Below are 922,746 nucleotides of genomic sequence, written 5' to 3' on the forward strand. Positions count from 1 at the left end.
CATTCTATCCAGCCGATACAGCAATTTGCATATACCACAGGAAAAAATGCAACTGACAGTTCACTAATTATTGATGCCATGGATCTGCTTTACACAGAGAAACTGGACGGATTCTGCATTGTTTCAAGTGATAGTGACTTTACCCGCCTGTCCCAGAGAATTAGAGAATCTGGACTAAAAGTATACGGTTTCGGTGAAAAGAAAACACCTGTAGCTTTTATTTCAGCCTGTGACAAGTTCATCTTTACTGAAAACCTGAGAAAAGAAGAAGCATCTAAATCTGAAGTTTCAGAATCCCCAAAATCAGAAAAAAATGATATTGAAAAACTTAGAGGAAATGCAAAACTTATGAATCACCTCAGAAATGCGGTCGAAGATTCTGCTGATGAAGAAGGATGGGCGTTCCTCGCAGAAGTCGGTGGAAATCTTATCAAACGCAATCCTGCCTTTGACCCGAGAAACTATGGTTACAAAAAACTTGGAGAACTCGTGGAAGCAACAAACCTATTCGACATCGACAGAAGGACGCATGGAGGTTCAGGAAAAAGTGTGTTGATATATGTGAGGGATAAGAGGAACAGAGGGAAGAAGTGAAACTCAAAAAGTTGTTCTGTTGCTAGAACTAATAGATTGATTTAAAAAAATATTTATTTGAGTTTTTACAACTTATATTAGAACATCATGGGGTCAATAATATCTGAAATTCTCTCGGGGTACAAAAAAGCACTTGATATATCTCAAAATGAATATGAAAAGCTCTACACTGAAAGAGCAAAAAATGCAAAAGAATTTTATGACACTTTTTTTTCAGAATTAATTAAAGATTGTTCTCACTTTGCAGACAGTTCTAAACAGAGGCAAATTAAACGTTTAGTTGAACACATTTTTAAGAGTGATGAAGTTAAATTCGCTGCAATAGATGGTACCTGTTATAAAGACCGTTTAGGAGACTATATGGTCTTTTTTGGAGGTTCTTATGGAATACGAGGAAGTATTCATTTTGAAGGCGAACCTCCTAAAGTAAAGTATGAAAAATGGTCATCTGAACAAGATGTAAGCATGGTTGCCTATGTTCCTGTACCATTTGCAGAATTAAATGATGTATCAGAAGAACAATTTGTGTTAAAACCAGATGAGGAAAAAGTGAATCTTTTGTCTATCCATACACAAATAATGCAACTCGCCGAAATATACCTCATATATGATTTAATGAAAGCTTCTAGCTTACGCCCTAAATTTATTCTTTGGGATCAAACAATGAGTGGGATATTAGCTAGTAACGACATTGGAACCGATAACATCGAAATGATTGGATTGGTGCATAATGGTAGGAAGTTAAACATAGGGGATGTGTTAATAGCTTATTCACATCCTTACAACAGAGAATTAGGCGTTCCATCCACCAAAAAATTTAGACTTTATAATTATGTACTCAGCAGACTTTTCCAAGAATCTCCGCTTCAAATATCAAAATTGGTTAGTGAGATTGATATTGATGAAAAAGAGTTTTTGCGTCGCATCAACAAATTATATCTCAAGAGTTTTCCCGATGATGAACCTATTATCAAAAAAGAAGGAGATTACCTTCATTTAAATGACTTATATCGTGATTCATGGCCATATACACTAAGTCTATTTGATAAATTTTGTGAAAAACTGTTCAAAAATAAAGATCAAAGAGTCCTTATGTATGAAACTAAAGAGCATGATGACATCAGAAAACGCTGGATGTCCCCTAATGATTTGCGTTTTCTTATATCTGTAGGAATGAGAGCAATCATAGAGGAAGCTTGGAAACATGATATTCTATTAATAGGAATCACAAAGGATTCATCTGCAAGATATCTTTCTAGAAACTATTTAGGGTGTATGCGGTATCTAAAACAATATGAGTTCGAAGACGTATTATTACCTTGGACTGACCGATCTTTTCTTGAAATTATACCTCTTGGAGATGATAATCTAAATGCTCCTTGGACAACAATAGAATATGATTCTGCGTTTATGACCTTGCATTTAGAAGATATAAATGGACCAATTAGAGGTGTTCAAGGAAAGGTTGTAAACACCGAAAGAATCATTGTCAAATCACTGGCACAATTTTATTTGAAGAGAGATCGTCATCACCCTTTAATGGGGCATGTAATTTTCATTGATAGATTGCTCATGCCTAGTTTTGAAAGAGAAAGATTTGAAACCGTTCAAATAAACGAGCATTACTTGGGAAAAGTAAAACCAGTCACTTTTTGCAACAATGAAAACGAAAATCACGTTCAAGATGTTACTATTTATCTTTTGAACATCTTAACTAGAAATCTGTATCCAGAAGTAATTGGTTACCCTGACCCATTACATAAGGCAGATTGGGGAGCTAAAACACTCTATAAGAAAGTAAAATTCATGATTGATAGTAGTGGGGTTACTTTAAGAACAAGACCACTTAACAAGACTTTTAGACGTATTAGGGATGAAATAAGGAGAATTTAGATGCCTTTTAAAATGAAACCTGGAAGGCTTATGCTTATGGAGCCTGATCCAAGAACATCATATAAGTATACAATATGGTTTGACTATACTCGTAATCAAATGATTAATATAAAAGAAGGTGATTTAGTCGCGGTTCCTAATTTTAATTCTACCGTAGATTTGACAACTTATAGCATACTTTCAATAACTAGTACTATGCCAATTCATTACGCACTTGGTGGAGGTGGTAATGATATAAAAGGTTACCCTGGATATGTTATGGAAGCGGCCTCAAACCTTCCTGTAGATTGGATGGAACAAGAGAACGATTCTTTTGAGGACACAACTAAAATAATTTGCACTGCTGTGCCCATTTTCATGGAATTTGTAGACAATATTGGTACAGCTATTAAACAAAAAAAGATTGTTCAAGAAACATCCGTACCCATGCTAGGTGGGGAAGTTAGACTATTATCACCTGAATTCACTGAAAGAATATTTAATAATGGGATTGATAATGAAAAAGAAAACACAATGGCTATTGGCAATCTTATTCGAGATGAAGATATACAAATATACACAAGAATTGATGATTTGATTAAAGTGCATTTTGGATTGTTTGGGTTCACTGGTGTTGGAAAAAGCAATTTCTTAAGTAATTTCATTTCAAATATACTGGACAAATCCAATGAAACTTTAAAAATTCTTCTTTTCGATTTAATGGATGAGTATGCAGGTTTACTCATTGACAAATTACTAGATGATAGCATAAATTCCTGTATATTATGTGTTGGTGAGAAGTCTTTACCGGGACCTGTTTTGGAGTACTTAAAATATCGTGAAGAAGATAAACTCGATTTTGCAGTCGATTCCTTACTTAAAAATTTATTAGTACCTAAAGGATTAAAACCACATAAAAATCAATATCAAGATTCACTCAAAAAGTTACTAGTTCAAAATAAAATAAAGATCATTGAATCAAGTATGGAAAGGACGTATACTCAGTTTATGAGTGAAATTCATGATAAAATCTATGACCAATACACAAGCGACAAAATGGAATTTGCATTGAATAAAGCATTAAAACCTCCTTTGAAGAAATTTGGAGAAGAAAAGTTAAATGATGAAGTTGCAAGAAAAATAATTGTGTATCTGGAAGAAATCGCGAATTTAGATGAGAACAAATCCATAAAGGAAAGACTTGAAAGACTCATATACTTACTTGAAGAAATCGCTGAAAACAAAATAGAAGAAATAAATATAAACTCTAGAATTTCTCTTACTCAACTAGTTCATGATTTAAATAATGAAGATAAAAATAGCTTGTATATAGCAATATCACATGACCCTCATGCTTTGAGAAATTTTGCTAAAAAAATAGGATATTACATATATGAAAATAGGCGTGCAAATGGTAAAATTACACCAATCAATTCATTCATATTTGATGAAGCCGATGAGTTTATACCTCAAAGTGCAACTGGAAGCTATGCTGAATCCAGTCAAATTATAGAAACATTAGCAAGAAGAGGAAGAAAATTTGGAATTGGTATTGGAATAGCAACCCAAAGAATAACCTATCTAAATACAAATATCATGGGTCAACCACATACATATTTTATTAGCAAGCTTCCAAGAGACTCCGATAGAGAAAAAGTCGCAGAAGCTTTTGCTATGTCAAAAGAAATGCTTTCTCAGACGTTTAAGTTTAATAAAGGAAATTGGTTATTAGTTAGCCATGATGCTACCGGTCTTGATGCAGTACCAATACCAATCAAGACAGATAATGCAGAAGATAGGTTGAAGAAGTTCCTTGGTGTTGATGGTTATTGAGTTGGGAAGATGATAAAATATTTGTTCCTTTTTTTGTTTCCGATAGGCAGGCCTCTCTAAGAATACTCAGAGGACTGGATATTCCTAAAGAAAAAAAAATAGGAATTATGACCCATGCAAACACCAGTAATAACTTCAAAGAAGTAATTGCAAATTTCCCTTGTTCTGAAAATGAGTATTGCGAGATAATTGGCAAAGATTGTCCCCATAATAAAGACTTGAACAAGTGCAGTAAAGGAAAAAAATATGCACAAAAAATCATCACAATTTCCGATTCCGGGGTTTTCACAAAAGAAGGATGTATGTTTGATGATTATGAGCAGCTTTTTGAGCAATATGAAAAAATGAAAGTTCATTATGGAATAATGATCGATCACCTCAAAGACAAGGAAGAGACCCTAAAAAGCGCTAAATTGGCAATTGAAACATACAACAAAGAAAAGAGAACTTTCAAAATAATAGGAGTGGCACAGGGTAATTCACTAGATGAATATATAGAATGCTATCAAAAATTAAAAGAGATGGGATTTGAGTATGTTGCTGTTGGTGGCTTATTAGAGAAAAGAGAAAATACCGTTAGATATGTCAGAATTCGGGATGAAAGTTTTCTATATAATGTTCTCAAAGCAATTCGTAAAATTGATCCAGATGGATGGATTTTTGCACTCGGTAGCTATGCACAAAGTAGGCATTATAATTTTTTAGAGATTGGAGTTCAAGGAAGCGATTACAAAGGCTGGATATTCCAATATAAGAAAGAAAATAAAGATGCTGTCAAAGGAGACCTTGAAGCACGTAAATCCAGATTTAGACAGGTCAGAACCTATATTTTGGATAATATATTGAATAAAAGGCAGTCCTTTGGAATATGGCCTAAATTAATGATATTGCCTTGCTCTAAAAGAAAAGCAGATTTTGAAGATGAAATTCCTGCTATTGAAAGATATGAAGGTCAATATTTCAGAATAATCAAAAATTATATTGATGATTTTTCAAACTGCGATGGTTTTGACATAGCAATCTTGTCAGCAAAATATGGTCTTATAGAACCTATGGAAAAAATAGAAAATTATGACCTCAAAATGAATGATTCAATTGCCTTAGAATTAAACAAATCAGTCATTAAAAAACTTAAGGTAATGAACAAGAAAAAGCAATACAAAGAAGTTGCCATCAATCTTGGTGAAACTTATTTCAAAGCTATTAATGGCTACGAGAAGATATTTGGTGATAATACAGAACTCACTATTTTTGAGGGAAAAATTGGAAAAAGGCAACAACAAATGAAAAAGTGGCTTGACACAATTAAAATTAATTAATTTCAGATGGTAGTTTAAAGATATAACAATTGTTTTCAATATTGGACTTTTTCTTTTTGACTTTGTCTAAGTCTTCAGTAATATTGACTCGCTTAATAGGAATACTATAGACAACTTGGGTTTTAGGATGGTCCCTACAAAATAAATATAAACCTAATGTTTGAATTTTTGTACCTAAAGGTGAAATACATACATCCACATTCTTATATTGAGAAACGATTTCAATCAATTGATGATAAAAATCCACAGGGCTAAAAGAAGAGATAGTATGAATCTTATTGTTGCTTGTTCTGACTACACTATTTTTATTAAGCAACCCCCAATTGCATTTATAAACATTATCATAAAATAATTCATCTTCTTTTTTGTCCCCCTTGCTAGGCACACTAATAATAGGGAGGATAATATCACTAGAGAAATTTGATAAAAAAGAGATTGTACGATGGCCTTCATAACCAAGTATTAAAACTAATAATATTTCTGTAGTAAGGTCAGTTTCTCCTTCAAAACCGTCAACAACAACTATATCCTTTAATCCTATATCTAGTTCATCATCAGTTGGTATCCTCCAAGAATCTATTAAATAAAAAAATAAATTATGAGCACCATCAAATTCTTTAGCCAACATTAATATCCAATTTTTAGGAAATGTTGTAATATTTACTATAGTTTTACCATCAATCAAATCAAATTTCTGCTTTAGTGATTGATAATTAGTCAATTCTGTTTCAAATATATCATGTACTATATTATTTTCATTCAAGAAGGATTCCAACTCTTTTTTTTGTGATAACCACTTTTCAGTTAGTTCGTCACTCAAATACTTTGTTCCAAAGTTTATTAATAAAACAGTAGATATGTTGAAATTGATTAGAATTTGTTTCGTAGATTCCAATCCTCTTTCTTCATAACTTATTGCAGTAATTAGATAGTCAAAATGACAATTCAATCCTCTTCTTTTGTATTCATTTAACTTAATTGAAGTCCAAGAATTCATATTTCCCTCAGAACTCGAGTATATTCTTTTGATCAATGCCATCAATAACTTTTGACTTTGGATCAGTTATATCAAACCTTCTAGTTATTTTGTTTACAAATTCACTAGGGTCATCAAAAAGCTGATTAAAATCTTTACTATCTATTTCTTTAGGCCATCTTTGAGTAAGAGATAAATTAAATCGCGGACATAAAAGACGGGGAAACTTGAAAGACTCTCCTAAAACATAACCTGAACCTTGTGTCCCAGTTCGCTGGTTTAATGATATTTGTAGAAGTCTATAAGAAACTGCATCATCTAGCGCTCTTCTAGAAGTACTATTTAAGTATTCAATATTTTTTAGTTGAAAACTAGATACAGTACGACGCTCTTTACTTTGAGATTTTGTTAATATTTTCAAGAAGGTTATAGCAAAATTATCAATTAAAATTCTAACATTGTTTTTCCGAGGTTCCTTTGTATTAGAGTCAACACCAGAAATATTATCAATTTCATTATACAATATATTTGAGTGAATTTTAATAATTCTGTTTTGGATATTCGGAGGAACAATATCTAATTTGTTTCTATTATCAGTAGTATCAATTAACCATCTGTTTGACATGTACACCATGTCTTTACACAATTCTAAAAAATCTCTAATAATACCAGATGATAGTTTAGCTACGTCTTCAAACCCAGAATAGTCCTTGAAAAGTGCATTGAGATCATCATTTCCATTATTTACATCTTTATTTTTATGAGCTGGCAACAATTCTTCAATCGAATTTTCATAATTATAAGCAAGGAGTCGTCTATTTGCAATTTCTCGCACAAAACCTATATATTCTTTTGACGAGCCATCATAGTCAAATCTGTCTGTATTTACATAAACAAAGTCATGGTTTTCTTCTAAAACATCGTGACCAATACAATCATAGCTCATGCCTAATAGCTTAACTCCTATTTTATAGTGAAAATCTCTATCTTTTATCAAAGTGTTAACTATCTTTTGCTGTTTATCATCTAAATTATCATATTCATCCAACAGGATGTATAAATTTTTGTCATAAAACGGAGTAATATTAGATTTTAAGGCATCTTGAAGTTGATATAAAAAATCAGGAGGAAAACATATATTAGTATTAGATTTATCCCAATTGTCTGTTAATGAGTTTCTTAAATTACGGATACCTAGTTTTAAATATCTTAAATTTGATGAATTCATTGCTATATTTTTTGAAAATAAGCTAGGGAATAAATATTTCATTTCCTGTATGAAATTGTCAATTGAATTTGAATCAATATTATTTAGATTGTTCATTTCTTCTAAAGTTCCAACAATAGCCTCACCAATAATCAAATTAATGTATGTTCTAAAAAAAGAATCCCAGCCATTTGAATACAATCCAAAACGATCATTTTTCATGGATTTCATCATATTTGGTTTTAGCTTGACATAAATGCCAATATTTTGCTTATCCCATTCTGTAGTAAACTGCCTTTTCACTTGTTGCTCACAAGATAAATATTTTAAAATCATGGATTTTCCACTTCCACGATGCCCCTCAATTATTGTATTACCTGGATCTGAAATACTCTTAAAATTGATAGGTTCAATGAAAGTGCCATTAATTAGATCTTTTCTTTCTGGAAAAAACTCAGTGCTATAAAATGAAAATGGATTGTTATTGTTTGAACTTCTATCATCCATTTTATATGGAAATGTAGAATTTTGTTTATTTTTTTCATTATCCATTGCTTCAGTTATTTTTGTCAAAAAAATTCTTGCAGATGAATTTATAAACTTAAACCCAAATTTTTCAGCAGTCTTTGCCCTATTTTCATCAATATCTACTAAATATACACGTGGTGCACTTTCTTTTAAGGTGCTGCATAAGTTTTCATATAATTCATAGATATGCTGATCATTAAAACTGTATCCAATGAATACTGTTGTTTTTGAATGTAAAAGAGACTTGACTTGACCCCACAAAATAGAATTTTCTTCTTTGTAATTTAATAGATCATTTGTAGTTATTTTCAAATTAGAAAAATAGATATCACCGTGTAACTTGAATAGATTAGTTTTTGATTTCGAAATTTTTGAAACTGCCTTGTTGTCAAAAATAGGTTCAAAATCGGCATAATCCAATTTATTTTCTAAAAGCCTATCATAATTCGTAGTAATAATATCGCAAGGGAGAGGAGTTAAATTTGCTAGTAATTCATAGGAAGTAGGGTCACAACTTTTTATTTTGCTCTCAATTTCGTCTTTGATCAACGTCTCGAGCTGTGGTCTACTATATTCATTAATATATTTTTCTGCAAATTGTTGCAAATTATATTCGTTTGTATGATCAGATACCTTTAATTTTGAAGCTATAATCTTCGCTAAGTCCCTTCCACTTGGAAGATTTGCTTCTTTTGACATTCCTGCCCCTATAAAAAAGACACATTCTTTTTTACCTAAGGCATCACCTAATTGAGGAGGAACTTCAATATCCATATAAAGTTATTTATGCTATTTAAGATATTAAATTATTTGGTTATGCCAAAAATAACATTGAATTGGTAATATAACCAATAATTAATCACTAATTGACTCATCTTATTTTTACCTCCAATATCCAATACCACAAAGGCATATACCTAACCTTCTTCCCCTCTATCTCATCCTCGCCAAACTTATCGGAAGTGATTATTAATCCTTCATTCGTTATGAAATTCTTCATGCCGGCGAGCAGACCGTTTATCTCACGTTCTTTTGTTTCGGGGTCTGAAAGATAGTAGCAGACCTGTATCAATTGAGTTGGTTCAGGACAAAATGAAGTTAATATAGACATCGAATATACTCGATAAGATCGCCAAATTTATCCAGTATAGTCGATAAAACAACGCCAATTTCACAAAACCTTACTTCTCCAATGAATCCATAAGTGCATAGTAATACTGTGCCTCATGAGTAGTATACAGATTGTACCAAGCTTGCAGAGTTTCAACAGAAAGTACATCGAGCGCTCTTAAGACCTCACGTGTAAACTCCAGTGGAGCAACACCGGTAGCGGTAATTACATTATCGCCAATAACAGAAGGTTCATTACGATAAAACTTTTCACCAGTGTAATTCGGACAAACTGCCTTTAAAAACTCGAGGTCATTGCTTGTATGTGCTCTGCTATCAAGAATTCCTGCATTTGCAAGTCCCATTGTTGCACCACAAATAGCAGCAACCAGAACACCTGCATCCAGAAACTCTTTTACTTTACTTATGATAGGATCATGAATTGGTTCAAGCCACGTATCCCCACCGGGAAGGATCAATACACCTGCATCATCGATTGCTAATTCTTCAAGACTTATGTCAGGAACTATTCTTATTCCTCCCATTGTTACAACAGGTTCTTTTGTAATACCAACAGTTTTTACGGTGTACTTTTCTGCATCCTTTTTAAATGCACGAGCCGTATTCAGTTCAGCGATCAAAAAACCTGGCTCCCAGTCAGCCATTGTGTCAAGTAAGTACAGGTAAGCAATTTTAACCATAGAATATCTTTTGAGAATCAAAATATGAAAATACATTGCTCGGAATTGGTTATTTTACCCAGTTTCCGACTTATCCATGAACAACTGTAACCGTATTACTAAGAGTTGCAAGCAGGCCGATACCGGCGACAGAATATCTCGTTATGTTCCAGTAATACCTGTCAGCATTGTTGTAAACATGGTACATGACAAACAAAAAACCGATTTTTAACGGGATAAGAGAAGCAAAACCATATGACTGGAAAATATTAGACAATATAGGATTGCCTTCATAGAAATTTCCTGTCTGTAATGCATATAAGGTAGTTAGAGTATCACCTATAAAATAGAGAAGCAACACAGACCACATGTCTTTCACAAAAGACATAATAAGCCAGCCATTGGATCAATAAAAAGACTAATATCTTTCAAATCTGCTTTACAAAAGCAAAGCTCATTAGCATTATTGTCTGCGTTTTCCATGTATACCACCATAGATTGCGTTTGGTAATTTCATAACTATATTATCTAAAGTCAGGTATAAATCTTCCGACATAATTTTATACTGTTTTTGAAAATAAAAACCATAGTATTTTTCAGTTTTAATATCAGAAGAAGCATAACAATTTAACAATAAAATAACATTAATTTCAAAATAGAAATATAGATAAAATGGAAAAGTCAGATGTCAGATCAACTATTTTTCTAAAGCAACTCGATTATTATCTGGCTTCGATCTGACATTATATGCTACATCTCTGTAGGTTTATTCTGCATTGACAACCAGAGTTCCGGCGATTATGTCATGCAAACCCTGTTGTTGTTTAGTGAAAGCTATCATTATGTAACCTATAAACATTACAGAGGAGGCTATCTTTCCTAAGTTCCTTATCAATGCTTTACTAAAAGAAAGCCTTCCACCCTGAAGATCTGTTACTTTTATGCCTGCCACCCTTTTACCCGGAGTTGCCTGCTTGCCGGAGCTTTCAAATACTGCAAAGTAAAGCGTCTGAATTATGAATATACCTGAAGACAACACAGATGCTATGATATTGCCTAAAGTTTCTACTGCATGCGCACCTTCCATGTTACCTCCAAAGAAGGTTACAAATAAAGCTGCCTGGAGTACAAAAACCAGAACAAAGAAAATGATTATCGATGGAACAAAAATAATAAGAGAATCCACAATAGCAGCTATGAGCCTTTTTCCAAATCCTGCATATATTTCATTACCTGATCCCTGGGGATTGAAACCGCAATTGATACAGGACTTCGACATTTCATTGATGTCCGAACCACATTTTTCACATTTCAAAATATGACCACCTTAAATTTATGAAGATAGAAGGCATAACCACATATAGTAATAAATGTTTCTAAAATAGTTCATAAAAAAAATGTAGTATAAATATATGAATTGTTTTTATGAATAATGTACATCTCATTCAATATGAAAACAGGTTCATATAAAGACCCCATAACATCACTTTCACTACACTTAGCACATCGGCATATATGCTGAAAACATACTAACTCATATGAACCAAAGTCCCATAAAAACAGAAAGGGAACTATACAACAAGATAAAACAGTATCGTAAGAAACAAAATACTGCTGCACTTACATCATACGATGTGCAAGCATTCATTGAAACTCTGGAAAATTATCTGCATCCTGATATTGCGCTGAAGTCTATCATTCTTGCAAATGCGTGTGCATGGGAAACATATGCTGCAGCATGCCAGCATTTTGAAAATCACATGCGGGCTTTCAGGCATTTCCAGGTATTTAATCTGTAAACAGAGTAGGCACATGGAATTCAGAAAATAAAAAGAACATGACACATTATAGCAATTATTAATAACCTCTACTCAATAAACTGGTGAAATAATAATGAATTGTTCAAACTGTGGTATGGAAATCAATGATACTGAATGCTGCCCTAATTGTGTAGCACCTACCACCGGAACTATTATGAATCAACAAACTAAACCCCGAGGACAAAAGAATCCAGTTGTTGCAGCTCTGCTGTCTTTATTTATTCCTGGCCTTGGACAGATTTATAGTGGCCGGTTAGCTACTGGCAAAGTAATAATTATTGGTATGATAGTCCTGTTTACTTTCGCTTTTATTTTACCAAGACCCGGATCAGGTATATTCATTGGATGCTGGCTGTTTAATGTAAAAGATGCCTACGAAAAATCAAAACATGGCTTCAGCTCCTAACACAGTGTGATTGAAGAAAATATGGCAATCGAATTTTTATCTACAACAATTGATTTGTAGAAATACAAAGAATAATCTGAAGGCTTTGAACTTTAGAATAAGAGCCTCGGGTGGGATTTGAACCCACGGCCTCGTCCTTACCAAGGACGCGCTATACCCCTAAGCCACCGAGGCACGAACAGAATATGGGGGTGCTCTCCCCTAATATACAGAATCAATTAATAAGCTTTCGGTTGGAAGAGCGATTATTTATAAACACCAGCGCGTGTCAACAGGGAACTTTTCATTGATCCACATAAGCACACCGCTATGGTGAACAATGCGATATGAACGTGAAAGCAGTTTTTGTGCTCCAAAAAGAGTCTCATCTTCCATAATCTCAATATTCTCAAAGTCCCTGCGGGTTTCAATATCATGGTCACGCAGAATCCTGCCTATTGGAATATCAGCCTTCATCATATCAGAACGCACACCTTCGGGCATATTTTCAATAGCTGAAAGGGAGCGGGCAAACACATAAGGTACATCACCGGCAGTAAGGGTCACCACACGTTCATTGATATCTGAACCTACATTCACATCAAACAATTCCGCCATTTGCTCATCCGCAGGAATGATGTGTTGATACTCAGTAACAACAGCAGTCGGGTGTTTAGTCATAATTTCCAACAGGAAAGTCACCGAACCATCGGTTCCTGCACAAATTCTCAGGCAAGTTGGAATATCAAAGCTCTTCAGTTTTTCCAGAAAGTCCATACCAGTGACTCCGTGAGCTTAAAAAAGAAGAAAATTATTTGGAAACTTCCTTCTTTGCCTGTTTCAGACGTTCCTTAGCAGTATAGCCTGTAGCTGCGTAAAGGAAATCCCTGAAACGCTTGTTAGAATCAAGAATAAGCTCATCATCTGTCATAGAAGTATCAGACTCAGTATCAACAGCCAGCTTCTTGCCTTCTATCCATACTGTTATTTTGGAAAGAACACCATAAGAAGTAACAAACTTACCATCCTCTTCTTTGATCTCACTTGGAAAAGCCTCTTTGAGGCATTCATGAATCCTATCCGTTTCAGGTTTAAAACCACGCTTTAACTTGTATTCCTGCATTTCGATCAACCCTATATAACATTCTTTAAACGAATAAATGTACCGGTTTATCTTATAAAAATTAGCTGAGAGACAAAACAAATTATATAAAAACGTAGTTTATAAAGTCCCAAGAAACTCTTCAGCAATGTTGGAAAGCCTTATCTTCTTTTCATTATCCATACGTTTGTAGACTGACACCATCATACCCATACGGAAATTACTCTTAAGTGCATCCCTGTTTTTGTTAACAAAGCGCCAGTAAAGTGCATCCCATACATCGCACCACTCACCTTTCCTATAATCGCTCATTTTCAAAATATACGTTGAACCTGAAATATAAGGTTTTGTCGATAGAGTACCGCCGTCAGCAAACTGACTCATGCCATAGACATTTGGAATCATCACCCACTCATAGGAATCAACAAACATCTCCATAAACCACCGATAAACATCATCCGGGTCAGTTTCACATAGAAGCATGAAATTGCCAAGTATCATCAGTCTTTCAATGTGATGACAGTATCCATGCTTATTCACCTTTCTAATCACATCATCAACAGGTTCAATTCCAAGCTCTCCTGTATACCATCTGTCATCCAGTTTCCGGTTATGCCGGAAAAAGTTCTTACGCATATCAGGACCATGATACATGCCCCTCATAAACTCACGCCATCCGATAATCTGTCTTACAAATCCCTCTATACTCGAAATAGGAATATTATTTTCCTGGCCTTTTTGCTCATAATAAACAAGAGCATTCTCAACAATCTCATCAGGCGTCAGAAGGCCAATATTCATCAAAGGCGAAATAACCGAATGAAAAAGAAAAGATTCACTTTTGATAATTGCATCCTCATAAGGACCAAAGTTTTTCAGACGCTTCTCAATGAAATCATAGAGCCATAAAAGAGCATCTTTTCTGGTTGTAGGAAGATAAAAATATGAGGATTTACCTGGATTTAAGGGAAAAATATTCTCAATAATATTAATCAGAGCCTCCGTATGGAAAGTTCTTTTAGCGTGAATTATCTCAGGAACATAGATAGAATCCGGCAGGCTTTCTCTGTTCTGTGAATCAAAGTTCCATTTGCCACCTGAAGGTTTTCCTTTATCATCAAGTAGAATTGCGGATTTTCTGCGTTGGTAAATGTAGAAATTGTTCATCAGGAGCTTTTTCCGGCCTCTACGATGTGAATTAAACTCTTTAATAGTAGTCATAAATCCGGGAGAATCAACAATATGCAGATTAATTCTATTATTTCTGCAAAAATTAGTGATTACATTTTTAAGTCCAATCGATTCAAAATCATAAGTTATGATGTCCTTTATCCCGGTTTCTTCAAGAACAACACGAAGTTTCTCCAAGTATTCAACGTCTTGCGATTTCACTATTTCATAATAAACAAGATCATTTTTTTCTGCCAACCAGTCACGATATGATCTCATTGAAGATAACAGCAGAATCAGTTTATGCTTATGGTATCTGAAGCGGTTGCAAAAAGCCAGGTCTTCAGCCATAAAAAAAAGAGTATTGTTATCAGACTCAAGTTGCTCAAGGTTATAAAAGAGGCAATTTCCGGGAACCAGAATGAGCCGCTTATACTTCCCGGATACAGGATTATCAATTAATGTCATCAACACTCCATAAACAGAATGGACAACAGTGGACAACTATTGCCAATGAAAACAAAGTTTCAAAGCTTATTTTGTCAGCACCAGTTTTCCCCTTTCTCCTACAAGCCTTACCTGAGGAACCTTTTCAAGAACCATATTTCCAAGTTCTTTTAACTCATTCCATGAAGGTGTTGGTGAGTCATGACCCATAAATGAAAGATCAAAATCCGGGTTGCTCATGAATTGGTAGAGCATAACTTCAGAAGCCCCTTCAAGGTCAGGTAATATGCGAGGCATGTTTTCAGCATTCACATATTCAGGAATAACACGTATCCATACCCTGAGCCACTTCTGCTTTGCAATATTCATTGATTCACCAAGAAGCTTGAGGTATTTCTGTGTTCTCTCTTCAGACATTCCAGTAACTTCCATCACCGCCTTTACATCGTCACCTGGCGCTTTGATCTCAAGCACAAAACCATAAACAAAGGGAAGAGATTTTTCTAGTACATCGGGTTTCATGCCATTGGACTTCAGAATTACCTGTTTTCCCATCCCATGCAAGCCCTCTATTAAAGGCATCAGATCCTTCTGCAAAGTCGGCTCTGCACCCCCAAGATACACATTCTCAGTTGTAGACTTTTGAGCGTAATCCAGCACCTCATCTACAGTCCATTCTTTTACAGGCTGATGTATGTGAACGCAATAGGGACATTTCATATTACATCCTCCAAACTCAACCCTAATCTGTCCTTTTGCATCGGATAAATCAATTAATCTCATTCATAAGCACCTCACTCAATATCAATTTTAAAATAATCATCACTATCTATATTTTTATAACTAACAGTATTAATAGTTAAAGCTTAAAAGTATTTTAAAAGTTGGTTTGGGTATTTATAAATATATGAAGGAAAGCACTTAGAATATTAGTTTGATTCGATTTTACTGTAACAAAATTAATATTGATTTGATTCTGCAGGATAACTCTGATTTGAAATAAATTCCCAATTCAATAAATAGTGCTTATATACAAAAATATACATGTTAAATTGATGAATCATCTTACAGAATCAATAAAATTTTAACAATTCGCCTGTTTGATAGATTTTGAAACACAATTTATATTTCTATTACCATCAAATTCATTTTCCGGAATTGTAAATTTAAATGTACTACCCATTCCAACTTGACTATACACACTGATATCACCCCTTAAAATATCGATAAACTCTTTTACAAGAGCAAGCCCTAATCCGGCTCCTTCGTGCTTACGATCCAAAGTTTTTTCAAGTTGAATAAAAGGCTTAAAAAGTACTTTCATATTTTCTTCAGAAATACCAATTCCTGCATCTTTGACAATGAAGTGAAGATCTCTTTTATCATCCTGTTCTACATCTACAACTACTTCCCCACCATCCGGTGTGAACTTTATTGCATTGCTTATTAGATTGATTAGTATTGTTTTGATCTTCGATCTATCACCTATTATATTGTCAAAAGGGATACTTGTATTAAACATTATATTGATATTCTTTTTTGAAGCCATTGAACTTGTAATCTTTTGAATCTCTGATAGCAGAGGGGACAATGAAAATTCAGTTATTTCAAGTTCCATTTTTCCACTTTCTATTTCCGCTATGTGGTTTAATGAAGTTAGTAAATCAAACAGTTTTTTACTTGCAGATCTAATATACTGAACATATTTCAGTTGTTGTGAAGTTAGAGGTTGCCCTTTATTATCCATAAGTACTTCTGAAAATCCCATTACATGGCTCAGGGGAGTACGTAGTTCATGGTTTATAATTGAAAGAAATTCATTTTTTGTATTTGATGCATTCTCAAGTAACAATTTAGCTTCGACTGACATCTTTTCTATCATTTTGATTTTGGTGACATCACGAGCCATACCTACTATTTTTTCAATATTGCCATTGGAACTGTAGATTAAATGAGCATTTGCAGATACATAGATATCATCACCATCTTTTTTCTTTATTTTTACAATGTAATCTTTAATGCCTCCCGTAAGCTCTAAATTCTGAAGAATATCCAGTTTTCGTTCTGGATGCGCAAAAATATCAATAATAGATGTTCCTATTAGTTCTTCTGGCTCAAATCCAATATGATCCTTTATGGAAGGGCTGATGTTTAATATACTTCCATCCATTTTAATTTCAAAATAAACATCATGGATCTGCTCGAAAATCGTCTTGTATTTATGAGCAGTATCTTTAATCTCGTCGTCTTTCCTTTTATGCTCAAGCGCATTTGCAAAAACCTCTCCCATCATCCTGAGAACTCTTAGGAACTCATCTGTCCTGTTTATTACAGTTGAATAAAACAAGCATAGATTTCCAAGAATTCTGCCATGGTAGATCATTGGTACAACCAATAAGGACTTTGTATTTGTTTCCTGCAATAACTTTCTTTCAATAATAGCTTCAGAGGGGATATCATCAACAGAATTGATGCAGAAAGTTTCACCTTTTAATAACTCATTCAGCCACCAAGAATTATTCCCTACAGCGAAGTCATAGAAACACCGCACATCATGTTCATTTTCAACCGCACTCCAACTATGAGTCACATTTGCATACATGTGATCATCAGATAACATGAAAATTCCTGTTTTATCAGCACCTGTCAGTTCACCAATTGTTTTTAATGCTGTTTTTACTTCATCGTCTGTTTTTTCTGAATCCATATCTATAAAGCGTGTAGACATTTCAGATAATTGTTTCCTCATCTGAGCCATCAGATTTAACTGATATTCAACCCTTGTGCGAGCGATTATATTCTCCAAATGTGCAATTATTGTTTCTAGTACCATCTGTACAGGAAGTGGGATTTCCTCCTCAGAATGGGAAGAAACACTCATTATAGCTATGGTTTTACCTTTTGACCTTATAGGAAGGAACAATATAGTACCCTGATTTTCAGAGACACATGAACTATTTAATTCAAACTGGATTAAATCTGATTTTCTTCTTATCGCAGGATCGTCTGTCATTGCTTGTTTCATGACATGTGTTGGTTCTTTTAAGCCAAGAAGATGATTTTGAAATTCTTGAGAAAAACCCTTGCAGGTTATAAAGGTAAGTTCATCAGTCTCTGAATCTACAAAATGAACTGCTCCTGAATCAATTACTTCAAGCTGAAGAGCATGTTCAAGAATTATTTCTAAACTTTCATGAAGTTTATTTGTTGATTTTAAGGCCATTACCATATCATGTTGGATGCGTAAGTAATCAATCATATTTATTTCACCTGGAAACAAACTGGCACAATGTGTGTTTGTTATACATATATTAATTATGCACTATGAACAAGTATAGTCATGTCTAATATATTAACGTTATTCCCTATCAGTAGCAATGAACATATATGAAAATTGTGAAAATATTCTAATTATTAGTGATTGAACACAAATATTAGAAAAATAATTTGGATGATTAATACTAGAAACTATTTTCTTAACAAACCAAATACAATATTGTCATGCAAGGTTGATACTAGCACATCTGTAAATGAAGATGAGAGGGAACAAAATCGATCTCATTTCATATACATATCAACCTAACTTCAATTGTTTCAGAGAGAAGGCCGTAATACACATATAGAACTTTGATAAACCTGAAACACAGCGATTACTATTTATGTGTATTAGACCATCAAGGCAGAAAGACGGTGATCACATTGACAAGGAAACTTACTCTTGAAGATCTTGAAAGATCAAAAACAAAGAAGGAAAACAAACCTGAAGAACAGGATCTTACAGACCTTTATGACCTTCTCATACCACCTGGAACCCCTTCATACATTATCTATGACCTTGTAGAAGAATTCGACCTTGAACCTGTTGAAAGGAAGGTAAATATACAAATTGTGGACACTGATGAAAGGGAACTGATTGCTCTTAGAGGAAGTCTGGAAGTGGTAAGGGCTGCTGAGAAGTTCCTGCATGAAGAACTCCAGGCATGGATTGAGAGTTAAACTAATTAGAGTGCTCTCTTTTATATCCAATTTTTTGCATACATTTAGTGATTTAATCTTACTACCTTTTCAAAAAAAGATTCAGGAACAGGACAGCATTTTGTTGTCAATTTATATTCCTGTAATTCCACTGTCCTTAAAATCAAAGACCACAGCTTTACCGCTTTCATTGTAAATATCAATTACCTGACTGTCATTGATCTCACCAATCACAGCAGCCTTTAATCCTGATTTTTCAAAAACGTCAATACATTCGTCAGCATGCTCGGCTTTTGCTGTGACTACATAACCTGTTGCCGGATATATCTTAAGCCACTGCTCAAAATCAACATCCTCAGGACATGGAATCTTACTCAGATCAACTGAAGCACCCACCCTGCTAACTTCACAGAGCATTCCAAGTGTACCGATTGTTCCGGGGTTGCTAATATCTTTTCCAGCAGTTACCAGTTTCTTTTCCCCGATCTCCTGCATTACCATAAAACGCTCACGCACAACATCAGCATCCTTAAAAGAGGTGGTATCCCAGCTATATGAAGAGTTCTTTCCGACACGACCATCCATGTCATAGGCAACTATTACAAGATCTCCGGGCTTTGCACTGTCACTTCTGATAACACAGTCTTTCTTTGCAATTCCAATTATTGCAACAGCAAGGGAGTTGTAGGGAGTGTCAGGGTGCATATGACCGCCAACCATAGGAACTCCAAATTTACTGATACCATCACGAATTCCTTTCATGATTTCTTCTGTGGATTCAAGGTCACTGGAAGCCATCACATTTACCATTGCAAGAGGACGGCCACCCATTGCAGAAATATCATTCACGTTGACTATAACGGAAGTATAACCTGTCCACCAGGGACTCTTATTGACAATCCTGCCCCATATAGCATCGGCTGCAAACAGAATTACATCATCGGTTCCAATATCAATGATAGCTGCATCATCACCAAAATCGTCAATGACCTCGCCATACTCTGACCTGACAGTTTCAAATATACTTACGATATCTGCTATCGGTTTTTTTCTGGTGACACCTTCAAAGTTTCTTAAATTTGCCGCAAGCTCTTCGATATTCAAAAAAAACACCTATAATTAGTAGAATTAATAGAATAAAATGACGAAATAATATGAAAAGGTTTCAGTGAAAAGGACTTACTCCTTTCCACATGAACTCTTCTTTTTCATATCAACCTTAATAACATTCCTGCGTTCTTCACTCATCTGTGACATGTCCTGTCCGATAAGTCCGTATGCATCAGACCTGCACTGGCGACAATGCCTCATTTGCTGGACATAAGGTGCACACTTGTCCTGAACAGCCTTACATTCTGCCGGTGTTGGTGCTGTCTTGTCAGCAAACTTTGCCTGACAGATAAGTGGCATTACATTCATTATGAAGACACCAAGTTCATTGATCTTCTGCGCGAGCTCTACGATATGCTCATCGTTTATACCAGGAACAAGAACTGTGTTAATCTTAACAACAAGACCTGCTTCCACAGCCATCCTGATACCTTCAAGCTGGTTCTTAACCATTAGCTCACCAGCTTCAAGACCTTTGTAAACCTTTCCTTTATATGAAGCATGGCTGATCATCTGTGCCTCAATCTCAGGATCAATGGCATTCATTGTCACTGTCAAAGTGGTGACTCCGACTCTTAGAAGCTCAGGCATCTTATCAGGAAGATTCAATCCATTTGTACTCAGACAGAGAGTTACATCAGGGAATTCCTTCTTGATGAGTTCCAGTGTCTCAAAAGTCTCATCGTTTGCCAGTGGATCTCCTGGTCCTGCTACACCGACAACTTTGATGAACGGATAAGCTTCAAGTACCTGCTTTGTCTTTTCGAGTGCAGCCTGTGGACTTAGAACTTCACTGGTAACACCGGGTCTGCTCTCATTCACGCAGTCAAACTTACGATCACAATAATTACACTGAATATTGCATTTCGGAGCTACTGCAAGGTGAATACGGCCAAACTTGTGCTGGGCCTCTTTGGAATAACAAGGATGCTGTGCTATCATTCTCTTGACATCTTCATCCCTGGAAACTTCTATTTCGCAAACGTCTTTCTCATTTTCCATTTTTATAGCTCCTATGGTTTCTGAGCAGCTCCAATAAACACGGCTCAATTTAAGGGAAACTAGTAGATATACCTTTGTATAAACTTATGACAAATATCGATTAACAAAAGTACTCCGGATTCCCTCATTTTCCTTAAAATGCACTTACTTCACACCACTTACCATTGCCTTCCCACATCTTGACTGAAAGTGGAAAGTCAAGTCGGGATGACAGATTTGCATGAACATGCTCACACAGGTTCTCAACACTTGGGAATTCCAGTATGTCATTGAGAAGCACATGGTCGTATTCCTTTAGAACTTCTTTTATGACCTTCTTGATCTCATAGAAGTCCATGACCATTCCGGTCTCTTTCTTTTCACCTTCAATTACAATCTCTGTTTTGTAAGTGTGTCCGTGAACTATACCACATGTTTCATGCCCTGGCAAATAGTGGGCACTATCAATATAATCAACAATTCCAAGTCTCATTTTCATTATAAACAACCCCACATCTTATGTGTCTGAGGTATTATTCGTGTATCAATTTCATTAAGGGAGGATTCCTGTAATTTCAGCAGAAATCCGGGTTTTGGCTGCATTTCTTTCTGTGTCACAGGTTGCAGTATCAAACTGGAAATATACCCGGATATAGCTCCCACAACACCTTCAATATCGTCTGCGGATGTATCCTTTGTTACAACTATCTTGCAGAAACAATCCCTGTCTTTGGTGACTTTAAGAGTCCTGAAGCACTCAATTGTGCTTTCAAGATGCAGCTCAGGATCTTCCAACAACTCTGATGGCAGCAGCTTCACATCACCTGAAACATAGGACACTTTGTCCTTTACTTTTTTAGCCATACGTGGAAGTGTCATATTTGATTCCAGATACAACGGAGCTTTAGTTTCAAGCATGTTGATAAAATCTGCATTCATGAGTGGTTCTCCACCAGTTAAAGATACAGAGTGCAAACCGGAGTAAGAATTAACTATCGCACTGACCTTTTCAGGCGTCAATGGATTTTCAAGTTCCTGAAACTCATTTGAACCTGGCACAGCTTCAAACTTGCAGATTTTTGTAGCCTCAACAGGAGTATCACAATAATTGCATTTCAGGTTGCATCCGGTAAACCGGACAAAGGCCTGCCTGCATCCTACATAAGGACCTTCACCCTGTACCGAACAGAACACTTCACTAAGAGAAGTCTGAATTATATCACATCCAATGGTCTGGATTTTCTGAGATCCTTCTCAATATCGATAAATTCATTGTAATATCGTTTTGCTATTTTATCCATCACGTCTGCAACATCATCGCTTCCAAGTCCAAGGTCTTCAAAACTTCCATAGAAATCATGAACAACATTAATTCCAAAATGGATTTTCTGTGAAACCGCTGATGTGCTTGCAATTGACACTGTCAGTTTTTTATCATCTACAAAAAGATCATCACCTTGCCGGACAATATCGCTGCGATATTCGGAAAGAATCTCTTTAACCATTGCAGTGAACAGGCGCTGTCTTGCATAGATAAGTTTCAGGTCGGTTGAATCAAAATGCTCGATGATAAAATGAACCATGTCAGTAGAGAATATCATGTCTCCCTGTTTCTTGTCCTCAAGATCAATCATGTGCTCTATCTTAACATCACAGCCACCTCTGAAAGCTATGATGGAATCTTCCTGGATGTCTGCAAGATTGTAAGCCCATAGGGATGAAATCTGGCTTCCGTCATAATCTGTTTTCTTATCGAGAATTAAGCATTCCATAAATAACACCATATTACTCAAAGAACTGCAAATTTTATTCCTTGCCAAGCCTTACAAGCAGAGGGTCTTTGACACCTGCAGCTTCAAAAGCTCTTCTTCTACGGGTACAACTTTCACACTCTCCACAGGGAACATCAGCACCATGATAGCAGCTCCAGCTATACTCCAGAGGAGCTTTTAGCTCAATGGCCCTGGCAACTATCTCTTTTTTGTTCATTCCAATAAGTGGTGCAAGCACTTTAACATCATTCTGAGTGGAATATGAAAGTGAATCATCAATTGCAGAGATAAATTCCGGGGAATTATCAGGGAATGTGACAGCTTCCTCTTTATTAAAGCCTACAACAACATGCTCACAGTCCATGCTTTCAGCATATGCTGCTGCTATGTTTATGAGAATACCGTTTCTGTTTGGAACCCAGACAGCTTTGGCAGATTCAACTGTTATGGAAGGGTCAGCTTCATCGGATATTTCTTCCATACTGAGTTTTGGAACATCAGTATTTGTGTTCACAAGTGAAGTGTTGGTAATCTCCTGCATCCAGGTAATATCGAGAACACGATAATCCAGTCCAAAATGTTCACATACTTTAATGGAATTCTGTATCTCACGATCAACAGCACGCTGCCCGTAATTGAAAATAAGAGCCATTTTTATATCGGTCTTTTCAAGGACTGCCGCAACGGAAGTCACTGAATCAAGACCGCTACTTAACAAAGCAATTGCAGTAATAGGGATTCCTCCTTAAGAGTTATTTGATAATGAATAATACTAGAGTAATACTGAAGGATTGCTTAAAGAATACGAATATATAAATAACCATCGCTATAAGAAAGACAAATTAATAAGCAGATACAAAAATAGGAGAAAAACTACACCAGAAGAAGTACTGGCAAAAAGAAAACAATAAACAAAACAGTAATACCAGGAAAACAACAGTAATAAAAAATAAAATTAAAAAAATGTAGTTAAAAACGTAATTATACGGTTTTAATCAGTTAGTTTACTGCCTTCTGCTGAAGATGAAAGCCATTCCAATGATTGCTGCCATTGGGATCGCAATTGTCGGGAATTCCGGAACTTCCTGTGTTACAGGGTTGTTGCCTTTCTCTTCTTCTTCTTCGCCTGAACCTTCTTCACTAGTTTTCGAAGTCAGGTCGATATCCATTTCTCTTGAAGCATTCACTTCATCTTCATTAGATGCAGTCAAAGTAACTGTATAGATATTAGCGCTTTCATATTCATGCACAAAAGAACTATTATCTTTTGTTGTCAGATTGGTATTGTCCCCAAAGTCCCAGAACCATGAAGAAGCATTCTCTGACTTGTCAGTGAAAGTCACATTAAGACCATCAATTTCGTAGTCAAAATCTGCTACTACAATATCATCCTCTTCAACTACTTTAGTTGGGCTTTCACTTTCTTCTGTGCTGGAAGCTTTTGGTGAACTGACTCCTCCGCCACCGCCAAAGAACATGGTAGCTGAAGGTTCAGGAGCTTCTTCTTTTGTAGTGTTAGAACTTACTTCTACAGGCTCCTTTACACTTGCTTTCGGACTGTCCTGAACGACAGTTTCCTTGTCCCCAATCACCGGAGCAGGTGTTTCTTCAGGAGCTTCCTGTGCTGAACCCGCCTGATAATTAATTAGTCCCCCAAGCAATAGAACTGAAAGGAACATAATAACAACGGGCAAAAATAATCGTCTGTCCATAATCGTACCACCTTTTTTCATAATCTAAATTAATCGTTACTAATTAATCCATAAGTTAGAGTTCTATATAAATATTTGTGTACAGCCAAAAGTGATGCTCATAATGATATGTGGTTTTTATAAAGTAGAAATATGAATCATGCGAATTAATAGTAAAAATGAAAACAAAAGGAATGGATTTCAATACTGAATCAATTTTGTTAACCCTATAGGTACATATTATAGAATAAACAAATAACTACAGGGAGTAATAGAGTGAATAATAGCAACATGCATCAGGATGATAGACATAACAGACTCAAAAATGAAAAAAGTCCATATTTATTGCAACATTCCAGGAACCCTGTAGACTGGTTTCCATGGGGAGATGAAGCATTTAATAAGGCAAAAAAAGAAGGAAAACCAATATTTCTGTCAATTGGTTACTCTACATGTCACTGGTGTCATGTAATGGAAAAAGAATCCTTTGAAAACGATTCTGTTGCAGAACTTTTAAACAAGTCGTTCATTTCCATAAAGGTGGATCGTGAGGAACGACCTGATATAGATAACATATACATGGCAGTCTGTCAGGCAATTACCGGCAGAGGAGGATGGCCACTTACAATACTCATGACTCCGGACAAAAAGCCATTCTACGCTGCCACTTATATTCCAAGAGAAAGCAGATATGGCGTACCTGGAATGCTTGAGTTATTACCCGCAATATCCAGACTCTGGAAAAGCAGAAAGCATGAGCTTCTTGACAGTTCAGATGCTATAATAAATGCAGTTTCTGAGAATAACAGAGAAAGAAATGAAAATATTATTAATGTCAATAAGGAACTGCTCAGAAAAACATTCGATCAGCTTTACAGCATTTTTGATGAAGAATATGCAGGTTTTGGCAGGGCTCCTAAGTTTCCAACGTTGCACAATCTGACATTTCTGCTGCGTTATTGGAGACGAACAGGCAATGCAGTTGCATTGGAAATGGTTGAAAGGACACTGGAAGCAATGCGTATGGGTGGCATTTATGACCATATAGGCTATGGAATCCACAGGTATTCAACAGACAGGCACTGGCTACTGCCTCATTTTGAGAAGATGTTATATGACCAGGCCATGATGGTAATCACTCTTGCTGAAGCATATCAGGCAACTGCAAACCCGGAATATAAAAACACTGCAAAGGAGACACTGAGTTATCTGGAGAGGGATATGAGATCTTCAGAAGGAGCATTTTATTCTGCTGAAGACGCAGATAGTGAAGGTGTAGAAGGAAAATTCTATGTTTGGACAGCATCAGAAATAGAAGAAATACTGGGGAAAGAGCATGCTGAAATATTCATGAAAATCTTTAATGTCAAAAATGAAGGTAATTTTGCAGAAGAACATAGCAATAACCTGACAGGAAAGAATATTCTCCACACAACTGAAAGCATGCAGAACATTCGGATATGGAACGGAGAACACGGAGAATACATTTTAAAATCCATTGATAATTCAAAGAAGAAACTGTTCGCAGAACGTGAAAAAAGAATACATCCTTTAAAAGATGACAAAATTCTCACAGACTGGAACGGACTGAGCATTGCTGCATTCTGTAAAGCTGCGCAGGCATTTGATAATGAGGAATATTTAAAAACAGCCATAAAAGCTGCAAACTTCTTCATTGAAAAGATGACAGATACTGATGGAAAGATGAAGCACAGGTTCCGTGACGCTGAAGTTTCAATTGACGCATTCCTTGAAGATTATGCATTCTTTACATGGGGACTTATCGAACTTTACCAGACTAATTTTGATATAAAGTACCTTGAACATGCCCTTAAACTTACCGATTACCTGATTGCACATTTCCATGACACTGAAAAAGGTGGATTCTTCCATACATCTGATGAAGCTGAAGAAATGATATTCAGAAGTAAGGAAGTTTATGATGGGGCGATACCATCCGGAAACTCAGTAACTGCCATGAACTTGCTAAGACTTGCAAAAATAACAGGTAATCCTGAACTTGAGGAACTGGCAGACAAAACTCTCAGGGTTTTTGCGGAAAAAGTCAGTTCCGCGCCAGCCGGCCATACACAATTCATGTCAGCTGTGGATCTTGCACTTAATGGCTCAGTGGAAATTGTGATTGCCGGAGAAAAGGATGAAACCAATACCACAGAAATGCTGCGTTTCATTAATGAGAGATTTATTCCTGAAAAAGTGATGCTGGTTAAAGATGAGAGCGATTCTGAAAAAATAAGCAAGATTGCAGCATTTACCAGAGACATGGTAATGTCAGAAAACAAAACAACTGTGCACCTATGCCAGGATCAGAACTGCAAACTCCCTTCCAATGATATCGAAAAGATAAAAGAGCTGATAGAAGCACTGTCACATATCTAAGGAGTAATACACATGACAACAGGAAAGTTCTACAATCCGGAAATTGAAACCATGGAGAGACCAGAACTGGATTCTTTAATCGATGAGAGAATCAGATACACTGTAAATTATGCTGCTGAAAACTCATTGTTCTACAAAAAATGGTTCAGGGAGCATAAAATAAAGCCATCAGATATCAGGTCACATGAAGATCTGCTGGAACTTCCCATTATATCAGGAAAAACCATTCGTGAAAATCAGCCGCCTGTAACCGATGATTTTGGATTTAAAACTGTGGACTGGAAAGATGTGTTCACGATACATGAAACAAGCGGAACCAGTGGAACACCAAAATCATTCTTCCTGACATGGGATGACTGGGAAAGATATGCTGAAAAATATGCCAGGTGCTTTGTTTCCCAGGGATTCAGAGAACATGATCGTGTTATTGTTTGTGCTTCGTATGGGATGAATGTCGGTGCAAATACCATGACACTGGCAGCCAGGAATCTTGGCATGACAATGATCCCTGAAGGTAAATGCACATTTCCAGTCAGGGTTATGGAATCATACAAACCGACTTCCATTGTTGCCAGCACATTCAAGCTTTTACGTCTTGCAAAAAGGATGAAAGAAAACGGAATGAAACCTGATGAATCCAGCATTGAAAGACTCATCATTGGCGGGGAAAGCTTTGCGGAAGAAACCAGAAAATATGTTGCTGAAATCTGGAACTGCGATGTTTACAACAACTACGGAAGCACAGAAGGAACAATGTGTGGAGAATGCAGCGAAGTCAGCGGCTTACACGTCCCTGAAGACCTTGTGCATGTGGATGTTTACGACCCCGGAATGGATAAATTCGTAAAGGATGGAGAATGTGGCCGGCTTGTACTCACCACATTACTTCCCGTAGGAGCAAAGAGTGGGAACATCCTTCTCAATTATGATACCGAAGATACAACTGTCGTCCTTGACAGAGGTGAATGTGCATGTGGCAGAACACACATGAAAATAATGACTCCTGAAAGAGAAGCTGAAACTTTCTGGACAGCAGGAACACCATTTAATCGCGTGGACATCGAAAAAGGAGTATTCCAGAGAGAAAATATGGAATATCTTACGGGAGAGTTTGAAGCATTCCTTTACGGTGGAGATGACGAAGGAGAGACAACAATCAGAGTGAGCATGGAATGTAATGACCCACAAAGATGTAACAAGGAACTCATCAAGGAAAACTTCCTCAAATCATTCTTTGCCTATAAAAGGAATCTTGAAAATGCTTACATTGACGGCAGTCTGAACATTCTTTTCAACTATGAAAAACCAGGTGAGCTGGAATTCTACCGTATTAAAGGCAGACCAAAGCGTATTGTTGACAGAAGGTGAACAATCTCAATCATTATAAATCAGATAATAATGATTCCTTCCCACAGGATCAGGTAAAGAATAAATCCACCAAGCAAGGTCAATACCCAGAGTATCAGGGTTGGCTTCATTAGTTTCAGTGGTGAGACAGGCGATGGTATCTTTCCACTGAATGCCAGTTTGATGTATATTGAAAGGACAATAACAATTAAACCCAGTATATGATGAAGATACATCAGGGACGTAAAGAAGCCTGACATCATTATGCCAGACAAAGAGTACATGGAAGGCGCCATGAATACAATTACTGATATTACCTGTATTGCAATAGCAATAGTCATGAACTTACAGTGTTTATCATAAGGATCCCTGTATGCTTTTTTAACTGCAAAAAAGAGCAATATAATTATTGTTAACTGCAAAAGTAAATCCAGATAAATCATATTAAAATCTGTAAACATTTCCCATAGCCCCATTAGATAGTAAGATTAGTTTTAGCCTTAAAATATAAATATTTAGCTTAAAGCCGGATGAAGAGAGTCGGCACGAATATAATATTCAAATTGAGTTTTTAATTAAAAGATTCAATTAAAGAAGGATAAAATTAAGGATTGAATTGAAAAGACCAGGTAAATTAGAAATTACCTTTATAGACTTTCAATCCATTTTCTGATACAGCAAGAATCCATGGTTCCATACTGTGTGCTGTTGCACGCATTTTTCTCACTCTCATGTACCTGTTGGCAACATTGCCTTTAAGGTGCAGACCCAGTTCTATAATGCCATCTGCAAGATAGCCTTCCATACCTGTGGAAGGGTCAGACATATCTGACTTATTTTCTTCTTCCAGTATAAGAAAAGTTGTAAGTTTCTCACGCCTCAGGGTTTCAAGGAACTTGTACATCTTTTTCCTAAGATCATGTGCATCATTATCAAGAAGCGAGTAAAGTGCTCCAAGAGAATCAATAGCAATACAGGTACATTTATCGCCAATATGCTCCTTGAACTGGATAATATTTTCCTCGAGAATGTTCATTAAATCATCTGAAAATTCATCATACATTACCCGATAGTCGCTGAAATCAGATATATGCAGTTTATTTGATAATTTCATCCCCATACTTTCCATATTCAGAAGATGATTTTCTTTGCTTTGTTCGAAAGTTATATACAGACCATACTCATCCTGTTCTTCCAGATAATTAGATAACAACTGGAAAGTAAAACCTGATTTTAGTGTACCTGCCGAACCGGTAACCAGCACTACACTGTTTTTGGGTATATCTGTCTCAAAGACATCATTCAAACCATCTATGGTATCCACAAATCTCATACTACCCTCATTACTTCTATTTTTAATAAGAAGTAAATGATAATAGAGTAAAAATAATATATATCTTTAATGATAGTGACAAAAATAGAAGTAAGAAATCTAAATATAATATGTTTTTGACCCTTTTTTAATATGATAGAGGGATAACTTAATATAGATATTTGTCACTTAGCCGAAAAATATTAACAGTGCGGTCAAGATTTATGCTAACTTTTGTCCAGAGATGACGCATCTCCGGCTACTGGCCGCATCCATCTTTTAAGAAGATGGAATTCTTTCTTTTCAAGAATATCCGGATCTAGCTGAAGTACCATTCTTGAACTTGATGCCATGATAGTATCATTGGTCTGTTCCAGCAGTTTGACTACAGAAAGGAAATCATTGTCAAGTATAAGGTATTCCAGACCATCCATAAGAACTACACCATCTTCAACCTTATTTACAAAATCAGCTATAGTAGGATGAATCCTGAAAAGTTCAGTGGAATCTATTGACTGCTGGCCTGCTATTTTGTTCTTTGTCAGCCATACAATAGGAGTTTTTGCGATTCCGTACATGCTCCTTATCTTATCCGGGTTCATTCTGGTAATGCAAAGTCCGGGTTTTCCACTCTTAACAAGTTCGGAAAATGCGTTGTAACTCTGCCCCGGATTCTCTGATCCTGATAAGTAGATATAGCCGCTTTCAAGTTCAATATCTGCCTTATCAGAATCTTCTTCAATATCCTCGGTAAGTGGAGTAATAAAAAGTCCTCTAAGCCTTGAACGATCCTGAAGTGTTATTACAAGACCCTCTTTTCCACCGTCATCCGGAAGCAAAGAAGTTGAAACATTCATACGGACTTTTTCTTCATGTTTGGTATAGAACACCATTTCAAAATCATTTTTATCTGTGAATTCCAGCAAGTCTGAGTCATCTACAAATTCCCTGATTGGCCTGGCAATTATCTCACTTACCTCATAACCTAACAGATCTGCTGCATTTCGATTAGCGGTAACGACTCTTTTCTTACTGTCAAGTGCTAATATGGCAATTGGAGAGGCCTTTAAAAGATTATCCAGATATTCATTAGCCCTTTTTATTTTGGATTCTGCTTCTATTCTTTCAGTAATATCCTCACCGGAAACTAGCAGGCTGTTTATGCCCCCTTCAGAATCATGAAGTACTATATTAGTCCAGCTCATTATCCTTTTTTGCTTATTGCTGTTGAGGAAAGGAACCTCAAAATAACCTGTGCTTTCTGTTTGAGTCGAAAGTAGTTTCTCAAATCCTTTTCTTGCATTTTCCCTGAATAGTTCAGGAACATAATTCTCAAACCAGTCATTCCCAAGAATTTCATCTTCCCGGTAACCCAGTATTTCGCATCCTTTCCTGTTAATGACTTTAACAATACCATTCTCATCGAGAACAAAGAGCATTACTCCTGCAAGATCCAGATAGTTCTGTGCCTGATCCCGCTCGGATATCAGCTCATCATGCAGTTTTTTAATCCTGAGAAGTGAACCGACCCTGGTCTTAATCTCAAGACGATCCAGAGGTTTTGTAAGGAAATCATCTGCACCGGCATCAATACCCTTTATGCGGTCTTCCAGGCTTGATAGTGCAGTAACCATGATAATAGGAATGAAACGGGTCTTTTCAGAACCTTTGAGAATTTTACAGACCTCATAACCAGTAATATCCGGCATCATAAGATCAAGAAGGATAATATCAGGGTTATGAGCTTCTACCTTTTCAAGTGCCTCTATACCACCATATGCTGATATTATCTCATATTCATGCATGAGATAAGCATCCAATAGCTTGACGTTCATTGATTCATCGTCAACTATCAGCACTTTTCCCTTTTTATGCTCATCCATCCCGGTCACTCACAAAGCCAATTAACAATTATATTTTGAGTAAGAGAAATATATCCCAAAGTCACAACATAGTATAATATTTAAACTATTTAAATAAAACCCGGAACCCGTATAATTAAAGAATCATTATTCCTTGAAAATCCATATCATGAAAAATCAGTGTATTATAATTATGAAAAAACAGCTCATTATTTTACCAGATATTATCACTACTGAATAGTAAAAAATGAATATTCTTTTTTTGGTTGTTTTAAGGTCTCTTGACTTTTAGTTTTAAATTTTAGTTTTGAGTACAGATATAGTATTACTAAACAATAAATTATTAATACAAAAAAATCAAAACAGGCAGCAAATTAACTATAAAATTAGAATAAAACATGCCTTTTCACTACTAGCTACAGAAAATCTTGAGAGATATAGATGGAAACAAAAGAGATTATTCAGAATTACTGGGATTATCGAAGTGAAACCTACAACACCAGTGTCGTTGAGCAGTCAGAAGAAGAAAAGATGTTGTTAACCAACATTCTCTCCAGTACAATGAGCAACAGAAACGGTCTTAAAGTACTGGACGTTGGAACCGGGCCTGGTGTTCTCGCTCTTATTGCAGCTGAATTGGGCAATAATGTTACAGCCGTAGACCTGTCAGAGAAAATGATCGAGAAAGCGAGAGAGAATGCACTTATGAGAACACTTGACATTGATTTTATGCAGGGTGACGCTGAGAAGCTGGACTTCCCTGATGCTCATTTTGATGTTGTTATGAATAAATATCTGCTCTGGACATTACCCGAACCTACTAAAGCACTAATGGAATGGAAAAGAGTGCTCAAAGATGGAGGAACTATAATTGCCATTGACGGCGACTGGCACAATGAAGGACTTCTAAGCAGAACAATAAGATGCATTAATAATGCTATCAAGATGCTGAAAAAAACAAAGTACACACGTGTGTACAACAAGCATTATGACCCACTAAAAAGTGATCTGCCACTGTTCAGCCTCAAACCCGAGCGTGTAATCCAGCATTTTAAAGAAGCTGGATTTGAAAACGTATCGGTTGAGAGAATGGACAAACTGTTCAGTTCCTCAAGAAAAAGCAGAAAACTGCTGGATGTACTAAATTGTTCCAGCCCTGTATATGTCATCAAAGCTCTGAAATGAGAAAAATAACAGTAAGAGACACATAAACAATAAGAATTAATTGCATTATTTCTATGACAAATAAAGGTTACTTTGAAATGATTTTTGATTTTATTTAGTATCATATAAAATCGCCATAAACTACGAAGGAGTGTTATTTACAATTGCTCAATGTCTCAAATCTGCATGTGAAATTTCCTACTGATGCAGGAACAGTAAAGGCTGTTAGTGGAGTAGATTTGTCCATCAGCCCGGATGAGGTGATGGGGCTGATAGGAGAATCAGGCTGTGGAAAATCTGTTCTTGGACTGGCAATAACCCGATTACTCCAGGAAGATGCCATTGTAGATGGAAGTATACTCTATCAGGGTGATGAGATCCACTCTCTTGATAAAGAGAGTATGAGGAAACTCAGGGGTAAAAAAATAGGAATGATTCTTCAGAACCCCGGAACTTCTCTTAACCCGGTCATCCCGATTGGACAACAGATAGCAGAACCGCTCATGATGCACATGAGAATGAAACGTGCAGATGCAATGGATAAAGCAGTTTCACTTCTTGAAAGGGTAAAGATTAAAGAGCCATCGAAAAGAGCAAAAGAATATCCTCACCAATTCAGCGGTGGAATGAAAGAAAGAGCCTTAATAGCAATGGGACTGGCGCCTGAACCTGAGTTTATAATTGCCGATGAACCCACTAAAGGACTTGATGTTACTGTAAAAAAGAACATCGTAAAACTCCTGAAAGAAATCTCTGATAAAAAAACAATGCTAATTATCACCCATGACCTTGAAGTTGCAGAAGATGTATGTGATAGCGTAGGAGTCATGTATGCAGGAGAAATAATAGAAATTGCGCCTTCTAACAGGATGTTCGGTGAACAATTACATCCGTATACCAGAGGCTTTTTTGAATCCCTTCCTGCAAGAGGACTTAAACCAATAAAAGGAAGCAGCCCATCACTCATTGATCTTCCGCAAGGATGCAGGTTCCATTTAAGGTGTGAACACTGCATGGACAGGTGTAGAAAAGAACATCCTCCAATGATAGATAAAGAGGGAAGACAGGTAAGGTGTTTCCTCTATGCTTGAGGTTTGCGGACTTAAAAAAACTTACACTGCAGGAACATTTCGCAAATCCCATATCAAAGCTATTGATGATGTTACATTCCATATTAATAAAGGAGAAACATTTGGAATCGTCGGCGAGAGCGGGTGTGGAAAATCCACGCTTGGACGCTGTATTCTCAGGTTAACAGAACCAACTAGTGGCAAAATAGTCTTTAATGACACTGAAATTAGTTCGCTTAGCAAAGAAAGTCTGAGAACTATCAGACCGAAAATGCAGATGATATTTCAGGACCCTGATTCATCCCTGAACCCAAGAAAGACCATTGGTAAAATAATTGCTGAACCACTGGTAATAATGGGGATGGATAAGGAACTTATTGAGAACAAGGTAAAGGAACTTATCAGGCATGTCGGACTTCTCCCTGAGCATATTGACCGTTTTCCCCACCAGCTAAGCGGAGGACAGAACCAGAGAGCTGTACTTGCCAGAGCACTGGCACTTGAGCCTGTATTCATAGTTGCAGATGAGCCTACGGCTTCACTTGATGTTTCAGTACAGGCCCAGATACTGAACCTGCTAAAAAAGCTAAAAGAAGAATACGGCCTGACGATGCTTTTCATCTCACATGACCTGGAACTTGTGAAACATATGTGTGACCGTATAGCTGTGATGTATATGGGAAATATCATTGAGACTGCCAGCATTGTCGATATCTTCAGGGAACCAACACATCCGTTCACCTGTTTATTGCTGGACGGAGATAACAATGATCTTGAGCAGAATATAGACACCACTGTAAACAAAGACGGTTGTCACTATTACACCAACTGTCCTGTTAAAACTGAAAAATGTCTTCATGAAAAACCAGAACTAAAACTTTTCAAAGATGGTCATTCAGTAGCCTGCCATAATACTAGAGCATTGCCAATAATGAAAAACACCTGATTTCATTTCTTAATTTTATTATGTCAAACAAAGCAGAGGAAAATATGAATTTTAACAGAGTAAAAGTACTGTTTCTGGTACTAATTATGATAACAGCTGCAGTAGCAGGTTCACTTTGTATGGATAAAAGTGAAGAAGCGATAAGTACAGTCAGCACTGATAGCCATTTAAATTGCGTACTTGCTCAGGGACCTTCTGATTCACTGGACCCTGCTAACAAATGGGTCGGATGGTATGTACGTGAATTCGGAATATATGAAACACTTTTCAGCTATGATGAAAACATGAATCTTCAGCCGGAGTTAGCTACAGGGTATGAAAAAATATCTGACACCGAATGGAAAATAACGCTCAGAAATGGAGTTACATTCCACGATGGTACAACTATGGATGCCGATGCGGTTATATATTCACTCGAAAGAGTGCTCAATTCAGATAACTCCAGAAAAAGCGAATATGATTTCATTGATTCAATAACAAGCGATTCTGACGACACAATCATTATTACCACAAAATACCCATACGCACCAACCATTGCAAGTCTGACCGACCCTATCATGTCAATAGTCAGTTTGGAAGCACAGGATCTTCAGAACACGCCTGTTGGAACCGGACCATTCAAATTCAAGAGCTATGAACGTGAAGTAAGTATCAGCCTTGAAAAATTTGAGGACTACTGGAACGGTGCTTCTGAAATTGAAACCGTGGATATGTATATAGTAGCTGATGGTATGACCCGTCTTTTCATGCTTGAGAGCGGGGATGCTGATGTTTCAAGGTACATCCCGCAATCCGAGGTTGCAAACATTGAAAGCAATGAGGATTTTGAGATCGTATCAAAAGAAACACTCAGGTCATACTTCCTTTATATCAATATGAATAAAGAACCATTCAGCGATGTCAACTTCAGGCAGGCAATGAACTATGCAATTGACCGTCAGGAAATTGTTGATGTTGCACTGGAAGGAATCGGTGGCACACCTGCAGAAAGTGTATTCCCATCTGTATCTGAATGGTCTATTAATGATGAACTGGAAGTAATAGAAAGAAATGAAACAAAGGTAAAGGAATTACTTGCAAAAGCAGGTCTTGAAGATATTGATGGTGACGGTTATCTTGAATACAACGGAGAGAACTTTGAGATCAGCATTCTTACATACACAAGCCGTCCACAGCTTAAACCATCGGCAGAAGTAATCATAACCCAGTTCGAATCCGTTGGACTTAAAACAAGTCTCACCACAATGGAAGGTAGTGCTATCACGGCAAAAATGGATGAAGGCGACTATGACCTTGCTCTTTATGCATGGGGAGTAGCTCCAACAGGTGACCCGGACTATTTCTTCAGCAAGCATTTCTATTCCAACGGAACTGAGGCACTAAGAACTGGATATTCCAACGGGCAGGTCGATCAGTGGATAGAAGATGCAAAGAAAACATCTGATGAAGAACTCAGGAAAGAGTGCTACGACAATGTACAGAGACAGGTACTTGAAGACTGTCCTGAGATCTATGTGTTCTACCAGAATGCAATCACCGGATACGATGTCAAGGTTGGCGGATACAAAGAATACCCTAACGAGATAACAATCCTTACTAAGGATATATATCTCAATTGAAAATGTTCCGGGTATCCCGGAACTCTTTTTTACAATTCTGAAGAGAAACAAAACTACAGATAAACTGAAAAATGGATGGAGAATCAGGAATTTGATAGAGTTTATTGCCAGGAGAATATTACTAACGATACCAGTCCTTATCCTGATATCTGCAGTAAGTTTTGGAATAATATACATTACTCCGGGTGATGTTGCGGAAAATGCCCTTATGAGTCCTTCAGGCGGTGCTGATCAAAAAGCAGTTGAGGAATTCAGACTCAAACAGGGGCTTGATCAGCCCATCTATATACAATACATGAAATGGATGGGTAATGTCCTTCGTGGTGATCTTGGATATTCATATATGACCAATGAAGGTGTGTCTGATGCAATACTGAGAACTTTCGGAGCAACAATGAAACTTGCAATAGCAAGCATGATGATATCACTTGTAATTGCAATTCCAGCCGGGATAATCTCCGCTTTAAAACATGGCACTATTATTGACGACTTATTCAGGTTCACAGCTCTTTTTGGAGTTTCAATGCCAAATTTCTGGCAGGCATATATAATGATAATATTCTTTGCACTGTTCCTGAAAGTATTGCCTTCTTCAGGATTTGGCGGAGGTGAACTCTCACATTTAGTGTTGCCTGCAATCACACTTGGAACCGGATACGCAGCAGTGACAATGCGACTTATGAGAGCCAGCATGCTGGATGTACTCAGACAGGATTACATAAGAGCTGCAAGAGCAAAAGGACTTCCTGAATACCTTGTAATTTCAAGGCACGCACTAAAGAATTCACTAATTCCTGTGGTTACCGTAGCAGGACTTAATTTTGGATATCTTCTAAATGGTTCAGTGATCGTAGAAACTATATTTGCATGGCCCGGTCTTGGAAAACTCATAGTTTCATCAATTCTTACCAAGGATTACCCCATGATACAGGGATGTATACTGTTCATAGCTGTCATTTTTGTGCTGATTAATTTCGCTGTGGATTTATCTTACGCATATCTTAACCCGAGGATACGATATGAAACCGGCAATTAAAAGACACAGTGCAGGGATTATACTCAGCGTTGCGATTCTTGCGGTATTTCTTATCATGGCATTGTTTGCCGGATACATCGCACCACATGACCCTGAAGAAGCGAATCTTTCAAACAGACTTCAGGAACCCTCGGCAGAATATCCTTTTGGAACAGATCACCTTGGACGCTGCATTTTAAGCCGTATCATATTCGGGACAAGGATATCACTTTCCGTAGGACTGCTTGTGGTATCATCATCTCTTTTGTTCGGAATGACTGTTGGTACAATTTCAGGCTACTACGGAGGACTGCTGGATGAAATAATCATGCGAATTGTAGATACGTTCCTTGCATTCCCCGGACTGCTGCTGGCACTGGGAATTTCAGGACTTTTCGGTGCAGGATTCACAAACATGGTCATTACGTTGATAATCGTAGAGTGGACAGGTTATGCACGACTTGCCAGAAGTTCTGTTATTGATGTGAAAGAACATGATTACGTCACAGCTTCAAGAGGTCTAGGAGCAAAGGACTCACACATAATAATACACCACATAATCCCCAACATAATCTCACCGCTCATAGTCATGGCAACTATCGGAATGGGATATGCTATACTTGCATCGGCAGGACTGAGTTTCCTTGGTTTTGGTGTACAGTCTCCCACGCCGGAGTGGGGTTCAATGCTGACAGACGGGAGAGATTTTATCCGTACCGCCCCTTATATCATGATCTTTCCGGGAATCGCAATTATGACAGCAGTGCTTGCATTCAATTATCTTGGGGACAGTCTGAGGGACATACTTGACCCTAAAAAGATCAGAAGCTCGGAATTATAATTTTTAAAACAAACAACTCAAAAACATCAAAGCAGGAATAGAATGGTCATAAAGAAGGCTAAACAGTCTACAGGCAATTATTTCTCACGGATTAAAGAATTCACCCCTAACGCAAGGATGTTCCTTACATATGTCTTCCTGATATCTCTCAACCTTGGAGTTTACAAGGTAATATTCAATCTCTATATCCTGAGACTTGGATATTCAGAGGATTTTCTCGGAATGATACTGTCACTAACTTCTATAGCTACAGGTGTGTTCTCAATTCCTGCAGCTATGATCTGTGACCGCATAGGAAGGAAAAGAACACTTCTGCTCTCATGTTTACTACTTACTATTTCCCTTGTATTCCTTTACAATACTACAGTGAAAGAACTGCTGATGTTTTTCAGCATACTTTACGGGGCATCATCTGCCTTAAACATTGTAACAGGTTCCACATTCATGCTGGAGAATTCAAAACCATATGAAAGGATGCATCTTTTCTCGATGTACCAGTTATTCTACACAGCCGCCACTATGGCTGGAAATCTCGTAGGAGGAGCTTTCCCTGCCATGCTTGCAAAAGTAACTGAGATGGATGCCAGCGGTTCTCTTGCATATCGCATCACACTTATGCTGTCACTAGTGACAATAATGGTTTCTTTTTTACCACTTTTGAAAATTAAGGAAGAAAAAGCTGTTGTTCACCAGAAAAGACGCTCATACATTTTCAGCAGTCTCCTGAGATCTGAAAATGTATTGAAAATGATAATCGTTTATACATTCTTCGGACTTGGCTGGGGACTTGCACTCCCCTATTTTAATGTATATCTTGATGTGATACTCAATGCAGGTTCTGATGAAATCGGGATAGTATTTTCCCTTGCAGAAATTCTTATGATGATAGCTCTTTTGTTCCTGCCGGCATTTACTGAATGTTTTGGAAAGATAAGAGTTGCATCCATGGTCCAGATACTCTCCATTCCTTTCCTGATGCTGTTCATATCGACTCCAATATTACCTCTGGTAGGATTTGCCTATGTTATGAGGTCAACTCTGATGAATCTGGCAAATCCCATACTTAACAATTTCAAACTGGAGATTGTCAGTGAGGAAGAAAGAGCAACAATGAACAGTATTGCATGGATGACATGTTATGTTTTTGTTGGTGTTGGAACATATGCAGGAGGCTATATACTGGCCTCTGGAAACTACAGGCTTCCATTCATAATCACCTGTGGAATGTATGCGGCCGCTGCCATACTGAACTATGTGTTCTTTGATAAATTTGAAAGGAATATGGCATCAACCTGAAAATACCTGATTTGCTGGCAACACATATAATCCTTAAACTGAAAAATAAATCATTGGAATTATTATAAGGAGAAGGAGTGGCATTAAAAATAATGTCAGAGAACAAGCACTTAATTGAGGATAAAAATAGCAGAATAAAAAATGGCAAACAGGCCGCTGACGATATACGCTACCTGCTGGAAAAAGGATACAAAAGGGACAGTGCTATCCGTTTTGTAGCTGACCATTACAAACTGGACAAAAATGAAAGATACATACTTGCACGTACAGTATTTTCCGGTGCTACCGCCAGCTCACGTAAGCAAAAGAAACTTGATATTGGTAACCTGAAAAAAAGGAAATTACTTGTCGACGGTTACAACGTGCTTATAACACTTGAAAGCCTGCTAGGCGGAGAATATATCTGGATTGGGGATGACTCATTCCTTCGTGATATAAAAGGTGTGTTCAAAAATCATTCAAATAAAGATATTACTTTTCAGGCTGTTGAGAAAATGCTGAATTTTATTAAAATATCAGATGTTGAATACGCTGAAATATTACTGGACACTCAAATGAAAAACAGCGGAGAACTTGCAGCCTTCATAAGGAAACGCATGGAGGAGCTATCAATCCCAGGTGATGCGACAACATCAAAACATGTAGATTTTGACCTGAAGAACTGTTCATCAGATTATGTTGTGGCTACTGCTGACGGTGTAATTATTGATGCTCTAAAAAATGTAGTGGACATCCCCGGATGTATTGCAGCGCATTTAGAAAAACTGGAACAGAATTGATAGGTTAACTGGTAGGTTAAATGACAGGCAACAGTTCTAATAGTTCATAGCACTTAGAAAGCAAGGAAAGAATATGAAAAAACTGGGAATCGTTGTAACTGATCCACATGACTGGACTGCTCAGGCCCTCATGCAGGAAGCGGAGAGCAAAGGCTTCGAAACATATTATCCTGACCTTGAACAAATCGAAACATCCATTGACAGTAGTGTAAGTCACAAAGCAGGAGATATATGTCTGTCAGAACTTGATGCCATCATTATCAGGGATATGGGACCTGGAAAGAATGATGCTCATGTATTCCGCTTTGATGTTTTGAGACAACTCGAACAAAGCGGTATACTTATAGTAAATCCACCGACAGCCATACAGAATGCTGCTAACAAGTTCTATGCAAGTTGCCTGATGGCAGATGCAGGTATTCCTACACCCAGGACTTTTGTGAGTCAGGAAGCTGAAAAGGCCCTTGATATTATTGATAAACTAGATGATGCAGTTATAAAACCTGTTTTCGGATACAAGGGAATAGGTATCAATCGTATAAAAAATGGAATTATCCTCGCACCTGATGGAACAGAAGAGAAAACAAATGCAAAAGACCTTGTAAAAGAAATAATTGATGAAAAAGGAATGCTTTATATACAGGAATTCATAGAAAACTCAGGACAGGATATTCGTGCATTTGTTGTTGACGGCAAAGTTACAGGTGCTATTTACAGAAAAGCACCGCAGGGCTGGTGGCTGAATAACCTTAGCCAGGGAGGGACACCCATTGCCTGTAAACTTACAGCAGAACAGGAAAGAATGTGTATAGCTGCTGCAGAAACCATCGGAGCTATGTACGCAGGTGTTGACCTTATCGAAAGTGACAACGGATATTTTGTACTGGAAATTAATGCTACCCCCTCAGGAGCAGGTATCTATAAATCCCTGAATATCAATGTTGCAGAACATATCATAACTGCCATAGATAGCAGGTTAGAAAAAACGGGGCTTTAAAATGACTGAGTATAAACAATGCATTGTAATCAGGGACGATCTTAAATTATCAAAAGGCAAACTTGCTGTGCAGGTTGCACATGCAGCAGTCTCTGCATCTGAGTGGGCTGACCGTTCGACCCTTGACAAATGGAAAGAAGGCGGACAGAAAAAAGTAGTCCTGAGAGTTCCGACAATAAAAGATCTTTTTGAGCTGAAAGAAGTTGCAAGAAGACAGGGACTTCCAACAGCACTCATACAGGATGCAGGACTTACTGAAATAAAACCCGGAACTGTTACAGTACTTGGCATCGGACCGGCAAAAGCTGATGACATTGACAAAGTAACAGGAAATCTAAAACTTGTCTGAATCTGTGGGCCGGTATTTTGTGGGGGTTTAGCATGAAAAATGAGAAAAAAACGCAAATACTGAAAATAGCTTTTATAGTCCTCTTACTTTCAGGCATAATATTAAGTTCCGGATGTATTTCAGAATCCGTAAAAAAAGTAGAGGGCATATTTGATCCCTCGTCGGTAACCCTGTTCCAGAGCGAAGATTACTACATACTGGATAGCAGTGAACTTACCATCCCCGTAGTTCCTTCCCAGAATCTGAACCTTTATGATGATAGCCCCGACAAATATACGGAAAACTTACCTGGTTTTGAGATATCCAGTTCCTATTATTATACTGAATTCTTTGAAGGCACAGAAGCTGTGATAAGTGTATATGCCAAGAATATGGGAGATACACCAGTATATATTTACCAGTTAGGCTTTAATCTGAATAAGGAAAATGAGATGGTCTTCCATGACTCTGGCGTTACTATTAAGCCTGAAGAAGAGGGACGTATTGGAATTTTATCCATCGAGGTTCCTGAAGATTCAACACAAATGGAACTTGAACCTTTTGTTTCACTTCTTGTCCAGACAGAGTCCGGCAAATGGCACGATTATGAAATGCAGGAGTTTGAAGAAATAACAATTGAAGTAGCCGGGGAAATTGATGCACAGACTCCAAAATACTCAACAAACCCGGAGCAATTGTTTACTCTGGTAAATGAGAAAATAGACCCTTCTAACGTGCAGGTACGTACTATGGCAGCAGCTTCCGCTAAAAAATATCCGGGGCAATATAACATATACCAGATATGCCACCTTTTCGATGACACAAAAGAAAATATACAATACATAAGTGACCCGAGGGGAAAGGATCTGTGGTCAACACCGGGCGAAACAATCACAGTAGGAGCCGGCGATTGCGATGACTATGCTATTTTACTTGCATCACTCATAGAAGCAATTGGAGGAACTTCAAGGATTTACCTCACGGATACCCATGCATTTGCAGCAGCATACATTGGAAATGACACGGAAACTATTGCAGATGCAATCGTAGAATACTACGGACCGGTGCCAATCTATTACACAACGGATGAATATGGATGCTGGCTCATGATGGACCCTACATCAAGTATCTATGCAGGAGGACTTCCCGGAGGAACGGCACCGACTGAAAACGGATGGACTTTCCTCAATACCAGCACAGTGACTGTGATAGACATAGCTCCCCAGACTTAGGATGATAATAAATGATACCAGAAATAGAAAAGAAAATGGGAATCGACCTTTACTGCACAGATGCCGAAGGCATTGGTGGTGTGCTCAGGCAGGAGCCGGAAGATTTTATTGTTAAAGAGATTACAAACCGCGAGGAAGGTGACAGCGGTAAGAACCTGATACTTGAACTTACTAAAACAAACTGGGACATGCATCATCTTGTCAGGGATATGTCCCGTAAACTTGGTATCAGCCAGAAAAGGATCGGCTTTGCAGGCACTAAGGATAAAAGAGCTAAGACCACCCAGAAAATCAGTATTTATGATGTCTCCGAAGAGGAGATTGAAAATTTCTATTTAAAGGATGTGGAACTGAAGGTTATTGGCAGATCAACCAGGTCAATAGGACTTGGAGACCTCTACGGGAATGAGTTTATTATTACTATCAGGGACATTGACATGGAACCGGGGCAGCTTAACAAAACTCTTGAAGCCGCCACTAAAGAGATCGCTGAATACGGTGGTGTTCCTAACTTTTTCGGAGTACAGAGATTTGGAGCTGTAAGGCCTGTTACACATCTTGTAGGTGAACAGTTACTTCGCAGCGATGCAGAAAAAGCTGCCATGATCTATATTGCAAAATCATTCCCTGATGAAATGGATGATATTAAGGTAGTCAGGGACTTCGTATGGGAAACACGGGATTTTGTCGAAGGACTGAAAACCTATCCTCTGCGCCTCAGGTATGAGAGAGCAATGATGCATTACCTTGTGGAAAATCCGGGAGATTATGCAGGTTCTTTCAGTGTGCTTTCCCCAAACATCAGGAAGATGTTCATACATGCCTACCAGTCATATGTATTCAATCGGATAATTTGCAAAAGAATAGAAAATGGACTTTCACTAAACATTGCCAGTCCAGGTGACATTGTTTGTTTCAGGAACAAAGAAGGACTTCCCGACACAGGCAAGATGCAGGCATCAACAGATGAAAATGTTGACGGAATGAACAATCTTCTCAAAAGAGACAGGGCATTTTTAACCGCACCACTTGTAGGATATGAAAGCGAGTTTGCATCAGGAATTCCCGGTGAACTTGAAAAAAGCATATTCAATGAAACTGGAATCCCACAGGAAGCTTTCAGGATGAAGCAGATTCCCGATCTTGCATCCAAAGGACTTAGAAGGGAAATATTACTTCACTGCAAACCTGAATATCTTACAGCCGATGATGAACTTAATCCTGGTAAAAGCAAGGTTACACTTACTTTCTCCCTTCCAAAAGGAAGTTACGCAACGACAGTCCTCAGGGAATACATGAAAACTGATCCTTTAAAAATGAGTTAGGCCCACAAATGTGGGCTTTTCTTAAGACAGATTTTAGAAAATCTATTTCTTAAAATTCTTCTTTTATTTCAGTCCTGAAAATCAGAGCATAGCCTCAATAAAGGCCTTGAACGGTGGTGAAGGTCTTCCCGGCCTTGATTTGAATTCAGGATGGAACTGTGATGCAAAAAAGAACTTCTTACCGGGAATTTCAGCAATCTCCATTCTGTTTCTGTTCTTACCAGAGAACACCATTCCACTTGCTTCTATCTTCTCTACATAGTTAGGATTGACTTCGTATCTATGCCTGTGACGTTCAACTATTTTGGACTGGCCATATATCTTTTCTGCAAGTGAACCGGATTTAAGATCTGCATCATAATCTCCAAGACGCATTGTTGCACCCATATCAACCACATTCTCCTGTTCCGGAAGAATGTCAATCACAGGATAAGGAGTATCCTCATCAAATTCGGCACTGTTGGCACCTTCAAGACCTGCAACATTTCTTGCAAACTCAATAACAGATAACTGCATTCCAAGGCAAAGTCCAAGATATGGAAGATCATTCTCCCTTGCAAACTGAATTGCCTTTATTTTACCCTCGGTTCCCCTTTCGCCAAAACCACCTGGAACAAGGATACCATCATATTCTGAAAGTGAGTTTATTGTTTCAGGATGCTCTTCAAAGGTTTCTGCATTTATCCAGCACACATCATAGTTGACACCGCACTCTATTGCAGCGTGTTTGATGGATGCACTGATACTGAGATATGAATCTTCAAGATGAGTGTACTTTCCGACAATACCTATCTTGACCTCACCTTTGAGATTGTGCATTTTATCAACCATGTTCTCCCAGGACTTATCCTCAGAACTTGTTGAATTAAGTTTAAGATGTTTCATGAGGAAAGAAGTAAGACCTTCCTGCTCAAGCATCAAAGGTACTTCATAAATATCATTTGCATCATGAGCACTTATCACAGCTTCTTCTGAAACATCACAGAAAAGGGATATCTTGGAAATTGTTCCTTCATTAAGTGGTTCAGGACATCTGGTTACTATAATATTAGGTTTGAGACCAAGTTCTCTCAGCTCTTTTACTGAGTGCTGAGTTGGTTTTGTTTTCTGGTCACCCTGTGGGTCCATAGGTACAAGTGTCACGTGCACAAAAGCAAGATTTTCTTTGGGCTCTTCCCTGTACATCTGTCTTACTGCCTCAAGGAAAGGCATACTCTCGATGTCACCTACAGTACCGCCAACCTCTATCATACAGACATCAGCACCACTTTTGGCAGCAACCCTTCGAATGCGTTCTTTTATCTCATTTGTGATATGAGGAATGATCTGCACTGTCTTGCCAAGATACTCACCTCTGCGCTCCTTGGAAATCACAGATTCATAGACTTTTCCTGTTGTCAGGTTGTGCTCCCTTGTAAGCTCGGTATCAAGGAAACGTTCATAGTTTCCAAGATCAAGGTCCACTTCTCCTCCGTCTTTCAGGACAAAAACCTCTCCATGCTGGAACGGGCTCATAGTACCTGCATCAATATTGATATAGGGGTCAATCTTAATGGCTGTGACCTTGTAGCCCTTGTTCTTCAGGTTACGTCCTATTGAAGCAGTGGTTATTCCTTTTCCAAGTCCACTCATTACACCGCCGGTAACTATGATATATTTCATATTATTCACCTTGATTATCTTTTAGATTTAGGAAGTCTCATTAATAGATAAGCCATCAAAAATGTCAGCATGATCGAATAGAACACAGAATTGTAGAAACTAAAGAACTGTTCAAGATCAAGTGACAGTATAAATGAAACTAATAAAGCAGCAATTAACAGTAAAATAAGAACTTTCAGTATCCCGCCTGAATACGGGGAAATTGCTTTGAAAGCCGAATTGAACATTTCAGAAGGAATTGATGGAAGCTGAAAATTCCAGTGATCTTCTCCGAACATAGAAGAAGATAACGATTTAGATGATGATTTGGATGATTTAGAAGATTTTGATGCTGATTTTGGCTTTGGTGATGATGTTGCAGGCTTATAAAGAGATTCATCAACATCAACGGAAAAACTGGCCTCATTTGGTCCAGGATGACCAAGATTCAAGTTAAAACCCTGTCGTTTGGAACCGTAACCCACAGTAATATATACCTGTCCTTTTGTGTAGAGTCTTCCATCATATGGAATTCGTGCTATCAAAGGGATGTATTCCTCATGTTTAACATAAGGATTGTCTTCAAGAACTGTGATATTTTCTCTCAGAGTGTCACTTACGGATAAATTGACATGCGTGGGAGCGCCGTAATTTATAAGCACAACCTCAAAACTGCGTTCCTCGCCGGGAGATAATGGTAACTCAACAGTATCCGTGTCGAATTCAATAGAATTTACTCCCAGTCTGTTGATATGAACCTGCTGCAATTAAATGTCCTCACCGGTCTTATTCCCTGAGATCAGGCGGAAGCATATTTGGAATACCTTCCTCTATGGGATAGTACTCGTTACAAACAGAACAATACAGTGTGCCTGAAATTACCTCATTGCCATCTTCCTTTTCGATGTTCAGGACAAGGTCCCCTTTGCAAATCGGGCAGGCAAGAATATTCATAAGGTCTTTCTTCAGCTTAATCACCACCTTTCAATACGTTGCAATAAATATAAGGTTTTTCTATCACCAAAACTATAAAAATAGAACAGGTTGACCAGATTAGCAGCATGAATGAAGAGATAGTTTAATTTAGAACCTGAAATGTACAATATTCCATGTTCTCGATCTTTCTGGAAGTATTGGACTTTGCCATACCTATTCTTATTATGATCTTTGTGGGATTGTTCGGTACCGGAATTCTGATAGAACTCGGTTTTATGCAGAAATTTTCCGGTCTTGTCAGGCCACTTTTTAAGTATACTAATCTTCCGGACACATGTGCATCATCATTTCTTGTAGCCATGGGATCAACCGTTGCTGCAAATGGTATGGTTGTAAACTTTAAAGAGAACGGATGCATTAATGAAAAGGAAACAATGTTGTGTGCTGTACTAAACAGTACTCCTGCATACGTAAGAGAAATTATCACTTACCAGATACCCATTGTTCTACCTGCACTCGGACCCATTGTTGGCGGTTTCTATGTAACTGTATTTATAATCACAGCCATTGTGAAGGTAAGTGCAGTTATAATATTAAGCAGGTTGTTCCTTGAGAAAAACAAATGTATGTACGACGATAAAGTTGCAGGTAAAAAAGTAACTTTGACTGAAGCTGTGAAAAAGTCACTTAAGCGCAACAAGAAGCTATTCAAAAAAATAGCCATCATTTACCTGTCAATGACAACACTGGTATTCTATCTAAGGGAAAACGGTGCATTTGAGATTTTCAATGTGTTACCGCTTGCAGATATATTTGGAATTCCACCTGAAAGTATAGTACCGCTTACCAGTTACGTTGCAAGTCCGATTCTTGGAATATCCCTTCTCGGACCAATGATAAGCAATAATGGTATCTCATATATTCAGGCAATGATAGTACTTATGCTTGGAAGCATGTTCATGCTGCCGATTTTTAGTGTGAGGACCTTGCTGCCAAGATATGTATCCATATTCGGACCAAAAACCGGTGTCAAAATAGTGGCATTTTCAACAGGAATAAGCGTAATAGTCAGATTCTGTTTCCTGATAATTTTGCTTACAATTGCAAATTAAATCCCGGTTTAAAATCTGTTTTCAGATAGCAATGGATAGCGCAGCTGGTCGATACAGCATATTGCAACTAATATATAATGAGAAATATTATATACTACTCTCTATATAGTTAAATTGCATAATTTGCACAGGCTTTATTTTTTAGCCTGAACCTGTATAGAATATGTAATTGTGGAAGCGACTTTAAAAAGGAAAAGTTCAAACGAACAATAAATTAATATAATATATTATCCCCTATATAATAACGTAGAAATACAATCCATATTCTACTAAATATAGTGCAAATACTGCACATATTATGCAATACCAAACATGGGAGATATGAACAAATGGTAAAAGTAATGATTGTGGATGATGCTGCCTTCATGCGCATGGTCATCAAAGACATATTAACAAAAAATGGTCATGAAGTAGTTGCCGAATGTGTTGATGGACTTGATGCTGTGAACAAATATCCAGAGGTAAAGCCTGAGCTCGTTTTCATGGATATTGTCATGCCAAACATGGAAGGAATAGACGCGCTCAAAAAGATAATGGAAATGGACCCGGCTGCAAAAGTAGTTATGTGTTCATCCATCGGACAGCAATCTGTTGTCACAGATGCGCTTAAAACCGGTGCCCTTGACTTTATAGTCAAGCCATTTGATGCAGCAAAAGTTCTCGAAGTAATTGGAAAAGTAATCTAATATGACTATCAATGCACTTGTGGTCGATGACTCCGCGCTCATGCGAAAGGTCATCTCGGATATCCTGAAAGAAGACCCGGAATTAAACGTAATAGCTACGGCCAGAAACGGTCTTGAAGCTGTTGAAAAGGTCGAACAGTTCAGGCCGGACGTGGTGACTTTGGATATTGAGATGCCTGTACTTGACGGATTGCACGCTCTGGGATATATCATGAGCGAATGCCCAACTCCAGTAGTCATGTTAACGGCGGTCGACTCCAGGTCTGCGGAAAGTACACTGAATGCATTTGAATACGGAGCAGTAGACTTTATACAAAAACCTTCAGGAAACATAAGTGTTAACATTGCGGATATAGCCGATGAGATCCGCAAAAAAGTAAAGATGGCTTCTAAAGTGGATCTGAAAAAACTCGGATTCATGGAAGAACACGTAAAAATATCTCGTGAAAATAAAGGTAAACCTTTGCCACCTAAACCAAAGAAAAGTAATTCAAAAATCGTGCACCATGCAAACGGAAAAATAATCGCCATTGCATCTTCCACAGGCGGACCCCGTGCCCTGGAACAAGTAGTTCCTAAATTACCGGGCAACCTGAAAGTGCCTGTAGTAATTGTCCAGCACATGCCTGCAGGATTTACAGCATCCCTGGCACAAAGGCTGGATGGACAGTCTGCACTGACTGTTACCGAAGCCAAAGAAGGAGATGTTCTCCAACCGGGACATGCCTATCTTGCACCGGGAAATTACCACATGGAGATTGCATCTGTTGAGAAGGGTGGAATTCACCATGAAGTTGTTAAACTCAACCAGAAACCCCGTGAGCAAGGAGTAAGACCCTGCGCAAATATTCTCTTCAAATCACTTGTGCCTATCTATGGATCTAATATAGTGTCGGCAGTTCTGACAGGAATGGGAGCAGATGGTGCTGATGGTGTGGAAGACATAAAAAAAGCAGGTGGTAAAGCAATCGCTGAGGATGAAAGGTCATGTGTGGTATATGGTATGCCAAAAGCAGTTGTCCAGAGAGGACTTGCTGATAGTATTGTACCTCTTGAAAGGATATCTTCGGAGATAGTACGAATGCTGAACTCATCCGGTGATTAAAATGTGTATGAAAAGTGAGAAGGTCATTATTTTCTCAGGGTTGGTGTGACCATGGATATGTCAGAATACAAAGAAATATTTAGAGCAGAATCGGAAGAGCATCTGCAACAACTTAACGATTCATTACTGGGGCTTGAACAAAACCCCAATGAACTGGAATATATCAATACCATGTTCCGATCAGCACATACCCTGAAGGGAATGTCTGCTACAATGGGTTTTAACACAATTTCAGAACTGACCCATGAAATGGAAAACCTGATGGACATGGTTAGGAAATCACAGGTAGAAGTGAGCAACGGATTAATAGACATTCTTTTTGAATGCCTGGACACACTGGAAGCACTTGTTGAAGCTGTTGACAGTGGAGAAGAAGTAGATATTGCTCATCTTCAGGCAACCCTTGCACAGGCAATGGAAGGAACCATGCCAGTACAGGAGATAAAGGGTTCTGTAACTGCAAGTATTGATACCATTCAAAATGAAATAGGTAAAGAAATTCCAGAGCAAAACGCAGAAAACGATACCGAAACTGAAGCAAAGGTTGAGGTTGCCCCTGTTGTTGATAATATTGAATTATCAGATAACGAAAAGCAAGCTATCGAGGAAGCTGTAAGTGAAGGCAACCGTGTGGTTTCACTGAAAGTTCTTCTTGATGAATCATGCGTCCTGAAATCTGCCAGATCAACTCTGGTACTCATCAATGTATCCAAAATGGGAGAAATAATAAGATGTGTCCCCACAGAAGCAGAACTTGAAGATGAGAAATTTGATTTAGACTTCACAGTAATTTTCGCAACTAAATCATCTGATGATGACATAGTTGGAACTATTAAGAAGATTTCAGAGATAAAGGATGTAGTTCCTACAACCATCGCTGAAAGTTCAAAAGTTGAAGAAAAGCAGCAGGAAAAAAAGAAAGAAGAAACAGAAGAAAAGAAAAGTGCTTCTGCTGTTAAAAGGTCTGATGCTGTCAAGAGTATACAGAGTGTAAGAGTAAATATAGAGCGTCTTGACAACCTGATGAACCTTGTTGGGGAACTGATTATCAACAAAATAAGGCTAAACCAGCTTGCATCTGATCTTAATGCAAAAGATCTGGACGAATCTCTTGCAAATCTTGACAGGCTGACTAATGAGATCCAGACTGAAGTTATGGAATCCAGGATGGTTCCTATTGACCAGATTTTCAGCAGATTCCCAAGAATGGTAAGAGACCTTGCCAAGTCTGAAGGAAAACAAATCAACCTGATTATTGAAGGTAAAGAAATCGAGCTGGACAGGACCGTACTGGACGAGATTGGCGACCCATTGGTTCACCTTCTAAGAAATGCTGTGGATCATGGAATTGAATCCGAAGAAGAGCGTAAGCAACTTGGAAAACCTGTTGCGGGTCTTGTAAGACTGGCAGCTTCACGTCAGAGAAACAGTGTGCTCATTGAAGTAGAAGACGATGGTAAGGGAATGGACCCCGGACATCTGAGAGACATAGCTGTTAAAAAGGGAGTTCTGACCAGAGAAGAAGTTGACAAATTATCAGACACCGATGCGCTGAATCTCATATTTATGCCTGGTTTTAGCGGAGCAAAGGTTGTTACCGATATCTCTGGAAGAGGTGTTGGAATGGACGCTGTCAAGACAAAGATTGAAGCTCTTGGCGGAAGTGTCAAAATCAGCTCTGTTCCGGGCCAGGGTAGCATAATGAAGCTGCAGCTACCACTTACAGTTGCAATCATTCAGTCACTCATGGTTACTGTAGCCGGGGAAACATACGCCATTCCTCTTGGTAATGTTATCCGTGATGTTGGAATCAAATCCAGTGACATTAAAACCATCGAAGGAAAAGAAGTCATCATGCTCAGGGGAGAAGTACTTCCGTTACTTAGATTGCATGATGTACTCGAATGTCCCACCGAAGCAGAAGACAAGCAGAACCTAATCGTTGTGGTTGTCGAAAAGATGGGAAGCAACATCGGACTTGTCGTTGATGACCTCCTTGGACAGCAAGAAGTAATCATCAAAACTCTTGATAATAAACTTTTGAAAAATATGAAAGGATTTGCAGGCGCGACTATCCTCGGAGATGGAAGTGTTTCACTGATCCTTGATATTGCTACATTGATCTAAAGATGAGGGAATAATATGGCAGAAATGGACGAAATGGCAAGAGGAGCATTTCAAGAGGCCGGAAACATTGGAATGGGACATCTGGCCACTTCACTTTCAAAAATGGTGAACAGGGATGTGAAAATCGATATCCCTGTGGTAGAAATGCTGACTCTGGATGAAATAATCGAAAAAAGCAATGAAGAAGGCAAGAACAAGAGCGTGGTTGGAATACACCTTCACATAACAGGTGATGTCTCAGGAGGAACCCTCATACTACTCCCTAAGTTCTCAGCACTATCATTTTCAGATCTGTTGATGAAAAAGTCAATTGGAACTACAAATAAAATTGAAGAGCAACAGGTTAAGAAACTTCGTGAAATGGGAGTGAACCTCTGCAGTGCTTATATGCGTGTTGTCAATGAATTCCTGGGAATACACCTTAACATTGGAGACCCCAGCATGGAAGTCAACATGGAAGGTGTTGGAGATTTCATCAAACAGGAAATCGGACAGGTTGCAGACCAGTTCATTGTTGTGAAAGGTGAATGTCTGATACCTTCTACAAACTCCAGGAATGAATTCAATATGCTTTTTGAACCCGGTGCCACGGACATAATAATGGCAGCTATAATGAAGAAAATGATGGGATAAAATGAACAGTGCCCATTTTGCCCTGGATATAGGAACAAGAACTGTTGTGGGACTTGTTACAGAAGATGGGAACCTCAACATAAAAGCTGCGTGTGTTCACGAACATAACGAGCGCAGCATGCAGGATGGGCAAATTCATGATGTCGAAAAGGTTGCAAAGGTTGTTGACGAGGTCAGAGATGATCTTGAAAAAGAAACCGGATGCAAATTGTCAAAAGTTGCCGTAGCCGTTGCAGGAAGGGCACTTAAGACATCCAAAGTAAAAGTTTCAGTGGAGATGCCTTACAGGGAAATAAGTCGTGAGGATATCTCCGAACTGGAATTTGAGGCAGTTGCACGCGCCGGAAACCAACTTGGAAACGATAAAGGATTTAATTGCGTAGGTTACTCCGTAGTTCACTATGAACTTGACGGGGAACGCATTTCCAATATTATCGGACAGAAGGGAAGTTCTGTCACAGTGGAAGTGCTTGCTACTTTTTTACCGGAAGCTGTTATCAGCAGTATGTTTGCCGTACTTGACAGGTGCGGACTTGAAGCATCAAGTGTTACTCTTGAACCCATAGCAGCCCTGAATGTTGCTATTCCTTCTGATATGCGAAAACTCAATATTGCACTTGTAGATATCGGAGCAGGAACATCCGATATTGCAATTACAGATAATGGAACCGTAATCGGATATGGAATGGTCCCGGAAGCAGGAGATGAAATTACTGATTTTATATGCGATTACTATCTTGTGGATTTCAAGAAGGGAGAAAATATCAAAAGGTCCCTTACAAGCAAGGATAAAATCGAGCTTGAAGATATTTTTGGTGTCATCACTGAAGTTCCGGTAAGTCAGGTAATTTCTGATATTGAGCATGAAGTAGAAAAGCTTGCAATGCACATTGCCGAAGAAATACTTACAATAAATGAGAAAGTTCCACGAGCAGTAGCCCTTGTTGGTGGTGGGTCACAGACCGCAGGCCTTAGAGAACATCTATCAAAACATCTTGATATTCCTGTGCAGAGAATTGGCTCACGTCTTCCTAAACAAATAGAAGGCCTGGCTGACAACACAGGAATTGTTACCGGTGCGGACATGATAACACCACTTGGAATAGCCCGGATGGCAATTCTTGATGAAGGAATTGAATTCATCGACCTGACTGTAAACGGTCTTGAAATCCACCTGATGGACATAAATGGACTATCTGTTATGGACGCACTTGTAGCTGCAAAAGTAAAACGCCTTTATCCACGCCCCGGGATGGGGCTTAGTCTTACTGTCAATTCTGAACTCAGAACAATTGAGGGCGATACGGGCGAACATGCCACCATATTACATAATGGAAAAAAAGCAAGTCTTGGAGACCCTGTACACAAGGGTTCTGTCATTGATTTCACAGCACCAGTGGATGGAAAAGATGCAAAGCTGAAGGTCAGAGATCTCATAAAGATGCAGGGACTGAAGGTTGCATTCAATATCAACGTCAATTATAACGAAATCGAAATCGGGCCTTTTGTTACAATTAATGGAAAAAAGGCATCCTTTGAAGAAACAATACCTGACAGGGCTGATATTAAAATACGTGCACCAAACCTGGAAGATGTTCTTGAAATGGAATTCGGACAGGATGAACTTGAAAAGATATCAGTTGTTATCAATAATACTGTTCAGTATTTTGACAGGATAAATTACACATTCAAGCTAAACGGGAATTCTGTTGACAGAGATAAACTTTCACAACACCCTGTCAATGATAATGATATAATTCTAATTGATAAATCAAAGTTTGACTACAGGATCGAGAATATCCTGAGTAAACCTGAAGAAAGCAAAAAGATCAGCGTACTTCTCAATGGCAATGAGATTGTATTTGATGGCTCTATGCCGCAAATTACCCTTAATGGAAAAAGGGCTTCTCTTTCTGACAAAATAGATGATGGAGATAATATCAAACTGAAACTGGGGGATGATGCGGATCCGATACTTTCGGACCTGTTTGAATTTATGGATATTAAAAAGGAGGAACTTGTTGGCAAAAGAATGAGACTTCTTGTAAACAACGTTCCTGCCAGATTTACAACCCCTTTGAGGGATGGAAACAATGTGACAATAGAATTTGCAGAGGTATAAAAAATGCTTAAAACCGTTGGGAAAACTGAAGACGAGTATTATGAAATACTGAAAAACCTAATCCAGAAAAATCTTGGATTCAATTCAAACCAGTACAAGGATTCTCACTTCAAAAGAAGAATCGATGTCAGGTTGCGTGCAACAAATACAAAGACTTACAAAGAATATGTAGAACTGCTGCAAAGTGACAAGAATGAATATCCTGAACTTATGGAAACTCTGACAGTAAATGTTACAAATTTCTTCAGGAACCCTGAAGTATACGATATCGTAGAAAAAGAAGTACTGCCGGCAATAATCAAATCAAAGACAGGTGGCCTTCGTTCAATCAGGATCTGGAGTGCAGGATGCTCAATCGGAGTAGAAGCATATTCCCTGGCAATGTTATTTAATCATATACTCGGAAAGGATTTTAGTAAATATAACATCAAAATAACTGGAACTGATATCGATAAGGAAAGTCTTCTGAAAGCCCAGAATGGAATATACTCTGCTGCAGAGATGAAGGATGTCAGACCTGCTTTTCTTAAGAAGTACTTCACCAAGGACGGAGATAAGTACATAATTTCAGATGAGCTCAAAAAGATTACTCAATTCAAAAAACAGGACCTAATATCAGGACCGAAAATGAGCGGTTTTGATGCCGTATTCTGCAGAAACGTTACAATTTATTTCCAGAAAGAGTTGCAAGAACAACTCTACATGGACTTTTACAGTGCCCTTGGAAACGGAGGGTTCTTTGTGATGGGTAAAACCGAGACACTGATAGGACCATCAAAAGACAAATTCAAATCATACAATTCTAAAGAGAGAATCTACCAGAAATGAAAATAAAATCATGAAGTAACATGGGTAAAACGTAATCATGGAGTCTACAAATGAAGCATAAGATATCAAGCCTGAGCGAGTTGCAGGTAAGTGCCTTAAGGGAAATAGTGAACATCGGTGTTGGAAATGCTGTAACATCGCTTTCCAAAATGATAGAAACCGGAGTAAAAATAGAGGTTCCTGATTTTAAAGTAGAACTTATCGAAGATGTTCCTGAGGTTCTGGGAGGAGCTGCTAACGTTGTATCAGGCGTGATAATGCATGTAAATGGTGATATCGAAGGGTACATCATGATGATGCTTCCTGAAGAAGCAGCCCAGACAATTTGTGAGATAATCACTCATGAAGAAAATACAGATATTCTTACACCCCTTAACCAATCACTCCTCGAAGAGGTTGGTCATATTCTTGCAGGATCTTATGTTAGCTCCCTGTCTGATTTTCTGGGCCTGAACATCAGAATTTCTACGCCTATGCAGACTTTTGACATGCTGGGAGCCATAATAGACCAGATACTGATAGAGATGAGTCAGAAAGTAGAGCATGCGCTTCTTTTTGACACTATGTTTATAATCCAGGGAAACAGAACCGATGGTTTTTTCCTTACAATGTTTGACCCTGACTCCATGGACACAATAATAGACCGTATTGAAAAGATGATCTGACAGGAGAGAAATGAATGAATATAGTACTTGATAAGTTCTATTACGATGCATTAAATGAAGTGGGAAATATTGGAATGGGAAATGCAACAACTGCACTCTCACAGCTTGTGGGCAAGTCCATTAATGTCAGTGGCTCGTCCCTAACGTTGCTTAAAGCTAAAGATATTTCAGAAAGTCTTAACTCTGAGAAGATAGGAGCCATAGTTAGAGTTATGGGAGATATGAATGGTGGATTCATACTGATACTTAGTAAAAACCATTCAGAGGTTCTTGCTGATATGCTTCTGAAGGATAGTGCCGAAGACAGTTATATGAAAGTCTCGGCATTTATTGAAGTTGCAAATATTCTTGCAGGCAGCTATTATAACGCTCTCTCCAAATTCCTGAACCTTTCTATCATACCTTCAATCCCCACTATATCCGAGGGGACTACCGATGAGATATTCGAAAAAGCAAAAAAGCATATGAGTGGAAAAATCGACCACATATTTGGCCTGACAACTTTGTTTGAGATTACAGGTGAAGATGAATATCACAGCCTTAGCGGTGATATGTATATGCTTCTGGATACGGCATCTTTGCAATCGGTAATCGACAGGATAGAAGAAATGCGTACGAGATAAACATGATAATAGTGGGAATGGCTGACAGTGCTGTTGCGAAAAAACCCGCAAAACTCACCACTTTAGGGCTTGGGTCTTGCGTGGGTATTTCCCTCTATGACAAAAGCACGGGTGTTGGCGGTATGGTGCATATTATGCTTCCCAGCATAGAAAATGCAAGATCAAAAGACAATATCGACAAATTTGCAGATACAGGCATCCCTGCACTTATTGATACAATGGTAGAAGAGGGTGCGTACAAACACCGTACTACTGCAAAAATTGCTGGTGGTGCAAGCATGTTCTCATTTAATTCAAAGACCCAGCTCAATATAGGAGAAAGAAACGTGGCGGCTACGAAAGATGCATTAAAGCTACTCAAAATACCCATTGTTGCTGAGGATACTGGAAAGAACTACGGACGTACCATTGTGCTTGACACTGAAAACGGAGAACTTACTGTCAAAAGCGCACTGAAAGGTATAAAAGTATATTAATATATATTACGTAATAATATATCACACGGACAAATAATAGGTGACAGCAGGATGTTAACTCCGGAAATTACTATAACACACATATTTTTCATATCCATATCGTTAGCGTGTGGATTAGCAGCGATCTACTTCTGGGTAAAAGTATATTTTGAGACAAAAAAAGGATCTATTGCCTGGTTACTTCTCGCACTTACAGCTATATTCCTTATCACATCCTCCATATTCCCATCCATTGCTATTAGTGTTCAGGATGAAGATATTACTGAGTTGATTTTCCTGTTCCTTGGTTTCTGGAGTGCTGTTTACACCAGTGTATTTGCAGCTGCCGGATTTTTGATGCTTCAGGCATTTACTACAATCCCAAGGGAAAAGCTTGGAGATTTCCTGATAGAAGGAATGATATTCACAAAACCTGTTGAATCAGAAGATGATATGGAAGAGCTGCCTCAGGTAGAACAGATGGCTAAACTTCTTAGCAGGTCAACACTTATTGAATATACACCAAAAACCCGATATGAGGATTCAGTAATAGAAATATGTCTCCGTCTTTACGGGGAAATGGTGAACACAGTTCTTGTATCTACACAACCCCGTACTGAAATGTACAAAGAGAAAATAGGGGATCTAATGGATATAGGTGCAATGAAGTTTATTGAAATATCATCCACAAGCAAGCATGTCACCAATAAGGATGGAATTGTAAAGTTACCCGCAGATGAAATAGAGAAGTTCTTTGAACTTACAAGCAAGCTTCCTGAAGGCTGTGCTGTTATATTTGAGCCTATGAGCCAGTTGATTTTCACAGATGGTGAACAGAGAACCTATGAGTTCATATCTGAAATGGTAGAGCGTTTCTCTGCCAGTAACCTGATTCTGGTAGGTCTGATAAATAAAGATGCTCATGACACTAAAACCGTGTCAAGATTTGAGGGTCTCTTCCTGAACCTTGCAGAAGAGAAAGATGCAAAGATACGTGTTGTAAAAGGCGGAAGAGAGGAATACATCAGGTTCTATGTAGGAGAGAAATTCTTCATGGAGCAGGATGTTGAAGTTATATTAGAGGAAAAAAAGGTTGAATTCTAATGAGCAGACAGCTTGACAATTTTCTGATTGATGCATTCAAAGAGATAGGTAGTATCGGCATGGGAAATGCTACTACTTCCCTGTCCAAACTTATTGAAAAAAGAGTGCAGTTAAATCTTTCAGATGCACGTTTGTTTGAGCCATCTGCAATTGTAGACATGATACCGGACTCCATCACAATGACCAGTATCATGATGCCGGTTCACGGTGACCTCAATGGCGTTGCAATGATGTTGTTCGAGTTTGGCAATGCGGTTTATCTTAGTAATTTACTGTTACAGAGTATTGAACACGATGATGACCCGAGTATCTATGAGTCTGCACTTCTTGAAACTGGAAATATTATTGCAGGCTCATACCTGAATTCACTTGCATCTTTCCTTGATCTTAAAATAATGCATTCAGTGCCGGACATCAGTATCGGTACAATTGATGAAATCCTGGAAAGAGGACTTGCCAAAATGCAAAAAGAACCAGAAGGAATTCTGAACATTGAAACTATGTTTATGGTCTATTCTTCTGAGAAGGATGTAGGTGCAGGTACCATTTATGGTGATATGTTCCTTCTTCTTGACAGTGAATCTTTAGACAGAATGCAAAATTCAATTCAGGAAATGCTGAAGTGACTTTCCAATTATTAATCAGGTTTTACGGTTGAACTATATGAAAAATATCTGGACACAGCACCTGGAACGATCAAATAACAATGATCGTGATCAGGAAAACACGTTTTCACATATGCTACACTCTCTTGTAAGAACTGAGAATGAGGATTACCTGCAGACATCCGGCGCAGAAACTCGGGATAGCAGAGATGAAACTAAGGAACCTGCTTTTAGTCCAGCTGATACTGAGATCTGCACCTGGATGGCTGAGAGCCATAAAGGTTACGAACTTGGAATGGATTCCCTAGAAAAAGATAGTGTAAGGCTCATCATGGCAGAAGATGGAAGACTTTTCCTGAGATATGATGTTGCCGGTGAAATTCCTTTTGAAATGGCTGTGAAATCTGAAGATGAAGCTATGGATATTATCGAAGAGGACAACTCTACAACTGAACAACTTTACCCGGATAAACCTGAATTGAAATGGATTAAAATTTCTTGACTTTAATATATATCTATAAATTCAATGGCAAAGAATAAAAACCATAAAAACAATTAATATATAAATATTGTATAATAACTAAACGGACCCGAGAGATAAAGGAGACCTATAATTATGATGGACATTGCAATTTACTCGCTTGTTGATGATATGGTCAGCAAAGCAGGAACAGAAGGTGTCGTAGAATACTGGCTTCGTGTAGGTGAGAGCTATGCAGAAAGGATGGGCAAGGAAGCATACGTAGGATGGCCTGCCTTTAATGTGGCAATGAAAGATGGAAGGACATCTCTCACTGTAGAAGGTGATGTTAATGTCCAGACAGATCTTGCTATCACAGATAAGGACGGAGATGTTATCGGCTATGTCTATGCTTTAAAGACATGCCCGATAGCACCTACTATGGCCAGATTCATTTCAAGAATCGGCCCGATACCAGATTCAGATACCGATGTGGCTGACAGCTACAATAACCGTGTAAGAGACTCAGCTGTTTCTAATTACTGCATTACCCACCAGAAGTTCAGGGAGGTTGCGGCTAACAATATTACTGTTGCTAAACAGGCTCTTGAATGTCTGCACCTTGCAAACAAAGGAATGACCGGTGAAGTTAAAATGGTACAGGAAAACCTTTCCAGGATAAATGTTGACGAGAGGCACATAAAGAGTATTCTCCGCAGCGCATCCTGTGTTTTCGCTCTTATTGTAAAAGGAAAGAGTGCAGGCGAGGAGATTATAGATTAAAGGTGATAGTATGGCTGAAAATATAGAATCAAACCCTTTTGTTGATGTTTCAGTATTCCTGTTCTTTGAGGATATTTCCGATAAACAGGGTGTTGAAGGTTTTACCAATTACATGGTCGGTCAGGCAGAATCACTGGCAAAATCAGTTCCTGAGGAAGAATATCGTACATGGGATGACTTTGCAAATGCGGTCATTAACGGAGAATCCGTGCTTTCATCATTTGAACACATCGGACAGATAAGCAAATTCGGTTTTGTCACAAAGGTATGCCCGTTCTCCAAGGCTATCAGGGAATACATTAAGAGAATTGGTAATTTCAACCCTGTTCATATGGAAGCAACTGATCATTTTAATCACACCATACAGCCTTCAGCTGCACACAGTGCATGTATGATGCACCAGACTTACCGCAAGGAAGTTGCAAAGAGAATCAAGATTGACGGCAAACCACTTCAGTATGCCCAGATAGCAGCAAAGGCATATACAGGAAAGATTGCTCTTCCTCCGGAATCATGGAAAAAAGTCCTGCTGGAAAAAGCAGGAATTACTGAAACCCAGGGATTCATGGAAATGAGGGAGAACAGTTGTCTGTATCTTCTTTATGTTGAAGAATAAGAGAGAAACTTAGTTTTTATTTTGAAGCCAGTTGATGATAACTGGCTTTTATTTTAGTATCGATATCCTACAACAGATTAGATGATGACAATTATTTTTTTGATTTCTGTTTTGAGTGGGCAAGAGTAGTAATACTTAAACCAGCCCAAAGGGCACGGCGAAGCCGGCGCTTTATCATCAGAAAAAGCAAAATCTGCATATAATACATACAATCCTTTGCTTACAGGCTTTCGTAGAATTGTCTGTGTGAATTTAGTAATCTAATGGATTATCTTCTATATGGCATCATTGGAACGTACCGCCTGCGGCGGATGGTTGTGTTGTTTTTAGATTGCCAATTTTTTGTGGAAATGAAATAAGGCAAAGGCTGTATTGTAGAGCTATCAGAAACAGGAGTTAACTATATACAACCTTAAAACTGATTTTCTAGTAATGAATTCTATTGTCATTTTTCTTTTGTCTTTACTTTTAATTCTCTTCCTCACAGCAAAACTCAGATTGCATCCTTTTATCGGGCTTATTCTCACATCTGTCATCACCGGAATGCTTGCAGGTGAAGCATCCACAACAATTGAAACTATTACAACCGGAATGGGGAAAGTTTTCTCACATTTTGCTATAATTATCGCATCAGGAAGTATCATAGGTCTTATTCTGCACAGAACCGGTGGAGCAAAACTAATTGCATCTGACATCATAAAGATATCTAGAAAACCTCTTTTCGGACTGAATATACTTGGATTTATCTTCGCAGTTCCTCTTATGTGCTGTATCCTTGCCTATGTGATATTCATCCCGGTTGCAAAGGAGATAAGGATTAGAGAAGGATTACCAAAAGTCCTTACGGCATCAGTACTTGTTTTTGGAACACTTGCATCATACAATCTAGTTTATCCGTCCCCGGTTGTTTATTCTGCAGTTTATGAATTGGGAATAAAAACTAGTGATATTCTGTTCCCGGGAGTTGTTATTGCATTTATTGTTTCGATTGCAGGTTACTTTTATGCTATGAAATTCTGTAAAACAGGAAATTTTAGCGATTTCATAGTAGACAATGAAACGGAAAATGAGAATATGATTACTTCTGGCAGGATTGCTGCCTATTCACCAATAGCTATTCCTGTTGTGTTAATCCTTACAGATGTATTCACAAACATTCCGCTATTTGATATTCTTGGTGAACCTGACATGGCACTGCTAATTGGAGTTGTCATGGCTATATTCTTTGCATACAGGCAGTACAACTTTAATTCTGCAAGAGAATGGGTTGAAAAAGCAATCAAAAGAAGTGGAGTTGTAATTCTTGACATGTGTGGAGGCGGTGCGCTTGGTGCCACCCTTGCAATGACAGGTGTTGGTCAGGAGATGGGAACCCTTCTTGCCGGATTACCTTTACCTGCAATACTTGTTCCTTTTCTAATTTCGGTCGCCATACAGAGTGTTCAGGGTTCCCGTGTTGTTACGATGCTGGTCACACCTTCAATAGTTATACCTCTTGTACCGGTTCTTGGTCTGCCACCTGAGATAGTGCTTTTTTCAATGGCATCAGGAACATTTCTTATATCACACTTCAATGACCCGTTCTTCTGGATATATAAGGATCTGGCGGAACTGGAAACTAAGGAGGTTCTGAAAAGCTATACTCTAGGTGGGGTTGTGATGGGAATGTGCAGTTTAATGCTTACAGGTGTAGCGTATCTGCTATTATATTAAAACTACAAATATCAAAGTAAATTTCAAACTAATTGATTCAAAAAAGAAAAGAGCTGACCGGTCAGACCGGCCTTCTATTTTAATGTTTAATGATGTGCGTGTTCGTCTTCAGCCTTTTGCTTTTCCCATGCCTCGTATGCTTCGTTGATAGAAGCAAGGCATTTCTTGCACAGACCTATTGTGTCTTCCTCAGCACCCTTTGAGAATGAAGGTCTGCTGATTGTTACATCGTGAAGCTGTGCAATTGCACCGCAGAAGTCACATACACCTGCTGTTCCGCAGCTTGAAGATTCTTCCAGTGCATCATGGGCTTTTTTGCCTGCATTGAGACATCCTTCGCAAAGTCCCTGCCACATACCATGAGGATATGACTGCTCGTACTTTGGTTTGAATACCCTTACAGGAACGACTGTTGGAATTCCAACTCCACAAAGATCACAATCTGTCATTTTACATACCTCCTGTGAGCAGTACTGATGCTGCTTCCATTGCCCAGTGGACAAATGGTTGTGACCAGAAACCAATTGCAAGTACACCGATTGCCGCAATTATAAGTGCAATGGTGTATGGGAATGGTTCTGAGATCTTCTCACCGTCTGTTGGCAGGAAGTACATGTACTTGACAATCTTTGCATAGTAGCCCAGTGAAATTGCACTGTTGAGAATGGCAATTACTGCGAGCCACACAAAGCCTGCTTCGATGGTTGATGAGAACAGTACGAACTTGCTCATGAAACCTGCTGTAAGCGGGATACCTGCAAGAGCAAATACGAATATTGTCATACAGAGAGCAGTTATTGGCATTCTCTTTCCAAGACCTCTGAAGTTCTCAATGTGATCTGGGTCAGCAGAGTCCTTGTTCTCTGAAAGTACCATGTAGGTCACGGCTGCTGTTGCAATGAAAGCTCCTGCCTTCATGAAACCGTGTGACAGTGCATAAAATATTCCACCGCCAAGTGCCAATGGTGTGAGTACCACAAATGCCATTGTGATGTAACCTGCCTGTGCAAGTGAAGAGTATGCAAGCATTCTCTTGACACTTGTCTGCCTGAGAGCTACAACGTTACCGTATGTCATTGTGATGACTGCAAGTATTGCAAAGGCTATCTGCCAGTCTGCCTTAAGAGCGATGAGTGCAACCACAAATACCTTGAGAGCTGCGACGATACCCATCTTCTTTGAGCCTGCTGCAAGCAATGCTGATACAACTGATGGTGAACCCTGGTATGTGTCAGGTGCCCACATGTGGAATGGTACAAGAGCTATCTTGAAACCGAATCCTGCAAGCAGAAGAACTACTGAAACAAGTCCTATTGGACTTGATACAAGTACAGCTGAGTTTGCTGCTATTTCAGGGATGCTGGTTGTACCTGTTGCCCCGTAGACATACGAGATACCAAGAAGCATAAGTGCTGCTGAAAGTGAACCGATGATGAAGTACTTCATGGCTGCTTCCAGTGACTTGATATTCTTCTTCTCAAAACCTGCAAGTGCATATGTTGCAAGACTTGCAAGTTCGAATGCTACGAAGAGTACCATAAGGTCGTTTGCTGATGCAACGAACATCATACCGATTGTTCCGAACAGTCCAAGGGTGAAGAATTCCTCAGTGTGACTGTGACCTTCAGTGTACTTGATACCTGCAATACTGAAAAGTAATGCAACCACAAGGAAGACTATTTTAAAGAACTGGGACAGGGCATCGATTGATACCGTATTGTAGAACAACAATGCTTCTGTTCCAAGACTTGAAATTGTCAGTCCAAGTGCTACAAGGACACCAAGAGATGCAAGGTAACCAAGGATCTTCTTTGAGTCTGTCGGAAGGAATAATCCGATTAGCAATACTGCCAGTCCTGTAACTGCCATGGTAATTTCAGGTGCTAATAACATCATATCCATTATTTACACCCCCATTGCAGCCATAAGGCTGACTATGTTATCAGAGTTCGTCAACATCATATCAAGCACCGGGCTTGGGTTAAGTCCGAAGTACAGTACGAGTATTGCAATAACTCCCATTGAAACTGTCTGGAAGGTATCGATATCTACAACCGTACCGAGTTTCTCATTATAGACACCAAACATTGCCCTTTGGAGAGCCCACAGGTGATATGCTGCAGTGATCACGATAGCTGATACTGCAATCAACACATATGATGGCAGGTTCCCAAAGCTTCCTGCGAGTACGGATACTTCAGCAATGAAACCACTGAGACCTGGAAGTCCAAGGGATGCCATGAAGGTCATTACCATAATGACTGCCAGTTTTGGCATCTTCTGTGCAAGTCCACCAAGGTCGTTGATGATTCTTGTGCCTGTTGTGTTCTTGATAATACCACATGACATGAACATTACACTCATGATAAGTCCGTGTGAGAACTGCTGGAACATTGCTCCTGAAACGGAGAGTGAGACCAGACCGGCTGCACCGAGTGTTACGTAGCCCATGTGGCTTACACTGGAGTATGCAACCATTCTCTTGAGGTCTTTCTGTGAGAGTGCAAGGAATGCACCGTAAAGTACACTTACTGAACCAAGAGCTGCCATGATGGTAATCATCAGGTTTGGTGATGCTGTAAATGGTAACATTGGAAGCATGACCTTAAAGAGACCGTATCCACCAATCTTAAGCATGACAAAGAGCACACTGCCAGCAGTTGGTGCCTCAGTATATGCATCTGGTTGCCATGAGTGGAATGGGAAACTTGGGATCTTTACTATGAAACCGAAGAGCAATGCAAGGAATATCATATCCTTTGCTGCACCGGATTCAATGAACTGGAACTGACTGATAAGCGTTGGTATGTCCAGTGTTGGAGTTCCTGTCATGTCCCATGCTGCAAAATAAAGTCCGAATATACCCAGAAGCATCACAAGGGACGCCACGTGAGTGTAGATAAAGAACTTAATTGCTGCTTTATGTTTGTTGGGTCCTCCCCATATGCTCACCATGAAGAAGAGCGGCACGAGTGTAAGTTCCCAGAATATGTAGAACAGGAAGAAGTCCAGTGCGGTGAATACACCGATTACTGCACCCTCTGTTGCGAGTATGCATGCGTAGAACTTGTTTGGTGATTTCCTGTCATCGTTCCATGTGAAGAGGACAAGGAAAGGAAGTACAATTGCATTGAGAAGAATCAATGGCATTGCGATTCCGTCAACACCGAGGTGGTAGGTAATTCCAAGGGATGGTACCCACTGTGCAAGTTCCTCGAATTGGTTATCTGCTATAGTGCTGTCGAAGTTAAAGTACATGTATACTGTAAGTAACAGTACGATAACAGTACCGGCAAGTGCTATTACTCTTGCCTGTTCCTTTGTTTTTGTGAATAATGCAAGTGCTGCGAATATCAGAGGTATCAGCACGATCATTGAAAGTATCGGCATCATTAGAGTACCTCCATTACCACTTTAACAAGAATAATCAGAAGACTTACTCCGGTTATTACTGCTGTGGCATAATTCTGTACTGCTCCTGTCTGGAACTGACGCAGGGACTCACCGGATTCAATTGCAAGGTCGCTGAACCATTTAACTGTCCAGTCAAATCCTCTGTCAACTGCACGTCCTGCAAAAGCAAATCCTTCATAGATTACCTTTACTGAGACAAAGTTGGTGAATATGGCATTCTGATAGTACCTGTTGTACAGGAGTTTGTAAATTGGGTTGTTTCTTGAAACAAGGCTGTCCATATTGACAATCCTGAGTCCATAAATCAGGAATGTAATTACAAGACCTGCAATTGCTACTATTAGTGGCATCCAGAGGACGAGCAATGGCTCATGTCCTGCATGTTCTGCAATGTGGTAACCACCAAGTGTTGCCAGGCTTGAAATATCCATGTTTACAAAGTTGTTTACAAATGTCTCACTCACAAATGTGTTGAACTTCGTTGCGGTAAGACCACCGAAGAACAATGCAAAGATTGCAAGGATTGAGAGTGGGATTGTCATTGATGCAGGTGACTCGTGACCACCGTAATCTGTACGTGGCTTACCATAGAATGTCATGAAGATAAGCCTGAAGATATAGATAGAAGTCAACAGAGCTGCTGCAATTGAAAGTATGTATGGTATCCATGAACCGGTTGCTTCTCCCATGAGGTATGCACTCTCGATGATTGCATCCTTACTGAAGAAACCACTTGTACCGATAGATGTACCTGGTATACCCATTCCGGTAAGTGCCAGTGAAGCTACAATCATTGTTACCGCTGTAATTGGCATTACCTTTGCAACTCCTCCAAGCTGCCTCATGTCGTGTGTACCGACTGCGTGAATTACACTACCTGCACACAGGAAGAGAAGAGCCTTGAAGAATGCGTGGTTGATCAGGTGGAATACTGAGATTCCGACTGCCTCAGCACCTACTGCTGCACCAACACCAAGTCCGAGCATCATGTAACCGAGCTGACTTACGGTAGAGTATGCAAGTACACGCTTAAGGTCGTTCATAACGATACCCATTGTTCCTGCAAAGATTGCAGTGAAAGCACCGACGTATGCTACAACCATGAGTGAATCAGGAGCTGCGATGAACATTGGGAATGTTCTTGCAACCAGATAGACACCAGCTGTAACCATTGTTGCTGCGTGTATGAGAGCTGAAACAGTTGTTGGACCTTCCATTGCATCAGGGAGCCACACATGGAGTGGGAACTGACCTGACTTACCTACAGCACCACCGAAGAACAGGAGTGTTATCAGGGTGATGTGGCTGACTTCCATTCCGAGGATGTTTGCATTCATTGCTGCAAGGTCTGGAATGTGTGCGAAGATCTCGTCGAACCTGAGTATATAGACACCGTCAGGAATGTTGCCATTGAATATCTTGAAAAGGTCTGAGAACAGGACAATGATACCTGTAAGGAACATTACATCACCAATTCTGGTTGTGAGGAAAGCCTTCTTTGCTGCTGTTGCAGCGGATGGTTTCTCGAACCAGAATCCGATAAGTAAGTATGAACAAACACCCACAAGTTCCCAGCAAATGAAGAGCTGGAGGATGTTGTCTGAAAGAATCAGACCAAGCATTGAAGCTGTAAACAGTGCAGTCTCAGCAAAGTACCTGGAAGGTGCTTTGTCATGTGACATGTAACCTGTTGAATAGATGTGAATAAGTAAACTTACGAATGTGACCATTGTAAGCATAACTGCTGCCAGAGGGTCAACGAGGACACCTATGTTAAGCATGGCAAACCAGCTATATGAATAACTCACAACTTCTTCAGGATTTGCAAGTAGGTTCAATGTAATTAATAAAGATATTATGAATGATGTAGCAATAGCTGCTATTGGAATTATTGCACCGCCTGTTGGCAGTTTCTTCCCGAAGAAGAAAGTCAGCACAAAAGCAAGTGCAGGCAGGACCGGAATTAAAAATGCTAAATCTCCTACTGCCATTTTTACCACCTCAGTACGTTAATATTGTCAAGGCTGATCGTATCCTTCATTCTGTAAAGGGCCATCAGTATAGCAAAGCCGATTGCTGCTTCACAAGCTGCCAATGCGATAGAGAACAATGCAAATACCTGTCCAGTAAGGTCATCATGGTAGCTTGAAAATGCCACAAGATTAAGGTTAGCAGCATTGAGCATGAGTTCCACGCACATAAGAATACGAATACCACTGCGCTGTGTCATCAGTCCATAGAGACCTATGGAGAAGATGATTGCTGCAACAGCAAGATAAAGTACGACTGGAATCATTTGTTATCATCTCCTTTTGCCATGTAAATGGCACCCATCAATGAGGACAACAATACGATAGACATTATTTCAAACGGAATAACGAAATCCTGGAAAATCATAAGTCCGATAGCCTCAATGTTACTCTGATCCTCGATATTCTGAGGGAGTTGGTCTACTGTAGGCCAGCTTGTGAAGAAAACTGTCACTATTATGATTGTCATGAACAGAGCGGCAATTATCATTCCAAATATGCGTGGCTTAAAGTAGTCATACACAGATGTAGCAACATCCATTGCTGTAAATGATATTTCTTTATTCAGCATCTGTACCAAACTCCTTCTTTGTAAGCATTACAGCGAACAGTATCAATACACCTACTGCACCGATGTACACCAGTACCTGAGCAACACCAAGGAATTGTGCGTTGAGCATGATGTAGAAAGCTGCAACGATAAACATTGTCACTACAAGTGCAATAGCCGCCCTTACTACATCCTTAGCTGTTACTACGAATACTGCAAACACGATCGACACAAGTGCCAGAATCACAAAAATGATTAATTCAATTATTGAGCCTATTGTGGGGTCCATCTGCTCACCTCCTCACCGGCTTCTTCTTCAGCATTAATGTCAACTTCCCTTGCCAGCATGTCTGGTGTAAAGAGAAGATCCTCATGGTTCCAGCGAATTACACCCGTCAGGTATACCTTTGAACTATCCAGAGCATCCTTTGGACACTGACTGATACAAAGACCACAGAACAGACAATGACCTATGTCTATTGAAGGGAACCATCTCTGCTTGTCATTTTCCGGGCTGACACGTGCCCTGACGATCTTGATACAATTGTTGGGGCATGTATTAGCGCATATTCCACAACCGATACATTTCGATTTATCCAGTTTTTGTAAACCCCTGAACCTGTCTGAAAGTTTTGTTGGTTCTTCTGGACACATTCTTGTAACTGGAGGGCCGAAATAAATGTTCTTTACTGCTGTTATGATATTTTTAATAACCATTTTAGTATACCCCCAGCAGACCAAGTCCGATTACCCATCCGAGATTGAGAAGGGACAATGGCAGAAGTTTTTTCCAGCTCAGGTCTACTACCTGATCGATTCTATACCTTGGAACAGCCCATCTGATCATGATGATAAAGAGAATCACCAGAGCTACCTTCAACAGGAAAAATGCTGTTGGAAGGATTATACCAAGGATTGTTATATCGGTCAGGAATGCAGGCAGATTCCATCCACCAAGGAACAACAGTACTACAAGCATTGAACCGAGGATAAGGTGAATATATTCTGCAAAGAAACAGTAACCGAATCTCATACTTGTGTACTCGGTCATCCAACCTGCAATGAGTTCTTCCTCGGACTCGTTCTGGTCAAAAGGAAGACGACCCATATCAGCCATAAGGGCGATAAAGAACACAATAGCTCCCAGAGGCTGCATTATTATAAACCACAGAGGACTCTGGGCCTCAGCGATCTCTACTATGTTCAGTGAACCTGCCATGATAGCAACACTTACAATACAGATACCAAGAGGGACTTCATATCCAATCATACGTGCAAAGTTCCTGAAAGCTCCAAGAACAGAGAACTTATTGTTCGCACTGTATGCAACCATGAAAATACCGATTATTGAGATTGCTGACATTGCTTCAATGTACAGGATACTTATATCCATCTCTGTTGCAGCGATCACATAACTCTGGCCATCTACGATTATAGCACCAAAAGGCATTGCTACAAGCATCAGGAAAACGGATCCCATAAGGAGGATCGGTGCTGAGACAAATAACAATTTATCAGCATTTTTTGGTATAATATCTTCTTTTGTAAACAACTTGATAGCATCTGCAACAAGCTGAAGTAATCCATGGGGACCAACCCTCATAGGACCATATCTCTGCTGAACATCTGCTGAGAGTTTACGCTCAAACCAGACAGCTACACAGGCACCGCCAAAAACAGCTCCCATGATGCACAATCCGAGGATACCTCTTAAAAGAGGGTTGTAGATTATTGCTTCTATATCCATCGACATCATGATCACCTGTCAACCTCACTGGTACATGTGTCCATACTGCCGGCAATTGCAACAATATCTGCAACTGGCACACCTTTAAGCAGTGGTGGCAGGGTCTGAAGTGTTGGATACACAGGTCCTCTTATCTTTACACGGTATGGCTTGTCTGAACCATCAGATACCATATAGAATCCCATTTCTCCTCTTGGGTCTTCAACACGGTGGAAAACCTCTCCGGCTGGAACTCTCATTATAGGGGATCTCTTACCATACGGAGTATTCTCCGGGAAGATTGGCCCTGAAGGAATCTGGTCAAGACACTGCTCAATGATATGCATACTTTCGCGCATCTCATCCAGACGTACCTGAATTCTTGCGAAAACATCACCATCTGTCTCTGTACATACCTTAAAATCAAGGTCCTTGTAGACAAGGTAAGGTTCATCCTTTCGAATATCAAAAGCAACACCTGTTGCCCTGAGTGGTGGTCCTGATACACCAAGATCCTTTGCAACATCTGCAGTAAGAACTCCTATACCCTTTGTTCTTGCCTTGTAGATAGCATCGGTCCTGTACAGTTCTTCGTAATTATCAATAGCCTTACTCAGGTTTCCAAAGACATATTTTACATCGTCCTTGAACCCGTCAGGAAGGTCATCCTTTACACCACCATAACGCAGGAAACTGTGTGTGACACGTGCTCCGGTTACGGAGTCAATAAGAGACATTACATCTTCTCTGTCCCTGATGGTGTACATAAACATACTTACAAAACCAACAAAAGAAGCATATTCTCCCATACCGAGCAGATGACTCTGTAATCTGGAAAGTTCTTCCATAATCACACGGATATACTGTGCTCTCTCAGGCACTTCAATACCTGCAAGCTTTTCAACACAACCAACATAAGCTTCCTCGTTGGTCATTGCAGCAAGATAGCATATCCTGTCAACAATGGTAATGCCCTGAAGATATGTTTTGTTTTCAAGGATCTTTTCAATTCCTTTATGGATCCAGCCCATCTCTACTTCAGAATCCACAACTGTCTCGCCCCTAAGTTTAGCGTTCAGTCTGAATGGTCCTGGCATCATAGGGTGCTGTGGTCCAAGGTGTACTATCATTTCAGAAGGTCCAACTGTTTCATCCATATTTAACCCTCACACCAAATTCCTGGCTGACTTGTTTGGGAAGCCTGCATAATCCTTACGCAGTGGCCACTCACCGAGCATCTCTTTTGGAAGTACAAGAGGTTTAAGGTCGGGGTGGTTAAGATAATTCACACCAAACAATTCGTACGTTTCTCTTTCGTACCAGTTAGCATTCCAGTAAACAGGCACCACAGATTCAACCTCTGGGTTGTCCCTTGAAAGAAGAGCTTTCATTGTAAGGACAACAGGGTGTTCATAGGAACCTATTACGTATATTACTTCGATCTCATTCCTGTCCGGATAGTCAACTCCGAATTCACAACAGAGGTGTCCGAAAGACAGGTCTTCTTTGAGGTAGCGGCAAACTTCCACTACGTTTTCCGGTTTCACTTTGACAACTACCCTTATGCCAGACTCAATATCTGAATCATAGATATCTTCAGGGAATTTGCCTGTAAGTGAAGAGATAATAGAATTAGCGTCCATCAATTCACCTCAATACTCCGTACCTTTGTCCTTCTTTGCTTCGATTTTCTTCTGGAGTTCCACGAATCCCTGGATAAGAGCCTCACACCTTGGTGGACATCCGGGTACGAATACATCTACAGGGAAGATATCGTCAACATTCTGATGAGTACTGTATGATTCGTAGAAAGGACCACCACTTATCGCGCAGTCTCCAAAGCATATGACCCACTTTGGTGCTGGCATCTGATCCCATACCCTCTTCAGAGCTGGCAGGTACTTCTTTGTTACGTAACCACTGATAATCAGTACATCTGCGTGTCTGGGGGAGTTACGTGGAATGATACCGAAACGGTCTGTGTCGTAGTGAGCCATACCTGTAGCAAGCAGCTCCACACCACAGCAACCCATTGCATTTACCATAAACCACAGAGAGTTTTTACGTCCCCAGTTAAGAACATCCTGAATCTTTGTTTTCTTGAGGAAGTCTGCTATAGCATTTGAGTCTGTAAGCATTGTCCCCGGGACATCGGTATACCCTACATCCAAAACAGCATCTTGTTCGACATTTGTCTGCTCTACTTCATCCATTTAAGAGCCTCCTTCTTGATCAGATACACGTAGCCAAACAATACAACAAAAATAAAGATTAACATTTCAACGGTTGCTACTCCAGTAATATCATGTCCCTTGAAAATCGTAGTCCAGGGATAAAGGAAAAGGACTTCAATATCAAAAAGAACAAAAGCAATGGCATATAGATAGTATTCGACATTGAATTGTATTCTGGCATTTCCTATTGGTAAGGAACCTGCTTCATATGTCGTGTACTTTGCTGATGATTTACTCCTAGGACTTAACAATTTAATGATAAGCATTGTCATAGGAGGCATCACTAGCGCCACTATAAGAATAATTGCAACCGGTATGTAACTATTGGCTATGTTACTAATATCGATTATTCCTGACATAAACTATTCTCCTGAAAGTTATAAAGATACATAGACTATTTGTATAAAACACCTTCGTGCGAGGTATTGCACAAATAACCATTAAACCTGTACGGATAGACAAACAATATCTGTCGACATATTTTTCAATAGATAGAGTTCTAATAATTGATAATAATTCATCATATTTAAATTGTCTCAATTAGAATACCGCAGGCTGAAACACAGCCAAAAACTATAATAGGAAAGAGATACGGAATGTGCGAGGTCTGCGCAGATACAAAATAAATTATGCGTGGAAGTGAATAAGCTTGTAAAACCTTACAGATACTGTACTTCAAGCTTTATCGAATCTTATATCCACCGCAATATGCTTTTAAGAATGAAATTTTCATACACTTTTGAGTGAAAAATATTTCTTGATTACCGCGTCACATTCGGAACATGAAATTACCATCCAGTCACCAACATCTCTTCGCGTGTATTTATCAAATATAGAAGCACCGCATTCCGGGCAAACATAGTAGTCCTTGAAATAATAATGATAAAAATGCGGAGTTGCCTCCAGCCAGTCAAGTACTTTTTGCATATGCCCAAAATAACGCTTTTTGGATGGATGCCCACCTCCATTTTCCAGAGCATCATGGACTCTTGCGCTGACATCTTTTGTATGTTGATCAGACTTTTGTGCCAGTTTCTTGTAATCTGAAATATACTTTGTAGTGTTGTTCAGATAATTCAGATAAGCAGCATGGGCCTTAGGTTCACGCTTCCATATTGTACGAAGGAAATACTCACCCATAACATCTTCCATAATATCTGCACAGGTAGTGCAGATGTTGTAACCTTCAAAATGCTTGAAGTCCTGTAGTTCACCACATATCTCACAAGTATCCATAAAACCACCTTAGAGAGTGCGTGGCGTCATAGCTTCACGAGTGAACATGATAGGGAAGATATTGAGAACTGCAAGAAGATCCCCTTCTCTAATCCTGCCACTTTCCTGTCCGATAACATAAGCCGAATTGATGATACGCTCACTGTCCACAGGTTTTGCACCACCTTTTGACCCGACCTTAATGAGAGAAACAACGGCATGATGTGAAAAAGTACATGGAAGCGCCACCATATCGGGATCCAGACATATCTCTTTCACGTTGACCTTCTTGAATTCCCCTGCACGGATTTCCATATCCTCATCAGATATCACCATCTCCCATTTTGCACGAGTTGCAATTGTAAATTCATATGGTGCAGCCTTAACTTTCCTGGATGTCAATTCCCCGTTATCCCTAGATACTACCTGGATCACTTCTTTCTTCATAAGTTCACCTAAAAATAAACTGACATGATGATATATAAAAGTTCTTGAAAATGTAATGAATAATCGTGATATTAATATACGAATGAGTCTCACGCGGATTATCGGAAAAACATAAATAAATGTGTCCACACCGGCATGATTTGAAAGTTTTACTTTTTGAGTATCACACAACTCTTTTCTTTATGGCATTTTGTTGTCAGTATACTCTGGGAATCTTTTATCCCATCCATATTTCCAAGTACCTGTAAAACATTTTCTTTCAGGGAATGGATATCAAAAGTCCGCACTTTCAGAAGCAAGTCATAAGGCTCAAGCAATTCATAGACTTCCAGTACATCATCGATTGTCTTCAAGCGGTTGATTATATTAATCCTCTTGCTCTGCTCGATATTGACACCAATAAAAGTTGTGACATTTAGTCCAACTTCGTTAGTATCAACCTTAACAGTAAATTCCTTGATTATCCCCGTTTCACGCATCTTCTCTATTCTCTTGTGAACAGTGGATGTCGCAAGGTCGAGAGCTGTTGCAATCTCAGTGCTGTGCATTCGGGAATCTTTACAAAGATGTTCCAATATAGCCAGATCAACTTCATCCATGATAATATAATTATTACTTGATAATAATAAATATTTCCGTTTGAAACCCCGGATGACAAAAATGTGGAAGACACTGCAAATATTATCACCCAACGTAACTCATCATGCACTATAGAACAAAACAAAGAACAATAAGACTTTTTATTCTTGAAAACCTTATACAATGAAATCCGGTGAATGTAATATGAAAGTAAACAAAAACTGTGTAGGATGTGGCCAATGTGCTGCTTTTTGTAAATTCGGAGCCATTGAGATCAGAGGAAAAGCGAGTTTTACTTCTGCATGCATCGAGTGCAGGGCATGTGCCGCATACTGTCCGGTTAAAGCAATAGAGGCATAGGATGAAAGCAATTATTATCGGTTCGGGACTGGGAGGACTTTTGAGCGCAGCGAAGCTTTCAAAAGAAGGATATGAAGTAGAAATATTTGAACGCCTTCCAATTATAGGAGGAAGATTCACCAATATCCCATACCAGGGTTTCCAGCTGAGCACCGGCGCATTGCATATGATACCTCATGGACCTGCTGGTCCTTTATCACAATTATTGAAAGACGTAGGCGCAGATGTCGAAATAGTCCGCAAAAAACCGGTTTCCGTCATCAGGGTTCCACGAACCAGAAAAGATACAGACTACAAATACGGACACAAGGATATTCTTTTTGAAGATTTTAAAGTTCCTTTTTCACTTTTAAATCGACTTAAACTCATATATTACGTCATAAGTACCAGAAAAAATCCCCCAACAAGTCAATCTTTTGAAGAGTGGTGTCGAAAACATATCCCACAGGACTGGACATACCGGATTTCAGATTCCTTTTTCGGGTGGGCACTCAGCCTGAAGGGTGCAGATGTGCCTGTGGAAGAAGCCTTTGCAATTATAGAAAACCTTTACCACTTCGGAGGACCAGGAGTTCCAATGGGAGGATGTAAAGGAGTAACCGATGCTCTTGTAGAAATAATTACCACCAATGGCGGAACCATACACACATCCTCAGAAGTTTCAGGGTTTAAATTAGACAATGACAAAGTAACAACAGTTATTGTAGATGGAGAAGAACATGCAGCTGATCTTGTTATTAGTGATATCGGACATCCTTCCACTGCAAAAATGATAGGAACTGAAACAAACATTAGTGGAATGGATGAATACTCACGCAAATCAAAAGACCTTAAACCATCTGCAGGAATTAAGATCTGCCTCTCATCAGATAAACCACTGATAGGGCATGGAGGCGTACTTCTTACACCTTATGCAAAAAGGGTGAACGGCATAAACGAAGTGACAAATGTTGACCCTTCCCTTGCGCCAGCGGGAAAACATCTTACAATGGCCCATCAATGTGTTCACTGGAATGATCTCAATGAACTTGACAAAGAGATAGAATTGGGTCTTGAAGATCTCAAAGATATTTTTGCAGGAAAAGAATATGAAGTACTTCTTATACAATCATATTCAAACGACTGGCCTGTAAACAGATCTCCTTCAGGAGCAGACCTTAAAAACAAAACACCAGTATCAAACCTTTATGTAGTGGGAGATGGAGCAAAAGGAAAAGGTGGTATTGAAGTTGAAGGAATTGCCCTGGGTGTTAAAAACTGTATGCAGGATATTTTGATTACCTGACCTATATAAAAATCATAACCAGTAAAACTTATGTAATGGTTGCTTTAAAAATAGGAACTAACAATGGATGAATTTGTAACATTCTGCCGCAACGTCTTCGTACCGGTCACAAATATTTGCAGGAATAACTGCAGGTATTGTACTTTCAGATGCGATCCGGATGACCCTGATGCAAAACTGATGAAGATAGAAGAAATTCTGCCAATATTAGAAGAGGGTAAAAAAGCAGGATGTACAGAAGTTCTGTTTACATTTGGAGAATATGCAGAAGAAGTTCCGAAGTATAAAGAATGGCTGGAAGATTTAGGATACAACAAAACTGTTGACTATATATGCGAATTATGCAGGATAGCCATCAATACAGGTCTTTTGCCCCATACCAATGCAGGCATACTGAACTATACCGAACTTGAAAAGCTCAAACCTCTTAATGCCAGTATGGGACTAATGTTAGAGACAACTGCAGATCTGGCAGCGCATGAAGGTTCTCCGGGAAAAATACCTTCCAAAAGAATCAAAACCATACGCTATGCCGGTGAATTGAATATACCATTTACAACTGGTTTGCTTATAGGCATAGGCGAAACACTTGATGACAGAATCAACTCCATACTGACCATTGCAGAACTGCATGAAGAATACGGCCATATACAGGAAGTTATAATACAGAACTTCACCCCAAAACCTGATACCCCAATGGCTGATATGCCATCGCCTACCGAAGAGGAGATGATGCAGGCGATATTAATAGCCAGGGAAATTCTTCCTGATGACGTAGCTATACAGGTTGCGCCAAACCTGATAGATCCTTATACATTGATCCAGTGTGGCGCCGGTGACCTTGGAGGAATCTCACCTACTACAATTGACTGGATTAACCCTGAGGCAGAATGGCCAGATGTATCAGAACTAAAGAAAATGATACACGAAGTTGAACTAAAAGAGAGACTTCCAATTTATCCGCAGTACATTAAAAAAGGGTGGTACAGCGATAACCTGAAAGGCCTGATTCACAGTCTTTCGGATGAGGACGGATACCGGAAAATATGATTCCTGGTTGGGGCACACATTTTAAATACAAAAGAAAGGTATCAGTGAGAACTATGAACCCTATTATCCCGGAAGATGTTGTTGAACGTGCCAACCAGGGCAGAACCACAAAGGAAGACGCACTTTTTCTTTTAGAAGTGCCGCCGTTCAAGCTTTTTGAACTGGCAGACAGGTTGCGTCAGGAGACAGTAGGGGATACTGTAACCTATGTGGTAAACCGCAACATTAACTTCACTAACCGCTGTGTCGGAAACTGTGGGTTCTGTGCATTCTGCGATAATACCGGATATATCCTGGACATTCAGGAAATACTTGAGAAAGTAAAAGATGCCGAGAGCCAGGGAGCAACTGAAGTATGCATTCAGGGAGGACTCCTTCCAAATGTTGATATAAATTTCTATACGGATATAATAAGGGCTGTCAAGGCAGAATTCCCCCATATTCACACACATGCATTTTCCCCTATGGAAGTATACCATGCGGCAAAGAAAAGCAACATAAGTGTGGAAGAAGCACTTATGCGCCTGAAGGAAGCGGGACTTGACACAATGCCCGGAACTGCAGCAGAAATACTTTCTGACAGAGTGAGGAACATAATTTGCTCCAGTAAGCTCAAGACCGATGAATGGGTGAATGTTGTCACAAAAGCACACCAGACAGGAATAAACACAACTGCAACCATAATGTACGGGCATGTTGAAACAATAGAGGAACGTATAGACCATATAATGCTCATCCGGGATATACAAAAGAAAACAGGTGGTTTTACAGAATTTGTCCCATTGACATTCATGCCATATAACAATAAGATTGGCAATGAAATGATTAAAGAGGGCAAATATGCAACCCCCGGAATACAGGATCTGCAATTATATGCACTTGCGCGCATTATTCTTAACACCCATATCGATAATATCCAGGCAAGCTGGGTTAAGCTTGGAAAAAAGCTAGCACAGGTAGCTCTGTTCTGCGGTGTAAACGACCTTGGCGGAACCCTCATGGAAGAGAAGATATCAGCTTCAGCAGGATCTACAACCGGACAATTCATGTCAGCGCAGGAACTTGAATGGTTCATCACATCTTCAGGAAGGCAACCATTGCAGAGAAATACAATATACAAACCAATTCTTAGCAATGAATCTGAAAAGATAGATCTTAAAGTAGCTTGATTCTTAAAATGGATAATTAATATGGCAGACCGCCGGAATAAGCATTTTATGAGGAAATAAATGAAAGCATTGATACCTTATAAAAAGAAAAACGCCAAATCAAGGCTTTCACCTGCACTTACTTTAGAAGAACGTGAGGAATTCGTAGAACTCATGTTAAGGGACGTTGTTTCAAGTCTGAAAGAAGCAAGTATCAAAGAGATAGATGTACTTACAACACCCGATAACGGCGTACCTAAAGACCTGGACGTTAATGTTGTTCTGAGTGAACACGACCTGAATGAAGCTATAAATGAATATCTGGAACAGGAAAATAAGCCAATATTTATTATAATGGCAGATCTACCTATGGTAAGAGCATGCCATGTAAACGACATAGTTTCAAGAACAGAGGACGTTGTGATAGTACCCGGCAAAGGTGGGGGCACGAATGTCATTTTCATAAAAGACCCTTCAAATTACCATGTTAAATACTATGGATCCAGTTTCCTTAACCATTGCAATATAGCAAAAGCCAGAGGATGTTCAGTCTTTATATACGACTCATTCATGTTGAGCACTGACATTGACGAACCACATGATCTGGTAGAGATAATGCTTCATGGGCATGGAAACTCACAAAAATATGTGAATGAAAGGTTTGATATGAAAACAGGCAAGGCCAGAGCAAAGATAAATGCTGCAGGCGATGCATAAACCACATATATTCCTTTTACTATATTGGATTCCCTGATTACTGGTTCGAATACGAGAATTAGAAAGATATATTTCCTTTTAAACTATTAGTGATAAATTATACAAATTTATAGGTGATAATGGTGACCATCAACGTAAATAAATTCAAATGCGGTTACTGTGGGGCATGTGTAAGTGTATGTCCGGCTGGAGCACTTGAATTGGTTGAAACCTGGATAGAAGTAAATGAATTGTGTACTTCTTGCGGCATCTGTGCTAAAATATGCCCTGTTGGAGCTATTGAGGTGAAAAAGTGAAAAATGAATATGATGTTGTGGTCATAGGTGCCGGTCCGGCAGGATCAATAGCTGCAAAAACAGCTGCATTAAAAGGCCTCAGTGTCTTATTGATTGAGAAAAGGCAGGAAATAGGCGATCCTGTAAGATGTGCTGAAGGAGTAAGTAAAGTCTGGCTCAGAAAGCACATAGAACCTGATCATCGCTGGATATGCGCAGACGTAAAAGGCTCACGTATCTACACTCCTGACGGAACAATGATAGAAATGGCAGAAGAGATTGCAGGAGGGGAAGTCGGATACGTTCTTGAACGTAAGATATTTGACAGGGCCCTGGCCTACGAAGCCTCAAAAGCCGGCGCAGAAGTAAGAGTGAAGACAAGAGCTACTGACCTTATTATTGAAGATGATTTTGTGAAAGGTGTCAAAGTATCACATCTTGGACAGTCATACGATATTAAAGCAAAAATAATTATTGGTGCAGACGGAGTCGAATCAAAAGTAGGAAGATGGGCAGGGATTGACACATCCCTTAAGCCAGTAGATATTGAGACATGCGCACAGTACCTTATGAGCGGTACAAATATCGATCAGGATTATTGCTACTTCTATCTTGGAAATGAGATTGCACCTGCAGGCTATGTATGGATTTTCCCTAAAGGAAATGGTATGGCCAACGTTGGCATAGGTATTCTTGGTAATAAATCCGGCAACGGAAAACATGCCATTGATTACCTGAATGATTTTGTGAATGACAAATACCCGGACGCAAAAATACTGGAGATTGATGTGGGCGGAGTACCTGTAAGTGGCAGCATTGAAAAGACAATTGTTAACGGATTAATGCTTGTAGGTGATGCAGCAAGACAATCTGATCCAATTACAGGCGGCGGAATTATTAATGCAATGGAAGCAGGGAAAATTGCAGGCGAAGTTGCATATAATGCCATATCAAAAGGTGATGTTTCAACTGACGCACTTAATGAGTATGAAGTCAGATGGAGAGAAACTATAGGTCGTGAGATAGACAACAGCCTGATAGTTAAGGATACATTTACAAAATTCAGTGACAAGGAACTTAACTCACTGGGACACTCCCTAAGAGGTGTCAATTTCTCAAGCATGAGTTTGCTTGATTTGCTTTATGCTCTTTTCAAGGCAAACAAGAAACTTCTATGGGAGTTGAGAGTTCTTTTCAAAACTGTTGTCAAGTACGAACTTGACTTTGAAAAATAATAAAGTGATATTACAATCACTTTATTCATTTATTTAATAATTATTTCAATACTATACCTATCTGTTTTATTTTACCTTCTCCAGAACTCAGGAGTAAGCATCACTATCACAGTGAAAACCTCAAGTCTTCCAACCCACATATTGCCAATGAGCAATATTTTTCCAATGAATGGAACGACATCAAAATTGGCCATCGGACCTACAAGATTGAATCCCGGACCTATATTACCCAGTGTTGCAATTGATGCAGTGATAGAACTGACAATATCCATCCCCATTAGAGAAAGAAGACCGGTAGATACTGCAAATATCATAAAATAAATAACTACAAAAGAGACAATTGCCTGCATTACATCATCAGGAACTGTTTTGTTGTTAAATTTTATAGGCTGGACAGCTCTGGGATGAATTGATTTGAAAAGAGCACGCTGTGCGTATTTAAGTAGAAGAAGGAACCTTACAACTTTAATACCGCCTGATGTCGAGCCTGCACAACCACCTATGAACATTACCGCAAGCAATACAATCTTTGCAGAATCAGTCCATAAATTGAAATCCACAGTTGCAAACCCTGTTGTAGTCATGATGGAAACCACCTGAAAAACCGCATACCTGAATGATGTAAACACAGTTTCACCCATATCTTTCCAGAGACTGAAAGTGAGGATTGCAGTTGCAATGAGAGTAACTGCAGCATAGAACTTGAACTCATCATCTTTTACAAGGCTCTTCCTGTCAGTGTATAATGTGCGGTAGTGAAGCGCAAAGTTAGCTCCGGAAATAAACATAAAAAGCGTGATGATACCTTCTATAAGAGGACTGTTAAATGCAGCGATACTCAGACCATATGGAGAAAAGCCGCCACATGCCATTGTTGTAAAAGTATGAGTTAATGCGTCATAAAAAGACATTCCTGCAAGCAACAGAGCAATAACTTCCAGCAAAGAGATAGAACAATAAACAAGCCAGAGGATTTTTGCAGTCTCCCTGATTCTTGGTTTGATCTTGTCCTCTGTAGGACCAGGAGCCTCAGCCCTGAACAACTGCCTTCCGGCAACACCAAGTTTTGGAAGAATGGCAATGAAAAGCATGATAATACCCATACCACCAAGCCACTGTGTCAGGCTACGCCAGAAAAGTATGCTTCGGGAATGAGCTTCAATATCAAGAAGAACTGTTGCCCCGGTTGTTGTAAAACCGGACATTGATTCAAAAATTGCGTTAATAGGACTTATACCATCAAGCATGAAAGGAATAGAACCGAATATGGCGGCTGCAAGCCAGCCAAGCGCAACAATGGCAAAACCTTCCCTGGTTTTCCATTCTTCCGAGGATTTATAACGTGCAGAAAGTAAAATACCAGTAAAACCGGTAATTACTACTGCAACCAGAAATGGATAGGGGGAATCACCATAGTAGATTGCCACCAGTAAAGGAAGGATCATTATGGCGCCCAGAAACCTGAGAAGGCCGCCTAAAACATTCAATATGACTTCGTACTTCAAGAATACACCCCTTCATGAACTACTTAAAAAGTTTTTCAACTTCAGCATTTGCAGACTGGAGACTGAAGACTACTACACGATCTCCTTCCTCAATGACATATTCACCACGAGGAACAACTGTATTTCCATTGTGGACTACCATGCTGATAATTGCACCCGAGGGGAATTTTACATTTTTAAGAGGTTTGCCTACTATCTTTGACTTCTTTGAAGTGGTATACTCTACAATTTCGGCCTTTTCACCTTCAATTGTAGTTATTGACTCAATTCCCTGACCAAAAGTCAGCTTCAGAACTTCATTAACAGTTGCCTGCCTTGGACTTACCGCACTGTCAACACCCACCATTTCAAATAGAGAAACATAATCTGAGCGGTCAGATCTGGCAATAACTTTTTTCACGCCTAGCTGTTTAGCAAGCAACGAGCACAAGAGGTTCTTTTCATCACTATTTGTCACAGATATGACAACATCCATTTCGGAAACATCTTCTTCCTTCAAGAGGTTGATATCTGTTCCGTCACCATTAAGGACAAGTACATCAGGCAGCTCCTCTGCAATAGCAAGAGATCGCTCTTTATTAGATTCAATGATTTTCAAGTCGAATTCATTATTTGCTACCATTTTTGCAAGATAGAAACCAACTATACCGCCGCCAATAATCAGTACTTTACTTCGTTTACCTGTTTTTTCACCGAAAAGGTCACGTACCTCTTTCATAGCAGCAGGTTTACCGATAACAACTATGTGATCGTTATTTTCTATTATGTCCTCACCATGAGGAATAATAACTTCAGTATCCCTGAAAAGAGCACTTACTATGCAACAATTTGCAAGATGGAGATCCTGCATCTGTTTACCAACAATTTTATGATCATGTGGAACCACAAATTCCATCATTTCAACCTTACCATCAGCAAAAAGTTCTGCATCAATCGCAGAAGGAATAGCAAGTATCTCTGCAACTTCTGATGCAAGAGCTAATTCGGGACAAACCATAATGTCAATTCCAATCTTAGGTCTTTTAGCCACAGGTTTGTCAATATAATCAGGATTACTTACCCTTGCAACTGTTTTTAATTTTGTATTATCGTTAACAGTAAGCTTAGAAGCCATGCATGCAACAATGTTTACCTCATCAGAACCTGTTACGGCAACCAGAAGGCCTGCATTTTCAAGGGCATCATGGAGAATAGAAACGTTAGCACCATTTCCATGGATAACATGAACATCAAGTTCATCTGCACGGGCACATGCTTCCTCATTCTGGTCAACTACCACAACATCGTTTGTCTGGTAGAGAGCCTTAGCAATGTGATAACCGACTTCACCAGCACCAATAATTACGATCTTCATAATAATACCTTCAAAAGGTCATAAATACGATATTCGTTGATACGAAAAACAAAACCGCATAATATGGTTATTGCTTTTTATATCTTACCACACAACTGGCGAGACAATATAAATAGATGTCCTAAAAAAAGATTTATAAAAATAAAATATGAAAGAAAATGAGAAGGGACTATGCCCCTGCTTCAAAAGCACCCTTTACTTTTTCAAAGATACCTTTGCCACCTTTAGTAGCCTTTACGTCAGGGCCACCGTCAAGCTCCTGAAGCTTTTTGAAGAGCTCCTTCTGCTCGTTTGAAAGCTTGGTAGGCGTCTTAACGATGATCTTTACAAGCTGGTCACCATGTGAGTGTCCATGAAGATGAGGCATACCTTTTCCCTTCAGACGAAGTATGGAATGGGTCTGTGTCCCTGGCTTGATGTTCATTTTCACTTTACCATGAAGGGTAGGAACCATTACATCCCCACCAAGTGCCGCAGTTGCAAAGGATATTGCCTGTTCATAGACAATATCATCACCCATACGCTGGAACTTGTCATGAGGCTCCACATGAATGACAACGTAGAGGTCACCTGATGGTGCACCAGGACTGCCTTCCTCTCCTTCGCCCCTTACTTTCAGGCGAAGTCCATTATCAGCACCCTTTGGAACTTTTACAGATATCTTGCGGACCTTCTTCATCTTACCTGTGCCCTTACAGGCAGGGCAAGGATCATCAATTATTTCCCCTCGTCCATGACATGCATTACAGGTACTTGTTGACATGAATGTACCAAAAGGCGTCTTACGTGCCTGAGTCATCTGGCCGGAACCATGACATGTCGGACAGGTCTTTGGACTTGTGCCTGCCTTGGCACCAGTTCCATTACAGGATTCACAGTTTTCTGCGCGGGGAACATTAATGGTAGTGTCAACACCTTCAGCAGCCTGTTCTAAAGTGATTCCCAGATCGTAACGAAGGTCAGAACCTCGTGTTGGTCCCTGTCTTCTCTGACCACCACCAAAGCCGCTGAAACCACCAAAGCCACCAAAGCCGCCGCCGAATATACCTCCAAGTATATCGCCAAGATCTGCAAAGTCTCCGAAGTCTGCATTTCTGAAAATATCTTCCTGACTATAGCGGCCATCAATACCTGCATGACCAAACCTGTCATACTGTTCCCTCTTCTCTGCATCGGAAAGTACAGCATAGGCTTCAGATATCTCCTTGAATGTCTCTTCGGCACCTTCTTCCTTATTCTTGTCCGGATGATATTTCATTGCAAGCTTTCTGTAAGCTTTCTTAATCTCGGACTCAGTGGCATCCTTGGATATACCTAATATTTCGTAATAATCGCGTTGGGTGGACATGGATGATTCCTGTTATATATGTAATATTATAATGATATGATTTATTTTAAAATTAAAGGTAGTAAGATACTTTCAGATTAAAGTATCTTACCCGACTTAATCCATGTTTTGATTACTTGTCATCATCGACTACTTCGTAGTCTGCATCCATAATGGTATCGTCACCAGAGTCCGAAGATCCTTCTGTATCTTCTGCGGCGGATGCTGCAGCTGAAGCTTCCTCCTGTGCCTTCTGGTACATTGCAGCAGATACATCATATACAGCAGTCTGAAGTTCCTCCGTTTTTGCCTTGATGTCCTCAATGTCATCAGCTTCAAGAGCAGTCTTAAGAGCAGCAATTGCAGCTTCTATCTTTGACTTCTGATCATCGGTTGCGACATCTCCTGCTTCCTCAAGGGTCTTTTCGGCAGCGTTTACAAGGGATTCTGCTGTGTTCTTGACCTCAACTTCTTCCTTGCGCTTCTTGTCCTCTTCAGCATGCATTTCCGCATCCTTGACCATCTGGTCGATCTCCTCATCTGTAAGACCGCCTGGCTTCTGGATGGAAATGGACTGTTCCTTACCGGTTCCCTTATCCTTTGCATTTACGTGGAGAATACCGTTTGCATCTATGTCAAATGTAACCTCGATCTGTGGGATTCCCCTTGGTGCTGGAGGTATACCGTCAAGTGTGAACCTGCCCAGGGACTTGTTACCTGAAGCAACACCTCTCTCACCCTGAAGTACGTGGATCTCTACAGATGGCTGATTGTCAGCTGCTGTTGAGAAGACCTGGCTCTTCTTGGTCGGGATGGTTGTGTTCCTGTCAATCAGAGGGGTTGAAACTCCTCCTAGTGTCTCGATACCAAGTGTCAGTGGTGTGACATCAAGCAGAAGTACATCGTGGACTTCACCACCAAGTACACCAGCCTGTATTGCTGCACCGACTGCTACAGCCTCATCAGGATTGATGTTCTTGTATGGGTCCTTTCCTGCTGCCTTCTTTACAAGCTCAGTTACCGCAGGCATCCTTGTAGAACCTCCTACAAGAAGTACCCTGTCAATATCAGATGAAGATACCTTTGCATCCTTCATTGCCTGATTTACAGCCACAAGAGTCTTGTCAAGCAGGTCAGCAGTCATCTTCTCAAACTGTGCCCTTGTAAGGTCAATGTCAATGTGCTTTGGCTGACCATTTGCATCTGCAGTAATGAACGGGAGGTTGATGTTAGTGGATGTTACACCGGAAAGCTCAATCTTTGCCTTCTCTGCTGCATCCTTCAAACGCTGGAGTGCTGCCTTATCCTTGGAAAGGTCAATACCTTCTGCCTTCTTGAATTCCTCTACAAGGTAGTCAACAATCCTCTGATCGAAGTCATCGCCACCAAGGTGTGTGTCTCCTGCGGTTGAGAGAACTTCAAATACTCCGCCACCGAGCTCAAGAATGGATACATCAAAAGTACCTCCTCCAAGGTCATAGATGAGGATCTTGTGGTCTTCCTCGTCCTTGTCAAGACCATATGCAAGTGACGCTGCGGTTGGCTCGTTGATAATTCTCATTACCTCGAGACCTGCAATTGTACCGGCATCCTTTGTTGCCTGTCTCTGAGAGTCGTTGAAGTATGCAGGCACTGTGATTACTGCCTGTGTGATTGTCTCACCAAGATAAGATTCCGCATCTTCCTTCAGCTTGCGCAGGATCATTGCAGAAACTTCCTGAGGTGAATACTCCTTGCCGTTAAGTGTTACCTTGTAGTCACCTTCACCAATGTGTCTCTTAATAGAACTTACACTGTTATCGGAGTTGGTAATAAGCTGCCTCTTGGCAACCTGACCTACCAGTTTCTCGCCTTTCTTTGAGAAACCTACAACAGATGGTGTAGTTCTTCCACCCTCTGCATTCGGGACAATAGTAGGTTCTCCACCTTCAATAACAGCCATACAGGAGTTTGTAGTTCCCAGGTCAATTCCCAATATTTTTCCCATAATATTACCTCTTTTATATGAATTAATTATAGTTTAATTGTAAATAATTGATTTTATTTGTGTTGAAGATATCCTTTAAGGATAACTCTGAAATCCGTCCGTTTATTCTTCAGGTTTCTTCGAAACAGTCACCATTGCCGGTCTTATTACCTTTGTGTGCAGACAGTAACCCGGTTTGCAAACATCTACCACAGTATTTTCTTCGTGATCTGGATGTTCCACGTGCATCATTGCTTCGTGGAGGTAAGGGTCAAATTCAGCACCTTTACACTCGATCTTTTCAAGACCTTCTTTTTCAAGTATTCCGGTAAACTGTTTGAAAACCATCTCAATACCAGTGATTACAGATGTAATGTCGTCTGTCTGCTTTGCAGATTCCAGCGCACGCTCGAAATTGTCGTAAACTTCGAGGAGCTCAATTATGACCCGCTCAACTGCAAACTTGCGATATTCTTCTTTTTCCCTTGCGCTTCGTTTGCGGAAATTATCAAATTCCGCGGTAAGTCGCAAGAGCTTGTCACGAAGCTGTGCAGCCTCATCTTCAGCAGATATTTCTTCGACTTTACCCTCATCAACTGTTTTTGAATCTAAATCGTCACAATTCTCTGGTCCATCAGCCATTCTCAATATCTCCGCATATTCTGTGCGCGGTAATGTTTAATCGAACTAGTGATTGTTTGAAGTTCTATAAATACTTTTCGTATTAGCGCTTTGTTTTGGCGAAATGAAGTGTACAAAAAAGCAAATAAATCCATATTTAGGGCTGATCTTCTAACACTAAAATTACTTAAAAAACATTACTAAACTTATGCTGCAAAACACGTATCAACAGCATGCTTGCTATCATACAAACCGCAAGAGCTGAAACTACCTGGTCAGATCCAATCTCAGTAATACCACCGCCAATAGCAAACCTGACACCACTGAAAAATGCAGTTGCAGAGAATGTAGCTACAAGACTTATGATTGCTCCGCCAACAAGAGAGCCCATATAATCTGCTCCCCTTGATTCAAAAAACACAGAACCTGCTATAAAAATCACTGCAAAAATAAGAAGCATTACAGCCATAGGAACTGGGGTGCTGCCTTCGCGTGCCATGCTCATTAGCCCAAAAGCCACACCGATCATGAAAACTGCCATGGTGGTTGATACAACCAGTGCCTGCACAAATGGGTTTTCCGTATTTACATCCATATTCATCCCAGTCCTCTATCAGTAATCATAGTATATAGTCATTTTTAATATAAAGCAAGAAGAGATACATGTACACATATTATATGCACAATATGACATGCAGAGATGATATTGCAACTACTATAAAACAATAACATAGAACTTATAGCACTGTTAAAACAGATTGATACTAAGTAGCAGGAAGAGCAAACCATTGCGTCCAAAGTGTACCATAAAACACAATGGTTTCTTACTCCTCTACTCACTTACTTCCGATACGGGCCTCTTTTCTTTATAGTAGTATCCTATCGGGATAGACACTACTTTTTGTACCCCCGCCGTAAACCGGTTAAACCCGGCTCCAACCCGACGCACCTAAATTGAGATCAGATCTCAACTCCACTTACCAAGTAAGTAATAATAGTATATAACACAAATTCGGTTAAATTTACTATCACACATCAAATTTTAATGCCATTGAAATTTTAGACAGCATTACAACAAAAAGAGAGAAAAATATGCTGCTAAAAAACAGAGTATATAAAGCGATATTAATAGTAAAGGATATATCAAATAAATGCAGTTGCATCCAGCATGAAAATACTGCTTGCTGAATACGCTATGGGAATTGGCCTGGGTGGAACATTGCTTCTGGAAGGAAAAGCAATGATAAGCACGCTTGCTGAAAGTTTCACACGCCTTGGACATGAGGTCAGCTATCTGAGCGCGGAAAGCAAGCTAAAATACGGAAAATCCATAATATCTGATGAGAATACATTTGAAGACGTGCTGGAGAGATTTTCAAAAGAAAGTGATGCTGGACTTGTTATTGGTCCTGATGAACTTCTTGGGGGACTCACAGAGATAATTGAAAAAAACACAGTAAACCTTGGTTGCTCCTCGGAATCAGTCCGTTTGTGTGCAGATAAACTTACATGCACAAAAGTATTAGAATCAAGTTCAATTGCTGTTCCAAAAATAATGGATATGGAATCCAAAGGAAACTATGTCATCAAACCCAGGTACGGATGTGCTTCTGAAGGTGTCAGACTCAAATCTGCAGAAAAAATGGAAGAACAGGCAGATGAGTATATTGCAACTGAATATGTTGAGGGAGAGCACCTCAGCGTAAGCATGATATGCGGACAAAAATCCCTTCCTTTAAGTCTGAACAGGCAATTAATTGACATAAAGACAGAAAATGGCGAAACAATTTTTGATTACAAGGGAAACCAGGTACCATATAGAGCAGAATTTGAGGAAGAAGTATTCACCACCTCAAAGAAGACAGTTGAGAAACTGGGATGTAATGGATACGTGGGAATAGATATAGTATATGGGGACAAAACATACGTAATAGATGTGAACCCAAGACCAACCACTGCAATATTCGGACTTATCAGGACACTTGAATGCGAGATCGGAGATTTGTTACTTATGAATATGTTTGGAGAACTTCCCGAATCAGTCAGACTTACAGGGGAATGTTCTTTCACCAAAGATGACATTGAGGATATCATATGAGAATAATAGGTATCGATATTGGCGGTGCGAATACTAAAATAGCTTCCGCTGACAGAAGAATAATTGAGCTACATTACATACCGTTGTGGAAAGACACAACTCTGCCCGAATCACTGGAAGACATTGCTGCTGAACTTGAACCGGACATGGTCAGTGTGGTTATGACAGGAGAACTGGCAGACTGTTTTGAGGACAAACTTCAGGGAATCCAGTTCATAATGAAATCTGTTGATGAGGCCTTTGATTGTAAAACCATGTACATTGACAGCAACGGACATTTCTACGATGAATCCTCAAGCCTGCGTGAACTTGCGGCAGCAAACTGGGCTGCATCTACAAGATTGATAGGTTCTGAGATCGGAGATTGCATATTCGTTGATGTGGGAAGTACCACCAGTGACATAATACCTATTAAAGACGGAAAACATGTTGCAGGACTTACCGATTTTTCGAGGCTTGTACGCAGCGAGCTATTCTATGCCGGAACACTCCGTACAAATCTTGCTTACCTGCTTGATAAAGTGAAGGTGGCCGACGGTGACTGCAATATTTCCTCTGAGCTTTTTGCAAATACTGCTGATGCCTACCTGCTGCTTGGAGATATCACTGAAGAATTATATACCTGTGAAACCGCAGACGGCGCAGGCAAAACCAAAACAGATGCCATGAGAAGACTGGCAAGGGTTGTCTGTGCAGATCTGACTGAAATATCACCGGATGAAATTTACAATATAGCAGTTCAGGTAAAGGAAAAACAAATAAGTCTTCTTTGTGAAGCAATATCGGTTGTTGCTGAGAAGAATGGACTCAACAGGATAGTTTCCGCAGGGCTTGGTGAATTTATGATAAGGGAAGCAGCAAAAAGACTTGGGTTTGAATGTGTGTCTGTTGCTGAAAAATGGGGAACTGATATTTCCAAGGTATTCCCTGCATACGCTGCTGCAAGGATATTGGAAAACAGTCTTTCACATCCCGGAAAAGAATAAAACTTAGAAAAAATACAACTAATATATAATACATACGCTATCATATGAGCTATTACATGAATTAGATTTACCGGCGATATTTCAGTATCAAACGTATCTTAAAACATGTGGGGGAGCTGACTGTAATGAGAACGGTTGTGAAACTGGGTGGAAGTCTGATTAAACACTCAACTTCTATTATAACTGCCCTTGAAGAACATTTCGGAAATTGTGACCAGGGAAATGATCATTCTATATTGATAGTTCCCGGTGGTGGTGTATTTGCAAATTCCGTCAGGGACATCAGTGAAGAATGCTCAATAGGTGACGATGCAGCTCACTGGATGGCAATTCTTTCAATGGAACAATATGCATACTTCCTGATAGATAAGACAGGAGTCAACTATGTGGAAAATATACATGATTTCCCTTCAGGTGTTTCTGTGCTTATGCCATACAAAACATTGAAGGAGACTGACAAGCTGCCTCATTCCTGGAACGTGACATCTGATACCATAGGAGCATGGATAGCAAAAGAAACAGGATCACGATTTGTTAAAGTAACTGATGTTGATGGGGTGATAGCAGATGACATTATCCAGAAATGGATGACAGCCCTTGAGCTTTCACGGATGGGAGTTACCTGTATTGATAGTTCACTACCAGGATTTCTAATGGAGAATTTGATGGACTGTGTTGTAGTCAATGGAATGTATCCGGAAAGGGTCATTGATGCTGTTATTGGAAAGAATGTAATTGGCACTCATATCAAGGGGAATATTTAAATTATATACTGCGTATGTACTGAAATCACTGACATGCTGATTTTCAGTATTTTATGATCATACATTACTCGCAATAAGGAGATTTTAAATGGCAAATAAAGTTGATAATTGTACCACATGCAACAAGAGCCTTGTGGAAACAGGTTGCGTACGTTTCCCATGCCCCGTATGTGGTAACGAGCTTGGAAGATGTGCAAGCTGCAGACAGCAGAGCAATCCGTATGAATGCCCAAAATGTGGCTTTAAAGGAGCATAAGGTGAGATAAATGGGAGAAGTTGCAGCAACAATGAAGATTATGCCAACAGGCGTAGATGTAGACCTCGAAAAGCTTAAGGACGACCTTATAGCAGCACTTCCTGAAGGCGCAGAATACGGCACCCACGAAATACAGCCAGTTGCATTTGGACTTAAAGCAATCATTATGGTAGTCATTGTAGGTGACGGAGAAGGCGGTACCGAATCTGTAGAAGAAGCCTTTGCAGCAGTAGAAGGTGCAGAGAGTGTTACAGTAACAGATGTCGGAAGACCTGTCTAAATCTCTCAATTTTTTTCTTTTTTCTTCATTTTTACTTTGTATTTTTGTGTTTTAAATCCTGTAAGTTCCTTTAATGAGACACTAGAACTATTAAGCAGATAGCCGTTGTTGATAGCTTTTTTTACATTAGCATAGCTTTTTATATTTATCCGGCCTATCACAATATTGACAGTTAACTTACTTGCGGGTTAAGAAAGGGATAATTTCATCTGGCTACTTCTTTTAAGTTAATCGTTAACAAGAGAGCGTCGTATAGATTGCGGGATAGAGGTTCCCGTCTCAATGATAACTGCTATAGAATCACAACTAAATGCCCACCGGGCATTATACAATAATCTGTATCCAGTAGTTGTGACTATGTTCAGCTGCATTAATTGTAGACTTGATAAGAATCAAAATTGAACGAATCGTGCGAATAATCTTGACCCAAAGATAACTGGCAATAAACAACAAAGGAAAATAAATATGAGAGACGACAGAAGCAGTGGATTCAGAGGCGGTTCAAGAGACGGAAACGGCAGGAATGATGGCGGATACAACAAAGGTCCAAGAGGAGGAAACCGTGGTGGTGGCGGTGGCAGAGGAGGAAACTTCAGACAGAACAGCGGCCCAAGAGAGATGCACAAGGCAACCTGCTCAGACTGCGGACAGGAGACAGAAGTACCATTTAAGCCAGCAGAGGACAGACCTGTTTACTGCAGGGAATGCTTCCAGAAGCACAGACCTAAGAGATACTAAGATATTAATCTGAAACAAAGATCCCGGCAGACAATTAATCATGCCTGGATCAAAATCTTTTTTCTTTACTTTTACTGATTACACATTCACACATCAATAGGCATAAGTGTAATCCTTTTGTTGCCATACAAATAACTAAATATGTGGCAGATCCATTTTCTAATCAGGGAAAAGAAGGGTTGGTTTATGAAAAAAGCAACAGCTTTTGCTATTGCGATAGTGCTTATGGCAATACCTGCCGTTATTGCAAATGCAGCATCCACAGAAGAATGTAAAAAGTGCCATGAAGATGAATATAAAGCATGGAACTTGTCTGCCCATTATGATAATGACGGGATAATTTTCGGCAAACCCGGGCCTGAAGCTTGTATTTTTTGCCATTTTGGAAGTACGCCACGACTTTACAGTGTAATGTATGGAGAAGTATCAGCAGAGTCACCTGAATGTGAAATGTGCCACAAGCCTTCGGTAAATGGATTCACTACACATATCACTACACCTTCAGAAGCAGTTCCGCCACAAAATTTATCAGCAGAAGTTTGCGAGGATTGCCATACAAAACCCCACCATATTATCTATGAAGAATGGAACGAATACAACAATAGTGACTATGATTCCAGCTCAATGGAAAGTCACTCAGAACCATCTGAAAATGGAACTTACATGCAGAACAATGGTTCTGAATCCAGGGTTACCTGTGTAATGTGCCATGAACCACATAGTGCACAACTCAGAATGGATGCTCAGGAACTTTGTGAAAGCTGCCATAGTTATGAGATTGTACAGGAAACTGAAGAAAATAACTCTGACTTTTATGGCGGACCTCAGTGGGAAATGTATAACGGATCAATTTATACTAACGGTGTACATGCTGTAAACCTGAAATGCATAGACTGCCATATGGCAACAATAATTGATGAAAACGGAGAGCAAAAGCTTGTCACAGGCCATTCATTCAACTTTGACCCTGTGCTACTGTCTGATCCGGATTCAGGGAATATATGTAAGAAATGCCACGTTACAGGTCACGAGGAAATACCTGAAAGTGGCGATTGTAATGAATGTCATGAAGTATCCCTTGCTAACATAACATCCAGTAGACAGGAAATAACTGCCAGTAAACTTCAGGAACTTGAAATACTTCAGGAAAATGCCAGCACTATTCTGCTTACGTCAGAATCAAACGAAAGTCTGGAAAAGTTGACAGCAGACTATAATGAAGCAATATCCTACATCGAATTTGTAAAAACAGATGGCAGCCTTGGAATGCATAATTCCGAAAGGACGGAGGAAGAACTGGCAAAGGCAGAAATCATATTTCGCTCAATAACAGGGGAAGAAAATACCTATATTGAAGTTGAAGATGCAGAAATTGCAGGAAAAGAAAAAGAAGAAGAAAATACTGTCGCCAGCACAGGGATTGCAGACTTATTCCTGATAATTAGTATAACAGCAATTGTTATGGCGATGTCAAAAAAGAAAAGAGGAAAATAATTGCCAGAATTATCCTATGTCCTCTTTTTGCTCTTCAGTCTCAGGTTCAAGGGCAGAATATATACTGCTGACACCTTCCATGACTTTGAAACCTTTTCCGGTTATCATGTAATCGCCCCTTTCATGCCTCTGGATAATCATACCTTTCTCAACAAGTTTCTGCAGGTGGAAGAGAAGATTTCCACCTCTGAGACCGGTTAGCTTTGAAAGTGCAGAGAAACTCTTAGTTTCAGCGGATATCGCCTTGAGTATCTCGAATCTCTTCTGGTGACAGAGAGGTTCCAGTATGTTATCCACCACTTCTTCAGGAGGCATCAGGCTAAGATCCTCGCGTTTGTCCTTATTAGTCTCATATATCCTCATGGAACGCATGAGAGTTACCTGTCTTGAGAGAATATCAGATGCTTCTGCAAAGCAGATATCACATTTATCGTAAGGCACCATTGTTCGAAGCTGTTTAAGTTCAAGGCGGTTTTCTTCAATTGCTGCTTCATTTACAGCACCTCCCCTAATAAGACCTGCATTCTTTTCCAGAATGTTAGAAATCAGGCCCTTGCAGTCATTACGCATCTCACACTTTTTTACCATATTTTTTTCAAGACCTTTTCCGGCATCTTCCATTAAATGACGAACAATTACTCCGGAGTAATCGTTCTTCACATTATTAACCATCATATCGAGATGCTGATGGTTGGATGAGTCCATGAAAGAACGAATATCACTCTGAATATCGGAAAGCATATGCTTTATGTCAGAAAGGTCTGAGTTGAAGTCATTGTCCGGGATCATAGAATGAAGTTAGTCCTGTTTAGATAAATAGGTTTGTGTATAATACAATAAAGTCATTTAAGTACACTCCATTATACAAGGTATATTGTAGTGCCGATTAAGTATATATCAGAAACTGTACTATTAGGTATTGCTGACACACACTCCGGAGTTAAGCATCAGCACCCAACCAAACAACCAACCTGAAAAACGAAATAATAAACAATGGAGATAGTAAAATGAGCGTAAAAGAAGATATACACAGCCAGATTGTCGGTGGACTTGCAGATGCAACATTCCCAATTGAAACCCCTGAAAAACTCCTTGCAGCATTCCCTGCAGGAGCAGACACAACCTGTAAGTCAGGAGACGTATCAGTAACAGCAGGTGAGGCAGGCGGACTTCTCACAGCTGAAGATTTCCCATTCAAGAGCGCAACCGAAGTTGCAGATGTAATTGTTGAGAGGGCAGGACTTTAAGCCCTTCCAACTTTTATCATTTCCCTTTCCATGAAAGCACACCCTAAACCTATACCTCCTTCAGACACAATCTTTTTTAAATCCGGCAACCACTGTTAATGTATAATATTTTAGATTTACAGATATTAACAGTGGAAGTTGTGATAAGATAATGGATTTGACATTATTTACTGACATAGGAATTATTTTTGGATTATCGATAGTCATTTTACTGCTTTTTAACAAAATGAAACTTCCTTCCGTCCTTGGATTTCTTGTGACAGGCATGCTTGCAGGTCCTCACTGGCTTGGAATTATCAGCAGCATGAGCGAAGTAGAAGCTCTTGCAGAAATTGGCATAATACTCCTGCTTTTCACTATTGGAGTGGAAATGTCAATTCGGGAGCTCTGGGAAATCAAAAGACCTGTGCTTCTGGGAGGAACCTTACAGATTGGAACAACTATCCTGCTTGTCTATTATATTGACATCTATCTTGGATTTAGTTCAGGAACTGCACTTTTCATAGGATTTCTTATTTCTCTTAGCAGCACAGCCATTGTACTCAAATTACTTCAGGAAAAAGCAGAATTAGACACACCTCACGGCAAAACTTCCCTTGGAATTCTCATTTTCCAGGATGTAATGATCGTCCCCATGATACTGATAACCCCTATTATTGCCGGGGCAGCCACAGAATCCGGAGATACATTTAGCATGTTCCTGCTAAAAGCAATTGGAATAATTATACTTGTCCTTGCAAGTGCCAGATGGATTATTCCATCACTGCTTTACCAGATTGCAAAAACAAGAAATAGGGAACTATTCCTACTGAGTATTGTATTTATCTGCCTTGCAACTGCATGGCTTACTTCCAGTATAGGACTTTCACTTGCCCTTGGAGCTTTCATGGCAGGACTGATTATATCAGAATCCGAATACAGCCATCAGGCCATGGGCAATATAATGCCTTTCAGGGATATCTTCATGAGTTTTTTCTTTGTATCCATCGGAATGCTGCTTGATATCAGTTTCTTTACGGATAACGTTGTCTATCTGCTACTGCTGGCAATTGCAGTTGTGATTATTAAGACAGCTACGGCGGGTCTGGCAGCCCTTGTACTTGGATATCCGCTTCGTACAATCATCATAGCCGGACTTTCACTTGCACAGGTTGGAGAATTCTCATTTGTGTTGTCAACATTCGGACTTGAATATTCCCTGCTTGACCAGGACATGTACCAGATCTTTCTGGCTGTTTCCATAATTACTATGGCTGCAACTCCTTTTATCACAGAGTCGTCATACGGGATATCCGAAAGAGCATCAAAAGTTGTACCTTTCCAGAAGCTCATTAACGGGTTTTATACGAGTAGCATTATATCAAAAAACATTGATGAGACACTTGAAGACCACCTTATAATAATTGGTTATGGGTTCAATGGTAAAACATTGTCCCATGCCGCAAGGAATGCAGGTATACCCTATGTGATTATTGAGACGAACCCTGAAACCGTACGTCATGAAAAGAAAAAGGGTGAAAAAATAATCTATGGTGATGCAAGTCATGAAGCAGTACTTGAATCGGCAAACATAGGTTCTGCCAGAATCCTTGTTGTAGGAATTTCCGATTTTGTTGCCACCAGAAAAATAATAGACATGGCAAAGAGTCTGAATCCTGAAACGTATATCATTGCAAGAACACGCTATGTAAGTGAGATGAAAAGGCTCAATGAACTTGGTGCTGACGAGGTAATTCCAGAGGAATATGAAACATCGGTCGAGATATTTGTGCGCCTGTTGAAGAAATACCTCGTACCGGAAGAAGAGATTGATATATTTACACGGGAAGTCCGAGCCAACGGGTACAGTATGCTCAGGAAATCCTATTCAAAAGATCAGGAAAGACATTTCAATCTAAAGGATGAGCTGCCGGGGATGGAAGTCAGCACTTTTAAAGTAGGGCAAAGCTGCCTTGCCAATGGAAAAACACTCAGTGAGCTTGGAATCAGAAATCGTCATAAAGCAACTATTCTTGCAATTCAAAGGGAAAATGAAACGATTACAAACCCTGATGGGAATATTCCATTGTATTCGGGAGATATCTGTATTATTTTTGGAAAACCTGAAGACCTGCATAATATCCGGGAAATGTTTAAGGGACCTTCATGTCAAATATAAACATTTTAGTTGCGGCAAAATGGACAAAATAGTACGTAGTAAAATACGGGTCATCTGCAACCATTCAGACTCACTTCCGTAGATAAAGAATTAGAAAACAATTATAACATTAAATCATGATATTAAATGTATAAAAAAGTATTGGAATATAACAAAATATTCCGCAATAATGTGGATAAGAAATTACCCGAGCGTATTATGTTCATTGATAAACAGAAAAAACAATAGAATATAGAGATTACATGCGTTTACCTTATATGGGAGAAAATAAGAGCACTAATTGAAGAGGGAAACCTCAAAAAATTAAAAAAACAGAATATTAAATCTGTAAATGGAGAATGAAATATGGAATGGAAGCTGTCTAGAAAGACGCAACAGCGTTTCAGGCATTTCAGAGTCTGGAAAGATTTCGAACAACTTGATGCAAAGCCAGAAAACTACAAATGTGCATCATCAAAAAAATCAACTTGCGCTGTAGGATTTTTAAGACCTTCCATTAGTACGATGTACTGATAAGCTAGACTGGAAGACTTATTCTTTCCAGCAGCTGGGTTGGAAACCCTTCTTTTTTTACATTTCTCAATGCAAAATAATAAATTGGCATAAGCTGTAAGTTTATTTTATGTTCAGAAAACATAGTGAATCTGATTACAAAGAAGTACTTCCCGGAATCAGGATGAAAACAATCGTTTACGGGGAGAAAACCCTGATGACAGAATTTTTGTTACAGAAAGGAAGTCATTTACCCTCTCATGAACATATACATGAGCAAACAGGTTACATGGTTTCCGGAAAAATGTTACTTACAATTGGCGATGATACTCACGAAGTAACGACTGGAGATTCATGGAACATACCTTCGAATGTTTCACACGAAGCAAAAGTAATTGAGGATTCTGTTGCAGTGGAAGTATTCTCCCCACGCAGGGATGAATACCTTGACTGAGCAAATTAAATTGTCATCACCCTTTTTTACTCATTTTTTCACTATTTATTGGCAACTTTCTAAAAATCTGTACCAACATAGTTATTATATCAATACAGAAATACAAGAAACTTATATATAGTAAATAATAGCACATAAGAATCCGATGTATGATAAATCATACAAGAACCGACTTGTAAAAACCATACTGAATTGAAAGGTGAAAAAATGAAAGACACATGGGAAAAAGTCTTTGAATACGCGTCTTCCCCGCTTCATGGAACTATGTCCAGAAAACTCAGGGAAGGAGTAGACATCCAGGTCAATGAAGGAAAAGTTTACTCAAAAGCAGTCCTTTTCCTCGGGGAACAGTTCGTACGTATTACAGAGGATGAAAGCGGTCAGAAAGTCAACACATACTACGACTGGGAGAAAATTGAATCTGTAAGAACATATAGCAAAGGAGAGTAACACTCTTTGCATATGATCCCGAATGATGGATAATGGTATTATCCATTTATTTTTTCAAAAACTGCAAGCATCAATATTATTGATTTAGAACTTGTCTTTTAATTTCCAGAGCACCTCTGCGGCAAATCTGGATACTATAAAGTAGCTATAGGTAGTACTCAGTTAAAATGAGAAAAGGAGAGGAAAATGAGCTATCTTTATCTGGCATTTGCTATCATTTTTGAGATCTGTGGAACTACATGCATGAAACTATCTGAAGGTTTCACAAAACCTTTGCCCTCGATATTGATCTTTGTATTTTATGGAATCAGTTTTATATCATTTACCATTGCACTGAAGAAAATAGAAGTGAGTGTAGCCTACGCTATTTGGGCCGGGCTTGGAGTTGCATTTATATCCTTGATAGGACACATTGGATTCAATGAACCTACGCCAGCTGTCAGAATTGCATCCCTTGCACTCATAGCTATTGGAGTTATAGGACTGCACATGAGTAGCAGTTTAAACTGAAAGCTTCAGGGATTTCGGAGCATTTCTTTTTTGAACATCCCATAATCATCAAAACCCCTGTAGATCAGGACAAGCACACCCAGAAGTACATTTACAATGGTTGTGACATATATTGCAAGCATGATGGCTATCTGATACTCTATTGCAACAAGAGGACTTGCACCTGCAAGTATCTGACCTGTCATCATTCCAGGAAGAAAAACGATTCCAATTGTAGCCATATTTGCGATTGTAGGTTTTAATGCAACCCTTATGCTCTTACGTAAGTATGGGACAAGTGCCTCTGTCTTTTCAGCACCCATAGAGAGACGGAAAAGATATCGGTTCTCATTTCTCTGTATTTCACTACAGAAATGTTCCATGCCAATAACATTGGCTTTAAGTGAATTACCCAGTACCATACCTGCAATTGGTATGAAATACCTTGCATCAAAAAGGTCATTAAGGTTTATTATGAACTTGTTAAAATAGAGCAACATGATATAATTCGTTACTGCCATGAAAACAGTAAGTAATGGAAGAAGATTTCTCGTTTTCAACTCTGCATTTTTCAGAACAGTCTGTGATGCCACAAAAATCATGACAAACACCCATGCAATATTGAGAAATGGATTATTCAAGTCAAATACAAAAGTTAGAAAAACACCTACAAAAAGCAGTTGAATGACCATTCTTAATGCACTTTCAACTGTAGATGAAATGAGTTTCAGATTCAGGTAATAGCTAATAAGGATTGGTATGAGCAGCAGGAAAAAGGAAAAGAACATACCTTCAAGACTGATATCATATGTATCCATCAGTTCACCCCGGCTGAGAAATCAATTACTTTCATTGCTTTGCTTTCCCACTCCCTGTCATGGGAAATAGCAAGTACCGTCCAATGTGGATTATCAAAGAACATATCAACAACTTTTTGTTTCAAACCTGCATCAAGCTCTGCGGTAACTTCATCCAGAAGAAAAATGTCCTTGCCTGAAAGTAGCGCCAATACAAGAATAACTCTTTGTTTTTCACCACCGGACAGCTTCATGTAATCTTTGCCAAGTATATCCGGAGAAAGAGAGAGTTCACTAAGGGTCTTCTCCATATCATCTTTTCCAGGCTTATCCGTATTTGCCCTGAATGAAAATATCTCTTCTATAAGGTCAGCCACCTTTCCTTCTGCTATATCCGTGTCCTGAGACACATAAGTAACCTTTTTTCTGATATCCCATATATTGATGACATCAATAGGTACGCCGTCAAAGAATATCTCACCGGAATTATATTTTCCAAATCCCATTATCATTCTGAAAAGTGTTGATTTACCGATTCCGGATTTTCCTCTTATGAGAATTTTTTCCCCCTTTGAGACTGAGAAATTAAAATCTGAAAGAATTGTTTTTCCATCATAACTAACAGAAAGGTTTTGAACATCCAATATCCCCATTGTGATTTACCCCAGTTTAATAGATCTGTTATTTAGTTTATTGCCATAAGCTGTATTCGGATATAGCTTCCCAATATAGAATATTGGGTTCTATTTACATAACATAGCTCAGATATATATAGAACAATTACTTACTAATTTGCGGGTTGGTCTGACATATACTTACAACTCTGCCCCGATAAGAAACCAACCCAAAATCTCTTTTACGGAATGATATACAGACCACAATTTCTTGCTTAAACTCTTTAAATGAAAACGTACATAGAATAAAGCATGAGTAAGAATTCACTTACAGAAGGTCAGAAAGCTCCTGATTTTTGTCTCCCGGACCAAAATGAGAATAATGTATGTCTCAAGGATTTTGATGGAAAATGGATTGTTCTTTACTTCTATCCAAAAGATAATACATCGGGATGCACAAGAGAAGCACAGGATTTTACATCCCTGAAAGGTGACTTTGAATCTGAAAATGCAGTGGTTCTTGGAGTAAGTAAAGACAGTGTTAAATCCCACGTCAAATTCATCGAAAAGAAAGAACTTGGAATTACTCTTCTTTCAGATGAGGAAACGACAATTCACCAGAAATACGATGTCTGGAGAACAAAGAAGAACTATGGGAAAGAATATCTTGGAACCGTTAGGTCTACATTCCTTATCGATACTGAAGGGAATATTGTAAAAATATGGGACAATGTCAGGACTAACGGACATGCCGAAAAGGTGCTTGAAACCCTTAAATCACTGAAAAAATAATGCAGCTTTAGCAGACAATCATATGAAATCAAGATATTGTGATATTTCACTGAATATCAAAATGTAACCAAGTGCCAGCATAAAAAGCGAGATAAACCATGCCCATCTGAGAATTCTACCAAGGTTCTCAGGTTGCATCATTTTTAGAAAAAAACGATCGACCACATTTGGCCGATCTTCTGGAACATCATTCATAAAAAAAGGTTATCAAAGGATTATCCTTTGATCCTCTTGAGTCTGAAGGTGTTTTCCCTCTCCATCTCTTCGAGACGGAGCCTAATGAAGACCATTGCTTCCTGTAGTTCAGGTATAACCTTGAACTCGAGAGCATTGACACGCCTTTTTGTCTTCTCGATATCATCAAGAAGCTTTTTCATGGTTGTCTCTATCTCTGCTGCAAGGATGATCTTTTCTACAAGATGCTCATAAGCATCTGCTGCCTCATCAGTATATGAACTGGTACCCAGAATACCATAACCTCTTTCGTTTATGGACTTCTTTACGCTGGATGACTCGATCTTTGGAACGACTACACCCATGATGTTACGGCTTTCCAGTTCAATTTCAGGCTTGCTCTGAAGTGCAAAAGCTGTGGATTTGACGGTAATTGTACCGTCAACAGCATTTGCAATACCGATCTTACGGGAAGCTTCTTCATAGGCGGCATCCAGCTCAGATCTGACATCCTTAGCCTTGCTGAGAATCTCAAAGAATTCAAGGATAAGACCGTCTCTCTTCATTTTAAGCAGCTTGTGACCACTCTGTGAGAGCTTGATCTTTTTCTTGATCTCAATAAGTTCTGATCGAGTTGGTTTTACATCTTTCACGCCCATGTTGGATCACCTTTCAGTTAGTTGCTCTTGTGAGCAGGGTGGTACTTCTCGATATACTTGTTATCGATCCTGGTAAGCAGAGCTTCAGGAAGCTCAGAGAGAATATCCCAGCCAACCTGAAGAGTGTCTTCAATTGACCTGTCTTCATCTCTTGCCTGACGTACAAACCTGTCTTCGAAGAGGTCAGCGAACTCAAGGATCTTCTGATCTCTTTCAGACAATGCCTCTTTACCAACAATGGCTACAAGACCTCTGAGGTCACGACCTTCTGCATAACCAGCGTACATCTGGTCAGATACAGCTTTGTGGTCGTCTCTGGTCTTTCCTTCACCAATACCTGAGTTCATCAGACGTGACAGTGACGGAAGAACATTGATTGGTGGATATATGCCCTTCATGTGAAGTTCTCTGGAAACCACAATCTGACCTTCTGTGATATATCCTGACAGGTCAGGAATCGGGTGAGTGATATCGTCACCAGGCATGGTAAGGATTGAGAACTGAGTTACTGAACCCTTCAATCCCTTAATAACTCCTGCACGCTCATAGAGTGATGCAAGGTCAGTGTACATGTAACCTGGGTAACCACGTCTACCTGGTACTTCTTCACGGGCTGCACCCATCTGACGAAGAGCTTCACAGTAGTTTGTGATGTCAGTAAGAATAACAAGTACGTGCATGTCATGTTCGTATGCAAGGTACTCTGCAGCGGTAAGAGCCATCCTTGGTGTGATGATACGTTCTACAGCAGGGTCGTCTGCAAGGTTAAGGAAAACCACAGCTCTTTCAAGAGCACCGGTCTTCTCGAAGTCCTCCATGAAGTACTGGGCTTCTTCGTTTGTGATACCCATTGCAGCAAATACTACTGCAAAAGGCTCATCAGAACCTGGAACCTTTGCCTGACGTGCAATCTGAAGTGCGATCTCATTGTGTGGAAGACCTGAACCTGAGAAGATAGGAAGCTTCTGTCCACGAACGAGAGTGTTTGTTCCGTCAATTGTAGAGATACCTGTCTGGATAAAGTCTTCTGGTGGCATCCTTGAATACGGGTTCATTGATGCACCGTTTACATCTACTCTGTCTTCAGGAACAATACGTGGTCCACCATCGAGCGGTTCACCTGCACCGGACAGAATACGACCTAGCATGTCTTTTGATACAGGGAGCTTGATTGTCTCACCGGAGAACACTACACCAGACTCTTCGTTGAGTCCGCCTGTACCTTCGAATACCTGAACTGCTACAACATCAGTTGAGGTGTCAAGAACCTGACCTCTTTTTGTTGTACCGTCTGGAAGGTTGATGTGAACAAGTTCACCGTAACCTACTGGTTCGGTCTTCTCGAGGAAGATCAGTGGTCCAGCGATTTCTGTGATTGTCTTATATTCCTTGGTCATCTTAGTTGCCTCCAAGTGCTGCAAATTCCTTGTCCATCTTTTCCATGACAACATTCAATGCACTATCAAAGTCCTCTTCAAACTTCACCTTTGCAAGTTCATCCTTGGACTCTACGGATAGGATATCCTTCATTGGTATGCCTGCTTCCAATGATGCCTGTGCCATATCACTGTACTTGGAGATTGCTTTGAGTAATTTGTACTGCTTGTCAAATGGACAGTATGTGTCAACAGGGTGGAACGCGTTCTGCTGAAGGAAGTATTCCCTGAGCATACGGCAGATTTCAAGAACCAATTGCTGGTCTTCCGGAAGTGCATCGGAACCAACAAGCTGTACAATTTCCTGAAGTTCGGATTCCTGCTGGAGAAGATCCATTGCATTGTCCCTGAGAGGTACCCAATCAGGTGCAACATTCTCTGAGAACCAGTCAGAAAGACCCTGAGTGTATAAACTGTAACTTGTAAGCCAGTCAATGGATGGGAAGTGTCTCCTCTGTGCAAGTTTTGCATCCAGTGCCCAGAACACTTTCACGATACGAAGGGTGTTCTGTGTAACTGGCTCTGAGAAGTCACCACCAGGTGGTGATACTGCACCAATAACTGTAATTGAACCTTCTTCTGCTGCAAGTGACTTTACTGCACCTGCACGCTCATAGAACTCTGAGAGCCTTGCAGAAAGGTATGCTGGATAACCTTCTTCACCAGGCATTTCTTCAAGCCTTGAGGAAATTTCCCTCATTGCTTCTGCCCATCTGGATGAAGAGTCAGCCATAAGTGATACATCATATCCCATGTCACGGTAGTATTCTGCAATTGTGATACCTGTGTAAACAGATGCTTCACGAGCAGCTACTGGCATGTTTGATGTGTTTGCGATAAGAACTGTACGTTCCATGAGTGGACGACCGGTCTTTGGATCCTGAAGTTCTGGGAACTCGTTCAGTACATCAGCCATCTCGTTTCCACGTTCTCCACATCCAATGTATACTACAATGTCAGTGTCACTCCACTTTGCAAGCTGCTGCTGAGTAACAGTCTTTCCTGAACCGAATGGACCAGGGATAGCTGCTGTACCGCCCTTTGCAACAGGGAAGAGACCGTCAAGGATTCTCTGGCCTGTAATAAGAGGTCTTTTTGGAATGAACTTCTTCTCTACTGGACGTGGCATTCTTACAGGCCACTTCTGCATCATGGAAATCTCGGTACCATCTGTGAGCACACAAATTGTTTCATCTACCTTGAATTTTCCTGATTTGATTTCTTCAATTGTACCGGAAATTGTTGGTGGCACCATAATCTTGTGCTCAACATTCTCTGTTTCCTGTACAATACCAATTGTCTGACCACCAGTTACGGAGTCACCACTTGATGCAGTTGGCTTGAACTCCCATACTCTTTCACGGTCAAGACCGTTTGCAGTTACACCTCTGCTAATGAAGTCTCCCATCTTTTCCTGGAGAACTTTCAGAGGTCTCTGAATACCATCATAAATACTTTCTAATAAACCAGGTCCGAGCTCTACAGACAGAGACATTCCAGTGTTCACTACAGGTTCACCTGGTTTGATACCAGATGTATCCTCATATACCTGAACTGTGGCTTTGTCACCTTCAATTCTGATAACTTCGCCCATAAGACCTTCGTGACCAACGTGTACCACATCGTACATCTTTGGCTTGATACCCATAATCGTAACGACAGGTCCGGCCACACGATAAATTTCACCTTTCATTTCCACAGATCTACACCTACCGATTGCTTTATTTTTTCCCTTAAGTTCGAACTTTCACCACTACCACCGAGAGTCACAACAGTTGGCTCAACAGATTCGCTGATAGTGTTTCTCAACATCTCCGGTAGTCCATTCAGATCATCACCGTGCATTACCAGAATGCCGACTTCTCGATCCTCAAGTATTTTCTCTACAGTAGGCTCAAGTTCGCCATTATTAACTTCAAATATCTTTTTGATACCAGCAAGCCTGAAACCTGTTACAAACTCGCCATTTCCGACCACAGCTAATTCCATCAGATCACCAACTGTTCTTTGATAACATCATCTTCGAGGTTGGCAGCTTTACCACGAATGATTATCCGCAAGTTGCTTATCTCATTCTGTTTACTTAGCATGTAATCCATGATTGGTACAATTGAGATCGGATAAACATGTGAAAAGCTTGCTGCAGATTTAAGCCTGTGTTGTTTCAATCGGGTTTCGACATCAATTAATGAATCCATATCCGGTTTTACAACATCTGAGATAACATCCCAGTAAGGATTGTTCTCTAACTCAGATACAAAGTCTGCAAAGGATAAAGGCATCAGTCTTTCAGTTTCTTTAAGTTTGCACTTTAATCCACCATCAATCATTAAATTCATTACTTCAGGATCAGTAATTCCTGATTTCTTCAAACGGAAGAGAGTAATAAGATTTTTCAGATCAATGCCCATTCGAGTAAATTCCTCGAACAGCTTGCGATCTTTGGATTTTGAACCACTTATTGCTTCAAACAAACCGATATAGTACATCTTATCAAGCTGATTCTCAATCTCGGAAAGATTCGTACCATCATAATTCTTTAAAATTGGGTAATATTCCGTATTTGCAAGCTCAGAAATGACTTCCTCGTAAGTCTCTTTTGCTGCAAGGTCCGAAAGGAAAGTATAACTCATCCTTCCTGCTGCAACAATCGCATCAAGGATCTCTTCTGTAGATGCATTACAATATTTACCACGCAGAATCGTTTTAATATTCCAGATATCAAACTTCTTGAGTTTTTCGCCGATAAGGAAGTTCACATCACCATCTGAAATGCTAAGTAATTTTGTAAAGGTCTCTGCGAGATTCCTGTTAAGGGCATGCTCAATAAGGTCTACACCTTCATACTGCCTTGCCAGTTCGTCTACATCCTCTTTATACTCAGATTCCTCAATAAATCTGGTAATTTCATCAATGCTCATATTCATGAGCCTAGGATAGGACTCCTTTGGCAGAAGCTTACTTTTCATTGCACGTACGCGTGCTGTGGTATATGCATAATTTGCATGACCCTTTGACTGGGATTTTTTGGAATTACCACGCTTAAATTTCTGCAACAGCTGCATTTAGAAATCACCCGAATAAGATATCAGATGTCTGTTTCAACAACCGCTCATTCACGCTTTTAAGGATGACATCGTAGGTATAATCCAATCTGATAGTACCATCTTCATTCTCGATAACAACGCCACCAAGGCAATCAATATTACCAGCGTATTCGAGGGAAGATATCTTTTTTACGATCTCCTCAGATTCGGCATTGGAATAAATCTTTTTGCCGTTTGCCTCATTTTCACTAATGAGAGCTTTAAGGAGTTCTTCATTTTTCTCTGAAGAAAACTCAGATATGGTTTCTACAGCCTGGACATATACTTTTTCGAGTATTTCCTTGCGTGCATTGAGCAGTGTGCGCTTCACTTCAAGATTTGCACTGGATATTTCTTGCTGCCTTATTTTTTTAATATCATCTTCTGCCTTTGCAAGACGCTCACCCATAATCCTTTTAGCATTCTGTTTTGCTTCATCAAGAATCAGAGCTACTTCTGCATCTGCTTCAGAATCCAATTTGGAAACTTCTGCCTGAGCAGCATCCATGATATCTTTAACAACAGTTTCTAGTCCCATGCTCAACACCTTTGTAAAATTTAAGAGCGAGAAATGCGCTCTTAAATTATCTGATCAACAGTGCAACTACCAGACCAAAGATTACAATTGTTTCTGGAATAACAGTCAGAATCAAACCTTTACCGAAAAGACTCTCGTTCTCAGCCATTGCACCAATTGCTGCACTACCGATGTCTTTCTCTGCAAGAGCGGATGCAATACCTGTAAGACCTACTGCGAGTCCTGCTCCAATTGCTTTCAATCCTGATGCGTCCATTGTTGTTACTGCTTCTGTTACCATTTTCTTATTCCTCCGTGTATTTTCTAATATATCCGAATGGATCGTATTTGCGTCCCCCACCTTCGTAGAATTTTCCGAAGAATTCTACATACTGCAACCTGAGTGCGTGTAAACCGGGGGCGATAATACTCAGGACAGTATTTAATGAGTGTCCAAACAAGAACACTATAATTGCACCTATTGTTGCCACACCTACTGGCGTTCCTGGTTCCCAGATCATTTCAAAAGCAATCAGGTTAACAGTTGAAGCAATGTAGATAGATGACAAACCTACAGCTATGATACGAGTGTAAGACAGTGAGTTACTGAGTAGTGAAGGCAACTCGATAGGTCCTTTGATACCTTCTCCCTTGAGAAGCATTACAAATCCTATTAAGAAGACAACTACACCGGCGATTGTTGCAACGGATGGAAGTGCTGCTGCATATCCAATTATTGCGATAATCAAACCGATTTCAATAACGAACCAGCTTCCTTTCTCAAAAATAGCTGCTGACATCCCATGTTTCTTGTTTTCATTGATGAAACCAAGGAGATAACCAATATTGATATGAATGAAACCGATAAGAGCGGTTGCAATGATCATGGTCATCACAAGATGGGTCCTGTGAACAGGGAAAGTGATCATTTCATCCCCGACTGGAGATGCAAAGAGATTGATTGTTTCAAAACCAGGAATCAAACCTGATACTGTTTCATGCTCAGTGTGAAGACTTGCAAGCGAAAATCCCAAAAACTCACCATATAACACACCAAATATCAAAGTCGATATCTGACAGTATATCAGAATGTTCATGAGTGGCTTGATAGCGTCTGAAGACATTACCTTCTTAATTCCAAGTGCCATTGCAAGCAATATAAGGGCATATCCAATGTCACCAAGAATCATTCCGTAAAAGAGCGGGAAAGAAATGAATATCAAGAAAGTAGGATCTATTTCTTTATAGACTGGTCTTGCATAAAGATCCATGATTTCCTGGAAAGGAGAAGTGATCTTTGAATTGTTGTACTCGATTGGTACAATCTTTTCATCTGCTTTTGTCATTTCCTGTTTGGAAACGAAAGCCCTTCCATTTGTAGCTTCTTTCACAATGCGTTCCAGATCTGAGAAATCCTCTGCTGGAACCCACCCGTCAATCATGAATGTACTGTCTGAAGTAGCAACTCTCAGAGGTGCTTCTGACTTCTGAGCTTCCACTGACAGAACTTCATTACTTGCAAGGATGAAATCAGCGTACTTATCTTTAAGTGACTCGATTTCTGCATCAATAGACTCAATCTGTTTCGCTAATCCAGATTCCTTTGAGATGATACCTTTAAGAGACTCAGAAGGTACTCCGCTTGCAGCTGGGACTCTAAGTTCCCTAAAGCCTGAATCGGCAAGAGCATCGGCCACCTCAGTAGCTTTGTCTTTTGAGACAAACACCACGACAGTGCCTTCTTTTGCATCAAAGAACATCTCATATGCAGAGGTGACTTTGGAAACTGAACTTCCAACATCTTCCTTTACATTACCTGCAAATACAGCAAGGTGCTCGTATCCACGGTAAAGGTCAAGGTCAAGAGAAATGTTAGCAAAAGGAAGTAATTCCTTCTTTAAAGAATCAAGCTCTTTAAGTTCTGCTTCAAGCTTGCTTTTTTGCTCAGTTTTAACGTCAAGTTCAGCATCGAGTTTATCAAGAGTTGCATCAAGGTTAGAAAGAACAGAACTCTCGGAACCTTTACTTTTAGATTCAACATCCTTTACGCCAAGTAAACTGGCTATGGATCTTATCTTGATAAGTTTCTTTGACACTTCATCTATTTTTTCAAATGGCCTACCAATACGTAGACCGGAACCATCTTCATTGAAATCTTCGATCTGGAGCAGATTAGCTTTGTGCAGAGCATCGACCGTTTCTTCAAAAATACTTTTATGGCCAACAATTACGGCACGATTCATCTGCTTTACATCAAGCATGTATTGCCCTCTCGAATTCGTTTACAATTAAAGTGACAGCTTCATCGACTTTAGAAGAAGCAGAGCTTGCGATAGTTTTAGCCTCGCTTTCCCCATCCTCGACGATCTTTGATTTATCTGAAGTGATAGACTCTTCTGCAGATTTCATTGCACTTTGTGCAGATTTCTGTGCATCGACTTCGGCCTGTTTAATGATTTCCCTGGCCTCGGCACGTGCACTGGCGATACGGTCGTTTTTTCGTTTGCTACCGTCGTCAACCATTTTGCGTGCATTGTCTTCTGCTTCTTTGATTTCCGACAAGATTTTTTCTTTGGCCATGCTAATCCTCATGTGATGAATTGCTTATTATCCCGAATAAATCAACATCTCCTATTGCTAGCTCACATATAAAGTATTCGGTTTTCCAGACACCAGCGAACTACCAATATTCATGATTTATCATGATATTGGAAGATTTTATTAGAGACATAATACTATAAATTAGTCCTATTGATTGCGATAATTGTAGTATTATAATGAATGATAATTATACTAAATCAATGCATAGATTTATCTAGCCTTACCGGAAGCTGAGTTCCTTCCGATATAGTATGAACATATTTGCTACGGAATTCAGGGTTGCGCATCATACAGTAGTCCGCAGAACAATTATACGCTTCATGTTTACCCATTCTTTCCCATATAGCAGCAAGGCTTTCCTCGCGAATATTTCCAAATGACAGAGGAGTATAGGCACATGGAAGAACATCCCCACCTGCGGTTGTATGCATCCACCTTCTACCGGCAAAACAACCGAACTCATCAGGACCCATAAAATTCGGGAAGGAAGTAACTCTTGGACCATCCTCTTTACTATTCATTGATTTCTGAAATTTTCCAAGTCTGTCAACGTCTTTGGAACTTATTACCTCATCCTCGTGTTCTAACCAGCGTCCTACAGCTATAATCTCGTAAATTGACATTTCCTGCATGCCCATGTCTGCTGCAAAATTGTAGAAACCATCGAGATCATCAATATTGTGTGGAGAAATGACTACAAAAAGATCTGCAAGCACACCTGCATCGACAAAATGCCTGATACCATTAACAGTATTCTGGAAAGCTCCTTCACGACCTCTTACACGATCATGTTCAGTTTCATCAGGACTATCCAAACTTAAATGTGCAGAAAACAGACCTGCTTTTTTCAAATCAACGGCTCTTTTTTCATCCAGACTGAAACCTGATGTGAAACAGGAAACTATTGCACGGGACTTGTCCACCTTAGCAATCATTTGCTCAAGATCCTTCCTAAGGAGAGTTTCCCCTCCATCAAAAGCAATATAATAGGATCCAAGATCAAGTGACTGGTCAATAGCACTGTTGATTTCATCAGCAGTCAGGATCGGATCTGCCACAGTACCGGCTGCACCACAGTGAATACAGTCATAAGGACAATGCGTGGTAATACCAATAGAAAACTGATCCGGCACTCTCTTCTTTAATATAGAAGCTACCTGGGCACTGATCATCCTCTTGAAAATATCACCTGGCATTGGTGGAGCCCATGTCGAGAAAATTATGTTTTCCTCATCGGAATATATGGGCTTTTCTTCAAGAAAGATCTTGTTGATGCGTTTTATAATAGGTTTTGCAACAGGAGCGAGAGGACCTTCTGTATCAAGAACCACTCGTCCATTTTCAGTGCTGGCATTTACTTTAATTACTGATTTATCATAAACCCTCATGAAGTCACCTGATAATTGAATAAAAATTAAAGGACATCTGCAGGAAGCATGTCCACCGTAATAAGGTCAGTTATTAACTCCAGTTTATCCCTCGCCTCAGACAGAGGGAACGAAGCAAGTATATCTTTTGCATTTTTTACGCAAGTACGAACCTGATTCACAGTTTTCTCCACTGCTCCATCATGATCCATGGTCCTTCTATAAATAAGTGGTAACGTAACAGATTCGTAAGTAGAACTCTTATCTTCAAGCTCATTAAGATACTCAAGAAGATCATCAACTATCTGGTATGCATTACCTACATTTTCACCAAATAAGCGTAACTGTCTGGCAGTGTCAGAATCCGCATTTGCAACATATGCACCAATAGCAGCGCTTGCAGCAAAAAGAGAACCAGTCTTTTTGCTAATACACTCATAATAGTTTTTCTCTCTGAATTCATCATCAACGCTTGAAATATCAATGGTTTCGCCCTCGGCCATATACATTCCAGCCCTGCCAAATTCATTTACTGCATCGTTACCATAACCCGAAATAAGAGAGATTGCCTTGGAGATTAGGAAATCACCACAAAGTATCGCTGCCGGAATTCCATATTTTTTATGTGCCGACTCAACACCACGGCGTACAAGGCCTCCATCAAGTACGTCATCATGAATAAGAGACGCAGAATGAATGAATTCTATTGCAAGTGCCGCCTTGACACCTTCCGTAGAATTTCCCCCGCACATCTCAGTACATAATATAAGCATAACAGGACGAATATTCTTTCCACCGGAACTGCATATGTGCAGAAGCATCTTTTTCATCTGGGAACTATCATCCATAGAATTGACCATATCATCCTTGGCCATCTTGATTAATTGATATTCATCCAGATCTTCTATTTGTATCATAACCACGCCTGCTTATTCTGAGTATTTAGAAGGACAGCTCATAACTATCTGACTTGCTTCAACCATAGTTGGAGAGAGCATTTTTCCACTTATGCTAACACTTTGTCCTTCAACAAGGTTGGCCGGAAGAGAACCAGTATATTCCACATTAATCTCGTAAGAGGAATCTTCCAAATCCTGAAGTGCAAAAGAAGTGCCATCCGTAGATATATCAAGAGTGCCATTTTTGATCATACCCATTGTGTTGACATCATGCCCTACATACTTCTCAGAGTTAAGGGAAAGATCAGAGACCATATAATATCCCTGTGAAAGGTCAACATTCCAGAGACCTACAAAACCAACAACAGCAATGAAAACAACTGCAAGTATCGTTTTTTGTGTTTTATCCATAGGAAGCACCTCTACAATGATATATAATCAGGATTACTTTTCCATCCTGCTATATTGGCGCACCAGTTTTCTGCGGGAACTTATAATGTGTACAACATATACAAGTAATGTAATCCAGGTAATTGCAAATGCAATATCTAACGCGCCTATAAAGAATCACCTCTATATCAGCCTATTTGTTTGTCATGAGCATTAAGACAAACCCTTCTATCAATAATCAGACACAAATGAACCAATGTATACATTATTGATTTGCCCTGATAATCAAGTATTAATATGGGTGTGCAGTAGTATAGTTCCATCCTATATATAGGTAAACATACGAACAAAAAATCTTCATGATCAATTATGGCAAAACCTCCAAGACTTATCGCCTGGGAAACAACAGCAGGATGCAACCTTTCATGCAAACATTGCAGAGGATCATCCACTGAGAAAAAACCAGAAGGTGAACTTACAACTGAAGAAGCACTCCATTTCATAGATGAAATTAAGGAAATGGGAAACCCCATACTCATACTTAGTGGCGGAGAGCCTCTTGTAAGAGATGACATTTTCGAGATTGCAAAGTATGCCACTGAAAAAGGCCTGCGTGTTGCAATGGCAACAAACGGCACACTTGTCACACCTGAAATGGCAGATAAAATAAAAAGTGTCGGCATACAGAGAGTCAGCATCAGCCTTGATGGTTCAAGTTCTAAAACCCACGATGACTTCCGTTGCATGCCAGGGGCATTTGATGGTGCAATAACAGGAATAGAGAATTTGAAAGATGCAGGAATAGGTTTCCAGATAAATCCAACTATCACAAAACGCACCATTGATGAAATTCCGGAAATACTGGAAATGGCAAAGGAACTTGGTGCTGATGCACTTCACATTTTCCTGCTGGTACCAACAGGCAGGGGCAAGGAACTTGAAAATGATGAAATCCCGCCTGTGGAATATGAAAGGATACTAAACTGGTTCTACGACAGGCAGAAGGATGCAGGCATTCAGCTTAAAGCAACATGTGCACCACATTATTTCAGGATAATGCGCCAGCGCGCAGAAAAGGAAGGCATCGAGATAAGTGTCAAGACCCACGGTTACGAAGCAATGACAAAAGGATGTCTCGGAGGAACAGGTTTTTGCTTCGTATCAAGCACAGGAGATGTTTTCCCCTGCGGATACCTGCCCGCACTTGCAGGAAACATAAAAGAGCAGAGTTTTAAGGATATCTGGGAGAACTCAAAAGTATTCAACGACCTGCGTGATGTTTCAAAACTTAAGGGAAAATGCGGAATATGCGAATATAATACAGTATGTGGAGGATGCCGTGCCCGGGCTTACGCTGCCACTGGGGACTACCTGGAGGAAGAACCCTACTGCATATATGTACCTAAAAAACAGTGATTTTAATGATATTTCTTGATGATACCGATAAAAAGATACTCAACACTATCCAGTTTGGATTTCCTCTTGAAACAGAGCCCTACAAAAAACTGGGAGATGAGCTGGGCATCAGTGAAAATGAAATAATTGAGAGGCTTGACAGACTGCACGATGAAGGTGCAGTCAGGAAGATAGGACCTATAATTAACCGCAGAGGAGTCGGAGGAACCAGCACACTTGTTGCTGCCAGTGTTCCTGAAGAGAAAGTTGATGAAGTTGCTGAATACATCAACGAGTATCACGAAGTATCCCACAACTACCACAGGCCTGAGAAATTCAATATATGGTTCACAATTTCTGCAGCTAACAGGGAAAGAATAGACACTATATTAGAAGAGCTCCATGAAAAAACCGGAGTGGAGTTTGTTGACCTTCCGACAAAAAAACTGTTCAAGATCGGAGTCAGGTTCAACATAAAGTGATGGGTGACAATTATGGCAGAAAATCTGGATGACATTGATGAAAAAATAATAAAAATGACACAGAACGGCATCCCACTTAAAAAATCACCCTTTGCAGATATTGCCAGTAAACTTGGCATCAGCGAGCAGGAAGTAATAGACCGACTGAAAAAAATGCAGGAAAAAGATATTATCCGAAGGTTCGGAGCATCCATAGGACATAGGGATATTGGAATTGTTGCAAACGCAATGTGTGTCTGGAATGTACCTGATGAGAGAACAGAGGAAGTTGGTACAATTATGGCAGGATTCTCCGAAGTCACACACTGCTATGAAAGGCCACGTGCTCCGGGATGGGACTATAACCTGTTTGCAATGGTCCACTCATATACAAAGGAAGACTGCGAGGAAGTTGCTGCAAGGATCTCAGAGGCAACAGGCATCAAAGATTACAAACTTCTTTATAGTGACAGGGAATTCAAGAAAACTGGAGTTCGGTTGTAATCGCAATCTTTAACTAATTTTACCGGGAAAAGCAGAAGGCAATCATTTCCGGAGATGGAGATATGAAAGACAAGAACCACTTCCTGCCACTGCTGATAGATATGAGCGACAAGAAAGTCGTAATATTCGGAAGTGGATCTGTCGGGGAAAGAAAAGCTAACCTGTTCTCAGAATATGCAAAAGTTACGGTAGTCAGCCGAAGTTTTTACGATATTTTTTATGAGCTTGAAGACAAATACAGCATCCAGCTAATCAAAGCAGATGCAAGAAAGCTCACAGATGATGAGATCAATGATGTTATCAGAGATGCATTTCTTGTTATACCTGCCACCAATGACAGAAGCATAAATGAAAGAATTGTTAAGCTGTCCAAATCCTTTGGGATACTGACAAACGAAGTTGATGCCATTGGTGACGTTACCGTACCTGCTGTGATCAAACGTGGCGGGCTTACCATAAGCATTTCCACAGCAGGCTCAAGCCCCGCTTTTTCAAGATTTACACGCAGGCAGGTAGAGAAAATCATTACTCCTGAATTTGGTGATATGATAAAGATACAGGATGAAATGAGAACGTATCTTAAAAGTGAAGTACCTGACCAAAGAGACAGGAAAGATATATTGTGGGACATACTTGAGAGCGAAGAAGTGTGGAAAGGGCTTGAAGAATCATATGAAAAAGGGTTTAATACAGCACAGGGTATAGTAAGGAAGAAAATAAGCGAGAAAGTCAGATGAACATGTACTACAGACACCGCTATTTGAATTATTGTAAAACACGAGGTAACCATGACTGAAATAACCAGTATGGTGATAACTCATTCCAAAGCAACCGTGGAAGAGATCGAGGAAGCATGGGAAGGGGACATAGAAAAAATGCTCAAGGACCTGCACTCCCTTGATCTGGTTTGCGAGTGTGCCGTACTTAAAACCTGCAACCGCGTGGAAATATATGTTGTTTCGCCAAAGGGCAGTACTGTCCTGTTCCAGTTTGCCAAGAAAATGGGACTTTCCTCTAATATTATAGACTTTTTTGAACATGAAGAATCTATCATGCACCTGCTAAGGCTTGCATGTGGTCTTGAATCCATGATAATCGGTGAAGACCAGATCCTTGGCCAGATTAAAGACCTGTATCTTGTTGCCAAGAAACTTGGAACAACTGGTAAAATGCTGGATACTGCATTCAGTAAAGCAATTCAGGTAGGAAAACGTGTAAGGACCGAGACTGAAATTAACCGCGGTGCACTTTCAATTGCATCAGCATCAGTTGACCTTGCAGAAGACACAGTTGGCGACCTCCAGAACAAAATGGTACTTGTCATTGGAACCGGTGAAATGGGAACACTTGTCACAAGGGCACTTTCCCACAGGGAAATCGAGCTGATGTATATTGCCAACCGTACATACGAAACTGCAAAGGACCTTGCTGATGAGATGGGAGGACACGCAGTACACTTTGATCAGATCGATGAGAACCTCAGTAGAGCTGATGTTGTTATCAGTGCAACCGGTGCACCCCATTACGTCCTGAAGTACGAGCAGATAGAAAAAGCAATGAATTTCAGAGAAAAGGAACTGCTTTTAATTGATATTGCGAATCCCAGAGATATTGACCCTTCAATAGACGATATCCCCCATGTGACTCTCTATAATATAGATAACCTCAGAGTAATAAATGAGAAGAATCTGGAACTTAGAATGGAAGAGGCTAAAAAGGCCCAGGCAATAATTGATGAGGAATTTGAACTTCTAATAAAGCAGTACAAGAGACAGAGAGCAGACACCCTTGTATCGGAGTTGTATGCACAGTCATACAAGCTTCGGGTTAATGAAAAAGACAAAGCTATCACAAAGCTTGGTGCATACCATACAATTGGTGACACTGAAAAACAAATCATCGAAGACCTGACACATTCCATCATCAATAAAATGCTGGCAGAGCCTACCAAAGTTATCAGGTATGCAGCAGAGATCGGTGACGACGAATTGCTGGAATCTGTTGCCAGAGTATTTATCGCTAATAGATCTAACATTAAAGAAAGAAGTGAGCTGTTAAAATGTTCCCCGAGCACAGAATGAGAAGGCTGAGAAGCGGCAAAATAAAAGATCTGGTACGTGAAACTTCTTTGTCAGTTAATGACCTGATTTATCCGGTTTTTGTCAACGAAACAATAAACGAGCCGGAAGAAGTATCATCCATGCCAGGCGTGTTCAACCTGCCTGTGGATATGGTTGCAGACGATGCAAAAGAAGCTGCTGATCTCGGGATACCTGCCATGATTCTCTTCGGTATACCGGAACACAAGGATGAGAAAGGAAGCAGTGCATGGGGAGATGAAGATGTTGTACAGCAGGCAATACGCGAGATCAAGAATGAACTCGGGAAAGATATGCTTGTGATTACCGATGTCTGCCTCTGCGAGTACACCAGCCACGGACACTGCGGAATGGTTGATTTTGATACTGAGGAAATCATGAACGACCCAACTCTTCCACTGCTTGGAAAGACAGCAGTCAGCCACGTAAAAGCCGGAGCGGACATGGTTGCACCATCAGGAATGATGGACGGCATGATATCTGCAATTCGCAGTGAGCTTGACAATAACAATTTCCACAACACACCAATTATGTCCTATGCTGCAAAATATTCTTCAGCATTCTACGGCCCATTCAGGGATGCAGCGGGATCAGGATGTTGTTTCGGAGACAGGTCTACACACCAGATGGACCCGGCAAACTCCGACGAGGCACTTATGGAAACTGCACTTGATATCGAAGAAGGTGCAGATATAATAATGGTCAAGCCGGCACTTCCATATCTTGATATTATATACCGCCTCAAGACTGAATTCCAGATGCCAACGGCAGCATACAATGTCAGCGGCGAATACTCAATGCTTAAGGCAGCAGCACAGAATGGATGGCTTGATGAGAAACAGGTGATGCATGAATCACTGATGTCCATCAAACGTGCAGGTGCTGATATGATAATTACCTATTTTGCCAAGGAAATGGCACAGATGTTAAAATGATTATAGGGTGTTTTTATGTCATTAGATAAGTCCAGAGATTTATACAATAAAGCAAGAACCCTCCTCCCAGGAGGAGTCAGTAGTCCGGTAAGAGCTATCAAACCATACCCATTTTACACTGAATCTGCAAACGGTTCAAAGATAAAAGATATCGATGGAAACGAGTACATCGATTACTGTCTCGCATACGGACCAAATATTCTGGGACATGCAAATCCCTCCATCAAGCAGGCAATAATTAACCAGCTTGAAAAAGGATGGCTTTACGGCACTCCAACAGACCTTGAAGTAAACCTTGCCGAGAAAATTGCAGCACTTTACCCGAGCATTGACATGCTCAGATTTGTTTCAACAGGAACCGAAGCAACCATGAGCGCGCTTCGTGCAGCAAGAGGATTTACAGGTAAGAACAAGTTCATCAAGATAGAAGGTGGTTTCCACGGTGCACACGATGCAGTACTTGTCAAAGCAGGTTCCGGTGCAACAACCCTTGGGAAACCAGATTCACTTGGAATCCCGGAAGACTTTACAAAACACACATTACAGACACCTTTTAACGATATTGAAGCACTCACACAGTTGATTGAAAAGAACCAGGACGATATGGCAGCAGTCATAATGGAACCTGTCATGGGTAATATTGGTCCGGTTCTTCCTGAAGGAGATTACCTTAAGGATGTCCGCAAGGTCACAGAAGAGAATGACGTAGTTCTCATATTTGACGAAGTCATCACCGGATTCAGACTTGCAATGGGTGGAGCTCAGGAATATTTTGGTGTTACACCGGATATGACAACACTGGGTAAGATTGTTGGCGGTGGAATGCCAATTGGTGTTTTCGGAGGAAAGAAGGAGATCATCGAAATGATCGCACCATCCGGAAGTGTCTACCAGGCAGGAACCTTCAGTGGAAGCCCGGCTTCAGTTGCAGCGGGACTTGCAGTACTTGATGTGCTTGAGAAGGAAGAAGTACATAAGAAGCTCAATGCAACCGGTGACATGATGAGAAGCAGGTTATCAGAAATCGTTTCAGATCTTAATCTCGATTACAATGTAGTTGGCATTTCATCAATGTTCAAGATTTTCTTTGGAGATAAACCACTGAACTATCAGGATGTACTCAAATGCGACAAGGAAGGATATGTACAGTTCTTCTTTAAGATGCTTGACAGCGGTGTTTTCATTCCTCCATCACAGTTTGAGACGAACTTCATATCAACTGCGCACAGCGAAGATGATATTGAAAAGACACTCACCGCTTACGAAGCTAACCTTAAATAAACGGTGAATTCACATGATAATAGGAACCCGTGGAAGTGCTCTGGCTCTTGCACAGACAGAAACTATTGAAGGCATGCTTGCAGAACTTGGTGTCAGCACAACCAGGAAAATAATAAAGACATCAGGCGACACATTCACAGACAGGCCACTTCATGAAGTTGCAGGAGTAGGTGCATTTGTCAGGGAACTGGATGACAGGATGATTGATGGAGAGATCGATATATCAGTACACTCCATGAAAGACCTGCCCACAATTCGCCCAGAAGAGCTTGCTACATCCGCAGTTCTTAAACGCGATTCACCATGTGATGTACTTCTTACTACCGACGGTTCAAGAATAGATGATCTTCCTGAAGGAGCTGTGATTGGAACATCATCCATGCGCAGAAGAGCCCAGGTACTAAGATACAGACCTGATCTTCATGTGCAGGATCTTAGAGGAAACATCAATACAAGGATTAGAAAACTTGAAGACGGGCTTTATGATGGAATTCTTCTTGCTGAAGCAGGTCTCCAGAGAATGGGCTGGGAGATGGATGTTGAACGTCTTGACACACAATTTTTTTGCCCTTCAGCAAACCAGGGAACTATAGCTGTAGTCACACCTGCCGGAAGCGAGGCAGAAGAAGTAACATCCAATCTTGATCACCAGCAGACAAGAATTGAAACTGAAATTGAACGTATAGTTATCACTGATGTCGAAGGCGGATGCACTGCACCAATAGGCTCCTTTGCCCAATTTATTAATGAAAATGAAATCAGCATTTGCTGTGAAGTACTGGCACTTGACGGTTCAGAACACGTCCGCATTGAAGAAGTGATTCAGGCTGAAACATACCAAGAACATGCCAGAATGATCGCTAAAGAACTGGTACAAATGGGCGGCAAGGAACTTGTACAAAGAGCAGTCTGCCAGTTGAGTGCAGGAACAGCCGAAGAGGTGCAGGGACAATATGATTAAAGTTACCGGAATCGAACTTGAAAATCCAACCATACTGGCTGCAGGGATTATGGGAACCACAGGCGCATCCCTTGCACGTGTAGCAAAAGAAGGAGCCGGTGCTGTGGTTACAAAGTCCATTGGCCCGGAACCAAAGGAAGGACACAAGAACCCAAGTATGATAGACCTGGGTTATGGATTTTTAAATGCCATGGGTTTGCCAAATCCATCTTATCCTGATTTTAAAAATGAACTCTCAATTGCCAAGAAGGAATCCGGTATTCCGGTAATTGCAAGTATATTTGGAGGAACAGAGGAAGAGTTTGTCGAAGTTGCCCAGGGACTTCTGGAGTCAAATCCTGATGTTTTTGAGCTTAATGTAAGCTGTCCACATGCACTTGGATATGGTGCATCAGTGGGAAGCAATCCTGATGCAGTTGAGAGTATCACAGCCGCCGTAAAAGATGCAGTTGACATACCTGTATGGGTAAAACTAACACCTAACGTTACAGATATAGTATCAATTGGAGACGCTGCCCAGAGAGGAGGAGCTGACGCAGTTGTTGCTATCAATACTGTAAAAGGCATGGCAATTGACATTGAAAGTGGATATCCCATTCTTGGAAACAGGTTTGGAGGACTTTCAGGGAAAGCTGTGAAACCTGTTGCTGTCAAATGTGTTTATGATCTTTATACAGCCCTTGATATACCTATAATAGGTGTTGGAGGTATTTACACCTGGCAGGACGCTATTGAAATGATGATGGCAGGAGCTACTGCAGTCCAGATTGGTTCCGCAGTTCATGAAGGAATTGAGGTTTTCAGCTCGATTTCAACAGGAATTGATAATTTTGTTGCTGAAAAAGGATACAAGGACATAACAGATGTCATCGGACTTGCACATGAGAGGATATAATGTACCCAACTAATGTCAAAATTACCAAAATTATCAAAGAAACTCCATCCACAAGGACTTTTGTTTTTGACAAATCCTTTGATGAAGCTGTTCCGGGGCAATTTGTAATGGTATGGATTCGTGGAGTTGACGAAATACCAATGGGATTGTCAGGTAAAGACTCAATCACTGTGCAGAAAGTAGGAGACGCAACAGAAAAACTCTTTAGCTTAAATGAAGGAGATTCGCTTGGAATCAGAGGACCTTTTGGAAATGGTTTCACACTTCCGGGAAAAGATGAAAAGATTCTCCTCATTGCAGGTGGAGTTGGTACCGTACCAATTATAGCCCTGGCAAATTATGCAGCTTCAGAAGGCGTGTGCATAACTACTATACTAGGAGCCAGAAATGCTGAGGAACTGCTATTTGTGGATAAATTATCATCTTGTGGTGAACTTCACATTACAACAGATGACGGTTCTGCACACAGGTGCGGTTTTGTAACAGACGTGCTTGGAGAAACTGATATTTCTGCCTATGACAGGATATACACATGTGGCCCTGAAATGATGATGAAATGCATCTTTGGAATGCTTGAGAATGAAGATGCACTTGATAAGACAGAGTTCAGCCTTCACAGGTATTTCAAATGTGGAATTGGAGTTTGTGGTGCTTGCTGCATTGATAAAAAAGGCTTAAGAGTTTGTAGAGACGGACCAGTTTTTAACGGACTGGAACTTATAGATTCAGAGCTTGGAAAATACATGCGTGGACCAAGCGGCAATAAGAAGGATTTCTAAATCCTTTTTGTTTCTTTTTTCTTAACTGAAATTAATCATAACTTTCCTAAATTAAAGAAATGATGATGACCATCATCATAACTTAATTGTTTTTTTCACAATGTTTATATATATCGGAATAATAAAGATGGAACATCAAAGATAATTTGCATAAATCTTGGTGGTATGATATGAAAAACAATTTAAAAAACATAGCTTTGATGTTAATTGCTGCAATAATGCTGGCAGGAACAGTATCTGCTGCTCCTTCCATAACTGTTACAGAAGGAACAACTACTCTGGACATATGGACATATGGAAACCATAATTCCATAACCAGTGGATTTGAATCATATTTCGGCAGCTCAATTGTAGGAAGTACATGGACAGATGCTGATGGCAGACTTGCAGTGATCAGTGAAAATGGCTACATGAGCATTGTAACCGAAAATCCATCTAGCAATTTCTGTATTACATTCGCAAGTGACAATAATGATGGTTTTGCAAGAGTCCTAATTGATGGAGAAATGGTCTGGCAGGGAGATACCTGGGCAGACGTGGACCTTGCACAGGACATAAATCAGCAGAAGATCAGGTCACTCATGATCACAGGTCTTGAATACGAAACACATTCTATTATCATCAAAAATGTCAATGTAGAGCAGGAACAACAGCAACTGAAACAAAAGAGAATCGGATTATTCTGCGCAGCTCCTGAAACTGCACCATCAAATGCGCATGATGGTCATGTGACTATCTATGAATATGGTTACAATTTCCCTGAAACCGAAGAAATTCCGGAGTTCCCGACTATTGCAGCACCTATTGCAGCAATTATAGGAATTGCTTTCATCTTCATTAAAAGGAAAGAAGAATAATCGGAAACAATAAACAGACAAAAATGAATGAAGCCTTAAAGCTTCATTTCTTTTTTAATTTTGAAAATTTAAAAATTATATTATGAAGAATATTCCTGCACCATTATCTTTGTGGCCATTCCCATGCCCAATGCATAATCACAGCCGTTAACGGATACAATAAGAGAACCATTTACACCTTTTTTAACTTTAAGCAGAGTATTCTCAATAAAGCCCATTGATCTTAGGCGATTGATGAGACATTTACCTGCATTGATAGAAATAATCTTACTATCTTTACCTTCAGGCATCATAGCAAGTGGTATTATTGGAGCCATTTTTTACCTCATTAGTTTTTTAGAATATGATTGAGGAATATGATTTTAGATTCCCTCGTAAAATTAGGCATTCCTAATCTTACTTGATACTGCAATATAGTGTATAATAGTATATATAATTTCCCGGATTCGAACAAAAATTGCCTTTTGAACAATCTAACTTGATTTTCAACACAAATGATTTAAGTCTTAATTTGAATCCATACACCAATGTCCACGGAACTTAAGGAATACAAAATACCCGAACTTATAATGGGTGTTAGAAACTTTGCAGCCCTCAAGGCATGCCAGCAACACGCAGATGCAGTTTACTTTTCCCTGGACAAACTGAGTCTCAGATCCCGGGCACAGGAGATTACTACTGAAAAACTTGCGTCTTTTATCGATGAAATACATACACATGGGCTTAAAGGATATATGGCGGTGAACTCTGTAATATATCCAGATAATCTCACCGAGCTTGATGAAGTGCTTGAATGTGCAGCTTCTGCTGAAGTAGATGCTGTTATTGCATGGGATCCTGCCACCATAACAAAAGCAGCGGAAAAAGATCTTCGCATACACATATCAACTCAGGCAAATGTCTCAAACCAGGTAACAGCAGAGTTTTACAGGTCACTCGGAGCCAGCCGAGTGGTTCTTGCAAGAGAACTTAGCCTTGAACAAATTGCTGAATTAAAAAAAGATACAAAAATGGAACTTGAAGCATTTGTCCATGGCGCAATGTGTCAGGCAATCTCAGGCAGATGCTATCTTTCAGCATATCTTCTTGGAAAATCAGGAAACTGCGGAGAATGCAGCCAGCCATGCAGGTGGGAATGGTCCCTTCATTCTGATAATGGAGCAATAGTTGATATTGAAGGAAAATACCTGATGAGTGCAAAAGATCTTTGCATGATCGAGTATATACCCGAACTTGTAAAAGCAGGAATTGACTCATTCAAGGTTGAAGGTAGATTACGCAATCCCGGATATACTGCAACTGTATCTGAATCTTATCGAAAAGCCATAGATCTGTTTAAAGAAGGTAATTTCACCAGGGACAAAGTACTCCCACTCAAAGAGAAAATGGCACTTGAATACAACAGAGGATTTTCAACCGGATTCTATTTCGGATATCCAGGACCAGACGGCCTGGCATTTGATTTTGACATGAATGCATCCCCTGTTAAGCGCGAAGCTGTTGGAATAGTCACAAACTATTATCCTAAGCAGTCTGCTGCTGCAGTTAAACTTCTTGAACAGGGACTGGAGTATGGAGAAACAATAGTCATTGAAGGTAGTACTACTTATCTGGAACAGGAAGTGACATCAATTGTTCTGGAAGGCAAAAACGTTGATTCGGTGGAAAGAGGAAACGAGATAGGACTTGCTGTAGAAGATATTGTTCGCAAAAATGATCGTCTTTTCAAGGTCAGAAAATGATAGCACAGGTTAGCATAAGTTAGTACAATTACAACAGAACATATTATACTTTTTTTGACCCTCATTCATATATTTAGTCTATATATTTACCGAGCAGATATATAATTCTGGTAGACAAGATTCTTATGACAGATGAAATATAGAGAAGGCCGAGCAGGAACACCTGCTTAGAAAGCAAACCTTTCAATTTCAAAGAATAATGTCTGAGGAATGATAAAATCATGAATGAAAATGATTCTACAAAGAGAGAGCTTATCAATAAGGCTAAAAATTCTGTAATCAATTTCAACGATGCTGAAGCAACAAATGTAGCAATGGAGACAATCAGGTCAGGCATTGATCCGGTTGATATCATTGAAGAAGGATTCATAGAGGGTATGAAAACAATTGGTGACGGATTTGAATCTGGAAAAATGTCACTTATGGATATACTTACAGCATCAAAAACAATGAACAAAGGAATATCACTTCTTAAACCAGCAGCAATCAGTGCCCATGAAGACAGCTGTTTCTTTGGAAACCTTATGTTGTCACTTTAAATTTAAAAGTATGCGAGAGCATACATCCAAATTTCCGTTTTTCCCTTATTAATTATTACTATCTTCTATTCAGCCCTGAATCTAACTAATATATTAGTACCAACAATACTAATTCCTGTAAAACTTGAAGAGGAATATTATGGATGAATTTATGCAGGCAGCTATTGATGAAGCTAAAAAGGGACTTGAAGAAGGAGGAATTCCTATTGGCTCTGTCCTTATGAAAGATGGAAAAATAATTGGCAGAGGTCATAATAGAAGAGTTCAACATGATGATCCTCTCGCTCATGCTGAAATTGACTGTATACGTAATGCAGGCAGGATTGGAAAATATCAGGGGACCACAATATATTCCACACTAATGCCATGTTATCTCTGTGCAGGAGCTATCGTTCAATTCGGCATCAAAACAGTAATCGCAGGCGAATCAAAAACATTTGATGGTGCTGCAGAGTTCATGAAAGAACATGGTGTTGAGGTTATTGACCTTGATATTGATGAATGCAAAAACATCATGGAAGAGTTCATTCACCAAAAACCAGATATCTGGTATGAGGATATTGGGAAATAATTCCTCATGCTTTTTTTACGGTTGCCCAGAAAGAACTTCCTTTGCCGACAGGATTATCTTCCACTCCTATGCTACCACCGTGTAGTTCGACTATTCTTTTTGCAATTGCAAGACCCAGTCCCGATCCTTTTACTGCTTTTTTCTTCTCGGCAAGGCGCTGGAAACGATTAAAAATCAAAACCTTATCCTTGTCAGGAATACCTTCACCCTTGTCAGAAACAACTACTTTCCATTCGTCCCCTAAGTCCTGCACATCAACGGTTACAACACTTTCAGAAGGACCATATTTGATTGCATTAGATATGAAATTGGTAAAAACACCGTCAATTAGAGGGTTTATTACTGCCGGATAATGACCGGAAACTTTCATATCAAGTGTGATATCCTTTGCTTCAAGTTGTGGTTTGAGTTCTTCAGAGACGTTTTTAAGAATAGAACCAATATCCATAGACTTGAATTCCAATTTTTCGGTGTCCTCAAGTTTAGCAAATTTTGCAGCAGATTCTATCATTTCAATAAGGCGGGTTACATTACTGTCTATGAGTTGAAGTTTGTGTATTTTATTCTCATCGTTTTCCTCATTCAGCAGCATGTCTGTAAAACCTTTTACAACACCTGCCGGATTTAATAGGTCATGACGAAGAATATCTGTAAACAGATCTTTAAGTTCATTTGAGGTTTTAAGCCGGGCTGCATAATCATTCAATTGTGACTCAAATTCTTTTCTTTTGGATATATCCCTTACAACCGATATCAGACCTTTATCAAGAGCAGTCAGGGATATTTCCTGATAAAAAGTACTGCCATCTTTTCTTCTGCCAATAAGCTCACCCTGCCATTTGCCTTTCTTTCTGAAGTCAGGCAAAATTGTTGATTTGAAAAGTCCTACTTCAGAAGGGTTGTAGAGCATATCCCATTTTTTACCAATTAGTTCTCTTGGATTATCATATCCAAAAATATGTGCATGAGAAGCATTGACATAACTATGAATTCCTTCTTCATCAATAATAGCCATACCATCTATAGAGGCTTCCATTGCATGTGTCTGCTCCCTGAGCTTTTCTTCAGCTTTTTTCCTGATAGTAATATCCTGGCCTGAAAAGAGAACACCAGTAACCTTACCACTTTCATCAATGAGTGGTTTGGAATACCAGTTGACCATGCGCTCATCATTGTTTTTAGTTATTATTGGACATTCATAATAAATACTGTCTATTCCTGAAGTGTTCAGTGAGTTTAAAAAATGGATTTCCATCTCAGATCTGGCTGAAACAGGAATAAACTGTTCCAGTAAATTCTTTCCAATAACCTCTGACTCTTCACAGCCTAAAATTTCAAGGCCCCTTTTGTTGATTAGAGTTATATTCTGACTACAGTCAAGTGCAAGCATCATTACAGCTGCAACGTCCAGATAATTCTGTGCCTGATCACGTTCCTGAATTACATTATCATGCAGCTTTTTAATGCGAAGAAGAGACCTTACCCTCATTTTTAGCTCAAGCCTGTCAACAGGTTTTGTCAGGAAATCATCAGCTTTTGATTCAATACCCTTTAAACGATCTTCTCTGCCAGAAAGAGCAGTAACAAGGACTACAGGAATGAATTGTGTGGTCTCAGAATTCTTGATTCTTTCACAGACCTGATAACCATTGATATCAGGCATCATGACATCAAGAAGAACAATATCCGGCAAATCGTTAAAAATAATCTCAAGCGCCTCATGACCATTATAGGCAGAAAGAACTTCATAATCTTCAGAAAGGTAAGCCTGAAGCAACTCAACATTCATCGGTTCATCGTCTACAACTAGAACCCGGGGTTTATCTGGATATGTCATGATTTATTGTGTGGATAAATTAGCTTTGAGAACGCCGATTCTAAATAAAAATTGGCGTTCAGGTTTTGAACGATAATGCATAAGGTTGAATATTACTACTATTAATACGTTATAGCTTAACAAATTTATTTGTTGTAACCACTAAATAACTTGTTTAAATTATTTTGTATTATTTTTCTTAAGAGTTTATCTAATACTTAAACATTGCTGAGAACGGTAGATTAGCATGAAATAAAAAGAATGAAAGGAAATAAAAGAAAATAACTTCAAATTATTTCCATATTACATCCACAGGATTTCGACCTGGAATTCTTTGAACTTCGTATTTAGGATATCCAAACATCAATGCATGTCTGACAACGTGATCTTCCGGAAGATCGAGTTCATCAATAAGAGGTTGATAACTTGTTGCTGCAATTTTTAGAAAACCTGCCCAACAGGCACCAAGACCAAATGCAGGAGCAGCCAGTTCAAACCATGAAAGAGATATTACAGCGTCAGTAGAGTCCATATATTCCAGATCAAGTGTATAAGCTAGAGCCAGGTGTGGTGCACCACGACATATGGGATCTTTACCATTCTCATATGCAGATATTAGAGAAGGAAGCATCATTTTCATGGGATGAGCTTCATCTGAAGATAATACTTCTTTCATCCAGTCTATTGTCAGTGAAGTTATTTTACGGACCTTTTCAGGATCATGAATAATTAACCACTTTACAGGTTGCATATTTACACCAGAGGGAGCAAATCTGACAATGTCCAGTATACGTTCTATTTTTTCTTTGCTGACAAGTTCATCAGAATAATTCCTTACTGAGCGGCGTTTTCTCATATAAATACCAAGTTGTTCCAGATCAATGTCCCTGTACTCCTCCAATGAAACTTCAGAATAACATCTGTTAAAAAGAGGTGATATTGCTCCTTCTGGGCAGTAAGCTTCGCAACTTCCACATTTTGCACAGGCAACACTCAATTCATCCGGCACAAAAGGAGTGTTTAGAGAAGCCTGATCTCCTTCCAGAATAATTCCAAGTGGACATGTTACTATACATATTCCACAATCAGTGCATAACTGAGAATCAAAAGATATAGCAGTCATTTTATCAACCCACTTAATATATTGAGCATTAATGCTATAAATATTAGTAAACCCGCTAAACCAGAATAATGTGAAATACCCTATCAAAGATAATATAAGCTTTCAGGGAATATGAACACATCAAATACGTAATTGATTATAAGAATAACTTTTCTGATATCGGGAAATACCATGGCAAGCCAGAAATTATTGGTAAAGGACGTCATTAAGAAAGCTGATGTCCTTCTTGAAGTTGTAGATGCACGTTTTCCAGATGAGACAAGAAACAGTGAAATCGAAAAGGATATCTCACGTGCAAAAAAACCTTTTATCATTGTAATGAACAAATGTGATCTTGTCCCAAAGGAAAAACTTGAGAAAGCAAAGTCGAAAATGGGAAAAATAGCTCCCACTGTTTTTGTTTCCTCAAAAGAAAGATTTGGAACAACAATGCTTAGGCACAAAATACTGGAAGTTGCTGACATACAGGGTCGTGATATACAGGTCGGTTGTATTGGATATCCGAATACCGGAAAGTCTTCTGTGATTAATGGTGTTGCAGGAAGAGGTAAAGCTTCAACTTCTGCAATATCAGGCCATACAAAAGGAGTACAGATAGTAAATGCAGGCTCACGTATTGTTTTTCTCGATACCCCCGGTGTGTTCCCCCTTGATGAGCATGATGAATATATACAGGGACTTCTGGGAATCAAAGATTCAACACACATCAAAGACCAAATAGGAGTGGCGCTTAAAATCATCGAAAAGCTTGCTAAAGATGACAGGGAAGTACTGGAATCTTTCTACAATATCACATTCACTGATGAAAATTCATATGATCTGCTTGAGATGATTGGAGTTCAATGCAATTTCCTGAAGAAGAAAGGCCAAATTGATGAGAACAGAGCTGCCATCAAAATTATAAATGACTGGCAGAAAGGACTTCTCCATCAGGAAAAAACGGACTTAGAGTGAAAACTCCAAAATTATAATATAGCAAAATTAATACTGGTAGATGATACTAAAATGGTAGAATGGAAAAAAGACCTGGGACTTGAAGGAAGAATGTTGCTGACAATGTTCCTTCTGGCTGCAGTATATCTGGGATTCCTCGTATTTATTTCCCAGTATACATCTGCAAGCTTTATGCTCCTGTTTGTTATGTTATTTATGGGAGCTCAATATTATTATTCTGATAAACTGGTGCTATGGTCAACCGGTGCACATGTTGTTTCCGAAGCAGAAGAACCAAAGCTCCATGAAACAATTACAAGACTTTGTGTCATTGCGGGTCTTCCAAAACCAACTGTTGCAGTTGTGAATACCTCAGTACCAAATGCCTTTGCAACCGGCAGAAGTCCTAAAAAGGCAGTGGTTGCAGTTACAACGGGACTTATGCACAAACTTGATCAGGGAGAACTGGAAGCTGTGCTTGCACACGAACTAAGTCACGTCAAGAACAGGGATATGGCAGTTTTGACGATAGCCAGTTTCATCTCAACGCTTGCATTCTATATCGTGAGATACAGTTTTTACTTTGGAGGTTTTGGCGGAAATCGCAGAAATTCAAATGGCGGACTAATTGCCATATGGATAGTATCCATAATAGTATGGGTTTTAAGCTTCCTGCTCATCCGTGCACTTTCAAGATACAGAGAATTTGCAGCAGACAGGGGCTCTGCACTCATAACCGGTCAGCCCACACAGCTTATTTCAGCTCTTAGAAAAATCAGCGGAACAATGGCAAACGTACCAACGGAAGATCTCCGTAAAGTTGAAGGAATGAATGCATTTTTCATAATCCCTGCTGCCGTATCGGGATCAGTTATGAATATGCTGTCAACTCATCCATCCATGGAAAAAAGAATAGCTGCCCTTGAAAAGATACAGAGGGAGATAGAGTACTGATGGGTTTTCGAGACCTTTTGGGTTCCGTACTTGGGAGTAGCAGGGTACCTAAAGCAAAAACAGACAAGCTTTTTGCCATATCAACAGCAGTAATCACGCTGGAACTTAACCTGGGCCTTAAGCCATCTGCTGTTGCAGGTATTTGCTTTAAGTCCATGGACATGTCAAAGTATGCAAACACCAGAAATGAAATTCAAGAGTTACTTCAGTTCAGCACAAAAGAAACAGGAACTGATTTTAGCATTGAGAAAGATGAATATAACTTTATGTGGGTTGTTCTCAAGGACAAGGACTTTGAGGATCTTGTGACCAACATTCACATGATTTCACAGACACTGGTTGAACAGGGATTTGGCGAACAGATACTCTGTGCAGTATATCGTTTTGAAAGTGATGGACCTGTATACTGGATATATAATTTCAAGCAGGGAAATTACTATCCATTTGCCCCAAGAGGAAAGAATAACAGGGACAATAATATGGAGTTCAGACTCAAGTCTCTGATGGAAAATGAACTTCCAATAGAAAAAGAAGTGGGGAAATGGTATCCCCTCTGGAGTATGCCAATTTAAGGACTAAAAATATTAGTCCTCAAATATACCCTCGCCTTTGAAAACTTCCTTAGCTTCCTCGAATGTCAGGTCCTCTGGCGGAACAATAAGATCTGATTCAACTATTTCAGCATCATCGATCTGGCTTCCGCAGGATTTTATACTTTCAATTAGTTTTGCAAGCTCAGATTTGTATCCTTCCTCATTTCCTTCTGAAACAAGATCTACAATCTTATTATCAATTACATTCAGTTCGTCATAGAAGCTTTCAGGGACTTCATACTGGCCTTCGCCAACTATCCTTATGATCATTTGCCTGCCTCCTTCTTGAGTTTTTCAAGTTCAAGGTCAACAGTCGTTGCTGAATTGATTTTTGCAAGTTCTCTGTCGATATCATCACCACTGCTTGTAAGATCGTCAAGTGTGCCTGTATCAATAAGCTCATCGAGTGCAGATGCACGGGCTTTCATATTTTCAGTTTTGTTCTCAGCTCTTTCTATTGCAAGACCTACGTCAGCCATTTCTTCACTAATTCCTGATACGGATTCATTGATCTTAACCTGTGCCTCGGCTGCAGAATACTGGGCTTTTATAGTTTCCTTTTTGGTCCTGAATACTTCAACCTTGGTTGAAAGGCGTTTCTCGGCAGCTACAAGTTTCTCCTGTTCTTTTTCAAGATCTTCAATTTGCTGGTCTAAGCCCTGAATCTGGGTGTTAAGAGTGGTTTTTCTTTCAAGTGCCAGACGTGCAAGGTCTTCGCGATCTGCTTTGATAGCGTCTCTTGCCTGACTGTCAAGCTTTTCCAAATTCTGCTGGAGCTTTGATCTCTGAAGTTGAAGTCTCTTTTTTGAAGTGGCAACTTCAGCAACACCACGCTTTACATCCTGAAGCATTTCAAGCTGTTTTTCATAGGAGTAATCCAGTGTTTCACGTGGATCTTCCATGCGATCCATAAGTTTGTTCATTTTTGATTTAACTACTGTTTCCATTCTGCTGAATAGTCCCATATTATTCCTCCTGATGATTCACAAATAAACATATAAAGTGCAAACTTGCATAAATGCCTATCTTTTGCAAAAAACACCATAAATGCAATTAAAGATGAAAATAAATTTAATGTCATGTCAGGCAGGTACAATTTACCAGATCCTCTTACACTTATCCATCCGCGTTCACTTAAAAATCTGAACTACCACCTTCAGGAGCTTGTAAAAGGAAGACTCTGGTTAAAAATATTAATAGGAATGATGCTGGGTATTGTTACAGGACTGGTACTAGGACCTTCGACTGGAACACTAAGTCAGGAAATGTCCTATACTATCGGTGAATGGTTGGCGCTTCCAGGATATCTTTTCCTAGCGATGCTACAGATGATCGTTGTACCTCTCGTTTTTGCATCGATAATTCGAGGAATTGCAGCCGGAGAGGATATGGAGCAATTAAAGAAAATAGGTCTTAGAACCGTAGCTTATTTCCTTGTAACCACTGCCCTTGCAATACTTATAGGACTGACACTTGCACTGACAATAAATCCTGGAACATATATTAGTAGCGAACTTGTTCAGGGGACAATGACATCAAATGCAACACAAACCGATACCAGTGAATTTGGATCCTTCGACGTGGCTGAACTCCCAGGAATGATAACTACAATCGTCCCGACAAATCCCCTGGGATCACTTGCTACCGGACAGATGCTACAGGTTGTTATCTTTTCCATAATAATAGGAGTGGCTCTTGTTTCCATGCAACCGGTGCAATCGAAACCACTTCTTGAGCTGCTGGGTTCTCTTCAGGAAGTCAGCATGACAGTTGTACGATGGAGTATGCTTTTAGCACCTATTGCCGTGTTTGGACTTATCAGTAAATTTACTCTGAACCTGGGAATAGATGCTTTAATGGGAATGCTGGTTTACGTTGGAACTGTTTTACTTGGTCTGTTGCTGATGCTGATAGTGTACATGCTTGTCATTATTGTTGTGACCAGAAGAAATCCACTGAAGTTTCTAAGATCTATACGTGATGTATTATTACTTGCATTTTCAACATCAAGCTCTGCTGCTGTTATGCCACTTTCAATTAAGACCGCGGAAGAAAATATTGGAGTAAGGCCTTCTATTTCCCAATTTGTGATTCCATTGGGAGCTACTATTAATATGAATGGTACGGCTCTTTACCAGAGTATAGCAGCTGTGTTCCTTGCACAGGCATTTGGAATTGAACTTGGATTTGGACAGCTGTTATTGATTATGGTGACTGTGGTAGGAGCATCAATTGGTACCCCTTCAACACCGGGCGTAGGCATTGTTATCCTTGCAATGATACTGAACAGTGTTGGGATACCAACTTCTGGTATTGCACTCATAATCGGAGTTGACAGAATACTTGACATGAGCCGTACTGCTGTTAATGTTACTGGAGACCTTGTGACCTGTGTAATTATGGACAAATGGGTTACAGGTAAGAAAACAGCTAATGAAGAATTCATTGAAGTAGCCAATCAGGAAGCACAGAGAAGAGTCCATGATGAGGACGTAATTGTAATTTCACCTGGAGAATAAGTTATCTTTTTTATTATGACTCTGTACGGCGCTTTGCGCCGTACGTACATTGATTATGATGAAAAATAGAATGAGAAAGACAAATCATTTTAGATTGTCAAAATTAATCAGTCAAAACTGTAAGTTGAGTTGGTTGTAATAGAAAGGAATTGTAGAAAATAGAATTTAGAAATCATGTGTGAGTGAGATGGCAGCGTTCCATATTTCCCAAAGACTCTCATACTTTAGTACAGTATAGAACGCAGGCGGGCTTATCTTCTGTGTTCGGGATGGGTACAGGAATTGCCCCGCCGCTATGGCCGCCAAACTCACTCACGATGAACGATAAAGTTTAAGCCAAGATCCGGATTCGAACCGGAATGGAATCGCTCTGCAGGCGATTGCGTAGCCGCTCCGCCATCTTGGCAATGAGCGATACATGGATGGAACCATTGTATAAATACTTTATCAATGAATCGTGAATACTCTCATACACATATCAGATTTCGCCTGGACAAAGCAAGACAGACAGGCACGGATTTTTAGTAGCCGCGGACTGAACACCTCGTTGCCTTGGTGCGTACATCCCGACCCTATCAAACCGGTCTTTTACCGGGATCCTTAATGTAGTCTCTTTTCAAGTCAGATTTCGAGCTTAGATGCATTCAGCTCTTATTCCTTAGCGCGTAGCTGCTCAGCAATGCCCTGTCGGACAACTGATACACCAGTGGCGCCGCTACTCTGTTCCTCTCGTACTAAAAGTAGCTTACCCTCAGACTACAGACACCTCTAGTAGATAGTAACCGACCTGTCTCACGACGGTCTAAACCCAGCTCACGATCTCCTTTAATAGGCGAACAACCTCACCCTTGGCCGCTGCTGCACGGCCAGGATGGAAAGAACCGACATCGAAGTAGCAAGCTGCCGGGTCGATATGTGCTCTTGCCGGCAACAACTCAATTATCCCCGGGGTAACTTTTCTGTCATTTTTGGCTCGCACCAAGCGAGCTCAAAAGTTCGCTAGAACCGACTTTCGTCTCGTCATCCACTACTGTGCTGAATAACGTCAGGCTGACTTATGCTCTTGCACTCTTCAGTGGGTTTCCGACCCACTTGAGTCAACCTTTGTGCGCCCTTGATATCTTTTCAAGGGCGTCCCGCCCCAGGCAAACTGCCCACCTATCGGGGTCCTCCTCTCGGAGTGAGGGTCGTAATTCTGGAAGGGTAGTGTCCCAATGGCGACTCCATCGATGCTGGCGCACCGACTTCGACGTCTCCTACCTACACTGTACATCCAAAATCACAACCCAGCGACAGGCTGCAGTAAAGCTCCACGGGGTCTTCACTTCCCCCTAGAGGTCTCTAGACTGTGCACTAGAAAGTAAGCTTCACCGGACTCTGGCTAGGGACAGTAGAGCTCTCATTGATCCATTCATGCAAGTCGCCAATTAAGCGACAAGGTACTACGCTACCTTAAGAGGGTCATAGTTACCCCCGCTGTTTACAGGCCCTTCGTCCCGTTGAACCGGGTTTTCAGGTACCTGCACTGAGCAGGATTCAGAGATCGTACTAGCCCTTACGGGTTTGCGATCTCCTATGTTGATATTAGACAGTTAGAGCTCTCTTGTCACTGCGACCTGCTATCTTCATAGCAGGCACTCCTTCTCCCGAAGTTACGGAGCTAATTTGCCGAATTCCCTTAGCCAAATTATTCCGACACGCCTTAGCCTTTTCAGCTAGGGGCACCTGTGTCAGTTCTCGGTACGGACCCATGACTTCCTTTTCACGGGTTCCCGGGTGCAGCCAACTTTCGCCATTACAGATTCGCCTGCTTCTCGCCATTACGGCTCTCCACAGGATTCGCTGCTTAGACGGCGCGACGGCGCCGCTTGGCCTGCCCAAAAACGTTGGTTTCATTGTCATGAGGTACAGGAATATTAACCTGTTTCCCTTTCGGCGTACTCGAATTACGGTACGTCTTAGGACCGACTAACCCTCGGCTGACGATCATTGCCGAGGAAACCTAGCCCCTTCGGCGGTTAGGATTCTCACCTAACTATGCTGTTACTATTACCAGGATTTTCGTTTCCGCACGGTCCACAGGACTTCACAACCCTGCTTCTGCCCGAACGCAACGCCTTCCTACAAGATTACCTTTCGGTACTCCGTGGTATCGGTGGTCGACTTGAGCCCCGTCCATTTTCGGGGCCCCAAACCTCGACTGGTGGGCTGTTACGCACTCTTTAAAGGATAGCTGCTTCTAAGCTAACCTTCCAGCTGTCTAGGGCTTAGGACGCCCTTTAGTATTAACACTTAGTCGACACTTAGGGACCTTAACCACGGGCTGGGTTGTCTCCCTTACGGACTACAGGCTTACCCCAGTAGTCCGGACTCCAACTTTCTTCGACGACGGTGAGTTTGGAGTTTGACAAGCAGCTGAGGAATTTCTTCCCCGGGACCACCAATCAGTGCTCTACTTCACCGACTATCTCCAGTTAGGTCATGCTACGACATGTTTCGGAAGGAACCAGCTGATGCCGGGTTAGATTAGCCTTTCACTCCGAGACGCAGGTCACACGAATGATTTGCAGATCAATACCGCTTGCGGTCCTCCACGTAGCTTTCGCCACGCTTCAACCTGCCCACGCCTAGATCACCCGGCTTCGGGTCATATCCTAATGACTCCACGCACTTGTATACGTCGCTCCTCACCTTACGGTTGCGAGCATGTTGCTTTCGCTTCGGCTTCCTATTTGCAAGTTAGCCATCGCCATTTGAATATACTCCCTGGCCCGTTCTTCAAAACGTAAGATATGACATTGGCAATATTACCCGTACTGCGGCCTCGCGACCGTTTCCTTCATAATAAAGATCCTTTAACGCCATATCGCTCTATCGCCTCCAGGTTTCAGGCACTTTTAACCTCCCTTCTTGGGGTACTTTTCAGTTTTCGGTCACCCTACTAGTTCGCTATCGGTCTCAAGGAGTATTTAGTTTTGGAAGTTGGTGCCTCCCAAATTCACGCGGGAATTCCGACCCACGCTACTCAGGTTATAATCCAGATCCTTTGGTTGTTGCTTACGTGACTATCACACTCTATGGTCTAACGTTCCAGAAAAGTTAAACTTCAACCAGGTGGGATCTTTAGAGAAAACCTACAACACCACATCTCCCATCTGTTTCCAGTGGGATTCAGTTTGAACTTTACCGTGTTCATTCGCCATTACTAACGGCATCTCTTCGATTTCTTTTCCTGCCCCTACTAAGATGCTTCAATTCGGGGCGTTCCCGATCATTGTTGATCAACACACAAAATGTGTTAGGAAGACCCATTAGGAAATCCCAGGTTCATAGGCTCCATGCACCTACCCTGGGCTTATCGCAGCTTGGCACGTCCCTCATCAGCTCTTGAGCCGAGCCATCCACCTGAAGGCATATTTACCAGAGTCCATCTCACTTTGTCCAGTGAGCGTCTGATATATGCATGCATATACACGATTTCATAGCAGCTGTTGTTGCTTCAGCCGCTTCATCCTTCCCCACAGACGTTACTCTGTGAGTGCACTAATAATGGACTTGCAGGGATTCGAACCCTGGGCCTTCGCCTTGCAAAGGCGACGATCTTCCAACTGATCTACAAGCCCATAGAAGATTCACTTATTGAATCTTGCCTTTTTTCTTGAATCTGACAGTTTTTCGATTTCTGACCGGTAAGTGGTGATAGGCTTTTTGCCTATCATGCTTAGGAGGTGATCCAGCCGCAGATTCCCCTACGGCTACCTTGTTACGACTTAACCCCCCTTGCGAAATTTAGGTTCGAACACGGCACTAGTCCATGCCCTCACCCATACCTCACTCGGGTGGTTTGACGGGCGGTGTGTGCAAGGAGCAGGGACGTATTCACCGCGCTATATTGAAACGCGATTACTACGGATTCCAGCTTCATGAGGGCGAGTTACAGCCCTCAATTCGAACTACGGACGGGTTTATGAGATTACCAACCCTTTTCAGGGTAGGGACCCATTGTCCCGGCCATTGTAGCCCGCGTGTAGCCCTGGAGATTCGGGGCATACTGACCTACCGTAGCCCGCACCTTCCTCCGGTTTAGCACCGGCGGTCCCCACAGAGTACCCATCATCCCTAAGGATATGCTGGCAACAGTGGGCACGGGTCTCGCTCGTTGCCTGACTTAACAGGATGCTTCACAGTACGAACTGACGACGGCCATGCACCTCCTCTCAGCGATTCAGGTAAGACCTTCAGCCTGACCTACATATTGCTGTCGCCCCAGGTGAGTTTTCCGGCGTTGAGTCCAATTAAACCGCAGGCTCCACCCGTTGTAGTGCTCCCCCGCCAATTCCTTTAAGTTTCAGCCTTGCGGCCGTACTTCCCAGGTGGCTCGCTTCACGGCTTCCCTGCGGCACCTGAAACGGTCGCACCGTCCCAGACACCTAGCGAGCATCGTTTACGGCTGGGACTACCCGGGTATCTAATCCGGTTCGTGCCCCCAGCTTTCGTCCCTCACCGTCGGACCCGTTCTGGTAAGACGCCTTCGCCACTGGTGGTCCCACAAGGATTACAAGATTTCACTCCTACCCCTGTAGTACCTCTTACCTCTCCCGGTCCCAAGTCTGACAGTATCCCCCAGAAGCCTAACAGTTGAGCTGTCAGATTTCCCGGAAGACTGATCAAACCGGCTACGGACCCTTTAGACCCAATAATAGTGGCCACCACTCGGGCCGCCGGTGTTACCGCGGCGGCTGGCACCGGTCTTGCCCGGCCCTTGCTAACACCTGCTGTTTATACAGGTGGACAGCCAACATAATATGCTGGCACTCAGTATCCCCTTATCGCGGTTTCCCGCATTGTAAAGTTTTCGCGCCTGCTGCGCCCCGTAGGGCCTGGATTCATGTCTCAGAATCCATCTCCGGGCTCTTGCTCTCACAACCCGTATCCGTCGTAGGCTAGTAGGTACTCTACACCCACTACAACCTGATAGACCGCAGATTCATCCTAAGGCGCCGGAGCTTTTAATCACAGAACATTCCAGTTTCTATGATATATCAGGGATTATCACCAGTTTCCCGGAGTTATACCTGACCTTAGGGCAGATTATCCACGTGTTACTGAGCAGTACGCCATGTTTACGAAAAACATTTGACTCGCATGGCTTAGTCGAATACTGATAGCAGTGACCTCTGGCAGGATCAACCAGAATTAATGTTGATCACACACAAAGATTTGTTATTTTGGAAGTCATTTAGGAATCAGTCGGAAAGAACTCTCTTTGAGAGAAAATTTCCTATTTGCACATAGTTTGGTTAATTCCTTAATTGTTTGTAGTTATACACTACCGGTCAGAATTAACCGAACTGCCAAATCCAACGTCAGACAGAAAAAACTTCTGTCTCCACTTGTAAGGCGGTGATTGTAAGTGTTTTCGCGCGATTTGCGCGGACTCCTTCAAAGGTCACCATCATATATAAGGCTTTCGAACACCCGGTTCGAAGCCAAAGGATGAACCTTTGAACACACCTGCCTGATGAAATGAAATTTGTTACTTCATCTTTTGCTCTGAGATAAGCTCATTTTCGTGATGCGTTGGCCGCATCACCGGGCTCCTCACGAGCACCCTTACATAACAGGCTTACTATATAAGCGTTGCGGACACGTGACAAAAAACACAATTACATACTGAAAAAGTAAGTGCAATTAAAGAAAATATTTGCTGAAAAAACCGACAATAATCAAGGATTTAAAAGAAAAAGAAGAGAAATGCCATCATTTTTTGATGACATCCATAAGTTTTACCCATTTTCTTGTCATTATGACTGTAGTATTCGTATTACTGATAATCTTTTCAGGGAACACACCCATAAGGAAATTTTTGAGAAACGGACGCGTGGTGGAACCAATGAATACCACATCACTTTGCTTAGCCTCATCAGAAAGTCCTTTTTCAATATTATCAGATACCACAAACTTCTCCGAGTACTGGATATCTTCAAAGAATGGTTCAAGGTTCCTGAACGCTAACTTTGCCTTCGTTTCATCCCCATCAGACGTACCTACATTGAACATAGTAACATTTGCATCCTCTGCAACTGCCAGATCCCTGGCCAGTTCTGCGGCAAGAGATGCATGCGGACCTCCTGCAGTAGGTAATAAGATGCTCTTGATGTGCCGGAGTTTCTTCTCCGGATCAAATCTGGCAACCACTACATCACAGGGTGCCTTGAGAAGCAGGGGATCAAGAGTACTTCCAAGAACAAAATCACGACGGAAAGTTCTACCCCTCCAACCCATGACAAGCATATCCGGTTTTTCCTCTTCGATAGTATCAAGAATAGAATCTGAAGCATTTCTTCCAACCTTAATAATGCCTCCAGCAGGCACGTCAACAGAAGAAATCAGCTTCCTCATCATGGACCTTCTTTCCTCAACAATATCATCTGATGCTGACAAAGGAGTCTGCTCAGGGAAAGTCAGAACTTTAAGGAAAACAATGTGACCATTTTTTTCTTTTGCAATAATATTAGCAAGATCTGAAAGATCACCTGCATTATCAATGTTCTTTATCGGAACAAGAATCTTGTACCCTTTTTCAGCAAACGGTTTTTCTTCATATACTTTCTTAATAAGCTGCTTTGAGCGCCTCTTGATTTCCTTCTCTGAATAAGAGAAATAGAAGAAAGAACCTGCAAGCACCCAGAATATGGTAATTCCCGCAATGAAAGTTGTGTCTTTGATAGATGTTATCAGATAATAACCAATAACAAGTTGAACAATTATTGCAATCACAGGAAGATAAGGAGCAAATGGCATCTTAAAAGCCCTTTTAAGGTCAGGGCGTCTGAACCTTAGTATAATCAGGACAGAATTTACCAGGATGAAAAGTATTAGGAACATTATGTTCGCTGCAGAAGCGACTGTTTCAATTGGTGCAAAGGTCATTGTTGCAATAATAAAATAGCTGAAAAGAATAGCATAGTGAGGTGTCCTTCTCTTTTCATTTATCCTGGAAAGAGCTTCCGGAAGATACCCCATTCTCCCAAGTGCAAACGCAACTCTGGAAGATGAATAAACAGTAGCATTCATGGCACTTATAGTGGAAACAAAACCACCTGCTATAATAAGGATGGAACCAAATGCCATTATCTGATCAGCAACCCGTATCATACTGAATTCACCAAGTTCTCCCAGATAGATCCAGCTTGGGCCGTCCACTTTGATGGCACCTATAAGAGCAAAAGCCACCATTATATAGACAAGAACAGCAACCCATAATGAAAGTAATACAGCTCGTGGTATATTCTTTTCAGGGTTTTTAACCTCCTCACCACTCTGGGCAATTATCTCATACCCTTCAAATGCTATGAAAGTAAGCCCCATTGCAACGAGAAGACCTCCAACTCCATTTGGTAAAAATGATGGATTTGAAAGGAATGCAACTGACCAGTCAGGTGTCAGGAATGTTCTGTAGATACCAAAGCCAGCAAAAACTACAAGGATTGCAACTTTAAACAGTGTGACGAGGCCACCAATTCGTCCACTTTCCTTTGCGCCGAGATAATTAAGATAAGCCATCAGAGTGACAATACCAAATGCAGAGACAGTCATTAAAGTAGCCTGAGAGATTCCTTCATAGTTTAAAAAGTGAATTACAAATTCTGAAAAGAAGGCACCGAATGTGACTGCATAGAGAGAACATGCTATTGTGTGGGCTGCCCAGTCAACCCAACCGGCAAGGAACCCAAAGTGATTTCCTATACCCTCCTTTACCCAGAGATAACTTCCGCCGGCTTCAGGAATTGCAGAACCGAGCTCTGCATATGCAAGTCCTGTAAAAGTTGCAACGATACCATTTAGAAGGAAGGCAAGAAGGACAGCAGGTCCGGCAATTCCAGTGGCAATACCTGTAAGAGCAAATATGCCCGCACCTATCATGCCGGCAATTCCTATCATCGTTATATCAAAAAGTGTTAAGTCTCTGCTTAAACTTACCCGAATTTCATTATCTCCTGACACATTATTTTACAAAAACAGCTTCATAGATAATATTTTCCATATAAATTTTGATTTTTACATACATTTGAAACTAAATTTAAAAATAGAACATATAAAATCAAATTGATTTCATACCTCATCATAATCACAATCAGCATATTTTCGGCATCAATAACGTATATATACCAATACACAGGATTAAAAAAATCATATCAGGTATGCAAAGATAACTTGTGCATTGTAGCATGATGTTCATAGAACGTCCTTTTGACGGATCTTAACATATGCCCTGAAAAACGAGACCAGGAGTCTACCGGAGTATGAGCGGATCGGGGGATCCATATAACACAAATAGCGTTAGCTATGCATATGCGAGCAAAGCCGTGGCAACGTTGCTTTGTATTTTGATACTGTGTACATGCAATGTCGCTTCCACAGAAGAAACAGGTATGTCACAGGGTATTGACTACTCATTAACCACAGACACAATACTGGACGTTCCATATTATAATCAGGGAAACACTAACTGGTGCCTTTATTATTGTCTTACCATGATGTTCAATTACAATGATCAGAACCTGGAAATATGGGAAATGGCAGATTATTTTGATTCAGGTTATTACGATACCTTTTCTGAGCAATACAGTTCTACAGATACAACCCTCGAGGAATATGCTGAACATATATGCTCACTGAACATCAAGAAAACAATATGGGGACTCACAATCACTGATTTTGATAACGAGACATTCAATGATCTAATCAAAAGTAACATCAACAACGGACAGCCAGTCCTCATGGCATTCCAGTACATGAATTCAGACGGAGTAAAGGAAGGCCATGCTATCCTTGCAGTAGGATACGATGAGCAGTTCATCTACCTAACAGACTCCAGTGGTGCAATCACAAAAGGAGTATTTGGAAGTGATAACGGATACATTGCAGTACCGGTGAGCTGGGAAGATTTCAATAAAAAACTTGTCAACAATATCGCACCCTCAAACATGGCATACACCATTGAAGTCATAAGCGAAGCACCTGAAAACGCAACTGAAGGTTCCATCTACATGACGGACCGCAGCGATAAAGGATTCAGTTGCCTCACATTCACCAGCAGATATGAAGATAATGACACAGGACTTTTGAGATTCGACGGCACTTACGAAAACGGATACTGCATTGTTGACAACACCAATCTGAACAGCACCAGGAAACCTGCAGAATCCGACAGCATGTCGGTCTATTTCACAGTGGCTAATCCCACATCAGAAGAAAGCAAATATACAGTAACATGCCAGCTCATCAATGTGGAAACTGGAGAATCAATTGATGTTTTTGATTATAAGACAAGTTTTGATTTAGCAGCCCACAATACAATCTCTAAAGGAGTTAATTACTCCAACCAACTATATTCTGTGGATGATGGTAGTTATAGAGTTGTAATTAGTCTTTTTGATGATGAAATGAAAGGGATTGATAATATTTGTATTGATGTGTGTTTGGGTTGAATATTAGTAGTAGATATAAAAATACTAAGAAAAATAAATATCTGAATGATTTAGAAACTGGTGCGGGAGGTGCGATTCGAACGCACGAACTCCTACGAGACAGGGTCCTAAGCCCTACTTACAGGGTCACGTAATATTTATTACTGTGTAAAGCATACTGGATAGTATGAAATATGCACCCGAGATTGAGGGAGAAAACAGGGAGATCATAGAAGACTATGCTAGGAATCTAGATCTCAATAACTTCAAGGAAACAACAATCAATACTAAGCTATGGAAAGTTTACACCTTTCTGAAATATTACGATAACAAAAATGTCAATGACATCACTAAAAAGGACATTGAGAACTATATAATCTACCGAAGAAAGAACAACAAACCAAAAACAGTTCATAATGACATCGTGGACCTAAGACTTTTCTTCAAGTGGCTAAATCCGGAAAATGACTTCTTTGACGACATCAAGTCACGATCACCAAAAAACCACTTGCCAACCAAAGAGATAATTGTTCCTGCGGATATCAAAAAACTAGTACCTACCTGCAAGACACAACGTGATAGAGCTATTGTCATGTCCTTCTGGGATAGTGCTGCAAGAGCTACTGAGATACTTAACCTGAACCTTGGACATGTAGAAATAGACAAATACGGAGCTGTGGTAGTTGTCGAAGGCAAGACAGGAATGAGAAGAATAAGACTAATTGAAGCAGTTCCAGACCTTCAAGCATGGATAAATCAGCACCCTAACAAAGATGACCCCAATGCACCCTTATTTGTCACATTCAGAAATAACGGAAAAGAACCGAAAAGGCTTGACATACGCACAGTTCAAAACATGCTAAAGACAGTAGCAAATGATGCAGGTGTAAAGAAGAATGTACACCCACATGCATTCAGGCATGGAAAGCTCACTGACCTTGTCAAGCGTGGTTTCAAAGAAACTGAACTAAGGATCATTGCAGGGTGGGAAGCAGACTCAAAAATGCCTGCCACATACATCCACCTATCAGGAGAAGATGTTGAAAAGAAGGTCCTTGCTTCTTATGGAATAATAGAAGATGAAACAAAAAAGGAAAAGCTTGAACTAAAGCCAATAGAATGCCCTAGATGTAAAAGCCTTAACCCATATGATGCAAAATATTGCAGCCATTGCTCCCTTGTGCTGGATGCTAAAACAGCCATGAGTTTAAAAGAGGATAGTGCACGAGCTGCAGATGCTTTCGCCAAGCAGATGCAAGATCCAGAGTTTATAGCCAAAGTTGTCCAGATGATGGCAGATCAAATGGAGGATTAATCCCTTTTTTTGCGCTCTCTGTTTTCTCAACTCGCAAATCATGAAATGTGCATGGTCTTACAACGAGCATTCAGAGATAAATGTTTAAACAAATAACATCTTGTTTTCATATACAATGTAGCACAAAATACTGAGGTAATCAATAATTAATCCTATACTAGATAGGATGAAAATAAACACGCAAAATATGCGTTGTGAATCTTCATGATATTTTGGCCTAGTTTGGATCCTAAATTAATTACATTGTTCTATAAGGATTAACCAAAAAGATATGGATAGTTCTTGTTCATTCTTTCAAGAATGTAAAAAAAAGGAATCCAATAATGCTGTGCATCCTGCTCAGTCGCTTCCATTCTTTTGGTAAATATACTTTCTAGAATCTCTTCGGGAACATCATAACGTAATTCAACATCTTCAATGCCAGACATGTAGCCTTCAATCCATGCCGGATAGGGACTGAACATAGAATCGTTTACATCTTCTATAATATTTCCCAAAATAACCAGTTTTGCATTTTTATCACTATTGATAAAATTTAGTACGAACTTAAATGCAAGTACATTATTACAAATAATATTCGTAAGTTGCTTTTTGTCTTCTGGAGTCAATTGATCGTCTATCTTTGCAGTTTTAAGATTACAGGTGTCACGCAGATAATCCAAATCATCTTTACCAAGAGGCGAAGTACTTTCTGCTGGCAAATAATCAAGTGTTTTTATTTTAGGTATTGAGTTGGCAAAAGTGTCTACGAGTTGATGGGCATTTGCTATGAAATGGTTCGAAGTAATAAGTTGATCAATATCGCGGAAATTTTCACAGTAAATTTTTACAAAACTATTAAAATCATCTGTTATGAAAAAATACAAGTCCATTCCGTTTTTGAAATGAGGATCTTTGTAAATTAATCCAATTTTAACTAACTGCTCGAGATGATTTGAAACACCCTTATTCTCTCTAATCTGATGTTCCACTCTTAAATATTCACGAATATCCCCTTTTTTTGCTTTTCCATCATGATTCAATAAAAATAACAAGATTTCTTTTTTAGTCTTACCTATGGGATTTGCATTTCCCCTACTTCGTGCCATAGCTTAAATAATGCATATATTGCATTTAAAGTAATGTATTATATACCCAATGGTATTATATACCTATGTATTTCACCAACCTTCAAACCATAGGGACCCTTTGTTAAAATAATCGCAATAAGCAATCAAGTAGTTTCTGTTATTAACAAATTAGTAACAAATTAGCGAGGATTGATTAATAATGGTTGAATCTGAACCAAGTGACTCGATACATAAAAACGAAACACCTATGGAATTTGTAAGGGAACACAAAGATATTCTGGAAAATCTAGCGAAGCACGGCAGTCCCATCGAGCAAGCGATGGCAAAGGCTTACATGGAACTTTATGGTGATTCCTCTGGATAGAAGCTAAAAAGAAGAAAAAGCAAGATTTCTATTTTCTTAAAGGTTACAAAATGTCATCAATTTCTACGATTTCAATATATCCTACCTTTTTATTACCGTAGTTGAAAGCTATCTTAATTTCTCTATAGGATTTCTGATTACTACCCATAACATTACCTGTGTCTCTTCACTTGTATTCCCTTCCCGCGGACTTAAGAGCTTAGCAGATGCCTGAAATAGAGAAAAGAAAAGTTCAACAAGAATCTAGATACTGGGCATATTTTCTGACATTCCAATATCGCCATACAAAATTAACCTAGATGGTATCAAAGTTACAACTTCTATTGATCCATACCTGAAATCATCCTTTGAAGCTACAAGATCCATTCACAACAAATCATTCTCAGAGGTTTTAGAAGAAAGGATCAGGCAGATCCTGGAAGAAGTGTCTCCCCTGGATGCTGTCAGACTTACTATTTCCCAGAGAGAGCAGGAACTTTCCGAGCTGAGATCCAAGCTTGCTGAGCTGGAAGTCCTGGAACAGCAGAAGAAGGCCAGCAGGAAAGAGGAAAAGACAGACAGATTAGACGAATATCTTCAGGATTTCAGGAAACAGAGATTCCGGCAACATGTAGATTCCGCCGTAAAAATGCTTAGAAATGGATCACAACCCAATTGGAAGAACATGGCTCCACTATACCAGTTTTCCAATGTGAACGACTTCAAGAAATGGTATTTTGAAACGATGAGAGAGGAGGGGATTGTCATATGACATTACTCTCCTTACTCAGGGGCTTAGTGGATATCACTAAATTCATTTTAGCGGCAGTCTTCCTGGTTTTCATTGCAAGGAATTATGACTGGCTGCAGAACGAAACCGTGACAGTCCCGGTGGGATCTGTTCTCATGCTGATCGGTTATTCGCTCCTGAGGCAGTAAAAATGACGTGGAAATGCAAGTTTTGCAATGAGGAATTCACCAGGTACGGTGATATTGTCCGGCACCTGAGGACCTGCAGACACAGGCCTGTAGAGATAAAGGACAGGTACGAAGAGGTTGATCTGGATCCTGAAACATGCGGATCCTGCAAGTATGATGCTTTACAGGCTGATGAGTTCCCCTGCAGAATGAATCGTTCAGGAGGAAACAGGAATGAGCAGATTGAAACCCGTTGTCCCTGTGGCAAAGAAGTGCAAATGGTAGATGTCGATAAAAAGATAACATGGTATTGTCCAGAATGTGCTTCCGAGGTAAAATATGATCCCGATACCGGAAAGATTTCAAAAGTAGAAAGAATGGGGATTGTTAAACAATGGTTAATCATGCTTGTTATTGTTTTTGCTGCTTTTGTAATTTCAATTATCCTCTGTAACTAAGGAGAACGGAACATGTGGAAGTGTAATCATTGCGGTCATGCAAACTGGATGAAGCTTGACAGAGACCAGAAAGATACATGCAGCAACTGTGGAAAGCTGCGGATCAGGAGCAGAGTAAAGAGTTCTTCTATTTCCAACAAAGACGGTGGCTATTTTCATTTCATCACTGATCCATGGAATAGATACTGGAGCAGGAAGGCAGAAAATGAAATACGATAGAAATAGGTGAAGTCATGCAAAACCCATTACGTAAGTATATTCTAACGATTCTATGGGAACATTATACGGGTCTGACAGCTCAGGAAAAAAGGTCAATAAAGGATATATTTGTTACACTAGCATCAATAGTCTTGTAAAGGAATTGGAAATCACTCCGTTAGATTTCACTAAGACAATACATATCATCAATGGCATACTTGAGATTATAGATAAAGGCAAGCACCCTAAAGCAACAGGATTCGGAAATAAATACATTGACTGCTGCTAGAGGAACATCTGCGCATAGCACTATTTTCTTATATTTTTAAACCATTTGATAATTGTGCAGCAAGAATGTACATGCTGTAAAAGGAAGCTTTATAGGCAATGTCAAGGCAAAATACGGAAATATTTGCGCTATTCAAATGTAAGATCCATTAAAACAAGGATTGAAATATTTAGCTACTGGATACATCAGCCGCCGACCTGTGCAAATTCAAATGTAAGATCCATTAAAACAAGGATTGAAATCACTTCCTTTGTTATGGGGAACCTGCAGGTTCTTCCATTCAAATGTAAGATCCATTAAAACAAGGATTGAAATCTATGAAAGATTCATAATCTGTCGTTCCGAATTGGCATTCAAATGTAAGATCCATTAAAACAAGGATTGAAATTATTTCCACCACCATCTACTGGCCACTGTGTTTTAAATTCAAATGTAAGATCCATTAAAACAAGGATTGAAATTCAATAGCATATACTGTTCTTGTGCTATCAGAATAAAATTCAAATGTAAGATCCATTAAAACAAGGATTGAAATCCCGATGAAGATATAGAAGGCGTGAGAATTCCAAAGAATTCAAATGTAAGATCCATTAAAACAAGGATTGAAATTGATTCTACCGTCTGGTGTTATACAATGCGTGATTTTTGATTCAAATGTAAGATCCATTAAAACAAGGATTGAAATCTTATATTTCTTATTCCTTCATGCAATGCGGACTCTAAATTCAAATGTAAGATCCATTAAAACAAGGATTGAAATTACATGTAAAGTCAAGACCTGTCAATATGGGTCTTATTCAAATGTAAGATCCATTAAAACAAGGATTGAAATAAATTGAAGATGACAATCAGAACACAATTATACGACAGTACCAGGATTCAAATGTAAGATCCATTAAAACAAGGATTGAAATAATGTATAAGTTTTATTTTCGGTAACAGTAAAAACGATTCAAATGTAAGATCCATTAAAACAAGGATTGAAATATAGGACTTGGTGTTGCATTCTGCTGCTCTATTTCATTCAAATGTAAGATCCATTAAAACAAGGATTGAAATTTAACCATCCTGTCTTCCTCACTGAAGTTTGCAGAGATGATTCAAATGTAAGATCCATTAAAACAAGGATTGAAATATGAACCAGCAAAATTCCAGTATCCGCCGCTTTCAGATTCAAATGTAAGATCCATTAAAACAAGGATTGAAATCTCGTTTAAGTGGTGGGAAATAATGAAAAAAATTATTCAAATGTAAGATCCATTAAAACAAGGATTGAAACTCTTGAATACCATCATCCGTAAAGTGAGTTTTCCTGAATTCAAATGCAAGCTCCATTAAAATAAGGATTGAATTCATATCACGGATATGGGTTTTTATAATATAGAATTGAAGTGCAATATCCAGCAAAATAAGGATTGAAACAGATAATCTCCCATATCATCAATTGCCCACGTCCAGTTGAGAAATCATTTCCACTAAAACAAGGATTGAAGCCAAACATACTGATAAGTTGGATAACCAGAAACCACTATTGAAGTGTAATATCCATTAAAATAAGGATTAAACTGTGAATGACTTTCCAAGAGTTATGTCCAATTCAAAGTTACCATAAAATCGAGCGTCATCCACTATAACAAGGATTGAAACACATAATGCGGTGTGATATATGTCGGTGCGTTCTCATTGAAAACCAACATCCACAAAAACAAGGATTTCAATCAGTGTTCAGTCACATAACGAGCCAAAGGGACTGTATTGAATATTACTATCCATTAAAATAAGGATTGAAACAATATCTCAAATGCCCTACCTTGGGAAGCAATATAGTTGCAAAAGTACTTCCAATAAAACAAGGATTGAACCTCCAAACTATATAAAATCCCCCTGTGACACAAGACATATTAAAAAGCAAAATCCACTAAAATAAGGCTATCACAAACCTAATCAGTCGGAAAATTCAGATACACTTTCATGACAAAAAAAAGCAGAAAGTCCAGGCAGAATGTGTCACTTGAAAGTGCAATATTGAAACATTCCAGGAGATCTCCCTGGTCAAAAGATCTCGATCATGCTCTGACTGCTATGAATACCTTTACACCTGACGACCAGGAAGGATTGAACAAATGGTATGCTCAGCCAAACAGGTATGATATCATCGGAATTGATGATAACCCTGGCAAACAGTTCTACTCACCAAAGAAAACCAGAAGATCCCAGAAACAAAGAGTTCCACCAATCACACCAAGATCTGCTCTTGCAAAGAAGAACAAGAAAAGCAGTGAATGGGATGTGATCTCTCCTAATCCTAAATTGCCAAAGGAACTTAACAGATCAGCCGGGAACTTTTCTTCGCACGAACTGGATATCCTGCAGAACAGAGTGACCTATGGAATTGAAACCCGAAGAGGAGCTGCAGGTTTTCATATCTATGATGAAAAGACAAATACCAGTCAGATTCGGATATCTGGAAGTTACTTGCGTGACAAGAATGAAGCCAACGATGTCCTCACTCATGAGATGATCCATGCATTAAGGGCAATGGACACTCGCAGGAAAGGAATGCTTGAGCGATACACGTACATTGGCGCAGACAAGGATCTGGAAGAAGCTGCAACCCACAGTGAGACTACTGCCCGGATGAGAAAGGATGAGCTTCCGTTTGTGAAGAATCCATCATACTATTCCAGGGTCCGGGATCCGAAATATCCTGACAGCAGACTTGAAGATAAGAAGACATTAACCGGGAACAAGCAGCATGTAACTGGTGAACCGGTTTTCAAAGCAATGGAAGATAATTTCTGGAACACTCATTTAAGCCAAATGGCAAACCGCTGGAGAGGCCATGGATTCACCGGTAGGGAGGAGCTGGTGGATCAGTACTTCAAGGTCCAGGACAAAAAGACAAAACAGGTTCAGTATGTTCATGCCTACAATCCTTCCATGGATATGTCTGAGAATCAGACAGCTCAGCAAGTTGAGCAGTTGGATGGAATCAAAGGTGATGATATCGTTTGGGCATATCATGACGGCAGAATCTCGAAGGTGATAAGGTGAACAGAGTTTGTGTTAAATGCAGATGCATCATTGACCAAGACAGGGTGATGAAATGTCCTCAATGCGGTGGAAAACTGAAAACTTTTAATCCGGAGGAGCATCAGGGCTATAATACGATGGATGTTGAACCTGATTGGAGATAATTGGAGCTTAATGCTTTATTTTGGAGAGATATGAGTCTTCCCGGTATCAACATTCTTATATATCTACAGCTCAAAATACTCTCTTATGAGGAGTAATCATACTACCATTCGAAGAATGAGCAGTAAAAAAACATCTGGTATCAGAAAAACGACTTATCCTCCTGAAGAACGTTTGGATCCTGAATTCATCAAAGAAGTGGAGCAGAGTATACAAGACGTTAAAGATGGAAAATGTACTAAATACGATTCATTCGAAGACTTGTTTGCAAGCTATGAAGAATGACATATCAAGTAATCACAACTTCTGATTTTGAGAAGAGTACAAAAAGTCTTTTCAAGAAAGATCCTGTACTCTACAATCGTTTCAAGAAAGCGGCTCTAAGTATTCGTGAGAATCCTGAATGTGGCAAACCTTTACGTAATGTACTCAAAGGATATCGCAGGGTTCATGTTGGTTCTTTTGTTTTGATTTATGAAGTAGACAATACTAGTGAGATCATTACTCTTTTAAGTTTCATTCATCACGACAAAGCCTATAAGTGAGTTAGATCCACCCTGCCAGCCTTCTCCGTATCTCAACTTTTTCAGCTTCCGTAAAAGGCAATCCCTGGTAATGGTTCATCGATGTCAGTTTATCGTGTCCCTGGCGAAGACAGATTATGTTCAGCGGGACTCCTGCAGCAACCATCCAGGACTCTATACTTTTCCTAGTTGTCTTGCTGCTTAGGCCTTTAAGATCCAGATCAGATCTTTCACCCCATCTTAACAGATTCTCATTCCAGGTTGACTGTGAAGGCGGCTGCTTATTTTTGAAAAAATAGTTCAGGACATTCTCCAGATGTGGAGGAATAGGATGTATGTATCTTTCCAGTTGCTTTCTTTTAGCCTTCTTCTGGGCTTCTTCAGGCAGGTGTATTATCTTGCGGATCTTCAGCCACCATTCCGGATGAGCGTGCAGTCTCTGGACCTCCACATAACGCATCCCTGACCAGAAGCAAACATCAAAAATGGTAGTAAGATAATCCTTGTTAATTGAGTCCCTGAAGATATCCAGCTCATAGGGTCCTAAGATCCGTGTGTCATTTACCCTGATCGGCTCGATTTTTCCATGTGGTTTTGACAAAATGACATGTTTTTACATCCTTTTGCTTGAAGATCTGGCAGACAATTGCATGAATTAACATCAAATCATGTGATTATAACACAAAATGACAGGGCATTCTATTCAGCAGGAAGATGGTACCTGTAATTATACTATAAAATAACAGGGTGGTTTATTCTGCAGATGAAGATTATCCTGTTTTATTTCAATTTAGTAGTATTAACACTACACATAAATAGTGGTTATTTATTATAATACTAAATTTATATTTGCTACATTACAAATTCTATATATAAATAGTAAATTATATCTAGAAGTATGTTATATACAGTCTAAACTATTATATATGGGAATTAATATGATTAACAGAAGTCAAGGCTGGATTCAAAAAATAATTGCTGTATTTATGATTTTTATTTTGTTAACACCAAATGTATATTGTTTAGAAGATGAAAACTCATATGAAAGTGAAAACATTGATTCCAATAGTGAACAGGTTGCAACTCAAGATTCTTCTTCAGACGACACTGACAATGATGACACTACATTTGCAAGCTCATCACAATCAGATACATCAGATACTATAGTAACTTTAAGTTCTACATATACTCCTTCGGCTATATCAAGTCCTTCGTTGGTGGAAACTACTACTTATCTCAACCCTAGTTTTGAACACGATAACGACTATTTTGATACTGACATGTTCACGGGTTCTTTTGCGTATACATATCCCATTGAGACAGTAAAAGGAATTGGTGGAATGGAACCACAAATTTCCTTGAGATATAATAGTATGATGGCCAAAGAGCCTTATGGTATGACAGGAAACGGGTGGTACATAAGTGAATATTATATTATGAGAGATGTGCGTTCCACCCCATTAGACACTGATGATGATCGGTTTGTACTTGATATGAACGGAGCAATGTATAATCTTGTGGAGGTAAATGGTTCCTATTATACTGAAACTGAAGTCTTCATGAAAATATCAAGGGAAGTAGGTGGTAGTAACACATTTGGAAATTACTGGTTTGTCACACTTTCGGATGGTACACAGTATAGGTTTGGTTATAATAATGAGTCGGAGCAGGTAAATTCAATTGATTCCCGAAATTATGTGAGCAAATGGTGGTTAGATTCCATTGAAGATGTTAATGGAAACCAGATTATGTATCATTATTCGGAAGATCCTGTGGGTGAAGAGAGTTATACATACCCAACTTCAATTAACTACAATAATAATATTTCACAGATTAGTTTTGGATATACTGATAAACCAAATATATTTACATTATATGAGCAGGGTAACAAAGTTCAAGGTAAACAAGTACTTTCTAATATTACAGTAAAGAGCAATAACACGTTTTTGTGGCTCTATGATCTGGAGTACCAGTCGGTTGGCTCCCAGTTATTGTTGGAAACAATTGGAAAGAAAACTCCAAATCAGGCTTTTCCAGATACGGTTTTCGAGTATGGTTCAGGAAATACTGGCTGGCTGTCTAATTATTCATGGAAATCTCCTGTTAGTCTAATTGGCAATCAGGACGGGGATAATGGTGTTCGGTTTATAGATGTCAATGGAGATGGGTTAACTGATATTTTGAAAGGTGTGACAAAATATCAGTATGACAAAAATCATTATCGTGAGGCGTGGTTAAACACTGGTAGTGGCTGGGAAGCTGCTAGTTCCTGGGAACCTCCCACCTCATTTATACAAAACAATTATGATTCCTCTGGTCATCTTACTGACACCATTGATTTAGGTGTTCGTTTTGCTGATGTAAATGGTGATGGACTTATTGACATTTTGCGAGGTAACAGTGATGATAAAGCTTGGCTGAATACCGGTAGTGGGTGGGCACGTGATTATTCGTGGGAACCTCCTATTCGATTTGATCGTTTTGATGTTCGTCTTGTGGATGTTGACGGCGATGGACTTGTTGACCTTATAGACAATGAAGATGATGATGTCTGGATAAATACAGGTAGTAATTGGGATGTTTCTAATTCTTGGACCCTTCCTGTTAGTTTAATGACTCATGATGTAGACTGTGGTGTCCGGTTTATGGATGTGAATGGTGATGGACTAATTGATATTTTGAAAGGTTTAACAATTTATAATACCGACAATAATCACTATTATGGAGCTTGGTTAAATAATGGTAGTGGCTGGGAAGTTGCCGATTCATGGGAACCTCCGATTACATTTGTAAAAAATAGCTACTACTCTGGAGATCTCATTAGTAGTACAGATTTGGGTGTTCGCTTTGCTGATGTTAATGGAGATGGGCTAGTTGACATTTTGCGAGGTAACGACTTTGAAAAAGCTTGGTTAAACAATGGTAATGGATGGGTGCGTGACTATTCTTGGGTACCACCTATTCGATTTGATCAAACTGATGTTCGTCTTGTAGATGTTAATGGTGATGGTTTTGTTGATATTGTGGACGATGATGAAGATACCTTGGTCAATATCTGCAACACACCCATTTTTCTCAAGGAAATCCAACATTCAAATGGTGCAATTACAACTGTAAAATATACTCCTTCGACTAAGTTTGATAATACAGGTGATGACACTATCTCGGATTTACCAAGCGTAGTGTGGGTTGTAAATCAAGTGACAAAAGATAATGGGATGTCTGCTTCAGTTGGTATTGTTTCTATCACTGATTATACATACAAAAACGGAATGCAGCATTTTAATCCATCTGAAAAAATAGAGTTCAGAGGATTTGGTGAAGTTACTGCTGAGAATAATTATTCAATAACAAAGCACTCCTTCCTGCAAGATGATGTTCTTAAAGGAATTGAAAACCATACTGAAATATGGGATAAAAATGGAAATCTTTATAGCAGTTTTGACATGGAATACAGTATCCAGGAACTTAATTCCAATGTAAATCTTATTTTGCTTGAAAATGAGTCAAGTATACTGTTTGATGGTCTTACACAGAGTTTAAATGACTCCATAGGCTGGTCTTCTTACAAGGAATATGATGAATACGATGACTATGGAAATCCGCTTTCTGTCACAGAATACGGAGACGTGGATGTTACAGGTGATGAAAGATATCTCCATTACGAATATGTGAATGATGAGGATGACTGGATACTCGGTAAAGTGACTCATGAATGGTTGGAAACTTATAATCATGACAACTGTAGTGAATCATGGTACTTCTATGATGATACTGAGGATAATAGTGATCTTGACAAGGGATTACTGACTAAAGTTGTCTCTTGGAATAATAATGGGTATAACCCGTCTGTTCAATATGCCTATGATACTTATGGAAACATAATAGAGATTACAGATGCAAAAGGTTCTTCACAGACTATAGAATACGATGATAACAATATTTATCCGATATCTATAGAGAATTCTCTAGGGCAAAAAGAGTACTATGAATACAATGATCTTGGTAGGATTACAAAGATAACAGATAGTAATGGTGTTTCTACTGATTATGTCTATGATAACCTTCACAGGATTTCTAAGGTGATTAAGCCTTATAGTGATGAAAATTCGCCGTCTATTGAATATACATATGATTTTGATGGTGTGGCTCCAGAAAGTATAGAATGCCGGGTAATTGATATGGATGAACTTTTTGATGGTGATGGTACAGAAGCAAATCCATACAAAATTTATGATATATATGATCTGCAGGCAATGAACAATGATCTTTCAGCACACTATATTCTGATGGACGATGTTGATGCAAGTGAAACGGTTTTATGGAATCAAGGCAACGGTTTTGCTCCAATATATTCTTTTGAAGGAACATTAGATGGACAGGGATATAGTATATCTAATCTTTATATACATTTAACATCAGGTGATTATGTTGGGCTATTTGGAAGTGTTAATGGGGGCACTATTAAAAATGTATCTTTACTAGAAGCAAGCATTACATGTTATAGGTATGGTGGAGTTATTGCTGGTATTGTTAACAGTGGTAGTACAATATCAAAGTGTCATGCATCTGGAACAATATCATGTACTGGCTATTGCACAGGCGGGATTACAGGAATTAATGATGGAAATATATCCAATTCTTTTTCAGATGTGATTGTTGTAGATAGTCCTGAAATTACGTACTATAATGGAGGTCTTGTTGGTTTTAATGCAGGAACAGTTGAGTACTGTTATTCTATTGGGGTAGTTGATGCTTCTCCAGGTTTTAGTGTTGGAGGGTTGATAGGGGGAAACTCAGGTGAAGTATCATATTCTTATTATAATTCAGACACATCAGGGCAGTTTGATACAGGGAAAGGTATACCCAAAACAACATCTGAAATGCAGATACAATCAACGTATGAAGAATGGGATTTTGATGATATATGGATGATGGAAGTTTATCCTAAATTAAAATTTACGTTAACACAATCTATCGTTACAAATCCTGGGATTTACAAATCCATAGAATCATATGATGGCTTTGGTCAAGTCAACCAAAGAAAATACGAAGGAGAAGAAGAATGGATTTCCCAAAACACCACCTACAACGAAATTGGCTTAGTATCAAGCAATGAAATTCCACATTTCATAAGTGAAGCTGGTCAGTCTATTACCTACCAATACGACCCAATAGGAAGACAAACTATCATCACTAACACCGACAATACTACACTGAGATATCATTACGATCTTGAGAACACCACCATCACCAACCAGAATGACGTTAACAAGACTCTCACAAGTGATACTTACGGCAACATTGTGGAGGTGTGTGAGTTCAATGAGAATGACACCTATATAACTGGATACGAATACGATGCCCTGAACAATCTCATCAAGATAACACCGGGTCTCAACCAGCCCACAACTCCGCCGAGTGTCTACTTCACCTACGACTCCCTCGGCCGCAAAATAGCCATGAACGACCCTGACATGGGTAACTGGACCTATGAGTACGACCTGAATGGTAATCTCATCAACCAGACCGATGCACGTGGAATTTCAACGTTGCTTAGCTATGATGCTCTGGACAGGCTTACTGCGATAGATTACCCCAATGATGAGGATGTCAGTTTCACATATGATCTACAGTATAATGGCACACTTTCCCAGGTTACCAGAGGAAATGTTTCTTCATCCTATGAGTACGACCAGCGCTACAGGGCCCTGAATGAAACGACGGCGTTGGACGGAACAGGTTACACCACGTCCTATGAATATGACAGTATGGACAGGGTCACTAGGATTACTTATCCTGACGCTGCGAGCGTCAACCTGACCTACAACGCTCAGACCCTGCTGGAGAGTGTTGAAGGCGTGGTTGACAACCTTGACTACAACGCAAGGAACCAGATCACTACAAAGGAACTTTCCAATGGCGTGAATACTACCTACACCTACGATAGACAGAAGCTCCTGCTGGACAGAATCCACACCGAAAGCCTTCAGGACCTTAACTACGAGTTCGATAACGTCGGAAACATCCTTGAGATTGAGGATGATGTGATGGATTCCGTGAAGACTTACGGGTACGACGATCTTGACAGGCTGACAAGTGCAGACATGTCGGTCAATAGTGTCCCGACTTACCAGAGAGATTTCACCTATGATCTGTACGGATGCATCAGGCAGGTAGACGAGAACAGTGTCACGATATCCTCCTACGAATACAATCTGACACCTTTCCACGCTCCTGTGACCCATAACGGCAACGATCTCGTTTATGATGCCAACGGAAACCTGGTTGAAGATGAGGATTTCACCTACGTCTACAACGATGCTAACCAGTTGAGCGAGGTCCGCTATTCTGGAAATAATTCACTCGTTGAAAAGTACTGGTACGATGCAAACGGTCAGAGAGTTAAGAAACAGAACTCCGCCGGTGAGTTAACCTACTACGTCAACAAGTTCTATGAGATTGAGAACGGTACTGCCACCAGCTACTTCTTCCGCGACGCTGAGCGCATAGCCAAGCAGACAGATGAGGGTATGGAATGGTATCTATCAGATCATCTCGGAAGTACTTCCTTGATGGTTGATGAAGATGGTCTTGAGGTTGAACGTACCGAGTATTATCCATATGGTGAGGTGCAGTCCGGTGGGCTGGAGAAGTACGGTTTCACCGGTAAGGAGAATGATGCTGATACTGGGCTGACGTACTATGGTGCTAGGTATTACTCACCGGAGTATAGGATTTTTGTGCAGCCTGATATGATGCTGCCTGAAATATACAATCCACAGGCTTTGAATCGTTATTCATATTGTCTGACTAATCCCGTGAAATATAATGATCCAAGTGGTAATGTTCCTCAATTGGTTGCTGCTGGTGTTATTATTAAAATCGGTTCAGCTGCGATAGACTATGGATGGACTGCATATAATATCAAGAATGACTTAGATGTAATAGATGATCCTAATGCTGCTACACTTGATAAACAATATGCAGCAGTGGACATGACTTTGGCTCTTGTTTTTGAAGCAGCAGAACCCGACGAGCTACTACCAATAAACCTTCCATTAGATGATATTACACGAAAGGTGGCAATGAAGCCTCTTGGGAAAATATTAAAAAATAAGTATTGGGATAATGTGTTAGAAACTGCTGCAAAGAATGCAGGCAAGCGCGGAAAGATTGATCCACAAAAGGTAAGGTATACTCAAGATGATATTGGAAGATATTTCAAGAATCGAGAGGAAGGGACTGTATATGAGTTAATAGAGGGATTAAAAAATGGGAATATAGATCCTTCTGACATTCCTCCTATTCGAATTTATGAGATGGATGGGAAAATTTATTCCATTGATAATAGACGTTTGTACGCCTTTAAAGAAGCTGACATAAATATTCGATATGTATATGCAACTCCAAAAGATTTGAAAACGGCTATGCATAACGACAAATTTTCATCAATTAATGATGGACTAAGTATTGTAGTTCGAAATTAAAATGGGGATTATTATGGAAATAAAAGTGCTTGAATCAGACATACTTATTCGTGATGTACCACTTGAAAAAATTGTTTGTGACACAAAAAACGGCAATAAATTAAACATTGAATTCGATGCCAAAGATGGTATCAGATACAATATTGAATTTATTACACACATAGCATTGAAAGTAACAATTGATGGCTGCTTTGACGGCAGTTTTCTTTTTTATTCAGATTATGGTATGATGTATGAGATTATTGATTCAGAGTGGATATTTAATTTAAGAATGGAACATGATAGTCAAGAGCCATATGATCATATCATGGATAATGTTCATCATTATATAACTCATCTAGGAGATTTTAATGTAGAGGTCGTTGCAAAAGGATACAAATTGAACAAATTATAGATGTATAAGGTAATATTATTAACTGCTTTAGCAGCATTATTACAACTCTTTTTTAGTTTCGTTTTAAGAATATTATGATATCATAATTATCACATACACTGAAGTAATAATTATTTAATGCTACATGTTTATCAATAATATCATGCATTGCAAACTAAAAACAACAGCTCTCCTCCTCGCCTGCATCCTGCTGATCTCACCAACCAATGCCTCCCTTTTTGAGAGCCGATATCCCTACATCAAATCCCATGAAGTCGATTCAGTAGAGATGCAGGACGGCCATCCGGTGATCACATCTGCAGGCTGTATCGTGTGGACAAACTGCACCCTCCATTACAGGTATGGGTTTGACCGGATAGATCAGGTCCTGGCCGTTCTCAGTGATCCGGAGGGAGAAGTCATTGACTTCAGGTATGCAGATCTGGAACAGAACACAACAAAACTAGACATCAGAAGTAGCTAAAACAAATTTTATAGCATCTTCTCTGGAATCAAAACCATTAGATTCTTTTATTGAGTCAAGTTTCTGTAAAACATTTGGACTCAAAAATATTGGCTTTGTGTCACCTTTCAGACTCAACAACATTATATTTTCAGGTGAAAGAGTTGAAAGCAGTTTGAGAGAAAATTCAATCCCATGGCTTCGACTTGCAAAAATCTTTTTCTCATCAATCATTGAATCAAGCCACTGAAGAAGCTTTGTATCCAAAGATATACTTGATCTTTCTTTCATGGTTTTCATAAGACTGACATCAATATAAACAGCTTTATTCATATTGCATAACTTTTAATATATTGTATGCATATTTATGCATGTGTAATACATGTAGATGAATGCAGCACGTAATTAAGAAAATGGTGTACAATATGAATTACAGAAATAGCGTATTTATCAGGGTGGTATGTTGAATTTTAAAACGATATTGCTTATAGCTGTACTATTAATTGGTGTATATTCTGTTGGTTATTCTTCTGAGAAAGATAAAGAACTTTCTTTTGAAGATGAATTTGTAATTGAGAAGGGGTATTATCAACCTTATTATTTTCAGTTAGAAGAATCTGATTTATTAGATGTGCTTGTCGAAACAGAAGGGACGCCTATTGACGTTTATCTTTTAGATTCGAACAACTTCAATCAGCTTGAATCTAATGGAACATTTGAATATTACCAGTTTAGGGGAAATTCAATAAAAACACAAATAAAATTCGAAGCTCCGAATTATGATACTTATTACATTGTTTTTGAATCATTAAATTCAGATGCTAAAGTTAAGTTCAACTATACAGCATATTATTGAACGATACCAACAGGAGAATATCTAATGTCAGAACATACTGCCGGAGACTATGTACGTTTTTTTCTTTTTTTAATTATTGCGTACTCAATTATGCACAGTGTCTTTAATATGACTGGACCACATGCTTTTTGGGTGAGTTTGGCAATATCTGCTGGATTGTACAATTCACTAAAAAAGAAAAATAACAAATCTTAGGATTTCTTTTTCAACTATCAGAAACATATCATCTAAGAAAAATCGTGAAAACTAATTAAAAAACAAGTATCGTGTTTTTTGAATTACTTCTTTTGCACGGATGCGGACCTGAGAGCATCGGTGCACCAGCCATCTTGAAGCACTGTGGTCCGAGCACCTACCGGAGCAGAGGACGACAGTGCGTCTAATAACAATGCAAGGCGGTGCGCCGCCCGCAGTAGCACGGGGGCAGCGAGGACGGAAACCGCCAAAATGTCCCTATCCTAAGGATAATCATTACTTTACTCTATTTATGGGTGGTAGGAGAAATTGAATGGCAGCTGATTCTATTTTTACTAAAAATGTTACTGAATTTAAAGTAGAATATACATTCCAACCTCATATTATTATCAACAGCAATAATAAACATACACTCAAAGACAAATAGAAACGTTTATTAGTAATTTACAACGTAATGACATTGTAGGGATTGGTGAAATGCTGTGATTGAAGCAATCAAAGAGATTGGAGAGTATGCACTAAAAAAAGATGAAAAAAATCCAGAGAATCCTATCGAAATTATAATTGAAGACCCTGCATCATCTCCAACTTACAAACATATTTTAGCAATAATTCTGAATGAAACTGAAACTGAAACTGAAACTGAATTCACGTACGGTGGCATTCAGCTTGAAGAATATAGTAAAGAAAAGAAGGAAAAGTACCTATATAAAGGTGGATCTTCTAGAGGGACAGATTTATCCCCTACTTCTAAAATTACTACGTTAGATAAAACATGGAACAACAAAACAATTGCTTGGTTTAGAAAAGTTCTCAATGACAAGAATTTAGATATAGAAGAAGTTGAATCAAAGTTTCTTGAGAGCATATATGACTGCTTGGAGATTAACAAAGATATTATTTTAAATGATTTAACTGAAAAAAGTAGTGATTTTGCAAAAAATGAAAATGCTATCATTACTTTAGTTATAAATGCTACAAACCTCTCTCCTCAATATATAGGAGACATCAATGTTTTTAAAAAAATAGTGGAACAATACTATTCTCAAAATTTATCTCACTCAGCTACATACAAAATTGACTCCATAGGACATAATCAAGTTTGCTCTGTATGTAATCATGAAAGTGAAGAAGTATATGGACTAGTTACTACATATAAATTTTATAATGTAGATAAGCCCGGATTTGTCAGTGGTGGATTTGACAGAAGTGAATCTTGGAAAAACTATCCAGTATGCCTTAAATGTTCTCTTGCTCTTGAGGCTGGAAAACAGTATTTGGAAGAATACAATAAGTACAAATCATATGGTATAAATTATTATATAATCCCAAAACTTCTTCAACAAAATGGAAGCAGTGATATATATGAAGTATTTGAGGATTATAACGAAAATATACTTGATGGAAATTTAACCATCAAAAAAGAATATGGAAGACTGTTGTCTGAAACTGAAGAAGAGATATTTGAGCTTCTTTCAAATCAAAGTAACACACTTAGTAACAACATTCTATTTTTTGAGAAAACAAATGCTGCTTTTAGGATTCTACTTTATGTAGAAGATGTTCTTCCTTCCAGATTAAGAAAATTGTTTGAAATAAAAAAAATAGTGGATAAAAAAAGTACTTTTAATAATCTTTACAAAAGGAATCATCCACTCTCCTTTACATTTGGTAATATATGGTATTTATTTAGTAACCAAGAACAAGACGGTACTAAGTATTTTTTGGAAATCGCAAATAATATATTTTCAAATCAGACACTTAGTTATACTTTTTTGGTGAAAAAAATTGTGGACAAAGTGAGGAGAGACTTTGTGAATGACAGAAGTACAATTGATTCTACCCTCAAAGGCCTTCAGCTACTAGACTATATAAATTATCTCGGTCTGTTAGACAATTTCAATGGAGAGAATAAAGTGAGAACTGATTTTGATGATACCTTAAATAAATGTAACACATCTATTGATGAAAAAGCGAATCAACTTTTTAGTGAGTTTCCTGATTTTTTTAACCAACCTGCAAAAAGAGCTATTTTCTTGCAGGGTGCTCTCACACAGTACTTATTGAATATTCAGTGGCATGATAGAGGAGCATCGCCTTTCAGAACAAAGTTACATGGCTTAAAACTAGATGAGAAACTTGTAAAGAAACTCTTCCCTGAAATTCAAAATAAACTTGAAGAATATGGAAAAAATTACTACTTAGACCTTGAAACTTTAATTTCAAAATATATGCTACAAGCAGGTAATGACTGGAATATATCCAAAGATGAAATCAATTTCTATTATGTTCTTGGAATGAACCTTTCATACATATTTAAGAACCAAGGAGAGAATGCAGATGAGTGACGTAATTTCAAATCGTTCAGAATTATTATTTTTGTATGACGTAAAAGATTCGAACCCCAATGGTGACCCTCTCGATGAGAATAGACCTAGGATAGATGAAGAAACTGGAATTAATCTTGTTACAGATGTAAGACTAAAAAGAACAATTCGAGATTACCTGTATAAATTTAAGGAACAAGAGATATTCGTTCGTGAAATTGAAGATGACGAAGGTCATATCCAAGATGCAAAACTCAGAGCTGAAGACTTTTTACTGGAAAATGGCAAGGCTGTAGACAAAAAAGATATTAGTCTGCCAGAGATGAAAAAAATTATTGATGAAAATGTTCTCAAAGATTGTATTGATGTCAGATTGTTTGGTGTCACACTTCCCATTGAAAAAGATACTAACAAAAGTTCTTCAATTACCCATACAGGTCCAGTTCAATTTAAAATAGGACGTTCATTGCATAAAGTTTTTACAAAACATTTCAAAGGAACTGGAGCATTTGCATCTAAAAAAGGTGCATCGCAAAAAACCTTCAGAGAAGAAGATTTTTTACCTTATTCGCTTATTTGTTTCTATGGTATCATAAATGAAAATGTTGCAAAAGAAACACGATTGACGGAAGATGACATAAAATTGCTTTTAGATGGAATGTGGAATGGAACAAAAAGCCTAATATCTAGATCAAAAGTAGGTCAGGTTCCAAGATTGATTCTAAAAATCAATTACAAAAAAGAAAACTATCACATCGGTGATCTGAATAATATGCTAAAACTTGATTCAAACATACCAGATGACGAAATACGTGATGTTTCCCAGATAAATTTAGATATTTCACAACTTATCAGTGCCTTCTCTAAAAACATTGAGACTATTGATAACGTTGAATACTGTATAGACGACAGAGTGAAGTTGTTATTTGATGGAAAAGAAACAACTCTCAGTGAATGTCTAAATAATACTAAATTATCAATCAAAGAACTGAAGTTTTAGGTGTTAAAGTGGATAAAGTACTTGCATTCGATGTGTGGGGAGAATATGCTCATTTCAGGAAGTATTATACCACCACATCACCCCTCACTTTTTCCATACCACCACGAACTGCAATATGTGGCTTAATTGCAGCAATTATTGGCATTGATAAAACAGAATATCTTAGTTATTTCTCAAAAGATAAAGCTGATATTGCTGTGAAACTGTTGTCTCCAGTAAAAAAGGTTAGACTTTCTGAAAATCTAATTGACACCAAAACTGCACTAGTGATGGGTAAAATAAAGAACCGTACACAAATACGCTTCGAACTTCTAAAAGATGCAAGGTTTAGAATATATTTTAGCCATAAAGAAGCTGAATTATATGAAAAACTGCATTCATACCTTACACAACATCAGTCATTTTATACACCCTGTCTTGGACTTAGTGAACATATTGCAAATTTTGTGTTTGTTGGAGAATTCAGTGTAGAACTGAAAAATGGAACCGAAGATTTTGTAGTAATAGATTCCGCAATTCCAGTCAAACAAAATTCAAATTTAAAAATAAGGTTTGATGAAAATGGTGGCGAGTATTTCCATGAAACCTTACCTATTGAAATGGCAGAGGATAGAACTGTACTGGAATATTCTAAAGTAGCTTTTGAGCGTAATGGTCAACCCATCATTGCAAAATTTGACACGTATTGGGAACTTGATAATGGTGAGAGAATTGTCTTCTTATGAACTACTCTCTCACCCCGAGAAAACACTCTACATTCATCTTAAAAATGTTGCAGATATTAGTAGGATTACTATTAATTCAAAGAATTTAAATTTTGAAAATTTAGATGTGAATATTCTTGCAGATATATCATATATAATTGGTGCCTGCCATGACTTTGGTAAAGCCACACATTATTTTCAAGATTATATAAGAGAAAGAGATGAACAACGTAAGTTGACGCTTAAAAACAATCCTCTTACCCAACATGGATTAATTTCTGCTGTCTTTGCCTACTATGTGCTAAAACAGTATCTTAAAGAAAAAAACGAGGAGCTTTTTTTTATACCATTATTTGGATATTTAGCTGTAAAAAGGCATCATGGTAACCTGGATAACCCTATTTTTGAATTGGTTGCACTAGATGATGACAAAATTGAATATTTAAAAAAGCAAGCTGAAGCTATTGATCCAAAGCAAATCACAGAGATTTATCAATCACTTTTAACGGATATAGATACCAACGATTTTTTGAAGCAAATAGAATCATTGTCTTTAGAAATTAAAAAAAGCAAAAGGCAACTAATAAGGCACTTGAAAAATGAAAGTTCAACATATAGTTATATACTCTTTCAACTTCTATATTCGATTCTTTTAAACTCGGACAAAACGGATGCTGCAAGCCTCAATATGCCTACTCGACCAAATCTTAGTCCATTATTAGTGGATGAATATCGTAAATTTAAAAAATGGGATAAAACAGAAGAAGGAATTAACAACATTCGAAATCTAATCTATTCTGATGTTACAGATGAAATTAAGAACATAAATCTTGATCATAGAATCTATTCTTTGAATGTTCCAACTGGCACAGGAAAAACACTTACTTCATTCTCATTGTCATTAAAATTAAGAGAAAAGATAGAGAGTGAACTCAATTATTCTCCAAAAATAATATACAGTTTGCCTTTTTTGAGCATAATAGATCAGAATTATTCAGTATTCGAAGATGTTTTTAAAACAATTTATGAAGATGAACCAGATACATCTACACTATTAAAACATCACCACTTGTCAGATATTCAGTACACATTTCAAGATGATGAGTTTAAAGAAGATAAAGCACTTTTATTAATTGAAGGTTGGAATTCTGAAATAGTTGTCACCACATTCATACAGTTTTTCCATTCTCTGATATCGAATAGAAATCGATCATTAAGAAAATTCCACAACATTGCTAATTCCATTGTTATTCTCGATGAAGTTCAATCTATTCCACATAAGTATTGGCTACTTTTTAAAGAACTTATTATAACATTATCCAAGCATCTAAACACATATTTTATCTTTGTTACTGCAACACAACCTCTTATTTATAATGAAAATGAAAGAGAAATTGTTGAACTTGCAAAGAATAAGAATGACTATTTTTCCAAATTTGATCGAATTAGCCTTCAGTACTTACCTGAACCTATGAGTTTAGATGATTTCAAAGAAAAGGTTAGATTAGACATTGAAACAATGGAAAATAATGATTTTTTAATCGTTTTAAACACCATCAATGCAAGTAAAAAAGTATATGAGCATCTCACATTTTCGAAAAAAGAATCCGTTGACTACTTTTATCTTTCAACACATATAACTCCAAAAGAACGCCTTGAAAGAATTAAACAAATAAAGAACACTGAAAAACGGAGAGTAATAGTAAGCACTCAATTGATAGAAGCAGGTGTTGATATTGATGTTGATGTGGTTTATAGAGACATGAGTACTTTGGACTCTATTAACCAAGTTGCAGGAAGATGTAATAGGAATTTTGATATCAAAAAGAAGGGAGAAGTAAAAGTATTCATTCTCAAAGATGAGAGAAAAGAATACTACAAATATATCTATTCCACCTTTCTGATTGATAAAACCAAAGAAACCTTAGATGGAACTGGTATCATTAAAGAAAAGGAGTTTTTGGAACTAAACAATGAGTATTTCAAAAAGATAAAAGAAACTCAAAGTGAAGATGAAGCAAAAAAAATCCTGGATGCCTTACATAATATGCGTTTTGATTACATCAAGGAAAATTTCCATCTGATTGAAAATGATTATGAAAAAGCAGATGTATTCATTGAAATTGATGATAATGCCCATGATATTTGGCAACAATTCAAAGCACTTCGTGAAATCAAGAACTCACTTGAAAGGAAAAACAAATTCTTGAATTTTAAAAAGCAGTTCTATGAGTATGTAATTTCGGTTCCAAAAGCTAAAGTCCCATCTTTAGTTGATTCTAATACCGAAATAAGTTATGTTTCACTTGAAATACTGAGTGAATGGTACAATAAAGAAACAGGATTTATAGCAAAAGAAGAAGGAGCATTGATTTTTTGATAGAATTGAAGATTTTTAGATTAACCCTCACCTCCACCCGCCCCATCAAAGGATCCGGTGCACAGCTTAGAGGCTTCTTTGCCACCAAATTCAACGAATACAACCTCTTACACCAACATAACACTGACAAGTTCATCTACCAGTACCCAATGGTCCAATACAAAATGATAGGTCAAACACCCACAGTAATCGGAATAAATGATGGTGCAGAAGTGCTCAAAGAGATATACGATGAATACGACAAGATCAACCTTAACGGCAATGAGTATGAAATTGTAGAGCGAGGAATAAACTACAAAAAAGAAGATTTTGGAATATCTGAAAAACTGATTAAATACGATTTTGTAACACCCTGGTTCGCACTAAATCAGGAAAATCACAGAAAATACCTTTCTTCTGATAAAGAACAACAAACAGAACTACTCAACAGGAATCTGACAGGTAACATGCTTTCTATGTCAAAATCCCTGAACTACCAAGTTCCTGAAAGGATTAAATGCCATACCGAACTGAAAGCCCGTCGTTCAAGTCTGAAAGGAAACGAGATACTTGCTTTCAAAGGCTCCTTTGTCACAAACTTTCAGATCCCAGACTACCTGGGCGTAGGTAAATCCGTATCACGTGGATTTGGGACGGTGAAAAAATGCAACTTGTAATTAATTCACGTGGCTCCTACCTCAAAAAACAACAGAACTGTTTTCTTGTAAAGAACGAAGACAAGGTATTCGAAGTCTCCGCCAACAAAGTTGAAAGTATCCTTATAACCACATCAGCAACCATCACAACCGATGCCATCAAGTTTGCTGTCGAAAATAATATTGACATAGTATTTCTGGACCACTTCGGAGATCCATATGGAAGAGTATGGCATTCCAAATTAGGAAGTACCGTACTCATCCGTAGAAAACAGCTTGAGATAGCAAATAAAGAACAGGGATTCAAACTAGCAAGAGGTTGGATAGAGATCAAGATCAACAATCAGATCGAATTCCTGAAAGATCTAAAAAAGAACCGTCCTGAAAAACGGGAAGAAATGGATGAATACATTACAAATATAAATACAATGATACATAAACTCCTTGAGCTTGATGGCGTTCTGGATGAAGCAAGAGGAACTATAATGGGAATAGAAGGCATGTCTTCAAGACATTATTTTAATGCACTTAGCTACATAATGCCTGAAAAATGGAAATTTGAAGGACGAAGTAGAAATCCTGCGGTGGATGAATTCAATTGCCTACTTAATTATGGATATGGAGTTCTTTATTCAATGGTAGAAAAAGCCTGTATCCTCTCAGGACTTGATCCATATGTAGGGTTTATGCATACTGACAACTATAACAAAAAATCTCTTGTCTTTGACCTTATAGAGATGTATCGTATCCATGTTGACAGAACTGTTGTTAATCTATTCTCTAAAAGAAAGGTCAAAGAAGAATACTTTGATAAGATTCCAAATGGCCTTAGTCTTAACAAAGAAGGCAAAGCTCTACTTATACAATCACTTAATGAGGCCTTAGACCAGAGTATTGGATATCATGGCAGAAATATCAAGATCAGAAATACAATACAGTATGATTGCCACAAAATAGCCAATGAACTAATAAAATGAAAAGGTGAAGAAATGTTAGTGTGGGTAATATATGACATTGCTGATGATCCAATCAGAAAAAAAGTCAGTGATAAATGCAAGAACTATGGCCTTTACAGGGTTCAAAAAAGTGTCTTTCTGGGCGATCTCAATGCAAACCAAAGGGATTCTCTTGCAATTGAATGTGAAGATCTAATAGACCCAGAAGTAGATTCAGTTTATATTTTCCCAATGGATGATGAATCATTCAGAAAGGTCAAACTGATAGGACAGGCTTTTGATAAAGAGCTTGTTAGTGATGAAGTATTAACAACTTTCTTCTGAGGATATCATGGAAGAGCTAGAAAGTGAAAGTTCTACAATAATTACTATTTCAGACGTGCTGGAATATCTATTCTGCCCCAGATTTATCTATTTTATGTACTGCCTGGATATACCTCAACATGAAGAAAACAGATTCAAGGTCATCAAAGGAAGAGATGTTCATAAAAAGCGGCAAATGACAAACAGAGAATATGTGAGGAAGAAACTAAACTGTATTAGCAAAGAATCCGAAGTCTATGTCGTTTCCAAAGCCCACCACATAAAAGGAATAGTGGATGAAGTACTTTTTTTAGAAGATAATACTGCTGCTCCTTTGGAATATAAGTTTGCAGAATATAAAGATAAGGTATTCTCAACTTACAAATATCAACTTGTTCTACAGGCATTGTTGATAAAAGAGAATTACAACATAGAAGTTCAAAAAGGATATATCTGCTATACTCGTAGTAACAGTATGATTAAGGAATTAGCTTTTAAGTTATCAGATTTCAAAAAGGCTAATGACATCATCAAAGACATTATACAGATAGTTGACAAAGGAAAATACCCACAAGCAACAAAATCAAAGAACAAATGTATTGATTGTTGCTACAGAAATATATGTGCATGACATAGTTATCTTATACTTATAAGGAGTTCAATAATTTTGCAACAAGAATTAGCGTGTTCTGAAAGAAGCAATTTAAAGGTTTATTTTGCTAATAACAGGAAATATTTGCGCTATTCAAAATCAAGATCCACTAAAACAAGGATTGAAACCAGACTATTATTTCCTCACTGGAATGATAGCATAGACCATTCAAAATCAAGATCCACTAAAACAAGGATTGAAACATGAATCATATATGAATGATTCATTAGATGATGAATTATTCAAAATCAAGATCCACTAAAACAAGGATTGAAACGAGAAAGGATCTATCGGTATCTCCCTTGTAGATACAAATTCAAAATCAAGATCCACTAAAACAAGGATTGAAACCTGAAAGTATAGACATTTCAGAAAAATCAAGTAAATTCAAAATCAAGATCCACTAAAACAAGGATTGAAACATAGATTAGATATTTTTGAGATAAAAGAAGGCTTGTATTCAAAATCAAGATCCACTAAAACAAGGATTGAAACTTTAGGACGAACTGTTCGCACTGATTAAAACAGATTATTCAAAATCAAGATCCACTAAAACAAGGATTGAAACAGTAAATGGACTGTGGAGCATCGCGGCTGGTTACCGTATTCAAAATCAAGATCCACTAAAACAAGGATTGAAACTATATTTCCCTATAAAGCATAACCCTACTTAAAGCTGTATTCAAAATCAAGATCCACTAAAACAAGGATTGAAACAATACTATAGAGTACTATAGTATATTGGTAATGTATGATTCAAAATCAAGATCCACTAAAACAAGGATTGAAACCTTTAAAACCCTTCATATTAGGGTTTTCTTTATATTATTCAAAATCAAGATCCACTAAAACAAGGATTGAAACTTTCCTTTATTATGGGGAACCTGCAGGTTCTTCCATGTCATTCAAAATCAAGATCCACTAAAACAAGGATTGAAACCATGATTAGCCTCTGTTTCAAAATAGCTCATTAACATTCAAAATCAAGATCCACTAAAACAAGGATTGAAACATTCTACTAGCATTTTATATTCTTCTAATGATATATTCAAAATCAAGATCCACTAAAACAAGGATTGAAACATAAAATCAATGGCTTCGCTATATGGAGGATTTGTAATTCAAAATCAAGATCCACTAAAACAAGGATTGAAACTGATAGTTGCCGGTGTTCTTGGTATGTCTGCACGCCGATTCAAAATCAAGATCCACTAAAACAAGGATTGAAACTTGTAGTGCCTGATATTGTAGCCGGTGGTCTCAGGTCATTCAAAATCAAGATCCACTAAAACAAGGATTGAAACACTAATATAATCATACAGGCATGTAATGATATTGGATTATTCAAAATCAAGATCCACTAAAACAAGGATTGAAACATTTTTTCTGTATCTTCTTTTGCTTCTGCCTGATTGATTCAAAATCAAGATCCACTAAAACAAGGATTGAAACTAGTTCTCACAAGTTTCTACTCTAGATTCAATTTTATTCAAAATCAAGATCCACTAAAACAAGGATTGAAACAAGTAAAATCCATTGTAGCGGGAGTACTTGCCATAATATTCAAAATCAAGATCCACTAAAACAAGGATTGAAACATACTCCTGTAGGAAGCATGCCATTCATAGTTATAATTCAAAATCAAGATCCACTAAAACAAGGATTGAAACAGGTTTACCATTTGAAAGCCCCCTAAAAAAAGGGTATTCAAAATCAAGATCCACTAAAACAAGGATTGAAACGACATTATTGCCCCTCCGCCCACATGATTACAGCCTCGAATTCAAAATCAAGATCCACTAAAACAAGGATTGAAACACTTCATACAAGAGTAATCCCCCCACTGCCGGATTCAAAATCAAGATCCACTAAAACAAGGATTGAAACTTATGGGAACTATCCGAAAATGATTTCCTCTTCTTATTCAAAATCAAGATCCACTAAAACAAGGATTGAAACAAACAGATTCATATTCAATTGTTTCAATCACTGTTGATTCAAAATCAAGATCCACTAAAACAAGGATTGAAACCTGATAAGGGTATTGTCAAATCTCGTCTCCTTGTTTGATTCAAAATCAAGATCCACTAAAACAAGGATTGAAACCTGGATACCTGGAAAGGACCAGAAATTAAATCATAAAATTCAAAATCAAGATCCACTAAAACAAGGATTGAAACTTTTAGGATCCTTCAGGAATCCCGGCAAAAACTAAATTCAAAATCAAGATCCACTAAAACAAGGATTGAAACTAGGATGCATCAACCCATGTATCAACTTCATTACAATTCAAAATCAAGATCCACTAAAACAAGGATTGAAACATAAGTTAATTGTAGTACCTGCTATTGCCGCTGGCGGGATTCAAAATCAAGATCCACTAAAACAAGGATTGAAACTGTCTTTGAGTGCCTTGTCAAAGAACTTATCACCGAATTCAAAATCAAGATCCACTAAAACAAGGATTGAAACCTGGATACCTGGAAAGGACCAGAAATTAAATCATAAATTCAAAATCAAGATCCACTAAAACAAGGATTGAAACACTGGAATATTTCAACACCTTTTGTTTTCACGCCATCTTATTCAAAATCAAGATCCACTAAAACAAGGATTGAAACTGAAGTCATCAAAAAGACTCATGCTTCAGCCCCCACATTCAAAATCAAGATCCACTAAAACAAGGATTGAAACCGAAATCCCAACTTATGCCGAACTTTGTAATATGCAATTCTAAATCAAGATCCATTATAACAAGGATTGAAATAGGTTACCTAGATAAAATGCAGGACAGAATCCTCACATTCAAAATCAAAACCATCATAACATAGTAAATGATGCGGGAGGTGCGATTCGAACGCACGAACTCCTACGAGAATGGGTCCTAAGCCCATCGCCTTTGGCCAAGCTGGGCAACCCCCGCATAAAGAAGAGTAGTCATTAAATAAATTGTTCACATATTAATATTACGCAATGAGATATCTATTTTTCATAGAAATGCTATGAAGCCCTATGAATATGGTCCTAAGCCCTGCGCCTTTGGCCAGGCTGGGCAACCCCCGCAAAAGAAGCAACTAACAGATAACACACTAACATATTAATGTTGCGTATAAAAACATGTTTTTGTACACTTTTTTCTCAAATTATAATTAAGAAAACAATTCTAAACCAGTTTCAGAGGGACAATGTAAGGAACACCATTCTCACTTTTAGCCACAGCTTCAACACCATAGTGTACCCTCATGTTATTCTCATTCAGAACATCCAGAGGTTCTCCGGCAGCTACAATCCTTCCACCTGACATCAAAAGAAGGCGGTTAGAATAGCGGACTGCCATATTCAAATCATGAATAGCCATGACCACTGAAATATCAAACTCACCCGCCAGCTTTTTCAGAATCTCCATCAGGGCCATCTGATACTTGATATCAAGACTGCTTGTAGGCTCATCCAGCAGCATAATACCAGTTTCCTGGGCAATTGCACGGGCAATAAACACTCTTTGCTGCTGGCCTCCGCTGATCTCGGCAAAATCCCTCATTGCAAGATCTGAAATATTCAACATATCAAGAGCATTCAACGCCTTATCAATGTCATTTTGGGAAAAATTCCATGAAGAATGTGGTCTCCTGCCCATAAGAACAGTATCCAGCACGGTAGTCGGGAATGAGATATCAGGAGACTGTGGGACATAAGCAATACATTTTGCAACATCCATACGATCCATTTTACCCATATCAGAACCATTAAGCATCACAGATCCTTGCGGATCCAGAATCCTGTCAATGCATTTGATAAGTGTTGACTTCCCGGCACCATTGGGCCCGATGATTCCCAGAATCTCACCCGGATGCAATTCCATATTAACATCCTTTAACACAGAAGAACTGGAATAATCAAAACTGACACCCTGCAAGATCATTCTCATATTAGTTTCAACTCCAAAACCATATTCACCAGTAATCCTTTCTTTTCCTGACTATCAAATACATAAACAGTGGAACACCCATATACGAAGTGACAATTCCGATGGGTAATATAATCGGAGACATCACAGTTATTGCAACGATATCTGCAACAGAGAGTAAAACTCCCCCGACCAAAGCAGATACAGGAAATACAAAGCGATTATCACCTCCGATTATCATACGGGTTATGTGTGGTGCCACAAGACCAATGAATCCTATCGTACCTGTGAAACAAACAATGCTGGCAGTTAGTAAAGAAGCAAGCACCATTAACATAACTCTGATCTTTGGAACATTCAGACCCAGGCTTTTTGCAGTATCATCACCTGCAATGATTATATTGAGATCGCGTGCTTTCCACATAAGCAAAGGAACCGTAAGGACCAGTACAATAAATATTGCTTTTACTTTGTCCCAATCAGCATAGGACAGGCTGCCAATAAGCCAGAAAGTAACTTCTTTTGCTGCTTCATCACTTGCAAAATACTGGAGCAATGCAACACTTGATGAAAAAAGGAACATCATTGCAATACCTGCAAGTAGCATTGTTTCAGGACTGGTACCCTTTTTCCCGGAAAGTGCGAGAACCACAATGGAAGAGATGAGTGCACCTGCAAACGCATTTCCGATGATAAGATATTCACCATCCAGTAAACCGGAACCGAGTGTAATTGCCACCGCAGCACCAAAACCAGAAGCAGAGGAAATGCCCAGCGTATATGGAGAAGCCAATGGATTTCTTAGAATCCCCTGCATTATCGCACCTGCAAGCCCAAGACCAATACCTGAAAGAATTCCAAGACAGACCCTTGGAAGCCTAATATTCCAGACAACCCTCTCTGCTTTTCCGCTTACCTGAAAATATCCTGGAAAAAAGTGATCAAATATTGTATGATAGACCTCAGTAATTGAGAAATTTATAACCCCTATAGTAGAGGCAAATCCCACAATAGCAATCAACAGGAAAAATAAAAAACCAATAATGATGACTTTTCTTTTTCTTGTTTTTTGATAATCATTTTTAATAGCATGAACAGAACTTACATTTTCCTGAGAAGATGCCATATATATTCACTCGTTAAAAAATTTGCTGTGTTTACCACATATATCAGTCATCACTTGAACTTATGACAAACACAGCTTCGATATCAGATTATCCGACCTTCACAAATTAATTCGAAGTCCATATTTTAATATACCACAGCATTCCAGCGCTCAAATACCCCGAAATCATCGAGCATTTCTGTATACAGGTCATCTTCACCGTAGAATTCCTTATATATTGCATTACCCTCAGCTTCCACATCAATATTTTCAGACTCATCAGGGTACATCAGCTTAACCATGCGATAAGCATCTGCCATTGCAATTGCTGGATCCATTCCATTAGAAGAACCTCGTATGTAGTATACTTTAGACTTATCAACAGCTGATACATCAACAAGAGTATCATCATCAAGGACAGTATCCTTATCCATAGACTGGTCCACCTGATAATACCTTATGAAAATAACTTCCGGATCCCATGCGATTATCTGCTCTTTTGTAACCGTGGCTGAACCCCAGCTTGAAGGCTGGCCTGTTGCTACATTATTACCACCTGCAATTTCCAGTGCATAATAAGTTGGCGCACACTTGATAATCTCATTACTTCCACCGGTTGCGATGTAAGCATTGAGCTTGTCTTCTGTTGCAATGGAAGAGGACATAGAGGATATTGAATCTACATGATCTTCAGCATAACTCACAAGTTCTTCAGCCCTGTCTTCTTCACCAATGATTTTGCCTGCAAGCCTCCATACATCATAAGCACCTGCCTCTTCATCAAAATCCAGACCAAAAGTAGCGCTTAAAGCAACAACCGGAATACCCGTACTATCCTGCAAATCTGCAGCCGTACTTGCCGCAGAATAGAATACAATATCCGGCTCAATATCCACTATAGCTTCGGCATTAGGAGTGGAACCTGATCCAATAGATGGAAGATCACGAAGTTCAGGATAAGCCCTGGTTACCAGTAAAGCATCGTCATCTATTATATTCTGATAAACACCAACAACCCTGTCAGCGGCACCAAGTGAAGCAATTATCCTCACAGAAGGTGTAGAAGCCAGTGCTATCCTTTCTACAGGTCGGTAAAGAGTCACTTCTCTACTGTTATAGTGATCAGTAATAGTCAAAGGTTCACCGTCCCAGTAAGTATAAACATAAGCTGCATCACCTACATCATCAAGAGAAAGCTCACCGGAACCAAGCATCAGATTGCAAATTGCAGCAGATAGTTCCTCTTCAGTCAGGATCTCATTGCCATTAGCATCACACGGAATTTCATTTTCATAGACTGCCGCTGCCGGCAGACACATTATAGCAAAAACAGATGAAATAATCATAAGGATCTGAGCCGATCTTACAAAAACATTATTTGCAGACATAATTATCACCTTCTTCTCCTGGTACCAACGACTGCCAGAGACAGAACAAATGCAAAGCAGCTTAATGTAATACTAAAACCAGGAGTAGAGTTAGCAGAGCTTTCTACCCCTTCATTGCTTTCTGCAGAGGTATCAGCAGAACTTTCAGTACCATCAACACCTTCGGAACTACCTGAATCATCTGTGCTCTTAAGAACATCGTCTTCATCCCCAGATGCTTCGTTCAGATCAATTGTAACAACCTCGGACGATTCAGTCTCATTTGCAGGAATTGTTTGTAAGCTGGAACCAGTGCTGCTTCCTGAAGAACCACTACCGGAATTGCTACCTGAACCAGTACCTGTCCCGGAGTTTTCTGCTACTTCAAAAACACTATCTCCACTTATTGGTTCCAGACGATTTGCAAGAACATCAATCTCTACATCCTGATAAAGAAGATCTACCCATTCACCTGAAAAATCATAAAATCCAGTTGAGGAAGAGACCAGCGTGTAGCTTATCGTGTTAACGTCTATTGCGGAAAATGCAATTGTCATGTTATCACGGTCCACCGTAAAATCACATGATGAACTGATATCTCCATCATCTGCCGGGAAAGACAGACCTGAAGGGATGTTCTCTACAATACCAACAACTAATGGAGAATCTCCTTCGATTTCCAATACAACTGTAAATTCAGTGTCCGGCGTGACAGAATCAGGAAGAGTCCTGACAACATCACTGACTCCTGAATCAGTTGCTGAAGCAGAAGATGCTGTTAAGATGAGCATCACAAGCATCAGCAAGGATAAGGAAAATACTCTTTTTGACATATTATTTGTATTCATTCCACCACTACTCAATATTAGTTGATTTAAAACAATTAAAATTGCAATATAGTTCATATATGAACTAATATTTAAGCTAATCGACTTATATCTGTACCAAACGTACATACAACACGCAGGAATATAGATACTTGCAAAAAGTAATTACACTTAATTGTAATCATTAAACGTAAAATAAATCTAGTAACAAAATGTGATCTATACATCAGGACAAGAAAAAAAATATGACAAAGGAATCAGGGAATCCGATGAAAAGAAATTAGGTTTCAAAAATATATTTGTTTAAAATTGATACCATTTGAGACAGGTGATCGTAATATTCAACGAGATCAGATTCACTCATACCATATGAATCAGAAATAGAAGAAACACGTTCAGTGATCATATCCATAAGTTCGAAATGATAGTCTTCCCCGGCATCAGTTAAAGATATAAGTTGTTTTCTCATATCATCCGGGTCATTATTCCTTACTACCAGACCATTTTTCTCAAGAGTATCAATCGTTGAAGTAATGGTACTTTTTCCAACTCCCAGAATTATACCCAGGCGGGAAGGATTTATCTCTTTTTTAAAGTGAATTAACCTTATAGTCTTGTTAGGGAGAGTATTAAATGTCAAAGAAGAAGACTCTACAGCAACATTTAGCATCTTTTTATCAAAAAAACAATCGTGCTCCAAATGCTTATCAAATATTTTCCTGACAAGATCCTTGCTCATGTAAAACCTCACAGTCTTTACATTCTTAGGATTTTCAACAAATAAGTATTTTGTGAATTATCAGTGAGAAAAATTCAAAAAATAAAAACAGATAAAATAAGTCATCGCCTATCAACCAACTGACTTAAAAGCTGTAAGTGCAACATTCCTTTCCTCAGAATGAACCACAAGCGGCTGCGGATAATCAACTCCTAATAGTTGCTGCCCCTTTTCCATTGAATGAATAGCTTTAGGTGAAAGAGCTTCAAGTTCAGGAACCCATTTTTTAATATACAGGCAATCTGGATCAAACTTTTTCTGCTGAAGCCATGGATTGAATATCCTGAAATATGGCTGTGAATCCGCACCGGTTGATGCAGCCCACTGCCAGTTACCATTATTCACGCATGGGTCATAATCCACAAGCCTGCTGGCAAAATATCGTTCACCCCATTTCCAGTCAATATGCAGATCCTTTACAAGGAAAGATGAAACAATCATCCTAACACGATTATGCATGTATCCTGTCGTGTTGAGTTCTCTCATTCCAGCATCAACAATTGGAAAACCGGTTTGACCCCTGCACCATGCATCAAATAACTTATCATCATCTGACCATGAAAGTGAGTCAAATTTCTTCTTGAAAGCACCAGTAAAAACATAAGGATGTGCAACAGCAATATGAGTGAAAAAATCACGCCAGTGAAGTTCATTTATGAGGGTGTGGGCCTTTCCCAGTTCATTTTCAACGTAGTGATAAAATTCACGTACAGATATAGTTCCCAGTTTATTATGAGCCGAAAGTCCCGTAGTTCCTGCTATTGACGGATAGTCACGTTCATTGTCATAGTTACTGAAACCGCTTATATCCTGAAGGACTGAAAGAGCATGGCTTCTGCCTCCTTTTGTAAATAGAGAAGTATTTCTCTCAATTGAAAAATCAGAAATTTCAACCTGATCTACATCCAGGATTCCAGAATAAATTTGACCCCCTTCAGCTGTTTTTGGAAAAGAAATCCCTTTTTGTGAAGCTTTTTTGAAGAACTGGGAGAACACAGAATATGTTTTGCCTTCGTTTGTAAGCACCGTACCAGGTTCGTGCAGTAAAGCATCATGGCAGCTTACAATATCAATACCAGAATCCTCACAGGATTTTATAATCGCAGAATCACGTTTCCTGCTAAAAGGCGTGTAATCCTTATTGAAAAAGACAGCATCTATTTCGTGTTTACCTTTCAAATCCTTAATGATATCTTCAGGAAGACCGGATAATAAAATCAAACTTCCGTTTCTGGATTTTAACTGCTCACCCAGATCATCAAGACATTCCAGCAGGAACTGGAATGCATTTGGATTGAAATGTTTTCGATTTTCATCGGCAAGCCTTGGATCAAAAATGAAACATGCAATGACCTTATCAGAGTTTTTTATTGCAAGATTCAAAGCAGTATTATCTTCAATCCTGAGGTCACGCCTGAATATAAATAAAGATAATTTGTATTTTTTTGCCAATTATTCCACCTCAACAGCAATTTCATTTCGCATCAGAGCAGGGGGAATCCATGGAGGATTGTAGCACATCAGGAAAAAATCTCCTTTAGTTACAAGATCATTTTCATCAAGTTTTGATATTAGAACTGAACGTTTTTCTTCTATAATATCACTTTTTGCATACCCCGAGAATCTGATTGCAGCCACTTTCCTTGAAGAAACGTTATGAATTGTGATTTCCGGATTTATGGGAGAGGGTGCAGTATCAGCACTATATTCAGCCGGTAGTATAAACGACATATTTACTATAGTGTCATCCCCAACTATGATAACAGGGAATATCATATCAATGTTCTTCTTTTCCATATTTTTACGGGAAATATAAGACGACAGTATCGAAAAAGCATCATCAATATCATTTGATGATGTGGAAACAAATGTAATTTCCCCGTACTCCCTTAACTCAATATTGCCCTCTAATTCATAAAGTGTCCTGTATGCAAGCTCTTCAGTTGTCATTGAAACATGCAATCCTGCAAAAAACCATGAACCAAGCATGACAGTAGACACCGTCAATAAAGCAAAAATTGCCCCGCCCTTATCCATATACAATAAATTGTCCTGAAAGTGTAAAGAGGATTGTGGTTCCTTTTAGTAGAAATATATAGATTCCATAATCTATGGTTGAACCTTAGATTAATTAGATATATCCACGTACAAATTTTCAGTTGTTATGGAAGCTCTGATATTTGATATGGACGGTGTGCTCCTAGATTCTATGCACCTGCATGCAATGGCGTGGAAAAATGCATTTATGGAAGCTGGAATCTCCATAGATGAAAGAGACATATTCGCCCTTGAAGGCGAAAATGATTCAGGAATTGTGAAAAGAGTCCTTGGGATGAATGTAAATGAGTCCATAGACATGGAAGCGATACTCACAACATTACCTGAAAGAAAACATCAGCTTTTTGGCAGGGATAATGTCACCCTGTTTAATGGTGTCGACGATATGCTCCGACAAATCAAGGGTAAATTCAGGCTTGCAGTTGTTTCGGGGTCTGACAGGAAAATTGTGGAAATGATGATGACTAAATACTTCCCGGGAATCTTTGATGTTATCGTCAGCGGCGATGATACGGAAAATGGGAAGCCTGCACCAGACCCATACAATAAAGCCGTTGAAATGCTAAAAGTCAGCAAAGAAAAGTGCATTGTGGTTGAAAATGCAATTCTTGGAGTTGAATCTGCCAAAAATGCAGGAATATTCACCATCGGCATACCTACTTATCTAACCAGGAAAGAACTCGAAAACGCTGATATAGTTCTGCATGACCACGAAGAATTATTCAGGTTAATAGAGTTGCTGATGAGAATGCTCCCCGGGAACTGAGGATAAATATTCCTCCAGCTTTTCTCTTATGAAAGTAGGTCCGTGACAGTTCATGGCCTGCTCTTTTAATGCATAGACATTTGACCGGTATTTTTCATCATCTGTCAGAGAGCGTATTGCCTGCAACAGTTCTTCAGGTGTTACGGAGTAAGAAAATCTTTTACCGTATCCGTTGTCTTCGATGAACTGTGCATTATTTTCCTGTTCATTGTGTGATTTATCAGGGAACGAAATTACCGGAAGCCCGTAACTGAGAGATTCTGTAATAGTTCCATGCCCTCCTGTACAAATTACAAGATCCACTGACCTGTAATATGGAAAAGGATCAGGAATAAGACGCTTAATATCTACATTTTCAGGGACATCTTCAAGGAGATCATAATCCAGATCCGGACCGCCTATCAGAGTATAGTTTATGCTGTCGTCCATTTTTGCAGTCTCCAACAGTGTTTTGAATATCTGGATACGGTAGCCGAACCCTCCTATACTGCAAAGTACATGCGGACGATTTAAGTCTTTTATCGGAATAACTTTCTCATGTTTTTTCCTGAGCACAGGACCACTGAATCTAATTTTATCCTTTACTTCATCAGGGAATGAAAGATTGGAACCACATATAGTAAAAGGTGGAACAAAATCAGGAACGAATATCATATCCACATTCCTGTAAATCCATGTATAGAATTTCTTAACTGTATACCCTACAGTCCCTATTACAAAGCCCTTGTTCCTGAAAAAGTCCTTCATATTTGACTGGTTCACTATCATGCATACAGGAACCTTTTTGCGTTTTGCAGCTATTATCCCGTTGTAGTAACCATCTGATATCACAAAATCCGGCTTTGTTTTTTCTATCAGTTTTGTGACTGAATTGATATTACCCAGGGAAATTCCTTTTGCAGTTGAAAGTATTGAACTTTTCAGATCAAGTGAACCTTTTTTGCCGCTGAGCCGCAGTTCCTGAGGGATTTCCTCAACAATGTGTCCTGATTCTTCTATTAATTTCTGTGAATAGCCATAAGCTCCAATGAAAACTGTGTGACCTGCACTCAGAATTTCAGATGCAAGAGAAATGCATCTTCCTGTGTGACCAAGTCCTTCGCCACACACGAATATCAGAAAAATCATACGTTTATCGGGACTTGTCTTGTACTCGGACATATGTATAAAAGTGTCGGATATGTATTTATTTGTTTATTATATAGAAAATAGAGATAACTATAGATGATGTAGATTAACTATTTATTTCTAGTAAGAGACATATGCACACATAGAAGAAAAACCGAATATAAACGGGATTTCAATAAAACAGGAGGGATAGGGTGTTCCACAAACAGGACAGCACAATGCAAAAAATAATTGCATCCGACAGAGCGATAGAACTTCTTGAAAATGGCTTTTGTAAGGCAGACCTGCATGTACACACTTCCTGCTCCTATGACGTGCCTGCAAGCTATTTAACTAAACCTGAAAATCTTTTTAAAAAAGGATTATCAGATGGACTCAATTTTGTGACCTTTACAGATCATGATACTGTGAAAGCATATGACAGAATGGGATGGAAAAGGGATAATCTTACCTCTGGAGTGGAATTGTCCATAACTGACATGGAAAATGTAGGGCACACTATCCACATCAATGCTTTTGAATTTGATAAGGGGCAATATGCCGAGATGGAGACAATTGTACAGAAAAAGCAGGATGTATATATGCTTCTTGACTACTTTAATGATAATGACATCCTGCACATGTACAATCACCCGTTCTGGTTTAAACCAGGAGAAAAACCGAATATCATGGCTGTGCCTGAGCTTGCAAAACATTTCCCGGTGATCGAATACAACATGCAGGACCTGAAGCAAAAGAACTTTTTCTCAATGGTGCTGGCACAGCGTTTCAGGAAAGGAATGGCTGTGACCACTGACAGCCACACAGGCAGGATGGGGAGAGTCTATACTGTGGCAGAAGGAGATACTTTCAGAGAGTATTTCAAAAACATTGAGAAGGGCAGGTCTTACATGATGATTGATGAACCAATCTGGAAACACATCAGCCATGAACTAAATGCATGGATAGAGCTTATCTTTAATATGGAAAAACGCATGCCACACGAGGGTGACTACTCTACTGGAGTGGAGGTAGTAGATAGGGCTGTCAGCCTCGTGTGCGGTGACAACAGGGATAAGCACCCGTACATCTGTAATATGACAATGCACCTTGCACAGCAGTTCTTTGGTTCAGGTTTACCTTTCCTGTTGTATAGGATATCAAAGCAGCCACAGGTTTCCAGAATCGGACGCGTTGTTAACAATTAAACATTTATAAAATATGTAATCACACATTACTTTTTTGAAAAACAAACTACACAGATAATAGATTGATAATGAAAGTATTTTTAAGAGATAAAAACGTAAATGCACCAGTCAGTTTTTTGTTCTGACTATTTTTTGGTGTTAAGATGAAAGTAATGATATTTGTCTGCGGCGAAGGTCTTGGACACACCAGCCGATGTATATCCATTGGAAGAGAGCTTGCTTCTGCAGGGCATGATGTACATGTTGGCGCTTACGGGTATTCTAAGGAACTTATTGAACGTAAGGGACTTAAGACCCACAAGGTCCCCTCGGAAATAACTCTTGTCGGTAAAGCAGGTTCTCTGAATCTGAAAAAGTCTATTCTTGCAACTTTCAAGAGAGGACAGTTTCTGGGCATAATAAAAATACGCAAGCTCCTCAAGAGAACAAAGCCTGATGTTGTAATATCAGACAGTTATTTCATGGGAATGCTAAGTGCTAAATCCCGCGGTATTCCATGCTATTTGATTGTGAACCAGTCAAATATGGAGGAGTTCTTTAAGGGTAAAGGCGTGTCAAGTAAAATAGTAGCCGAGCTTGTGAAAAAATCTTACACCGGAATGTTCAGGATGGCTGATAAAGTAATAATTCCTGATTTTCCGTTGCCACACACAGTATGCAGGAAGAATCTGGAGTTCAGGAAAAAGACATGGGAAAAAGTGTTTTTCAGTGGTCCGCTTATAGGAAAGACCTTTGGGGAAACAAAAACCAGAGAACTACAGCGTCCGCACGTACTCTGTACAGTTGGTGGATTTGGCTACCGTGAACCAATTTTTAGAAAAGTAATTGAAGCTGCAGGTCTGGATAGTTCCATCAATTATACTTTGCTTTCAGGCCCAAGCGTTGACCCTGCAAGTCTTGGAGAATTACCGGAGAATGTTACAATTCTGAAATTCATCGATGACCAGTTCCCATATATGAAGGCTTCAGACCTTGTTATCGCTCCTGGAGGTCACAGTACCATGATGGAAGCCCTGAGCTTTGGAGTTCCGATGATAAGCGTTCCTGATCAGAAGCATAGTGAACAGCAGAACAATGCTTTTGTTATTGAGGAAGATGGCCTTGGAAAAATGATGGACTACTCTGCATCTCCCGAAGATATACTTGAAAACGTCAGGCTGCTTATTAGTGATGAAAAGTACAGAAACAAGCTTGCAGAAATGCGTGAGATGGCAGTGGAATTGAACGGACCGAAGGCCGTAAGGTTGTTAGTTGAAGAAATTGGAAATTAATCAGGCTCAATAAGTTTCAATAAGATGAGCAAAGTGTACTTTTTGAATTCAGCGTGAGAAGTTCTTCTTGTAATAGATACTAAGGACTATTGCGATTAAGCCCATAACGGCAAAGAAGATTACATGACTCAGAACACTGACATCAGTTATCAGGTTCTGGAGATTGCTATGGAATATGTATCCTGCTGTTATGAGAACTGGGTAAAATGACAAAAGGGCTAACAGGTCATAGAATACGAATTTGCGCCAGGGCACGTTTGCAGACCCGGCAACTACAGGGCCGAAAAAGCGAAGGCCTACTATAAGCCGGAATGTGAAAATGGTTTTGCCACCGTGGTTCTCCATTAAATGCTCATAACGGGCAATCTTTTTCTTATCTTTATTACTATCGAAACGTGATAGTAATTTGCTTCCGTTTTTACTGAGCCAGTAGAGCAATATATCCCCGGAAGCACCTGCAATCAGACTGACAACGATTACTATCCAGAGATTTCCGAAACCAAGACTGACAATGTAACCTACGATGAGTAGAAGAACTTCTTCCGGCAGCGGAATGAAATGTCCCAGAAAACCGAGAGTTATGAAAATACCCACATATGAAAGATGTTCAAGATAAGGTACTATAAACTCCCAATTACTCATCTTGTTTTATCAGTAATTGAATCTATAAAAGCTCTTTCAGATCTGTAAAAAGAAGGAAAAGGATAGGGAGGAGTTGCAAAAAAATCTTTGTTTTCATGCAACTCCTGAGTGGAGTGGTTGGTTGGTTGGTCGTTTTTATAATCGCTTTTTGAATGGATTAGTCCATATCATTCAATGTAGTATGTTACCTGTACTGACATTGAAACTGTGGACTCTCCTGGTTCTATTGGTGTGGAAACTCCGCCTGCATCCATTGCTGCTTCTTCTACATCCATTGCATAGTAGATTTTAGAATTACTGTTGCTGTTTATGGATGCAGTCTGCACACCTGTGATTTTTAGATCAAGGGTGTCAGCAAGTTCGTTGGCCTTTGCTCTTGCATTGCCTACAGCTTCACTTACAAGCTCTTCACGAAGTTCATCCTGCATGTCATCAGAGACTGAAAAGGAAATACTTCCTATCTGGTTAGCACCTGATGCAGTTGATTTGTCGATGATATCGCTCAGGTAATCGAGTTTTGTGGTTGTGACCTGTACGCTGTTGGATGCGGAATAACCTGTGATGGTTCGTTCCCCGTCATAATTATAGACCGGATACACGGAAACATAGGATGTCTGTATTTCCTTGTCTTCAAGGCCGAGGGCTTTGAGTTCTGATATGACAGCGCTCATTATGGCAGCATTCTCGTCAGATGCTTCCTGTGCTGTTTCGGCCTGGATGACAGCGCCTATACTTAATGATGCGGTGTCAGGGACGACATTCTGTTCGGCGTATCCGCTCATGGTAATTGTGTCTGCTGTAGTTTGTTCAGTTCCATCCTGTGAGATGGCATATATAGTTAGTGACATCACCACCAGCACTACTGATAGCGCAATGATGGCGAAATATGATTTATCGTTTTTATTGTCAGATGACATGTTATATCCTCCTCTAGTGCCTTGCAACCGGTAATTATAACCGATTGTTACGATTAATAGAAAGACTTGAACATATTAATCAATTGTCTAAGCTTCAAACTCGTTTGTAGCTATAACAGGGGACTGATTGCGATGATAAAAACGAACATCTCAGAATTGATGTAGCCATTGTCCATAACTGTGGAAAATAAAATAGAGAACTGTTATTTAATATTATATATACGGCAAAATACTTATAGATACTAATAATATATATTTGGCATGGGATGATTGAGATTATTTCTTTGGTGTGGGAACCATGAAAACATCTTTTTACAATTAAAGAGGGATTGAGTGATTTATGGTGAGATCGAGTTTATAGGAATTGCAGATATTCCACGTATCAATACCATTTTCAGTATCGATAACACGCTGTGGACACCCTGGAAGGTTATTCTCAGCGATAAAGAAATGACAATCCAGACCACTGACAGATCGATACACATCAATCTGGAAAACATCCTTATCGTTGACAGGCCCTTGCCGCATGCTATTCTCTGTAAACTCCAGAATTCCAGTAAACATGGTTCGGTAATTGTTATTGATTATAAAAAAGATGCGACAATCGGTATAGGCGAAGTAGTTTCTTCCATGATACTTTCCGGAAAGAAATCCGATATTTCTAACCTGAAATATATGATGATGAGCCTTTTAGGAATGAAGGCTGACCCAGTTATTGGAACTATGAAACCGGAAGATATACGACTTTTGTGCCTCCTTGCATCGGGAATTAATAGTCTTGATATGCTTGTCCCTATTTTCGAAGGTGATGATGAATTGGTCAACAGGACTTTTGCGTCTTTGAAAACCAAAGGACTTGTTGATAAGTATGCTACTCTGACACCCCTTGGACTTGATCTTGTAGACAGGGTAAAGGGTGTTGAAAAGAAGAAGCTCGGATCTAATATTCAGGAGGATTTCGATAACCTGTCTACGGTCTGGAATTGCCTGGATTGCAATATGGGACCGTGTGATGATGAAGCTAACAGAATTATATGGAAATTTGGAAATTCAAAATTATGCGGTAATGTAGCTACAGCCGATATTGATAAATTCATCTGTCCTGCATCTATTGAAACAATTGAGGTTGAGATTCCTGAAAATACCTGTTTTATGGATCTGATGATCCATACTGTTAATGATGCTTTTGTTGTCCTGAAGTCACGTGATTATTCAGTGATTCTGGCTATCTACGGATGCCTGAATCTTAAGGAAGATGTGCAGATCCGTATTTTGTTCTGTTTTTACCTTGGTTTTGTAACAGAGACAGAAGTCCTGAATTTCCTTCAGATTTCTTTTGCATGCTTTGCACAACATTGTGAGATACTTGTGGAAAATAAGCTGCTTGACTGGGAAACTAAGGAGCTGACAAATGCCGGGTTAAATCTAGTCCACAGGAAGTTAATAGGAGATGTGTCTGTCCTGTTTAACTGGTCATGTTTTGAATATAAATCTGAAAATTTCAAGAAAATTGAGACAAGAAAGAAAGAATGTGCCAAAAAGAAGATAATGGATATACTCCAGAGCAAACACGGCAAGACGTTGGACGTCTGAGATTAAAAATGAGTAACGGATACAATCAAGGTACTTAATATTGTTATTATAATTACTATTGCTATTATTACTATTAATGCTACAAACTTTATCAATTTTATTAGTATAGGTATTATTAGCCATAGCCAAAATAGTTCTACATAGATTCCGGTAAATAAACTTAAATACATAGTATATAGTTCATTAGTATAATTATATTCCACAAATATAATGAGTACTGTAAAAATGGATGCTACGATTCTGCTGCTTGTGATATTTCTGCTTTTTGTGACAGCCGGATTTGTTAAAAGATTAATTTTGATAGCTATTGTACGCCGGAAATTAGATTTTCTAAACAGGTACTCATCAATATACTGTGAATTCGCGGAAACTTATTCCACAAACTTTGATTCCCTGTTGTACTTGTGGCTGACAAATAAAGCCTCCGAGATTCAACAAACCCTTAGATATTTTGAAGTTAATTCTAAAATTCCTCTTATTAAACCGGTTATAACAAACCCACAGTTGATTAGCAGAATTCTTCCTGCAATGAAATACGGAACTGTAAACACCGGAAGAGTAAATTCATCATACAATACATTGCTATGTTGCAAAAATAGCATGGAAGAGCTGATGGAAAGTTTGCACAATGACCTGCGAAAACCATTCAAACTATCCCTGTCAGGAATTCTGTATTTTGTTTCCCTTCCGGTTTTGATGATGTTCTGGCTCAACCTGATAAGCGAATCCATGTTCTACAGGATCATTAGCTCTTATGAATTCAGGCTGGCAAATATCCTGACCTGCCTGATATGTTTGATTACTTCATCAATTATTATGTTTGACGGGTTTGGTGGAGAATTCCTGGGAAATCTCTGAAAGAGATTTTTATTGGCAATATCGGCAAAATATGGTTATAATCTAAATTACTTTGGAATTTACAAAGTACTTTATACCAGAGAAATTATTCATTTATTTATGAATGATACAAAAATAACTATTATGTTTATTCTTTTAATTCTGATGAGTTCTGGATGTACAGAACAGGAAGAATTTACAATATCAGAGAATGCTACTATTATTTCCATGAAATATGTGACCACTTCTGCAACCAATATGGAAAAACAGGAATTGATAATTAATTCAAGTACTATGGACATTAGTATTTACAATCCTGACAATGAACTCAAAGCGCATTACACCAGACCTATGATTGAGTATCAATGGAAACAACCACCTTATATGCTTACAGGAAAGCCTTTCCTTGAGATTAGTTCTTCTTCGCAGGCACAAAAAATACTGCCAGATGATTCAGATTCCGGTACTCTGGAAGTTACTGTGTTGCAGGAGGGTGAGATTTACACTTTAACTATTGATTCAGATTCTCAGAAATACCAGATTGAAGATTTATACGAGATTGAAAGTTACATGGATTCCCAAAAACAACTTGCACTAGAGCCTTCTTTTGAAGAAGCACAGGCAATTGTTGAGCCTTGGATCACTTCCATGCCTACTTACAGTTTTGATGGTTCTAACCTGACATTAGAAGAACATAGTAGGGAAGACACGTTGCCTTCCACGCATCTGTTGATATACACATTTACCAGCAGTCATGAAGGTTATGGTGACCGCTCAAATGAAGATCTAGCCGAAGAACTCACAAATCACACAATCTGGGTTTCTCTAAGACAGCGTGCAATCATAAAAGCCATAATTGATGATTCATGGGATGAGATTAATCAGGAGCCATTGTAATCCTTTAGCAAAAACAGCTCCGTAGAAATCCTGTCATTCAAATTTGAAGGTAAATAGACCGGTTTTGTCAGGAATTCTACAGAGCCACAAAACAAGAATTTAAATATTGAAACGAAGTACCTTTGGAAGTATCTTTGATCTCATGGGGTGGTTACATCAAAGACACGTATGTTGACGGTGAAAAAAATCATGAAAACAAAGAAATCAGTGACTACTTTTTGTGTACTTTGTGTATTGGCATGTGCTGTTGTGATGACCAGCGGCTGCACGGATGATACCAACAGTAACAGTGATATTGAAAATTATGCTACATATTCAGATTCAGAAAATGGATTTACTGTAAAATACCCGGCTACCTGGGAAAAGATGGAAACTACGAGCAGAGTGACGTTCAAGAATAACGAAACAAATGCTTTTGCCAATATAGCTGTTTTAAGTATGTCTTCACTGGGTGCGACTTCACTTGAAGAGGTTGTCGACTCATATGGCGCTCCCGGCGGCAAATATACTACCTTCAATGGATATGAGGCGTACGAGGCAATTGCAAGCGACCCATCCGACATTGATACCAGAGACATCCTTTTCGTTGAAGGAGACAGATTATTCATACTGGGCTATATCAGCTATCTGGAAAACAAAAATGATGTCGAAACCATGAATACCATTCTTGAATCTATTGAAGTGCAATAATAGTTATTAGCATCCTGATTGTGCTCTTCAGGTTTTGAAGAGTGCAATTTGGAGATTTTATTGGAAATCGCGGGTTATTTGAAACATTGTTCCTCATGTAGAAAATAAGTTGATAAATTTGTGTAACAGAGGATCGTAGCAAAGTTATTAATCAATGAAATCTTAAATGTGAATTGTTATGGATAATTATAGAATTGATGAATTTGCACCAATCGATTCCATATTAAACAGTTTTTCAACAGACATGTTTGATGGAATTACATTTATCATGAGGCCTGTAGTTGGCGGTATTGATTATTTGAGGTCTATGCATCAATCTTATTTATTCAAAAAAGAGATTAACAAAATCTCGAATTTTGATTTTGAAACCCGGGAAAAAATAATTGATTTTTTCACGGATATCGTTGCTGGCAGGATATTTGATGAAGAGTTCATTGATGAATTGGAAAGAAAAGTGTCCGAATTAGACGAGATTAGAGATATCTTCAAGGAACTAAACCACAGAAGATTGAATATTGAGCAAAAACAGATACATCATATTTTGAATTTGTCTCTTAGAAAACTCAATGGCAGGATAGTTTCAATCAGAGATGAAATAAATTCACGAATGTGGGATGATGGTGAAGACATTACGCAATTATTGCTGCTTGATCAGGTATTTTATTTAATTCAGGAAATGATTAAAGAAGCTTTGGATATCCCACATAGCAAGTTAGCTGATTCAAATATCTGGAATGAAATAATATTTTCATTACTTTATATAGAAGCATTTCACAGAAAAAAAGTTTCATATCTGGATTTTCAGAATTTTTTGTCCAGCCTGAGTTTATACAATTATAAAGAAAGCAAGAATGTAAAGGATAATGACGCCATTTTTGAAGCTTTAGTGGTTTAACATGAATTATTCCATTGATTCCAATATTTTAATTGCTTTGATAAACCCTAAAGACAGGCTTCACAAAAGAGCAATATCAATAATGAAAAATGGCAGAAATGACTATATTATTTTATGTTCAACCGTCTTATCCGAATCTCAAAATCTTTTCAGGAATCGTATAAACCAGATTATTGTTGAGATTATTCAGTTTTTGCCTAATTTCCAAAATAAGAAAATGTCCCAAATGGAATATCAGGAACAATTGATAATCTCTTTTAAGAAAATAAAATCATCCAATCCCGGAATATCTAATTTTTTGGATCTGGTCTATAATGAGATACTTAAATTTCTAAAAGACAACGATAGTCATATGCTTCCTGCTTTTTTATCCCAGCTTGCTATAAACTATTCTCAGTCACTATACAAGAAACTGGATGATATGCACTCAAATGATGGTAAAATAATATTGTTAAACCACAATCATCTGAAAGCTGTGAAAGAAGCAACTATTGGTACGTACTTCAAAGACCCAAATGATGAAAGAATCTTTTTTGAACTCATGACGAATCTCCTTGATATTGTTCCCATTAACTTTTACACAGGTGACTCTGAATTTGTTAAAAAGATAAACAAAAGTTATCCGTCTTGTCTTGTGTATTTCAAATTAAATGACAACTCGTTTTCATGCTGTTTAGTGAAAGATTGAAAATATGAAAAATAAAGAGGTATCCATCCAACATTGATACCAGAGACATCCTTTTTATTGACTGAGACAGATTGTTCATACTGGGCCATATCAGCTATCTGAAAGACATGGTTATTTAGAATTCAGATAATCGCTAAATATTTTCAAATATTCTATAGAAAATCCAAAACCTGTGACATTGTAAGCTATTCCTTTGTTTCTTTCAAAGATATCAGAACATTCTTTGAGAGCTATGTAAACATGCTCAGGAACTGATTCTTTCTCAATTTCCATCATGTGTTTGTAAAGATCACACAAAATAATTATACCCATTTTGCAGGGATCAATTGTAAACATTCCTGGCTCCGGACTCGTATTAAATGGATATATTCGACAAATAGTTGGCCTGTATTCATATGCACCACACTTCCCTGATTCTGATAAAAATGGACAAGGATTCTTTAGAGAGTAATACGTGGTGCTGTTGGTGACTCTAAAATCAAGATCTTCTGTTTTTGCTTTTGATACATTACTTAATTCTTTCAAGTCAATTGCATCCATCTCAATTGTTTTTGCCTTACAACAATGTGCAGGACAATCAGATGGACATTCATAGTGAGAGAGAATATTTGTGGCAATTTGATATATGATTGTATCTTTTAATCTTATTTTTGTGGACATATATTAGATTTTATAATGTATAATATAAAAACATAGTTAAATGTTCTTTGTGAATTCGCCAGTCATAATCTCCACGCTTGAAATATACAGAACTTTCAGACCACCATACATTTATACCAAGATTCCTTTAATAAATTTGGGAATGTTGCCGGTTGAGTACAAAATATTGCCATTAATTAATACCTCACTTAATTAATGGAAACTACCTGTAACCTGGTATTATTGACACACCCACTCCCACACAAACCCGTCTTATTTTAGTCAATAATACCCATTCCCATCGTGCATCATTATGGCATTCGTCATTTGTTTTCAGAAATGTTTATATGTAGCCATAATAGACATTATTATGTACTCAATGGGCTGGATAGCGTGGGGCCTGGGTACGGCGTCGGGTGGATATATTCGACGCCATTCATATTATACTACTATTTTACAACCTGTTTCTTAGGATACCAGGAACTTTGCACTTTCCTGGTAACTCACACCACCAGATTAAGATCTAAACTTCCATCCCTGAAATGTCCAGATCCGGAACCTTTGACCGAAGAAGATCTTCTATTCTTTGACAATACAGATCCATCTGACCTGGACACATCAGAAGTACGTGACTACCTGCAGGAGGTTGGCCTACTTGATTCCAACGATGATAAACGTAACAACTAATGATTTTATAATCCAGGGATCCACCCTTCACACTTCCCACGCCTTAACCATGTGGATCCTTCAAAACATCCTAGCTGCCTTTCTCTTAGGTCTCTTTATGGGTCTGACTGGTGCTCTGTTCTATGAATCAAATAAGAACTATGTAACTCCCTGGTTGTTTGAGACTGCTATCCCCTGGATAGTAGGGAAGATTAACGGTTCCCAAAAATAAAAGTGTTAAATTGATTGTGTAGTATGGTATCCTAATAGATTTATACATTCGATGTATAAATTTACAATTATGTCCAAAGAAGGTAAACTCGTTTGAGACGCACATACTGCACTTAAAAAGATATTATCCAATTATTCATGCCCTTCTGACTGTTTTGCTTTTTGTTGCACATCTCAAGATATTGAGTTAATAGAAAAAGAGCTCAATACATTACGCAAAGGAACTAAAGAAAATATAACAGATATAGAGTTCACTGAATTTGATGGCAATAGAACATACATAATAAAACCACCATGTAGGTATTTATCAGAATCTAATAGATGTACTGTTTATAGGTGGAGACCTGAGGTTTGTAAATCATTTCCTTTTAATTTTCATCCTGAAACGCACATGTTTGTTGTATATCCATGTAAACTAGGAGTAGATATCTGTAAAGATTTTTATGCGTTTAAGAGTCAAAAAACAAATGAACCTGTTCCATTACATAAGATTAGAAATTTGGAAGCTGAATCCGAATTGTATTACGATGATACAAATGATGATGCGCAAATATCATTCACTAAAATGAGTTTTTCTGAGACAATTGAATTTAGTAAGTTCCTTAAATCTAAAAAATAGGGTTTAGAGCTCATGGAGGATTGTTCGACGTATGAAGGTGGGATGTATTCTGCTGTAAGCTTAAATTGTATCTCAAATTAAAATTATGAAGATAGGAACCTTTATTATTTTGAACAGTGTTTAGTTGTGATATGCTGTATTTTATCTTGGATTTGCTTTCAGCAGAAGTGAACAGAGAAATTCTACTTTCATGTTCTATATTTGGTTATGCTTTGTTCTTTATATATTTCTATGGAAGTAAATCATGGACTGATTTTTCAGAGATAGATAAAGTAGGCATATCTCTCGTTTTTGGTTTTATTACTTTTTATTTCTTGCTTCTTCCGTTGTATACTCTTTTAACTGCTTTTATTAATATTATCAATTTCACAAGCGAAGATATGATTATGAATCCTGTTGCTGATGTATCTTTGTACAGAACTGGATTTTTTCTTTTAATTGGCTACCTAATTGCTTATAGGAGGAAAGTTAAAGTTGCCCTGATTGAATGCAAAAGATTGCATATGCATATTAATTATGCTATTTTGATATTACTTCTGTTGATTTTAGTAATCATGGCTCTATCTGAGATAATTAGTCTGACTGCAACACATTACTCAGTTTACTTTATGCATTTTGCATATATTTGTCTTGCATGCTGGCTTCCGATTTTACTTTTGTTAATTCTAAATATAGCAATATTTTATGAAGAAAATGATAAACTAGACTCACTTATAAGATTAGAATCGCTGAATATATCATCACGTTTAAAAATATTCATGATTGCTCTTATTTTGTTATCATTTATAGCAATTGGTACAGCCTCATTAATACCTAGTATAGATACAGAAGATGGGGATACTGTAATTGTTGTAGATGAGTTTCCAGTTGAGCATAATTTGTCACGTATTTCAGCTGATAAAATAGTTTACCGGCATTATACAATTAATCATCCTCTCGCTTTAGACTGGGTAAGGGTTGAGACGGAATACAATGTAGTTAGTGCATCGAAGGGAGGATTTAACAGGAAAACTACAGACTACTATGTAAATGATAATTATTTTATTATCAATGAAATCAATGAAACTAAAGTATCTGTAGTGATGACTGATGAAATATGCATGGACAATGTGGTATCTTTAGATGCAGAGATTCCAGAATATAAAAATGAAACATGTTATGCAAAAATACACCTAGTAAACAATTTACCTGTAACATTGCAAATTCAAGATTTCTCATTTGATTTGCATGATAACTACAAGCCCGTAAAAGTGGTTGTTAATTACAATAGATCAGGAGAGTTAAAATCTTATTCATGGACAGAAAACAATACAGAGAGGGATATTGTGACTGTTAAAGGGAGCGATCTACTTATACGCTGTTATGACTTAGATGAGGTAAATGATAGTGTCGATGTTTATGCCGTTTTGAAGCTAAAATAAGCAATTTAACTGAGGTACACAAGACAGATACTCTTTCCTCACAAGTTCCGGATCAAATTCCAGGTAATTATTAGCCCAGGTCTTTTTCTTTAATGAATCTCCCCTGAGCCTTGATGTATACTTCCTGCATCCCTGCTCTAAAAACAAAATAAAACAAAGTCTAGTAACAATCTTAATTTTAAGAAAAAAAATTGAGTGCGCCGACCGGGATTCGAACCCGGGTTTAAGGCTTGGAAGGCCTCAGTCATAGCCACTAAACCACCAGCGCAGTTTGGACACCCAATACAGTGCTTTTTCCAATATAATCTTTTCGCCTGATAATGAATATAATCCGGGGTAGTATTTAAAAGAGGAAGCAATCACAGGGAATATTCTTCCCTGAGTTCCTTTATTCTGTCGCGAAGTTCTGCCGCCCTCTCAAATTCAAGGTTCTTGGCAGCAAGGTGCATATCAGCCTCAAGGTCAATGATAATATCTTTGATTTCACGAGCCGAAGCATCCTCTGCAATTGCCATCACACCGGAAGCAAGCTGGTATTTCTCACCCTTCACAAGTTCTTTTTGCAGAGCCTTGCGAATTGTAGTTGGCGTAATACCATGCTTCTCGTTAAACTCCATCTGAAGCTTGCGACGCCTCTCGGTTTCACTGATAGCACGCTCCATAGAACCAGTCATATTGTCAGCATACAGGATGACACGACCTTCCGAGTTCCTTGAAGCACGTCCGATAGTCTGGATAAGTGAACGCTCCGAGCGCAGGAAACCCTCCTTATCAGCATCCAGTATCGCAACAAAAGAAACCTCAGGAATATCAAGACCCTCTCGCAGCAGGTTAATTCCGATAAGCACATCGAACTCACCTTTTCTCAAATCCCTGACAATCTCCGCACGTTGAAGAGTATCGATATCCGAGTGCATATATCGCACCCTGATGCCCAGCTCCAGAAGATATTCAGTCAGATCCTCGGACATCCTTTTAGTCAGAGTCGTCACAAGAATCCTGAATCCTTTCGCAGTTACCTTGCGAATCTCACCGATAAGGTCATCCACCTGATTCTCAACCGGCCGGACAGTAATTTCAGGATCAACAAGGCCTGTAGGACGGATAATCTGCTCAACCACAGCCTTGCTTTTCTCAACCTCATATTCCGCAGGAGTTGCAGAAACATAAATAACATTGTCAAGCTGCCTCTCAAACTCATCATAACGCAGCGGCCTGTTATCAAGAGCCGAAGGCAACCTGAAACCGTACTCTACCAGTGACTGCTTCCTTGCCCTGTCACCGTTGTGCATTCCGCGTACCTGCGGGATGGTTACATGTGATTCATCAATAACCAGAAGATAATCATCAGGGAAGAAATTAAGCAGAGAAGATGGAGGCTCGCCGGGACGGCGACCGTCAAAGTGCCGAGAGTAATTCTCAATACCACTGCAATAACCAAGCTCACGGATCATCTCCATGTCAAACTTGGTCCTCTGTTCCAGCCTTTGAGCTTCAAGCAAACGGTTCTCCGACCTCAGCACAGCCAGCCTGTCATGAAGTTCAGCTTCAATTGTGCCCAGAGCCTTGTCAATATATTCCTCCGGCATAACGAAGTGTTTGGCAGGATAGATACCGATTGTCTCACCCTGAAGCACTTCTTCCAGCACTTTTCCAGTCAGAGTATCAAAATAAGCAATCCTGTCAATCTCATCACCAAAAAGCTCGACTCTTATCCCTTCCTTCTCCTGTGCCGGAAATATTTCAATCGTATCCCCACGCAAACGGAAAGTACCCTGTGTAAAATCAATATCATTCCTTTCATACTGAATATTGATAAGTGATTCAAGGAAAGCAGGTCTGTCAATCTCCATTCCGGGAGTGAGCATCACAGACATAGCTCTCCACTCATCAGGAGAACCGAGGTTGTAGATGCAGGAAACACTGGAAACCACAATAACATCTTTGCGCTCCAGCAGAGCTTTGGTTGCCGAAAGTCTCAGCCTGTCTATTTCTTCGTTGATTGACGCATCCTTTTCGATATAAGTATCAGTTGTAGGCAGGTAAGCCTCCGGCTGGTAATAATCGTAATAACTGACAAAATACTCAACGGCATTATCCGGGAAGAATTCCCGGAACTCAGAAAATAGCTGTGCAGCAAGGGTTTTGTTGTGTGCTATCACAAGAGTTGGTTTTTGCACATTCTGTATGACATTGGCTACTGTGAAGGTCTTTCCTGAACCTGTCACACCGAGCAATGTCTGGTGTTTCTTTCCTGCAAGCATACCTTCTGTAAGCTGGGAAATTGCCTTGGGCTGATCACCCTTCGGACTGTATTCAGAAACTAGTTTGAAAGGACGCATCAATATGTGTATTGAGCCGAAAGCCTATAAACGTATTCACAGGCGAAGTGCATGCGTATTTCATTTCTAAAAACAGGATTTCACCGGTAAACAATATCACTGCCTCACCACACGATTCACAGGCATGTCATGAAATAATCCCCAAGTTCACCGGGAGAATATCAGGAAATACAACAGCATCAGCACAATTGCCAGTATCATCAGTGTCTGGGCACTCTTATTGTCCGAACCGATTATAACCGGAATTGGCCCTATCATAATAAGACCGCTTCCTCTTACCTCTGTTTTATCAGAAACTGGCCCATTATCATCACGTGGATTAGAAGGATCAGAATAAGCTGAATTTGAATTTAAAGAGTATTCATCCTTTATTTCAGTATTCTGAGAGTTAGACACACCTGAAATGAAGATTAAAATAAAACCTGCAATGATCAACAGCATCCCTAATAATATCAAGCTACCACCAAGCATCACAGTCCCCTCCTTGCTAACAGATAGATCACAGCTATCAGGACACCTGCCCAGAGCATGGATGACGTAATTTCCGGAGATGATCCAAATGCAATTGGTACCGGACCTATCATGAAAAGGCCACCAAAATCGCCACTGCCACTGAAAGAAGAAAGTATTACACCGGCAAAAACAAGGAAAAATCCAAGGAATATGAGTAGTGAACCCAGTTGTGAAAGCTCCTGTGGCGAACGCATGAGAATCAGTATGTTAAAGGTCTGTTAAATAAGTAACAGTAAAAGAATATTGTTTTTAAAAAATAAATATCCCTAAAAAGAAAAGTTAGTACTGGAACCTATAATCCTGAGGCATTGATGCCATCTGGTCAATGCCCATATCGGATTCGGGTTCAAGCTCGTCTGCAATGTAGCGGTACTCACGCTGTGTCCTGTTCCCCCTGCGTGCAAGAATGTTCTTGCGGAACATACGAGAGAGATATGTAGACACTGTACTCTGTTTTATTTCACCGTAAATACGCTCGTACTGCTTCTGAATATCCTGTGATGAGAACCAGATTCTCGGGTATTCGTACTTCAGGAAGAGTTCCAGACGTTCATTGATTGTCAGTGAATTGTCATTCATCCTATCATGAAGTGAAGGAACCTTGCGTTGTGGTGCTGCCTGTCGCTGAACCTGTAACGGAGCTTCAATATTAGGTACAGCCGACATCATCTGTTGGTTAGGATTCATTGTTTGGCGGACCGTAGATGACAGTGGTGGTGTCGGCTGTCCATACCCATATTGCTGAACCCCCACAGGAGGTAGAGTGTTGGGTTGTATATATTGCGGCGGCAATTGATAATCATTAATTGTATTCGGAACTGAATTCTGTCCCGGTTGTGGTGCATAAGCCTGCCTGAACTGTTGAGTTTGTGGCGGCACAGGCTGTGCAGGAATCTGTGTTTGCTGTACCGGCATCTGTGAATACTGTTGCTGGTACTGCTGTGATTGATTCACCTGCTGCGCTGGCTGTTGAGAAATAACAGGAGGCTGCTGAACAAATTGTGGTTGGTATACATTCTGTCCGGCAATATTTTCCTGAGAATTAGTAGTATTAGAAGGAGCTAATGCATTTTGCATCATGTTAGGTGAATTGGACGAAGGTTCGGAAATAGTTCTAGTCTCGTCTGCATATATGTTCAGGAATGCCAACTGACTGTGCCTGTCAGCAATCCCGAACTCGGCGCTTGCTTTTTTAGTGCCATCGTCGTTGATGATCTCAAGCCGAACCTTCATCCTTTTTGCCTCTTTGCGGATCCATTCATCCCCTCAGATGTAGTGATGGATTCACAAAACCATTTATCCCCTCAGACTCATGGTGTTGCTCATTAATCTTGATCCGTTATCTTGTGAATACATCAGGAACACACTGTTTCTCTGTGCTTCACAATACATACATGGGTTTAATATTATATAAATATTTGCTCTAATAATATGTATCAACATGTTTTAAAGTAAATCAAAGCAATAATAGAGCTTTATTTAAAAATTAAAACATTCAATACACATTGAAGACAAATCACACAATTCGTCTACAATACAACAACTGCAATAATAATAGATAAATATTTCGTTTTTTGTCGAATTTAACAGTAATTATGTGTGCTGAAAAAACAGAAACAGATTTTAAGCTTTATTAAAGCCAATTAAATGGTTATTAAGTATTTTTTATCAAAATAAAAGTCAAAGGAAGCACAAAAAGAATACAAAACTGTTTTTTGTGATAAGCTTAAAAAAGACATTTCAGGCCATTTTAGCAATATGAGAGGTAGTACAAAAATAAAGATGCTGCGAACAAAAGCATGATGCATTGGTGCAGTCGCCTTTATATCCAATGATACCCATAGTAAGCCCCTATGTCAAATAGTAGTGCTGAATCACCAATTGACAATATTAGTTCAAAGATAAAGACTCAGATAGAGTCCAATTCTCTTGACGAAAAAGATGTGGAGACCTTACTCCATGAAATTGAATTACTTAAAGTCAATAACGAAAACATGCGGGCAAAGTTGCTTGAAGCAAGCATGCTGGCAAACAATTATCTTGAAGAGACAAGCAAGCTCAAGAGACAGATAGAGCAGCTCACAACCCCACCACTTTTCATCGCCACAGTCATGGAAGTTGACAACGGAACGGCACTTATCAGACAGCATGGAAACAACCAGGAAGTTGTGACCAAGATACCAGCCAATATTAATGTTGAGGCAGGTATGAGAGTTTGCGTGAATGCCGCATTCTCTATTATATCTATCATCTCCAGAGCTGCGGACGTGCGTGCCCAGGTTATGGAGCTTATCAACTCTCCGGGAATCGACTATGACATGATAGGCGGCCTTGATGATGTCCTGAAAGAGGTTATCGAATCTGTGGAACTTCCGCTTGTCGAGCCGGAGTTGTTCGAGAAGATAGGAATTGAGCCTCCAACAGGTGTGCTGATGTACGGCGCTCCGGGAACAGGTAAGACCCTTATCGCAAAGGCTGTTGCTTCAAGAGCAAATGCTACATTTATCAGGATGTCAGGTTCAGACCTTGTGCAGAAGTTTGTGGGAGAAGGCGCACGCCTTGTGAAAGATGTGTTCCAGATGGCTCGCGACAAGTCCCCATCCATCCTTTTCATTGATGAGATTGATGCTGTGGGTGGCATGCGTACACACGATGGTACCACAGGTTCTGCGGAAGTGAACCGTACCATGCTTCAGCTCCTTGCTGAGATGGATGGTTTTGATGCAACCAGAAATGTTAAGGTCATTGCCGCAACCAACAGGATAGATCTTCTTGACCCTGCACTGCTTCGTCCGGGAAGATTTGACCGTGTTATTGAGGTTCCACTCCCTGATGAGAAGGGACGCTTTGAGATTTTCAAGATTCACACCCGCAAGATGAACATGGCTGAGGATGTGGACTTTGAGAAACTCGCAAAGATGACAAACGGCCTCAGTGGTGCAGATATTAAAATTATCACAAAGGAAGCCGGAATGTTCGTTCTCAGAAGACGCGGAGACAGCATCAAAATGCAGGATCTCCTTGACGCTTATGAGAAAGTCGTTTCCGAGGAAGAAGAACAAACTTCCCCATACAGTATGTTTGCATAAATCGCAAGCATACACCCTTTTTCATCAAACGAAAGATTAATATGCTTTGAGTGACTTTCAAGGGTGCTGACAAGCAAAGCAGATTGCTCCGATAGTGTAGCACGGCCAATCATGCAGGACTCTCACTCCTGCGACTGGGGTTCGAATCCCCATCGGAGCATCCGTCTCTATTTCTTTTAACTTTACCTAAACTTAATTTATAATTTTATATAGATTAATCTTTTTAACTGTGCTATATATTTCTCTATAGAGTCTATGTTCCAACAAAATATAAAGGATAATTTTAGTCCTAATCCTCGGTGGGACTAAAAAATGGAACTTTTAAGTCAATATTTGCATGACTGCAAGGTCAGGGGTAGGACTTGCCGCACTATTGAGAGCTATAAAAGTAGTGTCAAAGAATTCCTGGAATATTTTGAGGATCCTATTTCCCTGGACAAACACGACATAGTATTATATCTGGAGTACCTGCAGGAAAAAGGAAAGAAACCAAGCACTATCCAGAGGGACTTTTCAGCCATTTCCGGATTTTATGAATATTTGATTTTTGTTGATCTGGCAACAGCAAACCCTATTCCACAGATTAGAGCTCGCTATCTTGATCAAAGTTATGAACCGGACAGAAGATTCATTCCGGAACTTCAGGACCTGAGAGCCATTATCCGAGCCATGGAGAACGACCAGGACGAAACAATAATGGAGCAGGCAATGATTTGCACCCTGGCAAAGACTGCCTCCAGGAGAGGAGAATACATGGAGCTCAAAGTGGATGACATTGACATGTCTAGGAATGAGATCTACTGGAGCAGGAAAAAGAAAAGAAAAGTACGCCTGGGATTCATTGATGATGAACTACACGATATCCTGGAAAGATATTTCGAATGGAGAGCCCCAAGAGCAAAGACTGATTACCTCTGGATCTCCAAGCGCGGAGGAAGGATCCATAAAGATTATACTAACGATATCCTGCAACATTACGCTACACCCCTGGGCTTGCATCAGCCTGGAGGACCACTGCACAAGCGTTTAACCTGCCATTGTCTCAGAGGATTTGCCACCACTCAACTGGAAAGATCCGGAATGAAAGAGCTATACATCCACTGGCTCAGAGGTGACAGTATGAAAAAGGATGCAATGAGGCAACATTACATAAACTTCGATCCGGAGATCATTCGCCAGGAATATCTGCAACACGTTCCAAAAATCACATATTTTTATTCAAAATATAGAGACGCTGATATTAATTGTAAATCATATACGGCTATATGTTAATATTTAGCAAGTGTTATTACTAATTGCTGTTTTTCTTTTTTAACTAGGTGGTAAGATGTTAAAAGAGGATAGTCAGTTATTTGGCACATTGATTGGAGCATTTGCAGGCTATGTTTTCCGCCCATCCGTATATGGACTCAAGCAATTAAATCCATTTGAAATAATTGCATATAGCCTTCAGGGAAATGGCCAGGCACAAGCAGTAGCATATGCATCAATTACTTACATATTACTAGGAGCTGCTATAGGATGGTTCATAGGATCAGTAGTTGGCAGAACACCTGAAGCAGTTAATAATCTGTATGAAGATAATGATTTACCGCATAATTTGAACCAATCAGAAAATAAAGAAATAAGAATAGGTAAACAATTTGGTTGGGGAGCTGCATTGTTGAGTTTCATATTTATAGCACACATGGGAATAGGCATAGGAGTATATGTAGCAGGACCAGATAAGGCAGAATATGGCTTAATTGGTGGGGCACTAGTTGGCATTATTGCAGGCTTATTATTTGCACTTAAAATTAAATCTTCAGACTAGATCAATAGAATTTATACAATATTTGCCGCTTTGTACAACGATATCAAGCACCTGAATAATGTCAGGATATCTCACAGGCCTGAGCTCAGTTGTCAGCTGCAGAGTGACACAAAAAGGACAATTAAGCTAGCAGCCCCTTCTCCCTCAGCAATATCCTTGCACCAGTGTTCAGGATTGTAGAGACGTTCATATTATTGTCCTGGATGGTTGTGAGGACCTCCGGATCCAGGAGGAGACAAGGATCTGCTTTTACTGCAATGGCGGGGAAATATCCCTGTCCAACCAGTACCTTTTCAATACCGATATTTGCAATATCTGAAGGGTTAAGAGCATTTTTCCTTATGATGTTGGCCAGTTCAGCCTCCAGACGTACCTCCATCCTAACCCGATTTTTAGGCTCAATACATGATAATCTACGCATTACAAGAGAAGATGCCATTTTTTAACACCAGATATATAGAGCTAATTAGTAGTATATATAAATTTCACTTTTATGTATCAGTTTGTTGCTTCTACTGATTCCTTGCCAGCTCTCATTAGGTCATTTAAGAGCATGTCCTTGATTGACTGTAAATCATCCCTGTTGACCTCTTTTTTCTGCTTGATAAATGGAGAATTCTGTGGTGTAATTTTTCCGCTGTAATAGATAGATCCATGTTGCCATCCTTCACCATAGTAGGGTATTTCCATAATGTCAGTGAAAACCTTGTCAGGAAATGCAATAATAGCCTCGTTGTTTTCCAGTGTCTCGAATTTCTTATTATACCTGGATAACCTTGGCTGTTCTGAGGAAGTGAATGAGCCTCCCCTGTTAATCATGAACCAATTGAAAGAAGATCTAACACCTTTGCGGAGCTTAGTCCATCCATGAGTACTTGCAACAAAGCGAACCCTAAGAGATCTTAAAGTCTCTATGTTGTACTGTATCTCAGCACCAAAGGCAGCGTGTTTGGAGTCATAGGCCTGTCCCTTTCCGGGTGCAACTCTGTGGAACTCGTCATAAAAGATCGAAAGAGGGACAGGTAAATGGTGATCGTGTGCCAGGTCAATAAGCTTGGAGAATATGCTTGTAACTACCGGAGTAAAGTACTGAGGCTTGCGGATGAAAGGCTCTATGCAGAGCACGTTGATCTTTCCACGTTCCAGGGATCTCCACACATCTGCAGGATCTGTGAACCAGGTCTTTGTATATTCCACTGAATCGGATGTAATGTCAATATCCATTCCTTCAGGTAGGAGAATATGCAACGGTCCGAACTGGCCAACCAGGAGAAGCTCATTAGACTTTCCGGCATCGTTCCAGAGAATAGTCTCCTCCGGAGCTCCGGACCTGAGAGCATCCAGGATCCAGATGAGGTCCTGAGTCTTCCCGGATCCAGTGATTCCCAGGTTAAGCAGGTGCTCTCCTGGTCGCTGGATAAATTCCCTCTTGAAACGATCCTGCCAGCTCACTCCAGGCTCTCCATGATTTTGCTTAGCTTCTTTTTCAGGCCGTCACGGTTGTATTTCAACTCACCAATGAACATGCCAACGAACATGCAAGTAAGACCTACAACAAAGCAGGCTTTCTGGTAGTCCAGCCAGGTGATCATTATGTGCTCACTCATCATTATTTCCCCATTTAGTTGCTTTTACCGTCATCAGATTACTTGTTGAGACTAGATTTTCCTTGTCTATCAGTTTGATCAGTGCTGTCCTGGTATCGTCAAGGACCTGCTCATAGGCCAGTCTCTTAGCCATCACAGTGATATCACGGTCCATAATAGGCTCATAGCCTTCTCTCAGGAGCTTCATGTTTTCCCTTATCGGTTTGAGCAAGTCCTCTTTTTTATCCAGCATGGCCTCTACATCAGAGAAAATAATAGCTATCAGGTTGGTCCTCTGGTAAAGAGATCCGTTTGAATTGTAGATCAGAGACATAAGAGCCTCTGACAGATGAAAAGAAAGAGCTGATTTGGCCATAATATCACTGGTTCCTATTTCTCCTCAACTTATCCCATACGCTTTTTTTAGGCTGCTGAGGGCTGGCCATTTGTATCTGCTCTTTGTCAGTGTCGTGTGGATTGATTATGTATGTAGGCCTTCGAGCATGGCACTCGACAAACTCCTGTCGACCCATACGATCCCTGGACCTGCTAAGGCCTCCATAGTTATCCAGGAAAGACATTGTTTGAGGCAAAGGCAGGACATTCTCATGAAAAGATCTATACATGGCCATGACGATTATCTGCTGCTCTGACAGGTCCAGCATTGAGTCAGAATCATCTGTGATGAGCTTTGATATCTCCTGGTTCTTCTGAGCCTCGCTGGAGTAATTGCTGGCTGTTGTTTTGAGTAATTCCTTTGCTGTCTCAGAGTCCATATGTTCACCTCAGAAAAAGAGCCCTGTAAAGAATCCAACACCTATTCCGATAAAGAAAGCAAGTCCCAGAGTACGCCTGTCAGGTTTCAGTGTGTAGGCTCTTTGCATCATTGTGGTGTCCAGGATAGCAGCTATCTTCCTGGGACTTGTCTTCATGGTCAGGAGAGAGACTTCCTGCTTGTTCTCTCCCTCACCTACCTCCTCCTTCTCGTCAGATCTTATCAGCTTTACAGAGGTCCCCTTTGCACCATCAATGAGATAGACGTTCTGTGTCTTTTTTCCGTTGATTGTCAGCGTAATTGTTGACTCAGGAAGAGCATATTCCTTATTCACTTTAGGATCCTTGCCGACCTCATCATCTATGTTGATTGTCTGCAGGTCAATACCATCAAGCCCAGGTCTTATAATGAGGGCTTTTGCATTCTCTTTTTTGTCTTTTCTTCCCATACTATAACCTCACAGTGGTTTGATTGCCCCCACAATATCCGCAACCATTTGTACAATCTTTACAAGTAATTCGATGGTGCGTATTGCAAAATTATAAAAGAACTCTATCACAGCTTTGTGCATTGAAATGTAAGTCTCTGCCATATCCCAGATGCTGCTTTTCTTGTCTGTTTTTAGTATAGTTGCAGCCAGAATCAGAAACTCTATTGTCAGGATAGTTGTTTCCGGATACTCGATGAAAAGCAGGTCCAGATAAAAAAACACCTCTCCAATAATGAATGCACTCATTTCCAGAGCTGATGCCAGGTAAGGCCCCACTCCTGGAATCATTTCAACGAATGCTAGGATAGAGTCCCAGGCCCAATCAAAAAAGAGCTCTGTACTCCCGGAAATCATTTCCAAAATAGATTCGTCTATTTGTCCTTGAAATTCAGCAGGAGTTACATAGATAATTTCAGCATCAAAATCCTGATTACATGTTATTTTAGCATTGCTATAAGCTAATCTTGTATAAGTTAAGTCCGTAGAATTAAGTAATTCTCCCATGTCACTGTCTGAACTTACAGGATTTGTAAAAGAAGCCACAAGTGGCAAAATACCCACATAAACATCAACATCAAGACCTACAAAATCAACATTGTCCAGCCAGTATGTAAAATACTGAATTTTTACATCTGTATCAGTTGCATATGGCTGTAAACTTTTGAGAGTGGTTGTTTCAATGTTTCCGTTTGGATCCTTCAAAGAGATGTCATAGTACCACCATCCCCAAGATTTAGTGCAATTTACCATTAATATATAAGTTTCACCAAAAGAATCCAGTTCAGCAGTACAATTAAAATCTGGTTTGATATTGTCAATGTAAACATTGCTAATAACATAACCATCAGCAACTTCATAATTAAGGTACTGCGTATTGTCCTTTGTGAAAGACTCTGTTGCTACAGCTACTGATGTGAAACACAACAAAAGGAAACAAAGAGCTAAGATCCTAATCTTCATTTTGAACCTTTTTTAATTGCTGCCATGAATACGATTATCATAAGGACGGTGAACATTCCCGGAATAGAAGCCTCAGCTTGCTCTAGTGTTCCTCTCGCTGCCGCTCTTCCTGGCCTGTATTCATCGTCTGAGCTGCTGGAGCTATCGTCATCTTCATCGTTAGAGATTCCACCGGATGAGCCGCTATCATCCTCTTCCTCTTCGCCCTCAGATGTACCATCTACCATAACAATTGCATAGGTGTTTGAGGAAGAGGAAAAAGTAAGAGAACCGTAATGATTTTCGTAATAGGTAGCAGTTGCTTTGACGGTGTATGTTTCTCCCTCTACCATGTTGGAAATTGTCCAGGAGCCACTACTGGAGGATACTGCTGTTTTTGTACTGGTTCCATCGGAGACTGTAATTTGTGCGCCTGAAATCGCACCTCCTACAACATTGGCAATAGTACCATGCAATGTCGTGGATGCAGTAGGATCTGGCTGCAAATATGGATCATAGCTATAAGAAGTCCCTGAGAAAGTGAAGTCATCTACTGTTTTAGTTATGTAGTTGGTTTTTGATATTTCTATATCCCATGTTCCCTTATCTATTGTGAGGCTATAATCTCCGAAGGAATCAGTGAGAGTTGTCCAGGAACCCACTGTGACCAGAGCACCCTCAATTACTGCCTCTGTGTCAGAATCCCTCACACGTCCGTGTATAGTTGTTTTTTCCGTGGGCTCGTTCTCAGTGTAAGCATAATCATAACTTAGCTGGTTGCCTTCACTGTCATAGGCCCTTACATAGAAAAGTTCACCGTATGGACCATTAGAAGGGAGTTGGTATCCTGCAGTACCGTTTCCAGATAATCCGCTATATTGCTGGAAATATGTAGCTCCGTCTGCTGTGGGGCCAGAGTGAAACTGCACATATGAACCAGATGGCATATTGTAATAGCCAAAAGTCATATTTTCATCACGATCATAGAGGTACTTGTCAAAAACAACGGATGCATCCTCTGAGGTCATCTGCATTGTTGCATTTCCAATTTCAACAGGATTATACAGGACACTAACACGAGTCATTAATTCGGCTCTGAATTGTCTTGATTCATATGCAGGAACAACATATTGTATTGAGCCTGAATCACTATATACCATTCTTCGCTCTTCCAGCTCCCACACTGTGCTAGTAGGGTTGTAAGACCTAATATCTATGAAGTTTTCACTGCTGGCACTGTAAGAAGGATAGTTATAGGTAATGTTTGCAATATCACTAGCTAAATATGATGATTGACTCCACATAATCGGAGGAGCTTCTTCTGCAATAACTGACACATCATCGAAACAAAAATAATTATTTCCAGACATAGAATATGAATGATATTTTATCGTGTGTGTGCCTGCGCTTAAAGTCCTAGAATAAAAGTGCCATATCTCATCATTAGTAAAATCACTATAAGTAGTTCCATCTATATCAAGCCAGTCGTTTGCATTTGCACATTTATAATAAAACGTTAGTTGGGATTCAGTGGGAACCATGATAGTTTGGTACATTTCATCCCCAGGAGTGTCTAAAATAAATCCATAAGAACCTGAATAACGACCCCATGGCCCAGAGTATACTAAGTATCCTACTGAATCAGTAACCGTCCATCCGGACGTATCCCCTGTTTCAGCATCACCATTAGTAATTAGTTCTGTCCCTGCACTTGCAGGCAATACCAGCAAGCAGAAGCACAACGCCATTAATATTAATTTTCTCATTTTCACAACCTCTTGTACACAACATACACACCGCCAAACACAGCCACAAACCAGAGCAGATACGAGAGCATCGTAGGCATCTGGAGTTTCATTAGTTCCAGTGCATTCATTGGATTCTGGAACCATACGTCCTCAGTTGGTCGTATGATGAACACATAGTCTGAACTGGTGTCAAGTTGCAATGATCCTGTACTGTTTGTTTGAGCTACCAGGACAGCTCCTCCGGCTGTTGGCTGGTAAACTTCAATGTCAATGTTTCTGCCTAACTGAAGATCTGAAAAAGAAATGCTGATGTTGTCTGCAGCTGCAGAGGGAATCAAGAGGGTAACAGCCAGAGTGAAGATCAAAAAGGTGGTGTACTTTTTCGTGTTACCCTCTCCTTAATTTTACCTTTTGAACACCTTGAATGCGCTGGAGATCCCATCCAGGATACTGTCAAACAATCCAGTGGTAAATCCTACTACAGATAGTATCAATATGATTGGGACTGCTGCCATGATAAGGTCACCAAATGATGGCATGACACCAGTTACACCGTTAACAAGATCTATCATTTCTGTCCAATTGATGGTGGCTGCTGAGGCACTACCTACAAGGCATGTTGCCATGACCATGCAGGTTCCTACCCACAGCAAGGCTCTACTCTTCCACGTTGCATTCTGTTTCTTGTCTGTTCCGCCTTTAACAAGCGCAACACCATTAGCATTTTGATTTGCTTTTGCCATAGTAATCAAATTAGGACTTTTATAGGCATTTTATTTATACAGTGTAGAAAGTACCAGTTTTAACGGTTATTGACAAGATAAGCAAATATTATAATAAATACTCAAAAGAAAGTACCAGTTATACCGGTGAATAGTCAATGATACATTAGTATGTACATACTTACACCGAAAATAATTAAATCCAGAGAAAAACGATAGCAGTAAAAAGAAAGAGTGTATTTTGTTCTCCTGGCCTGGACCCCTGGCGCCCTCCGGATCTGACTAGGTGGTTTGTTTGGATTCCTGGGAGATCTCTGCAGGATCTGCAGCTCAGGTCAAATGGATGCAGGAGAGTGGCGGGGAGATATCAGGACACCATAAATGAGATGACGATCTTTTTCCTGGTTGGACTACGTAGACAAATAGTAATTGGTGCTGGCTGAGGATATTGTTTTTATCCACGCCGGTTTCCATAATTTTGGTAAGTACATTTCTTTAGCATTTATTACCATTGTATTATTATATTATGATACATTCTACCCCCAGGCATCTAGTAAATACTTTCTAAAAAAACAAATAGTATGTACAAAAAAAAACAAAACCAGAAATATTTTATTATACTGTCAAAAGACACTGAAAAATTAAATTTTAGAATATTCAAGAGACATGTTCTAGACAGTCGACCTCCATTGAAATGTTTTTTCAACTTTTATTGAGTTGTTTTCATTTGTCACTTCCCTGGAAGAAATCGTAATTTTTGAATATATCTCAGGACGCTTTTTCAATTCATACATTATTTTTTGTATTCTATGCTTATCTACTCCTGTCGATTTTGCTATATCTTGATATGATAATGGTATGGATGATTTTTTAATACATTCAAGTACCATATTTGTCTTTGTAGGTTTGTCAATGATTTTTTCATTGGGAGCAGACTCCTTTTGAGCACTTTCTATACCAACGTTAGCAACAGTTTTAGTATTATCACATTTTTTGTTTTCTTCTAGTACTGAAACTCTTTGTTTTATGGTCTCAAGTTCCTCAGAAAAACTATCAATTGCTATCATCCTCTTAGTTATTTCATCATGTGCCTGATATAATGGCATCTGATAGTGCCTAAACCGGTGAAGAGTTATTTCAATGTGTGAACCAAAATCAGCACCATCCAGTAATCTTTCTATTTCTGAACATAATGATTCAAACTGAACAGTACTGCCTTCAGAATAAAATTTGAATAGCGATACCAATTTTCCAGATAAATCAAGTTTAAATATCTCCGGTGAAAAAATGAGGTAAGGATGTGTTTTTTTGATAATGCTATCAAACATCCGTTCCATATCGGCCTGGCTTGTTATCATGCAACACGCGCTCCTACATATTCAGGAACTTTGAATTCTGGTTTCTTATTAAGGTTTTTCACACATATATTGTTGAGTGCTTTATCCAGTTCAACCATCGTCTCTAAATTAACAGTTTTGAAAATATTTGGCCGTGGTGAAGACATTTTCCTTATGAGCTCTTGACACAGGTCGTCATACTGTGTTTTTTTGCCAAACCCACCATAGACTTTGTTTCTCAAAGCAGATGATTCTTTGATACCATTGTCACAAACAAACTCTCCAAGGCTTTTTTTCAATGCCACATAAACAGCATTTTTCATGTAAGCATCGTTTTCTTCGTCTGACACATTTTTTGTATCAGCTTGGTATTTCACCATAGCAAATAGAAAATTAGGTTCTGGTTTGCCCACGCTAGATAAGGTTGTGTCGTGGCTTAGTTCATCCGCAGTCCACTCTAAAAGATGTCGAATGCCACTTGCAGCTTCAACACCGTCAATGGGGCAAATTATTTCATCAGCTGATCTGACTGCTAGCTGACAAAGAATATTACCTTCCATAGCTGGGGCTGTATCCATTATAATGTAGTCGAAATATTGGCCGTAAAATTGAAGTGCCGAGTGAAAATACCCAAATAATGTCTTTCTGTTACGATTTAAAAAACTACCTCCTTCCTTCTGGAAATCTTCCTTTGCATGGTTGGCCTTGATTTCAGACATGTGACTACCAGGCATTATTCCAATGGTTCCAGGTGTTGAATCAGAGTCTGGCAACCTATAGAAATATGGATACTTAACTACAACTCCCAAATCACTTCTAATCTCTTCTGCCCTTTCATCAAATGCATTTTTAAAAAACACATCAAGACGTGAGTCTAAAAACTTTTCATCTGAAAGTCCAAGTCGTTGAGTGAGATTGCTTTGTGGATCACTATCCCAAAACAGTACATTTTTACCGGAACGTGCAAGGTGTAATCCAAGCGAAATTGCGGTTGTTGTTTTACCACAACCACCTTTATTGTTCATGATTGCAATTACTTTTGATTTTCCCAGATTATAATCTGGTAATTTTTTCAATCTTTTAGTAGACAGTTTCTTTGATTTATTCCCATTTCTAACCATAAAAACACCTTGTTTTAACCCTATTGTGCAAAACTCATGACTTCTTGATTTAAGTTTTACATATTTGAGTTAATATTGAACGAATAAATACTTTGTGTATTTATCCTATATTTAAGCATAAATTATAGTTCAAAGCTAGAAAATCAGCGAAAAAGCATGCAAGTTTGCATGTAAAATCATAATTTTCGGATATTTTTAATAACAAATTTAAATCCATTCACATTATACATATTTTGTAACCATATGGTATGAACAAAATTGTTCACCTCTTTTTAATGAATGAATAGATGCGTATGAATGTGTTTTTTAGATAAAACCATGATTTTGTTTGTTCAGGTGAACATGTTTGTTCAGCATGTATGCTCAGTAAAACAGCAATGAACTTGATTATGAACTTGATTATGAAAATATTCAAAAATAAGTAATATATAAAAATATAATATTTTAGTAACATATTTTATGATGTTACTCCATAATTTGAAGATTTGACTTCATTAAAAAGTATCACATTTTAATTTTTCACCTCTTCTTTATATATGATTTGTGAAATCCCCTCTCAAGGTGAACAGCCTTGCTGAACAAACATGTTCAGCTAACCTGTTCTAACTTGTTCAGCAGAAAGGAATAAAAATTACTGACTACCCCACCTCTCATGGAACTCTTTAGCAGCTTTCTCACGTTCTTGTTTACTAACAAGAGGCCATGATAGCGAACACTCACCACCTGAAGCAATCTCACATTCAAGATCTGAATAGATCTGTTTGGCTTTCTCCATAGCTCTCCTTACGGATGAGTTATGTTTTATACCGAGTATTTGTTTAGCTTCAGATGTCAGGATAGAGCCACCTTTTTCTTTCTTCCGGAGTTCTTCATTAAGAATCTGTGCTCTTTGAACCACGATAGAAGTTCCAGATTTAATAATGATTTTTGAATTTTCATTCTCTTCTGTCAGTGCTTTCACTTTCTCCTTGAGGTCAGCATATTTTTCAGTCAGGCTGATAGAAGCCTCATCAAGAGCCTCGACAGTATATGATAACTGGGCAACCATTTTTTTTAATTCTCGGACTTCCTGTTCGAGTTCATTCAGTCTTGTCTCCTGCATACCTGGAACAGCGCAATGCACCATATCAGAGCTCAAAATAAAACCTCTCTGAGTACTCCTATCACGGCCAGCACAGCAAAAATAGAGAACATTGCAGCCTGTTCCTTCTGTCCGGATCTCCAGTTGTGAGCTACCAGGAGAGGATTAGATACAGACCATGCAAAGTTAGCAGCTCCTACCTGGCCAGCTGCAGCACAGGCAGCTCCCAGGATAGATATGGATGTGTAGATCTTCGGATTCATAGGAACCCCTTAGCACTTTCCAGCTTGCAGTCCGGATGAGTGTCCTTCTGTGGAGTCCATTTTTCAGTAGGCATTAATTGTTTCTGCAATTGCGAACAATACACCCCTAGAAGATTGTTGTAGACTTTGCCATAATGACACGTGTCACAGTTGTCAACTATGATCAGTTTCTGGCCAGTCATTCCTCATCCACCTCCGGACACTCATGATAGGATCCGTAAGGATACCACCTGCCACATACTCCGCATTGGACCTCATCCTCCACATCCATCTCCTCAGGAGTAGCATTTTGAGGGCACTCAACAACACGTTTCTTCATAAAACCACTCAGTGCATCAAAAACTGAAAGCAATCCAAAAAAAACATGAATAGCAGCGTATGCTAAACAATACAAAAACACCAAGAATAACGCCAGTACAATTAAGGCAGGCACCATCATAGGGACGGCATGATACGGATTTAATATATAGTCTAAAAACTCAACCGGATCAGCTATCTTGGTAAAAACAGCATAGTTTCCAACAAGGTATCCATGCAGAGCACCAGCAACAATATACCATATAACAATGGCTGGCAAACATGTGTTTAAAATATCCCCATAAGTCACATATCCTTTTTTTTCGGAATCAAAACACTTACACAGAAACGCGGTTGAGTTCAAGCGATCACCTCCTCTGGAGTCAAATACTGGCCATGCCATTCTCTGCAGATATCCTTGAGGATCTTTTCATCACAGCGAAAATATACAAGGACATTCACAAGCTGCTTGTGAGATTCCCTGTCATATTCAGAAGCCATGCTGTAGGACCTTGTTTTTTCAAGGCCTGGTATGCGATCAAACAAAACGTTTCTTAGGACTAGCCAATTCCATTTAGCTTCTGCAGGTGTATCGCCCATGGCAACAATGACATGTTCCACAATTGGCACATTGAACGGTCCGGAGGATATTGTGAACTTCATTATATCCCCTCTTCTACAACATGGTCAAGTGCTTCTGAAGCTTCAGCGAGCTTGTGAACAACCTCCTTAAGATCCTTTTCATTAATGACATGGAAACCTCGTTCCCTGGCTTCTCGCTTGAGATCATGATCTTCCAAGACCAACTCGCAAAACTTTGAATCTCCAATAGTAGGGCTGATAACGCATTCCTTTGGAGGCAAGGATCCTGATACTAGGCAGTGAGTTCCATCCTGGCATTCAATACAGATCCACAAACTCACACCATCACCTCAGCAACTGCAGGAAGGTAAGGATTAATCACTGAGGTTCTGATCTTCGACCAATTCCTGCAACCCTTTGGCATCTTCCAGCCAATCTCTGCAGTAAGTGGTCTAATATTCTTCAGAACTAATCCATAACAGACCATGCCCTTTTCAAAATAGAAGGGAGAGAGGTAGTGACACTCAGAGTATGCATCAAACTTATCCGGATTATCAAAGCGAATAGTGTCTGTAATATCTGCCACAGCTATGATCTTTCCATGAGGGAGGAGTGACTTATTCTTTCCATTTTCCTTTTTGAAGATCTCTCGTCCAAGGACCTTCTCAAAGTATTTCCTGTCTCTCCTCCTGACATGACCCTGTATCGCATAGATTGCCACAGGACCTCTATAATGGCAGTCTGTAGGCCTTATGTTAAGAACCATAATACCTTCAGCTGCCATAGAAGCAATAGGTTGTCTGAAGGAAAGTACCTTCATCTCATCGATCTCCTCCGGAACATCCAGAGGACATTGTCCCATATTTCCAGGAATCTTTTCTGCCAGGTCACACCAGTAACTCACACGTTCTTTTTTGCCCACAACATCAGTTCTGTAAGGCTGCAGATGGTCACATTTTGAAGCCCTGCAATGCCTGGTTGATGGTGAGAAGCCTTGAAGTGGTCCGGTCATACCTTCACCCCCGGTTTCCATGTAGTATAACTGACAGAAACATCCCTTTCATAACCAAACGGCTTACCACAGTTCTTGCACATATCATCACCTGAATTATGATGATACTCCCATGAATCGAGATCCTCATATCCACACCATGGACAAACTAGATTCCGGGTTCCTTCATGATCGATAGTTTCGCTCACAGCTCTCCCTCCAGGACTTCTTCCGGAACCTCATAGGGAGTGGCAGCCATTTCCTCACACTTAAACAGAACCTCATCAACATGCTCTGCCTGCTTTTCTAATGCAAGCTCCACACCCTCTATTGCATTAATTATCCTGTCAGAACCAGAGCTAAGCACACTAACCAGAGTTGCCAGATGCTTAGAAATTCCTGCAAGTTCATGCCTGCAGGCAGCCAGCTCCTCGCCCATCGGCAAGGCACTGCACATAAGACCACAGCCTTTAATGAATGGGTTGTAGACTCCACATTCCTCTTTTTTGCACGTGCTGCTTCCAGCAATATGATCAGCAAACGGACATCTTTTATGCTCCACACTGACCACTCCTGAAAACAAAAACAGTTACGGTACCATTATATGTTTCTTTGAACCATTCTCCATACATCTCGTCTCCAATATTACGCTGCATTAGAGCCCCGTTTTCAACGTAGATTATATAGTCATCAGACCAGGCAGCTTCTGAGATACGAGCTTCAGGATAATAACTGATTGTATTATTTTCGTTGACATAGATGGGTTGGAAATCAGGACCTGTAGAAACAACCAGAGCACCCATTAAGCCAGCTCCCAAAAATACTCCAACTGCGATCCAAAAAATAAAGTCTCCCCTCATCACTGACCCTCCGGAGAAGTGAGCTTTTGATATGCCAAACCAAGTCCTACGGCTACCATAAAACCAAGATATGCGCCCATTACCAAAACATCAAATAAGGCTCTTGTTTCTATTGCAAGGCCCACAGGTCCCACATCATGCTCAGCAACATTGAAATATAAAAAGGATGCCACGGTTGCCAATCCTGCAAGGATCCAGAAGAAATCTGTTTCCGGGTTTCTCACCATCACAGAGCACCTCCAATTACAGAGACATTGTTGCAACACAGGACCAGACCAAGAGCTCCCAGGGAATACCTGGAAATTTTCCACCAGCTGGTAGATCTGCAGGAACGATATACCAGGATAAGAACTGCAAGGACAACCAGTTTATAGAGTATCAAAAACGGATAGCCGTATAAGCTTATACCACTGGCTAAAAATGGGTTAAGTTCTGGGGCTCCCATCTCCATAGCTATGATGGTTGTGAGAAGATCTCCCAGGACATAGAAGGCCAGAACAGGCCATATTTGTTTAAGGAAGCTCATGCCAGAGCCTCCCTTGCCTTTTCTCTCAGGAAGCGAACAGAACAGAATGCAGGGCTTTTCATGTTGATTACTTCGTCAACCTGGAACATTTCTGTTCCATGCACATAAAGGAACCCCGCTTCATCGTCATAACTTGCATTATCAACTTCCCTGGAGACAGGTGTTCCGGATTTATCCAGTGTGATTATTGAAGCACGGACCATTCAGAATCCCCCGGGGAAGATCTTTACTTTCCTGGTTACTGGCCGGACAGAGGCAACAGTGCGAGCCCAGGGAAAACGTGTGCGTGTCAGCCTTCGCCTTCCTGCATACTTGTGAGTTTGTTTGTCAGGCCTGACATGGTCCTGAACTATGTAAGGACTTGGCATTCAGATCACTCCAAGATTCTGCAGGAGACTGATCCCAGCGGACCAGAACACAGCACATGCAATAAAGAATACTACAACTATCAGGCATCCTGCGATAAAATCAGCTACATGATATTTCCAGTCTTTAACTGGCTGCAGCCATGTGACAAAGGCATAGCCATCCTCTGAGACTGTAATTTCCGCATTGTGCATGTAAAGCATACTCATCCCGGGAACAATGCAGACCTCATCTACATCAGTTTCAGGCTCTATAATAGCTCTCTTTATCTCTGTCTTCAGGAAAGGTTTCTTCAATCAGATCACCTCCTGAGCTTCTGGCTCTGTTTGTGGAGTGAATGCAGGAGAGGGAGTGGAGGCTGGCGGATGGTGTACGATGTGGCCATTCTCTCCTGCAGTTTCATCGTATAGGAGGGAAGGCAGGAGATCGGCTAAGGGGTTGGTTATGTCAGGGTTTTCTCCTGCCTCTTCATCATTTGTATGGACTTCTGTGAGCATTTCCAGTACAAGGTGGTATGCTGCTTTTTTAGCGATAAAATGGGAATTAATCTGAGTTTGAGAGTTTGGCCTGGCCAGTGAAACAATGGTTTTCAGCTCTTTGTTTGCACGCTGGTACTCTTCTATGACCATCTGTACAATCTCTTCCCTGGTGTACTTGTAATCATTATCAGAGCTCATTGCTGACCCTCCAGGAGAGTTATTGCACCGGAGCATTCTGCAGCACGGACTTCTGACTGTGCAATGTGGTCTTTGTAGGTGTCAGGTCCTAGCCTGTTGAAGTGGTCCTGTTTATCCGCTTCATTATCAATGGCCAGTTTGAGGACTTCCACAGCATACTGGTACTTGCTTCTTTCCTCGGTCATGCCTGGACCTCCGGAGCATGATAACCTCTCCTGAAAACTATGTAAGCCGCAAACAAAAAGACGATTCCGCCAGCAAAGGCAATGTCTGATACATGAGGGAAATCGACATACGTTCCTGTGAAATGGATGATTGCATTTTCAATATCACGGCTTGCATGGTGATATGCCCAATAGAAAAAACTAGCTACGGAGCCCGAAACCAATTTATCCATCTTATCTTTAACTTCTGTACTCACTCCAGCTACAGGGCTAGAGCTTCCGCTATCTGTGTTAATGTTCTTCATTCAGCTAACCTTCTCAGGTATTTGGTATTTTGTCGGGTTCTGGTAAACTCAACAAATTCTCTATGATATACGGATATATATACTTTACAGATTACTTAGAAAATTAAAAGATGTTCGGATAAGTACGAATTGTTTGCAGTAACATCAAGAAAAAGTACTATATAGATAAAAGACCTCTTATAATATGCCTCTTTGAACCGTACACCTGCTGGTAACAGGTTCAAAATGGACAAGGTTTTTTCAGCTAACCGCCTTGTCCCAAAGTACGATAATCAGAGACGGATGCAGGGATTCTGAGTGTCATTATAATGATACTCAGAACACACATCCCCATCGGAGCACCACTCTAATTTTTCTTTAATTAATAGTAAAGTGCATACATGCAGATGTTTTTAAGATTTTTATAGAATACACAGTACATTTTTTGTAACTTCCATACAATTAATCACTAAAAAAGAGATTTAAAAGAAATAATCTTAATACTGAAATGTTATACATCAAGTATTATGAATTTAATCAAATGGGCAAAAAACAAATGGGATAGTTTTCTGAAAAAAGAAATAAACAATCAATATATCCTGATAGGCCATTTGCTATCTACATTCATAAGCATAGGATTTGCAATTAATCAATATTTCCATGCTGCCTATTATAGCAGAGTAGGAACAGAAATTCAAACAGCATTTGATTTAATTTCCAAAAATCACCACTATTCAATGATTCCTAATGAATCTGCGTGTTTTCTTGCATTCTTTATTTTAGCCATATACTTTGTTATTTTAGAGATTACCGTAAGAAGAGTTTTATCTTCTGATGCATTGAAATACTGGATACAAGCTACTTTTGTATCAGCCATTTTAATAATGCTCTCCCAGTTTGCCAGTAAAAGTTTGATTACTTTATGGCTCAACAGCGCCATTCTTCTAGTTGGATTTGGAGCTTTATTTGTTACAAATCAATATGGAAAAAACACACTTCATAACTCAATTGAGTTGAAACTGCTTTATGATGAAGTCAAAGGATTTATTCACGTATCAACTTCCTTTTTTTCAGCTGTATTAATAAGTTCAGGATTTGCATTTGTTGCTTTCATTTATGGAACAAAATACCCAAATGAAAAAGCAAATTGGTTTTTAATCATCTTTTATGCCTCTATGTTATTATACATATCAATTGGATTTTTAGTAGGTATAATTGGACAACTTTACATCCACCTGATTGAAATAAGACAAGAAATTGAAAATAGAGAGATAAAGAAAAAGCTTGAAGATTGTATTCATCCGATTCCCATATATGTGGAGAAATTCCTAGATTAGTTATCCAAGAATAGACTGGATATCTTCAAGATCTGCCTGAAATGATAATATATTGAGATAAATTTAAAGATATTACCTAGAAAAATGTATAATTTGGAAGAAAAAATGTACAATTTATTGCTAGATTAGAGAAAGAAAGTTAAGAAATGTGACCCTTTTCCTGTTATGGATCCACATTATTTTCTAATATCAATTTAAATGAATTACAGATAATTTTAATATCAATGATGGTAAAAATGAATTCAATGGTAGACAGATTATCTAAAACCGATAGAGCAATAAATCATTATGAATCAATTAGGATTTCAATCAGAGAAGAAATATTGTTTAGGATTGGACAAAGAGACAGCTTTTCAAATTATTTAGCAGTTTCATTAGGAACTATAGTGACTGCTGCTTTTTTGAGTAATAATATATTAGTATTATTAATTGCACCTTTTGCATCTATTTATTTTACTTCAATGATTATGCATAGTTATGAAATTCACGTCAAGATTATGACTTATTTACGAGACATAATAGAGCCTGAGCTTTCAAGATTATGTGAAACGCCTTGCGAACACGAATGGGAATATTTTTATACATCCAGATATAAATCGGGCATAAGACGGCATTTTTATGTGTATTCGATGTATCTAATATGTCTGTTTGTGCCCATCATTGTATATCTTATTGAACCAAGTACATGGATTGCACCTCTTCTTTGTCTATTTATATCTTGGGGATTATGTTGTTGGATAAAAATACGTAATGATGAAGTGACTAAATCTTCTGAAAATAAAAATGAAGAAGATAACAAGTAACGAATAAATCATAAAAAATTCATATCCTACTTTTCTCCAATAAAAAATCAGACATTTAAACTAAATTCAGTTTTATATAGAGAGAGTTTTATTGAAGACTGCATTATAGAAGTTCTGTGTAAACACCCCGCCTTCCCTACATATTGCTTCACCTACCACCGGGAACCCTGATCTTCAATAGTAAATGTAAAAGTGCTTCCTTTTCCTTCTTCGCTTTCTACCCGGACAGATCCATTGTGCATTTCAACAAACCATTTTACAAGAGTGAGTCCAAGGCCGGTGCCGCTATATCTCCTCGTATTTGACGTATCTGCCTGGATGAAAGGGTCAAATATGTGTTTTAGCTTATTTTCAGGAATTCCAATTCCTGTATCGGATACAGAAACACGAAGTGAAGAATCTTTTTTTTCAGCAGCAACAATGACTTTCCCATAATCGGAAGTAAATTTTATTGCGTTACTCAGGAGATTGGACATAATTAGTTTAAATTTCAGCCTGTCGGCATACATTTCATCAACCTTGATATCACAATCAAATCTAAGATCAATGTTTTTTTCAAACGCCATAGAAGAACTCACTGCAAAAACCTCATCCAGCACCTCCATAACAGAAAACTTCTCACATTCAAGTTCCATCCTGCACGTTTCCAGTTTAGATACATTGAGAATATCATTTATAATCTCAAGAAGATGTTTTCCACTTTTTGCAATGTGGTTTACGTATCCAAGCTGGTTACTATTAAGATCTCCAGCTATTCCGGCACACAAAACATCAGAAAATCCGATAATAGCAGTAAGAGGAGTACGTAATTCATGACTCATATTATCAAGGAATTCTGACTTTGCCCTGCTAAGGGATTCTGCTTCTAATTTAGAATTCAACAATTGTTTTTCAGCTTGTTTACGTTCTGTAACATCCCTGAACACCAGAGTATACCCCATAGTTTCCCCACTCTCATTAATATTGGGAGAAACAGTACCCTCCAGATAAATAAAATCATCTTCATTTTTAGCGACCCGGGTCTCAAAAACATTGTGGGAATCAGACTTAATATTGGTCACATCAAAACTCATGGAATCCGGTAATTTTTCCCCAGGTTTTATCCCACAATCAATAACCTTTGAAATCTTACGATTACGGAAAGTTACGTAAAGCTCTGGATCAACAACAACTACACAATCACACATATTTTCCAGGACAGTATTCAGGAAACTTGTGGTCTTTTCAAGTTCACTGTATTTATCCTCAAGCTTTCTGAAAACACGTTCACTGTATTGTTTATAATATTCCTCATCAGTGACAATTATTTTTTCTTTGGGTTTGATCAAACCAGCTTCATATTCATCCAGAACATTTTGTATTTCCTGTAACAATTCATTAGGTTCTGCAGGCTTAACAATAAAACGTGATGCACCAAGAGATTTTGCAAGCAGGTGGTCATTTTCGCTAACATAATGAGCAGTATAAAACACAAATGGGATATCTTTCGTTTCAGGATTATTCTTCACTTCCTTGATTAGTGTAAAGCCATCCATTTTTGGCATCATAATATCAGATATGATAAGACCTGACTTTGATTTCTTTAAAAAATCCAGTGCCTCCTTACCATTGGTTACTTCAACTGCTTCATAATCATTCGATACCAGAATTTTGACAAGCAACTTCCTGGAATTAATATTATCATCCACTACAAGCACTTTCATGATTGCATCCTTTCTATTATTTTTTCAATATCATTCATTATCGTCAGTGGGTTGATTGGTTTCTCAAAATAACCATTGCATCCTGCCTGTAGTATCTTTTCACGATCACCTGCCATGGCATACGACGTAATAGCAATGATGGGAATTTTTTCCAGTGATTCAATTCTGCGTATACGCCTGGTAGTTTCAAGTCCGTCTATATCAGGAAGCATAATATCCATCAAAATCATATCCGGCTTTTCAGTACCAGCTTTTTCAACTCCTTCCTCACCTGTCACAGCACCAATTGTTTCGTAACCGTGCCTTTTTAACACCATGTTTATCAGTTTCATGTTGTTTGGATTATCTTCTACAACAAGAACTCTGTTCATACCTGCTCCTCCTGCCTAATAGGAATGTGTAAAGTGAATGTGCTGCCTTCCCCGTATTTGCTGCTGACATCCAGAGTACCTTTAAGAACTTCACGTACAAGTTTATCTGTGAGGTACAAACCAAGACCAGTGCCTGATGTTGAATCTGTAAGATGGGATTCAAGTCTGGTGAAAGCTTTAAAGAGTTTCTGAAGGTCTTCTTCTTTTATTCCGATACCCGTATCGCTAATATAAATATCAACAAAATTATCATCAGGTTTAACCTCAAGCTCAACAGTACCTTTTTCAGAATATTTCACCGCATTTGAAAGCAGGTTTATGATACACTGAAGCAGACGCCTACGGTCAGAATAGACAACAATATCAGGAACCTCAATTTTTAGCTCAAGGTCTTTCTCTTCTGCATCAGTTCTGATAAGGGAGGTAGCCTCATCTATTACATCCCCAAGATTGAACTCTTCAGTGTAGACTTCAAGTTTTCCGGCCTCTATTTTTGAAATATCAATTACATCATTTATGAGAGATAGCAGGTGTTTTCCGGACGAAAGAACAATCTGAAGTTGTTCCTTTTGCTCAGAATTTAATTCCCCGGACCATCCTTCAAGGAGAACACTTGAAAATCCGATAATAGAATTAAGAGGCGTACGCAGCTCATGGGAAGTACTGGCGATAAACATCGATTTTAGCCTATCCAGCTCCTGCAAACGAATATTTGCCTTTTTAAGTTCCTCTGAAGTTTTATTTAGATCCTGTACAATGCTAACCAGTTCCTGCTGACTGGACTGAAGATCTGATGTACGTTCCTCCACTATTTTTTCAAGATGGTTCCTGTAATTCAGTAACTCTTCTTCTGCACGTTTGCGTTTTGTGACATTTCTGAAATATCCGATAACCCCGTCAATCTTATTGCCATTATCATATCTTGGAACATAGGTTCCCTCAAAAAACTCTGTGTTCCCTTCTTTTGTAGTTAAAGAGGATTCAAAATGCTGCAATTTGCCTGTTTCCATCACTTCTTTTTTGATTATGGCAAGTTTGTCTGCTTCATCTTCAGGCAAAAAAGAATAATCTGTTTTTCCAAGCATTTCTTCTTCTGGCAGACCTAGTGGAGAATTTACCGCAAATAAATACTTTAGTTGTTTATCCTGCATCACAATATAATCAGGAGTATTTGAAGCAACGATCTTGAATCGGCTTTCACTTTCCCTCAGTTTTCCCTCGGTTTCCCTTTGCTTTTCAATCTCAGATTCAAGATGCAGGTTAGCTACCCTCAAGTCCTCTGTTTTCTTATTTACCTGCCACCTGAATGTAACACTTAAAAGAAAAAGAGCTGCAATGAGAAATATACCAATACCAAATGCAGGAAGCACCCACTCTGGAATAACTTCCTGCTGATCATTTTCTGCTAAAAGATAGTAGTCAATTAAAGCATAATACTGCGAGTTTTTATCCTCCTTCATTTCATGGAGGGTTCTGTCAATACCTTCTATAAGAATAGGATTAATTGTAGCATTTTTATGGAATGCAAATCTTAGTTCAATTGGATTAAAAATAATATATGTCCGCTCAACATCAAATTTGTTTTTTTCACTCTCTGCAAAAAGCCTGTTCACAACACCGGCATCAACTGATTTGGAATCAAGGGAAATAAACACATCTCTATATGAAGTAACCTCCACAAAAGTACAATTAATCTCAAAGCTTTCTGTAAGAGCTTTGATTCCCCGTTCACCTTCGGTGTGAATACTGCCATTCATTACAGCTACTTTTTTACCTTCAAGGTCAGTAAGACTGGCAATTGTACTATCATGAGTAGTATAAACAATACCCCAGTTATTGAACACCGTTTCATTATTGAAATCGTATAAATTTGCCCTGTTTTTGGAATAAGCGACATCCACCATGACATCAATATCGCCGGATTCCAGCCGTTTAAGGCATGTGTTCCAGTCCCCGAAAACATACTCTACATTCCAGCTTTCATTCCGGGCAACCAGTTCTATTATTTCCGGAAAAAAACCTTTGTATTCTCCATTCTCATCTAAATAGACTTTAGGAGGATTATCATAAACACCTACCCTTATAGTCAAACCTTCATTTTCTGAAGAAGAAGCTATTGAAGTCAAAAGAAGAATCAACAAAATAAAAACTGGAATTGACCTTAAAAGTGAGACTATCCGGTCTCCGGTTATATTGTTGATCATCCCATAACACTTCCCCTGAGTGCGAAATAATATATTTTAAAGTATTTATTCAATAATTATTGAAAATATTACTTTAAATTATATATTCTTGAATTGAAGATGATGATTTAAATAATTTAGTATTGCACTGAAAAATAAAAGAATATTTTGCAAAAAAGACATGAAAAGTAATGCAGCCCCTGTCACAGGGCTGCGATTTTCCAACCAGTTCTCAAATTCCACCGAACTAAATCAGTGCATCATTTGAAATGTCAGGATGCAATTCTACTGATGATGGGGAAGAGATAGACTCATCAACATCACCCACAGGTTCATCATTAGCAACAGAAATGCTGGAATCTAGTTTGAACTTGGACACAACCAGTTGCATTCTTGAAGCTACATCTGCAAGCTCCTGAGCTGATTGTGACAGTTCCTGCATGGATGCGGTTTGCTCCTGAACTGAAGCAGAAGCCTGTTGTGCACCTGCTGCAGACTGTTCGGAAATTGTAGAAACCTCATTAACAGAAGAATTAACTTCCTCAATAGAAGCAGATTGTTTTTCAGTGGCTTCAGCAATTTCCTGAACCATCTTCACAATAGTATTTCCAGCCTCAACAACATCACCAATTGCTTTCACAGAATTACCAAGGGACTCCGCACCCTTATGAACCTCTTCAGAACCTCTCTGCATGGAATTTACAGCATTTTTAGTTCCGCTCTGCATCTGGACAATAAGTTCTGATATTTGCTTTGCAGCATTACCTGAATCCTCAGCAAGCTTACGCACCTCATCAGCCACAACAGCAAATCCTTTTCCGTGTTCCCCAGCCCTTGCAGCCTCAATAGCAGCATTCAGAGCAAGCAGGTTAGTCTGGTCAGCAATGTTTGTAATGAGATTCACAATCTCACCTATCCTGTTGGACTTGGCATCAAGATCAGTGATAACGGAAGAGGAATCGCCCACCGCAGATTTGATACCCTCCATCATATGCATCAGATCCTCCGACATTTCACCAAGACCCTGTATAAGAGTATTCGAGTCAACCGCATTCTTTGAAGCCATCTCTGAATTAATCGCAACATCCTGAACCATACGATTCATATCGACCATCGCATTGGAAACTTCCTCAGCCTTATTAGCCTGAAGCTGTGTACCCATTGAAATTTCATTAACAGTATCAGTTATCTGGTCAGCACTGGACGAAAGCTCCTCAGTAACAGCAGACATTTCCTGCGCAGTGTAAGCGATAGATTCTGCATTCTCAGTCACAAGCGACACAATATCATTCAAGGAATGCCTGCAGTTCTCAACACCCCTGGTAAGTTCCATGAAATCACCGACACCATACACATGGACTTCCCTTGTCAGATCATTGGAAGCAATCAACTCCAGAACCTCACAGGAATCTTCAATAATTCCCTGCAGAGTGTCACCTAAACCATCAAGAGTATCACTAAGAACCCTGAAATCGCCTTTGGTATCAATTTCGATTCTGGTATCAAGATTACCCTGTGAATAAGCAGTAATTACTCTGGAAGCCTCATTCACCGGGTCAACAACAGCATCAAGGCAGTTGTTGAATCCTTCCACTATTTTCAGGTAATCGCCCTGATGCTTTGATGTATCAGCACGAACATCAAGCTGGCCGTTAACTCCTGCACTTGCAAGCATATCGGCATCTGCAACAAGATTATTGATAGCATCAATACAGGTATTCAGGTTATTCTTAATTGTATTGAAATCACCGCAATAAACATCAGTAATCACCGGAGGGATGTCACCCTTTGAGATCCTGTCAAAGTATTCCGCTGTGACATTAAGCGGGCAGATTACAGCATCAAGAGTATTATTCACACCTTCTACAATTGCCCTGTAATCACCCTGCTGTCTGGAAATGTCAGCACGAACATCAAGCCGGCCTTCAATTGCAGCTGAGGAAAGCATATTGACATCGCTAACAAGACCACTGATTGCAATGATACACATGTTCAGATTATTCTTTATTTTATTGAAATCACCATGATAATCTTCAGTGATTTGTGGCGGAATATCGCCATGAGCAATATGTTCAACATAATCCGCTGCTATATATAACGGGTCGATAACAGCATCAAGAGTACCGTTTACACCTTCAATGATAGCACGATAATCACCGTGATGCTTTGAAGCATCAGCACGAACATCAAGTTTACCATCAACAGCTGCAGCTGAAAGCATATTTGAATCAGAAACAAGGGCATTGATAGCATCAATACAACCATTCAGGTTGTCCTTGATCTCATTGAAATCACCACGATAATCTTCAGTGATATGTGGCGGAACATCACCATGAGCAATTCTATCAACATACTCAGCAGCAACATTAAGCGGATTGATTACCGAATCAAGAGTTGCATTCACACCATCAATAATAGCACGATAGTCACCATCATGTTTGGAGGCATCGGCACGAACATCAAGCTTACCTTCAACAGCTGCAACTGAAAGCAGATTAGCATCAGAAACAAGCTCATTTATGGCATCAATGCAGCCATTAAGATTATTCTTGATCTCATTGAAATCACCGCTGTAATCATCAGTAATATGAGGAGGAATATCGCCATGAGCTATACGATCAACATACTCAGCAGCAACATTAAGCGGACTGATAACTGAATCAAGTGTGTCGTTTACACCATCAATAATAGCACGATAATCACCATGATGTTTTGAAACATCAGCACGAACATCGAGCTTGCCTTCAACGGCTGCTACTGAAAGCAGGTTAGCATCAGAAACAAGCTCATTTATAGCGTCAATACAGCCATTAAGATTATTCTTGATTTCATTAAAATCACCTCTGTACTCATCAGTTATATGTGGAGGAATGTCACCATGAGAAATACGGTCAACATATTCTGCTGCCACATTAAGTGGACTGATTACAGCATCAAGAGTATTATTCACACCATCAATTATTGCACGGTAGTCACCGTTATGTTTTGAAGCATCGGCACGAACATCAAGCTTGCCTTCAACTGCTGCATCGGATAGCAGATTAGCATCAGAAATCAGAGCATTAATAGCATCAATACAACCATTCAGGTTATTCTTGATCTCATTGAAGTCTCCATAATATTCATCTGTGATTTGTGGCGGAACGTCACCATGCGCAATGCGGTCAACATACTCAGCAGCCACATTAAGAGGAACGATGACAGCATCAAGAGTGTCATTTACACCATTGATAATAGCACGATAATCACCGTCATGCCTGGAAGCATCAGCACGGACATCAAGCTTGCCTTTTACTGCTGCTCCTGAAAGCATATTCGAATCCTCAATAAGTGCGTTTATAGCATCAATACAGCCATTCAGGTTTTTCTTGATCTCATTGAAGTCACCATAATAAGTCTCGGTTATCCTTGGAGGAACATCACCATGTGCAATGCGGTCAACGTACTCGGCTGCCACATTAAGCGGACTGATAACAGCATCAAGAGTGTCATTTACACCATTAATGATTGCGCGATAGTCACCATTATGTTTTGAAGCATCGGCACGAAAATCAAGCTTACCTTCAACCGCAGCTGCAGAGAGCAAATTAGCATCGCAAACAAGCGCATTAATGGAATCAATACACTGATTCATATTGATTTTTATCTCGTTAAAATCACCATGATATTCATCAGTTATATGAGGAGGAATGTCACCTTTAGAGATACGATCAACATACTCGGCAGCCACATTAAGTGGACTGATAACAGCATCAAGTACCTGATTAAGTCCCTTTGGAATTGACACAAAATCAACACCTACATCAGTGCTTGCTCTTCTGTCAAGCTGCCCCATCATTGTGGCATTAGCCATATCCTCAAAGTCAGTAACTATTTTCCTGATACAGCCTGATATAGAACTGCTCAAAAGGAAAGCAGCCAGGGCACCAAGAATAATGAATATAAGAACCGCAACTATCAGACTGTTTTTTATAGCCATCAAAGGACCCTGGAATTCTTCAAGATAACTACTTGATACTATGTACCAGTCATTTGGCTCATAATAAGTAAAGCTGGCTATCTTTTCCCGGCCTTCCCAGTCGTATTCGATAGTTCCTTCTTTAGTGGCGATAATTTCTTTTGTAAAATCATAATCATAAATATTCTCGCCTTCTAAACCGGGATGCAACAACAGATTTCCTTCAGAGTCCATTATGTACATATAACCTGTCTCTCCCACAACGATATGGCTCATATGCTCCCTTATAGAATCGATAAAAGGATCTTCCAGCACACCAACGTATAGTATTCCTATAATTTCTCCGGCATTGTTCATAATAGGCTCATATGCCGTGAGATACCAGGCGTTGACCACCCATGCTCTTCCGTAAAAAGTCTCACCTTGGTTGACTACTGCATCATAAACCGGTTGTGAGACCGTAGTGCCTACTGCCCTTTCACCCTCATTGTTGACAACATTCGTAGAAACTCGTACAGCTTCCCCGTTCTGAACCTGAAACACAGTGGCTGTTCCGCCTACCATATTCTTAATATTATCAACGATCTCATGATTGCCATTGACAAGGTAATCTTCCCCTAGCACTAATTGTCCGTCAACAATTGAAGGATCTCCATTTGAATAGAAAACAGACCTTGCAACTCCAAGATCACTATTTATCTTGTCCTGTGCGAGCGAGAAAGTAGAGTCAACATAATCTTTTTCAATTAGCATCTGGCTTTCTAAACTGCCTTCCAGTTGATTCAGAGTTCCTGCTGCTGTTTGTTCATAGGCATAGAAACCAACGATCGTTACCGGCAGTATTGTTAAAAGTAATGCTACTGCCATTATCTTGTGACTGATACGTATTTTATTTAAATCCACCTAACCACCCTTTGAGAGAAATATATTTTTCAAAGTTTTACCCAAAGATTGACATTGCATCTCTTGCTTCAATGTAAAACATAGCATGCGCGTGATTATCCTGATGAATAACATATAATTTAATTTAAGAAAAGGAAGGAACATCCGGTCGAAAATTATGCGGAGATATCTATATAACACCCGAGAAAAACGGACGAAAATATTTAATCCGCATAAGCATGTTTCATGTCGAAAACACGAAGCATAGTGTAAACTCTGCTGCACCATCAAGTCCGTTACCTCCTTGACTATAAATTATAAATTATACAACTGTGAGTGCACGCACTCTTCTAAAAATAAGTAAGAATAATATATAAATCCATGCAATAAAATATAAATAATACTATTTAGCAAATAAAATATAGATGTGCATATAAAAATGGTGCTGCTTCTACTATATCCGCTAAAAAAACATTCAATCAAAAACAAATATCAGGTAGAAAACAAAATTAATGTTGTGCACTTTAATTAAAAAAGAGAAAAAAGAAAAAGTTTACTAAAAGTTTACTTATTCTACATTCACAGCAACAAGGGAAAGTCCAAGCTCCTTTTCCAGTTTCTGGATTTCCTCAAGATCTTCCTTTGTTAGCTCAGCGTTACTAATATTGATTCCTGAAAATGCAAGAAGAGTCACACCTGTTTTCTCTTCAAGTTCTGAAATTGCTTTCATCTGCTCGTCTTTGAGTACTGAAAATCCCCATAGCATATTTTTAATCTCCTGTATAATTCCTTGACCTTTTTGGTCTTGCTAGTAAGAGATACAATGGTATTTAGGGTTTCTTATAATGCCTGCAATCACTACTTGAAAGCATACACATACTGCATCGAATAATCAACGCATATGAATAAATGTAAAAACGGAAAGAAAAAAACAGGACATTTTGGAAATGCCCTGCTATATTCAACCATTTGAATTCAATCCCTGCTTACATAAACAGCGCATATAAGTCCTAAAATTCCTAATACCAGCTCAAATCCTGGTGCACCTACAGAACTTTCCACACCCGGTTCATCCTCATCAGATTTTGCTGAAGCATCATCTTCATCGGCAACAGAGGATTCAGATTCTGCTTCTTCACCGGATTCGCCCATATCCACAACTACCACTTCTTCATCTCCGGAAGATTCAGTATCAACAGCAGCTACATCTGAAACAGCCATAACACATGTTTTCCACAATGACATTTTAAGAGTGCTTCCACTGGTGTCCTCTGTCTTAATGTAAATATCACTATAAAGATCAATAATCTGATCTGCCTTAAGAGCGATATCATCAGTATTTGACATTACAATTGCATCGTCTCCGGTGTGCAGAACTGTTCCCGAGCCACTTCCTGCATAATCAGTACCATCCATTTCCGGGGGAACTTCAAATCCATCTACTTCAAAGGCACCGTATGTACTTCCGGTTTCAATTGTAGTAATATCGCCACGAAGGAAAGCATATTTGAAAACAACAAAATCACTGTCTGCTCCACGGAATATGGAGTCTACATAACAGTAGAATACAGGATTGTCATCGCTGTCTTTGTAAAGATAAGTCCTTTCAGGTCTTGTAAGGTTCACATTACCTGAAATGACATCAGAATCTACTTCCTCACCATCACGATTAAGCTGCACCCATACCTTATCACCTTCGACATCAACCTGCTGGACAAGCAGAGACCAGCCGTCGGCAAGTTCCCACTCTTCGCCTGAGAACATCTGTTTTTTGTTATCACTCTTATATTCAACCAGTATTTTTGCGATCTTATCAGGGTTACATCCTGTAGAAAGAGAGGAAGGATCTTCAGGCATTGCAATATAACTTGAGCCGAAGAAGCCTAAAAGATAGTACTTTTTAAGATCAACATCATCGACAATATAAGTACTTCCGTCATCGGAACCACCAATCTTGGTTTTCTTCATCTGTGGCTTGCTCACATAATAAAGATCACCTTCTTCTATAGTGTCACCAAGCTTGAAAGTGGATGAGGAATTTACACTATTATTGAAATATAGTAACTCACTTGAAAGGCCAGGTTTTATCTGGTACCAGAAACCAGAGAAACTATTAGCATCCCAATAGAAATCACCGGTATTCAGTGAAGAATCAGTATTGTCATAGAGATTGCTTCTTATTTTGTATTTTACTTCTGTTGCACCTTCATCAGGACTGACTGTACATGTCTTCCAGAATGTCATTTTCAGGGTGCTGCCACTGGTGTCTTCTGTTTTAAGGTACATACCACCATAAAGGTCAATAACCTCATCCGGATCAAGACTAATATCATCATTACTGGACATGACAATAGCATCATCACCAGTATTCAGAACAGTATTTGAATTACTTCCTGCATAATCCGTACCATTCAGCACAGCAGGCACTTCAAATCCATCCACATCAAAGGCTCCGTAAGTATCCCCGGATTCAATAGTAGTAATATCACTGATAAGATAAGCGTATTTGAATACAACAAAATTCGAATCAGTACCGCTGAAAATGGAATCAACATAGCAGTAAAACACAGGATTATCATCACTGTCTTTGTAAAGATAAGTCCTCTCAGGTTTTGTCAGATCTACATTACCGGAAATAACATCGGAATCCACTTCCTCACCATCGCGCATTAGCTGGATCCATACCTTTTCACCTTCGACATCAACCTGTTGTGCCACAAGAGACCAGCCGTCTGCAAGTTCCCACTCTTCACCTGAGAACATCTGCTTCTTGTCATCGCTTCCATATTGCACAAGGATCTTTGCAATCTTATCCGGCTTACATCCGGCAGACAGATCAGAAGGATCTTCAGGCATAGCAACATAGCTGGAACCGAAGAAACCTAAAAGATAGTACTTTTTAAGATCCACATCGTCGACAATAAATGTGCTTCCATCGTCAGAACCGCCGATTTTTGTTTTCTTCACCTGTGGTTTGCTTACATAATACAGATCACCTTCTGCAAGGGTGTCCCCAAGCTGGAAAGTGGATGAAGAATTAACACTATTATTAAAATATAGTAACTCACTTGAAAGTCCCGGTTTCATTTGATACCAGAATCCTGAGAAACTATCGGCATCCCAGTAAAAATCACCGTTATTCAGTGAAGAATCTGTGTTATCATATACAGTACTTTTAAATTTGTATGTTACATCTGATGCAGTTGCAGGCACAATTAATAAAGACATTATAGCCAATGCAACTAAGATCCCTGTCATTTTTTTCATATAATACGTCTCCTGACAAGAAAACCAAACAATGCAACATTCATTTTAATATCAAAGCTGGCTCCTGATGTAATAATCTAAAATAAACCAGCGTGCAGTTTATATTAATATTGTTGCAATAAATATGATTTTCCCTACTTTTTGTGTTACTATTATGATGGGACAAACATCGTTATGTAATAAAAATATACCCATATGATATTGTATTAAAAATACATAAAATTTTAATATTTACTTATCATTACAGGTAAAAAAGTAAGAAATATAGTAATATAACTATGACAAACATAAAATCCAGAACAACAATACTACTCCCAAATACTCTGCATTTCGGCATTCGAATCAGGATTTACAGACAATACAGAACTTTTGGAATGTTTCGGTAGTGATTCCTGTTTGAGCAAATAGAATACTTTAAAAAACAGAATACAAAAGCAAAAGAAGAGTTAAAAAAGTCATATTGGTCTTTATACATGAAATCCATAAAAGGGGTTATAGCATTACCTCTTCTCTTATCTTTTTTACAACATCCATCACTTTATCTTTTCTGCCAATTTCAATTTTGTAATCGGCAAAGGAACTATAAAGTCCGGTTCTCTCTTCATAAAGACCATGCAGACCTTTTTCCTTAAGTCCCACAACACCACGGGTTGTAAGATTTGAAAGGCGGGAAACAATTGTTCCAAACGGAACCTCCAGATAAACAATAACCGAATTATTTTTAAGGAAATTCATCGCTTTTTCCGAATAGACAACACTTCCACCGGTGGCAATTATACAATTGTCCTTCAATTCCATACTGACGATACTCTGCTCCTCGGCTTTCAGCAGCGCTATGTCACCAAGATCATTAACTATATCCTGCAAGCCTTTTCCGGAGTCATCGATAACTAATTTATCAGTATCTATGAACTCATAGCCAAGTACAGAAGCAAGTTTGATTCCTGCAGAACTTTTGCCTGCGCCTGGCATGCCGATGAGTGTTATAATCATAGTATCATCACATATCCTTTCTTGAACCGGATAAATAGTTTATTAGTACCGTAGTATCAGTTAGTAAGTGACTGTATCGGTGCCGGAATACGTCCCCCTCTGGAAATGAACTGTTCAGAACTGAAATTGTGAACCGGCATTACAGGGGCACTTCCCAGCAGGCCACCGAATTCAATCATGTCGCCAACTTTTGTACCGGGAGCTGGAATTACCCTGACAGCAGTTGTCTTTTTGTTAATCATACCTATGGCCATTTCATCGGCAATGATAGCTGAAATGGTAGATGATGAAGTGTCCCCCGGAACTGCTATCATATCAAGACCGACAGAACACACACTTGTCATAGCTTCCAGTTTATCCAGTGAAAGAGAGCCACGCTGAACAGCTCTTATCATACCCTCATCCTCACTGACTGGAATAAAAGCACCACTGAGACCTCCAACTGATGAAGAAGCCATAGCTCCGCCTTTTTTAACAGCATCGTTCAGAAGTGCCAGTGCAGCGGTTGTACCGTGAGTACCGCAACTTTCCAGGCCCATGGCTTCAAGGATTGCAGCAACACTGTCACCTATTGCAGGGGTTGGGGCAAGAGAAAGGTCAAGTACACCAAACTGGGCATTGAGCCTGCGTGCAGCTTCACGACCCACCATTTCACCCATTCGGGTTATCTTGAAAGCAGTCTTTTTGATACATTCTGAAATGTCACCTAATGTAGGATCCTTAAGAGAACGCACCGCAGAGTTCACTACTCCAGGACCACTTACACCTACATTGATAACACAATCCGGCTCACCAACACCATGGAAAGCACCTGCCATGAATGGATTATCTTCCGGTGCATTGGCAAAGACTACTAGTTTGGCGCAGCCAATTCCTGCATTGTCCTTTGTCAGTTCAGCAGTTTCTTTGATTACTTTACCCATCAGGGCAACAGCATCCATGTTAATACCTGCTTTAGTTGTTGCTACATTCACAGAGGAACATACTTTATTCGTAGTAGCTAGAGCATCAGGAATTGAATTTATAAGAGAAAGGTCTCCTGGAGTCATGCCTTTCTGGACAAGTGCACTGAAACCACCAATGAAGTCAACACCTGCATCTTCAGCCGCCCTGTCAAGAGTCTGAGCAACTGATGAATAATCTGTTGCATCACAGCTCTCTGCGACAATAGCTATTGGGGTTACGGAAATACGCTTGTTAATGATAGGAATGCCGTAAAGATTCTGGATGTCATTAGTTGTTTTTACCAAGTCATTTGCATAATGCATTATCCGGTTGTAGACATTTTCATTGAAAGTATCTATATCCGGATGACTGCAGCCCCGCAGACTGATGCCCATGGTGACCGTCCTTATATCGAGGTTCTCATTGCTCACCATTTTTATTGTTTCAAGGATCTCTTCAGGATGAATCAGCATAGTAAAACCTCAAATCCGGTGCATGAAGTGGAAAGCATCTTCGTTCTGTACTTTTACTTCCACACCAAGCGCAGTACCTTTTTCAGACATTGCCTGCTGGAAAGCTGACAGATCGAAGTTATCTTCTGCGATTTGCGCTAACATAATCATGGTGAACAGATCGTCCATGATTGTCTGGCTGATGTCAACTATATTAACATTATACTGCGCCATTGTCTGCGTGATACCCGCAACGATACCAACTTTATCGATACCTATAACAGTAATAATAAAACGACTGGATGACATGAATATTCCTTCTATATATTGTTTTGTGAATGATGTTGAAAGCGATTAAGTAACTATAAAGTAGCATAATAGATGAGATGCTATTTTGACTTTGCCGATGAAAGAACATTGCTGGAAAGAGATTATAATAATGTTTCAATGAAAAAGTATATTTGCCAGTGGTTAAATCCTCTTAAAGGAATATAAAAAGCAAAATCATTCTGAGCGCTTTGCCAGCTTTGTGCAATCAAAAGTTAGTTAATTACGCCAATAATGGAAAATTTTGAGTGATGCAGTCATATTAAATTCATAAATAGAATATATTTTTACAAATATATAATATGTTCTGTAAAAGTCGGATTAACCCTAAAAACGCTTTTGAGCAGGTAACAAAGTTTATATACAATTTTCATTATGATTATAATGATGATGGTTTGAACGGCTAAGTTCATCAGATGATTCAAACAATCAGGAGATACAATGGTTAAAATTGTACATGCACAAACGGTACTCACGGAAGATGAACTGGCGGCTTTAAAGAAGAAATGTAATGAGTCGTCAACAAAAGAAGCCCTGAGTATGGCTGTGCAACATTATCTCGAGTGTGAGTATACTGACCTCGACGATAAAATGTGGACAAAGAAACTTGAAAAAGTAGTCCAGAAAAAAAAGCAGAGAAAAGTATAGATTTCTGAACAAGAGAGGAACAAATTATGAGCAAAGCAAACCAATTCTTAAATGAGGATGCAGTATCTCCGGTCATCGGCGTAATCCTGATGGTCGCAATCACTGTCATCCTTGCTGCAGTTATCGCAGCGTTTGTATTCGGCATGGGACCACCAGAACAGGCACCACAGGCAAGCCTTAGAGCAAGTGCAGATACCATAGAAACTGGCATTGAAGGTATCAAACTTGAACATCAGGGTGGAGATGCAGTAGTTTTAACAAGTGCAAGAACAACAGTAACGCTTGATGGTAAATCAGTAAGCCTACTACTCGATGAAACAAACCAGTCATTTGATGCTGGAGAAATAATGTACGTGTTCAACGACAGTGGATCATTCTACTTAGACAATTTCAAGAACACAACCAATTCCCCATTGGATGATGTAGTATCTGCAGGTGAAACCGCAAACCTCAAGATAATTGACGTTTCAAGCCAGCAACTCATCGCTGACATGGACGTTAGGTTCTAAACACAAACATAATGACGCATTTTGCGTCAGCCTTTTTCTTTTTTTCAAAAACTAATCGAATAGATAGTTTTATATAAATTATAGATCAGATTACTTTTGTTGATATTTATGAACGTGGTACATATCGATTACGAGTTAAAGAGGGGAACTCCTTATTGGTTGTAATCATAAATGAACCACTCAATAGAAAAATAAACATTTATGGAGAGGTATTATGAGCGAAACTAAATTAGGAGTTAGCGAAAATATTGCCGGATTACTGGCTTACATTCTTGGCTGGATATCAGGCATAATATTATTGGTTATCGAAAAAGAAAACAAATTCGTGCGTTTCCATGCAGCACAGTCTGTAGTCTTATATCTTGGATTATTTATTCTGAACTTTATTCTTGGATTCCTTACAGCTATAGACTTCATTGGTTTAATATTTGCACTTATATCAATGCTGATAGGATTAGTTTCATTTGTGCTTTGGCTATTCCTTATGTTTAAAGCATACAAGGGAGAAATGTACAGGCTTCCTGTTATTGCAGACTATGCAGACCAGCTTGAACAGAAATTCTAAATGGAGTAGAATAATTAATTATGAAAGTGTTTGATGACAGATTTGGCATCAAGCATTTTATTTTGTTTTATTTTATTTTATTTTATTTTATTTTATTTTATTTTATTTTAAGGTTTTACATTAGATTCCATAAATCTCAGAACCTTTTTTGACCTTCTCAATATCCCTTTCTATCACAGAAAGCCTGTTCTTATCAACCTTCATACCTGCAAGGCTTTCGATAAACCAGATAGATTTTACATGGTCATCAGGAGTAAGTTTCCAGTCTGGTTTTTCCATATAGAAATCTATACCTTCAGCATAATTAAGAAGCTCCATCCTGACCTTTTCTGTGAGCCATCCAAGCTCTTCATAATAGGACAATATATCCGGAAGGTTGTTGCGACCTACAAGCTCCATTAAAAACTCAAGCCACTCCATACAAAGTTTCATATTGCTGGAATTTTTCACAATATTGGAAAGATGGACATTTTGTCCAAATCCCTTGTAGCTTCTTGCGCCAAGTTTTTTCAATTCACTTTCCATATATTCAGTTAGAGAATCGATCTTTTCCAGAACAGCAGTATTTTTCTCTTCAGATTCCTGCCTGAATTCCTGGAAATCTGAAGATACCTTACCAAGATTATCAAGCATAGATGACATTGAACGAGAGAATTCCTTTGAAGTGGCTTTTGATTCTTCCTGCATCTTTTCAATAAGCTCAACTCTTGGAGTAAAAGCATCGATTTTAGATGACAAATCAGCCAGGATTGCAAATTTGGCTTCATTTTCCTGCAATGATTCATGCAACTGAGCAAGAAGAGCAGTATAAGAATTAACAAGTTCAGAGATACTTCCCTCTAATTGTGACAGATTGGCCTTTATTGAAACATTATCAGATTGAATGATACCCAGAGAAGAGTCAAACTCAGAAACTTTCATTTCAACCTGTGAAACCTTACCGTCAACAAGATCAAAACGGGAATTTGTCTGAGAGAGAACATTTTCACTTGAGCTTACAGCAGAAGCTACAGATTCAGTTATTTCTGATAGCCTGTTTGAAAATTCTTCAACTTCAGAATGCATAGAAGAGAACTGGAGATTCATATCTTTCAGACTATCTTTCAATCCTCCGAGATCATCTTCCATATTTTCAAATTTTTTATCAGTAGTGAATTTTATATCTTTAATCTCTTTAGAGATTACTTTCTTTGACAGCTCCATACCTGAAGTTGAAGATGTCTTTTCCTTTAAGTCCATACTTTCTACGGCTGAGAGATCATGTGTAATCACATCTTCAACTTCATGTCCATTGATATCAGACAATGAGTCCTGAACCTGTCCCGGAATAAATAGTTTATCTGAACCCGGCATGATGTCTGAAGATGGAGTCATTGCAACTATATCAGTTACAACATCATTAACCACGGAATCTGAATCTTCTACATCTGCTGAAGGAACAGATATAGCAGAGGTTAGCTCCTCTATATCAGGGAATGCAGCAGCATTTGCATTCTCACCTCCGAAATCATCATTATCAAGAAGGTATTCTTCTTTCATTTCCATTATTGGATTCTCAATTGGCGTAACCTGACGTATGTCACCAGCAGACCCATCATCCTCATATTCCATGAAAGGATTAACAGACTCGCCGGTATTTTCCTCAATCGCCTGGCTATTCTCATCAAAAGGAGGAGAAAACGGATTAGAATCACCTTTATTCTCCTGAGATTCAAAGGGACTGGAATCAAATGGAGAAGCATTCGAAGTGGTTTTTGATCCTGATACAGCATTTTCCTTTACAGAACCGGCAACATCAACTTCTTCCCGCATGTCTTCCATCCGTTCAATAAGGCTTTTTCCTTTTGCCAGATTTTTAAAGAAACCTTTTGTGATACCAGAAATTCCTTCCAGATTTTTCTTAAATGAACCTACGTCGATTGGTAATTTACCTTGAAGCTTTTGTGCCGGTTTGTTCTTTTCAAAAGAACCGGTTTCCTGGGGAACTGGATCTCCAAATGGATTACCAGACTGGCCAGCACCCGGAGAAGCTGCAAAAGGATTAGAATCAACGGTAGAAGCAAAGGGATCAGTGGGGGGAATAGCTTCGGAAGGTGGTTCAAAAGGATCAGAGTCGACAGAATCAACGGTAGAAGCAAAGGGGTCAATGGGAGGAATAACTTCGGAAGGTGGTTCAAAAGGATTAGATTCCACAGAACTAACAGTAGAGGCAAAAGGATCAGATGGAGTGATATCTCCGGCAGGTGCTGTAAAAGGATCTATTTTGGGTACAGCATCCGGAGAAGATTCAAAAGTATTGGAAACTTCTGATTCATTTGGAACCGAAAATGGAAGAGCACCGGGAGTTAGGGGTGTTTCTGACTGTTCAGCAATTGGTGGGAACTGAGATGGTTCAGAAGCAAATGGCATTGGTGGCTCAAGACCTTCTGGAGAAGGAATATCCGGGGCTTCATCTGAATTGATAAATGGTTCAAACAGTGGAGGAGGAGACCTTTTCTTTGCAGGCGTTTCCATATTAGAAGGAGATTGAACAGGAGGTTGATCCTGGGGAGGAATAACTCCTGCATCATTGGATTGCATAAAAGGAGAAGGAGATTCTACTACGCCGGAACCCCCTTCATCTGACGAAGGCATCATAAATGGCGGCATTTCCATAGGAATTTCTTTTTTCTCTTCAGGAGACTCACGTGGCGGGGTTCCACCTAGTGCTGAAAGATCAGGAAGGTCACCAAACGAAGGAAAAGATGGCTGAGACGGTTCTGAATTATCCCCTACAGGAGCATCTTCAGGAATTTCTATTTTTGCCTCTTCCATTGGTATGTCGGCAAAAGCATTTGCCAATATGTCGGGAATCGGTGGTGTAGAACCTTTTTTCTCGCCTGATGCATTCGCAGGAGAGTGCTCATCTTCTACTGAAGACATTACCTCTGCTACCTTTTTATTCTCCCATGGAAGTTCACTCATAAAAACCACTGATCAAAAGTATTGATATTATTATAATTACGAGATTATTATATGCAAGATATTTATATAAGAGTTGCTCTTGACTGCAAAAGGAAAATTCAGGTGAATCCAAACCATCATAAATGATAATAAAAATACCAAAAGAAATTACAGGATAATCAATTTTAAAAAGAGTTTAGGCGCACGGGAATAATTGAGGGAATGGACGAGAGATAAAGGATGAAATTTGTGCTAAAAATTCACTTTGCTGTGAGTTTGTGCGCCTAAATGTGCATTGTTAATAATAGTATATAAGTATTTTGCATTACTTCCAAAAATGCACATAATTATGAGTATATGATGAAATCACTATGCATTAAATCAATAATAATGAAAAATATAAAAATAAAATATAGTATTTGAGAAAATATAATTGTGCAAAATGCTCACATTAAAATAAAAGAAGTGAAGAGAATTTATGAAAAATAATTACTCGTTATTAATTCTGGAGATACTTGCATTTTCTACAGAAGCTTCCACCAGATCCTCTATATCAATCTTAGCTTCCTCTGTAATCATTGAATCTATTGCTGCTTTCACTTCAGGATGCACAGGTACGGCTCCGCATCCACCAGTTTCACGAATAGAAATATCATATGTTCCGATCTTTCTGGCTATATCAATGATCTCATTCTTATCAAAAGCTATCAGTGGATGATAAAGTGGAACACAAAGGCCGTAAAGTTCCGCATACATATTAAAAGTTGTCTGAGAGGCAACCTGGCCAATAGAAGAACCGGTAATAATTCCTGATGCACCTTCCTTTTTCATAATCTTCAGGGCAATCCTGTACATTGTACGTTTACACAAAAGACATGTCTTGTTCTTAGAGCAATTGTCAACAAAAGACTGAAGATTATTACCATGTGGAACTTCATAAAACTTAAATGGATACCCCGGACACCAGTCCTGAAGTGCTTTGAGACAATCCATCGTACGCCTGTGCGCACGGTCATCATTAAATGGAGTATTGTTACAGTAAACAGGAATTACCTCAATTCCACGTTTCATCATAAGCCAAGTGGCAACAGGTGAATCAATTCCACCGGACACCAGTGAAATCATCTTGCCCTGAGTTCCAAGTGGCAAACCTCCTACGCCTTCTACGGTTTCAGTAAACACATAGGACTTGCTCTGACGCATTTCAACAAATATTTCCCTGTCAGGGTTTGTAAGATCAACTGAAGGTGAGAAACCTTTTGATTCAAGCATCTTCCAGACAGCATCGCCACATTTCATTCCAATATCGCGTGATGAAAATGAATGATTGCCTGTGCGCCTTGCCCGGATTGCAAAGGACTGGCCTTCTGATATGTAACCATCCGCAAGTTCTGCGCATAAAGACCCTGCTGCTTCAATGCTTGCACTAGTGACCTGCGCAAAGGATGTGGAAACCACACCAAAAACATCGGCTGCTGCTTTTGCAGCTCTGGTATCATCACTTTTAATGAAAATCCTGCCCCACTCACGAGTAATACTGGAATAAGGGACACCACGATGATCCAACATGGCAGATATGTTCTTTACAAGGATTTTCTCGTACCAGTTACGAACGCCTGTGCTCTTTAATGCAAGTTCGCCATATCTTACAATGATAACGTTTTCCATTGGTTAGCAATCAACTTTAGACTATTAAAGGTAATCGGAGAGAGTAACTTTAAAAAAATTGAATGAAAAAAGGACTTCATTATTCTTTGATGCTGAAATCAGAATAAGTTGAAGAATATGATGACCATGAAACCATAACCTGATCAATTGCTACTGTGTCCACTTTATCAAATGTCTTGTTCATTTCCATGTACCCAATCAACGCCTGTATAGATGATTTATCCCCTTCTACATGTATTTTGTACAGGCCATCCGGAAGTTCCTGATAATAACCATTTAAAGAGCGTTGTCTGGCTATTTTAGATGCATACTCATGGAAATCACCTTTTGAGCTCCTTAGAGTTACCAGTATTGTTGCAGCGGAGAGCTTATCAGGGTTTGGATTCTTATCTGACATGCAGGTACATACGCATACTAGAAATATAATTTTTTGGAATATTGAAAATCTAAAAATTTGAGAAAAAAAGATGAAATGAAGAAAAGAAGGAGGAATCTAGCGCTTTATTGAAAAATCAGTATATTCACCTGCAGGTTCTGACCACTCAACACTCACATCCTCAACGTTTGCATGAGCCGGACCTATATGCAGGAAATCAATGAGCCTCTGGATAGAGGTAGCTTTACCTTCTGCAAATACCTCAACCCTGCCATCCTGCAGGTTTCTGGCAAAACCGACAAGACCGAGTTTTTGCGCATTATCCACAGTAAACCTGCGGAAATAAACTCCCTGAACCCTTCCTGTTACAAGTATTGTTGCAGAGGAAATATCCTCTGCATTGGATAATTTATCCTGCATACTATTAAGTTTACAGAACAGGCTTATAAGAATTTTGGCCTCTGTGAAAGCATCTTTGCAAGACAAAGTCCCTTGTATGGCATGCCTTCGGTTTCTGAAGCAATTCTTGCATTAAGATCTTCAGGAGTCATTTCAACCTTTACAGGTTTCTTTGGTTCAGATTCTGCACGGATAGTCACATTGATAGTTCCACTTTCCATTTCACTGTCACCTACAACAACAACGTATGGAATCCATTCACGACCTGCCTCACGTATTTTCTTACCAACTGTATCTTCCCTGTCATCTATATCAACACGACAGTTAAGTTTGTCAGCAACCTGCATGGCATAATCCATGTGTTTGTCAGCTATTGGAAGAACTCTTACCTGAGTCGGAGAGAGCCAGAGCGGAAGCATTGGAACTCCACCTTCTTCTGCCTTCATAGCCTCTTTCTCAAGAAGACCATATATACAGCGCTCTATTGCACCACTTGGTGAGCAGTGGAGAATTACCGGCCTGTTGGCACTTCCATCTGAATCTATATAATTAATGTCATACCTTTCAGCATTCTCAACATCGATCTGTACGGTTGATAGTGCGCTTGCCTTTGCAAGAGCATCAACGAAGTTGAACTCGAATTTAAGGACGAAGTAGAAGAAACGGGTATCCCACATCTCAACAAGTACCGGTTTGTCCACAGTCTTTGCAAGCTGTGTGATGAAGTCCTTGTTCTCGTTATAGAAATCCCTTGTAAACCTGATAGCAACCTCAAAGTCATCCACCTTGATGCCAATCTTGTCAAGGACAGCGATACACATGTTGTACTGCTTGCCGAACTGGTCTATTGCACCTTCCATGTCAGCACAGAGACTGTGCATATCCGGCATTGTGAAAGCCCTAAGTCTCCTTAAGCCCACAAGTTCACCACGCTGCTCCTTCCTGAAACTGTATCTGGTCATCTCGACCATCTTGAGTGGCAGGTTCTTGTAGGAAATTGTCATGTCGTGGTTCATGAGGAACTGACCGAAACATGCGGCAAATCTCAAAAACATCTGCCTCTTGTCAGATTCAATGGAGTACTGACGTGCAGGGAACCTGTCAAGATACTTCTTAAGGGTTGGGTGGTTCATATCATACATCAGAGGTGTTTCGACCTCCATTGCATCAACCTTTGAGGTTTCCTCCAGCACATATGTTTCAAGGAGTGACTTCATAAGACGACCCTTTGGATAGTAACGCATGTTACCGGAATCTGACCCGGGTTCATAATCCGCAAGTTCCAGCCTGCGCATAAGCTCTACATGTGGTGGTGCTTTTTCAACAGCTCTCTTCTTGGAAATCTCATAATCCACAAATTTCCCAAGATTCTCATGACCTGTGAAATCAAAAGTAGTAGCATCATGAAGCTCACCGTCTGGCGTCAGGACATGCCAGTAAGATTTGGCAGTGCTCTCTGCTTTGAGTGCTTCGGAGACAACTTCCTCTTTCACAACTTCACCGCAGGTTGAAGACTCTGCACCAGTTGATTCATCCGGGATAATTGAACGTGACAGCTCGGAAAGTGGGTGTCCTTTACAGCTTATCTTGAATGCCTTGTACCACCCAAATGGCGCTCTCTTTACAATGAACTCTCCTGAAAGGGCATCTTCTATACCTTTTAAGATCGCAACACCTGCTTTTGGGGAAGAGAGATCAGAACTAAGGTGGGCATACGGATAAACCATGATATTCTCAGCCTTCACCTGTGTAGCTACACTCTTAATCTCTTCTACAGCTTTGGAAATAGCACCTTCAACATTTGCCTCGTCAACCTTTTCAACTGCAATAAAAGCTGTAAGAGCCTCCTCAAGTCTTCCCTGTTTAAAGGAATCTTCAATCTTTTCAGCCACAGGAGTGCTTTTTTTCACTTCATATTCGATATAATCAGAATGGATAAGTAATAACTGCATAAATTCACCTTTAAGATTCTGCTACCTAATTAGGCCAATCCTTATTAACCTTTTTCAAATTACAAAAAAACAGATACTAAGGAAGTAAATCCTATTCTGCTACGTTTTTGAGTTCAGCATCGTCATTACAGAGTGATAGGTCCATCTGCGAGCAGATAGCAGTATTATCATTAATGTGCACCCTGTATGCTGCAACAATAGCACCAAGAACTATAGGAGCCAGGAAAAAACCTGCAACACCGCCTACAAAACCACCACCCAGGAAAGCAACAAGAATCAGGAATGGATGGATCTGGGATTTTATGCTTGCAAGATAAGGACGCAGTACCAGTTCTGGTGGTGCATAAATCACAATGGATGAGACTATAAAGAACACAGCTGCACTTTCAAGCCCCTGATCAAGATAACGATAAACTGAAAGAACGAGCAAAACCATGTAACCAGCAAACATCGGAATCACAGATGCCACAAATATAAGTGCTGCAAGTGCCAGAACATGACTGAAACCGAATGCATAGAAAACTATCAGGGACAAAACACTTACAATAAGAGCTGCAGATGCATTGCCCACAAAAATTCCCTGCAATATTACATCTAGATGCAGCACGAAACGTTCAAACTCCTTTTTGTGACTGACAGGAACCACTTTTAATACTGCCCTGTAGAGACTATCGCCATCAGCCAGCAGGAAATAACAGAGGAATATAGCCAGGAAAAGGTTAATTCCAAACATTACCAGATTGCGGGCATAAGCGATTATTCCTATCCTTCCAAGCAACGGCAGGATAGATGTTGAGATATCCCATACCAACTGCTGCACATCATCACTATATCCGGCTGGTATGTCGATGGATCTTAAGAGGTCAAGACTTGTATTCATCACATAAGACTGATTCTCAAATACCCATACAATCTGGCGAAGTATCTCTACTATACCTGAACCAATGATAAATACCACAGGAATTACGATACATAATGTTGCTATGAGTGCCCCGATTCTTTTCAAGCGCCTGAGTTTCATAAAGATGGGGCGGGCTATATAGGCAAATACAAGCCCAAGCACGATACCATCTGCAAGAGGGAAAAGTATGTAGCAAAAGAGGAGGAAAAGAAGCGAAACTACTGTGAAAGAAACTATTTTCCATTTTGCTGAAATAATGCGAGAAATTCCATCCTTTTCACTATGAACCATTTATACCTCTAACTTCTTTGTCTTTTATATAATATTTAAGCTATTAATAATTCATCCCCATTCATCCCTATCCATCCTATAGTTTCACAGAGAATTATAGATACATGAATCAAAAATCTTACACATTTTCATCGAAGCTTGTCTTCATACCTCAAAACCACACAGGAATCAGTACATTTGCCACAATGTATACACTTTTCATCTATGCAGACATGACCATCTTTTATTGAAATTGCATTCACAGGACAGGATTTGATACATATTCCACAGCCTGTACACCTGTGAGCTTTCAATAACTGGCGCGAAGTTTCTGCAAATTCCGAGTCTGCTAAAGATTTGTCATCGGAATTGACAACAAGATTACCTGATGAGAATATCTTAATTGTAGATGTTTTATCCCGAACCATGAGAAGACCGAGTTCCTCTGAAAATACAGTTTTTCCCAGTATGTTCATTACATCTCTTGTTTTGTTCATGGAAAAGCCGTGAACAGAAGCTTCGATTGTATAGCCGCCTGCCTTGCAAGGGGATATACCTGATGTAATGCTTACACTGAACTCAGATTCTTCTGCCGTTGCAGATGAGGAAATTCCCATGTCCTCACAGAGTTTAATCATTTTAGGAGGGAGTTCTTTCCATCTCCAGAGGCCGTGTTCTATAAAGGACTCTGAAAGACCATTTTTCTTTGCCCACCCCATGAGAAATGTGTTCCATTTTTCATGTAATTCCAGATGCAAATCCCGCAAACGCAGATATTCTGCTGAGAGTGCTGCCGGACAAAGATAACATCCGACTCTTTCAAAACCTAAATCATAAAGAGGGTTGTAGTCAAGCTTTCTCCAATATATATACAGCCAGACTTCAATTGCCTTCCAATCTTTGATTGGAAAAATATTGAGTTGCCCTGGCACAAATGGATTGTTTTCACTTGTTGAAATGCGTGCTCTTGAGAATGACTCATACCTGCGTTTTCCATCAATGGTTATACAGGTAGGAGATTTTTTAAGACATTCATCTATTGCTTCGTTTGCAGGTGCAAGCTTGCATATCTTACAGCACCAGCGAAAATCCTTTGCAGGGGGACCAAATGCCTCTACGTTGTCCCAGAAATCTGAAGCTGCATTTTTTTCCAGTAGCTCTATTCCATTGTCCCTGCAATAGTTGTGAGCAAATTCCACCGTTTCAGGAAACTCTATACCGGTATTGAGGAAAAATGCACGGATTTCCCTGTTGTTTTTATTTTTCAATGAACTCACAGTAAGATCAAGTACTACAAGGCTGTCTTTGCCTCCACTGAATGAGACATTTACAGGGAGATTTTTATATTCTTTCTGATTTGCAATTCCCTTAATGGTGTTCATTGCATTTCTGCCAATCTTGCGTATGTGAGATACATTTGCAGCCACCACATCATCCATGCCTGGCACTTTTTTATTCAATGAGAATTGTTGAGAGTCAACTTTCCTGACCCTAAGTACAGGACCATCAAACGCAGGTGCTTCTTTTGCATCGCATAAAGCTACACCAAATCCTGTGATATTACCCGATTTTATCAGGACAGTATCATTTACCCTGATATCATCAGACATGGAATCCACCATGTCGTAACGAACCTTTTTACCATTAAGATGCCTGAAATTCTTTTTCAAAACTACAGTTTTCTTTTCTGTGTTACCGATAAGTATGTGGGCACCCGGTACAGAAGGCTCAAATGAATAATCCATTTTTTGCATATCGAAACGAAGAATGCCGAATACAAAAGAATCGACTATGACCTCATCGGTCTTGTCATCCCCAGGTATCTTGTTCATCAGGATTATCCTGTCACCTAAAGGATCAGTCCCGAATTCAGCAATAAGAAAATCATGTAGAACTTCTCTTTCGTACGGGGAACAGAACCTTACATCCGCCGGTTGTGACAGATCTATCTTTGCCCCTTCAACACCGCAAATTCCACATTCCTTTTCAATCAGTGGTACATTACATCTCTGACACCAGAAGATGTAATCTTTCTCATTACTGGCATACTTCTGAACTGGTTTACTGCGACTTTCTCCTCTATCCTTTTTTTGTGAATGACTGGAAGACTTCATGTATCCGGATGACATTGAACCTGAACTTCTCACATGATATTTACCGGAAGAACTATTTTGCCTGCTGGCTTTTCCAGAATCACTGGAAGAGGATTTGCATTTTTTCATTGATACCATGTAGCGCACACCAGCTTAAAAAACTGTCCGGGAAAGAAGCTGAAAAATGAAGAAAACTACAGGAATATGACTAAAATCAATAAAAACGTCTGAAAATGAAAAAGATATCCGGTTAAACCGGATAACTAAAATTATAAAATCAGATTCTCAGTTCACTCAATTACTGAGGTACTCATTGATTGCCTTTGCAGCAACCTTTCCGGCACCCATTGCACTGATAACTGTTGCAGCACCTGTTACAGCATCACCGCCAGCATAGACATTATCAAGTGAGGTCTTGCCAGAATCATCAACAACAATAGTACCTCTTGAATTGGTTTCAAGTCCCTCTGAACCGGAGAATATCATTGGGTTTGGAGAAGTTCCAATTGCAATAATGACAATGTCAGCATTTATGACATGCTCTGAACCTTCTACAGCAACCGGGCTTCTGCGGCCGGACTCATCAGGCTCGCCAAGTTCCATCTTGATGCATTCCACACCATTGACGGTCATGTTTTCACCCTCAAGAATTCTTGTTGGGTTGGTGAGAAGCCTGAAGACAATGCCCTCTTCCTTTGCATTCTCAATTTCTTCCTTTCTTGCAGGGAGCTCATCCTCGCCACGGCGATAGACAATGCTCACTTCATCTGCACCAAGACGGAGTGCACTTCTTGCAGCATCCATTGCAACATTTCCACCACCAACTACTATCACATTCTTACCTCTCTTAATAGGAGTGTCATAGTTAGGGAATTGGTATGCTTTCATCAGGTTCACTCTTGTAAGGAACTCGTTTGCAGAGTAAACACCGTTGAGGTTCTCGCCCTCTATACCCATGAACTTTGGAAGACCTGCACCTGTTCCAAGGAATACAGCATCGTACTCATTTCTGAGCTCATCAAGGGTCTTTATCTTGCCAATAACATAATCCACCTTGACATCAACACCAAGCTGTTTGATATACTCAACCTCTTCCTTTACGATTGCTTTTGGAAGCCTGAATTCAGGAATTCCATAGGTCAGTACACCACCGGTGTCGTGAAGTGATTCAAATATGGTAACTTCATGGCCTTTTTTTGCCAGATCTGCTGCTGCTGTAAGTCCTGCCGGACCTGCACCAATGATGGCAACTTTCTTACCAGTTGATTCGGGCTGTACTGGAGGAGTTACACCTTTCCTTCTTTCGTAATCAGCACAAAAACGCTCGAGTCTGCCAATTGCAACCGGCTCTCCCTTCTTTGCCAGTACACACAATTCCTCGCACTGTACTTCCTGCGGGCATACGCGTCCACACACAGCCGGAAGTGCATTTGTAAGTTTGATAGTCCCAATAGCCCCATCAAAGTCCTCAGACTTTATGCGGGCTATGAAACCTGGAATGTCAATATTTACAGGACATCCGTCAACACATTTTGGACTCTTACACTCAAGGCATCTGGAAGCTTCTGCAAGAGCCATTTCATCAGTATAACCAAGTGCAACCTCATCGAAGTTCTGTGCCCTTTCTTTAGGATCCTGCAATGGCATTGCCTGTCTGTCTGCCATTAGTGCTCACCTCTGCAGGTACATTTGTGATCGTGATTTTCCTGACACTTTGATTCTTCACTTCTATATAGTGCCAGACGGCTCATAAGCAGATTAAAGTCAACCTTGTGAGCATCAAATTCAGGACCGTCAACACATGCAAACTTAGTTTCGCCACCAACAGATACCCTGCACCCTCCGCACATACCGGTTCCGTCTATCATAATAGGATTCAGGCTTACAATAGTTTCAACACCATAAGGCTCAGTCATTCCTGCTGCGACCTTCATGAGAATAGGAGGGCCTATGACCACGATTCTTGCAACCTTTTCACCGCTATCAAGAATGTTCTTTACAACATCTGTGACAAAACCGTGGTGACCTTTTGAACCGTCATCTGTTGCAACATGAAGTTCGTCACTTGCTTCTCTCATCTCATCCTCGAGAATCAGCAGACTCTCGTTCCTTGCACCGATTACAGAAATTACTTTGTTTCCTGCTTCACGGTATGCTTTTACCTGTGGATATACCGGAGCAATTCCTACTCCTCCACCTACAAGGATCACAGTTCCAAGTTTCCTGACATCTGCCGGAGTGCCCAGAGGTCCGACAAAATCCTGAAGCTCTTCTGAAGCTGACATCTTTGCAAGTTGCTTTGTTGTCTTGCCCATTTCCTGGTAAATTATAGTAACTGTGCCTTCATTTGAATCAAAATCAGCAATTGTCAACGGAACTCTTTCGCTGGTCTCATCAATACGTAAAATGATGAACTGGCCTGCCTTTGCGGCTTTGGCAACATCTGGTGCTTTGATCTTCATCATATGCACTGATGATGCAATCTCTTTTTTCTCTACAATCTGGTATGACATGTGATCACATTTTAGAAATTTGAATAGAAAATTATGGGTAAATGTGAGGGTATGATTAGGTTTATAGTACTTAAGAATTGAGATACAAAGAAATTAAATGGTAAAAATAGCACTTTATCATACTGACTCATTTTTATAGTTAAAATATCATTTAAAGATTATCGCGATTTAGAGGGAATAATTTGCTAGTCTCTGTTGTAATACCAACATATAATGAAAAAGAAAATATTTCGGTTCTTGTGAACAGTTTGATTCAAATATTCAACTCAAACAATATAAATGGAAATATTGTGATAGTTGATGATAACTCCCCGGATGGAACAGGAGAACTTGCCGATGAACTGGCTACTAACTACAAATCACAAATCCATGTTATACACAGAAGCGGAAAACTTGGAATAGGAACTGCACATATAGCAGGATTTAAGTACTCACTTGATAATCTCAATGCTGACCTTATATTCTCAATGGATTCAGATCTGTCACATAATCCTGAATATCTCCCTGAGTTTGTTAAATTAAGCAATCAGGGATATGAGATAGTCGTTGGCTCCAGATATGTAAAAGGAGGAGGAGTCAAGAATTGGGGACTTCATAGAAGAATTATGAGCAAGGGAGCAAACATGCTCGCTAGCACTATTCTTGGAATAAAAGTGAAAGATATGACCACAGGTTACAGATGTTATTCCAAGAATGTCCTTCAGAAACTGGATCTTGATGCTATTAAATCAGATGGCTATTCTTTTTTGGAAGAGATACTTTATTACTGCAAAAAAGGAGGATTTAGTATCGGCGAAAATCCTATTGTTTTTGTAGATAGAACGCATGGAAGTTCCAAGCTCTCAAAAAATGAGATGGTCAAATTCTTTATGACCATCATCAGATTGAGATTCAAGAACTGATCATTCTTTCAAATAAGAATTGACTTTATCTTTTTTAATCACTGACACTATAAATATGAAGATAGTGATTAGTGTAATTAACAATCCTATTTTGAAATCAATCGGATCAAATACAAATTCCAGATCTTCTCCTGAAGTTGAGGCTGTTGTTCCCACCATATTACCCATATTTTCAGCAGTCATCCCATTTGCTTTCCAGCCATCATAGTAGGCACATTTGTATACTACAACATCTCCTGCCTGAATCAAAGAACCATCAACTACAACTTTATTTGGAGAGAAGTATTTCAGATCCAACGGCATCATGCTGTTTCCCCGTATTGAAAATACATTAGGAAGACTCTCTGGAATTTCAACAACAGACACGCCATTTACTGATAAAATAGCAGGTGCATCAATTGTTTCACCAGATTCAAGATACTGAGTATCTACTAGATAATTCGCTGCATAGTAAGAAGTGTTACCAATTTGTACAGTAGAGGGGACTGTATCTAAAAAATATCCATAATAAGATCTTTGCATATGCAAATCGTTTTTCATTGCAGCATATGTGAAATCCATGTGATAGTATGGCCACCCATCTGTTGTCAACCAAATCTGTTGGTGGGTGTCGTTGTCATAATCCTTAATTTGCTGCATTATTTGTAAAGAAGTTGAATTTTCAATATTGTTCTCATGTGGACTAATTGTTGCAATGTTAATTGCAGATATGAGAAATATACTCATAAATATTAAAATGAACAAAGTCTTGTTTTCTGGATCCCCATCACCATTAATGTTAATAATTACATATAATGAAATTAGAAGAGTAAGTAATAAACCAAAAAAACCAATGCCTACATTTGAAAAAGCTACTTTTGCAGAGTTTAGCAATATTTCTTGTATTTCAAATAACAAAACAAAACCAATTAACCAGAATACCGGTTTTGTGGATTTGTTATCTTCTTTTTCAAGACGCTCAAAGAACCATTGAATACCATAGATAGACAATGATATTACAATAAATGATGCAAACAATAAGGATCTTCCAGGCACCCTGAAATTCTCAAAAAATGGGAAATACCTTAATACACCCATTAAATTATTGCTTCCACCTGCCCATAGAAGGAAAACAAGGAAAGATATATAGTAGAATATTTTTTCACGTGCATTATGGAATAATGATACAATAGCAAAAATAAATGGAAGAAAACCAAGATAGGAATAAGTTTCATTCACACTATATCCTTCCAGATAATTTCCAGTTACAAAAGAAGTAAACATATCTCTAAAAAGACCGCTGCCTTTTAAAGGGTCAATAGGATCTATTCTGACGATATTATCACTTACAAATAATGCAGGTATTAACTTAATGGAACTGAACATTATTGTAAGAATGAATATAAAAGAAATAATTTTTAGATTTGTGGTATTTAATTTGAATTTCTTGCTATCCGTTTGCTCAAAGCATGTAACAATAGAATAAACAAGGAACATCATCATGAAAAATACAAAATAATAAATCGCACCGCCAAATATGAACATTGAAATCGAAATTGCTGAACAGATCACATAAACTATATTCCTTGATTCAACTGCTTTCATTACAAAGAACAAAGAAAGAGGAATAAACATTTGAGTGGTCAACAATTCAGTGTGTCCTGCATTTACCCTTGTGATCAAAGTACCTGAAAGCATGAACAAGAATGAACCATAAAGCTGAAGTGAACGCCTAGAAGTTATTGTTGTAGAAAATATCCAGAAGCAAACACCTGCCAAAAAGACATGCAGTACAACAATAACTTTTGAACCGGCAATTAATCCAAACATAAAATATGGAATCGTCACAAGAGGATTATACAGAGCACTTATAGGACTGGCATACTCAGGAAAACCCCCTAACCACAAATTATCCCACAAAGGTATTTGGTGGTAAACAATAATAGATTGTATTTGTGAGAATACCGGAAATTCTATCATGTCAGTAGGATTGCCTGCAAGCATATTTGATGAAAATATGATATCCCACAGATAAAATATGGTTGAAAATGCTAATGCTACAATTATGACTAATGAACTTAAATCTAATAAATGATGCCGTGAATCTTCACAGACTTTATCTTCATTGTTACTTTGATTTTTTTTGGACATCTTATCCCCTCTTTAGCTTTATATCAATTTTCCGCATTTAATGATTTATAAGGATTAAACTGTCGGTGATGTGAAAATATAGATACCTGTTATCTGACCCACGTACGTAGTATTAGCCTGAAGCCAATCTAATGCTGTACCATCAGGGTTTGCTGCGCTTATATCTCCGGTTACAAGGAACCATGATCGAGAGTACATATTGGAAGTGATTGTCAATGAATCTGGATCGAATCCTTGGTTTGTCTTAAGTATTGTACCATCAGTTGAATTTGAATAATAGAATACCAATGGCTGATACATATAACCAGGAAGTGGAACGACTACATCTCCCTGTTGTGTCATATTTTCTAAATTTGGGGACAGGGATCTCCAATCATTTTTTTGAATTGATGAATAATATTGCGAAATAAGGGGAACAGTAATCAAAAGAAGAAGTAAAGCTATGACTCCAATAAGCATTTTTTGTGACTTTGCATTGCTTGCTTTTTTATTTTGTGGATAGATAGCATATACCACTCCGGTGATTCCACGTGCCACAAATAGTAGATATGCTGGTAGCAAAAACAGAAGATATCTTGAACTAAAAGGCATTTTAGCAGCCAAGATATAACTTGCGAGTAATGGAATAAAAATATAAATCCCCAGATAAGAAGATTGTTCTCTTTGATATATTGCAGACACAACCAAACCCAGTACAAAAAGTAATATAAAAATAATAGAGGATGATGAACTGCGTGTACTAAACTCTACCAATATAGTTGGAATAAAGCTCAATGACTGTGCAATTCCCCATGTTGGTGCGCCTGATGTACGACTGATAGATTGTTGAATAAAAGGAATTAACAAAGGTGAGGTCACAATTAGAAGACCAAACATGCTAATAAGAAAATCCCTTAGGCCGGTGTTTTCTTTAAAAGATAAAATTTCTTTTTTGTGCAATGGAAAGACTACATGCATTATTACATAATAGAGAACTTCCGGCACTATAACAAAAACCGCATAGTAATGTGAAAAAAAAGCCATTGCTGATGAAACTACATAAGCTACCCAATTGGTTTTTGAATTCGTATGAACTGCAATGTAGAAAAAATAGAGTGATAAAGCCGAGAAAAAAACCATCTGTGAATACATGCGTGCTTCCTGGGAATACCACAAATGCATCATAGAAATTGATAGAAGGAAAGCAGCTATTATACCCTCTTCTCTCCCAAAAAGACGATAACCTAAAAAATAAGTTACTGGAATCGTCAATGTTCCAAATATTACAGAAGGGAACCTCAGACTAAACTCACTTGAACTAAAAAAAGTCATTATGTGCAAAAAAACCATATGAAGGGGAGCTTGCTTTGCCAGTACAGATTTATCCCATGTACCGAGAAGAGTATCTTGAATATACCCAAAACTTGCAGCTTCATCCAACCACATTGACTGCTTACCAAGATGATATACCCTTAATATGAAACCAATGATGGTAATTAAAGTCAATAGCATCAGATATCTATCTGAAAATAAAGTGTATTTTGAGGAAATTGATTTTTTTTCATCAAGCACTTTTGAACTGACATCTAACTCTTTTCTCTTCTTAGACATTTATTTCATCCTGTAACAAGAATTTGTAATTTATTATTAGACAGTAAATATTTAAGTATATTGTAAACGTATACAGGGTGGTTATAAGCACTATACAATTCAGTTATAAAAAGAGAAAATATGAAAAAAACAGACATTTCAACTCTTATCTTTAGTAAGAAAACCATATTTTCCTTTATAGTATCATTTCTAATATTATTCATTCTTGTCAAAAATGTAGATTCGGAAGCTGTTCTCGAGGTATCAAAAAGTGCTTCGTTATCCCTCCTCATAATGGCATTTATCTTACACTACATATCATTTCTTGCAAGAGGAACAAGATGGAATACTCTGCTAAAAGTTGCAGGTATTTCTACTAAAATTTTGTCCGTGACAAAAATGGTCTTTCTTTCATGGTTCGTCAACAGCATCGTTCCTGCAAAGCTAGGAGACATCTATAGAAGTTATCTTCTGAAGAAATCAACGGACACACCAATTTCCGCATCTCTTGGAACGATATTTATAGAACGCATTTTTGATATTGCTATACTCTTATTGCTTCTTACTTCCAGTGGATTGGTAATATTTAATAGAAACATTCCCCAGCAGATATCAGAAGCTATGGGTATAGGATATTTTTTACTCCTTATTGTGATTATGGGACTTATTTTTGTATGGATTTTTAAAGATAGATTTTATGATATTCTACCGGAAAAATTTCATTTCCACTTTAGGAACCTACATAATGGGGTTTACCTATCCCTATCAGATAAGAAAACGATTTTAAGAACAATTACAATGACGATTTTGATTTGGGCACTTGAAGCATCAAGGTTTATGCTTGTCACTAAATCATTGGGAATAAATCTTGGATTTGAAATTATAATCTTTGTAGTGCTTGCGGCATCGTTGCTGACAGCGATACCTCTCACACCAGCAGGACTTGGAGCAGTCGAGGTTTCAATTGTATTCTTGCTGGGAATATTTGGAACTGATGTAGCAACAGGAACTTCTATTGCTTTGCTTGACAGACTTATCAGCTATTGGAGTATACTGATCACAGGTGCCTTAGTGTATATATTTGATAAAACAGAATGATACTTAAAGCAATTACTATATATGCAAGGCTTAGACTATAGTATCAAAAAGAATTGATAATTTCAATATTACAGGGGATGAAACTATTAAATCAATAATACTTGCAGGTGGTTCTGGAACACGTCTTTGGCCTCTTAGCAGAGAACTATACCCTAAGCAATTTCTGAAAATAGAAGATGTTTCTTTGTTTCAGGAGACCATACTCAGATGTCTGCAGATATCTGAAATATCAGAGATTTATGTGGTAACAAACGAATTACACAAATATTTTGTTATTGGACAAATAGAAGAACTGGGATATGAAATCCCCAGAGACAATATACTTCTGGAACCTGAAGGAAAGAATACACTCCCTGCAATATATTATGGAATTACAGAAATACAAAAAGTACATGGAAATTCAATGGTAGCTGTTTTTTCTTCGGACCATAAACTTGACAAGAGTGCAATGGAAACCATAAAAAATGCTCGTCAATTAAGTTCAGAACACCTTGTTACTTTTGGAATATTACCAAAGTCCCCACATACTGGTTATGGATACATAAAACCTGGTGATAAATTAAATATCGGTTACAAAGTATCAGAATTCAGGGAAAAACCGGATTACAAAGATGCGGAAAAATATATTTCAGAAGGATGTCTCTGGAACAGTGGAATGTTCTTATTTTCTACAGAGTTATTTTTAAATGAAGTCGCCCTATACGCATCTGATGTGAAAGACTCTTTTGAGAGCTCTAATAATATCCAGGATATATTTGAAAATGTTCCGAATATATCAATAGATTATGGAATCATGGAAAAATCATCTAAGGTAGCTGTTGTTGAGCTTAACCATAAATGGAGTGATCTTGGGAACTTCAATGCACTTTATGAGGAACTCAATAAAGATGAGAAGGGAAATTGTGTACTTGAATGTGAGCAGTTATTATTGAATTCAAAAAACAATTTTATTTATTCAAGTCCAGAAAAACTAGTCTCTACAATTGATATTAATGACCTTATAGTTGTTGACACTAGTGATGCGCTGATGATTTGTCCTCGTCAAAGTTGTGAAAAAGTAAAAGATATAGTCAATGTTCTCAAACAAAGAAATGATGAAAGAGTGAATCTTCATGAAACTGTTTATCGACCATGGGGATCATACACACTTCTTGAAAAGTCAAAGAAACACAAGATTAAGAATATATCTGTTCTTCCAGGGAAAAAACTAAGCCTGCAGCTCCATCATCATAGAAGTGAACACTGGGTAATTGTAAAAGGAATTGCTTGCGTGGAAAACAATGAAGACAAATATTTCCTGCGTCAGGGTGAAAGCACATTCATAAGAGCAGGAATGAAACACAGACTTTCAAACCCTGGAAAACTGCCATTAGAAATAATTGAGGTTCAACTTGGAGAATACGTTGAAGAAGATGACATTATCAGATACGATGATGAATATGGAAGGGTTAAGAAAACTTAATTTATATGTATAATATTTGAAGGGATAAACTATGACAAAAAATGCATTAATAACAGGTATTTCAGGGCAGGATGGGTCTTATTTAGCTGAGCTATTACTGGACAAAGGATACAATGTATATGGCCTTCTCAGAAGATTAAGTTCTCCAAATACTTCACGTATTGACCATATAATTGATAGTGTAGAACTGGTCCAGGGTGATTTAAGTGATCAGTCTTCACTTGATGAAGCAATCCGTATTTCTGAACCCGATGAAGTTTATAATCTTGCTGCCCAATCCTTTGTAGGAACATCCTGGAACCAACCTGTACATACTGCAGATGTAACAGGAATTGGTGTTGTACGTGTTCTTGAAGCAGTAAGACATTTTGCCCCATCTGCACGCACGTATCAGGCATCATCTAGTGAAATGTTTGGAAAAGTCCAGGAAACGCCACAAACTGAACAAACAAAATTTTACCCTAGAAGCCCATATGGCTTTGCTAAAGTTTTTGGATATTGGGCATGTGTGAATTATCGTGAAAGCTATGACATGCATATAAGCAATGGAATCTTGTTCAATCACGAATCACCTCGAAGAGGAATAGAATTTGTTACAAGGAAAATAACTGACGGCGTTGCACGAATTAAAAATGGTCTTTCTGATGAACTTAGGCTGGGAAACCTCGACGCAAGGAGGGACTGGGGATACGCAGGAGATTATGTTGAAGCTATGTGGAGTATGCTCCAGCAAGGTAAACCTGGTGATTACGTTATTGCAACAGGAGAAACTCATTCAGTTCAGGAATTTGTAGAACTTGCATTTTCAAGAGCAGGACTGGACTGGGAGAAATATGTAGTTGTTGATCCTAAATTTGTAAGACCGGCAGAGGTTCAATTACTTCTAGGAGATCCATCTAAAGCAAAGGAAGTGCTTGGATGGAAACCAAAGATAAAATTCAAGGAACTTGTTGAAATGATGGTTGATGCTGATTTAAAAAGATTTGAAGGCCCAAAGCAATAATAGTTAACATAATACACTTCGCACTGAATATTATACATAAGTGCTACCAAGGTGGATTTATATGAAAGTAATAATTCCTGCTGCCGGAACCGGGACACGTCTGTTCCCACATACCCACACAAAACCAAAACCTATGGTCTATATTGCAGGCAAACCTATCATTGGACATATCCTTGACAGAATGATAGATCTTGAACCTGAAGAAATAATACTTGTTGTCGGTTATCATAAAGAACAATTGATGTCATATGTAACTGAACATTATTCTGATATCTTCAATATCAAATATGTTGAACAAAAAAACAGACTGGGGCTTGGCCATTCTGTATACATCACTCATGATCTAATTGGGAACTCCGATGTTATGATAGCATTAGGGGACATGATATTTAAGGCGGGTTATAAGGACTTCTATGACAAACATGTGAACAATGAGAAGTGTGCTGGTTCAATTGGAGTACGCGAAGTTGATGAACCTAAAAAATATGGAATTGTTGAACTTGAAAAAAGCTCCCCATGTATAAAAAGACTTGAGGAAAAGCCAGAGAAGCCTGCATCAAATCTAGGAATATCAGGCGTGTATTTTGTCAAAAATACACCTGTTCTTTTTGATGTGTTGGAATGGATGATGCAAAATGATGTAAAAACACGCGGAGAATATCAACTTACTGATGCACTACAGGAAATGATAAAAAGAGGATGCAAATTAAAAACATTTAAAGTTTCAAGCTGGTACGATTGTGGGCATGCCAGTTCACTCCTTGATACAAATAAAGTTCTCTTATCTGAAAATGAAAACATAAATCCTGACTTTCAAAGTAGCGATTCAGTAATAATACATCCAATAGCTATTGGGAAAAATGTTAAGATATCAAATTCTGTAGTTGGCCCTTATACATCCATAGCTGAAGGAACTGTTGTGGAAAGTTCTATAATTTCAAATAGCGTTATTGGAGCACGCACTCATATATCTAAAGTCAATTTACAGTCATCCATTGTGGGTGACGATGCAAAAGTTGCAGGAAAACACAATTCATTAAATATAGGAGACTCATCATCTATTGAGTTTTAAAGAGGGAATTAAATGAAGGCAATAGTAACTGGCGGTGCAGGATTTTTAGGATCACATCTATGTGACTTATTGTTGAAGGAAGGACATGAAGTAATTTGTATTGATAATCTAATAACAGGCAATACAAAAAACATTTCTCATATTAAATCGGACAAATTCACATATTTGAAATATGATGTCACTAAGCCGCTATATTTTGGAGATAAAATTGATTATATATTTCATTTAGCAAGCCCTGCATCACCAATTGACTATCTGGAACTACCCATCCAAACTCTCAAAGTCGGAGCACTTGGTACATACAATATGCTAGGATTGGCAAAAGAACAAGGTGCAAGATTATTGCTTGCCTCTACTTCAGAGGTATACGGAGATCCTCTTGTAAATCCACAAACTGAAACTTATTGGGGAAATGTTAATCCAATTGGACCAAGAGGAGTTTATGATGAGGCTAAGAGATATGCAGAAGCGATAACAATGGCATATCACACCCATCATGGGGTTGATACGAGGATAGTCCGGATATTCAACACATATGGTCCTCGAATGCGAGCAGGAGATGGGAGAGTTGTACCTAACTTTATCAATCAGGCACTGAAAAATGAGGACATCACAGTCTATGGCAATGGATCACAAACGCGCTCATTCTGTTATGTTTCAGACCTTGTCAGGGGAATATACAAATTGATGATGTCTGACTTTTATGAACCTGTCAATATTGGAAATCCTTCAGAAATGTCCATTTTGGAATTTGCTGAAACTGTTATCAAAATTACAAATTCTGATTCAAAAATAACATACAAAGATCTTCCAGTTGATGATCCAAAGGTTAGAAGACCAGATATAAGCCGAGCGAAAGAAGTGCTTGGATGGGAACCGGAAGTTGATTTGAGAGAAGGACTGGAAAAAACGGTGCAGTATTTTAAAAGTGAAATATGCTGACATATGCTGCACCAAATTGCGATAAAATAATACTATCCATTTGCAACTCTCTCAAGGTAAAGATATGTATTTTAAGAAAATATACTCAAGAATCATTAGTGTTGGAGAGGTGCAACGCCAAAGTATAGCCTTATTATTTGGACAGATATCTTATACGTTTCTCGGATTTCTTAGCACTATGTACTTTGCCCATACACTTGGCTCAAGTGTTCTGGGAGCCTATTTTCTTTTCCTTGCATACTACGGCATAATCAATATGATTAGTGATGGTGGGTTTGGAGGAGCTGCAACAAAACGCATAAGTGAAGGAGAACAGCAAAATGAATATTTCACAGCCTTCTTTCTATTACGTCTGTCAGTAGTAATAGTTGTTATCTTCAGCCTTTTAGTTTTCCGAGAATATTTTGTTGATCTGAATGAGGCAGGTCTTTTCAATTGGCTTTTCCTTGCATTGATAATATCACTCATTTACGGATCACTCATAAATGGAATTGCAGGCACTGGCAAAATGGGAATATATGCAGCGGGGACTTTCGTTAGCAATACCTCTAAATTTATAATTCAAATCATTGCAGTGTTCTTAGGATATGGTGTTGCAGGATTAGTAGGTGGATTTATTGCAGGATTTTTTATTGCTTCAATAATTGAATTCAAATTTTTTGAGTTACATTTTGCTAAGTGCGAATGGTCACATGTTAAAAATTTACTGACATTTTCATTCTGGTTATTCTTAACGTCATCGGGAGTAGTCCTATATTCACATATTGATACAATAATGATTGGATATTACATGAGTAATTCCGATGTTGGCATTTACAAAGTCGTTTTTCAATTTTCAACACTTGCAATTGTTCCAACAACTGCAATCCGTGCAGCATTGTGGCCAAAAATTAGTTGGTGGAACAAAAACAATAAAATAGATTTAATTGAAAAATCACTCTCTAAAGCCTTTACATATTCACTAATGGTATCTTTGCCCATATTTGCAGGAGGAATCATAATTGGAAAACAACTGCTTTACTATTTTTATGGTTCTGATTTTAAAAGTGGATATTTAGTACTTATCATTCTGCTTTTTGTGCAAACCATTAATGTCTTTCAATTTTTTATAACCATGTATATTAGTGCCCTTGACAGGCAAAAGGATTCATTTAAAGTTACAGCTATCGGTGCTTCGGCGAATATAATTGTTAACCTGGCACTTATACCAATTATTGGAATAGAGGGAGCTGCCATTGCAACCTTGATAACTATGGGACTAAACACCATTCTAGCAAAAAAAGTATTAGACAGCATGATTACAATAAAATTAAACTATGATAATACAATTAATATTTTCAAGGCATCTGCAATTATGGCTTTATTAATTGGATTATATCGATATTTTATACCCATATCCAACATTTGGATGGCAGTAATTCCAGTCCTCCTGGGAGGAGCAATATATGGAATACTATTATTAAGATATGATAGGATAATATGTGAAGAACTAAGAGGCATATTTGAACAAATAAGAATTCCATGGCCAAGTTGGTTGTAATGAAAAAATTATAATTACAAATAAAAGTATATACTAACTCATTTAAAAACAGAGCAATTACCAATATTTTACAGATTTTTAGAGAAGCGCTATGCTTATCTTTAAGAAACACCTATATAGCAACGAAGTTCAACTTAAAGTCCATGAGAAAAACAAGAACAAAGCAATTAAAACATAAATACACTACATTAACTAATTTATTGGTGAAGTATTTAGGGATATAAAATCTCATGGAAGATTTTGATGAATAAAAAAAGTATATTATTTATCACGCATCACAATAATGATTTTGATCATTTTCTACCTCTAATTTGCAATTATGTGCAAAACAAAGATTTTGTAGTTAAAATCTTAGCTTTTTATTCAAACGATGAAATTCTAAAGAACAAATTACACCAGCATATTTGCAGGGAAAACTCCATTGAGTTAGAATCAATGGCAGAAGTATGCCATCTAAAAGCGTTAAACTACTTTATAAACAATATATATAGTTACAGTTTAACTTCAAAAGAAAGTAAAAAAACTAAAAATATTGTTGAGAAAATTAACCAGGCAATAATTGGTTTTCTGAAATCTCCAAAAAACACAATACTACAATACTCAAAATTAATGATATTACGGTATCATGTGATTTGTTCAATTTTCATGTTGAATGAAAATAAAATAAAAGAATACATCAAACTAAATAATATTGACTTATTAATTATTGATCAAAGATCAGTAGACAAAGAATTAATTTCTTCTAATCCATTTAAAGGATTTATTGACTCCTATCTTAGAAAAATAGACCCAATGAATTTAGTATTGTTCCGAGTTACAAATGTGGCTCGAAAATGTGGAATACCCATTTTTATGATGCCACATGGACCCCAACCAATCTCACAGGGTAACCTTGACAAAAGAAATAAATTGCGTATTGAAAATCAGAAAAATCCATTTCGTCCTGACCATCTAATATTGTGTTCAAGTAAAGAAATTAATTCATTACATTATATGAAAGGACTAAAATCAACTTCCTGTCTAGGTGATCCCAGATTTGATATTGAATGGATAAATTATCTCGAATCATGCGCTTTGGAAGCATATGAATCTACCATATCAAAACCTGTAGGGAAAATAGTTTTATTATACTTGATGGATATTTTTACATATGATGTTGAAAACAATTTATCTTTCAAGCAGGAAATGAACAAAGATATCTTGTCCTTGGTTAATTATTTTCCTGAATTGGAAATATGGGTCAAACACCACCCTCGTGATGTTTACAAAATATCACTAGACTTCATAGATATCAATAGAAGGAACAATATCAAACAATTTGGAAATGATACAGATACAAACATCCTACTAGCTAAAGCAGACATTTGTCTGGCGGCATCTTCTACTGTATTGATATCTCCAATATTACAAAAAAAACCAGTTATATTTTATAGCAAATGGAAAAATGTTCTTCAAAACGTAACATGTATTTATGATGGTATGACATTTGAAGCTTCATCAAAAGAGCAACTAATCGAGATGGTCGAGCTAATAAAAAACAGCAACTACTCAATAAAAGATTCCTTTTTGCAGCCGTTTTATAAGAACGTTTTTTCAGGGGAGTGTTTATATGAAAACATGCTTGAAAAGTACATTGTAAAAATAGATGAAATTCTGGAAAAGCCAATGTAAGATCAAAAGAGAATCATAGGGGATGCATATATATTAATGCGATTCATATTACATGAGCATAAATCTATTTTATATTAATCGAAAATAAATTTGCATCCAATAAAATCTAATATTGAGGGGAATATGAAACTGGATAATATTGAAGAAAGGAAAGCTTTTTTGCTAGACCATTATAAAGGCAGGAAAATAGTAAATGTAGGTTCTGGTGGATTGTATTTGGAAAATGCAATAAACATTGATATGAACAAAATGAAAAAACCTGACATTATAGGAGATTTTCATCATCTTCCTTTCAAAAATAACTCATTTGATGTTGCTTTTGCACTTGATATTATAGAGCATACAAGAACTCCAGAGAGATTGTTGGAAGAACTTGAAAGAGTTGGTACTAACGTAATTGTAGAATGTCTTGATTTTGATTTATGCCCTGCAAACTGGACTAACGATGATACCCACGTATACTACATTAATAAAAAATCGATGGAAGAATTGATGGCCCCAAGAGGATACAAATTGTTTGAGTTTTTAAGATTGCACATCGATGGGAAGCATTTCAGAAAAAGTATGCTTGTTGGAGTAAAAGAACAGAAGAAGTTCGATAAACAAATGTACTTCCTAGTTTCTATGAAACTGGCATTTAAGCGAGTATTGAACAAACTATGATAGCCAAGTAATATAATTTAAAAAAGTGATGAGTATGGGAGAAAGCAAAAATATATTGTTAGTTGACCCACCACAGAACAATTATCATAAAGGGATGAAGAAAAAATATCCATCCGGAGCATTGATATTACTTGGTACTTTATGTTACAATCTAGGACATAACGTAAAAATTGTTGATATGGCAACTGAAGAAATAGATATTACAGAATTGAAGGATATAATAAAATCATTTAAAACTGATATCTTCGCAGTAACCGAAAATACATTCCAGACTAAATTTTCAAAAATGGTCATTGACGCATGCAAAGATGTAGATCCAAATATATTAACAGTTATTGGTGGGCCGCATCCATCTTCAATAGGATTGAGAATATTTGAAGAGATACCATTAGTAGATGTATCAGTTGTTGGAGAAGGAGAGATCACATTTTTAGAAATTGTAAAAGGGGTTGACCTTAAAGCAATTAAAGGTATTTGTTACAATAATAAAATGAATGAGCCCAGACCATTTGCAGAAAATCTGGATGATATTCCTTTGCCTAAATTAGATTTAGTTGATATTAATAAATATACAGGACTGGGAAAAAATAGTGAGAATTCAATGTATATTATGGCTTCAAGGGGATGCCCTTCGCATTGTATCTATTGTAACAAATCTGTTTTTGGTCACAAAGTACGATATCGAAAACCAAGTAAAGTGATAGAAGAAGTAAAGTGGCTATATGAGCAATATGGAATTAAAAACATATATTTCCAGGATGATACATTCAATTTAAATCGTAAATGGATAGAAGAAATACTAAACTTAATAATAGACAATAATCTAAATGAAACGATCTCATTCCAGGCCCCTTTCAGAGCAAACAAGAGCTTAGTGGATGAGGAATTGTTGCAATTAGTTAAAAAAGCTGGCTTTAAAAGAGTATTGTATGGCGTGGAAAGTGGAAACCAGAATATGCTTAATACAATGAAAAAAGGACTAAAGATTGAAGAAGTAAGAAGAGCTTTTAAACTTACGAATGATGCCGGTTTAGATTCACTTGCTTTTTTCATGATAGGTCTGCCTGGGGAAAATGAAAAAACAATAAAAGATACCCTGGATTTACAAAAAGAATTAAACAGTGATTCAGGATTATCCTTAGCCACACCATTCCCTAACACAGAATTTGACCAGATGTTACGAGATAAAGGTCATTTGTTAAATGACAATTACGATGACTATCACTACAGTGGATGCTATATCCGCACAGATGAATTAACAAGTGATGAAATAGAGTCATACCATGCGCTTATCAATCTGAGTAAAAGGAATAAATTAGTTGCAAAATTGCCTGTATTAAAAATTGCAAAAAACAGGCTATTTAGAAAATTATACCACTTTTACAACAACACCCTGAAAAATTAACTATTTCCCATTTTTAGTTATATAACACAAAATGCGCAAAGGTAATTGCATGAAAGTAGGAATCATAACAGAAGTCATGGATCTGGAAGATAAATCTGGAATACCAAACTACCTTAAATACATTCTTGCTAACATCCCCCATGTAAATCGGGAACATGAATTTTGCCTCATACATTATCAAAAAAGCAATAACCAATTGTATAAAAATATGGATGAGATAATTGTTCCATTATATAATGTAAAACCAACACGATTTCTGCAAACAGTGGCGACTGATGCAATCAAACTGACCCCTATATTAAAAGAAAATGATATCGATGTAATTCACAATCCATCACCTACTCCTTTCCATAATCCTCTTTTTCTTCAGAATGGATTTAAAAAAGTAATGACAATCCACGACCTGTACAAGTTTCTTCCATCTTTCCAGACTAAATTACATCAGAATCCAAAAATGTGGATGCATGATGTGTTGTGGAGAAAAACCCTGTTCGCTATCAGAAACAATGTTGATAAATTTATAGCTGTATCCAATAATACGAAGCAAGACATGGTTAAGTTTCTTAAAGTTCCCGAAGAAAAGATAGAAACAATATATTCTGCACCTCATGATAGATTCAAGCAAATTAAAATGGATATACCGGAGTATATTGATGCACCTTTTATTTTATCAGATAACATTCGTTCTGATATTATTGAAATGTACTACAGATTAAGGAAAAAAGGTGTGTACATTAAATTAGTCATCTTTGGCTCGGGAAATGTAACTTCTCAAAAGAGAATGGAACTTGAAAAAATGATTGCCTATCTGGGGTTAAACAATGATATTATCTTTGCAGGAAGAGTTTCTGATGAAGAGATGGTAAAGCTGTATAATACAGCCGAAATTTACATTCGTCCTTCATGGTATGAAGGTTTTGGTCTTCCACCGTTGGAAGCAATGGCCTGTGGATGCCCTGTAATTGTATCCAATGTCGGTGCATTACCAGAGGTTGTAGCGGACGCAGGAATATTAGCAAACCCCCACAATGTTGATGAATGGACCACAAGTATGTACAAAATATTGACAAATGAAGACTTTAAAGAAGAATTGATACATAGAGGGTTGGAACGAGCAAAATTATTTTCGTGGGAGAAGACAACAAAAAGAACAGTAGAAGTATACGAAAAAGTATACAACTCTTAAATTAAGCTTTAAGATTCTGCTTTATCATTTAAATTCAGCCATAGCAACAACTGGTGTTGCATCGACCTCATCAATTACCCAGGGATAAATGTGCAAAACAAACTCTGTATCCAACAAAGCAGAATTTGACAAATCCGCATCTTCAAGTAATAGTATTGGAGAGTCATGACACAAAAATGACCTGTGTGCCGTATGTCCTTCTTTTCGATGTGATGGATTTGAAATAGAAATAATATCAAGACCAATAATCTTTAATTTTGGACAATTTTGTCTCAAGTAAATAGGAACTTCAGGATGAACCCATGGATGAGAAGTGCTATATATAGAAGGTTCTTCATTCCGGTACTCAAAAAATCCAGACCTGATCAAAATTGCTTCTGCATCAACGATTTTTTTTAAGAATAGATCAATATCCTCCTTGCAAATCTGGGAACCAGGATCTTTCGGAATATCTATGCAAACAGCAGGGAAATAATCATTTTTAATAGCTAGAACGTCAGCTACTGAATAACCCTTATTGCAAAAATGTAATGGAGCATCAATGTGGGTTCCGGAATGATTGCTGAAAACAAATACAGAAACATTTGCAGACTCATTATTTTCAATTGACCTAACCCTTTTAAATTCAACATCATGAGACCCGGGATACAATGGAATATTTTGATTAAGAGCATATGAAATTGGAATTAGCAATATAAACCCTCCAGATACTTTTTTAATTCCTCAAGATCAGGAACTACAGTTTCAACATCACCCTTATCTTTAAAAATATTGATGCCACCGGGTTTTACTCTACCAATGAAACGCACACCAGCCATTTTTGCAGCGTTATAATCATTCAATGCATCACCTACAAAAATCGAATCTTTTTCTGAACACTCACTTAAGCATAATATCTCTTCAATACATTCTGTTTTTGGTCTGGGAGCACCATAAATTCCTTCAAAATAATCAAGTAACCCTCTTTGAGTCAGAATATGCATTAATTCAGAGATAGGCGTTGCTGAAACTAAAAATAAAGAAGTGCATTTTGAAAAAAACTCCAAAAATTCCTTGCCGCCGTTAACATAGTTAGAAGTTAAAACACCATTAAGCACAAGTTCTGAAAATCTATTGCACAGATATTCATATTTATCATGGTGTAAAGACTTACATAATATATTATCATATATGTATCGAATCTTATCAAATCTTGACATTCCACCATTTTCTACATGGAAACTAACAACTTTATCAACATTATCAGGAGAAAATGAAAAAAGCTGCCTGAAAGCTTCAGTTTTCACATCTACAGACTCCAGAATAACTCCGTCAAAATCTAATATTAATATTGGAAATTTTCTATTTAAAGACATTCAAATACCTTACAACAAATATTATGTATTATTTTTACCTGAGATCTCATTTTAAGTGACAATACCGGAAATAGTACATTGTGATCTGAAAGTATTAACTATTTTTTGTTAAATAATCATCAGGTGTCTTCAGTGCGAAATCAGGCACCTTTACATCTATTTTTTTCCCCTTTTTGGTACTTTCCCTGAACTGCCTGTGATATTCCTCATTCAAAAAACGAGTATCGCTCTCAATTTCTTTGTCTGAACGAAGAAACTTTGTGTGGAAATAAATTGGTTCATCATAAGAAACATCCCTTCCAAGAATTAAATTTTTCATGCACAGTATCTGTTGGATTGGGAAAAGGAAATAATTTTCCAGCATTTTTAACTGAACAATCGAGGATCGATATGAAACAATATCCAGAAGATACTTGTTTCCAGCAAAATACAGATATTTATCAGCTTTGTAAAAACGAGGATGAATACTGTGTATAGGAGACTTTTCAGATAGATACTGGTAATCTTCTGTCACCACATTGTACCCTGCAACACGTATATGATCCTTAGAAAGAATAAATTCTTTGAATTCTTCCGTTGCAAATTCCGGTCTTAATATATGGTCTGCGTCCCATTGGGGAGTAACATGGGAATATGTGGTTTTGGACATACCAAAATTAGTTAAATAACTTATTGTATGTACTGAACCTCTTTTAAAATAGGGGGAAACGAATAATTCAGATAAAGCATCAATCTTTTGTTCAAATTTACTTTTATAAACAGGAGCTTTGACCTGATCTAAAGCAAATGGATATTTATAAATTTTAATTTTTGGAGAGTTGAAACTTTTTACAATTTCCTCAGTTCTATCCCCTTCTATTTTTACAATGACAACAACAATCTCATCAAAGAGAGGAAGACAGCTTTCTATACAAGGACCAATCCATCTTTCATCGCCAAAACACCTTATTACTGCAGATAGACCTTTTTTTCTGTTTTTATACCAGTTTCGATCTATATTAAATTCTTTATACCCCTCAATGTTCTCTGTGATCATTCTAAAATTCTCAAAAGCCACCATTTAACCTCACACCCTGCACATATATTTAATTTTGACAAAGATATCAAGCACACATAACAAGATAAAATATGTTGTTAATTTATTGTTTTCGTTCATTAGTGAGAAAACTGTATACAGCCTCTGCAATAATAAAATCTTCAGGTTCATCTATATCTATGCTTTCGATTTTTGGGACTTCTACAAAAAGAGGACTTTTACCAACACGCTTTTTCTCTTTCATAAAATTCTCAACTGAAATTATGTAAAAGTTAGAGTTATCCTCATACAACGGAGGCATATCCTGAGAAGGAAGCATAATGTCAGGGTCATGATTCACAGGGTTCTTATTTTGATCGTAAAATCTAGTCTGGAATTTTGATACACTCATAACAGAATCAAAACCTTTCTTTAGTCCATCAAAATAGGACTTTATTGCATAATCTATAGTATCCGGCTTAAGTAAAGGGTTTGTGGCATGTGTTTGTAAAAAATGACTGGTTTTGACATATTTGATATCATGTTCAATTATGGAAGTCATTGGTACTTTGTCGCCCAGTAAATAATCAGGTCGTTCAAGTATAATTACATCAGGAAAATTTTCGTTTATCAATGACCTAATTTTAGGACTGTCAGTATCTACAAGAATATGACTTACCAAATCCGCAGATTCCAGACTTCTCAGTATATGGAAAAATAAAGGGTCTTTCCCAAAAATCCTTGTATTTTTAGAGGGCACACGTTCACTATGACCCTTCATAGGTAATAGTGCAGTTACAGAGCAATCATTGCGCATATATAATCACTTTTGTGAAGAATGGTCTTTTGAAATCCAGTATTTGTAATCTATTAAGAAGCTTGCGAATCTCATAATAAAAACGCACCAACATTAATAGTTTCACTTAAATAATATGACATGGCATAAATATTTATCCTCATCAGACAATGACGAACAATTATATAATAAAAACAGATTACTAATGTAAAATATTGAAATAGAGATACAAGATAAATAAAATAAACAAATTTTGAAGAAAATTATGTGATAATTATGACAGAACACAATAAAGATGATTTCAGGATACTTTTTGTATATCCAAACGTGATGCTGCAGAATATGATGCCAATTAATTTATCACTTCTGTCAGCCTGCCTTAAAGAAGCAGGATTTAATAACATTAAATTATTTGACACAACCCTTTATAGAACCCAGGAAAAAAGTGGCGATGAAATAAGAGCAGATTTTCTTCAATTTAGAAAATGGGACATGTCAGAAGTAGGAATCAAAATCAAAGATACAGATGTTTATGAAGATTTCAAAAAAACGGTCAACAACTACAAACCTCACCTTATTGCAGTCACAATGACTGAAGTTACATATGAAATTGCATTGAACCTATTAGAAACAATAAAAGACTTGAAAATACCAACATTAGCTGGTGGAGCATTCCCTACATTTTCACCAGAGGACACACTTGCCATTGATTGCATCGACATGGTATGCATGGGAGAAGGCGAGAAGGCTATTGTGGAATTATGTGAAAAAATGTCCCAGGGAAAAGAGGTTTCTGACATCCCCAATATATGGGTGAAATCTAAAAGTGGCATAATAAAGAATCCAATGAGAGAACTAGTTGATCTTGATGAGTTACCATTCCTGGACTTTACCATATATGAAGAACAGAGATTCTACAGACCAAACCGTGGAAAACTCTTCAAAACACTCCCAATTGAAATCAGCAGGGGTTGTCCATACAATTGCACATTTTGTTGTGCCTCATCATACAGAAAAATGTATGATAACAATTACCTGAGATTCAAAGATACATCACTGGTTTTTGATGAACTAAAACATCAAAAAGAAAAATATGGTCTGGAATTTGTCTACTTTACATCTGAATCCTTCCTATCAATGCCAAAAAAGAAACTAATAGATTTCATGGAAAAATACAAGGAAATAGATCTTCCATTTTTCTTCCAGACAAGGCCTGAATCTATCACTTATGACAGATTAAAAATACTGGATGGCTTTGACTTCCGTTTAAGCATAGGCATTGAAAGCGGTAATGAAAAAATACGTCAGGAAGTGCTAAATAGAAAAGTTTCAAATGAAAAGATAAAAAAAGCCACATCTATTCTAAACGATTTGGATATAAAATACGGTACAAATAATATGATCGGACTTCCTGGAGAAACAAGGGAAGATATATTTGATACCATCAAACTAAATCGTGAGTGTGAAACTAAAGATTTGAATATTTTTATATTCACACCTTTCAGAGGAACAAAATTGCATGAGGTTTGTGTTGAGGAAGGCTATATTCAAAAAGATCACATTACACAGGAACACTCAATGATGTCATCTCTGGAAATGCCACAGATCAGCAGTGAAGAACTGTATGGAATATTAAGAACATTCCCGTTATATGTTAAAATGCCAGAGGAAAAGTGGCCATTAATTGAAAGAGCTGAAAAGTTTGATGAAGAAGGAAACAAAGTATATGAAGAGCTGTCAGAGATATACAGAGAACAATACATGTAATAAATGAAAAAGTAGAAATCCAAAACAATAATGTTTTTGGATTTACTTTTTTATTTCTTGATTTTTGCCAAATCACGTAAACAGGTTTCAGCTAAAAATAATGAATCAAGACTGTAAGCTACAAAACGATAACCTTCGTCGATTTTTCCATTTAACTGAGAAAGTTCCGGTGGAACTACATGGAATCCTGAAATAATACCCATTTTTTTAGCCGCTTTTTTTACGGTTTCAAGTGCTTCATGAACCTCTGGCTCATTAAATTCACCTGGCATTCCAAGAGAACCGGACAAATCATAAGGTCCAATGATAAATCCATCAACACCCTCGGTTTGCAGAATTTCTTCAATATTGCGTACAGCTTCGATGTGTTCTATCTGAACTATAACAATGCTCTCCTGCTCAACCCAAGATTTATAGTTCTCAAAATCAACCCCATACCCCTGAGCTCTGGCGAGTCCAACACCACGTGTGCCTACAGGAGGGTACTTTACAGCTTTTACAGCCGCCTCTGCATCTTCAGCAGAATTAACCATTGGTACAATTACACCATGAGAACCAGCATCCATAACACGTTTGATGAGATTAGGATCATTGCTACCGACCCTTACAAGAGGAACGCATCCGGACAATTCGATCACCTGAATTAACTGTTGTGCTTCAGTTAATGTGATAGCACTGTGTTCCATATCAACTGTCAGCCAGTCAAATCCACTTTGAGCCATAATCTCTGCAATTGCAGGATGACCAACTGTAATCCATGAGCCAATTGTAAGGATATTATTCTTTAACTTTTGTTTTAAACTCATATTATCAGTTTTAGCTGGAATCATCATTTTCAATCTCCATTTGTACTTCTTTAAGACAGTCAAGAATTCCCTCGTTAATATCTATATACGTACTAAGATTAATTCTAAGAGGAATATCTGGTTCAAAAGAATATGGTGTTATTTTATAATGACTGTTTTTCTCTTTGTTTTCAAATACAATTTTGATGTCACGACCAAGAATTTCCTGTATCATATTAAAGAATTCTTTGTGAGACATCCTCTGATGACCTGTTATTAATGCTGCCTTGTTTCTAAAATCCTCATTCAAAGCAATGTTAACTGTTTCCCGAGCAGCATCAGCTATATGTATGTACTCTCGCAAAGAATCAGGAGAGCCATAATAAGTGTATTCTTTGTTTAGTAATAAATTTTTGAGAACACCATATAGAAAGTTCCAATCGTTTGCTTCTCTGCCATAAAGACTTCCATATCGAATTATGCTGAAATCAAGATCAAACTCACGGGAATAAGTTTTACAAAGGGATTCTCCTGTTTGTTTCGATATACGATAAAATGTACCCCAGTTGCCACCTACATAAACAGAACTTGCAAAAACAAATCTATCAACCTTATGTTCTCTTGCAGCTTCGAGACAATTAACAGTACCTATCACATTTACTTCCATTGTTTCAACAGGATATTGTAATGCATCCTCAATATTTGCAATTGCCGCAGTATGGAAAACCATATCGCACCCTTCCATTGCAATGTTTAGTTTGGTTTTGTCGAGAATATTACCTTCTACAAATGTAATTTTACCGTTGGTGTTCATTTCATCAATAATAGATGATCTTGCGATATCAAAAACAATAGTTTCAATTCCCCTGTTTGATAATTCTCTTACAATATGATGACCCAGAAAACCGTTCCCACCTGTAACTAATGCTTTTTTCATCATAAATCCCTCAATTTAGCAAGTAAATTATTAATTGCTTCTTTTTCCATTTGTTGCCTGGATTCTATGGTATTAGAAGCAACATGTGGTGTCGCTACTACCTGTGGAAAATCTAAAAGTTTTCCACTATATGGCTCAACTGGAAATACATCTAAACCTGCTCCCCAGACAACCCCACTTTCAATTGCTTTTGCTAATGCGTTTTCATCCACAAGTGAACCACGTGAAGTATTTATAAGAACCATTCCCGATTTACATACATTCAATTCATTAGAACCTATCAAAGGTTTTCCATCTGATTGGGGAGGTACATGTAAAGTAATAATATCCGCCTTTTTCAAAACATAATCAAGAGAATCTACACGTTTCCAGTTTGAAATAAAATTTACAGGTAAAAAGGGGTCATAAAACAGAATATTACAGCCTAGCATTTCAAACATTTCAGCAACCCTTCTACCGACTCTTCCAAGACCAATTACCCCTACAGTTTTACCTGCCAGCAATAAACCGGATTCGATCGTAAAATTATTATCTCGCATATTCTCATTATACGTTGCAATTCTTTTAATGACAGCAAATGTTAATGCAAGAGTATGTTCTGCAACTGCCAATGCTGGTGCTTCTGGAGTATTTAGAATGGATATACCTTGTTTTTTGGCAGCTTCCTGATCAATACTGTCAACTCCCACACCTACACGAGATATTACACGTAATTTGGGAGATGATTCTAAAACTTTGGAACTAAATTTTTCAGTTCCAGCAATAACTCCATCGAAATCTTCTAGAATATGACATAACTCATCTTCACCAAGGCGCTTTCCAGATGTATTTATATATTTAACTTCGCCATGATTTTTAAGTAATTCCGATAACAAATCAATCGACGAAAAAGAACGAATTGTAATTGCAATTTTTGCATACACTGTATACCAGACCTCATTAAAAGAGAAAATTTTTGATTAATTTAATGTTGTAGTCATATAAAAATACGTGGTTCAAATATTCGTTATAGAAATTATTAGATAAAATCAAAACGAACTTTATATAATAAAATAATCATATAACCAGCAAATATCTATAACCTTGAGTTGGTAGACACATGCAAAATACAATTGATGGATCATTATTTGACGGGAAAAACATCCTTCTTACTGGTGGAACAGGCTCTTTTGGGAAAAAATTTACAGAAATAATTCTAAAAGAACATAATCCCAGTAGTTTAAGAATATATTCAAGAGGAGAATATAATCAATACAAAATGCAGCAAGAGTTTAATGACAGCAGACTTCGTTTTCTGATTGGAGATGTCAGAGACAGAGAAAGACTTTATCGTGCAATGAATGGTGTCGATATTGTTGTACATGCCGCTGCATTAAAACAGGTACCTGCCTGTGAATATAATCCAATTGAAGCAATTAAAACAAATATAGATGGTTCTGTAAATGTCATTGATGCTGCAATTGACAATTCAGTAGAAAGGGTAATGGCAATTAGTACAGATAAAGCAGTTCATCCAGTTAATCTCTATGGTGCAACAAAAATGGTTGCTGAGAAATTATTCATTCAGGGAAACACCTACACTGGTAAGGGGAGAACAAAATTTAGCTGTGTCAGATATGGAAATGTAATTGGAAGCCGCGGGAGTGTAATACCTTTATTCAAGGAGCAGAAAAAAGAGGGTACTCTCACAATAACCGATGATAGAATGACACGCTTTTGGCTTACCCTTGATCAGGGAGTACATTTCGTACTTAATTGTATTCAAAGGATGGAAGGGGGAGAGGTATTTGTCCCAAAAATACCAAGCATGAAAATAACTGATCTTGCAGAAGCTATTGCCCCTGAATCTAAAAAGGAGTTTACAGGAATCAGGCCAGGGGAAAAATTGCATGAGATAATGATCACAGAAGATGAATCCAGACATGCTAAAGAATTCTCTGATTATTTCATAATTGAACCTGAGTTCTCATTCTGGAAAAAGCAATCTTCAAATTCAGGAAAAAGTTTGCCAGACAACTATCGCTATTCCAGTGACATTAATGATGAATGGCTTACTAAAGATGATTTTGAAAAAATGTTATGATAAACAATGTTATATCATAAATTAACTCGACTCAAACATAAAAGAGATGATGGATGGCTTTCTGAAGTCATCTCAATGAACTATGATGATGAGCCTTTCAACTGCATACATAGCTATGTGGTATCAATTGAACCAATGAGGACAAGGGCAAACCATTACCATAAAAAGAAAGAAGAGTGGATTGCGCTGGCAGCCGGAAAACTAAAATTATCATTAAAAAATGTTGTTTCCGGTAAATTTGAAGAAATTATAATGGATTCAGAATCCGACACTTATGAAGTGATTCACATACCACCTTTTGTCGCTCATGCTGTTACTAATATGTCTGACAAAGAGGCAAGTTTGATAGTTTTCAGTAAAAATACTGAAGACAAAGAAGATACTATCCAGTACGAGGTTATATCATGATTCCTTATGGACATCAAACAATCGATGACGAAGATATTGATGAAGTTGTTAAGGTCCTGAAAAGTGATTGGTTGACCACTGGACCGAAAATAAAAGAGTTTGAAAATGCTCTTTGCAAGTACATCGGGTGCAACCATGCAATAGCTATGAATAGTGGTACCAGTGCACTGGATGTTGCTGTGGCATCTCTGAACTTACCCAAAGGATCAGAAGTCATTACTACTCCATTTACATTTGCAGCTACTAGCAATGCGCTTCTTTATAATGGGATAATGCCTGTTTTTGCAGATATTAAAGAAGGAACAAGAAATATCGATCCTGAGGATATCAAACGAAAGATCACTGAAAAAACAAAAGCAATTTTGTATGTAGATTATGCAGGTCATCCTTGTGAAATTGAAGAAATAAGACAAATAGCAATAGAACATGATCTTTTAATGATAGAAGATGCCTGCCATTCACTTGGAGCTAGTTATCATGGAGAAAAAGTGGGTACACTTGCAGATCTTACTATTTTTAGCTTCCATCCGGTAAAACCCATAACAACGGGTGAAGGTGGAGCTGTTGCCACCAACAACCAAGAACTCGCAAAAAGAATCAGGATGTTGCATAGTCATGGCATTGATAAAGATGCTGCATCTCGCTATGGCCCGGATGCTGGCTGGGCTTATGACATGAAATTGCTAGGTCGTAACTATCGCATGACTGATATTCAGGCTGCACTTGGAATATCACAACTGAAGAAACTTGATTATTTCATACAGGAAAGAAACAAAATCGCTTCACAATATAACCAACTCTTTGAAGAATATGATCTGATAAGTACCCCTCATACTGAAAAAGAAATCACCCATGGATGGCATATATATACTGTTCTGTTGAATGAAACAATAAACCGGAATCAATTCTTTAAATCTATGCGGAAAATGAACATTGGAGTGAATCTCCATTATATACCTGTATACAGGCATAGTTATTATACAGAGAACTTTAACTTTGACAAAAGTGATTATCCGGTTACAGAAGATGTGTTCAAGCGTATAATAACACTTCCAATATTCCCTGCAATGACAACTGAGAACGTAAATTACGTCGTTTCTACCATATCAAACCTAATTGATCATCAATAGAATTCGGTCATCAAGAGCTGTTATAATGAATGTTGTAGGAATAATACAAGCCAGAACGGGATCTACCAGATTGCCTGGAAAAGTTGTTAAAAGGATAGGCAATCAAACTATTTTAGAAATATTGTTAAGCAGATTAAAGAATGCAACTGTTCTGGATGAAATAGTCGTTGCTACAACAACCAGAAAAGAAGACGACATTATCGAAGAACTAGCCTTAAAAAATGGTGTTCATGTATTCAGAGGGTCTGAAAGCAATGTACTGGATAGATATTGCAAGGCTGCAGAAAAGTACAATGCAGATATAGTAGTCAGAATTACTAGCGATAATCCTTTAGTAAGTCTGGAACTCATTTCGCAACAAGTTGATTATTTGATCAGAGAGAACTGTGACTATATCGGGTCCAAAGGAGTGATATTGGGCACTGGTATTGAAACTTTTAGATTTACGTCACTCAAAGAAGCATGGAATAATGCAAGTAATGAATATGAGCTGGAACACGTTACTCCTTATTTATATGAACACGACAAACGGATTAAGATAGAATATATTAGTCCACTCAAAATACTTGAAAGAAACGATATGAGGCTGACTATAGACACTCAAGAAGATTTTGACCTTTATCTTCAGTTAGAGAAAGCTTTTGGAGACCTGACGACAACAAGCCTAAATGCGATAATTGAGTATTTAGACAAAAATGAAAATGTTAGACTTTTAAATCAGGATGTCCTACAAAAAAATTATCGTGATATTTAAGAACTGGATTGACAAGGCATTAAATACCTGATGATGGCGGAAAAATAATGCTCTCGAAATTAACACTTGGAACTGCACAATTGGGTTTGAACTATGGAATTAATAATAAGCTGGGAAAACCACAAAAAGAGCAGGCATTGTCAATACTTGAATATGCATACTCTAACGGTATAACTTCTTTTGATACTGCAAGTGCCTATGGGGATAGTGAAGTTATAATTGGGGAGTTTATTGCAAACAAAGACCGTTCTAAATGCTATATTACATCTAAATTAGAACCATTATTCAAAAATAAAGTGGAAGATACTAATCTAGAAGAGGAAATATTCAAAAAAATAGAAATTTCCCTTAGTAATTTGAAATCCGAGTATATTGATAATTACCTAATTCATGACTTCAAAGATATCAATCACTATACCGAGTTAGTTCCTATACTCACAAAAGCCAAAGAGAAAGGGTTGATCCGAAACATAGGTGTTTCCGTATATGCCCCATATGAAGCTGAAACCATACTCACCATGAGAGAGTTTGATGTGATACAGATACCATTAAATATCTTAGATCATAGATTCCTTAAAAATTCTCTTCTTAAAAGATTGAAGGAAAATGGATTTACTATTTTTACCAGAAGCGCATTTCTGCAGGGACTACTGTTTATGGATGCAAACAAGATTCCTGCGAACTTGCTATCTGCAAAGGCAAATTTAATAGAAATCAATCGATTTGTTCGCAGTAACAACATCAGCATATCTCAGTTAGCATTAAATTTTGCAATGTCTATTGAAGAAATAGATTCAATAATTATAGGTGTTGATTCTGAAGAACAACTGACACAAAATATACAAGATTTTAATATTGCAGGCTGTCTTGATATTGATGCATCCATATTTGAAAGTGAAGATGAAATCATAATTGACCCAAGAAAATGGTGATTTACTGTGTTATTAAAAGATATGTTTAATCTTAAAAATAAAGTAATCCTCATTACAGGAGGAAGCGGCCATCTGGGGAAAAGCATGTGTGAAGCACTTGCAGAATATGGAGCTACTTTAATAATCGGGAGTAGAGATATTGATAAAAATAAAAAACTTTCAAAGAAGCTAACTAATGATTTTGGAAATGAAAATTATCCAATATTAATTGATGTTTCAAGCAATGAAAGCATCAATGATTCAGTACAATACATAAATCATAACTATGCTAAAATTGATGTCCTTGTAAACAACGCATATTATGGAGCAGGTAAGGATTTAACCTCCATAACTGATGATGAATGGAACATGGGTATTGATGGAAGCATTGGCTCTGTTTACAGATGCACAAAAGCAGTTTTGCCTCAAATGCTCTCAAATGGTTACGGAAAAATCATCAATATTTCATCAATGTATGGACTCGTTTCTCCAGATATATCGATCTATGACACTAATGACTACTATAATCCAGCAAATTATGGAGCAGGAAAGGCAGCAATAATACAGTTTACACGATACATTGCAGGTGTTTATGGAAAACATGGAATTTGTTCAAACTCAATATCACCAGGTCCTTTTCCAAATTCAATCGTACAAAAAGACAAAATGTTTATCGATAAACTTGAAGAAAAAGTACCATTAAAGAGAATCGGTCAGCCTGATGACCTGAAAGGTAGTGTTTTATTACTCGCCTCTGATGCTTCAAACTATATAAATGGAACAAATATAGTAGTTGATGGTGGATGGACAATATGGTAAGTTTTTAGAGCATAGTAAAGCATTGAAAAATAACCCATTTTTAAAGACCATATCAAAATTAGAGTTTAGACTTATAATAATCTGATTGGAAATATCCATGAATTAATGCTCATTTAGTGGGAGAAATCTTAAATGGATGATTTAAAGAATGATTTTACATTTGACGATATACTTGTTACCAATTTTGTAAATGTTTCAAGTGAAGAGAAAGAGATGATAAGAACATTTCGAAACCATGACACGATAAAAAAATGGATGTATAACGACAAAGACATAACTAGGGAAGAACACTTTAATTTCATTAAAATGCTTAAACATGATAATCACAATAATTATTGGATTGTGAAAAAAGGAGTGCAATACATAGGTGTTATCTCATTAAAAGGCATAAACAGAAGACATAAGAATGCCTATATAGGGATTTATACAAATCCATATACTGAGATTAAAGGGAAAGGGAGTTTACTAATCCAATGTATTAAAAAAATAGCTTTTGATATCTCGAACCTTCATACACTTAAGCTCGAAGTGATGTGTGATAATCAGCGTGCGATTTCATTTTATCAAAGAGCTGGGTTTACAGAAGAAGGCAGGTTAAAAGAATTTGTTTTTAAAAATAACAAGTGGTATGATATGATAATAATGGGAATAATAAATGGGGAAGTCATAAGTGCAAATTAAAAATCACTCCATTGGGGATGGAAGTCCTGTCTTCATTATTGCAGAAATGTCAGCCAATCACCTTCAGAATTTTGAACTTGCTGCAGACACCATCAAAGCAATAAAAGAATCTGGAGCAGATGCTGTCAAAATGCAAACGTATACTCCTGATACTATAACAATTAATTGTGACAACGAATACTTCAAAATAAAGCAAGGAACTTTATGGGATGGAAAAACATTATATCAACTTTACAAAGAAGCATATACCCCATGGGAGTGGAATCATGAACTCAAAGAATTGGCAGAAAAGCTGGGTCTTATTTTCTTTTCCTCTCCTTTCGACAAAAGTGCTGTAGATTTTCTTGAAGAAATGAATGTTCCTGCTTACAAAATTGCTTCATTTGAGATTACAGATATACCTTTAATAGAGTATGTTGCTTCAAAAGGAAAACCGGTTATAATTTCCACAGGTATTGCCACATTAACAGATATAGAAGAAGCAGTTAATTCATGTAAAAGAATGGGAAACTATGATATATCATTGTTAAAATGCACTTCTTCATATCCCACACCTTTTGATGAAATGAACTTAAATACCATCCCTAATTTAAAAGAAACATTTGACACTGTTGTTGGTCTCTCAGACCATTCTATTGGCAACTCTGTCCCCATAGCATCTGTAGCACTTGGTGCGAAAATTATAGAAAAACATTTTATTCTTGATAGGAACCTAGGAGGACCAGATGCTGCATTTTCGCTTGAACCAGAAGAATTTAAATCAATGGTAAAAGCTGTAAGAGATGTCGAAATGGCACTTGGAAGCATTAGTTATGAATTAACGGGCAGAATGAAGAAAAACAGGGAATTTTCAAGGTCTCTTTTCATAGTAGAAGACATGAAATCAGGAGAGATGTTTACTGAAAAGAATATTCGATCAATCAGACCAGGATTTGGCTTACATCCTAGATATTTGAATCAAATAATCGGGAAAAAAGCAAGAAAAGATATCATAAAAGGTACTCCTGTAAAATGGGATCTTGTAGAATAATGGTGATTAATATGAAATTCGGTTTAAAATTATGGTCCACAAATAATGATCTGCTTCCAGATGCAGACCAACTTATCAAAAGCGATGTCTTTCAATATATTGAACTAACACCGATTCCACATACAGACATATCATCTTTTCTTTCCTATGACATACCGTATACTATTCACATTACTACTGAAAGACATGGAGTTAACATTGGAAATAAAAACAATCATAATAGCAGCCTTGAAGCAATATATCACTGCATTAAGTGGGCTGATAAACTTGATGCAAAATATATGGTGCTGCACCCTGGATACGGAAGTATTGAAGATTCAATAGAGCTATTAGATAAACTAGATGATGAGCGTATATTAATAGAGAACATGCCTAAAAAAGGCTTAAACGATGAAATGATGATTGGATACATGCCCGAACAAATTGAGAAACTGATGGACAACAAATTCGGGTTTTGTTTTGATATGAATCACGCAATAAAAGCTGCAGCTAGTTTAGACATTGATTATAGGCCCTTCATTGAAAGTTTTATAAGTAAATTGTCCCCATGCTATTTCCATATCTCAGATGGAGATCTCAAAATTGAAATTGATCAACATTTAAGTATTGGAGAAGGGGAATATGATTTTTATTACTTGTTTGGAATGCTGAATGAAAAATCAGAAACCTATATCACAGTTGAAACTCCAAAACCTGACATCCACTCTTTAAATGAAGATGTTAAGAACGTGGAAAAATTGAAAACAGTTCTAAAAACTACATATTGAACGAAATGGAATCACTATGAAAAAAGTTCTCATCTACATGCCTTTTGCCGACTGGGTTCCACACCTTGCAACAGATCTTGAAATTGCTGCAAAACATATTGAAGTGGGTGATGATGTCCACATAATTCAATGTTCATCTGACCTACCTTCTTGTGAACCAAATCCAAATCATATAAAACTAAGATGCATGTTATGTAAATCCAGAAGAAATAAGGGATTGACTATTATAAACTTGCCAGAGGAAAAAAGGCATGATCTTGCATTAAATAATTTTATTAAACCTCTGAATTTACCTGATTTTTCATCCATGAATGAATTAAAGGGGTTTAAAGTTGGTGATTTGGATGCAGGAATGGGGGTAGCTTCTTCACTTATTAGCATGGTAAGGGAACCAAACCCTAATGTAAAACAATACAAATCATTCGTAGAGAAGAATCTCATTATGTCACTAGCTGTTCATGATGCAATTAAACATCATCTTGAAGTTATAAAACCCGACATATTCTACCTATTCAACGGGAGATATGCACCTCTTAGACCTGCCTTACGAGCTGCTCAGGAATTAGGAATTAAAACATATGTACATGAGAGAGCCGGAGTTCTCAACAAATACTCTTTAAGTGAAAATACATATCCACATGATCTAGAATACCAGAAAAAGCAGATAGACAAATATTGGGAGGCTGAAGTTAATACTGAAACAAAGGTAAAGATTGCTACATCATGGTATGAAGACCGCAGAGGCGGAAAAGACCAGAGCTGGTACTCATTTACCAAATCTCAGATTAAGGGAAACCTGCCGGAAGGTTTTGACTCTGCAAAGAGAAATATTGCCATTTATAATTCGTCACAGGATGAATTCGAGGCAATCGATGGTTGGGAAAACCCATATTACAGGAATCAGACTGAAGCTATAAAGGCAATTGTTAATTCAGATGTTGATCCAGATATAATGTTCTATCTAAGAATTCATCCAAATTTAAAAGGTTTGAAAAATACCCAGATAAAAGAATTGAATGGATTAAAATCGCCAAATCTGGTTGTTATTCCTGCAGACTCAAAAATAGATTCTTATGAACTGATGGCTGCATGTGAAAAAATAATTACATTTGGTTCTACAATAGGTATTGAAAGTGTATTCTGGGGGAAACCATCTATTTTAGTTGGCAGAACCACTTATGAAGATATGAAAGGTTGTTACATTCCTAAAGATAGAAGCGACATAATTGAGCTGATAAACAAAAAACTTGATTGCTCAGACAATACAGGTTCAATAAAATTTGCATATTGGCAAAGTGTTAAAGGTTATGAATACATTTATTACAAACCGGAATCAGTCAGACAGGGTACTTTTATGGGGAAGTACCTCAAAAATCCTCATATACAAAGAATAAAAGCAAAGATTCTGTCCAACGACCTGTTTTCAAAAATAATATTCAAAGCTGCCTATTTATTCCGAAAAATAAAGTGGAAACTTCATTTATCGTAACAATAGACTATAAAGAACAAAAACGAATGACATAACCGAACAAAAGGTCATAAACAATGTTGTTTGATATAATTGATTCAATATTTATCTGGTATATTCTTATTTTATTTGAGATTATTCTTTTTACATCGTACACTTTGGTAACGTACATTTATTCAAAGAAGGAAAGGAATTTAGCGAAAATTGAAGATTTACCTACTGTCACATTGATCATACCAATGTACAATGAAGAAAAAGTGATCAAAGAAAAAATAGAGAATACCTATCAATTAGACTATCCTGATGATAAACTTGAAGTTATAATCATTGATGACTATTCCACTGATAACTCAGAAAAGATTGCATTAGATAATGTAAACAATAATGGATTTAAAGTATCTGTAGTCAAAAATGAAGGTGGCAAAGGTAAAGCCAGAGGTCTCAACTGGATATTCACAAAAGTATCCAGCGAAATAACGGTAATAACGGATGCAGACGCCATATTAAAAGAAGATTCTCTGTTACAGGTTGTAAAAAATTACTCAAATACGGAAATAGGCGGAGTTACAGGGAAAATAGTGATAATCTCTGATAAAACAAGAATATCAAAATCACAGGAAGACTCTTACCGGCATTATTTTGATCTATGGAGACAAGGAGAAAGTAACATAGCTTCGGTATCAGTGTGTAATGGGCCACTAATGAGCTTCAGAACAAAACTCCTGAAAAAGATAAAAATCGATCCAAATGCTTACGCAGATGACTCTGATATGCTTTACAAAATAATTGGCCTGGGTTACAATGTTGTATACGAAAAAACTGCTGTTGTATACGAACGTGTTCCACTTACCTTGAAAGGGCGAACTATCCAAAAAATGAAAAGAATAAACGGTTTGAGAAAAGTCTACATCAATAACTTAAAACTTCTGGGGAAAGGTAAATTTGGAACTATTGTTTATCCCTATGCACTCCTGACACACCTGATCTCACCCATTGTGGTCTTGTTGATAACTATTATGTATCCTTTGATAATCATCAAACAACCACTGTATCTTGGGCTTTTAATAATACTTGTTGTCCCAAAAATTGGAAACCTAGCACTTTCATTTGTAACAACTCAACTAATAATGAATTTTTCATTTATAATACCAACTTCAGGATCATGGGAAGCTGTAGAAGATGCCAGATACGAACTGAATTCAGCAAAAAACAAATAGAACATTAATCCAAATAAACTAATAAACAGCATAATATTATTGTGACATAATTTAATGAGGGAGTAAGTAAGGAAATGACCATTAAAAACAAACCACCAAAGCTTTCTTCAAGCAATTTAATATATTTCATAGGAATTGCAATATCATTCCTGATTGCTATATATATTAGAACAGTTCCTAAAGCAGGAGTATTTATTTCAGAAACATTTACTCGTTTTGGAGGAAATGACCCCTGGTATCATTTAAGAAATGTTGAATCTATAGTTCAAAACTATCCACACATGTTGTGGTTTGATGCTCATACGCAATATCCAAATGGTAGTAATCAGGTGTTTGCTCCACTATTTGATTATTTCCTTTCAACCGTAATCTGGATAATAGGATTGGGCAATCCTGATCAGAATTTAATAAACACAATATGTGCATATAATCCAGTTATTTTGGGAGCACTGGTCATCATACCGACCTACTTTGTCACAAAACACCTATTTGATAAAAGAGCAGCTCTTTTAGCGGCATTTTTAATAGCAATTGCTCCGGGGCAGTTTTTATCACGCTCAATAATAGGATTTAACGATCACCACATAGCTGAAACACTCCTTACAACAATCATTGCAATGTTTATGATTCTCACACTAAAAGCTGCAAAGAATCATGAAATTACCTTTGAGAACATTAAAAATAAAGATCTAAATGTGCATAAAATGCTGTTCTTATATTTGATACTAACAGGAATAGCACTTGGAGCATATTCTTTAGCATGGATAGGGGCTATATTTTTCAGTTTTGTTATTGGAGTATATATAACAATACAATATTGTGAAGATCATATACGTGGTAAATCCACTGATTACCTAGCTATTACAGGAGTAGTTGTTTTTGCTGTTGCACTTATAATGGTTTTAGTAACCCCTCATGTGGGAAACACAAAGCCACTTACAACAAAAGGTTTGGTTGCAGGCATAGTTGCATTTCCAATTTTAAATCTACTCTCTGTTACTCTGAACAAAAAAAATATTAAAAATTCATATTATCCTTTATCAATTGTTCTGATATTCCTGATAGGGATTGGAATGGCAAAATTGCTTTCAGAATCCGCTTACGAACTTATTGCAAGTGTTTTTAGTTTCTTTATGCGCACAGGCGGTGGACTTACTATTGCAGAAGCTTCCCCACTTTTATCATCAGGAGGGGCGTTCACACTCCAACCACTGTGGTACAACTTCGGAACACTGGGTTACATATCATTCTTTGCACTTGCAATACTAATCTACAAAGCATTTACAAAAGAAAATACACCCGATAAAACATTCCTGATAGTCTGGACGATTATGATTATCTGGGCTATGCTGCAACAGAATCGCTTTGCGTATTACTATTCAGTAAATGCAGCAATACTCAGTGCATGGATTGGTATTAGTATTCTAGATCTTGCAGGATGGAAAGGTCTTATCGAAAATATAAAATCAAAAACATTCACTGCTAGTAACATAAAAGCAATGCACATCCTATCAGCTATATTTATTATACTGATAATGATATATCCAAGCTACAGTATTGCAATGCAACAAAATCAGGGAACAGGTGGTCCAAATGGTTACTGGATAGAAGCAACTCAGTGGTTAAGATACAATACCCCTGACCCGGGACTTGACTACTACGAAAGCTATGAAAGACCAGAAACTGGAGAGAGCTACGAATATCCAGATACCGCATACGGAGTAATGTCCTGGTGGGACTATGGACACTGGATTGAAGTTATTGGTCACCGCATACCGAATGCTAACCCTTTCCAACAGGGAATTGGTGGCCGAAGAGATAGCATCGAAGAGGAAAACCTGCCCGGAGCATCCACATTCTTCACTGCATCATCAGAGGAAGAAGCTACTGAAGTTCTAGAAGCAGTCCACCCAGACCCTGACAAATCCGGTGCACGATACATAGTTTCAGATGTTGAAATGGCAACTGGAAAATTCTATGCCATGAGTGCCTGGACACTGGATACGGATGATTATTATGTACAGGTGCAAGCTGATACAGGGTATATGACAGTTCCCGGACAAAGATACTATGATTCAATGGAAGCAAGACTCCACATCTTTGACGGTAACGGACTGAAACAATACCGTATGGTACATGAATCCCCAATAGCAAGCACACAGGAGACAGGTTATAAGAACGTCTACAATGTACTCTTTGGAGGAAATGTGGCAGAAGAAAACAGTGGTTATGTTAAAATCTTTGAATATGTCAAGGGTGCTACAGTTACAGGCAAAGCTTCAGCAAGTGAGACTGTGACCATCAGCAACACCATACTAACCAGTCAGATGAGGACATTCACATACACACAAACCACAACTGCAGAATCGGACGGAACTTACTCATTAACAGTCCCTTATTCAACAACAGGACCTATTGAAGGAGAAACACAGTTCGATACAATGCCAACCGGAGCTTATGTGATTAGCTATGGAAATACTACACAGCAGGTTAGTGTCAGCGAAACAGATGTTTTGAATGGGAATACAATAGAAGTTTGATTTTTTCCCATTCTTACTTTTATTTTTTTTACTATTTTGGCTCCATTCCCGACACTTACAAATAATATCATGCAGAAGCTAGCCATAAGGTGATATATTGGACAATATAATCAAGGGAAAAGCATGGATATACGGTAGCGATATCGATACGGATGTAATAATTCCCGGAAAATACCTGCGTACAAAAGATATGCAGGTTTTTGCAGATCATGCTATGGAAGGAATTGATCCTGAGTTTTCAAAAAAAGTGCAGACAGGCGATATCATTGTCGCTGCTGACAACTTTGGTTGCGGCTCATCCAGAGAACAGGCTGCACTGGCACTCAAATATGCTGGTGTAGGTTGCGTAATTGCAAAATCATTTGGAAGGATCTTTTTCAGAAATGCAATCAATGTAGGACTGCCATTGATGGAAGCAGATGTAAAGTGCAACGAAGGCGATGAAGTTGAAATAGATCTGCTTCAGGGAACAGTAACCGTAAATGATAATGTGTTCCAGGGAAACAAACTTCCTGATTTCCTGCTTGAAATGCTTACTGAAGGTGGCCTTGTAGCACACAGAAAAGCACAGAAGAACAAACAATAACGAGCATCAAATGATATTTCCGGATGAATATAAACACGTCGGGCATAGTAAAGAGATGCCTGACGGTGAAGACAGGCGTATCTACTTTCTGACAAGGTACATGATAGTGGAAAACTGCGAAACTGGTAACTATTCTCTCTTTGAAGTCGAACATCAGGGAGAAGGACTTCTCAGGGATGCTACCTGTCTTAAGGAACTGGCTTCAGGTGAAGAGATTGTACGCTATGAAAAGGAACTTAATATTAAAGACAGGGCACTTCTCATAGACACAGCAACTGAAATCTGTAAAAGCAAAGAAAAAGTCAACACTGTCATATTCACTGGCATAGACAAGCACCTGACTTTCGTACACAAACCCGACCCTTCTGAAATTATTGAAATTGAGATTGTTGACATTTTTCCTCCTGAGCCTTCGTGGCTTGCAAGCGTTGTCCGCAGGATTGAACAAAGCGGTGTATGGGGAGATTTATCCATACATTTCTCAGAGAACCTTACAGACCTAAGACAATTTGAAGGAGAGAACACAGTATTTCCATGTTCTTCTTCCGGACTAAAAGGTAAATGCCTGGATTGTGATGTTATTGAAGAAGACGGTGCACTGCTGGTAGGTTGCGAGATTTCAAAGAGTCTTTTTGAGTCCAGATTCCCGGGAATTGAGTACTCATTTGTGAACATCTGTCCCTTCAAATCAGACATATTCAAACCCACCAGGGTTTTCATTACAAGATGCTGCCGTGCTGAGAATTCCGGAATTGTTACAATTGCAGGCATAAAGGGAGCCGTTGTACACTGGGGAGCTTCTGAATTTGACGTGACCATGGCAATCAGGAACCTTGTTCAGGAGCTAAAGCTTTCAGTTAAGAAAGACAATTTATAATTGTAGATATTATGGAAATAATCGGGGAATTGATATGAAACTTGCAGTTATAGAAGGTGACGGAGTAGGGAAAGAGGTTATACCTGTTGCACTGGAGGTTCTTGATGCATTTGGACTTGACGTGGAAAAAGTTCCTCTGGAACTCGGATATGGCAGGTGGGAAAGAACTGGTGCTGCCATTACAGATGAAGATATAGACTTACTGAAGGGATGTGATTGTGTCCTTTTTGGTGCGGTGACAACACCTCCTGATCCTAATTACAAAAGCGTTCTATTGACAATCCGCAAGGAACTTGATATGTACGCAAATATCCGTCCAATACGCCCCCTTCCTTCAATAAAAGGAATTCATGACAGGACAGATTTCAACTACATTATAGTTCGGGAAAATACGGAAGGACTTTATTCAGGAATTGAAGAGATTGGCGAAGATGTATCCACCACTAAAAGAGTGATTACAAGAAAAGGATCAAAGAGAATTGCAGATTATGCAAGCAAACTCGCAGGAAGCAGGACTAACAAACTGACAATAGTTCACAAGTCCAATGTAATGAAATCTGACAAATTATTCCTTGATGTTTGCCGCCAGTCTGCAACAGATGCAGGAGTTACTCCCAGTGACGAACTGGTGGATTCTTTTGCATACAACCTTATAAGAAATCCCTGGAATTATGACGTAATCGTTACCACTAATCTGTTTGGAGATATTCTCAGTGATATGTCAGGAGCTCTTGTGGGCGGACTTGGTCTTCTGCCAAGTGCCAATATCGGTGAGAAATATGCGTTCTTTGAACCGGTTCACGGAAGCGCACCGGATATTGCAGGAAGAAACATCGCAAATCCTCTTGCCACAGTACTCAGTCTTAAAATGTTGCTTGAATGGCATGGAGATATGGCCGAAGCGGGAATTCTGGAAGAGGCTATTGATACCTCTCTGAATCATGGGATCTGCACTCCGGATCTTGGAGGGAAAAGCAGTACATCCGAAGTTGGTGAGTTCTTAGCAAATTACATCAAAACAAGAGTAAAACATAATTAGGCCAGGGCTTACTTTCTGGCCTAATTTATTATATTCATTATACGTTCCACATTCACCATACTTACCATTTTTTATTTTTGTATAGGATAATTCTTTTGTCACGCAATACCCAGTAGTGATGACACTGCTGCCATTGTAACCACAGCACTTGCACCAGATATCCATACCATTATGACAAAATCAATTGTAGCACTGAGCATGTGACCACCGTCTACAATTCTAATCAGGATAGCGGACATTAATGAGTGACCCACCATAATGGCCATAACCATATTTGATAGCGTATTAATGTTCCCTACATTGGTATAAAGAACCATTCCCATGGACATACCTGCCGGCATTTCCACAGATGAGAACATATCCTGCATAAGCCCGACAACACCAAGAGAAATATACATGGTAAAACCTATACCACCGGTCAGACCATACAATACGCCCACAAGACTTCCGGCAGACTGGGATCTTTTCTTTCTGAGAGTAACTATCTTGTGGAAATTAGTAGCAATAATGTCACCTATGACCTCAGGCTGACCACCAAGATTGGTTGCCTGTACAAACATACCTGAAAAACGCTGGATAAGGTTACTTCCGGTATTTGAAGCGAAATATTCCCAGGAACTGAACTTGTTTATTCTTGTAACAAGCATTTTGTAAAGATTATTCACATCGGTTGTCAGAGGTCCGAAGTCGTGTGCCCTCAAAGCCTTAAGAGCATCATCAATGACACCACCCCTGGCACCTGCTGAACTTCCAAGGGAACGGATAAATGCCGGGAAATTCTCATCTTTTCTTCTGATACTTTTCTCTATTTTTCTTGAAACATGACCTGTGTATACCAGAGGAGTCAGCACCATGGCTACTGCAATACTTGTTTCAATTTTACCATAGAGGACCACGGCAATGAGAACAACAATGCAACCTGCAATTGATACAGGTATTGAACGATATAGTGTCAGCTTGTTTTCAGTCATGTTTGTCGACTGACTCCATGCAGGGTCTTTTGGTATCTTGCTCTTTGTGAACATTACCATTACAACATCAGTTACAAGGAAGATGACAACCACTACACCCATGAGCAGTTCGGCATTCATACCGGTTATCACAGGCATGATTACAGCAAAAGAAGCCATGAAAATCAAAGACATTACAAGGGAAACGAAGAGTTCCTTGATAATTTCAACAACATAGAGTGCACCATTGTACATTGCCTCGTACTCGTTCATCACAACGTTCTGCTCTGCAAACAGGAAAGTCTTCACATCTTCTCCTGACTGGAGAGCATGCGCAAACCTATCAAGGAAATCCTCAAATATTATGGAAGGAGTCCTTTTGGAAATGAAACGGCATGCATCCGCAAGACTCAGGTGCCATACTGTTACGAGATTATATATTTTCCTTGTTTCTTCTGCAAGTTCCTGGTAATCCTCATTTTCAGAAACAATACGTACAATATCTATCCTCGGGGTTTCTGCTGTTGCAATTGAACCCATCTGGGTTATGTAATAGTGCATATTATTGTCAATTCTGGAAGCTTTAGCAGCCAGGATAGAAAGAGGATAAGAGAATGCAAATACGATACATACAACCGGTAGCAGATAAGGTATATACCTGGCAGATCCCACAAATATTGTAGGGAGTAATGCAAGAAGAAGGATTGAGAATAAAAATCCGAAAAGTATGATAGGCAAAGCAAACTTCTTGAAATAAACCTTAGGCTCCATTCCAAGATTCTTGAATGCTTTCTCATAGCTCACAAAAACACCTCATACTGAAAATGGAAGACCGTCTATACCATGCTTATAGAAATTAACTATGATTTCAAGCACGTCATAATAATCTTCGATGCCCCTTGATTTCATTTCGTCCAGTATTTTGGCCCGAAGGAAAAGATCCTGATAAATAGCCCTCTTATCTTCATAACCAAGTTTAGTAGCAATCTTGTCCTCAAGGATGTAACTGTTGTTCAAACCACGGAACTTGTGAGTGTCAGAATCAGGTTCCCATTGGAAAACAGCTCTTGTTGCCACACCGCCTATTTCCTCGTAGTAGCCTTCTATTTCCTCAATTGCAAGGGCACGCCTGAGGAACTTACCTTTTCGGTAAACAGCCGAGAGAATCATTGCAATGTTCAGGTTATCTATGAAAGTTACAGGCACATTAATAGGATCAGCTGTAAGACGCTGTATCATCTTGGATACCGCAGATGCGTGGAAAGTTGCCAGCACCGGGTGCCCGGTCTGCATACCCTGAAAAGCAACGTTACCTTCGGCTCCTCGAATCTCACCTACGATGATATAGTTTGGCCTTGACCGCAGAGCCGCTTTTAGAAGGGCAAAAGTATCTACCCTTGATTCGGGAGGACCTTCTTCACGAGTAATCAATTGCTGCCATACAGGCTGTGGAGGCTGAACTTCGGCTGTATCCTCTGCAGAGAAAATCTTGGCTTTCGGGTTAACAAAAGCAAGGCATGCATTGAGCATTGTAGTTTTTCCACTTGCGGTTTCACCACTAAAGAAAATACTCATACCATTCTCAAGGCACATCCACATGTAAGCAGCCATTTCAGCATCCAGTGCGCCCCATCCTATAAGCTGGATTATACTTACAGGAACCTCACTGAATTTACGCATGGTAAAACTGCTTCCACGCTTACTGACATCTATACTGTAAATAATATTGATACGTGAACCATCAGGGAGAGCACCATCTGCAATCGGCCTTGCATCACTTACAGGACGACCGATACGTTCACTCATACTACGCAGCCAGTTGTCAAGACCTTCTTCATCACCAAATGTCAGGTCGGTTTTAATTGTGTCAAAGATCTTGTGGACAATAAATACATTGTCTACACCGATACTGCTGATATCTTCAAGATACGGGTCCCTGATAATCGGTTCAATCGGACCGGAACCTATGATATCCCTCTCAAGATGATAGAGAATTTTATTGTATTCACCCTGAGTCATGGGGACTTTTTTCTGAACCGGCATGAGTTTCTGGAGAATATCAAATTTGCCTCCTCCCTCTTCATCGTCCATACTGCCACCTGAACCTATGTCTATAGATTCATTGAACAGTTTTGTAATAAGATCTTTAAGTTCTGCCTCAGTATTTGGAACAGGTTCATTGGATGATTTTTCCAGAATAATGTCCAGAGTCGCTTTATACTTCTTTTTTTCCAGATCATTAAGTTCAGGCTCTACTCCATAATAGTTGATCTCTCCCTGTTCTTCACCACCATAAAGGTGTATGAATACAGGATCGCCAACCGGGAGAATGATATTAACTTTATCCCTGTCAATATCTTTTCCAAGACTTACCATGAAAGTTGGTTCGTCTTCACCGGTCTCACGCATGAATTTCTTTACATATTCACCCAGATGAGGGTTCCTTTGTACTGCTTTCTGAAATTCTGCATCCATATTACCACTACCTTCAAGATTATGATACTGAAGCGATCTCTACTACAAGACCTACCTTCGGTTCTATTCTGAAACCAATCATCTGCCCTACAGGGCCTTTGGCACCCGTGAACTTGTTAACGACAATAGTCCTCTTGACTTCACTTCCCAGGGGTTTTGATTTCAGAGTAATGTAAACGTCACATGAAGAACGGAACATTGAAGCAAGATCTTCTGTCAGCTGGTTTGGCTCTATTGTCAGAATTATGACCTTGCCCATACCATTCAGTTTTTTGAAAAAAGAAATCAGATCAAGAGTTTTCTCTGTATTGGCACTGTATTTGATAAGTGAGGAAAGAGTATCAATTATGATTACATCCTTTTCAAAAAGTTCCTCTGCAGCCATCAATCTTTCAATAAAATCAAAACGGGATTTTGCTGCCTGAACAAGCGGAATAACAGGTATGTATAAAAGCAAACCATTCAAAAGAAATGGGGCTATGGGGTAATCCATTGAATACATCTGGTTAATAAAGCCCTTTGTTGTCATTTGTGTGGAGACAAACGTAACACTGACATCGTTTTCGTTTAACCCGAATGAAAGACGCTGGGAAATTGTACTTTTTCCGCCACCACTGCCACCTTCAATTACAACAAGTGAACCGGCAGGAAAACCTCCTCCTAATTTATCATTCAGATCATCCCTGGGGATTGCAAATGCATTGATCTTTGCCATTATTTGCCTCTTATTACGTTTTAAAATTCATTGCACCGGATTTTCCATTGTCAGCTGCAACCAGCACTCTGTGATCACCTGCTTCCAGAGGAGAAGGAGTGGTTGTTACGTTCAAAGTGAGGATTTCTCCTGGCCTCCATACAATATCCCCATCTGTAAGCGCAGCATTGACATCCACAGGCTCTATAAATATACCATCTACAAGTACAGTCACATATTCGGGAGCCAGTTCAGTCTTACCAGTATTCTTTGCGTAAAATGTGTATTTGCCGGAACCGCCGTCATATGGAATTATCTCAGGATCGTTCACAATGGTTATGTCAGTCCGCATCTGTTCGGACAATATTTTGCTGCTTGCACTGGATGAAGCAATCATGGACTGGACATTGCCGGAGATAAGAACAACTACACTGATAGCCAGAACCATTGCGGCTATGAAGAATATCATGTGCGTTACTGCGGTTTCTGCACCTGTATCTTTCAGTAAGGTGTTTCTCTCTGTTCTTAGCATGCTTCTCATGTTTTTCGGCCAGCTTGATGCAAATAGAATTAGAGTAGTAATATATAATTAATAGTATATAAGATTATTATTTAGTTCAGACTACATATGAACTATAAGCAGAAACGCCGTTGCGAGTAACAACTTTTACACGATGGGATCCTGTACCGGAAAGGTCAGTAACTGTCATATTACGCGTCTCAGCAGGCGTCCAGGTTGCTGCAACATCACTATAAACATAGGATTCCAGATTACCATCAACAAGAACATTGAGCTCATCAAAGAGAACAGTCTCACTGCCTGTGTTTGAAAGTGTCACTGTCAGGTTGTAGGTGCCTGAATAGTTCCCGGGAACAGCACTTTCCACTTCAATATTGGTTTTGAGTTTTGAATTCTGCATCTGGTACTGTTCTTCAGAAGCATCGTTTACAATATCATTAGAAGTGTTAAGCATGGAATATGAAAAAGAACCAACTACAAGAGCAGTAATGAAGAACATGACTGCAACAACAGAAATTTCAAATCCCATACAATTCCTCCAGACCGTGCTTTACCTTTGCCATTTCCCTGTCAATGGAACTGAGCATGTTCCTGTCAATCTTGCGGCCGGATAGCCTTTCAATGAAGAGCAGGGATTTTGTGTGGTCTTCCGGCAAAAGACGCCATGTGGGCTTTTCAACATAATAATCGATTCCACGGGCATATGCCATTATCTCTGACATGACATCTTCGCTTATCCATCCGATATCAACATAATAATCAAGTGCATCCATCAGGTTATTTCTTCCCACTCTTTCCATGAGGAACTCTATCCAGTTAAGAAGGACAACAACACTTGTAGGATCTGCTTTTATGAATTCAAGCCTTACAAGAGGCAGCGAAGCTTTCTTTTCAACCGGAGCATTTTCTGCTTCGACTCCTGTTTCCTCTGCTTCTTCAGGTTCCTGTATACTGTTTTTAGCCTGAACTTTTTCTTCACTCTTAGAAGCAACAACTTTTGAACTGCCCGAAGCAGGAACCGGACGGTTTTCAAGGTCTTCAAGCCTGGTAGTTATAGTGGAAGTTGTTTCTGCAAGGTCAAGCAAATTCTGATTAATAGAATCTGTACGTGTGAATAATTCATCTGTTTTTGAGTTTAACTGCTCAATGCTTTCATGCATCATTACCATAGCATCTGCGAATGCCTCCATCTTGGATTCAAAATCCTGCATCCTGGAGGCTGCTTCTTCAGAGATACCTTTTGGCATACTCATTTTCTGGGCAGTGGCATCTAACTCATTTTTCAGAAGAACCATCATGTCACCCATCTCAGTAAGACGGGTCTCTGTTTTTTCAAATCTCTCTATCGTATCCCTGGAACCAGCGCCGTCACCCACAAAAGGATTCACCTGGTTTGATACAATTTCGTAAAGGGATAGCAGTTCAAGGACACTCTGGTCTATCTTGTCCACAGTTTTTCTAATTTCCTCATTGTCCCTCTGGACCATGTTAAGAGTTACATCTGCCTTTGAAACTTTGGACTCAACTTCCTTGATCTTTTTACGGTTCTCCTCCAGCATCTCATTATCTACTGGAGCAGCCTGGGGAGCAGCTTGCCCTGGCATTCCAGGGGGGCCACCGGGTGCTTCTCCGGGAGCAGGAGGAGCCATACCAGGAGGAAACGCAGAATCGCCAGGTGCACCTGGAGCCATGCCCGGAGGAACACCGGGCGCAGGCGGCATACCGGCAGCAAGATCAGGAACTGAACCAAGATCCGGCCCACCCTGCATGAAAGGAGGTGTATCACCACTACTAAACGGAGAGTCGCCTCCTTTATTCTTGCCCTTTTTGGAAAGAACAGAAGTCACTTTTTTGATCTTATCACTAAATCCGGCCATAATTCCACTGGTTTTATTTAATTTATGAGAGATATATCTATACGTTGGACAATATACCCTTAATAATATATATAAATTATGAATAAAACATCCGTTAAGCTTATTGTGAATTCAGATGATTTTAAATCATTTACCTGACTTGTAGGAGGAGTCCATGGCACGTAAAAAGCAATTCAAAACAGAAATGATATCCGACAAGGATGGTATAAGATTTGCAACTCCTGAACCTGTTGCTGAGTACAGGGCAAAGAGGCTGCAATGCAAGACAATAGCCGACATCAGTTGTGGAATCGGCGGACAGGCACTCTTTTTTGCCAGATACTGTGATTTTGTCTATGCTATTGAGATTGACCCCAAGAAAATAGCTTTTGCAAAAAAGAATGCTAAGGTAATGGGTGTTGATAACATAGAATTTATTGCAGGAGATGCACTGTCTTCCGAAGTCATTGGAAAACTACCCAAATTGGATGTTGTCTTTTCAGATCCTGCAAGACCTCCTACAGAAAAGGAAAGAAGCATTGACAATCTTAGTCCATCTATCCCTGAAGTGATGAAAGCTTATGCTGGTATTTCATCTAATTTTGCTTTTGAAGCACCTCCTCAGTTGTCTCCTGAAAAAATACCTTTTGACTGCGAAAGAGAATACATGTCCCTGGAAGGAAAGCTCAACCGGCTTAACCTCTATTTCGGAGAACTCAAAAAAGCTGATGTTTCTGCTGTTGCACTTCCAGGAAGCAATATCATCAGGAAAACCGGAAACATCGAACCTGTCAGGAAAGTTGAAGAATCTGCTCTTTACGCATATGAACCTGAAGAATGTGTGATTAAAGCAGGTCTGCTTGAACAGCTTGTTGCAGAGCTTAAAAAAGAATCAGATGATATTTCAATCTTTGACATTGATGGCAAAAGAACACTCCTCTGTTCAAAATCTGAAATCCAAAACAGCCTTTTTAAAAACAGATATAAAAGATTGCTTGTTACCGATACCAACTATTCACAGGTTAATTCATATCTTAGGAAAAACTCATTCGGCAAAGTAATTGTCAGGGCAGCCATTGATCCTGAAAAATACTGGAATGTTCGCAATGAGCTGGAAAACGGACTCAATGGTGAAAGAAAGGCACACCTTTTCGTAAAAGATGAGAAAGCAATATTATATGAAGTGCTGGATTAATGAATTTTCATTTCCAGCAATTCTTTCGTTCTCTGAATAAGTTCCTTTCTGCTGAAAGGTTTTGTGATATAGTCGTCTGCCTTGAGAACATGCAGACCGAGCATTTTGTCAAATTCCTGACTCTTTACCGTAAGCATAGCTACAGGTAAAGTGGGCTCCTTTTCTTTTATCTTATGGAAAGTTTCCCATCCATTCATATCAGGCATCATGATATCAAGAAGAATCGCATCAGGGTGTTCCTCTTCAATTGATTCAAGACAGTCAAATCCACTTTTTGCTCCGATAACTTCTATATCTTCAGATTCCAGGATCAACTTTACAAGGTCAATGGTATCGGGTTCATCATCCACGACCATGATTTTTGGACACATTACTGAGACATCTCCTAAAACGTTTTTATTATAATTATATACCAATCAAATATTCATTTGAGATATATAATTATTCCTCTTCAACCCATCCAAGACGGCGCATTACCATCTTTATCCTTGCTTTGACCTCTCTCTTGTCAAAAGGTTTTGAAATATAGTCATCAATTCCAAGTTCCATGCCTTTGACCTTGTCTTCAATAGCGGTCTTAGCTGAGATCATAATTACAGGGATATCGCTTGCTGCCTTGCTCTTTTTAAGATTTTCAACCACTTCATAACCATCCATATCAGGCATCATGATGTCTAATAGAATAAGATCAGGAAGCTCTTTAAGTGTTAGATCAATCGCATCCTGGCCATTGTGGGCTACTATGAAGTCGTATGGCTCGCTTATAAGAGAAAGCTTAAGAAGTTCAGGAATATCCGGTTCATCATCAACAATAAGAATCTTCAGGCGCTCACGCTTGATCTTTTTCTGCATGGGTTCAAATTCAATAGAACCTTCTTCCACAGAATATCTGAAATCAAAATCCTTCATTCCGATTTCAGCATGGATTTCACCTACGTTGGTAATATCGATGACAACATCAAAGAAAGAAGTGATAAGAACCTCTGTCTCGGAAGGCAGGATGTTACGCGAAAGCATGGAGACGATGCTGCCATCATTCTCTGCTACTTTCTTCTCTATAAACTGGACAAAATTCTCCACAACCTGCATTGTGTCGCTTGAAAGCACATTCATGTTGTCTATGATCAGAACTGAGTTCTGGTGATTCTGGAAGATATTTGAGATATGGGATGCCATCTTTGTATAATCTGCAACTGAACTGCAGTAGAAAGTATCATCATGGTGCTCCTTACCCGGTGCATCAATATCAATGAAGAACAGCTTTCCTTCATAATTGATGTCAAATCCAAAATCTTCGAATCTTGACAATATTTTATCCCTGGAAGAATTTAAGCATAGCCAGACTATGCTCCTTTCTGACTCTTCTTTCAGTATATCCGATACAAAAAAATAGACAAGCCTCTCGATAAAACTATCCACCGGAGCAAGGAATAATGTATTTTTCCGGGACAGCTCTGTTCTGAGGGTTGAAAGGATTTCCTGCGTTTGAGCATTCATTGCCAAGTACCTTTTAATTTTGTTTAGTAAATAATATTAGATTTATTTTCTTATTAATGTTTGGGAAGAAAATGTACTTACGGCGTCCAAATTACTCATTTCATAGGAATGAGGCTAACCTGCGGATAACCTGACACAAACTCCATCTGTACTGCAAAAATACCGGTTTTTGGTACCACACCATACATAACAAGGGTCTTGTCAACGTTTTCAAACTTCCAGTGAGTTGTGGCCATGTGTGCAACTGATTCTGTAATTCTCTGGCCAAATTTAGTAACAGCAAGTACAACATTATCAGTTGTTTTTGTAATTGATGCCATCTGCCCTATGATAGAACCAATATTCTCCCATCCGTAATTGTACTCCATACTGTCAAGGCCAATATAATCTAAAACCGGTGAGCCGTACTGGCGTAGAATCTCATTCTTGGCTTTGTGAAAAATATCCATATCTTTATAGACGTTGCCTGAGAATGGTTCAATATAGGCAGGGATTCTGCCTTTGAGGTCGCGAATTTCAAATCCCACAAACTGACCATGAAAGTGATCATCGCCTGTGAATGGAGAGATCATACGCTTTTCGGTTTCAACACTTGTACCTTCTGTAGGCATGCTCAGAAGAGCACGGCCAAGTTTTAGATGATTTATAAATGTCGGGAGCAGCAAACTGTAGAAAGAGTCACCTACACCACTTGTTATTTCAAATAGGTTGAAGCTTCCTTTCTGGTATCCTCCGGCAAGTATCTCGTCAAAGTCATGTATGCCGGTTGATATCCTGTTCTCTTCCGGATCATTAAGAGGATGTGGAACCTGTGTTTGTTCAGGATAAGAAACAGTGAATGGCTCAAAGCTCCTGAAATGGCCGCCATCGAGTGTAAATGGATATCTTGATTGTGAGAGTTCAACACCACGTATTTTAAGGAGGTTTATTTTTCTCACATCACGCCCGGATATTTCTGCTATCTCAAGGGACACTACTCCATCCACAAGATAATCTAAGGATGTGACATCAGCCTGTTCAGTTATCATTATAATATCTGCATTGACCTTTCTGGAAAAATCAAAAAGCAAACGTTCCAGCTCGAACTTATTGCTTTCCCAATCAGAAGAACGCGTTGTTGCAATGCTCAGGGAATCTATTGAATCAACAACAATAATTGGCTTTGTATCACAGGAGTCCCATATCAATTTAATACGGGATGCCAGCATACGCAGGAAATCTTCGTTATTGTTGAAATCACCTTCAATCCAGGGATAATTTCCATAATCAGAGGATTTGTCAATACGTGGTGAAATATAAACACAATTGCCTTCGGGGCATATTTCATCAAGTATTCCAAAAACAAAAGTGGTTTTCCCAGTACCGGGCTGCCCCTTTACTAGAAGGGACTTCCCATACTGGGATGAAAAGAACTCTTTGACTTCACCAGGTATCATACTGGTGATTTACAATTTATAGATATATATACATATCTAATTATTTAATTGCTCTTCGAGAAGACTCTGTCCTGCAGCAAGTGCTTCGTCAATCTTGCTGGCATCAACACCGCCTCCACGGGCCATCGCTGGCTTTCCGCCACCGCCACCACCAACTGTCTGGGACATAGCCCTGACAATCTTTCCAGCATCTGCTCCTGCTTTAAGTGCATCTTCGCCTGCGGCACCAACAATCTTGACACCACCGGATTCACTTGCCAGAAGTACAACCATGTCTTTGTTGGTGGTCAGCTCACCGGCAATCTTAACAAGCTCATCAATGTCTGCGTTAGGGATGCATGCTGCCACAAGGCGCATACCTGCAACATTGACAGCCTCGTTGGCCATCTGGAGCACATGGACATGCGCAAGATCTTCCTTGAGCCTCTGGTTCTCCTTCTTGAACTCTTTCCATTCATTGAAGAAACGGTCAATTGTAGATGGAAGATGTTCAGGCCTGACACGGAGTGCATCTGCTGCCTGACTGAGATAAGACTCCATTTCCTGCATTGACCTGACTGCCGCAAGACCTGCTGCGTACTCAATACGCTCCACGCCGTCCTGAACACGTTCTGTCTTAAGTATCTTAATAGGACCAACAAGTCCGGTACTGGTACAGTGAGTACCTGCACATGCTTCTATGTCATCGGCAACCTTCAGCACACGAATTGTGTTTCCTGGAGGGACACCTCCCTGATACAGTCCGAAACCATATTTCTTCTCAGCATCGATCCTGTCCATCCATTCTGCAATAACACGCTGGTTCTCCATGACAGTACGATTGGCTATCAGCTCCATCTGGTTGAGCTCATCCTGTGAAATACGTTTGTAGTGTGAGATGTCAAGACGTGCGCGGTCCACAAATTTCTGGGCACCGGCCTGCCATACATGGTCCCCAAGCACCTTACGTGCGGCATCATTGACGATGTGGGTTGCAGTGTGATGGCATGCATGAGCCATACGACGTTCCTCATCCACGTGTCCCTGAACCATATCGCCCTTCTTAATATGGAATTCATTATCAGAATCTTCGATTATGTGAACGACAACACCATCGACACCCTGAACGTCAATTACGTTGTGTAATACATCTTCTATGACCATGGTACCGTGGTCTGCAGGCTGTCCACCGCCTTCAGGATAGAACAGTGTGCTGTCAAGTACTATATGATTGTCAAATACATCCAGAACGACTGCTTCAAAGTTCATCCTTGTAGGTTCGTCATAGAACAGCTTCTTGGTCTTTGGAAGCCTGGACACTCTTTCTGCATAAGGGAAGACTTTTTCCTCTTTTGCCTCGGCTTTGCTGTGCCCTTCAGCAACAAGTGAATAGAAGTTATCAGGCAGATCTACAGCCACACCAACCTCAGATGCTGCTTCTTTTGAGATCTCAGGGGGAATTCCGTGACTGTCATACATCTCGATTATACTTTCAAGAGGCATATTCTCCCCGGATTCCTTGTAGTGTTTAGCGGATTTCTGTATCATGCGCTTTCCACGTTCAAGCGTCTCACCGAACTTGCGCTCTTCATGTTCAAGGATATCCTTGATAACATCGAACTTCTCCTCAAACTCAGGATATTCCGGCAGGTTGTTAATGTGCATCCTCACAATGTCAGACAGTGGTACGGTTATGCCCATGTCCTTCATCATCCTGAGTGTCCTGCGCAGTACAAGTCTTGCAAGATATCCTGCCTTTACATTGGAAGGAATTACACCGTCTGCAAGCATGAATGTTAAGCAGCGTGTGTGATCAGTGATTGCGTATACAGTTTCGACTGGCTCCATAATGGATGAAAGTTTGTCCACTGTCGTACCAATGCTGGAAGCAACCTGTTTTCTCAGTTCAAAGAGATTGGCTTTCTCGCTTACGTCCATAAGACCCGCAAGGCGGGCATTCTGGGCAAGGATGTTAGCATACTCGGAGTTATCAAGTTCATGGTTAATTCCGGCAAGATCCATGAGCTCATTGACAATGTTTGGGAAAACTGCGTCATATATAGTAGGTGAACCTTTGGATGCCCACACAAACCTCTCGAGGCCATAACCGGTATCCACAATGTAGTTGTCCATCTTCCTGTAGTTCTCACCTTTGATGGAAATGTCACCGTCTTTTGACTGCTTGAGGTCCATGAACACAAGAGTTGCAACTTCAAGACCACCGATAAGCGCCTCTACGCAGGGACCCGCATTTCCTCCGCCTGCCCATGGTTCCTCTTTGTAAGTTACTGCCAGAGGATCAACACCAAGAGAATTGAAAAGTTCATCACATAGTTCTACGGTGTGGTCTTTCCAGTATATTTCCTCATCTTTTTTATTGAAGGCGTGGTGAGCCATCATTTCAAATGTTGTCAGGTGGCGGCCACTCCTACCAACCGCATCAAGGTCTGAAAGACGGATGCATGGCTGGGAAATTGTCAATGGGTTCGCTGGTGGTGGCACCTGCCCGGAAGTCACAAATGGCTGGAAATCCGCAATAGATGCAATGGTCAAATAAATGTCATCTCTCCACCTTGCGATGACAGGATATCTCTCAAGCCTTGTGTGACCCCTTTCTTCAAAGAAATTCAGGTAATACTCACGCATTTCCGCGAGGTCGAACTGTTTCTTAAACACAGGATTACCGATAAATGAGTATGGATCGCATGGTGCATCGCCACACGTGACCCTTTCAAGATCACGGGTCCAGAAATGTTTTCCACATTTAGAGCACTGTTTGCGAACGAATCCATTCTCTGAAAAATAATCAAGCTGATATTCGTCTTCAAGCATAAATATTCCAACTGGATGATTGTTTTAGTTAAGTAATATAGTCAGATTTATTCTCCAACTATCGCACCAATGATTAAAAACGTTTCTTATCAAGGATTACTAACCTGTGTGTTACTGTTCGCAGTATATAAATGATTATATAAATATACATACCGGATAATTCCTATTGATTCGCTTTATCGACAAATCCCGAATACTAAATTTTGCGATTTGTGAACATAAATACAGGATACTTTGTACATATTGTAAAAAAAGTACACATTACGTTTAAATGCATGACCATAAAAATGTGTATTTGGTGATGACCGATGGAATCAATGCGTTATATGTCATTAGTATTCAGAGGGCTTGTAGAAGAATATAATAATACAGGTGTCAGACCATCCGTGTTTATGGATGCAAGTGGCAGCCTGCAAGTATACCTGTGCGATCCTATAATCGAGGAAATGGACAACGATTATGGAATTGATATCGAACGGGAATATGATGTGAATGGCGGACAGTTCTCAGATGCAAGCTTTAACAGAGTAATGCCTGTTGAGACAATCAGACACAATCTTGGGAATGAGGCAACAATCCAGTAAATTAACTTGCAATTATAAGTAGCAGTGTACCTTACGTGACAAAATTTGCACGGGATGAGGGAAAAGGTACCTGCATGCAGCCCCAGGGTGAAAAACATGAATTACAAAAAACTTCTGAAAGTTTTGAAAAACTCAAAACAAGTCTACAGAGAAGATTATGTTAAAAAAATATTCAGAAGCGCACATTACGATATTGGATTGTTTGAGGAACAGCTCAATGAATTCAACTCAACCCTGTCAGGCGGTGACTCAGAAGCCGCTAAATCTTACATGGACCGGACAATCCTGGCCCAGGTAATCGATGACGCTTCAATATTACTGGAAATCGTAAAGGACAGTCCCTGTCTGAATACTGAAGAGAACAAGGCCATTGAAGAAATGATCTTCACCCTCGATGAGATGAGCGATAAAATTGAAGTCCTAGAAGAAGTGAAGGCACTTGCCGACATGTCTGAGCAGGAAGGATTTGCCGCTACATCACAAAGAAAAGATAGAATTTACGCAAACGTGTAAATTCACATAAGTTCATATCACCTCCAGTTTTACCTTTTTTATATTTTTTAATACACCTTTTTACAGAGAGACATTCCGAATTGAAGAGTTTCAACATTAAACGGAGTTAAATTACATGCAGGATTGCATCAGGGCATTAGTTTTAAGGCAGTGTCAGGCAATTGATACAGACATGTCAAAAAAGATACTGGTTACCAATGATGATGGTGTATATTCCACAGGAATACATGCCGCCTGGAAAAGTGTTTCTGACCTTGGGGATGTGACTGTATCCGCACCCATGACACAGCAAAGTGGTGTTGGAAGATCAATCTCCATTTTTGAACCACTCAGGATTACACAGACAACGATTAATGGAATCGATGTTAATGCAGTTGCAGGAACCCCTACAGATTCCGTAATACTGGGAATTTTTGCAGTTATGAAGGAAATGCCAGACCTTATCCTTTCAGGGTTTAATATAGGAGAAAATATCAGCACTGACACGATTACAACATCAGGCACAATCGGTGCGGCACTGGAAGGTGCGAGTTATGGAATACCTGCAATTGCCGCTTCCATTCAGGTCATGGAAGAGGGAGACAAATTTGATGATAACAGGAATTTCCAGCATGACTATGATGTTGCTATAAAAGTTGTCAACAAAATAGCAAAGAAAGTGCTTGAACATGGACTACCAGAAAATGTAGATCTGCTTAACGTGAACATCCCACACCATGCAGAAGATAATCCAGACATAGAGATCACACGCCTTGCCAGGAAATTCTTCAAGACCGATGTTGAGGAAAGGCATGATCCCAGAGGCAGACCATATTACTGGATTGCAGGCGAGCTGATAGTTGACGAAGAAGAAGGGACCGATGTTCATGCAATCATGAACAATGGAAATGTCTCTGTGACTCCTATATCACTTGATGCAACATCCCCTATTGATTTTTCAGAAATAGAGCACCTTCTCTGAGGCAAAAAGAATAATATTCAAAAATATCAGAATAAAAACAACAAAAATGTTCCTGACATAAGTTTCAGGAACTACTGTTTTACTTTTATGATAACTTCCTTGCAGTCATCTTCAACACCATGTAGTGTTGTAACAGCTCCAATTACAGTGCTGCCAAGTATGGACTGCACGAAATGATTGATCTCAATATCCTTGCCATCTACTGTAAGTACGACTTCCATTTTTACTACTCCTTCAACTTTTACAGAATGGTATTCTCCTGCTGACAGCAAGCCTGAAAAGATCAGGCAACTCTTCAATGCTGGCTTCTGATACATCAACCATATTGTCACTTACCAGAAGGCAGGGTTTTAGTTTTCCATCTGCTGTGACCCTTAAACGATTGCAGTTTGCACAGAATTCAGTATTGTCAACAGGTCTGACAAATTCGACTTCTGCACCATTGATAATATATTTTTTCCTTTTATGTAGCTCACGCACCTTAACATCAGAAGAAACTGACATTAATGAACGTTCTACTTCGTTAGCATCTATCCTGTACTGAGGAAGATCCCTGAAATCCATGAGTTCTATCAACTGTAAGATTACATCTCCGCCATATCCGCGCGTGAAGTCCAGCATATCTTTGATCTCATTGTCATTAAGATCTTTTAACAGGACCATGTTGAGTTTAACCGGGGTGAGACCAACATCTACTGCCTCGTGTATTCCATCAAGCACTTTATCAAAAGTTCCCTTTCCGCAATTAGTAATAGTGTGATACTTACCCGGATCAAGTGAGTCAAGACTGATGTTAACCCTGTCAAGACCTGCATCTTTAAGAGATGATGCCCTGTCCTTTAGCAGAACGGCATTGGTTGTCATGGAAACATCCCTCATATCAGGAAGCCGTACAAGAGCTTCCTCAAGGTCTTTTCTAAGAAGTGGTTCACCACCGGAAATCTTCAGCCTGTTAATTCCAAAACGAGATCCTACTTTCACGATATCAACAATAGTGTCCACTGACATCTCTTTGCTGTGACCTATGTGGCCTTCATTATGACAGTAGATGCAATTGAGATTACAGCGATCAGTTATAGACATCCTCAGACTTCTGACTGTACGTCCGTAAGAATCAGTGAGAAGTTCTGTCGCTTCCGGGAGAGACATAGTACTTAGATATACGTTCTTTATTTAATCGTTTTGAATCGTCTCCTGAGGGAATAATACATATATTCGAACTATACACACTATTCCCCATGACAAATGCAGTGTTGCTTGCAGGCACCAACAGTGGCGTTGGAAAAACTACGGTTTCCATGGGCATTATGGCTGCCCTGAAAAGAAGAGAGATGGAAGTTCAGCCGTTCAAGGTGGGACCTGACTACATAGATCCAACATACCATACAGCTATCTGCGGCAAGCCATCAAGAAACCTTGATACATTTATGATGCAGGTTGATGGCGTAAAAAACACCTTTTCAAAGTATTCCAAGAGTACTGACATCAACATTGTTGAAGGTGTCATGGGACTCTTTGACGGAATGGATGCTACTGAGATAGCAAGTTCCGCACATGTTGCTAAATCACTTGGGCTACCAGTGATACTTATTGTGAATGTACACGGGATGTCAAGAAGTGCCGCAGCTATTGTCAAGGGATTTTCCCAGTTTGATCCGGATGTGAAAATTGCCGGAGTTATCCTGAACAAGGTTGGAAGTCCAAGACATTCACAGATGATAATAGATTCAATTCCTGACATACCTGTTGTTGGAACACTGCCCCGCAACAAGGACGTTACTGTACCTTCCCGCCACCTTGGATTATACATGGCAGATGAACTGGATTTTGATACGGAAAGCCTGGCTACATTTATTGAAGAGAATATTGACCTTGATGCCATAATAGAGCTTTCTAAAACAGCACCTGATTATGAAGCACCTGAAAAGGAGGAGGATCTCGAAACAGACCTGAAAATCGGAATTGCGTATGATAGTGCTTTTTGTTTCTACTATCAGGACATGTTTGAGGCTTTTAAAAATGCAGGCGCAGAAATTGAGTTTTTCAGCCCCATGAAAGGAGAACTTCCTGATGTGGATGGATTCTACTTTGGCGGAGGCTATCCTGAGCTTTACATTTCAGAACTTGAGAAGTCTAAAACAACAAAAGCACTCAAAGACCTTTCAGCAGAAGGTATGCCAATGTATGGAGAATGTGGCGGCTTACAATATATGTCCACATCATATGAGATAGATGGAACAGTATACAGGATGGCTGATGTGCTACCTGCTGAAACCGTCCAGACTAAAAAGCTTCAGGCACTTGGCTACACTGAGGGAGTTGCAAACGGCGACTTCATCAAAGGAACTATTCGAGGACATGAATTCCACTACTCTGCAACTTACTGTGACAATGATGCCAAGCTTGCTTATGAGATGAAAAGAGGAAAAGGAATTGTCGATGGTAAGGACGGTCTCACTGAATACAATTCACTTGCAAGCTATACTCATGCACATCCTGCGACATTCCCTGTGAAGAGTTTTGTTGAGAAGTGCAGGGAATATAGCAAAAGATAATTTATGGTTAACCCTCCACTTTTTATTTTTGGATAATAGAATTTCCCAGTATTCAAATTAATTCATTGAAGCACACGATTGAATTTTTATTATACTTTTTTGAACTACATGCGTGAAATATCACCCGAGTATGAGTATAAGTATAAATTGAATAATATAATGTGTGTTTTCGATAAATATTTATACAATAGTTATTAAAATAAGATCATTTCAAAAATATAATAAAAGTATTACAGACTATAAATAATAAGATACTATATAATAACCAATGGTGGTACACGTGAAGAAATTAAATGTAATAACTGTACTCGCATTGATACTATTGATATCAAGTGCTAATGCAAGTGCTAAACACTGTTACCCTGACGATGGAACATACTGTGGGACGTTAAGTGGGACATACACACCTGATGTAAAAAAAGATAATCCATTATATGGGGCAACATTTACCCTGGAAGCTGACTTTAAGGCTGACCTTGAAAGTAAGATGATAACTATCACGAATATAAATACAAGTGGCAGTAATCCCGCAATTGACGAAAATACCTTGAATGTTATTGCGACTTTTGAGAATAATGGATTCATTAAGGTAGTTGCTACAGGAAAATGTGGAATGGGTTATCCATTCTATGGAGAAATGATTGTAGACCCATGTGACTTTGGTATCAAATCAAATTCTGGATATGTAATTGTACCAGAATTAAATAGGGAGACAACAAAATATGACCTCAAAGGAGATTTCACACTGGACGTAGAAGAATGCTGCGAGGAACTACCTGATGGCACCTACTGCGGAACCTTAGAAGGAACCTATTATTCACAGGATGTACAGGGAGTGTTCAAATTAAAAGCAGACATACAGGCAGACTTCAATAGTGGAATAATAAGAATAACAAATGTAGATACCACAGGAAGCACTCCGGAAATTGATGAGGAAAGTCTGAATGTAGTTGCGATACTGAATGAGGATACAGGAATAATAACAGTAACTGCAACAGGAACATGTGGTATGGGATACCCGTTCTATGGAGAAATGCTGATTAAAGCATGTGACTTCAGCATACTGTCAAGTTCAGGATACGTAAGGATTCCACTTACAACAGGCGGATACAAACAATATGATCTAACCGGAGATTTTGCACTGGACATCGGAGAATGCTGCAAGGAACTACCTGACGGCACCTACTGCGGAACCTTAGAAGGAACCTATTATTCACAGGATGTACAGGGAGTGTTCAAATTAAAAGCAGACATACAGGCCGACTTCAATAGTGGAATAATAAGAATTACAAATGTAGATACCACAGGAAGCTACCCGGAAATTGATGAGGGAAGTCTGAATGTAGTAGCGATGCTGAATGAGGATACAGGAATAATAACAGTAACTGCAACAGGAACATGCAGTATGGGATACCCATTCTATGGAGAGATGCTGATTAAAGCATGTGACTTCAGCATACTGTCAAGTTCAGGATACGTAAGGATTCCACTTACAACAGGCGGATACAAACAATATGATCTAACCGGAGATTTTTCATTGGACATTGGTAAATGTGGGCAAACTGAAGTCCCGGAGTTCCCAACAATTGCACTACCTGTAGCAGCAATTATTGGACTTACATTCTTCATGCAGCGCAGAAAGAACTAGGTCTGAAATCAAGTGCAGGAGTTCCTGCACCTTTTTTATTTTGATTCATATTACACACATACCGATACAAATTGGCAAGTGTGTGGCGATTTAAAAAAACTTATATATAATAAGTATTGTAACACAGTTAAAGATTATTGCAAATGTATTTAGTGCAATAAATATAAACTACAAAATAATTTTGGTGGTACAATATGAGAAAATTGAGTATATTAATATGTGCAGCATTGCTGCTCACAATGGCACAGACAGCAAGTGCCATGGTAGTAGCTCCTACAGAGTTTGCTGACGGATGTTATTGTGTGAAACTTGAAGGTTCTTATGGAGTTCCTGCACCTGCAAGTGTGCAGCTGGCACCTAATGGCTATGAAATTCAGGTAGATGCCCAGGTCTGTAAAAATGGAGAAGACATAGACGTTACGATCCTTAGTAGTAACCCAGGAGTTACTATTGACGAACTTGAATTTATCAGCCTTTACCAGGAATTTATTGAGATAAGTGCTAATGGAACATGTGCAATGGGACACACTTTCAATGGTACAATGTATCTGACAGGTGACGGACAGAACTATGCATCAACATACGCAACAGGCACACTTGACGGCCAAATCCCACTTGTAGGTGATTTCACAGTAACCATTAACGAATGTGAAAACTCCATCCCGGAATTCCCAACAATTGCACTCCCTGTGGCAGCAATAATAGGACTTGCATTCTTCATGCAGCGCAGGAAGGACTAATTTAATAATAGTAAAAGGGACAAATAATGTCCCAAATATTCTTTTTAAAAAAGTTATTTACTTTTTCTCTGCAGATTTAATATCAGGACCAACATTTTCGGCAGCTTTTTGGGCATCCCTTTTCCTGAACCAGACCTTGCGGCTGTAATAATTGAGAGGATGGCTTATTTTCTTGCACATATCATCAGGTGCATAACAGTTACCGTAGGTCTGCATGGTTGAACAGGATGGTGGCTTGTAGTGAGTACCTGAAGAACCGGCAATATGCTCTATCTGATAGCGGGCTTTTTCGATGTCAAAATCCGGTGACGCGGTAAAGAGATTCATTATATCATCCACGGTCATACCTATGGTCAACAGGAAGGCGGTCATGGCAAATCTCATAGAATGAGCAAGATTCACGCCTGCCTGGGTATTAGCTATGGCTTGTGTAATGCATGGAGGGAACAGATCAGTCTCAACCGATTCAAACTCAGAATCACCGAAAGTACTCTTTCTTTCTTCAAGCAGTTCTCTTATGTCTGCAAGATACGGCTCACAGGAGTGCACAAGCTCTTCATTTACAGGCATAGGCAGATTATGCTCAACACGCTCTTTTATTAGTTCCTGTAACAAACGTGAGAACTCTTCTTTTGAAACGTTCACACTTCCATGGTGGAGCTTTCTGTTAACCAGTTTCCATTCAATAGCCTTAAGAGAACTTGCCATTCTGATATATGAGGTAAAATGAAGCTTAAAGCCAGAATCACTATTATCTGGGTATACGGAAAAATCAGATGCAAACTCCTCTAGAAAATCAAGATCCATTGTTTTTAAGAGTTTATATGAAGCAACCGCTTCTGCAAGACAATACCTGCGAATAAGGAAAGAATCATCGATACATGAAACAAGAATTCTTGAAAATGGATAGGAAAGTAGTTCCAGCAATATTTTCTGCTCATCTGACGCAGAAAGAGAAGGCTTGAACAACTCACCTTCAATCGCCTGCATGACACGTTCCTTTCCACGAATCCGTGCGGATTCCATGGCCCTGGAAGTGACCAGGCGGTCAAGGGATATTCCGAGGCTCTTTACGTGCGCAGATGCCCCGGAAAGATAAGGATATAGTGCAAAATCTTTTTCATCCATAGATCAGTCAGATTCGATCCTTGGGGCCAGAAGATAACCGATCTTTCCTGCACCGTTTGCAATGGTAAAGCCAATCTTCACAGGGAAATCTTTTCCAAGCTCAACGGTCACTTCATTGGAACGTGAGGCAGGTTTTACAATATCGGAAAGATAGTCCAGTGAGAAAAGTGAACGTGCCTCACCTGATTTCAGGTCAATCAGACTGTCACGGGTCATGTCAAGACGGACACGGTCTGTGTCACCTTCAGCTTCCATGTAAAAGACATCCTCATCAATTCCAAGGAGCATATGGTCACTAATCTTCTCAGCAGCTTTTACAGCCCTTTGGAGGTCTTTTCCGTTAAGGACAACCTCAGCAGGCAACTCTAGCTGTGGAATCCTTGGTTCCGCCCTGATGGTTGAAGGGTCAAGCAGGGCCAGAGTGTAAGAGAGACCACCAAGATGCAATGACATTTTCTGGGACATCTCATCAAGTTCCATGACAACTTTTTCATCCCTGCCTGCAACACTGAAAATATCATTGATCTTTGACAGGTCCATGCCTATCTCGGAATCATCAGCATTGAATTCATCAAAAGCACTTGAGCTTAGATCAAAACTTACCATAGCTACATTTGCAGGATCTACAGCCCTGACTACTATGCCTTCAGGAGATATCCTGAAACGTGCTTCATCAACAAGAACCGAAAGAGTTTCAATTGCAGTCTTTAAAATATCTGCATCAATAGTTGCCTTGAACATATGGATTCGCCACCAATAAATTGAATTTTTAGGTCATTATATCTAACAAGTAATATAAGTTTTCTTTTAAGTATCTGAAACAAAGCTAAAGTATCAGATATCATTAGTCGTATTCACGCCAGGTACAGCCACACTTTGTGCATTTGAAGAAACGCGTTTCGGATTCATCAGCAGATCTAAGCTGGCGCAACCACCAATATGCAACGTTGTGCCCACATTCTTCGCACCTTACGGAGGTTGTAGGAAGACCCTGGTCTACATTTCCTTCAAGCACAGTGACATCCCTCTTTTCCCTGGATTCTTTTGACACAAGTACCTCAGAACCTTGCTGTTTTCCCTTTACAAAACCACATTTTCTGCACTTGAATGAATCACCTGAAGGGAACATCATACTTTTACATTCGGGACAAAATTCCATAAATATCACTTCTCGCATTATCTATTATTAAGTTATGGTCAAAAGCTATTTGCGGTATGTCCGATAAATCAAACAGTTGTACCGCCTTTGCATCTGAATCTGCTCTGGGTTCACCTTCTCCCCGGGTCAGGTAAACTACGCTTACCGTGTGCCCTCGGGGATCGCGCGAAGGTTCAGAATATACCCCAAGTAACTTAACTATTTCTATTGTAAGGCCTGTTTCTTCAAGAACCTCACGCACAACAGCTTCTTCTGTGGTCTCACCAATTTCCACAAACCCTCCCGGAAGTGCAAATTTTTCTTTATAGGGAGGATTTTTTCGCTGAATAAGAACTATTTTTCCGTTGAAGATGATTACCGCATCAACTGTAAGTTTTGGCGTATTGGGTGGCATAAGGAGCAAAATTCATTGTTTTAGTAAAATTATGAAAAACATCCATATTAAAGACGCGCTTGGATATAGAACAAATTCCAAATATTTTAGATTTATCTGGAACCTGCAATATATTATAAATACTCTAAAACAAAGAATAAGTGGGAGTAGTGTGGATGATGTCTGAAAATACTGATGAACCGAAGGAAAAAAACCTGCAGGAAAAAGTTGAAGAACAAAAAGGTCAGGTTCCTGGTAAAAAATTATTTGGTACTGTTGAAGGAGTATTCATTCCAACCCTCTTGACGATTCTGGGAGTTATAATGTACCTCAGAGAAGGCTGGGTCATTGGTAATGCAGGGCTCCTTGGTGCCTGGCTGATAATACTGATAGCCTTTGGGATTACCCTTTCCACAGCACTTTCATTATCATCTATTACAACCAATATCAGAATCGGAGCAGGAGGAGCCTTTTCAATAATATCGCAATCCCTTGGTCTGGAGGTTGGAGGAAGTATTGGAATACCCCTGTATATTTCACAAAGCCTTGCCGTTGCGATGTATATATTTGGATTCCGTGCCGGCTGGCTCTGGATGTTCCCCGATCATTCACCCATAGTAGTTGACTTTGCTGCTTTTGCACTCCTCTTCATTATTGCCTACATAAGTGCTTCACTGGCATTCAGAATACAATATGTTATCCTTGCAATTATAATCTCATCACTTGTATCCATACTGTGGGCTGCCTCATCAGGTTCCATGCAGGAACCAATTACATGGTGGGGGTCATTCTCCGGATCACCGGAATCTGGATTTGCAGGAATAGGATTCTGGGGAGTTTTTGCTGTATTTTTCCCGGCAGCTACAGGCATAATGGCAGGAGCGAATATGTCAGGGGAACTTAAAAACCCCCGTAAGAGTATACCTGTGGGAACTCTTGCTGCGATAGTATTGAGTCTTGTGATATATCTTTTAATTGCATACTGGCTTGCAAGATCTGCAAGCACCGATGAACTCCTGAACAATTATACAATTATGGCAGAAAAGGCAGCATGGGCACAACTGATTGTGGCGGGCCTTCTGGGAGCCACTTTTTCCTCAGCTCTGTCTTCCATTGTTGGCGCCCCGCGAATCCTCCAGGCACTTGCTAAGCACCAGATACTCCCAGCAAGTGACTGGTTTGGGAAAAGTTCAGGATCAGGGGAACCCAGAAATGCAATGATATTTACCGGTGCAATTGTTTTTCTTGCACTATTGTTACGTGATCTCAATGCTATTGCGCCTCTAATAACAATGTTTTTCTTAATAACCTATGCAATGATCAATATTGTTGTACTCATTGAGCAGAACCTGAAACTTATAAGTTTCAGACCTCTTTTCAAAATACCAATGCTGGTATCCATAATAGGTGCCATAGGATGTGTCTTTGTGATGGTTATTGTAAATCCTACATTCACAATCCTGGCTTTTATGGTGGTGTTGGTAATACATGCATATCTTCTTAAAAAACACCTTAAAGCGCCTTTTGGAGACGTACGTAGTGGCCTTTTTGTAGCGGTTGCCGAATGGGCTGCAAAACAAAGTAACAGGATAGCACCTTCCAATGAAAGAACCTGGAAAGCAAACCTGTTGATACCTGTAAGAAACCCTAACATATTAACTGGTGCTTTTAACATTATAAAAGACATTACATATCCGAAAGGTTCTGTCAAACTACTCGGGCTTCTCGGAGAAGTGGAAGAAAGTGATCTGAACTCCCGTCTTATTGACCTGACAAATTCTTTCCGCAAAAGAGGAGTTTTTTCTTCATGGACACTTATTGATACTAAAGAATTTGATAAAAGCCTTATAGCCGGAATGGAAGCACTCACAGGATCATTTTTCAGACCAAGAGTCCTTTTTATCCACATGAACAGTTTTGAAGGGCGTGAAACCAAACTTCGCGATGTAATCCAGAAGGCTTCAAAACGTAACATCGGAGTACTGTTGCTTGCAGTGCACCCGGAAACAGTTTACGGAAGGCAGAACTCAATAAACCTCTGGATTAACGATCGTAGTCCTGACTGGGATATCAGCATGGATCTGGGAAATCAGGATCTTGCCATCCTGATCGCTTACAAGCTTAAGAAAAACTGGAAAGCTTCCCTTAAAATGATCAGTTGTGTAAAGGAGCAGTATAATAATTATAAAGCAGAACAGTATCTAGAGAACCTTTCGGAGCTGGCAAGAATACCTAATGTCAGTACAAAGATATTGCTTGGAGACATTGAATCCAGCACAGGCAACGCACCTCAGGCTTCAATCAATGTTTTTAGCATGGAACCGGATGTTGACTTTGATTTCGTTCGAAAAACTGTTGAAGATACAGGTTCTTCATGTCTGTTTGCTCTTGATTCCGGAGAAGAAAATGCCCTTGCATAAGAGAAAAAGAAACAATTGAAACTCAGCAGGTTGGGTTTTAAACAGGGATACGGAACAAAAAGTTAATAGGCTACATCAAATATATAGGAGCCATACCTATAAAAGGTGTGCTTAGATGATTGAGAATGTTCTATGGATTGCAGTGGCTTTCATGCTGCTTGGATCAATAATTCCTAAAACGGTAAAGGCCCGCAGAATGTTGTCTGCGGCAGGATGGGTATTCTTTTCCATGCACTGGTTCTACCAGCCAATTCATTATATGGAAATAAAAGATTACTTCAACGTAGCCCTGGTAATAGCTGTAGGGATAGTCTGCCTGATCATAGCATACACCATGTTCAAAGAGTACAAGGAAAACAAAATACCTTTAACAGACGTAACAACAATGGCTACAAGTGCAACCGCCCTTGGTTGTTTATTCTATTTCCCGTTCGCACAAATGGAAGTACTCAATATTGGGATAATATCACAGGTCACTAATACTGTTTTTCTGACACTGCAATATATTAATGTCCCGGCAGAACTTGTAGCATGGAACAAAATCTCACTAAATGGATACACAGTAGAGATTATACTTGCCTGTACTGCAATTGAAAGCATAGCACTTTTCATAGGCCTGATAGCGTCAGTGAACGCACCTGTTAAAAGATTGGCAGCTGCATTCACAGTATCAGTACCCGTAATATACATATTAAATATAATAAGAGATGCTTTTGTAATCGTAGCCTATGGTTACCAGTGGTTCGGCCCTGAAAGTTTTGAGATCGCCCATAATACTATTGCAAAAATAGGATCTGGAATAGCCTTATTTGTGGTCGCTTACTTTGTCATGCGCATACTGCCCGAACTGGTAGACCTGATAGAAGGAGTCTGGTTTTTGGTTACCGGATTTGTTCAGAAGCTATTCTATAAAGTAGTAGGAAACCAGTAAATGCTTGCAAAAGGTTCTTTTCCCTGGATATTAACATCCATCACTGTAAGTGTGGTAAGCTTCTTTGCATACCTGCTATACAAAATACCATATTCCGAAATGATTATTGTACTTGGAATATCAGTAACAATATTTTTCTTATTCTTTTTCAGGGATCCTGAAAGAGAAATAAAGGAACACGACAGCCATATGCTTTCACCTGCCGATGGCAGAATTGTGGATATTAGAGATAGAAAAATCTGTATTTTCATGAACTTCCAGAATGTTCATGTAAACAGGTTGCCAATTACCGGAAAGATACACACCATCGAGCATAAAAAAGGTGGATATATTCCCGCTTTCTGCAAAGATTCACACCGCAACGAAAGGAGCCATACACTAATAGAAACAGAACATGGCCTCGTAGAAGTAATACAGATAGCGGGAACAGTTACACGTAGAATAGTCTCCTATGTTCAGGAAGGAGATTACATGAAGCAAGGTCAGCGTTTTGGAATGATACGTTTTGGTTCGAGGGTTGATGTTACGATTCCTGAAAACTTTGAAATACTAATAAAGAAAGGAGATCGTGTATTTGCCGGCGAAACGGTAATTGCCAGAATTAAATAAAGGAAGTGAACCAGATACTTCATACATTAAAACTACCTGATTTTGTCACTTTACTGAATGCATTGTGTGGAGTCATTGCCATTATAATTGTGCTTGATGGGTTTACTTATCTGGCACCACTGCTCATACTTATTGCCGCAGTTGCAGACGGTGCTGATGGCCATATTGCCCGTAAATTCTCTTCCAGTGAGATCGGAGGAAACCTGGACTCACTTGCAGATGTTATTTCATTTGGTGTTGCACCTGTTATAATTACATATTCATTTGTTACAGGAACACAGTCACAGTATATTCTGCTTCCTGCAATGCTGTTCTATTTCATATGTGGAATTTTAAGACTTGCAAGGTTTAACACAATGCATTTGGGAATGAATTCATTCAGCGGTTTACCAATTACTGCCGGAGGAATAACTATTTCGTCATACTTACTAATGGGAGAAAACTTGTTCCATGCTTATGGAATGGCACTGTTGTTCCTTGTGATTGGACTTCTCATGGTAGGTGACATGACATATATGAAAGCAAGGAACAAAAAACTACTAATGCCACTTACTCTGATATTTGCTGCAATCATTGTTTCATACTTTGTAAATATTGAATACACACACATTTTAGCATCAATTCTTTCAGGAATAATGGCAATTTACATAATATCACCCATTATCAAGAAAAACAAAGAGGTACACTATGCAGGAAAACGAACTAATAACTGACAGGGATAACGTACTTTTTGAAGCCGGTATCAAGCTTGGCGCACTTTACCACCAGTTCACAGGTTCACCTGTTAATCTGGATACAGTTGAAAGCTTGGAAAAAGGGATACAGGAAAGTATTTCAGTCCAGCCCTGCGTTGAAAAAATCAGAGTTTCCATCAACCGAGAGATGATTAACTCTAAACTTAACGGCAAGTATGGTTATTGTGAACTTGAAGGCCGCATGCTGGATGTTCATATCACAGCAGTGTTCAAAAATGCAAAAGTGGATGTCAGTCTGGCTTTTGACACAGAACTCGACTATCCTCTTATGAAAATAGAAAAGATCTATTAATTATTACTAACTGGATTCAATTAGAAACGGCCTTTGCTTCTTCAAAGGCTGATACTACTTTTTCATTCTGTTCTCTTGTGCCTACTGTTACACGAATCAGCGATTCGCCAGCATTCCTGAATGACCTGCAATCCCTGACAATAATACCTTTTTTCATTAACGATTCTGAAACATCTTTTGCGACTAGAGGTGAGACATCCACAAGAATGAAATTTGCCTGGGAATCATATACCTTAAAAGGAATGTTCTCTGTCAGGAACTTGCGACCTTCCACAGTCATTGAGATACTTTTCTCCAGATATTCGGAATCGGAAAGTGCTGCCACTCCTGCCATTACAGCAGGTAGACTTACATTGAATGGAGTTGCAATCTTCATATACTGGACTTTAAGCCACTCAGGCATCAAACCATATCCAATTCTTAGACCTGCAAGTCCGAATGCCTTAGAGAAGGTTCTACCTATTACAAGGTTATCATATTCAAGAACCAGCTTTGAAAGACTTTTATCTGAGAACTCAACATATGCCTCATCTACAAACACAAGTCCATTTGTAGATTCAAGAAGTGAACGGACATCGTCTTCTGAAGTCAGCAGTCCTGTAGGGTTGTTAGGAGAACATAGGAATACAACCTTTGTCCTTTCAGTAATAGCTTCCTTAATAGCAGTTATATCAAATTTCAGCCCTTCACCGGGAGCCACATGAATCGCAGTTGCCCCGTTTGCTCTTGCGGCAATCTCATAGTAAGAGAATGTGGGAGTTGGTATTACAACTTCATCCCCGGGTTCGATGAGCACACGCATGAGGTTATCAAGCAAACCATCCATGCCCGGACCGGAAGCACATATGTTCTCTACGGGAAGACCTGTGTAAACTGAAAGAGCCTCCACGAGTTCGGAAGCATCAGCTGAAGGATATATGTTAACTTTTGATGCATAAGATATGAGAGCTTCAACTGCTTTTTGAGAAGGACCAAGTACATTCTCATTGGAGCCCAGTTTTATGATATCTATTGGGTCGATGCCGTATTTCTTTGCAATTTCCTCTATTGACTTTCCCGGAACATATTCTGCAATTGAGTTGACAACATCTTTGATTAGCTCAGGCCTGCTCAAGTACGGACACCACCCTGTCGATCTGCTCTTTTGTGATTACCAGCGGAGGAGCGATACGCAGTACTGTTTCTGAAGTGCAGTTAAGAAGAACACCATTCCTACGGCCGTGTTCCACAAGGTCGGCACATTTGCGGTCAAACTGGACACCTATCATTAGTCCTTTACCACGAACCTCAACGAAACCGTCTGTAGTAAGCTTACTCAGTTCACCGCGGAAATATTCACCCATTTCCTTTGAGCGCTGGATGAGATTCTCCTCACGGATTACATCAATTGATGCAAGTGCAGCAGCACATGCAAGCGGACTGCCTCCGAATGTTGCTGCGTGTTCTCCACGGTTGAAAGCAACACCTTCTCGGGCAGCTATAGCACCCATCGGGAAACCTCCGCCAATTGCCTTTGCCATTGTCATAATGTCAGGCTCAACACCAAAATACTCTTTGCAGAACCATGTTCCGGTTCTTCCAAAACCTGTCTGGACCTCGTCAAAAATAAGGAGCACTTCATTCTCGTCACAAATCTTGCGGACTTCCTTCAGATAATCCTGTGAAGGTACATTTATACCGCCTTCGCCCTGTATCGGCTCAACTATAACAGCAGCTGTGTTTGGGGTGATGGAGTCAGCTATTGCCTGTGCGTCATTGAATGGGACAAACTTTTCTTCTTGTACAAGAGGTTTGAATGGAGCACGATAAATGTCCTTGTATGTCAGGCTCAACGCACCCATTGTACGACCGTGGAAAGAGTGTTCCACTGCTATGAAATCCGTCTTTTTGGTTGTTGCCCTTGCAAGTTTCATTGCAGCTTCAACTGCTTCAGTTCCGGAGTTACAGAAGAAGACACGGTCCATTCCGGTTACATTGACCAGTTGCTCGGCAAGTTCTGCCTGCGGCTCTGTGTAATAAAGATTGGAAACATGAATTAGTTTTTCAGCCTGTTTTTTTATTGCTTCGGTTAAGTATGGGTGACAGTGACCTATATTGTTCACTGCAATTCCGGCAACACAGTCCACATATTCCCTGCCTTCAATATCATAAACAAGAGAACCTTTTCCACTTTCAAGAACCACTGGCTGGCGGCCGTATGTCTGCATTACATATTTTGAGTCTTTATCGAATATGGATTTAGACTCAGATGATGATGAAGTATAATCCTGTTGCAAATTAACACCTTTTCACTATAATTATTAGAACCGTTTTTAAATCTGACTATCGCTACAAAGGAAAAAACCAATTAAAAAAATAAATGTGATCATGACCAGCCTGAAGCCAGCCGGATATCACATCTCAAAGAATGCGTCTGTCTGGTACTTTTATCGCCACATACAGGTGATAAAGGAAAACCAGCATTGATATCTGGAAAACAAGCAGCATCAAACTTTTAGCGTTATCATAGCGTGTGCTTCCAGGTACTGAATTTATCGTTACAAGTACCTCTAAAAGATATAGTACAAAACCTACTGTCAGAAAGACAAAATATTTTTTCAGATTGTTAAACGATACATAAATTCGCGAGCGTATGACATCGGGATCTATCCGTATCAGCAGATATGATGTCAATAGCGCCAGAATCACTATACAAAGACGTATTGCAAGATCCAGAAAATGGAACGTTGAACTTAGACTCATAGCCATCCCCTCATATTTTTGTGTAACCCTATACCAAAAGTCACTCAGACATCCAGTTGCATCAGTTCATTATCACTCAAAGCATCATCTTCCTCACGCTCAAAGATGATACCGCCCGGCGCACGCATCACACCATCTACACGGGCACTCTCATGTATCTTTATTGACTGTGAGTTGATCTCTCCCAGAATATGTGTTCCGGCAGCAACGTAAACATTACCCCTGGAAATAATATTTCCGTGAATCACATTATCTGTTCCGAGTTTTACATCCTGAATAGTACGTATGCTTCCATAGAGTGTGGTCTCATTTGCCATATCGAGGGATGTTGCACGTATATTCCCTACAAGTCTGCACTTGCTTCCGACAATAGCATTTGAAGGAACCTTTATGGAATCCATGGATATCTTGGAACCGTTTGGAATTATCATTGAATTGAGTCCTATGGACTCCTCGTCATCCTCAAACAGATCCTCTAATGCCTTTTCAACTTCCTCATCCTTTCCAAGCCTCAGAAGCTCGCTGATATAAAGGAAAAGATAAACTATGACCGGTACAGGATTTCTTACAACAATCCAGCCCTTGGCTTCAAAACCACCGTTGATCTTCACATCGTTACCAATATCCAGATCGCCCTTTACCACCAGCTTACCATCGATGGTAACGAATTCCCCGATATAGGCATTCTCATCTGTTTTGACATTGCCGCCAATCTCAGACCAGATATCAATCCTTGTATCTCCAGTGGTGACGAGATCACCTGTAACGTTGACCCTTTCACCAAGTATTGCTGAATGTGCAATGATACCGTACTTTATTTCAGAGTGATTGCCTGCAATAACATCCCCATCTATGACTATTGTACGTTCTTCCATCCTTGTATTGTCTGGAATTACAAATGTCTTAAATATCTCCTCTTCTATGCTTTCACTCTCCGGTCTCGGATATACTGTATCAAAGGCACTACTATGACTTTATTTTCATCGTATTTAATAGAGATAGATTTATAAATAGTTATTCTAAGATTGTGCTATCCCACGCCTTACATCAACTGCAGGACCCCTGTCCATGCGAAGTGCTTCAGCCGGTGACAATAATAGCTGCCCTGTTGCCAGTATTTCGTCCTTTTCATCAACTATGATAACCTCATCTCCTGCCCTGAGATCTGGATCAACTGCAAGTACATGTTTTGCAAAAGCAGTCTTTCCTTTTGAGACAAATGGAACTGCATCCTCACAAATTATAACTCTTGATGCAGGCTTTTCAAGTCCCTGATGAAGTGCAGCAGCTCCGTCTATACTGAGAGTGAGCATTCCGTCCCTTGCACGAACTGTTGCCATGTGCTTTCCGTTGAACTGGACCTGTCTTACGCGTTTTGTCCTTGAAAGCAGGAATGTAACACCATCAGGAAAAAGGATCTCTCCACAACCCTTACCGAACTGAATGTCGGCCATTGTCCTGACTCTAATGAGGTTTTTATCTGCATTGCTCATAGTTGCTAAATAAAGTATAAGTTTTAAAATGATAGCGGTTAAATTGATATGAGATTATCCCTTATTTAAGGAAGTGAACACTATTTGCTATATAAATAATGTCAAACAGATTTATATATAATAATGACCAATTATAAGTTGAGGAAACGGGAACTACTGCTTGTAACTGTATTCAAAGGTATAGTAACTGTAACCAAGCAAAACCATTCATCCCCTCAAACATGTCCCCGTTTCCTCGTTGCTCAATAACAGATCAAGACTTCTTTTATGTTGTTTAACTGATCAGTGTAAACTCTGATTTTTTGTTTCAAGAATGTAGTTAAAAATACAAATTTCTATTTAAGAATCAGAAACAAAACTGAATTTGTTTTGCGATAAATAAAAAAGAAAACTAAGCCAAAGGTCAGTTTAACCTTTGACAACTCCCATTGGAAGTACACGTGCAACTTTTGTAGCGATTCCGAGGTTATGCACTACATCCACAACATCACTACTGGATTTGTATACCTCAGGCGCTTCCTCGGCTATGAGTGATGGCTGCGTTGCTCTTACAATAATTCCCTGTGACTTCAGTTCATTCTGAATCTCTTCACCACGCAGTTCTTTCTTTGCACTGCTTCGGCTCATAACTCTTCCTGCACCATGACAGGCACTGCCGAAGGTAAGCTCCATTGCAGCAGGGCAGCCTTTAAGCACATAAGATGCAGTGCCCATACTTCCGGGAATGATGACCGGTTGTCCTATATCCCTGTAGTCTTCCGGAATCTCAGGATGACCTGCAGGGAATGCTCTTGTTGCACCTTTCCTGTGTACGTAGACTTCCTTTTCCTTGCCATCGATCATGTGTTTCTCAAGCTTTGCAACATTGTGAGCAACATCATACACAAGGTCAAGTCCCAGATCACCATGTTGAGCTTTGAAGAACTCATCAAAAACCTCACGTGCCCAGTGCATTATCATCTGGCGGTTCACCCATGCATAGTTTGCTGCACACGTCATGGCCTTGAAATAATCCTGTGCTTCCTCCGAGCTTGCAGGAGCGCAGGCAAGCTGTTTGTCAGGGAGAGGAATCTTATACTTTTTGGAAGCCTGTGTGAGCTTCTGGAGATGGTCAGTACATATCTGGTGACCTGCACCACGTGAACCGCAGTGAATCATGAAAGTTATCTGTCCTTCCTTAAGACCGAAAGCCTTTGCGGCTTCCTCGTCATAGATCTTGTCCACATACTGTACTTCAAGGAAATGATTACCACTTCCAAGAGTTCCTATCTGTGGACGACCTCTTTTACGGGCTTTTATACTGACCTTTGAAGGATCAGCACCTGGCATCTTGCCATTGCTTTCACAATGACTTAGATCGCCTTTCATACCATATCCATTCTTAACAGCCCAGTTTACACCATTGATAAATACCTCATCCAATTCCTCATCAGTAAGTCTCATGCGGCTCTTGGAACCAACACCTGAAGGAATTGCTTCGAATAATGAATCGAGAAGCTCAGCCAGCCTTGGACGGACATCATCTTCCATAAGATTGGAACGGATAAGGCGAACTCCGCAGTTGATGTCAAAACCTACACCTCCCGGACTAATCACACCTTCATTCTTATCGAAAGCTGCAACCCCACCAATGGAGAATCCATAACCAAGATGTGCATCCGGCATCGCCATGGAGTATTTCTGGATTCCCGGCAGGGAAGCTACGTTTGCAACCTGATCGATGGTTTCAGGCTCCAGAATATCAAGGAGAGGTTTTGATACGAATATCCTTCCCGGAACATTCATCCCTGGTTTGTAATTACCGGATACCTCCCACGTATTATCATTTACTTTAGTGAGAATATCGAAAATTGATGTTGCATTTTCATCTGACATGTTATTTCCTCTTGTTTTTCTTCCTTCAAGCGTCTATAATGAAGACTATGCGCTCTAATCGTATGAATATATTGATTATAAGAAATTAATTGAAAATATAATGACCCAATCATTGGCCATGGATAAACTGATTTTTCACGTATCTACTGTTGCCTGAATCATCCAGCCAGCATCTGAGTTCTCAATCCTCATGTCGTTATAGGTTGCAGCTTTTACCTCAGTATCAAAGACATGGACTGAAAGATCAATGCTTTCTCCGTAGAGTGTTGCTTCGAGGGAGCATTGTTCATTATCTTCATCTACGGTTATCTTGTTGACTTCTATCCGGCCAAAAACCAATTCATCTACTTCGAATACAAAGAGTATCTCTGAAAGCCATTCAAAGAGCAGACTGTCAAGGTCAAAAGATGTAAGTTCGATATTTACTGACAGGCTGTTGTTAACAGAAGAGGTTTCCACCATTACGTTAAGCATGGCAAGGGCTGCATTCTCAAATGCCTGCTCAAGACTTTTACCGTAAGCCCGAAACCTTACATCGGCAGTGTGTTCCAGATACTCATAGTCAATATCCATCTCAGATGACATGAACCTTAATTGACCTTGAGATAATTAAATTAGCCCCTTGTTTTTGGGAGTTTGCTAATATGTTATAGACGGATCATTCCAGTTGTTTCCAGATGTGAACTATGCGCTGGAAAGCTGTTATGTGACTGCCAACTCCAATAATGAGAATCATCCAGCCAAGGGATGAGAATCCGAGTACTTCAGCCTGATAAAAATAGTAGATCACTGAAGAGAGCATGATAAGGACAAGTCTGTCAGCCCTGCCAATGATTCCTCCATAGTAGCGTCCGAGATTCAGCGCTTGTGCCTGTGTACCAAGGTAACTTGTGAGAAGGACACCGACAATGGTTATGACACCTATCTGCCAGTCTACGTAGCCGCCAAAGAAGATACCGCAAATAATGAAGACATCTGAATAGCGGTCAATTACATGGTCCAGGAAGTCACCGCGTGCGCTTGAAGCTTTCAGGTAGCGTGCCACAAGACCATCCATTGCATCTAAAAATGAGTTCAATGCCACCAGCAAACCTGCTATCAGGACAAGAAGAGGATCAAAGGCTGATCTGTAGTATAATATGCCTGAAAGCACTGCAAAGAGGAGTGAGATCATCGAAATCGCATTTGGGGAGATACCCAGCTTTGCGATTGCAACAGCCATTGGCTCCAGTATCTTTGATGCCACAGGTCTTAGAGCATTGAATGTCATGGATATTGTACCAAATGAGTATTTTTATGATTTAACGTTTTCCTGAAATTATAATATTTTAGTATAATTCCAGGCGAGCTATAAGCAAAGTCAGACAAAATTTCATGCTCTTGTGTTTTTTGCAAGGTCGTACCAGTATTTTATTTTGCATGAGTGTTCAACCTGCGTGGTAAGTACATAGGCTTCATCCAGTACTTTTCCTATGGCAAAGGTGCCGTGACTGTAAATAATTGCAGTTTTATTGTGCGCAAGGGATGAGGCAAGGTTTTCTGCAAGCTCATCGGAACCGATTCCGCCTTTAACTATTGGAACTTCTCCCAGGAAGTATTGGCCTTCGCTGTCAGCGGGCGTGATGTTGTCACCTTCCTCCAGCAGGGAGAGTGTCACTGCAAAAGGGCAATGTGCATGAACAATTGCAAGAGCAGGAGTTTTGCTGTAAATAGCACGGTGAACTACGGCTTCGGATGAGGCAATCATATCGAGTGGAGATGAACTGTCAATGCGCACCTCTACTACGTTGTCTTCTGTAATCTCATCCAGTGCGCAACCACTGCGTGTTATGAGCATCCGGTTTCCAATCCGTACACTGATGTTTCCAAAGTGTGATTCTACCAGCCCGTTTGCCACAAGTTTTTTTCCAATCCTCGAAATTTCATGCCACATGAGTATATCTCCGGTAGTCCGCTACCATAAAATTTATCTGCTATTATGATATGTAAGGGAATGCTTTCCATAAAAAGATGTGGAATGCGCATCATGTTGCCTCAGTGGCTCAGCCCGGCAGAGCGAGTGATTTGTAATCACTAGGTCGCGTGTTCAAATCACGCCTGAGGCTCCTGATTCTTATTTTATTACAGCCATTATTATGAATAACTTGTAAAGATGTTTTGAAAACACTAAAATGTATTGAACTCTTTTAACCATTCAAACTATTCAAAAGATATGTTTTTGAGCATCCATTTAAACCAGCTTATTACAGTTGATGCTCTTCTATCAGGAGTTGTGCCCGTTAAAGGCGTATGTTTCCTTATTACTGATGAAACAAAGGTTTTGTTCAAAACGTCTTCATCAAAATCATCCTGATACAGTTGCATGAAGATCTCATTGAAAGTGGCTTTCTTCAGTAACTGCCTCAAAAGAAGATCATTTCTTTCACTCCTTGAACTGGCATTAAGCAGTTTGTTTCCAAATTCAGTCAGATGGAATCTGCCGGCTGAACTTTCTGATCTTTCGATTAAACCAAGATAAATAGCAGCGTTGCCATAATAATCGGCCTGCCTTTCATGAAAATCAAAATACAATGAAATCGATTCTTTCGTATTGTAACCATTTTCAATATTAGCAACTACATCAATGACTTTATCCAGATCATCAGCCTGCGGATAAGGTACAAGAACAGGTTCGTCTTCAATTCTCACAGACTTAAGCAGACTGTCGATCCTGACATCCAGAGTTGGCGTGTCATTTACCACAAAACATCTTTTTCTAACTATTGTCGTTTCACCGAATTTTTCACCAAACTTGAATTCAGTCAGGTAGAAAAGTCCGTTTGTGTACAAAAAGAAGATAGGAATTATTTCTTTATCTGATTTAGTTATCCAGTCCCTGTATGGGTAGTAAAGTTGTCTGATATGGAAATCATCACGTTTTCCAACTTTTACCTCAATAAGATAGATTTTATCAAAACTTTCATAGCCCGAATCCACCTCAATCTGAACTCCAGATACATTTACCTGATGATCCTGTTCCGGAAGGATGAAGTCAAAATCAGCAGACCTGTATCTGCCCCTTATTGTAAGAAACAGATCCTGTTCTCCTGTGAAGTTCTTCAGAAGCGATATCACATACGCATAATCTATTGCCTGTGATTCGCTGAATTCTTTTGATTGTGAAAAGCTATCAAATTTGGAAATATCAATTTGTGTCTGGTATTCCTCAACCGGTAAATCATCAAGTAGTGACTGGAATTTGTAATAACTATATGGTTTTCTATCCCGAAAAATAATGTACTTGCCATTGATTACAGGAAAAATTACGCATTTGTTTCTTTTGAATATTTGAGGGCGGGATTCCATAGTATCATGTTTTGCCATCAACCGGGGTTCCCTTCCACCGATACTTTTCATATCAACTGCAGTTACGTATGCACATCCGTTTTCATCTAACTGCTTTTCAATTTCAAAGTGGTCGAACACTTTTTGCCATGCAGCGTCATTCAATGAAACAGAAACCATAAAGCCTCAATATTTGTAATTGGTAATTATCAACTCACTAATAGAACCACGCTTTTGAGCATTGCAATTGATCATCCTTGTTGCAGGAACCCTTTCAATGTTGAAGTTCGGATGTAGTTTCTGTGAATATAGCTCATCAAAGAAATTATCATCCGGATTCTCATTTCGCGGATCTGAATTGCTGAGCATGAGTTTTGCACCTTTTTCATCCAGATTTTTGTACAATACTGCCAGACGAATCTGGTCTTCATCGTTAAATGAGTCTTTTGAATAAGAAGTAAAATTGGATGTTTTGCTCAATGGTCTGTAAGGCGGATCAAAATAGACAAAAGTACTGCTTTCAACTACTTTTTTGCAGTTCTCAAAATCACCAAGATGGATGACCACATTTTGCAATGCCTCAGAAACTGATAACAGGTTCTCAGAATCTGCAATTTTTGGATTTTTATATCTTCCGAAAGGAACGTTGAAGCCACCTTTGGAATTTACCCTGAATAGTCCATTGTAGCATGTTCTATTCAAAAAGATTATCAGAGATGCTCTTTCAATCCAGTTATCACTGTAATTTTCAAAATCAATTTCAGGTCTTTTGTTGTTGAATTTTTCCCTGATTGCGTAAAAAAATTCCTTCCTTTTTTCATCATCTAGTTGCAGGTAATCCTGCTGCATCTGTTGCAGCAGAGAAATCAGCTCATTGGGATTTGTCTGCACAACCCTGTATGCAAGTACTAATTCTTCATTTGCGTCAAAAATATGACATTCATCAAAACTGAATTTTCCAATGACATGGAATAATACTGCCCCGCCGCCGACAAATGGTTCTACATATTTTTTAATGGTTCCTGAATGTAATTCCGGCGGGAAACGCTTTTCAAATTCAGGGAGCAACTGCTTTTTTCCACCGGCCCATTTTAAAAAAGGTTTTGCGTTATTCATGATATCGTTAATACCTGGATTCCATCTACTTCTTTCTGCATTACTTCTTTTGGTACCAGTCTGCCAATTGTATGATAAGCTATAATTCCATTGATGCGAGTGCTGGTTGCAATCTCCTTAAATCGATCCATGTTAGTTATAAACCATTCTCTTGAAGCAGGCATCGGTAAAATATGTAACTCTTTAATATTGAAAAAATAATAATATACATAATTAGCTTCGGTATACATGAAACAACCAGGAGTATCTTTTTTGTTGTTGCTTATTGTCTCAAGAAAATAGTTTCCTGTCTTTTCCTGATAATCGGCTTTAACCTCGATTAGTGTTTCATGATAGCCTGAATCGTCCTCCCTGAGCCAGATTAGATCGACATCCTGTGACCTGTATTTATCCTCATCTTCCACATTAATGACACGCATTGTTTCAGGTAATTGATTCAAATATTCCTCTATATCTGCAGTTCCTGCCTTGCCCCTTGAATCAGTATCAACCATTTCGTATTCGCGCACCATATGAAGAAAATTAAGTTATTCACATTTACATATTACTATTTTTGAGTGTATACCACTAGAAAAACCATGATTCCAACTTTTAGAGAATAAACACATAAGTAAAGTGAGACATTTAAAGAAGAACAGCGTTTTTCAGAAAAATGAAACACAAAAGAAATAAGATTTAAAATGAAGGTGCTTGTCATTGGATGTTAAAGAGATTATTCTGGTAATTGTAGTTATTTTGGCTGCTTTTGCCCTGACAAAAGCAATTCTTAATTTCATGGGAGCTTTTTTCCATCTGGCATTCAGCTTTGTGTATCTTCTTGTTGTGTTTGTAGTTATTGTTTTAGGGATTATGGCTGTGGTGAAGTTGTTGTTCGATTAAAATATCATCACGTTATCTACTGTAATTGCAAAAATCTCTGATTCCGCATATATTGCATTTTGGATTTTTACCTAGACATATTCCGCCGTCTTTCAAACCAAAATAATCATCATTTCCCATTTGGCCATAAGTCACTAAAATAATATCAATATATCTTATAGGATGACCAGTTTCCTGACTGAACTTCCTTCCATGAATAACGGTTTTCAATAATTGATTTTCACTCTCAATCAAACCTATTCTTTTGAAAATCCTTGTAATTACCCGATCAGGTTTCAAAACAGGAAGTCCAATATCAGTCATGAAATGGTATGATGTTATATCACCCAAAAACGAAAAAGTATACTGCAATTCCTCTTTGAACAACATCAAATTCTCAAAAGACTGTTCAGTTTTGAAAGTATCTATGTACTTTTTGAAAGAATCATGTTTTTCAACTATATTCCTGAATATTTTTGCGTTTTTGATACATGCTGAAATTTTCTTTTCATTCCGTATCATCTGCTCGTCCTGCATTATCTTAATAATCATAGATTCATCGTATTCTGCAACAGATTGAAAATCTGAAAAATAAGATTTAATAGCAGGCATTTTCTTATCAACTGTTTCAGCCTTGAAACCTGAATAAAATATAACTTCGACTAACCTTTCATAATATTGAGAATCTTTTAAATCTTGGTTCTCATATGTTTTGTAATAACCAAAATTATTCTTGAAATCTTCTTCTGATAGAGAACAATAATCTTGTAAGCTAGATTCAACTTTGAAAAATATATCTTTGTAATCAATCACAAAATACCCCAAAAAAGCTATTTAATTAAAATTTAAAAAGCTTGTCTTTTGTGATTTCATAAAAAATAATTCCAGCATCGTACATCAATTCTGCAGAAAAGCACTATATACTACTGACCATATAATTTCATATAGCTCATTATCTAGTGCTGGGAGGGAAGAAAATGAGTGATATCATTAATTTTCGTCTGGATATGACAAAAGAAGATATGGAATTAGAGCAGGAAGTTTCCAGAGATACAAGCGAATTCAATGTCGAAACTATCAAGCCTATTAGAAGTATTCCGGAACAACCACTGGAAGAAGCACGTTTTGTAGAACCTATAACCGCATTTGTTGGTGCAACTGTCCTTTACCTTGCAAAACGCATGATAGACCATTGGTTTAAAGAAAAGGAACAGGGAGTGATGATGGACCTGAGAGAAGTCCCTCCGCTCGTATCACGCATTGCTGGCATACCAATGGGTTTTCTTGTAATCATCGATAAAAACGGACAGGCCACAACTCACAAAGTTGAATACGATAAAGGCGACGATGAGGCATTGAAATCCATGATGGCCATACTAAATATGGCATTTAACCAATAAGGAGGATTTAAGCTCAATGAGCAATAGTTTTGAATTCCTTAGTGGAACCATCAACATTTCAGCACCTTTACCGGATAGTTTGCAGGAAAAAGGATTAGACTCGTTCTATGAAGACCCAAATAATACGCAGTGGGGAGATGTCCTCTGCCGTGTGCTATATCATGAATCCATCCATTTCTGGCAATTTCTTTCCTCTGGTTACATTGCCAACTTAATCAGCGAGGAATGGAAAAGATTGAACCATTTTGAACAAATGAACGAGATAATTCCTAAAAGCGATTTTTTAAAAAACTTTAACCAACGCCCGGAAGATAAAACTTTTTCACCTTATGAACTCACTGAATGCTGGGCACGGTACTGGGATGTACATACCCGCAGTCCTGCCAGAATAATAAAGGAAGAAGGAATTGAAATTGACGAATCTGAAAACCAGAATAATAAACTGTATGGCAATTATTCATGGATAGAATATGACACAATAATGCAAAAGGGTGAAGATTCTCACCTCTATGCTCAGCCCTACAGATGGCTTCTGGAAAAAGCTTCCGGCAATAGTTATCTTATCGCATTGTTATTTCCTATAATAACCCATGCTTCTTTTGGTAGTCCTGATCCAGTTGGTGTTTTCACCGGTTGTTTTGAACGTGCGGCACAAGAAGAGATATTAAAAGAAATAATGGAACATCGTTCAGGCAATATTAATTTTGACTGGATAAATAGCTGGACATTTGCCTGGAATGAGATCGTTTTACCAACACTTGAAGAGAAAAAACTACCTATTTTTACAAGTGGTTTTGATGTGATACAGCGGGGTGCATTGGAAACTCACCCGATATATCGTGAATATCCGGAAAAAGCACAAATATTATTGAAATTCGTGAGACTGGCAAATGTACTTGATGTACCGGGCGAAGATCAGTTCCCTGATTACTCAATGGAGAATATGGAAAATCATGCAATCACAGAAATGGCTGCTAATAATCCATGGGTTATTTTTGCTCTGCCAGGTCAACCACACTATCGGAATTTGTTAGGTCACTATTTAGCACCCCCAAATGTAAACTTCAGGAATTTCACATATTCAAGCAGTCGAATTAGTAACATGTGGGAATCCGAATACAGAACAAATGAATCAGCTGAAACTTTTGAATCAGCATCCATTAAGTTAACAGAAAAAATCAGACGCTTTAGGGCAGCAGAAAAAGCTCATTCACTGGGACTGCCACTAGATGCATTTGAATAATATACTGCAAACCATGAATTAAAAACCAGAGCAACATGAAACATGTCAATCAAAGAAATCGGCTGTTGCGGTGCATACTGCAAAACCTGCAAACCATTTAACACCGGAAACTGCAAAGGATGCAAACCTGGCTATGACACCGGTGAAAGAGATCTCAGCAAGGCCAGATGTAAAATAAAAGTCTGCTGCATCGAGAAAGGTTGTGATAGCTGTGCCGATTGTCCTGAAATTAAAAACTGTTCTGTACTTAGTGAGTTCTATGGAAAAAACGGGTATAAATATGGAAAATATCGACAGGCAACTGAGTTTATCCGGCAAAAGGGATATGATGAGTTTTTGAAGATTGCTGATAACTGGACCAATGCTTATGGTAAATATAAATAAACCCTGAATACCGGTTGATATTAAATTGCTATAGTTTAGCCCACTTTTCAAATATATTCGATAGCAATTAATACCATTAAATACAAACTGTCAATCACTTATGAACTCTGAATCCAAAGTAAATGTCGCTGATATATATACAGCAGCTTCATGAAATGAAGCCGGAACTTGAAAAAAGGTTTAAGGTCAGCTCTCTTGCAGTTTTTAGTCTTCATGTAAGAGGAGAGCAAAAAGACAGCAGCGACCTTGACATACTTGTGGAATTCAGTGAGACACCCACCCGGATTGCTTGAATTTATTGAGCTTGAAAATTACCTTTCTACTACTTTAGGAATAAAAGTAGACCTTGTACTCAAAACGGCCCTGAAACCAAACATTGGGAAAAACATATTGAGTGAGGCAGTGCCAGTATAATCATCGACAAACAATCTTATATAATCTCAAACTCTCCTGCAATCATGAATCCAGGAAGCACACGAAGTAATATTAAAATTGGCCTTTCTGTTGGAATAGTCCTCAAGCAAGACCAAAGAAATGGCAAGATAACCAGAGGTGTTGTCAAAAGGATACTGACAAAATCTTCAACACATCCACACGGAATAAAGGTTCAACTGGAAGACGGAAGTGTTGGAAGAGTAAAAGAGATTCACTCTAATGAATAACTTAATCCTGATTTTGTCTTAGAGTTTTATTCCTGACCATCATTCTTAGTATAGCATGCAAACATCTTATTGCAGCTTGTACATCTTGAACTGGATTTATATGCTGCTCCAAAATCATCCGGTTTACCGGAAGTGATTGAAACACATACAATGTTTTGTCCTAGTGGTACGCCTGCAAGAATCTGAGAACCACAAACTGGACATAATACATTTTCTAATTTCATAACTACATTCCTCTCTAGCTTAGCTTACGGAAACTGATCGTATAAAAAACAAGGATCAAAAAAAGTTGTGTTGACAGATACTATCGTATCAAATCAATGATAACATTGTATCTGTCTGAAATAGACTGAAATTATACTAATAATTAGTATCTTTTAGGTCTGTGGTTCTGGAAACATTCCCTGCAATATACAGGTCTCTCACCGGATGGCTTGAAAGGAACTTCGGTCTCCTGTTTGCAGTCAGAGCAGATTGCCTTGTGCATTTCTCTTGGACCGTCGTTTGATCTAAAGCCGCCACCGCCGCCGCCTCTACTGTTTCCGCCTCTGTTATTGTATCCCATTTTATATTTCTCCTGAATTTTTACATAGTTCGCACAGCAGAACCGATACTGAGAATTATTGTATGAACAGTTAATACCTGTTAAAACCAAATCGCTCATTCCGATACGGCTACTTCTTACTGTCAGCAATTGTTAAAAGAAGCACGCAAAAATAGAGTAACCCTTTATACATCGTTGAGCAATCGAACTATTACGTAGTACCGCACCATGGTATAAATAACCGATGCTACCAATTTAGAACGTTTACTCACAAATATACCTGACACCAAAAAATATGTCACCAGATTTCAAGCAAATTCATAATCCCATGACAATTACAGGTTGTTGCAATAAAGAAAACACGACCTCCAATTGGACATGAATCCCTGTTTTCAGAAACTGACTTTAAATGTTCCATTAAAGAGAGCATATATTCTTTGAAATCTACTCCTTTGATTCCACCGATTCCCGGTTTCATCTGGCAGCTCTCAAAAACCCAACCTTTGTGAGATGGAAGCAATTTCCGGGCATAAGACGTGATTGTTTCGGGTTTTTCTCTTTTGAAATTGTAGCAATATTCAGCAGGTCCCATGCAATTATCAGGACAAATTTCTCCTGTCTTTGCATATGAGAGCATGATTGCTCCATCCTTCAGGGAACTGAACACAACAATATTTTCAGGCAAAAGTGAGAGAATGTCGTTGAAATATTCTGTCGTTTTCTCATTGTGTTCATTGTTTTCACTATTTACATCAATCTGAACAGCTGAAATGAGATTTTCTGAAGAAATTGAACTCATCATGTCAATTGCCATATTTAAAACCGCATGTGTTGGAACAGCAGGAATTATGAATTCCGGAATCCCGGCTTCAAGAATCTCAGGAACTTTTCTCACATCCATGCAGTGGAAGTAAATCTTTCCTGAATTTGATTTTGACTTGTGGAACTCCTTTATCAGACTGAAAAGCTCTTCACGGTCAACAGTTACTGAACTGTTGGTAGCATTAGCAGAATCATCGACATCAATTATCACAACAAAAGGGAAAGACTTCTCCTTAGCATATCTGGCAAAATCACTTCCTATTTTCCCACCACCCAGTACAAGGTAATAACCTTCTATTACAGGAAGTGAACTGAAATCTGCAATCATTTTATTCATTGATGAAAGGAGTTCAGGAGTCACAATAAGAGTAGGAAAGGACAGTATATAAGTGAAGCTATTTGCAATGATTGTAAAGAAAAGGTTAATACAATCCAGACATTGTTCACATAGGGTTACTATGAGTGGAAATACATCAACCAACAAAATGCCTGTACTTTTCATTGGACATGGTTCTCCAATGAACATCGTCCTTGACAATAGCTACACCCAGAGCCTTATGAAACTCGGGAAAGAACTTCCAAGGCCAAAGGCCATCATGGTGATATCGGCTCACTGGATGACCGATGGGACATATGTAACCTGCAATGAGAAGCCAAAAACAATCTATGATTTTTATGGTTTTCCACGCAGATTATATGAGGTGGATTATCCCAGTCCGGGAGCACCGAATGAAGCTGAACTTGCATGCAAAACCGTAAGAAAAGCAACCGTTGAGTGCAGCAATCAGTGGGGACTGGACCATGCTTCCTGGGCTGTTCTCAAACATATGTATCCTGAAGCCGATATTCCGGTATTTGAAATGAGTATTGACTACTCATTCAACGAATGGCATCCTAAAATGATGCAATATCACTATGACCTTGCATCGGAACTCAAAGAACTTCGAAATCATGGTGTGCTTATAATTGGCAGCGGTAATATCGTTCATAATCTGGGCCTTATTGATTTCCAGAATGTAGATGCTAAGCCTTATGACTGGGCAGTTGAACTTGATGAGAAAGTAAAAGAGAATCTTCTGTCTGGCAACCACAAGGATCTCATTGAATATCTGAACATGGGTGAAGTCGCGAAACTTGGAATTCCAACTCTGGACCATTATCTACCGATGATCTATGCAATTGCATTACAGGAAGAAGACGAGACTCTTGAGTTTACACATGAAGGATTCCAGCACGCATCTGTTTCAATGAGAGGGTTTAAGATAGGATAAAAAGTTCAGCCATAAATGGCTGAAATAACAAAAAATAGTAGACCTGATCACTTTACCCTATCACCATATATCTTTTTGAAATGGTCCTTCGGGTCAAAATCGGTCTTGAACTTCAGTTTACCTGAATTGGACTGGATGTTGACCTCCCATATAATCTGAACCTGGTCATCATCTGAACTGCTCTTTTTCTTTACTTTTATTGACTTTATACTGGCATTAGGTATTGCAAAATTTGCTTCGTTCTCTGCCAGTGCTGCCTGTGCACTCATTCCAGCATACCTTTCAGCATATCTGAAAGAACCTTTTATTTGTGCACCCCACTGACCTAAGAATCCTTTTCCTTCGGCCTTTGCCTGATCACGTGATTCTTTCACGACCTGTTTCATTACATCATTTGTAACTTTAGCAAATATTGTCGTATCCGGCGTTGCAACAAGCGTGAACGCATCGTAGGACAGACCTAACATCTTGCTTTTTCTCATATTCGGAACTATTCCGATGATTTCGTCATCCATAAGAAACCTCCTAGCCATCTATTGAATTGAAACCACTTTTGTACCATATAATTACAACCATAGATGATAAATAGAAATTATTATGCAATAAATATATAAAGATTGTCTTTTCAACATCCTTTGAAATTACAAAGCAAAAGCAATCTAAAATGCACATTAATTGTGTCTGCAAAAGAATTATTATGCTTGGACAAATAAACGGATTCCACCAAGCAGAAAGGAAACATGTGACCAGCAGATGACAGAGCAACAAAAAACCACAGAGAAAAGTAGCGAAACTATACCTGAATCTCTTGTTGAGATGAAAAATATAGTTGTCAGAAAAAATGACAGACTTATCCTTGATTCCTTATGTTTCAACATTAAGAAAGGTGAAAATATCGCACTCATCGGACCGAATGGTTCCGGCAAGTCATCTATCATTAAAACTATTATCGGAGACTATCGCCCAATTGCAGATACTAAAGGCATGGTTTTCAGGATAATGGAAAAGGACAGATGGGTAATCTCTGACCTGAAAAATCTCATGGGAATTGTATCAGGAGACCTTCAACTTGACTATACAAGAGACATTTCAGTGGTTGAAGTAGTCCTTTCAGGTTTTTTCAGCAGCATTGGCATCTATCCTAACATGAAAATTGAACCTTACATGCTGAAAAGAACAGCAGACATCATTGATTTCCTTGAGATAAGACACCTTGCCAGCAAGAGCATGTCCCACCTTTCAACCGGTGAAGCAAGGAGAGTTCTCATCGGAAGGGCACTTGTCCACGACCCTATGATACTTGTTCTGGATGAACCAACAAACAGCCTTGACCTGAAAAGCAAGCATGTGTTCAGGGAAACTGTGAGCAAGGTTGCAGCTGCTGGAAAGAGCATAATCCTTGTAACCCACGACCTTGAGGATATTGTTCCTGAAATAAACCGTGCGGTTCTCCTGAAGGACGGCAGGATATTTGCAGACGGAGATATTGAGGATATTCTTACTGCTGAGAAACTGACGGAGTTATTCGGAATTCCGGTTGAGGTTGGTAAGGATAAGGGATATTATCATGCATGGTGCTGAAAAAGCACTGGTATTCACTTTTTTAATGTATATTTGAATAGCATAAACATGAAGAGTCTGCAACTAATTTTTTTATCATAATTCTTTGCTTAAACAAAATTACTTTTCCCCATTATAAAGGAAAAATCAAAATATTTAAAGTTGATAAAAAACATTGTATAGATAGATGTGTGATGGTCAGTTCCATGCTAAAATACTACAAGTTAAATCACATAGAGATGAGTTTGATAAACTCTTTGAACAGGAGATACTTGTAGAATCACAAAAAGGAGAGATTTTTTGGATTTTTGATGTTTGCCTTCTTTGTAACAAAAAAATGGAAGGTAAAGCATCTAAACTTGAATTTGATGTATGGTCCATTCCTGCACACAAAAACCTTTCTAAGCTCCATACAGCTGTGAAGAAAATAGTATCACCTCAAGAACTTTGTGTACATAATGTTCCTAATTATTCTGCAGTATTTTATGGAGAAATTATCGGAAAAGATAAAAATAAATGGAACAAACAGTTTTCAGTAGATGTTGGTTCGGGTGTCATAAAAACCTTGGTCGATGATGTTGAGTACAATGAGTATTCTGTTGGAGATTACATCAAAATTGTAGGGAACATTGTACAATTGTCATCAATCAATGGCAAAGTAATCTGACAATGTATTCATTATTTCCAGCACTGCCAAATAAAAGAAAATCTTCCAACAACAAACCTACACAATTCTCTTTTAGTATATGCATTCAAATATAATTGGCTCATATTCTAGCCCAAAAATGAGATTACACTAATATATTACAACTTTTACACGGATGATACCATGAGGGAATTTATCGACCAGCTCAGGAAGAACGGGAAACTCGTAGAGGTAACAGAGCCTGTTTCAAAGGTGTTCGAAGCACCGCGTATTGCAAAGAAAACACCCGGACCGGTGCTATTCCATGACATTGATGGCAACAAAGCCATCATGAACGTACTCGGTTCAAGGGACGAACTTGCAACAATGTTCGGTGTGGACAAAGACAAAATCATCAAGAGACTCTCAGAAGTATCACCTGATGGTGAGGTTGTTATTGTAAAAGAATCACCAACCATGGAAGTTATCGAGGACGATGTTGACCTCACAAAACTCCCGATAATGACACACTTCGAGAAGGATGCAGGACCATACCTTACAGCAGGAGTTGTTGTAACAGAATACGATGGCGTCATGAATGCAGCTATCCACAGGCTCCTTGTAGTCGATAAAACAAGACTTGCAGCACGTCTTGTAGCTCCAAGACACAGCTACGTCATGCACAAGAAAGCATCCGATAAAGGAGAAAAACTCCCAATTGCAATCGTACTTGGTGCAGACCCTACTGTTACCTTCGCATCAACCACACGTGTGCCTGCCGGAAAAGAATTCAACTACGCTGCAGCACTTCGTGGCAGACCTGTAGAACTTTTCGAATGCTCAAACGGAATCAAAGTCCCTCATGCAGAAATAGTGCTTGAAGGTTACATCGACCCTGAGGAAAGAGTCGATGAAGGACCATTTGTGGACATCACAGGAACCTACGACCTTGTGAGACAGGAGCCGGTCATACACATAACAAGAATACTGCACCGCAAAGACCCAATCTACCACGGAATCCTCCCGGCAGGTCCTGAACACCTGCTCATGATGGGAGTTCCATACGAACCAAGGATATTCAACGCTGTCAGCGAAGTCACAACCGTCAAGAATGTAGTACTCACAGAAGGCGGATGCTGTTACTTGCATGCTGTTGTACAGATTGAGAAACAGACAGAAGGTGACGGAAAGAATGCCATTATGGCAGCCTTTGCAGCTCACACAAGCCTGAAGCATGTAGTTGTGGTTGATGACGATATCGACATCTTTGACCTGCATGATGTTGAATTTGCCATTGCCACCAGGGTGAAGGGTGACATGGACGTTATGATAATACCAAATGTGAGAGGAAGTTCACTTGACCCGCGTGGTGCACCTGACGGAACCACGACTAAAATGGGAATTGATGCAACCAAAGTTCTGAAAGAAGCACAGAACTTCGAACGTGCAAAGATGCCAGAGTGAGACTTGAACACAAACGGTGAAAAAGAATGTATCTTACACCTGAAGAAGAAAAAACACTTAACGGCGAATACGGAGAGAGTCTCCAGAAAGCCATCGAGATTCTTGTCGCACTTGGAGATATTTACGGTGCTGACAAACTGATTCCTGTAAAGAGCGCACAGATAGCCGGAGTATCTTATAAGACAATTGGCGATGCCGGTCTTGAGTGGATATCCGACCTTGAAGGAAAAGTGAAGATTCCCTCAATTCTTAACCCTGCCGGCATGGATATCGTCCGCTGGGATGAAATGGGTATTGATCCTGTTTTTGCAAAGAAGCAGCAGGAAATAATCGAAGCTTACGCAAAACTGGGAATCCAGACAAAGTGCACTTGTACTCCCTATTACCTTGAAGGATTCAACGTCACACTTGACGACCATATCGCATGGAGTGAATCATCTGCTGTATCTTATGCTAATTCTGTTATCGGTGCAAGGACAAACCGTGAAGGCGGTCCTTCAGCACTCTCAGCAGCACTTGTGGGCAAGACTGCAAACTACGGCTATCACCTTGATGAGATGAGGGAACCTGTGGTTGCTGTGGAAGTAGACTGTGAACTTTCAGGCTCTGACCTTGGTGCTCTCGGTTACGTTGTAGGTAAGACTGTCGGAAGCAGAGTCCCAATATTCTACATGAAGAACGAGCCTTCTAAGAACGAAATGAAAGCACTCGGAGCAGCACTTGCAGCATCCGGTGCGGTGGCACTCTATCATATAGAAGGCGTTACACCAGAAGCTACCAGAAAGACATTTACAAGACCTGATGAAGTCATCCCTGTTGAAAGAACACAGATTGACGAGGTCTATGAAACAAATAAGGACATACTGTCAAGTGAAATTATTACCATTGGATGTCCACACTGTTCTGTTGAGGAACTGGAAGAAATAGCAGGACTTGTCGAAGGGAAGAAACTCCAAAAGGAAATGTGGGTCTGCACTGCAAGAGAAGTTGCTGAAAGGCATCCAGACCTTGTGCAGAAAATTGAGAAAAGCGGTGCAAAGGTTGTATGTGACACATGCATGGTGGTATCACCGGCTACAAACAAGTATGCATCCATAACCGTGAACTCAGGAAAGGCTCTTGCCTATGTTCCAAGTATGTGCAAGGTAGCTGCAAAATATGCGAGTATTGAGGACTGCATAAATGAGGCAGGTGTTGTCGATGAAAATTAAGTGCAGGACAATTTCCAGAGGCGTTGCGGAAGGTGAAGTGCTTCTTACAAACGATGCCATCTCATTCCTGGGAAATGTTGACCCTGAAACCGGAGAGATAGTTGAAGCCCAGCACGAACTTTACGGACAATCAATTGCCGGAAAGGTACTTGTTTTCCCTCATGGAAAAGGTTCCACTGTTGGTTCTTATGTCATCTACCAGCTTTTCAAGAATGGCGTTGCTCCTGCTGCAATGATAAACCTTGAATCCGAGCCAATCGTAGCTGTTGGAGCAATAATATCTGAAGTACCTCTTGTTGACAGGCTTGAGAAAGATCCCTATGAAGTTTTGAAGAATGGTGACAGGGTTATTGTCAACAGTACAGAAGCTTTTGTTGAGCTAAAAAAAGAATAACTGAGATAAAGAGACAAATTATGGATGTCTGCTTTCGCTGGAATAAGAAGAACACATACAGTCTTGCTGCACTGGCTCCACTTGTACCGGATGCTTTGAAGGTCAAAAAGCCTCACGATGGAGTGATGATATACAGCTTTGCCACCAGGCAGAAAGATTCCATTTTCAGTGAAGTTAAAAAAGCAGACACCGAATCTATTTTTATTGCAGGTGGGCCACATCCTTCAGGTGCACCAGAAGAGACACTTGAGTATTTTGATTGTGTGGTGATTGGTGAAGGAGAGGAGACTTTACCTGAACTTGTTGATGCAATCAAATCAGGAAGGGACATTTCCACTGTAAAAGGAATTGCCTACAAGGATGATTCGGGAAAAATCATCATCACTGATAGAAGGGAACCTGTTGACCTTGATAAGTATCCATGTTTTGACCCGGACATCGTGATGTCACCTCTTGAGATAAGTAGAGGGTGTCCATTCAGGTGTAGATACTGCCAGACACCACGTCTTTTCGGGAACAAAATGAGACATCGCAGTATTGACAACATTGTGAAATATGCAAGATATTACCGGGATCTGAGATTTACGTCTTCAAATTCAATGGCATATGGCAGTGATGGAATTCATCCACGTTTTGATAAGGTGGAAAAACTGCTATCAGCACTGAAGGATACCGGTGCCAGAGATATTTTCTTCGGGACTTTTCCGTCAGAAGTCAGACCGGAATTCGTTACCAATGACTCACTGGAACTAATTACAAAGTATTGCACAAACTCAAAAGTGAGTCTTGGGGCTCAGTCAGGAAGTGATCGAATCCTTAGGGAAATTCTCAGAGGGCATACCGTCGATGATGTTGTCCAGAGTCTGGAACTCTGTTTTGATCATGGAATTACCCCCATAGTAGATTTCATGGTAGGTTTTCCTGATGAAACAGAAGAAGAGCAGGACATGAGTCTGGAACTTATTCAGTGGATTTGCAAAAAGGGAGGAAATGTGCATTCACATTACCTGACTCCACTTCCTGGAACTCCTTATGTTGATGTGAAAACATCGCCTGTAAGTAAGCGTTACAAAAAAGTTATGGGAAAGCTGGCACTTACAGGTCAGGCAACCGGTACATGGGAATAAGTTTTAATTCTGGATTTGATTTCAGTTTCAACTCTGGTTTTATTCCTGGCCTTTGAATTTATGCTCTACAAATTCACCGTTATAATAGACAAATACTGCAATTTCTCCGCCTTTATTGAACTTCCGCATTTCCCTGTCATACACACCCTGAACATGTTTCAGTTTGTTCTTGCTGAAATGTTCTTCTGCTTTTTTAAAGAACTCAGTAAGTTGCAAAAGGTAACTGGTTTCGTATGATTTTATCTGGTCTGCAATTTCACTTGCTTCTTCATCACTAATCTCAGTATGATAGCAACCGTGCTGGTTAAGGCCGCTTATCTGTCTCCAGTCTACATTGCCGTTCTCATCCGGTTCGCGATGAAGCATGTAAGGATAAAGACTGCAAATTGTGGGGCGCTGTGAATAGATCTTGCATCGCTTTTCTTCATTTAAGAAAATACATGAACCGTCTTCTTTTGCTTTTAGAGCATAGCCGGATACATAGAAACGACCTTGTTGATCACATAGTTCAAAATATGGTGCAGGTTCCACGCAATCAGTATCCATCTGTTTCATTCTGATAGCATCTTCATTCAGAAGATAAACATGATCATTAAATGCCCTTGTACAGCAACGTGCACAGAAATTTTTAACCCGCGTAGACTTATTTTGCTTTTCTATACATTAAATGCCCTTGTACAGCAACGTGCACAGAAATCGCATTCAAAACCAACTTCCTGTATAATAGATATGAGCTCTTCATTGGGATAATCTTGTACACCCTGAAGCTCGTATTTTACTGCTTCCAGCTGTTTCTCAATTGCCGGGATTATTTTATCAACTCCTGCTTGTATGAATGCATAATCTCTGCTGTGTACAAGTAATTTTGCTCTCATATTCCCGTAAGCTTTAATACTAAGCATTACGTCTAGAAGTAAACTCAACGACTAGAACTATATATCTAGGTTAAACATAAAATAACTTTAAATTAACATTAATTTACAAATACTTATAAATAACAATTCAAGAGGATTTTATCATGGGTAAAACAGGCAGCATTGAATGGTCAAAAGTAAAGGGACGAAAAGGAAGAACAATCAAGGTACCAAAGTGCAGGGAAGGAAAAGCTCATCCAGGACCAGCACAGAGATACACTTCATCCGGTGCTAAGAGAAGATTCCTTAGCAGATCCCCTAAGTCAATTGTAAGGTGAGGAATCCTCACTTTCACCAATCTTTTTTTCTTTATTTTTCTTTAATTTTACATCTTTTTTCCAATTGTGACTAGCTTATTCTTTCTTCGTGAAGAACTCAGCCAATCCGATACGTTTATATAGAACTACAAACATTAAAAAACGACTTGAGAATAAATGTCATTCTAATTTCATAACATAGGAGGATAGACAATTATGGCAGGACAGATGGCTGGACAGCCAATTTTCATATTAAGAGAAGGAAGCCAGAGAACCAGAGGCAGAGAAGCACAGAGCAACAACATCATGGCTGCTAAAGCAGTCGCTGAAGCTGTTAGAACAACACTTGGACCAAAAGGTATGGACAAGATGCTTGTAGACAGTCTCGGAGATGTAGTAATTACAAACGATGGTGCAACCATTCTTAAAGAGATGGACATTGAGCACCCTGCAGCAAAAATGATAGTTGAAGTTTCCAAGACCCAGGACGATGAAGTTGGAGATGGAACTACAACAGCTGCTGTAATTGCCGGCGAACTCCTCAAGAAGGCAGAAGAACTTATCGAGCAGGATGTACACCCAACAATCATTGCATCCGGTTACAGAATGGCTTCAGAGAAGGCAAGTGAAATAATTAAGACACTCGCAAAATCAGTCACCAGAGAAAACAGGGATATACTCCTTAACATTTCCGGAACAGCAATGACTGGAAAGGGTGCAGAAGCAACAAAGGAAGTCCTTGCAAACGTCACAGTTGATGCAATCATAAGCATTATTGATGAAGATGGCAAGGTCGACATGGAAAACATAAAGGTTGAGAAGAAGGTCGGTGCACGTATTGAAGAGACCGAGCTCATTAAAGGCATGATCATCGACAAAGAACGTGTACACACCAACATGCCAAAGAAGGTAGAGAACGCAAAGATCGCTCTTATCAACACAGCAATCGAACTTAAAGACACAGAAGTAGATGCTGAAATCTCAATCACATCACCTGAGATGCTCCAGTCTTTCCTTGACCAGGAAGAAAAGATGATCAAGGACCTCGTTGACAAGGTAACCAGCAGTGGTGCAAACGTCGTATTCTGCCAGAAAGGAATCGATGACATGGCACAGCACTACCTTGCAAAGGCAGGCGTATTCGCAATCAGGCGTGTAAAGAAGAGTGACATGCAGAAACTCGCAAGAGCAACCGGTGCAAAACTCATCACAAACGTAGACGAAATCACCGATGCTGACATGGGTAAGGCAGACCTTGTAGAAGAGAAGAAGATTGGCGGCGACCCAATGACCTTCGTAACAGGCTGCGACAATCCAAAGGCAGTTTCAATCCTCCTCCGTGGCGGAACAGAGCACGTAATCGACAACATCGAGAGAGCACTCAACGACTCCCTCAGAGTAGTTGGCGTAGCAATCGAAGACGAGAAGCTCGTAGCTGGCGGCGGATCACCTGAAGTAGAGGTTGCACTCAGACTCCAGGAATACGCAGCAACACTCAGCGGAAGAGAGCAGCTTGCAGTCAAGGCATTTGCAGAGGCACTTGAAGTAATTCCAAGAACCCTTGCAGAGAACGCAGGTCTTGACCCAATAGACATGCTCATGGAGCTCCGTGCACACCACGAGAAGGGCGTAAAGACAGCAGGTCTCAACGTCTACGAAGGACAGGTAATCGACATGTGGGAAGCTGGAGTCGTAGAGCCACTCAGAGTAAAGACCCAGGCAATCAACGCAGCAGCAGAATCCGCAGTCATGATCCTCAGGATCGACGACATCATTGCATCCAAGCAGGGACCAGCAGGACCTTCAGCAGAAGACATGGTTCCAGGTATGCCACCTGGAGGAATGCCAGGTATGCCAGGCATGGATATGTAAGTATCCTGAAAACAAAGAATTAAACAACTTATTTGCGCAGGTTCGTTTGAATTCTGCGCAAAACAGCTTTTTTAACTGCACTTTTCTGGCATTATCAATATTGTTTTTAAGTGGTGACTTTGGCATAGGTATTTTTATTTATTGGTTTTAACTCACTATGAAAAAACATGAAATTTGAACTATTAGGAAATTCTAAATCGTTCCAATTGATGATTTGCGTAACAGATTGATAGAAACATTTTGCTAATTTCAAATAAAACAGTTTGAACATCAATAAATTATTCTTAAGCAGGAGTATGGCAAAGAAGAGACTAAATTCACTAGAAAAAGCGGAGCTGATTTCTCTGGTGAAGGATATGATGGAACTGTCTGATGATAATGAACTCTTTGTCAGATCAGTACTTATGGATAGCGAGGATATCGAAGTTGAGAAGTATAAGAGAAAAATATCCCGTGCACTGAGTTTCAATAAAAGAAGAACTAAATTGTGGGATTTTAAAGAAACAAATCGCATTCTCCGATATCTTGCAAAGGCCACCAATGATGCAATGATTCTTGCGGATGTTTATATACATACAGTGATTGAAGGGAAGAAAATTATCGAAGAATTTGGAGATATAGAAGAACGAGATTATCTTTCAATGGAAGGTTTCTATGAAGATGCTATAAAATGGGTTATCGTTGCGGAAAAGCAGGGGCATGACATTTCCCACCTAAAAGAGGAATTGTATCAGGTCAGGCTGGATGCCCGGCATATTGGATGGGGATACGGTGACGAACTATCTGAAATCTGGCGGGAATATTTTGGAGACAACGATATAGAATAGACAAAATTACTCAAGACATTTGAGTATATCTTTTGAATCATAAGCAGGTGCTACATATCTGGTTCTGCCACGCATACCTTTACCTGAGAAGTCTGCATCAATTAACCTTGAAATGTGCATTTTTTCAATAATCTCATAAAAACGAGTATAACCAAGTCCGGTTACCTCATGGAATAACTTATAAAGCTCACCGGTTGGTAGACTGCTGTCTTTTGCAATTAAACCGAGCAATGTCTTTTCATGATCGGAAAGAGATTTGATATTGCGGCACAGGTGCAGGAGTCTTGAAGCTTCATAGGCCTTGTCAACATCTTCAACAGATACGTTCTTACTTGCCCTTCTTTCTGCATTAAGACCTGAACGTTTCAAAAGGTCAATACCAATTCTTAAATCCCCTGTCCTGTCCACATAAGTTACAACCATATCCAGTGCTTCATCAGAAACAACATCCTTGAAAAAGGCATGTTTAACACGACTGGAGATGATATCTGCAATTTCAGATATTTCGTATCTTGGAAATGCAATTTCTTCCGGCAGGAATACTGAACCTACACGGGGATCAAAACTGTAGGGAATACCAACATCACTGATGATCGCAATAACCGATATTCTTGCTCCGGGATACTGTTCATGTGCTCTTAAAAGTGAATACATTACTTCATCTGCGTGCCCTTCGGGAAAAAGGTAGTTGATATCATCAAGCGCCACAACAAGCGTCTTGTTTGAATCAAGCAGATACTTTATCACTTTCTCAAAAAGTCTGCGGAACGATATTCCGGATGAAGGCGGTGTGATGTGAACCAGTTGTTCATAAATTCTGGAAACAACAGCAAATCTGGTAGAGTCAATCTGACAATTAACTTTTACAAAAGCTACATCATCGGTATACTCTTTTACCTCGTTGAAAACTTTCATTACAGCAGTGGTTTTCCCGGTTCCGGGAGGACCTTTTACAAGACAATTTACCGGGCGCATTCCCCGCAGGGCGGGTTTAAGACTAAAACGAAGCGCCTGCATCTGGGAATCCCTGTGTACAAAATGCTCCGGCAGGTAATCAAATTCAAGAACCTCACCGTTGCTGAAAATTGTTTCATCCCACAAAAGAATGTCTTTGCTCAATTGAACTCCCCTCTTGCCAGATAATTAGCTCTCATTGATGATAACCATTGTTAGTTGCCCGTTATTAGTTACGATTCTTAGCTGTCATTTTTCATAATAAGATAATCTTATGTGTTTTTAGAATACCAGTTTGCAAGACTAATATAATTATTAGCGCATAATAACTTTTTGCTTTTGTTCTGCCAAAAATGAGATACAGCAAAGAATCGGCTTTGTAGAAATCCTCATTTTGACAACAATTATAACCTTGACATACCTGTCAAGGTTATGTACAAGCAGCTTGAATTTGACTTCTTTTAGTTGATTCCAATACCTTTTTGCCCTAATTTCTTCACCATATTTCCTTTTCAGGACTGAGAACATCGTTTCAACCAGATTTCTGTTATGATACAATTCTCTGTCAAATTCCCGTACCATTTTTCTGCGGTACAATCCTTTGATTCTCTTCCTTTTTCTTTGTCTCAAAGGAATCATAGCTATGGATTCAAGTTGTTCTCTTGTTAGTGAATGTATGTCTTCTGAATCGTATCCTTTGTCCATTACATAATACTTGGATTTACGATTCTTATGACATTGCTTTAGCAATGTCATTGCATGCTTCGCATCATGAACAGGTTTACCTGAAATCTTGAAACCTGTAATTATGAACTTTTCCGTATCAACAGAGATACTTGTTTTCAGGAAAGATCTTCGTTTCTTTCCTGTTCTCCAAGAGTAATAGTAACTACAATGACCACTAGTAAACCCACTTGAATCAATAGCAGTAATCTCTATCTGTTCCCCATATGAATAAAACAGTTTTAATGTTTGTTGCAGTAGTCCATTGAAGTAGATCGATCTTAATCTTGTAATGAATTTATGGAGTGTAGTAAAGTGTGGAACTTGTTTAAGTCCAATTCTTGCTTTAACTTTATCCATTAATTCTACAACTTCTACTATGTCCCTATAATCTTCATCAAGATATTCTTTCAACAAAACCAATGTCAGTAGTTGGTGTTGAGTATATTTCCTTTTAGAATATTTACAACTATAAATCTGAAGGTGTGAGTTTCCTGATACAGCTAGCGCTGTATCAACAAACTTTAAATACTTATTAGACAAAACACAATCATCCCCTATGTGTTTTCTGTTGCAAGTAATACTTAGGGGACTAATTCTTTTTAAATTATGATGCTGAAATAAAATTCAAAGAAGGTTTTCTACAGAGCCAAAGAATCAGCAATATTAAAACACGTTTTAATTGTATTATATTACCTCATACAAGTGCAGTGATATCTGAAACCGTCTTCACAAGAGATTCAAGTTCATCTTCTGTATTATACAATCCAAATGATGCTCTCACAGTACCATTGACACCAAGATTATCAACTCCGGGCATTGCGCAATGGTAACCGCTTCTGACACATATTCCTTTAGTCTGGTCAAGTATCATTGCAACATCGTGTGCATTCATACCAGTGACATTAAATGGTACTACACCTGCACGCTTTTTTGGACCATAGACCTCAACACCTGCGATATCTTCAAGACGTGAAGCCGCTTCTCTTGCAAGTTCAAATTCATGTTTTTGTATTGAATCAACACCTAATTCTGCAACATATTCCACTGAACGTCCAAGACCAATGACACCGGGAATATTGGGAGTGCCTGCTTCAAACTTTGCAGGACTTGGCTCCATCTTAAAAGATTCCCTTGTCACAGAACTTACCATCCCACCGCCAAGGAACAATGATTCAATCTCATCCGGCTCTTTGATATAAAGAACACCTGTTCCCTGCGGCCCAAGCAAACCCTTATGTCCCGGACATACAAAAAAATCAGGATCAACAGATTTCATATCAATAGACATATTACCTGCGGACTGTGAGCCATCAACAAGTATTTTCACTCCTGCCTGTCTTGCAATACTGGATATCGTTTCAATGTCCTGTACAGAACCAAATACATTAGATACATGATTTACAGCTATAAGCCGGGTGTTGTCTTTAATAGCATTGCGAATTTCTTCAGGATTTACAACACCTGCGACATCAACATCAACAACCGTTACTTCAACGCCTATATCCCTCAGGCGCATCCACGGAAGCAGGTTGGAATGGTGTTCTACAAGGGTTACGATTACATGATCACCTTTTTTCCATGGAAAGCCCCGTGAAACAATGTTGATGCTTTCTGTAGCATTCTTTGTAAAAATGGTTTTTTCAGCATCAATGTTAAAGAAGGATGCCACAGATTCCCTTGCATCTTCATAGTGATTGGTAGTTTCCCTTGCAAGCCTGTGGGCACCACGGCCATGGTTTGCTGCATATTTGAAAAAATAGTCCTGCATTGCATAAACAGCCTGAACCGGAGTCTGGGTGGTGGCTGCGTTGTCAAGATAGATAACTTCTTTCAATACTGGAAAATCTTCTCTCACGCTAAGAACATCATACATAGCAAGCACTATGCAGAGAAAATAAAAATAGTTTTGCAGGCTATTTTGCCTGCACACCGCCTACCATGAAGCGATAAAGCTCCATTTCCTCAGCAGTGAGTTTGTCTTTTGATATTCCGTCCACAACTGCATGGCAGTCTCTGGAAGTATCAGTCTTTCTGTATTTTTTCGTGTCTCTCATATTTTGCCTCCTGTCTCTCATTTTATCTTATTAGCTGACATACTGAAAATTGCAACAAATATTATATCTTTGAAACAATATTAATTGTATGTCTGCGAGCTAAACATAATAAATATACCACACCCTATAAAAACATACCGATTAAAAAAGAAGAAAAGAAAAGAAAGAATTAAGCATTGAAGAATACATAATCAGCATCCTGCTCATCAGAATGGCAATTTATGCAGCCTGCAACCCTGCCTTCAGCATTAACATTCCCATCCGGAGAATAAGCTGCCCAAAACCAGTCATTGTTCTCAGGATCATAATCCTCAATCTTATACATCAAATAGATTCCAGTTAGTTCTTCATCCTCATTAAAACCCTCTTTCACAACCATTGTTTCATAAGGCAGCATCTCCCCACCAACTTCAGCAGCAGAAACTGCATTGTCAGAAACATAGACGGTTACGTATTCACCATGCACTCCTGTACCATCCTCCATTGCCCCGGTGCCTGGCCAGATACTCCATTCTTTGTAGTTGTCTGCATCAGTTATTTCCAAAAAAATAGCTTCTGTATCAGGTTCCGACATTTGATCCATTTCATCATCCATAGATTCGTCCATAGAATCATCTGCCATAGGTTCTTCTTCACTACTGGAAGGCACTGTGTCATCTCCGTTGTCAGAATCGGCACAACCGGATATGCTGATGGCACATACCAAAAGTAAAAGCATGAATGCTTTAATTTTCATATTATAACCCCATTTAGACTCTTATCCCACAGTATTTAACTGTTTACTTGAAATGAAGACGCAAAAACATAGTGTGCCTTGTCGTAAAAGATATAATACATGCAGAGACTCTCGCTAATCATGCCAGAGATAAACATTGACAGATCGATTAGCTTCATGGACGGTACCCAGCGAGTGCTTGATGAAAACAGCACCCTTGAGAAAACAAAAGATAATCTCAAAAGCATAGGTGTCACCAGAATAGCCAGCATTACCGATCTGGACAGACTTGGCATACCCGTTTTTTCATCAATCAGACCAAGTGCAGCAGAGGGGGCTATCTCAGTCTATTCCGGCAAAGGAAGCAATGAGACACAGGCGAGAATTTCATCCATGATGGAAGGTTTTGAACGTTGCCTTGCTGAAAAAAGCGGCATAAATGAAAACGTAAAGGATGAAATTAAAGCAATTCACGTAGTAGAGAGTTATGAAAATCTCATCAAAGAGAATCAGGTTGTAAGCCCACAGTCCCTGATCATAGCTGAAAGTTACAACCCAACCGCCCTTATAGAATGGGTACAGGGCTGGGACCTTTTGAAAAATGAAGAGCCTTTTGTTCCTGCTAATTCAGTGTATCACCCTTATGAAGCACCCGGAAGAACATTAAAACTTTTCAGAAGCAATACTAATGGGCTTGCTGCAGGCAATACCATTGAAGAAGCAATATTCCATGGATTGCTTGAAGTGATTGAAAGAGATGCACTGAGTATTGCGGAATTTACCAGAAACCCAGGTAAAGAGATAATTCTCACAGAAGAAGACGGAGAAAATTATGAAATTCTTCGCAAGTTCACAGATAATGAAGTTGACGTTAAAATATGGGCACTTAACCATGACACCGATATAACAACTGTTGTTGTTGCTACAGATGATGTGAGACTCAAAGATGCTGCACTTCTGGTAATGGGAGCAGGCACACATCTCAAACCTGAAATCGCAGTAAGAAGAGCACTCACAGAAGCTGCTCAATCAAGGGTTGTACAGATACACGGTGCCCGTGAAGATACAGACCGCGAAGGGTTTGTCAGGGATATAGGGTACGACAGGATAAAGCGCATGAATAAATACTGGTACGCGGATGGAGAGAAAGTTTCAGTCTCCGAACTGAAAGACCTGTCAAAAACCACACCTGCTGAGAGTATTGATGTAATAGATGAGCAACTCAAAAAAGTTACAGACTCTGCTATTGTTGTTGACCTTTCCCGCGAAAGCATACCAGTCCCGGTTGTAAGGGTAATAATTCCTACATTTGAAATGTACACACTTGATAGGGAAAGAGTTGGTAACAGGGTAAAGTCCGGACCAAGAAAGAAAATGGCTCCACATGAAAGACCATGGAGAAAAGGACGCAGAAAATGAGTGCCAGAACAGAAGTTCTCATATTTGCAGGTTCCAGCATCAGTCATGAAGATGCAGCAAAAATCCTTGATGCCACATACTGGCCACCCATATCAAGAGGAGATATTGGTAAAGCTGCCAGTGAAGGATACAAAATAATAGGCATCATAGATGGCATCTTTTTTAGCAGGGCAGCCGCAGCCCACAAAGAGATTATAAATGTAATAAAAGATGGAGTTACCGTCATCGGTGGCTGCAGTATGGGAGCCCTGAGGGCATCAGAACTTGATATTCATGGAATGGAAGGAGTAGGGACAGTCTACGAGTGGTACAGGGATGGAGTTATCGAAGACGATGACGAGGTTGCTGTTGCCACAAATCCTGATACATTCGAATCAGTTTCCAGCCCCATGGTAAATATAAGGGAAACACTAAAAGCTGCAAACTCTGCAGGCATCATTGATGATGATGAATGCAGGCTTATAATACAGCTTGCAAAAAAAACCCATTACACAGAAAGAAGCTATTTTGGAATCTCAAGAACAGCAGAAAAAGAAGGAATAATATCAAAAGAAAAGGCTGAAAGGCTCCTTCAGTTCTGTAAAGAAAATGAACGTGACATCAAAAGAGAAGATGCCATTCTTGTTCTTAAAAAGATAAAAGAGATCATTTCAGAGTTCTAATCTGAGACTATTTTTGGTTTAAGCCCATCATACAGGAAATGCAGTATATAAACTGTTGACATTGAAAGTATAATGGTGGCTCCGGAAGGTGCATCAAACAGGTATGAAAGGAAGAGTCCTGCCAGACTGAAAAGGACACCAAAAATAATTGCCAGGTACATCATCTTTCCAAGATTGTTAGTATAGTGCCTGCTTAGTGATGCCGGCATTGTCAGAAGTGCAATTATCAGAATGATACCAACTACTTTGATCAGAAGTACTATTGTAAGTGCTATAAGGCAAAGAAGAAGCAGATACAGCTTTTCTGCTGACAGCCCGGAGACTGTGGTGAATTCCTCATCAAAACAAAGAGCCATGAAATGCTTATAATATGCATAGACAACAAATATAATTACGACATCCAGTCCCAGCATCAAATATATATCAGACATCGGAACTGTCAGAATATTACCAAAAAGGTATGTCATAAGATCCGGTGCATAGCCCGGAGTCCAGTAAATAAGAATAATACCAATGGCCATTCCAAGAGACCACAGAATGCCTATTGCAGTATCTTCGGCCACTTTTGCACGTTTGCTTACAAGACCCATAACAACTGCAGACAAAAGACTGAACGGTATCAGGCCAAATAAAGGATTAATCCCGAGATAGTAACCCAGACCAATTCCACCAAAAGAAGCATGTGTAATTCCCCCACTGATAAAAACAATCTTTTTCACAACGACATAAACACCGATTATACCACACGCAACACTGGCAAGAATTGCGGCTAAAATTGCATTCCTCATGAAGTCATACTGGAGTATTTCAAGCATAGCGTTTCACCTCAGTGCTCTTTCAGTACCCTGTGTGGTACACCATGTGCTATTAATTCTACAGGACACTGATATGACACTTCCAGATCATGCGGACTTATTTCCTTATCATCGTGATAATGGAACTTCCTGTTCAGACAGCCTATCTTATCCACATAGACTGAGACCGCACTGATATCATGAGTCACCATTACAATGGCAATCTGTGATTTCAGTTTATTCAGGAGCTCATAGAATTCCTTCTGCATTCTGGAATCTATACCAGTGGACGGTTCATCCAGTATTAACAGTTTCGGTTTCGTAACAAGAGAGCGGGCAATGAAAACCCTCTGTTTCTGGCCACCTGAGAGCTCGCCTATCTGCCTGTCCTTAAAATCAAGCATACCAACTGTTTTAAGAGCTTCAAGGGCTGCATTACGATCTTCATCATTATATCGCTGCAATGGACCTTTGTGACTCAGACGCCCCATAAGGACAACATCCCATACTGTTACGGGAAAATCAAGGTTAGAAGAGTGATATTGGGGGACATAACCCACATCCTTTCTGGTTTTTGCGGGTCTGCCACCCAATAAAGTTACAGAACCTTTATCAGGTTTGATCAATCCAAGGATGACTTTTAGAAGAGTGCTTTTGCCTCCTCCGTTGGGACCGATGATAGCCAGGAAATCTTTATCCTTTACAGTAAGGTTCACTGACTCAAGAACCCTGACATTATCATAACTTACCCATACATCCTTAAGATCAATCACATTTTCCATTTAAGCCAGTCCTTTTTCAAACGCTTCTGCTACCTTTGCAAGATTATCTATATAATCCTTTGCTAGCGGATCGACCTCAACTACCTCTCCGTCAATCTCACTTGCTATAGCTTCTGCACTGACAGTACTAAAACCTGACTGCACGAAAATGACCTTAATGCCTTCCTCATTTGCCAGATCAATAACAGATTGCATGTCCTGGACACTTGGTTCTTTACCTTCTATCTCAACAGCAACCTGTGTTATTCCGTAGTGCCTGGCAAAGTATCCCCATGCAGGATGGTAGACCATAAAGCTGCTACCTTCTTTACCTTCTAGTGTAGACTGGATCTGCTCATCAAGCTCATGCAGCTCTTCAAGATATGCATTCTTGTTGGCAAGATAGGTTTCCTGATTAGCAGGATCGACTTCAACAAGTCCCTGATAAATGTTCTCAACCATTATTTCTACATTATCAGGTGAGGTCCATATATGTGGATCGAGGCTTTCTTCCTCATGATCGTGTTCTTCCTCATCAGCTTCATGATCATGCTCCTCTTCTTGGGTTTCAGCTTCATGATCGTGCTCTTCCTCTTCAGTTTCACCTTCGTGGTCATGCTCTTCTTCCTCATCATGGCTGTGAGCTGCCATTTCAGTTAGAGTGATTCCTTCTGAACAATCAACAATGAGCATATCGGAATTCAGATCTGCAAGTTTATCTATCATAGTGTCTTCCACTGTGATTCCAGAACCTACCATCGCATACATTTTTGCATTGCTGAGAGCTGTAAGTTGGCTTGGCGTTGGTTCATAAGAGTGAGGACTTGCTCCCGGAGGAACCATTACCACAACTTCTACGTTGTCACCTGCAATCTTTTCTACAAATTCCTGCTGTGGGACAATACTAACTCCCACAACAATTGGATACGTATCAGATACGGCATCCGAATCGGACACAACATCTGTAGAACTGTCTTCATCTACACACCCGGCAGTCAGAACAACTCCCATTAAAAGGAGTGTAATTAATACCATACTTATTTTCTTCATTTAGATACTCCATTCATTGATGATAATATAAATTGAACATAAATGCACAATACATTTTGGCAGCATATGCAGATTATTTGGCCATGCCCCAAATATTGAGTGAAATCCACTTTTCTAAGAAATTAAACACGCCGACACAAAATAATTAATGCAAATTGCACGAAGAATGTTTGATTTTACCACAAACACTTACAGTAGGATGACCCATTGCACCACAAATAGTATCGATAGCATCCTTTGAAACAAATGCTTCAAAACGGGATACTTCGCTGCAGGCATCATCTGAAGAAAGACCATAATGACTCAGCATAAGACTCAGGATATTATGCCTGTTTACGAAAAATTCTGCAAATTCCCTTCCCATTTCAGTAAGACGCACACCACGATAAGGAATATGATCTACATAACCGGACCCTGAGAGATCATTTATTGTCTTTGTAGAAGTTGAAGGATCGACATTCAATTCTGTAGAAATATCCGTAGTCTTTACAAGATCACCTTTTTTTAGAAGGAATTTTAGATATTCCACTTTTTTAGGAGATAGCTCCAAACCTGTAATTTCCTGCATGCTAACCCATAACAAAGAAGGAGTATATATGTGTTTTGAATTTTAGTCAAAAATAAGACCTATTTTTGCACATACTACAAAAATATCCAACACATACAGAATTACTAATGAGTAAAACTCCCACATGCAGCATAAAATACTAAAACAAAACTGTCACATAAATAATGGGGTTAAAATGTTAATACAACAAATATTTACTGAAAAAATAGCGCATAGTTCCTACATACTGGCAGGAGACAAAACCTGTGCGATAATCGATCCAAGACGAGATATTGACATATACATCAATATTACAAGAGAACTTGGAATTAAAATTACGCACATCCTTGAAACTCACCTGCATGCAGATTTTATTTCAGGACACATAGATCTTTCTAAAAGGACAGGTGCTCCAATATACGCTCCTGAAAAAGCAAAATGCGATTTTAAGCATATCCCCCTCTCAGAAGGAGATTCTATTGAAATAGAAGACATAAAACTTGATATTGTAGAAACTCCAGGCCACACACCTGAACACATATCCTACATAGTTACAGACACAACGAGGGGAAAAGAACCTGTGGCAGTTTTCTGCGGCGATACGATGTTTGTAGGAGATGTAGGAAGGGCAATGGCATCAAAAAGAAGCAGCACAATGGGGTATGAAAAAAAATTCAACTACGCACTTCTGATAGATGACAGGCCGGAATTTATAGAATCGCTTACAAATAACATGCCTTCCGCACCTGATCACTTTAGCAGGTGTACGGAAATTAACCGCATAGGACCGGAATTATTAAAGAGGCTGAAAATCCCTGAAGCCCTGAACAATGTAGAATTCAAGAATAAAATGGAAAATGCATTAGTTCTTGATGTCCGCAGCTTTGAGTCCTTTGGAGGACAGCATATCCCGAACTCCTACAATATCGATATAAATTCAAATTTCCCCACCTATGCAGGATGGCTCATACCCCCTGAAAAAAATATAATTCTTGTTTCAGACAATTATACACAGGCTTTTGATGCATGCCAGCAACTGCATCGTGTTGGACTTGACAAAATCCAGGGATACCTGGAAGAGGGAATGTACGGATGGGTAACAGAAGGATTTAATGCAAAGCACGTCCCCCAGATATCTGCACCGGAGCTGAATGAGAGAATACACAGAGGAGAGAAAATGATAATAGTAGATGTAAGGGAAAGATCAGAATATGATGATTTCCACATCGAAGGAGCTGTGAATATCCCGGTGCACGAATTAAGAGAAAGATATACCGAACTTAACCCGGAAGCTGAAACCGTTCTCATATGCGGATCAGGCCAGAGATCAGGAATGGGATGCAGCCTCTTACTCAGGCATGGTTTTAAAAATGTCATGAATGCTGCAGGAGGAATGACAGGCTATGCAGCAGCAGGATTTGGAAAGGAATGCCCAATGTGTGTCCTCCCCTGGGCACCTTTCAGGAATAAGTGACTGCCTAATACGGCAGACACTTTTTGTTTTTTAGATTCAGCTGAAAGGCATGCTTTTGTAAGTGAATATTTCCCTTACCATGTAGATAAAGTCCAGAATCTCATCCATTGATATAAGTAGCAATACCAGTATCATCAGAGCTATGATAAGCTCAGAATAATCAGGAAGGGATTGCACTATATGGGCAAAGGAGCCCATTGTTCCGTTTGCAGAGTGGGCCATAATTTTCACCTAAATAAATCTTTGATAATATAGAATAAAAATATATCGCAGATTTGTCATGGTTTATTATGATAATAAGAACCTGGCTAAAAATAGAACAGTTACTCGAAATAATTGAAAACAAGAAGAAGAAGAAGAAGAAGAAGAAGAAGAAGAAAACAGATTATAATAATTGAACCAAACCTGCTTTATCCTGCATCAGAAGATCCTCAAGTTTTTCCCAGACCAGCCTGATGCTTTCGGAGATTTGACCATCCGAATATTCAACAACAGATTTTCCTGCCACCATAGATTCAATGACAACATCATCATAAGGAAGCATCCCCATAACAGGAATACCATTGTTTTTACAGTATTCGACAATAGAAACTGAAAGTTTATCGTTAATATCGCATTTATTTATACAGACTACAACAGGTATCCTGAAATGCCGTGCAACCTGCACAACTCTTTCAAGGTCGTGCACACCGGATTTTGTAGGTTCTGTTACTACAAGCACCAGATCAGTTCCCGTGGTTGCAGCTATAACCGCACATCCAGTCCCTGGCGGACCATCAACTACAATCAGATCCTTTCCACTTTCTTCTGCAAGCTCAGAAGCCCGACTGCGAACCTCTGAAACCAGTTTGCCGCTGGCTTCTTCACCAACACCCAGCTTTGCATGCACCAGTGGGCCGAATCGAGTATTGGAACAGTAATATTCACCAGCCTTCTTTTTGATCATGCTGACAGCATTTTCGGGACAAACATACTCACAAACTCCACAGCCTTCGCATTTGTATACATCAATCACTTTGTCAGAACATATTGCAGCAAACCTGCAGGAAGAAACACAAATCCCACAATCAGTACACAAATTCCTGTTAACGGAAGCTACATCCAAACCATAGAAATCATGGGTTTCAAATATTTCTGGCTGCAATATCAAATGCATATCTGCAGCATCAACATCACAATCTGCAATAACCGCATTTTGTGCAAGTGCAGCAAAAGATGAGGTAAAAGTGGTCTTGCCTGTCCCGCCTTTTCCACTAATTACAGTTAACTGTTTCACCATTAACTGTTCACCCCTGAAACGAACTTACCCGATGAATCAGATGCATTTTTTGAATAGATAGAACAAATATCACGATATAAAGCCCTGAAAGTTTCTTTCCACTGCGGCATTCGTTGCACAAAGGGAATGCCTTCCGAATAGAGAACTGCCATTTCCCTGTTGTAAGGAATCTTCATCAGAACAGGAATGTCCTCTGAAAGACAATAATCTTCCACACGGCTATCGCCGGAACCATGCCGATTGATAATAACACCGAATGGAACTTCCAGTTGCCTTACAACTTCCACAGCAAGAATCAGGTCGTTTAGTCCAAATGGAGTAGGCTCAGTTACAAGCACACAGTAATCCATATCTCCCACAGTTGCTATAACAGGACATGCAGTCCCCGGAGGAGAGTCGACGACAGCAACCACACTTTTATCTATGTGTGCCTGTAACCGCTTTATAATCGGAGTAGCCATTGGTTCACCAATTTCAAGTGTTCCCTGAAAAAAACTAATTCCAGAGTCGGGATCAACTCCTTTTTCAATTACCCCTATTGGTCTTTTGATCTCTGAAATTACATTTTCAGGACAGACTATCTGGCACCCACCACAACCGTGACAAAGTTTTGGAAAAACCATGACACGTTGAGGAAGTTTTGCTATTGCATTATAGCGGCAGAATTCTGCGCAGCTTCCGCAAAGGCTACACTTTTCAGTATCAATTTCAGGAATACAGATAGTGACATCTTCCTGTTTTTCAAGATCCAGACCTAAAAAAAGATTGCAATTTGGTTCTTCAACGTCACAGTCAAAGAGCTGGGCATCGCCCATCGCAAGGGCAAAGTTCACAGCAACTGTGGTTTTTCCGGTGCCACCTTTACCGCTTGCGATAGCTATTTTCATGTACTATACACCTAAAATAACATTAATGGCAGTGACCGTCATGATCGTGGTCATGACCGTGACCTGCACATGAGTTGTCACGTGTTGCCTTTGAAAGCTTGCTTGCTTCCCATGCAGCAACAGCATCCTGGATACTGCCTGTAGCACCGATAAATACATCGATACCATACTGCTCAAACATATCTACAGCCTTCTTCCCAAGACCGCCACAGAGCATTACATCAACATTTTCTTTTGCCATAATCTCAGGAGGAAGACCTGTTCCACCGTTGTGCTCGCTTGTGTTTGATATTACTGAAGATTCCCTTGTTTCCGTATCATACAATGTGTAGTAAGGTACTTTTCCAAAGTGCTGACCGACTGTATCTTCCATTCCATTTTGTCCCATTGAAGGTATACATAATTTCATCATTCACACCTCTTATATGATTATTTGATAATTTTGAATACGGCCCCAGTTATCTTTTGGATTTTCCCGGGGAATTTGGCGCATCGATACTCTCCAGTGATCCTGAGTTGTAAGCTTCAATTGCTTCTTTCACAGAACCCCCGGAGACTATCTTCATCTCAATGTTCTCGGACTCCAGCAATGAGAATGCATTCGGACCTACACTACCTGTTATCAGTACGTTTATTCCGTTCCCGATAACTTGCTGGGCTGCCTGGACACCTGCACCTCCTGAAGCAGAACCCTGATCATTTCCAACGGACTGGAAGTCCATGGTCTCAGAGTCTACTACCAGAAAGTTTTTGCATCTGCCAAAATGAGGATCAACAGAGGCATCCAGATCAGAACCTTTTGCTGTAACACATATTTTCATTGATGAACTCCTGAAAACAAATAAATGATTAATACACACATAAGAGATAAAATATAAAAGCTTTATGGATTGTCCTTATATATTTACTCACAATTGAGTGATAAAAAGAGAAATAATACCAGAGGAGAAAAAAGAAAAAGACATCAATATACAAAAATAACCACCCCATATATATACAAATAAAGCCAAAATGGCACTGGATGTTAACAGTTTTTGAGGCAATAGTACTTGGAATCGTTCAGGGATTAGCTGAATGGCTACCAATCAGCAGTGAAGGCATGACCACGCTTGTCATGTTGAATTTTTTTGACAAAACACTTGCAGATGCACTCCCCATTGCAATCTGGCTGCACACGGGAACATTACTTTCAGCTGTTGTGTTTTTCAGAAAAGATCTAAAGGAAATAATCACAGAAATTCCACAATATATCAAAAACAGGAATTTGCAGGAGAAAAAAGACAGCCTGATAACATTCTTACTAATAACAACTGCAATAACCGGGATAATCGGACTCCCACTTATTCTCTTTGCAACCGGGATGAATGATTTCTCCGGAAGACTTGCAACTGCAATTATCGGCGGATTGCTCATATTCACAGGCCTGCTTCAGATGTCTGCCTCAAAGAATAAAATTCACAGAGAAAAAGCGGGAATCAGGGATTCAATAATTGTTGGTACAACACAGGGATTTGCAGCCCTGCCTGGTGTCAGCAGATCAGGAATTACTGTGTCCACATTACTGCTGAGAAACATCGAACCTGCACAGGCATTGAGACTTAGCTTCCTGATGAGCATACCGGCAGTTCTGGCTGCAGATGTTGGAATGGGAGCAATGGGGCTGCTGGACATCAGTGCAAATTCATTGCTGGCACTTGTCTTTGCTTTTGTTTCAGGGATACTTACCATTGATCTGTTCATTAAGGCAGCCAGAAAGATAGATTTCTCTAAATTCTGCATAGCTCTTGGAATTCTCAGTATACTGGCATATTTTGTTGGATAATACAGCCACAAACAGAATATCTCACAAAAGAGAATAAATATATAAGATTTTCTGCCAAGATATAAATAAGAAATCAATTATTGAGTGCATAACAATGACTTGTAGAGGAAGACCCAAAGCTCCAAGAAGAATTGAGTGCTCTCCGGACGTATTGTATTTTAAACCACGCGGAGTGCCACTGAAAGAACTTGAAACCGTAGCCCTTGCCATTGAAGAGCTGGAGGCCCTGCGTCTTGCAGACCTTGAAGGATTGCAACAGGAAGAAGCAGCCATCAGCATGGGAATTTCAAGGAGGGCATTCTGGCAGGATCTTCAAAATGCAAGGAGAAAAGTGGCTTTGGCACTTATTGAAGGCAAGGCCATTGAAATTACCGGAAAAAATTTATCGGACACTGAATAACTGCCAGAACGCTATTTGTTGTCCGCTAATTAACATATCAAAATCACAAAGGAGATCACATGACACAGAATATCCAGAGTACAGAGGACCTTTTAAAGAAGCCAGAAGTGCCAAAGCTTGTCAGGAACATGAGAGCCATTAAAAAGAAGATAATGGTTATGAGCGGCAAAGGCGGAGTAGGAAAAAGTACTGTTGCTGCAAATCTGGCTGCAAGGCTTGCTGAACGCGGAAGCAAGGTAGGACTTCTTGATGCGGACATCCACGGACCAAGCATCCCGAAGATGTTCGGTATCGAGGATGTAAAACCGGAAGTTGATGAGAACGGCATCGTACCTATCAGCGTCACAGAAAACCTTGTTGTAATGTCCGTAGCACTCCTTCTTGAAGACAAGGATGCACCAGTCATATGGAGAGGACCTGCAAAGATGGCAGCCATTAAACAGTTCCTTGAGGACGTTTCATGGGGCAATCTTGACTACCTTATCGTTGACCTTCCACCAGGAACCGGTGACGAACCACTGAGTATCGCACAACTCATCGAGAAAATGGAAGGTGCAGTTGTTGTGACAACCCCACAGGATGTTGCTCTTGTAAGTGTCAGGAAATCCATCAAGTTCGCCGAGATCCTGAAAGTACCTGTGATTGGTATCGTAGAGAATATGGCTGGAATAATCTGCCCACACTGCGACGAAAAGATAGATATCTTCGGCAGAGGCGGAGTAGAAAAAGCAGCCAAAGATTTCAATGTAAACGTACTTGGTGAACTCCCAATGGACCCAAAGATCGCAGAGATCGAGGACAGCGGAAAAGTCCACACCGACATCAACGAAGAAATGCTCTGGGGCAAGGAATTTGCTTCAATTGTTGATTCAGTTGAGAGTTTTAAGAAATAAGATTATTCGGGAAGAGTTATTCTTCCTCAACTTCTTTTTTTAGTTTAATGCCCAACTTGGCGGTCAAGGCTGAGTAAAACATAAACATAAGAGAAATAATAAATTAAAAAGTAGGAAAGGAAAAATAGAGGTTTTACGTGGCAACAATAGAGTTAACCTTCCCCAAAAACAATATCATTCAACTGTTCTTCACTATATCTATCTGCTATATGTGATGTAAAAACTACATCAAAATTCTCATACATCTTCCTCAAGAAGTTCCTCAGTCGGTTTCTATTTGTCAACCCGATTTCAGTATCCTCAAACCACATATTGGTCCATGTCCAAAAAACGACTTTGTAATATGCAGGGTCAGATATTTCAACGTGCTGATTTTCACTCTTTAATCCGTCATGAAATATGGATATATAAAAAGAATTGCTTAAAGGCAGTGAATCTCTAACCTGTTGGGGACTCAAAACCTCTTTATAATCGGGGTCTGCATACAACCCTTTTGAGCTGCAATCGATGTACATATCCTTTTCTTTAAGATTAAATCTAGTTTTCCCTGATATTTCTATTCTTCGTATATCAGCACCAACAATGTCCGAAGTTTTAAAATTCTGAACATCTTCCTTTAAATCCTGAAAGAATATTCCCTCCTCTGACTCAATCTTCCTTTCAAGGTATTCTAAATGGTTAACAGAAGCTTCGGATGAGCTGAAAGCAGTATTAACTGGGAAGTCTTCAGAATAGGTTAGTAAGCTATACTCAACCGTTGTCGGAATAAAAAATCCTTTCCCACCATCTAGTACTTTACCAACCACATCTAACATTTCATCTACAAATTCGGAAATTTTCATGGCTTTTCCTCTTACGTGGAAATTCCATCTGCTTTCATATTGAGGAGTATAAGCTAAAAAATCAATATTTGGTATTATGATATCACGTCCATTCAAACAATCCTGTGCTTATATTCTTAACACCTTTCAGTGAACTCCATCTGCAAAGAATATCTCTACCTCTTCAATAAGATTATTAGCAGGACTTTCATCTACTTTATATGCTAGATTCATATACTGATTAATCGTATCACCAATATCATTCTTATCAATTCCCAAGCCTTCCCTTGCATCAATCTCAAGCCTAGTTTTGCTACCGGTTTCTATTTGATGTCCAAACTTGCTTTGCCCTGAGTCCATGTAATCCCACAATTTACTCTCTGTCAAGTCTCCAATTGATTTTTTCTGATCAATATATTTAGTTACTTCGACACCGTTTTCATTTATTTTTACCTTTAAGTCAATTTGCTTAATCGGCTCTATTTCTATGTCAGAAGTTATTTGTCTATAGTAAGATGTCCTCTCTGCTTCCTAAGCTAAACCCTTAAAGCTATTTTCATTAGCATTATTTATTAAATCTGTAGTAAACTTGCCTGATCTCTCAATATCAGAAATATCTGAGACATCACTGAGATATGCCCTTATAGCATCATCAGACACTCCATTTTGTTGCAAGGTTTCAAGTGACTCCTTGACCTTAAATTTTTTTGCATCCGAAGAGATTTTGCCAAACACTTCTGGAAAGTCTAGAAGTCCAAGTGATCCTGAATCATCAACAAGAAACACAGCAAATGAATCAATCTTTCGGGATACTTTCATAAATTCCTTAACTTTGTCAATCTTTGTAGCTAGCCCAGCTGTAGCTTGACCAAACTGTTCCGATGTCTTTATGCTCTTTGTTGCCTCGCCACCCATGTACATGGTGGCAAATGACATTGAAACATAACCTGAATACCAGCCACTTTCAAAATCATCATAGAGTTCATTATTCGAATCATAAGGGTTTTCCATTTCCTGAAGAACGGTTATAGTTCCAGGAAGATTTGCTGCAATATCTGCGATAAGAGTCGGGTCAGACAATATAGAACTAAAAAGATCTGTGATTGCTGTAATATATCCTAAAGAGTCCTTAAGTTCAATTGTTGTTGAGGGGTTTTTCTCCAGAACTATTGAAGCACCAGCAATGAAAATAACAAATAGATTAAAAAGAGATTTAAAAAATCAAAGGGAGATAAAATATAATAGTCGCCTTTATTAACAATCAATAGAGTTAACCTTCCCCAAAAACAATATCATTCAACTGTTCTTCACTATATCTATCTGCTATATGTGATGTAAAAACTACATCAAAATTCTCATACATCTTCCTCAAGAAGTTCCTCAGTCGGTTTCTATTTGTCAACCCGATTTCAGTACCCTCAAACCATATATTGGTCCATGTCCAAAATAGGATTTTGTAAAAGGCTGGATCAGAGCTTTCAACATGTTGATTTTTATTCTTTAATCCATCATGAGAAATTGTAATCTCAAATGGATTGCTTGAAGGCAATGAATCTACAACCTGTTGTGGGCTCAAAACCTCTTCATAGTTAGGGTAAGCGTATAAACCTGTTGAACTGCAATCGATGTACATGTCCTTTCCTTTAAGATTGAATCTGGTCTTCCCGGAAATTTCTATTCTTCGTATTTCGCCTCCAACCAGGTCTAGAGATTTCACACTCTGGACATCTTCTTTGAAATCCTGAAACGAAAGTCCTTCCTCCGATTCTAGTTTCCTTTCAAGGAAGTTTAAACATTTTGTATGGACTTCTGATGAACTAAAAACATCATTAGCTGGAAAGTCTTTTGAATACGTCCGCAAATTGTATTCAATCATTGTCGGAATAAAAAAATCCTTCCCGGCCTCTAATACTTTCTCTGTAATGGCCAGTATTTCATCGATTATTCCCAAGGCGTTCCTTGTTTTTCCTCTTATATGAAAGTCCCACAGACTTTCATACTGAGGAGTATATGCTAAAAAATCAATATTGGGTATTATAGTATCACGTCCAGTCCATTTGCATCAGTTATAAGTAATTAATATCCCAAATGTTCCCTAACTCTATCCATTTCATCTGAACACCACAATACATCAGTGCATACAATGAGCATCACCCCGCCATTCTCCAGTTCCTCAACTTTAAATGCAGGAGAGGAAAGCAGAATATCACGCCCTATTTGATCTACAAAAGGTTTGGAATAGAAGCTTACTATGTTGGGTTTTTCTTTGAGGAAATCTTTTTTGTTGGAAGGCACAGAATCCTCATACTCGTTTCGGAAAGCTCCATGAGATAAATTAAATCTGACAAATAATTCCTTACATAAATCCATGAAGACTAAGAAAGTATTTTCATCGGGGACGAGATGCTCACCTGCTTTAAGTGAAATGAATGAATCATTATCCTTTACCTGAAGAATGTCAATACCAAAGCGGAAGTTAACTTCATTAAGATAGTCTAACCAAATACTAAAAGACGTGGTTTTCAGGTCAAACTTGGAGTATGTTTCAATGATTTCAGCTAGTTTTTCAGTAGATTCCTTCCTTTCTTCCTCATCATGTCCTATATCATTTTCCGGTTTATCGGTTAAGATTAGATAGTATGCTTTATATCGACTGCAGGCGTTGTATTTCACACCTCGTGAAACTAAAAAATAAAAAAGTTTGTGGATAAAGACCTGATCAAGGTTTTTATCATACTGAAATTGAATCTCCCATTCCATTTGTATCATTAATTAAAGGATTTTAATCTTATATCCCAATTATCACCATATATTACCAAATCTATTGAGACTATTCAATTTTACATAAAATTTCATTGCAAGAATAATATTTAACAATGGTACATAGCATTCCAAGAATACAAATTGAGCATAGTACATATTTATACTAAAAACACAGACTTTTCTTTATGGGAAGGGGGAGCCCTGAGAATATTGACAGGCTTGACTTCATAGATCCGACAGAACTCATCGAAGATGTCCTGCTGGACAGAAGCTGGCTGCTAAAGGAAAACTCGAACACACGTCTGAGTCCGTCTGTTATAGACCTGCACATTGCATCCCAGATCAAGAAACAGTACGCTCTGGAGAAACTCTACTCACCGGAAAGTTCCCGGGCACACAGGGAAGGACTGATCCATATACATGACCTGCATGATCCTTTCAAAGCATATTGTAACGGAATCGATGCAAGAGTATTCCTGAAAGACGGACTGAGGTTTCCGGATACTACAAGTCTTCCAGCAAAGCGATTTCAGTCTGCGCTCTTCCATTCAATGTCCTTTATGCTGCACTCTCAGCAATTTTTCGCCGGGGCGCAGGCAATAGATATGCTGAACTGGATGCTTGCACCACATCTCCATTACGATAATATCACTGATGAACAGCTCAGGCAAATGATACAGGGATTCATGTTCCAGATGAACCAGTCCAACCGTCCCGGAGCCCAGAGCGCTTTTACCAATATCGGACTGAGAATAACATGCCCTCCGCTCATTGCTGACCAGAAAGCCATATTCGCAGGAAAGAAGCTTGATGAAACTTATTATTCATTTGAAAAAGAAGCGAGAACAATTTACAGGGAGTTTATGGAAGTCGCTGCCGAAGGTGACGGACAGGGATTCCCATTTACATTCCCGTTGCTGACAACTGCCATAACCAAAGACCTTGACCCGGATGATCCGCTCTGGAAACTTACAATGCATGCAACAGCTTCAACCGGAGCACCTTATTTCCTGAATCTAAAAACTGACTACCTTTCCGACGAAACAGTGCATGCAATGTGCTGCCGGCTCTTTGCAAGACATACAGGCGGAATCTGGAGTGCCGGAGGAATGGGCAATGGTTCCAACAAAGTTGTTTCAATAAATCTTCCCGGTGTTGCACTTCGAGCTAAACAGCCGGACGATTTTTTTTCAGAACTTGACAGAGTTCTGGAAATTAGCAGGCAGGCACTTATTGAAGGTAACGAAATCATCAGAAAGTCTCTTAATGAATGGAAAATTCTGCCGTGGCTTCTGAAATCAACTGATGATGGAATGCCATATTACGAATTTGAGAAAAGACACCTGACATTTGGAGTCGTTGGACTGAATGAGTGCCTCATGAACCTCACAGGCGAAGGCATTCTTGGGAAAAAGAAAGAAGGCATGGAAATAATACGATACATGGCAGACAGGATACAGGAATTTGCCATTGATGACAATGTAGAGTATACTCTGGAACAGACACCTGCTGAAAGTACTGCCCATCGTTTTGCGCTGCTGGATAAAGAACGATACGATGGCAAAGCAAACATTCAGGGCAGCGATGAGGTTCCATATTACACCAATTCCACTCATGTTCCTTACAAAACTGAGACATCTCTTGTCAATCGCATAGCAACCGAAGCGGAGTTTCATCCGTATTTTACAGGTGGTACAATCTGTCATATCTGGATGGGTGAAAGTTTTCCGGACCCGGGAGGACTTTCAGATTTTGTTGAGCGGTTAACAGGGACAGAACTTGCATACTTCTGTTTTTCACCGGATTTCTCCATATGCAAAAATGGCCATAGCTCCAGAGGAATACAGGAAAGATGCCCTCATTGTCAGGCAGAAATAGTTGACCACATTTCCAGAGTTACCGGCTACTATGGCCATGTAAACAACTGGAATCCCGGAAAGGTTATGGAATACAAAGAACGCCACAGGTACAGAATGGACTGCACGCAGAAAGATAAATAAGTCCGCAAGCCGTCTGAAACATTATGATTTTTACGAGTGAAGCATCGTTCAAATGGCTTTATTCCCAGGAGATTACGAAAGTAAAAGACCTTGCACGCGTGGTACAGGCAAGTTATCTCTGGAATGAGGAAAACAATTTCGCAGAACAGCTTATGGGCCTGCGTACAGGAGACTGCTGGAATAGTGACCTGAGAGATACTTCACGTGCTGTGTCTGTTCTTGCGTTGACAGGAACCGCGTTTACTGAAACTGGTAAATGGATCCTTGAAAAACAAAATAATGGCTCCTGGAATGAGGACGTATATGACAGTACGTACGCCCTTGCATCACTTGCAGACCTTGGATTATTCAACCCTGAAGGATGCCAGTGGCTTATTGAAAATTACGTGGGAAAATGGCAACATCCCGGAACAACAGCACTTGTAATTACAGCCCTGATGAAGCAAGACAGACTTGGAAACACGAACGACTATGACATGTTCATTGAAGAAAAGGCAAGATGGATAATCTCAAGAAAAGAAGTGAACAATTCATGGAAGACGCCTGCAACCACCAATCTTGTTATCCAGTCACTTATGCTTGCAGGACATAGAGATGAAGTCACTGAATCTGTAAAATGGATTCTTGACCAGATGAACGATAACGGTTCATGGGGAAAGGAGAACGGAGATATCAATACGACTTCCCTGTCGCTTATAACATTGCATGAATACATAGACAGCCAGTAATCACTTGGCCGGAAGAAGAACGTGAATAGTTGTGCCTGAACCTTCCTCACTCTCAGCCCATATAGAACCATTGTGGGCTTCTATTATCTTCTTGCAAATATAGAGTCCAAGGCCGTTACCGCCATATTTGCGTGTTGATGAACCGTCCACCTGATAGAATCTGTTGAAGATATCAGGAAGGTCAGCTTCGGAAATACCAATACCCTCATCAGCTATTTTGATATGGATATTGTTGTCATCCTGAAGTGAGCATGTTATTGAAATTTTACCTCCATCATGCATGAATTTGATGGAGTTGTCTATAATATTGATAAAAACTTCTTCAAGGTAATCCAGATCACCGTTAATTAATGGAACATCGCATGGAATTGACCGTTCCACAACATGGTTCTTGCGTTTGATCTCAGGATCCCTGTCATGCAATGCAGAATCTATGACCTCACAGATCCTCAGAGGCAAGAATGTGTATTCAACATTACCGCCTTCGGTGATACTGACGTACAATAATGAATCGATAAGTCTTCTGAGCCTTTCAGAACTGAACATCATCTTTTCAACTGCATCTTTCTGTTTCTGACTTAATTCCCCCAAAGCTCCTTCATACATCAACTCACTATATCCTTTAATAGGAATTAGTGGTGTTTTTAATTCGTGCCTGAGGTTAGAAATAAACTCATCCTTCATCTTGTCAAGAGATTTCAATTCCTCATTTGCCCTGGCCAGATCTTCAGCATACTGTTTGAGTTTTTCTTCCGCTTCCTTGCGCTCGGTGAAATCCTCAACAACGCAGACTCCACCCATGAATTTACCTTCATCAGATATTACCGGGCTAAATTCTGCTTTTATAGGAATTACTTTGTCTGAGAAAGGAGACTGGAAATTATCCTCATATCTTGCAGGAATACCAGCAAGAACCTGTATTATTGCTTTTTTAAGGTCATTATCATCACTGAAGGAATTAATTATATTAAACCCTATAATCTTTGAAATCACCTGCTCCTCAGGAATTCCAAGTATCCGGACAAGAATCTCATTGCACTGCGTGATTACACCGTTTTCGTCAAAGTGGAAAATACCGAGAGGTGATTTTTCAAACATCATGCGATATTTGTTCTTTGCAATGCTTGTGAGCCTCTCTTTCATCTTCCTTTGTGAAATATCATTAATGATTGCCCCGTGGAAAATATCACCCTTATATCTGGTAGTTGTAATAGCCAGTTCTATAGGGAACTCAGTATCATCCTTACGCAAGCCAGCAACTTCAATGATTTTACCAACAACAGGAGATTTTCCAATGGATATTATTTCGCCCCAGCCTTCGTGAGCCTTACGATATCGTTTTGGCATGATATGCGTAATATTTTTACCAATAATCTCATCTTTAGTAAAGCCAAAAAGCGCGGTTGCTTTCTTGTTCCAGAACGTGATGTCACCTGTATTATCTGAAAAAACCAGTGCATAAGGAATTGAATCAAGATGCTTGAATAGTTTTTCAATATCCCTTAACATTTCATTTTCAAAATCATTTTTGTTCTGGATACTTGCACATGAAAGAAGAACTGCTTTTCTGGGTGAGTCTTTGTCTATTAAAAGGCTGACATTGATAAGAAAAGTTGATATTAAACCGCCTGAATCTTTGAACAGAAGCTCAGTAGAACAGAATAATTCAGTATCTTCTGTGTTTTCCTGGAAAAAAGATGAGAGAAAAGATGTTGCATAGTCTTTTTCTTCTTCTGGAAGACAAAGCCTGGTGAAATCTTCTTTTGATGTACTATTTTTAAGACCAAAATATTCCTGCGCTTTTTTATTAGCAATTAAGATGCAATTGTCCTCATCAACTATAAGCATAAGCTGGTCGACCATATCATAATATGCCTGTGACTGTTCCATATCTGAAAAGTTAATTTCAGTCACCCGCAACAGAGATTCCTCTATATCGGGTGAATGACTGTCATTGTCATTCTCAAGTTCAGGCATTTTTTTGTTTGCGACCATCTATACACCTTTGTATCCGACAAACAAGTTATGAAAACTAAATCAACAGGTCTCAGATATTATGTAATTGTATTGAGAATATAATATATAATAGTTAGTATCCATTGCTTATTGTATATAAATGCTAATAAAATATAGGAACTGATCCTACATATATTTTGTATATACAAACATTGATATCAAACAAAATATAAGAAAAGAGAAAACAGGTAAGAATCAAGGATACATGCAGCTAGAAGAGCATTTATAATCTGAAAAACCTATTGAAGTATACATGGTGACCTTAGATGAGTGAAAATCCAATAAAATATCATGAGGACTCTAACACTTACATTACCCGAAAAAACAGCTATTTTGAAAAGGACATCAATATAGACGGGAACCTTATAGTCGGACAGGGTTCTAATTTCTGGAAAGATATCAATGTCAAAGGAGTACTGAAACTTGGAAAAGGTACTTTTGTAAAAGGCAATGTCAGAGCAGATGAAGCTATCATAGGTGCCAGATCTGAGATTAATGGAGACGTTGAAGTTGCCGGAGACTTAAAAATATTTGATTCCGTAAAAATAGACGGTTCAGCAATTGCCGGAGATGATATGCATGTACGTCCCGGATCGAAAATAGGCTTTGCAAAAGCCAGCAGCATAATGGAACTTGTGGGCAAGGTCAGTATTAAAGAAATAGAGTCGGGAACAAAAGTGATTGTGCGTTCTGAGTGAACGCATCTTTAATGACCCTGTTCTTTCAGAAGAGATTTCAATATATGGTCACGAAGCCTGTTTGCTTCGGGACTAGTCCTGTCTCTGGGCCTTGGAAGATCTACATTGATTATTTCCTTGATCTTTCCTGGACGGGCACTCATCATTACTATTTTGTCGGCAAGGAAAACTGCTTCGTCAACACTGTGTGTTACAAAAAGAATTGTTATGTTCTTTTTCTGCCATATTTCCAGTAATTCCTGCTGGAGTATGTTACGTGTCTGGGCATCCAGCGCACCAAAAGGTTCGTCCATTAAAAGCACTGCAGGTTCATTTGCAAGAGCCCTTGCAATAGCAACTCTCTGCTTCATACCACCTGAAAGTTCGTATGGATAGCTGTCCCTGAATTGCTGAAGACCGACAAGTTCAAGATATTTTTCACCTCTGACGATGGCATCTTTCTTTTTTACACCACTCATCTGGGGACCAAATATGATGTTATCTATAACCGTTTTCCACGGGAAAAGTGAGTATTCCTGGAAAACCATGCCCCTGTCAGGTCCGGGAGAATCTATCTTAGTGCCGTCCAGATAAACTTCACCGCTATCTGGTTTATCAAGACCTGAGATTATCCTCAAAAGTGTAGTCTTACCACATCCGGAAGGACCGATAAAACAGATAAAATCCTTGTCATCAACTTCAAGGCTTACATTGTCCAGCGCCAATGTCGATTTATCTTCATCCTTTGTGAACTTACGGGATACATTCTTTACGTTTACACTACCCATTCAGATCACCACTCCTTTACGCCATTTAAGGAGTTTACCATCAATATAATACCTCAACAGGCGATCAATAAAAAGTCCAAGGAAACCAAGAATCAGCATATAGACAAGAACAAACTCCATCCTGTGAAGATCATAAAAATGCCACATCTGATAACCAAGACCGTTACTGCTGACTCCAAACATCTCAGCAGCAACAAGACACATCCATCCAACACCCATTGCGATTCTGATTCCGGCCGCAATGGAAGGAAGAGCTGATGGAAGAGCCACATAGCGTATTAATTCAACATTGGTATTGCAACCCAACACTTTTGCTGCTTCAACATACACCCTGGATACGCTTTTAAAACCTGTGAAAGTGTTGATCATAATCGGAAAAACTGCGCCAACGAATATCAGAAAACCTGCTGCAAACGGATTCAGACCAATCCAGATGATAGCAAAAGGAATCCATGCAAGAGGAGGGATAGGACGTATTATCTCAATAATAGGGTCAACGATACGGTCAATTGTACGGAACCAGCCCATTATCATGCCAATTGGAATTCCTATTATAAGAGCTGCAATAATACCTATGCTAAAATGCATCATACTGTAAAGAAAATCAACTACTAACATTGGAAGCTGTAAGTCTAAACCCACAATAGTCAGACTTGAATCCCTTGATATAATTTCAACCAATGCACCGGCCACATCCGTAAAACTTGGCAGATAGAATTTATTCCCTACAACATAAACTGCTATTATCTGCCAGAGAACTATTGTAGAAAATATAGATATGATTTCTACACTTTTCTCTTTTAATGCCTGGATGTGTTTTTTTACCATGGGTCCTCCAATATGCGAAGATAGTGAGACTCCGAACAAAGATAGAAATGTCTACTTATTATTTAAGTTATATCAAAAAAAAGAAAAAAGATTATTGATCCAGAGCATCATAGAAGCTCAGATCAAATATATCTTCCTGAGTGAGAGGTGCACTTATGTATCCAAGTTCGTATTGAACCTGTGCATAATCAACGGTTGAATTGACTATGAGGTTTGGATCTGCTATCCATGAACCATCCCAATCTGTAAGTGATTTGTTTACCAGTTCAAGACCCAGGTCCGGATAAGCATCAGCATAGATCTGTGCTGCTTCATCAAGGTTCTCTGAGTTATATTCAGTTGCATGAACATGGGTTTCAACTATTTGCTGTACAATTTCTGGGTGCTCTCTTATGAGTTCTCCGCTCACAGCAACCACACAGCATGCATGATCCTGAAGCATTTCGCCAGAGGATACAACTGACCTGCCAATACCTTCACTTTCAACTATTGTTGGTGATGGGTGAGGAAGGAATACTGCATCCACTTCATCTGCTGTAAGAGCGGTTATTGCCGGTCCGGAACCCATTCCTTTGATTACTACATCATTTTCAGGATCAATTCCGTTCTCGTTCAGCCAGTTCCTTAGCAGAGTATCCTGAATGGTTCCTGCAGGGAATGTTGCTATAGTAAGTCCTCTGAGATCTTCCGGACTCTCATATGGAAGATCGGTTTTGAGCACAAGGTCTGAGCCTTGAATCTGAACAGCAGCTACTATCTTTGCATCAAGACCGTTTGCAAGGGCAGCGATAACAGGAGCTGCACCAACATATGCAACATCGATTTTATCTGCAAGCATGGCCTGCATCTCAGGTGCACCTGTTGCAAATTCATTGTCATCGATAGAGACTATTCCGTAAGGTTCAAGGTCTTCAAGCCACCAGCCTTTTTCCCTGGCTGTCATATATGCAATCTGATGTGTACTTGGCTGATAACCAAAAGTTAATTCAGTAATGGCATCTGCCTGCTCTTCCTGCTGATCATCTGTGTCTTCTGCGCATCCTGATACGAATACTGCAAGGACAAGTGCGATCACAAGAAATAAAGTAGAAGCTAATTTGAATGTCTTTGTGTGATTCACATTACCACCTATAATAATATTAGATAATTTGTTTGCACGAGCCTATATATTATATATATTTCTACAATTCGTAAGCACTATATCCTAAAAAGATTAATTTGAAATACGTATTTACCTTTATAGGACATTAATAAAGTAGGTGTGTGGAGATGAGCACTGTAGAAAAAATAATAGATGCTGTTTTTGAATCTGATGAAGACTTCAGGAGAATCCTTTCTATTACAATAAAGGAAGACCTGAACATGAATATGGCAGAATTTGCCGTGGAGGCCGGTGTCCCTGCCAGTACGCTTTACAAGATAATGTCTGGAAAAAGGGAACCCAACGTTAAGACACTAAGGCAAATCATAAAAACGATTAAAAGACTGGAAGGTTCTGAAAAGGGAGAATTCATTGCTGTAATAGCTGCAAGACCGGTACTGGATAATATCAGTGAAACTAAAAAAAAGATATGTGGGAATCTGTGCACCATCAGGGAATACTCTGCAACTTCCATGGAAGAAGCCATTATTGCTGCGGTGCGTGCTGAGAGAGAAGGAGCTAAAGCCCTTGTATGCGCCCCAATAGTCAGCCCTACGGTAGAAAAAATACTGAGAATTCCTGTTGCAACCATTATGCCAAAGAACAGTCTCTTTGAAGCTATTGAACTTGTAGCCAGGAAAATAAGTTAATTTTGATTCAAAACAAGATTTTAAGTAAAAATAAAAAGAGAAAAAGAGAGTTATCGGTTATTTTCCGATCAACTCTTTGATTGCTTCTACTGCTTCTGCAGCCTTTGCCTGTGCGATTTCTACTGTCCATCCACCTGCCGTAAACAGATATGCGACTCCTCCAATTGCAGCAAGACCAATTGCTCCGAGAACATAGAGAATGGTTCCTGATTTCTCGAAGACCTCATAAGTTGTTGTAAGATCTCCAAGCTGTACTTCATAAGTACCAGGTTCTTCTTCTTCGTGGGTAAATTCAACTGTTGTTGAATTACCAACTGAGAGTGTTATGGTCTGTGAATCTACAATTACATCATTGACCTTGAGCTCAACATTGTAGGAACCTTCTGCAGTACCTGTGTTTACCACATCTGCAGTAATTGTTGCTTCCTGACCCTGCTTGATCTCAAGAGGACTTATTTCCAGATTGCTGAATTCAAACTCTGCAGCAAGCTCATTGACTTTAAGATCAAGTTCAGCATCGTTCATACCGGACTTGGTGGCTTCAATTGAGTGAGTACCTGCCTCTGTTACTGTGTAGGTTACAGTACCATCACTGCCAGTTGTACCAATTGATTTTCCGTCAAAGGTGACAGTTACTCCGGAAATTTCATCGCCGCCAATTGCCTGCAAGACATAGATGGTGATGGAACTTCCTTCATATACCTCATCAGGTGATACTTCGATACTCATCTTTCTGGTTTCATCATCCTTATCAATGATTTCAAGGTCTTCGGAAGCTGATGTGTAACCATCCTTTTCGGCAGTTATCTCAAAGGTACCTGCCTCGTCAGCATCATAATCGATTGTACCTTCATCATCAGTGGTTCCGATAGTTGTATCTTCCACCTTGACTGTGGCATCTGCAATGTTTTTACCACCTGATTTTACAGTGATAGTTACCTCATCGCCTTCTGTTACAGTTGATTCACTGAAACTGATACTCAATGCCTGTGAAGCTGCTGTTGTGACTTCAACATATGGATAATACCTGACATCACTTGAATCTGCTACCCTTATACCAACCTCTCCCATGAGAGTGATATCTTTGTCTTTTGAAAGGGTGATTGAATCCTCATTCTTCATGACAATGGAATCTTCGCTATAGCTGGTAATCTCCATTTCATCATAAGATTCTCCATCCTCCAGTTCGATGTAATCCTCTGATATCTGGAAAATACCCTTTACGAATACAGCATTTGATTCACTACCAGCAAATACCTCATTGAAGTGTATTATTATGATAGGTACATCATCTGCATCGCCAAGATCTTTCTTATAGACATAATCATTGTTCGCAGATACTATTCCTGTGTCAACCTCATCGCCATCCTGATAAAGTTCAATCAGTACATCATCACCATCTGTGTCAACCTCCACTATATCCAGAGTGTAACCTTCCTCAAGGATAAGTGATGCACCTGAATATACTGATGCTTTGTCATCATCGTCCAGCAGAACTTCTGAGAGCTGACCATTTGATATGAGACTTACTTCATCAACATCGTCAATATCTGTGTCATCTGTGTAACCTGCGAAATATTTCTCTGCCATAAAGCCGATTACCTGGAATTCTCCCCAGTCTGAGTGCTCGAACTCTACGGATGCAGGAGTACTTGTGTAAACAAGGTCACCATCATCTATAGTTCTGCCTGATATGGCAGTCAGTTCAAGAGTTTCGGTCTGTATACCCTCGTCAATATCATAATAGAACCCTTCGAAGTTAAGTGGGGTCCATGTGAGAAGGTCGTCGTCTTCTGCGACTGTACCACGGAGCTCGTATGTTCCCGGGTCGGACATATCAACATAAGGAGCAAACCTAAGATCATCGTTGTCAGCAACTACGATATTGATACTGCCCATGAGAGTAATTGTTTTTCCTTTTGAAAGAGAAACAGTTCCATCATTCTCCATTTCGATGAGATCTTCACTTATGGAAGTAACCTCCATCTCACCAACAGATTCACCATCATCAAGTTCAGTGTAGGCATCTGATATCTGGAAGACACCTTTTACGATAACGGCATCTGATTCTGAACCACTGAATACATCGCTGACGTGGACAGCTACTAATACGACATCATCAGCATCACCAAGATCAGTCTTATAAATAAAGTCCTCTCCACTGGAGACTACACCACTTTCAATGTCATCACCATCTTTTGTGAGAGTCATATAAACATCGTCGCCACTCACATCAACTTCAACAATGTTCAATTCATAACCATCTTCAAGGATAAGTGAAGAACCGGCATAAACAGACTCTTTATCATCAACATCAAGAAGTATTTTTGAAAGCTGGCCTGAAGACATCAGACTTACTTCATCAACATCATTGATCTCCGTTTCGTCAGTGTATGCAGCGAAGTATTTCTCTGCCATAAAACCGATAACCTGATAGGAACCCCAATCGGAGTGTTCAAAGTCAGTTTCTACCGGTCTTGTCTGGTAAACAATGTCACCATCTGAAAGTGAGCGGTCTATACTGGAGATAGTCATGTTCTCAGAACTTAAACCTGATTCAAGATCATAGAAGAATCCTGAGAAAGACTTTGCATCCCATATATAATAATCATCTGACTGATCTGCGTTCACATCCCATATCCTGTCACCGGTGTAATAGGTCTTTGGATAAACCGTTATTGTTACTGCATCAGATGTGTCATCTCCGTCACCATTTGTAGCTTTCAGAGTTACATTGTAAGTTCCGGTTGATGTGAATGTGTGTGTTATGGTGTCATTTGTTGTAGTTGTAGTATTACCATCATCAAAGTCCCATTCCAATGATGTAGGACTGTTTGTGGATGTATCTGTGAAAGTTATAGTGAGAGGAAGAGCACCGGATGTTGCACTTGTATCAAAAGATGCAACCGGTGGGTTGGATGAAGAAGATGTTGTGAAAGTAGCTATTGTGGAATTAGAAAATACACTTGCATTACTGGAATTGTAAGCAAAAACACTATAATAATAAATAGTGCTTGAACTTAGACTGGAAAGTGTTTTACTGTAGCTAGAATCACCACTGAAAGGACCAATGGAAGAACCCAAAGAGGAAGTGGTTCCATACTCTACATAAGTATTTGCATCGCTTTGGTCGACATCATAACTGATTACAGCACTATCCGAAGTGATACTACCAGAACCTACACCAGAGAGAATAGGAGCAGTGGCAGTAATGGTAGCACTACTAGTAGTAAAACTGTCTATTGAAGAATTGGAGAATTCACTTGCATTACTGGAATTGTAAGCAAAAACACTATAATAATAAGTAGTGTCTGGACTTAGACTAGAAAGTGTTTTACTGTAGCTAGAATCACCACTGAAAGGACCAATGGAAGAACCCAAAGAGGAAGTGGTTCCATACTCTACATAAGTATTTGCATCGCTTTGGTCGACATCATAACTGATTACAGCACTATCCGAAGTGATACTACCAGAACCTACACCAGAGAGAATAGGAGCAGTGGCAGTAATGGTAGCACTACTAGTAGTAAAACTGTCTATTGAAGAATTGGAGAATTCACTTGCATTACTGGAATTGTAAGCAAAAACACTATAATAATAAGTAGTGTCTGGACTTAGACTAGAAAGTGTTTTACTGTAGCTAGAATCACCACTGAAAGGACCAATGGAAGAACCCAAAGAAGAAGTGGTTCCATACTCTACATAAGTATTTGCATCACTTAAGTCTACATCATAACTGATTAAAGCACTGTCCGAAGTAATATCACTAGAACCTACACCAGAGAGGATAGGAGCAGAACCTAATGCCAGTCCTGTGAATAATATAAGAGATAATCCAATTAATAGTAATTTAAACTTATTTCGCATTCTAAACCTTCCTTAAATTAAAGTGTATAATTAAATATCGTAAACTAATCCTGCCTAATCTTAATTCCCCAATTGTAGATAACCTTTTCGATTTATCGTCAGGTTTTCTCCGTTACGGCACCTAAGGGTAGTACCAACTTCCCGGTCAACTACTTCTCCTATAACATTTAAATAACATGCGCTTTGAGCCGCTTCCAGCATATCCGGGGAAACTGTGCAAAGTAGCTCAAAATCACCGCCTGTGTAAAGTGCAAAATCAGCAAGAACAGAGCTTTCTGAGCTTACAAAATCTACAATTTCCTGCTGTATTGGAAGAGATTTCTCATCAATCTTAAAACCCACATTATTCAGGTCTGCAAGGTCATGAAGTGACATTGCAAGCCCGTCACTTGTGTCCATCATACTGGTTAGGGCACCCGTACGGGCAAGTTCCTGAGATTCATTTACCCGCGGAATCGGTTCAAGAAGAGTATTAAGAAGACTATCCGGGATATCAATATCATTTTCAAGAGCATGAAGCGCGGCTCCGGCAGAACCTGCAAAACCGGTTACACAGATAATGTCGCCGGGTTTTGCACCTCTACGGGTCAGAAGCTCCGACTTGTTTACTTTTCCAAGAGCTGTGCCGGTAATTGTAAGTTCATCATGGGTGTCAATATCACCACCTATGACAGAGGTCCCACAGAATTTAGCACAATCATTCATTCCTCTTGAAATTTCATCAATAAATGAAAGATCAGTATCTTTAGAAAAACCCATGGCTGAAAGGAAACCTATTGGCCTGGCACCCATTGATGCAACATCACTGAAGTTTACCGCAGCAGACATCCATCCAATCTGCCAGGGAGTCATACAAAGAGGAAAATCTGTCTTGCGGTGTAACATGTCTGTTGTTATCACCATATACTCATTTTCAGAAATATCAATAACTGCACAATCATCAGGTCCTGCACCCAATGTAACATCCGGATTATGGACAGAAGAAAAAATACCGGATAAACGACTAATCAGAGGACGTTCACCGAGTTCGGATACGGAAATAGAATCATTCATAGTATCTGCTATTTTAATATGCTATATATAATAACTTACTGAGATTAACTGTTACTAAAAACCAGAACACAATAGCTGAAAATAAATTTGCTGGCATCAGGATGCCAGCTTAAATCAAAGACCAGACTCAAAAGTCTGGTTAAGTCTGTATAATCATCTCCTGAGTCTTCTCCTGATCAACACACCAGCTCCGCCAAAGAATATTAAAACAATTACAAGTGGCAGAAGGTATCCGACAAGAATTATCAGTGCATTGACCATTGATATGAAACCATTCACGGATTCAGAGAGTGCATCTCGAATACCCCATGAATGAGTAATTGGTCTTGGTTCAGTCACACGAATATTGATAGTTGAAAAATCAATTCTGTCATCAAGATAGTTCAACCTTCCAGTCAGACTTTCAATCTCACCACGAACCCTTTCAAGTTCCTTTTCAACCGCAAGGACATCCTCTACAGTTTCAGTCATATTGAGAATCTCCTGAAGGCGGGCTTCCTGCCTTTCAAGATTATCCAGACGCGCACTTACATCTATGTACTCTTCCGTAACATCCTGGGCACTTACACTTTTACTTGTCACTTCACCCAGTTCACCCAGATCCTCAAGGAAAGAAGGGTATTCTGATTCCGGAATCCTGACAGTTATATATCCGTTTTTGCCCTCGTAGGAATCATAATGAGAGTCATAGACAGAGGAACTGGAAACATATCCACCTGAAGCAACCGCCATTTTTGAGATTGAATCAAGACCTTCTGCAGCATCGCTGACCTGTACAGTCATGTCCACAGTAGTTATTGTCTTGCGGTCCACAGAAGCAGTTGAAGCTCCGCCAGAACCTCCATATCCAGACTCCTCCATAACTGCATTTCTTGCATAAGAGTCATCATAATCTTCAACAACAATGTAATCGGCAGACTGCACGGAGGATTCCTTATAGCTACTTACACAGCCCGATACAAAAGTAGCTGCCAATAAAATGATTAATACTGCAATGCTACTAAATTTTGCTTTCATTTAATCACACCCATTTAAAGTATAATTAAATGATTGACAGGAAAGTATTAAAAAATTGTTTAAACTTCAAATCGATTCGAAGTTAACTTTTTCGTTGCCTTTTTCCTTAGTCCTGACATAGATGTTATCAAGAAACTCATGAGCAACGTGGGCCAGTTCAACAAGTTCATCGTGATTAAGGGGTTTTCTGTCCCTTAAAGATTCAAGCATAGCTCTCTCGGCAAATCCCTGCTGAAGCACATACGTAACATCCTTTCTACCGGTCAGTTCATTGATTGAACGTGCAATATTGCGCACATCATCCGAATTTCCCATGAAGTCACGAATAGTAGTTGTCCTTAATTCAAGTTCAATATTATTTTCAATAACCAGATTAATAGATTGAGATACTCTATCCACAGCAGCTTCCGGATCAATACGAATGTCAGAAAAATCCATACAACCTATTGATTTTGCATAGCTTCCGGAATCATCCAGTGGAGCTTTTACATCGATGAAGAATTTGTCCACAAGCCCTTCTTTGATTAGTTCAGCCATTACGTGAGGATAATGGCCATTGGTATGAATGCCAACAAGCAGACCAATCTTTTTTGCATATTTTGCAAGATTGATAACAGCATCCTTCTGCATCAGGGGCTCTCCTCCTGAGAAAACCACACTGCTGACAAAAGGCCGGGACTTCTTCATCTCTGCTTCAAGTACGGAAGCTTCCACCATGTTGCTTTCAAAAAGAAGTTCATGGTTCTGGCAATAAGGACACCTGTAAGGACATCCCCGTAAAAAGAAGACGATTGACACCTTTCCGTGCCAATCTACAGTTGATATGGGAACAGTGTTCCCATAATTTACTTTCATGTTCTTGTTCAGATCATGTCTGAGGAACCGTAGCGCATCCTGTCTGCAAGCTCCTGTCTCTTACCATTGTTCCAGCCACCTACAGCCTGCACATATCCGGTTACCCTGGACATCTGCTCTACATTGGTGGAACCACAGTTTTCACATGTGCACTTAAGACCGGACATCATGTGGAAGTCATTGAGACACACAGTCATATCCTTTGTAAATGCAAAGTAACCGATCTGAGTGTTCTTTGCAATGTTCATTGCAAATTCCTTAAGACCCTTTGCATCAGGTGAACCCTCACCCATCCAGATATGACAGATGTTTCCTCCGTCAACAATCGGGAAGAATACATGTTCAAGATTTATCCTGTCAATAAGTGAGACATTAGCTCCTGGTGGTACATGTGTACCATTAGTGTAGTAAACAGGCAGATCTGTAGTCTTTCTGAGATTTGCAAGAGCAGCTTCCTTGTCACCCTTTACAACTTCAAGGACACAGTCCCTGTACTCATCATGGAGCATATCGGATACTGAGAATCTCTGACCTGTGGTTTCAGCAGGCGTACGTGCAAGAGCGATCTCAAGGCCATGCTTCTGACTGAGCTCATGTGCATACATTTCCATCTCAGTCATTACCCTGATGGCAAACTTGAACGCATCTTTAGATTCATGCAACTGTGAACCGGTGTGGTACTGGACCATCTCATTGATGCCTATTACACCGATAGTGCATACAAGTGCATCAATATCCACTGCAACGCATCCCTTCTCACCTGTCACAGGATCCTTTGGTCTCTGTGTTGCAAATGGCATTCTGTTGTTCTCGATGATGTTTTCCATCCAGTTGCGCTTTGTCTTGAAGAGCTGAATACACTGATCCATCAATTGTTTGAGGTCAGCAAAAAGAGCAGAATCGTCCCCATTAGCCCTGTATGCTGCTCTTGGGCAGTTAAGAGATACTACCTGCCAGGAACCCATTGAGAAATGTTTTCCATCCTTGAACAGGAGCTTATCATCAAAACTGTCATCTGCATCAGCATTTGCTGAGAACTGGTATGCACAGCACTGATAGCAGGATATGCCCTCACCTGCACCCCTGTATTCTGGTAACTGATTATCGAAATATGGAGTTCCGAACTTTGCTGCAAGTTCGAAGGTCATATCATAGAGTTCTTCATATGTTGGCAGTTCAGGATGTGCCTTGTTGAAGAATTCGTCCTCTTCCATAAAGTCAGGCTCAATTGAGATCTCAGGCTTAGGGAAGTTAAACGGCTTGCCCCAGTTGTCACCCTCAATCATTACGTCCATGAGTGCCTTAAATGCAAGACGGACCTCACGCTCAAACTCACCATATGTACGTGTCTGGGTACCATTCTCACCATTGTGGACACGTCCCTTGTAAACAGCTGGCTTGTCCCTCCAGAGCTTTGGTACACCGGGGGAGAGCTGGACTGAAGAGAATACTACTTGTCCACCACGGGCTACCATCATCTGGGTCATCTCATACACGAACATCTGCATGAGCTGTTTTACATCACTGTAAGTTTTACCTTCTAGGTATGGAGCAAGGAATGTAAGGAAGTTGTAAAATCCCTGACCACCTGCAAAGTTTGTCTGGGCACTTCCCAGAGCCTTTACTGCGTGGAGGATTGCGACCTCTGCCTTCATTGCAGGACCAGCTACACTTGCCTTGGCACCTGAACCGTCTGGCATAAGTCCATAGTAGAAGAAATACCTCAGGTCCCAATCCTGGCAGAAAGCACGGGTTCCAAGATATTCAAGATCGTGAATATGAAGGTCACCATTAAGGTGCAGGTCAGCAAGCTTTGGTGGCAACAGTAGAAGGTACTGTTCCTTTGATATCTTGTCTGCCTTCTTCTTGTGAGATGTTTCGGCATTTTCCTGAAGGTTTGCATTATCGTTTGCCTCAAAACCGCTTCCAAGGTCTATCTCACATGCATCGTATACAGGAGTACCTATTCTGGTAGAAATATTCCTCCATTCAACATGACCTCTCTGCAGGAGTTCCATGTTGACCATTTCTCTGATAAGCGGACCTGAAAGGAACTTGAGGTCAAGACTTCTGATACGGCGCTCTACATCCTTTGCAATGTCAAGTGCTGCATCTTTCTCAATGCCAGGCTTACCATGGAATCTTTCAGCAAGTTTTGTTTCCTTTAACAACTGGTTCACAATTATACTGCGATCCCAGTCCACCATATGGCCAGCGGTGGTACGTACCTTTGGCATTATGGATATATCATGACCATCGAGCGTCTTCTGTATAGCATGTTGTTTTGTGAGTGTTGTCATACTGGTATCTGTCCTCTCATCTTCCTCTGCGTGAACCTGCATGTCAGTTCCCAAATCTGCATCTTCAAGTTCGATCTTTCCCTTAATATTAGTAGCACATACGTCCATCATTCCCACCTCAGTTTGATTGCACTTAGAGTATGCTGCCCAATGCTTCCAGGTTCACGTCAGGACCACTGAACAGTTCCTTATGAGTTAAAAACTCATCGCCGATCTGGAGTACCGGGGCAGTCATGGTGAAAACACCATTGAATTTTAGTTCGGTCAAAGCTTCAGGAGTAGACATATCTGCTGTTGCAAATGCAACTCCTTTTGAAGTAAGTACCTTTTTTAATTGCTCGCATTTCGGGCAAGTCTGTGTTGTATATATAACCACTTCAACCATTTTCTCGCGTCCCTCGATTGTATATAAATAAACTATTATATTAGTCACATTCTGGAGAGGAACCACAATGCCATATTGAAAAAAGCAATCAACCGGCATTGCAGTCATTAGAACCTCTGTTTCCAGAAGGTAAATTATACAAATGGCTTTTAGCTTAATAATGGTTTTTCAAACTGCATTTGAATATACAGTGAAGTATCGCACACCATGTTTGTTATCAAATATGAAACATATAATAAACATAATTGATAATAAGAATGAAACATACACGATCATAGACAAGTTACCCCAAGAATAAAGAAACTATTTTAGAAACATTTACAAACATATTTCCCATGAGTCATGAATAACTAGAGCGATACCGAAGATTCCGGCGAAGCCAGCGTTTTCCAATCAAAAGAAAAACAATATGCATATACTCGAAAATCTTTTCTTTGCAGATCTTCTGTAGTATTCTAAGCATTACCATAATTACAGTTTGAATTACATCCCATACCACATTATTGGAATGTGCTGCCTTCGGTGGATGGTTGCTTTGTTTTTTAGAATACATAAAATAAAACACACTACCAGTGCCAAAAGATGTATATTATAAACCCTATTATAGCAGATAATCCCAGCAAGAGGTGTAAAGATAACTGAACAATTAAGTTCCGGCTGCAAGCCTATTGATGATCTTTTAGGCGGAGGATTTGAAGCAGGTGTAGTCACACAGATATTTGGAGAACCAGGAAGCGGAAAGACAAATCTGTGTCTTCAGCTTGCAGTGGAATGTGTCAAAAACGGAAAAAAAGCCATCTATATAGACACCGAAGCTATTTCGCCGAACAGGTTCAGGCAGATTGCAGGAGAAAATGCAAAAGAGATAGCTCAGCAGATAATTATCTTTGAACCTCATAATTTTGAAGAACAATATGCAGCAGTAAAAGAGATAGAGAAGCTCATATCAGATAAAGTAGGGCTGATACTCATAGACTCTGCAACCGCTTTTTACAGATTCGAACTTGACCAGGAAGAATCCGGCATAAGGACAAGAAGAGAGCTTGCAAACCAGATAGGACTGATACATGCCATTGCACGCAAACACAGAATAGTTGCTGTTATGACAAATCAGGTTTACAGCGACATGGCAGGTGGAGTAAGACCCATAGGAGGCAGCGGGATAGAGCACATCTCAAAAACTATAATTCAGCTTGAAAAAACCGGAGACGGGAAAAGACGCGCAAAGCTCTGGAAACACCGCTCACTTCCAGAAGGTGGCACATGTGAATTTATCATCACCAATGAAGGGGTAAGGTAAATTCAAAACCAGCCGAGAATAGAAGATATTTTGAAAAAAAGATTCATGCTCTTGCAATTGTTATGAAGCCCGTATGACCTACTTTTGATGTAGAAGGACGAGTTCCTCTTGAAGAAAATGAGATTTCACGTTCAGTGAATTCCATTGTCATGACTTCATCAAAGCCTTCAGCATCAAGTGCGTCACGAATTTCCTTTGTCTGCTCAAAGAACGGAGAATACGTTGCAATGAAGCCACCAGGATAAAGTACATTCTTTACATTTGGAATGACATCTTTGGTGTTCTGAGTATCAAGAGTAATGACGTCGAACTTTTCATCAATGTTCTTAATTTCATCAACAATATTACCACAGCGAAGTTCCACATTATCAAGGTCAGCACTTTGCACATTCTTGGCTGCAACCTTCATGAATTCTTCATTCACTTCATATGTAACAACTCGTTTTGCAATTGAACCAAGGTACATTGTAAGAATTCCGGAACCTGTCCCTGCATCGAGCACTACGTCATTCTTGTTAAGACCGGTATAAGCAATAATCATGCCAATATCCTTTGGCATCATAGGAGCCCCGGTTCTTTTTGCATGCCTGAAGAAATCCGGCATTTTTGGACGTTGAATTGTGAACTCCTGACCCATATGAGAGACAACTATATCCCCGAGTTCCTTGTCCACAAGAGATGATAGCTCAATTATTCCAAAATTCGTGTGCAGCTGATCATCGGATACTTTTGCGATGAACTCTTTGACCCTGTCCCTATGGGAAGTCTTCAGCAAAACCAACTCACCTATTAACATTATTTTACACCTATGGACCGTTTTTTAGCTACGTACCTGTTTGACGGGATAGTAACTATATCCCTTTTGATAGAATGTTTGATCATTGAAAGATGAGACATCATTTCCTCAAATTCCGGACGATATGCATCTGCTAGTGTGCCTGCATATTCAACTCCTTCCCATGTAAGCACATATTCATAACTCTGCCGGAACCTTCCATCTTTTTCATAATAACGAAGGTCCTCATCAACTATACCCATGGCAACAAGAACTTGAATATCCTCAAAGACCTTTTCAGAATACGGGAATCTATAACGTTCATGGAAAGAATAATCAAATAGATTTTTGAGTCTTGGGAAAGTACCAAGTTTCTGAATAGTGCGATAAAGCCATGTAATGTGCCTTAACCTTGGAATTGAAACAAATCCCGGTTTTTCATCTACGAAAATACTGTGAACGGCATAGAATAACAGAATTATACCCTCTATTGGAAGATATTGATCCTCCCTTGTATAATGCAGAAGTCTTGGAGAAAGATCGTCCACAATCCTGCGAAGTTCTGAGAGTACAGCAGACGAATCTTTATTGATGACAGCATCTGGATGTGAAAATGCTGTAAGTGAGAGCTGGCGCGATATTGCACGAACCAGACCATTGGCAAGTGCAGACTCATCATAGAAGAAGCCATCCTCATCATCCATTGCAATGCGCATACTTTTTGGAACACCTGAAGCAACAGTCAGATCCACAAGCACGTCACCAAGTTCCTTTGCAAGCCTTGTTTCAAGTCTCTTAGTAGCCACGCCATGACGGGCAATTGTTGAAAGTGACATCCGGGTCGATGGTCGGAGTATCTTCTGACTGAGCCTTGCAACAGGTTCGTACAACCTGCCTTCACGAAGATTATCAAGTAAAATAAGTGATTTTTCAGACGCATTTGACCTTATGAAATTGAGAAGGTCGCCGTCATCATATTCTGTGAAAAAGCGGACAATTTCATCTTTTGCTGCATCCATTCCGGATTTATTTTTGAATTGTTCAAGTGCATCTTCGAGTGCATAGAGAAGCATTACCCTTGCAGCCTGGGTTTTAGGATTATGGATAATGGCTGTATAGTGATGAGCACGGGATATAAGCATGGATTCTGCAGCAGTTAAAGCCATATCATTTCCATAACTTGAACCATCCGTGCTTCCCAGAACGATATTTTCATCCTTTATTATTAGACTGCTGATTATCTGATCTACATCAATAAGTCCGAATGAGACACCCGTATGATATGAGTCACGCAGCAGGAAATCTATCCTGTCTGCGTCCACATCACCTGCAATGACCTGTGCCAGATATGGTTTTGAAATAGAAATGGAATCACCGGTTGCAATTTTTGAGATCTCATCAAAAAAGTCGAACGCATCTGTCCCAAATTCCGACTCTACATATCCTGCAATATAAGTATCCTCCGGCAGTATCCGGGAAATAATGTCTTTTGAAAAAGCTTCGTGTTTAATGAATTTCTTCTCTTCAATTACAGGCTGTAACTGAGGGTTACGTTTAAGCACATTCTCCACAGCATGTGAGAATGCAGAATGACCTACGTCATGCAGAAGACCTGCAAGTCTTATTTTACGAATATCCTCATCTTCAAGTGAGAGTGAACGACCTATGACAGATGCCATGTGCATTGTGCCGATGCTGTGTTCAAAACGAGTGTGATTGGCACCAGGGTAGACATGATCCACGAGTCCAAGCTGCTGAATATTCCTGAGCCTCTGGACATGTTTTGTGTTCAGCACCATCTGCTCGAACTCATCGAGTATGATGGTCTTGTGTACAGGGTCATGGATAATCATGGGTTTTCGCATTGGAAAATAATAAGGAGTATTGCAATATATAAACTTTTAAAAATCATAAGGATATTGTGAACAATGAAAGGAACTCCATATCACTATCCACCCGAATTGCTGAAAGTACTAATCGATGTAATTCCAAAACTTTGTAAATCTAAGAATGACTTAATTTTATTTTTCAAAGGAGCAGGAGTTTCAAAACAGATATTAAAACCACATGAAGATTTATTGAAAAACAACAGAAATGAGTTCAATAAATATCATGCCTCACGTGAAATTCTTTCTGCAATAAATGAACAGGGAGATAAATCCCTTGCTGCAAGAAGAGAAGTGATTAAGCGCGTCACAGAATTTGAAGATTTCAGCGTTTGTTGGCCCAACGATCAAGCAGCTGCAAGAGGATTAGTTGTACAAGTACGCGACATGGTTAATGTAAAAGATGCATTCACAAGAATGAAGATAGAAAAAGATGAAGAGAAACGCAAGCGTATACAACAACAACAGCAAACGATAGTATATGAGAAAGAAAAAAGAAGAAATCAAATTCAAGCTGTAAAAAAAGAGTTGTTTTCTTTATTTAAAGAAGAAAATGCTCAAAAAAGAGGAAAAGCCCTTGAAAATGTACTAAATAACCTATTTGTCTGCTATGATATGTCCGTGAGAGAAGCCTTCACAATAAAAGGAAAGTGTGGCGAAGGAATTATTGAACAAATTGACGGACTCGTTGAGCTTGAAGGACATCTATACCTAGTAGAAATGAAGTGGTGGAACTCACCTATTGGCACAGCAGAGATATCCCCACATTTAGTACGCCTGTTTAATAGAGGAGGACAAACAAGAGGACTCTTTATATCCTACTCTAATTATACGCAACCTGCAATTACCACATGTAGAGATGCACTTAGTGGAGGTGCTGCCATAACATTATCCACGGTAAAAGAAATTGTAAAATTATTGGAAGACGAAAAAGATCTTAAAGTGTGGCTAAAAACAAAAATAAACGCTGCAATAATTGATAAAGAACCACACATCATTGTAGAGTAAACTATTCTAGCTAAAATAACCTTTACATTTTTATCCCGGTTCTGACATTTAGAGAGGCAGATAGCATGAGAACCATAGACTGGAATGATGACTCTAATTCAATTGTAATGATAGACCAGACACTCCTCCCAATGGAGTACAAGGTCATTGAATGCAAAACGCTCGCTTCCCTTTGTGAAGCAATAAAGTCCCTGCGTGTGCGAGGAGCTCCTGCACTTGGAGCTGCCGGTGCCTATGGTATCGCACTTGCCGCAATCCTGAGCAGTGCAAGTGATATGGAAGCACTCATAAAAGATCTGAATGTTGCTGCAAAAATCATCATAGCAACAAGACCCACAGCAGTTAATCTTGCATGGGGTGTTGAAAGAACCATAAGTGCAATTTCAGATGCATACGACCTCAATGGAATCAAAGATGTGGTACTGGCAGAAGCTAAGAACATTGCTGATGAAGACGTTGCAACCAACAAGAAACTCGGAAAGCATGGGGCAAAATTGCTTGAAGATGGCGATACTGTTATGACACACTGCAACGCCGGAAAGATGGCATGTGTTGACTGGGGAACCGCACTTGGAGTTATTCGCTCTGCTGTAGAAGCAGGTAAAGATATCAAGGTCATTGCCTGTGAGACAAGACCGCTTAACCAGGGCGGCAGGATAACAACATGGGAACTCATACAGGACAATATTGACGTGACACTCATTTCTGACTCAATGTCAGGGCATGTTATGAGCAAAGGAATGGTAGACAAAGTAATTGTTGGAGCTGACAGGATTACAGGAGATGCAGTGTTCAACAAAATAGGAACCTATACGCATTCAGTCCTTGCAAGAGAACATGAGATTCCATTTTTTGTTGCAGCACCGATATCAACATTTGACCCGAACAACTGGGAAGACACTGTCACCATCGAACAGAGAGATGCAGACGAACTCCGCTTCTTTAAAGATGTGCAGATAGCACCAGCAGATGTTAAGGTTTACAATCCTGCATTTGATGCAACTCCTATGGAAAATGTCACTGCAGTAATTACAGAGAAAGGAGTATTTTACCCACCATTCCTGCTGGATGAACTCCTGGCATGAATGCACAATCTTTTAAATCATTAAAGACATGAAAGGGTCAGGTAAATTAATAATGACCACCATAGATGGTTAATATAAAGTTTATAATTACTAACTAAACACTCATTAACGCTAAATGGAGATATTATGGCACAAAAGAAATCCAGTGGCAATGGCTTGATGTCATCTGCCGGTCTTATGAGATATTACGAAGCCGACAAAAGAGCAATACATGTAGACCCAAAGACAGTTGTTGCTGTCGGTATTGTCGTTGGTCTTGCTATCCTTATACTTGATGCAAACTTTGGAATGTGGCCAGTAGTATAATCTGCCTGAAATAAAGGCATATAGCCACATTACATTCTTTTTTACAAATTCAAATTAGTATAAATTAAATATCAAAAATAGAGTTTGCTATCAGGAACGCATTTCCTTGATAGCTGCGCATATTCTTCTACAGTGATGAGTTTTGGGTGCAGTATTATCAATAAGTACCCTGCCCTTATTCTCCCACCAGCTACGAGGATAGGCTTTGTCTGCTTCAACTTCAGGATTCATTCCAAGCTTTGCTGCGGCCTGGTTTATTTCAGTAATTGTAGGGGATTCCACAGAGGTCTTTCTGGAAACAATACGACCGTCCTTCCTGGATTTGGTCTTATCGATGTATGCCGGCCAGATGACCAGTTTACCCCTGTCTTTCATCATCATGGGTTTTACAATACAACTCATTCGATTTAAATTTGACCTGAAAATGAGACAGCGATTATTCCTGTGAAGCCAAACTCGGGTGTCGAGATCAAAATAGAAAATAGTTCACAAAAAGCAATAATGATAAGTAAGAAAAATGCAGATTTTTTAAGGTGGGCAAAATGGGAGACAGATAATATTCTGAAAACTTGATAGAGCTATTGCTAAAATAATGAAGCCGAAATAAAAAGAGGAGATAGATATGGGGAGTGTAAAAAAAAGCAAAGATAATTTAAGTAAATGCATATGCATTAAATGTCCAAGTTATTCATTTGCATGCAAAGTGAAAGCTATACCTGAAAGTGCCATTAATATTTTAAAAGGTGATATAGAAAATGCAGAACACATTGAAGGACTATTCTGCGCTTTTGGAAAGAGTAAATGTATTGAAGAGAAAAAAGGCTGTATATGCCCTGATTGTGAAGTTTACAAGGAGAATATGCTGAATGAAATGTATTTCTGCCTTTAACACGGATTAAAATGAAATACATTTAGGAATCAGCTAATCTGCAATAACTCTATTACCCCCAGCCTTACAAATCTTGCATTAATTCCATGAGGTAAAGCAGGAATTACAATTTTTTAAACCTCATCGAATTCAATGCTAAGTCCACCTGATTTTTTAACAAGGGATTTTGCAAGGAAACCTGCTTCCATTCTGCAGAGATTAATTACTGCACAGGGAACAAGACAATTTGCAGAACATCCGGCTTCATGTGCCCTGTCAATTACATAATTATTTTTTATGTCCAGAATTTCCATCATCGGAACTTCCATATGAGAGATCTTTTTTATTTTTTCACACGGAGTTTCAATATCAACAATGATTGTTTTTCCATCTTTAACACCGCGCACCTTGTGCACAAAATCACAAACTGTGGAATTTACTGTAAATTCAGACAAATTATCACCTTTTTAATAGTAAGTTCAGTTCAGGAATAAAATAATGGAGTAATGAGTATGTAATCCATTATAAATGAAGTAATGGATAAGACTTAAGTATAATTATGCTACTGCCTAATATCCATGATAGATACACCCAGAGAAATAAAAGTAGAAACTGAAGTAGAGGATTTCATCCGCAAGGCAAAGAAAGACTACAGGCTTTGCACAACCTGCGGAGGGCCTGCAATTGTCCCTGCTGATATGAGTATGCCAAAGGATTCCGACATAAAAATAAAAATCGGCGAGAATAGCCTGCACGTATCCAAAGTACAGGCAAGGTACATCAGGCAGATAGAAATGAGAATGCTTCTTGGATATCTCAACTACTGCGACAGAAATGGAATTGAACCCTGAGATTGCATAATTGAAATCTCACTTTTTTGTGCAAACTTAATAATAGTCTTCATCCAGAGATTCATTGATATTTCTCAGCACTTCGGCAACAAGCATCTGAACTTCAGTTGCATGTTCCTCAGGAACTTCACTGCCTTCGGTGTCCATTAGCTTTTTGATATCTTTTACCATCTGATGAATTATCTGCAGCATTTCTTCCTGTGTTATAAGTCCGGCATAATAAGCATAAAAGAATGTTGTACCGCTACGCTGGACTTTTTTCTTGAATGATGCACGTGCGTTTGAGACTTCCTGCCTGGAATACTGCTCATCCATGAAAGGAACAAGTTCGGGGAGGTTCTCGCCTATCCATGTCATTTCCGAGTGATTGGAGATATTCTTGAAATCCGCACACATTCGGGAGATTACCCATTCACGTGCTGTAAGATGAGTTGTTTCTTTTAAAAAACGAGTTACATCGGAATAACTTTTGTTATTCATCTTTTTGAATTTCTGGTACTTATTCATCTCTATTCACCCATGTAAAACTTATTTGCATCAAACAAATAATGCGTATTGCAGCCACTGTACTACATAGGGACTCCAATATATTTAATTATAACCTGCACAATTCAACTTTTGAATGAAACTACTCATCCCAACTGACGGTTCAGTGTATTCATCAAATGCCGCGAAGGTGGCTGCAGAGATAGCTTTGAACCATGATTATAAACTTGTAGTCCTCCACGTTGTCCCTGACAAGGGATTTTCCAGAAAGACCTGGCAAAATAAAGGAGCTGATAGTGTAATTTCCATTATCACAGACATCCTCATTGAAGCAGGATGTGATGAAAATAGAATCGAGAGTATAATAGAAGATGGAAACGCACCTGAAAAAATAGTTGAAATTGCCAGAAATGAGAGTGTAGACCGAATAGTCATCGGAACACAGGGAAAGAGCGGGATTAAAAAAATAGTAGGATCAGTAACCGAAAAAGTGCTTCAGACATCTGACGCACTTGTTCTTGTGGTACCACCTAACTATAATGTGTAAGCTGTTGTTTTTAGAGGATTACTTCAGAGCTTCCATTATTGTAGTTTTTCCAGTGCGCACATCATCCATGGAGAAAACCTCCATATTGAATATTCCTTTATAATTCTCATTTTTCAATTCCTTTAAGACAGTATAATCTATAGTACCTTCCCCGGGAGCCAGATGCTGATCACCATCATATTCATCAGTCCAGACTCCACCGTTATCGTGCACATGAACATGAATAACATATGGGGCCAGAGTGTTAGCAAACTCCCTGAGCTTGTTACTGTCCCCGCCGCATGTAAGATTCGCATGACCTATGTCAAAAGTGGCGCCAAGATTGTCAGAATTCACAGCCTCAACTGCACGTACCAGTTCTTCGGCATTGCAACACAAATTTCCGGTTGATGTTCCTTCCTTATTTTCAAGACCGAGCATTACCCCAGAATCTTGCGCGTCTGATGCAAGAGTTTTCAGGTTATCTATCATTTTGTTGAAACATGATTCACGGTCATCCTCACATCCAAATCTACCGGGATGTAATACTATTGCGCCGGAACCTAATCTGGATGCCAGATCAATGGATTCACGTATAAGACGGAATTCTCTTTCGCCCATTGACGCCATGTCAACTACTACATCCTTCGGATAGGTTGGCACGTCTGCAAAATAAGGAGCATGAAGAGAGGTTTTAAGGTCACAGACTGAAAGCTCGTCAAGTAATGATTCAAGAATATCCTTCTGGAGGATTGAGTCCTTATACACTCCAAGTTTTGGCATGTAAAGCTCAACTGACTGCAATTCAGAAGCGATTTCAGAAAAACTGCCTGCAAAAGAAGATGCACCAAGTATCATACCTGAATTGTTATAGTAGTAAGTGATAAGAGTTTTGCTTTTTAGGCAATACAATAACCAAAATACTTATCTAAATTAAAGAGTACCAGCAAAGCGATGAAACTATATGCCCCCCATGTGGGACACCTTGAAGGACTGGAGGAACTGCTTACCGGTTCCAATGATATTTACGGCATTTATATGGCGGGCACACCTGACTATGTTGGTACCGGAAGGACAAACTTAAGCTCACCAGGACTGGAGGAGATAGCAGAGCAAACTGCCTATGCCCATGAAAAAGGCATGAAGATGGAAGTTGTCCTGAACAGTTCATGCATGGGCGGACAGCACCTTACAGCTGAAGGGTACAACCGTATTAACTGGTATTTCACTCAGCTACATAATATAGGCGTAGATGCAGTAACTGTTGCAGAGCCTTATTTTGTGGAAATGCTTTCCAGGGACTTTGATATGGAAGTTGTGGTTTCAGTCCTTTCATTTGTGGATTCGCCACAGAAGGCAGAGTTCTATGAAGGACTTGGTGCAGACACTATAGTAATAGATCCTGTTGTTAACAGGGACTTCGACAAACTTGAGGCAATCAGGGATTCCGTTTCATGTGACCTGAAACTTCTTGTGAACGAAGGCTGCCTTTACCAGTGTCCTCTGAGATATGCTCATTTCAATTTCTTCTCCCATGCAAACGGACCGGGGCCAAAACTGAATGTTCTGGATGATTACTACTATTATAAGTGTCTCTCACTCAGAATTAAAGATCCCCAGCAATTAATCAAATCCCCATGGATTAGGCCAGAGGATCTTAAGGAATACAAACATATTACTGATACATTCAAGATCGGAGGAAGAACTCACTTCCCCAACTGGATACTGAACAATGTGCAGGCATATGCAAATGAGTCATATGACGGAAATCTTATGGATCTGCTTGATTGTCCAAGAGACATAAGGGATCTTTTTTACATACCAAACAAAGAACTGGACGGCGCCATCAACCAGTGGAAACAGTGCAGTAAAGTTTGCAGTAAATGCGGATACTGTAAGAGACTTGCCGAAAAGATACTTAAAGTGTATTCCACAGAAGATGGAGAAAATATACTCAAGCCCCTGAAATGCGATGGAGGGCAATAATGACAATAACAGAAACATTAGCAAAGAACCGCGGTGATCTTGAGAACAAACTGAGAAACCTGCTGGCAAAACCTGTCTTTATATTAGAGCTGGATGCTTTTGCTCTTCCATGTGGTTGCAAGGGAGCTACAATAAACACAAGAGGGCTTCAAATTGATGACCTTGAAATTTTCGAGGAACACATTAATGAATACCTGAAAAATACTTCAGAGAATCTCGAAGTTGAACCATCATTTCTCTTTGCAAGACTTGTGCCTGGTACGGCAGAAGTAGCATCCCTTAACAGTAGAGTTCTTTGCAACAGATGCTACATGGATTTTGCATGCGGAACCGGCAAACAACCAAGACCAGACATATATATACTTAACTTCTCACGCAGGGAATAAAATCCTGCTTTTCAGTATTTTTTGAAATATATATTTCTACCGTTGGTTGCTATCGTTATTTTTTGAGCAGCCAAAATAGAAAGACCCGTATTTTGGCTTGTTCCATTCGAAAGGTTTAAGAAGTATTTAATATAATGCAAACCACCTGACGTTAGTCTACGCCATATTAGTTATGATAAAATATTCGAAGTTAGAATATTTTTATTTTGGCACGATTTACGCTTAATTTATACAATACAAAAAGGAGGAAATGTGAATGGAACCGCTCACAGGTATGGGCGTACTGGCACTTATGGGAGCCGCTGCAACTATTGCAGGAGCCTCTGAAGACCTTGAATCAGATGTTGGGTCACAGAGTAACCCAAACTCCCAGGTACAGTTAGCCCCTCAGATGATGTATCCACACAGGATACACAGTAAAGCTGTTTCTGGTGAACCACCATCAAATGCACTTATATGCGCTGTTGGTGGAACAACCGCATCCGTACTGATCAGCACTGGTGCATCTGCTGCCCTAGCACTTGTTATTGGAGCAATTGTGGCTGCAGCAATACACGGCACTTATTCAACTACTGCTTACATGGGCAGATCAGCAAGTCAGAAACGTTTCAAACAACCAGTTTATCTTGATGTGATTAGAAGTCACTTGCCAGTTATCATGGGATATGCATTCATCACTACATTCTGTATATTAGTGGTATCTTATCTTATGGCAACCGTTCTGGCACACCCATTCCCACTGCCACTTCTGGCATTCATTTGGGGAATTACAGTTGGTGCAATTGGATCATCAACAGGTGATGTACACTACGGTGCAGAAAGACAATTCCAGAATGTCGAATATGGATCAGGCCTTAACGCTGCAAACTCCGGTAACATCGTGAGAAAAGCAGAATCCGGTCTTAGAAATGGTATCGACAATTCATGGTTCTGTGCAAAATTCGGTGGACCTGTTACAGGTCTTGCTTTTGGTATGACCGTATTCCTCAGTGGTTGGGTCACAGCAGTCTTTGATCCAAGCAGAGGAGATGCAATTGGCTGGGTTTCAGTCCTTGCAGGTGTAATTATTGTACTTATTCTTATATTGTGGAACAGAAACATGGAAGTTGCTGCCCGCGCTGCATATGGAACATACAAAGAAGATGAAGCAGAAGCAGAGGTGGCTGCATGATTGATGTTGCAGGAATTTTAATGGCAAACATCACCTACGTAATTTTAATTACATTAGGTGGAGCACTTATTTCATGGAGTGTTCACTTCGTACCAGTAGGTGGTGCTCCAGCAGCTATGGCACAGGCAACAGGTATCGGTACAGGTACCGTACAGCTCGCAGCTGGTGCAGGTCTTACAGGTCTTGTTACAGCTGGTGCAATGATGCAAGTATCAAACAGCCCGGCACTTGTAATTGCATCCGGTGCAGTCGGTGCAATGATCATGATATCAGCAACAATGATCGTAGGAACATGGGTTTACGTATATGGTGTCGGATGTCCTCCAGCATCAGCAAAAGTAAAGTACGACCCAATTACAAAGGACAGGCAGGATCTTTATGTCTCACAGGGAACTGAAGGTCATGGACTTCCAACAGTATCATTCGTAAGTGGTGTAATCGGTGGTGCCCTTGGTGGTGTCGGTGGTTCAGTTGTATACTACGCACTTATGAGCGTTCAGAACGGACTCCCACTCGCAGACCTTGTAGGTATGGCCAGTGTTTTCGCAGTAGGTATCTTCTTTGTGAACGCAGTAATTCCATCCTATAACATTGGAGGAACTATCGAAGGTTTCCACGACCCTAAGTTCAAGAGATTCCCAAAGGCAGTTCTTGCATCCCTTATAGCAACATTCTTCTGTGCACTTATCAGTGTACTTGCAATAGGAGGTCTGTAAATGTCAGCAGGTGGAAGTGGAGCAGCCGCAGAGGCAATTCCACAGAATAATATTATCGCCTTTGGAGTATTAGGCGGACTTATAGGAATATACGGAGCATACTTCCTTGTAGGTATGGTCGGTCAGTATATGTCATTCATCGGTGCCCTTGGCGCAATATGCGGTATGATATGGGGCGCAGCAGCAGTTAGAAGAGTAGCAAGTTACGGACTTGGTACTGGTGTACCTTCAATCGGTATGCTGGCTCTTGGTATGGGAGTACTTGCATCAACATTCGGCCTTGCAGTAGGCGGTGTTGCAGGACCAGCAATCGCATTGGTTGTAGCAGCAATCATCGGCCTTATGATCGGTTTACTCGCAAACAAGGTACTTAGCATGGGAATTCCTATCATGGAAACTTCTATGACAGAAATTGCAACAGCAGGTACAATCACCATTATCGGACTTGCAATCGCAATGACAGGAACTTTTGATTTCCCTATTGTACTCAGTCAGGTAATCAGTACCGGATACATTGCAGTAATATTCATTGCAGGTGGTCTGGCAATTCTTCACCCATTCAACGCATGTCTTGGTCCGGATGAGACACAGGACAGGACACTCATTGTAGCATTGGAAAAGGGTGCAATTGCAATGATCGTTGCAGGAATTGTAGCAACAATCAATGAGGGTGCATCAGGTGCACTTACAATTCTTATTGGACTTGCATTATGGTACATAGGTTTCAGTGGATATTATGACCGTGTAAAGAGAGACGCATACGCTGTTGTCGGAACAGGTCTGTTGCCTTCTAAGGAGGAATTGGAATGAGTATGGTACACGCAGCCCCTGAGGCACATCTTGTACTGGACCCTCTAACCTCACTTCTTGCAGAAGAAAGAGAAGACATAATCCAGTATTCAATGGATCCTATAATGGAACAGCTCGACGAACTTGACAAAATAGCAGATGACCTTATCAACTCACTGTCACCAAGCAAACCACTCCTTAACACATTCGAAGGACGTGAGCACACCTCATACAGTGCTGGTTTCTATGGTAACACATTCTACGGTGTAGTAGTAGGTCTTGCTGTTGCAGGACTTATGCTCCTGGTCATGAGCGCATTAGGAGTGATGTGAAATGGCAGATAAAAGAGAACCAGCAGTCGGATGGCCAATCCTTAAAGGAGAATACGATGTTGGCGATGTCAACAACTGTGTTGCAGTCGTAACATGTGGTTCACACCTTGCAGCAGGCCCACAACTGGATGCAGGCGCATGTCTGACAGGTCCATGTAAGACCGAAAACCTTGGTCTTGAAAAAGTGGTTGCTCACGTAATATCAAACCCTAATATCAGATTCCTCCTTGTTACAGGTTCTGAAGTAAAGGGTCACATTACAGGTGAAGCAATTATCAAAATCCACGAGAATGGTGTCAAAGACAACAGGATCGTTGGTGCAACAGGTGCTATTCCTTATGTAGAAAACCTTTCAGAAGAGGCAATTGCAAGATTCCAGGAACAGATCGAATGTATCGATTTGATCGGTACAGAAGACATGGGTGCAATTACCGGAAAGATTAAGGAATTGGCAGGAAAGGACCCTGGAGCTTTCGACGCTGACCCAATGGTACTTGAGGTTGGAGAAGGAGGCGACGGCGATGCTGAGGAAGCTGGCGGACTTAAGCCAATGGCAGCTGAACTTGCAACCGTCAGAAGCAGGATACTGAGCATCAACAAGGAAATGATGGCAATCGGTAACCTCAACAAATTCCACTCCGGTGTTCACGCAGGAAAGGTAGAAGGTATAATGATCGGTCTGGCAATCACATTGTCACTTCTGGGAATGCTATTGTTCGGAGGTCAGTAATATGGCAGAAGAAGAATATGGTAAAGGCGTACCAATGGTGATTACCCCTCAGATGGGACCCATTGAAGCTGTAGTCGAGGATATCCGTTACAGAGCCCAGCTCATTGCAAGAAACCAGAAACTTGACTCTGGTGTTTCCGCAACAGGCGTAGCTGGATTCGTTGCAGGATTCATATTTGCAATCGTAATGGTAGTTATCATCCCTATGTTCGCTTGGAAGGTGATGTAAAATGACCGAAGATAGAAGCGATAGGGTACCAAGTGTGGTCACAGACCCGGAAGACTTCCAGGCTGTACTTGATAAACTCAACAAGATTGATGAGAAGGTCGAGTTCGTAAACAGTGAAGTTGCACAGCGTATTGGAAAGAAAGTTGGAAGAGACATAGGAATACTATACGGAGCTGTTGCTGGAATAATCATGTTCCTGCTTTACGTACTGTTCCTTGCACCTATGCTCGGTATTTAAATAAAGAGGTTATTCATATGTTCAAATTTGACAAGAAACAAGAGGTATACGATGTCGGCGGCGTCAAGTTTGGTGGCCAGCCAGGACAGTATCCTACAGTGCTTATTGGAACGATGTTCTACAACAGGCACAAGATCGTGACTGATGAAGACAAGGGTGTCTTCGATGTAGATGCTGCAAACAAACTCTGGCAGGGAATGGTTGACATGGGCGAAGTTACAGGTAACCCTATCGTAAACCAGATCGTCGGAGAAACCCCAGAAGCAATCAAGAAGTACATCGACTGGTTCGTAGAGGTAGATGACAAGACACCATTCCTTATCGACTCATCAGCTGGTGACGTTCGTGCAGCAGCAGCAGAGTACGTAACAGAGATCGGTGTAGCTGACAGAGCTATCTACAACTCCATCAACGCCAGTGTTCACGCTGACGAGATCGAGGCAATCAGAGAAAGTGACATCACTGCATCTATCGTCCTTGCATTCAACGCAACAGACCCAAGCGTAAAAGGAAAGCTTGAGATTCTTGAGAACGGTGGAACCGGTCAGGAAAAGGGTATGCTCGAGATTGCAAAGGAATGTGGAATCACAAAGCCACTTATCGATGTAGCAGCAACCCCACTCGGAGCAGGTTCCGGTGCATCCATGAGAGCAGTTATTGCAATCAAGGGACACCTCGGACTTCCTGTAGGTGGTGGATACCACAACATGGCTTCCGCATGGGACTGGATGAAGGCATACAAAAAGCAGTTCGAAACCAGAGAAGAGAAGCAGGCAATCTACATGCCAGCTGATATCGGAACAAACCTTGTACCACAGATACTTGGTTCAAACTTCCAGCTCTTTGGTCCTATCGAGAACACTGACAAAGTATTCCCTGCAACAGCAATGGTTGACATTATGCTTGCAGAGACCGCAAAGGAACTCGGCCTTGAGATCATGGACGAGAACCACCCAATCAACAAGCTGGTATAAACCAGCTTTCTTCTTTCTTTTTTCATCTAAATAACAAAGTAAAGAGCCGTAGGTATAATAGGAACCCACTCCCCAACCTGCATCGGCCATACAACACTCGGAGTTGTGTATATCAAATATTCACCTGATAACATATAATATTTGTGAGTATTTCTATATACATAGAACATCACTCCACCATACCCCTATAGCAGAAAATAATTAAAGAAACAAATACTATCAACAAACATGACCGAGGTAATGCTTGTATGGGACAATCCTTTGTTATTTGAAAAACTATTCACTGAACATGGAATTAAATGCCAGAGAATTGTATCTGACTCCATTGGTACACCTTTTATTCCCCCGTGCAAATGTGTTGTAATACCCACAGGATTTGCAAATAAAGCATATACCAGCATACTGCCTGGCATTGAGAGAAATGCCAAAAGTTTTGAGAAATTTGTAAGAGGAGGAGGAAATCTGGTAATATTCAGTCCGGTTGTTCCAGAATATGATTACAAGTGGCTGCCAATGGAACTTGAATATAAACAGGAATATCAGGTAACTCATATTTGCAAAGAAACAGAACATGAAGCCCAATGCCTTGTTGAAGACACATGCTCTGAAGTTGAATTTGATGGTTATTTCTCAAAAACAGATGGAGAAGTTATATTCAGAAGCGATGAAGGTAACCCCCTAATGGTGGTAAAGGAACTGGGAGAAGGTAAAATAATTGCAACTACAATTCATGAATTTCCTTCAGGAAATTTCCTTAAATGGATAAATGAAACTGCAAAAAAGAGCAAATTGTAAAGTGCAAGTTACAATTTAAACTACAATAATAATTTAGTTTTTAAAATCTTTTTCTAGTTGCTCTGCAATATCTTTAGCATCAGAAACCCTGAGAACAAAAATACCGAAACATGGCTTGATGAACTGGAAAAAAACCTCATCCCCCTTTACACCCACCGGGATATTATCACCCATCAGTGCCACACCACGAAGCCTGTAACCACCAGGTACATGGTAAACCATATCTGACTTTTCCTGAATAAGTTTCTCTGACTGTGCAGGAGTAACTCCTTTCTGTAGAATCTCAAATGGAATATCATTAATACAGGCCATGATAACACCTACCGATTATTCAACCATTACAAGATTGCCAACTTTAATACCTTTTTCCGTGATACGACCAACAATTTTACCACCTGTCATGCTGGCAGCTTTCTCTGCCTGATCCTGAGGCAAAATTATGACAAAGCCCATTCCCATGTTGAAGGTTTTATACATCTCAAAGTCATCGACATTACCCTCTTTCTGGAGGAACTTGAAAATATCATTTGGTTCAATCGGATCGTAGAAATCAAATCCAAGACTTGTAACCCTTTTAAGCTTTAACAAACCACTGCCGGTTATGTGAGCAAGTCCGTGAACATCACATTCTTTGATAACATCAAGAACTTCCATATAGATCCTTGTAGGAATAAGAAGCTCATCACCAATGGTGGTGGATTCATCATATGGGAACTTGTCATGATAAGAGTATGACGACTGTTCCATGATATTTCTCACAAGAGTGTACCCATTACTGTGAACACTGTCTGCAGGAATACCTACAATAGCATCTCCCATCTGAACTTTTTCTCCTGTAATGATACTTTCTTTTTTGACCATGCCAAGGCAGGTTCCTGCAAGGTCAAAGCCGTTAATAATATCCGGAAGTGTTGCAGTCTCGCCGCCAACTATAGACATACGAGAAATCTCTGCACCTTTTCTCAGACCCTCACCGATCTGTGCGGCAAAATCCTCATCATGTTTCTCAAGTGCAAGATAATCCACAAATGAAATTGGCTCTGCACCTATTGCAAGAAGGTCATTTACATTCATTGCAATGCAGTCAATTCCAACTGTATTCCAGCGTTTCATCTCATTTGCAATCAGAACCTTTGAACCAACACCATCGGTAGCAAGTGCAAGGGCATATTCTCCAAAGTCGATAAGTCCTGCATAATGACCTATACCGGTCAAAGGTGCACCCAGACCCTCACGCATATAGTCCATACTCTTTGTGAGTGCCTTTATGGTCACTTCTTCCTTTTCGATGTCTACCCCAGATTCTGCATACGTAAGGTGTTTATCTTTCATTGAGATCCCCTGCATTGTTTATCAAGTTCAAATTCGCCGTGTAAGGTCTTAACAGCTTCCAATGCCTGCCCGGAACTTACCACAAAAGAAATATTGTGCTGTGATGAACCCTGACTGATCATAATAATATTAATTCCGGCTTTTCCAAGTGAATTGAATACTTTCCCTGCAACTCCCGGAATGCCATCCATGCCTGCACCGACAACAGCTACAACACATACTTCGCGGTCATAGGCAACATCACCCACAACATTTGTTGTGAATTCTGATCTGACCGCTCCAACTGCTGCTTCAAGATGATCTTCGTTGACCACCAGTGACATGTTCGCTTCTGATGAGCCCTGACTGATCATGATAATATTAACTCCGGCATTTGCAAGTGCAGAAAATACCCTTGCAGCCGTTCCTATGGTGCCAACCATGCCTGCACCACTTATATTGATAAGAGCAACTTTGTTAATGAGTGTAACAGCTTTAACTACATCTTCTCTGCACTGCTGTTCGGCAACAATAAGAGTTCCCGGGAAATCCGGCTCAAATGTGTTCTTCACACGTACCGGAATTCTATGCCTGATTGCAGGCTCAATTGTCCGTGGATGAAGCACTTTTGCTCCGAAATATGAAAGCTCCATTGCTTCAATATAAGAGATCTGTGGAATCGGACTTGCTTCAGCAACGATCTTTGGATCGGTTGTCAGAATTCCATGAACTTCTTTCCACAGCCATATTTCATCAGCATCAATTGAAGCACCGATTATAGAAGCAGAGAAGTCGGAGCCGCCCCTTCCAAGTGTTGTGATTATTTCCTGTTTATCCTGAGCTATAAAGCCTGTCACAACAGGTATGTGATCTGTGAGCAATGGACTCAGTCTTTCATTAACTCTGGTATAGCTGTCCTCTAGAGGTTTGGCATCACCATAATTGGAATCTGTAATTATACCTGCCTCACCACCTGTGAATGCCTTTGATGGAGTACCGAGTGAACGAATCGAACCGCTTACAATAGGCACTGCGAGACGCTCACCGTATGAAGAAATATAATCAATGGAACGATTGGTGAGTTCACCAAGATAGCAGATTCCTATCAAAGCCTTTTCAAGCTCATCGACCCTGCTGTCTATTACCTCAACACATTCTGACCTGATATCCTCATCATCAATTGCAACATTTATAGCATCGTAATGTTTTTTGCTGAGATCTGCGATGAATTCCTTTACCTGGCTAACTTTACCATTTTTAGATACATCTTTTGCCGTGTTCAGCAAACCATCTGTAACGCCACCAAGCGCAGATGTCACTGCCACAAGTTCATTGCCATCCATGTGAAACTGTCTTAACAGTTCTGCAACATGTCGGATCTTTTCGCCGTTTTCCACGGAAGTCCCGCCGAACTTCATTACGATTCTCATTGATACAACCCTTTAGTTTGTCAGCTAATTGCGTCTATAAACAATAAAGAGTAATATAAAGATTATGTGTAAACCTATGTTCTAAAAAAAATCAATCGAAGAATATAGGCTTACCTGAACTTGTTAAAGAATGTGAAGAATAACAGGAAAACACCTGCTGTCACTATGAGGGATACAGCATTTGACACACCGGTAGATGAAGTCCATGATGAAAGAGATGAAACTGAATCCTTTGTGTCTGATGATTCTTCAGTATCTGATGATGAATCCTTGATAGAATCATCGGATTTAGATATATTGGAAGTTATGTTATAGGTTTTTGAAATTTCAGTTGCTGCCGTATTTGCAAGCTCTACAATAGACTCTGTAATATTGTCCTTGATATTTACGGATACAGAGAAATCTTCCGAATAATAAGAAGTATCATCATCCTCATTTATTGCTACAAGAGTTGCTTTGTGAATGCCTGAATTCATTTCATCGGTTACGGCCTTGTAGACACCAGGGCTTGCATTGTATCTGGAATCCAGAATTTCACCATCCACCAGAATGCGTACTTCCGAATATGACTCGTTCAATGAATAGCTGACAATTGCAATTCTTCCGGCTTTGAGTCCTCCATCCACAGGCGAAGATACATCAATATCCAGACCATCAGGAAGTTCATCTGAAGAGGAGACCTGAATTTGTTTCAATGACACATGATTCAGGAATACTGTGACTTCGTCATCCGTCTCAAAAAAAGCTTTCACGTTGGCAAGGAAGACGGTTTCCGGATTTCCATCCGAATAAACTGTGTAGTAAAAGTATTCATCATCTTCCACCTCATCCTCTTTGAGCAATTTACCATTAAGTCTTAATTCAAGGGTCACTTCGTCATCATCCACATCTGTGGCTTCCAGTGTATAGAGACCTGAGAGTTCCAGCTCAGAATCTGTTTTCAATGAATAACTTTTGTCAAGCAACAGGTAATTTTCAACATCTTCAACCAGATCCATATATTGTTCAATATAGAGAGTGGAATACACCACACCATCCTCTTCATCCACATCACCTTCTGTGGTAATTTTCAGGATAAAGTAATCAATCTCTTCATCTTCGTCATCATCCTCGTCTTCGACTATCGAGCGAATGTATTCTAATGGTTGATCTTCTTTAGCAAAATTGTCATCCAATTCTACTTCTTCCCCGTTAAGGTAGAGTTCAATCCAGACATCACCGCTTTTGCTATTCATGTCCAGTACTTTGAAGGAGTAACCCTGTTCAAGAAAGATCTCATCCTGCACTGCCACCTGAGGTTCAGAGTAATGGATCATTGCCTTTGTTCTCACACCTGATGCGGGAGACACACATAACAAAAGGATACATACAGAGATAATTACAAAATGTATATATTTCATCGAAACCTCACACTTAAAACCAATAAAATGACAGAACTTTTACCATTTTCATGGCATTATTACTGTCTTATGGTTTTTATTGATTTCTATTAATATAGGTGATAATATGAAATATGTAGTACTCATCGGAGATGGCATGGCAGATGAGCCTCTTGAGGAACTTGGTGGCATGACAGTTCTTCAGAAAGCCAACACATCCAACATGGATTACCTTGCAACTTACGGCAGGGCAGGACTTGCACAGACAGTTCCGGAAGGCATGCATCCGGGAAGTGATGTGGCCAATATGTCAATTGTAGGGTACGATCCGAAAAAGTACTATACAGGCAGGTCACCCCTTGAAGCCGCGAGCATGGGCGTGGAACTTGAAAAAGATGATGTGGCCTTCCGCTGCAACCTGATAACCATCAAGGATGATCTGATAGCTGACTACAGTTCCGAACATATTACTAATGAGGAAGCTAAGGAACTGATAGAAAGCATTGATGCAGAACTTGGAGATGAAAAGGTCAGGTTTTATCCGGGAATCAGTTACCGTCATCTTATGGTAGGCAAGAAAGGACTTGGTGCAAATACCGAATGTGTACCTCCACATGATGTTATTGATGAAAACAGATATGAGCACATGCCAAAAGGTGAAGACAGTGAACTAATCTGTGAACTGACCGAAAAATCCATGGATATACTGAAAGACCATCCTGTCAACCTTAAAAGAATTGAACAAGGCAAGAACCCAGGAAATTCCATATGGCTCTGGGGACAGGGATATGCACCTGCATTCACACCTTTTGGAGAACTGTACAGTCTCAAAGGAGCTATTATATCAGCAGTTGATCTTGTGAAAGGAATAGGAATCTATGCAGGTCTTGATGTTATCGAAGTACCTGGTGCAACAGGATATCTTGACACAAATTATCTGGGCAAGGCAGAATACGCAATTGATGCACTCAAAGACCATGATTTTGTATTTGTACATGTGGAAGCTCCTGATGAAGCCGGACACATGGGCAATATGAATGCAAAGATTCAGGCCATTGAGGATTTTGATGATAAGGTTGTAGGTACAGTGCTAAAAGCAGCTAAGGAAATGGATGAAGATGTAACCATAATGGTACTTCCTGACCATCCGACACCTATAGCACTGAGAACCCACACATCCAATCCAATACCTGTAGCTATTTACTGCACTTCACAAAAAGTATCAGATGATGCCGATGCATTTAACGAGGAAGCTGTAAAGAAAGGAACTCTCGGGACAGTTTACGCAGCGGATCTTGTAAGAAAACTTATTGATGGCGAGTGGGCTCAATAACCCACCCCACAATGCCTCTTGCATTCTTTTTTAAATTTAAAAAACACTCATTATTTATATATAGAAAAACTTAGATATTATTTATAGTGGGAGTATCTGTTTTTTGGATAGTTCCATCCATATATAAACAAGAGAGTGGTAAAATGAAGTTTGGACTAACACCATGGTCACCATCCACAGCCTCAAGGTGGGACCCGTTTGATGATATGAGGCAGATGCAGGAGCGCCTTAACCGTTTGTTTGGAGATAGCGAACGGAGTTCGGATATGATGGACATTGATACATTATCCCCTCTGGTTGATATCAAGGAAGAAGATAACAACATCATTGTTACAACAGATCTTCCAGGTGTCAGCAAAGATGATGTTGACATTGATATAAGTAACAATAGAGTTTGGATTAAGGCCAACATGCACAAGGAGTCAGAAGATCAAAAAGAAGGCTACCTTATGCGTGAGAGAACTTACAGCCGGTTTGCAAGAGCATTCAACCTTCCATCCATGGTAAATGAAGATGCTGCATGTGCCAAGCTTGAGAACGGTGTGCTTACTATCACAATGCCAAAGGCGGAGATAGAAGAAAAGCACAGGATAATGATCGAATAAAGATTACTTCAGGTCCGATTATTCGGACTTCTTTTTTATTACCCCTACTAATATTATTCGTCATTCGATAATTTTATATTGCGGCATCAGTTAGAAATATCATCATCCTTTGCTCAGTCGGGGTAACTGTCATCATCGCCGCAAAAAAGTACAACGCAAATATAGTATATTACTTTTCTCTGAAGAAAAGTGATGATTATGGTGTTTCAAACTTGTAAATGAGCTTACAATATTCAATATATCCAACAATATCAATATGCTTAAATAATAACAACCCAGACTCTAAAATTGGTTTTAAAAGTGTGGTTGGTTCATACTAAAATCAAAATGATCTGTGTATAGTTACATCAGTTAAAAATTACACAGTCTTAATAATTTTAAATAGATGCGGGCCATCCACATGAGAGAATGGTAAATTATGAGAAGAGCATTAATTGAAACTATTAGCAGATCTGAAAAAAGAAAGGATGTTTTACTGCTCCTGCAAAACGGACCAGTTAGCATGTCAAATATTTTACAAGCACTTGATGTCAGCAGAAATGCCCTCCTTCCCCAGATGAAAATATTAGAGGAGGCTCATTTAATTAAAAAAAATGAAAAAGATGACACATATTTTCTTTCTAAATTCGGGGAAATCATAATCAGAGATCTGGAACCATTGCTCAGCACTCTTGAGGTGCTTGAAAAACAGATGGACTATCTTTTAAGCCACAATATAGACTTCGTACCAGCTGAACTTTTGTATCGAATTAGAGAACTAAAAACTTGTAAACTTATAGAACCTGATTTACATGAAGCTCTGGATTTGAGTCAGATTGCAATTGAGAAATGCCTTAAATCTGAAAAGATATTCTGTGTAACATCTATATACCACTCTGAATATCCACCCCTATTCACCAAATATGCAAAAAATAGGTCAGAGTTCAACTTTGTTATTACAAGAGATGTGCTCGCGAAGTTTATCAAAGATGACAAACAAAAACTTGAAGAACTCATTCAATATCCAAATATCAATTTTTACATATACCCCTATAAAATGGAACTTTCCGCTTTGCTGATGGCTACAGATCTTATGTTACTAAGGCTCTTGGCGTTTAATGAGATTTATGACCCACGATATCTCATCTCCAGTGAACAGGAAGCTATTATCTGGGGAAAGGAACTTTTTGATCACTATTTCAGCAAAGCTGAGCCCCTCTTAAGTGTTGAATAAACAGTATTCAAAACAAGTTGGAAGGGAAGTAAGTACAATAATAGATTTATAGAGTTACGATTTTGCTTCAATTTTGTGGTTGGTTGATAGTTGTAGATTGAAACTTGTACTTACTTCAATAATCCACTCCCGACATATATTATTGTAAGTTTCAGATATAAACTAACCTTGTATGAATTTAACATAGCATTATTAATTAACATAAGAGCATTATTCACAACAACATAATCATATCTATTGGAGATTTTTAAATTGAAAATGCAGGCATTTACTGTAGAAAACATCCCTTTGATAAAAGAAGGAGACGATATTGCATCGATTATCTGTGAAAATACTACCATAGAAGATAATGACATTGTTGTAATAGCTTCTACCATTGTTGCCAAAGCAGAAGGCAGGATGTTCAGACTGGAAGATATAATACCCGGAGAAAGAGCACTGACTATTGCATCAAAGCATAATCTTGATGCAAGATTTGTACAGGCAGTACTTGACCGTAGCAAGGAAGTGCTGGTAGATTACCCAATATTTTTGGTTGAAACACATAACGGACATGTCTGCATTAAAGCAGGAATTGACGAATCAAATGTTGATGTAGGCTATCTGGCAGATCTGCCATCTAATCCTGATGAAAGTACATCCCGGATTGGAGAGGCGATTGAGCAGATTACCGGAAAGAAAATCAGCGTCATACTCACAGATACCAACGGCAGAGCATTTAAAATAGGACAGACTGGAATTGCCATTGGTGTTTACAGGATACATCCGATAAAGAACTGGAAAGGACAGAAAGACCTGTTTGGAAACACCCTTGAAATTACAGAAGAAGCAATTGCAGATGAGATTGCAGGAGCTGCAAACCTGCTCATGGGAGAAGGTGACGGCGGATATCCGGTAGTCATTATCAGAGGACTGGAACTTAGATCAGAAGAGTCATCCATTCAGGAAATATACCGTAGTGACCGGGAAGATATAATTAAAAAGGGACTTCGCTGTTTAAGCAAAGTCTGATACCGGGATGTTAACAACCTCTACACCGGATTCCTCAAAGAAAACAAGTGAATCTGCATCCGGGTAAGGCTGGATGTAAACAACTTTTTTGATATTTGAATTGATTATCATTTTTGCGCAGAGTATGCATGGCTGGTGAGTGCAGTAAAGTGTGGCACCATCTGTGCTGACACCATGCAGGGCAGCCTGGATAATTGCATTCTGTTCAGCATGTACCGCACGGCATTTTTCATGACGGGTACCTGAAGCAATATTATTTTGCTGTCTTATACAACCTATATCAAGACAATGTTCCATATTTCTCGGTGCACCATTATAACCTGTGGAAAGTATACGTTTATCCCTGGCAATTACGGCTCCAACTCTGTTTCGCAAGCAAGTGGAGCGTTTGGCCACAACCGTAGCTATCTCAAGAAAATACTCATCTATACTTGGCCTTTCAGTCATCGTTTAAATGAAGCAGTAAGTGGTATATATAAGTTGTAGTGTAAGAGGTAATCATCAATTTCAATTGCTTATATAGATGAAATTGAGTAGTTATTATTTCTGGAGCATAGAAACATGGAAGTCGGTTTGACTGAACGTTTAGATTCTTTTGTTAGAAAACATGACGATCGTCAGCTTGCAGCATTACCGCTTATTGTATTTGTTATTTCATTAATTATACTTGCAATTACTTTTGCAAGCAGCGGATCACCTGTAAAGCTTGGAATGGATTTTGAAGGCGGAACTATGATCTCAATGGCAAGCCAGGAAAGTGTGGCAGCCATTCAGCAGAAGTATGCAGATTACCCTATCACCGACGTCAGACAGGCCGGATCACGTATAATAATGCAGTTTGGGCCAATGAACGATGAACTGCAGCAGGAGCTTACAACTGATGTGATAGAGTCCTACGAGAATGTTGAGATTAATCAGGTAGGACCAGTATACGGTGCAAGCCTGCAGAAACAGGCAGTAAAAGCAGTAATTATATCATTCATAGGAATGGCAATTGTGGTCTTTTTGATATTCAGAACATTCGTACCATCCGTAGCTGTAGTCATTTCAGCAATATCAGACATAGCAATTGCAGCAGCATTCATGAACATCGTAGGAATTGAACTGTCCCTTGGCACAGTTGCAGCCCTTTTGATGCTCATCGGTTATTCGGTAGACAGTGATATTTTGCTTACAACAAGAGTTTTGAAACGACGTGGAACCCCACAGGAAAACATCAGCAACGCAATGCATACAGGTGTCACAATGACAACAACAACCCTTGCAGCTCTTGTGGCAATGTACTTTGTTTCCACATTCTCCTACGTTCTCAGCCCATCATTTTCACAAATTACCCTTCTTTCAAACATATCCATCGTCCTCATTTTCGGACTGGTTGCAGATATGATGAACACCTGGATGCTTAACACATCAATTCTCAGGTGGCATGTCACAAGTGTCGGCACAAGGAGGAGAAAAGCATGAGGGACGATGAAAATCAGAGCCTGTTCAAAGATATCAGGGTCATTGTATTTATTATTGCAATACTTGGTTCTATGATATTCATACATCCAGGTTACAGCTCTGACGAAGGTTTCACAACCAACCTCAACTACGGACTTGATCTTGAAGGTGGTTCCTGGCTTCAGCTCAAACTTCAGGGTGCTGTTGCACAGCTTGACGCAGACGAAGGCCTTCTTGTAAAAGAAATCGTCAATATCAACCTTGTAGAAGACGTTAATATTGCATCCGTAAATGAAGAGGAAGATGATATAACAGTAACTTTCACATCAGCTTCGATACTTACCAATAATCAGATGGATCAGCTTGGAGTTGGCCAGACAACGATTTCACGAAGCAATAACGTTACACAGGTAGTGCTTCACTCAACTAAAGAGACACTCATCAGCACATACCTTGCAGACACGCTGAAAACAGAAGTAATTCCAACACTTATTTCTGATGGAGTGGAATATGAAATCAGGACTGCAATTACACAGGAAGAACTTGAAGCCCTGATGGAAAAGGTTGGAGGTTTTATTGTAACTGACATCAACGGAGATCCTGTCTACAAGGAAGGAGTTACAACCGAAACCAGAGACCTTACAAAAGAAATCCTCAGTGACAAGCTAAATTCCATCGGACTTAAAGACATACCAGTAAAAACAGTCGGTGAAGATTACATTCTTATTGACTTTGCAGGAATTGACCTTGCAACTGCCAAGAACATCGCAGAGAAACCTGGTAAATTTGAGATAAGAATCGTAACCCAGGGCAATGAATCCAAACACGTGCTTTACGGTGATGAAATAGAATCCGTAAGCATCGTAGGATATCATGAAGACCAGGGACAATGGTATGTTCCATTCACCCTGACAGATGCCGGTGCCCAGGCACTTCAGGAAATTGCCATTGAAACCGGTGCAACTCAGGATCCGATGTCACATAACCTTGTAATGTACCTGGATGAGAACGAGGTTTATAGTGCGCCTCTCAGTTACTCTGCAGCAGACAAGCTGGAACAAGCACCAATATACTCATGGCAGGCTTCAACCGGCGCTGACGAAGAAAGTAAGACAAGAGCAGAGGAATTACAGATTCACCTGCGTGCAGGTGCGTTACCTGTGAATGTCGAACTTATGGGATCAGGCCATGTGGATGCATCCCTTGGACAGCAATTCAAGACACAGGCTGTTATTGCAGGAATGATTGCACTTCTTGCAGTTGCGTTTGTGATTTTCAGGAAATATAACAAACCTGCTATTCTGATACCAATGGTCAGCACTTCAATAAGTGAAGTAATAATGATCCTTGGTTTTGCAGCAGCAATCGGATGGCAACTTGACCTTGCAAGTATAGCTGGTATCATAGCAGCCATAGGAACAGGTATTGACCACCTTGTTATAATTACTGATGAAGTGCTGTATGAAGGAAAACTCCCGCCAAGAAAAGTTTATCTTTCAAGGATTACAAAAGCATTCGGGATCATATTTGCAGCATCTGCAACAACCATTATCGCAATGTCACCACTTGTCATAATGGGATTTGGAAGCCTGAAAGGATTTGCAATCACAACAATCGTTGGTGTCCTTATTGGAATACTGATCGCAAGACCAGTTTATGGTAAGGTCATCCATGAAGTGCTTGCAAAAGGTGCAGAAGCTGAAGCAGAGTAAGGAGATATATAATGAAGGACCTGTGGACTGTAAAATACCGGCCAAAGACCTTTGATGAGATTATCGGTAACGAACAATCCCTGGACATGATCAGGAAACTGGCCATGTCCAATAACCTTCCTCATCTTGTGTTCCACGGCCCGGAAAACTCAGGCAAGTCAAGTGCAGCCTTTGCACTTGCCTTTGAACTGTATGGAGATGATTACGAGCGGAATCTCGCTTACTTCAATGCGTCTGATTTCTTTGAACAGGGTAAAAGCTACCTTGTGCGTGATAAAAGATTCCTGCGTATCATAGGCACTGATGATCCTAAAAAGATATCAGGCAGTGTAATCCATATTTTCAAAGAAATAATTAATGAATATGCCAGCATGGCACCCGTAGATGCAGACTACAAAATCATATTTATTGACAATGCAGAATCACTTAACTCAGATTCACAGCATGCCCTTAGAAGAATTATGGAGAAATACACGACAACCTGCCGTTTTATATTCTCTACCACACAGCCTTCTAAACTTATTACTCCTTTAAGATCCAGAGGACTGCAATTATTTTTCACACATGTATCTGATGACAAAATGACAAAGTTCATCTCAGAAGTTGCGGAAAATGAAGGACTTAACATAAGTACTGATGGCATTGCAGCACTTGTATATCACGCAAAAGGCAATGTTGCCAAAGCTTTAAACACTTTACAGGTTGCTTCGATTCAACCTGGAAATGAAAGCATGGATACGCAGCAAATATATGATGCAGCTCTTGGAGAACAATCCGAAAATATTAACAAGCTCTTTGAGTCCATGGTTGGAAAGAATATTCTTGAAGCCAGAAAGAATATTGATGAACTGATTCTGGGAGAAGGGTTATCAGGACAGGAAATTCTCTTGCAGCTACATCAGGCTACTGTAAACTCAAACGAACCTGATGACATTATTGCCAGATGGGTCACAAAGATAGCTGACACTGATATCTATCTTACTGAGAGTGCGAACGAGAGAATACAGATAGAAGCCCTTGTTGCAGGGTTTTGTCAGCAGGATGCCAATTTATAATCAGATTTGATGGCTCATGACTGATAACGATAAGACTAATTTTGAAACAGCATGTCGCAAAATACTTGACATGGTGCTGGATGGCACCATTAAAGATGAGAAAGAGCTCAATAATTCCAAGAAAAAAATAGCAAAGGAGTTTCGCCTTTCCACCCTTCCAAAAAATGCTGACATCATTATATCAGGAAATGATAACGAGCAAGAAATTGTCAGGGCTGTTCTTCAGCGCAAACCGGTGCGAACAATTTCAGGCGTTGCAGTAATTGCTGCGATGACATCGCCTGCACCATGTCCTCACGGAATATGCGTTCCATGTCCCGGAGGACCTAATTCTGAATTCCATTCACCACAGAGTTACATGGGAAGGGAACCTTCCACCATGCGAGCCATACAGTTTGAATACGACCCGTATAAAATTGTAACAAACAGATTGACCCAGCTAAAACAGATAGGACATGAGGTAAAAAAAGCCGAACTGATAGTCATGGGAGGTACATTTTCCGCAAGGCCAATAGATTATCAGGAATGGTACGCAAAACGCTGTCTTGAAGCCATGAATGATTTTTATGGAGATTCATGGAGGCAGGAAGCAAATCCAATTGGTAAAACTATTCCATATTACACCATAGAGGACGTGCAGAAAGCAAATGAGACTGCAGAGGTGAAGAACACCGGAATTACCTTTGAGACACGTCCGGACTGGGCTAAAACACACCACATAGACAAGATGCTTGAACTTGGTGCCACCAAAGTAGAGATTGGTGTCCAGAGTACTTATGATTTCATACTTGAGAGAATGAAACGCGGACACACAGTTGCTGAAAGCATTGAAGCTAACAGGATACTTAGGGACAGCGCACTGAAGGTAGGATTCCACATGATGCCAGGACTTCCTGGAACAGACATAGAAATGGACATCAGGAATTTCAAACGACTTTTTGATGAGCCGGGATTCAGACCTGATTACCTGAAAATATATCCGACTCTGGTTACTGAAGGTACTGAACTTCACAGAATGTGGAAAGAAGGAAAATACCAAGCTATTGGAGACGACGAAGCAACACTGATGCTTTCGGAAATTAAATCATTCATCCCTAAATGGGTCAGATTACAACGTATACAAAGAGATATTCCATCACCGCAGATACTTGCAGGTGTAAGGAAAAGTAACATACGACAGCTAGCACACGAACATCTGGAAGAGCATGGAGGTAAGTGCCGCTGTATCAGATGCCGTGAAGTCGGGCATAACATGCTAAAAGGAAATGAACCTGATATTGAGAACATAGAACTAACTGTTGAATCATACGAATGTTGTGGTGGACAGGAACACTTTATTGCCTTTGAAGACATTGAAAAGGACATCCTTATAGGATTTTTAAGATTAAGATTCCCGGCAAGACCACACCGTGAAGAGCTTTCCGGTGCAGCACTTGTAAGAGAACTACACATATACGGATCAACCGTAGCTGTGGGTAAAGAAGCCGGCATGAATGACTGGCAACACAGAGGCTATGGCAGAGAGTTAATTACACATGCAGAAGAGCTTGCAAGAGATGCAGGATACAATAAACTTGCCATAATAAGTGGTATAGGTGTTCGTGGTTACTATAAGAAGGTAGGCTATGAACTTGAAAAAGCATACATGGTAAAAAGCTTGCTGTGAAACTTGACCAGAAAGTTTTATTAGTGATTATGACGGATAATTGTATATACAAACAAACATAGAATAGTTGAAAATTCCGATGATTAAATGCAGGAGACAAAATATTGGACTCTGAACTCCTTGAACAGATTGTCACCAATTTAAAAGACATTAATTCCAAACTTGACAAGCTCATAGTACAGGTTGATAACAGGGACGAACAGATCAGCGAAAAAGAAAGAATCATGGCTGATTCCCTGGACGTTATCACATTGTTGTCCCTTCCCGACCATCTTAGGACAACTGCCACAACATTATTTGAGATTGGACCTGCAACGGCAGATGAGATCTCAAAAATAACAAATAAAGAAAGAGCAGTTGAAAGTAACTATCTTAACCAGCTTGTCAGAATGAACCATGTACGGAAATACAGAGAAGGAAGGAAAGTATATTTCCGTATCAACGATAGCTTAAAGAAAAAATAATATATGATGAGATAGATGCTAATTTCTGCATATATGAAATATTGATATACCCTAATTGAACTAATCAATGAATTAACATGACACTCACATTAGCAATCCATTCTTCCAAAGGCGGTACAGGGAAAACCAGTATTGCAATGAACCTAGCAGTTGCTTTTGCATCTACCGGGAAAAACACGTGTCTTATAGATCTTGATCTTAGAGGACCGTCACTCTGCTCAATGTTTGAGCCTAAAACCCATTTCTGGATTAATGATTTCCTTTCAGGGAAATGCAATATAAATGACACACTTACAGATGTCAAAGGCGAAATGGGAACTGAAGCTCATATGTACCTTAGTTTTTCAAACCCGGATATCAGAGAGATAAGAGATCTGGTAAGTAAAGATCGTGACTGGCAGGCAAGTGCCCTTAAAGCTCTAATGAACGGAAAGAGAGAACTTTCAGAAAAGGATCTTGATGTAATAATATTCGACACCAGTCCGGGAGTGGAATATGAGTCAATTAATGCAGTGGCAGCATCTGATATGGTAATCATAGTACACAATGATACCAATGCCTGTACCAGCTGTACAGAACAGCTTATAAACGGAGTTTATTCCCTTCTTGATAAAAAATGTGGCATTATTGACAACATGTCCCATCGTAATATAATCGACATAATCGATACTAAAAGATACGGAGTCCCTGTTCTTGCAACAATTCCATGTATGTGTGAGATTGCAACCCGAAGCAAGGATGAAATCCTTGTCCATACAGAGCCGGAACATCTGTTCTCAAAGAGCATTTTTTCTATAAAAGAAAAGATCGAAGCAATGAAGTGATTATTACTTCAATACATCTCTATTTTTCATCATTTTTCAGTATATCGAGAACATCATTCTTGATATATTCATCCAGATCACGGGATTTACGGTCATTTATATCGCTTTCAATATCCCCTGATGAAAGCAGAATATCCTTGAAAACAACTATTAACACATATACAAGAAATGCCGGGAAGAATGCAAGAATGGTTCTTTCCACAGGATAAACCAATATGACCGATTTATAAGCACTTGCCGGAAGATCATATAATAGATGATACGATATGCTGCCTGCCATGTGGTCCGTGAGAACCCCGAGCAATGAGGCAAAAAATAAAGAGACAAAGATAAATAGCCTTGAAGTGATGCTTTTTTTAAGAATTAGCCTGTCAAAATACACAAATGCTCCAAGTACAAGCAGGTGATACCAGGGATACAAGTATGCAGTCCTGCCTACATCAAATAAGTACCATATACAAATAAGTCCAAAGAAAATTGCCTTTGCAGCCTTGTGCTCCCTGTTGACAATAAGACCTGAAACTATCGAAGTCATTGCATTAAAGATCAGTGAGAGTAGCGAAAATGTACTCATTGTAAAAAACGTTCCAGCACTTATTTTGTACAATGAAAATCCAGATAGCGTTATGAGGGCACCCCAGAAAGGTCCGAATAACATACCATTAAGTGCACTGAAAGAGACAGTGGAACTTATCTGAACATTGTCGATACCAGCTACTTCCATAAAATCAGGCATGTATATGGAAAAATAGGTTAAAACTATGCCAAATGCAATGTAAACTACTTTTACATCATTTTTTACCCTTAATTTTGGCAACAGTTTAGGATACACGTCTCTTAAAATGGAAGCGTATTTATATAAGCTTTTACATCCAAACAAAACTGAGTAACTAAAAATAGGCCGTTACCTATTTCTTTTTGCAATCAGAAAAAATAGTAAAGAATCAGAGTTGTATATACATCGAAATCACAAATGAACTGTACACATATAATACAAATACACACAAACTTAGTTGTTCACAGACAACAGTAATTTTTTTATCGGGCAACTTAATATTACCACTATTCATCACAAAATATAAAAAAACTATTTTTTAGTAAAATATAAAAAAATAGAAAAATACCATTAAAAAAACAAGCACATACAGTACAAATAAAAAAGATAAGAAGTTATGAGTAACGGTTTTGCACGTAAATCACAGTGTCAAAAAACTAAGTAATTATATTATTAAGCTACTTTATACCATCAATATAACGTTATATCAGCAACCTTTAAATAAAAGTTTGTATATACACTAATTTTTAGAGAGTAAATTTCTCAACTATAAGCAATAAAAATTGCAAAAAAACGCAAAAAAAAAGGAAGGTAAAACATGAAAATCAGAGTTGTAAGTTCAAAGGAAGAGATCAATTCACTTGGCCCAAACGAAGAGATTATTCACCTCGCATTCAGACCATCAAACACGGACATCTTTTCACTTATAATGAAATGTCCAAATGTAAAGGCACTCCACATCCCAAGCTCATATAAGAGAACCATCTCAAACTCCGCAAAAATGTACCTTGAGATGCAGGGAATTGAGCTCCTTGAAGGAGACGTATGGGGACACAGAAAGGACATCAACGAGTACTCTGAAGTTTCACAGAGTGTGTATGACCGTATTGCACAGTACAAGCAGGACGGCCTTTCAGACGAAGACGTAGAAGACAAGATGATCAGGGAAACAAGACTTAGCCCGGATTTTGTCAAGTTCCTCGTAAAACAGGGATAAACACTTACTCACTTCCGGCTAAAGCCGGAAAACTCTTTTCTTTATTACTTTTAATAAACAAACGTACAGCAATTAACTTTTAGCTGTAAGAATTCTCGCCGTAAATCTGGACAAACACTTTTCTGGAACGTGGCCGGTTATCCATATCCACCAGAATAATCTGCTGCCATGTACCAAGAAGCAGCTTACCATCTATTAGTGGAAATGACTCACCCTGCCCGATAAAAGAAGCACGTATGTGAGAATGTCCATTTCCATCATGCCATTTCTCATTATGCTGATATACAATTCCTTCAGGAGCAAGTCTTTCAAGAGCAGCCTTCAGATCATGTACAAGTCCGGGCTCATATTCTATTGTAGTTATAGCAGAAGTCGAGCCAGGAACATAAACAAGAACAATACCATCGCTCAGACCTGATGAGTTCACAATGTCTGAAACCTCAGGTGTTATATCAATAATATCTGCATTTCCTTTTGTATCTATAGTAAAGCTTGCGCTGTAAACTGCCAATTATCAGGCCTCACTGCATTTCATTCAGTTTCAAACCAATGACGGACATAACAAGTATGAACACCACAAGCGACACAATAAATCCGTATTCCTGAGTGATAGAATCCCTCATCATGTGTGAAAGAGCAAACATTATTATCAATAGTATTACTGAACCTATTGAAGATATGATTTCCAGATTTTTCTTAGTCATCATTGCTAATTAAGTAAAGATATACATGAATCTATCGAACAACAGGAAAGTTTCAGTTGGTTTAATGAGATGATACGAATACTTTCACCCTACAGTGCAATCTTAAATATAACATTAAAAATAATATAATTCAAAAAACGTGATCAACCAATGACAGAATTTGAAAGGGAACTTGTCAAGTCATTTAACGCATTCTTCGAAGAAAACAAAATGAAAGGTGTAGCCTACCGCCTGAAACAACACAGGTTCACTTCACAATTTCTGGACGTTCTTGTAGATTCGCTTGACCCTGACCACTACATGGGAATCGAATGCAAAAGCATATCAGTAGATAAAGGTGCAAAGGCGCTTTATTTCACACAGCATTTCACAACAGATAAGAACGGTGTGCACCAGATAGATAGAATATCTGATTTCCTTTTAAAATCCGGAAGGACGGGATTTCTCGCAGTGGAACTTAGAATGGGCGTAGGACGTACACGGGAAGCATATATGATCCCATGGACCGAACTGTGCCGCAGATATCACGATGAAGACACTGCAAAAGTTACAGTTGAAGAGATTCAGGCATATCCCCGGATTGAAAGAGAGAGCAATAAGTACCTGATAGACCCAAAAGGATGGAAGAAACTCAGGTTGGTACAATAAGAGGATAAAAATGTCTGAAACAATGGTAATGATGGCAGATAGAGCCAGGGAATGTGCTGAAGAGATAAGAAAATACGATGAGGTGCAGCTGTTATCACATATCGATGCAGATGGGATTACTTCAGGAGCCATCATTGCAAAAGCCCTCGAAAGAGCAGGCATAGGATATGATATGATGTTTGTCAAGCAGCTTGACGAAACAATTGTAAAAGAGATTGCAGATATCAATCCTGAACTTACCATTTTCACAGACCTTGGAAGCGGTCAACTGGAACACATTGCAAACTACGGAGTTCACGCAATTGTTTCAGACCACCACAGACCACAGGGAGACACAAAATTCCACCTCAATCCCCATCTTTTCGGAGCTAACGGCTCTTATGAAATAAGCGGATCAGGCACCACATTCATACTTGCAACCCAGCTTGGGAATAATCGTGACCTTGCAGACCTTGCCATTGTAGGGTGTGTCGGAGACATGCAATACAGGAAATATGGTAAACTTGTCAGCCTTAACAAAATGATACTGGATGCAAATCCCGAAGTAATAGCATCTGTTACAGATATTTCACTTTTCGGGAAACAGACAAGACCTGTTTACAAAATGTTACAGTTTTCATCAGACCCTTTCATCCCGAGACTTACAGGTAACGAAGATGCATGTATTGATTTTCTGGCAAATGTAGGCCTGCAGTTTGCAAACGATGAAAAGTGGAGAAGATGGATAGATCTTTCCGAGGATGAAAAGAAAAATGTTACATCATCCCTCCTGCAACATGCAATGCAGAGCGGCATGTCTTCCTACAATATTAGCCGGCTTGTCTCAGAAGGCTACATCCTGCTTTCAGAACAGGAAGGCACTGAAATGAGAGATGCAAGTGAGTATTCAACACTACTTAACGCGACCGGAAGATACATGCAGGCTGAAGTTGGAATGCAAGTGTGCATGGGAGACCGGGATGAAGCATATATAGGAGCCCAGGATCTGCTTCATACCCACCGCAAGAATCTTGTTGACGGACTTAATTTTGTAAAGGATAATGGAATCACAAAGCTTTCCCACATGCAGTATTTTGATGCAGGAAGCACAATTCCGGAAACAATAGTAGGAATTGTGGCAGGGATGAGTCATTCTTCTGCAGGTAACCGCAAATTACCGATAATAGCCTTTGCAGACAAAGATGACGGCTATAAAGTTTCAGCAAGGGGAACCCAGGAACTCATAAACAGAGGACTTAACCTTGCAGAAGCATTGAGTATTGTATGCCAGGAACTAGGAGGAGCTGGCGGCGGACATGACATTGCTGCCGGAGCTACAGTACCATTTGGTAAAAAAGAAGAGTTTATCCAGAAACTTAACGCGGCAATCGCCGCCCAGTTAAGCTGAAAGTGCAATTTAAAACTTAAAAGTTAAAAAACTATTTTAAACCACATCAAACAAGATCATTGATGTGGGATAACTTATTGATATCAATAAGAGTGGACATTGCATTTGTCCTGATAGGAATTCCGTGTTCCTGAACAATTGCCATCGGGTTGGTACCGCCTATTACCACGATTCCGAGATGATCGCGTTCAACCGGAACATCAAGTATTCTGGTATTCGGCTCTCCAACCTCAAGAATTCCGTTTATTCCGGCATCCACCATATCAGCCAATGTGCTGTCGATTATATCCCTGGCAACCATGGGAGCCTCACGCAGGTTTGCAAGAATCTTCCCGGAACCGGTTTTAAGCATACTCATTACGGAAGTCAGCTCCTGTGACATGAGAACCTCAAGAGGATCAATGGTAGTGCTCTGGTATGTCAGCACGTTTGTGAAACGAACAGGTTCACCGTCGCGAATCTCCACAAGACCTCCAAAACGTGGTTTTACCATGACACCGGCTTTAAGGAGAAGACCATCGATAGTAATGCTGCACACAGTTGCAAAACCAACCTCATCTTCACCAATCTTCCTGTCACCTATCGAGTCCCCTTCATGGAGAATCTTAAGCAACGGACTTACAGAAAGCCCGCTATTGATGGCCATACTGAATATCTTGAGAACATCATCAAAGTCCTGTTTATCAATAAGTGAAAGGTTCACGATAACATCACCTTCCATTGTTTTAGGATTGAAGGTGGTTCTGAACATCAAGTCTTCTATTTTAGATGATGTGAACTGAATACGCTGGTTCCTCTGCAAAGACATACCTCTACCGTTTTGTGACTGTTTTATCTCTAAGACTAGTAACTGCCAGACATTTATAGTTTCGCATAAGTTTAAAAAAGAGTAGAGATTCAGACAGACGTCATTCTCCCGAATATCTCAGGGTGATCCTGTGGATGCACGAGGAAGTCAAGCTTTTCAATCTCTTTTACCATTACGTACATGTCAGTTCCGCAGAACAGATTGGCTTCTGGATAATCATGTGGTTTCTCATACCTGATCTCAGGCACCGACGGATAATCAGGGTTCTTTATAAAACCATCCTTTAGCAGATAGTAAGCTCCACCTGATAGTTTCTTAATAGGCTCATACAAGGAAGAGAAATCCCTACACACCCAGTTAGCCATTTTCAATGTTTCCTGTGAAGCATTGATGGTAATATGCCCGTAATCCGGCGGCACAAGAACAAGATCACCTGCTGTTGCCTCGCAGACAATCACATCCACAACCTTTCCATTCTCGGCTTTCTGGAGAAGATAAGTTGCCTTGCCTTCAAGAACCTGGTATAGTTCAGCATAAGATATATTGTGACCTTCCACAGCCGGATGATAATGACCTGCTGTTTTAACATACTCGTCACCAAGCATTGCAGGTGGAATTATAGTAACATCATAACGAAGGCTGTTTTCAACTATCTTTTTGTGATCGTTTTCATCTGCTGAAAGATCACGATACATGTAATAAAGTTCAATATTTTCCTGTGAACGCAGCCACTGCTGATCATGTACTACTTCGTCCATGTCATGCAACATCCTGATATCAGGACTATGGCTTTTCCCGTAAAACTCCAGTTCTTTTCCCATATAATCACACTTTATAATTTGCACAAAATTCTTAGAATCAATATTGGAGCCCACAGTATTTATTTTTGCCGCAAATAGGTTAATTAGATTTAATTATTTGTTTAGATGCTGCAGTATTTTCCGGGCAAGGTTTTTGCTTATTCCATCAAGAGATGAAAGCTCCTCAACCGATGACATTCTTATCTTATCGATTGAATCAAAATTCTCAAGCAAGACCTTTTTTCTTGAAGAACCGACTCCGGGAATAGAATCAAGCTCCGAATGCGTAAGACTTGCAGACCGCCTTCTGCGGTGGGAGCTCACCGCAAACCTGTGAGCTTCATCTCGAATGTGCATGAGCAGTTTTAGTGCAGGCGAACTATGAGGGAGAATTATAACCTCATCAGGTCCTTTTTTTGTGGTTATTATATGCTCAAATCTTTTAGCCAGACCTATCATAGGAATATCAAGTCCCAGAGAATCCAGAGAAGATTTTGCAGCACCAACCTGCCCCGGACCTCCGTCTATCAGAATCAAATCGGGCAGTGGTTCTTTATTCTTCAGTAAACGTGAATACCTTCTGTGAACCACTTCAGCCATCATGGCAAAATCATCAATTCCCTTCACGGTTTTGATATTGTGCTGCCTGTATTTGCTGCTTGCAGGTCGACCATTTTCAAAATATACCATTGAACCCACAGCATTTGTTCCTGAGATATTGGAGATATCGAAACCTTCAATATGAAGAGGGAGTGTTTCAAGATGAAGAACATCTTTCAATGCTTCCAGCGCTCCAATGGCAGATTCAGAAGGAGTTGATTTAAGTCCAGCCATTCTCTTTGACATTTCAGCATTTCTTGCAGCCATTTCCACCAGCTTTTTCTTATCCCCACGCTGGGGAACATGAACACGTACGTCTCTTCCGGAACGTTGACAGAGCCATTTTACTATGATTTCACTGTCAGGAAGCTCATACTGCACAAGAATCTCCGGAGGGATTGGCGAATCCTGATAATATTGCTTGACAAACTGGGCCATAGACTCCTCGATACTTTCCGAAGTATTGGCACCCAGTAGTGTAAAATCAGCCTTGCCAACCATGCTTCCCTGACGTACATAAAATACCTGAATGTAGACAGCTTTCTCATCTGAAACTGCTGCAATAACATCACGATCATCGGTACCTGATGTTGCTATCTGCTGTTCGGATATTGATTTTACAGAATCAATCTGGTCCCTGATAATTGCAGCGGACTCATAGTCCTGATTCTCTGCAAAGAAACGCATCTTTTTATCCAGATCCTTCAGAAGACCAGATGTTTCTCCTTTAAGGAGCCTGACAGCTTCCATTACACGTCTGCGATACTCTTCCTTATCCAGGCCTTCCTTACAGGGAGCCATACAACGTTTGATATGATAATTAAGACATGGTCTTGTTTTTCCGGGCTCTATTTTCTTCTTACATTGCCTGAGCATGAAAATACGGGAAATTATGTCAAGGGTTGTGCGTATCGCTTTTGCATTTGTGTAAGGGCCAAAATAAATAGCTCCATCCATAAGCCGCCTTCGTGTCAGGAATATTCGCGGGAATTCTGAATTGATAGTGACCTTGACATAGGGATAGCGTTTGTCATCCTTCAGGCGGACATTGTAACGTGGTTTATACTTTTTTATCAGGTTTGCTTCAAGTACGAGGGCATCAACTTCGGAATCAGTAATAATGTACTCAATGTCATCTATGTGTTTTACAAGAGTGACAGTTTTAGGAGAAAGATTCCTCTTTGACTGGAAATACTGGCGCACTCTTTTATCCAGGGATTTGGCCTTGCCTACATAGATCACATCCCCGGAAACATCTTTCATCAGATACACACCGGGAAGTGCAGGAAGTGTTTTCAGGTCGAACTTCATGCTGAGCTCATTGAGATAGTTATTGAGAGAATTTGTTTTCGATAAAACGAGGGAGTGTCATGTCAATAATAGTCTTAAGATTGACAATATCCTCACGGTTATACTTCAGTAGTAAATCAAGAGATTCTTCATCACCACGTTCATATTGATGCCACAGGCGCACAGCATCAAAACCACTGATACCTACGGTTTCTTCTGCCCTTGAAATACCAAGTTCACATTCTATCGTTTTCAGGCCGCCTGTAAGCTTTATGCGGCGCAGAGGATACATGAGATCTGCGTGAAGCTGGTTGAATTCTATTTCGGGGAATTCACGCTTTATGAAAGGCAGGTCAAACCTTGCTCCGTTAAAGGTAACAAGGAACTCGTATTTCGGAAATATATCCACAATATCATCAAGATCAATTCCTTTTACAAATGTTCTGGCTTCTTTTCCATCATATATCCCTACAACTGTGATAGATGAGCTTCCCGGAGAAAGACCTGTGGTCTCTATATCCACATAAGCCACTTTGTCTGAAAACTCCCTGAAAGCCCTCCAGTGTTCAGAAGTTGGCAGCGATTTTGCAAAAAACTCAAAATTCCTGGCGTCAAGATGATCCCTTGAATCCTGAATCCCTGTCCTTATCATGTCCTTTTTGGCTGGGGGGATCAGAAGGCAATTATGGTTATCCATGAATTCATCCCATGTTTTGATTCCATTAGTCCATATCTTTTTTTCCACGGTTGCACCAATCCGCGGCATGTGAATGTAAGTACTTGTAAGCATGATATCCCCTATCCATTATAACAGAGGGTATTGATAACTATATTTCTCTGATGCAAATACTAAATAAAATAAAGTCCGTAATTATATATGTAGGTTCAATTTCCAATTTGACGAAATAATTTATACCACATATACCACAATCAGACCTTATTTGTACTACAAAGTTAATCAAACCCAGAAGGAGATTTACATGAATAAAGTTGCAGTTATCGGTTCAGGCAATGTAGGTGCCACCACAGTCCAGAGACTTGCAGAACTTAACATCGCAGATGTCGTCATGGTTGACATCGTTGAAGGACTGCCACAGGGAAAAGCACTAGATATACTTCAGGCGGCTCCACTTATGGGTTACGATGTGGATGTAACAGGGACAAATGATTATGCAGACATTGCAGGTTCAGATATAGTCGTAGTTACAGCAGGAATTGCACGAAAGCCCGGAATGGACAGGAGTGACCTGCTGGCTACTAATATTAAAATCACACAGCAGGTCTGTGAAAATATCCAGAAATATGCACCAGATTCAATTATAATGACTGTGACAAATCCTCTTGATATTATTACCTACGCAGCACTTCGCTGCACCCAGTTTGACAGGAACAGGGTTTTTGGAATGAGTGGTCTGCTGGATTCAAGCCGCTTTGCATCCTTCATTGCAAAGGAAATGAACTGTTCTGTGAGAGATATTAATGCCATGGTTCTTGGAGGACATGGAGACTCAATGGTTCCTCTCCCTGAGTATTCAACTGTTTCCGGAATTCCACTGAGTAGGCTCATGGACGGGGAAACTATTAACAGAATAGTTGAAAGAACTGTCAATGCCGGTGCAGAGATTGTGGGGCACCTGAAAAATGGAAGTGCTTTCTATGCACCATCTGCCGCCATCACAATTATGGTGGAAGCTATACTCAATGATACGAAGAAAATTGTCCCTGCATCTGCATTCCTTAATGGTGAATATGGGCAGCATGATATTTGCCTTGGTGTACCTGTAAAACTTGGAAGAAACGGCGTTGAAGAGATAATTGAGCTGGAACTCACCGATGAGGAAACAAGTGCCCTGCAAAAGTCAGCAGAAACAGTTAAAGAAGGAATCGCAACTATCAGGATATAAGGCAATTTTAGGAAAATAAAAGGAAAAATGTTCAAGAAACAGGACATAACACACGAAATTTCCGACTTACATACAAATATTCATATATAAGTAAAATAAAAGAGGGTAGGGATATCATGCGTGCAGACATAACTTCACTTTTTGGATTGAACATTTATACCGAAACAGGTACATATGTAGGTAAAGTCGCTGACCTTGTGTTAGATGTAGACGAGAGATTTGTCAAAGGACTTGCTGTTTCTGACATCAATAGAGATATTTTCGATGTTACTTCAAGAGGAGTTATTATTCCTTACAGGTGGGTTATCACCGCAGGAGATATTGTTCTTGTGAGAAATGTTGTAAACAAGTTCAGAAAAGCCAACAAAGTGGTAGAAGAAGACTGATATGAAAAGGCGAGAGATCTATTCAGATCTGCGTTGCATACCGCCTGTGGTCGTGCGCATTGATGGCAGGAATTTTAAGAATGCGCTGTCACGCATGGGTTTTGAGAAACCTTATGACAAAAGGTTCACATCCGCAATTGTAGAGGCTGTTGAAGCTTTCTTTAAGAAAAGCGGATTGAGCCCTGTTTTTGCTTATACTTTTTCTGATGAAATAAGTTTGTTTTTCAGGGACAATGCCTTTGATGGCAGAATAGAGAAACTGGACTCGATAATTCCATCTTACATCAGCAGTGCTTTTACGATGGCACTTAATCCTGAAGAACCGGTTTCCTTCGATTCAAGGATAATTCCAATGCATGAAGAAGACGTCCGTGAATATCTCGTCTGGAGACAGGATGAAGCCTGGAGAAACTGCATCAATTCCTACGCTTATTACACCCTTATTTCTGAAGGCATGGAAGAACATGAAGCTGCAAAGATGCTTAAGAACAAGGGAGCATCTGATATGCATGAGCTGCTTTTTGAAAGAGGGATCAACATCTCCAAAGTTCCTACGTGGCAAAGGCGTGGAATTCTGATAATGAAAAAGGAGACTGAGATTGAAGGATTCAACCCTCAGCTTAATGTCAAAACTACCAGTACACGGACAAGAGTGTTTACTGAATATGACATTCCTTTATTCTCTTCTGAAGAAGGAGATACTTTTCTTGAAAAACTGCTTGCCAGAACGGCAGATGAGTGAAATAAAGAAAGATAGTACCAATTTAACTTGCATGTAAAATTGAAAAGAGTTAAATAAGTATTACATTTACTATAATACATGAAAATAAGTAAATTAATTTTAATCTCTTTGCTAAGTTTATTCGTATTACTCTGTACCGGGTGTGTGGAAAACACAAATACGAATAATACATCAAACACGAATTTTTCTATGGATTCTAATGTTTCATCTAATTCAACTAATCTGACAAATATACATTCTGTAGAAATTAACGAATCAGCAATTGACGAAAATACGATTGATATTAACTCTACAATAAATACCGACTCAGTTGAAAACTATGATATTGCAATTGCAAACAATGCTTTTGCTTTTGATATGTATTCAATGGTCATAGTTGAAAATGAGCAAAACGTATTCTTTTCCCCATACAGCATTTTCACCGCAGTAGCAATGTGCTATGATGGTGCTGAGAACTCTACAAAAGAACAAATAGCAAATGTGTTCTATTTCCCACTTAACAAGACTGTTTTAGGAATGAGCTCAAAGGACTTAATCAGTGAGATTAATTCGGGAAGCGATGAATATGAACTGGAAACCGCAAATGCATTGTGGGTGCAGAAAGACTTTGATCTAAAGCAACAATACATTTCTAATGCTGTAAATTACTATTCTGGAAAAGTAGCAAAAGTCGATTTTGTAAATCAGCCTGAAAATTCGAGGGTTTTGATAAATGATTGGGTTGAAAGCAAGACAAATGATAAAATAAAAGACTTGATTCCTGATGGTGTAATCAAGCCTAAATACACTCGACTAATCCTCACAAATGCAATTTACTTTAATGGAAAATGGATGGATGAATTTGACAAAGAAAATACCCAGGATAAGTCTTTTTATCCAGCTCAAGATGAAGAAATAAGTGTAGAAACCATGTATGCAAAAAAGTATTTTAGTTATGGTGAAAGCTCAAATGCAAAAATACTAGAATTGCCGTACAAGGGAAACGATCTTTGCATGTACATTGTTCTTCCAAATGAGAATGAAATTCAAGATTTTGAAACTTCTTTTTCACTAAATGATTATAATACATTAAAGTCAAATATGGATTCTAAGTACGAAGTTAGAACATGGCTTCCAAAATTCAAATTTGAAACAAAGACCGAGCTAGCAAATTCCCTCATTAAAATGGGGATGGTAGATGCTTTTGATAGTAGTAATAACTCAACCTTTAGTGGAATCTCTGATGAAAACTTAACAATATCCAATGTAATTCATCAAGCTTTTGTTGATGTTCAGGAACAAGGAACAGAGGCTGCAGCAGCAACGGCAGTTGTGATGTGCGTTGATGAAGCATATGTTGAGCCTGATCCTGTAAGAGATTTCAAAGTAGATCATCCTTTCATGTTTTTCATAGAGGATAAGAGAACTGGATGTATTCTATTTATAGGTAAAGTGGAAAGTCCTGAGTATGAGTAAATGTCGTTGACATTTACTTTTTCATTTTACAACCTCACTCTACGCTCCAGCATTTCCCAACATTCAAGCTTGACCTAAAAGTATCTAATTTTCCAGAAAAGCGCGAAATAAGAAAAAGCATTTAAAGACAGATGTGTTTATAGATTCCACGATTTATAAGGTGAACATATGGATAAACTTGAGCTTATAAAAAGAAATGTACAGGAAATAGTGACTGAGGACGAACTTAAACAACTTCTTGAAACAAAGGAACATCCTACAGCCTATGTCGGATATGAGCCAAGCGGTAAGATCCATATGGGACACGTTCTTACTGTGAACAAGCTTCTTGACCTTCAGAAAGCTGGATTTAAGATTACCGTACTTCTTGCAGATGTGCATGCATACCTCAACAAAAAGGGAACACTTGAAGAGGTGCGTGAGATTGCAGATTACAACAAAAGATGCTTCATTGCACTGGGACTTAACGAAGAGAACACAAGGTTTGTCTATGGTTCAGACTACCAGCTCGGACAGGAATACATCCTTAACGTTCTGAAACTTACCCGCAGCACAACCCTGAACCGGGCAACAAGGAGTATGGATGAAGTCGGAAGGAAAATGGATGACCCGGCAGTATCACAGATGGTCTATCCAATCATGCAGGCAATTGACATCGCAATGCTTGACGTAGACGTTGCAGTTGGGGGAATTGATCAGAGAAAGATCCACATGCTTGGAAGAGAAGGACTTCCAGGACTTGGATTTAAAGCACCGCTGTGTATCCACACACCAATTATTCTGGGACTTGACGGGGAAAAGATGTCCTCATCGAATAACAATTTCATATCCGTAGATGATACTGAAGCTGATTTGAAGAAAAAGCTGAAGAAAGCATTCTGCCCTGCAGAGCAGGTTGAGGATAATCCTGTAATGGAGCTTTTCAAATACCACATATGCCCAAGATATGAAGAGATCGTTTTTGAAAGACCTGAGAAGTTTGGCGGTAACCTCGTATGTAAAGGATATGAGGAACTGGAGAAAGTTTTCGCATCCGGTGAGCTTCATCCGATGGATCTCAAAAACGGTGCTACAAAGTACATGAATATGATACTTGAAGTGGTGAGAAGCGTAATTTAAAATACGCTTCATCCCCTGAGTGGTAATTTATATATTATGTCTGCAAGAATATAAGATTAAAAACAAGACGGGGATTAGGATGAAATATACATTTCAGGACTCTACCGAATTACCTTTACAACGAGATTTTATTCAGGACCTTAACAATTTCATAGAAATGGCGAAAAAGGTCCTACCACTTGAAAATTCTGCAATTGAGCTCAGTGAGGAAGAAACTGAAGAGATATCCTCTCTTGAAGCAAGGATCAGAGAAATAGAGGATTTTAGCAAGGACGTTCAACAATACGTGGATGAGCGTTCAAAGGGTGCAGAGGAAAAAGAAATTCTTGAATGCAGAAACTCAGTTATTGATGCATGCGTTGAAACTGCTGACAAAGGACTCAAGGAACTCAACCTAAAACTGGAACAGATTAAAAGGCAGTCCGAAAGTGGTATCTATAAAATAGAAATGGACCTGCTGAACAATCTGAATCCTCTTTTTGAGTCCGGCATATACGGGGCGAACAAAGCATACTCAGTATCCTCAAAAGACGGAACTCTGAAAGGAACTCTGAAAGCATCTTTTTCAGGAATGGAATATTCCTGCGACCTTGTTTATGCTCACGATATTCTTTCCGTCAGGGAAGTCTATGGCGACTTGTCCCTGCCAACCTGGACCAAAGCAGGTATTTTCTCAAAAGAAAACAAGGTCAAAATGATTGATGTTTCTGATTACACAATTACTTCTATGAACTTTGATGGTGTCGCACACATTGATCTGAGTTTTGAGAACAAGAAAGGTGACCAGAAATTCAAGATTGTTTCTGATAGTGATGCATACCAGATATACCAGGGAGAATTCGAAATAACTGGTGATGAAAAACTGTTACAGTCATTAAACATCGACGACGTTTCAGGCGTTGTAAACGATGTTAAAAAGTACATGGAACTTTTCATCAAACACCAGAAACTTACCCAGATACTTCTTGATGGTCAAGATGCAGTGCGCAATAATGAGGTATTTGACTGCCTGAAACTTATTGCTGAGCAGTACGGTGAAATTGTAAGCGAATCTCTGGAAAAGGGTTATGTCAAGAATGAGATCACAATCAAGATTGAAGCATCTGATGGAACCAGAACCGAGAAATACATAACTAAGGAAGAGGCATTTGACCAGCTCGCAGAACTTGGAAGCGAAGGTCTGGAACTTGCCAGCATCCTTAATGTTGATTAATGCAGCAAATGCTGCAACCTTTTTTTACTTTTAGCTCTATATTTACTTACGCTTGAATTAATATTTAAGCGAATAATGGTAACCAATTTATGAGGGATAGTTTTGGGACGTTCAGTAGCTGAAATCAGGGAGAAATTAGAAAATAAAGAAGCTGTTGTAATGACAGCTCAGGAGATATCCGAACTTGTTGACAAAGGAGAAGACGTTTCCAGCATGGATGTGGACGTTGTTACAACCGCAACAAGAGCCATTATGAGCGGAACTTATGCTGTTCTGTCCTTCCCTGTAAATTCTCCAGTATGTTTCAAAAGAGCATCAAAAGTGCTTCTCAACGGCGTTCCTGCCCATGTTGGACCATGCCCGAATGAAAGTCTTGGAATCGTCGATGCAATAGTATTTGGAACTGCACATTCAGTCCTCAAACACAATTATGGTGCCGGTCATCTTTTCAGGGAACTTGTTGAAGGAAAGGAAGTCAATGTTTCTGTTGTAACAAATGAAGAAGAAACAATCGAAAGCCAGGTTAAACTGGTGGATATGCCTTTTGCCAAACTCTATGCCACAAGACATGCATTCAAGAATTATGCAGCTTTTGTAAATGGTTCCGATAAACCTGTGAACACTATTTTCCATGCAACCCAATTCAGCCCTGACATGCACAGTGCAACGCTTTCCGGTTGTGGAGAGATTAATCCGGTTCAGAATGACCCAAAGATGGAAACAATTGGAATTGGTACACGCGTACTCATGAACGGAGCCGAAGGCTTTGTTATCGGCGAAGGAACACGCAGCAGCCCTGCAAAACCAAATCTCACAGGCGTTGCCGATATGCACAAGATGGACGCAGCCCTAATGGGAGGATTCAAAACATCCGCCGGACCGGAGTGCATAGCATCATGGGCAATTGCTATACCAGTCACTAGCCAGTCTGTACTTGATGCTGCCCTGCAGACAGACAGTGACATTCCAATGGTTGTAAACGATGTCGATAAAAGAGTGATGATTGGTAGCAGTACCTACGCCGATGCATGGAAGAATACTGACCGTGCAATAAATTTCAACCCTGACGCATGCCTTGATTGTGAAGTCTGCAAACCTATCAGAGACTGTCCCATGGAAGCAATTCAGCGCAAAGACGACAGGATGATGCTGAACAGATACCAGTGCTTCAATTGCGGATTCTGCTCAACTGTCTGCCCGGGAGGAGTTTTCACTGCCGAACTTGGAACCCTGCACTTTGAACTGGAAGGACAACACAAGGATGTTCCTATTGTTCTGAGACAGTCAGACCGTAAAAGAGCGGAAGAACTGGCAGAAAAATTAAAAGAAAAGATATTGAGCGGAGAATTCAAGCTCAATGAGATGGTTGAGAGGATATATCCGCAATAAACTTGGTATTTAGAACTTTAATTGGATGTCTTCTTTGAAAATAATGAATTTTCCATCTTCACTTTTTTCAGCATACCCTTCTTTTATAAGTATGGGGCCTACATAAGCGGCAAGTGGTATTCTTCGCACATTGTCTCGTAACCAAGCACCTAAACTTCCATCGGGAACAAAATCTCTGGAATCAGGGAGTCCAATAGTCACTGTTTTTCCACGGAATTTGCGCAATAAATCATAATATTGCAATGAAGATATTGTTATTTCTTCATTTCCCACTTCTATTTTGGTTCCCTTTTCAATTGAGCCATAACAAGCAAAAGGCAAATGCTCTCCCCATTTTCCAATTTGGTTTTCTTTAGGTGGAACCGTTCTTAGCTTATTAATATCTTCTTTTTTTTGCTGGTCAATTTCATCTTTGGTATAACATATTGTTTTTATTTTGGCCCTTCCATCCGCAATTCTATCAATATTTGAATTGATTTTATCCAATGACTTTGCAATTTCATAAATGGGGGATTCGCCTGCTGAGATAAGTCCTTCTAATTCAGAGAAATTTATAGAGTATGGTGAAGAATACCTAGTTCCAGAAGCATTGCTATATGTTGCAGTGATTTGTATTTTCGTTTTGAGGGTATCGTTATAATTTTTTTGATAAGCACTCGCCATGAAAAACTTTATTTTCTGATTAGGAGCGAAATACTGTAACCCATTTTTAAAAAATCCGATATCTGATAATTTGTGTCCTGCTATTATATCAAAATCAGAAGAAATATCGAATTTGACATCGTAAGCCGGCCCCAATCCTATGTTTTGCACAATCATATCGATAAGACCGAATTTCTCTTCTCTTGGCTGGATACTTATTGAAATATGTGGTTCAGTCTGCACCTTTCTCATTTTAATTGTTTCAGAAACCAACTTCCAAGTTAAAATTGCATAAACAACAGTTGTTAGAGCAACCACAGCAGTGAATAAGAGTGTCAATAGGCTATCATGTCCATTTGTCCACAATAACAGTCCTTGAACTGTTGAATTTACTGTTGCTGCCATATTAACAAAGATTATTTGCAAGAAGATATACTTTTTTGGTGGAGATGACTACATATGATGTGACCGTGTCATCAGCAGTGAATAATTCCCAAAGAATTCCTTAGAATGATTTGAAGTTTATAATGAAATTATATTAGTGACTTGATTTCTCCATAAACCGCTCAATAATTCTTTCAGGTGTCATTTCAATTACCGGTGCATCCGTATTTCCCGGCTCTGCTTTTGCAACAATGATACCTTTATCTGTGCTTTTCAGCACATTCCTGAGTTCGTCGGGAGTAGAGACTTCAAAAACATCCCTGTTTCCTGCACCTCTTGCAACTGCTGCAAGATTAGTAACAACTGAAGTAGCAGTGGGCTGGTTTCCTGTTGAACCGTAAGCGCCGTTATCAACTATTACCAGCAGGTAATTTTCAGGACTCTGTGTAGCTATGGTTGCAAGGGTTCCCATATTCATGAGAATGGAACCATCGCCATCTATTGCAACAACCTTTTTGTCAGGGCGTGCAAGAGCAAGTCCAAGACCAATTGAAGAAGCAAGTCCCATGGAACCAAGCATGTAGAAATTTGTCGGAACATCACACACATGATGGATCTCTTTACATGGGATTCCGATATTGCCTATGAGCAGAGCACCGCTTTCCTTTACTTTTGCCGCAATCTCATTGATAGTATCTATGCGTTTCATGCCTGCTTCCTCCAGAATGGTATTGGTAAAAGTACCGCAACTGGTGTTTTCTGCTCTGCTGCTGTGTTCCATGCTCTAACAATGAGGTCTGCAGGGTCAACATCCTTCTCCGGCATGAAATATGGGATTTCCATTGTATCAAGCAACTTTGAAGTGAGTTCGCCCATTGGAACCTGAGCTACAATAGGTTCACCTTCAACGCCCCTGTGGCTCATTATCATCAAAAGCGGGATGTTGTAAAGTTGATTCAGTGAAGCAAGAGCATTGATTGAATTCCCAAGTCCGGAATTCTGCATGAGCATTGCAGTTTTTTTCCCACCCATATAGGCTCCGGCACAGATTCCCACGCCTTCTTCCTCACGGGTTACCGGAAGATGGAGAATTCCGGGAGATTCATCAACCATTGGAATCAGTTCCTTGAGATTGGCGCAGGGAACACTAACAATAAAATCAATTCCTGCATCCTTTATGCCTTTGAATACAGATTCAGATGGAGTGAGAACTTCTGGGGAAACTGTCATGACATCACCAAATTATACTATACTTTACCATACTTTAAGATCAATAGCTTCAATACGCACGTTCTTTCCTTCAACTCCAACAACCATGCCGGAGTGAACTTTCTGCATCATGCAGTATTCAGGTACGAAACGTACTGTCTGGCCGACTTTGGGGATATTGCCCTTTGCAACTTTGCCATCAAAGGCAAGTATCATACATAGACCAACATCCTTGAACTTGAAATCGTCATTTCCAAGCCTGTGAAGCGGCCCTACCATGTGAACTGTATATATTCCCGGTACTTTGTCAATGACTTTTGCAAAGTGAGTCACAGGACATCCCAGTGGCCTGTAACGAAGTATGTCTCCAACTTCTATTTCAATAGAACCGTCAAATGGGTGGATATCTTCCCTGCATGAACATTCATCCCGCAGAGGTGCAAGTGTGAAATCTGCCTCCAGGCCATCGATAATTCCGACTATCTTTTCGGCCATTGGAATCTCATTTCCAAGGAGGACGAGGATCTTATCCACATTGTCCCTGAAATTGTCACGGGCTAGAAATGGACATTTATTCAGATCTTCAGCATTTTTGCTCTCAGCTAGTTCTGCTGCAAAATCCCTGCACTGACGGAAACCACAGCTTCCACAGTTGTAACCGGGAAGCAGTTTTTCAATTTCACTCAAGGGTTATTCCCCCTTGTATTCCATGAAACCATCAAGGTTTCTCAGGACTCCCATGTGATGCTTTCTTGCAACTCTTGTTTCACCGGTACAGAGAGAGCAAATTGCAAGTGGCGGGTTGTAACGCAGGAGCATATTGTCAACAGCATCGGGTCCAGAGCGGATAAGTTCTGCAAGTTCGAATGCACCTTTGCCGGTCAGTCCGTTTGCTTCAACGATGTTACATCCGGGATTAACCTCAAGTACACGTTCCCTGAAAACCTCACGCTCTGCCTGTGAAACAAGGTCGCCTTTTGTCATGACAACTATGTCAGCAGTTGTAAGTAATGGTCCAACTTTCAGAGGAGTATTAGGACCTGTTGTAACGTCAATTACACATACAGCAAGACATTCATCAGGATATGGAGCACAGCGCAGGCAAAGTCCTGCTGTTTCACTTAACAGGACATCAGCACCTTCTGCTTCTGCCCACCTGAGCATTTCCTCGGTATTATAAATAGTAAAATGATCAGGACACATGTCCTTGGCGAGTCCTACATGCACAGGGATGTCAAGCCTCTTGAAACGCTGGTCATCATCAGTCCAGAGACAGTCTACCTTGACAACCGCAGGACGTTTCTCATTCCTCATGAGAGCTTTGATGGTGTGCAAGAGAACAGAGGTTTTTCCTGAACCAGGTGTGCCTGCAAGTACTACCAGTTTCATGCAACCTGCTCCACAATATCGCCGCGCCTGATGGTTTCTCTCAGGGACATGAGCCAGTTATCAACTTCGCTAATCTTGCAGCAGACATCCTGCTCTTCCTGGCTTGTGGTGATAATATCAACCATTCCGCCGTTCCTTATGACAATTCTGCGTGAGGACATAAGTGCAAGTACAGGATCGTGTGTAACAACAACAACGATCTTACCCTCGCCTGCAAGCAACTGGAGAGCTTCCTGTTTCTTAATACCTGCATTCTCAACTTCATCAATAAGAACCACAGGTGAATCACTTATTACCGCAATATCTGCTGTCATGAGTGACCTGGACTGCCCACCGCTAAGAGCTGTGAGGTGGTGGTGTGGAGCAATTGGCTCACCTGTAAGTGTGTTAGCAAGTTCAATAACCCTTGAGACAAGGCTTTCGTCCTTACCCCTGCTGCGTGCGTGCATTTGCAGAAATTCTTCAACGGTCATGTCTGCAAGGAAATGCATATTCTGGGAGAGCTGGGCAACAAGTTTCTTGCGTGGGTCAACACGTATGTTTGCATCAGGTTTTTCACCGTTGACAAGAATTGTCCTGCCTGTTGGGGTGTCACCCTGGGCAAGCTGCTCGATATCATCAATAAGCGTACTTTTTCCGGAACCTGTCGGACCTACAATTCCCACAATTTCACCGCGGGAAATTTCCACTGATCTTATAGGCTCGTCAGCTCCATCCTTGTTGACACCGCCTAAAATGGTAAGGTTGATTATTTCACTCATTTTTCACACCAATCATCAAATTCCAAATACTTCTGATACTTTTTTTACTACCTTGTCTTCGGCATCTTCATCTTTTGCCGATACCTCGAGTGAAACAGGTAATTGTTTCAATTCATAATCCTGCATCAGGCGTTTTTGACCGCCACCGGTAATGTTCAGGACTATCTTCTCATTGGGCTTTACTGCTCCGGATTCAACCGCCTGTACAAGTGTTGCAACTGCAACCGCAGCAGCAGGATTGAGATCAATTCCCTCTGACTTCTCAAAAAGTTCCTGAGCAGCGGATGCTTCCTCGTTGGTTACAGCGTAAATATCGCCACCGCTTGCTTCAATTACGTCTTTCACACCGCCCTTCAGTGCATAAGGTGGCTTCCTGTTAAAGAGAACATCATCATACATTCCTTCAGGACATGCAGCGTCTACCGCATCAACACCTTTCCATAGAGAATACAAAGGTGCACATGGGAGACTCTGACCTAAATGGAGCTTTGGAAGAGTTTCTCCGAACCTGCCGTCATCAAGCAATTTCAGTGAAGCTTCCCATGCGGAGATTCCGCCAGTCCCGCTTCCAACCGCCTGGAAATAATGGTCAAAGAGTTTGCCGGATGTCAGTACTGCATCAAGCATAACCGTACCCATGCCATCACGTCTGGCTACGTTCTTAGCACCGCCTTCATTAACAAATCCATCTCTTGCAGCAATCTTGCCTGCAAGGGAAATCGCATCAAAATAATCGCCTTCAACTGTTACAAGGCAGACTGAATGATTATCATCGTGTAGTGTCCATAATCTGTGGACACTTTCCTTTGGAACCACAAGAAGAAGTGGCTGTCCCGTTATGCTGCAAACATTGGCAAATGCCCTTGCAGTGTTTCCTGCGGATGCCACAACCATTATTCTCTTTTCTTCCTGTTCCCTGATTCTCTGCATTGTCGGGAATGATTCAAGATCCTTGAAAGTACATGTCATTAAATTTGCTTTTTTTTCAGGCCAGTAGCCATTGAAGGCAATCCACAAATCATTAAGCCCCAGTTTGGAAGCTAAAGCCTCACTTTTGTAAGTAACAGTCCTGCCGGAGCCTTCCTCAATAATACCGTCAACAGGAAGCCAGTTGTAATATTTCCAGATACCTGGCATGTCAGTTGGAATTAACTGTTTTGCTGTGTAATATGCACGAAGAAGAGACTGGTCCCCGTTTTTACAATTCAGGGAGTAATGGTCATGAACTTCGCCACACAGCAGGCATTTTACACTATACTTGTCCATATAAATAATGAGGAAAAAGCTGTTATAAAAGTTACCCTAAAAAGAGATTTGTTTTCCGGAAAAGGATACTATTTAAAAATACATGGCACAAAACGGAAACTAATATGTTGATTCCTTGCAAAAACTTGAGGAACTTGCCCTCAAGTTTTTAATTCATATTTTATTTATCCAGCATTTCGTGATAAATCTCTTTACCTGCAAAATTGCCCATCATATAGAAATTGCTAACTTCCGGACCAAGGCCGTCCATAATGTGAGTTATTGAATCAAAGCTTTTGGACAACTTCTCTGCCTGCCCTTCTGTAATTGATTTTCCTTTTTCACGGTCAAAATAATCCCGAAGAAGACCATCAATAACACCTTTGAAGTGCCAGTCCTGAGGTGATGAAGGAGTTATGGAAATCGAGGTTTTATACAATTTCAGCACATCACCATGTCTTCCAAGACCTATAAGAGCTATCAGTTTACCTGAAAGTGATTCAAGTGATTCTGGACTGATTTCCAGTAATTCTTCATAAATGGAAAGTGCGTCTTCAAACTTTGAGCTCTTATTCAAAAGCATACCATGATGATTCTTTACCTGTACATCGTCAGGATATTTTTCCATGGCTTCACTTAAAACGGCGAGCGCATCATCATTGAAATCAACCATCTCAAAGACCATTGATGTATGAATAAGCCGTTCCTTTTCATCCTCTATCTGCATAAGAATTGCTTCTGCAAAGCCAATTCCCCTCTCTGTCATCTCAAGTCCGTGATAGGTGGCAACTATCTGAAGAAGAAACTCCATGCTCGGAGTCTCAATGAAACTCTCTTTCAGACTTTGCAGATTATCCTGTAATGCAGCTTTCATGTCAGGTTCGCTTTTATTTTCCATACTGAATAATATAGACTATGGTATTTTAAAAACTTACGAACAACTACTAATCTAAGCTTTTCAACAATTCATTAACGTGTAAATGAAAAATAATCTGAAATTATTGGGAATAGTCAGGAAGATGGCGATACAGATAATCTGTTAATGATGAATGGTCCTTTAACACAATATCCGCCTGTGAAAGCTTATTCGGAGAAACGTATGTTGGTACGCCCACACAATAAAGACCTGCTCTTTTTGCAGATTCCACGCCCATTGGGGCATTTTCAACCACAAGACATTCTTCTTTTTCTATTCCAAGTAGATCAACAGCTTTGAGATATGGCTCAGGATATGGTTTTCCATAATGGACATCCTCACCGGAAACTATTACATCAAAAATACCAGGGAAGAACTTATCCATGAAAGACTCAACTGTCACACGCTCAGAACCTGTTACAACAGCCAGCTGGAACTTGTTTTTCATCGCCTTCAGACAATCTGCCATTCCATCAAATGGTTTGACATCAGCGATGCTTGTAAAGATCTCTACTTTCCTCTGTAAAATAGTATCGTACTTAGCCGGATCAATATTTCCACCTGCTTTCTCAAAAAGCCATTGCAAGCCCAGCCTGTGATTGGCACCTTCAATTTCGTATATATCTTCAGAAGTTACATTGGCACCCACTTCACGGGATACCTGCATCCATGCCTCGGCATGATAGGGCATAGAATCCACAAGCACGCCATCCATATCAAAAATAAGGGAACTGAGCATGGGCTGTAATTGACCTTATCTACAATAAAGCTTATGTGACAAGGTCAATCATGCTCATATTCTGTCAGAACCGGACCATCTCCTGCGGTGCTGTTCTCAGTGGTGTCCATTGTATCAGAATACCATCTGGATGGCAATTCATAATCCAGAGTGTCGCTATATGTGTCCGGCAGGAAGAACTTTGTACCCCTGTCATCAAGAGCAGCTGCAAACCCAGGATCGATTGAATCGAGTTTTGCCTTTGTCTCATCGGCAGTTACGGATTTACCAATACGATAGAGAGCAAACTGCTTATTGTAAAGGGCGGATTCTGATTCCGGATCAATTGCCAGTATCTTATCATAACATTCAACTGCATCGGATACATCACCCATTACGTTCAGGATAAAACCTTTGTTATACCATGCAGTAATGCATGTGGGGTCAAGTTCCAGAGCTTTCTCATAGTAATAGATTGAACCCTTGTAACTGCTTCTCATGTAGGAAATTGTACCCAGGTGATACCATGCTGAAGCACTCGTCGGATCTGCTGCCGCTGCTGCTTCAAAGGAAGTTGTAGCAGCATCGAGATCACCCATAAGATAATAAGTGAAACCTTTACTGTTCAGTGCTTTTACATTGGTGGGCTCAAGTTCCAGTATCTTATCATAGGTTGCAATTGCCTCATCGTATTCTCCAAGGCTGTCATATATGGATGCCTTTCCAAAAAGTGCAATTGAATCAGATGGAGTTACTTCAAGTATCCTGTCATAATATCCAAGTGCTGTTTCATCATCACCAAGACCCAATGCGGCATTACTCTGCATCTTAAGAACGGATACGTTAGTAGGATCATACATCAGTACATGGTTGAAAGAGTCGATAGATTTCTCATAAAGCCCAAGCTTGTATGCTGCTGAACCTGCCTTATACCAGACATCTGTATTCTGGGCATCATTTTTGAGTATAGCCTCGTAGGATTTGAGAGATTCAGAATACATATTCAGATTATCATAAGCCATTGCCTCATAATAAAGAGCATCAATATTTCCGGAATCCTGCAGGAGTACTTTTGAAAATGATTCCACAGCTAACTGGTTATCACCATTGTTATAGTGAGAGAGACCTTTGCTGTACCATGCATCCTTATCAGATGGATTGAGCAACACTGCCTGCTCATAGCAGGTAATAGCATTTGAATAATCACCAAGTTTATCATAAGATGATGCCAGGTTTACCCAGGCTTCAGCCGATGATGGATTTAAAAGTAAAGCTGTTGTGTATGATTCTACTGCCTGGTCTGTCATGGACATCCTCTCAAGGGTTGAACCCCTGGAGACCCACACATCATCATACGTAACTATATTACCCAAAATCTCAGCATCATTTAAACTTGTAAAATAAGAATCTTCGAATGGATTTGATGAATACCAGATAAAGATGTCAGAACTGAAAACATCATCACTCATTACACCAAACAGTGTTGAAGGAACAGCATAAGAGGAAGAAGTCCTGTTTGCACTTTCAAGAATATCCCTGTTAACATCAAGCTGGAATTTTGCTACGGCGTGAGTTGGATCAATCTGTAGTATTTGTTCATAACTGGCAATTGCTTCTTCATATTCACCAATCTCATTCAATGCATTGCCTTTCCTGAGCAATGTATCAATGGACGTAGGCTGAAGTTCAAGAACCTTTGAATATACTTCTACTGATTCATCGTACTTTTCAAGATTATCAAGATCAAGAGCTTTGTTATAATATGCTGCCGTGAAATTGGGTTCCAGTTGCACTGCCCTGGTGTAAGCCTTTTGTGCAGAGCTGAACTCTCCAAGACGATCGTAATCCAGTGCAAGATCGTAATACATTCTCGGACATGAGTTGTCCACCTTCACCGCTTTTTCGTATGAATTTGCAGCTTCCTCATACATCCCAAGATTCTCATAAGAAACTGCCATGTAGTACCATAATTGAGGATGATTGGGTTCTGTTGCAGCTGCATTCTCAAATGCCTCTATTGCACTTTCGTAATTAGCCATTTTATAGAAGGCAAGACCCTTGTTGTACCAGAGAAGAGCCGAATCCGAATCAAATTCCGGTGTTTCTGAATAGCAGTCGGATACTTCGACAGGCACTCCAAAGAGTCCGGCTCCTGCACCATATGTACCTGATGCTTTGTTATCAGTTCCCACCAGAAGAGCCTTATCATAGGCCTCTATAGCTTCCTGGTATTTTCCGAGTATGTCAAGAACATCACCTTTTCTGGTCCACACCTCCCCGTTTTCAGGTTCGTATACAAGCACCTGGTTGTAGGCTTTAAGTGCAGAATCATAGTCTCCAAGTTCTTCATAGGTAGTTCCCATCTTGTACCAGATATCAACTGCATATGGATCCAGTGTCAGATAAGCATTGTATTGCAGTACCGCAAGGTCTGGCTGGCCAAGATTCTCAAGGACAACGGCTTTGTTATAGATTGCATTGATATTTTCGGAATCATAATAGATTGCTTCATCATAAGCAGAGAGAGCTGCCTGGTAGTCACCCAGTCCATCATAGGCAAGTCCTTTTCCATACCAGTATTTTGAATTGTCAGGTTCTATTTCCAGTGCTCTGTTATAATATTCAATTGAATCGTTGTACTTATTCAGTTCATATAAACCGGATGCAGTCATTGAGAATTCTGATGACTGGGAATCTGCAATATCAATGACCTGATCATAGTAGTATATAGATTCATTATGTCTTCCAAGGGCTTCAAGAGAAACTGCTTTTTGATACCAGACACTTGGAAGCCGTGGGTCAAATGAAATTTCAGGAGAAGCAGAAGCATCTGAAATATCAATTAATGAAAAAATACCGACATCAAAAACATTCTCATAATCTGATGTACTTTCATTGGCGATAAGTACAAGTGACCTGTCGTAATATTCAATTGCTTCTTGGTTTTGACCCTGACTCGAAAGAACCAGACCTTTTTTGAAAAGGGCTGCAGGTGAATTAGGATAAATTGAAAGAATACGGTCAAATACTTTTGATGCAGCGCTGTAATCACCCATCAGGTAAAGGGTGGACCCCTTATTATCAAGAGCCTGGATGTAACCGGGTTCTGTTTCAAGCGCTTTATCATAATATACGATAGCTTCATTATACGAGCCATTTTCAGTCATCGAAACCGCAATTGAGTTAAATTCCACAGCTTCCTGACCCAGACTGTCAGCTAAGGGACAAAGAAAAACCAAAGCCAACAGGAGTATTATGCCGAGGACAGAGTTTTTTAAATCCATAACATTACCTGACTAAGAGAAGTTGTACACTAATAGTTATAACCTGATATAGTAATTGAAAGTATTTACATATATCTAATTTAAATTGTTCATGGTGACTGACTATTATAGTGCTGAGCATATATTAATGTGATGAAATGGAGACAGAACATTGACAGGTTTTAAAACATTAAAAGAACCCGGACAAGCTCAAAAAGAAGTAAAGAATTCCATATTCATTGCCTATGCCACTCCGGTGGAGAGTGAGAATGAAGCAAAAATATTTGTTACCGGCATCAAAGAGCGTCATAATGATGCGAACCACAATGTTTCAGCTTATCTTATTAACAGGGATAATGTGCTTGCAATAAAGTATGATGATGACGGAGAACCTGCAGGCAGTTCAGGCAAGCCAGTATTCAAAATACTTGAGATGAAGGAACTGAGTAATGTTGCAGTTGTAGTTACCCGATATTTCGGAGGCATAAAACTGGGATTTGGTGGACTTGCCAGAGCTTACAGGGAAGCTGCTATTGAAGCTATTGAAAACGCAGGTATCATTGAAGTTACTGACAAAACAGTTGTAAAAATCGAATCCGATTATTCTGACATGGATACTGTATCCAGACTTGCCGAGCAGTATGGATCCATAATCAAAACAGATTACACAGAAGTTGTTTCTTTTACAGTAGAAGTGGATTCGGAGACAAAAGAGGATTTTCAGGAAAAGCTTATTAATGTAACCCGTAACAGGGTTACTATTATATAGATACTTTCACCTAAAAAGCAGGGTCTATTAAATCGTTCCATATTATTTTTCCTTGAGAAATAAATAGGATTATTCATTACTTTACTTTATCATCACCAAATAAACCGAGAGCAATATGTCCAAAAGAGCAAGAGATATGGCATACAGGCACTTCAACAAAGGAGTAAGCCTCATTGAGAAAGGACAGCATGAAAATGCACTGGAGATTTTAAAACAGGCAGCTGAGCAGGCAAAGGAAGCGGATTCACCACAAATTGAGGTTGCAGTGTTGCAGACATATGCAGACCTGTTATTTTCACAGGGAAAAAAAGAGGAAGCTCTGGAGAGATATATAAAAGCTGCAGATATTGTTGAAAATGATCCGGATTTCCTTTTGCCTGAACAGAGAGCAAATATGTTCAGTAATATGGCACTTGCACTTGAAAATACAGGAAGGAGAATTGAAGCAGGTGACCGCTATTCCATTGCAGCACAGAACTACCGGGATCTTGTACAGAAAGACCCATCAAATAATTCTCATATTGCCAACATGGTATCTACTTTGAATAATATGGGTGCCCTTTTTGCTGAAACCGGAAAATATGACAGGGCATTTGATGCTTTTGACGAGGCTCTTAAACTCCAGGAAGGGATGGACAGTGAAACTCAGGATGAAAACAGTATTTTGCAGAAGAAAAAAACCATTCGTGAAAACTTGCTGAACATTCCTCTGGAAAACGCATCCGAAATGGAGAAGGAAAAATACGAAAAACTCCTGCAATTGTACATGGAAGAAGCAGAAAATGAAGGAGAAAAATCCCTGAAAGTTGCTGTCATACTGCAAAACAGCGCCCATGTGCTTGAAAATGAAGGGGAGAAAGATGCCGCATTCTCTAAACTGGAAGAGGCATTGGAAATTGCTTCAAAGTTTATTGATAATGAAGAAAAGGCAGAATCCGGCAGAAAGACTAGTATTGGCATCCTGAGGGACATGAACAGGCTCCTGGAATCAGAAGAAGAAAACCAAAAACTGATGGAAAAGTATGGACTTATACTTGAAGAATCAAGAAAGATACTTGCCTCTGAACCTGAAAACACTTCATATCAGCTAAATGTGGCTTTCTCACTGGATATCATCGGCAATCTGCTGAAAGAATCCGGCAATATAGCAGATGCAATTAGAAATATAGAAGAATCAGTAGATATTGTTGTAAATGTCCTTCAAAATGAAATTGATGATGACAGTACAATCCATGCTGCTGTAGCTATTATTGAAGATATGCTGTCTCTTGCGGAACTTGAAGAAGAGAATGAATCAAAACTTAATCTATACAGACAACTTGGAGATAAAATTGGAAAATCCGGACAGGATAACCTTGAGCTTGGACTCATCAGTGCAGACATATGCAGAGAAACAGGACTTATCCTTGCCGAAGAAAAAAAATATCCTGAAGCCCTTGAGAATTTCAAGAAGGCCTTATCCATATATGAAACCGTAAAGCACGCAACTGGAGATGATTCAAAGATGAATGAGGTTCTGAAAAACACAGCAATGGCACAATTTGATCTTGGGCGCTATGATGAGGCTTTGATAAGCTATATGCAACTTATAAAAAGTGGAGAGACTGGAAGGGAAATTTCAGATCGTGTTGATATTATCCTTTTAGAGCTTGAAAAGAAAGCAGACAACATCGGCGATGTTGAATTTATAAGTAAAGAATATGACCGTATTCTTGAAATCAGGACTGAGCTGCTTGGCATTATGCCTGATCTGGAAGGTAAGAACGCAGGAAGAATTAAAGAGATACAGGGTAAAAAAGCAGATATAATGGTTGCAATGGGACAGTTGATAGAAGCACTTGACCTTTATGAACAACTTCAGGAAAATGAGAAATCAGGCAGGTACATTCCAAAAATCATAAAACTGCTTGAGAAGATGGAAATGTCTGCCTCAAATGAACAGATTGATAAAAAACTTGAAACCCTGAAATTCTTACTCTCAAAATACAATGTTCTTGTGGAAAAACACCCTGATAACATCCAGATATTATTTAACAAGGCATCGGTAATAGATGGAATTGCATATACGCTGTCCGAAAAAGGTGAGACCGAAGAATCCGGTTATATGTGTAACTACGCACTTGAAGCATATTCAGAACTTGCTGCTCTTGAACCGGAAAATATGTATCCTGTTGAAAGGATTGCAGCGCTTAACACAAGACTTGCTGAGCTGGCAGTCGGTGCCGGAATTGCAAATGAGGCTGAGCAGAGATTCCTCACTTCTCTTGAAACCTACAGGAACCTTATGAATGCTGATCCTTCCAATATTGAATATGAACTTGACCATGCAGGTGTGCTTGATGGAATGGGAGCCTTTTTCCTGAATGCAGGAATGTATGGTGAAGCGAAAAAGAGCTATGAAAATGCACTTCGTTCATACGCATCAATCATGGATCAGAATCCTGAAAACATGACATATAAATCATATGTGACAATCACCCTTGAGAACCTTGGATATGTGCTTGAGCTCATGGGAAGAAAAGACGACGCAAACTGGATGTATGAAAGCGCAAAAAGAATATAATAGGAAAATTAAGGCACTGAGTAAATGAAATGACAATAACCCCGCATTCTGATGAATGCTGTTTTACTCCCTGCCTTTGCTCATACTCCTGATTGACAAATGGAATGTGGGTGCGTGCAACATAGAAGATATTGAGGGGGATATCTTCATCCCACATTCCTGTGCAATCCAATTCGTTTTTTAGCGGGTTTGATGATGTCCATATCGTACCATTTTGGGACATTTTCCAGTCACTCGCCTGTGTTTTGGCTGTGACTGCATTACCTACAATCACAATATACTATATAAATATATCTACACAATTATATCTAATTATAATCATCATTATGAGGTCGTTTTGTTTCTGCATAAGACAAGTGATAACAAAAACTACAGATTAAACTCATATAAGATTGAAATCAAGAATAGTATGTGAGTGGGAGAAACTACATCGGAATTATCGTATTTGCTTTTATCATCCTGGCACTTTCATACATAAATTACTTCACAGCTATCGCATCTAATTATGGGGACACACTACTGAAACTCATACAGGCATCAGTCATAATAATGCTTGCATACCTGGTGAATTCCCTTATTGAAAATATCATAGGAAAACAGGTTCATGACACTAAGAACAGGTACACACTCCGTAAGGTCGTATCTGTCATAATCACTCTGCTGGCTGCCGGAGCCATAATGATAGTTTTCCTGAAAGAGACTACCACATTAATCGTAGCCTACGGAATATTAAGCGCGGGTGTTGTCATTACATTACAGGATGTTTTCCGCAGTTTTGCCGGAGGTATTGTCATCCTTTTTTCCAGGACATTTCAGGCAGGAGACCGGATACAGGTGGGCGATTGTTATGGAGATGTCCTGGATATAAATTATTTCCATACAACCCTTATGGAAATCAGAGAATGGGTTGATGGGGATCAATATACAGGCAGGATCCTCACAATGCCTAACAGTTTTGTTCTTGACAGCACTGTGAAGAACTACACACGTGATTTTTCCTTTATATGGGACGAGGTCACAATAATATTGAGTCCCGAAAGCGACTGGAAAAAATCAAGAGACATTGCACTGCAAACCACAAACTCACTAATCGAGGATTATGTCGAACACTCTAAGAAAGAACTTGCAAGCATGGAACGAAAATACATGTTTACATCATATGATGTTGATACAAAGATATTCCTGTTCGTCGAGAGTGACAGGATAGAGATGCATCTGAGATATGTCGTGGATACAAAGCAGAGACGATATGTAAATGACCTGCTTACACAAGGTCTGCTTGATGCTTTTGCCACTGAACCGGACATTATTATAGGTAGTATATCCAGCATTGAGATTACTAAAATGCCATAATATAAAAAAATTAGAAATGAAAAATTCATTCCAGACTACCAGAATCATGCAGAAACCGCAGCCATCTGCGTGCTTCAGCTACTCTTTCTCTGGAAAAGAGATCATGGAACTCTTTCTCTTTTTCCCTGACCGTTCCATCCTCTATTTCCCTGAGATCCATAATAGCTCTTAAAATGCCGCTGGTCTCATTAAAAAGGGCTTTTGCTTCTTTTTTTGTTAGTTTCTCGGTTTTGAGCTTTGTTTCATCTTCCTGTTCTTTTTCCCTGAGATAGCTAATGTATTTATCAATATGCTTCCGGTCTTCATCGGTAAGAGTTTCCTTGTTTATCAGTTGCCACACAAGTTCATGCAACTTGCATTTATTGCCTTTAATTTCTACAGAATATGGAATTTCTTCACCTACCCAGAAAAGCCTGGCATGTAAGGCTGCAAGAAGCTGTTTCCTTTCCCATTCTGATAATGTATCATCCTTTACTGACATATTGATATCTCCATAGATCCATACAGATTAACACTGCCGGCTTAGAGTTAGCCGTTAACCTGCAACCCACTTGCAGATATACACCAAAGTACCTTTAAATAAAAATAAGCTTTGATATACTATACAATATACTATTGCGGAGAACTAAGGTATCGGGATAAAATGGAAAGTACAACCCCTGAAAAACTACCGGATGACACAGTTGCTGAACAGCAATCGTCTTATGAGAATATTGAAAACAAAAGAAAACTTTCATGGCTTAAAGTTTTCACCGGTGGACTGGTTCTTTATGTGTTCGGTGTTGTTGCACTTGCTGCAACCCGTAATACAAATATATTTCCTACTGTTGTAATGCTTGGGAATTTCCTTGTGCCGATCACCTATGTTGCTTTCTTCTACCAGAGAAGACACCTGAGCAAACTGGACATGCCAACAACTGCATGGGCATTTTTTTACGGAGGACTGTTGGGAGTACTGGCAGCAGCAACCCTAGAACCAATATTCCTGTCACAAAAATCTTTATTTTACTCTTTTGAAGTGGGACTTATCGAGGAGTTTGCCAAAATAATCGGAGTAATAATAATTGCCAGACGCTGTTTCCATGATTCTGAAATGGACGGACTTATACTTGGAGCTGCTTCAGGAATGGGGTTTGCGGCTCTGGAAAGTACAGGATATGCATTTACTGCATTTCTCAACAGCGGTGGAAGCCTCTCACAAACAGTGCTTATAACACTGATAAGAGGAGTAATCGCACCAATAGGGCATGGAACATGGACAGCAATACTGGTGAGCACAATGTTCAGGGAAAGCGGACCCCGAAGATTCCACATTAATCTCAAAGTCATCGGAGCATACATTACAGTGGCTGCCCTCCACGGATTATGGAACGGACTACCTGATGTCCTGTCACTGTTCCCTGTTACAGTATTTAATGTGTTTACCGGCCAGGTTTCTGTGGCAATATTTGGATTTTACCTTTTGTGGAGAAGGTATGAAGAAGCTAAAAGGTTGCAACTCCAGCGGCTCTGGCAGGGAATCAAGCAGCCAGTGTGCTGGAAATAAACCTTATCTTTTTGAAACAAGAATCAAAGGCTGGATGAAAAATGAGTTCCGAGAAAAATATTGAATGGGACATTGATGTTTCAATATTGACTAATAAGTTCATACTCAACGAATTGCTGAAAGTACTTGGAATTGCCACGCTGATAACAGCGACCATTGTAGCACTGATTATGCTTCCATCGTTTCTGAGCGGAAGCATGTATTCCACAAGCAGCAATGCCAGGGATGCGAAATATGCACTGATCTTAATTGGGATATTGTTCCTTTTTACAGCACTATTTATTATTGCATATTACGGCAACAAATACATGCTTACCTATAACCTTGACAGCAAAGGCATAAGCACCATCACCAGAGAAAACCAGAAAGCTAAGAACAGTAAGATTAACTTCCTGTTAATATTTGCCGGACTGCTTACAGGAAACCCAGGTGCTGCCGGTACCGGACTGCTGGCAGCTTCACATCAGAACCAGGATATTAAATGGAAAAAGGTAAAAAAAGCTACATTTTACCCTAAATCTAAAACAATTGCCCTTAAAGCAGGATTTGCAGAAAAGAGTATTGTGTTCTGCACTCCGCAAAATTACGATTCAGTGGAGCAGTATATCAGAAATATGTGCAGTGAAGATTGTAAAATAAAGGTAAAATGAAATTAATATTTCCTGAAATTTCATTTTTACAGCTCCATCCGTTAACTATTAAGTAAAAGGAAACAAAGCAGAGTTATGAATTATTCAATTCTTTTGATCATAATCCTTGTAATACTCCTTGCAGGACTTGTAATGTCGTATTTTGCTTTCAAGCTCAAGAAGGAAGAATACAAGCGTACAGGGAAATACCCCAAAGGCCACTATATGGGACAGTGGCTTGCTATTGGTATTGCAATAGGTATTCCTGTAGCGTTAATTCTGAACAATATATTCCTGGGATATATGATAGGTCTTGTAATTGGAACAATTATGGGAACCCGAAATGAGAAGAAACATGAAGATGAGTTAAGACCCCTTACTCCAAAGGAAAGAGAACTCAGAAAAAAAATGGTCCTTTTATTCGGAGCCCTTTTCATATTCGGAATACTTATGTTTGTAGCAATGGTGCGCTTTGGCCTCTAAAGTGCCATTTGCACATCATTTACGGTTATATTCAATCCATTCCCTTGTATTCTCGCAGCAGTTTGACATAAACGGCTGCATTCTCTTTTATTCCCAGAATCTCATCTTCTGAAAGCTGCCTGACAACTTTTGCAGGAACTCCCATAACCATACTTCCGGCAGGAATCTTCTTTCCCGGTGGCACAAGTGCGTTTGCTCCTATGATGCAGTTCCCTCCAATCTCCGCACCGTCCAACACTGTTGAGTTCATTCCTATGAGTACGTTATTGCCAATTTTACATCCGTGAACCACAGCACAATGACCAATTGTCACATCATCTGCAATCTCAACACCATACTTTTCTGATGTGTGAATGACAACATTGTCCTGAACATTGGATCTTTTTCCAACGCGAATAGAGCTGATATCTCCACGAATTACCGCACTGAACCATACACTGGATTCTTCTTCCAGAACAACATCCCCAATTACAGTTGCATTTTCAGCCACAAAAGCAGAATCGGAAATATCAGGACTTAAAGATTTGAATTTAAGGATCATTTGAATCACGTTTTACAAAAGAGCTTCAAAAAATGGTTTTGCAATCATTTTTGCGTATCGGAGTTTTGAGAATCATCCTCTTTCTTACTCTTTTCCTCTTCCCTTTCTCCAAAATCAATTACCAGATGATTACATCTGCCACTTTTTGCTCCACATATCTTACAATATCTTGGCATGGAATTCTCCTCCTATGGTAATTAGGTTATATAACTAAAATAAACCTGTGGGTGTATTTCAAAACCAACTCAGTAAATATCAGTTCTTAAATCCTGCAAGATTGAACCCTTTTGTTTGATCTCTTTTGTTTTATCGAGATCAATTCTCCCGACAAAAATACTCTCCTCTTTTCCGGATTCCTCAAGAATCCGACCCCAGCCACCTGTAATTAAAGAACCACCCGGATAAACTGTACGCTTTCCTTTTCCAACTTAAAAAGCTCACTCATATTCAGGACATAAACCTTCTATACTCATCGAAAAATATTTTAATTTTAAGGAATATCAAAGTGTTACAAAAATGATCATAAGAAAAGCAAGTTTATCAGATGAAAGTCAAATTACAAATCTTATAAAGGGAATTCCTGGAGTCTGGCAAGAGCTATGGAGAGATAATGTAGTTGAGATAGTTTTGTGTAGCAATGAAGGTAATGTGCTGGTTGCAGAAGAAAACGACACAATTATAGGATTTGCTTCTTTTCATGACTGCGGTTTCAGAGCATATTTAAGTGAACTGGTTGTTGCAGAGTCTGAACAAAATAAAGGAATTGGCAGGGAGTTATTAAAGGAGGGAGAAAGACTTCTCTCTTCACAAGGTTGTCATCTGGTTATTGGAGATATTTTCCCACCTGCAATCGGGTTTTATGAAAAGAATGGATGGAAATGTCCTTTATCCGCACTTCGATCTAAGTTATTAAATAACATAGACTAAAAAAGTTACACATTGAAAAATATAACAATTAACATTGAATTTGCATCTATCTACTAGTTGTTTTGACATCCCCAAACAGTACGAACGGGATTTCTCTATAAATACATTCAAAACCTATAAGGCTAACAAAAATAGATTTTCAAATAATTAAAGTCTGTGGGAATATCTTTATGGATGAAAATGAACAGCTTATCACGCTTGGATGGAGGGAATGGGTTAGTTTACCAGAGCTTGGGATTCCTGCCATAAAAGCTAAAGTTGACACAGGTGCAAGAACATCGGCATTACATGCTTTTGAAATTGAGCAATACACAGAGAATGGTATTGGCATGGTCCGTTTTCTGGTACATCCGGTACAGAAAAATCAGGATTTTATTATTGAATGTACTGCTCCTCTAAAAGATAAGCGTCAGGTGACCGATTCAGGGGGGCATAAAGAGATGCGTTTTGTCATCGAAACACTTATTGAAATTGACACATATTCCTACACCATTGAACTAACACTTACTGACCGTGATACCATGCGTTTTAAAATGCTACTGGGGAGAACCGCACTGGAAAACCGGGCAGTTGTGAATGCCGCTGCATCTTATAAATGTGGAAAAAAAGATGCAAAGCTTGTTTACGGACTAAAATAGAGGCTAATGATGAAAATTGCTTTACTTTCAAGAAACAGTAAACTTTACTCAACAAGAAGATTAATTGAAGCAGCCGAAGAGAGAGGACATGAAGTTCATGTAATAGATGTACTAAGAGCTTACATGAACGTCACCTCACACAATCCTTCCATTCATTACAAAGGAGAAGAACTCAAAGACTTCGATGCTGTAATTCCCCGTATAGGAGCATCAGTTACATCCTATGGTGCAGCTGTGCTGCGACAATTTGAAATGATGGGTGTTTTCCCCCTAAATGAATCGGTAGCAATTACGCGTTCAAGAGATAAACTACGCTCTTTGCAATTGTTGTCCAGAAAAGGCATAGGCTTGCCGATAACCGTATACGCAAGCAAACCAGGTGATGTGAAAGACATGATTAACATGGTCGGTGGAGCTCCACTGGTAATCAAACTCCTTGAAGGTACACAGGGCATAGGAGTAGTACTTGCAGAAAGCCAGAAAGCTGCTGAGAGTATCATTGAAGGTTTCATGGGAGTTAAAGCGAATATCCTGGTGCAGGAATATATAAAAGAATCAAATGGAGCAGATATTCGCTGTTTTGTAATTGGTGGAAAAGTTGTGGCTTCCATGAAAAGACAGGGACCGGAAGGTGAATTCAGGTCAAATATGCACAGGGGGGGAACTGCAACAACTATCAGAATTACACCGGAGGAACGTTCAACAGCAGTGAGGGCTGCAAAAATAATGGGACTTAATGTTGCCGGTGTTGACCTTTTGCGTTCAAACCACGGACCGGTGGTAATGGAGGTTAATTCCAGCCCAGGCCTGGAAGGTATCGAAAACACTACAGGAAAAGATATTGCATCCATGATTATCGAATACATCGAGAAAAACAGTAAATTTGGTAAAACCGCAACCAAAGGCCAGGGTTGATAATGCAGCCACCCATCACCATAGCAGGCACGACAATACAACCGGGAACAAGGAAGTCCATAGAATTACCTATTCCCAGTTTTTATACTCACACAGCTTCCTCCATGCCTGTTCACGTCATACACGGACGTAATCCCGGACCATGCCTGCTGGTCTGCGCTGCAATACATGGTGATGAGATTAACGGTGTGGAAATAATTCGCCGTTTATTGAAACATAAAACAATCAACAACATCAAAGGCACTCTTATTGCCATTCCGGTTGTAAATATTTTTGGTTTTGTGTCCCAGTCCCGCTATTTGCCTGACAGAAGAGACCTGAACAGATCATTTCCCGGATCAAAAAAAGGTTCAATGGCAGCCCGCCTTGCAAATATCCTGATTGAGGAAATTGTGGATAAATGCAGCCACGTAATAGACCTGCACACCGGAGCAACAGGTAAAGACAACCTGCCTCAGATACGTGCATTCCTTGAAGAAGATGAAGAAATCGAAAAGTTAGCCCGTGCATTTGGAGTACCGGTTATTATCCACACAGACCTTCGTGACGGTTCGTTACGTGAAGCTGCAAAGAAAAGAAACATACCTGTTTTACTATACGAAGCAGGAGAAGCTCTCCGTTTTGATGAAGTCGCCATCAGGGCAGGTGTAAGGGGTGTACTCGGAGTGATGTCATGCCTGGAAATGAGGAAGCAAAAGACCAGGAAGAAAAATTACAATGCTGTGATATCAAGGGAAACGAGCTGGATACGTGCACATGACAGTGGAATTTTTCGTTCGATTGTTCCCCTTGGAGCTTCAGTTGAGAAAGGAGATCTTCTGGGCTATATAAATGACCCTCTCGGTGAAATCGAAACAAAAGTTACAAGCTCGGTTTTTGGAATAGTAATTGGAAAAACAAATATGCCACTCGTCCATGAAGGAGACGCTACGTTCCACATAGCCAGATACCAGGAAGCGGAAGAAATCTCAGGCTACATTGAAACATACAATGAAGAACTGGGTTCTTTAAATGGGTGAGCATTCACATATTTGTTTTATTTTTACATAAAGGCACTTTCATATTACTTTGAACTGAGGCAAGAGGCAATTTTCTTACCTAACTCCTTTGCACCATCCATAGGAGCTTGCTGGTCCTCAAAACTATTGATACCAACAGAATCCACAGTTGCATCGGGCCCGTAGATCATCTTGATGCCGCTGAGTTCACAATCATCGCCATAGCCACAACTGACACATGGGACATTACCCAGTATCTTAACATCACCTACAACTTCCATGCCTTCTTCCTGCATGTAAGCTGCAACAGAACCCACGGCAGTTTCTGCAACCGGTGGAGCTTCGGGAATACATGGAATAGCCGAAGTAATGATAATTCCACCGGGCTTCCCTCTCATGTAGCCGTCCTTGTGACGCAGGCAATAAAGACGCTCAAGCATTGATTTGGTATTTGAATCTATTGAAGAGTAAGGAGTATAACCCGCAACAATGAGGGCATCAGCATTTTTAATCTTCTCTGCAATCTCGTTTCCATCATCACCTATGACACATACATTGTTATCAACACATTTCAGACATGCCAGACATGGTTTGATCGTATGATTACTAAGCTTAATAAATTCGGTTTCCATGCCAGTTGCTTCCAGAGCAGCTTTAAGCGTCCTGTCCGTATTGCTGTCAGGGATCGGTGACCCGGATATTCCTATTACCTTCGTTATGACACTTCCTTTTTCCGTCTTCTTCCGGAAAGACGGTTGATTATCTGAAATAAAGTTGGAATTAAGAAGAGATATACCTAATCGGCACTGCGCTGTACAAGTATGTGGGTTGGTATAGTAGAATAACCATCTGAAAAATAAACATCAGTAATGGAGATTTGTGAACATATAATTTCAAACAGATAGCTAAATTTGCTCATATTTTTACCGAATCAATGAGTATTATAAGTCTTATAAAAATATTAAGTAGTATTGCAAACTTTACTAACCGAAGGAAGAAGAGCATGAAAAAACACGAAGTACTCATCGATAACATCCCGGCTGTCCTGTGGGGAGAGAACAACAGAAAACTGTTTGTGGCTGTTCATGGAAACATGTCCCATAAAAACGATATTCCCATTTCCATTCTTGCTGAAGAGACGGTTCCTTTAGGTTATCAGGTACTTAGCTTTGACCTGCCACAGCACGGGGACCGAATAAATGAGACGGCACCTTGCAAAGTTCAGAACTGTATCAGCGACCTTTGTAAGATAATAGAATATGCACAAACAAAAGCCAATGATATCAGCTTATTTGCCTGTAGCATGGGAGCATATTTCAGCCTGCTTGCTTTTAAAGAACTTCCCTTACAGCAATGTTTGTTCCTTTCTCCTGTTGTCAACATGGAACGTATCATTGACAACATGATGAAATGGCTCAACATAAGCGAAGAACAATTGAAGAAGGAACGGGAAATTGACACGCCAATAGGACAAACATTGTACTGGGATTACTATTGCTATGTTAAAGAAAATCCAATTGTTCGATGGGATAATCCCACTGCAATCCTTTATGGAGAAGAGGATAACATTTGCGAATATGATATTGTGAATTCCTTTTCAAGGAAATTCAATTGTCACCTGGAAGTAATGAAAAACGGCGAACATTACTTTCATACACCAGACCAGCTCAGCTATTACAGAAAATGGTTAGCAGATCATCTTTGCAAATTGTGAAAAATCATCTGCAATCCAGAAGTAAAAAATAAAAAATGAATGAAGAACATAAACTCAAATGCCACTCTTCACAACACTTGCAATTGCATCTTCCAGTATCTGCAAGCCTTTCTCAAGTTCATTCTCAGTTATATTCAAAGCCGGGAATATTCTTATGCCAATGCCCTGAGTCTGGGTTACGAGCAAACCTTTTGCCTGGCATTCATCCTTAATTTTTGAGCAGATGTCCTGATCCTTGAAATCGATCATAATTAGAAGACCTTTTCCCCTTAGACCGACAACAGCATCACTATATTCATTCTGCCATTGTTTCATGCGATTTAAGGCCAGTTGACCCATTTTTATCACATTTTCAGAGATATTGTTGTCCAGAAGATACTTAATCACTGCATAGGAAACAGCACATCCAAGAGGATTGCCACAGTAAGTGCCACCATGGTCACCAATCTCTATTTTTTCTGCTACTTTTTCCGACATAGCAAAAGCACCGAAGGGGAAACCGCCGGCAATTCCTTTGGCCATGGTCAGGAAATCGACTTCCACACCACATTCACCTGTAACAAAGGCAGGTCCAGTCCTGAAAAAACCGGTCTGTATCTCATCCACAATGAGCAGACTGCCATTATTCTTACACAGATTACTAACCTCTTTCAGGTAATCCTGTGAAGGTATGCGGATTCCACCCTCTCCCTGTACGGGTTCCAGTATTACTGCTGCAACACTCTTATCAAGAGCATCTTTCATTGCTTCCAGATCATTGTATGGAACAAAACGATAATTGGGCATTAAAGGATTATACCTGTCCCTGCTTTTGGCCTGACCTGTGGCTGAAGCCGTACTGATTGTACGCCCGTGGAAACTCTGGAAAGTTGAAATTATTTCAGGCCTGCCTGTCACCTTCTGGGCAAGTTTTATGGCAGCATCGTTTGTCTCAGCCCCGCTGTTTGTAAAGAAAATCCTGCTAAGATTTGATGGGAGAATCTCCTGCATCAGGGAAAGTAGGCGTGCACGTGACGGTGAATATGTAAGTCCTGAATTGGGGTTCTGGATTATTTTCTTCCCCTGCTCGAACAGGGCATCAGTAATAACCGGATTTGCATGACCTATACATGTCACACCCCAACCGGCTGTGAAGTCAAGGTATCTTCTTCCTTCTTCGTCCCATACATAAACTCCCTCTCCTTTTTCAATGGAGATTTGCTGTTTCACGAAGAATGGTGCAAAATACTTGTCTTCTGTTTCAATTGTGTCCTTGCTAGACATTGTTCATCACTTTCTGCCTGTTCATGTAATTAATCTGTTAATTTCAAACATTATGATTATCGGTTTTTCACTGGGAAGTATGGATTTGACTTCCAAGCTGTTTCCTGATACCTTCCACGTAAGCCAGGATCGGAGCCTTTATGCAAATCTCATTGTTCTTTAATCCCAGCGTATCGTTGAAAAGCTTTTCACTGAAATCCAGGAGTTCTCCATATTCCCATGGAATTGCATTGTCTTCTGAAAAAATAGCTTCTCGGGACCTGTCAAGAACTCTCATCAACTCTCTTGTCCAAAGTCCTGCCAGAATATTCGGATACTGAACATCGAAAATTCCTTCCTTATTTCCTCTCTGTATCAACTGCGCATAGAGTTCGGTTGTGACTTTTTCAAAGTCATCTGCTATCTTTTTGATAATGATATGGTTGCCACTGAATGAATAAATGCGACTCAGTTTCGGCCAGTCTTTGACCTGATTAAGCTTATACCGGGTAATTTTAATCAGGACTTCGTTTATTGAATCTATGACCGGAGAATCACTTTCAAGTACCTCATCGTAGTAAAGCAGGAATTCGTGCATGTAATTCCGGGTAATTGCTTCAATGACTTCTTCCTTTGATTTGAAGTGATGATAAAAGCCACCTTTGGAACTGCCTGCCTTCTGGATTATATCCGCAACTGTGGTTTTATCGTATCCCTTTTCGGAAAATAGTTCATGAGCTGAGTTGATGATCCTGTCTTTCAATTCCATATTCTTTCCTTTACAAGCGATGAAGAGATAATAGAGAGTTATTAATCTAGCGATAGGCCGTCTTATTGAACCGCTTTATCAACACTATGACCAGAACAAGCTGCAGAATGATGCCTATTATCAATACTACCCACCACAGACTTTCACCTGCATACGCCATCCAGTAAGCTTTGCTGATCCAGTAAGGAGGAAACAGACCCATAAGCCAGACCCATGGCTCGGGCAAGAACCAGCCCAGCAGAATAGACCACCCGGCTATTCCACCAACTTTCGATAAAGCAAAACCTTCAACCTTGTTCCCGGCAAATGTTGCGAAGAACAGTGCCACAATTGATGCCGTCAGCGAGGCTCCGGCTATGAGCAAAAGCATTTGCCACAACGGCAAAAGGGCAAGGTCAATGAACAGGACCATTCCTGCAATAACAAAAAAACCCAGAAAAAAAGGCACAGCTACGCGGTACACCAGATAATACTTCAGGGGAACAGGTGTGACAAGCATGGCTTTGATGGTATTCCCATCCTTCTCATCAAGCAGGACGAAGCCAAAGACTGCACCTACAAGCAATGCCCCATCAAAGAGTGCAAAAAAGGCTACAAGCATTGGATACAGTTCAGCAAGACTTGTTGCAATGCCTTCCATCGGGAGCAGACCTGTCTCTGCCAGATACACATTCAGCCACGGAAGTCCATAATGTAGCACGGCTGCAATAATTGCGGCAAAAAGAAACATGAATATCAGAAAGCTGTCCCTTCGAATGAGTTTTACATCATTGCTTCCGAGATTGTACAGCAGTTTTGTGATCTGCATGTTCAGTTCACCTTCATGATGATGTGTGTATTGAAAGCACGGTATGCCCAGACCGAAAAGAGACCGATCTGTATGGCCGTGTAAACAACCGCATAACCCCATTCCCATGTCATGAGTGGAATGTATGCACCCTGCATCAGCATCGCCGGTGCGCTTGTAGGTATTATGAGAAACACAGGATGAACTATCCATCCAAGGAAATACAGAAACGGAAGTTGAAGTAATACTGCGATCATTGACATGGGTATGAGAAAATCAGTAATCCTGTCAAAACGAACTATCAAAATGATACCGATGAGTGTGTAGATCACTCCGATTGCGACAATGCCCAGCAACAGGAGTGGAATGTTCGGGAAAGTGACTTTGTCCGAAAAACTCATGATTAACATTGCACCACCGATCATCACGAATGATTCCAGCGTTGCCAGCGCGGTGAGACTTATCACCTTGGACAGGAGATATTCGAATATTCTCAGTGGTGAAACGATCACTGCATTGAGGGTGCCTTCGTCTTTTTCAAAGATAATCATGCCTGCAACGTAAAGCAACGTGGAACCACCTGCAACCATGAGCATCAAAGCCGGCACGACAGAATATAACTGGCTCGGACCTGCCACGCTGGATACTGCTACTGCAACGAGTATTCCTGCGATTATTCCAATAGTGTAAAGGTTGTTGCGTAGCTGTACGGTCACATCGGTCCTCATTGTGGAAACCAGACGACTCATGTATGGAGTGCCTCCCCGGTAACCTGAATAAAGATATTCTCCAGAGTGGTTTCCTGCGTGTGAATAGTTTCAATGTGTTTACCTGATTTTAACAGATTGATGAATTCATCGTCTTCCCCTATGCCATCAAGTGGGAATTCCTTACACTGGACATTCTCCGTCTCAGTGTTCACCTCGAACTGTTCTCCAAGATATTCCACACGAACGTTGCGTTTTCCGTACTGTTTTTTGAGAGCTGAAGGTGAGTCGATAATACCGATGTTACCTGATGTGATGAAGGCAACCCTGTCGCATAATTCATCCGCCACCATCATGTTATGGGTGGTTACAAAAACTGTTGTACCCTGACTGCGTAGTTCCAGCACCAGATCTTTGATCTTACGGGAACTAACCGGATCAAGACCGCTTGTCGGTTCATCCAGAAAGAGTATTTTCGGTCTGTGAATAAGACTCCGTGCAACATTCAGACGGACTTTCATACCTTTACTGAATTCAGAGACTTTTTTATTAGCATCATCCTTCAACCCTACCCATTCCAGAACTTCCATAGGTTCTGATGTTTCTCCCTCATAAAGCGAGCGGAAATAGTTCAGATTTTCCAGTGCTGTGAGTTTTAGGTAATGATTCGGCAGTTCGAATGAGACACCTACATGCTCGTAATAGTCCTGTCCCCATTCGCTGACCTCACGTCCCATTACCTCAATGCTACCTCCGTATTCTTTGAGAAGTCCGATTATCAGGTTCTGCGTGGTGGATTTCCCCGCACCCGACGGTCCCAGGAAACCAAATATCTCACCTTTATCTATTTCAAAATTCAGGCCGTGCAGTGTTTCATTCTCTGCACCGGGGTATGTATAGTTAAGATTTTTGACTGTAATCATCTGGATTGGTTCCTGTTTTATTAGTTTAATGGAAATATACAGACCGACGGTCGGTTTGTATATTGTAGTTGGTAGTCTATTGTATTTAGACTTTTGTGAGAATCGGCCTATAAAACGGATAAATTCAAAAGATATGTAATCAGAAATGAAAAAACACTACTTTATAGAGATAATTAAAATACAGCATAATTTATTTACAGTACTAAAGTATTATCAGATTTATCGAGCGAGGGGATCAACATAGACACAGATAAAGGTATCATAGTTCTGATAATAATTTTGCTGTCGGTAATTTCTGCCAGTGCATTTTTACATTCCAGAACACTCGAAAATCACGAAAATACCACATATAATACAAGTGATGGAAATACCAGCAAAGAACAGAACCCAAGTAATGTATCATACGAACAGGGAAATATCACCCATCAAACAAGTGCTGTAAACACCAAAATAGAACAAAGCACAGGAATTGTTTCTAAGGTTGACATTGATGCAGTTTCCACTAAACTACCTGAAGACCTGGATTACAATGAAACTGTCATAATAGACACGGAAAAATTGAATAATTCCGCAAAAGAGGGTAATATTAACCTGATACTGAACGATGAAAATATTGAAATCATTATTCAGAAATCAACTGAAAGGAAGGATAGGATTTGGTATAAAGGATTCACTAAAGAAAACCCGGATTATAATGTAGACATTACCATTAGAGGTGATGAAGTGTATGGCTTCATTGATACCTATGACAAAGTATACACCATATTCCCAACAAATGTTGTAGTTGAAGGGGAAATTATTCATGTAGTAATTATATCTGATATTCTTAATTCAAGATTAGAGCTAGAAAAATATCCTGTAGATCCTCTTACATTTGATATAATCAACGAAGACAGTTTAAATCATGAATTTGCCGTAGAAGTTTTTGATCCATATAACAAATCCATATTCAAGGAAAGTTATTCATTACATCCTGGTGAAACAATGAACTCGCCTGAAGTAAGTAAACAACTTGGATTACATCATTATGTGTACTCACTGGATAATGGGGAATCATTTGTACTCTATGTAAGAGTTGGACGTTCAACAAATATGGGTTCTTCTGAAAAGGCCTCATTTGAAATAACAAATGATATTACAAATCCATTGTTGGTTAGTACCACAATTGCGTAATCTAACTTTTAAAGCAGGGAAAAATAAGAACAGGAACAAAAGTACCAGAAGTTCATTTCTGGTACGTATCAATAATTTCCTGGAAAGAATCAGCAATATAAGAAAGATTCTCTCTGCCTACCTGAAAAGTACTGAGTTTGAAGTACTTGGTAAGTCCGGACTTAATTCCATGGATATTTCTTTTTTTGAGTTCTTTGTACAGGAAATACCTGCCTTTCTTTGCAGTCTGTGATATTTCATAGAACACAGGAGCCTCAAAGAACATAAGGTCATGGTTGTGTGGTTTATCACCCATCTGTATGATACCCATATCTTCAAGTTTGGCTGAGAACCAGCGTGCATCTGCAACCTCATTATCCCAGTTCTGCGTCCTGCGCACAACCTCAGGGAAAGATGCTATCATTGTCATCACGGTTGCACCTCTTGCAGTACATCCGAGAAGTTCTAATTCTTTTACTTTATGAGTTGGAGATTTTCTGAAAACTATGTCTGCATAGTCTTCCTTTACACCAAGAACACCGATAGGACCTGATGAAGCCATAGACTTGTGACCGCTTCCAACAACGAAATCAACGCCCATCTTCTTAGCGTGAATAGGCATCCTGCCTACAGAATAAGCTCCGTTGAGCATAAGAGGTACATCATAGCTGTGGCAGATATCGGAAATTCTCTTTACGTCTGCAAGGTTACCGTAACTGCCATCCGGATATGTGACCTGAGCCAGTGCAGGAGCTTTTCCGGTCTCACTGATGACTTCTTCAATGGCTGTGGCATAAGCTTCAACATCAGTTTTGTATTCGGGACTGCCACTGTGTGGAACAGTCTTTACATTAAGCCTTGCACGTTGAGCCGCAACGAATGATGAATAGTGAGCAAGCTCGTCAAGCACTACATAGTCACCTTCCTGACCCATGGAATGCATGACTGCAAATTTAGATTCTCTTGCACCATGGGTTATTCTTACAGCATCAGTATCCAGAAATGCAGGCAAAGCATTGTGAATTAGCTCCTCTATTGGAGGCTTTTTGATAAGGTCAAGAACACCACCACAGAAATCACAGACTGAGTATCCGTCTCCCCATTCAAGCAACGCCTTGCGGGCATCTTCAGTAAGTTTACCGCCTGTCTGAAGCGGATCAATATTTATCGCATCTTTCGGACCACGTGCGATAAATCCGAATTTGTTAAGAATAGAGTCATCAAGTTCCATAATATTACCCTGTTAATCTGTGAATTATAATGTAGTGAACTTTCCAATACTAGTTAAAAATGTTCGTTGCAAAATAATTTAGACCATCCTACTCAGGAAAACAGAAAGTTCCAGATCATAAAAAAATAATTTTAAATCTGGGATTAAAGAAAAGAAAAGTGCACAGAAGTGCAACTTAAAATTAATTAAATATCAATAGCAGTTTTGAAAACATCAAGGAACTCGTCACACTGGGTAACCATAACATTAGCAGCATCCTTGACAACTTCAATCGGATCTGCACCATCTGTCTTTACAAAAAGTATAGGATCACTAATTGAAACGTGTTTCATATCGTATGTTGCTATCTGAACTCTCTTGTCATCGAGCAGAGCGGACTTGAGCATATTGAGAAGAGTGTGGTTTTCCCCAATAATCTCAAGATGCATTTCGTCTTCTGTTTTGTCAATGATCTTCAATTCCATCTTTATCTCACCATAAGTAATGTGTAATTATTATGTAATTTAAACTATGATTATAAATTATAATCAATCGATAATCGGTTAGACTATTCCGGTACCGTAGTCTGCAGAGAGCTTTCTTGTCTCTGTGCGACCACATTCAGGACATTTCAGTTTCTTGTTGTCCTTTACCATCGGGCTGTGACACCTTGAGCAATATGCTTTCATGACACCAAGGGATTTATCATCGGTGCTCAGACGCATGTTCTGGGTGTTAATGACCTTTGCTTTGACAACATCAGAAAGTGAAAACTCGTATCCAAGATTCTTTACATAGGAATCCTTCACGTTGGACACATGAATTGCTGCAGCACCATTTGTCTGGAACTCACGCTCTCCTTTTCCTTTGATTGCACCGATCTCAACAAGAGCTACTGAATCACGCATATTGACAACACTTCCAATAATAATGTCGCCTTCTTTGATCTCAGGAGGAATGCTTGTCTGAGGTACCACAGAGATTGTTCTTGATTTCCTGTCAACTTTTACATATCCGGTGTTAAGTGAGTGAATATCTGCAACGTTGACATAAGTTCCTGAACCTGCTTTGAACTCTTCAGTAGTTCCCACAAAGTCACCAGGCATTACAAATACAGATTCTTCTGTACTAAGTTCCTCTTCATCATCCATATCATCATCTTCTGTTGAGCCTTCATCGGGCTTATCATCTTTCTTTCCTGACCTTCTATTACGGCCCTGTCCTTTCTTTTCAACAGCTTCTTCCACAGCTTCTGCTGCTTCCTTGACTACTTCTGAGGAAAGAACCTCTTCTTCACTTACCTGCTGGTCTTCAGAATCAGATGATTTGATCTTCCTGCGTGAAGTCTTACGTCTATTTCTTATCCTAATTAGAATCCCTTCTTATAATCTGAAATTATATAAAAATGCACAAATCCATGAATTCCTTCAAGTAAGAACCGCATTTCTTAAAATATTATCGCACTATCCGATAAATCTCTACCTTTACCATTTCTACTTCTTTTTTATGGAATTTAAATGTTCGTTTCATTGGAAATGCTGTTGAGTACCAGTCTGTAATTCTGGCATCACCTATGAACTTACTTATAAACTCATGGCTCCCGCAATTATGAATAGAATATATCACATCACTGGTTTTCAACGCACTTAAAAGAAACGGTCGGTCATTACCTTTGGCCTGAGCACCGAACGGCGGATTCATGACAACAGTATCAGCATGCCCATCTACCTCAAAAATATCGGCATGGACGAACTCAACGTCAACACCAAGTTTCCCGGCATTTTTCCGGGCAAGTTCCAGAGCCTTGTTATCAACATCAAAACCAACAACCTTCTCTGCACCAAGAAGCTTTGCACCAATTGCAAGCATACCTGTCCCGCATCCCAGGTCAAAAACTGTTCCTTCAAGATCACCCTGCATATATGCAAAATGAAGAATTTCAGCCGCAAGTAATGCAGGAGTAGCATATTGTTCCAGGTTCACATTTGGAGAATCAAAACCCTCTACCTGCTCCAGCAACATCTCAAGCTTACGCTGCTTCAATCTTATTCACCTGTTATTTCATCAAAGTAAAGGTCTTCCCATTCCCTTTCGCCAAGCACTATCTCAAACTCCAGCGGAGTCAGCATCGGAGCATGGAACCTTCCAACCTCATCAATAGCAAGACGAGGGCATGCAGTGTTGACGAATGCATCAACTTTGAACTGTAATAATTGATCCGGAGTTACAAGGTCCATTGTAAAAATATGTGCATCTTTGCCATGCTCTTTTGCCATCTGTTTAAGCTCCTTAGCAAGTTCCATGCGTTCCTGTCCGGGTTTCGATGAAACAATGATTCCAAAAATCTCTGCATCAAGGGATTTTGCAATCACAGCACTTCTCTGTCTCAGAACCTTTGAGTAATCTGCTTCCCTTAACTCGTTGACAAATGGATCAGCGATAAGTACACGCTTCTTCATGGCAAGTGAAACACCAAGAGGATGGAATTGTCCGCTTCCAATGAACAGATACTCATCACAATCTGCGTTGCGTGCAGAAGAGAAATTACATCCAAGAACCTGACCGGGATATGCAATCTTGCTGTCACCGGAACAAATTACACATTCTTTTCCATGTTTTTCCAGAATCTTCACAGCATCACCCAGCTTATGAACATGCTGCACCGTTGTGATAAGACCAATGCGCTTGCCTTCCAGTCTGGAAGCTGCCAGTCCAACAACATCCTTTACATCAACAGCCGACCTGGTTTCTATGAAATATACTTTCTGTGAAAGTTTGTTATCGTCAAGATGAGCATGCCCGAAGTGGAAGAGAATATCAACATCATTAATCAGAGCAACGTCAAGGTCACAGGCTCCAAAACACGGATTGCCAGAAATAAAAACACTAACCTCTGTCTCATCCTCAATACGTGAAGCTATTCCCGGCGAACGTCTCTTAAAACCTTCTGGAAACTGCAATCCCACTACTTTTGCACCTGTATCTCTGATTACTGAGATTATATACTCAAGCTGAAAATCAAAAGCTTCGCCGTCACTCATGTATATCCTCGATGGAAACACCTTTCTCAGTCACATCAATGCGAACAAGAGTCTTCACATCAATACCCATTTCCTTTAGTCTTGAAACACCGTCACCACGTTCAATGACTACAATGGCATCTGTCACGGTGGCACCTACCCCTTCAAGAGCACTCATAAGTGCTACAAGAGTACCTCCGGTGCTGATGACATCGTCCACAATAAGAACCCTGTCACCTTCGAAGATATCATTAATGTAGAGTTCACCCTTGGAGTAACCGGTTTCCTGTGACAGTTTTATTTCACCTTCAAGACCATACTGTCTCTTCCTTATAATACAAAAAGGAACTCCGGTCTTCATTGAAATTGCAGTTGCAAGAGGGATTCCCATTGCCTCTATTGCAATTATCTTATCAAAATCCTTGCTGACCATCCCCAGAATGTGCTCAGTGACCTCTTCCAGAAGTTCCGGCTCAAGTCTTGGAACTCCATCTGATATCGGATGAATAAAATAGTGATATTTTCCCCTGTGAACGATTGGTGCATTCAGCAGGGATTCACGTAGTATCTTTAGCATAGTTATCGCCTTACTACCTGCCAGTATATAAATGGAGACCGTTGAAGTAAGAACTTCAAGGTCAAATCACTGAAAAAGCCGTTACCTGATCCCTCTCCTGCGTAATAGCAGAATAAAGAGCCTCCTTACTCAGTGACATCGGATGATAGTAACTTCCATTACTTTTCATTGCAACCTCCTTTGCAAGCATTGAACCGGTTGCACTGATATCAACTACAAGAATATTGACTCGGTGGTCAGCTATCTGCTTGCAGACCTGCCTGATCTCCCTCCTGATATTCCCACCAAGATGAAGCGGAGAATTAGCAGTGCCATCTGTTACAAGTATCATAATAGGAACGGCAGACGGTTCTTTCTTTACTTCCCTGATAAGAGTGTCAAGACCCCTTAGCATTCCGGAAGCCATTGGAGTTGTCCCTCCGAAAGGAACCTTCTCAAGATACCTTTTTGCAGCTTCCACAGACGATGTGAACGGCAGCACCAGTTCACCGGAACGACCACTGTATGTCACAAGTGAAACCCTGTCCCTGCGCTGGTAAGCATCTTTCAGCAAAGCGAGAACAACACTGGTGGTGATTTGAACTTTGTCGCTCTCATCCATAGAACCGGATGTGTCAAAAACAATGTTAATCAGACTTGAAATACGTCTTCTTCGTACTTTCTCCCTGATGTCACCTTTTTTAATCTCAATCTTGCCATCCTTGGCATGATGAGCTGCAGCCCTTACAGTTGGAGCAATGGCAATATCAGTAATTTTCTCTCCGGGCATCCTGTACCTTACATACCTTCCACGCTTGCTCTTGGTGAGAACCTCTGCACGTCTACCGGATTTCAGTCTGCCTGCTGCGAGTCTCTTCTTCTGGGAATTGCGGGCAAAGTCATTGAGAATCTTACCAACTGTCTTGTCCTCTTTAAGATCATCAAACAATTTGCTGGATTCGGATTTTGTGACTCTTGACTCGTCTCCTAACTCTTCCTCAAGTTCATCATGACTGAGAATAGGAACGTATTCTTTAGGAGTGAGTTCTACACATACTTCAGGTTCATAAACACATATTTCTTCGGATTCGTTTTGATCTGCTTCAAAGACAATTTCATCAGGAAGAGAAACCGGAGCTTCAAAAGATAGTTCCTCAACCGGGTAATCTTCTTCTGGGACTTCCTGAGATTCCAGAGAGTCCTGAACTTCCGGATTATCATTTGCTTCCAGATTTTCATGCTCATCCGGCACTTTATTTATAGAAACTTCCTCACCTTCAACAGGTTTCAGAATATCGGCAAATACAGACCTTTCTGGGTCAATTTCCTGAGAAGTGGAATTTTCAGTAGCAACGAAGGTATCTTTGGGAATGATATCCTCTACTAGAGAACTGTCAGGTTCTGACGTATCAGGTGGTAAAATTATAGCATCATCGATAGCTATATTCTTTTGAGCATACCTGAATACATCTGCGATAGCTGAATCTGATGTCCCGATAAGAGGCTTGAAAAATGTTTCAGGTTCAATTGAAATATGATCGGAATCCGCAACTATGCAGACATCCTCAATTTCACCCGGCCTTATCTGCTCCATATTTGCATACAGGTTTTCGTACAGAATATCCGTATCCTGCTTGGAAAAATGTGAAACTGAAGCTCTGGGGATACGTAGCCCAAGCACAGGATATCCTAAGTGTAACACTTTAATGCCATAATTGCGAGGAAGATTCCTGCGCAGGCGCTGAACAAGTTCATCGTCCATACCCGCACCTCATTCAAACCTTGCCGTCAACAACCGCTCTTAGCTGATCAACACTGAATTCCTCTTCCTCAAATGGCTTCTTACGCATCCTGTGCGGAAGCACCATTTCAGAAGCTTCGATAATATCATCGTTAGTGATACGTTCCCTGCCCTCATAAGCAGCATTTGTCCTGGCGGCACGCTCTATCATGATATCCGCACGGTGTCCGTCCACATTAAAAGCAATACAAATTTCCGCAATGGTGCGCAGGTTATCTCTTGTTGTGGTGACACGGGGAAGCATCTGCATGGCTTTTACAATCTTAGAACGCAGTTTTTCCTGTTCTGCCTCAAACTCACGGATGAACTGTTTAGGCTCATCGTTAAACCTGTTACGCCGTTCCACAATTTCGATACGCTGCTCTACATCATAGATACCGGTAACTTCAACCTGCAATGCTATCCTGTCAAGCAACTGCGGACGAAGCTCACCCTCTTCGGGGTTCATACTTCCCACAATAATGAAATTTGCAGGATGGCTTACACTTACACCTTCACGCTCAACGGTGTTCACACCCATTGCAGCAGCATCCAGAAGAGCATCAACTACAAAATCATCGAGCAGGTTTATTTCATCAACATAAAGAATTCCACGGTTTGCCTGGGCAAGAATTCCCGGATCAAATGCCTGTACACCCTGGCGCACAGCTTTCTCAATATCAAGACTTCCTACAACCCTGTCCTCTGTTGCACCAACTGGAAGGTCCACGACCCTCATCTGCCGCCTGCCAATGTAAAGTGTACCTTTGCGTTTCTTTTCCTGGCATTCCCAGCAGAACTTTTCAGGATCGTTAGGGTCACAATTGAATTTACAACCCTCCACCGTTTCGATCTCAGGTAATATTTCAGTAACGCCTCTTACGGCGGTTGATTTTGCAGTACCTTTCTGGCCGCGTATAAGAACGCCGCCAATAGATGGATTAATAGTGTTAAGAATGAGTGCACGGAGCATTTTCTCCTGTCCGACAATTCCGGCAATCGGATAAAGTACTCTTTCTGTTTTAGTAGCCTGTCTGGCAATGTCCTCCAGATATTCTGATGGAGAATCATTTTCTACGACTTTAGGAACTTCTGTTATTGTTCCAGTGATACTTGAACTCATATTATCGCCTTCCCAGCATGTAATTTTGACTTTTAATTATTGATTTTTTTATTGTTTGCAGCATTCGGCTTTACAGATACCTCAGAATGATCGCAGATATAAGTGCCAGGAATAGGAGAATCAGCCCTCCTACGAAAAATCCGAACACGACTTTCGTATGCACTTTCTTTTCCACATTTTTTGCCAGTCCGTTGAGCTCATATAAAGAGAATGTAGAACTCAGCAGGAAAAGGATAGCTGAAAATAGCAAGAGTGAACCTGCAACAAGAATATATTCTGCAGTCCATGTCAATGCCTTGGCGTTTAAAAGATCAATAAAAAAGTCTTTTCCGTGTCTTACATATGAAGCTGTGATCCACAGCATAGTGTAAGCGATCTCTGCTGCGCCCATTATCATTGAACACAGAGCAGTTGTCATAAGCGTGACCATCATCCCTATGTCAGGGATTTTCAAATCGATTTTCCATTCATCACCCACAATTTCACCTTAGGAGTCTGTTTTGTTGGTATGCCCTCAAATTGGAGATACGCAATATATGCATTATAATAATAAAAATATACTTATTAAAATACTGAAATTGGAAAGTTAAATAAAAAAAGAAGTAAGCAGAACTAAAGACTGTTTCTGCATTATTTAGAACTGTCTTAATACGGTTTCAGCAAGATTCCTGCTTATATCCACCGTCTTCATCAAAGTATCATTTCTTGACACACTGCACCCGATTTCTTTAAACCGACTATCTTCTATCGGGTCACGCTCATCGATAATCAGATGGTCAAGGAAATCAGAATAGTATGATGCAACGCCGTATGAGGAAACCTCAATATCTCTTGCAGTCATGAGTTTACCTGCCGGTCCGCTTACAGGTTCAGTACCTATTATAGGGCTGACTGCAATCACCTTTTTCTCTTTCAGAATATCCCTCATCCCGGGAAGCTCTATTATTGGACCAATGCTTGTTATAGGGTTGCTCGGACCTATCAGAACATTGTCTTCCCTTTCAAGTGCCTCCACAACAGCCGGGGAGATAGTTGCTTTTTCAATTCCTTCCTGACATACTTCCAGAACCTCAGGTTCACCATGTTTTCCAACCCAGAAATCCTGGAAATGCATCTTTCCTTCTGGTGTGTTTATCATACTGGAAACGGAATCATCGGACATAGGAAACACATTAGCTTTTACACCGAATGACTTTGAAAGACCGATTATTGCTTCTGTAAGTGTAAGACCACTCCTGATAAGGTCTGAGCGCATAATATGGGTAGCACGGTCGATATCACCAAGCATCATGACCTCATCATAACCCATATCCTTCATTGCATTGTGTGTTAGATATGTGTCGCCCTTCACGCCCCACCACTTTGAAGTGTCAAGCCTGCCTGAAAGCAGATAGAGTACAGTATCGATATCGGGTGTGATCAGGTTTCCTGAAACCCATATATCTTCTGCGGTGTTAACCACAACAGTGATCTTTTCTTCCGGGTAAACTTCACGAAGGCCGTTCATTAATTTAGGTGTGCCGGTTCCACCTGAAAAAATAATCATTTTAGTACATCTCCTTGCCAGTTTTTCTTGGTTATACGGTTCAAGCTATATAAGTAAAGACCTCGTAAAATAATATTAGTTATTTCAGAGGAAACAGGAGAAGGAATCTTGGAAAAATCAAGTAAAATATTAATTTATGGTGCTATGGGAATAGTCATTTTAATCCTTGCACTCACAGGGATTATTGTAGCTGTCATGAATATTCCAATAGAAGGATCATCGGGAGAGATCGCTGTTATAGACCTTGACGGAACTATCTATTCAGGAGGAACAGAAGAAGACCTTTTCAGTGACTATCAACCCGGAGTTGAGGACTACATAGAATGGATAGAGGATGCGCAGGAAGATGATGGAACAAAAGCCATTCTCATCAGGATTAATTCACCTGGTGGTGAGGCCATTGCCAGTGAAAAGCTTGCAAGAGCAATAAAGGAAGCATCTGAAAAGAAAGTTGTTGTGGCATATGTTGAATCAATGGCTGCTTCTGCGGCTTATCAGGCAGCTTCGTCCACGGATTATATTGTGGCTGAAAAGCAGTCACTTGTTGGTAATATAGGAGTCAGGATGGAAATTATCCATTACTATGGCCTGATGGATGATCTCGGAATTAACGTCACAACCATCAAGAGCGGAGAGTACAAGGATATCGGTTCTCCAACCAGACCAATGACAGAAGAGGAAAAGGAAATGCTTGGTTCCATTGTTAACGAAAGCTATGATGACTTTGTTTCCTGGGTTGCTGAGAACAGAAATATGAGTCTGGAAGAAGCCTACAAGGTTGCAGACGGCAGGATATACAGCGGTTCCCAGGCAAAGAAAGCAGGACTTGTTGATATGGTCGGAACCGAGGAAGATGCAATTGACATTACTGCTGAGATGGCAGGAATTACCGGCGAACCTGACCTGTATGAATATGAAGGAAAATCATCCGGCTTCCTTGGAATGAAACTTAATGACGCACTGTACTCTTTTGGATACGGCTTTGGAAAAGGCCTGGCAGCAACATCAGTTGAAGAAGCATCTTCTTCCTATGGAATGTACTTCTGATAAAACTGTAATTTGCAGGCGAGAAGTAATAGAAACGAGTGCAAAATCATTATAAGATGAAGGATATGTAGGTTGTATGAAAGTCATCCGTGACCCTATACATGGATACATTGAGCTTGACCCGCTCACGTTATCGATAATCGATTCACCGCAAATGCAGCGACTTAGAAGACTTAGTCAGCTTGGGCTGTCAAACCTTGTTTATCCAGGAGCTAATCATTCACGTTTTGAGCACTGCCTGGGAGTTATGCATCTTGCCACTATGTTGACCGGAAAGATAGATACAGTCACGGAAGATGAAAAAGAGGAACTCAGGGTTGCTGCTCTTCTCCATGATGTAGGACATGGACCTTACTCACATGTAACTGAAAATCTTACAAAACTTTACACAAGACAGCACCATGAGGATGTTCGTGAGATACTGAAAAAAGGAGAACTTGGAGAAATTCTAAGTGATAATGGACTGAATCCTGCAACTATTGAAGATCACATCCAGGGAAAAACGGACATGGGAAAAATACTCAACAGTGAGATTGATGTTGACAGAATGGACTACCTTGTAAGAGATTCTCATTATACTGGCGTTGCTTTTGGTCTTGTAGACCATGTAAGACTTATCAATGAGATGAAATTTTACGAGAACAATCTTGTAGTGAATTCAGGTGGTGTCAAGGCGGCAGAATCGCTTCTTGTATCCAGATTCCTGATGCATCCATCGGTTTACTATCACCATGTTTCAAGAATTGCTGAAACTATGTTTACAAGAGCGGTTGATGACCTTATCCAGAAAAAATCACTCAATCCTTTTGATCTCAGGAAGATGGATGATTCTGGACTGCTTGAAATGATACGCAACGATGAAGGTTATGCAGGAGAGCTTGCGCAGAGACTTGACAACAGGAAACTCTACAAAAGGGCGCTTTATGTTGGATTTGATGAAGTTGGCGAGGGAGTCCTAAAGCACCGGAAAAACATCAAAAGAGTGGAAGCTGAGATTGCAGAAGAAGTTGGAATTGAGCCTGAATCTGTGCTTATTGATATTCCCAGAAATCCGGAAATCGCTGAAATGAAAGCTCTTGTGAAAGTCAAGAACAGAATGCTCCGGCTTGATGAGGCATCCCATGTTGTTGCCACTCTGGAGCAGGCACACCGTGATAACTGGAAAATGGGAGTTTATACCCCAACCGAATACAGGGAAGCTGTTGGAAAAGCAGCGAAGAACTTCTTTGAAGTTAAAAGAACAACAAAACAGTTCCGTTTGACAGAAATCGAGGAATAATATGAAGGAAATCAGGAAAGTTGCGGCAGGTATCAGTCTTGTGCTTGAATGGAAAAAGACAGGTGACGATTACGTTGCCAGCCTTACAGGAGGCGATGAACACGTAGGAGCTGTTGGCGTTGGTTTCTATGACCCAGAATCAAAGAGAGCATCTTCATCTGTGATTACATCACCGGGACACAGGGAAACTGAAATTGCACTGAATGGTGCAAAGGAATTCAGCAAGGCATGCAAAGCAACTTCCGTATTCATCGTTGGCATTCATTTAGACAATATAACACTTGATGAGATTAATGAGATCGTTTCCGCATCAGGAGAAATGATCAATGAACTTGCTGTAATTATAGGCGTAGGAGAAGGATTCTAATGGAAATAGTAATAGGTATCAGCGGGGCTTCTGGTTCTGCTTATGGAGTCAGGTTGCTGGAAATTCTTGCAAAAACAGATATTTATACCCATCTTGTCATGACAAAAGCCGCAAAGCAGATACTTGATATCGAAACAGATTACGAGCGATCCTATGTCGAAAGCCTGGCAGATGCAGTCTACGATGAGAGTGATTTTACAGCACCAATTGCAAGCGGTTCTCACAAGTTCTACGGGATGATTATTGCCCCATGCAGCATGAAAACACTTGGCGAAATTGCAGGGGGAATGTCTGATAACCTGCTTGGACGGGTCGCTGATGTTTGCCTGAAGGAGAGAAGAAAACTGGTGCTGATGCCACGTGAAACGCCTCTTAACCAGATACATCTGGAGAATATGCTGAGACTTGAGAGAGCCGGCGGAATTATTCTGCCTGCATGCCCCGGATTTTATTCAAGACCACAAACAATTGATGACCTTGTAAATTCTATGGCAGGGCGTGCACTTGACCTGATGGATATTGACAACGATATTTACAAGCGCTGGGAGTGAGATGGCTCTTTCCAGTAAAAGACTCTGCTTGAACTGTGCTTATCTCTACCTTAAGCAATCACGGGTTTTGCACTTACCATGGTGACAATTGGAAGCCGGACTTTTGACATGGCAGGCGATCAGTGAATATCCATCATTACTAAAAATGAATCTGGCTCAATTGGTTTAAAATGGGTATTGATCCAGTCATTTAACAGCTTTCTAGATCTATGTATTACATCGATAAACATCTAAATATCGAAATCCTACAGAACCAAATTATCAATGTTTAGATTCTGTACATATATGAACATTCAATCCGTATTGAATGTCAAAGATTCCATGATCTTATTTGCGGTTTCCAGATCATAGTTATAGTAATATCCCGACCTAGCCCCATAGGCTAGCATAAATAATCGATCATTGGCACGGAAGAGCACCATCTTTACTTTTCCTGAATAACTATGGTCAACTACATTTTCTATTTCATACGCTGCGTATCCATTAAAACTAGTATGTTTCCCTCGACCACGAAAACGAAAATCCAATGAACCCATATGAACTAATTGAGCGCCCCATGTTGATTGATAATCAAGAAAATCATCAACTGAACTAGACGATCCAACATAAGCTACTCCAATTATTGATCCGTTTTCGGGATCATTAAATAAAACACTGTTTTGAGTCTCTTCATAATCCCAGGTTTCTGGATAATCAATGCTGAATCTATAATCATCATTTGCATAGGTTTTGTAACCGTCGTTGAAATGGGTAGCATAATCAGTGCAACCACTTGACACAATCATTATGAGAAGAAGAGTACTTATTACGCTTAAGGAAATTATTAATTTTTGTTTTTTTACCATTTTTCCACTATCCTATTGTCCAATAATTCCCTCTATACCCTAGAAGACTGGAGAGTGGCATAAAAATATAGAAGTAGTATATAAGAATACTTATTTTGCATTGTTATAAATTAATACAATATGTGATAAATTGACATAACTATTCTTAACACCAACACACATAATTAGAACTGTTAGCCTGTTGTTAAAATCCAAATCAATCAATTCCTATTTAAACCACAGCAGCGCCCCCCGAAATCTATTTATACAATATATGCTATGTAAGGGCTACCCTTCTGAATCTGATTGGGATAGTAGGGTAGCTTGGTCCATCCTCGAGCGTTTGGGACGCTTGGACTGCGGTTCAAATCCGCGCTATCCCACCAGAACTTATTTACAACTTTTCCAGTGAAAATTTTACTATATTCCTACTATTGTTTTGTGACCATTAGCTTGGTCTTTTTGTCTTACAGGATTAGTTTTATAATATATCTGTTGGGAATAATGTCCCCATGGCAAACGTTAAAGTAAAACTATTTGCAAATCTCAGAGAGATTGCACAAACTTCTTCTCTATCACTCACAGGAGACTCTGTTAAAGAGGTGCTCCTTTCACTTACAGAACAATATCCTGCTCTTAAAGAACTCGTATTTGAGGCAGGAACGGATGCAAAACTTTGTGGTTACATCAATGTATTCCTGAATGGAAACAACATCAAGCATATGGAAGGACTTGAGACCGTACTGAGCGATGACGATGAACTTGGAATATTTCCACCGGTATCCGGCGGTTAAACTGAAACAGAGGGACTTGGATGATATTCAGAGAACGCACAGATGTTGGCGAAGCAAAGAGAATGTTCCTTGCCGGGATCAATAGTATTGACAGAACGGAAGTACTCCCTTCAAGATCTGCGATTGGAAGAGTGCTTTCTGCAAGCATACTTGCACCACGTAACGTTCCGCATTACAGACGTTCTGCAATGGATGGATTTGCAGTAAGATCTGTTGATCTTATAGGTGCATCTCCAACAAACCCTGTTATGCTCCAGATATCCGATGAAATAATGGAAGGAACATGTACCCCGGTCAATACGGGAGATTACGTACCTGATGATGCAGATGCAGTTTTGATGATGGAAGATACTATTTCCATCGGAGACATGATTGAGATAAGGGCACAGGTGCATCCCGGAAAGAACGTTGGTGAGATCGGCGAGGATGTAAGGAAAAATGAAATAATATTCAACAAAAGCCATATTCTAAGACCTTGTGACATTGCAGTGCTGGCATCGCTTGGAATCAGTGAGGTCAAAGTCTATTCAAAACCTGTTGTTGCAATTATCCCTACAGGCAATGACCTTCTACCTCTTCCGGGAAGCGAAGAACCTGCACCGGGAAAAACACTTGACATTAACAGCCTCATGATAGGAGAGTATGTAGAGAAATGGGGCGGGAGTGCAAGATATTGCGACATCGTTCCTGAAGATGCTAATCTAATCGAGGAAGCCATCAAGGCAAACCTCGACACTGACATGATTGTTGTTTCTGGCGGAACCTCGGTAGGAGACAGGGATTTTGTTCCGGCTGTAGTGGAAAAACTTGGCAGAAAACTTGTTCATGGAGTAGGACTCAGCCCAGGAAAGCCAACTGCACTTGGAATTGTTGAAAATGTGCCGGTACTCTGTATGCCCGGATATCCGGCAGCGGGGCTTGTGGCGCTCTTTGCATTTGGCAAACCTGCACTTAGAAAATCCGGGAATATACCTGATATACCTGACACAACCGTAAAAGCCACATTAAGCGGGAAAATACTATCCAGAGAAGGATATGTCAGCTATGCAAGAGTAATACTCGAAGGCAACATTGCTCATCCGCTAATGACAGCTGGTGCAGGAATACTGAGTTCCATTGCAAAATCAGATGGTTTTGTTATAATCCCGGAAAATGTGGAAGGTTGCGAAGAAAGAAGCGAAGTGGACGTAGTGTTAATTGAATAATGATTATCTGAAAAACCAGAGCTCAGAACTTCTCACAGTTGGTATGGGAGGATTCTTTGGAGCAATATCAAGATTTCTTATTGCAGGATACTTTGCCCCTGAATCCGGAACTCTTGTGGTAAATGTACTTGGGAGCATACTGCTAGGTATTCTCATGTACAGCTCCGAGTATCTTGGGATTGTATCTCCTAAAACACGTATGTTTTTCGGAATTGGATTTTGCGGATCACTAACTACTTTTTCTACATTCACTGTCCAGACATTCCAGATGCAACTGGTTGAAGCTGCATTCAACATTCTTGCAAATATAATCCTGACACTTGCCGGTATTTTCACTGGCAGGGCATTGGTTATCTATATAATGAGAAGGAGGGAAGGGACTGGTTTCTGAAATCCTTCTTGTAGGAATCGGAGGTTTTATCGGTGCTAACCTCAGATACCTTGTTTCCGGAGCGATTCCCAGAATAAATGAGATTCCTGCCGGAACACTTGCTGTAAATACCATTGGCAGCTTTGTACTTGCAGCGCTGACATTCACTTCTGTGGAAGGAACTCTACGTTACATGATAAGTGTAGGAATGCTTGGTTCTTTCACAACATTCTCTACATTCGCCTACGAGAGCTTCAGGCTTCTTGATGAAGGAGAAAGCAAACATTTCCTTATGAATATCGGACTTAACCTTTCCTCGTGCCTTTTTGCGGTATATTTAGCTTACATTATTGTCTGATGATTTTCATATGATATTCAACTGCAATAACACAGCCAGCAAAATCAATATAATTCCTGTGATCAGACGGACTTCTACACGTCTTTTTTCCCTGAACTCGTTTACCTTTTCCGGATCCAGGCCAAAAGCAAGAAGAGCACCAAGTATCAGAATTGGCAGTACAACTGCAAAATTATAGAGACCCATGTACAACACGGCATTTACAGTGTTGCCCCCCGACAGGAGCATTTCGAGGATCATCAGGTAAACAGCGCCCACACACGGGGCTTTCACCAGAGAGAATATTCCTCCGCCAACAAAAGAGATTAGAAGTATATTCTTGCCTCTTGCATGGTTCATCAGATCTACAAACGAATGAGGGGTTTTGAAGGATGATTTTGAATGTTTGCTTATGTAGTATGCATCATAAATATGCCAGACCCCAAAAATAGCAACAAGCAATACCATAAAAGACATTATGGCATCTCTTATTCCAGGAAATGAAGTAATTGTGTTCAGAATTCCAAAACCTACAACCATATAAGTTGCAAATATTCCGGCACAAAAACCAGAAACCAGAACAAGCATATCCTTGCGGGAACCTCCGGAAGAGACAATTGCTGATGCAAGGAAAGCCATGACAGCAATGAGACATGGATTGAAGCCTGCCAGAAGACCTGCAATAAAGATTACGGCAGGAGTTTGATTATCTAATGATTCTGCAGATAAAGATTCAACTTTTGATGATTCGGTATCATACTCCATAAACGGAGCTGTTTCTATTGCTTCAGAAAGCATTGAACTGAGTTTCTCAGTGTCACCTCCATAGTCATTGTAGCTAATTACTATGCTTCCGTTTACGACAACCGCAGGAACAGTTGTAACACCATAACTTTGTGCCAGGCTGAAAGCAGCTTTAATCTCATAGGAAGTGAAGTTAGTATCAGGATAAGTGGAAATCACATCATCTATAACCGGCGATGCCTTTGCGCATTTCAGACAACCATCTTCATAAAAATATTCCACTGACACTGCAGCCTGAGCTAAACCAGTCAGAAGTATTAGGGAAAAGAAAAATACAGGCAGAAACCTGCAGTAATTTCGTTCAGTGACAGGATGTCGATGAACAGGTCTTTTTATCATACTTGCTTTCCAGAACGGATTTGGTTTCAATGCTCAAAAGTTCACCAGTGCTGGAAGAGACAAAGCCTTCAATAACGTACAGGTCTTTGACACCGGAACATGCACAGCTGCGTTCCATAATCCTGACTCTCCAGACACTATTCTCCTCAACGGTACCGTTGGGAACGGAATCTATCAGGTCAGTGCTTGTGACCCTCCATTCCTCCACATGGAAATATTCTTCGGAATAATTAATTGCCATCGGACTGCTTTCAACAATAGTTACTGCCTCTAAAGAGCTTACGTCAGTATCCACACTATCCGAACCCAGGTACGTATAAGCACCTGCTATCCCCACAAGTATCAAAACAGCTATAACTGCAATGACAGTATTGTTGTTTTTTTCCATAAGTATTGGTATTAGCATTTAAGCTATAAAGTTTACTAAACATCATTGTGCACCCGAATCATAAACCCGTATATTGAATGAAAAACTAATTTATTGATGAGAACCAGAAAGAAAATGTAACATTACCTCATTTGCATTAACAAGCAAAGTATCCAGGGGAAAACATGAGAACATTACTTTTAAGAATATATCTGAGTGAGAATGACAAGTACAAAGGAAAAAATGCACACCATGCAGTTATTGAGTTCCTGAAAAACAAAGGTATTGCAGGAGCCACTGTCCATCATTGCATGGAAGGATATGGAGTTCATCACAAGATACACACTGCAAGTGTCCTTAGACTTGGAACTGACCTGCCGGTAATTGTTCAGGCCGTAGATAAAGAAGAAAATATCAGAAACATTATTCCTGAACTAAAGAACATGCTTCCAACCGAGCTTATGATAGTCCAGGATGTGGAAGTCGTCTCAGGAGAATGCTTTAAAGAAGAGTGAAGAGACCTGAAGTCCCTAATCACCTGTAAAGAACAACTGTGCTGCCCCTTACATCGACAAGGGTTGTCTTAGTTGCTTCTGCAAGTTTTGCAGCAGATGTTTTGATGTTTTCTCCCTCTGCGCTGGTCTTTAGCATCTTGACTTTAATAAGACGGTTAGCTTTAACCTGCTTTTTAATTTCTTCCAGTACAGAATCAGTGATCCCATTCTTTCCTATGTTGATAATAGGTTTGATTTTTGTTGCTTCGTTTTTTAATTGATATAATTTCTCTTTATCCATAATTGATACTCCGATAATTTGTATTAAATTTTGAATTATACGTCACAAGTTGGGTGTTGAGTATTTGAAACTGACCATTGACACTGGGTATTTCCAAAATTGTAAAATACACAAAAAGTAGTGTAAAAGGAATATGACTGCCCACTATAAGGCAGTTTTAGGTTTTTTTGAGAACGATATCTGTTCCTTCTATTGCATACTCAAACCATGGAGTAGGCTTTGAAGTCATTCCCACTACCCTCATGGCATAGGCATCTCCAACAGCCTTTATTTCGATCATCCCATCAAAGAGCTGTTTCAGGGTAGCTATTGTTTGTGCATCGTGCATCTCATCTTCGACCACATACAAACCAAAACCGTTAGCAGCTTTTACACGTCCTGTGAAGACATGCAGGAACCTGAAAACTGTCTGTATGTTTGAATACATAAGGATAGTTGACAGGGAGTTGATACAAAGATGAACCTGCTGCTTCTTCTTTTTAATGAGCATTTCTTCAAAGAACTGGCTGATCTTTACACCGATGCCGGTCAGATCCACCGGACTTGAAGCCCTTTTTATCTTTTCAGTATCTGCTGCACCCATTCCAAGTGTCTTGGTAACGCAGTCGACAATACCAATATCTGCTGTTGATGTGTCCAGACCATAATCTTCGAACCACCCGAGAACACGTTCACCTGGCTCACGTGTAGATACTATTATAGCCGATCCGGCAGGACTCTGGCTGTTAAAAATAATGGCATCCAGCAGGTCATCTTTTCGGCTCATAGGTGGACCTATCATCATTAGATTAGTTCCTTCCCGGATGTCGCCTAGGAGCTCATCCAGTTCCTTGATGCCTAAAGAGTAGCCGGACATGTTTCCCTCTTCATTGGGATTGTATATAGGATTTGCCCTTTAGAGATTTTTTTAATCCTCTTTAAAGGGATTCTACATCATTTACTTCCATTACAAATATAAATATTAACGTATATAAATGTGCCTTTTTGGTACACTCTAATTAAATAAAATATACAATATAAACCTTTTTTGGTTACTGGCGAGCATGTTTCACAAGATGGCCGGTTTCAGGTAGTATAATGTCTTTCAAGGCAAGTTCCACGGCATTTGGAGAACCAGGAACGCAGAATATAACTTTTCCTTTTAAAAGGCCTGCTGCTGCACGTGAGAGAATAACTGAACTGCCTATCTGTTCTATACTCTTGAAGCGGAATAGTTCACCAAATCCAGGAATATCCTTGTCAAACAGGGGTGCTACGGACTCTATAGTTACATCCTTTGACGCAAGTCCGGTTCCACCACTTGTGATTACAACATCTGCATCAGATTCAAGTGCGCGGTGTATGGAACCTTTGATCAATGAAGGATCATCCGGAACCAATTCATATTTTGTAACTTTGTGCCCGCTGGAAGTCACAAGTTCCTGCATCAGTTTCCCGGAACCATCATTGGCTTCCTCTGGCGAGGAAACTGCTCCAAATTCACTGAATCTGGAACTGGAAATGGTGACCAGATAAAAAGAATACACTTTCAACGTGCCTTCTTTATGTTCTTTTGTAGACTGACTGCTCATACGAAGTATTTATACCTTAAAAAGTATAAGAAACACTCGATTAGACCATGAGAATACTTTCTATTGATGTTGGGACAGGCACGCAGGATATACTGCTTTATGATACTGAACGTGAGATTGAGAACAGTCTTGTGATGATTATGCCATCACCGACAGTTATTGTTGCAGAAAGAATTAGAAAGGCAACTCATGAAGGGCGCAATATTATCCTTACAGGAGATGTGATGGGAGGAGGACCCTGTGTCAGAGCCATTAAAGCCCATATGGAAAAGGAGTTAAAGGTCTATGCAACTGAAAAAGCTGCCCTTACAATAAAAGATGACATTGAGAGAGTAAAATCGATGGGTATCAATATAGTGTCAGAAGATGAACTGGAAACTCTTGCTGATGCAACTCAAGAAATAGTTCTTCAGGATATTGATGTTGATGCACTCAGTAATGCTCTTGGTAGTTTTGGAGTGAGTATGCCGGAAATGATTGCTGTGGCAGTACAGGATCATGGAAACTCACCTCAGGAAAGTAATCGCATATATCGTTTCAGGATATTTGAGAGACTTATAGATGAAGGTGGAAACTTTGAACAGTTTGCCTACAATGCCGACAATGTCCCTGATGAATTCACTCGCATGGCAGCAGTTGCAAGAACACTGAGAAGGCATGACACCATCAAAGATACTATTATCATGGATACCGGACCTGCTGCAATATTTGGAGCTCTGCTTGATGAAAATGCATTACAGCCGGCAATAGTTGTAAACATTGGAAATGGTCACACGCTTGCAGCTATTGTAAAAGACAATCGTGTTGTTGCGTTGCTTGAACACCACAGCTCTGCACTTGACGGAGAAAAGTTACAGAAATATATAATAGATTTTGCCAGCGGCAATCTTAGTTTTGAGGATATCTTTGATGATGGTGGGCATGGTTGTTACATACGTGAAACACCCGGATTTAATGCAATCAGATCAATAATGATAAACGGACCCAGACGTAACATACTTATGAATATGGATAAAGAGAAGCGGGACAATATTGTATGGGATAAGCTGTTTTTTGCATCCCCATATGGAAACATGATGCTGTCAGGCTCTTTCGGACTTCTTACAGTCCAGCTTGGCAAAGAGCTCTGAACCTGTGATAAGACTTATAAACTCCAAGGTAGTATGAGGACAGCCATCGAGATTAATCCATATTGTTGAAGGTTGAGAGCAACATCAACAAATACAAATATATACATATCAATTAAGGTACAAATCCAGATGCAAAAATAACGGTATTATCATAGTTACGTACCGTTCTTTATTACGATAATTAATTCAAGGAGATTTTATTCATGGTAAGAAAACCAGCAAGTATGTACAGGAACGTCAGACAACGCTCATACACCAGAAGGAAATACATGGGTGGTGTGCCAGGTAGCCACATCATTCACTACGATATGGGTAACAAGAGCGCTGAGTTCCCTATAAAGGTAACACTCGTAGTTAAAGAAAGATGCCAGTTACGCCACACTGCACTTGAAGCTGCACGTATTACAGCTAACAGGGCAATGGTAAACGCAGCAGGTCGTGCAGGATACCACATCAAACTCAGAGTATATCCACACGAAGTACTCAGAGAGAACAAGCAGGCTACCGGAGCAGGTGCAGACCGTGTATCCAGTGGTATGCGTGGTGCATTCGGAAAGAACGTAGGAACTGCAGCAAGAGTTTCAGCCGAGCAGAAGATCTTCACAATATCTGTTAACAAAGAACACTTTGCAGCAGCAAAGGATGCTCTTAGAAAAGCTGGCCAGAAACTGCCAAGCCCAGTCAGAATTGTAGTTGATCAGGGAATGGAACTTGTACAGTAAATAAAATTACAACGAGGGATAAAAGATGGAAGATTACGAAGCACTTCTGGATCGTGCAATAGCAAACTTACCCGACATGGAGACTACGGATGCCCGTTTCGTAATCCCTGAGCCAAAGATCATGGTGGAAGGTAAGACCACTATCCTTGATAACTTCAACAATATTGCTGATGTCCTTAACAGAAACCCGGATCATGTGATGAAATATCTCACACGTGAAATGGGAACTGCCGGAAAGATAGATGGTCAAAGGGCAGTGTTCCAGGGGAGATTCTCCAAGGAACAGATAAAATCCAATATTGAAGCATATGTTGAAGAATTCGTCATGTGTTCCGAATGTGGAAGACCTGACACCCAGCTTACCAAGATGGACCGCATAATGGTGCTTAAATGTGCTGCATGTGGTGCACACAGACCGGTAAAGAAGAGACGTGCCAGCGCGCCTGTTAAACAGGATGCAATTGAAGAAGGTAAAGAATATGATGTCAGGATCGATGCAGTTGGTTCAAAAGGTGACGGAATTGCTAAGGTTGACAGATATACTATCTTCGTACCTGGCGCTGCAAAGGGCGAAACCCTTAAAATAAGAATCAAGAGAATCAGCGGAACCCTCGCATTTTCTGAAAAAGTATGATACCTGGACACAGGTATCAATAATCTTCTTTTTTTGAAATCTTTTTTTAAAAGCAATTGTTATATAATATTCGTGCGGTAAATATATTAAATTACTCGAAAATAAATAATCGAGGAAAGATATGGCACGAGTACCCACAGGAATACCAGGATTTGATGAACTTATAGAAGGCGGGTTCATAGAAAATGATGTAATTCTACTAACAGGAGGACCTGGCGCAGGTAAATCTACTTTTGGATCACAATACCTGTATTCAGGAATTACTCAGTACAATGAACCGGGAGTTTATGTTACTTTTGAGGAAACGCCTGCCCGCATAATGAGAAACATGTGGAGATACGGCTGGGATATGGAACGTCTTATCAAAGAAAATAAGCTCCGCATTATCAGGGCGGACCCCATTGCCTACGGACGTTACATCAAGAAAACCCTGGAACCTGACAAACATGACCATGATAATGCAACACTGGAAACCGTGCTGAAGCAGATTTATGCAAGTGTGAAGGAAATTAATGCTAAAAGACTTTTCATTGATTCGCTGACCTCTCTTAAAATATCTCCTGATCCGGTAGATGTAAGGCATATTATACTTGAATTTGTCAAGAATATAGAAAGTTTTGACTGCACCACGCTAATAACAAGTGAAGCAAACATGAACCCCGACCATTTCAGTGTCGAAGAGTACCTTGCCGAAGGAGTTATCTGTCTTAAAGTCAACAGGATTGCCGGAGAAAGGATCAGATCCCTTGAGATATTAAAAATGCGAGGAGTAAAGCACGACGAAGTGCTTCGCCCATATGTGATTACTGACAAGGGCATTATTGTCTATTCATCCGATTCTGTTATAGGCAAGGAAGCTGATGTGTTCTCCCTACAAAGATCTTCGATTCTTGGGGAATAATGTAAATGAAAGCCGATCATAAAAATTCAGATAATAAAGACATTGCATTGGTTTCAATACCCGGACTTTCAATCAAAATGGACAAAAAAGCTGATTTTGTTCAGCTTAAAGCGCATGGACCATTAAAAAAGGCCTGTGCACCTTTTTTAAAGAAGATAAACCAGCGCCTTAAAGAAGAAAAGCCTGCTTTTGTTGATGAAGATAAAGTAATAGCTTCAACGTGGCTTCCGCCAATTCCAAGTAAACCTTTCAATCGACTGCTTGTTGCTGAAACTCAAATAGCACTTGGCAGATACATACCTGAAACGGTTTCTTTTGAGATAACACGTAACTGCAAATGTAATTGTGAGCACTGCGTGGTCAGCGGTGGAGAAGGAGACCTTGACATCGAAACTATCAAGCAGGCCATAGATGATGTTCTTGACATGGGTGCAATGGTCATTGTATTCACGGAAGGCGACCCGATGCTTCGTGAAGATATCTATGAGCTTATTGACTATGTGGACAAGGAACGTGCCATTGTCAATATGTATACTCCGGGAACCGAGATGACACCTGAGAATGCACGCAGGCTTAAGGAAGCAGGACTGCATAACCTGCTGGTCAGCATCTATTCCACAGAAGCCGAGAAACATGATGCTGTCAGAAGACTTGATGGTGCTTTTGATATTGCTACAAATGCTATTAAAACAGGACTTGAAGCAGGATTACTTGTTACAATGGCAACCCATGTTTCCCCTAAGAATATTGATGAACTGCCTGCAATGTATGAGTTTGCAAGGGAACTTGGAGTTCATGAGTTTTCCCTGTGGGAATCTGTCCCGAAAAAGAAGGACGACCCTATAATCTCAAACGGTGACAGACAGAAAGTGCTTGAAATGTATCACCGCGTTAACTCAACTAAAGGTGGGCCACGTATCTTTGCTAATACATACTTTGAAGGAGAAATGCTCGGATGCATGGCTGGCCAGAGATGGATGCACGTCTGTGTTGATGGTCTTGTAAAAGGATGCCCTTATATCCCATTCCATTATGGAAATATACAGGAGACCTCTATTAAAGATATCTGGACAAAGATGCGCAAAGATAAAGCTTTCAGAGGCCAGCGCAGCACATGCCTGATGCAGGAAAAAGAGTATCTTCAGCTTGTGGAGAAGATTCCTGAGGATGCATCAAAACCTTATGATATTGATAAAATTCAGGCCTGATATTCACTGAATATCTTTTTACTATTTTTAAAGCCAAAGAATAGTGTTGGGATAAAAGCAATTGATCCATATAAAGGTATTACCATCAACAGAGAGAATGAAAAAAACAACATGAATACAAAAAGTGACAGTAAATACCTGTCACCCTGTTTTTTTACATTATAGAAACTCAATAGGACCATCAATGCAGAAATAACTGTTGTGAAATGGTATATTGTTATGCTCATTATCTACCTTGCGTGATTATTTATAAAGAATAATTAATGTGACTATGATCCAATAATTCTCAGTTCTCATCTCCTTGCATGGTATCAGTTCTTTCAGGATGGAACAGTTGCTTCTTCATGCATTGCCAGGAATTTTCTGAAATAACCATGCATCTGGTAGTACGACATAAATAGATAGGTTCCTGAAAAGAAGACTATAAAGTCCATATCCGGCTTAATGAAAGTGTCCATTGCATGTACAATATATAGAATAAAAAATAGAGAGCCACTCAACCATAATGAGTATATTAGGGCTGCTTTTTTTGCACCATATTCCAGAGCCAGTTTCCCCCACAATTTATTACCAACAAGGACCTCTTTGAGCTTCAGCTCTTTTGAATAGTCATTTTTGTTAAAGCTAGCCAGCAGTCTTTGTTCCTGGAACAGAAGAATATTCTTTCTTTTACTAATAGCGAACAGAAATGTCACCATCAGACATAAAATACCCAATAGAGGACTGAAATACATTGCAGTAAGAGACATGAGGATCAGGAAAGAAACAATTACAGGAAGATAACTTTCATGATCCCTGCGTGCACGGTATAGATTGTAAAATCCAATTATCAGAAAGAAAACTGCTGCCAGCAAAAATATTCTATTCATCACAAATACCTATCATAAAGACCGGTGCAATATTACAAATATTTAATGCTTATTTGATTTATTTTGCACAGATGAGTGACCAAACATCCAATTTTCCTGATAAGAACATTTACATATCACTAGGTATTTTTACTAACAATTTCATGTGCAGGTATTAATTTAAAAAAGGCATGAATATTAACTTAATTTGATCAAGAGGCAACATATGAACATGAAGATCGACCCCTGGAGCGCATTGAACATTGATGATTATTCCAAATTATTCGATGAATTTGGTATTCAGCCATTTGATGATATGGTCCGGGAAATCGAGAATCCTCATAAGTTCATGAGCCGAAAAATAATTTTTGGTCACAGGAACTATGACCGCATCACTGATGCAATGAACAACAACAAACCGTTCTCAGTCATGAGCGGATTCATGCCTTCCGGAAAAGTCCATCTTGGACACAAGATGGTAATGGAAGAGATAATCTGGCACCAGCAGCAGGGTGCTGATGCATTCGTCGGAATTGCAGACCGCGAAAGCCATGCTGTCAGAGGAATGTCATGGGAAAAGTGCAGTGACATTGGTATTAACGAATACATCATCAGCCTGATTGCTCTTGGATTTGAACCGAACGGACATATTTACTTCCAGTCAAAATCCGAACAGGTCAAAGACCTTGCATTCGAACTTAGTTCAAAGGCAAACTACTCAGAACTTAGTGCCATTTACGGCTTTACAGGCGAGACTAATGTTGCACACATGTTGAGTGCTGTGACACAGAGTGCAGACATACTTCATCCACAGCTTGAAGAATACGGCGGACCAAAACCAGCTGTAATTCCTGTAGGTTCTGATCAGGATCCACATATCAGGCTTACAAGAGGACTTGGACATAAGATGAATATGTTCAAGATAGAAGGCAGGGAAGACAAGGACGGAAATAAATATTTCAGCATCCGCAGCAAGGCTGCTCCTGAAGAAGCCCTTAAAGAACTAAGCCAGCGTATTCCCGATAAAACCAAGCTTTTTGAAGGGCACGTTGATGTTTTCAGTGCAGACAACTTTGAAAGTCTCATGAAGGTAGTGCAGGATGTAGAACTTGAATTTGGAGGTTATGCATTTGTTCCGCCTTCATCAACATATCACAGGTTCATGTCAGGACTTCAGGGCGGGAAGATGTCAAGCAGTGTTCCGGAAAGTTATATTTCACTTACAGAAGAACCAAAGGGTGCTGCAAAGAAGGTAAAGAGGGCAAAGACAGGTGGCAGAATAACCCTTGAGGAACAGAAAAAACTTGGTGGTGAACCTGAAAAGTGCTCTGTTTATGAAATGTTCCTGTTCCACCTTGTAGATGATGACGAAGAACTTGCACAAATATACACTGAATGTCGGGAAGGAACCAGAATGTGCGGACATTGTAAAGCCCTTGCAGCAGAAAGAACAGAAAAGTTCCTGAAAGAACATCAGGAACTGCGTGAAGTTGCAAAGGACAGGCTTGATGAATACGGACTATAATTTAACAATTAATTACAAATTACAGATTTACGAACTCAATTTAACAGGTGTGATAATGAGCTCCCAGTACAACCTTACATCCAATGAGAAAAATGTATTGATAGCATTGGAGAATCTAAAAGATGCAAGCCCGGATGAGCTTGCAGAGAAGTCTGAAATGAAAATGGAAACTTCAATGCAGGCTGCTTTTTTGCTCGAAGAGAAAGGACTTGCCCAGGTAGACGAAACAGTAACAGAAATATTTGAGCTTACTGACGAAGGAAAGAAGTATGCTCAGGAAGGACTGCCTGAAAGACAGATAATTGATGCTATTTCAGGCCCAACCTCAATGGATGAACTAAAGGACAAATTCAATCCTGCTGTTGCTGGTATTGCTACCGGATGGCTTCGCCGTAAGGGCTGGGCAGGAATTGAGAAAGGAATGATAGTTCCAACCGGCAATGCTGAAAAAGGAGAGGATGAAAAGGCCCTGGAAGCATTTGCAGATGAAGCAAAGACATTCGATGAACTTGGAGCAGACAAGAATGTCATAAACGACCTCATCAAACGTAAGCTTGTAGCTAAGACTGAACACAAGAAGAGAAAGGTCTGCATCACATCTGAAGGTAAGGAACTTGTTGCAGCAGGCATCACTGTTGAAGAAGAGGTTGCACAACTCACATCCGAACTCCTGAAAAGCGGGGAATGGAAAGACAAGAAGTTCAGACCATATAACATTCACACAGCTCCAAGACCAGTATACGGAGCAAAGATTCACCCATACCAGCGCCTCATTGATGAAATGAGACGTATTTTTCTTGACATGGGATTCACTGAGATCAAGGGAGAAGCAGTACAGAGCTCATTCTGGAACTTCGATTCACTGTTCCAGCCACAGGATCACCCTGCAAGAGAAATGCAGGACACATTCCACCTTTCCAGCACATCAGACCTTCCTGTTGAATATAAGGACAAGGTTTGTGCAGCACATGAGAATGGAGGAGAAACTGGGTCAACCGGATGGGGTGGAAAGTGGAGTGAAGAGATTGCATGCAAAAATGTACTCAGAACCCACACAACTGCACTGACGATCAAATACCTTGCAGACAACCCTGATGCACCTGTAAAGGCGTTCTCTATTGACAGGGCATACCGCAGAGAGACAATTGACCCGACACACACACCAGAATTCGAACAGCTTGAAGGTGTCGTGATGGACAAGGACATGTCATTCTCAAACCTTCTTGGATGCCTCTCAGAGTTCTATCACAGGATGGGATTTGAGGATGTAAGATTCAGACCAGGATATTTCCCATACACTGAACCAAGTGTTGAGCCTGAAGTTTATGTTGAAGGACTTGGATGGGTTGAGCTTGGTGGGGCAGGCGTATTCAGAAAAGAAGTTACAGCCCCTCTTGGAATTAAATATCCGGTTCTTGCATGGGGACTTGGAGTCAGCAGACTTGCAATGCTGAAACTCGGACTCAAGGACCTGCGCCAGTTGTATCACTCTGACATCGACTGGCTACGTAAGAGTGAAGTATGTCAGCTTTGAGCTGGACATACACTTCCGTTTTTATCTTTTTTATTTTGAATATTAAAAATGCAATGCTTGAAGTTATCTTTTGAATGTTGTTATGATTTTTGCCACAAAAGACATGTCAATATCAACTGCGTTTGCAGGACAAAGTTCCCGGCAGCAGTAGCACATGATGCATTTGTTTTTATTGATCTCTAAATGATCACCAATTTCATCTATTGCTTTTACAGAACAATTCATTGCACAGGCACCGCAAAGTACACATTTTGAAGTATTGATCTTTGGTTTCATTTCAAATTGCTTACCGAAGAATCGCATAACAAAAGGTGGCAAATTAAAGAGAATACCACCACTTGAAGGTTTGTACTTCTGTGTGACTATTTGTGGATCAATACCTACAACATCAGGATTTTGACTCCCATATCCACGTTCAAGAGCTGCAACTGTTGTCGGAATCTGTATTGGATCCACACCCATTATATCAGAAGCGATCACATCCAGTGATACACAATCATATGAGGCCATGATTGCACCGGTTTTAATTGGTGTTCCATGAGCAGGACCATTACCTTCCATACCTACAACCGCGTCCATTACAGCAAGGTGAGGTTTTGCAATTGAATACAAATCAATAACAGCTTCTCCAAAGAGTTTTCTGTCACCCAGTAGATGCATTTCTTTTCTGGTTTTTAGAGGCAATGCACCAAACATATTCTTCACAGCACCTGTGTAATATGTCAGTTCATGGGTTTTCATCTTGGGAAGAGAGATTATTACATCAGCATCCGTGATAGCTTTAGAAATGTAAAGACTTGAAAAACGCATTGCATCAGGAACCTCTACTTCTATGTAACCTTCCGTCTGGAAATTTAGAAGTTGAACGTTCTGGGATTTTGCTACATCCTCAATGCCTGATGTCCTGAACGCATGAGCGGTTGCGCCAGGTCTTGTGATTCCTGCACCGTCACCAATTACAGGAGTACCACCTGCATCCTTCACAAGTTCACACATTGCGGCAACTATGGACGGATGAGTTGTTACAGCGTCTTCGGGCTTGCGGGCAGCAAGGACATTTGGTTTTAGAAGAACACGATCACCATTGGATATTATGGACTTCAGGCCACCAATAAGAGAAAGCGCTTCAATGATGCATTCTTTTGAATGAGAATAATCGTCACATTTTACAATGGAAACTTTGTCAGCCATTATGAACTATATTAGGGAAGTTAATTGAAATAAGTATTGAATGGATGATTGTACACAGCTTCAAGTAATTAAATAGTAAACAAAAAGATACACCTCATCATTATTAGAATTATGACTTGCGACACAAATTAGGAAAGTATATAACCAAAGATCAAGAAATGTGGCACATCAATTTATGGTGAGTTAAAAACGTGAGTTGAAAACTCACAATAAGTGGTGGTGCACAATGAAGAAAATATTTATAATAACAATAATTTTGCTGGTTGCAACTATGCAACTAGCTGTAGCAGAGTCAGATTGCCCTGACAGTGACGCAATTCAAAAAAAAATAGAATGCCCAGAATTTGACTTTGGGGATACTTTTGTAGGAGATAATATTACAGTAGACGTAATGGATGACCAATCTGTTGTCGGCCACGTTACCATAGAAATAACTGCAGTAAAAATAGATGGTAGTGTTTATGAAGCACTGGCATTCGATTGGACTTCAGATATACCAGTATGTTTTATGAATGTGAAATCAGGAGCAGGAGATAATGAATATAACGTTGGAGGACAATATTCAGGAAGTGGTTCAGTACTTGGTTATGGAGAAATAAATGAACCAAATGCCATAAGCCATATTACATTTTGTTTCTGTGAACCCGAAAACAAAATACCAGAATTCCCAACACTTGCTCTGCCAATCGCAGCAATTATTGGACTTGCATTCATAATGCAGCGCAGAAAGGAGTAAGATTACTCCTTTAAACTTTCTTTTTTTGATGAAACTGATACTGGTTTCTTTATTTAATTTCTTTCAATATTTCCTCAATTCAGACTCCTCATTATTATCATGCTAATGATAAATCAGTCTTGTTCGGAAAGTATAATAACAATAAGAAGAGAGTTATTATTAACATAGAAATGACCATGTCTCTATGTAGATGGTGGGGATCATGAAAAGAACAATATTAATAATACTAATAGCGGTGGCTCTGATGCCATTTGCAATGGTAGCAGCTGCTGAGAGCACTATTGAGTGGAATAATGAAAATGGCTTGTATGATGCTGACAGAGATTGCACAGGTTATGTTCCAAATGGAACAGACGGATGGCTACATTGGGTGCTGACAGGAACAGGTGATGTAACTGAAGCTTACATCATGGTTGATGGTGGGGAGTGGCAAGGTCCGTTTAAGGTAAACAACCAAATGATACACTTTTACACTGAGCCGTATTATACCCCAGAAGAACTTGAGGATATGACAGTTACAGTGAAATATGAAGGGACTCTGACCGAGACATATGTGTTTACACTTTCACACTACTGCCCGGGAGATTATGAAGTTCCAGAATTCCCAACACTTGCTCTGCCAATTGCAGCCATAATCGGAATTGCATTCCTTATGCAGCGCAGAAAGGAGTAAAACTACTCCTTTACCTTTAAATTTCCTTTTTTGAAATTAATTATCCATAGCTTCTTCTACGCTTTTTCTAATAATATAACCGGCTTCGTGTAGAATAGTATCGCCTATCTGTGCGTCCTTTTCCATACTTGCAGTACAGGGATATGAATGATGAGAGCTGGAAATTGTTTCCTTATAGTCTTTTACATCCGACCATTTCAGTTTCTTGGCAACGAACCATGTTGCACCGCAGGGTGCATCCCTGACAACTTCAACGTGTGTAAAAATACCATTGGTATTATCCACTTCAATTTTAAGCAGTGGTCGGCCAAATCCAAGATTGACAAACTCGTCAATTGTAGGTTTTCCAGTCAGTTCCAAGGAACAAAATGGTTTTGGGCTTTGAAATTCAATACCCTCAAACTCCAGTTTTTTTCTTATCTGTTCAGTGAGACCGGCCGGAACCAGACGAGAATCATCAACTGGAATAATAACAGCCTTTGCATTGCTTGACAGAGCAATATCAGGTACCGACATCATAAGATCAGGATGTAGATCAATGGCTAGAATCAGGTCTGCAATTGGAAGATGTGATGGAATGTATTCATCCGTATCCTCAACAAAATCAGGAAGGTCTGTTCGAAGTTCAAAAAGACCTACGATCATAGGTGCAAAACTCATTCTAGGTTCTCGGCAATGGTCACAGAGATCACCACATGAAACACAAAAACTATCTGAATTTACAAGATTGCCGACAACCTTTTTTCCAAACTCACCCGAATAAAAAATGCTCAGACGCATGAAACTAGTATACAATTGATACTAGATAAAGTTCCCTGCCTACTTTACTGAAGTTTTCGTACGAACAATCCCCATTACATAAGAAGGAATACATCCAATTGCTGTGCATGTTTCAAGTGAAACACCCTGGGACGTTATGTCAAGATGATGCCTGGCAAGACTGAAAAGATCCTTTGGAAGCCCTTTGCGACCAAGACCAACAAGCACAAGGAAGGATTTGTTATGTATTATTTCATCTGCAAAGGTTTCCGGAGTAATGGCAAATTTCTGCTCAGGCTTTGAAGTTGTCACAACCACAGAACCAAAATGCGCCTGAAAACCTTTCTTTGGAAGGTCGAAAACAAAAAGATGTTTTTTCTCATGAAGTAACTTCAGGTATTTACCGGATTCACCGATTGTTGTTTTATCAGCAACAAATTCCACAAGCTCATCTGCACTCATCTTAAAAGGAAAATCATAAAGTGCAAGAGAAAAACCGTATGCATAACATATAGGTGCAGCCCTAGCTATTGCCCTGTAATGAGCATCCAGCACTTTGATCTTATCATATGTGTTCACGATACCTAATGTCAGCATGCATATCACCTTTTAGCTTGATTTCCAGGCTGAACACAGATAGCTTAAAAGTATTAAACCTGTTGCATTGAGCACAATTTATCAGGTCGTACATTCATATTTCATGTTGTTTCCACAGGACTTCATCCATGCTTCCACTCCTGAAACCTTCAAGATCCATAGTAACATAGCTAAAACCAATGTCTTTAAAATATTGAGTGATTTCCTCTTTCATGCTTATTAGCTTAAGCATGTCATCAGGACTTACTTCTATACGTGCAATACCTTTATGGTCACGTACCCGGAATCCCTGTAATCCATTGTTAAAAAGGAAAGATTCGGCAGAATCAACCCTCTTAATGCCTTCTTCTGTCAGGGCTTCACCGTAAGGAAACCTTGAAGCAAGACATGGAGACGACATTTTGTCTGCAACGGAAAGGCCAAGTTCGCCTGCTATCTGGCGTACCTCATTCTTGCTTATATCCAGTTCCATTAAAGGAGAATACACAATGTTTCCAGCCTCTTCGATTGCTTTTCTTCCAGGCCGATAGGAAGCAAGATCTGAAGAATTACTACCTTCGAGTATGAAATTCAGTCCATGATTTTTTCTGACTTTATTCATGGCTGCAAGAATCTCTTTTTTACAATAGTAGCACCTGTTTGGGCTGTTCTCTGCTATCTGAGGAAAAGACAATTCATCCACTTGCACAACCTTGTGCTCAATTCCTATATCTGAAGCAAGTTTTTTTGCTGCTTTAAGTTCTCTTTCCGGGAAAGAATGGAGATTCACAGTTACAGCAATTGCTTTGTCCCCAAGTACTTCATGTGCCAGAAAGGCAAGAATTCCACTGTCAACTCCACCGGAAAAAGCTACAAGTACACTTTCATGAGAAGCTATGTCCTTTTTGAGAGATTCTATTTTGGAATTTATCATTTGATTACTATATGTTGAATATATTATTAAGAATATCCTAATTGAAAATGATCTAAGAAACATACCAGGTGAAAAAATAAATAGTGAATGTCCTTCAAAAAGCATAAAACAAAGTTCTGCCATATACTTGCAATACTTTTAATAATGGTGATAATTGATGGCATTTTTCGGAACAAATGGTGTAAGGGGAATAGCAAACGAATACATAACTCCACAACTTGCAATTGATGTTGCAAGGAGTATTGGAACCTATATGGGTTCTAAAGGTGTTGTTGCAATAGGCAGGGATACAAGGGCTTCCGGAGAAATGTTAAAATCCGCTGCAATTGCAGGTGCACTTTCATCAGGACTTACAGTGATTGATGTGGGCATTTGCCCGACCCCTTCTGTCCAGTATTATGTAAAAGAATATGCAGATGCGGGAATTGTTGTAACAGCATCCCACAATCCCAGAGAGTACAACGGTATAAAGCTCATCGCAGCAGACGGTAGTGAAATGTCACGCGAAGGAGAACGTGATATCGAGAAAATATACTACTCCAAAGAGTTCAGCGCTGCATCATGGGAAAAGACAGGAGACCTGCGCCATGACAGTAATGCCAATGAATTCTACCTTGATGGTATTATCAATTCTGTTGACAACAAACTTATCCGCGGGAAAAAGTTCAAGGTCGTTGTTGATACCGGATGCGGAGCCGGTTCTGTAACATTGCCATTCCTTTTACAGAAACTTGGATGTGAGGTAATCACACTCAATGGCCAGGTGGACGGAACTTTCCCATGGAGAAACCCGGAACCAACACCAGACGTACTCACAGAGCTTGCTGACATTGTGAAGCTGTCCGGTGCAAACATGGGAGTTGCGCAGGATGGAGACGCAGACCGTGCAGTATTCTTTGACGAAAATGGTAACTTCATCGAAGAGGAAATCCAGCTTGCAATGATGGCAAAATATGTCCTTGCAAGGAAAAAGGGACCAATAGTCACACCGGTTAGTTCCTCATCACGTATGCTTGATGTTGCCAAAGAAGCAGGCGTTGAACTTGCATGGACAGCCGTCGGATCCATCAATGTGGCACGCAAGATGATGGAGATTGATGCAGTCTTTGGAGGAGAAGGTAATGGAGGACTTATCTTCCCGGAACACCAGTACTGCCGTGACGGTGCCATGGCATGTGCAAAATTCCTCGAGATTATCGCAAACGGACAGAAACTTTCCGAACTCGCTCAAAGTGTTCCTGAGTACTTTAACTCAAAGACGAAGATAAAGATCGAGGACTCAACTGCAACTATGGATAAAGTCAAAAAGGATGTTCTTGCAGGAGATAATGAGGTCGACACCACAGACGGAGTAAAAGTCTGGTACAACGATGGATGGGTGCTTATAAGACCATCAGGAACTGAGCCAATTATCAGAATATTTGCAGAATCAAAGACAAAGGAAAGAGCAGATGCTCTTATGAATGAGGGTGTTGAGATTGTCAACAAATCAAAGTAAAATTCACATTCAGAAAATAGGCTTTTATTTGTAAAACAAATCAAGCTTTTCCTCTTGATTCACCAAGGACGATTCCCGTAGCAATCAAATGAGCAACTCGAAGTGGCTCAGGGATATTGCTCCTTGTTGATGTTATTTTTATTATTTTTGCAGCCATTTCATAATCCAGTCCGCAACACTGAAAGAAAACAGGATTATCATCATCTTTTGTTACCACGCTACTGATCTTGCTAGCCTTTCTTATGATTTCCATCCTTGTTTCAGGTTCAGGCAGAAATAAAAGAGCTTTTTCTATACTTTCAAAATCAGGCAGGTCGCGCATCAGGACAATAACAGGAATATTGGTTCTTTCATAAAGAGAAACTATATCAACCGGATTGAATCCACCATAAGTGACACCATCCAGCATTATAGCGCGTATCTGAGGCAAATGTTTGCTGCAATTTACCATTGAAACTATACTGTCTGTTGCGTCCAGACCATCCCTTGTAACCTCTGAGCGAAGTACACCATCAAGCCATTTTCCACCACGAAAGAAGGCTCCGACTATTGTGATCTTATCGCTGATAAGTGCAGAATCATCTATACCAAGTATGCGGATCTCATCTTTAATGTGAAAATTGTGGTGTGTGCTATTCACAAAAAATAGTATGAAAAAAGGTAGTGAAGTAACTTACCAGCAGGAATGTTAAATGAACATTCCTTCCGGAAGAACTTCTTTTTCAGTTTCTTTCTTTGACATGACTTTCTGTACAGACTCAAGGAAATCATCCATAGTGATTGTTTTCTTGTCAAGTCTTACAGCAAGCATACCTGCTTCCATGGCAATAGCATTCAAGTCTGCACCGCTTGCTTTTTCGGTGAGTTTTGCCAGTTTCCTGTAGTCAAGATCATCTGCAACGGACATGAAACGTGTGTGTATCCGGAAGATATTCGCACGTGCTTCTTCATCCGGCATTGGTACATTGACTATCCTGTCAAATCTTCCAGGTCTTAGAATTGCAGGGTCAAGAACATCAAGCCTGTTAGTAGCTGCGATAATTCTCACATCACCCCTGTTATCAAAACCATCCATTTCCGCAAGCAACTGCATGAGCGTTCTCTGGACTTCACGGTCTGCACCGTTGGTGTCATTCAGACGTCTTGAAGCAATTGCATCAAGTTCATCAATGAAGATGATACTCGGGGATTTTTTCCTTGCCATTTCAAAGAGTTCTCTGACAAGTTTTGAACCGTCACCAATGTATTTTTGTATCAGTTCAGAACCTACCACCCTGATGTAAGTGGCTTCAGTCCTGTGTGCAACGGCCTTTGCCAGTAATGTCTTACCGGTTCCAGGCTCACCGTACAGCAAGACTCCTTTTGGCGGAGTGATACCTATACGCTGAAAAGCCTCCGGTTTTGTCAGTGGTAATTCTACAGATTCTATCAGTTCCTGTATCTGTGAATCAAGTCCACCTATATCTTCGTAGTCCACATCCTGTGACTCTATTACCTCCATTGCTGAAACTGCAGGGTCTTCACTTGTCGGGATTACTTCCACGATCGCAAGTGTCTGCTGGTTCAATGCAACTTTTGCACCTGGAACTAAAGATTCTTCACTCAGGTACTGGGATACATTGACCATAAACTGCGGTCCCGTGGAGCTTCTTACAAGCACCTTTTCCTCAGAAATGACATCCATTATTGTTGCCACTACAAGAGGAACTGTTTTCAGACGGTCAACTTCCGCCTGCAGTCTGCGCACCTCACGTTCGTATTTAAGCTTCTGGCTCTCAACAAAACGTTTTTCTGACTCGATTTGGTCGCATTGTTCCTTCAGGAGAGTATTCCTGGACTCTAACTGTCTCATTCGGTCTAACAGATATTTGGAAAAGTCTTCCTCGTTATCTGTACCGACATAGTCATAGTCGGCTTTGTTCACAGAGGTAAAATCATACCTGCCGTGCTCAAAGTCACTGTCGCTGGTCTCGCTCATGTGCCTCCGAATACTATTTAAGTGCAAAGGGTATATAGCCCTTTCGTAAAGAAGAGATTAGACACTTTATGAGTTGAAGATCTATGCAGTGTGAAATATGTGGCGCCGAGATCAGAGGCGGTTCTTTTAAAGTAAATATTGACGGTAGTGAACTTACAGTTTGTGGAAGATGCTCACAATATGGCACTTCAGCAGGCAAGCGCAACCCAGTGTCCAAAAAAGTTGCACCTGTAAGCCGTCGGCCAGCTCCTGCAACAAGAAGCAGCAGGCCACCAAGGAAAGCCCCTGGAATGATAGTTGACGAACTTGTAGACGAGTACGGTCAGGCAATAAAAGAAGCAAGAGAAAGAAAAAAGTGGTCACATGACCAGCTGGCTTCTAAAATTAAAGAAAAATCAACACTTATTAAAAAGATAGAGCGTGAAGAGATCGTACCTGAGGACGATGTTCGTCAGAAGATAGAGAAAGCACTCGATATCAAGCTCACCGAAAGAACCGGAGAGAATGATTGGAGTGGTGAAAGACTTAACCGTGGAACTACTCTTGGGGACATTGTGACCATCAAGAGAAAATAAAATATCAAAATTACCAGAGTGATAAAATGAGCCTTGAAGGTAAAAAACTGGGATTTATCGGAACAGGAAAAATGGGCAGTGCATTAATTAAAGGAATATGCAATGCTGGACTGTTTTCCCCATCCGGCGTATATGCAAGTGACTTATACGAACCATCTCTTGATGAACTTAAGCAGAGTGCAGGAGTAAATGTCTCCACAGACAATGCAGCTACAGTTATCAATTCAGATATAATCGTGCTTGCAGTAAAACCACAGATCCTTAAGAAAGTGATTGCAGGTATAAAAGAGGATATTGGCTCCGACAAGCTTGTAATATCCATTGCAGCTGGTGTCAAACTTGCAGACATTGAAAGGGAGTTCAATGAAGGAACAAGAGTAATCAGAGTTATGCCAAATATCGCAGCTACTGTTGCTGAAGCTGCTTCTGCCATCACCCAGGGAAGTAACGCTTCAAAAGAAGATGCAGAGGATGCTCTTGCAATATTCGGTTCAGTAGGAAGCGCTATTCAGGTTCCTGAAAATCTCATGGATGCAGTGACTGGCCTTTCCGGCAGTGGACCTGCATATATATTCCCTGTTATTGAAGCAATGGCAGATGGTGCTGTATATGAGGGACTTGACAGGAAGAGTGCACTTGTACTTGCAGCTCAGACGGTTCTGGGCGCTGCAAAAATGGCACTTGAAACTGAAACCCATCCTGGCGAACTTAAGGATATGGTTACATCTCCTGCAGGAACAACTATCAGGGGAATTAAAGTCCTGGAAGAATACGGTATCAGATCAGCTTTCATGCAGGCTGTAATTGAATCATCAAACCGTTCCAAGGAACTTGGAAAATAATAAATACCAGAAAATAATAATCTCTACTATTGTTCTAGAACTGTATTTCCTGGAATAGAAAGGTTTATTACTGTAAAAAGTTTTAATTATATCTAGGCTAGGAAATCCAGGCATATTAGGTGCGGGAGCCTAAAAAAACGCAAACAATGAGAGAAGCATATGAAAAAATTACACAAGGGGATTTTCTGGAATGGGGATTGGAGTTAAATCTTTTGCTGTAATCCGGGGTGACAATGCCGATAAAGTCAATGTGGCGTTACATGACCTTGAGCATTACGGGAGAATGAGGTTTGTATCAAAACCAAAGCGTATCGAGCCGGTTTATGCAGATACCCTGTTAGTAAGTGTTGCAGGCGTAGCACTAAAAGCAAAGTGCAATTCTGCTGCACTGGTAGAACTTGACAACAATGCAGGTGCTGCAATAAGCAAGTTAAGGAAGATACACCCTCCTGCCCATGTAGTTATAGTAAGTCCAAGGCACGAAGTCTATGATGAGCTAATGGACAAATCTGAACTATATCCAGAATTTGAGCGTAGTTTTGAACCCCAACACCACTAAGGATGTAACAAATTAAAGTTAATCGTTAGTATCTGTACCTGAGGTTATCTTTCTTAGTTTTTCAACATAACCGGGAAGGCTTTCAATATCTTTAATTTCTTTTTGTACCAGGGATACGATAAGTTCCCTTATTCTCATATCCGGATTGATTCCAAGAGCATGCAGATTCTGCACGAGTTTATCAGCAAGAATATTACCTCTGCGATCCCAGTCAGTTAGAATAACTATTTGTTTTCCGGTCTTTGCGAGATCCTCACTGAAATTAACAAGAGAATGATGGGTAGCCAACCTGAAAGTACCATTGAACCCAAGAGACTTTAATGCAATTACATCCCTTTTTCCTTCCACAACTAAAATCGAATCCTGATTTACAAAATCCTGTAATTCACCCAGTAATTTGTCCATTTGTTCCATCCTTTTTTCATATACTATCAAAGGAGCTTTCAAATATCTTTTAGAGCCGGGTTTTCTTGGTCGCATGACAATAATCCATATCTTTAAAGTAGGTTCCTGATAGGTGTTCAAACAGGATTGTCAATTGCCTTTCATTTGATTAAAGAATGACCTTTGAAATCATGTAAAATGTAAGATGTAAAACACGCAAAATAAAAAGATTCTAAAAAGAGATAACTATTACAAGTAAAGACCTGTCGCAATCGAAAGCAAACATTTTGGGATTGGGAGGGAATCGTTGCGACAGGATATGATAAATTTACTTGTAATAGCGAACGAACTGATCAAACTGTTCATAGTAGTATGCTCTTTCTACCAGGTTTTCGAAATATTCATCCATGTATTTCACCTCAGACACTAGATTGTTTTCTGCATATATTAAGAAAAGGCAAGCGAGGTGAAAGTATTCAAGCAAATAAAAACTACAACTTTCATATTAAGATTAAACAGCATCATCAAGCAGATTGTCATTTAAAATTGCAATTATATGAGAATATTCAGCATTCTGCAAAAGAAGAGATTTCTTAGAATTATGCATCCCGTTTACAAAAGAGATTTCAGAACTGCGAAGTCCAAACAGGTCTGCAAGAGCGGAGATAAGCTGTTCATTGGCCTTGCCTTTCTGAGCATTCTGGGACAAGCGCACTTCAATTCTTTTTCTCCATAGATTATAGCCGCTTGGTACGCAAAGAACCTTCGAACCAGGCGTAACTTCAATATCAATAATAACCCCGGAATCCACCTCTTTTAAAGCATCCTCAAAAGACATTGTACCAATTCTCCAGATTCCAGATAAATATCGGATAAACAAAACAAATGTATGTATGAAAAGAAGGATAATGCTGTCGTCTGACGCACTAACTCCGGGAGATCATCCTATTGGAATGTCCGCTGTCCTTCCCAGTTTCCCTCGTGACAGGCTTTATCGCACTATCCAGTATGTTACGTATTGAGGTTGTCTGTACAATCACCGATAGGCTCTGCCATGCTCTCATGCAAGGACCTAACAATACGCATGATTACCTACTACAGCTTAGACATATAAATATAGCGTTTAAAAACGCGTATTAACAAGCAAACTGAATGCATATACTTGATAAGTCCTTATAAAGGATTAAAGCCATTAATTAATGTTTATGTCATGGGAACAAACAATATCCGGAAAAATAATATACGGACCTGAAGCAGAGGTCATTGAAGGCTATATTGTCGTAGAGGATGGCATCATTAAAGAAGTGCATGAGAAAAAAAATGATTCACAAATAATAATTGCTCCCTGTTTTGTAAATGCACATACACATATAGGAGATTCTGTCTGTAAAGATCCTGTTCTTGGAAAAAACATTGGTCACTATGTAAAACGGGAACTTGACCAGCTTGTTAAACCACCTGATGGCCTTAAACACCGCATACTGAACAGTACATCCCGTGATGAAATGATTGAAGCTATGAAAAGCTCAATCTGCGATATGAATTACACAGGAACTTATGCTTTTGCGGACTTCAGAGAAGGCGGCTTAAATGGAATAAATGTTCTCAAAGAAGCTCTAAATTCTTCAGAAATAGAAGGAAGGATATTTGCCAGGCCAATTCAAATTGAAGATGCGGATAAACTCTGCACAGAGCTGGATGAAATACTGGAAAATGCTGACGGATTGGGAATGAGTGGCGCTAATGACATGAGTATGAGTATACTCGAAACTGCAAGAGAACAGGCGGCAAAATATGGAGCAACTTTTGCTATTCATTCCGGTGAAAGCAACCGAAGTGATATAGACAAGGCACTGTCACTTGATCCTGACATATTAATACACATGACACATGCGGAAAAATATGACCTGAAAAGGGTTGCAGATGGAGATAAGCCCATAGTGGTTTGCCCCCGATCTAATTTTATCACTGGGGTTGGAATGGCACCCATTGCAAAAATGCTGGATATGGGTATAAAAGTGGCAATCGGAACTGATAATGTAATGTTAAACTCAGCCAACATGTTTTCAGAGATGGAAATTTTATCTAAAATTTTTGGCATAGAGGACAGACAAGTATTTATGATGTGTACGCTTATGGGTGCAACGATATTAGGACTTGAGAATACAGGTTCTATTCTGGAAGGAAATAAAGCCAAAATCATGATCATTAATGGGAATTCAAGCAATCTCGCAGGTACAAGGGAAGTAATAAGCGGGATTGTGAGAAGGGCGCGACCCGATGATATACTATCCATTATAACTTAGATGGGATATATTCACGAAGGAGAGGGACAATGACAAGCACTCTGTATAAAAATATATTTATTGCGACCGATGGATCCAAACAAAACCAAAAAGCAGTTATGCACAGCGTTGAACTCGCTAAAATGAGTGGTGCAAAGTTATATGCAGGATACGTTGTTGATACTGCGGCTTTTGCATCTATCCCCATGGATGCCGGATGGGAAATGATGTATGAACTTCTGGAAAAGGAAGCAAACGGAGCTACTGAATCCGTTGAAGATCTGGCAAAGAAAGAAGGCGTAACTGTTGAGACAGTGGTTCTTGAAGGTAACCCAAGTCATGAAATCATCGAATTTGCTGATAACAACAACATCGACCTAATAATAATGGGAACTCTCGGAAAAACCGGATTTGACAGGTTCCTGCTTGGAAGTGTTGCTGAAAAGGTAACAAGAAACTCAAAGGTTCCTGTACTTGTTGTACGAGGGGAATCTGAAAAGGATGAGTAAGGAGTTTCACTATGCCAAAAAACATCAAAATCTCTGATATAATGAGAACAGAGGTTGCATTTGCAACCCTACCAGGATCAAGAGATGAAGTTCATACCTTACTCAAAGAGAAAAGAGTGTCAGGTGTGCCTGTATTAAAAGATGGTAAACTTGTAGGTGTTGTGAGCAGGGCAAACCTCCTGAAAAATCCGGAAGAAGAGCAGCTTGCTCTTTTAATGACACGCAACCCGTTAGTTATAGACCCGGATGAAAGCATCATAGAAGCTGCAAAGATACTGTTAAAAAACAACATCAGAAGACTTCCTGTCGTGAAAGATGAAAAACTGGTAGGTATCATATCCGTTGCAGATATCGTTGCGTCTATTGCAGAACTTAACATAACAGAACATGTTGGACAATACATGAACACAACTGTAGTCCCAATATGGACTGACACACCACTTAATGTTGCTGCAAGAGTAATGGAACTTGCAAAAGCAAAGGCATCTCCGGTAATTGACAGTAACCTTGAAGTTGTAGGCATAATTACAGATCGTGATGTTATAAGTGCTAGTGTTATTGAGGATTCAGTCGAGATGTCTGACATGTCCAATGGTTCAGATGACGATGAATGGACATGGGAATCCATGAGAGACACAATGAGCATCTACTACAGCGTTTCAAGGGTAAAAGTACCTGACATACCTGTAAAAGATGTAATGGTCAGTGACCTTGTAAAAGCTGCATATATTTCAGGAGTTAGCGAATGTGCATTGAAGATGAAGAGGAACAAGATAGATCAGATTCCTGTTGTCAATGCAAACCAGAGATTCCTGGGACTTCTGCGTGACCGTAACCTCATGAAGGCCATCGTAGATAACTAAATATTCAGGGTAGCAATACCCAGACAATCTTTTTTTTAATAGTGATTCCAATGGAACGCCCATTTACATTTATAAATTCAGCAATGTCTGCCGATGGTAAGATATCAACAAAAGAGAGAAAACAGGTAAGGATCTCCGGCCAGATAGATTTCAACCGTATGGACCAGCTGCGCGCAGGATCTGATGCAGTGATGGTAGGGATCGGCACAGTACTTGCCGATGATCCAAGCCTGACAGTGAAATCATCTGAACTCAAAATGGAGAGAATTGCATCTGGCAAGGAAGAGAATCCTGCAAGAATTATTGTTGATAGTAAAGCAAGGACACCCATTGATGCTGACATCTTTAAAAAAGGTGAAGGTAAACTTATTATAATCGTTTCTGAATCTGCACCTTCAGATAAAGTAGCTCTTCTAAAAGAAAAAGCAATAATTGTTGTTGCTGGCAAGAAAAGCGTGGATCTTAAACAGGCAATGTCTGAACTAAAATCCCAAGGAATTGATCGCCTGATGATTGAAGGCGGGGCAACACTTAACTGGGGAATGATATCAAACGGGCTTGTTGACGAGATTTATACTTTTGTTGGAAACCTGATAATTGGTGGAAAGACTGCCCCGACTTTTACAGACGGAGAGGGTTTTACTGAAAAAGACATACAGAAACTTGAACTCATTGATGCTGAAAAAATGGAAGAGGGAATTCTTCTTAAGTGGAAAGTTCCTGCAAATCCAGGTCAGTGATATTTTCTTTTTTTTGTCAATTGGTTTTGTTCTTCTTTGCCAAAAGCATACACAAAGTATAAATCATTATACTTTAAATATAAGCCAAACTAAAAGCTAACAAACCTAAGCCAGAGAAATGTGATACCATGAATAAACTAATTCTGCCGGTAATAGTCTTGATTTCAGTGCTTTTCATAGTCGCGGGAATGACAGGCGACAATAAGGAAGCGATGGAAAATAGTGCGATAATAGAGGTTACAAGTGCTCAGGAACTCAATGAACTGGTTGAACAAGGACCTGTTCTAATTGAAATTGGAGCTGACTGGTGTCCTGCATGCAGCGCACAAAAACCAATAATGGCAGAGATTTCGCTGGAATACGAAGGAAAAGCATCTGTAGTATATCTCAACTCCGATAAGGCAAGCGGACTTGCTGCCAGTTTTAACATATACTCAATCCCTGACTCGTTTGTCATCGTTGAAAACAATGAGGATGGTTACGTTTACATGGGAACAGATGGTCAGGTTACTACAGACAGGAATTACGCAAGATACATAGGCCTGACAACTAAGAACAAGTTCACAGAATTGCTTAATAATGCAATTGAATACAGGAAGTAAGTTGATTAAATGGTCGATGCAGGCACGTTAACACCACTGGCGTCTTTTTTTGCAGGTATTGTGAGCGTGCTCTCTCCCTGTGTATTACCCTTGCTTCCAATCGTACTTGCATACTCAACAGGAAACAGCAAACTTCGCCCTCTAGCGATAATTGCCGGACTTACGTTTTCATTCACAATAATGGGAATTGCAGCATCGGCTTTTGGTGAGCATATTTTGCCATACCTTGGTGAAATCAAGATAATTGCTGAGCTCATTATTATTTTAATGGGTATTTCTATGCTCATGCAAAAAGATGTTTTTTCATTTTTATCCCAATATACCGGTAAAATCCATGCCGAAGGAAAGGGACTTGCCGGTGGACTTGTCATCGGCGCATCCCTTGGAATAGTGTGGATCCCATGCGTAGGCCCCATACTGGCATCAATACTCACCCTTGTAGCACTTGAAGGAAACGTCCTCTATGGTGCAGGACTTCTGATCATATATTCAATGGGTTTTGCAATCCCTATGCTGTTAATTGCATATTCTGCAAAACTATCCGGTGACAAGCTCAGTAAAATATCAGAATATGATATTGAACTAAAAAAAGGAGCAGGTGTTGTGCTGATATTAGTAGGGCTGTGGATGGTTTATTCAAATCACTTAAGGGCTTTGCTGTAAGATAGATCCATGCAAACCAGACAAATTTAATAACGGTTAAATAAAAATTGCCGCATATTTTTTAGTAATGCCAATTGAATTCTGTTGGCAAGTTTGTTTGGTGGTATAATGAATTTCAAAATAATTTTATTGGCTGGATTAGTTTTCGCTATCATTAGCGGAATGACGGGCACATCGTGTGCAGCCATTTCCGACACGGTTGGAGACTTTGACTCACAAGACATAAGCTCACTTGATGTTTCAAGTGACGGAAATAACCTCTACATCACAATAACATGCACGGACAGTGTTACAGACTATAGTTTTTACGGTGCTGTTTTTGTTGATACAGATCAGAATGTGCTGACTGGCTATGCGGACAATGGTGCAGACTACGTTTACCAGTTCGGTTATATGAGCATTATTTATTCAGAACCTATGGTGACAACTACACTGAACGACAACACACTGTATAGTGACTCTATTTATGTGCAGGGCAATCAAATATTTATAACACTGCCTCTCTCAGCATTGGGCAATGATGATGGGAACATGAATGTTGTTGTTGTTCTCCATGATCAGATGGTAAAAGCCCTTGACTTTGACCGTGCCCCTGATCAGGGAGTATTCAATACTGCAACGAGGAGTATTGAGACCTCTGGGTTGAATCTGGCTGGAGGAATTGTTACTGATAAAATAGGAGACAGCAATTCAGCAGACATACGGGAGATGAGCGCAAGCGTAACAAATGGCGTCCTGAACATAGAGGTGACCTACAACCAGAATATCGAGCCCAGTGGATATTCATACGGTGAAGATGTCACAGGCTGGATATCTATTGACACCGACCAAAAACTTGCAACCGGTTTTACCAATACCGAACAGGCGCCTCCAACGTTTGGTGTGGATTACCGTATCGAATACGCAGTTGGAACCCTTACAGGAACGGATGCCAGTATCAAGATGTTAGATACCGATTCAGATATGACAAGCCTGGGTTACTCAGATACAAAGAGCAAATCTATCGGAGTGCCATATAACGATGCTAGCTTCAAAGTTTCAGGAAATAAAGTTTCCCTTGAAATACCCCTCACAATGCTTGGAAACGATGACGGGAATATGTACATCACGACAGATTCATTCAGTCTGCAGGGTTCGATGAATGGAGAGATAGAGAGTGTACCAGATTACGGACAGGGTGCTCTTAACACTGCAGACGGCTCAATAAAACCTCTTCTGGCATACGGTACAGACAAAAAAACACTTACCGATGCTGCAGCAGATTCTGCCGGTTTTGGATATGATGGAGATGATATTGTAACCGCAGACATTGGTTTTACAGACAACATCATGCTGATAACTATTGCTTATTCCAGTCTCGAACTGGATGACGGAGCGATCACCACCGTTTACTTTGACACAAATCAGGACAATAGCCCGGACTACATGCTCAGTTTAGGCCTGTACAATGGGGTTCTTTCGGGAACTATATTTGGAATGTACAATGGAAAGTACAGCGTAAGGGAAGCAACTCACCTGATTACCATGCAGGGAAATAAGATGTACGTCAGCGTTCCTGCAGAGTTTTTGCCTGACGATGGAAATATGGATATTTTCTTCGAAACAGCCATGGTTCCATATGACACTAAAATACCGGAATCAAAGCGAGCAGAAACAGGAACAGTATATATTAACCCGGATAGTGATGGCAGATCACTGTATGACAGAGCACCTGATACAGGAGTTTTCACAATCGGAGCAAATGGCAATTTCCAGACTGCCAACACTGACAATAATAACGTTCAGCAGGATGGACAGGAGAAAGAAGGACCGGGATTTTCAAGTTTGATGGGTGTTGCTGCAGTGGTGGCGAGTTTGTATATTTTGAGGAGGAGAAATTAAGAATAGAGAATATGTTGCATTTTTGTGATAACTAGGCATATACGTAAAAATTGAACAATTCACCATATATACGTTTTTTACATTCAGTTATACACCAGCTACATAAATAAAGAACAAGAGGGGATTATTTCTTTCAATTAGCAATCTGTATATATCGAAAAGAACATTGCTATATTGTTGATATTTTTGGTGGGTTCAATGAGTATGTGCCAATTTGAAAAAGGTAATTGGAAGTGTCCTTTGGATGCAGAAGAAGGACATGATTTTTGCTATTGGCATCGGGAGATTGAAGGAAAAGAACCAAGCAATGAACAATTGAATGAATTAAAAAATACAGAAATTTATTTTGTTTTTTTGCAGAAAGCAAAGTTATTGCAAGCAGACTTAGAAAAAGCAAATTTAAGCTTTGCAAATTTGACTCAAGCACATTTACAGAGGGCGAATCTACAAGAAGCAAGATTATATAAGGCAAAATTGCAGGAAGCAAATTTAGAGAGGGCAAACTTACAGGAAGCAAACTTAAAGTGGACAAACCTTCAAAAAGCAAACTTAACGCAGGCAACCCTACAAAAAACAGATTTATTGGGAGCAGATTTACAAAAAGCAAGCTTATTTAAAGCAAAGCTACAAAAAGCAGTCTTGTCAAAAACAAAAATGCAGGAAGCAAATTTAGAAAGAGCAAAAATGCAGGATACAAATTTGGAAAATGCAAACCTATGGAAAGCAAATTTAAAAAATGCAAATATGAGGAAAGCAAAGTTATATCTAGCAAAATTGCAGAATACGCATTTAAGCGGGACAAAATTGCAGGGAGCAGATTTGTCAGAAACGCTTTCCGATAGTAATACTTATTTAATAGATGCTAATCTGAAAGATGCTAACCTTTATAAATCGTTTCTTGATTCAACTAAAACTTTAAGGTACTCCATTATATTTGAAGACGAAAGCCTAAATGAAAAAGAAATAAATGAACAGAGAGCAGATGAAGAAGCATATCGTGAAAAAAAACATGCGCTTTATCAAGCTTCTTTAGAAGTATATAACAAATTATATCATTTCTATTCTGATGAGGGGATGGATTTCAGAGCAAAACACGCTCATTACCGTAGGTCTGAGGTTAAACGCAAGTTATTGTTAGTGAAGCATGAAAAATTGTATACAAGAGATGCCCTACCAGACACATTCAGATCTGCATTTGATAGATTTTTTCTTAAGATGCTCACCGGATATGGTCAAAATCTAATGAGACCTATACTTATCTCTGTATTCTCGATTTTTGCCTTTGGATTTATCTTTTGGCTTCTTAATGGAGTTGCAGTTGACCCTGAAGCAAGAGGAATCCAACTTTTAGATTACTTTTACCTTAGTTTGACTACCTTTACAGGTCTTGGATTCTCCAACGTCCAACCGGATATTACAGTACCATTAATGCAACCTTTAATCATGCTGGAATCTGTTTTTGGCGTAACAATGGTCGCTTTGATAATCTTTGTAATCACATACCAAATATCATCGAGATAAAAAAACAGATGTCAAGTCCAATTTTAAAAACAGAAATAAAGAACACGTTAAAAACACGTGTTCAAGCAAAATTACTCTTCGTTTGCTATTGTAACAAGTTCATTGATACAGGCAACTGCCATTGGTGTTCCGCCACGTGTGCCTACACAAGTGATGGAAGGAACCGGTGCACCCCTGACAACTTCTTTTGATTCTGCTGCGTTGACAAAACCTACAGGTGTGCCTACGATGATAGCTGGCTTGATACCGTGTTCTATCATCCTGCATACTGCAAATGCAGCAGATGGTGCATTGCCTATTGCGACAATTGAACCTTCAAGAATATCCTTGCATTTCAGGAAACCTGCTGCGGTTCTTGTAATGCCGTATTTTTTAGCAAGTTCTGCATCCTCATCCTTGTCAAGTACACAGATGACCTCACAGTTGTGGCCTCTCTTTGTGATACCTGATTTGACCATGTTGATATCAACAAGAATTGGAGCTCCTTTTCTGATTGCCTCAACACCTGCGTTTATAGGATCATTGACAAAGCGCATAAGGTCTGCAACAGCAGGGTCGCCGGTTGAGGTGACACAACGCTGTTTCACGCGGTCCTCAGGAGTTTCATCACCCACAAGTTTGCGTGCAATGTTGCGGCTTGTCATGTAGATTGCCTTGGCCTCATCAGTCTGTGAACCAAGGTCATTGCAGATAGCAACGAGATCAGGGTCGATCTCAGTTGTCATCTCTACAAGCTCTTCAATGCTTGTGTCAGTCTTTTTGGAATCAGTAGTCATATTTCCGATGATACCCCCTTGGAGTGATTATCCTCTTGCCGTGAGGTGAATCCCATATGCGGGAATCGTTTGTTGTGATAAGGATTGTTGTACTCATGTCAACCCAGTCATTGTAATCCATTACCTCGCCAAGGGTTGTAACAACATAATCCTGATCTGTTTCCCTCAGAGCATTCTTTACGAGAGCTACAGGAACTGAATCTTCCTTGTGCTTTCTGATAATGTCAATTGCTCTTGAGAAATTGGATTTGCGCTGGCGGCTCTTTGGATTATAGAGCGACATCACAAAATCTGCCGATGATGCTGCATCGAGTCTTTTCTCGATTACTTCCCATGGTGTCAGAAGGTCACTGAGACTTACGGTACACATATCATTGACAATAGGTGCTCCAACAACACTTGCAGCTGCTGTGATTGCAGTTACTCCAGGCAGAACCTCCACCTCTACATCAAGACCTGCATGTTCTGCAACTTCAAGAACAAGACCTGCCATGCCGTAAACATTAGCATCTCCACCGCTTATCATGGATACAACGTTATCCTGTGCAAGCTCCACTGCCTTGCGTGAGCGGTCAACTTCCTTACCCATGGCACTGCGGACTATCTCCTGTTTGTCCAGCAGGCTTGCCATCTGGTCAAGATAGGTACCGTTTCCGACAATGTAGTCTGATGTCATAATTACATCCCTTGCCTTCACTGTCAGCTGCTCCACTGAACCCGGACCTATTCCGATGATGTAGAGTTTACCTTTACTCTGCGATTGCGATTGTGACCCTTCCATATACCTTCTTCCTTAGTATCAATTGTTTTTTTTCCGACAGCGCCAGTGCAGCAGGTTCTGCCACACCCCTAAGCCCGAAGCGTTTTGCCTGCGAAGCCGACGGCGCATCATAGTTATTCAATTCGTCGTGATCTATGAATGTTATTGTGAGCCCGAAAAAATTAGCTGCTTCATGCAGTCCAGTCTCGTTCTCTTTAAGTTTTGCTGATGCCAGTCCTTCCACATCATCAATGCTCCTGCCTACCTCCATAAGCGCATTGTTTATCGCATCGATGGCTTCCTGACTGTCAATACCCCTTCGGGCCCCCATACCTATGATCATTTGTCCTCAGCCTTTTCTTCTCTTTTCAAGACAGAAACATCGTCACCGACTATGACGATCTTCGGACCTTTAATTTCGAGGACTTCAACATCCTCATCAAGCAGAGCGCAGTTCACCTGAACAGTGGATGGCTTGTTGACAATATCACATCCAAGAGACTTGGCAATTCCTTCCACAGAATTCCTGTTGTGAACTTCAGTAGCAGTAGTTACAACTGGAACAGGTCCTATCTCAGCGATCTTCCTGACGACCTCATTGCCGCCATGATGACCTCCAAGCAGTGGAATTGCAAAATTCATGTTGGAATCTACAACTACAACTGCTGGATCCCTCCATTTATCCACAATAAGCGGTGCAATCTCACGGACTACAATGCCGGTGGCAAAAACTGCCACGATAGCATCATATTCTTCGAATGCCTTCCTGAAAATGGTTTTATCGAACATCAGGATATCTGCATCCAGATGTTCTGCCAGTCGCTCTGCAACCTCAAGATTTCTCTCAAAGGTTATGACAGCGGTTCTTGTGCCACTCCGTATAAGTAAGACCTCCCAAAGTTACCATATTCTACAGGCTCTACAACTCCACCGATAAGAATCATTGCGGAGCGCTTGATACCTGCTTCCTTAACCTTACTGGCAATGTCTGCAACAGTGCCCTTAATGATCTTCTGGTCAGGCCATGATGCATGGAAGACAACTGCAACGGGAGTGTCATCAGGATATTCCACCTTCTCCATGATCTGCTCGATCTTCTGGGTTCCCAGGAAGACTGCCATGGTTGCACCGTGTCTTGAAAGCTCTGTAATCTGGTCTTTTTCAAGTGTCTTGCCTGCAGGACGTGTGATTATAAGGGTTTCTGAAACCTCGTTAAGTGTAAGCTGGGTTTGAAGTGCTGCTGCCGTTGCAAACACTGAAGACACACCAGGGATGATTTCAACCGTTACATCAAATTTCTTCAGTTCTTCTATCTGCTCGACGATAGAACCATAGAGTGATGGGTCACCGCTGTGTAATCTTACAACCTTCTTACCTGCTTCAAGATTATCAACTATAAGTTTGTTAGTCTCATCAAGGGTAAGTCCGTAACTGTCGATCTTTTCCCCTTTGCAATAATTGACAACTTCAGGATTTACAAGGGAACCTGCATAGATTACAAGGTCAGCCCCTTCAAGAAGCTCTTTGCCCATTACGGTTATGTATTTTGCATTTCCCGGGCCGGACCCTACAAAATATACTTTCTTATCTACCATTAGATTCACCTTGTGATTATTCCTTCTGGGCGTAGATTATGCTGAAATAGTTGCCCTTTTCAGGAATCTTTTCTCTTTCTGTGATAATTACTTCCCTGTCGCTGAAAAGGCGCTCACAGAAAGTAAACTTGTTAAATCCTTCCTTTTCATATGATTCGATTATCTCAAGTGGTCTGCTTGCCTTGAGTCTTATCCTGTACTTGCTGTCTGAACCATCGCTTACCTCAAAAGAGGAGTCAACTTCAGCACCAGTTTGTGCAGCGAATGATGTAATTGAGCTGATACCCGGAATTGTTGCGGTCTCAACATCAGGATAGAATTTTTTCATCACACGTTTTAAGTGTGTGAAGGTTGAGAAGAAATTAGGGTCGCCAATTAGACCAAAGACAATAAGATTGTCCTTTGATTCCTCAGCAAGCATATCAGCATTCTTTTTCCAGACCTCATTGAGTACCTCATAATCAGTCAGCATTGGGAAATCAAGAATCTCTGATTCTGCATAAGGTGCTACCAGGTCAGCTGCCATACGTCCAGGCACATATACCTTATATGCCTTTTTCAGGCTTTCTACAGCTTTCAATGTCAGAAGCTCCGGATCTCCCGGACCAAGTCCTACTCCTACAAGCATTTTTTATCACCATTAAATAAAGATAAATTTAAAGATAAATTACAAGTCAAATTCAGTTTTTACCGGACTTGCCGACGATAATGTATATCGGATTCTCCGGCTTGAACATGGTTTCGCCAGTAATCGGTGCACTGCGAGACACTATTATATGCAGTGCTTCTTCGAATAAGTCAAGTTCTTTCATCTTGTTTATTACGTTTACGACAGTTTCGATTCTGACCGCATTCAATACAATACTTTTTGCCTTTTTCTCGGCAAGCACTTCAAGCACACGGGAAATATTTTTCGTGCCACCAATGAATGCACAATCTATTGAACCAATTTCCTGTTTTTCAAGGATTTCAGATGATTCGACGGAAAACACTTGTGCATTGTTAATCTTAAATGCTTCGAAATTTTTCTTCGTCACACTAATGGCTTCTTCCCTTGCATCAATAGCGCATATACTGATGTCACGTACCATTTTTGAAGCTTCTATTGACACGGCTCCTGTTCCACAACCAATATCAAAAAATCTGCAACCGTCGGTTAAATCAAGTTTAGATAACGAAACTGCGATAATTTCTGGTTTTGTAGGGCCGCCACTTACATGCAAAAGTTCAGTCATGTTCCACCTAACTAAGATAAACTGGAGTTAAGTAGATATAAGTTGCCCTTCATAAAACTGTTGCATTATTGCGAAATAGTATGAAAATCCAAAAATATTATTAGGGCGGTTGCAATGGAAAACAAGAAAAATGCAAAAAAATTACTGGTATTGGGTACTGCATCAGATGTGGGCAAGAGCATAATGGTTACTGGCCTGTGCAGAATACTCTCCAGAAAATACAAGGTTGCACCATTTAAGGCCCAGAACATGAGCCTGAATTCATGGATAACAAAAGATGGGAAGGAAATTGGAATTGCCCAGGCTATCCAGGCTAAAGCCGCCGGAGTTGACCCCACGGCAGACATGAACCCGGTGCTTCTCAAACCAAAAGGAGACAGGACCTCACAGGTGATCGTACTCGGTGAACCATATGCAGACAAATCTGCCGGAAATTACTATGATTCAATAGAAGAAATGCATGGAGTACTCAGAGGTGCCCTTGAAAGACTGGAGTCTGAATATGATCTCATAGTTATGGAAGGAGCAGGCGGTGCCGCGGAAATAAACCTTTATGACCGTGATATCGTCAACATCGGCACAGCACGTATTACACAGGCACCCATAATCCTGGTCGGAGATATCGAATCAGGCGGCGTCTTTGCAAGTCTTTACGGTACAAAGGAACTCTTACCGGAAGATGTAAGTAAAAATCTCAAAGGATTTGTGATCAACAAATTCAGAGGAGACCCTGCAATTCTCGAGCCCGGGCTTAAACAACTGGAAGACCTTACAGACGTACCGGTACTTGGTGTTCTGCCTTATTCAAAACTCAAGATTCCCTCTGAAGACTCAATGGCAATCAGGAAAAAGAAAAAAGGCCGTGAAGAAATTGAGGAAATCAATGATATTGACATTGCAGTAATCCGCCTGCCAAGGATATCGAATTTCACAGATTTCGAGCCACTTGAAAGAATTGCAAATGTCAGGTACGTAGACCTTGATGATGAACTGGGTAACCCTGATTGTGTTATAATACCAGGTACAAAGAACACAGTAAGCGATCTCCTTGACCTGCAGTCAAGCGGCATGGATGCCCGGATAAAGAAACTCAAAGACAAGGCAGTGATCTTTGGTATTTGCGGCGGCTACCAGATGCTTGGAAAAGTCATCCATGATTCCGGCATTGAGAATGGAGTTGAGGCAGATTATGAAGGCCTGGGTCTTCTTGAAACCGAAACTGCATTCGGCGAATACAAAAAGAAAACAGTCCAGGTCAAAAAGAAGATTGTTGCAGAAGGACCTATATTCAACCATATTAAAGGCGAGGAAATATGGGGATACGAGATCCACATGGGCGCAACAAAGACACCAAGGACGGTATTCGGTGATGACGGCAGTATTGATGAAAGCGGAACCGTAGTGGGAACATACCTGCACGGACTTTTCGAAAATGCAAACATACGTCATGCACTCATGATCTATCTTACTGAAAAGAAAGGTGTGGATTATCAACCTGAAACCGTCACTACAGAAGATGAAGCTTATGAGGAACTTGCCCGGGTAGTTGAAAGCTGCCTTGACATGGACAAGATATACGAACTTATCGAAGGCCAGTAATGGTCTTCAACTAATCTTTTTTATCATTCTGGTTTTATTTGGTTTTACCTGAGTGCTTTTTTGAAAATAGCGATAGCTCTGCTGCAAAAAATGTAACCATTAGACGTCATCGGTATTTCAAAATAATATCAACCTAACAATACATAATATATTGTGCAACAAAAAAGAGTTGACCAAAAATAGTATATACTAAATTAATCATGTTAGGCTTACCTACTAAAAGTAAACAAACATAAGGTCATAACATGAATGAAAAAACACTGGATTTCATAGAGCCTGAAACCTCCGTAAAGGTTCTGAAAGTAACAGGCCAGAAGTCTTCAAGAAAAAGGATTCTGGACATGGGACTCACTCCCGGTACAAGAGTAGACGTTATCAGAAGGGCACCATTAGGCGATCCTGTTGAATTCAAACTTAAAGGTTACAATCTTTCACTCCGAAAAAAGGAAGCTGAAACTGTTCTTGTAGAGGTTGTCAAGTAGCCGCATGAAAAAGAGACAATGGTGGTAGAATGACAGAAAAAATTACTGTTGCACTTGCCGGGAACCCGAATGTTGGAAAGACTTCAATATTCAACGCAATAACGGGTTCAAAACAGCACGTGGGCAACTGGCCCGGCGTTACGGTGGAACGCAAGATCGGAAAAAAAGTGCACAACGATGTGATGATGGAGATTGTTGACCTCCCTGGAACATACAGTCTTACAGCATACTCGCTTGACGAGATTATTGCCCGTGATTTTATTATTGAAGAGAAGCCGGACGTTGTGGTGCAGGTCATTGACGCAACAAACCTTGAGAGGAACATGTACCTCACGACCCAGTTGATGGAACTTGGAGTCCGGCTTGTGATTGCGCTCAATATGACAGACCTTGCACTTGCAAAAGGTGACAATATTGATGAAAAGAAGATGCAGGAATTTTTAGAAGTTCCGGTTATATCCACGATAGGAAGCAAGGGAAATGGAATTGAAGGACTTCTTGATGCAGTCACAGACGAATTACACAAAACAAGGGTTACAGAGAATGTATTCAACTACGACGATCAGATTGAAGAAAATGTTGAGAAACTAGGAGTTATTCTTGACAGTGACCCGTATTTTGCACATTATCCTTCACGATGGTTCAGTTTAAAGTTGCTTGAGGGCGACGAGAATATAATCAAAAAAGCAAGGGAGAGTGATAGTTACCCGGAAATACAAAAAATACTGAATCAAACCGATGCTGAAACTCTTGAAGCAAAGGTAGCAGACCAGAGATACAAGACTATACAGACAATGCTGAAACAGGTATGTAACATCAATACATGCCGTCTCACCGGATCTGACATGGTGGACAGAGTAGTAACAAACAAAGTACTGGGAATACCGATTTTCCTGTCGCTCATGTGGGCAGCTTTTGAAGTTACTTTCACATTTGGAACCCCATTCATGAATATAATCGATATATTCTTCGGATGGATGGCAGAAACAGCAACAAACGTAATTCCTGTCCCGTGGATGGCATCCCTTATCGGAGAAGGAATGATCGCAGGTGTAGGTTCAGTGATCATTTTCCTTCCAAACATCCTCCTGCTCTTCTTCATGATTTCTCTTATGGAAGACAGCGGTTACATGTCCAGAGCCGCATTCATAATGGATAAAGTCATGAGCAAGTTCGGGCTTCACGGCAAATCTTTCATACCCCTTGTAATGGGATTCGGATGTAACGTGCCTGCCATTATGGCTACCCGTACCATCGAAGACACCAGAGACAGGCTCATCACCATCCTGATAGCTCCTTTTGTGTCCTGTGGAGCAAGGCTTCCGGTTTATGTTCTCCTGGCCGGGGCTTTCTTCGGACATGACGCAGGAGTAGTCATATTCGGTCTGTATGCTCTTGGAATCCTGGTTGCCATATTAAGTGCAAAACTCATGCGCAGTACCATTCTGCAGGGCGAAGATACACCTTTCATCATGGAACTCCCGTCATATAAGTTACCAACTCTCAAAGGAAGTCTTATCCACATGTGGGAGCGAGGAAAGATATACCTCAAGAAAGCCGGTACAATCATTCTGATCGGTGTGGTCGGTGTATGGTTACTGGCATCAATTCCTGCTCCCGGAAGCAGTGGAACATTCGCGTCCGAAGAGGTGTATGGCACAACAGAATCCGTAATCGGAATGATAGGGCAGATACTCGAACCTCTTGTCGCACCACTTGGATTTGACTGGAAGATCGCGGTGGCACTGGTCTTCGGTATTGTGGCAAAAGAAATTGTAGTCGGGTCCATGGGTGTACTTTACGGAGTCGGTGAAGACGAAGAGAGTCTCTCAAACATACTCGCAGCCGGAGCAATGACACCTCTTGCAGCACTTGGACTCATGGTGTTCACTCTCCTTTACGTACCATGTTTCGCCTGCATAGGTGTGATTAAAAGAGAAACAGGTTCCTGGAAATGGACATTGTTCCAGCTGGTTTACGGAACCACACTGGCATGGGTATTTGCATTTGTGATATATCAGGTCGGCACACGTATGGGGCTGCTGGCCTGATACTATGACCTGAAACATTAGGGAGATAATAGATATGAAAAGAAGTTACGGCAATAAAGAAATGGCATTTGCAGCACTCGCGGGAGTGCTGTATGCTTTCTTTGGACTCCTGCACATTGTAGAGGGTCTTGGAATCGATACGGGAATGGCAGGATTATTGTTTATTCCGGGAGACATCCTTGGTGGACTCTGTCTTGTAGTAATTGGTGCAGTATTCCTCAACGGACTGCGGGAGATGCTTCAGGGTATTAATGCAGGAGTCTCTTTTGTTTACGTGGGAATCCTGATGTCACTGATATTTGCGGCAGTTTACCTGCTTATCATGGGTGGCAACCTGCTGGATTCATTCATAGTTCCAGATGATTACGAAGGCTGGAGCATAATGGAAGCATTCAGACCTGGAATTTACCTGGGAATACTTTCGCTTTTTGGAATATTCCACTGGAAGGACAGTTTCTCACTTAATGAAGTACTTGTATTCAGGGAGGGAGCTTAATGGTAGTAGGATACAGATATTTTCTTAGAAGAATGGCAAAGATGATGGATTCAAGAGAGAACCTTACCACACGAACCATTGCTGACAGGCTTAACCTGCGGCAGGATGAGTTCAAGGACTTGCTTGCTATCATGGAAAAAAAAGGCGACATCGAATGCTGTATTGAAAATGCGGCAGTACATGAGTGTTCAGGCGGCTGCAAAGGCTGTTCAAGGGTCTGCGCAGGCCCTGAACTTTCTTCCAGAAGCATGAATATGAAATCATACAAATTGACCGATAAAGGCAGAGCTTTGTGCGGAGAGCAGACATTAAACTGATGTTTATGTTTACTCTTCGTTTTGTTTATTAATTTCTGACGTATTTTCATTTGTAAACCGAAATCACCCTTTTATATTGTTCTGTAAAAAGAATAAGGTATTCAGTTATCTGAATAACATCACTTTTTGTTTTTAAGCAGGAACTTAATCAGATCAGTGCTCATATGCAGTTCTCGTTCCATCTTTGCTGCAATTTCATCATCAGAAAAACCATCTTTCCTGAACTGATCGAAACGTTCATATACAGTTTCTGAAACTTCAGAGTACTCATTGATGTCCTTTCTATGACCCCATACATCACCTTCTATGAGTGCAACGCCTTTCATATCCAAAAACATCTGAGTGGATTTGGAAATTGTTTTTATATAGGAAGTTGGTATGTGGAGTGCTTTCACATCAGGACAGTTTGTTATGAGTGTTAAGATGTCTGTATTTGATGGCCTGAAGGCAAGATGAATCATTTCCTCATTTGGACCAATGTTATTGATTTCTTCTTTTGAACTTACAACTCTTATTTTCATTATTTGTCTCCGATATTTGAATAAAATGAGATTTGCTGTTCAAAAGTATACAAATTACTTAAAAATTACTGTATATACAAGATATGATTGAAATTACTATATTTTTTGAATTATGACATTTCTGGATGTAGACTAAACTACTTATGAAAATAGAAAAAAGCAAATTTTGAAATTAGGATTATAGGTATAAAGTCAAGCAAAAATACTATTTTCTACACAAAGCATCCAAACCCATAATCCTTAAATATAATTAGTCATCTTTAATCAATATTGTACATATATATACATTATTGCGTTGAAAGGTGCTAACATGAAGGACTACATCAAGAAAGTAAGTGAAAAGCAGGACCTCACAATTACAGAAGCGGAGGATGCTATCACAAAGATATTCACAAAGGCCACAGACGCACAGATAGGTGGCCTCCTCATTGCTCTTAAAATGAAGGGAGAGACCCCGGATGAGATTGCAGGTTTTGCAACCGGTATGAAAAAAGCTGCAAACACAATTGCCCCTAAAGTTGAAGGTGCACTTGTGGATGTAGTGGGAACCGGCGGAGACAAGCGTAACACCATCAATATCTCAACAGCATCTGCAATAGTTACCGCAGCAACCGGCGTGGCTGTCGCAAAGCACGGTAACCGCTCAATAACCTCACTTTCCGGTAGTGCCGATGTCCTGAGAGAACTCGGAATAAAAGTGGACAAAGCACCTGAAGAAGTAACCCAGTCTATAGAAAAGAACGGAATCGGATTCATGTTCGCACCGATCTTCCATCCTGCCATGAAAAGGGTCGGACCAATAAGACAGGAAATGGGAGTCAGGACAGTTTTCAACATTCTCGGACCACTCACCAACCCTGCTAATGCTAAAGTGCAGCTTGTAGGCGTATTTGACAAAAGTCTCTGCGAGCCCTTCGCACAGGTCATGAAAAAGCTCGGTGTTGACAGGGCAATGGTAGTTCACGGTGACGGCATGGATGAGATATCCAATTTCTCAGAAACATACGTTGCTGAACTCAAAGACGGAAACATCACTACTTACACACTCACTCCAGAAGAACTTGGAATAAACAGAGCAACTCCGGAGGATATTGCAGGCGGCACACCTAAGGAGAATGCAACAGATATCATAAGAATATTGAAGGGTGAGAAGGGACCGAAGAGAGACATCATTGTAATGAACTCGGCCGCTGCACTTTATGTTGCCGGCAAGGCAGCCTCTGTCAAAGAAGCAGTTCCTATGGTAGAGGAAGTACTTGACAGCGGCAAAGCACTGGCGAAACTCATCGAATTCAGTGATGATGACAACATTCAGGGAGTCATAGATGAAGCATCTGCCCAGAGTTAAGATATGCGGAATGAAAACTGCTGAGGATATCGAACTGGCAGTAAGCTGCGGAGCCGACGCTGTGGGTTTCATCACAGAAGTTCCTGTGAACACACCCAGGAAACTGGACGCGCAGACTGCTTCAGAACTCGTAAAGAAAGTGCCTTTCTTTGTTGACTCATTGCTTGTGATAATGCCAGAAAACGGACAGGAAGCTCTGGAACTAATTGAGAAAGTCAGGCCGGATGTAGTTCAGATTCATAACAATCTCAGCGCAGATGAAATAGCGATCATACGTAACAACACACACCAGAAGATAATCAGGACATTTGTCGTGCCGGTGGAATGCAGGGAACTGCCATCTGAAATAATAGCAGAGATAGATTCCCTCTATGAGAATGACCTGATAGACGGCATACTCCTTGATTCAGGTAAGGCAGGAGCAAGTGGCGGCACAGGACTTGTGCACGACTGGTCAATCAGCAGGAAAATAGTAGAGAACACAGAAGCTCCGGTGATACTTGCCGGAGGACTGAAAGCTGATAATGTCAGGGATGCGGTTAACAAGGTAATGCCCTTTGCCGTGGATACCGCTTCAGGTGTGGAAACAGATGGAAAGAAAGACCCTGCAAAGGTATGCAGGTTTATAAAAGAAGCAAGGTGTATCAATGGTTGATTTTGATCTTAATATAGAGGATTTCAAAACCCTCTTTGAAAATTCACAGAAGCCTGCCATAGTGCAGCTCATGACAAAAGTGGATAGCATTTGCAGCCCGCTACAACTCTATGCAACCCTGCAGAATGCAGGACATTCCTATCTGCTTGAATCAGTTGAAAAGGAAAAAAGGCATGCAAGGTATTCATTTGTAGGTTACGAACCTGAGATGGTTGTGTCTATCAAAGACAGATATATCACAATCGAATGCCAGATGAACTCCGAACTTACAAAGCACATCTACAACAAGCTCAAGTCAATGGGAGATGTAGAATCACTTATCGGTGGTAAGTTCAGAGTAAAGGTAAACGAAGGTGACGATGCTCTGGCAGCTTTCAGGAAGATATATCCTACGAGCACCGGAACTCAGATGTTGAACCAGAAGCGCTTTGACAGGCAGACATTTCTGGGAGGAGCTATCGGTTATAACAGCTACGACCTTGTTTACGATTCATGGTTAGACCGGGACAAGAAACCTGATGCAGATGTACCTGACATGCATTTCGCAATCATGTCAAAGACCTTTGTCTTCGACCATATAACAAACGAGACATACATAGTAATCACACCCTTTGTAACTGAATCAAGTGACCTTGCGGACGTTTACGAGCATGCTGTATCTGAAGCTCAACTCATGGAAAGATCACTTCAAATGGCTTCAGTCATAAGTATCAGTGAGGATATTCCTGCAGCAGATACTGAACAGCCGGTTGCCAATATGGAGCAGGCGGCCTATGAAGAAGCTGTGAAAATTGCAAAACAGCACATCATTGACGGTGATATTTTCCAGGTAGTCCCTTCACGCAGATACACTGTGAAAATGAAGCAGACACCACTGCAACTCTACATCAGACTCAGGAACATCAATCCGAGTCCTTACATGTATATCTTCAACTTCAAGGATATCGGTATCGTGGGTGCAAGCCCCGAAACACTTATGACAGTCTTTGACAGGAAAGTCATCACAAATCCTATTGCAGGAACCTGTCCACGTGGAAATAATGATGAAGAGGACAGAGAACTTGCACAGGAGATGCTAAGCGACAAGAAAGAACGTGCAGAACACGTGATGCTTGTTGACCTTGGACGCAATGATGTCAGAATGGTCTCAAAAGGCGGGACCGTTAAAGTTGATGACCTTATGAGCGTGGTTAAGTATTCCCACCTCCAGCACATCGAAAGTACAGTCAGCGGCGAACTCAGGGACGAATGTGACCAGTTCGATGCTACACGTGCCATATTCCCTGCCGGAACACTTTCCGGTGCACCAAAGATAAGGGCAATGGAAATAATAGATGAACTTGAACCTGAGTCAAGAGGCATCTATGGCGGCGGCGTGGGTTACTATTCATGGAATGGAGACGCAGACTTTGCAATTGTTATAAGGACAGTTCTTATCAAGAATAACACAGCTTACGTACAGGCAGGAGCCGGTATTGTAGCTGACTCGGACCCGACATACGAATACAACGAAACCGAAAGGAAAATGGCTGCAATGATAAAGGCCATAGGAGGAAAACAATGAAGGTATTGTTCATAAACAACAAGGATTCTTTTGTCTGGAATCTTGTGGACTATGTGTCCATATACGAACCTGATACCATGGTCGTTCCTAACACCATTTCCCTTGAAGAAGTAAAGGAAATCAACCCTGATGCAATCGTGATTTCCCCGGGACCTGGCACACCTCACAAAGCAGAAGATATTGGTTCATGCCTTGATGTTATCAGGGAATTTGGTCCTGAAAAACCTGTACTCGGAGTTTGTCTTGGCCACCAGGCGATAAATACCGCGTTTGGCGGAACCATCGGACATGCAAAGGGTGGCCCGATTCATGGAAAAACATCTGATATCAGTCATGAGGAATCTCCGCTTTTTGAAGGACTTGATGACAAGTTTAAGGGTGGAAGATACCATTCACTTGCCATTGAGAAACTGGCAGATGACCTCAAAGTCACTGCAAAGACAGATGATGATATAATCATGGCAGTTGAACACAAAGAATATCCAGTGTACGGTGTACAATTCCATCCGGAATCCATACTTACCGAAGAAGGATTGTGGATTGTCAAGAATTTCCTGAAAATTGCTGAACAGATGCAAAAGAACTAGCTAATTATTGTTGCAGAGATTTTACTCTGTAACTCATTTCCAGATTGCTTAGAGAATTCTCTGCAATTTTCCATATACAAAAACAAAACACAAAGGAGGAAGTATTCATTTGGGAAAATATGGCATTAATCCAAAAAACAGACCATGGGAAGCTTCCTGGAGAAAACGCTGGACTGGAGCAAGAAAGTCTGTTGATTCTGCAAGAAACGGAGATTACTGGAAGGAACCTATCAGGATTTCAGGATAAGAACAACATCTTATAACAAAAATTAAATTTGTAATTCATCGCAAAAAACGATGAATTTACACTTTTCTGTTGTTAAGAAATCAAATCAATAGCCGGTTTTTGTTAGAAGAAAAAAGATATGATCGCAAGTATCACAAAGATAACTACCAGCCATTTTGCAATTTCCATAGACAAACCAGCAATTCCTCTTGCTCCAAAAATGTAAGCTACCAGGGCCAATACTAGAAATGCTATAGAAAGTCCTATTAAAGACGCCATTTTATTCTCCTTTGCTTATTTTGTTTAAATAATCTGATGAAATACAGCATCCGCTAGGAACATCTTAATTTAACTTTTCACCATCATACATCGTATTGCTACAGCAGTATTTCCGGCTATGCTATATTTCCCACTCCGATGTTCAATGCAGAAAGAAAAGAGGATAACATAGTTTATCCATCTTAAAGCTCTCCCCACTATTATTTATTATGCAATTTTAGTATATGTAATTAAGGGAGAAAAATTATTAATGCAAACCAAAGAACATCACAAGAATTAAGCACTAGTATACTTATTCTTAACTATGCTTATCGGTATCACAGGAACTCCGGGAACTGGAAAAACATCCGTGACAAAACTGCTTGAAAAGGAGCGGTTTTATCAGGTAATCCATCTCAATGAACTGATAAAAGAAGAAAAACTTTACTCTGAAGTTGATTCGGAAAGAGACTGTGTTGTTGCTGATATGGACAGGGTTTATGACAGAGTCCTTGAGCTTCATGACAGGTCATATCCTGTAACGATAGTTGATAGTCACCTCTCCCACCACATTGCTGATATTGTTATTGTACTGAGAACTGACCCTGCAATACTAAGAGGAAGACTTGAAAAAAGGAATTACTCCGAAGAAAAAGTAAAGGAAAATCTCGAAGCTGAGGCTCTTGATATAATCCTTGCAGAATCAGTGGAGTGGTGTGAAAAAGTCTTTGAACTTGATACTAGCGGAGAAAGTGCAGACAATACAGAGAAGGCTATCATGCGAATAATCCGGGGACTGCGAAACGGCAATACAGAAGAACTTGAAGAGGAATTCAGGCCGGGATCTGTTGACTGGTTTGACTATCCATTTGACTGAATAACAATTAATTCCCAACAAGACTTGCCTGCATATTCTGTTTCAGGTTTTCAGGAACTCTGGGTAGTTTAAGCGTGAATGTAGTTCCTTTGCCATATTCACTTTCGACCTGAATGTCGCCGTTATGCATTTTTACATATTCCCTGACAAGCATCAGGCCCAGCCCCACACCGCCATGTTTGCGGCTTACAGAACCATCTAACTGTACAAAAGGTTCGAATATTCTTTCCATATTTTTTTTCTCAATTCCAATTCCCGTATCAGAAACTCCAAAATAAACATAATCAGAATTTTCCTTTACAGATATTGATATCTTACCGCCTTCCGGAGTAAATTTAATTGAGTTTTCCACGACATTGTAAAGCATCTCGGTAACCTTATCGGCATCAGCTATTATTTCTTCAAGACCGGGGTCGATAGCTGAATTTACACAAATATTCTTTTTGGCAGCCAGTGAACTTGACCTTTTAAGAACAATAGAAAGAACATAATCAGGACTGAAACTTTCATAGCTCAAATCCATCCGACCTGATTCTATCATGGATAAATCCAGCATCCTGTTAACAAGCTCAAGTAACCTGGCTCCACTTTTGTTGATTATTGAAATATACTCCTGCTGTGACTCATTCAGTTGGCCGGATACACCTTCCAGCAATACATCGGAAAAGCCGATAACAGAACTCAGAGGAGTTTTAAGTTCGTGGGTAATGTTGGCCAGCAGCTCATTTTTATACTGGTTAGCCTCCTCAGCAGCAATTCTTGCTCTTAGCATCTGCTCCTCGGCAAGTTTTCTGTCTGTTATATTAATACAGGTTCCAATAGACCTGTGAGGAACATTGTTTTTATCAATATCAAAGGGTTTCCCATGACCTGTAATCCATATCCATGTGCCATCACTTGAGCACATCCTGAAATCCATCTGGAATGGCTCCCTGTTTCGCAGATTATCAAGTAATCTGGAAATGACAACATCCTGATCTTCCGGATGTAAAATTGATTTCCATGCATCAAATGTTTCCGGCAGGTCACCAGGATTATATCCAAACATGGAATACCAGCCCTTACTGAAATATACTTTATCAGTATCCATATCCCAGTCCCAGAAACCCTGACCTGAAACTTCCATAGCAAGCTTTAATCGTTCCTCACTTGCCTTGAGGGAATCTTCTGCAACTTCTTTTGCCACAAGAGCTTCTTTTTTATCAAGAGCTTCCCTTACTGAATAAGGCAATCTTTTGATACGATCCTTGAGAACATAATCCGTCGCACCTTCTTTCATACATTTTACTGCTGTTTCCTCATTGAGGGAGCCAGTGAAAACTATAAACGGAATGCTGCTATCATATTCCAGAAGCAATTTGAGTGCCCTCATGCCATCAAAAACAGGAAGGCTGTAATCGGAAATAATCAGGTGGGGTTTGAATTCATCTAACTGTTTCAGGAATTCATCGGCAGTCTCTACTCTTATGGAGCTAAAAATCAATCCATCTTTCCGCAGTATCCTCTCTGCCAGCTCCGTATCAGAAGGGACATCCTCTACGAACAGTATTCGCAAATCAGAATTTTGCTCCATAGATCACTCCTTCTTGTTAGGGCTTTCATTCATCAATAGCCAGTAAAAACCAATATTGCGTATTGCTTCCACGAAATTATCGAAATCTACTGGTTTTACAATATAACTGTTAACCCCAAGCCGATAGCTTTCAACAACATCAGATTCTTCTTTTGATGAGGTTAACATCACAACAGGAATCATTTTTTTATCCGGATCGCTTTTTATTACTTTTAGAACATCAAGACCATCCATTTTTGGAAGTTTTAGGTCAAGTAAAACAAGACGGGGATTTACATTTATATCACGATCTCCAAATTCCCCCCTGCCATAAAGATAATCAATAGCCTGTTCCCCATCTTCAAGAACAACAATATTATTAGCTATCTTGTTCTTTTTCAATGCCCTGAGAGCCAATTCCCTGTCATTGGGATTGTCCTCTACAAGTACTATCTCAACTTCATTCTCCGCAAACATTGTCTCCCTCTTTTATAGGTAATGAAAAGTAAAATGTAGCTCCTTTATCAAGTTCCCCTTCGGCCCAGACATCTCCCCCATGCCTTCTTGCTATCCGCTGTACAATGGCAAGTCCTACACCTGTCCCCGGGAATTCTTTCTCGCTATGTAAACGCTGGAATATTCCAAAGAGCTTATGAGAATATTTAGGATCAAAGCCCACACCATTGTCCTTTACGAAATAAACATTCATTCCATCTTCAGTGTAAGAACCTACTTCAACTACACCTTTTTCCCGGGATGAACTGTATTTAATGGCATTAGAGAGCAAATTGACCCATATTTGTTTTATAAGAGAAGAGTCTGCATAACTGTCTGGAAGCTCGGAAACACTGAACTTTATATCATGGTTATTTTCAGTTGCTGCCAGGTCATTGAAGACTGATTCTACCATGGCATTCATGCTTATAAGAGCACAATTCATTTCGTTTCTTCCAACTCTGGAAAGCCCCAGGAGGTCTGTGATAAGTTTGTCCATTTTCTGTGTATTGGTCCTTATAACATTGAAAAGGCGCTTTCCTTCATCATCAAAAAGCTCCTCATAATCTTCAGTTATGATTCTTGAAAAACCATCAATTGCCCTTAAAGGAGCACGCAGGTCGTGAGATACGGAATATGTGAAGGCTTCAAGTTCTTTATTAGCCTCCTGTAGCTGGGATGTGCGTTCAGCCACACGTAGTTCGAGTTCTTCCGCATGTTTTCGCACCTGATCATTCAGGCTTGAATGATGTATAGCTATAGCAAGCTGGTTTGCAATTTCTGTTACTATTTCCTGATATTCTTTTGTAAAGAAATCAGGCTTATCTGAGGCAAGGCTTAAAATACCCATCAATTCGCCTTCTATAAGTAATGGCACGACAAAACCCGAATGTACATCTTCTTCGGAAAATGTCTTTCCCAGTTCGGAATCCGGTGTTTTATATTTGTTTAAATCAGGAATGATTACTGTTTCCCCGGCCTTTAATCTGTCAAGTTGGGGTAAAGAATCAAGAGGAGAACGTGATCCAGTGGCAAACTGGGATTCGTGTTCAGAGTCTACTGCAAAAACAACTTTTTCGTTAGTATCGGCATCAACAAGCCTTATAATTGCAATGGAACATGGAACCAGTTTACGTAAATGATGAAGCACTTCATTAGCAATCTCCTCGGAAGATACTGAGGAAATAATATCCGTATCGATATTATGAAGCATATTCAAGCGTTCATTATAACGAAGAATTTCTTCTTCTGCTTTTTTACGATCTGTAATATCAACAGAAGAACCCATATAGATTTCATTGCCCTGAATGTCCTCAAAAAGCTGAGCATACATCAGGACTTCAAAAGTGGAACCATCTTTACGCAGAGCTGTAAATTCAATGGCATATTCGCCTTTTTCCTTTAGATTACTAATAATCTCTGCCGGAACTTCGGGGTCATTACAATGGCCGACAGGAGAAGTTCCCAGGATCTCACTTATATCGTCATACCCCCACATCTTAAGATAGGCTTTGTTGGCGTAAATAAATTTACCTTCTGAATTTATAATATCAAAACCATTCAGTGAATATTCCAGAGCATTGCTTTTCAGTTTAATCTCCGCTTCAGCCTGCTTTCTGGAATCAATGTCCTCTATCATGGCGATGAAATACAGAGGTTCACCTGCAGAGGAATTTACAATTGCAACAGTGACATTAACCCATATCAAGTTTCCATCTTTACGAACATATCGTTTTTCGATGGAATAATCTTTTCTTTTTCCTAAAACCAGCTCTTCAACCATAGATAATTCGTCACCAAGGTCTTCATGATAGGTAATATCGGCAAAATTCATCCGGATAAGTTCCTCGTTATCATATCCTATAATATCACAAAAGCGCTGATTCATCTGGAGTAAGAACCCATCCATGTTGGCCAGACACACACCAACAGCTGCCTGTTCAAATGTAGCACGGAAACGTTCTTCACTTTCATGAAGCGATGTGAGCAGTTCATCACGTTCGTTCAGGGTCCTTGCAAGCTTGACATTACTATAACTTAATGTGGATATCAGATTAGTAAGGAGGGAATAATAAGTCATCAGCGAATCCACTTTTTCCCTGCTCCAGCGTGGAACCCTGTCAAGTGCTTCTAAGTATTCCTTTTCGTTAAAACCATATTGATTTGCCTGATTCCTGAATGTTTCATAGGAAATCTCTTCATCATCAAGGAAAAACTGACCAATGAAAAGGTTTCCAACATGCAAACCCCCCATTACAATGGGAGTTACCATATCCCACATGTTATTCTTGCATTTGTAGAACCTGAATTTACCTGGTTCTACTCCTGTAGTCAGTTCTACATCACTTTCAGTACAATGCTTACATGTCTCCGGATGGACACGATGGAATTTTGTGCAAATGTCCTGCCACCCGACAGCTACCAGAACATTGCCCTTGAGATCAAGTATGGCCATTCCACCCATTTTGGTAAGCTGGTAAAATTTATCCATCAATTTTTGCAGAGCCTCAACATCAACTATATCAGCAAGTTCCAGTTCCCCAAGATCCCCCTCCGGTTCCAGAATAGCATCCAACTTATTCCTTACCCGAAGCTCACTTTCCTGTAACATGTCGGCAGCTATCTTACGCTCAGTTATGTCCTGCATGGAGCCGGTCAGCTTTACAACTTTACCATCTTTTAAAACAGGGCGTCCAATGGTACGTACCCATTTGTTCACACCGTCTGCAGATATTAGTTCAAGTTCAAGGTCATAAGGTTCAGCGTTACCAATCGCATTTTGAATTGCAGCCTCAATTCTCTCTTTTGATTCTGATACGAAGAAACTCAGTCCGATATCTTCATTTGTAGGATCACCTGGATCTACACCGTGAATCTTTGCAACTTCAGGTGTCCATGTACCTTCTCCGGTAACAACATCAAACTCCCAGCCGCCAATACTGGCAATTTCACCAACTTCATCCAAGAGCAATCTCTCTTTCTGGAGTTCAAACTCGACTTTTTTAAGATGAGTTATGTCCTGTAAAAATCCAACAACTTTAACAATTTTGCCATTTTCAAAAACAGGTTGTCCACCTGTCCTTACCCATTTATGCACATTTTCAGAAGAAATAAATTCAAGCTCAAGATCATAAGGCTCTCCGTTTTCAATAGCATTCTGGAAAGCTTTTGAAATTATTTCACGTGAATCCGGAAGATAATATTGCAAACTCAGGTCTACATTTGCTTTGGTATCTGGATCAAAACCATGAATTAGCGCAACCTCTCGGGTCCATGTGGATTTGCCGGACAAAACATCAAACTCCCATCCTCCTATTTTTGCAACATCTCCCATTTCGTTGAGTAAACGATCCTGTTTAAAAAGTTCAAATTCTGAAAGTTTACGATCCGTTATATCCTGGAAAGAACCAATTAATTTTGTAACCTTGTTGTCAGTAACAATTGGGCGACCACTTGCACGAACCCATTTATGATTACCTTTTGCGGTTATCAGCTCAAGTTCAAGATCATATGGCTGCACTTTCTCTATTGCGTCCTGAACAGCTTTGCTGATAATTTCTTTTGAACCTGGTGCATAGTAATCCATACCTTCGCTTACATTTACTGTGCCTCCCGGCTCAGGATCCATATCATGAATATTGAACACCTCAGGAGTCCATTCTATTTCCCCTGATGAAACATCCAGGCTCCAGCCACCAACACTTGCTATCTCACTAACTTCATCTAAAAGGGATTTATTCCTCTTTAGTTCGTCTGTTGTGTTTTTAAGATCAGTTATGTCCCTGAATACTGTAAGTATATACTTTTCAGAATCTGTTGAAATAATATCCCCTGAAATTATAACCGAGAGATTTTCGCCTTCTTTAGTACGAATATCAATTCCCAAATTTCGCACAGTTCCATTGAACTTAAGCTGATTAATATACTGATCACATATGCCGGAGTCAGGCCATATTGCAAGATCACAGAGAGAAAAACCAAGAAGTTCATCTATTCTGTATCCTTTATTCTTCAGGAAGCTATTATTGACATTGACGATGTTACCATCAAAAGATGTGAGTATAATGCTATCAGGCACAGTATTGAATACTGTAGCAAACATTTCCTCGGTTTTAATAAGCGCTGACTCTGTCATTTTGCGTTCGGTGATATCTTCCGAGAAGATTACAATACCACCGATTTTATCATCGTTAGTTCGCCAGGGTCGAACCTCCCAACGTAACCATTGTTTTGTTCCGTCCTCCCTTTCGAAAAGATCCTCTTCACACCGAATAACTTCACCATTCATACACTTCTTATGAACTTCTTTCCACCTGTCACCTATTTCAGGGAAAACTTCGTAATGGGATTTTCCAATAATATCCTGATCCCCAAGGTGATACTCTTCCATCCATCTACGGCTAACTGCGATATGTCGCATATCGCGATCCAGCATTGTCAATGCGGCAGGAGCATGTTCGATGAACAATTTCAGTTTTTCTTCATTTTCATGGAGCTTCTTCTCAGCGATCTTGCGTTCAGTGATATTACGGGCAACAATCAGGATGCTGGGCGTGACATCCTTGTCTTCCATAGGAACAGAACTTACCTCTATTGGAATTTCATTTCCATCTTTGTCAACGAATTTTGTTTCATAAAGGAAGGTTTTCCTATCGAGATTTACACGGTGACCTCTGCGTTCATACATCTTTTCCTGTTCATCAGAAGAGACGAATTCAGTCACGTTTTTAGAGAGAAATTCGGATTCTGAATAACCACTGAACTCCACAGCAATTTTATTCGCATAGAGCAACTTGCCCTGCAAATCATGAACTATTATGAAATCCCTTGCAGTATCTGTGAGTAAGCGATATTTCTTTTCACTTTCAACAAGAGCTTTTTCTATTTTCTTACTTTCAGTAATATCCCTTACACTGGCAAGAATGTACTTCTGGCCATCCAGAACAATTGGACTGGCATTGATATCAACCGGAAACTGCGAACCATCTTTGCGTACATGAGTCCACTGGAACTGCAATCCATTACTCATGATTTCTGTAATCGGGAATTTGGAAGGATCACTTAGATGAACCGGGGACAAATCCCAGGCAACCATGCCCAACAAATGACTTCTGCTATACCCGTAAAGATCCTCTGCAACCCTATTGGCATCCAGTATCCTGCCATTTTCATCAATGAGGAAAAGCGAGTCAGAGTTATTGTCAAACAACTGACGATATCGGTTTTCGGATTCATTCAAGGATGCTGTACGAGTCTCAATTTCCTTTTTAAGGGAAACACTGTAACTCAGCAGAAGATATACAACTAATGTCAGGAGGATGACAATGATGATTCCGCCTTTTTGGAATACCAGTAAAGTATCTGTCACTGAGTTATCCCAACCACCTATCGGAACAGCAGCAAGTTCCCAGGTCCTATCAGAAAGAACAACATAATAGATTTCATGCTCCATCCGGAACACGTCATCTGAACCAAATAACAACTGATCGGAATCGTCACGTAAGGCTATATCTATATTGTCATTCCCAACTACTAATCCCGATGCCTGAAGCAACGATGGTACATCGATGACCATTGTAACAATGCCCCACAAGGAATCTTTGATGTAAACCGGCTGCCGGACTACTATACCATAGCCACCACGCTGCATTTCATAGGGACCGGTAATAACAGCATCATGGGTTTGAATGGCTTTTAGTACATCATTACGAACCTGCGGACGTTCATCGTTAATCAGATCATCCAGCGTGCGGTTGGCTACAATTTCATTACCTTGAAGAGGATAAACATAGGCTCCTGAAAAATTGGTATACACTTCAATAGAACGAATGGCTGGTGACCCGGAATATAAACCGAATGCAAACGCTTCAAAATGCTTATCCATCGCCTCTTGTGTAGGATTTGCCCTGATAAAAGCATCGAGTCCGTCAAGATGAGATAAAACATTGTTGACATGGTTTTCCAGTGTGTTGCCACTGGAGAATAATTGTGTGTTAACTTCTGATTTCTTGTTAAGTATCAGATTTTCTTCATATAAAGCGCTGGCTTGCAAGAAGACGAACATTAACAGAACAAAAGCTAAAGCTGCACCCAGCAACGCTATGTAACCCTGTCCTGACAATGACAGGGTACCTGAGGTCTTTCCAGATCCTCCGGACATCTATATTTGACACTCCTTTGTTATGTTTTCATATCCTGTCAAGATACCGGAATGATTACTAAGGTCTCAAGCAACCATAGAAATCGGGTTCATTCCTGATATTCTGATAAAAGACATTAATAAGAAAACATTTTACACACTTTACCCGGTTAATCATTAGAGATATTCATAAATAAATTTTTTCATAGTAGAATTATATTAAAATACTATTCCAGAAAAATCAGATAAAATATTGTGATGCGAAAACATAAATAGATTAATAGAGTATGCTGTATAGGATTTTTAAAATCTCATATCATCCTGCCGAGATGACAGAGTGGCTAATGTGACCGCCTGCAGAGCGGTTTTCCGGGAGTTCGAATCTCTCTCTCGGCATTTTATTTATCAGGTGTTTACTGTGGTGCTAAGAGTTTACAACACATTGACAAGGGAAAACGAGGATTTTGTGCCCTTGAACGGAAAGAAGGTAAATATGTATGTTTGCGGACCCACAGTTTACGACCACTGCCACCTGGGGCATGCCAGAAGTTACGTTTCTTTTGACATAATCAGACGCTATCTGATGTATAGAGGATACAATGTCAATTATGTATCCAATATCACTGATGTAGACGACAAAGTAATAGACAGGGCTAAGGAAAGCGGGGAGGATGCCTTTGAGCTTTCGAAAAAGTTTACTGAATCTTTTGAAGAGGATATGCAGGCTCTTGGAGTGATGGAACCTGATACCCGTCCTAAAGTAACAGAGCATATCGAAGACATCATTGACACCGTTGCAACTCTAATTGATAACGACGCAGCCTATGCAACCTCAAAAGGGAACGTATACTATGACCTTCAAAAATCTGCGGACAGGATAGGCATACTCAGCCACCAGACCGTTGAAGGTTTAATGGAGGGATCAGGGTGCCGAATTGATGTAGAAGATGACAAGAAGTATCAGCTCGATTTTGTTCTCTGGAAAAATTCTCCAGGGAATGAGCCGGGCTGGGACAGCCCCTGGGGCAGAGGAAGACCAGGATGGCATATCGAATGTACTGTTATGTCCATGAAATACTGCTCTGAGCAACTGGACATCCATGGCGGCGGACTAGATCTTGTTTTTCCGCATCATGAGGCGGAGATACATCAATCTGAAAGCTGCACTGGAAAACATCCTTTCAGTAAGTACTGGATGCATAATGGTTTTCTGACCATTGATAAGGAGAAAATGTCAAAGTCCCTTGGAAACTTCTTTACTATAAAAGAGGTGCTTGCTAAATTCCCACCTGGAACAATCAGGTTCTTCATCGTTTATACCCACTACAGAAGCACCATTGACTTTAGCGAGGATGCGCTTGTGGAAGCTGGAAAAGCGAGACAAAGATTACTGAACACCATCTCAAACGTAAAACATGCTGTATCCGAAGCAACAGACAACAATGCTGATCGCGGCCTCTCAGAACTCATGGATGAAACTAGATCTTCATTTGTTGAGTCAATGGATGATGATTTCAACACACGGGAAGCAATTGGTAATCTTTTTGTATTCAGCCGCAAAGTCAATTCCATTTTAACAAATGAAAAACCTGGAAGAAACTCACTTGAAAATGTACTTGATTTCTTTTCAGAAATAAATGAAGTTCTGGGAATCTTTGAAGATGATAGTAAAAAGGCATCTGAAAAGGAAAGTAGCGGACTTTCAGATGAGGATATCAAGGAACTGATAGAACTCAGGGAAAAAGCACGTATTGACAGGGATTGGGCAACAGCAGATTCTATACGGGACAAGTTAAAAGAAAAAGGCATTGTCATAGAGGATGGGAAAGAAGGAGTCAAATGGAAAAGGGTATGATCATTTTTCATGCTAATAATGCATTGATCTTGTCCACTGCATTTCTTGCATTTTCAGCGTAGATATCTGCACCAATCCTGTCAGCCCACTCCTGAGTAACAGGTGCGCCACCAACCATTGTTTTGACACTATTCCTGAGACCTGCCTCGGTGAGCTGTTCTTCTATACGCATCTGATTGATCATCGTAATGGTCATGAGTGCCGAGGAAGCTACCACATCTGCGTTTACTTCCTGTGCTTTTTTTACATAATGTTCTATAGGCACATCCCTGCCAAGATCAACTACATTATATCCTGCAATTATGAGAGCCGTTGCGACAATATCCTTTCCTACGGAATGAATGTCTCCTTCAATTGTGCCAATAACAACCGTACCCTTAAAATTGATTTTAGAACCCATCTTTTCAATTTCAGGTAAAAGTATGGACATTGCTGCCTGTGTTGCATCAACTGCTGCAAGCATATGAGGAAGGAACAGTTTACCTGCTGCAAATTGTTCACCTACATCGACCATAGCCCCTGTGAAACTTCCCTCAATGAGCTCTAAAGGATCAATACCTGCTTCAAGGGCTTCTTTAGCAATCATTTCGGCTGCTTTGTCATCAAAATCCAAAATGGCTTCTTTTGCCTTGGAAATAATCTCCTGATTTTTGAACATTGAACCCCCTTTTGATTGTATCAACGCAACCTGCCTGATGAAATCGGGATGTGAATGCAATCAATAAAGTTACTACAAAAAATCATTATATATCATTAACCGGGTGCAATGTTTCCATCAAATATGAATACACAAATAACAAAACAAGATATGGAGATCCTTATAACATTACAGCGTGCTTGTAATAATAAAAATCAGCAATTATTCTTAAATCCTGAGATGAAAATCTCAAAAAAACTGGCTTTGCCGGTTTTTATTGAAAAATCCATCTACTAATTGTTTTTTCTGACATCATACAGCACAGCTCAATGTAGTGTGGCTGGAGCGACTGCATTTGATATGTTTGCTTAGCAACTCAAAGTATACCAGAATTGTCAGAAGCATAAACATTACCAGAATTCCATAAAGAACAATGTTGTTAAACACAATCCTGTGAGCAAATGAACCAAGAACTGCAAATGCTACCAGTGGACAGATGAGTCCCCATTGGGTCACATAGAACTCTTTGAAATGGTTATTCCTGAAGTAGTCTATCAAAAGGGAGAAACCAAAGAGCATGTACCAGATTTCAAATGCAAAAGCCAGTCCGACTACAAAATAGAAATAAGCGCCCAGTTCAAATCCATATGTTCTTTCAAGGAAATGACCAAGCCTGAAACCACTTATTGCATAGAGCGTTATGTTGGGTATAACTATCAGGAAGCTTGGCAAAAAGTGCTTTTCCGGAAGACCCGGGGATTGGAAATGGCTCTTGAAAAGTATAACCATTTTTACAAACAGCAGGAACATTCCCATTGAACCGGATATTAGGGACATGAAAGCTGCGGTATTTGCAATTGTATTATCGCTTGCCATTGCGGCAATTCCTGTCCCAACAACTGTAAGCATTCCCAAAAGGAACGGATGCAGCAGCCAGCCGAAATTAATCTTATTGATATCAAATCCATTCTTGAAAGAGATTTCCAGAAGCCTGATCTCAGTAAACAACACCAGAATAAAGAACAGTGACCAGAATATCATTGCCGGGAAGAAGAGTGCTGCAAAATTACCTGACAGTACTGGCAAAAAATACCTCAGTGGGCCTATCATAACGTTCATGGACATGATATATGATATTAGAGGTGCCAGAATTCCGGTATTTCTCAATGGATCTTTAATAAGAGATGAGAAACTATCGGTTTTCATCCACCTTACAAGCTTGATTGTAAATATTATGGTCAGAGCAAAGTGAATTAAAGTGAACAATATCATTACAAACTCCAGCAGGTAATAATAGAGTACCTGATAGGAGGATAAATCCATAGACCATAACTGTGCCCTTGTTATCAGGCCGGCACCGTGATCCAGTGTATATTGCATCAGTACAAATGGCATTACTGCGATTCCGCCGGCACCGAGTGAAGCCAGAAATGCCAATGGAGTAAATTTCTTAGCATCCATATTTTTATCATCCCACACTTAACTAATAAATTAAAATTAATTGTTAATTTTTAATTTATTCTATATAAGATGATAGTGAGTATATAGGCATTGTTGAATGCGGATAAAATCCTGCTAAAAAAGAAAGTACTCTGGAACCTGAAAATATTCAGGATTATTGCCCCATTGCAAGCATGATAAAACCCGAAGCAATAGGAAGTACCAGATTATCATTTTTAATCAGATTAATAAAGGAATTTATGGATGAGCCTGTCCTGAGATCCCTGCCAATTACACTCTCAATGAATAATGCACCGACACTTCCAAAAAGTGCCTGGACAGGTGATACAAAAATAACCGTACTTGCAAAAGCTGCAATTATCCCTGCCATTGTGCCTTCATATGTTTTTCTTTCGGAGTAAGGTAAATTATGCTTGCCGAACCTTTCCCCTGCCACAGTTGCAATGCCATCCCCAAGTGCAGTTATTGCAATTGCAGCACATACAATATTAACAGGGAACAAAAAATATGAGATTAAGATTCCCGTATTGATAAGCAAAGTTGCTTTTAAGGGAAGATAATTTTCCTTTTTGCGACCCCAGCGGCGGATCATATCACAAACAGGCTGATATTTTGCTTTTCTTAAAAATGCAAGTGAAACAACCGTTATAAAGAATACAAACTCCAGGAGAAACAGAACATAGAGCGAAATTTCTGTGAAGAAATACACAAGAGGTATGTAAGCAAGACCTGATATCACATGTACCAGTTTCCTTTCGGAGTCGCCGCCCAGATCATAATCTACTCTGCCATTTTGTGTCATTATGCTTCCTTTCTGAATGGGAGAAAATTATATTTAAAAATAATTAAGAGTAATTGACTGTAAGGATCTAATCCCTGTAGTCTTTATCTGATTTTGACACACTTTTGAGCCTGTTCACGCCATCAATTTCATCTATTACGTCAATAACCGCAGCAGGCACAAGGGATTTCCAATCCTCTCCTCTTAACATCCTTTTTCGAATCTCGCTGCCGGAATAACCTTCTCTCTGGTACATCGGAGGTTGTTCCACTAAAATCCCGGATTCCTGAAAAAGACGCACAACAAGTGGATTGTTAGAATAGACCACATCAAAAGGTGGTGTCATAGAAATAATATGAGAGACCCACACAGCATTTCTTTGCAGGTCTTCCAGAGGAATCGCGTAATGTTTTATACCAGCATCCTCAAGAGCATGCTTGATCATCATTACGCGTTCACCTGCAGTAAATGGATTCTTAGGCTCGTGGCTTTTCTGCGCACTGCCTATACCAATTACTACTTCATCTGCATCCCGGGCAATATCCTTTATTAAAGAGTAGTGTCCAAGATGAAATGGTTGAAAGCGTCCGATATAGAACGCTCTTCTCATGTGCATATATGATAAACCATCAGTGAATGCCACATTCGTCGAATGAGAATTTCTCACAGACTTCAAGGTAGTGGCCTGAGTTGTTATCGTGTTTCATCTTAGCAAGTTTCTTGATAAGATCCATTCCTGGCTTTGGATCTTCCATGATCTCGACCTTATCTTTGATAAGCTCGAACATCTTCTTGCCTACATCAGTTCTTATTAGCACACAGTTCCAGCCATCAGGTGTACCAACAGATCCAAGTGATATGTCAGCAGATACTGATGTGTAGTCACAACAGTTGTGGCATGGGTTTCTTGCGTAGTGAGCGACTTCAGGAATCTTTACGCTGTGAGCTTCGCCGTCCTTTGTGTAGTTCCAGAACTTACCCTTACCGAAGTCCATCTTAACAACGTCTTCAAGATTAAGTCCCATTACTTCAGGAACGATCTTCTCAGTCATTACGTCATGGTAGAAACTTTCCATGCACAACAGACCAAGGATCACAACGATCTTGTCATTGTTATTCTCAAAAAGGAGACGTGCGCCGTGTGCCTGGCAAGGTACGCCAATTACACCAATCTTATCGTATTTCTCAAAAGGTTCTCTGAGTGCTGAAAGTACAGAATCGTATGTGTACTTAGTACCTGTTGTCCTATCAACATCTTCCGGTTTGGTCATAACAATAAGTTCAGTACCCCATGCACCATCTCTGGCGATACCAACAATACAATCTACCGTACCGGTTTCAAGCAGAGCTTTTGCAAGAATTGAAGTTACACCGCCATCCTGACCGTGTATTGTGCTTTTTGCTCCAAAGAACTCTTTTACGTTTGCAAATTCGTCTTCTACATATCCGTCAATAACAGGACAGAGTCTTCCGCAAGTGAGACACTGCTCACATACATCAGGTGCTGCGCCTTTGACGTAGTATTCTAAATTATCAGGGTCACGGACTTCTGCATGCTTGTTCATAACAATAGCACCTGCAGGACATGCTGAAACGCATGCCCCACAAGAAGTGCAGACGTCGTGCTCAATGACCTCTAATATTTTTGGATGGGCCATTAACTGCCTCCGACGTTCTTTTCTTTTGTTTATCCAATGATTTCTTTGCCGATAAGCTTGATAGCCTTCTCTTTGTTTGGTCCGATTGGGGAACCAGCAACAATCTGTGTTACACCGATGTCAAGAAGCTCGTTGATTCTTGCCTTACAGTCATCTGGTGTTCCGCAGATAGAGAATGCGTCCATCATGCTATCTGTGACCATGCCGCCCATGAGTGCGCCGAAGTCGCCCTTTGCGATTGCTCCGCCGATGTCAGCCTTTGCTGCCGGGTCAATTCCATGGCGTTCAAGTACCATATCAGGGGAACCTGCAACGATAAATGCAACTACAATCTGTGCTGCGCTCTTTGCCTTTGCTGCATCCTTGTCAATTGAGAAGCATGCGTATGCTGCTACGTCAACTTCCTTAGGGTCACGGCCTGCCTTCTTTGCACCTGCTGCGATCTGCTTAACAGCTACTTCGAAGTCCTTTGGGTGTGATGCATTGATAAGTACACCGTCTGATACCTCTCCTGCGAGCTCGAGCATCTTTGGACCCTGTGCACCCATGTAAATAGGTACATCGCCAGCCTTGAATGCCATCTTTGCGCCGCCGAATTTGATCATGTCGCCATCCATGGTTACTTTCTCTCCAGCGAGGAAGCCACGGATAGCAGCGATGCTTTCCTTTGTTGTTGTGAGTGGCTTGTCCCATGAGATGCCCATTGCATCAAAGGTTGCCTTGTCTCCAGGACCGAGACCGAGAATTGCACGGCCGCCTGAGATCTCATTAAGTGAACCGATGCTTGATGCTGTGATAGCTGCATTTCTTGTGTATGGGTTTGTTACACCTGTTCCGAGCTTGATACTGTTTGTGTTCATTGCAAGCACGGTTAAGGTAGAATAGACATCACGGTTGTTGTAGTGGTCTGTGATCCATACATTGTCAAAGCCCTGCTGTTCAGCAAGTTTTGCATAGTGAGCTATTTTTAAAACCGGGTCGCTTGGTACAAATTCAATTCCAAATGTCATTTGAATCCTCCTGTAAAGTGTGTTCCTATTCAGGTATCCATACATATTTAAAACTTTGTTGGTTTGATCGTACAAATCGTATAGACAAATAACCAAAAGAGTAGAAGCAATATTTAATTGTAAGTAAAAATAATTTTTCATAAATACTAAGCATACAGAGTACTGCAGGAAAGAAACACTTGGTAAAAAAAGGACCAGTATTTACCGTTACAGATATATCCGGTAAACGTTAGAAGAATTATTATTCATATCTGCGGGGGGATATCGGTGCTTACATCTGTATATACCAATATCATGCTACATATTCGCATCTGCAGAAATGACGAATAGAAAGATTTGCGAACAAACAACTTATTGACAGAGTGATCGTCATGAAATGCTTTGAATGTGCAAAAAATGGAAAAGACAGTGATACAGTTGCTGTCTGCATAATCTGCGGGAGAGGAGTTTGCAAGGACCACCTTGTAAGAGAAGAAACACCTGTATGGGAAGGTGAATACAGTATAAAGCTGAAATGTGGAATGGGAATTTCCTGTGACTACAAGGATGTACAGCACTGGAAGAAAGTGCTCTGTATACCATGTCATGAAGCCCTGAAGGAGAACTACTAGGTGATATCATGATGAAATGTTATGACTGCATGGAAGATGGAAACGATACAGAAGCAACATGCGTCTGCATTGCCTGCGGAAAGGGTCTCTGTAGCGATCACTGCAAAGAACTTGAACTTCCCGTGACTGTTGGACAGCCACCTAACGTACAGAGACTGCCAAAGGGACTGCCAAGGATTCTTTGCAAATACTGTTTTGACCAGACAATTGAAGACGGATTCGATTAATCGGGATGGAAACATCCCCGATTTTATAAGACAATAGATAATAAAGGAGAAGAGAAAATGTGCGGAGAAAGAGGTAAAGGATGCGGCGGACACAGAGAAATAATTGATGATATGTCCGACAAGCTGGGATTCACACCACAGATATTAGAAACACTTGGAGAACTTGAGCCTGAGTTTTTACAGAAATACAATATGTGTAACCACAGGCTTCTCAAAGATGGTGCACTTCCGGCAAAGACAAAAATACTCATGGCACTTGCCATCGTTGCATCCAAGCAGTGTGAGCGCTGTGTCATATCACAGATGAAGAGTGCACTTAAGAGTGGAGCAACAAAAGAAGAGATCATGGAAGTAATGGATGTCATTTTCATCACATCCGGAGCTCCTGCGGTTGCTGCATGCAGAGATGCACTAAAGCAGCTTAAGTAATTATAAACAGAGAAACAAAGCAGAGGATTTGTTTCCTCTGAATTAATTTTGCTCATTGCACCGGTCTGAAAAAACCGGTGCTTCAGCACCAAATAGAAAATCGAATACTTAGAGGAGAGGACATGAGGGGGATTTTGGTAAAAGGTAGTTTGTTTTTTGCAATTTTTATTCTGCTACTGGTTAGTGGAAACTTTGCAAATGCAACACCTGCAACACAGGCTGGAGAATACAGCTCAGACGACTTTGCCTATGAAAGCAGATGCAGACAATGCCATGCAATAATTTACGCTGACTGGGAAGGAACAATGCACTTTAACGCATATCTGGACCCATTCTACCTTGAAGAAGTCAAGATAGCAAGCGAAGATACAGATGGCGAGCTGGATGAGTTCTGCTCACGTTGCCACACACCCATAGGAGTCGTCAGCGGTGAAATTCCACCAATTGACGGTTCTGAAATGTCCGATATTGCCAGACTTGGTGTGCAGTGTGATTTCTGTCACGTGGTATCAGGAAGCAACGGAACAGGGAATGCTCCTTTCACAGTGAGTCCGGGAGATACGAAATGGGGTCCGTTCAATGATTCAAGAGATGCATATCATAAGTCTGAATACCTCGAGCTTTATACTCAATCAGAATACTGTGGGATGTGCCATCAGGTGATCAATCCTGTGAACGGACTTGTTATTGATGATACATATTCCACCTGGAAAGAAAGTCAGTATGCCGAAGAAAATGTGGTATGTCAGGACTGCCATATGACAGAAGGTATAACTGAGTTCAAGGCGAATCCCGGACGTGCCAGTTCAAGTGCCCCGAAAAGAGATCATATTTCATCACATGACATTGTAGGTGCCAATACCCTGATACCACCAATGTTCGGTGCTGAAAACGTAGCTGAAATGGCAGTTGAAAGACTGGAAAAAGCCACAACAATTGAATTAACAGCACCTGAAATTGCATCAGCGGGTGATGAAGTCACTATTGATGTAGCCATTACAAACTCAGGAGCCGGACATAAGATCCCTACCGGGGTATCTGAAATCAGGGAAATATGGCTTGAAGTCACAGCTACAGATGCGAACGGTGAGAGCATATATGATGCAGGTAGCCTTGATGCGGACGGAAATATTATCGATGCAAAGATGCTGTACAACAATGTCCTTGGAGACACTAACGGCGAAGAAACAAAGAGTTTCTGGCTTGCCGAAAGCATTCTTGAGGATAATAGAATAGCTCCAAAGGAAACTGTAACCGAACATCACTCGTTTGTTCTTCCGGAGAATGCTGTTTATCCTATTACAGTGGAAAGTACACTGAAATACAGGTCAGCCCCACAGGATATGATCGATCATCTTCTGGGTGAAGAAACAGAAGTTCCGGTTGTTGACATGAACGAAATGTCTGCAATAATTTATGACCCGTCAACACCTGCAAATGAAAGAACCCAGCCCGAACCAGAATCAGAAAGTACACCGGGATTCGGTGTAGTTACTGCTGCAATGGTTCTTGGATTTACGATGTACGTCTTAAAGAGAAAATAATGGAGGAATACAAAAATGCCACCAGAAGTAGATTTAGATAAATGTGAAGGAATAGGAGCCTGTGCACAGGCATGCCCAACAGATGTTATTGAAGTACAGGATGATGCGGATGGAAATCCAAAATCTGTCATCGCACGTCCTGACGACTGTGTGGAATGTGGAAACTGTGTTGATGCCTGCCCACAGGAAGCAATAACACTGGAATAAACAAATACGGAGTGCCACCATGTCAGAAGACAGAAGCATTCGCCTGCTGGGTATCTCAGGAAGCCCCAGGAAGAAGTCCACAGATTATATTGTAAATGAAGCTCTCAGATTTGCACAGGAAAAGTATGATGTTGAGATTGAATATTTCTCTGCCAGAGGCAAAGAGATGAAATTCTGCATCCACTGTGACTATTGTGTACGCAAGAAAGAAGGCTGTATTCACAAAGATGATCTTGTGGAACTCTACGATAAAATGCTCTGGGCAGACGCATGGATTATCGGCACTCCGGTATACCAGGGTACTTTAAGTGCCCAGACTAAAACTATTATGGACAGATGCCGCGCTGTTGTTGCACGCAATCCAAAGTCATTTATGAACAAAGTTGGCGCTGCTGCAGCCGTTGGCGGAGACCGGATGGGCGGACAGGAGCCAGCCATACAAAATATTCTCAATTTCTATGTCATCAGTGAAATGATACCCGTTGCAGGCGGATCATTCGGATCAAACCTTGGTGGAACTTTCTGGTCACAGGACAGAGGTGCTGAAGGTGCTGCAGAAGATTCAGAAGGCATCAGAAGCCTTCACAGGACAATGAACAAACTCATAAAAACGGCCATAGCAACAAAAGACCTGCGCAAGGAGGAGTAAATCTGGAATTTGAAGAACCTGTTACAGAGATTATAAAGCGGACTTACAACGTAAAAAGTTTCAGGTTCAAGAGACCGGATGACTTTGATTACAAAGCAGGACAATATGTGATTATCAAGCTGTTCAACGGAGAGAAAAAAATAGGTAAACCATTTACACTTTCCAGCAGTCCAACTGAAAAAGATCATATCGAATTTACAAAAAAGCTCACCGGGCATGAATTCTCAAACATGCTTGATGCTATGGTTCCGGGAGACGAAGCAATTATTAAAGGTCCATTTGGTAAACTGACATTTGAGGGTGAACATGATAAGATTGCACTTCTTAGTGGCGGAATTGGAATCACACCAATGATCAGTATCTGCAAATACTGCACTGATATGAAACTTGATACGGATATCATGCTGATATGCAGTGACAAAACCGAAGAGGACATGATATTCACAGAAGAACTTGGGGAAATGCAAAAGCAAAACCCAAACCTCAAGGTTTTCAATACCCTCACACGAGCCTCAGAAAACTGGACAGGATGCAGGGAGCGCATTTGTGAGAATCTTATACTAAGGGAATTACCGGATTATTCTGAAAGAACATTCTACGTATGCGGACCGCCTCCCATGGTTGACGCAATGGTGGAACTACTTCAGGCTATGAAAATACCCGACAGTGAGATCAACAAGGAATCACTGATAGGATACTAAAAAAGAACAGAAGGCACATATAATGAAAAGGATAGCATGGGGAATCACAGGTTCAGGCGACCTTATCAAAGAAACGTATGAAACAATGGTGGATATCAAAAACAAGACCGATCTTGAGATAATGGTTTTTCTTTCAAAGGAAGGAGAGACCGTTATGAAATGGTACCACATGTGGAATGATATACAGAGGGATTTCCCTAATTTCAAGACAGAAGGCGGACCAAATTCGCCATTTCTCGCAGGACCGCTTCAGGTTGGATACTATGACGCACTTATCATTGCTCCGATGACTTCCAACAGCGTTGCAAAGATCGTATGCGGAATAGGGGACACTCTTGTCACAAATGTCGTATCACAGACAGCAAAGGGCAGTACACCAATTTACATACTCCCGGTTGACAGGGAAATGGGAACTGTTACGACATATTCCCCGGAAGGACGTGAGATGGTACTCAAAATGCGTGAAGTAGACGTATCCAATACAAAGAAACTCGCCCAAATGGAAAACATAACTGTAATTAACAGCCCGGATGACATCTACGACATTGTTGGCGTGAGCAAGGATTAATAGAAAGTATAACCTTCGCGAAGATATATATCGGGAAGTTTCCCGATAATATCATTCATTTTTAAGATGGAACGATAAGTGGCATAGGCAGCCACGAAACTGTCAAGGGCATCTCCATCTTTGTTTTTGATTATTTTTTCTTTAACATCATCTGAGATGATTATACCGTTTTCAATTAACTTGCTTAGAATGTATTCCCTTTTATTCTCTTCCTTTTCTGTCCTTCCTTTATATCCAATATAGAGGTCTTCACTTTTCAGAGTTGAAGCCGGACATATCTCCATAAGCCAGGGTTTTCCGGATTCAGGTGTTTGCATGGGAATAGCACATGCTCTTTCTTCTGTAACAAGAGGACGCAGAACATCACGAATTCCAAAATAAGTCTGCTTGTATACCCAGAGATTGTAAATGCTGAATGGTGCTTTCACCTCAACATCAGTAAGGCGTTTCAGTTCAGTCTTACCACCCATATACTGCATCTTTTTACGGAAAGCATCCGCAGACTCATATTCGTCGGGAAAATCAGATACAAAAGAATACCAGTCTTTCCCGGACATTAGTTTATCGGGAAGACTAAAAGGGAAGTCCATCCCAAAAACAGCATTGTTATCTGACAATATCTGATCACGTAAAGCTGAAAGACATGCATCACGTTGCTTACTTTTATCAGAAACAATTTCAAAAATAGGATAGCAGCTCTGGATATGGAGTTTATCACCACTGGAGATGCCTTCACTTATCCATATCTTGCGACCTGCATCCTTTGCACCACTGAAATCAACACCGAATATACGGCGCTTTTTTCCAGTGGCGGCAAAGTCCATGAATATTACCTTAGGTCAGTTTAACTCAATTGTCGCGCTCACCTTTGATGAAAGCATCCGTCATCGCATGTGCCTCATCATCTGTGAACTGCTTTGGCGGATGCTTCATGAAGTATGAAGATGGTGAGTAAAGAATTCCGCCAATGCCCCTGTCAAGCGCAAGTTTACAGCACCGGACCGCATCAATGACAACTCCGGCAGAGTTAGGGGAATCTTCAACTGAAAGGCGAAGCTCGATATTCATCGGAACATCACCAAAGAGCTTACCTTCCATCCTCAGGAAGCATAACTTGTTATCGTTCTGCCATGGAACATAGTCGCTTGGACCTACATGGATATTGTCATCATCCATCCTCTGGCCGACAACTGACTGAACGGCTTCGGTCTTAGACTCTTTCTTGGAAGCAAGTCTGTTCCTGTTGAGCATATTAAGGAAATCGGTGTTACCACCAGTGTTGAGCTGGTAAGTTCTTTCCAGTTTTACACCACGTTTGTGGAAAAGGTCTGCAAGCATCCTGTGGGTGATTGTTGCACCAAGTTGTGCCTTTATGTCGTCACCAATAATAGGAATGCCCTTTTCCTCAAACTTTGCAGCCCACTCCGGATTGCTTACTATGAAAACAGGCATGTTGTTGATAAATGCAACTCCTGCCTCAAGAGCGCATTCTGCATAAAAGCGAGTTGCATTCTCAGAACCAACAGGCATGTAGTTCAGCAGTATCTCTGCTCCGCAATCCTGTAGCTCTTTTACTACCTGCTCTTTTGTTAATTCCTGTTCATCAGAAGGAATGAAGCGCCTGTTATCGCTATAGTCAACCATGTGTTCTGAAACACCATCAAGAATTGAACCCATTTTTACAATGGCGCCTGTAGGTGGAATTTCCGGACAGAAAACCGCTGTACAGTTAGGTGGTGCAAAAATTGCTTCTGAGACATCTTTACCAACTTTTCTCTTGTCTATATCAAAAGCAGCTACCACTTCAATATCTGATGGCTTATATCCTCCGATATCCCAGTGCATTAAACCTATTGCATCGTCCTCATTCTTGTTTTTGTAGTATTCAATACCCTGAATAAGGGAACTTGCACAATTGCCAATACCCGCAATTGCGATTTTTATTTTGTCCATTCATCTACCTCTATGAAAGTGATTTTGTTCAAAATGAATAACAGATGAAATATAACCAAATTAATGTATTGATACAAATAAAAAGTTTTCTAAACATGGGATGGTCGCCCATATCACATAAAACATAGCTAAATTCACCATTGCAATGAATAAAGCTCGAAAGATATATTAAGCCAGAATCAGATAATAATTGATACAGTGGGTTTTATTTTTGTTCAGACAGAGAACGGCAAACTTGTATTTTGCGAATAAGTTCCTAAAGGAGATTCTAAAATGAAAGATATACTACAGGAAATTGCAGAGGAGCTTGACCACCTTAAGTCACTTGACGAGGCAATTGCTCTTGCAATAGAACTTGAGGAAGAGGGAATGGCATATTACAGTGAAAAGGCATCGGTAATGAAGAACGCAACTGCCAGCAAATTGTATGTGTTCCTTGCAGACGAAGAAAAAAAGCATGCAGGATATCTCCAGAAGTACAGGGAAAGCAAGAATATCCCTGAAGTAGAGTTCACATATCCTAAGTTTGAAGCATCCTTCAGCGAAGAATTCTCAGATGAAAAGCTTGAAGAAATAGGAATATTGCTTGCTGCCCTAAGATTTGAGCATAAGAGTGAATATTTCTATATGGAGCTTGCCAAAAGGGCAGAAAGCGAAGAACAAAAGGTATTCTTTGAACAGGTTGCCGCAGCTGAAAGAGGTCACTACATGATAATTGATGAGCTGCTTGATGATGCAACCCAGTTCAGGATGCAGACTTAAAGTAAAGAGGCATAATTATGGACGATTACAAGCCACTTGAAATTGCAAAAGGAATCTACTGGGTAGGTGTGGTTGACTGGAATCTGCGTGACTTCCACGGATATGAAACACCGAAGGGAGGAAGTTATAATTCATACCTCGTAATCGATGAGAAAATTGCACTCATTGACACGGTAAAAGCTCCGTTTGCCGGAGAGATGATCAAGCGCATCAGTCAGATAATCGATCCTTCTAAGATAGATTACATTATATCAAACCACGTTGAGATGGACCACTCCAGTTCCATTTCCAGGGTTTTGGAACTTGCACCGAATGCAAAAGTATTTGCATCATCAAAAGGCCAGACCGGTCTTTCAGAGTATTATAAAGAAGAAGGCTTTGATAACTGGGATCTGAATGTTGTTAAAACAGGTGATGAGTTAAGCCTTGGTGAAAGGACATTGATGTTCATTGAAGCAACAATGCTCCACTGGCCTGACAGCATGCAGACCTATGTGAAAGAAGACAAACTCCTATTCTCAAACGATGCATTCGGTCAGCACATCGCTACATCCAAACGCTTTGATGATGAAGTTGATGACGTAATGGAAGATGCCGGCATCTACTACGCTAATATCCTTTTGCCTTTTGGAGGACAGGTTCTCAAATATATTGAGAAGCTCAAAGGACTGGAAGTACACCCAGAAATGATAGCTCCTGCACATGGAATAATCTGGAGAGATAATGTTTCAAAGGTGATGACACAATACCTGAAATGGGCACATGGTGAAACTGTTCCAAAAGTCCTTGTTATTTATGACACCATGTGGGGCAGCACTGAAAAGATGGCAATGGAAATTGTAGAAGGCGCAAGATCTGCAGGTGTTGAAGTGCGCCTGAGGCACCTGAGAAAGAATGACTGGAGCATGACAATGAAGGAACTCATGGATGCGCCGGTGGTTGCCATAGGTTCACCTACTATGAATAATGGAATGTTTTTCACCAATGCCGGATTTTTGACATACCTTACAGGACTGCATCCTAAAGGAAAGAAGTACTTCCTGTTCGGCTCATACGGGTGGGGAGGCGGTGCAGTCAAAGGAATGGAAAAGATGATGGAAAGTGCAAAGTTTGAGCTTGCCATGGAAAGTATGCAAATTAAGTTCAGACCTTACGAAGAAGATAAGAAAGCTTGCAGAGAAATCGGATATAAGCTTGCCGAAATTGCAAAAGACAATGCAAACTCTTAAATTAATGGAGATGAATGTTTATTCCAACATATGAGAGTGTTACTATGAAATTCGAAAATGATCTAGAAGCAGAATTTTATGAAAGGTCCAAGAAAAACGCAGAAACAACAGGATACAAGCTCAACACCGACTGGGATGTAATCACAACTGCTGTAAAAGGCATTTCCAACAACAAGAAAGAGTTTGGTGAATGGTACTGCTTCTGCCAGAAGAGAACCGGAGATAAGGAGCAGGATAAGAAGATCATCTGCCCATGCGCTGCAAGAACAAGGGATGTTGAAACCCGTGGTTCATGTAAGTGCGGACTTTACATTAAATAAATTTCAAATATTTATTTAACATAACTGGAGCAACTTTGCTCCAGGAAATTATTTTCATTGTTTTATTTTGTTTCTTTTTAGTCATTGTTGCTTAGTGGGAACTATATTGACTTGACAATAAATACTTAAATTATTGAACAAGATACTTATTCAGCAATTCATTACGGGATTGGAAACTATAATAGGAGGGGTTGTTATCAATAATGATACAAATTTTGGAAAAGCTGCTTACAGCAGTTATGACAGAAAAGAAGACAAACTGGGTGAGATGAAAAAAAAGGAGAACACTGATCTGGAGTGTGCCCTGAAGCAAAAAGACATTCTTGAGATAATGGAGCTTCGTGTTAAAGCACTTGAAATGCTTCTTGATAATTCAGGAATAATAGCATTCATACGCAAGGAAAATGGGAAAGTGGAATTTATATCTTCATCAATTGAGGAATTCGGGTACAAAACAGAAGATTTTACATCGGGAAAAGTGAACTTCAAGGAACTTATTCATCCTGATGACCTTGACAGAGTAGTTCTGGAACTTAAAGAAAATGCACTTGAAGGTGCTGCCGGACTATCACAGAAATACAGAGCAAAGACTAAAAAGGAACATGTCAAAACCGTTGAGGATAAATCCACATTCGTACGTGATGAAAGTGGAAGTATAGCCTACATAATAGGAATAATAACTGACATTACCGGGAATTGACATTCCGGAATCTGGCGGTGACACCATACCCCATGTTTACACCATCAGTGAAACTTTTTATGACATCCTCTTTAAGGAAGGAAACATAATAGCTTCCTGTCCCGGCGGAGCTATGCTAAATAGCTCCATCACCCTGGGTAGACTGAAGATTCCTGTATCATTCATAAGCGAGTTTGGACAGGACAAAGTAGGCAGTTTAATTAAAGAATTTCTCAGTGAAAATGGAGTTGCAACCAAGCATCTTTTTCTTTATAATGGCAAGTCGCCTCTTTCTCTTGCATTTCTAAATGACCGCAACGATGCAAAATATGAATTCTATGAAGATTTTCCAAAAAAACGACTTGATATTGAAATGCCACAATTTGAACCGGATGACATACTCATATTTGGTTCAATTATGGCTTTAAAATCTGAAATCAGAAAAGAACTTAAAAATATTATCATTACTGCAAAAAGTAATGGCACAACCTTGTTTTATGATCCTAATTTCAGGGATTCGCTCTCTTCTTCACTTGCTGATATCAGGCCACTAATCTCTGAGAACATAAAATTTGCAGATATAGTAAGAGCTTCCAATGAGGATATGAAAAAAATAGGAGATTGCAATAATCCTGACGAAGCTTATGATTTTGTTTGTGAAAGAGGATGTGACATTCTTATTTACACCGAAAATTCCCATGGTGTTTACCTGAAAACTCCTTCTTATTCTAAACACTACACTGCCCCTGAAATTGAAACTGTAAGCACTGTTGGGGCAGGAGATACTTTCAACGCAGGTATCGCATATATGCTGCACAAAAGGAAAGTTACAGACCTCTATGCTATTTCTGAAACTGAGTGGGATGAGATTATAGAAACTGCAATTGAATTTGCATCTCACGTTTGCATGAGTGCTGACAACTATATAACACCTGAATTTGCAGACAGGCTAAAAAAGATATACTAACAGAGCTGAATATATTTACTGATTATAATTTGTTATTTATGTGACTTAAGGGGAGAAAAACAAGTGGGACAGGAAAATGGAAATCCTGATGAATTATTCACTGAAATGAAAAGTTCTGGAAATGGACTTTCTGAGCAGGAGGCACAGGAAAGACTGGTAAGTTCCGGAAAGAACGAACTTACTGAAAAGAAGAAAACAACGGCACTTAAAGTCTTTGCAGGACAGTTCGTTAACCTGATAGTCTGGGTGCTTGCTGCTGCGGCCATAATTTCCCTCGCAATTGGTGAAACCATTGACTTCGCAGTTATTATGTTCACTATTGCCGTTGTCATCATACTGGGATTTGTTCAGGAGTACAGGGCTGAAAAAGCTATGGAAGCCCTGAAAAGCATAGTGCAGCCTGAAACCACAGTGCTTAGAGATAAACGCCTTAGAAAAATACTCACAGTCAATGTTGTTCCCGGAGACATTCTTGTCCTTGAAACGGGAGATAAAGTTCCTGCAGATGCTTTTATCTTTGAAGCGGTTGCCCTGAAAATAGATGAATCTTCCCTGACAGGAGAAAGCGTTCCTGTTGGTAAAAATGAAAAAGAGGACATTTTTGCCGGAACTCAAATAGTACATGGAAAATGTAAGGCTCTTGTAACTTCAACCGGTATGAACACCAAGATAGGGAAAATTGCAAAATTAATCCAGACCGGGGACGAAGTAACACCGCTTCAGGCTAAGATTACAAAACTCTCCCTGACACTTGCATTCCTCGCTGTTCTTGCTTCTGCAATTACATTTGCAATTGGAATTTACATTGGAGCACCGTTTGCCGATATGCTCCTTATATCACTTGCATTGGCTGTGGCTGCTGTGCCGGAAGGACTGCCGCTCACGCTAACAATAACCCTTGCATACGGAATGAAAAAAATGGCTGGACACAATGCCATAATCCGAAAAATGCTTGCTGTGGAGACACTTGGTTCAACCACAATAATATGTACTGACAAAACCGGCACACTCACCCGTAATGAGATGACAGTGGAAAAACTGTTTGTCAGCGAGACTGAGGTTGATATCACCGGTTCAGGGTACATTCCTAAAGGAGATTTCCTGAAACGTGGAAACAGGGTTGATGTAACTAACGACAGAACTACACTTGAGCTTCTCAGGGGAATTACCCTTTGTAACAACTCTGCCATTGAAAAGAAAGGGGATAAATGGGAAGTTGTCGGCGACCCCACTGAAATTGCCCTTACTGTGGCTGCTGCAAAAGCTGATCTGTGGAAAGATGAACTGGATAAAGATTATGAGATGAAAGAGGAGATAGTGTTCACCTCTGAAAGAAAGATAATGACAACTATCCACAAGACGGAAAGTGGGTTTATATCTTTTACAAAAGGTGCTCCTGAATTTGTTCTCCCTCAATGTAGTGCTATTGAGAAGAACGGAGAAAGCATTCCACTTACCGAAAAGGACAGGGAACTCATACTGGAAAAGAATCTGGAATTTGCAAGTTCGGCATATAGAGTACTGGCTGTTGCCTGCAAGGAAGATACTGCCGGTGATGACACCGATGAGTTTGAAAAGGACATGATATTCCTCGGTCTTGTGGCAATGATAGACCCTCCCAGAACCGAGGCAAAAGAAGCCGTTGCAATGTGTCGGAAAGCCGGTATTAAGGTAATAATGATAACCGGAGACAACCAGGAGACTGCAAAGGCTATTGGAAGGAACATTGGCCTCTTTGATGGTAAAGATGGTTGCGGGGTTTATGAAGATGATAAACTTCGTCGTATAGCAGAGGACTGTGCGGTTACAGGTGATGAACTTGAAGAACTCAACGATGAAGAATTTGACATTATTGTTGAGAACATAAACGTTTACGCCAGGACAATGCCGGAACAGAAACTCAGGATCGTAAATGCCCTTCAGAAAAAGGGACATATCGTTGCCATGACAGGAGATGGTGTGAACGATGCACCGGCCCTTAAAAAAGCAGATATTGGCATTGCAATGGGAATTAAAGGAACTGATGTTGCGAAAGAATCCAGTGTCATGATACTTCAGGATGATAATTTTGCATCCATTGTGGAAGCTGTCCGCGGCGGCAGGACCATTTACAATAACATTGAGAAATTCATAACCTATCTAATCTCAAGGAATTTCATGCTCATTATACTGATTATGGCAGGAATAACTTTCCTTGGATTTGATCTTATACCGCTGCTTGCATTGCAGATACTTTTCATCAACATGTTCAATGAGATAATGCCTGCCGTATCCCTGGGACTTGATCCGGCAACCCCCGGAATAATGACGATGCCTCCAAGAGATCCTAATGATAATTTCCTTAAGAAACGTAATCTGTTCCTTGTGGTTACACTTGCATTTGTAATGGGAATTGCATCTTATCTTGTGTTTAAAATGAGTGATCCGGTAGCTGATACGACCATGGCAAGGACACTGACATTTGCTACAGTTGTGAGTATGATACTGTTCATACCACTGGCATTCAGGTCACTTGATAAATCAGTATTCAGCATAGGAGTCTTCAGTAACCGCTTAATGATAGCCGGGGTTACGGCTACATTCTTTGCAACAATGTCGGTCATGTATATCCCAAAGCTGAATGTTGCATTCGGGTTGATTCCTCTAGCACCAACTGAATGGATAATGCCAGTGGCTGTGGCATTTGTGACATTCCTCTTTGCAGAGGGACTGAAACTGGTGACTGCAGCAGTAGGTGAAAAGTAGGTAATCGTTTGAATTTAGATGAATGTTCCGGAATTCATCTTTTGCCTATTTAAATATAATAATGTATTTATATTTTAGTTACCATTACTAAGTGGTGATAGTTTATGGCACTTATTACATGGTCAGACAAATACAGTATTCAGATCAAGGAAATTGATGACCAGCATAAAGTTCTCGTGGGTATGATAAACGATCTTCATGACGCAATGAAGAATGCAAAGAGCCGGGAAGTTTCTCTGGAAATAATAAATAAGATGGCGGAGTATACAAAATTCCATTTCTCAACCGAAGAAAAATATATGAAACGCTTTGGCTATCTGGATTATGAAGAGCACAAAATGGAACATGAAAAGTTTGTGGACAAAGTGCTTGCTTTCAAGAATGATTATGAGAACGAAAAAGCAGGAATCAGTTATGAGATCCTGAACTTCCTCAAAGACTGGCTTGTTGGCCATATACAGGGAACTGACAAGAAATATGCAGCTCTTTTCATAGAAAAAGGTGTTAAATAACCCTTTTTTCAGCTTTTTTTGCTTATCCGTAGTCAAAACATATTAATTACTTTAACGTAATTAATCAAGATATGACTGATCAGGACATAAACATAATTCAGGAACCATACATTCTCCCGGATGCAACTTCAATGGAAGTCCATTCAGTTATGAAAGAGAATGTAGACAACCTAGTGTCTGTTTTCAAAGTACTGTCAGATCCTGTCAGAATTCGAATTCTTAAAGCGCTTCAGATAACCGAACTTTGTGTATGTGTGCTTGTTGAAGCTACAGATTATAAACATTCGGCATTGTCATACCACCTGAAACTCCTGAAGGAAGCAGATCTTGTGGATTCAAGAAGAGACAAGAATTTCCAGATATACTATCTCACAGAAACCGGAGATAAATTATTGAGGAGCATTGACTCCTCATTCAAAAAAGGAATATAAATCTTAAATTTCGTACTTTAATTATTATATTTTCTCAGCAGGAAGTGCTGTATTAAGTTTGACATAATTGACACCTTTTAGTGCCATTGTCCTTTCTGCAACTGCTTTTACTTCCTCGCCTTCACCATCAAGTATTATGACCTCAAGACAGTTATCGTGGTCAAGATGAATGTGGACGGAAGACTTTATAATATGAGAGTAATCATGCTGTATCTCGGTGAGAGCGCTTGAAAGGCCACGTTTGGTATGGTCGTAGATCAATGTTATCGTACCGACACGTCTTCCTTTAACGTCACTCATCCATTCATAATGGGTAATGTAATTCCTGATAGAATCTCTGATACCTTCTGAACGGGATGAATAACCTCTCTGTTCAATGATAGAATCAAATTTAGTAAGAAGATTTTCGGGAAGCGATACCCCAATACGCATAAGTTCCTGTTCCATATAGTTCACCTATAAAATAATCAAATATAATAAACAATGTAGTTATCAATACAGTGCTATAATAACATTTAGTATGCATTTCTAGTACATAAATGATACATTAATTAAGACATAAATAATTATAGGACATGTATATAATAAATAATCAATAACAATAATCATTAACAACACTATGTAAAGGATGATGCAGATGAAAAAAGAAGAATTATACTCTGGAAAAGCAAAGACCATCTACAAGACCGAAGACCCTGAAAAGCTGATTTCAGTCTTCAGGGACAGCCTTACAGCATTTGACGGAAAAAAGAAGAGTGAAGCTGCAAAGAAAGGATATTACAACGCCCAGATATCCAGGAAAATCTTTGAGATGCTTGAGGAAGAAGGAATTCCAACACACTACATTGGAATGGAATCCGGCAATGAAATGCTGGTCCGTGCTGTAGAAATAATACTAATTGAAGTAATTCCAAGAAACATTGCAGCAGGTTCCATTACCCGCAAATACCCAATCGAAGAAGGAACTGTTTTTAAGAAACCTGTACTTGTCATGGATTACAAGAGTGACGAACATGGCGACCCTATGTTAAACGAGGATATTGCTGTTGCACTGGGGATTGCTACCTACGAAGAGATAGCACAGATAAGAGAAATGGCTCTTAAGATCAATGAAATTCTGAAGACATACCTTGATGAGAAAGGCTTCCTGCTCCCTGACTTCAAACTTGAGTTCGGCAGAGTGGATGGCAAGATTGTTGTTGCAGATGAGATATCATGTGATACATGTCGCCTCTGGGACAAGAGCACAGGCCAGTCAATGGACAAGGATATTTTCCGCTTTGACAAGGGAGACCTTTCAAAAGCATACGAAGAAGTAGCAAAGCGTATAGTACCAGAGATATTCGAATAAAACCATATCGTAATGAGGGGTAATGATGGAAAATTACGATGTGATAGTTGTAGGTGCCGGTATAAGCGGACTGTTATCCGCACTTACCCTATCCAAACATGGCAATAAAGTACTGGTTCTTGAAAAAAGCAAATTTGTTGGCGGCAACTGTAACAGCTACATGGTTGATGGTTTCCAGGTAGACACAGGTGCTCACGCCATTACACATCTTGAAGTTGGGCCTCTTAGAAGGCTTATGGATAATTATTTTGATTACCAGCCTGTCTTTGAGGAATATGGCAATTACTTTGTGAGAACAAAAGATAATTTCATGAAAGTGCCTTCCAACGTGAAGGAATTTGTCACATTCGATGTTCTTCCGCGTAAAGACAGAATTGTTCTGACACAGGCCATTACCAAAGCACTCACTCTTTCTACATTTGGAACTGACCTGTCCAAAGAATCCGTATATGAGTTTATGCCAACTAACCTGACAGCGGATACATATGATTTCATTGATACTATCTGCCATTTCCTTTCAGGAAAGGATATGAAGCAGACATCTGCCCAGAGAATTCTCACAGGCAGTAGTTTTGTAAGGGACAGTGTCCCGGAAGAGCAGCTTGAAAGCATAATGAAGCATAATGAAAAGATAAGTCCTGAACCGGTGCCAAAGACATTCCTTCCGCCAAATGTACATACTTCACTGCAGGCAAAACTGAACAAGGTATCAAATCCTTTTACATCACTTGGAAGACTGGCAAATAACAAAGTGAACTATTCACAGGGTTATCCAAGAAAGGGATTAAAATCCATACTTAACGCAGTTTTATTTTCCCTGCCAAATACCGTAGAGATTAAGACTGGTTGTGAAGTTAAGAAGATAATCACTGAAAGAGGGAAAGTTGTTGGTGTTGAAGCTGATGAAGTGTACAGGGCTGACAAAGTTATCTACACAGGATTTGTCACAGACCTACCAGAAATGATCGAAAGTCTTCCAAATGTTTACATTCAGGATCTAAAGAGAGTTGCACACACAAAGAGCCTGACCGTGTGGACCGGACTGGATTCCATGATGGATGATTTCAACTACATCGGTTCTGAAATATGGTTTAAGGATTCGCCATACTGGGCAATGCCAATAAGCAACTACGATACATCCCTGGCACCTAAAGGAAAACAGCTTGTGGGATTCTCATTCATTCTCAACGCTGATGATAATGAAGAAGCACAGGCCAAAAAGGCGTATGATACTATATACAAGGCAATTCCGAAAATCGAAGATCATATTGAAATGACACATAATCAGATAACAATTCCTGAAAAAGCTGCGGTCACAATTAATGGTTATTTTGCAGATGTGAGAACACCTATCAAGGGATTATATGCAGCAGGAACTGATACTGATAAAAGAAGTATGGGTGTAACCCGTGCAGCTTATTCTGTTGTGGAATTGCTGAAAAAGATGAATGAAGATAACTGTCTTCACAAATAAGGAAAATAATGTATGAGAAGGTAATTACCTTCTCAGAACCATTGTTCTTAATCTGTCAGCTGCATGTTCTGCCTTGTCTGCAATGTCGCCTATGCCCCTTACAAGACGAGCCAGGTGATAGACCCCAAGCGCACCGATAACATCCTCGTTGCGGAATATCTGCTTGATAAGTTCCTTTTCTATGATGTCAACCTGATGCTCCATTTCCTCCACTTGTGTCACAAGTAGAAGAGTGTCTTCAACATCCCTTTTACTGAAAGATGTCTCCAGAAGTTCACCCAATGTTGCTACAAGATTTTCATAAAGCTCCACAGTTTCAAGAGTCTTTTTCATGAGATCGCAGAAACCTGCACGTATATCATCCGGAGCCTCAAATTTTCTTACTGTAAGCCAGAATGCAACTTCCTGGGAATCATCTGATATTGAATCCTGTGGTTTCAGGAAATTAAGCAGGTCATTTGCATGTACAGGAAGCATAATAGAAGAAGATAATTCAGAACGGATAGTCTGTTTAATGACATCTGCCTCATGCTCTATTACATCAATTTCTTTGTTCAGGGCTTCGACTTTTTCCATGTCACCATTACAGTAAGCCTGCAAAGATTCGTTGAGCTTTCTTACACAATCCCCGCCTTTGTTGGCATGCATTACAAGAGGCTTAAACGGTGAACTTGCAAATACATTCAATACGGAACGAATATACTCTTTCTTGATCATATTCCAACTCCCAACAGTCCCGCAAATATCAGTGCGCACGTAAGAGCTGCTACAGGTACGGTAACTATCCAGGAAACAACTATCTTTCCGATTACACTTAAATCAACCGCCGCAAGACCGCCTGCAAGACCTACACCAATTACTGAACCTACAAGGGTATGTGTGGTTGATATTGGTAAAGAACTGTAACTATGAAGAACAACTACTGAAGCTGTTGCGAATTCTGCTGAAAAACCACGGGTTGGCGTAAGTTCTGTTATACGTGTACCGATTGTCTCGATTACACGGTATCCCCATGTAGCCAGTCCGACAACCATTCCAATACCTCCAATTACCATCACCCAGAGAGGAACAGTCATTCCTGCCATTTCAAGAGAATTAAGTCCTGCATATATTGGGCCTACTGCATTTGCAACATCATTGGAACCATGTGCAAAGGCAATGTAACATGCAGTCATTGTCTGGAGAATGACAAATTTCTTTTCAATATTGTATGGATCATCGGTTTTCTGAAGAATGAAATATCTGATAAGAGTGAATATGATATAAGCAATTACAGCACCAAGAAGAGGAGATACAAGCCAGCTTCCAACTATTTTTGTAAGAACTGCCCAGTTGATTTCACTGTAGCCTATCATTCCATAGTAGCCTGCCATCAGACCAAAACCAAGAACTGCTCCTACTATTGAGTGAGTTGTGGAGACGGGCAGATTATAGAATGTGGCAAGAGTAATCCAGAAACCTGCAGCAAGAATGGCTGCAAGCATACCTATAGCCACAATATGAGGGTCTATTGCACTAATGGAATCAATTGGAACGATTCCCTTGGCAATGGTTGAAGTTACCCGCTTTCCAAAAAGTACAGCGCCTCCGAACTCAAAAAGACCTGCGATGATAATTACCTGTTTTATAGACAACGCACCGCTGCCTACTGACGTTCCCATGGCATTTGCAAGGTCATTGGCACCAATATTCCATGCCATGTACAGACCTGCTGCAACCAGTAACAGTACGAGAGGATCAAAAAGACTCATCGACAATATTCTCCACTATATAGATTTTATAGGCCTAACTAAGAACATGGACATAAATGTGCCTACTATATACTATATACTGCTATATTGAATATATAGCAATTTTAAAAAAAGGAATCCAGAGTTCGCTGGAAACGGACATCCGGCAACATCGCTGCCTGAGCCATCCACTTTGATTTATCCGTTTTCAAACGGGTAGAAATATTTGCTATTGCCTGTTCTGCCGAAGCAAACTTTTCAGGCGCTTTGCTGAAAGCTTCTCTCACACCTTCCCTTACAACCCATACTCCCAGCGGAGCCCAATATTCCGGTCGGATCTCCCTTACCATAAAAACTGTGGCCTGTCTACGAACTGATTTTAAATATTCAAGGGCACCAAGTCGGGCTGCATAATATCCACCTGCAAGGTTGGAGTATTTTTTCTTTCCTCCAAAACCTTCATGATCTGCTTCTATCCATGTGCTGCCACCTGACCATACAGTCCGTGGCATCCAGACTTCAATCAGTTCAAAAGAGAACATGCGGGGAATAAGGATTATCTCGAAATGGTTTCCGAAAACTCCGCCACTGAAAACAGTTACTTCGCTCAACTGCTGGTAATCCCTTATCTCAGCCAGAAGGTCTTTTCCAACCATATCATCAACCGCAGTTATCGACCAGCGTGTAGGAACAAGTTTTCTTTCCTGACCTAAAAGACCGATTGACAGAAGTCTCGAAATATGTTCGGCAGGGACACTGCCATCCCATAGTTCGGATATGGCATCCTTTGCCAGCGCATCATCATCATAGACAAGAGAATCCACTTTTTTGGGCACCTTCGGATTCTCAGTAATATCAAACTTCTTAAGGTCACCTGATGGACCCATTGGAGTCAGCACATTGTCAAATTTCAGCTTTGCACTTATCGGTTTATTGAACCATGCTTCAGTATCCACCGGATTTTTTGAGAGCGCAAGTTCCTGGGATTTTTCGATAAGAGGATTATCTGGAAGACGGGCCCTTTTAACATTGATTCCGGTGTTTGCTCTTACAAGCTGGGAGCGAGAAGCTATGACATCCTGTATGTTCATTTTCAGCAATGCTTTAGGATCTTCAAGCTGCATTGCATCGTCTCCGCAAAGTTGCGGAGGTATCATTGGTCCTGCCATCACATTGGGGTAGTTGTACCTGCCAACAAAAACAGATGGTGGAGATGCTCCGAATATGGATGTTTCTCCTGATGATTTTGGAACAACTGATTCAATTGATTTAAATTTTTCAAGAATAGGACAATATGGTCTTCCACAGAGACCTTTGCCCTTACATTTTATGCAAAGATTAGGAGTCAATGACTTCAGCGTCTCCGCAAAGGATACAATATCCGGCGTCTGGCTCGTTTTTGTTCAGCCAGCCTGAGCGCTGAACGAACTTACAGACATTGCACATACCTGCAACCTGTTCTCTGCTATTCATTCCTTCAATTAGTCTTGATGCAAATCTCTGTATCTCTTCCTGGGCTTCCCCGGAAAAATCTACCTCAGCACCTCTTTTATCGTTCAAATACTGAGACACTGCAGCCCTCGATAATTCAAGAATCTCTGCAACTTCCTGCTGGTTCTTCCCATGCTCCCATATCATACATCTCGCAAGTTCTGCACGGATGGCAGGCAATACACGTTGAACCATGATCTCACATGTTGTTTTCACAGAAAGTCACCTTTTTTGTTAGTTAGTATGGTCATTTACTTTTATGAATATAATCATCAATTGCCATTTTCAAAGCGTCAAGAGCAAAACCTGAGCACCTATCCTTGCCTTCTGGAAGACCATCGAGATAGTTAATCACATCTTCGTTAGTCAGCGACATGGCTTCATCCACTGTTTTCCCCTTTGCCAGTTTGGCAACCGCACTTGATGTGGATATAGCTACAACACAACCGAAGGTTTTGAACTTAACGTCTTCCAATATATTGTCTTTAACCTTTATGGATATATTTATTATATCCCCATCTATTGTGCTTCCAATCTCACCCACACCATCGGCATCTTCAACAACCCCTACATTTGCAGGGTTACTGAACTCCTCCATTACTTTTTTAGAATACAGAAATCACTCCTCCTTAATAATCAATAGTTACCTGTCAGCAAGCGGAGACATTGCCCTTAATTTAGCAATTGTTTCCTGCAAAGCCCCGACAACATAATCAATATCATCCATGGTATTCTCCCTTCCAAGACTTATCCTCAGGGAACCATGTATAAAATCATCCTCAATTTCAAGTGCACTAAGCACATGTGAAGCCTTAAGCGATTTTGAAGAACATGCCGAACCCGTGGATACTGCAACTCCCTGCATATCCAGGAGCATAAGCATGGATTCGCCTTCAGCATATTTAAAACTCATATTCACGTTATTTGGAAGGCGCCTGGAAGGATGACCGTTCAGGCGAACATCAGATATCGAATCGAATACTCTGGAAATAAGTGAATCACGCATCTGCGTCATGTGTATGGAATCTGCATCCTGACGTTGAGCTGCAAGTTCCATTGCTTTTGCAAATCCCACAATACCGGAAACATTTTCTGTTCCGGAACGCATTCCCATTTCATGGTTTCCACCAAAAACAATCGGACTGATATTAGTCCCCTTGCGGACATAAAGAACTCCGACTCCTTTTGGACCGTGTATCTTATGGGATGAAATTGAGAGCATATCCACACCCAGATCGTCTACATTAACTGGAATTTTTCCAACGCTCTGTACAGCATCAGTGTGGAAATAGATATTGTACTTCTTTGCAATTTCGGATATTTTTTCAATAGGCTGGATGGTGCCAACTTCGTTATTGGCATGCATTACCGATACAAGAACAGTGTTTTCCCTGACTGATTTTTCAAGTATTTTTACATCAACTACACCATCAGCATCTACAGGAACATATGTGACTTCATGCCCCAGACTTTCAAGAAAAGCACATGTATTGAGTACTGCCGGATGCTCGATAACAGAAGTTATAACGTGCTTTTTTCCGGCATTAAATGGGACAACACCCCTTATTGCAAGGTTATCAGACTCGGTTCCTCCTGATGTGAATATTATTTCCTCAGGAAGAGCTCCTATGGCATCTGCAACCTGTTTACGTGCTCTTAAAAGAGCTTCCGCAGCCTCGGATCCAAATGAATGAAGACTGGAAGCGTTACCAAATAAATCAGTAAAAAAAGGCAACATTGCATCCACAACCAGAGGATCAACCGGAGTGGTTGCACTGTGATCCATATAGATTCTTTTCATTGTACCCATAATAAGAAGAGAAGGCCTTCAATAAATAAATATCCTTCAGCATGTATGCTAAAGAATATAGCCAGCCTAGTGCTGAAAAAATGTGTGTGTCTGCACACACATGCAAGAATAATAATTAGTCTTAGTCTTTAATCTGATCCGGAGAAAATCCTTTTGCAATAAGAACATCTTTCATGCGGGTCAGGTGATTTCCCTGAAGCTCAACAGAATTTCCTTTTACAGTTCCACCGCATGCAAATTTAGATTTCAGGTAAGTAGATAGTTCGTGAAGATCAATTTCATGGGCATCAAAACCCTCTACAACTGTTACTTCTTTACCATATCTTCTTCTGTTTACTTTGACGATTATTCTTTGCTGCTCTTTTGCCACTTCTTCGCAAATGCAAAGTTCTTTTGGCAATCCGCAGACTGAACACATTTCTGAACTCATCTTGTGGTATTTCCTCCGACATTATTATCTATTTTAAACACTCCATATGCATTTAATTAAATAGATGAATAGAGTAAAACTTCGATGATATTAAAATCTAATGGTAAAGAAGTAGCAACGGACGTTGATTTTGCCTGCAACATCCTAAAGCATATCAAGGGACTTATGTTCAGTAAGAGGATACCTGACAACTATGCTTTAGTCTTTGTAATGAAGAAAACCCAGCGAGTTTCGTTGCATATGTTATTTGTTAATTATCCAATTGATGCTATTTTCCTTGACGATAAGAAACGGGTCATTAAGACATCCAGTATGAAAGCATGGATTGGTACTTGCTCCTGTGAAGGAAAGGTAAAATACATCATAGAAACATCCCACGGAAAATCTGAAAAACTAAAGATTAAAACGGGAGATAAATTTGAATTTGAGAATCAGTGTCAGTAGACCAATAGTAACTGTCTGGAACATATAAATACTGACAGATGTTAAAACCTGTTTAAAGAAATGTTTATTACATTCCGGGTTCTTTAAAGCCCTGATAGAATCATCATATTATAATTAATACTCAATTACCGAGGAACATAGATGTTACCTGAAGATGACTTAAAGATCATAACAGAGAAAATGGGAAGAGAACCTAATCTTGTAGAACAGGGATGCTTCCTTAATCTGTGGAGCGAACACTGCTCATATCGCTCAAGCGCACCCCTGCTTAAAACATTTACAACCACCGGAGATAAGGTCATAATCGGCCCTGGTGACGATGCAGCAATTATCAGTTTTGGAAACGGATGGGTACTTGCAATAGGAATGGAGAGCCACAATCACCCATCATATGTTGACCCATACAACGGTGCAGCAACCGGAGTCGGCGGAATTGTGCGTGATATTATTTCCATGGGAGCAAGACCAATAGCACTTATGGACCCTCTTTATTTCGGTCCCCTTAACAACCCGAAAAACCTCTACCTTTTTGAGCACATTATTGAAGGAATTGCAGGATACGGAAACTGTATCGGTGTGCCTGTAGTACGCGGAGAAGCATTCTTTGACGAATCATACAGCGGAAACCCTCTTGTAAACGTGGTAGCTGTAGGACTTGCACGCGAAGAGAATGTTGTGACTGCATGCTCACAGAAAGCAGGTAACAAGCTTGTTCTGATGGGTTCCACCACAGGAAGAGACGGACTTGGAGGAGCATCTTTCGCATCAAGAGACCTTTCTGAAGATTCAGAAGCAGAAGACAGGCCAAGTATCCAGATTGGAGATCCGTTTACAGAGAAACTTGTTATCGAGGCAACACTTGAAGCCATTGGAAAAGGATACGTTAAATCATGCAGGGATCTCGGAGCAGCAGGACTTGCCGGTGCAAGTTCAGAAATGGCAGCAAAAGGTAATCTTGGAATGAAGATCATTGCAGACAATGTTATTCTTCGTGAAAGTGGTATGACTCCTTACGAAATACTTATCGCTGAGTCACAGGAACGTATGCTCCTTGAGGTTGAACCTGAAAACGTGGATGCAGTACTTGACATTGCAAAGAAATACGACCTCAACGGAAGTATGATTGGAGAACTCACTGAGGAACTTAACTATACAGTGCAGTTCCAGGGAGAAATTGCAGCAGACATTCCTGTAAAACTCCTGACAGAAGGTGCACCAACTTTTGAGCGCCCATCAACAGCTCCAGATGAACGTGACATCGGAGATAAGCCGGAACTTCCAGCAGACCTCAAACAGGCAATTATCGATGTGTTGTCATCACACAATGTAGCATCAAAGAGATGGATATACAGGCAGTACGACCATGAAGTACAGGTAAGGACAGTTACAAAACCAGGTGATGATGCAGGCATACTGAGAATCGATGGAAATGAAGGAATAGCACTTTCATGTGGATGCAACCCAAGACACACACTCCTGGACCCATATTCAGGTGGAAAAGGAACCGTTGTTGAAAATGCAATGAACCTTGCAGTAAAAGGTGCACGTGGAATAGCAATTGTAGATTGTCTTAACTTTGGAAACCCTGAAAGACCTGACATTTACTGGCAGTTCAAACATGCAATCCTTGGACTTGGAGATGCTGCAAGAGATTTATCAATACCTGTTGTGGGTGGAAATGTTTCCCTGTATAATGAAAGTGGTGAATTTAAGACAGCAATCGTCCCGACACCGTCAATCGGACTTGCAGGTTATATCAAAGATGTGACAAAAGCTCCAGCTGGTGTGTTCTCAAATGAAGGTGACACAATAATTCTGGTTGGAAGTACAGCCGATGAACTTGGAGGTTCAGAGTACTATAACATCATTGGAAAGAAGAATGATGGTAAAGCACCACAGGTTCCTGAAAACATAACTGCTGTTGTTGATGCACTTATCAGTCTTGCAGAGAGTGGGAAGATTACTGCCTCACACGATGTATCACTTGGTGGAATTGCCGTGGCACTTGCAGAAATGTGTGAAAAGACTGGTGCTGAAGTTGACCTTAGCAATGTAGCAGAAGGTCTTAGAACTGATGACATCCTGTTCTCTGAATCATATGCAAGAGCGCTGATCACAACATCTGAACCGGATGCTGTAATGGAAATGATTGGAGAAGTACCCTGCACAGTCATTGGTACTGTTGGTGGAAACACGCTGAGCATCCAGATTGAAGATTCAAAGACAGAATTAGCTCTTGAAGAAATCAAAGAGGCAAGAGAAAGCCTCATGAATTTGATGATGGAATAAACCATCATCATATCTCATTTTATAAATACTACTTCTCAATATACATTTTAATTACAGCTTATTATTCTTTATTTTGGAATGCAAAATAAATCATGTACAGTGCAGACAGACCAACCAGAATATAAACGATTCTGGCTATGATACTGTATCCGAAGATCATTTCTACCAGATTCAGATTAGAGGAGACTCCAAATAAACCCCAGTTAAGACCTCCTATTATGACCAGTACCATGGCTACCCAGTCAATGCTATTCATTTTAGGCAAAGTTTCACCTCCCTTTAAACCCCTTTACCAATAATTAATATTGACTTTATGGTTATATATAATTGTTGAAGTTATAGAATGTCCATAAATATTATGAAAGAAGAAATGTCAGTCACTTTCCTTCATGGCATCCTCATAAAGCTTGTTTATATTCGTAGGAATTGGGTTGTCCTTCAGTAATTTTGCAAAGAATGCAAGATTATTCACCATATACCGGACAGTCTTGTTTGTATAGAGATGCCTTTCCCCGTCGGCAGCAATATAACTTGGACCCGGACCTGCATCGCCTACCCAGTAGCTATCAACGTTTGGAGGAACAGTACAACCCAGATGAGTCAGGTTAAACAACGTAGTTGCTGCAACATCGTGTGCCCCGTCTTCATTGCCGGTTATCACCACACCTGCTACTTTTCCGTATAGAGGAAACTGCCCTGTTTCGGGATCACTGTCTGCATAAGTCCCATCAAGTCTTTCCACAACCAGCTGTGCAACAGAAGATCTCACACCCATCCAAATGGGAGAGCCGATTACAAGTATATCGCTGGATTTTATTTTGTCCAGTATAAGTGGCCACTCATCACCTTCACCTTCATCAGACGATACACCAAACTTTACGTCATAATCTACAACCCTGACAACTTCACTTTCAACACCAAGTTCCTCGAAAAACTTTACTGCTTTGTCAATAAGAGCCCTTGTGTTTGAGATTTCAGGAGAACGTTTCAAAGTACAATTCAGAAATAATGCTTTTAACCCCATACAGAAAAGTGTGAGTATGGTAGATAAATAGCTTTCTTAAAATAACATGAAAAATTAATTCAAAATAAAAGACCGGAATAACCGGGTAAAAAGTAAAGAAGAATGGTAAAAACCATTCTTAATAAGTTTTATTCTTCCTTTTCTGCAAATCCGAATTTGCGCAGTACTCTTGTGATCTTAATGTTTACAGTGTCGCCAACCTGAGTGTCTGGCACAAAAATTACAAAGCCCTCTACTCTGGCGATGCCGTCTCCTTCTCTTGCAAGGTCTTCAATTGTTACTTCGTATGTCTCGCCAACATCTACTGGAGCTGTTGATTCTCTGTCATTGTTATTAAACAAAATAATACACGTCCTTTAATTCAAACTAAGAAAAGAAACCATACTGAAAAAACCACGATAAAAATGTAATATCAATGAATTCAGAATTGTATCAAATCTTACAACGAGTAGTACACATAACAGATATTTAAAGCTTCTCTGTACAAAACAGAGTCAATGTAGAAACCATATCTTATTTATTCTTTAGAATAAAATAGATAGCTATAAATCACAAGCTCACAGTTTGTTCAGAGTAATTTTAGGGATGAAAACAATGGATGAAGTTCAGATAAAAGTAGAGAAAGCCCATCCTAATGATTTTGGAAGGGGAATTATACGTCTGGATCCTACTACACTCTTAAGCCTCCAACTCTCTCCCGGAGACATAGTTGAGATTGAAGGAAAAAGAAAGACAGCAGCTAAGGTATGGAGAGCTGAAAGGCAGGATTGGGGCCAGGGAATTGTCAGGATTGACGGTTTTATCAGGCAGAATGCAGGTGTAGGAATTGGTGAGAGAATCACTGTAAGAAAAGCAGAAGTTGTTACTGCTACAAAAGTAGTCCTGGCACCTCCTGAAGGGGTTTCCATGGAATATGGAGATCATATCAGTGAGATAATCAAACGTAACATAATGAAGCGACCACTGGTAGAAGGCGACATCATCCCTATTATAAGTTCAATGACACAGCCTATGACCAGCCAGGTCGGTGGCGGGCAGGCGATACCACTTATTGCCGTAGAAACTGATCCTAAAGAAGAAATCCTCATAATCGGAGAGTTCACTGAAATTGAACTTCGTCAGAAACCTGTTCGTGGTTATGACGGTGCCACCCGCGGAGTTACTTACGAAGATATTGGCGGACTCGGTTCAGAGATACAGCGTGTAAGGGAGATGATAGAACTTCCACTCAAGCACCCGGAACTATTCCAGAGACTTAATATAGAGCCTCCAAAAGGAATTATCCTCTACGGACCACCCGGTACTGGAAAAACACTGATTGCAAAAGCAGTTGCAAATGAATCCAGGGCAAATTTCCTCTATATTGCAGGCCCTGAAATCATGGGCAAATACTATGGAGAAAGTGAAGAGCGCATCCGTAAGATCTTCGAAGAAGCAGAAGATGATGCACCTTCAATCATATTTATTGATGAAATAGACTCAATTGCACCGAAAAGACAGAACGTCACAGGAGAAGTTGAGCGCAGAGTTGTAGCTCAGTTGCTTACAATGATGGACGGCCTTGAAGAAAGAGGACAGGTTGTTGTAATTGGTGCTACAAACCGTGTTGATGCAATCGACCCTGCACTTAGAAGACCTGGTAGGTTTGACAGGGAAATCGAAATAGGAGTCCCTGACACCGATGACCGTCTTGAAATAATGCAGATTCACACTCGTGGCGTGCCTCTTGCAGAAGATGTTGACGAAGAATTCCTTGATTATATCGCAAAACACACACAGGCATTTGTGGGTGCAGACCTTCTGGCACTTGTCCAGGAAGCTGCAATGCGCTCTCTAAGGAGAGCACTGCCAGATATTAATCTGGAAGACGAAGATATCCCACAGGAAATTCTTGAAAGCATTGTTGTCTGCAAGGACGACTTTGAGAATGCACTGAGAGAAATTGAGCCTTCTGCAATGAGAGAAGTGCTTGTAGAGGTTCCTGATGTCAGATGGAATGACGTTGGTGGACTGGATAAAGCCAAGCAGGAAATCAAGGAAGCTGTGGAATGGCCGCTTACAAGACCAGACAGGTTTGTGAGTATGGGAATAAAACCACCAAAGGGAGTTTTGCTTTTCGGACCGCCGGGGACAGGTAAAACACTGATAGCACAGGCAGTTGCAAATGAATCAAATGCCAATTTCATTAGTGTAAAAGGACCACAGATGTTGTCCAAATGGGTAGGAGAATCTGAAAAAGCCATACGGGAAACTTTCAAGAAAGCCAGACAGGTGGCACCTTGCATTGTATTCTTTGATGAAATAGATTCAATTGCACCTATGAGAAGTGCTATATCCGAGGATTCAAAGGTTTCAGAGAGAATTGTAAACCAGCTTCTGACAGAACTGGACGGCCTTGAACCGTTGAAGGAAATAGTAGTTATTGCCGCAACCAACAGGCCGGACATCATTGACCCTGCACTTTTAAGATCAGGAAGATTTGACAGGATGGTACTTGTGGGACAATCTACCTATTCAGGAAGAAAGCAGATATTCAAGATCCATTCAAAGAACATTCCTCTTGGAGATGATGTAACAATCGATGACCTTGCATCCATGACTGAAGGATTTGTCGGAGCTGACATCGAAGCAGTATGCAGAGAAGCTGTAATGCTGGCATTGAGAGAAAACTTTGACTCTGATAAGGTCAGCATGAAATACTTCAAAGAAGCCCTTAACAAAGTCAGACCAACACTGTCTGAAAATCTTGTAGAATACTATGAGAAAATACAGGCACAGTTCAAGGGTGGCATCAAAAAGGAAGAAACAAGTTCTTATATAGGATACAGATAAATATATGAAAAATTTAGATGTAATTATTATATACAGGGGCGAATGAAAATGGCAAATGTCTTTGCAAAGAACCTTTCGAGCAAACAGGTAATGGCAACAGATGGAACAGAAATTGGCATATTATACAATATTGTAATGGATATCAAATCAGGAGACCTCATTGACCTCATAGTTAAACCGGACATGAGTCTTGACACTTCCAAATATAAGACAGACGAGCAGTACATACTGCTGCCTTTTGAGTCAGTCAGAGCCATAAAGGACTATATCGTTGTCGATAAGAATATAGCCCGCGGCTTAACTCCTGAACCTGTAGAAATATAATCACACCGGCTGCAGAGATTGCCTTGCAGCCCTTTCATTTTCTTTTTTAGCTTCAATTTCAACTTAGCTTAAGATTGATTAAATCAATCCGCTTGATATCAGATAATCTATTGCTTCCACAGTGCCATCACCATAGCTTGCTTCACTTACATAGTCTGCTATATCTTTCAGGAAATCATCAGCGTTACCTACAGCAACCGCAAAGCCTGCTTCCTGAAGCATTTCCAGATCATTGATAGAGTCACCTATGGCAACGAAATCCGTGGTTTCAAGACCCATCATCTCTGCCATTTTAAAAAGCCCTGTTCCCTTGTTTATTTTTTTACTCTTGATGTGTATGGCAAAATGAGTGTCTATAATCTCAACATTGGGGAAATGTGTTCCCAGGACTTCACGTGCTTTTTCCACATCAAAATTACTTCTTAGGACAATTTCAGTTCTCCTGTGAACCGAGTCCAGCTTCTCCATGTTAAATTCAGAAGAGAGGAATTCGTAGGCTTCCTCACACTCATGGATTACATCAGAAACTATTGGATCATTATCAAATCCATCGATAATAACACCACCATTCTCTGCTATTATATTGCAGCATACACCCACGAGTTTAGCTGTTGCTTTTGCATAACAGAGAACATTTCCTGTGGCAATCACAACAGGAATGTCAAGTGCACGCAATTTGGCAGCAGCAGTCAGACTGAGCTTACGATCCCTGTGAGTAATGGTTCCATCGATGTCAATTACAATGGCCTTGAATTTCATAAGCATTATGAAGGCAGTGATAAATAAAAGTGTTTTCAGTGGCGTGATTCCCTGATAATACCCAGGCATACTTTAAGGAACAAAAAAGGTCCTGTTACCATCAGGAAAAGATAGCTTATCGTAAGCAATGCAGTACTTACAGAAGGAAGAAGGCATGCAAAGTTGACACCTAAGAGCAATAATACTGAGAAATAAAAAACATCCTCTGCTGAATAAAATCCCTCAGACAATGGTTCTACAAAATCATAAGAAGGCTTCGATTTCACCAGTATTGTCGCAATCACAACATAAGACAGAATGATAAAAATATAGGGAGCGATGGTTACAGGAATTCTTTCCGGCAGTAAAATGAAGAATGTCACAACATAAAGAATCAGAAGATAAGCAGTTAAGATCCAAAAATGTTTCTTTTTCAGATGAAGGGAAGTTATATCACTGCTAACTGACACCTTCCATGCAAGAAATATCAAAATCAGAGTACCTATTACGGAAATATTTGCTGTAACAATATTGAATGAATTACCATTAGCAATGAAACTGCTGAGAACTACTATAGCTATTGCAACAAAAATCAAACTTCTACGGCTTTTTAGAAGAATTGTTGCATGTTTGGAAAACACTCTTCCGGTAAGTACCTGAAATACAAGAACCGGAACTAAAAATGACATAACAGGATGCCAGAAAAAGACGAGAATTGAATACTCGGCTATAGCAATTCCAAAGAATGTTCCAAGACCCGGACCTGCTGAATCCATGTAACCTGCCCAGAGAACTTTAGTTATCCATGCTTCATAAAGGGCAAATATTACACCAAATAAATATAGTTGCTGAATACTCGTTTTTTCATATTCCAATGCTATCCACAGGAAAAAAAGTACGTGGAACAGGTAAAGTGGAAATGTAAGAAATATACCCCATGGATCAAGGAACCACATGGTAGAAGCTCCTGAAAATACCTCCGCAAAAAACATTGACAGCAGACCTATCAACAAAATTGGGTAAATTCTTTTCATCAAACGAACTATGTGTTCTCAGGATATAAAAATCCAGACAATGAATGCAATCTGATTTTAGAAAATATATTTGATTTTAAATTTGTTTTAAAAAAGGAAAAGAAAGAATCCCCCAGGAAGGAGAATCATTCATTGTACCCAATATTATGGATCACGCAGACCTGGAGTAGTTACAGAAATGATAGCTTCACCGTCAGGAAGGTTTGGAGAGTCTACGAGTTTGACAATTCTCTTATCACCCTTGGATTTACGCAGGTAAAGCCTGAAAGTTGCCGTGTGGCCAACTATGTGTCCTCCTATTGGCTTGGTCGGATCACCAAAGAAGGCATCTGGTTTTGACATAACCTGGTTTGTAACTATAACAGATGCGTTGTAGAGGTCACCACATTTCTGGAGACCATGCAGGTGTTTGTTAAGTTTCTGCTGCCTGTCTGCAAGTGTTCCCCTTCCGATATATTCCGCCCTGAAATGAGCTGTCAGGGAGTCCACAATGAAAAGTCTCACTGGCATATCACTGTCTTTTAGCTCATTTGCAAGTTCCATTGCAGAATCTACAAGCAATATCTGGTGATTGGAATTATATGCACGTGCTACATGTATGTGTTTCAGGAACTCTTCAGGATCATATTCCTGACCGTATTTTTCAGAAAGACCTTCAACCATCTGTTTGATTCTTTCAGGCCTGAAGGTGTTCTCAGTATCGATAATAACTACGGAGCCACTAAGTCCCCCCTGTTCCTTTGGTAATTGGACATTGACAGCAAGCTGGTGTGCAACCTGTGTTTTACCGGAACCAAATTCACCATAGAGTTCAGTAATTGCCTGAGTGTCTATGCCACCGCCCATCATTTCATCGAATTCAGTACATCCTGTGGTAAGCTTGCCCACAAGTTTCCTGCGTTCCATTACCATATCTCCCGTTTCAAAGCCACCAATATCAGCTGACTGCCTGGCAGCAAGAATAATCTTTGCTGCGGTGGATTCACCAATTTCAGCTGCGGTTGCGAGTTCTGCCGGGGAGGAAACAGCAATTGCTTCAACGGTTGTAAAACCTGCATCTTTTAATTTCTGTGCGGTCGCCGGACCTACATGGTCCAGTTCTTCCAATAACACTTCTGACATTTATCTTAACTCCTGGGTGCACATGTTTTCTTCTGGTGCACAATTCGATTACTAATTGACTTTTGAGTATATATACCTGAAGAGAGCAGGGTGAAAGTATTATTTATAGTGTTTATAGAAAATGTACAACAAACCTTATCATTCAAACGTGTCATTTAGGGAGCAATGGCCAGAGTAGTAGTAGGCGGGACTTTTGAATGCCTGCATGACGGACACAAAGAACTTATCCATAAAGCATTCGAACTTGCCGGAAACAGCGGAATTGTTGACATCGGACTTACATCCAATGAAATGGCAAACAGACGTCCACGTCATGTTCCGGATTATGATACAAGGAAGAAGAATCTTCTTAAATACATCAATGAAATTTCAGAAGGCCAGGAATATACAATACTGGAACTCAATGAACCTTTTGGGAAAACACTAAATGTGGACTATGATTACATTGTAGTTTCACCGGAAACTCATCCTGTTGCACTGAAAATAAATCAGCTCAGGAGTGAGAAGAAAATGAAGCAAATTGAGGTTGTCAGGGTTGATTTTGTGCTTGCCGACGACAAAATACCCATATCTTCTACAAGAATAGCCCACGGTGAAATAGATATCCACGGGCATCTGAAGTAAGATATTGGCAAGGTGCAGATTTCCAGAACATAATTTTATAAACCTTTTTTTACAACTACTGTCCATGGGAAGAGTATTCAACGAAATGGACAATCAGATTTTTAACAAGCTTGCACCTGAACTTGCCGGAAACACAATGTCAAATGCAGGGCATAACTATCCGTTTATTCTCAGACCTGTATCACACAAGATAGCTGTAGATGCTGATGACTTTCGGGCGAGGATGGATAAGCTGGACTCAGAAGAAATGGAATATCTTTTCCAGCTTGCCATTGAAGGTAAAGAGGACATCAGGTCCCTTGAAGAAGAAGATGTTGATACCTTCATCGAAATGGTTGAAGAGAAACTCTCAGCCGAGAAAATGAAGGAACTCAAAGCAAAGCTTGGAATGGCATAATGAAACCTTCCAGACTGCTATTTGGAACTGCAGGCACACCAAAAAGTTCCAAAAAAAGAAACAGCATATCGGGCATCGAAAGAGTGAAGGAACTCGGACTTGACTGTATGGAACTTGAGTTTGTCCGTGGAGTTAAAATGGGCGAATCCACTGCCGCAAACGTCCGGGAGAAATCATTTGATGAAGATATTTCATTGAGCGTTCATGGCCCTTACTATATCAATCTGAATTCACAGGAACCTGAAAAAATAGATGCCAGTATAGAAAGGATCTATAAATCATCAAGAATCGGCAGCCTCTGCGGTGCAAGGAACATTGTGTTTCATCCTGCATATTATCACAAAGAAAGTTCTGAAAAAGTCTACAAAAAGGTGTTTTCATTACTGGAACAACTTGTTTCAAGGCTGAATGACGAAGGCATAGAAGTAATACTCAGGCCTGAAACCACAGGAAAAGGAACACAGTTTGGCAGTCTTCAGGAAAACGTGAAACTTGGAGCAGAAATAGATAATGTACTCCCATGTATTGATTTTGCGCACCTGCATGCACGGAGTAATGGTGCTGAGAACAGCTATGAGGAATTCTCTGCAACGCTGGAACTTGTTGAGAATGAACTTGGCAGGGAAGGACTTGATGATATGCACATGCATGTTTCAGGTATTGAATACGGTGAAAAAGGGGAGCGGAATCACCTGAATCTGGATGACTCAGACATGCAGTATTCTGAACTTACACGTGCCCTTAAAGACTTTAAGGTAAAAGGTCTGCTAATATGTGAAAGTCCTGACAATGAAGGTGATGCAGCGTTATTAAAAAGAACGTATGAGGGTTTGTAGACCCTCGTATATTATTAGATGTGAAGTGACGGTGCCACATGCTCCAGGAATGGATGCAGCAATGTGAAGATGCCAATTACTACAATAACAGAACCACTCACAAGCGGAAGTTTGTTTATCTTCGTGCTGCTTACATAGCTCTCAATAAAGCCTTTTCCTTTAACAAATATGACTGATAGTGAAGTGATAGCTATTGCCAGACCTGCACTGAATATCAGTACATATATCAAACCATTATACACCTGATTGTTTGCAATGCTGAACAGCAATACTGCGAGTGCAGCCGGACATGGAATAAGTCCTGTTGACAAGCCTATTGCAATTACACCTTTTTTAGTATCAATTGCATGTTCGTGAGGATGGAAGAATTTTCTCAAGATCCAGATGCCTACTGCTATGAGAATTGTTCCTCCAAGTACACTCATGATATCATGAGTCATGTCCACATTCAAAGCTTCTACCAGATATATTGATGCAACACCCAATGCCAATACCACTACGACATGAGAAACAACAATAGTCATCCCAAGGAGAAGTGCATCTTTAAGATCTGCATCAGTACCCATTACAAAAACTGCCATTATAGATTTTCCGTGTCCTGGCTCCAGTGCATGTAGTGCACCGAGCAGGAATGCAGACATGACTATAAATAGGCTGAGACCTGAAGTAAGCCCATCTGCTCCAATTGAAAGTATATCCATGATGATTACTCCATTTCGATTTGATTTCTAAATTGTAAATAAACGTTAGTTGTTATTCGTAATACTAATTTATCATCACTATATAAATACATTATGAATAAATATGCTACAAATACCCATTATAATAATACTCAAAGAAATAAATAGCTACTAAACCCAGAATAATAAGACAAAATACTAAGTACAATTGCGGATTTGTGAGGGATTTTCTATGAATAATATGACACTATATAGCATAATAAGTATCAATTTCAATGAGATAAATATAAAAGCAGCAAATTAAGAGGATTAGAAGAATACAACATAAATAAAACATAAAAATATTAAGTAAAGTAACATTATATAGTCATAAATTCGATTCATAACAATACTTACGAATTATTTGAATTTGATTCAAATAATAGCATTCATAACACACACGGGATAAATTAAAGGTGTTAAAGTCATGACATACCCGGCACATTCGCCCACAAAAAAGAGTAATTCTAAAAAAAGAAACATGAAAACTAAGAATTCTTTATTTTAAAAAATTAATGATATTATCATAAGCTTTGACATACACCATAAAAAACAAGAAGTAGTATTACCCATGCTGATAACGTAACATATCATAAAAGAATAATGAAAGTAATCCTTTTATACCGAAAAAAGAGATGTCTGTCCGTACTCAAACAGTTAGGAGTTAATTAAGATGTTATGGAGTTATTCAAAAATTGACGAAGCAAAAGTAAAGACCATCGAAGAACTTGAAAAGAAGCTGGGCGTAACCCTTCTTGCGTTCTCCGGACAGGACATCAAGAATGCAGAACTCACATCTGCAGACCTTGAAGCAATTGAGAAGGTTGAAAGCGAACTCGGGCTTTCACTCGTTGCAGTAAAAGTATAAGGTTAAATTTTAACTTTTTTTACAAATACAAAAACATCCTATGTTTTAACTTAGATTTTACAGTGTTCATTTATTCCCTGAACACCATTTTTTGATGCAGATTAATCGTATAAGAACTTTCTTGATTAAGTTTTACATATATTGTAAGTATTGTTTACAAAAATGAAGAATGATAAAAGAAGAATACATATACTTGTATTTCTATTTACCAATTACCATGAGTCAAGAGAGTAATGATACTAATGACATAGAATCACAATTCTTAAAATTATTTTATGCACTTGATAGCAAAACAAGACTAAAGATGATACAGAGTCTGCACAAGAATGAAAAACATATTTCAGAGCTGGCGCGCGAACAGGAACTATCAATACCCGTTGCCTCAAAACATGTAAGCATCCTGGAAGAAGCCAGTCTTATTGAAAGACACATATATGGAAAAACCCACGTTCTGGAAATAAATAATAAAGATGTTGCCAGTTCACTGGACATCCTGGCACCAACCAAATCAATTAAGGTGAAAAAAGGGACCAGTCTGCTTGATGCTCTGAAAAGAGTTGCAATTGTAGAAACAAAGAAGCTAAAGGGAATAGAACAGGTGGTCGCAGTGAATGGTGATGAAGGATTTTACATTTATGAAAAAGAGGGAGAGCTCTGTGACCAGACTGTCCAGAAGTGCACATTATCTGATGACGTAACAATTACATGGAAGAAACTAGAACCTATTGCAAAAATGCGCCTCAATATTGAAATCGAAGACTGATTTTCTGATAAATAATCCTACAGTGCCATTGCACACTTTTTTTAAGGCATAATTTAAAGTCTACCGAACAACTATTTATACATTAAGACTAATTGTTATTAGTACTATTGATAGTACCCATTATCTATTTCGCATTGCAACAATACAGAGGTATTTAGATGTCTCCACAAATCGATAAATACAAAAATGCGGCTTATGAAACACACAAAAATGGACTGTTCTGGCAAACTTACATCTACAAAAAAGACACTGATCTCAATTACAAACTAATTGATATAGCCAGATTCCTGGTGGAACCTGAAGTTGAGGTTATCCATGAGATCATTGATAGAACAATATCTACTGTTGACCATCAGTTCCCTGATTCAAATGTATTGAAACTATATTCAGCAGGAGAATTATCTTGAATGCATTAATAGCTAAAAAAGCCATAGAAATGCTTCACAATACCAAAGGAATAGAAAAAGCAATTCTCCTTGATGCTGAAGATATTAAGACTATAATGAAACTTGAAAAGAAAGATGAACAAATGAATTCATTGAATCTTGGCAGGAAACACAACATTGGAGTCAAAAAAGCCCTGGGAGCAAACATACTGATAGCTTTTGTTACAAATCGAGATTATGACTGGCCAACGGACAACTTGAAGATACTCTACCAGGGAGAAGTCATTGGGAAGGACATCAGCGATGCAGAGGAAATTGAGAAATATACAAACTCAAATCAATATTGCGTATTCGGCAATATTGTAGTCAACTTCCGTAAAATGAGAAACATTAGAAATACAACTGAACCTCCAATGATGGTAATCAGTGCTAAAACATGGGATAAAGCAGAAGAGATGAATTTTGTATCTGAAGCTTTGATAGCATCACCTTCGAGGTTAACCGACGGATACATCAAATCTAAAATCCCATGTGAAAGGGAATTATATGTAGGGACTTTTCTTGTAGGATTAAATCTCGAAAAAAAAGAGATTGAACAATTCGCAATAAATAATATAATGGAAAACTAAAACTAAATCATTTCTATAAAAAAATGATTAGTTATTTATGTTATCCGATTCTGACTTTTTTTGATCAGGGTTAACAACAGTAACAGGAATATTGATTCCGCTTTTTTCCATGTAATCCTTTATTCTTTTAAGAGCATGGCAGACCATACCACCATTTGTAAGAATCAGACACCTCTGACCTGCCAGAGAATTCAGGATTGAACGGTCCACAACACCTGCAGTGACATGAAGATAAATCTCATCTCTTTCTGCCAGAACTTTGCTTCTCTTGCCCATTGCCCCAATACATTCAATTTCATCCCTGAGTATTATATCACAAAGCTCATCTTTTGAATATCTTGAAGTATCATATATTCCAATAGAACCTGCCCTGTATGGCCTTCTTTCCATTTCGACAATTGCAAGACCATCCTCATGAATGTGCAGAACTTTACAGTTTGCAGCCTCATAGCCAGAATCCGGAGCATAATCACCATATAATATACCAAGATTGATGTAGTCCCCTTCTTTTACCTCAGATGGTACTTTAGCCCACAATAATTGCTGTGAGCGCAAAGAATGAACTAGATCTGGAATATCCCGGGGGCAGCATTGCGGTTTTACAAGACCCCTGCGTTTGATCTCTTCATAGATCTCAAGAGTCACAGGTCGTCTGAGATATGCAGCCTTAAGATTATCATCATGCATAAAAATAGCTTCAGGTGTACCTTCACTGATCACTTTATGCTCATTCATCAGAAATACATAGTCTGCCCAGCCATATGCCAGATTCACATCATGAGTGGATATGATTATCGTTTTCCCGAAATAATTCAATTCATTTAGTAAATCCATTACCTCATCTGCACCTACAGGATCCAGATTTGCAAGAGGTTCATCCAGAATGATAACTTCAGGATCCATTGCAACAATTCCTGCAATTGCAACCCTCTTTTTCTGGCCACCACTTAAATGATGAGGTGGTTTATCTTTCAGGTGTGTCAGACCCACATATTCAAGTGTTTTATTAACAATATCTTCTACCTTATCTTTTGGGTAGCCAAGGTTTGTTGGACCGAAAGCAACGTCCTGGTAAATAGTAGGAGCGAATATCTGGTCATCTGAATTCTGGAAAACTATACCAATATTCTTCCTGATTTCTCTGAGAGATTTTGAATCGTATTTCATAGACTTTCCATGAAAGAGGATTTCACCCTTTTTTGGACGGTGAGTTCCATTCATTGATAGAAACAATGTTGATTTTCCGGAACCATTACGTCCGACAAAAGCTATTTTTTTACCTTTTTCAATGGTAACGCTAATGCTGTCCAGAGCAAGAGTCCCATCAGGATAGGAAAAACTCAGATTTTTTGTTTCTAATATAACCAATATTTCACCTCAAAAAATGGATGCATCCCTTGTAAAGTAAAAAGCCACTATAACAACTGCAAAATAAATAACTGTTAGCAGGGCCTCTGCTATATTTATGGGTCTTTTTTCATCCAGCAATATTAACTTCCCATCATAACATCGTGAATTCATGGATACGAATATCTTTTCACCCTGTTCCCAGGACCTTATGAAAAGGTTAGTACCAAGCATGACCATGGACCTGAAAGATGTCCTGAAGTCCTTATACCCCAGCCTCACTGACTGGGCATACCTTACACCTATTGCAACATCTAAAAAAACAAAGATGTAGCGATACATCATCATTGCTATCTCAAGGAATGAATCCGGAAGTTTTGTGGCTTTAAGAACCGAGAATAATTCGATCATAGGTGTTGTCAGAGAAAGGAAGAACAGGCATGACATACCTCCCAGTGTACGTGCGAGTACCAGAAAAGCCATATTAAGACCGGCACGGCTTACGCCGAAAGTTAGTCCGAAAATATCAAATGAAAACAGTTTGGCACCTTCACCAAAGAAAAATGCTATAATTACAGCACTTACAAGAACAAAACCAGCCGGAGCAGCTAATATCCTTAAATAAAAAGAAGCTGGTATCTTCCCAAAATAAATGGTTGCAAAACTCATACAGATAGCTATTATAAAAGGAACCAGCGGAGAATTTGAAGAGACTCCTGCAAGAAGACCAAAAGTAACAATGGCTATCTTAAGCCAGTTGTTCCTGTACCTGAGAGGGCTCAGGACAGCATAGTCATCAAGTATATGTGCCATTTTTAAATCCAACCAATTATAAAACAATTCAAATTGTGTAAATATTAGCTGTACAAGTGTAATGGAATACGATAGAGAGCTTTATACATAAGCATTTCGTTATTAAGTTCCAAGATAATAATCATACTCATAAAAAAAGAAATACATAAATCAATTTACATAAGATACATCGAAAACTACTAAATTAAATCAAAATAAATTGTTTCCAAAAAATCAATTTTAAAAAGAAAAGAAAAATGGTGTGCTTCCAGAAGAAGCACGTTAAGAATTATTTGTTACTCTGTCCTTTGCCCTTATAGTATCCGAATGTGTAACCTATCACGATTGCACCGAATGCAGCCTGAAGTGCAAAGAGCAGACTTTCTGTTTCTCCTCCAGGTGGTTCAAAGAGATACTTCTGGAACCATGGTGTAAAAGGTTCATAGCCGAAATTCTCTGAGACAAAATCTCCTGCTGCACCATCTGCACCACCAAATTCAGAATCCGGATTTGCTGCTGCTCCGTAGAAGAACTGTGCAGCAAAAAGAATGACAATTAAACCTACAATATATTCTAGTTTCATTCCATTGCCTCCTTAAGTTTTGTAACTGCAGAGGTTGTAAGCACATTAAGATCAACAAGAACATCGCTCTTGATCTGAACAACATACTTCATGATGAGTGCTGTAAGAGCTCCTTCCATAATCGCAAGTGGAACCTGGGTTGCTGCGAATATTGTGGCAAATGCTGTGAATGATGCCAATATTCCACCCTCTGCCGAAGGGAATGCTACTGCCAGTTGCAAAGATGTCACAACATAAGTGACCCAATCCGCTATTGCTGTTGCAAGGAAAACGTTCAGATAAAAGTTCATACCTGATTTTGACGCTGCCTTATAGAATATGTACGCAACAAAAGGACCAATTATTGCCATGGATGCAGCGTTTGCACCAAGTGTGGTTATACCACCGTGTGCCAGAAAAATAGCCTGATAAAGAAGAACTATTACACCAAGAACTGCTGTAATTGCAGGACCAAAGAGGATGGCTGCCATTCCCGTGCCTGTCGGATGTGAAGAACTTCCTGTTACTGAAGGAAGTTTAAGAGATGAGAGAACGAATATAAAAGCACCTGCTACTGCAAGCAGAGGAACAACTTCCCTTCTTTCGCTTACAAGCTTATTCAATTTATACATACCATACAGTATTACCGGAATAGAGAATACAAACCATAACTGCCACCAAGGTGATGGTAAGAAACCCTCGAATATATGCATTATTTGTCACCTTCCATTTTTAAATTATAATTATCTATTGAACCATACCCCCATCAACCATGTTAAACAAATACATTAAACAACTAAAGTTGATTTGGATACAAAGTGTAATATGTTATGGTACTTAAACATAACGATTCCCATTTGAGGTTAATGCTGTTTTCATGTTAACTAACAACCATAGGGTTTTAAAAAACACTACTACTCAAACAATCTAAATAATATCATCTAAACCACCAGTTAAAGAATGCAGATGTAATGACAGAACCAGGGTTTAAGCAAAAACAGAATTAATTGATTTAATATAAAAAAAATAGAGAAAACAATGACAGAGTTATTGCACAACCATGATGCAATACACATCAGAATTATTCTCAGGTGGCTTTTCTATAGTCCCACATACAGCACGTTCATAGGAATAACCAATATCTTCATAGATACAGAGCTTACCGGTTACACCCATTCCACGAAGTAGTGCGCCAACCTCTTTAACACCAAAATTCTCTGCGGGTAACATGAAAATATTTTTTCCAAGACCAACCTCCCTGATGAGAGCATCCTTTGCAGGAGCAGGATCCCTTCCATGAGCAGTGATTATTGCAAGAGTTGACATATCTACATGAAAACGTGAACATGTGGCTTGAACAGATGAAACGCCTGTAACAACCCTGTCCTTTTCGGTTGCAAATTTCCCAAGTCCTGAAAACATTGGGTCACCGGTGGAAAGTATAACCGCATCTTCCGGCAGAAGATGAAGATTCTTATAATCTTTAATAATATGAGAATCACATTTGATGAACTCTTCTGCAAGCTCGATTGAACGTTTTGAACCATACACAACAGGAGCATTGATGATAACTTCTATGGCTTCCTGGGTCAACATATTCGGACCAACGCCAACACCCACTACTATCATTGATTATTCCCCGCTGTCCATTAAAACAGTACCGTCCCTGTCAACAACAACAATACGTGCACCATTGCCTTTCTCTACAGCCATGTTAAATGCCTGTTTAAGGCGCTCATTCTCAGGATCAAGTTCTATCATCTCAACAACAGTGGCAAAGCCGCTTTCTTTGAGCATATCAGGATTTCCCCATTTCAAAACAAGACCTGGAAGTCCGCAGATTACCACATCACCATGTGCTGAATCAAGAGCTTCAGATATTCGACTTCCTGCAAGCACAACAGTATGATCCGGGAAAAGCATGGTTGAGTAACGAATACCTACTCTGCCTGTGGTGAGTACTACTTTATCAGAACATCTGATGAGATCACCTTTCATCTCACCAAGGTGATCATTCCATGGCTCAACAAATCCTGTACTGCCAAGAATAGAAATCCCGTCAACAATACCAATACGACTGTTCAGTGTCTGCTTTGCGATTTCCTTGCCTCTTGGAAGATAGATAGTTACTTCAGCACCTTTAAGCCCAAGCTCATCCACAGCCTCTTTGATGGATTCTTTAATCTGCTTCATTGGACCAGGATTTATGGCAGGATGGCCTTTCTTGGACTCAAGACCACTACGGGTAACAATTCCAATTCCTTCACCTGCGTAGACATTAATACCTTCAGCTTCCCTTGCATCAGCAACGAATTCAAGACCCCTTGTAATATCAGATTCGTGATCGTTATTCATTTTCACTGCAACAGCATGTCCCTTGCTTCCTGTAACATCCATTTCTGCCCTTAGTCCTACAGATGTTGGAACTGAAATGTGCTTCACATCGCCACCCAGGGAAAGAACAGCTGCCTTTGCAGCCATTGCTGCAGTGGTTCCGGTAGTATATCCTCTCTTTAGTACAGAACCATCGCTCAGAACTACAAGAGTTCCGTTCTTTATACCTTCTTCAAGCTCTTCACGTGGCATTTTAGAACGATCCAGCCATTCGTCTGGAATCTTGGATTTGTTTACCGGGTCAATCATCTCTGGTCAATTGTAAGTAATACTTTTAAAATCTACCGACTCTATCCGGTCCTTTTGAAGAGCTTTGCCAGTTCATCCTTAGTAAAAGAAATCATAGTTGGACGGCCATGCGGACAGGTGTAGGGGTTGTTGCAGTTCATGAGTTGACGAATGAGTTCTTCCATTTGTTTAATGTTACATATGGCACCTGCCTTGATAGCTGCACGACATGCCATGGTACTGCACAAAAGGTCATAGCGTTCCGTATCTTCCTTTACCCTTCCGACTGAAAGAAGGTCTGAGATTATATCATGAATCACATCAGTATCCTCAAGCTTTCCAAATATACTTGGAACTGTGGTCACAACATAACTCTTCGGACCGAATTCTGAAATAGAAAAACCCATTTCCTCAAGCTGCGGAATGAAATCCTCAATAATTGCTATCTCTTTCTGGCTCAAATCAAGAGTAATCGGAGTTATTAGCTCCTGCCATCCCATATCCTGCATTCTTAACACCTGCTCATACATGATACGTTCATGTGCTGCATGCTGGTCAATAAGAACGAGCTTGCCATCCATTTCTGTAAGAATATAAAGATCGGCATACTGACCGAATACCTTCACTCCCGAAGGATTAAATGAAGCTTTCAGTTCTTCCAGCTCTGCTGCTCCTTCCGAACTCACACTTGTCTGTAGCCTCTCGCTTCTTTTCAGACGGCGATGTGTATCTATAGCAGGATAATGATAAGGCTCTTTTTCCTCTTTTACAACATTCGTTTTTGTTTTTCCAACTGGTTCTTCATCTGAAATTATAATTGGAGATGAACTTTCAGACTCAAATTCAGAGGTTGGTTTTTTGGGAGCTTTTTCTTCTTTATGAGTAAGATCAGAATCCCGGTAATCATAAGATGAAACTGATGATCCTGAAGAAATTGATGCGGACTGTGAAGAGGAAACATATCCATCAGAAGGTTTTCCGGATTCTACAGAACCATATGCTGCTTGTTTGTCTTCAGGAGTACTTGAAGAAGGAGAAGGAGACGAAATTGTTTTAGTTCCTGAAATATTTAAACGTGACTGGACAGGAACATCTTTTTTGTCCAGCTGGACTTCAGGAACAAGAGACTCCTTTGCAAGTGCTTCCTCTACAGCAGCTATAATCATGACACCAATTTCTTTTTCATGACTTAGCCTGACTTCTCTCTTTGCAGGATGTACGTTCACATCAACGTTCACAGGATTGATAATAAAGTTAAGGAAAGCTGCCGGATACCGACCTTTTGGAAGCAGCGTATAATAACCAAGTCTTACAGCATTACTAAGCTGATTTGAATATATAGGCCGTCCATTGATGAAAAATACCTGAAAATCCTTTCCACTCCTTGTAAACTCCGGTTTTGATACATATCCGGAGATTGTAAGGAGATCTGATTCATATTCCAGTGGAACAAGAGAACGTGCAACATCAGCACCATACAAATGAACTATGCTGTCAAGCATCTTTACAGACGATGGAGAACGCAGGTTCACTTTTCCATCTATAACAAGAGTAAAGGAAACATCTGGATGTGACAAAGCGTTTCTTGAGACCACATCAATAATATGTGCCAGTTCGGTTCTGGCACTCTTGAGATATTTCCTGCGTGCAGGTGTGCTGTAGAAGAGATCATTGACAAGTATACTGGTTCCAACCGGAGCACCGGTTGAAGTTATGTTCTTGATTCCACTTGTGTCAACCACAACTTTGGTGCCCTCAATATCCACTTCCTGTCTGGTTACTAGTTCCACACGTGCAACGGAAGCAATGGAAGCAAGAGCCTCACCCCTGAATCCCATGGTGAGAATACTATCAAGATCCTCGATTCGGTTAATTTTACTTGTAGCATGCTTTTTAAAGGCCATTGAAGCATCCGTATGACTCATACCTATGCCATTGTCAATAACTAACATGCTTTTCGTGCCATACCCCCCTATTTCCACTCGAACATCGGTAGCGTGTGCATCAATTGAGTTTTCAATTAGCTCTTTTACTACTGAAGCAGGGCGTTCAATTACTTCTCCTGCTGCTATTTTATTGATGGTGGATTCATCCAGTAATTGTATTCTGGAACCTTTAATATCACACGATTTCTCAGTCATTTTCCACTTCCTGTCCACGGCAAGTATAGACAATTAAACAATAAATAAAGACAATATGAAGACAATAAATTCTGCTCTCCAACCCATCAAGGCAAAAATATCTTGTTGTTAGTATTTTTGTGTTTTCATTGGAAAATGTTCCAGTCAATCACTACAGGTCACTTCCTACCGTAATTCAATAGCCATGAAAAATTATGAGTAACGAACAACAGAGTTATATCGTTTTATGCTATCAAAAAGCAACATCAATTAAGAAGGCTTTACATGGACAATTCCGGTAAACTAAAAAATATAGTTCCTTTATTAGCTCTTTTGACAGCATTTCCAGCATTTTCTACTGATATGATACTGCCAGCGATACCGTCACTGGCACTACTCTGGAACAAACCACTTTCCGTAGTTAATCTCATACTTATCGGTTTCTTTGTAACCTATGGATTTTCACTGCTTTTCTATGGCCCGATATCTGACAGGTACGGACGCAAGAAACCGCTGATTGCAGGTATCGTTCTGTACATAATTGCCAGCATACTCTGTGCCACAGCCAACGGTGCAACCGCATTGATAATATTCAGGATAATGCAGGCTGCCGGTGCTGCTGCCAGTGCATCCCTGTCAATGGCAATGACAAAAGACATTTTTGCAGGAAACGAGAGACAGAGAATACTTGCATATATCGCAGTCATAATGGCGCTTGCACCTATGTTCGCACCAATTGTCGGTGGATGGATTCTGGCATACCTAACGTGGCACTGGATTTTCATTGCCCAGGGTGCAATGGGACTTATAGGATTGCTCGGTGTTATCAGAACACCAGAGACATTAAAAGAGCCAACAATAGTTCCGATATCAAAGGTTATGAACTCTTATTGGGGACTGTTGCTCAATACAAATTATATAATTATGGTACTTGTAATGTCCGTCAGCCTGTTGCCACTTTACAGTTTTATTGCCGGATCTTCAGCCCTTTACATCAACAAATTCGGAATGACTGAACAGACTTTCAGTTATTTCTTCGCATTCAATGCCCTTGCACTCATGGCAGGATCAATGTCATGCCTGAAACTCACAGACAGAATAAATCCAAAACACCTGATGACAGCCGGCTTTGCAGGAATAGCAATCGGAGCCGCACTTATCCTCACCGTAGGACATTATGGACCCTGGGCATTTGCATTTCCAATGGCACTCATAACCTATTCCATAGGAATCAGCCGACCTCCAAGCAACCACCTTGTACTTGAACAGGTACACAAAGATGCAGGAGCTGCATCTTCCCTTCTTATATTCACATATTTCACTCTGGGTGCAGTAGGTATGTGGCTGGTATCACAGGAATGGATGGAACGCATGCAGATACTTGGAACAATCACCCTTGTGTGCGGAGTAATTGTTTTTGCAGCATGGATGCTCTTGCAGAAAAGAGGAATTGGTTCTGAAAGCCATCACTAAATAATAAAAGAGCCTATTTCAAAACCTTTCCCCTATCTTTTTCCAGCATAACAAGAAGCATGCAATATCTAATAACCCTTTGAAAACAATATTCAGTCTTTCATACCTACTTGCTATTTTCCTGAATCCCATCTTCAACCATGCAAAGAATCGTTCTATAGTTCCTCTTTTATGATATGACTCATACTCGAATCTTGTAGGTCTTCCTCTTTTTCTGTGTTTTTCATTCCTGCTGTTGACTGGAATGTTACTTTTTATAGCTCTGGATCTTAGATACTTCCGTATAGCAACATTATCATAAGCTGAATCTGCAAGTACTTCTAATGGTCTTGTTCTTGGTTTTCTATCAGTCTTAACCTTGATACTTTCCATGATCTTGATAAATTGTTGACTATCATGTTCCTTTCCAGAAGCAATTTGGATCGTCAATGGAAAACCGTCACAACTTACACAAACATGAATCTTTATGCCTTTCCTTTTTTTATGACCGTTGTATGTGGAGTCTTCTCCCCTTTTTTAGTTTCAATGAAACTGCTATCAACACATACAACATCCATAGAGAACTTACCATTCTGGTAAGCGGAATCCCGAAGGGATTCCATTATCCTGTTCCATATACCTTCCTCTGACCATCTTTTCAGCCTTCTCCAGGCAGTTGCCTGGGAACCATAAATAGCTGGCATATCTCCCCATCTGCAACCAGTTATCAGAACAAAGAGAATACCATTGATGACCTTACGGTCATCAGCCCTCTTTCTTCCGGTTATTGGTTGTGGTGGTAAATGTGGCTTAATAAATTTCCATTGATCATCAGAGATTTCTCTGAATTCCATTCATATCCCCATAATAACATTCAGAGAGATAGTATTTATAGTTTTGATATGGGTTCAAAGATAAAACTGAAAGAAAAAGGTGCATTTAACATTATGAAAGCTTACCTTTTATTTCATTCAATTTGTTCAAAGCCTCAATTGGAGTCATTGAATTAATATCCAGTTTTTTCAGCTCTTCAAGAACAGGGTCCGGTGTAGATTCACCATAAGATGCATCCTGATCAAACAATATTACCTGGGTATATTTGGAACTGCTGCGCTGTTTCTTTTTACTACCCTTGCGGTCCTCTTCACTAAGCATACACTCATCCTCAATATCCTCGAGAATCTCCTTTGCCCTGGAAGTAACTGCATGGGGAACACCGGCTATTCTTGCAACATGGATACCATAACTCCTGTCTGTTGCACCCGGAACGATTTTACGCAGGAAGACAAGGTCCTCACCATCTTCCTTTACGGCAATATGATAATTCTTAACCCTCTTTAGACTGGCAGCAACTTCTGTAAGCTGGTGGTAGTGCGTTGCGAAAAGTGACCTGACACCGACACGTCCCTTGTTGTGAATGTACTCAACAACGGCCTTTGCGATGCTGTAACCATCGTAAGTACTTGTACCCCTGCCGATCTCATCCAGCAGTACAAGGCTTTTAGGTGTCGCATTGTTCAGGATATTGGCAAGTTCCACCATTTCAACCATGAAGGTACTCTGCCCACTTGCAAGGTCATCAAAAGCACCGACCCTTGTGAAAACCCTGTCAACAATTCCGATGGAAGCATGTGATGCAGGTACAAAAGAACCGGACTGCGCCATGATGACTATCATAGCAATCTGCCTCATGTATGTGGATTTTCCGGCCATGTTCGGTCCGGTTATGAGCTGGAACTGGTTTTCACTGCAATCCATTTCGGTATCATTTGGAACAAAACCACCCGGAACTGCATTCTCCACAACCGGATGCCTGCCATCCCGGATAAGCAACCTGCAATCAGGAGTTATCGCAGGTCTTACGTAATTGTTATTGGCTGCAACTTCAGCAAGGTTTGCAAGCACGTCCAGCGTGCCAATAAGAGCTGCAGTTTCCTGCAACTGTCTGGAATGTGATGCAACAATAGAATTTAGCTCTGTGAGAAGTTCGTATTCAAGAGCCACCATTTTCTCATCAGCCGAAAGTATGGCACTCTCACGCTCTTTCAGTTCAGGAGTATAGAACCTTTCAGCATTGGTCATTGTCTGCTTCCTGATATAATCATCAGGAACCTGTGAGATGTTGGCCTTTGTAACCTCAAGGTAATAACCAAAAACCTTGTTATAACCTACTTTCAGGGACTTTATCCCGGTCCTGTCACGTTCTTTCTGCTGGAACTTTGCAATCCATTGTTTTCCGTTCTTTGAAAGATCGAACAGTTCATCAAGCTGCTCATTGTAACCGGGTTTTATCATTCCTCCATCCCTTACACTAAGAGGAGGTTCCTCCACAATTGCGCTGTCAATTAGTTTTGCAAGCTCATCAAGTTCTGCAAATGATGAAAGCTTTGATGAAGTGCTCTCAAGCAATTTTATGTCTTTGCATCCCTGAAGAGAATCAAGCAAAAGAGGAACGGATTCAAGGGATTTCTTCAGGGATACAAGGTCCCTTGCATTGGAGTTTCCATACATGACCCTTCCAACAAGACGTTCCATGTCCTTTACATAGGAAAGATGAGCACGAATGTCGAATCTAACAAGTGTATTATCATGAAGCCATGAAACAGCATCCAGACGGTCATTGATAGCATCCACAGAAATCAGTGGTTTCAGCAGCCATTTCTGCAATTGTCTTCTGCCCATTGGAGTTTTTGTTTCGTCAAGGACACCGATAAGAGATGCATCGTTTCCTTCTCCCCTGACATTTCTGACAATTTCCAGATTCCTGAGGGTAATGGCATCAAGAACCATGAACTCCGAATCAAAATAAGTCTTTAGTGTCTGAACCTGGGAGAGTTCCCTCATCTGGGTGTCTGTCGCATAACGCAATGCTGCACCTGCAGATGAAACTGCTGCCAGTAGTTCACTGCAACCCATGCCCTCTAAAGTGGACACTTTAAAGTGATCAAGGAGAACTTTTTCAGCAATTTTACTATCGAATAAATCCTCATCAAACTCATGAATAATTATCCTCAGGTCTTTTATTCTCTCTTTAAGGTGAGTATCTTTTAGCAGAGACGGAGGCATAATGCACTCTGAAGGACCCATGCGTGCAAGTTCACTTATGATGCGGTCATATGGATGCTCATCCGTAAGCTGGGTTGCAAGAAATTCTCCCGTAGAAATGTCCAGGAAAGACAAACCAAATTCGCCTTTATCGGCATACAGAGCCACAAGATAGTTATTAGAAGAATCCGAGAACATGGAAGAGTCCATAGCAGTACCCGGAGTTACAACCCTTACAACTCCTCTTTTGACAACTCCTTTGGCCTTTTTCGGGTCTTCAAGCTGCTCGCATATGGCAACCTTATAGCCTTTTTTGATAAGCCGGGGAAGATAATTGTCAATTGCATGATAAGGAATGCCTGCAAGTGGCATCTTTTCCCCATCCTTACTTTTACCGCGGGTTGTCAGGGTAATCTCAAGTTCCTGAGCAATTGTTTTAGCATCCTCTCCAAAGGACTCGTAAAAATCCCCCATTCTGAAGAATATGAGGGCGTCCTTATGCTCTTCCTTTGCTGCATAATACTGTTGCATGGCAGGGGTTACTTTACTCATGATGATTCACACAAAATTGGTGCTGCAAATTATCTGGCTGTTAGTATTTTTGTGTTTTGCATCACAAAAATGAAAACAATAGATATATCTACTAAATTAGTCTTAGAATAGATAGAAAGTATTTATAATTCAGTAAAATACTTTCCATGATTTTCAATAGAAGGGTGATGTTGTGGAATCAAATATAGTAGATGATAACGAAAAATATTGTACTAAATGTGGTGCAGTGATAAACAAAGAAGCTGTAATCTGTCCAAAATGTGGTGTCAGACAACCTGCATCCAGCACTCCGGGCTCAAGGAATAAAGTTGCGGCAGGTGTTCTTGGAATACTTCTTGGAGGATTAGGAGCACATAAATTCTATTTAGGCCAGGTTGGAGTGGGAATACTATATCTATGTTTTAGCTGGACTATGATACCTGCCATCATTGGTCTTGTGGAAGGAATAATATACCTCACAATGTGTGACGAAGATTTTGATATGAAATATAACTAGTATTTCAAAATGTCCGGCACTAATTTGCTCAAAGATGAAATAATCAAAGGACTAAATGAAACTTCAAAATATTTGCTGTCTCATCACTCATGTGAAGAGTATTACAAATGCCTGAAATTAGAGTATGGCAAAAAAACGTATTATTTTTGTTCCAGGTGCCTTGGGATATATATTGGCCTGATAGCTAATTGTTTGTATTATATTTACATCTCGAAAACAAGCCTGCCTTATTCTATGATATTTTTGCTTCCCGCATTTGCACTCATTGACTGGACAATCACTGCATTTGGATTCAATAAAAGTAGCAATAGCTTAAGAATCTTATCGGGGTTCCTGCTTGGAATTGCATATTTCAATGGGGTACTGGTATTTCTCAGAGATTTTCCAGATTACAATGTAGCTGCAATAGGAGTATTTTATGCATTGTTTGCATTAATTCTTCTATATCTAAAGGAAAGAAAGAGGAAGCACACTATTCTGTAACTAATTGGAAATCAGATAGTCTGAATTTTCAACATCGTGTTCCCGCCCTTCTGGAACTCATATTCCACTTTATCCTCACTGACAACATAACCCTGTGAAACTAGTTCCCCTATGATTTCATCCAGATGTATGGATTTTCTTGAATTCAAATCAACCAGTGGAAATATCCTGACTTCTCCGGCAACCCTTAAAAGTTCATTAATTGCCCGTACATGAAAATCATAAGATAGCTGCTCTGAGTATAAGAACAGCAAATGTGATACAAGTACCAAATCAAAAGAAGCATCTTCTAATGGTAGTTCAGGCAACCCGCCAGCAACATACCTTCCCTGCTTTTTGCCTTTCTCAAAATCATCAAGGAAGAGGCTCATAGAACTCATGCGGATTTTACCCAATTCTTCAACCGAGGATATGTTCTTCCAGATGAACTTGTCCTGGTTTGCCCTTGTCTGCTCCAGCACCTCCAAATAAGTTTCATCAATCCTTTTTTGAATCCTTTCCCTGTCCAGCTCATAGAGAGGATCAACTGAAACAACCGATTTACCTTTCCTGTTCATCTCGCAATTAAAACTGGCAGGGCCATCACCACATCCCAGAATGGATTTGTCCAGGTCTTCATCATTAAGACTGAACATGTCGACATATTCCTGAAAAGAACGTCCCCAGGGGACAACATTCTGATAATGGACTGACATGAGAAAAATTATGGTTTTTATGTCAGATAAATGTGGTGAAAAACGTGGTGAATGTGATGAATAATATAAAAGAGAAACATTGAGAGAAACATCGTGCAAAAGTATAATAATTTACAAAATTAATTATGATTGATGTTTGGGATTGAATCACTATACTCTGCAGAAGGTATGTTTACCTATGCGCTGGTATTTTTGCTGGCAGCTACACCGTGGATAGAAATACTTGTTGTAATCCCGGCAGGAATAGCTCTTGGATTAAATCCTCTGGCAGTTTCCATACTTGCTTTCACTGGAAATCTTACAACTGTTTATTTACTGATTTTTGCATATCATCAGTTGTCATCTGCATTTGAGAAACGCAAATCAGGTGAGAACAAAAAGCCACCTACAAAGAGAAAAATGAAGGCAATTCAGATATGGAACAAATACGGTTTGCCAGGGCTTGCATTTATTTCCCCGATGACAGTTGGCACACATTTTGCCACATTTGTTGCCCTTAGTTTCAAATCAAAAAAATATATGGTGACAATGTGGATCACCTTGAGTATTTTTGTCTGGACTGTTATTGTCACGGTTCTATCCTATTACGGAATAGAAAGTCTGAAATGGATGTTGGGATGAAGATATTTCAATTTTCCCGCTGCATCAGCACATATCCCATCCCTATAGTGTAAATCGGCATGGAAAGATAACGCATTCCGATATCAGTAAAATACTGCATAACAGTCATCTGGAAAAATCCACCGTACACCATTGAGAGATCCAGTGCAAGATTGACAAGCAGCCAGATTAGGCCAAGAACGATTCCCTCGTTCCGATAATCATATTCAACATCCCTGAAATACCTCACTGCAAGAACCACACCTACAAGCGCACCTGTAACTACCATTATGGATTTGAAGAATGTCTCATCTATGATGAAATTTCCCTGCCTGTCCACGAATGCAAAAGATATGATAAAAGGAACCAGCCATACTATCAGTCCGTAAAGGACCATTTTGAGATATTTGTTCATTTGGAATCCTCTCTCAGCTTATAGTTTATAATATCTGGATTTGACTGAAATAAATACTTGCTGTTTCTGAACTATTTCCTGCAAAATGTTACATTACAATGGTTTTACAGGAATCTGGACCTCAGTCAGTAATTCCTCTTCGGAAACTTCATTCGGATCGTTCAGGTATAATGATCTGGAAGGACCTGCAGCCTTAAGATCGTTATTTTTGATGTATTCAAAAAGACGGGTATATGCTACTCCCACTTCCTCATAGGGTCCCTTATGGATAGCCGATACAACATTAGCAGCCGGCAATGTTACCATTTCAACGTCAAAATTATCGGTAGTAATGCTACCTGATACCGGAAGAGCAACTTCAATATTTGCTTCTGTTTCTTTGTATTCCTCATCATGGCAGATGAACATACAGGGTCCTGTCAACCTGAGATTGTTTCGGGGATTATTTTGTGATTCTACGAACCCGAATAATTCTCCTATGAGTTTCCCTATTGTCACTTCATAGTTTCCAATCTCTTTTTTGCTTAACACACGCATCTGCGGGACTTCTTTAATTGCTGGTTCTGATACTGACATACTATACAACTCCAATGTGTCTTTTTGTCTGAGCAAGACCTGTTGTACTCTCTGCAGTTTGAGAATTTCCTTCTCTGTGTGTGCGCATCTTTTCTGCATAAGTACACTGATAGTGGCACTGTCACTTTTTTCCTCTGCATCCAGCAAGGTAGCTATCTCATCAAGAGAGAATCCCATCCAGGAAAGAGTTCGTATCTTTACTCCTCTTTCTATCTGATCATAGGTGTAGCAACGGTAATTGGTGAATGCATCTTTTGCCTCAGGTACAAGAAGACCTTTCTTGTCATAGAGACGAAGGGCTTTCTGCGTCAGGTGCGTCATCAGGGAAAATTTTCCAATTGTACATTTATTATAAACGATAATATATCGATACCTATAAATTGCCTTGAGGTATACAGATATTAAGAGGTATCTTTCATGGCTGCACCAAAAACGGCAAACCATTTTCTATCCATTGACGAAATCGAAGCAGACCGAAAAGTAAAGCTCTGGTTCAAAAAGAAGGAGCTGAAACCAAAAACAAAAATAAGCTATTTGCACGCAATGCAACAATTCTGCGACCTTTGGGAAATGACGCCATCAGAGCTTTTCAGGGAAGCAAAAGCAGATGTCAAAGACCCCGACCTTTGGGTAAATGAATACTGTCACATCGAAAAAATCATCGAGTTCAAGGACCATTTGAACAACTTCAAGATAGGCGTTAAGGGTGGTAAAGGATACGCAAGACAGACCATCAAAACCAAAATGAATGCCGTTGTGGAATTCTACAGGAAAAATGGCATTGAGATTGGAAAAGATGAACGATATGTCAAGGACGGTACTCTAGTTCAGCCACAAAACAGGAAAATTCCTGATGAAGCGGTCATGTCTGATGTCACTGCATGTAAGTTGGACGAGTTCGAAGAAGCGTTCATATTAGGTCAATCGTCAAGTGGATTGGCGAATGCTGACATGGCAAACATCACAATAGAGCAGTTCAAGAAAGGATTCAGACCTGAGACCGGTGTGACTTTGTTGCATGTGACGAGGGTCAAGACAGGAGTTGAATTCCGTACTTTCTTCTCGATTGAGGCCACAGATTCCATCAATCGATATATACAGAAACGCCAACTTAAGCCGGACTCTTACAACAGATGTGTCCTCACAGGTCATGAAAAGCAGAAAATAACCAGTGATGACAATTATCTGTTTTGTCAACGTTCCATTGCAAAGCAGTACCTTGAACCCGAATCTGAGTATATGGGAAAGCATACTAAATATGCTGAAGCTCAAGACAAATTCGAAAAAGCAATGGCACGTGGCGATATTGAAGCAATGCAACAACATAAACTTGTAATGGAAGAGTGGCGAAAATACAAGTATGAGACCCAAGAGGACATCCGAAAGCTCACCAATGCGGTTATCATGAAGATGTACAGGAAAATTGCCACCAAATCCGGCCATGGCGGTGAAAAATGGGAATGGGATGATGTCAGGGGTCACAAGGTAAGAGCCTTTTTCGGCAACAGCCTCCTGAATTTTACCAATTCAAAAGACAAAGTAAAATACTTGATGGGTCACAAGCAATCGGTAGTGGATGACGCATATTTTAAGTACACTGATGAAGTGCTCGAAGACTTCTATGTGTCTCAATGTCTCCCTAGATTGCATTTCAGTGATACCAAGGTGTATGAACTTGATGCACCTGCAAAGAAGAAATTACTTGAGGAAAATGAAGCCCTCAAAGCCAAAGTCGAAGCACAGGACCAACAACAGGCCGAAATGTCCGAAAGGCTCTCAAAGCTCGAAATTCTTGCTGAGATGCGTCAAAGGTCCGTGGATTCCGTGACTGAAATATGGGATAATCACATTGAAGAGACAAAACGAGACAGTGAAGCAGAGCCAATATCAAGTCAAAACCTGCCTCAATTGCCTGCAAAGTTCGAAATTAAGCCACAGTCAAAGGAAAGCATAGAGCGTGAAATCAAAGACCTCGAATGGCATCTTTCGAAGTATCCAAGTGAGGAAGGAAACACAATGCTTGCAAAATTGCGTGAAAAGCTTGCAGGGATGTAATAACCCTGCAACCTTTCACCCTTTCACCTTTTTATGCGGCAACTCTACGAATTCATTGCAAAACCCCCTAAAAAATCCCCCATTTATTTTAATTTCCGGTTGTACATTATATATTTAGTTACTATATTTTTACTAGTTCTAAATATCAAATTCCCGGATACCACGTGACTTTTAAACTTTTTTAACATCGCTATCGGGTACAGCATTGGATAGAAAATGTATTTATACTACAATACTTTTGTTATTTTTGTTATTAATTGAAAGAGGTCAAAAAATGTACAAAGAATATGGAACAAAAACCAGCAGCGTATCGTTCAAACCTGATGTATGGTCAGTCATGGAATCAGAAAGGGGAGATATCCCGAGAAGTGTAATCATTAATCGAGCACTTCGCTCATATTATGGCATTGAACCAGTGCAAGCCTGATGAAGAACAGAAGCGGCCACCGGCGAGATGATAAGACCGGTGGCCAGAGATGTACCCATGAGAACTTAGAATAAGAAGCTTATAAACATTTTCATGAAATATTAAAAAAATAGTGCGCCGCCATTGTTCACCACAACAATGGCAACGAGCGCCTTAACGATAGAAGTTGTATATACATGAATACAGATGCAGAAATATTTAAACATTTCGGGCTACCGCAGGTTATTCCTGAGTTTCCGTCCCGGTGCATATCTCACGATGATAATCCACTCTTCCAAAACATAATCGATTGCCGTCAGCCCGGAAGTGGGAAAACGCAAAACGCAGTTGAATATGTTGCTGCACATCCCGAGATGAAGTTCTTGATAACTGGGAACACTCATTTGCTGCTTGAGGAAATCAATAGCAGGATAGCGGAAATCAATCCAAATGCCAAAGGCCGAGTCATCAAAGGATTTTCAAAGGCATGCCCAAAATATCAAACACATGACGACATTAAAGACGCACACGAGGCAGGAGTGCCCCCAAAGGCTATTTGTATCAGGATGGAATGTCAAAATTCGCCCGGAAGGCCATGTGGATACAGAACACAATATGAGGGTCTCTTCGATGAATTTGGCAATCCTCAAATGAATTTATTGATTCCGATTAATTTGATTCCTGCATTTGATTTTTCAGTTTTTGATGCTATCATAATCGAAGAATCGACAGCTACAAACGGGAAATACGAAAGAGATTATGATTTTGCCTTCATCAAAAAAGAGATGGGAAAGATGCTGTATTCAAAGGGCTACGGTAGAGATGGTTTTCTGAAAATCGAGGACCATTACAAGTTCATCCGGGCCATCAATGCAAGAGATGCAAAGGCAATCCGAAGCATGGAGCCGATGCTTCAGGAAGCCATCGACCAGCACAATATGTACACGGCTGTGAGACATAAGAAGCGGAAACCGAACTCTGACTTCATAGATGATGTTGTCAAAGTTCGATTGCAATCCTTGATTATGTGCCTCGAATTCACTGACCGAAGAAAGAAAGCGAGACTTGCAAAGATAGAAGAAGAATTCAGCACAAAGTCATCAGGTGTATTGGTAGAGATGAAAAACACCTTTCAAGAGGCTCAGAATCTGACATACGATGATGCAAAACAGCTTTCATACTACCACCTGATACAGATGAAGGAAATCACAGCGAACTACAATGATGAACTCGAAAAATACCAATCCACTGTTGATATGTATAAATTGACGAAAATAGACCATTTCCAAGCAACATGGCAAGAAATTATCTTTTACAAGCAACTCAGAGCATGCTGCGACATCCGGTACAATAACACTATTTTCCGTGAAAGTATGTTCATGAGACAAATGCGAAACTTCCAAACACTATTTCCTGAATACAAGCAGGAATCTATCGTCTACGAATCACACTTTACCAACAAGGAAACTGTCATCAAGGTAGAGAAAACGAATGACGGCTTTTACAAGGGATTTATACATGAATATTATACTAGGCATAAAGGGCGTCTGCGGAGTTTAATTAGATATTACAAAGGAAAATTAAATCTTAAAGTTTTGATTCTTACGTTTAAACAACTTGTTGAGAAGTATAACGGCAAACTTTGCGGCGTTGATGCTTACTGGTATCACGCTTTTGGTGGTGTTAATAAATTCAGAGATTACGATGTTCTCATAGTCTTTGGTACACCTCTTCCCCCTGAAGACTGGTATGAAGAAAAGTGGGAAACCATGTACCCTAATGAAACCATTCCAAAAACAGTTGAATACGATAACTCGGACCCGGAATGGTTCTTACCCATGAATGAAAAATTACGAATCTTAGTTGAAGAGCTTTGGTTACCGGAAGTCTACAACTCAATTCATCGGCTTAGACCCCTTGAACATAATATAAAAATAATATGGTTCGGCAAAAATATCCCTAACGAATTGAAATGTGAATTTACCCTTAAATATAATTAGTAAACTTCTCTGATAATCCAAAAATGATACAAAACCATTATGAAGAAAAATATTTTTAACACAAACAATACCTTCCAAGTGGTTTACAATTAATTATTTAGTACAATCTCGGGTTTTGAAGGCACTTCCAAGCCTACTGATGTTGAGACCCATATCATGGTAGTCAAAATGGGTCTTTCAATAATCACTATGCTGCGATCACTTTTTGACTTCAAAAGTAACTGTATAAAGAAAAAAATAACGCTATCAATAGGTGGTAACGTTTTGTATATAATATATCTTTATTTTGATTCCCCCAAATCCCCCAAATGGCACAATTAATTAATGAGATTTATTATCATGCCTGAAATGCTAAAAACCCTGCAACCGCTATCTTCTGAGGATGAAAATCCCGACACACAAATAACCTATAATCCACCGAAGCACAGTGTTTTTGAGGAGTATGAAGGTAACTTTTGCACCCTCTGATAATTGTTCAGGATACCGGTTACCTGATTCTACCAGAAAATAACCATATACCAAAAATTATATTTCCCACTGAATATATAATGTGTATATTGTATTTAGATGGTGAAAAAATGATTGATACTCTTCCATGTTTCGTAATAAAACAATATCTGCATGACAATCAATATCTGCATACTAATCATAATCAATATCTTTTCTGCTTGGCTGAAAGTAAGTCTAGAAATGATGGATACGTAGATGTAATTGATTTAACTAAACTGCCTCTAAGAAATCATAATCAACTCCACATAATAGAACTCGGTCGAAAGCTGGAAAATCATTTAAATTCATTGAGTAAAGAAGAAGCTGAAGAACTTATCACAAAAATAAGAAGTCAATACAAGCACAGAAGGTCATTCAGAGCAGTTTAAACATGTAAGTGTTCATGATACCGGTTACCTGATTTCAACCTTTAATTTACTTATTTTATCAATTTCCGAGCAAGGCCATTTCCGGGCTTGACGTCATAGAGTGGCATAATTACCCTCTTAACCCTGTGAAATCTACTCACAGGCCATATTTGACCATGTTTCAGTCGAGTATTGCATGAAAGACCGGCTTAAGGGTTTCAGCCTGAAATACTGCCAAAATCCCACATACTATTCTAATTTATCATGCATTTTAATAAATAATTGCATAAATTATACAATTTAATCTATGTAGTTTCCCCGGTGTCAAGATTTTAACATATCTTCGTCTAACACTGCTTTTTTTACTCACGTCCCTTGCGTGTATGGATTTTTCAACGTCATTTTCACGGGCGAATTGATAACAAACCAGATACCATACACTCATTGACGCCTATGAGCTTGACCGTGCACGAAAATGTTTATAACTACACTTTCCAACGTGCGTATCATGAAGAAAAATACCTACATTCTAAGGACGCTTGCACAGCATGAGTCGATGACAGAAGAGCACATTCAAATCAGAATCATGAGAATGTTACAGAATCAGAGTATGAGACATCGAGACCTTGCAACTGAAACAGGCAACAGGAACCTGTATTGGCATCTTCAAAGGTTGATGTCATTCGGCTACATCGAACGCAGGAAGCAAGGCAAGATACCATATTACACCATTACTGATGCAGGATATGAATGCTTGAATCAGGATGATTTCTCGCAAATAAGGCAAATACAGCCATTCGTGGAGATTGCCACGGCCTTCATGGCAAGGGATGACTATGAACCCATGACCGCACGTGAGCTTCATGGAGCATTGCAAGACCCTAGACCGATTGAGCAGTTCAATTCACTGCTTGCACATCTCATTCAGCGAAAGTATGTGAAATCGAACAAAATCGGCAGGCTGCTGACTACTTATGAACTCTCTATCTTAGGACGGGAATATGCGTCAAATCCAGCGGCATTCAGACATAAGAAGCTAATGACAAGATTCCACTGATATCAGGACACCGTAGAATTATTGAAGGATATAAAAAGCTTAAAATCCGTATACCTGATAGCAAATGATTTTGAATTGCAAAAAAATAAGTACTATTTGGTCTTATTCAGAATAGAGTCAAAACCAGAGCTTTTTATTGAGAGGTCTTATTGTGAAAGTATTCAAGGATGGAACACTAAAATTTGCGATTTTGAACTATATACTCAACCATCCTGAATGCACCAGTCAGGATATTGCTCAGCACGTTCAACATGAGAGCATCCAAGTACTCCGGTCTGAAATCTATTATTTGAAAAGACAATCCTATCTCACAGTGAATGACAGAAAGGAAAGACCTCTAAGATATTCCACCACGAAGTCAGGTCAAAAGGAAGCTCTTCAAGGTCCACATTCGGTGCAGATTAAGCGTCAAGAACGCCAAGAGCGTGTGCATGCAATGGTTATGTCAATCCTGAATGATGATGAACGTTTTTCGGCTGCTGTTGCGGATTCTGTCAAGACACAACTCAGAGAGATAGCCACAGGTACAAGAGAAGCTCCAATCATTGAGACCGTGGAAAAGCCTGTGGATGACAGTGCACTCATACAAGAATTGAACGAAAAAGGCTTGCGTATTCAGGAATTGGAAGCTCAGGTGCAGCATTTGAAATTGCACAAATCAAATGTCCCAACCCGTCCACCACCTGTGGAAAAGTCGCCTGAAGAGCAGAAAGCAGAGAATGAAAGAAGACAACGCAGGGAGCAATTAGCGATGAGGTATAGAGGAATGTTGCTGGATGCTCCTTTCTTCCACCATTGGAAGGACATGTTTCCTTTCAAAATGAAACATATGGAATTGTACAAAACTGGAAGTGTAGAAATCATGTCACCATCAAATCCAGAGCACCGAAGAGGTCATGCACGCCGTCCATTGTCTCCGGCTGAGGTTATAGGGGCACAATTCCACATCACAAAGATGACGAAAGCGGGGATAGTCATTCAAGGTAAGGGTCTTCCCGGTGGTCAGGTTTCACTTAGATGGTAGCCTTGAATTGGACGAACACTCTTTTCAATATCGTCCTATCAAGTTTCCACAATAATAACGTCTATTATAAATCACTATCAAGTAGTTAATTATATATGCAATAATACCATTATATTTCCTATAAAAGAAATTATATGATTGGTGATAAAAATGCCTCGATTGAAAGATGTTAATAGTGAAAGTACAAAAATCAGAAGAAAGTTTTTAGAATCCCTGTCTAAGGAAGATAAACTAGACGAAGGTATGGTAAGGTCTGAACTTCGTGCTGAGCATAAAATAAAGCCAGAAGAAGGCAAAACTCATGTGATGTTTAAAGAAATGGGTGATAATGGCTTGATTATAGAAAAAAATGAAACTGACGGTCAGATAAGGGCTATTATTACTGAACAAGGTATTGGATACCTAAAGTGCATGAAAGATTTTGGAATTGGAAAATAATATAGGAGAGTGAAAAACGTGGCAGAAGCAATGACAGTGGAAACGGTAATTCAAGCATACTGGGACCTGAAAGGCTATTGGACAAAGTTAAGAGTTCCTCTTAAACTCGGCGGATGGACTGATATTGATGTTGTGGCCTACAATCCATTGAAAAAAGAGCTTGTTCTTGCAGAATCAAAGGTTCGAAGTACTAAACATACTGTTAGAGCCTATACCGAAGACTTGAAAGATAGTGGTGTGAGTTTTCTTGATTTTGATAAAAAGTATGGAAATTCGCATGGTACATCCGGGAAATTATATTATCTGTCTTTTATTGATAACATCAACAATGAGTTCCTAGACTTACTATTTGAGACCCTGAACTTGCCAAAGGATGATGTGAAAATAATCGTGCATTTTGTGAGCAACTATCATGTTGATGAAGGCTTACTGGAATCCGCTCAAAATGAAGTAAAGAAGAGAATTGAAAAGCAGATTAGCAGTCCATATTCCGTTGATAATGTAATAATTCAAACTACGTTTGATGTACTATGTGACGTTATCGCAGAAGAAGAAATGAGTGAGCAAGGAAGAAGGTATGGACATCCTGTACTTGATATTGCACGAGAATTCAATAGGTATATGCATCCCGATATTCACTTAATTGGTTCAAGAGAAGTTGCATACAAAAAGGGATGTAAAGAAGAAATCAAACAGAAACTCAGAGATAAAATCTCAAAATCCTTTGGAATTCTTTAAGGAAAAAGGTATCCAGTTAAGTGAATACCCATCATTTTCTATTTTTAAGCAAAAACTTGAGCAGGTCTGTGCTCATATGGAGTTCACGTTCCATTTTTGCTCCAATTTCATCGTCAGAAAGGCCATCTTTTCTATACTGGTCAATACTTTCATATACAGTATCAGAAACCTCTGAATAGTCGTTTATGTCCTTTCTGTGACCCCATACATCGCCTTCGATGAGTGCTATTCCTTTCATATCCAAGAACATCTGAGTGGATTTGGAAATTGTTCTCTTGTAGGAGGTTGGTATATGAAGAGCTTTTACATTTGGACATTTGGTAACAAGGGTTAAGATATCTGTGTTAGATGGTCTGAATGCGAGATGTACCATCTCTTCATTTGTCCCAAGGCTTTCTATTTCTTCTTTTGAACTTACAACTCTGATTTTCATGTTTGTACCCCAAATATTTTAATAGCAATGTTCTCTCCAAAAGATTGCACTATATTTAAAATTTTGTATATACAGTTAATCGTCTAGTACAATATAATATTAAAAATCCGAATACCGGAGACTGATTGCGAAAATAGGTAGAAATGTATTTAAATGAATTGAACTAATTTGGAATTATGACAAATGAAGGAATCCACCAAGACAATTTCCGCCGGGCGGAACAAGAACTCATTGATTTGAAGAAATATTGGCATATGCTCGCTTGGTGGGAGCGAGATGTGTCATTAGAAGCTGTTTTTGATTATATTTCTGACATCGAAGAGCTTCCTGAGTATGCGGCTAGATGTGCTATAGTGCAGGAGGTTGCTGAGGAATTGGCATTTCAAAATGAGGCAAATTATCCCTCAGATGAAGAACTTGCAGCAGACAAGAATATGAGCCTCTATTATCTGGGAAAACTCCGACTTCCTCATGGTCAAGCAGTTAAAATCCTGAAAGCATTCACGCCAGAACAAGTTGAAGCCATTTGTTTTGATGAAGTTGACTATACCGTTGATACCATCATTGATGCAATGTTCCGGTCCACTGCTGCGTTTTTCGCTGTGAGAAACTCTATTGGGCATGTAGCTCAGAGTAGCCATGTGGCATACATATAATGCCTGTAATTCCCTTGCGTACATGTTTTTTGACTCACTTTGACCAAATACACATTTATGAGTTCTTTGTGACCAAATACCAATCGCTGCCACCGCCCACCGCCCAAAGGGCTTTCCTTCCACTTCAGTGCGTTCATGTCATGAGACGCACTTCGTTGCACTCACTACAAATAGAATTTCATTTTATCGAGAGGTAATGTTGATTTAAACCAACTTAAATCATAAAGTTTATCTGTTTTTCTGGGATATATATAATAAATTTCTGAATGAGGTATCAGTGTATGGATGAGGTTAACAAGCAGGAACTCAGCGAGAGAGATATCTGTACAAAGTATATCACACCTGCAATCAAAAAATCAGGTTGGGACATTCATACTCAAATGCGGGAAGAAGTCTACCTCACAGCAGGTAGAGTCCTTGTTCATGGTCAGAAAGCTACTCGTGGTGAAAGAAAGCGTGCTGACTATGTTCTTTACTATAAACAGAATATTCCAGTAGCCGTTGTTGAAGCAAAGGACAATAAGCATACTGTTGGTGATGGTATGCAGCAGGCCCTATCATATGCTCAGATGCTCGATGTTCCCTTTGCATTCAGTTCCAATGGTGATGCTTTCCTACAGCATGACAAGACAGGATTATATGATGCTGTAGAAAGAGAAATCTCATTAAATGATTTCCCTTCACCTTCTGAACTATGGGAGTACTATTGCCGTTGGAAAGGGATTACCGATGAGAACAGCAAGATTGTTACTCAGGATTACTATTCATTCCTAGGCAAAGAACCCAGGTACTACCAAACAATTGCTATTAACAGAACCATTGAAGCCATCGCAAAGGGTCAGGACCGTATATTGCTTGTAATGGCGACAGGAACTGGAAAAACATACACAGCATTCCAAATCATATGGCGTTTATGGAAATCTCGTACAAAGAAGCGCATATTGTTCCTTGCAGACCGTAATATATTAGTCGACCAGACAAAAAAGAATGACTTCAAGCCGTTTGGGTCAGCTATGACCAAAGTCAAGGATAGGCAAGTGGACAAGTCATATGAGATATACCTTTCACTATATCAGGCTGTAACTGGTTCTGAAGAAGAGAAAAATATCTATAAACAATTCTCTCCTGATTTTTTTGACCTTGTGATTGTAGATGAATGTCACCGTGGAAGTGCAGATGAAAACTCAGCATGGAGAGATATTCTTGAATATTTCTCATCTGCGACTCAAATAGGTCTGACTGCTACTCCTAAAGAGACTGAAAACATATCTAATATTCACTATTTTGGAGAACCTATCTATACCTATTCACTTAAACAGGGAATTGATGACGGATTCTTGGCACCTTATAGGGTCATCAGGATTGATATTGATAAAGACCTTCAAGGATGGAGACCGGAAAAAGACAAGGTCGATAGGTACGGAAGGGTCATTGAAGACAGGATTTATAACCAGAAAGACTACGACAGGTCTATTGTCCTTGATAAGCGTACTCAACTTGTTGCAAGGGAAGTTACAGAATTTTTGCAATCAACTGACCCATTTTCCAAGACTATTGTGTTTTGTGAAAACATTGACCATGCAGAAAGGATGCGTAAAGAGCTTGTCAATGCAAACCCGGAACTTGCAAGGGATAGCAAGTACATAATGAGAATAACCGGTGATGAAAAAGAAGGTAAGGCTGAAATTGACAATTTTGCAATGCCTGAAAGCAAATATCCCGTAATTGCAACTACTTCAAAGTTATTGGGTACTGGTGTTGATATACAGACTTGCAAGTTAATTGTTCTCGACAAACGTATTCAGTCGATGACCGAATTCAAGCAAATAATAGGACGTGGAACTCGTATTCAGGAAGAATATGATAAACTGTATTTCACTATTATGGACTTCAAAAAAGCAACTGAGCTTTTTGCGGACCCTGATTTTGACGGCGATGCTGAAGAAGTGTATGTAGGTCCGGGTGTAAAAGCTTTAGCACCTCAAATATTAGGCAACAAGGTAAAACCATATATGGTTGATGATGTTGATGCTAAAGTGGTTGCTGTACGCAAGCAGTATTATGGTCCTGATGGCAAACTGATAACCGAGTCGTTAACAGATTACACTAAAAGAACCGTTTTAGATGAGTTCTCATCTCTTGATTCTTTCCTGAAATATTGGAGTGAAGCTGACAAAAAGCAAGCCATAATGGAAGAACTTATCGAAAAAGGACTTTTGTTGGAAGACCTTGCTGAAGAAGTTGGCAAGGAATATGACCCATTTGACTTAATCTGTCACGTGGTATACGACCAGCCACCTTTGAGCAGACGTGAAAGAGCAAACAAGCTTAAAGGTAGTGGATATTTTGCTAAATACGGGGACAAAGCCCGTGCTGTCCTTGATGCATTGTTACAAAAGTACTCTGATGAAGGTCTCGAAAACCTTGAGAGCCTTGATGTTCTCAAAGTTGAACCTCTCAGCAAATATGGCACTCCTATTGAGATTATCAACATGTTCGGGGGTAAATCTAATTACCTCGAAGCCATAAGGGCAATGGAATCTCAATTATACATGGCTGAAGCATAATTCAAACATGAAGTGCAGGTTAAAAAAATGTCATTAAGTGCCACTATAAAGAGTATACAGGACATAATGAGAAAAGATGCGGGTGTAGATGGTGATGCACAACGCATAAGTCAGTTGGCTTGGATGGTATTCCTTAAGATTTTCGATGACAGAGAAAAGGAATATGAAATAATGGATGATGGTTATACATCGTCTATTCCTGAACGACTTCGCTGGCGAAACTGGGCTGCTGATGAAGAAGGTATCACTGGTGACGAACTACTTGATTTTGTGAACGATGACCTGTTCAAAACACTAAAGGACCTGCAATTTGCACCTGATGCAGACCCACGTGGATTTGTTGTACGTGATGTTTTTGAAGATTCTTACAACTATATGAAGAATGGTACTCTGATACGTCAAGTCATCAATAAAATAAATGATGTGGATTTCAATAGCTCTGATGATAGGCATCTCTTTGGGGATGTATACGAAAAAATATTGAAAGACTTGCAAAGTGCTGGAAATGCCGGTGAGTTCTACACACCACGTGCTGTCACCGAATTTATGGTGCAGATGGTCAACCCTCTGATTGGTGAAAAGATACTTGACCCTGCATGTGGAACTGGTGGTTTCCTTACCTCATCAATTGAACATCTACGCAAGCAGGTTAAGAGTGTAGAAGACGAAAAGAGACTTCAGGATTCAATCAATGGTATTGAGAAAAAACCTCTACCTCACTTGCTCTGTGTAACTAACATGTTACTTCATGGTATAGAAGTCCCTTCACAAATACGGCATGATAACTCACTTGCACGACCATTAAGAGACTATAAACCTTCAGACCGAGTTGATGTGATTGTTACTAATCCCCCATTTGGTGGAATGGAAGAAGATGGTATCAAAACAGGATTTCCCGCAAATTTACAGACAAGCGAAACTGCTGATTTGTTCCTTGTGTTGATTGTACACCTGCTCAAAGATGGCGGACATGGTTCCATAGTCCTTCCTGATGGGACTTTATTCGGTGAAGGTGTGAAGACTCGTATCAAAGAAAAGCTGCTTACTGAATGTAATCTCCACACCATTGTACGCCTTCCTAATGGTGTGTTCAGTCCATATACTGGTATTAAAACCAATCTTTTGTTCTTTACAAAGGGCGAACCTACTAAAGAAGTATGGTACTATGAGCATCCATATCCCGAAGGATATAAGTCATACTCCAAGACAAAACCCATGCGGATACAGGAGTTCGAACCTGAGAAGGAGTGGTGGAATAAACGCCATGAGAATGAGTTTGCTTGGAAGGTTACTATTGATGAGATTGAAGCTAACAATTACAATCTTGATATCAAAAACCCTAATGTGGAAGACATTGACCACGGTGACCCTGAAGAACTACTTTCTAAGTACAAACATCTACTGTTGCAGATAGACGAAACACGCAATGCTTTGAAAGATGAACTTAGGGCAGCATTGGACGGTAAAAACGCATGAATACTTCTTTGTTCTTTGATAATTTCTCCATAGTTGCCGACTCACCCAATGGAGTCCAGAAATTACGAGAAATGATACTACAACTTGCGGTGATGGGTAAACTTGTACCACAGAACCCTAATGATGAAACTGCAAGTGTATTGGTGGAAATGATTAAGGCTGAGAAGACAAGCTTGGCTAAGCAGGGCATCATCAAGAAAACTAAGAGCTTGCCATTTGTTCAGGCTGATGAAATTTCATATGAAATTCCAGAAAGTTGGTATTGGACAAGACTTGGAAACATAGGAATAGTAAATCCAAGGAATAATGTTTCAGATGACTTGGATGTTTCATTTGTTCCTATGAATTTAATATCAGAAAAGTATGGAGAGGACGCTGAATCTGAGAATAGGATATGGAAAGATATCAAAAAAGGATACACACACTTTGCTGAAAATGATGTTGTAATGGCAAAAATTACGCCATGTTTTCAGAATGGTAAGTCTACTGTTATGAAGGGACTATGCAATAGTATTGGAGCAGGTACAACAGAACTACACGTGTTTAGGTCAGTGACAGACTATGTAAATCCTGATTATGTAGTGTTGTACTTGAAAAGTCCTCATTACATTGAAACAGGAATCACTAAAATGACAGGTTCAGCAGGTCAAAAAAGGGTTCCACGTGATTATTTTGCACATAATCCATTTCCACTTCCACCTCTTGAAGAACAAAAGCGCATAGTAGCCAAGGTTGACCAGCTTATGGCTATGTGTGGCGAACTGGAAGCCTTTCAGCAGCAGAAGAATGAAAGCCGTATTCATCTCAATAAGGCTGCCCTCAATGGATTGCTTAATGCAGACAGTGCAGATGAGTTCAATGAACTATGGCAGTTGATTTATAGCAACTTCGACCTGCTCTATGATAACCTTGACAATGTAGCCAAGTTTAAGGAAGCCATACTACAGCTTGCTGTGATGGGGAAGCTTGTGCCACAGGACTCAAACGATGAGCCTACAAGTGTGTTATTAGAGAGGATTGAGGATGAAAAAAAGAGGTTGATGAAGGAAGGTATCATCAGTCTAAAAAACTTAGCAACAAATATTGTAGTCGATGATATTCCATATCAAATACCACATAATTGGGCATGGTTTAAGCTGAATGACCTTGTTTACAATTTTGGACAAAAAAAGCCAGATTCTAAATTTACATATATTGATGTTGCTTCTATAAATAAAGAAAAGGGGTTAATTTCAGACAATGTGAAAACCATTCTTCCTGATGATGCTCCATCAAGAGCAAGAAAAATAGTCAAGAGAGGATGTGTAATTTATTCAACTGTCCGTCCCTATTTATTAAACACTGCTATTGTTGATGATGATTATTCACCTGAACCTATAGCAAGTACTGCATTTGCAGTACTCAATCCATACTCAGGTCTATTAAATAAATATCTTCATTACTACCTTCGAAGCCAACATTTTGTAAACTATGTAGAATCCCAAATGATGGGGATGGCATATCCTGCAATAAACGACACTAAACTTTACAAGGGATTAGTGCCGCTCCCACCACTTGAAGAACAAAAGCGCATAGTAGCCAAGGTTGACGAGCTTATGGCTATCTGTGATGAACTGGAAACAAGGATAAGTAAGGCTCAGGAAAATAGTGAAAAGTTGACCAATGCCGTGGTCAATTCTGTTGTTGAATAGTGGTGTTTCAACCTATGGAGACTCACCATTCAATATAAGCAGTCCCACCAGAATCCTTGCCACCTTTGCAGTACCCTGTGGATTTGCCACAATTCGTGCATGCTCTTCCATTGCGATGTAGCAGACCACTAACAATGAAAGTGTTACCACAGACCGGACACTTAAATGCTGCATTGTTTCCTATCCAGTCTTCATCTGTACTGAGGTTGTTTGGTTCTAATTGTTTTATAGACATTTTATTCCTCTATATTAGTAATCAAATCAATGAACATCCCTGCGTGACACGGGTAGCAGACCCCGAGCACATAAGTACTCTATAATTGTCACTCATTGTTGACTTTTTGATATGCAAACAGTGCCCTGTTAATCTCTATTTTTCCCATGAAGCAAAGTTAATTTAGGAGGTATTTACACCTTTTCATTTAGTCCTGCTTTATGCATTCTGTTTCTCCATTTTCTTATTTATTTTCGCATTCTTAAGGCGCATTTTGTGTGCTACGCCATTATTACTATTTCATTCTATAGTAGATAATTTCTCCTGATATGCGTTAGTTTTAAATATTATTAAACAAATGTATTACATGCTGTCATACAAAAAAAGTATGAATAGAAAATGAAAAACATCAAAACGGAGTAATAAAAATGCCAGAATATAAAAGAATTGTGAAAACACTATGTATAGATGAAAATGCAAAAAAATTCATGGACAATTGGGATGGTAACAAGAATCTTGAAGACCGTGAAGAATGGACCAGTAAAATACAGATACTTGATACCAACTATGGAAATCGTATACTATTAACATGCGAATTTGTTGCTGATACACAAGAAGAACTCTATGAAATATCACACGATGCTGAATATCTTAGTCAGTTGTTTTTTATGCAGCATAAAACTAGGTGTAATTTATGTTATTACATGGTACATGAGAGAATTAAACCTGTTTATGGCAACACATTTACTGATGCTGAACTTGAAGTCTTGACTGAGAAAGACCTTTTGTATGGTAATGCACTGAATGAAGGAGTACCAAATGAAAAGGTGGATAATAAACGTGTGGTGTCCGTATCATTAAGAATGGACAAAAACGAAAAAAAACTTATTGACAACATTGTATGGTGCTTCATTCATGACAATAAGGTTTATGGCAGGTATGCTAATGAGGATACTACAGTATCATCATATATTCGTACAGCAGTTCGAGAAAAGATTCTCCGTGATATTAGTAGAATAAATGAGGATTGGGCATACGATTCTGACATTTATCATACAGATGAAGAGTTCATTCAACTATTGCTCTCAGAAGACTATGCAACAGAGCATGCATGGGAAATGCCAGAAAATGATGAATAATGTAATCTAGCTTCAAAACCTAATTTATTCCCTAATGGCAAATTCAGCAAATATGGGATTAAAGTCTAACACATAAGTTCCTCATCGAGCCCAAAATCAAATTGAAACCCAAACATATCTAGTTCGCCGATGAGTATACTGAATTTAGTAAAGATATAATAATAAGTAGAATTTCCGAACCTTCCTATGATGATAGTATGCAAAATCATCGACCTTTTGAACGTTTTTTCCTTTGTTCTCTAGTCTTTTTCTTAAGCCTATGCTGCCAGTTATCCACGAATATTTGCTCTGAAGGTTCCATGAATAAAAATTCATTTGACAATATATGCCTATGAGCCTAGCATGGTGAAAGTGATGTTCATTTCATAGCTCGACATATTCATAGAAAGGCAAGTATGCCCTCTAATTCTTCTTCTGTGCCAATTTCTGCCCTTTAGACTTACATTGACACGGCTGGTAAAATATCGAGGCTTAAAACATTCTTTAGAAAGTCCTTTGAATTTCAAACAGCAGTAACACTTGTGGACGGTGTAGATGGTGTGGATTTAGGCTGATTGAGTGGACTGCTTATGCATCTCCTACAAGGTTAAATATAGTGATATTATCCACAGAAATGTTATCATCATACTCTATGTAGATACTCAATTAATTTGAGATTAAATCGCATTAATTTTTATTAGATGCTCTTCATTATGTTAATAATCTAGTAATAATCATTATTCAGTTACAATAACAAAGGTGGGTAATAAATGGGTGATATCAGACTGTTCAGGACATCTGGTGAGAAGGCAGAAGAATTATCAAGTTCCTCTGTTGCACTTGAGAAGTCACTTCAAACGTATATGGAAAGAAATCTTGAAACCTTGCTGGGCATTAAGCTAATAGCAAGCGAATACTCTACTGGCAAAACACATGGTGGAAGAATTGATACACTTGGGATTGATGAAAACGGCTGTCCTGTCATTATCGAGTATAAAAGGTCTCTGAATGAGAACGTTATCAATCAAGGTCTTTACTATCTCGACTGGCTATTGGACCACAAAGCTGAGTTCCAGTTGAAGGCAATGAATGTTCTGGGCATGAATGGAGATGATATCGAGTGGATTCCTCGGCTTTTATGCATTGCTGGTGATTTTACCAAGTATGACATACATGCAGTTCAGCAAATTAATAGGAATATTGAACTTATAAAGTATCAGAAATATGGTGATGAATTATTGCTTTTGGAGTTAATCAATGCAACAAACGTTCAAAGCAGTGATGATTCAACTACAAAGATTAAGGATATTTCTAAGAGTTCAAATTATAAGACATTTGGAATGAACTACAATCAATGTGACGATGAACTTAAGGACTTGTATGAATCATTAAAATCCTTCATCGAAGCATTGGGTGATGATGTACAGGTAAAGGAATTAAAGTTTTATACTGCATTTAAAAGACTTAGCAATTTTGCTTGTGTGGAGATTCGTCCTCAAATACGACACATAGTTGTATATGTAAAACTCAACCCTGTAGACGAAGTTAATGAAGGCGGATTTACTCGTGACGTCCGGAAAATTGGTCATTATGGAACAGGTGACCTTGAAATCACAATTAAATCTGAAGAAGACTTGAAAAAAGCTGAAGGTTTGATTGCCAAAAGCTATGAAAATAGCTAATCAAGTATTGGTTTGGTGTTGAAGGAATCACTTCCTTCAATCACTATCTCCATTAATCATAAATTCTGCATAAACCGGATAGTGGTCCGATACATCAGTTGTTAGCTCCTCATCAAGACCATACACCAAATCAAACCTGAACACACCTAATTCACCTGTAATGTCACTATCATCAGTCAGAATTATCCTGTCATAAGTGTAATCTGTGGACTTTGTCGTTGTGTCCTGGCTGTCATCGATAATCCAATAGTATTCATCAAGGTCCGATGTTCCATCCTCATCGAAATAACTTCCATCAGCATTCAGGTCTCCCATGATAATGAAATCACTTTCTTCTGGATTCTGTGACTGTGCATAGGATAGCACATCATCGAGTGCATTAATCTCCTCAGTGGCTTCATCAGGGTCAGTATGGATAACAATGAGAGTTGCATCATAATTGCCTTGTAGAGCTTCTATGGACGCAATATAGGGTTGTCTGTGGAATGGGTCAGTACCATTTGGTTCAGGATAAGTATAAGCGTCATTGACAGACACAGTGGCAGTGTTGTAGATGTAAGCATACTGCTCCTTTGAGGTCGTCCTGCCAAGCCTTTCACTTACTACGTAATCATATTCAGAGCCATCTGAATTCACAAGGTCTACAAGTTCAGGAAGAGCGGTCTGTGATTTATCCCGGATTTCCTGTATTGCAATTACATCGTAGGTTCTAACTATGTCAGCAAGTACATCCATGACCTCAGGTTTATCGGCTTTTGTGACACCGAAGACCTGAACATTGAATGCACCTATTCGCAGTGTATCTGATGTTGGCACATTGACTTCATCCGGCGTAGATTCTTCAGTGGTGACTATTTCATTGACAACAGGCATTTGTTCCGGCATTTGCTGTTCGATTTCAGTAACCACATCACTGATTGTTTCAGTGCTATCAGAAATACAGCCAAAGGTTAGCGAAATAAGTATGAGTATTGCAAGTATTTTCGTTTTCATTGTGTCCCCCTCTAAGAGATAGATAAAACTATTAGAATATTCATAGTTTTAATCATTCACTACATTTCAATTATAAGGTGGAAATTAATTAAAAATATTTATGTAGATGTAATTGATAGTGATGTCTGTGGCATGCATACAATATGGTAAAAAATCACCAATTTTGAACCAATCAACCTACATGCCACCTGTTATTAATCACATGTAAAAAATCTAATCAGCATATCAATTAAGTTTATTCAAGATATTATTCACTGTTTCTTCTGTAGTTTCACATCTTGCTTTCTGTTCTACTAAGAATGATTTTTGCTGCATGTACATTTGTGAATTATAGTCCTTTAGTGAATTTTTGTTTTCTTCCATGAAAGCAAGCATATCATTGATATGCGTTTCAAATACTTCACATTCAACTTGCAAATTTCTTCCTGCACTTCTAACTTCACTTGCTTTTAAACTCAGTTCATTTTGAGTTGCAGATGATGTTCTCGTTGCATAGGACATTGCATTAACTTTTGCCATGTAGTCATTGTATTCCGTTAATTTAGCGTTCCAATTATCTACATCTTCATTAAAAGCATCTACACGTATTTTGTACTGCGAAGAATATGCGTTATATTCGTCAATAACTTCTTGATTTGGATTCTTTTGAGATGAAATCACACTAACTGAATTTGTGCTTGAAACACCGCTTGTCCAATACCTATCAACAAGGACATTCATATAATCCTCAGAAACACTCTCCACAGAAATAAAAGTTCTATCGGTCAAAACTTGTACATCATATGTTTTGGTGAAAAAACCTCTTTCTCCAATTAACCAAATATGCTCTACAACCTTTACGTCCGAAAAGTAAGCAGTATCTGATTTTAATTCACCCCATCCATTTATAGAACCTGTATCATTGGACATATCAATAATTAAAGGTGCAAATGTCCAATAGCAAATAAGTAAAGAAACTATTACAATAGGAGTTAAAACAAATTTGTTGTTGAAGATTGATTCTTTTTTCTTAGTTTTTCTATTGGAATCTTCTGAGTAGTAACTGTTCCATTCATTAGGTGGAAAACCTTGATACCTATTCTTTTCAGCTTCTTTTGCAGCATTGTAAAGCTCATTTTCGATACGGTTTCCCATCTCTGCATCACTTATTCGATAATTTGGTCCAGCTTGACCATTACTCATGAAATTCTCTCCACAATTTTATCACTTGAATACCAACTATTTTTATCAAATAATATACTTTTTAATTGTATAAAAGTATCGCATATATTCAATTGTTAAAATTCGAAAATACCTGAAGGTTTGCATAAGATTATCAAAATACTCGCATGCTGTATCAGATAACACATACAAATTATTTGCATGGTAACTTCTGATGCTATTATGACGGTATGTTAGAATTATCTAAAATGTAGACAAGCTCATTATTTTGTAATAAATCGATATCAATAGCCTGTCATATACGACTATATACAAAGATATCGTATAATAAGCTAGTGGGAATTGATACAAATACAGCTGCCATAATCAACTGATTGTAAAATATCGATTGCATCATAAATGGGGGTATTTTTGATGATAAACTTTATTTTAAGGGAAATTAAGACTGAAGCTGATTTATTAAATCATATAAGTACAGGCAATTTGTCTCACTTATTTATCAATATTAAAGAGCTCAAAAAGCTCAAGATGTCATGTTGCAAAATTAATGATGTTGTGTTTTTTAAAACAGAGCTTGAAAATATAGACTTTCCTGACAGTGAAAAAATAAGTTTTCAAGGCTGCCAATTAGTAAATTGCAACTTTAATAACACAAAACTAAAAGACTGCAACTTTACAACTGCTAAGTTAATTGATTGTAGGTTTGAAAACACTAAATTAAGTACTTGCAGATTCCGTGGTGCTGCAATCTCAAAAAGTAATTTCAAATATGCTCAAATAAACATGGTAACATTTGAAGATGCGAAAATTAATTGTTGTGATTTCTACAGAGCATCATTTTTAGGTGTAGTTGTTTTTAGAGATTGTGAGATGGAAAATAGCAGTTTACATTATACTCTTTTTGCTGATGGTGCAATTATCAGAAGAGATAACCTCAAAAATGATAAGATTTTACAGCAAAATAATGGGATATATAAGGATTTTTTAGAGGATGCTAGGGACAAAGCAGTGAATAAAGTAGGATGGGATGTAAAAAAGTCAATGTCTGAAAGATTCCGAGATGCTGAAGATATTTACCGAGCTTTAAGTGCACTATGGTTGAGTAAAGGGTATATGAGCGATTCAAATTGGGCATATGTACAAGCTAGAAGAATGGAGTGTGAAAAGCTAAAGCTTGAATTAAAAGAAATACCCAAAAATGAACGCACTTCTACTAAAATATTAATAAAAAAAATAGTCATTTTTCAGAATGAATTAGTTGGGTTCCTTTTTGGTTATGGCGAAAGTCTGAGAAAAGTGGCATTTACATATCTACTCATATTTGTTTTATTTGCAGCAGCATATTTCATATCGCTTCCCGATGCAACTTTTAAAGAAGCGTTAGCATTGAGCTTTTATTCTATGCTTCCTTCGTCGTTAGAATTGAGTCTTAGTTATTCCCTAACAAATGTACTCATCACAGTTCAAACAACAATGAGCATAATATTAGCTGGAATTCTTGGGTTTGTACTAGCAAACAAAATAAGATGTCAATAATTGGTATTTTATGTAGCAAGCATAGAGATTTCACATATTGAAGACCTGAAAGTGTCTGAAAGCCTGCATGTGGTTCTCGAAATGCTCACAGGCAATATCATAGCTTCCCCATCCACAGGCATTCCCTAGGATGATGTGCTTAAGTACAATATCAGGAAGCAAGTCAGTTGATTGTGTTTCAATGAAGGACTGAACGTCAAGTGAGGTCAATGCACCTGTTCTCAGAGTTTTGCGATATTCATTGATTCTGTTGTAGAGGTCTTCTTCACTTTGGATGGGTGTGTCGTTCATAGAAGTTGGTATGTAGGCAGTATATATGCTGATACTCCAAGCAGGTTGAAAGTATTCATTCATCTATCAAACAGATTTCACATTCTCATGACAAAAATACCGGCAACACATCACAATTCCAGAAGATGCATATATTTATCGTTTAGCTATCTGCAACAACAATCCTATAATCTCGGATTAGATATCTTTAACATATATAATTTTATAGAGTATATATTCCTCATTATAGGTGATGATTAAATTGTCTGAAGATGAAAGAGCTTATTTAGATTTCGAAAGAATCCGTAATGAACATATTGATTTTTATAAAGACTATACTTCATTTGATGATTTCAATGACAAAAAGAAGGAATGTTTCTTCACTGATAATTTAAAAATCTTCTCTCAATACATATATCTAATTAATTCTCTGAGAAATGAAAATATAATAGACATGAAAATCAACTATTCATTGTTTGGTATGGCCTATGAATTTCTTCTAAAAATATGTGCCTTAAAGATAAATTGGGATGAATATTTTGAATCCTATAAAACAAACCATAGAAATCGAAATTATAACTATGTAAAAGAATATGTATTGGCAGATTTGGATAACAAATTAAGTTCGGAACAATATCAGCGTTCTGAAGAAATAATGACATTTGTTCAACTTCAAAGAAATCACTTTGTTCATAATCTTTTTAAAGGCATGGACCACTATGCAATTCCAAAGCAAATGTATGAATTAATAGCGGTTTTAGTTGTTATTTACAAATTGAGTTTACCTAAAGAAGTTGTAGCTTACATACAAAATGGCATTAATAACAATAGTTTTTCCCATGGAATGGACTTTAAAGAAGTAGGATTTGAAGTCTACACTGATAAATTGAGTGACTATGCCCTAGATATACCACTTTTCAATGATTATTGGTAAAATAATGTTGTTTACTTTCCCATAAAGGCTTCCACATATAATTGCAAAGAATAGACTCAAAACCAGCACTCATTGAATCTTAGTAAGCTTGTACTTTACTGGTTTTTCGATTACTTCTAACTTTGCTCTTTTGATATTGTTTTTATCAATCCATTCATGTAGATAATTAGTTCCTTTCACATTTTTGTTATCGTAGGCTGTCCGTAAATGCTTACATTTAGAAAAAAAGGAGTCAGGTAGATGAGAATAGAATGTTTTGCCATCAATTTCAATCTCTATGTCCCTATTAGTTTCATCGAACAAATTATGTGCATCTTTTCCAATTTCAACTTGATATCTTTTATTTGGACCATGCCAGCTTATCCCACAATCACGATACATTTTGAACACCTTATGCTCTATATTGTTCAAGAATTCAGATAAATCCTGCTGTCTGTGGAGATTTCAGGCACTTTTCCTTGCATTGATAGCTCTGATACATTCAGGGTCTGAAACCCAACATTGCAAACATTGCAAATCACATCAGTAGGTCTCTTACTGTTGGTTTTGTGGTTCTATGTTGTTCATTGTCGTTGCTGTAGATGAGTGTTGTCACTGTAGTCAGCGTCCAAATCAACGACACCTAAATACACACAGCCCGATTGCATGCGATAAAATCTTAAAATCGAGGACAGCAGCATTAACCACTAAGGTCACTTTTCACTCTTAGTAGATTTCAAAAATTGCAGGTCAATTCTCCGATAACTTCACCATTCTTTCGTATCAGATTGCAATTTACCATTCGTGTTGTTCTTGCAGCCCTTTCACTGCTCCTAGATGGTTTCATATGCTGTTTGTACCACTCAACAGGAACTTTATAGATGGTATAATTGTGAATATCATCTTCCTGTTTCTCTTTGTTTTCGAGTACTGCAACAATGCTCTGAATATTTTCAAGAACGTTTAGTGTTACACCTACAGCTGAAGTCTTCTTATGTGCCGACTTCAATACAACCCTTTGACCGTCCAGAATGACTTCATTGCTCTTTGTTCCAGTATTCAATAGTTCTGTACCAAGATTTTGAGCTGCATATACAGCCATACGATGACCGAAATTATTCCCAGCTCTGCCCGTATTTTTATTTTGTCCCATATATCGCACCCTCACAAGTATTGTTCTAAATTTCCTGCAAACTCTTCGAAGCCTATTGGACAGTATTTAACATCACCGAATAATCTCTTATATCTGTCATGGACACCCTTGCTTGCCATGTTTTCTTGTACGTTTTCATCCATATTTTCATCATTGTCATTTTCGCTATAATGTTCGTTTTTTTTGTCAATAATGATAATTTTAGGATGAATTCCATTTTGTCTAAACAATGACCTTTTCAGCAAGTATTGAATATGTATATCAGCTTCAGGCATAGAATATCCAATGAAGTATATTCGTGTAGCATTTTGGAGCACCTTTTCTGCTTGGAGCCAAATAGACACAAGGAATGGATTCTCATAAGCTTTTGTAAAAGTAGGTGGGACAACTATTGGTTTTTGTTCAGATGCACCATCTTTACAAAAAGGAGAATCACAGGGTTCTGAATCTTTGAATATATCATCCACGATACCTTTCCTTTTTGGTGTTATTTTTATTGAATTGCATGTTGGACAATATATCCAATTCAGGCTCCCATGTAGTTTCAGCAAAGGAACATTTTTTACCCTTGGAACGGACCAAGTATCATCATTTTGATGCCTACTTCTTCTATGTTTTTCATTTCGAAATCTTATTCCATAGTTAAGGTCAATATTAGAAGCTCCTCTATCGCCGAGTTTTGTCAATGCATTGTCAAGTAATATGTCATAATTTAAGCTTATAAAACTGCATTTATTCCATCTACCAGGATACATGGTTAATAAATTGTCAACAAAATCATGATGATAGCCTCGTGGATTTTGTAATTTTTCGTATAAAACACTACATATGCAGTAAATTAAATTATCTCGGAGGGAGCTAAGTTTTTTAACATCCCACTTAGGTGACATGTTTTCCTGTTTTTGTAATGCAATATCAATTGGTCCAAGAACTTCTTCAAAAGTAGGGAGATTTGAAATCTCACAGTTGTTGTGGTAAATATCACTTAAGTATTCTTTCACCATTTTCACTTTATTATTACGAGGAAATTGCCTAAATGATTCCTCTAATAATTGATTAGTAATGATTCCTCCTTCAGGCTTGGATGCCCCTGCTCCAAAGAAGAAAACAACTTTCTCTTCATCCCAATTTATTACCCCATCATTCATAATATGGATTATATTAAACAATGGTATTTACGTATGCCGAAATAATTTTACTCGGTATTTATCTTCTTTCCAATAAGCTGAAGCATTTGGAATAGTAAGGTTCTTGGCAGTATGTAGAAAGTTATATTCCATCTTTTTAGTCGTAAGTATCAATTCGAAAAATACTTAATGAATATGTAATTTGCTTTATTGTAAGGGGGTTTCCAAATTGAATTATTGGAGAATGTCTTTTAGATTGGGAAGCAATGGTGTCGAGGTATGGGAGCAATGTAGGAAGCAAGGAATTGCTGCTATGGGTTACTACTACAATGGTGAACCTGTTGTAGGCGATTGCAGAAATATCACTGAAAAAGAATTTGATGCTATATGGAGAGAATCAGGTGTTAGGTCAAGAACCGGTAAAAGCAGTCTCAAACATGTTGTGTTCCATATGAAGGAAGGCGATGTAATCTACGCTAAGAAAGGAACTGAAATCGTTGGCAAAGGCAAGATTGCTGAAGAATATGACTATAAACCGGGTATTGTAAAGCAAGATGGTGTTAGATGGGAACATTATGTAAAAGTGGATTGGAACACCGATTTCAAACCGTTTGTTCTTGACCTTAGTGCCAATCAACATACAGTGCTCAAAATCAATCAAGAACGCCTTGCAAGAATTCGTGAAAAAGAATATGGTACTGATATTAATTTAACTCCTGATATTATCGATGAAGTGGCGAGTGCAGAGGAAGGCAAGAAGTATATCAGGGAAGCAAGCTTCAGGCAAAGGAACCGTAAGCTCATTGAGCAAAAGAAAGCCAATTCAGATTATCGGTGTGAAGTATGTGGAATGCGTTATGAAGATGTTTATGGCGAAATTGGAAAGGATTACATTATTGCTCATCATCTAGAACCAATAGGTAATAGGGACGAAGCTGCCAAGACGACACTTGATGATATTGCTCTTGTCTGCTCAAACTGCCATGATATGCTTCATAAGACTAATCCACCAATGAGTATAGAAGAACTACGAACTCAATTATATCAGTGAATTAAAGGGTTCCAATAATGCAACATTCCGTATCTTTCGTTTCATTTTTGCGTATAGGATGATTTTAGCCATATTTTAAAACCCGGATACCTTAGAGCCTTTGGATTTTAAATTAAAGCACGCAGGAAACGTTTTTAAAGAAGATGTTTCATTTTCAAATTATGAAGTATTCAAAAGAATGGTTGCGCCCGGATGAGGCAAAGAAGATACTCAACATACCTGACCTCGAAGAAAAGTATGAAATTTGGGTCATTCTCATGTATTTCCCGGCCCTCCGTGTGACTGAGGCCATACACATTAGACCCAGAGACCTAGATTTGAGGGGTGAATGCGTGGAAATCTGGAAGGGTAAGGGTAAGAAAGGTGAACTACAGAAAGCACCCTGTGAACTGCATATCCTGAAGAGGATAAAGAGATATTGCGAACACCATGACCTCAAAGACACCGATTACATAATGTTCAGCAATAAGTCCGACAAGGTTACACGGTCACATGTCTATAAGGTCGTCAATAAACTCTGTGAACGTGCCGGAATCGACAAGAGAATAGGCACACACACTTTCCGCAGGTCAAGGGCTGAACACCTGTTGGATAATGGCCTCGAACTGACCTATGTCAGTAAGTTCCTGAGACACAAGAACATCAGCACAACTATGGCTTATCTCGATATCAGTGTTGCAGATATTCAGAGAGAATTAGAGAAAATAGAGATGCCTGTGATTGTTTGATGTCGTGCTGAGCAGGGTAAATTCGCCCAGAGAGCATCTTTTTTTGACATCTTGAAGGTTGATTGCTTCAACTGGAATAAATGCCTTAAAACGAGTTTTGCGGTTTCATTATCAGCGGATTTAGTACCTTTTGTATATTATTGATATATTATCGAATATTATAATTGTACAATTGGTATCCGATCGAATTTCATCTTGGTCAACACAGAATTGAGTTGTAAATATTTAATGTGATTTTTTCTGACACGGGTCAGAGTTTGACAGAAATAAATAATTGATGTTTCTAAACTATATTCTGCAATATTCTGTAAGTAGCTTTTACTTCCTCACTGATATTTTCAACACGCTTTCCTGAAGGAACGAACATTACATGTGTCCCGTTGGATTCAATTGTATAATTTCGCCCGATTTTCTCTGCCAGAGATTCATCCATAAAAGAAGAATCTCCGTCCAAGGAGAAGTATTTGTTATAAGCATTTTTAGAGAGCGGTGAACGAGGCTGCAACTCAAAAACAGGAGCATTTTTCTTAAAAATAATACCAGATGACTTAAAAGTACCTCCATGAGAACTTGCAGAACCGGTTATAAAATAACCAATAACTATTGTGATATCAAAAAATATCACCTGCAAGCCATCATATGTACCTGTGAAAACATTGTACACTTTTTGTTTGTTTCCAAGCTGAGTCTGTTCAAAACCAAGAGATGTAACCATTTCTTTTGAATCTGGTTCAAGTCCCATCTCTTTTGCCTGTTTTATCAGGTTTTTTGCTCTGCGTTTCTCATTAAGAATTGTAATGACAATTGCCAGCAGGATAACTATAACAACAAAGCCTGCAAATCCAATAATGAAAATTAGTCTGAAGTCCATTTCACCCAGCTCTAAAAATTAATTATTATCCTATATAATGCTACTTTTTTACATACACGTAATGTTTTTTAAATGTGATTGCTAATTGATATGTGATGTTTGCTGAAAATGAATTTCAAAACATTGAAATTGAAATATATTCAGATGAAATACATTCATTTAAAGATGAGAAAACAGGCCATGAATGGCTTTTCATGGGAGCTCTAATAGTTCCAATTCAAAACAAAAATGAGATATTAAATGATCTAAAAAACTTGAGATGTTTAGGTAATAATAAAGACTATGACAACGAAAATTGTCCCTACAAATGTAAATTCCATAAAAAAAACAATACTGAAATCCATTTTAAGGAATTGGACAACCACATGATAAGATGTATGATATCTAAAAAATGGATTAGATACCTTCGACTTCAAACCAAAAAGAGCCCTAAGTTCTACTTAAATATTTTAGGAATAAATATAACAGGTTTTGACAAAGATGGCTTTGGAGGTAAAAACGAAAAATGGTATCTAAATTTATACAACCGATTCTACAGAACATTGTTGGAAGGTGCTTTTAGCCATAATTTGAAAAAGTACAACCAAATTACAATCTCTAAAATTTGCCATGATGTTGGGCCCCAAGAAAAGCATGATTATTTTAATTATCATATTTTTCAAAAACTAATGGAAAAAGATCGCTATATTATTTCTGAAGACGGCTGCAATAAAGTGTTTGTCCCAACTATTGAGTTTATAGAATCTGATCACAGGAAAAGTGAACAGGAAGAATCAAATTTTATACAACTTGTTGATATCATTCTAGGTTCTACAAAACAATGTCTGTTCAATACATCTAAGAAGAAAGAGAAAAGAGAAGTGGCTTTTGAGTTTACTCCAATATTGGAGTCAATAATGTATGAAGAAAACAAAAGATATCTTTACAATCAGAGTAATTTTGAAAGATTATTTAGTATTTCTTTTTTCAAAAAAGGACTTGATTTGGATTTTCAAGAGAGATTTGCTGACGACGGAGATAAGTATAATAGTAAATTTTTCAATTATTTGCCAATACGCAATAAAGATCCAAAAATGAAAACATTAGACGATTTTTACTAAAAAAAAAAGAAGAGAAAAAAATCTCTTCCTTTCTTCGATCAAACTACAGTCACATTCATTCCCTTCACCTCAGCCACAACCTCCGGATTATAATACGAGTAAGCCTTGCTCTCTGACACAACAGCTTTCACCGGGAAGAGAGCCTGTACCTGCATGCTGAAGTTCAGTTCTTCTCCGGCCTGCATGTCATCAATGTAGAAAATAACTTTCCTTCCGGCGATCTCGTAGAGGGTTATCTTTTCCTCTGATGCTTTTGTTGCTTCAAGGCTTGATGTTACAGGGCTGAAGCCAGTCGGGACAGCAAGGTCAACTATCATCATACCACTTGAACTTGTAGTGCCATCGATACCGGTGATTCCGTTGTACTTGATGTGAGCGTTCACTGTTACAATATCATTAACTGAAACATCAGTTGAATCATATTCGACATCAAGTTCAATCTCATTCTGCTCAACGACATCCGGGAGAATGACATTGAAACGCCTCACAAGCTGATAGTTCAGGTCGCCTGTGCCTTCAAGTGAAAGCGTGACAGTTGATACATCGTCAGGAATCTCAATTATCTGGACAACATCGAAGTTCTGCTGATTCACTTCAACTGAACTTATTTCTGTACCGTCAGCAATCACATGAACTGTTGCATCGATATCCCTCCCAGCAGATGCTGCTGCACTCATCAAAGCTCTGAATGCCATGACAGTATCCTGGGTACTTGAGAAACCACCGTTTGAATTACGCTGTGCAGCAATCCATTTCAGTGATGATGTTGCTGATGGGTTATTTGCCTCGATGAGGGCAAGGGTAGCGTATGCAGTTGTTTCCACATTCTTGCTTGAAGGAGCTATAAATCCATAGCCACCGTGTTCGTATGGGAGTCTGACATCACCGTCACCATATCCCCAGTACATACCATCTTCATCCTGTTTTGAGATTGCCAGCAGCTCAATAAGAGCTTCATCAGCCATAGAACTGTCAAGTTTCTGCAATGCAAGAGTTCCGATTGCAAGAGCATAAGGATCATCCTGGCCTGCAAGATTATCTTCAAGGTACTGCTGGGCTTTTGACATGACAACAGGGTTCGCTGAACCATATTCCTCCAGTGCAAGGGTTGTGTATGCTGTAAGAGCATAAGTGCCACTAACACCACCCATCATGTCCTGATGAATCACAAAACCGACCTGCTCCCATGAACCATCTTCCTGCTGGTAGGATTCTATCCAGTCTGCAGCCTCAGAAAGAATATTCTCATCAATTGTGGTAACATCCCTTGCAGCACTGAACTGGGACAGCACAAATGAAGTTAGCCATAGACTGCCGTTTTCATCACTTTCACCGAATGCTGAGAAGGAGCCATCGCTGTGGCGGTATGTAAGTTCACGCTGGTACCCTGTTATTATGTACATCTCAGCCTTTGCACGGACTTCCGGATTATCCTGTCCGGTTGCTTTGAGGTATCTCAATACCTCAACGTCAGTTGAGAATAGCATCATATTCTGTTCACCACACCCATAAGGCATACCAAGCAGATCGTCCACACCGCTTATGCTCTGGGCAACAATACTTGGAGTGAAACTCACAAGAATCTTCTCTGAATCTGAAACAATGTCTGCCGGAAGTGTTGTATCAAGCTCCACAGAACCACTACTGAGTACTCCGTTATCAACAATCTCACGGGTTGTACCTTCAGCTTCAACAATGATGTCCTTTCTCACCGCATCGGCTCTTTCTGTTGTCTGGCCTGTTATCTCAACGATCTGTTTTCCAACTTTCGTAGGACTGATTGTAAAGCTGATATATCCCGCACCATTTCCATCCACGGTGACCGTCTGGACATCATCACCGATGATTTTGAACCAGTTGGCACCGCTTAATGTGAGCTTGACATCCTGCTCAGTATCAAGATAATTGTAGACCTGTACCTGTACAGGGAATTCTTCTCCCCTTGTCACAGAATATGGAAGATCCGGATCAACGAAGAAGTCCTGGAAAACCGTGAGGCTGGATTCAGAAATACCAATTCCTTCCGGTCCGGTTGAAACTGCATGCAATCTCCATGTAGTGATGCTGTCCGGTGCATTCAGGTCAACACTTGCAAGACCATCCTCATCGGTGAGGAGTTCAGGCATCCAAACCCATGTTTCTGGGAAGAACTGACGCACACGCTGCACTTCGGCAAGTTCGCCATCGTCAGCACTATCTGTCACTGTTACGCTCTTTGCCGAATCTGCTTCCATTGCCATTGCGGGCATTTCTTCACCCATTTCTTCATCTACATCCATCATGAAACCTGCAAAGTTTGCACCGTCAATAACAACTTCACGACCTGTTAACTGATAAACGTCTCGAGATTCAGGAACATCAATTCCCGGCGATGACATAACTACCACACCCTCATTGTAAAGAGCATCATAAGCACCTATCATGTACCTTGGATGTGATTCTGCCTGAGGTTCCATGAAACGAATTTCGAGTTCATCGAAGACCTGCTTGAGATTGAGCCTGCCTTCGCTGAGAGCATAGACTGACTCATCAACTATGGAGAATCCAATCATTGATTTGCTGCCTGTATCGAAATCAACTGTAACATCATCCCCCGGTTCAGCGGATTCACTGCTGAATGAGCTGGAAAAGTCAACCTGAGTAGAGAATTCTACATCGAATGGAAGCACATCCACTGAAACTTCGCTGTTGGGGTTTATCATGTAAGCAACAACCTTTGCCTGTGGGCTCATCTGCGGCGTTACTGGAATGCTAATATCAGCTTCATCGCTTGTTGCTGAATAAACTGTTCTTCCATTGGCAAACACATCATAGAATACAGTTCCCGGATTTGTAGAATAGACGTGGAATGAAATCGTGTCACCAACTTCCGGCACTCCGTCACTTGTCTGGGTGATGTGAATGAAACTGGCACTTGGAGAGTAAGCTGCATACAGATACTCACTAGCCCAGGCATCGTCTGCATGTGCTGAAATGTCCAGACTTGTACTATTTTCAGGAATATCCAGTTCAAGCATTGAAACACCGCCTTCGGTGTTCAAGGTGAACTCGTCACTTGTGTAATCATAAGTGTCATTTCTCAAACCAGTCTCTACTGTTACTTCAGCATCAACAGGATTTCCTCCTGGATCTTTTGTAACAATAAGAACCTGAAGAGGCATTCCGGGTTTTATTGTACTTGATTCGGGAATAAGCTGGATAACAAGCGGAGATTCTGCAATTGTCAGAAGCTTGTTTGTGGATTCACTGTGATTGCCTGTGTCTGTTACAGTCACATTGAGCATGAGACTTGCCTGTCCACCTGCACCGTATGTCCCGGCTGCGTATTCTACTTCAGGAAGCTCAAACTCAATTGAACCGTTCTCAAGTGTGCCGGAAAAAGTTGCGTATTGTTCCCACTTACCAACATAGCGTGAAGCCTCCACAAGAACATCACCTTCAACTACTTTTCCAAAGAAATAATTGGCTGAAACGGTGCCTGTAATTTCATCAGATACAAGGAACCATTCCTGCGGGGTTTCAAGTGAAACATCAAACTTAGGAAGTACATATTTGTCCACCTGGATGTCAACCATGGAAGAAGAGTCACCGGCTTTTGCAGTTATTTTCCACGTACCAAGGTTCAATTCTGATGCAAGAGGCAGATCAAAGGAAACAACACCATACTCATTTGAGTTTAATTCTTCCTTGAAGACCTTGATACCTTTTGCATCTGTTATTTCAACGGTTATATCCTCCTGAACAGGTACGAGGTTGTTGTTCAGGGAAACAATTCTTCCGTTAATTGTTTGTCCCGGCTTGTAAATTGGTTTATCGGTTTCTATGAACAGAGGGTTGTTATTTACCACTGTTACTGTTGCCTCAAATTCTGTATCATAACCTGTGGGCTTTGCTGTAAGTGTATAAGTTCCTTCTTCAACATCGGGCACTTCAAAGGAAGCAACGACATTTCCAGATTCTGATGTTGATGCCTGTACAAGACTTATCTCGTTGTTGTTCTCATCGGTAAGAGTATATTCAACACACCGCTCAACCGGTTCATTGTCTGAGAAAGCTGCCATGGTGATTGAGCTTTCACCGCCTGAAAAGAGCATTTTTGGTGCAAGTATCAGAAACTCATCACCTGATGAAGCTACCTGACCACCACACTGACCGGCTATATTGGAAGAAAGATCATCACTTCCGACACAACCTGAAATTATCACTGCAAACAACGATACTATAATTATTAACGAGCCTGTTTTTTTCCCTTTTAAGTTCAATTTTAACCACTCCAGACTTAGAGTCTTATGTTTCTTATTACAGAGTTTGGGAATAGGAATGTATATACTTTGCTTAAACTTCAAAGATGTTTGAAGTTATGTTATGGGACGCAGGTGGATTTTGAAAATTGGAAAATAAAAGTTAAATTTCTGTTATTTCCCAATGATCATACATTTCAGTAATACTCACTGACACTCCATCGCCCCTTACTGCTGTTGTATCGTTTATCATTGTGAATTTGCCCTGATAACCGCTTGTAACGGTCATTTCATCCCTTCCGGATTTCCAATTCAAAAAAAGCAGGACTTTTTCACCATATTCAAATGATGGACTATCCTCAACCCAGATAGAATCATTACCTACCGTTCCGCCATCAATTGTAATTTGCAAATCTCCTGTGTCCAATGGATTTTTTAGATATTTGTTAACATGCACCCCAATATCAGTATATATCATATCTTCAGTTCCAATATTCAGTTCATCATTAGATTTGTCAGGTCTCTGCCCATCCGCAGTATTCCATCTTGAGGGATAAGCACCTGTAACGGTTCCTGCAATTATGATGTCTGACTGGGAAACTAAATCTTCGATGCTTAAAGCTTCCATTGATATCGAAATGCCTACATTCAAACCATCATTTCCCGGGGTTAATGCAGAATTAGAAGAAGAAGAAGAAGAAATTAATTTTTTAAACTCAGCTAAATCTATTGATTGACTATCTACTTCATAAAGAACCCTATCAATTTGCACTGTGTTATTGTCTACTATGCAAACCCTGGAAACATCGCCATTAACTGTATAAAAATAAATAAAGTACTGATATCCATTCAAAAGGAAGTCATTTGAAGGGGCTTCTAGTGGATATTCATCAAGGTAGGAAATTACATCTTTAATCTTTGTTGAATTCTCTATAACACTTGATTCCAGACTAAATCCGTTTTTTATTGATATTTTATTAATGTCAGAAGAATTATTTATGAGGGAACTTACATGGAGATTAGTTTTCTTTACAGTTTCTTCATCTGAAACTATTCCGGATTCAATAAGTTCCTGAACATAAATTATGTTGATAGGCGTGCCATCGACCTGATAATAAACATTATCGATATTAACCATGTCCTCCCCCACAATAGTTATTCCTGCAATCTTACCGGAGTCATCATAAAAATCCATAGAATAACGGAAGCCACCTCGGTCAGTTTGGTCGTCCATTTTTTCAAAGGAGTATTGATCCAGATGAGAAATCAGTTTCCCTATTGTTGCCCTGTCTTCTATTGTGCCTGAATCACCACTCATCCCATTAAAGACAGATATGTTGGTGATACCAGAACCATCGAGATCAGCAATTGCGATAGCACTTTTATTATTGGTTGATTCTATGACGTAACCATCTGTTGAATCTGCGATGCAACCTGAAAAAAAGAGTGAGCTGCATAAAAGAAAACATAAGATCAAGTGATTTGTTATTTTGTTCATTCCAATCATCAATGCCAATGTTAAAAGAAAACAATTCTAATAGTTCGCATCATCATACAATAAAAATTAGATTATTGCTTAAATTAATTATGGTCATCCATCCAACTGAAAAATTCAATCGGTTTCTGCAAAGCCACAAAAACAAAGATATCACATTTTAAATCTACAGAACAGTGATCTTGTCAATTCTAGCAAAACGATACCGTGATACTTTGTATTTTATTCCATCACCAATCTTCACTTTGTTGAAATCTTCCAGACTGACTAAATAAGTGTATGCCTCACCTTCAAAAACATCATTTGCAGAGTCATCAGAGATGAGCCTTACTCCAACGCAGTAATCAACATTCGAATATTTCCGTACCAAGAGCTCTTTCAGTGAACCAGTTACATACACATCCTTATCATCTTGAGTGAAAAACTGTTCAAAGTCTTTATTGTCTACAAGTATCCATGGTTCACCAGGATGTGGTGCGTTGAATATGCTCTCGCAGGTGTTTCCATAATATCCATTGATAACTTTGTGTTCAACCACACCTTCCACTTCAACCGGAGTTACGTAATAGATAGATGATATGAGGAAAATAGCAAGGAACAAAAATAGCGTTTTATTAAAAGCTCCCATAACCAACCTGCCCCTAAAAATACTGCTAACTGTATTTTAATTACTCTATATATACTGATTTTTCTATCAAGAAATCATTTCGACTAATTCTTTCTGATTTATAGTTCCATGTACACCTACGGCGTTTCCATCATCATTTAACGTTAATTTCCCTTGAATCGAGCCAAGAGTAAAATAGTGATCAGGTCCAAGGTCCTTTGTGTACTCCCACTCATCCTCGATCAAATAGAGAAAAACCTTTTCATCCGGCTGAAATGAAGCTTCATAATCGGCAGTACTGACATCATTGCCAACTGTTCCTGTAAAAACCCTAACTATAACTTCATCTTCAGGCAATGGGTTTTTAAATATTCATCAGCAGTTATCACAACATCAGTGTAAATCATATCATACCATTCGAAGTCATCAACAGAATCATGAGGTCTTTTTCCATCTACAGTATTCCATTTACTTGGGAGAATCTCTTTTACAGTACCTATGAGAATCACATTCGAATTCTCTGTGAGATATTCATAGCTAAGGAACTCCATTTCAGGGTTTGAACCTATAATAAGTCCATCCGACCCGTTATCAGAGATAAACAGTTCCCCATATCCTCCAAAGGTATAGTAAGGATCATCGCTGGCTTCCTGCTTATTGGAATCATTAAGGAAGTCGCCAGCATAGATCAGGCCTACCAGCACCAGTGAAAATAAAATAGAGAGAATCAAAATAGACTTAATCTTCATTTCTTTCATAGAACATATTAAACACTTGAATCAATATGAACTTTTGCAGATAATAGTTATAAAAAATATAATAGTTAAGATGTTGTTTGATGATTACATGAACCATAAAAATGTCTGGTATTATTCACCAACCAGCTTCTTCGTAATCTCCGCAACGTGCCTGCCCTGAAACCTCGCAATTCCAAGCTCATTCTCACTTGGATGTCTGGTATCGGGACCGCTGCCTGCAATTGTGGAAGCACCATACGGACTTCCGCCTGTAATCTCATCAAGTGTTGACTGTCTTGTCTCTGAATACGGAACACCTACTATAACCATTCCATGATGCAGCAGCGTTGTGTGGAAACTCAGTATTGTAGATTCCTGACCACCGTGCTGAGTGCTGCTGGATGTGAAAACACTGCCCACTTTACCGATAAGTGCACCCTGGGACCAGATGCCACCTGTCCTGTCAAGGAAAGCTCGCATCTGTGCGGCCATCATTCCAAATCTTGTTGGAGTTCCGAAGATGATGGCATCTGCTTCGGAAAGATTATCAACTGTTGCAACCGGGAGGTGCTCAAAGCTCTTTTTGGATTCAGTACCACCCATTTTTTTGAGAATTTCAGCAGTAAAAGTTTCCTGAATCTGGAAAAGTCCCACTTCTGCGCCTTCAACTTCCCTGGCTCCTTCGGCAACAGCCTGAGCCATCCTGTAGTTGTGTCCGTACAAACTATAAAAAATAACATTAATTTTCATTATTCCCACCTACAACCCTAATATGGAATTTACTCTGTACAAATAATTTTCGGCAGCTTCAACTGAAACCAAGGTTATAAATAATTGATGTTAGATATAGTTCTCATAATAAGAGCAATACATAACATAATGTTAGAATTAGACATAATTACTACAGTGATATTTATGGAAAAACTGGAAAAATACACAAAGACAACCTATGCCCTTGCCTTAGTCCTTATTGTCGCAGGAATATCTTTAATCGCAATGGTTGAAGAGTATCAGCAAACAGGAATCGGTCTTGTAAACATAGGTACAATTGTTATTTTTATAACATTCGTAAAAGCAAGAAGATATCGCAACGGCCCTGTAAAAGATGAAAGGACTATCAAAATCGGTGCTTACGGACTTTCATATTCATGGCTCATAACATTCGTTCTGATATCCCTGCTATTCTGGATAGATGAATTTGAAATTACACAATTGACGGTCAAGCAAGTACTGGCAATACTCATGATAACAATGCCTGTAACTGCAAAAGGAATCCAATGGTATCTTTTCAGGAAAGGAGATATAGAATAAATCCACAAATGCAGGATGATAAGATGAAGACAAGGATCAAGGAACTCCGGGCCAGATATGACCTTACCCAGGAAGACCTTGCAAACAAAGTTGGAGTAAGAAGGGAAACCATCGGTTTTCTGGAAAAAGGGAAATATAATCCCTCACTAAAACTTGCATATAAAGTCGCAATAACTCTTGAGACAACAATAGATGAACTGTTCATCTTTGATGAATCTGATCTCAAATAACCTTGGAGATAACTATGGAAGCGAAAACAAAAGTCTGGCTTACAGAGGATGGAAAACCAATAATTGGCGGTGGAAAAGTAGAACTTCTCAAGACAATCGATGAAGAAAAATCACTTCGAAAAGCCTGCATGAAAATGGATATATCCTACAAGCATGCATGGAATGTCCTCAATAAAATAAGTGAGAGACTTGGAAAGGATGTAGTAACAACTGTGAGGGGTGGGAAAAGCCAGGGAACTTTTCTTACAGACGAAGGCCGCAGACTTATAAAAGAATATGAGATGAACAGGAAATTCATCAACAATACAATGGAAGATGAAGGGTCCTGGGAAAAACTGGGTCTTGCCATTTCAGCTCGTAATAAAATTCCTGCAAAGGTCGTAAGTGTTGAAAAAGAAGGTCTTGTTGCCAAAGTGAAACTGGAAATCGATCCATCTGCGCTTACTTCAATTATAACTTCCGAAGCTGTAGAGAGACTTGGTATAGAAGAAGGAGACAGTGTATTTGCAATAATCAAGTCAACGGAAGTTCTTATCGGAAAAGTGCAAAAACAGGAATAAGAGAACATCAGGGATTAAATTTAACATTTAACCTTTCAAAAACAGTATATACTTTTAAGACACATATTATTCTGGTTAGAAACAAGAATAACAATCAAATTGTTGATATTTGTTGTTTTACTCGGGACGGGAATCATGAAAAGTAAAGGAGATTTTTCGTGGGAGAACGGCAAGATCAAAAACGGTGACACCCTGGGGAAAATTGTGGCAATTCCCACCCAGGAAGATTTAGAGCCGGAAGTTTTCGACGATATTAAAGCTAAGCATACTAAACAAAACTTTGATGAAGAAGCTGACATCGTAATTGATGAATTCAAAGAGAAAATGACAGAAGTCCTCTCCAGAGAATTACATCGTAGAAGATGAAGTCTTACCTTTCTTCAATTTTCTTTGTTTATAGATACCATTGATTATAAAAGGAATTAGCAATAGTGCAAACGCTGTTTTTACCATTGGATCCAGCACTTCACTTGCATTTCCCACAATAGATGAAGCTTCAATGCCCAGTCTGAAATAAATCATGTCAAGCAGCAATCCAAAAGCCAGTGAACATACTGCAATCATTGAAAGATACAATGCTGCACTTCTTTTGCCCAGGAATCTTGTTACCATAGTAATTGTGGCTGCATTTGTTGCCGGACCAGCCAGCAGGAATACAAATGCTGTGCCTGGACTCATTCCTTTTGAAACAAGGGCAGCAGCAAGCGGAGTTGAAGCCGTTGCACAAATGTAAAGTGGAATTCCTATTACCAGCATGAGAATCATAGAGAAAACTCCACCTCCAAGATAATCACCTACCATTTCATCCGGGATTGCAAAGGATATAATCCCGGCAATCAGGATACCTACCATAAGCCAACCTGAAATATCACCAAGAAGCTCTATAAAGGAATATTTCAGAGCTTTTTTTATTTTGATAAGAATGGAAGCATTTTCATCAATATCTGTTTCAGAGTGGCATGAACATGATGAATCACTGCATGCAGGAGCCTGCATCAAAGCAATTGAACCGTTTTCCGATGACAAGAGAGATTTCTTTGACTCCCTTTTCTCACCAATTATGTTTTCTGCAAGTCCTGTAAACAATGCCGTTGTCATACTGGCAATTGGACGGAAAACTGTCATAATGGGATCAAGAAGAGCGTATGTAATGGCAATCGAATCAACACCTGTTTCAGGAGTTGATATGAGAAAGGAAAGAGTTGCTCCTTTTGTTGCACCCCTGTTCTTTAGTGAAAGTGCGGTTGGAACTACACCACATGAACAAAGCGGTAGTGGAATACCAATAATTGAAGCATTCAAAGCCGATCTGAACTTACCTGCGGATTTACCAAGATATTTGAGGATTTTCTCATCGGAAACAAGCGCATGCAGTAGTCCTGCAACTACAAATCCAAGGAAAAGGTACGGTGCAGCCTCTTCAAACAGACCCCATGACTCTGACAGAATTCCCAGCACAACAGAGAAAATAAAATCGATAAACGTCATTTTTTAACCTCCTCAACGTGTTCCCGACACATGGATACCAGTAATTCAACATGCTGATCCGCAAGATAATAAACAGCAAACCGGCCTTCTTTCCTGACCCTTACAAGATCAAGCTGCCTCAGGTTTTTCAGACTATGGGATATTGCAGACTGGGTGAGTCCCAGAGAATCCTCAATTGCTTTTACACAAAGGTCACCCTGCAACAGAAGAAAAAGTATCTTCAGGCGGGTTGTGCATTGGAGTGCATTGAATATTTTGCACATTGAATAAATGGAATCTTCTGAAGGAAGGTGCCTGACTCTGTCGTCAAGGCAAGTTGAATCTGCACAAACATGTTCTGAATTGTCCATGAACATATGAACACATGTTCATATATCAATGTGACCCTTTTTCAAATACAAATAAAAAATAACAGGACGAGATAGAAAATAAACAATACATAATCCATAAAACTGAATTTCAGAACATACATGGAACTGCGTGAAACACCGGTATAACATCTGCTTTCCATGGCAAGAGCAACTTCATCAACAGACCTTAAAGACATCTTCACAAGCGGAACGGTCAGAGACATGATGGCTTTTACAGGTTCCCTTTTTATATCCAATCCACGTGAGATTTGAGCGTCCCTGAGATCCCTGAAACTATCAAACAACATTGGTACAAAATAAAGAGATAGTGACATCATCATTGCAAGGTCATGAGAGGATATTCCCATGTATTTTAATGGCAAAGGCCTGAGAAGCCTTTCAACACCTGCAGTAATTCCGGCAGGTGAAGTAGTGGCTGTTACCAGAGCGGCAAAAAGGATCAGGAAAATAAATCTCAAAGAAAGGATGCTTCCATGGAGAAATCCTTCGTAACTGCCTTTCAGCAATCCGAATTCAAAAACAGGTGTTCCTTCTGTGAATAGAACCTGCATGAGAAATATGAATGAGAAAAAAGGAATCATTGGACGCACAGACCTTACGAAATGAATGACAGGAAGCTGACAAGCAACTATGATTGTTACAAAAATAACAGCCAGCAATGCCATTATTTCAACGGATGATACTCTGAGAATACAAAAACTAATGGCCATCAGTCCTACTATCTTTGTCCTCGGGTCAAGCCCATGAAGGAAAGATTTGCCCGGCACGTAAGAGAGAAAAAGATCATTCATTCTCATGCACCTCTTTTAATTTGAAAAACCTTATAATCTCATTGAAAGCATCATCTACAGAACAAATATTATTGGTTACATCAAACCCGCATTCCTGTAATTCTTTCATCAGGGAGCTTATATCAGGAATAGGAAAAGACACTGACTTCAGGTAATCCTCAGGTCTTCCGCAAAAGTCAACGCAGCCGTCATTTAGAAGAAGTACCTTATCAGCAAATGGAAGAAAATGGTCTACCTGATGCGATACTACAATTACTGAGATTCCTGAACTATGAAGCTTTTTAAGAGTTGAGAAAAGAGATGATCTGTTATCAGGATCAAGACCTGATGTAGGTTCATCAAGAACAAGATATTCAGGCCTCATGGAAAGAACACCTGCAAGAGCGACAAGACGCATTTGGCCACCACTAAGGGAAAATGGTGAAAGGTCCTTGATATCCAGACTGAGACCTGCAAGGATGAGAGATTCATTTACACGTTCTTTAAGCTCATCACCTTTCAGACCAAAATTTGAAGGTCCGAAAGAAACATCTTCAAAGACGGTTTTTCCAAAAAGCTGCCTTTGTGGATACTGCATTAACAGGCCAATTTTTGAACGCAGCTTTTTATTTGTAGAATCAAGCCCGTTTATTTTTACAGAACCGGCTTGTGGTTTTACCAACCCGTTTAAATGACGGATAAGAGTTGATTTTCCTGAACCTACCTCTCCGGTAATAAGGATAAACTCACCCTTTTCAATAGAGAAACTTACCTTATCAAGAGCCTTTTTTTCAAGGGATGTACCTTTGTTATAGAAAAAACTGACATCCTTCACTTCAATCGACATAAAGCCTCCCGAAGTTCATCTTTTGATAAAGGTAAAAAGGAAGGAGGAATTATTCCGGCATCAAGGAGCTTTTTTGATAATTCAATAATTGGAGGAGCATCAAAACCAAAACTGCCAGAACTTATCTTCGCGATAATCTCCCGTGGATTTCCATTCTGGATTATGTGACCATTTTCCATTAGCAACAGCCTGTCTGCAAGGACAAGTTCCTCAACAAGATGAGTCACATAGATTATAGTAGAACCTGCTTCATGCAACTGTTTTAACAAGAAAAGTATGTCTTTTTTGGATTTAGAATCAAGCATGGAGGTCACTTCATCAAAAAGTATTACCTCCGGCTCCATTGCAAGAATTGAAGCAAGAGCAACTTTCTGTTTCTGACCGCCACTGAGAGTCCTGGGAGTTTTGTGCCTATATGCTGACATCCCAACAGATTCAAGTGCTGTGGATACACGTCTTTTGATCTCAGAAGATGGAAGACTAAGGTTTTCAGGACCGAATGCGATATCATCCTCAACTGTCATTCCAATGAATTGGGATTGAGGATCCTGAAATACCATTGCTGCTATCCTGCGAATATCCTGAAGTTTTGACTTATCTGAAGTATCCATTTCTTTTACTGACACGGAACCTTCGGTAGGTAGTAAAAGTCCGTTAATATGTCTCAACAGGGTTGATTTACCACAACCATTCTTTCCGGCAATGGCTACAAATTCACCTTTGCGGATGTTCAGAGTTATAGAATCAAGGGCCAGTGTGCCACTTGGGTACCGATAACTCAGGTTTTCTATTTGAATCATGCTACTTGTCAAGTGAATATCCGGAGGAAATTACTGCAGCGGCAATAAGTTTCAAAACCGCACCGGGTAAATATGGCACCATTCCAAGAGCTATTGCCTGTGTGAGACTCAGGTCTGCAACATTCATAAGCTGAAGTATTCCGAAAACATAGATAACCAGAAGTCCTGATAACATAATAGCAATGTTCAGACCTATATTTTTTGTTCCTAAGCGGTCGGACAGATAGCCTATGATAAAAGCCCCAAACATGAACCCAATAAGAAAACCACCTGTTGGACCAAAGATCATACCCAGACCTGAACTACCACCGGAAAATACAGGCAGACCTGCAATTCCAAGAAGCAGATACACAAGCACACTGATTGTTCCCCATCTGGCGCCTAATATAGCACCTGTCAGTAATACGAAAAAAGTCTGCAATGTAATTGGGACGGGACTTATGGGCACAGGTATCTCAATATATGCACCCACAGCCATCAAAGCAGCAAAAAGAGAGGCAAAAACCATTTTTTTGATGTTGTGACTGTCATTATAGTGGAAATGATTTTCTTCCATATGTACCACCATTCGCTTTTAATATATATTGTTAACTACTGGAAGAGCCCTTTGGTTTACAATAAATAATAATCTTATATGAAATGGTAAGCAAGCGAAAGAAAATAAGAGCAAAAATAGAATTGCTGTGCAGGAAAAGCCTGCACAAAAAAGATTTACATATCCATATCAGGCTGTGGCATACCTGGTGGCATTGCGCCGCCTCTGCCGGTTGCAGCCACAACATCGTCGATCCTGAGGATCATTACTGTTGCTTCTGTTGCTGCATTAATTGCCTGGGTCTTAATTCTGAGTGGCTCAAGGACATTGTTCTCATACATGTCTACAACCTTTCCGGTGTAAACATCAAGACCCATGTTCTTGTTACCCTGCTCGTGCTGTGCACGGAGGTCAATAAGCTTGTCTATTGGGTCAAGACCTGCATTTTCTGCAAGAGTCTGTGGGATGATCTCAAGTGCTTCAGCAAACTTACCGACTGCAAGCTGCTCTCTGCCCTTAAGTGTTGCTGCATAATCCCTGAGTCTGAGTGCAAGCTCGATTTCAGGTGATCCGCCACCAGCTACAATCTTTTTATCTTCCAGTGCTACACCGATAACACAGAGTGCATCGTTAAGTGCACGTTTAAGACTGTCTACAATGTGTGTTGTACCACCGTGGAGAATGAGTGAAGCGGTCTTGACTTCCTTGCATCCAAGCAGGAATGTCATCTTTGAGCCGTGGATTTCACGCTCTTCTACAACTTCAGCTGCACCGAGGTCTTCTGTCCTGATATCAGTTACATCCTGGAACAGGGTTGCACCGGTTGCTTTTGACAGCTTCTTGAGGTCACTCTTTGTGATCCTTCTGCATGCGTAGATACCAGCCTTCTCAAGGTAGTACTGTGCAAGGTCATCGATACCTTTCTGACAGAATACTACATTTGCACCGCTTGCAACTATTTTGTCGACCATTTCCTTGACCATCTTTTCTTCCTGCTCAACAAAAAGGTTCATCTGATCAGGTGAGGTAATCTTAATCTCTGCACTCTTTTCTATCTTCTGGAATTCAATAGCAAAGCTTGCAAGGAGAATCTTTGCATCCTCGATCTTCTTTGGCATGTTTGGCCTTACTCTTTCCTTGTCAATCACAAGACCTGTGACAAGTTCTGTGTCAAGAATACTGCCACCATCACGCTTTTCGATTGTGATATCGTCAACATCTACCTTGATACCTTCTTCTGTTTCTTCAACAACTGAAAGTACCGCATCAAGAGCTTTCTCTGCAAGGAAGTCTTTGTATTCACCTGCTGCTTTTCCTGTGAGAGCTGTCTTTGCCAGTTTCATCAGGGTTTCCCTGTCATCTGTGGAAACGTCGATTGTGATGGTCTTCAGGATCTCAACAGCCTTTTCTGCTGCATGTCTGTATCCTGCTGAGATGATTGTTGGGTGAACACCTTTATCCATAAGCTCTTCTGCCTTTGTAAGAAGTTCTCCCGTAAGTACCGCTGCGGTTGTTGTACCGTCACCGACCTCATCATCCTGTGTCTTTGAAACCTCAACTACCATTTTTGCAGCTGGGTGTTCAATATCCATTTCCTTGAGAATTGTAGCACCATCGTTTGTGATGACGATATCTCCAAGTCCGTCAACAAGCATCTTGTCCATTCCTTTTGGACCAAGTGTTGTCCTGACTGCTTTTGCAACTGCTTTTCCTGCAAGGATGTTAATGCTCTGTGCATCCCTTGCACGGGACTTGTTTCTGTTCCCTAAAGCGTAAGACTGTCCTGCCAATTTTTAACCTCCTAATAATCATAACGTTCTGTAAGTTAGAAGTAAACATTAGTTTGATTTTAGTACTCTCTATGGTACTGCTCAATCTAAATGCAGGCAGTTCTATATAAAGCTAACTGCTTGATTTTTGACTTTCAACACAAAAATAAGAATACAAATAAAGACAGGCTTATCTATAAATTTAATAATATCAAATAAAAGAAGAGAGATTATTTTCTCCCATAAATCTTGTTTAAATGTGCAAGCAGCATATAATAGAAATGATTCTTGTAAATAATTTCATCGGGTATATCAAAGATTGCCATTCCACCTGCATTCCACGAGACTGTCGTTACAATTTTTCTTTTTTCCATTTCATCCATTACCTGTTTTAGCAATGATAAATCATCAACTGTTTGCCGCCAGTCGCCTGCATGAACATCCGATGATGCGGAATTTTTTGCAAGTTCCAGTTGCTGGAAAAAGAACATGTAAACCTGAAAGAGATGAATATCATCCTTAGAAAGCTCAATTAGTCCATTTTTTGCGTCCTGCCGTAATACTTTAAGAATTAACGGAATGTCAGAGGATTGAAGAATATTCTTTTCTATTTTTTCAAAATATATGTTGATCTCCTGCATACTCATATTTTCACACCCGGGAAATAAACCCGGTTAAAAGATGAGCTAAATACAAATAAGAATTGCCCACATCCAATAATAAAAAAGTGAAACGATGCAAAAATGCATCGCTAAATAATCTAAATAACTTATGAAATTCAGAGTTTCTCGGCAATCTGCACTGCATTGAGTGCTGCACCCTTAAGAATCTGGTCACCACACACGAAAAATTCAAGACCATGGTCACCAAACACAAGGTTCTGCCTGATTCTGCCAACTTCCACATCATATTTCTTTGTAGCAGTTATTGGCATTGGATAAACATTGTTAGCAATATCTTCCTTAAGTTCAACGCCTTCAACTGAACTTAACAGTTTCTTTGCATCATCAGGGTTTACAGGCTTTTCAGTTTCAATTACAATGCTTTCAGCATGCACCCTCATGGTTGGAATTCTTACACATGTGCAGCTTATTGGCATTTCAGGTTCAGAGAAAATCTTCCTTGTTTCCCAGACGACCTTCATTTCCTCACGGGTGTAGTCATTCTCCTGGAAACTGTCAATATGTGGAATTGCATTGAATGCAATAGGATAAGCGAATACCTTGTTGCCGACTTCTTTACCTTCAAGGTAATTGCGGGTTTCTTCAGTAAGTTCACTCATACCAGCGGCACCAGCTCCACTTGTAGCCTGATAAGTACTGATAAGAACCTTTTTTACACCGTACGCTTTGTGAAGTTCATAGAGAGGGATTGCTGCAATTGCTGTTGTACAATTCGGGTTTGCAATAAGTTTTGAATCTCCGATTGCATCTGCATTAATCTCAGGAACCACCAGAGGAACTTTGTCGTCGTACCTGAAAGCACTGCTGTTATCAATAACATAGCACCCTGCACTGGTTGCCTTTTCAGCATTTTCTTTGCTCCATCCACCACTGATTGCGAAAAATGCAATGTCCATTTCGGAGTAATCTGCCTCATCGGCATTTTCAATGGTAATCTCACCGAATGGAGTTTCCATGACTTTGCCAGCACTTCTTACCGAGGCAAAGAGCCTTAATTTTTCAACCGGGAAATTCCTGTCGTTCAATACCTCAATAATTTCTCTACCTACTGCACCGGTAGCACCCATAATTCCTACTTTGTAAGTCATAATAATATCATCCGTCAGATTGCAGGGATTTACTGTAAAACCAATTAGCTAAATAAGTTTCTGATTTACTTGCATCGTTACTGCAAATCGGCTTTTTTCTGACACTATCATATATATTGAGTAATATGAAGATTGTCCTTGTTTATATTTAGAAGGCTTTACAGGTTTTAAGATTAAAACTAATATTTAAACCGAAAAAACAGGAAAAGAAGGGCAGAAAAACTAAAATAAGCACAAAGCCAGCATTTTCCTGTAACAGTAGATAGCTATTGCTTTGTTAAAGGGCGATAACGCCTGTAATGGACATTATTAATGATTCAATAAGAAACCAGGGTCTGTATGCAGGCTGTTTTTACGAAATTTATCATGTGGCATCTGAGTTCAAATTCCTGTTCGGAAAGATCATCTGTCTCCATATATCTGCAGAACATTTCCCTGAACTCATCAAACTTTTCTTCATCTTGTTTCTTCATAAATTCCCCTCGAATTTACGTTCATAGAGCAATTCTTAATAATTAAGATTTATCTATATTCATTATATAAAAATATTCTGATGCGGGTTTCTATATAGGCATATAGAAATACTGGAGAAAAAAAATGAAAAAAGCAGAGTTTCAGGTGATTTTACTCTCCGCCCAAGGGCACAGTTTTTTGAAATAAACATATTGCCACAAATCAAATTCTGATTGGACTAAGAACATTCTATTCCAAAAATCATCATTTAGAGAAATATCCGACCGACTTTATTAAAAATTTATAAATAGCTTGTTTTTCAAGGGATACATGGTAGTATATACTATCATGGTGGTTAAAATATGATAACATATTTGAATAAAAGTAACTTTGTTTTTAAATTTACCAGAGTCGCCTTTGTGGCGATGGTAATTTTAATGATGCTAGGAGTGCAAGCTTCAGCTTGTGTAAGTGAACATAAATATAAAATAGGTGACAGAGTCTGGAATGACCTTGATAAAAATGGTGCACAGGACTGGGACTACAAAAAACACTGTTTTGCAGAACCAGGAATACCAGATGTTACTGTAAAGCTGTACAAATGTGACAATACTTTCGTAGAAAGTACAACAACAAACTCAAGAGGATATTACAAGTTTGAAAATGTGGAGCGCGGTGACTACTATGTCTTATTTGTGCTTCCGGAAGATTACACATTCAGTCCGAAAGACAAGACAGATTCTCGCTATGACAGTGATGCTTACACAAACGGAAAAACAGACTGTATAACGGTATCTCGAGATATATGTACAGTGGATGCTGGAATGTACTGTGAACCAACTCCGGAACCTGCTGGTGTAGGTAACTATGTATGGAATGACCTGAACCTCAATGGTTTACAGGAAAGTGGCGAGATTGGTATGGAAGGAGTTACCGTTAAACTCTATACCTGTGAAGGGGAGCTGGTAAATACAACAGAGACCGACAAAGACGGATATTATGAATTTGATGACCTTGAAGCCGGAAGCTATTATATTCAGTTTGTAAGCCCTTCTGGATATGTATTCACCACGGCAAACCAGGGCGATGAAGATGAAGACAGTGATGCCGAAACCGGTGGTGTTACAAGTTGCTTCACACTCAATGCCGGAGATTATTACAATGTTGTTGATGCAGGTCTGCATAGTACTGAGCAGGAAATCCCTGAATTCCCAACAGTAGCAATCCCAATGCTTGCAATCGTTGGACTTGCATTTGTCTTCGGACGCAGGAAAGAGTAATTATTACTCATTCCTTTCTTTTTTAATTTTTGTTATTGAATAACCTGCATAGCAGAATATTTATACATTTGATCATTGACTTTAGACCATGCAGGAAAAAAGATATCCAAAAGGTCATTTTGTAGCAGCCGGTATGCTCATAGGTCTGCCACTTGGTATCCCCATTGGAATGGTGTTGGGAATCTTCGCCATTGGACCGGCAATAGGAATTGTTCTGGGTCTTGGAGTGGGGTGGTATCTGGAAAAGAAATATAATCCGGAACCATTGCCACTGGCACCAGAAGATGAAGACCAGAGAAATAAGATACTTCTGGTTTTAAGCTGTGTTTTCCTGCTGGGAATTGCTGCTTTTATTGCTTTGTTGCTCATGACTAATTGAAAGAAAGACATAAGCAATATTTCTGAAAACAATTATTTTATTCAGACGAATCAAAAATAAAAAGAGATGGTGTGGCAAATCACACCAAAAGTAAATTTGTTTATTCCTTATTTGCACTTTAGTATCAGCACTGCGGCAATTAGACCGAACACACCTACAAAGAACTCAAATCCAGGACTTGATTCTGAGCTTTCGGTTCCTGATTCCGTGGTTTCAGTATCCATAGATTCTATCTCTTCGATCTCCTCTTCTGACATGAACCTCTCACCCACGATCATTGGGTCTCCCTCATAACCAAGAGCTGCAAAGTCCATGACACCATCATCCAGATGGCACTCTTTACACTGAAGAGCGTCTTCTTTAGGAGCTACTTCGTGGTTTATACTTTCATATAATGAAGTCTCCACAAATTCGTACTGACCACTGTATGGCACATCCACATATTCCATTCCTGCTCTGGCTGCTTTATCCCAGTCATAGCTGGCCCAGTAGGAGTTCTCTCCTCCAAACAGGTCTGGAATTATAAGATAATTGTACTGTGCATCACTAATCTGTTTTGCAATGTGGATCTTGAACGGATATATCTTGGAATCACGGTCATACCGATCTCCAAGTGGAAGTGTCAGAACTGTGACACCATCGGGATCGACCTCATCTCCAAGGTAGTACTTGTCAAAACTGCCATTGAACCACAAATAGGTCGGTGTGACATTCATTCCCCATACGAATGAGCCTTTCTTCTTGTCATAAGTAGCTTTACCATATTCATCCGTTGGAATAGGATCTATATCCTGACCTGCCTGTGACCAGTCCCAGTACATTTTTGTCGGTACTTCACGGGCAAATTCCGGTATATGGCATGTCTGACATGCTATGGAATCAGAATGACCATCAAGCCTGTCTTTGAAAACACCCTGATGAGGTGTGTCTCCGTGACAATCAGTACATTCTACCCTGCATTCAGATCCTGGTACACCTGCAAATCTTCCTGCTATATTATGTGCCGTTGTCTTGTGGCAATTCTGGCAATCAAAGTCCATACCACCCATGTGGACATCAAGTTCTCTTGAAGGATCAAGCAATGCAGATGACATGTCACCATGCTTTACATTATCTCCACCGCCACCAAAGAAGTGACAGCTACCTCCACAGGTATCACGTGACGGACTACCAACACTCTGAGCTACAGCTACAAGATCAACAGAAGGATCAACTGCTCCTGCACCAGTTGGTATTTTTACATAGGTGCCTGTGGTCTCGTGACATACTACACAGTCTATGTTCGATTCATTTGTGAAGTCAAAAGTATCATCTTCCCATCCATATCCGGTGTGACAGGAAGTACAACGTGGTTCATTTGAAGCGATGGCAACACAGAAATTGTTGATTACTGTGCGCTTACCAAGCCCTCCATATGCTTCGTCTCCACAGCATTCTGAACATGTTGTCCAGAGCCAGTGAGTTGAGTTGAGCATGTCTGCAGCCTGTTGCGAGTGACATGAAATACAATCCGCAGTCACATCCGGTCCGTTTTCATAGGGCCCCGTAAGGAATGAGTGATTCAGATACGAAGCAGAAGACGAAAAGGACAGGACTATAACACAAGCCAGCAAACAATAAAACCCAATAAGGATATTGTGTTTAATGGTTTACCCCCTTTTACTTAATATATAAGCCAACCTTCTTAGTATATAAAGGTGAAAAGTATCAATATATAAATACAGGGAAATACTGCAAATTGCCAGCAGTTACACACTGTTAACACAGTATCATTTAGATATTAAATTAAAAGAAAAGAGGTAACAAAAAGAAATACAGGTGAAAAGTAAAAAGAAATAATCAGAATGCAAAAGTTTGCCGGTTCAGGTAGTATTTTGCACCTCTGCATAAATTCCTTGCTTTCTTTTGGGACTGTGAACCTTTGTTTTTGGTTTTTACAGCTTCTGGCTTTTTTGTACTATTATTTTGATTCCCGTTTTTCTTGTTACGGATATCAAACTTCACCTTTTTAATAGCCAGATCAACAGCAAGACCCCTGAGCATCCACCGAAGAGCTTGTGCCTGATAATATTTGTTTTTATCACGTTTTCCCGGGAAGGTTTCAATTACCATATTAGTAGCTCTCTTTCCTGCCATTTCCCTGAGCTCAAACAGATCTTTGTCTGAAAGGACATCTTTAGACGAGACGTGAAGACGTTTATACATAGCAGTTGTCGGAAAAGGAGTGGCATTCATTACAGCAATCTTTTTTCTCAGTTTGCCAATAGCAGGAGAGTTCCTTACATCAATCAGGAATTCACGGTCGTTCGGATATTCAATCCTGACTTTATGTTTGGTCTTTGAAAGCCTGTCAGCCTGCTTGTTCTGCATCCTTGGAACCCAGCGGAAATGAATGTCTAGCTCATATTCCCTGATGATGTTGGTAATATCACGATGGATGTGCCATATCTCATCATCCATTATCGGATAGATTCCACGCATCTGGTAAATCACGGTTTGACTGTCCCCCATTACCGTCAATGGACCCTGACCGTCAGCTTTGACATATTCAAGCATGCCTTTTTTAAGAGCAAGATATTCTGCAAAAAGAGCGTTGTTGCTGGTTTGTTTCTCAAGGCGGTCGTTTCCGAGTATTGAGAATGAGTTGTTTTGCAAGGTCACAACCCAACCTAACCCCATGCATCCTCCCGGATTAGGTGTGCATGAGCCGTCGAAGGTTATTGCATCCATGTTTATCGTACTTTAGAATGTATCTTCAATCGTACACAGGAATTTACCCTTGCAACATTATATTGGCTTAAAAATATATAACTGTGCCCCAGGTAAAGTATTGTGAAGTATATAGATAATTGACGCAAAAAAGGTTTTATTGATAAATTGTAATGAAAAATGCTTTCGAAAAACCAGAGTCACTTAAAATAAAAAATAGATCCCTTTATTAGCGGGATCTGTAATTTCAGTCAAACACATTACTGTTCTTCATCTTTCTTTTTTTTCCAGATGAATAGCAACAACATGAATGCCACCAGAATTATTCCTGAAAAGACCATTGTCAAAGTATTTCCATCATCATCTTTGATAGTATCTCCTGACGAAGATGAAGTGACCTGATATGTATCTATATCCTCTGTATTTTCACTGTTTTCAACAAATGAACTTTCAGCATTTACAGGTTCTTCAGGAGACTCTTCTTCTGTTTCTTCAGAACTCGCCTGCTCCAGTAATTGCTTCCTCAGATAGTACGGCAATCCATCATCATTATTTGATGTTGTCGAACTGGAGGAACTATAGTCTGCTAGAACTGCAAATGGCGAGAAACCAGAAACATTGTAAACAACGAAATAAGAGTAAGTGCCATCATCTGATAGTTTTGTAGGAGTATATGTTTCCCACACACCTGTCTTCAGATGTTTCAAAGCAACTGAATTTATGACAAGACTGCCACCATTGAGTTTGTCCAATACCCTGAATTCAATGTTCCTGCTATAACTATCATTGTTCACAAGCGTCTCGTTGCTGAAACCTATGTCAATATACTGGTACACATCATCATGTGTGAATCCGGCACCCGATACATTTATACTGGTTTTGTTCACAACCTCTACTTTAAGCAGGATTCCAGAAGGATTTTCTGTGGTATTGAATTCCACAAAAGTGATACTGCAATTCAATCCATTCTCATCCAGATCATCATCATAGGTTGTGTTTATCCTTACATAGGACTCATTTCCATAACTAGTTGTGTTCACAGACCCGTTTACTATAAAGGATATATCTTCTCCTTCATCAGTTGCAGATGACTCCGTAACAGTCCAGTCCCACGAATATGTGTCGTTTCTTCTGAGACTTGCATTGTTTACTACAACCGATATATTGTAGGAATCCATGAAGAAATCAGAGTCATTTATGTATTGACTGGCGTTAATCAGGCAATAAGAGCTATTACTGGTATTAACAATTGAAAAACCAGAACCACTTATCGGACTTCCATCTACAAGCCATTCAAAAGATGATAATAACGTGCTCTCAATTGTAAAATTGAGTTCTTCATCATACGTAGTCAATTGTTCCTGGTTCGCTGGAGTATATGTGAATTCCGGAGCATCCAGAATACCAAATGTCACGTTGACCTCAGAGGAGTTTAACAACGTATCGTTGGCATATACCTTGAATTTGGCTTCTGTGACATTATCAGATGGCATTGTGAATGACATACTGCTGGTGTTCACCATGCTTCCAATCTGTGTCCATGTACCATTGTAGAACCAGACATCATAGTAAATCTCATCACTCTCAGGATCTGTAGCATTTCCCCAGTTTACAGTTATTGTGTCGCCTCTTGCAACTGAATATCCATCCAATGGATTGGTGATATTGCCAGGTACGCCTGGTGCATCATTTACAGGTGTAATGTTAATTACTGCCGTATTTGAATCAACATCATAATTACTTTCTTTGAGAGTGATGCTATAGTTCTTTAATACCTCTGGATTATCATCTTCATTGCTGTATTCTATATTTTCAATTATAGATTCGACCATGGTGTTGTTTACAGCCATTGTATTACTAATCTCAAGAACAATTCCGTCTATGCAGAGATAAGAACCTATAGCTTGTCCACCACTGGCATCATAATTACCATTAAGGAAGGCAAACCGTACATTTGATCCTGCAACATTTGATGAAACATTTGCACTGGTTGTAATCCAGCCACCCGTATCTGAGCCTACATCGTGGAACAATTTCTGATATTCTTCATCATCGTCCCATACTCCGTCGTTGTTATCATCCCTGAATATAAAACCATACACATCGTACCAGTCTCCGGAGTCTGCTGCATACCAGTTTAGGGTTATACTATCGTTTTCAGCAGCCGTAAAGCCAGTACTTATGACCAGTGGACCATGAGCAGTTCCATAGCCACCATCCACATGTCCATCTATATCAAGTCTGAGCGCATAGCTTCCTTCATATATCGTGGACGACTGAACTGATGCTGTTTGAGGAACGTCATTAGCTCGATGATCATCATATAATGGGTCTGCATCTACATTCCCATCTGGAACATCGTCATCATCTGCTGGACTCTCAACCCATTCCTGAGCTGTTACACCAGTATATGAATCATTAATAATCCAGTTTGAAAGGTCCCCGGTCTCAAAGTTCGAATTTGATAATGGTGCAACAGCATTAAAATCAATTCTTAAGATTCCGTTTGAACCATCATATGTATTGTCAATGGTACCTATACGATTACCATCCCAATAGAGAGCATTTCCACTTACATTCAGCGAACTATTGCTCACAACCCTTAAAGCATCGTAACTACTAGAATTATCAGTTATATTTACTATTAGATAACCATCGGTGAAGTTATCTGTTGTTGAAGATACGGTTACTTCAGTGTCAAGCTTTTTCCACCCTTCCTGTTCTACATAGGAAACGTTGGTTAAAGTAGAGCCCACCCACGGAGTGGTAGACACTAAAAGACAAGAACATAGTATGATTCCTATAAATACTATACATAATGCCAATGATCTGATAGATAAATAATCAGTTACCAGTGACATTTTACTCGATGATTTTTTGTGGTTAATAATGGATAATATACCATACATAGCAATCCCTCTTAAGTATAAATGATATCCAGCCACTTATTCCAGAATATGAAGTTTTACACTACACATATCGTAGAATAATCGACACCTATTCTATTATAACTCTAATAATATTTAAAGATGAATATAACCATGCTGGTTCTTACTGCATTTGAATATAAATGATGGATAAGAAGAAATTCCAATCCGATGAAACAAGATTTTAAAAATGTATCCAGGATTAATAAGTCAGCTTTGCTCTAACTACCAAAATACCAAAAAAGTTATTTCCCGAATTTTATCAATAAAATCCCGCACAACATCAAGGTCTAATTGACTATCAGACTTTGAACACTCATCTTTGAGAGTCATATAAATCCTGATAGTTCGGAGGAACTGACTATCAACATCATTCACAGAACTTGAGTCATGAAGCATCTGAGCTACTTCAATAATTGATTCATCCGGACTGGTTTCCAGCCTATTCACTGCACAATATGTTTTGACATATCCCTCTAGGACATAAGAAGCGATATCATAAGCAGAACTTGCAAGTCCCTGTTCACATAGACTCTCAGCTTTTTCAAGATCTAATACTAAATTGTCTATAGTATGTGTTTTTTGTTGGAAATATCGGTTTGAAGCAACCATTGGCTTTATCGAATGAAGAAGACTTACCTGAGAATCAAAACAGGCAATGAATTCCTTTCTCAGATGATTTCGTTCGTTGGACTTCCTGATGGTGTCTTCCAGATTTATGAGACTTACTATCCTGTCATATAATCCTGTGAAAGATTCGTATTTATCATTCCTTATATGGCCTGCATATTTCCGGATAAGCTGCTTGCTGTCTTCGTACCATAAGTTGTATTTTTCAAGGAGGGTGCTTTGAAGAAGCTTGTTTTTGGAGTTTATCACGCAAATCCGGTATTCGACGTTTTGCATGCCTGTTGAACCGTCGTCAATACGTTTCATCCTTCTCTGGTTTGTACCGTCCAGAAGATCCATATACATTTTTTCGAGCTTTTCAGCTTCTTCAATGCATGTTTGAATATCCGGACTTTCCATAATAAGAGAATGGAAAAAATCGTATATAAACAAACGTAAAGAAAGATTACTGTGTAGCTTTGTTAGCGCGCATCAAATGCACAAAACATAAATAGACACAAACAAATCTTATTATTGGAGGTTTATAATATGCCAGATTTCGTATCGATAGATATGAAAAAACATAGCTATGAGAAAACCGAGAGGCACATAGCTTTGATTCAGGATGACATGGATCATTGTTGTACTCCATGTCGCTATGAATGTATTTCTTCGGCTATGCAGCAGCTTTACGACAACCACCCTCCTGCCCGGATTCAGACTCTTCTCTTGCAGTTTAAGGAGAAGTGCGAAAACCGTCCCAATGAAACTTTTGTCAGCAAGCTCAAAGAGCTTCTTTTTATGAACTAAGATATAGATATTTGAATGCTTTAGAAATGATTCCGGTAGAAGACTAATGTGGATGCTGCAGGTAGTTTAACTTTTAGACTTGCAGCGTTACTTTGTTTGCTGTTTTTTGTTCGGTGTTTATTGCGATTTTGTGTAATACTTATTCCAGTTTTTTCGAGCAGAATCCAATGAGTATTGGAACAAATATTCCGAAAAAGTAGCCAGTATAATGACCTACTGAATTTACGTAGGCTCCGTTATGCATGACTTCCTGTGGCACCAGATCAGGAAGTATGAACAGGAAATTTATGGCAGCTAGAAATACCATTAGAAGATAGGTTTTCTGGAGATGAGGAATTCTTTCCAGCCATTTCCTGATATCAAAGCGTGTCTGAATAACTTCGATTATGACATCTTTTTGCATGAAAACGAGTATCAGGGCGAATGTTATTATGAGTGAGTACTGAAATGTTTGAGCGGAGATATTCGTAAGAACTAATATGAGATTCATTACGATTATCAGGAACAGGAATGTGAGATTCATGTGCTTGCAACAGAATTTATGCAGGAATTTGTAGATGGCGTATGTCAGGTAGCCAAACATGGAGCTGACGAGTCCTGAAAATCCCTGATACGTTGTCTGAAGGCCTATCATTTCAATGGATACTGCCGATATTATCCAGGGTAAAAGCAGGAACATGAACATGGAATAAAAGCGGAAACTGCTCTTGTTGGTCTCAAAATTAAATATCAGAAAACATGCAGCTAGATAAGAGATTAGATTTCCTGTAAAGTGTGACAGGTTGCTGTGCGTATAGTTTGAAAGGAAGAACGAGTAAACCGTTATCTCAGAAGGATTCAATATGAAATACGCTTCTTTTATCCCAACCGGAAGTTCAAATATGACTAAAAGCAGCCCCGGCACCACCATAAAGAAAAACACCCAGTCCCATATTTTCCAGTTTGCAGCAAACAAATGTGTGGAAATTAAAGGCTCAACACGGGATTTCAGTGACTCGAACATTGTAAATTATATTATGAGTTAAAAGTAGATAGGTTTTTGGGAGCGGGGAAATAAGTCGATCACTGATTAATAGTGATGTAATTACTAATTTTAACAAAATTAGTAATTAATAGTTTTCAAAGCCAATACGGAATCATTTTAGAATACTGACTATTGTACCAAGGCAAAGGCAAGAGATAAAAGCGCCGCTTTTGGGGACGCATAGGCACATTTTCAATATGATACTTATTATAGTTGGATTAATTAGGAGAGTAATATCCAATAATTGAATAAGCAGTTATCATATTAATTGAACCTATCGTTATAATGCATACTGTTTGAATAATGTAAAGCAGCTTGAGGAATAAATTTAAAGATACATAAGTATATAAAATATATCATGGATGAAATTAATAGAAAATGCTGCATTTATGAAGCAATAAAAAATATGTTTGATTTCCACTGGGACAATACACGAGACATAGAAAGAAAAGCAACAAGCCTAATTGGTTTTGTTGGTATTATTTTTACAATAGGAACAGTAATCTTTTCAAACGTAGAACAAATCAGTCATTTTGGAATAATTTCCCTTGGCCTTGGATTTTTCCTTCTATTTGTAACAATAGTTGCCAGTGCTACAGTGCTTAAAGTAAGACTATGGCATTCAGGATATGATATAAAGGAGTTTATGGTCAAATCTAATCAATCCATGATAACGGAGGAGATTTTAGATTATTTGATAAAAGAATATATTGAAAGTTGTAATGAAAATAATAAAATGAATTACCATATATCTAAATACTTGAAAATATCGTATTACACATTTATTTTCGGTATGCTTTCCTTTGGAATATACATTACATTACAACTATTTTCAAATTGGTAAACATCAATAGTCCTAATATCTTTAATTTATTCCATTTTATTCCTTTCAACACCGTCGCAGTTTCAATATCCTTCCTTACAAGCTCCATTAAAGCCATAGCAATATCAGAGCATTTCTTCTCAACATCGTTAGCATCCTGACAGTAAGTATCATACCACACTTATAGCAGAGAATAAAGAGACGAAGCTAGTAAAAACTCAAACCTTCACAGAACAATAAGAAAAAAGCGTCCCGACCGAGACTTGAACTCGGGTCTAAGGCTCCGCAGGCCTCAAGGATATCCGCTACCCTACCGGGACATTGGGGTTCATGCACTAATGTCTTTCTGGCATATAAAGATTATTGATAATAGGAAGGACATGTAAGCTTAAAAATGTACGTGTGCAATCAATAAAAGTTAAATGCTGCAAGAATGATTACTAATCATGTCGATGACAATAGGACTTGCAGGAAAGCCAAATGCAGGCAAATCCACATTCTTCAAGGCTGCAACACTTGCAGACGTCGAAATTGCAAATTATCCATTCACAACTATCCATGCTAACAAAGGAGTCACATACGTAAAAGCAGAATGCCCATGCGTCAGCCGTGACAAACGCTGTGGCAACTGCAGTGACGGCATACGTTACGTGCCAATTGAACTTATAGACGTAGCCGGACTTGTTCCTGACGCACACCAGGGACGTGGACTTGGTAACACCTTCCTTGACGATCTCCGTCAGGCACAGGCCATCATTCACGTAATAGACGCCTCCGGTGCAACAGATATTGAAGGCAATCCGGGAGATGTTGGAGACCACGACCCGCTCGGAGATATCGATTTTCTCAACCACGAGCTCACAATGTGGATCCACAGCATCATCATGAGGAACTGGACAAAACTGTCACGCAAGATACAGGCAGAAGGACTTAACATCGAGCATATACTTGCCGAACAGCTCATGGGAGCAGGAGTTAACGAGCAGCACATCAGTGAAGCGCTTAACCAATGCAAACTGGACAGGAACCACCTCACCAAGTGGTCCGAAGAAGACATAGTTCATTTCTGTGACGTCATCCGTTCCCTGAGCAAACCAATGATAATCGCTGCAAACAAAATGGACGTAGCACCACCTGAGAATATCACAAATCTACAGGCACTTGAGCAGATAGTAGTGCCGACAAGCGCAGCCGCAGAGCTTGCACTTCGTTCCGCATCCAAAGGCCAGGCAATCAAATACGAGCCAGGGGACAAAGACTTTACCATCGTCTCAGAAGAACTTAGCCCTGCGCAGAAAAAAGGACTTGAGAACGTACGCATGCTCATACAGAAAACAGAAGGTACAGGCGTGCAGAGGTGCATAAACAGCGCAGTATTCGACCTTCTTGACCTTATCATCGTCTATCCCGTAGAGGATGAAGGCAAGTGGACCGACAAGAACGGGCGCATGCTGCCTGATGCATTCCTCATGAAAAAAGGGTCAAATGCACATGACCTTGCATACAGGGTTCACTCAGATATCGGAGACCGTTTCCTCTACGCAGTTGATGCAAAAACAAAGATGCGTCTTGGTGAAAAACACGAACTCAATGATGGCGATGTTGTCAAGATAGTCTCCACTGCAAAATAAGTCCAAACCACATTTGAAATAATATTAAGAACAATACAGGCTTCAGACCCACAATGAGCTTTGTAACATCTCTCTACGAAAAACACCTGATGCAGCAGATCAGCAAGTATCCCATACCGGAACACGTGTCTCTGGTAATCTCCGAGACTGATCTGCTCTATGCTGATGGTTTCAGGAAACTCAAGGATTATGTCACCTGGTGCAGACAGACAGGCATCAAAATGACAAGCATCTACATTGAAGTTCTTGACACTGAAGAGACACTCAAGTCCCAGATAATAGAGAAACTCACATCAAAGCTCACTGAATATCTCACAAAAGCACCCGGAACTATCGGATACCAGATATTCGGAGAGAACGGAGAACTTCAATCCGAAAGAAAAGGAAAAGACTTTCAAATCTACATATCAGTTGGATTTGGAGGTCGCAAAGAAGTTACAAAAGCTGTAAGGGATATACTCGAAAAAGTAAAGGAAGGAAAGATTAAAGCATCCGAGATAAGTGAAAAGGACATTGAATCCCGACTTACAGTCAAACACGAACCTGACCTTTTCATTCGCTCAGGTGGAAAACACCTTTCTGATTTTCTTATCTGGCAATCCATTTATTCTGAATATTATTTTACCGATGTGGACTGGCGCAGCATCAGGAAACTTGATATCATCAGAATAATCAGGGATTTCCAGAAGCGTCAGAGACGTTTTGGAAAATAGATTTAAAAAAACAAAAAACAAACTAATCAGATATCTCTGCACATTACAATGGCATTATCATCAACATAGTAGCCGTCTATCCTGCCCTCAACCTTAAAACCGTTCTCAGAGTAAAACAACTGGGCATCGATGTTTTTCTCCCTGACCTCAAGTGTCATCCTTTCAAAACCATAGAGCTTTGCAAGGTCAATGCACCAATTAAGCAGTTTGGAGGCAATTCCCTGTCTTCGGCAGTCCTTATGGACGGCTATACTCTGAAGATGTGACCGGGTTCTGTCCTCTGAAGTTCCAATTATTACATAACCAAGTATCTGCTCCTTTTCATATACCAGAAAACCAGGATTGCTAAGATGTGCCTTGAAAAGAAAATCGGGCCACGGAACCTCAAAAGAACAATCCTCTATCTCAACAATACGCGGAATATCGGATAACTCTGCCCTTCTAATGACAACATCTTTCACTGTATGCACACCTGGATGTAAGGATTAGTTTTCCTTTCTGTGAGCGCTACTATTTATAGAATACATACTAAAAAGTTGCCGATGACTTACGGAGTAATCATCTGCACTAAATGCAGGGAGCATGTACAGATAATAGAAGTTGGCAGCAGCAAGACAACACGCTGCCAGAGATGCAATGCCAGTCTGAACACCAGAAAACTGCGTGTTTTTTTCACATCAGATGAACTTGAAGAGACTATCTCAGTCAGAACACAGATACAGGCACAGCTATCCGGAACCGGGACTCTGGGAAAATCCCTGGATGCTTTAGCAGAAGAATATTTCCGCAAACACCAGACATTTGGAAATGAAATTGATGAAAAAGCTGCCTGCCTTATAGATAACAGGAAAATACCAAAAAAGAAAAAAGCAGATGAACTGATAATCGGCATACTTGTGGAAAATAACAATCAGATGAATCAGAATGATCTGAAAGAGAAAGCCCTGAAAATGGATGTTAGTGAAGAGCAGTTTAATGATATTATCAAAAAACTGCTGATGGCAGGGGAACTTTATTCACCATCAAAAGATATTATAAGAATAGTATGACCTGTTTTTGAAATTCAAAATTAACCATTTTAATTATCATTTTGAAAAACCAAAATAATTATGATTATAATTTATTCAAATATATTCCGGGAGATAATACAAAAAATATATCTAAAAAGATGTATAATATAGAATGTCTCAACGATTACCAAATACTGAAATTTCTTTAAAAATTACTTCATAAGGTATTATTATGTCCGATACAACCCTTGATATTGTAGAACTGCTTCTGACAGCGCAAATATACAATAAGTATTCACAGATGGATGCCAGTGATCTGCCCAAGGAGATACGCAAGTTTTACTGGAGCAGAGACCATAGAACAGTTCCAAAACCCATCAGGGTAACAGTCAAAGATATCGAAAAGATATTCGGTGAAGATAGCATTGACAGCAAATTGAAATCACTTCCTTTTGTCAGCATTGATGACAAGGAATTCTCCGCAAGGATTACAGCACTTGACATCGGTGCTGAATGGTTCCAGAAAAAGGATGAAGAAAGGGAGAGAATTTCACACAACCCTGCAATCGCATTCTACTACGAGGAAAAGAAGACTGAAGGAGCAGATTACGATACCGCCAAATCAAAGGTCAGACCAAAAGAGGTCGACAGGGAATGGATTGAATCCCTGATAGCCGAGATAGAGAAGGAAGAAGGCGGCTCCGACATGCTCAAGCTGGCACAAATAAGTGCGCCAGAAGATATCCAACAGACAATGAGGGATTTTGTTCTCACCCACGAGCAGGAAGAGGAAACTAAGAAAATCGTTAAGGCTATCCAGTATCGTGATTACCTGAAACATATCGGGCTCTATGATGTGGGAAAGATACTAATGGTCGGCCCACCGGGAACTGGAAAGACATCACTTGCCAAGGCAATGTCTGAACACCTTGCGATTCCTTTTGTTGAAGTAAGGCTCTCAATGATAACCGATCAGTACCTTGGAGAAACGGCAAAGAACATCGACAGAGTATTCAATCTGGCAAAGAGATTGAGTCCATGTATTCTATTTATTGATGAATTTGACTTCGTTGCAAAGACACGTTCTTCCGATGAGCATGCAGCACTCAAAAGAGCTGTAAACACACTTCTCAAGGCCATTGATAACATCAGCCTTACAACAGACGGAGTACTTCTCCTTGCAGCAACCAACCACCCGAAGATGCTTGACTCTGCAGCATGGAGACGTTTTGATGAAATTATGAAGTTCCCGCTGCCTGATGTGGACATGCGCAAGAGAATCCTTGACATTGTCACAAAGGAAATCAAAGGTGACTTTGATACCGCTGAAATTGCAGCACTCACACACGGATACAGCGGTTCAGATCTGAGAATGGTTATCCGTGAAGGAGTTCTCAGTGCACTTGTGACCGAGAGGATGGAACTCACACAAAAGGACATGCTCAATGCAGTTGCTGCATTTGATGAGAGAGCGGTCATCAAAACAAACGAATACGAAGAATATAATTCATGAAAATAACACTTCTGGGAACCGGTGATGCTACCGGGACCCCGGTTATTGGCTGCAATTGTCCTACATGTCAGGATGCACTGAAAGGTGGCAAAAGCCAGAGAACCAGGTTTGCAGTCCTTGTGGAATCTTCTGAGGGAACCGTACTTATTGACAGCGGACCTGATCTCAGGTACCAGTTACTCAAAGCAGGAACAAGACACATAGACGGAGTAATCTGGACACACGGCCACTACGACCATTTTGCAGGTTTTGCCGAGTTTCACAGGGTGCAGTATAATGTCGATGTCTACGGACTGCCTGAAACACTGGAATACATTTTAGGTTATCTTCAATTCCTTCATCCAAAAAAGCATGAGAAGGAAATGTACGAACCTTTCAATCTGATAGGACTTGAATTCACACTTTTTGAAGTGATACATCCCCCGGTAAAGAAATCCATTGGAGTGATGATCCGGCAAGGAGACACGAAGGTTGTCATTACAGGGGACACACAGAGAGAGATCCCTCAAAGAAGTATCGATCTTATTATGGAACCTGATCTTCTTATTGCAGATGCAATTGTGCCTCCGACGGTCGAAGTCAAAAAGCACATGAACACAGTAGAAGCTTTTGACCTTGCAAACGAGATCAAAGCAAAGGATGTAGTATTCACTCACCTGAGCCACTTTTTTGCACCACACGAAGAATCTGTCAAGGAGTATCCACTCGGATATGATGGGATGGTCTTTGACTTTGCTGAAAAATAACCATTAAGGTTTTGAAAAAAACTGAAGTGAGAATAAAACTTCAGGTTTCCTCAATTCTTATCATTACCTTTCTTTTTTGGATTTGACAACTGGCTTTCAAATTCGTTGCGTATTTTTTCCAGCTTTTTCCTTTCATTCCTGAATCTCAAAAATACTGACAAAGCAACAAGCCCCAGTACTCCGGCAGCTATTGTCAGATCCCTTGGAGCATCTTCGGTATAGTATTTTACACTAATGAGTTCTGGAATCGGCTCAATGGATTCATCCCCTGATGAATAACTCCCCAGCATACTCAGGAAGCCGGTTGTTGTAACTTCATTTGTCCAGACCAGATTTTCCCTTCCATCTGAATCATAGTAAACCTGATTTGGTTCAGGTTTTACTTTTCCAATCAGGGAATTGCCGGTTGTGTAACCTTCGGGAAGAACATAACGGACAACTGACGGAGGTGTTGTTACATAGATAAAATCCTGGCCAAGCGCTGTAGTCATTGTGTAAGCTACAAATCCGGTAACCGGTTCTTCAAAATTAATGAACACATATTTCTGCCCCCGGATTACATCGTCTGATATTGTATAATTAATATCAGCAGCTGAACTCATGGAAGCGAAATACTCAAAGTTTTCCGGTGTAGCATTGGTATTATTGGAAACGTCCCCAAGTACAACTATATTACTTACGGTTTCACTGTTCTGGTTACTGAGGTCTTCCAGTGGAATTATCTGTATGACAGATTCATTTTCAAGTATTGAAACAACCTTTGCAGAGCCGTTCTTTGAAAGATAAAATGAATGAGTTGGAATAAAAGTGCCGTTATCATAACTGTTGTTGAGGAAAACTTCAAACTCATAAGCAGATATTTCCGCAGTAGTATCATCTACAGGCACAAGGTCATCCACACAGCCTGATGTGAAAAGCATGATACTTAAAAGGAACAATGCCAGGAAAAAATATTTTTTCATTGCTACACCAATTGATGATTTATTTTATGAAACTATCGCTACATATATTGATAGCTTTATCTTTTATATGCTGTTGCATGGAGCTTTCATTAACTTTGTCCAATTAACGATTCAATCTGAAAATTTAACCTGGTGATACAATCAGACTATCAGTCTTCTTCTCATGAGATTTATTGAAAGTACCAGCAGAGCCATACCCACAAACAAAACCCATGCAACATCAAATATCAGGGATGAACTCAGCATTCCATATGAAAGAGTCCTTATGACATTCACAATATGAGTTAGCGGAAGGAAGGCTGTTGCAAAATACTGAAGCGGAACGGGAAGTGCACTGAGCGGGAAGAAGGTTCCACTGAAAAGGAACATCGGTGTGATGAATAACAGCACCGGATAGTTTATAGACATGATATTTGGCGTAATGGCTGTAAAACACATACCTATTGCTGCAAAAAGTAAACCTCCGAAAAACGCAAAGGGAATTATCAGCAAAGAGTACTTCAGGTCTATTAAACCAAACGCAGCAATCACAGGAATCATTACTGTGGCATTTATCATGCTTCTGGTAGCTCCCCAGAGCAGCTCCCCTGCAATCACATCCTCTATTGTAAGCGGGGTTGCAATTATGGCATCGAATGTTTTCTGATAGTACATCCTGACGTAAGAACTGTAACTGCACTCGAAAAATGAGGCGTACATTACTGAAACTGCAATAAGTGCAGGGGCAATGAATTGTGCATAAGGAACTCCGTCAATGCTCTCCACGAATTTCCCGAGTCCAAAACCAAGAGCAAACAGATACAATATAGGTTCAAGGAACGGAGGCAGGAAGTTCAGTTTGATGTCCTTCATGAAAACGTCCTTGTTCCTCTGCCAGACCTTAAGTGACCTTGAACTCACAGAGGGAATCCTGAAATAATCTACCGGGTTCATTCTCTCAGACTCCTGCCAGTGAGTTTGAGGAATACATCTTCAAGTGTTGCCGGCCTTGCACTTATTTTTGAGAGAGAACATTCCATGACCAGATACTCCGAAATCTCCCTTGCATTATCTGCATAGATGTGAACAATATCACCAATTACCTCATATTTTGCTTCCTTTTGTTGCAAACATTCCAGTATTTCAGGATTGTTCTCAGCTTCGATAATATCTGAACCTATAAACTCCTCAATAACTCCAGTCGGACTGCCTTCCACCAGTATTTTTCCATTATCCATTACCACAAGCCTGTCACAGAGTTTTTCGACCTCATCAAGATAATGTGATGTAAGAACGATGGTTACTCCCTGTTTTTTAAGACTTCTAAGTTTTTCCCATATCAAATGACGTGCCTGTGGGTCAAGACCAACTGTAGGTTCATCAAGAATCAGGACATCCGGACGGTTTATCAGCGCTCTTGCAAGTACAAGCCTACGTTTCATTCCGCCTGACAGGCTTTCTGTCATTACATCACGTTTTTCCTGAAGATGGACAAAATCAAGAAGTTCCTCAACTCGCTTTTCAGCTTCATCTTTTGGAATATCAAAATATCTGGAATAGACAAGCAAATTCTCATAGACTGTGAAATCCTCGTCGAGATTGTTTTCCTGAGGAACAACTCCCATTACTGATTTAATTTCACGCTGCTGGCTGGAAACATCCATGTTCAGAACTTCAAGTGTGCCTCCGGTTACTGGTGATACACACTGTATCATTCGCATTGTGGTTGTTTTCCCTGCTCCGTTGGGCCCGAGGAATCCAAACATTTCGCCTTCTTCAATGCTAAAACTAATGCCGTCAACAGCTACAAAGTCCTTGAAAGACTTCTTCAGTTCCCTGGCTTCAATTATCGGAGCTATCTAAACCACCTTTATGGAAGTTGGCGAGGTTCTGTATTAATAATTTCGACTGGAGAAGTTAAGGATTGTTTGGGTTTTGTAGGTTGTGTGCAAACAGTATTTAACGATAAAAGACATAATACATGTAGAATAACAAAAGAAATCGGAGGATTACAATGACCGAACTGAAAAACCTGATAGCAACAGCAAAAGAAAAGGGTTCTTTTCCAACTCTCATGAAAGCAGCAGAGAAACTCAAGCTCGTCAGCAAATACAGCAATGAAGGTCCTTTCACCATCTTTGCACCAGTTGAATCAGCTTTTGAACCAATCCCCGATGATGTCATTGACGAATCTTTTGATGACCACGGTTACCTTCTGGGAATTATCAACTACCACATCGTTGAAGGAAAATACACCACAAAAGACCTTGAAGGGCTTACTGAGCTTGAAACAATCAGTGGAAACAAGCTGAAGATTACAAATAATAACGGAATTAAAGTAGATGTTGCAAATATCATAGAAGCTGATATTGAATGCAGCAATGGAATTATTCATGCAATTGATGAGATTCTGATTCCGTAATCCCAGAGAACGATAATTCAAAAATAGTAATTTCTGCTGTAAATATTGGTAAAATTTAGATGGAATCTTTTATTTAAAAAATAGAAAATGAAGGTTTTAAACCTTCATTCTTTCATTAATTCCTGTTCTTCTGGCGTATTAATGCTGCTACCATTGAGACACCCATTATTCCAAGGAGAATTCCAAATCCTGGAGTTCCTTTATCCTCTTCTGTATCAGGCATTTCATCTGCAGCCTCGCTTTCCATCTCTCCGGAATCCGCATCTGACCCTGTTGAATCTCCTGAAGAAACAAATTCAGCTTCAGAATCAGAGCGGGTGCTTATTGCAAATGTGGAGAAACCTGGTGTCTTAGCAACATAATACACATACTCTCCGTCATCACTTGAAACAGAGGTCTCAAGCTGATCCCATGCACTTCCGGTGTAATGTGAAAGTACAACATCATCTGTTGAGATTCCATTCTCCTCAAGCCATGATTTCTCTACCTTGAAAGTAATGCTGGCTCCGGCAATGTTTTCCGAATCAAGTTCGCTTACTTCGATGTTAAGATAGCTATGGACATTACCCGGTGCAGAACCTGGAATATTGTCCGGCTTGGAATCAAGTTTCTGGACTGAAACAGATATCTTTTCAATATCGACTTCAGATTCAACTTCCACACCTGTAACTTCAGTCCTTGTAAGTTGTACAGAAACAACCTTAACAGGATCAGAAAGAACCTTTCCGGAAGAGTCCTGAGTTACAATCTTTGCTCCTTCGTAAGTGTTCCTTGATGCGAGGAAAGCCTCACGTGTTGTTGAGGACATACCATCAGAGCTACTACTGGAACTTGAGCTGGAACTTGGAGCAGTTGGACCAGTGTATGAAAGACTTGTATTGGTTACTGCATTGCTTGCATTATCTGTTGCAACCACTGTAACAGTATTTGCACCATATCCTGCAGAGATTGTTCCGTTCCATATGTTGCTGCCCTGATCCGTAAGTGCAGTTCCTGCTGCTGTGACGCTCTTTATACCGCTTCCGGCATCAGATACGTTCACACTGACATTAATGCTCTCACCATAAGAACCCGGACTTTCTGTGCTCAGTGTCAGGTTATAGATAACAGGATCAGTATTGTCAATGATAACCTCAAAGGTTGCTGATGAACTGCTGTTGACATTACCTGCCTCATCACTTGCTGTGACATTAAGCAGATATGTTCCTTCAGCTCCGGCAATCTCAAGATTGCTGTACTTCCAGTAATCTGTTGATGAAACCTGAGTCAGTGTCACATTATCAGATGTACTTATACTGCTTACATTATCAATGGACATCACACTTGAAACACCTGAAAGTGCATCAGAGATTGTTGCATTGAGTGTAATAGTAGAACCATTGTTAACTGCTGTGTAACCAGTTGCATACTCAGTCTGGGCATCAAGAACAAGCGGTTCGGTATTATCCACCTTGATACTGAGATTCACTGAATTGTCAAAATTGCTTACGTTGTCATAAGCTACAACTGTAAGGTTAATTGTTCCTTCTGAAGAAGAATCAACTATCAGTGAGTTATTGATCCAGTAATTGCTTCCTGCATACTCCAGGATTGCGAAGGTAGAAGCATTGACACCATTCAAAGTGACTGTAGCATTCTTAACTCCGGTTCCTGAATCAACAATTGTAGTGTTCAGGTCAAGAGTGTCACCATCCTTGAACCACTGGGAACCTGTTGGTGAAATTGCTGTTACAGCAGGATCAGTACCATCTACTTCAACAGAAATGGAAGCTGAAGTGTTCCACAGACTCATGTTATCAGCTGCTTTCACTGGCAGGCTTAATGTTCCTGATGAAGAAGTATTGACAAGCACTGTCAGTGTAAAGTCATCCCCACCTGCTGAAGTCATTGTTACCCAGTCAAGAGAACTGTTGATATTGGAAGCATTAACCATTACTGTAGATGCATTCAAACCTGAGTAGGCATCCGTAACAGTTGCATTGAGAGTTACAATTCCTCCATTCCTGACTCCGGTCATGCCAGCCAGATAAACAGCTTCAACATTAGTGAATACAGGAGCTGAATTATCAACTTTCAATGTCAGGTTGACACTGTTATTGACATTGCTAATGTTGTCGTAAGAACTGACTGTAAGATTAATAGTTCCTTCATTTGATGTCAAAACCGTAAGTGAGGAATTTGTCCAGTAGTTCCCTGCAGAGTTTGCCAGAACAGCAGTACTTGCAGCTGATACATCTGAAGTATCTACTGTCACACTGCTCATACCTGCAGATCCGACATCGGTGCTGGATACGTTAAGATCAATGCTTGAACTGTTTGTAACCCACTGTGAACCATCAGGTGTAATTCCTGTTACAAGAGGTTCTGAATTATCCAGAACTACAGAGATTGACTGACTGGTGTTCATATTTGTTGAGTTGTCAGCAACACTGACAGGAACAACTGCAGTACCTGTGCTTGAATTGTCGACAATCACGGATAATGTGAAGTTATCGGCGCCTGCAGAGCTCATTGTTTCCCAGGTAAGTGAACTGTTAAGGTTGGAAACGTTGATCATTACAGCAGAAGCATTCAGGCCTGAAGTTGCGTCGGTTGCAGTGAAGTTAAGTAGTACTGTTCCACCGCTTTTTACAACATTGAGTCCGGAAGGATATGCAGCCAATTCATTGCTTACTGTCGGAATTGTGTTATCCACATTGATGGTCATATTCACAGAATTATTGACATTTGTTGCATTGTCATAGGTTACCACTGAAAGATTTATGGTGCCCTCTGAAGAAGAATCAACTATTAGTGAATTGTTGACCCAGTAATTGCTTCCTGCATGTTCAAGAATTGCTGTTGTGATTGTTGAATTTACATTATTCAAAGCAACTGTTGCGTTCTTAACTCCTGTTCCTGTATCTATTATAGTTACATTCAGATCAAGAACATCTCCATCCTTAAACCACATGGAACTAACTGGTGAAACCGGAGTGACAGTTGGTTCTGCAACATCAATCTCAACAGAAATTGAAGCTGAAGTGTTCCACATGCTTAGATTATCAGCTGCCCTTACCGGTAAAACAACCGTTCCGGATGATGAAGTATTGACGATAACATCCAACGTATAATTATCTCCGTTTGCAGGATTCATTGTTACCCAGTCAAGAGAACTGTTAATACCGGAAGCATTAACCATTACAGTAGATGCATTCACACCAGAATAAGCATCTGTTACTGTAACATTAAGAGTTACAATTCCACCATTGTTGATGGCATTCATTCCACCCGGATAGACAGATTCATTGGTTGTAAAGACAGGTGCAGAATTATCCACCTTAATTGTCAGGTTGACACTATTATTCAGATTGCTCAGGTTGTCATAAGCACTTACTGTAAGGTTAATAATTCCTTCATTTGATGTCAAAACCGTAAGTGAGGAATTTGTCCAGTAATCACCTGCTAAGTTTGCCAGGTTGGCAGTTCCGGTTGCATTTGCAGATGAAACATCAACCATCAGATTCTGCACTCCTGCATCACCGATATCTGTACTTGAGACATTGATATCAATGGTTGAACCGTTTGTTAGCCACTGGGAACCGTCTGGTGTTATACCTGTTACTGCCGGACCGGAATTATCCAGAACAACAGAGATTGACTGGCTTGTGTTCGTATTTGTTGCGTTGTCAGCAACACTGATAGGAACAACTGCAGTACCGGTACTTGAATTGTCAACTATTACAGATAATGTAAAGTTGTTGCCACCTGCAGAACTCATTGTTTCCCAGGTAAGGGAGTTGTTAAGGTTGGAAACATTGATCATTACAGCAGAAGTATTCAAACCTGAAGTTGCATCGGTTGCTGTGAAGTTCAATAGTACAGTTCCACTACTGTTCACAGCATTAAATCCTGAAGTATATGCAACAGATTCATTACTTACTACCGGATTTGTGTTATCCACCTTTAGTGTAAGGTTGACACTGTTGTTGACATTGCTTGCATTGTCAGATGCCCCTATCTGCAAGTCTATGCTTCCTTCTGCAGATGAGAATACCAGAAGTGAATTATTGATCCAGTAATCTGTTCCACCAACATTGCTAAGGGTTGCTGTTGTGCTTGAATTGACTGATGAGACATCGACTGTTACACTGCTTATATTACTTGCATTGGAATTTCCAGGATCGGAAGCACTCACATTCAAGTATAGAACCGAACCGTTGTTCACCCATGAATCTGTTGAAACAGGTGATATTGCAATAACATTTGGTTCGATGTTGTCCACCCATACGGTGAAATTCACAGTACTGTTTACATTGCTAACGTTATCTGTTGCGGTTATTGGAACATATACAGCTCCCTGGGAACTTGATGCCACTATTATAGTGTTATTGATCCAATATGTACCGTCATATGTCATTGAAACAGGCCCAAGAGAATTATTTATTGCTCCTCCTCCTACTGATACGGACATGACGCCTGAACCTGAGCCATCATCAACCGTCGCATTCAGACTAATTGTAGTTCCGTTGCTTACCCAGGTTGCTGTGTCTCCATAGGTGTTTAGTGTGATAGTTGGTTCTGTGTTATCGACCCATACGGTAAAATTCACACTATTGTTCACAAGAGAAGCATTGTCATAAGAAGTTACAGGCAAATTATATTCACCATCAACTGCATTCACCATGAATGAATTATTAGTCCAGTAATCTGAGAATGTGTTGTAAAGATCAATTATACCAGCACTTGCATTAATGGATGTGATATCCACTGTAGCATTCTGTACTCCTGACACATCATCTGTAATACTTGCATTGAACATCAAGGTTGTTCCGTTCTTTGTCCACGTAGTAGAAGATTGAGTATAATTTACCGGAACAACAGAAGGTTCACCATCTACTGTCAGGTAGATTGGTACATTTGTAGTTGTTACACTTGTATTAACATTAAATGTGTAAGTAACATTGTCTAAATTTACACCAAAAAGTACGTCGCTGTCAGAGAAATTAATAGAAAATTCTGTACCCTGGGGAACAATAATACTGGATCCATTAGAAATAGTTACTACATTTGAATTAATTGTTATATTACTGGCAGAAACATTCTCAAAACCTGTGAGAGTGACACTTCCATTACTAAGAAGTATATCACCAGGACATGTAATGTTTAATGAAGTGATATCACCTGCATCTTCCGTTGCCGTGAAATTCAAATATGTGGGAACATTGTGCTCCGTTGTGTTATCACCATAAATTGTCACCACCCCGTTTCCAGCAGGCGTTATGGCAGCGCTTGCAGAGATGACTGTAAGTAAGACAAGTATGAGAACAAGTCCTAATTGTAAAATTAATTTTTTTCGTTTCGTTTCTTCCTTTATCAAATCTATCCTCTCCATAGATTTATTTTTTTATAAGTGGCAATAAAATGTACCTGCAACAAATATCAGAGAGCAGCACATAAAGCTCGTTTCAAAGTACTTGCAGAGACTAGCACAAAATATTTCATAAATAGTATAATGCCTATATTATATGTATGTTGGCTATTGTTGAACAAATAAGTGAAAAGTAACAGAATAATAACACCACACTTAATACCACATAAATTAAACTGGAAAATGGTGGGATCGCGGAGATTTGAACTCCAGTCGCTAGACCCCCAGCCTAACAGGATGGACCAGGCTACCCTACGATCCCGCAGGATTGTAATTACATATACATTACAGTATTTTAGTGTTTCCGAGAACGAAAGCTTTGAATATTCAAAAAAAGATTTATTGAGACTTCAGCCAGATATCATAAGCCTCAACAACTTCCTCACCTTCAACAAAGACAAGGTCGTTGTCCTTACCATACTGCTTTGCGTCTCCTTTTTCAAGAGCTCTTCCGGTTTCATCGTCCAGCATTTCACAGACGACCATCGCAGGAGTTATTCCGGCAATTTTTGCAAGGGCAATGGAGAGTTCTGTCTGGCCCATGCGTTCATGGACAAGTCCCTTTGCGGCACGCAGGGTTGCAACGTGACCAGGAGTTCTGAATTCGCTGCCGAAATGAATTTCTTCACCATTGAGTGTCTTTTCAACGATTTCACCAAGTTTGTTGATTGTCAGTGCCCTGTCATTGTCAGGAATTCCGGTTCGGGTATCCCGGTGATTAACCCAGATGGAAAACGATGAACGTGAATCGTATTTTAAGTCTCCACCTTTTTCCACAATCTTGTGAAGTGCTGTGCTGCACTGGTTGGCTTCTCTTACAATATCTGCCATGAATGGAAGACCAAGTTCTTCTGATGCTTCGGAGTCAAGAGCAACACAGATGAGTCCGCCTGCATCTTTTCGCATCCACCTGACATATTCAGGTGTAACGGCATTTGCAGCAATGGTAAAGTCGGTTTCAGCCTCACGGCCTTCAAGATCGAAAAGAAGGATCATCTCACCTCTCTGGAGAGCCTTGATTGCTTTCTGTATATTCGTACTGTAATTTTCAATTGAATCAGTATTTGAAACCATGATTATCACTTCTCCATTTCTTCCTTGCAATTCTCTTTTCAATAAGCCTCTTCCTGACTTTTTGACATCACTTACATTTTTGCGGGTTTTTAACCACTATTTTTACTTCGTCACCATCATTCAACTTTAGAGCTTCACGAAGCTTTAATGGTGCGATTATCTCAAGGAGATCCGCCGGATAGTGTGTCCTGTCCGGTATGATGATGGCACTTTTGATTCCCTCTATCTCAATAGGATAGCATTTTCCACCACCAAAGCTGCGTTCCCCATCATTGAAACCCTGGATTATTAGTGGTTCCATGAAGTCCATATTGTCACGTATCTGAGCACTCTCATCATTGAGACGCACATTTAGTGTTCCCGGGAATGGCTTGAAATCCAGTTTGTCCCTGAACTGGGACATGTAACCGTCTTTTGCAATGTAGTACTGGCCTTCTCCAAGACCCGTTATGACCTCGCCGTAGAGTTGAAGGTCAGCATAGTCCTTACAGAATATCTGCTGATAGTCTGCATACTCGTTTTTGAGAAGGAGGACACCTGTTTCTGTGAGGTGAACCAACTGACCACCTGCTACGAGTTGTCTTGAGATGTAACCATCGTCCTCAAGCTGCTTGAGGACCCTTGCAGCTGTCTTGGAACTGGCGGATATGTGGTGCATAAACTCTGTTGAAGATATCTTCAGAGGCTTACCAATTGCACCGAGTAGTGCCAGTTTCTTAAGGGACTTTGTTGTATACATTGGCTCATCACGTCAATCTCATATTTGAGTAGAATCTCATTTATGAGAGAAGAGCACATAAAGGTTTTGATACTGGAATCATGATGACAGCTTTTGTTTTGTTCAGCAAATGCAAAATTAGAGTCAAGTATTATAACATGTTGCAAAATAAAATAAATTATAATCAAAAATTTTAAAATAGATGCACGCCATCTGGTTGACGTGGTTTAATGTATAGCTATTGTCCTGAATGTGAAGACAAAAATGAAAATTCTGCAACTGAGTGCAAAAACTGCGACCATGAACTAAGAATAGATTCTTCACTGGAACCTGATTTATCATTGTATGCAGGTTTTGGGAGAAGGGCTGTGGCTTTTATTATAGACGAGGTTTTATTGACACTTATTGGTTTCATGATTATTGCTTTTATTGCACCTATTGTATGTGACATAACTCCTCCTTATTATGAATTATATAAGGACTTGTTTAACTGGATCGACGTATTGTTTTATGCAATTGATATTGTTCTTACTTTGTTCTATTTTGCGATGATGGAAAGTTCAGCCGGCCAAGCCACTTTTGGAAAAGATGTAATGGGCATTATAGTGACGGACCTGGAAGGAAATAGGATATCTTTTACAAAAGCCTTCATGAGACATATTAGTAAATTAATTACAACGGCCTTTTTTGGAATTGGATACCTGACAATCATCTTCTCCAAAAAGAGACAGGGACTCTATGATATGATAGTTGGAACGGTGGTTGTGTACAGATGAAGGATGAACTGAAAAATACATTGAGTTCTAACACCTCAAACAGCTTCAACTTCATTCAGTATGCACTTCCCGATATTCGGCTTTAGTGCATTTTTCATTACAAGATCGACCTTAATTCCAAGGCAATCTGAAAGATAGTTCTCAAGATGAACAAACCTGAAAATTGTTGGGGTTTTGCTAAACTCCACCAGCACATCAAGGTCACTTTGCGGAGTGTGCTCTCCACGTACATAGGAACCGAAAAGTCCTATGTAACTTACATTATAGTTTTCCTCAAGCTCCGGCAGCATTTCATGGAGCTTTTTCCTGTAAGTTTCAATATCCTTTTTGGCTGGCATTTTCATCTCGAAAAGTGTTTTTCAGTTATATGTTATTTTTAAGATGTATAAGTTCTCTGTTAATTTCAATACAGTTTTATTTATTGAAACTGTTTATTAATTAAATGGAACCAAAAAGGATTAAAGATAATTTTGAAGGACCTTCATGGTCAAATAGAATCTTTTTCTATTTCTGCCTCTTTAGTTCCATTCTTATCATTTTAATGATTATATTATGCTTTTTTGCTGTGCTAAATATTGATTTAGCTCTGTTTGGCACTTCACAATACACTGCTGAAGAACTACACAATATAGGATTTTACGACAACGAACGCTATCTCCTCAGCGCCCTCGTCCAGAGTTTAGCAGCCACCATCGCTTTAGTTATCACACTCAGCCTTGTAGCCGTACAGCTCGCAGCCCAATCCTATTCCGCAAGGGTCATTGATGTCTACAAACGGAACCCCGATATGTGGATTCTTCTCTGCATCTACATAATTACAATATTCTACGGACTCGGATTAACTAAAATCATTGGACTTGATATTTTAGGAAACTACATGGAGGGCGCCATTTTGGTGGCTTACTTCATGGGGTTCTTTGCTTTTGTTTGTCTAGTACCGTATATGTTGAAGACTCTGGATTTGCTGAAGCCTTCTACTGTGATTACATTGCTGACGAAGGAGATTACAAAAGAGAAAGTTCTAGAACATATTCAAAATGATGACGATATCGATGAAACTGATCCAGTTCAGCCAATAATAGATATTATAAATGGTGCTCTTGAGAGAAATGACTATGAAACAGTACGTAATGGCTTGAAGGGAATATCAGGGTCTTTAATCAACATATCTGATAAAAATAATTTAAACGGTGATGATGGAACAAAAATTGTGGACCATGTAGCATCACATATAGGTAGATTTGGGATGCACGCAATCGATAGACAAAACGAAAATGCAACATTTTCCACCATAATAAGTTTAGAACAGGTTGGAAAGGAAGCAGCAGAAAAGAATCCAAGTGCTTCAAGAAGAAGCGTAGACATGCTTGGATTTATAGGAACTAAAGCAACGGAAAAAAGATTTGAAGTTGCATCTGAAAGAGCTGCAAAAGCACTTGGAAATGTTGAAACTAGAATGATAGTTAAAAACGAAGAATCATGGGCGGTATCTTTTTTAAGAGAAATGGGAGTTGAAGCAGCAAAACAAAATATTGATAATGTTTCATGGGAAACTGTGATTTCTCTTAAAAAAATAGGTCTTGAAGCAATACAACAAAATGCAAAAGGGATGGTAAACACTATACTAGATGCTATTTTTGACATTGGAAAGGAAGCAATTGAAAATCAGTTATTTATCACACCACCCACATCAAAAACAGCACTCGAGAGTTTAGCAGAAAAAGCAAATAAACAAGAGCTTTATGACATCGAGAAATATGCCTTGAACAAAGCGAATAATCTAGAAAATGAATTACTAGATATAAATAAAGGGTATTGTTAATTAAACGGAATTGAACCCTTGTTACTTATTATCATAAAAAGAAGAACAGAGTGCTTCAGTATTTCAAAACCATTTTTATAGCACTTGATATTTTCACTATCAACAAACACCTGCCCTGCCAAACCCATTTGTCTTCATAAAAAACTCAAGCTTTTTTTTTAGTCAGTTCTAATTTATTCCACGCTTTTTCAGATTTCTAATCAACACTACATCAAAATCAGCACCATTAAACTATTTAGTTTAGTAAACCAAATAATAATGCATTTATTTGGTCTACCAGACCAAATAGATATAAACAAAGAACCCCCAGTATAAAACATGGACAAAGAGAAACTAAAAATCCTGCTGAAAGAGCAGAACGACCACATCAAAGAAGTTGAAGGTCTGGTTAAAAGGGAACTACTGGATGAAATAAAGGGCAGGGATTCAGATCTTATCACAATAGTTGCAGGGCTTCGCAGAGTTGGGAAATCAACTCTCATGAACGAGATAAGGAAAGATCATCTTAATGAAAGCTATTTTGTGAACTTTGATGACGAGAGGCTCTTTGATTTTACAATAGAGGACTTTCAGACCATGCAGGAACTGCTCATCGAGCTGTATGGTGAAAGGAACGTCTACTTTTTTGATGAGATACAGAACATACAAGGATGGGAGAGGTTTGTCAGAAGGCTTCATGACAATGGAAAAAAGGTGTATGTCACCGGTTCAAATGCAAGCATGTTGAGCCGGGAGATGGGGACACACCTAACAGGCAGACATCTCAGTTATTCATTGTATCCGTATTCTTTCAGGGAATTCCTCCGTTTTAAAAAATACGAGCTGCCAATCCCTGAAGTGCTTACTACTGTGGAGAAAAGCACACTTAAACGACACTTCAATGAGTATATCGAAGCCGGAGGAATACCGGAATTCGTGAAGAACCGGGATGAGCTCTATGTCAAAACAGTTTATGAGAACATAATCTACAGGGACATAATAGCACGATACAACCTAAAAGACGAAAAGGCACTCAAAACAACAGTCTACTTTGCAGCATCCAATATCGCAAAGGAGATAAGTTACAATAATGTCAGAAAACTGACAGGACTTTCCAGTGCAACTACAATCAAAGAATATTTTGAGTACCTTGAGAACAGTTACCTCGCATATCTTTTACCTAGATTTTCCACATCCCTCAAAACGCAGGTTTATTCCAACAAAAAAGTGTACTTCATAGACACAGCCATCGCTAAAATACTGGGTTTCAGAACATCAGAGGACTATGGAAGAATACTTGAGAACATGGTGTTCATGGAACTGAAAAGAAGGAACCTTGAAATCTATTACCACAGGGAAAATAAAGAATGTGATTTTGTCATCCGGAACGGTTACAATATAGCAGAAGCAATCCAGGTTACACAGAGCCTTGAAAATCCAGATACAAGAAAAAGGGAGATTGAAGGGTTATTTGAAGCGCTGGAAACTTACAACCTTAGTGAAGGTCTAATTCTAACGGATGACACGGAAGATAAAATTGAAATTGATGAGAAGAAAATTACTGTAAAGCCTATCTGGAAATGGATGCTTGAATGAAACTGTTTCCAAAAAACTTTTCTTCATTCCCCATCATCCACAAACATTTGCGCCACAAGACCCAGATGATCCTCGTGGAAAGGGTCAAGCTCCTTTCTTTCCAGCACCTCAAACTCAATGTCAAAGCCGCTTTCAAGTTTGCGGACTTCTTCCTTGAATATCTTTTTCGGGCTGGCTACTGTGTCGATGCTCCTTGACTTGATGGAAAGCATCAGGTGGCCGTGTTCTTCTAAGAAGTATTTTGAATTGATGGCTGCGATCTCAGCCTGGTTGGGCTGGGCAACATCCTGAAAAATGACATCCACTTTTTCCACTATGTGAGCATAGGATTGGGGTTTGTTGGCATCTGCAAGAATTGGAATAATGTTCGGACGCTGGTCACATAGCTGAATAAGGTCACGCATGGTTCGTGGGGAGAATTCTACTGCGTAGACAAGTCCGTCTGTTAGTATGTCGGAAACGTGACTTACTGTTGTCCCTGAAGCTGCACCGAGATAGAGAACTGTAGAATCAGCTTCAATAGGAATATCGAAATTCTTGAGCAACATGGCTCCGAGCTTGCTCCTGCTTGGGTCCCACTGACGGAATTCTGTGTCGTCTTCTGTGATGAGGCGCTCACCGTAGACACTCATGCCTGGAATCATATTCTTTGTTGCAAGCATCTTCCTGTCATCGATATCCAGTTCATAGATTCCGCTGGATAATTCTCTTACCGGCATCAGTTATTACCTCCTGACTTTTTGTTCTTCTTTCGCCCTCTGCTCCTGCGTTTACCACCTTTAACTTGTGGTTTTGCTTCCGGCTTCCTCTCAGGAGGATTCGGGTTAGTCTGCCTTATGTGCTCCAGTTTCTTATCAAGAGCTTCCTTGATAGTTGAGTCAAGCTCACCTGAATAAAAGTCAGTCCTTGCAGCAAGGCTTATTTTAGCTGCAAGTGCCCTTGCAAGTTTTCCTCTCTGCCACCAGGGCGCATTCTTAATAACAGGATTGTTAAAGATAATTCCGTGTTTTGGAGAAGGTGCCCGGGAACGAAGATGCTTGAAAAGCGCCCTGTTCGCACCAATCACCTGAACCGTGCTGGATGGGAAAGCTGCCAGTTTCTCAAGGCTTCCTGCCATACTCATTAAGCGGGCACCAAGTGAAGCACCTGCAATCTCGCAAAGGTTCGGTGCCACTGAACCCATGCTCGTATTAATATAATTCTCAATATACCTGCGTGTATCATACAGGCTGCAGATGTTATTTGCAAAAGTCCTCAGAAGCTCCTCATCTGCAAACAGGAGTTCAGCACCCATTGATTGTGATGCCTTCTCTGACATTTCATGGTCCTCAGGAACATTTATCCTTGAACCGTAAGTGGAAACAAAGTTTGCAAGCTCCTCACCTGTCATTTCAAGTTCCGGGAAATACCTTCCGTACCACTCAAACAGGCGCTCGCTCAACTCATTTACATTCTTATCTATATCATCCAGCGCTTCAACTGCCTGGATAATTCTTGAATCATCAGTGTCAGTTTGAGAAATCTGGCTCTTTGCGGCCCTTATACAAACCTCACGAAGAAGAATATCATAATCCTCATCAAGTTCAACAAAGCCACATTCCAGTGCAGCATCTCTTAAATCTGCCCTCTGTAACGGGACAGACTGTGGATTGTCCTTTGAACTTTCCTGCAACTGTACAACAATTTCTGCCAGCTTTTCAGGGTCCTTATCAAAAAGGTCGCAGTCCTCAATCTCACCATCTGCATCAAGTTTGAGTTTGCCGAACCATACATTGAATTCCGTAGCTACCAGTTCAAACCCTCCTTATCTCTGCGCCACTGTTGTTCGCTCTGGTTACCAGAACCTTGCCACCTATTGTCCTGTCAAGAAGTTCCTGCACATCTTCCTGCAGGTATGCAGCATCTTCAGGATTTTCAACAATCCCATAAACAGCAGGTCCGAATGAGCTCATACCTGCACCGTAGGCACCATTGTCCTGCATAAGTGTCATAACCTCTTTCACAACCTGATGCTGTAAAGCTACTTCGCGTTGTTTAAAACCAAGACCCTGTATATGGTTTATGCAATAACCAAATGCTTCAATATCCTGCTCCATTATTGCAGGCATCATTTTCATAAGAATAATGTGGGAGAGTTCCTGAACCTCACTAAGAGGAATCGGACACTCTTTCTGGAAGATATTAACCTCTTTGGCAGCGTACGCTCCTGTGGTATCAGGAAGTGCAAGCACTATGCTCCAGTCAGGAAAATCATGTCTGAAAAGCACTGGAGCCGGGTCTGCCCTGCTTGCAGAAGATGGAGAAAATGAACCTTTGTCACTGAACCTGTGCCCACCATCAACTATGAAACCGCCCATTTCAAATGATGCGACACCAATGCCGGAAGTCCCACCGCGTCCTACAGCAATTGCAAGTTCCCTTACGCTTTTGCCGAGACCATATATCTCATTTACAGCTGCAGCAGCGGAAAGTGCTGCCTGGGTGCCGGAGCCAAAACCAACGTGTGCCAGCATATCCTCCTCTATTTTAAGGCTGATACCCTCGCCTTCAGGAATTACCTGTTTTACGGCACCTATAATCCTTTCAGCAAGAAAAGAATCACCCACCACTTCAATAGTATCTGATTTCTCCGCAGATATAATAACATGTGGAGATTCTATCGAAATTCCTGCACCTCCATCCACTCTTCCAAGTTGCGCATTAAGATCAATAAGAGTCAGATGAAGTCTTGATGGGGACTTAATAGTAATCATGTCATGGATTATCAGTGACACATACTATTAAAGATTAACACTTGATTTTCTGTAATATTTTTTAATAAAAAAGCTCCATGAAAACCTCAGCACACTCATATTAAGTATAAACTTCAAAATTACAGGAATAAAGCGATATAATCTAATACGGAGTTTCCCCGACATATCAAATTCAATCCTGCTGTCCACAAAGTCCGGTACAAGATTTATTTTCAGGTTCTCAAAATGACATTCAAGATAAGATACCAATGCATGAGAGTAACCACATGCAACGCCAGTATATGAAGGATCAGGGAATCCATAAAATGCATTTACTCTGGCATCAGGAATTTTTATAGCAAATATTATTCCCTTGAGAAGCCTGAAAACCGGGACTCTCAGTTGTCTGGAAGTCTGTATCATCTCGGAATAGGTCATATCCAATGACCTTTTCTTTTTTCCTTTCACTTTTTTCTCGCGATCAGATTTCTGAAAATGATCTTTTATCTTTTCTGTGACATACTTTTCCGCATCCTTGAATTCTTCCGGAAAATCATCATCTGAATGCTCATCATTAATTTTATCATCCTGCTCGGGACTTACCTGTCTGGAAAATAATAACCAGTGAACAATAACAGTATGTTCAACTGAAACGCCTGAACCTTTCACATCAAAAACAACATCTATTGCGGCAAGCAGAACTAAGAGAATTAAAAATGCAATAAGAAGCAGTATCAACGCTAAAATTGATAGCATATCTGCTCCTGTGTATGCCTATCAGCAAAAAAGAAAGAATCAGTCATCGGAAGGCTCTACTGAACCCTCACAAGGTTCGCCGCCTTCACAACTTTCATCTTTCTTTGACTTCTTCATTGACTTAACTTTCTCAATAAGCCCCGGAACGGATTCAAGTATCTTTCCAAAATCTGTCTGTCCAGACAGGGTCATGAGTTTTGTGCCTTCCGCAGAAATTACGATGAATGCAACAGGCTCAATCTTCGCACCGGCACCTCCGCCGCCGCCAAAGCCTTCTTCCTCACCCATTTTCTTGCCTTCGCCACCGCCGGTTCCAAATCCAAATGAAACTTTGGTGACAGGAATAATGGTTGTCTCACCTACGACCATAGCTTCCCCAACTACAGTCTTTGTACTCACAAGTCTTTCAAGTTCGCCGGATACTTCTTTCATCAGATCTTCTAATGCCATATTTTAACCCCTTTAAGAATAATGGAATCTTATTGCTAATATTATTTCCTACTGGAAAAAGTGTCTTTAAAATATATAGAAGTAGTCCCCATAAAATATGGAGAAACTATATACTGGAAATCCAGCAATTTTCAAAAAATGCAACGTTTATTTTTCAGAATTATCCTGGAAGAAATTCATCAGTGAATACTTGACTTTTTCGGGGTCAACATCAATGAATTCATCTCTTTCATCATCAGGGAACATCTCAAACACAGAGAATTTCCCAAACTTCTTCGGTGCTTCGGTTGTGAACCTGCCGTCAAGAAGAATTCTTACACCATAATCAACCGGAGAGCGCACAACTCTTCCCATTGCCTGACGAATCTTACGGATTGTTGGTACCTGAACTGCAAACTCCCAGCCAGCACCATAACCAAAAGTATGATCATAGGCAGATTCTACCGCGTTCATCCTGTCATTCAGTGCCGGATAACCTACACCAACTATAATTACAGTTCTTCCCCTGCCATCACGGTAATCGATCCCCTCACTGAGGGTTCCCCAGATATAAGATACAAGAACCGCTTTTCCACCAGATTCTCCCATCCTGAAGAAATCTTCCCTGATTTCCTGGGATGACACACCCACCTCATCAAGAAAAACAGAAACATTCAGACGTTTCTCCAGCTTATTGTAGTACCTTCTGGCTTCGAATGAACTCTGGAAGAAGATGATCACATTACCTTCTGTCTGCTCGATAGAATCAAAGAGAACTTCCTCAAGTGCCTGTAGGGTCTGCGGATCATCTCTTGTCTTTGCAAACAAAGGTGGCACTGAAACTGATAATGTGAGCCTTTTTTCTTCTGGGAACGATGTTCCGTAGGACAATTCACATGTAGGCCTTGCAATTCCAAGAGTGGATTTTACCATATCAAACGGACGTAATGTTGCTGACATCAGAACCGCTGAGAAGACCGAATCAAACAATGGTTCGGTTACATTCTTAGGGATACAGGTAAAAAGTTCGATACGGCCGTAGATCTCATCATTAAGATCACGCCTGACATTCAAAACCGGATAATAGTTCAGGTTATTTGATAGTACAAGATATGACGAAAGGAAATCTGCCGCGTATCTTATGTGAGAGCGTTTCAGGACGCCTGTAAGTCCTTTTTTGTACTGTTCACGGTAGTTCTCATCAAGCATAGCTCCAAAAGCACTTGCTTCTGAAAGGGTTGCCTGAATTGCAGCTTCGTCGCCAAAACCTGCTTCCAGTGCTTGCTTCAGGAATTTGCCTCTAACCATATCATTTCGTTCATAAGGGTCACTGATGCGCATGTCATACCAGTGTCTTCCAACACGCTCACGTTCTCCGAATTTGAAACGGTTGTTGTAGATATCCTGCATAACACTGGTCAGCATCTTTAGCAGATTGTGAATTCCACCATCCGGCATAATATCGAGATTTGCCTCGATTTCTGAGATTGCTTTTTCCAGTGTGTGCTCTGTAATTGTAATGGATGAATGAGATCTTGCTGCAGATTCGATGTTGTGTGCTTCGTCAAAGATAACAATAACATCCTGTGGCTCTTTCTCAAGCCAGTTCAGAACGGTCATGAAAATATCGGAATTGAGCACATGATGGAAGTTACATATCAGAAGATCTGCATGTTTCAGTTCACGTTTGAGGAGTTCATAGCCACACATGCCCTTCTGGAAAGCATAATCATTGACCTCTTCAGGTGTGCGTACATCTGAGAATAACCATTGCCTGAAAGCTTCACCATCATAACGCAGAACCTCATAAAGTTCATTGCAGGAGCGCTTACGAAGCTCTTTTGATTTTTCCTCTGCAACATCAAGTTCTTTAGAAAGAGCATCACGTAGTGCTATGAGGGCAGGATCCTTTGATTTTTTATAATTCTCATACGCAGACTTCATTTCCTGTTTCTTAAGAGCAAGTTCCCTTTCGGTTTCCAGGAGTTCAAATGTGTTTTCACGTTTGAGCCTGCATTCCTCGTAATCAGTCTCATTGGGACACATTGTGGATTTGCCTTTTAAAACTGCAACTTTCACATCGTTTGTCTGTTTTATTTCACTTGCTTCGTTTATGAACTGAACCATTTGCTGATGAACGTTTGTTGCAATTATTACCGTCTTCTGAAGTTGTTTCCCTACATTAAGTGCAGGTGCAAGTGCACTGAGTGTCTTGCCTGTACCACATGCTCCTTCAAAAAGTATGATCTCCTTATTAATGAGAGAAGCATGGATCTTATCCATTGCGTCCTGCTGGTTCGGGTAGCAGGTTTCCTTTGGGAAATATTTCATGTATCCGGTTTTGCCGCTCATCGCAGTACCTATGAGCTCACATTACTTAAACGGTTTTGATAAGGAATTATCATTCTGCCAGAGTTACCTGACATTCTGATTCGGCAATTAAACGTTGAGTCTGAATATCAAATATTTTGATGGTTATCATAGTATTCTCTTTCAAACCATAATTATTGGAAGTATTTGTAACCCCATTTATAGTAACATAAACAGTCGAGACGCTGGAAATTCCGTCCTGTCCATTGAGAATCAATTCTTCACCTGTTGACCACAAGCCATCCGAAAGGACCTGATTATTTGAAGAGTAATCAAAATCCTTGCCATCAAAATATAGATCATCATAACTGATAAAAATAGCACCAGTATGTAGAGTGCCATGTGGAACAACACCTTCATAGGCGCTTCCCATTCCATTGATTACAATCTTTGTAGAGTCAAGTGATAGTGGTTCTCCTCCCATATGTCTAACATAAATGAAATTCTCTTCATATTTCACATAATGTGGATATTTTGGAAGCCCACCTTCGATGTAAATTACATCAATATCTGCAACAGGAGTTGGCTTCATTGATGACAGCATTTCATCACTGTAAACCGCAGAGACTGTAATACCTGCGAGTACTATTGTTAAAAGTAGCATCAACACAACACCCAGGATAGGTGACATAGCACACTTATTGTCCAATAACACTAAATTTTTTCTATCCACATGTGGAAATTTAGTAACAACTATATAAATTAATCTTAATTAATCTAATATATTCAGTGTCAGTATACAAGAATCCGAATAATTAAATATATAGGAAAATTAGCATTCCAGGCTCATAAATAGAACATCAATAGAATAGCAGTATCCTCGTTTTCATATTAATAACGATAACTTTTTATCTCACTTCTGTTATGATAGAGTGTAGAGTTCAACTAATATGCACTCATATAATATACAAATGTGAGAGTATATTGTTATACAACTAAAGGAGCGTAAAACAAATGGTAGCAATTATTACTGTCGATGAATGCGTAGGATGCGGAACATGTATAGACGAGTGCCCAGCAGAGGCAATCACACTTAACGGTGACAACATTGCAATCGTAGATGCAGGCGAGTGCCTTGACTGCGGTGCATGTGTTGACGTCTGCCCAACAGACGCAATCGCAATGGAATAAGATCAAAGATCTATTCCACACTTTTTCTTTTCTATTCTTTTTTGCTCTGACTTTATTCTGCTTTCAGGCACTTATTTGATTAATACTGTGTTAGTTATATATAATTAAATAACTTAATTAGTATTATAATCTGACAGATGTGATAATATGTTAAAAAGCAGTACATTCAGAATAGTCATTATGGCATTACTTTTACTCAGTTGTACTGCCACTACCGCATATGCTTCAATGTTTGAACTGGAAATTGTACCGATATCCAAGATCAATGAGGATCCCACTGTTTATGACAGTACAATGGCTTATCGCAAGATAAGCGTCATAGGAAATCTTACTGAACTCAGTAAACAGTCTGCAACCATTGATGACAACACATCCAAGCCACTTAAGATTGATGTTACAAAAGTCGAACTTTTTGAAGGTTTCAATGTCAGTGAAGAAATAATGGTAACTGGAGAATACATTTATGACCCGCTGGGAGACAGCGTGCTAACTCCTACTTACGTCCTCCATTATCCCACACAAAACCTGGGTCTTGTCAATATAAGTGATGTTGTCACAGATACTGCTGCATTCAATGGAAAATACATGATCGTTGCAGGAAACCTCACAAGTGTAGAAATGAGTATGGGAAGATATACTCTGCTTGCAGAGGATGAAGAAGGAAATCGTCTGAAAGTGTTTTTCTATGGTTCAACTGAACTTCAGGTTGGTGACAGGGCCAAAATAACAGGACTTTACAATGGAAGAATACTTCACAGTGAGAGTATGGGACTGGATAAATCACCTTTGTCAATTTCAACACTGGTTCCGGGATTTTCATCCTTTATGGGTGCAATTGCCATATTGTCCATAGCGTTACTTTTAAAATCAAAGCAACGTAACGACTAGAGATCATTATGTTAATCATATTATCAGTCGGTGGATCAATACTGGCTAAAGAACTCAGCCCTGACAGTTTTAAGGGATATGCTGAAGCTCTTAAAGAGCTTGCCAAAGAGCATGAAATAGTAATCGTTACCGGAGGAGGTGCTTCTGCAAGAGATTACATCAACGTTGCACGAAGTACCGGTGCCAATGAAGTCGAATGTGACTATATAGGAATAGACATAACCCGCCTGAATGCAAAACTTCTCATCTCTGCACTTGGCGACGCTGCCTATCCTGAGCCACCAAAGGACTACAAGGAAGCACAGGAAAAACTTTCATCCGGCAAGATTCTTGTAATGGGCGGCGTTATCCCGGGACAGACTACTGATGCAGTGGCAGCAATCCTTACAGAATATCTTGGCGCAAACCTTCTTGTAATAGCAACAGCAGTTGATGGAGTATATTCCGCAGACCCACGAAAGGATCCTGATGCTGTAAAGTATGCGACAATGACAGCTAAAGAGCTTGTAAACACAGTGATGACCACTGAGATGAAAGCTGGCTCTAAATCGCCTGTAGACCCTCTTGCTGCAAAGATAATCGAACGCTGCAACATCGAGACAATTGTAATGGATGGCAGCAATCCGCAGGATGTGCTGAAGGTTATTCGCGATGAAAGTGGAAAGACTGATAAAAAAGCTGTCTATCTAGGCACGAGGATCATTAACTGATCCTTCTGTTTTAATTTGGATTTAAAAGTAGTTTAGTGGCTTTAATTGTAAGCCACGAGATATTCAATGGTTTCTTCCTTACAGGAAGTAACTTCTTTCAATTTATCAGTGGATTGCTTAAGAGTCTCAATGGTTTTCTCAAACTTTGCCATCTGCTCTTTTGCCTTGCGGACCTTTTCATTCTCTACTTCCAGTTTTTCCATGAGTGCTTTACGCTGTTCCTCAGGAATGTCTGCATTGTTTATCTGCTGCTGGTAATTTAAAGAGAGTTTTACGTACTTACGAAACATCTCATTCATGACATCAAGGTCATTTTCCAGTTCTTTAATTGTTTTTGCCATACGAGTTCACACTCCTTTAAGCTAACTTTGACTAAAGGTCCGTTTTTTGATTAACTCTACAGGCCCGATATGCCACAAGTTTACATCTAGAGGGTGCAGTTACTAATATATAAGAATATCTATTTTATACTATCTAATCATCATTATGAGGATGATATATATTCGAAGTTAAAAACAACATACAGCAACATTAAAAAAGACAAATATGAAAATAAATTGAACAAAAAAGAAGAAGAAATTACATTTCAGATAACTGGAAAGTTGTAACACCCGGATGTGCAGCCACCTTTGCCATGATCTCTTCCTTACATGAATCCGGAATACTATCAAAAGCCGTATCCCTCTCAAGGAAGTCTACAATAGGAACATTATCCGGAATCTCAACAACATCATAACCGTTTATCCTGAACATTGCTTCAAGAACATCGATCTTTTCATCTCTTTGTCCTTCGCCTACAAGCTCAATTGCCATGTTCTTGCTAAGTTTGTTATATTCCTCACAGTCCTGAAATACAGCAAGTCCTGCATCCATTGTGTCGGCTGCTGCAAAAATGTGCAGGAGACATGCGTTTCCCTCTTCAAACATGTCTCCAATTGCTTTCATGCCTTCGAGAAATCCCTTCTCAATAATCTCGTTTATGCTGTAACCCAAAGCAAGGGCTTCATTTGCTGCGTTTTCTGCGCCTTTCTCATCAAAATCCAGTATGGATCTTTTTGCTTCATCTATAATTTGTGTAATAGTTTTTTCCTGAGACAAATTATCATCCCTTTGATTGGATTAGCACATCATAAATTGCTTATTTTAGTGCAATTTAGTCACACTTGTGACAATTTTATCATCATATATAAAATCATCGAGTAATTAGCAGTAATCTATCACGAATTTACATAAAAAAATAAAAATATCACAAATAATTATAAAATACTGTTTTTCAACAAATAAAATATATCAGAAAGAATAATATTTTCAATCAAAGGTAGCTATTTGACAAAAAAAGGAAAGATAATGCATCCATAAAGGATGCAAATAAACGATTTATTTTCCAAGAACAATTCTTGCAATATCCTCACCAACATCTGATGTGCCTGCTGAACCACCCATATCGTATGTCTGGACCTTTGCTTCACTTATGTTGGTCTCAATTGCAGAAACAATAGTATCTGCAGCTTCCTTTTCACCCATCTGTTCGATGAGCATAGCTCCTGCCCAGATTGTTGCTATTGGGTTTACCTTGTTCTGTCCCTTGTACTTTGGTGCTGAACCGTGAATTGGCTCAAACATGCTTGTACCTTCAGGGTTGATGTTTCCTCCGGGAGCAAGTCCGAGACCGCCCTGAACCATTGCACCAAGGTCAGTGATAATGTCACCGAACATGTTTGGTGTTACAACAACATCGAACCATTCAGGGTTCTTGACAAACCACATGGTCATTGCATCAACATAGTTGAAATCTGTAGTTACATCAGGATGCTTTTCAGCAACTGCATTGAACTCCTCTCTCCAGAATCCGTATATATCTGAAAGGACGTTTGCCTTGTCAACTGATGATACGTGTTTCTTGCTCTTCTCAGCAAGGTCGAATGCATAGCTGATTACTCTCTGTGTTCCTTCCTTTGAGATCATACCAACCTGGTAACCGATCTCTTCGCTGTCAGTCTCAATGTCAAGACCGAACTTTGCGTTGTAAAGTGTTCTGTGAACCTCAAGCAAGTCCTTGCTAGTGCCTGACTTTGCACGTCCACCGATTCCTATATAGAAGTCTTCGGTGTTTTCCCTGACAACTGTAAAGTCAATGTCTGCAGGAGTCTTGTCCTTTATAGGACACCATACACCATCAAGAAGCTTGATTGGACGGAGATTGATGTACTGGTCGAAGTAGAACCTTGCAGCAAGAAGGATACCTTTTTCAAGCACTCCAGGTGCGATTCTGTCATCTCCGATTGAACCAAGGTAGATTCCTTTGTAACCTGAAAGTTCTTTCAGGGAATCTTCAGAAATAAGTTCTCCTGTTTCAAGATAGTGATCTGCTCCGTGTGGGAACTCTACCCAGTCAACATCAAAACCGAATTTCTCACCTGCAGCATCGATGACCTTACGTCCTTCTGCTATGATCTCAGGTCCGATACCGTCTCCTGGTATTACAGGTATTTTATACTGCGTCATAATAATCCCTAACCATTATTGCATTAAAAATTGTATTGATAGATAAAGTAGCCAGATCAGATGATCTGCCTTGTGTATTCAATAAGTCCGCCAGCATCCATTATACCCCTGACAAATTCAGGCAGAGGTGTTGCCTGGTACTGTTCACCTTTTGTCACGTTCTTGATTACCCCTGATGCGAAGTCAACATCAAGCTGGTCACCATCCTCTATCTTGTCAGTGTCAGGACACTCAAGGAGTGCTACACCGATGTTTATAGAGTTCCTGAAAAAGATACGTGCAAAGGACTTTGCGATTACACAGTTAATCTTTGTTCCTTTAAGTGCGATTGGTGCGTGTTCTCTTGATGAACCACATCCGAAATTATTACCGGCAACAATAATGTCACCTTCTTTTACCTCTTTTGGGAATTCAGGCCTCACACCTTCAAAAGCATGTGCTGCAAGCTCCTCAGGGGTATTCATAATAAGATACCTTCCTGGAATTACAGCATCAGTATCAACATCGTCTCCGAATTTCCAGACTCTTCCGCTCATATTTACACCTAATTAGTATTAATTGATAATTATCATTAATGAACTTGAAACTATACCATAGATAGCATCATACTAAATAATACTACTGGAAAAATCAATGCTTTTGAAAAAGTATATAGAGTAACTATTTACCACAAAAAAGAGAAAGAGAAATCATTAATAATAGCAAACCTAAGTAAAAGGCAATGGTCAGCAAAAAGGATGAACTCATACTATCCATACTGCAACAGGGAGCCAGAACACCAATATCTGAAATCGCAAAAGAAGTGGGTCTTAGCGAAAATGGTGTCAGGTACCGGCTCGAAAAACTGGAAGATGAAGGATACATCAAAAACTATACCGTATTATTAAATCCCAGAAAATTCGGAAAAGGGACTTTTGCCATCTTTAATCTGGAAATGGAACCAAAGAAGACAAAGGAAAGTATTAAAAAACTAATGGATATTGAAGAGTTTATCAAAATATACCAGACAACCGGACAATATTCCATCAAAGCCTTTGGCCTTTTTAACGATGAGGAGGAACTGACTAATTTTATAAACAACCGCCTTCTCTATGAAATTCCGGTACAGAATTACAGTGTAGAGATAATTACAAAAAATATTAAGGACAGCATATATCACATCTGAATAAGTTTCTTGTACCAGATGTTCATACTCTCAATTGAACCGGAAATATTGGTATTGTTCACAAGAGTTCCTGCGTATGAGTATGAACTGCGTGAGAAAACAATATTCATTCCATAAGATCTTGCTCTTGCTATTGTATACGCGGTTATAATTCCCATTTCACGCATCTTTGCATCCATCTTTTTCAATAGATAATAAGAATAACCCCTGCCACGGTATTCAGGTAATGTTGCAAAATCAGTCATCTCAACATTACTGTTTTCAATATCCATTTCACATGAAGCCAGGGCAACAATTTTTTCATCTTTCCTTATTCCAAAATATACAAGGTTCTCCTGCATTGTCTTTAGAAGATATTCAGGGTCATGTATAGGAAACGGATAACTTGGGAAGACCCTGTCATATATTCTTGCCATTTCCCGGACATCCTCTTCAGTGCAAACAAAACAATCTTCTTCACCTGAAAGTTTCACCTCTTTTGGAGTATTATGCTTGGAAAGAGCGGTACTGATAACTGATTCAACCACGTCAGGACTTTGCTCATTCTCACGTTCATCAGAAAGGAACTTGGCCATGAAGCTTGCACCTTCATCACCATTATACATACCAGGCACATAAGCTTCCTCAACATGGCCTGTTTCCTGAAAATAATCTTTTGCAGAAGAAGGAATTTTGGAGAAGATCTTTGAATAACCATTCTCCTCTGCCATTTCTTCTACCCTGGAGGGTATTTTGGAATAATCCTCTGGTGAAAGCTTCATCAAATATACACGGTCATTGAAAGGACCGTGCTGGATTATTGAATTGTTGATTTTAAGAACCTGGTCACTCGACATTCCTTCTCTCCATACGTTCAGTGTCTTCAGGTACAAGGCTCAATGCATCATCAAAGTCAGAAAGCAGTTTGGCAATTCCCACAGATCTGAATTCCTGGGCTTCGTCCAGTTTGAGCTGCAAAGCACAATCATCACATTTTCTGTCGCAATAAACTGCCTCATATGAATCCGGTTCTTTATAAGAGGTAATGACTCCCTCATAATTCCTGAGGATTACTTTGTTGGTTGACCAGGAAATCAGGTAATTTGGCATTACCGGAATTTTACCTCCTCCTCCCGGAGCATCAATTACATAGGAAGGAATGGCAAAGCCACTTGTATGGCCAATGAGATTTTCCATTATTTCGATACCTTTACCCACAGATGTCCTGAAGTGAGTCAGGCCTTCTGACAGGTCACACTGATACAGGTAATATGGACGGACACGATTTTCCACAAGCTTATGGAAGAGTTTTTTCAGTATCCTGTAACAATCGTTTACTCCTGCAAGCAGAACAGTCTGATTACCTAATGGAACACCTGCGTCTGCAAGCTTTCTGAGTGCCTGCTTAGAAGAAGCTGTAACTTCACGTGGATGATTGAAATGGGTATTTAGCCATACTGGGTGATGTTTCTTCAGGACTTCCACAAGATTATCAGTTACACGGTAAGGTAAAACCACCGGCATTCTGCTGCCTATTCTTATGACCTCAACATGAGGAATTGCACGTAATTCTGTAAGAATCCAGTCCAGATACTCATCAGAAAGCATCAAAGGATCCCCACCTGATAAAAGAACGTCTCTTACCTGAGGATTATTTGCTATGTACTCTATTCCCTGAAGAACTTCGTCTTTTTCCGGAATGGAATCTATATCGCCTACTTTTCTTTTTCTTGTACAGTGCCTGCAATACATGGAACATACATTGCTTATATGAAAAAGAACCCTGTCAGGATACCTGTGTGTTATTCCAGGCACAGGACTGTCGTGGTCTTCACTCAAAGGATCTGCCATTTCATCGCAGGCGACAATAAGTTCCTGCGGTGAAGGGAATGATTGCATGAAAATTGGGTCATTTCTGAAATCTTCTGCTTCTATGAGAGAAAGATAGTATGGTGTAATGGATAGTGGAAATTTTTCAAGTGTTTTTAGTAAAGCCTCCCTTTCTTCAGCCTCAAACTTGATATCAAGAAGTGTTTCAAATGTATCAATATCATTTACTGAATGTCTTAACTGCCACTTCCAGTCATTCCATTTTGCAAGAGGTTCTTCAGAGTCAATTCTATCTACTATATTTTGCTGCCTGCGTTTGTAAGATTGCATCAAATCACTTAATAATGTATGAATCTGCAGAAGAGAGTTGAAAACAGAACACACTGAACCGGATTTTTGGTTTGTGTTACACAAATAAATCCCAAAAATATTCAGCGCCGATCTTCTGCATGCGTATCAATTCTGATATGGAAACAAATAATCTTTTTAGATATTATATAATTTATTTGAGATATCAGATGAATATACCTTTTCTTTTTGCAGAATCCGCAGAACATACTTCACAAAAGAATGGAAGGGTCGTCCCCACCATGCCAGCTAAGACGGGGACGCATACGAATTATATGTGTAGCCTCAGTATTATCATCTACCACAAATGCGATTCCTTTCTCAGAGCCCATTTTCATTATTGAATCTCCGAAATTGTCTTTCATATAAGTGGGCCTGACAGATTCAAGGACATTAATATCGTCCTGAGATGTGAGCCGGTGGCATATTACAAGATCGGATTGTGAAAGTACATCTGGATGAATGGATGCCGGACGCTGTGTCGCAAGTACAAGTGAAAGACCAGGTTGCCTTCCCTGTTTTAGCCATTCGTTAAGTAATACATCCGATGCAAGCGTTTCACCATGTACCGGTAAAAACTGCTGGGCTTCATCGATGAACATCCAGACCATAGGGATTCCTTTTACAACAGATTTGTCGCCCATCATTTTTCTTTCGTAGGAACGTCTGGCTTCCAGTCTCAAATGGTAAATGGTTCGGGCAATTGCACTCACAAGTGCAGACCTTAATGCCTCACTTCTGATCGTACTCACATCAATTACTGATGTAGAACCACCTTTTACAAGTTCTGCGATTCCCTCGCCTTTTTCCGAGAAAATGCCCCATGATTCTGCTGTCCTGAAATGATTTTCTACAGCACTTTTTGCAACAGAATCCGCGCGTTTATCTGTGCTAACTGAAGTAATGATATCTTCAAATGAAAAATCCTCTTTGTATTGCAACTCATCTATCAAGCGCACTATAAGAACCCCCGATGGAGATACCGTATCTATTCCAAAGAGCCTGCACCACTCATATCCATCCATATCAGATATCGATAGGGAAATTGGCTTTACACGTATATGCCTTTCTTCATATGAAGCAAGACTTCCTGCAGGTACAAAAACATCGACATCAAATGCTGTCGGTTTAAGCTTCCAGTTAAGGATTTGCTCTTTCTGGACATCATTGGTCTTTCCAAGAGTCCAGAAAATACCCATTGTATCAATGACGACTGATGAAACATTACTCTTAATTTCATCCGGGAGCATCATCATACCTTCCATGAGGACCGCCATTGTGTAGGATTTACCATAGCCTCTTTTACCTGCAATAAAAACTGCATGCGGTTTGTTTACATCCAGAGATACATGTGAGCCGGAAGAACGATCACGTGCAAGATACCTTCCCATGTAAAGAAGAACATCTTCACCTTTTCCACCAAGAATATATTGTTGCTTTGAAACACCTGCATTTAATGAATCTGACATACAGGATTTGAGAACATAGTTACAATATATAGTATTTTTGATTTTGTCTGAAAATATGAAATTTATATTTTTAAAAGATTGAAATGAATGACAGGAGACATTTAAAATTAAAATAGTGTCAGTATTTTAATTAATAAAGTATTTATAGGGACATCAATATGTAGGTGAAAGAGGAATCTCCGTCATCACATCATTCCCCTCTGATGCATTGATTCTTTTAATGTATCATACCCCAAACTTCACCCAAACCATCATTATGCGAGGTTCCTCATTTCTTTTCACAAATTCTTTTTTATGTATGAGTATATTCTTTCCATTTAAAATTCCCATAGGCTACGCAAGGAATATGGACATATAGTAACTGCACCTGAAACTGAAATCAATGCTATGGCATAGCTACATCGCAGAATTAGAAATAGAATGCTTCTGTGATTCCGGGAACCACAGAATATTAAGACTTTTATTTTTGGAGAATGAAATGTTTATGATAAAATCTTGTCAAGTTGTCCCATGGAACTTGCAAGTTTTATTTCCTGAGCGATTCTCTTACCGGTTGAAAGATTTGGTTCAACAAGATCAGAATAAGGAGATCCTGCAAGGTAAATGTTTGTACCTGCAACTATACGTGCTGATATTTCAAAGACCTTGATCTCAAGTTTGTCCGTGACAACTGTCTCCAGGCAGAAAGGACCGATCATACCGCCAAACAGTTCAAGTGACTGCTCAACAACCCTTTCTCCCAGATTGAATATCTTTGGGAGAAGTGATTCCCTGGCAACAAGCGGAACATTTCCGGTAACAACATAAGTAGGAATAATTTCAGCCTCTTCAAGCTCTTTTGGAGAACCAAGCCTGAAAATCTCGTCTGCATTGGACTCGACCCTGCGGTCCATGCTGAGCATCTCAAGGATACCTGTACTGAGTTTGTAGCCTTCTTCCCTCAGTGGTGAATAGAAGAAATGAAGATAATACCTTGTTCCTACAATGAATTCCTGTATCGTGAATTTCTCATTGGGATCGATATGTTCCTGGAATTCTTCATAGTTCTTGGCGATAAAGAAACCACGGCCGCCTTTTGCACCATGATATTTTACCATTACTGGGCCATCTATTTCCTGTGGTTTTACTACCCTTGGCATTTCAATTCCTGCGCCTTCAAGCCACTCACGTTCCATTTCCCTGTCGGACTCCCACTCGAGAACTTCCCTGTTACCAAAAGTTGGGATTGCAAGTTCAGCAAAAGCCTCTCCTCCCATATATTCCACAAATGAACCATGTGGGATAACAATAGCATTCTTTGCGCGTAGCTCAGCAAGAATATCCGGGATTTCCTTGTAGCTTCCAACTACAATGAATTCATCCGGTTTTGCAAGAGGGAAAGCATCGTAGAATCTTGGAGGCTCTTTTACACAGATACCTATGGTCCTGAAACCTTCCTGTCTTGCACCATAGAATATTTGAAGACTGGAATGAGAACAAACAGTGGCAATGCTCAGATTGTCCTGGTCATAATTCTCAACGATTTCCATTATTTCTTCTTTAGTAATCATAGTGTAATAGCCCCTAGAATTTACCTCATATTGTTCTTGCTATTCTTTAACTTTTCGAGTTACATTTTAAATTGTTATAAGTTCAAGTGAAATTGAACTTAAAGGAAATAATATAAATCAACGTTCATATACTGAAACTTATGGGAGAGAACGAAGAAAGTACGGGCTCAGAAAAAGTGCTTATTCTTCCTCTTAGTGAGGATTCAAAAAAAATAACCCAGTTGCTTTCAAATGAAAAAGCAATGAAGATGCTGGAGATACTTGCAGATAAACCAATGTCTGCCAGTGATGTTGCTGAAATGCTTGACATACCGCTTACAACAGTAAAGTATAATCTTGACGGACTAATTGAAGCAGACCTCATCAAAGTCAAGGAAACAAAATGGAGCCGCAAAGGCAGAGAAGTCAAAATATACGAACCTGTCCAGAAACTGATAGTTGTTGCCCCTGGAAGCATGAAAAAGGACAGAACTTCAATACTTAACATGCTTAAAAAATATCTTGGCCTTGTTGCCGGAGCTGTGTTTGCTGCAACAGGGCTTGAAGCTCTTAGCAGATACTCAATGTTTTCCTATGCACCGCAAATGGCACAGGATTCTGCCAGTACCAGGAGTTTTCCTGTTAATTCAGGAAACGAATCCATGGCAGCAATGACAAAAGAAGCACCTGCATATGAAACAGATAATTTTGCAGGATTTCAATATGATATGGATGAAAACGCATCTGATACTGTGCTCTGTGAACAAACCGTCACAGAGGAAATGCCTGCTGAGATTCCAACCGAGTCTGCAGAAATGACTCCAATAACATCGGACGGGGTACAGCCTGAAATGCTTGCTTCATCAACACCTAACGGAACTGATGCGGGTGCTGATGTGATGAGGGAAAGCGTGATGACAACAAACCAGACACCTGTTGAACCGCTTTCAAACACAGTAACAGATAACGTAACTGCAGCAGGAGGAGCTGTTACAGACTCATTTATTCACGGACTGTTGTCTCATGTAAGCGTATGGTTCTTCTTTGGCTGTATTTTTGTAATTACCCTTCTATTTGTAAGAGAAATGTATTATAGAAAAAAGAACATATGAAGCCAGAGTGAATTGTATGAGAGTTGCTCTGAAAATAGCATATGTAGGCACTGGCTACCATGGATCACAGGTCCAGCCGGATGTAGCTACAATAGAAGGCGAGCTGTTCAATGCACTCACGCAGCTTGAGATTATCGAAGATCCTAAAACTGCACGTTTTTCAAGTTCCGGAAGAACAGATGCAGGAGTACATGCAAGGGAACAAGTCGTTGCTTTTGATACTGATAAGCCAAACCTTGCAATCCCAAGGGTTATTAATTCAAAATTACCGAATTCAATCTGGGCATGGGCACATGCTGAAGTTCCTGACGATTTTGACCCCAGAAGATGGGCAATCAGCCGTAAATACAGGTATATAATGAGCGGAGAGCAGTATGATATTGCAAAAATAAGGGCTGCTTCAAAACTGCTTGTAGGGGAACATGATTTTGCTAATTTCTGCACCAAGGAAGGAGACAAAAGCACCATCCGCAATGTAGAAAAAATAGATGTTCGTGTTAGTGGAACCTTAACCAAGATAGACATCCAGGCAAACAGTTTCCTCTGGAACATGGTGAGGAAAATAGTCACAGCACTTACAATGGTTGGAAGCGAAGTCAGGGACGAAGAATGGCTTATGCAAATGCTTGAGCCGGAGTCATACGAAGAAGGATTGGAATCATCAGCGGCTTACGGCCTGACACTTATGGAAGTGGAATATCCTGAACCTATAGACTGGTGTGAGGATGCTTATGCCATAAGGAGAGCCACCGATAATGTACATGACTATCTGGTGCGACACAGGGTTATGGCTGAAGTGATGGACCACCTGGTTCCAAACGAATAATCATTTTTTACTATTTTAAGAGAATGCGTTGTACTGCAAGTATCCGGGATGTGGTCGTAGACTATGAACTGATCCGAAGGGATGTGAAAAATCCAAGGCTGGAGTTTCACGAAGGAGAGCTATATCTCATCGTTCCGAAATCGTTTAGGGAACATGAGAAAATAATCCGCAGGCACCAGAGATGGATATACAACCGTTATTCTAAAATGCAGAAGATTCAGGAATTAGAGCAGGATATTGAACTTGTAACAAACAGGTCAGTTGAAGAACTGAAAAGTCTTGTTTATAAATGTGTGGTGATTATTGAGGAAGAACTTGGAGTAAAACCTGAAAAAATAAGGTTCAGGAAAATGAAAACAAAATGGGGAAGCTGCAGTTCTAAGAAAAATCTCAATTTCAACACATTTATGCGATACCTGCCCGATGAGATGGTGAAGTATATTGTACATCATGAGATGGTCCATCTTATTGAACTGAATCATAGTCCCAGGTTCTGGAACTATGTGAAAAAGCGTTATCCTGATTATAAGGAATCAGAGACAAAGCTTTCAGCCTACTGGTCCCTGATACAGCAAAAGTGTCAAAATAATCAGTCATGAATCAAGCTAATCTTTGCGAAGAACCGTAAATGTCCTTGTGAGACTTTTGTGTACTTTTTGTGTGAACACATCTACAACCGTAAATCCAGCCTTTTCTGCAAACCCGACAACCTTCATCTCGGAAACTACAACTGCAAGCTTTCCGGTTTTAAGTACACGATGCATTTCTGCAAATGAATCCGTATACAGGTGATGAAGAGATTCTGCCCTTATAGCCGCAGACCTGCCATAAGGTGGATCCGTCACAATTGCATCCACTGATGAAGCTTTAAGTGAAACACGACATGCATCACCCACAAGCAATGTGTAATCAGCATCATATTCATCAAGGTTCATCTTTGCACCGTGGGATATCATGCGGCGGACTTCAATACCGATAACATGGGCACCTATGAGGCCTGCTTCAACAAGGATACCTGCCGTACCACTGAACGGATCGAAAAGTACCTCATCTGATCGTATTTGGGATATGTTCACAAGGGCTCTTGCAACTCTTGGCATAAGCACACCAGGGTAGAAAAATGGTTTTTTATGTGGCGCGCGGTGTTCATAGTCTCCCCTGTCAACTGTTGCTACAATTGAACCCAGGACTGCCTTGTTGGTCATGATTAAACGGAAAGTAACATCAGGTTCATTCAGGTTAGCCCTGAAACCTTTGCGATATATGCTGCCACCCAGTCTTCCTTCTATGAACTCCCTTTTGACATCACCGTGATGTTTTGCCCTCTTTGCACGGACAACATAGGTTTGCCCTTCTGACAGGTGCCCGGACAGATCAGAATTGTCGCACATATCTATTATCTGATCGGTTTCAACATCGCATATACCTACTACTTTCAGTATGTGATGGGACATTGCAAGCCTGCCTGCAATGAAGCGAAGTTTTGTGTCAATATCCTCACCTTCGATATCAACTACGAGGCACTGGTCATAGGATGCATGTTCCCTGAATGTCAGCCCTTCCATTGAAAGACAGGCGAAGACCTCTTTTACTGGCAGGACAGCGTGCTCACCGGATAACTCAAAAGCATACAGCATAATACCTGCAATAGAGAATAGAAGTAGTATTTAAAGCGTTTCAATGGAGAATTGAAAAAGAAAAACTAATTGAAAAGATTTAAAGAAAATATCAGAACATCAGTTCTAATGCTTCTTTTCCTGTCATACCTACTTTTATGCCAAGATTGATGGCTTTCTGGGTTGCCCCTACAACAGGTGCTGCAAGCACATCATCAAAGCTGTTCACACCTTTGACCTTCACAGCAACATCACCAAGAACTGATGCTGTTTCCATGTCAAGATAGCCACACATCACAAACCCCCTGTCTGCACGGATTACGAGTAATGATGCATTCTGCATAGCAAAACTCAAACCCATTGCAGTTCCGTTTTGAAGTTCGATATTTTCTATCAGCATAATATCACCTTAATCCTTTCAACTTTCCAGTATTAATCAGGATTGTTAGAGCCATCCAGATTTAATTTATTGAGCATTTCATCTGTATTGCCAGAAAACAGCCTGTCAAGAAAAGTTTCTAAACGTGTCTTCGTTGCAGATTCAGAAGAATCCTTAGTAGTATTTGCAGTTGTGTTTGCCGCATTATTTCCTTCAACTACTGGTTCTTCCTCTTCAACAGAATACTCAATTACCACTTCACCTGTAAAACCAAATTTTCCTTCAATAACAGTCCCTTTTGATGTTTCTTTCACTGACTCATTGTCAATTCCGTCAACCGATTTGAGCTCCATGCCTTCAGGCAAACTGATTGTAACATCTGTTTCAGGTTCTCCCTGGAACCACATCACAGAACCAGATTCATCAAGTGGGACCTTAAAATCATAAAATACTTTATATTCATTGACAATATCGCGTTCCTCGCCTGTAATCCCCAGGAGTTCAGAGGACATGTCTGTTTCAACACCAAGTAAAATAACATTCTTAGATGTATTGTCAATTTTCACGTCCATATTGTCCTCTATTGACTGCCTGAAGGATTTGCTCATTGAGACATCAGTTTTTAATAATTCCCAGGCAGCTACAAAGCCATCGTCATTCCCAAATTCCATATCAACATATTTTTTGAAAATGATAGACCTGTCACCGGAATAAGTTTCCGTGTAAGACCATGTCATGCTGTCTTTTTTTACAGTTATACTGTTATCCCAGTCATAAGCTGCACTTGCAGGAATGACTAGGACTGAAAAAAGAATAAAGATTAAAGATAAGAAACTCACGATTCTCAATCAAATCTCATCCTGATAGGTTATTTAGTTGTAACCTGACATCCGTCTTCTGTTACTATGACAGTGTGTTCTTTCTGCGAGACCATTCCACCTGCAACTTCTTTAAGTACAGGATATGAATGAACAATCCCTGCTTTTTCAAGCTGCATGAGAGCAAAGTCAAGTTGAGGAGTCTTTAACCACCTTTTTGCAAACGGAAGAGTCCTGTGAGGAGCAAGTTCCTTAAGGAGAGCTCTTGCAGCTGGTAAGCGCACAGGTTTTTTGTTCACCACCTGAAAAATCTCTGTCAACGTTCCGTCCACTACCTTTCCTGCACCATCTGTTGCAAAAGGTTCAATAGCTATTATGTCACCTGTTTTGAGTACAACCCCACTGCTCACTCTTTTGTTAGGTACACTTGGAGGAGCATGAGGAATATATTGTGAAAGTCCGTGTCCTGTTAGGTTTCCAACAGGTTTCAGATCATGTGCAAGAATTGCATCTTCTATAGCTGCTGCAATTTCTGCTGTGCTCACACCATTCTTTACAGTATCAATTGCTGCATCAAGCGCATCACTGGAAGCGTTTACCAGATCAGTGTACTTTCCTGAAAGGTCAATTGTGATTGCAGAGTCTGCAATGTAGCCGTCAACATGGACACCAAGGTCAAGTTTGATGACATCTTCACCAAAGACGGTTTCATCACCTGCAAGTGGTGTGGCGTGTGCCGCCTCATCATTACGGGATATATTACATGGGAATGCCGAACCATCAGCACCTAGTTCCACTGCGCGGTTTTCCACAAACTCAGCGATTTCCAGCAGGCTGACACCTACCTTTATCCTGTCTTTTGCCTCACTCCTTACCTGTGAGAGTATCTTTCCTGCTTTGAGATATTTGTCAATTATCTCTTCGATCTCCTTAACTTTGTCAGCCATGTAAAATCTCCTTATAGCACTTTAGTTGGCACTAATATACAAATTTCTTTTCCATTTCAGTCAGGTTCTCATGCCCGTCTGCTGTTACAAGAATCAGGTCTTCAAGACGGATGCCACCTACATCCGGATAGTATAATCCCGGCTCAATGGTGATGATATTTCCTTCCTCCAGTTCCACATCACTGTTGCCAACAAAGGGAAGTTCATGAATCTCAAGACCTACACCATGCCCTGTTGAATGAATAAAACCAACGGGGGAGCCGTCTCTTACTGTATCATATCCTTTTTCCTTAAAAACATCACAAACCTTGTTGTGTATGTCGCTGCATTTGACACCCGGTTTTACCATTTCAATACCAGCTTTCTGGGCTTCAAGAACTGCATCGTACATATCTTTTAGTTTGTCGGAAGGAGTTCCATGAAGAACTGTGCGGGTCATGTCAGCGTAGTATTTTTCTCTTTTACTGCGAGGGAAGATATCTATGACCACAGGTTCATCTGCCTTTATCGGGCCTTCGCCCTCCCAGTGAGGATTTGCTGAACCTTTTCCTCCTGCAACGATGGTGCTGTCTGCCTCACATCCATGTTCAAGAAGAGTCATATCGATTTCCTTGCGGATCATTTCTGATGTCAGGGCAAAACCACGATAATTGAGTATTCCCTCCACACTTTCAGATTTCCTTATCATTTCTGCAGCTGCCTTCATCGCAGTGTTACAGGCATCCTGTACTTTCCTGACAATTTTGATCTCAGATTCGTTCTTCTTTGCACGAAGCTGCAGGAATGGACTTTTTACCGCCTGTATGCTGAATCCTTCTTCCTTGAGAGTTTGGGCAATATGATATGGGAAATCCCTTGGGACTGCAATGTGCCTTGTACCCTCTTTTTGTAGAATCTCAGCGATGCAGTCGCAATAGGCAAGAGCAGGGTCCTGTCTTTCCTTTACCTTTGACCTGTAATCACAGCCCTGTAAAGTACGAATATCAGAGACCCTGGATTCCAGTTCAGCTCTTCCTTTTTCCATGTCGGAAATTAGTAGTATTTCACTACCATCTTTAATTTGAATGTAGGTGAACTCGTCTGAAGCTGAAAAACGGGTTGCGTAATAAATATCTGCATTGTTCGAATTGCCTACCATCAGATATGCATCTGACTTGTGGCTTTCCAGCGTTTTGGAAATATCGATAGGAACAGTTGATGAGGTCATAATATAATATCTAGTAGCTACTAGTACAAAATTGTTATCAAATGTCTAATTTGAAGATTACAGAATATATCCTGACATGAATTGTTATTTTTTGACCATAGTTCTGCATGCATAATTTGGCATTTATTCATACATTGCCAGGAGTTCTATGAACATAGAATGTGGATATATCCACATTCCGGTTATATACAGCTCCATGAATAGCAACTATTATGCACAACGCAAATCAGTACGTTTCACAGTTCACAAATGTCTCTGACTTCCTCAGGGATATTAAATATATAATACTGTTTTACGTACTGGGAGATTTCCTGACAACGGCCCATGCTCTTAACTATGGATTCGAAGAGAATGACTTCCTGGCGGCAGTTATGCAGAACTATGGCGTGGGTTCTCTCCTGATACTAAAAATCCTGTTCATTGGAATCGTGTACTGGAATTACACAATCCTGAAAGATTCAGATTCAAAATGGACAGATCTATTATGGAGATGGTCAAGGAAAGGAATTGCATTCGTAGGTCTGTTTCTGGTGGTAAACAACCTGATGGTCATATTCATGGAATGCAGCCTTGTGCAGATACTCCACACTGTGGCATTATGATGGTAAAAACGGAAAAACGTTCCAAAAACGACGCAAAACGGAAAAATGGAAAAACGTTCCAAAAACGGCGAAAAACAGAAAAACGGAAAAACGTCCCAAAAACGATGAAAAACGGGAAATCCACCATTTTTATTACATTTTCAACATCTTATCTCTTTTATCATGCATTATCTTGACATGATTCCTGCCAGCAGACCTATAGATATCACCATTAAAAGATACAATATTAAAACAAATAGTATCTTCATGGTAGGAAGGTTGGCTATGGAATTTATTCGTACCATAATATTCTATTAGTGCTTCATTATAAATAATTATTGAAGTTAAGCTTCTGAAAACAATGGAAGAGCACTTTGAACTGGATACATGTATAATTAGTGCATAATAGCCGAGAAAATACCTACAGATAACATCAAAAGAAGATAGAGAGAAATCATTAATATTAATCTTACTGCTGTGGATTTTCCGCATTTCGTAAACATAACAGTCTACAAAAAGACAGTAGTATTATAAATACATTTCTAATTATATCAAACATAGTGTGTTTGACAAACATGTGTGAATACATGAGCTGGAAAAGAGGTGTTGACAGGACAGATGAGCCAATGAACACTTATAATTACAGGAAGTCGTTTTTGAAGTAGCATTTGGAGAACACTAGAATAATCGACGGCTTCCATCTGACCTGTCTGACCCCTAGATATAATCTATGATATATGAATGTTACGAACATATTTAATAGTAATATTTTGTATGCGCTTTTAATAAGTTATCATAAACCGTACTAAACAAGCCTTGGTACGAAATCAAAATTGAAATACAAGCGCACATAACTGTTCCCATATAAAAAATGTGAAGCTATATTTTTCCTGCATTTCATATTAAGATCAGGAAAGTGTTCTAACTTAGATAAAATATGAACTTACAAAATTTCTCACTTGCCGTACAAAAAGAGTATTTTGAAAAAATGTAAGTTATATTCCTGTAATTCCTGCAAAGACCACTATTCCAAAAAGAAGAGCAATATACAGGATTGCAAGTATCAGTGCTTTGGCAGCAATCAAATTGCCGGAATCATTCATATGTACCACAATTTAACATTATATACATGCTATTTATATGTAGTTAAAATTCAAAAATTATTAAAACTGTATAATAAAGGTAAGTGAATATTGGAGAAAGTAATTAATTATTAAACCAAAAAATACAGGCACTATGAGAGAAACATATGTAAGCAGGTATAACAGATGAATTTTAGTCGGCTTATGTAAACCATACACCACATAATTAAGTACCAAGAAGAACTGAACATATTTATTAGACCTTTTTTGAAATATATTACTATATAAATTTTATAAAGATTCATATAAATAGTTTAAACATAGAAATAAAAATGTACCATTGATATTTTTAGAAAATATCGATAGAGACTCATTTACTAAACCGAGTGTGGGAAAATGCAAAATAGAAACATAATAGTAGGCGTAGCCTTGGTATTGTTACTTGCAACACAATCAGTTGCAGGTTGCACTTGTGAATCTCCAGAAGGATGTTATTACATCACAGTCACCGGAGAATATTACACAAGCGGATTTAACACAAATACGATTGATATTGGCTTAAAAATCAATTATGATGGTCAAAAAACAACCATTGTATATTGGGAAGATCTTGGTAGTGAACCAGCCATAGCACTTGATACTGATAAAACTGTAGTCAATATACTATCAGAAGAAAAATGTAAACATTATGTAAAGATAGAGCCTGTGTTCACTGCAAATGGAAATGAATACTCTCCAAGATACTTAAAATTATATTTTGACCAAGAACAAATTACAGTGTACCAAATTAAAGAAAAAGGTTTTGAAGACAACAGTATTAAAGCTACAATTAAACCAGTAATATGCAAAGAGGAAATACCCGAGTTCCCTACGATAGCATTACCTATAGCTGCAGTAATTGGATTGGCATTCATATTCCAGAACCGTAGAGAAGATTAAATCTAAGGGAACCACCCTTAGTTCTTTTTTAAAAACATAACATGTAGACAATAAGATAATAGCAGAAGAAATTATTAGGGCATAAATTTTTATTAAAAAGAGAAAATGCACCCGGAAATTCCGGGATTTGAGTTTTAACGCCCGAACCGGGATTCGAACCCGGGTCGGAGCCTCGACAGGGCTCCATGATAGGCCTCTACACTATTCGGACATTAGAGTTAATTTCGCTTGTGAGCACCCCTAAAAGGGCGTTCTTGTATATAAAGCTTTTTGTGAGTTGTTCATGATTTTGAAAGTCCCGCCTCCCAGACTCGAACCGGGGACATCGCGGTGCCTGCGCGTAATGTGACCATGCACATGAATCAAACTACAGCCGCGCACTCTACCAACTGAGTTAAAGCGGGTCTTACAAATCATGCTTCCGCACGACAGTGCCGTGCGATGCAACACTCCAATACGCATAATCATACTTAGCTCTTTCGCCGAAAAACAAGTTTGCACATGCGTAGTATATAAAGAAAAGCATTAAATGCGGCCAAAGTAAAAATCTAGAAAATTAAATAAAATAGGAAAGGCCTGAAAAACAAAAATGAAGTTGCCATGTCACTACAGGACAGGCGCACTTCAAAAGAAAGAATTAGAAAGTGTCCAGTTCTCCGTTGATAACCATCTTTGTTATCCTGGTTACATCAGAGAGCCAGTCGTCCATTATGACCTCAACTTCTGACTTAATAGAATTGAAGTTTGCACCATCAGCAGGAATTATCTGTGCACTGGCTACAAACGGCTGGTCTATTGGCTTACCTATCTGGGAAAGAAGCTTAATGTAAACATCATCTACATCAGGAACTGCCTTTACGATATCCTTTGCCATCTGGGTTGAAAGAAGATTGTATATCTTACCAATGTGGTTGATAGGATTCTTACCACTAGTTGCTTCCATACTCATTGGCCTGTTTGGTGTGATGAGTCCATTTGAGCGGTTTCCACGACCTACTGAACCATCATCCCCCATTTCTGCAGATGTACCGGTAACAGTCAGGAACACAGAATTCTTCTCGCAGTTATCTGCGGCATTGATGAATGTTGTTACTTTACGGTCTGTACGTTTGAGAGCAAGATCGGTAACATAGTCCACCATTTCTTCCTTGAGGTTAATGTAGTGGTCCATATCATCTATGTACTTACCAACCATACCGCAGCAGATGGTGAGCTGAATATCATCATTGTCTCTCAGACCCATTACCTTGATATCCGTTCCAATTCCCGGGATTTTCTTCTTGAGATCTGTGATAAGCATTCTCTCTGAATCATAAACAATCTGCTCAAGTTCTGAGAAGGGAGCATGGCCTACACCAAAGGAAGTATCATTTGCAACAGGAACCCTGTCTCTCTGGAAAACATCTCTTAGATCAGATGAACCTGTACCAAGTTTACAGTCAAGGATTATGTCACTCTCAAGGTCAAGGTCAACTATTGTGTTTCTGAGATAATTCTTAGCTGCTTTTATCGCAACAGCTTCAGCAGGAATCTCAACACCGTTGAATTCTTTGGTTGCCCTTCCGACAAGCAGAGTATAAATTGGCTGAATAACCTCTCCGCCTCCAAACTGAGGGTTTGATCTTCCTGCCACGATTTGAGTTTCATCGGTGTTATGGTGGAGAACCGCACCACATTTTTCGATATATTCCTTACACAGTGCACGGCTCATAGCTTCTGCCAGACCGTCGGAGATACTGTCAGGGTGACCTACTCCCTTCCTCTCCACAAGCTCAATCTGCTGTTTTTCCACCGGCGTTTCGATCAGGTGTTCAACTTTGATGTTTCGCATCATATTAATCCTCTAGAAGTCAATTAAAAGACAAATGAAAGAAAATAAATCAAATCGATTATGTATTCTTCGCTATATCAAGAACCTAATAGATATTTAATATTTACCGTCCAAAAATATAACTGATAGTAATAAGTACACGCGTGTTAAATTAACTACATTTTAATCTAAGCTCAGCGTGAACTCTATATGCTATAAAAGTCTTTCAAAGAACGTTCAATTGATACTGATTATAATTTCACAGAAGGATCCCCATGATACGTATTGCAATACCCAACAAAGGGCGCTTACATGACCCTACAGTAAACCTCCTCAAAGAGGCAGGCCTGCCTGTACTTGAAGGAGGGACAAGGAAACTTTTTGCCAAAACAACAGACCCTGAGATCACATATCTATTTGCAAGAGCCGCAGATATTCCGGAATATGTGCAGGATGGTGCCGCAGATGTAGGCATCACAGGTCTTGATCTTATTGATGAGACAGAATCCGACGTAGAAGTGCTGCTTGATCTGAAATTCGGCGGTGCAAATCTGGTACTTGCAGTGCCTGAAGATTCAAAAATCAGCTCTGCAGCGGACCTTCAGGGAATGCGCGTTGCAACTGAATTCCCAAACATCACTGCTAAATATTTCAAAAACCTTGGTGTTGATATCGAGGTTATAAAGGTAAGCGGTGCATGTGAAATGACACCACATGTCGGAATTGCCGATGCAATTGTTGACATTTCAAGTTCCGGAACAACTCTTGTAACCAATCATCTAAAGATGATAGAGAAAGTTTTCACTTCATCAGTTTACCTCATTGCAAATAAAAAGACAAGAGCTGACGATGAAAAGATCGAACAGATCCAGACAGCTGTTGAAAGCGTGCTCAGGGCAAAGGGCAAACGGTATCTTATGATGAACGTTCCTGAAACCGAGCTTGAAACCGTTAAAAAGGTACTTCCCGGAATGGCAGGACCAACAGTGATGAAGGTTGAGTCTGATAATTCAATACTTGCAGTTCATGCCGTAGTTGATGCATCCAGTATTTTTGCAACCGTTGGAGAGCTCAAAAAAGCAGGTGCAAAAGATATTCTTGTAGTGCCAATTGAAAGAATGATGCCTTAAATGAGGTCATATGTCATTTGAAGTGATTCCTGCCGTTGATATGAGAAACGGCAAATGTGTGCAACTTGTACAGGGCGTGCCCGGTAGTGAAATGGTTTCCCTCGACGATCCGGTTGCTGTGGCAAAAGACTGGGTATCCCAGGGTGCAAAGACCCTCCACCTGATCGATCTTGACGGCGCCATCGACGGAAAACGTAAGAATGCGCCGATTATCGAGAAAATAGTTAAAGAGTGTAAGCCACTTGGAATGAAAATCCAGGTCGGCGGCGGAATCCGTTCTTTTGAAAATGCTGCAGAGCTTCTGAACATCGGTGTTGACAGAGTCATATTAAGTACTGCTGCCATCAACAATCCACAACTTGTAAAAGAGCTTGCAGATGAATTTGGAAGCGAGCACATAAATGTAGCTCTGGATTCAAAGAATGGCAAAGTAGCCATTGATGGATGGAAAAAAGAGTCAGAATTCACAGCAGTTGAAATGGGAATCAAATTTGAGGAACTTGGTGCAGGAAGTATTCTGTTTACCAACATAGATTCTGAAGGACTTCTTCAGGGTGTAAACACTGCTCCTACCGAGGAACTGGCCAAATCCGTAAGTATTCCTGTAATTGCATCTGGTGGTGTAACTAAACTTGATGACCTCATTGCACTGAAGAATACCGGAGCAAAGGCAGTTGTTGTTGGAAGTGCACTATACATAGGTAAATTCACACTTCCAGAAGCGATAAATATTATCAGTGAAGATTTATAAAGAAATCAACTATAGAGAATCTAATCAACAGGTGCATCCATGAGAAAAGCAGAAATTTCACGCAAAACCAGCGAAACTGACATCTCCATTGGGATTGAGCTTGATGGAAAAGGCGTTGCAAACATTAGTACAGGTGTAGGTTTTTTTGACCATATGCTGACTGCTTTTACAAAACATGGAAACTTCGACCTCACTGTAAAAGCCACTGGAGACCTCATTGTAGATGACCACCACCTGATAGAAGATACAGGTATAGTCCTTGGTCAGGTACTGGCTGAAGCACTTGGAAACAAAGCAGGTATTGCAAGATTTGGAGAGGCACGTATCCCCATGGATGAAGCACTTGCAACAGTTGCACTTGACCTTGGAGGGCGAAGCTATCTTGTAATAGATGCAGACTTTAAAGCTCCTAAAGTTGGTGAGTTCAGCACCCAGATGGTAGACCACTTCTTCGAAGCCGTTGCCCAGAATGCAAAAATAAACATGCATGCTCATGTTTATGGCGACAACGACCACCACAAAATAGAAGCACTCTTTAAAGCATTCGCTTATGCTCTTAGAAGAGCAGTAGTTGTAGAAGGCGACGAGATTAAAAGCACTAAAGGAGTGCTTTGATCTTTACTAATATTCAGAATTATTCTATTTTCAAATATCATAATTCCAAATTCCGTATTATCGGAATTTATTTCTTAATTTCTCGTAAAATTCCTGTTCTTTACCACCGGTCTTTTTTGATAGTCTCTCTACTATCAATTCAGGAGTGCTTTTTGCGACATAATTATAGCGAGGATTTCTATCGACTACAAGATTCAATTCTGAATCCAGACCACTAGCCTCAATTCCATCAACCCGGATATTGCGGTTGGTATTTTCCAATATCTGCTCGGAAAGATGAGATACGAATATCGACATTGTACTGTCATTTTCCATTAACACTTCAAGTATCCCTGCCATTATTTTTGCTGATGCGCCCGGTTCAGTAATCGACTCCAGTTCATCAGCCAGAACGAATTTTGCAGATTCATCTGCCACCACTGAAAATTCAGTAAGGGTTGTTTCAAAAGCGCCTGCATCCAGCGTACCTTTTGATTTGGCGAAGTAGTACATTGACTCTGTAAGAGAGATTTCCATCATTTCTGCGGGAACCGGGAAACCCATGTGAGCAAGAATAATGCTTTGTGCAAGTAATTCCAGAAGGGAGGTCTTACCTCCCGAATTAACACCGCTTAAAAGTACAACGCGACTATCATCGTTTTCCAGGCCAAAGGAATTTTTACCAATGGAATAATCAACCGGAATTACATCCCCATGTCTTGAAAGAAGGAAAAGATTTCTTCCGCTCTTTAACCCAACACCTGCACCATCTATGATAGCAGGCATTGTAAGACCGTAAGTTCTTGAAAAGAGGCCAATTGCAAAACCCACGTCAAAATCAAGAACTGACTTCACCATCTCCCGGGAAAGTTCCCTGTAAGCAGATAATATACGGGAAACTTCACGTTTATGATTGAACTTTCTTTTCTGTGCCTTTTTGTCAAGGTATTGCCTTAAGTTGTTAAGACTTTCAACATCCGCCTCTATTGGATGCATTATTTCCTCAGGGAACAGAGAATCCACAAGTAAACGCTCTTTTTTCTCCAGGTGAAGTTCATTGCATATCCTTTCAACAGCATCCTTTACAACTGAACTATAATTCTTATGCAGCTTCTTACTCAGTATCTCTTTCAACTCCATTGAGCCATTCATGACCTTTAGCATGTCCTGACCACTCAACGTCATCTGGCTATTCTCAAGAGATGAGTTCAGTTCTTCATTTACAGAACTGACAGTCTCAGCAACAACGACATTGAGACTTGAAATTGCATCGGATATCCTGTCAAGTTCAGCATCCATCCCGTGAACAATGTCACCATCCTCATCAATAAGAGCAAGGGTCGATGATAACATTTCAATTGCATCGTCATCCATTTTCTCAAAAAAACTCACTCCTTTTGACCGTAGCAGTCTCACTAAATTCACAGAGGACTCAAGGGAGCTGAGATTACGGGAAAACAGGAATATTTCTTTTTCCGGTATTATTTTATAATCATCGAGATCATCGAGATCAGATACAAATTCAGGTTCTATATCTTCAGGGAAATCAAAAGCCAGGAATTTATCACCTACTGCGATTACCTGTGAAAAACCTCTGGAAATATCTATTAGCTCTGATAGAGACCTTGCAAAATGGACATCAACTAAACCAGAAAATCGTTTTCTTGCAGATTCATAGTATTCCTGATCTGATGTGATTATCACACGATCGCGTATTTTTGGACATTGGTACCTGAAATTAAGCTGGGAGACCGTTGACAGCAAATCAGCAATACTATCATCGCCTTCCAGCAGACTTGCTGTATGCATATAATATGAAACAGATTCTCTTACCTGCATGATTTTTTCTGCTTTTGTGGAAGGATATGGGAAGAACACATGTAATTTCTCCCTGGAATAACCTGTATGAGCAAACTCACGTACAAGATCAAGCAATTTCTCGTAGACATCCATTGCCTCCCGTGTTCTCAAAAAATCAGCCATGGTTACGCCTTCCACCCTTGATGCAACATCCTGTATCAATGATATAGCATAGCGTTGCCCTATTCCTTCAACTTCTGAAATGCTGGCAATATCCCCTGCCAGTATCGCATCAAGTGCCTGAACCTCACTACCAAAATGTTCCACGAAACGTTTTGACATCTTATCCCCAATACCAGGAATATCCTGTAATGTCCTTACTTCTGCCATCATTTAAATCATACCTCCGACCCGGATGCAAAATTGTCGAGAGTACAATTTGCGATCCCCCTTTCAACTTTATACCTGTCCCTTTCGGACATCTTGCTCATTGAAGCTGAGGTCTTGGGTTGCAATTGCTTTGCATGTGTCTTGTTTCTCCTCTTAGGGATTGCCTGTGAATCATAATACATGTCCCACAGGTCATCTATCTCATCAGTAGTCGATATGAATTCCAGACTTCCTGCAAGGGAAGCAGGGATATTTGTATAATGATCCAGTCCCACATGTCTTCCATTTCCTATCCATGCAACATCCCTTTGAATCACTGCAACCGGAAGATCAGGATTTTTTCTTGCAAGCCATCGACAGAACATATCTCCAATGTGGTGCGGAGAATCTACTTTTACAGAAAGCACACCATTCACAGAATATGGACGTGCAAACATACACAAACGGTGATATGAACGACTAACATCACGCATGTAATTATAGTATTTTTTTCCGGTTCTTGTCTTGCCTGAATATAGCAATTCGACATTACCTTCACATGAAATCAAAAAGTTCACCAGCTCAATAGGACTTGAACTACGATGCCTCAGAACCATTGAAATGTAACCTTCAACATCAGGGTCACGCTGGAACATCCTTGCTCTTTGTGAACCGAAAATGTAGCATACAATTTTAGAAGTATCAACTGTCGCCCTGAATCCCAGCATTTTTACGTCAGTTATACCTGCAAACTCCATTTTCTGCTTCAGTGATTCCCTGTCCTTTGCACTGATGAGTTTGCAATCTTTATTCGCCATAAGTTCTGCACATGCAAGCAGAACACCTTCCACATTTTCCCTGAATGCTACTATCATGCTCCCACACCTGTAAATGAGAAGAGATTTGTCTGTCTTTTTCCATTGAGTTCAATAAAAGGCCTGGCACGACTGATAACCACACCCATACGTGAAAGTTCCTTTTCTGAATTAATCGGTCTTGACTGGATTATCCTGTTTGCACCCACCGGCCCAATTCCCGGCACTTTGAGCAAGTCGTCTCTGTTTGCGGTATTCACATTGATAGGGAACATATCAGGATTACATGAAGCAAGAAGCATCTTTGGATCCATATCCATAAGGAAACCATTATCGTCAAGAACAGAATCCAGATCACATGCAGTCATGCCATAATCTTTCAGAAGATAAGATGTCTGGTAAAGCCTTATCTCCCTCCACATAGGAGATGGAGCATTGTTCTCAAGAGGCGTGAATGGAACCGGATCAAAACTCATGAAATATGGTCTTCTTAGCTCATACCTGTTCATAAAATTCTCAACGGTTCCGATAATTTCCCTGTCAGATTCCTGAACTGCGCCCACCACAAATTGAGTGTCATTCGCACCTATAATGCGGCCTCTAAAACCTTCTTCCTTTCTTTTTTTGTTGATGAGATCACGGGTCCATTGCAAGCGCTGGAGTACATCATTCTTGTAATCAAAGTTCGGGCAGATCTCCGAGTAATTTATTGTACTTGTAGTCTCTGCATTTACCCCAAACTTGTTTGCACACTCAGCGATCTCCTCCAGCAGATACTTAGGTGTCCCCGGCATCACACGAATGTGTATGTAACCTGTGAATCCCTGCCCCCGAAGAAGCCTTGCTACCTCCAGTTGCTTCTCAGCAGTCCTCTCGGCATCACCAATAACACCTGATGACAGGAATAAACCCTCAATTGCATTTCTGCGATAGAATGACCACGTGATTTTCGTAATCTCTTCCGGACTTAACGATGCCTTCACAGAATCCCTGCCGCACCTGTTAGGACAATATGTGCACTCCCCGGAGCAGGCATTTGTCATCAGTGTTTTGTAGAGCTGTATGCAGCGGCCATCGGGTCCGAAAGCATGACAGACAGCGCTCTGGTTGCAACTATCATACTTCGTGCCTTCGGACAATACTCTCATCCTTTCCATAAGCGTCATATGGTGCTCATTAGCAGGACTTCTGTGGTTCATCAGTGAAGAATATGCAGAGAAGAATATAAGCAACCTGTAAGCGGGGTGAAAGTATTCGATGAAAAGGCTGATGTGATAACACTAAAAAACAAACAAAAAACAGAGATACAAATCCAAATATGGGGTTTAAAGAAATGAAATCAGAAGAACGGGTAACCGTTCCTCAGAACAATTACTCTTCAGCAATCTTTACTTTAACTTTCAAGATACTGATAGGCTCAAGTTTTTTCCACATAACTGTGGAATTCTTGTCAAAAACAAATTCATTGACATTCTTGTCAGAGAAAACACCATCGACTTCGTAGACAAAGAAACCTTCCTCGCCGTTTGTGGAAACAATATTATCTTGGCCGTGAACGTCTTTTACTTCAACAACTGCTGCTTTCTTAAGTGCCTGAAGCAATGTTGCACCCTTTTCAACTTCAACAGTCCTGGAAGGTGCAAATATATCAAGTGCATGGAAAATATTCTTGTTATTAAGCTGCAGGACATGGGTCTTTCCATAAACCTTGCGCTGTATAAGGTCAGCATCTTCCAGTATATTTGCGTGCTTTGCAGCAACCGGCACAGAGATGCTGAGCTCCCTTGCGAGTTCTGATATGTGCATTTCGCCCTCAGTCAGCCTTTGAAGCATCCTGAGTCTGGTTTCACTTCCAAGAGCGCTAAACAGCTTAAGACGGTCAGTATGCTCTGGATTCTCGGATTCATTGTTATCGAGAGTGCTCATAATTAGAAGTAATTCATGTGTACCATATATAGTTTTCTGCGAAAACAGCCCATCAAACGGTTCGTATCTTGAAAAAATAAAAAAATAAAACTAAAAATACTAATAATAAAAAGAAAAGTAATAATAAATATAACTTACTTGCGTAATGCTTGTGTCTGTATATACAATTTCTCATCAAGAGAGCGCAAGTCAGTTGCGACAAATTCATGCGTCAGATAATCAGGAGACACCATATCAACTATCTGCGAGCAATTCTCACTTGAAAATGGCATATGCTGATCCATCTGGTCCAGTATTCCCATCACAGACATTAATCGTTCATGGAAAGGCAATTCTTCAAAACCTTCCGGAATTTCCAGATCCATAGAGTTGCGCATGAACTCGCCCGACAGACTGCAATGAAAATGCATTCCTTCTATTTTCTTAATGAAGTCCTCCGAATGTCTGGAAAGAAGATCAAGAACTACATTGATAGAGCAATTTTCGTCATCACATTTCATTGTGGCATTCATCAGGTGACCCGTATCAAGAACAAAAGCCCAGTTATCAAAATCAAGCAATGATGAAAAGTATTCAACATTCATAGAATCAAGGAATGTAAGTCCCGGCCACCACAGATTTTCAAAGAACAATCTAACCGGGGGCTCTCCATCAGGATAAACAGAAACAGCTTTATTCAAAAAATCTGCTGTCGTTTCAAGCACATCATTATCTGTGCAGTTAAAACAGCGTGTGTAGACCTGTTCCAGTTCCGCATAAGATACATGAAAAACCGCATATTCCGCCTCCAGAATATGAGCATTATCAAGGGCTTTTCTGAAAGTCCCAATCACTTCGTCCTGGCTTCCGCCGCCAAAAACATAGATCCTTTCAAACTCCTCCATATCCTGTGTAAATACAGACGGATCAGCCCATGCCCTGTGCCTTCCCATCCAGTAAGGCAGGTGGACTCCTACAATCAGATCCTTTGGTACATCATTAGGAAGAGGGGAGGAATCCACAAAAAGTTCCAGGCCATCAAGATCATGCCGAACAAGGAAATTCCGTATCTTTCCCCAATCAGAATCAAACATTTTCATGTCATTCTCATACAAAGAGAAGTTCACCGTCTCTTTCATAACTCAATCACCTAATCCTGCGGCACCTTTAAGCACAAACCTTTGTGGTCACAGTTTTTTGCCATCCATGCAGTAACACGGATCCAGTTGTCTACAATCAGATCCTTTTCATCAGTCAATTCATCAAATGGAACGAAGTCATCCATTCCAAGCATTCCGGGGAGAGATTTCATCACAGAAACCGCAACTCTCCTGCCGGCAGTTTCCGGAATAAGACCCCATGAAATCTCGTCAACAATATGCAGTATCGTACCGGTTGCCCCTACAAGTACCGGATTTTTAGACATCTCCCTGAGAACTTTCAGGAAAGCTGCTTTGCGGTTAGCACCATTAAGTCCTGAGGCAACTTTCCAGTAATCAGCTTCTGATATTCCGAAACGTTCAAGCCTTACAAGCATATCCCTCTGGGAAAGAGGACTCAGATCAGATTGAAGTTCAAGTGCTTTGTGAGTACATTCAATGACAGCCTTGCCAATAAGTTCCCCAAGCTTGGAATGCTGCCCAGAATCTGTCAGAGTTAAAGAGCTTGTTCCGTCACAAACTACTGCAATCATATCAGTTCCGGAACCTGTGGCAATAGAATTTGAATAGCGGCTTGGTGCCATGAGTTGCTGCAGGGCAGCAGCCTTTGCCTCACTTGCAGTTATGATTGACCTTGTCATCGCATATTCCGGCATATCGGCACCAATGACAAGAATAAGATTAATTGTACCCTGAATTAACTGATGTGAACCTCCTTCCTGATAATAAGATGCTGGATCACCGGCACGCCCTCCATTGACTTCAATACCGGCAGTCATTATAGCAGTAACTTCAACTCCGCGGAAAGATTTCGTAACTATTGCAACGTTGTCCATGTTGGCAGCTGTCAGCAACCCGGAAGAAGTATCGGGGTCAGTCCCGATTCTTTCTGCAATAATACGAAGATAAGCAGGAACACTACCCCCTTCAAGTTCTTTTGGTGCATGCTTTCCTTTTGGAATCATGTGATTGAAAACTGCCCTGACATCTTCACGATATCCACCGTTTAGCCATGAAGTTGTAAGTGTTTTGCGACCTTTTGGCAAGCTAACAAGAATGGAATCGCTGAATCTGTAAACTTTTTCCTTACTCGTGGTCTCAAAAAGAAGAGTGCTTTTCCTTTCCGCACTCCTGCTGTCTTTTGCAGGACTTGTACCTGCATCCGCCCCGTTTGTGGTTCTGGAAGTCATAGAATATTCTCCAGGATATAATAAAATTGACAACAAGTGTAATAGAGGGGCAGCTTGGACCTGATTGCACAGCTTACCACCAGCATATGTAAATACACATGATCTGCCCTGCGACTAAATCCGGTTACACGGAGGATTTGGTTGCACAGGACATTAATGAATATATCACTGAGTGTTTTAAATATCTTTTCAAACGGAACGGAGCTGGAGTTATGCCCTCGTTTCCTCACGATCATGTGATGCAGATGCAACATTTGCATTTCCTGATTTCAAAAGCTTTGAAACATAGAACCTTGCCCATGCGAAGATAAACAACGAACCCAGAATGTTTCCTGTTACCATTCCCCACCATACACCAATAAGTCCCATGTCCAGACTGAATGCAAAAATAACTGCAAACAGGGGAACGAATATAAGAGCACGTAAAATGGACGCAAAGAGCGCATTCATGCCTTTGCCAACGCCCTGGAACAGAGAGGATGAAAGTAAACCAAGCGAGACTGTCGGGTAGAATATGCAGATGATCCTCAAAAATAAAGTAAGGTCATTTGTGATATGTGATGCACTTTCTGATTGTGTGAACACCCATGCAATCTGGGGAGCTAACACATAAGTAAAGACAGCTATCACTGTTTCCACTACAAGACCCACTTTCATGGAATATATGTGCGTGAAAGAAACTTTGTCATAGGAACCTTCACCATATGAAAAACCGGCTAGCGTCACAACTGCTGTGGCTATTCCTATAAGAGGGGCGATTGCAATGGTAACAACACGCCATCCCACAGTGTAGACAGCCACACCATCAGTATCACTTACAGCGATTATGATAACATTCATCACAAGCATCATAAGAGCCATTGATGTCTGTTGTACTGATGCTGGCACACCAACACGGAAAATATCCATGAGAATTCCTTTTTCAAAGTGGAAATCCTTGAAATCAAATGTGATGTATGTGTCCTTCCTGAAGAACAGCCAGTTAACCATTATAACTGCGGTAACACCCATTGAGATTACTGTTGCCCATGCTGCGCCTGAAACACCAAAATCCAGAGTATAAATGAATATCGGATCAAGTATGATGTTCAATACAGAACCGAATATCATGGCATACATAGCTCTTTTAGTATCACCTTCACTTCGCAGGATAGCATTTGCAACGTTGGTGAAGAAAAGGAGAATACTTCCTCCAAAGATTATCTTTCCATACAAACTGGCCATTGATGCGGTCTTGCCTGCACCTATGAGAACGAATATAGGTTCAGCAAAAGTGTACAGGGGAATTGTAAAAAGAGCTGAAAGAATCAGCATCAATATCATTGTGTGAACTGCAACATTATCAGCCCCGCATTTATCCCTTGAACCAAGTCTGCGGGAAATGGCCGAACCTGCACCAACACCGAGACCGTTTGACAATGCAATTATCACAAAGAAGAACGGGAACACAAAACCTACGGCTGCCAGAGCATCAGCTCCAAGACCTGAAACCCAGAATGTGTCCACTAAATTATAAAGTGTCTGGATTGACATCCCAAGCATGATTGGCAATGCCAGTTTGAGCATTGCCTTTTTAGGATCGCCAAGCATGGCCTTCATACCGGAAGTAGTTTCACCAAGGTCTGCTTTTGGTTCAGGACTATCAACACAATTATTACCAGTCATTTGAAGCCTTCTTTATTTCGTTTTCCGAAGCAATATTCATTGCTGCCTTTTCAACAAGTGATATGAACATAGCTTTTTCATCATCGTTAAAGCCGTGAAGCAACACATCATTAAGATTTGCACCAATCTCCATCAGGATCGGACCCATCTTGCGACCTTCTTCAGTAAGGTAGACACAGTAGGCGCGTTTGTCATTGGGATCCCGTTTTCTTATCACGTAACCCTGATCCTCAAGTTTATTCAGAGAACGGGTTATCGTAGCCCTGTCGTATCGCAACATATTGGCAAGAGATTCCTGACTGACACCATCATGATGAAGCAGGCGCATGAAAAATGGAAATTGTCCGCTTCCCAGTCCATGAGGCTCCAGGGCATTTGAGAGATAGATGTTGATAGACCTGAACAGGTGAGAAATATCGCGGCCTATGCATTCGTTTTTTCCTATGCACATGCAGGAATCAGATTTATCGTTCAATTCGGAAGATTTAAGGCTAGAAGTCATTAAGGTCACCATAATGTTGCTACTGCAATTATTGCAAACGCAATTGTTGCATATGCAAGTAACCTATAAAAACATATACTATGCAAAAAACAGAATCAAAAATGAAAGAAGATTAATCAACAAAAAGCTCAACGCCCATGAGCTCAAGGAAAATCTCTTCCAGTGACGGGACTATGGTACGCATTTCAACAATATCCCCGCCTTTTGAAGCAACCCATTTAGTTGTCTTGTTGACTACATTGATATCGTTTGTGATTACCACATAACTTTCATCAACTTCCTTGACAACTTCGGAGATAGTATAGTCTGCAATATCATCGACCTTAAACTCAAGACGATACTGGATCTTACCATACTCTTTCCTGATCTCTTCGGCAGTGCCAAGTGTTACAAGCTTTCCACCTTTTAAAATCAGTATCCTGTCACAAAGGCTTTCCACCTGGTACAGGTTATGAGCACTGAATATAATGGTCTTACCTGATTGCTTCAGGGAACGCACATAATCCGTGATGTACCTGGAAGTCATTGGGTCAAGACCAGATGCAGGTTCATCATAGATAAGGACATCGGGGTCATTGATTAGTGAGCGCGCAATAGCAACCTTTCGTTTCATACCTTTTGAAAGATCACCTATTTTCTTGCCATCCGGGTTGAGAGCAAGATCAAAAAGAAGTTCACGTATCCTTTTCTTAGCAAGGTCCTTGGGAACACAGTAAAGCTCTGCAAAGTACATGAGATAATCGTCTACTTCCATGCCCTCATAAAGCGGAGACTCTTCCGGAAGAAAACCGAGGAAAGACTTAATTTCAACTGCATCTGCGGATATATCCAGATCTTTCATATGGATAGAACCGGATGTGGGCCTGATTAGACTGCTGAGCATTTTCAGAGTGGTAGTTTTACCGGCACCGTTTGGTCCGACTATTCCGAAAATCTGCCCTTTTCCCACTGAGAAAGAAAGGTTATCAACGGCTACAAAATCGCCATATTCCTTGCGAAGTCCTTTAACTTCAATGATAGAAGGTTCCACACATAGACTATGAAACTGCCTATATATAAATTCAATTATAAAATAAAACAGAGCATAGTTGGATAACAACTATGCCAATAAGACCTTAGTTCTTATACATGTGCACATCCAGTTGAGGGAATGGAATCTCAATATCCTGTGCACCGAATTCTGCATGAATAGCTATTGTGAGGTCGTTCTTTACACCCCAGAAGTCTGAAGTGTTAACCCATGCACGAAGTTGTAGATTCACTGATGAATCTGCAAGTTCTGTGGTTATAACTGCAGGTGCCGGGTCTGCCAAAACACGGGAATCTCTTTTAATAACATCCATTGCAATTGCAACTGCCTTAGGAACATCTGTGGAATAACCTACACCCACATCAACAGCCACTCTTCTGGTGGGCATGCGGGTTGCATTCACAATAGGGCTTCCCCACACAAGTTTGTTAGGAAGGGTTATGAACTGGTTATCAGGTGTGAGAAGTTCTGTTGCCATTATTCCCACTGCATGTACCGTACCTGACATACCATTAACTGTAACATATTCTCCTTTATCAAGCGGCCTGAGAGAAGCAATCCATATACCTGCAGCCAGGTTGTTAAGAGAATCCTGCATACCAAATCCAAGAACTAAGCCGATAACTGCTGAAAGTCCGACTACGACTGAACTTATGTTAACTCCAAGTGCGCTGACTACTGCCAGTAACACACCCACATATAGCAGGGCGCGCAGGAAACGCACAAGGAATTCAATTATCAGTTCAGGAAGTTTTGTCTTTTTCAATCCTTTGCGGAACGTACCTGAAAGCACTCCCGCAATAACAATTCCGGCAACAAGCACCACAAGAGCAAATACAATACTTGCCACTGTGATATCTGTATAAGGAATTGTCTGAGATAAAATATCTGCCATTTATCACAACTCCACTAAATAATAGAAATTTGAAAGACTTATTGTTAAATACTGGGTGCTTCAGGACATATAACTCTTTTTAATTTATATACATGGGATTTTTATGAAATAGATATTAATATAATAGATTACTAATAAAATAATTACTATGCCAGGCTGGTTAACTATCGCAAAATGGGAGTTGATGCGTTCAAAGCTCAAATTTGATACGCGCTCAATAATCATGCTCGTAATATCACTCATACTCGTAATAGTGGCATCCTACGCCGCATCACAAACCGGGATGAGCATGAACCAGAAAATATACCTTGTAGCTTTTTCGCAGCCAGAGGTGCAACCAATTATCCAGACAGACCAGCGCTTTGACTACATGCTTGTAGACAGGTTTGAGGCTGCCGTTTATTATGAATACGGAGCCGACATGGCAATTATAGGAAATAATGTCTACCTCAGCGACACAAGAAAAGCTGCATCTGCGGGTGACGCACTGGAAAACACATTCATAGAATACAGAGAACTTGTGCTCACATCATACAATGATATAAACAACAGTCACCCGGTCTGGGTCACAGTCCATGACCTTGAAAGGCCGCAGGACTTCCAGCTTGCAGGATCCACAGATACGCTGGATGAACTCAACAGAGGTTACAATAGAACAGCAGCGCTTGACACCGTCCCTGGTGGTCGTGAAGCTGCAAGCGGTAGTGGCAGCGGACGTGTAAGAACAGGTTCATCAACAATATCTCCCGAAGACATCGAAGCACTGGATGCCATGGAAGGAAAGACATTCTTTGAGAAGCAGACCCTCTCAACACCATCAAATTTCAATCCGCCTGTACCTTTTACAGCAATACTTTATGCATTCCTGTTCATATTCCCGATATATTTCGTTTCACAATTTTATTCTACAAGCCTGATGGATGAACGTACCAACCGCAAAGGTGAACTCATACTTATAGCACCGCTAAGAAGCAGGGATGTTGTTATTGGCAAAACAGTTCCATACCTTGTAATAACAATGGCAATACAGGCAGCTATAACTCTTTACATAATCGGAGTGCCATCAACACTTGCAGATCTGGAAAGAGTTGTTCTGATACTGGCTGCAATACTTCCGGTAATACTACTCTTCTTTGCACTCTCATTTTACAGTGCAATCCTTTCAAGAAGTTTCAAGGAACTTACTTTTGCAAGCGTTTTCCTTTCAGTCGTAATCTCAGGTTACCTGTTCTTCCCGGCAATGTTTGCAAACATTCACGCAATTAGTTCCATTTCCCCTATTACCCTAATAGTCAGGCTCATAGAGGGAGAAGCAGTACCCATGAATACATACCTGTTCTCAACATTACCGTTCTACCTTGTGGCAGGAGCAGTGTATGCATTTGGAACTTCAATTTTCAGGGAAGAGGATCTGTTCACCCAGAAATCAATCGGGTCAAAGATAATAGACTGCTTTGAGATGTTCCTTACATACCGTTACGGTTCTGTATTTTTCCTCAGCATAATCTTCATCCCGGTAGTATATATGACACAGCTCATGCTCATTGTCATGCTCTTCAACCTGCCGGTTCCGTATTCAATAATTGCAATGATAATCCTGTCAGCACTGGCTGAAGAGATAGTCAAATCCATTGGAATTTACACACTTTTCAAGAGAAAGATAAGCGAGATTACATTCAAAAATGCTGTTAAGCTTTCAGTACTTGCAGGTGCGGGATTCTTTGTGGGAGAAAAAGCTGTTGCAGTCCTTACACTTGCACCTATTGCAAGTTCAGCGTTCGGAACGGTAATGACAATGGGTGCATTACTGTTGATACCACTTCTCCTGCATATAACAACCATACTTATCAGCTCACTGGTAATGTACTGGAAAGGCCCGGATGCCTACAAATATGCAGTCGTAGCCGCAACAATATTCCATACCATATATAACATGACAATTCTAAGGGGGCTGTTATTCTGAGCGGAGCAGGGAATTCATGCAGGAAAATGAAAACTGTTGCAAAGAAGGAATTCAAAGACCTTCTTACAGAGAAAACTTTCATACTTGCTATTATAATCCAGCTTTTCATAGCATCGTTCTCAACCTTCCTCGTCATAGGCCTGACATCATTCTATGACCCAACAGCACTTGGAAATGTTGACTTTGAAGGAGTGAACATAGGAGTTGTCGGAACCGCAGATGATGAACTTTACCAGATACTTATAGAAAATAATGTGGAAACTTACCTATATGACGATTTCATTCCAGCCTACGGAGACTTCTTTGACCGGAAAATAGATGCAATCATAGTGACACCTATTGGAACAGCCGAAGGCACAGACCTTCTTAATGTTGATATATACCTGCCAAAATCAGAAATTAAAGCCACTGTCATATCTCTCCAGCTGAAGGAATCACTGGAACAATACGAACAGGGTGTCAGGGATGTCAGGACACAGAGACTTCCGGGATATTCACCCATAGATTTCAACATCATAAAGAGAGGAGTACGTGCTTCCTCAACATTCTTTGAATTCGTTTATGTGGCACTGCTTCCACTACTTGTATTCACACCTGCTTTTATCTCAGGTGGCCTTGTGATTGATTTCATAACAGAGGAATATGAACGCAAAACAATGGATTTGCTCCTCGCATCTCCTGCATCCTTGCTTGAGATTATAAGCGGCAAAGCCATACTTGCCATTCTTGTTGTACCGGTACAATCATTTGTATGGATGCTGCTCCTTTCTATGAACAGAATATCCATAGATAATTCACTCCAGATTTTGCTGGTGGTCACTCTGATAGCAGGAGTGCTGGTATTCTCAAGTACAATAATTGCAGTGTTCTTCAAAGACAGGGGGGTAGCACAGCTGCTGTACTCACTTGTGTTGATATTCCTGTTCATGTCGTCGTACCTGTTCACAAATTCCCCGCTCAACCTTGTAACAAGACTTTCTATCAATAGCATTCCTGTAATTGAAAGCTGGACATGGACTGGTATTTACCTTGTTCTGGCGCTGCTGCTCTACATGGCAACAATGTTTGTAATCAAAAAAGACCCACGTAACATTTGAAAAATATGAACGGAAGATAATGATGCGACTGATCAAGCTGCTATTACTTACCATAATCCTGATAGCATTCATAAATCCCGTAGATTCAACTGCAATTAAAGAGGAAGACATATGGATCTTCCAGGGTTCGTATGAACTTGGAGTAGGAGAAAGGGCATACCTTGAAGGCTTCACAGTGAAAGTAAACGAGTTAGATAGTGATAATATAACAACTGCAACTCTGTTAATATACAGTAACTCCGTTTTTATGGAATCTTTTGAAGTGGATTCAGGAGTCAATAATGAATACATCTATGACGGAGAGTTGAAAATCAATGTCGCATCCATTGAAAATTCTAAAGTTTCCCTGGAAATTTACAAACATAAATCGGAGCTTGTGTGGGTCACTGATATTCCAAAGACTGCATTTAAGACAGGAGATTCCCTGACAGGAAACGACTACCGCATTACACTAAATGGGATTAATGAAGGAGTAGCAGAAGTAGTTGTCAACCTTGACGGAGAAGAGTACGAGAGAACATACACAAGTGGCGCTTATGAAAAGTTCTCAGAAGATTTCATGATTAATATTGTGTACATCAACAAGAACACACAGGAAGTCTTCATCGAAACACTCAAACCTGGCGAACCTCAGATCCAGATCGATGCAGGTAATATTCAGGAAAGTTATGATCCGGATGATTATGTGGAATATGAACTTGTGGTCACTAATAACGGATCAATACCGCTACACGGAATCATACTCACAACTGAATGTGACGATGGTAAAGTTGAGCTTGTAACACAGCAGCACTCAATACTTGAACCGGGGAAGAAGAAAAAATTCCAGATACGTGTAAAGCCTGATGTTGAACCTGTTACCAGGAATATCACAATCACTACCAGTGTGGAAGGTTACGATTACAGGGGAAATGAATACAACAATGAGAAAGACACAGAGGCAACTGTAAATTCGTATATTTCCATTGAAAAAGAAGTCATTTCCAAAGAAAAAATATCAGAAGATCCGGAATTTGGAACTGAACAGTATTTCCAGATAAACATTACAGTTGCCAATAAAGCAAATTTCCAGACTGCAGTTACAGTCACCGATATTTTGCCACCTGAATTCATACCAAATGATATTGAAAGCACTGAATGGTCAATGGCACTTAATGCAGGAGAAACAAAGAGTATTGGCTATTTTGCATCCTCAACCGAACCGGGAGATTTTACTTTTGAGCCAGCCACTGTTGTGTGGAAAGATAGCGGTGAAACTTACAGCATGCAGTCTAACCCTATAGAAGGAACATTCCATGTCAGCGGTTCAAAAGTTATGTTACAGAAAGAAATCACTTCCAGCTACATGGTTGTAGGAGAAACTATTGATGTTATTCTCAAAGTCACAAATGACGGGGACAAGGATATCGATATCTCTTTCAGGGAAGATATGCCGGATGAACTCACTTATGTCGTAGGAGAAAGGCAGTGGCATGGAACACTGGCAGCAGGCGACGTAAAAGAGTTCACATATACTGTAAAGGCTGAAAGAGCCGGGGAATACTACCTGCCTGAAACTGAACTTAGTATTACGGATGAAAATGATAAGAAGGATAATGTGGTCTCAGATGAACTTTTCCTTTTCATTGATGACATACCCGCAGAGCTAGAAGAGGAAAGCTACGAAGAGACTTACAATCAGGTTGATGCCTCATCAGCATACTCCAGTGATACAACAGTTGCAGACCCAGATATTACAAGTGTTGAAATCATGAAGTTCCTTGTTTCATCTTTTGCAACACTTTTCACTGTTATTGCAATCGTACCGACTTTTGCATATTTATTTATATCCAGAGTATATAAGTAAAGTAAAAATATTAATCAGGAATTGAGTATGAATATTGCAGCGTTTATAGGATCTTCGATGCTTTTTGCCCTGTTCGCCATTGTAGTGCTCTTTGTCCTGATAAATATGTCATCACGACTTGCACTTATTATTTTACTGATAATCCCGCTTGCATTCATACTTGTTATTCCTGACATATCAATAGCTTTTCTTTCCATCCAGCAGATGTCACTTGCAAACGGACTTGTACCGGTGAATAATTTCCACATATTGCTCATGATATGGTCAACACTCATAGGTGTCATCCTGTACACAGAATTCCTGACATGGTATCTTGGAAAGGGCATGAGGATGAAGAAAAATTCCGATGGTTCTATGAAAGCCGGAGTTTCTTCAACCCTGGATAAAGGCTTGTATGATTTTGTAGGGAAAGTCAGAGGAATCCTTAACCGCAAGAAATAATCTGCGCAAAAGTGTTATGCAAATAACACATCTTTTTACACATAATTATGTGAGGGATATTCCTGGATACCGAAGAACTAATGGAAAGCAATAATGAAATAGCAACTGCCACTGAAGAGTTTAAACCACAAGCATGGAGAGCAGGACTTTATTCTGCCATATATCCCGGACTGGGACAGATGTATAATGGAGACTTTAACAGAGGAGCTTTTTATTTTGTCCTTGCCTTCATACTCATAATCACATTTTATTTCGTAATAACGTTCTTTATTTTCATTGTATTCTGGATCTACAACATATACCAGGCTTACAGCTATGCCAGAAGTTTCAGTAAAGGCATCAATAAAGATGAATAGAAAAGTGAAGACAAAAAGACGTAACTAAAAAAGAGCAAAAAAAGAAGAGCTATATGCCCCTCTTATGCAGGATTATTTCTGTTATATGGTGCTGCTGCAAGTGATGAAACACCGCTTGCTCCGATAGAACCGTAAACCGGCTGTGTTGGTGCAAGCCAAACTGTTCCTGTTCCTTCAAAAGTCTGGAGGAGACCTTCGCCTGATGTAAGCTTTCCTGCAATTCCTTTGCCTGATCTTTCAACACTGAATTTCACTGAATCAGATCTTAGAAGGGCAAAGTTTCCGTCAACCTGGAGACGCTCGTTGTCAAGATTATATTTCAGGATCTCAGACATAGGCACCGGACTTTCAAGTATGCATGTACCTGTTCCGCTAATCTTTGTCTGGAACCATCCTTCCCCACCAAAGAGACCTGCAGAGATATTCTTCTGGGAAGCTACCCCTACTTCAAGGCTTGATTCAGCGCAGTAGAAAATGCCCTTGTCCACGATTATAGAACCATTGTCAAGACTTACCACGATGAAATGACTGAAACTTGGCTCAAGGAATACCTCTCCAGTACCCTTATAAAGCGGATTGAATGCAGATTCGTTTGTGAGCTTGTTTTTGATCATCTTCTTTGCAAGGCCACCGACACCACCTATGTTAGCATCACATGTGATGTTACCTTTCTGGAAGTAAAGAGCTCCAGGCTCCACGATTACACCGCTGTTGTTTAATGTGACCTTTACCTGCTTAAGGGTCATACCTGCCTGCTGAATATAGTACAGATGCCTTGCAAGTGAAGGGTTCTTGCTTCCTGTGAGAGATTTATACTCTATAATCTCTGCTTTGAAATTTCCTTTATCGACACTATCAAGAACGTTAATGTTGTTATAGAATTTACTTTCCGCTATAATACCACATCCAGATTGGAGAAATCACATTAAGGTAGATTAATTTTGCTTTTTCATTCGGATAATATATTAATATATGACATATAAATATATCTAAACTGTAAAATCAATATGTACTCTAACCCGATAAAACATGGCAAAGAACCATACAAAATTGCAGTTATACATGGCGGCCCCGGAGCTCCCGGAACTGTAACTGACATGGCTGAGCAACTTTCAGACAGAAATAGTGTACTGGAACCTTTACAGACTGCTATGAGTGTTGACGGGCAGATTAATGAACTTAAATTGATGTTGAAAAAACATGCAAAATTGCCAGTGACCCTTATAGGACACTCATGGGGAGCATGGCTGGCTTTCATGTTCACTGCAAGTTACCCGGCTTATGTCAGAAAGCTAATTCTTGTGTCCAGCGGGCCATTTGAGGAGCATTATGCCAGACTGATTATGTCCACCAGACTTGAAAGGCTTGGTGAGACTGGAAGACAGGAATACCTGCACCTGAGTACAAGCATGAATGACCCTGCTGCGCGCAATAAAAATATTGCTTTTACAAAATTTGGAAAACTGATTTCTGATGCTGATTCTTTTGAACTGGAATCAATGTGGGAGATTAATCCGGTATTCTGTCATGACTGCTATGATCTGAATAAAAGGGTATGGGAAGAAGCCGATTATCTGAGAAGATCAAAAAAGCTCCTAAAAATGGGAAAAGACATCCACTGTCCGGTAGTTGCCATACACGGAGACTATGACCCGCATCCATACCAAGGTGTAAAGGAACCTCTCTCAAAGACACTGGATGACTTCAGGTTCATCCTGCTTGAAAACTGCGGACACTATCCGTGGCTTGAAAAGCATGCATCCAGTGAGTTCTACAAGGTTCTGGAAAAAGAGCTTGAAAGTTAAAGAAAAAACAAAAAAAGACTGATGAATAATTATTCATCAGCAATGTTGTGATAGTAATATTCGCCCTTGGATTTTTGTTCCCTGTCAAGCCTTGAGTCCTTTTTGTTAACCCTTGGCCGGGAAGTATCTTCATCACGCCTGAATGTGATATCCAGATTTGCAAGGAACTTATTCATACCATCCTGCATGCTGGATGGTTCATGAGCCTTACCGTAGACTGCCGGTTCACCTTCAAACACAATGAGACGCTCACTGAGCATGTCTATCATGTAAATATCGTGGTCAACAACCATTGCAGTTTTACTGTTGTTCTCGGCGAACCTCTTAATGACTTTTGTTGCCATTGAACGCTGCTCAACGTCAAGGTGAGCACTTGGTTCGTCAAGAATGTACATGTCAGCATCCTGACAGAGACATGCTGCAATCGCAACCCTCTGGAGTTCTCCGCCACTGAGCTCTGTAAGCATGCGTTCATAGAGTCTTTCAATGTTCAGCGGTTTTGCAATCTCAGTCTGGAAATAACTGCTATTGAATTTACTGGAAAGACCGCCCAGGAAATAGCGAACCTGCATAGGACTGTCAGCTTTGATGTACTGAGGCTTGTATGCTATCTTGATGTCAAGGTCAAGTTTACCTTCATCAGGCTCCACTTCACCTGCAAGTATCTTGACAAATGTGGACTTACCGATACCGTTGGGACCGACAATTCCCAGAACTTCTCCTTCTTTCAGTGAACCGCCATCGGTTGAAAGTCCAAAGCCTTCACCGTATTTCTTGGAGAATGCATCATAGTCTACAAGTGTGTTTATATCAGTTTCAACTCTTGGAGGGTGAACCTCAAACTTAATTGCTTCAGGTCTTACACGCACGTTCTCTTCTGGCAGGAAACCTTTAAGATACTGGTTGATTGCGATACGCACACCTTTTGGATGGGTGATGACACCATATCCACCGGGCTCACCGTATGCAACGTGTACTGCATCGGCAAGCATGTCAAGTATAGCAAGGTCGTGCTCTACAACAAGAACCGCCTTGTCTTCAGAGATCTCCTGAATGAGCTGTGCGGTGTTAATACGCTGGTAAATATCGAGATATGGACTTATTTCATCAAAGAAGTAGAAATCTGCATCTTTAGCTGCACAGGCTGCAATGGCAACTCTCTGGAGTTCCCCACCACTGAGCTCTGTGATTTTACGGTCCATTACATGTGAGAGATTGAGACGTTCAACGAGTTCAGGGAGTTTGCCGCGCTCATCGGTCTTGTCAAGGAGTTCACTTGTCTTGCCCTTGAAAGCCTTTGGAATCATATCCACATACTGTGGTTTCTGTGAGACTTTTATGTCACCATCGACTACATCACTGAAATAATCGTAAAGAGCTGTACCTGCATAGTGTTCAAGAACCTTTTCCCAGTTACTGTTATCCTCTGAGAAGTTAGGGACCAGAGTACCGGAAAGGATCTGTACTGCGGTACTTTTACCGATACCGTTAGGACCAAGGATACCTGTTACTTTTCCAATTTGTGGGATCGGCAGGCCATATAGGGCAAAGCCATTAGGACCGTACCTGTGGGTTGGTTCGGTGAGTGCCTCCGGAAGACCAATTATCATTATAGCTTCAAAAGGACATTTGTGGACACATATTCCACAACCTACGCACATTTCTTCGGAGATTATTGGTTTTCCGTCTTCCCCAAAGATGATGGTCTCGTCACCCGTCCTTACACGGGGACAGTATTTTTCACATTCGTGACTGCAACGTCTTGGCTGACACCTGTCTTTGTTCAATATGGCAATTCGCATGTAAGATCCCTGTTAATAAAACTATCAATAAAATAGAGTGTTAAAAGATAAAAAATAGAAGATCAATTCAGAAGCAATGTCCATGTTACAAGACAGAAGTCAACAACTATGAACTCTACGTAGAACCAGTCCTTAAAACCAAACTCTTTGGGCTTTATCTTGAATATCGGGAATGAGAATTTCATGACATAGAAGGAAATACCGACTATGAACATCATTATTACATACCATTTAATGGTGGGGTCATCACCGACACCAAGCTGCATATAGGCAATTGAACCTGCTACTATACCTAAAATAGCGGCAACTGCCGTTTTGATGATTCCCTCCTTATGAGCCTGCTTCTTTTCCTCCGGTGTTTTCATCTTGAACTGTGTCTTACCGGGGCGGGAAGGAGTAGGAGCTGGTTGCGCATCATCAGCGGGCTTTACTTCATTTTTAGCCACTGATGACTTTTTCTTGGATGATTTTGACAAATTGATCTGATCTCCTGGTACAACTTGGATAGTGTGGGTACTATAAAATCAAGTACTTATATAAATGTTTATCCTGCCAAGGAGAACTTCATACAAATTCATTGCTAAGTACATTTTCTATCTTATCAATGGAAAGTGCATTAAAACCGATGGAATCGAGGTGTTTTGCAAATCTTCCGGGGCGATGGCCGTTGGGATGATAGACAACCGTAAACTCCGGATCGATGTTCTTTACCATATCTTCAAGCCCGCGTGCGTCAAGATGATCACTTATCTGGATTGCAGGATAGCGATAATCACTGCGCCCTGTCATGACAAATTTGGAGATATTTGCCGGGAGTTTGTCCAGGTCCCAGGGCGGTACTATACTTATACTGTCACCGCAGCAATTGCCGAGATATTCCAGTTCCCCGGCATCCTCTAGAAGAGTTTTTGTAAGGGAAAGTGACTGGTCATCCATTTCTATGACACCTTCATAACCAAATCCCCTCAGAAGTTCCACAGCTCTTTGCGCTTTGCCGAATGCATAGGCTCCAAAAGCAATTGAAGTATTGTCCCTGAAAGCGTTCTCAAAACCTTCCAGGTCATCATCAAAGAAGCAGGTTGTGTCCCCGGGGTCACCGTAGTTGGCTTCGGTAATAAGAAGGTCACATTCAGGAAGCATGGAAGCATCTTTCACGTCACCTGTGACAAGTATGCGGGTTCCCACTTCGTTTTCCCACATGAATGCCACAGAGCCAACAGTATGGAAATTAGGGAATGTGTGAACTTTTACACCACTGACCTCAATGGTTTCCCCGACTTTGAATGTCCTGCCTGCATACTTGCGATCATGACGTATCTCAAGTGCAAGGGCGGTCTTTTCAGAGCAGACTGCACGGTCAGAAAGCATAGCAGACTTGCCGTTATGATCAGAATGTGCGTGGGTGATGAGATAAGCATCAGGTTGCTGGTATTTGGCAGGAGTTCGGGTTGTATCAATAGAAAAAGTTACAAGTTTTCCTTCGGTTGACCTGAACTTAATAGAAAGATGAGGTTTAAACGAACCACGGGAATTCTTCTCCCTGAAAACCATTACACCAAGATCAACCAGTTCTTTCAATTTCTGCATCCCTCGAAACTGGAATGAGCTTAAGCTATTTACGCTTTTTCGAAAACAGATAAAAACAGGATGTTGTGAATGGAATTATACAGGAATAAAAGCAAGAATAAAAAACAAAAGTCAGGTGCTTAAAGCACCTTTTTAAGTTCCTCAAGGAGGATTCCTGAGGTAGTAAGGCCTGTGAAGCGCTTTGCCACTTCTCCGTCTTTGAGAATGATAAGTGTAGGTACTGCCTGAATACCATATTGTGCTGCAAGACTCTGGTTCTGGTCAACATCAATGACTTTTACATCAATCTGACCTGCAAGTTCAGCTTCAACCTTTTCAAGATGAGGCTTCTGCATCTTACAAGGTCCACACCAGGTTGCACTGAAATCTAGAAGTTCCACTTTGCTCATATAATACACCTCTTTATTGTATAGTCGATGAATAAATTATTTTTACTTATCGATACAAGAATGCACCTTCAGTAGGAATTAGTCTTCCTAGTGATAATTTGTCCCCGCAAATTATATGTCTCTTTCGAACGGTGATGCACTTTGCATACACAACCATGTTGGCAATTCTATATAAACATTTCGCCGGCATTATATAATTACATCCTTCTTATCTTTGAAGTAAGATCAAGAGGCTTTGCATAATATGGAGCTGTAGTCACAATGAAGTCTACATGTTTTGCATAATCAGAGACCATGCTAAGTTCAATTCCCCCGACTGCTATCTCAAGATGTGGATTCAATGACCGCAGTTCCGGTACAAATGTTTCCAGCTCTTCAGGGCTATAATGGTCAAGTAAAAGTATGTCTGCCACCGGAGCAGCTTCCAGAGCTTCTTCCCTGGTTCTTGGTTCGATCTCAACCTTACGCATTGCCCTGAGATTTACCTGCTTCTCCATTACATCAAGGTGATTCTGTGTGACAAGAATGGAATCACTTAGAGAATTACGGTGATGGTCGCCTCCACCGATCTTTACTGCCTTGAGCTCATATTTCCTGAATCCCGGATGGGTCTTGCGACTTGTTGCCACCATTATATCAGGATTGGACTTTCTTGCAAGTTCAACAGTAAAGCGTGTTTTTGATGCAATGGAACAGACCATTGAAAGGAATGTCTGCGATATTCTCCAGAGCTTAAAGATAGTTGGAAGATCTCCCTGAGCTTCAAAAATAACATCATTCGGATTAAACTCATCCCCATTTGAAACCATGTTCACGACTTCAAGACCATTTTTCCTGTAGAAAGCCGCAAGGTCATCCATACAAGCAGCAACACCATGTTCCCTTGATTTTATACGAATCCGGCCATTGCCTTCTATCTCAAGAAACTCAGTAGTCTCATCTCCGTATGGGCAATCTTCTGTAAGGTAAAGGTCAAAAAAGTCTATCATTTTGTCACCTGCATGAGTAATAGTGTGGATGATTCATAACTATTACTATTTTTGTGCTACAACTAAAATCAAAAACTCACATCCCACTTTAGATATAAATATATAGACTCCCTCTCATTTTGAATATACATTACAATTTCTTTGATATTAAATACTCAGATCAAATCGGGTGAAATCAGGCAAAAGGATGTGCATGCAATGTTTAAGAAAAAGATAGAATTGATAATCGTATTTTTGGTAATAACTGGAGCGTGCACATTAGTTGCAAGTGCAGACCAAACCAACGATTCTGACAAATACACTTTCCAGAATTACGGTGGCGAAGTTTACACACCTGAACCGATGGAGTTTGGGGCTAATTTGAATGACAACGAGAAGGAAACTTTAGAGAATGGAACTGAAAGGAAACATTTACTGCTCCAGTTTTACGAAATTCCAGGTGAAGTACAGTTTGAATTGTTAGAATTATATGGCCTTCATGTTTTAAGTTACGCCGGCTCCGAAGCATATGTGTTTTCAATGCCAGCAGATTATACTGCGGCTGACCTGCCGGATAATGTAGGACTGAGATGGATGGGAGAAATTCCGGTGGAGAACAAGTATCAATATTATGGTACGGACGTTCCATATTATGCAAAGATGGAAGATGGGAATGTAAAATTAGCTGTTTTCTTTTATGAAGATGTAACTTCACAAGCTTCAATAAACATAATACAAAAATACACAGATAATTTCTCAGCTCCTTCCAACCTAAGACCGTGGTATTATGAAACAATTACCAATGAAACAAATATATCTTTAATTGTCAAGGAAGATGCTGTTCAACAAATCGGATACTATGGCTCTGAACCTGTGCCGGAGTATGGTAGGGATTTTGTAGACAATGAAGAAACAGAAGAATATGAGTATTATATTGTAGATGAACAAGAAAATAACAGTCAGGAAACTGCTGAAAACATCAATGATTCGGAAGAGAAAGAAACTGCCGGCTTCACAGCAACCATTGCAATCATGGTTTTTGCATTGATTGCTATTTTTAACGCAAGGAAAGACTAAAAAAGAAAATAAAAGGAGGAATTAGTCCTCCAGTGTAGAAATGTCTCCGGGGTCCTGGCCAAGTTCCTGAGCCTTGAGGAGACGTCTCATTATTTTTCCGCTTCGGGTCTTTGGCAGGGATTCCACGAACTCGATCTCTGATGGAATTGCTATCGGACCGAGGTTCATCCTGACGTGGTAGACAAGTTCCAGTTTGAGTTTATCGCTGGCTGTGTAGCCCATACGTAGAATAATGAAAGCCTTGATAGAATCTCCCTTGAGTGGGTCTGGTTTTCCGATAACTGCTGCTTCTGCAACAGCTTCATGGGAAACGAGGGCACTTTCAACTTCTGCACTACCGATGTTGTGACCGGCAACGATCAGGACATCATCTGAACGACCGAGGATCATGATGTAGCCGTCCTCATCCTTTACAGCAAGGTCGCCTGCTGCGTAGTAGTTCCCAACAGTGCTCCAGTACTGGCGATACCTCTCATCGTTGTTGTAAACCGTTCTCATCATGGAAGGCCAGGGTTCCTTAATAACAAGGAAACCACCTGTTCCGGCTGGAACCGGTTCTCCATTTTCATCAACGACATCTGCAACTATACCCGGAACCGGACGGCCTGCAAAGCCAGGTTTCATCGGCTCACCAATAGCGGTTGTAAGCATGTGCATTCCGGTCTCAGTCTGCCACCACGTATCAAGTATCGGACACTTTTCCTTACCGATTACACGATAGTACCACTCAAACGCCTCCGGGTTGAGTGGTTCACCTACAGAACCCAGTATTCTCAGTGAACTGAGGTTGTACTTTTCAGGCCACTCCTCACCCATTCTCATAAACATTCTGATAGCAGTCGGTGCTGTGTAGAAGATAGTGACATCAAACTCCTCTATCATGCTCCACCAGACACCAGGGTCTGGATAATCAGGAGTTGTTTCGGATATCAGGATAGTTGCTCCCATGGCAAGTGGACCATATACAATGTAACTGTGGCCTGTGATCCATCCCGGGTCTGCCGTACACCACATGACATCGCTCTCCTGGAGGTCGAACATGTTCTTTGTAGTATAATATGTACCAACCATGTAACCGCCGCATGCGTGAACGATTCCCTTTGCAGGACCTGTTGTACCACTGGTGTACAGGATGAACAGCGGATCCTCGGAATCCATTACCTCAGGCTCACATTCCTTTTCCACATCTTCCATTATTTCATAGAAATCGACCTCAATCTCAGAGAAAAGTTCCATCTGAGGTGTCATTCTCCTTAGAACAACAATCTTCTCTACACTGGAAGCATTAACAACAGCCTCATCTACAAGAGTCTTGAGGTCAATCCTCTTTCCACGCCTGAGACTTGCATCAGCAGTAATGACAATCTTTGCCTGTGCATCCTTGATTCTGGAGTGAAGCGCATTTGCACCGAATCCGCCAAATACAACACTGTGTACGGCACCGATACGTGCACATGCGAGCATTGCAATAATCTGCTCCGGGACAAACGGCATGTAGATACAAACTCTGTCACCCTTCTCTACTCCAAGGGACTTGAGACCGTTTGCAAATCTCATAACCTCACGGTAAAGCTGGCGATATGTGAGAATCTCTTCCTTGCCATCATCACCTACCCAGATGATAGCTACCTTGTTCCTTTTACCGTTCATCACATGCCTGTCAAGACAGTTGTGAGTGATATTCATTTTAGCATTGGTAAACCATTTTGCATATGGGTGGTCCCATTCTCTGACCTTATCCCACTTCTCAAACCATTCCAGTTCTTCAGCAACGTTTTCCCAGTGTTTTTCAGGATCTTTAAGGAATTCATTGTAAGCAGTTTCATAATCGCCTATCCATGAATTTTCTTTTACGGAAGGATCAGGAAGATAGCTTTTCCCATCCAATTTGACATCAAAATTTTCAGACATGTTTACTCCATTTATAACTAATAACCATTATGTTTCTTTTATGACCCTGATTAATCTCAGAGTCTTGAACCAATACCTGCAGAGCAACCGTCTCATGTCATTTTGAAAAACAAACAAAGGTTCTTATGGAACCCCGGGACATGAAAGGGACCGCATTGAAAGAGCAAACTAAGTTTAGTCACTCCTCAATCATCATGTATAATCATGATAATAATATATACCTATTTTGGTCTCCAGACAGATACCATGTAATAAAAACAACCACAATAGTATGAAAAAATATGAGAGACCATGTAGACTAACAGGAGAAAAACAATATCAAAACCTAAATTCAGACAGAATTATCTCTGGATGAAATCAAGATCAGAACTAAAAAAGAGAAAAGAATTATGATGAAAGTGCCAGAATTGCTTCTGCCAGATCACCGTTTGCAGTCTTCAAAGCTTCAAGAGCCTGTTCCTGCGAAACGCCCGCCTGCTCAGCAACCATTCTCACATCATCATCAGGAATTTGCAATTCCCTGGCGACTTCTTCCGGAGTACCGACTACCTGGTAAGTATCTACACCCTGAGCATTCATGATGGAGACATTTGCATCGTTAAAAACAATATCCTTTTCAGGAGTCCTGATAATAACCTGCTCAACATCATCGATCTCAGTGATGTTTATACCCATCTGTTTCATCATCTGCTTAACTTTTGCAGGGTTCATTCCCCTGCCACCTATTCCCGGAAACATGTAATCACCTTATATGAAATTATTTTGAATTATTAAATTAACCAGATAAATCTTGCTTAGCAGCAACCGCCGCCACAGGATGAAGTGTTACAGCCGCCACCATTCTGGTTGTCGATGATAAAGCCCTTACCGGAAGGACCATCTACATAATCGATCTTTGCTTCTGAAAGACCATCTGCATCGTCCTTGTTCATGACGATCTTAAGTCCTTTGTCCTCAACTACAAGGTCATGTTCTTCGCTGATATCGTCCTCAAGTGACATTCCATACTGCACACCGCAGCAGCTCATGCCTGCAACAAATACTCTAAGAGCGAGACCTTCTTTACCCTGTTCTTCAAGCAGTGCTTTTAATTCGACTGCTGCATTGTCAGTTATTTCTACCATTGTTGATTCCTCATTATTTATTTGAAATTGATACAAGGTGACTACCGGGTAATCCCTTATATGTGTTTTTGATATATAAGTATATTCGCATTGGTACGAACATTCTGGCCGCCTGTAAAACTCAGAACTCAGACGAATTCTACGTCGTCATCAACCGGATTTCTCAGAACTTCCCCGCTTGAAGCATTGATCTCCACTGAGTTTCTCTGGCCTTTGACTTCCCATACAGGTACATAGACAAGTTCTACACTAAGGTTAATATCTGATGCTGCTGGCTTAAACCTTTTGTGTTCAGAGATTATTGCATCGCCCTTAGTATCATCAAAACGCAGGTCACGTGTATATTCCTCAATAATATCATCAAGCAATTTCTTAGTAGTTTCATCCTCTGTAGTCACAGGCATCTTGACATCATATTCCACATTTGGGACTGTAACTGTCTTCTGCACATTCTGAAGGTTCATCTTTTCCTGATTACCGTTCAGGGCATTAACATATCCGGAACCGTCTCCTGAGATATCTATAATTTTGGAACGGTAACGGTGTTCCACATTAAGAGAGTAATCATACATCCAGAAAGGTACAAACTTCAATATTGCCGTATTGGCACCACGGATGTGCGGAGCAGCCAGGGAATAAGCCTTGTCAACGGATATATTCACCGGCGGTGAGTGAAGGCTCATTACAATGGGTTCTTCTATTGCCGGAGTTGCCGGAGCTGCAAGGGTTTCATGAGAAAGTTCCATCTCTGGTTTTGCTTCCGGTTCCTCAAATGCTTCAGATACATAAGACCCTTCAGGAGCTAATTCTACCTCTGCAGCAGCACGAGGGCGATAATACCTGACTTCCATAGGAGCGTCGTCCGGGACAATAACAGGTCTCTGCGGGCGTGAAGCCAGAGATTCATCAAGAACCTTTTCATCAACATGTGGAGAAGAACCGGTTCCAAATATTGCGTTGATAGCTTCCTTTGCAACCTCATCAACACTGCTGGAAGCAGGTTTCTTAGCACACAATACATCCAGAAGTTCAAGTTCATTAGTTGTTCCTTCCATATCTGCAAGTATTGCCCTGCCAATCCTTGTAGCCACATCATCACGTGTCCACACGTTTACACCGATGTCACGTGCATTGAGTAAGAATGACTCACTGACATCGCTTGCCAGTATGTAAAGACCCTGTCCCTCCACCACCTGGCTTTTGAAATCCCTGATGTCATCAAGGTCAGGATTGTATGAAAGTTTAAAAAATGTCTTTGTGCCGTCTTTTTCGGCTATAAGGTCATATCTGAATGAATCGGACATATCATAGCCCGCTGATGTGAAGATATCCCTCAATATTCGCACTAGTTTCTGTTTCATTATGATCATTATCCTTTTTACAGGTTAACTAAAATAGCTTTCTGTGAATAAAAACATAAAGGTAAAAAAGACCCTGAATAGGGTCGATATCATAGGACACGGGTAGTTGTTTCAAGTTCAATCCCCTTATTTGTTACCATATAGGAAATTGTCCTGTTAGGAACCAGCATCCCACGCATTTTCCTAATCATGATAGTCCTTTCAATTTCACTACCACGTTCCTTTATCCTGAACTCAATAACACCGTCACAGATGTGACGCAGAGTATTCTCTGTAATAGAGTCATGCATCCCGCTTGTCATCAAAATAAGGTGGATGGCCCCGGTTGCCTTTCCAATGGAAGAAATCATCTCAATAACTTCCACAACGTTGTTAAGGTCATAAGCTCTCAGGAAATATGATATAGAGTCCACAACACCGCGGTATTTCTGTTCTCTTGGCTGTTTGGCGGCTGTTTTAAGAAGAGTCATGGAATCTATTCCCTTTTTAAGGAATTCCTTTGCAGACAGTTCACTTGTGAACTCTTTTGGAAGAACACCGTAGAATCTAGGAAGATATGCATCCACAAATTGCAAATGGCCATCCTCTACAAATTTCTCTACATCCCATTTCATGTCCTCCATCTCATGGACTATTTCCTGGGCAGGGTGCTCTGAAGTAAAATAGAAAACATCTTCATTGTTCAGAAGACCACCATAAACAAACTGCTGGGCAAACATTTCGGAATTTGCCCCGGGCTCTGCAAGAATGAGAATAGTTGTTCCCGGAGGAACTCCTCCTCCAAGCTGTACGTCAAGTCCGGCTATACCTGTAGGGATTCTGAATCCACCTGTACCATCAAAACTGTAATCCATAGTCTGACCCCTGATAATAAAAATATTTAGATTTAATTTGCAGTGAATTATATTAATACAGATAGATAATAGTATTTTATAGTATATAGCAATTAGTGGTGGACATGATAAATCTCGATGATCTGAAATTTGACAATGGTCTCATCCAGGCCATCGCACAGGACAGTAATACTAAAGAAGTACTTATGTGCGCCTTTATGAACAGGGAAGCACTTGAGAAAACAATCGAGACTGGCATTGCCCATTACTGGAGCCGCAGCAGGCAAAGTCTCTGGAAAAAGGGAGAAAGCTCAGGTCACACTCAGAAAATCATAGAGATACGCATAGATTGCGACATGGATGCCATACTTATGCTTGTTGAGCAGGTAGGAGGAGCATGTCACACCGGATTCAGGTCATGCTTTTACAGGACTATTGATGGAAAAGAAATTGGGGAGAAAGTTTTCGAACCGGAAGACGTTTACTGAATTTTTATTCATCATTAACTGCTGACACAAACAGCGTTTACACTTTTTTTCTGTCGCCTGAAACATGATAGCGAAACATGATGATGAAACATGGCGGCAATAATATTATAATAGAATCAGCAGCTTATCTGTAATTATGGAAAAGTGTTCACAGAACAGACAAATAATTGTTCCCGATACCAGTGCAGTCATAGACGGGATCCTTACCGGAAGGATACGTGATGAGGGACTTCTGGATGTAGATATTTATGTACCTGAAGCTGTCATGGCTGAGCTGGAAGCCCAGGCAAACCGTGGACTTGAGATAGGATACAAAGGTCTTGAGGAAGTACAGGAACTCCAGAAATTCGCTGAAAGCGGCGATATAGGATTATTTTTCACAGGCATCCGACCTAATTCGGATCAGGTTAAACTTGCAAAGGGCGGAGAGATAGATGCCCTCATAAGAGAAACAGCAGTTGGTCTTAATGCAAAATTTGTTACAGGAGACAGAGTCCAGTCACTTGTTGCAAAAGCAAAGGGACTCGATGTGGATTTTGTTAAGCCTCCAATGGAGGAATTCGGACCACTTCTTGTTGATGAGTTTTTCACACCTGACACAATGTCTGTCCACCTGAAACACAAAGTCAGCCCTATGGCAAAAAGAGGCTCCATTGGAAATGTGCAGTATATGAAGATAAGGGAGGAACCTTGCACATATCAGGAACTGAAAATGATTTCCAGGGAATTACTTGACAGGGCACGCTCTGACCAGGAATCATTCACTGAAATGTCATTCAGCGGTGCAACGGTACTGCAGATCAGGAACATGAGGATTGCTATTTCAACACCCCCATTTTCAGACGATGTGGAGATTACAATCGTAAGACCTATTGCATCAGTTTCACTGGAAGAGTATCGTCTTAGTGATGTACTCAAAGAAAGGATAAGAAGCCAGAGAGGAATTCTCATAGCAGGACCGCCTGGTGCAGGTAAGTCCACCTTTGCAGCAGGAGTTGCAATCTACCTTAAAGACAAGGGATTTGTGGTTAAGACAATGGAATCCCCTCGTGACCTGCAGGTTCCGGGAGAGATCACCCAATACGCACCTCTTGATGGAAGTCTTGAGAACACCGCAGATGTACTTCTGCTTGTGCGTCCTGATTACACCATATATGATGAGGTGCGCAAGACAAAGGATTTCGAGACTTTTGCCGACATGAGACTTGCAGGTGTAGGCATGCTGGGAGTTGTTCATGCAAACCGCGCAGTAGACGCTATCCAGAGACTTATCGGCAGAGTAGAACTTGGTGTTATTCCCCAGGTTGTTGATACGGTTATTTTTATTGACAAGGGTGAAATTGCAAAAGTACAGATCCTTGAATTCACAGTAAAGGTTCCTGCCGGAATGATGGAACAGGACCTTGCACGTCCTGTAATTCTTGTTTCTGACCTTGAAACCGGAAAGAGTGAGTTTGAAATATACACCTACGGCGAGCAGGTTGTAGTCATGCCTCTTGGGGGCGAACAACAGAGAAGCCCTTCATGGAAACTGGCCGAAGGAGAAGTTGAGGATTATATCAGCAACTATGCAAATGGTCCGATAGAAGTGGAAATGGTCTCTGACAACCGCGCCTTTGTGCGTGTAAGGGACAAAGATCTCCCAAGAGTTATCGGAAAAGGTGGAAAGACCATTGACGAAATTGAAAGGTCATTGGGAATTCATATTGATGTACGCAAGTTTGAGGATGGAGAGGAACGCAAAGTTCGCGATAAAAAGGAACACCACCCGATAATAGAGCGCAGCAGAAAGCATGTGATTTTAAATGTGCCTGAGGCTGCATCAAAGGATGTTGAAGTATACGCAGGTGAAGGATTCATGTTCTCAGCAACTGTAGGCAGGCATGGAGATATTAAAGTGCGGGCGGATTCAGAGATCGCACATGATATTATGTATGCTTTGCAGGAAGGAGAAGTTCTCTGGGTAAAAGAAATATGATGAAACTTCATCATAGTTCTTCTTTTTTAATGATTTCTTTTTTTGTCGTTTTGAAATAAATTAACTGTCATTTTTCGAGTTCAAAACCTATTTATATGCAAAAATAATTAATTTTTAATTAGAATGGATGTCGATATAAAACGAGGCTATGAGATCCTCCCGGACAATAATATCATATTCGGGATCAGAATCATCAATAATACAGACATTATTATTTCTGACGTGCAGGTAATCCTTGATTACAATGAATCGGTTTTCGAGTTGCAGGAAGACAGAGTACTGAAACTGGGCGACATACAGCCTACAATTGCCCGGACTGCAAAATTCACACTTAAACCAGGTGCATGTATCCACGATGAGAAAATCGAAGCCAGCATAATATATCGCGACACTAAGCAGGAAAAGCACATGGTAGCCATGCAGGCAAAGGATGTACATTGCATCTGCCCATTCCTGCGTCCAAAACAAATTACAAAAAACCAGTTCCTCCAGTTATCGGCCTCGTGGCATTATGTTGACATGGGCATTAATTTTGAAGGTATCAGAGCAGAACAACTAATCTCATTCCTGATGCAGACCTGTGCAAGAAATCTTTATGCAGTAGACGGATACACAATTTCAGGAACAAATGTGCTGCATTTTTCGAGTCAGGCAGGCGAAAATACCCATTACCTGTTCACAGCCCTGATTAAAGAAAATGAAGGACTCACACAGGTGATGTTCAGGGCAGCTTCTGACAGGAAGTCAGGATTAGATGGTTTTCTCAATGAAATCGTTTCAGAGCTCAAACATCTTGTTAGTTCAGTAAATTCTGCAAAAGATATTGGCTTCATCAAAAATGAACTAGTATCCACTATAATAGATACTGTGGTTCCGAGAAAAATTCCAACGGATAAAAGAAATTCTTCAATGAATATCCAGAGAACAGGAATGCAAAAGAGACTTTCAGGCACTCTGAGAGAAGATGAACATAATATCCGAAAGCCTGAAGATGTTGACGTTGCGAAAATGTATGAATCGTATTTAAAAGAAGTAAAAAAGAAGCCTAAAATGAAAGTCGCTGAAACTGCAGATTCAACTGCTTCTTATCCCAGGGAACTTTTTACTTCCGAAAGAGAACTCAGAACCATTCACAGCACTGCCCCAACCAGAAAAGAGAAAAATGATGTAAAGAAACCAGAAAGATCTAAGAAAAAAATACTGAGACAGGCACTGATCATTACTTTTGTTTTCTTACTTGCCGTGCTTCTGATACAAAATACAGGATTAAAAGAAAGAATCGCAGGTGAATATGTTACTTCGTCATCCGAGTCTGCAGAGAATGTTGTTATAATTATGTTCAATGCTGTGAATGCAGGTGATTTTACCACTGCTTTTAAGCTATGTGAGGGACAGGCCTTCCTTGTACCTGCAAGCGTACAGATGATATTCAACAACAATGGAATAGAAGCAGGTGGTATCAAAGAGTTCAACATCGTGTCAACGGTTGTTGAAGATGAAATTGCAGTAATTGAAACAAATTGTACTGCTGTCACCTTTAATATCATGGGCAATGAAAATGAACCGGAGATTATTGATGTATATTTCCAGTTGCAGAAAAGCGGAGCAGACTGGGTAATTACAGGAATAGCATTTGACCAGCCTTATGAGATAGAAACAGCTACGTATGCTGAAATTAATTAGTGAATAAAGGTAGCATTTACTCATACAGCTCTAATCCTTCCCCAAAACCACAGCTTTATTAGGAAACATCTTTGGCCTGTCCAAAACCACAAACCCAGCCTTGCTGGCAATATCAAGCATCTCATCAAATGCCTGTTTTGAAACGTGCATCGGCGGCTCAACTATAAGAATTCTGCCATCTTTTCTGACCAGAGAAACCAGTTCCCTGAAGAAACTCTCCTGATCCGGCAGTTCGTGGACAACGTAGAAAAGAAATACAAAGTCAAACTCCCCGGATACACCAATTCTCTCACTTTCGCATTTGTGAAGCTCTATATTCAGTTCTTCCCCGGACAAACTGATTTTCTCTTTTACCTTCTGAAGCATGCCTTCCTGAAGATCAACTGCCACTACACGCCCGCTTTTTCCGACCATCCGACCCATATCCATTGTGAAGAATCCCGGACCGCAGCCTATTTCCAGAACTTCCATACTTTCCCTGACATAGGGACCGAGTATCTTCTGAGGGTTCTGCAGCCATCTGCGAATCCTGTTATCGAGGCTGCCGGACTTTTCTACAGGGCATACGTTTGGGTTGTCATTGGACATGTGAGGATGCTCTTTTGGAGTGATTATGAGTGCAGTTTTGCGACAATTTCAAGGATTTATTATAATCTCTTGTAAAGTTGGCATTCTCATCATAAATAGTCTTGCTATAGAGATTTGGTTGCAGAGGGCATGAAAATGGTCGGCAGGCTCTGCAGGTGTATTTGGTAGGTGACCACAAAAGTGCTATATAGAATGTGGTCACCCATTTATATATGCATATTGAAAAGAGAAAACAGGGAAACAATACGAAATACTACCTGTCTCACTCCTACCGTGTCGGAAAAAAGACGAGAAAGATACGGCATTACCTGGGCCTGAACCTGACTGAAGAGAAGATTGAGGAGCGCAGGGAGGAAGCTGAAAAAGAGATAATGCAGCAAATGCAGGCTAAGACCGACCTGCTGAAGTTCTCGCTTACGAAAAAAGAGATCGAGAAGCTCAACGAGTACGACAAGGATGTGGAAATAGTTCACCTTGATGTGGACGGCTGGAAGGCGTTCACGGAGAAATTCGTGTTCAATACCAATGCCATTGAGGGTTCGACAGTTACCCCGGAAGAGGTGCATGACCTGCTACGGCATAATGAGGAGGCCACCAACTCGGATGAGATGGAGGCTCTGAATGTTGCAAAGGCTGTGGAGTTCATACAAAATACGGATGAAGAGCTGTCACTGGAGCTTATTACCAGGCTTCACAGGATATGCTTTGAAGGTTCCAAGAGCTTTGCCGGAAAGCTCAGGGATGTTGAGGTTGTGATCCGCAATGCCTATGGGGAGATCGTGCACCAGGGCATCCCGATGGAGGAGATCAAAAGAGAACTAGAGGACATGGCCGGTTGGTACAGGGATAATTCGGATGAGCTTAAACCCCTTGTTCTTGCCGCCCTGATCCACAACCAGTTCGAGTACATCCACCCCTTTGAGGACGGCAACGGCAGGGTTGGCAGGCTACTGCTGAACTATGTGCTACTGAAACACGGGTATCCTCCCATCAATATATTGTTTGAGGACAGGGGCAGGTATTACTATTGCCTACAGCAGTATTCCAAAAAGAACAGCCTAGAAGAAACATTGGAGTTTCTGGTTGAGCAGTATCTGAAGGGGATGGAGTGAATGGGTGACTACAAATTTGATAGGGTTTTGTGGTCACCCAACTATAAGCCTCGCAGTTTCTCTTAATAAATGAGCAGGCATTGGATACTTTAGTTTCCATATAAAACTGATAGGTTTTTCACCTTCATGACTTACGTATTCCACCGGTCCCAAGAAATAATAAGGTTGAGCTAAAGAATTGATCTTTTTGTTTATCCTTACAAAAAGAAGGATTGTTTGACCCATATTTTTGTGATTGATGTATCTCTGTGCTGTTTTCGAATCAACTCTGGTTGATGCCTGGCTTTGCCAATGGAAGAGTGTTTCGTTAATTGCATAATCATTGTACATCGTAGTTGGAGAATAATCCTTTTCATTCTTGTTTAAAGTAATGAAAAATACATCTGTCTTTTTATCCATTATAGGCAGCACACCAGATTGCACGGTGTGATTATTCTGTAAATCAAAATAACCAAGTCCAGCGAGAGCCTCTGCTTGCGTATATTTGGAATGCAAACTCAAAGATGAAACGTACGGCAATATTAGTTCAGGAGAAATGGCTTTTATGATGCTCTTTTTGTATTCTAAAAGCATGATTATTTCATCATAGATTACAGGATTATCTAGCAACTTAGAAAACGCATCGTTTAATGAAGCAAACTCTTCTTTATTCCAAATAGTTAGAATAAACATTGTTAGATGGTATCTTTCTTTTTCAGAGAATGTTGCTTCTTCTATATTATTCACATTTAGATGCCTGAGAACACAATCAATATAATTGCTATCATCTATATGTTGGATTCTTCTCAAGCCACTAGTTAATTTCTCTTCATCAGGTTCATTGAAATTATCAATGATTCCAGCTTCTGCTAGCCCTCTTGACCAGCACATCTTTTTGTAGATATCACCGAGATCTAGATTATAGTAGTTTATGAAATTCTCAAAAGATAGTTCCATTCCCGTGTCGGCAACAAAGCTAGAAATTCTCTTCACAATTGTTTGTCGTCTTAGATTGAGAACATGACTAATGTTATCTAAAATATATTCTTTAGATTTCCTTTCTAATTCTATGTTACAACCGGCAGGCAAGTGAGGGAATCCTTGCTCGATTTCTAAAGCGATATCTTGACCTATATTTTCAATCAATGCTTTGAACTTCAAATCAAATCTATAGTTTTTGTTTGCTTGTCCCACGAAATCCAATACAGTTAAACAGTCTTTATCATCACTTAACCGAAGTCCACGTCCTAATTGTTGCAAAAATATTGTTAAACTTTCAGTTGGACGTAAAAAGAGGACTGTGTCTATTTCTGGAATATCAACTCCTTCATTGTATAAATCTACAACGAAAATGAAGTTAATCTCTTTATTCAACAACCGTTTTTGAACAGAGCTTCTTGCATCTTTACTAGAATCTGAAGTCAGATACTCACTTGGAATGTTATTTTTATTGAATATCTCAGACATGTATTTTGCATGTGCTTTTGAAACACAGAAACCTAGACCTTTAGCATTTCTGATATCTAAAACTGTGTCAATGGTTTTTTCACAAATTAGTTTTGCACGATTTTCATCTGCAGTGTAAAGTTCGCTGAGTTCACTTTGAACATAACCACCACGTTGCCACTTTAAAGTAGAATAATCAACACTATCAGTAATACCGAAATATTGGAAAGGACACAACAACTTTCTGTCTATTGCATCTGGTAAACGAATCTCTGCAGTTATGTGATTATCAAAGAACTTCTTAACATCCAAATTATCAGTACGTTCTGGAGTTGCAGTTAAACCCAAGAGGCAGCTTGGATTTACATGTACTAAAAGTGTTTTGTAGTTTGGAGCCGCTGCATGATGGAACTCATCTACTACAATATAATCAAAATATTCAGATTCTAAAAGAGTATGAATTTCTTTTGAATTGTATGTTTGAATTGATGCAAATATTTGTTCCGTATTTGAAGGAATATTCCCACCAAACATCATACCCCCAAAATTGTGATCTCTTAGAACCATTCTAAATGTGTACAGAGATTGTTTCAATATCTCTTCCCTATGTGCTATGAACAATAAGCGCGGTTCTCTTTTGTGGCTTGCAAAAAATTCCTGCCTGAATTTCTTGAAATCAAAGGCTGCAATCATAGTTTTTCCAGTGCCCGTTGCAGCTACAATTAAGTGTTTGTTTCTACGCAGTTGACGTTCTGCCCATATTGATTCGAGTATTTCTTTTTGGAATGGATATGGCGTTAAATCAAAATTTGGCATCACAAAGTCAGTATTATTATCGTGTTTTTCTGCTTGTAATGCTTTTATCAATCTCGACTTGTTATCTTTTTTATAAGTCTCAAATTCCCTATCATTCCAATATGTATCAAAAGTAGCTTTTATTTTAGCCCATTGAAATGGCTGCTCATATTGACTTATTTTTATGTTCCATTCTAATCCATCTGTTAATGCTGCATTAGAGATGTTAGAAGAACCAATATATGCAGAAGAAAAACCAGTTTGTCTTTCAAATAAGTAGGCTTTTGCATGCAATCTCGTTCGTCTAGTATCATAACTGACTTTCAAGGTTGTGTTTGGCAAAGTTTCTAGAAACTCAATTGCCTTTGAATCCGTTGCACCCATATAACTTGTTGTTATAACTCTTAATTCACTTCCTTTTCTTGAAGTGAACTCTTTTAGTTCTTCTAGGAGTATTCTAATGCCACTCCATTTTATGAATGAACAAAGAATATCCACTCTATCAGATGACAAAATCTCTTTTTTAAGTTGAGAAACTAGGGAAGGATCCTGTCTCGTGCCTGTTAGTAATGCGCCTAAAGAAAGAGGAGTATCAGGACGTGAGAAATCAACACTCAGATTTTCATCTAAAACAGCCATGAGTTTTTCAGCAGTTTCAGAAACATCTAAACCTTGGGTTTCAATATCATAACGATTCAAAATATCTAGTATTTCGTTGCATAATTCAATCTGTATATCAATCTTTGTTTTTCCACTTTTATCACTTTTGATCTCAGATAAAGCATGAGAAAGGACTCGATACAGATATTGTGCCAAATAATCGTTGCTATCAGAATCATTTAGTCGAGATAAATGTTTGTGCTTATCATCAATATTGAATAAGTTTTCAGAAAGAAATTTGTTTACAATATGTTCATACAATCCTGATTTCATAGCACCCACGTTCACAATCAATATTTGTTAAGAAAATGGAGTTAAGAATATATCAATAAATTGCTTTTGAAAGAGAGTCTTACAAAAATCACATACCAAATCCTAATATACACTCCCAAACAATTTACAGCTCAGGAGAATCTTATCATGAAAGTATCCATTATTGGTTCAGGCTACGTTGGATCAGTCTCAGCCGCTTGTTTTGCAGAACTCGGGCATGAAGTCATCTGCATTGACATTGACGAAGAGAAAGTAAAACAGATCAATGCAGGAATTGCACCTATCTGGGAAGAGGGACTGGATGAACTGCTGGGGAAGTATAGCCAGAAGACACTCATTGCCACATCGGATTATGATTATGCTGTTGAGAACTCCGATGCTTCATTTATCTGCGTTGGGACGCCATCAGGAGAAGATGGGAGCATTGACCTCTCAATAGTCAAAGCTGCAAGTGCCAGCCTTGGGAAAGCAATTGCAAAGAAAGATCACTATCATGTAGTGGTTGTAAAGAGCACAGTAGTGCCTGAAACAACCGAGAAGGTCGTACTTCCGATAGTAGAAGAGTACTCGGGCAAAAAGGCAGGAAAAGACTTTGGTGTTGTAATGAACCCGGAGTTCCTCAGGGAAGGCAAGGCTGTCTACGACTTCATGCACCCTGACAAAGTTGTGGTTGGTGCAATCGATGAGAGATCCTCTTTTGTCGTATCTGAGCTCTATCGCAAGCTGGAATGCGAGATAACTCACACCAATCCAAGGACAGCAGAGATGATTAAATACGTCAACAACTCTTTCCTGGCAACCAAGATATCCTTTGCCAACGAAGTAGGAAACATCTGCAAGCAGCTTGGCATTGACACATACGAGGTCATGGATGCCGTGGGAACTGACTTCAGAATAGAGCGCCAGTTTCTCAACTGCGGTGCAGGATTTGGCGGCTCATGCTTCCCTAAGGATGTGAAAGCACTCATCGGCAAAGCAAACCAGATAGGATACGCACCAGAACTTCTCCAGTCTGTTGTTGATGTAAATAACAGGCAGCCCCTAAAGATGATCGAACTCCTTCAGGAAAAGATTGGTGAGCTAAAGAACAAGAGAATAACCGTACTTGGTCTGGCCTTCAAGAACGACACCGATGACATCAGGGAATCAAGATCCATTCCGGTTATTGATAAACTGCTGGAACTTGGAGCTGATGTCGCTGCATACGATCCGATGGCTGAGGAAGGTATGAAAAAAATATTCCATGATGTTGCGTACTGTAAAAGCTCGGTAGAAGCTCTTCAGGAGGCAGATGGATGCCTTATTATGACAGAATGGAACGAATTCAGAAATCTGGATCAGGAATTTGCTGCCATGGCAAACAGAGTTGTCATTGATGGCAGAAAACTTATCAATCCAGAGAAACTCAGCACCGAGATCGACTACGAAGGCATCTGCTGGTAAGTCGGGACACTAATAGCCGGTGAGAATATGACCGAGACATTCACCCTTGGAATCGGTGAAAGGAGGAACATCAGCAAAAGTTTCCTCGGAAACATTATAGATATGATGTACTGCGGAATGTCTTCAGAGAACACCTTTTCCATGGGACTTCTTTTTTCAAAAGGTTACCAGGGACATGCCCTGAACCTTTATTATCCTAGAAAATCGTCATCTATCGTATTGAACAAGCAAAAATACTACGTTGTTGATGTAAATTCGGAATATATAACTCTTCAGTTATCCAACTAAAATCAAAGATTTTTAATACTTTAAGTAAAAAGGACTGCTCTGTTGGTGCAGACCATGAAAAACGATAATCAGGTAAAAGACGATATCAACGGCAGGTTACACTCTCTTGACCAGACCGTCAGAAGTGTGGAAAAACGACTTCGTGCAGTGGAACGAAGACTCTCTGTTGACGTACCCGTGGAAGACTACATACCGGAGTACGAGACTAATTTGGAGGAAGCACTTGAGAGCACAATGACCGAGGTCATCTCAATACGTGCCGAGATGAATAATCTCATTCTAAATAATTCCCGGAATCACGAATATGACATACTGTTACAGGAACTCAACTCTGAGATAACCAGCCTTAATTCACAAATCACAGAGCTGCGGGAAGAGAATATCAAACTCTCAGAGCAGGTCATGATGAAAGACAACTCGGAAACCGAGGAAATTCAAACTCTCTCAGTGGATATCAGGAATGAGATTTCACAACTGAATATGCGTCTGGAAAAAGCTGAGAACCACAACCGCATCAATATAGGTTCTGTGAAAGTGCCGGTTGAACTTTCAGGAATTGTGGGAGCCGCAATTCTGGCACTTACAGGATTCCTCATCATGAACGGACAATGGGACATCATAAGGTCTGCTTATTTCTCATTCGGCATTGCCCTTGTATTTGCTGTTGCAGTTCTTATGAAGTTCTATCTGGTCAACAGCAAAACAGCATGAAAAATTTATCAGGGACAGAATTCTAAAACTCTAAAATTTTAAAAAAATAAAGAATGAGAAAACCAGATCGATTTTCTCACACTTTTTTTACTTTCAGGAAATAATCGTTACTATAATCCAGATAGCCTTCCTGCATTACCTTGACAGAAAGGTAACCTTCTGTCTTACCTTGTGGAAGTGAAATGCCCAGGAACCTGTACTGGAACTCACCGTCGGCATCTGTAATTCCACCTGCCGCTTTTTCTCCTGACGGACCCCACACAACGACATTAGCATCGCCTATCGGCCTTCCATCTTTGTCAAAGACATTGACAGTAAGGTATGGTGAATCCCCAGTCCCCCCAGTTAAATTAAAACTGCTGCAATTAGAAGATGCAAACATAGTATCGGGAACAAAAGGTGTGCTTGTTACGGCCGAGAGAATAGTATAGATACCTATCATACCGATGATCGTGAGGACAACAATTCTTATTGGAAGGCCTACGGATGCAGATTCATCATCTAACATAAGAATCAGAAAAATAAAAAGATGTCAGGATCATGAAGTCCTGACTATCATTACAGCATCTTTTTTTTCGAAATCGTAGAAACCATCAGTCGAAATACTGAGATCCATGGTCCCTTCATTCTGATTCGGACCAAGGCTGATGGGTGAACCACCACTACTTGAGTCCGTGCTGAGGAGGCACTTTCCGTTATCATCCGTGGTATTGGTGGCCACACCACCAAGTCCACGAAGTACTACATTGGCAGCTCTTACAGGATAGCCGTCAGGATCGGTCACAGATATTGCCACATCAATTGCAAATGGGGAACCTGCCGTAGCCGAATCAACTATTACGGTGTTACCGGAAGTCATACTTGAAGTTTGTTCACCGGCTTCATCGATATTTACAGACATATTCTTAGTTGGAGGAGGGATAATAGCTACAAGTGCCGCAAGGGCAACCATACCAACCACCAACATGACTACTATATTGATAGGAAGCTCAATGGCCCTATCATCATTAAACAGTTTTTCAATCTTTGGCAAAAAATCACCGAATGCTAACAAAAGAACATTGGATATAAATTTATTGATTTGTTTTTGATTTTTATGTTGTTATGTGAATAATTAATGCATAAAATAATGAAAGGTAAAACTGCATAAACAACAAAATCCCACATCGTTACATTCATGTACCAAAACCCTTCTTTAATTTCACATGAAGAAGATCGTTATCATCGATTACGGGCTTGGCAACCTCAGAAGTGTTCGCAAGGGGCTGGAACACGCAGGTGCAGACGTAATCATTTCAAGTGACCCTGAAGAGATAAAAAATGCGGATGGTGTAATTCTTCCGGGTGTTGGTGCTTTCAGGGATGCGATGAAGAACGTGGAAGTTCTAAGAAGCACCATTGACGAATATGTTGAATCAGGAAAGCCAATGCTCGGTATCTGCCTTGGTCAGCAGATGATGCTTAGCACATCTGAAGAGGGAGGAGTAACAGAAGGCCTTGACCTTGTAAAAGGTCAGGTACTCAGATTCCCACACTCTGAACTTAAAGTTCCTCACATGGGATGGAACTCAATAAAAATTACACAGGAACACCCTATTTTTGATGGAATACCTGAAGGTTCATACGTTTATTTTGTACACTCATACTATGTGGACACATCAGACAGGAACACGCTTATTTCATGCGAATACGGTACAGAATTTGCAGCCGCTATTGTCAATGATGCAGGAAATGTAATCGGAACCCAGTTCCATCCTGAGAAGAGCGGCGACACAGGCCTTAAAATACTGGAGAACTTTGTTGCTATGTGCTAAGGGATGAGAATATGGATATTGAAGGCTACGCAAAAAGAGGGCTCAGTAATAACGTACCTGACCTTGAAGATAAGCTGACTGCCAGAATTCTGGAAGTCAAGAAAACAAATCCTGAACATGCACGTAAACTTGCACAGGCAACCATCACAGAGGCAAAAGCAACCCTTGTCCTGAAAGGTGATGTACTCGAACCCACCGTATCCGGTGTTACAATGGGAGAATTCGGTGTCGGATCCAGGGGTCTCGGGGATTTCTACACCCATGAGAAGATAGCCGAGGTAATCGGCAAGACAAAAGCGGTCGTGGACACCACACATCTTGATGACTCGGGAGTTGTGAAATCCGAAGGAGGAGAATATGTCATCCTCACAGTTGACGGAATGCACTCCAGACTTAGCGATTATTCATTCCTTGCAGGATTCCACGTTGCAAGGGCAGCACTACGTGATGTCTATGTCATGGGTGCAAGACCTGTGGCAATGCTTTCAGACATTCACGTTGCAGATGACGGAGATGTTGGCAAGGTCTTTGACCACATTGCAGGTATCACTGCGGTGGCCGACCTGTCAAATATCCCACTTATTACAGGCAGCACCTTAAGAATCGGTGGCGACATGGTCATCGGGGAGCGCATGACCGGAGGAGTCGGTGCTGTTGGTGTTTCAACTGACCTCACATCCCGTGAACAGACACAGGTAGGAGATGTCATCCTCATGACAGAAGGAGCAGGTGGTGGAACAATATCCACAACTGCGCTCTACTATGAGATGCATGAAATCGTTGATGAGACCATCAACATTAAATTCCTCGAAGCATGCGAGAAACTTCTGGATTCAGGTCTTGTAAAACACATTCATGCAATGACAGATGTCACAAACGGTGGAATCCGGGGAGATGCAAAAGAAATATCCAGAACAGCATGTGTCAAGCTCATTTTTGAAGAAAAGGAGATGAGAAAACTTGTCAACCCTAAGGTTCTTGATATGCTCGAGTCACTGGAAATCGACTACCTTGGAGTTTCCCTTGATGCACTGCTCATCATTGCACCGGAAGAATATGCTGAAGATATCATGAAGACCATCAGAAGCGCAGATGTCGATATTTCAGTTATTGGAAAAGTCGTAGAAGGGACCGGCGCAGAAGTCATAATTGACGGAGAAGCAAGAGACTTTACACCACGTTTCAGGGAATCAGCATACACGCCTATCAAGAAGATGATAGGTGATGAAAATCCACGTGACTTTGATGAAATGAAAAAAGCCATTGATACAGCAGCCCTCAATGCAATTGAGAAGAAACGCCGCGTTGTTGAAATGGTTAAAAGAAAGTAGAAAGGATTTCCTTTCTACCTAAAATTTGAACCTCAAAAATCCACATTTTATATTTCTGCATATTGTGATTAATCTTGTCCGACACCAATCTGATTTTCAGATTCTGATTCATCTTTTAATTTCTCGACAACAAGCACAACACCGTCCTTTTCAAGTATCGTTACCTTGTCATCTTTTTCAATAACATCTGATGAGCGTGCTTTCCAATGCTGCCCCCTATGGAGAACATATCCAGTCTGACCGTTCCCAATAGGTTCAAGTGCAAGAGCCATGTCACCGATAAGTTCACCAAATAGTGGTTTTTTTCGCCTAACCTCAAATACCTTGTAAATGATGAACACGAAGAAAAGCCCGATCAATATTGTCGGTGTCGCCACAGATATTATCAGTGTCCGCTGGAATTCAGCCGGAGTATAGTTATTTGGAAAATCAGTGGGAACCAGCAATATGCTGCCTGCAATTATACACACAAGACCCGCAATTCCGAAGACTCCAAAACCCGGAGCCTGGAATTCAAGTACAAGCAGTGCCACACCGGCAACAACCAGAAACAGGGCACCGATATCCACATCAAAGCCTGTTCCGATAAGTCCGAGTGCAATAGCTATTACACCGAATAGTTCAGCACCAAAACCCGGATGTGAGATTCCAAGTATGATGGCATAAACACCAAGGAGCAGAAGCATCGAGGATACAATCGGATTGGAGATAATACCCATAAAAGCCAGTCTCAGAGATGGTTCATAATAAGTGATATCCGCACCGTTTGTATCAAGAACTTTATCTTTTACTTCAACACCATCAAGCTGTGACATCAAATCATCAATATCTGATGCAACATACTCAATAACCCCATACTCAAGAGCTGTTTGGGCATCAAGATTCAGGTTCTCTGTTATGAATTTCCCGGCAGCAGTCTCATTACGACCATGCATTTTTGCATTTTCGGTTGTCCTCTTGACAATCGCATTGATTATCTTGTCTTCCTCTACAGGTTCACTTCCGCTTGCAGTGACAGTAACAGGCTGTGCAGAACCTATAATAGTATAAGGTGCCATCGCAGCAATGTCAGTGCTGATGAGTATCAAAGTACCGGCAGACCATGCTTTTGTGCCTTCAGGATAAACATATCCAATAACTGGGACATCAGTTGCAGCAATCTGCTCCATTATGGAAAGTGTTTCGTCAAGATTGCCGCCTGGTGTGTTGAGAGTGATGACAAGAGCCTCATAGTTGTCATTTTCTGCAAAAGCAATAGCATCTGCTAAAACATCATCCGTCACAGGAGTGATAGAATCAGATATATCCACCACCAGAACCTTCTGCTGTTCCGCAGCACATGCATTGCCTGAAAAAACAGATAAGAGCAACGTTAAAAAAAGAAAAGTGCTCAGGTATGACCGGCACTTATGTAACATAATTCCTCCATCACTCTTTCTTGGTAAATGCCTTTGAAAAGGCTGCAACTTCTGCAACATCTGTGGAATTAGCCACCACAATCATGTTCTTTTCCCTTGCTATCTCAGCATATGTCTGCAATTCCCTGAGCTTGATTGAAACCGGCACTTCCTCATAAAGGCGTGCAGCATCTTTCATCTTTGTAGCGGCAATAAACTCACCGTCTGCCAGAATGATACGTGAACGCTTTTCACGCTCTGCTTCTGCCTGCTTTGCAATTGCACGAAGCATTGTGTCATCAATACTTACGTCTCTGAGAGTTACACCGGTAACCTTGATTCCCCACGGATCAGTGGAAATATCAAGCTGCTCCTGGATGTTCCTGTTGACATCTTCCCTGTTGGAAAGCACATCATCAAGTTCAAGCTGGCCGATAACATCCCTGAGTGTTGTTTGAGAAAGCATTGCAGTTGCATACTTGAAATTCTCAACCTCATTGACTGCCTTTGTGGGATCAATAACCTGATAATAAACAACAGCATCAACAGCCACGGTTACATTATCCTTTGTGATTACTGCCTGTTTTGGAACGTCAATTGCAACCACACGAAGGTCTATCTTTACAACCGTATCGATTATAGGAATGATAAGAAACAGACCCGGGCCTTTGACTCCACTTAGCCTTCCCAGACGGAAGATTACTACACGTTCATATTCATTAACGATCTTGATAGCCTTGGACAATATAATAACTGCCACTATAGCTAACGGAAAAAGAATATCAGTCAAAACCATATTTTGCCACTCTCCTGAAGAAGAAATAGAGAATTTGTTAGATAGATATAAAGAGCCTACTTCTTAAAAATATGCCGGTGGAGAAATAATGAAAGCTCAGCTCTTAAGGGGGTTAAAAACAATAAAAAAGATATAGAAGGCTGGGTCTGAGTACTTGTTTGAGGGGATGTACACGAAAGCATGAAAGCATTGTTATTATTGAAATAACATTTCAGACCCAACAGATTATAGAACTCATTTATTGTTTATTAATGTGATTGATTTTGACGTTAATAATTTCAAACAAATAGTTTAAAAACACCATGCTGCGATGAATATATAAATAGTCAATATAAATATTTCGCTCTTTTAATAACCAGGGCTAACAAGCAAACACATAAATCCAATATATACTATCTAAGACTAGATACAATGAGCGAGAAATGTGTAGAATGCAACGGGAAAGGCTATAGTGTCACAGGCACTGCTAAGTGTCCCGAGTGCAAAGGGACGGGAAAATCAAAGTCTGTAGACTTTATGAAACTTTCAGAGAAGGATATGGCAAATTTCTTGAAAAATGGTTCTTCCTGCAACAACTGCGGCGGGACAGGAGAGATTGAAGAGAGAATAAAATGTGTTGCATGTGACGGGAAAGGCACATTTTACAAGTGCAAGGTATGCGGAGCAGAAATGGATCGTTTTTACAATGGAGATGAAGTATGCCAGCCATGCGCAAAGAAGCAGATTGTCTACAAACTTGACAACACATGCACCCTTGATGAGCTTGAAGTCGGGAAAATGTACCATTCAACAGTAAGGAACATTGCTGATTTCGGTGTTTTCGTAGACCTTAATTCAAATCTTAGAGGCCTTATTCATTCCAGCAACATGAATGGAACCCTTGAAGTTGGTGAGCCTGTTATTGTCAGTTTAAAGGAAATTAAACCAAGAGGAAAAATGGATCTGGTTCCACGCAAGCTGAAAGAATACCAGACCATCGAACTTGAAAAGAAACTCCCTATTATACTTGCCAGCGAAATGTCGCAAATGGTAGGTAAAAAGGTAAAAGTCCAGGGAGAAGTTATCCAGATTAAACAAACTGCAGGGCCTACAATATTTACAATTGCAGATGAAACCGGACAGGTTTCGGGTGCTGCTTTTGAGAGCGCAGGCGAGAGAGCTTATCCGGAAATTGAAGCTGACATGATAGTTGCTGCCACCGGTGAAATAACAGCTCGCGGCGACAGTTTCCAGCTTGAAGTCCAGAGTCTTAAAAAACAGACAGGACCACAGGAAACCGAGATTCTCCAGCGCATAGAAGATGCTATTGATAAAAGAGCAGAGCCTTATGAGATTGAATTTATGGTAGAGAGTGAGGTTCTTGAAAATCTCAGACCTATCATGAAAAAGGCTGCAAAGGAAATCAGGAAGGCAATCATAAAATCCACACCTATTCTCTTGCGCCACCATGCAGATGCCGATGGTATGACTGCAGCACTGGCTATTGAGAAGGCAATCATTCCACTCATAAAAGAAGTAAATGGAGCAGACGGAGAATATTATTTCTACAAACGTGCACCTTCAAAGGCACCGTTCTATGAAGTGACCGATGTAGTCCGTGATATCAACTTTGCACTGGAGGATGTAGTCAGGCATGGACAGAAGATGCCACTTATCATAAGTGTAGATAACGGATCTTCCAACGAGAACGTAGCTGCAATGAAACAGGCACAAGTGTATGGCATTCAGATGATAGTTATGGACCATCATCAGCCTGACGATGTGGTTGATGAATACCTGTTAACCCATGTAAACCCGGCACATGTCGGAGGAGATTTCGGCATGACAGCAGGTATGCTATGTACCGAAGTAGCACGTATGATAAACGTCAACGTGGAAAACGAAATAAAGCACCTTCCTGCTGTAGCTGCTCTTGGTGATCGCTCTGAAGCGGAAGAGGCAAGGAGATACATTGAACTGGTATCTGACAGGTACACAGAACAGAACCTGAGAGATATGGCACTTGCCCTTGACTTTGCAGCATACTGGCTCAAGTTCAACACTGGAAAAGGCATGGTTGACGATATCCTGGATTTTGGCGATCATACAATACACAAAAACCTTGTCAATGTTCTTTGTGAACAGGCAAACGGAATGATAGCCGAACAGATGGATGTCTGTATGGCCCATGTGAAATCCCAGGACCTTCCAAATGGTGCAATCCTCAATGTTCTTGATGTGGAAAACCACGCCCATACATTCACATTCCCACCACCCGGAAAGACATCAGGTGAAGTTCACGACAAATTGTGTAAGAAATATGATGGAAAACCTGTCGTAACTATAGGATACGGACCTGACTTTGCTGTAATCCGCTCAAAGGGAGTTCTTATGAATATACCACAGATGGTAAGGGAACTCTATGAGGAAGTAAACGGCGGTGGCGTAAACGGTGGAGGACACCTTGTAGTCGGAAGTATCAAATTTGTACAGGGTATGCGCACAGAAGTGCTTTCAAAACTTGTAGAGAAAATAGGTTCCGTAGGAGTTGAATAACTCCTACTGAAAACAAAAATATAAATTCTTAATTGTTTCTTTTTTAATCCGATCAATCCACACGTGTAATACGTACAAGTGAGTGAACAGGAACTTCTGATAGAGTCTCTGAGCCGCTCTTGTCTACAAGTACTGCAATTGCCATTGGTTTTGCACCGGAACTGCGCAGATGCGTTACTACATCAGACATTGTGTTGCCGGTTGTAATGACATCATCCACTATGATACATTTCTTTCCTTTGATACCTGCAAAGTTTCTGCTGAAAGCTCCATTGAGTTTTGAGTCATCACCCTGCTCATTGTAAGCATGGTAAACTGAAAGTTCCGTGTTAAGCTCTTCTGCCATAAGACTTGCAAGAGGTACACCACTCAAGCCAATTCCTACCACCAGATCAATTTCACTTCCGGTTGCCTCTACAGTATCAATGACCATGTCACACATGGCAATTCCTACATGGCGCATCCTGAATGCGCTCTTTCCTATGCTGCTCCAATTGACAGAGATGTCTTTTGGTGCAGAGGAAACTTCTTCCTTCTTTGCGCGTGTCAGAAGCCATGTGACAGTTTCCCGGGAAACGTTAAGCTCATCTGCAATTTGCCTTGTAACAAGGCCATTTGCCTGCAATTCAAGGGCCTTTTGGATTAATTTATCAATATTCTTCATGTGAATCCCGTATATTCATCTTTAACTTATATGTAATATATCAACAGAGATGTTATATTTTTCTTTTGCGCCTTTTCTTCAGGGGAGAACCACAAACAGGACAGATATCACCGCTATCAAATTTCTTCCGGCATCCGGTACACTGTTTTTGCCACACCAGAACATCCTTTATCTTTTTCTGTGCCACAGGCTTTACTTCAAGTCCCAGAACTTTTGCGACATTCTGGACTGCATAGTCATCTGTCAGGAGAACTGAATTTCCTTTATATTCAAGAGCCTTGGCCAGAATATCAATATCCGTGGAGGACAATTCCTCACAGTCTCTTGTCTTGTTGGCAGTCTGCATGACCTTTTCACGGAAAGAATCCTCCGGCATTTCGACCCTTGCACCACTTTCCCGGGCAAGGTCAAAGCGCATTGCAGCCTCACTGCTTTTCAGTTCATTTACAACTGAAGGTATAGTTATGATTCGATAAGGCTCTATTCCGCTACCCATAATAAAGACCGCAGAATCTGCGATGTAGTATTCCATATAATGCCAGATACTTTCTGAATATACATTAATTCTTTGTCACCCATTTGTGCAATTATTACACAATTTAATATATACTTGTAAATACATATAAACTCAGGAGGAACTTCTAATGGCAAGAATATCCAGCGGTATCAAAAGCCTTGACAAAAGGCTACAGGGCGGCTTCCCAGAAGGAGAATGTATTCTCATCACAGGTAAGCCCGGTACAGGAAAAACAATATTTGGAATGCAATTCCTGTACAATGCCTGTCTCGAAGGCAAAAAATGTATCATGTTGGCAACAGAGGAAACTCCGGAAAAAATAGTAGAGCATGGAAAAGCTATCGGATTTGATCTGGAACCTTTCATTGAAAGCAAACAACTTACAATGATACGTTTCTTTGAGATGAGAGTAATGAATATGAAAGAAGATCCGGGCAGCTTCACATTTATGAACATTGACACGCTGAATAATCTTGCCCATATTATTGATGATGATGTGAACGTAATTGTTGTTGACAACCTGGGGACATTTTCCATCGGAGTGGATCTTAAAACATTCAAAGAAGAACTTGAAGTGCTTTCATTCCTGCTTTCCACACAAAAAAGAACATCACTTATGATAATGGATGCCGCTGCACATGAATTTACGCATAATATCGCTGAATATTCAACCTATGGAACAATCAAACTGATGTTCAAGGAAAATCCTTACACAGGTAAAATGGAAAGATTCATGTTCATCCCTAAGATGAGAGGAACGAAAATCACCCTGGAACTTATCAATTACGATATTACAGAAGAGGGTATTACTCTGTTTTCACCAAAAATGAATAGATAATCTAAATTCTGTGCTCACTGAAGTAGCTAATATTATACAGAATGCCATTATATAATATGCATTATGTATTAACTATTACAAAGAAAAACGCGGTGTAAATTATGGAACGGATATCTACAGGAATTCCTGAAATCGACAAGAAAATACAGGGAGGATTTCCTGCAGGGGAATCTTATCTTTTGACAGGAGAACCAGGGACAGGTAAGACAATATTCGGGTTGCACTTTCTTTATAATGCATGCATGGAAGGTAAAAAATGTGCAATGCTGGCAACTGAAGAAACTCCTGAAAAAATCGTACGACATGGAAAAACTGTGGGACTTGACATTGAACCTTTTGTAGAAAGCAATCAGCTTACAATGATACGTGTGCTTGAAAAAAGAATAGAGGGTATGGAAGATAAATATGCAAACATTATCACAAATACCAGTGACCCACGCAATATCAAATATATCATTCCCGAAGACGTAGAGGTAATTGTCATCGATAATATGGGTACATTTTCAATAGGAGAAGAATTGAACGTGTTCAGGGACAAACTTGACACCCTTATTTACCTTTTTGCAGAATCAAAATGGACATCTCTTATAATAATGGATGCGACTGCACATGAACTCACTCACAAGATATCTGAATATTCAAGTAGTGGAACCATCAAATTGATGATAAAAGAAAATCCATATACCGGTAAAATGGAGAGGTTCATTTATATTCCTAAAATGAGAGACACGGAAATATCACTTGAGATAATAAACTATAACATAACCGGACAGGGAATCAAGCTGTCTGCTTCAAAGTCCTCTTCAAAGACAAATAAATTAATATAATTGGGACCATTCTCCACTAAATACCGGCAGGATTGATAAAATGGATATTTCAAAAGCTAAAGACATCATCGTTGAGTTTATCAAGGAAAAAACAACTGAGGCAGGCGTTAAAGGTGCTGTTGTAGGTCTTAGCGGAGGGATCGATTCTGCGCTTACTGCATACCTGACAGTTGAAGCTCTCGGAAAAGAAAATGTTCTTGGTATACACATGCCTGAACTCACTCTGACACCTGCAGAAGATGTTCTGGATGCCACAGAAGTTGCAGAGAGACTTGATATTGAATTCAAGACTGTTGATATATCAGAGATACTTGCAGGATACCTTAACTCAATTCCTGAAGGTGCAGAGTCTAACTCACAGGCCAACGGAAACCTCAAAGCCAGAATAAGAATGTCAGTTCTCTATTATTATGCCAACATAATGTCCAGAATGGTGATGGGAACAGGTAACAAGACAGAGATTCTTCTCGGATACTTCACTAAATACGGCGACGGAGGAGTTGACCTTGAACCTATAGGTGACCTTTACAAAACAGAGGTAAGGGAAATGTCAAAAATCATGGAAGTTCCTGAAGAAATCATCACAAAAGCCCCATCTGCAAGACTCTGGGCTGACCAGACAGATGAGGATGAACTTGGAATTACATATGAACTGGTGGACAGGTTCCTTGCACTTTTACTTGAGGGGGAAACACCTCAGGTAGCCCAGAATACTCTTGGGATGAGTGTAACTCAAAGAGATTCAGTCCTGAAAAGGATTAATGCAAACCTGCACAAACAGAAATCTGCACCAATTGCAGAACTGAAATCATTAAGATAAATTAATAAAGATATCATCTGCCAGAAAAGACTGGCACTTCCTCATTTTTGAATCGTAGAAGTTGTTTTGCAAGATGGCGCCTTGCACATGGAGGAACTTCATAGAATCCCGGAACAATATCTCTTTTAACTTCGGTTTTTTCTGGAATATCTGAGCTGGTGCTGCATTTCTTACACCTGTAACCCTGACCTGAGCCAGAAGATTTCATTCTCTTTCCACAGGAAGGACATGGAGGATTCCTGATATCATAAGCCTTTGACAGCTCTGTAATTTTTATCTTTTCAATGTTGATTGTATTTTCAGTAACACTGCCATAAACAACTACTCTGTCACCAGGAATCAGTTTACGAATTAATTCCCTGAAATTCTTTGTAGGCTCAAAGGCAGCACAGTCAATGACATCTCCTGATACGTCTTTCAACATAAATATTGTATGTCCCCCTCTGATGGTCACGGGTTCGGAACAAACCTCACCTTCCAGAATATAGGAATGCATCTCTTCAATGTCACTAATTGATGAAACTGATACCAAATGCATATCTGTTCCCTGATTGGTACGATAAATGCAGACTCGTTCCACAGGTTCTGAAACTACAAAGGAAGCAGCTTTTTTGACAGAACCTGCATCCTTTCCCCTGATTCCATAAAGAACAGGATCACCTGAATGTGGAACACATACTACCATATCGTTTACCAGATCCACGGTGTCCCATGTGTCAGGATATGTCTGTTTATCTGCTTCAAAAAGAGAGCTTTCATCAACACTACGCCTGGTTCCCCATACATCTTTTTCCCTGTAAGCAAGAAACTCGTAAGTGTGGTCCCAGTCAGGATCAAGCATTGCCCCGCATGCAGAAAGAGCACCTATAAGACCGCGTCCATTCTTGAAAGCCTGAAACTCAAGATTTAGTTCAGAAGCAAGTTCCTTTGCTTCATCTATTGTGATTACATCTTTAACAGCACGTTTGAAAAAGGAACTTAGCTTGTCACTTACAGAATCGAACTGTTCCTCATCAACAAAAACAACACCAGGATTTGTATTTTCGTTATCCAGGCATGCCATTGATGATACTTTATCAGTAACATGTCCGATGATTTTCTCCTTATCATCACATTCAATAAACAGTGCCACTGATGCATTTCCGCGGGTCTTGAAGGGAATTGTAGGATTAAGGCGCACAAGTATTGGTTCTGATATAACCTGTGCAAATGAAGAAAGCTCGTCTCTTAAAAGAGCACACAAGTAGGTGGTGCACATCCCTTCCCTGGAATCTGTGTCATCAATTCCAATGACCATTTTAGTGATTTCACTGCTCATTTGATCAATTGGAGATATTATTGATTAGTGTTAAATGATTCCTTAGGGATGAAAATTACCTGACTGTTATTCTTCTATTATCGGCAAAAGGACATGTATTTCAGTACCTTTACCAACTTCGCTGACTGCACGGATAGAGCCCCCATGAGCCTCAACCACGCTTTTACAAAGATACAGGCCAAGACCATTTCCACCGTAACGGCGTGTAAGGGAACCATCTACCTGATAGAAGCGTTTGAAAATATTAGGCATTTCTTCCTGAGATATTCCTATACCCGTATCCCTGACAATGATTCTAATATTTTTGTCCTCGTGAGAAGCCACAACTGTAATCAAACCATCAGATGGAGTGAATTTTAAGGCATTTTCAAGTATGTGTGAAAAGACCTGTTCCAGATAGGTAGTATTACCACATATGAAAGGCAGAGGAAATGAGTATTCCTTTTTCATTTCAGGGAGCTCTTTGTCTTTAAAGACAAGCAACTCATCTATCACATTGTCAAGTACATTAACAATATTTATGGAATCAAGGTGATATTGTATATTTCCGGAACGGATATTCTGCATATATAATAGAGAATCAATTAGTTTATGCAACCTTTCAGCATTTTGAAGAATTACACCTATGCCTTTTTTCTGATCCTCATCCAGTGAACCCAAGTGTCCCTCAAAAAGTAGTTCACTATATCCTTTAATTGGAATCAGTGGTGTTTTGAGCTCGTGGGTTATATTTGCCATGAACTCGTCTTTCATACGGTCTAAGGATTCCAGTTCTTTATTGTTCTCAGCAACTTCCTTTGAATAGGATTTTATCTTTTCCTCATTCTCCCTTCTTTGTATTATCTTCCACGTACCTTCCATGAGAAGTGTTATCTGCCTGATATCAGAACTGTCATAGTTTCCATTCTTATTACCCACACCTGCTATCATGACAATATTACCGGAATCAGATATTGGTATACAAAGATAATTACGGATATTTACATGACCTGCAGGAGAACCTTTTTTGATAGGAGAATCATCAGGATAATTATTTGAGATAATAGGTTTACGCTGCTTTACGATCATCCCCCACAGATTATCTTCTGATATATTGCAATCCATATTTACCGTTTTAATCTCATAACCCGATTTTGTAATTTCAGACCATGAATACATGGCAAAAGTTGATTCAGCTTCATTAACAAAGCCAATATAGCCTACACTGCTTTCAGTAAGATTTATCGCTTTTTCAAGGGAAAAATCAAGGATTTCTTCTGTTGTAGAATCAGAGTATTGATTTAGTTCAAGCAGAGCTTCAAGTCGGGATTCATCCAGAAGCAGTGCTTTTTCAGCAATTATTCTGTCAGTAACATCTTCGCCTGATATGGTTACACCAGCAAATTTCCCATCCTCGATAAAAGAAACAGCATTCCAAAGAACAGTTTTTTTGGATCCATCTGCACATAGAATAGGAACTTCGAGATCTGTGACAGAATCCAACTCTTCTGAGAGGAATTGATTCCAGTAAGAACGCATTTCTGATCTGTAGTCTTCAGGAAGAAGTAAAGAAAACCATTTGCTACCGCAAATCTGGCATTCATCATAGCCGGTGATTTCAAGGATTTTCTTATTGACACATGAAACATTCCCCTCTGTATCTAAAAAAAGTATAATCATAGGCAGGATATCCATTATCTTATGGGATTTTATCTTCTCATTCTCAATTACATTATTCATTTCCTGCATCCTGTGAACAAATAGTGAAACAATTATTCCAAACAACAGGATTATGAAAAACATTGAAAGGCGCATGTATATTTCATGAGTTGAAAGACCGAAAATCAAGCTATCCGGAAACGATCTTTGAGAGAAGAAAATGTAGTCCAGTAATGCATCTGTTAACCAGGAAAATATTCCAAAGATGAAGGAGAATACGATAATATTTCTGGTACCCAGAAAATATCTATCAAGTACAGACATCAAAAATACTCCTCAAATGAAATTTATATTTCGCCAATCTCTGGTTCCATATTTATACTCAACAAGCAATGCACCAACTATCGTAAAAAAACAAGATGTTATTGTATATACAACATTATTTCCGCACATCAGATAAATAATTTACTCATAAAATATTATTATTTGTTATTCATAAGGATAAGGAGTCTGTATTTAAAGAGGATTTGCAAGATAATTATATATAGATGTGCAAACAATGCCTATTTACTTATGACAAAAGACATCCTCATACATCAGATTATTGATGTATTACAGCAAGCCGGCTTTATGGTCTCAAAGCGATGTAACATTCGTCCACGTAGCTTTGACCTTGCAGCCAGAAAAGGGGATGTTCTCATCTTTTACAAGGTACTGTATAATATAGATGGCCTGAATGAGGAAACTGCAAGGGAAATGAAAAGCCTTGCACGCTATCTTGGAGGAACTGCTGTTCTTATAGGTGCTAAGACCAGAGATCAGATGCTGGAAGACAGCGTGGTTTACATGCGATATGACATTCCCGCTGTGAATGTCCAGACCCTCTATGACTATTTTGTAGAGGATGTACCACCTCTTGTATCCGCAGCTCCCGGTGGACTCTATGTATCTATTGATGGGGATGTGCTGAAAGAAGCACGCAAGAGAACTGCAATGTCACTTGGAGCGCTTGCTACTGAACTTGGAGTGTCAAGGAGAACCATTAGCAAGTACGAAGAAGGAGGCATGGATGCGTCAATAGATATTGTACTTCAACTTGAGGAGTTGCTGGATGTTGCACTTGCAAAATCCATAGACATACTCCAGTGTTTTGAAAAGCGAGCCAGTTTGGAGAAACCACAGCAGGAAAAGACCAGTGAAGCGCAACCGGATGATGGTATACTTGGAATGCTTAATGCTCTGGGATACCAGGTAATGTCCACAAGCCAGGCACCATTTAAGGCGATATCTAAGGATACATCTGACACATTGCTTACAGGCGTAAGCACATACAGCAGCGCAATGATTAAGCGTGCAGATCTGATGAGCAGCATTTCCTGTGTTACAATGACAAAGTCGGTTTTTATAATAAACGGACAGATAAAATCCGAGACTGTGGAAAACACCGTGCTTATCGAAAAAACTGAACTGGATAAGCTATCTGGTACTGAGGAGCTTGCTGAGCTTATTGATGAAAGGACAAAGAAGCATAATATCAATATTGATATTTCCTGATATCATTAAAGGTACTGAAAACTTACAGAGATTCCCTGAATATTTCGACTTTTTTGGCAAATCCAAAACCCTAATATACAGAAATCCCTTTTAGAACTAACAATGACTACCAACATTGCAGTACTTGTTTCAGGAAGAGGATCGAACTTACAGTCCATTATAGATAATATCGAAAGCGGATACATTGGGAATGCAAAGATATCCGTTGTTATAAGCGATGTTGGTGACGCGTATGCACTTGAGCGTGCACGCAATCATGGAATTACTGATGTGTTTGTCGACCCTTCGGATTATTCAGGTAAACAGGAATACGAAAAAGAGATAATGGAAGTCCTGAAAGACAATGATGTCGATTTGATACTCCTTGCAGGATACATGCGTCTTGTTGGTAAAGACCTGATAGCAGCATACCGTAACAGTATAATAAACATACATCCTGCACTGCTCCCTTCTTTCAAAGGACTTCATGCACAACAACAGGCTTTTGAATATGGCGTGAAGGTAAGTGGCTGTACAGTTCACTTTGTTGATGAAGGAATGGATACCGGACCTATAATTATACAGAAATGCGTGCCTGTACTTGACACAGATACTGCAGATGACCTTGCAGCCCGCATACTTGAACAGGAACACAAGATTTTTCCGGAAGCTGTGAAACTCTTTGTTGAGGGTAAACTTAAAGTGGAAGGTCGAATTGTAGTACACACATAAATAAACTCATATTAACCAAATACGACCCTGGTAAGCCAGGATTTCAAAAACATATACAATCTTTAACGTGGTAACAATGTCTTACATCTCAGAAATTGACCCGGATATTGCAGAAGCCTTAAGGCTTGAAGCAAACCGTCAGGATTACAAGCTGAACCTGATAGCATCAGAAAACTATGCAAGCCGTGCTGTAATGGAAGCACAGGGCTCTGTCATGACAAACAAATACGCAGAAGGATACTCTGGAAAGCGCTACTATGGCGGTTGCGAATTTGTAGATATTGCAGAAGACCTTGCTATTGAGAGAGCAAAGGAGATCTTTGGTGCTGAACACATAAATGTGCAGCCACACTCAGGTTCCGGTTCTAATATGGCATGTTATTTCTCAGTCCTCAAACCAGGGGACACCATCATGTCAATGGACCTCACACACGGTGGTCACCTTTCACACGGAAGCCCTGTAAACTTTGCAGGACAGCTCTATAATATAGTACCATACGGTGTTGACAAGGAGACAGAAGCCCTTGACTACGATGCACTTATGGCAATGGCAAAGGAACACAAGCCACAAATGATTGTCTGCGGTGCTTCAGCATACTCTAAGACACTCGACTTCAAGGCATTCAAAGACATCGCTGATGAAGTGGGAGCATACCTCCTTGCAGATATCGCACACATTGCAGGTCTTGTAGCTGCTGGTGCACACCCAAGTCCTGTAGAATACGCTGATTTTGTCACAACCACAACCCACAAGACCCTCAGAGGTCCAAGAGGTGGAATGGTAATGTGCAAGGAAGAGTACGCAAAGGACCTGAACAGGTCCGTTTTCCCTGGAATTCAGGGAGGACCTCTCATGCACATAATTGCTGCTAAGGCTGTTGCATTCAAGGAAGCACTTGGAGAGCAGTTCAAAGCAGACCAGTTCCAGACAGTAAAGAACGCAGATGCCCTTGCAAAGGAACTTCAGGCAAGAGAATTTGACATAGTATCCGGTGGAACTGACAATCACGTAATGCTCCTTAACCTTAACAAGTTCGACATCACAGGAAAAGAAGCTGAAGCTGGAATGAGCAAGGCAGGAATTGTCCTTAACAAGAACACAATCCCATTTGAGACCAGAAGCCCATTCATTACAAGCGGAATAAGAATCGGTACACCTGCAGCAACAACAAGAGGAATGAAAGAAGACCAGATGAAGGAAATCGCAGAATACATTGCAGAGGTCGTTAACAACCTTGACAATGATTCAGTCCTCCACGGTGTCAATTCCGATGTTGAGCAGATGTGCAGCGGATTCCCTGTTTACAAGTAAATTAAAAACGCAGGCTGTATAGAAACTACATCAGGTGTTTGCATAATGGCAGAAGAGAACTACGATTCCAGGAAGATAGACGGCAGAAGCCTGTCAAAGAAAGTGGAAGAGCAGGTAAAACAGGGAGTTGACAAGCTAAAAGCAGAGAAGGGAGTTATTCCCGGACTTGCAACCATACTTGTTGGCGAAGACCCTGCATCCAAGATGTATGTCCGCCTTAAACACAAGGCATGTGAAAGAGTTGGCATACATGCAGAGGATCATAATATGCCTGAGTCCACCACACAGGAAGAACTTATGCTGCGTATTCAGGAATTGAATGCCAGGAAGGACATACATGGAATTCTCCTGCAGTTACCTCTTCCAGAACACCTTGATGATAAATCTGCAATGCTTGCAATTGACCCTGCAAAGGATGCAGATGGATTCCACCCATACAACATGGGTAAGCTCCTCATCGGTGATGAAGGGCTAGTACCATGTACTCCAAAAGGTGTTATCAGAGCACTTGAAGAATATAACGTGGAAATTCAGGGAAAACATGCAGTCATCGTTGGACACAGTAATGTTGTTGGAAAACCAATGGCTGCAATGTTAATCAACAGGAATGCAACGGTTTCTGTATGCCATGTTTTCACCGACGATCTGACCAAGTTCACACTTGATGCAGATATCCTTGTGGTCGGAACCGGTGTTATGCACCTCATTAAAGCTGATATGGTGAAGGAAGGTGCAGTGATCTTCGATGTAGGAATCACCGAGAAAGAAGGCAAGGTTTACGGGGATGTTGATTTCGATAATGTCGTGAAGAAGGCTTCACTGATAACCCCTGTTCCAGGAGGCGTTGGTCCTATGACCATTGCAATTCTCATGGAACACGTGCTTATGTCAGCTTCAAACTGCTGATAAGCACACTTATATTTTATTAATTGAATACTATTTTGGCAAAACTTTTTGCCCATTTACCTTTGATTAAAACTACCAGGTTGAATAATGGTTGTTGATGTAGACATATGCGGCTTGAAAGTTGGTGACGAGCATCCTGTAAGACTTATGGGTATCATCAATCTGAGCAAGGAATCCTTTTACAAGGGTTCTGTTGTTAGTAACGATTCTCTTCTTGATGTTGCACAAAAGATGATTGATGACGGTGCGACTATACTTGATATTGGTGCCCGTTCAACATGGCCACTTGCAAATCCGGTTATCAGTAAGGAAGAAGAACTTAATCGCATGACACCTGCACTGGAAATGCTGAATGACAATGTGGATGCCCTCATTTCTGTAGATACTGTTTATGCCAGCGTTGCTAAAGAATCCCTGAAACATGGTGCGGATATAATCAATGACGTTTCCGGATTTACGACAAATCCTGGAATGGTGGATGTTGTTGCCGAATACGACTGTCCTGCTGTTGTTATGGCATCTGAAAAGGTTCCTGGTGACCCAATTGGAATGGATGCAATCATGCAATCTCTTGCTGACATCATCAGCAGAGCAGATGCAAAGGGTATCGACACCAGCAAGTTCATCCTTGACCCGGCAGTAGGTAAATGGATACCTGAAAAAGACCCGATTTTTGATTTTGAGACCATAGATCAGTTCGAAAGTCTCAGGGTTTTTGGCAGACCACTGCTTGCAGCAGTATCACGAAAATCCTGCATCGATGCTGTGCTTCACAAACCGGCAAATGAAAGGCTGTATGGAAGCCTTGCTGCAACTGCAATTGTTATTCACAAAGGTGCCCACATTGTAAGAACCCATGATGTCGCTGAAACAAAGGATGTAGTTGAAGTAGCGGCTGCAATGAGAAAAAGACAGCCGATTGTTAAAGAAGGAGATTTTGAGGTCACTATTTCAGATATAACGCACCCTGATGATGCTGAATATCTCATGAAAAGCATGAAGGTTACAGGTTCCGGTGCAAAGGTCATGAAGAACAAGACTGTGAGCAAGGTTGTTCGTGTGAATAACATTACAACCACAGAAGCACTGATAATCAAGCAGGAGATCCTTGCAAGAGGTGGCGATGCTGCCCTTGAACGTGATGCTGTGTCACACGAAACCGACAAGACTGATGTACTCATAATAGGTACCATATTACAATTTGAGAAACTGGTCCATAAGCTCTCATTCCAGGCACGCAACCTTCCGCTTATTGCAGAGATGATTGCGGAAGTGCTTGAAAATGATATGGATGTTGAGCATGGTTACCTGAGGGAACTATGATAATCTCATCTGCAAAGCCCTTTGAAGAAATACTTGAAATGCTGAAAGACGAGGATGACATATTCGTTATTGGCTGTAATGCATGTGCTGCAAAGATACATGTTGGCGGCGAACCTGAAGTTCTTGAAATGTGCCAGCGTCTTGAAGATGCAGGAAAACATGTTATTGGCTGGGTTATCCCCAGTGCAGCCTGTAGTGTGGCTTCATATGATTCACTCGTTGAAAAAAACCCTGCAATAAAGGAGGCAAAGACTATTCTTGTAATGGCCTGCGGAAGTGGAGTTTCTATTGTAGCCGGTGTTGTGGATATGCCGGTTTATCCTTCAAATGACACTGTATCCCTTGGAGGAAGAACTCAGGGAGAGGTTGTTCCTGAACTCTGTGCCATGTGTGGCGAATGTAAGATCTATTACTTTGGCAGCGTTTGCCCGAAGAGTTTATGCCCCAAACATTTACTGAACGGTCCTTGTGGAGGTTCAGTAAACAAAAAATGCGAAGTCGATCCTGAAAAGGACTGTGCATGGGAACTTATCTGCAACAGGCTTGAAAAAATAGGAAGACTTGACCTGCTTGACATCACATGGGATGCCGAAGAAGGCACTAAAGATTCAGTCTGATATAACTGCAAATTTATTATTGTTGTCCTGAATTGCCGATAAATTACTTGCAGGATAATATTTCCTAAACCTTCCATCTTTTTCATCACGTATCATATTTTCATCTTTCAACCTGGTTATGTGCCAGTGAATAGTGCTCTTGTCAACCCCGATTTTTTCAGATAATTCCTTACCAGTCACACCTGGTTCATCACATATTGTTTCCAGGACACACTTTCTGGTATCACCTTGCATATTAGAACCTGCAGCTTGCAGATCGTTCTCATTGGAATTCCCTTTGCTGAAGTAATTAATAAATCGCCCCTGCTTTAGAGCAATAAGTAGATTTGAAAGCTGAAGCTTATCAGCATGATACCTGAAGGTTCCTCTTTTCATCTTCAGTTCTGAAAGAACATCACTCTCTGAGCACCCAGGATTTTCTGATACATATGAAAGTATCTTTTCCCTGTTCTTTTCACCTTTTGTACATGCTACTTTTCCAAGAAGCAACGGGATGAATTTACCTATTGAAACTATGATGAACCAGATGGTACAACCTATCCATATGAATTTGAAATATAAGGGAAGATCCCAGAAAGTCAGAATTCCATCTGAACCTGTATTATGGATATTCTCCGGAGGAATGTCTTCTGGAGGTTCAAAGGTGACATAAACTTCGGCACTTGCAACATAACAATTGCAGATAATCAAAATCAAAAAAATTATTATTTTCAAGGTGTCGTGTAACTTTAATTTCAAGTAATGGACCCCACCATCACATCATTTGTAGATACGTACTACGTTTAAACAAACTTCAGCTTGAAGATAACAAATATGTGATATATAGATTATGGCCAATCATTCCAACTAATTTCAAAATACTATTTTACCATACATAACCCACTATTTGATACAGAGAAGAAAAAAGTAGAAAACGCCACATACAGGCAGGATTATTAATCAATCCTTTAACATAAATATTACAAATATAAATATAATTCATATTTTTGCATACTCAGTTTAAACGATGGCCACAATAGTTAAGTATTTCAAAAAATAATTTTACGATGTCACATTGGAATAATGTGGAGTGGGGTCCAAACTAAACTTGCAGAGTCGGCTTGAACCCCGAAACGCCCTAAGGCAAGGTTATGGTTGGTTTTGATAGTGTTTAAGGTTTGCGTAATCTTGCCTCAGGAGTAATTTGAAACGAGGTAAGAAAGAAAATGAAAACTAGCATAATTGCAAAGATAGGAATTTCGATGTTAGTAATGTTGATAGCCGTTGGAACAGCATCTGCATCAGGAGGGGGATCGTATGCGACCGCAGAAGAAATAGAGGTTGCAGACGGAGATTTTGAAATGATTCGAGGTACTTACAGTGCAGATGACTGGTATGTTTTTGAGGAAGTTGGCAATGGTGATACAATTTATGTTGACATACAAGAATCATTTACAGATGCAGGTGGTTTCTTGGACTTGCATGACGACGGTCAGGGAGATATAGAGATACATCTGCCTAATTCTAATGATGACCAAGAAACAAGTGTTACATCAGACCCACTGCCTCGTATTTATGTTGAAGCAGGAACACAGTTTTCTTATAAATACTTGGTTGCAAGGAATAGTCCGCTATTCTAAGAATAAAATTTGGATGGAAGGATTAAAATGCAGAATCTTTCCTACTTTTTTTATAATGGTGAATTGACTTTTAGATAGAGGATCGAATGAATAAGCTCGTAATTTCAACATTGATATTAATTACATTATGTAGCATGTCCCAATCTACTGCTGCAAATGAGGAATTGGAAATAAACATCACTGCCATTGCTGATTTAAATCAAACAATCGGAAAAGATGTTATGAGTTTAGTAGATTCTAATGGTCTTATTATTGACAATGCCCCATTGTTTACCACATTATGGAGTCTTGATGAAAAGCATATGTTGATTTACGTATATATGAGTGCACATCAAAAAAGCAAGGGAGCCTTTAGGGGTAGCGGTATTTATGCGCTCTACATAACAAACGTCAATTGTTCTGAAATTACACGAGTTAATTGGAAAGAATACACGTCTGCTGATGGGAGCACAATATCATCTCCTGAATGGAGTTTCTCTGGTGATTATTTTTCATATTTGGAAATAACAAATACAGCAAAAGTGAGTTCAACACAAAGTTCTTCTACACTTTATGTTATGTCAAAAAATCTAGACATTATTCGAAAAATAAACTGTGATCCAGAGAAAATTAAAAAATGGAAAAACAAATGGTCTCCTAAAGAAGATAAAATAAGTTTTATTGAACAGAGTACTAATCTAAGTATTTATGATGTTAATGATAATTGTAGCCTTCGTTTTGATTTACATGATGATTACACATACTTAGACGACGGAGCATGGTCCCCTGATGGAAGCAAGATTAGCTTTACAAAAGATCAAAACGAAATTATTATATTAGATATTGAAAAAAAAGGACTTAATACAATTTATTCGGCCAGTACTGCTGGCATGGTAAATGGTAAACAATGGAGTCCTGATAGTAAAAAATTATTTTTTTATGCCATAACAGGGTCCGAAAAAGAAGGTACGCTCTTGTATGACATATACGTGATGGAAGAATATACTAAGTGTCCATTAAAAGTTATATCTTATAAATCCCCTTCATCAGCAATATTTCAATGGTATCCAGATAGTGAAAATTTGTTATTAATGCATCATAATCCGGACTCGAATTCATATGAATTAGATTCGTTATCAGATAGTGGAAGCACAAAAGAACTATTTACATGCAATCAGCATCTTTATGCAAGTATTGGACCCAATGATTATATTCTGGCCACCAATTCGAATCCAACTCTTAATCGAATTGAAAACCACTTCCATGCATACGACTTATTTTTGTTTAATGATTCAAAAGAATTTTGTTTTGAAAATATCACATATTACACATGGAAAGATGACAATTTACTATTTGTTTCAGAAGGTAAAATGAAGATTTTTGAACCGGATAGTGAACAGATATTGGAAACACCTATAGTGACAAAAGAATTTGAGACCATTCGCTTATCTCCAAGCGGGGATTTCATTTTTTTGGGCAGTACAATTATGGGATTTCAAAAACAAGAAGATCATACAGATTACAATATGAATATTAGCTCGACCCCAGAAGTTATAATAAAAAATCCAGAAAATGAACCAGACCCAACAAAAACAACTGCTGAAAAAAAAAGCACAGGCTTCAGTCGCAATACTTGTTTTTTAATTATAGGCATTACAATCATATTTTCATGGATTATAATCAAGCTTACTTTTAATAAATATATAAAAAGATAGGGAGATCAGAATGAATACAATGCAAAGTGTGTTTGTGATTTCAGAAAAAGAATTTGCAGATAATATATGGAGTCCTAAATTATTGGCATTGATAGTTATAATTACATCCTCAATATTCTCCAGAACTTACCTTTCCGGAATAACACAAAATTCTGATTTATTGGGAGGGTTTCTTGATGTTGCAAAAATAATATCTCTTTTTCTTCCACTCGTAGGAGTTGTCCTTGGGTTTGATGCAATAAGCAAGGAGAAGGATAGTGGAGCTCTTAATGTACTTTTAACACATCCTGTGTACAGGGATACAATTGTAGCAGGAAAAACACTAGGTGCAATGGGTACATTGGCGCTTATTGTTTTTATATCAACTATCACTGTAATTGGAGCAAGATTGATTTCTTCAGGATTAGAATTAAATTCATTAGCCATTAGTAGACTTCTTATTTTTTCAATTCTTACATACTTTTATTTATCCATATTCATTTCCTTTGCGATGTTCAGTTCAATAATAACAAATAATTCTACAAATGCACTAATTTACAATATAGCAACATGGCTAATACTGTGTATTGCTTTTGGAATGATTGCGGCAACAGCTGCTTCTTTTGTAACAGATGAAAAACCTCTGGACTTGAGTGACAATAATAATTTTTTGATTATGAATGCAAATTTGCAACAATTATCTCCTTCTCACCATTATTTAATGGCTGTATCCGGTAACCCCAGTCCTGGGTGGTCAGGAGTTTCAAGTGGTAGACCAGAGGTAGATGGTATATTTGATACAAAACACACCCTTCATCAGTGGTGGAACGAACTTGGAGTGAATGTTATAATATTGATAATTAGCCCTGTTTTTTTGACAATAATAACATATATAGTATTTTTGCGTAAGGATTTGAGTAATGTGGGGTAATTAAATGAACAACAAAAACATATTCGTGATTGCTAAAAAGGAAGCTAATGACTACCTTCATGACAGTGGTTTCTTAATAATACTTTCAATATGTACAGTGATAATATTCGCTTCTACATACATCCCAGCCTCCATGACAACCGCAACAACAGTTTTGAGCAGTATAAATGTTAAAATGATATCACAGTTTATTCCATTAATTGGTATAGCTCTTGGTTTTAATACAGTAGTAAAGGAAAGAATATCAGGATCATTGAACGTCTTGCTGACCCATCCAGTGTATAGGGACAACATCATTACAGGAAAAATAGTTGGAACAATCCTGGTGTTAGCTGTCATAATCGTATTTTCAGTTTTAGTATCTACTGGTGCAGTAATCATTTTTTATGGGAGGGCAGTTGAATATATGGAATTGGAACGCATATTTATATTAACTATATTTACATTTCTTTATGCTTGTATATATTTATTTATATCTGTTTTTATTTCAATCAATGTTAAAACATCTTCAGAAGCTTTAATATACAACATAATAATCTGGCTTGCAACTTGCGTATTATTTGGTTCACTGCTTAAAACTACTGTTTTTATACTGACTGAGCAGACATCGGTTGATAGTGTACTGATAATGCAACTTTTGAATCTGTCACCAATACACCATTATGCCCAAGCAATTGGTGGCTCTGCAGACTATGGTTTTGGAGGAGTTAATGCAAAAGCTGCCATTTATGGATTTTTTGATACCCGGTATACACTCACTCAAATATTCAACGAATTCTGGGTAAATATTGTAATACTAATAATAACTCCAATAATCCTTCTTGTTGCAACTTTCATTACATTTCTGCGGAAAGATATTACACTTTAAAAGGATAACATGATTTCTATAAAACATATGACTATTGGGGTTACTTTTTGTCTTATATTAGCATCTTCATATGCAAGTGCAGACTGGTCATCAGTATGCGTAAAAAACCAAATCACTGGGAAAGTGGTCTACCCCGGAGATATTGTTGAGTTTCCTATAACCATAGAGAAAGGGTACAATGGCACTGATGATTCGTGGTGCACCATGCTAGTAAAAAGTAAGCCTGAGGGGTGGACTGCTGGATTTTATGAAGATAATGACCAGATAACTAACATCTTCTTTCCTGAGGATGAAAGTGACCCTGTAGATGTTGTTTTGAAGGTGAAAACACCTCAAAACGTATCAGATGGAATTTATTCCATATGGGTAGATATCAAACCAGATGATGGCGATATCATTTCTAGAGAATTTGCGATTACTGTAGATACCAAAGCTGAACCTAACATTGAGATATACTCAAGTACTCCTGGAATAGAAACACGATCAAATGATCCGGTAAAATATCTCCTTACCTTGGAAAACAAGTATGATCATAGGATAACAGTTAATCTGGATACTATTGGTAAATCGGAAAATTTGAGCGTTGAATTCCTGCAGGAGATCGATGATGAAGAATTCAGACTTAAAACGCTGTCATTAGCTGCAAACTCTCAGTATGATATTCTTATGGGAGTGAAGCCATCTATAAATCTAACAGATGGAACATATTCATTCAAGGTCCAAGCGGTACCGGAAAATGGAGGAAATGGCGTTTCACTGAATTTGAATCTGATAATCAATAACAATTTAGAAACTGAGGAAATGCTGACTATATCGCAAAGTACATCCAGTCTAGTTCTCAATCCTGGTTCTTCGAAAGAGATCTATGTTACTTTAAGGAATAATGGTGATGAGACACTTACAAATATTGATCTAAAAGTACAGGATGTTACAGGAATTACCGCTGAAGTAAGAAGCTTTGGTACAATTGATGAACTTGAACCAGGAGAGTCGTGGGATACTTCAATAGAGATTACCGCGCGTGCGGACGCAAGTCCTGGTACTAAAGACCTTCTAATGAGGGCTGTTAGCGATGACACTCAAAGCCAAGACGGAAGAGTAGAGATAATAGTGGAAAAGTCAGACAGTGGAGGATTTATTGGGATAGGGATGGTCGTGGTTTCTATACTTTTGTTAATAGTAATTGTACGTAAGTTTGGAAGGCGATAAACATGGAAATAATTAGTAGAGAACAGGAACAAAGCCAAATTATGGAAAGAACCAAGGAATTAGCTATAGAAACCATCAATCTAAGTAAATCATTCGGAAAAGAGAAGAAAATACACGCCGTAGATAATCTGAATCTGAAAGTAAAAAAAGGTGAAGTTTTTGGTTTTGTCGGACCAAACGGGGCAGGTAAGACAACAACTATGAAAATGCTTATAGGCTTACTGGAACCTACATCTGGAAGTGGAAAAGTGGCAAAATACGACATATTGCATGAAATAATCAACATCAGAGAAGAAACAGGAGTCTTACCTGAACCTGCTGGATTTTATGATTACCTAACTGCAAGACAAAATTTACGCTTTTATGCAAAGCTATATGATATAGATTCTAATGAAAGAGAGAAAAGAATCGAGAACTTACTTGAAACAGTTGGCCTGTCGCGTGCAATCGACCAAAAGATAGGAGGTTTTTCCACGGGAATGCGAAAGCGTTTTGGGCTTGCTCAAGCCCTAATCAATGAGCCAACAGTACTTTTCCTTGATGAACCTACAAGTGGGATCGATCCTCTTGGTGCTCAAATGATGAGGAATCTAATAAAAAATCTAAATAAAAGTAAAAGTGTGACAGTATTTTTGAGTTCACACTCAATGGAAGAAGTTGAAGAAATCTGTGACAGAATTGCAATTATTGCTAAAGGTAAATTGCTGGCAGTTGGCTCAGTTGAAGATTTGAGAAGTGTGGTAAGGGAAAAGGAAGGAGTACATTATCTACTTGAAGTTCAGGATATCATACCTTCAGAAGCTGTAGAAATTGTAAAGGATGTAGACGGTGTAGAAGAGGTTGAGATACAATATCCTACACTGAAAGTGCATTCTAATTTTAAAAATGGAGCTGAAATTGCAAAAGCATTAGCGAAGACAGGAGGCACTATATCTTTATTAGAAGAACAGGAATTAACTCTGCAAAAATTGTTCCTCAAGATTATTGAAGAAGCATGATCTAATGAGGTAAGATATATTGATAGTTGTTCCTAAAGAGTTTGTGTTAAAAGATTTGCTAAAATTTCGGCTTTGTAGAATTTCTGTTAATCTGAGTGACACAAACATTGCTCTTTTTCTTTCCACAAAAACAGTCTGTGAACTAAATCAGATAAATGATAAATAATCCGATTCTGTTCTTTTCATCTTTATTGCGTGATGCTTTTCCCATTAACAGCGTATGAATTTATCGATTGAAATCATGATAAAACAGATAGTACAACTCACCCATATAAATTCGAGTTTAAGAGGAGATCTCAAACAGTAAGTATTCCATCTGAACTTTTATTATGCACTTTTCTGGAAGGAACATCTCTTTCCAGCTTAAAGAATCGCATGAGTTTCAGAACTTACAATAAAGCAAAGGTATATAATCAAAAAATAATACATACTATTTTCAAAGAGTTTCTTAACCTGAATAACAATCTATGGAATTCTTTCCATCACATAATTTACAAATACATTATAATAAACTTCTTTTTGAAGCAGGTAAATATGCGATATATAGATTATGGTCAATCATTCCAACTAATTTTTAAATACTACGTCACGAAACACACCCTATTATTTTACACAGAGATTCAAAGTGAGAAACGTAATCTATGGGCCTAATTATGAAATAAACAAATTAGGCATGTATTAAATATCTACTCATAAATTATATTTTCTACATACTCCGTTTTAACGATGGCCACAATTGTTAAATAAAATAGCAAGTAATTTTGCAATGTCACATAGTAATAATGTGGAGTGGGGTCCAAACTAAACTTGCAGAGTCGGCTTGTACCCCGGAACGCCCTAAGGCAAGGTTCTGGTTGACTTTGGTAATGCTCAAAATTTGCGTGATCTTGCCTTTTGGGACTAAACAAAAGGTGAAATCAATGAGAAATAAACAAACTATAGCTATTTGCTTTGTAATAGCAATCATTTGTTCGATGGCTGCAAGTGCTGAAGCAGTAGAAGCGTCAAATGATAATTTACAGGCATCTGTAGAATCTGATACACTGAATGAACACTTTGAAAAAATTAGTATTGATAAAAGTGATAGACTTAATTTACGCAGCTTTGATTCAATAAAGAAATATGATTTTGTAACCGTTGATCCTATAGCTTTTCAAAAGGATGCGAATTCAGGTGAAATTACGATAGAGATAGCAGGGGAAGATTTCAAATTAGAGTTAGAACCTGCTATATATATTAATGAAGGAGATACACTCGCCATTCATAATGAAACCGGCCTATATGAAATTGAAATGCCAGAAATATATACCTACAATGGAAAAGTTGTCGGCTATCCTGAAAGCAAGACTCGTTTTACCGTGTCGGACACAGGACTTGTTGGTAGGGTGGAAATCGGTGACATAAAATACATAATTGAACGAGCAGGGTATATCGAAAGAGATGGAAAAAAAACAGCAGTTAATGTTGTGTACAGTAATGTAGATATATCCCCTAGTGGAACTCTTCCTAGTTCAGATGACCTAGTTTATGATAGTACTGAGACAAGTGATACTTTTACAAGTGGTGAATTATCCACGCAAGCTATTGCAAGTAGCATGATATCTACACAAAGTACTAAATCAGCTACTACTGTAGATTTATTAGCAATATATGATGGAGAGTTTAGAGATATCTTTGGAAACTATGATGACTGTTGCAATGAAATATATGACATGATGGAGACTGTGAATGAAGTATATTCTTCATCTGATATTGGTGTTAACTTGGATATTACACACGTGGTTCGCGATACAGGGTTGGATGAGACAAATGGGACTGCCCTATTAAACGAATTCAGGGACAGGGATGATTTTGTAAAAGAATATTACAACTGTGACATAGCTTTCTTATACACTGGAAAAGAAATTGACGATAATGTAATAGGAAAAGCGTATAAATATGATACTACACCTAATAAAGCATATGCATTAGCACAAATGACACCTGGTAACTCAACATATACTGCAGATTTAGATGATAGATCTATGGTAGTAGCACATGAAATCGGTCATGTATTCAACGCACATCATGAAGACTATAATGAAACTCCTATTTATGCGAAGGCCACCCAATGGACCTACTTGCAGGTATGGGATAGATATTCTATTATGTACAGTCAATTCCAAGGAATTGGTTATTTAGGAGGGATGCAATTCGAATTTTCCACCAATACATCTACTGGCAATGGTGATGCAGACCACGATAATGCAAGATCAATACGTGAGGTAAAAAACATAGTAGCAGCATTTGAGTAGGAGCATTAGCGAATTGAGATAAGAATAGATGATAGATGTGGCTCGATAACAGAGGAAGTAACTTTACTTCCTCTTTAATTTCAGCTATGGGGATCAAACATGATATCAAGTAATAAAAAACTTATAATCGGATTAATTTTGCTGATTATGGCGGGAACAATCGTTTATGCTATTTACTCCGACCATGAATACGTAATAGAAAATCATGTCAGTTTTTCTTTGCATAACGACGACGAAATCAAACATGAGGTCTTAGTCGAAATCTTTGATTCAACCAACACGTCCGTATTCAAAGAAACATATATAGTGGCTCCTGGTGATGAAATATATCCTGCTCGACTCAAAAAGGAAGAGGGTGCATATAGAATAGAAGTAACTTTGGATGATAATACTAATAATACATATATTGGAGAGCTTTATTCAGAGTATCATGATTACATACACATTACAGGCGTTTCTGATCAGCCTTTTATGGTTGAAACTGCAGAATAATAATAATAATAATAATAGATCAGAGACGATATTTTATTATTTGCTTATTCAAGAGACTGAAGAGTGATATTCAATATAAATCATGTTAATCATAAACACATTCTCATAGCAGTTTTAATACTAGTTGCACTAACAATAATAGGATCAATAGCTTCAGAACACGAATGGACTAGTATTACTAAAGAAGAACATTCAAGCCATTCAAATTATCTAAATCCTGATACAACACAAGTAAATATAACTTTAGAAGAAGCAAAAGACATACTGACATCCACAGATTCAGATATAGATAGTGATTCTGTAGATGGAGAACTAATTAACGAAAGCGAATTTGGAATAATATGGCAATTGACATCTAAAACTATCTATAATGAAAGTATTGTAGCATCAATTGATCCTTATGATGGAACTCTGTTATGCACAGTCACTACAAAAGGAGACAGAGTTGATTCCAAATATCTTGACCCTAACACAACTGAAGTAACTGTAAGTTTGGAAGAAGCTAAAAATATATTACTAGCTGAAAATCCAGACCTTGAAGTTGATTCTATCAATGGACAACTTCTTAATGATGACGATTTTGGAATAATATGGCAACTTACATCAAAAACCAGCAATGATAGGAGCGTTCTTGCTGGAATAGATGCTGATGATGGAAATTTAGTCTTTATCTATGATGGTTCAAAAGAGACATTTTCTGATGGTAAAGTGAGTGAAGAAGAAGCTCTGGAAATATCAGAAGAATATATGGAAACAAAGCTTACGGATGAGCAGTTGAATAAAATAAGATTTGAATTTATTAATTATCGGGAGAATGCAGATGACCTTCCGGGATTCTACCACATAAAATACATCAGGATAATTAACGGTGTTCCTCTCATATCGGATGGAGCGACAATAAGCGTAAATTCAGAAACTGGAGAAGTTTCAAGCTACAGGGAACACTGGGAAACATTGAACGAAAATAATTATACAGTAGATAATGAATCAATTCTAACTGAAGAAGAAGCTGCCGAATACTTAAAAGAATTCATAGAAGAGCAAGCATACGAGGGTAAGGTTTCGAATAGTATAGAAGTAATATCATCTAAACTTATCTGGAAATATACTGAAACTGATGAAATTCGTCTGGCATGGTGGATGAAGTTTACTGACCCAAACCTTGGACTTGGTGAAAGTCTTCCAGGACTTGTTATTATTGATGCAAATACTGGTGAAGTTCTCATAGCAGACTTTACTATCGGCTGATATAAAGTCATCAACCTTCTATTTTCTTTTTCAAACTGGCTTATTACTGGTGTTTTTTGCGTTAAAAATTGAACTATGGTATTTTTAGTTTGAGCTCTGGCCATAATAGCTAAATAAAAATGATAAGAGTACATACTAATAAAAAATACACATAGGCCATATAAGATTGTAAAGTTATATCGACTCAAAAAAGAAAACGGGAAATCAATGAACAACAAACACCTATTTCTAATAGTGATATTCACAGGACTTACGTTTCTTGGAATAGCCAACGCCTTGAATAAAAGCGTAATTAGCTTAGGAATCTTAATTGCCATCATAACAGGAATAGTGCTGGGCATAAAAATGGATAGAGACGCTCAAAAATACACTTTTTTAGCAGTGTCCACATATAGCATAATTGCATGGGTCTTGATGTTATTATTAACTAAAGACGGAAAAATTGTATTAGAATCAGGTATCGCAGCCACATCACTTTTAAGTGGGTTTGCAATTATGAATTTTTTATTCAATGCAATAGTTGGATCATTTGCAGCATTTGTCGCATGCAACATCAGTGACAATAAAACGGACTGATAACATGAATATATCAAAAATAAGAATTGTTGCCCAGGACGAGATATTAAGAGGGGTAAAAAGCAGGCATGTATGGTTTTTCAGCAGTGCCTTAGCATTCATTTGTATTCTGGCAATGCACTACAGCACATCTTTAGCATTCCTGTTTTCAGATCAGGGTAAAATTCCGTTCACATATATTTCTTTCATGATAATACTGATTATCGGACCTTTTTTCATACTTGTTACAGCATTTGACAGCATAAGCAACGAAGTTGAGAATGGAACGATCAGATATATAATTTCAAAAATTGACAGGGCATCTTTTGTGCTTGGCAAGTTTTGTTTTTTATTCCTGATATTTGCACTCCTTACTTTAGTTGTTGCAATTGTAGGACAGGTAGATAATTTCATATCAGGCAATGCCTTTGACCTGGAAAAAATGATATTATTCTGGCTATTTTCAAGTCTGTATCTGGGCTGTTTTATCAGTTTGTTTTCCTTCGTTTCAATTCTGTCAGGAAATAACAAAATAGCATTTACAATGTCCGCGGTACTACTGGGAATCACTATATACTTCTTCATGCAGGGTGGCATCGAGTATTTGAAGTATTTAACTCCGCCATATTATGCTTTTGCTGTTTCAGAAACTATGAGAAATACCTCCGGAGAAAGTGACTATTTCAATATAATCAAGAACCTCTTTTCAATGCTGGTCTTTATAATTGCCACTTTATCCATTGATGTATTAGCGTTTAAAAGGAGAGATTTATGATGGCAACAGCAATCTCCATAAAAAACCTGCACAAAAAATATGGTCCAAGATACGTACTGGATGATCTGTCATTTGATGTGGAAAAAGGAAGTATATACGGTTTTCTTGGACAAAATGGTGCCGGAAAAACAACTACTATCAAGATACTATCTGGACTCTCAATTTCAAACGAAGGTCAGATAATTATTGATAACATGGATTCGTCCCTGGAAGCTGAGAAAATCAAAAATATATTAGGTCTGGTTCCACAAGATTCTGAATTTTATGATGAACGCACTGCCCTTAGCCACATGAATTATTTTGCCAGACTGAAAGGTCTTAGCAAAGATGAAGGACAGGAACAATCAATGTTTTTACTGGAACGTGTTGGTCTTGCAAATGAAATGACAAAAAAAGTTGGCTCTTTTTCCCATGGAATGAAAAAGCGGCTAAGCATTGCACAAGCTCTTTTAAATGACCCTAAAATACTCATTCTCGATGAACCTACAAACGGTCTTGATCCTGTTGGAGTGCGACAGGTCAAACAGATAATCCGTGAGTGCAATGATATTGGCATTACAATCTTAGTTTCATCCCACAACCTTCTGGAAATTCAGGAGATATGCACCCATGTAGGGATTTTGAAAAATGGCAAGCTTATCACTGAAGGAACAATTGGAGATATCCGGCGGCTTGAGTCAAATGGAGTAATTACAGTTGGAATTTACAACATGTCACCTGAAATAGTATCTTTAGTAGAAAACATGGAATATGTTGTAAAAACCGAATTAAAAGAGAAGAATATTCTGGAGATATATGTTAACTCTAAAACAGATGTTAAACCCGAAATTAACAAGTTAATTGTGAACAACGGCGGAGAGGTATTCAAACTTATCGAGAACTCTCTTTCACTGGAAGATGCATACCTTAGTGCAACCGGAATGAAAGAATAAAGAGATTTCTGATAAAACTGTATTTTTTAGATTTTATACCCCACAGTTTGAATCTTTGGCCATAACAACTAAATAAATTAATGTGTTTTTTAGTAATAACCCCCACAAATAGAGAAAGTCCGTGGGAACCCAATGTACCAACCGCAAGGTCACACAATACCATCCGATCAAAACTCACGTACATGTGGCCTTGCTCCCCAACTTTCTGATGGTACAAATTCTATCAAAATCAGATTCTACTCTGAGAAGAGATTGCTGAAATGAATACAGACACCCATTTTAAACAAAAGATGCAAGTGGATATTACTTTTGACAAAAGCATGTTGAAAGTTCTTGTTCCCATGATAGTAGGAACTTTAATACTCTATGCTCTGTGTCTGCAATCACCTGAATGCAAGGTTTTGATCTATGCAATCTGGTACATCGGATTCATCATTCTTTTTGTCAAAGAACGGACACGGGTTGAGATAAATCCCCACATGATAATAATTCATAGACCTCTTTTCAGTCCGCTTGTGATTAACAAGAAAGAGATAAAAGATGTACAGATAAAGAAAAATAGAAACTACGCATATCGTTTATCAATGGTAGTCATATTACTTTTACTTACAGCTTATCTTACTTTCAAAGCCGTACAAGATATTCATTATGAAATAGCAGGAGTTACGTTCATGGAAGGAATAAATATATTCCTTTATGAGTTCTGGATTGTATTCCTATCAGCAGTAGTTATTATAAATCTACTAAAAAGACTTCCATATACTAATTTGCTGAGAGTGGACACTGATAAATCAAAGTTCATATTCTACTCAAAGGAACCTGATGAACTTAAACGGATAATTGAAACACAGGAAACTGCATGTCATGACTTCGGTTAATTTCAAAGAGAAAATGAGTGTGGATAAAATAGGCGATTTGAGATTGCCTATTATTCTAACGTTTCCGGTGGCACTTTTACTCCTAATAATGGTACTGGGTCTGGATACTCTTACCATTGATATTATTTATTTCTCAATATGGTATCTATGCCTTGCAATAATTATGTTGCAGGATATCACTACTGTCGAAATCGAAAACAACAACATTATTGTTCACAGATTTGTTTTGAGTCCGACTACAATAAACATGAATGATGTAAAAACAATAAAAGGTAGAAACAATATATCTCGAAAATACCACATTTTATTCACATTAATTATGCTGGTTTTGATAGCAAGTACATCATATTTTGTATACAGGAACATGCAAAGAATGTTCACTGGAAACATATCGTCAGAAAAACGGATATTATCACTCCTTTCCAGTTCAATGCTCATAATATTTTATTTAATCATTTATTTCAATGCAGAAAAGAGAATCAGATACCCTGCATTTTTAGAAGTGCTAACCAATAAAGACAAATTCAGGTTTCACACGCACAAGCCCATAGAATTCAGAGATTTGATACTAAATGAATAAAATAAATGATGAAATCAAAATGAAAGTCCCGTTGCATATTCCTGATTATGAATCCATACCAGTGATAATTGCCACGTTTTTTGTATTCGTACCCTTAACTTTGATTGACCATTTATACCGGAGTATCTGGACTTACCTTAGTGTTGTTTTAATAATATCGATAACCTTAGCAGTCATTCACCTTCGGTCATGTTATGAAATCATAATCAACAACAATGAACTAATTGTGAAAAAGGTATTGTTCAAAGATCTAAAAATCCCTGTGGAAAAAATAGTAGAGATTTCTGATTTCAACAACACTTTAAACAAATACCGAAAACCGTTCTTTTTAATTCTAGGACTTATTGTGTTGAGTGTTACGGTTATGGAAGTGAGTGATGGTTTTGAATCAATCGGAAAATACGGGTTTTACGAAGCCACAAATATCTCTCTCGTATTCTTTATTCCCATAATGATGGTCATCATTTTTTACAACTCATATCGAATGACCCATTATTCTAAAGCAATCAAAGTAAAGACTGACCCCGGATTTATTGACCTTTATCCTGAAAACGAAGAGAAATACTTACTCCTGAAAGAAAAACTCGATTCGCTCCTGCGATGATTTTAAAACCCTGACAAACATATAATTCCCCGATGTCCCGGACCTTCAAAGACAAACTCTCTTCAAATGATTTCTTAATAACAGCAGAGGTCAGCCCTCCCAAGGGAACAGACCTTGCAGAGATGATTTCTGATGCTGAACTTACACGAGGATGGGTTGATGCTCTCAATGTGACTGACAATCAGAAAGCTATCATGCGTATGAGCCCGCTGGCAGTGAGTAAAGCTCTCCTTGACGGTGGTCATGAAGTTATCATGCAGCTTACATGCAGGGACAGGAACAGGCTTGCACTTCAATCCGATCTTCTTGGAGCTTATTCTATGGGCATCAGGAACATCTGTATAATGACAGGTGACCACACAACAAAAGGCGATCATCCTAAAGCAAGACCGGTCTATGACCTTGATTCTGTGCAGCTTCTGAATATTGTCAGGAAAATGCAGAGAGGTATTGACCTTGCAGGCAATGTCATAGAGAATCCACCTCAGTTTGTTGTTGGAGCTGTGACAAATACCGATCCTTCCAGAAAAGCACAGATGATGAAACTGCGAAAGAAAGTCAAAACGGGAATTGACTTTTTGCAAACCCAGGCAGTTTATGATATTTCTATGTTCGAAGACTTCATGGAATCTATAGAAGATATTGAAGTCCCGATTATTGCAGGAGTAATTCCACTCAGATCTGCAAACATGGCACGGTTCATGAACGGAAACATTCCTGGAATTAACGTACCTGATGAAATTATAGAGAGAATGGACTCCACTGAAAAACCAAAAGAAGAAGGTATGGTTATTTGTGCAGAAGCGATTAAAGAACTGCAAAAACTCAGTCGTGGAATTCATCTTATGCCAATTGGCAAACATAACAATACACCAACCATACTTGAAATGGCCGATATCAGGAAGAAACGATAATGACAAAAACGCAAATCGACCATGCAAAAGAGGGCACCCTCACATCTGAGATGCTGGAAATTGCAAAAAATGAGAATATTGAAGAAGAACTTGTTCTGGAAAGAGTTGCAAATGGCAGCCTTGTGATAATGACACGTAAAGGCTGTCCACCTGTTGCTATCGGCAAAGGTGCCAGCACCAAGATAAATGTTAACCTTGGAACATCCTCTGCCGCAATTGACCCTGAAGCTGAGATAGAAAAAGTAAAGGTGGCACAGCAATACGGAGCAGCTACAATTACTGACCTTTCAATGGGAGGAGATATCTCTGCCATCAGGAAGATGGTGTTTGAGAACACAGAACTCCCGGTTACAACAGTTCCTATTTACCAGACAATCGTTGAATGCGGAATGGAGAACTTAACTATTGATGACATTCTTTCCTATCTGAAAAAACATGTTGATGAAGGAGTAAGTTCAGTACTGGTCCATTGCGTTGAAAGGAAAATGCTTGAACAGCTTAAAGGCACAGGCAGAGTCATGGGAATGGTCTCAAAAGGTGGTTCCTTTACCAGCAGTTTCATGCTTCTCAATGACTGTGAGAATCCTTTCATCGAGCATTTTGATGAGATAATGGAGATACTCAGAAAGAATGATGTTGTGCTATCCCTTGGAAATACCATGAGAAGCGGATGCATCCATGATCTGAAAGACAGTGCTCAGTTGATGGAAATTGAGACAAATGCTGCACTTGCAAAAAGAGCAAATGAAATGGGTGTCCAGGTGATAATCAACGGTATGGGAGGACATATACAGGCATCCGATATTCCGGGTTCTGTGAAATTATACAAGGAAAAAGCTGATTTTCCACTATTTGTTGCAGGCCCGCTCCCTACTGATATTGCAGTAGGCTATGACCACATTGCAGGAGCAGTTGGTGCAAGCATGTCCAGTGGTGCAGGTGCAGATTACCTTTGTTACATTACACCGGCAGAACATCTCTCACTTCCAAACCCACAACAGGTTAAAGAAGGACTCATTGCATTCAGGATTGCAGCTCACATCGGAGATTCCATGAAATACGGATTAAATGAGGCAGATCTTATGCTTGCTGAAAAAAGAGCAGACTTTGACTGGAGAGGACAGGCAGAACTTGCTATTGACCCTGACAGGCCTTCACAAATGTGTCCTGATGAAGGACCATGCTCCATGTGTGGCGATTACTGCGCCATCAAAATTATGAAGAATTATCTTACAGGAGAAGACTAATGCCAGAGGAGATATCATTCCCGTCCCTGCAAATGTTTGGGATTAAAACTCCGATAATCAGACCCGGAGATAACATTGCAGAGATTATCATTAATTCGCTTAAAAAGCAAGGATTAAACGTCCAGGATAATGACATCCTGATCATTGCCGAATCACCGCTTGCAACAGCTGAAGGACGCCTTGTTCGTCTTGATGATATAAACCCCGGTGAAAAAGCAAAAGAGCTTGCTGAAAAATACCAGCTTGATGTCAGGGAAATGGAACTCATTGTCCAGGAATGCGATGAGATATTCGGCGGCGTTCCGGGAGCAGCTCTTACTATTACAAGAGGGACACTTGCTCCTAATGCAGGTATTGATGCTTCCAACGCACCTGAAGGATATGTTGTGCTTCTCCCTGAAAATGCACAGGAAAGTGCTGGCAGGATAAGGAGAGAAATCAAAAAGTGTTGCAAATGCAAAATTGGAGTTATTGTTGGTGACAGCCGTACACAGCCACTGAGACTTGGTTGTGTTGGAATTGCACTTGGAACTTCCGGAATTATTCCTGTTGAGGATGCAAGGGGAACACATGATCTCTTTGGAAAAGAGATGACTATCACCCGCAAAGCAGTTGCTGATAATCTCGTTTCTGCTGCTCAGCTCCTTATGGGAGAAGCCGGGGAAAGTGTGCCTGCTGTTCTTGTAAGAGGTTCAACTGCCCAGGTAGTTGATGATGATATCGACATGCCGCTTTTCAGCAGGGATGAGTGCATGTATTATAGTAATATCAGAAAAGCATAGCTTTCACTTTCTTTTTTATTTTACGAGCAGTATATAGAAAAACGAGATGATGCAGCTTTGTCAAAATATATAGAAGAATATATTTTTACTTAGCTATTGTAGCTGACATTTTGTATATAGTGCTATGAATAAATAAAAAACACAATTAGGCTACATAATCTATTGGTAAAAACTACTAATGTCTCAAATCTGAAAATCAGCCAATAACCTTGGAAGAGGTTGGTGATTAGATGGATAAAAGACACAATTTATTATTTGCATTATTTGTTGTATTCATGCTTGTTCTTGGAAGTGCAGCACCTGCTGTAGCTGCCAACAACAGCGACAACAAACCGAATGATGGAAACTCAAACAAAAAGATCAATAATGTTATTGTAATGGTACCTGATGGATGTGACCAGAACATCCAGACCCTTGCACGCTGGTACAGTGGAGAAGAGCTCCAGCTTGACAGTATGTATACCGGAATGGTTTCCACAAACATGGCAAACTCTGTTATCACTGGATCTGCTGCTGCTGCAACAGCTTTCGCAACCGGTGAAAAGACAACAGTCAGATTCCTTGGTGTCGGACCAAGAGCTGAAGACTTGCTCTCAATTTATGATGCAGAAGACATGGCTGAACCTTATGTACCACTGGCAACTGTCCTTGAAGGTGCAAAGCTTGAAGGAAAGGCAACCGGTCTTATAGCAACATCAAGCATAACCCATGCAACACCTGCAGCATTTGCAGTTCACGTTCATGACAGAGGAATGGACAGTGAAATCATGGAGCACATTGTCTACCAGGATATTGACGTAGTATTTGCAGGTGGAGAGCAGTATCTTGACAGCGACCGTAACGATGGAGAAGACCTCAAACAAGTACTTCTTGATGAAGGATACCAGTACGTTACTACAACTGATGAAATGGAAGCTGTAACAACCGGACAGGTATGGGGTATGTTTGCAAGCAAGCACATGCAGCCAGAGATGTCACGTGAAACTACAGAAGAACCTTCAATTGTTGAAATGACAGAAAAGGCAATAGAACTCCTCTCAGAAGACGAAGATGGATTTTTCCTTATGGTTGAAGGAAGCCAGGTTGACTGGGCAGGACATGCAAATGACCCTGAATACATGGTAACTGACTTCCTTGCATTTGACGAAGCTGTAAAAGCAGCTGTAAACTTTGCAGAAGAAGACGGACACACACTTGTAATTGTTTTCCCTGACCACAACACCGGTGGTATGACAATCGGAAACTATGACACATCCTATACAGACCTTACAGTTGAAGAACTTGTAGACCCTCTTAAGGGAGAAGAAGGTACAGTGGAAATCGGATGGACAACAGGTGGACATGCTGGTGGAGATGTCCCTCTCTGGGCATACGGACCAGATAAACCAACCGGACTTCTTGACAACACTGAACTTGCAACATGTGTTGCTGATGCATTCGGATTCAACCTTGAAGATGTAGGCGAAGAACTCTTCGTAGAAGTTGATGAGGCATACCCTGGAATATGGTCACTTGATTTAACAGACAGTGACAATCCTGTTGTTGTAATCGAAAGGAGAGGTGTTGTTGCAGAACTTCCTGTTAGCAAGGATATCCTGATAATTGATGATACAGAATACGACCTTGAAGGTGTTGTTGTTGGTGTTCCAATGGCTGACGGAAATTCTGTACTTACAGCAGATGATGATTTCTACATCCCTCAGGAAGCAGTGGATATCATAGATGAGAAAATATCAGAAGGTTTTTCCGGTAGATGGTCACTTGACTTATCAGACAGTGAGAATCCTGCTATTGTATTTGACAATGATAGTGTGGTTGTAAAGTATCTTTATACCCAGAACATTCTGATTATCGGAGATGAGGCATTCGACCTTATCGATATCCTTGGTTCTATTTGAGGAAAGGGAATAATTTCAGGTTACTTAATTAGATGACTGAGAACCAGGGTTCTCTTCATCCTTTTTTTTACAATTGCCCTTATTTTCACTCGAGTGTGGTATTATATAAAATTAGAATACACAATAGTCACTGATTTTATAAAAATAAAAAGAAAATTCATTTTTGAGCTTATTTTGTCAAAATCAAACATAATAAAGCTCATTTCTACTGGAGTTAAACGATACATTAATATAGGGTCGCCCATTCAAAAATAGAAGTAGTTAATTTAAATTATCGTTATTCAAATTGAGGTATTACAATTCATAGAAAAAAGAAAATAGAAGTTCGTAATCTTGTCAAGATTTTTGGCAAAAACCCTCAAAAAGCAATCTCTTTGGTCGAGCAAGGCGTCTCTAAACAGGAAATATTTGAAAGGACAAAACAGACAGTTGGTTTGTATAATGTCAGTTTCGATGTTTATGAAGGGGAAACATTTGTGCTTATGGGACTTTCCGGCTCAGGAAAATCTACTCTTTTACGCTGCCTTAACCGTCTGATTGAACCAAGTGACGGTCATATTCTGATTGACGGCAATGACATTGCCACCATGGATGATAAAGAACTCCGGGAAACCAGAAGAAAAAAGTTAAGTATGGTATTCCAGAGTTTTGCACTTCTTCCTCATCGAACTGTTATCGATAATGTGGCTTTTGGACTTGAAATTCAAGGTGTATCAAAAGAGGAAAGATATCCAAAGGCAGAAGTGGCAATCGAAAAAGTAGGACTTAAAGGTTACGAATCCAGCAAAACATCACAACTAAGCGGAGGAATGCAACAAAGAGTAGGACTTGCAAGAGCTCTTGCTACTGACCCTGACGTCCTGCTTATGGATGAAGCATTCAGCGCACTTGACCCTCTTATCAGATCTGAAATGCAGGATGAATTAATTGCACTTCAGGATAAGATGAAAAAAACTATTGTCTTTGTTTCACACGACCTTGACGAGGCACTGAAACTCGGTGACCGTATAGCCATCATGAAAGATGGTATAATCGCCCAGATAGGTACTGCAGAGGAGATACTTACAGACCCTGCAGATGACTATGTTTCTGAATTTGTTGCCGGTGTTGACAGGACTAAAATACTTACTGCTGAGAACGTGATGAAAAGACCTGAACCTGTTGTTTCAATCAATTCAGGGATTAAAGTGGCGCTTCAGCTTATGAAGAAACATGGAATATCATCGATATTTGTTGTTGATCCTGACAAAATTGTCAAGGGAATACTCTATATTGATGATGCCGTTGCGGCTGTGAAAGAGAAGAAAACAATGCAGGATGTTTTGATTACAGATATTCTGTCTATAAAACCGGACGTGCCTATCAAGGAAATAATTCCAATGATTGCCGAATGCACATGTCCGATTGCAGTGGTTAATGATAATAATAAACTCATAGGAGTTATTGTCAGAGGCAGCATACTTGGTGCTCTGGCTATCACGGAGGATGATCAGAATGGTCTTACCTGAACTTCCCATAGGGGAAACAGTAGAATCAGGAGTTTACTGGCTGAATGACAATTTCGGTTTTTTGATGGATATCTTCAGTGATATCATCGATATGCTAATATCCGGTTTTAAGGATGTTTTGTTATTTTTACCACCTTTTGCATTTATTATTGTGGCTGCGATTCTTGTTTACCTGCTTTCCGGAAAAAATACCAGACTTGCAATAGGAAGCATAGTCGGGCTTTTGCTAATAGATAGTATGGGCCTGTGGACACTTTCAATGGAAACGATTGCTCTTGTATTATCGTCGGCCCTTGTGGCATTGCTAATTGGAATTCCAACAGGTATCATGGCTGCCAAAAATGAAACAGTATTCCATATTGTCAAACCAATACTGGATTTCATGCAGACAATGCCTTCATTTGTTTACCTGATACCTGCAGTCATATTTTTCGGACTTGGAAATGTACCGGGTCTTGTGGCAACCATTGTGTTTGCAATGCCACCTGCAATCCGTCTGACAAACCTTGGTATCCGTCAGGTTCCTGTTGAACTTGAAGAGGTTGCAAGTGCTTTTGGAACAACAACGCTACAAAAACTTTTCAAGGTAGAACTTCCCGTTGCTTTGCCCACAATAATGGCCGGTGTGAACCAATGTATCATGCTCTCACTCTCAATGGTTGTTATCGCTGCAATGATAGGTGCACGTGGACTTGGTTATCAGGTACTTGTAGGTATCCAGAGAGTAGATATTGGACAGGGATTCGAGGCTGGTCTTGCAATTGTTATCATTGCTATAATTCTTGATAGACTTACACAAAATCTAACTCCTAAAAAATGATTCAAAATTTACAAATTCAAATTATTGACCATCCGGTCTTTATTATTACATAAAATGTTGTGATAGAATGAAAAGTCAAATAAAAGTACTTTCAGTGATTTTAGTGCTTGCCATACTTGTTATGGTAAGTGGATGTGCCGATCAGGGCACTACAGATACAGGAACAGAAGAAGGAACAACCGATGAAGTAAAGGAAGCAACAATTGGATATGTACTCTGGGATGGAGAGATAGCCAGTACCAATGTCATGAAACTTGTCCTTGAAGAGGCAGGCTATGATGTTGAGATAATTGCTGTTGATGCAGGTGCACTCTATCAGGGACTTGCAGACAGCCAGTTCGATTTTACAACTTCCGCATGGCTTCCACAGACCCAGAAGAATTACTGGGAACAGTATGGAGATGACATTGACAGTGTTGCAGTAAATCTTGAAGACTGCCGCATTGGACTTGTTGTTCCAACATATGTAACAATTGATTCCATTGATGAACTCAATGATAACAAGGATATGTTCGATGGTGAAATCATTGGAATTGACCCAGGGGCTGGAATTATGTCTACCACAGAAACTGCAATCGAGAACTACAGTCTTGATTATGAGCTTGTATCAAGCAGCAGTGCAGGAATGACAGCTGAACTTAAGAGCGCAATTGCAGACGAAGAATGGGTTGTTGTAACACTCTGGTCACCTCACTGGGCATTTAACAGTTTTGATCTGAAATATCTTGAAGATCCAAATGGAGTCTATGGTGAAGCAGACCACGTAGAGACCCTTGCAAGAGTAGGACTCGCAGAAGATGATCCTGAGCTTTATGGAATAATAAGCAGATTCAACTGGACACATGATGACATCCAGTCTGTAATGTCTGACCTTGCAGATGGTGTACCTGAGGAAGAAGCTGCTCAGAAATGGGTAGATGCAAACCCGGACAAAGTCAACGAATGGATAGGAGAGAACTAAAGTTCTCTCATACTTTCTATTTTATTTTTTGTTACTCTCTTTTAATTACTCTGCTTCTTCAAGTCCGTAAGCCTGCATTATCATATGATATTCATTGAGTGGAACTCTTGAATAAAATGCTCTTTTGATGACCTCACTAAGTGAAGGGTGAATGTCCATTGCATACATTATCGGACTGGCATCCTGGCCTTCAGTGTACAAAAGCGGGATTATCTGATGGATGAGCACTGAAGCTTGCGGACCTATTATATGAGCACCAAGAATTTTTTGAGTCTGCCCTTCAAATATAACTTTTACAAACTCATCCTCAAGGGACATGGCAATTCCTTTTGCAGTTTCCTGGAAACGATAAAAACCAATAATGATATTGTCTTCTCCATACTCTTCAACTGCCTGCCTTTCTGTCATTCCGACTCCGGCAATTTCAGGATATGAAAAAACAGCATACGGAACTGCATGATAGTCTGCTTTTATTTTCTTTTTCAATATTGCATTGTAGTAAACAACACTGGATTCATGGTTTGCAACATGCTTGAAAAGATATTTTCCGTTTGCATCACCAAAAGCCCAGACATCTGGCTGTGAGGTTTCAAGATGTTCATTTACTTTAATCCAACCGTGTTTATCGGTTTCAATTCCTGCAAGTTCAGGTTTCAGAATATCAGTATTAGGACTTCTTCCGGTTGCCACTAGTATTGCAGATGCAACAACCTCTTTTTCTTCGCCGGTTTCACGGTCTTTTGCAACTACAAGCTTTCCTTCTGATGAGTTCTTTACTTCAATGACTTCGCAGTTGGTTAGAATATCCATATATTCTGACATCATTTTTTTTGCCAAGACTGATATCTCTGGTTCCTCTTCAGGAATAATTCGGGCATTTCTGCCAATTATCGTGACCTTAGAACCCATTGATGAGAAGAAATGGCCATATTCTGCTGCAATGTAGCCACCTCCGATTATGGCAAGGCTTTCGGGAAGCTCTGTAAGTTTCAGGACATCATCACTTGTTAGATAATCTACTTCTTCCAGTCCTTTTACCGGCGGAATTGCAGGTTTAGAGCCAGTGCACAGGAATATCATTTTAGCAGTAATGCTTTCCTCCCCTACTCTCATTGTGTAGGGTGAAACGAACTCTGCCGCCTCATTATAGAAATCCAGACGTGGCATATATGTATAGCCTTGCTTTATGCCTTCGATATCTGATGATATTGTCGAGCGCATCCTGTCCATTATAGTTTTGAAGTCAATATTATTGATTGAAGCCTTTATTCCAAATTTTCCTGCTTTTTCAATGTCTCTTACAAGTTCTGCAGGATAGAGAAGCATCTTTGAAGGGATGCACCCTCTTGTAAGACATATTCCCCCTGGTTCGTCTTTATCTACCAAGGCAACTTTCATTTCAGGATTTGCATCAAGCATTGCATTCACGTAATTCATACCTGAGCCAGAGCCAATTACTATCAGATCATATTCTTTCATGGAATTCCCCACATGCGATATCCTGTAAACATTGATCTTTACCCGTATAATTACTTCCGATAGATTGGAACGTATCAAAAGAGGTGATATGAAGTAAAATGAATAAATAAAAGTGCAACATCTATTACCAATTTTTGTAATCAAGAATGTAGAACTGCTCGGAAAAGCACAGTTTACTAAAAAAGAAAATGAGGGCTGTTGAGCCCCATTTTTGAACAAGAGAGAAACAATTTACCTACTGACTTTATGCTATAAAGGTGCTTTTGAGTATATTATTGTATATAATATAATAAGTTATAATAAAACCAGTACCGCTATTTTACGGATATACAGTAAAAATAGTAGAATATTGCTAACTGTGCATTGATTAATGTAGAATCAATCATTTTAGATTACCAAAATAAACAGCCAAAACTGTAAGTTTAGTTATTTGTAATAGAAAAGAATTGTAGAAAATAGAATTTAGAAATCATGTGTGAGTGAGATGGCAGCGTTCCATATTTCCCAAAGACTCTCATACTTTAGTACAGTATAGAACGCAGGCGGGCTTATCTTCTGTGTTCGGGATGGGTACAGGAATTGCCCCGCCGCTATGGCCGCCAAACTCACTCACGATGAACGATAAAGTTTAAGCCAAGATCCGGATTCGAACCGGAATGGAATCGCTCTGCAGGCGATTGCGTAGCCGCTCCGCCATCTTGGCAATGAGCGATACATGGATGGAACCATTGTATAAATACTTTATCAATGAATCGTGAATACTCTCATACACATATCAGATTTCGCCTGGACAAAGCAAGACAGACAGGCACGGATTTTTAGTAGCCGCGGACTGAACACCTCGTTGCCTTGGTGCGTACATCCCGACCCTATCAAACCGGTCTTTTACCGGGATCCTTAATGTAGTCTCTTTTCAAGTCAGATTTCGAGCTTAGATGCATTCAGCTCTTATTCCTTAGCGCGTAGCTGCTCAGCAATGCCCTGTCGGACAACTGATACACCAGTGGCGCCGCTACTCTGTTCCTCTCGTACTAAAAGTAGCTTACCCTCAGACTACAGACACCTCTAGTAGATAGTAACCGACCTGTCTCACGACGGTCTAAACCCAGCTCACGATCTCCTTTAATAGGCGAACAACCTCACCCTTGGCCGCTGCTGCACGGCCAGGATGGAAAGAACCGACATCGAAGTAGCAAGCTGCCGGGTCGATATGTGCTCTTGCCGGCAACAACTCAATTATCCCCGGGGTAACTTTTCTGTCATTTTTGGCTCGCACCAAGCGAGCTCAAAAGTTCGCTAGAACCGACTTTCGTCTCGTCATCCACTACTGTGCTGAATAACGTCAGGCTGACTTATGCTCTTGCACTCTTCAGTGGGTTTCCGACCCACTTGAGTCAACCTTTGTGCGCCCTTGATATCTTTTCAAGGGCGTCCCGCCCCAGGCAAACTGCCCACCTATCGGGGTCCTCCTCTCGGAGTGAGGGTCGTAATTCTGGAAGGGTAGTGTCCCAATGGCGACTCCATCGATGCTGGCGCACCGACTTCGACGTCTCCTACCTACACTGTACATCCAAAATCACAACCCAGCGACAGGCTGCAGTAAAGCTCCACGGGGTCTTCACTTCCCCCTAGAGGTCTCTAGACTGTGCACTAGAAAGTAAGCTTCACCGGACTCTGGCTAGGGACAGTAGAGCTCTCATTGATCCATTCATGCAAGTCGCCAATTAAGCGACAAGGTACTACGCTACCTTAAGAGGGTCATAGTTACCCCCGCTGTTTACAGGCCCTTCGTCCCGTTGAACCGGGTTTTCAGGTACCTGCACTGAGCAGGATTCAGAGATCGTACTAGCCCTTACGGGTTTGCGATCTCCTATGTTGATATTAGACAGTTAGAGCTCTCTTGTCACTGCGACCTGCTATCTTCATAGCAGGCACTCCTTCTCCCGAAGTTACGGAGCTAATTTGCCGAATTCCCTTAGCCAAATTATTCCGACACGCCTTAGCCTTTTCAGCTAGGGGCACCTGTGTCAGTTCTCGGTACGGACCCATGACTTCCTTTTCACGGGTTCCCGGGTGCAGCCAACTTTCGCCATTACAGATTCGCCTGCTTCTCGCCATTACGGCTCTCCACAGGATTCGCTGCTTAGACGGCGCGACGGCGCCGCTTGGCCTGCCCAAAAACGTTGGTTTCATTGTCATGAGGTACAGGAATATTAACCTGTTTCCCTTTCGGCGTACTCGAATTACGGTACGTCTTAGGACCGACTAACCCTCGGCTGACGATCATTGCCGAGGAAACCTAGCCCCTTCGGCGGTTAGGATTCTCACCTAACTATGCTGTTACTATTACCAGGATTTTCGTTTCCGCACGGTCCACAGGACTTCACAGCCCTGCTTCTGCCCGAACGCAACGCCTTCCTACAAGATTACCTTTCGGTACTCCGTGGTATCGGTGGTCGACTTGAGCCCCGTCCATTTTCGGGGCCCCAAACCTCGACTGGTGGGCTGTTACGCACTCTTTAAAGGATAGCTGCTTCTAAGCTAACCTTCCAGCTGTCTAGGGCTTAGGACGCCCTTTAGTATTAACACTTAGTCGACACTTAGGGACCTTAACCACGGGCTGGGTTGTCTCCCTTACGGACTACAGGCTTACCCCAGTAGTCCGGACTCCAACTTTCTTCGACGACGGTGAGTTTGGAGTTTGACAAGCAGCTGAGGAATTTCTTCCCCGGGACCACCAATCAGTGCTCTACTTCACCGACTATCTCCAGTTAGGTCATGCTACGACATGTTTCGGAAGGAACCAGCTGATGCCGGGTTAGATTAGCCTTTCACTCCGAGACGCAGGTCACACGAATGATTTGCAGATCAATACCGCTTGCGGTCCTCCACGTAGCTTTCGCCACGCTTCAACCTGCCCACGCCTAGATCACCCGGCTTCGGGTCATATCCTAATGACTCCACGCACTTGTATACGTCGCTCCTCACCTTACGGTTGCGAGCATGTTGCTTTCGCTTCGGCTTCCTATTTGCAAGTTAGCCATCGCCATTTGAATATACTCCCTGGCCCGTTCTTCAAAACGTAAGATATGACATTGGCAATATTACCCGTACTGCGGCCTCGCGACCGTTTCCTTCATAATAAAGATCCTTTAACGCCATATCGCTCTATCGCCTCCAGGTTTCAGGCACTTTTAACCTCCCTTCTTGGGGTACTTTTCAGTTTTCGGTCACCCTACTAGTTCGCTATCGGTCTCAAGGAGTATTTAGTTTTGGAAGTTGGTGCCTCCCAAATTCACGCGGGAATTCCGACCCACGCTACTCAGGTTATAATCCAGATCCTTTGGTTGTTGCTTACGTGACTATCACACTCTATGGTCTAACGTTCCAGAAAAGTTAAACTTCAACCAGGTGGGATCTTTAGAGAAAACCTACAACACCACATCTCCCATCTGTTTCCAGTGGGATTCAGTTTGAACTTTACCGTGTTCATTCGCCATTACTAACGGCATCTCTTCGATTTCTTTTCCTGCCCCTACTAAGATGCTTCAATTCGGGGCGTTCCCGATCATTGTTGATCAACACACAAAATGTGTTAGGAAGACCCATTAGGAAATCCCAGGTTCATAGGCTCCATGCACCTACCCTGGGCTTATCGCAGCTTGGCACGTCCCTCATCAGCTCTTGAGCCGAGCCATCCACCTGAAGGCATATTTACCAGAGTCCATCTCACTTTGTCCAGTGAGCGTCTGATATATGCATGCATATACACGATTTCATAGCAGCTGTTGTTGCTTCAGCCGCTTCATCCTTCCCCACAGACGTTACTCTGTGAGTGCACTAATAATGGACTTGCAGGGATTCGAACCCTGGGCCTTCGCCTTGCAAAGGCGACGATCTTCCAACTGATCTACAAGCCCATAGAAGATTCACTTATTGAATCTTGCCTTTTTTCTTGAATCTGACAGTTTTTCGATTTCTGACCGGTAAGTGGTGATAGGCTTTTTGCCTATCATGCTTAGGAGGTGATCCAGCCGCAGATTCCCCTACGGCTACCTTGTTACGACTTAACCCCCCTTGCGAAATTTAGGTTCGAACACGGCACTAGTCCATGCCCTCACCCATACCTCACTCGGGTGGTTTGACGGGCGGTGTGTGCAAGGAGCAGGGACGTATTCACCGCGCTATATTGAAACGCGATTACTACGGATTCCAGCTTCATGAGGGCGAGTTACAGCCCTCAATTCGAACTACGGACGGGTTTATGAGATTACCAACCCTTTTCAGGGTAGGGACCCATTGTCCCGGCCATTGTAGCCCGCGTGTAGCCCTGGAGATTCGGGGCATACTGACCTACCGTAGCCCGCACCTTCCTCCGGTTTAGCACCGGCGGTCCCCACAGAGTACCCATCATCCCTAAGGATATGCTGGCAACAGTGGGCACGGGTCTCGCTCGTTGCCTGACTTAACAGGATGCTTCACAGTACGAACTGACGACGGCCATGCACCTCCTCTCAGCGATTCAGGTAAGACCTTCAGCCTGACCTACATATTGCTGTCGCCCCAGGTGAGTTTTCCGGCGTTGAGTCCAATTAAACCGCAGGCTCCACCCGTTGTAGTGCTCCCCCGCCAATTCCTTTAAGTTTCAGCCTTGCGGCCGTACTTCCCAGGTGGCTCGCTTCACGGCTTCCCTGCGGCACCTGAAACGGTCGCACCGTCCCAGACACCTAGCGAGCATCGTTTACGGCTGGGACTACCCGGGTATCTAATCCGGTTCGTGCCCCCAGCTTTCGTCCCTCACCGTCGGACCCGTTCTGGTAAGACGCCTTCGCCACTGGTGGTCCCACAAGGATTACAAGATTTCACTCCTACCCCTGTAGTACCTCTTACCTCTCCCGGTCCCAAGTCTGACAGTATCCCCCAGAAGCCTAACAGTTGAGCTGTCAGATTTCCCGGAAGACTGATCAAACCGGCTACGGACCCTTTAGACCCAATAATAGTGGCCACCACTCGGGCCGCCGGTGTTACCGCGGCGGCTGGCACCGGTCTTGCCCGGCCCTTGCTAACACCTGCTGTTTATACAGGTGGACAGCCAACATAATATGCTGGCACTCAGTATCCCCTTATCGCGGTTTCCCGCATTGTAAAGTTTTCGCGCCTGCTGCGCCCCGTAGGGCCTGGATTCATGTCTCAGAATCCATCTCCGGGCTCTTGCTCTCACAACCCGTATCCGTCGTAGGCTAGTAGGTACTCTACACCCACTACAACCTGATAGACCGCAGATTCATCCTAAGGCGCCGGAGCTTTTAATCACAGAACATTCCAGTTTCTATGACATATCAGGGATTATCACCAGTTTCCCGGAGTTATACCTGACCTTAGGGCAGATTATCCACGTGTTACTGAGCAGTACGCCATGTTTACGAAAAACATTTGACTCGCATGGCTTAGTCGAATACTGATAGCAGTGACCTCTGGCAGGATCAACCAGAATTAATGTTGATCACACACAAAGATTTGTTATTTTGGAAGTCATTTAGGAATCAGTCGGAAAGAACTCTCTTTGAGAGAAAATTTCCTATTTGCACATAGTTTGGTTAATTCCTTAATTGTTTGTAGTTATACACTACCGGTCAGAATTAACCGAACTGCCAAATCCAACGTCAGACAGAAAAAACTTCTGTCTCCACTTGTAAGGCGGTGATTGTAAGTGTTTTCGCGCGATTTGCGCGGACTCTTTCAAAGGTTACCATCGTATATAAGGCTTTCGAACACCCGGTTCGAAGCCAAAGGATGGACCTTTGAACACACCTGCCTGATGAAATGAAATTTGTTACTTCATCTTTTGCTCTGATATAAGCTCATTTTCGTGATGCGTTGGCCGCATCACCGGGCTCCTCACGAGCACCCTTACATAACAGGCTTACTATATAAGCGTTGCGGAGGAACGGATTAGTATTCCATCCATGAAAGATATTTAGAGAAAGATTCATCTCCTTTGCGGAGAATATTTATAAGATAAGTTATAAGGCAATGTGATTATCATGAATTCAACCGTAGAACTGAGGGATCGCTTTTTACAGCGATAAACCGCTTATAGATAAACACAAGACTATTTTTGACACGACACTGCGCGACGGTGAACAAACACCTGGCGTATCACTCACCAACGAGCAAAAACTTAAGATTGCCCAGCAACTGGACAAACTTGGTGTTGATGTGCTCGAAGCTGGTTTCCCAGTCTCTTCGGAAGGCGAAAAGCAAAATGTTCGAGCCATAGCCAACGAAGGACTCAGTCTCGATGTCTGTGGTCTTGCCCGCGTCCTTACCAAAGATCTGGATGCATGTATAGATTGTAATGTTGATATGATACACACCTTTGTATCCACATCAGACATCCAGAGGATACATACTATAAAGAAAAGCAGGGAAGAAGTGCTTTCAATGGCTGTCAACGCTGTAGACTACATCAAGGACCACGGTGCAAAATGTATGTTCTCAGCCATGGACGCTACAAGGACAGATCTCGATTATCTGATAGAAGTGTACAAAGCCGTAGAAGAAGCAGGTTGTGATATCGTAAACGTACCCGATACAGTCGGAGTAATGTCACCGTCCTCAATGTACGAGCTCATAAGGAATATCAACAGTGAAATAAACATACCTATAGACGTACACTGTCATAACGACTTCGGAATTGCAGTTGCAAACAGCCTTATGGCTGCAGAAGCAGGCGCTAGCCAGATTCAGGTAACAGTGAACGGAATAGGAGAACGTGCAGGAAATGCAAACCTCGCTGAAGTAGTAATGTGTCTGCACTCGATATATGGAGCAAAAACCAATATCAAGACAGAATATCTCCTTGAAACAGCAAAAATGGTGGAAAATTATTCAGGAATACACATGCCGGCCAACACACCAATTGTTGGAGATAACGCATTTGCGCATGAATCCGGAATTCATACCCACGGAGTCCTTGAAAAAGCTGACACCTTTGAGCCCGGCATCATGACCCCAGAGATGGTAGGTCACAGACGTCGTATTGTTGTTGGAAAACACGCAGGAAGACATGCTGTCAAAAAATCCCTGGAAGAGATGGGCATCGAAACCAACGAGGAACAGCTGGATGAGATACTTACCAGGATAAAGGATATTGCAAACAGAGGCAAGCGCATCTGTGACGCAGACCTGCGGGCAGTCGCATCAACCGTGCTCGGCAGAAACCTCGGCAGCGAGACCATCGTCCTGAAAGAATTCTCTGTAATGACAGGCAACCTCACAACACCAACGGCAGTTGTCAGGGCAAAGATCGGAGACGAAGAAGCTGTAGCATCCAATTATGGTGTTGGGCCAATCGATGCTGCACTCAAAGCAGTAGAACATATGATCGGCGGATACACCAAAGTAAAAGTGCGCGACTTCAGTCTAGAAGCAATTACAGGTGGAAGTGATGCGCTTGCTGAAGTAACGATTTCAGTCCAGGACGAAGAAGGACGTGTTGCCAGTGCACAATCCGCCAGCACAGACATCGCAACAGCATCAGTAGATGCACTCATAACTGCCATCAACCTGCTTCTTGATAAGAAGAAACTCTGGAACATGGAATAAACTGGTTTTAACTGAACCGTGAATTCACGGTTCTACTTTTTTTAACATATGGTGCCGCAATGAATTTGCTATTAAAATCACTGAAATGAAATTTTCTTCTTCAATACATACACCATATTTTCAGGGACTGCCTGAATAAATATCACAAAAAAGATAATTTTATATATAAATATATTTGTATAATTTATGTATGCTTATTTGTTGCACAAATATGCACATTTAGTTTACACAACATAACATCGCTTAATGCGGAAATTGGGAGAGGATCTTTAGTGGATATATTAAAAAACATGATGATAGGAAGAAAATTGGCCATCGTTATGCTATTGGCAAGTCTCATTCCTTTATTAATAGTCTCAGCAATCAGTTACACTCAGGTAAGTTACGCAATTGAAAATAATTCATACGAAAACCTGACGACCCTTAAAAATATGTATATAGTTAGTCTGATAATTTCAGGAATTGCCGTTGCTTACATTGCACGCTATTTTGCCAAAACAATGACAAAACCCATTGAAGACATGCTTGATGTTACAGAAAAAATATCATCCGGTGATCTTACAGTTGACATAGAAACAGATTCAACAGACGAACTTGGTTTGCTGGCAGAATCAGTAAAGTCAATGCAAAACAATCTAAAAGGGCTCATTGGTGATGTATACTCGAGCTCATCGCTTCTTTCCAGAACTGCAGAAGAAATATCATCATCCTCTGAAGGCATATCTGCATCAAGTAATGAAATATCAGACTCTATACAGGAAATATCAAATGGCACCACTATTCAATCGACCAAATCCGAAGATGTGGCAAAAGCAATGTTTGACCTGACTGAAGCCGTTCAGGAAGTAGCTAATAATTCCCAAAAAGCTGCAGATGACGCAAAAGGATGCAATGATGTAATTGGCAGCCTTAAAACCATCACAGAAGATCTGTTGTACAAAATGGACAAAATCAAAACATCATCATCTGAATCTGCAGAAACCATTATGAATCTGGACAGTAAATCCAAGCAGATAGGGGAGATAGTCAATCTTATTACAAGTATTGCAGACCAGACAAACCTGCTTGCGCTAAATGCTGCCATTGAAGCCGCACGTGCAGGCGAACATGGCAAAGGTTTTGCTGTTGTTGCCGATGAAGTCAGAAAACTTGCAGAAAACTCAGGAAATGCTGCAAACCAGATAGCAGACCTTATACATGAGATACAGGAGGGCACAAATAATGCAGTGGAGTCTATGCAGCATGGGACTGAAGAAGTATCAAATGGTGCGGAAGCGCTGAATGAAGCAGCCACTGTAATTGAACAAGTAGTGGAATCAGGAAATAATATTGCAATCCTTGTGCAGGACATAGCAGCAGCAGCACAGGAGCAGTCCGCATCCATACAGGAGATATCCTCATCCATTGATGAGGTTGCATCAATAACACAACAATCGGCATCCGGAACAGAGAATACTACTTTTGCAATACAGCAACAGAATGAGACAATGGAAGAACTTGCACAATCTGCCCGGCATCTTTCCGGCATGGCTGAAAAACTTATGAACACAATTACAAAGTTCAAAATCGAAGATTTGCACCATGAGAACAAAGAAGCAATCAAATATTCAGAACTAGATATTCCTGAAATAGAAGATTCAACAAAAGATGTTCTTGATGAAGAACACATTGAATTAAGAGAATACTCCGAAGAAGAGTTAGAGCTTGAACTTGAAAATGCAGAAAAGATCCATATTTAAAAAATACTCTCTTGTTAAAGGAGGGTATTTCAAATCCTTCTTTTTTCTCTCTTATTTTAATGTACATGCAATTAAAAATGTCATATCCATAGTATCTATATAATGAACTCATAATTCTGAGCAGATACACATGAATTATGAAGTTATAGATTCTCACTGTCACCTTGATTTTCCTAAATTTAACAAGGACAGACACGAGACAATCATGAGGGCAAAAGACAGCAGAGTAGCTTTAATGATAAACTCCGGCATCGACTACAAAACCAATGCCAATTCACTGGAACTTGCAAAAAAGTACGATTTTATCCATGCGACCCTGGGTCTTAGCCCCCAGATGGTTCCCGAGGCAAACGATGAAAAAATTAACCAGATACTTGCCCAGATAGAACGCAATGTTGACAAAGCAATTGGAATCGGCGAAGCCGGACTTGACTTTTACTACTGTACTGATGAAGCAGGAAAACAGAAACAAAAAGAAGTATTCCAAAAAGTCATTGATATTGCAGACAGGTACAACAAAACCCTTGTAATACACGGCAGGGACGGAGAAGAACTTGCGCTTGAGATGACAAGGGATCTTGAAAGAGTTGTATTCCATTGTTACGGCGGTAGCATTGAGACCATGAAAGACATCGTTGATGCAGGCCACTATGTTTCAGTTCCAACCCTTGTGTGCTTTTCAGATCATCATAAAGAAATAGCAAAGAATCTGCCTCTTGAGAATATGCTCATTGAAACTGACAGCCCATACCTTTCACCACGCAAAGGGCGCAATGAACCTGCCTTTGTCAGAGACTCGGTTCCTGCCATATCACTAATAAAAGGAATAGACGAAGCTGAAATTGCTAAGGCGACAATGCAAAATACCCGCAGGGCATTTGAGCTCTAAATTTAAGCTTTTAAGCTATAAAATAGACTTTTCTGTACAGGAGAATACACATGCAAGTCAAACATTTTATCATCGGACTTTATGATGCTAACTCATACCTCATCAACGGAAAAATACTGATAGATACCGGGATGAGCACAGATGGACTTATCTCTGCTATCAAAGAAAACATTGACATCGAAGATCTCGAACTCATTATTCTTACACATTGTCACTACGACCATACGGCATCTGCACAGGCAATAGCAGACATGAGTGGTGCAAAAATAGCAATTCACAAAGACGATGAGCCGCTTCTGAGCAATGACACAATCAGTGCAGCAGCAATGTTTGGAAATAAAGCACCTGCAATAAAACCGGACAAGATTCTGGAAGAAGGCGACAGGATACCCATAGGAAATAATGAGGAACTGGAAGTCATCCACACACCCGGACACACACCGGGAGGAATCTGCCTCTATGAAGCAAATTCAAAGAGCCTTTTTTCAGGTGACACAGTATTTCCAAATGGCAGCATAGGCCGTACTGATTTTCAGGGTGGCAACCGCAACCATTTAACAAATTCAATTAACAAACTTGTAGAACTGAATGTCAAAACACTTTATCCGGGACACGGTGAAGTGACATCAAATGACGTAAACACACAGATACAACTCTCCCTGCGCATGTCTAAAAGTATGTTGATGTAAGGATAAAATATGAAACATAAAAGAAATAAGAGTGGCAAGAAAGACAAAATGGCAGACCCTTCCAAATTTCTGCCCATGAGCCTTGAAGATGCAAAAAAGAAAGGCTGGGATGAACTTGATGTTATTATTGTCACAGGTGACGCATATGTGGACCATCCCGGATTTGGAACCAGCATTATTGGCAGAGTCCTGGTAGATGCAGGCTACAGAGTAGGAGTTATTGCACAGCCAAAATGGGATGATGTTGAAGATTTCAGGAAACTTGGAAAACCACGACTATTCTTTGCTATAAGTGCCGGAAATACAGATTCGATGGTGAGTAACTACACACCATCAAAACGACTCAGACATGATGATGCATATTCCCCCGGAAACAAGGCAGGACTAAGACCTAACCGCGCATCAATTGTTTACTCCAACCGTCTGAAAGAAGCTTACCCCGATACTCCGAGAATCATTGGAGGGATTGAAGCTTCACTTCGCCGTTTTGCACAATACGACTACTGGTCTGACAAAGTACGCCAGTCAATACTTGCAGACGCACCGGCAGACCTGATTGTCTACGGAATGGGAGAGCTTCAGATAGTTGAAATTGCAGACAGGCTCAACAAAGGAATTCCTGTTTCAGATATTACAGACATTGACGGAACTGTCTGGAAAATGGATATCAAAACATGGAAAGAGAAAAAAGAGAAGTTGCTTGAGACCCGCATAGAAATACCACCTTATGTTGAAGTTTCAAAGAATAAGGAACTCTACGCAAGCACATTCAAGACTGTTTACCATGAACAGAACCACATTAATGGACATGCCATAATCCAGGTTCATCCTAAAACAGTTATTATACAGAATAAACCCATGCGTCCACTCACGACAGAAGAACTGGACCACGTTTATGAACTTCCATTTACCAGAGAGTCTCATCCTTCATATGACGAACCAGTTCCTGCGCTTGATATGGTAAGATTCTCTATCAACACTCACAGAGGTTGTTTCGGTGCATGTTCTTTCTGTGCCATTGCACTGCACCAGGGAAGGATGATACGCAGCCGCAGCATGGAATCTATCCTCAGGGAAGCAGAAAGATTCACCAGAATAAAAGAGTTCAAAGGAACTATAAACGGACTTGGCGGCCCGTCTGCAAATATGTATGGAATGGACTGCAAGAACTGGGAAGACAAAGGAGTATGCAAAGAGAAGATATGCATCTATCCGAAAGCATGTCCATCACTTAATACAAGCCACAAGAAACTCATCGAGCTTATGCGCAGGCTCAGGGAACTTCCGGGAATCAAAAAGGTTTTTGTCGGCTATGGTGTGCGATATGACCTCGCACTTCTTGATGAAGAATACATGGAAGAGCTATGTGCCCATCACGTCAGCGGGCAATTGAAGGTTGCACCTGAACATTACTGTGACAGAGTCACTGATTCCATGAAGAAACCTGACAGGGAAGTGTTCGAGAGATTTGAAGAGAAATACAAAGAAATAAACAAGAAACTTGGCAAGGACCAGTATCTTGTAGCTTTTCTCATGTCAAGCCACCCAGGATGCACACTAAATGATATGATAGAAACTGCCGAATACATCCGGGACACCGGCCGCTATACCAAACAAGTTCAGGATTTCACACCCACGCCTATGACAGCGGCAACATGCATGTTCCACACGGGAATCGATCCGTTCACAGGGAAGAAGATATACGTGGCAACTTCCCAGAAAGAAAAGAGTATACAAAGAGCAATGCTTCATTACCGTGAACCCGGAAATTATAATCTGGTCTATGAAGGACTGAAACGTGCTGATAGGCTTGACCTTGTGGGAAACTCATGGAACTGCCTTATAAGCCGTAAGAAAGGAGGGAAACGTGGGTGGTAATACTAATTACCATTTACATTACAAGATAAAATCGTTATCTTTTTAAGCAATATAAGTTTACTGTACTTCATACGTATATATTTTAAAGAAAAATGGAAGTTATACTATGAAGTATAAGTTGTTGGTACCAATATTGATATTGTTACTTATTATCCCGGCATCTGCCTCTACGGCGAGCCCGGTAATAAGCATTGATGAGACTGTGACCGAGAGTATGTTCTATGCCAAATCGTACACCAATCCTGATAGCATAGAAGCACATCAGATTGTAGTCTACAGCGAGGACGGTGAACATTCACAAATACACCTGCATTATAGACTTACTCCAAGAACAACTATAAGTCCGGATGGCAATTACAGCGTTTATAAAAAGGCACTGGATTCGGACGGGGGAGTGGGTATTGAAGATTTTGTCATAAACTCTACTGTTACAGGAACAGAGACCAATATTAAGAACATAATTACAAAGGGCTATTATGGAGTTGCTTTTTCACCAGACAGTAAGATGTACGCAGCACCCAGGGCAGTTTTCTTCGAAGGTGGAAGAAATGCCCGGTATGCAATAGATATCTGTTCTGTTAATAATAACACTCTACTTCACAGAGAACTCACTCCCTTCTATATAGAAAGTACTAAAGCTACACCAATGGAGTGGGAGAAGTCAATAATGTATGAAGTCTACTGGTCAGATGATGGTTCCTGCATAGTTTATGAAGTTCTGGGAGGAAACACCGAGTCCGGGCAATATCCTGCATATCTTGTGAGTAAAAGACTGAACCTTGATTATTCAGAGCTTAGAGAGATGAACGGATACGAGGATACAGAACTGGAATCAGTACAGGAAGATATTGAAGAGACGAGTACTGCTGCTGAAAACAGTCTTCCAACTCCGGGATTTGGTGCTTTAGGAGCAGTGTTTGCCCTGGTGCTAGGAAGGAAGATTAAGAGAGCATAAACTACATGCTCTTAATCTTTTTTAAAAATTAGATTTTCAAAAATAGTTAAAAGAAAACTAAAATGGCTATTCCATAGCCATTTCAAGCAGGTCGATAATATCGAGCACATCAACCCTTGGTCCGCCACGTTTAAGATTTGTGCGGCAAAGCGGGCATGCAGTTACAAGATAATCAACGTCTTTTGGAATCTCTTCAAGCCTGTTCTTTGAGAGCTCAAGTGAGAGTTCAGGATAACCTTTTAAGACTCCACCACCTGCTCCGCAACATTTGGATTTCTCCCTGTTGCTTTTCATCTCCTCAAGATAACAGACTGCTTTTATTAGCTGCCTTGGGGCATCGAATACACCATTGCACCTTCCAAGATGACATGGATCATGATAGGTGACTTTCAGGTCAAGTTTCTTCAGGTCCATTTCAGAAAGGCGGTCTGCAAGGAACTCCGTCACATGGAGAACATTCAGCTCTTCAGGGAAATCGTTTTTCAGGGTTGTGTAACAACCTGCACAGCCTGTGATAACCGTGTGGGCACCTATCTTTTTGATCTGCTCAAGGTTCTTTGACATAAGCTCGGATGGGTCAGAGCCAGTTCTCAGAAGAGGAGAACCACAGCAAACCTCTTCCTCAAGTACGGTTACTCCGAACTTCCTCAGGATATCGAAAGTTTTCTTCGTTATTTCAGGATAGCGGTAAGATGCAAGACAACCTGCAAAGAATACGTATTCTGACTTCTCTTGAAGATCGTTTCTGGAATCTCCGAGCCATGCCATCCTCTCTTTGGATTCACCAAGCGGGTTTCCTTTTTCAAGTGCATCTGCACGTATAAGCTTCTGTGCATCCGTCATTTTACCCTGAAGCACAAGCTGGTGCCTGATATTTTCTATAACATTTACAGGAGATGCTCCTGATGGGCATATTTCCTCACAAAGCCCGCATGTCGTACACGTGTTAATACTATCCAGAACACCCTGGTCAACTTCAAGTCCCTGGGATATTCCATGAGCTACAAGCATGCGACCACGGGATCCTGATGATTCCCAGCCGTTCACGTCAAAAACAGGGCACACTGCACGGCATGTACCGCAACGTACACATTTCAGTATTGAACGCATGTCTTCATCGTTCATTTTCAGACCCCCATTTTACCCGGGTTCATAATACCCTTCGGGTCCAGTGCGTTTTTAATCAATATCATTACATCAAGTGCCTTTCCAAGTTCAAGTTCAAGGTAGTCTGCCCTGGCACTGCCAACTCCATGCTCGGCAGTAACTGTTCCACCAATACCTATAGCAGTGCGGTGAATCTTGTCTGCAGCCTTGTTCAGCTTCTCCCATTCTTCATCACTGAGCACATCGATGCACATTCCTGTGTGAAGGTTTCCATCTCCTATATGACCGTAAGTCATTATAGGAAGTTTGAACTCTTCTGAAATCTCTCGTACCTTGTGAAGCATTCCGGGAAGCTCTTTTATCGGGACACCGATGTCCTCTCCTACATAAACACGTGTGCGTAGTGGATCCAGCCTTGAAACTGCCGCACCAACAAGTCTTCTGGCAGCCCATATCTCATCTCTTTCCTTCTTGTCAGAAGCTGCCCTGATGCTTGTTGCAAGGGTGCTACACGCATCCTTAATCATCTCAATTCCTTCACGAACCGTGTTCTCGGTTCCATCTACCTCGAACATCAGGATGGCACCTGCTTTTGGCAAGCCGATTTTAGGATCAAATGTGTTAATTGCCTCTATAATGTTCCTGTCAAGAATTTCACATGCAGAAGGAACAATTCCTGATGAGAGGACTTTTACTACTGCCTGTCCGGCCAGTTCAGGATCTTCAAAGGAAGCAAGCAATACAGAGCGCTCCTTTGGAAGTGCCCTGAGCCTTAATGTTGCTTTTGTGATAATTCCAAGTGTGCCTTCAGAACCTACAAATAAGTCAGTTAGTGAATAACCTGCAACTGATTTTGATGCTTTGGAACCTGTATTGATCACAGTACCGTCTGCAAGGACAACTTCAAGTCCAAGAACATAATTACGGGTAGTGCCGTATTTTACAGATCGCATTCCACTTCCGTTATTTGCAATAAGCCCACCAAGGGTACACATTGCTGAACTTCCAGGATCTGGTGGGAAAAAAAGACCGGATGGTTCAAGCGCCTGATTTAATTTTTCCTGGACAATACCTGGTTCGATAGTCACTTGAAGGTTGTCAAGGTCTGTTTCAAGTATTCTGTTCATGGCTGACATATCAAGTACAATGCCGCCTTCTACCGGAACAGCTCCTCCGGCAAGTCCTGTACCTGCGCCTCTTGCGGTTACAGGAATCTCATTCTCATTTGCAAGCCTGACTATATTTGATATCTGTTCAGTACTTACAGGCCTGATTACAAAATCTGGCATGCCTCTTATCTGCGAGGCGTCACATGAATAACAATAAAGTTCTGCAGCAGATGCGGAAACATGTTCATCTCCTACTATTTCCTGCAGTTTTTTAAGTAAATCGGATTTTTGCATGGAATCGTTTTTTAAGTGGGATAGGATAATTTATAGTTTTTGGTGAGGGCAAACATTTACATCTAACTAGATCTATTACACAGCAATGACACGATACTTTGAGGTACAGCAACGGGACGGTGCTGCAAGGATAGGAAAGTTCCTTTTAAAGGAAGATATCCGGACACCTTATATTATAGATACCAGAAGCCTGGATAAGTCCGAAAGCCCAATCATTGACGGAGGTTCACTATGGAAATATCCGAGTTTAGAAGAGGCCAAGGATCATCTCAGGGAAATCAGACAAAAAGCCGGAGAGGATTCTCTTATTATACTCCCACATCAGGATCTTACACCGGAAGCTCCAAGGAACTTGACAATTAAAATGGCTGAAGGAGCAGAAGAAATACAGGATGCAGGTGCAACCGGAGCTATTTACATCCCCGGACAGCAGGTAAAAGAACATGACCTGTACGTCATGGAAGGAGTCGGGTGCTTTGAGAACAATGCACGAAATCTACTCAGCCTGCTTTTTGAAATTAAAAAAGACATAGCTCCTGATACTGCAATTTATGCACCTAACATAGCCACCCCTGAAAATCTGGCAATGCTGATTTACCTCGGAATCGATGTCTTTGATAATACTAAAGCAATCGTTGCCGGACACAACGACATTTACCTTACAACTGCCGGCCAGTTCTATCTTGATTCGCTTGCAGAACTACCTTGCAGATGCAGTGCTTGCTCATCCACTGACCTTATAAGCCTCAGGGAAATGGATAAAAAAGGCCGGGCGGAAATTCTGGAAAAACACAACATCAATGCTATGGAAGCAGAAGCTGCACTTGTTCGGGAAAGAATACGTGCAGGGACCTTGCGCGAGTATATTGAAGGACAGTGCAGAATGCACACATGGCTTACAGCACTTATGAGACTTGCAGATGATGAGTATAACTTTGTGGAAAGCCAGAATACTATTGCAAGGAATAATACACTGGTAGCCACTTGCGGAGAATCACAGAACAGAGCAGAAATTGTGAGATTTGCTAAAAGGATTCAGGAAAGATACACACCGCCTGCATCAGACGTATTATTATTACTGCCATGTTCCGCGAGGAAGCCATATTCCACGTCCAATTCACACTGGAAATTCATCAATGCGCTTGGCAAGAGCAGAAAATTTGTTCATGAAGTGATAATCACATCCCCGCTTGGAATAGTGCCAAGGGAGCTGGAACTCACATATCCTGCTGCTCACTATGACACAACGGTTACAGGTTACTGGGATGCAGAGGAAAGAGGATGGGTAGCATCCTGTCTTGAGAATTACCTTATCCAGCACAAATACACGAGTATAGTTGCACATGTTGAGGATGCTTACCGTGTAATATGCGAGATGGTTGCAGAAAAGCTTGGTATAGATATAATATATACAAGCCTTGGAAATGTGTCATCACCGGAATCACTGAAAAGTCTCAGCAATACTGTATCAGAACTTTGCACCGGAAGAAAGCGTAGTCATGAGCAGACACAGAAAGACCTTATGAAAGCTGTTTCAGACTACCAGTTTGGCAAAGGCTCTGGAGAGATTCTTGTTCCGGAAGGATCAACTGTTAAAGGACCATTCCCAAAACACCAGATATTTGTCGGGAAAAAGCAACTAATAACACTTATACCACAATATGGAACACTGGCCATTACCATAGAAGGTGCAAAAGCCCTTGTTGGCCAGGGCAGGTATATCGTTAAAATAGATGATTTTGTTCCACGTGGCTCTCTTCTGGCACCTGGAGTAATAGATGCAGATCCTTTGATAAGGCCAAATGATGAGGTTATAATCACCGGAGAGAGAGCAATTGCAGTCGGAAGAGCAAATATGAACGGAGATGAGATGAGAAGATCTAGTCGTGGAGTTGCAGTTGACCTGCGCCATGTAAAAAAGCTCGAATAATAGTGATTTCAGATGTTAGTAATAAGGAACTTTGAACCATCCGATTTCGAAGAGGTTCTGGAGATTGAGTCACAGGCTTTCTCCGAGCATAATCCCTTTCTTTATATGAACTTCTACGAAATGAACAGCGAAGGGTTCCTTGTTGCAGAATACAACGGTTACATAGCAGGTTTTGTTGTAGGATATAAACTATCTGAAACCGAAGGACGTATCTTTTCTCTTGCCGTTAGAGAAGGATTCAGAAGCATGGGAATTGGTGCCCGGCTTATGGATGCTATTCTTTCAGTGTTTGTGTGTAAGTTTCTGACATTTGCAAGTCTTGAAGTAAGAATTACAAATACAAGAGCTCAGGAATTTTACAAAAGAAAAGAATTTATAGCCTGTTGGATACAACACGGCTATTATTCTGATGGGGAGGATGGCATCATAATGAAAAAGCGCCTGACACCATCAATATCATTATCCCTTTAACTACAGCTTTAATTCTTTGTCTCCGAGTAGAAGTAAAGGTAAGTTAAAGGAGGAGTTACTTAGTTAGTATTTACCAACTGGCTGCCTGCCTTCATAGCGAGCTCATGCATCCTTTCTGATGTCCTCCCTATTCCGGAAGTATCATCCTGGGAAAGAGCCGCTGCAATGTCGTTTCCAAGAACGAAGATTGCATGTTTATGCTCTGCCTTGCTCCTGTGAACATGCAGAGGACTTATGGATAATGAGTCATACTCCGTGAATGAATTATCCACGCCCATGTGCTCAAAGTGTCTTCTAATCTGTGCCATTAATGTGTGCAACTGTATTAATTCATCTTTATGCATACCAACCAACCTGTTTTGAAAATTAAATATTTGCTGTTCTTTTGTGCACTCTTAAAAATAATGCACTAATGGTAGTTGGTAAATTTACTAATAAAGGCATTTCCCCCGGAAAAGACTTCCTCATATATAGTAAATAAGGTTTTCGTAATTATGTCAATGATTAATCATGATTAATTACAAGAAATACTCCCAAATAAAATAGAAACATACAAAAATAAAATCAATAAAAAATAATAAATATATATACTGTGCGCAAGCACAGTACATGAAATTACAATGAAGAAGCAGTAAGCACTTTTACAGAAGCAGGTCTTTTGGTAACACTACCTACTTTTGCACCTATAAGGCGTTCTATGCCTTTATCTGCAGCGATATCAAGTATCCTTTGAGTGACCACTCCGTCAAATACGACAGTTTTGACTTCAGACTCATAATCCTTAAGAGTACTTACAAGATCCCTGACTGCAGTCTCATTGACAACATTATCCCCGCCATCAAGGAAACGTGCACTAAAAGTACCTATCAGATCATTTGCGTGGTTCTTGAACCTTTTATTCTCAGGGGAAGTTGGAACTTTTGATTTAGGAACTACTGGTTTCTTTTCAGTTGTCTCCCTATCTTCGCGTGGTTTCTGATCTCTTGGACTCTTCTTTCTGTTATCCCTTCCACGGGTCTCCCTTGGAGCTCTTTTTACAGCAGAAGTACCAACACGCTTTACTTCAGAAGCAGGCGCAGAGGAAGGAGTAGCTCTTCTTTCCTTGCGTTTTGGTAAACGCTGCACACGACCATTGTCTTCTGCAGCCTGATCCTTGACAACATACTTGTCAATTACTTGCTCAACAGGAACTTTCTGCCTGAGGGATCTGACGATCTCTTTCTGTACAAGATCCTCGACACTCTTTCCATCAGGTGCCCTTGCAATGTAATCAATGTTAGCAACCTGTACAAGTTCCTTGATGATGAGTTCTCCTCCGCGATCGCCATCAGTGAAAGCAGTCACAGTATCCTTCTTTCTTGTAAATTCAGCAACTTCAGGAGGAACATTTGTACCGCCGACACAAATTGTGTTCTTAATACCGTATTTCAAAAGGTTAAGAACATCAGCACGACCTTCAACTACGATAATAGCATCAGAATCAAACACAGTAGGACCACATGGAATCTTATTCTTTCCATAGTACTGCATCTCCTCCACCCTTACGGACTGACGTACTTCATCAGCGATCTCCTGGGATTCCGGAAGATTCTCATCGAACATACCTTTGAAAATAAACTTGGCCCTCTCAATTATTTGATGGCGCTTGGTAGCCCTGACATCTTCTATATGAGTTACCTCTATCTTTGCACTGCATGGACCAACTCTGTCTATGGTCTCAAGTGAAGCTGCAAGAATTGAAGTCTCAACCTTGTCAAGACTTGAAGGAATAAGGATGGTACCCTTGGTCTTTCCACCTTTTGCATTAACAACAACTTCTATCCTGCCGATCCTTCCTGTTTTCTGAAGATCGCGAAGATCAAGATCAGAGCCAAGAAGACCCTCGGTCTGACCAAAGATGGCACCTACTATATCAGGGCGTTCTATTATTCCATCTGCGCTAATTTTAGAATGAATTATATATTTTGTAGTATCTGCATTTTGCATATGATAATCTCCGAATTTGTGATGATGACACTGGAACAATTCGGAATACAAAAATAGAAAAGTTGTATTGACTACCAAAAGTCATCGTCGCGAAGGTCTGAATTGTGAAACCTGAATTAAAATAACTCAAACTCCAACTTCAATGAATAAACATGAAGATTTCCACTTAATCCAAACCAACGCCAAGCTAATAACAACAGTAGTGTAAGTACCATGCAACATATGCATCTACTACTGGAGCTGTTTAATGGCATGGCCAATAAGCAGTATTTCCAAATCCCTCATTGAATACCTGCAGCTTTTGACCTGTAAGCACCTTGTGATGTTATGAATACCTTTTAGGTAGATAATTCTTTTTGAATCGTAGTGATTACGAATGACTAAACTATATTTGTATTATTGAAAGATACCCTCGTTCACAGTATCTATATTATATCGAACATGTAGGCATATAATCATGACTACATTAAGTAATAGATTTCAAACTCTTATAAACTTATGGGTCGACATTTTCTACATATTGTTGGATATTTTAAACGTAAAACACAAATTTTTTTGATTACTAATCCCGATTTTGCTCAGGGAACATAGTTAATATTCATGCGAGCTTATAAAAGAGCATGCCGGAAAAAAAGAATGATGAAAATAAAAAAATAGTAATAATTGGTGGAGGTGCAGTCGGCATGGCTGTTGCCACAAGCCTCACACGCCACAGCGATTACTCAATAAGCGTATTTTCTGCAGATGTTCATACTGCCTACAGCCAATGTGGTATGCCTTTTGTCATCAGCGGGGAAATAGACAGTTTTGAAACACTTCTGCTTAGAGACAACAAATTCTTTAAGGACATGGGTATCGATCTGCACCTTAAAACAAGGATAGACTCAATAAACATCTTGAAGCGCACCGTAACAACTGGTAAACAAGACTATCATTTTGACAAATTGGTAATTGCAACAGGTAGTAAACCAAAGATACCTACCAATGTCCCAGGAACCTCCCTAGGAAATGTGTTTACCCTCAGAACACTTACAGATGCCATGAGAATAGAAGAAGCACTCAAAAATGCGTCCTCAGTTGTTATTATAGGAGGAGGCTCCATTGGTGCCGAACTGGCAGCTGCAACCACGCGAAGGAACATAAATACAATACTTTTGAACAGGAGTTCCTCAATACTGTCTCACAATGTGGACCCTGACATGGCGGAAGCCGTGCAGGAACATCTTGAATCCCTGGGTGTGAATGTCATCACCGGATACGTTCCCACTTCACTTAACGGTGAAGAGAAGGTCAGCTCCGTAACAATAGGTTCAACTGATTTTCCGGCAGATATTGTGATATTCTCCACAGGAGTAAGTCCTGAAAATGAACTTGCACTGAACGCAGGAATTGACATTGGAACTACCGGAGGAATAATAGTTGATGAGTATCTCCACCCATCAGTCTCAGGCACATTCCACCCTGACATCTATTGTGGAGGAGAATGCATCGAAGTTCCGGAACTCATTACAGGAAAGCCAATGTTAAGCCAGGTAGCAAGCACTGCGCGGAGGATGGCAGGAACAATCACACAAAACCTTACTTCAAAACCAGTCAGATTTGAACCGATACTGAATCCCTGGGTAGCGGTAATCGGAGAAGTTCAAGTCGGAACAACCGGGATAACATCAAAAAAAGCGGCAGAAAATGATATCAAAATAGTAACCGGTCTTGCAACCGGTGCAACAAGGGCTGAATACTATCCGGGAGGAAGCAAAATTTTCATCAAACTCATATTCAGGGATGAATATCTAATAGGTGCTCAAGTCGTAGGAGGAGAAGGCGTCAAGGAACGCATTGATGCTCTCACACTTGCCATAAAAAAGAGAACAACGGTTCAGGAGCTTGCAAACATAGAGACCTGCTATGCTCCACCGGTTTCCGCACTTCAGGATCCTACAGGGTTTGCTGCAAAAGGTGCGCTTAAAAAGATGAGAAAGAAAGCATGATAGAAATAGACGGTTCATACGGCGAGGGAGGAGGTCAGATACTCAGGACAGCCGTGGCTCTTTCTGCAATTACAGGAGAGGACATTCATATAACAAACATACGCCGAAACCGTCCAAAGGAAGGGCTAAAACCTCAACATTTAATGTCCATAGAAACTGCTGCAATGTTATGCGATGCCGATATCAGGGGAGCTTTTCCCGGTTCAACTGATATATACTTTTCTCCATCGGAAATAAGGGGGATTAACGATACTATTTCCATCGGAACTGCCGGAAGCATCCCTCTTCTTATGCAGGCAATCATGCCTGTAGCTATCTTTGCAAAAGAAAGAACAAAAATACTCATTTCCGGCGGAACTGACGTTGCATGGTCTCCTTCCATAGATTACCTCAGGCAAGTGACATTAAAAGCACTGGAAATGATGGGATACCAGGCGAATATAACACTCATTGAGCGTGGATACTATCCAAAAGGAGCGGGATTTGCAGAAATTGAGATTACCCCTTCCCGGTTGAGTGGATTCTATTACACACCTGAAAACAGTAATGAAAATAACATTATTCACGGAATATCCCACTGCTCCGGATTGCCTGAACACGTTGCAAAAAGACAGGCAAATTCTGCAATGGAGATACTGGAGGAAATTGGCAAAGAAGCTCACATTGATGTCATTTCAGACAACTTCAAATCTACCGGAAGTGGCATCACTTTGTGGTCAGGACTTAAAGGTTCTGTCTGTATAGGAAAGAGAGGGCTGCCTGCTGAAAAAGTAAGAGAACATGCGGCAAGGAAAATACTTGATGAACTTTTATTCGGGGCTGAAGTCGATGTACACCTTGCCGACCAGTTGATCCCTTACATGGGACTTGCAGGAGAAGGTTTCTTCACAGTAAAGGAAGTATCAAAGCACTGCCTTACAAATATGCATATAACTGAGAAAATGCTTGATGTAAGGTTTGACATCAACTATGGTGATAAGAAAAAAGGTCCGGTGGAGATTACCGTGGAATAAGATTATTCCCCGGATTCTTCTACAACGCTGATATACTCAGGCGGAATGCCTCTTGCAAGAACAATGTCATCGTTTACAGTAACGATATCAACTCCGTCCTGCTGTGCTGTTTCTGCATCAACTTCAAGTATTACCGGATTATCGGTGTGGACTGAAGCAGCCTCTTTTGCCTTATCAAATGAAGTACTCAGGTGCACATAGCATTGCCTGATTGGATAAATTCCATTATCAAGGAGCATATCTGCTTCTTCCTGGCTTACGCCGTAATATAGATAAGAAAGATCATTTTCGGGGTATTCGGATATCAGGTCGACTTCCACTGAGTGACCATATCTTGCCCTGATAAAATCATCATCAATTTCGTAGCGCCCTTTCCTGTCAGACTCAACAAGAGAAATAAGACGCTCCATTGTACCCCACTTATAACGCTTTTTCATGACATCGCAGAGCTGGTTCAGTTCAACCCATCCCTGCGGGTCCATCTCAATACCCACATCTTCAGGGAAGTGTCTAAGCGCACCGGAAATGAATCTCCCAAGCCTCTCTTCCCGATCATCATCCAGCACATAACGTCCTTCGTCTCCACAGTCAGGGCAGCTTTCTCCCCTGAAATAGCCATGCTCTTTACATTTACGGATCATGATATCTTGCAAATACATCTCATAATTAATATAAGTTATTAAAATAACGCAAGAAATGCTCAAGTCTCTTAATAAAATAAGACAGACAAGCCTACTAAAGACATCTTAAAAATGCAGTCTATTTTGAAGATTTACAAACGTTTTCGTTACATTAATTTATCTGGAGGAATACTTAGACTAGTTTAACATAAAAGAATGATATTTAAAATATAATAGAATACTTTATTCGGTTTCCATATTATTTTATTCATTTTCAGGGTATTATCATGGACGAGATAAACGATATATATGAAAAACTCGGTGGCGTCATCAGCAAAGATGACTTTACACGCAAGGTGGAAGAAAAAGTAGAGCAGATGAGCGGACTCTGTGATACAAGGACAGCAGCTATGCTGGTCGCACATGACCTTGGCGTCAGCGATACAGATTCAGAGCAGCAAATACAGAAAATATCAGGCATTACCCCAAACAGCGGTAACGTGAAGATCATAGCCAAAGTAATGACTGTTTATCCTGCAAAGGAATTCAACAGGAACGATGGTACAGTTGGCAGGGTTGCAAATCTTATTGTTGCTGATGAGACAGGTTCTATACGCCTCACATTATGGGATGACAGGGCAGATCTTGTAAAAAGTGGTGAGATTGAGATTGGACAGACATTCCAGATAGCAGGATATGTAAAAGAAGGGTACTCCGGTGTTGAAGTTAATGTTGGTAACAATGGGGTGTTCTGCGAAAGCGATGAGAAAATAGAAGCCCGCATCGAGTCCAAACAGATCAAGGATATCGTAAATGGCATGGGTGACATCAACATGCGTGCAAGGGTACTTGACATTTCAGACATCAGGACATTCAACAAAAGAGATGGTGGTACAGGCAAGGTTGCAAACCTCCTCATTGGTGATGAGACAGGAAAAATAAGGGTAACCCTCTGGGATGAACTTACGGACTTCACACAACAGATTGAAATCGATGATACTGTAGAGATTATCAATGCCTATGCAAGAGAGAATAACTTCAACCAGCAGGTTGAGATGCAGGTAGGAAACCGTGGAACTATCAAAAAAACAGACGATGAAGTTGAATTCAAGGAAAGCTTCACTTCAATCTCTGACATTATTCCAGGTGAATCATATTCCATTTCGGGACAGGTTTCAGGTCTTGGAGAAATAAGAGAATTTAACCGTGATGATGGAACAGTGAACATGGTATCCAACATCTACGTATCAGATGACACCGGAAGGATACGCATCGCACTCTGGGGAGATCATGCACTTCTTGTAGATGAGCTTGATATCGATACTAACATAGAGATAATCGATGCATACTCAAAATCCGGATTCAACGATGAGATTGAACTCAGTGCAGGAAACCGTACAAGAATAAACGTTCTTTAATAATTTTATTAAACTTTATTCCGGATGTAGATGTTTATAAATAATTCATCCGGAAACTCTCTTATTTTAAAAACACAATCATTAGAGCTTTTTTTCTAAGATTTTTGGCCATATGTGTGGTGCTTGAAATCCACGAACACCTATATATACAATAAAAGTCCAATTTTATTTAGTGGACTATAGGTAATCGATTCCTTTAATCCAGGATTCTGGGGTACGTCTTATGGTCTTGAATGCTCATGATGACATGGAAACCGATGTCTCCATAATGGAGATTGAAAATGAGATGTCGGTCAGGGAAATAATGTCAAAGGAAATTTTTGACATTGATACCACTGCCAGTGTTCTCGATGTTGCGAACAGGATGGCAGAAAGTGGTACTGGCAGCATTGTCGTTACAGAAAATGGTGACAGTATAGGTATCATTACTGAGCATGACATTCTGGTGAAAACCGTTTCCAGAAATGTACTACCCTCTGAGATGACAGCCAGAGAAATAATGTCATCACCTATCATAGCAACAAAGCCTACTACGAATATAATTGAGGCTGCCGGAATGATGGTCAAGTCTGACATCAGAAGGCTTGCTGTGATGGAAGGAGACAAAATAGTGGGAATGATAACGGACAGGGATATACTAGCCATAGCTCCGGGTCTGAACACTATTCTGGAAGAAATGATCGAACTTCATCATGAAAACAACATTCAGCATGAGCCGGAACTTGAGCGTGGCATTTGCCAGCGTTGCGGAGCTCTGGTAGACAGCCTGACGGATGTTAACGGATTGATGCTGTGCGAAGACTGCAAAGAGGAAGAAGGTTACTATGACTAGTTCTGACTGGTCAGCTGATTAAGGACACTTCAAGTTGGTGAAACAAATGTCTGTCCCGATATATCTTAAAAGAAAAAATGTATCGATATTCAAAGCAACACCTGTATTTAGGCCGGGAAAAATTGTGAGTTCCTGGATTTTCGTGTTTGCTGGATTAACTGTTACTGAAGACAGGCACAAAATATTAACTGCGTTTTGAGAAGAAATTCGCTATACCAGCAGGTAGGATCGTTTACCAAGAGGTTGGAATGTCTTTCGCAAAACATCTGCATATTATCACCAGGTAATTGCATTAATTTTGCGATGTTATGGAGCACAGTGATTTAATTGGGATTTAAATATCAGGTCGCAGAAACAAAGGAACCATCCATTCTAGGCCAAAAAGCACCATACTCCAGAGCCATAGCCATGCCTTTTGGATTTACAAACAGCAAGCATGAAAGTATTGCTGTATCAGTTGACGCTAATTGTTAATAAGGAGGTGGAGAAGAAAACCCGATACCAACGGGAATACCACTTAAAGTGGTAATCAAAAACATTGGACTGGTTCTCTTTGGGAGAGTACAGGTCCAAATCTATATCGTTAAAGCAAAGTTGAGATCAAAGGGCGGATAAAGCCAAAAAAGGTTGCGCTCTTTGCAGAATAGTCAATAGAAATATCCTGCAGGTCTGGACAATTAAAGTTCAGGCTTCCAAAAAGGAGGAACAACATGAATGTGAAAGACATTATGAGTTCACCGGTATACACCATAGCACCGGAAGAAACCGTAGCACATGCAAGAAAGCTTATGCTTAAGCATAAGATCAGCACCCTGGTGGTAGCTGAAAAGGAAGAGATGGTCGGTATTGTCACAAAGACAGACCTTGGAAAGAGGCTCGCACAGGCCGAACCAATGTGGAGAAGGAGGCCAATTGACAAGATACCGGTGAGCATGGTAATGCACGAGAACCCCATCACGATTTATCCTGGAGCTACACCCGCCCAGGCATGTGAACTCATGATAGAGAATGGAATAAACTCACTTGCTGTTGTAAACAGAGAAGTGCTTGGAATAATTACAGGAACGGACATAATGAAGTATTACTCCGAGCAGGATATTAAAACCAAAGTTTCAGAAGTAATAACAGATGATATTGTGTTCGTTCACAGGCACCACACAATAAACCATGTGATACACGAAATGGAAGAAAACCAGACCAATTACGTCATTGTAAATGATGATGCAGATGAAGCGGTCGGTATGATCACAACAGCCAGTGTCGCATTCAACCAGATGGCTGATAACGAGGGGAATCTTCCTTCAAAGAGCATTAAAATGACAAGACGCTCAACACCCGCAGGTGTGAAGGAGTACCGTTACGTAAAGGAAGTTCCTCTTGTTGCGGAAGATATCATGACAGAACTCCCACATGTAATCGACATAAACAACAAGGCAACAAACGCAGCAAGAATAATGCTCTCAGAGCACACAATAGCACTTCCGGTATCTAATGGAGGTAACATTGTAGGACTCATAAACAGGCGCGATATAATCAGGGCAGTACAGCAAGCATAAGCAGACCATAGAAACAAAACAAAGAAGAGGAATTGAAATGGAAGTTAAGGAAATTATGGCAGAACCACTGGCCGTAGATAAGTCAGATACTATTTCCCATGCACTTGACATGATGGACAAGAAGGGAACAAGACGTCTTCTGGTGAAACACGATGGAAAGATGCTTGGAATACTCACAATGAGAAACCTTACAAAGGAACTTGGAACACGAAAGAAGGGAAGCAAGCCTGCTTCTTCCCTACATGTTGCAACCGCTGTATCAGATAATTTCGTAAAGGTGCTCCCTGAAACAAAAGTCACTGACGTTATAACTCTTCTCGTAAAGAATGGAGGGATAGCTGTTGTGGTTGAGAATGACCAGGTAGTCGGATGGGTCACACCTAACGAGATACTCAGGAACAACAACATCGCCGGATTTGCCGGTGAAGTAATGCAGAAAAACCCAATTGTTGCAGGGCCTGCAGACCGTGTAAGTCATGTAAGGAGAATAATGCTTGACAACAATATCGGAAGAGTCCCTATTGTAGAAGGAGACAAACTTGTGGGAATTGTTACTGAAAAGGATATTGCAAAGGCAATGCGTTCTTTCCGTGACCTTGTTGAAGGAAGTAAGCAGGAATCCCGCATAAAGAATCTCATTGTTGAAGATATCATGAAAATGGGAGTTAAGACTGTTTACACCAATACAAGCGCAAGTGATGCAGCCAAAATTATGCTCGAAGAGAATTATGGAGGTCTTCCTGTTGTAAATCTTGAGGGACACATGGTGGGACTTATCACCAGAAGAAGCATCATCCAGGGAATGGCGGAATAAAGTCCCGGGTGAATGGAGATGAAAAACTCCAGAAATTCAGAACTGAATATTGAAAAGGTGGCAGAGTTTCTTGAACTCCCACCTTCTAAAATTTCAGACCTTGTTGAAAAAGGAAACCTGAAACGCAATTGGGATGAATACTACGATATTTACAGGTTTCAGGGACATGCACCACAAATGGAAGATGGGACCGTGCTCATCGACCACCATGGAACTTTTGAACTGGTGCGTGGTTTTCCAAAGATTAAAAGAGCAATGCTCCTTGAGCCAGCTCTGCTGAACAATTTCAGTGAAATCTCTTCAGTTTCAGTTGAAGAGAAAATGAACGGATACAATGTCCGCGTAATAGAATTTAGGGAAAAACTCATTGCATTTACCCGCAGCGGCCATGTATGCCCTTATTCTACTGAACGAATACAGAATTTTCTTGAACCGGATTTTTTCAGGGAACATCCTGACCTTGTGGTCTATGGAGAAATGACAGGACCCGAAAATCCGTATGTTCAGAAAGAAGCTTATGGAATAGAATCACTGGATTTCTTTGTTTTTGACATACGTTACAAAAATACAGGAGAAGCTCTGCCGGTTCATCGACGAAGAGAACTTGCCGGAAAATATGGATTCAACCAGGTCAGACTCTTTGGAGATTTCAGAATCAATAGCGCCTCTTCTAAGATAACAGAAATAATAAAGGAACTTGGGAAAAAAGGAAGAGAAGGAGTTGTTATCAAAGATCCGGCAATGGTATTGCAACCAATGAAATACACGTGTTCTGAAAGTAATTGTTCTGATCTGAAGCAGGCATTTAAATTCTACAATGAAGCCGGAAGAGATTATCTATATTCAAGAGTCATTCGTGAAGGATTCCAGTCACATGAGTGGAGCGAAAATGAAGAAGAATTCAGAGAAAGATGCCTGAGACTTGGGGAAAGTATACTTCTCCCTATGAAGAAAACCATTGAACAGGTTGAAAGCGGAGAAAGAATATCCGATGAATTTCGCATACGTGTGAAAGACCGGGAAACTATTTTCAAATTCAGGGATTATCTTGACAGGTTCGGGCTCTACGTTGCACTTGGGGAAATTGAGAGAAAGGGGGACGAATACGTGGCTGAGATAAAAAAGGTGAATAAAAGCACAAATGATAAGACACTTGCAATGTTAGAAGGTCAGTTGTGGTCATGAAAAAGACATATATCTGAATAGATTAATTCGTAAACCACAACAAAGGTGCCTACATGACAAAGATTGCTATCATCGGAAGTGAGAAAAGCGGTAAGACCACTCTTGCCGGAAAACTTGGAAAGAAAGGTAACGTCACTGACGTAACAATGTACGATTATGCCAAGAATGACAGCATACTCACAACCATTGATGCCACCGGTTATCCGGTATCTGTTAAACCTCTTATCACAGCACTCAATCTTTCAGATATTGCACTTTTATGCATCCCGCCTGAAGGACTCGACCCGCAGGCTGCAGAATGTATCATCGCACTTGACCTTATGCAATACAAACATGGTATTGTAGTTCTCACAAAGGCAGATGCCACCTATCCTTTTGCTGTTGACGAACTGAAAGCTAAGCTTCAGAATCTTACTAAGGGAACAGCACTTGAAAACTGGGATTATATGTCAATTTCCACAAGTTCATTTGAAGGAATGGAAGAACTCAAAGAACTCATTTTTGAGATTGGCGCTAAAGTTGACGAAGAACAAAGGGAACTTGACGGACTTAGCCCAAGAATTATGATTGACCAGTCTTTCAATGTTACAGGTATCGGTTGTGTTGTCCTGGGTGTTGTAGAACAGGGAACTATCAACATGAAGGACAAAATGATCGCATATCCCACAAAGAAAGAGCTTGAGATCAGGTCAATACAGATGCACGATGTAGATGTAAAATCTGCTCCGGCCGGGGCCAGAGTAGGACTTGCACTGAAAGGCATCCAGTCCAAAGATATCGACAGGGGATTTGTTGTCTCAAACGAAGAGACAGTTGCAACAAACTTCGTGCTAAGCTGCAGGGTTTCACCCCTTGCAAAATCATTCAATGTAAATGATATGTTACACCTTTATGTCGGACTTCAGTCTTCCCCTGTAAGGGTTGTAGAGATCAATGAAGCTGGAAACACTGTTGATACCGCAAATCCTGGAAAGGAATACACATTAAAACTTGAAGGAAGCAAGGAAATTTCCTACATTAAAGATGACAGGTTCATTCTTTCTAACCTGGATGAAAAACAGAGGTTCATTGCCTACGGGCATGAACAATAAATTTTTTTTGTGTTTTTGTTTACTTCTTCTTAGGTGTCAGATGCTTTGCACCTTCCAGAAATGAAGGTCTTTCCACAACTTTAGCTCTTTCTATATTATCAGGAAGATCTACAAGCCTTGGCTGGCGTGTCACTTCTGATGGACCGGAAAAGTCATACTCGGCATTACTAAAACCAGACCTTTTACCGGGAACAGAATGTTCATTCTTGGTTCTTTCAATAGTAAAATTCGGAGGTACTTCCGGCTCTGCTTTACCATTAGCCATTCTGGTAAGTCCGGATTTAGTATCGCGATCCTTTGCCTTGGCACCCTCCTCTTTTCCCTGGTTGTAATGTTCTTTTACAAAATCATTGAGATCATACTGATCGGCAAAGCTGTATATCTGGACCAGCTTGTCACGTACCCATCCAATTTCTGAGTGACGATGGTAACCTACTTCAAAGCCCAGTCTTCGCGAAGCATCTGCAAGCTGGACTTTTCCATCATGAGGAAGTTCTTTTTTCTCATCCTCTTGTTTTTTGAATATCCTTACCATAACAGACAACCGTTATTCTAGATAGCCTTCTACTTTCAGTCCTTTTTCTGAGAATGAAACACTTCTCATATTACAATCATGTTTTGTTCCACGCATCTTAATAACCTGAACAGCACGTGTCATTGTCCTGTCATAAAGGAAGTTATGCATGAATATTACACCATGAGCAGCAAACTGTTCAGTAGAATAAGCAGTCGGATCGGTCATTTCAGATAGTATCAAAGTAGTGCAACCCAGTTTTTTGAGATTGCGCATGAACCTGCTCATTTCTTTTTCCTGAAGCGACAGGTCTCTGGTTGTGAAACGGATAGCTGATACTGAATCAATAACGAGCCTTTTAACATCATATTCCGAGACATATGCTGCTATTTCCTTAAAGACCATTGAAGGAGAAGGTGCCTCAGTCTCAATTGAACTTGTTCCCACATCATAATCCGTAGTAATAAACTCGCTGACTTCGTCCATATATCCATATTCCATGCGCGGACCAAGATCAGCAAATAAGAGCTTTTTCATCTTGATCAAACCGGGAACATTCATGTCGTAATTTGACATATCATTAATAATGTTCTGGGGGCATTCCAGCAGGGTCACATAGAGTCCAACTTCACCTGCACTTGCACCGTTGGCAAGGAACTGAACTCCAAAAGTTGTTTTTCCACTTCCGGGAGGGCCGCTTAACACATAAACCCTCTCTGTAAGCAAACCGCCCTGTACAAGGTCATCAAAACCCTCTATTCCTGTAGGTATTCGCATTGATATACTTCCCAAACGTAATGAATAGTAATATACTAGAGTAGTAATATAGTAATACAATTATATAATGCATAAGGTATTTCAATGCATCGATAATTTATAAAATAGTAAAAGTGCCATACATGAGAAGTGGAGAATACAAAAACATGAACAGTTTCAGTATCGGTGCAAAGGATATCGTATGGACTTGCAAAGTATTTCTGTTATCTGTCTTTTTTGCGTTTATCCTTGCTATAGTGGCTTACACCCTGACATTCCTTACTCCTGAACCGGAGCCTGCCAGTGAAGTAGTAAGTGAAGTAATTATGTCCACTGCTTCGGCTGCAACGTCTAAAGTTGCTGTAACTTCCGTATATATAAACCCCATGTGGGCTATTTTTTTCTTTAACAGCCTTGCGGCATGTTGTGCAATTATCGGTACAGGTCTTTTCATGATGGTGCACAAATTGCTGATTGGTGATATTGCCATGAGACCAAAGAACAGGTATTATGCCGGTCTTTCAATTCTTATGGAAAAAACCATGATGCCCTTATATAAGGTGCTTATGCGTATCGCATCTGCACTTGACCCGGACATGTTAGAAATAAAAAGTGAGAACAACGAAAAAGTGGACACCATCTGGCAGTATTGTGGCTATGGAAAATATGAGTACCGTATGTTCTCATATATGCTTCCATACACTGTTCCACTTTTGATACTGCTTGTCAATGGAACAATTATGGGAATCCTGCTTGCATACTTTACTTTCAACGGGGCGCTGACCGGCTTTGAACTATTTGGTGAAAAGGGAATTGTTCTTGGACTATTCTATAATGTGGTCTACTTTTTTATCTCGATTATTCCCCATGGAATCATAGAAATCCCCGCGCTCCTTGTGGCAGCAGCAGTTGGGTATCATTTTGCGCATATCCAGGCACAGGATGTTATCAAAAACAAGCTTTTTACCGGGGATGAGATTGAAAGTCTCCTTAAAGATACGGAATATATTTTTGAGACCACAAAAGAGTACCTTTTTTTATCATATACATGGAAAATGGCAGCACTGATTGTATTGACACTTCTTCTTGCAGCGTATATTGAAACCTATGTCACACTTGGAATTGTAGATAAAGTAATGGGATCAATTGATGGTATTCTGGAACCATACCTTGCCTGATAAAAAGGAAAAATAACAGAAAGATTATTCAGATGACTGCCTGAAATCGCTCATTCCCTTTGAAACATTACTCAATAGCTGAGCAGCTATTTCCTGGGAAGGCCATGCTCCAAGACCACAATCCGGACCTGCATACTTTATAGATTCTCCGAACATGGAATATGCCTTTGAAAGTCTCTTTGAGATAATCTCCGGGGTTTCCATATCATTTATTATCTCAGGGAAATACTGGGTTTCTTTCCAGACGTTTGTGTTGTATTTGTCATTAAGAACAGAAACAAGGTTGAAAACATCTGTTCTTGCAATTCCAACCCTCATGTAAGAATCGCTGTCTTCGAGCTCCTTTTTATCAATAAGGTCAAGATATGATGGTGTGGCTGCAGATTCGACACCTATGACACTGATATTCTCGGTCTGGCAGGCAAGCTTGTAATGCAGTGGTGAATGCAGGTGAATTTCCACATCACAGCCGGCTTTTTTAGCTGAGCTGCATGCAGTGTCCATGGCTTTTATGAGATCATTGTCAGAGAACATAACCTGAGGATTTATTCCTATGCTGGGTTCGTCAATTGAAATGGTTTTAATATTGAAATCTGTAGCAACAGAAAGTGAGTTTTGCACGAATCTGTCAACACTTTCTCCCAGAAGGTTCAGTATGTCCACATATTCGGTTCCACCAAACTCTTTAAGATAGAGTTCAAGAGGGCCGGTTACACAGACACGGACATTGAGCTTTTCTCCGTTTTCTTCCCTGTAAGTTTTTGCAACTTCAGAAATCGCTTCAAGTTCAATAATACGGGCATCTGAGACTTTGACTTTGAAAGGTTCCTCTGTGCAATCCGGATCCCTGATAATAGAAAGGAACTGCTCGTTCATATCCTGATACTGAGGATATGTTGCCACCTCAACACCAGCTTCCACTTTCATCATGAAAGCATCATTTATAACCTTAAACAGGTCTGCATCACTTTTCTTCTCAGAGAACTTTCCAGCCATCCACTCTTTGGATGTTCCTGCAGGAAGAGGAAAACTGCCAATGTCATCAAAGATTATCTCTGCCATGCCATTCTTATTTGCCTGTATTTAACTTATAAGTTTTGACTGATGTTTGCAAAAACGGAGTTTACGGTTGCAAATAAGCTATTGAAAAATAAAACAAAAAATGGATACAAAACGTAAAAAAAAGAAATGAAACTGACAAAAAGTCAGTTATTTTCTAAGAGTTGATGAAATCTTTGAGACGTAATAATTGATGCACATCTGAGAATAGTCCAGAGATTTTGGAGACATGTGAGAAATTATCTCATCTGCATCCCTATTTGGAGCCTGGCTGCTATCTGGCATTCCATACTTTTCACGGTGATTGGAAACTTTTTGCAGCATTATGTTCTGGAAATCAATAACATCAAGTTTCTCTTCTGCGCTAAGCTCTTCAAAGCCATTCTTTAAAGAAGTAAGCTGAGCCTTGTTCTCTTCGGTCATTTCAATGTCTAATATAGGATTTTTCAATTCCATGGGTACCACGGGAAAATATATTAGACTAACATTAGATATAGTTTTGGTAATTATATTTATTTAATATATACGAAGTGAATATTTACAGAATATACTGATATTTGAAATGAATATAGAAATAAATAGAAAAATAATACGGATTTCGTGATTAGAGATGAAATCAATCTTACATAAAAAAATAATTGCTTCGGATAAAAATACCGAAGCTTAAAGTTATTAAAACTGTTTGCCGTATTTAATTGTCAGAAGGTAATGTCAGCAACAATCCGACGTTTGCAAATGCCTCTGCAACCTGCTTGAAAGCAACAAGGAACTCTTTTTCACTCAGGTCAAGATCAGCTGCAAGTGGTTCTGCTGCAAACCATATCTCCTTTTCACTGTCTCCACGGGTAAGTGAAACACAGGCAAGCATATCTGCCTTGGTGAGCCTGTAAACAGAATCCCTTCCGGTTGGAGTTACCCAGGATGGGTGAATGTTTTTGAGTTCTGTTACAAACCTGTCCCAATTAATTGTTGCAGATGCTTCCAAATTGAGTTTAACACTTGCACGATCTCCTGTAACTTCCTTTTCGATAACCTTTGAAAGCTTCTTGTATTCCGGATCTGACTCGTCAACGATCATTGCCTCCTTCTCAAGCTTCTCTGCTTCATCAGCAAAGAACGGAGCAAGGTTTACAATATCAGATGGTTTTGTTGCAAGTGAGACACCAAAGAAAGCAACTCCACTGAGAAGCATTCCTAAAATTACACCATGGTTTGAAAGAACCGGATGAACTGTATCAAGATAAGCTGTTGCAAATGGAGCGGTGTTTGCAAGATCTATAGCTGTCAGTCCAATCTGTACAACTGCACCAACAATCAGTCCTGCAAGAGCACCTTGCTTTGTTGCACGTTTCCAGAAAAGACCTCCCATGAGTGGGAAGAAGTAGGCTGCACTTGCAATAAAGGTTGCAATGTGGATTACATCAATGATACTGTCAATGTAGAATGAAAGAACAGTTGCAAGTGCTACGATAATGAGAACACTGATCCTGTTTATTGTCATCATCTGCTTCATTGTTGCATCCGGTTTTATGTATCTCTGGTAAATATCACGTGAAATACATGAACCACCTGAAGTTGCAAATGTATCTGCAGAGGACATTGCTGCTGCTGCAAGACCAACTGCACAAAGACCGACTGCTACTGGTGAAAGAGTGCTTACAATGTAGACAAGAAGAGCCGGTTCTGCTGCTGCCATTGCACCCATTCCAATCTCTGCAAATGAAGCCGGTATCTCAGGATAAATATGGTTAAGACTGATTGCTATTGCAGTACATGCAACACCGAAGATGAGGAAAATAAGGAAGGAACCAAGGATCATACCATTTCTTGCGGATTTTTCATCCTTTGCTGCCCATATTCTCTGCCATGGATCTTGTTCTGTGATCCATCCGGGAATTATGGCAAAAATAGCTATAAGCACTGCCGGAACACCAATTATAAACGGATTCCACCATCCTGAAGGAACATCACCAAAAAGATCTGAAGTTGTCATGGCAGGTGCATCGGCAGCCCCGGATGTTGCTGCTGTTACAACTACAAAAGCAATTATAAGTGAGAATGTAGCAAGCATGATGAATTGTATCATGTCAGTCCAGATAACTGCGGAGAAACCTCCAAGTGTTACGTAAACTGAGATTGCAAGAGCTACAATTGCCGCTGCGTATATTGGTTCAAGACCAAAGAATATGCTTAGTACAAGTGAGAAACCCTTGATATCGGCAACAGCGAAAAGAGCCATTACGATTGCGATAACAACGGCAACAGGCGCACGTATTGAACTACTGAACCTCTGTTCAAGTAATTCAGGCTGTGTGATTGCAGGCAGGTGTTTTATTTTACCTACAAGCAGAGCGATCAACAACAGTGCAATGATGTTTGGGGCTACAAAGCTCCAGATGGAGCCCATTCCAAGCAACATGTAAAGTGCAATGACTGATAGAATTCCACCAGCAGTCATCCATGAAGATGCTGCGGAGAAACCAATTCCCACTGAACTGATCTTACGGCCTGCAAGCCAGAAATCAGTTACAGATTTTTGCTTTTTTGTAAAATATAATCCTATACCAATGAGTCCAAGCAAATAGACTGCCATTAATATAAGGAATATCTGATAACTTTCCATAATTACTACCTCTTAACCTCTTATAATGATTTAAAACTCCGATACAGACTATCGAAGGCCTTTATATATGTGTTATAACTCTTATTTTAGTAAGTATATAAGGGTTTTCAAAAAATCCACTTTATGTTTAATCAATTTAATTTACCCTCACAAATTAAACATACTCTATTGATGGCTATTTTAATAAATTCATTCCAAGATACAAAATTAAATTGAGTTAATAAAATGGGATTTCCCATCTTAAATAACTAAATTGAATATTAATTCTCTGCTTAAATTCTATGATCAATTCAATACTCAATACAAAATAATATTATCATTCAGATACTATTTCCTAGCATGACCCTTGAGCCGGTTCACATAAAAGAGATACATGAAATAGTCGACCGTATTGATAAATGTTTCAAAAAAGATGAAAACGACAGCGATGATAATGAAAAAGTAAGAAACATACTTGAAAGGCTCAGGAAACTTGAATACAACGGCAAGGTAGTGTTAAGATCTATCGGACCGGTCAGACGTGGAAAAGCAAGTATTGAGAGAATGCTGCATTCTGAAGATCCTTTCCCGGTATCTTATTCCTGCGACAGTGGAAGCACTACTGCCAAGACATTTGATAATGGTCTGTACATCGATTTCTGCCACTGTGCTATGGCATGTACGCCTACTGACCTTGACGTTCACAGCAAAAGGACAATTGTTGCAGCGGCTTATACTTTGAGTGATAAGGTGTATCTTAATACCAGTAACGACTGGGAATCTTTTGATGAAGGATGTGGAAGAAAAAAGATAATTCAAGTACAACCCGGGCTGCTCAACAAAAAAGTCACTGACATATTACACGACATCGCTCTCTATCTTTCTGAATCAGAGCACATACTCTGGATGCTTGACAGCATTGGAAATGATGATTTTTTCATAATGGATGGTCCCATTTATCCTAAAAGAATAATGTACTGGATGGTGGTCAATTCCGAAGATGTGAATATAAGCATCGACCCCAGTAGCAGGAAAATAATTCAGAATTACATTGACATAATGGACCATCATATTGAAAATATGAAGCCTCTAGTGGGTTTTGTAAAGAACCCGGAGGACATGCAGATAATGCTGGCACTAAGGAAGCAGGAGCCTGAACTTGACCTCCCATGGCTTGTAGATGCACAATTCTTCAAGAATGCACTTTCTCTTGAAAGAACAGGTATGAAGAGACGGGAAGCTGAGAAATATATCACCTACACAAACTGGTTCGTGCAGCCAAACCAGTTCTACGAAAAGATGCTGAAATCAACTTCGCCGCTTGTGGCGGAACTTGCCGACAGCAAATTCGATGCAGAGGATTATGCCCTTAGTTTTTTCATGGCGTATGTTCCAAAGCTTAATACAATTTTTAAAATAGAATCACCTTACGGGCTTGTTAAGAACGAAGAACTGAGAAACCGCATGACGAGAAAAGTGCTCTACGACCTGGCACTTAACGGAATACCAAAGACACTTTCAAAGGCAGATTCAATAGCAAAGATACCGGTGCCTGAAAGAAAGAATATCATTGACAGATTCAGGAATTCTAAAATTGATACTAATTATAACAGTGTAAGATGGGATGAGAAGGATGAGAGATAAGGACATACTTTCTTTTGCAGGCGACATGGATGATGAAATGGATGTCGAGATTCCGGCAATTGACAAAAAACTGAGTGCAACGGGTGAAGATGATTTTGAGGAACTTGTACCTGAAACAGATAGCAATGCATACATGCAGAACGGAGTTTCAGATGATGCTTTCGGTATAATCACCACAGGAATTGACCCGCTGGAAATAACAGAAGCCGGAGCAAGAATTACCGGATATATTACAACATCACACCGCCAGAAAGTGAGACTTGGAACCTATGTCATGGTCCCGTATGGAGATGAAGACCTGTTCGCAAGAATATGGAAACTCCAGTACCTTCAGGAATATGCTGTTGATGATGCGACCGAGATCCACTCTCGCAGGATGCTGCAGTCCAATACTACAGATGAGGTTGACTACAAGTTCCTGGCTTACCTTGACCCTATTTGCATCCTTTACGAACCAAGGGGAAAGGGAATCCTTGACAGGAGAATGAGCGACAGGATACCACGTCCAAATACTCCTATTTTTCCTGTAACTGATAAAAAGAAGATACAGACCGGTCTCAATATTCCTGAGGAAGGAATCTTCATGGGACACCTGAGCGTTGGCGGGGAACTTGTAAAGACACACGCTGTTCCTCCTACTGTCCCATATTACCTGAGAAATGACTACTTAATGGGAGACCCTCTGATATTCAGGCACATGCTTGTATGTGGAAGTACAGGTACTGGAAAGACCTTCCTGACAAAGAACCTGCTGCGTCAGTTCATGAGTGAGAATAACCGTTACAAGCTCCGTGGTTCAGAGGAAAGGAGAAATCCCTGTCTTGTGATAATGGATCCACAGGATGAGTATTCCCAGCTCTTTGAGGACAATCCTGAGATAACAGATGATGATGATTTCAAATTCAGGGCCGAAAAAGTTAATTTCGGTGCATGCAGGAATACGAAAACCTTTGTTGCAAAAATAAATGGTGAAGCTTACACTGGCAGGTCAAGAGCAGAGCAGATAGAGTTCACAATTCCCTTTGAAATAGTGCAGAACAACTCGTGGCTCATTGCACCAGTAGGCATGACCGAATTGCAGTATGTAGGAGTTGACCTGCTGCTTGAAGATTACTTCAAGAAACCCGGACAGCACACTTACAGCGGTTTCATGGATTTTATTGATAACGATGTAACCAGAGACCTGTATGTTGAAAGTGGTAAGATACACGAATCTTCCTATGATGGTATCGTGCGAAGGGTAAAGAACCGGGCTCTTGCAAGAGTATTTGACCAGCCTGCAAGACCGATAAGTGAGATTCTCGGACAGATATTCAAACCGGGACAGGTTAGTGTGTTTCCTACCGAGTATATCACAAACTCAAGAATACGTGACATTATTACTCTAACTTTGATGAGCACGATAGTCGATAACAAACTGAACACTTCAGGAGAGGCCGCTGTGAAGGAAACTCCAATTATCCTTGGACTTGATGAAGCTCACCGTTATCTTGCAAAGGCAGGTGGAGAGCACTCAAGGAGACTCATTTCCAAGTTTGCTGATGCTGCACGTCAGGGAAGAAAGGAAGGACTTGGACTTTTCCTTATTACACAGGATCCACAGGATATTGATGATACAATTTTCAAGCAGATCAATACGCGTGTGATTCTTAATCTCAGTAATGATGCTGCAATCAGCACCATGAAGGTGAAAAAGGAATTTGAGAAGAGAATTCCTTACCTGAAGAAAGGGCAGATGATTGTTCAGAGCCCTGATAACAGTGATATGGTTGAGATTATGGGGCTTTCAAGGTGTGTTGTTAAACACATTTAATTTTTTTGAACTATAGTTCACCCTTCCGAAAGTAAATGAAAGCTTCCTTTGAGAAGCTTTATTTATAAACCACAAAAGTTTCAGCCGCCATGTCATAGAGTCCCTGTTTCTTTTCAGAGAATGGAATGGCTATGTAACCAATTCCAAGCATCAACGCGGTTACATCTTTGACTATGGATCTAACAACTGCTTTTCCAAAGGATATTCTATTTCCTTCATAATCTATTACTTTAATTCCAACTACTTGTTTGCCAATTGTTGCTTGTTTTTCTGAACTCTCAAAGCCTGCGAAATAACTAATTCCAACAATAATAGAACTTAGCAGAATAAAAACTAGTGATCCCTGGAACAAAACACCTGCAATTACACCAATAATTAAACCAAATATATACAAAAAAACTCCATCAATAAATCTTGCAGCAAATCGTATCCAAAATCCTGCATAAGGTAATTGGCCATTGTTTGGAGAATTAATAGAACTCAAATTTGCATTACATTCACTACATGAAACAGCAGTGTCTTCATTAAAATTACCACATTTAGGACAATACATTATAAAAACTCCAAGGGGAAAACTACATTTATTTATAAATAAGTGTTTCTATTTTATCTGATAGTGCAGAGCCCTGATAACAGTGATATGGTTGAGATTATGGGACTCTCGAGGTGTGTTGTGAAGCATGTATAACCTTTAATGCTGCAATAGGAAGTATTTCTCCATTGATTCTTCAAAAACTTATTATAGCAATAAATAATTTACTTAGATAAGTTTGTTTTTATTTTTCACTATGTGAAATCTGGATGAATATATGTTTGGGAAAAAATATGACTAATGTGCCTACTTTGGGATTTGTTATTGTTTATGTAATGATATTGGCAGTCATTCCGTTTATAATGGGACTCATTCCCGCTCAGTTTTTATTTAAAAATACAAAAATATCTATCATTGCAGGAATAAGTTCACTTTTTTTCTATATTGTTTTAATTAAACTCTCGTTCTCTTCTTTTGTAACTTCATTAATAGCAGCTTTCATTTCATGCATCCTGATAGGAATTACTCTTTACAGCATCAAAAAATTGAATATACCTGTCATCAATTTGAATATCGCAGAGAAACTGAGTTTTATAAATCGTAAAACAATTACTGTACTGGTTGTTTTTTTACTGCTCATTACACTGCTTGGTTACGGTCAAAGTCAGAAAATGGAAAAGGAAATAGAATTCGATGTGAAAGACCGAATACATGATATTGACTATCAGGGAATGCCAGGAGCCGAACTTAGCGGGTATGAGCATGTAGATATTGTCCGACTGGACTCTGAAATAGTCAGAGACTCGGTTGTTCTGGAAATGAAACTTGCTGGGAATGTGTCAGAAAAAGAGACTGTTGACTATAACTTCTTCATACACACCACCCAATACGGAACACCCAGCATAACAATTTCAAAATGGGAAATGGAAAAAGAAGGAAATATCCTGAGAGGCTATGTTCCTTTGGAGATAGCACAGAATGGAAAAATGTTCGATGTCCAGGCAGTTGCATCCGAATCAAATTTCAGTCCAAGCCAGGGGATTGATGGAATTTATGATTCATGTTCAAAAGAAAAATATCAAGCTGGTATTCTGAAAATACTGGATTCTTTAATGAGATTGTTTCTGGGAGCATGATGAAACTTACAGCTTTTATTCAGTGGTTCTACACAAAATGAGCTGGACACATAAGAAATCTATAAACAGAGGCATTGATTTGATGAAGAATAGTCACATATAGTGCGGATTAACCGAAACGTATATATGAGGCTAGTACGTATGGGTGTCTCGCTCAACTTAGCAAGACAACGCGGGCCGGTAGCTTAGCCAGGCAGAGCGACGGACTCTTAATCCGTAGGCCAGGGGTTCAACTCCCTTCCGGCTCGCATTTTACAATCTCTTTTCTGGTGACACTAACTGCTTGATAGCAATTGCTGTATTCAATTACAAATTTAAATCATGTTTTTACCACAAAAGTTCTGAATCTGTTGTTCAGAACTTTGTTTCTTAACATTATAAGTCGGTGCACAGAATTCTTGTATTCGGAGAAAACTCAATTATACACAGGGTGGGGTGTACGGCTTGCTTACTTTAAACCATACAGTCCTGATGCCCTTTTTACAGGTGGAAAAATGAAATATTACAGGGAGATTACAGGCTCGATTATCGTATCAATTCTACTAATTGCTGCTATATCTACATGTATAGTATGCGGAGCTGTATCTGAGGACACATCTGATTCGGATAAAGCATATTATGCTTTGGCAAGTATCATGCTAAACCCGAAAGAAGATGATAAAACTACCATGATGCAGTGGATTGATGAAACTGAACTCTTATCAGAAGATGAAAAACCCGAACTAAAACAGAATTTACTTGATGCCTGGGAAAGATTCCCTGATAATACAGATGAGGATCTTGAAGCTGCAAAACTGGCTCTTGATATTGCAGTAGATGTTGCAGCAAAGGAAAAAGCGGCAGAAAAAGATGATTCTGATCTGGCACCAGAAGAAATAGCAGCTATAAGTTATTCTAATACATACAGCATTAAAGAAAGTCCCGGTCTAATTGAGATAAGAGGAGATTTGCCAGTTTTTTCTTCTGATGAAGAGAAACAAGAAGTGTATTCGATTCTTGATGTCCTGCATAATGATATTCGTGAAGATATTGAACCCTACGTTTATCCTAATGGACCAATCATTAGCAATGGATGGAATATAGAAGGCTGCTATAGTATAACATTTAGTAAAGATATGGAAGTCACAGATTCCCAAATAGATGAAATCTATGAACTGATAATCAAAAAATCAATGGAACTCTCTGGAAAAGAAGTCACTGTTGCATTCCTAGAAGGGAATATTGAAAATGAAATGGCAGTTGAAGAAGAAACAACTCAATCTGCAACTCCCGGCTTCTCAGCTTTGAGTCTTGTTTTTGTAATCTTACTCATTTTGCTTAGAAGGAACCGGTAAGTTTTAGACTTTAACCGGTTTCCATTTTCTTATTTTTCAATTGCTGTCCTGGAAAACATTCCATTAGCCTTATCTATCTTTGAATTTTATTTGGTTGAAAAAGGTGAAACAATGCCAAAAGTGAGTCTTGACATTCCCCAGGAGCTTCTTGACGACCTCAACAAACATGTCGGAGATAACAAGAAGTTCGTTACACAGGCTGATGCCATAAGGACAGCTGTGCGCAAAATGCTTGACCAGCTCGATGATATCGACCGCAGGCACGGCAGGCTGGATGAGTAAAATAAAATAAAATAAAAAAAGAAGTTTTCTTATTTTGTGCCTGTTGGCACTTTCAAGCTCAGTGTTCAGAGGCTTTTCAAATACTCAATACACTGCCTGCCTTCATCGAGGTTCATCATTTCAGTTACCATCATACCTTTGTAACCTGAAATGTTTTCCATGAACTTTTTCCAGTCCACTGTTCCCTGTCCAAGAGGAAGATGCTCATCACGTTTTCCATGGTTATCGTGGATGTGCATGTGTTTGATCTTTACGAGGCACTTTTCCACAAATTCATCAACAAATCCATTAGTATTGGCATGGCCTACATCAAGAGTTATTCCAACGTTTTCCCTGTTGACATCTTTCAGAATATCCAGCATTTCATCAGGGTTCATGCCGTAGATCTTTGGCATTTTTGGCATATTCTCAACAGCAATTACAATTCCCATGTCTGCTGCATAATCACAAAGCTGCTGGATTGACTCGACATTTGTCTTCCAGGCCTGATCCTGAACCTGACTTCCGTATGGTGAAAGATAACCCGGGTGAACCACAGCAAGGTTTACAAAATCAGAACCCATGTCAAGACATTTTTTCATCTGACGCATAATCTCATTATGAATGCCTTTATTGAGACCTGCAAGGTTCATATCAGAGAACGGCAGGTGCATTGTAAGAGTAAGGTTTGTGGTTTCGGAAATCTGACGAACCAGATGGATATTCTCATCACTAAGTGTCTGTGAACCTTCCTGGACAATCTCCCAGCCAGCGTATCCCATATCCTCAAGTTCATAGGCCCAGTTGAACTGATCTCCTACTGCTGCACGTGATGAAAAACTCAGGTTCGTGACATTCATATTAAACATCCCTTATATTCATTTCAAAATCAGGAACACCATCTTCTGTTGGAGGTGTCAGCCACTCGAAGAACCTTTGCATTTCTCCTTCGTTGTCAGCTGTCACGTTGATATTGATAGAACCAAGTGGTTCTTCCTGTGCAGGATAGTTCAGGCGGCCAACACTTGCAACCTGCTTGCTGATGATAAAGGAAGTAGACAGTCCGTCATCTGACAAACCGACATTAAGTCTTGTACGTGAAGTATCAATAATCTCCTCCTCCCTTATCTGGAAGTGGATATTCTTCAGCGCATAGATGTCGCTGTCACCTGTGAACTTCCCGCTGTACTCTGAGCTTTCCTCGTAATCAAAATCCATCTCAGGGAAAAGACGGTCCAGAGCTGAGAAAACTTTGTCCTTGCTCTCTGTTGGGTTCACAACTGCTGAAACTGTAATTTTTATCATGATAACTTTCCTGCCGGTTGATTATTACTTCACAAGTGCCATGATTTTATCTCTGAAATCATCAAGGGTGCCATTGTTCTCAACAACAACATCTGCAATCTCCATTGCTTCACCCATTCCCCATCCAAGTTCACGATCATCCCTGACCTTCAGTTCACTTATATCTTTCATGTCATCACTTCTCTTGCGGGCAAGCACACGATTGAACCTTATTTCAAGAGGTGAATCCACGGAAACAAGCGTGAAATCTGAGCCAAACGCCTCTTTGAAACGCTCAACTTCAGGAACACTGCGAACACCATCGATTCCAATGAAATCCTCATTTGTAGCCTGGATTTTAGGGATACATCTCTTTGCAACAGCATCCCTGCCTTCCTTTTCACGCAGGTCTGTGCCCACGCCACCGGTATTGGCGTCTGTTGGCTCAAGTCCCCTGCAGACTACCTCTTCCCTGATGACATCTCCCATATTGATTACAGTGATACCTTTCTGGCGCAGAACAGATGCTGCCTCTGATTTGCCCGAGGCCGGCATTCCAACAAAAGCTAAAATCTTAGTCATAAATGAACCTGTCTTGTTTTATTAATATTAGTAAAGGATAAGTGTTAAAACTTAATTTCTGGTGATTTAATAGAGTTTTCCATAGATCCTACTTATATATTAGTATACCCTTCGATAGGACATTCCCATGAAAATTGCTGACATCAAGATTTCAGGAAATATCCTGCTTGCACCCATGTCCAATGTGACAAATCTGCCTTTTCGCCTCATGTGCAAAAAATACGGTGCATCATTTACATACTCAGAAATGATTAGCTCAGATGCTGTCATCTACGAGAATGAGAAAAGCATAAACCGTGGAATGAGCTGTGAAGAGGAAAGACCACTTGGGATTCAGATTTTTGGAAACTCTGCTGAAAACATGACAAAAGCAGCTCTCCGGATAGAAGAGATCTACCAGCCGGAAATTATAGATATCAATTTTGGCTGTCCTGCAAGACTCCTGACAAAAGACGGGTGTGGGTCTGCGCTTTTAAGATCACCTGAACTTATTCATGAAATCATCACAGGACTTACAGACAACCTGTCAACTCCTGTGACTGCAAAGATTCGTGTTCTTGAATATATGGAAAAAACCCTGGAAATAGCACACCTGATAGAAGATGCAGGTGCGGATGCATTAACTGTTCATGGAAGGACAAGGCAGCAGCAGTATTCAGGAAAAGCTGACCATTCTTATGTAAAAAAAATAAAGCAGGAACTCAGTATTCCTGTTATTGCTAACGGTGATATCATTGATGAGACATCTGCACGGCAGGTTCTGGATTATACTGAATGTGACGGGATAATGATCGGCAGGGCTGCAATGGGTAATCCTTTCCTTTTCAGGAGGATTTCTCACTACCTTGAAGCCGGGGACATACTTGATTATAATGAATGCAGCCAGAGAATTTCAGACCTCAGGGAATATTTTGGGCTTTTAGAAGAATATGACCTGATGCATACTGTCAACATAAAGGCGCAAGCACAGTGGTTCACCCGTGGGATGAGAAATGGCAGACATATAAGGAGGAGCATTGCCAGCTCAAAAACTATAGACGAGATTTTGCGAAGTCTGAGTGAGATGTGCAAACATGCCGATTGATAGCATAAATATATCAATTTAACCAATTTTAATATGTATATTTTTATTAATTTTCAACACATTAACGGTGTAAATTACCGAAAGACTAAATAGTAATTAACCGATTCTACACAATTAAACATTGCATTTAACGTCAGTTGACGAAAAATCTGATGCTTTCAAGTATCTTTTTTCGACACCTTACGCGCGATGTTACCCGATAAAAACGTATAAAAAATCGGAATAATTTGTTATATCTATTATTACACATGGTTTATGGAGAATTCTAGATGAAAGAAATACGCATACACGGCCGTGGTGGTCAGGGCTCTGTCACAGCTGCTGAACTTTTGGCCGTTGCTGCTTTTGCAGACGGTAAATTCAGCCAGGCCTTCCCCGCATTCGGTGTCGAAAGGAGGGGTGCACCGGTCCAGGCATTCACAAGGATCAACAATGAACCAATCAGGCTCAGAAGCCAGATCTACGAACCTGATTACGTTATTGTACAGGACCCTACACTCCTTGAAGTAGTCGATGTTGCAAGCGGTCTCAAGGAAGATGGAATACTTATTATCAACAGTGATTTTGATGCAGACAAGTTTGACCTTGACACCAAGGCAAAGATAATGACTGTCAATGCAACAAAGATTGCACTGGACATTATTGGAAGACCTATAGTTAACACAGTCCTTCTGGGTGCTTTTGCAGGAGCAACAGGCGAAATCGAACCAGAATCAATTATGGAAGCTGTTAAGGAAAGGTTCCCTGGTAAAGTAGGAGACAGGAATGCTGAAGCTATCCAGGAAGCATACACAATGATGAAGGAGGCTAAGAAATGAAGATTCTTCCAGGTGGAGTCTGCGACGCAGGCACAACCAGAGTAAACAAGACTGGTGGATGGAGAACTTTCAAGCCGGTTTACGATTACGACAAATGCATTAAATGTAAGTTATGCGAACTCCTGTGTCCTGACAGTTCAGTGAACCCAAGAGATGACGGATATTTTGAGTTTGACTATGATTTCTGCAAGGGTTGCGGAATATGTGCAAACGAATGTCCAAAGAGCGCAATCACAATGGTTCTGGAGGAGAAATAAATGGCACCAGAAAACAAACTTGACAAAAGCAAGATGGTCGTTGTCGAAGGTTCATACGCTGTTGCACACGCTGCAAAAGTCTGCAGACCAAATGTAATTTCAGCATACCCTATCACACCACAGACCCACATTGTTGAGGACCTCTCACAATTCATGGCAGACGGTGAAATACCAAACTGTGAATACATCAACGTGGAATCTGAGTTCTCAGCTCTCTCAGCCCTTGTAGGTTCTTCAGCTGCAGGAGCAAGATGTTACTCTGCAACAACCTCACAGGGTCTTGAACTCATGCACGAGGTACTGTTCAACATTTCAGGTATGAGACTGCCTGTTGTAATGACAATCGCAAACAGGGCTGTCAGTGCACCAATCAGCATATGGAATGACCACCAGGACGCAATCTCCCAGAGAGACACCGGATGGCTTCAGCTCTACGCAGAGAACACACAGGAAATCTCAGATATGACCGCTCAGGCATACAAGATCGCTGAGGACAAGGACATTCTTATGCCTGCAATGACCTGTATGGACGGTTTCATTCTTTCACACGTTTACGAACCTGTTGTACTTCTTGAACAGGACCTTACAGATGAATTCCTGCCTACCTACGAACCAGAAAATGTTCTGGATCCAAAGAACCCACTGAGTTTCGGTGCTTTTGCAGACCCTAACTACTACACAGAGTTCAGGTTCCTGCAGGAACAGGCAATGCAGAAAGCTCTTAAGAAAATAGAGGATGTAGCAAATGAATTCTACGACGTATACGGAAGATACTACGGAGGACTTATTGACGAGTATCGAACAGATGATGCAGACATCATCATCATGGCAATGGGATCCATTGTCGGAACCATTAAGGACGTCATTGATAAACTCAGAGACAGGAATGTGAGAGTAGGTCTTCTTAAGGTCAGATCATTCAGACCATTCCCTGTTGAAGCTATTAAGAATGTTGTCAAGGATGCAAAGGTTGTTGTCGTACTTGACAAGAACATCTCACTTGGACTTAACGAAGGTGCACTCTTCACCGAAACAAAGTCTTCCCTCTACAACACCGACATCAGAATACCTGTAGTTGGTTACATGATCGGTCATGGTGGACGTGACATCAAGGTGGACACCATCACAAAGATTATCGATGAAGCTACAGAGGTTATGAAGACAGGTATCAAGATCGAGAGCCAGTTTACCGATGTGAAGGAGGAACTACTATGAAATCATTGTTAGCCCCGGGACACAGAGGATGTGCAGGTTGCTGTGACGCAATGGCTGCAAAGTTTGCACTTATGGGCGCCGGCGAGGACTGTATTGTCATCAACCCGACCGGATGTCTTGAAGTTATGACCACCCCTTTCCCTGAAACTGCATGGGATGTACCATGGGTACACTCACTTTTCGAGAATGCAGCTGCAGTAGGAGCTGGTGTTGAAGCTGCCCTTAAGGCACTTGGTAAGAAAGAAAACACCAAGGTACTTGTAATGGGTGGAGATGGTGCAACACTCGATATCGGTATGCGTTCCATTTCCGGTGCATTCGAAAGAGGTCACGACCTCACTTACGTTTGTATCGACAATGAAGCTTACATGAACACTGGTGTTCAGAGAAGTGGTGCAACACCATACAATGCTTCAACCACAACAAGTCCTTCAGGAAAGGTTTCATTCGGAAACCCAAGACCAAAGAAGAACATGCCAGCTATCATGGCTGCACACGGTGCACCATATGTTGCAACAACTTCAATCGGTTTCCCAAAGGACATGATCAAGAAAGTCGCAAAGGCTACTGAGATTGAGGGACCAACCTACATCCACGCACATGCTCCATGTACAACCGGATGGGGATTTGACACTTCAAAGACAGTGGAAGTTGCAAAGGCAGCTGTTAATACCGGTCTCTGGCCACTCTACGAAATGGAGGATGGCGAGGTTACAAAGGTCAGAAAGCTCGGAAAGAACATTAAACCTGTTGAGGACTACCTCAAGATGCAGCGTCGTTTCAGCCACCTCTTCAAGATGGAAGGCGGCGAAGAAGAGATCGCAAAGATCCAGGCTATTGCTGACAAGAACATTGAAGTTTACGGGCTCTAAACCCGTATCTTTTCTTATTTTTATTTTCTCTTTTTCATTCGTAATCCTTATATCACAATACTCACTTTCTGTGAGTTCCCACCATACCTGTTTCAGATATGTCACCGGGATGTTTATTTCATTAAATTGTATTTACAACAATATATTGGAAGAATTCTATTCTTGACAAAATATTGTTTCTGTTATTATTTTTAGTTCTAGTGGAAACACTGGGGTACTCAATAAAGCTAAAAAGTATCAAATTATAATTCATCCCATGACCATTCAATCACCTGTCCCTGACAACAGAGAAAATTTTGACGAAATATTTAAGCTTCTGCAAAAAGAATACCCCAATGCAGAACCTATGCTTCATTTCAATAATCCTCTGGAACTGCTGGTTGCAACTATTCTATCAGCCCAGTGCACTGATAAACAGGTGAACAAGGTTACACAGGTTTTATTCAAAAAATATCAAAATGTAGAAGATTTTGCCAACGCTGACCTCACAGAACTTGGAAAAGACATCTACACCACAGGATTTTACCACCAGAAGGCAAAGCACATTATCGGCAGTGCACAGCTTATCATTACAGAATTCGGTTGCAGAGTTCCCGATAATATGGAAGACCTGCTTAAACTTCCGGGAGTTGGCAGAAAAACCGCAAACATTGTCCTTGCAAGAGGTTATGATATTATTGAAGGAATCGCGGTTGATACCCATGTAACAAGATTATCCCAGAAGCTTGGGTTTACAAAAAATAATGACCCAAAAAAGATAGAGATAGATCTTATGGCTCTTGCTGAGAAGAAAGACCTTGAGAATCTTTCCATGACACTGATACTTCATGGCCGGAATGTGTGCATCGCAAGAAGACCGAAGTGTGGGGCTTGTGTTGTGAGCGAATTGTGTCCTTCAAGTGAAGTTTGAAATTCTATTTTTATCATTCTTAGTAGAGGTTCCTGTTTTTCAAAATTAGAAAATATTTACTTAAATTATATTTAAATTATTTTGTTTCTTCAACTAATAAATACGTGGCATGCATATAATAAATTATTAAAAAGAGCAAAATTAAAGGAGGGTGGAAAATGTTGTTCATGGACATTATGACGTGGGATCCAAAAGACAACGAAGAAATAGAAAAGAGGTACATGTCATGGGAGTATCCTGAAGGCTACAATATGATATCAGAGTGGTCTGATGTATCCTCATGTAGGGTCTTTATTGTTTACGAGCTCGAAAATGAGGAAGCATATGCCAGAGCTGCATTCCCATGGAGAGATATAGCAAAGCTTGAAACCATTCCTATAATGGATACAAAGAAAGCTGTTGGACTCGGCGAGAAGATGGAAGCTGAAATGGCAATGGCCTGATAGTTAGAGAAAAGATAACCTGACATTCCTGTCAGGATTTTTTTTATTATGAGAAAACAAAAAACTGAGACTTGAACTTATGTTAGTTACTATTTTTCCATCGCCTTAACTCTCATTTCCTTCGGCATTTTCTCAATAGCGTACCTGAGAGCTGTCCTTGGCATAACTTTCCTGTTAGCCACCACGTAGTCAAATACTTCCTGCTGGTGCTGCTTACTTGCTTCCTTGAGCATCCACCCGTAGCCTTTCTGAACCAGATCATCTTCATCGGTCAGCAGCATATCAGCAATCTCAAAAATATCATCCAAAAACTCTCCCCTGCGAGCCGCTAAAATGAGTGTTACAGCAGCGGCACGCCTGTACCAGCGATTCTCAGATGCTGTCCACTTTTTGAGTGAATCAATGTACTGAGGATACATGTCGATGAATGTACCGATGGTGTGATTGCAGAGAGTGTCACATTTTGCCCAGTTGTTGACATAATCCCCGACCCATCTCTCAAACATAGCAAAATCCTCAGGTTCATACTGTTTTCTCAGGTTGTACGACCACTCGAATGCAATGAACGCCTCCTCCATGTAATCTGAACTGAGGAGTTCCTCGCAGAGTGAGAATATCTCCTGCTTGCTTTTGCCTGATATTTGTTTGTAATAGGTCTTGGCTATTTTTCTGGCAACTGGAGTTTTCATGCCATAGCATTTTATCGGTTCTTTGAAGAAGCGGTTTGAACTTTCTCTGGCTTCTTCATCAGAGTTTTGTTCTAGCTCGGCTCGGAGTTGGGAGATTATTGGAGTCATAGGGTTTTATTGGGTTGGGTGGGAGATAATTGTATGGATAAGAGAAAACTAGATAGAGAAAAAAATGAAAGTATCTTGGAAATTTCACTCGAATATAAGTTATTTCAAATACAATAGAGTTAAAGAAATATTATGAAAACAATAGATTTTTTACTAAAAAATATCCTTGCTCCGTTAATAGTCGCTTTTTTAACTCCATTTGTAATTTCATTATATTCTCAGATAACAACAGATAATTGGAAGTATCTATTGGAACAGGTATCATTTACTCAAATGTACTTATTTTTAGCAGTTATTATTTTTTGGGAGATGGGGATCATATTGAAAAATAGATATGATACTGTTAAGAGGGAAAACTTAAAGGCCGGAGCTTTAACAAGACATTTTCCAATTGATGGTTATGAAACAATATTTCAGATACAATATAATGGTGTTCTATGGGACATTCGTGTTCCAAAAGGAATAGATTCATTTTTGGTATCATCCAAAACAGTCGATAGAATAGATGTAAAATTACCACCAAAGTGTCCACTATGTAAAACTGAGCTTGAGCAAACAAGATCTTTTATCAAAGGATACAAATGGAAATGTGTTTCTTGTGGTTTTACAAAAAGAAACAATGATATCTGGCATAAAGAAGCAGAGAGAGCTAAGAAAATTGCTAAAAGAAAATTAGAATTCCATATTGATGAAAATAAATAATTTAACCATTTTTTCATAATTTCCAATACCATCTATAACTTATTTTCATTATCAATCGGTTTTATATATTTAATAACACTTTTACCCACCATCAGAACATTTTTGACGCGGGTCAGCTGGCTTTCAAATGGATATTCAAAACAGAGTCTCAAATTACCTTAAAGAATCGTTTACGAGTGATTTAAAGGCCGGATTTATCACGGCTGTTGTGGCATTGCCACTTGCTATTGCTTTTGCTATTGCTTCAGGTGTAGAGCCCCAGATGGGTTTATACACAGCCGTCATCGCAGGTATTTTGGTAGCATCAACCGGAGGCTCACGGTACTCCATATCCGGACCAACCGGAGCGATGACCGTAATCATACTTTCAACACTGCACAGCTTCGAGCTTGAAGGACTCCTCCTTGCAGGCTTCCTCGCTGGTGCATTTCAGATACTGTTCGGAATCCTGAAACTTGGTAAAGTAGTCAAATACATCCCTCTACCCGTCATATCAGGATTCACGAGCGGTATCGGTGCAATCATTCTCATAGGTCAGATACCAAACGCACTTGGACTTGTCATCCCTTCAAAAGAACATGTATGGGAAACACTATACGCCATAATCTCCAGTGCAAATCTCATCAGCACAACAGCAATAACAATCTGTGTCACCACAATTCTCCTTCTCTTATTCCTGCCAGGACTTATGGCCAGAATAAAATATATCAACAGCCTCCCACCGTCAATAATCGCACTCATTCTCTCAGTTATCATAGTATACCACTTCGGATTTGAGATACCACTTGTAGGCAGCATCCCTGCCGGACTTCCACAAATCCGGATGATAAACTTCAACCTTGAACTGCTCATGAATGTCCTCCCGGCAGCTCTCACCATAGCACTTCTCGGAGCAATCGAAGCACTACTCTGTGCCGTGGTCTGTGACGGTATGACCAACAGCAGACATGACAGTAACAAAGAACTCATAGGTCAGGGAATCGCCAACATGGCACTGCCCTTCTTTTCAGGAATTCCATGTACAGCAGCAATTGCAAGAAGTGCAGTCAACATCAGGGAAGGTGCAAAGACCCGGATGTCAGGAATAATTCACGCCCTGATACTTCTTATGATACTCGTTTTCCTCGGTCCAGTTGCTGCTTTCATCCCTAAGGCATACCTTGCAGGTGTGCTCATTCTGGTTTCCCTGAGAATGATAAACATTGACGAGTTCAAAACCACCATGAGCATCAGCAAAATGGACACCGCAGTTCTGCTTGTAACTTTTCTGCTTACCGTACTCACTGACCTTGTATTCGCTGTCCAGATGGGTATGTTCCTCTCAATTATACTACTCTTCATAAGACTCACAAACGTTATCGACATCCAGACAATGGAGAACTACGACAGGACAAAAGGCATCAATGCCACCATCTTTGCTGACCCATACCTTGAGAAAAACGTCTCCGTCTACACCATTAACGGACCATTCTTCTTCGGAGCCATGAACGTCTTTGAGAGCAAAATAAATGAGCACATGGCAATAAGCAAACCTCACATAATCCTGCGTATGCGCTATGTCCCTTTCATCGATACAACAGGAATCGAGCGCCTCAAAAGCTTTATCAAGGCAAGCAGGAAACAGCACCAGAGGGTATATCTTACTTCAGTACAGCCCGAGGTCATGAAGAGAATGGAAAGCGACCTGGAACTGACAGAACTCATGGAAAAGCAGCATGTGCATATTTGTGAGAGCAGCCAGAAAGCTCTGGAGTTTGTTAAAAAAGAAAATGACAAAAAATAAATTGAATTTCTGTAAGAAGAGAAATAAAAATTGTCTCTGTAGAAATGATTGAAATAATACGTTCGGGACTACAATTATCTATATTGGTGTACGAACAGATATTTGCTTAACTCGCCGATATTGATCTCATCAGAATTTCTACAGAGGCGAGTAGTTACGTTTTATTGTTGGGTTAAAGAAGATAAAAGATTTTCCCCTGTAAAATTTACACAGCGTGATGTTTTAGTAAATCGCTAAAATTGTCAGATCAATAAATTATCAGGAAATTGTGGATAGTCAAATTTCCCACTGATCCCACTTTACAAAACTCTTTTTAAGCACAAACAAAGAAACCGGCATCAGTAGAACAGACACAAGCACCAGATACAAGTTTACCTGAGCAAGAAAAATAGTTCCCAGAACAATAGGACCGATAGCCAGCACATAGCTTGCAAACGTGCCTGCACTGTATAGTGAAAATGTTGTGTTAAGACCTGTCAGGTAAACAGTCACCGAAACAACATACATGGAAATTGCAACAAACAGAATTGCCATGTGAACAATGTCAGTCAATCTCCCTGCATAAATAGTAGCTATCACAACCACCAGAAAAGGAACTACATTGAGCAGCGAATAACTGTTGAGCTTACTTCTAAGAACATCAGCAACCGTTAGCGGAAGGAAGGAGTATGAGCTGAACATGTCGAACTCAACCAGCCAGTTATACATTGAAGATGCCATCATGCCTACAACCACTGTGAAAACCACAAGAGTGTCCAGTCCAGGAACAGCTTTAAGCAACTGGGGCAGGAACAGCCATACAAGCAAAACAGGCACAAGGAACGAGAATACTATTTTTCCTGCACCTCCCTCACTGCGGCTGAAATCCAGATAGTCCTTTGCCATAAAGTGAGAGTAAGCATAGAAATTCAATCTCTCAGAAATTTCACTGAACTGGTTTTTGTAATGTTTCTGAGATTGCGGATAATCCACTTTCAGGAATATCAGGGATATTATTGATGGCACAAGAACAAGAGCAAAACAGGTAATTAGAATATTCAGGGAAGGCTCAGTATAGAAAACAAATGATGGAAGCCTGTAGAATACTTCAAATTCGAGTCCCTGAAAGAAAATCAGGAACAGTACTGGAATCAATAGCAACAGGAAAAGAGCCTTCTTTCCAAGATTTGCATAGATGGTGGATAATAAGAATACAAATGAAAGTCCGATGCAGAATGACAGGAACAGTGTCATCAGCAGCAGGAAGAAAGAATAATGAATATCAATAATTATGGCTCCTGCCACAAATCCAACTGTGAAAGGCAGCACGTACAGGAAGAAATAATAGAGAACATCCTTGACAATGAAATTAGCAAAAATGACTCTCTCAGATATTGGAAGCGTCCTTGAGGAATAAGCCAGCAGACTTGCCTGTCCGAAACGCCTGTTCATGACTTCCCTGCCAAGCAAGCCGAAACCTCCAACCATTGAACCCATTAAAAGCAGGAGGTAATGGATTCCCAGAAGCACATCGGTCTGGCTGATAATCCTCCAGAATATAATCATGGAAAGTGAGAGTAACATGGAAACTGCTGCAATCACAACAGGAAAGAGAGCAAAGCCCCTGTCTCCAAAGAATGCGGAATGCATCCTCCATTCTTCTTTCATCATGTTCCTGAACAGCTCAAACATTACCGGCACCTCAGTTTACAAGTTCAAGGAAGAAATCTTCAAGTGGCCTGTCACCGATTGCAGGGTCGTCCATGTTTCCTGAAAAAACCAGCTTTCCCTTGTAGATTATACCCATGCTGCTGCATATTTCCCTGGCAATTTCCAGAATGTGGGTTGATATGAAAACAGTGCCACCTTTGCTAACATAATCCTTAAGATAATCCTTGACCTTGCGCTGCATCAGCGGATCGAGATTGATGAGAGGCTCATCGATTATCACAAGCTCAGGCTCGTGCAGGAATGCCTGTGCAAGCATCAGTTTCTGTCTTGTTCCCCTGGAAAGGTCTTTGCAGAGTACATCCTTCTGGCCTGCAAAATCAAGATACGAAAACCACCACTCACACTTATCTTTAAAAGCTTCAAGCTTTCTTATTTTAGCAACAAAGTACAGGTATTCTTCAGCCGTAAGGAAACTTGGTGGCGTTTCCTGTTCAGGAATGATACCGGTAAGCTCTTTTACTCTCAAAGGATTGGCAAGCACATCGACTCCAAGCACTGAAACCTCACCTTCAGTTGGTTTGATCTGGCCGGTGAGCATCTTGATAATTGTTGTTTTGCCTGAACCGTTCGGACCAAGAAGTCCGAATAGTTCACCTTTTTTGACTTCAAGGTCAACGGCATCCACAGCCTTGAGGTCACCGAAATTCTTTGAGAAATTCTTTACGGTTATCATTGCACCTACCTGCAATCATCATTTTATTTTAGCAACTGTCATCAGCAAACAACTGTTTTGCAAAAGCAATTCTCTCCCCAAGTCCCGGACCTTCAAATTCTTCTGCAACTTTCTCAAGCATGTCAGGTATTGGAATATGCTGAGGGCATGCATCCAGACACTGGCCACACTGCACACACTGTGAAGCAAAATTTGTCTCTGCACCTCTGAGAATTCCACCCATTTTCGCAGCATACATCATCTTAAGTCTGTCTTCACCACCGAACATGTGCAGGTTGTTGTAGACATCAAAACATGCAGGGATATCGACTCCTTCAGGACATGGCATACAATATCTGCACCCGGTACAGTTGATCTTCATGAGCTCACCGTACTTCTCTGCAACTCTTTCCACAAGTTGAAGTTCTTTTTCGGTCAGTGAATTTGCAAGACCTTCTTCTGCAATTTTCAGGTTTTCTTCAACATGTTCCGGTGCACTCATACCTGAAAGAATAACAGTAACTTCCGGGTGGTTCCACACCCATCTAAGGGCCCACTCAACAGGACTGCGTTTTACATCTGCCTCGTTCCAGATATCCAGAACTTCCTGTGGAACGGGGTCTGCAAGATTTCCACCACGCAGGGGTTCCATAATTACAACACCAAGACCTTTTGATGCAGCATATTTGAGACCTGCTGTTCCTGCCTGAACATTGATATCCAGGAAATTGTACTGAATCTGACAGAAATCCCAGTCATAAGCATCGACTATCGGTGCAAAATCTTCAGGGTCGCCATGATAGGAAAAACCTGCATTGATTATGCGACCATCGGCCTTTGCTTTGTCAAGGAATTCAAGTACGCCGATTTCTTTAATTGTTTTCCAGCTACTGCCTACAAGACTGTGTATAAGATAGTAATCGATATGATCGGTATTGAGTTTCTCAAGCTGTGCGTTGAGGAACTTATCCATATCCTCTGGCTTTTTAACCATCCATTGTGGCTGCTTTGTGGCAAGTTTTACCTTTTCCCTGTATCCATCTGTAAGTGCACAGCCAAGAAAAGTCTCACTTTCTCCCATGTGATAGGGCCATGCGGTATCAATATAGTTCACTCCATTATCAATAGAATTTCGAACCATGTCAGTTGCCGTCTTCCTGTCTATACTTCCATCTTCATTTAATGGCAGACGCATGGCGCCAAAACCCAGTATTGAAATTTCATCTCCGTTTTTTGGCATTTTTCTGTATAACATCCTCTTATTCTCCGATTTTAAATATCAAAATGACTAATCAGTCATTTGATTCTTACATTACTTAAAGTCTCTGCAAAGGAAATATAAAGAATGAAATGTTCCATTTTGCTATATGCCTTCTGCCAAGGATCCAGAAAATAAAACCCCTCATCTTCCAGAGGATTACGACAATAAAATATCCACTGTCCTTCCATATTACAGATCCTTCCATGAGGAAACCATAAATCTCGTCGCATCGCTACCGGAAAAACCAAAGGTATGGATGGATACCGGATGTGGAACAGGTACATTCATTTCAAAAACCATTGAACATTTCCCTGACACAAAATTCCTGATGCTTGACCCTTCAGAAGGAATGCTGAAGCAGACAAGGGAAAAACTCTCATCATGCACCTGTGACAGGGTGAAAATTCTCGAAGCTTCTGCAACCCAGGATTTCACACAGGAGCTAAGCGAAAAGCCTGATGTAATTACTGCAATCCAATGCCACCATTATCTTGACATGCAAAACAGGAAAAAAGCAGTGGAGAAATGTTATGAACTTCTCAAAGAAGGTGGATTTTTCATCACTTTTGAGAACATCAGCCCACTTACAGAAGAGGGTATCAGCGTTGGTAAAAGATACTGGGGAGATTTCCAGAGAGTTCACGGGAGAACTGAGGATGAAATCAAAATCCATCTTGAACGTTTTGGAACTGAATATTTCCCCATCACAGTTGAACAGCACCTCAAACTGCTCAGGGAAACCGGATTCAGAACTGTGGAACTGTTCTGGTACTCTTACATGCAGGCTGGTTTCTACTGCATTAAGTGAAAAACCGGAAATTCGTTCGATACTTAGTGATTACCGTGGCACCCATGATTAACATGATGGGGGTCATCCGTTCCGTGTGGATACTTCTCTTTCAATATTTCATGATATGTCTGCATTTCCTCAGGACTCAGTGCATCAGATGCTTCTTTTACGCTTTTATCTGCCTCATCCAGTGTCAGTTTCAATGTGAGCATTTCAGGAGTAATCTTTTCCATTATTTCATGATATGTCTGTATGTCCTCAGGACTCATGTCCTTATGTGCTTCTTTTATGTTTAGATGTGCCTCTTCTATTGCTTTTTGTAATGCAGCCATTTTAGGGGTCATTCTTTTATCTGTCATTTTTGTACCTCTACATAATCTATTTATTTAAACACCACTTATGAGTTGTGTCTATCTAATTACTTAAATAGAAATCAATATTTAAACGGTTTACACTCTGGATAACACATACAATGGGTTTCAAAGATGCTGGAAAATAAATTGATAAAACTGGGATTGAACAAGTACGAAGTTGATGCCTACCTTTATGTTCTGAAACATGGGATTGCGGAAGCTGGTGCTGCCCACAAAGAAACCAATATTCCTTATGGTAAAATATACGAAACTATGAATTCACTTGTAACAAAAGGCTTATTTGAAGTCCAGAACAGCAGGCCTAAAAAGTATATGACCAAAAAACCCAGCAACGCATTGAACGGACTTTATGCCGAAAAGAAGAAACAAGTGGATGAGGATCTGGAAAACACAAGAAAACTTATCATTGATATTGGAAAAGAGATCGATGAGATCAAGACCCAGAAGCCAGCAGAGAGATCATTCTGGATAACTGCAATGGGAAATGAAATTCCAGAGATGACAAAATCAAATTTTGAAGAAGCAGAAAAAGAAATATGTATTTTGCTTTATCTACCTAAAACAGCAGCATCAGGTTTTCATTCACATTCAGATGAAACGAATGAATCTGAGACTCGACAGGAAATGATGAAAGCCTTTGAACGAGGGGTTAAATTACGAATGCTTTCTTCAAAAGAAACCGGAATGATGCACACACCGGATGATGAATCCTATGGAATGAACAACACTGCCGGTAACATTGAGATCAGATATCAGGATGAGCCATTCCCTGCATATTTCACGATCATCGACAACGATAAGGTTGTATTCAGCATAATCGATCCCGTTGAACAGAATAATGTGATAGCCATGACAAAAGTCTGGGACCAGCGACTGGCATCCAAACTACAGGGAAAATTCGAGGAAATGTGGGAATCAGCTAAAAAACTGCATTGATGAAAGAGCATCTTGCTCATTCTTCCCCTGATTTTCTATCCATTTCCAATGATTTTACATTCACATTACCGGATGCTGGAAACCTCACTGCAATCCCACGTACAATACCTAAAACTAAAAGCAATGCTGCAAATACAAGCAAAGTCTCTGTTTCAAATTCATGACTGTAGATAAGTACGGTAATCTCACGCAAAACTATCAAAATAGTTGCGTCGGTCACATACGTAAGCCTGATCCTTTCATGGACCTGGTAATCTGCAAAAGCTTTGAAAAAATCAATAAGCACAAAAATTGTCAGTACACTGTAAACTACCTGACTGAAACCACCTTTTTTTAACCATACCAGTCCGATATTCTGGAAAACATTAAACATTCCTACTATTATCGCCAGCAGTAGTATATACAGAACAATAATTGTCACTATGTTGATGACTTTCCTGAATATCTTCTCGTGTGTTAACATACCATATGACATGAACCCCGCCAATTTTATGATGGAAATAGAGTTAGTTCATTATATGCACGTAATGTATTTCTTTTCTACCATTGTGCCCATTTGAGCGCTTTAGTATGAAGACAGAGTTTACTGTGTCAAATAAAGCAGCTAAGAAAGTATGATAAAAGTTTTTATTTTGCTGCTTATCAAAGACTCATAAAAATATCTTGCTTTCCATCCCGTCTATTTCCTCTTTAGAGGTATTATGCATTTTTAATTTGTTTTCCCATGAATTTGCTATATCATTTGTGTGCAAAACATTTTCTGGACAACTTGCAATACACCTGAAACATGCAATACAGGATTTCGGATTCACTATACCTCTTACTGCGTCCATAGAACCTGTAGGACAAAGCTCTTCGCACTGCATGCACAAGCAACATTCCTTGCCATCCCTTGTCGGAAGTTGCGTTATCAAACGGAACCTGTATTTTTCAGCTTCATCCAGTTGTTCCACAGGATAAGGTGGTTTTTCAAAATCATTTACTTTTGTGAGCTTATCAGCCCTGAATCTTTCAAGTGTTTTGACAGTGTATTCCTCTGCTACTTTCATATCTGAATTATCCGGTCGCCCCTGAGCAGCCTCCCACCCGCTATAATTAAAGGTATGTGCTCCCAGAAATTCTGCAGTGGAAACAAGAGCGAAATCACGTTTCTCAAGTAATTCCTTGATATAATAGTGAGCTGGTTCTTTTCCGAATCCTCCATAAGTAAAAAACACCGAGCACCTCTTTGACTCACCATTCTGGCGCATAAGCCATTCCCTGCAAACGCGTGGTGCCCTTAAAGAATAAATAGGGAATCCGAAAAAGACAGCATCATAGTCACTAAAAGAAATATTTTTATTTCTGTCCTTGGGGGAGCTTATATCAAACTGAGTAACAGAAACTCCCAGGTCACTTAGTTTACTTTTAATTGTATCAGCAATCTTTCTTGTATTTCCCGTAGCAGAAAAGAAAACGATGATCACATTAAAAGGTGTGATATCTTCTTTTTCCATATTTTCCATTTATTATTCTCCTTTTTATTTTGCATCGAATCTAATCTAGATTCCATATCTGATCGAAAGATAATGGGTTAAGAATTAATTCTCTTATACCCTTGAAGTCCTCTGATTTTAATATCTCAGAAGCGCACCCACCACATTATCAGAGTCAAAAAAATCCTCTATTTCCACAAACTCGACTTTTGCACCGGTACGCTGTGCCATTTCATAGAGTTCTTCGACCACATTCACAACCGATGTCGGACCTCCACATCTTTCACACTCTTTTGGAGGCTTAGCATTTGCCTGCAGGTTCTGGCATTTCTCACAAATCCATCCAGGAACAGATGAATCTTTCAGAATTACTAAGGTGTTGACTCTTGCCTGTTCAAGTGCGGTTTTTACATCTTCAAGTCCATAAGCGGCAAGACCACCTTTGAGAATCGCAGCTTTAAGTTCTTCAGCCACAGTTACTGCCTCAGAATGCTCACTTTCCTGAAGCACAGCATCTCCGGCTTCTACCAGCTCATCCCTTGAGATATCAATAGGAACGTCAATAACACCCAGAACCTTATGCTGGATTTCCTGTGGAAGCATTTCCATAAGCTGCTGCTTTGCTTCTCCTGGTCCTGCAAGAACAAAACCTCTTGTCTGCAGTTGGTCACAGGTCTCCTGAACATTTTCAGCAACTTCTGACAGGAAGGATTTGATTGCACCTTTTCTCAGGTGGTTAAAACGAGCCTGGCTCCAGCCTCCTTTTTTGTGCTTGTTCATAAGATCGGTTGAGAGGTGTTTCTTTTCTTCTGCAATATCCGAGCGTATGCATGTAAACTTAGCTTCCTGGGAATCAACCAGAAGCACGCCGTAGTCCTCATAATCTGCTCTCAGTTTCGCCAGTGGAAGCAGATATGGTGATGTGTCAAGAACGAAAGACTGCTCCGGTTCCACTGCAAGTCTGTAAACATGAAGAAAAGCTTCTTTTGAGCTTGCAAAAATGATTCTTCCTTTTTCGCCTGAAATCGGCTCGTCAAAAATTGAGGACTTTGCCATCTCAAAAGTCTTTTCAAACTCAGAGCGAAGTTCAGGGTTCAAAGCTTTTTTGATAGCACTTGCCCTTGAATCCACAAAGATATCATTCAGGTGCTCATTTTCCCTACCTGACACAGGCAGGTAAACTGAAAGATAGATGTCCTGCTCATCATATATCTCAGACAGCGCCCTGATATCAATATCGGTAACCGGAAGCAGTTCCTCACTTATAATCTCTTTTTGATCTTCAGATAATTGCATAAAATATCTAATGTTGTTTTCTATTTAAATTTATTTACATCATCTCTGGAAGGATGGCTTATTAAAATGTAAGCAAATAGGATATTAATTATTATAATTAACTGATTCCAGGCATAGACTGGATTTAACTTGTCATACTTCTCTACTGGAAATAAAGGGGTCTTAAAGTGCCCTGATTCTCAGTAAAAGTCCTTTAACCAGCTAAGATTGCTATTCTCTTATTCCAGATCAATACTTCGATAGCAGCTTCCAAAATCTTAAATGCAATCATTTTCAATCTTATTATGGGTTTGCTGAAAGTGGGTACTTCTGAGTGCAGTCAGAATTTAGAAATAAAAACACTATACAAAAAAAGAAGTTTGTGATAGGGAAATGCTGTTAACGGTGTTAACAGTACAAATAAATAACAGTGAAAAAGGTGTGATAAACATGACCAAAACATCATCAGAACAAAAAAGATGCTCGATTCTGAACTCCATGGTCGACAACATATACCGCCCGGAAATTCCTGGTATCGTAGACCTTGTTGTCAACAGTTGTTCTGACAGGGGATGTTTTGACCACCTTGAAGCGGCCGTGATTCCATCCAGGGAAGCGCTTATTGAAATTATCGACCTGATTAAGGATATTCTCTTTCCCGGCTATTTCGGGGATCAGACAGTTGATAAGAATACTCTCCCTTATCATCTGGGAAATGAGATCACCGAACTGTTTTCAAAGCTCTCGGAACAGATAACCAACAGCATAATTCATGAATGTAACCGCCACGATGAGGAGTGCACAGAATGCATAGATCGCGGCCATGAGGAAACATTACGGTTCCTGAAGAAAATACCTGAAATCAGGTCCATGCTGGCTTCAGATATCATTGCCACTTATGAGGGAGACCCTGCAGCCAAGAATTATGATGAAATCATCTTCAGCTATCCGGGAATATTTGCAATGACTGTATACCGATCAGCACATGAACTGCACAAACAGGGAATATCCATAATACCCCGCATCATGACTGAGTATGCTCATAGCGTTGTAGGAATCGATATTCATCCTGGCGCAAATATAGGTAAAGGATTCTTTATCGACCACGGTACAGGTGTGGTTATCGGTGAAACCTGTGAAATTGGGGACAATGTTCGTATCTATCAGGGAGTTACCCTGGGTTCCCTGAGCTTTCCAAAGGATGAAACCGGAAAGCTCATCCGGGACAAAAAAAGGCATCCTACCATTGAAAATGACGTCGTCATCTATTCCAATGCAACTATTCTTGGTGGAGATACCGTAATTGGAGCGAGAACGGTAATAGGTGGTAATGTCTGGATTACAAAATCTGTTCCACCTGATACGAAGGTAGTCATCGAAGAACCACGACTCATTTTCAAGGAGAAAAAATGAGAGTATCTGTCATATGCTTTGAATCTCAGGAAATCAATTAATTTTAAAGGGAGCTGGTAAAATCAGAATTCATGAAGACATAACAAAGACCGTTGGAAGGACCCCTCTTGTCCGCCTGAACAGAATAACTGAAGGGTGCCATGCAACTGTGATAGGTAAAGTTGAATCCTTCAACCCATTGAGTTCAATTAAGGACCGTATTGCCCTTAATATGATAGAGACGGCTGAAAAGGAGGGACTTCTCAATAAGGATTCTGTTGTTATAGAACCAACATCAGGCAATACAGGAATAGGACTTGCATTTGTCTGTGCTGCAAAAGGATATCGTCTTATTCTTACGATGCCGGAAACTATGAGCATTGAAAGAAGAAAGATACTCAGATTGCTTGGCGCTGAGATAGTTCTCACTCCGGGAAGTAAAGGCATGAATGGAGCCATCGCGGAAGCTGAAGAGATGGCAAAGAAGACTGGGAATTCCTTTGTTCCACACCAGTTTATGAATCCTGCAAATCCTGATGTCCACCGCCGTACAACAGCCGAAGAGATCTGGGAAGATACAGATGGTGAAGTGGATTATCTTGTGGCAGGTGTCGGGACTGGAGGAACTATTACCGGAGTATCTGAAGTAATTAAATCCCGCAAGTCTTCTTTTAAGGCAATAGCTGTGGAACCGGAGGATTCACCTGTTCTTTCCGGTGGGAATCCCGGGCCACACAAGATACAGGGAATTGGCGCCGGTTTCATCCCTGATGTACTAAATACGGAGATCATTGATGAGGTTATAAAAGTCAGCAATGAGGAGGCTTTTGAAACTGCAAGACAAATGGCAAAAAAAGAAGGAATTCTTGTAGGAATCTCATGTGGAGCGGCTCTTAATGCAGCATTGCAGATTGCCAAACGGGAGGAAAATACCGGAAAAATGATAGTTGTGATATTACCGGACACAGGGGAGAGATATCTAAGTACAGCACTTGCTTATTTTGAAGAATGAAAATTGTAAGGAGCTGTACATTGTAAACTATATTGATGACTGTCCCTGTATATTTTATGCATTTGAGTTTATTTATATCCAAAACCTATATATCCCATCAAATTCAATTTTTATTTGGGAGTAGTAAAATACAAAATCTGTGATGCGGAGTAATGACTCTGTTTTTCCGGGTTCCTTTGTTACCGGGACATCTAATAAAGGATACCAGGTGATTGCATGGTCAATATAAGACCTTTTAGGGAAGAGGACAACGATTCTCTGTTGAATATTGAAAAATTGTGTCCTCAGGGGAATGAAGAATGTGCAATGATCATTGACAAGGGACCGGATATTACAGCAAGATACGAAATTTATGACAACTGGGAAATCCGTGTTGCAGAAAAGAATGCCACCGCTGTGGGATGGATAGGCTGGACTATTAAAAAAGGAACGGATGAACCATATCTTTACATTGCAGAAGTAATGGTTCATCCTGACCACAAAAATCAGGGACTAGAAGTCGAACTTGTCAGGGAAGCAGAAAAGGCTGCATCTGAAGCAAAGGCTTCTTACATCTATTGTTATGCGTATGAACCTAATGAAGAGTTCATGGATCTTTTTGAAAAGCTTGGTTACATGAGGAAGAAAAGCATACAGGCTATTTCGATTTCAGCTTACAAAAAGGAGAATATGGAAAGCGGTTATGAAATTGAAAGAATAAATGCCGAAGACATTCATGATACCATTAAACTGATCAATAGCTACTACCATGGAAATGCCCAATTTTGTCCTTTTACCATAGAGAGTTTCAAAGACTATACTGAGAGAATATTTGGATATGGTCTCGAGAATTTCATAACGGCAAAATGGAAAGGACATATTGTTGCCTGTGCTGGTTTTTGGGATGCTTCAGTCCTTATGGAAGTTACATACACTAAGGAACCGATGATGTGGAAAGTCATGGCAAATGCATACGGAATACTCAGACACTTTACAAGAGTGCCGGATATTCCAACGGAAGGTGAGGTCTGTAAAATGCATTCAATTGTAGATTTCGCATTTGAGCAGGAACACAGTCCTGCAATGGAAGAGATAATCGACTACTGCAACAACCTTATGTTTGAAACGAACTGCAAGTTCTTCGGAGCCTATACTGACCCTGATGATCCGGTTCTAGGAGTACTGAAAAAGTTCAAGCCAATGCATGAGAACCTGTACCTCTACGCAAAACCAATTTCAGGAAAAATTCCAGACTTTAGCCGCATTTATGTGGATTGCAGGGATACGATTCTTTAAGTTTCATCCCTCAAACTTATTTTCTCATTCAATTTTCACCCATTTTTCAGTTAACCATAAAAAGCTCCTGAACATTCTTACTAACTGATGGAACGTGTGATAATTCATGTGGACATGGACTACTTCTATGCTGCAATAGAAGAGAGGGAAGACCCGACACTCAAAGGGAAAGCTGTTGTTGTCTGCATGTATTCCAATCGTGGGGAATCAGGTGGAGCTGTCAGTACTTCTAATTATATAGCAAGGGATGCCGGAATACGTTCTGCAATGCCGTGCAAGCTTGCAAAATCCAAAAATCCTGATGCTGTTTTTCTGCCGGTACGAAAAGCGTTCTATGAAGATGTTTCTGCAAATGTGATGGAGATACTCAGGTCCAATGCAGACAGCGAGGAAGCCTTTGAAAAGATAAGTATTGATGAGGCTTTTCTGGAGATAACCGAATCCTGCAATGGTGATTATGATATTGCAAAGGAAATCGGTCTCAGAATTAAAAAAGAAGTGAAGTCGCAGGAAAGAATAACCTGCTCAGTTGGCATCGGTCCCAACAAACTCATTGCCAAAATGGCATCATCTTTCCGTAAACCTGATGGAATAACTATTATAAAACCAGAAGATACTGAGGACTTTCTTAAACCGATGCCGGTGAAGAAATTATGGGGAATTGGCAAGGTAACTGAGGATAAGCTATCTGAAATGGGAATAAAAACTGTTGAAGAACTGGCTGTCTTTGATGTTATGGAACTTATCTCTGTTTTTGGAAAGAGCAAAGGCATGTGGCTGAAAAATGCTGCATCAGGTCAGGATGACAGTCCTGTGAAGGAGAGAACTGCAAGCGACCAGATTGGCAGGATGGCATCACTTAAAAATGACAGTCGAAATGAGAATATGATTTTCTCATTGCTGGATGAGCTTATGGATGATGTTATCGGCAAGGTTGAAAAAAGGAAAGTATCATTCCGTTCCGTAACAGTAACCGTTATATTCTCAAATTTCAAAACTTCAACAAAAAGTAAAACATTCAATCATGCCGTTAATGACAGGGAAATACTTGCTGAGAATGCTGTAGAACTGATGAAACAGTTCCTTGAAGAAAGCAATATTAACTTCAGGCGTATCGGAGTGAGAGTTGGCAACCTGCAGGAAAGCACAGGACAAAAGAGCCTTTTTGATTTCTGAGGATTACAATGGCTGCATATGAGGATAAATATTCAGATAACAAACCTGATGGGAATAACTGGAGAAGCCGGCTCTATGAAGTGATATTTGAGGCAGACACTCCGGCCGGGAAGAATTTTGATATAATTCTGATAGTGAGTATTCTCCTGAGCGTGGTAGCTGTCATGCTGGACAGCGTGAAATCATTCAGGATTGCACACGGCGACCTGCTCTACAATATAGAGTGGTTCTTCACCATTATTTTTACAATTGAATATTTCCTTCGAATGCTTTGTGTCAAAAGCAAAACAAAGTATGCAATCAGTCTTTTTGGAATTGTTGACCTGCTGGCCATAATGCCCACATACCTGAGTCTCTTCCTTCCGGGAAGCCAATTCCTGCTGGTTATTAGAATACTCAGGGTGCTGAGAATATTCCGTATTCTCAAGCTTGTTAAATTCCTCGATGAAGCTGAACTATTGGTATCAGCCATGAAAGCCAGCCGAAGAAAGATAACCGTTTTTCTTTTCACGGTACTAACTCTTGTAGTCATTCTGGGTTCACTAATGTATCTTATAGAGGGAGAAGAGAATGGATTTACAAGTATACCCTTCAGTATCTACTGGGCTATCGTAACCCTGACAACTGTCGGATATGGTGATGTTGTTCCGAAAACCCCTCTTGGAATCACACTTTCTTCGGTTATTATGATAATTGGTTACAGCATAATAGCGGTTCCAACTGGTATCGTAACGGCAGAGATAAGTTTTGCCTCTATTGAAGAGAGAGAAAAGAAAAGACTTAAGATCGTCTGCAATAATTGCGGCAATGACAAAAACGATAGTGATGCACGCTTTTGCAAGAATTGTGGAACAAAATTATAAGAGAAATATCATATCTTGATTTACAGTAAATATATGAGATTAGATATATTATCACTTTATAATATTATTGATTCTCTGCATATAGATTGTAACCATATTTTTTTAGAAGTATATATAAGAGGCTTTGATATATCACACTCATGCTCATCATCATATATGCAAATCCCGGATACATATAAATAGCAGAATTCAAGAAGTTTTCATCCTGATTCAGTATTATAACATTATACTAATGGTATAAAATTCCAGTAACAACTTACCTGCGCCTGAATCACAATAATTGAAAGTATCCGGGGGATTCACATGTCAATCTATGACACAAAAAACGATGAGCTGGACAATGCAAGTAGTATGCAGCTCAACCTCTTGAAAAAAACCCTGTCATCAGTACAGGATCTCATAGTTGTAATAGACCGGAATATGCGGATTGTAACAAGCAACTGGAAGAATTGCAATTCTATACCTGCAAATGAAAAAATGGGTAATCCATTATGCTACAGTTGTCTCATGAAACAGTCAAAACCCTGCGAATCATGCCGTTTGCTGGAGGTTTTTGCCACAGGAAAATGCTGCAGGTTTGAGATTGAAGACCCTCTTGACAACAAAACAAAACTCATTGAGCTTTCACCTCTTTTTGACGATGATGGAAATGTGTCCATGGTAGTTAGACATGCAAAGGACATCAGCGAATGCAAATCCATTGAAAATACCCTGAAAATGAGAGAAAAACAACAGGCTGTAGTTGCAAAACTCGGACAGGAAGGACTTGCAGGAGCAGACCTTGATAAGCTTATGCAGGAATCTGTGAGACTTGTGACAGACACCCTTGATGTGGAATACTGCCGTATAATGGAAAAAGAAGGTAATGGCGCAGTCATGGTTGCTGGTGTTGGCTGGGAAGAAGAAAACAACAGCAAAAATGAGAATGAAAACAGCAAGAATGACATTGTCTGCTATACTTTGTACTCTGACCGCAATGAAGATCCAGCTATAAGTGAAGACATTTCACAGGAGAAATACAACTTTACAAGCGGGTTACCATTGCTAAAAGAGAATGGAATCGTCAGCGGTATGGATGTTACTATCGGAAGCAGGGATGATCCTTACGGTGTTATGAATGTACACACCACGCAGAGAAGGGTGTTCACTAAAGATGATATGCACTTCATGCAATCTGTGGCCAATGTACTTGCAGAAGCTCTCAGCAGAAAAGAAGCCGAAGAGAATCTCAAAAGCTATGCAAAACGTCTTGAGGATGCAAACCACCTGAAAGTGCTTTTCACAGATATCTTAACACACGATCTTCTTAATCCTGCAAATATAATACGCGGTTTTACTGAAGAGATGATAATTGTCGAGGATGAGCAAAGTAAGCAGACTCTGCTTGATAAGATTCACAAGAACAATGAAAGAATGATCTATATGATAGAATCAGCTTCAAAGTTCATTAAACTGGAATCTGTGGACGATATCAAATTTGAGGAGCAGGACTTTTTGCCCATTCTTGAAAAAGTAGTCAGGAACCTCAATTCTGAAATGACTAAAAAAGGTATTAATTTCGATATGAAAGCAATGGGGCCTTATCCCTCATTTGTTAACCCTATAATGGAAGAAGTATTCCTCAACCTGCTTTCCAATGCAATAAAATTCACTCCCCCAAACGGGAGAATATCAATAGCCATTTCAGATGCCATGGATAAATGGAAAATACAGGTTACTGACACAGGTCCTGGAATCAATAATGATGAAAAGGAAATGATATTTGAGCGTTTCAGACGTGCTGATAAAGGAAGCATAAAAGGAAGCGGCCTTGGTCTTGCAATTGCAAAAAGGATAGTGGAACTTCACGGTGGGGAAATCGGAGTTGAAAACAATCCGATTGGCCGTGGAAGTGTTTTCTGGTTCACCATCAGAAAGGCTCCATGCTTCTGAATCTTAATATGAATCTGAATTTAAAACAGAAACTTTGGACTATCTGAAACTCCGATAAATTAGTTTTTTCTTACTTTTTTCTCTTTTTACTGAGTTCAATATCTACCTTGACTTTTTTTACCGCAAGGTCTGTGGAAAGTCCCCTGAGCATCCACCTGAGTGCTGAAGCCTGTTGACTTGAATTATTGGGAAATTCCTTTTTAGCAATGGAAGAAGCTTTTGGGCCTGCTTCCTTCTGTAAAGTCTCAAGTTTTTTCCTTGAAAATGAGTCAAATCCTCCAACCTTAAGCTGTGCAAAAGATTTGAAACCAGGTGAGGGAGAAGTATTAAGTTCATTTATCTGAAGTCTCAGTTTTGAGGATACAGAAGATGAATTCACATCTGCAACAAACTTCCTGTTCTCAGGTTTAACAGAGTTTGATTTTGATTCTGTTTTTGAATCAGATTTTGGCATGTTGTTGCGTCTGGATTTAGGAAGGGCAAGCCTGTCTGCAATACTGTTCTGTTCCCTGGGAACCCATGTGAATTTGACATTCAGATTGTGCTTTTTGATTATCTCTGAAGTTTCATTTTTTATCTCGGCCAGGTTCTCATTTTTAACTTTCCATTTCCCTGACATCTGACTAATGACAAGTTTGCTGTCACCACGAACCTGAAGAGGACCTTTCCCCCCGAGTTTGAGGTAATTCTTTATACCTTCCTTCAGGGCTGTGTATTCGGCAACATTATTGGTATTGGATTTTGAAGGTTTCTTTTCCTTGCTACCTTCCGTTGGTTTTTTGCCATTGCTCCAGTTTATAATCCATCCAAATCCCATTATCCCTCCTGGATTCGGGTCGCATGAGCCGTCAAAATTCAGTGTGTCCATATTTACTTTAAAAAGTTAGTCATTGCTTTTGTATCTGCCGGAAAAAAAGATTTAAAAAAGAAAAATTGAGGAAAAGAGAATAAAGAAACAGAAAAAAGGAAAAGAATCATGCATCTTTTACAGATTTCTTGAAACTCAATGCATCCTTTGGACAAATATCAATACATCTTCCACATTTGATACAATCAGGATTGTGTGTCATATCCACAATATTCAGGTGCATTGGACATATCTTTTCACATTTATGGCATTTGATACATTTCTCCTGATCCATCACAAGAGGATACTTGTTCACGCCTACTATGCTCTGTAGTGTTCCCATAGGACAGAAAGTACACCATGTCCTTGGAGCTATTGTTACTCCAAGAATAACTGCAATTGAAGACGTGGTCAGGCACATAATTACAAGAACCATGCCTATCTGATTCACGATTCCGTGAGTGTTCATGAGCCTGTAGCCCATAAAGACCATCATGAGCATGAGAAGAGGAACTCTGATAAAGTAGCTTTTGAGAATTTTAGGTATTTTTCTTTTTTCTGAAACTTTACCCACCCAGAAATCCATGAAGCTTCCCCTTGGGCAAAGATTTCCACAGAACCAGCGACCCCTGAATGGTGCTATCAAAAAGATGGCAGCAAACACAAGTAACATGAAATAACCAAGCAGTGGGAACCATAATCCTGCAATTGAAACAATGATGACAAGCGGCCCCATATAGGGAGTTATTTTCAGCATTCATTCACCTTCTGCTATATTTTTACACTTTTATAGATATTAACTTTTGCTTATTCTTTTGAAATTTATGACTCCAAAGAGTTCTTAAAGTCTGCCACACCAAGTATATATGGGTTTAAAATCCAAACATAAAATGGGGAATTATTGTGGAAGATGATAGAATATCATATCATGAGTCAGTGCGCACAGTATATAAAAGAATAAAAGAAGACGGTATAACCAACATCTGGGACCGCTATGAAGCACAGGGAATGGGCAGCAGCCCGGATAGAAGATGTAACTTCTGTCAGGGAGGAATGCGTTGCGACCTTTGTTCTAATGGGCCATGCCGTGGAGATGCACTGAAGGATAAAAGAGGAGTTTGTGGAATAACTGCCGACGGAATGGCAATGCGTATGATGCTTTTGCGAAACGTTATGGGAGCTTCGACATATCAGTACCATACGAACCAGACAATAAAGACACTGAGAGCCACAGCAAAAGGGGAGACGCCTTTTAAAATAACCGAAGAAGAAAAACTTAGAAACTTCGCCGAAAGACTCGGAATCGATTCCAGTGGAAATATAGGAGATGTTGCCCTGGAATTCTGTGATTTTGTGGAAGAAGATTTTACAAGAGAATACGGACAGCCGAGTAAAATTGTGGAGATGCTTGCTCCAAAAGAAAGACAGGAGTTATGGAAAAAAACAGGCATCTTTCCCGGAGGTATCCAGACAGAAATTCTTAGGTCAACAAGTTCATCCCTGACCAATGTGGACGGAAATTATGTTAGCCTTGCATTAAAGGCCATGAAGCTTGGTGTGGCAATGGCATATCAGAGCCAGATAGTCAATGAATATTGTCAGGACATCATATTCGGATTACCCAGACCTCACAAAATGAGAGTTGACCTCGGAGTCCTCGATCCGGATTATGTTAACATTCTACCAAACGGACATGAACCATTCCTTGGATTTGCAATGGTGCAGCTTGCAAGAAAAACTGAGTGGCAGAATAAGGCCAAGCAGGTTGGAGCTAAAGGTCTGAGGATAATTGCTAACATTGAGACAGGACAGGAAATGATCCAGCGATGGGAAATGGATGACGCTTTCTATGGATTCACAGGTAACTGGATAATGCAGGAGGCTGTGCTTGCAAGCGGCTGTGTGGATATTTTTGTTGCGGACATGAATTGTTCTATGCCGATAGATCCTATGTATGCTGAAAAATATAAATTCAAACTTATCCCTGTAAGTGATCTTGTTTCTTTTGAAGGGGTAACCGAACGTCTTGAGTATATTCCTGAAAAAGCCAGTGAGCAGGCAGCAAAACTACTCCAGATGGGCATTGATAACTTTAAGGAAAGAAAGGCAAGCGTTAAGCCTGTTACAGATTTGCCGATGAGTGAAGCGGTGGTGGGCTTTTCCACAGAAAGCATACTTGAAGCCCTGGGAGGAAAACTTGACCCGCTTCTGGATGCCATCAAAGACGGAACCCTACGCGGAGTTGCAGGACTTGTTTCCTGTACAACCCTGAGAGACACGGGTCAGGATAGCCACAGCATTGCCGTTGCAAAGGAACTTATCAAAAGGGATGTACTTGTGCTTTCCATGGGATGTGGAAATGCAGCCATGCAGGTTGGAGGACTCTGCAGTCCCGAAGCAAAAGAACTTGCAGGACCCGGACTGAAGGCAATCTGTGAAACACTTGGAATTCCTCCGGTACTCAGTTACGGAACCTGCACCGATACGGGCAGAATCGCTGATCTGATAGCAGCTGTATCTGCAGCACTTGGTAATGTTCCTGTACCCGATCTGCCAGTTGTTGCAACAGCTCCTGAATATATGGAACAGAAAGCAACGATAGACGCGGTATTTGCACTGGCATTCGGTCTTTATACACACGTAAATCCTGTTCCAACTGTAACAGGAGCACCGAATCTTGTGAAACTCCTAACCGAGGATTGTAAAGATGTCACAGGCGGTGTGATGAATGTTGAAACAGATGCTGTAAAAGCAGTGGAACTCATGCTTGACCATATTGAGAACAATCGTAAAAAACTTGGAATCTGAGAAGAAGGTTGTCGGGAAAAGATGGAACATAAGGACCATGATGGCTCTGCCATAAAAGAAGAGAATGGAATGCATGAGCATAAAACTAATCATGAGGGCGGTCATGCAGAAAATCATGAGATGAATCATGAAATGACAGAGAAAACTTATGCAGAGCATGAAAGTTCTGGCACCTATGACAAACATATGAATCATGAAGGTCATCAGGGTCATGAAGACCATTCCAGCCACCATGCAATGATGGTTCAGGATTTCAGGAAAAGATTCTGGTTATCACTTGTTCTGACGGTGCCGATTCTTCTTCTGTCTCCAATTATACAGGATTTCCTTAAATCAAGTGTTGGAATTGCCATTCCATCTTTTTCAGGTGACACATACCTGCTGTTTGTGTTCTCAACTGCGGTCTTCTTCTATGGAGGCTGGCCTTTCCTCAAAGGAATAAAGGATGAACTTACAGCAAAAAATCCAGGTATGATGACACTTATTGCGGTTGCCATCACCGTTGCCTACGGATACAGCAGTCTTGTTGTTTTCGGACTTGAAGGGAAGCTCTTTTTCTGGGAACTGGCAACCCTGATAGACATCATGCTTCTTGGTCACTGGATGGAAATGAAATCTGTCATGGGAGCTTCCATGGCTCTGCAGGAACTGGTAAAACTCATGCCATCAGATGCACATCTCCTGAGATCGGACGGAGGAACAGAAGATGTTCCAATTGATGAACTTAAAATGGAAGATAAAGTCCTTGTCAAACCCGGGGAGAAAATACCTGTCGATGGTGTTGTGGTTGACGGACAAAGTTCTGTAAATGAGGCAATGCTTACAGGTGAATCAAATCCTGTTCCAAAGGAAAAAGGGGACGAAGTTATTGCCGGTGCTATTAACGGTGAAGGCTCACTGACTATTGAAGTTCGTAAAACCGGAAAAGACTCTTTCCTGTCACAAATGCTTGATCTCGTTTCACAGGCACAACAGAGTAAATCAAAAACCCAGAACCTTGCTGATAGAGCTGCTCTGTGGCTCACAATAATTGCTCTCACAGCAGGTACACTTACTTTTTTTGCATGGCTCAGGCTGGCAAACACTGACCTTGCATTTTCACTTGAAAGGGCCGTAACTGTTATGGTTATCACCTGTCCTCATGCCCTTGGACTTGCAATCCCTCTTGTAGTTGCAGTTTCATCTGCAATTGGTGCACGCAACGGACTGCTTATCAGGAACAGAGGACCATTTGAGAGATCAAGGAATATTGATGCGATTGTTTTTGACAAGACAGGAACTCTCACAAAAGGAGAATTCGGAGTCAGTGACGTTGTTATCTTTGATGAGAATATGCAGGAAAAAGAATTACTCAGTTATGCAGCATCCATTGAATCTGATTCCGAGCATCCGATAGCACAGGGAATCCTGAACTCTGCTGAACCTGACTATAAGGTTGAGAATTTCAGTGCCATTTCAGGAAAAGGCGCACAGGGAACTGTTAATGGCAAAGATGTAAAGGTCGTGAGTCCTGCATATCTGAAAGAAGAAGGGATCAGTTATCCTGAGGAAAAACTGGAAAAAATAAACATTCAGGGGAAAACCACGGTCTTTGTTCTTATTGAAGGAAACGTAGTTGGTGCTATTGCACTTGAAGATGTGGTCAGGTCTGAATCAAAGGAAGCTGTTGGCAAGTTGAAAGAAATGGGTATCAAATGTTTCATGCTTACAGGCGACCAGAAGCAGGTGGCTGAGAGAGTTGCAGACCAGATCGGCCTTGATGAATACTTTGCAGGTGTTCTGCCCGATGAGAAAGCTTCCAGAATAAAGGAAGTTCAGGAAAGGGGACTTACTGTTGCAATGGTTGGAGATGGCATTAATGATGCACCTGCACTTGCACAGGCTGATGTGGGTATAGCAATTGGAGCCGGTACTGATGTTGCAGTGGAAACAGCGGACATAGTACTTGTAAAAAGTAATCCTCTTGATGTGCTGGCCATAATGGAACTCTCAAAGGCAACTTACAGCAAAATGAAACAGAATCTTTTCTGGGCAACAGGCTACAATGCTCTGGCAATTCCACTTGCAGCAGGGGTGTTGTATCAACAGGGAATTTTATTGTCACCGGCAGCAGGAGCCGTACTGATGTCAATGAGCACAATTATCGTTGCTGTAAATGCAAGACTTCTATCCATAGACCGGGAACACAAGCCGGAGTGATTTCAATTTATGTATTATTCCCGCAGAGAAAATTTATTTCTGACATTGCTCATTGAACTTTTTGTATATTTGTCAGCTATCTTTGTTACCGACACACCAAGTAAAAGACCCATAAATAATCCAATCTGAAATGTAAGTTCACCAAATCCTGATTTTGCATGTATTTCCCATTCATCGATTTGCAAAGATACAAAAAGCTGAACTGCAAGCAAAAAAATGGTAATTATTTTCCATGTTTTTATTTTCATTTTTCTGGTCCCCCGGAGGAAAAAAGTCTGATCTCATTATCGAATTTGATTAGAATCCCCTCACATATAGAAATAAATTGCTTTATTGTATAAAAAAGTTATTATCTGTCTGTTCATACGTTCAGAAAATTTATTCCCAAAGTTGCAGACAACAAAATAATCCGGAATACATCTCAACCGTTTGATTTCAATAAATATATATATAAATACAAATCAACAATATAAAAGCCATGGATATCCTCATACCTGATATTGTTGATACAGCTCTAATAAGTGGTGTAATATCACTTTTCCTTATTGCAGACATCCTGATCAAAAATTACATGAAGATCAATCTGAGAGATGTTGGAGCTGATCTTGCTATCGGTTCTGTGGTTATCCAGTTTGGTTATATTACCCTTATACTTGTGAACCAGCAGATGGAAATCTTCTGGAATAATGTTCTCCTTGCAATATGCTTCGGGCTTTTCTGGGCCGCATGTCTCTGGCTTGCGAGCAAAAGAGATGCCCTGACAGATATGTTCTCTTACACAATCGGAACTTTTACCCTGGCAGCATCCATAATGCATTTCCTTGGAACTTTCAAACCCATGGGAATGATTATGCTGTTTGTATATTCACTCATCCTCTCAGTATTGGCTTTCCTTCTGGCTGATTATCTCAGAACAGAATCAGTGAAGAAAACTTATGAGAAACTTACAAAAGACCTGCAGATATATGATATGAATGAGAGCTACAGGAAACTGGAAGCAGGCAAAGAGAATATTGACCCGCTGCAACCTGTGGTTGATATAATACGTGGAGCTGTCAGGAATAATGACGACTTTACCGCAATTGTGGGTGTTAAAACAATTCCAAAGCTGGCCTCAAAAGTTCTCATTTCCAGTGGAAAAAAGAACCTCATTATAAAGTATATCAATATACACCTGTACCAGCTTGCCATTCTTGCAAGAGAAGAAAAGAACAGGCTAGTATTGATGGAAGTGATTGATGCATTCGGTTCCATTGGAAAAGAATGTTCAGAAACCGGTATGGAAATATTTAGTTTGCAGACTCTGGACAAGATGACTGGTTTCTTTGAACTGCACAGGGAAATTGAATACTTCCCGCCGGTGGAAAAACTCACACTCATCAAACGTTCAAAGGGCATTAAGGAAATAGTCAATGTTTTCAGGAATAAGATGGTTTCAAGTCCTCTTCACAAACTTGCAATTGCAACAGGGGACATCGGGGTCGCATCAGCTAAAAAGAATATGCTGGACAGTACTGAAAAATCAGTTGTATTGCTTAAGAAGATAGCACTTGATGCAGCAATTAACAGGGATACCGCAACTCTTGGAAATATCCGGGAAGTACTGCTTGAAGTCGCAAGGACAGTTGACAGTAAAGACCAGAAGCACCTGAAAAAACTCATTATCTACACTCTGAGAGATATCGGAATTAAAGCTGTGCAGGAGTCTCCTGAAAGAGAAAGACACGATTGTCTTGATAAAGTGATTGAAGCCCTTGAAGAAGTTGGACAGATTTTTGGAAGGGAGTCACTTGCCGATGTTACATCTGCACTGAAAGATATAGGTGTGGTTGCCGCAAGGAAACATTCAGATGAAAAGGTCTCAAGGATAATTCCTGTTATGGAACAGTTCTGTACTGTTGCGGCATCAGATAATCAGGCGGACAACGTCTCACTTGCTGTTAATGCTATTGTTGAGGTATGCGAGATATCAATTAAGGAGCAGATGGTGGAATCTACTGCCAGTTCCTCAAAGAGCCTTGCAAACCTTTCAAACATCGAATCGATTTCTGTGATTGTCAGTGAAGCTATTTTTGAGATAGGTAAGTATCAGGAAATTGACAGGGAGATGTTTGCCCTTTTTGATAAAACCTACCGCAAGTCAGGCGGAAGGTAGTCTTCTTTTAGTCTGCATTTCGAAGAGTATATGTATTGTAATTGTGTTGTATTACTGCTATAGCTAGTGCAACATTTTGATGTTGCCTGCTAATTTTAACTTAAAACAAGGGATTATTATGGAAATCAATGGAGTAGAAATCGAAGATACTTTTGCAGAAGCGTTCCCAATCAAGATCTCAAGAGTACTTATCACCGCAGCAACAAAACGCTGGGCAGAGATAGCAGCACTTGAAGCAACAGGATTCGGTACCTCTGTTATTATGTGCCCTGCAGAAGCAGGTATTGAAAAGTTCGTAGGTCCTGATGAGACTCCTGACGGAAGACCTGGTGTATACATCCAGATCTGCACCTTCGGATACGAATCACTTGAACACCAGTTACTTGAGCGCCTTGGCCAGTGTGTGCTTACAGCACCAACAACAGCTGTTTTCAACGGTATGCCAGAAGCTGAGAAGCAGTTCAACGTAGGTTTCAAATTGAAGTTCTTCGGTGACGGAATGGAATCCGAGACAGAAGTAGACGGTCGCAAGATGTACAGCATCCCAATCATGGAGGGTGACTTCCTTGTAGAAGAGAACATCGGCGCTGTAGCAGGTATTGCAGGCGGTAACTTCTTTATCTTCGGTGACAGCCAGATGACAGCACTCACAGCAGCAGAAGTTGCAGTAGACGCTATCAAGGACCTTGAGGGTACAATCACTCCATTCCCTGGCGGAATTGTTGCAAGTGGCTCAAAAGCAGGTTTTAACAACTACAAGTTCATGAAGGCAACTGCAAACGAGAAGTTCTGCCCATCCATCAGGGACAAGGTCGAAGGTACCGAAATTCCAGAAGGTGTAAAGGCAGTTTACGAGCTTGTCATCAACGGTGTCGACGAGGATGCTATCCAGAAGGCAATGAAGGCAGGTATCGAAGCAGCTATCGCAGTTCCTGGTGTCTCAAAGATCACCGCAGGAAACTACGGCGGCAAACTCGGTAAGTACCAGTTCCACCTGAAAGACCTTTGTTAAAAAGGCTCTTTCATTTTTCATATTTTTTGTATTTTAGTCATATTGTAATTCTGTTAATCTAAGTGGCTCCAAAATTGCTATTTTTCATCTTCACAAAAGCAACCTGTAATCTAAAAATAAAGTAGCTATCCGCCGAAGGTGGCACATTACGATTCTGCTGCACAGAATATAATTACAAAAATGATTGTATTTATACAGAGATTTCTACAGAGCCGGAAATGAAAAGATTTATTCTTCTCTTCATGCAATTGAATACCCAAAGTCTATGGATAAGGTTCCACTGTTATTATTAATATCCATGGAAACTTCTGCAGTAGGTTGTACTTCGAAATTATATGTGCTAGTTACATTATTTCCCAAAGTGGCCTTATATACATAACTCGTATCATTTTTATCGATTGGTGCTGACATGATGTATGTATTGGCCTCCAAATTGTATATCTCACTAAATATTGATGTTCCTGCGGAATCGAATATTTCGACTTTAATGTTATGTGAATATATGTCATTATTAAAGACTGAGAAACGTAGTGGTTCTTCTTTATTTCCTAAAGCATACATCAATATAAGAGCCAAGATTGCTATAATTATGATGGAGACAATTAGTTTATTCTTGGTCATTTTTTCCTCAGTTTAACTTCAAATAATTATTTTATTTTTATAGTAGATTTATTAATATGTCTGCGTTTTTTAGTATATATAAATTTTGTATTAAAAAATAAAAATAACACCGTAGTGTTATTTATTTTACTGGAAGCCTGCTACAGTAGATTTATGGGAAGAAACTATACCCGCATTGTCATGTGAATCATCACCATGTCCTGAAGGGCCTGTTGTTGAGAATTCCATCATTGTACTAGCCACGAACATCTCAGGCATTACTGTTGTGTATGTAATTACTCCACCTGCCATATTGTAGATTCATCATATGATTGTGATTGGTAGACAGTAATATGTCCTTGAGTCCAAGTAGTTCCCTCACTATGGGTTGCAGTTTCTTTATTCTTCATGTGATTTTTCAAGTATCTGTACAATGACTAAAATACACATAAAAACTAATGTCATAAGAGCCAGTATCGAACTGGAATTATCTTTAATCACCTCTAGATAAAAATTAGTGGATGCAGTTATTAAAGTTATTATTCCAAGAAATCGAGACATTTTTTTACTTAAATTATGCATATCTTTCACCTATATTGTCTCCTGTGTCAGGAACAGCATATAGTTCCTCTCTCTGATTACAAAGCTTGGCTCCAATCAGAAGCACTTTGGTTTATTTGCAATACATCCATACCTAATTCTTCTACTTTTGAATCTCCATAAGCAGGATTTGGATAATCATAAAATACTTCTGCATAAAGTTGTATAAGTACGTCCTGATTTTCTCTTTCCAGATCAAGTCTTTGTCTGTAATGATATTCTTCCATATATTCCAGAGTCAGAGGTTCTTGATACCTCAATTCATAATTGCCACTTGGTAATCTTCTGGAACTAATGTGAATATCCGCGGACAGTATGTCTCCAAATCCATTTGGATATGCATACTTATCATTGTAGATTAAGTCAAAGGAGAGAGTTCCTCTGGTATGAGTTTCATTTATAGCTTCATTATCCGTCCATTGCATATTTGTTATTTCCACATTTTCGGTCATTCCGGCTTCAAATGGGAAATACCATGCAAGAAGCAAAATAACTGATATTATGATCAATATAACCAAACCAAAAAGTCCCTTCTTCAACCAGGATAAACCGAAATGAAAAGCAATTATAGTTAATACTATCAGAGTGATGATTACAATGAGAATATCCTGTAATGGACTAAGTTTTATATTTTCAGCACGGTTGTCTGCAAATGAATTATCCTCAATGGTATTTTTATCGTCTGGAAATCGATGGTAAATAGCATATTCTTCATTTGACCGGAACTTATTATTTTTAATAATATTGTTGTCAGTGCTTTCGATGGTTATCCCATTTAGGTTGCTGTAGAAACTATTTCGCTCGAATATGTTGTTTGAACTCAAGGAAATTAAACGTATCCCAGAGTTCTTATTTTCTGAAAAATAATTATCTGTCACTGAATTTGAGTTTGAATGCCATACATTGAGACCATACTGATTGTTTTCATTCAGATTGTTACCAAAGACTGTGTTTTCATCAGATGATGTCAATGCCAGACCGATGTTATTGAGAACGAGTTGGTTCTCGGTAATTGTGCAGAGTGAGGATTTCCTGAGGGCTATTCCATACATCTGGTTATTACTAAATTTATTATCTTTAATGGTAATCTGATCAGATTCATCCACATAAAGACCACGTTTGTTATTCAGAATATTGTTATTTTCCAGTTTGCTTAGCGTGGAAGCAAGAAGATACATCCCATGCTCGGTATTTGAAAGAACAGTGTTATTTTGAATCTCATTACCTGAAGAGGACTCGATATAAAAACCGTCCTGCGTATTAGAGATAATGTTGTTACTTACATGGCAATTTTTTGACTTTTCAATAAATATACCTGCAACAGAAGGATTGGTACTATCTCCTTTAACTGTCAGGCCACTTATCCTTACGTTATCTGCTGTTATGTGAATTATTGAAGCAGATGAATTGTTAGATGTAATAACGACATCATCAGGTTCAAGCGAAGAAGATCTTATGCTTAAAGGTTTGTCCACCTTAAGAGTTTCAGAATATGTTCCACTGTAGATAATTATGGAATCATTCTTTTGAGCCTGATCTATTGCATCCTGTATAGAACTGAAAGAGTTATTTGTATTGCTGTTGTCACCTACTGTTATTGTAGTTGCAGAGACACAACTAACAGTAAGAAAAAGAAAGATCATCAATGTGATTATTCTAAGATTCACGGTTTTTGTCCTTTAAACTTGGATCTGATCAGAAAATCGGTCTAACTTCATACTAATTTTTTAGTATAATATATATTTTTTATGGCCAATGTATCCAACCAATATGCTTGTCATTCCTGACTTTACCCTGCTGAAAGCATCAGTTGGATTGTATGACCATAATTAATAAATAAATTACATGTAACTTTTAATTAATTTATGAACTAATTTTAGAATATAGTAATTTTTGTAAATAATATGGAGTGATTAAATGACAGAAAACCGAGGAAGATACCTGGCAATAATTGGTGGAGTTTTAGGTATCTTTGTAAGTTTAGGACTATACGGCTTAATTGAAGGGATAATAAGTACCAATTATATAGCTATAGCCTTTATTTATGGTGCGACACCAGTACTGGGAATATCTGACCCAAAAACAGTGTTAGCAATCCATACATTTTCAGCAACAGCACTTGCATTCATTGGAATCATAGCAGCTTACAAATTATCGAAAAACGTGCGTAATTCTGCATTAATTATAATTGCATCAGGCATTGCCGGATTCATATTCATGGGATTTTTATGGATTCCAACCGGAATTTTGTTTGTAATCGGCGGGATACTATTAATGAGAGACATGAAGGTTAGTACCTCAGCTTAGCATTATACAAATTAAGAACTGATTGAGAAAAGAAGTGGTACTAATGCCAATTGAGAAAAGAAAACTCGATGAAAATAAGGAAAATCCATATATTTCTATAGCAAAAGCAGTTGGATTGTTAGTTGTTGTATTTTTCCTGCTTTTTGCAGCCTTTTTTACGTGGAGTGCTTACAACCACATGTATTCAAAAGCAATTGATGCAAGACTACTGGATACTGTTCCCGATGAGTTCGCTGTAGTTACAGAAGAAGAACTAAATGATTATCCAGCACTCAAAGAAACAATGGATACCCAGAGTTATGTAAAAGCAAATCCTCAGGAATGGAGCAAAACAATAGATTTTCTTGACGAAAAGGGGTCTTATGTAGTCAAATTCAAGGATGAATATTATGAGATTGGGTTTATGACTGCATAAAGGCAGACTCAAATTGTTGAATATTTTAATAGTCTGCGAACATTTAGTTCATAGCTTATTGTGAACTACTAATCTCCTATAGAGATGAGTGTCTTGGATAGTTCTCTTCAAAATCAATTACGACGTTCTAGTCTTAACTAATAACACCAAACATAAAAATAATAGTGCTGAAGTAAAACCGGATGTTTGCTCTGGTTCTACCTTTTCATTGCCAATAAAAAGGCTTTCATTTGTTATTTCGATATCTTTTTCTGGAGGGTCATCCCATAGAAAAAGTGTCGGCACGTCAGTTATACTCTCATATACTTCACAATGAGTATTGACTATCTGATATATTTCATCAATTACTGATTCAGTGATGTTTTCTTGCTGATTGGAATCAAGCTCGACCATTATATATCCACCCCATCCAGCACCAGTCATAACAACAGGACCACCAGATGTATGCATATATGAGCCTAAGTCAAAAGAAAGATTACATGTAGATCTTATAACTGAGTATGTCCATTCATATTTTTCACTGTCCTCCTGAATAGTAGGGAGTGTACCAACAAAAGTAATAAATTCCGGTCGATTTCTTGTATAATTCATGTCAGGAGGGCCCACACTAGGGACAGGAACAGAGTATCCAAAGCGACTAATATTAATTTCAGATTCATTTAACTCTTCATTAGTAACATTTGCATCAACAGGAGACATAATCAATATTATATACGCCAGAACAAACCATTTGTTAATTTTTCTCTGATTTAACATGATAAAACCTCCTCTCATCATCAATGGAAGTATTACTACTGTAGTGAACTACTATTTCCTAAAAGAAATGAGATTCATAGCTATTTTTAAGTTAATAGGCTTCAGTGAAGAGAATTAAGACCATTTATATGGATTAATTTCTTAGACTATTCTTATCCTGTCCACACCTGAACAACTGCACGAGTATCCATATCAATCAGGGCAGATATCGAACTATCCATCCAGGTTACACTAATCAGGGGTTTTCCGGTATAGAATTTCTCCGAGGTCTCTGGTAATATTTGTTTTACGGAAGGATCTCCGTTGGTATACATACCAGAACCCATAGCATTGGCAACTTCTTCGTTTTGAAGAGCAAGGCTAATAGCTTCAGACCGGACAGATTCAGGGATAGCTTCAAGGATATATCCGGTGATAATTATTTCATTGTCACTGTATACGAAATCATATCTATCCATATACTTTGAAGCTGATGTAGAGGCAGTAGCATGTATGTGGATTTTGTTATTCTTTTCTGATGTAGCGAGTGTTATGTTGTCATATTCTATACCTTGGTAAGGACTGACCAGCTGAGATATTCTTGCCTCGATCTTATCAGCATTAGAAGGAGGAGCCCCGGTCCATAGAAATTCATTAACAGAAGAAGAATTAGTAGAATTTGTCAGGGAAATAATACCTGCAAAGAGAAATATCATAACTACCAAAGCTATGGATATTTTAGACATACCAACCATGTATTTCACCTAAAAAGATAGACAGGACGTACCAATACGTCCATGTCTGGTATTTATTCCGAGTCCCCAATGGTTATCAAATAGTCAAACTCTTCTATATTAATCGGAAGAATGTTCAATGTCCATTCTCCAACAGCACCTGATGTTTCATATGTTTCCACATATGATTCCAGAGTTTCCTGATAAATTCCAGCACTATCGATTTCCCATGGAGGATAGGAGGAAGCTCCAAGACTTACAGTACCGCCATAAGTTGTTCTGATCAGCTTCAGTTCAACATTACCGGATCCATTTTCAAGTTCCAGGTCAAAGGAAGGATCTTCGGTTTCTGTTTCACTGCCTGTCCCCATCCATTTGTCATAATTGTAAACACTAGAGGACAACTTAATTGTGATAGGATCGTTGGTCTGAGTTGTAAATTTCTTAGCGTAAGGCTCAACAGGCTGGGTCCATACATCAAAGTTCAATGATACTTCATCGTCCCATTCATCTATAGAAGGATCATCAATATTCAGATCAATATCCCCGTAATATGTGCCTCTTGCATCCTCAGGTACTTCAAGGTGTACATTGACTACAGCCGTTTCTCCGGCTTTGACGACAGATGGAGCAGTAATTTCCATTGCATCACTTTCAAATGCAAATCCACTTGTTCCATATCTACTGGAAAAACTCCATTGATCATCATCAAACTCAGGATCGATTTCAATATCATGGTCAGCTATGTTCTTAAGTGTGATCTCATAATCATATTCTTCTCCTGATTCGACACGGTCTCTTATGTATGATGTCTGTATCTGAATGTTTGGAGGAGTCCATACTTCAATATATAAGTACATAGCATTGATATATTGTGGATAGACGGAGTATGATTGCGGCATTGTATCGTCTGTGAAAGCAACACTAGCCCCGTAGTCTCCTATATCTGCGTCTTCAGGAATGTCCACTTTAATTGTAAATTCTACCTTTTCTTCCGGTTCCAAATCTTTGCTGGAAGGTGTTATGCTTACCCAGTTTTCATCAATGAGATTTTGTTGATATGCCGTAGGAACCATTTTTGGCTCAAGAGTGATTGTTTTATTATCTTTGTTGGTGACTGTTACGGAAATCTCATTATTGTCTCCCGGCTTTAAATCAATGTTTGAATAAGTCGGATTGATATTGAGTTTTGCAAAAGTTATATCCGAGTATAGTATTGCTTCATCACTGCTTTCGATTAATATCGTTTCTGATGTGGCATATGTTTCAATATCCGCACTGGCAACAGGTGAAAATGCCATTCCGATAAGTAGCATCGAAGCAATTAAACTGTATATTCGTATTCTTTCATTGTTGTACATATTTTCCTCCTCTTTGATCAGATCATTTTTTTGTTGGTTTAAAATCCAAGAGCATTTTTAATTTTTATGTATCTGATGCTATATTATTTTAAATGTTAGTATGCTTAATTGGTAGCCTACTTATAAAATAATTATGGCCATTGTCTAAAACTATGAAATAAATTTTTTATATATATCTAATAGTTTTCATCAAATAACAGAGAAGCTTGTGGATAGTATTTTTTGTATCGTCCATCCTTTTTGAACTCAATCAGGTCATCTTCATGGAGTGCTTTGATATGCCAGTGTACTGTACTTTTGTCAATGTTCAGGGTAGAGGATAATTCCTGCCCTGTGATACCCGGTCTTTCAGATATTATCTCAATTATTTTCCTGCGGTTCTTGTTCTTCCTGTGAAGATGAAGCAATTTTGCATCTTCTGTTTTTGAATAAGTGATATGAAAGAGGCCTTTTAACTTGCCTTTTTTAAATGTCTGTATTCGATTATCAGAGGACAGTTTCGAAAGATAATAACGTAAAGTACCTCTTTTCAAATCAAGGTCTTCAGATATCTCAGACTCCATACAACCAGGATTTTCAGCTATGTAAGAGGCAATTTCCTGCATTTTGGGATTGGTACCTCCTGTCAGTATTTTCCCAAGAAGAAGTGGAAGACATTTAAGTAGTGTTACCGTAGAAAATACAGCTCCACTTATGACAGATAGTTGTATCCATAAAGGCAGTTCCCAGAAAGTGATTTGCTTGTCTGGACCACTGTCATCAACTACATCACCTTCTTCAAGGGGCAAATGCCCCGGAGTGACAATATACTCGTGCTCATCACCACCACCAAATGGGTGCAATAATGCAGAAGGATGATATAGATAGAAAAATGGACTTTTTTTAACACGGTAGCCATCATCACCATTTAAAGTGCAGACTGTCACTATCGTTCCAAAAATAATAATCAGGATTAATCCTGCTCTAACCAATGAACCAATTCTCATAATTTTCTAAGTTTGTCCAAATCTAACATTTTAGCATATGTAATTGTCAACTAATTTCATCAAATATTATTAGAACTTTTTATATAGCTTGTCAAGAAAATTTCTTACCTGAATATGTTATTTATTTTTTATGGCCATATTGTCCAACTGTTCTCCACCCCAAACTTACCCGTGTATTTTTTCTCAAATAACAGAAATCTCTACATTAGATAAAATTATGACAGCAATGCAGGATTATCTGAAATCAAAATCCATCATCGACTTCAATCACCCAGTCGTCTTTAAAAAAGCAAAAGAAATAGCCGGAAACAGTCAAAACCCAATAGAAATTGCCAGACTCTGCTTCGAGTTCGTCAGGGATGAGATTAAACACAGCTACGACTACCGTATGAATCCTGTCACCCTGAAAGGATCTGAAGTCCTTGAACATGGAACCGGTTACTGCTATGCTAAAAGCCATCTCCTTGCAGCACTTCTCAGAGCAAACTCAATTCCGGCAGGTATATGTTACCAGCGTCTGAGCAGGGAGGATAATTCAGAAGAAGGTCCATTCTGTTTACACGCTTTAAATGCAGTTTATCTGGAAAATATCGGATGGTACCGGATGGATGCAAGAGGAAATAAGGAAGGAGTAAACGCTCAGTTCAACCCGCCTTATGAACAGCTTGCATATGAAATCAGGATCGAGGGTGAAGCTAATCTGCCGGAGATTTGGGCTGATCCACTTCCGGTTGTTGTTGAAGTATTGACTAAGTACAAGAGCTATGATGAAGTTTACGAGAACCTTCCGGATGTTCCGTTGATTAGTAAAAAATGAGAGTTACAGGTAAGTAAGGATTGAGATAATGCGTCCGAGAGAACTTATAGAAAAATGGGTCGAAGCCTTCAACAATGCAGACTTCGACGAACTTGGTGAAATGTATAGTGAGGATGCCGTAAACTATCAGGTTCCCGAAGAACCGGTTGAAGGCAGAGAAGCCATCAGAAAGATGTTCAAAGAAGAGTTTGCCAGAGCCGAGATGGTCTGCATAGTTGAGAATATCTTTGAGGACGGAGAGTGGGCAATTCTTGAGTGGAAAGACCCCCTCGGACTCCGTGGATGTGGATTTTTCCATGTTGTAAATGATAAGATCGTTTTTCAGAGAGGATACTGGGACAAATTGTCATTTTTGAGACAGCATGGACTTCCGATACCGGAAGAGTAGAGAGATTTTATTACTTCTTTCTACTCAGAAGAAGACCAATTACTAATATAATTAAAATCACTGCCATGAAACCTGCTGGCAACAATATTCTACTTGCACCTTCGTCGGTTGTTAGTCCCAACAAAACATCAGGAATCTCTACTTTTTCTACATCCTCTACCGGCATTGATGTATATGAAAAAAGAACCGGAACTTCCTCAACACCATTTTTAAGAGCCTCTTCATCAATGACACTGTAAATCTCAGCCATATAACTATCATTAACTTCAGAGCCGATGAGAAGATCAACTGTTAAATATCCTTTATAATATAAACCATATCCTATTACAGGACCATCCGGGTAGAAATATGGCATAATATATTCACTTCTCCCCTTTACAATTGGTTCGAGTGAACTCAACCACTCTCTTTTTTCGTCCTCTACAAAGAACTCACGCTCTCTTCCGTAAAGGAAACTCTCTTGTGGATATTGATTCTCCATGCTTTCAAGGGCATGTTGAGCCATGTTCCTTACATACTCATTGTCATCATCCAGTAGCTTGGTCAATGGTTCTACAACATCCGGGTTACTTGTACCTACAAGTGCTTCTGCTGCTCTACCTTGAACATTAGGATCTTCATCATCTAATAATGGTATCAAATAATCTACAGCAGGTTCACCGATCATTCTTAGATGATAAGCGGATTCAACTCTGAGTTCCGTATAAAGTAAGTCAACAAATACAGGAACTGCTGGTTCCCCTATCAACTCAAGAGCAGCCATCGCATGTCCCGCAGAACTACTATACTCTTTTCCCGCTAAAAACTCAGACAACGGTTCAACTGCCGGTTCACCAAAACTACCAAGAGCTGTTCCAAGTGCTCGACCAAACTCCTCTTCTTCCTGTGATTCATCCCATTCCTGTTCTGAAAGAGCTGAAATCATAGGATCTATTGCTGTTTCATTACCAATCTTTCCCAGGACAAGAGCTGCATTTTCCCTGACATCGTAATTTTCATCATTCAAAGCTGAAATCAAAGGGTCAACTACAGGGTCTCCGATATCTACAAGGGTTTTAGCGGCATTTGATTTGATCGTAGTATTGGAATTACCAAGTTCCTGTATAAGCTGGTTTATTGCTTCAGAAGATACATTCTCATTACTTTGGCTTTCGATGGCTTTAACTTGTGAAGTCATCAGGAATAATGCAAAAATAACAGTAAAGAAGATTTTTCTTTTCATAGTAACATCTTCTACAATATTACTCACTAAAACTATAAATTTTTTATTTTTAGTTCTGATAAAATTATAGTTCTTTGATTTAACAAAATTATAGTTTATTCCTGTTTAAACAGAATTTAATATCAGTAACCATCTACTGTAATTTAGGCACAATCATGGTCCAGATAGACAAACTCAGCAAAATCCTGAAAAATACACCGCTTAATGCATTCGCTGGCTGGACAATGGTCCTGTTTCTGACACTGCTTGGAATAGGGAACTTCATCTACGGCAGGTTCATGTGGACCATATTGATCGCCTTTGTCATAGGCATAATAATAATACCTGCCATCAGGATGCGTAAACTCTCAGTTATGCCATCGTGGTATTTTATCTTCCTGGCAATCCTGCCAATAGTAGGGAGTTCCACAGCATGGTACTTCTTTTCCACCAGTATACCGTTTTACATTTCAGTAGCAACCATTTCACTACTTGTAGCTGCTGAAATCAACTGGTTCACCTCAGTTAAGATGACCTACAAATTTGCCATATTGCTGGTTATCGTCACAACACTTGCAATATCAGGACTCTGGCATCTTGTTGAATGGCTGCTGGACATTTATTTTGGAACCAGCTACCTCCTTGGTGGTATTTCACCTGATGCTATTAATGATGCTGTGATGCACCAATTCATCTATGCCACAATATCCGGGGTTGCAGCAGGAGCTTTATTCGGATGGTATTTCAGGTCATCCAATAATACAGATCTTGTTGAGGTTCCAACTCATTTTTCGGTAGAAACAGATGATTATGTCACACACAGACCACCTGCCCCCATACGCAAACTTCTTGGAATTTCCGATAAAACACAGGTTTTAGCAGCCAGAATACTGCAGGGTGGACTTGTACTGCTGCTACTGTTTGGAATCTTAAGAAGGGACTTATCCACCACAGTGAATGCAACAACCGGACTTATCCTCACTTTTGTACCTCATATAATCACACGCAAATATAACATCAAACAGGATACAGGAGTGGTACTCTGGCTCACTTTGGCTATCTTTCTGCACACTATTGGAACTTTCGAATTTTATGACTACATTGACAACTGGGACCATGTAACCCATGCACTTTCAGCAAGTGTGGTTGCAGCTGCCGGATATACCCTGATAAGAGCCATCGACATTTACGTTGATGAAATTTACATACCTCCCAGGGTGCTCTTCATTTTCATCCTCATCTTCGTACTTGCAATGGGAGTAGTCTGGGAAATTATCGAGTTTTTAAGCGATGTGTTTACATCAACACTTGGATTTGATGCCATACTTGCCCAGCATGGAATTGGAGATACAATGCTGGATCTTATGTTCGACCTTTTCGGAGCTGTACTTGCAGCAACCTGGGGAACTGCCTATCTCTCAAATATATCCTACAAGCTGGCAGCTAAGTTTGATGAAATGGGAAAACTCAAAAGACAAGTGTAAAAAAGAAAGTAAAAAGGGATTAAAAGTGGTTTACTTTTTTAACCCAGTCCAAGAGCTGCAAATCCGGCACTTATTCCATTGCGGATAAGTTCCTGAGGATCGATTCCTGTAACCTGAATCATTACATAAACACCAAGGAAAGTACCGATCATACTTCCAAGATTTGCAAGAGCTGCAACCATTACCACACGGAAAAGGTTGTTCTTCATCATATCCTCAGTTGTTTCGATCTCAACAAGCTCTTTGAAATTATCAGTTGTTGGAGGACGATATTTCGCTTCAGTCAGACCCGCAAACCATCCTGCTGCCATCATCGGGTTAAGGGATGTGAGCCATGCAACAGAAAACGCGGTCATAACTGAGTATGGATGACCTCTTGCAAGTATTGCTCCTGCAGCACTGAGAACACCATTTATAATGAACCACCATGCAAATGCAATTGCAAGTGTTTCCAGTGGAACACCGGAAAGAATCAGTAATGCGAATGTTCCAAGAGCAAGTGCAACCACCAGAACACCGAAAAGCTTCATGATGCTGAATTTTTTCTTCGGAGCTTCAACTCCATAGTTAATTCTTGGAATTGACTTTGGGTTCTCAAGATAACGCTGGATACCAGCCCTGTGGCCAGCTCCTATAACGGCTACGATCTTCTTATTGCCGCCAATGGCAGCTTTAACAAGATTATTAGCCATGTATGCATCTCTTTCATCAATGAGAACTTTGACAGCATTTGGAGATGTGTCCCTGAATTCCTCAACCAGCATGGAAACCATATCCTGATTGGTAATTGTGTCCATGTCGATATCCTGAGTGCCGCCAATACCTAAAACAGCAGCAATAAGTCCACCGAGCATCTTCAGTTTCTCGAAAAAACCCATCTTGCTCCAGAAACGCTGGAGGGTTACCTGAACATTCCTGTCAATGAGAAGAACCTGTGCGCCACTGGCTTCAGCAGCCTCTATAGCACTAATCATCTCAGCACCAGGCTGGACACCCATCTCATCAGCGAATTTCTTCTGGATATGAGCCAGCAGCATGTGAACAAGATAGAAATAAACCTTGCCTTCCTTGAGAAGCTCCTTTACCGGAATGTCAGAATTCTGAACATTACCTTTAAGAGCCTCATACCTTGCATGGCAGAGTTCGACTGCAACTATGTCCGGTTTTTCACGCTCAATAGTCTCATTAACTTCCCTGACACTTTTTTCAGAGACGTGGGCTGTTCCCACAAGAATTATCTCGCTGGGCCTGCCAGTATTTTCAGTTTCACCTTCAGATGCAGGTTTTTCAGAAATATCATCTTTGATGACCTCTTTTATAATCTGGATCTCAGAAGGCCCTGAACTGGAAAACGATGAACTCCCCGGATATTCCTCAGAATACATCTCATCATTTGTTGATGTGTAACTGTAATCCGAAGAGTTTTCCTGGGAATCACTTAAATTATCATGTTTCAATGTAGATCCTCTTTAAAACTTTAGAACTACCTGCTCACTCGGTCAATAACATCAGTGATCTCATAAGATCAGTTCTTGAGAGGATGCCTGTAACATTACCGTCATCCACTACCAGAATACGCCCTATATTATTGATTGTCATTATCTTGAATGCTTCTGCCGCACTGGAACTTGATGGCAGTGTTACGACATCTTTAGTCATAACATCGGATACAAGAACCGCATATCTTTCATGTGGCATTACATTTCGTATGTCTGTAAACGTTACAATCCCTTTTAAAGAATTGCTTTTTATTACAGGGTATCCCAGATGTTTGTTCTCAAACATAAAATGTGAGAGATCCTCAACTGTCATCTCCGGTTCAACTGATATTACTTCTTTGGACATGACATCAGCAACCTTGTAATTCTCAAGACCAACAGTAACAGTTGTTGATTTGTCCTCTTCGGAAGCACCCATATATACAAAAAATGCTATCAAAAGCAGCCACAGGTTTGAAACTACACCAACGAGGGCCATCAGGAAAGCAAACATCTTTCCAACTGATGCGGCGTAGTGAGTGGCCTTTACATAGCTCATCCTCTTTGCAAACATAGATCTTAGAATTCTTCCACCATCCATAGGGAAAGCCGGAATCAGATTGAAGATTGCCAGTATTATGTTTATAGTAGCAAGGATGCTTACCATAAGGAAGATCCAGGTATTACTATAAGTTGGGACATAAGCAGAAGCAACCACATTTAGTCCCAGAAGAACGAAACCTATTATCAGACTTACAAGAGGACCTGCAAATGCCATCTTAAATTCCTGTGATGGTTCTCTTGGAATTTCTTCCATGGATGAGACGCCACCCAGTAACATCAGTGTTATATCTTTTATTTCAACACCATAGCCTTTAGCTATGTATGAGTGACCAAGTTCGTGGAGCAGTACACAGACAAATAGTAATATGGTCGTTAAAAGTGAGAGACCGTATGTCATTACAGGCGAACCAATATCCGCAAAACCATAAGGTTGTGGGTTTGTTGCGAATACAAGTGCAAAAATGGGAAGTATAAACAGAAAAGTGATATGCACTTTTATGGGTATTCCCATGATGCTCCCGATCTTATATGAAGAATTCATGACAGTATTTTAGATGGGTTAATATTTAGTTTTAACTTATTTATGAGAATAAGCACAATATTTTTCCTGAACCTCGTTCCTGAAAATATTCTGAGAAATATTTCTGAATACTTTCACCCCGCTTGGCTCAGGAGTATAAGTAACAAACACATACTAGAATTTAGAACAGGCAAGATGAACACACGCCTTACACGCTTCAAGGCCAGGTGTCATCAAGCCTCATCCCCTCAACTTTTATTTTCAACTTTTTTCATTTTCATTATTTCCTCTCTTTTTCGTTTTATTTTTTTTATTCTGAAAACTTAAAAGGGGAAAATATAAAGGGGTTCAAAGTGTGTTGAGGACTTTTTTTAGGTCAGCAACAAAAGAGTCAATCATCTCAAAACTGACATGAGGCATAATAACAAGACGAAGTCCGTGTGGGTTCTGGGTTATGGAAACCTGCCAGTTAAATTCCTTTGCCAGCTTACTTCTGACAAGGTCACATTCTGGGACTTCCAGCGCAACTACGTTCATAACCGGTTTGATAAGAGGATGAATATCCAACTCCGCAAGTTTATCCAGAAGATAATCAGTAAGCTCCATACATCTGGAAACTGTTTTCCTGTAACCTTCTTTTCCAAGATAGTTCATAACAGCATAAGTTGCTGCAACTGCGGCTCCACTTCTTGTTCCTGTCAGTGTGTACTGTGTGGAAACAGTAAGATACGGAGTATCCGCCTTAAGACTTTCAAGCTGATGAGAATCACGGAAAAGAAGAACTCCTGCCGGGATTGTGCTCAGACCCATTTTATGAGGATCGATTGCTATGGATGTTACTCCTGGCAATTTAAAATCAAAATCAAACTCACAGGAAGTTTTCATAAAAGGAAGGACAAAACCTCCGAATGCCGCATCAACATGCAGGAAAATATTTTTTTCAACAGCAATATCTGAGAGTTCTTTTATTGGGTCGACCTGGCCGAACTCTGTTGAACCTGCAATTGCAACCAGGCCAATTGTGTTCTCATCAATTAATGACTTTACAGATTCAACCGAAACTTTTAGTTCATCATCAAGACTTGCTTTCCTGAGCTCGACATCAAGAATGTCCGAAACCTTATCGAAAGAAAAATGAGCTGAATCAGGAACCACCAGATTCGGTCGTGAACATTTATTATGAGTTTTTTTATTGCTGTTTACAGATTTCTGGTACTCCGGACTCTGTAAAAAGAGATTTCTCATTGAACGAATTGCCTGAATATTAGATTCAGTGCCGCCTGTTGTCATATAGCCTACAGCATCGGCTTTATGGAGCAAATCTCCAAGTGAACCCAAAATTTCTTTCTCGAGATTATAAGTTCCTCTGAATAGACCGAAGTCACCCATATTCGATTCTATGAACTGCATGTGCGCTTGGACAGCTATTTTATGCGGATAAGTACACATGGAACTCAGTACGCGTTCGTATTTCAGGTCCTTACCTTTAGAATCACTTAAGATGCTACGTATTTCCTCTTCAGATAGGCCGGTTTCGTTCATTTGCTATATGAATAAAGGAAGATGCTTAAAACAATTGTGTTACGAAACAGCAAATATAATTATTTAAGGAATTGTTTAAGAATTCGTTGTTAAAATCTTTCAAAAAGAGGTTATTCAAAAATAACAAAAAATAAAAAAAGAGAAGGTATAGAAAGGGAAGATCAGGAAACACCTTTGTATATTTTAAGACCTTCATCGGAAACTGTGACCACCCAGGGATCCATACTATGGGTTGTAGCACGCATTTTAAGAACTCTTATGAAACGATAAGACACATTTTGCTTTGAAGCTATTCCAAGCTCAATTATCCCATCTGTAAGATAACCTTCTATACCTGATTGTGACTGGTGTGTATCAAGGGTATTGAAATTCTCGAATATGATAAAGGAGGTAAGGTTCTCACGGCGAAGAGGCTCGAAAAGATGATACAGACGTTTACGCATTTCATCATCACTCTCTTCCATAAGAGAATACAATGCACCCAGGGAATCCAGTGCAACACAGGAAAATTTGTCACCCCACTTTCTTTTATACTGCATTATCTGGGTCTCAATTGTAGCAACAAGATCCTGTGTGTATTCATCAAACTGCAACCGGTAATCGCTATAATCAAGGATACCAAGTCTCTCTGTGAGATTTACTCCCATATGCTCCATGTTTCTGATGTGGTTAGCCTTGCTTTCTTCAAGAGTTATATACAATCCATACTCATCAGCACCTTCCAGGTATTTTGAAAGAATAGAGAACGTCAGTCCTGATTTTAGAGTACCTGGGGCACCGGTAATCAGAACAACACTATTTCTTGGTATATCAGTCTGGAAAACCTTGTTCAATCCCTCAATCGTATCTATGAATCTCATTTACATCACCTTTTCATCACAATAATTTATCCATCATCTTTTTCTTAGCATATTCCATTTCAAATTCCCTGAGCCTGTCAGATTCCACAAAACCGGTCAAAGAAGAATCTGTTAATTTCGAACTCATGTTGTCTCTTATCATCTTAATTGCCTTGGGGGTCAGGGTAAGATCATCTTCAATAAGTTCTGTCTGCACCATATATTCAAGTTTTGAAGATACAGCAAAAGGTTCAATGGAACACAGGTAAGCCAGATCTTTTTTATCTTTAACTCCAATATAAATAGCATTGACAAGTTTATATACAGAATTATATTCACTATTCAGAATATCAAAAAGAGCAAAAGTAATTGTATCTTCAATAGAGTCAAGAGTAACTTCAACATCATGCTCAGTGTTCATTTTCAGATTTGAACCTGACTCTGAAATTTCAATGCTGACTTTTTCCAGGTGTTTCAGTGGAAGAAATTTCCAGAGATGTTCGGTATTCACATGACCTATCAATGAAGAAATATCATATTTCCAGGAAACTTTGTTCATATTTTCAGTAGCCTTGAAACTTGTAGTGTTGCTCCAGCTTTTTGCTATCTGCTTGAAAGATTTGCTAAGATCTTTTCCAATGGTACCTTCGCCTTTCCCTTTAAGATCTTCAACCATTGCAAATCCTTTGGGAGTGACAAGAGCAAATTCATCAACAAATTTTTTCTTTTTAAGTACTGCGAATGCATGTTTCAAAAGAATCTTATCCTTATCGAAAATAGGAAGGAGTACATCCATATCGCTTATTCCTGAAGAAAGCAGGAACAATAATCTTACCTGTTCAGGACTTAGTTGCTCATATTCTGCATCTGCGCTGAAACCCAGATATGAAAGCAGATAGGATTTTATTTTTTCAATATCATTTTTGTCTCCGGTAAAGATCATAGAAGAAGTCACATAACCTGTACCAAACATTGAGAGTTTTTTGTAATCCACGACAATATAATGAGAATGACGACTGGAAGCCATTATCCTGTTTTCTATGGTTTTTGGCAGTTTCCGGTTTACAAGTTCTATTGATTTTAAAGGAATAGTGTCCCAATCGTCTCCATTTGAAAGCCACAATTCCTGCTCACTTATGCCTACTTTACCGCGTGTCCACTGAGAATCAGAAATAGTTATATTAGTAACAAGCTGAGGAATACCCACTATAAAGTCAAGTTCAACTTCAGAGTATTCCATGACAGATTACCTCTTGTCTTATTTTACAACTGTTTTTAGTTAATTCATTCTCCGGCATCTTCCACACTGCTTTTAATATGTTTCATCCAGCGGGTCATTAAGTGAAAATCCTTTTGTTCAAGGGTTAAAGAATCAACATGAATAACCATGCTGGATGTTGAGCTCATAACCGAATCGTTTACTTCCTCAACGGCTTTTATAACAGATTTAATGTCATTGTCAAGAGCTAAATATTCCAGACCATCCAGAAATACGACTCCACGATCAACTTTTTCTATAAAATTATAAATTGCAGGCTGCAACTTGTAAAGCTCACTGGAATTTATGTACGGTTGTCCAGATTCCTGATTTTTTGTTAACCAGATAAAAGGAGTTTTTAAGAGACCATATTCTGCTCTTATTCTTTCAGGATTCTGCCTTGTTATACAAAGACCTGGTATACCGCTTTTGACCATATTTGCAAACATCGTGTAACTTTCGTCTGATTCAATCCCATCCTTGTAGTAAATGTGACCAGCTTCAAGTTCTATATATTTTGAATTGATGTTAATATCCGATATTTCTTCCTGCAAAGGATCAAAAAAGAGACTTCGAAGATCGGAAATATTCTGGAAAGTAATTACAGCTCTTTCATCCATGCCTTCTTTTGTTACAATTGATTGTGATACATTAGCCATTAAAGAAGTTCCTTCTTTTGTGATGAATTCAAGCACTTTAGACTTTGTAGATCCTCTTTTGAATTTTTCCGGCTTTTTCAGTAAATTCAAAAAAGAAACACCAATCAACTCATCAAATTCAAAACCTAAAGCATCAAGAGCTCTCTGGTTTATTGTTATAATTCTCATGTCATTATCCAGAGACAAAGTTGCTATGGGTGAGAGCTCCATAAGGTTATGAATAAATTCATAGGTCTGGACAAGTTCATCCCTTGATATTTTCAATGTTTCTTCAGAAATCACATGTTCTGTGACGTCACGCATTAGGGTGACGATTCCTTCCATATTTTCTTGTGAATCAAAAATCACTGTTTTTGTTACTTCAATGAATTTCTTCTCTCCTTCCTGATCAATGAAATCCATTGTTTCACGTATAGTTTCACCTGTGGTGATAGCTTCCTGATCAAGCTCAAAAAATTTGTCTGCAATATTTTGTGGAAAAAGTTGTTTATCTGTTTTACCTATAATTTCAGAGCTGGAAAGATTGGTAAATTTTTCAAATGCTTTATTGCAGATTACAGCCTGTCCCAATTTGTTTTTAAAATACACTACCGATGGAATTGATCTTACCAACGAATCAAAAGTAATATGAGTTTGTTCATCTTCATTCTGAAAACTGCAAAAAAAGTTTGAACTTTCAAATCTGGCAAATTCTGTAATATAACTTAAATCTCCAGTAGTTAAATCTCCGGTTGAACTATAATTAAAAGATGATTGCAGACAAATGTATTTGTCTTTCTGATCCAGATAAGCATTATATCCGAATGAATCATCTTTACGTGAAATAGTTTCAGGACAATTTTCACAGGGATTTGATTTTCCAAATATCTGAAAACATTTTTTTGTTTTTTCTTCTCCGGGATTAAAACCTGACAATATTAATCCAGCATGGTTTAAAAAAAGAATATTGTAATTCTTATCATATATACCAATTAAATGAGGAAATGAATTTAATAATGATTTAAGTATTAGATTATTTTCTATATCTGTTTCTATAGATCCTAGTTTTGACTGGATTGTTGCATTTTCGGTTTCAATTAACATTACCCTTGTCACCACACAGTTTCTATTAAGACTATATTTCTTTTATTCTATATATCTATTTATAGAAAAATAAAACTATTTTAAGACTGTTTATTGATGATATAATTTAATGGATGATATTTAATTTGACAAAGTCAAGTATCAAATTTTAAATATTGATATTTTTTTCTTAGATTTTAACAGATTTTTAGATAAGATAGTCACCCCATGGTTTCCACTGGAGTTTGGTTTTCGAATTCCGGATTTTTTGGGATTTTTATTAAATCAATTTTATTAATGAGTGCAACCCCATGATTTCTACTGGAGTTTTTAAATTTCATTCTATTTTTGGAAATTCAATCAACTTTATACCAACTTCAGATGTTTTTAAGTTTAATTATTAAATTAATCTTAAAAATTTTAATTAAAATTAACTTAAACTTCAGAAAAGCTTATATAGTAATATATTGATACATACACTGCCATCTTTTTTTATTAAATTTTAAAAAAGATAGTCATATCTTTTTTTTGGCTTCCAGACGAAATCATAGGGTCACTGTCTTTTATAAACCTTCCAGTTGAAACAAAGGGGTTTACTTCCATATGAAACTCTTTTCTTTATATCCTTTTGAATTTGCAAATCGTTAACAAAGTATACTGATGCTTTTTTACGTTCATGTTTGTTATTTTATATAAATCTCCAATTGAAACAAAGGGGTCTAAACCATAAACATTAATAACCACCACTTCCATTGTATCCTTTGGAATTGAGAGAGGAAATCCAGTCAATCATTTCAAGTTAACAATTTGTTTCCCAGTTTTATATTAAGATCCAAATTGATTTTGATTTGTTTTTGATTGGTAGTTCTTATCCATAACAACAGATGTTTGAGTACAGTTTGTAAGTTAAAGGATAGGGTGAAATAAGTAAATGCAAAGTAAATCATTAGATGGCCTGTTCCAGGAATTACTGGAAAATGAACCTATTTTTAAAAACAAAGAGGTTTTAAGACATTCATACACTCCTGATTCGCTTGTCCACCGTGACGATCAAATCAATAGCCTTGCTTCTATTCTTGTTTCAGCACTCAGGGGAGATACACCTTCTAACATTCTTATTTACGGAAAAACAGGTACAGGAAAAACAGCTGTTACAAGACATGTTGGAATTGAGCTTGAAAGAAAAGGCGAGTCTCTGGGACTTTCATGTAAAGTTGTCTACCTTAATTGTGAAGTAATCGACACGCAGTATAGACTTCTTGCAAATCTCACAAGACAGTTTGGTGAAGACGTCCCGATGACCGGATGGCCTACTGACCAGGTCTTCTTCAAATTCAAGGAAACAATCGATAATGAAAGACAGGTTGTTATTATTATTCTGGACGAAATTGATAAGCTGATAAAAAAAGGCGATGATGTTCTTTACAATCTTTCAAGAATCAACACAGATCTTGAAAAGGCAAAAGTCAGTATGATTGGCGTTTCCAACGACCTCAAATTTACAGAATTCCTTGATCCAAGAGTAAAGAGTTCACTTGGAGAAGAAGAAATTATTTTCCCACCATACGATGCTGATCAGATTAGTGATATCCTGCATGAGAGAGCCCAGATTGCTTACAAGCCAGATGCACTGGATGAAATGGTAATTCCACTTTGTGCTGCTTTTGCAGCTCAGGAACATGGTGATGCGAGACGCGCTCTTGACCTTCTCAGGGTTGCAGGGGAAATTGCAGAACGGGAAAATAAATCACGTGTTGAGGAACAGCATGTAAAAGGCGCTCAGGAAAAGATTGAGATTGATCGCGTCATCGAAGTTGTGCGCACGCTTCCCACACAATCAAAGCTTGCACTCTACAGTGTAATGCTTCTGAGAAACAATGGTTACAAGAATGTTACAACCGGAGAAGTCTACAATGTGTATCGTCAGCTCTGTCTTCAGGTGGATATGGATATTTTAACACAGCGCAGGGTAACGGATCTCATGTCAGAGCTTGATATGCTTGGTATTGTCAATGCAGTTGTCGTCAGCAAAGGAAGATACGGCAGGACAAAAGAAATAGTATTAAGTGTCCCTATAAACAGTACGAAAAAAGTATTGTTTGAGGATTACAGGCTTAAACCACTTGAGTTCTTCAAACCTGTTCTCACAACACAGTTGCATCTTTAAACTTAAATTCAGGTTTAAAGATTACAACTTTTTTATTCTTAACTTTTAAATCTAATTTTTGTATTTTAATTTGCAGCTTTCTAGCATTTGGCTTTATTTTAGTCAGAAACCAGGAAGTAGCAGTCTCAGATATCCAATATATGGAACTCTGTAACGTGCAACGCCAATTACCCAGTCTTCCTTAACAGGCATCAGGTAACTGACTTGTCCCTGTTGATCATAGTATTTGTTGGTAATTTGGTTGTCACCTTTTGTAATGTAACCGGCATAAGGCGCAGCAGGACCACCATCCCACATAGGCTCTCCTTCTTCAACGTAATACATAGCCCTGTGAATAATCGGGGTCACACCTTCCTGTCCGTATGGTTTATAAAGTATTACATTACCGTATTTTTCGAAGGTAGTGTAATTATCGTTATTCATGCCTTCTTCATAAGTGACAATTTCAGTCCTGTCGATGCTCTGGATGAATATGATATCACCGATATTCATATGTGGTTCCATGCTTCCGGATTCCACTGCAACCATAGGTGTCCACATACCGAAAACAATCTGAGAGAAAGTTGCAAATACCAATACGGCTAACAGAACAGTCAGAATGTCCCGGGCAAGCGAAACAAAGAAATTGTCACTTTCTTTGAAAACATGGTAGGTTTCTTTTAAATTCATATTCTTACCTGTCTTCCGTCCAAATCAATGAAAGAATCTATTAATGAGTATGGAATATAATTGCAAAAATAAAATGTTTCCCCCTTATAAAACATTTTTCAAATTTTTATTGTAAAATAAGCTGTACTTAAATCCAAATTGTATCACCATGAATGAAATTGATGTGCTTACAGCCTTTATTGAAGAAGGCTATCAGATAAGTCCTGAAGCAGTGGACCTTATATGTTCTCATTGTTCCCCCGGGGAACTTGTGGCTTACGTACTTGAACACATAGATCTTTCTGTGCTTGTTATTGATGTCGAACACATTGATCTGGAAAGTTTCAATTCATCACTTCATGTAAATGAAGAGACATTTAAGTTATCAGAAGAACTTTCTCCTGAACTGGAAAAATCCTACAATTACAATGATTCTCATGATACAAATGGTTCTTATGATTCATATTCATCCTACCAGACATCTCCAATATCAGGTTTCAAGAGTAATTACTGTAATGTTGACAGTCCAATTTCCATACTTTCTGATATTACCGACAATTCAACGTGTGTCGGTGAGTACATGGAATTTGTTCAGTTTTTCAGGAACAGGTATACAAGACTTAGTGATATCATACGCGGCAGGATAACAGCCCGACCTATTGAGAGTCTGAAAAAAGGCAAAGGAACTAACTTCAGAGGAAGCCGCGAAGCAGGGGAAGTTTCTATAATAGGCATGATCTCTGATATGAAAAGCACCAGTAATGGTCATAAGATTCTTGAGGTCGAAGACCCCACAGGCTCATTTTCAGTCCTTATACGCTCTGCTGACAAAGATCTTTTTGAGCAGGCCAGCCATTTTGTTCTGGATGAGGTTGTGGGGTTCACAGGAACTCTCACAAATGACGGCAACTTAATGATAGCACAGAAAGTCACGCTTCCGGACCTTCCTGCGGTAAATCCAAAAAAGACCGGAAGCTTTGGAAAAGCAGTTCTCACATCTGATATCCACATAGGAAGCAACACTTTCCTTGAAGAACCATGGGAACGTTTCCTTGATTTCCTCAATGGGGATACTGATAACGAAGCCCTGCTGGAGATTTCTAAGGAAATACGTTATCTTCTTGTTGCAGGTGATCTTGTGGATGGAGTTGGCATTTATCCGGGACAGGAAAATGAGCTTTCCATCATGGATGTATACGACCAGTACAAAAAAGCCGGTGAATACTTCCACATGATCCCAAAACACATCAAGATAATTATTTCTCCTGGAAACCATGATGCAGTTCGCCAGGCAGAGCCACAGCCAAGACTTCCTGAATGCATCAGGGACTATTTCCCTGAGAATGTTACATTCGTAGGAAATCCATCTATTGTTGATCTTGATGGTGTAAAAGTGATGCTCTACCACGGGCGTTCAATTGATGATCTGGTGTCTTCAGTTCCAGGTGTGTCATATACTGAACCCACAAAAGCAATGGTAGAAATGATGAAATTCAGGCACCTTTCACCAATTTATGGAAGCCGTGTTTCCATTGCACCTGAAAAGAAGGATTATTTTGTTATTGGAAATGTACCTGATATACTGCATTGCGGCCATGTGCATACCATTGGTGTGGAATGGTACAAGAATGCCCTGCTGATAAATTCAGGAACATGGCAGGACCAGACTGAGTTTCAGAAAAGAGTAAATGTTGTACCGACACCTGCACAGGTGCCGGTGGTTGATCTTGAAACACTGAAGACCACTATTCTAAAGTTTAATGAATGAAGTCATTTCTATTTTTGCAAAATTGAACATGTAAAATCAATTTAGACAATTATTTATATTACAACTCAGATGCTATTTTTGGGGTGTTTTAAATGAAATCCAAAAATTGTTGGGTTATAGCTTTAGGAGAACAATCATTTTTTTGGGAAGAGTGCAGAAAAGGAAACTTCATCGTTATTGGATGGGGTAAATATGGAGACCCTAGTAAGTATCATACTTATGAAGAACTAAAAGAACATTTGATAAATTTGGATTTTAGTGATATGACACCGATAAAAATTGGTAACATGGCCTCTCAGATTTGGAAATTTACAAAAATAATGGATGAAAAAGACATTGTTATTGTCAGAAGGGGCCAGAGTAGGATACTGGAAATAGGAAAAGTCAAAAGTAAGCAATATTATGATTCTGCAAAATTGTCTTATGAAATCAAAAGTGAATATTACAGTCCAAATATTGATGACTATAAAAATGCATATTCAACTATCAGAGATGTAACATGGTTGGCCAATTTTCCACCAGAAGGAATTGAGGTTTCAAAACATCAAGATTGGATTAGGACTCTTATAGAAATTAAAGATGAGAAGCTGAAAATACTTTTGTCTGAACTCGAAAACTATGATATTTCACTTGATGTTTTGAATGAATAATTTCTAATCCCTTTGTTTCTAGTGGAACTTCAAATTAATTTGAATAATCTTATTTGATCATTCTTCCTTAATCTTCAGCAATGAATGATTCATTGTCTGCTCAGGACAGATTGTCACACAGCGCCTGCAACTTGTGCCAAGACAGTGCTGACTGTCGATATTGACAATTCTTGCACCGTTTTCTTCAATTATTTCCAGTGCATCCTCAGGACATTCTTCCACGCATTCATGGCAGAGTATACATTTCTCAACCGGAGCTTCAAGTGTGATTCCTATATCCTTTACAATATCAAGGCCAAGGTAACCAACGTCATCGATATCCCTGGAAACTCTTCTTTCGATTTCAACTTTTTCAAGATCCTGCGGGAATACAGGAATACCATACATTTCCAGCATCTGAGCGTACATCTCTGCAGGCATTCCCTGCTGCCAGGTTGATAGTTCGCAGACATAGATATCCTTAAAAGTATCACTTGTTGCCATCATCAGGTGGTCTGCATGTATCTTTTTTGCAACTGCAATAACCTCATCCAGCTTTGAAACATCGATTGCAATCTTCCTTGCCAATCCGATTGAAGTGTTACCGAATTGGATAATTCCTCTTGAAAAACCAGGAACAGAACCGATGTGTCTTGCTTTATCAGCATCCACATACGTGCCAGTTGCACCTGACATGTATGAATACCTGAGATCCTCATATTTAAGTCCCGATTCAACCATAAGTGTCATGTGAGCGGCACGGATTGCTCCGATTGCCTTACCTACTTCCTCGACATCCTGGTCGGTGATAACTATTCCCTCACCAAGTATCAGTTTTCTATTGGGTAACTGCGGAAGTTTCTCGATAATTCCTTCCTTGATTGCAAGTGCCATTGTAGAAATAACACCTGTACCGGTGATACCTTTTGGAACAAGATCTCCTTCTTCTATTGTTTCACCACTTACCGGATCAACAAGAGGACCCTTACCTGAAGTCATTGTTTCATCAAGAACAGTGAGCCTCCAGTGTCCATTTTCCACGTTAATATCACTGATTGCTCCAGGACCTGCAAGCATTCCACAAGCAATTCCCTGTCCTTCGATTGCAGGACCTGCGGCTGCACTTGCAGTTATTATTCTTTCACCGATCTTCAGTGCCATTTCGGCATTGGTGCCGTAATCAGTGACAAGACAGGGTTCTGCCTGGTGAATGAAATCTGTTTCAAGCATCATTGCAAGGGCATCTGCACCAATCTCGTGTTTGATTGCCGGTGGAATAACTATTTCACAATTATCCATTGGATATATATCTGCAAAAATCTCGTTTGCAGGGAATATCCTTGCATCCCTTTTCACATCTTTAACACCAAGTGATGCCTGTTTGTTTTCACCTGCATACGCAAGATCCCTGATCTCCATATTCTGGAAAAGTGAGAGTTGTATTGGATTACCGCAGACAGCTATTCTCTGTATCTTTTCAGGTTCAACATCGAACTTTTCAAGTATCTCTTTGACAGTTTCGATGATAAGCCCGTGAGCCACATCCGTTCCGGTGCCCATTGCAAAGTCGAGGTGGTCCATTACATTTCCACCAGGAAGCGGGTGTCCCATTGTGATTACAGTCTTTACAGTTTCCTGTTTCTCAAGATCGATAAGTTGTGACCTGAAACCACTGGTTCCAAGGTCAAGGGAAATCACATACATATTCTCAGCACTCCAATTTCAATTTAGACTTTTAAATTTAGACTTACACTTTCAGTTCTGTATCACAGAATACAACATTGAAGCCACACCGATTGCAAGTGGCTCCATCACAAGGTCAACATGATACTTCTGCCCAATTTCAGGTGGAAGTCCGCAGGGAATTCCCGGAGTTGAGACAAGACATCTCTCCTCGATCATACCTTCTGATATGGTATTTGCATTGGGTGTTGCCTCAAAGACCATTGAGAACTTTTTCCTGTCATCACTGCAATAGGGCTTGATCCCAAGTTCATCCACAGCCTTCTGCAGAAATTCCTTGTTTGGATCACATGCATAGACATTAAATCCCTTGTTCACAAGGTGACAGGCTCCTGCATAACCAACTCTTCCGAGTCCGATAACAAGTATATCTTTTGACTTTGCTTCCTGGAATCTTGATGCAATGTCAGCATATATCACACCTGTAGCAACGTGGTTGCTCACTATTTTCTCATTTCTCAGGTTGTGAGCGGTGAAGATGTGGTCATCTGCCATCATTATGATATCAGCACCCTCAGAAACAGCTTCATAATAACCTGTGACATCGGGGTGTTCTGTCACAAATCCTTCAAAACCGAAATACTGGACTATGAACAGGAGTGATGATGTGAAAGTACTGATGATACCATTGCCGGCAGTTATTGGAATAATAGCTACTTTTTCAGAACCAGGTTCTGTACCGTATAATGCGGAGCATATACCTTTGATATCAAGACCTGTAATCCTTTTTGCCATCTCATCATTCTCTTCAAGTTGCATTGAAAGGTTTTCAAGGTCTTCCGGTGTTAAAAGTGCCATTTTTATTCCTCCTGTTCTATATTCCTGAAATGACCGATGATCATTTCCATTCCATTCTGTCTTATCGTTTCAGTCTCTTCTCTGTCAGTTCCATAGCTTATGAGGGTGAAAACACTGTTTCTGTTCTCTCCTCTGGATTCGAATATTTCTAGTCCTTCTGAAGTCTGGAACTGCACGTATTCGTCTCCCTGTGAAAGCACATGCTCACCAACAGGTTTCAGTTCTCCATTTTCAAGTAAAAGGTGCTCGTAAATGCAATAGTTAGTTTCAGGAGCCATTCCCATTTCCTGAACTTCTCCCACAAACGCCTGCATGAGCATCTCCACAAGGTTGATTCCTGTAGAGTGATAAACTGCCGTAGGTGTTTGGCTCGGGAACCTCGCATCTATTTCCAGTACCTTAAGTCCCCTGGGACTGTCTATTGCTTCAACATCCATTATTCCTTGAAGATTGATGTTCCTGGCAAGCTCATAAGTTATTTTCCTGAATTCAGGATAATTTTTAATGGGAGTCACCATATGACAGTCATAGGTTTCATCGATGTGTATCTTTGTTTCCTTTACAACTGCAAAGTGAGTTCCATCACCTATCACTTCAAGGGAAATCACATCTCCCTCAACATACTCTTCAATGAGCATCGAAGGGTCAAGTCCTTCAAGCCCCTTGTCATCATATATTATAGATGTCCCGATACTGCTGCTCTCACATGGTGGTTTCACAAAATATGGCGGACTGGTAGGTTTATCTGCGGGAGTTGGGATATCAATTGACTTGAAATAGTCCTTGGAACGCTTCTTGTCCATGCTGATGTGATATGCATCGAAATCAAAGAGTACGGGACAGGCAAGCTCATCCTTTATGCCTCTGAGAAAATCTATAGTTTCAAGGTTCTCGTTCACAGGGATGATAGCATCCATATTTTCTGAGAGTTCGATGAGTTTTTCAGGTTCCCTGACCACATCGAAGCAGTGAAAACTGTCAACAACCTTGCGTATCAGGGGTTTTTCCCTGCGATCAACAAGTACGACATCCATACCTGCTTTATGTGCAAGATAAGTAACCTCAAAACCCTGTAGCTTGCCACCGATTATGCATACAGTAGTCATAGTGCAGCCACCGGGATTTTTATCGGAGTTCCCTGTTTTTTTTCTATTATCCTGTTAAATTCAGCCTGGCTCGCAGGCTCCATGCCTATTTTTCTCAGGCGATTAATGACACTTCTTGAGTCCCTGTCCCTTTCTTCAAGTTCCCTGTCATAGTTGACAACGCCTTCTAGTGAGGAATCTGCGGATATAATTGATGTAACCACATTTGCACCTGCGTTAAGACGGTCTACCATACCATCGATTCCTTCAAGGTCAAGGGATGCTGGAATGAGTTTGTCAGGGAACATCAGTCTGAGAACTGAGATTATTTTAAGTTCTGACAGGCTGGACTGCTGTGATACCAGTTCAAGAGGAGTTCCTTCCTGTGGAACGAAGGTCATAACACGAACCATATCTGGTTGTCCCTTTTGCATTCCACGAAGTGAGATTATGGTTGATTCAACATCATTTCCGACACCTGTGAGGATACCATCTTCAACGCAGTAACCATTGGTTCTCGCAAATTCTCTGGCATGATTCCTTTCATCGAAAGATTGTCCCACCCTCAGTTTCCGGTAGAGATTCTCATCATGAGTTTCCTGATAGAGTGCAAGAAAATTAGCTCCGCTTTCGTGGAGTCTGCTAAGAGTATTGTCATCCATGACCCCAGGAGAGATCATTATTGGAAGTCCTGTTTCTTCCTTTACTGCTTTTACAACATCAACGAATTTTTCAGGATTGTTGTGGAAATAAGGGTCCTCTCCCATTGTAAGGTCTACCATGTGGATGGTCTCGTTCCTGATTGCCCGTGAAATTTTACGTATTTCTTCAAGATCAAGGCGATAGCGCTGTATGTCGTTGCACCTGTTATAATAACAGAAGGCACAGTTGTTCTTGCAGTGGGTTGAAAAATAAACGAAGCTGTAGAGGAAGACCCTGTTCCCGAAATGGTGGTCTCTCACTTTTCTTGCAACGTATTGCAGCTTCTCTATGTCTTCTTCTTCTGTCAGGGAAAGAAGTTCTCTTAAGTTATCATCTGTGAGCTTCTGTCCGTTTATTATATTTTCAGCGATAATGTCAAGATTCCGGTAATTACTGTCCTTTATCATGGTTCCACCTCAAAGATTGATGCTGATTCCGTTGTAGTATGATTCTGATCTGGCTGCACGTTTTATGTTCTTGAAATCATGTTTTGCTTTTAGCAACCTTTCAAGACCAAAACCGGCTCCAATCCAGGGTTTGTTTACTCCCCAGTCCATATCCATTGGGACCGGGCCGACAACGGCGGATGAGAGTTCCATTTTTTTATGCATCACATCGATGGTGTCACCATAGACCATGCAACTGTCTGCAACGATCTCGAATTCAATTCCCAGGAAATCCAGAAGTTCCTTAATAAGATACTCAAGTTCATCCCTTGTACAATTTGATCCCATCTGGCAGAAATTCAGCATTGTGAATTCTTCAAGGTGGCTGTTTCCATCAGATTCTTTACGATAACAAGGACCTATCTCAAATATTCTGACAGGGTCAGGAAGTACATTATCGAATTTTCTCAGGTGGTTGTAGAGTCCCGGAGCAAGCATTGGGCGCAGACACATGTTGTCTCCAACCCTGAATATTTGCTCTGAAAGCTTCTTGTCCTCGCCAACTCCCATTCGTTCCATATATTCAAAAGGAATGAGAATTGGGGACTTGACTTCAAGGAAGCCCATATCCACGAGAAATTCAGTAATTGTTCTCTCAAGTTTTCCAAGCAGGTTTTCGCGACTGTCCTCGTACATTTCCCTTATATCCTTCTTACGCTGTAGGGTCAGGGTGGATTCGAGTTCTGCAAAGGATCTCTTTTCCTTTGCAAACGATATCATTTCTCCGGGACCTAAAAGTGAAAGAATCCTGTTCTTTTGCAGGGGTGTGAAATCAGTCTTCTTTGACTTTGCTTGTGGCTGGGAAGATGTTTTCTTAGCCTTAGAATTATTACCAGGATTGGAAGGGCTGGAACTGCTCTTTAAGGATTTAGGATTTGATCTGTGGTTGGTGGAACTATTGGCAGTTATTCCAGCCCGAGGTTCATTATGAATGTGATCTTTAATATCATTCGCAGGCTTATTATTTTCAATAGCTTCTGCAGGTATTGTAACAGGCTCGGCAGGCTTTTCAGAAGGTAGTCTGAACGAGCGGACAATTTTGATCTCAGCTTCATCTTTCCTTGAGATCTTCTTTGAGAATTCGTTAATTCTGTCGTCTGAAAGGCGACAATGTTTGCAGGGTTTTTGGAATTTATGGTTCCTTAGTGCTCTTGCAGACCTGCTGCTTCTGGAGTTGCGTACAGTGATGACCTCTCCGCAATCCATTTCTATTCTAATATATTTTTGTGATGTCTGACAACTCTTCACTCCGTGAAGGCGTCCGTTGCGTGACACCCATAATCCGTTTTTGCTAATAAGTGTATCAAGTGGTTTTCTTTCCATGCTAACAGCTCCTGGAGTTTGACCTTTTTTCCGATCAATTCCTAGAATCCCAGGAATGCAAGTATCCAGTTGTGGTCATTGTTGTTTCGTTTCATGATTTTGCATCCATAGTTTGTGTTTTTGGACTGTTTCTCATTGCTCTTCTGATTCTAAGAGAAACATCTTTAGCTTTGGTCATCGACATATATATATATTGTCCTGTTTGGCTACTATTTATATTTTCTCATTGCCTCGTATTAACATAGTATATATAACTTTTGATACTACTGTTGTCTTTTAAAGGTGCAAGAAAAACTATTGCTTCTTAGCATATTGATTTTATTTTTTATAGGGGGATACTTTCACCAGAACAAAATGGTTATAGCATAATTTGCTAGCAATGTTAGCATTACATGTGAATTATCATGAGGTATAATAATCCTGAAGTAACAGACTCATACATGAGTTTCAGATTCTAAATAACTAAATGTAGATGGCAAAGTGTTACTTATTTTTGGGAAGTGCAGGAATACTGACCCGTATCCCTGCCTACGGATATAGACCCCTTTATTAAGGGACACTTCCAGTAGAACAGAATAATATATAGCATAATTTGGTGCTATTATCTGCATGACATGTGAATTGTCATGGGGTACGATAACTGTCAGCACATGAATGAAATTATGTGCTCATAAGAAAACCTATTAATATCCCCAAAATGAAAATTTGAAATTATTTATCGTGGCAATGTTCCATCTGATACTTATATAATGCAATTTCAATTGTCGTTCGAAGGTCATCCTCTTCGAAAGGTTTTAAAATATATCCATAAGGTTCTGTCTGTTTAGCTCTTTTGAGCGTTTCATCATCAGAATGAGCCGTAAGATAGATTACTGGTATATTAAAACGTTCCCGGATTATTTGTGCTGCCTGAATTCCATCCATATCTCCTTTTAACCTGATATCCATAATCACAAGATCAGGGAGAAATCCTTCGGCTTTGTTAATTGCTTCTTTTCCGGTTGATGCAACACTGGAAACCTGATACCCAAGTTTATTAAGTCTTTTCTTTAGCTCCAAAGCAACTATATTTTCGTCCTCAACAACAAGTATCTTTGCATTATTTACCTCTGTTTCTTCCATTTTAGTTCCTCTCTGAAAAATTAATGATAAATTCTGTTCCATGAATTGAGTTCAGTTCGATGGTTCCATCTATCTGGTCAACCAACGTGGTCACAAGCTGTAAACCCAGGGATTCTGTATTTCTAAAATCAATATCCGGGGAAATACCAATTCCATTATCTTTTATTTTCAATAAAAAATCATTTTTAATGACATTAAGTTCCACACTGATTTCCCCTTCTTTCATTTCGGAGAAAGCATGTTTTAATGAGTTTGAAACAAGTTCGTTGATTATCATACCAAGCGGAACAGCTGTATCAACGTTGAGGTAAACACCCTCAATCTTAGAAACAAGCTTAATATCCTTCTTTCCATCTTCGCATGATCTGGATAGGTAATTCATTAATTTCTTCGTGTAATCGGAAAAATCAACACTTGTCATATCCTTTGATTGATACAGTTCTTCATGTATCAGAGCCATTGAACGCACACGGTTACGACTATCTAAAAAAGCCTCTATTACATCCTGCTGCTCAAAATTATCAGATGCAAGATAGAGCAAACTTGAAATTACCTGTAAATTGTTCTTCACACGGTGATGTATTTCTTTCTTGCGAATATTCTCTGCCTGAATAAGTGCTTCTTCTACCTTTTTACGTTCAGTAATATCCAGAATTATTCCCTGCAATGAAATCCTGCCGTAGTTATCCCTTCTTGTAAAGGTTCTTTCATCTACCCATTTTATATCGCCTGATTTGGTGTATATTCTGTATTCGTAGTTTAGTTCAGCCTCCTTTTTCATATAATAATTGGAAATATGCAGGTGAGTCCTTTCGCTATCATCGGGATGTATAATATCGGCATACTTAAGACGGTTAGATGTAAAATCTTCTACAGTATAGCCAAGTTTTGTGATGTTTTTTGAAACAAATTCTACTGGCCAGTCAGTTTCTGTCTTCCATTTGAAAGCTATAACAGGACTGTTATTGATTATACTCTCCATTTCTTCCTTAAGTTCGTTTGAGTGCTCAAGTTCTTCAGCATATTTTTTGAGTTCTTTTTCACTTTGTTTTCTTTTACTAATATCTCTTGCAATAGTAATGATTGCTTTATGCCCATCGAACCTGATCATACGACTGCTCAATTCTACCGGAAAGACAGTACCATCTTTTCTCATGTGGATTGTTTCCAAGAGATTGCTCTTCATTTTACATAATTCTTTAAGTACTGTAAGAAAATCTTTGCCACGATTTGAAGCATCAATGTCCATATAAGTTAAAGAAAGGAATTCATCATGGCTATATCCCATTCTTTTACATGAGATCTCATTTATTTCCAGAATATTCCCCTGCAGGTCGGTGAGATATATTGCATCATTCAGGCTTTCAAACAAAGTCCTGAATTTCCTTTCAGAATCTCTTAGAGCCTTTTCAGCCTTTTTTTGTTCGTGAATTGCCAGATCTAATGAGTTTCTTGTTTCTTCGATTCCTTCGGTGAGGATATTAAAATCACCCTTTCCATGTATCCGAACGTTGCGGGAAAAATCATTGTTCTGTATAGCAGTAAGTACGTTATTGGAATCTGCAATAATATTGTTTAAGGAATCTGCAAAATCATCTAATGTATCTCCAAGATGCTTGAATTCCCCTTTCAGTTCCAGTTCGGTACGAGCCCCAAGTTCTCCTTTTGCAAGTGCATTTGTAACTCTGATAGATTCCCGTATCGGTGCTACCACAGCATCAAGGATCATATTAAGTCCGATTGGAATCTCTTTGAAATCCCTTTCTACATCTGTTTTTGCTCTTGTATCCAGTTTACCGTCAACAGCATCCTGCGCAATATTCCTGAAGTTCTCAACGATTTCATCTATAGGAGACGTTATCGATGTTGCTATCAAATAAGAAACAAAGCCCATAAAGAATATTGAAATAGTAGAAATAATGACTAGGGTGTTTCTGAGTTTGGTAACCCCGGCAAACATCTCTTCTTTTGGGATCACAAGTACAAAAGAGTAGTTACCTGTTCTCACAGGTTCATAAAACATTATTACTTCTTTGCCTGTCAAAGGATCGACAGTTTCAATGCTTCCTCCTATTCCATTTTTGATCTCTTCTGCAGCACCTGATATTTGAGGAATTCCAAGATCGTAAAGGGTATGTGTGCCTATTCCTTCTTTGTATTCAGGGTGGGATACCAGAATACCGGTATTTCCTGTCACAAATGCATATCCTGTATCAAAGGCTCTTATGTCACTAACAACATCGTCGATGTAATCAAGAGAGACATCAACACCTGCGATACCTGAAAATTCACCATTCTTAAAGATAGGAACGTCATAGCTTACCATGAATATGCCCTGATAATAATAAGGTTCAGTGACAATATTTTCGTGTGTTAGCTCCGGAAGCTGGTAGTAATCCTGGGTGTCATAGTTCACAAGGGGTTCAACTTCTATTGTTCCCTGGATAGTATTCCAGTAGGGTATGAATCTCCCGGTGGAGTCGTGATATGGAGCATTGATATATTCATCATCATTTCCATCAAAAGCATCAGGTTCGTATCCTACATACACTCCCGTAAGAGAAGGATGAGTTTCAAGAATATTTTTGAGAATATTGTTTACTTCATTTCTGTCATCGGCTGTGTACATTTCCATTGTTTTAGCAATTGTTTCTGCAATAGCCATATTTGCCTGCATGTCACCGTCGAACTGATTCGCATAGTCCCTTGCCATTTCTACGGATTGAAGATATGCAAGTTCTTCTTGTTGGGATGTTACGGTTTTGATACTAACTGCGGTTGAAACAACGAGTACAAGAAAGACACTGACCACTATATACATAATCAGTTTGGTTTTAATTGTCATCTCATTCTTTTTCAATCACATGCACCTCCCATTCCCCTTCACACCGACACTCAATGTACTTCCATACCGAATTCTAGATTTCAGTAGCCAGACTTTTGTAATGTTCAAACATCTCTTCCCCCCACTTAAGTGAACTTTGAGAAAAAGCCATTATATCCCTGTGGTCATACATTCCACTGATATTGAAAAAGCTCGCCGAAAATAAAGTATCAGTAACCACAATTGAGGGTGGACACATCTCTTTTTCATACAGGAACAATTTTGTATTTTCCAAGTCTTTCATTTTCTGCAGTTCTTCATTCCTGTCTTCAGTTATTCTTTGCAAAACAGATTGAGTGAAAATTATTGACACCTGGATCCCTTTTTCTGCAAGCTCACTGTAAAATGGGGGGTAAAGAGGGTGATAGATAGAAAAAATCGAATGCACATGTTTTGAATGCAAAAGCCCATCTGTAAACTCCACAGTAGGTTCAAACATATCATTAAGTTCCGGTTCCGAAATTGTATATTCTTCAATTTCTCCTATTCTGTCCAGAAGATATTCAGGTATTGAATCCAGATTTCTTTTAACCCAGTACTCAGTGTCCTTTTCAAAGAACTTTAGTATTTCATTAATTGGTTTCACTGTTTCTGCGATAAGTTTTCCAATATAGGACAGTTCATATATTCCTTCAGAATTGCATACAAGTTCCGCTTCCTTCAGTTCTTTAAGTGGGAGTATTAGTGAACGCCATGTAACACCGAATGCTTCCTTCATTTCGTCGGGCTTTTTTGGTCCGTCCAGTAATAGCAGCATTATTTTTCTTCTTTTTTCAGAAAACCATATTGTTTCGGTTAATGATGATTCCATAATTCCTGTCTCCCCATCCCATATTTGTATTAAGCATCATTTTCCATTTGGCAAATCTCTTTTGAACTATACCTGTAATACTCAAACAACTCATGGCACCATTCCAGTGAGCTTTCATCAAAACTTATGATATCTCTGTGGTCGTATCTTAATTCTTCATTGAAAAGACAGATGTAACAAAACCAGTCAGTCACTGTTATCATTGGTACCTTAAAGTTTTCTTCACAGAGAAAGAAGGTTATGCCATCTATTCTAACCAATTCGCTGAATTGTTCCAGATATTCTTTCTTTATTTTGTCTAACGCCGATTCTGAAAGGAAAAGTGAAATTTCTGCCCCTGAGTGGGCTGCTTTAAGATAAAGAGAAAGAAATGAAGGATGAAGGTACGAAACAAAAGTCATAATTGTTTTTGATTTTGGAATATTATCCACAAATTCCCTGGGAAGCTCAAACATATGGTTAATATCGGGTTCTATAAGGAAATAATGTCCAAGATCTCTTATCCTGCTGAAAAGGTGTGCTGGTATAGCATCGAAATTCCTGCTTGTCCAGAAATCTTTATTTTCTTCAACAATTCTTGATGTATCAAGAAACGGCAGCATATTGTTAGCAATTATATTTCCTATGGAAGTCAGGCTGAAATTCTCATCTTCCTGTTTAATTAGATTCTGCTTTTTCAGGGTTTTTATCTGAGGCATTATTGATCTGGTTGTTACATTCAGTGATTTCTTAATTTGTTCCAGATCCCTTTCTCCCTCACTTAATAATAACAAAAGATTTTTCCTCTTATCAGAATACCATACAGTATTTACCAGTGACGTTTTCATACCTATCCTTTCCTATTCCCACTTCAATACTATCATAACAGAACTTCTGGTTATATCAAATGGTTTTAAATTTACCTTTCTTACCATTCAGTAATTTTTAGCATGTACAATTCTTTTTCCACTACTAGTAACGTTTTTGGTTTAAACTATATTAATTTATTTTATATGGTAATTCACAGTGGTACTTACAAGTCACATACCCTGTTACAATTCACAAGGGTAGTTACAATTCATGAAGCACATGAAAAATCAAATTCTCTTTTAGAAATCAATTCGAATTCAAAATTTCCATTATTCTAATTAAGTAACAATGAAGGAGCTATATCCTGCAATTAATGAAAAATCGACAAGGATTAGTCTATATGTTGTAAAGTAAATGATGTATTTGCAGTGGCAGTCCCATGGATAGCCCGCAACAGGCAGTTGTTTTGAGAATGATTGTAAAGATAGTTGCAACGCTGTAAAAACAACTGCAACAGGAGATTAGGAGGTAAAATATGTCAAATCAGGAGTTATTAGACAAACTCAGAGATACTATAGTCAATCAGGATATAAACGGCTGTGCTACAGCTACTCAGGAAGCTGTGGATGCAGGTATTAGTGCTGTTGATGCAATAGAAGGCGGTCTTTCGGTAGGTATGAAGATCGTAGGCGATAAATTTGAAGCGGCAGAGATCTATCTTCCACAGATTATGATGTCTGCAAAGGCTATGAATGCTGCAATGGAAATTCTTACTCCTATACTTGCAGAAGAAAAGACAGGAGAAGGAGTGGGAACAGCAATCACTTTTGTACAGGAAGGCGACATCCATGACATCGGTCACCGTTTGGTCTCAACTATGCTTGGTGCAAATGGTTTCAAGATAGTTGATCTTGGTGTTGATGTACCTGATGATACCATCGTGGATGAAGTCAAAAAGCTTGAGGGTAGCAAAATCCTCCTTGTAGGCTCTGCACTCATGACCACATCCATGCTGGGTCAGAAAGACACAGTAGGCACTCTTGTAGAAGAGAATCTCAGGGACTCTGTCAAGATAATGTTCGGTGGAGCACCAGTATCTGATGCATGGATCGCAGAAATTGGAGCAGATGCAACAGCAGAAAATGCAGCAGATGCAGCTCGTGTGGCATTGGAACTCATGAAATAAGGGGGGTATAATATGACATTTTCAAGATCACTTGATTGTTTTGAATTCTATGAGCGTGCAAAGAAAGGTCAGAAGATGACCCAGGATGACTGGGACCTCATGACCATCCCTATGAAGGCAATGGAGCTCAAACAGAAATACAACCTTGATTTCAAGAACGAGTTCGTACCAACTGACAAAGATATGATGGAAAACCTGTTCAAAGCAGGTTTTGAGATGCTCCTTGAGTGCGGTATTTTCTGTACCGACACAGGCCGTGTGGTAAAATACACAGAAGAAGAGATATGGGACGCAATCAATAATGTCCAGAAGGAATTCGTGCTTGGTACCGGCAGGGATGCTGTAAGAGTACAGAAGAGAAGTGTTGGTGACAAAAGAAAGCCAATCGTCCAGGGTGGTCCGACAGGTTCCCCTATTTCTGAAAACATGTTCATGCCGGTTCATATGAGCTATGCACTTGAGAAGGAAGTTGACACAATTGTCAACGGTGTCATGATGACAGTCCGTGGCAAGCCACCAATTCCAAAGAGTCCTTATGAGGTTCTTGCAGCAAAGACCGAGACAAGGCTCATTAAGAATGCAGCCGCAATGGCCGGAAGGCCAGGCATGGGCATATAGGGACCAGAGACTTCCCTGTCCGCTCAGGGAAATATCGCTTCAGACTGCGTCGGTGGCCAGGTCTGCAGTGACAGTCACGAAGTATCACAGCTCAATGAGCTTAAGATAGACCTTGATGCTATCAGTGTAATGGCTCACTATCAGGGTAACAGTGACATCATCATGGATGAACAGATGCCTATCTTTGGTGGATATGCCGGTGGCATAGAAGAAACCACAATTGTAGATATTGCAACCCACATCAACGCTTTTGTAATGAGCAATGCAAGCTGGCACCTTGACGGTCCGGTTCACATTCGCTGGGGATCCACAAACACCCGTGAGACCCTCATGATCGCTGGCTGGGCATGTGCTACAATTTCAGAATTCACTGATATACTTTCAGGTAACCAGTACTATCCATGTGCAGGTCCATGTACCGAGATGTGCCTTTTGGAAGCATCCGCTCAGTCTATCACTGACACAGCTTCAGGTCGTGAAATCCTCTCCGGTGTTGCAGCCGCAAAGGGTGTCGTTCAGGACAAGACAACCGGTATGGAAGCAAGAATGATGGGAGAAGTCGCAAGGGCAACCGCAGGAATGGATATTTCCGAAGTTAACAAGGTTCTTGATGCTCTTGTCAGTTCTTATGAAGGCAACTATGCAACTGCACCAGAGGGTAAGACTTTCCAGGAATGTTACGACATTGCAACCGTAACGCCAACCGACGAATACGTCAAGGTCTATGACGGTGCACGCAAGAAGCTAGAGGAGTTTGGACTTACGTTTTAATCCCTCCGAGCAAGCCAGCGATTAATTTCGCTGGCATTTTTTATCGGGATAAAGGTAACGAATAATCGAGTAAAATCTATTAAAATGGAGGTTTTCCAATGGATGCGTACTGGACGATCATTAATGGAATAATATACTTGCTGGCTTTTGCATTGATCGGATGGGTCTTGCTTGATGCGAGTAAAACATCCAAGAAATTGAAGAGGTGATCATGTGACCGATGAAGTTACAGAATCACCCGGACTTGTTAAGACGCTCAGGCCCTATCACGTCTGGGCATTGGGAGTCGGAATAGTTCTTGTTGGTGAGTTTATGGGGTGGAACTTCACCGTTGCAAAAGGAGGAATTCTTGGAGCTCTGCTTGCAATGCTTGTTGCGGGAACAATGTACGTCATAATTTCCCTGTGTGCAAGTGAACTTGGATCCGCCACCAAACTGGCAGGTGGGCCTTATGACTGGGCAAGGCTTTTTGTAGGACCGGGTGCTGCAGCCAGTGTTGGACTTGCGGTATATATGGAATTTATAGCCCTGGAGGCTGCTGATGCTATAGTTGTTGCTTTTATTGCGCAGGAGCTTTTCCCGCAGTTGCAGGTTTTCCCCGTTACATTGCTAGTAATTGCTACTCTGACATTTATTAACTACAGGGGTGTTGTGGCCGCACTTACACTTAACTTCTTCATGACTGCCATCGCTTTCCTTGCCATAATATTGTTCTTCTTCTCAGGAACATTCGGCGTCTTTGAACTTCACCCGGAGAACCTTTTCCAGGGTGCAATGCCAAACGGCATGATAGGTCTCTTTGCCGCTTTGCAGTTCGGTCCGTGGTTCTTCCTGGGTATTGAAGGAGCCGCAATGTGTGCAGAGGAATGTAAACGTCCGTCAAGGGCAGTGCCCCTGGGACAACAGGCAGGAATGATAACATTGCTGGTCGGAGCCGCAATGACACTTTTCATATGTGCAAGCCTGCTCCCATCCAGCATACCTGCTGAAGGTCTGGGAGTTTCCGTATATCCACTCTTCGAGGCTGCACAGGTAAGCGGAGTACCGGTACTGGTTGCACTTCTGGCAATTGGAACTTTGCTAACATGTATTTCCAGTGCAAACGGCTGTGTTTGTGATTCATCAAGGTCATGGTTTGCTCTTTCAAGAGATCATTTTGTGTCTAATTGGTTCGCTTCAGTGCATCCAAAATACCAGTCACCTTACAAAGCAGTAATTTTCACCATGCCTATAGCAATAGCCTTTGCATTCAGCGGTTATCTTGATCAGGTCATCACTTTCTCAATCGTATCAGGTTTGCTTTGTTACGTTCTGATACCATTCTCCCTGCTACGTTTCAGAAAGATGTTCCCATCCCATATCAACAAGATTCGCCCGTTTGTAAGCCCACTTCAGCCATGGATATCCTACTTTGCAATTATAATTGCAATAACAATCATGTCCACACTGTTCTGGGGCTACAGATACAACCTTATCTTCGCTTTGGTCTTCTATCTGATAGCATACTTCTACTTCCATAATAAGCACAAGAAACATCAGAAAGAATTCGATTGGCAAAGGGAAATGGGATGGCCGAATCCAAGCCACCATAATATTGAGGAGTGATAAAAATGGATGGAATCAATGAAGCAAAATACAATAGTGCATTTGCAAAGGACACCTTTCTGATACTGGGTGCAATTGCGCTGTTGATTGTTATTGAAGGCTATGTGGTCTTTACCATACTGTCTGAGGCTGGTTCAGCTGTTTCGCCTGCAATTCAGGGGATATACATCCTGTTCTTCGGTTTGGTAGTGGGTATTGAGACTATAGGCTATATGCAGGTCAGGCGCTCAATAAAACAGCACATGTTTGATTTCAAGTACTATGATTGAGGTGAACAATATGAGTGAAGACACTGAAAAGAAAAACTGGATGATGGAGGCATTTGACATCATTTTCATTTTTGTGCTTGCTTTCATCTGTCTGGTTGTACCGACGCAGATACAGGGTTCAGTACTTGTGGGATGGTCAGAGACCGGTTCAATCCAGTTCATATGGGACCCGGTGGGCTTTTTCAGTTTGCTGGGGGTTATAATCGCGTTTTTTGTGATTATGCTTTACCATTCTGTAAGCCATTACAAATACTGAAGATGTGTCAGCTTAACTGACACTTCTTTTTGGATTTTATGTTTAAATTAATCTTTAATTTGCTAATTAATGGATATTATAAGGTGAAATTATGAGTTCAGATATCAATATTCAACGGGCAAAAGATCATGATAATCTTACCGATACGGAAAAAAAGCATATTCCTGTCATTGAGGCTCCTTCAGAAGTGAAAGCCGGGGAACCTTTTGATGTTAAGGTAACTGTAGGAGCTATTCCTCATGTTATGGAAGAGGAGCACTACATAAAATGGATAGAACTGCACCTGAACGGAACTCTTGTGGGAAGAAAGGAACTTCAGGCATCAGAAGGGAAAGCTGAAGCGACATTTACCGCCGTAGGCACTGAAGAGATGATCACTGCAAGAGAAATCCGAAATTGCACAATTCATGGCTTTGGTGTATGTGGTACATGCGGCACAAAATCAGCTATTGTCAATCTCAAAGCAGTTGAAAGTTGCAATGTTCATGGATTGTGGGAAGATTCGAAAGGTATTGAAATTATTTCTTCTGTTGTCAAAGATGGGAAGAAATGCACATGGGGTTCCCAGTTGTGACTCCATTTAAGTAAGGAGATTATATCTATGACAGAATATACCCCTAAAGAAAGATTAGCGCGTGCATTGACAGGCCAGCCTGTTGACAGAATGCCTGCCGTTTCTGTCACCCAGACAGGAACAGTTGAACAAATGGAAGCTTGCGGTGCCTTCTGGCCCGAGGCTAACAATGATGCCGAAAAAATGGCCACACTTGCAGAAGCAGGTCATACAGTAGTTGGATTTGAAGCTGTGCGTGTGCCTTTTGATATTACAGCAGAAGCTGAGTTCTTCGGCTGTGAGATAAAAGACGGTACAAAAGAACAGCAGCCATCTGTTGTAGGTCATGTTGTAAGCAATGTTGAAGACATTGAGAAGCTCAAAGGTTACAGCCTCGAACACGGCAGGATCGGTGTTGTCTGTGAGGCAATAAAGATACTTGCAGACAAATATGGTGATGAACTTCCTGTCATGGGAAGCATGATCGGTCCTTTCTCACTTGCACAACACATCAATGGTGATGACTGGTTTATGGCAATCTTCACAGACGAAGCATTCGGTCTTGCCCTCATGGAATTCACAACCGATTTCTGTGTTGCATATGCAGAAAAAATGGTTGAGAACGGTGCTGATACGATGGTTATCATTGATCCTACGGCAAGTGCACAGCTTATTGGTGCCGAATTCTATGAAAAGTTTGTTGTACCTTTCCATGCAAAGATAGTTGATGCAATGCACAAGGTCAACGTTCCTGTAGTTCTGCACATATGTGGTGACACCACCCTGGGTCTTGCTCTTATGGAATCATCAGGTGTAGACGGCATTAGTGTAGACCAGAATGTTGATGTAGCAACCGCCGTTGGCAGTGTCGAAAAAGCTGTGATCGTCGGGAACCTTGACCCCGTGAACATGCTCTGGAACCAGACTCCTGAAACCATCAGGGAGCAGTCACAGAAGGTCCTTGATGCAGGAGTGGGCTTGCTTGCACCGGGCTGTGGTATTGTCAGCAAGACTCCCACAGAGAACCTCCGGGCAATGGTAGAAATGGCAAGGAACCACAAATACTGATTAAAAGTTTCTCCGGGACAAATCCTTCATACGAGTAGTCACCATTTTTGCCCGGAGAACTATTTTTTATGAGTTCAGAACATCAATCAGCCTGAGAACCGGAATCCGATAATTTCTGCGTTTTTCTTTTTTTTGGAATATTGATATTCTGTTTATAGTTCGTTTCCTGCTTTTTCCCGAATTAGTTCAGATTATTTGTTTCTTTATGGATTCTTCCTGTTTTCTGGCTACCATACAAAATTATAAATACTATTAGACCAGTTACCAGATGCCGACTTCCACAAGTCGGGTAAAACAATCAAAACTAAAAGGAGAAAACGGTTATGCCTGAAAAATTAGAAGACAGAGTATTTGCTGCATCACCATTGCCACCTGTATTGCATGGAGTCAGATTAAGGGATACAAAAGCTCAGGACAAAGCACATTCATCCTGTGAAAAGTAAGAATTATTCCTTCTTAATAATTTAACATTCTGTTTGGAGTTGTAGGGATGATAAGTTCATCCTTACTCTGGAGGTTGACCCTCATTATGTTATTATACTAATGAGGGTCTGATGGCAACAAACGGTATGCTTGTCTTCCATTTAAAAGCAAGGAACATGTTACCGTTTGAGCCTGAACTATTTTTTTTACAGATCGAGCAAAACAAACTTAAAATGGTGAGCAATAAAAAACCCTTATATTTCATTATTCCTTATATCATAGTATTATAATTACCCTTAAATATTCGGATATATTGCTCCGAACTGAAAAACAGAAAAACTGGCTTTTTTGCCTTCATTCACCTGGTGTAAAAATGGAAATTGAAGATTTTATTATTGCTAATATTGCTATTGCCATTCTGGCAAGTTCTTTCATCTATGCAGCGACCAATCCTCTCCCTTCAGGGATTCCAATACTTGAAACTCTGGCCATTGGTGGTCTCTGTGCCTACCTTTTTAATAATCCAAATATTTTGTAAGATCCATATCTGGAATCTTATTTATTATGGGTCGATCTAATATTTTCCAGATTTAATTTAATTTAATTTTGAAGATTTTGATTTGTGGCCTTTTTGATTTTCCATAAAGGAAGACTATGTAATATTATCGGAGATTACACCAGTAGATCCATCTTTTTTAGGGCATCCATGACGGAAGTACATTTCCGTCAATTATAAGTATTAGTAGCAGGAATAGAATATCCGTAAAATATAAGTAGCGCACTTGAAGTTCCATATATATATTTATTGTTCAGGTGGGTTGCTTTGAGATCTAAGGTGTTAGAATGAACAAAATCATCATTTTGAATGAATATGTGGATTGTCTTGTCCATGACTATTGTCCTGTAGTCGGAATATAGGCCGGAAACGGCTACCCGATGGGTACGCCTCTTTCCTGTAGAACAGACCTGAATTATCATGGGGTGTGTGCATGAGCAAGAAAACAGATGCATCCCCTGGAATTGACTGGGAACATGGTGCTCAGTGTGCTAAAAATATATGTGACCCTCAGGAACTTGAGAGATCCATTGACTGGAAACAGGGTCTTGCAATAGCGCTGGGTGTTCCTCTTCTTATCCTTCCTTCAATCGGATATCTTACAAGCTATGTCTGGTCCTTCGCCATAGTTATCTGGGGAGCCACCGTGCTTCTTGGATTTTTACAGAACTTTGCATTCGGAGAACTGGCAACAGTTTTCCCAAAGGCATCAGGTCTTCCTGGTTATACGCAAACGGTCTTTGGTTCGGATAAAGATAAGAACAACAAGGGCAAGTTCAAGTTCGGTAAGTTCATCGGCGGTTTCAGTGCCTGGAGTTACTGGTTCGGATGGAGTCCTGTCCTTGCTATCTATGCAATTCTTATATCAGATTATCTTCAGGGAATGGTCCCTGCAATTGCAGGAATAAACTCAACACTTATGGCACTGGTAGTAGGAGGTTTCATCTTCGGTTCCCTTGCAATCATTAATTCAAAAGGACTCAAGAACGGAGCAGCCGCCGGAGTTATCTTAGCTGCTATTTCCCTGGTACCTCTTCTGGTCATCACCATTGCACCATTCTTTACCGGTGATTTCCAGATGGCAAACATCACAAATTCATGGTTCCCTACAGACTGGAGCTGGGACTGGGAGCACATACTTATCCTTCTCGGACTTCTGGCAATGGCTGAATGGAGTGCTGCTGCATGGGAAACCGCTGCAATCTATGGTCCTGAATACAAGAAGCCAAATTCCGATATACCAAAGGCACTGCTTGTTTGTGGAGCAATCTGCCTTGTTCTTTACGTACTTGTACAGACATCCGTAATAGGTGCTCTTGGAGTTGACGGAGTTCTTGCGGAACCTATTTCACCAATGCTTCCACTGGCAAACATGGCACTTGGTCCTATTGGTGCTTCCATTTCAATTATAATGCTGATAGGTGCAATGCTTCTGATTATCCAGACAGCCTTCCTTTCATCTGCACGTTCCATCTATTCAATGTCAGTCGAAGGTAATCTGCCATCATTTCTGAGTAAGCTGAACAAGCACGGACACCCAATGAACGCAATGCTTGCTGATGCAGGGTTCAACATGTTCCTTATTCTTCTTGGAACACCAACAGCTATCCTTGCTGCTTCTGCAATTGGATATATTTGTGCCAACGGTATCAGTCTTTACACCTATGTAAAAGTCAGGAACGATCCTGAACTTTCTAAACTGGATAGACCTTTTAAGGCTCCAAGGGGATGGAAAAAAGTCGCTCTGGCAACAACCATACTGAACACTCCATTCTTCCTGATAGGTATAATCTACCTCAACAGCCTTGAACTTGGATGGGCAACAACTGGTGTAGGTTTCTTCATGCTCTGTCTCTTCATTCCACTCTGGGTGTATTCACAGCGTGAGAGGAACAGAATGCCTGTTTCCAGTGCAGTACACAGAGAACATAGTGTATTTGAACCAGAACCACTTCCTCTGGAAGAATAAGTAAAATACTATGAGTGACACAGGAACCTGATATCGAGGATATCAGGATCCCTTTTTCATATTTAGATATTTTTAGATATTAATAGTCTGAAACTGAAAAAGATAAGAATTAAAAATGGCATTTTTGCCTGCTTTCACCGGGTATAAAAATGGAAATTGAAGTTCTCATTATTGCTAATATTGGAATTGCCATTCTGGTAAGTTTCCTAATTTATGCAGCAACAAATCCTTTACCTTCAGGAATCAAAGTACTTGAAACCCTGGCAATTGGTGGTCTGTGGTTTTATCTCTTTAATAATCCAAATATTTTATAGGATGAAGTCTCTCTGGTGCAAATTCTGAGATTATAATTATTGCTACTATATTGAAAATCATCTCAACGTCAATAATCCATCTGGATTTTTTTTAAGATTACAATGCTGTTGTAATGCTTCAACTATAGATCAATATTGACTCCATCTTTATAAATTCAGGCTCAGTAGACATATTTACTTGAGTTTATGATATATACATTTTCTTCTTATGCTTCTATAGCTGATTGCTCTTCAAGTCTAATTTCCCTGTTATGAACTGAAGGCAAAAAGTATGGAGGTATTATTATTAGCAACGAAGAAATGTTCAAAGAACTTTCAGACGCTGTTGTCACATGTAAAAAAGATGTTGTAACAGCAGCCGTTGAGAAAGCAAAGAGTGAGGGGGTTCCACCTGCAGAGATCATTGAAAAAGGTCTTGCAGCCGGAATGAACGAAGTCGGTGTTCTTTTTGAAAGAGGTAAGTTATTTCTTCCTCACGTAATGATGGCGGCAGGCGCAATGGAAGAAGGAGTCAGGCTTCTTGAAGCGGACATGCCAAAAGATGCTGTAAGCAAGAAACTCGGTGTAATTGTAAATGGTACCGTTGAAGGTGACGTCCATGACATCGGCAAATCTATTGTTTCTACCATGCTCCAGTCATCAGGTTTTGAAGTCCATGACATTGGAAGAGATGTCCCGCTACAGGACTTCCTCGATAAAATAAAGGAAACAGGTGCCACAATGGTAGGTCTTTCAGCTCTTATGACAACCACTCTCCAGGGGCAGAGGGATGTCATCGAGATGCTTAAGGAACAGGGCATGAGAGATGGCGTAAAGGTCATGGTCGGCGGTGCTCCTGCAACCCAGGCATGGGCTGACAAGATCGGTGCAGACTGCTATGCAGAAAATGCAAGTGAAGCTGTTGTAAAGGCAAAGGAGCTTCTGCTTTAATTGAGGTTTTATCATGGCAACAGAATATAAATTGAGAATGGGAGACGGAAAGCGTATTTTCATGACAAGGGAAGATATCATCGCTGACCTTAAGGAAGGTATGGCAGATGCTGCAGATCTTGGAGCTATTCCTGACCTTAGTGAAGATGAAATCGATAAACTTGTTGATATTGTGACCATGCCTTCAAGGATGGTTGGTGTTGAGCAGGGAATGGAAGTTCCAGTAACCCACGATATCGGAACCATAAGAATTGATGGTGACCAGGGTAACAGTGGTGTAGGTATTCCATCCAGCAGGCTCGTTGGTGCAATGATGCACGAAAGAGCGTTTGGTGCTGACACAATGGAACTCGGTCACATCGACTACAGTTACAAACCAGTAAAACCTGTAATTTCACAGGAGATGCAGACAATGGAAGTCTGTCAGCAGAACATGATAGTTCCACTGCTCTATGGTGCCATGCCAAACATGGGTCTTTACTACACACCTGATGGTCCTTTTTCAAATCCCGGTGACCTTATGAAGGCTTTCAAGATCCAGGAAGCCCAGGAATCCATGCAGCATGCAGCTGAACACCTTACAAGGGACACAGTCTGGATAATGCAGAGGCTTATGTCTTCCGGTGCCGACGGTGTTAACTTTGATACAATCGGTGCAGCAGGTGATGGTGACATGTATGCATCACTCCATGCAATTGAAGCATTGAGGAAGCAGTATCCTGATATCTATATTGAAGCAGGTATGGCAGGAGAACTTCTGCTAGGTCTGCACGGTGAGATGGAATACGATGGCACAGTACTTGCAGGTCTGTGGCCACATGAGCAGGCTCCACTTGTTGCAAAGGCAGGAGCAAACATTTTCGGTCCTGTAGTTAACACAAACACCAGTAAGAGTGCAGCATGGAATCTTGGAAGAGCTGTTACATTCATCAAGGCAGCTGTTAAGGCTTCACCAATACCATGTCATGTAAACATGGGAATGGGTGTTGGTAGTATTCCAATGTTTGAGACTCCGACCATTGATGCTGTTTCAAGAGCCAGTAAGGCCATGGTCGAAATTGCTGGCGTGGATGGTATATAGATAGGGGTCGGCGACCCGATGGGTATGCCGATCTCCCACATAATGACCTCAGGAATGAGCGGAATCAGAGCAGCCGGTGACCTTGTTGCCAGGATGCAGCTTGCAAAGAGCATGAGAATTGGAGAAGCAAAGGATTACGTTGCAAAGAAACTTGACGTAACCACAGATGACCTCAGTGACGAGTATGTAATGAGGGAACTGAGAGAAGAACTTGGTATAGGGGTCATCACTTCAGTAGCAGGTGCTCCAAAAGGAATTGCAGCAAAGACGAATATCGAGAAACTTCTCGATCTCAAAATTAACTGCTGTGAGAAATTCAGAGGACAGTTGAAGTAAAGAATTTTTCTTTCAAAAATCTGGAAAATCTTCGGATACAGAAAATATAGAAAGCACCTGTAATTGCTTTTTAAGTAAATACAGGTGTTAACTATTTTTGGAAGAAGGGGGAATAATAAATGGAAAAAGAAGAAGGAATAGACTGGCATCATGCAGAACAGTGCTCTAAAGTGGTTTGTGAAACCGGTGAAGAAAGCGGACTTGAACGTTCAATCGACTGGAAACAGGGTCTTGCGATTGCTGTGGGAGTTCCTCTGTTGATCCTGCCATCAATTGGATATTTTGCAGGCTGGCTATGGTCTGCTGCTATAATTGTCTGGGGTCTTTCCGTATTCCAGGGATTCATGCAGAATCTGGCATATGGTGAACTTGCAACAACTTTCCCGAAAGCATCCGGACTTCCCGGATTCGCACAGAACGTTTTCAAAACCCGCAATTATACGGGCAAATATGACAAAAGTAAACTTGTAGGTGGGTTCAGTGCATGGAGTTACTGGTTTGCATGGAATCCTGTACTTGCTATCTTTGCTATCCTTGTAGGTTTTTACCTGCACAGCCTCTTCCCGGGACTGGCAGCTACTTTCAGTGAATACCAGCTTTCACTGGCTGCAGGAATTGTTATATTCGGAGGTCTTATACTTATTAATTATCGTGGTGTTTCAAGTGGAGCACTGGTAGGTTATATTCTTGCAGCACTTGCATTTGTACCTTTGATCATAATTGCACTGGCACCTTATGCAACAGGTGACTTCGTACTGGCAAACATCACCAGCACATGGTTGCCAACTGACTGGGTATGGAACTTGAACAGTATTCTTGTCCTCCTGGGTATTTTTGCAATGGCACAATGGAGTGCATGCGCCTGGGAAACAGCAGCTATCTACGGTCCAGAATACAAGAACCCTGGTAAGGATGTACCAAAGGCACTTTTCACATGTGGCGCTATCTGTCTCCTTGCATTTGTGGTCGTTCAGACAACAGTAACCGGAGTACTTGGTGTTGATGGAATTGCCAACGCACCAATCGATCCTATGCTTCCTGTAGCACAGGCAGCCCTTGGTGACATGGGTTCAACAGTTGCTATTGTAATGCTCATTGCCGCAATGGTCCTTATCATACAGACTGCATACCTTGGTTCTGCAAGGGCAATGCACTCCATGGCAATTGAAGGAAACCTTCCAAGGGTATTCGGTAAAGTAAACTCTCACGGAACCCCGATACTTGCAATGGTTGTTATAGGTATTTTCAACCTGGCGCTCATTTCAATGGGCACTCCAACAGCTATCCTTGCGGCATCCGCTATAGGATATGTATGTGCAAATGGTATCAGTCTCTTTGCATACGTAAAGGCAAAGGCAGATCCGCATCTTGCAGGTCTTGAAAGACCATTTAAGGCTCCAACCGGCTGGAAGAATGTTGCACTCATGTTTGGTCTTTTCAACATTCCTCTCTGTCTTATCGGCATAATTTATCTCAACAGTATTGAAGGAAGCTGGTTCTCCACCGGTGTTGGAATACTTGTATTGGGTCTGTATGTTCCTATGTGGTATTACTCACAGCATGAGAACCATGTAGCAAGAATAGCTGAATCGCAAGCAGCCTGATATAATACTGCAGTCAGCACTAAAAATGCTTACTGCACATTTTATTTTTATTACCGCATAACCTCCAATTATGCAAACATTTTATCCGGTAGTTCGAAAGAAAATACCTGTAGCTACCGGATTTTTTAATCATCTGGAAATCTTATGTACTTTTAAGAATTCAAAATGGAGATATTGAAGGGATTGAAAAGAAGCTGAAAAGCTTATTTTTACAATTTAATTCAAACGAGTTTTTCAGCTCTCTCTTTAAAATAGAAGAACAATTCTTTACTCCACTGGAGTGCGTTACTGTCAAAACTCATGAGGATTGTATGGTCGTATTGTTCCTGTTTATTGAATAAACAGAGAAAAAGAAACCTGTCTGTGGAAACCAGTGTTGCAAGACCGGTTGTTTCATCTGATACGAAAAATTCTGTATTATCATAACCGGTGAATTTCATCATCTCTTCGTTGTAATCATTTTCCATTCTTTCATGGACAGAATTCGTTGTAACAAGAGATACAGGAATCCCTTTTTCGGCAAGACTTGAGTAAAGGGCCGGATATTCAGGATGGAAATAAGCGTTAAAGGCCATAACATAGCTGGCTTTGTGTATGTTCTCTGTGAACTCTTTAGGGAACTCAAACAGGTAATTAAGATCAGGCTCAATGATAACACAGTTACCTAGTTCGCCAAGTCTTTTCAGGATGTTTTCAGGTATTCCACTAAGATCCCTGTTTCTCCAGTAGTGGCTGTTTTCCTCAAAGACCTCAACAGCATTCAAAAGAGGCAGCATGTTTGCGACCAGTACTTTTCCCATGTTTGTCAGTATATAATGGTCTCCGTTCTGTATGACAAGACCATTTTCCTTCAGTTTTTTTATCTGTGGAATAAGGGCTGTGGAAGTTACATTCAGGCTTGTTTTTATTTCATCACGGCTTTTCTCTCCTTCCATAAGGAGAAGCAGAACATTTTTCCGTTTTTCCGAATTAAAGATTATATCTATTAACGAATTGTTCATTCCAACCAACTACCACAGTTTCATACACAGTTTGCAAAAAGATTACTATCGCTTCAAAAGATT

General features: G+C 39.8%; 931 protein-coding genes, 16 tRNA genes, 6 rRNA genes, 2 pseudogenes and 2 CRISPR repeat arrays (2 of these 957 running past the window's edge). Of the genes and pseudogenes, 477 read left to right on the forward strand and 478 right to left on the reverse strand.

All coding sequences use genetic code 11. The annotated features are described in order from the left end of the window. From METTI_RS02895 to METTI_RS14995, 4 genes are all read left to right on the forward strand, one after another. Positions 1 to 594, forward strand: partial view of an NYN domain-containing protein gene (locus METTI_RS02895; RefSeq protein ID WP_023844317.1) — the 3' portion only. It extends 180 nt beyond the left edge of the window; the window shows 594 of its 774 coding nt (coding positions 181–774); the start codon falls outside the window, past its left edge; the stop codon is at positions 592 to 594. Positions 595 to 681: 87 nt separating this feature from the next. Next, positions 682 to 2,487, forward strand: a complete 1,806-nt coding sequence (locus METTI_RS02900) for a hypothetical protein (RefSeq protein ID WP_023844318.1) — start codon at positions 682 to 684, stop codon at positions 2,485 to 2,487. After that, a complete protein-coding gene (locus METTI_RS02905) occupies positions 2,488 to 4,299 on the forward strand; it encodes an ATP-binding protein (RefSeq protein WP_023844319.1) in 1,812 nt (603 codons plus the stop codon). It abuts the gene before it with no gap. After that, entirely contained in the window at positions 4,296 to 5,618 is a 1,323-nt protein-coding gene (locus tag METTI_RS14995; protein ID WP_023844320.1) for a DUF6884 domain-containing protein, read from the forward strand. The genes METTI_RS02905 and METTI_RS14995 overlap by 4 nt, the downstream gene beginning before the upstream one ends. Here the strand turns inward: METTI_RS14995 and METTI_RS02915 are convergent. The 6 genes from METTI_RS02915 to METTI_RS02940 form a co-directional block, all read right to left on the reverse strand. After that, positions 5,611 to 6,615 (reverse strand): hypothetical protein, encoded by a 1,005-nt coding sequence (locus METTI_RS02915; RefSeq protein WP_023844321.1) that lies wholly within the window; start codon positions 6,613 to 6,615, stop codon positions 5,611 to 5,613. The genes METTI_RS14995 and METTI_RS02915 overlap by 8 nt on opposite strands. A 7-nt stretch (positions 6,616 to 6,622) precedes the next feature. Next, positions 6,623 to 9,103 carry an ORC-CDC6 family AAA ATPase gene (locus METTI_RS02920; protein ID WP_023844322.1) on the reverse strand — a complete coding sequence of 827 codons (2,481 nt, stop codon included), beginning with the start codon at positions 9,101 to 9,103 and terminating at the stop codon, positions 6,623 to 6,625. Between the two features lie 97 nt (positions 9,104 to 9,200). After that, on the reverse strand, positions 9,201 to 9,440 hold the full coding sequence (locus METTI_RS02925; RefSeq protein ID WP_052324300.1) for an ATP-binding protein: 240 nt from the start codon (positions 9,438 to 9,440) through the stop codon (positions 9,201 to 9,203). Positions 9,441 to 9,510: 70 nt separating this feature from the next. Continuing rightward, positions 9,511 to 10,140, reverse strand: a complete 630-nt coding sequence (locus tag METTI_RS02930) for a type 1 glutamine amidotransferase family protein (RefSeq protein WP_023844323.1) — start codon at positions 10,138 to 10,140, stop codon at positions 9,511 to 9,513. A 70-nt stretch (positions 10,141 to 10,210) separates the two neighbouring features. Beyond that, positions 10,211 to 10,507, reverse strand: coding sequence for a DUF5658 family protein (locus METTI_RS02935; protein WP_023844324.1), 297 nt, complete (start codon positions 10,505 to 10,507; stop codon positions 10,211 to 10,213). Positions 10,508 to 10,885: 378 nt separating this feature from the next. Then, positions 10,886 to 11,434: an RDD family protein gene (locus tag METTI_RS02940; RefSeq protein ID WP_052324301.1), complete on the reverse strand. Its 549-nt coding sequence runs from the start codon at positions 11,432 to 11,434 to the stop codon at positions 10,886 to 10,888. A 223-nt stretch (positions 11,435 to 11,657) separates the two neighbouring features. Between METTI_RS02940 and METTI_RS02945 the strand changes: the two genes are divergently transcribed. Continuing rightward, positions 11,658 to 11,918 (forward strand): hypothetical protein, encoded by a 261-nt coding sequence (locus tag METTI_RS02945; RefSeq protein WP_023844327.1) that lies wholly within the window; start codon positions 11,658 to 11,660, stop codon positions 11,916 to 11,918. 115 nt (positions 11,919 to 12,033) lie between these two features. Further along, positions 12,034 to 12,345 (forward strand): DUF5683 domain-containing protein, encoded by a 312-nt coding sequence (locus METTI_RS02950; protein ID WP_211232184.1) that lies wholly within the window; start codon positions 12,034 to 12,036, stop codon positions 12,343 to 12,345. A 102-nt stretch (positions 12,346 to 12,447) separates the two neighbouring features. Here METTI_RS02950 and METTI_RS02955 read toward each other — a convergent pair. The 6 genes from METTI_RS02955 to METTI_RS02980 form a co-directional block, all read right to left on the reverse strand. Beyond that, positions 12,448 to 12,519, reverse strand: a tRNA-Thr gene (locus METTI_RS02955). Positions 12,520 to 12,594: 75 nt separating this feature from the next. Beyond that, positions 12,595 to 13,101 carry a chorismate--pyruvate lyase family protein gene (locus METTI_RS02960; protein ID WP_023844329.1) on the reverse strand — a complete coding sequence of 169 codons (507 nt, stop codon included), beginning with the start codon at positions 13,099 to 13,101 and terminating at the stop codon, positions 12,595 to 12,597. A gap of 34 nt (positions 13,102 to 13,135) precedes the next feature. Then, complete coding sequence (locus METTI_RS02965; RefSeq protein WP_023844330.1) at positions 13,136 to 13,447, reverse strand: DUF5611 family protein; 312 nt, start codon at positions 13,445 to 13,447, stop codon at positions 13,136 to 13,138. Between the two features lie 99 nt (positions 13,448 to 13,546). Further along, positions 13,547 to 15,064 (reverse strand): cryptochrome/photolyase family protein, encoded by a 1,518-nt coding sequence (locus METTI_RS02970; RefSeq protein ID WP_023844331.1) that lies wholly within the window; start codon positions 15,062 to 15,064, stop codon positions 13,547 to 13,549. 66 nt (positions 15,065 to 15,130) lie between these two features. Beyond that, positions 15,131 to 15,826, reverse strand: a complete 696-nt coding sequence (locus METTI_RS02975) for a radical SAM protein (protein ID WP_023844332.1) — start codon at positions 15,824 to 15,826, stop codon at positions 15,131 to 15,133. 301 nt (positions 15,827 to 16,127) lie between these two features. Further along, positions 16,128 to 18,302: an ATP-binding protein gene (locus METTI_RS02980; protein ID WP_023844333.1), complete on the reverse strand. Its 2,175-nt coding sequence runs from the start codon at positions 18,300 to 18,302 to the stop codon at positions 16,128 to 16,130. Positions 18,303 to 18,742: 440 nt separating this feature from the next. On the opposite strand from METTI_RS02980, the gene METTI_RS02985 reads away from it, so the two are divergent. Then, positions 18,743 to 19,039, forward strand: a complete 297-nt coding sequence (locus tag METTI_RS02985; RefSeq protein ID WP_048135088.1) for a hypothetical protein — start codon at positions 18,743 to 18,745, stop codon at positions 19,037 to 19,039. Positions 19,040 to 19,150: 111 nt separating this feature from the next. On the opposite strand, the gene METTI_RS02990 is transcribed toward METTI_RS02985, so the two are convergent. The 7 genes from METTI_RS02990 to METTI_RS03020 form a co-directional block, all read right to left on the reverse strand. Next, the gene (locus tag METTI_RS02990; protein ID WP_023844335.1) at positions 19,151 to 20,122 is read right to left on the reverse strand and encodes a methanogenesis marker 2 protein; all 972 of its coding nucleotides are present in this window, start codon (positions 20,120 to 20,122) and stop codon (positions 19,151 to 19,153) included. A gap of 75 nt (positions 20,123 to 20,197) precedes the next feature. Then, the gene (gene nifB, locus METTI_RS02995; protein ID WP_023844336.1) at positions 20,198 to 21,130 is read right to left on the reverse strand and encodes a nitrogenase cofactor biosynthesis protein NifB; all 933 of its coding nucleotides are present in this window, start codon (positions 21,128 to 21,130) and stop codon (positions 20,198 to 20,200) included. 133 nt (positions 21,131 to 21,263) lie between these two features. Further along, positions 21,264 to 21,611, reverse strand: coding sequence for a 6-carboxytetrahydropterin synthase QueD (gene queD, locus METTI_RS03000; protein ID WP_091710002.1), 348 nt, complete (start codon positions 21,609 to 21,611; stop codon positions 21,264 to 21,266). Next, positions 21,608 to 22,303, reverse strand: coding sequence for a 7-carboxy-7-deazaguanine synthase QueE (locus METTI_RS03005; RefSeq protein ID WP_245596069.1), 696 nt, complete (start codon positions 22,301 to 22,303; stop codon positions 21,608 to 21,610). The genes queD and METTI_RS03005 overlap by 4 nt, the downstream gene beginning before the upstream one ends. A 20-nt stretch (positions 22,304 to 22,323) precedes the next feature. Further along, positions 22,324 to 22,881: a DUF366 family protein gene (locus tag METTI_RS03010; protein ID WP_023844339.1), complete on the reverse strand. Its 558-nt coding sequence runs from the start codon at positions 22,879 to 22,881 to the stop codon at positions 22,324 to 22,326. Between the two features lie 34 nt (positions 22,882 to 22,915). Further along, positions 22,916 to 23,614, reverse strand: a complete 699-nt coding sequence (gene queC / locus METTI_RS03015; RefSeq protein ID WP_048135093.1) for a 7-cyano-7-deazaguanine synthase QueC — start codon at positions 23,612 to 23,614, stop codon at positions 22,916 to 22,918. Between the two features lie 271 nt (positions 23,615 to 23,885). After that, positions 23,886 to 24,593: a PKD domain-containing protein gene (locus tag METTI_RS03020; protein ID WP_023844341.1), complete on the reverse strand. Its 708-nt coding sequence runs from the start codon at positions 24,591 to 24,593 to the stop codon at positions 23,886 to 23,888. A gap of 255 nt (positions 24,594 to 24,848) precedes the next feature. Between METTI_RS03020 and METTI_RS03025 the strand changes: the two genes are divergently transcribed. Continuing rightward, positions 24,849 to 26,972, forward strand: a complete 2,124-nt coding sequence (locus METTI_RS03025; RefSeq protein ID WP_023844342.1) for a thioredoxin domain-containing protein — start codon at positions 24,849 to 24,851, stop codon at positions 26,970 to 26,972. Between the two features lie 12 nt (positions 26,973 to 26,984). Beyond that, positions 26,985 to 28,340, forward strand: a complete 1,356-nt coding sequence (gene ftsA, locus METTI_RS03030; RefSeq protein WP_023844343.1) for a coenzyme F390 synthetase — start codon at positions 26,985 to 26,987, stop codon at positions 28,338 to 28,340. Positions 28,341 to 28,360: 20 nt separating this feature from the next. Here the strand turns inward: ftsA and METTI_RS03035 are convergent, their stop codons facing one another. The 3 genes from METTI_RS03035 to METTI_RS15480 form a co-directional block, all read right to left on the reverse strand. Then, complete coding sequence (locus METTI_RS03035; RefSeq protein ID WP_048135097.1) at positions 28,361 to 28,780, reverse strand: hypothetical protein; 420 nt, start codon at positions 28,778 to 28,780, stop codon at positions 28,361 to 28,363. A gap of 173 nt (positions 28,781 to 28,953) precedes the next feature. After that, positions 28,954 to 29,652 (reverse strand): RAD55 family ATPase, encoded by a 699-nt coding sequence (locus METTI_RS03040; protein ID WP_023844345.1) that lies wholly within the window; start codon positions 29,650 to 29,652, stop codon positions 28,954 to 28,956. Between the two features lie 206 nt (positions 29,653 to 29,858). After that, the gene (locus METTI_RS15480; RefSeq protein ID WP_023844346.1) at positions 29,859 to 31,514 is read right to left on the reverse strand and encodes a DUF835 domain-containing protein; all 1,656 of its coding nucleotides are present in this window, start codon (positions 31,512 to 31,514) and stop codon (positions 29,859 to 29,861) included. 420 nt (positions 31,515 to 31,934) lie between these two features. On the opposite strand from METTI_RS15480, the gene METTI_RS03050 reads away from it, so the two are divergent. The 12 genes from METTI_RS03050 to truD all read left to right on the forward strand — a co-directional run bounded on the left by METTI_RS03050 (position 31,935) and on the right by truD (position 44,105). Then, entirely contained in the window at positions 31,935 to 32,678 is a 744-nt protein-coding gene (locus METTI_RS03050) for a class I SAM-dependent methyltransferase (RefSeq protein ID WP_023844347.1), read from the forward strand. A 167-nt stretch (positions 32,679 to 32,845) separates the two neighbouring features. After that, positions 32,846 to 33,748, forward strand: coding sequence for an ABC transporter ATP-binding protein (locus METTI_RS03055; protein WP_245596071.1), 903 nt, complete (start codon positions 32,846 to 32,848; stop codon positions 33,746 to 33,748). Next, positions 33,741 to 34,673 carry an ABC transporter ATP-binding protein gene (locus METTI_RS03060; protein ID WP_023844349.1) on the forward strand — a complete coding sequence of 311 codons (933 nt, stop codon included), beginning with the start codon at positions 33,741 to 33,743 and terminating at the stop codon, positions 34,671 to 34,673. Before METTI_RS03055 ends, METTI_RS03060 begins: the two co-directional genes overlap by 8 nt. 20 nt (positions 34,674 to 34,693) lie before the next feature. Beyond that, on the forward strand, positions 34,694 to 36,292 hold the full coding sequence (locus METTI_RS03065; RefSeq protein ID WP_048135099.1) for an ABC transporter substrate-binding protein: 1,599 nt from the start codon (positions 34,694 to 34,696) through the stop codon (positions 36,290 to 36,292). A gap of 91 nt (positions 36,293 to 36,383) precedes the next feature. Beyond that, positions 36,384 to 37,328, forward strand: coding sequence for a nickel ABC transporter permease (nikB, locus tag METTI_RS03070; RefSeq protein WP_023844351.1), 945 nt, complete (start codon positions 36,384 to 36,386; stop codon positions 37,326 to 37,328). Continuing rightward, positions 37,312 to 38,148, forward strand: a complete 837-nt coding sequence (gene nikC, locus METTI_RS03075; protein ID WP_023844352.1) for a nickel transporter permease — start codon at positions 37,312 to 37,314, stop codon at positions 38,146 to 38,148. Before nikB ends, nikC begins: the two co-directional genes overlap by 17 nt. A gap of 42 nt (positions 38,149 to 38,190) precedes the next feature. Next, complete coding sequence (locus METTI_RS03080) at positions 38,191 to 39,444, forward strand: MFS transporter (RefSeq protein ID WP_023844353.1); 1,254 nt, start codon at positions 38,191 to 38,193, stop codon at positions 39,442 to 39,444. Positions 39,445 to 39,521: 77 nt separating this feature from the next. Then, complete coding sequence (locus METTI_RS03085; RefSeq protein WP_023844354.1) at positions 39,522 to 40,223, forward strand: DUF434 domain-containing protein; 702 nt, start codon at positions 39,522 to 39,524, stop codon at positions 40,221 to 40,223. Between the two features lie 73 nt (positions 40,224 to 40,296). Then, positions 40,297 to 41,220, forward strand: a complete 924-nt coding sequence (gene mptN, locus METTI_RS03090; protein WP_023844355.1) for a tetrahydromethanopterin:alpha-L-glutamate ligase — start codon at positions 40,297 to 40,299, stop codon at positions 41,218 to 41,220. Position 41,221: 1 nt separating this feature from the next. Next, entirely contained in the window at positions 41,222 to 41,569 is a 348-nt protein-coding gene (pth2, locus tag METTI_RS03095) for a peptidyl-tRNA hydrolase Pth2 (protein ID WP_023844356.1), read from the forward strand. A gap of 32 nt (positions 41,570 to 41,601) precedes the next feature. Continuing rightward, positions 41,602 to 42,780: a transglutaminase-like domain-containing protein gene (locus METTI_RS03100; protein ID WP_023844357.1), complete on the forward strand. Its 1,179-nt coding sequence runs from the start codon at positions 41,602 to 41,604 to the stop codon at positions 42,778 to 42,780. Positions 42,781 to 42,791: 11 nt separating this feature from the next. Further along, positions 42,792 to 44,105 carry a tRNA pseudouridine(13) synthase TruD gene (gene truD / locus METTI_RS03105; protein ID WP_023844358.1) on the forward strand — a complete coding sequence of 438 codons (1,314 nt, stop codon included), beginning with the start codon at positions 42,792 to 42,794 and terminating at the stop codon, positions 44,103 to 44,105. A gap of 81 nt (positions 44,106 to 44,186) precedes the next feature. Here truD and pyrG read toward each other — a convergent pair whose 3' ends face one another. The 3 genes from pyrG to METTI_RS03120 are packed head-to-tail and all read right to left on the reverse strand — an operon-like array spanning position 44,187 to position 46,724. After that, positions 44,187 to 45,767 carry a glutamine hydrolyzing CTP synthase gene (gene pyrG / locus METTI_RS03110; protein ID WP_023844359.1) on the reverse strand — a complete coding sequence of 527 codons (1,581 nt, stop codon included), beginning with the start codon at positions 45,765 to 45,767 and terminating at the stop codon, positions 44,187 to 44,189. A gap of 14 nt (positions 45,768 to 45,781) precedes the next feature. Next, complete coding sequence (locus METTI_RS03115) at positions 45,782 to 46,513, reverse strand: DUF7524 family protein (protein WP_023844360.1); 732 nt, start codon at positions 46,511 to 46,513, stop codon at positions 45,782 to 45,784. A gap of 19 nt (positions 46,514 to 46,532) precedes the next feature. Beyond that, the gene (locus METTI_RS03120) at positions 46,533 to 46,724 is read right to left on the reverse strand and encodes a methytransferase partner Trm112 (protein WP_245596073.1); all 192 of its coding nucleotides are present in this window, start codon (positions 46,722 to 46,724) and stop codon (positions 46,533 to 46,535) included. A 131-nt stretch (positions 46,725 to 46,855) separates the two neighbouring features. Here METTI_RS03120 and METTI_RS03125 point away from each other — a divergent pair, with 131 nt between their 5' ends. The 16 genes from METTI_RS03125 to METTI_RS03200 all read left to right on the forward strand — a co-directional run bounded on the left by METTI_RS03125 (position 46,856) and on the right by METTI_RS03200 (position 62,319). Then, a complete protein-coding gene (locus tag METTI_RS03125) occupies positions 46,856 to 47,794 on the forward strand; it encodes a nucleoside recognition domain-containing protein (RefSeq protein WP_023844362.1) in 939 nt (312 codons plus the stop codon). A 329-nt stretch (positions 47,795 to 48,123) separates the two neighbouring features. Continuing rightward, entirely contained in the window at positions 48,124 to 48,480 is a 357-nt protein-coding gene (locus METTI_RS03130; RefSeq protein WP_023844363.1) for a response regulator, read from the forward strand. Position 48,481: 1 nt separating this feature from the next. Further along, positions 48,482 to 49,585 carry a protein-glutamate methylesterase/protein-glutamine glutaminase gene (locus METTI_RS03135; RefSeq protein WP_023844364.1) on the forward strand — a complete coding sequence of 368 codons (1,104 nt, stop codon included), beginning with the start codon at positions 48,482 to 48,484 and terminating at the stop codon, positions 49,583 to 49,585. Positions 49,586 to 49,642: 57 nt separating this feature from the next. Then, positions 49,643 to 51,712, forward strand: a complete 2,070-nt coding sequence (locus METTI_RS03140; protein ID WP_245596075.1) for a chemotaxis protein CheA — start codon at positions 49,643 to 49,645, stop codon at positions 51,710 to 51,712. A gap of 15 nt (positions 51,713 to 51,727) precedes the next feature. After that, a complete protein-coding gene (locus tag METTI_RS03145) occupies positions 51,728 to 52,345 on the forward strand; it encodes a chemotaxis protein CheC (protein WP_023844366.1) in 618 nt (205 codons plus the stop codon). Between the two features lies 1 nt (position 52,346). After that, a complete protein-coding gene (locus tag METTI_RS03150; RefSeq protein WP_023844367.1) occupies positions 52,347 to 54,467 on the forward strand; it encodes a cell division protein FtsA in 2,121 nt (706 codons plus the stop codon). 3 nt (positions 54,468 to 54,470) lie between these two features. Next, the gene (locus tag METTI_RS03155) at positions 54,471 to 55,295 is read left to right on the forward strand and encodes a CheR family methyltransferase (RefSeq protein WP_023844368.1); all 825 of its coding nucleotides are present in this window, start codon (positions 54,471 to 54,473) and stop codon (positions 55,293 to 55,295) included. 50 nt (positions 55,296 to 55,345) lie between these two features. Further along, a complete protein-coding gene (locus tag METTI_RS03160; RefSeq protein WP_023844369.1) occupies positions 55,346 to 55,960 on the forward strand; it encodes a chemotaxis protein CheC in 615 nt (204 codons plus the stop codon). Between the two features lie 14 nt (positions 55,961 to 55,974). Then, positions 55,975 to 56,583, forward strand: a complete 609-nt coding sequence (locus tag METTI_RS03165; protein ID WP_023844370.1) for a chemotaxis protein CheC — start codon at positions 55,975 to 55,977, stop codon at positions 56,581 to 56,583. Between the two features lie 2 nt (positions 56,584 to 56,585). Continuing rightward, entirely contained in the window at positions 56,586 to 57,059 is a 474-nt protein-coding gene (locus METTI_RS03170; protein WP_023844371.1) for a chemotaxis protein CheD, read from the forward strand. A gap of 51 nt (positions 57,060 to 57,110) precedes the next feature. Then, positions 57,111 to 58,142, forward strand: a complete 1,032-nt coding sequence (locus tag METTI_RS03175; RefSeq protein WP_023844372.1) for a hypothetical protein — start codon at positions 57,111 to 57,113, stop codon at positions 58,140 to 58,142. Then, positions 58,142 to 58,768, forward strand: a complete 627-nt coding sequence (locus METTI_RS03180) for a chemotaxis protein CheC (protein ID WP_023844373.1) — start codon at positions 58,142 to 58,144, stop codon at positions 58,766 to 58,768. Before METTI_RS03175 ends, METTI_RS03180 begins: the two co-directional genes overlap by 1 nt. Positions 58,769 to 58,805: 37 nt before the next feature. After that, entirely contained in the window at positions 58,806 to 59,249 is a 444-nt protein-coding gene (locus METTI_RS03185) for a hypothetical protein (RefSeq protein WP_023844374.1), read from the forward strand. A gap of 114 nt (positions 59,250 to 59,363) precedes the next feature. Next, positions 59,364 to 59,990 (forward strand): hypothetical protein, encoded by a 627-nt coding sequence (locus tag METTI_RS03190; RefSeq protein WP_023844375.1) that lies wholly within the window; start codon positions 59,364 to 59,366, stop codon positions 59,988 to 59,990. 10 nt (positions 59,991 to 60,000) lie between these two features. After that, positions 60,001 to 60,606 carry a hypothetical protein gene (locus METTI_RS03195; RefSeq protein WP_023844376.1) on the forward strand — a complete coding sequence of 202 codons (606 nt, stop codon included), beginning with the start codon at positions 60,001 to 60,003 and terminating at the stop codon, positions 60,604 to 60,606. Positions 60,607 to 61,038: 432 nt separating this feature from the next. Further along, positions 61,039 to 62,319, forward strand: a complete 1,281-nt coding sequence (locus tag METTI_RS03200) for a GntP family permease (RefSeq protein ID WP_023844377.1) — start codon at positions 61,039 to 61,041, stop codon at positions 62,317 to 62,319. Positions 62,320 to 62,405: 86 nt separating this feature from the next. On the opposite strand, the gene fpoO is transcribed toward METTI_RS03200, so the two are convergent. The 16 genes from fpoO to METTI_RS03280 all read right to left on the reverse strand — a co-directional run bounded on the left by fpoO (position 62,406) and on the right by METTI_RS03280 (position 74,534). Further along, on the reverse strand, positions 62,406 to 62,768 hold the full coding sequence (gene fpoO, locus METTI_RS03205; RefSeq protein WP_023844378.1) for a F420H2 dehydrogenase subunit FpoO: 363 nt from the start codon (positions 62,766 to 62,768) through the stop codon (positions 62,406 to 62,408). Between the two features lies 1 nt (position 62,769). Further along, positions 62,770 to 64,221: a F(420)H(2) dehydrogenase subunit N gene (gene fpoN, locus METTI_RS03210; RefSeq protein ID WP_023844379.1), complete on the reverse strand. Its 1,452-nt coding sequence runs from the start codon at positions 64,219 to 64,221 to the stop codon at positions 62,770 to 62,772. 3 nt (positions 64,222 to 64,224) lie between these two features. Then, complete coding sequence (gene fpoM, locus METTI_RS03215) at positions 64,225 to 65,712, reverse strand: F(420)H(2) dehydrogenase subunit M (protein WP_023844380.1); 1,488 nt, start codon at positions 65,710 to 65,712, stop codon at positions 64,225 to 64,227. Beyond that, the gene (gene fpoL, locus METTI_RS03220) at positions 65,712 to 67,724 is read right to left on the reverse strand and encodes a F420H2 dehydrogenase subunit FpoL (protein WP_023844381.1); all 2,013 of its coding nucleotides are present in this window, start codon (positions 67,722 to 67,724) and stop codon (positions 65,712 to 65,714) included. The genes fpoM and fpoL overlap by 1 nt, the downstream gene beginning before the upstream one ends. Positions 67,725 to 67,726: 2 nt before the next feature. Next, positions 67,727 to 68,029 (reverse strand): F420H2 dehydrogenase subunit FpoK, encoded by a 303-nt coding sequence (fpoK, locus tag METTI_RS03225; protein ID WP_023844382.1) that lies wholly within the window; start codon positions 68,027 to 68,029, stop codon positions 67,727 to 67,729. Further along, positions 68,026 to 68,334: a F420H2 dehydrogenase subunit FpoJ gene (fpoJ, locus tag METTI_RS16155; protein ID WP_023844383.1), complete on the reverse strand. Its 309-nt coding sequence runs from the start codon at positions 68,332 to 68,334 to the stop codon at positions 68,026 to 68,028. The genes fpoK and fpoJ overlap by 4 nt, the downstream gene beginning before the upstream one ends. After that, a complete protein-coding gene (locus METTI_RS16160; RefSeq protein ID WP_023844384.1) occupies positions 68,324 to 68,602 on the reverse strand; it encodes an NADH-quinone oxidoreductase subunit J in 279 nt (92 codons plus the stop codon). The genes fpoJ and METTI_RS16160 overlap by 11 nt, the downstream gene beginning before the upstream one ends. Then, a complete protein-coding gene (fpoI, locus tag METTI_RS03240; protein ID WP_023844385.1) occupies positions 68,587 to 69,030 on the reverse strand; it encodes a F420H2 dehydrogenase subunit FpoI in 444 nt (147 codons plus the stop codon). Before fpoI ends, METTI_RS16160 begins: the two co-directional genes overlap by 16 nt. Before the next feature lies 1 nt (position 69,031). Next, the gene (gene fpoH, locus METTI_RS03245) at positions 69,032 to 70,066 is read right to left on the reverse strand and encodes a F420H2 dehydrogenase subunit FpoH (RefSeq protein WP_048135110.1); all 1,035 of its coding nucleotides are present in this window, start codon (positions 70,064 to 70,066) and stop codon (positions 69,032 to 69,034) included. Between the two features lie 5 nt (positions 70,067 to 70,071). After that, positions 70,072 to 71,196, reverse strand: coding sequence for a F420H2 dehydrogenase subunit FpoD (fpoD, locus tag METTI_RS03250; RefSeq protein WP_023844387.1), 1,125 nt, complete (start codon positions 71,194 to 71,196; stop codon positions 70,072 to 70,074). A gap of 9 nt (positions 71,197 to 71,205) precedes the next feature. After that, positions 71,206 to 71,682: a F420H2 dehydrogenase subunit FpoC gene (fpoC, locus tag METTI_RS16055; protein WP_023844388.1), complete on the reverse strand. Its 477-nt coding sequence runs from the start codon at positions 71,680 to 71,682 to the stop codon at positions 71,206 to 71,208. Positions 71,683 to 71,691: 9 nt separating this feature from the next. Continuing rightward, a complete protein-coding gene (gene fpoB, locus METTI_RS03260) occupies positions 71,692 to 72,252 on the reverse strand; it encodes a F(420)H(2) dehydrogenase subunit B (protein ID WP_023844389.1) in 561 nt (186 codons plus the stop codon). Next, the gene (fpoA, locus tag METTI_RS03265) at positions 72,240 to 72,632 is read right to left on the reverse strand and encodes a F420H2 dehydrogenase subunit FpoA (protein WP_023844390.1); all 393 of its coding nucleotides are present in this window, start codon (positions 72,630 to 72,632) and stop codon (positions 72,240 to 72,242) included. Before fpoA ends, fpoB begins: the two co-directional genes overlap by 13 nt. Positions 72,633 to 73,002: 370 nt before the next feature. After that, positions 73,003 to 73,509, reverse strand: a complete 507-nt coding sequence (locus METTI_RS03270) for a hypothetical protein (protein ID WP_023844391.1) — start codon at positions 73,507 to 73,509, stop codon at positions 73,003 to 73,005. A 9-nt stretch (positions 73,510 to 73,518) separates the two neighbouring features. After that, positions 73,519 to 73,935 (reverse strand): DUF22 domain-containing protein, encoded by a 417-nt coding sequence (locus METTI_RS03275; protein WP_023844392.1) that lies wholly within the window; start codon positions 73,933 to 73,935, stop codon positions 73,519 to 73,521. A gap of 149 nt (positions 73,936 to 74,084) precedes the next feature. Continuing rightward, positions 74,085 to 74,534: an Lrp/AsnC family transcriptional regulator gene (locus tag METTI_RS03280; RefSeq protein WP_023844393.1), complete on the reverse strand. Its 450-nt coding sequence runs from the start codon at positions 74,532 to 74,534 to the stop codon at positions 74,085 to 74,087. A gap of 184 nt (positions 74,535 to 74,718) precedes the next feature. Between METTI_RS03280 and METTI_RS03285 the strand changes: the two genes are divergently transcribed. The 7 genes from METTI_RS03285 (at position 74,719) to METTI_RS03315 (ending at position 80,584) form a co-directional block, all read left to right on the forward strand. Beyond that, on the forward strand, positions 74,719 to 74,874 hold the full coding sequence (locus METTI_RS03285) for a 4Fe-4S binding protein (RefSeq protein ID WP_023844394.1): 156 nt from the start codon (positions 74,719 to 74,721) through the stop codon (positions 74,872 to 74,874). A gap of 1 nt (position 74,875) precedes the next feature. After that, positions 74,876 to 76,159 (forward strand): phytoene desaturase family protein, encoded by a 1,284-nt coding sequence (locus tag METTI_RS03290; protein WP_023844395.1) that lies wholly within the window; start codon positions 74,876 to 74,878, stop codon positions 76,157 to 76,159. A gap of 63 nt (positions 76,160 to 76,222) precedes the next feature. Then, entirely contained in the window at positions 76,223 to 77,209 is a 987-nt protein-coding gene (gene cofG / locus METTI_RS03295; protein WP_023844396.1) for a 7,8-didemethyl-8-hydroxy-5-deazariboflavin synthase subunit CofG, read from the forward strand. A gap of 53 nt (positions 77,210 to 77,262) precedes the next feature. Continuing rightward, on the forward strand, positions 77,263 to 78,378 hold the full coding sequence (gene cofH, locus METTI_RS03300) for a 5-amino-6-(D-ribitylamino)uracil--L-tyrosine 4-hydroxyphenyl transferase CofH (RefSeq protein WP_048135768.1): 1,116 nt from the start codon (positions 77,263 to 77,265) through the stop codon (positions 78,376 to 78,378). Positions 78,379 to 78,438: 60 nt separating this feature from the next. Continuing rightward, complete coding sequence (cofC, locus tag METTI_RS03305) at positions 78,439 to 79,074, forward strand: 2-phospho-L-lactate guanylyltransferase (protein WP_023844398.1); 636 nt, start codon at positions 78,439 to 78,441, stop codon at positions 79,072 to 79,074. A gap of 119 nt (positions 79,075 to 79,193) precedes the next feature. After that, on the forward strand, positions 79,194 to 79,370 hold the full coding sequence (locus METTI_RS03310) for a 4Fe-4S binding protein (RefSeq protein ID WP_023844399.1): 177 nt from the start codon (positions 79,194 to 79,196) through the stop codon (positions 79,368 to 79,370). Then, positions 79,367 to 80,584 carry an NAD(P)/FAD-dependent oxidoreductase gene (locus METTI_RS03315; RefSeq protein WP_023844400.1) on the forward strand — a complete coding sequence of 406 codons (1,218 nt, stop codon included), beginning with the start codon at positions 79,367 to 79,369 and terminating at the stop codon, positions 80,582 to 80,584. Before METTI_RS03310 ends, METTI_RS03315 begins: the two co-directional genes overlap by 4 nt. A gap of 71 nt (positions 80,585 to 80,655) precedes the next feature. Here METTI_RS03315 and METTI_RS03320 read toward each other — a convergent pair whose 3' ends face one another. The 6 genes from METTI_RS03320 to METTI_RS03345 all read right to left on the reverse strand — a co-directional run bounded on the left by METTI_RS03320 (position 80,656) and on the right by METTI_RS03345 (position 87,952). Next, positions 80,656 to 82,089: a TrkH family potassium uptake protein gene (locus tag METTI_RS03320; RefSeq protein ID WP_023844401.1), complete on the reverse strand. Its 1,434-nt coding sequence runs from the start codon at positions 82,087 to 82,089 to the stop codon at positions 80,656 to 80,658. 19 nt (positions 82,090 to 82,108) lie between these two features. Continuing rightward, positions 82,109 to 83,443, reverse strand: a complete 1,335-nt coding sequence (gene trkA, locus METTI_RS03325; RefSeq protein WP_023844402.1) for a Trk system potassium transporter TrkA — start codon at positions 83,441 to 83,443, stop codon at positions 82,109 to 82,111. Positions 83,444 to 83,612: 169 nt separating this feature from the next. Continuing rightward, complete coding sequence (gene dnaJ, locus METTI_RS03330; protein ID WP_023844403.1) at positions 83,613 to 84,791, reverse strand: molecular chaperone DnaJ; 1,179 nt, start codon at positions 84,789 to 84,791, stop codon at positions 83,613 to 83,615. Between the two features lie 112 nt (positions 84,792 to 84,903). Further along, positions 84,904 to 86,757 (reverse strand): molecular chaperone DnaK, encoded by a 1,854-nt coding sequence (gene dnaK, locus METTI_RS03335; RefSeq protein WP_023844404.1) that lies wholly within the window; start codon positions 86,755 to 86,757, stop codon positions 84,904 to 84,906. 102 nt (positions 86,758 to 86,859) lie between these two features. Continuing rightward, positions 86,860 to 87,378, reverse strand: coding sequence for a nucleotide exchange factor GrpE (grpE, locus tag METTI_RS03340; RefSeq protein WP_023844405.1), 519 nt, complete (start codon positions 87,376 to 87,378; stop codon positions 86,860 to 86,862). A gap of 166 nt (positions 87,379 to 87,544) precedes the next feature. Further along, the gene (locus METTI_RS03345) at positions 87,545 to 87,952 is read right to left on the reverse strand and encodes a heat-shock protein (protein ID WP_245596078.1); all 408 of its coding nucleotides are present in this window, start codon (positions 87,950 to 87,952) and stop codon (positions 87,545 to 87,547) included. 573 nt (positions 87,953 to 88,525) lie between these two features. Between METTI_RS03345 and METTI_RS03350 the strand changes: the two genes are divergently transcribed. The 7 genes from METTI_RS03350 to METTI_RS03375 all read left to right on the forward strand — a co-directional run bounded on the left by METTI_RS03350 (position 88,526) and on the right by METTI_RS03375 (position 93,973). Then, a complete protein-coding gene (locus METTI_RS03350; protein ID WP_023844407.1) occupies positions 88,526 to 89,455 on the forward strand; it encodes an ATP-grasp domain-containing protein in 930 nt (309 codons plus the stop codon). Then, a complete protein-coding gene (locus tag METTI_RS03355; RefSeq protein WP_023844408.1) occupies positions 89,452 to 90,441 on the forward strand; it encodes a hydantoinase/oxoprolinase family protein in 990 nt (329 codons plus the stop codon). Before METTI_RS03350 ends, METTI_RS03355 begins: the two co-directional genes overlap by 4 nt. Before the next feature lie 125 nt (positions 90,442 to 90,566). Continuing rightward, entirely contained in the window at positions 90,567 to 91,205 is a 639-nt protein-coding gene (locus METTI_RS03360) for an amino acid kinase family protein (RefSeq protein WP_023844409.1), read from the forward strand. An 88-nt stretch (positions 91,206 to 91,293) separates the two neighbouring features. Continuing rightward, entirely contained in the window at positions 91,294 to 91,461 is a 168-nt protein-coding gene (locus tag METTI_RS15485) for a zinc finger domain-containing protein (RefSeq protein ID WP_023844410.1), read from the forward strand. Between the two features lie 10 nt (positions 91,462 to 91,471). Then, positions 91,472 to 91,741, forward strand: coding sequence for an elongation factor 1-beta (locus METTI_RS03365; protein WP_023844411.1), 270 nt, complete (start codon positions 91,472 to 91,474; stop codon positions 91,739 to 91,741). Positions 91,742 to 92,206: 465 nt separating this feature from the next. Further along, complete coding sequence (locus tag METTI_RS03370) at positions 92,207 to 92,479, forward strand: CxxC-x17-CxxC domain-containing protein (protein WP_023844412.1); 273 nt, start codon at positions 92,207 to 92,209, stop codon at positions 92,477 to 92,479. A 186-nt stretch (positions 92,480 to 92,665) separates the two neighbouring features. Next, positions 92,666 to 93,973, forward strand: a complete 1,308-nt coding sequence (locus METTI_RS03375; protein ID WP_023844413.1) for an ammonia-forming cytochrome c nitrite reductase subunit c552 — start codon at positions 92,666 to 92,668, stop codon at positions 93,971 to 93,973. Between the two features lie 9 nt (positions 93,974 to 93,982). Here METTI_RS03375 and METTI_RS03380 read toward each other — a convergent pair whose 3' ends face one another. Continuing rightward, complete coding sequence (locus tag METTI_RS03380; RefSeq protein WP_023844414.1) at positions 93,983 to 94,762, reverse strand: winged helix-turn-helix domain-containing protein; 780 nt, start codon at positions 94,760 to 94,762, stop codon at positions 93,983 to 93,985. A gap of 218 nt (positions 94,763 to 94,980) precedes the next feature. On the opposite strand from METTI_RS03380, the gene METTI_RS03385 reads away from it, so the two are divergent. The 6 genes from METTI_RS03385 to METTI_RS03405 all read left to right on the forward strand — a co-directional run bounded on the left by METTI_RS03385 (position 94,981) and on the right by METTI_RS03405 (position 99,284). After that, positions 94,981 to 95,220, forward strand: a complete 240-nt coding sequence (locus METTI_RS03385; RefSeq protein WP_023844415.1) for an MTH865 family protein — start codon at positions 94,981 to 94,983, stop codon at positions 95,218 to 95,220. A 151-nt stretch (positions 95,221 to 95,371) separates the two neighbouring features. Then, positions 95,372 to 97,378, forward strand: coding sequence for a cation:proton antiporter domain-containing protein (locus METTI_RS03390; protein WP_023844416.1), 2,007 nt, complete (start codon positions 95,372 to 95,374; stop codon positions 97,376 to 97,378). Positions 97,379 to 97,723: 345 nt separating this feature from the next. Beyond that, the gene (locus METTI_RS15660) at positions 97,724 to 97,891 is read left to right on the forward strand and encodes a hypothetical protein (RefSeq protein ID WP_023844417.1); all 168 of its coding nucleotides are present in this window, start codon (positions 97,724 to 97,726) and stop codon (positions 97,889 to 97,891) included. Between the two features lie 109 nt (positions 97,892 to 98,000). Further along, a complete protein-coding gene (locus METTI_RS03395) occupies positions 98,001 to 98,324 on the forward strand; it encodes a cupin domain-containing protein (RefSeq protein WP_023844418.1) in 324 nt (107 codons plus the stop codon). Positions 98,325 to 98,531: 207 nt separating this feature from the next. Further along, a complete protein-coding gene (locus tag METTI_RS03400) occupies positions 98,532 to 98,774 on the forward strand; it encodes a hypothetical protein (RefSeq protein WP_023844419.1) in 243 nt (80 codons plus the stop codon). A gap of 186 nt (positions 98,775 to 98,960) precedes the next feature. Further along, positions 98,961 to 99,284 (forward strand): DMT family transporter, encoded by a 324-nt coding sequence (locus METTI_RS03405; RefSeq protein ID WP_023844420.1) that lies wholly within the window; start codon positions 98,961 to 98,963, stop codon positions 99,282 to 99,284. 5 nt (positions 99,285 to 99,289) lie between these two features. Here the strand turns inward: METTI_RS03405 and METTI_RS03410 are convergent, their stop codons facing one another. Together METTI_RS03410 and METTI_RS03415 are read right to left on the reverse strand one after the other, a co-directional pair. Further along, a complete protein-coding gene (locus tag METTI_RS03410; RefSeq protein ID WP_023844421.1) occupies positions 99,290 to 100,081 on the reverse strand; it encodes an ABC transporter permease in 792 nt (263 codons plus the stop codon). Continuing rightward, positions 100,081 to 100,713, reverse strand: a complete 633-nt coding sequence (locus tag METTI_RS03415) for an ABC transporter ATP-binding protein (RefSeq protein ID WP_023844422.1) — start codon at positions 100,711 to 100,713, stop codon at positions 100,081 to 100,083. Before METTI_RS03415 ends, METTI_RS03410 begins: the two co-directional genes overlap by 1 nt. 273 nt (positions 100,714 to 100,986) lie before the next feature. Between METTI_RS03415 and bcp the strand changes: the two genes are divergently transcribed. Next, the gene (gene bcp / locus METTI_RS03420; protein ID WP_023844423.1) at positions 100,987 to 101,466 is read left to right on the forward strand and encodes a thioredoxin-dependent thiol peroxidase; all 480 of its coding nucleotides are present in this window, start codon (positions 100,987 to 100,989) and stop codon (positions 101,464 to 101,466) included. Between the two features lie 18 nt (positions 101,467 to 101,484). Here the strand turns inward: bcp and METTI_RS15925 are convergent, their stop codons facing one another. From METTI_RS15925 to METTI_RS16275, 14 genes are all read right to left on the reverse strand, one after another. Next, positions 101,485 to 101,661 (reverse strand): hypothetical protein, encoded by a 177-nt coding sequence (locus METTI_RS15925; RefSeq protein ID WP_023844424.1) that lies wholly within the window; start codon positions 101,659 to 101,661, stop codon positions 101,485 to 101,487. A 20-nt stretch (positions 101,662 to 101,681) separates the two neighbouring features. After that, on the reverse strand, positions 101,682 to 102,299 hold the full coding sequence (locus METTI_RS03430) for a V-type ATP synthase subunit D (protein ID WP_023844425.1): 618 nt from the start codon (positions 102,297 to 102,299) through the stop codon (positions 101,682 to 101,684). A gap of 17 nt (positions 102,300 to 102,316) precedes the next feature. After that, the gene (locus tag METTI_RS03435; RefSeq protein ID WP_023844426.1) at positions 102,317 to 103,696 is read right to left on the reverse strand and encodes an ATP synthase subunit B; all 1,380 of its coding nucleotides are present in this window, start codon (positions 103,694 to 103,696) and stop codon (positions 102,317 to 102,319) included. A gap of 1 nt (position 103,697) precedes the next feature. Next, positions 103,698 to 105,434 carry an ATP synthase subunit A gene (locus tag METTI_RS03440; RefSeq protein WP_048135113.1) on the reverse strand — a complete coding sequence of 579 codons (1,737 nt, stop codon included), beginning with the start codon at positions 105,432 to 105,434 and terminating at the stop codon, positions 103,698 to 103,700. Next, the gene (locus METTI_RS03445) at positions 105,425 to 105,724 is read right to left on the reverse strand and encodes a V-type ATP synthase subunit F (RefSeq protein WP_023844428.1); all 300 of its coding nucleotides are present in this window, start codon (positions 105,722 to 105,724) and stop codon (positions 105,425 to 105,427) included. Before METTI_RS03445 ends, METTI_RS03440 begins: the two co-directional genes overlap by 10 nt. Continuing rightward, positions 105,724 to 106,800: a V-type ATP synthase subunit C gene (locus METTI_RS03450; protein WP_023844429.1), complete on the reverse strand. Its 1,077-nt coding sequence runs from the start codon at positions 106,798 to 106,800 to the stop codon at positions 105,724 to 105,726. Before METTI_RS03450 ends, METTI_RS03445 begins: the two co-directional genes overlap by 1 nt. A gap of 7 nt (positions 106,801 to 106,807) precedes the next feature. Further along, entirely contained in the window at positions 106,808 to 107,359 is a 552-nt protein-coding gene (locus METTI_RS03455) for a V-type ATP synthase subunit E (RefSeq protein ID WP_023844430.1), read from the reverse strand. Between the two features lie 46 nt (positions 107,360 to 107,405). Beyond that, positions 107,406 to 107,639, reverse strand: a complete 234-nt coding sequence (locus tag METTI_RS03460) for a F0F1-type ATP synthase subunit c/vacuolar-type H+-ATPase subunit K (RefSeq protein WP_023844431.1) — start codon at positions 107,637 to 107,639, stop codon at positions 107,406 to 107,408. A gap of 4 nt (positions 107,640 to 107,643) precedes the next feature. Next, on the reverse strand, positions 107,644 to 109,599 hold the full coding sequence (locus METTI_RS03465) for a V-type ATP synthase subunit I (protein WP_023844432.1): 1,956 nt from the start codon (positions 109,597 to 109,599) through the stop codon (positions 107,644 to 107,646). Next, positions 109,592 to 109,900 carry an ATP synthase archaeal subunit H gene (gene ahaH, locus METTI_RS03470; protein WP_394296223.1) on the reverse strand — a complete coding sequence of 103 codons (309 nt, stop codon included), beginning with the start codon at positions 109,898 to 109,900 and terminating at the stop codon, positions 109,592 to 109,594. Before ahaH ends, METTI_RS03465 begins: the two co-directional genes overlap by 8 nt. 236 nt (positions 109,901 to 110,136) lie before the next feature. Further along, positions 110,137 to 111,327 carry a radical SAM protein gene (locus tag METTI_RS03475; RefSeq protein WP_023844434.1) on the reverse strand — a complete coding sequence of 397 codons (1,191 nt, stop codon included), beginning with the start codon at positions 111,325 to 111,327 and terminating at the stop codon, positions 110,137 to 110,139. 26 nt (positions 111,328 to 111,353) lie between these two features. Continuing rightward, a complete protein-coding gene (locus METTI_RS03480; RefSeq protein ID WP_023844435.1) occupies positions 111,354 to 112,223 on the reverse strand; it encodes a polyprenyl synthetase family protein in 870 nt (289 codons plus the stop codon). A 12-nt stretch (positions 112,224 to 112,235) separates the two neighbouring features. Next, positions 112,236 to 112,616, reverse strand: a complete 381-nt coding sequence (locus METTI_RS03485) for a cytochrome c maturation protein CcmE domain-containing protein (protein WP_023844436.1) — start codon at positions 112,614 to 112,616, stop codon at positions 112,236 to 112,238. A 33-nt stretch (positions 112,617 to 112,649) separates the two neighbouring features. Beyond that, on the reverse strand, positions 112,650 to 112,766 hold the full coding sequence (locus tag METTI_RS16275) for a CcmD family protein (protein ID WP_084324039.1): 117 nt from the start codon (positions 112,764 to 112,766) through the stop codon (positions 112,650 to 112,652). Between the two features lie 198 nt (positions 112,767 to 112,964). Between METTI_RS16275 and ahbD the strand changes: the two genes are divergently transcribed. From ahbD to METTI_RS03540, 11 genes are all read left to right on the forward strand, one after another. Then, positions 112,965 to 114,011: a heme b synthase gene (ahbD, locus tag METTI_RS03490; RefSeq protein ID WP_023844437.1), complete on the forward strand. Its 1,047-nt coding sequence runs from the start codon at positions 112,965 to 112,967 to the stop codon at positions 114,009 to 114,011. A gap of 5 nt (positions 114,012 to 114,016) precedes the next feature. Then, positions 114,017 to 114,472, forward strand: a complete 456-nt coding sequence (gene ahbA / locus METTI_RS03495) for a siroheme decarboxylase subunit alpha (protein ID WP_023844438.1) — start codon at positions 114,017 to 114,019, stop codon at positions 114,470 to 114,472. 12 nt (positions 114,473 to 114,484) lie between these two features. Then, positions 114,485 to 114,955 carry a siroheme decarboxylase subunit beta gene (ahbB, locus tag METTI_RS03500; RefSeq protein ID WP_023844439.1) on the forward strand — a complete coding sequence of 157 codons (471 nt, stop codon included), beginning with the start codon at positions 114,485 to 114,487 and terminating at the stop codon, positions 114,953 to 114,955. A gap of 62 nt (positions 114,956 to 115,017) precedes the next feature. Beyond that, a complete protein-coding gene (locus tag METTI_RS03505; protein WP_023844440.1) occupies positions 115,018 to 115,692 on the forward strand; it encodes a precorrin-2 dehydrogenase/sirohydrochlorin ferrochelatase family protein in 675 nt (224 codons plus the stop codon). Between the two features lie 51 nt (positions 115,693 to 115,743). Then, complete coding sequence (gene hemA / locus METTI_RS03510) at positions 115,744 to 117,036, forward strand: glutamyl-tRNA reductase (protein WP_023844441.1); 1,293 nt, start codon at positions 115,744 to 115,746, stop codon at positions 117,034 to 117,036. Continuing rightward, complete coding sequence (hemB, locus tag METTI_RS03515) at positions 117,015 to 117,989, forward strand: porphobilinogen synthase (RefSeq protein WP_023844442.1); 975 nt, start codon at positions 117,015 to 117,017, stop codon at positions 117,987 to 117,989. Before hemA ends, hemB begins: the two co-directional genes overlap by 22 nt. 15 nt (positions 117,990 to 118,004) lie before the next feature. Then, positions 118,005 to 119,270 (forward strand): glutamate-1-semialdehyde 2,1-aminomutase, encoded by a 1,266-nt coding sequence (gene hemL, locus METTI_RS03520; protein WP_023844443.1) that lies wholly within the window; start codon positions 118,005 to 118,007, stop codon positions 119,268 to 119,270. A 13-nt stretch (positions 119,271 to 119,283) separates the two neighbouring features. Continuing rightward, positions 119,284 to 120,231, forward strand: a complete 948-nt coding sequence (gene hemC, locus METTI_RS03525; protein WP_023844444.1) for a hydroxymethylbilane synthase — start codon at positions 119,284 to 119,286, stop codon at positions 120,229 to 120,231. Continuing rightward, positions 120,224 to 121,126: a dihydroorotate dehydrogenase gene (locus METTI_RS03530; protein WP_023844445.1), complete on the forward strand. Its 903-nt coding sequence runs from the start codon at positions 120,224 to 120,226 to the stop codon at positions 121,124 to 121,126. Before hemC ends, METTI_RS03530 begins: the two co-directional genes overlap by 8 nt. Continuing rightward, positions 121,126 to 121,905, forward strand: a complete 780-nt coding sequence (locus METTI_RS03535; RefSeq protein ID WP_023844446.1) for a dihydroorotate dehydrogenase electron transfer subunit — start codon at positions 121,126 to 121,128, stop codon at positions 121,903 to 121,905. The genes METTI_RS03530 and METTI_RS03535 overlap by 1 nt, the downstream gene beginning before the upstream one ends. Before the next feature lie 170 nt (positions 121,906 to 122,075). Then, complete coding sequence (locus METTI_RS03540; RefSeq protein ID WP_023844447.1) at positions 122,076 to 122,762, forward strand: PEF-CTERM sorting domain-containing protein; 687 nt, start codon at positions 122,076 to 122,078, stop codon at positions 122,760 to 122,762. Between the two features lie 80 nt (positions 122,763 to 122,842). Here METTI_RS03540 and METTI_RS03545 read toward each other — a convergent pair whose 3' ends face one another. Further along, positions 122,843 to 123,079 carry a FeoA family protein gene (locus METTI_RS03545; RefSeq protein ID WP_023844448.1) on the reverse strand — a complete coding sequence of 79 codons (237 nt, stop codon included), beginning with the start codon at positions 123,077 to 123,079 and terminating at the stop codon, positions 122,843 to 122,845. A 210-nt stretch (positions 123,080 to 123,289) separates the two neighbouring features. Here METTI_RS03545 and METTI_RS03550 point away from each other — a divergent pair, with 210 nt between their 5' ends. The 3 genes from METTI_RS03550 (at position 123,290) to METTI_RS03560 (ending at position 125,614) form a co-directional block, all read left to right on the forward strand. Next, positions 123,290 to 124,504: a peptidase U32 family protein gene (locus METTI_RS03550; protein ID WP_023844449.1), complete on the forward strand. Its 1,215-nt coding sequence runs from the start codon at positions 123,290 to 123,292 to the stop codon at positions 124,502 to 124,504. Between the two features lie 221 nt (positions 124,505 to 124,725). Next, positions 124,726 to 125,043, forward strand: a complete 318-nt coding sequence (locus tag METTI_RS03555) for a cobalamin B12-binding domain-containing protein (RefSeq protein WP_023844450.1) — start codon at positions 124,726 to 124,728, stop codon at positions 125,041 to 125,043. A 139-nt stretch (positions 125,044 to 125,182) separates the two neighbouring features. After that, complete coding sequence (locus METTI_RS03560) at positions 125,183 to 125,614, forward strand: nucleoside deaminase (RefSeq protein WP_023844451.1); 432 nt, start codon at positions 125,183 to 125,185, stop codon at positions 125,612 to 125,614. Between the two features lie 4 nt (positions 125,615 to 125,618). Here the strand turns inward: METTI_RS03560 and METTI_RS15495 are convergent, their stop codons facing one another. Together METTI_RS15495 and METTI_RS03570 are read right to left on the reverse strand one after the other, a co-directional pair. Beyond that, on the reverse strand, positions 125,619 to 127,451 hold the full coding sequence (locus METTI_RS15495) for a PAS domain S-box protein (RefSeq protein WP_023844452.1): 1,833 nt from the start codon (positions 127,449 to 127,451) through the stop codon (positions 125,619 to 125,621). A 271-nt stretch (positions 127,452 to 127,722) separates the two neighbouring features. Further along, entirely contained in the window at positions 127,723 to 128,553 is an 831-nt protein-coding gene (locus METTI_RS03570) for a nitroreductase family protein (RefSeq protein WP_023844453.1), read from the reverse strand. Positions 128,554 to 128,724: 171 nt separating this feature from the next. Here METTI_RS03570 and METTI_RS03575 point away from each other — a divergent pair, with 171 nt between their 5' ends. The 3 genes from METTI_RS03575 to pspAB are packed head-to-tail and all read left to right on the forward strand — an operon-like array spanning position 128,725 to position 131,012. Next, on the forward strand, positions 128,725 to 129,507 hold the full coding sequence (locus tag METTI_RS03575) for a GTPase (RefSeq protein WP_023844454.1): 783 nt from the start codon (positions 128,725 to 128,727) through the stop codon (positions 129,505 to 129,507). Positions 129,508 to 129,558: 51 nt separating this feature from the next. Beyond that, positions 129,559 to 130,440 (forward strand): zinc metalloprotease HtpX, encoded by an 882-nt coding sequence (gene htpX / locus METTI_RS03580; protein WP_023844455.1) that lies wholly within the window; start codon positions 129,559 to 129,561, stop codon positions 130,438 to 130,440. Next, positions 130,440 to 131,012: a PspA-associated protein PspAB gene (pspAB, locus tag METTI_RS03585; RefSeq protein ID WP_023844456.1), complete on the forward strand. Its 573-nt coding sequence runs from the start codon at positions 130,440 to 130,442 to the stop codon at positions 131,010 to 131,012. Before htpX ends, pspAB begins: the two co-directional genes overlap by 1 nt. A 12-nt stretch (positions 131,013 to 131,024) precedes the next feature. On the opposite strand, the gene pspAA is transcribed toward pspAB, so the two are convergent. Both pspAA and METTI_RS03595 read right to left on the reverse strand, forming a co-directional pair. After that, positions 131,025 to 131,303, reverse strand: coding sequence for a PspA-associated protein PspAA (gene pspAA / locus METTI_RS03590; RefSeq protein WP_023844457.1), 279 nt, complete (start codon positions 131,301 to 131,303; stop codon positions 131,025 to 131,027). Next, positions 131,300 to 131,998 (reverse strand): PspA/IM30 family protein, encoded by a 699-nt coding sequence (locus tag METTI_RS03595; protein WP_023844458.1) that lies wholly within the window; start codon positions 131,996 to 131,998, stop codon positions 131,300 to 131,302. Before METTI_RS03595 ends, pspAA begins: the two co-directional genes overlap by 4 nt. 114 nt (positions 131,999 to 132,112) lie before the next feature. Here METTI_RS03595 and METTI_RS03600 point away from each other — a divergent pair, with 114 nt between their 5' ends. Further along, positions 132,113 to 133,552 carry a dicarboxylate/amino acid:cation symporter gene (locus METTI_RS03600; protein WP_023844459.1) on the forward strand — a complete coding sequence of 480 codons (1,440 nt, stop codon included), beginning with the start codon at positions 132,113 to 132,115 and terminating at the stop codon, positions 133,550 to 133,552. Positions 133,553 to 133,737: 185 nt separating this feature from the next. On the opposite strand, the gene rrf (METTI_RS03605) is transcribed toward METTI_RS03600, so the two are convergent. The 6 genes from rrf (METTI_RS03605) to METTI_RS03630 form a co-directional block, all read right to left on the reverse strand. Continuing rightward, positions 133,738 to 133,859, reverse strand: a 5S ribosomal RNA gene (gene rrf / locus METTI_RS03605). Positions 133,860 to 133,886: 27 nt separating this feature from the next. Next, positions 133,887 to 133,958, reverse strand: a tRNA-Cys gene (locus METTI_RS03610). A gap of 97 nt (positions 133,959 to 134,055) precedes the next feature. Then, a 23S ribosomal RNA gene (locus METTI_RS03615) occupies positions 134,056 to 136,981 on the reverse strand. 121 nt (positions 136,982 to 137,102) lie between these two features. Next, a tRNA-Ala gene (locus METTI_RS03620) sits at positions 137,103 to 137,175 on the reverse strand. Between the two features lie 100 nt (positions 137,176 to 137,275). Continuing rightward, positions 137,276 to 138,749, reverse strand: a 16S ribosomal RNA gene (locus METTI_RS03625). Together the 16S, 23S and 5S rRNA genes with 2 tRNA genes alongside form the textbook arrangement of a ribosomal RNA operon. Before the next feature lie 563 nt (positions 138,750 to 139,312). Beyond that, positions 139,313 to 141,559: an amino acid permease gene (locus METTI_RS03630; protein WP_048135116.1), complete on the reverse strand. Its 2,247-nt coding sequence runs from the start codon at positions 141,557 to 141,559 to the stop codon at positions 139,313 to 139,315. A 299-nt stretch (positions 141,560 to 141,858) separates the two neighbouring features. Between METTI_RS03630 and METTI_RS03635 the strand changes: the two genes are divergently transcribed. Together METTI_RS03635 and METTI_RS03640 are read left to right on the forward strand one after the other, a co-directional pair. After that, positions 141,859 to 143,046 carry a C39 family peptidase gene (locus METTI_RS03635; protein ID WP_023844461.1) on the forward strand — a complete coding sequence of 396 codons (1,188 nt, stop codon included), beginning with the start codon at positions 141,859 to 141,861 and terminating at the stop codon, positions 143,044 to 143,046. 166 nt (positions 143,047 to 143,212) lie between these two features. Then, complete coding sequence (locus tag METTI_RS03640; RefSeq protein WP_023844462.1) at positions 143,213 to 144,340, forward strand: site-specific integrase; 1,128 nt, start codon at positions 143,213 to 143,215, stop codon at positions 144,338 to 144,340. A 257-nt stretch (positions 144,341 to 144,597) separates the two neighbouring features. Here the strand turns inward: METTI_RS03640 and METTI_RS03645 are convergent, their stop codons facing one another. Next, positions 144,598 to 145,428 carry a MarR family transcriptional regulator gene (locus tag METTI_RS03645; protein WP_023844463.1) on the reverse strand — a complete coding sequence of 277 codons (831 nt, stop codon included), beginning with the start codon at positions 145,426 to 145,428 and terminating at the stop codon, positions 144,598 to 144,600. A gap of 770 nt (positions 145,429 to 146,198) precedes the next feature. Between METTI_RS03645 and METTI_RS03650 the strand changes: the two genes are divergently transcribed. The 8 genes from METTI_RS03650 (at position 146,199) to METTI_RS03675 (ending at position 151,356) form a co-directional block, all read left to right on the forward strand. Continuing rightward, entirely contained in the window at positions 146,199 to 146,525 is a 327-nt protein-coding gene (locus METTI_RS03650) for a hypothetical protein (RefSeq protein ID WP_023844466.1), read from the forward strand. Beyond that, positions 146,522 to 146,692, forward strand: a complete 171-nt coding sequence (locus METTI_RS15665) for a hypothetical protein (protein WP_023844467.1) — start codon at positions 146,522 to 146,524, stop codon at positions 146,690 to 146,692. The genes METTI_RS03650 and METTI_RS15665 overlap by 4 nt, the downstream gene beginning before the upstream one ends. Before the next feature lie 2 nt (positions 146,693 to 146,694). Beyond that, positions 146,695 to 147,129, forward strand: coding sequence for a hypothetical protein (locus tag METTI_RS03655; protein WP_023844468.1), 435 nt, complete (start codon positions 146,695 to 146,697; stop codon positions 147,127 to 147,129). Positions 147,130 to 147,141: 12 nt separating this feature from the next. Then, positions 147,142 to 147,348, forward strand: coding sequence for a hypothetical protein (locus METTI_RS03660; protein WP_023844469.1), 207 nt, complete (start codon positions 147,142 to 147,144; stop codon positions 147,346 to 147,348). Between the two features lie 52 nt (positions 147,349 to 147,400). Continuing rightward, a complete protein-coding gene (locus METTI_RS03665) occupies positions 147,401 to 147,616 on the forward strand; it encodes a PD-(D/E)XK nuclease family protein (RefSeq protein ID WP_023844470.1) in 216 nt (71 codons plus the stop codon). A gap of 130 nt (positions 147,617 to 147,746) precedes the next feature. Beyond that, positions 147,747 to 148,969: direct repeats of the CRISPR family, unit length 37 nt; unit sequence ATTCAAATGTAAGATCCATTAAAACAAGGATTGAAAT. 618 nt (positions 148,970 to 149,587) lie between these two features. After that, entirely contained in the window at positions 149,588 to 150,670 is a 1,083-nt protein-coding gene (locus tag METTI_RS03670) for a hypothetical protein (protein WP_023844471.1), read from the forward strand. A 228-nt stretch (positions 150,671 to 150,898) separates the two neighbouring features. Then, the gene (locus METTI_RS15670; RefSeq protein WP_156916235.1) at positions 150,899 to 151,096 is read left to right on the forward strand and encodes a DUF2683 family protein; all 198 of its coding nucleotides are present in this window, start codon (positions 150,899 to 150,901) and stop codon (positions 151,094 to 151,096) included. Then, a complete protein-coding gene (locus METTI_RS03675; RefSeq protein ID WP_023844473.1) occupies positions 151,093 to 151,356 on the forward strand; it encodes a type II toxin-antitoxin system RelE family toxin in 264 nt (87 codons plus the stop codon). The genes METTI_RS15670 and METTI_RS03675 overlap by 4 nt, the downstream gene beginning before the upstream one ends. 1 nt (position 151,357) lies before the next feature. Here the strand turns inward: METTI_RS03675 and METTI_RS03680 are convergent, their stop codons facing one another. Next, on the reverse strand, positions 151,358 to 151,936 hold the full coding sequence (locus METTI_RS03680; RefSeq protein ID WP_023844474.1) for a site-specific integrase: 579 nt from the start codon (positions 151,934 to 151,936) through the stop codon (positions 151,358 to 151,360). Positions 151,937 to 152,333: 397 nt separating this feature from the next. Here METTI_RS03680 and METTI_RS03685 point away from each other — a divergent pair, with 397 nt between their 5' ends. The 3 genes from METTI_RS03685 (at position 152,334) to METTI_RS03695 (ending at position 159,682) form a co-directional block, all read left to right on the forward strand. After that, positions 152,334 to 158,825, forward strand: a complete 6,492-nt coding sequence (locus METTI_RS03685) for a toxin TcdB middle/N-terminal domain-containing protein (protein WP_169729095.1) — start codon at positions 152,334 to 152,336, stop codon at positions 158,823 to 158,825. A gap of 13 nt (positions 158,826 to 158,838) precedes the next feature. After that, entirely contained in the window at positions 158,839 to 159,219 is a 381-nt protein-coding gene (locus METTI_RS03690; RefSeq protein ID WP_023844476.1) for a hypothetical protein, read from the forward strand. 142 nt (positions 159,220 to 159,361) lie between these two features. Next, positions 159,362 to 159,682, forward strand: a complete 321-nt coding sequence (locus tag METTI_RS03695; RefSeq protein WP_156916236.1) for a hypothetical protein — start codon at positions 159,362 to 159,364, stop codon at positions 159,680 to 159,682. Here the strand turns inward: METTI_RS03695 and METTI_RS15005 are convergent. Then, entirely contained in the window at positions 159,662 to 159,994 is a 333-nt protein-coding gene (locus METTI_RS15005) for a ribbon-helix-helix domain-containing protein (RefSeq protein ID WP_023844478.1), read from the reverse strand. The genes METTI_RS03695 and METTI_RS15005 overlap by 21 nt on opposite strands. Positions 159,995 to 160,124: 130 nt before the next feature. Here METTI_RS15005 and METTI_RS03705 point away from each other — a divergent pair, with 130 nt between their 5' ends. From METTI_RS03705 to cas4, 9 genes are all read left to right on the forward strand, one after another. Continuing rightward, complete coding sequence (locus METTI_RS03705; protein ID WP_156916237.1) at positions 160,125 to 160,517, forward strand: PPC domain-containing protein; 393 nt, start codon at positions 160,125 to 160,127, stop codon at positions 160,515 to 160,517. Positions 160,518 to 161,194: 677 nt separating this feature from the next. Next, positions 161,195 to 163,060, forward strand: a complete 1,866-nt coding sequence (locus METTI_RS03710; protein ID WP_023844482.1) for a TIGR02556 family CRISPR-associated protein — start codon at positions 161,195 to 161,197, stop codon at positions 163,058 to 163,060. Next, positions 163,053 to 164,039, forward strand: a complete 987-nt coding sequence (cas7b, locus tag METTI_RS03715; RefSeq protein ID WP_023844483.1) for a type I-B CRISPR-associated protein Cas7/Csh2 — start codon at positions 163,053 to 163,055, stop codon at positions 164,037 to 164,039. Before METTI_RS03710 ends, cas7b begins: the two co-directional genes overlap by 8 nt. A gap of 8 nt (positions 164,040 to 164,047) precedes the next feature. Next, positions 164,048 to 164,764, forward strand: a complete 717-nt coding sequence (gene cas5b, locus METTI_RS03720; RefSeq protein ID WP_023844484.1) for a type I-B CRISPR-associated protein Cas5b — start codon at positions 164,048 to 164,050, stop codon at positions 164,762 to 164,764. Continuing rightward, positions 164,751 to 167,123 carry a CRISPR-associated helicase/endonuclease Cas3 gene (locus METTI_RS03725; RefSeq protein WP_048135782.1) on the forward strand — a complete coding sequence of 791 codons (2,373 nt, stop codon included), beginning with the start codon at positions 164,751 to 164,753 and terminating at the stop codon, positions 167,121 to 167,123. Before cas5b ends, METTI_RS03725 begins: the two co-directional genes overlap by 14 nt. Positions 167,124 to 167,128: 5 nt before the next feature. Further along, the gene (locus METTI_RS03730) at positions 167,129 to 167,779 is read left to right on the forward strand and encodes a CRISPR-associated endonuclease Cas6 (RefSeq protein WP_245596080.1); all 651 of its coding nucleotides are present in this window, start codon (positions 167,129 to 167,131) and stop codon (positions 167,777 to 167,779) included. Then, positions 167,767 to 168,735, forward strand: coding sequence for a CRISPR-associated endonuclease Cas1 (gene cas1, locus METTI_RS03735; RefSeq protein WP_023844487.1), 969 nt, complete (start codon positions 167,767 to 167,769; stop codon positions 168,733 to 168,735). Before METTI_RS03730 ends, cas1 begins: the two co-directional genes overlap by 13 nt. Positions 168,736 to 168,747: 12 nt before the next feature. Further along, positions 168,748 to 169,038 carry a CRISPR-associated endonuclease Cas2 gene (gene cas2, locus METTI_RS03740; protein WP_023844488.1) on the forward strand — a complete coding sequence of 97 codons (291 nt, stop codon included), beginning with the start codon at positions 168,748 to 168,750 and terminating at the stop codon, positions 169,036 to 169,038. A 7-nt stretch (positions 169,039 to 169,045) separates the two neighbouring features. Then, the gene (gene cas4, locus METTI_RS03745) at positions 169,046 to 169,648 is read left to right on the forward strand and encodes a CRISPR-associated protein Cas4 (protein ID WP_023844489.1); all 603 of its coding nucleotides are present in this window, start codon (positions 169,046 to 169,048) and stop codon (positions 169,646 to 169,648) included. Positions 169,649 to 169,760: 112 nt separating this feature from the next. Further along, a CRISPR array of direct repeats spans positions 169,761 to 172,436; the repeat unit is 37 nt; unit sequence ATTCAAAATCAAGATCCACTAAAACAAGGATTGAAAC. A 71-nt stretch (positions 172,437 to 172,507) separates the two neighbouring features. Here cas4 and METTI_RS03750 read toward each other — a convergent pair. From METTI_RS03750 to METTI_RS15010, 8 genes are all read right to left on the reverse strand, one after another. Next, positions 172,508 to 172,592, reverse strand: a tRNA-Leu gene (locus METTI_RS03750). Between the two features lie 240 nt (positions 172,593 to 172,832). Next, positions 172,833 to 173,597: an ABC transporter ATP-binding protein gene (locus METTI_RS03755; RefSeq protein ID WP_023844490.1), complete on the reverse strand. Its 765-nt coding sequence runs from the start codon at positions 173,595 to 173,597 to the stop codon at positions 172,833 to 172,835. A gap of 25 nt (positions 173,598 to 173,622) precedes the next feature. Beyond that, positions 173,623 to 174,702: a FecCD family ABC transporter permease gene (locus METTI_RS03760; protein WP_023844491.1), complete on the reverse strand. Its 1,080-nt coding sequence runs from the start codon at positions 174,700 to 174,702 to the stop codon at positions 173,623 to 173,625. Between the two features lie 125 nt (positions 174,703 to 174,827). Further along, a complete protein-coding gene (locus METTI_RS03765) occupies positions 174,828 to 176,069 on the reverse strand; it encodes an ABC transporter substrate-binding protein (RefSeq protein ID WP_023844492.1) in 1,242 nt (413 codons plus the stop codon). A gap of 5 nt (positions 176,070 to 176,074) precedes the next feature. After that, positions 176,075 to 176,896: a hypothetical protein gene (locus METTI_RS03770; RefSeq protein ID WP_023844493.1), complete on the reverse strand. Its 822-nt coding sequence runs from the start codon at positions 176,894 to 176,896 to the stop codon at positions 176,075 to 176,077. A 259-nt stretch (positions 176,897 to 177,155) separates the two neighbouring features. Next, a complete protein-coding gene (locus tag METTI_RS03775; RefSeq protein ID WP_023844494.1) occupies positions 177,156 to 177,614 on the reverse strand; it encodes a MarR family winged helix-turn-helix transcriptional regulator in 459 nt (152 codons plus the stop codon). Between the two features lie 111 nt (positions 177,615 to 177,725). Continuing rightward, positions 177,726 to 179,105, reverse strand: coding sequence for a cryptochrome/photolyase family protein (locus METTI_RS03780; protein ID WP_023844495.1), 1,380 nt, complete (start codon positions 179,103 to 179,105; stop codon positions 177,726 to 177,728). After that, the gene (locus METTI_RS15010) at positions 179,106 to 179,642 is read right to left on the reverse strand and encodes an SOUL family heme-binding protein (RefSeq protein WP_052324303.1); all 537 of its coding nucleotides are present in this window, start codon (positions 179,640 to 179,642) and stop codon (positions 179,106 to 179,108) included. It lies immediately after the preceding gene. A 175-nt stretch (positions 179,643 to 179,817) separates the two neighbouring features. Between METTI_RS15010 and METTI_RS03790 the strand changes: the two genes are divergently transcribed. Then, a complete protein-coding gene (locus METTI_RS03790; RefSeq protein WP_023844497.1) occupies positions 179,818 to 180,477 on the forward strand; it encodes an HAD family hydrolase in 660 nt (219 codons plus the stop codon). Here METTI_RS03790 and METTI_RS03795 read toward each other — a convergent pair. Next, on the reverse strand, positions 180,439 to 181,638 hold the full coding sequence (locus tag METTI_RS03795; protein WP_023844498.1) for a UDP-N-acetylglucosamine--N-acetylmuramyl-(pentapeptide) pyrophosphoryl-undecaprenol N-acetylglucosamine transferase: 1,200 nt from the start codon (positions 181,636 to 181,638) through the stop codon (positions 180,439 to 180,441). The genes METTI_RS03790 and METTI_RS03795 overlap by 39 nt on opposite strands. Before the next feature lie 161 nt (positions 181,639 to 181,799). Here METTI_RS03795 and METTI_RS03800 point away from each other — a divergent pair, with 161 nt between their 5' ends. Both METTI_RS03800 and METTI_RS03805 read left to right on the forward strand, forming a co-directional pair. Continuing rightward, positions 181,800 to 182,792 carry a PHP domain-containing protein gene (locus METTI_RS03800; protein ID WP_023844499.1) on the forward strand — a complete coding sequence of 331 codons (993 nt, stop codon included), beginning with the start codon at positions 181,800 to 181,802 and terminating at the stop codon, positions 182,790 to 182,792. A 143-nt stretch (positions 182,793 to 182,935) separates the two neighbouring features. Then, positions 182,936 to 184,063 carry a UDP-N-acetylglucosamine--N-acetylmuramyl-(pentapeptide) pyrophosphoryl-undecaprenol N-acetylglucosamine transferase gene (locus METTI_RS03805; protein ID WP_023844500.1) on the forward strand — a complete coding sequence of 376 codons (1,128 nt, stop codon included), beginning with the start codon at positions 182,936 to 182,938 and terminating at the stop codon, positions 184,061 to 184,063. Between the two features lie 48 nt (positions 184,064 to 184,111). On the opposite strand, the gene METTI_RS03810 is transcribed toward METTI_RS03805, so the two are convergent. Together METTI_RS03810 and METTI_RS03815 are read right to left on the reverse strand one after the other, a co-directional pair. Next, on the reverse strand, positions 184,112 to 184,705 hold the full coding sequence (locus METTI_RS03810; RefSeq protein WP_023844501.1) for a DedA family protein: 594 nt from the start codon (positions 184,703 to 184,705) through the stop codon (positions 184,112 to 184,114). A 167-nt stretch (positions 184,706 to 184,872) separates the two neighbouring features. Next, positions 184,873 to 185,622: an SIMPL domain-containing protein gene (locus METTI_RS03815; protein ID WP_023844502.1), complete on the reverse strand. Its 750-nt coding sequence runs from the start codon at positions 185,620 to 185,622 to the stop codon at positions 184,873 to 184,875. A 333-nt stretch (positions 185,623 to 185,955) separates the two neighbouring features. On the opposite strand from METTI_RS03815, the gene METTI_RS03820 reads away from it, so the two are divergent. The 6 genes from METTI_RS03820 to METTI_RS03845 all read left to right on the forward strand — a co-directional run bounded on the left by METTI_RS03820 (position 185,956) and on the right by METTI_RS03845 (position 191,222). After that, positions 185,956 to 187,215, forward strand: a complete 1,260-nt coding sequence (locus tag METTI_RS03820; RefSeq protein WP_023844503.1) for a hypothetical protein — start codon at positions 185,956 to 185,958, stop codon at positions 187,213 to 187,215. A gap of 210 nt (positions 187,216 to 187,425) precedes the next feature. Beyond that, positions 187,426 to 188,073 (forward strand): hypothetical protein, encoded by a 648-nt coding sequence (locus METTI_RS03825; protein WP_156916238.1) that lies wholly within the window; start codon positions 187,426 to 187,428, stop codon positions 188,071 to 188,073. 144 nt (positions 188,074 to 188,217) lie between these two features. Further along, positions 188,218 to 188,949: a hypothetical protein gene (locus METTI_RS03830; protein WP_156916239.1), complete on the forward strand. Its 732-nt coding sequence runs from the start codon at positions 188,218 to 188,220 to the stop codon at positions 188,947 to 188,949. Positions 188,950 to 189,138: 189 nt separating this feature from the next. Beyond that, the gene (locus METTI_RS03835) at positions 189,139 to 189,639 is read left to right on the forward strand and encodes a PsbP-related protein (RefSeq protein WP_023844506.1); all 501 of its coding nucleotides are present in this window, start codon (positions 189,139 to 189,141) and stop codon (positions 189,637 to 189,639) included. Positions 189,640 to 189,817: 178 nt separating this feature from the next. Beyond that, entirely contained in the window at positions 189,818 to 190,534 is a 717-nt protein-coding gene (locus METTI_RS03840; RefSeq protein ID WP_023844507.1) for a P-loop NTPase family protein, read from the forward strand. 1 nt (position 190,535) lies between these two features. Continuing rightward, positions 190,536 to 191,222: a hypothetical protein gene (locus tag METTI_RS03845; protein ID WP_023844508.1), complete on the forward strand. Its 687-nt coding sequence runs from the start codon at positions 190,536 to 190,538 to the stop codon at positions 191,220 to 191,222. A gap of 111 nt (positions 191,223 to 191,333) precedes the next feature. Here the strand turns inward: METTI_RS03845 and METTI_RS15500 are convergent, their stop codons facing one another. Next, positions 191,334 to 191,882, reverse strand: coding sequence for a YkgJ family cysteine cluster protein (locus tag METTI_RS15500; protein ID WP_023844509.1), 549 nt, complete (start codon positions 191,880 to 191,882; stop codon positions 191,334 to 191,336). A 372-nt stretch (positions 191,883 to 192,254) separates the two neighbouring features. Between METTI_RS15500 and METTI_RS15675 the strand changes: the two genes are divergently transcribed. The 3 genes from METTI_RS15675 to METTI_RS03865 all read left to right on the forward strand — a co-directional run bounded on the left by METTI_RS15675 (position 192,255) and on the right by METTI_RS03865 (position 194,798). After that, positions 192,255 to 192,548 (forward strand): hypothetical protein, encoded by a 294-nt coding sequence (locus METTI_RS15675; protein WP_156916240.1) that lies wholly within the window; start codon positions 192,255 to 192,257, stop codon positions 192,546 to 192,548. 331 nt (positions 192,549 to 192,879) lie between these two features. Then, positions 192,880 to 193,377: a YkgJ family cysteine cluster protein gene (locus METTI_RS16280; protein ID WP_084324040.1), complete on the forward strand. Its 498-nt coding sequence runs from the start codon at positions 192,880 to 192,882 to the stop codon at positions 193,375 to 193,377. Positions 193,378 to 193,508: 131 nt separating this feature from the next. Beyond that, positions 193,509 to 194,798 carry a hypothetical protein gene (locus METTI_RS03865; RefSeq protein ID WP_023844511.1) on the forward strand — a complete coding sequence of 430 codons (1,290 nt, stop codon included), beginning with the start codon at positions 193,509 to 193,511 and terminating at the stop codon, positions 194,796 to 194,798. Positions 194,799 to 194,994: 196 nt separating this feature from the next. On the opposite strand, the gene METTI_RS03875 is transcribed toward METTI_RS03865, so the two are convergent. The 5 genes from METTI_RS03875 to METTI_RS15015 all read right to left on the reverse strand — a co-directional run bounded on the left by METTI_RS03875 (position 194,995) and on the right by METTI_RS15015 (position 198,886). Continuing rightward, positions 194,995 to 195,066: transfer RNA gene (locus METTI_RS03875), tRNA-Gly, on the reverse strand. Positions 195,067 to 195,157: 91 nt separating this feature from the next. Continuing rightward, positions 195,158 to 197,140: an excinuclease ABC subunit UvrB gene (gene uvrB, locus METTI_RS03880; protein WP_023844512.1), complete on the reverse strand. Its 1,983-nt coding sequence runs from the start codon at positions 197,138 to 197,140 to the stop codon at positions 195,158 to 195,160. A gap of 147 nt (positions 197,141 to 197,287) precedes the next feature. Continuing rightward, on the reverse strand, positions 197,288 to 197,611 hold the full coding sequence (locus METTI_RS03885; RefSeq protein WP_023844513.1) for a TIGR00304 family membrane protein: 324 nt from the start codon (positions 197,609 to 197,611) through the stop codon (positions 197,288 to 197,290). Beyond that, entirely contained in the window at positions 197,611 to 197,847 is a 237-nt protein-coding gene (locus METTI_RS03890; protein WP_023844514.1) for a TIGR00304 family membrane protein, read from the reverse strand. The genes METTI_RS03885 and METTI_RS03890 overlap by 1 nt, the downstream gene beginning before the upstream one ends. Before the next feature lie 85 nt (positions 197,848 to 197,932). After that, positions 197,933 to 198,886 (reverse strand): hypothetical protein, encoded by a 954-nt coding sequence (locus METTI_RS15015; protein WP_023844515.1) that lies wholly within the window; start codon positions 198,884 to 198,886, stop codon positions 197,933 to 197,935. A gap of 620 nt (positions 198,887 to 199,506) precedes the next feature. On the opposite strand from METTI_RS15015, the gene METTI_RS03900 reads away from it, so the two are divergent. The 4 genes from METTI_RS03900 (at position 199,507) to METTI_RS03915 (ending at position 202,555) form a co-directional block, all read left to right on the forward strand. Then, positions 199,507 to 200,742 (forward strand): proteasome-activating nucleotidase, encoded by a 1,236-nt coding sequence (locus METTI_RS03900; protein WP_023844516.1) that lies wholly within the window; start codon positions 199,507 to 199,509, stop codon positions 200,740 to 200,742. Positions 200,743 to 200,827: 85 nt separating this feature from the next. Next, positions 200,828 to 200,902: transfer RNA gene (locus METTI_RS03905), tRNA-Glu, on the forward strand. Between the two features lie 152 nt (positions 200,903 to 201,054). After that, positions 201,055 to 202,014 (forward strand): tyrosine-type recombinase/integrase, encoded by a 960-nt coding sequence (locus METTI_RS03910; RefSeq protein ID WP_023844517.1) that lies wholly within the window; start codon positions 201,055 to 201,057, stop codon positions 202,012 to 202,014. A gap of 55 nt (positions 202,015 to 202,069) precedes the next feature. Then, positions 202,070 to 202,555, forward strand: a complete 486-nt coding sequence (locus METTI_RS03915) for a hypothetical protein (RefSeq protein WP_023844518.1) — start codon at positions 202,070 to 202,072, stop codon at positions 202,553 to 202,555. A gap of 121 nt (positions 202,556 to 202,676) precedes the next feature. Here the strand turns inward: METTI_RS03915 and METTI_RS03920 are convergent, their stop codons facing one another. From METTI_RS03920 to METTI_RS04055, 30 genes are all read right to left on the reverse strand, one after another. Next, entirely contained in the window at positions 202,677 to 202,994 is a 318-nt protein-coding gene (locus tag METTI_RS03920) for a hypothetical protein (RefSeq protein ID WP_023844519.1), read from the reverse strand. A 59-nt stretch (positions 202,995 to 203,053) separates the two neighbouring features. Then, the gene (locus tag METTI_RS03925; RefSeq protein WP_023844520.1) at positions 203,054 to 204,007 is read right to left on the reverse strand and encodes a hypothetical protein; all 954 of its coding nucleotides are present in this window, start codon (positions 204,005 to 204,007) and stop codon (positions 203,054 to 203,056) included. Next, entirely contained in the window at positions 204,004 to 204,165 is a 162-nt protein-coding gene (locus METTI_RS15680) for a hypothetical protein (RefSeq protein ID WP_156916241.1), read from the reverse strand. Before METTI_RS15680 ends, METTI_RS03925 begins: the two co-directional genes overlap by 4 nt. Further along, a complete protein-coding gene (locus tag METTI_RS03930; RefSeq protein ID WP_048135133.1) occupies positions 204,155 to 204,517 on the reverse strand; it encodes a hypothetical protein in 363 nt (120 codons plus the stop codon). The genes METTI_RS15680 and METTI_RS03930 overlap by 11 nt, the downstream gene beginning before the upstream one ends. Positions 204,518 to 204,521: 4 nt before the next feature. After that, on the reverse strand, positions 204,522 to 204,917 hold the full coding sequence (locus tag METTI_RS03935) for a hypothetical protein (RefSeq protein WP_023844523.1): 396 nt from the start codon (positions 204,915 to 204,917) through the stop codon (positions 204,522 to 204,524). Between the two features lie 9 nt (positions 204,918 to 204,926). Then, the gene (locus tag METTI_RS03940) at positions 204,927 to 205,364 is read right to left on the reverse strand and encodes a hypothetical protein (protein ID WP_023844524.1); all 438 of its coding nucleotides are present in this window, start codon (positions 205,362 to 205,364) and stop codon (positions 204,927 to 204,929) included. Positions 205,365 to 205,373: 9 nt separating this feature from the next. Then, a complete protein-coding gene (locus METTI_RS03945; RefSeq protein ID WP_023844525.1) occupies positions 205,374 to 206,366 on the reverse strand; it encodes a hypothetical protein in 993 nt (330 codons plus the stop codon). Beyond that, positions 206,363 to 208,111: a carboxypeptidase-like regulatory domain-containing protein gene (locus METTI_RS03950; protein WP_023844526.1), complete on the reverse strand. Its 1,749-nt coding sequence runs from the start codon at positions 208,109 to 208,111 to the stop codon at positions 206,363 to 206,365. Before METTI_RS03950 ends, METTI_RS03945 begins: the two co-directional genes overlap by 4 nt. Positions 208,112 to 208,113: 2 nt before the next feature. Then, positions 208,114 to 208,431 carry a hypothetical protein gene (locus METTI_RS15930; protein ID WP_169729098.1) on the reverse strand — a complete coding sequence of 106 codons (318 nt, stop codon included), beginning with the start codon at positions 208,429 to 208,431 and terminating at the stop codon, positions 208,114 to 208,116. A gap of 66 nt (positions 208,432 to 208,497) precedes the next feature. Then, positions 208,498 to 208,836 (reverse strand): hypothetical protein, encoded by a 339-nt coding sequence (locus METTI_RS03960; RefSeq protein WP_023844528.1) that lies wholly within the window; start codon positions 208,834 to 208,836, stop codon positions 208,498 to 208,500. Between the two features lie 650 nt (positions 208,837 to 209,486). Next, positions 209,487 to 210,173 (reverse strand): hypothetical protein, encoded by a 687-nt coding sequence (locus METTI_RS03965; protein ID WP_023844529.1) that lies wholly within the window; start codon positions 210,171 to 210,173, stop codon positions 209,487 to 209,489. Next, entirely contained in the window at positions 210,170 to 211,273 is a 1,104-nt protein-coding gene (locus tag METTI_RS03970) for a ParA family protein (protein ID WP_023844530.1), read from the reverse strand. The genes METTI_RS03965 and METTI_RS03970 overlap by 4 nt, the downstream gene beginning before the upstream one ends. A 631-nt stretch (positions 211,274 to 211,904) precedes the next feature. Further along, complete coding sequence (locus tag METTI_RS03975) at positions 211,905 to 212,411, reverse strand: hypothetical protein (protein ID WP_023844531.1); 507 nt, start codon at positions 212,409 to 212,411, stop codon at positions 211,905 to 211,907. Next, positions 212,408 to 212,617: a hypothetical protein gene (locus tag METTI_RS03980; protein ID WP_023844532.1), complete on the reverse strand. Its 210-nt coding sequence runs from the start codon at positions 212,615 to 212,617 to the stop codon at positions 212,408 to 212,410. The genes METTI_RS03975 and METTI_RS03980 overlap by 4 nt, the downstream gene beginning before the upstream one ends. Beyond that, entirely contained in the window at positions 212,614 to 212,799 is a 186-nt protein-coding gene (locus tag METTI_RS03985; protein ID WP_023844533.1) for a hypothetical protein, read from the reverse strand. The genes METTI_RS03980 and METTI_RS03985 overlap by 4 nt, the downstream gene beginning before the upstream one ends. Continuing rightward, entirely contained in the window at positions 212,796 to 213,278 is a 483-nt protein-coding gene (locus METTI_RS03990) for a hypothetical protein (protein WP_048135137.1), read from the reverse strand. Before METTI_RS03990 ends, METTI_RS03985 begins: the two co-directional genes overlap by 4 nt. Beyond that, positions 213,275 to 213,577: a hypothetical protein gene (locus METTI_RS03995; RefSeq protein WP_023844535.1), complete on the reverse strand. Its 303-nt coding sequence runs from the start codon at positions 213,575 to 213,577 to the stop codon at positions 213,275 to 213,277. The genes METTI_RS03990 and METTI_RS03995 overlap by 4 nt, the downstream gene beginning before the upstream one ends. Then, a complete protein-coding gene (locus tag METTI_RS04000) occupies positions 213,577 to 213,837 on the reverse strand; it encodes a hypothetical protein (protein WP_023844536.1) in 261 nt (86 codons plus the stop codon). The genes METTI_RS03995 and METTI_RS04000 overlap by 1 nt, the downstream gene beginning before the upstream one ends. Then, positions 213,834 to 214,508 carry an ASCH domain-containing protein gene (locus METTI_RS04005; RefSeq protein WP_023844537.1) on the reverse strand — a complete coding sequence of 225 codons (675 nt, stop codon included), beginning with the start codon at positions 214,506 to 214,508 and terminating at the stop codon, positions 213,834 to 213,836. Before METTI_RS04005 ends, METTI_RS04000 begins: the two co-directional genes overlap by 4 nt. Further along, positions 214,505 to 214,696: a hypothetical protein gene (locus tag METTI_RS04010; RefSeq protein ID WP_023844538.1), complete on the reverse strand. Its 192-nt coding sequence runs from the start codon at positions 214,694 to 214,696 to the stop codon at positions 214,505 to 214,507. Before METTI_RS04010 ends, METTI_RS04005 begins: the two co-directional genes overlap by 4 nt. Then, positions 214,693 to 215,049: a hypothetical protein gene (locus METTI_RS04015; RefSeq protein ID WP_023844539.1), complete on the reverse strand. Its 357-nt coding sequence runs from the start codon at positions 215,047 to 215,049 to the stop codon at positions 214,693 to 214,695. Before METTI_RS04015 ends, METTI_RS04010 begins: the two co-directional genes overlap by 4 nt. Next, the gene (locus tag METTI_RS04020; RefSeq protein WP_023844540.1) at positions 215,039 to 215,347 is read right to left on the reverse strand and encodes a hypothetical protein; all 309 of its coding nucleotides are present in this window, start codon (positions 215,345 to 215,347) and stop codon (positions 215,039 to 215,041) included. The genes METTI_RS04015 and METTI_RS04020 overlap by 11 nt, the downstream gene beginning before the upstream one ends. Further along, the gene (locus METTI_RS04025; RefSeq protein ID WP_156916242.1) at positions 215,347 to 215,577 is read right to left on the reverse strand and encodes a hypothetical protein; all 231 of its coding nucleotides are present in this window, start codon (positions 215,575 to 215,577) and stop codon (positions 215,347 to 215,349) included. Before METTI_RS04025 ends, METTI_RS04020 begins: the two co-directional genes overlap by 1 nt. Beyond that, positions 215,574 to 215,873, reverse strand: coding sequence for a DUF5658 family protein (locus METTI_RS04030; protein ID WP_023844542.1), 300 nt, complete (start codon positions 215,871 to 215,873; stop codon positions 215,574 to 215,576). The genes METTI_RS04025 and METTI_RS04030 overlap by 4 nt, the downstream gene beginning before the upstream one ends. Further along, positions 215,870 to 216,076: a hypothetical protein gene (locus tag METTI_RS04035; RefSeq protein WP_023844543.1), complete on the reverse strand. Its 207-nt coding sequence runs from the start codon at positions 216,074 to 216,076 to the stop codon at positions 215,870 to 215,872. The genes METTI_RS04030 and METTI_RS04035 overlap by 4 nt, the downstream gene beginning before the upstream one ends. Beyond that, positions 216,077 to 216,241, reverse strand: coding sequence for a hypothetical protein (locus METTI_RS15685; RefSeq protein ID WP_156916243.1), 165 nt, complete (start codon positions 216,239 to 216,241; stop codon positions 216,077 to 216,079). Then, positions 216,242 to 216,535: a hypothetical protein gene (locus METTI_RS04040; protein WP_023844544.1), complete on the reverse strand. Its 294-nt coding sequence runs from the start codon at positions 216,533 to 216,535 to the stop codon at positions 216,242 to 216,244. Beyond that, complete coding sequence (locus METTI_RS04045) at positions 216,536 to 216,916, reverse strand: hypothetical protein (RefSeq protein ID WP_023844545.1); 381 nt, start codon at positions 216,914 to 216,916, stop codon at positions 216,536 to 216,538. Then, positions 216,913 to 217,101, reverse strand: a complete 189-nt coding sequence (locus METTI_RS04050; protein ID WP_023844546.1) for a hypothetical protein — start codon at positions 217,099 to 217,101, stop codon at positions 216,913 to 216,915. The genes METTI_RS04045 and METTI_RS04050 overlap by 4 nt, the downstream gene beginning before the upstream one ends. Next, the gene (locus METTI_RS04055; RefSeq protein ID WP_156916244.1) at positions 217,098 to 217,337 is read right to left on the reverse strand and encodes a hypothetical protein; all 240 of its coding nucleotides are present in this window, start codon (positions 217,335 to 217,337) and stop codon (positions 217,098 to 217,100) included. The genes METTI_RS04050 and METTI_RS04055 overlap by 4 nt, the downstream gene beginning before the upstream one ends. A 554-nt stretch (positions 217,338 to 217,891) precedes the next feature. Between METTI_RS04055 and METTI_RS04060 the strand changes: the two genes are divergently transcribed. Both METTI_RS04060 and METTI_RS04065 read left to right on the forward strand, forming a co-directional pair. Further along, the gene (locus tag METTI_RS04060) at positions 217,892 to 218,701 is read left to right on the forward strand and encodes a hypothetical protein (protein ID WP_023844548.1); all 810 of its coding nucleotides are present in this window, start codon (positions 217,892 to 217,894) and stop codon (positions 218,699 to 218,701) included. A gap of 245 nt (positions 218,702 to 218,946) precedes the next feature. After that, on the forward strand, positions 218,947 to 219,504 hold the full coding sequence (locus METTI_RS04065) for a hypothetical protein (protein WP_156916245.1): 558 nt from the start codon (positions 218,947 to 218,949) through the stop codon (positions 219,502 to 219,504). Between the two features lie 152 nt (positions 219,505 to 219,656). Here the strand turns inward: METTI_RS04065 and METTI_RS15020 are convergent, their stop codons facing one another. From METTI_RS15020 to METTI_RS04110, 9 genes are all read right to left on the reverse strand, one after another. Next, complete coding sequence (locus METTI_RS15020; RefSeq protein ID WP_023844550.1) at positions 219,657 to 221,207, reverse strand: ATP-binding protein; 1,551 nt, start codon at positions 221,205 to 221,207, stop codon at positions 219,657 to 219,659. Further along, positions 221,204 to 221,578, reverse strand: a complete 375-nt coding sequence (locus METTI_RS04075) for a response regulator (protein ID WP_023844551.1) — start codon at positions 221,576 to 221,578, stop codon at positions 221,204 to 221,206. The genes METTI_RS15020 and METTI_RS04075 overlap by 4 nt, the downstream gene beginning before the upstream one ends. Continuing rightward, positions 221,575 to 223,782, reverse strand: coding sequence for an ATP-binding protein (locus tag METTI_RS15025; protein ID WP_023844552.1), 2,208 nt, complete (start codon positions 223,780 to 223,782; stop codon positions 221,575 to 221,577). Before METTI_RS15025 ends, METTI_RS04075 begins: the two co-directional genes overlap by 4 nt. A 226-nt stretch (positions 223,783 to 224,008) precedes the next feature. Next, on the reverse strand, positions 224,009 to 228,622 hold the full coding sequence (locus METTI_RS15030) for a Cache 3/Cache 2 fusion domain-containing protein (protein WP_023844553.1): 4,614 nt from the start codon (positions 228,620 to 228,622) through the stop codon (positions 224,009 to 224,011). 547 nt (positions 228,623 to 229,169) lie between these two features. Then, positions 229,170 to 229,367, reverse strand: a complete 198-nt coding sequence (locus METTI_RS04090) for a hypothetical protein (protein ID WP_023844554.1) — start codon at positions 229,365 to 229,367, stop codon at positions 229,170 to 229,172. Positions 229,368 to 229,576: 209 nt separating this feature from the next. Next, complete coding sequence (locus METTI_RS04095) at positions 229,577 to 231,868, reverse strand: S-layer protein domain-containing protein (protein ID WP_023844555.1); 2,292 nt, start codon at positions 231,866 to 231,868, stop codon at positions 229,577 to 229,579. Positions 231,869 to 232,360: 492 nt separating this feature from the next. Then, positions 232,361 to 232,861, reverse strand: a complete 501-nt coding sequence (locus METTI_RS04100) for a shikimate kinase (RefSeq protein ID WP_023844556.1) — start codon at positions 232,859 to 232,861, stop codon at positions 232,361 to 232,363. Positions 232,862 to 232,917: 56 nt separating this feature from the next. Then, positions 232,918 to 234,279 (reverse strand): PFL family protein, encoded by a 1,362-nt coding sequence (locus METTI_RS04105; RefSeq protein ID WP_023844557.1) that lies wholly within the window; start codon positions 234,277 to 234,279, stop codon positions 232,918 to 232,920. Positions 234,280 to 234,288: 9 nt separating this feature from the next. Beyond that, positions 234,289 to 234,567 (reverse strand): ACT domain-containing protein, encoded by a 279-nt coding sequence (locus METTI_RS04110; protein ID WP_023844558.1) that lies wholly within the window; start codon positions 234,565 to 234,567, stop codon positions 234,289 to 234,291. A gap of 459 nt (positions 234,568 to 235,026) precedes the next feature. Between METTI_RS04110 and METTI_RS04115 the strand changes: the two genes are divergently transcribed. The 3 genes from METTI_RS04115 (at position 235,027) to METTI_RS04125 (ending at position 236,307) form a co-directional block, all read left to right on the forward strand. After that, positions 235,027 to 235,233 (forward strand): DUF5371 family protein, encoded by a 207-nt coding sequence (locus METTI_RS04115; protein ID WP_023844559.1) that lies wholly within the window; start codon positions 235,027 to 235,029, stop codon positions 235,231 to 235,233. A gap of 26 nt (positions 235,234 to 235,259) precedes the next feature. Further along, entirely contained in the window at positions 235,260 to 235,742 is a 483-nt protein-coding gene (locus tag METTI_RS04120) for a type IV pilin (RefSeq protein WP_023844560.1), read from the forward strand. A 214-nt stretch (positions 235,743 to 235,956) separates the two neighbouring features. Continuing rightward, positions 235,957 to 236,307, forward strand: coding sequence for a DUF4870 domain-containing protein (locus METTI_RS04125; protein WP_023844561.1), 351 nt, complete (start codon positions 235,957 to 235,959; stop codon positions 236,305 to 236,307). A gap of 120 nt (positions 236,308 to 236,427) precedes the next feature. Here the strand turns inward: METTI_RS04125 and METTI_RS04130 are convergent, their stop codons facing one another. The 9 genes from METTI_RS04130 to METTI_RS04170 form a co-directional block, all read right to left on the reverse strand. Further along, the gene (locus METTI_RS04130) at positions 236,428 to 239,271 is read right to left on the reverse strand and encodes a FlaD/FlaE family flagellar protein (RefSeq protein WP_023844562.1); all 2,844 of its coding nucleotides are present in this window, start codon (positions 239,269 to 239,271) and stop codon (positions 236,428 to 236,430) included. A gap of 468 nt (positions 239,272 to 239,739) precedes the next feature. Then, positions 239,740 to 240,918 (reverse strand): tRNA uracil 4-sulfurtransferase ThiI, encoded by a 1,179-nt coding sequence (gene thiI / locus METTI_RS04135; protein ID WP_023844563.1) that lies wholly within the window; start codon positions 240,916 to 240,918, stop codon positions 239,740 to 239,742. A 79-nt stretch (positions 240,919 to 240,997) separates the two neighbouring features. Then, positions 240,998 to 241,315 (reverse strand): acylphosphatase, encoded by a 318-nt coding sequence (locus METTI_RS04140; protein WP_023844564.1) that lies wholly within the window; start codon positions 241,313 to 241,315, stop codon positions 240,998 to 241,000. Between the two features lie 96 nt (positions 241,316 to 241,411). Further along, complete coding sequence (locus tag METTI_RS04145) at positions 241,412 to 241,714, reverse strand: acylphosphatase (protein WP_023844565.1); 303 nt, start codon at positions 241,712 to 241,714, stop codon at positions 241,412 to 241,414. 23 nt (positions 241,715 to 241,737) lie between these two features. Next, complete coding sequence (locus METTI_RS04150) at positions 241,738 to 243,645, reverse strand: threonine--tRNA ligase (protein ID WP_023844566.1); 1,908 nt, start codon at positions 243,643 to 243,645, stop codon at positions 241,738 to 241,740. Positions 243,646 to 243,736: 91 nt separating this feature from the next. Continuing rightward, a complete protein-coding gene (locus tag METTI_RS04155; RefSeq protein ID WP_023844567.1) occupies positions 243,737 to 244,837 on the reverse strand; it encodes an AI-2E family transporter in 1,101 nt (366 codons plus the stop codon). A 128-nt stretch (positions 244,838 to 244,965) separates the two neighbouring features. After that, complete coding sequence (locus METTI_RS04160; RefSeq protein WP_245596083.1) at positions 244,966 to 247,047, reverse strand: phosphoadenosine phosphosulfate reductase domain-containing protein; 2,082 nt, start codon at positions 247,045 to 247,047, stop codon at positions 244,966 to 244,968. A 156-nt stretch (positions 247,048 to 247,203) separates the two neighbouring features. Beyond that, the gene (gltA, locus tag METTI_RS04165) at positions 247,204 to 248,574 is read right to left on the reverse strand and encodes an NADPH-dependent glutamate synthase (protein ID WP_023844569.1); all 1,371 of its coding nucleotides are present in this window, start codon (positions 248,572 to 248,574) and stop codon (positions 247,204 to 247,206) included. Then, positions 248,574 to 249,422 carry a sulfide/dihydroorotate dehydrogenase-like FAD/NAD-binding protein gene (locus tag METTI_RS04170; RefSeq protein WP_023844570.1) on the reverse strand — a complete coding sequence of 283 codons (849 nt, stop codon included), beginning with the start codon at positions 249,420 to 249,422 and terminating at the stop codon, positions 248,574 to 248,576. The genes gltA and METTI_RS04170 overlap by 1 nt, the downstream gene beginning before the upstream one ends. 182 nt (positions 249,423 to 249,604) lie before the next feature. Here METTI_RS04170 and METTI_RS04175 point away from each other — a divergent pair, with 182 nt between their 5' ends. Next, positions 249,605 to 250,324, forward strand: a complete 720-nt coding sequence (locus METTI_RS04175; RefSeq protein WP_023844571.1) for a polyprenol monophosphomannose synthase — start codon at positions 249,605 to 249,607, stop codon at positions 250,322 to 250,324. Here METTI_RS04175 and METTI_RS04180 read toward each other — a convergent pair whose 3' ends face one another. Then, on the reverse strand, positions 250,325 to 252,454 hold the full coding sequence (locus METTI_RS04180) for a glycosyltransferase family protein (RefSeq protein ID WP_023844572.1): 2,130 nt from the start codon (positions 252,452 to 252,454) through the stop codon (positions 250,325 to 250,327). Positions 252,455 to 252,508: 54 nt separating this feature from the next. After that, on the reverse strand, positions 252,509 to 254,044 hold the full coding sequence (locus METTI_RS04185; protein ID WP_023844573.1) for a glycosyltransferase family 39 protein: 1,536 nt from the start codon (positions 254,042 to 254,044) through the stop codon (positions 252,509 to 252,511). 120 nt (positions 254,045 to 254,164) lie between these two features. On the opposite strand from METTI_RS04185, the gene METTI_RS04190 reads away from it, so the two are divergent. From METTI_RS04190 to METTI_RS15035, 10 genes are all read left to right on the forward strand, one after another. Next, the gene (locus tag METTI_RS04190; protein WP_023844574.1) at positions 254,165 to 255,121 is read left to right on the forward strand and encodes a lysylphosphatidylglycerol synthase transmembrane domain-containing protein; all 957 of its coding nucleotides are present in this window, start codon (positions 254,165 to 254,167) and stop codon (positions 255,119 to 255,121) included. An 85-nt stretch (positions 255,122 to 255,206) separates the two neighbouring features. Further along, positions 255,207 to 256,583, forward strand: coding sequence for a mannose-1-phosphate guanylyltransferase/mannose-6-phosphate isomerase (locus METTI_RS04195; RefSeq protein ID WP_048135142.1), 1,377 nt, complete (start codon positions 255,207 to 255,209; stop codon positions 256,581 to 256,583). Between the two features lie 31 nt (positions 256,584 to 256,614). Further along, complete coding sequence (gene gmd, locus METTI_RS04200) at positions 256,615 to 257,586, forward strand: GDP-mannose 4,6-dehydratase (RefSeq protein WP_023844576.1); 972 nt, start codon at positions 256,615 to 256,617, stop codon at positions 257,584 to 257,586. Between the two features lie 61 nt (positions 257,587 to 257,647). Beyond that, on the forward strand, positions 257,648 to 258,658 hold the full coding sequence (locus tag METTI_RS04205) for a sugar phosphate nucleotidyltransferase (RefSeq protein ID WP_023844577.1): 1,011 nt from the start codon (positions 257,648 to 257,650) through the stop codon (positions 258,656 to 258,658). 12 nt (positions 258,659 to 258,670) lie between these two features. Beyond that, entirely contained in the window at positions 258,671 to 259,600 is a 930-nt protein-coding gene (locus METTI_RS04210) for a UDP-glucuronic acid decarboxylase family protein (RefSeq protein ID WP_023844578.1), read from the forward strand. A gap of 64 nt (positions 259,601 to 259,664) precedes the next feature. Beyond that, entirely contained in the window at positions 259,665 to 261,140 is a 1,476-nt protein-coding gene (locus tag METTI_RS04215; RefSeq protein WP_023844579.1) for a flippase, read from the forward strand. Between the two features lie 243 nt (positions 261,141 to 261,383). Next, positions 261,384 to 262,811, forward strand: a complete 1,428-nt coding sequence (locus METTI_RS04220; protein WP_023844580.1) for a glycosyl/glycerophosphate transferase teichoic acid biosynthesis — start codon at positions 261,384 to 261,386, stop codon at positions 262,809 to 262,811. A gap of 123 nt (positions 262,812 to 262,934) precedes the next feature. Then, positions 262,935 to 263,474 (forward strand): methyltransferase domain-containing protein, encoded by a 540-nt coding sequence (locus METTI_RS04225; protein WP_023844581.1) that lies wholly within the window; start codon positions 262,935 to 262,937, stop codon positions 263,472 to 263,474. 34 nt (positions 263,475 to 263,508) lie between these two features. Then, positions 263,509 to 264,879: a B12-binding domain-containing radical SAM protein gene (locus METTI_RS04230; RefSeq protein WP_048135144.1), complete on the forward strand. Its 1,371-nt coding sequence runs from the start codon at positions 263,509 to 263,511 to the stop codon at positions 264,877 to 264,879. 49 nt (positions 264,880 to 264,928) lie between these two features. Then, the gene (locus METTI_RS15035) at positions 264,929 to 266,065 is read left to right on the forward strand and encodes a glycosyltransferase family 4 protein (protein ID WP_023844583.1); all 1,137 of its coding nucleotides are present in this window, start codon (positions 264,929 to 264,931) and stop codon (positions 266,063 to 266,065) included. 24 nt (positions 266,066 to 266,089) lie between these two features. Here METTI_RS15035 and METTI_RS04240 read toward each other — a convergent pair whose 3' ends face one another. The 4 genes from METTI_RS04240 to METTI_RS04255 form a co-directional block, all read right to left on the reverse strand. After that, on the reverse strand, positions 266,090 to 266,758 hold the full coding sequence (locus METTI_RS04240) for a cyclase family protein (RefSeq protein ID WP_023844584.1): 669 nt from the start codon (positions 266,756 to 266,758) through the stop codon (positions 266,090 to 266,092). Next, positions 266,752 to 267,420, reverse strand: a complete 669-nt coding sequence (locus METTI_RS04245; RefSeq protein ID WP_023844585.1) for an HAD family hydrolase — start codon at positions 267,418 to 267,420, stop codon at positions 266,752 to 266,754. The genes METTI_RS04240 and METTI_RS04245 overlap by 7 nt, the downstream gene beginning before the upstream one ends. 94 nt (positions 267,421 to 267,514) lie before the next feature. Next, complete coding sequence (locus METTI_RS04250) at positions 267,515 to 268,480, reverse strand: glycosyltransferase family protein (protein ID WP_023844586.1); 966 nt, start codon at positions 268,478 to 268,480, stop codon at positions 267,515 to 267,517. Positions 268,481 to 268,559: 79 nt separating this feature from the next. After that, the gene (locus METTI_RS04255) at positions 268,560 to 269,252 is read right to left on the reverse strand and encodes an acylneuraminate cytidylyltransferase family protein (protein ID WP_023844587.1); all 693 of its coding nucleotides are present in this window, start codon (positions 269,250 to 269,252) and stop codon (positions 268,560 to 268,562) included. A 321-nt stretch (positions 269,253 to 269,573) separates the two neighbouring features. Between METTI_RS04255 and METTI_RS04260 the strand changes: the two genes are divergently transcribed. Next, on the forward strand, positions 269,574 to 270,998 hold the full coding sequence (locus tag METTI_RS04260) for a B12-binding domain-containing radical SAM protein (RefSeq protein WP_169729099.1): 1,425 nt from the start codon (positions 269,574 to 269,576) through the stop codon (positions 270,996 to 270,998). 50 nt (positions 270,999 to 271,048) lie between these two features. Here the strand turns inward: METTI_RS04260 and METTI_RS04265 are convergent, their stop codons facing one another. The 3 genes from METTI_RS04265 to METTI_RS04275 are packed head-to-tail and all read right to left on the reverse strand — an operon-like array spanning position 271,049 to position 273,643. After that, on the reverse strand, positions 271,049 to 271,831 hold the full coding sequence (locus METTI_RS04265; protein WP_023844589.1) for an HpcH/HpaI aldolase family protein: 783 nt from the start codon (positions 271,829 to 271,831) through the stop codon (positions 271,049 to 271,051). Then, positions 271,815 to 272,723 (reverse strand): NAD-dependent epimerase/dehydratase family protein, encoded by a 909-nt coding sequence (locus METTI_RS04270; protein WP_023844590.1) that lies wholly within the window; start codon positions 272,721 to 272,723, stop codon positions 271,815 to 271,817. Before METTI_RS04270 ends, METTI_RS04265 begins: the two co-directional genes overlap by 17 nt. Then, positions 272,720 to 273,643: a phosphoglycerate dehydrogenase gene (locus tag METTI_RS04275; protein WP_023844591.1), complete on the reverse strand. Its 924-nt coding sequence runs from the start codon at positions 273,641 to 273,643 to the stop codon at positions 272,720 to 272,722. The genes METTI_RS04270 and METTI_RS04275 overlap by 4 nt, the downstream gene beginning before the upstream one ends. A gap of 176 nt (positions 273,644 to 273,819) precedes the next feature. Between METTI_RS04275 and pseB the strand changes: the two genes are divergently transcribed. The 15 genes from pseB (at position 273,820) to METTI_RS04350 (ending at position 289,030) form a co-directional block, all read left to right on the forward strand. After that, a complete protein-coding gene (gene pseB, locus METTI_RS04280; RefSeq protein ID WP_023844592.1) occupies positions 273,820 to 274,803 on the forward strand; it encodes a UDP-N-acetylglucosamine 4,6-dehydratase (inverting) in 984 nt (327 codons plus the stop codon). Between the two features lie 6 nt (positions 274,804 to 274,809). Beyond that, a complete protein-coding gene (locus METTI_RS04285; protein WP_023844593.1) occupies positions 274,810 to 275,211 on the forward strand; it encodes a polysaccharide biosynthesis C-terminal domain-containing protein in 402 nt (133 codons plus the stop codon). After that, positions 275,208 to 276,341 (forward strand): UDP-4-amino-4,6-dideoxy-N-acetyl-beta-L-altrosamine transaminase, encoded by a 1,134-nt coding sequence (gene pseC / locus METTI_RS04290; RefSeq protein ID WP_023844594.1) that lies wholly within the window; start codon positions 275,208 to 275,210, stop codon positions 276,339 to 276,341. Before METTI_RS04285 ends, pseC begins: the two co-directional genes overlap by 4 nt. Positions 276,342 to 276,366: 25 nt before the next feature. Further along, a complete protein-coding gene (locus METTI_RS04295; protein ID WP_023844595.1) occupies positions 276,367 to 277,095 on the forward strand; it encodes a cytidylyltransferase domain-containing protein in 729 nt (242 codons plus the stop codon). Between the two features lie 47 nt (positions 277,096 to 277,142). Beyond that, the gene (locus METTI_RS04300; protein WP_023844596.1) at positions 277,143 to 278,027 is read left to right on the forward strand and encodes an aldo/keto reductase; all 885 of its coding nucleotides are present in this window, start codon (positions 277,143 to 277,145) and stop codon (positions 278,025 to 278,027) included. A gap of 6 nt (positions 278,028 to 278,033) precedes the next feature. After that, positions 278,034 to 278,825, forward strand: a complete 792-nt coding sequence (locus tag METTI_RS04305) for an SDR family oxidoreductase (protein ID WP_211232185.1) — start codon at positions 278,034 to 278,036, stop codon at positions 278,823 to 278,825. Positions 278,826 to 278,957: 132 nt separating this feature from the next. Further along, positions 278,958 to 279,506 carry a UDP-4-amino-4,6-dideoxy-N-acetyl-beta-L-altrosamine N-acetyltransferase gene (pseH, locus tag METTI_RS04310; RefSeq protein ID WP_023844598.1) on the forward strand — a complete coding sequence of 183 codons (549 nt, stop codon included), beginning with the start codon at positions 278,958 to 278,960 and terminating at the stop codon, positions 279,504 to 279,506. Beyond that, positions 279,496 to 280,536, forward strand: coding sequence for a pseudaminic acid synthase (gene pseI / locus METTI_RS04315; protein ID WP_023844599.1), 1,041 nt, complete (start codon positions 279,496 to 279,498; stop codon positions 280,534 to 280,536). Before pseH ends, pseI begins: the two co-directional genes overlap by 11 nt. 11 nt (positions 280,537 to 280,547) lie before the next feature. Next, positions 280,548 to 281,303, forward strand: coding sequence for a sugar phosphate isomerase/epimerase family protein (locus METTI_RS04320; RefSeq protein ID WP_048135146.1), 756 nt, complete (start codon positions 280,548 to 280,550; stop codon positions 281,301 to 281,303). Positions 281,304 to 281,319: 16 nt separating this feature from the next. Continuing rightward, a complete protein-coding gene (locus METTI_RS04325; RefSeq protein ID WP_023844601.1) occupies positions 281,320 to 282,792 on the forward strand; it encodes a capsule polysaccharide biosynthesis protein in 1,473 nt (490 codons plus the stop codon). A 56-nt stretch (positions 282,793 to 282,848) separates the two neighbouring features. After that, on the forward strand, positions 282,849 to 283,988 hold the full coding sequence (locus METTI_RS04330; protein WP_023844602.1) for a glycosyltransferase: 1,140 nt from the start codon (positions 282,849 to 282,851) through the stop codon (positions 283,986 to 283,988). Positions 283,989 to 284,062: 74 nt separating this feature from the next. Then, positions 284,063 to 286,528, forward strand: coding sequence for an oligosaccharyl transferase, archaeosortase A system-associated (locus tag METTI_RS04335; RefSeq protein ID WP_023844603.1), 2,466 nt, complete (start codon positions 284,063 to 284,065; stop codon positions 286,526 to 286,528). Between the two features lie 94 nt (positions 286,529 to 286,622). Next, entirely contained in the window at positions 286,623 to 287,114 is a 492-nt protein-coding gene (locus METTI_RS04340) for a 3-isopropylmalate dehydratase small subunit (protein WP_048135147.1), read from the forward strand. A gap of 10 nt (positions 287,115 to 287,124) precedes the next feature. Then, a complete protein-coding gene (locus METTI_RS04345) occupies positions 287,125 to 287,991 on the forward strand; it encodes a DUF7714 family protein (RefSeq protein WP_023844605.1) in 867 nt (288 codons plus the stop codon). A gap of 34 nt (positions 287,992 to 288,025) precedes the next feature. Further along, positions 288,026 to 289,030, forward strand: coding sequence for an isocitrate/isopropylmalate dehydrogenase family protein (locus tag METTI_RS04350; protein ID WP_023844606.1), 1,005 nt, complete (start codon positions 288,026 to 288,028; stop codon positions 289,028 to 289,030). Between the two features lie 98 nt (positions 289,031 to 289,128). On the opposite strand, the gene flaJ is transcribed toward METTI_RS04350, so the two are convergent. The 6 genes from flaJ to METTI_RS04380 form a co-directional block, all read right to left on the reverse strand. Then, a complete protein-coding gene (flaJ, locus tag METTI_RS04355; protein WP_023844607.1) occupies positions 289,129 to 290,784 on the reverse strand; it encodes an archaellar assembly protein FlaJ in 1,656 nt (551 codons plus the stop codon). A gap of 9 nt (positions 290,785 to 290,793) precedes the next feature. Beyond that, a complete protein-coding gene (locus METTI_RS04360) occupies positions 290,794 to 292,455 on the reverse strand; it encodes a type II/IV secretion system ATPase subunit (protein ID WP_023844608.1) in 1,662 nt (553 codons plus the stop codon). Positions 292,456 to 292,474: 19 nt separating this feature from the next. Then, entirely contained in the window at positions 292,475 to 293,170 is a 696-nt protein-coding gene (locus METTI_RS04365; protein ID WP_023844609.1) for an ATPase domain-containing protein, read from the reverse strand. A 13-nt stretch (positions 293,171 to 293,183) separates the two neighbouring features. Then, the gene (locus METTI_RS04370) at positions 293,184 to 293,690 is read right to left on the reverse strand and encodes a flagellar protein G (RefSeq protein WP_023844610.1); all 507 of its coding nucleotides are present in this window, start codon (positions 293,688 to 293,690) and stop codon (positions 293,184 to 293,186) included. Between the two features lie 76 nt (positions 293,691 to 293,766). Continuing rightward, complete coding sequence (locus METTI_RS04375) at positions 293,767 to 294,198, reverse strand: flagellar protein F (RefSeq protein WP_023844611.1); 432 nt, start codon at positions 294,196 to 294,198, stop codon at positions 293,767 to 293,769. Then, complete coding sequence (locus tag METTI_RS04380; RefSeq protein ID WP_023844612.1) at positions 294,188 to 295,546, reverse strand: FlaD/FlaE family flagellar protein; 1,359 nt, start codon at positions 295,544 to 295,546, stop codon at positions 294,188 to 294,190. The genes METTI_RS04375 and METTI_RS04380 overlap by 11 nt, the downstream gene beginning before the upstream one ends. Positions 295,547 to 295,700: 154 nt before the next feature. Between METTI_RS04380 and METTI_RS04385 the strand changes: the two genes are divergently transcribed. Further along, the gene (locus METTI_RS04385; RefSeq protein WP_023844613.1) at positions 295,701 to 296,720 is read left to right on the forward strand and encodes a methyltransferase domain-containing protein; all 1,020 of its coding nucleotides are present in this window, start codon (positions 295,701 to 295,703) and stop codon (positions 296,718 to 296,720) included. Here the strand turns inward: METTI_RS04385 and METTI_RS04390 are convergent. From METTI_RS04390 to alaS, 4 genes are all read right to left on the reverse strand, one after another. Further along, on the reverse strand, positions 296,717 to 297,091 hold the full coding sequence (locus METTI_RS04390) for a response regulator transcription factor (protein WP_023844614.1): 375 nt from the start codon (positions 297,089 to 297,091) through the stop codon (positions 296,717 to 296,719). The genes METTI_RS04385 and METTI_RS04390 overlap by 4 nt on opposite strands. Positions 297,092 to 297,161: 70 nt before the next feature. Beyond that, positions 297,162 to 298,217 (reverse strand): response regulator, encoded by a 1,056-nt coding sequence (locus METTI_RS04395; protein WP_023844615.1) that lies wholly within the window; start codon positions 298,215 to 298,217, stop codon positions 297,162 to 297,164. 95 nt (positions 298,218 to 298,312) lie between these two features. Beyond that, positions 298,313 to 299,653: a gas vesicle protein GvpD P-loop domain-containing protein gene (gene gvpD, locus METTI_RS04400; protein WP_023844616.1), complete on the reverse strand. Its 1,341-nt coding sequence runs from the start codon at positions 299,651 to 299,653 to the stop codon at positions 298,313 to 298,315. A 36-nt stretch (positions 299,654 to 299,689) separates the two neighbouring features. After that, entirely contained in the window at positions 299,690 to 302,464 is a 2,775-nt protein-coding gene (gene alaS / locus METTI_RS04405) for an alanine--tRNA ligase (RefSeq protein WP_023844617.1), read from the reverse strand. 308 nt (positions 302,465 to 302,772) lie between these two features. Here alaS and METTI_RS04410 point away from each other — a divergent pair, with 308 nt between their 5' ends. The 3 genes from METTI_RS04410 (at position 302,773) to surE (ending at position 304,522) form a co-directional block, all read left to right on the forward strand. Next, complete coding sequence (locus tag METTI_RS04410) at positions 302,773 to 303,048, forward strand: hypothetical protein (protein ID WP_023844618.1); 276 nt, start codon at positions 302,773 to 302,775, stop codon at positions 303,046 to 303,048. A gap of 96 nt (positions 303,049 to 303,144) precedes the next feature. Next, a complete protein-coding gene (locus METTI_RS04415; RefSeq protein WP_023844619.1) occupies positions 303,145 to 303,561 on the forward strand; it encodes a hypothetical protein in 417 nt (138 codons plus the stop codon). A 172-nt stretch (positions 303,562 to 303,733) separates the two neighbouring features. Beyond that, the gene (gene surE, locus METTI_RS04420) at positions 303,734 to 304,522 is read left to right on the forward strand and encodes a 5'/3'-nucleotidase SurE (protein WP_048135810.1); all 789 of its coding nucleotides are present in this window, start codon (positions 303,734 to 303,736) and stop codon (positions 304,520 to 304,522) included. A gap of 71 nt (positions 304,523 to 304,593) precedes the next feature. Here the strand turns inward: surE and METTI_RS15935 are convergent, their stop codons facing one another. Together METTI_RS15935 and moaA are read right to left on the reverse strand one after the other, a co-directional pair. Continuing rightward, positions 304,594 to 304,743, reverse strand: a complete 150-nt coding sequence (locus METTI_RS15935) for a hypothetical protein (protein WP_023844621.1) — start codon at positions 304,741 to 304,743, stop codon at positions 304,594 to 304,596. A 13-nt stretch (positions 304,744 to 304,756) separates the two neighbouring features. After that, complete coding sequence (gene moaA / locus METTI_RS04425) at positions 304,757 to 305,671, reverse strand: GTP 3',8-cyclase MoaA (RefSeq protein WP_023844622.1); 915 nt, start codon at positions 305,669 to 305,671, stop codon at positions 304,757 to 304,759. Positions 305,672 to 305,760: 89 nt separating this feature from the next. Between moaA and METTI_RS04430 the strand changes: the two genes are divergently transcribed. The 3 genes from METTI_RS04430 to METTI_RS16065 all read left to right on the forward strand — a co-directional run bounded on the left by METTI_RS04430 (position 305,761) and on the right by METTI_RS16065 (position 309,465). Then, a complete protein-coding gene (locus METTI_RS04430) occupies positions 305,761 to 307,077 on the forward strand; it encodes a cobyrinate a,c-diamide synthase (protein WP_023844623.1) in 1,317 nt (438 codons plus the stop codon). Positions 307,078 to 307,357: 280 nt separating this feature from the next. Next, positions 307,358 to 308,725 carry a PEF-CTERM sorting domain-containing protein gene (locus METTI_RS16060; protein ID WP_023844624.1) on the forward strand — a complete coding sequence of 456 codons (1,368 nt, stop codon included), beginning with the start codon at positions 307,358 to 307,360 and terminating at the stop codon, positions 308,723 to 308,725. 194 nt (positions 308,726 to 308,919) lie between these two features. Continuing rightward, entirely contained in the window at positions 308,920 to 309,465 is a 546-nt protein-coding gene (locus METTI_RS16065; protein ID WP_023844625.1) for a PEF-CTERM sorting domain-containing protein, read from the forward strand. A gap of 57 nt (positions 309,466 to 309,522) precedes the next feature. Here the strand turns inward: METTI_RS16065 and priL are convergent, their stop codons facing one another. The 4 genes from priL to METTI_RS04460 form a co-directional block, all read right to left on the reverse strand. Then, on the reverse strand, positions 309,523 to 310,593 hold the full coding sequence (gene priL / locus METTI_RS04445; protein WP_023844626.1) for a DNA primase regulatory subunit PriL: 1,071 nt from the start codon (positions 310,591 to 310,593) through the stop codon (positions 309,523 to 309,525). A 3-nt stretch (positions 310,594 to 310,596) separates the two neighbouring features. After that, positions 310,597 to 311,334, reverse strand: a complete 738-nt coding sequence (locus METTI_RS04450) for a DNA polymerase sliding clamp (RefSeq protein ID WP_023844627.1) — start codon at positions 311,332 to 311,334, stop codon at positions 310,597 to 310,599. Positions 311,335 to 311,437: 103 nt separating this feature from the next. Beyond that, a complete protein-coding gene (locus METTI_RS04455; protein ID WP_023844628.1) occupies positions 311,438 to 311,752 on the reverse strand; it encodes a transcription factor S in 315 nt (104 codons plus the stop codon). After that, positions 311,730 to 312,146, reverse strand: coding sequence for an NUDIX domain-containing protein (locus tag METTI_RS04460; RefSeq protein ID WP_023844629.1), 417 nt, complete (start codon positions 312,144 to 312,146; stop codon positions 311,730 to 311,732). The genes METTI_RS04455 and METTI_RS04460 overlap by 23 nt, the downstream gene beginning before the upstream one ends. Before the next feature lie 155 nt (positions 312,147 to 312,301). Here METTI_RS04460 and METTI_RS04465 point away from each other — a divergent pair, with 155 nt between their 5' ends. The 5 genes from METTI_RS04465 to METTI_RS04485 all read left to right on the forward strand — a co-directional run bounded on the left by METTI_RS04465 (position 312,302) and on the right by METTI_RS04485 (position 317,132). Continuing rightward, positions 312,302 to 314,545 carry an amino acid permease gene (locus METTI_RS04465; protein ID WP_023844630.1) on the forward strand — a complete coding sequence of 748 codons (2,244 nt, stop codon included), beginning with the start codon at positions 312,302 to 312,304 and terminating at the stop codon, positions 314,543 to 314,545. 115 nt (positions 314,546 to 314,660) lie between these two features. Further along, on the forward strand, positions 314,661 to 315,476 hold the full coding sequence (artA, locus tag METTI_RS04470) for an archaeosortase A (RefSeq protein WP_023844631.1): 816 nt from the start codon (positions 314,661 to 314,663) through the stop codon (positions 315,474 to 315,476). Then, positions 315,477 to 316,085 carry a phosphatidylserine decarboxylase gene (locus tag METTI_RS04475; RefSeq protein ID WP_023844632.1) on the forward strand — a complete coding sequence of 203 codons (609 nt, stop codon included), beginning with the start codon at positions 315,477 to 315,479 and terminating at the stop codon, positions 316,083 to 316,085. It abuts the gene before it with no gap. 5 nt (positions 316,086 to 316,090) lie between these two features. Beyond that, positions 316,091 to 316,798, forward strand: a complete 708-nt coding sequence (locus tag METTI_RS04480) for an archaetidylserine synthase (RefSeq protein WP_023844633.1) — start codon at positions 316,091 to 316,093, stop codon at positions 316,796 to 316,798. Next, on the forward strand, positions 316,773 to 317,132 hold the full coding sequence (locus METTI_RS04485; RefSeq protein WP_023844634.1) for a dihydroneopterin aldolase family protein: 360 nt from the start codon (positions 316,773 to 316,775) through the stop codon (positions 317,130 to 317,132). Before METTI_RS04480 ends, METTI_RS04485 begins: the two co-directional genes overlap by 26 nt. 16 nt (positions 317,133 to 317,148) lie before the next feature. Here the strand turns inward: METTI_RS04485 and hisC are convergent, their stop codons facing one another. The 9 genes from hisC to METTI_RS04530 form a co-directional block, all read right to left on the reverse strand. Then, a complete protein-coding gene (hisC, locus tag METTI_RS04490) occupies positions 317,149 to 318,246 on the reverse strand; it encodes a histidinol-phosphate transaminase (RefSeq protein WP_023844635.1) in 1,098 nt (365 codons plus the stop codon). Further along, positions 318,233 to 319,339, reverse strand: coding sequence for an acetylornithine transaminase (locus METTI_RS04495; RefSeq protein WP_084324042.1), 1,107 nt, complete (start codon positions 319,337 to 319,339; stop codon positions 318,233 to 318,235). Before METTI_RS04495 ends, hisC begins: the two co-directional genes overlap by 14 nt. Before the next feature lie 193 nt (positions 319,340 to 319,532). Then, positions 319,533 to 319,874, reverse strand: coding sequence for a hypothetical protein (locus METTI_RS04500; protein ID WP_023844637.1), 342 nt, complete (start codon positions 319,872 to 319,874; stop codon positions 319,533 to 319,535). 44 nt (positions 319,875 to 319,918) lie between these two features. Continuing rightward, positions 319,919 to 320,749 (reverse strand): acyltransferase, encoded by an 831-nt coding sequence (locus METTI_RS04505; RefSeq protein ID WP_023844638.1) that lies wholly within the window; start codon positions 320,747 to 320,749, stop codon positions 319,919 to 319,921. Positions 320,750 to 320,893: 144 nt separating this feature from the next. Beyond that, positions 320,894 to 321,367 (reverse strand): PUA domain-containing protein, encoded by a 474-nt coding sequence (locus METTI_RS04510; protein WP_023844639.1) that lies wholly within the window; start codon positions 321,365 to 321,367, stop codon positions 320,894 to 320,896. 408 nt (positions 321,368 to 321,775) lie between these two features. Next, positions 321,776 to 323,242 (reverse strand): RtcB family protein, encoded by a 1,467-nt coding sequence (locus METTI_RS04515; RefSeq protein ID WP_023844640.1) that lies wholly within the window; start codon positions 323,240 to 323,242, stop codon positions 321,776 to 321,778. Between the two features lie 135 nt (positions 323,243 to 323,377). Then, positions 323,378 to 323,827: an archease gene (locus METTI_RS04520; RefSeq protein ID WP_023844641.1), complete on the reverse strand. Its 450-nt coding sequence runs from the start codon at positions 323,825 to 323,827 to the stop codon at positions 323,378 to 323,380. A gap of 73 nt (positions 323,828 to 323,900) precedes the next feature. Further along, the gene (gene pgsA / locus METTI_RS04525) at positions 323,901 to 324,512 is read right to left on the reverse strand and encodes an archaetidylinositol phosphate synthase (protein WP_023844642.1); all 612 of its coding nucleotides are present in this window, start codon (positions 324,510 to 324,512) and stop codon (positions 323,901 to 323,903) included. 102 nt (positions 324,513 to 324,614) lie between these two features. Continuing rightward, the gene (locus METTI_RS04530; protein WP_023844643.1) at positions 324,615 to 325,175 is read right to left on the reverse strand and encodes an aldolase; all 561 of its coding nucleotides are present in this window, start codon (positions 325,173 to 325,175) and stop codon (positions 324,615 to 324,617) included. Positions 325,176 to 325,273: 98 nt separating this feature from the next. Between METTI_RS04530 and METTI_RS04535 the strand changes: the two genes are divergently transcribed. Continuing rightward, a tRNA-Thr gene (locus tag METTI_RS04535) sits at positions 325,274 to 325,347 on the forward strand. 94 nt (positions 325,348 to 325,441) lie between these two features. On the opposite strand, the gene METTI_RS04540 is transcribed toward METTI_RS04535, so the two are convergent. Genes METTI_RS04540 through METTI_RS04550 form a run of 3 tightly spaced genes read right to left on the reverse strand, consistent with a single transcriptional unit; the run spans position 325,442 to position 328,194 of the window. Then, positions 325,442 to 326,746 carry a type II restriction enzyme gene (locus tag METTI_RS04540; protein ID WP_023844644.1) on the reverse strand — a complete coding sequence of 435 codons (1,305 nt, stop codon included), beginning with the start codon at positions 326,744 to 326,746 and terminating at the stop codon, positions 325,442 to 325,444. A 6-nt stretch (positions 326,747 to 326,752) separates the two neighbouring features. After that, complete coding sequence (locus tag METTI_RS04545) at positions 326,753 to 327,682, reverse strand: DNA adenine methylase (protein WP_023844645.1); 930 nt, start codon at positions 327,680 to 327,682, stop codon at positions 326,753 to 326,755. Next, a complete protein-coding gene (locus METTI_RS04550) occupies positions 327,679 to 328,194 on the reverse strand; it encodes a hypothetical protein (RefSeq protein WP_023844646.1) in 516 nt (171 codons plus the stop codon). The genes METTI_RS04545 and METTI_RS04550 overlap by 4 nt, the downstream gene beginning before the upstream one ends. A gap of 184 nt (positions 328,195 to 328,378) precedes the next feature. Between METTI_RS04550 and METTI_RS04555 the strand changes: the two genes are divergently transcribed. Beyond that, the gene (locus METTI_RS04555; RefSeq protein ID WP_023844647.1) at positions 328,379 to 328,561 is read left to right on the forward strand and encodes a hypothetical protein; all 183 of its coding nucleotides are present in this window, start codon (positions 328,379 to 328,381) and stop codon (positions 328,559 to 328,561) included. A gap of 12 nt (positions 328,562 to 328,573) precedes the next feature. Here METTI_RS04555 and METTI_RS04560 read toward each other — a convergent pair whose 3' ends face one another. After that, complete coding sequence (locus tag METTI_RS04560) at positions 328,574 to 329,353, reverse strand: DNA-3-methyladenine glycosylase I (RefSeq protein ID WP_048135152.1); 780 nt, start codon at positions 329,351 to 329,353, stop codon at positions 328,574 to 328,576. A gap of 164 nt (positions 329,354 to 329,517) precedes the next feature. Between METTI_RS04560 and METTI_RS04565 the strand changes: the two genes are divergently transcribed. The 5 genes from METTI_RS04565 to METTI_RS04585 all read left to right on the forward strand — a co-directional run bounded on the left by METTI_RS04565 (position 329,518) and on the right by METTI_RS04585 (position 332,229). Further along, the gene (locus tag METTI_RS04565; protein WP_023844649.1) at positions 329,518 to 329,940 is read left to right on the forward strand and encodes a hypothetical protein; all 423 of its coding nucleotides are present in this window, start codon (positions 329,518 to 329,520) and stop codon (positions 329,938 to 329,940) included. A 16-nt stretch (positions 329,941 to 329,956) separates the two neighbouring features. Further along, positions 329,957 to 331,183: a hypothetical protein gene (locus METTI_RS04570; RefSeq protein WP_023844650.1), complete on the forward strand. Its 1,227-nt coding sequence runs from the start codon at positions 329,957 to 329,959 to the stop codon at positions 331,181 to 331,183. A 42-nt stretch (positions 331,184 to 331,225) separates the two neighbouring features. Beyond that, positions 331,226 to 331,567 carry a DUF3795 domain-containing protein gene (locus tag METTI_RS15515; RefSeq protein ID WP_023844651.1) on the forward strand — a complete coding sequence of 114 codons (342 nt, stop codon included), beginning with the start codon at positions 331,226 to 331,228 and terminating at the stop codon, positions 331,565 to 331,567. Positions 331,568 to 331,689: 122 nt separating this feature from the next. After that, the gene (locus METTI_RS16255) at positions 331,690 to 331,860 is read left to right on the forward strand and encodes a nucleotidyltransferase family protein (RefSeq protein ID WP_342665117.1); all 171 of its coding nucleotides are present in this window, start codon (positions 331,690 to 331,692) and stop codon (positions 331,858 to 331,860) included. Between the two features lie 165 nt (positions 331,861 to 332,025). Further along, the gene (locus METTI_RS04585) at positions 332,026 to 332,229 is read left to right on the forward strand and encodes a YwbE family protein (RefSeq protein ID WP_023844652.1); all 204 of its coding nucleotides are present in this window, start codon (positions 332,026 to 332,028) and stop codon (positions 332,227 to 332,229) included. 26 nt (positions 332,230 to 332,255) lie between these two features. Here METTI_RS04585 and METTI_RS04590 read toward each other — a convergent pair whose 3' ends face one another. The 3 genes from METTI_RS04590 to METTI_RS04600 form a co-directional block, all read right to left on the reverse strand. Next, positions 332,256 to 332,453: a hypothetical protein gene (locus METTI_RS04590; RefSeq protein WP_023844653.1), complete on the reverse strand. Its 198-nt coding sequence runs from the start codon at positions 332,451 to 332,453 to the stop codon at positions 332,256 to 332,258. 143 nt (positions 332,454 to 332,596) lie between these two features. Then, positions 332,597 to 332,794, reverse strand: coding sequence for a CxxC-x17-CxxC domain-containing protein (locus METTI_RS04595; protein WP_023844654.1), 198 nt, complete (start codon positions 332,792 to 332,794; stop codon positions 332,597 to 332,599). A gap of 277 nt (positions 332,795 to 333,071) precedes the next feature. Beyond that, positions 333,072 to 333,956, reverse strand: coding sequence for a hypothetical protein (locus METTI_RS04600; RefSeq protein ID WP_156916246.1), 885 nt, complete (start codon positions 333,954 to 333,956; stop codon positions 333,072 to 333,074). A gap of 97 nt (positions 333,957 to 334,053) precedes the next feature. Between METTI_RS04600 and ygiD the strand changes: the two genes are divergently transcribed. Next, the gene (gene ygiD / locus METTI_RS04605; RefSeq protein ID WP_023844656.1) at positions 334,054 to 334,866 is read left to right on the forward strand and encodes a 4,5-DOPA-extradiol-dioxygenase; all 813 of its coding nucleotides are present in this window, start codon (positions 334,054 to 334,056) and stop codon (positions 334,864 to 334,866) included. Between the two features lie 47 nt (positions 334,867 to 334,913). Here the strand turns inward: ygiD and METTI_RS04610 are convergent, their stop codons facing one another. Then, entirely contained in the window at positions 334,914 to 335,381 is a 468-nt protein-coding gene (locus METTI_RS04610) for a hypothetical protein (protein ID WP_023844657.1), read from the reverse strand. Positions 335,382 to 335,619: 238 nt separating this feature from the next. Between METTI_RS04610 and METTI_RS04615 the strand changes: the two genes are divergently transcribed. From METTI_RS04615 to METTI_RS04640, 6 genes are all read left to right on the forward strand, one after another. Continuing rightward, positions 335,620 to 336,447 carry an ABC transporter ATP-binding protein gene (locus METTI_RS04615; protein WP_023844658.1) on the forward strand — a complete coding sequence of 276 codons (828 nt, stop codon included), beginning with the start codon at positions 335,620 to 335,622 and terminating at the stop codon, positions 336,445 to 336,447. A gap of 166 nt (positions 336,448 to 336,613) precedes the next feature. Then, entirely contained in the window at positions 336,614 to 337,093 is a 480-nt protein-coding gene (locus METTI_RS04620; RefSeq protein ID WP_023844659.1) for a hypothetical protein, read from the forward strand. Positions 337,094 to 337,255: 162 nt separating this feature from the next. Next, positions 337,256 to 338,515: a UbiD family decarboxylase gene (locus tag METTI_RS04625; protein WP_023844660.1), complete on the forward strand. Its 1,260-nt coding sequence runs from the start codon at positions 337,256 to 337,258 to the stop codon at positions 338,513 to 338,515. 26 nt (positions 338,516 to 338,541) lie between these two features. Further along, on the forward strand, positions 338,542 to 339,726 hold the full coding sequence (locus tag METTI_RS04630; protein ID WP_023844661.1) for an aconitase X: 1,185 nt from the start codon (positions 338,542 to 338,544) through the stop codon (positions 339,724 to 339,726). Further along, positions 339,716 to 340,120, forward strand: a complete 405-nt coding sequence (locus tag METTI_RS04635; protein ID WP_394296224.1) for a DUF126 domain-containing protein — start codon at positions 339,716 to 339,718, stop codon at positions 340,118 to 340,120. Before METTI_RS04630 ends, METTI_RS04635 begins: the two co-directional genes overlap by 11 nt. Before the next feature lie 20 nt (positions 340,121 to 340,140). After that, positions 340,141 to 341,247, forward strand: coding sequence for a TIGR04013 family B12-binding domain/radical SAM domain-containing protein (locus METTI_RS04640; protein ID WP_023844663.1), 1,107 nt, complete (start codon positions 340,141 to 340,143; stop codon positions 341,245 to 341,247). Between the two features lie 39 nt (positions 341,248 to 341,286). Here the strand turns inward: METTI_RS04640 and METTI_RS16070 are convergent, their stop codons facing one another. Further along, entirely contained in the window at positions 341,287 to 341,907 is a 621-nt protein-coding gene (locus METTI_RS16070; protein ID WP_342665135.1) for a YkgJ family cysteine cluster protein, read from the reverse strand. Beyond that, positions 341,904 to 342,170, reverse strand: coding sequence for a hypothetical protein (locus METTI_RS16075; protein ID WP_245596084.1), 267 nt, complete (start codon positions 342,168 to 342,170; stop codon positions 341,904 to 341,906). Before METTI_RS16075 ends, METTI_RS16070 begins: the two co-directional genes overlap by 4 nt. A gap of 95 nt (positions 342,171 to 342,265) precedes the next feature. Here METTI_RS16075 and METTI_RS15940 point away from each other — a divergent pair, with 95 nt between their 5' ends. The 3 genes from METTI_RS15940 (at position 342,266) to METTI_RS04655 (ending at position 345,117) form a co-directional block, all read left to right on the forward strand. Next, positions 342,266 to 342,439, forward strand: a complete 174-nt coding sequence (locus METTI_RS15940) for a DUF5350 domain-containing protein (RefSeq protein ID WP_023844664.1) — start codon at positions 342,266 to 342,268, stop codon at positions 342,437 to 342,439. 195 nt (positions 342,440 to 342,634) lie between these two features. Continuing rightward, entirely contained in the window at positions 342,635 to 344,290 is a 1,656-nt protein-coding gene (gene thsA, locus METTI_RS04650; RefSeq protein ID WP_023844665.1) for a thermosome subunit alpha, read from the forward strand. A gap of 356 nt (positions 344,291 to 344,646) precedes the next feature. Next, positions 344,647 to 345,117 (forward strand): hypothetical protein, encoded by a 471-nt coding sequence (locus METTI_RS04655; RefSeq protein WP_156916247.1) that lies wholly within the window; start codon positions 344,647 to 344,649, stop codon positions 345,115 to 345,117. Between the two features lie 6 nt (positions 345,118 to 345,123). On the opposite strand, the gene METTI_RS04660 is transcribed toward METTI_RS04655, so the two are convergent. The 5 genes from METTI_RS04660 to METTI_RS15045 form a co-directional block, all read right to left on the reverse strand. After that, positions 345,124 to 346,236, reverse strand: a complete 1,113-nt coding sequence (locus METTI_RS04660) for an ORC1-type DNA replication protein (RefSeq protein ID WP_023844667.1) — start codon at positions 346,234 to 346,236, stop codon at positions 345,124 to 345,126. A 150-nt stretch (positions 346,237 to 346,386) separates the two neighbouring features. After that, positions 346,387 to 347,337, reverse strand: coding sequence for an IS5 family transposase (locus METTI_RS04665; protein ID WP_023844668.1), 951 nt, complete (start codon positions 347,335 to 347,337; stop codon positions 346,387 to 346,389). Positions 347,338 to 347,491: 154 nt separating this feature from the next. After that, positions 347,492 to 348,670, reverse strand: coding sequence for a cysteine desulfurase (locus METTI_RS04670; RefSeq protein WP_023844669.1), 1,179 nt, complete (start codon positions 348,668 to 348,670; stop codon positions 347,492 to 347,494). A gap of 40 nt (positions 348,671 to 348,710) precedes the next feature. Continuing rightward, a complete protein-coding gene (locus METTI_RS15695) occupies positions 348,711 to 348,851 on the reverse strand; it encodes a hypothetical protein (protein WP_023844670.1) in 141 nt (46 codons plus the stop codon). 169 nt (positions 348,852 to 349,020) lie between these two features. Further along, entirely contained in the window at positions 349,021 to 349,587 is a 567-nt protein-coding gene (locus METTI_RS15045) for a cytochrome P460 family protein (protein WP_023844671.1), read from the reverse strand. Positions 349,588 to 349,707: 120 nt separating this feature from the next. Here METTI_RS15045 and METTI_RS04680 point away from each other — a divergent pair, with 120 nt between their 5' ends. Both METTI_RS04680 and METTI_RS04685 read left to right on the forward strand, forming a co-directional pair. Continuing rightward, on the forward strand, positions 349,708 to 350,985 hold the full coding sequence (locus METTI_RS04680; RefSeq protein WP_023844672.1) for a YcaO-related McrA-glycine thioamidation protein: 1,278 nt from the start codon (positions 349,708 to 349,710) through the stop codon (positions 350,983 to 350,985). Continuing rightward, a complete protein-coding gene (locus tag METTI_RS04685; RefSeq protein WP_023844673.1) occupies positions 350,982 to 351,647 on the forward strand; it encodes a TfuA-related McrA-glycine thioamidation protein in 666 nt (221 codons plus the stop codon). Before METTI_RS04680 ends, METTI_RS04685 begins: the two co-directional genes overlap by 4 nt. Here METTI_RS04685 and METTI_RS04690 read toward each other — a convergent pair. From METTI_RS04690 to METTI_RS04705, 4 genes are all read right to left on the reverse strand, one after another. Next, entirely contained in the window at positions 351,644 to 352,462 is an 819-nt protein-coding gene (locus tag METTI_RS04690; protein ID WP_023844674.1) for a metal ABC transporter permease, read from the reverse strand. The genes METTI_RS04685 and METTI_RS04690 overlap by 4 nt on opposite strands. An 11-nt stretch (positions 352,463 to 352,473) precedes the next feature. Further along, positions 352,474 to 353,223, reverse strand: a complete 750-nt coding sequence (locus METTI_RS04695; RefSeq protein ID WP_023844675.1) for a metal ABC transporter ATP-binding protein — start codon at positions 353,221 to 353,223, stop codon at positions 352,474 to 352,476. Beyond that, the gene (locus METTI_RS04700) at positions 353,224 to 354,252 is read right to left on the reverse strand and encodes a metal ABC transporter solute-binding protein, Zn/Mn family (protein WP_023844676.1); all 1,029 of its coding nucleotides are present in this window, start codon (positions 354,250 to 354,252) and stop codon (positions 353,224 to 353,226) included. A gap of 145 nt (positions 354,253 to 354,397) precedes the next feature. Then, positions 354,398 to 354,820 carry a metal-dependent transcriptional regulator gene (locus METTI_RS04705; RefSeq protein WP_023844677.1) on the reverse strand — a complete coding sequence of 141 codons (423 nt, stop codon included), beginning with the start codon at positions 354,818 to 354,820 and terminating at the stop codon, positions 354,398 to 354,400. Positions 354,821 to 354,995: 175 nt separating this feature from the next. Here METTI_RS04705 and METTI_RS04710 point away from each other — a divergent pair, with 175 nt between their 5' ends. Beyond that, positions 354,996 to 356,273 (forward strand): MBL fold metallo-hydrolase, encoded by a 1,278-nt coding sequence (locus tag METTI_RS04710; protein ID WP_023844678.1) that lies wholly within the window; start codon positions 354,996 to 354,998, stop codon positions 356,271 to 356,273. A gap of 36 nt (positions 356,274 to 356,309) precedes the next feature. Here METTI_RS04710 and METTI_RS04715 read toward each other — a convergent pair whose 3' ends face one another. The 5 genes from METTI_RS04715 to METTI_RS04735 form a co-directional block, all read right to left on the reverse strand. Further along, positions 356,310 to 356,495, reverse strand: coding sequence for a hypothetical protein (locus METTI_RS04715; RefSeq protein WP_023844679.1), 186 nt, complete (start codon positions 356,493 to 356,495; stop codon positions 356,310 to 356,312). Positions 356,496 to 356,658: 163 nt separating this feature from the next. Further along, a complete protein-coding gene (locus tag METTI_RS04720) occupies positions 356,659 to 357,552 on the reverse strand; it encodes an ATP-binding protein (RefSeq protein ID WP_023844680.1) in 894 nt (297 codons plus the stop codon). Beyond that, positions 357,552 to 358,439 (reverse strand): ATP-binding protein, encoded by an 888-nt coding sequence (locus METTI_RS04725; protein WP_023844681.1) that lies wholly within the window; start codon positions 358,437 to 358,439, stop codon positions 357,552 to 357,554. Before METTI_RS04725 ends, METTI_RS04720 begins: the two co-directional genes overlap by 1 nt. A 22-nt stretch (positions 358,440 to 358,461) precedes the next feature. Beyond that, the gene (locus tag METTI_RS04730) at positions 358,462 to 358,851 is read right to left on the reverse strand and encodes a NifB/NifX family molybdenum-iron cluster-binding protein (protein ID WP_342665118.1); all 390 of its coding nucleotides are present in this window, start codon (positions 358,849 to 358,851) and stop codon (positions 358,462 to 358,464) included. Positions 358,852 to 358,897: 46 nt separating this feature from the next. Then, entirely contained in the window at positions 358,898 to 359,260 is a 363-nt protein-coding gene (locus METTI_RS04735) for a NifB/NifX family molybdenum-iron cluster-binding protein (protein ID WP_023844683.1), read from the reverse strand. A 200-nt stretch (positions 359,261 to 359,460) separates the two neighbouring features. On the opposite strand from METTI_RS04735, the gene METTI_RS04740 reads away from it, so the two are divergent. The 3 genes from METTI_RS04740 (at position 359,461) to METTI_RS04750 (ending at position 361,554) form a co-directional block, all read left to right on the forward strand. Continuing rightward, positions 359,461 to 360,261 carry an undecaprenyl-diphosphate phosphatase gene (locus tag METTI_RS04740; RefSeq protein ID WP_023844684.1) on the forward strand — a complete coding sequence of 267 codons (801 nt, stop codon included), beginning with the start codon at positions 359,461 to 359,463 and terminating at the stop codon, positions 360,259 to 360,261. 94 nt (positions 360,262 to 360,355) lie between these two features. Next, entirely contained in the window at positions 360,356 to 360,661 is a 306-nt protein-coding gene (locus METTI_RS04745; RefSeq protein WP_023844685.1) for a DUF134 domain-containing protein, read from the forward strand. A gap of 59 nt (positions 360,662 to 360,720) precedes the next feature. Further along, a complete protein-coding gene (locus tag METTI_RS04750) occupies positions 360,721 to 361,554 on the forward strand; it encodes an Mrp/NBP35 family ATP-binding protein (RefSeq protein WP_023844686.1) in 834 nt (277 codons plus the stop codon). A 152-nt stretch (positions 361,555 to 361,706) separates the two neighbouring features. Here the strand turns inward: METTI_RS04750 and METTI_RS04755 are convergent, their stop codons facing one another. The 5 genes from METTI_RS04755 to METTI_RS04775 all read right to left on the reverse strand — a co-directional run bounded on the left by METTI_RS04755 (position 361,707) and on the right by METTI_RS04775 (position 365,135). Then, the gene (locus tag METTI_RS04755) at positions 361,707 to 362,396 is read right to left on the reverse strand and encodes a hypothetical protein (RefSeq protein WP_023844687.1); all 690 of its coding nucleotides are present in this window, start codon (positions 362,394 to 362,396) and stop codon (positions 361,707 to 361,709) included. Positions 362,397 to 362,522: 126 nt separating this feature from the next. Continuing rightward, positions 362,523 to 362,762 carry a hypothetical protein gene (locus tag METTI_RS04760; protein ID WP_156916248.1) on the reverse strand — a complete coding sequence of 80 codons (240 nt, stop codon included), beginning with the start codon at positions 362,760 to 362,762 and terminating at the stop codon, positions 362,523 to 362,525. 144 nt (positions 362,763 to 362,906) lie between these two features. Beyond that, complete coding sequence (locus tag METTI_RS04765) at positions 362,907 to 363,455, reverse strand: hypothetical protein (protein ID WP_023844689.1); 549 nt, start codon at positions 363,453 to 363,455, stop codon at positions 362,907 to 362,909. A 190-nt stretch (positions 363,456 to 363,645) separates the two neighbouring features. Next, entirely contained in the window at positions 363,646 to 364,326 is a 681-nt protein-coding gene (locus METTI_RS04770) for a hypothetical protein (protein ID WP_023844690.1), read from the reverse strand. Between the two features lie 125 nt (positions 364,327 to 364,451). Further along, a complete protein-coding gene (locus tag METTI_RS04775; RefSeq protein WP_023844691.1) occupies positions 364,452 to 365,135 on the reverse strand; it encodes a hypothetical protein in 684 nt (227 codons plus the stop codon). Positions 365,136 to 365,323: 188 nt separating this feature from the next. Here METTI_RS04775 and nrdD (METTI_RS04780) point away from each other — a divergent pair, with 188 nt between their 5' ends. Next, a complete protein-coding gene (gene nrdD / locus METTI_RS04780; RefSeq protein WP_023844692.1) occupies positions 365,324 to 367,138 on the forward strand; it encodes an anaerobic ribonucleoside-triphosphate reductase in 1,815 nt (604 codons plus the stop codon). A gap of 23 nt (positions 367,139 to 367,161) precedes the next feature. After that, positions 367,162 to 367,866 carry a prenyltransferase/squalene oxidase repeat-containing protein gene (locus METTI_RS04785; RefSeq protein WP_023844693.1) on the forward strand — a complete coding sequence of 235 codons (705 nt, stop codon included), beginning with the start codon at positions 367,162 to 367,164 and terminating at the stop codon, positions 367,864 to 367,866. Here METTI_RS04785 and METTI_RS15050 read toward each other — a convergent pair whose 3' ends face one another. Next, positions 367,867 to 369,861 (reverse strand): PAS domain-containing sensor histidine kinase, encoded by a 1,995-nt coding sequence (locus METTI_RS15050; protein ID WP_023844694.1) that lies wholly within the window; start codon positions 369,859 to 369,861, stop codon positions 367,867 to 367,869. It lies immediately after the preceding gene. Positions 369,862 to 370,148: 287 nt separating this feature from the next. Here METTI_RS15050 and METTI_RS04795 point away from each other — a divergent pair, with 287 nt between their 5' ends. Beyond that, a complete protein-coding gene (locus METTI_RS04795) occupies positions 370,149 to 370,580 on the forward strand; it encodes a bactofilin family protein (RefSeq protein WP_023844695.1) in 432 nt (143 codons plus the stop codon). Between the two features lie 8 nt (positions 370,581 to 370,588). On the opposite strand, the gene METTI_RS16000 is transcribed toward METTI_RS04795, so the two are convergent. From METTI_RS16000 to METTI_RS04810, 3 genes are all read right to left on the reverse strand, one after another. Then, complete coding sequence (locus tag METTI_RS16000; protein WP_023844696.1) at positions 370,589 to 371,347, reverse strand: ABC transporter ATP-binding protein; 759 nt, start codon at positions 371,345 to 371,347, stop codon at positions 370,589 to 370,591. After that, positions 371,348 to 372,175 (reverse strand): ABC transporter permease, encoded by an 828-nt coding sequence (locus METTI_RS16005; RefSeq protein WP_023844697.1) that lies wholly within the window; start codon positions 372,173 to 372,175, stop codon positions 371,348 to 371,350. 91 nt (positions 372,176 to 372,266) lie between these two features. Further along, the gene (locus tag METTI_RS04810) at positions 372,267 to 373,295 is read right to left on the reverse strand and encodes an ABC transporter substrate-binding protein (RefSeq protein ID WP_023844698.1); all 1,029 of its coding nucleotides are present in this window, start codon (positions 373,293 to 373,295) and stop codon (positions 372,267 to 372,269) included. A gap of 149 nt (positions 373,296 to 373,444) precedes the next feature. On the opposite strand from METTI_RS04810, the gene METTI_RS04815 reads away from it, so the two are divergent. Continuing rightward, complete coding sequence (locus tag METTI_RS04815) at positions 373,445 to 373,966, forward strand: helix-turn-helix domain-containing protein (protein ID WP_023844699.1); 522 nt, start codon at positions 373,445 to 373,447, stop codon at positions 373,964 to 373,966. A gap of 57 nt (positions 373,967 to 374,023) precedes the next feature. Here the strand turns inward: METTI_RS04815 and METTI_RS04820 are convergent, their stop codons facing one another. From METTI_RS04820 to METTI_RS04845, 6 genes are all read right to left on the reverse strand, one after another. Beyond that, the gene (locus METTI_RS04820; protein ID WP_023844700.1) at positions 374,024 to 377,833 is read right to left on the reverse strand and encodes an S-layer protein domain-containing protein; all 3,810 of its coding nucleotides are present in this window, start codon (positions 377,831 to 377,833) and stop codon (positions 374,024 to 374,026) included. A 60-nt stretch (positions 377,834 to 377,893) separates the two neighbouring features. Beyond that, positions 377,894 to 378,886: a thiamine-phosphate kinase gene (thiL, locus tag METTI_RS04825; RefSeq protein ID WP_023844701.1), complete on the reverse strand. Its 993-nt coding sequence runs from the start codon at positions 378,884 to 378,886 to the stop codon at positions 377,894 to 377,896. Between the two features lie 153 nt (positions 378,887 to 379,039). After that, positions 379,040 to 379,903 (reverse strand): DUF4349 domain-containing protein, encoded by an 864-nt coding sequence (locus METTI_RS04830; RefSeq protein ID WP_023844702.1) that lies wholly within the window; start codon positions 379,901 to 379,903, stop codon positions 379,040 to 379,042. 66 nt (positions 379,904 to 379,969) lie between these two features. Further along, entirely contained in the window at positions 379,970 to 380,758 is a 789-nt protein-coding gene (locus METTI_RS04835) for an anaerobic ribonucleoside-triphosphate reductase activating protein (protein ID WP_023844703.1), read from the reverse strand. An 8-nt stretch (positions 380,759 to 380,766) separates the two neighbouring features. Beyond that, positions 380,767 to 383,166 (reverse strand): anaerobic ribonucleoside-triphosphate reductase, encoded by a 2,400-nt coding sequence (gene nrdD, locus METTI_RS04840; RefSeq protein ID WP_023844704.1) that lies wholly within the window; start codon positions 383,164 to 383,166, stop codon positions 380,767 to 380,769. Positions 383,167 to 383,191: 25 nt separating this feature from the next. Then, entirely contained in the window at positions 383,192 to 383,551 is a 360-nt protein-coding gene (locus METTI_RS04845; protein WP_023844705.1) for a glutaredoxin family protein, read from the reverse strand. Between the two features lie 526 nt (positions 383,552 to 384,077). Here METTI_RS04845 and radB point away from each other — a divergent pair. Beyond that, on the forward strand, positions 384,078 to 384,743 hold the full coding sequence (gene radB, locus METTI_RS04850; protein WP_052324309.1) for a DNA repair and recombination protein RadB: 666 nt from the start codon (positions 384,078 to 384,080) through the stop codon (positions 384,741 to 384,743). A 43-nt stretch (positions 384,744 to 384,786) separates the two neighbouring features. Here the strand turns inward: radB and METTI_RS04855 are convergent, their stop codons facing one another. Together METTI_RS04855 and METTI_RS04860 are read right to left on the reverse strand one after the other, a co-directional pair. After that, positions 384,787 to 385,539, reverse strand: coding sequence for a tRNA (adenine-N1)-methyltransferase (locus METTI_RS04855; RefSeq protein ID WP_023844707.1), 753 nt, complete (start codon positions 385,537 to 385,539; stop codon positions 384,787 to 384,789). Next, entirely contained in the window at positions 385,539 to 387,383 is a 1,845-nt protein-coding gene (locus METTI_RS04860; protein ID WP_023844708.1) for an HD domain-containing protein, read from the reverse strand. Before METTI_RS04860 ends, METTI_RS04855 begins: the two co-directional genes overlap by 1 nt. A 63-nt stretch (positions 387,384 to 387,446) precedes the next feature. On the opposite strand from METTI_RS04860, the gene METTI_RS04865 reads away from it, so the two are divergent. From METTI_RS04865 to METTI_RS04875, 3 genes are all read left to right on the forward strand, one after another. Further along, entirely contained in the window at positions 387,447 to 388,412 is a 966-nt protein-coding gene (locus METTI_RS04865) for a restriction endonuclease (protein ID WP_023844709.1), read from the forward strand. A gap of 65 nt (positions 388,413 to 388,477) precedes the next feature. Next, positions 388,478 to 389,497, forward strand: coding sequence for an S-methyl-5-thioribose-1-phosphate isomerase (locus METTI_RS04870; protein WP_023844710.1), 1,020 nt, complete (start codon positions 388,478 to 388,480; stop codon positions 389,495 to 389,497). A gap of 126 nt (positions 389,498 to 389,623) precedes the next feature. Next, positions 389,624 to 389,803: a preprotein translocase subunit Sec61beta gene (locus tag METTI_RS04875; protein WP_023844711.1), complete on the forward strand. Its 180-nt coding sequence runs from the start codon at positions 389,624 to 389,626 to the stop codon at positions 389,801 to 389,803. 90 nt (positions 389,804 to 389,893) lie between these two features. Here the strand turns inward: METTI_RS04875 and METTI_RS04880 are convergent, their stop codons facing one another. After that, positions 389,894 to 390,178, reverse strand: a complete 285-nt coding sequence (locus tag METTI_RS04880) for a signal recognition particle protein Srp19 (RefSeq protein WP_048135834.1) — start codon at positions 390,176 to 390,178, stop codon at positions 389,894 to 389,896. A 247-nt stretch (positions 390,179 to 390,425) separates the two neighbouring features. On the opposite strand from METTI_RS04880, the gene METTI_RS04885 reads away from it, so the two are divergent. Continuing rightward, entirely contained in the window at positions 390,426 to 390,692 is a 267-nt protein-coding gene (locus METTI_RS04885) for a DUF2769 domain-containing protein (RefSeq protein WP_023844713.1), read from the forward strand. Between the two features lie 113 nt (positions 390,693 to 390,805). Here METTI_RS04885 and METTI_RS04890 read toward each other — a convergent pair whose 3' ends face one another. Further along, a complete protein-coding gene (locus tag METTI_RS04890) occupies positions 390,806 to 391,126 on the reverse strand; it encodes a DUF6951 family protein (protein WP_023844714.1) in 321 nt (106 codons plus the stop codon). 123 nt (positions 391,127 to 391,249) lie between these two features. Between METTI_RS04890 and METTI_RS04895 the strand changes: the two genes are divergently transcribed. Continuing rightward, a complete protein-coding gene (locus METTI_RS04895; protein ID WP_023844715.1) occupies positions 391,250 to 391,522 on the forward strand; it encodes a hypothetical protein in 273 nt (90 codons plus the stop codon). Positions 391,523 to 391,558: 36 nt separating this feature from the next. Here the strand turns inward: METTI_RS04895 and METTI_RS04900 are convergent, their stop codons facing one another. Then, positions 391,559 to 392,029: a DUF5806 family protein gene (locus METTI_RS04900; RefSeq protein ID WP_023844716.1), complete on the reverse strand. Its 471-nt coding sequence runs from the start codon at positions 392,027 to 392,029 to the stop codon at positions 391,559 to 391,561. 115 nt (positions 392,030 to 392,144) lie between these two features. Between METTI_RS04900 and METTI_RS04905 the strand changes: the two genes are divergently transcribed. Beyond that, positions 392,145 to 392,555: a universal stress protein gene (locus tag METTI_RS04905; RefSeq protein WP_023844717.1), complete on the forward strand. Its 411-nt coding sequence runs from the start codon at positions 392,145 to 392,147 to the stop codon at positions 392,553 to 392,555. 18 nt (positions 392,556 to 392,573) lie between these two features. Here the strand turns inward: METTI_RS04905 and METTI_RS04910 are convergent, their stop codons facing one another. Next, the gene (locus tag METTI_RS04910) at positions 392,574 to 393,392 is read right to left on the reverse strand and encodes a sugar phosphate isomerase/epimerase family protein (RefSeq protein ID WP_023844718.1); all 819 of its coding nucleotides are present in this window, start codon (positions 393,390 to 393,392) and stop codon (positions 392,574 to 392,576) included. Positions 393,393 to 393,488: 96 nt separating this feature from the next. Between METTI_RS04910 and METTI_RS04915 the strand changes: the two genes are divergently transcribed. The 11 genes from METTI_RS04915 to METTI_RS04965 all read left to right on the forward strand — a co-directional run bounded on the left by METTI_RS04915 (position 393,489) and on the right by METTI_RS04965 (position 400,880). After that, positions 393,489 to 394,520 carry a peptidase U32 family protein gene (locus METTI_RS04915; RefSeq protein WP_023844719.1) on the forward strand — a complete coding sequence of 344 codons (1,032 nt, stop codon included), beginning with the start codon at positions 393,489 to 393,491 and terminating at the stop codon, positions 394,518 to 394,520. Next, entirely contained in the window at positions 394,520 to 394,906 is a 387-nt protein-coding gene (locus tag METTI_RS04920; protein WP_023844720.1) for a DUF5402 family protein, read from the forward strand. The genes METTI_RS04915 and METTI_RS04920 overlap by 1 nt, the downstream gene beginning before the upstream one ends. A 256-nt stretch (positions 394,907 to 395,162) precedes the next feature. Beyond that, positions 395,163 to 396,077, forward strand: coding sequence for a tetrahydromethanopterin S-methyltransferase subunit E (gene mtrE / locus METTI_RS04925; protein ID WP_023844721.1), 915 nt, complete (start codon positions 395,163 to 395,165; stop codon positions 396,075 to 396,077). After that, positions 396,074 to 396,793 (forward strand): tetrahydromethanopterin S-methyltransferase subunit D, encoded by a 720-nt coding sequence (gene mtrD, locus METTI_RS04930; RefSeq protein ID WP_023844722.1) that lies wholly within the window; start codon positions 396,074 to 396,076, stop codon positions 396,791 to 396,793. Before mtrE ends, mtrD begins: the two co-directional genes overlap by 4 nt. Next, positions 396,794 to 397,603: a tetrahydromethanopterin S-methyltransferase subunit MtrC gene (gene mtrC, locus METTI_RS04935; RefSeq protein WP_023844723.1), complete on the forward strand. Its 810-nt coding sequence runs from the start codon at positions 396,794 to 396,796 to the stop codon at positions 397,601 to 397,603. Then, positions 397,600 to 397,914, forward strand: a complete 315-nt coding sequence (locus METTI_RS04940) for a tetrahydromethanopterin S-methyltransferase subunit B (protein WP_023844724.1) — start codon at positions 397,600 to 397,602, stop codon at positions 397,912 to 397,914. Before mtrC ends, METTI_RS04940 begins: the two co-directional genes overlap by 4 nt. 1 nt (position 397,915) lies before the next feature. Further along, complete coding sequence (gene mtrA, locus METTI_RS04945) at positions 397,916 to 398,644, forward strand: tetrahydromethanopterin S-methyltransferase subunit A (RefSeq protein WP_023844725.1); 729 nt, start codon at positions 397,916 to 397,918, stop codon at positions 398,642 to 398,644. Between the two features lies 1 nt (position 398,645). Further along, entirely contained in the window at positions 398,646 to 398,873 is a 228-nt protein-coding gene (locus METTI_RS04950) for a tetrahydromethanopterin S-methyltransferase subunit F (protein WP_023844726.1), read from the forward strand. Between the two features lies 1 nt (position 398,874). Continuing rightward, positions 398,875 to 399,111, forward strand: a complete 237-nt coding sequence (mtrG, locus tag METTI_RS04955; RefSeq protein WP_023844727.1) for a tetrahydromethanopterin S-methyltransferase subunit MtrG — start codon at positions 398,875 to 398,877, stop codon at positions 399,109 to 399,111. Between the two features lie 17 nt (positions 399,112 to 399,128). Next, positions 399,129 to 400,085: a tetrahydromethanopterin S-methyltransferase subunit H gene (gene mtrH, locus METTI_RS04960; RefSeq protein WP_023844728.1), complete on the forward strand. Its 957-nt coding sequence runs from the start codon at positions 399,129 to 399,131 to the stop codon at positions 400,083 to 400,085. A gap of 228 nt (positions 400,086 to 400,313) precedes the next feature. Then, a complete protein-coding gene (locus METTI_RS04965) occupies positions 400,314 to 400,880 on the forward strand; it encodes a hypothetical protein (RefSeq protein ID WP_023844730.1) in 567 nt (188 codons plus the stop codon). A gap of 33 nt (positions 400,881 to 400,913) precedes the next feature. Here METTI_RS04965 and METTI_RS04970 read toward each other — a convergent pair whose 3' ends face one another. From METTI_RS04970 to METTI_RS04985, 4 genes are all read right to left on the reverse strand, one after another. After that, the gene (locus tag METTI_RS04970; protein WP_023844731.1) at positions 400,914 to 401,192 is read right to left on the reverse strand and encodes a DUF1894 domain-containing protein; all 279 of its coding nucleotides are present in this window, start codon (positions 401,190 to 401,192) and stop codon (positions 400,914 to 400,916) included. A gap of 15 nt (positions 401,193 to 401,207) precedes the next feature. Further along, on the reverse strand, positions 401,208 to 402,212 hold the full coding sequence (gene purM, locus METTI_RS04975) for a phosphoribosylformylglycinamidine cyclo-ligase (protein ID WP_023844732.1): 1,005 nt from the start codon (positions 402,210 to 402,212) through the stop codon (positions 401,208 to 401,210). Then, positions 402,209 to 403,621 carry an aspartate kinase gene (locus METTI_RS04980; RefSeq protein WP_023844733.1) on the reverse strand — a complete coding sequence of 471 codons (1,413 nt, stop codon included), beginning with the start codon at positions 403,619 to 403,621 and terminating at the stop codon, positions 402,209 to 402,211. Before METTI_RS04980 ends, purM begins: the two co-directional genes overlap by 4 nt. A 110-nt stretch (positions 403,622 to 403,731) precedes the next feature. Beyond that, positions 403,732 to 405,021, reverse strand: coding sequence for a hypothetical protein (locus METTI_RS04985; protein WP_023844734.1), 1,290 nt, complete (start codon positions 405,019 to 405,021; stop codon positions 403,732 to 403,734). 106 nt (positions 405,022 to 405,127) lie between these two features. Between METTI_RS04985 and METTI_RS04990 the strand changes: the two genes are divergently transcribed. The 4 genes from METTI_RS04990 to METTI_RS05005 all read left to right on the forward strand — a co-directional run bounded on the left by METTI_RS04990 (position 405,128) and on the right by METTI_RS05005 (position 409,162). Continuing rightward, on the forward strand, positions 405,128 to 406,333 hold the full coding sequence (locus tag METTI_RS04990; RefSeq protein WP_023844735.1) for a cofactor-independent phosphoglycerate mutase: 1,206 nt from the start codon (positions 405,128 to 405,130) through the stop codon (positions 406,331 to 406,333). 143 nt (positions 406,334 to 406,476) lie between these two features. Continuing rightward, complete coding sequence (locus METTI_RS04995) at positions 406,477 to 406,938, forward strand: Hsp20/alpha crystallin family protein (RefSeq protein WP_023844736.1); 462 nt, start codon at positions 406,477 to 406,479, stop codon at positions 406,936 to 406,938. Between the two features lie 418 nt (positions 406,939 to 407,356). Next, entirely contained in the window at positions 407,357 to 408,151 is a 795-nt protein-coding gene (locus METTI_RS05000; RefSeq protein WP_023844737.1) for a helix-turn-helix transcriptional regulator, read from the forward strand. A 252-nt stretch (positions 408,152 to 408,403) separates the two neighbouring features. Continuing rightward, entirely contained in the window at positions 408,404 to 409,162 is a 759-nt protein-coding gene (locus METTI_RS05005; RefSeq protein ID WP_023844738.1) for a coenzyme F420-0:L-glutamate ligase, read from the forward strand. Here the strand turns inward: METTI_RS05005 and METTI_RS05010 are convergent. Then, on the reverse strand, positions 409,148 to 409,609 hold the full coding sequence (locus tag METTI_RS05010; protein ID WP_023844739.1) for a deoxycytidylate deaminase: 462 nt from the start codon (positions 409,607 to 409,609) through the stop codon (positions 409,148 to 409,150). The genes METTI_RS05005 and METTI_RS05010 overlap by 15 nt on opposite strands. Before the next feature lie 114 nt (positions 409,610 to 409,723). On the opposite strand from METTI_RS05010, the gene METTI_RS05015 reads away from it, so the two are divergent. The 6 genes from METTI_RS05015 to METTI_RS05040 all read left to right on the forward strand — a co-directional run bounded on the left by METTI_RS05015 (position 409,724) and on the right by METTI_RS05040 (position 416,326). Further along, a complete protein-coding gene (locus METTI_RS05015) occupies positions 409,724 to 410,626 on the forward strand; it encodes a protein translocase subunit SecF (RefSeq protein WP_023844740.1) in 903 nt (300 codons plus the stop codon). Beyond that, positions 410,623 to 412,317: a preprotein translocase subunit SecD gene (locus METTI_RS05020; RefSeq protein ID WP_023844741.1), complete on the forward strand. Its 1,695-nt coding sequence runs from the start codon at positions 410,623 to 410,625 to the stop codon at positions 412,315 to 412,317. The genes METTI_RS05015 and METTI_RS05020 overlap by 4 nt, the downstream gene beginning before the upstream one ends. 11 nt (positions 412,318 to 412,328) lie before the next feature. Continuing rightward, positions 412,329 to 413,372, forward strand: coding sequence for an AAA family ATPase (locus METTI_RS05025; RefSeq protein ID WP_023844742.1), 1,044 nt, complete (start codon positions 412,329 to 412,331; stop codon positions 413,370 to 413,372). 16 nt (positions 413,373 to 413,388) lie between these two features. After that, complete coding sequence (locus METTI_RS05030; RefSeq protein ID WP_023844743.1) at positions 413,389 to 415,038, forward strand: tRNA uridine(34) 5-carboxymethylaminomethyl modification radical SAM/GNAT enzyme Elp3; 1,650 nt, start codon at positions 413,389 to 413,391, stop codon at positions 415,036 to 415,038. 104 nt (positions 415,039 to 415,142) lie between these two features. Next, the gene (locus tag METTI_RS05035; protein WP_023844744.1) at positions 415,143 to 415,502 is read left to right on the forward strand and encodes a helix-turn-helix domain-containing protein; all 360 of its coding nucleotides are present in this window, start codon (positions 415,143 to 415,145) and stop codon (positions 415,500 to 415,502) included. 77 nt (positions 415,503 to 415,579) lie between these two features. Then, positions 415,580 to 416,326, forward strand: coding sequence for a MinD/ParA family ATP-binding protein (locus METTI_RS05040; protein WP_023844745.1), 747 nt, complete (start codon positions 415,580 to 415,582; stop codon positions 416,324 to 416,326). A gap of 19 nt (positions 416,327 to 416,345) precedes the next feature. Here METTI_RS05040 and METTI_RS05045 read toward each other — a convergent pair whose 3' ends face one another. After that, positions 416,346 to 417,062 (reverse strand): hypothetical protein, encoded by a 717-nt coding sequence (locus tag METTI_RS05045; protein WP_169729101.1) that lies wholly within the window; start codon positions 417,060 to 417,062, stop codon positions 416,346 to 416,348. A 637-nt stretch (positions 417,063 to 417,699) separates the two neighbouring features. Here METTI_RS05045 and METTI_RS05050 point away from each other — a divergent pair. After that, positions 417,700 to 418,098 carry a DUF1699 family protein gene (locus METTI_RS05050; protein ID WP_023844747.1) on the forward strand — a complete coding sequence of 133 codons (399 nt, stop codon included), beginning with the start codon at positions 417,700 to 417,702 and terminating at the stop codon, positions 418,096 to 418,098. 79 nt (positions 418,099 to 418,177) lie between these two features. On the opposite strand, the gene METTI_RS05055 is transcribed toward METTI_RS05050, so the two are convergent. Both METTI_RS05055 and METTI_RS05060 read right to left on the reverse strand, forming a co-directional pair. After that, positions 418,178 to 418,609, reverse strand: a complete 432-nt coding sequence (locus METTI_RS05055) for a secondary thiamine-phosphate synthase enzyme YjbQ (RefSeq protein ID WP_023844748.1) — start codon at positions 418,607 to 418,609, stop codon at positions 418,178 to 418,180. 10 nt (positions 418,610 to 418,619) lie between these two features. Further along, positions 418,620 to 418,802, reverse strand: coding sequence for a hypothetical protein (locus METTI_RS05060; RefSeq protein WP_048135170.1), 183 nt, complete (start codon positions 418,800 to 418,802; stop codon positions 418,620 to 418,622). A 150-nt stretch (positions 418,803 to 418,952) separates the two neighbouring features. On the opposite strand from METTI_RS05060, the gene METTI_RS05065 reads away from it, so the two are divergent. Continuing rightward, positions 418,953 to 419,450, forward strand: a complete 498-nt coding sequence (locus tag METTI_RS05065; protein ID WP_023844750.1) for a hypothetical protein — start codon at positions 418,953 to 418,955, stop codon at positions 419,448 to 419,450. Between the two features lie 10 nt (positions 419,451 to 419,460). Then, positions 419,461 to 420,837, forward strand: a complete 1,377-nt coding sequence (locus METTI_RS05070) for a single-stranded-DNA-specific exonuclease RecJ (RefSeq protein ID WP_023844751.1) — start codon at positions 419,461 to 419,463, stop codon at positions 420,835 to 420,837. A gap of 46 nt (positions 420,838 to 420,883) precedes the next feature. Here METTI_RS05070 and METTI_RS05075 read toward each other — a convergent pair whose 3' ends face one another. The 4 genes from METTI_RS05075 to METTI_RS05090 form a co-directional block, all read right to left on the reverse strand. After that, the gene (locus METTI_RS05075; protein ID WP_023844752.1) at positions 420,884 to 421,639 is read right to left on the reverse strand and encodes a DUF128 domain-containing protein; all 756 of its coding nucleotides are present in this window, start codon (positions 421,637 to 421,639) and stop codon (positions 420,884 to 420,886) included. A 95-nt stretch (positions 421,640 to 421,734) separates the two neighbouring features. After that, entirely contained in the window at positions 421,735 to 422,466 is a 732-nt protein-coding gene (locus METTI_RS05080; protein WP_023844753.1) for a glucose-6-phosphate isomerase family protein, read from the reverse strand. A 93-nt stretch (positions 422,467 to 422,559) separates the two neighbouring features. Further along, on the reverse strand, positions 422,560 to 424,356 hold the full coding sequence (gene uvrC, locus METTI_RS05085) for an excinuclease ABC subunit UvrC (RefSeq protein ID WP_023844754.1): 1,797 nt from the start codon (positions 424,354 to 424,356) through the stop codon (positions 422,560 to 422,562). A 19-nt stretch (positions 424,357 to 424,375) separates the two neighbouring features. Next, positions 424,376 to 425,125 (reverse strand): ribonuclease H-like domain-containing protein, encoded by a 750-nt coding sequence (locus METTI_RS05090; protein WP_023844755.1) that lies wholly within the window; start codon positions 425,123 to 425,125, stop codon positions 424,376 to 424,378. 190 nt (positions 425,126 to 425,315) lie between these two features. Between METTI_RS05090 and mdh the strand changes: the two genes are divergently transcribed. The 7 genes from mdh to METTI_RS05125 all read left to right on the forward strand — a co-directional run bounded on the left by mdh (position 425,316) and on the right by METTI_RS05125 (position 432,543). Continuing rightward, complete coding sequence (mdh, locus tag METTI_RS05095; protein ID WP_023844756.1) at positions 425,316 to 426,239, forward strand: malate dehydrogenase; 924 nt, start codon at positions 425,316 to 425,318, stop codon at positions 426,237 to 426,239. Positions 426,240 to 426,355: 116 nt separating this feature from the next. Further along, positions 426,356 to 426,625 (forward strand): PRC-barrel domain-containing protein, encoded by a 270-nt coding sequence (locus METTI_RS05100; RefSeq protein WP_023844757.1) that lies wholly within the window; start codon positions 426,356 to 426,358, stop codon positions 426,623 to 426,625. A 1-nt stretch (position 426,626) separates the two neighbouring features. After that, a complete protein-coding gene (locus METTI_RS05105) occupies positions 426,627 to 427,367 on the forward strand; it encodes a tRNA(His) guanylyltransferase Thg1 family protein (protein WP_023844758.1) in 741 nt (246 codons plus the stop codon). Positions 427,368 to 427,445: 78 nt separating this feature from the next. Next, complete coding sequence (locus METTI_RS05110) at positions 427,446 to 428,822, forward strand: serpin family protein (RefSeq protein ID WP_023844759.1); 1,377 nt, start codon at positions 427,446 to 427,448, stop codon at positions 428,820 to 428,822. A gap of 168 nt (positions 428,823 to 428,990) precedes the next feature. Next, positions 428,991 to 429,941, forward strand: coding sequence for a tyrosine--tRNA ligase (locus METTI_RS05115; RefSeq protein WP_023844760.1), 951 nt, complete (start codon positions 428,991 to 428,993; stop codon positions 429,939 to 429,941). 79 nt (positions 429,942 to 430,020) lie between these two features. Beyond that, positions 430,021 to 431,154, forward strand: coding sequence for a hypothetical protein (locus METTI_RS05120; RefSeq protein ID WP_023844761.1), 1,134 nt, complete (start codon positions 430,021 to 430,023; stop codon positions 431,152 to 431,154). 102 nt (positions 431,155 to 431,256) lie between these two features. Continuing rightward, a complete protein-coding gene (locus METTI_RS05125) occupies positions 431,257 to 432,543 on the forward strand; it encodes a methanogenesis marker 16 metalloprotein (RefSeq protein ID WP_023844762.1) in 1,287 nt (428 codons plus the stop codon). Positions 432,544 to 432,552: 9 nt separating this feature from the next. Here METTI_RS05125 and METTI_RS05130 read toward each other — a convergent pair whose 3' ends face one another. From METTI_RS05130 to METTI_RS05175, 10 genes are all read right to left on the reverse strand, one after another. Continuing rightward, positions 432,553 to 433,590: a hypothetical protein gene (locus METTI_RS05130; protein ID WP_023844763.1), complete on the reverse strand. Its 1,038-nt coding sequence runs from the start codon at positions 433,588 to 433,590 to the stop codon at positions 432,553 to 432,555. 133 nt (positions 433,591 to 433,723) lie between these two features. Further along, on the reverse strand, positions 433,724 to 434,278 hold the full coding sequence (gene comE, locus METTI_RS05135) for a sulfopyruvate decarboxylase subunit beta (protein ID WP_023844764.1): 555 nt from the start codon (positions 434,276 to 434,278) through the stop codon (positions 433,724 to 433,726). Further along, positions 434,275 to 434,799 (reverse strand): sulfopyruvate decarboxylase subunit alpha, encoded by a 525-nt coding sequence (gene comD, locus METTI_RS05140; protein ID WP_023844765.1) that lies wholly within the window; start codon positions 434,797 to 434,799, stop codon positions 434,275 to 434,277. Before comD ends, comE begins: the two co-directional genes overlap by 4 nt. A gap of 24 nt (positions 434,800 to 434,823) precedes the next feature. After that, on the reverse strand, positions 434,824 to 435,465 hold the full coding sequence (locus METTI_RS05145) for a (Fe-S)-binding protein (protein WP_023844766.1): 642 nt from the start codon (positions 435,463 to 435,465) through the stop codon (positions 434,824 to 434,826). 3 nt (positions 435,466 to 435,468) lie between these two features. After that, positions 435,469 to 436,167: a GTP-binding protein gene (locus tag METTI_RS05150; protein WP_023844767.1), complete on the reverse strand. Its 699-nt coding sequence runs from the start codon at positions 436,165 to 436,167 to the stop codon at positions 435,469 to 435,471. After that, positions 436,164 to 436,928, reverse strand: a complete 765-nt coding sequence (locus METTI_RS05155) for an ATP-binding cassette domain-containing protein (RefSeq protein WP_023844768.1) — start codon at positions 436,926 to 436,928, stop codon at positions 436,164 to 436,166. Before METTI_RS05155 ends, METTI_RS05150 begins: the two co-directional genes overlap by 4 nt. Positions 436,929 to 436,943: 15 nt before the next feature. Next, on the reverse strand, positions 436,944 to 438,194 hold the full coding sequence (locus tag METTI_RS05160; RefSeq protein WP_023844769.1) for a cysteate synthase: 1,251 nt from the start codon (positions 438,192 to 438,194) through the stop codon (positions 436,944 to 436,946). Positions 438,195 to 438,354: 160 nt separating this feature from the next. After that, the gene (locus tag METTI_RS05165) at positions 438,355 to 439,071 is read right to left on the reverse strand and encodes a tetratricopeptide repeat protein (protein WP_023844770.1); all 717 of its coding nucleotides are present in this window, start codon (positions 439,069 to 439,071) and stop codon (positions 438,355 to 438,357) included. Positions 439,072 to 439,171: 100 nt separating this feature from the next. Then, positions 439,172 to 439,828 carry an HAD family hydrolase gene (locus tag METTI_RS05170; protein ID WP_023844771.1) on the reverse strand — a complete coding sequence of 219 codons (657 nt, stop codon included), beginning with the start codon at positions 439,826 to 439,828 and terminating at the stop codon, positions 439,172 to 439,174. 44 nt (positions 439,829 to 439,872) lie between these two features. Beyond that, on the reverse strand, positions 439,873 to 443,091 hold the full coding sequence (locus tag METTI_RS05175; protein WP_023844772.1) for a tetratricopeptide repeat protein: 3,219 nt from the start codon (positions 443,089 to 443,091) through the stop codon (positions 439,873 to 439,875). Between the two features lie 151 nt (positions 443,092 to 443,242). Here METTI_RS05175 and METTI_RS05180 point away from each other — a divergent pair, with 151 nt between their 5' ends. The 3 genes from METTI_RS05180 (at position 443,243) to METTI_RS05190 (ending at position 447,755) form a co-directional block, all read left to right on the forward strand. Further along, positions 443,243 to 443,839 carry a YigZ family protein gene (locus tag METTI_RS05180; protein ID WP_023844773.1) on the forward strand — a complete coding sequence of 199 codons (597 nt, stop codon included), beginning with the start codon at positions 443,243 to 443,245 and terminating at the stop codon, positions 443,837 to 443,839. 115 nt (positions 443,840 to 443,954) lie between these two features. Then, the gene (locus tag METTI_RS05185; RefSeq protein WP_023844774.1) at positions 443,955 to 446,402 is read left to right on the forward strand and encodes a tetratricopeptide repeat protein; all 2,448 of its coding nucleotides are present in this window, start codon (positions 443,955 to 443,957) and stop codon (positions 446,400 to 446,402) included. Between the two features lie 411 nt (positions 446,403 to 446,813). Then, positions 446,814 to 447,755, forward strand: coding sequence for a mechanosensitive ion channel family protein (locus tag METTI_RS05190; RefSeq protein ID WP_023844775.1), 942 nt, complete (start codon positions 446,814 to 446,816; stop codon positions 447,753 to 447,755). A 25-nt stretch (positions 447,756 to 447,780) separates the two neighbouring features. On the opposite strand, the gene METTI_RS05195 is transcribed toward METTI_RS05190, so the two are convergent. Further along, on the reverse strand, positions 447,781 to 448,236 hold the full coding sequence (locus tag METTI_RS05195; protein ID WP_023844776.1) for a DUF5788 family protein: 456 nt from the start codon (positions 448,234 to 448,236) through the stop codon (positions 447,781 to 447,783). A 162-nt stretch (positions 448,237 to 448,398) separates the two neighbouring features. Between METTI_RS05195 and METTI_RS05200 the strand changes: the two genes are divergently transcribed. The 3 genes from METTI_RS05200 (at position 448,399) to METTI_RS05210 (ending at position 450,413) form a co-directional block, all read left to right on the forward strand. Beyond that, the gene (locus tag METTI_RS05200) at positions 448,399 to 449,301 is read left to right on the forward strand and encodes a PrsW family intramembrane metalloprotease (protein WP_023844777.1); all 903 of its coding nucleotides are present in this window, start codon (positions 448,399 to 448,401) and stop codon (positions 449,299 to 449,301) included. Between the two features lie 41 nt (positions 449,302 to 449,342). Continuing rightward, positions 449,343 to 449,951: a hypothetical protein gene (locus METTI_RS05205; RefSeq protein ID WP_023844778.1), complete on the forward strand. Its 609-nt coding sequence runs from the start codon at positions 449,343 to 449,345 to the stop codon at positions 449,949 to 449,951. 75 nt (positions 449,952 to 450,026) lie between these two features. Further along, positions 450,027 to 450,413 carry a hypothetical protein gene (locus METTI_RS05210; protein ID WP_023844779.1) on the forward strand — a complete coding sequence of 129 codons (387 nt, stop codon included), beginning with the start codon at positions 450,027 to 450,029 and terminating at the stop codon, positions 450,411 to 450,413. A gap of 31 nt (positions 450,414 to 450,444) precedes the next feature. Here the strand turns inward: METTI_RS05210 and METTI_RS05215 are convergent, their stop codons facing one another. Both METTI_RS05215 and METTI_RS16165 read right to left on the reverse strand, forming a co-directional pair. Further along, a complete protein-coding gene (locus METTI_RS05215) occupies positions 450,445 to 450,954 on the reverse strand; it encodes a gamma carbonic anhydrase family protein (protein ID WP_023844780.1) in 510 nt (169 codons plus the stop codon). 44 nt (positions 450,955 to 450,998) lie between these two features. Next, positions 450,999 to 451,130 carry a hypothetical protein gene (locus tag METTI_RS16165; RefSeq protein ID WP_023844781.1) on the reverse strand — a complete coding sequence of 44 codons (132 nt, stop codon included), beginning with the start codon at positions 451,128 to 451,130 and terminating at the stop codon, positions 450,999 to 451,001. Positions 451,131 to 451,470: 340 nt separating this feature from the next. On the opposite strand from METTI_RS16165, the gene METTI_RS05220 reads away from it, so the two are divergent. The 4 genes from METTI_RS05220 (at position 451,471) to METTI_RS05235 (ending at position 454,453) form a co-directional block, all read left to right on the forward strand. After that, a complete protein-coding gene (locus METTI_RS05220; protein ID WP_023844782.1) occupies positions 451,471 to 451,881 on the forward strand; it encodes a GNAT family N-acetyltransferase in 411 nt (136 codons plus the stop codon). 170 nt (positions 451,882 to 452,051) lie between these two features. After that, positions 452,052 to 452,519, forward strand: a complete 468-nt coding sequence (locus tag METTI_RS05225; protein ID WP_023844783.1) for an ATP-dependent zinc protease family protein — start codon at positions 452,052 to 452,054, stop codon at positions 452,517 to 452,519. A gap of 9 nt (positions 452,520 to 452,528) precedes the next feature. Beyond that, complete coding sequence (gene rimK, locus METTI_RS05230; RefSeq protein WP_023844784.1) at positions 452,529 to 453,434, forward strand: 30S ribosomal protein S6--L-glutamate ligase; 906 nt, start codon at positions 452,529 to 452,531, stop codon at positions 453,432 to 453,434. A 2-nt stretch (positions 453,435 to 453,436) separates the two neighbouring features. Continuing rightward, positions 453,437 to 454,453, forward strand: coding sequence for a succinylglutamate desuccinylase/aspartoacylase family protein (locus tag METTI_RS05235; RefSeq protein WP_023844785.1), 1,017 nt, complete (start codon positions 453,437 to 453,439; stop codon positions 454,451 to 454,453). A 44-nt stretch (positions 454,454 to 454,497) separates the two neighbouring features. Here METTI_RS05235 and METTI_RS05240 read toward each other — a convergent pair whose 3' ends face one another. Beyond that, positions 454,498 to 455,118: a flavodoxin family protein gene (locus METTI_RS05240; RefSeq protein ID WP_245596170.1), complete on the reverse strand. Its 621-nt coding sequence runs from the start codon at positions 455,116 to 455,118 to the stop codon at positions 454,498 to 454,500. Here METTI_RS05240 and METTI_RS16170 point away from each other — a divergent pair. Both METTI_RS16170 and METTI_RS05245 read left to right on the forward strand, forming a co-directional pair. Further along, entirely contained in the window at positions 455,063 to 455,191 is a 129-nt protein-coding gene (locus METTI_RS16170; protein WP_281170035.1) for a hypothetical protein, read from the forward strand. The two genes, METTI_RS05240 and METTI_RS16170, sit on opposite strands and share 56 nt — an antisense overlap. A gap of 244 nt (positions 455,192 to 455,435) precedes the next feature. Continuing rightward, positions 455,436 to 456,146 (forward strand): alpha/beta hydrolase, encoded by a 711-nt coding sequence (locus tag METTI_RS05245; RefSeq protein ID WP_023844787.1) that lies wholly within the window; start codon positions 455,436 to 455,438, stop codon positions 456,144 to 456,146. 54 nt (positions 456,147 to 456,200) lie between these two features. On the opposite strand, the gene METTI_RS05250 is transcribed toward METTI_RS05245, so the two are convergent. The 5 genes from METTI_RS05250 to METTI_RS05270 form a co-directional block, all read right to left on the reverse strand. Beyond that, positions 456,201 to 457,409 (reverse strand): aspartate aminotransferase family protein, encoded by a 1,209-nt coding sequence (locus METTI_RS05250; RefSeq protein ID WP_023844788.1) that lies wholly within the window; start codon positions 457,407 to 457,409, stop codon positions 456,201 to 456,203. A 67-nt stretch (positions 457,410 to 457,476) separates the two neighbouring features. Beyond that, positions 457,477 to 458,157, reverse strand: coding sequence for a TetR/AcrR family transcriptional regulator (locus tag METTI_RS05255; protein WP_023844789.1), 681 nt, complete (start codon positions 458,155 to 458,157; stop codon positions 457,477 to 457,479). A gap of 46 nt (positions 458,158 to 458,203) precedes the next feature. Beyond that, complete coding sequence (locus METTI_RS05260) at positions 458,204 to 458,965, reverse strand: hypothetical protein (RefSeq protein WP_023844790.1); 762 nt, start codon at positions 458,963 to 458,965, stop codon at positions 458,204 to 458,206. A gap of 2 nt (positions 458,966 to 458,967) precedes the next feature. Continuing rightward, positions 458,968 to 459,693 (reverse strand): fluoroquinolone export ABC transporter permease subunit, encoded by a 726-nt coding sequence (locus tag METTI_RS05265; RefSeq protein WP_023844791.1) that lies wholly within the window; start codon positions 459,691 to 459,693, stop codon positions 458,968 to 458,970. Next, complete coding sequence (locus METTI_RS05270) at positions 459,690 to 460,574, reverse strand: ABC transporter ATP-binding protein (RefSeq protein WP_023844792.1); 885 nt, start codon at positions 460,572 to 460,574, stop codon at positions 459,690 to 459,692. Before METTI_RS05270 ends, METTI_RS05265 begins: the two co-directional genes overlap by 4 nt. Positions 460,575 to 460,853: 279 nt before the next feature. Between METTI_RS05270 and METTI_RS05275 the strand changes: the two genes are divergently transcribed. Further along, on the forward strand, positions 460,854 to 461,747 hold the full coding sequence (locus METTI_RS05275; RefSeq protein WP_023844793.1) for a hypothetical protein: 894 nt from the start codon (positions 460,854 to 460,856) through the stop codon (positions 461,745 to 461,747). A 52-nt stretch (positions 461,748 to 461,799) separates the two neighbouring features. Here the strand turns inward: METTI_RS05275 and pscS are convergent, their stop codons facing one another. From pscS to cofD, 10 genes are all read right to left on the reverse strand, one after another. Beyond that, positions 461,800 to 462,957, reverse strand: a complete 1,158-nt coding sequence (pscS, locus tag METTI_RS05280; RefSeq protein ID WP_023844794.1) for an O-phospho-L-seryl-tRNA:Cys-tRNA synthase — start codon at positions 462,955 to 462,957, stop codon at positions 461,800 to 461,802. A gap of 185 nt (positions 462,958 to 463,142) precedes the next feature. After that, on the reverse strand, positions 463,143 to 463,421 hold the full coding sequence (locus tag METTI_RS05285; RefSeq protein ID WP_023844795.1) for a DNA-directed RNA polymerase subunit L: 279 nt from the start codon (positions 463,419 to 463,421) through the stop codon (positions 463,143 to 463,145). A 78-nt stretch (positions 463,422 to 463,499) separates the two neighbouring features. Further along, positions 463,500 to 464,183 carry an exosome complex RNA-binding protein Csl4 gene (locus METTI_RS05290; RefSeq protein ID WP_023844796.1) on the reverse strand — a complete coding sequence of 228 codons (684 nt, stop codon included), beginning with the start codon at positions 464,181 to 464,183 and terminating at the stop codon, positions 463,500 to 463,502. Positions 464,184 to 464,391: 208 nt separating this feature from the next. After that, positions 464,392 to 464,979 carry an METTL5 family protein gene (locus tag METTI_RS05295; protein ID WP_023844797.1) on the reverse strand — a complete coding sequence of 196 codons (588 nt, stop codon included), beginning with the start codon at positions 464,977 to 464,979 and terminating at the stop codon, positions 464,392 to 464,394. A gap of 2 nt (positions 464,980 to 464,981) precedes the next feature. Beyond that, positions 464,982 to 465,977: a diphthamide biosynthesis enzyme Dph2 gene (gene dph2 / locus METTI_RS05300; protein ID WP_023844798.1), complete on the reverse strand. Its 996-nt coding sequence runs from the start codon at positions 465,975 to 465,977 to the stop codon at positions 464,982 to 464,984. Beyond that, positions 465,970 to 466,533, reverse strand: a complete 564-nt coding sequence (gene hpt, locus METTI_RS05305) for a hypoxanthine/guanine phosphoribosyltransferase (RefSeq protein ID WP_023844799.1) — start codon at positions 466,531 to 466,533, stop codon at positions 465,970 to 465,972. The genes dph2 and hpt overlap by 8 nt, the downstream gene beginning before the upstream one ends. Positions 466,534 to 466,594: 61 nt before the next feature. Further along, a complete protein-coding gene (locus METTI_RS05310; RefSeq protein ID WP_023844800.1) occupies positions 466,595 to 468,274 on the reverse strand; it encodes a VWA domain-containing protein in 1,680 nt (559 codons plus the stop codon). Positions 468,275 to 468,287: 13 nt separating this feature from the next. Further along, entirely contained in the window at positions 468,288 to 469,415 is a 1,128-nt protein-coding gene (locus METTI_RS05315; protein WP_023844801.1) for an ATP-binding protein, read from the reverse strand. Positions 469,416 to 469,485: 70 nt separating this feature from the next. Then, positions 469,486 to 469,893: a hypothetical protein gene (locus tag METTI_RS05320; protein ID WP_023844802.1), complete on the reverse strand. Its 408-nt coding sequence runs from the start codon at positions 469,891 to 469,893 to the stop codon at positions 469,486 to 469,488. Positions 469,894 to 470,049: 156 nt separating this feature from the next. Then, complete coding sequence (gene cofD, locus METTI_RS05325) at positions 470,050 to 470,961, reverse strand: 2-phospho-L-lactate transferase (protein ID WP_023844803.1); 912 nt, start codon at positions 470,959 to 470,961, stop codon at positions 470,050 to 470,052. A gap of 108 nt (positions 470,962 to 471,069) precedes the next feature. Here cofD and sppA point away from each other — a divergent pair, with 108 nt between their 5' ends. From sppA to METTI_RS05345, 4 genes are all read left to right on the forward strand, one after another. Further along, entirely contained in the window at positions 471,070 to 472,008 is a 939-nt protein-coding gene (sppA, locus tag METTI_RS05330) for a signal peptide peptidase SppA (RefSeq protein WP_023844804.1), read from the forward strand. 76 nt (positions 472,009 to 472,084) lie between these two features. Further along, on the forward strand, positions 472,085 to 473,287 hold the full coding sequence (locus METTI_RS05335) for an HD domain-containing protein (protein ID WP_023844805.1): 1,203 nt from the start codon (positions 472,085 to 472,087) through the stop codon (positions 473,285 to 473,287). A 1-nt stretch (position 473,288) separates the two neighbouring features. Further along, the gene (lpdD, locus tag METTI_RS05340; RefSeq protein WP_023844806.1) at positions 473,289 to 473,654 is read left to right on the forward strand and encodes a prenylated flavin chaperone LpdD; all 366 of its coding nucleotides are present in this window, start codon (positions 473,289 to 473,291) and stop codon (positions 473,652 to 473,654) included. Further along, positions 473,654 to 474,205, forward strand: a complete 552-nt coding sequence (locus tag METTI_RS05345) for a UbiX family flavin prenyltransferase (RefSeq protein ID WP_023844807.1) — start codon at positions 473,654 to 473,656, stop codon at positions 474,203 to 474,205. Before lpdD ends, METTI_RS05345 begins: the two co-directional genes overlap by 1 nt. Before the next feature lie 293 nt (positions 474,206 to 474,498). Here METTI_RS05345 and METTI_RS05350 read toward each other — a convergent pair whose 3' ends face one another. Further along, positions 474,499 to 475,050, reverse strand: coding sequence for a hypothetical protein (locus METTI_RS05350; RefSeq protein ID WP_023844808.1), 552 nt, complete (start codon positions 475,048 to 475,050; stop codon positions 474,499 to 474,501). A gap of 287 nt (positions 475,051 to 475,337) precedes the next feature. Between METTI_RS05350 and METTI_RS05355 the strand changes: the two genes are divergently transcribed. From METTI_RS05355 to crcB (METTI_RS05375), 5 genes are all read left to right on the forward strand, one after another. Continuing rightward, positions 475,338 to 475,415: transfer RNA gene (locus METTI_RS05355), tRNA-Pro, on the forward strand. A 126-nt stretch (positions 475,416 to 475,541) separates the two neighbouring features. Further along, positions 475,542 to 475,823, forward strand: a complete 282-nt coding sequence (locus METTI_RS05360; protein WP_023844809.1) for a ubiquitin-like small modifier protein 1 — start codon at positions 475,542 to 475,544, stop codon at positions 475,821 to 475,823. A 20-nt stretch (positions 475,824 to 475,843) separates the two neighbouring features. After that, on the forward strand, positions 475,844 to 477,028 hold the full coding sequence (locus tag METTI_RS05365) for a molybdopterin molybdotransferase MoeA (RefSeq protein WP_023844810.1): 1,185 nt from the start codon (positions 475,844 to 475,846) through the stop codon (positions 477,026 to 477,028). Positions 477,029 to 477,071: 43 nt separating this feature from the next. Next, the gene (gene crcB, locus METTI_RS05370) at positions 477,072 to 477,419 is read left to right on the forward strand and encodes a fluoride efflux transporter CrcB (RefSeq protein WP_048135847.1); all 348 of its coding nucleotides are present in this window, start codon (positions 477,072 to 477,074) and stop codon (positions 477,417 to 477,419) included. Then, a complete protein-coding gene (gene crcB / locus METTI_RS05375) occupies positions 477,409 to 477,756 on the forward strand; it encodes a fluoride efflux transporter CrcB (protein ID WP_023844812.1) in 348 nt (115 codons plus the stop codon). Before crcB (METTI_RS05370) ends, crcB (METTI_RS05375) begins: the two co-directional genes overlap by 11 nt. A 6-nt stretch (positions 477,757 to 477,762) precedes the next feature. On the opposite strand, the gene METTI_RS05380 is transcribed toward crcB (METTI_RS05375), so the two are convergent. Both METTI_RS05380 and METTI_RS05385 read right to left on the reverse strand, forming a co-directional pair. Continuing rightward, positions 477,763 to 478,878, reverse strand: coding sequence for a cytochrome c biogenesis protein CcdA (locus tag METTI_RS05380; protein ID WP_023844813.1), 1,116 nt, complete (start codon positions 478,876 to 478,878; stop codon positions 477,763 to 477,765). Beyond that, positions 478,841 to 479,266 (reverse strand): hypothetical protein, encoded by a 426-nt coding sequence (locus tag METTI_RS05385; RefSeq protein WP_156916250.1) that lies wholly within the window; start codon positions 479,264 to 479,266, stop codon positions 478,841 to 478,843. The genes METTI_RS05380 and METTI_RS05385 overlap by 38 nt, the downstream gene beginning before the upstream one ends. Positions 479,267 to 479,430: 164 nt before the next feature. On the opposite strand from METTI_RS05385, the gene METTI_RS05390 reads away from it, so the two are divergent. Continuing rightward, a complete protein-coding gene (locus tag METTI_RS05390) occupies positions 479,431 to 479,760 on the forward strand; it encodes a DUF190 domain-containing protein (protein WP_023844815.1) in 330 nt (109 codons plus the stop codon). Positions 479,761 to 479,779: 19 nt separating this feature from the next. Here the strand turns inward: METTI_RS05390 and METTI_RS05395 are convergent, their stop codons facing one another. The 3 genes from METTI_RS05395 to METTI_RS05405 form a co-directional block, all read right to left on the reverse strand. After that, positions 479,780 to 480,040 carry a YhbY family RNA-binding protein gene (locus METTI_RS05395; protein WP_023844816.1) on the reverse strand — a complete coding sequence of 87 codons (261 nt, stop codon included), beginning with the start codon at positions 480,038 to 480,040 and terminating at the stop codon, positions 479,780 to 479,782. 157 nt (positions 480,041 to 480,197) lie between these two features. Continuing rightward, positions 480,198 to 480,896 carry an RAD55 family ATPase gene (locus METTI_RS05400; RefSeq protein WP_023844817.1) on the reverse strand — a complete coding sequence of 233 codons (699 nt, stop codon included), beginning with the start codon at positions 480,894 to 480,896 and terminating at the stop codon, positions 480,198 to 480,200. A 175-nt stretch (positions 480,897 to 481,071) separates the two neighbouring features. Beyond that, complete coding sequence (locus METTI_RS05405; protein WP_023844818.1) at positions 481,072 to 481,611, reverse strand: MogA/MoaB family molybdenum cofactor biosynthesis protein; 540 nt, start codon at positions 481,609 to 481,611, stop codon at positions 481,072 to 481,074. A 47-nt stretch (positions 481,612 to 481,658) separates the two neighbouring features. Between METTI_RS05405 and METTI_RS05410 the strand changes: the two genes are divergently transcribed. From METTI_RS05410 to METTI_RS05430, 5 genes are all read left to right on the forward strand, one after another. Beyond that, a complete protein-coding gene (locus METTI_RS05410; RefSeq protein WP_023844819.1) occupies positions 481,659 to 482,741 on the forward strand; it encodes a DUF1786 domain-containing protein in 1,083 nt (360 codons plus the stop codon). Between the two features lie 203 nt (positions 482,742 to 482,944). Further along, entirely contained in the window at positions 482,945 to 483,463 is a 519-nt protein-coding gene (locus tag METTI_RS05415) for a 50S ribosomal protein L16 (protein WP_023844820.1), read from the forward strand. Between the two features lie 25 nt (positions 483,464 to 483,488). Then, positions 483,489 to 484,097: a translation initiation factor IF-2 subunit beta gene (locus METTI_RS05420; RefSeq protein WP_023844821.1), complete on the forward strand. Its 609-nt coding sequence runs from the start codon at positions 483,489 to 483,491 to the stop codon at positions 484,095 to 484,097. A gap of 121 nt (positions 484,098 to 484,218) precedes the next feature. Next, on the forward strand, positions 484,219 to 484,998 hold the full coding sequence (locus tag METTI_RS05425) for an RAD55 family ATPase (RefSeq protein WP_023844822.1): 780 nt from the start codon (positions 484,219 to 484,221) through the stop codon (positions 484,996 to 484,998). Between the two features lie 5 nt (positions 484,999 to 485,003). Next, positions 485,004 to 486,206 (forward strand): radical SAM/SPASM domain-containing protein, encoded by a 1,203-nt coding sequence (locus METTI_RS05430; RefSeq protein ID WP_023844823.1) that lies wholly within the window; start codon positions 485,004 to 485,006, stop codon positions 486,204 to 486,206. Positions 486,207 to 486,526: 320 nt separating this feature from the next. On the opposite strand, the gene METTI_RS05440 is transcribed toward METTI_RS05430, so the two are convergent. Then, positions 486,527 to 487,075 (reverse strand): hypothetical protein, encoded by a 549-nt coding sequence (locus METTI_RS05440; RefSeq protein WP_023844825.1) that lies wholly within the window; start codon positions 487,073 to 487,075, stop codon positions 486,527 to 486,529. 205 nt (positions 487,076 to 487,280) lie between these two features. On the opposite strand from METTI_RS05440, the gene METTI_RS05445 reads away from it, so the two are divergent. Continuing rightward, complete coding sequence (locus METTI_RS05445; protein WP_023844826.1) at positions 487,281 to 488,579, forward strand: tryptophan--tRNA ligase; 1,299 nt, start codon at positions 487,281 to 487,283, stop codon at positions 488,577 to 488,579. 55 nt (positions 488,580 to 488,634) lie between these two features. Then, the gene (pheS, locus tag METTI_RS05450) at positions 488,635 to 490,113 is read left to right on the forward strand and encodes a phenylalanine--tRNA ligase subunit alpha (RefSeq protein WP_048135179.1); all 1,479 of its coding nucleotides are present in this window, start codon (positions 488,635 to 488,637) and stop codon (positions 490,111 to 490,113) included. 63 nt (positions 490,114 to 490,176) lie between these two features. Here pheS and METTI_RS05455 read toward each other — a convergent pair whose 3' ends face one another. Further along, positions 490,177 to 491,304: a DUF362 domain-containing protein gene (locus METTI_RS05455; RefSeq protein ID WP_023844828.1), complete on the reverse strand. Its 1,128-nt coding sequence runs from the start codon at positions 491,302 to 491,304 to the stop codon at positions 490,177 to 490,179. A gap of 226 nt (positions 491,305 to 491,530) precedes the next feature. Between METTI_RS05455 and METTI_RS16080 the strand changes: the two genes are divergently transcribed. Together METTI_RS16080 and METTI_RS16085 are read left to right on the forward strand one after the other, a co-directional pair. Beyond that, positions 491,531 to 492,040, forward strand: coding sequence for a PEF-CTERM sorting domain-containing protein (locus METTI_RS16080; protein WP_048135181.1), 510 nt, complete (start codon positions 491,531 to 491,533; stop codon positions 492,038 to 492,040). A 202-nt stretch (positions 492,041 to 492,242) separates the two neighbouring features. After that, positions 492,243 to 492,713, forward strand: coding sequence for a PEF-CTERM sorting domain-containing protein (locus METTI_RS16085; RefSeq protein ID WP_048135183.1), 471 nt, complete (start codon positions 492,243 to 492,245; stop codon positions 492,711 to 492,713). A 36-nt stretch (positions 492,714 to 492,749) separates the two neighbouring features. Here the strand turns inward: METTI_RS16085 and METTI_RS05470 are convergent, their stop codons facing one another. The 3 genes from METTI_RS05470 to larE form a co-directional block, all read right to left on the reverse strand. Then, a complete protein-coding gene (locus METTI_RS05470) occupies positions 492,750 to 493,493 on the reverse strand; it encodes a DUF166 domain-containing protein (protein ID WP_023844829.1) in 744 nt (247 codons plus the stop codon). A 39-nt stretch (positions 493,494 to 493,532) separates the two neighbouring features. Next, entirely contained in the window at positions 493,533 to 494,069 is a 537-nt protein-coding gene (locus tag METTI_RS05475; protein WP_023844830.1) for a DUF531 domain-containing protein, read from the reverse strand. Between the two features lie 94 nt (positions 494,070 to 494,163). Next, complete coding sequence (larE, locus tag METTI_RS05480) at positions 494,164 to 494,982, reverse strand: ATP-dependent sacrificial sulfur transferase LarE (RefSeq protein ID WP_048135185.1); 819 nt, start codon at positions 494,980 to 494,982, stop codon at positions 494,164 to 494,166. Positions 494,983 to 495,139: 157 nt separating this feature from the next. Between larE and glmM the strand changes: the two genes are divergently transcribed. Then, positions 495,140 to 496,480: a phosphoglucosamine mutase gene (glmM, locus tag METTI_RS05485; protein ID WP_023844832.1), complete on the forward strand. Its 1,341-nt coding sequence runs from the start codon at positions 495,140 to 495,142 to the stop codon at positions 496,478 to 496,480. Between the two features lie 40 nt (positions 496,481 to 496,520). Here glmM and METTI_RS05490 read toward each other — a convergent pair whose 3' ends face one another. Beyond that, on the reverse strand, positions 496,521 to 497,120 hold the full coding sequence (locus METTI_RS05490) for an endonuclease dU (RefSeq protein ID WP_023844833.1): 600 nt from the start codon (positions 497,118 to 497,120) through the stop codon (positions 496,521 to 496,523). A 48-nt stretch (positions 497,121 to 497,168) separates the two neighbouring features. Next, positions 497,169 to 498,458 carry a proteasome-activating nucleotidase gene (locus METTI_RS05495; RefSeq protein WP_023844834.1) on the reverse strand — a complete coding sequence of 430 codons (1,290 nt, stop codon included), beginning with the start codon at positions 498,456 to 498,458 and terminating at the stop codon, positions 497,169 to 497,171. A gap of 83 nt (positions 498,459 to 498,541) precedes the next feature. Here METTI_RS05495 and METTI_RS05500 point away from each other — a divergent pair, with 83 nt between their 5' ends. From METTI_RS05500 to METTI_RS05510, 3 genes are all read left to right on the forward strand, one after another. After that, complete coding sequence (locus METTI_RS05500; protein WP_023844835.1) at positions 498,542 to 499,033, forward strand: multiprotein bridging factor aMBF1; 492 nt, start codon at positions 498,542 to 498,544, stop codon at positions 499,031 to 499,033. A 26-nt stretch (positions 499,034 to 499,059) separates the two neighbouring features. After that, the gene (proC, locus tag METTI_RS05505) at positions 499,060 to 499,875 is read left to right on the forward strand and encodes a pyrroline-5-carboxylate reductase (protein WP_023844836.1); all 816 of its coding nucleotides are present in this window, start codon (positions 499,060 to 499,062) and stop codon (positions 499,873 to 499,875) included. Between the two features lie 190 nt (positions 499,876 to 500,065). Next, positions 500,066 to 500,434: a DUF356 domain-containing protein gene (locus tag METTI_RS05510; protein WP_023844837.1), complete on the forward strand. Its 369-nt coding sequence runs from the start codon at positions 500,066 to 500,068 to the stop codon at positions 500,432 to 500,434. Positions 500,435 to 500,452: 18 nt separating this feature from the next. On the opposite strand, the gene METTI_RS05515 is transcribed toward METTI_RS05510, so the two are convergent. Next, complete coding sequence (locus tag METTI_RS05515) at positions 500,453 to 500,914, reverse strand: toprim domain-containing protein (RefSeq protein WP_048135188.1); 462 nt, start codon at positions 500,912 to 500,914, stop codon at positions 500,453 to 500,455. Between the two features lie 415 nt (positions 500,915 to 501,329). Further along, positions 501,330 to 501,656: a DUF167 domain-containing protein gene (locus METTI_RS05520; RefSeq protein WP_023844839.1), complete on the reverse strand. Its 327-nt coding sequence runs from the start codon at positions 501,654 to 501,656 to the stop codon at positions 501,330 to 501,332. Positions 501,657 to 501,711: 55 nt separating this feature from the next. On the opposite strand from METTI_RS05520, the gene METTI_RS16175 reads away from it, so the two are divergent. The 9 genes from METTI_RS16175 (at position 501,712) to METTI_RS15055 (ending at position 509,882) form a co-directional block, all read left to right on the forward strand. Beyond that, positions 501,712 to 501,840 (forward strand): hypothetical protein, encoded by a 129-nt coding sequence (locus tag METTI_RS16175; RefSeq protein WP_281170036.1) that lies wholly within the window; start codon positions 501,712 to 501,714, stop codon positions 501,838 to 501,840. Positions 501,841 to 502,023: 183 nt separating this feature from the next. Further along, positions 502,024 to 503,124: an amidohydrolase family protein gene (locus METTI_RS05525; RefSeq protein ID WP_048135190.1), complete on the forward strand. Its 1,101-nt coding sequence runs from the start codon at positions 502,024 to 502,026 to the stop codon at positions 503,122 to 503,124. Positions 503,125 to 503,153: 29 nt separating this feature from the next. Next, complete coding sequence (locus METTI_RS05530) at positions 503,154 to 503,612, forward strand: universal stress protein (RefSeq protein ID WP_023844841.1); 459 nt, start codon at positions 503,154 to 503,156, stop codon at positions 503,610 to 503,612. 11 nt (positions 503,613 to 503,623) lie between these two features. Then, a complete protein-coding gene (locus METTI_RS05535; protein WP_023844842.1) occupies positions 503,624 to 504,475 on the forward strand; it encodes a CBS domain-containing protein in 852 nt (283 codons plus the stop codon). Positions 504,476 to 504,525: 50 nt separating this feature from the next. After that, positions 504,526 to 505,215 (forward strand): 2,5-diamino-6-(ribosylamino)-4(3H)-pyrimidinone 5'-phosphate reductase, encoded by a 690-nt coding sequence (locus METTI_RS05540; protein WP_023844843.1) that lies wholly within the window; start codon positions 504,526 to 504,528, stop codon positions 505,213 to 505,215. 128 nt (positions 505,216 to 505,343) lie between these two features. Further along, on the forward strand, positions 505,344 to 505,817 hold the full coding sequence (locus METTI_RS05545; protein ID WP_023844844.1) for a thioredoxin family protein: 474 nt from the start codon (positions 505,344 to 505,346) through the stop codon (positions 505,815 to 505,817). A gap of 9 nt (positions 505,818 to 505,826) precedes the next feature. Continuing rightward, entirely contained in the window at positions 505,827 to 506,480 is a 654-nt protein-coding gene (locus METTI_RS05550) for a cytochrome c biogenesis CcdA family protein (protein WP_023844845.1), read from the forward strand. Between the two features lie 108 nt (positions 506,481 to 506,588). Further along, positions 506,589 to 508,361: a hypothetical protein gene (locus tag METTI_RS05555; RefSeq protein WP_023844846.1), complete on the forward strand. Its 1,773-nt coding sequence runs from the start codon at positions 506,589 to 506,591 to the stop codon at positions 508,359 to 508,361. Between the two features lie 198 nt (positions 508,362 to 508,559). Beyond that, on the forward strand, positions 508,560 to 509,882 hold the full coding sequence (locus METTI_RS15055; RefSeq protein WP_023844847.1) for a pentapeptide repeat-containing protein: 1,323 nt from the start codon (positions 508,560 to 508,562) through the stop codon (positions 509,880 to 509,882). A 71-nt stretch (positions 509,883 to 509,953) separates the two neighbouring features. Here METTI_RS15055 and METTI_RS05565 read toward each other — a convergent pair whose 3' ends face one another. The 7 genes from METTI_RS05565 to cbiT all read right to left on the reverse strand — a co-directional run bounded on the left by METTI_RS05565 (position 509,954) and on the right by cbiT (position 514,248). After that, positions 509,954 to 510,658 (reverse strand): precorrin-8X methylmutase, encoded by a 705-nt coding sequence (locus tag METTI_RS05565; RefSeq protein WP_023844848.1) that lies wholly within the window; start codon positions 510,656 to 510,658, stop codon positions 509,954 to 509,956. Further along, positions 510,648 to 511,439, reverse strand: coding sequence for a precorrin-3B C(17)-methyltransferase (cobJ, locus tag METTI_RS05570; protein ID WP_023844849.1), 792 nt, complete (start codon positions 511,437 to 511,439; stop codon positions 510,648 to 510,650). Before cobJ ends, METTI_RS05565 begins: the two co-directional genes overlap by 11 nt. After that, complete coding sequence (locus METTI_RS05575; protein ID WP_245596085.1) at positions 511,408 to 511,749, reverse strand: cobalamin biosynthesis protein; 342 nt, start codon at positions 511,747 to 511,749, stop codon at positions 511,408 to 511,410. Before METTI_RS05575 ends, cobJ begins: the two co-directional genes overlap by 32 nt. Before the next feature lie 8 nt (positions 511,750 to 511,757). Next, positions 511,758 to 512,207: a cobalamin biosynthesis protein CbiG gene (locus METTI_RS05580; protein ID WP_048135192.1), complete on the reverse strand. Its 450-nt coding sequence runs from the start codon at positions 512,205 to 512,207 to the stop codon at positions 511,758 to 511,760. Positions 512,208 to 512,269: 62 nt separating this feature from the next. Continuing rightward, on the reverse strand, positions 512,270 to 513,013 hold the full coding sequence (gene cobM, locus METTI_RS05585) for a precorrin-4 C(11)-methyltransferase (RefSeq protein WP_023844850.1): 744 nt from the start codon (positions 513,011 to 513,013) through the stop codon (positions 512,270 to 512,272). 16 nt (positions 513,014 to 513,029) lie between these two features. Next, a complete protein-coding gene (locus tag METTI_RS05590; protein WP_023844851.1) occupies positions 513,030 to 513,641 on the reverse strand; it encodes a cobalt-factor II C(20)-methyltransferase in 612 nt (203 codons plus the stop codon). Positions 513,642 to 513,693: 52 nt separating this feature from the next. Beyond that, positions 513,694 to 514,248: a precorrin-6Y C5,15-methyltransferase (decarboxylating) subunit CbiT gene (cbiT, locus tag METTI_RS05595; protein WP_023844852.1), complete on the reverse strand. Its 555-nt coding sequence runs from the start codon at positions 514,246 to 514,248 to the stop codon at positions 513,694 to 513,696. Positions 514,249 to 514,362: 114 nt separating this feature from the next. On the opposite strand from cbiT, the gene METTI_RS05600 reads away from it, so the two are divergent. The 5 genes from METTI_RS05600 to METTI_RS05620 all read left to right on the forward strand — a co-directional run bounded on the left by METTI_RS05600 (position 514,363) and on the right by METTI_RS05620 (position 519,193). Next, positions 514,363 to 515,847: a cobyric acid synthase gene (locus tag METTI_RS05600; protein ID WP_023844853.1), complete on the forward strand. Its 1,485-nt coding sequence runs from the start codon at positions 514,363 to 514,365 to the stop codon at positions 515,845 to 515,847. A gap of 245 nt (positions 515,848 to 516,092) precedes the next feature. After that, a complete protein-coding gene (locus METTI_RS05605) occupies positions 516,093 to 516,329 on the forward strand; it encodes a FeoA family protein (protein ID WP_023844854.1) in 237 nt (78 codons plus the stop codon). A 29-nt stretch (positions 516,330 to 516,358) separates the two neighbouring features. After that, positions 516,359 to 518,380 (forward strand): ferrous iron transport protein B, encoded by a 2,022-nt coding sequence (feoB, locus tag METTI_RS05610; protein ID WP_023844855.1) that lies wholly within the window; start codon positions 516,359 to 516,361, stop codon positions 518,378 to 518,380. 34 nt (positions 518,381 to 518,414) lie between these two features. After that, positions 518,415 to 518,876, forward strand: a complete 462-nt coding sequence (locus METTI_RS05615) for a hypothetical protein (protein WP_023844856.1) — start codon at positions 518,415 to 518,417, stop codon at positions 518,874 to 518,876. Continuing rightward, positions 518,876 to 519,193, forward strand: coding sequence for a FeoC-like transcriptional regulator (locus tag METTI_RS05620; RefSeq protein ID WP_023844857.1), 318 nt, complete (start codon positions 518,876 to 518,878; stop codon positions 519,191 to 519,193). Before METTI_RS05615 ends, METTI_RS05620 begins: the two co-directional genes overlap by 1 nt. Before the next feature lie 119 nt (positions 519,194 to 519,312). Here METTI_RS05620 and METTI_RS05625 read toward each other — a convergent pair whose 3' ends face one another. Beyond that, entirely contained in the window at positions 519,313 to 519,714 is a 402-nt protein-coding gene (locus METTI_RS05625; RefSeq protein WP_023844858.1) for a DUF1699 family protein, read from the reverse strand. 310 nt (positions 519,715 to 520,024) lie between these two features. Here METTI_RS05625 and trpD point away from each other — a divergent pair, with 310 nt between their 5' ends. The 5 genes from trpD (at position 520,025) to METTI_RS15710 (ending at position 524,115) form a co-directional block, all read left to right on the forward strand. Continuing rightward, a complete protein-coding gene (gene trpD, locus METTI_RS05630) occupies positions 520,025 to 521,062 on the forward strand; it encodes an anthranilate phosphoribosyltransferase (RefSeq protein ID WP_023844859.1) in 1,038 nt (345 codons plus the stop codon). Next, complete coding sequence (locus tag METTI_RS05635; RefSeq protein WP_023844860.1) at positions 521,040 to 521,717, forward strand: phosphoribosylanthranilate isomerase; 678 nt, start codon at positions 521,040 to 521,042, stop codon at positions 521,715 to 521,717. Before trpD ends, METTI_RS05635 begins: the two co-directional genes overlap by 23 nt. Then, positions 521,710 to 523,281, forward strand: coding sequence for an anthranilate synthase component I (gene trpE / locus METTI_RS05640; RefSeq protein WP_023844861.1), 1,572 nt, complete (start codon positions 521,710 to 521,712; stop codon positions 523,279 to 523,281). Before METTI_RS05635 ends, trpE begins: the two co-directional genes overlap by 8 nt. Next, positions 523,278 to 523,868, forward strand: coding sequence for an anthranilate synthase component II (locus METTI_RS05645; protein ID WP_023844862.1), 591 nt, complete (start codon positions 523,278 to 523,280; stop codon positions 523,866 to 523,868). The genes trpE and METTI_RS05645 overlap by 4 nt, the downstream gene beginning before the upstream one ends. A 109-nt stretch (positions 523,869 to 523,977) precedes the next feature. Further along, complete coding sequence (locus METTI_RS15710) at positions 523,978 to 524,115, forward strand: hypothetical protein (RefSeq protein WP_156916251.1); 138 nt, start codon at positions 523,978 to 523,980, stop codon at positions 524,113 to 524,115. A gap of 102 nt (positions 524,116 to 524,217) precedes the next feature. On the opposite strand, the gene METTI_RS15525 is transcribed toward METTI_RS15710, so the two are convergent. After that, positions 524,218 to 524,373 carry a DUF1328 domain-containing protein gene (locus METTI_RS15525; RefSeq protein ID WP_023844863.1) on the reverse strand — a complete coding sequence of 52 codons (156 nt, stop codon included), beginning with the start codon at positions 524,371 to 524,373 and terminating at the stop codon, positions 524,218 to 524,220. A 304-nt stretch (positions 524,374 to 524,677) separates the two neighbouring features. Between METTI_RS15525 and METTI_RS05655 the strand changes: the two genes are divergently transcribed. Then, positions 524,678 to 525,229, forward strand: coding sequence for an adenylate kinase family protein (locus METTI_RS05655; RefSeq protein WP_023844864.1), 552 nt, complete (start codon positions 524,678 to 524,680; stop codon positions 525,227 to 525,229). 7 nt (positions 525,230 to 525,236) lie between these two features. On the opposite strand, the gene METTI_RS15060 is transcribed toward METTI_RS05655, so the two are convergent. From METTI_RS15060 to METTI_RS15065, 3 genes are read right to left on the reverse strand one after another with little or no spacing between them, the layout of a single operon-like run. After that, complete coding sequence (locus METTI_RS15060; RefSeq protein WP_023844865.1) at positions 525,237 to 526,802, reverse strand: sensor histidine kinase; 1,566 nt, start codon at positions 526,800 to 526,802, stop codon at positions 525,237 to 525,239. Positions 526,803 to 526,805: 3 nt separating this feature from the next. Continuing rightward, positions 526,806 to 527,258, reverse strand: a complete 453-nt coding sequence (locus tag METTI_RS05665) for a response regulator (RefSeq protein ID WP_023844866.1) — start codon at positions 527,256 to 527,258, stop codon at positions 526,806 to 526,808. Next, a complete protein-coding gene (locus METTI_RS15065) occupies positions 527,242 to 533,436 on the reverse strand; it encodes a PAS domain S-box protein (protein WP_023844867.1) in 6,195 nt (2,064 codons plus the stop codon). Before METTI_RS15065 ends, METTI_RS05665 begins: the two co-directional genes overlap by 17 nt. 302 nt (positions 533,437 to 533,738) lie before the next feature. On the opposite strand from METTI_RS15065, the gene METTI_RS05680 reads away from it, so the two are divergent. Both METTI_RS05680 and cysS read left to right on the forward strand, forming a co-directional pair. After that, positions 533,739 to 533,811, forward strand: a tRNA-Cys gene (locus METTI_RS05680). Positions 533,812 to 533,833: 22 nt separating this feature from the next. Then, positions 533,834 to 535,270 carry a cysteine--tRNA ligase gene (cysS, locus tag METTI_RS05685; protein ID WP_048135193.1) on the forward strand — a complete coding sequence of 479 codons (1,437 nt, stop codon included), beginning with the start codon at positions 533,834 to 533,836 and terminating at the stop codon, positions 535,268 to 535,270. 7 nt (positions 535,271 to 535,277) lie between these two features. Here cysS and METTI_RS05690 read toward each other — a convergent pair whose 3' ends face one another. The 6 genes from METTI_RS05690 to mer all read right to left on the reverse strand — a co-directional run bounded on the left by METTI_RS05690 (position 535,278) and on the right by mer (position 540,817). Next, the gene (locus METTI_RS05690; RefSeq protein ID WP_023844869.1) at positions 535,278 to 535,928 is read right to left on the reverse strand and encodes a cobalamin B12-binding domain-containing protein; all 651 of its coding nucleotides are present in this window, start codon (positions 535,926 to 535,928) and stop codon (positions 535,278 to 535,280) included. 291 nt (positions 535,929 to 536,219) lie between these two features. Next, positions 536,220 to 537,368, reverse strand: coding sequence for a selenoprotein TsoY (tsoY, locus tag METTI_RS05695; RefSeq protein WP_023844870.1), 1,149 nt, complete (start codon positions 537,366 to 537,368; stop codon positions 536,220 to 536,222). Between the two features lie 154 nt (positions 537,369 to 537,522). Further along, positions 537,523 to 538,170, reverse strand: coding sequence for a diacylglycerol/polyprenol kinase family protein (locus tag METTI_RS16090; protein WP_023844871.1), 648 nt, complete (start codon positions 538,168 to 538,170; stop codon positions 537,523 to 537,525). Positions 538,171 to 538,237: 67 nt separating this feature from the next. Further along, positions 538,238 to 538,765, reverse strand: a complete 528-nt coding sequence (locus tag METTI_RS05705; RefSeq protein ID WP_048135196.1) for a nicotinamide-nucleotide adenylyltransferase — start codon at positions 538,763 to 538,765, stop codon at positions 538,238 to 538,240. A 13-nt stretch (positions 538,766 to 538,778) separates the two neighbouring features. Continuing rightward, complete coding sequence (gene fpoF, locus METTI_RS05710) at positions 538,779 to 539,807, reverse strand: F420H2 dehydrogenase subunit FpoF (protein ID WP_023844873.1); 1,029 nt, start codon at positions 539,805 to 539,807, stop codon at positions 538,779 to 538,781. A gap of 29 nt (positions 539,808 to 539,836) precedes the next feature. Beyond that, the gene (mer, locus tag METTI_RS05715) at positions 539,837 to 540,817 is read right to left on the reverse strand and encodes a 5,10-methylenetetrahydromethanopterin reductase (RefSeq protein WP_023844874.1); all 981 of its coding nucleotides are present in this window, start codon (positions 540,815 to 540,817) and stop codon (positions 539,837 to 539,839) included. A 371-nt stretch (positions 540,818 to 541,188) separates the two neighbouring features. On the opposite strand from mer, the gene METTI_RS05720 reads away from it, so the two are divergent. From METTI_RS05720 to afpA, 8 genes are all read left to right on the forward strand, one after another. Then, complete coding sequence (locus METTI_RS05720) at positions 541,189 to 541,428, forward strand: DUF2180 family protein (protein ID WP_023844875.1); 240 nt, start codon at positions 541,189 to 541,191, stop codon at positions 541,426 to 541,428. Between the two features lie 8 nt (positions 541,429 to 541,436). Next, a complete protein-coding gene (locus METTI_RS05725; protein ID WP_023844876.1) occupies positions 541,437 to 541,655 on the forward strand; it encodes a DUF2180 family protein in 219 nt (72 codons plus the stop codon). Between the two features lie 57 nt (positions 541,656 to 541,712). Beyond that, positions 541,713 to 542,084: a carboxymuconolactone decarboxylase family protein gene (locus METTI_RS05730; protein ID WP_023844877.1), complete on the forward strand. Its 372-nt coding sequence runs from the start codon at positions 541,713 to 541,715 to the stop codon at positions 542,082 to 542,084. 122 nt (positions 542,085 to 542,206) lie between these two features. Continuing rightward, positions 542,207 to 543,628: a multiheme c-type cytochrome gene (locus METTI_RS05735; protein WP_023844878.1), complete on the forward strand. Its 1,422-nt coding sequence runs from the start codon at positions 542,207 to 542,209 to the stop codon at positions 543,626 to 543,628. A gap of 15 nt (positions 543,629 to 543,643) precedes the next feature. Next, on the forward strand, positions 543,644 to 543,835 hold the full coding sequence (locus tag METTI_RS05740; RefSeq protein WP_023844879.1) for a 4Fe-4S dicluster domain-containing protein: 192 nt from the start codon (positions 543,644 to 543,646) through the stop codon (positions 543,833 to 543,835). 19 nt (positions 543,836 to 543,854) lie between these two features. After that, positions 543,855 to 544,484: a flavodoxin family protein gene (locus METTI_RS05745; RefSeq protein ID WP_023844880.1), complete on the forward strand. Its 630-nt coding sequence runs from the start codon at positions 543,855 to 543,857 to the stop codon at positions 544,482 to 544,484. A gap of 32 nt (positions 544,485 to 544,516) precedes the next feature. Further along, positions 544,517 to 545,185 carry a ferredoxin--NADP reductase gene (locus tag METTI_RS05750; protein WP_342665136.1) on the forward strand — a complete coding sequence of 223 codons (669 nt, stop codon included), beginning with the start codon at positions 544,517 to 544,519 and terminating at the stop codon, positions 545,183 to 545,185. Positions 545,186 to 545,207: 22 nt separating this feature from the next. Beyond that, complete coding sequence (gene afpA / locus METTI_RS05755; protein ID WP_023844882.1) at positions 545,208 to 545,753, forward strand: archaeoflavoprotein AfpA; 546 nt, start codon at positions 545,208 to 545,210, stop codon at positions 545,751 to 545,753. Here afpA and METTI_RS05760 read toward each other — a convergent pair. Together METTI_RS05760 and METTI_RS05765 are read right to left on the reverse strand one after the other, a co-directional pair. Then, entirely contained in the window at positions 545,750 to 546,577 is an 828-nt protein-coding gene (locus tag METTI_RS05760) for a hypothetical protein (protein ID WP_023844883.1), read from the reverse strand. The two genes, afpA and METTI_RS05760, sit on opposite strands and share 4 nt — an antisense overlap. Positions 546,578 to 546,602: 25 nt before the next feature. Then, positions 546,603 to 547,706 (reverse strand): inositol-3-phosphate synthase, encoded by a 1,104-nt coding sequence (locus METTI_RS05765; protein ID WP_023844884.1) that lies wholly within the window; start codon positions 547,704 to 547,706, stop codon positions 546,603 to 546,605. A 273-nt stretch (positions 547,707 to 547,979) separates the two neighbouring features. On the opposite strand from METTI_RS05765, the gene METTI_RS05770 reads away from it, so the two are divergent. From METTI_RS05770 to METTI_RS05805, 8 genes are all read left to right on the forward strand, one after another. Then, on the forward strand, positions 547,980 to 548,468 hold the full coding sequence (locus tag METTI_RS05770) for a ferritin family protein (protein WP_023844885.1): 489 nt from the start codon (positions 547,980 to 547,982) through the stop codon (positions 548,466 to 548,468). Positions 548,469 to 548,485: 17 nt separating this feature from the next. Next, positions 548,486 to 549,697: an FprA family A-type flavoprotein gene (locus METTI_RS05775; RefSeq protein WP_023844886.1), complete on the forward strand. Its 1,212-nt coding sequence runs from the start codon at positions 548,486 to 548,488 to the stop codon at positions 549,695 to 549,697. 44 nt (positions 549,698 to 549,741) lie between these two features. Further along, positions 549,742 to 550,017, forward strand: coding sequence for a ferredoxin-thioredoxin reductase catalytic domain-containing protein (locus METTI_RS05780; protein WP_048135859.1), 276 nt, complete (start codon positions 549,742 to 549,744; stop codon positions 550,015 to 550,017). A 133-nt stretch (positions 550,018 to 550,150) separates the two neighbouring features. Beyond that, the gene (locus METTI_RS05785; RefSeq protein WP_048135199.1) at positions 550,151 to 550,717 is read left to right on the forward strand and encodes a PAS domain-containing protein; all 567 of its coding nucleotides are present in this window, start codon (positions 550,151 to 550,153) and stop codon (positions 550,715 to 550,717) included. A gap of 88 nt (positions 550,718 to 550,805) precedes the next feature. After that, a complete protein-coding gene (locus METTI_RS05790) occupies positions 550,806 to 551,663 on the forward strand; it encodes a PfkB family carbohydrate kinase (RefSeq protein ID WP_281170054.1) in 858 nt (285 codons plus the stop codon). A gap of 63 nt (positions 551,664 to 551,726) precedes the next feature. Beyond that, on the forward strand, positions 551,727 to 554,408 hold the full coding sequence (locus METTI_RS05795) for a cation-translocating P-type ATPase (protein ID WP_023844889.1): 2,682 nt from the start codon (positions 551,727 to 551,729) through the stop codon (positions 554,406 to 554,408). Between the two features lie 104 nt (positions 554,409 to 554,512). Next, positions 554,513 to 554,920, forward strand: a complete 408-nt coding sequence (locus METTI_RS05800; RefSeq protein WP_023844890.1) for a bacteriohemerythrin — start codon at positions 554,513 to 554,515, stop codon at positions 554,918 to 554,920. A 71-nt stretch (positions 554,921 to 554,991) separates the two neighbouring features. Next, entirely contained in the window at positions 554,992 to 555,351 is a 360-nt protein-coding gene (locus METTI_RS05805) for an ArsR/SmtB family transcription factor (protein ID WP_023844891.1), read from the forward strand. A gap of 24 nt (positions 555,352 to 555,375) precedes the next feature. On the opposite strand, the gene nikR is transcribed toward METTI_RS05805, so the two are convergent. After that, on the reverse strand, positions 555,376 to 555,798 hold the full coding sequence (gene nikR, locus METTI_RS05810) for a nickel-responsive transcriptional regulator NikR (protein WP_023844892.1): 423 nt from the start codon (positions 555,796 to 555,798) through the stop codon (positions 555,376 to 555,378). Between the two features lie 190 nt (positions 555,799 to 555,988). On the opposite strand from nikR, the gene purC reads away from it, so the two are divergent. Together purC and METTI_RS05820 are read left to right on the forward strand one after the other, a co-directional pair. Beyond that, on the forward strand, positions 555,989 to 556,702 hold the full coding sequence (purC, locus tag METTI_RS05815) for a phosphoribosylaminoimidazolesuccinocarboxamide synthase (RefSeq protein WP_023844893.1): 714 nt from the start codon (positions 555,989 to 555,991) through the stop codon (positions 556,700 to 556,702). A gap of 25 nt (positions 556,703 to 556,727) precedes the next feature. Beyond that, the gene (locus METTI_RS05820; protein ID WP_023844894.1) at positions 556,728 to 558,176 is read left to right on the forward strand and encodes a phytoene desaturase family protein; all 1,449 of its coding nucleotides are present in this window, start codon (positions 556,728 to 556,730) and stop codon (positions 558,174 to 558,176) included. A gap of 24 nt (positions 558,177 to 558,200) precedes the next feature. On the opposite strand, the gene METTI_RS05825 is transcribed toward METTI_RS05820, so the two are convergent. From METTI_RS05825 to yciH, 7 genes are all read right to left on the reverse strand, one after another. Beyond that, positions 558,201 to 558,893, reverse strand: coding sequence for a TIGR00153 family protein (locus tag METTI_RS05825; protein ID WP_023844895.1), 693 nt, complete (start codon positions 558,891 to 558,893; stop codon positions 558,201 to 558,203). Further along, complete coding sequence (locus tag METTI_RS05830) at positions 558,890 to 559,927, reverse strand: inorganic phosphate transporter (RefSeq protein ID WP_023844896.1); 1,038 nt, start codon at positions 559,925 to 559,927, stop codon at positions 558,890 to 558,892. Before METTI_RS05830 ends, METTI_RS05825 begins: the two co-directional genes overlap by 4 nt. Positions 559,928 to 560,031: 104 nt before the next feature. After that, entirely contained in the window at positions 560,032 to 561,255 is a 1,224-nt protein-coding gene (locus METTI_RS05835; protein WP_023844897.1) for an Nre family DNA repair protein, read from the reverse strand. Beyond that, positions 561,245 to 561,613 carry a transcriptional regulator gene (locus tag METTI_RS05840; protein WP_023844898.1) on the reverse strand — a complete coding sequence of 123 codons (369 nt, stop codon included), beginning with the start codon at positions 561,611 to 561,613 and terminating at the stop codon, positions 561,245 to 561,247. Before METTI_RS05840 ends, METTI_RS05835 begins: the two co-directional genes overlap by 11 nt. Before the next feature lie 31 nt (positions 561,614 to 561,644). Beyond that, complete coding sequence (locus METTI_RS05845) at positions 561,645 to 562,013, reverse strand: iron-sulfur cluster assembly scaffold protein (RefSeq protein WP_048135202.1); 369 nt, start codon at positions 562,011 to 562,013, stop codon at positions 561,645 to 561,647. 27 nt (positions 562,014 to 562,040) lie between these two features. After that, positions 562,041 to 563,207: a cysteine desulfurase NifS gene (nifS, locus tag METTI_RS05850; protein WP_023844900.1), complete on the reverse strand. Its 1,167-nt coding sequence runs from the start codon at positions 563,205 to 563,207 to the stop codon at positions 562,041 to 562,043. A gap of 121 nt (positions 563,208 to 563,328) precedes the next feature. Next, positions 563,329 to 563,637, reverse strand: coding sequence for a stress response translation initiation inhibitor YciH (gene yciH, locus METTI_RS05855; protein WP_023844901.1), 309 nt, complete (start codon positions 563,635 to 563,637; stop codon positions 563,329 to 563,331). A gap of 84 nt (positions 563,638 to 563,721) precedes the next feature. Between yciH and METTI_RS05860 the strand changes: the two genes are divergently transcribed. Both METTI_RS05860 and purL read left to right on the forward strand, forming a co-directional pair. Further along, on the forward strand, positions 563,722 to 564,081 hold the full coding sequence (locus METTI_RS05860) for a DUF192 domain-containing protein (protein WP_023844902.1): 360 nt from the start codon (positions 563,722 to 563,724) through the stop codon (positions 564,079 to 564,081). A 141-nt stretch (positions 564,082 to 564,222) separates the two neighbouring features. Further along, the gene (gene purL / locus METTI_RS05865; RefSeq protein ID WP_023844903.1) at positions 564,223 to 566,370 is read left to right on the forward strand and encodes a phosphoribosylformylglycinamidine synthase subunit PurL; all 2,148 of its coding nucleotides are present in this window, start codon (positions 564,223 to 564,225) and stop codon (positions 566,368 to 566,370) included. 61 nt (positions 566,371 to 566,431) lie between these two features. On the opposite strand, the gene METTI_RS05870 is transcribed toward purL, so the two are convergent. The 3 genes from METTI_RS05870 to METTI_RS05880 form a co-directional block, all read right to left on the reverse strand. Then, positions 566,432 to 566,626, reverse strand: coding sequence for a DUF378 domain-containing protein (locus METTI_RS05870; RefSeq protein ID WP_048135203.1), 195 nt, complete (start codon positions 566,624 to 566,626; stop codon positions 566,432 to 566,434). A 117-nt stretch (positions 566,627 to 566,743) separates the two neighbouring features. Next, positions 566,744 to 567,394, reverse strand: coding sequence for a flavodoxin family protein (locus tag METTI_RS05875; RefSeq protein ID WP_023844905.1), 651 nt, complete (start codon positions 567,392 to 567,394; stop codon positions 566,744 to 566,746). Positions 567,395 to 567,522: 128 nt separating this feature from the next. Further along, positions 567,523 to 567,735, reverse strand: coding sequence for a TRAM domain-containing protein (locus METTI_RS05880; RefSeq protein WP_023844906.1), 213 nt, complete (start codon positions 567,733 to 567,735; stop codon positions 567,523 to 567,525). 253 nt (positions 567,736 to 567,988) lie between these two features. Here METTI_RS05880 and METTI_RS05885 point away from each other — a divergent pair, with 253 nt between their 5' ends. Further along, on the forward strand, positions 567,989 to 570,226 hold the full coding sequence (locus METTI_RS05885; protein ID WP_023844907.1) for a CDC48 family AAA ATPase: 2,238 nt from the start codon (positions 567,989 to 567,991) through the stop codon (positions 570,224 to 570,226). A gap of 48 nt (positions 570,227 to 570,274) precedes the next feature. Next, positions 570,275 to 570,550 carry a PRC-barrel domain-containing protein gene (locus METTI_RS05890; RefSeq protein WP_048135204.1) on the forward strand — a complete coding sequence of 92 codons (276 nt, stop codon included), beginning with the start codon at positions 570,275 to 570,277 and terminating at the stop codon, positions 570,548 to 570,550. Between the two features lie 78 nt (positions 570,551 to 570,628). On the opposite strand, the gene METTI_RS05895 is transcribed toward METTI_RS05890, so the two are convergent. The 3 genes from METTI_RS05895 to radA all read right to left on the reverse strand — a co-directional run bounded on the left by METTI_RS05895 (position 570,629) and on the right by radA (position 573,444). Next, complete coding sequence (locus tag METTI_RS05895; protein ID WP_048135864.1) at positions 570,629 to 571,309, reverse strand: phosphoglycolate phosphatase; 681 nt, start codon at positions 571,307 to 571,309, stop codon at positions 570,629 to 570,631. 35 nt (positions 571,310 to 571,344) lie between these two features. Continuing rightward, on the reverse strand, positions 571,345 to 572,322 hold the full coding sequence (locus METTI_RS15070; protein ID WP_023844910.1) for a hypothetical protein: 978 nt from the start codon (positions 572,320 to 572,322) through the stop codon (positions 571,345 to 571,347). 144 nt (positions 572,323 to 572,466) lie between these two features. Beyond that, on the reverse strand, positions 572,467 to 573,444 hold the full coding sequence (gene radA / locus METTI_RS05905) for a DNA repair and recombination protein RadA (protein WP_023844911.1): 978 nt from the start codon (positions 573,442 to 573,444) through the stop codon (positions 572,467 to 572,469). A gap of 165 nt (positions 573,445 to 573,609) precedes the next feature. Here radA and METTI_RS05910 point away from each other — a divergent pair, with 165 nt between their 5' ends. From METTI_RS05910 to METTI_RS05920, 3 genes are all read left to right on the forward strand, one after another. After that, positions 573,610 to 574,068 carry a phosphopantetheine adenylyltransferase gene (locus tag METTI_RS05910; RefSeq protein WP_023844912.1) on the forward strand — a complete coding sequence of 153 codons (459 nt, stop codon included), beginning with the start codon at positions 573,610 to 573,612 and terminating at the stop codon, positions 574,066 to 574,068. Between the two features lie 64 nt (positions 574,069 to 574,132). Next, positions 574,133 to 574,465: a hypothetical protein gene (locus METTI_RS05915; protein ID WP_023844913.1), complete on the forward strand. Its 333-nt coding sequence runs from the start codon at positions 574,133 to 574,135 to the stop codon at positions 574,463 to 574,465. After that, positions 574,465 to 575,301 (forward strand): TIM barrel protein, encoded by an 837-nt coding sequence (locus tag METTI_RS05920; protein ID WP_023844914.1) that lies wholly within the window; start codon positions 574,465 to 574,467, stop codon positions 575,299 to 575,301. The genes METTI_RS05915 and METTI_RS05920 overlap by 1 nt, the downstream gene beginning before the upstream one ends. A gap of 14 nt (positions 575,302 to 575,315) precedes the next feature. On the opposite strand, the gene METTI_RS05925 is transcribed toward METTI_RS05920, so the two are convergent. Next, complete coding sequence (locus tag METTI_RS05925; protein WP_023844915.1) at positions 575,316 to 576,002, reverse strand: HoxN/HupN/NixA family nickel/cobalt transporter; 687 nt, start codon at positions 576,000 to 576,002, stop codon at positions 575,316 to 575,318. 691 nt (positions 576,003 to 576,693) lie between these two features. On the opposite strand from METTI_RS05925, the gene METTI_RS05930 reads away from it, so the two are divergent. From METTI_RS05930 to METTI_RS05945, 4 genes are all read left to right on the forward strand, one after another. Then, complete coding sequence (locus METTI_RS05930; RefSeq protein ID WP_023844916.1) at positions 576,694 to 576,888, forward strand: hypothetical protein; 195 nt, start codon at positions 576,694 to 576,696, stop codon at positions 576,886 to 576,888. 217 nt (positions 576,889 to 577,105) lie between these two features. Then, positions 577,106 to 577,651, forward strand: coding sequence for a winged helix-turn-helix domain-containing protein (locus METTI_RS05935; protein WP_048135868.1), 546 nt, complete (start codon positions 577,106 to 577,108; stop codon positions 577,649 to 577,651). A gap of 158 nt (positions 577,652 to 577,809) precedes the next feature. Beyond that, a complete protein-coding gene (locus METTI_RS05940; protein WP_023844918.1) occupies positions 577,810 to 578,058 on the forward strand; it encodes a hypothetical protein in 249 nt (82 codons plus the stop codon). Next, complete coding sequence (locus METTI_RS05945; RefSeq protein ID WP_023844919.1) at positions 578,055 to 578,666, forward strand: hypothetical protein; 612 nt, start codon at positions 578,055 to 578,057, stop codon at positions 578,664 to 578,666. Before METTI_RS05940 ends, METTI_RS05945 begins: the two co-directional genes overlap by 4 nt. A 27-nt stretch (positions 578,667 to 578,693) precedes the next feature. Here the strand turns inward: METTI_RS05945 and METTI_RS05950 are convergent, their stop codons facing one another. The 7 genes from METTI_RS05950 to mutL form a co-directional block, all read right to left on the reverse strand. Continuing rightward, positions 578,694 to 580,034 carry an energy-coupling factor ABC transporter ATP-binding protein gene (locus METTI_RS05950; RefSeq protein ID WP_023844920.1) on the reverse strand — a complete coding sequence of 447 codons (1,341 nt, stop codon included), beginning with the start codon at positions 580,032 to 580,034 and terminating at the stop codon, positions 578,694 to 578,696. Between the two features lie 9 nt (positions 580,035 to 580,043). Beyond that, complete coding sequence (gene cbiQ, locus METTI_RS05955; RefSeq protein WP_023844921.1) at positions 580,044 to 580,826, reverse strand: cobalt ECF transporter T component CbiQ; 783 nt, start codon at positions 580,824 to 580,826, stop codon at positions 580,044 to 580,046. A 268-nt stretch (positions 580,827 to 581,094) separates the two neighbouring features. Beyond that, positions 581,095 to 581,388, reverse strand: coding sequence for an energy-coupling factor ABC transporter substrate-binding protein (locus METTI_RS05960; RefSeq protein WP_023844922.1), 294 nt, complete (start codon positions 581,386 to 581,388; stop codon positions 581,095 to 581,097). Beyond that, the gene (locus tag METTI_RS05965; RefSeq protein WP_023844923.1) at positions 581,385 to 582,080 is read right to left on the reverse strand and encodes an energy-coupling factor ABC transporter permease; all 696 of its coding nucleotides are present in this window, start codon (positions 582,078 to 582,080) and stop codon (positions 581,385 to 581,387) included. Before METTI_RS05965 ends, METTI_RS05960 begins: the two co-directional genes overlap by 4 nt. Before the next feature lie 334 nt (positions 582,081 to 582,414). Then, positions 582,415 to 582,996, reverse strand: a complete 582-nt coding sequence (gene cbiE / locus METTI_RS05970) for a precorrin-6y C5,15-methyltransferase (decarboxylating) subunit CbiE (RefSeq protein WP_023844924.1) — start codon at positions 582,994 to 582,996, stop codon at positions 582,415 to 582,417. A gap of 3 nt (positions 582,997 to 582,999) precedes the next feature. Beyond that, positions 583,000 to 584,010, reverse strand: coding sequence for a cobalt-precorrin-5B (C(1))-methyltransferase (locus METTI_RS05975; protein ID WP_023844925.1), 1,011 nt, complete (start codon positions 584,008 to 584,010; stop codon positions 583,000 to 583,002). Between the two features lie 41 nt (positions 584,011 to 584,051). Then, entirely contained in the window at positions 584,052 to 586,130 is a 2,079-nt protein-coding gene (mutL, locus tag METTI_RS16095; RefSeq protein ID WP_023844926.1) for a DNA mismatch repair endonuclease MutL, read from the reverse strand. 264 nt (positions 586,131 to 586,394) lie between these two features. On the opposite strand from mutL, the gene METTI_RS05985 reads away from it, so the two are divergent. Then, the gene (locus tag METTI_RS05985; RefSeq protein ID WP_023844927.1) at positions 586,395 to 587,582 is read left to right on the forward strand and encodes a multidrug effflux MFS transporter; all 1,188 of its coding nucleotides are present in this window, start codon (positions 586,395 to 586,397) and stop codon (positions 587,580 to 587,582) included. Between the two features lie 18 nt (positions 587,583 to 587,600). Here the strand turns inward: METTI_RS05985 and METTI_RS05990 are convergent, their stop codons facing one another. The 3 genes from METTI_RS05990 to mutS all read right to left on the reverse strand — a co-directional run bounded on the left by METTI_RS05990 (position 587,601) and on the right by mutS (position 591,161). After that, positions 587,601 to 588,050: a transposase gene (locus METTI_RS05990; RefSeq protein WP_084323981.1), complete on the reverse strand. Its 450-nt coding sequence runs from the start codon at positions 588,048 to 588,050 to the stop codon at positions 587,601 to 587,603. After that, the gene (locus METTI_RS05995; protein ID WP_048135209.1) at positions 588,047 to 588,415 is read right to left on the reverse strand and encodes a transposase; all 369 of its coding nucleotides are present in this window, start codon (positions 588,413 to 588,415) and stop codon (positions 588,047 to 588,049) included. The genes METTI_RS05990 and METTI_RS05995 overlap by 4 nt, the downstream gene beginning before the upstream one ends. A 91-nt stretch (positions 588,416 to 588,506) precedes the next feature. Then, on the reverse strand, positions 588,507 to 591,161 hold the full coding sequence (mutS, locus tag METTI_RS06000) for a DNA mismatch repair protein MutS (RefSeq protein WP_156916254.1): 2,655 nt from the start codon (positions 591,159 to 591,161) through the stop codon (positions 588,507 to 588,509). A 169-nt stretch (positions 591,162 to 591,330) separates the two neighbouring features. Between mutS and METTI_RS06005 the strand changes: the two genes are divergently transcribed. Continuing rightward, the gene (locus tag METTI_RS06005; protein WP_023844929.1) at positions 591,331 to 591,654 is read left to right on the forward strand and encodes a TM2 domain-containing protein; all 324 of its coding nucleotides are present in this window, start codon (positions 591,331 to 591,333) and stop codon (positions 591,652 to 591,654) included. A 24-nt stretch (positions 591,655 to 591,678) separates the two neighbouring features. After that, positions 591,679 to 592,137, forward strand: coding sequence for a DUF2085 domain-containing protein (locus METTI_RS15535; protein WP_169729103.1), 459 nt, complete (start codon positions 591,679 to 591,681; stop codon positions 592,135 to 592,137). An 11-nt stretch (positions 592,138 to 592,148) separates the two neighbouring features. On the opposite strand, the gene METTI_RS06015 is transcribed toward METTI_RS15535, so the two are convergent. Continuing rightward, positions 592,149 to 592,832 carry a class I SAM-dependent methyltransferase gene (locus METTI_RS06015; protein WP_023844931.1) on the reverse strand — a complete coding sequence of 228 codons (684 nt, stop codon included), beginning with the start codon at positions 592,830 to 592,832 and terminating at the stop codon, positions 592,149 to 592,151. Positions 592,833 to 592,964: 132 nt separating this feature from the next. On the opposite strand from METTI_RS06015, the gene METTI_RS06020 reads away from it, so the two are divergent. Then, positions 592,965 to 593,453: a small multi-drug export protein gene (locus tag METTI_RS06020; RefSeq protein WP_023844932.1), complete on the forward strand. Its 489-nt coding sequence runs from the start codon at positions 592,965 to 592,967 to the stop codon at positions 593,451 to 593,453. A gap of 7 nt (positions 593,454 to 593,460) precedes the next feature. Here the strand turns inward: METTI_RS06020 and METTI_RS06025 are convergent, their stop codons facing one another. Continuing rightward, positions 593,461 to 593,847: a hypothetical protein gene (locus METTI_RS06025; RefSeq protein WP_023844933.1), complete on the reverse strand. Its 387-nt coding sequence runs from the start codon at positions 593,845 to 593,847 to the stop codon at positions 593,461 to 593,463. Between the two features lie 93 nt (positions 593,848 to 593,940). Next, positions 593,941 to 594,825, reverse strand: a complete 885-nt coding sequence (locus METTI_RS06030) for a MerR family transcriptional regulator (protein WP_342665137.1) — start codon at positions 594,823 to 594,825, stop codon at positions 593,941 to 593,943. A gap of 15 nt (positions 594,826 to 594,840) precedes the next feature. On the opposite strand from METTI_RS06030, the gene METTI_RS06035 reads away from it, so the two are divergent. From METTI_RS06035 to METTI_RS06065, 7 genes are all read left to right on the forward strand, one after another. Further along, positions 594,841 to 596,478 carry a hypothetical protein gene (locus METTI_RS06035; protein ID WP_023844935.1) on the forward strand — a complete coding sequence of 546 codons (1,638 nt, stop codon included), beginning with the start codon at positions 594,841 to 594,843 and terminating at the stop codon, positions 596,476 to 596,478. A gap of 603 nt (positions 596,479 to 597,081) precedes the next feature. Next, positions 597,082 to 598,884 (forward strand): hypothetical protein, encoded by a 1,803-nt coding sequence (locus METTI_RS06040; RefSeq protein WP_023844937.1) that lies wholly within the window; start codon positions 597,082 to 597,084, stop codon positions 598,882 to 598,884. Between the two features lie 455 nt (positions 598,885 to 599,339). Continuing rightward, the gene (locus METTI_RS06045; protein WP_048135217.1) at positions 599,340 to 599,762 is read left to right on the forward strand and encodes a hypothetical protein; all 423 of its coding nucleotides are present in this window, start codon (positions 599,340 to 599,342) and stop codon (positions 599,760 to 599,762) included. A gap of 487 nt (positions 599,763 to 600,249) precedes the next feature. Next, positions 600,250 to 600,798 (forward strand): winged helix-turn-helix domain-containing protein, encoded by a 549-nt coding sequence (locus tag METTI_RS06050; RefSeq protein WP_023844938.1) that lies wholly within the window; start codon positions 600,250 to 600,252, stop codon positions 600,796 to 600,798. A 313-nt stretch (positions 600,799 to 601,111) separates the two neighbouring features. Further along, on the forward strand, positions 601,112 to 601,822 hold the full coding sequence (locus tag METTI_RS06055; protein ID WP_156916255.1) for a hypothetical protein: 711 nt from the start codon (positions 601,112 to 601,114) through the stop codon (positions 601,820 to 601,822). Positions 601,823 to 601,981: 159 nt separating this feature from the next. Next, positions 601,982 to 602,260 (forward strand): hypothetical protein, encoded by a 279-nt coding sequence (locus METTI_RS06060; RefSeq protein ID WP_156916256.1) that lies wholly within the window; start codon positions 601,982 to 601,984, stop codon positions 602,258 to 602,260. An 18-nt stretch (positions 602,261 to 602,278) separates the two neighbouring features. Then, the gene (locus METTI_RS06065; protein WP_023844941.1) at positions 602,279 to 602,998 is read left to right on the forward strand and encodes a hypothetical protein; all 720 of its coding nucleotides are present in this window, start codon (positions 602,279 to 602,281) and stop codon (positions 602,996 to 602,998) included. Positions 602,999 to 603,029: 31 nt separating this feature from the next. Here the strand turns inward: METTI_RS06065 and METTI_RS06070 are convergent, their stop codons facing one another. After that, entirely contained in the window at positions 603,030 to 603,431 is a 402-nt protein-coding gene (locus tag METTI_RS06070; RefSeq protein ID WP_023844942.1) for a DUF1699 family protein, read from the reverse strand. A 176-nt stretch (positions 603,432 to 603,607) separates the two neighbouring features. Here METTI_RS06070 and METTI_RS06075 point away from each other — a divergent pair, with 176 nt between their 5' ends. From METTI_RS06075 to METTI_RS06090, 4 genes are all read left to right on the forward strand, one after another. After that, positions 603,608 to 604,087, forward strand: a complete 480-nt coding sequence (locus METTI_RS06075; protein ID WP_048135218.1) for a hypothetical protein — start codon at positions 603,608 to 603,610, stop codon at positions 604,085 to 604,087. A gap of 281 nt (positions 604,088 to 604,368) precedes the next feature. Further along, the gene (gene hsdR / locus METTI_RS06080) at positions 604,369 to 606,654 is read left to right on the forward strand and encodes an EcoAI/FtnUII family type I restriction enzme subunit R (RefSeq protein ID WP_023844944.1); all 2,286 of its coding nucleotides are present in this window, start codon (positions 604,369 to 604,371) and stop codon (positions 606,652 to 606,654) included. Positions 606,655 to 606,681: 27 nt separating this feature from the next. After that, a complete protein-coding gene (locus METTI_RS06085) occupies positions 606,682 to 608,130 on the forward strand; it encodes a type I restriction-modification system subunit M (protein ID WP_023844945.1) in 1,449 nt (482 codons plus the stop codon). After that, positions 608,127 to 609,821: a restriction endonuclease subunit S gene (locus METTI_RS06090; protein WP_023844946.1), complete on the forward strand. Its 1,695-nt coding sequence runs from the start codon at positions 608,127 to 608,129 to the stop codon at positions 609,819 to 609,821. Before METTI_RS06085 ends, METTI_RS06090 begins: the two co-directional genes overlap by 4 nt. Before the next feature lie 22 nt (positions 609,822 to 609,843). Here METTI_RS06090 and METTI_RS06095 read toward each other — a convergent pair whose 3' ends face one another. Next, on the reverse strand, positions 609,844 to 610,056 hold the full coding sequence (locus METTI_RS06095; protein ID WP_023844947.1) for a hypothetical protein: 213 nt from the start codon (positions 610,054 to 610,056) through the stop codon (positions 609,844 to 609,846). 407 nt (positions 610,057 to 610,463) lie between these two features. On the opposite strand from METTI_RS06095, the gene METTI_RS06100 reads away from it, so the two are divergent. Both METTI_RS06100 and METTI_RS06105 read left to right on the forward strand, forming a co-directional pair. Beyond that, positions 610,464 to 611,174, forward strand: a complete 711-nt coding sequence (locus tag METTI_RS06100) for a hypothetical protein (protein WP_023844948.1) — start codon at positions 610,464 to 610,466, stop codon at positions 611,172 to 611,174. 749 nt (positions 611,175 to 611,923) lie between these two features. Next, positions 611,924 to 612,835, forward strand: a complete 912-nt coding sequence (locus tag METTI_RS06105; protein ID WP_023844949.1) for a DUF5655 domain-containing protein — start codon at positions 611,924 to 611,926, stop codon at positions 612,833 to 612,835. A gap of 36 nt (positions 612,836 to 612,871) precedes the next feature. Here the strand turns inward: METTI_RS06105 and METTI_RS06110 are convergent, their stop codons facing one another. Both METTI_RS06110 and METTI_RS06115 read right to left on the reverse strand, forming a co-directional pair. Beyond that, positions 612,872 to 613,828: an exonuclease/endonuclease/phosphatase family protein gene (locus METTI_RS06110; protein ID WP_023844950.1), complete on the reverse strand. Its 957-nt coding sequence runs from the start codon at positions 613,826 to 613,828 to the stop codon at positions 612,872 to 612,874. Between the two features lie 225 nt (positions 613,829 to 614,053). Further along, positions 614,054 to 615,010, reverse strand: a complete 957-nt coding sequence (locus METTI_RS06115) for a hypothetical protein (protein ID WP_023844951.1) — start codon at positions 615,008 to 615,010, stop codon at positions 614,054 to 614,056. A gap of 393 nt (positions 615,011 to 615,403) precedes the next feature. On the opposite strand from METTI_RS06115, the gene METTI_RS06120 reads away from it, so the two are divergent. Continuing rightward, positions 615,404 to 616,525: a pentapeptide repeat-containing protein gene (locus tag METTI_RS06120; RefSeq protein ID WP_023844952.1), complete on the forward strand. Its 1,122-nt coding sequence runs from the start codon at positions 615,404 to 615,406 to the stop codon at positions 616,523 to 616,525. A 30-nt stretch (positions 616,526 to 616,555) separates the two neighbouring features. Here METTI_RS06120 and METTI_RS06125 read toward each other — a convergent pair whose 3' ends face one another. Then, positions 616,556 to 616,816: a hypothetical protein gene (locus METTI_RS06125; RefSeq protein ID WP_048135219.1), complete on the reverse strand. Its 261-nt coding sequence runs from the start codon at positions 616,814 to 616,816 to the stop codon at positions 616,556 to 616,558. A gap of 241 nt (positions 616,817 to 617,057) precedes the next feature. Here METTI_RS06125 and METTI_RS06130 point away from each other — a divergent pair, with 241 nt between their 5' ends. After that, complete coding sequence (locus METTI_RS06130; RefSeq protein WP_156916257.1) at positions 617,058 to 617,729, forward strand: hypothetical protein; 672 nt, start codon at positions 617,058 to 617,060, stop codon at positions 617,727 to 617,729. Between the two features lie 69 nt (positions 617,730 to 617,798). On the opposite strand, the gene METTI_RS06135 is transcribed toward METTI_RS06130, so the two are convergent. The 3 genes from METTI_RS06135 to METTI_RS06145 all read right to left on the reverse strand — a co-directional run bounded on the left by METTI_RS06135 (position 617,799) and on the right by METTI_RS06145 (position 620,009). After that, positions 617,799 to 618,110, reverse strand: a complete 312-nt coding sequence (locus tag METTI_RS06135) for a hypothetical protein (RefSeq protein ID WP_023844955.1) — start codon at positions 618,108 to 618,110, stop codon at positions 617,799 to 617,801. Positions 618,111 to 618,444: 334 nt separating this feature from the next. Further along, positions 618,445 to 618,861 carry a hypothetical protein gene (locus METTI_RS06140; protein WP_023844956.1) on the reverse strand — a complete coding sequence of 139 codons (417 nt, stop codon included), beginning with the start codon at positions 618,859 to 618,861 and terminating at the stop codon, positions 618,445 to 618,447. A gap of 11 nt (positions 618,862 to 618,872) precedes the next feature. Continuing rightward, positions 618,873 to 620,009, reverse strand: a complete 1,137-nt coding sequence (locus tag METTI_RS06145) for an SIR2 family protein (RefSeq protein WP_023844957.1) — start codon at positions 620,007 to 620,009, stop codon at positions 618,873 to 618,875. A gap of 223 nt (positions 620,010 to 620,232) precedes the next feature. Between METTI_RS06145 and METTI_RS15075 the strand changes: the two genes are divergently transcribed. Together METTI_RS15075 and METTI_RS06155 are read left to right on the forward strand one after the other, a co-directional pair. After that, positions 620,233 to 621,039, forward strand: a complete 807-nt coding sequence (locus METTI_RS15075) for an HNH endonuclease (protein ID WP_084323985.1) — start codon at positions 620,233 to 620,235, stop codon at positions 621,037 to 621,039. A gap of 161 nt (positions 621,040 to 621,200) precedes the next feature. Continuing rightward, positions 621,201 to 621,767, forward strand: a complete 567-nt coding sequence (locus METTI_RS06155; protein WP_023844959.1) for a tyrosine-type recombinase/integrase — start codon at positions 621,201 to 621,203, stop codon at positions 621,765 to 621,767. Positions 621,768 to 622,050: 283 nt separating this feature from the next. Here the strand turns inward: METTI_RS06155 and METTI_RS06160 are convergent, their stop codons facing one another. Further along, positions 622,051 to 622,638, reverse strand: a complete 588-nt coding sequence (locus METTI_RS06160; protein WP_023844960.1) for a hypothetical protein — start codon at positions 622,636 to 622,638, stop codon at positions 622,051 to 622,053. Positions 622,639 to 622,733: 95 nt separating this feature from the next. On the opposite strand from METTI_RS06160, the gene METTI_RS06165 reads away from it, so the two are divergent. After that, a complete protein-coding gene (locus tag METTI_RS06165; RefSeq protein ID WP_023844961.1) occupies positions 622,734 to 623,738 on the forward strand; it encodes a DUF3800 domain-containing protein in 1,005 nt (334 codons plus the stop codon). 38 nt (positions 623,739 to 623,776) lie between these two features. On the opposite strand, the gene METTI_RS06170 is transcribed toward METTI_RS06165, so the two are convergent. From METTI_RS06170 to wrbA, 6 genes are all read right to left on the reverse strand, one after another. Beyond that, entirely contained in the window at positions 623,777 to 628,000 is a 4,224-nt protein-coding gene (locus tag METTI_RS06170) for an alpha-2-macroglobulin family protein (protein ID WP_023844962.1), read from the reverse strand. A 142-nt stretch (positions 628,001 to 628,142) separates the two neighbouring features. Continuing rightward, positions 628,143 to 629,486, reverse strand: coding sequence for a hypothetical protein (locus tag METTI_RS15080; RefSeq protein WP_023844963.1), 1,344 nt, complete (start codon positions 629,484 to 629,486; stop codon positions 628,143 to 628,145). A gap of 154 nt (positions 629,487 to 629,640) precedes the next feature. Further along, positions 629,641 to 630,102 (reverse strand): hypothetical protein, encoded by a 462-nt coding sequence (locus tag METTI_RS06180; protein ID WP_023844964.1) that lies wholly within the window; start codon positions 630,100 to 630,102, stop codon positions 629,641 to 629,643. A gap of 66 nt (positions 630,103 to 630,168) precedes the next feature. After that, positions 630,169 to 630,438, reverse strand: a complete 270-nt coding sequence (locus METTI_RS15085; RefSeq protein WP_052324314.1) for a hypothetical protein — start codon at positions 630,436 to 630,438, stop codon at positions 630,169 to 630,171. Then, positions 630,417 to 630,839: a hypothetical protein gene (locus tag METTI_RS15090; protein WP_052324315.1), complete on the reverse strand. Its 423-nt coding sequence runs from the start codon at positions 630,837 to 630,839 to the stop codon at positions 630,417 to 630,419. Before METTI_RS15090 ends, METTI_RS15085 begins: the two co-directional genes overlap by 22 nt. Positions 630,840 to 630,950: 111 nt before the next feature. Further along, positions 630,951 to 631,568, reverse strand: coding sequence for an NAD(P)H:quinone oxidoreductase (wrbA, locus tag METTI_RS06190; RefSeq protein ID WP_023844965.1), 618 nt, complete (start codon positions 631,566 to 631,568; stop codon positions 630,951 to 630,953). Positions 631,569 to 631,733: 165 nt separating this feature from the next. On the opposite strand from wrbA, the gene METTI_RS06195 reads away from it, so the two are divergent. From METTI_RS06195 to METTI_RS06210, 4 genes are all read left to right on the forward strand, one after another. After that, positions 631,734 to 632,129 (forward strand): hypothetical protein, encoded by a 396-nt coding sequence (locus METTI_RS06195; protein WP_048135877.1) that lies wholly within the window; start codon positions 631,734 to 631,736, stop codon positions 632,127 to 632,129. Positions 632,130 to 632,152: 23 nt separating this feature from the next. After that, positions 632,153 to 632,359: a helix-turn-helix transcriptional regulator gene (locus METTI_RS06200; RefSeq protein ID WP_048135878.1), complete on the forward strand. Its 207-nt coding sequence runs from the start codon at positions 632,153 to 632,155 to the stop codon at positions 632,357 to 632,359. A 14-nt stretch (positions 632,360 to 632,373) separates the two neighbouring features. Further along, positions 632,374 to 632,919: a molybdenum-dependent transcriptional regulator gene (locus tag METTI_RS06205; protein ID WP_023844968.1), complete on the forward strand. Its 546-nt coding sequence runs from the start codon at positions 632,374 to 632,376 to the stop codon at positions 632,917 to 632,919. Positions 632,920 to 633,054: 135 nt separating this feature from the next. Beyond that, positions 633,055 to 633,285: a hypothetical protein gene (locus tag METTI_RS06210; RefSeq protein WP_023844969.1), complete on the forward strand. Its 231-nt coding sequence runs from the start codon at positions 633,055 to 633,057 to the stop codon at positions 633,283 to 633,285. Here METTI_RS06210 and METTI_RS06215 read toward each other — a convergent pair. The 10 genes from METTI_RS06215 to METTI_RS15730 form a co-directional block, all read right to left on the reverse strand. Continuing rightward, complete coding sequence (locus METTI_RS06215; protein WP_023844970.1) at positions 633,268 to 634,407, reverse strand: SO_0444 family Cu/Zn efflux transporter; 1,140 nt, start codon at positions 634,405 to 634,407, stop codon at positions 633,268 to 633,270. The genes METTI_RS06210 and METTI_RS06215 overlap by 18 nt on opposite strands. Then, the gene (locus METTI_RS06220) at positions 634,404 to 634,757 is read right to left on the reverse strand and encodes an ArsR/SmtB family transcription factor (protein WP_156916258.1); all 354 of its coding nucleotides are present in this window, start codon (positions 634,755 to 634,757) and stop codon (positions 634,404 to 634,406) included. The genes METTI_RS06215 and METTI_RS06220 overlap by 4 nt, the downstream gene beginning before the upstream one ends. Positions 634,758 to 634,798: 41 nt before the next feature. After that, on the reverse strand, positions 634,799 to 635,569 hold the full coding sequence (locus METTI_RS06225) for an energy-coupling factor transporter transmembrane component T family protein (protein ID WP_023844972.1): 771 nt from the start codon (positions 635,567 to 635,569) through the stop codon (positions 634,799 to 634,801). Continuing rightward, on the reverse strand, positions 635,562 to 636,395 hold the full coding sequence (locus METTI_RS06230; protein WP_023844973.1) for an ATP-binding cassette domain-containing protein: 834 nt from the start codon (positions 636,393 to 636,395) through the stop codon (positions 635,562 to 635,564). The genes METTI_RS06225 and METTI_RS06230 overlap by 8 nt, the downstream gene beginning before the upstream one ends. Next, positions 636,380 to 637,195 (reverse strand): energy-coupling factor transporter ATPase, encoded by an 816-nt coding sequence (locus tag METTI_RS06235; RefSeq protein ID WP_023844974.1) that lies wholly within the window; start codon positions 637,193 to 637,195, stop codon positions 636,380 to 636,382. Before METTI_RS06235 ends, METTI_RS06230 begins: the two co-directional genes overlap by 16 nt. Position 637,196: 1 nt before the next feature. Continuing rightward, positions 637,197 to 637,751 (reverse strand): biotin transporter BioY, encoded by a 555-nt coding sequence (locus METTI_RS06240; protein ID WP_023844975.1) that lies wholly within the window; start codon positions 637,749 to 637,751, stop codon positions 637,197 to 637,199. 155 nt (positions 637,752 to 637,906) lie between these two features. Next, on the reverse strand, positions 637,907 to 639,520 hold the full coding sequence (gene thsA, locus METTI_RS06245; protein ID WP_023844976.1) for a thermosome subunit alpha: 1,614 nt from the start codon (positions 639,518 to 639,520) through the stop codon (positions 637,907 to 637,909). A gap of 209 nt (positions 639,521 to 639,729) precedes the next feature. After that, a complete protein-coding gene (locus METTI_RS06250; RefSeq protein WP_023844977.1) occupies positions 639,730 to 640,146 on the reverse strand; it encodes a hypothetical protein in 417 nt (138 codons plus the stop codon). A 131-nt stretch (positions 640,147 to 640,277) separates the two neighbouring features. Then, complete coding sequence (locus tag METTI_RS06255) at positions 640,278 to 641,270, reverse strand: aspartate-semialdehyde dehydrogenase (RefSeq protein WP_023844978.1); 993 nt, start codon at positions 641,268 to 641,270, stop codon at positions 640,278 to 640,280. Positions 641,271 to 641,587: 317 nt separating this feature from the next. After that, a complete protein-coding gene (locus METTI_RS15730) occupies positions 641,588 to 641,743 on the reverse strand; it encodes a hypothetical protein (protein WP_023844979.1) in 156 nt (51 codons plus the stop codon). A 417-nt stretch (positions 641,744 to 642,160) separates the two neighbouring features. On the opposite strand from METTI_RS15730, the gene METTI_RS06260 reads away from it, so the two are divergent. Together METTI_RS06260 and METTI_RS06265 are read left to right on the forward strand one after the other, a co-directional pair. Continuing rightward, the gene (locus METTI_RS06260; protein WP_048135222.1) at positions 642,161 to 643,003 is read left to right on the forward strand and encodes an SdrD B-like domain-containing protein; all 843 of its coding nucleotides are present in this window, start codon (positions 642,161 to 642,163) and stop codon (positions 643,001 to 643,003) included. Between the two features lie 88 nt (positions 643,004 to 643,091). Continuing rightward, the gene (locus METTI_RS06265; RefSeq protein ID WP_023844981.1) at positions 643,092 to 643,382 is read left to right on the forward strand and encodes a hypothetical protein; all 291 of its coding nucleotides are present in this window, start codon (positions 643,092 to 643,094) and stop codon (positions 643,380 to 643,382) included. Between the two features lie 107 nt (positions 643,383 to 643,489). Here METTI_RS06265 and METTI_RS06270 read toward each other — a convergent pair whose 3' ends face one another. From METTI_RS06270 to METTI_RS06285, 4 genes are all read right to left on the reverse strand, one after another. Beyond that, positions 643,490 to 644,995, reverse strand: coding sequence for a tetrathionate reductase family octaheme c-type cytochrome (locus tag METTI_RS06270; RefSeq protein ID WP_023844982.1), 1,506 nt, complete (start codon positions 644,993 to 644,995; stop codon positions 643,490 to 643,492). 226 nt (positions 644,996 to 645,221) lie between these two features. Beyond that, on the reverse strand, positions 645,222 to 646,112 hold the full coding sequence (locus METTI_RS06275) for a ribonuclease HI family protein (protein WP_048135223.1): 891 nt from the start codon (positions 646,110 to 646,112) through the stop codon (positions 645,222 to 645,224). A 239-nt stretch (positions 646,113 to 646,351) separates the two neighbouring features. Then, positions 646,352 to 648,865, reverse strand: a complete 2,514-nt coding sequence (locus METTI_RS06280) for a PGF-pre-PGF domain-containing protein (RefSeq protein ID WP_048135224.1) — start codon at positions 648,863 to 648,865, stop codon at positions 646,352 to 646,354. A 378-nt stretch (positions 648,866 to 649,243) separates the two neighbouring features. After that, positions 649,244 to 650,047: a hypothetical protein gene (locus METTI_RS06285; protein WP_023844985.1), complete on the reverse strand. Its 804-nt coding sequence runs from the start codon at positions 650,045 to 650,047 to the stop codon at positions 649,244 to 649,246. Between the two features lie 129 nt (positions 650,048 to 650,176). On the opposite strand from METTI_RS06285, the gene METTI_RS06290 reads away from it, so the two are divergent. Further along, positions 650,177 to 650,437, forward strand: coding sequence for a hypothetical protein (locus METTI_RS06290; protein ID WP_023844986.1), 261 nt, complete (start codon positions 650,177 to 650,179; stop codon positions 650,435 to 650,437). A 139-nt stretch (positions 650,438 to 650,576) separates the two neighbouring features. On the opposite strand, the gene METTI_RS06295 is transcribed toward METTI_RS06290, so the two are convergent. After that, positions 650,577 to 651,440: a hypothetical protein gene (locus METTI_RS06295; RefSeq protein ID WP_023844987.1), complete on the reverse strand. Its 864-nt coding sequence runs from the start codon at positions 651,438 to 651,440 to the stop codon at positions 650,577 to 650,579. 379 nt (positions 651,441 to 651,819) lie between these two features. Here METTI_RS06295 and METTI_RS06300 point away from each other — a divergent pair, with 379 nt between their 5' ends. Next, positions 651,820 to 652,305: a hypothetical protein gene (locus METTI_RS06300; protein WP_023844988.1), complete on the forward strand. Its 486-nt coding sequence runs from the start codon at positions 651,820 to 651,822 to the stop codon at positions 652,303 to 652,305. A gap of 227 nt (positions 652,306 to 652,532) precedes the next feature. Here METTI_RS06300 and METTI_RS06305 read toward each other — a convergent pair. Further along, a tRNA-Arg gene (locus METTI_RS06305) sits at positions 652,533 to 652,604 on the reverse strand. Between the two features lie 126 nt (positions 652,605 to 652,730). Between METTI_RS06305 and METTI_RS06310 the strand changes: the two genes are divergently transcribed. Together METTI_RS06310 and METTI_RS06315 are read left to right on the forward strand one after the other, a co-directional pair. Next, positions 652,731 to 653,915, forward strand: a complete 1,185-nt coding sequence (locus METTI_RS06310; RefSeq protein ID WP_048135228.1) for a redox-regulated ATPase YchF — start codon at positions 652,731 to 652,733, stop codon at positions 653,913 to 653,915. A gap of 53 nt (positions 653,916 to 653,968) precedes the next feature. Beyond that, positions 653,969 to 654,628 (forward strand): undecaprenyl diphosphate synthase family protein, encoded by a 660-nt coding sequence (locus METTI_RS06315; RefSeq protein ID WP_023844990.1) that lies wholly within the window; start codon positions 653,969 to 653,971, stop codon positions 654,626 to 654,628. A 26-nt stretch (positions 654,629 to 654,654) separates the two neighbouring features. On the opposite strand, the gene rimI is transcribed toward METTI_RS06315, so the two are convergent. Next, positions 654,655 to 655,089 (reverse strand): ribosomal protein S18-alanine N-acetyltransferase, encoded by a 435-nt coding sequence (gene rimI / locus METTI_RS06320; protein ID WP_023844991.1) that lies wholly within the window; start codon positions 655,087 to 655,089, stop codon positions 654,655 to 654,657. A gap of 81 nt (positions 655,090 to 655,170) precedes the next feature. On the opposite strand from rimI, the gene METTI_RS06325 reads away from it, so the two are divergent. The 3 genes from METTI_RS06325 (at position 655,171) to METTI_RS06335 (ending at position 657,897) form a co-directional block, all read left to right on the forward strand. Continuing rightward, positions 655,171 to 655,677, forward strand: coding sequence for a DUF5817 domain-containing protein (locus tag METTI_RS06325; protein ID WP_023844992.1), 507 nt, complete (start codon positions 655,171 to 655,173; stop codon positions 655,675 to 655,677). Between the two features lie 193 nt (positions 655,678 to 655,870). Beyond that, positions 655,871 to 657,151: an ATP-binding protein gene (locus METTI_RS06330; protein ID WP_023844993.1), complete on the forward strand. Its 1,281-nt coding sequence runs from the start codon at positions 655,871 to 655,873 to the stop codon at positions 657,149 to 657,151. Further along, entirely contained in the window at positions 657,148 to 657,897 is a 750-nt protein-coding gene (locus METTI_RS06335) for an MBL fold metallo-hydrolase (RefSeq protein WP_023844994.1), read from the forward strand. The genes METTI_RS06330 and METTI_RS06335 overlap by 4 nt, the downstream gene beginning before the upstream one ends. A 50-nt stretch (positions 657,898 to 657,947) precedes the next feature. Here the strand turns inward: METTI_RS06335 and METTI_RS06340 are convergent, their stop codons facing one another. The 3 genes from METTI_RS06340 to METTI_RS06350 all read right to left on the reverse strand — a co-directional run bounded on the left by METTI_RS06340 (position 657,948) and on the right by METTI_RS06350 (position 660,697). Continuing rightward, positions 657,948 to 658,859: a DUF5803 family protein gene (locus tag METTI_RS06340; protein ID WP_023844995.1), complete on the reverse strand. Its 912-nt coding sequence runs from the start codon at positions 658,857 to 658,859 to the stop codon at positions 657,948 to 657,950. Between the two features lie 141 nt (positions 658,860 to 659,000). Continuing rightward, positions 659,001 to 659,792: an ABC transporter permease gene (locus METTI_RS06345; RefSeq protein WP_023844996.1), complete on the reverse strand. Its 792-nt coding sequence runs from the start codon at positions 659,790 to 659,792 to the stop codon at positions 659,001 to 659,003. Next, on the reverse strand, positions 659,789 to 660,697 hold the full coding sequence (locus tag METTI_RS06350) for an ABC transporter ATP-binding protein (protein ID WP_023844997.1): 909 nt from the start codon (positions 660,695 to 660,697) through the stop codon (positions 659,789 to 659,791). The genes METTI_RS06345 and METTI_RS06350 overlap by 4 nt, the downstream gene beginning before the upstream one ends. 155 nt (positions 660,698 to 660,852) lie before the next feature. On the opposite strand from METTI_RS06350, the gene METTI_RS06355 reads away from it, so the two are divergent. Continuing rightward, a complete protein-coding gene (locus tag METTI_RS06355) occupies positions 660,853 to 661,260 on the forward strand; it encodes a fasciclin domain-containing protein (RefSeq protein WP_023844998.1) in 408 nt (135 codons plus the stop codon). A 115-nt stretch (positions 661,261 to 661,375) separates the two neighbouring features. Here METTI_RS06355 and METTI_RS06360 read toward each other — a convergent pair whose 3' ends face one another. The 4 genes from METTI_RS06360 to METTI_RS06375 all read right to left on the reverse strand — a co-directional run bounded on the left by METTI_RS06360 (position 661,376) and on the right by METTI_RS06375 (position 668,483). After that, complete coding sequence (locus METTI_RS06360) at positions 661,376 to 666,634, reverse strand: PGF-pre-PGF domain-containing protein (RefSeq protein WP_048135230.1); 5,259 nt, start codon at positions 666,632 to 666,634, stop codon at positions 661,376 to 661,378. A 220-nt stretch (positions 666,635 to 666,854) separates the two neighbouring features. Further along, a tRNA-Pro gene (locus tag METTI_RS06365) sits at positions 666,855 to 666,932 on the reverse strand. A gap of 77 nt (positions 666,933 to 667,009) precedes the next feature. Then, positions 667,010 to 667,744, reverse strand: coding sequence for a 3,4-dihydroxy-2-butanone-4-phosphate synthase (gene ribB, locus METTI_RS06370; protein ID WP_023845000.1), 735 nt, complete (start codon positions 667,742 to 667,744; stop codon positions 667,010 to 667,012). 67 nt (positions 667,745 to 667,811) lie between these two features. Continuing rightward, entirely contained in the window at positions 667,812 to 668,483 is a 672-nt protein-coding gene (locus tag METTI_RS06375) for a winged helix-turn-helix domain-containing protein/riboflavin kinase (protein WP_023845001.1), read from the reverse strand. A gap of 209 nt (positions 668,484 to 668,692) precedes the next feature. Here METTI_RS06375 and METTI_RS06380 point away from each other — a divergent pair, with 209 nt between their 5' ends. Then, a complete protein-coding gene (locus METTI_RS06380) occupies positions 668,693 to 669,238 on the forward strand; it encodes an RDD family protein (RefSeq protein ID WP_023845002.1) in 546 nt (181 codons plus the stop codon). A 35-nt stretch (positions 669,239 to 669,273) separates the two neighbouring features. On the opposite strand, the gene METTI_RS06385 is transcribed toward METTI_RS06380, so the two are convergent. Next, positions 669,274 to 669,582: a nucleotidyltransferase family protein gene (locus tag METTI_RS06385; RefSeq protein ID WP_048135233.1), complete on the reverse strand. Its 309-nt coding sequence runs from the start codon at positions 669,580 to 669,582 to the stop codon at positions 669,274 to 669,276. 98 nt (positions 669,583 to 669,680) lie between these two features. On the opposite strand from METTI_RS06385, the gene METTI_RS06390 reads away from it, so the two are divergent. Both METTI_RS06390 and METTI_RS06395 read left to right on the forward strand, forming a co-directional pair. Beyond that, on the forward strand, positions 669,681 to 671,060 hold the full coding sequence (locus METTI_RS06390) for a DUF2254 family protein (protein ID WP_023845004.1): 1,380 nt from the start codon (positions 669,681 to 669,683) through the stop codon (positions 671,058 to 671,060). A 318-nt stretch (positions 671,061 to 671,378) separates the two neighbouring features. Beyond that, positions 671,379 to 672,635 carry an ATP-binding protein gene (locus tag METTI_RS06395; protein WP_023845005.1) on the forward strand — a complete coding sequence of 419 codons (1,257 nt, stop codon included), beginning with the start codon at positions 671,379 to 671,381 and terminating at the stop codon, positions 672,633 to 672,635. A gap of 23 nt (positions 672,636 to 672,658) precedes the next feature. Here the strand turns inward: METTI_RS06395 and METTI_RS06400 are convergent, their stop codons facing one another. From METTI_RS06400 to METTI_RS06430, 7 genes are all read right to left on the reverse strand, one after another. Continuing rightward, positions 672,659 to 673,354 (reverse strand): fibrillarin-like rRNA/tRNA 2'-O-methyltransferase, encoded by a 696-nt coding sequence (locus tag METTI_RS06400; protein WP_023845006.1) that lies wholly within the window; start codon positions 673,352 to 673,354, stop codon positions 672,659 to 672,661. Continuing rightward, positions 673,354 to 674,307, reverse strand: coding sequence for an NOP5/NOP56 family protein (locus METTI_RS06405; protein ID WP_342665123.1), 954 nt, complete (start codon positions 674,305 to 674,307; stop codon positions 673,354 to 673,356). Before METTI_RS06405 ends, METTI_RS06400 begins: the two co-directional genes overlap by 1 nt. A gap of 121 nt (positions 674,308 to 674,428) precedes the next feature. After that, complete coding sequence (locus METTI_RS06410) at positions 674,429 to 675,388, reverse strand: beta-ribofuranosylaminobenzene 5'-phosphate synthase (RefSeq protein WP_023845008.1); 960 nt, start codon at positions 675,386 to 675,388, stop codon at positions 674,429 to 674,431. A 27-nt stretch (positions 675,389 to 675,415) separates the two neighbouring features. Beyond that, a complete protein-coding gene (locus tag METTI_RS06415; protein ID WP_023845009.1) occupies positions 675,416 to 676,123 on the reverse strand; it encodes a DUF2953 domain-containing protein in 708 nt (235 codons plus the stop codon). Positions 676,124 to 676,162: 39 nt separating this feature from the next. Beyond that, entirely contained in the window at positions 676,163 to 676,573 is a 411-nt protein-coding gene (locus METTI_RS06420) for a GerW family sporulation protein (protein WP_023845010.1), read from the reverse strand. Positions 676,574 to 676,720: 147 nt separating this feature from the next. Beyond that, positions 676,721 to 678,904 carry an ATP-dependent DNA helicase gene (locus tag METTI_RS06425; protein WP_023845011.1) on the reverse strand — a complete coding sequence of 728 codons (2,184 nt, stop codon included), beginning with the start codon at positions 678,902 to 678,904 and terminating at the stop codon, positions 676,721 to 676,723. A gap of 49 nt (positions 678,905 to 678,953) precedes the next feature. Next, entirely contained in the window at positions 678,954 to 679,553 is a 600-nt protein-coding gene (locus tag METTI_RS06430) for a type IV pilin N-terminal domain-containing protein (RefSeq protein ID WP_084323989.1), read from the reverse strand. Positions 679,554 to 679,876: 323 nt separating this feature from the next. Between METTI_RS06430 and METTI_RS06435 the strand changes: the two genes are divergently transcribed. The 3 genes from METTI_RS06435 (at position 679,877) to pyrH (ending at position 681,651) form a co-directional block, all read left to right on the forward strand. Next, positions 679,877 to 680,053: a 4Fe-4S binding protein gene (locus METTI_RS06435; RefSeq protein ID WP_023845013.1), complete on the forward strand. Its 177-nt coding sequence runs from the start codon at positions 679,877 to 679,879 to the stop codon at positions 680,051 to 680,053. Positions 680,054 to 680,233: 180 nt separating this feature from the next. Further along, positions 680,234 to 680,941 (forward strand): hypothetical protein, encoded by a 708-nt coding sequence (locus METTI_RS06440; RefSeq protein ID WP_156916259.1) that lies wholly within the window; start codon positions 680,234 to 680,236, stop codon positions 680,939 to 680,941. 8 nt (positions 680,942 to 680,949) lie between these two features. Continuing rightward, entirely contained in the window at positions 680,950 to 681,651 is a 702-nt protein-coding gene (gene pyrH / locus METTI_RS06445; RefSeq protein WP_023845015.1) for a UMP kinase, read from the forward strand. 41 nt (positions 681,652 to 681,692) lie between these two features. On the opposite strand, the gene METTI_RS06450 is transcribed toward pyrH, so the two are convergent. The 4 genes from METTI_RS06450 to METTI_RS06465 form a co-directional block, all read right to left on the reverse strand. Beyond that, the gene (locus tag METTI_RS06450; protein ID WP_048135237.1) at positions 681,693 to 681,992 is read right to left on the reverse strand and encodes a hypothetical protein; all 300 of its coding nucleotides are present in this window, start codon (positions 681,990 to 681,992) and stop codon (positions 681,693 to 681,695) included. 238 nt (positions 681,993 to 682,230) lie between these two features. Then, positions 682,231 to 682,749, reverse strand: coding sequence for a B12-binding domain-containing protein (locus METTI_RS06455; RefSeq protein WP_023845016.1), 519 nt, complete (start codon positions 682,747 to 682,749; stop codon positions 682,231 to 682,233). Between the two features lie 279 nt (positions 682,750 to 683,028). Continuing rightward, complete coding sequence (locus tag METTI_RS06460) at positions 683,029 to 684,156, reverse strand: isocitrate/isopropylmalate dehydrogenase family protein (RefSeq protein ID WP_023845017.1); 1,128 nt, start codon at positions 684,154 to 684,156, stop codon at positions 683,029 to 683,031. Between the two features lie 56 nt (positions 684,157 to 684,212). After that, positions 684,213 to 684,692: a 3-isopropylmalate dehydratase small subunit gene (locus METTI_RS06465; RefSeq protein WP_023845018.1), complete on the reverse strand. Its 480-nt coding sequence runs from the start codon at positions 684,690 to 684,692 to the stop codon at positions 684,213 to 684,215. Between the two features lie 185 nt (positions 684,693 to 684,877). Between METTI_RS06465 and METTI_RS06470 the strand changes: the two genes are divergently transcribed. After that, positions 684,878 to 685,321, forward strand: coding sequence for an Lrp/AsnC family transcriptional regulator (locus tag METTI_RS06470; protein ID WP_023845019.1), 444 nt, complete (start codon positions 684,878 to 684,880; stop codon positions 685,319 to 685,321). Here the strand turns inward: METTI_RS06470 and ablB are convergent. From ablB to METTI_RS06490, 4 genes are all read right to left on the reverse strand, one after another. Then, positions 685,312 to 686,157, reverse strand: a complete 846-nt coding sequence (gene ablB / locus METTI_RS06475; protein ID WP_023845020.1) for a putative beta-lysine N-acetyltransferase — start codon at positions 686,155 to 686,157, stop codon at positions 685,312 to 685,314. The two genes, METTI_RS06470 and ablB, sit on opposite strands and share 10 nt — an antisense overlap. Continuing rightward, positions 686,147 to 687,460 (reverse strand): lysine 2,3-aminomutase, encoded by a 1,314-nt coding sequence (kamA, locus tag METTI_RS06480; protein ID WP_023845021.1) that lies wholly within the window; start codon positions 687,458 to 687,460, stop codon positions 686,147 to 686,149. Before kamA ends, ablB begins: the two co-directional genes overlap by 11 nt. A 230-nt stretch (positions 687,461 to 687,690) precedes the next feature. Beyond that, the gene (locus tag METTI_RS06485; RefSeq protein ID WP_023845022.1) at positions 687,691 to 688,947 is read right to left on the reverse strand and encodes an ATP-binding protein; all 1,257 of its coding nucleotides are present in this window, start codon (positions 688,945 to 688,947) and stop codon (positions 687,691 to 687,693) included. Positions 688,948 to 689,429: 482 nt separating this feature from the next. Then, on the reverse strand, positions 689,430 to 690,497 hold the full coding sequence (locus tag METTI_RS06490) for a formate--phosphoribosylaminoimidazolecarboxamide ligase (protein WP_023845023.1): 1,068 nt from the start codon (positions 690,495 to 690,497) through the stop codon (positions 689,430 to 689,432). A 140-nt stretch (positions 690,498 to 690,637) separates the two neighbouring features. Here METTI_RS06490 and METTI_RS15540 point away from each other — a divergent pair, with 140 nt between their 5' ends. Genes METTI_RS15540 through METTI_RS06505 form a run of 3 tightly spaced genes read left to right on the forward strand, consistent with a single transcriptional unit; the run spans position 690,638 to position 693,013 of the window. Next, positions 690,638 to 691,588, forward strand: a complete 951-nt coding sequence (locus METTI_RS15540; protein ID WP_023845024.1) for an ArsR/SmtB family transcription factor — start codon at positions 690,638 to 690,640, stop codon at positions 691,586 to 691,588. Between the two features lie 16 nt (positions 691,589 to 691,604). Beyond that, positions 691,605 to 692,414, forward strand: coding sequence for a tRNA pseudouridine(38-40) synthase TruA (gene truA, locus METTI_RS06500; RefSeq protein WP_023845025.1), 810 nt, complete (start codon positions 691,605 to 691,607; stop codon positions 692,412 to 692,414). A gap of 23 nt (positions 692,415 to 692,437) precedes the next feature. Then, the gene (locus tag METTI_RS06505; RefSeq protein WP_023845026.1) at positions 692,438 to 693,013 is read left to right on the forward strand and encodes a M48 family metallopeptidase; all 576 of its coding nucleotides are present in this window, start codon (positions 692,438 to 692,440) and stop codon (positions 693,011 to 693,013) included. 6 nt (positions 693,014 to 693,019) lie between these two features. Here the strand turns inward: METTI_RS06505 and METTI_RS06510 are convergent, their stop codons facing one another. From METTI_RS06510 to METTI_RS06530, 5 genes are all read right to left on the reverse strand, one after another. Further along, on the reverse strand, positions 693,020 to 694,051 hold the full coding sequence (locus METTI_RS06510) for a TRM11 family SAM-dependent methyltransferase (protein WP_023845027.1): 1,032 nt from the start codon (positions 694,049 to 694,051) through the stop codon (positions 693,020 to 693,022). A 91-nt stretch (positions 694,052 to 694,142) separates the two neighbouring features. Next, positions 694,143 to 694,430 carry a YunC family protein gene (locus METTI_RS06515; RefSeq protein WP_023845028.1) on the reverse strand — a complete coding sequence of 96 codons (288 nt, stop codon included), beginning with the start codon at positions 694,428 to 694,430 and terminating at the stop codon, positions 694,143 to 694,145. A 32-nt stretch (positions 694,431 to 694,462) separates the two neighbouring features. Continuing rightward, entirely contained in the window at positions 694,463 to 695,257 is a 795-nt protein-coding gene (locus METTI_RS06520) for a hypothetical protein (protein WP_023845029.1), read from the reverse strand. A 20-nt stretch (positions 695,258 to 695,277) separates the two neighbouring features. Continuing rightward, positions 695,278 to 696,174 carry a type II methionyl aminopeptidase gene (gene map, locus METTI_RS06525; RefSeq protein WP_023845030.1) on the reverse strand — a complete coding sequence of 299 codons (897 nt, stop codon included), beginning with the start codon at positions 696,172 to 696,174 and terminating at the stop codon, positions 695,278 to 695,280. Positions 696,175 to 696,205: 31 nt separating this feature from the next. Beyond that, on the reverse strand, positions 696,206 to 697,381 hold the full coding sequence (locus tag METTI_RS06530; RefSeq protein ID WP_023845031.1) for a M24 family metallopeptidase: 1,176 nt from the start codon (positions 697,379 to 697,381) through the stop codon (positions 696,206 to 696,208). A 212-nt stretch (positions 697,382 to 697,593) separates the two neighbouring features. Here METTI_RS06530 and METTI_RS06535 point away from each other — a divergent pair, with 212 nt between their 5' ends. After that, positions 697,594 to 697,983 (forward strand): hypothetical protein, encoded by a 390-nt coding sequence (locus tag METTI_RS06535; RefSeq protein ID WP_023845032.1) that lies wholly within the window; start codon positions 697,594 to 697,596, stop codon positions 697,981 to 697,983. Positions 697,984 to 699,440: 1,457 nt separating this feature from the next. After that, positions 699,441 to 699,983, forward strand: a complete 543-nt coding sequence (locus METTI_RS06540; RefSeq protein WP_023845033.1) for a PEF-CTERM sorting domain-containing protein — start codon at positions 699,441 to 699,443, stop codon at positions 699,981 to 699,983. A 138-nt stretch (positions 699,984 to 700,121) separates the two neighbouring features. On the opposite strand, the gene METTI_RS06545 is transcribed toward METTI_RS06540, so the two are convergent. The 3 genes from METTI_RS06545 to METTI_RS06555 form a co-directional block, all read right to left on the reverse strand. Next, positions 700,122 to 700,194: transfer RNA gene (locus METTI_RS06545), tRNA-Asp, on the reverse strand. An 85-nt stretch (positions 700,195 to 700,279) separates the two neighbouring features. Next, positions 700,280 to 700,387: transfer RNA gene (locus tag METTI_RS06550), tRNA-Tyr, on the reverse strand. A gap of 233 nt (positions 700,388 to 700,620) precedes the next feature. Further along, positions 700,621 to 701,817 carry a methionine adenosyltransferase gene (locus METTI_RS06555; protein ID WP_023845034.1) on the reverse strand — a complete coding sequence of 399 codons (1,197 nt, stop codon included), beginning with the start codon at positions 701,815 to 701,817 and terminating at the stop codon, positions 700,621 to 700,623. 251 nt (positions 701,818 to 702,068) lie between these two features. On the opposite strand from METTI_RS06555, the gene hisG reads away from it, so the two are divergent. From hisG to hisB, 3 genes are read left to right on the forward strand one after another with little or no spacing between them, the layout of a single operon-like run. Beyond that, complete coding sequence (gene hisG / locus METTI_RS06560; protein ID WP_023845035.1) at positions 702,069 to 702,923, forward strand: ATP phosphoribosyltransferase; 855 nt, start codon at positions 702,069 to 702,071, stop codon at positions 702,921 to 702,923. Positions 702,924 to 702,933: 10 nt separating this feature from the next. After that, positions 702,934 to 703,674, forward strand: a complete 741-nt coding sequence (gene hisA, locus METTI_RS06565) for a 1-(5-phosphoribosyl)-5-[(5-phosphoribosylamino)methylideneamino]imidazole-4-carboxamide isomerase (RefSeq protein ID WP_023845036.1) — start codon at positions 702,934 to 702,936, stop codon at positions 703,672 to 703,674. Positions 703,675 to 703,713: 39 nt separating this feature from the next. Further along, the gene (hisB, locus tag METTI_RS06570; RefSeq protein ID WP_023845037.1) at positions 703,714 to 704,289 is read left to right on the forward strand and encodes an imidazoleglycerol-phosphate dehydratase HisB; all 576 of its coding nucleotides are present in this window, start codon (positions 703,714 to 703,716) and stop codon (positions 704,287 to 704,289) included. A 57-nt stretch (positions 704,290 to 704,346) separates the two neighbouring features. On the opposite strand, the gene METTI_RS06575 is transcribed toward hisB, so the two are convergent. The 10 genes from METTI_RS06575 to METTI_RS06620 form a co-directional block, all read right to left on the reverse strand. Next, positions 704,347 to 706,461: a MutS-related protein gene (locus tag METTI_RS06575; protein ID WP_023845038.1), complete on the reverse strand. Its 2,115-nt coding sequence runs from the start codon at positions 706,459 to 706,461 to the stop codon at positions 704,347 to 704,349. A 5-nt stretch (positions 706,462 to 706,466) separates the two neighbouring features. After that, a complete protein-coding gene (locus METTI_RS06580; protein ID WP_023845039.1) occupies positions 706,467 to 707,312 on the reverse strand; it encodes a DUF4130 domain-containing protein in 846 nt (281 codons plus the stop codon). Continuing rightward, on the reverse strand, positions 707,309 to 708,451 hold the full coding sequence (locus tag METTI_RS06585) for a radical SAM protein (RefSeq protein ID WP_048135243.1): 1,143 nt from the start codon (positions 708,449 to 708,451) through the stop codon (positions 707,309 to 707,311). The genes METTI_RS06580 and METTI_RS06585 overlap by 4 nt, the downstream gene beginning before the upstream one ends. Positions 708,452 to 708,623: 172 nt before the next feature. Continuing rightward, positions 708,624 to 709,178 carry a helix-turn-helix domain-containing protein gene (locus METTI_RS06590; RefSeq protein ID WP_023845041.1) on the reverse strand — a complete coding sequence of 185 codons (555 nt, stop codon included), beginning with the start codon at positions 709,176 to 709,178 and terminating at the stop codon, positions 708,624 to 708,626. Between the two features lie 134 nt (positions 709,179 to 709,312). Next, positions 709,313 to 710,296 (reverse strand): apurinic/apyrimidinic endonuclease family protein, encoded by a 984-nt coding sequence (locus tag METTI_RS06595; RefSeq protein ID WP_023845042.1) that lies wholly within the window; start codon positions 710,294 to 710,296, stop codon positions 709,313 to 709,315. Between the two features lie 11 nt (positions 710,297 to 710,307). After that, positions 710,308 to 711,507 carry an adenosylcobinamide amidohydrolase gene (locus tag METTI_RS06600; RefSeq protein ID WP_023845043.1) on the reverse strand — a complete coding sequence of 400 codons (1,200 nt, stop codon included), beginning with the start codon at positions 711,505 to 711,507 and terminating at the stop codon, positions 710,308 to 710,310. Positions 711,508 to 711,717: 210 nt separating this feature from the next. Continuing rightward, positions 711,718 to 713,172 (reverse strand): MATE family efflux transporter, encoded by a 1,455-nt coding sequence (locus METTI_RS06605; protein WP_023845044.1) that lies wholly within the window; start codon positions 713,170 to 713,172, stop codon positions 711,718 to 711,720. Beyond that, positions 713,162 to 713,674 (reverse strand): MarR family winged helix-turn-helix transcriptional regulator, encoded by a 513-nt coding sequence (locus tag METTI_RS06610; protein ID WP_052324316.1) that lies wholly within the window; start codon positions 713,672 to 713,674, stop codon positions 713,162 to 713,164. Before METTI_RS06610 ends, METTI_RS06605 begins: the two co-directional genes overlap by 11 nt. Before the next feature lie 112 nt (positions 713,675 to 713,786). Further along, entirely contained in the window at positions 713,787 to 714,704 is a 918-nt protein-coding gene (locus METTI_RS06615) for an ABC transporter ATP-binding protein (RefSeq protein ID WP_023845046.1), read from the reverse strand. Positions 714,705 to 714,789: 85 nt separating this feature from the next. Then, the gene (locus tag METTI_RS06620) at positions 714,790 to 715,599 is read right to left on the reverse strand and encodes a mechanosensitive ion channel family protein (RefSeq protein ID WP_023845047.1); all 810 of its coding nucleotides are present in this window, start codon (positions 715,597 to 715,599) and stop codon (positions 714,790 to 714,792) included. A gap of 148 nt (positions 715,600 to 715,747) precedes the next feature. Here METTI_RS06620 and METTI_RS06625 point away from each other — a divergent pair, with 148 nt between their 5' ends. The 5 genes from METTI_RS06625 (at position 715,748) to METTI_RS06645 (ending at position 721,302) form a co-directional block, all read left to right on the forward strand. Beyond that, positions 715,748 to 717,562, forward strand: a complete 1,815-nt coding sequence (locus METTI_RS06625; protein ID WP_023845048.1) for an ABC transporter permease family protein — start codon at positions 715,748 to 715,750, stop codon at positions 717,560 to 717,562. Positions 717,563 to 717,588: 26 nt separating this feature from the next. Further along, entirely contained in the window at positions 717,589 to 718,659 is a 1,071-nt protein-coding gene (locus tag METTI_RS06630; RefSeq protein WP_023845049.1) for an ABC transporter permease, read from the forward strand. Positions 718,660 to 718,678: 19 nt separating this feature from the next. Next, positions 718,679 to 720,505 carry a COG1361 family protein gene (locus tag METTI_RS06635; protein ID WP_023845050.1) on the forward strand — a complete coding sequence of 609 codons (1,827 nt, stop codon included), beginning with the start codon at positions 718,679 to 718,681 and terminating at the stop codon, positions 720,503 to 720,505. 21 nt (positions 720,506 to 720,526) lie between these two features. Next, positions 720,527 to 720,946, forward strand: coding sequence for a hypothetical protein (locus METTI_RS06640; protein WP_211232186.1), 420 nt, complete (start codon positions 720,527 to 720,529; stop codon positions 720,944 to 720,946). 80 nt (positions 720,947 to 721,026) lie between these two features. Continuing rightward, on the forward strand, positions 721,027 to 721,302 hold the full coding sequence (locus tag METTI_RS06645) for a hypothetical protein (protein WP_023845052.1): 276 nt from the start codon (positions 721,027 to 721,029) through the stop codon (positions 721,300 to 721,302). Positions 721,303 to 721,364: 62 nt separating this feature from the next. Here the strand turns inward: METTI_RS06645 and METTI_RS06650 are convergent, their stop codons facing one another. Next, a complete protein-coding gene (locus METTI_RS06650; RefSeq protein WP_245596087.1) occupies positions 721,365 to 722,048 on the reverse strand; it encodes an AIM24 family protein in 684 nt (227 codons plus the stop codon). Positions 722,049 to 722,309: 261 nt separating this feature from the next. On the opposite strand from METTI_RS06650, the gene METTI_RS06655 reads away from it, so the two are divergent. Next, the gene (locus METTI_RS06655) at positions 722,310 to 723,107 is read left to right on the forward strand and encodes an alpha/beta fold hydrolase (RefSeq protein WP_023845054.1); all 798 of its coding nucleotides are present in this window, start codon (positions 722,310 to 722,312) and stop codon (positions 723,105 to 723,107) included. 29 nt (positions 723,108 to 723,136) lie between these two features. On the opposite strand, the gene METTI_RS06660 is transcribed toward METTI_RS06655, so the two are convergent. The 5 genes from METTI_RS06660 to METTI_RS06680 form a co-directional block, all read right to left on the reverse strand. Next, positions 723,137 to 724,909: a ribosome biogenesis/translation initiation ATPase RLI gene (locus METTI_RS06660; RefSeq protein ID WP_023845055.1), complete on the reverse strand. Its 1,773-nt coding sequence runs from the start codon at positions 724,907 to 724,909 to the stop codon at positions 723,137 to 723,139. Positions 724,910 to 724,971: 62 nt separating this feature from the next. Continuing rightward, positions 724,972 to 725,385 carry an EMC6-like membrane protein gene (locus METTI_RS06665; protein WP_023845056.1) on the reverse strand — a complete coding sequence of 138 codons (414 nt, stop codon included), beginning with the start codon at positions 725,383 to 725,385 and terminating at the stop codon, positions 724,972 to 724,974. Positions 725,386 to 725,473: 88 nt separating this feature from the next. After that, entirely contained in the window at positions 725,474 to 726,496 is a 1,023-nt protein-coding gene (locus tag METTI_RS06670) for an MBL fold metallo-hydrolase (protein WP_048135247.1), read from the reverse strand. Between the two features lie 119 nt (positions 726,497 to 726,615). After that, complete coding sequence (locus METTI_RS06675; RefSeq protein ID WP_342665124.1) at positions 726,616 to 726,894, reverse strand: thioredoxin family protein; 279 nt, start codon at positions 726,892 to 726,894, stop codon at positions 726,616 to 726,618. A gap of 188 nt (positions 726,895 to 727,082) precedes the next feature. Then, the gene (locus METTI_RS06680) at positions 727,083 to 727,874 is read right to left on the reverse strand and encodes a beta/alpha barrel domain-containing protein (protein WP_023845059.1); all 792 of its coding nucleotides are present in this window, start codon (positions 727,872 to 727,874) and stop codon (positions 727,083 to 727,085) included. A 198-nt stretch (positions 727,875 to 728,072) separates the two neighbouring features. Between METTI_RS06680 and METTI_RS06685 the strand changes: the two genes are divergently transcribed. Beyond that, positions 728,073 to 728,930, forward strand: a complete 858-nt coding sequence (locus tag METTI_RS06685) for a hypothetical protein (RefSeq protein WP_023845060.1) — start codon at positions 728,073 to 728,075, stop codon at positions 728,928 to 728,930. A 21-nt stretch (positions 728,931 to 728,951) separates the two neighbouring features. On the opposite strand, the gene acs is transcribed toward METTI_RS06685, so the two are convergent. From acs to METTI_RS06710, 5 genes are all read right to left on the reverse strand, one after another. Continuing rightward, positions 728,952 to 730,841 (reverse strand): acetate--CoA ligase, encoded by a 1,890-nt coding sequence (gene acs, locus METTI_RS06690; protein ID WP_023845061.1) that lies wholly within the window; start codon positions 730,839 to 730,841, stop codon positions 728,952 to 728,954. 387 nt (positions 730,842 to 731,228) lie between these two features. After that, on the reverse strand, positions 731,229 to 731,579 hold the full coding sequence (locus METTI_RS06695) for a nascent polypeptide-associated complex protein (RefSeq protein ID WP_023845062.1): 351 nt from the start codon (positions 731,577 to 731,579) through the stop codon (positions 731,229 to 731,231). 56 nt (positions 731,580 to 731,635) lie between these two features. Then, a complete protein-coding gene (locus tag METTI_RS06700; protein WP_023845063.1) occupies positions 731,636 to 731,965 on the reverse strand; it encodes a HesB/IscA family protein in 330 nt (109 codons plus the stop codon). 128 nt (positions 731,966 to 732,093) lie between these two features. Next, entirely contained in the window at positions 732,094 to 733,326 is a 1,233-nt protein-coding gene (locus tag METTI_RS06705) for a hypothetical protein (RefSeq protein ID WP_023845064.1), read from the reverse strand. An 89-nt stretch (positions 733,327 to 733,415) separates the two neighbouring features. Further along, entirely contained in the window at positions 733,416 to 734,180 is a 765-nt protein-coding gene (locus tag METTI_RS06710) for an RAD55 family ATPase (RefSeq protein WP_023845065.1), read from the reverse strand. 104 nt (positions 734,181 to 734,284) lie between these two features. On the opposite strand from METTI_RS06710, the gene hisI reads away from it, so the two are divergent. From hisI to METTI_RS06725, 3 genes are all read left to right on the forward strand, one after another. Next, the gene (gene hisI, locus METTI_RS06715; RefSeq protein WP_023845066.1) at positions 734,285 to 734,647 is read left to right on the forward strand and encodes a phosphoribosyl-AMP cyclohydrolase; all 363 of its coding nucleotides are present in this window, start codon (positions 734,285 to 734,287) and stop codon (positions 734,645 to 734,647) included. A 136-nt stretch (positions 734,648 to 734,783) separates the two neighbouring features. Further along, a complete protein-coding gene (locus tag METTI_RS06720; RefSeq protein ID WP_023845067.1) occupies positions 734,784 to 736,625 on the forward strand; it encodes a PINc/VapC family ATPase in 1,842 nt (613 codons plus the stop codon). 123 nt (positions 736,626 to 736,748) lie between these two features. Beyond that, positions 736,749 to 738,308 carry a hypothetical protein gene (locus METTI_RS06725; RefSeq protein WP_023845068.1) on the forward strand — a complete coding sequence of 520 codons (1,560 nt, stop codon included), beginning with the start codon at positions 736,749 to 736,751 and terminating at the stop codon, positions 738,306 to 738,308. Positions 738,309 to 738,338: 30 nt separating this feature from the next. Here METTI_RS06725 and METTI_RS06730 read toward each other — a convergent pair whose 3' ends face one another. Then, the gene (locus tag METTI_RS06730; protein ID WP_023845069.1) at positions 738,339 to 738,896 is read right to left on the reverse strand and encodes a class I SAM-dependent methyltransferase; all 558 of its coding nucleotides are present in this window, start codon (positions 738,894 to 738,896) and stop codon (positions 738,339 to 738,341) included. A 212-nt stretch (positions 738,897 to 739,108) separates the two neighbouring features. Here METTI_RS06730 and METTI_RS06735 point away from each other — a divergent pair, with 212 nt between their 5' ends. Continuing rightward, complete coding sequence (locus tag METTI_RS06735; RefSeq protein ID WP_023845070.1) at positions 739,109 to 740,008, forward strand: Fic family protein; 900 nt, start codon at positions 739,109 to 739,111, stop codon at positions 740,006 to 740,008. A gap of 33 nt (positions 740,009 to 740,041) precedes the next feature. Here METTI_RS06735 and METTI_RS06740 read toward each other — a convergent pair whose 3' ends face one another. Continuing rightward, entirely contained in the window at positions 740,042 to 743,161 is a 3,120-nt protein-coding gene (locus METTI_RS06740; protein ID WP_023845071.1) for a DUF3427 domain-containing protein, read from the reverse strand. A 147-nt stretch (positions 743,162 to 743,308) separates the two neighbouring features. Between METTI_RS06740 and METTI_RS06745 the strand changes: the two genes are divergently transcribed. Genes METTI_RS06745 through METTI_RS06755 form a run of 3 tightly spaced genes read left to right on the forward strand, consistent with a single transcriptional unit; the run spans position 743,309 to position 745,603 of the window. After that, positions 743,309 to 744,604, forward strand: a complete 1,296-nt coding sequence (locus METTI_RS06745) for a UDP-glucose dehydrogenase family protein (RefSeq protein WP_023845072.1) — start codon at positions 743,309 to 743,311, stop codon at positions 744,602 to 744,604. Positions 744,605 to 744,631: 27 nt separating this feature from the next. Further along, complete coding sequence (locus METTI_RS06750; protein WP_023845073.1) at positions 744,632 to 744,892, forward strand: hypothetical protein; 261 nt, start codon at positions 744,632 to 744,634, stop codon at positions 744,890 to 744,892. Between the two features lie 54 nt (positions 744,893 to 744,946). Beyond that, positions 744,947 to 745,603, forward strand: coding sequence for a coiled-coil domain-containing protein (locus tag METTI_RS06755; protein ID WP_023845074.1), 657 nt, complete (start codon positions 744,947 to 744,949; stop codon positions 745,601 to 745,603). A 76-nt stretch (positions 745,604 to 745,679) separates the two neighbouring features. Here the strand turns inward: METTI_RS06755 and METTI_RS06760 are convergent, their stop codons facing one another. Both METTI_RS06760 and METTI_RS06765 read right to left on the reverse strand, forming a co-directional pair. Further along, positions 745,680 to 746,111, reverse strand: a complete 432-nt coding sequence (locus METTI_RS06760) for a carboxypeptidase-like regulatory domain-containing protein (RefSeq protein WP_023845075.1) — start codon at positions 746,109 to 746,111, stop codon at positions 745,680 to 745,682. 30 nt (positions 746,112 to 746,141) lie between these two features. Further along, complete coding sequence (locus METTI_RS06765; protein WP_245596088.1) at positions 746,142 to 746,636, reverse strand: carboxypeptidase regulatory-like domain-containing protein; 495 nt, start codon at positions 746,634 to 746,636, stop codon at positions 746,142 to 746,144. Between the two features lie 172 nt (positions 746,637 to 746,808). On the opposite strand from METTI_RS06765, the gene hisH reads away from it, so the two are divergent. Continuing rightward, a complete protein-coding gene (hisH, locus tag METTI_RS06770) occupies positions 746,809 to 747,417 on the forward strand; it encodes an imidazole glycerol phosphate synthase subunit HisH (protein ID WP_023845077.1) in 609 nt (202 codons plus the stop codon). An 11-nt stretch (positions 747,418 to 747,428) separates the two neighbouring features. Then, complete coding sequence (locus METTI_RS06775) at positions 747,429 to 748,748, forward strand: AIR synthase-related protein (protein WP_023845078.1); 1,320 nt, start codon at positions 747,429 to 747,431, stop codon at positions 748,746 to 748,748. A 68-nt stretch (positions 748,749 to 748,816) separates the two neighbouring features. Here METTI_RS06775 and METTI_RS06780 read toward each other — a convergent pair whose 3' ends face one another. After that, the gene (locus METTI_RS06780) at positions 748,817 to 750,166 is read right to left on the reverse strand and encodes an NfeD family protein (protein WP_023845079.1); all 1,350 of its coding nucleotides are present in this window, start codon (positions 750,164 to 750,166) and stop codon (positions 748,817 to 748,819) included. A gap of 10 nt (positions 750,167 to 750,176) precedes the next feature. Further along, the gene (locus METTI_RS06785; protein ID WP_023845080.1) at positions 750,177 to 750,941 is read right to left on the reverse strand and encodes a slipin family protein; all 765 of its coding nucleotides are present in this window, start codon (positions 750,939 to 750,941) and stop codon (positions 750,177 to 750,179) included. Positions 750,942 to 751,352: 411 nt separating this feature from the next. Between METTI_RS06785 and METTI_RS06790 the strand changes: the two genes are divergently transcribed. Beyond that, on the forward strand, positions 751,353 to 753,476 hold the full coding sequence (locus METTI_RS06790) for a DHH family phosphoesterase (protein ID WP_023845081.1): 2,124 nt from the start codon (positions 751,353 to 751,355) through the stop codon (positions 753,474 to 753,476). A 52-nt stretch (positions 753,477 to 753,528) separates the two neighbouring features. On the opposite strand, the gene METTI_RS06795 is transcribed toward METTI_RS06790, so the two are convergent. Both METTI_RS06795 and METTI_RS06800 read right to left on the reverse strand, forming a co-directional pair. Further along, a complete protein-coding gene (locus METTI_RS06795) occupies positions 753,529 to 754,140 on the reverse strand; it encodes an orotate phosphoribosyltransferase-like protein (RefSeq protein ID WP_023845082.1) in 612 nt (203 codons plus the stop codon). Between the two features lie 52 nt (positions 754,141 to 754,192). Continuing rightward, positions 754,193 to 754,672: an NOB1 family endonuclease gene (locus METTI_RS06800; protein WP_023845083.1), complete on the reverse strand. Its 480-nt coding sequence runs from the start codon at positions 754,670 to 754,672 to the stop codon at positions 754,193 to 754,195. 112 nt (positions 754,673 to 754,784) lie between these two features. On the opposite strand from METTI_RS06800, the gene METTI_RS06805 reads away from it, so the two are divergent. The 3 genes from METTI_RS06805 (at position 754,785) to METTI_RS06815 (ending at position 757,142) form a co-directional block, all read left to right on the forward strand. Next, positions 754,785 to 755,495 carry an RAD55 family ATPase gene (locus METTI_RS06805; protein ID WP_023845084.1) on the forward strand — a complete coding sequence of 237 codons (711 nt, stop codon included), beginning with the start codon at positions 754,785 to 754,787 and terminating at the stop codon, positions 755,493 to 755,495. A gap of 101 nt (positions 755,496 to 755,596) precedes the next feature. Continuing rightward, a complete protein-coding gene (locus tag METTI_RS06810) occupies positions 755,597 to 756,322 on the forward strand; it encodes an RAD55 family ATPase (RefSeq protein WP_023845085.1) in 726 nt (241 codons plus the stop codon). A gap of 40 nt (positions 756,323 to 756,362) precedes the next feature. Beyond that, positions 756,363 to 757,142 carry an NAD+ synthase gene (locus tag METTI_RS06815; RefSeq protein ID WP_023845086.1) on the forward strand — a complete coding sequence of 260 codons (780 nt, stop codon included), beginning with the start codon at positions 756,363 to 756,365 and terminating at the stop codon, positions 757,140 to 757,142. A 13-nt stretch (positions 757,143 to 757,155) separates the two neighbouring features. On the opposite strand, the gene METTI_RS06820 is transcribed toward METTI_RS06815, so the two are convergent. Further along, a complete protein-coding gene (locus tag METTI_RS06820) occupies positions 757,156 to 758,460 on the reverse strand; it encodes a tRNA(Ile)(2)-agmatinylcytidine synthase (protein WP_023845087.1) in 1,305 nt (434 codons plus the stop codon). A gap of 66 nt (positions 758,461 to 758,526) precedes the next feature. Further along, positions 758,527 to 760,422 carry an ATP-binding protein gene (locus METTI_RS06825; RefSeq protein ID WP_023845088.1) on the reverse strand — a complete coding sequence of 632 codons (1,896 nt, stop codon included), beginning with the start codon at positions 760,420 to 760,422 and terminating at the stop codon, positions 758,527 to 758,529. Between the two features lie 249 nt (positions 760,423 to 760,671). On the opposite strand from METTI_RS06825, the gene METTI_RS06830 reads away from it, so the two are divergent. The 6 genes from METTI_RS06830 (at position 760,672) to METTI_RS06855 (ending at position 766,521) form a co-directional block, all read left to right on the forward strand. After that, on the forward strand, positions 760,672 to 761,652 hold the full coding sequence (locus METTI_RS06830) for a transcriptional regulator (protein WP_023845089.1): 981 nt from the start codon (positions 760,672 to 760,674) through the stop codon (positions 761,650 to 761,652). 102 nt (positions 761,653 to 761,754) lie between these two features. After that, positions 761,755 to 762,363, forward strand: a complete 609-nt coding sequence (gene purN / locus METTI_RS06835; RefSeq protein WP_023845090.1) for a phosphoribosylglycinamide formyltransferase — start codon at positions 761,755 to 761,757, stop codon at positions 762,361 to 762,363. A gap of 76 nt (positions 762,364 to 762,439) precedes the next feature. Further along, positions 762,440 to 763,675 (forward strand): serine hydroxymethyltransferase, encoded by a 1,236-nt coding sequence (glyA, locus tag METTI_RS06840; RefSeq protein WP_023845091.1) that lies wholly within the window; start codon positions 762,440 to 762,442, stop codon positions 763,673 to 763,675. A gap of 45 nt (positions 763,676 to 763,720) precedes the next feature. Then, a complete protein-coding gene (locus METTI_RS06845; protein ID WP_023845092.1) occupies positions 763,721 to 764,581 on the forward strand; it encodes a bifunctional methylenetetrahydrofolate dehydrogenase/methenyltetrahydrofolate cyclohydrolase in 861 nt (286 codons plus the stop codon). 87 nt (positions 764,582 to 764,668) lie between these two features. Beyond that, the gene (gene folP / locus METTI_RS06850) at positions 764,669 to 765,904 is read left to right on the forward strand and encodes a dihydropteroate synthase (protein ID WP_023845093.1); all 1,236 of its coding nucleotides are present in this window, start codon (positions 764,669 to 764,671) and stop codon (positions 765,902 to 765,904) included. Next, positions 765,901 to 766,521: a methylenetetrahydrofolate reductase C-terminal domain-containing protein gene (locus METTI_RS06855; protein WP_023845094.1), complete on the forward strand. Its 621-nt coding sequence runs from the start codon at positions 765,901 to 765,903 to the stop codon at positions 766,519 to 766,521. Before folP ends, METTI_RS06855 begins: the two co-directional genes overlap by 4 nt. Here METTI_RS06855 and METTI_RS06860 read toward each other — a convergent pair. Further along, positions 766,513 to 767,259 carry a winged helix-turn-helix transcriptional regulator gene (locus METTI_RS06860; RefSeq protein WP_023845095.1) on the reverse strand — a complete coding sequence of 249 codons (747 nt, stop codon included), beginning with the start codon at positions 767,257 to 767,259 and terminating at the stop codon, positions 766,513 to 766,515. The two genes, METTI_RS06855 and METTI_RS06860, sit on opposite strands and share 9 nt — an antisense overlap. 467 nt (positions 767,260 to 767,726) lie before the next feature. Here METTI_RS06860 and METTI_RS06865 point away from each other — a divergent pair, with 467 nt between their 5' ends. The 23 genes from METTI_RS06865 (at position 767,727) to METTI_RS06975 (ending at position 790,307) form a co-directional block, all read left to right on the forward strand. Then, positions 767,727 to 768,140 carry a hypothetical protein gene (locus METTI_RS06865; protein ID WP_023845096.1) on the forward strand — a complete coding sequence of 138 codons (414 nt, stop codon included), beginning with the start codon at positions 767,727 to 767,729 and terminating at the stop codon, positions 768,138 to 768,140. 86 nt (positions 768,141 to 768,226) lie between these two features. Continuing rightward, positions 768,227 to 769,834, forward strand: a complete 1,608-nt coding sequence (locus METTI_RS06870) for a TolB family protein (protein ID WP_023845097.1) — start codon at positions 768,227 to 768,229, stop codon at positions 769,832 to 769,834. A gap of 10 nt (positions 769,835 to 769,844) precedes the next feature. Continuing rightward, positions 769,845 to 770,744 carry an ABC transporter permease gene (locus METTI_RS06875; RefSeq protein ID WP_023845098.1) on the forward strand — a complete coding sequence of 300 codons (900 nt, stop codon included), beginning with the start codon at positions 769,845 to 769,847 and terminating at the stop codon, positions 770,742 to 770,744. Positions 770,745 to 770,748: 4 nt separating this feature from the next. Further along, positions 770,749 to 771,612, forward strand: coding sequence for an ABC transporter permease (locus METTI_RS06880; protein WP_023845099.1), 864 nt, complete (start codon positions 770,749 to 770,751; stop codon positions 771,610 to 771,612). A 27-nt stretch (positions 771,613 to 771,639) separates the two neighbouring features. Next, positions 771,640 to 772,821, forward strand: a complete 1,182-nt coding sequence (locus METTI_RS06885; protein WP_245596090.1) for a COG1470 family protein — start codon at positions 771,640 to 771,642, stop codon at positions 772,819 to 772,821. Between the two features lie 2 nt (positions 772,822 to 772,823). Further along, positions 772,824 to 773,819, forward strand: a complete 996-nt coding sequence (locus METTI_RS06890) for an ABC transporter ATP-binding protein (protein WP_023845101.1) — start codon at positions 772,824 to 772,826, stop codon at positions 773,817 to 773,819. A gap of 920 nt (positions 773,820 to 774,739) precedes the next feature. Then, positions 774,740 to 776,113, forward strand: coding sequence for a M12 family metallo-peptidase (locus METTI_RS06900; RefSeq protein ID WP_023845102.1), 1,374 nt, complete (start codon positions 774,740 to 774,742; stop codon positions 776,111 to 776,113). Positions 776,114 to 776,212: 99 nt separating this feature from the next. Next, complete coding sequence (locus tag METTI_RS15100; protein WP_023845103.1) at positions 776,213 to 776,605, forward strand: hypothetical protein; 393 nt, start codon at positions 776,213 to 776,215, stop codon at positions 776,603 to 776,605. 63 nt (positions 776,606 to 776,668) lie between these two features. Continuing rightward, entirely contained in the window at positions 776,669 to 777,853 is a 1,185-nt protein-coding gene (locus tag METTI_RS06910; protein WP_023845104.1) for a YcdB/YcdC domain-containing protein, read from the forward strand. Positions 777,854 to 778,060: 207 nt separating this feature from the next. Beyond that, entirely contained in the window at positions 778,061 to 778,429 is a 369-nt protein-coding gene (locus METTI_RS06915) for a hypothetical protein (RefSeq protein ID WP_023845105.1), read from the forward strand. 4 nt (positions 778,430 to 778,433) lie between these two features. Then, entirely contained in the window at positions 778,434 to 779,183 is a 750-nt protein-coding gene (locus METTI_RS06920) for an ABC transporter permease (RefSeq protein WP_023845106.1), read from the forward strand. Next, positions 779,180 to 780,115: an ABC transporter ATP-binding protein gene (locus METTI_RS06925; protein WP_023845107.1), complete on the forward strand. Its 936-nt coding sequence runs from the start codon at positions 779,180 to 779,182 to the stop codon at positions 780,113 to 780,115. Before METTI_RS06920 ends, METTI_RS06925 begins: the two co-directional genes overlap by 4 nt. Before the next feature lie 132 nt (positions 780,116 to 780,247). Then, positions 780,248 to 780,379, forward strand: coding sequence for a hypothetical protein (locus METTI_RS16180; protein ID WP_281170037.1), 132 nt, complete (start codon positions 780,248 to 780,250; stop codon positions 780,377 to 780,379). After that, entirely contained in the window at positions 780,376 to 780,993 is a 618-nt protein-coding gene (locus METTI_RS06930; protein WP_023845109.1) for a hypothetical protein, read from the forward strand. The genes METTI_RS16180 and METTI_RS06930 overlap by 4 nt, the downstream gene beginning before the upstream one ends. Then, a complete protein-coding gene (locus tag METTI_RS06935; protein ID WP_023845110.1) occupies positions 780,980 to 781,573 on the forward strand; it encodes a hypothetical protein in 594 nt (197 codons plus the stop codon). The genes METTI_RS06930 and METTI_RS06935 overlap by 14 nt, the downstream gene beginning before the upstream one ends. Continuing rightward, positions 781,566 to 782,177 carry a hypothetical protein gene (locus METTI_RS06940; RefSeq protein WP_023845111.1) on the forward strand — a complete coding sequence of 204 codons (612 nt, stop codon included), beginning with the start codon at positions 781,566 to 781,568 and terminating at the stop codon, positions 782,175 to 782,177. The genes METTI_RS06935 and METTI_RS06940 overlap by 8 nt, the downstream gene beginning before the upstream one ends. Before the next feature lie 32 nt (positions 782,178 to 782,209). After that, the gene (locus METTI_RS06945; RefSeq protein ID WP_023845112.1) at positions 782,210 to 783,091 is read left to right on the forward strand and encodes a methylenetetrahydrofolate reductase; all 882 of its coding nucleotides are present in this window, start codon (positions 782,210 to 782,212) and stop codon (positions 783,089 to 783,091) included. Further along, a complete protein-coding gene (thiC, locus tag METTI_RS06950) occupies positions 783,091 to 784,338 on the forward strand; it encodes a phosphomethylpyrimidine synthase ThiC (RefSeq protein WP_023845113.1) in 1,248 nt (415 codons plus the stop codon). Before METTI_RS06945 ends, thiC begins: the two co-directional genes overlap by 1 nt. Further along, the gene (gene cofE / locus METTI_RS06955; protein WP_023845114.1) at positions 784,338 to 785,120 is read left to right on the forward strand and encodes a coenzyme F420-0:L-glutamate ligase; all 783 of its coding nucleotides are present in this window, start codon (positions 784,338 to 784,340) and stop codon (positions 785,118 to 785,120) included. Before thiC ends, cofE begins: the two co-directional genes overlap by 1 nt. 230 nt (positions 785,121 to 785,350) lie before the next feature. Then, the gene (locus METTI_RS06960) at positions 785,351 to 787,018 is read left to right on the forward strand and encodes an alkaline phosphatase (RefSeq protein ID WP_023845115.1); all 1,668 of its coding nucleotides are present in this window, start codon (positions 785,351 to 785,353) and stop codon (positions 787,016 to 787,018) included. 374 nt (positions 787,019 to 787,392) lie between these two features. Next, the gene (locus METTI_RS06965; RefSeq protein WP_245596092.1) at positions 787,393 to 788,526 is read left to right on the forward strand and encodes a quaternary amine ABC transporter ATP-binding protein; all 1,134 of its coding nucleotides are present in this window, start codon (positions 787,393 to 787,395) and stop codon (positions 788,524 to 788,526) included. Further along, positions 788,513 to 789,346 (forward strand): ABC transporter permease, encoded by an 834-nt coding sequence (locus tag METTI_RS06970; protein WP_023845117.1) that lies wholly within the window; start codon positions 788,513 to 788,515, stop codon positions 789,344 to 789,346. The genes METTI_RS06965 and METTI_RS06970 overlap by 14 nt, the downstream gene beginning before the upstream one ends. Before the next feature lie 67 nt (positions 789,347 to 789,413). Beyond that, on the forward strand, positions 789,414 to 790,307 hold the full coding sequence (locus METTI_RS06975; RefSeq protein WP_023845118.1) for a glycine betaine ABC transporter substrate-binding protein: 894 nt from the start codon (positions 789,414 to 789,416) through the stop codon (positions 790,305 to 790,307). A 45-nt stretch (positions 790,308 to 790,352) separates the two neighbouring features. On the opposite strand, the gene METTI_RS06980 is transcribed toward METTI_RS06975, so the two are convergent. From METTI_RS06980 to METTI_RS07005, 6 genes are all read right to left on the reverse strand, one after another. Further along, the gene (locus METTI_RS06980; RefSeq protein ID WP_023845119.1) at positions 790,353 to 791,786 is read right to left on the reverse strand and encodes a dihydrolipoyl dehydrogenase; all 1,434 of its coding nucleotides are present in this window, start codon (positions 791,784 to 791,786) and stop codon (positions 790,353 to 790,355) included. A gap of 482 nt (positions 791,787 to 792,268) precedes the next feature. Continuing rightward, a 5S ribosomal RNA gene (gene rrf / locus METTI_RS06985) occupies positions 792,269 to 792,390 on the reverse strand. A gap of 27 nt (positions 792,391 to 792,417) precedes the next feature. Continuing rightward, positions 792,418 to 792,489: transfer RNA gene (locus METTI_RS06990), tRNA-Cys, on the reverse strand. A gap of 97 nt (positions 792,490 to 792,586) precedes the next feature. Continuing rightward, positions 792,587 to 795,512: ribosomal RNA gene (locus METTI_RS06995) — 23S ribosomal RNA — on the reverse strand. Positions 795,513 to 795,633: 121 nt separating this feature from the next. Beyond that, a tRNA-Ala gene (locus METTI_RS07000) sits at positions 795,634 to 795,706 on the reverse strand. 100 nt (positions 795,707 to 795,806) lie between these two features. Beyond that, positions 795,807 to 797,280, reverse strand: a 16S ribosomal RNA gene (locus METTI_RS07005). Between the two features lie 602 nt (positions 797,281 to 797,882). Here METTI_RS07005 and METTI_RS07010 point away from each other — a divergent pair. From METTI_RS07010 to METTI_RS07035, 6 genes are all read left to right on the forward strand, one after another. Beyond that, positions 797,883 to 799,394 (forward strand): 2-isopropylmalate synthase, encoded by a 1,512-nt coding sequence (locus METTI_RS07010; protein ID WP_048135262.1) that lies wholly within the window; start codon positions 797,883 to 797,885, stop codon positions 799,392 to 799,394. A 272-nt stretch (positions 799,395 to 799,666) separates the two neighbouring features. Beyond that, complete coding sequence (locus tag METTI_RS07015) at positions 799,667 to 801,133, forward strand: methyl-accepting chemotaxis protein (RefSeq protein ID WP_023845121.1); 1,467 nt, start codon at positions 799,667 to 799,669, stop codon at positions 801,131 to 801,133. 130 nt (positions 801,134 to 801,263) lie between these two features. After that, complete coding sequence (locus METTI_RS07020) at positions 801,264 to 802,022, forward strand: TatD family hydrolase (RefSeq protein ID WP_023845122.1); 759 nt, start codon at positions 801,264 to 801,266, stop codon at positions 802,020 to 802,022. A 50-nt stretch (positions 802,023 to 802,072) separates the two neighbouring features. Next, positions 802,073 to 802,711, forward strand: coding sequence for an MBL fold metallo-hydrolase (locus METTI_RS07025; RefSeq protein WP_023845123.1), 639 nt, complete (start codon positions 802,073 to 802,075; stop codon positions 802,709 to 802,711). A gap of 75 nt (positions 802,712 to 802,786) precedes the next feature. Then, a complete protein-coding gene (locus METTI_RS07030; RefSeq protein ID WP_048135913.1) occupies positions 802,787 to 804,589 on the forward strand; it encodes a YgiQ family radical SAM protein in 1,803 nt (600 codons plus the stop codon). 106 nt (positions 804,590 to 804,695) lie between these two features. Then, the gene (locus METTI_RS07035) at positions 804,696 to 805,544 is read left to right on the forward strand and encodes a TolB-like translocation protein (protein WP_023845125.1); all 849 of its coding nucleotides are present in this window, start codon (positions 804,696 to 804,698) and stop codon (positions 805,542 to 805,544) included. Positions 805,545 to 805,610: 66 nt separating this feature from the next. Here the strand turns inward: METTI_RS07035 and METTI_RS07040 are convergent, their stop codons facing one another. Together METTI_RS07040 and METTI_RS07045 are read right to left on the reverse strand one after the other, a co-directional pair. Then, positions 805,611 to 806,669, reverse strand: coding sequence for a (Fe-S)-binding protein (locus METTI_RS07040; protein WP_023845126.1), 1,059 nt, complete (start codon positions 806,667 to 806,669; stop codon positions 805,611 to 805,613). A 2-nt stretch (positions 806,670 to 806,671) separates the two neighbouring features. Then, positions 806,672 to 808,054, reverse strand: coding sequence for an FAD-binding oxidoreductase (locus METTI_RS07045; protein WP_023845127.1), 1,383 nt, complete (start codon positions 808,052 to 808,054; stop codon positions 806,672 to 806,674). 85 nt (positions 808,055 to 808,139) lie between these two features. On the opposite strand from METTI_RS07045, the gene arcS reads away from it, so the two are divergent. Then, complete coding sequence (gene arcS, locus METTI_RS07050; protein ID WP_023845128.1) at positions 808,140 to 809,984, forward strand: archaeosine synthase subunit alpha; 1,845 nt, start codon at positions 808,140 to 808,142, stop codon at positions 809,982 to 809,984. A 12-nt stretch (positions 809,985 to 809,996) separates the two neighbouring features. Continuing rightward, positions 809,997 to 810,455: a GNAT family N-acetyltransferase gene (locus METTI_RS07055; RefSeq protein WP_023845129.1), complete on the forward strand. Its 459-nt coding sequence runs from the start codon at positions 809,997 to 809,999 to the stop codon at positions 810,453 to 810,455. 59 nt (positions 810,456 to 810,514) lie between these two features. On the opposite strand, the gene METTI_RS07060 is transcribed toward METTI_RS07055, so the two are convergent. Both METTI_RS07060 and dnaG read right to left on the reverse strand, forming a co-directional pair. Beyond that, positions 810,515 to 810,799: a UPF0058 family protein gene (locus METTI_RS07060; RefSeq protein ID WP_023845130.1), complete on the reverse strand. Its 285-nt coding sequence runs from the start codon at positions 810,797 to 810,799 to the stop codon at positions 810,515 to 810,517. A 271-nt stretch (positions 810,800 to 811,070) separates the two neighbouring features. Continuing rightward, positions 811,071 to 812,441 carry a DNA primase DnaG gene (dnaG, locus tag METTI_RS07065; RefSeq protein WP_023845131.1) on the reverse strand — a complete coding sequence of 457 codons (1,371 nt, stop codon included), beginning with the start codon at positions 812,439 to 812,441 and terminating at the stop codon, positions 811,071 to 811,073. A gap of 620 nt (positions 812,442 to 813,061) precedes the next feature. Between dnaG and METTI_RS07070 the strand changes: the two genes are divergently transcribed. Both METTI_RS07070 and rtcA read left to right on the forward strand, forming a co-directional pair. Next, on the forward strand, positions 813,062 to 814,429 hold the full coding sequence (locus METTI_RS07070; protein WP_023845132.1) for an NAD(P)/FAD-dependent oxidoreductase: 1,368 nt from the start codon (positions 813,062 to 813,064) through the stop codon (positions 814,427 to 814,429). Beyond that, the gene (gene rtcA / locus METTI_RS07075) at positions 814,426 to 815,442 is read left to right on the forward strand and encodes an RNA 3'-terminal phosphate cyclase (RefSeq protein WP_023845133.1); all 1,017 of its coding nucleotides are present in this window, start codon (positions 814,426 to 814,428) and stop codon (positions 815,440 to 815,442) included. Before METTI_RS07070 ends, rtcA begins: the two co-directional genes overlap by 4 nt. Before the next feature lie 2 nt (positions 815,443 to 815,444). Here rtcA and METTI_RS07080 read toward each other — a convergent pair whose 3' ends face one another. After that, positions 815,445 to 816,083 (reverse strand): RNA 2'-phosphotransferase, encoded by a 639-nt coding sequence (locus METTI_RS07080; RefSeq protein WP_023845134.1) that lies wholly within the window; start codon positions 816,081 to 816,083, stop codon positions 815,445 to 815,447. 266 nt (positions 816,084 to 816,349) lie between these two features. On the opposite strand from METTI_RS07080, the gene METTI_RS07085 reads away from it, so the two are divergent. The 8 genes from METTI_RS07085 to METTI_RS07110 all read left to right on the forward strand — a co-directional run bounded on the left by METTI_RS07085 (position 816,350) and on the right by METTI_RS07110 (position 822,958). Next, positions 816,350 to 817,480, forward strand: a complete 1,131-nt coding sequence (locus tag METTI_RS07085; RefSeq protein ID WP_023845135.1) for an OB-fold nucleic acid binding domain-containing protein — start codon at positions 816,350 to 816,352, stop codon at positions 817,478 to 817,480. A 223-nt stretch (positions 817,481 to 817,703) separates the two neighbouring features. Then, positions 817,704 to 818,312, forward strand: coding sequence for a CBS domain-containing protein (locus tag METTI_RS07090; protein WP_023845136.1), 609 nt, complete (start codon positions 817,704 to 817,706; stop codon positions 818,310 to 818,312). 46 nt (positions 818,313 to 818,358) lie between these two features. Then, entirely contained in the window at positions 818,359 to 818,511 is a 153-nt protein-coding gene (locus METTI_RS15735) for a hypothetical protein (protein WP_156916260.1), read from the forward strand. Between the two features lie 128 nt (positions 818,512 to 818,639). Beyond that, positions 818,640 to 818,786 (forward strand): hypothetical protein, encoded by a 147-nt coding sequence (locus METTI_RS15740; protein WP_156916261.1) that lies wholly within the window; start codon positions 818,640 to 818,642, stop codon positions 818,784 to 818,786. Between the two features lie 236 nt (positions 818,787 to 819,022). Beyond that, positions 819,023 to 819,868 carry a CBS domain-containing protein gene (locus METTI_RS07095; protein WP_023845137.1) on the forward strand — a complete coding sequence of 282 codons (846 nt, stop codon included), beginning with the start codon at positions 819,023 to 819,025 and terminating at the stop codon, positions 819,866 to 819,868. Between the two features lie 37 nt (positions 819,869 to 819,905). After that, a complete protein-coding gene (locus tag METTI_RS07100) occupies positions 819,906 to 820,682 on the forward strand; it encodes a CBS domain-containing protein (RefSeq protein WP_023845138.1) in 777 nt (258 codons plus the stop codon). A gap of 18 nt (positions 820,683 to 820,700) precedes the next feature. Next, positions 820,701 to 821,867: an RNA ligase gene (locus METTI_RS07105; protein WP_048135914.1), complete on the forward strand. Its 1,167-nt coding sequence runs from the start codon at positions 820,701 to 820,703 to the stop codon at positions 821,865 to 821,867. Between the two features lie 53 nt (positions 821,868 to 821,920). Beyond that, positions 821,921 to 822,958, forward strand: coding sequence for an EF-Tu/IF-2/RF-3 family GTPase (locus METTI_RS07110; protein ID WP_023845140.1), 1,038 nt, complete (start codon positions 821,921 to 821,923; stop codon positions 822,956 to 822,958). Between the two features lie 19 nt (positions 822,959 to 822,977). Here the strand turns inward: METTI_RS07110 and METTI_RS07115 are convergent, their stop codons facing one another. Further along, positions 822,978 to 823,493, reverse strand: a complete 516-nt coding sequence (locus tag METTI_RS07115) for a hypothetical protein (protein ID WP_023845141.1) — start codon at positions 823,491 to 823,493, stop codon at positions 822,978 to 822,980. A gap of 12 nt (positions 823,494 to 823,505) precedes the next feature. Continuing rightward, positions 823,506 to 824,249 carry an RAD55 family ATPase gene (locus METTI_RS07120; protein ID WP_023845142.1) on the reverse strand — a complete coding sequence of 248 codons (744 nt, stop codon included), beginning with the start codon at positions 824,247 to 824,249 and terminating at the stop codon, positions 823,506 to 823,508. A 122-nt stretch (positions 824,250 to 824,371) separates the two neighbouring features. Here METTI_RS07120 and METTI_RS07125 point away from each other — a divergent pair, with 122 nt between their 5' ends. Next, a complete protein-coding gene (locus tag METTI_RS07125) occupies positions 824,372 to 825,406 on the forward strand; it encodes a stage II sporulation protein M (protein ID WP_023845143.1) in 1,035 nt (344 codons plus the stop codon). Between the two features lie 24 nt (positions 825,407 to 825,430). On the opposite strand, the gene METTI_RS07130 is transcribed toward METTI_RS07125, so the two are convergent. From METTI_RS07130 to METTI_RS07140, 3 genes are all read right to left on the reverse strand, one after another. After that, positions 825,431 to 826,468, reverse strand: coding sequence for a methionine synthase (locus tag METTI_RS07130; protein WP_023845144.1), 1,038 nt, complete (start codon positions 826,466 to 826,468; stop codon positions 825,431 to 825,433). 147 nt (positions 826,469 to 826,615) lie between these two features. Further along, positions 826,616 to 826,921, reverse strand: a complete 306-nt coding sequence (locus METTI_RS07135) for a hypothetical protein (protein WP_023845145.1) — start codon at positions 826,919 to 826,921, stop codon at positions 826,616 to 826,618. A gap of 235 nt (positions 826,922 to 827,156) precedes the next feature. Continuing rightward, on the reverse strand, positions 827,157 to 829,088 hold the full coding sequence (locus tag METTI_RS07140; protein WP_023845146.1) for a sodium:solute symporter family protein: 1,932 nt from the start codon (positions 829,086 to 829,088) through the stop codon (positions 827,157 to 827,159). A gap of 339 nt (positions 829,089 to 829,427) precedes the next feature. Between METTI_RS07140 and METTI_RS07145 the strand changes: the two genes are divergently transcribed. Both METTI_RS07145 and METTI_RS07150 read left to right on the forward strand, forming a co-directional pair. Then, entirely contained in the window at positions 829,428 to 830,711 is a 1,284-nt protein-coding gene (locus METTI_RS07145; protein WP_023845147.1) for a DNA double-strand break repair nuclease NurA, read from the forward strand. After that, positions 830,701 to 832,524 (forward strand): ATP-binding protein, encoded by a 1,824-nt coding sequence (locus METTI_RS07150; RefSeq protein WP_023845148.1) that lies wholly within the window; start codon positions 830,701 to 830,703, stop codon positions 832,522 to 832,524. Before METTI_RS07145 ends, METTI_RS07150 begins: the two co-directional genes overlap by 11 nt. A gap of 58 nt (positions 832,525 to 832,582) precedes the next feature. Here METTI_RS07150 and METTI_RS07155 read toward each other — a convergent pair whose 3' ends face one another. After that, positions 832,583 to 833,077, reverse strand: a complete 495-nt coding sequence (locus METTI_RS07155) for an RDD family protein (RefSeq protein ID WP_023845149.1) — start codon at positions 833,075 to 833,077, stop codon at positions 832,583 to 832,585. Between the two features lie 272 nt (positions 833,078 to 833,349). Between METTI_RS07155 and METTI_RS07160 the strand changes: the two genes are divergently transcribed. The 4 genes from METTI_RS07160 (at position 833,350) to METTI_RS07175 (ending at position 835,808) form a co-directional block, all read left to right on the forward strand. Next, a complete protein-coding gene (locus METTI_RS07160) occupies positions 833,350 to 834,192 on the forward strand; it encodes a hypothetical protein (RefSeq protein WP_023845150.1) in 843 nt (280 codons plus the stop codon). 174 nt (positions 834,193 to 834,366) lie between these two features. Then, a tRNA-Lys gene (locus METTI_RS07165) sits at positions 834,367 to 834,440 on the forward strand. A 246-nt stretch (positions 834,441 to 834,686) separates the two neighbouring features. Next, the gene (locus METTI_RS07170; RefSeq protein ID WP_023845151.1) at positions 834,687 to 835,526 is read left to right on the forward strand and encodes a hypothetical protein; all 840 of its coding nucleotides are present in this window, start codon (positions 834,687 to 834,689) and stop codon (positions 835,524 to 835,526) included. Positions 835,527 to 835,637: 111 nt separating this feature from the next. After that, on the forward strand, positions 835,638 to 835,808 hold the full coding sequence (locus tag METTI_RS07175) for a ribbon-helix-helix domain-containing protein (protein WP_023845152.1): 171 nt from the start codon (positions 835,638 to 835,640) through the stop codon (positions 835,806 to 835,808). A gap of 65 nt (positions 835,809 to 835,873) precedes the next feature. Here the strand turns inward: METTI_RS07175 and METTI_RS07180 are convergent, their stop codons facing one another. From METTI_RS07180 to METTI_RS07190, 3 genes are read right to left on the reverse strand one after another with little or no spacing between them, the layout of a single operon-like run. Continuing rightward, a complete protein-coding gene (locus METTI_RS07180; RefSeq protein ID WP_023845153.1) occupies positions 835,874 to 836,647 on the reverse strand; it encodes a sugar phosphate isomerase/epimerase family protein in 774 nt (257 codons plus the stop codon). A 1-nt stretch (position 836,648) separates the two neighbouring features. After that, on the reverse strand, positions 836,649 to 837,092 hold the full coding sequence (locus tag METTI_RS07185) for an RNA-binding domain-containing protein (protein ID WP_023845154.1): 444 nt from the start codon (positions 837,090 to 837,092) through the stop codon (positions 836,649 to 836,651). A 24-nt stretch (positions 837,093 to 837,116) separates the two neighbouring features. Further along, positions 837,117 to 837,653 carry an AAA family ATPase gene (locus tag METTI_RS07190; RefSeq protein WP_023845155.1) on the reverse strand — a complete coding sequence of 179 codons (537 nt, stop codon included), beginning with the start codon at positions 837,651 to 837,653 and terminating at the stop codon, positions 837,117 to 837,119. Positions 837,654 to 837,780: 127 nt separating this feature from the next. On the opposite strand from METTI_RS07190, the gene dusB reads away from it, so the two are divergent. The 7 genes from dusB (at position 837,781) to METTI_RS07225 (ending at position 843,252) form a co-directional block, all read left to right on the forward strand. Next, on the forward strand, positions 837,781 to 838,737 hold the full coding sequence (gene dusB, locus METTI_RS07195; protein WP_023845156.1) for a tRNA dihydrouridine synthase DusB: 957 nt from the start codon (positions 837,781 to 837,783) through the stop codon (positions 838,735 to 838,737). Between the two features lie 269 nt (positions 838,738 to 839,006). Next, a complete protein-coding gene (locus METTI_RS07200) occupies positions 839,007 to 839,555 on the forward strand; it encodes a pyruvate ferredoxin oxidoreductase subunit gamma (RefSeq protein ID WP_023845157.1) in 549 nt (182 codons plus the stop codon). Continuing rightward, positions 839,552 to 839,812, forward strand: a complete 261-nt coding sequence (gene porD, locus METTI_RS07205) for a pyruvate synthase subunit PorD (RefSeq protein ID WP_023845158.1) — start codon at positions 839,552 to 839,554, stop codon at positions 839,810 to 839,812. Before METTI_RS07200 ends, porD begins: the two co-directional genes overlap by 4 nt. Then, complete coding sequence (gene porA / locus METTI_RS07210; protein WP_023845159.1) at positions 839,813 to 841,027, forward strand: pyruvate synthase subunit PorA; 1,215 nt, start codon at positions 839,813 to 839,815, stop codon at positions 841,025 to 841,027. Then, complete coding sequence (gene porB, locus METTI_RS07215) at positions 841,024 to 841,899, forward strand: pyruvate synthase subunit PorB (RefSeq protein ID WP_023845160.1); 876 nt, start codon at positions 841,024 to 841,026, stop codon at positions 841,897 to 841,899. The genes porA and porB overlap by 4 nt, the downstream gene beginning before the upstream one ends. A gap of 256 nt (positions 841,900 to 842,155) precedes the next feature. Then, complete coding sequence (nth, locus tag METTI_RS07220) at positions 842,156 to 842,809, forward strand: endonuclease III (RefSeq protein WP_023845161.1); 654 nt, start codon at positions 842,156 to 842,158, stop codon at positions 842,807 to 842,809. 158 nt (positions 842,810 to 842,967) lie between these two features. After that, positions 842,968 to 843,252 (forward strand): DUF3303 domain-containing protein, encoded by a 285-nt coding sequence (locus METTI_RS07225; RefSeq protein WP_023845162.1) that lies wholly within the window; start codon positions 842,968 to 842,970, stop codon positions 843,250 to 843,252. A gap of 89 nt (positions 843,253 to 843,341) precedes the next feature. On the opposite strand, the gene METTI_RS07230 is transcribed toward METTI_RS07225, so the two are convergent. Then, positions 843,342 to 844,049: a DNA alkylation repair protein gene (locus METTI_RS07230; protein WP_023845163.1), complete on the reverse strand. Its 708-nt coding sequence runs from the start codon at positions 844,047 to 844,049 to the stop codon at positions 843,342 to 843,344. A gap of 132 nt (positions 844,050 to 844,181) precedes the next feature. On the opposite strand from METTI_RS07230, the gene METTI_RS07235 reads away from it, so the two are divergent. Together METTI_RS07235 and METTI_RS07240 are read left to right on the forward strand one after the other, a co-directional pair. Next, positions 844,182 to 844,751, forward strand: a complete 570-nt coding sequence (locus METTI_RS07235; protein ID WP_023845164.1) for a hypothetical protein — start codon at positions 844,182 to 844,184, stop codon at positions 844,749 to 844,751. 127 nt (positions 844,752 to 844,878) lie between these two features. After that, positions 844,879 to 846,534 carry a SulP family inorganic anion transporter gene (locus METTI_RS07240; protein ID WP_023845165.1) on the forward strand — a complete coding sequence of 552 codons (1,656 nt, stop codon included), beginning with the start codon at positions 844,879 to 844,881 and terminating at the stop codon, positions 846,532 to 846,534. 276 nt (positions 846,535 to 846,810) lie between these two features. Here METTI_RS07240 and METTI_RS07245 read toward each other — a convergent pair whose 3' ends face one another. The 3 genes from METTI_RS07245 to METTI_RS07255 are packed head-to-tail and all read right to left on the reverse strand — an operon-like array spanning position 846,811 to position 850,151. Beyond that, positions 846,811 to 848,205 carry a hypothetical protein gene (locus METTI_RS07245; RefSeq protein ID WP_023845166.1) on the reverse strand — a complete coding sequence of 465 codons (1,395 nt, stop codon included), beginning with the start codon at positions 848,203 to 848,205 and terminating at the stop codon, positions 846,811 to 846,813. A 10-nt stretch (positions 848,206 to 848,215) separates the two neighbouring features. Then, positions 848,216 to 848,917: an ABC transporter ATP-binding protein gene (locus METTI_RS07250; protein ID WP_023845167.1), complete on the reverse strand. Its 702-nt coding sequence runs from the start codon at positions 848,915 to 848,917 to the stop codon at positions 848,216 to 848,218. A 28-nt stretch (positions 848,918 to 848,945) separates the two neighbouring features. Then, entirely contained in the window at positions 848,946 to 850,151 is a 1,206-nt protein-coding gene (locus tag METTI_RS07255; RefSeq protein WP_023845168.1) for an aldo/keto reductase, read from the reverse strand. A gap of 112 nt (positions 850,152 to 850,263) precedes the next feature. Here METTI_RS07255 and METTI_RS07260 point away from each other — a divergent pair, with 112 nt between their 5' ends. Beyond that, positions 850,264 to 850,965 (forward strand): class I SAM-dependent methyltransferase, encoded by a 702-nt coding sequence (locus tag METTI_RS07260; protein ID WP_023845169.1) that lies wholly within the window; start codon positions 850,264 to 850,266, stop codon positions 850,963 to 850,965. Between the two features lie 23 nt (positions 850,966 to 850,988). Here METTI_RS07260 and METTI_RS07265 read toward each other — a convergent pair whose 3' ends face one another. Then, complete coding sequence (locus METTI_RS07265; protein ID WP_023845170.1) at positions 850,989 to 851,306, reverse strand: hypothetical protein; 318 nt, start codon at positions 851,304 to 851,306, stop codon at positions 850,989 to 850,991. A 126-nt stretch (positions 851,307 to 851,432) separates the two neighbouring features. Here METTI_RS07265 and METTI_RS07270 point away from each other — a divergent pair, with 126 nt between their 5' ends. Beyond that, positions 851,433 to 852,257 (forward strand): TrmB family transcriptional regulator, encoded by an 825-nt coding sequence (locus METTI_RS07270; RefSeq protein ID WP_023845171.1) that lies wholly within the window; start codon positions 851,433 to 851,435, stop codon positions 852,255 to 852,257. A 16-nt stretch (positions 852,258 to 852,273) separates the two neighbouring features. Here the strand turns inward: METTI_RS07270 and METTI_RS07275 are convergent, their stop codons facing one another. The 3 genes from METTI_RS07275 to METTI_RS07285 all read right to left on the reverse strand — a co-directional run bounded on the left by METTI_RS07275 (position 852,274) and on the right by METTI_RS07285 (position 855,028). Beyond that, a complete protein-coding gene (locus METTI_RS07275) occupies positions 852,274 to 852,732 on the reverse strand; it encodes a phosphate-starvation-inducible PsiE family protein (protein ID WP_023845172.1) in 459 nt (152 codons plus the stop codon). A 175-nt stretch (positions 852,733 to 852,907) separates the two neighbouring features. Continuing rightward, positions 852,908 to 853,762 (reverse strand): EFR1 family ferrodoxin, encoded by an 855-nt coding sequence (locus METTI_RS07280; protein ID WP_023845173.1) that lies wholly within the window; start codon positions 853,760 to 853,762, stop codon positions 852,908 to 852,910. 108 nt (positions 853,763 to 853,870) lie between these two features. Continuing rightward, positions 853,871 to 855,028 carry a baeRF10 domain-containing protein gene (locus METTI_RS07285; protein WP_023845174.1) on the reverse strand — a complete coding sequence of 386 codons (1,158 nt, stop codon included), beginning with the start codon at positions 855,026 to 855,028 and terminating at the stop codon, positions 853,871 to 853,873. Between the two features lie 429 nt (positions 855,029 to 855,457). Here METTI_RS07285 and epsC point away from each other — a divergent pair, with 429 nt between their 5' ends. From epsC to METTI_RS15105, 6 genes are all read left to right on the forward strand, one after another. Then, positions 855,458 to 856,420: a serine O-acetyltransferase EpsC gene (gene epsC / locus METTI_RS07290; RefSeq protein WP_048135267.1), complete on the forward strand. Its 963-nt coding sequence runs from the start codon at positions 855,458 to 855,460 to the stop codon at positions 856,418 to 856,420. 61 nt (positions 856,421 to 856,481) lie between these two features. Continuing rightward, on the forward strand, positions 856,482 to 857,411 hold the full coding sequence (gene cysK, locus METTI_RS07295) for a cysteine synthase A (RefSeq protein WP_048135268.1): 930 nt from the start codon (positions 856,482 to 856,484) through the stop codon (positions 857,409 to 857,411). 216 nt (positions 857,412 to 857,627) lie between these two features. Beyond that, positions 857,628 to 858,686, forward strand: a complete 1,059-nt coding sequence (locus tag METTI_RS07300) for a GNAT family N-acetyltransferase (protein ID WP_023845177.1) — start codon at positions 857,628 to 857,630, stop codon at positions 858,684 to 858,686. Positions 858,687 to 858,773: 87 nt separating this feature from the next. Next, positions 858,774 to 859,862: a DNA polymerase IV gene (gene dinB / locus METTI_RS07305; protein WP_023845178.1), complete on the forward strand. Its 1,089-nt coding sequence runs from the start codon at positions 858,774 to 858,776 to the stop codon at positions 859,860 to 859,862. 8 nt (positions 859,863 to 859,870) lie between these two features. Continuing rightward, entirely contained in the window at positions 859,871 to 860,725 is an 855-nt protein-coding gene (locus METTI_RS07310; protein ID WP_023845179.1) for an ion transporter, read from the forward strand. A gap of 303 nt (positions 860,726 to 861,028) precedes the next feature. Continuing rightward, the gene (locus tag METTI_RS15105; protein WP_023845180.1) at positions 861,029 to 862,657 is read left to right on the forward strand and encodes an ATP-binding protein; all 1,629 of its coding nucleotides are present in this window, start codon (positions 861,029 to 861,031) and stop codon (positions 862,655 to 862,657) included. A 70-nt stretch (positions 862,658 to 862,727) separates the two neighbouring features. Here METTI_RS15105 and METTI_RS15110 read toward each other — a convergent pair whose 3' ends face one another. Next, the gene (locus METTI_RS15110; protein ID WP_023845181.1) at positions 862,728 to 863,525 is read right to left on the reverse strand and encodes a ribonuclease HI family protein; all 798 of its coding nucleotides are present in this window, start codon (positions 863,523 to 863,525) and stop codon (positions 862,728 to 862,730) included. A 106-nt stretch (positions 863,526 to 863,631) separates the two neighbouring features. Next, a complete protein-coding gene (locus METTI_RS07325) occupies positions 863,632 to 864,261 on the reverse strand; it encodes a 4Fe-4S binding protein (protein ID WP_023845182.1) in 630 nt (209 codons plus the stop codon). A 146-nt stretch (positions 864,262 to 864,407) separates the two neighbouring features. Between METTI_RS07325 and cooS the strand changes: the two genes are divergently transcribed. Then, positions 864,408 to 866,312, forward strand: coding sequence for an anaerobic carbon-monoxide dehydrogenase catalytic subunit (gene cooS, locus METTI_RS07330; protein ID WP_023845183.1), 1,905 nt, complete (start codon positions 864,408 to 864,410; stop codon positions 866,310 to 866,312). A gap of 21 nt (positions 866,313 to 866,333) precedes the next feature. After that, a complete protein-coding gene (locus METTI_RS07335) occupies positions 866,334 to 868,511 on the forward strand; it encodes a heavy metal translocating P-type ATPase (protein ID WP_023845184.1) in 2,178 nt (725 codons plus the stop codon). Positions 868,512 to 868,525: 14 nt separating this feature from the next. Here METTI_RS07335 and METTI_RS07340 read toward each other — a convergent pair whose 3' ends face one another. Next, entirely contained in the window at positions 868,526 to 868,759 is a 234-nt protein-coding gene (locus METTI_RS07340) for a hypothetical protein (RefSeq protein ID WP_023845185.1), read from the reverse strand. Positions 868,760 to 868,989: 230 nt separating this feature from the next. Here METTI_RS07340 and METTI_RS07345 point away from each other — a divergent pair, with 230 nt between their 5' ends. After that, the gene (locus METTI_RS07345) at positions 868,990 to 870,666 is read left to right on the forward strand and encodes a hypothetical protein (RefSeq protein ID WP_023845186.1); all 1,677 of its coding nucleotides are present in this window, start codon (positions 868,990 to 868,992) and stop codon (positions 870,664 to 870,666) included. A gap of 118 nt (positions 870,667 to 870,784) precedes the next feature. Continuing rightward, complete coding sequence (gene fhcD, locus METTI_RS07350) at positions 870,785 to 871,678, forward strand: formylmethanofuran--tetrahydromethanopterin N-formyltransferase (RefSeq protein ID WP_023845187.1); 894 nt, start codon at positions 870,785 to 870,787, stop codon at positions 871,676 to 871,678. A 240-nt stretch (positions 871,679 to 871,918) separates the two neighbouring features. Here fhcD and METTI_RS07355 read toward each other — a convergent pair whose 3' ends face one another. From METTI_RS07355 to METTI_RS07365, 3 genes are all read right to left on the reverse strand, one after another. Continuing rightward, positions 871,919 to 872,299 carry a hypothetical protein gene (locus METTI_RS07355; RefSeq protein WP_023845188.1) on the reverse strand — a complete coding sequence of 127 codons (381 nt, stop codon included), beginning with the start codon at positions 872,297 to 872,299 and terminating at the stop codon, positions 871,919 to 871,921. A 126-nt stretch (positions 872,300 to 872,425) separates the two neighbouring features. Beyond that, positions 872,426 to 872,590 (reverse strand): hypothetical protein, encoded by a 165-nt coding sequence (locus METTI_RS15745; RefSeq protein WP_023845189.1) that lies wholly within the window; start codon positions 872,588 to 872,590, stop codon positions 872,426 to 872,428. A gap of 326 nt (positions 872,591 to 872,916) precedes the next feature. Next, entirely contained in the window at positions 872,917 to 874,521 is a 1,605-nt protein-coding gene (locus tag METTI_RS07365; protein WP_023845191.1) for a right-handed parallel beta-helix repeat-containing protein, read from the reverse strand. 274 nt (positions 874,522 to 874,795) lie between these two features. Here METTI_RS07365 and METTI_RS07370 point away from each other — a divergent pair, with 274 nt between their 5' ends. Both METTI_RS07370 and METTI_RS07375 read left to right on the forward strand, forming a co-directional pair. Beyond that, positions 874,796 to 875,185 (forward strand): hypothetical protein, encoded by a 390-nt coding sequence (locus METTI_RS07370; RefSeq protein ID WP_023845192.1) that lies wholly within the window; start codon positions 874,796 to 874,798, stop codon positions 875,183 to 875,185. Positions 875,186 to 875,228: 43 nt separating this feature from the next. Next, entirely contained in the window at positions 875,229 to 875,600 is a 372-nt protein-coding gene (locus METTI_RS07375) for a hypothetical protein (RefSeq protein WP_023845193.1), read from the forward strand. Between the two features lie 117 nt (positions 875,601 to 875,717). On the opposite strand, the gene METTI_RS07380 is transcribed toward METTI_RS07375, so the two are convergent. The 4 genes from METTI_RS07380 to METTI_RS07395 all read right to left on the reverse strand — a co-directional run bounded on the left by METTI_RS07380 (position 875,718) and on the right by METTI_RS07395 (position 879,416). After that, complete coding sequence (locus METTI_RS07380) at positions 875,718 to 876,356, reverse strand: hypothetical protein (protein ID WP_023845194.1); 639 nt, start codon at positions 876,354 to 876,356, stop codon at positions 875,718 to 875,720. 152 nt (positions 876,357 to 876,508) lie between these two features. After that, a complete protein-coding gene (locus METTI_RS07385) occupies positions 876,509 to 877,090 on the reverse strand; it encodes a hypothetical protein (RefSeq protein ID WP_023845195.1) in 582 nt (193 codons plus the stop codon). Between the two features lie 53 nt (positions 877,091 to 877,143). Beyond that, positions 877,144 to 878,430 (reverse strand): COG1470 family protein, encoded by a 1,287-nt coding sequence (locus METTI_RS07390; protein ID WP_023845196.1) that lies wholly within the window; start codon positions 878,428 to 878,430, stop codon positions 877,144 to 877,146. A gap of 176 nt (positions 878,431 to 878,606) precedes the next feature. Next, entirely contained in the window at positions 878,607 to 879,416 is an 810-nt protein-coding gene (locus METTI_RS07395) for a winged helix-turn-helix transcriptional regulator (protein WP_023845197.1), read from the reverse strand. 217 nt (positions 879,417 to 879,633) lie between these two features. Between METTI_RS07395 and METTI_RS07400 the strand changes: the two genes are divergently transcribed. Both METTI_RS07400 and METTI_RS07405 read left to right on the forward strand, forming a co-directional pair. After that, positions 879,634 to 880,233 carry a transglutaminase-like domain-containing protein gene (locus tag METTI_RS07400; RefSeq protein WP_023845198.1) on the forward strand — a complete coding sequence of 200 codons (600 nt, stop codon included), beginning with the start codon at positions 879,634 to 879,636 and terminating at the stop codon, positions 880,231 to 880,233. A gap of 28 nt (positions 880,234 to 880,261) precedes the next feature. Beyond that, positions 880,262 to 880,621 carry a nuclear transport factor 2 family protein gene (locus METTI_RS07405; protein WP_023845199.1) on the forward strand — a complete coding sequence of 120 codons (360 nt, stop codon included), beginning with the start codon at positions 880,262 to 880,264 and terminating at the stop codon, positions 880,619 to 880,621. 10 nt (positions 880,622 to 880,631) lie between these two features. Here METTI_RS07405 and METTI_RS07410 read toward each other — a convergent pair whose 3' ends face one another. After that, complete coding sequence (locus tag METTI_RS07410) at positions 880,632 to 881,843, reverse strand: HEAT repeat domain-containing protein (RefSeq protein WP_023845200.1); 1,212 nt, start codon at positions 881,841 to 881,843, stop codon at positions 880,632 to 880,634. 155 nt (positions 881,844 to 881,998) lie between these two features. On the opposite strand from METTI_RS07410, the gene METTI_RS07415 reads away from it, so the two are divergent. Further along, the gene (locus METTI_RS07415) at positions 881,999 to 883,306 is read left to right on the forward strand and encodes a hypothetical protein (protein ID WP_023845201.1); all 1,308 of its coding nucleotides are present in this window, start codon (positions 881,999 to 882,001) and stop codon (positions 883,304 to 883,306) included. A 38-nt stretch (positions 883,307 to 883,344) separates the two neighbouring features. Here METTI_RS07415 and METTI_RS07420 read toward each other — a convergent pair whose 3' ends face one another. From METTI_RS07420 to METTI_RS07445, 6 genes are all read right to left on the reverse strand, one after another. Next, on the reverse strand, positions 883,345 to 884,691 hold the full coding sequence (locus METTI_RS07420) for a TraB/GumN family protein (protein WP_084324051.1): 1,347 nt from the start codon (positions 884,689 to 884,691) through the stop codon (positions 883,345 to 883,347). 106 nt (positions 884,692 to 884,797) lie between these two features. After that, positions 884,798 to 885,889 (reverse strand): M50 family metallopeptidase, encoded by a 1,092-nt coding sequence (locus METTI_RS07425; protein WP_023845203.1) that lies wholly within the window; start codon positions 885,887 to 885,889, stop codon positions 884,798 to 884,800. Between the two features lie 327 nt (positions 885,890 to 886,216). Continuing rightward, positions 886,217 to 887,410: a tyrosine decarboxylase MfnA gene (gene mfnA / locus METTI_RS07430; protein ID WP_023845204.1), complete on the reverse strand. Its 1,194-nt coding sequence runs from the start codon at positions 887,408 to 887,410 to the stop codon at positions 886,217 to 886,219. A 161-nt stretch (positions 887,411 to 887,571) separates the two neighbouring features. Continuing rightward, entirely contained in the window at positions 887,572 to 888,270 is a 699-nt protein-coding gene (locus METTI_RS07435) for an RAD55 family ATPase (protein WP_023845205.1), read from the reverse strand. Between the two features lie 16 nt (positions 888,271 to 888,286). Beyond that, positions 888,287 to 889,489, reverse strand: a complete 1,203-nt coding sequence (locus tag METTI_RS07440; protein ID WP_023845206.1) for a CheF family chemotaxis protein — start codon at positions 889,487 to 889,489, stop codon at positions 888,287 to 888,289. A 44-nt stretch (positions 889,490 to 889,533) separates the two neighbouring features. Further along, positions 889,534 to 890,778 (reverse strand): DUF835 domain-containing protein, encoded by a 1,245-nt coding sequence (locus METTI_RS07445; protein WP_245596094.1) that lies wholly within the window; start codon positions 890,776 to 890,778, stop codon positions 889,534 to 889,536. A 1,381-nt stretch (positions 890,779 to 892,159) separates the two neighbouring features. Here METTI_RS07445 and METTI_RS07450 point away from each other — a divergent pair. Continuing rightward, positions 892,160 to 893,395 (forward strand): ORC1-type DNA replication protein, encoded by a 1,236-nt coding sequence (locus METTI_RS07450; RefSeq protein ID WP_023845207.1) that lies wholly within the window; start codon positions 892,160 to 892,162, stop codon positions 893,393 to 893,395. A gap of 102 nt (positions 893,396 to 893,497) precedes the next feature. Here the strand turns inward: METTI_RS07450 and METTI_RS07455 are convergent, their stop codons facing one another. Beyond that, entirely contained in the window at positions 893,498 to 894,064 is a 567-nt protein-coding gene (locus tag METTI_RS07455; RefSeq protein ID WP_023845208.1) for a signal peptidase I, read from the reverse strand. A 148-nt stretch (positions 894,065 to 894,212) separates the two neighbouring features. Between METTI_RS07455 and METTI_RS07460 the strand changes: the two genes are divergently transcribed. Both METTI_RS07460 and METTI_RS07465 read left to right on the forward strand, forming a co-directional pair. After that, positions 894,213 to 895,811, forward strand: a complete 1,599-nt coding sequence (locus tag METTI_RS07460; protein WP_023845209.1) for a DNA-directed DNA polymerase II small subunit — start codon at positions 894,213 to 894,215, stop codon at positions 895,809 to 895,811. A gap of 92 nt (positions 895,812 to 895,903) precedes the next feature. Next, positions 895,904 to 896,461 carry a hypothetical protein gene (locus METTI_RS07465; RefSeq protein WP_048135277.1) on the forward strand — a complete coding sequence of 186 codons (558 nt, stop codon included), beginning with the start codon at positions 895,904 to 895,906 and terminating at the stop codon, positions 896,459 to 896,461. 57 nt (positions 896,462 to 896,518) lie between these two features. On the opposite strand, the gene METTI_RS07470 is transcribed toward METTI_RS07465, so the two are convergent. The 9 genes from METTI_RS07470 to METTI_RS07510 form a co-directional block, all read right to left on the reverse strand. After that, the gene (locus tag METTI_RS07470) at positions 896,519 to 898,144 is read right to left on the reverse strand and encodes a methylamine methyltransferase corrinoid protein reductive activase (RefSeq protein ID WP_023845210.1); all 1,626 of its coding nucleotides are present in this window, start codon (positions 898,142 to 898,144) and stop codon (positions 896,519 to 896,521) included. 51 nt (positions 898,145 to 898,195) lie between these two features. Continuing rightward, positions 898,196 to 898,981 carry a 3-methylornithyl-N6-L-lysine dehydrogenase PylD gene (pylD, locus tag METTI_RS07475; RefSeq protein ID WP_023845211.1) on the reverse strand — a complete coding sequence of 262 codons (786 nt, stop codon included), beginning with the start codon at positions 898,979 to 898,981 and terminating at the stop codon, positions 898,196 to 898,198. Positions 898,982 to 898,983: 2 nt separating this feature from the next. Then, positions 898,984 to 900,087, reverse strand: coding sequence for a 3-methylornithine--L-lysine ligase PylC (pylC, locus tag METTI_RS07480; protein WP_023845212.1), 1,104 nt, complete (start codon positions 900,085 to 900,087; stop codon positions 898,984 to 898,986). Continuing rightward, the gene (pylB, locus tag METTI_RS07485; protein ID WP_023845213.1) at positions 900,084 to 901,175 is read right to left on the reverse strand and encodes a methylornithine synthase PylB; all 1,092 of its coding nucleotides are present in this window, start codon (positions 901,173 to 901,175) and stop codon (positions 900,084 to 900,086) included. The genes pylC and pylB overlap by 4 nt, the downstream gene beginning before the upstream one ends. A 9-nt stretch (positions 901,176 to 901,184) precedes the next feature. Further along, on the reverse strand, positions 901,185 to 902,537 hold the full coding sequence (pylS, locus tag METTI_RS07490; protein WP_023845214.1) for a pyrrolysine--tRNA(Pyl) ligase: 1,353 nt from the start codon (positions 902,535 to 902,537) through the stop codon (positions 901,185 to 901,187). A 711-nt stretch (positions 902,538 to 903,248) separates the two neighbouring features. Next, positions 903,249 to 903,659 carry a response regulator gene (locus tag METTI_RS07495; RefSeq protein ID WP_023845215.1) on the reverse strand — a complete coding sequence of 137 codons (411 nt, stop codon included), beginning with the start codon at positions 903,657 to 903,659 and terminating at the stop codon, positions 903,249 to 903,251. Position 903,660: 1 nt separating this feature from the next. Beyond that, positions 903,661 to 906,504 carry a PAS domain S-box protein gene (locus METTI_RS07500; RefSeq protein WP_052324366.1) on the reverse strand — a complete coding sequence of 948 codons (2,844 nt, stop codon included), beginning with the start codon at positions 906,502 to 906,504 and terminating at the stop codon, positions 903,661 to 903,663. Between the two features lie 73 nt (positions 906,505 to 906,577). Further along, positions 906,578 to 907,354 (reverse strand): helix-turn-helix transcriptional regulator, encoded by a 777-nt coding sequence (locus METTI_RS07505; RefSeq protein ID WP_023845217.1) that lies wholly within the window; start codon positions 907,352 to 907,354, stop codon positions 906,578 to 906,580. A 29-nt stretch (positions 907,355 to 907,383) separates the two neighbouring features. After that, the gene (locus METTI_RS07510; protein ID WP_023845218.1) at positions 907,384 to 908,181 is read right to left on the reverse strand and encodes a helix-turn-helix transcriptional regulator; all 798 of its coding nucleotides are present in this window, start codon (positions 908,179 to 908,181) and stop codon (positions 907,384 to 907,386) included. Between the two features lie 497 nt (positions 908,182 to 908,678). On the opposite strand from METTI_RS07510, the gene METTI_RS07515 reads away from it, so the two are divergent. The 13 genes and pseudogenes from METTI_RS07515 (at position 908,679) to METTI_RS07580 (ending at position 921,682) form a co-directional block, all read left to right on the forward strand. Next, positions 908,679 to 909,329, forward strand: a complete 651-nt coding sequence (locus tag METTI_RS07515; RefSeq protein ID WP_023845219.1) for a methyltransferase cognate corrinoid protein — start codon at positions 908,679 to 908,681, stop codon at positions 909,327 to 909,329. 12 nt (positions 909,330 to 909,341) lie between these two features. Then, positions 909,342 to 910,718, forward strand: a pseudogene (locus METTI_RS15750) (monomethylamine:corrinoid methyltransferase). A 213-nt stretch (positions 910,719 to 910,931) separates the two neighbouring features. Further along, complete coding sequence (locus METTI_RS07530; protein ID WP_023845221.1) at positions 910,932 to 912,323, forward strand: APC family permease; 1,392 nt, start codon at positions 910,932 to 910,934, stop codon at positions 912,321 to 912,323. Positions 912,324 to 912,328: 5 nt separating this feature from the next. Continuing rightward, the gene (locus METTI_RS07535; protein ID WP_023845222.1) at positions 912,329 to 912,592 is read left to right on the forward strand and encodes a hypothetical protein; all 264 of its coding nucleotides are present in this window, start codon (positions 912,329 to 912,331) and stop codon (positions 912,590 to 912,592) included. 10 nt (positions 912,593 to 912,602) lie between these two features. Further along, on the forward strand, positions 912,603 to 912,848 hold the full coding sequence (locus METTI_RS07540; protein ID WP_023845223.1) for an efflux RND transporter permease subunit: 246 nt from the start codon (positions 912,603 to 912,605) through the stop codon (positions 912,846 to 912,848). A gap of 91 nt (positions 912,849 to 912,939) precedes the next feature. Then, the gene (locus METTI_RS07545; RefSeq protein ID WP_023845224.1) at positions 912,940 to 913,422 is read left to right on the forward strand and encodes a class II SORL domain-containing protein; all 483 of its coding nucleotides are present in this window, start codon (positions 912,940 to 912,942) and stop codon (positions 913,420 to 913,422) included. A 27-nt stretch (positions 913,423 to 913,449) separates the two neighbouring features. Beyond that, positions 913,450 to 914,469, forward strand: coding sequence for a methylcobamide:CoM methyltransferase MtbA (mtbA, locus tag METTI_RS07550; RefSeq protein ID WP_023845225.1), 1,020 nt, complete (start codon positions 913,450 to 913,452; stop codon positions 914,467 to 914,469). Between the two features lie 796 nt (positions 914,470 to 915,265). Beyond that, a complete protein-coding gene (locus METTI_RS15755) occupies positions 915,266 to 915,430 on the forward strand; it encodes a hypothetical protein (protein WP_023845228.1) in 165 nt (54 codons plus the stop codon). A 451-nt stretch (positions 915,431 to 915,881) separates the two neighbouring features. Next, positions 915,882 to 917,417, forward strand: a complete 1,536-nt coding sequence (locus METTI_RS07560; protein WP_023845229.1) for an APC family permease — start codon at positions 915,882 to 915,884, stop codon at positions 917,415 to 917,417. A 149-nt stretch (positions 917,418 to 917,566) separates the two neighbouring features. Further along, positions 917,567 to 917,731, forward strand: coding sequence for a hypothetical protein (locus METTI_RS15760; protein ID WP_023845230.1), 165 nt, complete (start codon positions 917,567 to 917,569; stop codon positions 917,729 to 917,731). 300 nt (positions 917,732 to 918,031) lie between these two features. After that, a complete protein-coding gene (gene mtbC, locus METTI_RS07565; RefSeq protein WP_023845231.1) occupies positions 918,032 to 918,661 on the forward strand; it encodes a dimethylamine corrinoid protein MtbC in 630 nt (209 codons plus the stop codon). A 13-nt stretch (positions 918,662 to 918,674) separates the two neighbouring features. Next, positions 918,675 to 920,078 (forward strand): annotated as a pseudogene (gene mtbB, locus METTI_RS07570) ([dimethylamine--corrinoid protein] Co-methyltransferase). Between the two features lie 119 nt (positions 920,079 to 920,197). Continuing rightward, positions 920,198 to 921,682 carry an APC family permease gene (locus tag METTI_RS07580; RefSeq protein WP_023845233.1) on the forward strand — a complete coding sequence of 495 codons (1,485 nt, stop codon included), beginning with the start codon at positions 920,198 to 920,200 and terminating at the stop codon, positions 921,680 to 921,682. 221 nt (positions 921,683 to 921,903) lie between these two features. Here METTI_RS07580 and METTI_RS07585 read toward each other — a convergent pair whose 3' ends face one another. Further along, positions 921,904 to 922,683, reverse strand: a complete 780-nt coding sequence (locus METTI_RS07585; RefSeq protein ID WP_023845234.1) for a helix-turn-helix transcriptional regulator — start codon at positions 922,681 to 922,683, stop codon at positions 921,904 to 921,906. A gap of 62 nt (positions 922,684 to 922,745) precedes the next feature. Further along, on the reverse strand, position 922,746 holds a 1-nt sliver of the coding sequence (locus METTI_RS07590; RefSeq protein WP_023845235.1) for a response regulator. The gene runs 425 nt beyond the window's last position; a 1-nt sliver of its 426-nt coding sequence is all that appears in the window; its start codon lies off the right edge, out of view; the stop codon is cut by the window's right edge — 1 of its three bases falls inside, at position 922,746.

Source organism: Methanolobus tindarius DSM 2278 (genome assembly GCF_000504205.1).
In the GTDB taxonomy this organism is placed as follows: domain Archaea; phylum Halobacteriota; class Methanosarcinia; order Methanosarcinales; family Methanosarcinaceae; genus Methanolobus; species Methanolobus tindarius.

Excerpts from the sequence above, each read along its gene's own strand:
- METTI_RS04230 (WP_048135144.1), top strand. The coding sequence starts at position 263,509 with ATGGGAGAAAGCAAAAATATATTGTTAGTTGACCCACCACAGAACAAT.
- METTI_RS15060 (WP_023844865.1), bottom strand. The coding sequence starts at position 526,802 with ATGGAGCAAAATTCTGATTTGCGAATACTGTTCGTAGAGGATGTCCCT.
- METTI_RS04115 (WP_023844559.1), top strand. The coding sequence starts at position 235,027 with ATGGTTAAAATTGTACATGCACAAACGGTACTCACGGAAGATGAACTG.
- fpoJ (WP_023844383.1), bottom strand. The coding sequence starts at position 68,334 with ATGCTGAATAAAGAAATATCATTTACAGCAATGGATGTTGCTACATCT.
- METTI_RS06945 (WP_023845112.1), top strand. The coding sequence starts at position 782,210 with ATGTCCCGGACCTTCAAAGACAAACTCTCTTCAAATGATTTCTTAATA.
- METTI_RS07560 (WP_023845229.1), top strand. The coding sequence starts at position 915,882 with ATGAGCAAGAAAACAGATGCATCCCCTGGAATTGACTGGGAACATGGT.
- METTI_RS07300 (WP_023845177.1), top strand. The coding sequence starts at position 857,628 with ATGGTCAATATAAGACCTTTTAGGGAAGAGGACAACGATTCTCTGTTG.
- METTI_RS07085 (WP_023845135.1), top strand. The coding sequence starts at position 816,350 with ATGGACGAGATAAACGATATATATGAAAAACTCGGTGGCGTCATCAGC.
- METTI_RS05390 (WP_023844815.1), top strand. The coding sequence starts at position 479,431 with ATGAGAACATTACTTTTAAGAATATATCTGAGTGAGAATGACAAGTAC.
- fhcD (WP_023845187.1), top strand. The coding sequence starts at position 870,785 with ATGGAAATCAATGGAGTAGAAATCGAAGATACTTTTGCAGAAGCGTTC.
- METTI_RS07020 (WP_023845122.1), top strand. The coding sequence starts at position 801,264 with ATGAATTATGAAGTTATAGATTCTCACTGTCACCTTGATTTTCCTAAA.
- METTI_RS04875 (WP_023844711.1), top strand. The coding sequence starts at position 389,624 with ATGGCACAAAAGAAATCCAGTGGCAATGGCTTGATGTCATCTGCCGGT.
- METTI_RS04030 (WP_023844542.1), bottom strand. The coding sequence starts at position 215,873 with ATGAGCTTCCTTAAACAAATATGGCCTGTTCTGGCCTTCTATGTCCTG.
- METTI_RS04590 (WP_023844653.1), bottom strand. The coding sequence starts at position 332,453 with ATGAAATTAGAAAATGTATTATGTCCAGTTTGTGGTTCTCAGATTCTT.
- METTI_RS06890 (WP_023845101.1), top strand. The coding sequence starts at position 772,824 with ATGGAAATAATTAGTAGAGAACAGGAACAAAGCCAAATTATGGAAAGA.
- METTI_RS05535 (WP_023844842.1), top strand. The coding sequence starts at position 503,624 with ATGCCAAAAAACATCAAAATCTCTGATATAATGAGAACAGAGGTTGCA.
- METTI_RS02950 (WP_211232184.1), top strand. The coding sequence starts at position 12,034 with ATGGAAATCAATGATACTGAATGCTGCCCTAATTGTGTAGCACCTACC.
- hemA (WP_023844441.1), top strand. The coding sequence starts at position 115,744 with ATGACTGAAATAACCAGTATGGTGATAACTCATTCCAAAGCAACCGTG.
- METTI_RS16180 (WP_281170037.1), top strand. The coding sequence starts at position 780,248 with ATGTACCAACCGCAAGGTCACACAATACCATCCGATCAAAACTCACGT.
- METTI_RS06230 (WP_023844973.1), bottom strand. The coding sequence starts at position 636,395 with ATGTCGATTGAAGTGAAGGATGTCAGTTTTTTCTATAACAAAGGTACA.
- METTI_RS05740 (WP_023844879.1), top strand. The coding sequence starts at position 543,644 with ATGCCACCAGAAGTAGATTTAGATAAATGTGAAGGAATAGGAGCCTGT.
- METTI_RS03505 (WP_023844440.1), top strand. The coding sequence starts at position 115,018 with ATGAAAGACAAGAACCACTTCCTGCCACTGCTGATAGATATGAGCGAC.
- METTI_RS04365 (WP_023844609.1), bottom strand. The coding sequence starts at position 293,170 with ATGGCAAAGATCAATGCATTTGCAATCCCCAGGGATGATCTGAATGAT.
- METTI_RS06025 (WP_023844933.1), bottom strand. The coding sequence starts at position 593,847 with ATGAACAAATATCTCAAAATGGTCCTTTACGGACTGATAGTATGGCTG.
- METTI_RS05540 (WP_023844843.1), top strand. The coding sequence starts at position 504,526 with ATGGAACGCCCATTTACATTTATAAATTCAGCAATGTCTGCCGATGGT.
- METTI_RS06145 (WP_023844957.1), bottom strand. The coding sequence starts at position 620,009 with ATGAATGATGGGGTAATAAATTGGGATGAAGAGAAAGTTGTTTTCTTC.
- METTI_RS15055 (WP_023844847.1), top strand. The coding sequence starts at position 508,560 with ATGAGTATGTGCCAATTTGAAAAAGGTAATTGGAAGTGTCCTTTGGAT.
- METTI_RS03280 (WP_023844393.1), bottom strand. The coding sequence starts at position 74,534 with ATGGATGAAGTTGATCTGGCTATATTGGAACATCTTTGTAAAGATTCC.
- METTI_RS06775 (WP_023845078.1), top strand. The coding sequence starts at position 747,429 with ATGGATATTGAAGGCTACGCAAAAAGAGGGCTCAGTAATAACGTACCT.
- METTI_RS06685 (WP_023845060.1), top strand. The coding sequence starts at position 728,073 with ATGTTTAAGAAAAAGATAGAATTGATAATCGTATTTTTGGTAATAACT.
- rimK (WP_023844784.1), top strand. The coding sequence starts at position 452,529 with ATGAAAATTGCTTTACTTTCAAGAAACAGTAAACTTTACTCAACAAGA.
- METTI_RS06920 (WP_023845106.1), top strand. The coding sequence starts at position 778,434 with ATGAATATATCAAAAATAAGAATTGTTGCCCAGGACGAGATATTAAGA.
- METTI_RS04360 (WP_023844608.1), bottom strand. The coding sequence starts at position 292,455 with ATGGATGCAGAATTTCAGAAAGCAGTACAAAGGAACCCTCATCTGGGT.
- METTI_RS07170 (WP_023845151.1), top strand. The coding sequence starts at position 834,687 with ATGAAATATTACAGGGAGATTACAGGCTCGATTATCGTATCAATTCTA.
- cofC (WP_023844398.1), top strand. The coding sequence starts at position 78,439 with ATGAAAGCATTGATACCTTATAAAAAGAAAAACGCCAAATCAAGGCTT.
- METTI_RS04455 (WP_023844628.1), bottom strand. The coding sequence starts at position 311,752 with ATGGAATTTTGTCCCGAATGTAAAAGTATGATGTTCCCTTCAGGTGAT.
- METTI_RS05500 (WP_023844835.1), top strand. The coding sequence starts at position 498,542 with ATGCAGTGTGAAATATGTGGCGCCGAGATCAGAGGCGGTTCTTTTAAA.
- METTI_RS05170 (WP_023844771.1), bottom strand. The coding sequence starts at position 439,828 with ATGCTCAGTTCCCTTATTTTTGATATGGATGGCGTGCTTGTGGATTCT.
- truD (WP_023844358.1), top strand. The coding sequence starts at position 42,792 with ATGATACCAGAAATAGAAAAGAAAATGGGAATCGACCTTTACTGCACA.
- METTI_RS16085 (WP_048135183.1), top strand. The coding sequence starts at position 492,243 with ATGAAAAGAACAATATTAATAATACTAATAGCGGTGGCTCTGATGCCA.
- METTI_RS04815 (WP_023844699.1), top strand. The coding sequence starts at position 373,445 with ATGAGCACTGTAGAAAAAATAATAGATGCTGTTTTTGAATCTGATGAA.
- METTI_RS07120 (WP_023845142.1), bottom strand. The coding sequence starts at position 824,249 with ATGCGAATACCTACAGGAATAGAGGGTTTTGATGACCTTGTACAGGGC.
- METTI_RS02930 (WP_023844323.1), bottom strand. The coding sequence starts at position 10,140 with ATGGTTAAAATTGCTTACCTGTACTTACTTGACACAATGGCTGACTGG.
- arcS (WP_023845128.1), top strand. The coding sequence starts at position 808,140 with ATGACACGATACTTTGAGGTACAGCAACGGGACGGTGCTGCAAGGATA.
- METTI_RS04255 (WP_023844587.1), bottom strand. The coding sequence starts at position 269,252 with ATGCGCAATGATTGCTCTGTAACTGCACTATTACCTATGAAGGGTCAT.
- METTI_RS03480 (WP_023844435.1), bottom strand. The coding sequence starts at position 112,223 with ATGATACAAATAGAAGATCTGGATGAATATCAATTAATCAAGATGGCC.
- gmd (WP_023844576.1), top strand. The coding sequence starts at position 256,615 with ATGACAAAAAATGCATTAATAACAGGTATTTCAGGGCAGGATGGGTCT.
- fpoD (WP_023844387.1), bottom strand. The coding sequence starts at position 71,196 with ATGGATGAAACAGTTGGACCTTCTGAAATGATAGTACACCTTGGACCA.
- METTI_RS03945 (WP_023844525.1), bottom strand. The coding sequence starts at position 206,366 with ATGAAGATTAGGATCTTAGCTCTTTGTTTCCTTTTGTTGTGTTTCACA.
- METTI_RS06435 (WP_023845013.1), top strand. The coding sequence starts at position 679,877 with ATGGTAGCAATTATTACTGTCGATGAATGCGTAGGATGCGGAACATGT.
- METTI_RS06295 (WP_023844987.1), bottom strand. The coding sequence starts at position 651,440 with ATGTTCGAGTCACTGAAATCCCGTGTTGAGCCTTTAATTTCCACACAT.
- METTI_RS03165 (WP_023844370.1), top strand. The coding sequence starts at position 55,975 with ATGAATATAGTACTTGATAAGTTCTATTACGATGCATTAAATGAAGTG.
- dnaJ (WP_023844403.1), bottom strand. The coding sequence starts at position 84,791 with ATGTCCACCCAACGCGATTATTACGAAATATTAGGTATATCCAAGGAT.
- METTI_RS05915 (WP_023844913.1), top strand. The coding sequence starts at position 574,133 with ATGGGAAGAGTATTCAACGAAATGGACAATCAGATTTTTAACAAGCTT.
- METTI_RS05510 (WP_023844837.1), top strand. The coding sequence starts at position 500,066 with ATGGGGATTGGAGTTAAATCTTTTGCTGTAATCCGGGGTGACAATGCC.
- METTI_RS05050 (WP_023844747.1), top strand. The coding sequence starts at position 417,700 with ATGAAAATCAGAGTTGTAAGTTCAAAGGAAGAGATCAATTCACTTGGC.
- METTI_RS02920 (WP_023844322.1), bottom strand. The coding sequence starts at position 9,103 with ATGGATATTGAAGTTCCTCCTCAATTAGGTGATGCCTTAGGTAAAAAA.
- lpdD (WP_023844806.1), top strand. The coding sequence starts at position 473,289 with ATGAAGGAAATCAGGAAAGTTGCGGCAGGTATCAGTCTTGTGCTTGAA.
- METTI_RS07370 (WP_023845192.1), top strand. The coding sequence starts at position 874,796 with ATGACAGAAAACCGAGGAAGATACCTGGCAATAATTGGTGGAGTTTTA.
- METTI_RS03355 (WP_023844408.1), top strand. The coding sequence starts at position 89,452 with ATGAGAATAATAGGTATCGATATTGGCGGTGCGAATACTAAAATAGCT.
- METTI_RS04035 (WP_023844543.1), bottom strand. The coding sequence starts at position 216,076 with ATGGTCCGTGCTTCAATAATCACACTGGATAAATCCGGAACACCTGTC.
- METTI_RS15540 (WP_023845024.1), top strand. The coding sequence starts at position 690,638 with ATGGGAGAGAACGAAGAAAGTACGGGCTCAGAAAAAGTGCTTATTCTT.
- METTI_RS03080 (WP_023844353.1), top strand. The coding sequence starts at position 38,191 with ATGGTCATAAAGAAGGCTAAACAGTCTACAGGCAATTATTTCTCACGG.
- METTI_RS03825 (WP_156916238.1), top strand. The coding sequence starts at position 187,426 with ATGAGTACTGTAAAAATGGATGCTACGATTCTGCTGCTTGTGATATTT.
- METTI_RS06020 (WP_023844932.1), top strand. The coding sequence starts at position 592,965 with ATGTTTGGGATTGAATCACTATACTCTGCAGAAGGTATGTTTACCTAT.
- METTI_RS03555 (WP_023844450.1), top strand. The coding sequence starts at position 124,726 with ATGAATGAAAATGATTCTACAAAGAGAGAGCTTATCAATAAGGCTAAA.
- METTI_RS05040 (WP_023844745.1), top strand. The coding sequence starts at position 415,580 with ATGACACTCACATTAGCAATCCATTCTTCCAAAGGCGGTACAGGGAAA.
- METTI_RS03695 (WP_156916236.1), top strand. The coding sequence starts at position 159,362 with ATGCATTGCAAACTAAAAACAACAGCTCTCCTCCTCGCCTGCATCCTG.
- METTI_RS05735 (WP_023844878.1), top strand. The coding sequence starts at position 542,207 with ATGAGGGGGATTTTGGTAAAAGGTAGTTTGTTTTTTGCAATTTTTATT.
- METTI_RS03885 (WP_023844513.1), bottom strand. The coding sequence starts at position 197,611 with ATGCTTGGTGGTAGCTTGATATTATTAGGGATGCTGTTGATCATTGCA.
- METTI_RS04050 (WP_023844546.1), bottom strand. The coding sequence starts at position 217,101 with ATGACCGAGGAAAGAAGCAAGTACCAGTATGCTGTGGAAGTCCTCAAA.
- METTI_RS04285 (WP_023844593.1), top strand. The coding sequence starts at position 274,810 with ATGTTATATCATAAATTAACTCGACTCAAACATAAAAGAGATGATGGA.
- METTI_RS07375 (WP_023845193.1), top strand. The coding sequence starts at position 875,229 with ATGCCAATTGAGAAAAGAAAACTCGATGAAAATAAGGAAAATCCATAT.
- METTI_RS03545 (WP_023844448.1), bottom strand. The coding sequence starts at position 123,079 with ATGGCTCCAATAATACCACTTGCTATGATGCCTGAAGGTAAAGATAGT.
- METTI_RS07410 (WP_023845200.1), bottom strand. The coding sequence starts at position 881,843 with ATGAAAAGAAAAATCTTCTTTACTGTTATTTTTGCATTATTCCTGATG.
- METTI_RS04830 (WP_023844702.1), bottom strand. The coding sequence starts at position 379,903 with ATGAAAGCAAAATTTAGTAGCATTGCAGTATTAATCATTTTATTGGCA.
- METTI_RS05605 (WP_023844854.1), top strand. The coding sequence starts at position 516,093 with ATGAATGAAAAAACACTGGATTTCATAGAGCCTGAAACCTCCGTAAAG.
- METTI_RS07185 (WP_023845154.1), bottom strand. The coding sequence starts at position 837,092 with ATGATAAAAATTACAGTTTCAGCAGTTGTGAACCCAACAGAGAGCAAG.
- hemC (WP_023844444.1), top strand. The coding sequence starts at position 119,284 with ATGATAATAGGAACCCGTGGAAGTGCTCTGGCTCTTGCACAGACAGAA.
- METTI_RS06935 (WP_023845110.1), top strand. The coding sequence starts at position 780,980 with ATGACTTCGGTTAATTTCAAAGAGAAAATGAGTGTGGATAAAATAGGC.
- METTI_RS04130 (WP_023844562.1), bottom strand. The coding sequence starts at position 239,271 with ATGAGTGAACTTCCATGGGAGAATAAAAAGGTAGCAGAGGTAATGTCT.
- METTI_RS04150 (WP_023844566.1), bottom strand. The coding sequence starts at position 243,645 with ATGCAGTTATTACTTATCCATTCTGATTATATCGAATATGAAGTGAAA.
- METTI_RS06830 (WP_023845089.1), top strand. The coding sequence starts at position 760,672 with ATGACAAAAGACATCCTCATACATCAGATTATTGATGTATTACAGCAA.
- grpE (WP_023844405.1), bottom strand. The coding sequence starts at position 87,378 with ATGGCTGATGGACCAGAGAATTGTGACGATTTAGATTCAAAAACAGTT.
- METTI_RS15925 (WP_023844424.1), bottom strand. The coding sequence starts at position 101,661 with ATGAATGATGTTCCAGAAGATCGGCCAAATGTGGTCGATCGTTTTTTT.
- METTI_RS15065 (WP_023844867.1), bottom strand. The coding sequence starts at position 533,436 with ATGTCCGGAGGATCTGGAAAGACCTCAGGTACCCTGTCATTGTCAGGA.
- alaS (WP_023844617.1), bottom strand. The coding sequence starts at position 302,464 with ATGCTTGAAGACGAATATCAGCTTGATTATTTTTCAGAGAATGGATTC.
- METTI_RS05380 (WP_023844813.1), bottom strand. The coding sequence starts at position 478,878 with ATGATAAAAAGACCTGTTCATCGACATCCTGTCACTGAACGAAATTAC.
- METTI_RS03435 (WP_023844426.1), bottom strand. The coding sequence starts at position 103,696 with ATGACCAAGGAATATAAGACAATCACAGAAATCGCTGGACCACTGATC.
- METTI_RS03180 (WP_023844373.1), top strand. The coding sequence starts at position 58,142 with ATGAGCAGACAGCTTGACAATTTTCTGATTGATGCATTCAAAGAGATA.
- METTI_RS03275 (WP_023844392.1), bottom strand. The coding sequence starts at position 73,935 with ATGAAGAAAGAAGTGATCCAGGTAGTATCTAGGGATAACGGGGAATTG.
- METTI_RS04245 (WP_023844585.1), bottom strand. The coding sequence starts at position 267,420 with ATGTCTTTAAATAGAAAATTTCCAATATTAATATTAGATTTTGACGGA.
- METTI_RS04295 (WP_023844595.1), top strand. The coding sequence starts at position 276,367 with ATGAATGTTGTAGGAATAATACAAGCCAGAACGGGATCTACCAGATTG.
- METTI_RS05285 (WP_023844795.1), bottom strand. The coding sequence starts at position 463,421 with ATGGAATTGAAGATCATTGACAAAACAGAAGACGAAATGCATCTTGAG.
- METTI_RS03310 (WP_023844399.1), top strand. The coding sequence starts at position 79,194 with ATGGTGACCATCAACGTAAATAAATTCAAATGCGGTTACTGTGGGGCA.
- METTI_RS03170 (WP_023844371.1), top strand. The coding sequence starts at position 56,586 with ATGATAATAGTGGGAATGGCTGACAGTGCTGTTGCGAAAAAACCCGCA.
- METTI_RS07155 (WP_023845149.1), bottom strand. The coding sequence starts at position 833,077 with ATGTATTGTCCTAAATGTGGTAATTTTAATGAAGACACTGCTGTTTCA.
- METTI_RS03385 (WP_023844415.1), top strand. The coding sequence starts at position 94,981 with ATGAGCGTAAAAGAAGATATACACAGCCAGATTGTCGGTGGACTTGCA.
- METTI_RS04860 (WP_023844708.1), bottom strand. The coding sequence starts at position 387,383 with ATGCGAAAACCCATGATTATCCATGACCCTGTACACAAGACCATCATA.
- METTI_RS06140 (WP_023844956.1), bottom strand. The coding sequence starts at position 618,861 with ATGGGACAAAATAAAAATACGGGCAGAGCTGGGAATAATTTCGGTCAT.
- METTI_RS07435 (WP_023845205.1), bottom strand. The coding sequence starts at position 888,270 with ATGAGATTCATAGATACGATTGAGGGATTGAACAAGGTTTTCCAGACT.
- METTI_RS06135 (WP_023844955.1), bottom strand. The coding sequence starts at position 618,110 with ATGTATCGTGATTGTGGGATAAGCTGGCATGGTCCAAATAAAAGATAT.
- METTI_RS06420 (WP_023845010.1), bottom strand. The coding sequence starts at position 676,573 with ATGGCATTAGAAGATCTGATGAAAGAAGTATCCGGCGAACTTGAAAGA.
- METTI_RS04515 (WP_023844640.1), bottom strand. The coding sequence starts at position 323,242 with ATGTCAGATGAAAATGCAACATCAATTTTCGATATTCTCACTAAAGTA.
- METTI_RS06400 (WP_023845006.1), bottom strand. The coding sequence starts at position 673,354 with ATGCCGGTAAGAGAATTATCCAGCGGAATCTATGAACTGGATATCGAT.
- METTI_RS06310 (WP_048135228.1), top strand. The coding sequence starts at position 652,731 with ATGTCGATGACAATAGGACTTGCAGGAAAGCCAAATGCAGGCAAATCC.
- METTI_RS07345 (WP_023845186.1), top strand. The coding sequence starts at position 868,990 with ATGGATATCCTCATACCTGATATTGTTGATACAGCTCTAATAAGTGGT.
- METTI_RS03135 (WP_023844364.1), top strand. The coding sequence starts at position 48,482 with ATGACTATCAATGCACTTGTGGTCGATGACTCCGCGCTCATGCGAAAG.
- METTI_RS07310 (WP_023845179.1), top strand. The coding sequence starts at position 859,871 with ATGGCTGCATATGAGGATAAATATTCAGATAACAAACCTGATGGGAAT.
- pyrG (WP_023844359.1), bottom strand. The coding sequence starts at position 45,767 with ATGAAATATATCATAGTTACCGGCGGTGTAATGAGTGGACTTGGAAAA.
- METTI_RS04185 (WP_023844573.1), bottom strand. The coding sequence starts at position 254,044 with ATGTCTAAGAAGAGAAAAGAGTTAGATGTCAGTTCAAAAGTGCTTGAT.
- METTI_RS06205 (WP_023844968.1), top strand. The coding sequence starts at position 632,374 with ATGGAAGCGAAAACAAAAGTCTGGCTTACAGAGGATGGAAAACCAATA.
- METTI_RS05020 (WP_023844741.1), top strand. The coding sequence starts at position 410,623 with ATGAGGGACGATGAAAATCAGAGCCTGTTCAAAGATATCAGGGTCATT.
- METTI_RS04980 (WP_023844733.1), bottom strand. The coding sequence starts at position 403,621 with ATGAGAATCGTAATGAAGTTCGGCGGGACTTCCGTGGAAAACGGCGAA.
- METTI_RS06390 (WP_023845004.1), top strand. The coding sequence starts at position 669,681 with ATGGAACCAAAAAGGATTAAAGATAATTTTGAAGGACCTTCATGGTCA.
- METTI_RS05985 (WP_023844927.1), top strand. The coding sequence starts at position 586,395 with ATGGACAATTCCGGTAAACTAAAAAATATAGTTCCTTTATTAGCTCTT.
- METTI_RS06470 (WP_023845019.1), top strand. The coding sequence starts at position 684,878 with ATGGTCAGCAAAAAGGATGAACTCATACTATCCATACTGCAACAGGGA.
- METTI_RS05400 (WP_023844817.1), bottom strand. The coding sequence starts at position 480,896 with ATGTCCGGCTACTCTTTAGGCATCAAGGAACTGGATGAGCTCCTAGGC.
- mtbC (WP_023845231.1), top strand. The coding sequence starts at position 918,032 with ATGTTCAAAGAACTTTCAGACGCTGTTGTCACATGTAAAAAAGATGTT.
- METTI_RS05155 (WP_023844768.1), bottom strand. The coding sequence starts at position 436,928 with ATGAGTGAAATAATCAACCTTACCATTTTAGGCGGTGTCAACAAGGAT.
- METTI_RS06125 (WP_048135219.1), bottom strand. The coding sequence starts at position 616,816 with ATGAACGACACACCCATCCAAAGTGAAGAAGACCTCTACAACAGAATC.
- METTI_RS04270 (WP_023844590.1), bottom strand. The coding sequence starts at position 272,723 with ATGATGAAAAAAGCATTAGTTACAGGTGGGAACGGTTTTCTGGGTCAT.
- METTI_RS06820 (WP_023845087.1), bottom strand. The coding sequence starts at position 758,460 with ATGAGCAGTGAAATCACTAAAATGGTCATTGGAATTGATGACACAGAT.
- METTI_RS04075 (WP_023844551.1), bottom strand. The coding sequence starts at position 221,578 with ATGAACAGAGTTCTTGTTGTAGAAGATAATCCAAACAACATGAAACTG.
- dinB (WP_023845178.1), top strand. The coding sequence starts at position 858,774 with ATGGAACGTGTGATAATTCATGTGGACATGGACTACTTCTATGCTGCA.
- METTI_RS04300 (WP_023844596.1), top strand. The coding sequence starts at position 277,143 with ATGCTCTCGAAATTAACACTTGGAACTGCACAATTGGGTTTGAACTAT.
- METTI_RS03185 (WP_023844374.1), top strand. The coding sequence starts at position 58,806 with ATGAAAAATATCTGGACACAGCACCTGGAACGATCAAATAACAATGAT.
- METTI_RS04990 (WP_023844735.1), top strand. The coding sequence starts at position 405,128 with ATGAAATATGTAGTACTCATCGGAGATGGCATGGCAGATGAGCCTCTT.
- METTI_RS15025 (WP_023844552.1), bottom strand. The coding sequence starts at position 223,782 with ATGATCAACAATATAACCGGAGACCGGATAGTCTCACTTTTAAGGTCA.
- METTI_RS05890 (WP_048135204.1), top strand. The coding sequence starts at position 570,275 with ATGGCAAATGTCTTTGCAAAGAACCTTTCGAGCAAACAGGTAATGGCA.
- METTI_RS06610 (WP_052324316.1), bottom strand. The coding sequence starts at position 713,674 with ATGACTTCTAGCCTTAAATCTTCCGAATTGAACGATAAATCTGATTCC.
- gvpD (WP_023844616.1), bottom strand. The coding sequence starts at position 299,653 with ATGATACCTGGTGAAGTCAAAGAGTTCTTTTCATCCCAGTATGGGAAG.
- METTI_RS04495 (WP_084324042.1), bottom strand. The coding sequence starts at position 319,339 with ATGCAGACATACGGCCGCCAGCCAGTGGTTCTTGAAAGTGGAAAAGGT.
- METTI_RS06725 (WP_023845068.1), top strand. The coding sequence starts at position 736,749 with ATGGATGTCGATATAAAACGAGGCTATGAGATCCTCCCGGACAATAAT.
- METTI_RS03915 (WP_023844518.1), top strand. The coding sequence starts at position 202,070 with ATGTTAAAAGAGGATAGTCAGTTATTTGGCACATTGATTGGAGCATTT.
- METTI_RS06805 (WP_023845084.1), top strand. The coding sequence starts at position 754,785 with ATGGCAAGAATATCCAGCGGTATCAAAAGCCTTGACAAAAGGCTACAG.
- pylS (WP_023845214.1), bottom strand. The coding sequence starts at position 902,537 with ATGGAAAGAAAACCACTTGATACACTTATTAGCAAAAACGGATTATGG.
- fpoO (WP_023844378.1), bottom strand. The coding sequence starts at position 62,768 with ATGACAGATTGTGATCTTTGTGGAGTTGGAATTCCAACAGTCGTTCCT.
- METTI_RS04620 (WP_023844659.1), top strand. The coding sequence starts at position 336,614 with ATGTGTGATGGTCAGTTCCATGCTAAAATACTACAAGTTAAATCACAT.
- METTI_RS03360 (WP_023844409.1), top strand. The coding sequence starts at position 90,567 with ATGAGAACGGTTGTGAAACTGGGTGGAAGTCTGATTAAACACTCAACT.
- METTI_RS05315 (WP_023844801.1), bottom strand. The coding sequence starts at position 469,415 with ATGAGTTCAAGTATCACTGGAACAATAACAGAAGTTCCTAAAGTCGTA.
- larE (WP_048135185.1), bottom strand. The coding sequence starts at position 494,982 with ATGATAAATTCCAAAATAGAATCTCTCAAAAAGGACATAGCTTCTCAT.
- METTI_RS06040 (WP_023844937.1), top strand. The coding sequence starts at position 597,082 with ATGAATACAGATGCAGAAATATTTAAACATTTCGGGCTACCGCAGGTT.
- METTI_RS04385 (WP_023844613.1), top strand. The coding sequence starts at position 295,701 with ATGGCACGTAAAAAGCAATTCAAAACAGAAATGATATCCGACAAGGAT.
- METTI_RS15935 (WP_023844621.1), bottom strand. The coding sequence starts at position 304,743 with ATGGAAGTCGTACTTACAGTAGATGGCAAGGATATTGAGATCAATCAT.
- METTI_RS05030 (WP_023844743.1), top strand. The coding sequence starts at position 413,389 with ATGACTGATAACGATAAGACTAATTTTGAAACAGCATGTCGCAAAATA.
- cbiT (WP_023844852.1), bottom strand. The coding sequence starts at position 514,248 with ATGACTGAACTTTTGCATGTAAGTGGCGGCCCTACAAAACCAGAAATT.
- METTI_RS06035 (WP_023844935.1), top strand. The coding sequence starts at position 594,841 with ATGGCTGCACCAAAAACGGCAAACCATTTTCTATCCATTGACGAAATC.
- METTI_RS15070 (WP_023844910.1), bottom strand. The coding sequence starts at position 572,322 with ATGAAAAGAATTTACCCAATTTTGTTGATAGGTCTGCTGTCAATGTTT.
- METTI_RS04915 (WP_023844719.1), top strand. The coding sequence starts at position 393,489 with ATGAAACTATATGCCCCCCATGTGGGACACCTTGAAGGACTGGAGGAA.
- METTI_RS03410 (WP_023844421.1), bottom strand. The coding sequence starts at position 100,081 with ATGGATACATATGATATCAGTCTTGAAGGTATGTTCTTTTCCTTTTTC.
- thsA (WP_023844665.1), top strand. The coding sequence starts at position 342,635 with ATGGCAGGACAGATGGCTGGACAGCCAATTTTCATATTAAGAGAAGGA.
- METTI_RS04120 (WP_023844560.1), top strand. The coding sequence starts at position 235,260 with ATGAGCAAAGCAAACCAATTCTTAAATGAGGATGCAGTATCTCCGGTC.
- METTI_RS04720 (WP_023844680.1), bottom strand. The coding sequence starts at position 357,552 with ATGGTGAAACAGTTAACTGTAATTAGTGGAAAAGGCGGGACAGGCAAG.
- cbiQ (WP_023844921.1), bottom strand. The coding sequence starts at position 580,826 with ATGGCACATATACTTGATGACTATGCTGTCCTGAGCCCTCTCAGGTAC.
- METTI_RS06335 (WP_023844994.1), top strand. The coding sequence starts at position 657,148 with ATGAAAATAACACTTCTGGGAACCGGTGATGCTACCGGGACCCCGGTT.
- METTI_RS06975 (WP_023845118.1), top strand. The coding sequence starts at position 789,414 with ATGAAAAGTCAAATAAAAGTACTTTCAGTGATTTTAGTGCTTGCCATA.
- METTI_RS04160 (WP_245596083.1), bottom strand. The coding sequence starts at position 247,047 with ATGGTATCAATGAAAAAATGCAAATCCTCTTCCAGTGATTCTGGAAAA.
- METTI_RS06505 (WP_023845026.1), top strand. The coding sequence starts at position 692,438 with ATGCGTTGTACTGCAAGTATCCGGGATGTGGTCGTAGACTATGAACTG.
- METTI_RS07135 (WP_023845145.1), bottom strand. The coding sequence starts at position 826,921 with ATGGAATTGAAAAATCCTATATTAGACATTGAAATGACCGAAGAGAAC.
- METTI_RS05010 (WP_023844739.1), bottom strand. The coding sequence starts at position 409,609 with ATGACTGAAAGGCCAAGTATAGATGAGTATTTTCTTGAGATAGCTACG.
- purL (WP_023844903.1), top strand. The coding sequence starts at position 564,223 with ATGTTACCTGAAGATGACTTAAAGATCATAACAGAGAAAATGGGAAGA.
- METTI_RS07415 (WP_023845201.1), top strand. The coding sequence starts at position 881,999 with ATGGTCCAGATAGACAAACTCAGCAAAATCCTGAAAAATACACCGCTT.
- METTI_RS15100 (WP_023845103.1), top strand. The coding sequence starts at position 776,213 with ATGATATCAAGTAATAAAAAACTTATAATCGGATTAATTTTGCTGATT.
- comE (WP_023844764.1), bottom strand. The coding sequence starts at position 434,278 with ATGAAACGCATAGATACTATCAATGAGATTGCGGCAAAAGTAAAGGAA.
- METTI_RS06915 (WP_023845105.1), top strand. The coding sequence starts at position 778,061 with ATGAACAACAAACACCTATTTCTAATAGTGATATTCACAGGACTTACG.
- METTI_RS03395 (WP_023844418.1), top strand. The coding sequence starts at position 98,001 with ATGTTCAGAAAACATAGTGAATCTGATTACAAAGAAGTACTTCCCGGA.
- METTI_RS03450 (WP_023844429.1), bottom strand. The coding sequence starts at position 106,800 with ATGCAGCTGTTGCAGAAATTTAAGCGTGGTAATTCCAAAAAATCCCAG.
- METTI_RS05960 (WP_023844922.1), bottom strand. The coding sequence starts at position 581,388 with ATGAAACTAGAATATATTGTAGGTTTAATTGTCATTCTTTTTGCTGCA.
- METTI_RS05310 (WP_023844800.1), bottom strand. The coding sequence starts at position 468,274 with ATGGACGATGAACTTGTTCAGCGCCTGCGCAGGAATCTTCCTCGCAAT.
- METTI_RS04510 (WP_023844639.1), bottom strand. The coding sequence starts at position 321,367 with ATGAGCAATGCAGATAAAAACCTCATTAGAGTCAGGACAATGGCCGAC.
- METTI_RS07035 (WP_023845125.1), top strand. The coding sequence starts at position 804,696 with ATGAAGTATAAGTTGTTGGTACCAATATTGATATTGTTACTTATTATC.
- METTI_RS03535 (WP_023844446.1), top strand. The coding sequence starts at position 121,126 with ATGTACCCAACTAATGTCAAAATTACCAAAATTATCAAAGAAACTCCA.
- hsdR (WP_023844944.1), top strand. The coding sequence starts at position 604,369 with ATGGATGAGGTTAACAAGCAGGAACTCAGCGAGAGAGATATCTGTACA.
- METTI_RS04965 (WP_023844730.1), top strand. The coding sequence starts at position 400,314 with ATGACCGAGGTAATGCTTGTATGGGACAATCCTTTGTTATTTGAAAAA.
- METTI_RS04210 (WP_023844578.1), top strand. The coding sequence starts at position 258,671 with ATGAAGGCAATAGTAACTGGCGGTGCAGGATTTTTAGGATCACATCTA.
- trpD (WP_023844859.1), top strand. The coding sequence starts at position 520,025 with ATGAAGGACTACATCAAGAAAGTAAGTGAAAAGCAGGACCTCACAATT.
- METTI_RS07145 (WP_023845147.1), top strand. The coding sequence starts at position 829,428 with ATGACCCTTGAGCCGGTTCACATAAAAGAGATACATGAAATAGTCGAC.
- nth (WP_023845161.1), top strand. The coding sequence starts at position 842,156 with ATGACCATTCAATCACCTGTCCCTGACAACAGAGAAAATTTTGACGAA.
- METTI_RS15500 (WP_023844509.1), bottom strand. The coding sequence starts at position 191,882 with ATGTCCACAAAAATAAGATTAAAAGATACAATCATATATCAAATTGCC.
- METTI_RS05445 (WP_023844826.1), top strand. The coding sequence starts at position 487,281 with ATGAACATGAAGATCGACCCCTGGAGCGCATTGAACATTGATGATTAT.
- uvrC (WP_023844754.1), bottom strand. The coding sequence starts at position 424,356 with ATGAAGTTCGACCTGAAAACACTTCCTGCACTTCCCGGTGTGTATCTG.
- uvrB (WP_023844512.1), bottom strand. The coding sequence starts at position 197,140 with ATGCGTCCTTTCAAACTAGTTTCTGAATACAGTCCGAAGGGTGATCAG.
- METTI_RS04880 (WP_048135834.1), bottom strand. The coding sequence starts at position 390,178 with ATGAAAGACAGGGGTAAACTGGTCATCTGGCCGGCATACATCGATAAG.
- METTI_RS04615 (WP_023844658.1), top strand. The coding sequence starts at position 335,620 with ATGACAGAGCAACAAAAAACCACAGAGAAAAGTAGCGAAACTATACCT.
- METTI_RS06880 (WP_023845099.1), top strand. The coding sequence starts at position 770,749 with ATGAACAACAAAAACATATTCGTGATTGCTAAAAAGGAAGCTAATGAC.
- pth2 (WP_023844356.1), top strand. The coding sequence starts at position 41,222 with ATGACTGAGTATAAACAATGCATTGTAATCAGGGACGATCTTAAATTA.
- cas1 (WP_023844487.1), top strand. The coding sequence starts at position 167,767 with ATGCAACTTGTAATTAATTCACGTGGCTCCTACCTCAAAAAACAACAG.
- METTI_RS15670 (WP_156916235.1), top strand. The coding sequence starts at position 150,899 with ATGAGGAGTAATCATACTACCATTCGAAGAATGAGCAGTAAAAAAACA.
- METTI_RS05625 (WP_023844858.1), bottom strand. The coding sequence starts at position 519,714 with ATGAAAATAAGAGTTGTAAGTTCAAAAGAAGAAATCAATAACATTGGT.
- METTI_RS05860 (WP_023844902.1), top strand. The coding sequence starts at position 563,722 with ATGATATTAAAATCTAATGGTAAAGAAGTAGCAACGGACGTTGATTTT.
- METTI_RS15760 (WP_023845230.1), top strand. The coding sequence starts at position 917,567 with ATGGAAATTGAAGTTCTCATTATTGCTAATATTGGAATTGCCATTCTG.
- METTI_RS05105 (WP_023844758.1), top strand. The coding sequence starts at position 426,627 with ATGAAAAGGCGAGAGATCTATTCAGATCTGCGTTGCATACCGCCTGTG.
- METTI_RS04140 (WP_023844564.1), bottom strand. The coding sequence starts at position 241,315 with ATGTCAGATAAGAATCCAAACCCTGATAAGCTCTCCGCTGCAACAATA.
- METTI_RS06240 (WP_023844975.1), bottom strand. The coding sequence starts at position 637,751 with ATGGAAGAAAATCATTTCCACTATAATGACAGTCACAACATCAAAAAA.
- METTI_RS07040 (WP_023845126.1), bottom strand. The coding sequence starts at position 806,669 with ATGAACGATGAAGACATGCGTTCAATACTGAAATGTGTACGTTGCGGT.
- METTI_RS03350 (WP_023844407.1), top strand. The coding sequence starts at position 88,526 with ATGAAAATACTGCTTGCTGAATACGCTATGGGAATTGGCCTGGGTGGA.
- moaA (WP_023844622.1), bottom strand. The coding sequence starts at position 305,671 with ATGTCTCTCCCGGAAGCGACAGAACTTCTCACTGATTCTTACGGACGT.
- METTI_RS06340 (WP_023844995.1), bottom strand. The coding sequence starts at position 658,859 with ATGAAAAAATATTTTTTCCTGGCATTGTTCCTTTTAAGTATCATGCTT.
- METTI_RS05335 (WP_023844805.1), top strand. The coding sequence starts at position 472,085 with ATGAAAGTCATCCGTGACCCTATACATGGATACATTGAGCTTGACCCG.
- METTI_RS03190 (WP_023844375.1), top strand. The coding sequence starts at position 59,364 with ATGATGGACATTGCAATTTACTCGCTTGTTGATGATATGGTCAGCAAA.
- METTI_RS06660 (WP_023845055.1), bottom strand. The coding sequence starts at position 724,909 with ATGCGAATTGCCATATTGAACAAAGACAGGTGTCAGCCAAGACGTTGC.
- METTI_RS07385 (WP_023845195.1), bottom strand. The coding sequence starts at position 877,090 with ATGGTTGGTATGTCTAAAATATCCATAGCTTTGGTAGTTATGATATTT.
- METTI_RS05045 (WP_169729101.1), bottom strand. The coding sequence starts at position 417,062 with ATGCCTGATTTTATGGAAGTAGCTGGTATCGACAATGTTCAGATAAGT.
- METTI_RS16000 (WP_023844696.1), bottom strand. The coding sequence starts at position 371,347 with ATGGGTAGTGTAAACGTAAAGAATGTATCCCGTAAGTTCACAAAGGAT.
- pseH (WP_023844598.1), top strand. The coding sequence starts at position 278,958 with ATGGATGATTTAAAGAATGATTTTACATTTGACGATATACTTGTTACC.
- METTI_RS03390 (WP_023844416.1), top strand. The coding sequence starts at position 95,372 with ATGGATTTGACATTATTTACTGACATAGGAATTATTTTTGGATTATCG.
- METTI_RS06425 (WP_023845011.1), bottom strand. The coding sequence starts at position 678,904 with ATGAGCGGCAAAACCGGATACATGAAATATTTCCCAAAGGAAACCTGC.
- METTI_RS07045 (WP_023845127.1), bottom strand. The coding sequence starts at position 808,054 with ATGCAAAAATCCGATTTACTTAAAAAACTGCAGGAAATAGTAGGAGAT.
- METTI_RS06535 (WP_023845032.1), top strand. The coding sequence starts at position 697,594 with ATGCACAACGCAAATCAGTACGTTTCACAGTTCACAAATGTCTCTGAC.
- fpoC (WP_023844388.1), bottom strand. The coding sequence starts at position 71,682 with ATGGACGCTAATTCTATTATCTCTTCACTTACAGGCAAATTCCCTGAA.
- htpX (WP_023844455.1), top strand. The coding sequence starts at position 129,559 with ATGGTAGAATGGAAAAAAGACCTGGGACTTGAAGGAAGAATGTTGCTG.
- METTI_RS07325 (WP_023845182.1), bottom strand. The coding sequence starts at position 864,261 with ATGCTGAAAATAACTCCCTATATGGGGCCGCTTGTCATCATTGTTTCA.
- METTI_RS05265 (WP_023844791.1), bottom strand. The coding sequence starts at position 459,693 with ATGAGTCGTCTGGTTTCCACAATGAGGACCGATGTGACCGTACAGCTA.
- METTI_RS03645 (WP_023844463.1), bottom strand. The coding sequence starts at position 145,428 with ATGGCACGAAGTAGGGGAAATGCAAATCCCATAGGTAAGACTAAAAAA.
- METTI_RS07265 (WP_023845170.1), bottom strand. The coding sequence starts at position 851,306 with ATGACAGATAAAAGAATGACCCCTAAAATGGCTGCATTACAAAAAGCA.
- METTI_RS05825 (WP_023844895.1), bottom strand. The coding sequence starts at position 558,893 with ATGATCAAGAAAGAGTATATTCGTTCCGTATTGAATGTATTTGCAAGT.
- METTI_RS05910 (WP_023844912.1), top strand. The coding sequence starts at position 573,610 with ATGGCCAGAGTAGTAGTAGGCGGGACTTTTGAATGCCTGCATGACGGA.
- METTI_RS04655 (WP_156916247.1), top strand. The coding sequence starts at position 344,647 with ATGATGGAACTGTCTGATGATAATGAACTCTTTGTCAGATCAGTACTT.
- METTI_RS04505 (WP_023844638.1), bottom strand. The coding sequence starts at position 320,749 with ATGGAAGAACGTACAATAGTCATAGATGGGGATGTTATTGCAGGCAAT.
- METTI_RS03970 (WP_023844530.1), bottom strand. The coding sequence starts at position 211,273 with ATGGTTAGAAATGGGAATAAATCAAAGAAACTGTCTACTAAAAGATTG.
- METTI_RS03380 (WP_023844414.1), bottom strand. The coding sequence starts at position 94,762 with ATGATCCCGGACAATGACTTCAACTCAGACCTTTCTGACATAAAGCAT.
- METTI_RS04630 (WP_023844661.1), top strand. The coding sequence starts at position 338,542 with ATGTATCTTACACCTGAAGAAGAAAAAACACTTAACGGCGAATACGGA.
- wrbA (WP_023844965.1), bottom strand. The coding sequence starts at position 631,568 with ATGAAAATTAATGTTATTTTTTATAGTTTGTACGGACACAACTACAGG.
- METTI_RS04970 (WP_023844731.1), bottom strand. The coding sequence starts at position 401,192 with ATGGCCTGTATTAATGATATTCCATTTGAGATTCTACAGAAAGGAGTT.
- METTI_RS03130 (WP_023844363.1), top strand. The coding sequence starts at position 48,124 with ATGGTAAAAGTAATGATTGTGGATGATGCTGCCTTCATGCGCATGGTC.
- comD (WP_023844765.1), bottom strand. The coding sequence starts at position 434,799 with ATGACAGTTTCCCCAGAAGTTCTCACTCCATCTGAATCTGTATTCAAA.
- METTI_RS06105 (WP_023844949.1), top strand. The coding sequence starts at position 611,924 with ATGGGTGATATCAGACTGTTCAGGACATCTGGTGAGAAGGCAGAAGAA.
- METTI_RS06735 (WP_023845070.1), top strand. The coding sequence starts at position 739,109 with ATGCATATTGAAAAGAGAAAACAGGGAAACAATACGAAATACTACCTG.
- METTI_RS06290 (WP_023844986.1), top strand. The coding sequence starts at position 650,177 with ATGCCAGATTTCGTATCGATAGATATGAAAAAACATAGCTATGAGAAA.
- METTI_RS03985 (WP_023844533.1), bottom strand. The coding sequence starts at position 212,799 with ATGACTGGCCAGAAACTGATCATAGTTGACAACTGTGACACGTGTCAT.
- METTI_RS02905 (WP_023844319.1), top strand. The coding sequence starts at position 2,488 with ATGCCTTTTAAAATGAAACCTGGAAGGCTTATGCTTATGGAGCCTGAT.
- METTI_RS04485 (WP_023844634.1), top strand. The coding sequence starts at position 316,773 with ATGCAGGAAAACGAACTAATAACTGACAGGGATAACGTACTTTTTGAA.
- METTI_RS03995 (WP_023844535.1), bottom strand. The coding sequence starts at position 213,577 with ATGAAGTTCACAATATCCTCCGGACCGTTCAATGTGCCAATTGTGGAA.
- METTI_RS05525 (WP_048135190.1), top strand. The coding sequence starts at position 502,024 with ATGTCATGGGAACAAACAATATCCGGAAAAATAATATACGGACCTGAA.
- METTI_RS05235 (WP_023844785.1), top strand. The coding sequence starts at position 453,437 with ATGCAGCCACCCATCACCATAGCAGGCACGACAATACAACCGGGAACA.
- METTI_RS05775 (WP_023844886.1), top strand. The coding sequence starts at position 548,486 with ATGGACGATTACAAGCCACTTGAAATTGCAAAAGGAATCTACTGGGTA.
- hisB (WP_023845037.1), top strand. The coding sequence starts at position 703,714 with ATGAGAAAAGCAGAAATTTCACGCAAAACCAGCGAAACTGACATCTCC.
- METTI_RS04125 (WP_023844561.1), top strand. The coding sequence starts at position 235,957 with ATGAGCGAAACTAAATTAGGAGTTAGCGAAAATATTGCCGGATTACTG.
- METTI_RS02925 (WP_052324300.1), bottom strand. The coding sequence starts at position 9,440 with ATGTCTATATTAACTTCATTTTGTCCTGAACCAACTCAATTGATACAG.
- METTI_RS04190 (WP_023844574.1), top strand. The coding sequence starts at position 254,165 with ATGAAAAAAACAGACATTTCAACTCTTATCTTTAGTAAGAAAACCATA.
- METTI_RS05100 (WP_023844757.1), top strand. The coding sequence starts at position 426,356 with ATGCGTGCAGACATAACTTCACTTTTTGGATTGAACATTTATACCGAA.
- METTI_RS03465 (WP_023844432.1), bottom strand. The coding sequence starts at position 109,599 with ATGCTTGATGTAAAGCAGATGAATCGTGCCGTAATTGTTGGCCATAAA.
- METTI_RS06225 (WP_023844972.1), bottom strand. The coding sequence starts at position 635,569 with ATGAATGATCTTTTTCTCTCTTACGTGCCGGGCAAATCTTTCCTTCAT.
- METTI_RS06275 (WP_048135223.1), bottom strand. The coding sequence starts at position 646,112 with ATGGATGCAATAACCTTCGACGGCTCATGCACACCTAATCCGGGAGGA.
- METTI_RS05770 (WP_023844885.1), top strand. The coding sequence starts at position 547,980 with ATGAAAGATATACTACAGGAAATTGCAGAGGAGCTTGACCACCTTAAG.
- METTI_RS05200 (WP_023844777.1), top strand. The coding sequence starts at position 448,399 with ATGGAAAGTACAACCCCTGAAAAACTACCGGATGACACAGTTGCTGAA.
- pseB (WP_023844592.1), top strand. The coding sequence starts at position 273,820 with ATGCAAAATACAATTGATGGATCATTATTTGACGGGAAAAACATCCTT.
- METTI_RS04755 (WP_023844687.1), bottom strand. The coding sequence starts at position 362,396 with ATGAAAATTTCCGAATTTGTAGATGAAATGTTAGATGTGGTTGGTAAA.
- METTI_RS03065 (WP_048135099.1), top strand. The coding sequence starts at position 34,694 with ATGTCAAACAAAGCAGAGGAAAATATGAATTTTAACAGAGTAAAAGTA.
- METTI_RS06680 (WP_023845059.1), bottom strand. The coding sequence starts at position 727,874 with ATGATAGACTTTTTTGACCTTTACCTTACAGAAGATTGCCCATACGGA.
- METTI_RS04205 (WP_023844577.1), top strand. The coding sequence starts at position 257,648 with ATGAAAGTAATAATTCCTGCTGCCGGAACCGGGACACGTCTGTTCCCA.
- METTI_RS05800 (WP_023844890.1), top strand. The coding sequence starts at position 554,513 with ATGGCACTTATTACATGGTCAGACAAATACAGTATTCAGATCAAGGAA.
- METTI_RS06220 (WP_156916258.1), bottom strand. The coding sequence starts at position 634,757 with ATGGACAATTCAGAACATGTTTGTGCAGATTCAACTTGCCTTGACGAC.
- METTI_RS03900 (WP_023844516.1), top strand. The coding sequence starts at position 199,507 with ATGTCAAATAGTAGTGCTGAATCACCAATTGACAATATTAGTTCAAAG.
- METTI_RS05875 (WP_023844905.1), bottom strand. The coding sequence starts at position 567,394 with ATGGGGTTAAAAGCATTATTTCTGAATTGTACTTTGAAACGTTCTCCT.
- METTI_RS04020 (WP_023844540.1), bottom strand. The coding sequence starts at position 215,347 with ATGAGGGGAGACTTTATTTTTTGGATCGCAGTTGGAGTATTTTTGGGA.
- METTI_RS05545 (WP_023844844.1), top strand. The coding sequence starts at position 505,344 with ATGAATAAACTAATTCTGCCGGTAATAGTCTTGATTTCAGTGCTTTTC.
- METTI_RS04155 (WP_023844567.1), bottom strand. The coding sequence starts at position 244,837 with ATGGTTCATAGTGAAAAGGATGGAATTTCTCGCATTATTTCAGCAAAA.
- METTI_RS04740 (WP_023844684.1), top strand. The coding sequence starts at position 359,461 with ATGTTAACAGTTTTTGAGGCAATAGTACTTGGAATCGTTCAGGGATTA.
- proC (WP_023844836.1), top strand. The coding sequence starts at position 499,060 with ATGAGCCTTGAAGGTAAAAAACTGGGATTTATCGGAACAGGAAAAATG.
- mptN (WP_023844355.1), top strand. The coding sequence starts at position 40,297 with ATGAAAAAACTGGGAATCGTTGTAACTGATCCACATGACTGGACTGCT.
- METTI_RS05160 (WP_023844769.1), bottom strand. The coding sequence starts at position 438,194 with ATGGACAAGTATAGTGTAAAATGCCTGCTGTGTGGCGAAGTTCATGAC.
- METTI_RS03550 (WP_023844449.1), top strand. The coding sequence starts at position 123,290 with ATGTCCACGGAACTTAAGGAATACAAAATACCCGAACTTATAATGGGT.
- METTI_RS07390 (WP_023845196.1), bottom strand. The coding sequence starts at position 878,430 with ATGTACAACAATGAAAGAATACGAATATACAGTTTAATTGCTTCGATG.
- METTI_RS05925 (WP_023844915.1), bottom strand. The coding sequence starts at position 576,002 with ATGGATATACTTTCAATTGGAGCAGATGGGCTTACTTCAGGTCTCAGC.
- METTI_RS04145 (WP_023844565.1), bottom strand. The coding sequence starts at position 241,714 with ATGCAGGATAAATTATCCAATGCAGAGGATATTTCCTCTGCAACAATA.
- METTI_RS07095 (WP_023845137.1), top strand. The coding sequence starts at position 819,023 with ATGAATGTGAAAGACATTATGAGTTCACCGGTATACACCATAGCACCG.
- METTI_RS03810 (WP_023844501.1), bottom strand. The coding sequence starts at position 184,705 with ATGAGTAATTGGGAGTTTATAGTACCTTATCTTGAACATCTTTCATAT.
- METTI_RS05705 (WP_048135196.1), bottom strand. The coding sequence starts at position 538,765 with ATGCACATGAGAAGAGCGTTCTATATCGGACGCTTTCAACCATTTCAT.
- METTI_RS04335 (WP_023844603.1), top strand. The coding sequence starts at position 284,063 with ATGACCATTAAAAACAAACCACCAAAGCTTTCTTCAAGCAATTTAATA.
- METTI_RS07150 (WP_023845148.1), top strand. The coding sequence starts at position 830,701 with ATGAGAGATAAGGACATACTTTCTTTTGCAGGCGACATGGATGATGAA.
- METTI_RS05725 (WP_023844876.1), top strand. The coding sequence starts at position 541,437 with ATGATGAAATGTTATGACTGCATGGAAGATGGAAACGATACAGAAGCA.
- porB (WP_023845160.1), top strand. The coding sequence starts at position 841,024 with ATGAAATCATTGTTAGCCCCGGGACACAGAGGATGTGCAGGTTGCTGT.
- METTI_RS03960 (WP_023844528.1), bottom strand. The coding sequence starts at position 208,836 with ATGGCAAAAGCAAATCAAAATGCTAATGGTGTTGCGCTTGTTAAAGGC.
- epsC (WP_048135267.1), top strand. The coding sequence starts at position 855,458 with ATGACCAAAACATCATCAGAACAAAAAAGATGCTCGATTCTGAACTCC.
- METTI_RS06670 (WP_048135247.1), bottom strand. The coding sequence starts at position 726,496 with ATGCAGAAATTGAAAGAACTGGTTGATCTTGGTGTAATGGTTTTCAGG.
- METTI_RS04585 (WP_023844652.1), top strand. The coding sequence starts at position 332,026 with ATGAATCCAGGAAGCACACGAAGTAATATTAAAATTGGCCTTTCTGTT.
- METTI_RS03540 (WP_023844447.1), top strand. The coding sequence starts at position 122,076 with ATGAAAAACAATTTAAAAAACATAGCTTTGATGTTAATTGCTGCAATA.
- METTI_RS06970 (WP_023845117.1), top strand. The coding sequence starts at position 788,513 with ATGGTCTTACCTGAACTTCCCATAGGGGAAACAGTAGAATCAGGAGTT.
- METTI_RS06925 (WP_023845107.1), top strand. The coding sequence starts at position 779,180 with ATGATGGCAACAGCAATCTCCATAAAAAACCTGCACAAAAAATATGGT.
- METTI_RS03020 (WP_023844341.1), bottom strand. The coding sequence starts at position 24,593 with ATGGACAGACGATTATTTTTGCCCGTTGTTATTATGTTCCTTTCAGTT.
- METTI_RS07270 (WP_023845171.1), top strand. The coding sequence starts at position 851,433 with ATGCTGGAAAATAAATTGATAAAACTGGGATTGAACAAGTACGAAGTT.
- METTI_RS03635 (WP_023844461.1), top strand. The coding sequence starts at position 141,859 with ATGAGCGGATCGGGGGATCCATATAACACAAATAGCGTTAGCTATGCA.
- METTI_RS15045 (WP_023844671.1), bottom strand. The coding sequence starts at position 349,587 with ATGAAAATTAAAGCATTCATGCTTTTACTTTTGGTATGTGCCATCAGC.
- METTI_RS06780 (WP_023845079.1), bottom strand. The coding sequence starts at position 750,166 with ATGTTACATAAGTGCCGGTCATACCTGAGCACTTTTCTTTTTTTAACG.
- METTI_RS04380 (WP_023844612.1), bottom strand. The coding sequence starts at position 295,546 with ATGGCCGGATTTAGTGATAAGATCAAAAAAGTGACTTCTGTTCTTTCC.
- METTI_RS05530 (WP_023844841.1), top strand. The coding sequence starts at position 503,154 with ATGACAAGCACTCTGTATAAAAATATATTTATTGCGACCGATGGATCC.
- METTI_RS05405 (WP_023844818.1), bottom strand. The coding sequence starts at position 481,611 with ATGAGCAGTCAGTCTACAAAAGAACATAAAGAAGGCACGTTGAAAGTG.
- METTI_RS03195 (WP_023844376.1), top strand. The coding sequence starts at position 60,001 with ATGGCTGAAAATATAGAATCAAACCCTTTTGTTGATGTTTCAGTATTC.
- fpoA (WP_023844390.1), bottom strand. The coding sequence starts at position 72,632 with ATGTCAGGAATAATCGATATTAGTAACATAGCCAATAGTTACATACCG.
- METTI_RS06595 (WP_023845042.1), bottom strand. The coding sequence starts at position 710,296 with ATGAAAGAGACGGTGAACTTCTCTTTGTATGAGAATGACATGAAAATG.
- METTI_RS04610 (WP_023844657.1), bottom strand. The coding sequence starts at position 335,381 with ATGGATGACGAAATCATCGGAATAGTTCCGAATATGAGAAAAAGCAAG.
- METTI_RS04700 (WP_023844676.1), bottom strand. The coding sequence starts at position 354,252 with ATGAAGAAAATAAGTATGGTATTAATTACACTCCTTTTAATGGGAGTT.
- METTI_RS06490 (WP_023845023.1), bottom strand. The coding sequence starts at position 690,497 with ATGATTACTAAAGAAGAAATAATGGAAATCGTTGAGAATTATGACCAG.
- METTI_RS04415 (WP_023844619.1), top strand. The coding sequence starts at position 303,145 with ATGAATTACAAAAAACTTCTGAAAGTTTTGAAAAACTCAAAACAAGTC.
- METTI_RS04215 (WP_023844579.1), top strand. The coding sequence starts at position 259,665 with ATGTATTTTAAGAAAATATACTCAAGAATCATTAGTGTTGGAGAGGTG.
- METTI_RS07500 (WP_052324366.1), bottom strand. The coding sequence starts at position 906,504 with ATGACAATTAAAACCAAACTGATTATGTATATAGTGGTCAGTGTCTTT.
- METTI_RS04595 (WP_023844654.1), bottom strand. The coding sequence starts at position 332,794 with ATGGGATACAATAACAGAGGCGGAAACAGTAGAGGCGGCGGCGGTGGC.
- folP (WP_023845093.1), top strand. The coding sequence starts at position 764,669 with ATGGTTGTTGATGTAGACATATGCGGCTTGAAAGTTGGTGACGAGCAT.
- METTI_RS04410 (WP_023844618.1), top strand. The coding sequence starts at position 302,773 with ATGGAATCAATGCGTTATATGTCATTAGTATTCAGAGGGCTTGTAGAA.
- METTI_RS06195 (WP_048135877.1), top strand. The coding sequence starts at position 631,734 with ATGGAAAAACTGGAAAAATACACAAAGACAACCTATGCCCTTGCCTTA.
- ahbA (WP_023844438.1), top strand. The coding sequence starts at position 114,017 with ATGATATTTCTTGATGATACCGATAAAAAGATACTCAACACTATCCAG.
- METTI_RS06210 (WP_023844969.1), top strand. The coding sequence starts at position 633,055 with ATGAAAAGTAAAGGAGATTTTTCGTGGGAGAACGGCAAGATCAAAAAC.
- mtrE (WP_023844721.1), top strand. The coding sequence starts at position 395,163 with ATGGAACCGCTCACAGGTATGGGCGTACTGGCACTTATGGGAGCCGCT.
- METTI_RS04900 (WP_023844716.1), bottom strand. The coding sequence starts at position 392,029 with ATGAATAAGTACCAGAAATTCAAAAAGATGAATAACAAAAGTTATTCC.
- METTI_RS15660 (WP_023844417.1), top strand. The coding sequence starts at position 97,724 with ATGGAATGGAAGCTGTCTAGAAAGACGCAACAGCGTTTCAGGCATTTC.
- METTI_RS03805 (WP_023844500.1), top strand. The coding sequence starts at position 182,936 with ATGAAAGTAATGATATTTGTCTGCGGCGAAGGTCTTGGACACACCAGC.
- METTI_RS06590 (WP_023845041.1), bottom strand. The coding sequence starts at position 709,178 with ATGAGCACTCTCGATAACAATGAATCCGAGAATCCAGAGCATACTGAC.
- METTI_RS06705 (WP_023845064.1), bottom strand. The coding sequence starts at position 733,326 with ATGAAACAGAAACTAGTGCGAATATTGAGGGATATCTTCACATCAGCG.
- METTI_RS03595 (WP_023844458.1), bottom strand. The coding sequence starts at position 131,998 with ATGGGACTATTCAGCAGAATGGAAACAGTAGTTAAATCAAAAATGAAC.
- yciH (WP_023844901.1), bottom strand. The coding sequence starts at position 563,637 with ATGAGTTCAGAAATGTGTTCAGTCTGCGGATTGCCAAAAGAACTTTGC.
- METTI_RS04725 (WP_023844681.1), bottom strand. The coding sequence starts at position 358,439 with ATGAAAATAGCTATCGCAAGCGGTAAAGGTGGCACCGGAAAAACCACA.
- METTI_RS04635 (WP_394296224.1), top strand. The coding sequence starts at position 339,716 with ATGAAAATTAAGTGCAGGACAATTTCCAGAGGCGTTGCGGAAGGTGAA.
- METTI_RS03270 (WP_023844391.1), bottom strand. The coding sequence starts at position 73,509 with ATGGATACTTGTGAGATATGTGGTGAACTACAGGACTTCAAGCATTTT.
- METTI_RS06695 (WP_023845062.1), bottom strand. The coding sequence starts at position 731,579 with ATGTTTCCGGGAATAGGTGGCAGGGGAATGAACCCTGCAAAAGTTAAG.
- METTI_RS15745 (WP_023845189.1), bottom strand. The coding sequence starts at position 872,590 with ATGGCAGGTGGAGTAATTACATACACAACAGTAATGCCTGAGATGTTC.
- METTI_RS07540 (WP_023845223.1), top strand. The coding sequence starts at position 912,603 with ATGAGTGAAGACACTGAAAAGAAAAACTGGATGATGGAGGCATTTGAC.
- crcB (WP_048135847.1), top strand. The coding sequence starts at position 477,072 with ATGGGAGGATTCTTTGGAGCAATATCAAGATTTCTTATTGCAGGATAC.
- METTI_RS04345 (WP_023844605.1), top strand. The coding sequence starts at position 287,125 with ATGATATTTCCGGATGAATATAAACACGTCGGGCATAGTAAAGAGATG.
- METTI_RS06755 (WP_023845074.1), top strand. The coding sequence starts at position 744,947 with ATGAAAAACGATAATCAGGTAAAAGACGATATCAACGGCAGGTTACAC.
- METTI_RS03570 (WP_023844453.1), bottom strand. The coding sequence starts at position 128,553 with ATGACTGCTATATCTTTTGATTCTCAGTTATGCACTGATTGTGGAATA.
- METTI_RS06395 (WP_023845005.1), top strand. The coding sequence starts at position 671,379 with ATGGACAAAGAGAAACTAAAAATCCTGCTGAAAGAGCAGAACGACCAC.
- METTI_RS05620 (WP_023844857.1), top strand. The coding sequence starts at position 518,876 with ATGGTAGTAGGATACAGATATTTTCTTAGAAGAATGGCAAAGATGATG.
- METTI_RS04450 (WP_023844627.1), bottom strand. The coding sequence starts at position 311,334 with ATGTTCAAGGCAACTATTGATGCAGATATTTTAAAGACTGCAATTGAA.
- artA (WP_023844631.1), top strand. The coding sequence starts at position 314,661 with ATGATTGAGAATGTTCTATGGATTGCAGTGGCTTTCATGCTGCTTGGA.
- map (WP_023845030.1), bottom strand. The coding sequence starts at position 696,174 with ATGGCTGACAAAGTTAAGGAGATCGAAGAGATAATTGACAAATATCTC.
- METTI_RS03100 (WP_023844357.1), top strand. The coding sequence starts at position 41,602 with ATGAAAAATGAGAAAAAAACGCAAATACTGAAAATAGCTTTTATAGTC.
- METTI_RS04640 (WP_023844663.1), top strand. The coding sequence starts at position 340,141 with ATGGATGTCTGCTTTCGCTGGAATAAGAAGAACACATACAGTCTTGCT.
- METTI_RS16170 (WP_281170035.1), top strand. The coding sequence starts at position 455,063 with ATGCCAGTTGCTTCCAGAGCAGCTTTAAGCGTCCTGTCCGTATTGCTG.
- METTI_RS05965 (WP_023844923.1), bottom strand. The coding sequence starts at position 582,080 with ATGCATATATTCGAGGGTTTCTTACCATCACCTTGGTGGCAGTTATGG.
- METTI_RS07505 (WP_023845217.1), bottom strand. The coding sequence starts at position 907,354 with ATGGAATCATCATTAACCGAAACAATATGGTTTTCTGAAAAAAGAAGA.
- METTI_RS04350 (WP_023844606.1), top strand. The coding sequence starts at position 288,026 with ATGAAACTTGCAGTTATAGAAGGTGACGGAGTAGGGAAAGAGGTTATA.
- METTI_RS04320 (WP_048135146.1), top strand. The coding sequence starts at position 280,548 with ATGAAATTCGGTTTAAAATTATGGTCCACAAATAATGATCTGCTTCCA.
- METTI_RS06315 (WP_023844990.1), top strand. The coding sequence starts at position 653,969 with ATGAGCTTTGTAACATCTCTCTACGAAAAACACCTGATGCAGCAGATC.
- METTI_RS06325 (WP_023844992.1), top strand. The coding sequence starts at position 655,171 with ATGACTTACGGAGTAATCATCTGCACTAAATGCAGGGAGCATGTACAG.
- METTI_RS05425 (WP_023844822.1), top strand. The coding sequence starts at position 484,219 with ATGGCACGAGTACCCACAGGAATACCAGGATTTGATGAACTTATAGAA.
- METTI_RS07240 (WP_023845165.1), top strand. The coding sequence starts at position 844,879 with ATGGATATTCAAAACAGAGTCTCAAATTACCTTAAAGAATCGTTTACG.
- METTI_RS05225 (WP_023844783.1), top strand. The coding sequence starts at position 452,052 with ATGGATGAAAATGAACAGCTTATCACGCTTGGATGGAGGGAATGGGTT.
- METTI_RS05895 (WP_048135864.1), bottom strand. The coding sequence starts at position 571,309 with ATGAAATTCAAGGCCATTGTAATTGACATCGATGGAACCATTACTCAC.
- METTI_RS05205 (WP_023844778.1), top strand. The coding sequence starts at position 449,343 with ATGAGTTCCGAGAAAAATATTGAATGGGACATTGATGTTTCAATATTG.
- METTI_RS04750 (WP_023844686.1), top strand. The coding sequence starts at position 360,721 with ATGACACAGAATATCCAGAGTACAGAGGACCTTTTAAAGAAGCCAGAA.
- METTI_RS06655 (WP_023845054.1), top strand. The coding sequence starts at position 722,310 with ATGTACTCTAACCCGATAAAACATGGCAAAGAACCATACAAAATTGCA.
- METTI_RS16160 (WP_023844384.1), bottom strand. The coding sequence starts at position 68,602 with ATGGACCCCACAATAGGCTCAATAATTGAATTAATCATTTTTGTGATT.
- METTI_RS06200 (WP_048135878.1), top strand. The coding sequence starts at position 632,153 with ATGAAGACAAGGATCAAGGAACTCCGGGCCAGATATGACCTTACCCAG.
- METTI_RS06540 (WP_023845033.1), top strand. The coding sequence starts at position 699,441 with ATGCAAAATAGAAACATAATAGTAGGCGTAGCCTTGGTATTGTTACTT.
- METTI_RS07105 (WP_048135914.1), top strand. The coding sequence starts at position 820,701 with ATGAAAAACTCCAGAAATTCAGAACTGAATATTGAAAAGGTGGCAGAG.
- METTI_RS04695 (WP_023844675.1), bottom strand. The coding sequence starts at position 353,223 with ATGGAAAATGTGATTGATCTTAAGGATGTATGGGTAAGTTATGATAAT.
- METTI_RS05395 (WP_023844816.1), bottom strand. The coding sequence starts at position 480,040 with ATGGATAAAGAGAAATTATATCAATTAAAAAACGAAGCAACAAAAATC.
- METTI_RS03940 (WP_023844524.1), bottom strand. The coding sequence starts at position 205,364 with ATGGGAAGAAAAGACAAAAAAGAGAATGCAAAAGCCCTCATTATAAGA.
- METTI_RS07440 (WP_023845206.1), bottom strand. The coding sequence starts at position 889,489 with ATGGAATACTCTGAAGTTGAACTTGACTTTATAGTGGGTATTCCTCAG.
- METTI_RS06265 (WP_023844981.1), top strand. The coding sequence starts at position 643,092 with ATGCAGGAAAAAAGATATCCAAAAGGTCATTTTGTAGCAGCCGGTATG.
- METTI_RS05765 (WP_023844884.1), bottom strand. The coding sequence starts at position 547,706 with ATGGACAAAATAAAAATCGCAATTGCGGGTATTGGCAATTGTGCAAGT.
- METTI_RS03050 (WP_023844347.1), top strand. The coding sequence starts at position 31,935 with ATGGAAACAAAAGAGATTATTCAGAATTACTGGGATTATCGAAGTGAA.
- METTI_RS07395 (WP_023845197.1), bottom strand. The coding sequence starts at position 879,416 with ATGAGAATTGGTTCATTGGTTAGAGCAGGATTAATCCTGATTATTATT.
- METTI_RS05940 (WP_023844918.1), top strand. The coding sequence starts at position 577,810 with ATGTCTCCACAAATCGATAAATACAAAAATGCGGCTTATGAAACACAC.
- METTI_RS05730 (WP_023844877.1), top strand. The coding sequence starts at position 541,713 with ATGTGCGGAGAAAGAGGTAAAGGATGCGGCGGACACAGAGAAATAATT.
- METTI_RS05015 (WP_023844740.1), top strand. The coding sequence starts at position 409,724 with ATGGAAGTCGGTTTGACTGAACGTTTAGATTCTTTTGTTAGAAAACAT.
- METTI_RS04865 (WP_023844709.1), top strand. The coding sequence starts at position 387,447 with ATGAAAGGAACTCCATATCACTATCCACCCGAATTGCTGAAAGTACTA.
- METTI_RS05590 (WP_023844851.1), bottom strand. The coding sequence starts at position 513,641 with ATGCTTGTAGGAGTAGGACTTGGTCCGGGAGATCCGGAGCTTCTGACA.
- METTI_RS03690 (WP_023844476.1), top strand. The coding sequence starts at position 158,839 with ATGGAAATAAAAGTGCTTGAATCAGACATACTTATTCGTGATGTACCA.
- METTI_RS04540 (WP_023844644.1), bottom strand. The coding sequence starts at position 326,746 with ATGGTTTCTGTTTCATTGAATGACGCTGCATGGCAAAAAGTGTTCGAC.
- METTI_RS03795 (WP_023844498.1), bottom strand. The coding sequence starts at position 181,638 with ATGTCCGAGTACAAGACAAGTCCCGATAAACGTATGATTTTTCTGATA.
- METTI_RS06460 (WP_023845017.1), bottom strand. The coding sequence starts at position 684,156 with ATGACGCAGTATAAAATACCTGTAATACCAGGAGACGGTATCGGACCT.
- METTI_RS04330 (WP_023844602.1), top strand. The coding sequence starts at position 282,849 with ATGTTGTTTGATATAATTGATTCAATATTTATCTGGTATATTCTTATT.
- ahbD (WP_023844437.1), top strand. The coding sequence starts at position 112,965 with ATGGCAAAACCTCCAAGACTTATCGCCTGGGAAACAACAGCAGGATGC.
- trkA (WP_023844402.1), bottom strand. The coding sequence starts at position 83,443 with ATGAAGATCGTAATTATTGGTGCTGGTGAAGTCGGTTATCACATTGCT.
- METTI_RS04690 (WP_023844674.1), bottom strand. The coding sequence starts at position 352,462 with ATGCTTGAAATACTCCAGTATGACTTCATGAGGAATGCAATTTTAGCC.
- METTI_RS15080 (WP_023844963.1), bottom strand. The coding sequence starts at position 629,486 with ATGATTGGAATGAACAAAATAACAAATCACTTGATCTTATGTTTTCTT.
- METTI_RS06215 (WP_023844970.1), bottom strand. The coding sequence starts at position 634,407 with ATGACGTTTATCGATTTTATTTTCTCTGTTGTGCTGGGAATTCTGTCA.
- METTI_RS16255 (WP_342665117.1), top strand. The coding sequence starts at position 331,690 with ATGTCGCTGATATATATACAGCAGCTTCATGAAATGAAGCCGGAACTT.
- METTI_RS06630 (WP_023845049.1), top strand. The coding sequence starts at position 717,589 with ATGAAAACTGTTGCAAAGAAGGAATTCAAAGACCTTCTTACAGAGAAA.
- METTI_RS05615 (WP_023844856.1), top strand. The coding sequence starts at position 518,415 with ATGAAAAGAAGTTACGGCAATAAAGAAATGGCATTTGCAGCACTCGCG.
- METTI_RS06160 (WP_023844960.1), bottom strand. The coding sequence starts at position 622,638 with ATGGACTTCAGACTAATTTTCATTATTGGATTTGCAGGCTTTGTTGTT.
- METTI_RS15735 (WP_156916260.1), top strand. The coding sequence starts at position 818,359 with ATGTCTGTCCCGATATATCTTAAAAGAAAAAATGTATCGATATTCAAA.
- acs (WP_023845061.1), bottom strand. The coding sequence starts at position 730,841 with ATGTCTGAAAATTTTGATGTCAAATTGGATGGGAAAAGCTATCTTCCT.
- METTI_RS05645 (WP_023844862.1), top strand. The coding sequence starts at position 523,278 with ATGAAGGTATTGTTCATAAACAACAAGGATTCTTTTGTCTGGAATCTT.
- porD (WP_023845158.1), top strand. The coding sequence starts at position 839,552 with ATGAAGATTCTTCCAGGTGGAGTCTGCGACGCAGGCACAACCAGAGTA.
- METTI_RS02960 (WP_023844329.1), bottom strand. The coding sequence starts at position 13,101 with ATGGACTTTCTGGAAAAACTGAAGAGCTTTGATATTCCAACTTGCCTG.
- cas4 (WP_023844489.1), top strand. The coding sequence starts at position 169,046 with ATGGAAGAGCTAGAAAGTGAAAGTTCTACAATAATTACTATTTCAGAC.
- METTI_RS15485 (WP_023844410.1), top strand. The coding sequence starts at position 91,294 with ATGGCAAATAAAGTTGATAATTGTACCACATGCAACAAGAGCCTTGTG.
- METTI_RS07055 (WP_023845129.1), top strand. The coding sequence starts at position 809,997 with ATGTTAGTAATAAGGAACTTTGAACCATCCGATTTCGAAGAGGTTCTG.
- METTI_RS02980 (WP_023844333.1), bottom strand. The coding sequence starts at position 18,302 with ATGATTGATTACTTACGCATCCAACATGATATGGTAATGGCCTTAAAA.
- METTI_RS04005 (WP_023844537.1), bottom strand. The coding sequence starts at position 214,508 with ATGACCGGACCACTTCAAGGCTTCTCACCATCAACCAGGCATTGCAGG.
- METTI_RS06085 (WP_023844945.1), top strand. The coding sequence starts at position 606,682 with ATGTCATTAAGTGCCACTATAAAGAGTATACAGGACATAATGAGAAAA.
- nifB (WP_023844336.1), bottom strand. The coding sequence starts at position 21,130 with ATGGAAAATGAGAAAGACGTTTGCGAAATAGAAGTTTCCAGGGATGAA.
- METTI_RS03765 (WP_023844492.1), bottom strand. The coding sequence starts at position 176,069 with ATGTCTGCAAATAATGTTTTTGTAAGATCGGCTCAGATCCTTATGATT.
- METTI_RS05690 (WP_023844869.1), bottom strand. The coding sequence starts at position 535,928 with ATGTTCAAAAATCAGGAGATTATTTCCAAGGCAAAAGAAGCCATTTTG.
- METTI_RS03865 (WP_023844511.1), top strand. The coding sequence starts at position 193,509 with ATGCTGTATTTTATCTTGGATTTGCTTTCAGCAGAAGTGAACAGAGAA.
- METTI_RS06745 (WP_023845072.1), top strand. The coding sequence starts at position 743,309 with ATGAAAGTATCCATTATTGGTTCAGGCTACGTTGGATCAGTCTCAGCC.
- METTI_RS07380 (WP_023845194.1), bottom strand. The coding sequence starts at position 876,356 with ATGTTAAATCAGAGAAAAATTAACAAATGGTTTGTTCTGGCGTATATA.
- METTI_RS03035 (WP_048135097.1), bottom strand. The coding sequence starts at position 28,780 with ATGTTTACAGATTTTAATATGATTTATCTGGATTTACTTTTGCAGTTA.
- METTI_RS03475 (WP_023844434.1), bottom strand. The coding sequence starts at position 111,327 with ATGAGGGTTTATGATAAATCAGTAATTAAAGTAAATGCCAGCACTGAA.
- METTI_RS03460 (WP_023844431.1), bottom strand. The coding sequence starts at position 107,639 with ATGGTAACAGAAGCAGTAACAACAATGGACGCATCAGGATTGAAAGCA.
- METTI_RS07510 (WP_023845218.1), bottom strand. The coding sequence starts at position 908,181 with ATGAAAACGTCACTGGTAAATACTGTATGGTATTCTGATAAGAGGAAA.
- METTI_RS04225 (WP_023844581.1), top strand. The coding sequence starts at position 262,935 with ATGAAACTGGATAATATTGAAGAAAGGAAAGCTTTTTTGCTAGACCAT.
- METTI_RS03830 (WP_156916239.1), top strand. The coding sequence starts at position 188,218 with ATGAGTTCTGGATGTACAGAACAGGAAGAATTTACAATATCAGAGAAT.
- METTI_RS07090 (WP_023845136.1), top strand. The coding sequence starts at position 817,704 with ATGGTCTTGAATGCTCATGATGACATGGAAACCGATGTCTCCATAATG.
- METTI_RS04920 (WP_023844720.1), top strand. The coding sequence starts at position 394,520 with ATGACAATAACAGAAACATTAGCAAAGAACCGCGGTGATCTTGAGAAC.
- METTI_RS04985 (WP_023844734.1), bottom strand. The coding sequence starts at position 405,021 with ATGAAATATATACATTTTGTAATTATCTCTGTATGTATCCTTTTGTTA.
- METTI_RS16005 (WP_023844697.1), bottom strand. The coding sequence starts at position 372,175 with ATGGTAAAAAAACACATCCAGGCATTAAAAGAGAAAAGTGTAGAAATC.
- METTI_RS03455 (WP_023844430.1), bottom strand. The coding sequence starts at position 107,359 with ATGGGACTAGAAACTGTTGTTAAAGATATCATGGATGCTGCTCAGGCA.
- METTI_RS06700 (WP_023845063.1), bottom strand. The coding sequence starts at position 731,965 with ATGGTAGAAATAACTGACAATGCAGCAGTCGAATTAAAAGCACTGCTT.
- METTI_RS03840 (WP_023844507.1), top strand. The coding sequence starts at position 189,818 with ATGGATAATTATAGAATTGATGAATTTGCACCAATCGATTCCATATTA.
- METTI_RS06465 (WP_023845018.1), bottom strand. The coding sequence starts at position 684,692 with ATGAGCGGAAGAGTCTGGAAATTCGGAGACGATGTTGATACTGATGCT.
- METTI_RS06600 (WP_023845043.1), bottom strand. The coding sequence starts at position 711,507 with ATGACTTCCAGAACCACAAACGGGGCGGATGCAGGTACAAGTCCTGCA.
- METTI_RS03445 (WP_023844428.1), bottom strand. The coding sequence starts at position 105,724 with ATGGAATTAGCTGTGGTCGGAAATGGCGAGTTTGTAACAGGTTTCAGG.
- METTI_RS06410 (WP_023845008.1), bottom strand. The coding sequence starts at position 675,388 with ATGATTACTATTAAGTCCCCATCAAGACTTCATCTGACTCTTATTGAT.
- METTI_RS05195 (WP_023844776.1), bottom strand. The coding sequence starts at position 448,236 with ATGTCAGTAAAGGATGATACATTATCAGAATGGGAAAGGAAACAGCTT.
- METTI_RS15695 (WP_023844670.1), bottom strand. The coding sequence starts at position 348,851 with ATGAGAGACACGAAAAAATACAGAAAGACTGATACTTCCAGAGACTGC.
- dnaK (WP_023844404.1), bottom strand. The coding sequence starts at position 86,757 with ATGGGAAAAATATTGGGAATTGACCTGGGAACTACAAACTCCTGTATG.
- METTI_RS15020 (WP_023844550.1), bottom strand. The coding sequence starts at position 221,207 with ATGAAAGTGCTTGTAGTGGATGATAATATTAATTCCAGGAAGTTGCTT.
- cofD (WP_023844803.1), bottom strand. The coding sequence starts at position 470,961 with ATGATTATTTTTTCAGGTGGAACCGGCACACCTAAATTAATGAACGGC.
- METTI_RS03125 (WP_023844362.1), top strand. The coding sequence starts at position 46,856 with ATGTTCTCGATCTTTCTGGAAGTATTGGACTTTGCCATACCTATTCTT.
- ablB (WP_023845020.1), bottom strand. The coding sequence starts at position 686,157 with ATGTCGAGTGACCAGGTTCTTAAAATCAACAATTCAATAATCCAGCAC.
- fpoB (WP_023844389.1), bottom strand. The coding sequence starts at position 72,252 with ATGGATGAAGTAGAGCAGACAAATGTCGAACAAGATGCTGTTTTGGAT.
- METTI_RS03150 (WP_023844367.1), top strand. The coding sequence starts at position 52,347 with ATGAACAGTGCCCATTTTGCCCTGGATATAGGAACAAGAACTGTTGTG.
- METTI_RS03560 (WP_023844451.1), top strand. The coding sequence starts at position 125,183 with ATGGATGAATTTATGCAGGCAGCTATTGATGAAGCTAAAAAGGGACTT.
- METTI_RS06285 (WP_023844985.1), bottom strand. The coding sequence starts at position 650,047 with ATGGAAAGTCCGGATATTCAAACATGCATTGAAGAAGCTGAAAAGCTC.
- METTI_RS05920 (WP_023844914.1), top strand. The coding sequence starts at position 574,465 with ATGAAACCTTCCAGACTGCTATTTGGAACTGCAGGCACACCAAAAAGT.
- METTI_RS15050 (WP_023844694.1), bottom strand. The coding sequence starts at position 369,861 with ATGGTCGCAAACAAAAAAATGCCTGAACTTGAGAATGACAATGACAGT.
- METTI_RS03930 (WP_048135133.1), bottom strand. The coding sequence starts at position 204,517 with ATGGCCAAATCAGCTCTTTCTTTTCATCTGTCAGAGGCTCTTATGTCT.
- METTI_RS07130 (WP_023845144.1), bottom strand. The coding sequence starts at position 826,468 with ATGGCAGAGATAATCTTTGATGACATTGGCAGTTTTCCTCTTCCTGCA.
- METTI_RS04775 (WP_023844691.1), bottom strand. The coding sequence starts at position 365,135 with ATGGAATGGGAGATTCAATTTCAGTATGATAAAAACCTTGATCAGGTC.
- METTI_RS04530 (WP_023844643.1), bottom strand. The coding sequence starts at position 325,175 with ATGTGGCATGAAATTTCGAGGATTGGAAAAAAACTTGTGGCAAACGGG.
- METTI_RS03400 (WP_023844419.1), top strand. The coding sequence starts at position 98,532 with ATGAAAGACACATGGGAAAAAGTCTTTGAATACGCGTCTTCCCCGCTT.
- METTI_RS05065 (WP_023844750.1), top strand. The coding sequence starts at position 418,953 with ATGACAGAATTTGAAAGGGAACTTGTCAAGTCATTTAACGCATTCTTC.
- hpt (WP_023844799.1), bottom strand. The coding sequence starts at position 466,533 with ATGCTAAAGATACTACGTGAATCCCTGCTGAATGCACCAATCGTTCAC.
- METTI_RS06110 (WP_023844950.1), bottom strand. The coding sequence starts at position 613,828 with ATGAAAACGAAAATACTTGCAATACTCATACTTATTTCGCTAACCTTT.
- mtrH (WP_023844728.1), top strand. The coding sequence starts at position 399,129 with ATGTTCAAATTTGACAAGAAACAAGAGGTATACGATGTCGGCGGCGTC.
- METTI_RS05120 (WP_023844761.1), top strand. The coding sequence starts at position 430,021 with ATGAAATATACATTTCAGGACTCTACCGAATTACCTTTACAACGAGAT.
- METTI_RS02915 (WP_023844321.1), bottom strand. The coding sequence starts at position 6,615 with ATGAATTCTTGGACTTCAATTAAGTTAAATGAATACAAAAGAAGAGGA.
- METTI_RS06530 (WP_023845031.1), bottom strand. The coding sequence starts at position 697,381 with ATGACCTCATCAACTGTTCCTATCGATATTTCCAAAACGCTGGAAAGC.
- tsoY (WP_023844870.1), bottom strand. The coding sequence starts at position 537,368 with ATGGATGCTAAGAAATTTACTCCATTGGCATTTCTGGCTTCACTCGGT.
- METTI_RS05025 (WP_023844742.1), top strand. The coding sequence starts at position 412,329 with ATGAAGGACCTGTGGACTGTAAAATACCGGCCAAAGACCTTTGATGAG.
- METTI_RS03145 (WP_023844366.1), top strand. The coding sequence starts at position 51,728 with ATGGCAGAAATGGACGAAATGGCAAGAGGAGCATTTCAAGAGGCCGGA.
- METTI_RS03665 (WP_023844470.1), top strand. The coding sequence starts at position 147,401 with ATGGGAACATTATACGGGTCTGACAGCTCAGGAAAAAAGGTCAATAAA.
- METTI_RS07340 (WP_023845185.1), bottom strand. The coding sequence starts at position 868,759 with ATGAAAATAAAAACATGGAAAATAATTACCATTTTTTTGCTTGCAGTT.
- METTI_RS05110 (WP_023844759.1), top strand. The coding sequence starts at position 427,446 with ATGAAAATAAGTAAATTAATTTTAATCTCTTTGCTAAGTTTATTCGTA.
- truA (WP_023845025.1), top strand. The coding sequence starts at position 691,605 with ATGAGAGTTGCTCTGAAAATAGCATATGTAGGCACTGGCTACCATGGA.
- METTI_RS05930 (WP_023844916.1), top strand. The coding sequence starts at position 576,694 with ATGTTATGGAGTTATTCAAAAATTGACGAAGCAAAAGTAAAGACCATC.
- METTI_RS15755 (WP_023845228.1), top strand. The coding sequence starts at position 915,266 with ATGGAAATTGAAGATTTTATTATTGCTAATATTGCTATTGCCATTCTG.
- METTI_RS05360 (WP_023844809.1), top strand. The coding sequence starts at position 475,542 with ATGGCAAACGTTAAAGTAAAACTATTTGCAAATCTCAGAGAGATTGCA.
- METTI_RS15035 (WP_023844583.1), top strand. The coding sequence starts at position 264,929 with ATGAAAGTAGGAATCATAACAGAAGTCATGGATCTGGAAGATAAATCT.
- METTI_RS03890 (WP_023844514.1), bottom strand. The coding sequence starts at position 197,847 with ATGCGTTCGCCACAGGAGCTTTCACAACTGGGTTCACTACTCATATTC.
- METTI_RS05185 (WP_023844774.1), top strand. The coding sequence starts at position 443,955 with ATGTCCAAAAGAGCAAGAGATATGGCATACAGGCACTTCAACAAAGGA.
- METTI_RS15075 (WP_084323985.1), top strand. The coding sequence starts at position 620,233 with ATGTCTTTTAGATTGGGAAGCAATGGTGTCGAGGTATGGGAGCAATGT.
- kamA (WP_023845021.1), bottom strand. The coding sequence starts at position 687,460 with ATGCAATCTTACAAACGCAGGCAGCAAAATATAGTAGATAGAATTGAC.
- purM (WP_023844732.1), bottom strand. The coding sequence starts at position 402,212 with ATGAAAGATAAACACCTTACGTATGCAGAATCTGGGGTAGACATCGAA.
- METTI_RS02945 (WP_023844327.1), top strand. The coding sequence starts at position 11,658 with ATGAACCAAAGTCCCATAAAAACAGAAAGGGAACTATACAACAAGATA.
- METTI_RS03405 (WP_023844420.1), top strand. The coding sequence starts at position 98,961 with ATGAGCTATCTTTATCTGGCATTTGCTATCATTTTTGAGATCTGTGGA.
- METTI_RS06800 (WP_023845083.1), bottom strand. The coding sequence starts at position 754,672 with ATGGAATACTACATCGCAGATTCTGCGGTCTTTATTATGGGTAGCGGA.
- METTI_RS04910 (WP_023844718.1), bottom strand. The coding sequence starts at position 393,392 with ATGATACTTGGTGCATCTTCTTTTGCAGGCAGTTTTTCTGAAATCGCT.
- METTI_RS06620 (WP_023845047.1), bottom strand. The coding sequence starts at position 715,599 with ATGGCAGATATTTTATCTCAGACAATTCCTTATACAGATATCACAGTG.
- METTI_RS04705 (WP_023844677.1), bottom strand. The coding sequence starts at position 354,820 with ATGCAGGAAATTACAGGTTTGGAGCTATCTCCTAAAAAAGTGGAATAT.
- pspAB (WP_023844456.1), top strand. The coding sequence starts at position 130,440 with ATGGGTTTTCGAGACCTTTTGGGTTCCGTACTTGGGAGTAGCAGGGTA.
- thiL (WP_023844701.1), bottom strand. The coding sequence starts at position 378,886 with ATGAATGATTCTATTTCCGTATCCGAACTCGGTGAACGTCCTCTGATT.
- METTI_RS03675 (WP_023844473.1), top strand. The coding sequence starts at position 151,093 with ATGACATATCAAGTAATCACAACTTCTGATTTTGAGAAGAGTACAAAA.
- METTI_RS03815 (WP_023844502.1), bottom strand. The coding sequence starts at position 185,622 with ATGTCATCTGACAATAAAAACGATAAATCATATTTCGCCATCATTGCG.
- METTI_RS06750 (WP_023845073.1), top strand. The coding sequence starts at position 744,632 with ATGACCGAGACATTCACCCTTGGAATCGGTGAAAGGAGGAACATCAGC.
- METTI_RS05410 (WP_023844819.1), top strand. The coding sequence starts at position 481,659 with ATGAGAATACTTTCTATTGATGTTGGGACAGGCACGCAGGATATACTG.
- METTI_RS06345 (WP_023844996.1), bottom strand. The coding sequence starts at position 659,792 with ATGAACCCGGTAGATTATTTCAGGATTCCCTCTGTGAGTTCAAGGTCA.
- METTI_RS06720 (WP_023845067.1), top strand. The coding sequence starts at position 734,784 with ATGGAAAAGTGTTCACAGAACAGACAAATAATTGTTCCCGATACCAGT.
- METTI_RS06100 (WP_023844948.1), top strand. The coding sequence starts at position 610,464 with ATGCCAGAATATAAAAGAATTGTGAAAACACTATGTATAGATGAAAAT.
- METTI_RS15525 (WP_023844863.1), bottom strand. The coding sequence starts at position 524,373 with ATGGCGTCTTTAATAGGACTTTCTATAGCATTTCTAGTATTGGCCCTG.
- METTI_RS06795 (WP_023845082.1), bottom strand. The coding sequence starts at position 754,140 with ATGAAGAATATTGATAAATTAATCCAAAAGGCCCTTGAATTGCAGGCA.
- METTI_RS15480 (WP_023844346.1), bottom strand. The coding sequence starts at position 31,514 with ATGGATGAGCATAAAAAGGGAAAAGTGCTGATAGTTGACGATGAATCA.
- METTI_RS07115 (WP_023845141.1), bottom strand. The coding sequence starts at position 823,493 with ATGGTAAGGATATTCAAAAAACAAGAGGATGAGAAAAAAGAACTTCCT.
- METTI_RS06015 (WP_023844931.1), bottom strand. The coding sequence starts at position 592,832 with ATGTCAGTCCATTATCAGAATGTTGTCCCCTGGGGACGTTCTTTTCAG.
- METTI_RS03345 (WP_245596078.1), bottom strand. The coding sequence starts at position 87,952 with ATGGATGTAAATACGGAAAACCCATTTGTGCAGGCACTGGTTGTATCA.
- METTI_RS03755 (WP_023844490.1), bottom strand. The coding sequence starts at position 173,597 with ATGAGAATGATCTTGCAGGGTGTCAGTTTTGATTATTCCAGTTCTTCT.
- METTI_RS05550 (WP_023844845.1), top strand. The coding sequence starts at position 505,827 with ATGGTCGATGCAGGCACGTTAACACCACTGGCGTCTTTTTTTGCAGGT.
- METTI_RS06510 (WP_023845027.1), bottom strand. The coding sequence starts at position 694,051 with ATGCTGTATGCTTTTGAGTTATCCGGTGAGCACGCTGTCCTGCCAGTA.
- nifS (WP_023844900.1), bottom strand. The coding sequence starts at position 563,207 with ATGGGTACAATGAAAAGAATCTATATGGATCACAGTGCAACCACTCCG.
- bcp (WP_023844423.1), top strand. The coding sequence starts at position 100,987 with ATGAGTAAGAATTCACTTACAGAAGGTCAGAAAGCTCCTGATTTTTGT.
- METTI_RS15105 (WP_023845180.1), top strand. The coding sequence starts at position 861,029 with ATGTCAATCTATGACACAAAAAACGATGAGCTGGACAATGCAAGTAGT.
- METTI_RS04110 (WP_023844558.1), bottom strand. The coding sequence starts at position 234,567 with ATGTCATCCAGTCGTTTTATTATTACTGTTATAGGTATCGATAAAGTT.
- METTI_RS03950 (WP_023844526.1), bottom strand. The coding sequence starts at position 208,111 with ATGAGAAAATTAATATTAATGGCGTTGTGCTTCTGCTTGCTGGTATTG.
- METTI_RS04095 (WP_023844555.1), bottom strand. The coding sequence starts at position 231,868 with ATGAAAAAAATGACAGGGATCTTAGTTGCATTGGCTATAATGTCTTTA.
- METTI_RS04570 (WP_023844650.1), top strand. The coding sequence starts at position 329,957 with ATGAGCAATAGTTTTGAATTCCTTAGTGGAACCATCAACATTTCAGCA.
- METTI_RS04105 (WP_023844557.1), bottom strand. The coding sequence starts at position 234,279 with ATGCTGATTCATCCTGAAGAGATCCTTGAAACAATAAAAATGGTGAGC.
- METTI_RS06075 (WP_048135218.1), top strand. The coding sequence starts at position 603,608 with ATGACAAATGAAGGAATCCACCAAGACAATTTCCGCCGGGCGGAACAA.
- radA (WP_023844911.1), bottom strand. The coding sequence starts at position 573,444 with ATGTCAGAAGTGTTATTGGAAGAACTGGACCATGTAGGTCCGGCGACC.
- METTI_RS03430 (WP_023844425.1), bottom strand. The coding sequence starts at position 102,299 with ATGGGCGTGAAAGATGTAAAACCAACTCGATCAGAACTTATTGAGATC.
- METTI_RS05130 (WP_023844763.1), bottom strand. The coding sequence starts at position 433,590 with ATGGCAGCAACAGTAAATTCAACAGTTCAAGGACTGTTATTGTGGACA.
- METTI_RS04060 (WP_023844548.1), top strand. The coding sequence starts at position 217,892 with ATGAATTTAATCAAATGGGCAAAAAACAAATGGGATAGTTTTCTGAAA.
- METTI_RS07030 (WP_048135913.1), top strand. The coding sequence starts at position 802,787 with ATGAGCCTTGAAGATGCAAAAAAGAAAGGCTGGGATGAACTTGATGTT.
- hemL (WP_023844443.1), top strand. The coding sequence starts at position 118,005 with ATGTCATTAGATAAGTCCAGAGATTTATACAATAAAGCAAGAACCCTC.
- pscS (WP_023844794.1), bottom strand. The coding sequence starts at position 462,957 with ATGGAACTTGATGACTCTATTCTTAACAAATTCGGATTTATCGCACGT.
- METTI_RS06555 (WP_023845034.1), bottom strand. The coding sequence starts at position 701,817 with ATGATGCGAAACATCAAAGTTGAACACCTGATCGAAACGCCGGTGGAA.
- hisG (WP_023845035.1), top strand. The coding sequence starts at position 702,069 with ATGATACGTATTGCAATACCCAACAAAGGGCGCTTACATGACCCTACA.
- METTI_RS04395 (WP_023844615.1), bottom strand. The coding sequence starts at position 298,217 with ATGAATGCTCAAACGCAGGAAATCCTTTCAACCCTCAGAACAGAGCTG.
- METTI_RS06095 (WP_023844947.1), bottom strand. The coding sequence starts at position 610,056 with ATGTCTATAAAACAATTAGAACCAAACAACCTCAGTACAGATGAAGAC.
- METTI_RS03835 (WP_023844506.1), top strand. The coding sequence starts at position 189,139 with ATGAAAACAAAGAAATCAGTGACTACTTTTTGTGTACTTTGTGTATTG.
- METTI_RS05250 (WP_023844788.1), bottom strand. The coding sequence starts at position 457,409 with ATGTCTAGCAAGGACACAATTGAAACAGAAGACAAGTATTTTGCACCA.
- pspAA (WP_023844457.1), bottom strand. The coding sequence starts at position 131,303 with ATGATCATAAGGATAGTTGGCGAAGGCCAGTATGAAGTCCCTGAAAGC.
- METTI_RS04905 (WP_023844717.1), top strand. The coding sequence starts at position 392,145 with ATGAAACTACTCATCCCAACTGACGGTTCAGTGTATTCATCAAATGCC.
- METTI_RS04885 (WP_023844713.1), top strand. The coding sequence starts at position 390,426 with ATGGGGAGTGTAAAAAAAAGCAAAGATAATTTAAGTAAATGCATATGC.
- METTI_RS03200 (WP_023844377.1), top strand. The coding sequence starts at position 61,039 with ATGAATTCTATTGTCATTTTTCTTTTGTCTTTACTTTTAATTCTCTTC.
- METTI_RS03155 (WP_023844368.1), top strand. The coding sequence starts at position 54,471 with ATGCTTAAAACCGTTGGGAAAACTGAAGACGAGTATTATGAAATACTG.
- METTI_RS05555 (WP_023844846.1), top strand. The coding sequence starts at position 506,589 with ATGAATTTCAAAATAATTTTATTGGCTGGATTAGTTTTCGCTATCATT.
- gltA (WP_023844569.1), bottom strand. The coding sequence starts at position 248,574 with ATGGCAGACAGACAGGCAATGCCATTGCAGGATCCTAAAGAAAGGGCA.
- METTI_RS06165 (WP_023844961.1), top strand. The coding sequence starts at position 622,734 with ATGTTTGCTGAAAATGAATTTCAAAACATTGAAATTGAAATATATTCA.
- cofG (WP_023844396.1), top strand. The coding sequence starts at position 76,223 with ATGGATGAATTTGTAACATTCTGCCGCAACGTCTTCGTACCGGTCACA.
- METTI_RS04100 (WP_023844556.1), bottom strand. The coding sequence starts at position 232,861 with ATGATTATAACACTCATCGGCATGCCAGGCGCAGGCAAAAGTTCTGCA.
- cobJ (WP_023844849.1), bottom strand. The coding sequence starts at position 511,439 with ATGGAAGGGTCACAATCGCAATCGCAGAGTAAAGGTAAACTCTACATC.
- METTI_RS06580 (WP_023845039.1), bottom strand. The coding sequence starts at position 707,312 with ATGATAGTAGCATTCAGGGAAAATGTGGAAGGTGTTCTGCTTGCATGT.
- METTI_RS05175 (WP_023844772.1), bottom strand. The coding sequence starts at position 443,091 with ATGGATTTAAAAAACTCTGTCCTCGGCATAATACTCCTGTTGGCTTTG.
- cbiE (WP_023844924.1), bottom strand. The coding sequence starts at position 582,996 with ATGATAGTAGTGGGTGTTGGCGTTGGTCCGAATATGTTGACCCAGGAA.
- METTI_RS06300 (WP_023844988.1), top strand. The coding sequence starts at position 651,820 with ATGGATGAAATTAATAGAAAATGCTGCATTTATGAAGCAATAAAAAAT.
- METTI_RS06960 (WP_023845115.1), top strand. The coding sequence starts at position 785,351 with ATGGATAAAAGACACAATTTATTATTTGCATTATTTGTTGTATTCATG.
- METTI_RS05165 (WP_023844770.1), bottom strand. The coding sequence starts at position 439,071 with ATGGAAAATAAAAGCGAACCTGACATGAAAGCTGCATTACAGGATAAT.
- METTI_RS06650 (WP_245596087.1), bottom strand. The coding sequence starts at position 722,048 with ATGACCCTTAAGCAGGTAAAGGTCACATTAAACAACAGCGGTGTAATC.
- METTI_RS05820 (WP_023844894.1), top strand. The coding sequence starts at position 556,728 with ATGGAAAATTACGATGTGATAGTTGTAGGTGCCGGTATAAGCGGACTG.
- METTI_RS07355 (WP_023845188.1), bottom strand. The coding sequence starts at position 872,299 with ATGACCAAGAATAAACTAATTGTCTCCATCATAATTATAGCAATCTTG.
- METTI_RS07285 (WP_023845174.1), bottom strand. The coding sequence starts at position 855,028 with ATGCAATTATCTGAAGATCAAAAAGAGATTATAAGTGAGGAACTGCTT.
- METTI_RS03375 (WP_023844413.1), top strand. The coding sequence starts at position 92,666 with ATGAAAAAAGCAACAGCTTTTGCTATTGCGATAGTGCTTATGGCAATA.
- METTI_RS04855 (WP_023844707.1), bottom strand. The coding sequence starts at position 385,539 with ATGTTAATAGGTGAGTTGGTTTTGCTGAAGACTTCCCATAGGGACAGG.
- METTI_RS07025 (WP_023845123.1), top strand. The coding sequence starts at position 802,073 with ATGCAAGTCAAACATTTTATCATCGGACTTTATGATGCTAACTCATAC.
- METTI_RS04710 (WP_023844678.1), top strand. The coding sequence starts at position 354,996 with ATGTTAATACAACAAATATTTACTGAAAAAATAGCGCATAGTTCCTAC.
- pyrH (WP_023845015.1), top strand. The coding sequence starts at position 680,950 with ATGTTAATCATATTATCAGTCGGTGGATCAATACTGGCTAAAGAACTC.
- METTI_RS15515 (WP_023844651.1), top strand. The coding sequence starts at position 331,226 with ATGTCAATCAAAGAAATCGGCTGTTGCGGTGCATACTGCAAAACCTGC.
- METTI_RS03485 (WP_023844436.1), bottom strand. The coding sequence starts at position 112,616 with ATGGATAAAACACAAAAAACGATACTTGCAGTTGTTTTCATTGCTGTT.
- METTI_RS06930 (WP_023845109.1), top strand. The coding sequence starts at position 780,376 with ATGAATACAGACACCCATTTTAAACAAAAGATGCAAGTGGATATTACT.
- METTI_RS06050 (WP_023844938.1), top strand. The coding sequence starts at position 600,250 with ATGAAGAAAAATACCTACATTCTAAGGACGCTTGCACAGCATGAGTCG.
- priL (WP_023844626.1), bottom strand. The coding sequence starts at position 310,593 with ATGGATGAAAAAGATTTTGCACTATATCCTTATCTTTCCGGGGCATCT.
- METTI_RS06900 (WP_023845102.1), top strand. The coding sequence starts at position 774,740 with ATGAGAAATAAACAAACTATAGCTATTTGCTTTGTAATAGCAATCATT.
- METTI_RS05060 (WP_048135170.1), bottom strand. The coding sequence starts at position 418,802 with ATGACTAAGAAAAATCTGGAAATCATATCTTCAATAGGTTCAGTAATA.
- METTI_RS07190 (WP_023845155.1), bottom strand. The coding sequence starts at position 837,653 with ATGACTAAGATTTTAGCTTTTGTTGGAATGCCGGCCTCGGGCAAATCA.
- METTI_RS05760 (WP_023844883.1), bottom strand. The coding sequence starts at position 546,577 with ATGGACTTTGCCGCCACTGGAAAAAAGCGCCGTATATTCGGTGTTGAT.
- METTI_RS07580 (WP_023845233.1), top strand. The coding sequence starts at position 920,198 with ATGGAAAAAGAAGAAGGAATAGACTGGCATCATGCAGAACAGTGCTCT.
- METTI_RS07365 (WP_023845191.1), bottom strand. The coding sequence starts at position 874,521 with ATGATCTTTCTTTTTCTTACTGTTAGTTGTGTCTCTGCAACTACAATA.
- METTI_RS06485 (WP_023845022.1), bottom strand. The coding sequence starts at position 688,947 with ATGTCAGATTCATTAAATGCAGGTGTTTCAAAGCAACAATATATTCTT.
- ribB (WP_023845000.1), bottom strand. The coding sequence starts at position 667,744 with ATGGTTTCAAATACTGATTCAATTGAAAATTACAGTACGAATATACAG.
- METTI_RS15730 (WP_023844979.1), bottom strand. The coding sequence starts at position 641,743 with ATGAAGAAACAAGATGAAGAAAAGTTTGATGAGTTCAGGGAAATGTTC.
- METTI_RS04370 (WP_023844610.1), bottom strand. The coding sequence starts at position 293,690 with ATGAGAAGCATGCTAAGAACAGAGAGAAACACCTTACTGAAAGATACA.
- METTI_RS05270 (WP_023844792.1), bottom strand. The coding sequence starts at position 460,574 with ATGATTACAGTCAAAAATCTTAACTATACATACCCCGGTGCAGAGAAT.
- METTI_RS05070 (WP_023844751.1), top strand. The coding sequence starts at position 419,461 with ATGTCTGAAACAATGGTAATGATGGCAGATAGAGCCAGGGAATGTGCT.
- METTI_RS06645 (WP_023845052.1), top strand. The coding sequence starts at position 721,027 with ATGGAAAGCAATAATGAAATAGCAACTGCCACTGAAGAGTTTAAACCA.
- METTI_RS05475 (WP_023844830.1), bottom strand. The coding sequence starts at position 494,069 with ATGCTGACATTAGGTATCGTGAACACATATGATAAGATCAAAGTGCTG.
- METTI_RS15090 (WP_052324315.1), bottom strand. The coding sequence starts at position 630,839 with ATGAAAGAAATGAAGATTAAGTCTATTTTGATTCTCTCTATTTTATTT.
- METTI_RS04090 (WP_023844554.1), bottom strand. The coding sequence starts at position 229,367 with ATGCTATGGGGATTTTCAGTACTCAAAGACGAGCAGATGAAAGCAATT.
- METTI_RS07140 (WP_023845146.1), bottom strand. The coding sequence starts at position 829,088 with ATGGAAAGTTATCAGATATTCCTTATATTAATGGCAGTCTATTTGCTT.
- METTI_RS05780 (WP_048135859.1), top strand. The coding sequence starts at position 549,742 with ATGAAATTCGAAAATGATCTAGAAGCAGAATTTTATGAAAGGTCCAAG.
- METTI_RS04260 (WP_169729099.1), top strand. The coding sequence starts at position 269,574 with ATGATGCCAATTAATTTATCACTTCTGTCAGCCTGCCTTAAAGAAGCA.
- METTI_RS04940 (WP_023844724.1), top strand. The coding sequence starts at position 397,600 with ATGAGTATGGTACACGCAGCCCCTGAGGCACATCTTGTACTGGACCCT.
- METTI_RS05975 (WP_023844925.1), bottom strand. The coding sequence starts at position 584,010 with ATGATTGACCCGGTAAACAAATCCAAGATTCCAGACGAATGGCTGGAT.
- METTI_RS04715 (WP_023844679.1), bottom strand. The coding sequence starts at position 356,495 with ATGGCCCACTCTGCAAACGGAACAATGGGCTCCTTTGCCCATATAGTG.
- METTI_RS06415 (WP_023845009.1), bottom strand. The coding sequence starts at position 676,123 with ATGCTATCAATTTTAGCGTTGATACTGCTTCTTATTGCATTTTTAATT.
- METTI_RS06870 (WP_023845097.1), top strand. The coding sequence starts at position 768,227 with ATGAATAAGCTCGTAATTTCAACATTGATATTAATTACATTATGTAGC.
- nikC (WP_023844352.1), top strand. The coding sequence starts at position 37,312 with ATGAAACCGGCAATTAAAAGACACAGTGCAGGGATTATACTCAGCGTT.
- METTI_RS06625 (WP_023845048.1), top strand. The coding sequence starts at position 715,748 with ATGCCAGGCTGGTTAACTATCGCAAAATGGGAGTTGATGCGTTCAAAG.
- METTI_RS05565 (WP_023844848.1), bottom strand. The coding sequence starts at position 510,658 with ATGACTACTGATTCCAAAAAGACTGACACAAGCATTGAAGAGCTTGTA.
- METTI_RS04460 (WP_023844629.1), bottom strand. The coding sequence starts at position 312,146 with ATGCCACCCAATACGCCAAAACTTACAGTTGATGCGGTAATCATCTTC.
- trpE (WP_023844861.1), top strand. The coding sequence starts at position 521,710 with ATGGTTGATTTTGATCTTAATATAGAGGATTTCAAAACCCTCTTTGAA.
- METTI_RS03910 (WP_023844517.1), top strand. The coding sequence starts at position 201,055 with ATGGAACTTTTAAGTCAATATTTGCATGACTGCAAGGTCAGGGGTAGG.
- pheS (WP_048135179.1), top strand. The coding sequence starts at position 488,635 with ATGAGCTCCCAGTACAACCTTACATCCAATGAGAAAAATGTATTGATA.
- METTI_RS05420 (WP_023844821.1), top strand. The coding sequence starts at position 483,489 with ATGGAAGATTACGAAGCACTTCTGGATCGTGCAATAGCAAACTTACCC.
- METTI_RS02935 (WP_023844324.1), bottom strand. The coding sequence starts at position 10,507 with ATGTCTTTTGTGAAAGACATGTGGTCTGTGTTGCTTCTCTATTTTATA.
- METTI_RS02970 (WP_023844331.1), bottom strand. The coding sequence starts at position 15,064 with ATGACATTAATTGATAATCCTGTATCCGGGAAGTATAAGCGGCTCATT.
- hisH (WP_023845077.1), top strand. The coding sequence starts at position 746,809 with ATGAAGAAGATCGTTATCATCGATTACGGGCTTGGCAACCTCAGAAGT.
- METTI_RS05830 (WP_023844896.1), bottom strand. The coding sequence starts at position 559,927 with ATGAGTCTTTTTGATCCTCTCGTACTGTTACTGGTTGCAGCAGGTCTG.
- ahbB (WP_023844439.1), top strand. The coding sequence starts at position 114,485 with ATGGCAGAAAATCTGGATGACATTGATGAAAAAATAATAAAAATGACA.
- METTI_RS07470 (WP_023845210.1), bottom strand. The coding sequence starts at position 898,144 with ATGTATGTGATTTCCCTTGACCTTGGAACCAGTGGTTTCAGGTCACAA.
- METTI_RS07465 (WP_048135277.1), top strand. The coding sequence starts at position 895,904 with ATGAAATCCAAAAATTGTTGGGTTATAGCTTTAGGAGAACAATCATTT.
- METTI_RS03980 (WP_023844532.1), bottom strand. The coding sequence starts at position 212,617 with ATGAATCCGAAGATCTACACATCCATATCTATCCTGGGAGCTGCCTGT.
- METTI_RS06440 (WP_156916259.1), top strand. The coding sequence starts at position 680,234 with ATGGCATTACTTTTACTCAGTTGTACTGCCACTACCGCATATGCTTCA.
- METTI_RS06180 (WP_023844964.1), bottom strand. The coding sequence starts at position 630,102 with ATGGGAGCTTTTAATAAAACGCTATTTTTGTTCCTTGCTATTTTCCTC.
- METTI_RS03770 (WP_023844493.1), bottom strand. The coding sequence starts at position 176,896 with ATGAATACAAATAATATGTCAAAAAGAGTATTTTCCTTATCCTTGCTG.
- METTI_RS04475 (WP_023844632.1), top strand. The coding sequence starts at position 315,477 with ATGCTTGCAAAAGGTTCTTTTCCCTGGATATTAACATCCATCACTGTA.
- METTI_RS07235 (WP_023845164.1), top strand. The coding sequence starts at position 844,182 with ATGAAAACAATAGATTTTTTACTAAAAAATATCCTTGCTCCGTTAATA.
- pgsA (WP_023844642.1), bottom strand. The coding sequence starts at position 324,512 with ATGACATTCAATGCTCTAAGACCTGTGGCATCAAAGATACTGGAGCCA.
- METTI_RS16090 (WP_023844871.1), bottom strand. The coding sequence starts at position 538,170 with ATGACACAAAATGGCAGAGTAGATTATGATCTGGGCGGCGACTCCGAA.
- METTI_RS16175 (WP_281170036.1), top strand. The coding sequence starts at position 501,712 with ATGAAAAGAAGGATAATGCTGTCGTCTGACGCACTAACTCCGGGAGAT.
- METTI_RS06450 (WP_048135237.1), bottom strand. The coding sequence starts at position 681,992 with ATGGCAAAAACAATTAAAGAACTGGAAAATGACCTTGATGTCATGAAT.
- METTI_RS15010 (WP_052324303.1), bottom strand. The coding sequence starts at position 179,642 with ATGCTTGGTTCATGGTTTTTTGCAGGATTGCATGTTTCAATGACAACT.
- mdh (WP_023844756.1), top strand. The coding sequence starts at position 425,316 with ATGAATAAAGTTGCAGTTATCGGTTCAGGCAATGTAGGTGCCACCACA.
- METTI_RS05385 (WP_156916250.1), bottom strand. The coding sequence starts at position 479,266 with ATGGAAAAAAACAACAATACTGTCATTGCAGTTATAGCTGTTTTGATA.
- METTI_RS05210 (WP_023844779.1), top strand. The coding sequence starts at position 450,027 with ATGAATTATTCAATTCTTTTGATCATAATCCTTGTAATACTCCTTGCA.
- METTI_RS06885 (WP_245596090.1), top strand. The coding sequence starts at position 771,640 with ATGACTATTGGGGTTACTTTTTGTCTTATATTAGCATCTTCATATGCA.
- METTI_RS04820 (WP_023844700.1), bottom strand. The coding sequence starts at position 377,833 with ATGCGAAATAAGTTTAAATTACTATTAATTGGATTATCTCTTATATTA.
- METTI_RS06360 (WP_048135230.1), bottom strand. The coding sequence starts at position 666,634 with ATGGAGAGGATAGATTTGATAAAGGAAGAAACGAAACGAAAAAAATTA.
- METTI_RS04745 (WP_023844685.1), top strand. The coding sequence starts at position 360,356 with ATGACTTGTAGAGGAAGACCCAAAGCTCCAAGAAGAATTGAGTGCTCT.
- hemB (WP_023844442.1), top strand. The coding sequence starts at position 117,015 with ATGTTCCCCGAGCACAGAATGAGAAGGCTGAGAAGCGGCAAAATAAAA.
- cas2 (WP_023844488.1), top strand. The coding sequence starts at position 168,748 with ATGTTAGTGTGGGTAATATATGACATTGCTGATGATCCAATCAGAAAA.
- METTI_RS03670 (WP_023844471.1), top strand. The coding sequence starts at position 149,588 with ATGACAAAAAAAAGCAGAAAGTCCAGGCAGAATGTGTCACTTGAAAGT.
- pseC (WP_023844594.1), top strand. The coding sequence starts at position 275,208 with ATGATTCCTTATGGACATCAAACAATCGATGACGAAGATATTGATGAA.
- glmM (WP_023844832.1), top strand. The coding sequence starts at position 495,140 with ATGGCATTTTTCGGAACAAATGGTGTAAGGGGAATAGCAAACGAATAC.
- hisA (WP_023845036.1), top strand. The coding sequence starts at position 702,934 with ATGTCATTTGAAGTGATTCCTGCCGTTGATATGAGAAACGGCAAATGT.
- METTI_RS03640 (WP_023844462.1), top strand. The coding sequence starts at position 143,213 with ATGAAATATGCACCCGAGATTGAGGGAGAAAACAGGGAGATCATAGAA.
- cofH (WP_048135768.1), top strand. The coding sequence starts at position 77,263 with ATGAACCCTATTATCCCGGAAGATGTTGTTGAACGTGCCAACCAGGGC.
- METTI_RS04465 (WP_023844630.1), top strand. The coding sequence starts at position 312,302 with ATGATGTCTGAAAATACTGATGAACCGAAGGAAAAAAACCTGCAGGAA.
- METTI_RS06115 (WP_023844951.1), bottom strand. The coding sequence starts at position 615,010 with ATGAGTAATGGTCAAGCTGGACCAAATTATCGAATAAGTGATGCAGAG.
- METTI_RS05415 (WP_023844820.1), top strand. The coding sequence starts at position 482,945 with ATGGTAAGAAAACCAGCAAGTATGTACAGGAACGTCAGACAACGCTCA.
- METTI_RS05580 (WP_048135192.1), bottom strand. The coding sequence starts at position 512,207 with ATGTTCGATAAAACCATTTTCAGGAAGGCATTCGAAGAATATGATGCT.
- METTI_RS04325 (WP_023844601.1), top strand. The coding sequence starts at position 281,320 with ATGAAAAAAGTTCTCATCTACATGCCTTTTGCCGACTGGGTTCCACAC.
- METTI_RS03140 (WP_245596075.1), top strand. The coding sequence starts at position 49,643 with ATGTCAGAATACAAAGAAATATTTAGAGCAGAATCGGAAGAGCATCTG.
- METTI_RS04250 (WP_023844586.1), bottom strand. The coding sequence starts at position 268,480 with ATGGTGGCTTTTGAGAATTTTAGAATGATCACAGAGAACATTGAGGGG.
- METTI_RS05745 (WP_023844880.1), top strand. The coding sequence starts at position 543,855 with ATGTCAGAAGACAGAAGCATTCGCCTGCTGGGTATCTCAGGAAGCCCC.
- METTI_RS06825 (WP_023845088.1), bottom strand. The coding sequence starts at position 760,422 with ATGTCTGTACTTGATAGATATTTTCTGGGTACCAGAAATATTATCGTA.
- METTI_RS03365 (WP_023844411.1), top strand. The coding sequence starts at position 91,472 with ATGGGAGAAGTTGCAGCAACAATGAAGATTATGCCAACAGGCGTAGAT.
- METTI_RS07535 (WP_023845222.1), top strand. The coding sequence starts at position 912,329 with ATGGATGGAATCAATGAAGCAAAATACAATAGTGCATTTGCAAAGGAC.
- METTI_RS04170 (WP_023844570.1), bottom strand. The coding sequence starts at position 249,422 with ATGTCATACCAGATTGTAGAGAAAAAAGAGATTGCATCATCAGTGCAT.
- METTI_RS06120 (WP_023844952.1), top strand. The coding sequence starts at position 615,404 with ATGATAAACTTTATTTTAAGGGAAATTAAGACTGAAGCTGATTTATTA.
- METTI_RS02965 (WP_023844330.1), bottom strand. The coding sequence starts at position 13,447 with ATGCAGGAATACAAGTTAAAGCGTGGTTTTAAACCTGAAACGGATAGG.
- METTI_RS03175 (WP_023844372.1), top strand. The coding sequence starts at position 57,111 with ATGTTAACTCCGGAAATTACTATAACACACATATTTTTCATATCCATA.
- METTI_RS06855 (WP_023845094.1), top strand. The coding sequence starts at position 765,901 with ATGATAATCTCATCTGCAAAGCCCTTTGAAGAAATACTTGAAATGCTG.
- METTI_RS05150 (WP_023844767.1), bottom strand. The coding sequence starts at position 436,167 with ATGAAACTGGTAGTACTTGCAGGCACACCTGGTTCAGGAAAAACCTCT.
- METTI_RS06635 (WP_023845050.1), top strand. The coding sequence starts at position 718,679 with ATGATGCGACTGATCAAGCTGCTATTACTTACCATAATCCTGATAGCA.
- cobM (WP_023844850.1), bottom strand. The coding sequence starts at position 513,013 with ATGGTAGATAAGAAAGTATATTTTGTAGGGTCCGGCCCGGGAAATGCA.
- METTI_RS06810 (WP_023845085.1), top strand. The coding sequence starts at position 755,597 with ATGGAACGGATATCTACAGGAATTCCTGAAATCGACAAGAAAATACAG.
- METTI_RS07255 (WP_023845168.1), bottom strand. The coding sequence starts at position 850,151 with ATGTTATACAGAAAAATGCCAAAAAACGGAGATGAAATTTCAATACTG.
- METTI_RS07455 (WP_023845208.1), bottom strand. The coding sequence starts at position 894,064 with ATGAATTTAAAAGAAACCTACCATGTTTTCAAAGAAAGTGACAATTTC.
- METTI_RS04390 (WP_023844614.1), bottom strand. The coding sequence starts at position 297,091 with ATGTGTCCAAAAATCATGGTCGTGGATGATGAACCCGATACCATTGAC.
- mtrA (WP_023844725.1), top strand. The coding sequence starts at position 397,916 with ATGGCAGATAAAAGAGAACCAGCAGTCGGATGGCCAATCCTTAAAGGA.
- METTI_RS03160 (WP_023844369.1), top strand. The coding sequence starts at position 55,346 with ATGAAGCATAAGATATCAAGCCTGAGCGAGTTGCAGGTAAGTGCCTTA.
- METTI_RS07100 (WP_023845138.1), top strand. The coding sequence starts at position 819,906 with ATGGAAGTTAAGGAAATTATGGCAGAACCACTGGCCGTAGATAAGTCA.
- METTI_RS05245 (WP_023844787.1), top strand. The coding sequence starts at position 455,436 with ATGAAAAAACACGAAGTACTCATCGATAACATCCCGGCTGTCCTGTGG.
- METTI_RS07545 (WP_023845224.1), top strand. The coding sequence starts at position 912,940 with ATGAGTTCAGATATCAATATTCAACGGGCAAAAGATCATGATAATCTT.
- METTI_RS04045 (WP_023844545.1), bottom strand. The coding sequence starts at position 216,916 with ATGAGCTCTGATAATGATTACAAGTACACCAGGGAAGAGATTGTACAG.
- METTI_RS07460 (WP_023845209.1), top strand. The coding sequence starts at position 894,213 with ATGAATGAAATTGATGTGCTTACAGCCTTTATTGAAGAAGGCTATCAG.
- METTI_RS05885 (WP_023844907.1), top strand. The coding sequence starts at position 567,989 with ATGGATGAAGTTCAGATAAAAGTAGAGAAAGCCCATCCTAATGATTTT.
- dnaG (WP_023845131.1), bottom strand. The coding sequence starts at position 812,441 with ATGCAAAATGCAGATACTACAAAATATATAATTCATTCTAAAATTAGC.
- fpoN (WP_023844379.1), bottom strand. The coding sequence starts at position 64,221 with ATGGATATGATGTTATTAGCACCTGAAATTACCATGGCAGTTACAGGA.
- METTI_RS15685 (WP_156916243.1), bottom strand. The coding sequence starts at position 216,241 with ATGCCAAGTCCTTACATAGTTCAGGACCATGTCAGGCCTGACAAACAA.
- METTI_RS06940 (WP_023845111.1), top strand. The coding sequence starts at position 781,566 with ATGAATAAAATAAATGATGAAATCAAAATGAAAGTCCCGTTGCATATT.
- METTI_RS06760 (WP_023845075.1), bottom strand. The coding sequence starts at position 746,111 with ATGTTAGATGATGAATCTGCATCCGTAGGCCTTCCAATAAGAATTGTT.
- METTI_RS05995 (WP_048135209.1), bottom strand. The coding sequence starts at position 588,415 with ATGGAATTCAGAGAAATCTCTGATGATCAATGGAAATTTATTAAGCCA.
- METTI_RS04795 (WP_023844695.1), top strand. The coding sequence starts at position 370,149 with ATGAGTGAAAATCCAATAAAATATCATGAGGACTCTAACACTTACATT.
- METTI_RS03370 (WP_023844412.1), top strand. The coding sequence starts at position 92,207 with ATGAGAGACGACAGAAGCAGTGGATTCAGAGGCGGTTCAAGAGACGGA.
- METTI_RS07080 (WP_023845134.1), bottom strand. The coding sequence starts at position 816,083 with ATGATCCGTAAATGTAAAGAGCATGGCTATTTCAGGGGAGAAAGCTGC.
- METTI_RS04895 (WP_023844715.1), top strand. The coding sequence starts at position 391,250 with ATGATAGATACACCCAGAGAAATAAAAGTAGAAACTGAAGTAGAGGAT.
- METTI_RS03845 (WP_023844508.1), top strand. The coding sequence starts at position 190,536 with ATGAATTATTCCATTGATTCCAATATTTTAATTGCTTTGATAAACCCT.
- METTI_RS06070 (WP_023844942.1), bottom strand. The coding sequence starts at position 603,431 with ATGAAAATCAGAGTTGTAAGTTCAAAAGAAGAAATAGAAAGCCTTGGG.
- METTI_RS15110 (WP_023845181.1), bottom strand. The coding sequence starts at position 863,525 with ATGGACACACTGAATTTTGACGGCTCATGCGACCCGAATCCAGGAGGG.
- METTI_RS05220 (WP_023844782.1), top strand. The coding sequence starts at position 451,471 with ATGATCATAAGAAAAGCAAGTTTATCAGATGAAAGTCAAATTACAAAT.
- METTI_RS06730 (WP_023845069.1), bottom strand. The coding sequence starts at position 738,896 with ATGTCCAATGACAACCCAAACGTATGCCCTGTAGAAAAGTCCGGCAGC.
- METTI_RS05720 (WP_023844875.1), top strand. The coding sequence starts at position 541,189 with ATGAAATGCTTTGAATGTGCAAAAAATGGAAAAGACAGTGATACAGTT.
- METTI_RS07425 (WP_023845203.1), bottom strand. The coding sequence starts at position 885,889 with ATGAATTCTTCATATAAGATCGGGAGCATCATGGGAATACCCATAAAA.
- METTI_RS04375 (WP_023844611.1), bottom strand. The coding sequence starts at position 294,198 with ATGGGATTTGAAATTTCTGTTGTTGCAGTCATGTTCTTCATTACTGCT.
- METTI_RS07230 (WP_023845163.1), bottom strand. The coding sequence starts at position 844,049 with ATGACTCCAATAATCTCCCAACTCCGAGCCGAGCTAGAACAAAACTCT.
- METTI_RS03415 (WP_023844422.1), bottom strand. The coding sequence starts at position 100,713 with ATGGGGATATTGGATGTTCAAAACCTTTCTGTTAGTTATGATGGAAAA.
- METTI_RS05345 (WP_023844807.1), top strand. The coding sequence starts at position 473,654 with ATGGAAATAGTAATAGGTATCAGCGGGGCTTCTGGTTCTGCTTATGGA.
- METTI_RS04430 (WP_023844623.1), top strand. The coding sequence starts at position 305,761 with ATGACAAATGCAGTGTTGCTTGCAGGCACCAACAGTGGCGTTGGAAAA.
- thiI (WP_023844563.1), bottom strand. The coding sequence starts at position 240,918 with ATGGAAAACGTTATCATTGTAAGATATGGCGAACTTGCATTAAAGAGC.
- hisI (WP_023845066.1), top strand. The coding sequence starts at position 734,285 with ATGATAAATCTCGATGATCTGAAATTTGACAATGGTCTCATCCAGGCC.
- purC (WP_023844893.1), top strand. The coding sequence starts at position 555,989 with ATGAAAAAAGAAGAATTATACTCTGGAAAAGCAAAGACCATCTACAAG.
- mutL (WP_023844926.1), bottom strand. The coding sequence starts at position 586,130 with ATGACTGAGAAATCGTGTGATATTAAAGGTTCCAGAATACAATTACTG.
- METTI_RS05090 (WP_023844755.1), bottom strand. The coding sequence starts at position 425,125 with ATGCTTACAAGTACTTACATTCACATGCCGCGGATTGGTGCAACCGTG.
- METTI_RS07250 (WP_023845167.1), bottom strand. The coding sequence starts at position 848,917 with ATGATAACCGTAAAGAATTTCTCAAAGAATTTCGGTGACCTCAAGGCT.
- mtrC (WP_023844723.1), top strand. The coding sequence starts at position 396,794 with ATGTCAGCAGGTGGAAGTGGAGCAGCCGCAGAGGCAATTCCACAGAAT.
- METTI_RS07070 (WP_023845132.1), top strand. The coding sequence starts at position 813,062 with ATGCCGGAAAAAAAGAATGATGAAAATAAAAAAATAGTAATAATTGGT.
- METTI_RS06260 (WP_048135222.1), top strand. The coding sequence starts at position 642,161 with ATGATGCTAGGAGTGCAAGCTTCAGCTTGTGTAAGTGAACATAAATAT.
- METTI_RS06430 (WP_084323989.1), bottom strand. The coding sequence starts at position 679,553 with ATGTCACCTATCCTGGGTGTTGTGTTGATGCTACTTTTAACAATAGTA.
- METTI_RS06815 (WP_023845086.1), top strand. The coding sequence starts at position 756,363 with ATGGATATTTCAAAAGCTAAAGACATCATCGTTGAGTTTATCAAGGAA.
- METTI_RS05365 (WP_023844810.1), top strand. The coding sequence starts at position 475,844 with ATGATATTCAGAGAACGCACAGATGTTGGCGAAGCAAAGAGAATGTTC.
- mer (WP_023844874.1), bottom strand. The coding sequence starts at position 540,817 with ATGACATTTGGAATTGAATTTGTACCAAGCGACCCGGTTTTAAAAATA.
- METTI_RS03655 (WP_023844468.1), top strand. The coding sequence starts at position 146,695 with ATGACGTGGAAATGCAAGTTTTGCAATGAGGAATTCACCAGGTACGGT.
- METTI_RS04785 (WP_023844693.1), top strand. The coding sequence starts at position 367,162 with ATGATTTTTACGAGTGAAGCATCGTTCAAATGGCTTTATTCCCAGGAG.
- METTI_RS07110 (WP_023845140.1), top strand. The coding sequence starts at position 821,921 with ATGACAAAGATTGCTATCATCGGAAGTGAGAAAAGCGGTAAGACCACT.
- fpoH (WP_048135110.1), bottom strand. The coding sequence starts at position 70,066 with ATGTCGATGGATATAGAAGCAATAATCTACAACCCTCTTTTAAGAGGT.
- METTI_RS06845 (WP_023845092.1), top strand. The coding sequence starts at position 763,721 with ATGGCAGAAGAGAACTACGATTCCAGGAAGATAGACGGCAGAAGCCTG.
- pylB (WP_023845213.1), bottom strand. The coding sequence starts at position 901,175 with ATGATAAAGGACAGTAATTACCGGAATCTTGACATTATCGCTGAAAAT.
- METTI_RS03965 (WP_023844529.1), bottom strand. The coding sequence starts at position 210,173 with ATGATAACAAGCCAGGCCGATATGGAACGGATGTTTGATAGCATTATC.
- METTI_RS03660 (WP_023844469.1), top strand. The coding sequence starts at position 147,142 with ATGTGGAAGTGTAATCATTGCGGTCATGCAAACTGGATGAAGCTTGAC.
- METTI_RS05080 (WP_023844753.1), bottom strand. The coding sequence starts at position 422,466 with ATGGGAAAAGAACTGGAGTTTTACGGGAAAAGCCATAGTCCTGATATC.
- METTI_RS05430 (WP_023844823.1), top strand. The coding sequence starts at position 485,004 with ATGAAAGCCGATCATAAAAATTCAGATAATAAAGACATTGCATTGGTT.
- METTI_RS06790 (WP_023845081.1), top strand. The coding sequence starts at position 751,353 with ATGAGCGAGAAATGTGTAGAATGCAACGGGAAAGGCTATAGTGTCACA.
- METTI_RS06980 (WP_023845119.1), bottom strand. The coding sequence starts at position 791,786 with ATGAAAGAATATGATCTGATAGTAATTGGCTCTGGCTCAGGTATGAAT.
- METTI_RS07160 (WP_023845150.1), top strand. The coding sequence starts at position 833,350 with ATGACTAATGTGCCTACTTTGGGATTTGTTATTGTTTATGTAATGATA.
- METTI_RS04625 (WP_023844660.1), top strand. The coding sequence starts at position 337,256 with ATGAGGGAATTTATCGACCAGCTCAGGAAGAACGGGAAACTCGTAGAG.
- METTI_RS04520 (WP_023844641.1), bottom strand. The coding sequence starts at position 323,827 with ATGTCATCTGAGATGGATATTGACTATGAGTATCTGGAACACACTGCC.
- METTI_RS06385 (WP_048135233.1), bottom strand. The coding sequence starts at position 669,582 with ATGAAAATGCCAGCCAAAAAGGATATTGAAACTTACAGGAAAAAGCTC.
- feoB (WP_023844855.1), top strand. The coding sequence starts at position 516,359 with ATGACAGAAAAAATTACTGTTGCACTTGCCGGGAACCCGAATGTTGGA.
- METTI_RS15495 (WP_023844452.1), bottom strand. The coding sequence starts at position 127,451 with ATGACATATCCAGATAAACCCCGGGTTCTAGTTGTAGACGATGAACCG.
- METTI_RS03575 (WP_023844454.1), top strand. The coding sequence starts at position 128,725 with ATGGCAAGCCAGAAATTATTGGTAAAGGACGTCATTAAGAAAGCTGAT.
- METTI_RS05495 (WP_023844834.1), bottom strand. The coding sequence starts at position 498,458 with ATGAGCGAGACCAGCGACAGTGACTTTGAGCACGGCAGGTATGATTTT.
- METTI_RS05520 (WP_023844839.1), bottom strand. The coding sequence starts at position 501,656 with ATGTCTTTTGAGGATGCTTTAAAAGAGGTGGATTCCGGGGTTATTATT.
- METTI_RS03760 (WP_023844491.1), bottom strand. The coding sequence starts at position 174,702 with ATGGCATCTTCTCAGGAAAATGTAAGTTCTGTTCATGCTATTAAAAAT.
- METTI_RS04995 (WP_023844736.1), top strand. The coding sequence starts at position 406,477 with ATGAAGTTTGGACTAACACCATGGTCACCATCCACAGCCTCAAGGTGG.
- METTI_RS16165 (WP_023844781.1), bottom strand. The coding sequence starts at position 451,130 with ATGCCAAGATATTGTAAGATATGTGGAGCAAAAAGTGGCAGATGTAAT.
- METTI_RS05350 (WP_023844808.1), bottom strand. The coding sequence starts at position 475,050 with ATGGTAAAAAAACAAAAATTAATAATTTCCTTAAGCGTAATAAGTACT.
- METTI_RS06355 (WP_023844998.1), top strand. The coding sequence starts at position 660,853 with ATGACCGAACTGAAAAACCTGATAGCAACAGCAAAAGAAAAGGGTTCT.
- METTI_RS05600 (WP_023844853.1), top strand. The coding sequence starts at position 514,363 with ATGGAAAACAAGAAAAATGCAAAAAAATTACTGGTATTGGGTACTGCA.
- METTI_RS04730 (WP_342665118.1), bottom strand. The coding sequence starts at position 358,851 with ATGATGAAATTATGTATACCTTCAATGGGACAAAATGGAATGGAAGAT.
- METTI_RS03040 (WP_023844345.1), bottom strand. The coding sequence starts at position 29,652 with ATGAGATTTGTGGATACCATAGATGGTTTGAATGATGTCTTTGAGACA.
- METTI_RS07585 (WP_023845234.1), bottom strand. The coding sequence starts at position 922,683 with ATGAACAATTCGTTAATAGATATAATCTTTAATTCGGAAAAACGGAAA.
- METTI_RS06330 (WP_023844993.1), top strand. The coding sequence starts at position 655,871 with ATGTCCGATACAACCCTTGATATTGTAGAACTGCTTCTGACAGCGCAA.
- fpoL (WP_023844381.1), bottom strand. The coding sequence starts at position 67,724 with ATGGCAGTAGGAGATTTAGCATTTTTAATTCCGGTCCTGCCTGCACTT.
- METTI_RS05470 (WP_023844829.1), bottom strand. The coding sequence starts at position 493,493 with ATGCGTCTGAGCATTTTTTATTCGGGTGAGTTTGGAAAAAAGGTTGTC.
- METTI_RS06255 (WP_023844978.1), bottom strand. The coding sequence starts at position 641,270 with ATGACTTACAAAGTAGGAATTATGGGTGCTACCGGTGCAGTAGGTAGA.
- METTI_RS07175 (WP_023845152.1), top strand. The coding sequence starts at position 835,638 with ATGCCAAAAGTGAGTCTTGACATTCCCCAGGAGCTTCTTGACGACCTC.
- METTI_RS07405 (WP_023845199.1), top strand. The coding sequence starts at position 880,262 with ATGCGTCCGAGAGAACTTATAGAAAAATGGGTCGAAGCCTTCAACAAT.
- thiC (WP_023845113.1), top strand. The coding sequence starts at position 783,091 with ATGACAAAAACGCAAATCGACCATGCAAAAGAGGGCACCCTCACATCT.
- mtrD (WP_023844722.1), top strand. The coding sequence starts at position 396,074 with ATGATTGATGTTGCAGGAATTTTAATGGCAAACATCACCTACGTAATT.
- ftsA (WP_023844343.1), top strand. The coding sequence starts at position 26,985 with ATGACAACAGGAAAGTTCTACAATCCGGAAATTGAAACCATGGAGAGA.
- METTI_RS05515 (WP_048135188.1), bottom strand. The coding sequence starts at position 500,914 with ATGCGACCAAGAAAACCCGGCTCTAAAAGATATTTGAAAGCTCCTTTG.
- METTI_RS03935 (WP_023844523.1), bottom strand. The coding sequence starts at position 204,917 with ATGGACTCTGAGACAGCAAAGGAATTACTCAAAACAACAGCCAGCAAT.
- METTI_RS07335 (WP_023845184.1), top strand. The coding sequence starts at position 866,334 with ATGGAACATAAGGACCATGATGGCTCTGCCATAAAAGAAGAGAATGGA.
- METTI_RS05655 (WP_023844864.1), top strand. The coding sequence starts at position 524,678 with ATGCTTATCGGTATCACAGGAACTCCGGGAACTGGAAAAACATCCGTG.
- purN (WP_023845090.1), top strand. The coding sequence starts at position 761,755 with ATGACTACCAACATTGCAGTACTTGTTTCAGGAAGAGGATCGAACTTA.
- METTI_RS07245 (WP_023845166.1), bottom strand. The coding sequence starts at position 848,205 with ATGTTTGAGCTGTTCAGGAACATGATGAAAGAAGAATGGAGGATGCAT.
- METTI_RS05455 (WP_023844828.1), bottom strand. The coding sequence starts at position 491,304 with ATGGCTGACAAAGTTTCCATTGTAAAATGTGACGATTATTCTCATTCA.
- METTI_RS16080 (WP_048135181.1), top strand. The coding sequence starts at position 491,531 with ATGAAGAAAATATTTATAATAACAATAATTTTGCTGGTTGCAACTATG.
- METTI_RS16065 (WP_023844625.1), top strand. The coding sequence starts at position 308,920 with ATGAGAAAATTGAGTATATTAATATGTGCAGCATTGCTGCTCACAATG.
- METTI_RS06710 (WP_023845065.1), bottom strand. The coding sequence starts at position 734,180 with ATGGATTACAGTTTTGATGGTACAGGTGGATTCAGAATCCCTACAGGT.
- METTI_RS06250 (WP_023844977.1), bottom strand. The coding sequence starts at position 640,146 with ATGAGTATGCAGGAGATCAACATATATTTTGAAAAAATAGAAAAGAAT.
- METTI_RS15665 (WP_023844467.1), top strand. The coding sequence starts at position 146,522 with ATGACATTACTCTCCTTACTCAGGGGCTTAGTGGATATCACTAAATTC.
- mtbA (WP_023845225.1), top strand. The coding sequence starts at position 913,450 with ATGACAGAATATACCCCTAAAGAAAGATTAGCGCGTGCATTGACAGGC.
- METTI_RS07495 (WP_023845215.1), bottom strand. The coding sequence starts at position 903,659 with ATGGAAGAAACAGAGGTAAATAATGCAAAGATACTTGTTGTTGAGGAC.
- METTI_RS03060 (WP_023844349.1), top strand. The coding sequence starts at position 33,741 with ATGCTTGAGGTTTGCGGACTTAAAAAAACTTACACTGCAGGAACATTT.
- METTI_RS05215 (WP_023844780.1), bottom strand. The coding sequence starts at position 450,954 with ATGATCCTTAAATTCAAATCTTTAAGTCCTGATATTTCCGATTCTGCT.
- METTI_RS04180 (WP_023844572.1), bottom strand. The coding sequence starts at position 252,454 with ATGTCCAAAAAAAATCAAAGTAACAATGAAGATAAAGTCTGTGAAGAT.
- fpoF (WP_023844873.1), bottom strand. The coding sequence starts at position 539,807 with ATGGCCCATCCAAAAATATTAGAGGTCATTGAGCACGACGTCTGCACT.
- pylD (WP_023845211.1), bottom strand. The coding sequence starts at position 898,981 with ATGGCACTTTTAACACCGGAAGACCTTGAAAACCTTTCAATGCAACTT.
- METTI_RS03530 (WP_023844445.1), top strand. The coding sequence starts at position 120,224 with ATGATTAAAGTTACCGGAATCGAACTTGAAAATCCAACCATACTGGCT.
- cas7b (WP_023844483.1), top strand. The coding sequence starts at position 163,053 with ATGAGTGACGTAATTTCAAATCGTTCAGAATTATTATTTTTGTATGAC.
- METTI_RS04870 (WP_023844710.1), top strand. The coding sequence starts at position 388,478 with ATGAGAACCATAGACTGGAATGATGACTCTAATTCAATTGTAATGATA.
- METTI_RS05255 (WP_023844789.1), bottom strand. The coding sequence starts at position 458,157 with ATGGAATTGAAAGACAGGATCATCAACTCAGCTCATGAACTATTTTCC.
- METTI_RS04545 (WP_023844645.1), bottom strand. The coding sequence starts at position 327,682 with ATGAATAACGCAAAACCTTTTTTAAAATGGGCCGGTGGAAAAAAGCAG.
- dph2 (WP_023844798.1), bottom strand. The coding sequence starts at position 465,977 with ATGAGTGACGGCGAAGCTTTTGATTTTCAGCTTGAGTATATAATCTCA.
- afpA (WP_023844882.1), top strand. The coding sequence starts at position 545,208 with ATGAAAAGGATAGCATGGGGAATCACAGGTTCAGGCGACCTTATCAAA.
- METTI_RS07260 (WP_023845169.1), top strand. The coding sequence starts at position 850,264 with ATGCCTTCTGCCAAGGATCCAGAAAATAAAACCCCTCATCTTCCAGAG.
- METTI_RS05440 (WP_023844825.1), bottom strand. The coding sequence starts at position 487,075 with ATGAATAGAATATTTTTGCTGGCAGCAGTTTTCTTTCTGATAATTGGA.
- ygiD (WP_023844656.1), top strand. The coding sequence starts at position 334,054 with ATGAGTGGAAATACATCAACCAACAAAATGCCTGTACTTTTCATTGGA.
- METTI_RS07515 (WP_023845219.1), top strand. The coding sequence starts at position 908,679 with ATGTCAAATCAGGAGTTATTAGACAAACTCAGAGATACTATAGTCAAT.
- METTI_RS02975 (WP_023844332.1), bottom strand. The coding sequence starts at position 15,826 with ATGAGATTAATTGATTTATCCGATGCAAAAGGACAGATTAGGGTTGAG.
- fpoI (WP_023844385.1), bottom strand. The coding sequence starts at position 69,030 with ATGGTTATTAAAAATATCATAACAGCAGTAAAGAACATTTATTTCGGC.
- METTI_RS04685 (WP_023844673.1), top strand. The coding sequence starts at position 350,982 with ATGAGTGCCAGAACAGAAGTTCTCATATTTGCAGGTTCCAGCATCAGT.
- METTI_RS04550 (WP_023844646.1), bottom strand. The coding sequence starts at position 328,194 with ATGGTGCGCGAATACGAAATGGTTGATACTGATTCAAGGGGCAAGGCA.
- METTI_RS05935 (WP_048135868.1), top strand. The coding sequence starts at position 577,106 with ATGAGTCAAGAGAGTAATGATACTAATGACATAGAATCACAATTCTTA.
- METTI_RS04845 (WP_023844705.1), bottom strand. The coding sequence starts at position 383,551 with ATGACTGCAATGCCGGTTGATTGCTTTTTTCAATATGGCATTGTGGTT.
- fpoK (WP_023844382.1), bottom strand. The coding sequence starts at position 68,029 with ATGATTCCAGTCGTACTTTATCTTGCTGTTGCAGCAATCATCTTCTCC.
- nikR (WP_023844892.1), bottom strand. The coding sequence starts at position 555,798 with ATGGAACAGGAACTTATGCGTATTGGGGTATCGCTTCCCGAAAATCTT.
- METTI_RS06235 (WP_023844974.1), bottom strand. The coding sequence starts at position 637,195 with ATGATTCAAATAGAAAACCTGAGTTATCGGTACCCAAGTGGCACACTG.
- METTI_RS04950 (WP_023844726.1), top strand. The coding sequence starts at position 398,646 with ATGGCAGAAGAAGAATATGGTAAAGGCGTACCAATGGTGATTACCCCT.
- METTI_RS03010 (WP_023844339.1), bottom strand. The coding sequence starts at position 22,881 with ATGGAATGCTTAATTCTCGATAAGAAAACAGATTATGACGGAAGCCAG.
- METTI_RS02900 (WP_023844318.1), top strand. The coding sequence starts at position 682 with ATGGGGTCAATAATATCTGAAATTCTCTCGGGGTACAAAAAAGCACTT.
- rtcA (WP_023845133.1), top strand. The coding sequence starts at position 814,426 with ATGATAGAAATAGACGGTTCATACGGCGAGGGAGGAGGTCAGATACTC.
- METTI_RS05260 (WP_023844790.1), bottom strand. The coding sequence starts at position 458,965 with ATGCAGATCACAAAACTGCTGTACAATCTCGGAAGCAATGATGTAAAA.
- METTI_RS06155 (WP_023844959.1), top strand. The coding sequence starts at position 621,201 with ATGAAGTATTCAAAAGAATGGTTGCGCCCGGATGAGGCAAAGAAGATA.
- METTI_RS07180 (WP_023845153.1), bottom strand. The coding sequence starts at position 836,647 with ATGAATGTCACGAACCTGAGTTTTTCATCACGTGCAGCAGTAGGAGAT.
- METTI_RS03285 (WP_023844394.1), top strand. The coding sequence starts at position 74,719 with ATGAAAGTAAACAAAAACTGTGTAGGATGTGGCCAATGTGCTGCTTTT.
- METTI_RS07280 (WP_023845173.1), bottom strand. The coding sequence starts at position 853,762 with ATGGAAAATATGGAAAAAGAAGATATCACACCTTTTAATGTGATCATC.
- METTI_RS04680 (WP_023844672.1), top strand. The coding sequence starts at position 349,708 with ATGCCAGAGATAAACATTGACAGATCGATTAGCTTCATGGACGGTACC.
- METTI_RS04220 (WP_023844580.1), top strand. The coding sequence starts at position 261,384 with ATGAATAAAAAAAGTATATTATTTATCACGCATCACAATAATGATTTT.
- METTI_RS07420 (WP_084324051.1), bottom strand. The coding sequence starts at position 884,691 with ATGTATTCTGAGGAATATCCGGGGAGTTCATCGTTTTCCAGTTCAGGG.
- pylC (WP_023845212.1), bottom strand. The coding sequence starts at position 900,087 with ATGACTACTGTATGCATAATCGGTGGCAAGCTACAGGGTTTTGAGGTT.
- METTI_RS04265 (WP_023844589.1), bottom strand. The coding sequence starts at position 271,831 with ATGATGATTCCAGCTAAAACTGATAATATGAGTTTAAAACAAAAGTTA.
- METTI_RS04565 (WP_023844649.1), top strand. The coding sequence starts at position 329,518 with ATGAGTGATATCATTAATTTTCGTCTGGATATGACAAAAGAAGATATG.
- METTI_RS07400 (WP_023845198.1), top strand. The coding sequence starts at position 879,634 with ATGACAGCAATGCAGGATTATCTGAAATCAAAATCCATCATCGACTTC.
- METTI_RS05805 (WP_023844891.1), top strand. The coding sequence starts at position 554,992 with ATGACTGATCAGGACATAAACATAATTCAGGAACCATACATTCTCCCG.
- METTI_RS05665 (WP_023844866.1), bottom strand. The coding sequence starts at position 527,258 with ATGTTTGCGGAGAATGAAGTTGAGATAGTACTTGTAGAGGACAATCCC.
- METTI_RS15015 (WP_023844515.1), bottom strand. The coding sequence starts at position 198,886 with ATGAAGGTTCGGCTTGAGATCATCAACGACGATGGCACTAAAAAAGCA.
- METTI_RS03290 (WP_023844395.1), top strand. The coding sequence starts at position 74,876 with ATGAAAGCAATTATTATCGGTTCGGGACTGGGAGGACTTTTGAGCGCA.
- METTI_RS07450 (WP_023845207.1), top strand. The coding sequence starts at position 892,160 with ATGCAAAGTAAATCATTAGATGGCCTGTTCCAGGAATTACTGGAAAAT.
- METTI_RS06740 (WP_023845071.1), bottom strand. The coding sequence starts at position 743,161 with ATGAAATCAGGATTGTATGAACATATTGTAAACAAATTTCTTTCTGAA.
- METTI_RS04735 (WP_023844683.1), bottom strand. The coding sequence starts at position 359,260 with ATGAAAATATGTGTTACAGCAAAAGGTTCTGATCTGGATGCCTCTGTT.
- porA (WP_023845159.1), top strand. The coding sequence starts at position 839,813 with ATGGCACCAGAAAACAAACTTGACAAAAGCAAGATGGTCGTTGTCGAA.
- METTI_RS06575 (WP_023845038.1), bottom strand. The coding sequence starts at position 706,461 with ATGATGGCAGAAGTAAGGACATTACAGGATATTCCTGGTATTGGGGAT.
- surE (WP_048135810.1), top strand. The coding sequence starts at position 303,734 with ATGTCAAAAAAGATACTGGTTACCAATGATGATGGTGTATATTCCACA.
- fpoM (WP_023844380.1), bottom strand. The coding sequence starts at position 65,712 with ATGATGCCGATACTTTCAATGATCGTGCTGATACCTCTGATATTCGCA.
- METTI_RS04670 (WP_023844669.1), bottom strand. The coding sequence starts at position 348,670 with ATGTATGATGTTCTTAGCGTGAGAGAAGATTTTCCAGTATTGAAAGAA.
- METTI_RS05575 (WP_245596085.1), bottom strand. The coding sequence starts at position 511,749 with ATGGGGGCCCGAAGGGGTATTGACAGTCAGGAAGCCATCGATGCGATA.
- METTI_RS06375 (WP_023845001.1), bottom strand. The coding sequence starts at position 668,483 with ATGTATACAACAAAGTCCCTTAAGAAACTGGCACTACTCGGTGCAATT.
- METTI_RS04500 (WP_023844637.1), bottom strand. The coding sequence starts at position 319,874 with ATGAGTCTAAGTTCAACGTTCCATTTTCTGGATCTTGCAATACGTCTT.
- METTI_RS03600 (WP_023844459.1), top strand. The coding sequence starts at position 132,113 with ATGTCAGGCAGGTACAATTTACCAGATCCTCTTACACTTATCCATCCG.
- METTI_RS06785 (WP_023845080.1), bottom strand. The coding sequence starts at position 750,941 with ATGGTTTTGACTGATATTCTTTTTCCGTTAGCTATAGTGGCAGTTATT.
- METTI_RS03790 (WP_023844497.1), top strand. The coding sequence starts at position 179,818 with ATGGAAGCTCTGATATTTGATATGGACGGTGTGCTCCTAGATTCTATG.
- METTI_RS05000 (WP_023844737.1), top strand. The coding sequence starts at position 407,357 with ATGAGAAGAGCATTAATTGAAACTATTAGCAGATCTGAAAAAAGAAAG.
- METTI_RS04065 (WP_156916245.1), top strand. The coding sequence starts at position 218,947 with ATGGTAGACAGATTATCTAAAACCGATAGAGCAATAAATCATTATGAA.
- METTI_RS06515 (WP_023845028.1), bottom strand. The coding sequence starts at position 694,430 with ATGCTGATAGAAAATATCGAACTTCAAAACGGAACTGCAATGGGTTTG.
- METTI_RS15680 (WP_156916241.1), bottom strand. The coding sequence starts at position 204,165 with ATGATGAGTGAGCACATAATGATCACCTGGCTGGACTACCAGAAAGCC.
- METTI_RS07275 (WP_023845172.1), bottom strand. The coding sequence starts at position 852,732 with ATGTCATATGGTATGTTAACACACGAGAAGATATTCAGGAAAGTCATC.
- mtrG (WP_023844727.1), top strand. The coding sequence starts at position 398,875 with ATGACCGAAGATAGAAGCGATAGGGTACCAAGTGTGGTCACAGACCCG.
- METTI_RS06090 (WP_023844946.1), top strand. The coding sequence starts at position 608,127 with ATGAATACTTCTTTGTTCTTTGATAATTTCTCCATAGTTGCCGACTCA.
- mfnA (WP_023845204.1), bottom strand. The coding sequence starts at position 887,410 with ATGAACGAAACCGGCCTATCTGAAGAGGAAATACGTAGCATCTTAAGT.
- METTI_RS06865 (WP_023845096.1), top strand. The coding sequence starts at position 767,727 with ATGAAAACTAGCATAATTGCAAAGATAGGAATTTCGATGTTAGTAATG.
- cofE (WP_023845114.1), top strand. The coding sequence starts at position 784,338 with ATGCCAGAGGAGATATCATTCCCGTCCCTGCAAATGTTTGGGATTAAA.
- glyA (WP_023845091.1), top strand. The coding sequence starts at position 762,440 with ATGTCTTACATCTCAGAAATTGACCCGGATATTGCAGAAGCCTTAAGG.
- METTI_RS05870 (WP_048135203.1), bottom strand. The coding sequence starts at position 566,626 with ATGAATAGCATTGACTGGGTAGCCATGGTACTGGTCATAATAGGAGGT.
- METTI_RS07225 (WP_023845162.1), top strand. The coding sequence starts at position 842,968 with ATGTTGTTCATGGACATTATGACGTGGGATCCAAAAGACAACGAAGAA.
- METTI_RS07125 (WP_023845143.1), top strand. The coding sequence starts at position 824,372 with ATGAGAAGTGGAGAATACAAAAACATGAACAGTTTCAGTATCGGTGCA.
- METTI_RS06875 (WP_023845098.1), top strand. The coding sequence starts at position 769,845 with ATGAATACAATGCAAAGTGTGTTTGTGATTTCAGAAAAAGAATTTGCA.
- METTI_RS04835 (WP_023844703.1), bottom strand. The coding sequence starts at position 380,758 with ATGAAAGTAAATTATGGGAACACTGTTCCCATATCAACTGTAGATTGG.
- METTI_RS15940 (WP_023844664.1), top strand. The coding sequence starts at position 342,266 with ATGGGTAAAACAGGCAGCATTGAATGGTCAAAAGTAAAGGGACGAAAA.
- METTI_RS05635 (WP_023844860.1), top strand. The coding sequence starts at position 521,040 with ATGAAGCATCTGCCCAGAGTTAAGATATGCGGAATGAAAACTGCTGAG.
- METTI_RS03920 (WP_023844519.1), bottom strand. The coding sequence starts at position 202,994 with ATGGCATCTTCTCTTGTAATGCGTAGATTATCATGTATTGAGCCTAAA.
- METTI_RS06605 (WP_023845044.1), bottom strand. The coding sequence starts at position 713,172 with ATGACTGGTAATAATTGTGTTGATAGTCCTGAACCAAAAGCAGACCTT.
- nrdD (WP_023844704.1), bottom strand. The coding sequence starts at position 383,166 with ATGGACGTATGTGCTACTAATATTAAGGGAAAGATCGAACTTGAAGAT.
- METTI_RS07200 (WP_023845157.1), top strand. The coding sequence starts at position 839,007 with ATGAAAGAAATACGCATACACGGCCGTGGTGGTCAGGGCTCTGTCACA.
- dusB (WP_023845156.1), top strand. The coding sequence starts at position 837,781 with ATGAAAATTGCTGACATCAAGATTTCAGGAAATATCCTGCTTGCACCC.
- nrdD (WP_023844692.1), top strand. The coding sequence starts at position 365,324 with ATGGGAAGGGGGAGCCCTGAGAATATTGACAGGCTTGACTTCATAGAT.
- METTI_RS07060 (WP_023845130.1), bottom strand. The coding sequence starts at position 810,799 with ATGCATAAAGATGAATTAATACAGTTGCACACATTAATGGCACAGATT.
- METTI_RS05115 (WP_023844760.1), top strand. The coding sequence starts at position 428,991 with ATGGATAAACTTGAGCTTATAAAAAGAAATGTACAGGAAATAGTGACT.
- METTI_RS06380 (WP_023845002.1), top strand. The coding sequence starts at position 668,693 with ATGTATAGCTATTGTCCTGAATGTGAAGACAAAAATGAAAATTCTGCA.
- METTI_RS03775 (WP_023844494.1), bottom strand. The coding sequence starts at position 177,614 with ATGAGCAAGGATCTTGTCAGGAAAATATTTGATAAGCATTTGGAGCAC.
- METTI_RS06585 (WP_048135243.1), bottom strand. The coding sequence starts at position 708,451 with ATGAACCACAGAAGTCCTGCTAATGAGCACCATATGACGCTTATGGAA.
- METTI_RS15005 (WP_023844478.1), bottom strand. The coding sequence starts at position 159,994 with ATGAATAAAGCTGTTTATATTGATGTCAGTCTTATGAAAACCATGAAA.